This is a genomic window from Arsenophonus sp. aPb, assembly GCF_029873475.1.
Classification (GTDB): Bacteria; Pseudomonadota; Gammaproteobacteria; order Enterobacterales; family Enterobacteriaceae; genus Arsenophonus.
Map to the genome: position 1 here is coordinate 2191514 of NZ_CP123499.1, position 922746 is coordinate 3114259.

The 922746-nt window shown below is 37.4% G+C and carries 808 protein-coding genes, 11 tRNA genes, 9 rRNA genes, 4 other RNA genes, 15 pseudogenes, 2 riboswitches and 1 other annotated feature (2 of these 850 only partly in view); of the genes and pseudogenes, 327 read left to right on the forward strand and 520 right to left on the reverse strand.

What is annotated here, in order from left to right; genetic code table 11:
• Positions 1-276: the end of an NO-inducible flavohemoprotein gene (gene hmpA / locus QE177_RS09815; protein ID WP_280549186.1), read on the forward strand. It extends 933 nt beyond the left edge of the window; 276 of the gene's 1209 nt are visible here — the last part of the coding sequence; the start codon falls outside the window, past its left edge; its stop codon occupies positions 274-276.
• Between the two features lie 109 nt (positions 277-385).
• On the opposite strand, the gene glnB is transcribed toward hmpA, so the two are convergent.
• From glnB to purL, 7 genes are all read right to left on the reverse strand, one after another.
• The gene (glnB, locus tag QE177_RS09820) at positions 386-724 is read right to left on the reverse strand and encodes a nitrogen regulatory protein P-II (protein ID WP_280549187.1); all 339 of its coding nucleotides are present in this window, start codon (positions 722-724) and stop codon (positions 386-388) included.
• A 15-nt stretch (positions 725-739) separates the two neighbouring features.
• Positions 740-2362 carry an NAD+ synthase gene (locus QE177_RS09825; RefSeq protein ID WP_280549188.1) on the reverse strand — a complete coding sequence of 541 codons (1623 nt, stop codon included), beginning with the start codon at positions 2360-2362 and terminating at the stop codon, positions 740-742.
• Between the two features lie 29 nt (positions 2363-2391).
• Positions 2392-3729 (reverse strand): two-component system response regulator GlrR, encoded by a 1338-nt coding sequence (gene glrR / locus QE177_RS09830; RefSeq protein WP_280549189.1) that lies wholly within the window; start codon positions 3727-3729, stop codon positions 2392-2394.
• Entirely contained in the window at positions 3726-4523 is a 798-nt protein-coding gene (qseG, locus tag QE177_RS09835) for a two-component system QseEF-associated lipoprotein QseG (protein WP_280549190.1), read from the reverse strand. Before qseG ends, glrR begins: the two co-directional genes overlap by 4 nt.
• 44 nt (positions 4524-4567) lie before the next feature.
• A complete protein-coding gene (locus QE177_RS09840; protein WP_280549192.1) occupies positions 4568-6007 on the reverse strand; it encodes a HAMP domain-containing sensor histidine kinase in 1440 nt (479 codons plus the stop codon).
• A gap of 143 nt (positions 6008-6150) precedes the next feature.
• Positions 6151-6351 (reverse strand): hypothetical protein, encoded by a 201-nt coding sequence (locus QE177_RS09845; protein WP_280549193.1) that lies wholly within the window; start codon positions 6349-6351, stop codon positions 6151-6153.
• A gap of 503 nt (positions 6352-6854) precedes the next feature.
• Positions 6855-10745, reverse strand: coding sequence for a phosphoribosylformylglycinamidine synthase (gene purL, locus QE177_RS09850; protein WP_280549195.1), 3891 nt, complete (start codon positions 10743-10745; stop codon positions 6855-6857).
• Positions 10746-11011: 266 nt separating this feature from the next.
• Here purL and mltF point away from each other — a divergent pair, with 266 nt between their 5' ends.
• Complete coding sequence (mltF, locus tag QE177_RS09855) at positions 11012-12463, forward strand: membrane-bound lytic murein transglycosylase MltF (RefSeq protein ID WP_280549197.1); 1452 nt, start codon at positions 11012-11014, stop codon at positions 12461-12463.
• A gap of 80 nt (positions 12464-12543) precedes the next feature.
• On the opposite strand, the gene tadA is transcribed toward mltF, so the two are convergent.
• The gene (gene tadA / locus QE177_RS09860) at positions 12544-13008 is read right to left on the reverse strand and encodes a tRNA adenosine(34) deaminase TadA (RefSeq protein WP_280552261.1); all 465 of its coding nucleotides are present in this window, start codon (positions 13006-13008) and stop codon (positions 12544-12546) included.
• Positions 13009-13243: 235 nt separating this feature from the next.
• Between tadA and QE177_RS09865 the strand changes: the two genes are divergently transcribed.
• Positions 13244-14086 carry a sulfatase-like hydrolase/transferase gene (locus QE177_RS09865; protein ID WP_280549199.1) on the forward strand — a complete coding sequence of 281 codons (843 nt, stop codon included), beginning with the start codon at positions 13244-13246 and terminating at the stop codon, positions 14084-14086.
• Between the two features lie 446 nt (positions 14087-14532).
• The gene (locus QE177_RS09870) at positions 14533-14793 is read left to right on the forward strand and encodes a YfhL family 4Fe-4S dicluster ferredoxin (protein ID WP_280549201.1); all 261 of its coding nucleotides are present in this window, start codon (positions 14533-14535) and stop codon (positions 14791-14793) included.
• Here the strand turns inward: QE177_RS09870 and acpS are convergent.
• From acpS to rpoE, 11 genes are all read right to left on the reverse strand, one after another.
• On the reverse strand, positions 14790-15170 hold the full coding sequence (gene acpS / locus QE177_RS09875; RefSeq protein WP_280549203.1) for a holo-ACP synthase: 381 nt from the start codon (positions 15168-15170) through the stop codon (positions 14790-14792). The two genes, QE177_RS09870 and acpS, sit on opposite strands and share 4 nt — an antisense overlap.
• Entirely contained in the window at positions 15170-15901 is a 732-nt protein-coding gene (gene pdxJ / locus QE177_RS09880; RefSeq protein WP_280549205.1) for a pyridoxine 5'-phosphate synthase, read from the reverse strand. Before pdxJ ends, acpS begins: the two co-directional genes overlap by 1 nt.
• A gap of 85 nt (positions 15902-15986) precedes the next feature.
• Positions 15987-16700: a DNA repair protein RecO gene (recO, locus tag QE177_RS09885; protein ID WP_280549207.1), complete on the reverse strand. Its 714-nt coding sequence runs from the start codon at positions 16698-16700 to the stop codon at positions 15987-15989.
• Positions 16701-16711: 11 nt separating this feature from the next.
• Positions 16712-17620 carry a GTPase Era gene (era, locus tag QE177_RS09890; RefSeq protein WP_280549209.1) on the reverse strand — a complete coding sequence of 303 codons (909 nt, stop codon included), beginning with the start codon at positions 17618-17620 and terminating at the stop codon, positions 16712-16714.
• Positions 17617-18321, reverse strand: a complete 705-nt coding sequence (rnc, locus tag QE177_RS09895) for a ribonuclease III (RefSeq protein ID WP_280549211.1) — start codon at positions 18319-18321, stop codon at positions 17617-17619. Before rnc ends, era begins: the two co-directional genes overlap by 4 nt.
• A gap of 199 nt (positions 18322-18520) precedes the next feature.
• Entirely contained in the window at positions 18521-19489 is a 969-nt protein-coding gene (gene lepB / locus QE177_RS09900) for a signal peptidase I (RefSeq protein WP_280549213.1), read from the reverse strand.
• A gap of 18 nt (positions 19490-19507) precedes the next feature.
• Positions 19508-21304, reverse strand: a complete 1797-nt coding sequence (gene lepA, locus QE177_RS09905; protein WP_280552262.1) for a translation elongation factor 4 — start codon at positions 21302-21304, stop codon at positions 19508-19510.
• 244 nt (positions 21305-21548) lie between these two features.
• Entirely contained in the window at positions 21549-22007 is a 459-nt protein-coding gene (gene rseC / locus QE177_RS09910; RefSeq protein WP_280549215.1) for a SoxR-reducing system protein RseC, read from the reverse strand.
• The gene (rseB, locus tag QE177_RS09915) at positions 22007-22966 is read right to left on the reverse strand and encodes a sigma-E factor regulatory protein RseB (protein WP_280549217.1); all 960 of its coding nucleotides are present in this window, start codon (positions 22964-22966) and stop codon (positions 22007-22009) included. Before rseB ends, rseC begins: the two co-directional genes overlap by 1 nt.
• A gap of 5 nt (positions 22967-22971) precedes the next feature.
• The gene (rseA, locus tag QE177_RS09920) at positions 22972-23598 is read right to left on the reverse strand and encodes an anti-sigma-E factor RseA (RefSeq protein ID WP_280549219.1); all 627 of its coding nucleotides are present in this window, start codon (positions 23596-23598) and stop codon (positions 22972-22974) included.
• Positions 23599-23632: 34 nt separating this feature from the next.
• The gene (gene rpoE, locus QE177_RS09925; RefSeq protein WP_026821687.1) at positions 23633-24208 is read right to left on the reverse strand and encodes an RNA polymerase sigma factor RpoE; all 576 of its coding nucleotides are present in this window, start codon (positions 24206-24208) and stop codon (positions 23633-23635) included.
• Positions 24209-24457: 249 nt separating this feature from the next.
• Here rpoE and nadB point away from each other — a divergent pair, with 249 nt between their 5' ends.
• Together nadB and srmB are read left to right on the forward strand one after the other, a co-directional pair.
• Positions 24458-26053, forward strand: coding sequence for an L-aspartate oxidase (nadB, locus tag QE177_RS09930; protein ID WP_280552263.1), 1596 nt, complete (start codon positions 24458-24460; stop codon positions 26051-26053).
• Positions 26054-26225: 172 nt separating this feature from the next.
• Positions 26226-27554 carry an ATP-dependent RNA helicase SrmB gene (gene srmB / locus QE177_RS09935; RefSeq protein WP_280549222.1) on the forward strand — a complete coding sequence of 443 codons (1329 nt, stop codon included), beginning with the start codon at positions 26226-26228 and terminating at the stop codon, positions 27552-27554.
• A gap of 113 nt (positions 27555-27667) precedes the next feature.
• Here srmB and grcA read toward each other — a convergent pair whose 3' ends face one another.
• Positions 27668-28051 (reverse strand): autonomous glycyl radical cofactor GrcA, encoded by a 384-nt coding sequence (grcA, locus tag QE177_RS09940; RefSeq protein WP_026821684.1) that lies wholly within the window; start codon positions 28049-28051, stop codon positions 27668-27670.
• A 334-nt stretch (positions 28052-28385) separates the two neighbouring features.
• On the opposite strand from grcA, the gene ung reads away from it, so the two are divergent.
• Positions 28386-29069 (forward strand): uracil-DNA glycosylase, encoded by a 684-nt coding sequence (gene ung / locus QE177_RS09945; RefSeq protein WP_180560271.1) that lies wholly within the window; start codon positions 28386-28388, stop codon positions 29067-29069.
• Between the two features lie 38 nt (positions 29070-29107).
• Here ung and grpE read toward each other — a convergent pair whose 3' ends face one another.
• Complete coding sequence (grpE, locus tag QE177_RS09950; RefSeq protein ID WP_280549226.1) at positions 29108-29716, reverse strand: nucleotide exchange factor GrpE; 609 nt, start codon at positions 29714-29716, stop codon at positions 29108-29110.
• A gap of 106 nt (positions 29717-29822) precedes the next feature.
• Between grpE and nadK the strand changes: the two genes are divergently transcribed.
• From nadK to bamE, 3 genes are all read left to right on the forward strand, one after another.
• Positions 29823-30722: an NAD(+) kinase gene (nadK, locus tag QE177_RS09955; RefSeq protein WP_280549228.1), complete on the forward strand. Its 900-nt coding sequence runs from the start codon at positions 29823-29825 to the stop codon at positions 30720-30722.
• 86 nt (positions 30723-30808) lie between these two features.
• Positions 30809-32470 (forward strand): DNA repair protein RecN, encoded by a 1662-nt coding sequence (gene recN / locus QE177_RS09960; protein WP_280549230.1) that lies wholly within the window; start codon positions 30809-30811, stop codon positions 32468-32470.
• A 112-nt stretch (positions 32471-32582) separates the two neighbouring features.
• Positions 32583-32939: an outer membrane protein assembly factor BamE gene (bamE, locus tag QE177_RS09965; RefSeq protein WP_280549232.1), complete on the forward strand. Its 357-nt coding sequence runs from the start codon at positions 32583-32585 to the stop codon at positions 32937-32939.
• 103 nt (positions 32940-33042) lie between these two features.
• Here bamE and QE177_RS09970 read toward each other — a convergent pair whose 3' ends face one another.
• The gene (locus tag QE177_RS09970; protein ID WP_280549235.1) at positions 33043-33333 is read right to left on the reverse strand and encodes an RnfH family protein; all 291 of its coding nucleotides are present in this window, start codon (positions 33331-33333) and stop codon (positions 33043-33045) included.
• Positions 33326-33760 (reverse strand): type II toxin-antitoxin system RatA family toxin, encoded by a 435-nt coding sequence (locus tag QE177_RS09975; RefSeq protein ID WP_026821677.1) that lies wholly within the window; start codon positions 33758-33760, stop codon positions 33326-33328. Before QE177_RS09975 ends, QE177_RS09970 begins: the two co-directional genes overlap by 8 nt.
• 157 nt (positions 33761-33917) lie before the next feature.
• Between QE177_RS09975 and smpB the strand changes: the two genes are divergently transcribed.
• Both smpB and ssrA read left to right on the forward strand, forming a co-directional pair.
• Positions 33918-34400, forward strand: coding sequence for an SsrA-binding protein SmpB (smpB, locus tag QE177_RS09980; protein ID WP_280549240.1), 483 nt, complete (start codon positions 33918-33920; stop codon positions 34398-34400).
• Positions 34401-34456: 56 nt separating this feature from the next.
• Positions 34457-34820: a transfer-messenger RNA gene (gene ssrA, locus QE177_RS09985) on the forward strand.
• 762 nt (positions 34821-35582) lie between these two features.
• Here ssrA and QE177_RS09990 read toward each other — a convergent pair.
• A complete protein-coding gene (locus QE177_RS09990) occupies positions 35583-36272 on the reverse strand; it encodes an abortive infection system antitoxin AbiGi family protein (RefSeq protein ID WP_280549242.1) in 690 nt (229 codons plus the stop codon).
• Between the two features lie 389 nt (positions 36273-36661).
• Here QE177_RS09990 and QE177_RS09995 point away from each other — a divergent pair, with 389 nt between their 5' ends.
• From QE177_RS09995 to QE177_RS10005, 3 genes are all read left to right on the forward strand, one after another.
• Positions 36662-37501 carry a hypothetical protein gene (locus QE177_RS09995; RefSeq protein WP_280549244.1) on the forward strand — a complete coding sequence of 280 codons (840 nt, stop codon included), beginning with the start codon at positions 36662-36664 and terminating at the stop codon, positions 37499-37501.
• Between the two features lie 632 nt (positions 37502-38133).
• The gene (locus tag QE177_RS10000) at positions 38134-38373 is read left to right on the forward strand and encodes a hypothetical protein (protein ID WP_280549245.1); all 240 of its coding nucleotides are present in this window, start codon (positions 38134-38136) and stop codon (positions 38371-38373) included.
• Positions 38374-38609: 236 nt separating this feature from the next.
• Positions 38610-38888, forward strand: coding sequence for a hypothetical protein (locus tag QE177_RS10005; RefSeq protein WP_280549247.1), 279 nt, complete (start codon positions 38610-38612; stop codon positions 38886-38888).
• 142 nt (positions 38889-39030) lie between these two features.
• Here QE177_RS10005 and fdhF read toward each other — a convergent pair whose 3' ends face one another.
• The 12 genes from fdhF to QE177_RS10065 form a co-directional block, all read right to left on the reverse strand.
• Positions 39031-41178 carry a formate dehydrogenase subunit alpha gene (gene fdhF, locus QE177_RS10010; RefSeq protein ID WP_280549249.1) on the reverse strand — a complete coding sequence of 716 codons (2148 nt, stop codon included), beginning with the start codon at positions 41176-41178 and terminating at the stop codon, positions 39031-39033.
• 256 nt (positions 41179-41434) lie between these two features.
• Positions 41435-43660, reverse strand: a complete 2226-nt coding sequence (gene hypF / locus QE177_RS10015) for a carbamoyltransferase HypF (RefSeq protein ID WP_280552264.1) — start codon at positions 43658-43660, stop codon at positions 41435-41437.
• 27 nt (positions 43661-43687) lie between these two features.
• On the reverse strand, positions 43688-44233 hold the full coding sequence (gene hydN / locus QE177_RS10020; protein WP_280549251.1) for an electron transport protein HydN: 546 nt from the start codon (positions 44231-44233) through the stop codon (positions 43688-43690).
• Positions 44234-44451: 218 nt separating this feature from the next.
• Positions 44452-44907: a hydrogenase maturation peptidase HycI gene (hycI, locus tag QE177_RS10025; RefSeq protein WP_280549253.1), complete on the reverse strand. Its 456-nt coding sequence runs from the start codon at positions 44905-44907 to the stop codon at positions 44452-44454.
• Positions 44900-45310, reverse strand: a complete 411-nt coding sequence (locus QE177_RS10030) for a formate hydrogenlyase maturation HycH family protein (protein ID WP_280549255.1) — start codon at positions 45308-45310, stop codon at positions 44900-44902. The genes hycI and QE177_RS10030 overlap by 8 nt, the downstream gene beginning before the upstream one ends.
• On the reverse strand, positions 45307-46074 hold the full coding sequence (locus QE177_RS10035) for an NADH-quinone oxidoreductase subunit B family protein (protein ID WP_280549258.1): 768 nt from the start codon (positions 46072-46074) through the stop codon (positions 45307-45309). The genes QE177_RS10030 and QE177_RS10035 overlap by 4 nt, the downstream gene beginning before the upstream one ends.
• Complete coding sequence (locus QE177_RS10040) at positions 46074-46616, reverse strand: formate hydrogenlyase complex iron-sulfur subunit (RefSeq protein WP_280549260.1); 543 nt, start codon at positions 46614-46616, stop codon at positions 46074-46076. The genes QE177_RS10035 and QE177_RS10040 overlap by 1 nt, the downstream gene beginning before the upstream one ends.
• Positions 46617-46740: 124 nt before the next feature.
• Positions 46741-48450, reverse strand: a complete 1710-nt coding sequence (locus QE177_RS10045) for a hydrogenase large subunit (RefSeq protein WP_280549262.1) — start codon at positions 48448-48450, stop codon at positions 46741-46743.
• 9 nt (positions 48451-48459) lie between these two features.
• A complete protein-coding gene (locus QE177_RS10050; RefSeq protein ID WP_280549264.1) occupies positions 48460-49392 on the reverse strand; it encodes a respiratory chain complex I subunit 1 family protein in 933 nt (310 codons plus the stop codon).
• Between the two features lie 10 nt (positions 49393-49402).
• Positions 49403-51223 (reverse strand): formate hydrogenlyase subunit 3, encoded by a 1821-nt coding sequence (gene hycC / locus QE177_RS10055; RefSeq protein ID WP_280549267.1) that lies wholly within the window; start codon positions 51221-51223, stop codon positions 49403-49405.
• Positions 51223-51828, reverse strand: a complete 606-nt coding sequence (locus tag QE177_RS10060) for a 4Fe-4S dicluster domain-containing protein (RefSeq protein ID WP_280552265.1) — start codon at positions 51826-51828, stop codon at positions 51223-51225. Before QE177_RS10060 ends, hycC begins: the two co-directional genes overlap by 1 nt.
• A gap of 116 nt (positions 51829-51944) precedes the next feature.
• The gene (locus tag QE177_RS10065) at positions 51945-52211 is read right to left on the reverse strand and encodes a hypothetical protein (protein WP_280549269.1); all 267 of its coding nucleotides are present in this window, start codon (positions 52209-52211) and stop codon (positions 51945-51947) included.
• A 365-nt stretch (positions 52212-52576) separates the two neighbouring features.
• On the opposite strand from QE177_RS10065, the gene hypA reads away from it, so the two are divergent.
• From hypA to QE177_RS10105, 8 genes are all read left to right on the forward strand, one after another.
• Positions 52577-52921 carry a hydrogenase maturation nickel metallochaperone HypA gene (gene hypA, locus QE177_RS10070; RefSeq protein ID WP_280549271.1) on the forward strand — a complete coding sequence of 115 codons (345 nt, stop codon included), beginning with the start codon at positions 52577-52579 and terminating at the stop codon, positions 52919-52921.
• Between the two features lie 9 nt (positions 52922-52930).
• A complete protein-coding gene (gene hypB, locus QE177_RS10075; RefSeq protein WP_280549273.1) occupies positions 52931-53803 on the forward strand; it encodes a hydrogenase nickel incorporation protein HypB in 873 nt (290 codons plus the stop codon).
• Positions 53794-54072: a HypC/HybG/HupF family hydrogenase formation chaperone gene (locus tag QE177_RS10080; protein ID WP_280549275.1), complete on the forward strand. Its 279-nt coding sequence runs from the start codon at positions 53794-53796 to the stop codon at positions 54070-54072. The genes hypB and QE177_RS10080 overlap by 10 nt, the downstream gene beginning before the upstream one ends.
• Positions 54072-55193 (forward strand): hydrogenase formation protein HypD, encoded by a 1122-nt coding sequence (hypD, locus tag QE177_RS10085; protein ID WP_280549276.1) that lies wholly within the window; start codon positions 54072-54074, stop codon positions 55191-55193. The genes QE177_RS10080 and hypD overlap by 1 nt, the downstream gene beginning before the upstream one ends.
• On the forward strand, positions 55190-56200 hold the full coding sequence (gene hypE / locus QE177_RS10090; protein WP_280549278.1) for a hydrogenase expression/formation protein HypE: 1011 nt from the start codon (positions 55190-55192) through the stop codon (positions 56198-56200). Before hypD ends, hypE begins: the two co-directional genes overlap by 4 nt.
• A 44-nt stretch (positions 56201-56244) precedes the next feature.
• On the forward strand, positions 56245-58332 hold the full coding sequence (gene flhA, locus QE177_RS10095; RefSeq protein ID WP_280549280.1) for a formate hydrogenlyase transcriptional activator FlhA: 2088 nt from the start codon (positions 56245-56247) through the stop codon (positions 58330-58332).
• 201 nt (positions 58333-58533) lie between these two features.
• A complete protein-coding gene (locus QE177_RS10100; RefSeq protein WP_280549281.1) occupies positions 58534-58785 on the forward strand; it encodes a hypothetical protein in 252 nt (83 codons plus the stop codon).
• Positions 58786-58940: 155 nt separating this feature from the next.
• The gene (locus tag QE177_RS10105) at positions 58941-59156 is read left to right on the forward strand and encodes a hypothetical protein (protein WP_280549283.1); all 216 of its coding nucleotides are present in this window, start codon (positions 58941-58943) and stop codon (positions 59154-59156) included.
• Positions 59157-59449: 293 nt separating this feature from the next.
• On the opposite strand, the gene QE177_RS10110 is transcribed toward QE177_RS10105, so the two are convergent.
• From QE177_RS10110 to QE177_RS10120, 3 genes are all read right to left on the reverse strand, one after another.
• Positions 59450-60634 carry an AMP-binding protein gene (locus QE177_RS10110; RefSeq protein WP_280549285.1) on the reverse strand — a complete coding sequence of 395 codons (1185 nt, stop codon included), beginning with the start codon at positions 60632-60634 and terminating at the stop codon, positions 59450-59452.
• 734 nt (positions 60635-61368) lie between these two features.
• On the reverse strand, positions 61369-62388 hold the full coding sequence (galE, locus tag QE177_RS10115; protein ID WP_280549287.1) for a UDP-glucose 4-epimerase GalE: 1020 nt from the start codon (positions 62386-62388) through the stop codon (positions 61369-61371).
• 274 nt (positions 62389-62662) lie between these two features.
• Positions 62663-63589, reverse strand: a complete 927-nt coding sequence (locus QE177_RS10120) for a cation diffusion facilitator family transporter (protein ID WP_280549289.1) — start codon at positions 63587-63589, stop codon at positions 62663-62665.
• Positions 63590-64004: 415 nt separating this feature from the next.
• On the opposite strand from QE177_RS10120, the gene QE177_RS10125 reads away from it, so the two are divergent.
• Positions 64005-64451 (forward strand): universal stress protein, encoded by a 447-nt coding sequence (locus QE177_RS10125; RefSeq protein ID WP_280549291.1) that lies wholly within the window; start codon positions 64005-64007, stop codon positions 64449-64451.
• 61 nt (positions 64452-64512) lie between these two features.
• Here QE177_RS10125 and eco read toward each other — a convergent pair whose 3' ends face one another.
• A complete protein-coding gene (gene eco, locus QE177_RS10130; protein WP_280549293.1) occupies positions 64513-64992 on the reverse strand; it encodes a serine protease inhibitor ecotin in 480 nt (159 codons plus the stop codon).
• 280 nt (positions 64993-65272) lie between these two features.
• On the opposite strand from eco, the gene QE177_RS10135 reads away from it, so the two are divergent.
• On the forward strand, positions 65273-65494 hold the full coding sequence (locus tag QE177_RS10135) for a DUF465 domain-containing protein (RefSeq protein WP_280549296.1): 222 nt from the start codon (positions 65273-65275) through the stop codon (positions 65492-65494).
• 56 nt (positions 65495-65550) lie between these two features.
• On the opposite strand, the gene QE177_RS10140 is transcribed toward QE177_RS10135, so the two are convergent.
• The gene (locus tag QE177_RS10140; RefSeq protein WP_280549298.1) at positions 65551-66114 is read right to left on the reverse strand and encodes a GNAT family N-acetyltransferase; all 564 of its coding nucleotides are present in this window, start codon (positions 66112-66114) and stop codon (positions 65551-65553) included.
• A gap of 73 nt (positions 66115-66187) precedes the next feature.
• On the reverse strand, positions 66188-66640 hold the full coding sequence (locus tag QE177_RS10145; RefSeq protein ID WP_280549300.1) for a polymer-forming cytoskeletal protein: 453 nt from the start codon (positions 66638-66640) through the stop codon (positions 66188-66190).
• A 597-nt stretch (positions 66641-67237) separates the two neighbouring features.
• Here QE177_RS10145 and QE177_RS10150 point away from each other — a divergent pair.
• Positions 67238-67819: a 4Fe-4S binding protein gene (locus QE177_RS10150; RefSeq protein WP_280549302.1), complete on the forward strand. Its 582-nt coding sequence runs from the start codon at positions 67238-67240 to the stop codon at positions 67817-67819.
• Between the two features lie 65 nt (positions 67820-67884).
• Positions 67885-68364, forward strand: a complete 480-nt coding sequence (locus tag QE177_RS10155; protein ID WP_280549304.1) for an acetyltransferase — start codon at positions 67885-67887, stop codon at positions 68362-68364.
• Here the strand turns inward: QE177_RS10155 and QE177_RS10160 are convergent.
• The 12 genes from QE177_RS10160 to QE177_RS10215 all read right to left on the reverse strand — a co-directional run bounded on the left by QE177_RS10160 (position 68321) and on the right by QE177_RS10215 (position 76442).
• A complete protein-coding gene (locus QE177_RS10160) occupies positions 68321-68716 on the reverse strand; it encodes a YscW family type III secretion system pilotin (protein ID WP_280549306.1) in 396 nt (131 codons plus the stop codon). The genes QE177_RS10155 and QE177_RS10160 overlap by 44 nt on opposite strands.
• Positions 68713-68940, reverse strand: coding sequence for a hypothetical protein (locus QE177_RS10165; RefSeq protein WP_280549308.1), 228 nt, complete (start codon positions 68938-68940; stop codon positions 68713-68715). The genes QE177_RS10160 and QE177_RS10165 overlap by 4 nt, the downstream gene beginning before the upstream one ends.
• A 5-nt stretch (positions 68941-68945) precedes the next feature.
• Positions 68946-69389, reverse strand: a complete 444-nt coding sequence (locus tag QE177_RS10170) for a type III secretion system chaperone (protein WP_280549310.1) — start codon at positions 69387-69389, stop codon at positions 68946-68948.
• A 129-nt stretch (positions 69390-69518) separates the two neighbouring features.
• Entirely contained in the window at positions 69519-70433 is a 915-nt protein-coding gene (sctB, locus tag QE177_RS10175; protein WP_280549312.1) for a type III secretion system translocon subunit SctB, read from the reverse strand.
• Between the two features lie 44 nt (positions 70434-70477).
• Positions 70478-71470, reverse strand: a complete 993-nt coding sequence (sctE, locus tag QE177_RS10180) for a type III secretion system translocon subunit SctE (RefSeq protein ID WP_280549314.1) — start codon at positions 71468-71470, stop codon at positions 70478-70480.
• Between the two features lie 9 nt (positions 71471-71479).
• Positions 71480-71626, reverse strand: a complete 147-nt coding sequence (locus QE177_RS10185) for a hypothetical protein (protein ID WP_280549316.1) — start codon at positions 71624-71626, stop codon at positions 71480-71482.
• A complete protein-coding gene (locus tag QE177_RS10190; RefSeq protein WP_280549318.1) occupies positions 71607-72113 on the reverse strand; it encodes a SycD/LcrH family type III secretion system chaperone in 507 nt (168 codons plus the stop codon). Before QE177_RS10190 ends, QE177_RS10185 begins: the two co-directional genes overlap by 20 nt.
• 9 nt (positions 72114-72122) lie before the next feature.
• On the reverse strand, positions 72123-73082 hold the full coding sequence (locus tag QE177_RS10195) for a virulence-associated V antigen (protein WP_280549319.1): 960 nt from the start codon (positions 73080-73082) through the stop codon (positions 72123-72125).
• A gap of 114 nt (positions 73083-73196) precedes the next feature.
• Positions 73197-73631 carry an LcrR family type III secretion system chaperone gene (locus QE177_RS10200; RefSeq protein ID WP_280549320.1) on the reverse strand — a complete coding sequence of 145 codons (435 nt, stop codon included), beginning with the start codon at positions 73629-73631 and terminating at the stop codon, positions 73197-73199.
• On the reverse strand, positions 73628-75739 hold the full coding sequence (gene sctV / locus QE177_RS10205; protein ID WP_280549322.1) for a type III secretion system export apparatus subunit SctV: 2112 nt from the start codon (positions 75737-75739) through the stop codon (positions 73628-73630). The genes QE177_RS10200 and sctV overlap by 4 nt, the downstream gene beginning before the upstream one ends.
• Positions 75739-76065, reverse strand: coding sequence for a type III secretion protein (locus tag QE177_RS10210; protein WP_280549323.1), 327 nt, complete (start codon positions 76063-76065; stop codon positions 75739-75741). Before QE177_RS10210 ends, sctV begins: the two co-directional genes overlap by 1 nt.
• A 2-nt stretch (positions 76066-76067) precedes the next feature.
• Positions 76068-76442, reverse strand: a complete 375-nt coding sequence (locus tag QE177_RS10215) for a hypothetical protein (protein ID WP_280549325.1) — start codon at positions 76440-76442, stop codon at positions 76068-76070.
• A gap of 206 nt (positions 76443-76648) precedes the next feature.
• On the opposite strand from QE177_RS10215, the gene sctN reads away from it, so the two are divergent.
• The 21 genes and pseudogenes from sctN to QE177_RS10320 all read left to right on the forward strand — a co-directional run bounded on the left by sctN (position 76649) and on the right by QE177_RS10320 (position 93405).
• Positions 76649-77938: a type III secretion system ATPase SctN gene (gene sctN, locus QE177_RS10220; RefSeq protein WP_280552266.1), complete on the forward strand. Its 1290-nt coding sequence runs from the start codon at positions 76649-76651 to the stop codon at positions 77936-77938.
• A complete protein-coding gene (locus tag QE177_RS10225) occupies positions 77935-78402 on the forward strand; it encodes a YscO family type III secretion system apparatus protein (RefSeq protein WP_280549327.1) in 468 nt (155 codons plus the stop codon). Before sctN ends, QE177_RS10225 begins: the two co-directional genes overlap by 4 nt.
• Before the next feature lies 1 nt (position 78403).
• On the forward strand, positions 78404-79705 hold the full coding sequence (locus QE177_RS10230) for a hypothetical protein (protein WP_280549329.1): 1302 nt from the start codon (positions 78404-78406) through the stop codon (positions 79703-79705).
• The gene (gene sctQ / locus QE177_RS10235; RefSeq protein WP_280549331.1) at positions 79705-80700 is read left to right on the forward strand and encodes a type III secretion system cytoplasmic ring protein SctQ; all 996 of its coding nucleotides are present in this window, start codon (positions 79705-79707) and stop codon (positions 80698-80700) included. Before QE177_RS10230 ends, sctQ begins: the two co-directional genes overlap by 1 nt.
• Positions 80697-81350: a type III secretion system export apparatus subunit SctR gene (gene sctR / locus QE177_RS10240; protein ID WP_280549332.1), complete on the forward strand. Its 654-nt coding sequence runs from the start codon at positions 80697-80699 to the stop codon at positions 81348-81350. The genes sctQ and sctR overlap by 4 nt, the downstream gene beginning before the upstream one ends.
• 7 nt (positions 81351-81357) lie before the next feature.
• Positions 81358-81621, forward strand: coding sequence for a type III secretion system export apparatus subunit SctS (sctS, locus tag QE177_RS10245; RefSeq protein WP_280549334.1), 264 nt, complete (start codon positions 81358-81360; stop codon positions 81619-81621).
• A complete protein-coding gene (gene sctT, locus QE177_RS10250) occupies positions 81621-82403 on the forward strand; it encodes a type III secretion system export apparatus subunit SctT (RefSeq protein WP_280549336.1) in 783 nt (260 codons plus the stop codon). Before sctS ends, sctT begins: the two co-directional genes overlap by 1 nt.
• Positions 82404-82406: 3 nt before the next feature.
• Positions 82407-83461: pseudogene (gene sctU, locus QE177_RS10255) on the forward strand (type III secretion system export apparatus subunit SctU).
• Between the two features lie 680 nt (positions 83462-84141).
• On the forward strand, positions 84142-84960 hold the full coding sequence (locus QE177_RS10260) for an AraC family transcriptional regulator (RefSeq protein ID WP_280549338.1): 819 nt from the start codon (positions 84142-84144) through the stop codon (positions 84958-84960).
• 101 nt (positions 84961-85061) lie between these two features.
• Entirely contained in the window at positions 85062-85889 is an 828-nt protein-coding gene (locus QE177_RS10265) for a T3SS regulon anti-activator ExsD domain-containing protein (protein WP_280549340.1), read from the forward strand.
• Positions 85890-85939: 50 nt separating this feature from the next.
• Complete coding sequence (gene sctC, locus QE177_RS10270) at positions 85940-87718, forward strand: type III secretion system outer membrane ring subunit SctC (RefSeq protein ID WP_280549342.1); 1779 nt, start codon at positions 85940-85942, stop codon at positions 87716-87718.
• A complete protein-coding gene (gene sctD, locus QE177_RS10275; protein ID WP_280549344.1) occupies positions 87715-88980 on the forward strand; it encodes a type III secretion system inner membrane ring subunit SctD in 1266 nt (421 codons plus the stop codon). The genes sctC and sctD overlap by 4 nt, the downstream gene beginning before the upstream one ends.
• A 3-nt stretch (positions 88981-88983) precedes the next feature.
• Entirely contained in the window at positions 88984-89181 is a 198-nt protein-coding gene (locus tag QE177_RS10280) for an EscE/YscE/SsaE family type III secretion system needle protein co-chaperone (protein WP_280549346.1), read from the forward strand.
• Position 89182: 1 nt separating this feature from the next.
• Positions 89183-89434 carry a type III secretion system needle filament subunit SctF gene (gene sctF, locus QE177_RS10285; protein WP_280549348.1) on the forward strand — a complete coding sequence of 84 codons (252 nt, stop codon included), beginning with the start codon at positions 89183-89185 and terminating at the stop codon, positions 89432-89434.
• Positions 89434-89790: a YscG family type III secretion protein gene (locus QE177_RS10290; RefSeq protein ID WP_280549350.1), complete on the forward strand. Its 357-nt coding sequence runs from the start codon at positions 89434-89436 to the stop codon at positions 89788-89790. Before sctF ends, QE177_RS10290 begins: the two co-directional genes overlap by 1 nt.
• Positions 89791-89796: 6 nt before the next feature.
• Positions 89797-89973: a hypothetical protein gene (locus QE177_RS10295; RefSeq protein ID WP_280549352.1), complete on the forward strand. Its 177-nt coding sequence runs from the start codon at positions 89797-89799 to the stop codon at positions 89971-89973.
• A complete protein-coding gene (gene sctI / locus QE177_RS10300; protein WP_280549354.1) occupies positions 89973-90308 on the forward strand; it encodes a type III secretion system inner rod subunit SctI in 336 nt (111 codons plus the stop codon). The genes QE177_RS10295 and sctI overlap by 1 nt, the downstream gene beginning before the upstream one ends.
• Before the next feature lie 4 nt (positions 90309-90312).
• A complete protein-coding gene (gene sctJ / locus QE177_RS10305; RefSeq protein WP_280549356.1) occupies positions 90313-91035 on the forward strand; it encodes a type III secretion inner membrane ring lipoprotein SctJ in 723 nt (240 codons plus the stop codon).
• Positions 91036-91041: 6 nt separating this feature from the next.
• Complete coding sequence (locus tag QE177_RS10310; protein WP_280549358.1) at positions 91042-91659, forward strand: SctK family type III secretion system sorting platform protein; 618 nt, start codon at positions 91042-91044, stop codon at positions 91657-91659.
• On the forward strand, positions 91605-92243 hold the full coding sequence (locus QE177_RS10315) for an HrpE/YscL family type III secretion apparatus protein (RefSeq protein ID WP_280549359.1): 639 nt from the start codon (positions 91605-91607) through the stop codon (positions 92241-92243). The genes QE177_RS10310 and QE177_RS10315 overlap by 55 nt, the downstream gene beginning before the upstream one ends.
• Positions 92244-92652: 409 nt before the next feature.
• A complete protein-coding gene (locus QE177_RS10320) occupies positions 92653-93405 on the forward strand; it encodes a DUF481 domain-containing protein (RefSeq protein WP_280549360.1) in 753 nt (250 codons plus the stop codon).
• A gap of 96 nt (positions 93406-93501) precedes the next feature.
• On the opposite strand, the pseudogene QE177_RS10325 reads toward QE177_RS10320, so the two are convergent.
• Positions 93502-94242 (reverse strand): annotated as a pseudogene (locus QE177_RS10325) (SDR family oxidoreductase).
• A gap of 730 nt (positions 94243-94972) precedes the next feature.
• Positions 94973-95098 (reverse strand): hypothetical protein, encoded by a 126-nt coding sequence (locus QE177_RS10330; protein ID WP_280549362.1) that lies wholly within the window; start codon positions 95096-95098, stop codon positions 94973-94975.
• Positions 95099-95304: 206 nt separating this feature from the next.
• Between QE177_RS10330 and agaR the strand changes: the two genes are divergently transcribed.
• Genes agaR through QE177_RS10370 form a run of 8 tightly spaced genes read left to right on the forward strand, consistent with a single transcriptional unit; the run spans position 95305 to position 102066 of the window.
• A complete protein-coding gene (agaR, locus tag QE177_RS10335; protein ID WP_280549364.1) occupies positions 95305-96078 on the forward strand; it encodes a transcriptional repressor AgaR in 774 nt (257 codons plus the stop codon).
• Positions 96079-96127: 49 nt separating this feature from the next.
• Positions 96128-97429: a D-tagatose-bisphosphate aldolase, class II, non-catalytic subunit gene (locus QE177_RS10340; RefSeq protein ID WP_280549365.1), complete on the forward strand. Its 1302-nt coding sequence runs from the start codon at positions 96128-96130 to the stop codon at positions 97427-97429.
• Complete coding sequence (locus QE177_RS10345) at positions 97426-98583, forward strand: SIS domain-containing protein (RefSeq protein ID WP_280549368.1); 1158 nt, start codon at positions 97426-97428, stop codon at positions 98581-98583. Before QE177_RS10340 ends, QE177_RS10345 begins: the two co-directional genes overlap by 4 nt.
• Positions 98584-98595: 12 nt before the next feature.
• Positions 98596-99078, forward strand: a complete 483-nt coding sequence (gene agaV, locus QE177_RS10350) for a PTS N-acetylgalactosamine transporter subunit IIB (protein WP_280549370.1) — start codon at positions 98596-98598, stop codon at positions 99076-99078.
• Positions 99079-99089: 11 nt separating this feature from the next.
• Complete coding sequence (gene agaW, locus QE177_RS10355; RefSeq protein ID WP_280549371.1) at positions 99090-99878, forward strand: PTS N-acetylgalactosamine transporter subunit IIC; 789 nt, start codon at positions 99090-99092, stop codon at positions 99876-99878.
• Positions 99868-100761 carry a PTS system mannose/fructose/sorbose family transporter subunit IID gene (locus tag QE177_RS10360; RefSeq protein ID WP_280549372.1) on the forward strand — a complete coding sequence of 298 codons (894 nt, stop codon included), beginning with the start codon at positions 99868-99870 and terminating at the stop codon, positions 100759-100761. The genes agaW and QE177_RS10360 overlap by 11 nt, the downstream gene beginning before the upstream one ends.
• A gap of 9 nt (positions 100762-100770) precedes the next feature.
• On the forward strand, positions 100771-101202 hold the full coding sequence (gene agaF, locus QE177_RS10365) for a PTS galactosamine/N-acetylgalactosamine transporter subunit IIA (protein WP_280549374.1): 432 nt from the start codon (positions 100771-100773) through the stop codon (positions 101200-101202).
• A 9-nt stretch (positions 101203-101211) separates the two neighbouring features.
• Positions 101212-102066: a tagatose bisphosphate family class II aldolase gene (locus QE177_RS10370; protein ID WP_280549376.1), complete on the forward strand. Its 855-nt coding sequence runs from the start codon at positions 101212-101214 to the stop codon at positions 102064-102066.
• Between the two features lie 262 nt (positions 102067-102328).
• Here the strand turns inward: QE177_RS10370 and QE177_RS10375 are convergent, their stop codons facing one another.
• From QE177_RS10375 to QE177_RS10400, 6 genes are all read right to left on the reverse strand, one after another.
• Positions 102329-111781, reverse strand: coding sequence for a TcdA/TcdB pore-forming domain-containing protein (locus QE177_RS10375; protein ID WP_280549377.1), 9453 nt, complete (start codon positions 111779-111781; stop codon positions 102329-102331).
• 414 nt (positions 111782-112195) lie between these two features.
• Positions 112196-114415: a TcdA/TcdB pore-forming domain-containing protein gene (locus tag QE177_RS10380; RefSeq protein ID WP_280549379.1), complete on the reverse strand. Its 2220-nt coding sequence runs from the start codon at positions 114413-114415 to the stop codon at positions 112196-112198.
• Complete coding sequence (locus tag QE177_RS10385; RefSeq protein ID WP_280549381.1) at positions 114391-119667, reverse strand: TcdA/TcdB pore-forming domain-containing protein; 5277 nt, start codon at positions 119665-119667, stop codon at positions 114391-114393. Before QE177_RS10385 ends, QE177_RS10380 begins: the two co-directional genes overlap by 25 nt.
• Before the next feature lie 265 nt (positions 119668-119932).
• Positions 119933-120085: a hypothetical protein gene (locus tag QE177_RS10390; protein ID WP_280549383.1), complete on the reverse strand. Its 153-nt coding sequence runs from the start codon at positions 120083-120085 to the stop codon at positions 119933-119935.
• A gap of 24 nt (positions 120086-120109) precedes the next feature.
• Positions 120110-127579, reverse strand: coding sequence for a TcdA/TcdB pore-forming domain-containing protein (locus QE177_RS10395; RefSeq protein WP_280549385.1), 7470 nt, complete (start codon positions 127577-127579; stop codon positions 120110-120112).
• Between the two features lie 251 nt (positions 127580-127830).
• Positions 127831-129291, reverse strand: a complete 1461-nt coding sequence (locus QE177_RS10400; protein WP_280549388.1) for an SH3 domain-containing protein — start codon at positions 129289-129291, stop codon at positions 127831-127833.
• A gap of 715 nt (positions 129292-130006) precedes the next feature.
• Between QE177_RS10400 and QE177_RS10405 the strand changes: the two genes are divergently transcribed.
• Complete coding sequence (locus QE177_RS10405; RefSeq protein WP_280549390.1) at positions 130007-130276, forward strand: hypothetical protein; 270 nt, start codon at positions 130007-130009, stop codon at positions 130274-130276.
• Positions 130277-130389: 113 nt separating this feature from the next.
• Here QE177_RS10405 and QE177_RS10410 read toward each other — a convergent pair whose 3' ends face one another.
• Positions 130390-132303 carry an enterotoxin gene (locus tag QE177_RS10410; protein WP_280549392.1) on the reverse strand — a complete coding sequence of 638 codons (1914 nt, stop codon included), beginning with the start codon at positions 132301-132303 and terminating at the stop codon, positions 130390-130392.
• Positions 132304-133018: 715 nt separating this feature from the next.
• Between QE177_RS10410 and QE177_RS10415 the strand changes: the two genes are divergently transcribed.
• On the forward strand, positions 133019-133672 hold the full coding sequence (locus QE177_RS10415) for an epoxyqueuosine reductase QueH (RefSeq protein WP_280549394.1): 654 nt from the start codon (positions 133019-133021) through the stop codon (positions 133670-133672).
• A gap of 61 nt (positions 133673-133733) precedes the next feature.
• Here QE177_RS10415 and lysS read toward each other — a convergent pair whose 3' ends face one another.
• The 5 genes from lysS to xerD all read right to left on the reverse strand — a co-directional run bounded on the left by lysS (position 133734) and on the right by xerD (position 140035).
• A complete protein-coding gene (gene lysS, locus QE177_RS10420; RefSeq protein WP_280549396.1) occupies positions 133734-135248 on the reverse strand; it encodes a lysine--tRNA ligase in 1515 nt (504 codons plus the stop codon).
• Between the two features lie 9 nt (positions 135249-135257).
• Positions 135258-136356 (reverse strand): peptide chain release factor 2 gene (prfB, locus tag QE177_RS10425; RefSeq protein ID WP_180558774.1). Its coding sequence is split into 2 segments (ribosomal slippage): positions 135258-136280 and positions 136282-136356, totalling 1098 coding nucleotides; the frame shifts between segments, so codons are not numbered across the junction.
• A gap of 287 nt (positions 136357-136643) precedes the next feature.
• Entirely contained in the window at positions 136644-138380 is a 1737-nt protein-coding gene (recJ, locus tag QE177_RS10430; RefSeq protein ID WP_280552267.1) for a single-stranded-DNA-specific exonuclease RecJ, read from the reverse strand.
• Positions 138381-138393: 13 nt separating this feature from the next.
• Positions 138394-139101: a bifunctional protein-disulfide isomerase/oxidoreductase DsbC gene (gene dsbC, locus QE177_RS10435; protein WP_280549398.1), complete on the reverse strand. Its 708-nt coding sequence runs from the start codon at positions 139099-139101 to the stop codon at positions 138394-138396.
• 22 nt (positions 139102-139123) lie between these two features.
• Positions 139124-140035: a site-specific tyrosine recombinase XerD gene (gene xerD, locus QE177_RS10440; RefSeq protein ID WP_280549400.1), complete on the reverse strand. Its 912-nt coding sequence runs from the start codon at positions 140033-140035 to the stop codon at positions 139124-139126.
• A gap of 553 nt (positions 140036-140588) precedes the next feature.
• Here xerD and QE177_RS10445 point away from each other — a divergent pair.
• From QE177_RS10445 to fldB, 3 genes are all read left to right on the forward strand, one after another.
• Entirely contained in the window at positions 140589-142376 is a 1788-nt protein-coding gene (locus tag QE177_RS10445; RefSeq protein ID WP_280549402.1) for a hypothetical protein, read from the forward strand.
• Positions 142377-142868: 492 nt separating this feature from the next.
• Entirely contained in the window at positions 142869-144182 is a 1314-nt protein-coding gene (locus QE177_RS10450; RefSeq protein ID WP_280549404.1) for a S8 family serine peptidase, read from the forward strand.
• Positions 144183-144664: 482 nt separating this feature from the next.
• Positions 144665-145183, forward strand: coding sequence for a flavodoxin FldB (gene fldB / locus QE177_RS10455; RefSeq protein WP_280549407.1), 519 nt, complete (start codon positions 144665-144667; stop codon positions 145181-145183).
• A 15-nt stretch (positions 145184-145198) separates the two neighbouring features.
• Here fldB and QE177_RS10460 read toward each other — a convergent pair whose 3' ends face one another.
• Both QE177_RS10460 and sdhE read right to left on the reverse strand, forming a co-directional pair.
• Positions 145199-145606: a protein YgfX gene (locus QE177_RS10460; RefSeq protein ID WP_180558768.1), complete on the reverse strand. Its 408-nt coding sequence runs from the start codon at positions 145604-145606 to the stop codon at positions 145199-145201.
• Entirely contained in the window at positions 145587-145853 is a 267-nt protein-coding gene (gene sdhE / locus QE177_RS10465) for an FAD assembly factor SdhE (RefSeq protein WP_026821812.1), read from the reverse strand. The genes QE177_RS10460 and sdhE overlap by 20 nt, the downstream gene beginning before the upstream one ends.
• A 259-nt stretch (positions 145854-146112) precedes the next feature.
• Here sdhE and ygfZ point away from each other — a divergent pair, with 259 nt between their 5' ends.
• Positions 146113-147099, forward strand: coding sequence for a tRNA-modifying protein YgfZ (gene ygfZ / locus QE177_RS10470; protein WP_280549415.1), 987 nt, complete (start codon positions 146113-146115; stop codon positions 147097-147099).
• Between the two features lie 870 nt (positions 147100-147969).
• Here ygfZ and QE177_RS10475 read toward each other — a convergent pair.
• From QE177_RS10475 to QE177_RS10510, 8 genes are all read right to left on the reverse strand, one after another.
• The gene (locus QE177_RS10475; RefSeq protein WP_280549418.1) at positions 147970-148302 is read right to left on the reverse strand and encodes a hypothetical protein; all 333 of its coding nucleotides are present in this window, start codon (positions 148300-148302) and stop codon (positions 147970-147972) included.
• 250 nt (positions 148303-148552) lie between these two features.
• A complete protein-coding gene (locus QE177_RS10480; RefSeq protein ID WP_280549420.1) occupies positions 148553-149389 on the reverse strand; it encodes a hypothetical protein in 837 nt (278 codons plus the stop codon).
• Between the two features lie 92 nt (positions 149390-149481).
• Positions 149482-150339 carry a hypothetical protein gene (locus tag QE177_RS10485; RefSeq protein WP_280549422.1) on the reverse strand — a complete coding sequence of 286 codons (858 nt, stop codon included), beginning with the start codon at positions 150337-150339 and terminating at the stop codon, positions 149482-149484.
• 358 nt (positions 150340-150697) lie between these two features.
• The gene (gene gcvT / locus QE177_RS10490; protein ID WP_280549425.1) at positions 150698-151798 is read right to left on the reverse strand and encodes a glycine cleavage system aminomethyltransferase GcvT; all 1101 of its coding nucleotides are present in this window, start codon (positions 151796-151798) and stop codon (positions 150698-150700) included.
• 210 nt (positions 151799-152008) lie between these two features.
• Complete coding sequence (gene ubiI, locus QE177_RS10495) at positions 152009-153244, reverse strand: FAD-dependent 2-octaprenylphenol hydroxylase (RefSeq protein ID WP_280549427.1); 1236 nt, start codon at positions 153242-153244, stop codon at positions 152009-152011.
• Positions 153245-153269: 25 nt separating this feature from the next.
• Positions 153270-154448, reverse strand: a complete 1179-nt coding sequence (ubiH, locus tag QE177_RS10500; RefSeq protein WP_280549429.1) for a 2-octaprenyl-6-methoxyphenyl hydroxylase — start codon at positions 154446-154448, stop codon at positions 153270-153272.
• 18 nt (positions 154449-154466) lie between these two features.
• Positions 154467-155777 carry a Xaa-Pro aminopeptidase gene (gene pepP, locus QE177_RS10505; RefSeq protein WP_280549431.1) on the reverse strand — a complete coding sequence of 437 codons (1311 nt, stop codon included), beginning with the start codon at positions 155775-155777 and terminating at the stop codon, positions 154467-154469.
• A 52-nt stretch (positions 155778-155829) separates the two neighbouring features.
• Entirely contained in the window at positions 155830-156405 is a 576-nt protein-coding gene (locus QE177_RS10510; protein WP_280549433.1) for a YecA family protein, read from the reverse strand.
• A 183-nt stretch (positions 156406-156588) separates the two neighbouring features.
• On the opposite strand from QE177_RS10510, the gene zapA reads away from it, so the two are divergent.
• The 3 genes from zapA (at position 156589) to QE177_RS10525 (ending at position 157937) form a co-directional block, all read left to right on the forward strand.
• A complete protein-coding gene (gene zapA, locus QE177_RS10515; RefSeq protein ID WP_026821802.1) occupies positions 156589-156918 on the forward strand; it encodes a cell division protein ZapA in 330 nt (109 codons plus the stop codon).
• Between the two features lie 96 nt (positions 156919-157014).
• Positions 157015-157216: non-coding RNA, 6S RNA (gene ssrS, locus QE177_RS10520), on the forward strand.
• A gap of 130 nt (positions 157217-157346) precedes the next feature.
• The gene (locus QE177_RS10525; RefSeq protein WP_280549435.1) at positions 157347-157937 is read left to right on the forward strand and encodes a 5-formyltetrahydrofolate cyclo-ligase; all 591 of its coding nucleotides are present in this window, start codon (positions 157347-157349) and stop codon (positions 157935-157937) included.
• A gap of 55 nt (positions 157938-157992) precedes the next feature.
• On the opposite strand, the gene QE177_RS10530 is transcribed toward QE177_RS10525, so the two are convergent.
• The 3 genes from QE177_RS10530 to rpiA form a co-directional block, all read right to left on the reverse strand.
• Positions 157993-159474 carry a hypothetical protein gene (locus tag QE177_RS10530; RefSeq protein ID WP_280549437.1) on the reverse strand — a complete coding sequence of 494 codons (1482 nt, stop codon included), beginning with the start codon at positions 159472-159474 and terminating at the stop codon, positions 157993-157995.
• Between the two features lie 269 nt (positions 159475-159743).
• Positions 159744-160985, reverse strand: a complete 1242-nt coding sequence (serA, locus tag QE177_RS10535; protein WP_280549439.1) for a phosphoglycerate dehydrogenase — start codon at positions 160983-160985, stop codon at positions 159744-159746.
• Between the two features lie 287 nt (positions 160986-161272).
• Positions 161273-161941 carry a ribose-5-phosphate isomerase RpiA gene (gene rpiA / locus QE177_RS10540; RefSeq protein WP_280549441.1) on the reverse strand — a complete coding sequence of 223 codons (669 nt, stop codon included), beginning with the start codon at positions 161939-161941 and terminating at the stop codon, positions 161273-161275.
• Between the two features lie 143 nt (positions 161942-162084).
• Here rpiA and QE177_RS10545 point away from each other — a divergent pair, with 143 nt between their 5' ends.
• Positions 162085-163002 carry a LysR family transcriptional regulator ArgP gene (locus QE177_RS10545; protein WP_280552268.1) on the forward strand — a complete coding sequence of 306 codons (918 nt, stop codon included), beginning with the start codon at positions 162085-162087 and terminating at the stop codon, positions 163000-163002.
• 611 nt (positions 163003-163613) lie between these two features.
• Here QE177_RS10545 and QE177_RS10550 read toward each other — a convergent pair.
• From QE177_RS10550 to QE177_RS10570, 5 genes are all read right to left on the reverse strand, one after another.
• Positions 163614-167681, reverse strand: a complete 4068-nt coding sequence (locus QE177_RS10550) for a hypothetical protein (RefSeq protein ID WP_280549443.1) — start codon at positions 167679-167681, stop codon at positions 163614-163616.
• Between the two features lie 63 nt (positions 167682-167744).
• Positions 167745-171947, reverse strand: coding sequence for a C80 family cysteine peptidase (locus tag QE177_RS10555; RefSeq protein WP_280549445.1), 4203 nt, complete (start codon positions 171945-171947; stop codon positions 167745-167747).
• Positions 171948-172808: 861 nt separating this feature from the next.
• Entirely contained in the window at positions 172809-173537 is a 729-nt protein-coding gene (locus tag QE177_RS10560; protein WP_280549447.1) for an oxidative stress defense protein, read from the reverse strand.
• 218 nt (positions 173538-173755) lie between these two features.
• A complete protein-coding gene (gene mscS / locus QE177_RS10565; RefSeq protein ID WP_280549449.1) occupies positions 173756-174607 on the reverse strand; it encodes a small-conductance mechanosensitive channel MscS in 852 nt (283 codons plus the stop codon).
• A 102-nt stretch (positions 174608-174709) separates the two neighbouring features.
• Positions 174710-175081 (reverse strand): YacL family protein, encoded by a 372-nt coding sequence (locus QE177_RS10570; protein WP_280549451.1) that lies wholly within the window; start codon positions 175079-175081, stop codon positions 174710-174712.
• Between the two features lie 365 nt (positions 175082-175446).
• Between QE177_RS10570 and QE177_RS10575 the strand changes: the two genes are divergently transcribed.
• Positions 175447-175782 (forward strand): hypothetical protein, encoded by a 336-nt coding sequence (locus QE177_RS10575; protein ID WP_280549453.1) that lies wholly within the window; start codon positions 175447-175449, stop codon positions 175780-175782.
• Positions 175783-175955: 173 nt separating this feature from the next.
• On the opposite strand, the gene acnB is transcribed toward QE177_RS10575, so the two are convergent.
• The 6 genes from acnB to nadC form a co-directional block, all read right to left on the reverse strand.
• Positions 175956-178553, reverse strand: a complete 2598-nt coding sequence (acnB, locus tag QE177_RS10580) for a bifunctional aconitate hydratase 2/2-methylisocitrate dehydratase (protein WP_280549455.1) — start codon at positions 178551-178553, stop codon at positions 175956-175958.
• Positions 178554-179004: 451 nt separating this feature from the next.
• Positions 179005-180429, reverse strand: a complete 1425-nt coding sequence (gene lpdA, locus QE177_RS10585; protein ID WP_280549457.1) for a dihydrolipoyl dehydrogenase — start codon at positions 180427-180429, stop codon at positions 179005-179007.
• A 203-nt stretch (positions 180430-180632) separates the two neighbouring features.
• Entirely contained in the window at positions 180633-182252 is a 1620-nt protein-coding gene (gene aceF, locus QE177_RS10590; protein ID WP_280549458.1) for a pyruvate dehydrogenase complex dihydrolipoyllysine-residue acetyltransferase, read from the reverse strand.
• Between the two features lie 12 nt (positions 182253-182264).
• Positions 182265-184928 (reverse strand): pyruvate dehydrogenase (acetyl-transferring), homodimeric type, encoded by a 2664-nt coding sequence (aceE, locus tag QE177_RS10595; RefSeq protein ID WP_280549461.1) that lies wholly within the window; start codon positions 184926-184928, stop codon positions 182265-182267.
• Positions 184929-185093: 165 nt separating this feature from the next.
• Entirely contained in the window at positions 185094-185864 is a 771-nt protein-coding gene (gene pdhR, locus QE177_RS10600; protein WP_280549462.1) for a pyruvate dehydrogenase complex transcriptional repressor PdhR, read from the reverse strand.
• 546 nt (positions 185865-186410) lie between these two features.
• A complete protein-coding gene (gene nadC / locus QE177_RS10605) occupies positions 186411-187331 on the reverse strand; it encodes a carboxylating nicotinate-nucleotide diphosphorylase (RefSeq protein WP_280549464.1) in 921 nt (306 codons plus the stop codon).
• A gap of 493 nt (positions 187332-187824) precedes the next feature.
• Here nadC and ppdD point away from each other — a divergent pair, with 493 nt between their 5' ends.
• The 6 genes from ppdD (at position 187825) to yacG (ending at position 192604) form a co-directional block, all read left to right on the forward strand.
• Positions 187825-188247 carry a prepilin peptidase-dependent pilin gene (gene ppdD / locus QE177_RS10610; RefSeq protein WP_280549466.1) on the forward strand — a complete coding sequence of 141 codons (423 nt, stop codon included), beginning with the start codon at positions 187825-187827 and terminating at the stop codon, positions 188245-188247.
• Positions 188248-188263: 16 nt separating this feature from the next.
• On the forward strand, positions 188264-189700 hold the full coding sequence (locus QE177_RS10615) for an ATPase, T2SS/T4P/T4SS family (protein ID WP_280549468.1): 1437 nt from the start codon (positions 188264-188266) through the stop codon (positions 189698-189700).
• Positions 189700-190893: a type II secretion system F family protein gene (locus QE177_RS10620; protein ID WP_280549470.1), complete on the forward strand. Its 1194-nt coding sequence runs from the start codon at positions 189700-189702 to the stop codon at positions 190891-190893. Before QE177_RS10615 ends, QE177_RS10620 begins: the two co-directional genes overlap by 1 nt.
• Positions 190894-191014: 121 nt before the next feature.
• A complete protein-coding gene (gene coaE, locus QE177_RS10625; RefSeq protein WP_280549472.1) occupies positions 191015-191638 on the forward strand; it encodes a dephospho-CoA kinase in 624 nt (207 codons plus the stop codon).
• The gene (gene zapD, locus QE177_RS10630) at positions 191631-192383 is read left to right on the forward strand and encodes a cell division protein ZapD (protein WP_280549474.1); all 753 of its coding nucleotides are present in this window, start codon (positions 191631-191633) and stop codon (positions 192381-192383) included. The genes coaE and zapD overlap by 8 nt, the downstream gene beginning before the upstream one ends.
• Positions 192384-192391: 8 nt before the next feature.
• The gene (gene yacG, locus QE177_RS10635) at positions 192392-192604 is read left to right on the forward strand and encodes a DNA gyrase inhibitor YacG (RefSeq protein WP_280549476.1); all 213 of its coding nucleotides are present in this window, start codon (positions 192392-192394) and stop codon (positions 192602-192604) included.
• A 104-nt stretch (positions 192605-192708) separates the two neighbouring features.
• On the opposite strand, the gene mutT is transcribed toward yacG, so the two are convergent.
• The 3 genes from mutT to secM form a co-directional block, all read right to left on the reverse strand.
• Positions 192709-193110, reverse strand: coding sequence for an 8-oxo-dGTP diphosphatase MutT (mutT, locus tag QE177_RS10640; RefSeq protein ID WP_280549478.1), 402 nt, complete (start codon positions 193108-193110; stop codon positions 192709-192711).
• 87 nt (positions 193111-193197) lie between these two features.
• Positions 193198-195909: a preprotein translocase subunit SecA gene (gene secA / locus QE177_RS10645; RefSeq protein WP_280549480.1), complete on the reverse strand. Its 2712-nt coding sequence runs from the start codon at positions 195907-195909 to the stop codon at positions 193198-193200.
• A gap of 134 nt (positions 195910-196043) precedes the next feature.
• Positions 196044-196547 (reverse strand): secA translation cis-regulator SecM, encoded by a 504-nt coding sequence (gene secM, locus QE177_RS10650; RefSeq protein WP_280549483.1) that lies wholly within the window; start codon positions 196545-196547, stop codon positions 196044-196046.
• A gap of 35 nt (positions 196548-196582) precedes the next feature.
• Here secM and QE177_RS10655 point away from each other — a divergent pair, with 35 nt between their 5' ends.
• Entirely contained in the window at positions 196583-197101 is a 519-nt protein-coding gene (locus QE177_RS10655; RefSeq protein ID WP_280549485.1) for a DciA family protein, read from the forward strand.
• 93 nt (positions 197102-197194) lie between these two features.
• Here the strand turns inward: QE177_RS10655 and lpxC are convergent, their stop codons facing one another.
• From lpxC to leuO, 19 genes are all read right to left on the reverse strand, one after another.
• Positions 197195-198112, reverse strand: coding sequence for a UDP-3-O-acyl-N-acetylglucosamine deacetylase (gene lpxC, locus QE177_RS10660; protein WP_026821774.1), 918 nt, complete (start codon positions 198110-198112; stop codon positions 197195-197197).
• A 96-nt stretch (positions 198113-198208) separates the two neighbouring features.
• Entirely contained in the window at positions 198209-199375 is a 1167-nt protein-coding gene (gene ftsZ, locus QE177_RS10665) for a cell division protein FtsZ (RefSeq protein ID WP_026821773.1), read from the reverse strand.
• A 54-nt stretch (positions 199376-199429) separates the two neighbouring features.
• Positions 199430-200686 carry a cell division protein FtsA gene (ftsA, locus tag QE177_RS10670; RefSeq protein ID WP_280549492.1) on the reverse strand — a complete coding sequence of 419 codons (1257 nt, stop codon included), beginning with the start codon at positions 200684-200686 and terminating at the stop codon, positions 199430-199432.
• 49 nt (positions 200687-200735) lie between these two features.
• Positions 200736-201533 carry a cell division protein FtsQ gene (gene ftsQ / locus QE177_RS10675; RefSeq protein ID WP_280549494.1) on the reverse strand — a complete coding sequence of 266 codons (798 nt, stop codon included), beginning with the start codon at positions 201531-201533 and terminating at the stop codon, positions 200736-200738.
• 1 nt (position 201534) lies between these two features.
• Entirely contained in the window at positions 201535-202455 is a 921-nt protein-coding gene (locus tag QE177_RS10680) for a D-alanine--D-alanine ligase (RefSeq protein WP_280549496.1), read from the reverse strand.
• Positions 202448-203956: a UDP-N-acetylmuramate--L-alanine ligase gene (gene murC / locus QE177_RS10685; protein ID WP_280552269.1), complete on the reverse strand. Its 1509-nt coding sequence runs from the start codon at positions 203954-203956 to the stop codon at positions 202448-202450. Before murC ends, QE177_RS10680 begins: the two co-directional genes overlap by 8 nt.
• Positions 203957-203984: 28 nt before the next feature.
• Positions 203985-205052 (reverse strand): undecaprenyldiphospho-muramoylpentapeptide beta-N-acetylglucosaminyltransferase, encoded by a 1068-nt coding sequence (gene murG / locus QE177_RS10690; RefSeq protein WP_280549498.1) that lies wholly within the window; start codon positions 205050-205052, stop codon positions 203985-203987.
• Entirely contained in the window at positions 205049-206242 is a 1194-nt protein-coding gene (ftsW, locus tag QE177_RS10695) for a cell division protein FtsW (protein WP_280549500.1), read from the reverse strand. The genes murG and ftsW overlap by 4 nt, the downstream gene beginning before the upstream one ends.
• Entirely contained in the window at positions 206239-207549 is a 1311-nt protein-coding gene (gene murD, locus QE177_RS10700; RefSeq protein ID WP_280549502.1) for a UDP-N-acetylmuramoyl-L-alanine--D-glutamate ligase, read from the reverse strand. Before murD ends, ftsW begins: the two co-directional genes overlap by 4 nt.
• Positions 207550-207551: 2 nt before the next feature.
• Complete coding sequence (gene mraY / locus QE177_RS10705; RefSeq protein ID WP_280549504.1) at positions 207552-208634, reverse strand: phospho-N-acetylmuramoyl-pentapeptide-transferase; 1083 nt, start codon at positions 208632-208634, stop codon at positions 207552-207554.
• On the reverse strand, positions 208628-210010 hold the full coding sequence (gene murF, locus QE177_RS10710; RefSeq protein ID WP_280549506.1) for a UDP-N-acetylmuramoyl-tripeptide--D-alanyl-D-alanine ligase: 1383 nt from the start codon (positions 210008-210010) through the stop codon (positions 208628-208630). The genes mraY and murF overlap by 7 nt, the downstream gene beginning before the upstream one ends.
• Positions 210007-211494 (reverse strand): UDP-N-acetylmuramoyl-L-alanyl-D-glutamate--2,6-diaminopimelate ligase, encoded by a 1488-nt coding sequence (gene murE / locus QE177_RS10715; protein WP_280549508.1) that lies wholly within the window; start codon positions 211492-211494, stop codon positions 210007-210009. The genes murF and murE overlap by 4 nt, the downstream gene beginning before the upstream one ends.
• The gene (ftsI, locus tag QE177_RS10720) at positions 211481-213250 is read right to left on the reverse strand and encodes a peptidoglycan glycosyltransferase FtsI (RefSeq protein WP_280549510.1); all 1770 of its coding nucleotides are present in this window, start codon (positions 213248-213250) and stop codon (positions 211481-211483) included. Before ftsI ends, murE begins: the two co-directional genes overlap by 14 nt.
• Positions 213251-213272: 22 nt before the next feature.
• Positions 213273-213590, reverse strand: coding sequence for a cell division protein FtsL (gene ftsL, locus QE177_RS10725; RefSeq protein ID WP_081700608.1), 318 nt, complete (start codon positions 213588-213590; stop codon positions 213273-213275).
• A 2-nt stretch (positions 213591-213592) separates the two neighbouring features.
• Positions 213593-214546, reverse strand: coding sequence for a 16S rRNA (cytosine(1402)-N(4))-methyltransferase RsmH (gene rsmH / locus QE177_RS10730; protein ID WP_280549514.1), 954 nt, complete (start codon positions 214544-214546; stop codon positions 213593-213595).
• A gap of 1 nt (position 214547) precedes the next feature.
• Positions 214548-215006 carry a division/cell wall cluster transcriptional repressor MraZ gene (mraZ, locus tag QE177_RS10735; protein ID WP_280549516.1) on the reverse strand — a complete coding sequence of 153 codons (459 nt, stop codon included), beginning with the start codon at positions 215004-215006 and terminating at the stop codon, positions 214548-214550.
• Positions 215007-215655: 649 nt separating this feature from the next.
• Entirely contained in the window at positions 215656-216663 is a 1008-nt protein-coding gene (cra, locus tag QE177_RS10740) for a catabolite repressor/activator (RefSeq protein ID WP_280549518.1), read from the reverse strand.
• 132 nt (positions 216664-216795) lie between these two features.
• Entirely contained in the window at positions 216796-218607 is a 1812-nt protein-coding gene (locus QE177_RS10745; RefSeq protein ID WP_280552270.1) for a long-chain fatty acid--CoA ligase, read from the reverse strand.
• Between the two features lie 349 nt (positions 218608-218956).
• Complete coding sequence (gene leuO, locus QE177_RS10750; protein ID WP_280549519.1) at positions 218957-219898, reverse strand: transcriptional regulator LeuO; 942 nt, start codon at positions 219896-219898, stop codon at positions 218957-218959.
• A gap of 920 nt (positions 219899-220818) precedes the next feature.
• On the opposite strand from leuO, the gene leuA reads away from it, so the two are divergent.
• The 5 genes from leuA (at position 220819) to mutH (ending at position 226911) form a co-directional block, all read left to right on the forward strand.
• Entirely contained in the window at positions 220819-222375 is a 1557-nt protein-coding gene (gene leuA / locus QE177_RS10755; protein WP_280549520.1) for a 2-isopropylmalate synthase, read from the forward strand.
• A 1-nt stretch (position 222376) separates the two neighbouring features.
• Positions 222377-223468, forward strand: a complete 1092-nt coding sequence (gene leuB, locus QE177_RS10760; protein ID WP_280549521.1) for a 3-isopropylmalate dehydrogenase — start codon at positions 222377-222379, stop codon at positions 223466-223468.
• Between the two features lie 3 nt (positions 223469-223471).
• Entirely contained in the window at positions 223472-224887 is a 1416-nt protein-coding gene (gene leuC, locus QE177_RS10765; RefSeq protein ID WP_280549523.1) for a 3-isopropylmalate dehydratase large subunit, read from the forward strand.
• Positions 224888-224897: 10 nt separating this feature from the next.
• Entirely contained in the window at positions 224898-225500 is a 603-nt protein-coding gene (leuD, locus tag QE177_RS10770) for a 3-isopropylmalate dehydratase small subunit (RefSeq protein ID WP_280549524.1), read from the forward strand.
• Positions 225501-226221: 721 nt separating this feature from the next.
• Positions 226222-226911 (forward strand): DNA mismatch repair endonuclease MutH, encoded by a 690-nt coding sequence (mutH, locus tag QE177_RS10775; RefSeq protein ID WP_280549525.1) that lies wholly within the window; start codon positions 226222-226224, stop codon positions 226909-226911.
• 32 nt (positions 226912-226943) lie between these two features.
• Here the strand turns inward: mutH and QE177_RS10780 are convergent, their stop codons facing one another.
• From QE177_RS10780 to speA, 3 genes are all read right to left on the reverse strand, one after another.
• A complete protein-coding gene (locus QE177_RS10780; RefSeq protein WP_280549526.1) occupies positions 226944-228002 on the reverse strand; it encodes an anthrax toxin-like adenylyl cyclase domain-containing protein in 1059 nt (352 codons plus the stop codon).
• A 217-nt stretch (positions 228003-228219) separates the two neighbouring features.
• Entirely contained in the window at positions 228220-229143 is a 924-nt protein-coding gene (gene speB / locus QE177_RS10785) for an agmatinase (RefSeq protein WP_280549527.1), read from the reverse strand.
• Positions 229144-229292: 149 nt separating this feature from the next.
• Entirely contained in the window at positions 229293-231200 is a 1908-nt protein-coding gene (speA, locus tag QE177_RS10790) for a biosynthetic arginine decarboxylase (protein ID WP_280549528.1), read from the reverse strand.
• Between the two features lie 650 nt (positions 231201-231850).
• Between speA and metK the strand changes: the two genes are divergently transcribed.
• Together metK and QE177_RS10800 are read left to right on the forward strand one after the other, a co-directional pair.
• On the forward strand, positions 231851-233011 hold the full coding sequence (gene metK, locus QE177_RS10795) for a methionine adenosyltransferase (protein ID WP_280549529.1): 1161 nt from the start codon (positions 231851-231853) through the stop codon (positions 233009-233011).
• 184 nt (positions 233012-233195) lie between these two features.
• Positions 233196-233702, forward strand: coding sequence for a SprT family zinc-dependent metalloprotease (locus QE177_RS10800; RefSeq protein ID WP_026823698.1), 507 nt, complete (start codon positions 233196-233198; stop codon positions 233700-233702).
• Between the two features lie 26 nt (positions 233703-233728).
• Here QE177_RS10800 and mgtE read toward each other — a convergent pair whose 3' ends face one another.
• The 5 genes from mgtE to QE177_RS10825 form a co-directional block, all read right to left on the reverse strand.
• On the reverse strand, positions 233729-234793 hold the full coding sequence (gene mgtE / locus QE177_RS10805; protein ID WP_280549531.1) for a magnesium transporter: 1065 nt from the start codon (positions 234791-234793) through the stop codon (positions 233729-233731).
• 72 nt (positions 234794-234865) lie between these two features.
• Positions 234866-235038: riboswitch (M-box (ykoK) riboswitch) on the reverse strand.
• A 171-nt stretch (positions 235039-235209) separates the two neighbouring features.
• Complete coding sequence (locus QE177_RS10810; RefSeq protein WP_280549533.1) at positions 235210-235557, reverse strand: DUF6694 family lipoprotein; 348 nt, start codon at positions 235555-235557, stop codon at positions 235210-235212.
• Between the two features lie 298 nt (positions 235558-235855).
• A complete protein-coding gene (locus tag QE177_RS10815; RefSeq protein WP_280549535.1) occupies positions 235856-236434 on the reverse strand; it encodes a YceI family protein in 579 nt (192 codons plus the stop codon).
• 16 nt (positions 236435-236450) lie between these two features.
• Positions 236451-237008 carry a cytochrome b gene (locus QE177_RS10820; RefSeq protein WP_280549536.1) on the reverse strand — a complete coding sequence of 186 codons (558 nt, stop codon included), beginning with the start codon at positions 237006-237008 and terminating at the stop codon, positions 236451-236453.
• Positions 237009-237560: 552 nt separating this feature from the next.
• Positions 237561-237782, reverse strand: a complete 222-nt coding sequence (locus QE177_RS10825; RefSeq protein WP_280549538.1) for a hypothetical protein — start codon at positions 237780-237782, stop codon at positions 237561-237563.
• Between the two features lie 655 nt (positions 237783-238437).
• Here QE177_RS10825 and QE177_RS10830 point away from each other — a divergent pair.
• A complete protein-coding gene (locus QE177_RS10830; RefSeq protein ID WP_280549540.1) occupies positions 238438-239529 on the forward strand; it encodes a porin in 1092 nt (363 codons plus the stop codon).
• 1259 nt (positions 239530-240788) lie between these two features.
• Here QE177_RS10830 and QE177_RS10835 read toward each other — a convergent pair.
• The 9 genes from QE177_RS10835 to QE177_RS10875 all read right to left on the reverse strand — a co-directional run bounded on the left by QE177_RS10835 (position 240789) and on the right by QE177_RS10875 (position 251799).
• Positions 240789-241010 (reverse strand): hypothetical protein, encoded by a 222-nt coding sequence (locus QE177_RS10835; RefSeq protein WP_280549542.1) that lies wholly within the window; start codon positions 241008-241010, stop codon positions 240789-240791.
• Positions 241011-241392: 382 nt separating this feature from the next.
• Positions 241393-242235: an N-acetylmuramoyl-L-alanine amidase gene (locus tag QE177_RS10840; RefSeq protein ID WP_280549543.1), complete on the reverse strand. Its 843-nt coding sequence runs from the start codon at positions 242233-242235 to the stop codon at positions 241393-241395.
• Positions 242236-243357: 1122 nt separating this feature from the next.
• Positions 243358-243771 (reverse strand): structural protein, encoded by a 414-nt coding sequence (locus QE177_RS10845; RefSeq protein WP_280549545.1) that lies wholly within the window; start codon positions 243769-243771, stop codon positions 243358-243360.
• Positions 243772-244198: 427 nt separating this feature from the next.
• Positions 244199-244798 carry a lytic polysaccharide monooxygenase gene (locus QE177_RS10850; protein ID WP_280549547.1) on the reverse strand — a complete coding sequence of 200 codons (600 nt, stop codon included), beginning with the start codon at positions 244796-244798 and terminating at the stop codon, positions 244199-244201.
• 577 nt (positions 244799-245375) lie between these two features.
• Entirely contained in the window at positions 245376-245597 is a 222-nt protein-coding gene (locus tag QE177_RS10855) for a hypothetical protein (RefSeq protein WP_280549548.1), read from the reverse strand.
• A gap of 110 nt (positions 245598-245707) precedes the next feature.
• Positions 245708-246583 (reverse strand): SAM-dependent methyltransferase TehB, encoded by an 876-nt coding sequence (gene tehB, locus QE177_RS10860; RefSeq protein ID WP_280549550.1) that lies wholly within the window; start codon positions 246581-246583, stop codon positions 245708-245710.
• Positions 246584-246907: 324 nt separating this feature from the next.
• Positions 246908-249103, reverse strand: a complete 2196-nt coding sequence (locus QE177_RS10865) for a TonB-dependent siderophore receptor (protein WP_280549552.1) — start codon at positions 249101-249103, stop codon at positions 246908-246910.
• Positions 249104-249735: 632 nt separating this feature from the next.
• Entirely contained in the window at positions 249736-250740 is a 1005-nt protein-coding gene (locus QE177_RS10870; protein ID WP_280549553.1) for a hypothetical protein, read from the reverse strand.
• 219 nt (positions 250741-250959) lie between these two features.
• Positions 250960-251799: a DNA/RNA non-specific endonuclease gene (locus tag QE177_RS10875; protein WP_280549555.1), complete on the reverse strand. Its 840-nt coding sequence runs from the start codon at positions 251797-251799 to the stop codon at positions 250960-250962.
• A 230-nt stretch (positions 251800-252029) separates the two neighbouring features.
• Here QE177_RS10875 and QE177_RS10880 point away from each other — a divergent pair, with 230 nt between their 5' ends.
• Both QE177_RS10880 and QE177_RS10885 read left to right on the forward strand, forming a co-directional pair.
• On the forward strand, positions 252030-252239 hold the full coding sequence (locus QE177_RS10880; RefSeq protein WP_280549557.1) for a hypothetical protein: 210 nt from the start codon (positions 252030-252032) through the stop codon (positions 252237-252239).
• Positions 252240-252900: 661 nt separating this feature from the next.
• The gene (locus QE177_RS10885) at positions 252901-253278 is read left to right on the forward strand and encodes a hypothetical protein (protein ID WP_280549559.1); all 378 of its coding nucleotides are present in this window, start codon (positions 252901-252903) and stop codon (positions 253276-253278) included.
• Positions 253279-253582: 304 nt separating this feature from the next.
• Here the strand turns inward: QE177_RS10885 and QE177_RS10890 are convergent, their stop codons facing one another.
• A complete protein-coding gene (locus QE177_RS10890; protein ID WP_280549561.1) occupies positions 253583-254341 on the reverse strand; it encodes a hypothetical protein in 759 nt (252 codons plus the stop codon).
• An 18-nt stretch (positions 254342-254359) separates the two neighbouring features.
• Complete coding sequence (locus tag QE177_RS10895; RefSeq protein WP_280549563.1) at positions 254360-256435, reverse strand: TonB-dependent receptor; 2076 nt, start codon at positions 256433-256435, stop codon at positions 254360-254362.
• Positions 256436-256813: 378 nt separating this feature from the next.
• Between QE177_RS10895 and nikA the strand changes: the two genes are divergently transcribed.
• The 12 genes from nikA (at position 256814) to QE177_RS10955 (ending at position 268771) form a co-directional block, all read left to right on the forward strand.
• Positions 256814-258388 (forward strand): nickel ABC transporter substrate-binding protein, encoded by a 1575-nt coding sequence (nikA, locus tag QE177_RS10900; protein ID WP_280552271.1) that lies wholly within the window; start codon positions 256814-256816, stop codon positions 258386-258388.
• Entirely contained in the window at positions 258388-259332 is a 945-nt protein-coding gene (nikB, locus tag QE177_RS10905; protein ID WP_280549565.1) for a nickel ABC transporter permease subunit NikB, read from the forward strand. The genes nikA and nikB overlap by 1 nt, the downstream gene beginning before the upstream one ends.
• Positions 259329-260162, forward strand: a complete 834-nt coding sequence (gene nikC / locus QE177_RS10910) for a nickel ABC transporter permease subunit NikC (RefSeq protein WP_280549567.1) — start codon at positions 259329-259331, stop codon at positions 260160-260162. Before nikB ends, nikC begins: the two co-directional genes overlap by 4 nt.
• Positions 260162-260926, forward strand: a complete 765-nt coding sequence (locus QE177_RS10915) for a nickel import ATP-binding protein NikD (protein WP_280549569.1) — start codon at positions 260162-260164, stop codon at positions 260924-260926. Before nikC ends, QE177_RS10915 begins: the two co-directional genes overlap by 1 nt.
• Positions 260923-261714, forward strand: a complete 792-nt coding sequence (gene nikE, locus QE177_RS10920; protein WP_280549571.1) for a nickel import ATP-binding protein NikE — start codon at positions 260923-260925, stop codon at positions 261712-261714. The genes QE177_RS10915 and nikE overlap by 4 nt, the downstream gene beginning before the upstream one ends.
• 201 nt (positions 261715-261915) lie before the next feature.
• Positions 261916-262599, forward strand: coding sequence for a YetF domain-containing protein (locus QE177_RS10925; RefSeq protein ID WP_280549573.1), 684 nt, complete (start codon positions 261916-261918; stop codon positions 262597-262599).
• 1336 nt (positions 262600-263935) lie between these two features.
• A complete protein-coding gene (locus tag QE177_RS10930; RefSeq protein WP_280549575.1) occupies positions 263936-264058 on the forward strand; it encodes a hypothetical protein in 123 nt (40 codons plus the stop codon).
• Between the two features lie 6 nt (positions 264059-264064).
• Entirely contained in the window at positions 264065-264547 is a 483-nt protein-coding gene (locus QE177_RS10935) for a type II toxin-antitoxin system YafO family toxin (RefSeq protein WP_280549577.1), read from the forward strand.
• Positions 264548-264716: 169 nt separating this feature from the next.
• A complete protein-coding gene (locus QE177_RS10940) occupies positions 264717-265949 on the forward strand; it encodes an MFS transporter (protein WP_280549580.1) in 1233 nt (410 codons plus the stop codon).
• Between the two features lie 437 nt (positions 265950-266386).
• Complete coding sequence (locus QE177_RS10945) at positions 266387-266980, forward strand: lipopolysaccharide kinase InaA family protein (protein ID WP_280549582.1); 594 nt, start codon at positions 266387-266389, stop codon at positions 266978-266980.
• A 927-nt stretch (positions 266981-267907) separates the two neighbouring features.
• Positions 267908-268096, forward strand: coding sequence for a hypothetical protein (locus QE177_RS10950; RefSeq protein ID WP_280549584.1), 189 nt, complete (start codon positions 267908-267910; stop codon positions 268094-268096).
• 471 nt (positions 268097-268567) lie between these two features.
• The gene (locus QE177_RS10955; RefSeq protein WP_280549585.1) at positions 268568-268771 is read left to right on the forward strand and encodes a hypothetical protein; all 204 of its coding nucleotides are present in this window, start codon (positions 268568-268570) and stop codon (positions 268769-268771) included.
• Positions 268772-269635: 864 nt separating this feature from the next.
• On the opposite strand, the gene QE177_RS10960 is transcribed toward QE177_RS10955, so the two are convergent.
• Positions 269636-270052, reverse strand: a complete 417-nt coding sequence (locus QE177_RS10960; RefSeq protein WP_280549587.1) for a hypothetical protein — start codon at positions 270050-270052, stop codon at positions 269636-269638.
• A 1695-nt stretch (positions 270053-271747) separates the two neighbouring features.
• On the opposite strand from QE177_RS10960, the gene QE177_RS10965 reads away from it, so the two are divergent.
• Positions 271748-272020 (forward strand): hypothetical protein, encoded by a 273-nt coding sequence (locus QE177_RS10965; protein ID WP_280549589.1) that lies wholly within the window; start codon positions 271748-271750, stop codon positions 272018-272020.
• A 1336-nt stretch (positions 272021-273356) separates the two neighbouring features.
• On the opposite strand, the gene QE177_RS10975 is transcribed toward QE177_RS10965, so the two are convergent.
• Positions 273357-273433: transfer RNA gene (locus QE177_RS10975), tRNA-Arg, on the reverse strand.
• A 187-nt stretch (positions 273434-273620) separates the two neighbouring features.
• On the opposite strand from QE177_RS10975, the gene folD reads away from it, so the two are divergent.
• Both folD and ybcJ read left to right on the forward strand, forming a co-directional pair.
• Positions 273621-274493 (forward strand): bifunctional methylenetetrahydrofolate dehydrogenase/methenyltetrahydrofolate cyclohydrolase FolD, encoded by an 873-nt coding sequence (gene folD / locus QE177_RS10980; protein WP_280549591.1) that lies wholly within the window; start codon positions 273621-273623, stop codon positions 274491-274493.
• A gap of 8 nt (positions 274494-274501) precedes the next feature.
• Positions 274502-274714, forward strand: a complete 213-nt coding sequence (ybcJ, locus tag QE177_RS10985; RefSeq protein WP_280549593.1) for a ribosome-associated protein YbcJ — start codon at positions 274502-274504, stop codon at positions 274712-274714.
• A 131-nt stretch (positions 274715-274845) separates the two neighbouring features.
• On the opposite strand, the gene QE177_RS10990 is transcribed toward ybcJ, so the two are convergent.
• Positions 274846-275034 carry an ogr/Delta-like zinc finger family protein gene (locus QE177_RS10990; RefSeq protein WP_280549596.1) on the reverse strand — a complete coding sequence of 63 codons (189 nt, stop codon included), beginning with the start codon at positions 275032-275034 and terminating at the stop codon, positions 274846-274848.
• A 377-nt stretch (positions 275035-275411) separates the two neighbouring features.
• Here QE177_RS10990 and QE177_RS10995 point away from each other — a divergent pair, with 377 nt between their 5' ends.
• Positions 275412-276659 (forward strand): glycoside hydrolase family 68 protein, encoded by a 1248-nt coding sequence (locus QE177_RS10995; RefSeq protein ID WP_280549598.1) that lies wholly within the window; start codon positions 275412-275414, stop codon positions 276657-276659.
• Positions 276660-277000: 341 nt separating this feature from the next.
• Here the strand turns inward: QE177_RS10995 and cysS are convergent, their stop codons facing one another.
• A complete protein-coding gene (gene cysS, locus QE177_RS11000) occupies positions 277001-278392 on the reverse strand; it encodes a cysteine--tRNA ligase (RefSeq protein WP_280552272.1) in 1392 nt (463 codons plus the stop codon).
• A 269-nt stretch (positions 278393-278661) separates the two neighbouring features.
• On the opposite strand from cysS, the gene ppiB reads away from it, so the two are divergent.
• From ppiB to QE177_RS11045, 9 genes are all read left to right on the forward strand, one after another.
• Positions 278662-279156: a peptidylprolyl isomerase B gene (gene ppiB, locus QE177_RS11005; protein ID WP_280549600.1), complete on the forward strand. Its 495-nt coding sequence runs from the start codon at positions 278662-278664 to the stop codon at positions 279154-279156.
• A 9-nt stretch (positions 279157-279165) separates the two neighbouring features.
• Complete coding sequence (lpxH, locus tag QE177_RS11010) at positions 279166-279891, forward strand: UDP-2,3-diacylglucosamine diphosphatase (RefSeq protein ID WP_280549601.1); 726 nt, start codon at positions 279166-279168, stop codon at positions 279889-279891.
• Between the two features lie 126 nt (positions 279892-280017).
• Positions 280018-280548: a 5-(carboxyamino)imidazole ribonucleotide mutase gene (gene purE / locus QE177_RS11015; protein WP_280549603.1), complete on the forward strand. Its 531-nt coding sequence runs from the start codon at positions 280018-280020 to the stop codon at positions 280546-280548.
• The gene (gene purK / locus QE177_RS11020; protein ID WP_280549605.1) at positions 280545-281633 is read left to right on the forward strand and encodes a 5-(carboxyamino)imidazole ribonucleotide synthase; all 1089 of its coding nucleotides are present in this window, start codon (positions 280545-280547) and stop codon (positions 281631-281633) included. Before purE ends, purK begins: the two co-directional genes overlap by 4 nt.
• Positions 281634-281719: 86 nt before the next feature.
• Positions 281720-282979, forward strand: coding sequence for an MFS transporter (locus tag QE177_RS11025; protein ID WP_280549607.1), 1260 nt, complete (start codon positions 281720-281722; stop codon positions 282977-282979).
• 98 nt (positions 282980-283077) lie between these two features.
• Positions 283078-283845, forward strand: a complete 768-nt coding sequence (locus QE177_RS11030) for an SDR family oxidoreductase (RefSeq protein WP_280549609.1) — start codon at positions 283078-283080, stop codon at positions 283843-283845.
• Between the two features lie 82 nt (positions 283846-283927).
• Positions 283928-284785, forward strand: a complete 858-nt coding sequence (locus QE177_RS11035) for a co-chaperone YbbN (protein WP_280549610.1) — start codon at positions 283928-283930, stop codon at positions 284783-284785.
• A gap of 30 nt (positions 284786-284815) precedes the next feature.
• A complete protein-coding gene (locus QE177_RS11040; RefSeq protein WP_280549612.1) occupies positions 284816-285757 on the forward strand; it encodes an SPFH domain-containing protein in 942 nt (313 codons plus the stop codon).
• A gap of 16 nt (positions 285758-285773) precedes the next feature.
• A complete protein-coding gene (locus QE177_RS11045) occupies positions 285774-286256 on the forward strand; it encodes an NfeD family protein (RefSeq protein ID WP_280549614.1) in 483 nt (160 codons plus the stop codon).
• Here QE177_RS11045 and cueR read toward each other — a convergent pair.
• Complete coding sequence (gene cueR / locus QE177_RS11050) at positions 286222-286620, reverse strand: Cu(I)-responsive transcriptional regulator (RefSeq protein WP_280552273.1); 399 nt, start codon at positions 286618-286620, stop codon at positions 286222-286224. The genes QE177_RS11045 and cueR overlap by 35 nt on opposite strands.
• A 130-nt stretch (positions 286621-286750) precedes the next feature.
• Between cueR and copA the strand changes: the two genes are divergently transcribed.
• The 3 genes from copA (at position 286751) to ybaK (ending at position 291004) form a co-directional block, all read left to right on the forward strand.
• Positions 286751-289471: a copper-exporting P-type ATPase CopA gene (gene copA / locus QE177_RS11055; RefSeq protein ID WP_280549616.1), complete on the forward strand. Its 2721-nt coding sequence runs from the start codon at positions 286751-286753 to the stop codon at positions 289469-289471.
• A 146-nt stretch (positions 289472-289617) separates the two neighbouring features.
• The gene (locus QE177_RS11060; RefSeq protein ID WP_280549618.1) at positions 289618-290433 is read left to right on the forward strand and encodes a TraB/GumN family protein; all 816 of its coding nucleotides are present in this window, start codon (positions 289618-289620) and stop codon (positions 290431-290433) included.
• A gap of 97 nt (positions 290434-290530) precedes the next feature.
• On the forward strand, positions 290531-291004 hold the full coding sequence (gene ybaK, locus QE177_RS11065) for a Cys-tRNA(Pro)/Cys-tRNA(Cys) deacylase YbaK (protein WP_280549620.1): 474 nt from the start codon (positions 290531-290533) through the stop codon (positions 291002-291004).
• Between the two features lie 19 nt (positions 291005-291023).
• On the opposite strand, the gene ushA is transcribed toward ybaK, so the two are convergent.
• The gene (ushA, locus tag QE177_RS11070; RefSeq protein ID WP_280549622.1) at positions 291024-292688 is read right to left on the reverse strand and encodes a bifunctional UDP-sugar hydrolase/5'-nucleotidase UshA; all 1665 of its coding nucleotides are present in this window, start codon (positions 292686-292688) and stop codon (positions 291024-291026) included.
• Positions 292689-293566: 878 nt separating this feature from the next.
• Here ushA and ybaL point away from each other — a divergent pair.
• Positions 293567-295315, forward strand: coding sequence for a YbaL family putative K(+) efflux transporter (gene ybaL / locus QE177_RS11075; RefSeq protein WP_280549624.1), 1749 nt, complete (start codon positions 293567-293569; stop codon positions 295313-295315).
• Positions 295316-295366: 51 nt separating this feature from the next.
• Here ybaL and QE177_RS11080 read toward each other — a convergent pair whose 3' ends face one another.
• From QE177_RS11080 to apt, 9 genes are all read right to left on the reverse strand, one after another.
• Complete coding sequence (locus tag QE177_RS11080) at positions 295367-296674, reverse strand: inosine/guanosine kinase (RefSeq protein ID WP_280549626.1); 1308 nt, start codon at positions 296672-296674, stop codon at positions 295367-295369.
• A gap of 97 nt (positions 296675-296771) precedes the next feature.
• Complete coding sequence (gene wzz(fepE), locus QE177_RS11085; RefSeq protein ID WP_280549628.1) at positions 296772-297914, reverse strand: LPS O-antigen length regulator Wzz(fepE); 1143 nt, start codon at positions 297912-297914, stop codon at positions 296772-296774.
• 635 nt (positions 297915-298549) lie between these two features.
• The gene (gene hemH, locus QE177_RS11090; RefSeq protein ID WP_280549630.1) at positions 298550-299512 is read right to left on the reverse strand and encodes a ferrochelatase; all 963 of its coding nucleotides are present in this window, start codon (positions 299510-299512) and stop codon (positions 298550-298552) included.
• A 135-nt stretch (positions 299513-299647) separates the two neighbouring features.
• Entirely contained in the window at positions 299648-300292 is a 645-nt protein-coding gene (gene adk / locus QE177_RS11095; protein ID WP_280549632.1) for an adenylate kinase, read from the reverse strand.
• 186 nt (positions 300293-300478) lie between these two features.
• The gene (htpG, locus tag QE177_RS11100; RefSeq protein ID WP_280549634.1) at positions 300479-302353 is read right to left on the reverse strand and encodes a molecular chaperone HtpG; all 1875 of its coding nucleotides are present in this window, start codon (positions 302351-302353) and stop codon (positions 300479-300481) included.
• 190 nt (positions 302354-302543) lie between these two features.
• The gene (gene recR / locus QE177_RS11105) at positions 302544-303149 is read right to left on the reverse strand and encodes a recombination mediator RecR (protein WP_280549635.1); all 606 of its coding nucleotides are present in this window, start codon (positions 303147-303149) and stop codon (positions 302544-302546) included.
• Entirely contained in the window at positions 303149-303478 is a 330-nt protein-coding gene (locus tag QE177_RS11110; protein ID WP_026821493.1) for a YbaB/EbfC family nucleoid-associated protein, read from the reverse strand. Before QE177_RS11110 ends, recR begins: the two co-directional genes overlap by 1 nt.
• A 75-nt stretch (positions 303479-303553) precedes the next feature.
• Positions 303554-305533 (reverse strand): DNA polymerase III subunit gamma/tau, encoded by a 1980-nt coding sequence (gene dnaX, locus QE177_RS11115; RefSeq protein WP_280549638.1) that lies wholly within the window; start codon positions 305531-305533, stop codon positions 303554-303556.
• A gap of 88 nt (positions 305534-305621) precedes the next feature.
• The gene (gene apt, locus QE177_RS11120; RefSeq protein ID WP_280549640.1) at positions 305622-306173 is read right to left on the reverse strand and encodes an adenine phosphoribosyltransferase; all 552 of its coding nucleotides are present in this window, start codon (positions 306171-306173) and stop codon (positions 305622-305624) included.
• Positions 306174-306317: 144 nt separating this feature from the next.
• Between apt and QE177_RS11125 the strand changes: the two genes are divergently transcribed.
• The gene (locus QE177_RS11125; RefSeq protein ID WP_280549642.1) at positions 306318-306866 is read left to right on the forward strand and encodes a primosomal replication protein; all 549 of its coding nucleotides are present in this window, start codon (positions 306318-306320) and stop codon (positions 306864-306866) included.
• A 22-nt stretch (positions 306867-306888) separates the two neighbouring features.
• A complete protein-coding gene (locus tag QE177_RS11130; protein ID WP_280549644.1) occupies positions 306889-307062 on the forward strand; it encodes a DUF2496 domain-containing protein in 174 nt (57 codons plus the stop codon).
• A 33-nt stretch (positions 307063-307095) separates the two neighbouring features.
• Here the strand turns inward: QE177_RS11130 and mscK are convergent, their stop codons facing one another.
• The 3 genes from mscK to acrR form a co-directional block, all read right to left on the reverse strand.
• Positions 307096-310512 carry a mechanosensitive channel MscK gene (gene mscK, locus QE177_RS11135; RefSeq protein ID WP_280549646.1) on the reverse strand — a complete coding sequence of 1139 codons (3417 nt, stop codon included), beginning with the start codon at positions 310510-310512 and terminating at the stop codon, positions 307096-307098.
• A gap of 90 nt (positions 310513-310602) precedes the next feature.
• Positions 310603-310965, reverse strand: a complete 363-nt coding sequence (locus tag QE177_RS11140) for a DsrE/DsrF/TusD sulfur relay family protein (protein WP_280549648.1) — start codon at positions 310963-310965, stop codon at positions 310603-310605.
• A gap of 31 nt (positions 310966-310996) precedes the next feature.
• Positions 310997-311632: a multidrug efflux transporter transcriptional repressor AcrR gene (acrR, locus tag QE177_RS11145; protein WP_280549650.1), complete on the reverse strand. Its 636-nt coding sequence runs from the start codon at positions 311630-311632 to the stop codon at positions 310997-310999.
• Between the two features lie 136 nt (positions 311633-311768).
• On the opposite strand from acrR, the gene QE177_RS11150 reads away from it, so the two are divergent.
• The 4 genes from QE177_RS11150 (at position 311769) to QE177_RS11165 (ending at position 317243) form a co-directional block, all read left to right on the forward strand.
• Entirely contained in the window at positions 311769-312932 is a 1164-nt protein-coding gene (locus QE177_RS11150) for an efflux RND transporter periplasmic adaptor subunit (RefSeq protein ID WP_280549652.1), read from the forward strand.
• A 42-nt stretch (positions 312933-312974) separates the two neighbouring features.
• Positions 312975-316094 carry an efflux RND transporter permease subunit gene (locus tag QE177_RS11155; protein WP_280549659.1) on the forward strand — a complete coding sequence of 1040 codons (3120 nt, stop codon included), beginning with the start codon at positions 312975-312977 and terminating at the stop codon, positions 316092-316094.
• 520 nt (positions 316095-316614) lie between these two features.
• Positions 316615-316983 carry an Hha toxicity modulator TomB gene (gene tomB / locus QE177_RS11160; protein WP_280549661.1) on the forward strand — a complete coding sequence of 123 codons (369 nt, stop codon included), beginning with the start codon at positions 316615-316617 and terminating at the stop codon, positions 316981-316983.
• Between the two features lie 56 nt (positions 316984-317039).
• Positions 317040-317243 (forward strand): HHA domain-containing protein, encoded by a 204-nt coding sequence (locus QE177_RS11165; RefSeq protein ID WP_026821483.1) that lies wholly within the window; start codon positions 317040-317042, stop codon positions 317241-317243.
• A gap of 543 nt (positions 317244-317786) precedes the next feature.
• Here QE177_RS11165 and ffs read toward each other — a convergent pair.
• The 3 genes from ffs to QE177_RS11180 form a co-directional block, all read right to left on the reverse strand.
• Positions 317787-317883, reverse strand: an RNA gene (gene ffs, locus QE177_RS11170) — signal recognition particle sRNA small type.
• A 161-nt stretch (positions 317884-318044) separates the two neighbouring features.
• On the reverse strand, positions 318045-319832 hold the full coding sequence (locus QE177_RS11175; protein ID WP_280549667.1) for a SmdB family multidrug efflux ABC transporter permease/ATP-binding protein: 1788 nt from the start codon (positions 319830-319832) through the stop codon (positions 318045-318047).
• Complete coding sequence (locus tag QE177_RS11180) at positions 319819-321567, reverse strand: SmdA family multidrug ABC transporter permease/ATP-binding protein (RefSeq protein WP_280549669.1); 1749 nt, start codon at positions 321565-321567, stop codon at positions 319819-319821. Before QE177_RS11180 ends, QE177_RS11175 begins: the two co-directional genes overlap by 14 nt.
• A 494-nt stretch (positions 321568-322061) precedes the next feature.
• Here QE177_RS11180 and queC point away from each other — a divergent pair, with 494 nt between their 5' ends.
• On the forward strand, positions 322062-322760 hold the full coding sequence (queC, locus tag QE177_RS11185) for a 7-cyano-7-deazaguanine synthase QueC (RefSeq protein ID WP_280552274.1): 699 nt from the start codon (positions 322062-322064) through the stop codon (positions 322758-322760).
• 199 nt (positions 322761-322959) lie between these two features.
• On the opposite strand, the gene QE177_RS11190 is transcribed toward queC, so the two are convergent.
• The 8 genes from QE177_RS11190 to bolA form a co-directional block, all read right to left on the reverse strand.
• Positions 322960-323328, reverse strand: a complete 369-nt coding sequence (locus tag QE177_RS11190) for a helix-hairpin-helix domain-containing protein (RefSeq protein WP_280549671.1) — start codon at positions 323326-323328, stop codon at positions 322960-322962.
• Positions 323329-323590: 262 nt separating this feature from the next.
• A complete protein-coding gene (ppiD, locus tag QE177_RS11195) occupies positions 323591-325462 on the reverse strand; it encodes a peptidylprolyl isomerase (protein ID WP_280549673.1) in 1872 nt (623 codons plus the stop codon).
• A 160-nt stretch (positions 325463-325622) separates the two neighbouring features.
• The gene (locus QE177_RS11200) at positions 325623-325910 is read right to left on the reverse strand and encodes an HU family DNA-binding protein (RefSeq protein ID WP_180559663.1); all 288 of its coding nucleotides are present in this window, start codon (positions 325908-325910) and stop codon (positions 325623-325625) included.
• Between the two features lie 231 nt (positions 325911-326141).
• Positions 326142-328502 carry an endopeptidase La gene (gene lon / locus QE177_RS11205; protein WP_280549677.1) on the reverse strand — a complete coding sequence of 787 codons (2361 nt, stop codon included), beginning with the start codon at positions 328500-328502 and terminating at the stop codon, positions 326142-326144.
• Positions 328503-328692: 190 nt separating this feature from the next.
• Positions 328693-329979 (reverse strand): ATP-dependent protease ATP-binding subunit ClpX, encoded by a 1287-nt coding sequence (gene clpX, locus QE177_RS11210; protein WP_180559661.1) that lies wholly within the window; start codon positions 329977-329979, stop codon positions 328693-328695.
• Positions 329980-330095: 116 nt separating this feature from the next.
• Positions 330096-330719, reverse strand: a complete 624-nt coding sequence (gene clpP, locus QE177_RS11215) for an ATP-dependent Clp endopeptidase proteolytic subunit ClpP (protein WP_026821476.1) — start codon at positions 330717-330719, stop codon at positions 330096-330098.
• A 268-nt stretch (positions 330720-330987) separates the two neighbouring features.
• Positions 330988-332292, reverse strand: coding sequence for a trigger factor (gene tig, locus QE177_RS11220; protein ID WP_280549685.1), 1305 nt, complete (start codon positions 332290-332292; stop codon positions 330988-330990).
• A 346-nt stretch (positions 332293-332638) separates the two neighbouring features.
• Entirely contained in the window at positions 332639-332941 is a 303-nt protein-coding gene (gene bolA / locus QE177_RS11225; protein WP_280552275.1) for a transcriptional regulator BolA, read from the reverse strand.
• 266 nt (positions 332942-333207) lie between these two features.
• Between bolA and QE177_RS11230 the strand changes: the two genes are divergently transcribed.
• The 9 genes from QE177_RS11230 (at position 333208) to QE177_RS11270 (ending at position 343106) form a co-directional block, all read left to right on the forward strand.
• Entirely contained in the window at positions 333208-333792 is a 585-nt protein-coding gene (locus QE177_RS11230) for a YajG family lipoprotein (RefSeq protein WP_280549687.1), read from the forward strand.
• A 75-nt stretch (positions 333793-333867) separates the two neighbouring features.
• Positions 333868-335406, forward strand: a complete 1539-nt coding sequence (locus QE177_RS11235) for an MFS transporter (RefSeq protein WP_280549688.1) — start codon at positions 333868-333870, stop codon at positions 335404-335406.
• 267 nt (positions 335407-335673) lie between these two features.
• Positions 335674-336405 (forward strand): outer membrane protein OmpK, encoded by a 732-nt coding sequence (locus tag QE177_RS11240; RefSeq protein WP_280552276.1) that lies wholly within the window; start codon positions 335674-335676, stop codon positions 336403-336405.
• Positions 336406-336783: 378 nt separating this feature from the next.
• Positions 336784-337731, forward strand: coding sequence for a cytochrome o ubiquinol oxidase subunit II (gene cyoA, locus QE177_RS11245; protein WP_280549689.1), 948 nt, complete (start codon positions 336784-336786; stop codon positions 337729-337731).
• Positions 337732-337736: 5 nt separating this feature from the next.
• On the forward strand, positions 337737-339728 hold the full coding sequence (gene cyoB / locus QE177_RS11250; protein WP_280549691.1) for a cytochrome o ubiquinol oxidase subunit I: 1992 nt from the start codon (positions 337737-337739) through the stop codon (positions 339726-339728).
• Positions 339718-340335: a cytochrome o ubiquinol oxidase subunit III gene (locus QE177_RS11255; RefSeq protein ID WP_280549693.1), complete on the forward strand. Its 618-nt coding sequence runs from the start codon at positions 339718-339720 to the stop codon at positions 340333-340335. Before cyoB ends, QE177_RS11255 begins: the two co-directional genes overlap by 11 nt.
• Positions 340332-340664, forward strand: coding sequence for a cytochrome o ubiquinol oxidase subunit IV (locus QE177_RS11260; RefSeq protein ID WP_280549695.1), 333 nt, complete (start codon positions 340332-340334; stop codon positions 340662-340664). The genes QE177_RS11255 and QE177_RS11260 overlap by 4 nt, the downstream gene beginning before the upstream one ends.
• Positions 340665-340676: 12 nt before the next feature.
• On the forward strand, positions 340677-341564 hold the full coding sequence (gene cyoE, locus QE177_RS11265) for a heme o synthase (RefSeq protein ID WP_280552277.1): 888 nt from the start codon (positions 340677-340679) through the stop codon (positions 341562-341564).
• A gap of 177 nt (positions 341565-341741) precedes the next feature.
• A complete protein-coding gene (locus tag QE177_RS11270) occupies positions 341742-343106 on the forward strand; it encodes an MFS transporter (protein ID WP_280549697.1) in 1365 nt (454 codons plus the stop codon).
• A gap of 40 nt (positions 343107-343146) precedes the next feature.
• Here QE177_RS11270 and QE177_RS11275 read toward each other — a convergent pair whose 3' ends face one another.
• Positions 343147-343638, reverse strand: coding sequence for a YajQ family cyclic di-GMP-binding protein (locus tag QE177_RS11275; RefSeq protein WP_280549699.1), 492 nt, complete (start codon positions 343636-343638; stop codon positions 343147-343149).
• 219 nt (positions 343639-343857) lie between these two features.
• On the opposite strand from QE177_RS11275, the gene yajL reads away from it, so the two are divergent.
• A complete protein-coding gene (gene yajL / locus QE177_RS11280; RefSeq protein ID WP_280549701.1) occupies positions 343858-344448 on the forward strand; it encodes a protein deglycase YajL in 591 nt (196 codons plus the stop codon).
• Positions 344449-344523: 75 nt separating this feature from the next.
• Here the strand turns inward: yajL and thiI are convergent, their stop codons facing one another.
• Positions 344524-345972, reverse strand: a complete 1449-nt coding sequence (thiI, locus tag QE177_RS11285) for a tRNA uracil 4-sulfurtransferase ThiI (protein WP_280549703.1) — start codon at positions 345970-345972, stop codon at positions 344524-344526.
• 211 nt (positions 345973-346183) lie between these two features.
• On the opposite strand from thiI, the gene xseB reads away from it, so the two are divergent.
• The 3 genes from xseB to dxs all read left to right on the forward strand — a co-directional run bounded on the left by xseB (position 346184) and on the right by dxs (position 349343).
• Positions 346184-346438: an exodeoxyribonuclease VII small subunit gene (xseB, locus tag QE177_RS11290; protein ID WP_026821461.1), complete on the forward strand. Its 255-nt coding sequence runs from the start codon at positions 346184-346186 to the stop codon at positions 346436-346438.
• A 3-nt stretch (positions 346439-346441) separates the two neighbouring features.
• Positions 346442-347362: a (2E,6E)-farnesyl diphosphate synthase gene (ispA, locus tag QE177_RS11295; protein ID WP_280549706.1), complete on the forward strand. Its 921-nt coding sequence runs from the start codon at positions 346442-346444 to the stop codon at positions 347360-347362.
• 115 nt (positions 347363-347477) lie between these two features.
• A complete protein-coding gene (dxs, locus tag QE177_RS11300; RefSeq protein WP_280549707.1) occupies positions 347478-349343 on the forward strand; it encodes a 1-deoxy-D-xylulose-5-phosphate synthase in 1866 nt (621 codons plus the stop codon).
• 72 nt (positions 349344-349415) lie between these two features.
• On the opposite strand, the gene pgpA is transcribed toward dxs, so the two are convergent.
• From pgpA to queA, 11 genes are all read right to left on the reverse strand, one after another.
• The gene (gene pgpA, locus QE177_RS11305; RefSeq protein WP_280549709.1) at positions 349416-349907 is read right to left on the reverse strand and encodes a phosphatidylglycerophosphatase A; all 492 of its coding nucleotides are present in this window, start codon (positions 349905-349907) and stop codon (positions 349416-349418) included.
• Positions 349900-350889 carry a thiamine-phosphate kinase gene (thiL, locus tag QE177_RS11310; protein ID WP_280549711.1) on the reverse strand — a complete coding sequence of 330 codons (990 nt, stop codon included), beginning with the start codon at positions 350887-350889 and terminating at the stop codon, positions 349900-349902. Before thiL ends, pgpA begins: the two co-directional genes overlap by 8 nt.
• Positions 350890-350988: 99 nt before the next feature.
• Positions 350989-351402 (reverse strand): transcription antitermination factor NusB, encoded by a 414-nt coding sequence (gene nusB / locus QE177_RS11315; protein ID WP_180559644.1) that lies wholly within the window; start codon positions 351400-351402, stop codon positions 350989-350991.
• Positions 351403-351425: 23 nt separating this feature from the next.
• Positions 351426-351896: a 6,7-dimethyl-8-ribityllumazine synthase gene (gene ribE / locus QE177_RS11320; RefSeq protein ID WP_280549714.1), complete on the reverse strand. Its 471-nt coding sequence runs from the start codon at positions 351894-351896 to the stop codon at positions 351426-351428.
• 193 nt (positions 351897-352089) lie between these two features.
• On the reverse strand, positions 352090-353199 hold the full coding sequence (gene ribD, locus QE177_RS11325; protein ID WP_280549716.1) for a bifunctional diaminohydroxyphosphoribosylaminopyrimidine deaminase/5-amino-6-(5-phosphoribosylamino)uracil reductase RibD: 1110 nt from the start codon (positions 353197-353199) through the stop codon (positions 352090-352092).
• An 8-nt stretch (positions 353200-353207) separates the two neighbouring features.
• Entirely contained in the window at positions 353208-353657 is a 450-nt protein-coding gene (gene nrdR / locus QE177_RS11330; RefSeq protein WP_026821453.1) for a transcriptional regulator NrdR, read from the reverse strand.
• Positions 353658-353762: 105 nt separating this feature from the next.
• On the reverse strand, positions 353763-354731 hold the full coding sequence (gene secF / locus QE177_RS11335; protein ID WP_280549718.1) for a protein translocase subunit SecF: 969 nt from the start codon (positions 354729-354731) through the stop codon (positions 353763-353765).
• An 11-nt stretch (positions 354732-354742) separates the two neighbouring features.
• Positions 354743-356590 (reverse strand): protein translocase subunit SecD, encoded by a 1848-nt coding sequence (gene secD, locus QE177_RS11340; protein ID WP_280549720.1) that lies wholly within the window; start codon positions 356588-356590, stop codon positions 354743-354745.
• Between the two features lie 27 nt (positions 356591-356617).
• Entirely contained in the window at positions 356618-356950 is a 333-nt protein-coding gene (gene yajC / locus QE177_RS11345; RefSeq protein WP_280549721.1) for a preprotein translocase subunit YajC, read from the reverse strand.
• A 106-nt stretch (positions 356951-357056) separates the two neighbouring features.
• Positions 357057-358175 (reverse strand): tRNA guanosine(34) transglycosylase Tgt, encoded by a 1119-nt coding sequence (gene tgt / locus QE177_RS11350; RefSeq protein WP_280549723.1) that lies wholly within the window; start codon positions 358173-358175, stop codon positions 357057-357059.
• Between the two features lie 88 nt (positions 358176-358263).
• Complete coding sequence (queA, locus tag QE177_RS11355; RefSeq protein WP_280549725.1) at positions 358264-359334, reverse strand: tRNA preQ1(34) S-adenosylmethionine ribosyltransferase-isomerase QueA; 1071 nt, start codon at positions 359332-359334, stop codon at positions 358264-358266.
• 107 nt (positions 359335-359441) lie between these two features.
• On the opposite strand from queA, the gene QE177_RS11360 reads away from it, so the two are divergent.
• The gene (locus QE177_RS11360) at positions 359442-360056 is read left to right on the forward strand and encodes an ACP phosphodiesterase (protein ID WP_280549727.1); all 615 of its coding nucleotides are present in this window, start codon (positions 359442-359444) and stop codon (positions 360054-360056) included.
• Between the two features lie 60 nt (positions 360057-360116).
• Here QE177_RS11360 and brnQ read toward each other — a convergent pair whose 3' ends face one another.
• From brnQ to phoB, 3 genes are all read right to left on the reverse strand, one after another.
• Positions 360117-361427, reverse strand: a complete 1311-nt coding sequence (gene brnQ, locus QE177_RS11365; protein ID WP_280549728.1) for a branched-chain amino acid transport system II carrier protein — start codon at positions 361425-361427, stop codon at positions 360117-360119.
• 375 nt (positions 361428-361802) lie between these two features.
• Positions 361803-363110: a phosphate regulon sensor histidine kinase PhoR gene (gene phoR / locus QE177_RS11370; protein ID WP_280549730.1), complete on the reverse strand. Its 1308-nt coding sequence runs from the start codon at positions 363108-363110 to the stop codon at positions 361803-361805.
• Between the two features lie 25 nt (positions 363111-363135).
• On the reverse strand, positions 363136-363825 hold the full coding sequence (gene phoB, locus QE177_RS11375) for a phosphate regulon transcriptional regulator PhoB (RefSeq protein WP_280549732.1): 690 nt from the start codon (positions 363823-363825) through the stop codon (positions 363136-363138).
• A gap of 276 nt (positions 363826-364101) precedes the next feature.
• Here phoB and QE177_RS11380 point away from each other — a divergent pair, with 276 nt between their 5' ends.
• Positions 364102-364710 carry a nitroreductase family protein gene (locus tag QE177_RS11380; RefSeq protein WP_280549733.1) on the forward strand — a complete coding sequence of 203 codons (609 nt, stop codon included), beginning with the start codon at positions 364102-364104 and terminating at the stop codon, positions 364708-364710.
• A gap of 261 nt (positions 364711-364971) precedes the next feature.
• Here QE177_RS11380 and QE177_RS11385 read toward each other — a convergent pair whose 3' ends face one another.
• Positions 364972-366144 carry a porin gene (locus QE177_RS11385; RefSeq protein ID WP_280549735.1) on the reverse strand — a complete coding sequence of 391 codons (1173 nt, stop codon included), beginning with the start codon at positions 366142-366144 and terminating at the stop codon, positions 364972-364974.
• Between the two features lie 613 nt (positions 366145-366757).
• Here QE177_RS11385 and rdgC point away from each other — a divergent pair.
• Positions 366758-367666, forward strand: a complete 909-nt coding sequence (gene rdgC / locus QE177_RS11390) for a recombination-associated protein RdgC (RefSeq protein ID WP_280549737.1) — start codon at positions 366758-366760, stop codon at positions 367664-367666.
• 1152 nt (positions 367667-368818) lie between these two features.
• Here rdgC and exbD read toward each other — a convergent pair.
• Together exbD and exbB are read right to left on the reverse strand one after the other, a co-directional pair.
• Entirely contained in the window at positions 368819-369247 is a 429-nt protein-coding gene (exbD, locus tag QE177_RS11395) for a TonB system transport protein ExbD (RefSeq protein ID WP_280549739.1), read from the reverse strand.
• A 6-nt stretch (positions 369248-369253) separates the two neighbouring features.
• Positions 369254-370192 carry a tonB-system energizer ExbB gene (gene exbB, locus QE177_RS11400; RefSeq protein WP_280549742.1) on the reverse strand — a complete coding sequence of 313 codons (939 nt, stop codon included), beginning with the start codon at positions 370190-370192 and terminating at the stop codon, positions 369254-369256.
• A gap of 404 nt (positions 370193-370596) precedes the next feature.
• On the opposite strand from exbB, the gene QE177_RS11405 reads away from it, so the two are divergent.
• Complete coding sequence (locus tag QE177_RS11405) at positions 370597-371253, forward strand: DedA family protein (protein WP_280549744.1); 657 nt, start codon at positions 370597-370599, stop codon at positions 371251-371253.
• Positions 371254-371327: 74 nt separating this feature from the next.
• Here QE177_RS11405 and carB read toward each other — a convergent pair whose 3' ends face one another.
• The 8 genes from carB to ribF all read right to left on the reverse strand — a co-directional run bounded on the left by carB (position 371328) and on the right by ribF (position 382902).
• Positions 371328-374552, reverse strand: a complete 3225-nt coding sequence (gene carB, locus QE177_RS11410) for a carbamoyl-phosphate synthase large subunit (RefSeq protein ID WP_280549745.1) — start codon at positions 374550-374552, stop codon at positions 371328-371330.
• 13 nt (positions 374553-374565) lie between these two features.
• A complete protein-coding gene (gene carA, locus QE177_RS11415; RefSeq protein ID WP_280549746.1) occupies positions 374566-375732 on the reverse strand; it encodes a glutamine-hydrolyzing carbamoyl-phosphate synthase small subunit in 1167 nt (388 codons plus the stop codon).
• Between the two features lie 433 nt (positions 375733-376165).
• Positions 376166-376987, reverse strand: coding sequence for a 4-hydroxy-tetrahydrodipicolinate reductase (gene dapB, locus QE177_RS11420; RefSeq protein WP_280549748.1), 822 nt, complete (start codon positions 376985-376987; stop codon positions 376166-376168).
• A gap of 167 nt (positions 376988-377154) precedes the next feature.
• Positions 377155-378105, reverse strand: a complete 951-nt coding sequence (ispH, locus tag QE177_RS11425; RefSeq protein ID WP_280549750.1) for a 4-hydroxy-3-methylbut-2-enyl diphosphate reductase — start codon at positions 378103-378105, stop codon at positions 377155-377157.
• A complete protein-coding gene (gene fkpB / locus QE177_RS11430; RefSeq protein WP_280549751.1) occupies positions 378086-378556 on the reverse strand; it encodes an FKBP-type peptidyl-prolyl cis-trans isomerase in 471 nt (156 codons plus the stop codon). Before fkpB ends, ispH begins: the two co-directional genes overlap by 20 nt.
• A 61-nt stretch (positions 378557-378617) precedes the next feature.
• Positions 378618-379118, reverse strand: a complete 501-nt coding sequence (gene lspA, locus QE177_RS11435; protein WP_280549752.1) for a signal peptidase II — start codon at positions 379116-379118, stop codon at positions 378618-378620.
• Positions 379118-381934 carry an isoleucine--tRNA ligase gene (gene ileS / locus QE177_RS11440; RefSeq protein ID WP_280549753.1) on the reverse strand — a complete coding sequence of 939 codons (2817 nt, stop codon included), beginning with the start codon at positions 381932-381934 and terminating at the stop codon, positions 379118-379120. The genes lspA and ileS overlap by 1 nt, the downstream gene beginning before the upstream one ends.
• A 38-nt stretch (positions 381935-381972) precedes the next feature.
• The gene (ribF, locus tag QE177_RS11445; RefSeq protein ID WP_280549754.1) at positions 381973-382902 is read right to left on the reverse strand and encodes a bifunctional riboflavin kinase/FAD synthetase; all 930 of its coding nucleotides are present in this window, start codon (positions 382900-382902) and stop codon (positions 381973-381975) included.
• Positions 382903-383239: 337 nt separating this feature from the next.
• Between ribF and rpsT the strand changes: the two genes are divergently transcribed.
• Positions 383240-383500 carry a 30S ribosomal protein S20 gene (rpsT, locus tag QE177_RS11450; protein WP_026821429.1) on the forward strand — a complete coding sequence of 87 codons (261 nt, stop codon included), beginning with the start codon at positions 383240-383242 and terminating at the stop codon, positions 383498-383500.
• A 69-nt stretch (positions 383501-383569) separates the two neighbouring features.
• On the opposite strand, the gene nhaR is transcribed toward rpsT, so the two are convergent.
• The 5 genes from nhaR to dnaK form a co-directional block, all read right to left on the reverse strand.
• Complete coding sequence (gene nhaR, locus QE177_RS11455) at positions 383570-384481, reverse strand: transcriptional activator NhaR (protein WP_280552278.1); 912 nt, start codon at positions 384479-384481, stop codon at positions 383570-383572.
• A 184-nt stretch (positions 384482-384665) separates the two neighbouring features.
• Positions 384666-385850 carry a Na+/H+ antiporter NhaA gene (nhaA, locus tag QE177_RS11460; protein ID WP_280549759.1) on the reverse strand — a complete coding sequence of 395 codons (1185 nt, stop codon included), beginning with the start codon at positions 385848-385850 and terminating at the stop codon, positions 384666-384668.
• A 168-nt stretch (positions 385851-386018) separates the two neighbouring features.
• The gene (locus QE177_RS11465) at positions 386019-386975 is read right to left on the reverse strand and encodes a hypothetical protein (RefSeq protein WP_280549762.1); all 957 of its coding nucleotides are present in this window, start codon (positions 386973-386975) and stop codon (positions 386019-386021) included.
• Between the two features lie 364 nt (positions 386976-387339).
• Positions 387340-388476, reverse strand: coding sequence for a molecular chaperone DnaJ (gene dnaJ, locus QE177_RS11470; RefSeq protein ID WP_280549764.1), 1137 nt, complete (start codon positions 388474-388476; stop codon positions 387340-387342).
• Between the two features lie 115 nt (positions 388477-388591).
• Positions 388592-390517: a molecular chaperone DnaK gene (gene dnaK / locus QE177_RS11475; RefSeq protein ID WP_280549766.1), complete on the reverse strand. Its 1926-nt coding sequence runs from the start codon at positions 390515-390517 to the stop codon at positions 388592-388594.
• 351 nt (positions 390518-390868) lie between these two features.
• On the opposite strand from dnaK, the gene satP reads away from it, so the two are divergent.
• From satP to QE177_RS11495, 4 genes are all read left to right on the forward strand, one after another.
• Positions 390869-391435: an acetate uptake transporter gene (gene satP / locus QE177_RS11480; protein ID WP_280549768.1), complete on the forward strand. Its 567-nt coding sequence runs from the start codon at positions 390869-390871 to the stop codon at positions 391433-391435.
• A 93-nt stretch (positions 391436-391528) separates the two neighbouring features.
• Positions 391529-391597 (forward strand): hypothetical protein, encoded by a 69-nt coding sequence (locus QE177_RS11485; RefSeq protein WP_280552279.1) that lies wholly within the window; start codon positions 391529-391531, stop codon positions 391595-391597.
• A 70-nt stretch (positions 391598-391667) separates the two neighbouring features.
• On the forward strand, positions 391668-392048 hold the full coding sequence (locus QE177_RS11490) for a hypothetical protein (protein WP_280549770.1): 381 nt from the start codon (positions 391668-391670) through the stop codon (positions 392046-392048).
• Positions 392009-393421: a replication endonuclease gene (locus tag QE177_RS11495; RefSeq protein WP_280549772.1), complete on the forward strand. Its 1413-nt coding sequence runs from the start codon at positions 392009-392011 to the stop codon at positions 393419-393421. Before QE177_RS11490 ends, QE177_RS11495 begins: the two co-directional genes overlap by 40 nt.
• 163 nt (positions 393422-393584) lie before the next feature.
• Here the strand turns inward: QE177_RS11495 and QE177_RS11500 are convergent, their stop codons facing one another.
• A complete protein-coding gene (locus tag QE177_RS11500) occupies positions 393585-394031 on the reverse strand; it encodes a hypothetical protein (RefSeq protein WP_280549774.1) in 447 nt (148 codons plus the stop codon).
• Positions 394032-394486: 455 nt separating this feature from the next.
• On the opposite strand from QE177_RS11500, the gene QE177_RS11505 reads away from it, so the two are divergent.
• Positions 394487-394657 carry a hypothetical protein gene (locus QE177_RS11505; protein ID WP_280549776.1) on the forward strand — a complete coding sequence of 57 codons (171 nt, stop codon included), beginning with the start codon at positions 394487-394489 and terminating at the stop codon, positions 394655-394657.
• On the opposite strand, the gene QE177_RS11510 is transcribed toward QE177_RS11505, so the two are convergent.
• Positions 394654-395214, reverse strand: coding sequence for a hypothetical protein (locus QE177_RS11510; protein ID WP_280549777.1), 561 nt, complete (start codon positions 395212-395214; stop codon positions 394654-394656). The genes QE177_RS11505 and QE177_RS11510 overlap by 4 nt on opposite strands.
• Positions 395205-395639, reverse strand: a complete 435-nt coding sequence (locus tag QE177_RS11515; RefSeq protein ID WP_280549779.1) for a hypothetical protein — start codon at positions 395637-395639, stop codon at positions 395205-395207. The genes QE177_RS11510 and QE177_RS11515 overlap by 10 nt, the downstream gene beginning before the upstream one ends.
• A 1147-nt stretch (positions 395640-396786) precedes the next feature.
• Here QE177_RS11515 and QE177_RS11520 point away from each other — a divergent pair.
• Positions 396787-401376: a pentapeptide repeat-containing protein gene (locus QE177_RS11520; RefSeq protein WP_280549781.1), complete on the forward strand. Its 4590-nt coding sequence runs from the start codon at positions 396787-396789 to the stop codon at positions 401374-401376.
• 117 nt (positions 401377-401493) lie between these two features.
• On the opposite strand, the pseudogene QE177_RS11525 reads toward QE177_RS11520, so the two are convergent.
• Positions 401494-401970: pseudogene (locus QE177_RS11525) on the reverse strand (capsid portal protein); the annotation flags it as partial.
• Between QE177_RS11525 and QE177_RS11530 the strand changes: the two are divergent.
• From QE177_RS11530 to QE177_RS11540, 4 genes are read left to right on the forward strand one after another with little or no spacing between them, the layout of a single operon-like run.
• Positions 401936-402157, forward strand: a complete 222-nt coding sequence (locus tag QE177_RS11530) for a hypothetical protein (RefSeq protein ID WP_280549783.1) — start codon at positions 401936-401938, stop codon at positions 402155-402157. The pseudogene QE177_RS11525 and the gene QE177_RS11530 sit on opposite strands and share 35 nt — an antisense overlap.
• Positions 402147-402308, forward strand: a complete 162-nt coding sequence (locus tag QE177_RS15710) for a hypothetical protein (RefSeq protein WP_348519909.1) — start codon at positions 402147-402149, stop codon at positions 402306-402308. The genes QE177_RS11530 and QE177_RS15710 overlap by 11 nt, the downstream gene beginning before the upstream one ends.
• A complete protein-coding gene (locus tag QE177_RS11535) occupies positions 402269-402583 on the forward strand; it encodes a phage tail protein (RefSeq protein ID WP_348519910.1) in 315 nt (104 codons plus the stop codon). The genes QE177_RS15710 and QE177_RS11535 overlap by 40 nt, the downstream gene beginning before the upstream one ends.
• Complete coding sequence (locus tag QE177_RS11540; RefSeq protein WP_280549785.1) at positions 402580-403209, forward strand: phage virion morphogenesis protein; 630 nt, start codon at positions 402580-402582, stop codon at positions 403207-403209. The genes QE177_RS11535 and QE177_RS11540 overlap by 4 nt, the downstream gene beginning before the upstream one ends.
• Positions 403210-403213: 4 nt before the next feature.
• Here the strand turns inward: QE177_RS11540 and QE177_RS11545 are convergent, their stop codons facing one another.
• Both QE177_RS11545 and QE177_RS11550 read right to left on the reverse strand, forming a co-directional pair.
• The gene (locus QE177_RS11545) at positions 403214-403501 is read right to left on the reverse strand and encodes an addiction module antidote protein (RefSeq protein WP_280549787.1); all 288 of its coding nucleotides are present in this window, start codon (positions 403499-403501) and stop codon (positions 403214-403216) included.
• A pseudogene (locus tag QE177_RS11550) lies at positions 403491-403807 on the reverse strand (type II toxin-antitoxin system RelE/ParE family toxin). Before QE177_RS11550 ends, QE177_RS11545 begins: the two are co-directional and overlap by 11 nt.
• A 155-nt stretch (positions 403808-403962) precedes the next feature.
• Between QE177_RS11550 and QE177_RS11555 the strand changes: the two are divergent.
• A pseudogene (locus QE177_RS11555) lies at positions 403963-404289 on the forward strand (phage baseplate assembly protein V); the annotation flags it as partial.
• Positions 404290-404393: 104 nt separating this feature from the next.
• Here the strand turns inward: QE177_RS11555 and QE177_RS11560 are convergent.
• Entirely contained in the window at positions 404394-405662 is a 1269-nt protein-coding gene (locus tag QE177_RS11560) for a hypothetical protein (protein WP_280549789.1), read from the reverse strand.
• Between the two features lie 1071 nt (positions 405663-406733).
• Between QE177_RS11560 and QE177_RS11565 the strand changes: the two genes are divergently transcribed.
• Positions 406734-406880, forward strand: coding sequence for a hypothetical protein (locus QE177_RS11565; protein ID WP_280549791.1), 147 nt, complete (start codon positions 406734-406736; stop codon positions 406878-406880).
• On the forward strand, positions 406874-407086 hold the full coding sequence (locus QE177_RS11570) for a hypothetical protein (protein ID WP_280549794.1): 213 nt from the start codon (positions 406874-406876) through the stop codon (positions 407084-407086). Before QE177_RS11565 ends, QE177_RS11570 begins: the two co-directional genes overlap by 7 nt.
• A gap of 355 nt (positions 407087-407441) precedes the next feature.
• Here QE177_RS11570 and mog read toward each other — a convergent pair whose 3' ends face one another.
• Entirely contained in the window at positions 407442-408017 is a 576-nt protein-coding gene (gene mog / locus QE177_RS11575; protein ID WP_280549796.1) for a molybdopterin adenylyltransferase, read from the reverse strand.
• A 179-nt stretch (positions 408018-408196) separates the two neighbouring features.
• The gene (gene tal, locus QE177_RS11580; RefSeq protein ID WP_280549798.1) at positions 408197-409150 is read right to left on the reverse strand and encodes a transaldolase; all 954 of its coding nucleotides are present in this window, start codon (positions 409148-409150) and stop codon (positions 408197-408199) included.
• A 254-nt stretch (positions 409151-409404) separates the two neighbouring features.
• Here tal and yaaA point away from each other — a divergent pair, with 254 nt between their 5' ends.
• Positions 409405-410181, forward strand: a complete 777-nt coding sequence (yaaA, locus tag QE177_RS11585) for a peroxide stress protein YaaA (protein WP_280549800.1) — start codon at positions 409405-409407, stop codon at positions 410179-410181.
• Between the two features lie 34 nt (positions 410182-410215).
• Here yaaA and thrC read toward each other — a convergent pair whose 3' ends face one another.
• From thrC to thrA, 3 genes are read right to left on the reverse strand one after another with little or no spacing between them, the layout of a single operon-like run.
• Positions 410216-411508: a threonine synthase gene (thrC, locus tag QE177_RS11590; protein ID WP_280549802.1), complete on the reverse strand. Its 1293-nt coding sequence runs from the start codon at positions 411506-411508 to the stop codon at positions 410216-410218.
• Between the two features lie 2 nt (positions 411509-411510).
• Complete coding sequence (gene thrB, locus QE177_RS11595) at positions 411511-412440, reverse strand: homoserine kinase (protein WP_280549804.1); 930 nt, start codon at positions 412438-412440, stop codon at positions 411511-411513.
• Between the two features lies 1 nt (position 412441).
• Entirely contained in the window at positions 412442-414907 is a 2466-nt protein-coding gene (thrA, locus tag QE177_RS11600) for a bifunctional aspartate kinase/homoserine dehydrogenase I (protein ID WP_280549805.1), read from the reverse strand.
• 24 nt (positions 414908-414931) lie between these two features.
• Positions 414932-415059, reverse strand: a sequence feature (Thr leader region).
• 653 nt (positions 415060-415712) lie between these two features.
• Here thrA and arcA point away from each other — a divergent pair.
• A complete protein-coding gene (gene arcA, locus QE177_RS11605) occupies positions 415713-416429 on the forward strand; it encodes a two-component system response regulator ArcA (protein WP_280549807.1) in 717 nt (238 codons plus the stop codon).
• A 50-nt stretch (positions 416430-416479) separates the two neighbouring features.
• On the opposite strand, the gene creA is transcribed toward arcA, so the two are convergent.
• Positions 416480-416953: a protein CreA gene (gene creA / locus QE177_RS11610; RefSeq protein WP_280549809.1), complete on the reverse strand. Its 474-nt coding sequence runs from the start codon at positions 416951-416953 to the stop codon at positions 416480-416482.
• Positions 416954-417117: 164 nt separating this feature from the next.
• On the opposite strand from creA, the gene robA reads away from it, so the two are divergent.
• The gene (gene robA / locus QE177_RS11615; protein ID WP_280549811.1) at positions 417118-418035 is read left to right on the forward strand and encodes an MDR efflux pump AcrAB transcriptional activator RobA; all 918 of its coding nucleotides are present in this window, start codon (positions 417118-417120) and stop codon (positions 418033-418035) included.
• An 83-nt stretch (positions 418036-418118) separates the two neighbouring features.
• On the opposite strand, the gene gpmB is transcribed toward robA, so the two are convergent.
• A complete protein-coding gene (gene gpmB / locus QE177_RS11620; protein WP_280549813.1) occupies positions 418119-418766 on the reverse strand; it encodes a 2,3-diphosphoglycerate-dependent phosphoglycerate mutase GpmB in 648 nt (215 codons plus the stop codon).
• A 51-nt stretch (positions 418767-418817) separates the two neighbouring features.
• Between gpmB and yjjX the strand changes: the two genes are divergently transcribed.
• Positions 418818-419357 (forward strand): inosine/xanthosine triphosphatase, encoded by a 540-nt coding sequence (yjjX, locus tag QE177_RS11625; protein ID WP_280549814.1) that lies wholly within the window; start codon positions 418818-418820, stop codon positions 419355-419357.
• A gap of 72 nt (positions 419358-419429) precedes the next feature.
• Here the strand turns inward: yjjX and trpR are convergent, their stop codons facing one another.
• Together trpR and sltY are read right to left on the reverse strand one after the other, a co-directional pair.
• Positions 419430-419753 (reverse strand): trp operon repressor, encoded by a 324-nt coding sequence (trpR, locus tag QE177_RS11630; RefSeq protein WP_280552280.1) that lies wholly within the window; start codon positions 419751-419753, stop codon positions 419430-419432.
• A gap of 70 nt (positions 419754-419823) precedes the next feature.
• Positions 419824-421743, reverse strand: coding sequence for a murein transglycosylase (gene sltY, locus QE177_RS11635; RefSeq protein WP_280549816.1), 1920 nt, complete (start codon positions 421741-421743; stop codon positions 419824-419826).
• 438 nt (positions 421744-422181) lie between these two features.
• Here sltY and ettA point away from each other — a divergent pair, with 438 nt between their 5' ends.
• Entirely contained in the window at positions 422182-423849 is a 1668-nt protein-coding gene (gene ettA / locus QE177_RS11640; protein ID WP_280549818.1) for an energy-dependent translational throttle protein EttA, read from the forward strand.
• Positions 423850-423892: 43 nt separating this feature from the next.
• Here the strand turns inward: ettA and nadR are convergent, their stop codons facing one another.
• The 3 genes from nadR to serB are packed head-to-tail and all read right to left on the reverse strand — an operon-like array spanning position 423893 to position 427545.
• Complete coding sequence (nadR, locus tag QE177_RS11645) at positions 423893-425140, reverse strand: multifunctional transcriptional regulator/nicotinamide-nucleotide adenylyltransferase/ribosylnicotinamide kinase NadR (protein WP_280549820.1); 1248 nt, start codon at positions 425138-425140, stop codon at positions 423893-423895.
• Positions 425141-425151: 11 nt separating this feature from the next.
• The gene (gene radA, locus QE177_RS11650; protein WP_280549822.1) at positions 425152-426534 is read right to left on the reverse strand and encodes a DNA repair protein RadA; all 1383 of its coding nucleotides are present in this window, start codon (positions 426532-426534) and stop codon (positions 425152-425154) included.
• 33 nt (positions 426535-426567) lie between these two features.
• Positions 426568-427545, reverse strand: coding sequence for a phosphoserine phosphatase (gene serB, locus QE177_RS11655; protein WP_280549824.1), 978 nt, complete (start codon positions 427543-427545; stop codon positions 426568-426570).
• A 120-nt stretch (positions 427546-427665) separates the two neighbouring features.
• Between serB and QE177_RS11660 the strand changes: the two genes are divergently transcribed.
• Positions 427666-428307, forward strand: coding sequence for an AhpA/YtjB family protein (locus QE177_RS11660; protein WP_280549826.1), 642 nt, complete (start codon positions 427666-427668; stop codon positions 428305-428307).
• Positions 428308-428364: 57 nt separating this feature from the next.
• Here the strand turns inward: QE177_RS11660 and deoD are convergent, their stop codons facing one another.
• The 5 genes and pseudogenes from deoD to QE177_RS11685 all read right to left on the reverse strand — a co-directional run.
• Entirely contained in the window at positions 428365-429078 is a 714-nt protein-coding gene (gene deoD / locus QE177_RS11665) for a purine-nucleoside phosphorylase (RefSeq protein ID WP_280549828.1), read from the reverse strand.
• Positions 429079-429143: 65 nt separating this feature from the next.
• Entirely contained in the window at positions 429144-430367 is a 1224-nt protein-coding gene (deoB, locus tag QE177_RS11670; RefSeq protein WP_280549830.1) for a phosphopentomutase, read from the reverse strand.
• A 236-nt stretch (positions 430368-430603) separates the two neighbouring features.
• A complete protein-coding gene (gene deoC, locus QE177_RS11675; RefSeq protein WP_280549832.1) occupies positions 430604-431383 on the reverse strand; it encodes a deoxyribose-phosphate aldolase in 780 nt (259 codons plus the stop codon).
• Positions 431384-431455: 72 nt separating this feature from the next.
• Positions 431456-432742 (reverse strand): NupC/NupG family nucleoside CNT transporter, encoded by a 1287-nt coding sequence (locus QE177_RS11680; RefSeq protein WP_280549834.1) that lies wholly within the window; start codon positions 432740-432742, stop codon positions 431456-431458.
• Between the two features lie 262 nt (positions 432743-433004).
• Positions 433005-433409, reverse strand: a pseudogene (locus tag QE177_RS11685) (TatD family hydrolase); the annotation flags it as partial.
• Between the two features lie 79 nt (positions 433410-433488).
• On the opposite strand from QE177_RS11685, the gene QE177_RS11690 reads away from it, so the two are divergent.
• Positions 433489-434172 (forward strand): IS6 family transposase, encoded by a 684-nt coding sequence (locus QE177_RS11690; RefSeq protein WP_280548476.1) that lies wholly within the window; start codon positions 433489-433491, stop codon positions 434170-434172.
• A 36-nt stretch (positions 434173-434208) separates the two neighbouring features.
• Here the strand turns inward: QE177_RS11690 and QE177_RS11695 are convergent, their stop codons facing one another.
• The 7 genes from QE177_RS11695 to QE177_RS11725 form a co-directional block, all read right to left on the reverse strand.
• Complete coding sequence (locus QE177_RS11695; RefSeq protein WP_280549836.1) at positions 434209-434610, reverse strand: TatD family hydrolase; 402 nt, start codon at positions 434608-434610, stop codon at positions 434209-434211.
• The gene (locus tag QE177_RS11700) at positions 434600-435667 is read right to left on the reverse strand and encodes a patatin-like phospholipase family protein (RefSeq protein WP_280549838.1); all 1068 of its coding nucleotides are present in this window, start codon (positions 435665-435667) and stop codon (positions 434600-434602) included. The genes QE177_RS11695 and QE177_RS11700 overlap by 11 nt, the downstream gene beginning before the upstream one ends.
• Positions 435668-435862: 195 nt before the next feature.
• Positions 435863-437452: a peptide chain release factor 3 gene (gene prfC / locus QE177_RS11705; RefSeq protein WP_280549840.1), complete on the reverse strand. Its 1590-nt coding sequence runs from the start codon at positions 437450-437452 to the stop codon at positions 435863-435865.
• A 395-nt stretch (positions 437453-437847) separates the two neighbouring features.
• Complete coding sequence (locus tag QE177_RS11710) at positions 437848-438714, reverse strand: triacylglycerol lipase (RefSeq protein WP_280549841.1); 867 nt, start codon at positions 438712-438714, stop codon at positions 437848-437850.
• A gap of 320 nt (positions 438715-439034) precedes the next feature.
• Positions 439035-440273 carry a flagellin lysine-N-methylase gene (gene fliB / locus QE177_RS11715; protein WP_280549843.1) on the reverse strand — a complete coding sequence of 413 codons (1239 nt, stop codon included), beginning with the start codon at positions 440271-440273 and terminating at the stop codon, positions 439035-439037.
• A 130-nt stretch (positions 440274-440403) separates the two neighbouring features.
• Positions 440404-440844, reverse strand: coding sequence for a ribosomal protein S18-alanine N-acetyltransferase (gene rimI, locus QE177_RS11720; RefSeq protein ID WP_280549845.1), 441 nt, complete (start codon positions 440842-440844; stop codon positions 440404-440406).
• Positions 440813-441223 carry a DNA polymerase III subunit psi gene (locus QE177_RS11725; protein ID WP_280549847.1) on the reverse strand — a complete coding sequence of 137 codons (411 nt, stop codon included), beginning with the start codon at positions 441221-441223 and terminating at the stop codon, positions 440813-440815. Before QE177_RS11725 ends, rimI begins: the two co-directional genes overlap by 32 nt.
• 441 nt (positions 441224-441664) lie before the next feature.
• Here QE177_RS11725 and QE177_RS11730 point away from each other — a divergent pair.
• Positions 441665-442021, forward strand: a pseudogene (locus tag QE177_RS11730) (Arm DNA-binding domain-containing protein); the annotation flags it as partial.
• 81 nt (positions 442022-442102) lie between these two features.
• Positions 442103-442786 carry an IS6 family transposase gene (locus QE177_RS11735; RefSeq protein WP_280548476.1) on the forward strand — a complete coding sequence of 228 codons (684 nt, stop codon included), beginning with the start codon at positions 442103-442105 and terminating at the stop codon, positions 442784-442786.
• A gap of 51 nt (positions 442787-442837) precedes the next feature.
• Here the strand turns inward: QE177_RS11735 and QE177_RS11740 are convergent.
• The 11 genes and pseudogenes from QE177_RS11740 to pepQ form a co-directional block, all read right to left on the reverse strand.
• A pseudogene (locus tag QE177_RS11740) lies at positions 442838-444052 on the reverse strand (Na/Pi cotransporter family protein); the annotation flags it as partial.
• Positions 444053-444457: 405 nt separating this feature from the next.
• Positions 444458-445453 (reverse strand): glycosyltransferase, encoded by a 996-nt coding sequence (locus QE177_RS11745; RefSeq protein WP_280549849.1) that lies wholly within the window; start codon positions 445451-445453, stop codon positions 444458-444460.
• 319 nt (positions 445454-445772) lie between these two features.
• Positions 445773-445888 (reverse strand): 5S ribosomal RNA (gene rrf, locus QE177_RS11750).
• A 181-nt stretch (positions 445889-446069) separates the two neighbouring features.
• Positions 446070-449172 (reverse strand): 23S ribosomal RNA (locus QE177_RS11755).
• 342 nt (positions 449173-449514) lie between these two features.
• A tRNA-Ala gene (locus tag QE177_RS11760) sits at positions 449515-449590 on the reverse strand.
• Between the two features lie 67 nt (positions 449591-449657).
• Positions 449658-449734, reverse strand: a tRNA-Ile gene (locus tag QE177_RS11765).
• Between the two features lie 66 nt (positions 449735-449800).
• Positions 449801-451342, reverse strand: a 16S ribosomal RNA gene (locus tag QE177_RS11770).
• Together the 16S, 23S and 5S rRNA genes with 2 tRNA genes alongside form the textbook arrangement of a ribosomal RNA operon.
• Before the next feature lie 460 nt (positions 451343-451802).
• Positions 451803-452330, reverse strand: coding sequence for a menaquinone-dependent protoporphyrinogen IX dehydrogenase (gene hemG / locus QE177_RS11775; RefSeq protein ID WP_280549851.1), 528 nt, complete (start codon positions 452328-452330; stop codon positions 451803-451805).
• 27 nt (positions 452331-452357) lie between these two features.
• Positions 452358-453809 carry a Trk system potassium transporter TrkH gene (trkH, locus tag QE177_RS11780; protein WP_280549853.1) on the reverse strand — a complete coding sequence of 484 codons (1452 nt, stop codon included), beginning with the start codon at positions 453807-453809 and terminating at the stop codon, positions 452358-452360.
• A 30-nt stretch (positions 453810-453839) separates the two neighbouring features.
• Positions 453840-454451, reverse strand: a complete 612-nt coding sequence (locus QE177_RS11785) for an IMPACT family protein (protein WP_280549855.1) — start codon at positions 454449-454451, stop codon at positions 453840-453842.
• Complete coding sequence (gene pepQ / locus QE177_RS11790; protein ID WP_280549857.1) at positions 454451-455785, reverse strand: Xaa-Pro dipeptidase; 1335 nt, start codon at positions 455783-455785, stop codon at positions 454451-454453. Before pepQ ends, QE177_RS11785 begins: the two co-directional genes overlap by 1 nt.
• Positions 455786-456053: 268 nt before the next feature.
• Here pepQ and fadB point away from each other — a divergent pair, with 268 nt between their 5' ends.
• Both fadB and fadA read left to right on the forward strand, forming a co-directional pair.
• On the forward strand, positions 456054-458240 hold the full coding sequence (fadB, locus tag QE177_RS11795) for a fatty acid oxidation complex subunit alpha FadB (protein ID WP_280549859.1): 2187 nt from the start codon (positions 456054-456056) through the stop codon (positions 458238-458240).
• Positions 458241-458259: 19 nt separating this feature from the next.
• A complete protein-coding gene (fadA, locus tag QE177_RS11800) occupies positions 458260-459432 on the forward strand; it encodes an acetyl-CoA C-acyltransferase FadA (RefSeq protein ID WP_280549861.1) in 1173 nt (390 codons plus the stop codon).
• A gap of 75 nt (positions 459433-459507) precedes the next feature.
• On the opposite strand, the gene fre is transcribed toward fadA, so the two are convergent.
• The 3 genes from fre to pepE form a co-directional block, all read right to left on the reverse strand.
• Positions 459508-460209, reverse strand: a complete 702-nt coding sequence (gene fre, locus QE177_RS11805) for an NAD(P)H-flavin reductase (protein WP_280549863.1) — start codon at positions 460207-460209, stop codon at positions 459508-459510.
• A 10-nt stretch (positions 460210-460219) separates the two neighbouring features.
• Positions 460220-461692: a 4-hydroxy-3-polyprenylbenzoate decarboxylase gene (gene ubiD / locus QE177_RS11810; RefSeq protein ID WP_280549864.1), complete on the reverse strand. Its 1473-nt coding sequence runs from the start codon at positions 461690-461692 to the stop codon at positions 460220-460222.
• 107 nt (positions 461693-461799) lie between these two features.
• Positions 461800-462525, reverse strand: a complete 726-nt coding sequence (gene pepE / locus QE177_RS11815) for a dipeptidase PepE (RefSeq protein ID WP_280549866.1) — start codon at positions 462523-462525, stop codon at positions 461800-461802.
• A 138-nt stretch (positions 462526-462663) separates the two neighbouring features.
• Here pepE and rfaH point away from each other — a divergent pair, with 138 nt between their 5' ends.
• Entirely contained in the window at positions 462664-463137 is a 474-nt protein-coding gene (rfaH, locus tag QE177_RS11820) for a transcription/translation regulatory transformer protein RfaH (protein WP_280549868.1), read from the forward strand.
• A 47-nt stretch (positions 463138-463184) separates the two neighbouring features.
• Here rfaH and tatC read toward each other — a convergent pair whose 3' ends face one another.
• From tatC to udp, 9 genes are all read right to left on the reverse strand, one after another.
• Positions 463185-463949 (reverse strand): Sec-independent protein translocase subunit TatC, encoded by a 765-nt coding sequence (gene tatC, locus QE177_RS11825; protein ID WP_280549870.1) that lies wholly within the window; start codon positions 463947-463949, stop codon positions 463185-463187.
• A 3-nt stretch (positions 463950-463952) separates the two neighbouring features.
• Complete coding sequence (tatB, locus tag QE177_RS11830; RefSeq protein WP_280549872.1) at positions 463953-464489, reverse strand: Sec-independent protein translocase protein TatB; 537 nt, start codon at positions 464487-464489, stop codon at positions 463953-463955.
• A 9-nt stretch (positions 464490-464498) separates the two neighbouring features.
• Complete coding sequence (gene tatA / locus QE177_RS11835) at positions 464499-464792, reverse strand: twin-arginine translocase TatA/TatE family subunit (RefSeq protein ID WP_280549874.1); 294 nt, start codon at positions 464790-464792, stop codon at positions 464499-464501.
• Positions 464793-464902: 110 nt separating this feature from the next.
• On the reverse strand, positions 464903-466540 hold the full coding sequence (gene ubiB, locus QE177_RS11840) for a ubiquinone biosynthesis regulatory protein kinase UbiB (protein WP_280549876.1): 1638 nt from the start codon (positions 466538-466540) through the stop codon (positions 464903-464905).
• Complete coding sequence (locus QE177_RS11845) at positions 466521-467165, reverse strand: SCP2 sterol-binding domain-containing protein (protein ID WP_280549878.1); 645 nt, start codon at positions 467163-467165, stop codon at positions 466521-466523. The genes ubiB and QE177_RS11845 overlap by 20 nt, the downstream gene beginning before the upstream one ends.
• A 16-nt stretch (positions 467166-467181) precedes the next feature.
• On the reverse strand, positions 467182-467937 hold the full coding sequence (ubiE, locus tag QE177_RS11850; protein ID WP_280549880.1) for a bifunctional demethylmenaquinone methyltransferase/2-methoxy-6-polyprenyl-1,4-benzoquinol methylase UbiE: 756 nt from the start codon (positions 467935-467937) through the stop codon (positions 467182-467184).
• A gap of 87 nt (positions 467938-468024) precedes the next feature.
• Positions 468025-469362: a DNA recombination protein RmuC gene (gene rmuC / locus QE177_RS11855; protein ID WP_280549882.1), complete on the reverse strand. Its 1338-nt coding sequence runs from the start codon at positions 469360-469362 to the stop codon at positions 468025-468027.
• A gap of 124 nt (positions 469363-469486) precedes the next feature.
• Positions 469487-470017, reverse strand: coding sequence for a DedA family protein (locus tag QE177_RS11860; protein WP_280549884.1), 531 nt, complete (start codon positions 470015-470017; stop codon positions 469487-469489).
• Between the two features lie 380 nt (positions 470018-470397).
• Entirely contained in the window at positions 470398-471156 is a 759-nt protein-coding gene (udp, locus tag QE177_RS11865; RefSeq protein WP_280549886.1) for a uridine phosphorylase, read from the reverse strand.
• A gap of 351 nt (positions 471157-471507) precedes the next feature.
• Here udp and QE177_RS11870 point away from each other — a divergent pair, with 351 nt between their 5' ends.
• Positions 471508-471900 carry a YidB family protein gene (locus tag QE177_RS11870; RefSeq protein ID WP_026822920.1) on the forward strand — a complete coding sequence of 131 codons (393 nt, stop codon included), beginning with the start codon at positions 471508-471510 and terminating at the stop codon, positions 471898-471900.
• A gap of 88 nt (positions 471901-471988) precedes the next feature.
• Here QE177_RS11870 and QE177_RS11875 read toward each other — a convergent pair whose 3' ends face one another.
• The 3 genes from QE177_RS11875 to QE177_RS11885 form a co-directional block, all read right to left on the reverse strand.
• Complete coding sequence (locus tag QE177_RS11875; protein ID WP_280549888.1) at positions 471989-472858, reverse strand: carboxylate/amino acid/amine transporter; 870 nt, start codon at positions 472856-472858, stop codon at positions 471989-471991.
• Positions 472859-472876: 18 nt separating this feature from the next.
• Positions 472877-474526, reverse strand: coding sequence for a Na+/H+ antiporter (locus QE177_RS11880; RefSeq protein ID WP_280549890.1), 1650 nt, complete (start codon positions 474524-474526; stop codon positions 472877-472879).
• 243 nt (positions 474527-474769) lie between these two features.
• Positions 474770-476116 (reverse strand): NCS2 family permease, encoded by a 1347-nt coding sequence (locus tag QE177_RS11885; RefSeq protein ID WP_280549892.1) that lies wholly within the window; start codon positions 476114-476116, stop codon positions 474770-474772.
• Between the two features lie 555 nt (positions 476117-476671).
• On the opposite strand from QE177_RS11885, the gene QE177_RS11890 reads away from it, so the two are divergent.
• Positions 476672-478360 carry a hypothetical protein gene (locus QE177_RS11890; RefSeq protein WP_280549894.1) on the forward strand — a complete coding sequence of 563 codons (1689 nt, stop codon included), beginning with the start codon at positions 476672-476674 and terminating at the stop codon, positions 478358-478360.
• A gap of 38 nt (positions 478361-478398) precedes the next feature.
• On the opposite strand, the gene QE177_RS11895 is transcribed toward QE177_RS11890, so the two are convergent.
• Positions 478399-479400 carry an agmatine deiminase family protein gene (locus tag QE177_RS11895; RefSeq protein WP_280549896.1) on the reverse strand — a complete coding sequence of 334 codons (1002 nt, stop codon included), beginning with the start codon at positions 479398-479400 and terminating at the stop codon, positions 478399-478401.
• Between the two features lie 154 nt (positions 479401-479554).
• Between QE177_RS11895 and QE177_RS11900 the strand changes: the two genes are divergently transcribed.
• Positions 479555-480151, forward strand: a complete 597-nt coding sequence (locus QE177_RS11900) for a TetR/AcrR family transcriptional regulator (protein ID WP_180559504.1) — start codon at positions 479555-479557, stop codon at positions 480149-480151.
• 211 nt (positions 480152-480362) lie between these two features.
• Here QE177_RS11900 and QE177_RS11905 read toward each other — a convergent pair whose 3' ends face one another.
• Positions 480363-481754: a HEPN domain-containing protein gene (locus QE177_RS11905; protein WP_280549901.1), complete on the reverse strand. Its 1392-nt coding sequence runs from the start codon at positions 481752-481754 to the stop codon at positions 480363-480365.
• Between the two features lie 670 nt (positions 481755-482424).
• Positions 482425-482961, reverse strand: a complete 537-nt coding sequence (locus QE177_RS11910) for a single-stranded DNA-binding protein (protein WP_280549903.1) — start codon at positions 482959-482961, stop codon at positions 482425-482427.
• 278 nt (positions 482962-483239) lie between these two features.
• Here QE177_RS11910 and uvrA point away from each other — a divergent pair, with 278 nt between their 5' ends.
• The 5 genes from uvrA to QE177_RS11935 all read left to right on the forward strand — a co-directional run bounded on the left by uvrA (position 483240) and on the right by QE177_RS11935 (position 490731).
• Positions 483240-486074, forward strand: a complete 2835-nt coding sequence (gene uvrA / locus QE177_RS11915) for an excinuclease ABC subunit UvrA (RefSeq protein WP_280549905.1) — start codon at positions 483240-483242, stop codon at positions 486072-486074.
• Between the two features lie 506 nt (positions 486075-486580).
• Positions 486581-487066: a phenolic acid decarboxylase gene (locus QE177_RS11920; protein ID WP_280549907.1), complete on the forward strand. Its 486-nt coding sequence runs from the start codon at positions 486581-486583 to the stop codon at positions 487064-487066.
• 635 nt (positions 487067-487701) lie between these two features.
• A complete protein-coding gene (locus QE177_RS11925) occupies positions 487702-488448 on the forward strand; it encodes a hypothetical protein (protein ID WP_280549909.1) in 747 nt (248 codons plus the stop codon).
• Between the two features lie 222 nt (positions 488449-488670).
• The gene (locus QE177_RS11930) at positions 488671-489474 is read left to right on the forward strand and encodes a hypothetical protein (RefSeq protein ID WP_280549910.1); all 804 of its coding nucleotides are present in this window, start codon (positions 488671-488673) and stop codon (positions 489472-489474) included.
• 246 nt (positions 489475-489720) lie between these two features.
• The gene (locus tag QE177_RS11935; protein ID WP_280549912.1) at positions 489721-490731 is read left to right on the forward strand and encodes a calcium-binding protein; all 1011 of its coding nucleotides are present in this window, start codon (positions 489721-489723) and stop codon (positions 490729-490731) included.
• A 579-nt stretch (positions 490732-491310) separates the two neighbouring features.
• Here the strand turns inward: QE177_RS11935 and QE177_RS11940 are convergent.
• The 4 genes from QE177_RS11940 to dnaB form a co-directional block, all read right to left on the reverse strand.
• Positions 491311-492486: a filamentous hemagglutinin N-terminal domain-containing protein gene (locus tag QE177_RS11940; protein WP_280549914.1), complete on the reverse strand. Its 1176-nt coding sequence runs from the start codon at positions 492484-492486 to the stop codon at positions 491311-491313.
• A gap of 288 nt (positions 492487-492774) precedes the next feature.
• Positions 492775-493971 (reverse strand): amino acid aminotransferase, encoded by a 1197-nt coding sequence (locus QE177_RS11945; RefSeq protein ID WP_280549917.1) that lies wholly within the window; start codon positions 493969-493971, stop codon positions 492775-492777.
• Between the two features lie 58 nt (positions 493972-494029).
• Positions 494030-495115 (reverse strand): alanine racemase, encoded by a 1086-nt coding sequence (gene alr / locus QE177_RS11950; RefSeq protein ID WP_280549919.1) that lies wholly within the window; start codon positions 495113-495115, stop codon positions 494030-494032.
• A 31-nt stretch (positions 495116-495146) separates the two neighbouring features.
• The gene (gene dnaB, locus QE177_RS11955; RefSeq protein WP_280549921.1) at positions 495147-496556 is read right to left on the reverse strand and encodes a replicative DNA helicase; all 1410 of its coding nucleotides are present in this window, start codon (positions 496554-496556) and stop codon (positions 495147-495149) included.
• Positions 496557-496902: 346 nt separating this feature from the next.
• Here dnaB and QE177_RS11960 point away from each other — a divergent pair, with 346 nt between their 5' ends.
• The gene (locus tag QE177_RS11960; protein WP_280549923.1) at positions 496903-497223 is read left to right on the forward strand and encodes a hypothetical protein; all 321 of its coding nucleotides are present in this window, start codon (positions 496903-496905) and stop codon (positions 497221-497223) included.
• A 51-nt stretch (positions 497224-497274) separates the two neighbouring features.
• Here QE177_RS11960 and dusA read toward each other — a convergent pair whose 3' ends face one another.
• The gene (dusA, locus tag QE177_RS11965; RefSeq protein ID WP_280549925.1) at positions 497275-498309 is read right to left on the reverse strand and encodes a tRNA dihydrouridine(20/20a) synthase DusA; all 1035 of its coding nucleotides are present in this window, start codon (positions 498307-498309) and stop codon (positions 497275-497277) included.
• A 98-nt stretch (positions 498310-498407) separates the two neighbouring features.
• Between dusA and QE177_RS11970 the strand changes: the two genes are divergently transcribed.
• Both QE177_RS11970 and QE177_RS11975 read left to right on the forward strand, forming a co-directional pair.
• Complete coding sequence (locus tag QE177_RS11970; protein ID WP_280549928.1) at positions 498408-499490, forward strand: site-specific integrase; 1083 nt, start codon at positions 498408-498410, stop codon at positions 499488-499490.
• 341 nt (positions 499491-499831) lie between these two features.
• A complete protein-coding gene (locus tag QE177_RS11975) occupies positions 499832-500581 on the forward strand; it encodes a DUF2971 domain-containing protein (protein WP_280549930.1) in 750 nt (249 codons plus the stop codon).
• A gap of 429 nt (positions 500582-501010) precedes the next feature.
• Here the strand turns inward: QE177_RS11975 and QE177_RS11980 are convergent, their stop codons facing one another.
• The 25 genes from QE177_RS11980 to QE177_RS12100 all read right to left on the reverse strand — a co-directional run bounded on the left by QE177_RS11980 (position 501011) and on the right by QE177_RS12100 (position 522798).
• A complete protein-coding gene (locus tag QE177_RS11980) occupies positions 501011-502432 on the reverse strand; it encodes a HEPN domain-containing protein (protein WP_280549932.1) in 1422 nt (473 codons plus the stop codon).
• Between the two features lie 161 nt (positions 502433-502593).
• Positions 502594-503502 (reverse strand): hypothetical protein, encoded by a 909-nt coding sequence (locus tag QE177_RS11985; RefSeq protein WP_280549934.1) that lies wholly within the window; start codon positions 503500-503502, stop codon positions 502594-502596.
• A gap of 45 nt (positions 503503-503547) precedes the next feature.
• Positions 503548-504144, reverse strand: coding sequence for a putative phage tail protein (locus QE177_RS11990; RefSeq protein WP_280549936.1), 597 nt, complete (start codon positions 504142-504144; stop codon positions 503548-503550).
• Positions 504141-505280 (reverse strand): baseplate J/gp47 family protein, encoded by a 1140-nt coding sequence (locus QE177_RS11995; protein ID WP_280549938.1) that lies wholly within the window; start codon positions 505278-505280, stop codon positions 504141-504143. The genes QE177_RS11990 and QE177_RS11995 overlap by 4 nt, the downstream gene beginning before the upstream one ends.
• On the reverse strand, positions 505280-505717 hold the full coding sequence (locus tag QE177_RS12000; protein WP_280549940.1) for a phage GP46 family protein: 438 nt from the start codon (positions 505715-505717) through the stop codon (positions 505280-505282). Before QE177_RS12000 ends, QE177_RS11995 begins: the two co-directional genes overlap by 1 nt.
• Positions 505718-506302: a phage baseplate assembly protein gene (locus QE177_RS12005; RefSeq protein WP_280549942.1), complete on the reverse strand. Its 585-nt coding sequence runs from the start codon at positions 506300-506302 to the stop codon at positions 505718-505720. It lies immediately after the preceding gene.
• A gap of 2 nt (positions 506303-506304) precedes the next feature.
• Positions 506305-507375, reverse strand: a complete 1071-nt coding sequence (locus QE177_RS12010; protein ID WP_280549943.1) for a phage baseplate assembly protein — start codon at positions 507373-507375, stop codon at positions 506305-506307.
• The gene (locus QE177_RS12015; RefSeq protein WP_280549944.1) at positions 507372-508775 is read right to left on the reverse strand and encodes a DNA circularization N-terminal domain-containing protein; all 1404 of its coding nucleotides are present in this window, start codon (positions 508773-508775) and stop codon (positions 507372-507374) included. The genes QE177_RS12010 and QE177_RS12015 overlap by 4 nt, the downstream gene beginning before the upstream one ends.
• A gap of 38 nt (positions 508776-508813) precedes the next feature.
• On the reverse strand, positions 508814-510694 hold the full coding sequence (locus QE177_RS12020; RefSeq protein ID WP_280549946.1) for a hypothetical protein: 1881 nt from the start codon (positions 510692-510694) through the stop codon (positions 508814-508816).
• Positions 510695-510811: 117 nt separating this feature from the next.
• Entirely contained in the window at positions 510812-511105 is a 294-nt protein-coding gene (locus QE177_RS12025) for a phage tail assembly protein (protein ID WP_280549948.1), read from the reverse strand.
• A 2-nt stretch (positions 511106-511107) separates the two neighbouring features.
• Complete coding sequence (locus QE177_RS12030; RefSeq protein ID WP_280549950.1) at positions 511108-511476, reverse strand: phage tail tube protein; 369 nt, start codon at positions 511474-511476, stop codon at positions 511108-511110.
• A gap of 9 nt (positions 511477-511485) precedes the next feature.
• The gene (locus QE177_RS12035; RefSeq protein WP_280549953.1) at positions 511486-512973 is read right to left on the reverse strand and encodes a phage tail sheath subtilisin-like domain-containing protein; all 1488 of its coding nucleotides are present in this window, start codon (positions 512971-512973) and stop codon (positions 511486-511488) included.
• Positions 512973-513143 (reverse strand): DUF2635 domain-containing protein, encoded by a 171-nt coding sequence (locus QE177_RS12040; RefSeq protein WP_280549955.1) that lies wholly within the window; start codon positions 513141-513143, stop codon positions 512973-512975. The genes QE177_RS12035 and QE177_RS12040 overlap by 1 nt, the downstream gene beginning before the upstream one ends.
• 2 nt (positions 513144-513145) lie before the next feature.
• Positions 513146-513697 (reverse strand): ATP-binding protein, encoded by a 552-nt coding sequence (locus tag QE177_RS12045; RefSeq protein WP_280549957.1) that lies wholly within the window; start codon positions 513695-513697, stop codon positions 513146-513148.
• Positions 513697-514023 carry a hypothetical protein gene (locus QE177_RS12050; protein ID WP_280549958.1) on the reverse strand — a complete coding sequence of 109 codons (327 nt, stop codon included), beginning with the start codon at positions 514021-514023 and terminating at the stop codon, positions 513697-513699. Before QE177_RS12050 ends, QE177_RS12045 begins: the two co-directional genes overlap by 1 nt.
• Positions 514023-514415 carry a hypothetical protein gene (locus tag QE177_RS12055; protein ID WP_280549960.1) on the reverse strand — a complete coding sequence of 131 codons (393 nt, stop codon included), beginning with the start codon at positions 514413-514415 and terminating at the stop codon, positions 514023-514025. The genes QE177_RS12050 and QE177_RS12055 overlap by 1 nt, the downstream gene beginning before the upstream one ends.
• 13 nt (positions 514416-514428) lie before the next feature.
• Positions 514429-515478, reverse strand: coding sequence for a major capsid protein (locus QE177_RS12060; protein ID WP_280549962.1), 1050 nt, complete (start codon positions 515476-515478; stop codon positions 514429-514431).
• A 68-nt stretch (positions 515479-515546) separates the two neighbouring features.
• Positions 515547-515939, reverse strand: a complete 393-nt coding sequence (locus QE177_RS12065; protein WP_280549964.1) for a head decoration protein — start codon at positions 515937-515939, stop codon at positions 515547-515549.
• Positions 515939-516535 carry a hypothetical protein gene (locus QE177_RS12070; protein ID WP_280549966.1) on the reverse strand — a complete coding sequence of 199 codons (597 nt, stop codon included), beginning with the start codon at positions 516533-516535 and terminating at the stop codon, positions 515939-515941. Before QE177_RS12070 ends, QE177_RS12065 begins: the two co-directional genes overlap by 1 nt.
• A gap of 1 nt (position 516536) precedes the next feature.
• Positions 516537-517391: a S49 family peptidase gene (locus tag QE177_RS12075; protein ID WP_280549968.1), complete on the reverse strand. Its 855-nt coding sequence runs from the start codon at positions 517389-517391 to the stop codon at positions 516537-516539.
• Positions 517388-519031 (reverse strand): phage portal protein, encoded by a 1644-nt coding sequence (locus tag QE177_RS12080; RefSeq protein ID WP_280549970.1) that lies wholly within the window; start codon positions 519029-519031, stop codon positions 517388-517390. Before QE177_RS12080 ends, QE177_RS12075 begins: the two co-directional genes overlap by 4 nt.
• Positions 519028-519288: a gpW family head-tail joining protein gene (gene gpW, locus QE177_RS12085; RefSeq protein ID WP_280549972.1), complete on the reverse strand. Its 261-nt coding sequence runs from the start codon at positions 519286-519288 to the stop codon at positions 519028-519030. The genes QE177_RS12080 and gpW overlap by 4 nt, the downstream gene beginning before the upstream one ends.
• 7 nt (positions 519289-519295) lie before the next feature.
• Complete coding sequence (locus QE177_RS12090; protein ID WP_280549974.1) at positions 519296-521407, reverse strand: terminase gpA endonuclease subunit; 2112 nt, start codon at positions 521405-521407, stop codon at positions 519296-519298.
• A complete protein-coding gene (locus QE177_RS12095) occupies positions 521349-521942 on the reverse strand; it encodes a hypothetical protein (RefSeq protein WP_280549976.1) in 594 nt (197 codons plus the stop codon). Before QE177_RS12095 ends, QE177_RS12090 begins: the two co-directional genes overlap by 59 nt.
• Positions 521943-522120: 178 nt before the next feature.
• Positions 522121-522798, reverse strand: coding sequence for a hypothetical protein (locus tag QE177_RS12100; protein WP_280549978.1), 678 nt, complete (start codon positions 522796-522798; stop codon positions 522121-522123).
• Between the two features lie 240 nt (positions 522799-523038).
• Between QE177_RS12100 and QE177_RS12105 the strand changes: the two genes are divergently transcribed.
• Complete coding sequence (locus QE177_RS12105) at positions 523039-523281, forward strand: pentapeptide repeat-containing protein (RefSeq protein ID WP_280549980.1); 243 nt, start codon at positions 523039-523041, stop codon at positions 523279-523281.
• Positions 523282-523456: 175 nt separating this feature from the next.
• Here the strand turns inward: QE177_RS12105 and QE177_RS12110 are convergent.
• The 3 genes and pseudogenes from QE177_RS12110 to QE177_RS12120 all read right to left on the reverse strand — a co-directional run.
• Positions 523457-523780 (reverse strand): annotated as a pseudogene (locus QE177_RS12110) (KilA-N domain-containing protein); the annotation flags it as partial.
• A 688-nt stretch (positions 523781-524468) separates the two neighbouring features.
• Positions 524469-524663: an Rz1 family lipoprotein gene (locus QE177_RS12115; protein WP_348519911.1), complete on the reverse strand. Its 195-nt coding sequence runs from the start codon at positions 524661-524663 to the stop codon at positions 524469-524471.
• Positions 524664-524775: 112 nt separating this feature from the next.
• Complete coding sequence (locus QE177_RS12120; protein ID WP_280552281.1) at positions 524776-524961, reverse strand: hypothetical protein; 186 nt, start codon at positions 524959-524961, stop codon at positions 524776-524778.
• A 306-nt stretch (positions 524962-525267) separates the two neighbouring features.
• On the opposite strand from QE177_RS12120, the gene QE177_RS12125 reads away from it, so the two are divergent.
• Complete coding sequence (locus QE177_RS12125; RefSeq protein ID WP_280549985.1) at positions 525268-525474, forward strand: hypothetical protein; 207 nt, start codon at positions 525268-525270, stop codon at positions 525472-525474.
• Positions 525475-525523: 49 nt separating this feature from the next.
• Here the strand turns inward: QE177_RS12125 and QE177_RS12130 are convergent, their stop codons facing one another.
• Together QE177_RS12130 and QE177_RS12135 are read right to left on the reverse strand one after the other, a co-directional pair.
• Entirely contained in the window at positions 525524-525721 is a 198-nt protein-coding gene (locus QE177_RS12130; protein ID WP_280549986.1) for a hypothetical protein, read from the reverse strand.
• A gap of 205 nt (positions 525722-525926) precedes the next feature.
• Positions 525927-526301 carry a BRO family protein gene (locus QE177_RS12135; protein ID WP_280549987.1) on the reverse strand — a complete coding sequence of 125 codons (375 nt, stop codon included), beginning with the start codon at positions 526299-526301 and terminating at the stop codon, positions 525927-525929.
• A gap of 265 nt (positions 526302-526566) precedes the next feature.
• On the opposite strand from QE177_RS12135, the gene QE177_RS12140 reads away from it, so the two are divergent.
• Positions 526567-526740, forward strand: a complete 174-nt coding sequence (locus tag QE177_RS12140; RefSeq protein WP_280549989.1) for a hypothetical protein — start codon at positions 526567-526569, stop codon at positions 526738-526740.
• Positions 526741-526874: 134 nt separating this feature from the next.
• Here QE177_RS12140 and QE177_RS12145 read toward each other — a convergent pair whose 3' ends face one another.
• From QE177_RS12145 to QE177_RS12210, 14 genes are all read right to left on the reverse strand, one after another.
• Positions 526875-527105, reverse strand: a complete 231-nt coding sequence (locus QE177_RS12145; RefSeq protein WP_348519930.1) for a lysis system i-spanin subunit Rz — start codon at positions 527103-527105, stop codon at positions 526875-526877.
• Positions 527106-527129: 24 nt separating this feature from the next.
• On the reverse strand, positions 527130-527324 hold the full coding sequence (locus QE177_RS12150) for a hypothetical protein (RefSeq protein ID WP_280549991.1): 195 nt from the start codon (positions 527322-527324) through the stop codon (positions 527130-527132).
• Positions 527321-527794, reverse strand: a complete 474-nt coding sequence (locus QE177_RS12155; protein WP_280549993.1) for a lysozyme — start codon at positions 527792-527794, stop codon at positions 527321-527323. The genes QE177_RS12150 and QE177_RS12155 overlap by 4 nt, the downstream gene beginning before the upstream one ends.
• Positions 527778-527975, reverse strand: a complete 198-nt coding sequence (locus tag QE177_RS12160; RefSeq protein WP_026823603.1) for a phage holin family protein — start codon at positions 527973-527975, stop codon at positions 527778-527780. Before QE177_RS12160 ends, QE177_RS12155 begins: the two co-directional genes overlap by 17 nt.
• 231 nt (positions 527976-528206) lie before the next feature.
• The gene (locus QE177_RS12165; RefSeq protein WP_280549996.1) at positions 528207-528425 is read right to left on the reverse strand and encodes a cold-shock protein; all 219 of its coding nucleotides are present in this window, start codon (positions 528423-528425) and stop codon (positions 528207-528209) included.
• Positions 528426-528624: 199 nt separating this feature from the next.
• The gene (gene psiE, locus QE177_RS12170) at positions 528625-529029 is read right to left on the reverse strand and encodes a phosphate-starvation-inducible protein PsiE (protein WP_280549998.1); all 405 of its coding nucleotides are present in this window, start codon (positions 529027-529029) and stop codon (positions 528625-528627) included.
• Between the two features lie 501 nt (positions 529030-529530).
• A complete protein-coding gene (locus QE177_RS12175) occupies positions 529531-530046 on the reverse strand; it encodes a Rha family transcriptional regulator (protein ID WP_280550000.1) in 516 nt (171 codons plus the stop codon).
• Positions 530015-530269 (reverse strand): hypothetical protein, encoded by a 255-nt coding sequence (locus tag QE177_RS12180; protein ID WP_280550002.1) that lies wholly within the window; start codon positions 530267-530269, stop codon positions 530015-530017. The genes QE177_RS12175 and QE177_RS12180 overlap by 32 nt, the downstream gene beginning before the upstream one ends.
• Positions 530270-530729: 460 nt before the next feature.
• A complete protein-coding gene (locus QE177_RS12185; RefSeq protein ID WP_280550004.1) occupies positions 530730-531371 on the reverse strand; it encodes a bacteriophage antitermination protein Q in 642 nt (213 codons plus the stop codon).
• 10 nt (positions 531372-531381) lie between these two features.
• Positions 531382-531873, reverse strand: a complete 492-nt coding sequence (locus QE177_RS12190; protein ID WP_280550006.1) for a DUF968 domain-containing protein — start codon at positions 531871-531873, stop codon at positions 531382-531384.
• Positions 531874-531888: 15 nt separating this feature from the next.
• Positions 531889-532278 carry a hypothetical protein gene (locus tag QE177_RS12195; protein ID WP_280550008.1) on the reverse strand — a complete coding sequence of 130 codons (390 nt, stop codon included), beginning with the start codon at positions 532276-532278 and terminating at the stop codon, positions 531889-531891.
• Complete coding sequence (locus QE177_RS12200; protein ID WP_280550011.1) at positions 532245-532901, reverse strand: phage N-6-adenine-methyltransferase; 657 nt, start codon at positions 532899-532901, stop codon at positions 532245-532247. Before QE177_RS12200 ends, QE177_RS12195 begins: the two co-directional genes overlap by 34 nt.
• Positions 532901-533101, reverse strand: coding sequence for a hypothetical protein (locus tag QE177_RS12205; RefSeq protein ID WP_280550013.1), 201 nt, complete (start codon positions 533099-533101; stop codon positions 532901-532903). The genes QE177_RS12200 and QE177_RS12205 overlap by 1 nt, the downstream gene beginning before the upstream one ends.
• Positions 533092-533946, reverse strand: coding sequence for a conserved phage C-terminal domain-containing protein (locus QE177_RS12210; RefSeq protein WP_280550015.1), 855 nt, complete (start codon positions 533944-533946; stop codon positions 533092-533094). The genes QE177_RS12205 and QE177_RS12210 overlap by 10 nt, the downstream gene beginning before the upstream one ends.
• Positions 533947-534436: 490 nt before the next feature.
• Here QE177_RS12210 and QE177_RS12215 point away from each other — a divergent pair, with 490 nt between their 5' ends.
• Positions 534437-534577 (forward strand): DUF6516 family protein, encoded by a 141-nt coding sequence (locus QE177_RS12215; RefSeq protein ID WP_280550016.1) that lies wholly within the window; start codon positions 534437-534439, stop codon positions 534575-534577.
• A gap of 1 nt (position 534578) precedes the next feature.
• Positions 534579-534947, forward strand: a complete 369-nt coding sequence (locus QE177_RS12220) for a helix-turn-helix domain-containing protein (RefSeq protein ID WP_280550018.1) — start codon at positions 534579-534581, stop codon at positions 534945-534947.
• Positions 534948-535088: 141 nt separating this feature from the next.
• On the opposite strand, the gene QE177_RS12225 is transcribed toward QE177_RS12220, so the two are convergent.
• The 3 genes and pseudogenes from QE177_RS12225 to QE177_RS12235 form a co-directional block, all read right to left on the reverse strand.
• Positions 535089-535382 (reverse strand): hypothetical protein, encoded by a 294-nt coding sequence (locus QE177_RS12225; protein WP_280550020.1) that lies wholly within the window; start codon positions 535380-535382, stop codon positions 535089-535091.
• Positions 535375-535907: pseudogene (locus tag QE177_RS12230) on the reverse strand (YmfL family putative regulatory protein). The gene QE177_RS12225 and the pseudogene QE177_RS12230 overlap by 8 nt, the downstream one beginning before the upstream one ends.
• A gap of 128 nt (positions 535908-536035) precedes the next feature.
• Positions 536036-536240, reverse strand: a pseudogene (locus tag QE177_RS12235) (helix-turn-helix transcriptional regulator).
• A 453-nt stretch (positions 536241-536693) separates the two neighbouring features.
• On the opposite strand from QE177_RS12235, the gene QE177_RS12240 reads away from it, so the two are divergent.
• From QE177_RS12240 to QE177_RS12260, 5 genes are all read left to right on the forward strand, one after another.
• Positions 536694-536795 carry a hypothetical protein gene (locus QE177_RS12240; RefSeq protein ID WP_280550022.1) on the forward strand — a complete coding sequence of 34 codons (102 nt, stop codon included), beginning with the start codon at positions 536694-536696 and terminating at the stop codon, positions 536793-536795.
• Between the two features lie 29 nt (positions 536796-536824).
• Entirely contained in the window at positions 536825-537040 is a 216-nt protein-coding gene (locus tag QE177_RS12245; RefSeq protein ID WP_280550024.1) for a hypothetical protein, read from the forward strand.
• Between the two features lie 414 nt (positions 537041-537454).
• Positions 537455-537694, forward strand: a complete 240-nt coding sequence (locus QE177_RS12250) for a hypothetical protein (protein ID WP_280550026.1) — start codon at positions 537455-537457, stop codon at positions 537692-537694.
• A 73-nt stretch (positions 537695-537767) separates the two neighbouring features.
• Positions 537768-537863, forward strand: a complete 96-nt coding sequence (locus QE177_RS12255; RefSeq protein WP_280550028.1) for an NYN domain-containing protein — start codon at positions 537768-537770, stop codon at positions 537861-537863.
• Between the two features lie 8 nt (positions 537864-537871).
• On the forward strand, positions 537872-538036 hold the full coding sequence (locus QE177_RS12260; RefSeq protein ID WP_280550029.1) for a hypothetical protein: 165 nt from the start codon (positions 537872-537874) through the stop codon (positions 538034-538036).
• A gap of 441 nt (positions 538037-538477) precedes the next feature.
• Here QE177_RS12260 and QE177_RS12265 read toward each other — a convergent pair whose 3' ends face one another.
• The gene (locus QE177_RS12265) at positions 538478-538834 is read right to left on the reverse strand and encodes a hypothetical protein (RefSeq protein ID WP_280550031.1); all 357 of its coding nucleotides are present in this window, start codon (positions 538832-538834) and stop codon (positions 538478-538480) included.
• 344 nt (positions 538835-539178) lie between these two features.
• Between QE177_RS12265 and QE177_RS12270 the strand changes: the two genes are divergently transcribed.
• The 7 genes and pseudogenes from QE177_RS12270 to QE177_RS12300 all read left to right on the forward strand — a co-directional run bounded on the left by QE177_RS12270 (position 539179) and on the right by QE177_RS12300 (position 542857).
• On the forward strand, positions 539179-539538 hold the full coding sequence (locus tag QE177_RS12270; protein WP_280550033.1) for a hypothetical protein: 360 nt from the start codon (positions 539179-539181) through the stop codon (positions 539536-539538).
• A gap of 59 nt (positions 539539-539597) precedes the next feature.
• Positions 539598-540426: pseudogene (locus QE177_RS12275) on the forward strand (DUF2303 family protein).
• Between the two features lie 204 nt (positions 540427-540630).
• Positions 540631-541140, forward strand: a pseudogene (locus QE177_RS12280) (hypothetical protein); the annotation flags it as partial.
• A gap of 362 nt (positions 541141-541502) precedes the next feature.
• A complete protein-coding gene (locus tag QE177_RS12285; protein WP_280550034.1) occupies positions 541503-541763 on the forward strand; it encodes a hypothetical protein in 261 nt (86 codons plus the stop codon).
• Between the two features lie 12 nt (positions 541764-541775).
• Positions 541776-542024, forward strand: a complete 249-nt coding sequence (locus QE177_RS12290; RefSeq protein ID WP_280550035.1) for a hypothetical protein — start codon at positions 541776-541778, stop codon at positions 542022-542024.
• Entirely contained in the window at positions 542025-542591 is a 567-nt protein-coding gene (locus QE177_RS12295) for a 3'-5' exonuclease (RefSeq protein ID WP_280550036.1), read from the forward strand.
• 17 nt (positions 542592-542608) lie between these two features.
• Positions 542609-542857: a pyocin activator PrtN family protein gene (locus tag QE177_RS12300; RefSeq protein ID WP_280550037.1), complete on the forward strand. Its 249-nt coding sequence runs from the start codon at positions 542609-542611 to the stop codon at positions 542855-542857.
• A 146-nt stretch (positions 542858-543003) separates the two neighbouring features.
• Here the strand turns inward: QE177_RS12300 and QE177_RS12305 are convergent, their stop codons facing one another.
• Positions 543004-543213, reverse strand: coding sequence for a hypothetical protein (locus QE177_RS12305; RefSeq protein WP_280550038.1), 210 nt, complete (start codon positions 543211-543213; stop codon positions 543004-543006).
• Between the two features lie 897 nt (positions 543214-544110).
• On the opposite strand from QE177_RS12305, the gene QE177_RS12310 reads away from it, so the two are divergent.
• A complete protein-coding gene (locus QE177_RS12310) occupies positions 544111-544848 on the forward strand; it encodes an alpha/beta hydrolase (protein ID WP_280550039.1) in 738 nt (245 codons plus the stop codon).
• 71 nt (positions 544849-544919) lie between these two features.
• On the opposite strand, the gene QE177_RS12315 is transcribed toward QE177_RS12310, so the two are convergent.
• Positions 544920-545129 carry a hypothetical protein gene (locus tag QE177_RS12315; protein WP_280550040.1) on the reverse strand — a complete coding sequence of 70 codons (210 nt, stop codon included), beginning with the start codon at positions 545127-545129 and terminating at the stop codon, positions 544920-544922.
• Positions 545130-545531: 402 nt separating this feature from the next.
• Here QE177_RS12315 and QE177_RS12320 point away from each other — a divergent pair, with 402 nt between their 5' ends.
• A complete protein-coding gene (locus tag QE177_RS12320) occupies positions 545532-545792 on the forward strand; it encodes a hypothetical protein (protein ID WP_280550042.1) in 261 nt (86 codons plus the stop codon).
• A gap of 255 nt (positions 545793-546047) precedes the next feature.
• On the forward strand, positions 546048-546317 hold the full coding sequence (locus QE177_RS12325) for a hypothetical protein (RefSeq protein WP_280550043.1): 270 nt from the start codon (positions 546048-546050) through the stop codon (positions 546315-546317).
• Between the two features lie 1379 nt (positions 546318-547696).
• Here QE177_RS12325 and QE177_RS12330 read toward each other — a convergent pair.
• Entirely contained in the window at positions 547697-548815 is a 1119-nt protein-coding gene (locus QE177_RS12330) for an LLM class flavin-dependent oxidoreductase (protein ID WP_280550044.1), read from the reverse strand.
• 318 nt (positions 548816-549133) lie between these two features.
• Entirely contained in the window at positions 549134-550252 is a 1119-nt protein-coding gene (locus QE177_RS12335) for an LLM class flavin-dependent oxidoreductase (RefSeq protein WP_280550045.1), read from the reverse strand.
• 314 nt (positions 550253-550566) lie between these two features.
• On the opposite strand from QE177_RS12335, the gene QE177_RS12340 reads away from it, so the two are divergent.
• The 3 genes from QE177_RS12340 (at position 550567) to QE177_RS12350 (ending at position 553079) form a co-directional block, all read left to right on the forward strand.
• Complete coding sequence (locus tag QE177_RS12340; RefSeq protein ID WP_280550046.1) at positions 550567-550803, forward strand: hypothetical protein; 237 nt, start codon at positions 550567-550569, stop codon at positions 550801-550803.
• 520 nt (positions 550804-551323) lie between these two features.
• Positions 551324-552160 (forward strand): hypothetical protein, encoded by an 837-nt coding sequence (locus QE177_RS12345; protein ID WP_280550047.1) that lies wholly within the window; start codon positions 551324-551326, stop codon positions 552158-552160.
• 244 nt (positions 552161-552404) lie between these two features.
• Positions 552405-553079 carry a PipA/GogA/GtgA family type III secretion system effector gene (locus QE177_RS12350; protein WP_280550050.1) on the forward strand — a complete coding sequence of 225 codons (675 nt, stop codon included), beginning with the start codon at positions 552405-552407 and terminating at the stop codon, positions 553077-553079.
• Between the two features lie 152 nt (positions 553080-553231).
• Here QE177_RS12350 and QE177_RS12355 read toward each other — a convergent pair whose 3' ends face one another.
• Positions 553232-553858 carry a beta/gamma crystallin domain-containing protein gene (locus tag QE177_RS12355; RefSeq protein ID WP_280550052.1) on the reverse strand — a complete coding sequence of 209 codons (627 nt, stop codon included), beginning with the start codon at positions 553856-553858 and terminating at the stop codon, positions 553232-553234.
• Positions 553859-554208: 350 nt separating this feature from the next.
• Between QE177_RS12355 and QE177_RS12360 the strand changes: the two genes are divergently transcribed.
• Together QE177_RS12360 and QE177_RS12365 are read left to right on the forward strand one after the other, a co-directional pair.
• Positions 554209-554445, forward strand: coding sequence for a DUF333 domain-containing protein (locus QE177_RS12360; protein ID WP_280550056.1), 237 nt, complete (start codon positions 554209-554211; stop codon positions 554443-554445).
• 289 nt (positions 554446-554734) lie between these two features.
• Positions 554735-555319, forward strand: coding sequence for a hypothetical protein (locus tag QE177_RS12365; RefSeq protein ID WP_280550058.1), 585 nt, complete (start codon positions 554735-554737; stop codon positions 555317-555319).
• A 1088-nt stretch (positions 555320-556407) separates the two neighbouring features.
• On the opposite strand, the gene QE177_RS12370 is transcribed toward QE177_RS12365, so the two are convergent.
• Both QE177_RS12370 and QE177_RS12375 read right to left on the reverse strand, forming a co-directional pair.
• A complete protein-coding gene (locus tag QE177_RS12370) occupies positions 556408-556638 on the reverse strand; it encodes a sulfurtransferase TusA family protein (RefSeq protein WP_026823002.1) in 231 nt (76 codons plus the stop codon).
• Between the two features lie 12 nt (positions 556639-556650).
• Positions 556651-557694 carry a YeeE/YedE family protein gene (locus QE177_RS12375; protein WP_280550084.1) on the reverse strand — a complete coding sequence of 348 codons (1044 nt, stop codon included), beginning with the start codon at positions 557692-557694 and terminating at the stop codon, positions 556651-556653.
• A gap of 329 nt (positions 557695-558023) precedes the next feature.
• Between QE177_RS12375 and QE177_RS12380 the strand changes: the two genes are divergently transcribed.
• Positions 558024-558944: a LysR family transcriptional regulator gene (locus QE177_RS12380; protein WP_280550086.1), complete on the forward strand. Its 921-nt coding sequence runs from the start codon at positions 558024-558026 to the stop codon at positions 558942-558944.
• A gap of 51 nt (positions 558945-558995) precedes the next feature.
• Here QE177_RS12380 and QE177_RS12385 read toward each other — a convergent pair whose 3' ends face one another.
• The 6 genes from QE177_RS12385 to QE177_RS12410 form a co-directional block, all read right to left on the reverse strand.
• Positions 558996-559595, reverse strand: a complete 600-nt coding sequence (locus QE177_RS12385) for an NAD(P)H-dependent oxidoreductase (RefSeq protein ID WP_280550089.1) — start codon at positions 559593-559595, stop codon at positions 558996-558998.
• Between the two features lie 237 nt (positions 559596-559832).
• Positions 559833-560345 (reverse strand): Hsp20 family protein, encoded by a 513-nt coding sequence (locus QE177_RS12390; protein ID WP_280550091.1) that lies wholly within the window; start codon positions 560343-560345, stop codon positions 559833-559835.
• Positions 560346-560827: 482 nt separating this feature from the next.
• Entirely contained in the window at positions 560828-561142 is a 315-nt protein-coding gene (gene sugE / locus QE177_RS12395) for a quaternary ammonium compound efflux SMR transporter SugE (RefSeq protein WP_280550093.1), read from the reverse strand.
• 370 nt (positions 561143-561512) lie between these two features.
• Positions 561513-566792: a pentapeptide repeat-containing protein gene (locus QE177_RS12400; protein ID WP_280550095.1), complete on the reverse strand. Its 5280-nt coding sequence runs from the start codon at positions 566790-566792 to the stop codon at positions 561513-561515.
• A gap of 546 nt (positions 566793-567338) precedes the next feature.
• Complete coding sequence (locus QE177_RS12405) at positions 567339-569522, reverse strand: protein-tyrosine phosphatase family protein (RefSeq protein WP_280550097.1); 2184 nt, start codon at positions 569520-569522, stop codon at positions 567339-567341.
• Positions 569523-569543: 21 nt separating this feature from the next.
• Positions 569544-569948, reverse strand: a complete 405-nt coding sequence (locus QE177_RS12410) for a CesT family type III secretion system chaperone (RefSeq protein WP_280550099.1) — start codon at positions 569946-569948, stop codon at positions 569544-569546.
• Positions 569949-570337: 389 nt separating this feature from the next.
• Here QE177_RS12410 and cstA point away from each other — a divergent pair, with 389 nt between their 5' ends.
• Entirely contained in the window at positions 570338-572449 is a 2112-nt protein-coding gene (gene cstA, locus QE177_RS12415) for a pyruvate/proton symporter CstA (protein WP_280550101.1), read from the forward strand.
• A 184-nt stretch (positions 572450-572633) separates the two neighbouring features.
• Here cstA and efp read toward each other — a convergent pair whose 3' ends face one another.
• Entirely contained in the window at positions 572634-573200 is a 567-nt protein-coding gene (efp, locus tag QE177_RS12420) for an elongation factor P (RefSeq protein WP_026823010.1), read from the reverse strand.
• Positions 573201-573244: 44 nt separating this feature from the next.
• Between efp and epmB the strand changes: the two genes are divergently transcribed.
• Positions 573245-574267, forward strand: a complete 1023-nt coding sequence (epmB, locus tag QE177_RS12425) for an EF-P beta-lysylation protein EpmB (RefSeq protein WP_280550105.1) — start codon at positions 573245-573247, stop codon at positions 574265-574267.
• Positions 574268-574328: 61 nt separating this feature from the next.
• On the opposite strand, the gene QE177_RS12430 is transcribed toward epmB, so the two are convergent.
• From QE177_RS12430 to QE177_RS12445, 4 genes are all read right to left on the reverse strand, one after another.
• The gene (locus QE177_RS12430; RefSeq protein WP_280550106.1) at positions 574329-574670 is read right to left on the reverse strand and encodes a DUF4156 domain-containing protein; all 342 of its coding nucleotides are present in this window, start codon (positions 574668-574670) and stop codon (positions 574329-574331) included.
• 370 nt (positions 574671-575040) lie between these two features.
• Positions 575041-576687 (reverse strand): chaperonin GroEL, encoded by a 1647-nt coding sequence (gene groL, locus QE177_RS12435; RefSeq protein ID WP_280550108.1) that lies wholly within the window; start codon positions 576685-576687, stop codon positions 575041-575043.
• A gap of 47 nt (positions 576688-576734) precedes the next feature.
• Complete coding sequence (locus tag QE177_RS12440) at positions 576735-577028, reverse strand: co-chaperone GroES (protein WP_280550109.1); 294 nt, start codon at positions 577026-577028, stop codon at positions 576735-576737.
• 172 nt (positions 577029-577200) lie between these two features.
• Complete coding sequence (locus QE177_RS12445) at positions 577201-577704, reverse strand: FxsA family protein (protein ID WP_280550111.1); 504 nt, start codon at positions 577702-577704, stop codon at positions 577201-577203.
• A 381-nt stretch (positions 577705-578085) separates the two neighbouring features.
• Between QE177_RS12445 and aspA the strand changes: the two genes are divergently transcribed.
• The 5 genes from aspA to QE177_RS12470 all read left to right on the forward strand — a co-directional run bounded on the left by aspA (position 578086) and on the right by QE177_RS12470 (position 583662).
• On the forward strand, positions 578086-579510 hold the full coding sequence (gene aspA, locus QE177_RS12450) for an aspartate ammonia-lyase (RefSeq protein WP_280550113.1): 1425 nt from the start codon (positions 578086-578088) through the stop codon (positions 579508-579510).
• Positions 579511-579645: 135 nt separating this feature from the next.
• Positions 579646-580962, forward strand: coding sequence for an anaerobic C4-dicarboxylate transporter (locus tag QE177_RS12455; protein WP_280550115.1), 1317 nt, complete (start codon positions 579646-579648; stop codon positions 580960-580962).
• Between the two features lie 165 nt (positions 580963-581127).
• Complete coding sequence (locus QE177_RS12460; protein WP_280550116.1) at positions 581128-582888, forward strand: protein-disulfide reductase DsbD; 1761 nt, start codon at positions 581128-581130, stop codon at positions 582886-582888.
• 2 nt (positions 582889-582890) lie between these two features.
• On the forward strand, positions 582891-583463 hold the full coding sequence (locus tag QE177_RS12465; protein ID WP_280550118.1) for a transcriptional regulator: 573 nt from the start codon (positions 582891-582893) through the stop codon (positions 583461-583463).
• A 123-nt stretch (positions 583464-583586) separates the two neighbouring features.
• Positions 583587-583662: transfer RNA gene (locus QE177_RS12470), tRNA-Phe, on the forward strand.
• A 458-nt stretch (positions 583663-584120) separates the two neighbouring features.
• Here the strand turns inward: QE177_RS12470 and QE177_RS12475 are convergent.
• The 16 genes and pseudogenes from QE177_RS12475 to treB form a co-directional block, all read right to left on the reverse strand.
• Positions 584121-589250, reverse strand: a complete 5130-nt coding sequence (locus QE177_RS12475; RefSeq protein ID WP_280550120.1) for a S8 family serine peptidase — start codon at positions 589248-589250, stop codon at positions 584121-584123.
• Between the two features lie 490 nt (positions 589251-589740).
• Positions 589741-590265: a DUF5625 family protein gene (locus QE177_RS12480; RefSeq protein ID WP_280550122.1), complete on the reverse strand. Its 525-nt coding sequence runs from the start codon at positions 590263-590265 to the stop codon at positions 589741-589743.
• Between the two features lie 930 nt (positions 590266-591195).
• Positions 591196-593061, reverse strand: coding sequence for a glycoside hydrolase family 3 protein (locus tag QE177_RS12485; RefSeq protein WP_280550124.1), 1866 nt, complete (start codon positions 593059-593061; stop codon positions 591196-591198).
• A gap of 169 nt (positions 593062-593230) precedes the next feature.
• Entirely contained in the window at positions 593231-595621 is a 2391-nt protein-coding gene (locus QE177_RS12490) for a GNAT family N-acetyltransferase (protein ID WP_280550126.1), read from the reverse strand.
• Positions 595621-596922 carry a lysine N(6)-hydroxylase/L-ornithine N(5)-oxygenase family protein gene (locus QE177_RS12495; protein ID WP_280550128.1) on the reverse strand — a complete coding sequence of 434 codons (1302 nt, stop codon included), beginning with the start codon at positions 596920-596922 and terminating at the stop codon, positions 595621-595623. The genes QE177_RS12490 and QE177_RS12495 overlap by 1 nt, the downstream gene beginning before the upstream one ends.
• Before the next feature lie 76 nt (positions 596923-596998).
• Entirely contained in the window at positions 596999-598495 is a 1497-nt protein-coding gene (locus QE177_RS12500) for an aspartate aminotransferase family protein (protein WP_280552283.1), read from the reverse strand.
• Between the two features lie 206 nt (positions 598496-598701).
• A pseudogene (fhuF, locus tag QE177_RS12505) lies at positions 598702-599474 on the reverse strand (siderophore-iron reductase FhuF).
• A gap of 56 nt (positions 599475-599530) precedes the next feature.
• Positions 599531-600346, reverse strand: a complete 816-nt coding sequence (locus tag QE177_RS12510; RefSeq protein WP_280550130.1) for an ABC transporter ATP-binding protein — start codon at positions 600344-600346, stop codon at positions 599531-599533.
• The gene (locus QE177_RS12515; protein ID WP_348519931.1) at positions 600346-601332 is read right to left on the reverse strand and encodes an iron chelate uptake ABC transporter family permease subunit; all 987 of its coding nucleotides are present in this window, start codon (positions 601330-601332) and stop codon (positions 600346-600348) included. Before QE177_RS12515 ends, QE177_RS12510 begins: the two co-directional genes overlap by 1 nt.
• 63 nt (positions 601333-601395) lie before the next feature.
• On the reverse strand, positions 601396-602406 hold the full coding sequence (locus QE177_RS12520) for an iron ABC transporter permease (RefSeq protein WP_280550134.1): 1011 nt from the start codon (positions 602404-602406) through the stop codon (positions 601396-601398).
• Positions 602393-603436: an iron-siderophore ABC transporter substrate-binding protein gene (locus tag QE177_RS12525; protein ID WP_280550136.1), complete on the reverse strand. Its 1044-nt coding sequence runs from the start codon at positions 603434-603436 to the stop codon at positions 602393-602395. Before QE177_RS12525 ends, QE177_RS12520 begins: the two co-directional genes overlap by 14 nt.
• Positions 603437-603465: 29 nt before the next feature.
• Complete coding sequence (locus tag QE177_RS12530; RefSeq protein ID WP_348519912.1) at positions 603466-605667, reverse strand: TonB-dependent siderophore receptor; 2202 nt, start codon at positions 605665-605667, stop codon at positions 603466-603468.
• 38 nt (positions 605668-605705) lie between these two features.
• Entirely contained in the window at positions 605706-607538 is a 1833-nt protein-coding gene (locus tag QE177_RS12535; protein ID WP_280550137.1) for an IucA/IucC family siderophore biosynthesis protein, read from the reverse strand.
• A gap of 442 nt (positions 607539-607980) precedes the next feature.
• Positions 607981-608631, reverse strand: a complete 651-nt coding sequence (pgmB, locus tag QE177_RS12540; RefSeq protein ID WP_280550139.1) for a beta-phosphoglucomutase — start codon at positions 608629-608631, stop codon at positions 607981-607983.
• Positions 608628-611357: a glycosyl hydrolase family 65 protein gene (locus QE177_RS12545; RefSeq protein ID WP_280550141.1), complete on the reverse strand. Its 2730-nt coding sequence runs from the start codon at positions 611355-611357 to the stop codon at positions 608628-608630. Before QE177_RS12545 ends, pgmB begins: the two co-directional genes overlap by 4 nt.
• A 41-nt stretch (positions 611358-611398) precedes the next feature.
• On the reverse strand, positions 611399-612832 hold the full coding sequence (gene treB, locus QE177_RS12550) for a PTS trehalose transporter subunit IIBC (protein WP_280550143.1): 1434 nt from the start codon (positions 612830-612832) through the stop codon (positions 611399-611401).
• Positions 612833-613599: 767 nt separating this feature from the next.
• Here treB and QE177_RS12555 point away from each other — a divergent pair.
• The 4 genes from QE177_RS12555 to QE177_RS12570 all read left to right on the forward strand — a co-directional run bounded on the left by QE177_RS12555 (position 613600) and on the right by QE177_RS12570 (position 618744).
• A complete protein-coding gene (locus QE177_RS12555) occupies positions 613600-614952 on the forward strand; it encodes a glycosyl transferase family 2 (RefSeq protein ID WP_280550145.1) in 1353 nt (450 codons plus the stop codon).
• A 41-nt stretch (positions 614953-614993) separates the two neighbouring features.
• Positions 614994-616268 (forward strand): glycosyltransferase family A protein, encoded by a 1275-nt coding sequence (locus QE177_RS12560; protein WP_280550147.1) that lies wholly within the window; start codon positions 614994-614996, stop codon positions 616266-616268.
• Positions 616268-617692 (forward strand): radical SAM protein, encoded by a 1425-nt coding sequence (locus tag QE177_RS12565; RefSeq protein ID WP_280550149.1) that lies wholly within the window; start codon positions 616268-616270, stop codon positions 617690-617692. Before QE177_RS12560 ends, QE177_RS12565 begins: the two co-directional genes overlap by 1 nt.
• 242 nt (positions 617693-617934) lie before the next feature.
• Entirely contained in the window at positions 617935-618744 is an 810-nt protein-coding gene (locus tag QE177_RS12570; RefSeq protein WP_280550152.1) for a hypothetical protein, read from the forward strand.
• 707 nt (positions 618745-619451) lie between these two features.
• Here the strand turns inward: QE177_RS12570 and QE177_RS12575 are convergent.
• Positions 619452-620327: a LysR family transcriptional regulator gene (locus QE177_RS12575; RefSeq protein ID WP_280550154.1), complete on the reverse strand. Its 876-nt coding sequence runs from the start codon at positions 620325-620327 to the stop codon at positions 619452-619454.
• A 1597-nt stretch (positions 620328-621924) separates the two neighbouring features.
• On the opposite strand from QE177_RS12575, the gene QE177_RS12580 reads away from it, so the two are divergent.
• Positions 621925-623946, forward strand: coding sequence for an NADPH-dependent 2,4-dienoyl-CoA reductase (locus QE177_RS12580; RefSeq protein ID WP_280550156.1), 2022 nt, complete (start codon positions 621925-621927; stop codon positions 623944-623946).
• Positions 623947-624476: 530 nt separating this feature from the next.
• Here QE177_RS12580 and QE177_RS12585 read toward each other — a convergent pair.
• Positions 624477-625433, reverse strand: a complete 957-nt coding sequence (locus QE177_RS12585) for a TerC family protein (protein WP_280550158.1) — start codon at positions 625431-625433, stop codon at positions 624477-624479.
• A 531-nt stretch (positions 625434-625964) separates the two neighbouring features.
• Here QE177_RS12585 and QE177_RS12590 point away from each other — a divergent pair.
• The 5 genes from QE177_RS12590 to QE177_RS12610 all read left to right on the forward strand — a co-directional run bounded on the left by QE177_RS12590 (position 625965) and on the right by QE177_RS12610 (position 628460).
• Positions 625965-626630 carry a DedA family protein gene (locus QE177_RS12590; protein ID WP_280550161.1) on the forward strand — a complete coding sequence of 222 codons (666 nt, stop codon included), beginning with the start codon at positions 625965-625967 and terminating at the stop codon, positions 626628-626630.
• A 224-nt stretch (positions 626631-626854) separates the two neighbouring features.
• Positions 626855-627151 (forward strand): YqjD family protein, encoded by a 297-nt coding sequence (locus QE177_RS12595; RefSeq protein ID WP_026821401.1) that lies wholly within the window; start codon positions 626855-626857, stop codon positions 627149-627151.
• A 1-nt stretch (position 627152) separates the two neighbouring features.
• Entirely contained in the window at positions 627153-627560 is a 408-nt protein-coding gene (locus QE177_RS12600) for a phage holin family protein (RefSeq protein ID WP_280550163.1), read from the forward strand.
• Complete coding sequence (locus tag QE177_RS12605; protein WP_034249114.1) at positions 627547-627843, forward strand: YqjK-like family protein; 297 nt, start codon at positions 627547-627549, stop codon at positions 627841-627843. The genes QE177_RS12600 and QE177_RS12605 overlap by 14 nt, the downstream gene beginning before the upstream one ends.
• 221 nt (positions 627844-628064) lie before the next feature.
• Positions 628065-628460: a DoxX family protein gene (locus QE177_RS12610; protein ID WP_280550168.1), complete on the forward strand. Its 396-nt coding sequence runs from the start codon at positions 628065-628067 to the stop codon at positions 628458-628460.
• A 60-nt stretch (positions 628461-628520) separates the two neighbouring features.
• Here the strand turns inward: QE177_RS12610 and QE177_RS12615 are convergent, their stop codons facing one another.
• Positions 628521-629438 (reverse strand): LysR family transcriptional regulator, encoded by a 918-nt coding sequence (locus QE177_RS12615; RefSeq protein WP_280550170.1) that lies wholly within the window; start codon positions 629436-629438, stop codon positions 628521-628523.
• A 112-nt stretch (positions 629439-629550) separates the two neighbouring features.
• On the opposite strand from QE177_RS12615, the gene QE177_RS12620 reads away from it, so the two are divergent.
• From QE177_RS12620 to QE177_RS12665, 10 genes are all read left to right on the forward strand, one after another.
• Positions 629551-630252: a pirin family protein gene (locus tag QE177_RS12620; protein ID WP_280550172.1), complete on the forward strand. Its 702-nt coding sequence runs from the start codon at positions 629551-629553 to the stop codon at positions 630250-630252.
• A 197-nt stretch (positions 630253-630449) separates the two neighbouring features.
• A complete protein-coding gene (locus QE177_RS12625; protein WP_280550174.1) occupies positions 630450-632384 on the forward strand; it encodes a PRD domain-containing protein in 1935 nt (644 codons plus the stop codon).
• A gap of 487 nt (positions 632385-632871) precedes the next feature.
• Positions 632872-633210 (forward strand): transcriptional antiterminator, encoded by a 339-nt coding sequence (locus QE177_RS12630; protein WP_180559427.1) that lies wholly within the window; start codon positions 632872-632874, stop codon positions 633208-633210.
• 20 nt (positions 633211-633230) lie between these two features.
• Positions 633231-633596: an SFCGS family glycine-rich protein gene (locus QE177_RS12635; RefSeq protein ID WP_280550177.1), complete on the forward strand. Its 366-nt coding sequence runs from the start codon at positions 633231-633233 to the stop codon at positions 633594-633596.
• A gap of 11 nt (positions 633597-633607) precedes the next feature.
• Positions 633608-633892 carry a DUF4312 family protein gene (locus QE177_RS12640; protein WP_225506134.1) on the forward strand — a complete coding sequence of 95 codons (285 nt, stop codon included), beginning with the start codon at positions 633608-633610 and terminating at the stop codon, positions 633890-633892.
• A 27-nt stretch (positions 633893-633919) separates the two neighbouring features.
• Positions 633920-634711 carry a DUF4311 domain-containing protein gene (locus QE177_RS12645; RefSeq protein ID WP_280550179.1) on the forward strand — a complete coding sequence of 264 codons (792 nt, stop codon included), beginning with the start codon at positions 633920-633922 and terminating at the stop codon, positions 634709-634711.
• A gap of 2 nt (positions 634712-634713) precedes the next feature.
• On the forward strand, positions 634714-635364 hold the full coding sequence (locus QE177_RS12650; RefSeq protein WP_026821390.1) for a DUF4310 family protein: 651 nt from the start codon (positions 634714-634716) through the stop codon (positions 635362-635364).
• 27 nt (positions 635365-635391) lie between these two features.
• Positions 635392-636531: an amidohydrolase/deacetylase family metallohydrolase gene (locus QE177_RS12655; RefSeq protein WP_280550181.1), complete on the forward strand. Its 1140-nt coding sequence runs from the start codon at positions 635392-635394 to the stop codon at positions 636529-636531.
• Positions 636515-637630: a DgaE family pyridoxal phosphate-dependent ammonia lyase gene (locus QE177_RS12660; RefSeq protein WP_280550183.1), complete on the forward strand. Its 1116-nt coding sequence runs from the start codon at positions 636515-636517 to the stop codon at positions 637628-637630. Before QE177_RS12655 ends, QE177_RS12660 begins: the two co-directional genes overlap by 17 nt.
• Positions 637630-638373, forward strand: a complete 744-nt coding sequence (locus QE177_RS12665; RefSeq protein ID WP_280550185.1) for a KDGP aldolase family protein — start codon at positions 637630-637632, stop codon at positions 638371-638373. The genes QE177_RS12660 and QE177_RS12665 overlap by 1 nt, the downstream gene beginning before the upstream one ends.
• 103 nt (positions 638374-638476) lie before the next feature.
• Here QE177_RS12665 and rnpB read toward each other — a convergent pair.
• Both rnpB and rsmI read right to left on the reverse strand, forming a co-directional pair.
• Positions 638477-638852: RNase P RNA component class A (gene rnpB / locus QE177_RS12670), an RNA gene on the reverse strand.
• Between the two features lie 67 nt (positions 638853-638919).
• Entirely contained in the window at positions 638920-639816 is an 897-nt protein-coding gene (gene rsmI / locus QE177_RS12675; RefSeq protein ID WP_280550187.1) for a 16S rRNA (cytidine(1402)-2'-O)-methyltransferase, read from the reverse strand.
• Positions 639817-639875: 59 nt separating this feature from the next.
• On the opposite strand from rsmI, the gene QE177_RS12680 reads away from it, so the two are divergent.
• The 4 genes from QE177_RS12680 (at position 639876) to dolP (ending at position 643251) form a co-directional block, all read left to right on the forward strand.
• Entirely contained in the window at positions 639876-641564 is a 1689-nt protein-coding gene (locus tag QE177_RS12680; RefSeq protein WP_280550189.1) for a penicillin-binding protein activator, read from the forward strand.
• 112 nt (positions 641565-641676) lie between these two features.
• Entirely contained in the window at positions 641677-642057 is a 381-nt protein-coding gene (locus QE177_RS12685; protein WP_280550191.1) for a YraN family protein, read from the forward strand.
• 18 nt (positions 642058-642075) lie between these two features.
• A complete protein-coding gene (gene diaA, locus QE177_RS12690) occupies positions 642076-642666 on the forward strand; it encodes a DnaA initiator-associating protein DiaA (RefSeq protein WP_280550193.1) in 591 nt (196 codons plus the stop codon).
• Between the two features lie 9 nt (positions 642667-642675).
• The gene (dolP, locus tag QE177_RS12695; RefSeq protein ID WP_280550195.1) at positions 642676-643251 is read left to right on the forward strand and encodes a division/outer membrane stress-associated lipid-binding lipoprotein; all 576 of its coding nucleotides are present in this window, start codon (positions 642676-642678) and stop codon (positions 643249-643251) included.
• Positions 643252-643900: 649 nt separating this feature from the next.
• Here dolP and mtgA read toward each other — a convergent pair.
• The 8 genes from mtgA to zapE all read right to left on the reverse strand — a co-directional run bounded on the left by mtgA (position 643901) and on the right by zapE (position 651812).
• A complete protein-coding gene (gene mtgA, locus QE177_RS12700) occupies positions 643901-644623 on the reverse strand; it encodes a monofunctional biosynthetic peptidoglycan transglycosylase (protein WP_280550197.1) in 723 nt (240 codons plus the stop codon).
• A 2-nt stretch (positions 644624-644625) separates the two neighbouring features.
• Positions 644626-645282: an isoprenoid biosynthesis glyoxalase ElbB gene (gene elbB / locus QE177_RS12705; RefSeq protein ID WP_280550198.1), complete on the reverse strand. Its 657-nt coding sequence runs from the start codon at positions 645280-645282 to the stop codon at positions 644626-644628.
• A 241-nt stretch (positions 645283-645523) separates the two neighbouring features.
• On the reverse strand, positions 645524-647857 hold the full coding sequence (gene arcB, locus QE177_RS12710) for an aerobic respiration two-component sensor histidine kinase ArcB (RefSeq protein ID WP_280550200.1): 2334 nt from the start codon (positions 647855-647857) through the stop codon (positions 645524-645526).
• A gap of 232 nt (positions 647858-648089) precedes the next feature.
• A complete protein-coding gene (gene sspB, locus QE177_RS12715) occupies positions 648090-648581 on the reverse strand; it encodes a ClpXP protease specificity-enhancing factor (RefSeq protein WP_280550202.1) in 492 nt (163 codons plus the stop codon).
• A 6-nt stretch (positions 648582-648587) separates the two neighbouring features.
• Positions 648588-649229 (reverse strand): stringent starvation protein SspA, encoded by a 642-nt coding sequence (gene sspA / locus QE177_RS12720; protein WP_180559414.1) that lies wholly within the window; start codon positions 649227-649229, stop codon positions 648588-648590.
• Between the two features lie 379 nt (positions 649230-649608).
• Positions 649609-650001 carry a 30S ribosomal protein S9 gene (rpsI, locus tag QE177_RS12725; protein ID WP_026821376.1) on the reverse strand — a complete coding sequence of 131 codons (393 nt, stop codon included), beginning with the start codon at positions 649999-650001 and terminating at the stop codon, positions 649609-649611.
• 18 nt (positions 650002-650019) lie between these two features.
• Positions 650020-650448, reverse strand: coding sequence for a 50S ribosomal protein L13 (gene rplM / locus QE177_RS12730; RefSeq protein WP_026821375.1), 429 nt, complete (start codon positions 650446-650448; stop codon positions 650020-650022).
• Between the two features lie 251 nt (positions 650449-650699).
• Positions 650700-651812 carry a cell division protein ZapE gene (gene zapE / locus QE177_RS12735; protein WP_280550206.1) on the reverse strand — a complete coding sequence of 371 codons (1113 nt, stop codon included), beginning with the start codon at positions 651810-651812 and terminating at the stop codon, positions 650700-650702.
• A gap of 223 nt (positions 651813-652035) precedes the next feature.
• Here zapE and zapG point away from each other — a divergent pair, with 223 nt between their 5' ends.
• The 3 genes from zapG to degS all read left to right on the forward strand — a co-directional run bounded on the left by zapG (position 652036) and on the right by degS (position 655277).
• Positions 652036-652440 carry a Z-ring associated protein ZapG gene (gene zapG / locus QE177_RS12740; protein ID WP_280550208.1) on the forward strand — a complete coding sequence of 135 codons (405 nt, stop codon included), beginning with the start codon at positions 652036-652038 and terminating at the stop codon, positions 652438-652440.
• Positions 652441-652684: 244 nt separating this feature from the next.
• Complete coding sequence (locus QE177_RS12745) at positions 652685-654103, forward strand: Do family serine endopeptidase (RefSeq protein ID WP_280552285.1); 1419 nt, start codon at positions 652685-652687, stop codon at positions 654101-654103.
• Positions 654104-654203: 100 nt separating this feature from the next.
• Complete coding sequence (gene degS, locus QE177_RS12750; protein ID WP_280550210.1) at positions 654204-655277, forward strand: outer membrane-stress sensor serine endopeptidase DegS; 1074 nt, start codon at positions 654204-654206, stop codon at positions 655275-655277.
• 55 nt (positions 655278-655332) lie between these two features.
• Here the strand turns inward: degS and murA are convergent, their stop codons facing one another.
• The 7 genes from murA to mlaF all read right to left on the reverse strand — a co-directional run bounded on the left by murA (position 655333) and on the right by mlaF (position 660130).
• Entirely contained in the window at positions 655333-656598 is a 1266-nt protein-coding gene (murA, locus tag QE177_RS12755; protein WP_280550212.1) for a UDP-N-acetylglucosamine 1-carboxyvinyltransferase, read from the reverse strand.
• Between the two features lie 51 nt (positions 656599-656649).
• Positions 656650-656904 (reverse strand): BolA family iron metabolism protein IbaG, encoded by a 255-nt coding sequence (gene ibaG / locus QE177_RS12760; RefSeq protein ID WP_180559408.1) that lies wholly within the window; start codon positions 656902-656904, stop codon positions 656650-656652.
• A gap of 146 nt (positions 656905-657050) precedes the next feature.
• Positions 657051-657335: a lipid asymmetry maintenance protein MlaB gene (gene mlaB / locus QE177_RS12765; protein ID WP_280550215.1), complete on the reverse strand. Its 285-nt coding sequence runs from the start codon at positions 657333-657335 to the stop codon at positions 657051-657053.
• On the reverse strand, positions 657332-657964 hold the full coding sequence (gene mlaC, locus QE177_RS12770; protein ID WP_280550217.1) for a phospholipid-binding protein MlaC: 633 nt from the start codon (positions 657962-657964) through the stop codon (positions 657332-657334). The genes mlaB and mlaC overlap by 4 nt, the downstream gene beginning before the upstream one ends.
• Positions 657965-657999: 35 nt before the next feature.
• Complete coding sequence (gene mlaD, locus QE177_RS12775; protein ID WP_280550219.1) at positions 658000-658533, reverse strand: outer membrane lipid asymmetry maintenance protein MlaD; 534 nt, start codon at positions 658531-658533, stop codon at positions 658000-658002.
• Between the two features lie 3 nt (positions 658534-658536).
• The gene (gene mlaE, locus QE177_RS12780; protein WP_280552286.1) at positions 658537-659319 is read right to left on the reverse strand and encodes a lipid asymmetry maintenance ABC transporter permease subunit MlaE; all 783 of its coding nucleotides are present in this window, start codon (positions 659317-659319) and stop codon (positions 658537-658539) included.
• 7 nt (positions 659320-659326) lie between these two features.
• Positions 659327-660130: a phospholipid ABC transporter ATP-binding protein MlaF gene (mlaF, locus tag QE177_RS12785; RefSeq protein WP_280550221.1), complete on the reverse strand. Its 804-nt coding sequence runs from the start codon at positions 660128-660130 to the stop codon at positions 659327-659329.
• 285 nt (positions 660131-660415) lie between these two features.
• Here mlaF and kdsD point away from each other — a divergent pair, with 285 nt between their 5' ends.
• The 10 genes from kdsD (at position 660416) to npr (ending at position 667473) form a co-directional block, all read left to right on the forward strand.
• Positions 660416-661405, forward strand: coding sequence for an arabinose-5-phosphate isomerase KdsD (gene kdsD / locus QE177_RS12790; RefSeq protein ID WP_280552287.1), 990 nt, complete (start codon positions 660416-660418; stop codon positions 661403-661405).
• Between the two features lie 16 nt (positions 661406-661421).
• A complete protein-coding gene (gene kdsC, locus QE177_RS12795; RefSeq protein WP_280550223.1) occupies positions 661422-661985 on the forward strand; it encodes a 3-deoxy-manno-octulosonate-8-phosphatase KdsC in 564 nt (187 codons plus the stop codon).
• An 18-nt stretch (positions 661986-662003) separates the two neighbouring features.
• Complete coding sequence (gene lptC / locus QE177_RS12800; RefSeq protein ID WP_280550225.1) at positions 662004-662594, forward strand: LPS export ABC transporter periplasmic protein LptC; 591 nt, start codon at positions 662004-662006, stop codon at positions 662592-662594.
• A gap of 1 nt (position 662595) precedes the next feature.
• Positions 662596-663150, forward strand: coding sequence for a lipopolysaccharide ABC transporter substrate-binding protein LptA (gene lptA / locus QE177_RS12805; RefSeq protein ID WP_280550227.1), 555 nt, complete (start codon positions 662596-662598; stop codon positions 663148-663150).
• 5 nt (positions 663151-663155) lie between these two features.
• Positions 663156-663881 carry an LPS export ABC transporter ATP-binding protein gene (gene lptB, locus QE177_RS12810; RefSeq protein ID WP_026821360.1) on the forward strand — a complete coding sequence of 242 codons (726 nt, stop codon included), beginning with the start codon at positions 663156-663158 and terminating at the stop codon, positions 663879-663881.
• A 63-nt stretch (positions 663882-663944) separates the two neighbouring features.
• Complete coding sequence (rpoN, locus tag QE177_RS12815) at positions 663945-665384, forward strand: RNA polymerase factor sigma-54 (RefSeq protein WP_280550231.1); 1440 nt, start codon at positions 663945-663947, stop codon at positions 665382-665384.
• 22 nt (positions 665385-665406) lie between these two features.
• Entirely contained in the window at positions 665407-665694 is a 288-nt protein-coding gene (hpf, locus tag QE177_RS12820) for a ribosome hibernation promoting factor (protein ID WP_280550233.1), read from the forward strand.
• A 120-nt stretch (positions 665695-665814) separates the two neighbouring features.
• Entirely contained in the window at positions 665815-666282 is a 468-nt protein-coding gene (gene ptsN / locus QE177_RS12825) for a PTS IIA-like nitrogen regulatory protein PtsN (RefSeq protein ID WP_280550235.1), read from the forward strand.
• A 67-nt stretch (positions 666283-666349) separates the two neighbouring features.
• Positions 666350-667204, forward strand: a complete 855-nt coding sequence (gene rapZ, locus QE177_RS12830) for an RNase adapter RapZ (protein ID WP_280550237.1) — start codon at positions 666350-666352, stop codon at positions 667202-667204.
• Positions 667201-667473, forward strand: coding sequence for a PTS phosphocarrier protein NPr (gene npr, locus QE177_RS12835; RefSeq protein ID WP_280550239.1), 273 nt, complete (start codon positions 667201-667203; stop codon positions 667471-667473). The genes rapZ and npr overlap by 4 nt, the downstream gene beginning before the upstream one ends.
• A 296-nt stretch (positions 667474-667769) precedes the next feature.
• On the opposite strand, the gene pmbA is transcribed toward npr, so the two are convergent.
• Complete coding sequence (gene pmbA / locus QE177_RS12840; protein ID WP_280550241.1) at positions 667770-669110, reverse strand: metalloprotease PmbA; 1341 nt, start codon at positions 669108-669110, stop codon at positions 667770-667772.
• Positions 669111-669292: 182 nt separating this feature from the next.
• Between pmbA and yjgA the strand changes: the two genes are divergently transcribed.
• Positions 669293-669832 carry a ribosome biogenesis factor YjgA gene (yjgA, locus tag QE177_RS12845; protein WP_280550243.1) on the forward strand — a complete coding sequence of 180 codons (540 nt, stop codon included), beginning with the start codon at positions 669293-669295 and terminating at the stop codon, positions 669830-669832.
• Here the strand turns inward: yjgA and QE177_RS12850 are convergent.
• The 10 genes from QE177_RS12850 to mreB all read right to left on the reverse strand — a co-directional run bounded on the left by QE177_RS12850 (position 669829) and on the right by mreB (position 681551).
• Positions 669829-670119: a barstar family protein gene (locus QE177_RS12850; protein WP_280550245.1), complete on the reverse strand. Its 291-nt coding sequence runs from the start codon at positions 670117-670119 to the stop codon at positions 669829-669831. The two genes, yjgA and QE177_RS12850, sit on opposite strands and share 4 nt — an antisense overlap.
• Positions 670120-670581, reverse strand: a complete 462-nt coding sequence (locus tag QE177_RS12855) for a ribonuclease domain-containing protein (RefSeq protein ID WP_280550247.1) — start codon at positions 670579-670581, stop codon at positions 670120-670122. It abuts the gene before it with no gap.
• 20 nt (positions 670582-670601) lie between these two features.
• Positions 670602-672047: a metalloprotease TldD gene (gene tldD / locus QE177_RS12860; protein WP_280550249.1), complete on the reverse strand. Its 1446-nt coding sequence runs from the start codon at positions 672045-672047 to the stop codon at positions 670602-670604.
• A 15-nt stretch (positions 672048-672062) separates the two neighbouring features.
• A complete protein-coding gene (nit1, locus tag QE177_RS12865; RefSeq protein WP_280550251.1) occupies positions 672063-672920 on the reverse strand; it encodes a deaminated glutathione amidase in 858 nt (285 codons plus the stop codon).
• Entirely contained in the window at positions 672910-676731 is a 3822-nt protein-coding gene (gene yhdP, locus QE177_RS12870; protein ID WP_280550253.1) for an AsmA2 domain-containing protein YhdP, read from the reverse strand. Before yhdP ends, nit1 begins: the two co-directional genes overlap by 11 nt.
• A gap of 54 nt (positions 676732-676785) precedes the next feature.
• Complete coding sequence (gene rng / locus QE177_RS12875; protein ID WP_280550254.1) at positions 676786-678255, reverse strand: ribonuclease G; 1470 nt, start codon at positions 678253-678255, stop codon at positions 676786-676788.
• The gene (locus QE177_RS12880) at positions 678245-678841 is read right to left on the reverse strand and encodes a Maf family protein (protein WP_280550256.1); all 597 of its coding nucleotides are present in this window, start codon (positions 678839-678841) and stop codon (positions 678245-678247) included. The genes rng and QE177_RS12880 overlap by 11 nt, the downstream gene beginning before the upstream one ends.
• A 42-nt stretch (positions 678842-678883) precedes the next feature.
• The gene (gene mreD / locus QE177_RS12885) at positions 678884-679372 is read right to left on the reverse strand and encodes a rod shape-determining protein MreD (protein ID WP_280550258.1); all 489 of its coding nucleotides are present in this window, start codon (positions 679370-679372) and stop codon (positions 678884-678886) included.
• 42 nt (positions 679373-679414) lie between these two features.
• Positions 679415-680404, reverse strand: coding sequence for a rod shape-determining protein MreC (gene mreC, locus QE177_RS12890; protein WP_280550260.1), 990 nt, complete (start codon positions 680402-680404; stop codon positions 679415-679417).
• A 103-nt stretch (positions 680405-680507) separates the two neighbouring features.
• Entirely contained in the window at positions 680508-681551 is a 1044-nt protein-coding gene (gene mreB, locus QE177_RS12895) for a rod shape-determining protein MreB (RefSeq protein WP_026821343.1), read from the reverse strand.
• A 622-nt stretch (positions 681552-682173) separates the two neighbouring features.
• Between mreB and QE177_RS12900 the strand changes: the two genes are divergently transcribed.
• The 9 genes from QE177_RS12900 (at position 682174) to fis (ending at position 690106) form a co-directional block, all read left to right on the forward strand.
• Entirely contained in the window at positions 682174-683151 is a 978-nt protein-coding gene (locus QE177_RS12900; RefSeq protein ID WP_280550264.1) for an MDR family oxidoreductase, read from the forward strand.
• A 184-nt stretch (positions 683152-683335) separates the two neighbouring features.
• On the forward strand, positions 683336-683833 hold the full coding sequence (gene aroQ, locus QE177_RS12905; RefSeq protein ID WP_280550266.1) for a type II 3-dehydroquinate dehydratase: 498 nt from the start codon (positions 683336-683338) through the stop codon (positions 683831-683833).
• An 18-nt stretch (positions 683834-683851) separates the two neighbouring features.
• A complete protein-coding gene (gene accB / locus QE177_RS12910; protein WP_280550268.1) occupies positions 683852-684322 on the forward strand; it encodes an acetyl-CoA carboxylase biotin carboxyl carrier protein in 471 nt (156 codons plus the stop codon).
• Between the two features lie 11 nt (positions 684323-684333).
• The gene (gene accC / locus QE177_RS12915) at positions 684334-685680 is read left to right on the forward strand and encodes an acetyl-CoA carboxylase biotin carboxylase subunit (RefSeq protein ID WP_280550270.1); all 1347 of its coding nucleotides are present in this window, start codon (positions 684334-684336) and stop codon (positions 685678-685680) included.
• 126 nt (positions 685681-685806) lie between these two features.
• Positions 685807-686049 (forward strand): YhdT family protein, encoded by a 243-nt coding sequence (locus tag QE177_RS12920; protein WP_280550272.1) that lies wholly within the window; start codon positions 685807-685809, stop codon positions 686047-686049.
• Entirely contained in the window at positions 686039-687487 is a 1449-nt protein-coding gene (gene panF / locus QE177_RS12925; protein WP_280550273.1) for a sodium/pantothenate symporter, read from the forward strand. The genes QE177_RS12920 and panF overlap by 11 nt, the downstream gene beginning before the upstream one ends.
• A 26-nt stretch (positions 687488-687513) precedes the next feature.
• Complete coding sequence (prmA, locus tag QE177_RS12930) at positions 687514-688401, forward strand: 50S ribosomal protein L11 methyltransferase (protein ID WP_280550274.1); 888 nt, start codon at positions 687514-687516, stop codon at positions 688399-688401.
• Positions 688402-688817: 416 nt separating this feature from the next.
• Positions 688818-689843 (forward strand): tRNA dihydrouridine synthase DusB, encoded by a 1026-nt coding sequence (gene dusB, locus QE177_RS12935; protein WP_280550275.1) that lies wholly within the window; start codon positions 688818-688820, stop codon positions 689841-689843.
• Positions 689810-690106 (forward strand): DNA-binding transcriptional regulator Fis, encoded by a 297-nt coding sequence (gene fis, locus QE177_RS12940; RefSeq protein ID WP_032115641.1) that lies wholly within the window; start codon positions 689810-689812, stop codon positions 690104-690106. Before dusB ends, fis begins: the two co-directional genes overlap by 34 nt.
• Before the next feature lie 284 nt (positions 690107-690390).
• Here the strand turns inward: fis and QE177_RS12945 are convergent, their stop codons facing one another.
• The 6 genes from QE177_RS12945 to ftsY all read right to left on the reverse strand — a co-directional run bounded on the left by QE177_RS12945 (position 690391) and on the right by ftsY (position 696666).
• Complete coding sequence (locus QE177_RS12945; protein ID WP_348519913.1) at positions 690391-691899, reverse strand: AAA family ATPase; 1509 nt, start codon at positions 691897-691899, stop codon at positions 690391-690393.
• A 77-nt stretch (positions 691900-691976) separates the two neighbouring features.
• Positions 691977-692351: an ATP-binding protein gene (locus tag QE177_RS15715; RefSeq protein WP_348519914.1), complete on the reverse strand. Its 375-nt coding sequence runs from the start codon at positions 692349-692351 to the stop codon at positions 691977-691979.
• Between the two features lie 362 nt (positions 692352-692713).
• Positions 692714-693571, reverse strand: a complete 858-nt coding sequence (gene rpoH / locus QE177_RS12950; RefSeq protein ID WP_026821336.1) for an RNA polymerase sigma factor RpoH — start codon at positions 693569-693571, stop codon at positions 692714-692716.
• Positions 693572-693798: 227 nt separating this feature from the next.
• Entirely contained in the window at positions 693799-694758 is a 960-nt protein-coding gene (gene ftsX, locus QE177_RS12955) for a permease-like cell division protein FtsX (protein WP_280550279.1), read from the reverse strand.
• Positions 694751-695416: a cell division ATP-binding protein FtsE gene (ftsE, locus tag QE177_RS12960; protein WP_026821334.1), complete on the reverse strand. Its 666-nt coding sequence runs from the start codon at positions 695414-695416 to the stop codon at positions 694751-694753. Before ftsE ends, ftsX begins: the two co-directional genes overlap by 8 nt.
• Positions 695417-695421: 5 nt before the next feature.
• Positions 695422-696666 (reverse strand): signal recognition particle-docking protein FtsY, encoded by a 1245-nt coding sequence (ftsY, locus tag QE177_RS12965; RefSeq protein WP_280550282.1) that lies wholly within the window; start codon positions 696664-696666, stop codon positions 695422-695424.
• A gap of 213 nt (positions 696667-696879) precedes the next feature.
• On the opposite strand from ftsY, the gene rsmD reads away from it, so the two are divergent.
• Positions 696880-697458 carry a 16S rRNA (guanine(966)-N(2))-methyltransferase gene (rsmD, locus tag QE177_RS12970; protein WP_280550283.1) on the forward strand — a complete coding sequence of 193 codons (579 nt, stop codon included), beginning with the start codon at positions 696880-696882 and terminating at the stop codon, positions 697456-697458.
• A 16-nt stretch (positions 697459-697474) separates the two neighbouring features.
• Positions 697475-697750 carry a DUF1145 family protein gene (locus tag QE177_RS12975; protein ID WP_280550284.1) on the forward strand — a complete coding sequence of 92 codons (276 nt, stop codon included), beginning with the start codon at positions 697475-697477 and terminating at the stop codon, positions 697748-697750.
• Positions 697751-697797: 47 nt separating this feature from the next.
• Here QE177_RS12975 and QE177_RS12980 read toward each other — a convergent pair whose 3' ends face one another.
• On the reverse strand, positions 697798-698163 hold the full coding sequence (locus tag QE177_RS12980; RefSeq protein ID WP_280550286.1) for a DUF2500 domain-containing protein: 366 nt from the start codon (positions 698161-698163) through the stop codon (positions 697798-697800).
• A gap of 98 nt (positions 698164-698261) precedes the next feature.
• Here QE177_RS12980 and QE177_RS12985 point away from each other — a divergent pair, with 98 nt between their 5' ends.
• Positions 698262-698891 (forward strand): lysoplasmalogenase family protein, encoded by a 630-nt coding sequence (locus tag QE177_RS12985; protein WP_280550288.1) that lies wholly within the window; start codon positions 698262-698264, stop codon positions 698889-698891.
• A gap of 143 nt (positions 698892-699034) precedes the next feature.
• Entirely contained in the window at positions 699035-701392 is a 2358-nt protein-coding gene (locus QE177_RS12990; RefSeq protein WP_280550290.1) for a zinc/cadmium/mercury/lead-transporting ATPase, read from the forward strand.
• A gap of 113 nt (positions 701393-701505) precedes the next feature.
• On the opposite strand, the gene tusA is transcribed toward QE177_RS12990, so the two are convergent.
• Positions 701506-701754 carry a sulfurtransferase TusA gene (gene tusA, locus QE177_RS12995; RefSeq protein WP_280550291.1) on the reverse strand — a complete coding sequence of 83 codons (249 nt, stop codon included), beginning with the start codon at positions 701752-701754 and terminating at the stop codon, positions 701506-701508.
• A gap of 198 nt (positions 701755-701952) precedes the next feature.
• Between tusA and QE177_RS13000 the strand changes: the two genes are divergently transcribed.
• From QE177_RS13000 to glpQ, 3 genes are all read left to right on the forward strand, one after another.
• A complete protein-coding gene (locus QE177_RS13000) occupies positions 701953-702624 on the forward strand; it encodes a 7-cyano-7-deazaguanine/7-aminomethyl-7-deazaguanine transporter (protein WP_280550293.1) in 672 nt (223 codons plus the stop codon).
• Positions 702625-703154: 530 nt separating this feature from the next.
• Positions 703155-704507, forward strand: coding sequence for a glycerol-3-phosphate transporter (gene glpT, locus QE177_RS13005; protein WP_280550294.1), 1353 nt, complete (start codon positions 703155-703157; stop codon positions 704505-704507).
• A 100-nt stretch (positions 704508-704607) separates the two neighbouring features.
• Positions 704608-705684 (forward strand): glycerophosphodiester phosphodiesterase, encoded by a 1077-nt coding sequence (gene glpQ, locus QE177_RS13010; RefSeq protein ID WP_280550295.1) that lies wholly within the window; start codon positions 704608-704610, stop codon positions 705682-705684.
• 61 nt (positions 705685-705745) lie between these two features.
• Here glpQ and epmA read toward each other — a convergent pair whose 3' ends face one another.
• The gene (gene epmA, locus QE177_RS13015) at positions 705746-706726 is read right to left on the reverse strand and encodes an elongation factor P--(R)-beta-lysine ligase (protein ID WP_026821323.1); all 981 of its coding nucleotides are present in this window, start codon (positions 706724-706726) and stop codon (positions 705746-705748) included.
• Between the two features lie 925 nt (positions 706727-707651).
• Here epmA and frdA point away from each other — a divergent pair.
• The 7 genes from frdA (at position 707652) to QE177_RS13050 (ending at position 713926) form a co-directional block, all read left to right on the forward strand.
• Positions 707652-709448, forward strand: coding sequence for a fumarate reductase (quinol) flavoprotein subunit (frdA, locus tag QE177_RS13020; protein WP_280550296.1), 1797 nt, complete (start codon positions 707652-707654; stop codon positions 709446-709448).
• Positions 709441-710175 carry a succinate dehydrogenase/fumarate reductase iron-sulfur subunit gene (locus tag QE177_RS13025; protein ID WP_280550298.1) on the forward strand — a complete coding sequence of 245 codons (735 nt, stop codon included), beginning with the start codon at positions 709441-709443 and terminating at the stop codon, positions 710173-710175. Before frdA ends, QE177_RS13025 begins: the two co-directional genes overlap by 8 nt.
• A 9-nt stretch (positions 710176-710184) precedes the next feature.
• The gene (gene frdC, locus QE177_RS13030) at positions 710185-710577 is read left to right on the forward strand and encodes a fumarate reductase subunit FrdC (protein ID WP_280550300.1); all 393 of its coding nucleotides are present in this window, start codon (positions 710185-710187) and stop codon (positions 710575-710577) included.
• 13 nt (positions 710578-710590) lie between these two features.
• Entirely contained in the window at positions 710591-710947 is a 357-nt protein-coding gene (frdD, locus tag QE177_RS13035) for a fumarate reductase subunit FrdD (protein ID WP_180559361.1), read from the forward strand.
• Between the two features lie 351 nt (positions 710948-711298).
• Positions 711299-711757 carry a nuclear transport factor 2 family protein gene (locus tag QE177_RS13040; RefSeq protein WP_280550301.1) on the forward strand — a complete coding sequence of 153 codons (459 nt, stop codon included), beginning with the start codon at positions 711299-711301 and terminating at the stop codon, positions 711755-711757.
• Between the two features lie 535 nt (positions 711758-712292).
• On the forward strand, positions 712293-712931 hold the full coding sequence (locus QE177_RS13045; RefSeq protein WP_280550302.1) for a DUF1007 family protein: 639 nt from the start codon (positions 712293-712295) through the stop codon (positions 712929-712931).
• A complete protein-coding gene (locus tag QE177_RS13050; protein ID WP_280550303.1) occupies positions 712922-713926 on the forward strand; it encodes a nickel/cobalt transporter in 1005 nt (334 codons plus the stop codon). Before QE177_RS13045 ends, QE177_RS13050 begins: the two co-directional genes overlap by 10 nt.
• Here the strand turns inward: QE177_RS13050 and QE177_RS13055 are convergent.
• Positions 713923-714714 carry a sulfite exporter TauE/SafE family protein gene (locus QE177_RS13055; RefSeq protein ID WP_280550304.1) on the reverse strand — a complete coding sequence of 264 codons (792 nt, stop codon included), beginning with the start codon at positions 714712-714714 and terminating at the stop codon, positions 713923-713925. The genes QE177_RS13050 and QE177_RS13055 overlap by 4 nt on opposite strands.
• Positions 714715-714891: 177 nt before the next feature.
• The gene (gene dcuC, locus QE177_RS13060) at positions 714892-716253 is read right to left on the reverse strand and encodes an anaerobic C4-dicarboxylate transporter DcuC (RefSeq protein WP_280550305.1); all 1362 of its coding nucleotides are present in this window, start codon (positions 716251-716253) and stop codon (positions 714892-714894) included.
• A gap of 440 nt (positions 716254-716693) precedes the next feature.
• Between dcuC and mqo the strand changes: the two genes are divergently transcribed.
• Complete coding sequence (gene mqo / locus QE177_RS13065; protein ID WP_280550307.1) at positions 716694-718358, forward strand: malate dehydrogenase (quinone); 1665 nt, start codon at positions 716694-716696, stop codon at positions 718356-718358.
• A 62-nt stretch (positions 718359-718420) separates the two neighbouring features.
• Here mqo and QE177_RS13070 read toward each other — a convergent pair whose 3' ends face one another.
• From QE177_RS13070 to QE177_RS13115, 10 genes are all read right to left on the reverse strand, one after another.
• Positions 718421-719155, reverse strand: coding sequence for a molecular chaperone (locus tag QE177_RS13070; protein ID WP_280550308.1), 735 nt, complete (start codon positions 719153-719155; stop codon positions 718421-718423).
• Complete coding sequence (locus QE177_RS13075) at positions 719152-720489, reverse strand: fimbrial protein (RefSeq protein ID WP_280550309.1); 1338 nt, start codon at positions 720487-720489, stop codon at positions 719152-719154. Before QE177_RS13075 ends, QE177_RS13070 begins: the two co-directional genes overlap by 4 nt.
• 20 nt (positions 720490-720509) lie before the next feature.
• Positions 720510-723092, reverse strand: coding sequence for a fimbria/pilus outer membrane usher protein (locus tag QE177_RS13080; RefSeq protein WP_280550311.1), 2583 nt, complete (start codon positions 723090-723092; stop codon positions 720510-720512).
• A gap of 58 nt (positions 723093-723150) precedes the next feature.
• A complete protein-coding gene (locus tag QE177_RS13085; protein ID WP_280550312.1) occupies positions 723151-723882 on the reverse strand; it encodes a molecular chaperone in 732 nt (243 codons plus the stop codon).
• A gap of 151 nt (positions 723883-724033) precedes the next feature.
• On the reverse strand, positions 724034-724573 hold the full coding sequence (locus tag QE177_RS13090) for a fimbrial protein (RefSeq protein WP_280550314.1): 540 nt from the start codon (positions 724571-724573) through the stop codon (positions 724034-724036).
• Between the two features lie 1134 nt (positions 724574-725707).
• Positions 725708-726604, reverse strand: a complete 897-nt coding sequence (locus tag QE177_RS13095) for a hypothetical protein (RefSeq protein WP_280550316.1) — start codon at positions 726602-726604, stop codon at positions 725708-725710.
• A gap of 394 nt (positions 726605-726998) precedes the next feature.
• A complete protein-coding gene (locus QE177_RS13100) occupies positions 726999-727712 on the reverse strand; it encodes a hypothetical protein (protein ID WP_280550318.1) in 714 nt (237 codons plus the stop codon).
• 351 nt (positions 727713-728063) lie between these two features.
• A complete protein-coding gene (locus QE177_RS13105; RefSeq protein ID WP_280550319.1) occupies positions 728064-729311 on the reverse strand; it encodes a hypothetical protein in 1248 nt (415 codons plus the stop codon).
• Between the two features lie 311 nt (positions 729312-729622).
• The gene (locus QE177_RS13110) at positions 729623-730732 is read right to left on the reverse strand and encodes a hypothetical protein (protein ID WP_280550320.1); all 1110 of its coding nucleotides are present in this window, start codon (positions 730730-730732) and stop codon (positions 729623-729625) included.
• Positions 730733-731731: 999 nt separating this feature from the next.
• On the reverse strand, positions 731732-732022 hold the full coding sequence (locus tag QE177_RS13115; protein ID WP_280550321.1) for a helix-turn-helix transcriptional regulator: 291 nt from the start codon (positions 732020-732022) through the stop codon (positions 731732-731734).
• Between the two features lie 950 nt (positions 732023-732972).
• Between QE177_RS13115 and QE177_RS13120 the strand changes: the two genes are divergently transcribed.
• The 4 genes from QE177_RS13120 (at position 732973) to QE177_RS13135 (ending at position 738026) form a co-directional block, all read left to right on the forward strand.
• Entirely contained in the window at positions 732973-733755 is a 783-nt protein-coding gene (locus QE177_RS13120; protein WP_280550322.1) for a DUF1460 domain-containing protein, read from the forward strand.
• A 987-nt stretch (positions 733756-734742) separates the two neighbouring features.
• A complete protein-coding gene (locus tag QE177_RS13125; protein WP_280550323.1) occupies positions 734743-735726 on the forward strand; it encodes a hypothetical protein in 984 nt (327 codons plus the stop codon).
• 124 nt (positions 735727-735850) lie between these two features.
• Entirely contained in the window at positions 735851-736987 is a 1137-nt protein-coding gene (locus QE177_RS13130) for a DUF4056 domain-containing protein (protein WP_280550324.1), read from the forward strand.
• Positions 736988-737228: 241 nt separating this feature from the next.
• The gene (locus QE177_RS13135; protein WP_280550325.1) at positions 737229-738026 is read left to right on the forward strand and encodes a protein bax; all 798 of its coding nucleotides are present in this window, start codon (positions 737229-737231) and stop codon (positions 738024-738026) included.
• A 132-nt stretch (positions 738027-738158) separates the two neighbouring features.
• Here the strand turns inward: QE177_RS13135 and gntU are convergent, their stop codons facing one another.
• Together gntU and gntK are read right to left on the reverse strand one after the other, a co-directional pair.
• Entirely contained in the window at positions 738159-739520 is a 1362-nt protein-coding gene (gene gntU / locus QE177_RS13140) for a gluconate transporter (RefSeq protein ID WP_280550326.1), read from the reverse strand.
• Positions 739517-740059, reverse strand: coding sequence for a gluconokinase (gntK, locus tag QE177_RS13145; RefSeq protein WP_280550327.1), 543 nt, complete (start codon positions 740057-740059; stop codon positions 739517-739519). Before gntK ends, gntU begins: the two co-directional genes overlap by 4 nt.
• Before the next feature lie 388 nt (positions 740060-740447).
• On the opposite strand from gntK, the gene zur reads away from it, so the two are divergent.
• Positions 740448-740912, forward strand: coding sequence for a zinc uptake transcriptional repressor Zur (zur, locus tag QE177_RS13150; protein ID WP_280550328.1), 465 nt, complete (start codon positions 740448-740450; stop codon positions 740910-740912).
• 197 nt (positions 740913-741109) lie between these two features.
• Here zur and lexA read toward each other — a convergent pair whose 3' ends face one another.
• Positions 741110-741724 carry a transcriptional repressor LexA gene (gene lexA / locus QE177_RS13155; protein ID WP_280550329.1) on the reverse strand — a complete coding sequence of 205 codons (615 nt, stop codon included), beginning with the start codon at positions 741722-741724 and terminating at the stop codon, positions 741110-741112.
• Positions 741725-741818: 94 nt separating this feature from the next.
• Positions 741819-742199: a diacylglycerol kinase gene (locus QE177_RS13160; protein ID WP_280550330.1), complete on the reverse strand. Its 381-nt coding sequence runs from the start codon at positions 742197-742199 to the stop codon at positions 741819-741821.
• A 123-nt stretch (positions 742200-742322) separates the two neighbouring features.
• On the opposite strand from QE177_RS13160, the gene plsB reads away from it, so the two are divergent.
• Complete coding sequence (gene plsB / locus QE177_RS13165; RefSeq protein WP_280550331.1) at positions 742323-744773, forward strand: glycerol-3-phosphate 1-O-acyltransferase PlsB; 2451 nt, start codon at positions 742323-742325, stop codon at positions 744771-744773.
• A 96-nt stretch (positions 744774-744869) separates the two neighbouring features.
• Here plsB and ubiA read toward each other — a convergent pair whose 3' ends face one another.
• The 3 genes from ubiA to pgi all read right to left on the reverse strand — a co-directional run bounded on the left by ubiA (position 744870) and on the right by pgi (position 748152).
• Positions 744870-745724 (reverse strand): 4-hydroxybenzoate octaprenyltransferase, encoded by an 855-nt coding sequence (ubiA, locus tag QE177_RS13170; protein ID WP_280552288.1) that lies wholly within the window; start codon positions 745722-745724, stop codon positions 744870-744872.
• Positions 745725-745758: 34 nt separating this feature from the next.
• A complete protein-coding gene (gene ubiC, locus QE177_RS13175) occupies positions 745759-746292 on the reverse strand; it encodes a chorismate lyase (RefSeq protein ID WP_280550332.1) in 534 nt (177 codons plus the stop codon).
• Positions 746293-746502: 210 nt separating this feature from the next.
• On the reverse strand, positions 746503-748152 hold the full coding sequence (pgi, locus tag QE177_RS13180; RefSeq protein ID WP_280550333.1) for a glucose-6-phosphate isomerase: 1650 nt from the start codon (positions 748150-748152) through the stop codon (positions 746503-746505).
• Between the two features lie 269 nt (positions 748153-748421).
• On the opposite strand from pgi, the gene lysC reads away from it, so the two are divergent.
• Positions 748422-749801 (forward strand): lysine-sensitive aspartokinase 3, encoded by a 1380-nt coding sequence (gene lysC, locus QE177_RS13185; RefSeq protein WP_280550334.1) that lies wholly within the window; start codon positions 748422-748424, stop codon positions 749799-749801.
• A 69-nt stretch (positions 749802-749870) separates the two neighbouring features.
• Here the strand turns inward: lysC and QE177_RS13190 are convergent, their stop codons facing one another.
• The 3 genes from QE177_RS13190 to QE177_RS13200 all read right to left on the reverse strand — a co-directional run bounded on the left by QE177_RS13190 (position 749871) and on the right by QE177_RS13200 (position 754024).
• Entirely contained in the window at positions 749871-751301 is a 1431-nt protein-coding gene (locus QE177_RS13190) for a tetratricopeptide repeat protein (RefSeq protein ID WP_280550335.1), read from the reverse strand.
• 635 nt (positions 751302-751936) lie between these two features.
• Positions 751937-752833 carry a hypothetical protein gene (locus QE177_RS13195; RefSeq protein WP_280550336.1) on the reverse strand — a complete coding sequence of 299 codons (897 nt, stop codon included), beginning with the start codon at positions 752831-752833 and terminating at the stop codon, positions 751937-751939.
• Positions 752834-753133: 300 nt separating this feature from the next.
• On the reverse strand, positions 753134-754024 hold the full coding sequence (locus tag QE177_RS13200) for a hypothetical protein (protein WP_280550337.1): 891 nt from the start codon (positions 754022-754024) through the stop codon (positions 753134-753136).
• A gap of 399 nt (positions 754025-754423) precedes the next feature.
• On the opposite strand from QE177_RS13200, the gene iclR reads away from it, so the two are divergent.
• Positions 754424-755254 carry a glyoxylate bypass operon transcriptional repressor IclR gene (gene iclR, locus QE177_RS13205; protein WP_280550338.1) on the forward strand — a complete coding sequence of 277 codons (831 nt, stop codon included), beginning with the start codon at positions 754424-754426 and terminating at the stop codon, positions 755252-755254.
• Positions 755255-755344: 90 nt separating this feature from the next.
• On the opposite strand, the gene aceK is transcribed toward iclR, so the two are convergent.
• The 7 genes from aceK to QE177_RS13240 all read right to left on the reverse strand — a co-directional run bounded on the left by aceK (position 755345) and on the right by QE177_RS13240 (position 766009).
• Positions 755345-757069, reverse strand: a complete 1725-nt coding sequence (gene aceK / locus QE177_RS13210) for a bifunctional isocitrate dehydrogenase kinase/phosphatase (protein ID WP_280550339.1) — start codon at positions 757067-757069, stop codon at positions 755345-755347.
• A gap of 76 nt (positions 757070-757145) precedes the next feature.
• Entirely contained in the window at positions 757146-758459 is a 1314-nt protein-coding gene (aceA, locus tag QE177_RS13215) for an isocitrate lyase (protein ID WP_280550340.1), read from the reverse strand.
• A gap of 56 nt (positions 758460-758515) precedes the next feature.
• Positions 758516-760114 (reverse strand): malate synthase A, encoded by a 1599-nt coding sequence (gene aceB / locus QE177_RS13220; protein WP_280550342.1) that lies wholly within the window; start codon positions 760112-760114, stop codon positions 758516-758518.
• A gap of 394 nt (positions 760115-760508) precedes the next feature.
• Positions 760509-760624, reverse strand: a 5S ribosomal RNA gene (gene rrf / locus QE177_RS13225).
• A gap of 181 nt (positions 760625-760805) precedes the next feature.
• Positions 760806-763911: ribosomal RNA gene (locus tag QE177_RS13230) — 23S ribosomal RNA — on the reverse strand.
• Positions 763912-764303: 392 nt separating this feature from the next.
• Positions 764304-764379: transfer RNA gene (locus QE177_RS13235), tRNA-Glu, on the reverse strand.
• A gap of 87 nt (positions 764380-764466) precedes the next feature.
• A 16S ribosomal RNA gene (locus QE177_RS13240) occupies positions 764467-766009 on the reverse strand.
• 611 nt (positions 766010-766620) lie between these two features.
• Here QE177_RS13240 and QE177_RS13245 point away from each other — a divergent pair.
• Positions 766621-767151: a gamma carbonic anhydrase family protein gene (locus QE177_RS13245; protein ID WP_280550344.1), complete on the forward strand. Its 531-nt coding sequence runs from the start codon at positions 766621-766623 to the stop codon at positions 767149-767151.
• A gap of 71 nt (positions 767152-767222) precedes the next feature.
• Here the strand turns inward: QE177_RS13245 and aroE are convergent, their stop codons facing one another.
• Genes aroE through dprA form a run of 4 tightly spaced genes read right to left on the reverse strand, consistent with a single transcriptional unit; the run spans position 767223 to position 770275 of the window.
• Positions 767223-768044: a shikimate dehydrogenase gene (gene aroE / locus QE177_RS13250; protein WP_280550345.1), complete on the reverse strand. Its 822-nt coding sequence runs from the start codon at positions 768042-768044 to the stop codon at positions 767223-767225.
• Positions 768045-768049: 5 nt separating this feature from the next.
• The gene (locus tag QE177_RS13255; RefSeq protein WP_280550347.1) at positions 768050-768619 is read right to left on the reverse strand and encodes a Sua5/YciO/YrdC/YwlC family protein; all 570 of its coding nucleotides are present in this window, start codon (positions 768617-768619) and stop codon (positions 768050-768052) included.
• 23 nt (positions 768620-768642) lie between these two features.
• Positions 768643-769185, reverse strand: a complete 543-nt coding sequence (locus QE177_RS13260; protein ID WP_280550349.1) for a topoisomerase DNA-binding C4 zinc finger domain-containing protein — start codon at positions 769183-769185, stop codon at positions 768643-768645.
• Between the two features lie 16 nt (positions 769186-769201).
• A complete protein-coding gene (gene dprA, locus QE177_RS13265) occupies positions 769202-770275 on the reverse strand; it encodes a DNA-processing protein DprA (protein ID WP_280550351.1) in 1074 nt (357 codons plus the stop codon).
• 125 nt (positions 770276-770400) lie between these two features.
• On the opposite strand from dprA, the gene def reads away from it, so the two are divergent.
• The 5 genes from def to mscL all read left to right on the forward strand — a co-directional run bounded on the left by def (position 770401) and on the right by mscL (position 775164).
• Positions 770401-770916 (forward strand): peptide deformylase, encoded by a 516-nt coding sequence (gene def, locus QE177_RS13270; RefSeq protein WP_280550353.1) that lies wholly within the window; start codon positions 770401-770403, stop codon positions 770914-770916.
• 32 nt (positions 770917-770948) lie between these two features.
• A complete protein-coding gene (gene fmt / locus QE177_RS13275; protein ID WP_280550355.1) occupies positions 770949-771920 on the forward strand; it encodes a methionyl-tRNA formyltransferase in 972 nt (323 codons plus the stop codon).
• 50 nt (positions 771921-771970) lie between these two features.
• On the forward strand, positions 771971-773251 hold the full coding sequence (gene rsmB / locus QE177_RS13280) for a 16S rRNA (cytosine(967)-C(5))-methyltransferase RsmB (RefSeq protein ID WP_280550357.1): 1281 nt from the start codon (positions 771971-771973) through the stop codon (positions 773249-773251).
• Positions 773252-773300: 49 nt separating this feature from the next.
• Entirely contained in the window at positions 773301-774677 is a 1377-nt protein-coding gene (gene trkA / locus QE177_RS13285; RefSeq protein WP_280550359.1) for a Trk system potassium transporter TrkA, read from the forward strand.
• A gap of 88 nt (positions 774678-774765) precedes the next feature.
• The gene (gene mscL / locus QE177_RS13290) at positions 774766-775164 is read left to right on the forward strand and encodes a large-conductance mechanosensitive channel protein MscL (RefSeq protein WP_280550361.1); all 399 of its coding nucleotides are present in this window, start codon (positions 774766-774768) and stop codon (positions 775162-775164) included.
• Between the two features lie 31 nt (positions 775165-775195).
• Here mscL and QE177_RS13295 read toward each other — a convergent pair whose 3' ends face one another.
• From QE177_RS13295 to QE177_RS13475, 37 genes are all read right to left on the reverse strand, one after another.
• Positions 775196-775369 carry a ribosome alternative rescue factor ArfA gene (locus tag QE177_RS13295; RefSeq protein ID WP_280550363.1) on the reverse strand — a complete coding sequence of 58 codons (174 nt, stop codon included), beginning with the start codon at positions 775367-775369 and terminating at the stop codon, positions 775196-775198.
• 78 nt (positions 775370-775447) lie between these two features.
• Positions 775448-775861: a Zn(2+)-responsive transcriptional regulator gene (gene zntR / locus QE177_RS13300; protein WP_280550365.1), complete on the reverse strand. Its 414-nt coding sequence runs from the start codon at positions 775859-775861 to the stop codon at positions 775448-775450.
• Between the two features lie 121 nt (positions 775862-775982).
• Positions 775983-776372 carry a 50S ribosomal protein L17 gene (gene rplQ / locus QE177_RS13305; protein ID WP_280550367.1) on the reverse strand — a complete coding sequence of 130 codons (390 nt, stop codon included), beginning with the start codon at positions 776370-776372 and terminating at the stop codon, positions 775983-775985.
• Positions 776373-776409: 37 nt separating this feature from the next.
• Positions 776410-777399 (reverse strand): DNA-directed RNA polymerase subunit alpha, encoded by a 990-nt coding sequence (gene rpoA / locus QE177_RS13310; RefSeq protein ID WP_026823156.1) that lies wholly within the window; start codon positions 777397-777399, stop codon positions 776410-776412.
• Positions 777400-777424: 25 nt separating this feature from the next.
• Positions 777425-778045, reverse strand: a complete 621-nt coding sequence (gene rpsD / locus QE177_RS13315; RefSeq protein ID WP_026823157.1) for a 30S ribosomal protein S4 — start codon at positions 778043-778045, stop codon at positions 777425-777427.
• Between the two features lie 35 nt (positions 778046-778080).
• On the reverse strand, positions 778081-778470 hold the full coding sequence (gene rpsK, locus QE177_RS13320; protein WP_002919257.1) for a 30S ribosomal protein S11: 390 nt from the start codon (positions 778468-778470) through the stop codon (positions 778081-778083).
• 16 nt (positions 778471-778486) lie between these two features.
• Positions 778487-778843 carry a 30S ribosomal protein S13 gene (gene rpsM, locus QE177_RS13325; RefSeq protein WP_026823158.1) on the reverse strand — a complete coding sequence of 119 codons (357 nt, stop codon included), beginning with the start codon at positions 778841-778843 and terminating at the stop codon, positions 778487-778489.
• Between the two features lie 147 nt (positions 778844-778990).
• The gene (rpmJ, locus tag QE177_RS13330) at positions 778991-779107 is read right to left on the reverse strand and encodes a 50S ribosomal protein L36 (protein ID WP_026823159.1); all 117 of its coding nucleotides are present in this window, start codon (positions 779105-779107) and stop codon (positions 778991-778993) included.
• 43 nt (positions 779108-779150) lie between these two features.
• Positions 779151-780476 (reverse strand): preprotein translocase subunit SecY, encoded by a 1326-nt coding sequence (gene secY, locus QE177_RS13335; RefSeq protein WP_032116396.1) that lies wholly within the window; start codon positions 780474-780476, stop codon positions 779151-779153.
• 7 nt (positions 780477-780483) lie between these two features.
• The gene (gene rplO, locus QE177_RS13340) at positions 780484-780918 is read right to left on the reverse strand and encodes a 50S ribosomal protein L15 (protein ID WP_026823161.1); all 435 of its coding nucleotides are present in this window, start codon (positions 780916-780918) and stop codon (positions 780484-780486) included.
• Positions 780919-780921: 3 nt separating this feature from the next.
• Positions 780922-781101: a 50S ribosomal protein L30 gene (rpmD, locus tag QE177_RS13345; RefSeq protein ID WP_026823162.1), complete on the reverse strand. Its 180-nt coding sequence runs from the start codon at positions 781099-781101 to the stop codon at positions 780922-780924.
• A 6-nt stretch (positions 781102-781107) separates the two neighbouring features.
• The gene (gene rpsE, locus QE177_RS13350; RefSeq protein ID WP_026823163.1) at positions 781108-781608 is read right to left on the reverse strand and encodes a 30S ribosomal protein S5; all 501 of its coding nucleotides are present in this window, start codon (positions 781606-781608) and stop codon (positions 781108-781110) included.
• A gap of 14 nt (positions 781609-781622) precedes the next feature.
• The gene (rplR, locus tag QE177_RS13355; RefSeq protein ID WP_280550379.1) at positions 781623-781976 is read right to left on the reverse strand and encodes a 50S ribosomal protein L18; all 354 of its coding nucleotides are present in this window, start codon (positions 781974-781976) and stop codon (positions 781623-781625) included.
• 9 nt (positions 781977-781985) lie between these two features.
• The gene (rplF, locus tag QE177_RS13360; protein ID WP_026823165.1) at positions 781986-782519 is read right to left on the reverse strand and encodes a 50S ribosomal protein L6; all 534 of its coding nucleotides are present in this window, start codon (positions 782517-782519) and stop codon (positions 781986-781988) included.
• A gap of 14 nt (positions 782520-782533) precedes the next feature.
• Positions 782534-782926: a 30S ribosomal protein S8 gene (gene rpsH / locus QE177_RS13365; protein ID WP_026823166.1), complete on the reverse strand. Its 393-nt coding sequence runs from the start codon at positions 782924-782926 to the stop codon at positions 782534-782536.
• Between the two features lie 33 nt (positions 782927-782959).
• Complete coding sequence (gene rpsN, locus QE177_RS13370; RefSeq protein ID WP_026823167.1) at positions 782960-783265, reverse strand: 30S ribosomal protein S14; 306 nt, start codon at positions 783263-783265, stop codon at positions 782960-782962.
• Between the two features lie 12 nt (positions 783266-783277).
• Positions 783278-783817 carry a 50S ribosomal protein L5 gene (rplE, locus tag QE177_RS13375; protein WP_026823168.1) on the reverse strand — a complete coding sequence of 180 codons (540 nt, stop codon included), beginning with the start codon at positions 783815-783817 and terminating at the stop codon, positions 783278-783280.
• 15 nt (positions 783818-783832) lie between these two features.
• Entirely contained in the window at positions 783833-784147 is a 315-nt protein-coding gene (gene rplX / locus QE177_RS13380) for a 50S ribosomal protein L24 (RefSeq protein ID WP_280550382.1), read from the reverse strand.
• A gap of 12 nt (positions 784148-784159) precedes the next feature.
• A complete protein-coding gene (gene rplN, locus QE177_RS13385) occupies positions 784160-784531 on the reverse strand; it encodes a 50S ribosomal protein L14 (RefSeq protein WP_026823170.1) in 372 nt (123 codons plus the stop codon).
• A gap of 180 nt (positions 784532-784711) precedes the next feature.
• Positions 784712-784966, reverse strand: a complete 255-nt coding sequence (gene rpsQ, locus QE177_RS13390) for a 30S ribosomal protein S17 (protein ID WP_026823171.1) — start codon at positions 784964-784966, stop codon at positions 784712-784714.
• Positions 784966-785157, reverse strand: coding sequence for a 50S ribosomal protein L29 (rpmC, locus tag QE177_RS13395; RefSeq protein ID WP_280550384.1), 192 nt, complete (start codon positions 785155-785157; stop codon positions 784966-784968). The genes rpsQ and rpmC overlap by 1 nt, the downstream gene beginning before the upstream one ends.
• A complete protein-coding gene (rplP, locus tag QE177_RS13400) occupies positions 785157-785567 on the reverse strand; it encodes a 50S ribosomal protein L16 (protein WP_032116388.1) in 411 nt (136 codons plus the stop codon). The genes rpmC and rplP overlap by 1 nt, the downstream gene beginning before the upstream one ends.
• Positions 785567-786277, reverse strand: a complete 711-nt coding sequence (rpsC, locus tag QE177_RS13405; protein WP_032116387.1) for a 30S ribosomal protein S3 — start codon at positions 786275-786277, stop codon at positions 785567-785569. Before rpsC ends, rplP begins: the two co-directional genes overlap by 1 nt.
• 17 nt (positions 786278-786294) lie before the next feature.
• Positions 786295-786627, reverse strand: a complete 333-nt coding sequence (rplV, locus tag QE177_RS13410) for a 50S ribosomal protein L22 (RefSeq protein WP_026823175.1) — start codon at positions 786625-786627, stop codon at positions 786295-786297.
• Between the two features lie 14 nt (positions 786628-786641).
• On the reverse strand, positions 786642-786920 hold the full coding sequence (gene rpsS / locus QE177_RS13415; protein ID WP_026823176.1) for a 30S ribosomal protein S19: 279 nt from the start codon (positions 786918-786920) through the stop codon (positions 786642-786644).
• Between the two features lie 14 nt (positions 786921-786934).
• Positions 786935-787759: a 50S ribosomal protein L2 gene (rplB, locus tag QE177_RS13420; RefSeq protein ID WP_280550387.1), complete on the reverse strand. Its 825-nt coding sequence runs from the start codon at positions 787757-787759 to the stop codon at positions 786935-786937.
• Between the two features lie 19 nt (positions 787760-787778).
• On the reverse strand, positions 787779-788081 hold the full coding sequence (gene rplW / locus QE177_RS13425; protein WP_032116384.1) for a 50S ribosomal protein L23: 303 nt from the start codon (positions 788079-788081) through the stop codon (positions 787779-787781).
• On the reverse strand, positions 788078-788683 hold the full coding sequence (rplD, locus tag QE177_RS13430) for a 50S ribosomal protein L4 (RefSeq protein ID WP_280550388.1): 606 nt from the start codon (positions 788681-788683) through the stop codon (positions 788078-788080). The genes rplW and rplD overlap by 4 nt, the downstream gene beginning before the upstream one ends.
• A 16-nt stretch (positions 788684-788699) precedes the next feature.
• Positions 788700-789329, reverse strand: a complete 630-nt coding sequence (gene rplC / locus QE177_RS13435; protein ID WP_026823180.1) for a 50S ribosomal protein L3 — start codon at positions 789327-789329, stop codon at positions 788700-788702.
• Positions 789330-789361: 32 nt separating this feature from the next.
• Positions 789362-789673 carry a 30S ribosomal protein S10 gene (gene rpsJ, locus QE177_RS13440; RefSeq protein WP_001181005.1) on the reverse strand — a complete coding sequence of 104 codons (312 nt, stop codon included), beginning with the start codon at positions 789671-789673 and terminating at the stop codon, positions 789362-789364.
• 302 nt (positions 789674-789975) lie between these two features.
• The gene (gene bfr / locus QE177_RS13445) at positions 789976-790452 is read right to left on the reverse strand and encodes a bacterioferritin (protein ID WP_280550396.1); all 477 of its coding nucleotides are present in this window, start codon (positions 790450-790452) and stop codon (positions 789976-789978) included.
• 147 nt (positions 790453-790599) lie between these two features.
• Positions 790600-790803, reverse strand: coding sequence for a (2Fe-2S)-binding protein (locus QE177_RS13450; RefSeq protein WP_280550398.1), 204 nt, complete (start codon positions 790801-790803; stop codon positions 790600-790602).
• 172 nt (positions 790804-790975) lie between these two features.
• Positions 790976-792160 carry an elongation factor Tu gene (gene tuf, locus QE177_RS13455; protein WP_280550401.1) on the reverse strand — a complete coding sequence of 395 codons (1185 nt, stop codon included), beginning with the start codon at positions 792158-792160 and terminating at the stop codon, positions 790976-790978.
• 128 nt (positions 792161-792288) lie between these two features.
• Positions 792289-792364: transfer RNA gene (locus tag QE177_RS13460), tRNA-Thr, on the reverse strand.
• A gap of 6 nt (positions 792365-792370) precedes the next feature.
• A tRNA-Gly gene (locus QE177_RS13465) sits at positions 792371-792445 on the reverse strand.
• A 99-nt stretch (positions 792446-792544) separates the two neighbouring features.
• A tRNA-Tyr gene (locus QE177_RS13470) sits at positions 792545-792629 on the reverse strand.
• Positions 792630-792653: 24 nt separating this feature from the next.
• A tRNA-Thr gene (locus tag QE177_RS13475) sits at positions 792654-792729 on the reverse strand.
• A gap of 395 nt (positions 792730-793124) precedes the next feature.
• Between QE177_RS13475 and coaA the strand changes: the two genes are divergently transcribed.
• On the forward strand, positions 793125-794078 hold the full coding sequence (coaA, locus tag QE177_RS13480) for a type I pantothenate kinase (RefSeq protein WP_280550403.1): 954 nt from the start codon (positions 793125-793127) through the stop codon (positions 794076-794078).
• A gap of 41 nt (positions 794079-794119) precedes the next feature.
• Here the strand turns inward: coaA and birA are convergent, their stop codons facing one another.
• The 6 genes from birA to QE177_RS13510 form a co-directional block, all read right to left on the reverse strand.
• Positions 794120-795082, reverse strand: coding sequence for a bifunctional biotin--[acetyl-CoA-carboxylase] ligase/biotin operon repressor BirA (birA, locus tag QE177_RS13485; RefSeq protein WP_280550404.1), 963 nt, complete (start codon positions 795080-795082; stop codon positions 794120-794122).
• Entirely contained in the window at positions 795079-796119 is a 1041-nt protein-coding gene (gene murB / locus QE177_RS13490) for a UDP-N-acetylmuramate dehydrogenase (protein WP_280550406.1), read from the reverse strand. The genes birA and murB overlap by 4 nt, the downstream gene beginning before the upstream one ends.
• A gap of 135 nt (positions 796120-796254) precedes the next feature.
• A 5S ribosomal RNA gene (gene rrf, locus QE177_RS13495) occupies positions 796255-796370 on the reverse strand.
• A gap of 182 nt (positions 796371-796552) precedes the next feature.
• Positions 796553-799655 (reverse strand): 23S ribosomal RNA (locus QE177_RS13500).
• 393 nt (positions 799656-800048) lie between these two features.
• Positions 800049-800124, reverse strand: a tRNA-Glu gene (locus tag QE177_RS13505).
• Between the two features lie 87 nt (positions 800125-800211).
• Positions 800212-801752: ribosomal RNA gene (locus tag QE177_RS13510) — 16S ribosomal RNA — on the reverse strand.
• Positions 801753-802394: 642 nt separating this feature from the next.
• On the opposite strand from QE177_RS13510, the gene purH reads away from it, so the two are divergent.
• Both purH and purD read left to right on the forward strand, forming a co-directional pair.
• Positions 802395-803984: a bifunctional phosphoribosylaminoimidazolecarboxamide formyltransferase/IMP cyclohydrolase gene (gene purH / locus QE177_RS13515; RefSeq protein WP_280550408.1), complete on the forward strand. Its 1590-nt coding sequence runs from the start codon at positions 802395-802397 to the stop codon at positions 803982-803984.
• Between the two features lie 16 nt (positions 803985-804000).
• A complete protein-coding gene (gene purD, locus QE177_RS13520; protein ID WP_280550410.1) occupies positions 804001-805284 on the forward strand; it encodes a phosphoribosylamine--glycine ligase in 1284 nt (427 codons plus the stop codon).
• A 5-nt stretch (positions 805285-805289) separates the two neighbouring features.
• Here purD and QE177_RS13525 read toward each other — a convergent pair whose 3' ends face one another.
• From QE177_RS13525 to nudC, 6 genes are all read right to left on the reverse strand, one after another.
• Positions 805290-805991 carry a DUF1481 domain-containing protein gene (locus tag QE177_RS13525; protein ID WP_280550412.1) on the reverse strand — a complete coding sequence of 234 codons (702 nt, stop codon included), beginning with the start codon at positions 805989-805991 and terminating at the stop codon, positions 805290-805292.
• A 5-nt stretch (positions 805992-805996) separates the two neighbouring features.
• Positions 805997-806269, reverse strand: coding sequence for an HU family DNA-binding protein (locus tag QE177_RS13530; RefSeq protein WP_026823508.1), 273 nt, complete (start codon positions 806267-806269; stop codon positions 805997-805999).
• Positions 806270-806490: 221 nt separating this feature from the next.
• Positions 806491-807078: a DUF416 family protein gene (locus QE177_RS13535; protein ID WP_280550414.1), complete on the reverse strand. Its 588-nt coding sequence runs from the start codon at positions 807076-807078 to the stop codon at positions 806491-806493.
• A gap of 73 nt (positions 807079-807151) precedes the next feature.
• A complete protein-coding gene (gene nfi, locus QE177_RS13540; protein WP_280550416.1) occupies positions 807152-807820 on the reverse strand; it encodes a deoxyribonuclease V in 669 nt (222 codons plus the stop codon).
• Positions 807821-807995: 175 nt separating this feature from the next.
• Positions 807996-809060, reverse strand: coding sequence for a uroporphyrinogen decarboxylase (hemE, locus tag QE177_RS13545; RefSeq protein ID WP_280550418.1), 1065 nt, complete (start codon positions 809058-809060; stop codon positions 807996-807998).
• Positions 809061-809167: 107 nt separating this feature from the next.
• The gene (gene nudC, locus QE177_RS13550; protein WP_280550420.1) at positions 809168-809959 is read right to left on the reverse strand and encodes an NAD(+) diphosphatase; all 792 of its coding nucleotides are present in this window, start codon (positions 809957-809959) and stop codon (positions 809168-809170) included.
• Positions 809960-810134: 175 nt separating this feature from the next.
• Positions 810135-810252, forward strand: a riboswitch (TPP riboswitch).
• 132 nt (positions 810253-810384) lie between these two features.
• Here nudC and thiC point away from each other — a divergent pair.
• Genes thiC through thiH form a run of 6 tightly spaced genes read left to right on the forward strand, consistent with a single transcriptional unit; the run spans position 810385 to position 815793 of the window.
• Complete coding sequence (thiC, locus tag QE177_RS13555) at positions 810385-812319, forward strand: phosphomethylpyrimidine synthase ThiC (RefSeq protein WP_280550422.1); 1935 nt, start codon at positions 810385-810387, stop codon at positions 812317-812319.
• A complete protein-coding gene (gene thiE / locus QE177_RS13560; protein WP_280550424.1) occupies positions 812303-812956 on the forward strand; it encodes a thiamine phosphate synthase in 654 nt (217 codons plus the stop codon). Before thiC ends, thiE begins: the two co-directional genes overlap by 17 nt.
• A complete protein-coding gene (locus QE177_RS13565; protein ID WP_280550426.1) occupies positions 812949-813698 on the forward strand; it encodes a HesA/MoeB/ThiF family protein in 750 nt (249 codons plus the stop codon). The genes thiE and QE177_RS13565 overlap by 8 nt, the downstream gene beginning before the upstream one ends.
• A 2-nt stretch (positions 813699-813700) precedes the next feature.
• Positions 813701-813901 (forward strand): sulfur carrier protein ThiS, encoded by a 201-nt coding sequence (gene thiS / locus QE177_RS13570; protein WP_280550428.1) that lies wholly within the window; start codon positions 813701-813703, stop codon positions 813899-813901.
• A gap of 3 nt (positions 813902-813904) precedes the next feature.
• Complete coding sequence (locus tag QE177_RS13575; protein ID WP_280550430.1) at positions 813905-814675, forward strand: thiazole synthase; 771 nt, start codon at positions 813905-813907, stop codon at positions 814673-814675.
• Positions 814672-815793, forward strand: coding sequence for a 2-iminoacetate synthase ThiH (gene thiH / locus QE177_RS13580; RefSeq protein ID WP_280552289.1), 1122 nt, complete (start codon positions 814672-814674; stop codon positions 815791-815793). The genes QE177_RS13575 and thiH overlap by 4 nt, the downstream gene beginning before the upstream one ends.
• A gap of 143 nt (positions 815794-815936) precedes the next feature.
• Here thiH and QE177_RS13585 read toward each other — a convergent pair whose 3' ends face one another.
• The 18 genes from QE177_RS13585 to fkpA form a co-directional block, all read right to left on the reverse strand.
• Complete coding sequence (locus tag QE177_RS13585) at positions 815937-817271, reverse strand: polysaccharide deacetylase family protein (RefSeq protein WP_280550432.1); 1335 nt, start codon at positions 817269-817271, stop codon at positions 815937-815939.
• A gap of 74 nt (positions 817272-817345) precedes the next feature.
• A complete protein-coding gene (gene rpoC, locus QE177_RS13590) occupies positions 817346-821572 on the reverse strand; it encodes a DNA-directed RNA polymerase subunit beta' (RefSeq protein ID WP_280550434.1) in 4227 nt (1408 codons plus the stop codon).
• 115 nt (positions 821573-821687) lie between these two features.
• Positions 821688-825716, reverse strand: coding sequence for a DNA-directed RNA polymerase subunit beta (gene rpoB / locus QE177_RS13595; RefSeq protein WP_280550436.1), 4029 nt, complete (start codon positions 825714-825716; stop codon positions 821688-821690).
• A 346-nt stretch (positions 825717-826062) separates the two neighbouring features.
• Positions 826063-826431, reverse strand: coding sequence for a 50S ribosomal protein L7/L12 (rplL, locus tag QE177_RS13600; RefSeq protein WP_026823567.1), 369 nt, complete (start codon positions 826429-826431; stop codon positions 826063-826065).
• Between the two features lie 61 nt (positions 826432-826492).
• On the reverse strand, positions 826493-826990 hold the full coding sequence (rplJ, locus tag QE177_RS13605) for a 50S ribosomal protein L10 (protein ID WP_180558650.1): 498 nt from the start codon (positions 826988-826990) through the stop codon (positions 826493-826495).
• 305 nt (positions 826991-827295) lie between these two features.
• Positions 827296-827997 carry a 50S ribosomal protein L1 gene (rplA, locus tag QE177_RS13610; RefSeq protein WP_280550441.1) on the reverse strand — a complete coding sequence of 234 codons (702 nt, stop codon included), beginning with the start codon at positions 827995-827997 and terminating at the stop codon, positions 827296-827298.
• A 3-nt stretch (positions 827998-828000) separates the two neighbouring features.
• Positions 828001-828429, reverse strand: coding sequence for a 50S ribosomal protein L11 (rplK, locus tag QE177_RS13615; protein ID WP_026823564.1), 429 nt, complete (start codon positions 828427-828429; stop codon positions 828001-828003).
• A 148-nt stretch (positions 828430-828577) separates the two neighbouring features.
• Positions 828578-829123 (reverse strand): transcription termination/antitermination protein NusG, encoded by a 546-nt coding sequence (gene nusG / locus QE177_RS13620; RefSeq protein WP_026823563.1) that lies wholly within the window; start codon positions 829121-829123, stop codon positions 828578-828580.
• Position 829124: 1 nt separating this feature from the next.
• On the reverse strand, positions 829125-829508 hold the full coding sequence (gene secE, locus QE177_RS13625; RefSeq protein WP_026823562.1) for a preprotein translocase subunit SecE: 384 nt from the start codon (positions 829506-829508) through the stop codon (positions 829125-829127).
• Positions 829509-829785: 277 nt separating this feature from the next.
• Entirely contained in the window at positions 829786-830970 is a 1185-nt protein-coding gene (tuf, locus tag QE177_RS13630; RefSeq protein WP_135678135.1) for an elongation factor Tu, read from the reverse strand.
• Positions 830971-831041: 71 nt separating this feature from the next.
• Positions 831042-833153 carry an elongation factor G gene (gene fusA / locus QE177_RS13635; RefSeq protein ID WP_280550444.1) on the reverse strand — a complete coding sequence of 704 codons (2112 nt, stop codon included), beginning with the start codon at positions 833151-833153 and terminating at the stop codon, positions 831042-831044.
• 76 nt (positions 833154-833229) lie between these two features.
• Entirely contained in the window at positions 833230-833700 is a 471-nt protein-coding gene (gene rpsG / locus QE177_RS13640; protein ID WP_026822991.1) for a 30S ribosomal protein S7, read from the reverse strand.
• Between the two features lie 99 nt (positions 833701-833799).
• Positions 833800-834174 (reverse strand): 30S ribosomal protein S12, encoded by a 375-nt coding sequence (rpsL, locus tag QE177_RS13645; protein ID WP_280550449.1) that lies wholly within the window; start codon positions 834172-834174, stop codon positions 833800-833802.
• A 131-nt stretch (positions 834175-834305) separates the two neighbouring features.
• On the reverse strand, positions 834306-834611 hold the full coding sequence (tusB, locus tag QE177_RS13650; RefSeq protein WP_280550451.1) for a sulfurtransferase complex subunit TusB: 306 nt from the start codon (positions 834609-834611) through the stop codon (positions 834306-834308).
• A gap of 17 nt (positions 834612-834628) precedes the next feature.
• Complete coding sequence (tusC, locus tag QE177_RS13655; RefSeq protein WP_280550454.1) at positions 834629-834988, reverse strand: sulfurtransferase complex subunit TusC; 360 nt, start codon at positions 834986-834988, stop codon at positions 834629-834631.
• Between the two features lie 7 nt (positions 834989-834995).
• Positions 834996-835409, reverse strand: a complete 414-nt coding sequence (tusD, locus tag QE177_RS13660; RefSeq protein ID WP_280550456.1) for a sulfurtransferase complex subunit TusD — start codon at positions 835407-835409, stop codon at positions 834996-834998.
• Between the two features lie 4 nt (positions 835410-835413).
• Positions 835414-836118, reverse strand: coding sequence for a transcriptional regulator (locus QE177_RS13665; RefSeq protein WP_280550459.1), 705 nt, complete (start codon positions 836116-836118; stop codon positions 835414-835416).
• Between the two features lie 463 nt (positions 836119-836581).
• Entirely contained in the window at positions 836582-837319 is a 738-nt protein-coding gene (gene fkpA, locus QE177_RS13670; protein WP_280550461.1) for an FKBP-type peptidyl-prolyl cis-trans isomerase, read from the reverse strand.
• 227 nt (positions 837320-837546) lie between these two features.
• Between fkpA and QE177_RS13675 the strand changes: the two genes are divergently transcribed.
• On the forward strand, positions 837547-837768 hold the full coding sequence (locus QE177_RS13675; protein WP_280550464.1) for a SlyX family protein: 222 nt from the start codon (positions 837547-837549) through the stop codon (positions 837766-837768).
• A 68-nt stretch (positions 837769-837836) separates the two neighbouring features.
• Here QE177_RS13675 and slyD read toward each other — a convergent pair whose 3' ends face one another.
• The 4 genes from slyD to kefG all read right to left on the reverse strand — a co-directional run bounded on the left by slyD (position 837837) and on the right by kefG (position 841062).
• Entirely contained in the window at positions 837837-838391 is a 555-nt protein-coding gene (gene slyD, locus QE177_RS13680) for a peptidylprolyl isomerase (protein ID WP_280550466.1), read from the reverse strand.
• Between the two features lie 93 nt (positions 838392-838484).
• Entirely contained in the window at positions 838485-838685 is a 201-nt protein-coding gene (locus QE177_RS13685; RefSeq protein ID WP_280550468.1) for a YheV family putative zinc ribbon protein, read from the reverse strand.
• A gap of 26 nt (positions 838686-838711) precedes the next feature.
• A complete protein-coding gene (gene kefB / locus QE177_RS13690) occupies positions 838712-840511 on the reverse strand; it encodes a glutathione-regulated potassium-efflux system protein KefB (RefSeq protein WP_280550470.1) in 1800 nt (599 codons plus the stop codon).
• Between the two features lie 2 nt (positions 840512-840513).
• Complete coding sequence (kefG, locus tag QE177_RS13695; protein ID WP_280550472.1) at positions 840514-841062, reverse strand: glutathione-regulated potassium-efflux system ancillary protein KefG; 549 nt, start codon at positions 841060-841062, stop codon at positions 840514-840516.
• A 116-nt stretch (positions 841063-841178) separates the two neighbouring features.
• On the opposite strand from kefG, the gene QE177_RS13700 reads away from it, so the two are divergent.
• Positions 841179-843107 carry an ABC transporter ATP-binding protein gene (locus tag QE177_RS13700; RefSeq protein WP_280550474.1) on the forward strand — a complete coding sequence of 643 codons (1929 nt, stop codon included), beginning with the start codon at positions 841179-841181 and terminating at the stop codon, positions 843105-843107.
• An 88-nt stretch (positions 843108-843195) separates the two neighbouring features.
• On the opposite strand, the gene QE177_RS13705 is transcribed toward QE177_RS13700, so the two are convergent.
• On the reverse strand, positions 843196-844059 hold the full coding sequence (locus tag QE177_RS13705) for an SIS domain-containing protein (RefSeq protein ID WP_280552290.1): 864 nt from the start codon (positions 844057-844059) through the stop codon (positions 843196-843198).
• A gap of 257 nt (positions 844060-844316) precedes the next feature.
• Between QE177_RS13705 and murQ the strand changes: the two genes are divergently transcribed.
• Positions 844317-845231, forward strand: coding sequence for an N-acetylmuramic acid 6-phosphate etherase (gene murQ, locus QE177_RS13710; RefSeq protein WP_280550475.1), 915 nt, complete (start codon positions 844317-844319; stop codon positions 845229-845231).
• A gap of 21 nt (positions 845232-845252) precedes the next feature.
• A complete protein-coding gene (gene murP, locus QE177_RS13715) occupies positions 845253-846716 on the forward strand; it encodes a PTS N-acetylmuramic acid transporter subunit IIBC (RefSeq protein WP_280550478.1) in 1464 nt (487 codons plus the stop codon).
• A 31-nt stretch (positions 846717-846747) separates the two neighbouring features.
• On the opposite strand, the gene QE177_RS13720 is transcribed toward murP, so the two are convergent.
• Positions 846748-847350: a LysE family translocator gene (locus tag QE177_RS13720; protein WP_026822977.1), complete on the reverse strand. Its 603-nt coding sequence runs from the start codon at positions 847348-847350 to the stop codon at positions 846748-846750.
• A 98-nt stretch (positions 847351-847448) separates the two neighbouring features.
• Between QE177_RS13720 and QE177_RS13725 the strand changes: the two genes are divergently transcribed.
• The 4 genes from QE177_RS13725 (at position 847449) to crp (ending at position 850809) form a co-directional block, all read left to right on the forward strand.
• On the forward strand, positions 847449-848423 hold the full coding sequence (locus QE177_RS13725) for a hydrolase (RefSeq protein ID WP_280550482.1): 975 nt from the start codon (positions 847449-847451) through the stop codon (positions 848421-848423).
• A gap of 3 nt (positions 848424-848426) precedes the next feature.
• Complete coding sequence (locus QE177_RS13730) at positions 848427-848645, forward strand: YheU family protein (RefSeq protein WP_280550484.1); 219 nt, start codon at positions 848427-848429, stop codon at positions 848643-848645.
• Positions 848646-848744: 99 nt separating this feature from the next.
• The gene (locus tag QE177_RS13735) at positions 848745-849626 is read left to right on the forward strand and encodes a phosphoribulokinase (protein WP_280550486.1); all 882 of its coding nucleotides are present in this window, start codon (positions 848745-848747) and stop codon (positions 849624-849626) included.
• Between the two features lie 550 nt (positions 849627-850176).
• The gene (gene crp, locus QE177_RS13740) at positions 850177-850809 is read left to right on the forward strand and encodes a cAMP-activated global transcriptional regulator CRP (protein ID WP_032116089.1); all 633 of its coding nucleotides are present in this window, start codon (positions 850177-850179) and stop codon (positions 850807-850809) included.
• Between the two features lie 249 nt (positions 850810-851058).
• Here the strand turns inward: crp and QE177_RS13745 are convergent, their stop codons facing one another.
• From QE177_RS13745 to QE177_RS13760, 4 genes are all read right to left on the reverse strand, one after another.
• Complete coding sequence (locus QE177_RS13745) at positions 851059-851415, reverse strand: DUF488 family protein (RefSeq protein WP_280550490.1); 357 nt, start codon at positions 851413-851415, stop codon at positions 851059-851061.
• Positions 851416-851663: 248 nt separating this feature from the next.
• Positions 851664-852239 carry an aminodeoxychorismate synthase component II gene (locus QE177_RS13750; protein ID WP_280550492.1) on the reverse strand — a complete coding sequence of 192 codons (576 nt, stop codon included), beginning with the start codon at positions 852237-852239 and terminating at the stop codon, positions 851664-851666.
• 210 nt (positions 852240-852449) lie between these two features.
• Positions 852450-853139 carry a hypothetical protein gene (locus QE177_RS13755; protein ID WP_280550493.1) on the reverse strand — a complete coding sequence of 230 codons (690 nt, stop codon included), beginning with the start codon at positions 853137-853139 and terminating at the stop codon, positions 852450-852452.
• Positions 853140-853336: 197 nt separating this feature from the next.
• On the reverse strand, positions 853337-853903 hold the full coding sequence (locus QE177_RS13760) for a peptidylprolyl isomerase (protein WP_280550495.1): 567 nt from the start codon (positions 853901-853903) through the stop codon (positions 853337-853339).
• A gap of 283 nt (positions 853904-854186) precedes the next feature.
• Between QE177_RS13760 and yihA the strand changes: the two genes are divergently transcribed.
• Positions 854187-854810 carry a ribosome biogenesis GTP-binding protein YihA/YsxC gene (gene yihA / locus QE177_RS13765; protein WP_280552291.1) on the forward strand — a complete coding sequence of 208 codons (624 nt, stop codon included), beginning with the start codon at positions 854187-854189 and terminating at the stop codon, positions 854808-854810.
• Positions 854811-855298: 488 nt separating this feature from the next.
• On the opposite strand, the gene polA is transcribed toward yihA, so the two are convergent.
• The 4 genes from polA to QE177_RS13785 all read right to left on the reverse strand — a co-directional run bounded on the left by polA (position 855299) and on the right by QE177_RS13785 (position 860406).
• A complete protein-coding gene (polA, locus tag QE177_RS13770) occupies positions 855299-858091 on the reverse strand; it encodes a DNA polymerase I (protein WP_280550497.1) in 2793 nt (930 codons plus the stop codon).
• Between the two features lie 384 nt (positions 858092-858475).
• Positions 858476-859096, reverse strand: coding sequence for a thiol:disulfide interchange protein DsbA (gene dsbA / locus QE177_RS13775; protein WP_280550499.1), 621 nt, complete (start codon positions 859094-859096; stop codon positions 858476-858478).
• A gap of 32 nt (positions 859097-859128) precedes the next feature.
• Positions 859129-860118: a serine/threonine protein kinase gene (locus QE177_RS13780; RefSeq protein WP_280550500.1), complete on the reverse strand. Its 990-nt coding sequence runs from the start codon at positions 860116-860118 to the stop codon at positions 859129-859131.
• Positions 860119-860136: 18 nt separating this feature from the next.
• Positions 860137-860406, reverse strand: coding sequence for a YihD family protein (locus tag QE177_RS13785; protein WP_280550502.1), 270 nt, complete (start codon positions 860404-860406; stop codon positions 860137-860139).
• Between the two features lie 394 nt (positions 860407-860800).
• On the opposite strand from QE177_RS13785, the gene cutA reads away from it, so the two are divergent.
• The 4 genes from cutA (at position 860801) to QE177_RS13805 (ending at position 863818) form a co-directional block, all read left to right on the forward strand.
• Complete coding sequence (cutA, locus tag QE177_RS13790; protein WP_280552292.1) at positions 860801-861157, forward strand: divalent cation tolerance protein CutA; 357 nt, start codon at positions 860801-860803, stop codon at positions 861155-861157.
• 341 nt (positions 861158-861498) lie between these two features.
• Positions 861499-861768, forward strand: coding sequence for a hypothetical protein (locus QE177_RS13795; RefSeq protein ID WP_280550503.1), 270 nt, complete (start codon positions 861499-861501; stop codon positions 861766-861768).
• Between the two features lie 72 nt (positions 861769-861840).
• Positions 861841-862509: a PAS and helix-turn-helix domain-containing protein gene (locus QE177_RS13800; RefSeq protein ID WP_280550504.1), complete on the forward strand. Its 669-nt coding sequence runs from the start codon at positions 861841-861843 to the stop codon at positions 862507-862509.
• A 31-nt stretch (positions 862510-862540) separates the two neighbouring features.
• A complete protein-coding gene (locus QE177_RS13805; RefSeq protein ID WP_280550505.1) occupies positions 862541-863818 on the forward strand; it encodes a cytosine permease in 1278 nt (425 codons plus the stop codon).
• A gap of 5 nt (positions 863819-863823) precedes the next feature.
• On the opposite strand, the gene QE177_RS13810 is transcribed toward QE177_RS13805, so the two are convergent.
• Positions 863824-864642 (reverse strand): nitrilase-related carbon-nitrogen hydrolase, encoded by an 819-nt coding sequence (locus tag QE177_RS13810; protein ID WP_280550506.1) that lies wholly within the window; start codon positions 864640-864642, stop codon positions 863824-863826.
• 378 nt (positions 864643-865020) lie between these two features.
• On the opposite strand from QE177_RS13810, the gene QE177_RS13815 reads away from it, so the two are divergent.
• The 4 genes from QE177_RS13815 (at position 865021) to QE177_RS13830 (ending at position 868058) form a co-directional block, all read left to right on the forward strand.
• Positions 865021-865230: a hypothetical protein gene (locus QE177_RS13815; RefSeq protein WP_280550507.1), complete on the forward strand. Its 210-nt coding sequence runs from the start codon at positions 865021-865023 to the stop codon at positions 865228-865230.
• Between the two features lie 363 nt (positions 865231-865593).
• Positions 865594-866187 carry a molybdenum cofactor guanylyltransferase MobA gene (gene mobA, locus QE177_RS13820; protein WP_280550508.1) on the forward strand — a complete coding sequence of 198 codons (594 nt, stop codon included), beginning with the start codon at positions 865594-865596 and terminating at the stop codon, positions 866185-866187.
• Positions 866180-866710, forward strand: a complete 531-nt coding sequence (gene mobB / locus QE177_RS13825; RefSeq protein WP_280552293.1) for a molybdopterin-guanine dinucleotide biosynthesis protein MobB — start codon at positions 866180-866182, stop codon at positions 866708-866710. Before mobA ends, mobB begins: the two co-directional genes overlap by 8 nt.
• A 517-nt stretch (positions 866711-867227) precedes the next feature.
• On the forward strand, positions 867228-868058 hold the full coding sequence (locus QE177_RS13830) for an alpha/beta hydrolase (RefSeq protein ID WP_280550509.1): 831 nt from the start codon (positions 867228-867230) through the stop codon (positions 868056-868058).
• A 288-nt stretch (positions 868059-868346) separates the two neighbouring features.
• On the opposite strand, the gene QE177_RS13835 is transcribed toward QE177_RS13830, so the two are convergent.
• The 4 genes from QE177_RS13835 to QE177_RS13850 form a co-directional block, all read right to left on the reverse strand.
• Positions 868347-868757, reverse strand: a complete 411-nt coding sequence (locus QE177_RS13835; RefSeq protein WP_280550510.1) for a hypothetical protein — start codon at positions 868755-868757, stop codon at positions 868347-868349.
• 94 nt (positions 868758-868851) lie between these two features.
• Positions 868852-869322: a hypothetical protein gene (locus tag QE177_RS13840; protein ID WP_280550511.1), complete on the reverse strand. Its 471-nt coding sequence runs from the start codon at positions 869320-869322 to the stop codon at positions 868852-868854.
• A 220-nt stretch (positions 869323-869542) separates the two neighbouring features.
• Complete coding sequence (gorA, locus tag QE177_RS13845) at positions 869543-870898, reverse strand: glutathione-disulfide reductase (RefSeq protein WP_280550512.1); 1356 nt, start codon at positions 870896-870898, stop codon at positions 869543-869545.
• A 112-nt stretch (positions 870899-871010) separates the two neighbouring features.
• Positions 871011-871853 (reverse strand): 23S rRNA (adenine(2030)-N(6))-methyltransferase RlmJ, encoded by an 843-nt coding sequence (locus QE177_RS13850; RefSeq protein ID WP_280550513.1) that lies wholly within the window; start codon positions 871851-871853, stop codon positions 871011-871013.
• A gap of 174 nt (positions 871854-872027) precedes the next feature.
• On the opposite strand from QE177_RS13850, the gene QE177_RS13855 reads away from it, so the two are divergent.
• Positions 872028-872420, forward strand: a complete 393-nt coding sequence (locus tag QE177_RS13855; RefSeq protein ID WP_280550514.1) for a DUF1090 domain-containing protein — start codon at positions 872028-872030, stop codon at positions 872418-872420.
• 95 nt (positions 872421-872515) lie between these two features.
• A complete protein-coding gene (gene yhjD / locus QE177_RS13860; protein ID WP_280550515.1) occupies positions 872516-873439 on the forward strand; it encodes an inner membrane protein YhjD in 924 nt (307 codons plus the stop codon).
• A 206-nt stretch (positions 873440-873645) separates the two neighbouring features.
• Here yhjD and QE177_RS13865 read toward each other — a convergent pair whose 3' ends face one another.
• From QE177_RS13865 to QE177_RS13910, 10 genes and pseudogenes are all read right to left on the reverse strand, one after another.
• Positions 873646-875115, reverse strand: coding sequence for an insulinase family protein (locus QE177_RS13865; RefSeq protein ID WP_280550516.1), 1470 nt, complete (start codon positions 875113-875115; stop codon positions 873646-873648).
• Between the two features lie 1325 nt (positions 875116-876440).
• The gene (locus tag QE177_RS13870; protein WP_280550517.1) at positions 876441-877250 is read right to left on the reverse strand and encodes a filamentous hemagglutinin N-terminal domain-containing protein; all 810 of its coding nucleotides are present in this window, start codon (positions 877248-877250) and stop codon (positions 876441-876443) included.
• 311 nt (positions 877251-877561) lie between these two features.
• Positions 877562-879235 (reverse strand): filamentous hemagglutinin N-terminal domain-containing protein, encoded by a 1674-nt coding sequence (locus QE177_RS13875; RefSeq protein ID WP_280550519.1) that lies wholly within the window; start codon positions 879233-879235, stop codon positions 877562-877564.
• Between the two features lie 411 nt (positions 879236-879646).
• On the reverse strand, positions 879647-880657 hold the full coding sequence (locus tag QE177_RS13880; protein ID WP_280550520.1) for a peptide ABC transporter ATP-binding protein: 1011 nt from the start codon (positions 880655-880657) through the stop codon (positions 879647-879649).
• A pseudogene (gene dppD / locus QE177_RS13885) lies at positions 880654-881624 on the reverse strand (dipeptide ABC transporter ATP-binding protein). The gene QE177_RS13880 and the pseudogene dppD overlap by 4 nt, the downstream one beginning before the upstream one ends.
• 12 nt (positions 881625-881636) lie before the next feature.
• Positions 881637-882539 (reverse strand): dipeptide ABC transporter permease DppC, encoded by a 903-nt coding sequence (dppC, locus tag QE177_RS13890; RefSeq protein WP_280550521.1) that lies wholly within the window; start codon positions 882537-882539, stop codon positions 881637-881639.
• Between the two features lie 11 nt (positions 882540-882550).
• Positions 882551-883570, reverse strand: coding sequence for a dipeptide ABC transporter permease DppB (gene dppB, locus QE177_RS13895; RefSeq protein WP_280550522.1), 1020 nt, complete (start codon positions 883568-883570; stop codon positions 882551-882553).
• Positions 883571-883712: 142 nt separating this feature from the next.
• Complete coding sequence (dppA, locus tag QE177_RS13900; RefSeq protein ID WP_280550523.1) at positions 883713-885323, reverse strand: dipeptide ABC transporter periplasmic-binding protein DppA; 1611 nt, start codon at positions 885321-885323, stop codon at positions 883713-883715.
• Between the two features lie 433 nt (positions 885324-885756).
• Positions 885757-887400: a ShlB/FhaC/HecB family hemolysin secretion/activation protein gene (locus QE177_RS13905; RefSeq protein WP_280550524.1), complete on the reverse strand. Its 1644-nt coding sequence runs from the start codon at positions 887398-887400 to the stop codon at positions 885757-885759.
• A 299-nt stretch (positions 887401-887699) separates the two neighbouring features.
• Positions 887700-887776, reverse strand: a tRNA-Pro gene (locus QE177_RS13910).
• 345 nt (positions 887777-888121) lie between these two features.
• On the opposite strand from QE177_RS13910, the gene QE177_RS13915 reads away from it, so the two are divergent.
• Entirely contained in the window at positions 888122-888457 is a 336-nt protein-coding gene (locus QE177_RS13915; protein WP_280550525.1) for a hypothetical protein, read from the forward strand.
• 270 nt (positions 888458-888727) lie between these two features.
• Entirely contained in the window at positions 888728-889477 is a 750-nt protein-coding gene (locus QE177_RS13920; protein ID WP_280550526.1) for a hypothetical protein, read from the forward strand.
• Positions 889478-889678: 201 nt separating this feature from the next.
• Here the strand turns inward: QE177_RS13920 and glyS are convergent, their stop codons facing one another.
• The 4 genes from glyS to QE177_RS13940 form a co-directional block, all read right to left on the reverse strand.
• Positions 889679-891748: a glycine--tRNA ligase subunit beta gene (gene glyS / locus QE177_RS13925; protein WP_280552294.1), complete on the reverse strand. Its 2070-nt coding sequence runs from the start codon at positions 891746-891748 to the stop codon at positions 889679-889681.
• Between the two features lie 9 nt (positions 891749-891757).
• The gene (gene glyQ / locus QE177_RS13930) at positions 891758-892669 is read right to left on the reverse strand and encodes a glycine--tRNA ligase subunit alpha (protein ID WP_280550527.1); all 912 of its coding nucleotides are present in this window, start codon (positions 892667-892669) and stop codon (positions 891758-891760) included.
• Positions 892670-892950: 281 nt separating this feature from the next.
• A complete protein-coding gene (locus tag QE177_RS13935) occupies positions 892951-894552 on the reverse strand; it encodes a M10 family metallopeptidase C-terminal domain-containing protein (RefSeq protein WP_280550528.1) in 1602 nt (533 codons plus the stop codon).
• A gap of 67 nt (positions 894553-894619) precedes the next feature.
• Positions 894620-899446 carry a hypothetical protein gene (locus QE177_RS13940; RefSeq protein ID WP_280550529.1) on the reverse strand — a complete coding sequence of 1609 codons (4827 nt, stop codon included), beginning with the start codon at positions 899444-899446 and terminating at the stop codon, positions 894620-894622.
• Between the two features lie 728 nt (positions 899447-900174).
• Here QE177_RS13940 and QE177_RS13945 point away from each other — a divergent pair.
• The 6 genes from QE177_RS13945 (at position 900175) to QE177_RS13970 (ending at position 905196) form a co-directional block, all read left to right on the forward strand.
• Entirely contained in the window at positions 900175-900570 is a 396-nt protein-coding gene (locus QE177_RS13945) for a hypothetical protein (RefSeq protein ID WP_280550530.1), read from the forward strand.
• Positions 900571-901001: 431 nt separating this feature from the next.
• A complete protein-coding gene (locus QE177_RS13950) occupies positions 901002-901571 on the forward strand; it encodes a DNA-3-methyladenine glycosylase I (RefSeq protein WP_280550532.1) in 570 nt (189 codons plus the stop codon).
• Between the two features lie 155 nt (positions 901572-901726).
• Complete coding sequence (locus QE177_RS13955; protein WP_280550534.1) at positions 901727-902971, forward strand: valine--pyruvate transaminase; 1245 nt, start codon at positions 901727-901729, stop codon at positions 902969-902971.
• Positions 902972-903759: 788 nt separating this feature from the next.
• On the forward strand, positions 903760-904110 hold the full coding sequence (locus tag QE177_RS13960; RefSeq protein ID WP_280550536.1) for a YceK/YidQ family lipoprotein: 351 nt from the start codon (positions 903760-903762) through the stop codon (positions 904108-904110).
• A 319-nt stretch (positions 904111-904429) separates the two neighbouring features.
• Positions 904430-904813 carry a hypothetical protein gene (locus QE177_RS13965; protein WP_280550539.1) on the forward strand — a complete coding sequence of 128 codons (384 nt, stop codon included), beginning with the start codon at positions 904430-904432 and terminating at the stop codon, positions 904811-904813.
• Complete coding sequence (locus QE177_RS13970; RefSeq protein ID WP_280552295.1) at positions 904720-905196, forward strand: outer membrane beta-barrel protein; 477 nt, start codon at positions 904720-904722, stop codon at positions 905194-905196. The genes QE177_RS13965 and QE177_RS13970 overlap by 94 nt, the downstream gene beginning before the upstream one ends.
• Before the next feature lie 222 nt (positions 905197-905418).
• On the opposite strand, the gene QE177_RS13975 is transcribed toward QE177_RS13970, so the two are convergent.
• Complete coding sequence (locus QE177_RS13975; RefSeq protein WP_280550541.1) at positions 905419-906720, reverse strand: DUF3748 domain-containing protein; 1302 nt, start codon at positions 906718-906720, stop codon at positions 905419-905421.
• A 135-nt stretch (positions 906721-906855) separates the two neighbouring features.
• Here QE177_RS13975 and QE177_RS13980 point away from each other — a divergent pair, with 135 nt between their 5' ends.
• Positions 906856-907473 carry a trimeric intracellular cation channel family protein gene (locus tag QE177_RS13980; protein WP_280550543.1) on the forward strand — a complete coding sequence of 206 codons (618 nt, stop codon included), beginning with the start codon at positions 906856-906858 and terminating at the stop codon, positions 907471-907473.
• A 78-nt stretch (positions 907474-907551) separates the two neighbouring features.
• Here QE177_RS13980 and ligB read toward each other — a convergent pair whose 3' ends face one another.
• Entirely contained in the window at positions 907552-909228 is a 1677-nt protein-coding gene (ligB, locus tag QE177_RS13985) for an NAD-dependent DNA ligase LigB (RefSeq protein WP_280550545.1), read from the reverse strand.
• Positions 909229-909529: 301 nt separating this feature from the next.
• Here ligB and gmk point away from each other — a divergent pair, with 301 nt between their 5' ends.
• The 5 genes from gmk to recG are packed head-to-tail and all read left to right on the forward strand — an operon-like array spanning position 909530 to position 915426.
• Positions 909530-910153: a guanylate kinase gene (gene gmk / locus QE177_RS13990; RefSeq protein ID WP_280550547.1), complete on the forward strand. Its 624-nt coding sequence runs from the start codon at positions 909530-909532 to the stop codon at positions 910151-910153.
• Between the two features lie 51 nt (positions 910154-910204).
• On the forward strand, positions 910205-910480 hold the full coding sequence (gene rpoZ / locus QE177_RS13995) for a DNA-directed RNA polymerase subunit omega (RefSeq protein ID WP_180560339.1): 276 nt from the start codon (positions 910205-910207) through the stop codon (positions 910478-910480).
• Between the two features lie 19 nt (positions 910481-910499).
• On the forward strand, positions 910500-912617 hold the full coding sequence (spoT, locus tag QE177_RS14000; protein ID WP_280550552.1) for a bifunctional GTP diphosphokinase/guanosine-3',5'-bis pyrophosphate 3'-pyrophosphohydrolase: 2118 nt from the start codon (positions 910500-910502) through the stop codon (positions 912615-912617).
• Between the two features lie 3 nt (positions 912618-912620).
• Positions 912621-913340: a tRNA (guanosine(18)-2'-O)-methyltransferase TrmH gene (gene trmH, locus QE177_RS14005; RefSeq protein WP_280550554.1), complete on the forward strand. Its 720-nt coding sequence runs from the start codon at positions 912621-912623 to the stop codon at positions 913338-913340.
• 4 nt (positions 913341-913344) lie between these two features.
• Complete coding sequence (gene recG / locus QE177_RS14010) at positions 913345-915426, forward strand: ATP-dependent DNA helicase RecG (protein WP_280550556.1); 2082 nt, start codon at positions 913345-913347, stop codon at positions 915424-915426.
• Positions 915427-915508: 82 nt separating this feature from the next.
• On the opposite strand, the gene gltS is transcribed toward recG, so the two are convergent.
• Positions 915509-916741, reverse strand: a complete 1233-nt coding sequence (gltS, locus tag QE177_RS14015; protein WP_280550558.1) for a sodium/glutamate symporter — start codon at positions 916739-916741, stop codon at positions 915509-915511.
• 436 nt (positions 916742-917177) lie between these two features.
• Between gltS and QE177_RS14020 the strand changes: the two genes are divergently transcribed.
• The gene (locus tag QE177_RS14020; RefSeq protein WP_280550560.1) at positions 917178-918890 is read left to right on the forward strand and encodes a hypothetical protein; all 1713 of its coding nucleotides are present in this window, start codon (positions 917178-917180) and stop codon (positions 918888-918890) included.
• Positions 918891-918937: 47 nt separating this feature from the next.
• Here QE177_RS14020 and fabY read toward each other — a convergent pair whose 3' ends face one another.
• The 3 genes from fabY to yihX form a co-directional block, all read right to left on the reverse strand.
• Positions 918938-919855: a fatty acid biosynthesis protein FabY gene (gene fabY / locus QE177_RS14025; protein ID WP_280550562.1), complete on the reverse strand. Its 918-nt coding sequence runs from the start codon at positions 919853-919855 to the stop codon at positions 918938-918940.
• Between the two features lie 41 nt (positions 919856-919896).
• A complete protein-coding gene (gene dtd / locus QE177_RS14030) occupies positions 919897-920334 on the reverse strand; it encodes a D-aminoacyl-tRNA deacylase (protein ID WP_280550564.1) in 438 nt (145 codons plus the stop codon).
• Between the two features lie 62 nt (positions 920335-920396).
• The gene (gene yihX, locus QE177_RS14035; RefSeq protein WP_280550567.1) at positions 920397-921017 is read right to left on the reverse strand and encodes a glucose-1-phosphatase; all 621 of its coding nucleotides are present in this window, start codon (positions 921015-921017) and stop codon (positions 920397-920399) included.
• A gap of 1001 nt (positions 921018-922018) precedes the next feature.
• Here yihX and QE177_RS14040 point away from each other — a divergent pair.
• Positions 922019-922746, forward strand: the 5' portion of a protein-coding gene (locus QE177_RS14040) for a hypothetical protein (RefSeq protein ID WP_280550570.1). 499 nt of this gene lie beyond the right edge of the window; 728 of the gene's 1227 nt are visible here — the first part of the coding sequence; its start codon is at positions 922019-922021; the stop codon falls past the right edge of the window.

The window sequence follows — 922746 nt, forward strand, 5'->3', positions numbered from 1 at the left end:
AAATTAACCGATTTTATTCATGGCTTCAGTGCCGTTTGGTATAACAAACCACGTGAGCAAGACAGACAACCAGAACAGTATCAATACCAAGGACTAATGAATCTGTCAAAAGTAAAACAACAGCTTAATATTAACAATATGCATTACTACTTCTGTGGCCCTGTCAACTTTATGCAATTTATTGCCAAGCAGTTGCTCGCCATGGGAGTAAATACCTGTCACATCCACTATGAGTGTTTTGGGCCACATAAAGTTATTGAGGGAAATGAACCATAACCATTAAAACTATCACTAAAAGCAAGATAAGTGGTAACAGGTGGGATAGGAGGTTACAGATTCCATATCAACTCCTTTGTAACTTTCAACCATCTGTTACCCTTTAAAATCAAATAGCCGCTTCATCCTGCTCGCCGGTTCGAATCCGGATCACATTAGCAATATCATAAACAAAGATTTTACCATCACCAATTTTTCCCGTCTGTGCCGTTTGCGTTATTGTCTCGACACAACTGTCAACAATGTCATCTGGAACAACAATTTCAATTTTTACTTTAGGCAAAAAATCAACCATATATTCTGCGCCGCGATAAAGCTCTGTATGACCTTTTTGTCGTCCAAACCCTTTTACTTCCGTGACTGTCATTCCGGTTATGCCGACATCTGCTAAGGCTTCTCTTACATCATCTAGCTTGAACGGTTTGATAATTGCATCAATTTTCTTCATCAAATTATCCTATTATCACCAGTTTTTACGACCAAAAGCCGAAGTAATTGGGTAACGCCTATCCTTATTGAAATTTCGAATTGTAACGCGTGGGCCTATCGGTGCTTGACGTCGTTTATATTCATTAATATCAACTAGCTTGATCACCCTACGTACTGTTACCTCATCAAATCCAGCCGCCACTAATTCACTGACCGATTTATCCTGTTCTACATAACCTTCCAAGATCGCATCCAACACAGGATAAGGTGGTAGACTATCCTGATCAAGTTGCCCTGGCGCTAGCTCAGCAGTAGGCGGCCGCTCAATCACGCGCTGAGGGATGTTTGCTGAAATGGTATTACGATATTTTGCTAGCTCAAATATTAACGTCTTTGGTACATCTTTAAGCACCGCAAAACCGCCGGCCATATCACCGTAAAGGGTAGTATAACCTACCGCCGATTCACTTTTGTTGCTGGTCGTTAATACTAAACGGCCACTCTTATTGGATATTGCCATCAGAATGATAGCCCGGCAGCGAGCCTGCAAATTTTCTTCGGTAGTATCGGGAGCCATATCTGCAAATAAGGGCGACAAACCAGCCATAAATGCATCATACATAGCTTCAATAGATACTATCGCAAATTCAATCCCTAACAATGCTGCCTGTTCTTCGGCATCATGGATGCTTATCTCAGCAGTATATTTAAAAGGCATCATTACTGCCTGAACTTTATCTTTTCCTAAAGCATCCACTGCAATAGCCAAGGTTAAAGCTGAATCAATCCCGCCTGATAATCCCAAAATAACACCAGAGAAGCCATTTTTATTAATATAGTCACGGGTTGCCATAACTAATGCTTCATAAACTTGAGCGGTAGACGATAAAGTTTTAGCTAAATTAGCTACTGGCAACGGTTCGCAATCATTAAATTTACACCGAATTACTTGCTCAGCAAACTGCGCTAAATAATGCGTTACCTCACCCTTTCCATTAAATACTTTTGAGCCACCATCAAATATAAGTTCATCCTGTCCGCCAACCTGGTTTAAATAGACAATTGGCAAATGCGTTCTTTGACTATGAGATTTTAATAACCTTGTACGGATATGGGGTTTTTCGCGATTATAAGGTGAAGCATTAATGATAATCAGGATATCAGCACCTAGCGCTTTAATTTTATCAACCGGTTCATCAAACCAAACATCTTCACAAATTAAAAAACCTAGCTTATAACCTTTAAAAGATAAGACACAGCTTTCGTGACCAGCATAGAAATAGCGCTTTTCATCAAAAACACCATAATTAGGCAATTGTTGCTTAAAATAACGCGCTACCAATTTCCCCTGCCAGAAAAATGACAATGCATTATAACATTTTTCATTTTGCTGCCATGGATGCCCAACGACAATGGCTATATTTTGACTAGCGTCTTTAAGGCGATCTAGCTGTTTACTACAGCGTTGGTAAAAATCCGACCGAAAAAGTAAATCCTCCGGCGGATAGCCAGTTAAAGCCAATTCCGAAAACACAATAAGATCCGCACCCTGCAACTGTTGAGCCTTAGCTTCCTGCAACATGCGTTCACAGTTGCCTTCAATATCACCTACCAGCCAATTTAATTGTGCTAGTGCAATATTCAGCGTTCGGTTCATAAAATTTCACTCTCCAGACATAATAATTATTATTCTTTAAAATCATTAGCATCCAGTTTATGCCTGGCTAATAATTTATAAAACTCTGTTCGATTTCGACCTGCCATACGCGCTGCGTGGGTAACATTGCCTTTTGTCATTTGTAACAATTTGCGCAAATAATTAAGTTCAAATTGGTTACGAGCCTCAACAAAAGTAGGTAACGCGGTATTCTCGCCTTGCAGTGCCTGAATGACTAGTGCTTCACTAATAACCGGCGCAGTTGTTAATGCAACGCACTGCTCAATAACATTCACTAATTGCCTTACATTGCCCGGCCAACTTGCTGCCATTAAACATTTCATCGCATCCCTCGATAGGCTACGCACAAAAGGTTTATGACGCTTTATTAATTCCCTTAACAAGTGATTAGCTAATAAAGGAATATCTTCTGGACGTTCATTAAGCGCAGGAATTTTAATATTTACCACATTCAAACGGTAATAGAGGTCTTCACGAAATTCATTCTTTTCCATTGCCTTTGGCAAATCACGATGAGTCGCTGAAATAATTCGAACATCAATATCGAGATCACGGTTACTACCTAAAGGGCGAACTTTACGTTCTTGCAAAACCCGTAATAGTTTCACTTGAAGTGACAAAGGCATATCACCAATTTCATCAAGGAATAATGTTCCACCTTGCGCAGCAAGAAACAAACCCTCACGATGAGTAACCGCACCGGTAAAAGCGCCCTTTGCATGCCCAAACAGCTCAGATTCTAAAAGCTGCTCAGGTAAAGCCCCACAGTTAATTGCAATAAAAGGCTTTTTAGCTCTAGGGCTAGCACGATGAATTGCTCGAGCCAATACTTCTTTGCCGGTACCACTTTGGCCATTGATTAATACACTAACATCAGATTGGGCCACCATACGTGCCTGTTCTAACAAACGAAGCATTATCGGGCTACGAGTGACAATTTCTTCACTCCAATTTTCATCAGAAACCGAAATTGACATGGCCAAGGCTTCGCCGATTGCTTTATAAAGGGCATCACGATCAACCGGCTTAGTAAGAAAACTTGATACCCCTCTTTGAGTTGCAGCTACCGCATCAGGAATTGAACCATGCGCTGTTAAGATAATAACCGGCATGCCTGGCTGTTGTTTCTGTATCTCAGCAAAAAGTGCCATGCCATCCATTTCATCCATACGCAAGTCACTGATAACCAAATCAATTTTATCTTTTGCTAGAATTTTCAAGGCATCCGCGCCATTTTCTGCGGTAACCACCTTAAATCCTTCGCTGGTCAAACGCATACCCAATAATTTCAACAGACCGGGATCATCATCTACCAAAAGTAGGTTAGCTGATTTATGCACTGTCATTGCGCATTTTCTCCAATTTTATCAGCCTGTTGCGCCTCTTTAGTCACATCGGTGGTTTTCGGCTCGCCACTATTTGATGCTGAATTGGCACTACTTTTATCCATTTTTCCGCTCGAAATAGCTTGTTCCTGTTTACGCGAAGAAAGTTGTCGTTCAATATCTTTCAGATTTTCCAACTTACGTGAGACAATATTTAATTCATAGGCTAGATGAGCATTTTGTTCAGCAAGCCTATCTAGTTTATTATCGCTTTCTTGTTGTAAACGTAAATATTTAGCATTTGCTTCTTCAAGATTAACAATCTGTATTTGCTTTTCACGCCATAATTCTAATAGTGGTCGTATAGGTGAAGGGAACTGCAAACTATAAATATTCAAATTATCAATCATCTTACGCCGAACGATGACGGTTGGTTCGGCAACATCGAGTAAAATACTGTGACGAAAAACATTCTGCCAATTAATTAACTGGAGAGTTTTAGCCATCAAACGCGCTTGCTCTTTATTCAACCTATTAGCGCAATCAACTATTCTCAACCAGTAAAGCGGATTATCTGAAGCACTCTCACTCTCAATACTCCATATTTTTTCACAATTTACATAGCGATAATCTGTTATACGTTCTTCTATTGGCATCGATTCATTTATCATATCCAGCGGTAATGGATGGTGAGATTTACTACAAGCTATTAATAAAAAGGGTAAAAAAAGTGTGGTTAAGTTTATTTTCCATTTAGTGGAAAAAAATCCCTCACAACTTAGCCTCGCTGATGCAATATGCCATGTTTTCCGCATTATCCCTGCGGCTATTAGGATGTTGTAATTAGACCAATTTGGCATTATTCATACTCTGTGGTTAGTGGTAGTTCAATACGAAAACAGACATCAGCAAACTGATAGTCGATAAGCAATAATTGACCATTCATTCTCTTAATACAATCTTGGGCAATACTTAATCCTAACCCGCTACCCTTTACTGCCCCTTTACGCAATAAAGATCCCTGAAAAAAAGGCTCATAAATCATATTTTGTTCAGATTCTGGGATGGGAGTTCCTGTATTAGCGATATCGATCTGGAGTTTATCATCAGTTTCATTACTTAGTATCCAAATCTTACCCGATTCAGAACCGTAGTGCACGGCATTAGAATAGAGATTATCGATCACTCTGGCCAAAAAAGTAGGCTCTGCGCGACAGTGTGTAATATTCAACTCAATTTCAGTTTGCATATTTTTAGCTCTAGCCGTTAGGTTATGTGAAGAAACAACATTTGCCACCAACTTGGTTAAATCAATCTGCTGAATCTGTGCTGGCCCATCGGCTAATTGACGATTATAGTCTAATAATTGCTCAATGAGTTGTTGTAAATGTTTACTACTATTATCCAAAATAGCGACAACTTCTCGTTGATCTAAAGTTAGAGGCCCTGCTACTTCATCGGCTAATAATTCAGCCCCTTCACGCATGCTGGCTAAAGGTGTTTTTAATTCATGAGAAATATGACGTAAAAATTCATGACGTTGTGACTCCAGCCAACGAAGTCGCTCACTCAACCAAACAATACGCTGAGCCAATGAACGTAACTCACTGGGGCCTTTAAAACGCTCAAGTCTGGTAAGAAGTGTTCCTCCTGCCCCAAGATGATTAATCATACGCTCAATAGCTTTAACCGGACCAATAATCATTCTAGTAAATAACACAACTAATAATACACTCAATAAAAAGACAATTAGCGTTTGCCAACCAAAATATTGCCCTTTTTCAGCAATAGCATTCTGCAATTGAGTACCACGTCCAAAGACTACATCACGTGTTAATTGTACTAATTGGTTATTGGTAACCGAAAAATGTTCAAGGGCCGTTGCCATTTCAGGAATAGGCGAATTATTTTCGCATTTTAAATCGGAGAGCTCTTCTAGTAAGGTTTGAATAGTCGCGATTTGGTTTTTATCAGGCAAAATAGTTAGCTGGCGAGCTAGCATCTCACTATATTCTTGCCGTTTTTTCTTATAAAGCGCTGCAAAAGTTTGATCGTTTAACACACAATATTGGCGATAACTACGCTCCATTTCAAGCGCAGTACTGGTCATAATTTCACTTCGCCTGGCATCAAGTAGAGTGGTACGATTGATATCAGCTGCTTGAGTACTCAACTCATCTAAACTTTGATAGGCCTGATATGCCAATATTAATAACGGCAAAAGAACCAATAAAAAAGCCATCACCACCAGTTGGCGTAGTGAGCGCGGAAAAGAATGCCACTTATTCAAAGAAATCATCTCATTACCTATTCATACTATTATGGTAACAGAACTTTTATGCGATAGTGAATTTGGCTACCAATTTAATAAAAATATCTAATCGATTGTTATGTTAAAAACAGCCTTTTAATCACGAAAATCAAGGGTGAAATTTTAAATAATTAATAAGGAAATACAGCAAGGAAGGTAGATAACATTGCATCTAAGGCAATAAATACTTTATCGAATAACCCACTGCCTGCACCCCGCCCATATCGGCGAGGACAGCAGCGAATTTTTATAGATGGTGCCTCACTCCACGTGTCGCCCGATGTTTGATAAAGCAGGTTATAAGCTATATCATGCTGTTGGACGGTAGGCACCTTACTTTTGGCATCATTCCTGGCTTATGTGGTATACATCCCTCTATATTGGGACCGACATAAAAAGTTGAATGAGCAACTACCTAATATAATATGCAATTCATATGCCATCTTTTTCAAATTTATTATAATTAATTGAAATATAACAAAAAATAAATTTCTTAAGGCTTTAAAATGGTTTTTAATTAAATTTAATGCCCTGATTCTAGTAAAAATGTCGCCTATTAGCGACATTTCATTGAGTGAACTAGATACTAATAAAAAATCATACAATTAAATGTCTCCGTTTTGAGACAATTTATTTTACTTACTTTGCTAATTAGCGACAGTTATGGAATCTAATAAATAATTTTAATAAAAATTAACATTAAATTTCAGCTAAATTTAGCTCACAATCAAATTAATTTTTTACATATTTTCAATCAAAAGATTAAAGCTACATTTTATCTGCTATCACTAACCAAAATTTATCACTTTAATTAGCTATAGGAGAAAATATCTAATTAACCCAACTGCCGACGGGCATTACGGAAAATACGCATCCAGGGGCTATCTTCGCCCCACTCTTGAGGATGCCAGGAATGACTAACAGTACGAAATACTCGCTCCGGATGCGGCATCATAATAGTCGCCCGACCATCTAAGCTGGTTACCGCAGTAATACCGTTAATCGATCCATTTGGATTTGCTGGATACTGTTGAGTAACCTGACCATAATTATCAACAAAGCGTAGCGCGACTAAATGATTTTTTTCCAACAGGTCAAGATGAGCCATATTTCGCATCTCGACTTGTCCCTCACCATGAGAAACCGCTATTGGTAGTTGGCAACCGGCCATATCTTGTAACAATAGCGAAGGACTTTCCATCACTTTTACCAAGCTAAAACGCGCTTCAAAGCGTTCTGAACGATTACGTACAAATCGTGGCCAATGTTCAGCACCTGGAATTAATTGATTGAGATTAGACATCATTTGACAACCATTACATATGCCTAAAGATAAAGTATCAGAGCGAGTAAAAAAGCTAGCGAATTGGTCATGTACTCGTGTATTGAATAAAATTGATTTTGCCCAGCCTTCTCCCGCACCCAATACATCACCATAAGAAAAGCCACCACAGGCAACTAATAACTGAAAATCTGCGAGTTTTACTCTGTCTGCTAACAAATCACTCATATGCACATCGATGGCAGTAAAACCTGCACGGTGAAATGCAGCCGCCATTTCAACATGGGAATTGACACCCTGTTCACGTAAAACAGCCACTTTCGGTGCGCGGTTTGTCATAATATAGGGCGCAGCAATGTCATCTGCTGGATCAAAGTTTAATTTTACATTCAATCCCGGATCTGTCAGATCTTGTTTAGCCTGATGTTCTTGATCAGCACACTCAGGATTATCACGTAAACGTTGCATTTGCCAGCTGGTCTCAGCCCACCATAAACGCAATTGGCTACGCTTTTCGCGATAAATTTCTTTGCCGACACTGTTGATAGCAACAATATCGTCTTTAATTGCCTTACCAATATAATGTACACACTCAGCCAGCCCATGCTCAGCTAAACAAGCTGCCACCTTTTCCCTATCTGCTTGTTTGATTTGGATGACTGCACCTAATTCTTCACTGAATAAAGCCGCAAGGATATCTTTATCATAATGACCAATATCAATATTCAAACCACAGTGACCGGCAAATGCCATTTCGGCTAATGTCACAAATAGGCCACCATCAGAACGATCATGATAAGCTAATAATTTTTGTTCTTTAATCAGAGCCTGAATCCCATTAAAGAAACCGGCTAATAATTTAGCATCACGGACATCAGGTGGATAATCACCTAATTGCCGGTATACCTGCGCCAATGCTGAACCACCCAACGCATTATGACCCTGCCCGAGATCTATTAATAATAATGCATTATCTTGATCACTTTTCAGCTCAGGTGTAACCGTTAAACGAACATCTTCAACTCGAGAAAAAGCGGTAATAACAACAGAAAGTGGCGCGGTCATTTCACAAATCTGTTCGCCTTCATGCCAGGTGGTTTTCATTGACATAGAATCTTTACCAACCGGGATGGTTAGACCTAATGCTGGACATAGCTCCTCGCCAATCGCCTTCACGGCTTGATACAAACCTGCATCTTCACCAGGATGTCCGGCAGCTACCATCCAATTAGCGGAAAGTTTCACCCGTTTTAAACTCTGAACATAAGCAGCAGCGATATTGGTCAATGCTTCTCCAACTGCCATCCGACTAGATGCCGCATAATCCAATAGTGCTATTGGTGAGCGCTCACCGATAGACATAGCTTCGCCATAATAACTGTCTAAACTGGCTGTCGTGACCGCACAATCAGCAACCGGGATCTGCCAAGGACCAACCATTTGATCTCGCGCTACCATTCCGGTAACACTTCGATCGCCAATAGTAATCAGAAAAGTTTTCTCTGCGACCGCAGGTAAATGTAATACCCGTTTAACCGCTTCGGTTAAGGTTATCGTCTCTCGATTAATCGGCTTACCAGCTACATGTTGAGAACTAACATCACGTCGCATTTTTGGTGTTTTACCTAACAAAACATCAAGCGGCATGCAAATAGGCTGATTAGTAAAATAACTATCATTAAGCACTAGATCCCGATTTTCCGTTGCTTCACCAACAACGGCATATGGCGCGCGTTCTCGACGACAGATAGACTCAAATAAAGGAAGTTGTTCAGGTAACACTGCCAATACATAGCGCTCTTGAGATTCATTACACCAAATCTCACGTGGATTCATGCCTGGTTCATCATTCAATATTTGGCGTAGTTCGAATACCCCCCCTCGACCCGCATCATTTACTAGCTCAGGCATGGCATTAGAAAGCCCTCCTGCGCCAACATCATGAATAAATAAAATCGGATTATCGTCACCTAACTGCCAACAGCAATCAATAACCTCTTGACAACGACGCTCCATTTCAGGGTTATCACGTTGCACCGAGGCGAAATCAAGATCAATATCAGACTGCCCTGAAGTCATCGATGAAGCTGCGCCGCCTCCCAGCCCAATATTCATTGATGGGCCGCCTAATACAATTAATTTAGCGCCACTCGGAATATTGCCCTTTTGAATATGTTCTGCCCGAATATTACCTATACCACCTGCTAACATAATTGGTTTGTGATAGCCACGTAATTCTGCTCCATTATGACTATTCACTTGTTCTTCATAAGTACGAAAATAACCTAACAAAGCGGGTCGGCCAAATTCATTATTAAAAGCGGCGCTACCCAATGGCCCATCAAGCATAATATCAAGCGCACTAACAATACGCTGCGGTTTACCAAAATTTTGTTCCCAAGGTTGTTTAAAACCTGGAATACGTAAGTTAGAAACAGCAAATCCGACTAAGCCCGCTTTAGGCTTTGCACCACGTCCTGTTGCGCCTTCATCGCGTATTTCTCCGCCCGAGCCAGTTGCAGCGCCTGGCCAAGGAGAAATAGCTGTCGGGTGGTTATGAGTTTCTACTTTCATCAAAATATGTGCATTTTCATAATGATAATCATACTTACCGCTTATTGGATCAGGAAAAAAACGCCCAATATTCGATCCTTCCATCACAGCAGCGTTATCTTTATAAGCAGATAAAATATAATCTGGCGTTTGTTGATAAGTATTTTTTATCATATTAAACAAAGAATTAGGCTGTTTTTTACCATCAATAACCCAACTGGCATTAAATATTTTATGCCGACAATGTTCTGAATTAGCTTGCGCAAACATATAGAGTTCAACATCCGTTGGATTCCGCCCTAATGTTTGGAAGGCATGCATCAAATAATCAATTTCATCTGTGGCTAACGCTAACCCTAATTCAGTATTTGCCAATTCAAGTGCGCGACGACCATTTTTTAATATTTCTATTGTTACCATCGGCGCTGGCTTATGATGCACAAAGAGTGATTTTACCTGCTCAAAAGAAGTCCAAACAGCTTCAACCATTCGATCATGCAAAATGACAGATAAATCATCCAATTGTGATATATCCAATGGTGCAGAATAAATAATATAATAAGCAATCCCACGCTCAAGCCGGATCACCTGCTGTAATCCACAGTTATGAGCAATATCCGTTGCCTTTGAAGACCAAGGTGAAATAGTGCCTGGCCGTGGAGTAACCAAAAGTAACTGGCCTGTAGGCTGTTGCTCAGTTAATGAGGGGCCATAATGAAGCAATTTACTCAGTTTTTGTCGATCATCCTGATTTAATGGCGCACCAAGTTCAGCAAAGTGTACATATTCAGCATAAATGTCAATAACCGGCAGTTGTTGCTGTTGGCATAAAGATAGAAGCTTAGTAATGCGAAATGTCGATAAAGCAGGTGAGCCACGCAGGATTTCCATAGTAATAGGTTCTCTTAACTTATAAAGCTGGCCTGAAGCATAGGGTTCAGGAAAACTGGCCGACTATTATAAAGCATCATGAGCCATTACGAAACCGTTTGCGTGAACATTTATCACTCACTAGGAAATGTTAAAGATATGTAAAATAGATTAAATTACGTTGCAAATCCTTTTTTTGTTAAGCAAAATGTCGGGCTCTTAAAAAATTGGCCATAATTTGGTCATTTTAATTAAGATAATATGTTTAACTAACGAGATATAACCATTTGATTAATATTAGAATTAATTATCTTGTTATCGTTATTGTCTCTATAATTTCTGTTGGTGTCATTGCACTTAATTTTGAGTGGCCCAACCAGCAGCAAGACCAGGTGAAGAGAATTATTTCTCGTGGTGAACTACGTGTAAGTACCATTAATTCACCACTTATGTCTTTTAACGATAAGCAAGAAGCAAGCGGATTTGATTACGAACTGACTAAACGCTTTGCCGATTATCTTGGCGTAAAGCTACGTATCAATGTACGTTCAAATATCAATCAACTTTTTAATGATCTTGAAAACGGTAATAGTGACTTCATTACTGCAGGACTTCTTTACAATGAGAAGCGCCTCGATAAAGCACAGCCGGGGCCTGCCTATTATACCGTTTCACAACAACTGATTTATCGCAAAGGGATAAATCGTCCACGCTCTTTAAATGATGTAAAAGGGAAATTTGTCGTTGCAACAGATTCAGTACACGCGAGTACACTGCAACGGTTGAAGCAAAAATATCCTAATCTCCAGTGGGAAGAAACCAGTCATTATAATGCGACTGAGTTATTACAACTGCTAGCCGAAGGGAAAATTGATTATACCTTAGAAAACTCTATTGTCGTCGCCATGCAGCAACGCATTCATCCGAACATTGCAGTTGCTTTTAATGTTAGCGATGATCATAGCCTTAATTGGTATATGAAACGCTCGAAAGATAATAGTCTAAATGCAGCAATGTTAGACTTCTTCAATAAAAGCAAAGAAGAAGAACTTTTAACACGCTTAGATGAAAAATATTTTGGCCATGTTGCTAGCTTTGATTATTTTGATACGCTTTCTTTTATTACTGCGATTAATAAAACTTTGCCAACTTATAAACATCTATTTAAAAAATATGCAGAAGATATGGATTGGCGGCTACTCGCAGCAATTTCCTGGCAGGAATCACACTGGGATCCACTTGCCACATCACCAACTGGTGTTCGTGGTTTAATGATGCTTACAGTACCTACTGCACAAACTATGGGTGTGTCAGATAGGCTGGATCCAGAGGAAAGTATTAAAGGTGGCGCTGCTTATTTACAATACCTAATGTCACGTGTACCAACCACTATTGCGCCTGATGATCGTATTTGGTTTGCATTATCGGCTTATAATATGGGATTGGGTCATATGCTCGATGCTAGAAAACTGACACGCCTACAAGGTGGTGATCCAGACAGTTGGTTAGATGTAAAAGCTAGACTTCCCTTACTCAGTAAGAAAAAATATTTTGCTAAATTAACTTACGGTTATGCACGTGGCTATGAAGCCTATCGTTATGTGGAAAATATTCGCCGTTATCACCAAAGCTTGGTGGGTTACCTACAGAATAAGGAAATGAATCAAAATATGCAGCTTGCTGCCAGGGATCCTCTTTTATTCTCTAGAACCAGCAGTAAAAAAGAAAGTAGTGATTAATTTAGCCAATAATTACTAAATAGTATTAGCCCCTTACTTCTGCCTAAGTAGCTTCACTAAGCTGCTTAGGCAGATTTAATTTAACAGTGCGGTACTTTCTTGGCCAATTTTTTTTCTGCTCGACGCTGTTTAAAAAAAGAACTTAACATCGCCGAACATTCATCGGCCAAAATCCCTCCCAATACCAGAATACGATGATTCATCTCAGGATGATTAAAAACATCAATTACTGAGCCCGCAGCACCGGTTTTTTGATCATAGGTACCATAAACTAAGCGACTGATGCGCGCATGGATCATGGCCCCAGCACACATAATACAAGGCTCTAATGTCACATAAAGGGTAGTATTAAGTAAGCGATAATTTTGTAAATATTGACCACCTGCGCGCAAAGCTAAAATTTCTGCATGCGCACATGGATCATGATCCGAAATAGGCTGATTCCAACCTTCCGCAATCAATTTATTTTCATGAACCAATACTGCACCTACTGGAATTTCACCTTTTGCTTGCGCATTTTCTGCGAGTAAAATAGCCTTTCGCATCCAATAAACATCTTTTTTGGCTTGTTCCACGAATAAAAAACCTCAAAAAATTAACTTATATGGTAAAAGTTGTTATAACATAATATCAATCTATGGTTTAATAACACTGAAGCAGATAATAAATTACCTTAATAAATCATCTGCAACATAATCTATGTTATTCTATAAATTTAGTCTACTTGACCCTATTCATCTTTCATTAAAGATAATAACCTAACTAACACGTGTATATTAAATGATAAAAAAATTAATAAATAACAATCAGTATTTTTTGCTGAAAATATTGCTACTTACTATATTATTTAGCCTAATTCATTACGCAATGGGCTACCCACCAAGACTAAACTATACAGCGGGTATCGTCGCATTACTTATCGTTATCAGTCCATTACGGATAATATATTGTGGGTTTATTATCATATTTACAATTATTGCAGCGCTATATTTTCCGGCCAGGTTTCTGTATGGTGCACCCTCACTCACTATAGCAACATCGGTTACTTACACCAATTTACATGAAGCAATAGAATTTATTACTAATATTCCATACTATCTTTATATTGGATCATTATTTATTTTACTATTCGGTTTTTTCTGTGCAAAATTTAAGCTTAATAGCTCAAAAAAAATAAAGGTCTGGGCTTTTATTACCTTTCTGCTGTTTCTTTTCTATGGTCCAATAAAGGATTATAACGCAGAAAATTATGATCTTACCATTCATCATACTGACCGAATCATTAATGATATATTTAAAGTCATTAATGAAAAGAAAATAGATTTTAATTTAATTTATACCGCCGATCATGGCGAAATTGTTAATGTGGGTCATGGATTAGAAAAGGGAAGAGAACAATATTTGATCCCCTTTATGTATAAATCAACCAATAATCATTTTAATTGTGATTTTATTAAATCTTTTCGTAATAAAGAAGGATATTTGAGTGGTTTGATGAATAAATATATCTTATCAGAACTTCTTGGCTATGAAATTGATAAAAATATTCTTAGAAACGAAAGAGAATATGATAGGGTATTAACCGCCAATGAAAATATTTTACCTTTTTCCTCAATAGAATAACAATGACTTAGCAACAATAATGTTGGCTTTCAATTTGAAGGCCAACCTTAGATTATATTTTTTGCTATTTAGATCGACACAATTTAGCTAAATGTTTAAAATAGGTTTAGCTGCTGCAATAATAGATTTCATGTATGAGTTTATATAAAGGATTTACACGAAATTTTCAGCGCTCTAAAACATCTCAATATTCATCAGAATCAGCTTTTTGTCTTGGTATTGTTCTGACTAGCATTGAATTTGTTTTTAGAACAAAACAATAAATTTAATGCTCATACCCTTTACATTATTAAGATAGTAAAAGTGATATGTTTGGCTATTTTTGTATTACTGAATTGTTTTTTTCAAGATACACTGTACGAAATTATCAATTATAGATAAAATTAACTAATGCTTTTCATACATAACTTACTGATATTTATCCAAATTACTTATAATATATTGATATGTCCTTATTAATTACAAAACGCTGTATCAACTGTGATATGTGTGAACCAGAATGTCCTAATGAAGCAATTTCAATGGGAGAAGAGTTTTACCAAATCAATCCCAATCTTTGTACTGAATGCATTGGCCACTATGATAAGCCAACTTGCCAATCCGTTTGTCCGATCAGTAATACCATTGTTAAAGATCCTAATAATCCTGAAACAGAAGAACAATTATGGGATAAATTTGTCCTATTACATCATGCCGATAAAATTTAACTTTCCATAATCACCGTGGCACAAGCATAATTTTGTTCATCAGATAATGATACATGAATATACTGCACGCCTAATGAATCAGCCAATATTTTTGCTTGTCCTAACAAATTCAGCCCAGGCTTACCTAACTTATCATTAAAAACTTCAAATTGATTAAGTGCTAAACCATTTCGGATCCCCGTTCCTAAAGCTTTTGCCGCTGCTTCTTTGACAGCAAAGCGCTTTGCCAAAAAACGGACTGGCTGAGAGTGACTTTGATATTGTCGCCATTCTTGAGCAGACAATATACGTTTTGCCAGGCGTTCTTCTAAACGCTCGATAATCTGCTCAATCCGTATAATTTCAACCAGATCGGTACCCAATCCAATAATCGCCATTAATTACGCGCCTCACGAAGAATTTTCTTCATATCACTCACCGCCATCGCCATGCCACTAAAAAGGGCGCGCCCAATAATCGCATGACCAATATTAAGTTCATATATATCTGGCAACTGCGCAATACGCTGGACATTATGGTAAGTTAGCCCATGACCCGCATTGACCTTAAGCTTTTTCGCCGTAGCATAACTTACCGCTTGCTTAATACGTTTAAACTCTTCTTCCTGCTTTAACTCGCTGTTAGCGTCAGCATAAGCACCGGTATGAATTTCAATAAAGGGCGCCCCAATTTCCACTGCCGCATCAATTTGTTTATCGTTAGGATCAATGAATAAAGAAACCGTGATACCTGCTTTGGCTAATCGTTTGACAGCCATTGCGACTAACGCTTGTTGGCCAACAACGTCAAGCCCACCTTCCGTCGTAACTTCTTCACGTCGCTCTGGTACCAGGCAACAAAATTGAGGTTTGATCTGACAGGCAATATTGACCATCTCATCTGTTATTGCCATCTCCAGATTCATCCGCGTTTGTAACGTTTGGCGAAGTAACTTAACGTCACGATCAGTAATATGGCGGCGATCTTCACGCAAATGGACTGTGATCCCATCTGCACCAGCTTGTTCAGCAAGAAATGCAGCATGTATCGGATCCGGATATTGGGTTCCCCGTGCATTGCGCACTGTCGCAACATGATCAATATTAACGCCTAATAATAACTCTGCCATATTAAACTCCTGTTATCCATCTCATAGTTTGAATTTCATTTATCCATGCAATCATAATATCTTCAAATAGGTTTATGTCCCAGCATTAACGCATTTTAGGCAATATGAGCTGGTAAAAAAGCTCGCGGCTTTTTAATGGAGTTCCCCCCAAATAAGGTTTCAGCGCAATACGTGTAAAACGCTTAGCTGCTTTTAGTGTATCGACATCAGGAAACTCACGACAGGCAAATGCCTTAAGCTGCTTGCCGGTAAAACTCAAGTGATCAATAACCAAACTGGCAATAAAACCTTTCTCTTCCCGATAACGGTAAGTCATGCTATCTATCACCGATTCACCGCTACCGGAGCAGTGTAAAAAATCAACACCATAACCTAAATGAGATAACAATGATAATTCAAAACGGCGCAATGCATGTTCCGGCGTAGATTCACTGCCAGCCAATATCTGCAAACAGGTAAGGTATTCAAAAAATAGGCTTTGAAAAGGGATGTTGTAGGCTAAAACTCGCGCAAGCAATTCATTAACATATAGACCGCTGTACAGCACGGTACCGGTAAATGGTAGCGCTAAAGAAATTGGTTCTGCGCCACGCAACGTTTTCATTTCTCCCTTGCCTCCCCAACGGATCAGCAAGGGCGTAAAGGGTTGTAAACAGCCTTTTAAATTAGAACGTCGGCTACGAGCACCCTTGGCCAATAGTCGAATTCGCCCCTCATTTTCGGTGAAAAAATCTAACAATAAACTCGTTTCACTATAAGGGCGAGTATGAAGTACAAATGCACGTTGCCAACCGTCCACGGAAATCCGCCTTAATGAAGATCATCCATATAGCCTAAACTACGCAGTGCACGTTCATCATCGGCCCATCCAGCTTTAACTTTCACCCAAAGTTCAAGATGAACTTTAGTCGCAAAAAGTTTTTCCATATCCATCCGAGCTTCGATGCCAATTTTCTTAATTTTGCTACCTTTATTGCCAATAACCATTTTTTTCTGGCCATCTCTTTCAACCAAAATCAGACCATGAATGTTATAGCCACCGCGTTCATTTACCACGAATTGCTCAATTTCAACTGTGACTGAATAGGGTAGTTCATCGCCGAGAAAACGCATTAACTTCTCACGAATAATTTCAGAAGCCATAAAGCGTTGTGAACGATCGGTAATATAGTCTGCTGGAAAATGATGTGCTGCTTCAGGCATATGTTGACGGACTATTTTAGTAATAATATCGATACCGGTACCTTTTTCCGCACTAATCGGCACAATATCCAGAAAATTCATTTGCTTGCTAAGAAATTCAATATGGGGTAGTAAGCGAGTTTTATCTACCACATTATCAATTTTATTGATCACTAATAATACCGGACAAGGCAAATGACGCAGTTTATTTATCACCATCTCATCATCAGTTGTCCAATGTGTACCTTCAACAACAAAAATAATTAGTTCCACATCACCAATTGAACTACTTGCTGCCCGATTCATTAAACGATTTATTGCGCGCTTTTCTTCTACATGTAATCCGGGTGTATCGATATAAATCGTTTGATAATTATTTTCTGTCTCAATTCCCATGATGCGATGACGGGTTGTCTGTGGTTTACGAGAAGTAATAGAAACCTTTTGCCCGAGTAATTGATTCAGTAATGTTGATTTACCCACATTTGGACGCCCTACAATAGCGACAAATCCACAATAGGTTTTCGGTTTGCTCATTCAAGCTCCAATATTTTTAATGCCTGCTCAGCGGCTGCTTGTTCAGCCTTACGACGACTTGAACCCACACCTTCTACAGGTTCCTTTATACCACTAACCTGACAATGAATAGTAAATTCCTGATCGTGCGCTTCACCGCGAACTTGAACTACTAAATAACTTGGTAAAGGTAGATGGCGTCCCTGTAAATACTCTTGTAAACGTGTTTTAGGATCTTTTTGCTTATCGCCGGGGCTAATTTCTATTAATCGAGTGTCATACCAAGCCAAAACAATTTGTTCAGTGGTTTGAATATCACTATCTAAAAAAATACTGCCAATTAAAGCTTCGATAGTATCTGCCAATATTGATTCTCGACGAAAACCACCACTTTTTAATTCACCTGGCCCTAAACGCAAACATTCGCCCAAATCAAACTCTCGTGCAAGCTCAGCCAAGGTATTACCTCTGACCAATGTTGCTCGCATACGACTCATATCACCTTCATCAACTTTAGGAAAACGATGGTAAAGATCATTAGCAATCACAAAACTAAGGATTGAATCGCCTAAAAATTCCAATCTCTCATTATGACCACTGCTGGCACTACGATGAGTTAATGCTTGCTTCAATAATTCAATTTGTTTAAAAGCATAGCCAAGCTTACGCTGTAGCTGTTTAATTTCTTGCCGCTCTGACCACTCAATTAAAGAAGAATTCATGTGCTACCAATTATTTTATTATCAAATTACAAAAAGCATACGCAACAGATCTGTAAAATTAATTTTTACAAAGCTGTTGCGTTGGCAGGTTTCCTAATATCGTTCAAGAAACCATCATTTTTGGTTATCTCGCTATATTCTATATCGATTGCTATATAAATCAATTTAGCATCAATGATTAGTTTATCTTATTATTTTATTAATTAATTGTACCAATACGACTTAAACGTACCCCTGTTGGCCATTCACCCTCGTGTTTATCAAGGCTAAACCAGATAATAACGGCACGACCAACTAAATTTTCTTCTGGGACAAAACCCCACATACGGCTATCTGCACTATTATCCCGATTATCTCCCATCATAAAATAGTGTTTAGGAGGAACAATCCATTCATTGGCTGGTAAACCAGGCTGTTGATAACGTGACTGGGTATAAACTTGTGGGATCACTAAGATTTCATGGCTAGTTTCATCTAATTTTTCGATTCTTTCCGCTTGACGTAATGCATTAGTTGGAACTGGTTCACCCAATGGAATTTGATAACTCCCTTTCTGGCTTTCTACCATAGAATCGATATTAAAAAATAGAGACCATTCACTCTCTTTTAATGAAGAATAGATAATTGGTAACGCTCGCTCACAGTTTGAAATTGAACAATTCGGGTATATACGTAACTCTTTTTGTTCAGGATCATAAACAATTTTATCACCAGGTAGACCAATAACACGTTTAACAAAATCTACACTAGGATCTTTAGGATATTTAAATACCGCAATATCACCACGTTTAGGTTTTCCTGTTTCCAATAATGTTGTTTGTGTAACAGGATCTTTTAATCCATAAGCAAACTTTTCCACTAGTATAAAATCACCGACTAACAAAGTAGGCATCATTGAACCTGATGGGATTTGAAACGGCTCATAAATAAATGAGCGTATTATTAATACAATCGCTAATATCGGAAAAATAGATGAACAAGTATCAACCCATGATGGTTTATGTATGCTTTCTGCTAAATGCGTCTGCTCTACGCTTCCCTCAATAACCTTTTGCTGCTGCGCCATTTTTTTCTTACGAGCAGGTGCTAATTTAAAACGATCAATAAGCCAGATAATCCCTGTAATTAAAGTCGCCAGCGATAAAATCAAAGAAAAAGTGTTAGCCATTATGACTCCTTATAACGGTTAGTTATCTTTACCTACATGAAGGATTGCAAGGAATGCTTCCTGCGGTAGTTCAACATTACCAACCTGCTTCATTCGTTTCTTACCTTCTTTCTGTTTCTGTAGTAATTTTTTCTTACGGCTAACATCACCACCATAACATTTAGCTAATACATTTTTACGTAATTGTTTCACCGTTGAACGCGCTATAATATGGGTACCAATAGCAGCCTGAATTGCAATATCAAATTGCTGGCGCGGGATCAGATCTTTCATTTTCTCTACCAGCTCACGACCACGGTATGGTGCATTTGCACGATGCGTAATCAATGCTAAGGCATCCACTCTTTCGCCATTAATTAACACATCTACCCGCACCATATCTGCCGCTTGGAAACGGACAAAACCATAATCCAATGAAGCATATCCCCGTGAAGTCGATTTCAAACGATCAAAGAAATCTAACACGACCTCAGCCATAGGAATTTCATAGGTTAATGCGACCTGATTACCATGATAGACCATATTAGTCTGCACGCCGCGTTTTTCTACGCATAACGTAATGACATTACCAAGATATTCCTTAGGCATTAACATGTTACATTCTGCAATCGGTTCACGTAATTCATTTATGCTATTAAGCGCAGGTAACTTAGAGGGACTATCAACATAGATGACATCACCATTTGTTAGCTCAACTTCATAAATAACTGTAGGTGCAGTTGTTATAAGATCCAGATCATATTCACGTTCCAAACGCTCCTGAATAATCTCCATATGAAGTAGACCAAGAAAACCACAACGAAATCCAAAACCTAATGCAGTCGAACTCTCTGGTTCATAAAATAACGAAGCATCATTCAAACTTAATTTAGCTAAAGCGTCACGAAATGCTTCATAATCATCAGAACTAATGGGGAATAAACCGGCGTAAACCTGTGGTTTTACTTTTTTAAAGCCAGGCAACGCCTGTTCAGCAGGATGACGAGCGCCGGTCAATGTATCGCCAACCGGCGCGCCGTGAATATCTTTTATGGCACAAACCAACCAACCTACTTCGCCACAATTTAGCTGTTGGCGATCAATGCGTTTGGGTGTGAAAATACCTAAGCGATCAACATTATAAAGCTGGCCAGAGCTCATCACTTTAATTTTATCGCCTTTACCAAGAGTACCATTTTTAATCCGTACCAGCGAAACAACGCCTAAGTAATTATCAAACCACGAATCGATAATCAATGCCTGCAAAGGGGCTGCCGGATCACCATCTGGCGGTGGGATCTCTTTAACCAGACGTTCAATTACTTCCTGTACTCCTAACCCAGTTTTTGCCGAACAACGGACCGCGTCATGCGCATCTATGCCAACAATATCTTCAATTTCTTCAGCTACCCGATCAGGCTCAGCCGCAGGTAAATCAATTTTATTTAGCACAGGAACAACTTCTAAATCCATCTCAATCGCAGTATAACAATTAGCAAGGGTTTGCGCTTCTACACCTTGCCCGGCATCAACAACGAGTAATGCACCTTCACAAGCAGCTAATGAACGGGATACTTCATAAGAGAAGTCCACATGGCCGGGAGTATCAATAAAATTAAGCTGATAAGTTTCGCCGTCACTGGCTTTATAATCAAGGGTAACACTCTGCGCTTTTATCGTGATCCCTCGTTCCCGCTCCAAATCCATCGAGTCTAATACCTGGGCTGCCATTTCACGATCAGAAAGGCCACCGCAAATCTGAATAATACGATCCGACAGAGTTGATTTACCATGATCAATATGAGCGATGATGGAAAAATTTCTTATATGTTTGATTTTCAAGGTTATATCTTCTTCTAAATGGCCTTATAAAATCAGTTTTAGCGATAGTTTAGCCTACAAAGCTAAAACTAATAAAAGCTGTTATAACAATCTTGGGAATGCATTTTACATATAAGCGACAAACAACTCAAAGAATCATTAATAATGAAAAGTCGTTTTTATAAATAAGACGTTTATACGCATAGATTAGTGACGATTTGTTATTACTAACAATAGGCATTTAGACTTACTATGTCATTCAAACTTGTTCTTTTAATTCATCAGGCGGTAAACCGATTTGTAAAATGGTAGGTTGATATAGGGTTTCTTTTTCCCAATAACGTGCGATTTTTTTTGCTAGAAAAAAACCAACACTTGCGCCAATAACGGCACCTAAAAATATAATAAATTGATTTAAAAAAAGAAATTGCATAACCCCACTGCCGATAAAAAGCCCAACAAGTGGGGTAAGGTAAAGAAGCATCGCTGAACGTAATAGACTGCCTTCTGGTATCCCTACTTCAACTTTCTGACCAACCACCAAAGGCTGACTGACCTCAAGTTCTAATTGATACTCAGTTTTCGGTCCTATTTTATTTAGAATATAAGATCCGCAAGTTGAACGAGCAGCGCAACTACCACAACCGGAAGTAGAACCATATCGCAAAACAGCGCGACCATTATGCCAACGCACTACAGTTGCCCACTCTTTAACCATTAGTTTGCCTCTTTAAAACTAACATTAGCTGCAATCTGGCTAGCAGTTAGCAATGGTAATTGACCCATAATCGTAACCTCATATTGCCCCTTTATTACCGTGTAAATGGTTAAACCACCTTTACGAAAGGGCTGTTCAATAAGTTTATGATCGCCTGCCTTAGTGACATTAATAGAAAAACTAAATAACCCATCATTAAATATCATGGTCTCTAAAAATTCATTCGTGGCTATCTCTTTACAGTTACGAGAAATTTCTTCAAATCCCAACGGAAGTTGATTTATTTGCCAGTTAAATTGCTTAGTAATTGATTTGGGAATGAGTAATAAAGGAGGCATATTCAACGATGCAATCACATGCATCGATTTCAGCAACGCTTGACTATTAAAAACCACAGAAACAACTCTAAATTGTTCCAATATTTCATTTTTACTATCTAATAGATCAATGCGCATTGGTAACTTGGTTTTTTCATCAATTAATAAGATATAACTAAAACGTGAACTATCTTTTGGTATAACCCGAATAACCTGACAGCTTATATCACCAATATGCGTTCTGCCTAGCTTAATAAAATTGTAATAGGATTGCAGTTTAGTAAAATTAGCAAAAATGACTGATGGCAAATAATCAACGATATAAGTGCCCTCTAAACTAAAAGAATCAAAGCCGGGTTCAAAGTAGCTAATTTGATTACCTTTTTGAATAATTTCACGACGAGAACTATCCATCTGCATTATCTGAGCGATGGGCTTATTGTTAATAATGACATGACGATATCTAATCGGCGTTATGCCTTGAGGATTGACAATAATAAATGATAATTCGTAAGGCAAAGATTTTACCGCATTACCCATATCAGTTAATAAAATTTCAGCCGATAATTCTTTGGCATAGGAATGTAAAGGCAACAATAAACCGCCCAACAAAAAAAAGAGGGCGGATAACCAATGCTTCATTACTGCTATTCTGCTCCTGAGTGAGGTTTTTCTACTACTGGTGAAGACGATGTTACACTTTGATTCAGCGTTGAACGACGCTCAAGCTCATATTGCTGTAACATCAAACCAAGTCGGCGATTACGTTGTTCTAACTGTTCGGTTTGCGGTTGAGCAAACAATTGATCGTTAGAAACATTTAAACTCACAGGCGACGCAGCACCCATGATAGGTACTGTATTAAATATGGGTGAGTCAGATTTGCCATCCGTTTCTATATTAGACGTATTATAATTCTGAACACCAGCAATAACAGCTACGGCAACGCTGGCTGCTACACCAACTTGCGTTATCTGATTAGCCCAAGGGCGAAGCTTACGCCAAAAAGGCATTAAACGCCAGGTAGCTGGCTCAGGTTGTGACTCCGGTATTGCATCAGGCGCAATTTGGATAGGCTCACTTGCCAACGCCTGTTCTACTTTACCTGTAATATCAAGATGGATAACTTCGTTGATATCACCTCTCAGACTGTCTCGGATAAGATGGTAGCTCTCCCATCGTTTCTGTAACGAAACATCTTGTAAAATGGTATGGATCAATTCTGAATCAAAGATCTCTCCATCCATTAAAGCGGAAAGTCTCTCTCTATGCATGCCAAAGTACCCTTCAGTAAAATGTGAACCACCCTTAATTTCGTATTAGTGGTTGCACTTTATTATCAATAGCTTCCCTTGCCCGAAAAATGCGCGAACGAACTGTACCAACAGGACAATCCATAATAAGCGCTATCTCCTCATAACTCAGTCCATCTAACTCCCTCAGCGTAATTGCCAGACGTAAATCTTCAGGAAGTGACTCTATGGTCCGGAAAACTACTTTTTTCAATTCTTCTGACAACATTAAATTCTCAGGGTTCGAAATTTCTTTTAATGCATTAGAAGCTTCAAAATTTTCTGCATTAACTACATCTAAATCATTCGATGGCGGTCGACGTCCTTGGGATATAAGATAATTTTTGGCTGTATTTACTGAGATTCGGTAAAGCCAAGTATAAAATGCGCTTTCTCCACGAAATGAACCGATAGCGCGATAAGCTTTAATAAAGGACTCTTGTGCTACATCCGGTACATCTCCCTGTGGTACATAACGAGAAACAAGGCTCACAACTTTATTCTGGTATCGAATAACCAGTAAATTAAAAGCTTTTTTATCCCCTTTTTGTACCCGTTCAACCAGCACCTGGTCTGTCAACTGCTCGCTCATCCGAGGTCACTTCTCCCGAAAATAAGCCTCATATTTTCCTTTTTTGAACCCGCCATGTTTTCTCTCATTTGTAAGCAAGCATTTTTTTGAGTGACAAAAACTTGCAAAGTTCCAGTCAATTTAAATTATTTTATATTTAATTTTAGCTAAACCATAAGAAAAGTTCTTTCAAGGTCACCATATTTACTCTAAATAAAAGAATAGGCTAACATGGTAATTTACTCTATTCCCAAACCTTAGTAATAAAATATTATGCCATCAACACAACATTATACGGATATTTTAATCATTGGTAGTGGCATCGCCGGTCTATCGTTAGCGCTTCGATTAGCGCCACAATACCAAATAACCATACTTAGTAAAAACATTTCAACTGAAGGCGCATCTTACTATGCCCAAGGTGGAATTGCAGCGGTTTTTGATCAAACTGATAGCATAGAAGCCCATGTTAAAGATACTTTAATTGCCGGGGCCGGGCTATGTGATAAAAAAATCGCTGAATTTGTCGCCTGTAATGCTCACCACTGTGTGCAGTGGCTGATTGAGCAAGGTGTTTTATTTGATAAAGAGATTAATCAAGCAGGTAAAGAACAATATCATCTGACGAAAGAAGGTGGCCATAGCCATCGGCGTATTCTTCATTATACCGACGCAACAGGTAAACAAGTAGAAACAACGTTAATTGAAAAAGCCATCCAGCATCCAAATATCACAATTAAGGAGCAACATAATGCTATCGATTTGATCCGTTCAGATAAAGATCCAGCGACTATTACCGGTGCTTACATTTGGGATCTCGATCACCAACAGATTGTTCTTTGTCAGGCAAAAGTGACTGTTTTAGCAACCGGGGGAGCCGCAAAAGTATATCAATATACCACGAATCCCGATATTTCATCAGGGGATGGGATTGCAATGGCCTGGCGAGCCGGCTGTCGTGTAGCCAATCTTGAATTTAATCAATTTCATCCGACTTGTCTTTATCATCCACAAGCACGCAATTTTCTACTAACTGAAGCTTTACGAGGGGAAGGTGCCTATCTTAAACGACCTGATGGAAGCCGCTTTATGCCTGATTTTGATAAAAGAGCGGAACTCGCCCCTCGTGATATCGTTGCCCGTGCCATTGATCATGAAATGAAACGCTTAGGGGCAGATTGTATGTTTCTTGATATTAGCCATCAGCCCGAAAGCGCGATAAAACAACATTTTCCTACTATCTATCAGAAATTAGCCACATTAGGTATTGACATGACTAATGAGCCAATTCCAATTGTACCTGCTGCCCATTATACTTGCGGTGGTGTTATGGTGGATCAGTATGGGCAAACGGATCTTCGACATCTCTATGCTATTGGTGAAGTCAGTTATACTGGGTTACATGGCGCCAACCGGCTAGCATCAAATTCATTATTAGAGTGTCTCGTCTATGGATGGTCTGCGGCAAAACAGATTAAACAACAAATCAAACAAATTGATAAGCCATCAACATCCACAAAATGGGAAGAAAATCAATGTCATAATTTAGATGAACAAGTTGTTATCCAACATAACTGGCATGAGTTAAGATTGTTTATGTGGGATTATATGGGCATTGTTAGAACAACTAAACGACTGACACGCGCATTACGCCGTATCCATTTACTACAACAAGAAATAGATGAATACTATTCAAATTTCTGTATATCAAGTAATTTATTGGAACTGCGTAATCTCGTTCAAGTGGCTGAATTGATGATCCTTTGTGCACTTAAGCGTAAAGAGAGTCGTGGATTACATTACACATTAGATTATCCGCAACAACAACCGGATGCTAAACCGACTATTTTGACCCCCTTCACTTAAATGACTAAAGAGGGGAATATAATTACCCTCTTTTATAGAGACTGGACAAAGCTGCTACCCGATTTGTCATTGATTTTTAATAATTATTCATATCATCACTCAACAAACCATTTTAATGGATGAACAATTTGGGCGTTCTGTTTATAATCCATTGCCTAACCAGAGGTATACAATGACTGCAACCACATTTTCTGAACTTGAGTTAGATCAAAGCCTGCTCAATGCACTGGATGATAAAGGCTATGAGCGCCCGACAGCCATTCAGCTTGCAACTATCCCTGCTGCTATGGAAGGACGCGATATTCTAGGGTCATCGCCTACCGGAACAGGAAAAACCGCCGCTTACTTACTACCGGTGATCCAACATTTACTTGATTTTCCGCGTAAACGATCTGGACCACCACGTATTCTAATTCTAACGCCAACCCGTGAATTGGCAATGCAAGTGGCTGAACAGGCAAAAGCATTAGCCAAATACACCCATCTTGATATCGCAACCATTACCGGCGGAGTATCCTATGTTAACCACGCTGAAATTTTTAGTGAAAACCAAGATATTGTCGTCGCCACCACAGGACGTTTATTACAGTATATTAAAGAAGAAAATTTTGATTGTCGGGCAATCGAAACGTTAATTTTAGATGAAGCCGATCGAATGCTTGATATGGGATTTGCCAACGACATTGAAACTATTGCGGGTGAAACACGCTGGCGCAAACAAACCATGTTATTTTCAGCAACACTCGCAGGTGAAGCCATTCACGATTTTGCTGATCGGTTACTGAATAATCCTCATGAAATTGATGCTGATCCATCAAGACGTGAACGCAAAAAGATCCAACAATACTATTATCGCGCTGATAACCTCGAACATAAAACCGCACTACTTTGCCATCTATTAAAACAACCCGATGCCAGCAAATCGATTATCTTTGTCCGTAAACGTGAAAGAGCGCATGAGTTGGTTCAATGGTTACAACAAGCCAATATAAAAACCTGGTTACTTGAAGGGGAAATGGTTCAGGCAAAGCGGACTGAAGCGGTTAAACGTCTAAATAGCGGACAAATTAACGTCTTAGTGGCAACCGATGTAGCCTCACGTGGCTTAGATATTGACGATATTAGTCATGTGTTCAATTTCGACTTACCGCGTACTGCAGATGTCTATTTGCACCGTATTGGTAGAACCGCACGCGCTGGGCGAAAAGGTATAGCAATTAGCTTAGTAGAAGCCCATGATCAACCGCTATTAGGTAAAATCAACCGTTATCTTAATGAACCATTAAAAATACGCGTCATCGATAGCCTACGGCCAACCACAAAAGCACCGTCTGAAGGTTCACTACGTAAAACCAAACCATCGAAAAAAATTCGGCTAAAACGACAAGAAAAGAAAAAAATTGACCAACAGCAAAAGAAAAAAACCAAAGAGCGCCATCGCGACAGTAAAAATATTGGCAAACGTCGTAAACCATCTGTAAAGCAAACTGATAACAGCTAATGGCTATACTAAACCACCTATTAATTTTTCTGCTTAACTAATAAAAAATTAACAGCCTGATATCTTTATCAAGCTGTTAATTATTATTTCTCAATTAATTAAGTACTATTTTATTATAAACTTTGCGTGAAAGTGCGAGTAATAACATCGCGTTGCTGTTCAGGTGTTAAGGAATTAAAACGCACCGCATAACCTGAAACCCGAATGGTTAATTGTGGATATTTTTCCGGATTTTCAATCGCATCTTCTAATGTTTCACGAGACAGAACATTAACATTAAGATGCTGTCCTCCTTCTACCGCTATTTGCGGTTTAACTTCAAGGGGGATTTCACGATATTCAAATGAACCTAACATCTCCTTGGCAACAATTTGTCCTTCATTAAAATCAGTTTTAGCGCAAATACAGCGAGCTTCATTTTTTTCGTCATCTAATAACCAAAAAGAATTTAATAATGCTGCATTATCTGCCTGAGTAATCTGAATACCAATAACCATGTCGACCTCCAAATTCGAACAAGATTGAAATAACAATTTGAAATTATTTTCAAATTAGCTATTTGCTATAACCATTATTTCTATAAACTATATAACAATTAAATATCGGTAATTCATTGATATAAATCAATAATTTCGCCACGCAATTAATAATAAGCTCGACAACTTTCTGTTTTAAATCAATTTTTTGTTTAAAAAAAATTTATATTTTTTGGAAAATATTTTTAATCCGAAAATTATAATGAAAAACTAACGATTTCCGTTTTAAAATTTACCTCATATAACGTAAATGTTAAGTTAAACCTTATATTAATCAAAATCTAAAGGAATGGTTATGTCCGCTTTGCCCACCTGGCACGATGTCATCGGTTCAGAAAAAGAACAAGATTACTTCCGTAACACCCTGGCTTATGTTGCTAAAGCACGCCAACAAGGTACGACAATCTTTCCACCACAAAAAGATGTCTTCAATGCTTTCCGTTATACCGAACTGAGTGAAGTAAAAGTCGTAATACTAGGACAAGATCCTTACCATGGCCCTAATCAAGCGCATGGTCTCTCTTTTTCTGTGCGGCCAGGTGTTCCTGCGCCACCTTCACTGGTTAATATGTACAAAGAACTTGCAAAAGATATTCCAGATTTCCACTATCCCAATCACGGTTATCTGGTCAGTTGGGCCCAGCAAGGAGTATTATTATTAAACACGGTTTTAACCGTTGAACAAGGCAAAGCACATTCTCATGCCCATCTCGGTTGGGAAACTTTTACCGATAAGGTAATTGCAGCAATTAATCAATACCGCACTGGTGTCGTTTTTTTACTGTGGGGTGCCCATGCACAGAAAAAAGGTCAATTTATTGATAACCATAAACATTTTGTCCTTAAAGCACCACATCCATCCCCTCTTTCTGCCCATAGAGGTTTTTTCGGTTGCCGACATTTTTCTAAAACCAATGAAATACTCATAAGACAGGGGTTAAGCCCTATTGACTGGACGCCGATCATTCCTGAAGAATAAACTGAATGCCACCACCATATGGGTGGCATTATCTGCGCTTACTTTGCTTTTGACACAATCACCATTGCCGGACGTAATAAACGACCATTTAAGGTATAACCTTTCTGCATAACATCAATAACTTGGTTAGGTTCATGTTCTTTGGAATCGATCATCGTCATAGCTTGATGCAGTTCTGGATTAAAAGGAACATTCTTCTCCGCTACCACCTTGATACCGTATTTGCCAACGGTAGCTAAAAAAGATTTTAACGTTAATTCAAGTCCTTCCAGCATTGGAATCGATTCTGCTTTTTCCTTATCAACAAGTTCGATCGCTCTTTCCAGATTATCAATCACAGGTAGCAATTCATTAGCAAACCGCTCTAGAGCAAATTTATGCGCTTTTTCAACATCTTGCTCAGTACGGCGACGAATATTTTCCACTTCAGCTTTGGCACGCAACAATGCTTCACGCTCACGTTTTTGCGCTTCTAGCAACTGCTGCTCTAATTCAGTAATCCGTGGATCAATTAATACTTCTTCCGTAGAACTCACTGGTTGCTCGGTCTCAATTGTTGGTTCTTTTGCCTCACTTTTTGGTGATTTTTTTGATTCTTTTTGTTTAGAGGCTTGCTCATCATGCACTTTATGATCTTTACTACTCATGAGTATCTCCACATTCTTTTTAGCATTAATCCAGATTATTAGCTTATTATGGGGATAAAAGTTTGGGATTCAAGAGAGCACGCCAACTTGTAAGAGGAAATAAACCATGCTGACCGGAAAAGCAGCAAAAAAGGCATTATTTAAATATATTGGCATTGTCGGTCACCCTAGACATCCAGAGGCCTTGGCAACTCATGAACAACTTTATAACTGGCTACGAGCGCAAAAATATAAAGTTATTGTAGAACAACAAATTGCCCAACAGCTTAAATTAAAAAATGCCAACATCGGTAGATTAACAGATATTGGTAAAACTGCCGATTTAATAATCGTTGTTGGTGGTGACGGTAATATGCTAGGCGCTGCTCGCGTACTATCACGCTATGAAAACAAAGTTATTGGCATCAATCGCGGTAATCTTGGTTTTTTAACAGATCTAGGGCCAGATAACGCGCTACAACAGTTAACCGAAGTATTAGCTGGCCATTACTATGAAGAACAACGCTTCTTATTGGAAACCCAGATCAGCAAAAAAAATCATAAACCACGCATGAGTACGGCAATTAATGAAGTCATTTTACACCCAGGCAAAGTGGCTCATATGATCGAATTTGAAGTTTATATAGATGATCGCTTTGCATTTTCTCAACGTTCCGATGGACTGATTATTACTACACCGACTGGCTCAACCGCTTATTCACTTTCTGCCGGTGGCCCAATCCTCACCCCCAACCTTGAGGCTATCGCGTTAGTTCCTATGTTTCCTCATACCCTTTCATCACGCCCACTCGTCATCAGCAGTGACAGTAGTATTAAATTAAAATTTAGACAAAAAAACATCAATTATGAAATCAGCTGTGACAGCCAAATTATTTTACCTATTCAAGATGATGATGAGGTCTTAATCAAACGAAGTAATAAAAAACTCAATCTCATCCACCCAAAAGATTATAATTATTTTAATACATTAAGTTCAAAATTAGGCTGGTCAAAGAAAACCTTTTGATTTTTTTTAATTACTACTTTACTGTATAAAAAACCAGTTTATACTGTATTTATTAACAGTTGTGTTTTTACATACAGGAGAAGCACATGCTTATTCAATTAACCATCAATAATTTTGCCATTGTCCGCAAACTGGAAATTGATTTTTATCCAGGTATGACAGCTATTACCGGCGAAACAGGTGCTGGCAAATCAATTGCAATCGATGCATTGGGTTTATGTTTAGGCAACCGAGCTGATACCAATATCGTTCGTCCTGGTGCTTCTCGTACCGATATTTGTGCCCATTTTTCCCTTACTGACACCCCCTCAGCACAAAATTGGCTAAAAAGTTACCAATTAGATAACCATAATGAATGTTTGTTACGCAGAACTATCACAGCTGATGGACGATCACGCGGATTTATTAACGGCACCGCGGTTCCCTTATCCCAATTACGTGAACTGGGGACGTTACTTATTCAAATACATGGCCAACACGCTCACCAATTACTATTAGATAATCAGCATCAAAAATATCTGTTGGATACTTACGCCAACCAAACCGCTATCTTAGCTGAAATGAAATTGGCCTGGAAAAATTGGCATCAAAGCTGCCAAGAATTAACAAAATTTCAACAGCAAGCAACTGAACGTCTATCACGCCAACAACTTATTGAATATCATCTTAAAGAATTGGATGAACTGAAACCGCAAGCGGATGAATATCAAAAACTAGAACAAGAATATAAACAATTGGCCAATCGTGAACAATTTCTTTCCTTAAGTCAAAATGCATTACAAATTCTCAATGACAACGAGGAACAAAATATTATCAGTATGCTAAATCATGTAAAGCAAGAGATTAATGAACTTACTTCTGTAAGTAATCAATTCAGTCATTTACTTGATATGCTTGAAGAAGCATCGATCCAAATTCATGAAGTGAGTAATGAATTACGTCATTATGGTGACCGGACAGAGCTAGATCCTAGCCAACTATTTGAATTAGAACAACGCATCGCAAAATATGTCAATTTAGCCCGCAAGCATCGCGTTGCCCCCGAATTACTGTTTGAATTACATCAACAACTGCTGGCAGAACAAGAAAAACTCAATCAGCAGCAAGATGATTGTGACCACTTAACGACTCAGGTCGAAGCTCAACATCAATACGCATTAGAAATAGCCAGCAAACTGCATCAAATACGGCAACAATATGCCAGTGAATTAAGTCAATTAATCACCAACAGTATGCATCAACTTTCAATGCCACATGGCTATTTTACGGTTGATGTCAATTTTAATCCTGAACATTTACAAATAGATGGTGCAAGCCAAGTAGAGTTCAACGTTACAACCAATCCGGGACAACCTCATCAAGCATTAATAAAAGTTGCTTCAGGTGGCGAACTTTCACGTATCGCACTAGCCATACAAGTGATAACAGCCAAAAAAATGGATACGCCCGCACTCATTTTCGATGAAGTTGATGTGGGTATTAGTGGCCCCACCGCCGCGGTGGTTGGAAAACTATTACGCGAATTAGGCAATTCAACGCAAGTTATGTGCGTTACCCATTTACCACAAGTTGCAGCCTGTGGTCATCACCATTTTTATGTGAGCAAACAAACTAATGGTTGTGAAACAGAAACGCAAATGCAATTATTAGATAAAAAAACCCGCTTACAAGAAATTGCCCGTTTACTGGGTGGTAGTGAAGTAACAAAAAACATTCTAGCTAGCGCAAAAGATCTACTTGCTGCCTAAAAACATCCTCAACTTTATTGTATATTATGGCTTATAGAAAATGAGGAAAGGTTTTCAATTTCATCAATGTCGATTATTATCGATATTCTGACTCTCAAAGGAATATATGACCATGCGTTGTAAACTGTTAATTGCTGCTGCGATGTCTGTTGTTTTAACAGCGGGTTGTTCTATGGCAGAACGGCTTGTTTACCGTCCTGACATTAATCAAGGCAACTATCTTTCTGCCAGTGATGTGGCAAAAATCCAAAAAGGGATGACTCAACAGCAAGTCGCCTATACATTAGGCACACCAATGCTAAAGGATCCGTTTGGCCAGCAAGTTTGGTATTATATTTTCCGTCAACAACCTGGGCATGAAAAGGTTAAACAGCAAACATTAACCCTCACTTTTGATCGCAATGGTATTTTAGTCGATATCAAAAATAACGATAGCTTAGCAGCCCAGAAAGCATCAACACTCATGTAGCATCTACCCAACGCTATTGATATTTATGTAAATAACTATCAATAGGCCGCCAATGAGGCGACAACTCAATTGGCGGTCACTCTAATTGATTACAAATACGTTATTAAGATTTTTGTTTGGCTTTTTCTGCCCGCTTACGGCGTATCTCTTTCGGGTCAGCAAGTAACGGACGATAAATTTCAACCCGATCACCATCAGATAAAATATCGGATAATTTAGCGGGTCGACTATAAATACCCACTTTATTTTTACTTAAATCAATGTCATCACGAAGCGACAAAATACCTGATCGCACTATCGCCTCTTCAACACAAGCGCCTTCTGCTAGCTTGACGTGCAACAAAAACTGCCTATCAGGCAATGCAAAAACCACTTCAATATCTATATCAGCCACGATAAACCTCGTGCGCACGTTGAGTAAAAGCTTGCACCATATTTCCAGCCAGCTCTTTAAAAATGCGACCAAAAGCCAACTCTATCAGTTTATTAGTAAATTCAAAATCAAGGTATAACTCAACCTTACAGGCATTTTCATTTAATGGTGTAAATAACCAATTACCCATTAATTTACGAAATGGCCCCTTTACCAACTGTATTTTAATACTCTTATTATCTTTTAATATATTATGAGTAACAAAAGTTTTACTAATACCCGCTTTAGCAACCTCAACTGACGCTGTCATTTCATTATTAGCATAATTCAACACCCGACTCCCCACACAACCAGGTAAAAATTGCGGATATGAATCTACATCATTGACTAAATTGTACATTTTCTCCGCACTATAAGGCACTAATGCAGAACGACTAATTTGCGGCATAACCATTCTCACCAAGTAAATCAAAAACAATAATAACATTGATATACACTTAAATAAAAATTCTGGGCGGCAACTTAGTCTAATAAATGCTCACTTAACACCAAATAATAGATCCTTACCGTGCCATTTAGTTATACATACAGTATAATCGCCAATTATGACAAAGAAAAAAGCACACAAGCCTGGTTCGGCAACGATTACGCTAAATAAAAGAGCGCGCCATGAATACTTCATCAGTGAAGAAATCGAGGCGGGTCTAGCTTTGCAAGGTTGGGAAGTTAAAGCACTACGCGCAGGCAAAGCCAATATTAGTGACAGTTATGTTTTACTAAAAGAGGGTGAAGCATATCTTTTTGGCGCAACAATTACCCCGCTAAATGTAGCCTCCTCCCACGTGGTGTGTGATCCAATGCGTACCCGAAAGTTATTGCTAAATCAGCGTGAACTTGATTCGCTGTTTGGTAAAATCAATCGTGAAGGCCACACAGCGGTAGCATTATCCCTTTACTGGAAAAATGCCTGGTGTAAAGTCAAGATTGGTGTCGCCAAGGGTAAAAAAGAGCATGACAAGCGTTCGGACATTAAAGAGCGCGAATGGAAGTTAGACAAAGCAAGAATTATGAAAAATGCTGGCCGCTAATGACCTAAGTGCTAGCATTATTAAGTTTTTTTCTGATATAATTGAATAATCAACTTGGGGCTGATTCTGGATTCGACGGGATTTGCGAAACCCAAGGTGCATGCCGAGGGGCGGTTGGCCTCGTAAAAAGCCGCAAAAAAATAGTCGCAAACGACGATAACTACGCTCTAGCAGCTTAATAACCTGCGCAGAGCCCTCTCTCCCTAGCCTCCGCTCTTAGGACGGGGATCAAGAGAGGTCAAACCTAAAAGAGATCGCGTGGATGCCTAGCCTGGGGTTGAAGCGTTAAACTTAATCAGGCTAGTCTGTTAGTAGTGTGTCTGTCCACAGCTAGCTGGCGAATGTAAAGACTAGACTAAGCATGTAGTACCGAGGATGTAGAAATTTCGGACGCGGGTTCAACTCCCGCCAGCTCCACCAAAATTCTCCATCGGTGATTACCAGAGTCATCCGATGAAGTCCTGAAAACCCGCATGGCAAAAGCCCTGCGGGCTTTTTTGTCCCCTCAGTTTGTCCCGCGAAGTCTGAAGAGAACTCATTAAATCCGAACCTTTTAGGCCCATTGATAGGCCCAACGATAAGTTATAAGGTCTTCATTGGGTCTAAAGCATTGAGACTCATCATGGTAAGAAAAACCAAACCGTCAGGATACGGAAAACAAAATAGCTAAACCTAAAGATGCTGACTATATTCTGTAAAATGAGATTGACTCATTTTGCTTGTTAAATATAGCGGTAGTAAACTCTGGCAGTTCCGATACTACGATCTTTGACAAAGATGAAGTTGTCTCCTTTCTGGAAATGACGAAACCACTGAGTAGTAATCAAAATTTATCTTTCCCAACCGCATCAAGCCGGCTCAATCCATTAACAATCACGTAGTAAATTTCCGCCTGATGTCATTGAAATAACGCTTGCTCTTATAAACAAAAAAGAGTTATGTAGTGTTTATAACTGCAGCGATTACCTTTAACAGCGCCGCCCGATGATACAATGATGGGCTGATTTTGTTATGGCTGCGGATCGTGGAAATATGTTTGTGGGTGAGATGGAAGGAAGGCAGCTTGTTGGATGATGTGTATTAACTCTGTGCTAATCTGGCCGTGTTTTGCGGCCAGATCAGACTGTCGGCTATAAACGAGGAACTGACTTAATCATAAATTGAACTCAAGTACGGAAAACATTAGACGACTTTGCTTTTCATTGATTTCTTCCAAGTAGCTAATACAACTTTCTCAGCGGAAAGTCCAGAAAGTGAGATTAATTTCTGACGTTGAGATTCATTTTCAACATAAATATATTTTATATTACCCAATAAAAATCTGAGTGCATAAGGCGCTATTCTTTCATTGCATTTCACTTTATCTTTATTATATTTAGAGAAGTCCACTGAAATTCTCCCACCCTTAATTTGCTGGATTGTTGGAACAAACCGCCACTCGTTCTCATACTTAAAATAAAAGTTTTCTTCATCAAAGTAACTATTGTAACCAGAGACATGCTTTGTAAAACACTTCAACTGAATAACGGGAAGTCGAAGGCTTTTTGGTAACGTACCAACTTGGCGAGATCTTAGTAAAGCTATAAGTCCTAAAGCCGCTGGAGAATTTTTTTCAATATAATTTACAGGTGATAATCCATTTTGCTCAGCCCATTTTTTGCAAAGAGCAATTCCATATCTACCGTATGTTATTGTTTTTTTATGTAATTCATTATGTTCATACTCACTAAATGAAACCATAGGGTGAGCAGATCGAGAAACTACTTTCCCTCTTTTATCACCAAAATATTCACCACAATAATGCAGTGAAAATGATTTAGATGAAATAATCGAAATTAGATTTTCAAATCTATTAGTAAAGTGAATGATCATGATCAATCCGTTTGTTCATCTTATTTAATTAAAATACCGAGACTTAACTTTTTTGAAATTTGTTCAATAGCAATAACTTTACTAGCATCTTTAATAATCCTATTATCATTTAAAATAACGAATGATGAGTACTCTTTTAATGCTACTTTATCGAACTCATAGATTAATTCTCGCACCGGCATTTCTCGTGCTTCAATATTCACTCATTAAATGAATTGGTTGCATCGCAGCATTAGATACAGAGTCTTGTATCTTGCCATTTGAGAGCTCTCAAAGAATCAGCTGAAAGCATGGTCATAAATTGGGACATAACTCAGTTTTCTCTTCTCTTTGATTTAGCGATAGGTATGCAGTAAATTAAGTCAGAAAGGTTAAAAGCACCGAACATTATGATAAATTTCTCACGATATATAGAGCATTTGAGATTTAAATATAGTCCGCGCATTGCCAGTTGGTTGATTTATCTTTCAACCTATCGTGCCCAATTTCATTTAAAAGCAAATGGCCCAAGTGGTGTATTGGTCGATAATACAGTACTTGCGCATGCGACAACTCATAAAACAGCTTGGGTTTCCATGGGCCAGAAACTTTGGGGCAAGCATTCTATCGAAACTGGGTACTTAGCACGAATTCCGGCTCATCCAGTTAATACTAAAGTGCGCGAATATGATGAGATCGTCTATCTTCCGGGCCTCATCTTTCTTCAAAAGGCGGGATTATTAACTCTTTATTCGTCTGCTGAACTATATAACGAGCAATTCTATCAGCCACTTGGGCGCTTTCGAAGGTGTGGGTATTTTGACTATAACCTGTTTGAGAACGTATTGCTGGAGAGTATTGACGGCCATATGTTTTCTTGTCTTGGCTCATCGTGGATGAGACCTCCAGGTCCACGCGAACAACTACATCAGCTGCTAAAGAAAATGGAAGCTGAAGATCATGAATATGCATCCCTCGTTGCAGTCCTCGGCAAAAAAAATAGCCAAGACGCATGGCATATACGGACCGCAGAAAAGTACAAGCTTTTCTGCTTTCTCACGATGGATTTCAAGCTAATTAAAACCCTAAATGCACAACGGAACTCGCCACGAATTCGATCTTTGAAAACATCTGTTATGACACCAGCCATGCTAGGAAAACGCCTGCGCCTTTTCCCAATAGCCCCTCACATCCTGAGCTATAACAACGCGACTTTTCCCGTACGGAACGATTTTGTATGTATTGATTGAAAGCAGATAAAGACAGTATTTGCTTTTATTGAAATAGAAATTTCATTTTTACCATTACCAAAAATGATTGCTTATTCCGCTGAAGAATTATTTAAAAAAGCTAAATTAAGGTTATCTAAACGATAAAAATCTTCCCATATTCTCATAAGATACCTCTATTTTTATGATCATTATTAGTATGTTAGATATTTCAGAATATCATCACTAAATAGAAGTAAGTATTAATTTTAATGAAAAAGATAAAGCTTATTAGGCTATTTTTGTTTATTTAATTTAAGCTAATTTTAATAAAAATTATTTGTTTAATTAATATTAAATTTACTAATAAATAATTTAATTTTGTTTAACTTGATGCTGTTTTTGTTGCCACACAAAATACGTTAGCATTACCAAGCTGGCCACTTAAGCAATAATTATTTTATTTTTTTCAACGGAAAAACTTACTAACTACAAATTTAAATAACACTAATATATTGATACGAACGTTCAATTGAAACTACCAATTTGCTCAATTAATATAATAACCACACAAACAATAACCAACAAAACAATTAACATAAATGTTAATTTTATGTTAAAATTATAAGTGTGATATATATCATAATTTTTACCTACCTATCGGAGGATTAATTATGAAATCAACCATCAAAATTCTCATTATTACTACCCTTTTGTCTGCTAACTTTTTTGCTTTAGCTGGTGACAAAACTCCTAGCAGTAGCACTGTAACAGATAGTGATGCAATCATTTTTAAAGATGATGATGATGATAAAGATACCATTGTTTTTAAGGATGATGATAAAGCAGTAAAAATAAGCTGCAATTCTCCCACTCATGAATATGGCGGCGAAGGCTGTATTGATATTCGATAGTAAAATTTAATGTAAAGTTAAATAATATTAAGCAAACATTAACAGAGATAAGGCAAAACTTATCTCTGTCTTAAACCTCAATCGCTGGTAACCTAATTAGCTATCTCTATTTAACTTGTTGAGTAATATCTTCTATTTTTCGCTGGTAAAACTATCCACACAACAAAATAGTAATGAAAATATTAAAAATATAATTATTATCAATATTCATTTTTACTCTTTTAGGAGGATAGACGATGAAATGGCGATTGAAAATTTTTACCATTAGTTTGTTAATCGGTTTTAACTCACTTTCTTTGGCAAATAATAGCGATAGATTAATTTATACTACCGAAAATCAAAATTACGACCCAGACCCAATAGAGATAATAAACTTAAAAGAAAATAAACACGACAAAATTAAAGACATATGTATGAAGAAATTTAAAAATTCACCACAATGTGATAACCCAAAATTTGTTGAGCGCTTTGGCCTGTTCCTAAAAAACTTTCCTGACCAGAAAGAGAACAATTAAAGCAATGCAGATCGAAAAAAGCAAATTAGGTCAGTATTTGGCTAACTTTATCAATAGCGGTCCAATACAATTTTAAACCAACAAACATAAACAACCCCAATTGGGGTTGTTTATCTGACTAAATAAAACAGCCGAACTTTATCTAACCTAAAGCGCTTTCACGCAGTTGTTTTTTCAGCTTATGATATTCATCAATCACATACTGTTCAGCAGCCTGTTGATCGGCGATAGGCTCAAGCCTAACAGCGCTGAATTTAAACTCCGGTGTTTTGGTTATCGGGCTTAAATTTTCTGCCACCAATTCATTGCAAGCCCCAATCCACCACTGATAAGTCATATATACCGCACCTTTATTAGGACGCTCACTGACTTGCGCGCGGGTGATCACTTTCCCTTTCCGTGATTGGATCCAAACCAAGGTTTGATCTTCGATACCCAGTTTTTTAGCATCCGCGGTGTTAATTTGTACATAACCCGGTTCATCAGCCAAAGCGGCCAGTGCCGCGCAGTTACCCGTCATTGAGCGGCAGGAGTAGTGCCCCACTTCTCGCACGGTGGAAAGTACCAGTGGATACTCTTCGTTGATGCGATCTAAGGGCGGTGCCCAGTCACAAGTAAAGAACTGCCCCAAACCGTTGGGTGTGGAAAATGTTTTTTCAAACAGGTAATCCGTTCCCTGATCATCATCAGATTCACTACGACACGGCCATTGGATATAGCCTAGCTCACCTATTTTTTCATAAGTAGCACCATAGAAATCCGGACACAAACGCCGCAATTCATCCCAAATTTGTTGCGTATTGTTATAGTGCATCGGATAACCCATGCGGGTAGCAATTTCGCTAATAATTTGCCAGTCAGTTTTTAGATCCCATTTAGGTTCTACCGCTTTGAAAAAACGCTGAAAACCCCGATCTGCCGCAGTATAAACGCCTTCATGCTCGCCCCAACAAGTCGCAGGCAGGATAACATCGGCCCCAGCAGCAGTTTTGGTCATAAAGATATCCTGCACAATGACTAATTCTAAATCAGCAAATGCTTTACGTACCGCAGGTAACTCAGCATCAGTTTGTAAAGGATCTTCACCCATAATATAAGCAGCACGAACTTCGCCATGTTCTACCCGATGAGATAACTCACTAATGCGATAACCAACATTTGCCGGTAGACTCTCAACCCCCCAGGCTTCAGCAAATTTTTGCCGATGTGCTGCTACTTTAATATACTGATAACCGGGATAGGTGTCCGGCAATGCCCCCATATCACAAGCACCTTGCACATTGTTTTGCCCACGTACTGGATTGACACCAACACTTGGTTTGCCCAAATTACCAGTTAGGAGTGCCAGGCTGGTCAGTGAACGCACGGTTTCCACCCCTTGATAGAACTGGGTTACCCCCATGCCCCAGAGAATAGTGGCTCGTTCAGCTTGCGCATAGAGTCGCGCTGCTTGGCGAATATCCTGCGCGCTAACGCCAGTGATCGCTTCTACTGAATCTGGCGTATAACCGGCAACAATCTTACGATATTCGGCAAAACCTTCCGTTCGCGCAGCTACAAAGGCATGATCATAAAGATCTTCTTCAATGATGACATGTCCTATTGCATTCAATAACGCTATGTTAGAACCATTTTTTAAAGCTAAATGCATATCAGCAATACGGGCAGTTTCAATTTTACGCGGATCGCAAACAATAATCTTCGCTCCTTTTTGCTTAGCTTTGATCACCCGATTAGCCACAATAGGGTGAGAATCAGCTGGGTTATAACCAAAAACAAAAACTAAATCAGTATCTTCGATACCGACAATTGAATTACTCATTGCGCCATTTCCGACCGACTGGTGCAGACCTGCAACCGATGGGCCGTGTCAAACGCGCGCGCAGCAATCAACATTATTAGTGCCGATAACCGCCCGGGCAAATTTTTGCATAATGTAATTGGTTTCATTGCCTGTGCCACGGGAGGAACCGGTAGTCATAATGGCATCCGGTCCATATTTGGCTTTAATAGCACTCAACTTGTTGGCCACATAGTTCAGTGCTTCATCCCAAGAAACGGCCTCCAGCTTAGCGCCTCGTTGACGGCGGATCATCGGTGATTTCAAGCGCGGGGTAAGGATTTGGGTATCATTGATAAAATCCCAACCGTAATAACCTTTTAGGCATAAATCACCTTGATTGGTTTTCCCCTGCGCCGCCTCCGCTTTGACAATTTTGCCTTTATCAACCATCAGGTTAATTTTGCAACCTGATGCACAATAGGGGCAAACCGTGACGACTTTTTTCATCCACATTACTCCTGTTAACTTCATAATTGGAAAAGGATTAAGCATTAAGATGCATGAAGCATGCCACTCACACCATTATAATTAACCGAATGAAAAATAAAGAAAAAATATTAATTCTGATTGATAGTGTCATTTGTTCGACATAAATGACATGACAAACACGCCACTAACCAGCTACCGCTATGACAGCGAGAATAAAACTGCTGTTGTTGTCACCTCAATGGATGGGCAATCTTTTGACATTTTGCGCCGGCTATTAAGAAAATTTTGCTGCCGCTATCAGCGCTTGACCAAAAGCAATGGCGCCATCACCAGCGGGTAAATTCATCGGCAACAATAGTTGAAAATCAGTTAACCAAAACTGTAACCGTTGACGCAGTAAGCGGTTATGCAATACACCGCCACTACAAACAATGGTGGCGATTTTTCGCAATTGTGCATGGTCGGTGGCCAGTTCAGCTAATCCTCTAGCCAACGCATCATGAAAGACCCAGGCACGCCAAGCATCAGGTGCCTGCCAATCGAGCCATTGTTGCCAAAATGTCATCATATCTAACTGGTTATCTTTAACCGGTAGCGTTACTGGGTGGTTGATATGATTTACCGTTAGCGCCAAAGCCTCTAATCTGCTAGCTGCTTCGCCTTGATAACTTTGTTGTGCCGGCGCACAGCCTAGCACTGTCGCAATCGCGTCAAATAAGCGTCCGGCAGAAGACGCAAGTGGTGCGTTGATGCCTCGCTCTATCGCCCGTGCTAATGGCTGCCAGGGTTTATCTGCCAAGCTTTTGGCTTCCGATCGCATTTGCCAATCTGGTACAAATGCCAACCACTGAGCCAACAAATTCCGCCAGGGCTGGCGTGCAGCCAAATCACCCCCTGGCAGCGCAACTGGCGGCAATCCCGCCAATTTTTCACATTCATCATAATTGACACGTAAACATTCCCCACCCCATAACTGATCATCATCTCCCCAACCAATACCATCGAGGATCAATGCGATAACATCGCCTGCATGTCGTGGCCAAAGATGCTCAGCCAAACAGGCGACAGCATGGGCATGATGATGCTGCACCGTGACTGTCGGCACAGACATTTGCTGCGCCAATTGTCGTGTACGATAGGCTGGATGTTTATCGGTAACGATTTTTTGTGGCGTGAACTGCCAAATCTGCTGCATCCTGGTCACTACCTGCCACCACTGTGCTTCAACATTTTGCTCATTGAGATCGCCAAGATGCTGGCTGAGAATCGCCTGCTGACCCCTTATCAGGCAGAAAGTATTTTTTAGATCAGCGCCTAAGCATAACAACGAGGGCACCTTGCTAAAACCGGGCGGTAAAGGCAAGCTGTCGGGCACAAAACCCCTGGCTCGACGTAGCATTTCACCCGAGGCACGCATAACGGAATCATCCATCCGCTGTAAAATATCTCGATTGTGTAATAACCAGCCGTCGGCAATATCAATCAGATCAGTCAATGCTTGTTCATTATCCAAAGCCGGCGGACAACCACTGAGATTGCCTGAAGTCATTACTAATGGACGCGCGACAGTCTGTATTAATAGATGTTGTAAGGGATTTGCCGCCAGCATGACACCGACTTCGTTAAGCTGTGGTGCTATCTCATCAACTAACGATAGCCATTGTTTATCCACTAACACAATTGGTGCCGCAGGCATCTGCAAAAGTGACTGAGCCTGTTTAGGCAGAAGGCTGGCCATTGCATCAGTTATCATCACAGCTAAGGGTTTTGACGGTCGCTGTTTACGCTGACGCAAACGCTTTACTGCCATTTGATTATTAGCATCACAAGCCAGATGGAAGCCACCTATCCCTTTAATCGCTATAATTTTACCCTGTTGCAATGCGTTAATGGCAGCCTGAATTGCCGCCTCTTTTTCTTGTCGCTCATTTTCCGCCAGCCAGACCACCTGCGGCCCACAATCAGGACAAGCAATAGGTTGGGCATGGAAACGACGATCAGCTGGATCACGATATTCTGTTGCGCAAGGCGCACATAGTGGAAAAGCAGCCATAACGGTAAACGGTCGATCATAGGGTATCGCGCGAATAATGGTAAAACGCGGCCCACAGTGAGTACAATTAATAAATGGGTAGCGATAGCGACGTTGGTTTGGATCATTCATTTCTCGCAAACATGCCGAGCAAGTAGCCGCATCAGGAGCAACTTGGGTTGCCATCGTTGCTGGCACGCTATGCTGAATAGTGAAATCCTGCGGCAATTGACGCCAGTGCCAGGGAAATTGCTGTACTTGATCAATACGAGCCAGTGGCGGGCAATCGATTGGCAATTGAGCAAGTAACCTTCTAGCATCGCCAACTATACGCACCACCACACCGGCACCGTCGTTATAAACATCCCCTTTAAGGGCTAGTCGTTGTGCCAATTGCCAAATCCAGGGCCGAAATCCGACCCCTTGAACTTTGCCACAGATCCGCAATAAGGTACCATTTTCACTTATCATGTTGGTTAATACCGCGCAGGCTAGTTAGAAAACTTGATTGGCCATACCATTTAACGCTGCCCGCCGACGCTTCTCAAGATTGAGTTGTTCCAGTTTGTTACGATCAACACACATAATTGCGTTGGTAGGACAAGCCTGAATACAAGCCGGCCCTTCAGCGCGATGATGGCAAAGATCACATTTATTTGCCTCAGCCTTCTCTACGACAACATTCAATCCGCCCCCACTATTGCGTACTACTGGCCGTAAAACCACTTCCATTGCACCATAAGGACAAGCAACAACACAAGTTTTACAGCCAATACAACGCTGTTGATGAACGTGGACAAAATCGCTTTCACGCGTAATCGCACTATTAGGACAAACGTTGGCACAAGGCGCATCTTCACATTGGCGGCAGGTAGTGGCGGTAGAGACACTAACACCTTTAATAACATGGATACGTGGCAAGAAAGTCTTAGGTGTGAGTGAAGCACAGTCCTGTGTTTCCTGATGAGATACCACACAAGCCACTTCGCAGGTACGACAACCAATACATTTATTAGCATCAGTAATAATGAAACAATTCATTCACTTCTCCAGCAATGACAGTCAATAGAGAAATATATTCATAAACTGTGCCAATTTTAAGTTAACAAAAAATTGGCACGCGTCTGTCATCATCACGATTGACGATGACAAATATTGAAGCAATACAGTTTGATCGTATTAGTAGAATTAAATGCGAGCCAGAAACGAGAAAATTACCTTAACCAAGCCCATTTTTGCTACTAAATGCGATGCAATATTTATAGTGGCCGGAACTGACTTAGTTGCTGATTATCAGCCAGACTGGCATAAACTGTTTCAACGGCTATTTTTACCGCTGCCGTCATCGGGTAATAGAATCCGACAATATCTGGCTGGATACCTAAGAAAATTACCTCGTTAGTATCCTCTTTTAGCTGCTCAATAAGATAGCTAAGTGGCATATTATGGGTCGACATAATAAACATATCAGCAATATCTTGTGGAGCGATCAGCCGTATTTCACCAGCCGCCAGTCCCATGTCGGTAGCATCGACAATCAATAAACGATTTGGCTGTAATTCGCGAATAACGCCGATATCATTTTCTGGCGCACTACCGCCATCAATGACTATCCATTCCCCTTGTGGGGTATTACGACACATCTCTGCCAACAATGAGCCTGCGCCGTCATCACCCATTATACTATTGCCGACACAGAGTAAAACATCAGCCACGCTCCCTCCTTACCATCAAATAGATAGCACTCTCCTGCTGAATATTGGCTAGCATGCTTAACATCTGCTGGCTCCAACTTTGCTGTTGTTTAGTCTGTTTGCCTAGCACCGCGCTAAACGCATTTGCCAGCATTGCCACATGGCTACTATCAATAACAATTTCCCCATAACGAGCAACACCCGCCATTTTCCGCTGCGCTTCACTTCCTGCTCCGAGAGTAGCAATCCAGAGCTGATATTCTGGCCAGGGACAGCTAAGTACCGCTTGTAAACAATCTATCACGCCTAAATGGTGACCAATGGCAAGTCCATAATAGATAACTTGCTGTGCCTGCGGTGGCGTGCCCTCATTTTCATCAATAAATTTACGGCTTAGCTGACTGAACACCACCTTATCACTCATTTAACCCGCTCCTGCTCAAGAATTTGGCTAAGATTGGCAACAATTTCATTTAAGCGCGGGTCATTTTCGTCAGCCAACCATTGCGCCACTCGATCTTCACCCTGCATGAGATAATTGATAAAATTGTCAGCAATCTGACGACCATAGCGATAGCCAGCTAAACGTCGGGCAGCACGATCGATACGGACTCGCAAGGGTTGTACCATATCGGAATGTAGAATTTTTGCCGGTTGCTCATCCTCTTCAAAGGGTTCACGCAGATGAATTTTTTGCTCCAGCAAGCCTAAAGCCATGGCAAAACCATATAAGGTCGCAGCCGGTGTCGGTGGACAACCAGGAATATAAACATCAACAGGAACGATCTTATCCGTTCCGCCCCAAACACAATACAGATCGTGAAAAATGCCACCTGAATTACCACAAGCGCCATAGGATATTGCAATTTTGGGATCAGGAGCCGAATGCCAGGCGCGTAATGCTGGCGTGCGCATTGCGCGTGTAACCGCCCCAGTAAACAGCAATATATCAGCGTGACGTGGGGAAGGAACAACTTTAATGCCAAAGCGCTCGGCATCAAAAATGGGAGAAAGGGTGGCAAAAATTTCAATTTCACAGCCATTACAACCGCCACAGTCAACCCGATAAACATAAGCCGAGCGTTTAATTTTCTTCAACAATAATGCTTTCATACTTGCGATAGACTCTTCTATTGCTACCGGTACGGGCATACCCTGTTGATCACGCGATGGCAAAAACTGGCTCATCAAATAGTCTCCTTCATTTCACGGCTTAAATCGATTTTATCTGACGGAGTCAATCCCTGTAACCGTTTGCAATTAGGACAAGTTTCAAAGCTTTCTCGATGGTGTTCAGCGCGTTGGTCGCCATTATGTTTCAGTATCTCGATCACATAGTTGATCGCTTTTTTGACTGCCAAAGGACGCTGACATACTCGGCAATAACAAACAGTAAATCGTGCTTGCTGGTAAAGATCTTCTTTGCGCCATACTGCTAGTTCATATTCCTGTGACAAACGAATGGCCGCCGTTGGGCAAACCTCTTCACAACGACCACAGAAAATGCAACGACCAAGATTCAATTGCCAGAGCAGTTGGCCTTTTGGCAAATCAATTTCTGAGGTCAGTGCATTAGATGGACAAGCGTTGACGCATGCTGCACAACCGATACATTGTTGCGGATTATGTTGCGGTTTACCGCGAAAGTTTTTATCCACTTCAATTGGTGTCAGTGGATAATCTTCGGTAACAATCCCAGTTTTTAAAGCTTTCTTAATAAAATTAAACATGATAACTCCAGTTGGCTTTTACTGACTGCGCGCAACTGACGAAAGAGATTGCGCTAGTTAGTCATAAACGGCTTGCCATAACCCTGATACGTTCAGGGGTAAACAGCCTCAGCAAAAGCAAAAGTTATTTCAGCGGTGAATTCTTACGCTCAATGCTGTAACGTTCTAATTCTTTATAAGGCACCACTTGACTCTTTTTCTTGCGCACATCGACAACAGTCATACGATCAGTGCAGGAATAACACGGATCAAGACTGCCAATTATCAGTGGCGCATCAGAAACAGTATTGCCACGTAGCATATAGCGCAGTGTCGGCCAATTGGCATAAGTTGCCGCACGACAGCGCCAACGCCACAGTTTTTGATTATCGCCGGTCATGCTCCAGTGAATATCATCGCCGCGTGGTGCTTCAGTAAAACCTAAAGCAAAACGGTGCGGAATATAGCTAAATCCCTCTACCATTAATGCACCAGCAGGTAGATTATCCAAACCAAAATCAATCATATTGAGTGAGGTAAAGACTTCATTGATACGAACTTTGAGGCGAGCAAGTACATCACATCCCTGTTCACTATGCACCTCTAGCGGTAGTAAACCATAACCGATAAAAGGGTGATCCCTGCGAGTATCACGCGCATGGCCACTAGCGCGTACCATAGGGCCAACATTACTAAAATCGCGCGCGACTTGCGGATCCAAGCGCCCGATACCGACGGTACGTTGCTCAATATTGGGCGTCGTTAATAATATCTCCACCAGCTCTTGCACTTCACGCCGCATCTGCTGAGCCAATTGGCGGGTCTTTTTCATGTCATCTTTAAGCAGATCACGACGAATACCGCCAATTAGGTTAAGTCCATAGGTTTTACGTGCCCCGGTCAGGATTTCAGCCATCTTCATAGAAGATTCACGTACGCGAAAAAATTGCATAAAACCCGAATCAAAACCAACAAAATGGCAGGCTAAGCCTAAGTTAAGCAAATGGGAATGCAACCGCTCTATCTCCAGCAAAATGGCGCGGATCATCTGAGCTCGCTCTGGAACCAAAATTCCCATTGCATTTTCAATGGAGGTGGCATAAGCAGTACTGTGAGCAAAACCACAAATACCACAGACCCTATCAGACAAAAATGTCACTTCGTTATAACCCATCCGTGTTTCTGCCAGTTTTTCCATCCCACGGTGGACATAAAATAGGCGATAATCAGCGTCAATAATATTTTCGCCGTCTACAAATAAACGAAAATGACCGGGTTCATCAGAAGTTACGTGTAATGGGCCAATGGGTAACACATTATTTTTCTTATTACCCAACTCATTAATGAATTGGTAAGTTTCACTGTCAGTGGTCGGTGCAGGACGCTGACGATAATCCATACTGTCCTTACGCAATGGATAGAGATCATCAGGCCAGTCATCGGGTAATACCAGACGACGCTCATCGGGCAAACCAACGGGGATCAAACCGTACATATCGCGAACTTCACGTTCACCCCATACTGCTGCTGGAACTCGTGGTGTCACCGATGGAAACTCTGGTTTATCGGCATCAACCTCAACCCGAACAGTGAGCCAACATTTACTTCCCTGCTCCATAGAAAGTACATAATAAACCGCGTAGTGACCGCACAATTTGCGTTCATCATTACCGAATAATACCGATAACCACCCTCCTTGTTGGTAGTAAAGATAGGCTATCACATCAGGTAATGCGTTGATTTTTATCGTAATGGTTAATTGATCTTTAGTCTGCCAACCTTCCTCCAACACAACGCCGGGAAATGCCTGGCACAAAGCCGTAAGATAATGTTGACCTAATTTTTCTTCAGACATGGTAATTCTCTAAAATCCTATCGCTAACAAAGAGACGAAAGCTAAAAAGGCAAAGCCAAAACCGAACCAGGTAACTTGTGATGTGGCCAAAAAACGTAACCGCGCCATGCTATTTTCCAACAACGCAATCATCAATATTCCAGCCAACAGTTTTATCAACGCCACCACCAGTGCCAGTAGCAAACCTGCTATTGACATATGCTCAATTTGTCCCCACGGTATAAATACGCCAACAAACAGCTGCAAGACCACGAGCTGTTTAAGGCTAATTCCCCATTTCAACAACGCAAAACTGGCACCACTATATTCAGACAGCGGCCCTTCCTGTAGCTCTTGCTCCGCCTCGGCAAGATCAAATGGTAACTTAGCCATTTCAATAAACGTGGCAAAAGCACAGGCGCAAAATGCCAGCACTAAAGGTATGCTTTGTTCTACTGGCCAATGGTAAATCGTCGCGGCGATTAAACTGATGTTGGTTGAACCTGCCACTTGTGCAACCACCCATAAAGCTAATAGTAAAATTGGCTCAACTAATACTCCCAACACGGCTTCACGGCTAGCACCAATGCCCGTGAACGGACTACCGGTATCCAGACCAGCCACTGCAAAAAAGAAACGGCCAATAGCAAATAGGTAAATGAGTGTGATCAGATCACCAAGTGGAGGTAATGGCGATGCCACTGTCACCACGGGCAGTGCAGTCGCAATGGTAAACATCACGCAGATCATCAAAAACGACATAAGTCGGAATAGCCAACCTGAAGCTGTTGGCGCGATACTTTGGCGACCAAGTAACTTAACTAGATCCCGATAGTCCTGTAACACTCCGGGCCCTTTGCGGTTATGTAGCCGAGCGCGTGCCATGCGACTGACGCCAGATAGTAGCGGCGCCAATGCAAATAGCACTAAAGCCTGCACAAGGGCAAAAAACAGCGAATTCATATTAGGCTCCCTAAGAAATCACAACCACTAGCAGTACCGTCAGTTCAATAAAAGCCACACGGCGAAACAACACCGGCAAGCTAGTTGTTTGCCAACCGGGTAATAACGACGCCGGATTGAGTATTCGTCCTAATTTAAATACCAAAGCAAACATCACTTTTACCGGTTGGGCAAAACCGGATGCAGTGATACTCATCGCCTGTTCGTATTGATAACCACAAACCCACGCCGAACCACGAGAACGAAATGGCAAACGTCCATCTTTGCAAATAATTAATAGAACAACCGGCAATAGCGTTGCCGCAAGCAACAATAGCGTAATCATCGGCTGCGACACCATTGTTTGATTAGTCACTAACGGTAAGGGCACGGCGTAGCTGAGCAATGGCATAATCCAAGGCGCAGCAATCCCACCCACAACGCAAAAAAATGCTAATGCAACGAGCGAAATATTCATTAACCAGGGGGCAGAATAGGCTTTTTCAGCTGCTTGCGTGCGAGGCGCACCACAAAACATAACGCCATACACTTTTGCCATACACATCACCGCTAAGGCACCGGTAATGGCAAGCCCGGTTGCTAATAATGGCCCTAGCAAACGGCTGATAAACGCTGGCTGTTCACCCAGACGGAAAAAGGATTGATAAATAATCCACTCGCCAGCAAAACCGTTGAGAGGAGGGAGCGCTGCCATTGACATTAAGCCAACCAGCATCGCCAATGCGAGAAGCGGCATACGTTTACTAATGCCACCCAATTTTTCAATATCCAGATAACCGGTACGGAACCATACTGCTCCCGCACCAAGCAGTAACGTAGTTTTAAATAGGCTATGGCTAAACAGATGATATAATCCCCCGACCATGCCAAGTGCTATCAAAAGAGGTTCATGCAGGGAGACACCAACAAGTCCGGCACCAAGCCCTAACAGTATGATGCCGATATTCTCAAGGCTGTGATAAGCCAGTAATCGGTTAATATTGTGCTCCATTAATGCATACAGTCCGCCAACAAATGCCGTGACCATACCAAGCAATAACACCACAATTGCCCACCATAATGGTAATGTGGTATTCAGTAACGAAAGTAGCAAAATGCCATACACACCCACTTTCAATACCACAGCAGAAAATAGCGCTGCCGCTGGCGCAGCAGCATTGGCATGAGCTGGCACCACCCAGCCATGCAGAGGAATGATGCCGGCTAATAAGCCAAATCCAATTAGCCCCAACATCCAAGTTGCACTACTCATTGGTAGCGTTACCATAAGCAGGCGCAGCTCAGCAATATTTAAGGTGCCATAAGTTCGCCAGATCATGACGCACATCATAACCAGTAGCAGCGTACCCAACCGGCCTAATACAAACCACACTTTACTTGCCTGATGGCAACCGGTCAGAAACAGCGCACATAGCGCCATAATTTCTGCCATTATCACCAACATAACAAGGTGCCCGGCCACCACGGCCAATATTGCGGCCGCCAACAACATATTTATTAACAGCCCATTAGACTGCGTTGCAGGATGTCGATGCCAACTGATATTAAACAAGCTGACAAAAATTCCTGGTAAACCAAAAACCACTAACCACAATCCATTAAGTGCCGTGATATGCAGTGACCAGTTACCAACAGGTAACGTAAAATCGCTGGCACTAGTGATACCCAGCAGTACTTGTCCGCCGGCCAATAGCATAGCAAGATTAGCTAAAACACCACCAAGCCCAGCGATTAATCCACTTAACGGCTTGTTGAACATCAGTAATGCGGCTAACAAACCGCTGATGACCAAGGTAAAAATTGCTCCGTTAATCAACATCTCGACACTCATTACAACTCTCCATTCTGGCCGTTAATTAACGCAAAATCGCCTAACGTCATCTGGATAGTCAGCTCACGCTTACGTTTATTAGCGTTAGCAATATCATGGTTATCAATCAGACGTAGCGCTTTAGTCGGGCAGGTACGTACACATGCTGGCCCTCGTTCATCGAAATAGCACAGATCACATTTAACAGCGATGGCGCGAATACCGGGTATCCAGTCTAAAAACGGACTAACAGGTGCCGGTTCCGGTGGTGCAGGCGGGGCAATCGGCGTATTACTATCAGCAGGAATACCCTGTGGGCGACTGCCACAAAATTCGATAGTACCAAACGGGCATGCGAGACCACACAATTTACAGCTGACACACAAACTTTCGTTTAATTGAATAGCATTATTGATGCGGTTAATGGCATTAACCGGACAAACCTGCGCGCAAGGCGCATCTTCACATTGGTGACAAAGTTGGGGAGCAGACTCTTTTTCATTTCGCATCACTTTAAGACGCGCTTGCATTTGTAGCCCTTGTAAGCGGTGATTTTCCGAGCAAGAAGCTTCACAAGTACGACAGGCAATGCAAAGTGTAGAGTCAGCAATAACAAAACGATTCACCGGTGATCCTGTGGTGATAGTCATTTTTGATCCTTAAGTGATAGTCACTTTTGACGAAACCGTGTCGAAATAGTCACTTCCGACATTATCCAATAACTTAGTTAGCTAGCATTAAATTAACTAAACATGATCATTTGCCGTAACCTAGTTTGCCAAGCTTCGCCAGCTTCAATGTTATGCTGCAAAGTATGACCAAGGGCAGTTAATAGCGAGATGATAAGAATCAAAATGCCAGTAAATAAACGGTTAATTAATCCATCCCAAGAACCACAAAAGCTAAGGCGCTGAGGCTCTGCTTTTGCAAGAGCGATAAATTGGTACATAATATAACCGTCACAGTTGTGATAGCGCGCAACCAGACGAACAAGAACGTGTTTAGCCATAACATCTGTTTTTTGGCTTATTGATGAAAAGATCATAGTGATTGACTCAATTTATAAAAAATAACCTCACTAAGCAGATCTCATGCCAAAATATAATTATTTTATTTTCATATAATTAAATAATAAAACAGCCAAAAAGCCGGCCAATTTAAGTTGTTATTTAGATATCATAGACATGAAATGTCAGCGGCTACTAATGGCCCTTTGGCTGTTGATTTTGTTTCGAGCAATAAACTAAACATATCGGCTGCACAATCGTTGGATAGCACTTTTGAATCCCCCATTTATGTCACTAAAAAGCCTATGATTGCTAAGCAATGGCATCCATATTGCATTAATCAATGTAAACAGATGCTGGAGGCTTTATGCACGAAATCACCCTCTGCCAGCAGGCATTGGAACTTATTGAGCAACAAATAGCACAATACAACGCAAAACGGGTCACCCAGGTGTGGTTTAAAATTGGCGCATTTGCCTGTGTAGAAAGCAGTGCGTTGCAATTTTGCTTTGAGTTAGTCTGCCGGGATACGGTCGCTGAAGGTTGTGAACTTCATATAGAACAACAGCAGGCGGAATGCTGGTGCCGTGAATGTCAGCAATTTATAAAACTCTTAACCCATCGTGTAAGGCTCTGTCCAAAATGTAATAGCCATAATCTCCATATTGTCGCGGATGATGGGCTACAAATTATGCGGTTAGAAATAGAATAGGAGTAAACCATGTGCACCATCTGCGGTTGCGAACAAGGCAACCAATATATTGAAGGCGATGAACGCAACCCACATTCTGCTTTTCGCAGCGCCCCATTCTCTCTTGTGCCCCGTCAATCATTAAAAATAAAAGCCATTCATAAAACTAGCCTCAGTGCTAGTGAGCCACTGGCCACTAACCTGGATTATGGCCAAGGTGAAGCCGGTGCCCATGTACCCGGTTTAAGTCAGCGCAAAATGTTAGAAATTGAAATCAATGTACTGGACAAAAACAACCGATTAGCGCAGCGCAATCGTCGCCAATTCATCGCTAACAAACAGCTAGCGCTAAATCTGGTTTCCAGTCCAGGATCAGGTAAAACTACGCTGTTGACAGAAACACTTAAGCTGTTACAAAACGATATTCCTTGCGCGGTTATTGAAGGTGATCAACAAACCACTAACGACGCTGAAAGGATCCGCGCCACAGGAACCCCAGCTATTCAGGTAAATACTGGTAAAGGGTGTCACCTTGATGCACAGATGATCTTTGATGCCATGCAACGACTTCCCCTTGCCGAAGGCGGGATCATGTTTATCGAAAATGTTGGCAATTTGGTCTGTCCTGCCGGGTTTGATTTAGGCGAACAACACAAAGTAGCCGTCTTATCGGTAACGGAAGGCGAAGACAAACCACTCAAATATCCGCATATGTTCGCTGCCGCCTCACTAATGTTGCTTAACAAGGTCGATTTACTGCCCCATGTTAATTTTGACGTGAAAAAATGTTTAGCCTCTGCCCGTCAAGTGAATCCGCAGATTGAAATTTTGCTGGTATCGGCCACCACGGGTCAAGGTATGGACAACTGGCTGGCATGGTTGGAGAACCAGCGATGTGTATAGGTATTCCCGGAAAAATTAGTCAACTAACTGACAGTATGTTAGCCAAAGTGGTGATTGGTGGGGTGATACGTGATGTCGATTTAACACTTGTTGGCAAGCATGACGAAAAGGGGAATAGCCGCCTTGGCCAGTGGGTGCTAATCCACGTTGGCTTTGCTATGAGTGTGATCGATGAACAGCAAGCGTTGGATACGCTGGCTGCATTACAAAATATGTACGCCTTAGAGCCTGATGTGGGTGTTTTACTCTATGGTGAGGAGAAGGTTTAATGCGTTTCATTGATGAATATCGTGATCGACAAAAAGTGATGCCGCTTATTGAAATCATCAACCAGCGCGCTAAGCATCTGCCATACAGTGAACAACGACCTTTTCGCATTATGGAAGTCTGCGGCGGGCACACCCATGCTATTTTTAAATTTGGCCTGGATCAACTATTACCGAAAAATGTTGAGTTCATCCATGGCCCAGGCTGTCCTGTTTGTGTACTGCCAATGGCTCGTATTGATAGCTGCCTGGAAATTGCCAATCAACCACAAGTCATATTCTGCACTTTTGGTGATGCCATGCGCGTACCGGGCAAAAATGGCTCATTGCTAACCGCCAGAGCTGGCGGAGCTGACGTACGGATTATCTACTCACCGATGGATGCACTAAAACTTGCCGAACAAAATCCAACCAAAAAAGTGGTTCTATTTGGTCTTGGATTTGAAACAACCATGCCAACCACCGCGATCACCTTAATACAAGCAAAAGCAGCTAACATTGATAACTTTTATTTCTTTTGTCAGCACATAACCTTGATCCCGGTACTAAAAAATTTATTACAACAGCCTGATAATAATATTGATGCATTTTTAGCGCCCGGACACGTCAGTATGATTATTGGTATTTACGCTTACAACTTTATCGCCACACAATATCAACGTCCGCTTGTTGTCGCCGGTTTTGAGCCAATTGATCTGCTGCAAGGAGTATTAATGTTAATTGAACAAAAAATAGCGGGTAATAGTCGGGTAGAAAATCAGTATCGCCGTGTGGTACCTGACGCCGGCAATAGTAAAGCGCAGACAGTGATGCAACAAGTATTCTGTATTAAAGGAACCAGCGAATGGCGTGGCCTTGGTATGATAGAACATTCTGGCGTTTACCTTAACACAACATACCAGCAATTTGATGCTGAGCGGCATTTTCGCTTACGTCCACTAACCGGTTATGATGATGCACAGACTTATTGTGGCTTAGTACTAACCGGGCGTTGTAAACCTGTTCAATGTCCACGCTTTGGTCGACAATGTAACCCACAAAATGCATTAGGGGCGTTGATGGTTTCGTCCGAAGGTGCTTGCAGTGCTTGGTATCAGTACCGTTCTCAGGAGTATGAAGTATGAAAACTGTCACCCTCGCCCATGGTAGTGGTGGGCAAGCGATGCAGCAACTCATCAATCAGCTTTTTATTCAAGCCTTTGCTAACCCGTTACTTAATGAGCAGGAAGATCAGGCGCGGATCCCATTGCATTTATTAACTCAGCAAGGGGATAGACTGGCTTTTTCCACTGACAGTTATGTTATTGATCCGTTATTTTTTCCTGGTGGAGACATTGGTAAACTGGCTGTTTGTGGCACTAGCAATGATGTGGCGGTGAGTGGTGCTTTTCCTCGCTGGCTTTCTTGCAGTTTTATCCTGGAAGAAGGATTAACCATCGCCACACTGGAACGCATTGTCGATAGTATGGCGGCAACGGCAAAGGTAGCAGGACTAAGCATCGTAACCGGTGATACCAAAGTAGTCCCTCGTGGGGCGGCCGATAAGGTATTTATTAATACAGCCGGCATCGGTGTTATCCCTTGCCATCTGAACTGGGGCATGCGTCAGATCCATGCTGGCGATCTGTTACTGATTACTGGTTCGCTAGGCGATCATGGTGCGACTATTCTCAACCTACGAGAGCAACTTGGGATGGAAGGCGATTTACAAAGCGATTGCGCCATGCTAATCCCGCTAATCGAAACATTGCATAATGAACCTGGGATCAAAGCAATGCGAGATGCGACTCGCGGCGGCGTAAATGCCGTGGTTCACGAATTTGCTGCCAGTTGCGGCTACGGGATTGAACTCAATGAAAGCACGCTACCGATAAAACCTGCTGTGCGCGGTATTTGTGAGCTATTAGGTCTGGATCCTCTCAATTTTGCCAATGAAGGAAAGCTGGTCATCGTGGTCGAACGCAATGTGGCAGAACGTATTTTGACTCGCATACAACAACATCCCTTAGGCTTAGACGCGGCAATTATTGGCGAAGTAGTTGCCCAAAAAGGAGTAAAGCTAACCGGACTTTATGGTATCAAACGTACACTCGATCTACCCTACAGTGAACCATTACCCAGAATTTGCTAACCAATCGCGCCACTAATTGGCCATTAACTTTTGGAATATGAGGTATGTCCTATACACCGACGAGCATAAGCAGCGAACAAGGTTTATTTGATATTACTCGTACTTTACTGCAACAACCTGATCTCTGTGCGCTAACCCAAGCGGTCAAAACCCATGTCCAGCAACTGAAACTGGCCGATCACGTTAATATCTTACTGTGGCAATTTGAACGTCGGAGAGTCTGCCTATTTAGTATTGACGAACAGCAACAAGATATTCGCTATGAAGATGAAACCTTGCTTGCCTGTGGCCCAATCCGCCATATGCTTTCACGTCCAGATGTACTCCATTGCCGCTATCAAGAATTTAACCAAACCTGGCCTCAACTTAACGAATTAAAACTCTACCCAGTATTTAATTATTACAGTCTGATGCCGTTAACAGCTGAAGGCAAAATATTTGGTGGCTGCGAATTTCTGCGCACCACAAATGAACCCTGGACGGAAGAAGCCTTCACGCGCCTACAAACACTGGCTCAAATCATCAGCCTGGCGGTGGAACAGATCCAATCGCGTTTGAACAATAATATTAATTATGGCCAACTATGCCGCGAACGTGACGATTATCGCATATTGGTGGCCATCACCAATGCCGTCTTATCCAAGCTAAATTTGGATGAACTGATCACCGAGGTTGCGCAAGAAATTCAGGCTAATTTCGCTATCGATTCAATTAGCATCGTATTACGCAGTAACCATAAAGGAAAACTTAGCGTATATTCAATCCATTATGTAGATAAAAAGATTCCGCTGCATGATCAACGTGAGATAGATGAAAAAGGGACTTTATACCAAAAAGTCATGCAAAAGGAAGAGATGCTTTTACTCAATCTTCACCCCTACGACAAACACACAGCATGCGTTCGCATGCTATTTGAATTATGGGATAAACAGGAACAAACCTTATGTTTGTTGCCACTAATTTTCAGCGATCGCGTACTGGGAGTATTAAAATTAGCACAAGCACAAGCGCCGGTTTTTACCTCCTCGACGCTGAAACTGCTGCGCCAAATCGCAGAACGCGTGGCGATTGCGGTAGATAACGCACTTGCTTATCAAGAAATCCGTCGTTTAAAGGAGCGATTGATTGATCAAAATTTAGCGCTGACGGAACAAATTAATAATGTCAGCACAGATTTTGGTGAAATCATTGGTCAAAGTGACGCCATGATAACGGTCATGAAACAGGTTGAAATGGTAGCGCACAGCAATAGTACCGTACTGATCTTAGGAGAAACAGGAACCGGCAAAGAGCTGATTGCACGTGCCATTCATAAACTCAGTGGTCGTAATAACCGTCGGATGGTAAAACTTAATTGTGCCGCCATACCAGCGGGCTTACTTGATAGTGATCTGTTTGGTCATGAGCGTGGTGCATTTACTGGCGCTAACACTCAGCGTATTGGTCGGTTTGAATTAGCAGATAAAAGCACGCTATTTTTAGATGAAGTGGGCGATATGCCACTGGAACTTCAACCTAAGCTGTTAAGGGTATTACAAGAACAAGAATTTGAACGCCTGGGTAGCAATAGGATCATTCGGACAAATGTGCGTCTTATCGCTGCTACTAACCGCGACCTTAGACAAATGGTTGCAGATCGTGAATTTAGAGCTGATCTCTATTATCGACTAAATGTTTTTCCTATCTACCTGCCCCCATTACGCGAGCGGCCAAAAGACATACCATTATTAGTGAAAGCATTTACTTTTAAAATTGCCAACCGTCTTGGACGCAAGATTGATAGTATTCCTGCACAAACTTTACAGCTATTAAGTAAAATGGATTGGCCGGGCAATATACGCGAATTAGAAAACGTAATTGAACGTGCTGTTTTATTGACACGGGGCAATGTACTTCAGCTGTCATTAGCTGAAATGTGCTTTAATACCAATGAAACAAATATTCCGACAAAATGTGTAGATAGTGATTTTCATCCGGTAGAAGATGAGTTTCAACGTATTGTCCGTGTACTAAAAGAGACGAATGGTGTTATTGCAGGCCCTAAAGGCGCGGCGCTACGGCTGGGGCTAAAACGCACGACATTACTATCACGCATGAAACGGCTCGGTATTGATAAAAACAGCCTTGTGTAACGCTTTTTTATTTAACAGAAAAGTTGTTAATCAATCTCATGCCAATATTAGCAACATTAAGTGGCAAGTTTGTTTTACCTTTTAACTTAATTACTATAAATCATAAAAAATTGCATGCCCTCTCCCCTAACTATCAATGATACCTAACTTAATACTATTATTCTTCAGTCTATAAGATTTAATCAATAAAAGGTTATTGAAATGTTAAATAATGAGTGTATTATTAATATCGATTTATATCACTTACTGATCGAGGTAATTTATGCAACTTATAAAGAAGCAGTTATTACTCTTTTATTCACATATTTCAGTTGTTTCTTCATTGCCAATAATCAACCCAATAAAGAGTACATTCACTGCGTACCAGCAAAAGAGGGGCATAATTGTATAGAAACAATAAATGGAAAAGCTACGCAAGCTGTTTATGTTATTGGATTAAAATCTTTAATTTAATAACCATAAAACATCAATAATTAATAAATTAAACAGAGTAATTTTCTATTTTGCCTACTCTTTTATGCTATCAACCATTTGTTTTACACGGGTAAGCAAATTCAAATAATAATTTATAAAAAAATGAATATTTAATTATTTTAGGAGAATAACTTATGAAATCGCCCATGCAAATTTTTATCATTATCACACTGTTAATATTCTATTCTCTGCCTTCCTATGCGGGTTTTGCTCAATGTAGTTACGGGATAGCAACAGCCTATACTGTTAATAGATTATTAACTAGCAATAATAAAACAAAGGCCGTTAATTGTAATGAAGAACCTGAATTATGCACTACTCATCCGAATGATAATGATAGTACAAAATAGATTTGTTCTAAATTCACTTTTCATTAGCCATTTATTTTAAAATGACTTCCTTTAGTTAAGATAAATTATTATTAAAATTTCATTTTGGCTAATACTTTAAAAATATTGATTAAATAGAATTTAAGTTACATCAAACTATTACTTCACTTACGCTAACTAGTTTATTAATCTTTAGTAATACTTTCTGTTTCATATTGCTAGATTAATTTAATAAAATCTTTAATATAAGAAACCATCAAATAAAAATATGATGGTTTCTTATATTAAAAATTTAGTTATGCTCATCGAATTTTTTAATCTCTATTATCGACAATATAAAGAATTTTACCTCTAACAGAACGGATATATTGTATTGGGTCGACCTCTTTTACGACTAAATATCCTTGGTTTAACTGATTAGACTCATAGATATCGGGAATTTCTGTTAATTCTTTTGCTAGCAATTGAATTTGCTGTGGAGAAAAAATACCTGTAGGAACCCATACCGTGATCACTTCTCTGGTATCTTCAGCAACCGATAAATGGATTTGTATATTAATATCACCTTGATGGTATTTATGGATAACTTCAGCAATTGTTTGATATTCAATAAGATATCCCATAAAATTAAAACTAATATTATTTCTTTTAATATTTGTTAATCGAACAATATCACCTTGTAGACTAATATCTGCACTATCACCAAAACTATAGCGTAATAATGGAATAACATTCATATTATCAAGACTAGTTATTAACAATCGAGCCTGATAACGCTCAACAAAAAATTGGTCTGTCAATAATTGATAACTATTGTTATCCTCATTCAGACTAAAAGCAATTATCCCCGCTTCTGAACAGCCATAAGCTCCAATAATATGCACATCATTACCAAAAGTATTTCTTATTATTTCCCTTTGGTAGGCTTTCAGTGCCTCGCCGGCAAAAATAACTTTATTAATAGCAAGAAGTTTTCCTTTATTTTGCATAACTTGAATAAATTGAATAATTTCACAAGGAATACCTATCAGAGCATTAGTATTTACATCAATTAATGCATCAAAATGCTCACTTGCTAATACATTAAAATCACCGATCGAAATAATATTAGCGCCACAAGCACTCGCCACATTACTAAATAAGCAATGAGCGGAAAAAAGCAAGTTAATGGTAAAAAGATTAGCGCATGTATCCGTCGAGGAAAATATATTATATTCTTCACACCCTTTTAAGTTATAAACATCACTACTCATTTTATAAAGACAACGTTTCAAGGTGCCACTGGTGCCACTAGTAAATCCAATAAGATAACTATTTTTACTATTAAGCAGATGGAGGCTTTGATTATTTTTAGCCAAATAATCTTTCTTTTCCATAACCGGGATAGATTGGCTAAACTGCTGATAAGTCCATTGACTTATTTCAGGTAACTGAAACAGGGTGGCTATTTTATCTTTTACCGTATTCCATACCATTTCTTCTTTATATATAGATAACATTTTTTCTCTCCATAAATGATTGTATTATTGTTTTATTCAAATTTGTAGATTAAATTCACTATGTTAAATTAAAATAATAAAAATAATTTATTACTAGGTAAAAGTTAAGTTTAAATAATTAATTATTATTTTATTATAAAAATAATTTTTTTAATAAAACTAACTTTTGCCAATATTAATAATGATGTTTAAATATACCTGTTAATGTTGGTATTAAATAATTTATTCATCAACTAATTATAATATAAATCACTCCCTGCAATCGGAATTTTATATAAAAAAAATTAAATAATTATGAAATTCAATAAAGATGTTATCCGGGCTAGACAAAATAATAAATTATTTAACCCATTTATTTTCATTCCTGTCATACCAGATAAAACATTACAAACTAAAGGTCAAATAAATAATATTAATTTTGCTAGCTTAAGTGACATATTTTATATTAAAGGATCTAAATCACTACCTATCAACAATAAACAGCAACTATTAAAAAGCAATCATAAAATAAATATGTTATAAAAATTCGTTTATTAAGCAAATTGATAAATAATTATAGTCATCTAACATGATAATTTAATTAATTCTTTATTAGTAAAAAAAGAAGAGAGATAACTTTGTAACTTACAATACAAATAATAATGATCAATTTTAAGAAATAATCCATACAAAAACCCAGCTAAAATGCTGGGCATTGATGTTTACCATTACAAAATTAAACCACAATTTAGCTATTATTTTTTACCATAACCATGTGGATTCTGACATTGCCAACGCCATGCATCAGCAGCCATCTCTCGAATCGAGCGGGTGGCTTTCCATCCCAAATCACTCTCGGCTTTCAGCGGGCTTGACCAACATTCAGCAATATCACCTGGTCGGCGAGATTTAATCTCATAAGGGATTTTTTTACCGCAAGCTTCTTCAAATGCTTTCAGCATCGCTAATACACTCGTGCCTTTACCAGTGCCTAAATTGTAGATATGTAAACCAGGCTTTAAACCAACCGATTTAAGCGACGCAATATGCCCATCAGCTAGATCCATGACATGAATATAATCACGCACGCCTGTACCATCTGGAGTAGGATAATCGTCACCAAAAATCATCAGTTTCTGCTGCCGGCCAATGGCTACCTGAGTAATATAGGGAGTTAAATTATTAGGTATACCTTGCGGATCTTCCCCCATAGTGCCGGACGGATGGGCTCCAACCGGATTAAAATAACGAAGCAAGGTAACCGACCAGCTATTATCAGCATACTGCAGATCCGATAAACAACGCTCAACCATATATTTACTGCTACCATACGGATTGGTGGTATTGCCAATCGGAAATTCTTCGGTGATAGGAACCGTTGCCGGATCACCATAAACAGTGGCAGAAGAACTAAAAATAATATTTTTTATACCAGCTCGCTGCATACTACGCGCTAATACCAGCGTACCATTCACATTGTTATCATAATATTCAAGAGGTTTAGTGACAGATTCACCAACCGCTTTTAACCCAGCAAAATGGATAACGGCTTGAATAGAATGGTTGGAAAAAATGGTGTCTAACAATTTTTCATCACGCACATCCCCTTGATAAAAAACCGGACAACACCCGGTTAATGTTTCCATTCGCGTCAATACTTCACTGCTGGCATTACACAAATTATCTAAAATAACAGGCTGCATACCTGCTGCACACATCTGAACACAAGTATGACTACCAATATAACCCATACCGCCTGTTACTAATATTTCCACATTAACCTCTTTTTTCATGCATAATTAAATAAATTAGCCTACCGCTTGTATGGCTCTATAACCGATAATAAGCATAATATTATACTCTCTAAGTCAATTATTTATCGATATAGAGAGCATTTTAGCGAATTAATATCTCGAGCTATCCAGCAAGATAATCTCTTATACTTATAAATTAGCTATTATATTCATCAATCTTGTAACGACCAGTATAAACTCAGTAGGCGACAATAATATTTATGGGATCGCTATTGCTTATCAGTAAGGAAATGACTTATTGAATTTCAACCGGATCGATATGAATCATGACATCTAAGATAGTGGGATTTTCAAGTAATTTTTTTCTCGCGGCAACAGCAATTTGATGGCCTTGTTCTACCGTTAAAAGACCATTTACTTCAAGATGAACATCTACCAACAAATAATCGCCAGATTTACGCGTCTTAAGATCATGAATATCAATCACCCCTTCCATTGCCAACAGCTGTTTACGGATAGCCGCAAGTGTCTGTTCATCAGCCCCCTTATCCATCAGATCGTTAAACGCTTGATAAGTAAATTTATACCCCATTTTAATAACCAGAGCACCAACAATTAAGGCCGCAATAGGATCAAAGATCTTAATACCACATAAACTACCAACGATACCAATAGCAACCACTAAGGAAGAAGCTGCGTCTGAACGTGCATGCCAAGCATTAGCAACTAACATACTTGAATTAACCCTATTTGCCACACAAAGCATATAACGAAACAGACCTTCTTTAACAATAAGTGATAATAGCGCGACAACCAAAGCAATAATATGCACATCGGGAATTTCAGCTGGATTTAGCATTTTTTCAATCGCTTTCCATACCATGCCACCACCAACCACTAGCAAAATCGTTCCCAGTACTAAAGATGCTCCATTTTCATAGCGGAAATGGCCATAAGGATGATCGGCATCTGGTTGCTTATGACTATGTTTATTAGCAATCAACACCACAAAATCTGCTAATAAATCTGATAATGAGTGAAGCCCATCAGCAATTAAACCTTGTGAGTGTGCCAAAAAGCCGATAATAATTTGCCATAAAGAGAGAAAAAAATTCACAACGATACTAATAATAGTGCTCTTTTTGGCAGCTTTAAATTTTATTCGTTGCTCATCGGAAACAAAAAGTGGGTGTTTTTCTTTGCGGAGTTTAGTTTGTGTCATAATCAAATTCTAAAGTTAATTATTTTCAGTAAAATAAGGGAAAAATTGATAGTAAACCTTAAAAACAATATTGTTATTATTAATACTAATTTTATTCAAAAAAATATTAATCTAGTTTCCTATAATATGACATAAAAAATTATCTTTGTCTTGATTTTTCATTTTAACAGTCATGTATTTCAATAAAGTATAATTGATAATTATTCGCTTATTTATTTCTACTACTATTTATAATTAAATAGAAATAATATTTATTTTCAATTAGGTTAATTTAGGCAAAACAAATTGCTTTTTTTAAATATGGTTTTTTCATATTAAGTTAATTATGCAAAATAATAAGCAAATAAAAATATTACGACAGTATTTTTTACTATTGCTACAATATAATTAGATAACAATATGATGCGAGGGTATCATGTATAATAAGATCTTAGTTCCTATCGATATTGTTGAGGATGAATTAAATCAGAAAGTGATTAAGCATGTTGAAACGCTGGTTTCGTTTAACCAATCCAACAAGCCAGAAGTCCACTTCCTATCTGTGCTACCAAATTTAGAAATATTTTTTGGTATTGAAATTGCAGCCTTACCAGAAAGTCAACAAGATTGCCAAGAACGCAGCCGAGTGGCACTCGAACTACTAAAACAGATCATCAAAAAAGTAAACATTCCTCCTAAGCAAATTACCTACAAAATTGGCATTGGCCCGACAAAAGAGGAAATTCTAAGTTATGCGTCAGATATTGACGCCGATTTAATTCTTATTGCCTCTCATAGCCCCAATTCTTCTAGCTACCTACTAGGATCAACTGCAGCTAGCATTGTTCGTCATGCAAAAATAACGGTTTTAGTGGCTCGCTAAAACAAATCAACAATGACTGTAGCCATCTTAATTAAGATGGCTTATTGGTTAAATTAAAACGTTATTTGATCTCTGCACTATTTAATTTTTCCGGTGCTGACCATATGCGATATTTTACTTCCATATCCTTCGGAACATATACCACAATCGGTAATTTACTATTATAGCGAACAATATTGCCATCACCGAGATGAGTGGTAATAAACTTCTTGGTTTGCTGTTTATCTGGGCAAGCCATTAAGGTTGCCGCTGGACCGGATACTTTTTTTAATTCGTAATAGTCATAACCCCAACCTTTCAGCTCTTTTTTCTCAAAATCCCCACCAAACCAATGGTGATTACAATCTACCAGCATGGATTTACCAATGACCAGTTCCACCATAAAATTATTTTCATTTTCTTTTTTGGCGAGCTGAATAACATAACGCTGCATATCTTTCTCAGCGGTTGGGTATGGTGCTATTTTGGTCAAATCATCATTTGCCATCGTATAGGGTGATGTTAGGATCATTGCCAGTAATGGAAAGGTATATTTATTCATTGCCACATCCTACTTTATAAATGGTGATAAAAGAGATATTAACTATAACTGATAACAATAAGTTTTATGCTTAGCTAAATCAACGTTCTATTTTAGTATAACTGTCGGGCTAGAAAGTAAAAAATCGTAAAGAGTAAATCAACCCTTTATTTTGTAAATATTTTTAAAAATCAAATAATTATCTATGGCATTTAACAATGTAAATTATTGTGATTATGGTTATTAAATTTTAATTATTGTTATACTTGAATTGACTCTCAATAATTTTGCCGGAGGTTATATGTTGCTGTCCGATCAAGAGTTATTTTCTCACCTAAAACGCTTTCATCCACGCTTCCAATCACTATTTGAAAAACACCATCAACTGGATAAACAGATTACTGAATTAGAAGGCCCAAATGGCGCAGGCTATAATGATAAAGTCATCAAATTAAAAAAAGAAAAGCTTCATTTAAAAGATGAAATGCAGCGTATTATTCACCAACAAATTAGACTTAAATAACACCAATCCGCCTGCTGGAGTTGCAGGCGTGTTAATCCTCACGAAGTGTTTACCTATCAATTAGCGCGCTTTTTTAACCATTGCTGCTGATTGAGCCGATAAAGGATATGTTCCTCTAAGGGATGAGCCGATGGTAACGCCGGATGTAGAAAATTATGCGCATCTTTTTCCATGGCTAATTTTTTCATCAAACATTCAGAGGGATGATTAATCTTAGCGGTAAAAGAGACAATTTCCTGCATTTGTTGCTGTAGAAAAGCAAAATCTAATACGTGATGGGCGGCTTCATAAGCCAAGCCTTGCCGCCAAAATGGCTTAGCAAGGCGCCAACCAATTTCAATGCAAGGTACAAAAGGCAGATCATAAGTAGGAATATTAAGTCCAACAAAACCAATAAATTGTTTCTGTGCTCGTACCTCTACTGCCCACAATCCCCAACCTTGCTGTTGGATAAACTTTTGCCTAATACTGTCAATGAATGCATCACTTTGTATTTTTGAAAGTAAGTGTGGGAAATAACGCATAACATCAGGATCGCTATTAAGACGAAAGAAAGGGAGTCGATCCGCTTCTCGCCATTCCCTTAATATTAGACGAGGAGTGTTTAAGATAATAACCATGCACTAACTACCGATTAAAAAAGATTTTACCATCAATATGACATGGCATTTTATCGCGTTAGCAGAAAAATGCTTATTTACTTTTAGGTAGTTCTTCAATGGTTTCTAATTTAATCACTTTTTCAGAGTGATGCTCAATTTTTTCAGACTGACCAATAAATATGCCACCACGCTTAATTGACATATGACTGACACGACTGATCCCACGCAATTCGCCATGTTCAAGAATATCTAGATTACTTCCCAAGCAAGCCCCATCAACTAAACCATCAATAATCATATCAGGTGCTTCAATTTCACCTTCAATTTTGCCGCCCTGCATAATGTGAATTGTCCCTTCCGTCACTGTGACATTACCTTTAATATGTCCCCAGACATGAATATCACCTGAAATAGTAATGTTACCTTTAAAAAAGCTCTCTTCTGAAATAATTGTTACATCTTTTTGTTTAGGATCGCTTTTTTTATCACCTTTCATCACAAATATATTTGTATTTGAAGTATCTGACTTTTTATTTCTAAACATCGAGATCAACCTCACTCTTATAACGATAAATTGCAGGATGAGAACGAATGAAAAAACTAAAACAAAAAACCATGTCTTCGCAATCATATTTGTTATATACAAGACTACGACTAGTACCCATAGGAACCAGATAAAATAAAGACACAAATTTTCTTTATCGCTAAATGTTTTCATTCTTATCTAATAAACTCATTAATGATACCTAACCAGAAATTATGCAACTGAACTACTAGTATAGAATATCAACTGGTGCTGGTATTGATATAGTGATTAACACGACAGAAAGGCAATTTATATTGAAATTAATAGCAGACCAAGGCGTTATTGAAACTAACGGTAAACAAAGTAAAAATCCGCATTCCCTATTAGGATACACATAAATCCTTATGCCTAATTTAGCCCTGAATACCGTTAGGGCGCTCACTATAAGATTATATTATGCAATGAAATATCAAGTTTACGCTAAAGATTTATTACATTCCGCTGGCTTTAGTGAAATTAGCTAAAAATTGATCTAATTAGTCCTGTTAGTTAATAAAAAAAGTTAAAATAACACTAATCAAGGATAAATATTCACCTTCTCACTGAGTCAGCCGTATGGCAAATGATAAACAAGATGAAAGCTACTATCGTGCATTCATGTCACATCGTTATGTTAGCCGTCGCGGATTGCTGCGAGGATTATTTAGCGCCAGTAAGACACTTACCCCTGACCGCACCAATCAGACTATCGCTCGACAAGTTGGCCGCCCACCACAAGCGATTAATGAAACTGATTTTCTGCAACGATGTATTGGCTGCGACAAATGCCGGCAAGCTTGCCCCTATGGCCTAATCTCAATTAATCATAATTTGGCTGAGATCAATATCGATTTTTGCTGCTGCACGACCGACAACTGTCTTGCCTGTACGCTGGTTTGCCCTACCGGCGCGCTCAATCAGCAAATAAAACCCGATACCGCACTTTGGCCGGATATCGCTCAATCTTGTTTTGGTCGCCATGATAACAGTTGCCGTTTATGTGTTCATGATTGCCCACAACAGGCGCTCTCGTTTTCAGCAGAAAATTGGCTGATAATTGATGAAATAAAGTGTGATGGCTGCGGTCAATGTCAAATTGCTTGCATACATGGATTGTTGACCCTAAAACCGGGTCAACCACAATTGACTCAAATTTAACTTCAAAGCCGATAAACTAAAATCATAGACTGTAATATAACTAACTTTATAACAAGGTAAAACATATGCATATTAAACGGGCAACCACCAGCGACTTTGCTCAATTAATCCTAATTTGGGAAAATTCGGTACGGGCGACTCATGATTTTCTGCCAGAAAAAATGATCGCCACGTTACGTCCACTAATTTTAAATAATTATCTACCTAATTTGCAGGTTTACATGTCAGTGGATGAGCAAAATAGTATTACCGGTTTTATGGCTATTGAACAAAATCGGTTAGAAATGCTATTTATCGCGCCTACTTCACGCAGAAAGGGCATTGGCAAAGCACTACTGCAATATGCGGTAACCCATTTCGCTGTCAATGAAGTGGATGTTAATGAGCAAAATAAACAAGCGATAGATTTTTATCAACGGCAAGGTTTTAAGGTTTATGATCGCTCCGAATTAGATGGCGAAGGCAATCCTTTTCCACTATTACATCTGCGGCTGGGAGATTCTAATATTGGCAATCTGGAAAACAGGGTTTCGGCTGCAAATTGATAGTGAGCTTTTTTTCATTCTCAATAACTTGCTGATAAATTGCTTGAATAAATTGACTATCCGACCAGGCTAAGGTTGCCTGTAGATAAATTTTTTGTTGCGCTTGGTAGATTTCAGGTGCAGTAAAAGTAAAAGCGAGCGGTAGTAAATTCAAACGGTATTGTAACTGGTTAATGAGCAATAACCGCCCATTAGTTTGGGCGTAAAAGCGAATATTAACCTCTGCTGTTTTATACAATCGCACCGGCATCGTAACTTTACCCGTTACAATCGTTTGTAACGGATCATTCGGCTGATAATGAATACAGCCGGTTAAACAGCCTATAGCAACCAATATGGCATAATGCTTCATAACACTTCTATGTGGCGTGTCGCTAGCGGCGAGTGAGTACCTTGTACTAAACGCGCCAAATGCTGTTGTTGCTGTACAGTAAGATCCGGCAACATCTCAGATAATAGGGGTCTATTTTGCTCTATCTGTCTATCCACTGACACATTTCTGCCATTAAAAAGCCGAGATGATACAATGGGATCACTGTAAACCGCCTGATTTAAAGTTACTTGTTTGATTAGCATAATCATTACACCTTCATTCCTTGAAATTGACCTTTATAAACTGACTTTTTTACCGGTTCACACAATAATTCCTGCCAAAATTCAGCATGATCGAGTATTGACGTCAATCGATATTCAAATTTATCTAATGTCAAATTGGCAATCGTTATTTGACTATATAATTGTATTTTTAAACTGCTTTCGTCGAAACCAAAATGCAGATTAAATTGATACCAATAACGATTAAAGCTTGCTAACTGACGAAAAATTCCCTCACTCACATCTGATAAATCAGCAATATCTATCTGCAACGCAAGCAATTCTTGTTCCTGCAGAAAAATACAACAAACCTGTAATTTTTCATCAAAGCGTAACGCCGCAATTCCTTCTTGATTAAGCGTCAATAGCGGTAATTGATATTTCTGACTAAACTGGCCAAAAATCCGATCAATGCAATCTTTAACATCCATATTTCTCTCCCGGCAATTTAGTCATAAGCTAACGTTTGAATTGTCATTTCTCTGTCAAATATCGCTATTTTTTTACTAAAAAAAGGCAGAACATATCGATGGTCTGCCTTTAAGTAAAATTGATGGACATTAAGCAGCCGGAGTGGCAGCCCGTAATGCCTGAGATTGCCCTTGAGAAAGCTGAATCATCAACTGGTTAAGTTTAGTGCTTAAACCATTCAAATAATCTGTTTCATTACGACTCTTTTGCTGCACTTGCTGAGCACTATTTTCTTTAACTTGTTCTTGCGTGACGGTCTGTTGAGTTTTTATCTCCTTTGCGCCACTAAATTTATCAACCAATGAGCTTCCTTGCTGAAGTGCCGAGTTAGCTAAATCAAACCACTTTTGACTCGCAGCGCTAGCATCATTCAACGTTTTCAATTGCAGGTTATCAGCTTTATTCAGATCCTTTAATTTAGCTATTTCAACTTTCAAATTATCTTTTTGCTTGACTGATAATGTTTTATCTTTCAGTTGGCTAGTTTTGGTCTTAACCAGTTCGGTACGTTCATTAATTGATTGCTGTAACGTATTTTTCTGCTGCTGGGTTTTATTGGCTTTAAAAGCCGATATCGCACTTAATGCTGTCATGCCAAAGTTTAATACCCCGGAAACAATGGATAAGGCTAACTGCCAATCCGAGTTTTTGTCCATCTCCTGCGCTTGTTTTTTCTGACTTTCTGCTGCCGCGGTAGCCTGATTAGTGGCAACGGCATCATTTGATTGGCGTACCTGTTGCTGGGCTTTAACCAGCAAAGCAATACAATCCATCATTTGCGTGGCAGTACTTAACAATTGACTGGCATTAATTAGATCCAATTTAGGCGCGGCTAATTTGACACTGTCAGTTGATTGTTTTGCCGTTGGCTGAGTTTTTGGTAACGTCTGTATCTCAACTTTGTTTACAGCCTCACTTTTTTTTGTCGCTGTACTCTTTACCACGGGTGCGGCATCGTGAGTATTAGCCAGTGGACGGTGTTGCATATTATTGATAGTAGCCATATAAATCTCCTTATTAACAGCTAATAACAGCCAATTAATTTCTATTAAATTGTTTTCGGACGCACTGCTAGCTCACGCAATACTTCTCCTTTTTCATGGAGCATCTGTGCCAGTGTTTCCATCACCTGCTGATAATCATCGGTCATTTTTGCTAACTCACTATTGAGTTTATCTAAAATACTTTGACTCATAGTCATCACACTTTCGAGCATTTTAGCATCGGCTATTTTGTCACTGGCAATACTATGCGTGATGGAGCTGGCCAATTGTGACGCAGTTTCTCCGACATCAGCGACTAAATTACCAACCTCTAAACCAGTCTTAACATTATTGGCCACCGATTGAGTTGTCGCCGTTACACCGGAAGAGACCATAGCAGGCAATTTAGCGGTAACCTCAGCTGCTTTACCGCCAATTTTGGCGCCAACTTGGGCAATGGCTGTCGCTGCTGGCCCGCCAAAACTGACCGCAATGGAAGCAATACCCACTGCAATTTGTATTCCCATCAAGGTCGGCCCTAACCATTTCATCGTTTCAGGACTGATCAACCCAGCGGCAGCCGCTTCTTGGACAATTTGGTTAGCCGCACTGGCCACCGCTCCGGCAATCATTAATGCGCCAGCCACCGCACCGACACCCGTGGCGACCAAAATAGCACCGACTACGGCCGAAACAGCGGTACTAATCCAACCAAATATTTTGGCGGCCAAACCCGATTTTTGCGACTGCTTTACCGCATCTTCCGATTCTTGGATTTTGGTCTGATTTTCATCCATTTTTAACGCATTTTGCTGTTTAATACGTTGAATATCTTCTAATTTCAATTTTTGCTGATTAGTTTGTAATTCACTAGTCACTTTACTTAATTCCACCTCAAACGAGGCCGGTGAAGTTAATGCCAGCGAAAGTAGCTTCAGTGATGATTTCACATCAATTGCCGGTACTACCTCCTGTTGCAAAACATTCAATTTTGCTAACAGTGCGTCACTATTGGTTGATTTTGCAGCCAAATTAGCATTCGGTTCTGGCAGTAACACTCGATTAGGTTATAACGATGGCTTTGCTGCTGATAAAGTCGGACTTTTTTCCAATGCGATATTAGGTATGCTCTTTTTTGCAATTGGCGTAATAGAGCTATTATTAACTAGGTTTTGAACACTACTGCTATCGGGTTTAGTGGTGATTGTGCTCATTTTGCTGCTCCCTTTTTATATTAATCACTTCCAACATGGTTTCAGCCTGTAAGACAATATCTTCATATTCCGGCTTATCGGTCGCTAATAAACGCGCCGATTCAAAACCACATTGTGCGCCATCAAAATCATTCAATTGCATTAAACATTCGGCGGCATGAAACGGAAATCGGGGATCATTCACATCTAAAAAAGTAGCGAAGCTATAAGTTTCTAATGCCGCACTCCAATTCTCTGTTGCTTGGCGGCAAGCTCCTAGACCTAAAAAAAAACGGCTATCATAGTGATCTAACATACAAAGCAGTTGAAAAACCGCCATTGCATCTTGTTGTTTACCGGATTGATACAGGTTATAAGCCAGGGTATAAAATTGCTCTAGCTCATCAGCAGAAATCTCCTTCAACATCGCGAGGGTACCACCGCTAGTTAAAAAAGACTCAATTTCCTGTTCCATATTGCCTGCTGTGGTTGCCATTTGCTGTTCCATATGCTTTCCTTAAATTGCTCTCAGAATATCCTGGATAACTGAGTCATATTTTTGAATAAAACGATTGAGTGCTTCGATGGCGGCGTTATAACGTCCACTAATATCATTCAATCGAGTGGTTTTCTCACTAATACTGTCAGACAATGGCCGAGAACGATCACTGACCATAGTAGAAAAATTAGCCAGCCGGTTATTATCTTTATCATACTTATAGGTGTTCTCTACCCGACCCATCGCGCCACTCTTTTTATCAGCACTGAGTAAAAATTGTTTTATTGTCACCGTGGTTGAGGATGGCGCAATTTTTTGCAATAGCGTGTATTCAGCTTTAGTTTGAAATTCTACCGCCGACGAATAGCCATAAAGCCGATAATCCATTAAATTGATACCATTCTGATCGGTATTAATTGTTTGTGAGCTGGCGGCTGATAACGCGCTATTAATTTCCGACTGTATAACACTATAAACTTTCATCTCAGCAGAAATTTCTTCCAGTTCAGTTTTCAGCTCTTTACGTTTATTATCGTGATAGACCATATTTTCGGCAAACACAGCAATAATATCTTCATCCAGATTGGCATAAGAAAAGTAGCTTTCTATCACGGTTAACAGCATATTGGCCGATACCAAGGAAGCACCTTGTCGTTGGCTATCTAACTTTGCCATAAAATTTTGAATATCATTTTCGGCATCAGTTAAATTTTTTATATTACGTGGCAGCGCCAATTGAAAAATCTGACTAAATAATTGTTCTAATTTGTCCCTGTCAGCAGCAATATTGGCATCTAACGTTTGCTTACCACCGGCCACCGATTGATCTAATTCTACTCTTACGCCCGATTGAGCTAATTTATTGATAATTGCATTGGTTATTTTATTAATATCCGGCGTTGCAGTTGTCGGTGCCAAAAGATTATTGATATAATTTTGGTTTGTTACGTTATTAGAAGATCCATTTATGGTAGCCATAACTATTCCCTGTGATTAAATAATAAAATCATCCTCACGTTAAATTCTATTAAAATAAATAAGGTTAAAATCTCTTTATTATTTCAATCTAACGTAAATTTAATAACTATTCTGTCAGTTAGCGGATAATATTTTTTTAATTTTGTTATCTTTTAAACTAATCACTTTACCCACTGCTAATTCAAACCAGCCGCTGTCAACTTCAACCGCCCCTGTCCAGCGTTGATAAAATTGTTGTAATCGCTGTTGCGTTAAAGGTGATCGACTTAATACATTAACTTGACCATATAAAGAATAGTGTTCACCTAATACTTCTTTTACAATATCGGCCAAAATATATAATGGCTTAAATGCATTACCTAAGCCTAAATTTTTTTCTTTTCGTCTTAACATTAAAATCCATATTCGGCTTCCTTCACAACGCCAGGCAATTTCAATATTATTAATTACGGTAAAATAGCCTATAGGCCAATGGCTTTTTTGCCAATAATAGGGAGCGACAAAATAGCCTTGTTGTTTAAAATAATTATCTAAGGGATCGCTATTCATAATAATATTTTCCCCAATGGCTGAATATTAATTTTATTAGTTAATTCTTGATAAGATAAAATCGGTAATTCATTAAATTCATTTTCTAATAATTTACGCACATAACGACGAATATCCATTGAAACAATTACCACTGGTTTATTGGCCAACTTTTGGATATTACCCACGGTATTACGTACATTTTCCATCAGCTTGTCACTCACATTGGGTTCCAGTGCTAAATAACTGCCGGCATTGGTTTGCCTTATACTGTCGCGAATAATTTCTTCTAGTTGTTGATCAAAGAGATAAGCCGGTAAAAAATTATTACCACTAGCATATTTATAACAAATATACCTTTTCAAACTACTGCGAATATATTCCGTCAATTGAACAATATCTTTCTCTTTTTGCCCCCATTCGACCAGTGCCTCTAATATGGTGCGCATATTTCGAATGGAAATATTTTCACTGACTAAACGTTGTAATACTTCAGTGATCCGATAGAGTGGTAATAGACGTTGTACCTCCTTGACCAATTCACTATAGTGAGATTCCATCTTCTCCAGTAAATAACGCGTTTCTTGGATGCCAATAAAATCGGCAGCATACTCTTTTAACACAAAAGATAAGTGCCAGGTTAACACCTGTGACATAGTCAGCACCGATAGATTTGAGCGTACTAATCGCTCTAAATATTGTTCTTCCACCCAAAGCGCTCTTTTGCCTGTTAATAACATGTCGCCTTTTTCATAGGGGATAGCCAACAAATTGAGCTGTTTCTCATTCTCTTGTACCAACAATTTACCCGCTTTTAATATCCCTCGCGTCACAGGTACTTCCTGTAATTCAAAAATATATTCGCCCTCTGCCATGCCATCATTAAATCTTAAATAAATACCGGGAAATGGCACTCCCAGATCCAAATAAAGCGCCCTTCTTACACGCATTAATTCTTCATTAAACGCCACGGCTTCTAACTGTTCTTTTAATTTAATATCCAAATCAATTAATAGCGGTACCGTTAAAGCAAACTCTTCCTGTCGTTCTAATTTATCGTTTTTTAACGGCGCACTATTTTTCTTTTTAATCGCCGGTGCACCGGCACCTTGGTTGATCAAGGTATTAATATCACTCGGTTGTTTTTCCACGCTTTGCTTATTTTGCCTAATTAACCAGTAACCACCGGCAGTCATCAATGCCGCTAAAATAAAAAAAGTGATGGTCGGAAAGCCGGGGATCAAACCAAATAACACTAATAACACGCCACCAATAAAAATCGCTTTTGGTTGCGCAATAATCTGTTCGCCGATATCTGAGCCCAAATCGGCGGAGTTTTCTGATGAGACGCGGGTAACGATAATGCCAGAAGTGATGGCGATTAATAATGCAGGTACCTGCGAAACCATACCATCGCCAACCGTCAAGATGGAATAAAGGTTCAACGCATCTGAAGCACTCATACCACGCTGGCTAACGCCAATGGCAATACCACCTAGAATATTAACTAAAATAATGACCAGGCCGGCAATGGCATCGCCCTTGACAAACTTCATGGCGCCATCCATTGAGCCAAACATCTGACTCTCTTTTTCAACTTGACTGCGCCTTTCGCGAGCTTCATCCATGTCAATAACACCGGCCCGCATATCACCATCAATACTCATTTGTTTACCCGGCATCGCATCCAGCGAAAAACGCGCACTCACCTCGGCAACACGCTCTGAACCTTTGGTTATCACTAAAAATTGCACAATGGTAATAATTAAAAAGATCACGATACCGACGATCAAATTACCGCCAACCACAAATTGACCAAAGGTATAAACAATTTGTCCTGCATCAGCTTGTAATAAAATCATTCGCGTCGTACTGACCGCTAAAGCTAAACGAAACAGGGTGGTTACTAATAACAAGACCGGAAAAACCGAAAATTGTAACGGCGAAGTGATATAAACCGAGACCATTAATAATACGACTGAAATAGTCATATTAATCGCAATTAGGACATCCAGGATCACCGTCGGCAATGGCAATACCATCATAAATACGACAGCAAGTAGTAAAATAGCTAACATAATATCTTTACGTTGGCCAAGCTGTTGCAACAGCATTATTCCTTTATTCATCAATTAGATTTCCATAACAGATAATTGTGATAGGCCTGTTGCGCCTTTTCCTGTTGTTCCATCATCAAATAGGCCTGTGATTCACATAGCCATAGTTCAGCCTCATTGATGTTAGCGTTTTTTAACTTTGCGCAATGCGTCAGCACCTGTTCAGGTAGCTCAAGTTTTAACAACACCACAATAAGCATTTTTCTTGCTTGATAATCATCTGGCGCCATTTTTAACAAGGCTTCAAGCAATATTTGACTACGCGCCAACTGGCCATATTGCAGTGCTAACCATCCTTGCAGTAATAAGGCATTTTGGGTAATGGGATCTAAAATCAACTTTATCCTCGATGCAGTAAGCCGGTTGCCAGTTCCAATTGCCGCTCTAGACTGGCCAGTTCCATTAATAGGTCATAAGCGACCGCCACTTCTGGCAAATTAACAGCGGCTAATTGTTGTTTAAGACGTGCCATGGTTAATTTAAAAAAAATAGGTGTCATTAATAACGGCGTAACTAACTTAGGTGTTACATAATTTAATAATGCAGCCTCTAAACAAAAAGTCGGGTATAGATGGGAAAAATGTGCCTCTACCGCTTGACCATTCGGCAATAACAAAACTTGTTCTATTTCGTTATGCTCGACAATTTCGCTAGAAAAATGGTCGCTAATGGCCGTTATTGCTGATGGTGAATCTAACCTAGTTATTTTTCTCATATGCATTGTTCATTATTTATTTTTTGGATATGAGTATAGAGTTAGATAATCTCGCTGGATGTCATTAGAAGTCGCTATTTTTAATAGCTGGCCGGAATAAAAAAAACCGTGCTAAAAACTAAACATTTATTGCTGTTGTTCCGATATGTTTTGCATTGAGGTAAACAATGCAAAGCAAGCTTAAACTTTATTCTATTCCAGAAAAAATGCTAGCGGCACTTAGAACATGCCGGCCAGTACTGCTTAGAGGACGTGTGACAGAAGTTACAGGTACCTTGATCACTGCTCAATTGCCTGGCGTTAAAGTGGGTGAGCTATGCAAATTATACAATAGTGATACTGGTGAATCGTTAGATGCAGAGATCATCGGTTTTAAACAACAACAAGCTATCCTTACTCCGTTTGGCGATACGCGCGGATTATCCATTTATACGGAAGTATGCCCAACAGGAACTACTCACCTAGTTGGCGTTGGCCGCCATCTATTAGGCAAAGTACTTGATGGATTAGGTAATCCTTTTACGGCAGAAAATTATATTGAACCTGAACAATGGTATCCTATCTACCGTGATGCTCCCGCCCCCATGCAACGAAAATTAATCGAAAAACCACTTTCCCTGGGTATCAGAGCGATTGATGGCTTATTAACCTGCGCAGAAGGGCAAAGAATGGGCATTTTTGCCGCTGCCGGCGGTGGTAAAAGTACCCTGCTCGCCTCTCTCATTCGTAGTGCCGATGTGGATGTAATAGTCCTGGCATTGATTGGTGAACGTGGGCGCGAAGTGCGCGAATTTATTGAGGAGGATTTGGGTGAAGAAGGATTAAAGCGCAGCGTTTTAGTTGTAGCAACCTCTGATCGCCCAGCTATTGAACGTGCCAAAGCCGGTTTTGTCGCGACCAGTATCGCCGAATATTTTCGTGACCAAAATATGCGCGTATTGTTGTTGATGGATTCAGTGACTCGTTTCGCCAGAGCGCAGCGAGAAATCGGCCTCGCTGCCGGTGAACCACCAACCCGACGTGGTTTTCCACCTTCCGTTTTTGCTGAACTACCACGCTTAATGGAGCGTGCCGGCCAGTCTGATAAAGGCTCGATCACCGCCCTTTATACGGTGTTGGTTGAAGGCGATGATATGACTGAACCGATTGCCGATGAAACCCGTTCAATTTTAGATGGACATATTATTCTGTCACGAAAATTGGCCGCTGCCAGCCACTATCCTGCTATTGATGTTTTACGCTCAGCCAGTCGCGTGATGGATCGGGTTATTAGTCGAAAACATCAACAACAAGTACAACAGCTAAGAAAATGGTTAGCCAAATACGAAGAAATAGAATTATTGCTACAAATTGGTGAATATCAGCCAGGCAATGATCAGTTGGCCGATGAAGCGATCAAACGTTATCCACAAATTCAAAGCTGGCTTTGTCAATCTACCGATGAAAAAAGTCGCTATGACCTAACCCTGAACCAATTAGATGCAATCAGTCAATGATATTTTCCCATTTATTAAAAATTAAACAACTAAGGAAACAAAAAGCAGAAAAACAGGTTTTGCAACACAAAAATCAACTTGCTGAACAACAACAACAATTAAAGAAAACCAAGCAACAATTACATATGCTGTACCACAACCATAAAGAGCGGGAGGAAAAATTTTTTCAAGCGTATCAGCAAAAGGCTATTTCTGTCGCCAAATGGCATCAATGGCTGGCACAACTGCAATACTTTCAATGGCAAAAAGACAACTTCATTAAAGATATTGCAATACATACCGATAAAATTAATCAATTAGAAAATCAACTTATAGAATCAAGAAAAAAGCTCAATTTTTGTATACAGCAAACAGAAAAATTTACTCAGCTGACACAACAAGAAAAATGTGCTGTTGAGCAATTAAACGAACGACGAGAAGAACAAGAGCAGGAAGAGTTTGTCAGGTTATCTATAGGGAAATAATATGAAAAAAAAGCAGATCAGCCATATATCACATGATCGACAACCGCAGTCTTTGCCGCTACCTTCAACGACCAAATTACCATTAGAAAGTGATCCTGTTTTAAAAAAGAGATTTGAATCAGCACTCAAATTAGCCGGTTCAGCGACGCCTGGCTGCCCTATAGTAGCAGATAAAAACTTCTCCGCTGCTAGTTATCTATTAGCTGAGCAACCATCAGAGGATGCTCACTCGTTCAGCCATGGAATTAAAAAAAAATCAACCGCACAGGCAGAAGATAAAACACGCCACAGATTATCTATCACTACTGAAGAAATAGTGGATAATTGCGGCCAACACTATGACAATCCGCTCTACACCATTACTGCCAATAAAACGGCATCCAAAACCGGCAATAATGACAAATTACCGCCATCTACTAGCAAACAGAAGCAGCCAATAGCCCATTTAATTCATTCACTGGTTGATAAATCTCAGCCAGAAAGCCAGACAAAAACGCCGTTTTTCACTGATGATTTATTGCCTGTTCAAACAGCCAAGCCGTCAATGACGCATTTAGCTAATCCACCAACGGATAAAGCTGGGCGAAATAATCCGCTAATAACACCACTATCAGCTAATACTTTCTCGGCCAATCCAATAACCAATCAACCAATAACATCGGCTGATTTAGCAAAACCTATCGTAAACTTGCCAATAGGTGAGCAAATAGTGATGACTTATCCTGCCAAAAAGCGACAGCCACTTAGCACACAAAAAATATCATCGCGCGCTGATCTAAATAAAATCACTGTTCCAATAGAGGCTATTTTTCCGCCAGAAAAAAAATCGCATTCAGCTAATAAAGAGCAAAATAAAGACAAGCGGCAGGAAAATAGTATTGAACCGTCCAGTTTGCCCGCCGTCCTATCGGCGGCAACTACAACAGAAAGAATGTTGGCCACCATCGATAATGAGAAAACCTCGGCTTCGTTACTTAATACCCTGTTTAACAAACTCAATGCGGTAATAAATGTCGATGTCAATAAAAACTATCAGCCACCAATCATCCAATTAAACTTACCGCAGATTGGACATCTACAAATTAAAATTCAACAAGAACAACAAAATATTATGATCGAATTTGTCGCCCAGACAATGGGACAAAAGATATTACTCGACCATCGACAAGATCTCATTGACAAGCTACAACGCATTCATCCTGATCAACATATCCAACTCGTTATTTTAAATGATCAACAGTCAAAAGAGCGATCAAAAGACCAGCCACAATCATCCGATGACGTTGAAGAAGAGATGATTTAATGCAGATACCCACATTGCCTATTATCAGTGAACAAGAGTTTCAGCTTAGAAAATGTTTTATGCAATATCGTCATCATTTTCAATTTGCTGAACAATTATTAACATTAACACTGGAACAAGCCGATGCTAACTATAATTTAAAGCTAACCATACTATTAAAAAATACTACCGTTATCGCTTATTGCAATCAGTCTCTGTTAACTAACTGGTTATCTGAAGCATTAGACAGCGCCGATTTCAGTTACCTACCGCTAGAGTTACAACTCAGTTTATTAAAAGAACATGGAAAATTTTTTCCTTCATTACAGTGGCTGAATATTGAGTCACTGCATATCACCGAAGCTAAATTAGGCATTAAAGGCCATTTCAATATGGCGGGTAAAGCGCTTTCACTCTGGTTTCCGCAAATCGAAGCTATTCAGCGGTTATTACCTAAACGGCGAAGTGCAGAAAAATATCCGCTTAATGTCACCTTATCAATATGTATGGTTCCCATTTACCTAACGATAAATACCCTTAACACGTTGGAAATAGGCGATATCCTGTTACAACCTCATTACGCAAAAAAACATCAACAACAACTGGCCTATATTGAACATTTACCCTGGGCATGGGTTTCTTTGTCTTCTCACCAATTGGAACTTATTAATATGTATTCTGAAACCGATAATTTAGCTAATCAGTCACTAACTAACTTAGAAGAAATACAAATTCCTATTCGTTTTGAAGTGGGGAGACAATATATTGAATTACAAGCCCTCACTCATCTCAGTGAGGGATCATTGATTGATCTTGCAGTGCCAGTTGATGGTGACGTCAGAATTATCGCCAATCAACAACCGCTAGGCAAAGGACAGTTGGTCGAGATTCAAGGAAGATTAGGCATTAAAGTCGTCGAATTATTTGCTAAAAAAACCGAACCCTTATTTGCACAGAGCGAAGAGTTAAGCCCGTTAACAAATCCAAGCGATGAAAATGGGGAACTCTCTTCATGAACCAACTACCTGATGAGTTATCGCTGATTATTGGTTTAATTTTATTAGCACTAATTCCGTTTATTGCTGTCATGGCCACTTCATTTGTCAAAATGGCGATGGTTTTTTCATTGCTACGCAATGCGCTAGGTGTGCAACAAATACCACCTAATATGGCGATTTATGGTTTATCCATCATCCTTTCACTCTATGTTATGGCACCTGTCGCACTCGCAACCAAAGATTTTCTTAACGAAAATCCGGTCTCTTTATCGGCAAACGCTTCTCTCGAATATTTTTTTGATGAAGGTACTAAACCTTATAAATCTTTCCTGACCAAACATATTAACGACAGAGAAAAAGAATTTTTTAACGAAAATATTGCTAAATTATGGCCAGCCAAATATGCCAATAGCGTCTCATCAGACAGTTTATTTATCTTGTTACCTGCTTTTACTATTAGTGAGCTGACTCGTGCTTTTGAAATTGGTTTTTTACTCTATTTACCCTTTATTGCTATCGATTTAATTGTGTCAAATATTCTACTAGCAATGGGCATGATGATGGTTTCACCGATGACAATTTCCTTACCCTTCAAATTACTTCTTTTCGTTATGTTTGATGGCTGGAGCCGTCTGAGCCACGGGTTAATATTGAGTTATGGTGGGTAACGTTAAGATGAATAGTCTAGATTTTATTTATTTATCAGAACAATCATTATGGTTAGTTTTTATGCTCTCCATGCCGCCTATTGTGGTTGCCGCTGTTGTTGGCACTTTAGTCTCATTAATTCAAGCTTTAACCCAGATCCAGGAACAAACATTAGGTTTTTTATTTAAACTAATCAGTGTCATTGTCACTTTGCTGGTCATTGCCGATTGGTTGGGGAATGAAATTTATCGTTTTACTGATCTGATCTTTCAACGGATTGTAAACTTATAATGCTTTTTCAAGAGTTACAACACTATTTATTAACATATTCGCTGTTTATTCCTCGGTTATTGGGATGTTTCACCACATTACCTATTTTGAGTAAAAAATTATTAGGCGGAACCCTATTAAGAAATGGCATCCTATTTTCTTTATTATTTTTTTTAATACCTACCATTGATGCACAATTAATCCTCAAGATCAGTAGCAATGAATACATTCTACTCATTATTAAAGAGATATTATTGGGCTTTTTTTTCGGCTTTATTGCCACAATACCTTTCTGGATGATGCAATCTATCGGTTTTATGATCGATAATCAACGCGGTACCACAATGGCTTCTATTGTTAACCCCTTGTTTGATGAACAAACCTCGCCAATGGGATTATTTTTTAGTCAAGCTTTTACCACGCTATTCTTTATTAGTGGCAATTTTCTATTTCTGGTACAAACCCTTTATCACAGTTTTTCCGTTTGGCCTGTCTATCACTTTTTACCGGATTTTAATCAGCAATTATGCGTGTTTTTCGTTGAGCAATTTAAATTGATGTTAGATAACTTTCTGCTATTAGCGGCACCTTTAGTGATTGCGATGTTTATTGTTGAATGGGGATTAGCACTCATTAGCCGTTTTGCCCCTTCACTAAATGTTTTTATCTTATCTATGCCCTTGAAGGGGGCCATTTCAAGTTTATTGTTAGTCAGTTATTTTAGTGTATTAATTTTTAATGCAGAAATAATACAAAATCAAATAAATAAAAGTTTTAAAACATTACTTCTAATGATGAGCTAAATAATGAGCGGCGAAAAAACCGAAGCCCCAACCGCAAAAAAAATAAAAGATGCACGCAAAAAAGGACAAATACTTAAAAGTAAAGAAATTGTTTCCAGTTGTATCATTGTTATTTTGTTATCACTGCTATTAAGTTTATCCTCCTTCTTTATTGAACATTTTTTATCACTGTTTGCTTATCTACAAGACAGTAGTTTGCTAGATTTTCAAACGGCAAAAGCGAGGATTGTGCCCCATATCTGGCATATTGCGATTAATATTTTATTACCAATTATAATCATAACGATACTTATTATTGTATTATCTCATCTTGCTCAGTTTGGTTTTTTACTTAACCCATCATCTTTAAAACCTGATATTAAACATATTAATCCGATTGCCGGTGCAAAAAAATATTTTCACTTAAAAATTTACTTGAATTTTTTAAATCATTATTAAAAGTTATTTTTATTGGTTTTATTGTCTGGTTTGTTATTAAAGGAAATATTAATTTTTTTTTCCACTTGCCAAAATGTGGATTAAAATGTATTCCAATATTTATTGGACAATTACTTACTCAACTGACTATTATTTGCGTATTAGGATTAATTATCATTTCACTTTTAGATTATTGTCTTGAATATCATTTTTATATTAAACAGTTAAAAATGAGCAAAGAAGAAATAAAAAAAGAATATAAAGAAATGGATGGCAATCCGGAAATTAAAGGTAGAAGAAAACAATTACATAAAGAACTACTGATTAATAACATCCGCCAACAAGTCAAACAGTCTTCAGTCATTATCACTAATCCAACTCATATTGCAATTGGCATACGTTATGTTAAACATGAAACCCCTTTACCCATCGTCACCTTAAAACAAACAGATTCCTTAGCACAATTAGTAAAAAAAATTGCTTTACAAGAAAATATCCCTATTATTCAACGAATTCCGTTAGCCCGCAGCTTATATGTTGAAGGTATTATTCATCAATATATTCCAAAAAATACCATTGAGACAATGGCTGAAGTACTACATTGGTTAATGCAAATCAATCAAACAAATGATTATCGTTAATATCATCAAGTAGGTGATTATTTACCTGTTAGAAATTCTTATCGTTAATTTTTTTACCATTATGAAGCTAACACCTAATACGAGTAAAAACCAAATTTAAATCTTATTTTTTACTCAAAAAATACATTTAATTTACATAAAATTAACTTATCTTATTAATGAGTAACTGGATAAACCAGTCAAATCATTAAAAAACTTATCAATTGAACAAATAATAAGCAAAAAACAGCAATTTATTGCCGTTAAAACCTTTTTTTAAAAATTTTTTAGCCTAAAAATACAATTTAAGTCTAATTTTACATGTTAAAATTGATCAAATTTTTAATAAAAAAAGATCATAATTAACAAAAAACTAACAATGATAGTATTTTTATTAACCTTAACTGGGTGATTATCGATCATTAAAAACGGAAAAAACGAATGATAACATAGCATTCTATCAATTAAGTGAATAAGGACATATTTTTTAATATTTGGAAATATATTCTGACAATTAGAAAAATAAAATATATAATTATTTATAACTCACAAACATAGTGAGATATTAAAATATTACTTAAACCCTATAAATAATTGACTAATTTAATATGGCATTATTCTTATGTCTAGGACCACTATTATCTGTGGTACCTATACCAAGAAATTTCACAGTAATATAAAAAATCGGAATATTATATGATATGAAAGACAATATCAGTTTTGATGAAGGCCTTGTGAGCACAATTGTGTGGAATATGCCTAATTATAATATTATAGAACACCGGAACAAGGGACTTTATATTGTGTTAGATGGGAAAGTTAGCTGGCAAGATCCCACCAACACTTATCAAGTATTGAGTAATGAAATTATCTTTATCAGACAAGGGAGTTATACGGTAAAAACTGAAGAAAAAGCTAGCACACTTCTCTGGATACCTTTGTATGACGATTTCCTAAGAAATTTTATGAGCCGATTTGGCACCTTATTAAGTGAAATTAAGCGGGATGAAAATAATACCGCCAGTTTAATTGCCTTTAGCCATTCACCATTATTGGAAGAAAGTATTAAGGGATTAAAAACACTATTAAGTTATGATTGCCATAGCGCCTTAATTGACTTACGCATTAAAGAATTACTATTATTGCTTGCTCATGGGCAACAGGGTGCAAGTCTGTTATCAGTATTTCGCCAACTCAGCAATCGACAAGCCGAGCGTTTGCAATCTTTTATGGAAAATAATTACTTAAAAGAGTGGAAACTTAATGAGTTTGCCAGAGAATTTGGTATGGGACTAACCACCTTTAAGGAGTTATTCAGTACCATTTATAACACTTCTCCCCGCGCATGGATCAGTGAAAGACGCATTATGTATGCCCACCAATTATTGATAAATACCGATCTGAGTATTGTAGATATTTCAATGGAAGCCGGTTTTTCCAGTCAGTCCTATTTTACCCAAAGTTATCGTAAAAGATTTGGCTTTACTCCAAGTCGTGCCCGAGGTGATCATGACGAATAATTAAAAATTATTGGCTAGTATTACAATCTGAAAAAAAAATGTTTAATTAAGATAAAGCGATATTATGCAATATTAAATAACGGACAATAAGGTAAATAACGATGGGATCTATTAACAATCGCTTGCATTCTAACCCTGTATTGTCTAATAGAAAGATTACTATAATAAATCCAAATAACTTGAATCGTAATCATATATTAGGAAATGAGGTCATTACTCATTATAAGCATGCCGAACCCATTCATGCACATCAAATTGAACTACTCAGACGCTTACTACCACGAGCGCTATTTGAATCGTTTTTTGCTTCAACATGGTTCAGACGTCGAGTGGAATGCAATATTCCGCTTAAACGTGAAGAACTAAAATTTATTATTCGAACTGCATCTCAACAATCCATTAATTGGGATCATCTTTTAGGTGATACTATTAATTTAACTGAACCCCATTTTTTACGTTACTGGCTATTAGAGCCAGTTTATCAATGGTGGTTAACTAGCTTAACGCCCTCTTATCCGATACTGAAAAATGAATTAATACAGCTACAAGTGCATATTAATCAACTAAAAGCCCAGTCTGAATTTTGGACCATAACCCACACTGAATTAGTCAATAAATCATCAATTCAACAAGAAATTGAGCAAAAAAAGCGTTTATCTTTAGATCAACAGCGAGATTATCAGCATAAAATTCATCAAATAGAACAAACAGCAACGCAGATGTGGCCAAATTGGTTCGTTGGCATTGAACAAATGAGTCAACAGATCAATCTGACGACATTTATGGAAGTACCTGAAAATATCCGTGATCTATGGCTATTACTGATTCAACTCGCTAAAGGGAAAGATGTTTCAGCACTTATACATGATTGGTTGTATGTTCGTCATCTATGCTTGGAGAACGACAGTTTTTACTGGTGTTCAGATTAATAACAAAGGTAAATAGAGTAGACAATTTATGTGCCCCGATCATCGTTATCATGGAATGGGCGGACCATTTCTTTTTTTTTTTCTTTTTCTTCTCTATTAATGCATATGCACAAGATTTAGATTGGCTACCTATCCCCTATAGTTATATTGCTAAAGATGAAAGTTTAACGGATATTTTGGTTAATTTCGGCGCTAATTATGATAGCGCCGTCATTGTTAGTCACAAAGTAAACGAACAAGTGAGTGGCCACTTTGCTAAAGAGACACCAAAAGCGTTCCTGCAACAACTGACTAATCTCTATAATCTTACTTGGTATTATGATGGTAGTGTACTTTATGTTTTTAAAAACAGTGAAGTGCAATCAAAGCTGATCAAATTAGAAAACACTACTGTTAAAGCATTAAGAAAAGCATTAATTGATTCCGGCATATGGGATAAAAAATTTAGTTGGAAGCCTGATCCCCACCATCAATTAGTTTATGTTTCTGGCCCGCCCCGTTATATTGAATTAGTCATGCAGACTGTATCCGCACTAGAACAACAAGCGACAATGCAACAAGAACAGGGACTACCCTTAGCAATTCAAGTTTTCAGTTTAAAATATGCTTCTGCTGTTGATCGGATCATCAAATATCGTGACGAACAAATTCAAGTACCTGGCCTGGCTAGCATCTTAGCAAATATGGTCAGTACCGCGCAAATTAGCCAAATCAATGATGACAAGATAACAACACAAAAACCCAATGGCCATAAAGCTATGATCCAACCAGAGCCGTCTATTAATGCCATTATTGTGCGTGATCTGCCTGAAAGAATGCCAATGTATCAACGCCTGATCCATTCGCTCGATAAACCAACTGCCAGAATTGAAGTTGCGCTCTCAATTATTGATGTGAATGCCGATAATCTGTCGGAATTAGGCATCGATTGGGGAGTCGGACTCAAGGCTGGACAACATCATCAAATAAATATTGCCTCCACTTTAACTCAAGCCGCCTCGCCGGTACTCGGTAGCCTGCTGGATAAACAAGGGTTAAATTATTTAGTGGCTAAAGTCAGTTTATTGCAAAGCCAAGGCATTGCTCAAGTTGTCTCTAAACCCACTCTACTTACCCAAGAAAATACCCAAGCCATCATCGATCATAATGAAACCTACTACATCAAAGTCAATGGAGAACGGGTCGCCGAATTAAAAGGCATTACTTATGGCACACTACTTCAGATGACGCCAAGAGTAATTCAAATCGGTGATAAACCTGAAATTCATCTAGTTTTACACATTGAAGATGGCAATCAAAAACCGAATAGCTCAGGGGTCGATGGCATTCCGACCATCAATAGAACCATTATCGACACGGTTGCCCGAGTTGAACAGGGACAAAGCCTCGTTATCGGCGGTATATTCCGTGACGAAGTGATTAAAACCAGCAGAAAAGTGCCTTTACTCGGTGATATTCCATTATTAGGCGCACTATTTCGTAGTCAAGGCAACCAAACCCGCCGAGCTGTCAGAATTTTCATTGTCGAACCAAAAATTATTGATAAAGGTTTAGCCAAATACTTATCGGTTGGTAATCAAAGAATATTACCCAAGCGATTATTAAACATTGATGAAATCTCCAATCAGAACCTACCATTAAGCAAAATTTTAAGCGACGCCCAATGCCAATCCCTTGATCAAGCTAAACGCATTCAAACCCTGTTTAAACAAGCTAATAAAGAGGCGATTATTGCCAGTTGCAATAAAGCTGATCAGCCAGGCTGGCGAGTTATTGATCTCTCTTGCAGTGAAGATCAAATAGAATGTATTTATAAGGCATACCAATGAATTGGAAAATTCGCTTTTATAGTGGCTTAAATAAGGGCGTTGAGACAGAACTGGCTAATGGGCGCTTTATAATTGGCTCAGATCCAGTACAAGCCGATTTAATTCTGGTTGATGCGGGTATTGAAGCCGTTCATTTGATACTGGAAATTGAAGAAGATGGCATTAGAGTTATCGACTGGTCTTGTGAAGAAACGCCACAACAAAATGGCCAAGCGATAAGTCAGGGTGAAATGCTGCTTCCATGTAACCGACAAGATGCCGGTATGCTGATTTGGAGCTATAGCACGGTCAAACAGCAACTGCCTGCTAACCCAGATGAGTTAACTGATAATCATATTAAGCTGATTAATAGTCAACAACAGCATAGACACAAAAAAAGAGTAATTTTTATTGTTATTGCTATTCTTTCGATATTATTCGTCAGTTTGTATTTGTTGTTTTTAGCCGGCCCGGCTGAGATCGATTATATTCAGGAACAACATAAACTACAAAATTACCTGAATAAAGAAGAATACAAGTATATTACCATGCGAATCGAGCAAGATAAGCAACTCTTTATTTTCGGTGGTTATGTACAAAATAACCAGCAACGTTTGCTGATAAAGCGTTATCTGGATAATAACAACTTAAATCATCAATTAAATATTTATTCGATTGAAGAAATTAAACAAAGCGTAAAATATATCCTACATACGATGGGTTATAATCACATTGAAGTGAACAACAGCGAAAAAGTCGGTTGGATCGATCTATTTGGTGAAGTACGTTTTATTAATAATAAATCCTGGGGTAACTTAGCAACTATTCTTAAACGTGATGTTGCCGGCTTAAAAGGAATTAATAATCATGTCAAAATAAACGACGATCACCTAAAAAAATTAGTCGAATTATTAGAGCAATACGAATTGATAAATGTTCTTATTTATAATGAAAAAGAGAATAATATTATTGAATTATATGGTTATTTAAATGAAAAACAGCGACAACAATTTATTGAATTACAGCAAACATTTAATATTGAATTTAAGCAAAGGTATAAACTTAAATTAATCAAAGCCGATAATCATATTAAAAAAAAAGAGATCAGATTGGATATTAAAGGTATTTCACTGGGACGTTCACCTTATCTTATTCTAAGAAATAATATGAAATATCCGATAAATTCAACCCTACCCACAGGAGAAACTATTACTGCAATCGAAGATAATAAAATTATCCTTAAAAAAAATAGTCAGGAAATTATCATTACGCTAAAGGAATAAACGATGTTGACAGAGCTGGAAAAAATAGTCAGCGATAACGCGGAATATATTAAAATTCAACATTATCTTTATGACCAATTAAATAATTGTCGTAAAAAGCTTAATATACCACTATTACCTGATGAACATCAGCAAGTCGCCCAACAGCAAACCGCCATTTGGGCAGGGATCACTGTTTTAGAAAAGATTAAACGGAGTTAATATGGCCGCTATTTTTGATCATAATAAAGGCATAAAACTAGATGATGTTGCAGATAAACTAAAAGGGATTGCAGATACAACATCTGAAGATGTCAAAAATGCTATTGATGCGCTCAATACTTCCCCAGACAACCCAGCATTAGTGGCTGAACTACAGCATAAAATTAATAAATGGTCAGCCATTTTTAATATGAATTCAACGATTACCCGCTCAATGCGCGATATGATCCAGAGTATTTTACAAAAAATCTAATGATGGCCATGCAAATAGAAAAACTATTAATTGAACTAGCAATTATCGCCGTAGAAAAAGAGTATTTAACGGAGGCTAATGATATTTATTGCTGGCTAAAACAATTAGATAAAAAATATCTGGAATCAGCATTACTGATAAAAATACTTATTTTGCTGCGCCAGGAACAATATCAAACTATTTTAGAGCTGGCACAACAACATCAGCAACTAAATTTAATGCCTTTTTTTATTTTATCTGCCCATCAGTTAGGGTTAGCAAAAGAAAAAAGTGATTTTTTTACTAAACTCACTATTAATAAAAGTGAACATACAGATTTAATTAATTTTGCTATAGCGTTAATTGAAAACAAATAAAATAATATGAAAATAAATAATCATTTTTATCAATACAATTTTGAAATAAAAGAGCAAGTAACAGATAATAATCAGATTACGGCTACAACAGATAATATTGCGATTAAAAATCAGAAAATTTTATTTGATGGATTAATAAAAAACTTAAGTCAACATACACATCAAATTGACAAGGATGAATAATGGATATTAAACAGCTCAATAGCAACATAAAATTTAATTTAGATGAAATTAATCAATCGATAGAAAATGTTAATCCAATTAATAATCAATTCGCGCCAAGCACGAGCTCAACAACCCATGGTGGCAGTTTTATCGATCAAATAGAAGCAGTACGCCGAAATATGAGTCAAGCAAAAAGTGAATTCCAGCAAAATATAAATAATGAAGAGTTATCACCGCAAAAATTAATGCAAGTACAGTGGTCGCTGATGAGAATTACGCTACAAGAAGAATTGATTGCTAAAACAGCTGGTAAGATCACGCAAAGTATGGAAACTTTATTAAAGGCACAATAGCAATATGAAGAAAACGCCGATTATCTTAATGTTCTTATTATTGCTGCTGCTAACTGGCTGTAAAACGGATCTCTATACTGGCCTAGCGCAAAAAGAAGCTAATGAGATGTATGCATTACTCAGAAATGAGGGAATTGCTATTCATAAAGAAGCTGATAAAGAAAATACGATCAAATTGTTGGTTGATGAATCAGACATCGCTCAGGCGACTGAGATCCTGAAGCAACATGGTTATCCGAGAGAAGTTTTCTCTTCGTTAAAAGACGTTTTTCCAAAAGATAGTTTGATTTCTTCTCCCGTTGAAGAGCAAGCTAGACTTAATTTTGTTAAAGAGCAGGCGCTAGCAAAAACTATATCACAAATAGATGGCGTGCTTAATGCTCAGGTTCATGTTGTGTTGCCCATTAGTAATGACAAAAATAGCCACTCTTCAGCTTCTGTATTTATAAAATATGCACCAAATGCTCAATTGGACAATTATACTCCACAAATAAAGCGATTAATTAATAACAGTATTGCTGGATTAGATTATGATAGAATTAGCGTGGCACTGATACCCGGCAATGAAATCTTACCCAGCAATACATTTAGTCAAGATAAACATTTTCTAGGTATTGAGATTAATGAAAACTCTTATAATAAATTTATTATTCTTGTCTGTTTACTCATTTTTTTACTTATTAGCACTAATCTACTGCAATATTTCCTTAATAAAAGGAAATCTTAATAAAATATGCTGACACTTTTCCAATTACAATATTGCCCGGCACTTTATATTAATATTGAAAATTTTCCTAATCTTTGGCAAAAAACGCTGCAAAGTCTACCTCATTGGCGCCACTCAAAAAATATAAATAAAATTATTTTTAAACATTATAAATTAAATAACAATATTATAAAAATTGACAAAAGTGAAAATATTGCGCTTTTCCCCGAATACGAATTCAATCAAATTTTAGCTTTATTAGGTATAATGTTGCATATTAAATCGCTTTCTCATTGTATTAATAGTAAACAAATCGGTCTTATTATTAATGAGATCGGTAAAGAGAAATATCGCTTTTGTTTAGCCAATGCGAATTTTATTATTGGTAATTGGCCAGAAGGCTGGCAACAAAAATTACCCCTTGAGATGCATATAAACTATTTTCGTCAAGTTGGACTTAATTTTTGGTTAGAAACGATCAACCCAAATAATGTCGATTTAATTAAACGCCTAAAACTACGGTTACCCAAAAAAAAGATAGAGAAAAATATTACTCTATCCGATAAGTATAAACCCGTTGCAGAGATACTATGTCAAAAGATAACCAAAGAAGTCAATTTACAATGCTACCATTTACTCAAATAGATGGTCAGATTGAAATTAACGATGAAATAAAAATTTTAAAAAAAGCCGATTATCAATCCTATCTTAATGGCCAAGAATTTATTGATATTGCTAAACAACATGCTAGAAAAATTGAAAATGATGCAGATAGTATTTATGAAGTTCGTTACACCGCAGGCTGGCAAGAAGGCTTGGCACAATCCACCCAGCAACAAGCAGAAATCATTCATCAAACTTTAATAAATTGCCAAATTTTTTATCAACAAGTAGAAAGCCAATTAGTTAATATCACTATAGAAGCGATGCGCAAAATTATTGCTAATTATGAACCTGATGCGCTTTTATATAAAAATATCAGCCAAAATCTTGCGCTGGTACATCAACATAAAAAAGTTATCTTACGCATTTCCCCTAAGCAAGTTAATTTTTTGCAAACTAAATTAAGCGAACTACATAAAATACAACCAGCAATTGAGTATATCGATATTGTTGAAGATCCGAGATTAGAAGAGAAAGATTGTATTTTAGAAACCGAAGTCGGTATGTTAAATGCCACTATCGAGAGTCAACTTAATGCAATAAAGCAAGCCTTACTAGGAAAATAAGTATTATATTAATTGATACCAATAGATAAAAAATTAAATAATATTATTCTGCTGTAAAAATTCATTTTCCACACCTGACAATGATAAAAAGCAATCCGGCTTATAGTAAATTTGTTATAAGAAAATTCCTATATTTAGTTTGTTTTTTAATAATTCAAAAAAGACGATTACTAAATAGTGAATTAATTTTTTATTATAGATATTAATAGGTTAAATTATCACTTTCGGTTAGAATTAATCAAGTAAAATATTAATTGAAATATATTTCACTGTTTAGTCAGTTACTTTAATTAAATGGCAACAACTAAACATTGCTGGCACAAAAGCATAATTTTATCTATATTGGAAAATTATTAAACTACATGATTCGTTTAATTTAGATAACATGCAAGGCATAATAGGAGAACGCATGATCACCTTTGATAAAAAAGTTTTATGGATGACATTTTTTATTAGTCCGCTTGCGATAGGTAATGATAGCCTATTTACCGTTATGGATGACCCTGCAACGGCAAAAAAGGATATTGAAATGTCAATATCAGGTGGTTATCAAGTACAAACAGGAAACTCCAAGAACTCAAACCTAACAGCAAAAACGGCACTAACGCTCTATTCTTCAAACTTAGCTTATAGCTTTTGGGGAAATGCCACCAACAACTCTTCCAATGATAAAAGATCATCGGAAACCTATCAGTTGGGTGCCAGGGCACGATACAATTTAACTAAATTTGATTATCTATTCACTCAGGCTAGCTGGTTATCGGATAGATATAATGGCTTTGATTCTAAAGACGTATTTGCCGTCGGTTATGGTCGACAAATCTTCGATGGCCCCATTCATTCACTGAAAGTTGAAGCTGGCCCAAGTGTTAGATATGAACATTTTACTAATGGTGGCCATGAAATAACAGGATTAGGTTACATTGGTGCCAACTATGAGTGGAAAATTAGTGACAATACTAAATTTAAACAAGGTATATCATTTTTTACCCGGCTCAGTGATGACTCTTCCGCTATTTCAGAAACTGTTTTGCAAGTTAACATGAGTGAACGTCTGTCACTTAATTTGATTTACAATATTAACTGGAATGACAATCCTCCACTCTCGGCACCAAAGCGGATTAGCACCAAAACATCCATCCAACTCGGTTATGCTTTCTAATAAATATATTAGTAATGCTAGTTTACTAACAAACTTATTTATTCGTAATTAATAAAATAAATAGACCTATCTAACTTAGGTCTATTGAAAATATCATTAAAATTCTTGTCGGGTTGGACGAAATAAAATTTCATTAATATCAATGTTTTCTGGTTGTTTTATAGCAAAAATTACCGCTCTAGCATAGGAATCTGGCGGAATGGCATAATCGTTATAAAAAGATCACATTCTGGCAGCAATATCGGGATCCGTAATACTATCAAGCAATTCACTCGTGATTGCCCCTGGCGAAATCACGGTTGTTCTAATATGATACGGTATCATTTCTTGACGCAAACCTTCCGAGATCACCCGCACCGCCGCTTTGCTAGCAGAATAAACTGCACTGCCTGGCTTTACCTTATGTCCTGCGACTGACGAGGTATTAATAATATGGCCACTCATCTGTTTTTTCATATAGGGTAGCGCCGCTGCTATGCCATAAAGCACACCTTTTAAATTAATATCAATCATCTCATTCCATTCATCTATATGACAATCTTCTAATAGTGATTGCGGCATAATACCGGCATTATTAACTATCACATCAATTCGGTTATACAAAGCAATTGCTCTGTCAACTAATGCCTGCACTTGTTCAGGTTTTGTTACATCGGTTGCGACAACAGCATCTTTATCAAGATTTAATTCCTCGGCTAAAGATTGCAACCGTTCTAGACGACGCGCACCTAAAACCAGCTTAGCGCCGTCTTTAACTAAATGGCGAGCCAGCTCTTCACCTATTCCACTACTTGCACCGACCACGACAATAACTTTATTGGCAATTCCTCGTGTCATAATCATTATCCTTTTTTATAGACCCTTCATTAGGATGTTTGTCTCAGCAGTTGACCGTTTTTCGATTTAATCTATTGAAAAAACATTTTTTTCAGCCATGTAGCTGCGCTATAGCTTAAGGTTGCTTATCCGACTGAGATAAATAGTGCAGATAAAATATTCAATGTCCTTAATGTGTTCAGCAGCTTATTGTTCAACAGCCGTATTTGCCTCTATTCACCGTTAAGAAAATTTTGTCAGTGATTTGCTCTTGCTCGTTAGATAAAATAGCCTGTAATGAACAATAGTTAATTCTAACTATAGTAAAAAATAGGCCACTAATGTTGATAAAAAAAATAAAAACCCTAACATACTTATGGCAGCAATTTGATTTTTTTTATACTAAAATAATATGCCATCAAACACATCAAATAAGATTAATATTTTATTTTTTCACAAAAATAAAAACCTTGTTATCTATTTAGTATTATTATCTGTAATTATATAAAAACAATTAATTAAAAAAATTGATATTATTTTTACACCAATAACAGATAAACTTTAATATTAAGCCAACTTGTTTTTTAAGAATTATAATAATCTTCTAATCAATTTAATTTAATCGATAATGCTATTAATTATGATCAATAAAATAACAAATATGGCATTTTGATAATATTTCAAATAATCCTTTTATTTTCTTTTCGCTGAAAGCGTAAATAACTACTTTGTTCACTAGGCTAAGTATTTTTTATTTTGTGATCGCTATCACTAGCCCTACTGTATAAGCGATGATACTGTGACTAAATAAAATATCTTTCGTTTTAATTGTGCCTGGTTTTTTATCAAACGCCATATTATCTGGCTTAAATTTCATTAATAAAAAAATCATCACAATATTATTACTTTCGATATCTCATAAATCGAAAGTAATATAAGGCCAATATTCTATAAAAATGAACTTTAATCATGATCACAGTTTCGTTTACTTGCTTTTGTTGTAATTACTAATGCGTTGTTTGTGCAATTAACTTTAGTTTCTATTGTTTACCACCACGATTTAATAACGTAACAGGAGTTTAAATGAGTACTGACACAATAAAACGCCGAGAAACTATTATCGACATGCTTTACCATGATGGTAGTGTAAAAGTTGCAACCCTGAGCCAGCGTTTTAATGTCTCCCTGGTGACCATTCGTAATGATCTGCGTTATTTAGAAAAAAAAGGCTGTGCCTTACGCTCGTATGGTGGCGCAATGGCAAATAATAAATTTGCTTTTGACCGACCTTTTCAAATAAAAGGTCAAATAGATAGAGCACTAAAAATATTGATCGCAGCAAAAGCGGCTGAATTTGTCCAAGATGGCGATTCGTTAATTCTCGACTCAGGCTCAACAACTGCTGAAATGGTGCCTTTTTTACGTAATCATCATGCTTTGGTGGTTATGACCAACGCACTTAACATCGCTTACCAATTAGCCAATTTTGAGCAAATTGATGTGATGGTTCTAGGCGGCAATACGCGTAAAAACTCCTACTCAATTTATGGTTCTGTGGCAGAACAACAACTTGCTCAATATCGTTTCAATACCTTGTTTCTTGGGGTTGATGGTTTTGATCTTGAAGCTGGCATCACAACGCCTCATCCAGGTGAGGCTCATCTTAATCGTATTATGTGTGATGTAGCACATCAGATTATTGCAGTAACGGATGGCAGTAAATTTGGCCGTAAAAGCTTTTGTTTAATTTGTGAAACAAAGCAAATTCATCATCTTATTACTGATAGCCGGATCCCAAAACAGTATCGTGAAAAACTGGCTGAACTTGGGGTTAATGTCATCATTGTCGACGAATAACCCCCTATTGATTTAATTCTAAATCCACATCAGCTAGCAGGGAAATATTATGCAGTCGTTATTACAATTGATTCATCGTCACAAATCAGGTGATGCGGTCGGGATCTATTCGGTCTGTTCCGCCCACCCTTGGGTATTAGAAAGCGCTTTACAGGTTGCAAAAGAAAGAAAAACAGCGGTATTAATTGAAGCTACCTCTAATCAAGTCAATCAATTTGGCGGCTATACTGGCATGCAACCCAGAGATTTTCGCGATAAAATATTCAACATCGCTAATAAACTGGATTTTCCCACCCAACAAATCTGGCTAGGGGGTGATCATCTAGGACCTAATGTCTGGCAGGAGCATAGCGCAGAACATGCCATGACATTTTCAGAAACACTGATCTATGACTATGTCAAAGCAGGATTTCGAAAAATTCATCTTGATTGTTCAATGCCTTGTGCTGATGACGCTGCACCTTTAACCGACGAAATTGTGGCAGAACGAGCAGCCCGTTTGTGTGCAGTTGCAGAGCGCTGCTGGCGAGAAAATGGCGGTGAAGCACCGGTTTATGTTATTGGTACCGAAGTTCCTACTCCTGGTGGCGTTAAATCAGCGCTTACCAAAATACAAATCACATCAGCTCAAGCCGCCGCTACGACCCTTAATATTCATCAAAATGCTTGGCACAATATAGGACTCACCGACGTTTGGCCTAGGGTCATCGCTTTAGTTGTACAACCAGGCGTTGAATTTGACCATCACCAAGTAGAACACTATCAGCCAGAAAAAGCGAAAGCGCTTAGCCAATATATTGAAAGCCATCCTCATATCGTTTACGAAGCCCACTCAACAGATTATCAAACACCACAAGCCTACCAAAATTTGGTACGCGATCATTTTGCTATTTTAAAAGTGGGACCGGCATTAACATTTGCCTTGCGCGAAGGTCTGTTTGCGCTTGATAAATTAGATCGTGAATGGAATGGAGAGCTTGCAGCCGCGCATCTTAGTGAAACCCTTGAACAAGTGATGATTGAACAACCAAATTACTGGCGGACTTATTACCAAGGCAGTGCACATCAGCAATATATTGATCGCCAATACAGTTTAAGCGATCGCATTCGTTACTATTGGGCAAATGCCAAAGTCGAGGCGGCAGTTGAAAAGTTATTAACCAACTTACGCCAGCGTCCAGTGCCCTTCTCGATGTTAAGCCAATATCTACCAGAACAAATGGCAGCCATTAATGCAGGTCGCTTATCAGCGACTGATCCAAAAGAGTGGGTAAAAGATAAAATTCGTTCGGTATTAATGCATTATGCCAGCGCTTGTGAGACAAAAACAGAAGGAGCCATTGTATTATGATGCCTTTTTTTTCATATGATCCTCTATGGCTTAAAACCCATAAGGCGCAATATACAGTACAAGAAATTCAGCAACAACCTCAGTTATGGCGTAACTTATATCAAACACTAACAGATAATTCAGCTGTGTGGCAAAACTTCCTTCAGCCATTACTAAAACAAGCTAATTTACAAATTATTCTGTGTGGCGCAGGCTCTTCCGCGTTTGTGGGCAAATCAATCGCACCTTGGTTACGTGAACATAGACATTTAAACGTTTATGCCTTTGCTTCAACGGATATTGTACCCACGCCAAAGCAATATCTGGATAAAAGTAAACCCACTTTATTTGTCTCTTATGCTCGTTCGGGTAATAGTCCAGAGAGCGTTGCAGCCATAAAGCTCGCCGATCAATGCCTAACAGAGTGCCATCATTTAATATTAACCTGTAATCCCCAAAGCACACTTACAGGCTATGCAAAAAACCGAGCAAATGTCTATTTACTCACGATGCCTGAAGGATCAAACGATCGTGGTTTTGCTATGACATCCAGTTTTAGTTGCATGGCATTAGCGACCATATTGCTATTAGGCAATTCAAGTTTTAGCCATGCGCAACAAAATTTAGCCACTTTAACCACTTTGTGTGAAAAGCAAGCTACCTACTGGCAAAGCATTATTCAACCTATCATTCAACAAGGTTTCAAGCGCATGATAGTTTTGGGCTCCCACTGTTTTACCGGTATTAGCGAGGAAGCTGCGCTTAAAATGTTAGAGTTAACCGCAGGGCAAGTGGCCACCCGTTATGACTCAACGATGGGAGTACGCCATGGACCAAAATTTTTTATTGATGAAGAAACCTTAGTCATTATTCTACTTTCTCAAGAAGCCTATTGCCGACGTTATGATCTGGATCTGCTTAATGAATTAAAACAGGATGGACGAGCAAAAAAAATTTTGGCCTTAAGTAGTCTACCTGATAGCAATGCCATCGAACTTAACACAAAGCTTACTGATATTTGGCTTATTTTTCCCTACCTACTATTTTTGCAATTAATCGCGGTCGAAACTTCACTATCTTTGGGGCTATCGCCTGATAATCCCTGTCCAACCGGTGAAGTAAATCGGGTAGTAAAAGGTGTCCATATTTATCCCTACATGCAAGTAGAACAATAATAAGGAGCGTATATGTCCCCCCCAAACATCTTAATGACTCGCATTGACAATCGTCTGATTCATGGTCAAGTCGGTATTACTTGGACCAATTCACTCGGTGCCAATTTAGTTGTGGTTGCCAATGATGAAGCAGCCAATGATCCCGTTCAGCAATCACTAATGGACATGGTGGTATCCGATGGCGTCCAAACCCGCTATTTTACCTTACAAAAAACGATCGACATTATTCATAAGGCAGCGGAGCGGCAGAAAATTTTTATTGTTTGCAAAACGCCGCAGGATGTATTGACGCTAGTAAGAGGCGGGGTACCCATAAATTTTGTCAATATTGGTAATATGCATTTCTGCGAAGGCAAAAAACAGATCCATAAAACCGTTTCCGTTGATCACAATGATATAGAAGCTTTTCGTCAGCTTAATCAATTAGGCATCCCCTGTGAAATTCGCCGCGTGCCAGACGAAACGGGTGAAAATATTACCAATCTGCTGAATTAAGGGAGACAAATATGTTCACTGATGCATTATTGATCGCCTTATTAGCAGGCATTGCCGGCGTTGATCTATTTGATGGGCTCACTCATCTTCATCGTCCAATTGTAATAGGCCCCATTGTAGGATTAATTTTAGGTGATGTGCAGACGGGTCTATTAGTTGGTGGAACATTAGAACTTGTTTGGATGGGAATGGTGCCACTTGCTGGTGCGCAACCCCCTAATGTGGTTATCGGTGGTATTATTGGTACCGCTTTTGCCATTCTCACCCAGTCTGATCCTAAAGTTGCTATTGGAATTGCTATTCCCTTTTCAATTGCGGTGCAAGGTTGCATCACCCTATTATTTACCCTTTATTCACCCATGATGCATAAATGCGATCAAATGGTCAAAAATCTCAATTGGCGCGGCGTTGAATGGGTAAACTATCTTGGCATTATTATTCTATTCTGTTTTTACTTTATCGTTGCCTTTTTACCTATTTATTTCGGCGCTGACGCCGCCAGTGCTATGGTACAAAAAGCCCCACAATGGCTACTCGATGGACTGGCAGTTGCTGGTGGTATGATGCCTGCAATCGGCTTCGCTTTGCTAATGAAAATCATGATGAAAAAAACTTATGTCGCTTATTTTATCTTAGGTTTTCTCGCGGTCACTTTCCTTAATCTACCGATTATCGCCATCGCTTTAGGTGCTTTTGCTATCGCTTTAATCGATTTCTTTAACCGCACTCGTAATAATGATGGCGAGACAGCAAACATGCCATCACAAACCAATCAGCAGGAGATGAATGATGGCATTTAATAGCTCTGAGGAAGAAATGGCAAAAAAAAGCGAAAAACGCTTGGCACAAGCTCTTGCCACCAGCCAGGTAGAGAGTGATGACTATATTGATACCACACACGGCAAAGCATTAACGTCCTATGACATTAATGTTATGGCGCTACGTTCTCTCCTTTTACAAGCTTCTTTTAACTATGAACGTATGCAAGCTGGTGGCTGGTTATATACGCTGATTCCCGCGTTGCGGAAAATTCATAAAAATCCACAAGATCTCGCCAATTCCATGAAAATGCATATGGAATTTATTAATGTTCACCCGTTTGATGTCACTTTTTTATCCGGCCTAGTATTAGCAATGGAGCGCAGTAAAGAAAAAATTTCTACTATCCGCGCAGTGAAAGTTGCCTTGATGGGGCCATTAGGGGGGATTGGTGATGCCCTATTTTGGCTTACTCTACTGCCAATCTGTGCCGGTATCGGTGCTTCACTTGCCTTACAGGGTAGTATTTTTGGCCCGATTGTTTTCTTGCTGTTATTTAATATTGTTCATTTTGCCTTACGCTTTGGTTTAGCGCATTACGGTTATCAAGCAGGGACGAAAGCAATTGCAATATTAAAAACTCACACCAAAAATATTTCTCATGCTGCCTCGATTGTCGGTATGACAGTAATCGGGGCATTGGTAGCTTCTTATGTTCATCTCTCTACACCGTTAGTACTAAAAGCCGGTGAGGCTAAGGTAGCATTACAAACAGATGTATTGGATAAATTAATGCCCAATTTATTACCGCTAGCTTTTACCCTAATCGTCTACGGTTTTTTGAAACGTGGCTTTTCACCAGTAAAAATGATTGGCATTACCATCCTATTTGGGCTGGCCGGTAAATTAGTTGGATTCTTATAAGGAGCAAATATGTTAGGCATTGTCATTACCGGCCATGGAAGCTTTGCTAGTGGTTTAATGCAAGCAATGGAGCAAATTGTTGGCAAACAATCGCATTGCACTGCGATTGATTTTACTGAGGGCATGACAACAGAAGAGTTATATCAAGCCCTAAATCAAGCCAGTAAAATTTGTGATAAGGGTGACGGCTTAGTATTTCTTACTGATTTACTAGGCGGCACACCATTTTCTCAAGCCGCGCAGTTAACATTGACCCATCCACAATGGCAAGTCCTAACCGGAACCAATATGCAAATGGCAGTGGAAATGATGCTAGAACGACAAAGTCTCGATGCAGAAAAATTTCGTGATATGGCGCTGGATTGTGGCCACCAAGGATTAACCAGTTTATGGCATCAGCAACAGCAAAATAAAAGATCACATAATAATGATGGTATTTAAGGAGTTACCATGTATTTAATTTCTACCCGAGAAATGCTAAAAAATGCCCAACGGGGGCAATATGCGATACCCGCGTTTAATGTTCACAATTTAGAAACTATCCAAGTGGTTGTAGAAACTGCGGCCCAAATGGCTTCACCGGTCATTCTGGCCGGTACACCGAGTACCTTTACCTATGCCGGCCTTGAATACATGGTATCTATTTGCACCCAAGCCGCTTCATTAAACAAACTACCCCTTGCGCTTCATCTGGATCATCATGAAGAATTGACCGATATCTGCCATAAAGTTAAAGCCGGCGTTCGCTCGGTGATGATCGATGCCTCCCATCTACCCTTTGCAGAAAACATCGATACAGTGGCAAATGTTGTTCAATTTTGCCAACGCTACGATGTGAGTGTCGAAGCGGAATTAGGCCGCTTAGTAGGACAAGAAGATGAATTAGTGGTTGATAGTAAAGAGAGTTTTTATACCGACCCAAATGCCGCTAAAAAATATGTTGCGCAAACTGGCATAGATTCACTGGCCGTTGCTATTGGTTCTGCTCACGGGCTCTACCACGATGAACCTCACCTTGACTTTAAACGCCTGGCTGAGATCCAGCGTCAAGTTGATATTCCATTAGTGTTACATGGCGCATCAGGTATATCTGAAGAGATGATACGTCAATCTATTTCATTAGGGATCTGTAAAGTCAATGTGGCCACCGACTTAAAAATTGCCTTTGCTGATGCAGTAAAACAATATTTATCTGAACATCCTGATGCTAACGATCCGCGCAAATATATCACACCAGGAAAACAAGCAATGCAGCAAGTCGTAGAGAATAAGATTCTGATGTGTAATAGTGCCGGTAAAATCTAGCGCGATATTGCCACATCCAGCCACTAGTATTTAACAAAATCCGATGATTAATTATCTGTTAATAGCTTATTGTAACAATATTAAATAACAAAGCTGGCTTAATCTTCATTAAAACAGATAAAAAATAGCAATTATAAAAATAAATCATCCAACTACTGACCAAATATTTGCGTTCAAATAAATTGATATTTAACCGAGCTAACTAAATAATTAAAATCAGTTTTTTGTTTAATAATTAGACAACGATGATCTAAAAAGACCACTAAGCAAAAGTTGCCCATAAAGGATCTGCTGGAATATCTGAGATCAAGAGCCCGCTTTCTGTCGGCGTCAATGTGACGGTGGCGGGCTGCAAAAAACGATATTGCTGTTGTTCATCATTATCATAAATCAATGCTTCCCGCCGATCTTCTGATAGCCCTAAATAAACCAGATCATGATTCGCATCTAAACTGCTTCCACCCTGGACTATCCGACCGGCTCTACTATCATACCAAGCTCTTATTGGATCCCCCGCCTGATCCTGCAATCCATGCAACATTAAGTAGTCACTTGAGTATGGCATCGCTTTAATAAGCTTATCCAACTCTAACTTAGCATCGTCACCATGCTGGCGTAACCACTCCTGTGAAACCCCGAGTAAGACATTTCTCCCCTGGTTATCCAACAAACTAAATGCCCCATCATCTCGCAGACTAAATAACTTATTATTAATAGGAAAAAGTGATTTAATATTGGTCGCAACTAATTGCGCCTGATTATGGGATAAACCATCATCTGATTGAAAGTAGAGTTCATGTTTTTGTGGATTGTAAAAATAATAACTGGGCGCATCACCGGTCGTGTTCGTCGCAAGAATAAATTCTGTCATCGCAGTTAATGACGGAGATTGACTATCTGGCAGATCATTTGCAGCGTTTAGTGGGTCAGTCGTTTGCGGCTTGACTTTGGGTAGGTTTAAGCTGATCGTTTTGTGGACATGCTTATCTTTCGTTATTATCCAATAATGCTTTTCCTGTCCATCAAGATAACCGGATAAATAGAGTGTATCAGCCACCTGACTCGGAACAAGCGCCGTTGGTGAAACAAGTTCATATCGGGTGTCTAGCTCCAAAAAAGGAATTTTAGCGCGTTCAGCTAATAACTGCTCACTTTTGTGATCGTCAATGATAAAATCTACCGGCTGTTTAATCTCATCTAGAATTGCCAATAGACGTTGATCACTATTAATGGCAACCAATTTCAACGCAGCATCCTCAACGATATAGACACTACGCATATTCTTTCCCTGTTCAATCACAAAAAGTAATTGGCCATTTCCCTGTATAGTATAGCTACGAATCGTGTCATGACTTTCAGTAGCAAAACTAAATGGCTGATATTGCCGCATAATCTTTCCACTGCTAATTTCTACTTGCCAAATAGCGGTATCTCGATAAAACCAGGCTTTATCGCCGTCAACTTTAGCTAAAACCGCTTGACTCAGAAATTCTGCCTCACCTGGTCGATTGGTATAAACCATACGACTACGAGCGGTTTCATAATAAGCTCGGCCTACATGTCCAACCGCATTATCCGGTTGATAGTGATCGATGATGACAAATGGCGTCGGATGATCCTGAATATTAGCTAACATTTTTAGATATTCATCCAGCGAATTATTATTTTCGAAATGCATTGCATCCATATGTATGATACGCATTTGCTGACTTTTTTTATCAAAAACAAAAATCCCATCTTTATTTATCACCGAAATCTGACTGGCATTTTTCGGTAACGTGACGATAACATTATCAATATAGAGATAGTCACCCTCTTCGCTAACCTGCATATTAGTGCCCGATTTAAGGTAACGCGCATCCAATACCCAACGCGTATTAGCATGATTTGATAGTAAGGTTATTGGCACCCCTTTCGCTAAGCTAATCCGATATTCTCCCTCACCACCAACTAACTGATAACTAATATAGCGTTGAAAATCGATCGGCAATGCAGGGATCACCAACTCCCTATCGCGATCATCCAAAATGACTTTGATGGGTGTCGAAACATAATCGGGTATAATTTTATAGATCGCCCGCTCGCCGGGAAAAGCATAAAAATCAAAGTCAAACCGACCATCTTCTTCTAGTTTTCTTAATAGATCAAAGCCTCTATCATTGCGTGTGGTGACGAATGGTAAAATCATATATTCGTAATTTAAATAGGTGATAGGCGTACCCGGCAGGATCAGAACATCATTATCTGGCTTAAAGTTGGATTGACTACTTTGATAGCCAAATCCTGCTCGAATATTGATTGCCTGAGTTTTATCTTGATTTAGGCTTCGATTAGGCCAAAACAAGAAATAATTACTGTGACCTGATCCGCTGGTATAAGTGGGATCATTACGATAGAGATACTGACTATCAAAAGTGAGTTTATTTTGACGTAAATCCAGCTCGGTAATAACTGCGCCTGGGATCGGCTCCATAATAATGACCGCATCGCTGTCAGCTATTTTTTTCTTTATCTGCCGATAACCACCCTGCTTATAAGCCAAATCGACATCGGCAAAATAGTTACCGACTATCTGTACATTATGGGTTACCTTACCAAACGCTTCTGCCAACGCGGTAACCCCTATCCCTACTCCTGCCAGTGGGACAGATAAAGCGCCAGTAAACGCAGCAGTCGTCTGTGCTCCAGCCATCCACGCACCTATCCCTACACCAACCACCGCTAAATTAGTGCTATCAACACCTAACTGGGCACTAAAAACCGCACGTTGCAGATCATTTTGCGCATTAGCTAACTTAATACTATCCAAAGCAATGCTACTAAAATTTAATATAAGATCAGTCGCACGATGAAAATGAAAGACTTCGCCTAATAATCCTTTCGTTGCCTGTTTGCCCTGATTTGCCGCCATTTGATACAAACTGGCCAATTTCAGGGTATCTTCCACTGTCCCATGCACTATCTGGGTCAAATTAATATAAGCGTGGATATTAATTGCCGTACTAAGGGTTTCTGATAACTCATTATCCACCACCCCAAACCGATTGTTATTGGCAAACCAAGGGATCAGCTCTTTTATCAGGAAAGCGGCATTTAATCCATGCACCCCTTCCGCATCAGTAATATTATCCCGCAGGGCTAATGTTTTACCATTGTAATGATAAGCTTTGTTAATCATTGCCAGGTATTCATTGTATTTATTAATAAAATCAATAATATATTTATTATTAATAATCAATTTTTTTAGTAGATGAGTCTCTTGATGAATGAACTGTAAAACATAACTACCTGGCTGGGTTTTACTTTTGCTAAAACTGGTGAAAAGCGGTAACCACTTTTGTAGCGACAATTGATGATAATGATAAAATTGGCTCATAGTCGACTGAAATTGCTCAGCCAGCTTAATAAAAGACAAAAATTTATAAGAGACAGACTCTAGCCCTGCCGGATCACCTAAAGTCGATCTTTCCATCCCATTTTTTATTTGGCTATCGACTGTTTTAGCTGCCGTTTTCTCAATATGCCAGTCATTTGTCTCATGATTAAAAAACAGCGTGGTTTTATTACCCGTTTCCGTCAACCGTTTTCTACCTTCATCGCTGACCATCAGCTTAGAAGAGTAGGCAGAAACAGAATAAGGCCGAATCGTTTCATCTAAGGCCTCAGCAAATTGTTGGACATAACTGGTTTGCTGCTTATCATCAGCCAACGAGCAACCAACCAGATTGATGTGTTTCGGCGAAACCGTCATGCCCAAATCAGCTACCAGCTGTTTTAATTGCAGTGCCAACGGTTTAGGCTCACGCCAGGCCAGGCTGACCTGATCACCATCAAGCTGATTATCGCGGCCATGACCAACTAACTGCCAACGCATCTTAGCTTGCTCTCGCAAACCTTTTGCATTGCCATACACAATCCAACTATTTCCCTGGCTATCAAGCTGAAGTAAAACCGATATCTGCGGATGTTTTTTCACTAATTGGCGCGCTGCTTCAGTTACTATCGGATCATTTTCCAGCTGGATAATTAATTGACCATCAAACCGGCTACTTTCCCCTTCACTATCAAAATGAATTGGCGAAATTTTCCAATCTGATACATTACGGTCAGAGGCTATGGTATCAACATCTCCGCTTGATGCCGTCAAGGTAAACTTATTAGGCAGCGAGATCAATTTGTCAAACACAGGATTATTATTAAAAATAATTTCTTTTAACGTATTCGGTAGATCAGTTGGAATGCTTGCCAACTGGTTATTACTTACATCTAGTTTTATTAATCCTTTTGGTAATTTATCTGGTAATTTAACAATTTGGTTATTATAAACATTTATATATTGCAATTCATTTGGCAGAACTTTAGGCAAATGACTCAATTGGTTACTATAAGCATCAAGTGTATTTAACGCGGGTGGTAGCTTATCCGGTAACATATTTAATTGGTTATTACTGACATCTAATACTATTAATGTGTGAGGCAGATTAACCGGTAAGAAAAACAATTGGTTACCACTAACATCTAATCTCAATAACATTTCTGGCAATTGATTAGTTAAATAAGTTAATTGATTATTGCGAACATGCAAATCTTCGATCTTATAAGGTAAACTAACCGGCAAAAGTGTCAAATGGTTATTATTAGCGGTAAGATATCTTAATTTTTCTGGTAAATGATCAGGTAAATTATCCAATTGATTGTTGCTAACATTAAGGTTTATTAAACTACTTGGCAACTTTTCAGGCAAGCTTGTTAGCCGGTTATCATGCGCGGCAAGTTTTTCTAACTTATCTGGCAATTTATCTGGCAAATCACTCAATCGATTATTACTGACATCAAGTGTTGTCAAGTAGTTAGATAAATCAGTTAGCAAATTTGTTAATTTATTATGACTAAGATCAAGGCTCGTTAGCTTATAGGGTAAATAGATGGGGATCTTAACAAGTTGATTATTATGCGCATCAAGTACATTTAAATCAGCGGGGAGATTATCGGCTAAGACAGACAAGTGATTATTGTCAACCAGTAAAATTTTGAGTTGATTTGGTAAATGATCAGGCAGATTTGTCAGCAGATTACCGCTGATATTTAGATGCTGTAATGCATCGGGTAAGTTATTAGATAAAACCTTCAATTTGTTATTACTAGCAGAAAGAAATTGTAAAAATTTTGGCCACTTATCAGGCAAACCCGCTAGCAAATTACTATGTACATCAAGATTTCTTAAATCATCCGGTAAATTATCAGGTAAAAAAGTGAGTTTATTACGATGAATATAAAGACTTTCTAATCCAGCAGGCAAACTAGTCGGCAATTCGGTTAACTTATTACTACCGGCGTTAAAATAAACTAATTGATCGGGTAATTGTTCAGGCAACACTTTCAATTGATTACCACTAACATTAAGATAGCCTAATGAATCTGGCAGATAATCAGGTAAGTGAGTTAATTGATTATTACCTAGTGCCAAATAGGTTAAAGTATTGGGTAAATGGGTAGGTAAAGAAATTAATTGATTATTCCGCGCATCAAGATGTTTTAAATTATCGGGCAAATTATCGGCAAACGTTGTCAGTTGATTGTTGTGAACGTCTAAATTTTCTACACTATCTGGTATAAGATTAGGTAAAGTCGTTAGTGCCAAACCGGATAAATCAAGCGACTTCGCGCCGTTTTTAAGACAACTGATCAACCGCTGTAATGCGATGTCTCTATATTCTCCCGAATCTTTATTAACTAAACTCGTCCATTTCATCCACTCTGTAATCGCTGATAAGGTAATAGAATTCGAATGGTCGCTGGTATTTTGGGATACTAACCGATGCAATACTTTGCCTGGAAGCGGTAAGGTAGAATCAATGACCAGATCTTGTAATGTGGCTGGAAAATCATCAGGTAGCTTGATTAACGGGTTATTATAAACATCTAGTTTCACCAACTGTTGTGGTAAATGATTGGGAATAGATGTTAATAGATTATCATTCACATAGAGTTCGATTAACTTAGCGGGTAGTTTATCCGTTAAGGTCGCCAATTTATTGTATGAGACATTAAGAAAAACTAATTCATCAGGCAAATTATCGGGTAAATAAGTTAGTTCGTTATGATTAAGTTTCAGTTCTGCTAATTTTTTAGGTAAGTGATCGGGTAAAGCGAGCAGTCTATTTTGGCTCGCGTCAAGTACCTGCAAATCGTTGGGCAAATTATTAGGTAATGCTATCAAGCGATTATCACTAACATCAAGTTTAAGCAAAAGGCGAGGCAAATTAACTGACAAATTTGCCAACTTATTGCTGCTAATATCCAGCACAGATAAGGCATACGGTAAACTAACTGGCAAAGCTTCGAGTAGATTATTATGAACATCGAGCTGCCTTAAAGTTGCCGGTAAACTATCGGGTAATGCAATTAATTGATTATCACTAACATTAATATATTTTAATGTTTTTGATAGATTATTAGGTATAACAGTCAACTTATTATTGTTAGCCGTCAAATATTCTAATTTATTAGGTAATTGCTCAGGCAACGTCATTAACTTATTGTTTCTAACGATAAGTTCATATAAATCATTTGGCAAATGATGTGGTAAGGTCACTAACCGATTACCATCAACATCCAAACCTAATAAGCTATCAGGCAAATTATCGGTTAACTCAGTCAATCGATTGTGACTAAGATAAAAATACTGTAGAGCTTCGGGTAGATGGTCTGGTAATAAATTGAGTTGGTTATAACTAACATCTAAATTTTTTAATTTGCTCGGTAACGTATTGGGCAAAGTCTTCAATCGGTTATTACGAATATAAAGATTTTCTAACATGCCTGGCAGAATTAGCGGCAAACTCGTTAATTGATTATTACTGACATCAAGAATTTTTATACTATCAGGTAAGTGTTTAGGTAAAACTGGTAGCTGGTTATTATTAACATCCAGTAATATCAATGAATCTGGCAAATTAGCGGGCAGTTTAATTAATCGATTATTATAAACTTCCAACGCATTTAATGTGGCTGGTAGTTTACTCGGCAATTCAATTAACCGGGCAGAATTAGCAATAAGATTTTTTAATGTATTGGGTAGCGTATCCGGTAACTCAACTAAAGGATTATGACTGACGGTAAGCTCAATTAACTCATTCGGCAAAGAGCTCGGTAACTCAGTGAGTTGATTATTAGCAACTGTAAGATACTTTATAGAAGCAGGCAAATTATCGGGTAGGCTACTTAGTTGGTTATTATTAGCAGTAAGATACCGTAAAGAATCAGGTAATTTATCAGGCAATTGAGTAAATTGATTATGACTGATAATTAGATACTTTAAAGAAGCAGGTAAATTATTCGATAGGGCCGTCAATTGATTATGAGTAATCGTAAGATCAATTAATCCATCAGGCAATTGGTCAGGTAAATGTGTTAATTCATTATGACTCGCATTAAGCGTTATTAACTTATCTGGTAATTTATTCGGCAGCTGCGTTAATCGATTGTTGCTAACATTGAGGGTTATTAACTTATCAGGCAGTATATCCGGTAACTTAGTTAGCTGATTATTAGTAGCAATAATTTCATTTAATGTCGCGGGTAAGTAATTAGGCAAAGAAGTGAGTGCTAAATCTGATAAATCAAGCACGGTATGCTTGTTATTCAAGCAATCAATAATTCTTTGCAAGGCAATATCTCTTTGTTCGCCTGCTGATGCTTGTTTTACCCACCCCGACCATTCAGTCTGAGGTTGGCCTTCTGTATTGTAACGTGCCAACATTCCCAATTGTTCCGAAGATAGCGTAACTAATGGGTTACCACTAACATCAAATTCTACTAACTGATTGGGCAGATGTTTGGGCAAACTGGTTATTTGATTATCTTGCGCAATCAAGCTTTTTAATGAATTTGGTAACTTATTCGGCAAACTGATTAATTTGTTATCGCTAATATTCAATTTTTCAAGTTTAGCTGGCCAAATATAGTCCAAAACATTTAATGAATTATGTTCAATTAGTAGATTTTTCAATGTGGTTGGTAAATTGAGCGGTAACATTTTTAATAGGTTATTGCTGGCGGTGAGGTATTTTAAAGTAGCAGGTAAATCATTAGGTAAATGACTCAATTGATTATTGTTAACATCGATGGTAACTAACCAGTGAGGTAAAGTTTCGGGTAAAGCTGTCAGTTTATTATTACTGACAATCAGGCTTTTTAATTTATAAGGCAATTTATCAGTCAAATGATCCAAATGGTTATTACTGGCATCAAGTAGCACTAAGTTATAGGGTAAATTATTAGGCAAATCAGTTAACTTATTCTTTCGTACTTCAAGACCTTCTAAAAAGTCGGGTAAATGATTAGGTAACTTGCTAATAAAATTACCATTAATATTAATATGTTTTAATTTATTTGGTAAATTATCAGCTAATTTAGTCAATTGATTATTACTAACATTCAGATATTCCAATTCCGCCGGCAAATATTTCGGTAAAGCGGCTAGCTGATTATCATTGGCATTAAGATAAATTAACATGTTTGGCAACTTATCAGGCAAACTAAGTAATTTGTTATTGCTGACGCTCAAACTCATTAAATTAGCCGGCAAAATAGCGGGTAAGGTTTGCAATTGATTACCATGCACATCAAGTCTTTTTAAATCAGTCGGCAGTGTATCGGGTAAAAAAGATAATTGGCTATTTGTAACACTAAGGGTAATTAGATTACTTGGTAAATGATTAGGTAACGAAATTAAACTGGCTCCATTGATAGCTAAATGCTTTAAATTATCGGGTAGCTTATCGGATATTGCGATTAACGGATTATTATTTACATAAAGATCAACTAAATTAGCCGGTAAAGTCTCAGGTAAATTGACCAATTGATTATTATTAATTAACAGATAAGCCAAAGAGCCTGGCAAATTATCAGGCAAACTCACCAACTGATTATTATTAGCAATAAGATAGGTTAACGAATTAGGTAAATTATCAGGTAATATTTTCAGTCGATTATTAGTCACATCAAGATTTTGCAACCGATCAGGTAAATGAGTGGGTAAATCAGTTATTTGATTATCATTAAGTTTTAATTCTATTAATCCATTCGCTAGGCTATTAGGTAGTGTAATTAATTTATTATTGCTGGCAATTAACCGGTTTAAAGCAGTAGGCAAATGATTAGGTAAACTACCCAATTGGTTATTATCAACATTTATAATTTCTAATCCATCGGGTAAATTATTAGGTAATACCGTTAGTTTGTTATTACTGAGAGAAATATATTTTAAAGCAGCTGGTAAACTAGCAGGCAAATCAGTTAGCAGATTATTATGAACATCAAGTAAATCTAAATTAGCGGGTAAGTTAGTCGGTAAACTTGCTAGCTTATTATTATGAACATCAAGCTTAGTTAAATTCTCTGGCAAATGATCAGGTAAATCAATTAATTGATTATTACTTGCAACCAGACTTTTTAATGCGTTGGGTAAAGTACTCGGTAACTGAGTTAATTGATTACTATAAATATCAAGAAAGCGTAAATTATTCGGTAAATGATCAGGTAAAGAAGTTAATCCTAAACCAGATAAATCAAGAAAGATACTTTTATTTTTTAAACAATCAATTATTTTCTGTAAAGCAATATCTCTATATTCTGTTGGTTCTAAATGAGCTTGATTCGCCCATTTTTTCCACTCGATCATCTGCAACTTAATATTATTTTCTGCATTCATTTTATTTATTATCTCAGTAATAAGTATTCTTTCAGAAATAAGTCTCCAATATGAACATGGCATTACATGTTGCTATAAAGGAAAATTTATTGATAAAGAAATTGAGTATAGCAGTGATATATAAGTAGTAGAGCGAGATAAGACACTTTAAAAATAAACCTGCCCAATGTTGAAAGTAAATATTAATGTAAACACTCACAATACCAAGCAAATAATATATCTAATGGAGGCTATTTAATTAACTAGTAAATATTTAAGCTATTAAAATAGTTAATTATTTTTAAAATAAACTCGCTAATATAAATATTCTCTCTTAATCTAAAAATTTTCTAGCGTCAATATAAAACTAACCATTGATAACGGAAATATCAATGGTTTTATTTCAATAACAGCATAATTATTATGTCAATATAGCTAAGCAAAAGCGGCCCATAAAGGATCTGTCGGAATATCTGAGATCAAAAGTCCATTTTCTGTCGGCGTCAATGTGACGTCGGCCGGCTGCAAAAAACGATATTGCTGCTGTTCGTCATTATCATAAATCAATGCTTCCTGCCGATCTTTTGATAACCCTAAGTAAACCAGATCGTGATTAGCATCTAAACTACTTCCACCTTGTACTATCCGGCCGGCTAAACTATCATACCAACCCCTGATCGGATTTCCATCTCGATCCTGCAAGCCCTGCAACATTAAGTGATCAGCTGAGTGTGGCATCATTTCAATCAGTTTCTCCAACTCTAACGTGACATCGACACTATGCTGACGTAACCAGTCCTGTGAAACCCCAAGTAATACATTTCTTCCCTGGTTATCCAACAAACTGAATATCCCATCTTCTCGCAAACTAAATAATTTATTATTGATAGGAAAAAGCGTTTTAATATTAGTCGCGACTAATTGCGCCTGGTTATTGGATAAACCCTCATCTGGTTGGAAATAGAGGGTATGTTTTTGTAAATTATAAAAATAATAACCGGGCGACTCCCCCATCGTGGTCGCAGCAAGAATAAATTCTGACAGCGGTGCTAACGACAGCGATTGATTAGCAATAGTATCATCATTAGGGAGCGGTACCTCCTCCTGCTGAACTAAAGTTGGCAGGTTTAAACGAATTACTTTAGATCCATGGTTAGCTGTGGGTATTAACCAGTAATGCTGTTTCTGTTTGTCAATATAACCAGATAAATAGAGCACTTCAGCAACCCGGCTCGGAACAAGCTCGGCTGTTGAGATAAGCTTAGAAATAGTATCAATTTTAATAGGTGAGGAATTACTAAACTGGGTAGCTTCGGATAATAATAACGTGGCAGTATTTTTATTTTGTCCAGTAAAATCTATCAACTGTTTAAAATTATCTAATTGATTCAGCAGATCTTTACTACCATAAATTGCAACCAAGTTCAGTGCTGCATCCTCAACCGTATAGACACAACGCATTCCATCGTCCTGATTAATCACAAATAATAATTGGCCATTTTCCTGGATCGTATAGCTAGTAATAGCTGCCTTACTTGCAGCAGGAAAACTAAATGGCAAATATTGCCGCAATAGCTGTCCAGTGCTAATTTCTACCTGCCAAATAGCGGTATCGCGATAAAACCAGGCTTTATCGCCTTCAACTTTAGCTAGAACCGCTTGGCTCAAAAAGTCCGCTGCAACTGGCAGATTAGTATAAATCATACGGCTACGGGCGGTTTCATAATAGGCTCTACCCACTTCACCTTTGCCAGCTTCTGGCTGATAGTGATTAATGATCACAAATGCCGAAGAGAGTGACTCACTATTAGCTAACATTTTTAGATATTTATCCAGTGAATCACGATTATTAAAATGCGATCCATCCACATTAGCAAGCCGCATTTGTTGGTTTTTTTCATCGAAAATGAAAGTTCCTTGTTTATTGATCACCGTAATCTGTTTGGCGTTTTTTGGTAATGTTATTGTAACATTATCAATATAGAGATCGTTATCCACTCTATTAAACTGCATATTGGTGCCCGGGTTTAGATAACGGGCATCCAATACCCAACGTGTATTGGCATGATCTGATAGCAAAGTTATTGACGCCTCTTTTGCTAAACTAATCCGGTATTCTCCCTCACCACCAACCAACTGATAACTAATATAGCGTTGAAAATCTTTTGGCAATGCAGGGATCACCAAATCCCGATCGCGATCGTCCAAAATTACTTTAATGGGAGTTGCCACATAATCTGGAATAATTCTATAGATTGCCCGTTCACCAGGAAAAGCATAAAAATCAAAGTCAAACCGACCATCTTCTTCCAGTTTTCTTAATATATCAAATCCCCTATCATATCGAGCAGTGACAAAGGGGAGAATCATATATACATAATCCAGATAGGTGACAGGTGTACCTGGCAGGACCAGAATATTATCACCGGGTTTAAAGTTGGATTGACTACTTTGATAGCCTAATCCATTTCGAATATTGATCGCCTGGCTTTTATCGCGATTTACATCGCGATTGGGCCAAAAGAAAAAATAATCACTTCTTCCTGACCCAACCGTATTAGTAGGATCATTACGATAGAGATACTGGCTATCAAAAGTAAGTTTATGTTGCCGTAAGTCCAGCTCAGTAATCACAGCCCCTGGGATGGGCTCCATAATAGTAATAACCGCATCGTTGTCAGCGATTTTTTTTTTATTTGCTGATAACCGCCCTGCTTATAAGCCCAATCAATATCAGCAAAATAGTTGCCCACTATCTGTACATTGTGAGTGACGTTACCAAACGCTTCTGCTAACGCGGTGATGCCTATGCCTACCCCTGCCAGTGGTACAGATAAGGCGCCAGTAAATGCAGCAACAGTAGTTGCCCCTATCATGCCAGAACCGATTCCTATGCCAATAACGGCTAAATTAGTAATATCAACCCCTAACTGAGCACTAAAGACCGCCCGTTGCAGATCATTTTGCGCATTGGCTAACTCAATACTATCCAAAACAATACTGGCAATATTAAATACCCCCCCTAGTAAATAGCTACCATAAAACAACGGGCCCAATAATCCTTTCGTCGTTTGCTGTCCCTGGTAGGCAGCCATTTGATATAAATTAACCAACCGTATTGTATCTTCTACTGTTCCATGCACGATTTGCGTCAAATTGAGATAAGTGTGTATATTCAGCGCCATACTAAGCGTTTCTGATAACTCTTGATCCACTACCCCAAGCCTTTTTTTATTAGCAAACCAGGGGATTAATTCTTTGATGAGAAAAGCCGCATTTAATCCATGTACACTATCAGCTTCCGTCATATTACCCCGCAAAACTAATGTTTTACCGTCGTAATGATACACTTTCATAACCATTGCCAGATATTGATTACATTTATTAATAAAATCAATAATATGTTTATTATTGGTGATTAATTTCTTTATTTGATGGGTCTCATTATGAATAAACTGTAAATCATAACTGCCCGGCTGCACGCTACTTTTGCTAAAACTGGTAAAAAGCGGTACCCACTTTTGTAGCGACAATTTATGATAATGATAAAACTGGCTTATAGTGGACTGAAATTGCTCAGCTAATTTAATGAAAGACAATAATTTATAAGATACAGAATCTAGCCTAGAAGGATCACCTAAGGCTACTTTTTCCATCTCTTTTTTCGTCAGGCTGTTGGCTGTTTTGCCGGGCACATTCTCCATAAGCCAATGATTATTGTCATGATTAAAAAACAGCGTGGTTTTATTACCTGCTTCTAACAAGCGTTTTCTGCCCTCATTATTCACCATTAGCTCAGAAGAGTAGGCTGAGACCGAATAGGGTCGAATCGTTTCATCTAAAGCTTCAGCAAATTGTCTAACATAACTGGTTTGATGCTGATCGTCAGCCAATGAACAACCCACTAAATTGATATGTTTTGGCGAAACCGTCAATGCCAAATCAACTGCCAATTGTTTTAATTGCTGTGCCAACGGTTTAGCTTCACGCCAGGCCAGGCTGACATGCTTTCCATCCAGTTGGCCATCCCGACTATGGCCGACTAACTGCCAGCGCTGCTTAGTTTGCTGCCGCAAATTCTCGATATTGCCATGCACCGTAAAACTATTTCCTTCACTATCAAGCTGCACTAAGACTGATATTTGTGGATTTTTTTTTAGTAATTGGCTCGCCGCTTCTCTTACTATCGAATCATTTTCTAGCTGGATAATTAATTGGCCATCAAACCGGCTACTTTCGCCTTCATGATTAAAACTTACTAATGCTGGTTGCCAATTGGCTACATTACGAGCAGAAGTCAGAGTTGCGTAATCCCAAATTGAACCATCCAGGCTAAGATTAATTGGCAGATGAATTGACTCAGCTTTGAGTTGATTTCCGGTAAAGTTAAATTTTATTAACTTATCTGGGATATGATCAGGCATGGCAATAAGTTGGTTATTACTGACATCAATCCTTATCAATGAATTAGGCAAATAATTGGTTAATATTTTTAATTTATTGTTACTTACAGTCAGGTTGGTTAAATTTGCCGGTAGACTATCAGATAAAAAGGTTAATAGGTTATTATCGGCATTAAGCAATTGTAATTGTGCGGGTAAATTATCAGGTAAGCGAATCAATTGATTGTAACTAATATCTAAACTGGCCAAAGTGGCTGGCAACTTATTTGCTAACTCTGTCAACCGGTTATGGCTAATATCCAATTGTATTAACCCTTTAGGCAGGGTATCTGGTAGAGAAGTTAACTGATTATTATAAGCATATAACATCTCGATGGTAGCTGGCAGATGAGCTGGCAACGACGTCAATTGGTTGCCGTTAATATTTAGTGATAACAGATTATCGGGGAGATAATCCGGTAAGCTGGTTAGATTTAAGTTTGATAAATCAAGGAATTGTTCTTGCGAACGAAGACAATCAACCAGCCGATTAAAGGCTGTTCTTCTATCATCCATTCCCTTTGCTGGTGCCTGTCTTACCCATTCTAACCATTCTAAAATTAATTCATCTTTAGAACGGGATAACTCAGGTAATTGAGCTCCCTGTTTTATTTCAATATCAGTAACAGAAAGAGGGACATGACCCATAATGATCGGGTTATTGTCAATATCAAGAAAAAGCAGTTTATTGGGAAATTGTGCCGGTAATTTTTTAAGCTGATTGTTTTGGACATCGAGATATTTTAAGTTAGCCGGCAGATAATCAGGCAAAATAATTATCTGATTATCACTAACATTAAGGTATCTTAGCGTGTCAGGTAGATATTCAGGTAATGTACCTAATTTATTATTACTCGCATCTAAGTATTTTAATTTGTTGGAGAAATGCTCTGGCAACATTGTCAATTGGTTATGATTGACATTGAGATGGCCTAATTGATTTGGCAAACTGTCGGGTAAAATAGTTAAGTGATTACCACTAACATCAAGTTTTTTTATTGTATTCGATAAATTATTTGGCAGAGATATTAGCTGATTATGACTAACATTCAACGTAATTAAAATATCAGGAAAGGAAGTGGGCAAAGAGGTCAACAAATTATTATGACCATCGAAATGTTGTAACATAATAGGCAACGTATTCGGCAAAGCCGTCAGATTATTGCCACTAACATCAAGATAAATTAAGGAATTAGGCAAATTGCCCGGTAAAGCATTTAACTGATTATCTGCCGCATATAAATATTTTAGATTCGCTGGCAAGCTAGTCGGCAAAACCGATAGTTGATTGTTGTTGATTCTAAGTTCGGTAATGCTTGCAGGCAAATGAGCCGGTAAACGGGTTAAATGTAAACCGGATAAATCAAGTGACTTACTATTATTATCATTAATGCATTCGTTTATTTTTTTTACTGCAATATCTCTGCCGTGATATTCGTCAGCAGTAATATATTTATCATCATGCGCCCAATGAAGTAACTCCGCTACAATATCTATCCTCAGTTCATCGTCATGCCATTGAGGAAATTGCAATGGAAAACGAGTAGGTATTGAATCCAATGGATTACCAGTAAAGTCACTGTACTCCAACTGTAAAGGCAGATGGTCAGGTAAGTTAGTGATCTGATTATTATGCACATCAAAAAAGACCAGGTCTTCGGGTAAGTGGGCAGGTAAAGCACGCAATTGATTATTTTGCAGAAAAAGGACAAGCAAATCAGGCGGAAATTCTGTTAATCGGTTATAACCTACATCAAGGTATGCTAAATTATCAAAAAAATGCGGTAATTCAGTTAATTGGTTATGATATAGCACAATATGCTCTAAGGAAGGAGGCATAAATGCAGGCAATTGAGTTAATTGATTATTATTAACAATCAATAGCACAAGGTCGCTAGGGAACTGATCGGGCAACAAAGAAAGTTGATTATGGCTAACAATAAGATATTGTATGCTATCCGATAAACTATTAGGCAAACTGGTAAGTTTATTATAGCAAGCTTCCAACGTGATTAGTGATGAGGGTAAAGCATCGGGTAATGTCGTTAATAGATTATGGCTAACAACTAATATTGCTATCCCGTCTGGTAAATCCTCAGGTAGCACAGTTAATCTATTATGCTCAAGATGTAATTTGGTAAGCCCGGCCGGCAACTCACTGGATAATGAAGTTAATTGATTACCCGCCAGAGATAAAATTTGTAACGAGTCAGGTAATTTAATGGTTAGTGAAACTAACTGATTATAACTGGCATTAAGCTCGGTTAGTGAATTTGGTAAATGGTCAGGCAATTTTGTTAGTCGATTTCGATTAGCATATAACACCAATAAATAAGCCGGCAAATCGACGGGTAAAGCAGTTAATTGATTATCACCAACATCCAATACTGTTAAGCCTGCTGGTAATTTATCAGGTAAAAATTTTAATTGATTGCCGCAAAGTTTAAGAGTTTTTAATTCACTGGGTAAATCCGATGGTAGCAAAGTCAATAGATTGTCATTAGCCATTAAGGTATGTAATTTTTGCGGTAAAGTTTCCGGCAGCTTTTTTAACTGATTATTACCAACATCAAGGTTAATTAAATTACTTGGCAACTCATCTGGCAGTTTCTGTAATTTATTATCTGCTACACTAAGCACTTTTAACATTTTTGGCAGTTGATGGGGTAATGTGCTTAGCAGATTTTTATTGAGTTTAAGTTCTTGTAAGTGAGTTGGAAGTTTAGCAGGCAGCGCGGTTATCTGATTATTGCAGACACTTAGATACCATAGCGTGTCAGGGAGAGTATTTGGTAATGCCGTCAAAAATGCCCCATTAACCTCTAATTTTTCTAGCATACGTGGCAATTGATTAGGCAAAGCAATCAATGGATTATCGCTGGCTTTAAGATAAAAGATGCCGCTTGGTAGTTTATCAGGCAAGCTCTCCAGATTGTTTTTATCCACATACAAAATGGTTAGTGATGATGGTAAATTATCAGATAAAGCACTCAATTTATTATCACTAACATTTAGTGCACTTAAGTTTGCAGGCAACTTATCAGGCAAACTAATTATTTGATTTTTAGCAACATTTAACCCTAATAAATTTTTGGGTAGATTATCAGATAGCACGGTCAACTTATTAGCATTAGCATGCAATACTGATAAATCCTCAGGTAGATGATCGGGCAAGCTAGTTAATAGATTTTGACCTACATACAAATGGGTTAATTTTTTTGGTAGTTTGGTTGGCAGCGTGGTTAACTCATTATTACTAACATTTAATTCTATTAACCATTCCGGTAAATTTGGCAGTGAAGTCAAAAATAAACCGGATAAATTAAGGGATGAACTTTCTTCAGTAATACAGTTAAAAAATTTCTTTAGTGCAATGTCCCTCCGTTCCATTGGACCGATATTTGGTTGTGATGCCCAATCTCTCCATTCTGTTATTAGTTCCAAAAGAGCAGGTGTTATATCCATAATTTTGCCATCCTAATGCACTTAAATTGTTAAAAATAACTTATTAATTTAGCAAAAATTAACAAGTAATCTATTTCATTAACAATGTAAAATGTTAACTACCTCAAATATTGCGCAAAAGGATTGTTAGAAAATAGCAAGAATTAGCAAATAGCTGGATGAACAAGAGAAGATTGATTGCTAGCCACAAGATTATTAATTTGCCACTGGCAGTTGCATTGCGCGCATAGGAGATAGAAGAGTGGATTAATAGATTATCATATCATCACTCCGCTTGAGCGAAATAACTAATAATAAATAGCGGCTTGCTTGCCAGTGATTCAAGTTCTAGTGCATCAGGATATTGTGCCAAGAGCCGCAGAAAAACTGATTGGCCAATAATACTGCGACCCAGTGGCGCTGCCGGTCTTAACAACAAAATAACGATTATCCGGAAAGACCACTAAGCAAAAGCGGCCCATAAAGGATCTGTCGGAATATCTGAGATCAAAAGTCCATTTTCTGTCGGCGTCAATGTGACGTTGGCGGGTTGCAAAAAACGATATTGCTGCTGTTCGTCATTATCATAAATCAATGCTTCCTGCCGATCTTCTGATAGACCTAAATAAACCAGATCATGATTAGCATCTAAACTACTTCCCGCTTGTACTATCCGACCGGCTTTACTATCATACCAACCTCTTATCGGATTTCCATCTCGATCCTGTAAACCCTGCAACATGATGTAATCAGCTGAATCTGGCATCCCATTAATCAGTTTATGCAAATCTAATATAACATTGTCATTATGCTGACGTAACCAATCCTGAGAAATCCCAATTAAGATATTTTTCCCCTGGTTATCCAATAAACTAAATATCCCATCTTCTCGCTGACAAAATAATTTATTATTAATGGGAAAAAGGGATCGAATATTGTTCGCAACCAATTGCGCCTGACTATTGGACAAACCATTATCTGGTTGAAAATAGAGAGCGTGTGTTTGTGGATGATAAAAATAATAACCGGTTGACTCCCCTGTCGTGGTCGCCACAAGAATAAATTCTGCCAGCGATGCTGACGACTGCGCTTGGTTGGCAATCACCACATCGGTATGGGGTAGCACATCACTTTCTGATTGAGTGACTAAGTTTAAGCGGATCATATTTTGCGCATACGGATCCTCGGTTATTAACCAATAATGCTGCTCTTGGCCGTCATTATAACCCGATAAATAGACTATTTTTGCCAGCCGACTGGGGATAAAAGCGGCTGATGAAATAAGCTTATCTAAGTGATCTGTATCAAGGTTTGGGGAAGTACCAAATTGGTTGTGTTCAGATAACAACAACTCTGATTTTTTATTTTGGCCAGCAAAATCTACCAGCTGTTTGAGCCGATTTAACAGGTCTAACAGAGTTTTACTGCCATTAATCGCAACCAAATTCAGCGCTGCATCCTCAACGGTATAAACACAACGCATGCCATTTTGCTCAATCACAAACAGCAATTGATCATTTCCCTGAATTGTATAGCTACGAATATCAGCATCATTTACAATAGGAAAACTAAATGGCAGATATTGCCGCAATAACTGCCCCGTGCTAATTTCTACCTGCCAAATAACTGTATCGCGATAAAACCAGGCTTTATCACCGTCAACTTTGGCTAATATCGCTTGGCTGAGAAATTCCGCTGCATCTGGCCGATTGGTATAAATGATTCGGCTACGGGCGGTTTCATAATAAGCTCTGCCGACAGGTCCAACAGCATTATCTGGTTGATAGTGATCGATGATGACAAATGGAGTTGGATGATCCTGAATATTAGCTAACATTTTTAGATATTCATCCAGTGAATCACTATTATTGAAATGCATTGCATCCATATGGATGATATGCATTTGCTGACTATTTTCATCAAAGACGAAGGTTCCCTGTTTATTTATCACCGTTATTCGACTGGCATTTTTCGGTAACGTGACAATAACATTATCTATATAGAGATAGTTACCCTCTTCGCTAACCTGCATATTAGTGCCCAACTCAAGATAACGTGCATCCAATAGCCAACATGTATTGGCATGATTTGATAGTAAGGTTATTGACACGCCTCTCGCTAAGCTAATTCGATATTCTCCTTCACCACCAATCAACTGATAACTAATATAATGCTGAAACTCGTCCGGTAATGTAGGCAGCACCAAATTCCGATCGCGATCGTCTAAAATCACTTTAATCGGGGTTGCCACATAATTTGGTATAAGCCGATAGATAGCCCTTTCACCGGGAAAAGCATAAAAATCGAAATCAAACCGACCATCTTCTTCCAGTTTTCTTAATAGAGCAAAACCTCTATCATCACGTGTGGTGACAAAAGGTAAGATCATATAGGCATAATCTAGGTAGGTAATCGGCGTACCTGGCAGGATCAGAACATCATCACCTGGCTTAAAGTTGGATTGACTACTTTGATAGCCCAATCCCTGTCGAATATTGATCGCCTGGCTTTTATCTCGATTTACGCCTCGATTGGGCCAGAACAAGAAATAATTACTGTGGCCTGATCCGCTGGAATAAGTAGGATCATTACGATAAAGATATTGGCTATCATAAGTCAGTGTATTGTGTCGTAAGTCCAGTTCAGTAATGACGGCGCCTGGAATCGGCTGCATAATTGTGATAACCGCATCACTGTCAGTGATTTTTTTCGTTATCCGCCGATAGCCACCCTCTTGATAAGCCAAATCGATATCGGCAAAATAGTTGCCTACTATCTGAACATTATGGGTTACCTTACCAAACGCTTCAGCCAGCGCAGTGACGCCGATCCCTACCCCTGCTAATGGCACAGCTAACGCACCAGTAAAAGTAGCAACTGTGGTTGCCCCTAGCATGCTAGCCCCTATTCCTATGCCAAAAACCACTAAATTAGTAATATCAACCCCTAACTGAGCACTAAAAACCACTCGTTGCAGATCATTTTGCGCATGCGCTAATTCAATACTATCCAAAACAATACTGGCAATATTAAATACACCTGCTAAAACGTAGCTGCCATAAAACAACGGGCTCAATAATCCTTTCGTTGCCTGCTGCCCCTGGTAGGCAGCCATTTGATATAAATTAACCAACCTCAATGTATCTTCCACTGTCCCGTGCACTATTTGTGTCAAATTGAGATAAGTGTGTATATTCAGTGCCATACTAAGCGTTTCTGATAACTCATTATCCACCACGCCAAGCCGATGTTTATTGGCAAACCAGGGGATCAATTCTTTGAGCAGGAAAGCGGCATTTAATCCATGCACATTATCAACATCTGTCATATTACCCCGCAAAACTAATGTTTTACCGTTGTAATAATAAACCTTAATAATCATTTCCAAATATTGATTAAATTTATTAATAAAATCAATAATATGTTTATTATTAGTAATTAATTTCTTTACTTGATGGGTCTCATTATGAATAAACTGTAAATCATAACTGCCCGGCTGCATTTTACTTTTGCTTAAACTAGTAAAAAGCGGTACCCACTTTTGTAGCGACAAGCGATGATAATGATAAAACTGACTCATAATCGACTGAAATTGTTCAGCCTGCTTAATGAAAGACATTAATTTATAAGAGATAGACTCCAGCCTGGCAGGAGCAGCTAAGGTCGCTGGTTCAATCGCTGATTTTGCCAGGTTATTAACTGTTTTACCGGCCACTTTCTCTATATGCCAGTCATTTTTCTCATGATTAAAAAACAGCGTGGTTTTATTACCCGTTTCTATCAATCGTTTTCTGCCCTCATTATTGACCATCAGCTTAGACGAATAAGCAGAGACAGAATAGGGTCGAATCGTTTCATCTAAGGCTACAGCAAATTGTTTGACATAACTGATTTGCTGCTGATCGTCAGCCAACGAACAACCCACCAGATTGATATGTTTGGGCGAAATAGTTATCTGCAAATCTGTCGCCAATTGTTTTAATTGCAGTGCCAGCGATTTAGCCTCACGCCAGGCCAGACTGACATATTCTCCATCAGGCAGGCTACGGCCATGGCCGACTAACTGCCAGCGCTGCTTAGTTTGCTGTCGTAAATGCTCGATATTGCCATGCACAGTAAAACTATTTCCCTCACTATCCAATTGCACTAAAACCGATATTTGCGGATGTTTTTTAAGTAATTTACTCGCCGCCTCTCTCACTAGTAGCTCATCTTCCAGTTGGATAATTAATTGGCCATCAAAACGACTGCTTTCACCTTCATGCTGAAAACTCACTGTTGGCAGTTGCCAATCTGATACCTTACGATCAAAGTTCAAACTAACAAAATCCCGACTAGAACCAGTCAAGCGAAGGTTAATAGGCAGATGTATCGACTCGGCGCTGAGTTGATTTCCGGTAAAGTTAAATCTTATTAATTTATCAGGAATATGATCAGGCAGAGCTGTAAGTTGATTATTGCTGACATCAATCCTGATTAATGAATTTGGCAAATAGTTAGTTAACGTTTTTAATTCATTATTCCTCACAAACAGATGCGTTAAACTGGTCGGCAGGCTATCAGGTAAGTAGGTTAATTGATTATTATTGGCATTCAGTAATAGTAAACCAGCTGGGAAATTATCTGGTAATCGAATCAATTGATTGCTACTAATATCTATACCGAGCAAGGTGGTGGGTAAATTATTGCCTAACGCCATCAACTGGTTATGGTTAACATCCAATAGTATTAACCTTTCAGGTAGGCTAACAGGCAGAGAAGTTAACTGATTATTATAAGCGTAAAGCTTTTGGATAGTAGATGGGAGTTCCGCCGGTAACACGGCGAGTTGGTTATCGTTAACATGTAATGATATCAGATTGTAAGGTAAATGAGCGGGTAGGCTAGTTAGATTTAAGTTGGATAAATCAAGTGATCGTTCTTGCAAACAAAGACAATCAATCATTCGATGAACGGCAATTTCTCTAGCCTTGGCTTCCTTTGTGGGGGCTTGATCTAACCATTTGAACCATTCTGGAATTAATTCATATATCGGCCTGAATAACTTAGATAATTGTGCAGTCTGCTTGCTTTCAATAGCAGCAATGGAAATAGCAGCCTGATCGCTAGTGAGCGGATTGTTATCAATATCAAGAAAAAGTAGTTTATTAGGGAAGTGAGCGGGTAATTCTTTCAACTGATTACTGCTAACATTCAAATATTTTAATTTAGCCGGCAGATTAGGCGGCAAAACCGTTAGCTCATTATCGCTAACATTAAGGTATCTTAGTTTGTCAGATAGATGATTAGATAAAGTGGTTAATCTATTATGACTAACATCTAAGTATTTTAATTCATTAGACAAACTTCCTGGCATTATTCCCAATTGATTATAACTGACATTAAGATGCCCTAATTGATTAGGCAGACTGTCAGGTAAGGCGGTTAATTGATTATCACTAATATCGAGTTTCTTTAATTTATTTGATAAATTATTTGGCAGGAATATCAGTTGATTATGACTAACATCCAAGGTAATTAAAATATTGGGTAGATTAGTTGGCAAATAGGTCAATAAATTATTATGACCATCGAAATGTTGTAACATAATAGGCAATGTATTCGGCAAAGCCGTTAGTTTATTGCCACTAACATCAAGATAAATTAAGGAATTAGGCAGATTGCCCGGTAAAGCATTTAGCTGATTATCTGCCGCATATAAATATTTTAGATTCGCTGGCAAGCTAGTCGGCAAAACCGCTAGTTGATTGTTGTTGATTCTAAGTTCGGTAATGCTTGCAGGCAAATGAGCTGGTAAACGGGTTAAATGTAAACCGGATAAATCAAGTGACTTACTATTATTATCATTAATGCAAGCGTTTATTCTTTCTACTGCAATATTTCTGCCGTGATATTCATCAGCACTAATATATTTATCATGTACCCAATGAAGTAACTCCTCCTCTGAAATATCTATACTATGCTCGTCGTCGCGCCATTGTTGGAGTTGCAATGGAAAACGAGTAGGTATTGAGTCCAATGGGTTACCACTAAAATCACTGTACTCCAACAGTAAAGGCAGATGCGCAGGTAAGGCGGCTATCTGATTATTATGTACATCTAAAAAAATCAGTTCTTGGAATAAATGAGCAGGTAAAACCCGCAACTGATTATTATGCAGAATAAGAGTCACCACATCACTAGGAAAGTGGGCAGGAAACTCAGTTAATTGGTTATAACTGGCATCAAGATAGGATAAATCTTCAAAAAAATGCGGCAATTCAGTTAATTGATTATTATGTACCACGATCTGCTGTAAAAAAACAGGCATAACTTCAGGCAATTGAGTTAATTCATTATTATTAACAATCAGAATCTTGAGGTTAAAAGGTAATGGATCAGGCAGCAAATTGAGTTGGTTATGATGAGCAACAAGATATTGTAAGCTTGGCGGTAAATGAGCGGGCAAGCTAATAAATTTGTTATAGCTGGCATCCAAAATTTCTAGTGACGTGGGTATATGATTAGGAAATACCCTTAATTGATTATGGCTAATATCTAATTCAGTGATCTCATCAGGTAAGTCCTCGGGTAACGCCTTTAGTTGATTGCGCTTAACATCTAATTGGGTGAGCCCGCGCGGCAAATTGTTACCCAGCCAAGTTAATTGATTGCCCACAATAAGTAAGCGGTTTAACGCAGCAGGTAACTTATCAGGTAGTAAAACTAGTTCATTATAACTCGCATCAATTTCTACTAACGAATCTGGTAAATGGTCCGGCAATTTTTTTAGTTGATTTCGACTAACATTTAACAGTTCTAATTCAACCGGTAAAGCGCCTTGAATGGCCGTTAATTGGTTATCACCAATATCTAATACTGTTAACCAAGGTGGTAGTTCATCGGGTATATTTTTTAACTGATTACCAAAAACTTTAACAATATTTAAATCTCTTGGTAAAAATGGTAGTGAGGCCAGTTGATTATCATTAGCGAGTAAGGTAAGTAAGTTCTTTGGTAAAATTTTAGGCAGTGCTTTTAATTGGTTATGACTAACATCCAGCACAATTAGCTCTTCGGGCAATACTTCCGGTAAGCATGTTAATTTATTAGATGCAACATTCAGCATTCTTAATAGTGCTGGCAGTTGATTGGGTAATACGCTTAACTGATTTATATCGATTGTCAGTGCTTGTAACTTTGACGGAAGTTTAGCGGGCAGCGCGGTTATTTGATTGTTGCTGACACTTAGATGGTATAACTCGTCAGGCAGAGTATTTGGTAATGCGGTCAAAAATGCGTTATTGACCACTAATTTTTCTAGCTTGAATGGTAATTTATTAGGTAAAGCAGTCAATGGATTGTCGCTGGCATCAAGATAAAATAGGTTATCCGGTAGATTATCAGACAAACTTGCGAGGTTATTTTTATTAACAGACAAAATGGTTAATGATAGGGGTAAATTATGAGGTATAGTCGTCAATTGGTTATCACTAACATCTAATACTGATAATCCGTCAGGCAGATGCTCAGGCAAACTACTTAATTGATTATGATCAGCATTTAACATAGATAAGTTTTTTGGCAGATTATCAGGTAGCCTAGTTAACTTATTATGATCAACCCTTATTTCTATTAATGTTTCAGGTAGATGCTCAGGCAAGCTAGTTAATTGATTTTTACCCGCATCTAAATGAGTTAATGTTTTAGGCAAATTAGCGGGCAGTGTGGTTAACTGATTATTATGAATATCTAATGTTATTAACCATTCTGGTAATGTAGGCAACGAAGTTAAAGACAAGTGAGATAAATCAAGATATGGATCTTTTTTAATAATACAGTCAAAAACTCTGTTTAATGCAGTCTCTCTCTGTTCCGATGGATCAATATTTGGTTCTGATGCCCAATCACGCCATTGAGCGATTAGACTCCATAAAGCAGGTGATAGATCCATTTATGCACCATCCTAATCTAAGTAAATTGTTAAAAATGACTTATTAATTTAGCAAAATTTAACAATTGAGCTATTCAAGAATGTTAACTGCATCAAATATTTCATAAATGATTGATAGAAAATAGTAAGCGTTTGCAAACATCTGAAGGAACAAATAGAGAATTGTTGCCAGCCGCAAGATTGTTAATTTGCCACTGGCAGTTGCATTGCGTTAATAAAAGGGAGTGGGGTCAAAATTTATCAAATCATCATCACTCCGCTTGATCGAGATAGCTAATAATAAATAGCGGCTTGCTTGCCAGTGATTCAAGTTCTGGTGCATCAGGATATTGCGATAAGAGCGGCAGAAAAACGGATTGGCCAATAATGCTGCGACTCGGTGGCGCTGCTGGTCTTAATCCCCATACATTATGATAGATTATCGGTACTGTACGTCCCTGCCAATCTGAGTTACCAACATACAGCATAATATGACCTTTTATATAAACTAATGTTTTAAATGGCTGGCCATATTTCATCAAATAATTAATCCGTTCATTGGTTGAATAATGACTCAGGTCAATTCGCTTGCCACTTAACGATTGGGGTAGTGAATTTCTTGGCAGAAAAATACCAAAAGGCAACATAAGATTTCTCACTTCAGCAGAACAGTCATTAAAACCATAAAGACTTCCCCAACCATAATCCTTGCCTTGCATATATTGGATGATATGTGCCATATTTTCTGCGGTTGGTAAGATAGGTACCTGACGCACTTGCTGTTCAGACTGTAGTGCATAACGAATAACGGCATAACCATCGTTACCGGATGCTGGTAATGCGATTTTTGCTTTACCATTAATCGATTTTATTGGCAATAATGTGCCTGTACGGGCGCTAAATCTAAAAATGCCCTGTTCATCAGTGAAACTAGCATTATCATTAATGACCGCAGCCAGCTTTTTGTTCGCCATGACTGTCCACTGCTGGATAAAATGATCATTTGTTTTAGCAATATGTGAACTATCCACCCACCCCATGACTGTTGATGAAATAATGAAACTCCAGGATTTATCTGCCGTTACTGCCGCAATGTAAACCGGTTCAGCTGGATGAAGGGCTGAGTTTTGCAGCATATCGAAAGGATAACCTTGACCTGCCCCACGCGGATCTTCAAAAGCAGGATAAGCAGTTGGTAGGAATCTTACAGCGGTTTCACGCAATGTGATTCCTCGGGCCTCTGGAGTGTATCGCAAGGCGATCGGCACGGATACTCGATGTTGCATTTTTGCTTTCCAGCTAGCATCTAATAAGCGAAAATTTTCGCCATAGTGACTCACATTAGGCGCAGTAAACTTTTCCGCAAAATGGAATAAATTTCTTTTCGCACTTTTGATTACATCCGATACATCAGAAACATCCTGTGTATCCTGTAAAACCGACTGAATGTAATCCCCATTCCAGGGAGATTGCTCCCCAAAATAGCGCGCTAATAGGTTATCCAACGCCTCTTTTTGTTGTACTTTAGTTAAAAATGGTTGTCGGTAACTAGGTTCATTAGGCGGGATCCAGCGAGCGCTATTTTGGGGATAATTAGCAATTGGAAAAAGTTTTTTGGTTTGATCAATAAAGATAATATCTTGCTTATTGTTAAATGAAGGCGATGTAGGTGGTGTTTTATTGCCACAACCAATGAGAAATAACAGAATACTAAAGCTAATAATTTTTTTCATTAGTGCCAGCTCCTCGAGATTTATTACTTTTTATTATATCCATGTCATGCTAACTTATTTGATTTTTAATATTAAGCGTAATTAAAATGACTGCTTAAATTATATTACACCATTTACTATTAATAATGAAAAAAATAAAGCGTAAATTTTTAATATTCAGCTGTTTAATAATAATTAATTTATAGTAATTATCGTTAATTTGCCAACAACGATCTTTTTCATATTTATTATTAATTTTTAATGAGTTAAAATTAATATTAACAATATTATTATATCATAAAACTAGTAAAATGAACTGATCTTTAATACCCTATTATTAGTAATGATAAAAAATAAATATTTATCTATTTTTTAATTTTAATATTTAACATATAAATAATTTTTTAATTTTAATATTTAACATATAAATAATTTATTAATTTCATACTAAATTATTGTCATGTTAAAACAGGCTTTAATTCTGTTATTTGATATTTAGAAAGTTGACATAATAGATAAAATAAAAAATTATCAAATAAAATAGTAGCTAAAAATTAAATTGCAACATTTTTACCCCTCAACATGAGTTAATTTTTCACCATTAACCATCCTTTATTTAATAAATAAATATAATTGGACAAAATATTAACAAATGAATTACCTTTGAATGGTTGTTGTTTGTACTATCGATGCATAAGTGAATGAATAAATACTCAATTAACATAAGGAACTTAATATGAATCTTGTTATAAAACGTGGGTTATTAATATTATCAGTAACTTCTGCAATGGCAGCAACCTTTTCATCAACTGTAGTCGCAGAACCAGAAGTGAATCAAAAATATTATTGCAAGGGAAGCTACGGTAATAAAGATGATCAAGGAGTATGGGATTGGATTTTCACTGCCTCTAGCGAACAAGAGGCCAGAAAACAAGCTCAAGAGCAATATAAAGTTGATGGCCCCAATCCTTTTGTTAATATCAGAAAATGTACACTTCAAAAGTAAATTTACGCAATCAACCTGTAATATCCTCCATGCCAACAAAGGCAAGGAGGTTTTTGTTTTTCGATATTAATTAACGGGATCATGCTATTGAAACTTAAATCCTAGCCAATATTTTATCGTCCCTTTTTACCACTATTAGGCTCTAATAACATAACAACCGTTTCAAAAGGTGATAAGGTTACTAATGCCGATTTATTAATCTTAGTCGGTTTTTTACTGCCATTTTTACTAATATAATTCAGGCTAATTTGATAACTTTGTGGCGCGTTAGCCGGTAGTTCTAAATCATGCTGTAAATCCAAATAATAAACTTGGGGTTTATCCGATGGGTTTCTTAAACTGATAATCGATTTATTGCTATTCCAGGCAGCCCAACCATAGATCGCTAATTTGGTAGGATCACTACCTATCCAATGGCTATCAAATAAAATAGCTTGATTTTCGCGCGCCCAATTTGCTGCACTGGCTAATACATGCCAATTATTATCACTCAACAGCTCAGGCGTAATATACAATTCTTGTAACTGAGTACCGGTAGCAAAATAACTCCAAACTTGATCAGCAAAGTCCTGTCCAGATTGCCGGTCAAGGTATTTGGCTTGCTTAGCATAAATAATACCATGTAACATCAATGAATTAAGAGGAAATAATGGGCCTTTCATAACAACTGAGCGATAAGTTTCAGCATCGCGATAAGTCAACCATTGTTGTACTTTAGTACCCGGGCCATAAAAATTAACATCATCACCACCACGCCAAATCGAATCAGCGTAAAAAAGCCAGGAAGGTGTCGCCTGAGTGCCTGTGGTCAAGTTAATATAAAGTTTATTATTTGCTTTTCGCATATCACTAATCATATGGATTGCCGCAGCAAAATCACTGGTAAATGGACTACCAGGAATCACCTTATCCGCATTGCCGGTACCATCCAATTTAAACATAGTAATATTTTGTTGTTTAACTAACGCTAAAATACGTTTATGAAAGTTGGCATAATAATTAGCACCTGATAAAGCCAATTTACCATCCATTATCTCATAACCAAATTCAGCAGCATGTGAAACGCGAATATCGCGTGGTTTATTATATCCGCCCCAAGGTGATAACCAAATGCCTAGTGCCGCATGATATTTTTCGGCCGCTAATTTTAATTTATTAAACTCATTAGGAAAATTGGCACTGAATCCCCAGTTACCTTTTAAATTATCCCAACCATCATCAAATAAATAGCCATTTAATTTTACACCACGTTTATTGACCAGCTCTTCGCCATACTGTTCAATACGTAATAATGCTTGCTTTTCGGTATAAGGATTAAAAAAACCAATATCAAGCCAGGAGTTATAGTGCAAATAGGGATGATAAGGTCGAGCACGAACAACATTTAAAAACTGATTGACATGACGACGCAATTGACCGCTTTCATAAGTGCCAATATAAGTTTTATAGCTGAGGGTATGAGCGGGTTGTAAAGGAATGGCCTGCACTACTTTTTGTGTCACTGCGCCCTCATAAGCCGTGGTATTGGTTAACGGATTTTCTGGAATAATAAAAAATGAATCACTAATAATTGGAGAACTAACAACTGAACCATAAACAAAAGGCGCTTGGGTCTTAAAGGGCATTAATGAAACCATACTCATATTTAAGGGTTTATTTTCAGCAGTGATGCGGATTTCGTAACGAGCAAAATTTGCTTGATCATATAAAGCTAGTATCGTTGTTACTTTAATATTATTCCTAATATAATTTATTGTGATGGTATTTTTATCTTGCTTAATATTTTGCAAGTTAAAATCCTTTTCAGTTAATTTTTTTGCTGAATTAAAACTAATTTCAAATAAATTATCGGCTTTAATGACATCATTATTTTTGTTATTTTTAAACCAAACTAATATATCTTTAGTATTATCAGATAACAGAATATTGATATTTTTACCCGTTAGTTGATACTCTTTTGCCTGTAAAGATTTTACTAAACATAAAGTTATAAACACACTTAATATCATAACCCTCAATGCTCTCATGCAATAAACTCCTATTGACTGCTTAATTATTTTATTTTGCAAAAATCAAGTCCAAAAGCATGTAACACGGGTATTACAGCAAAAACTCTATCAAGAAATTGTGAACAGGTTGGCAATTGTTGGTTTATTTAACTAAAACCAATCTTCTAAAGTAATATTTAGCGACACAAAAATAGATAAAAGGCCATTTCTTTAACAAAAAATCCTGCCATTAAAACATTTAACAACTTATTTAATATTTTCTACAGCTTACTGTTTTAATTTATTACATTCAATTTAAGCATAAATTTCTGCTATTTATTTATGATTAACTTACGCTATTTATAATAAAAGTTTTTATACTAAATATCGCCTGCAAAATTTTATTTACGATCCTTTCTTCTATCTTTTTCATTCGTTGAAAGACTATCTTATTGCAATATTAAAAATAAAAAAAATTTTAATTTAATTAGATATTTATGTTAGTTAATAATATTATAAAAAATTATCCAATATTGTATTAATATCTGATAAAATAAATTTTTATATCAATTCGGATCGATTTAAAATAACCCTAAGTCAAATGTGGTGGATACTTTTACCGCTAATCATCAGTGGTAAATATCCTCTGCCTCTTAGCAAACAAATTTGACCCAAAAAATAAAAAGACTATTATATATGTCTTGCTAGCTGTTATTATTAGCCCTATTATCGATTACTATAAAAATTTGCAACCATGGATAAATTTACCCGTCCTACACTAACGCTGCCTAATGGCGCTAATAAATTATTACTGCACTCTTGTTGCGCTCCCTGTTCAGGTGAAGTGATGGAAGCACTTAGTGCTTCAGGTATTGATTATACTATTTTTTTCTATAATCCAAATATTCATCCACAACGAGAATATGAGATCCGTAAAAACGAAAATATTCGTTTCGCTGAGCAGCATAATGTGCCGTTTATTGATGCTGACTATGATAGTGATAACTGGTTTACCCGTGCTAAGGGAATGGAACAAGAACCTGAGCGCGGAATTCGTTGCACTATGTGTTTTGATATGCGATTTGAACGTACCGCGCTCTACGCTGCTGAGCATGGTTTTAGCATTATCTCCAGTTCATTAGGTATTTCCCGCTGGAAGAATATGCAACAGATTAATGATTGCGGTAAGCGTGCCGCCAGCCACTACGATGGCCTTACTTATTGGGACTATAATTGGCGTAAACAAGGCGGTTCAGCCCGAATGGTCGAAATTAGTAAGCGCGAACAATTTTATCAGCAAGAATATTGCGGTTGTATCTATTCTCTGCGTGATACTAATAAACATCGGCGCTCACAAGGGCGTGAGATTATCCGTATCGGGGTTAAATATTACACTGCCGACAAATAATAGCTCGAACAAAATAGCAATGCCTGGCTTCAGCCAGGCATTTTTTATGCAATCTGATAGGCTATTTACCAGGCCGCAAGGCTGGAAACAGAATAACATCACGAATTGTATGACTATCGGTCAATAACATGATCATCCGATCAATACCAATACCTAAACCTGCCGTTGGCGGCAATCCATGCTCCAGTGCAGTGATATAATCCTCATCATAAAACATGGCTTCATCATCACCTTCATCTTTCTGACGAACCTGCTGTGCAAAACGCTCGGCTTGATCTTCTGCATCATTAAGCTCAGAAAAACCATTACCAATTTCACGACCACCAATGAAGAATTCAAATCGATCGGTAATAAATGGATTATTATCATTCCGACGCGCCAACGGAGACACTTCTGCCGGATATTCAGTAATAAATGTCGGTTGAATCAAATGGCTTTCCGCCACCGCCTCAAAAATCTCACATTGTAAGCGACCTAATCCCCAACCTTTTTCTGGCTCAATATTCAGTGATTTTGCGATCGCTGTCGCTTTAGTCATATCATCCAAATCAGCCAGAACCGTTTCCGCACGATATTTGACTATCGCTTCTTTCATGGTCATTTTGCTAAAAGGCTGCCCGAAATCAAATAAATGCTCACCATATTTTACCTGGGTTGTGCCTAATACTTCTTGCGTTACCGTTCGGAATAACTCTTCGGTTAACACAATAAGATCTTTATAATCAGCATAAGCCATATAAAGTTCCATCATGGTAAACTCTGGATTATGCCGCGGTGAAATACCTTCATTACGAAAATTACGATTAATTTCAAAAACTCGCTCAAATCCACCCACAACTAAACGTTTTAAATAAAGTTCTGGCGCAATACGCAGATACATATCAATATCTAACGCATTATGATGAGTAATAAATGGACGAGCTGCTGCACCACCCGGTATAACCTGCATCATGGGTGTTTCAACTTCCATGAAATCTTTACTAACCATGAAGTTACGTAAAGCAGACAGCACACGTGAACGCGTAATAAAAGTCTGCCGTGAACGTTCATTGGCAATAAGATCAAGATAACGTTGGCGATAACGCGTTTCCTGATCTGCCAGCCCATGGAATTTATCCGGCAAAGGGCGCAATGCTTTGGTTAACAAATAAACTTCATAACCATGAATGGTTAACTCGCCGGTTTTAGTCTTGAATAATTTACCTTTAACACCGAGAATATCGCCCAGATCCCATTTCTTAAATTGTTCGTTATAGATCCCTTCTGGTAAATCATCACGAGAAATATAAATCTGAATGCGCCCCCCCATATCTTGTAAGGTAGCAAAAGAGGCTTTACCCATGATACGGCGTGTGATCATTCGTCCGGCAACAGAGACATCAATATTTAGGGCAGTAAGCTGCTCCGCATCCTGATCTGCATACTTACCATGTAAATCGCTAGATAAATACTCCCGGCGAAAGTCATTAGGAAAAGCAATGCCATTACCACGCAATCCCGCCAGTTTTTCTCGACGAGTTTTTAATTCATTATTTAAATCAAGGGCCTGATCAGTACCCTGTTGTTGTTGAGACATCTTTTTTCCTCATAAGCCAGCTTTCAAGCTTGCTTCAATGAATTTGTCCAGATCACCATCCAGTACCGCTTGGGTATTGCGATTTTCAACCCCTGTACGTAGATCTTTAATTCGAGAATCATCCAGCACATAAGAACGAATTTGGCTACCCCAGCCAATATCAGATTTATTTTCTTCTAAGGCTTGTTTATCGGCATTTTTCTTTTGCATCTCAAGCTCATATAATTTTGCTTTTAGTTGCTTAAAAGCCTGATCTTTATTCTTATGTTGTGAACGGTCATTCTGACATTGAGTAACAATGCCAGTTGGAATATGAGTTATACGTACCGCTGACTCTGTTTTATTAACATGTTGACCACCAGCCCCTGATGCTCGATAAACATCAATACGCAAATCCGCGGGATTGATTTCAATATCAATATCATCATCCACTTCAGGATAAATAAAGGCTGAGCTAAAAGAAGTATGGCGGCGACCGCCTGAATCAAAAGGACTTTTACGCACTAATCGATGAACACCCGTTTCAGTACGTAACCAACCATAAGCATACTCACCAATAATTTTTATCGTGGCAGATTTTAAACCAGCAACATCGCCATCTGACGCTTCAATAATCTCTGTTTTAAAACCTTTTGACTCAGCCCAACGCAGATACATACGCATTAACATGCTAGCCCAGTCTTGTGCCTCCGTTCCTCCCGAGCCTGCCTGTAAATCAAGATAACAGTTAGCACTGTCATACTGCCCTGAAAACATACGGCGAAATTCCAATTGCCCCAGTTTTCCTTCCAATTGCGCTAACTCTGCTACCGCCTCATGAAAAGTTTCTTCGTCATCAGCTTCGATTGCTAGATCGAGCAAACCAGATACATCATCTAAACCTTGTATTAACGCGTCAATAGTTTCGACTATGGCTTCAAGAGAAGAACGTTCCTTACCCAACGCTTGGGCTCGCTCAGGTTCGTTCCATACATCAGGCTGTTCAAGTTCTGCGTTTACTTCTTCCAAACGTTCTTTCTTGGCATCATAGTCAAAGATACCCCCTCAAGATCTTCGTCCGCTCAGACAGATCCTGAATTTGATTTTTTATTGGATTAATTTCAAACATAACCTTGTATCTTATTTATGTTATTTTCATTAAAAAGTCATAAAAATATAAACCGCCTATTGTAGCGGATCTGATTGCGGGATTATAGTTTTTCAGTCAATATGCTCCATGATAATCCCTTTTTACCAACCAAATAGCCGCTTTTAGTCAGTAAATGCCGCTATGAGAATCATGCTTTAAATCCAAATATTAGCAAATAAGTGGTAGAAAAATATTGGCTATAATAAGGGAAATCATAGGTATATCTACCACTTCAGTGAAAAATAACAGTTAGAATAGGTTAAATACTATTCACAAGGCCACAAATGCTGAATGAGTAACTGGATGTTACGATTGCCACGATACTCATTGACATCAAGTTTATAAGCTAACTCGACCATTTTAATACTATTGTCAGGCCAATAAGCAGTATCAATATTAAAGGCGATGCCATCTATCATCGGGCCACCCGCCAGTGGTTCTAACATCACTTTTAGATGACAATCACCGACAAGACGTTGTTGCAGTAACTTAAATTTGCCATCAAAGATAGGCTCTGGAAAAGCCTGTCCCCATGGCCCAGCATTTCTAATTAGTTCTGCAATATCCAGCGACAACTCTTCATTATTTAGCTCACCATCACTCCAAATAACCCCTTCAAGCATATCGTTATCCAGCAGTTCTGCCATCAGATTAGAAAAGTTCTCTTGAAACTGAGTAAATTTCTGCTCCTCCAGCGTTAATCCTGCTGCCATGGCATGGCCGCCAAACTTTAAAATTAATCCTGGATTAAGCGTATCTAAGCGCTCAAGTGCATCTCGTAAATGTAAACCATTGATGGAACGCCCTGAACCCTTTAAAATCCCTTCGCCTGCTGGTGCGAAGGCGATAACCGGACGATGAAAACGTTCTTTAATGCGAGAAGCCAATATTCCTACTACTCCCTGATGCCATTCGGGATGATAGAGTGCTAAACCATTGGGTATTTGATGACGTTTTTTTTCTATTTGTGAAAAAATATGCCAAGCCTCTTGCTGCATATCTTGTTCAATTTCGCGCCGGGTACGATTTAAGCTATCTAATTCATTAGCCAATTTTCTAGCGTGCGCGATATCGTCAGTCAATAGCAGCTCCACACCGATTGACATATCATCTAATCTTCCCGCAGCATTGAGCCGTGGCCCAATGGAGAAACCTAAATCATTAGCAACCAGACGACTAACATCACGTTTGGAAACTTCAATCAAAGCTTTGATCCCGACACAGCTGCGGCCCGCCCGAATACGATTTAAACCTTGGTAAACTAAAATACGATTATTACTATCCAAGGGAACAACATCCGCCACCGTCCCTAATGCCACCAAATCTAGTAATTCAGCCAGATTAGGCATCTTACGTGACTGTTGCTCAAACCAACCGGTCTGGCGCAACGCAGCGCGTAATGCTGACATCAAATAAAAACTGACACCAACCCCGGCTAATGCTTTTGATGGAAAGTGACAATCAGCTAAATTAGGATTAATAATTGCTTCTGCACAAGGCAGTTTTTCTCCTGGCAAATGGTGGTCGGTAATGATCACTTTTATACCGTGTCGATGAGCAACAGCAACACCTTCATGGGAGGATATGCCATTATCAACGGTAATAATAAGTTGCGCTTTTCTTTTAATAACTTCATCAACAACCTGCGGGCTAAGTCCATAGCCATCTTCAAATCGGTTAGGCACCAAATAATCAAAATAACGATATCCCATCGCGCTCAGCGCTCGCAGTGTCAATGCCGTACTCGTTGCACCATCGGCATCGAAATCACCGACCACAATAATCCGCCAATGTTCATGTAGGGCAGTTATTAACAGTTGAACCGCAGTTTCAATCCCATTAAGTGATTGGTAATTAAGTAATCCTTTGGCTCCTGTTTCTAACTCATTTTCTGCCAACACACCTCTCATGGCATACAAACGGCGTAATACCGGAGACAAATGAGCAGGCAGGTGGCTATCATCTGCTTTCGGTCGTCGACGAAGCTGTATTTTCATATTTATTGTTAACTCATTATTATTTTTTCTTAAGTTTTTCTAACCCTTTAACTAAATCATCGGCTGTCATATAACCCGGTATTACTGTGCCATCTTCTAATACCAAAGCGGGTGTTCCGTTAATACCAAGCATATGACCAATATTAAATTGAGCAGCAATATCAACCGTTTTGCATTTTTCAATTGGAGAAATCGTTTCACCTTTAAAAGCGTCTGTTAATGCTTTTTGTCGATCAGCGCTACACCAGATAGATGTCATTGTTTTAGCTGATTCATGGTGAAGACCATTACGAGGGAATGCCAAATAACGTACGGTGATACCCTTTTTATTATATTCTGCTATATCTTGATGAAATTTTTTGCAATAACCACAGGTAACATCAGTAAACACGGTAATAGCATATTTTTCCTCTGGCGCCTTGAATATGATCATCTGATCACTCATCGCTTCTATTTTTTTTGCCAAGATTTGATTTGTGACATTAACCGGCATTTGTCCACTTAAATCATAAATAGGTCCCTCTAACAAATACTTACCGTCTTCGGTCACATAAACCAGCCCTTGGTTAGTGATCACTGTACTCAAACCAACAATAGGTGACGGATGGATATTCTCAGTTTCTATGCCCATTTTATTCAATGTTCTTTTAATAGCCACATCATCAGCCAATACAGAATGTGACACTGCGACCAGCAAACTAACTAACCATACGATATTTTTTTTCATTTAAAATTTCCTTGATCCTCAATCAACCTCGAGGATGATGTTGTTGATGCAATTGCCTTAACCGCTCTGTAGCAACATGGGTATAGATCTGTGTGGTAGAAAGATCACTATGTCCAAGCAACATTTGTACTACCCGTAGATCTGCGCCATGATTTAGCAAATGGGTCGCAAATGCATGTCTTAATACATGAGGAGAAAGTTTTTCACTATCAATTCCAGCAATTGCTGCATAATATTTAATTCGATGCCAAAAAGTCTGACGCGTCATTTGAGTGCCTCTTTTACTCGGAAATAACACATCATTGGTCAATCCATTAAGTAAGATTGGACGGCTCTCCGTTAAATAAGTTTCCAACCAATAAATAGCCTCTTCACCTAAGGGTACCAACCGTTCTTTATTACCTTTTCCTACTACCCGAATAACACCCTGACGCAAACTAATATCTGCTAATGTTAGCCCAACCAGTTCAGAAACACGTAACCCACAAGCATACAGCACCTCAAGCATTGTTTTATCTCTTAATTCAATCGGATCCTCAGTGGTAGGCGCATGCAGTAAATCTTCAACTTGTTTCTCATTAAGATCTTTAGGTAGCCGTTTTGGTAACTTAGGTGCCGACAATTGTGCCGTCGGATCATCGGTGCGTAGTTTCTCACGATAGAAATACTGGTATAAGCGCCGCATAGCACTAAGTAAACGAGCAGAACTCGTTGCTTTATAACCACCCTCTACGCGTTCTGCCAAAAAAGATTGTAAATCCATGACTTCAACCGTAAGCAGATCATAACCTTGGCGTGACAACCAACCAACTAATGTTTGTAAATCAGTACGATAAGAAGAAAGCGTATTAGCCGCTAAATCATGCTCAAGCCAAATAGTATCGAGAAATTGTTCTATCAACGGATGACTGTCTCTGTTTTTTTCAGTTGACACAATAGCACTCCTAGTAAATTAATTGCACTCTATTATGCCTCAAAAAATACTTTCTGCCACAATGCCATACTAACATTTATGCAGGTTGTTTCTTTATTAATTAAATTAGAATGATAATTTATATAACTAATTAAAATTAATAAGTTAAATCAATATCCAGTGATTAATTATAGTATTTAATATTGTGAATTAGGGATCAGTAACGCTCAATTCATCTTAGTTTTTTATCAATTAATAACTATTATCTACATTAATCGTTATTTAATTTACTAAAAAATAAAAATCATGATGATGTTATTATAAACATCCTTTTTGAAAAATATAAAAAAATTAACTACGCTATTATTTAATTAATTTTACTGTAACCAATTGATATTTTAATAAGTTGATAATTCAATAAGATATTAGCTAAAAAAAACACTATACAAAATAAAAAAAAATAATTTAATGTTATAAACAGATGAGTAACATTACAAATGATTAAGTTGTTTATTTAATAATGAATATAAATTTTCAATAACAATTAAATATATAATTAAAAAGGATAATAAATATGCCAGTAAATATTATCTATTCTGCCATTCCAACAACTAAAAATTCACATGGTGTTGAAAAAAGAGCAATTGGCAAATCTATTTTTCTAAACCAAGCTAATGGTACACCTATTTCTTTAGCACCTGGCTTACCAAATCTAGAACAACAATTTGCTGAAATGGGAATTGTTGATCTTCGTACTCATGATTGGTATGGCGTATGTGATATTGATAGTTGCTTTGATACGACAGATATGAATTACCTGGATCAGATAACAAACAATGCCCCTAATAATGTTAAAGAACAAATAAATAATTATGCTGATGATTTTTTTAATCGAAGAACTATTTGCTTAAATGCCCCACAATATTTTTCAGCTAAGGAAGAGCCACAATTCAATTGGCAACCAACTGATGCCTATCTTAAAAACTCTTTATCAAATAAATATTATCAAGGTAAACAAAAACCGAATATATTATTTAGAATAGGCAGAATACTTAATGGCGGGAAACATAAACCAACTAATATTGAAAAATATTGTCAATTAGTAAAGAAATTAGTAGAAAGATATAGTATTAATTATCATTTGATAGGTCTTGCTTATCCGATTTCTGAATACGAAATCTGGAATGAACCCGATCTTGGTTTCTTCTGGACAACTCCCGAAAATAATCAGCTCGCAGTTGTCGAGTTTTATGATTTTTATCGTGCTGTTGCCAATACCATTCGAGCAACCGCACCTTGGGTAAAAATTGGTAGTTGTGGAACTACTTTTGTTTTTAAAAATGAAAATTTTGTCGATAACTTTATTGCCTATATAAAAAACAAACATGTTCCTTTTGATTTTTACTCATATCATTATTACGCAATTCATACTGCCAATCCGAAAAATATTTATGAAATGCAAGATTATGTGCGTAGTAGACTCGATAAACATGGCTTTCAGCAGGTAAAATGCTATATCACTGAATGGGCCTTGACCGCTTATGCGAGTAAAATTAACAATTCTAAGAACCAAAGCCATGTTGCCGCTGCCTATTTACTCTCTTTTTTGATTCACGCAGAACAAGCTGGCGTAGATAAAGCCTATCTATATCGAGCTGATGGAGCAGAATTTGGTTTATTTAATAACAACAGTTACGCTACCTATGCCGCCCAAGCATATTGGCTATATAATCAATTTGCTTCTCATCGTGATTCATCGATTATTAAATTAACAGATACTTGTAAAACTGGCATAACTACAACCGGCGCAATTAATGCCAACAATCAAATAAACATACTTATTGCCAATTATACGGCCGATCCCTCTATTGTTGGCGAAAGTGGTCAAACAAAACTACCCACAGGCGTCAAACTGCAATCACAATATTATATTGATACCGCGATCCCTGCTAACCTACTCGATAGCGAGCGTTGGTATGGCAGCAATATTGTACCACCACGTAATAGAAATAAAGTGCTATATAATGGTAAGCCTGTGCCAAATGGTCCAAATTGGCCAAATAAAAATGACCAATTAAAATACGACGATGCCAGCTATCAGCAATCAAGTGCAGGATATATTGTTACCGTGACAGATATCCCCGCTAATTTTAACCACTACAAGATTATTTTACATAAAGTTTTTAATGGCGGGCAACGTCAATCACTTAATGGAGAAACCTTTATTTATGAACCCCAAGGTATTATTCCACAATCCAGAGAGATAGTTATTAAAGATGATGATCCTCGCACAGCAGGAAATAACACGATAGCTTTAATAACAATCGAATTATACCAACTTAATAGTAGTTTCCGTCATTAAAAAATTTTAAACCTATTATAAATAATAGGTTTTTACTAATCGTGAATTAAATAACCTTTTTACTAATTAGATATTACTATTCATTTAAATAATAGGTTTATTTTTAATAACTTTTATTATTCAGATAATGATAAAAAATTATTTAATTAGTAATAAGATAAAAATTTATGCTTATAACAATAGAAACTTTCTTATGCACTTTAAGCATATCTAAATGACAAATTGAAAAAATTATTTGTCCCTGCTTCATTAACATTAATTTATTTAATTAATGAATTCCTTTTATAACATGTTTTAGTTATAAAAAAAATTCTTCCATTAATTTTATAAAACAATTCACAGAATGAAAATAACTTAATTTTCATTAATTAACCAGCTAAAAAAATATTCAACAACTTTAATTATCTTAAATAAAATTCATTATGCTAAATTTTTTATTCGCTTAATAAGCGAAATAATAATAATTCATCTTTTATAATATGGAGCTTAACAATGAAAAAACATAAATTTATTATAAAATTTAATCAATCTGTTATCCAAGAAAGAAAAGATAATAATAAATTAATTTTAAAACCTGCTGTATTAAAAGATAGCTTCCTAAATAACTTTAATTACTATTCTATTGTTGATGATGATTTACTCACAATGAAAAACCACCTAATCAATTGTCAAAACCTTACTGGTATTTGCTATGTTGAAGAAGCGGACAATATGCCATTGGAAGAACTACAACGTTTAGCAGATAAAATAAATAGTCATGATTGTGTTGAATATGCCTATATTGAACATACCGACACCCCACCACCATTTAGGCAGTTATCAGATCATAAGACAGGGCAAATTCATAATACACCTAATTTTAATCCCCTTCAGGGCTATCAAGGTGGGACAACTGTAGATCATATTGGTATTGATATTGAGTATGCCTGGTCACTTGGTATCACAGGACAAGGGATCCGCTGTGCAGATATAGAAGGTGGATTTGATTTTAACCATGTTAATTTACAAAGAAAAAGTTTTATTAATCTGTCACCAGAATATCCGTTTAAAAATGAACATGGCACGGCGGTTGCTGGAATAATGTATGCCAAAGATATGGGATTGGGGATAAAAGGATTAGTGCATGGCGCAGATTCTTTTTATGGCGTTTCAGAAGCACCGGCTGGGCGCGTTAATGGAATTGCTAAAGCATTAAAATACTTAAGGCCAGGAGATATATTCATCTACGAATTACAATCAATGGGACCACGTAATAAATATGTTCCAGCCGATTATCAAAAAGCGGTCTGGGATATCACAAAAGAAGCCACTGATGCAGGCATAATTGTCATTATGGCAGCGGGAAATGGCGCTGAGGATTTAGATCATAAATTATATAATGAATATAGAAACCGTAATGATGATGGCGATAACGGTGCAATTCGTGTTGGTGCGGGCGATAAAAAATACCTGATACCAACAGATTTCACCACTTATGGCAGCATGGTACATGTGCAAGGATGGGGTTTAAATGTCGTCACAACTGGTTATAACGACCTATACAATAGTGGTGAGCATAATAATTATACCCATACTTTCTCGGGTACATCATCTGCGACACCGATTGTCGCTTCCGCTGTCGTGGCAATCCAATCATGGTATAAACAGCATATTGGTGATGTTATTAAACCTAAGGACATGCGTGCACTTTTAATCGAAACAGGTACACCGCAAGGATTCCATCAAACGAGCAATAAATGGATAAATATTGGCCCATTACCTAATGTACGTCGAGCAATTAATACATTACAGAGGCGTTTCCAATAAAAAGCGTTAACTATGCGTTACTAACAATAAAAGAGATTGTCATTTAGCAATCTAACTTTAAAACCAGATCGCAAATTTTTTAACAGATAAAGATCTGGTTTTTTAACCTATTATCGACAAATTGTAATATTAAATATTATAAAAAACAGAAAATAGCATAAAAAAAAGCCAGTTTAAACTGGCAAACATATCAAACACAACACCAGGGAAAGTCTCTATCTAACAAGAATGAAATGAACAAATAAGGCGTAGAAATTGCAAGGACTAATTAGAGAATAGGTTAAAAATAATTATTTTCTATCTTTATTGATGATAATATGAGGCATATCAAAAAAACAGCCATATCTATTAACGTTAATGAAATAATATAACTAATAGTTTAATCTATAAATTAACCTTAATTAACTGAATTACAATATTTTTTTAATATTTTTCTGCTATAATGCTTCATTATTACTCGCAAGATGACAACCAGTTGCAAAATGAAAATAGGTCTTTTTTATGGTTCCAGTACCTGCTACACCGAAATGGTTGCAGAGAAAATCCAATATAATTTAGGTGAAGAGTTAGTTGATTTATATAATATTAAAGATATTTCGCCGCAATTAATGGAAAATTACCAAATCCTGATTTTAGGTATTCCTACCTGGGATTTTGGCGAACTACAAGAAGATTGGCAAACAATTTGGGATGTACTCTGTTCGTTAAATCTCGCTGGCAAAATTGTATCCCTATATGGTTTAGGTGATCAAATTGATTATGGCGATTGGTTTCTTGATGCACTAGGAATGCTTTATCATCAATTATCAAGGATGCAAGTTAAATTTGTCGGTTTTTGGCCCACAACAGGGTATAACTTTAGCAGTCTTAAACCCTTAACAACGGATGGTAGCCAGTTTGTTGGGCTAGCGCTCGATGAAACTAACCAATTCGAACAAACAGACGAACGAATAGAGCGGTGGTGTATGCAAATATTAAATGAAATAGAAGCCTTATTATAAGGCTTCTATTTCATATCAAATATCAGGGTACTGCAACAGCAATTGATTTAAATTCCGCCACTCCTCTTCTGGCATACTATCTGAAGCAATCCATAACCGAATCCGCTTATTACATTGCCATGAACGAAGAGTAAGTTTTACACCAAAAAAACAAAACCAAGGTTTTTTAACAATCAGCCATTCGCTTTTTTTCCACTGTATCTTATTACCATTAAGTAAAACTAAGCTACCTTTACAACGACTAATATTTTTTTGACTCCTTACCCAACTTGCCACAATCAATAAGGTCGCTATCAACCAAGTGACCAGATTATTTGGTGGCCAAGATGAAAAGAAAACTAACAAGCCAATTCCCACATGAACACCCGTTGAAAAAAGCTGCGTCAGCCACGAAACATTGATATTAAATTTCCAAAGAACCACGTTGTTTATTTCTACTCTGTATCAATTGAATCATATGATAAAGACCATCATCATCAGGACGTCCATGATTCATCAACCAGTTGAACAAATCAGGATCTGCACACTCTAGTAAACGAACAAACAGACATTTTTCATCCTCTGTGAGTGAATCATATTCATACTCAAAAAAAGGCATAATGGCGATGTCCAACTCACGCATTCCTCTGCGACATGCCCAGTGGATCCTGGGTTTATGATTGATATCCATAAGATAAAATAACCTTAAATACTTTTGTGAATAATTTTTGCTTCCATATCAGAATTTAGCGTAGCAAATTCTAATCAATATCGAAATGATTTAAGTAACATTTTTGTAAAAACCACAATTAGTCACTAACTAAAAACTTTATATAGAAAAATTATTCGACATAAATTTTGTTAGTTAATTTTGATAATATTACTTGCTTTGTCAGCTAGCTATTTTACCATTATGACAACTCTTATCCAGGTTACTAACGGATGATCACATGATAAGCCTAAATAAATTTATACCAGAGACTGGCAAAACAGAGCACCAATTACCATTAACATTAATGTCACTTAACGACTGGAGTTTCATCACAGCAACAGGGATTGATGCCGAAAAATATTTACAGGGTCAATTAACCGCGGATATTACCACGTTAATGCCACAACAACATATATTCACCGCCCACTGTGATGCCAAAGGGAAAATGTGGAGCACACTACGTTTATTTCACTATAACGAAGGCTTTGGCTATATTTTACGCTCCAGCGTGGCGGCAAAACAACTAAGTGAACTGAAAAAATACGCGGTTTTCTCGCAAATAACCCTCAGTCAGCAACCTAATATTATGTTGTTAGGTATTGCTGGCCAAGGGGCTCGCGATACCTTGAACAATCACTTTTCTCAATTACCTAATCAGGAAAAACCTGTTATACATCTTGAGCAAACGACTTTACTACACTTTAATGTACCATCCGAACGTTTTTTAATTGTTACCGATAGCGCGACTGCAGCTAAACTGACAAAATATTTCCCCCAACATGGTGATAATCAGCAATGGCTAGCTTTCGATATTGCTGCCGGTATTGCTAATATTGATATTGAAAATAGTGAACAATTTATTCCACAAGCCGTTAATCTACAAGCATTACCGGCCAGTATCAGTTTTCACAAAGGCTGCTACAGCGGACAGGAAACGGTTGCTCGAGCAAAATATCGCGGTGCCAATAAACGCGCCATGTTTTGGTTAGCAGGGTCAGCAAATACGCTGCCAAAAGCCGGAGAAGCTATCGAATGGAAAATTGGTGATAACTGGCGGCGTACTGGAATCGTATTGGCGGCCGTTAACTTAGCAAAGGGTTTTATTAGTATTCAAGTTGTTATGAATAATGATATGGCTAAAGAGAGTGTTTTCCGTGTGGCAGGAGAAGAACAAAGCCAACTTACTATTCAACCCTTGCCTTATTTATTGACGGAAGAGGAATAGCAAATCCATTGATTGCTAATAAAAATTTATTCCGTTAAGCCCTTTTCCTATAGCAAAACAGGGATCTTGAAAATAGCCCTGTTATAAAATTAATCTCTCACCAAGTCATCTTATTAATTTCTCTGGTAAAAACCAAAGCAACATCGCAATTGCCGCCGATGCATTATAGTTTAATGATCCAGAATGACTCTCATTAACGCGTTGATTTGACGATTAATTTAATTAGCTGATTAATATTAGATAGTTTGGATAGACGGAATTGTTTTACTTCAATGTCATTATGCTTCAAAATCAAACCTTTAATAACATTCTATAAAAATTTTTGGTTTTTTTCTATCTTAGACTCGCCAATTTGTGTTGCTTGAAAATAAGGATCCGTCAATTATAGCAGTAATTTCACCCTTCTTATGCTATTCACCATACCAACGACGCTCCAACGCGTTTTTCCTGTTGTTATACCCTTTCATGACCATAAATAACGCGAAATTTATTCGCAACTACAGCAAATTGCACTAATGTTATTTAGTCTGGCTATTTAGCTATCAAACCTGCGGCAACGTTATTATTAATATTAAACACATATATGCAATATAAATTATTTTGTTTAATAATTACAAAGATATATATTTTAGACCATAACAACCTGATATTTGCATAACGTCATGAATGCTTATTGGAAAATAACGCTAAATCATAACCTAATAACTCGCCACATAACGGAATAATATTCATCCCTGAATCTCCTTTACATCATTTTCACTTTGATTAAAATGGACTAAAATAGGCAAACACCAAATAAAAATAGCGCCAAGATATAGCTCTAGCGCTATTGTTATTACTGGCATGAGAAAAAAATATCTGTTATCGCGGTTAATTCATTCTTAATGTGGGAGTAATAGCAGTTACAAGCGAAATAATAGCCTCTGTCTGCATAATATTATTCATTATTACTGCCACACTTTCATTACCAGCAGCAAAAGTAACTGTAGCATCAATCAAAATATTAGCTATTTTATCGATACTATCTGCCATTTGTAGTGTTGATTCGGTTATCTCCTTAACGAACAATTTTTCAAGTTCATCACCTAAAACACAATCTGTTATTAATGGTTTAGAATGTGAATATGATTGAAACAATTCGTCTAGAGATTCTTCTGATGTTTTACCATAGTTGTTAATTTGAGAAGTGACTATACTTTCCATTTTTTATCCTTTCCTTGATTAATTAACAGTATAAATCCTACATATTAAATAGTGTTATAATAAAAAAATATAACAATGAAACTTGTTCTAATGATACATTATCTAACAATGTAAATAACAATCAATTACTTAAAAAATATCTTTAACCTAATATCCAGTATTATTTATATTAATTACCTAAAAATACGCATCCGATTTATTGATAATTATTTTTTATATCATAAATATACGAATTACTTTTTTATCACTATTACCAATCGATACAAGATTTATAATTTGTTTTTTTAGGTAGCATATTATTCTGTGTCAACCAATCAGAAAGAACAATAAATCTAAAACCAAGAATTAGCTTTAGATCGTCATGAGATAAAGTAGAATTTAAAAATTTAAGTTCTATTTTTGCTATCTCAATTTTCCGCTCTGACTCATCAACAGGCTTATATTTTTTGTCCTCTTCGTCATAACATATTTTTATTTCAGCTGAATATAAATATAACCTGATAACATTAGATTCTGAGCTTAATACGGTATGGGTAAACAAAATACCGTTATTTTTATCAGTAGTATTGGCAATAGAATGATTGAGCAGGGTCTTTAATGATGAATTGATATATGGTTTTTCTTGCTCTGATATATTTTGATATTGCTGTAATACTTTTTCTAATATATCTTTATAATTATTATTATCATAATAAATTTTATAATTAGAAGAAGTTTCGACTAGAAACATGCTACTAGATAAGAGTATTGAAAGATATTTATGATAATTTTCATCATTATTTTTTTTATCTGGATCCAGCGGATCCCAATCACATATTTCTTTAATAAAAGAGAGATAAGATGTTACAAAGTGTTGTGGATTATCAGTAAGTTTTGATAATAATTTTTCTACTTCATTATTACTATGCATCTCTTTTAATAAATCTTCTTCTGCTAATACCCTTTCTATATCATTACCAATGGCAATTGCTCCACTAGTCACTAAATCTGATTTTGAATTTTCGTTTTTAATTATATAGTTATTAAGAATAGAATTATATGCTCCACTCAGAATTGAATACAAATTTTTATCTTTAAATATCTTCATAAAATATCCTTTGATATTAGGATGTAATATGCTCAAAAATAGTTAACTTTTATGCTTAAACAGTAAATAAAAATAAGAAAAGGTAATAGTTATTATTTATTGCCAAAACAATAGTTCATTGCTTCTTTATTATCCTTTGCTTTTGTTTTCATTTTTCTTATCCATTCATCTAAATCACTTCTAGTCGTATCCAGTAAAATTTCCGCAATTTTTTTATCATAAATAAAAGTATGCATTTTTAGCACCAAATTTTTTATTTGTATGCGAGAAACATATTTATCCGTAGGCTCACTTTTAGTTTTACCTGTCTGTCTTTCAAATAGAATATGCGAAGAGTTTATATAAAATTTCACATCATCTTTATTTGCCGATGCGATAACACCTTGGGTAAATAATACACTGTTATTTTTTTGTTCAGAATAAGATAATGCCGCTTTAGCTAACTGAGTAACAGAATTTTTAATTTTCTGCTTATCAGCACCAGTAATACTATCATATATATCCACAATCTTATCAATGAGATCATCATAATTCTCTTCTCGATAATTAAGATCAAGTAATTTATCTTCTTCTACCATCATTAGCACATTTTTTTTCATTTCCTCGGCATATGTTATATAGGCTTCGGAATTACCCAACATAATAGCTTTTTGTGGTTCATAACCAACTCCACCCATTGCGATGGTACTTATAATAGCCAGACCGTTAGCTGGCGATTCCGCTAATTTTTCGGCAGTAATATCCTTTGATTTTCCATCTCGATTCATTTCATTAAGCTGTTGAGCAATTATCAAATCTTTATCTTGATGAGCGCCAATAATATCCCCTGTAGATACTGTAATTTTTGCGTCACTATAATAGTCTTGGTTTAATGATGCGGATGCTGGTCTTAACGATTTAATCCAATCAATTAGTTTTTTATATTGCTCTTCCATATTTATTTCATTCATAAACACTCCATATTTAATAATAAAAAATTTAATATAAATAATATTTATTTTAAACTAACAAAAACAGCCTAATACAACTATTTAAATTTAAATAAATAAAACAATTACCATAAAGTTGCTATAAAAACTCAATACGCTGTTTACCCCAACATCATATTTTATTTTGCTGTTTATTTTAATTTGCATTTTATCACGAATAATAACATTGTAATCAATAACAATTGTCATTAATGATATATGGTTTTATTAAATAAAAATAACTGATTAAAGTAGTATTTATTTAATTATGTTCGTTGTCATTTTATTATTAACCCGCTAATTTTTAATAAAATAAACGTAAAAATATAATTAAATAACTTTAGTTAATTAATGCTTTTCCATAACGAACAAAGCTAGGTTTTACTACCTGAACTGGCATCTCATGTTTTTTTATTTGCACAACCGCTTGCATGCCAATATTCAATGGTACTCGTGCTAAAGCAATACTTAAGCCCAAAGTTGGCGAAAAAGTGCCACTCGTAATGATCCCTTCACACAACTTACCTGCTGTATCAATAAAACGAACCGGTAAGTCAGCTTGTAATGTCCCTCTATCACGCATTACTAAACCAACCAATTTTTCTGTGCCTACCTGACGTTGCCTCTCTAATGCATCTCGGCCGATAAAATCGCGCTCTTCCGGCTGCCAAGCAATTGTCCATTCCATATTAGCAGCCAGTGGTGATACCAATTCACTCATTTCTTGTCCATAAAAATTCATTCCGGCTTCCAGACGAAGAGTATCACGCGCTGCCAATCCTGCCGGTTTAATATCTAAATCAAGTAATTTTTGCCAAAAATTGACAGCTTGCTCTTTTGGCAGTGCTATCTCATAACCTAATTCACCGGTATAACCTCCGGTAGTAATAAACCAATCATCGATTTGTTTACCATAAAAGAGTGGCATATTAATAACCGCGCTTTTCTGTTGTTCATTAAGCAGAGATTGCACTTTCAGTTGTGCATCTGGCCCTTGAATAGCAACGAATGCCAGATCATCACGTACCTGCACATTAATTAAGTAATTTTTAATATGCTCATTGATCCAAGCTAAGTCTTTTTGCCGGGTGGCAGAATTGGCAATTAAGCGATAGAAATCATCATCAAAATAGTAGACAACTAAATCATCGATCACGCCGCCAGAAGCATTTAACATACCGGTGTAGAGCGCTTCACCGGGCTCTTTCAGTTTTGCTACATCATTGGCTAATAAATAACGTAGAAAATCTCGGCACTGTTCACCATGCAGATCAATAATTGTCTGGTAAGAAATATCAAACATGCCAGCAGCGGTACGAACAGCATGGTGTTCAGCGATTTGTGAACCATAATGCAATGGCATCCTCCAACCATGAAAATCAATCATCGTTGCATTGCAGGCCAAGTGCTGATCATATAATGCAGTCTGTTTTACCGTCATTGTTCTATATACCTCATTAATAGGTATAGACAAACTAAGTTGTTAAATCAAAATACCTATGACTAGATGTAACATATTAATTTTAAAAACAGAGTTGCAACATGGCAAAAAATAAGCAAAGTTGCTAAATCAAATTAATTGAAACAACTATCTCAAGCCGACAGAATTATTTCCTGTAAAACGATAGATTAAGCGGAATGCAGCGATAAGTTACACTATTTCTGCGGAGTTGGTTGTGGCCTTTGCTAACCATTCAGGCATATCATGTGATCCTAACGCATAACTTAGCAACTTTGGTTTTATGCCTGGCACTGTATTAGTCAACAGTAATCCAACATCTCGAACCATTTTTTTGATTGGGTTATTGCCATCAAATAATTGGCGCAACCCCTGCATACTAGCCAACATCAATACGGCACTATATTTACGTTTACGTTCATAACTTTGTAAATAAAGATATTGGCCGATATCTTTACCTGCGGTATTTAAATGTCGTAATTGTCCAATCAACTCTGCAACATCCATAAAGCCTAAATTTACTCCTTGCCCTGCTAAAGGGTGGATGGTGTGGGCTGCATCACCTATTAAAGCGATACGTTGACCGACAAAATTTCGTGCATACTGGCCTATAAGTGGAAAAATCTGCCGTTCACTAATTAACTGACAAAAACCGAGACGCATATCTAAAGCGACGCTTAACTCTTTTTCAAAGGCAGAAACTTCTAAATCCAGGCGTCTATGCGCTTGTATTGCCGGTAAAGACCAAACAATTGAGCAAAGATGAGGATCGTGTAACGGTAAAAAAGCTAAAATGCTATCGCTATGAAAAGATTGACGAGCAGTATGCATATGGGGTAGCTCAGTTCGAATGGTGGCGACTAATGCCGTATGTTCATAGTCCCAAAAGCTAAGTGGAATATCCGCTTGTTCCCTTAGCCATGATTTAGCACCATCCGCACCAACCACTAACCTTGCCGTCAACATCTGCTCATTATCGACAGTCATAAATACTTCATTCTCGCCCCAAGCAACTTTTTTCAATCTACTGTCTGTAAATAAGGTAATATCTGTGCTTGCTTTAGCCTTTTGCCATAAAGATCCGCGTATAATCGAATTTTCAATGATATGTCCGAGACCAGCTAAATAATGATCCTTGGCATCAAATTGAATATGACCAAAGCTATCCTGCTGCCAAACCTCCATGTGCTGATAACGACCAACTCGTTTTTGCACGATTGTTTGCCAAACACCTAAATGATCGAGTAATTTCTGACTCGCTGCATTAATAGCAGACACTCTAAGTGAAGGCGCCTGTTGCGCATCAAATTGATGTTGTGGGGGAGAATTTTCAATAATGGCAATCCTCATACCACTGCCGCTTAATCCACAAGCTAGAGCGAGGCCAACCATGCCACCACCCACAATAACCACATCAAACGATTGCATAGTTAAAATATTCCTTCTTAAATAGCTAGAGATGAAACGATCGCCCCATTGCTTGGTGGGCTAAAATGTCACGCATAAGTGGTAGTGTCTCCATTGCCATTAATCCAACATTACGGCCGATAGCAAAAATCAAATGATTATTTGAAAATAAATGAACCAGATTATCGGTTAACTTTATGGTGTTATGTCTATCATCACAACGCTGCATTTGATACTGACTAAGAACTGAATAAGCCCCCATATCACCACCATAATTGGCTACTTCACTAATTATATTGGCAAGGAGCATCACATCACGCATCGCCAGATTAAACCCCTGACCGGCAATAGGATGTAAAGTTTGTGCCGCATTACCAACCAAGACTAATCGATGGCTTATAACTCTTGTTGCTTGAGAAAGTGTCAATGGAAAACAATAACGCTCGCTAACAGCCTTAATTTCACCTAACCGCCAGCCAAACCATTTTTGTAATTCTGCCATAAATTGGTCATTACTCCATTGCATAATATGCTGCTGGTTTTCCAATGGATGACACCAAACCAATGAACTACGCCCTTTAGTCATAGGTAACATTGCCAACGGGCCATATTGGGTAAAACGCTCAAAAGCTCGACCGTGTGGCGCTTCGCTAGTCAAAACATTAGCAATAATTGCACACTGTTGGTATGAGTCTCGCTGCCATTCAATTTGACTGGCCTTACCTATCATTGAATCGCTGCCATCAGCAGCAACTAATAACTGTCCGGTTAGAACTTTACCCGTCGTTAATTTGACTGATACCTGCTCAATCGTGCGCTCAACAGAGATAACTTCATCAGGACAATATAACTCAATATTTGACGCTTTTTTAAGCTGCTGAAATAAATAATTTCCCGCATCATGTAATTCAACCACATAACCGAGTGCAGGCAAGCAATAGTCATTGGCATGCATATTCACTGCGCCAGCATGGCCATATTCAGAAACATGAATATGGGTAATTGGCGTCACATACTTTTTTAATCCGTCCCATATACCCATTTGATTAAACTGTTGGCAAGTGCCATAAGCCAATGCAATTGTTCTGGCATCAAAACCAGAATGTGCCTTATTAGGTAACCACGCTTCAATTAATGAAACCTGAACCTTTCCCTGACTCAAGGCCGAAATAGCCAGTGCTAATGACGCACCGGTCATACCACCGCCAACAATAATCACTTTCATTATTTCACATCTCCCTGCCTACTTCGCTGCTGCCATCAATGCCTCTATCTCATCAGGATCTTTTATAACAGCGGCTGTCAGGTTTTCATTACCCTCTTCGGTGATCACAATATCATCTTCAATACGGATACCTATTCCTCGATAAGCTTCGGGTACATTAGCATCCGGTGCAATATAGAGCCCAGGTTCAACGGTCAATACCATACCCGGCTCTAACAGGCGATCGCGATTGCTACCATAATCACCAACATCATGGACATCAAGCCCTAACCAATGACTTAAACCATGCATAAAAAAGGGCAAGTGCGCTTTACCCTCGATGAGTTTATCTACCTCACCTTGTAAAATACCCAACTTAATTAAACCTTCGATCTTAATTTTTACCACCGCCGTCATCACTTGGTGAATTGTCGTCCCAGGTCGATATAAGGCTAAAGCAGTATTTAGGGCCATTAATACAATGTCATAAATTTCACGTTGGGGTTGACTAAATTTACCATTCACAGGATAGGTACGAGTAATATCACTGGCATAACCTTGATATTCTGCCCCAGCATCGACTAAGACTAAATTACCCGCTTTCATCACAGCATCATTTTCTGTGTAATGCAGAATACAGGCATTTTCTCCGCTGCCTACAATGGTAGTATAAGCAGGCGATTTTGCGCCTTGACTGGCAAACTGATGTTCAATTTCTGCAGCCAACTGATATTCATACATATCAGGCTGGCAGTTTTGCATCGCTCTAAGATGTGCATCAGCAGAAATCTTGCTAGCTTCACGCATTAGAGCAAGTTCTTCCGATGATTTAAATAATCGCATTTCGTGCAGCATTGGCCGCCAGTCAATTTGCGTAGATGGGACTTTTAATTTTTGCCGACTACCTTGCCTTAATCGATTAAGTGCGGCAATAACGATTTGATCAGCATAGGCAAATTCACCTTGAGCATGATAAACAACAGCTAAACCATTCAATAATTGATAAAGCTGTTGATCAATTTCAGCAAAAGGTAATGCCTGATCCACGCCCAATTTTGCCAGTGCGGCTTGCTGGCCTAAACGACGACCAAACCAGGTTTCCATAGCTTGATCACGCACACGATTAAAAAGTATACTCTTACTAGAGGTTTCATTATATTTAATGATAACCAACACAGCTTCCGGTTCACTAAAGCCCGTTAAATAGAGAAAATCACTGTGTTGCCGATAAGGATATTCACAATCTGCATTGCGCAAAACAGACGGAGCGGCAAAAAAAATAGCTGCACTGGCAGGTGCCATTTTTTTTAATAATCGATGACGACGAGATATAAATGGTTGTTGAGTCATGCCTTCTCCTGCAAGCGATTAAGCAATAAAATAAGTTAGAATATCATTCCTATCAATGTAATGTTGGTTTATTATTTTTTGCCTTCATTCGCCGATCTTTTACCTCCATAAAGGCAATAAAACAGAGCTGAACTGCGACCTTTACATACTCAATGATCTCTTCCAAAGCCTGTTCTAACTCATTTTGATCGTCATTTTTGTCATAACCCAACATACCAATATTACGTAAATCCGTAACAAGCTCTTTTAGTTCTTTTTTTTCCATTAACTTTGGTTGCGTAACACCCAAGCCTAATAAAAAATGGTTAACCCAACCGGCTAAAGCATCAGCCTGCTCAAACACCTTACCATCTTCAGGTAACAACAAATTAAAAATGAAATCATTATTATCTAAAGATGCAAGTGTAAAGTCATAAAGTTCACGTAGTGGGTTAGTCAATATTTGTGAAAAAGCTAATCCATCATTGGTTAGTTCATAAACCGACTTTTTCCAGTTATAATCGTGATTACCTCCACAAATTAGGCCCGTAATTAAGCCGTGCATTTCTGCGGCTGTTAAAGCAACATTCTGTTGTTGCAATAGTAGCTCAAGAGTTTGATAATTAGGTAAAGATTTCTGTATTGGCATGTCTGCTCAGTTGCGTTAATAATATTGATATGTAATATGCTACCATCAAGGACGGTCGCTATACTAGATAAGTGCACAAATTGCACATATATTACTCATAATTATTTTGATAGCATCAATAGAATTATGGGCAGCGAAATGTTACCACCATATTTCGTCTCCCCACATAATCAGGAAGGTATAATGTCTGCACAACCTGTTGATATTCAAATTTTAGGACGAACATTAAGAGTTAATTGCCCAAAAGAACAACAAGATGCCTTAAAATCGTCTGCGGCTGAGCTTGAGCAACGGCTAAAAGATCTCAAAAATCGAACTGGCGTCACAAATACCGAACAACTTATTTTTATAGTCGCATTAAATATTTGCCATGAACTTGCGCAAGAAAAAATCAAAACACAGGACTACACTGATAATATGGAACAAAAAATCCGCGTATTGCAACATACGATTGAACAGGCATTGCAAGAGCAAGCGCGCATTACTGGACGAACAATTACTCCATTAGAATAAAAAAGGTGAACAAAACAACATTAGTACCAAAATAGAGTAAGAATAGGTTGCTTTCTGTATTTACTTTCATACAATAGATACTAAGATATAGTTTAGAATTCTCTGAGATGCTCGTCAGCGGGTGAGTCCCCTGAGCCGATATTTCAAAACATTTAGAATGTGGTTATCTGTTTATGGTGTGCATGCCGGGTCAGCTAGGGAGAACCTAGCCACCAGGAAGCCTAAAGTTAACGATGCTACGTTCACCTTGAACCCCGGGTTCAAGGGTTACAGCCCGCAACGGCATCTTGGAGTTCCTCAATTGGTTACACTACTATACTCATAACGTTACCATCCAAATATACCGCGCTTTAGTAAATAAAAACTGAGTGATGCGATAATAAGTGATCGCATTATTTTATCCTGCTAGATTGATAATCCTAAATTTTATGTCTAATAACTTACTAAAACGACAGAAAATTATCCGACAAACAGTACGACAATATCGTCGACAATTAACATGTGAACAACAAAATAGCGCGGCAGATAAAATAACTCACTATGCGTTAGCGCACGAACTTATACGATCTGCCTCCCATCTGGGGTTATTTCTTTCATTTGATGGCGAAATCAATACCAATCCATTAATTAAAAATCTCTGGGCACAAAACAAGAAAGTTTATCTGCCAGTTTTACATCCCTTTAATCGCTATCAGCTACTATTTCTAAACTATCGTCCTGATACTTTATTGATAAAAAATCGCTTTAATATTGCAGAGCCAACGCTTAATGTTATGGATGTTATACCAATAACACAATTAGATGTTCTGTTTGTGCCATTAGTGGCATTTGATAAACAAGGCCAGCGGTTAGGGATGGGAGGCGGATTTTACGATAGGTTGCTATCCGATTGGCACAAAAAACATTTTTATCCGATTGGATTAGCCCATGATTGCCAATTGGTTGATAAAATCCCCACTGCACCATGGGATATCCCATTACCAGAAATTATCACTCCATCAAAAAGATGGCGCTGGTAAATAATTAAACAGTAATTAACCCAATGTTATATTAAGATCATCAAATATTTTATGATTAAATTGTTTTTACCGGCTGTTTTTTCCCCTTAATAATTTTCTGCTGCAAAATAGCAATATTTTGTTCATAAGAATTACGATAAACATCATAATGGCCGTTACTTTTATTTAAATATATTCGTTTACCCTGATATTTATCTAAATCTTGTTTATGCTGTTGGATAAAGTGCTTTATTTCATCCACAGACTGGCAATCGATAGTTAATTTTATTTTTTTATTAATTTTATTTTTATGATTAATAATTTCCAACTTGGTTGTTTGCGTTTTTTCATCTATCGAAATAAATTTTAATGATATTCTTTCATCAATTTTTATTTTGTTTTGCTTATCAATAAGTTTAGCTAATGCAATAGTCGAAATTTCATTATCGTTAACCAAAAAACGATTTAACTGCCTCTCTTTCTGATGATCTTGTTGATGTGCTAGGTGACTCTTTTTAACAAAACTTCCCATGGCAAAAGTGAAATTTCCATCGGCTTGTTTTTCCACTGCATAGATAGAAGCAAGCTGATTAAAAAACTCAGTTAATTTTTGTTTATCAGTAAAATGATAAACCCCTGTATTTGAATCAAATAGAGTAAAAATTGGTTTATGATTGTTATCATTCTCAATTGTCAGCATCACTGAATGCGCTTTTAAGCCAATATTCAAATAAATACCATCAGAATTAGCTCGGAATCTATCCAATATATCAGCAAAAGTTTGAGAAGAAGCTTCTAACAAACAATAACGTTCTATTCCAGTTATATTATCATATCCGATATTATAGTTAGACAGAAAAAATTCAATATCCTTTGAATATGAATTAATGACATTTGTTTTTGCCTGTTTAAATTTGAGAAGAATATCTTGTATAGATAAAATATTTTCTACTGTACAAATACGCTGCCATTCTACATAAATGTCTCTATGCCATTTAAATTGAACCAATTCATTATTTTGATTTATACTTTCTGCATAAAATTTATCAATAAAACAATTAACATCGTTTCTATTGGTAAAATGCTTACCACCTCTACAAATCTCCATGATATCTTTATTATTTTGATTAATGACTTGCCTTAAATTAACCAATTTTGTTGCATAAAGTAATGCATATTTATTAATAAAATTATGCAAATAAATTGCTTCGTTAAGTAAATCATTAATTTTTGCATTAGCATGTAGTTTTTTAGCTTCAATAATGATTTTGTCATAATCATCCATATCATGTGTAATGGCTAAATTACTTAGCTGATTTAATTCTTTAATTGACTCTAAGAATTTATCACCTTGCACATAGCCACCCTGTGCAAACTGACACATATACATTAAAGACAGGCCATAACATATTCCTTCATCAATTTGAAAGCGCTTATCAGTTAAATCTAATCTAAAATACTTCTTTTTTAATAGTGCTATTTTTTGATTAAAATCTTCAAAAATATGTTTATTTTGACAAAAAATAACATCTGGATTTTTAATTCCATTAATTGACATAATAGCTTCCTTAAAATATATCTTTCCAAGTTAATTAGATAATATTTTAAATAAATTAATATTAGGATGAAACTAATAATAAGCATTTTTTTATAAAATATTACTAATTGATAGTATTTTATATTGAGAAAAAACACATTAAATATATTAATTAATAAATTATCAACTATACAAATACTCCTCTTTTGTAAAATAAATATATTAATATACAATAAAAATCAGCCCGCATTAACGGGCTATTTATTAGAAGAATAAATCAGTAAATTTTATCAATACAGCAGGCGTGTACGAATAGTACCAGGTAAAGATTTTAATTTTTGTAATAAACTTTTTGCTGTCTTTTCCGGTTGACTTGTAATATCAATCACAACATAACCAATATTTCCCTTAGTTTGCAAATATTGTGCCGCTATATTAATTTCGTCTTCCATAAAGATCTGATTAATACGATTTAACATCCCTGGACGATTTTCATGAATATGTAATAAACGATTAGTCTCTTCTGTGTGGATAGGTAATGAAACCTCAGGAAAATTAACCGCCGATAAAGTAGAACCATTATCAGAATATTTTGCTAACTTACTAGCCACTTCATGACCAATATTCTCCTGTGCTTCTTGGGTAGAACCACCAATATGAGGAGTTAAAATAACATTATCAAATCCAATTAACGGCGAGCTAAAAGGATCACCATTACTGGCTGGTTCTTTAGGAAAGACATCAATTGCTGCACCAGAGATATGCTGACTTTTCAATGCCTCACTTAATGCCGGAATATCCACTACACTACCACGTGAAGCATTGATCAAAATCGCGCCAGGTTTCATCAAAGTCAGTTGTTCTTTGGCAAACATATTCTTAGTACTTGCTGTTTCAGGAACATGTAAGCTAATTACATCACTCATATTGAGTAATTCGGTCATAGTCGGAACTTGGCAAGCGTTACCTAGCGGTAACTTATTTTCAATATCATAGAAATAAACATGCATTCCAATATTTTCAGCTAAGATACCTAATTGGGTACCAATATGGCCATAACCAATAATACCTAATTTCTTACTTCGTGCTTCATAGCTCCCTTTGGCTTGTTTATTCCATATTCCACGATGCGCTTTCATACTCGCTTCTGGAATACGACGCAAAAGTAATAATAATTCGCCGAGTACCATTTCTGCCACTGAGCGAGTGTTGGAAAAAGGAGCATTGAAAACCGGAATACCCCGCTTAGCCGCAGCTTGAATATCAACTTGATTGGTACCAATGCAAAAGCAACCGATTGCAATTAATTTTTCCGCTGCGGCCAAAACTTGTTCGCTAAGATAAGTGCGGGAGCGAATACCGATAAAATGAACATCAGGGATCACTGCGATTAATTCTTCTGTTGATAATGCACCTTCATGGTATTCAATATTTTCATAACCGGCTGCCCGCAGATTATTAATTGCACTTTGATGCACTCCCTCTAAAAGCAAAAATTTAATTTTCTGTTTTTGTAAAGATACATTTACCATTGACCCATCCTGTCATTAAGATTGCGGCTATCACCGATTTTGGCATACCACCATAACAAAAATTTTTTCAGTAGCAACACTATCGTTTATGCAAACAACAAAACTCATCTCAACAAAAAAACCTATAACGAACAAAGAGGAAACTAACCAGGCAAAAGTAAGATTTTTATCATACTAAAACAATTATAATGATATAACTGACTAAATTTGATAGTAAAAAAATTTAAATTTAATCGAGGCAATAAATATTGCCTCAATAACCGATCAAGGTTTTAAAAACCAGCAAACTATAGGTTTTTCGCCGTCAATTTTTCTACTCCAGTTGGTGTTGCCAGCAAAACAATATCCGCCGCGCGATTAGCAAATAAGCCTACCGTAATCACCCCAGCAATTGCATTAATTTTATTTTCTAACTCAATCGGATCGAGGATCTTTAGATTGTGAACATCAAGAATAACATTACCATTATCCGTAACCACATTTTGCCGATATTCTGGCAGGCCACCTAACTTTACTAATTCACGAGCGACGTAAGCACGCGCCATCGGAATTACTTCAACGGGTAATGGAAATGCGCCTAAAATATCAACTTGCTTAGATTCATCAGCAATAGCGATAAATTGCTTAGCCATTGCAGCGATAACTTTTTCACGCGTCAAAGCCGCTCCACCACCTTTGATCATCATTAAGTCTGGATTAAATTCATCAGCACCATCAATATAAATATCCACGCCATCCACCTCATTACTATCAAGAATGGGAATGGCTAATGCGGTTAATTTGTCGGTAGAAGCAACTGAACTTGAGACTGCACCTTTGATTAAATGCTTTTGTGTCGCTAAGCTATCAATAAAATGTGCAACGGTAGAGCCTGTACCAACACCAACCACCATATCGGCTTTGATATATTCCACAGCGGCCCAGCCAACCATTTTTTTTAATTCATCCTGTGTCATAATTAGTTGCCTTATTATTTTTTATTGCTAAAACCTACTAATTAATTAGTATAACGAAATTTCCCCGGCTATCGATTGGAAAAATATTGCATAGTAAGATATAGAATAACATCTGAATTGAATTCTAAAGAGATTTTTTCGTGATTAAACGCCCTGACTATCGAGCACTACAAGCACTGGATACTGTGATCCGTGAACGTGGCTTTGAGCGCGCAGCGCAAAAGTTATGTATCACTCAATCTGCCGTTTCTCAAAGAATTAAGCAGCTTGAAAACCTATTTGGTCAGCCATTATTGGTAAGAACGATCCCTCCTCAACCAACTGAGCAAGGACAAAAACTACTTGCTCTGTTACATCAAGTTGAATTATTGGAAGAGCAATGGCTTGGTGACGAAAACAGTGGCGCAACCCCGTTGCTGCTATCAATGGCGGTCAATGCTGATAGTTTAGCAACCTGGTTTCTGCCTGCTCTCAATCCAGTACTACATGACACGCCTATTCGCCTTAATATTCAAGTCGAAGATGAAACCCGGACGCAGGAGCTGTTACGTAGAGGAGAAGTCGTTGGCGCGATTAGTATTCAATCAGAGCCCTTGCCTGGCTGCCTAGTAGATAAACTGGGTGCGCTAGATTATCTATTCGTTTCGTCACCCACATTTGCTGAGCGCTATTTTCCTACTGGGGTGACAAAAACCTCACTATTAAGAACGCCGGCTGTTGCTTTTGATCATCTGGATGATATGCATCAAGCTTTTGTTCAACAGAATTTTAACCTATCGCCGGGTAGTGTTCCTTGCCATATTGTGAACTCATCAGAGGCTTTTGTTCAACTTGCCAAGCAAGGCTCAACTTGTTGTATGATCCCACATTTACAAATTATCAATGAATTAAATTCAGGCCAACTAGTCGATCTTACTCCCGGACTATATCAGCGTAGAATGCTATACTGGCACCGCTTTTCCCCTGAAAGCAGGACAATGAAAAAAGTGACTGACGCCCTAGTAAAAACCGGACGCCAGCTATTAAAACAAGAAGATAATAATGTAGAAAACAACAAGTAACGTTTCAATGCAAACACAACGTCAATTTGGTCGGAAAATCAATACACTGTTGTTCATCAGTTTGATTGCTGGCAGCGGCAGCTACCATTTGTATCATCGCCTTCATTTTTCGCATTAAATAAGGAGTTGCATCAGGTACCCGATTAATTAATACTATAGACTTTACCTAATTTAACATTAAATCCTAATGCTACGACCTCGCTTGCGCATTGTCATTGCCTAATTACATACTTTATACTAATTTGAACACCTAATTTGAGTTAAATATTTCAGTGATAGAGCATCAGTTAAATTCTTTTTCAATGAAAAACTTAAATTCTAATAGTTTTTCTTTTATTAATTTATTTTATGAGCTCTTTTTATTTATTGTTAAACTAGCTAGTAAATTATTTCAATAAAAAATAAAAAAATGATAAGTAATTAAAAAAATTATTGTAATATAATAAATATAATTAATTGAAAAAATAACTTGTTGTATTTATTATTAGAAAAAACATTCAATCATACTATATAAAAAATTAATTTTCATTTTATTATAGTTAATAAAAATAGTGAAAAGCAAAGAAAATACTTCTTTGCTTTAATCATATTATAAGAATAGTTAATTTTGTTTAATAACTATACTGCGATGCGACAAAAATATTTTGTTCAACTCCATTGTTAATAAAATCAATCAAATTTAATGATGCTCTGTCTTTTTCTTTATTAAAAGCTGATAGTTTATCGATCAAGATATTTATGCTATCACTATCCAGATAATTACCATTATTTATTCCTGCATAAATTTTTATTTTATCTTCATTCGCTACTGCATTTTTAATAGTAATACTGGATTTCTTATCTTTTGATTTAATAAGATAATCTTGTTGGTTATCCGCTATATAGTATCGTATATTCCCATCAGAAAAATAGTGATCAAAATTTTGAATATAAATCGTATCAGAACCACCAGCACAATTAATAGTTACATGCCCAACTTGATGATTAATAAATATTGCATTGTTACCTTTACCGCCATTAATTTCATCATTTCCATTGATAGTAATAATAGTATCATCACCTATACCACTATTAACAATATCATTCCCTTCACCTGGTAAAATAATATTATGGCCTTTTGCGGTAACAACTATATCATCTCCTATTCCAGCATCAATAATATTATTGCCATTTATCACTGTCACCAAATCATCTCCAGGGCCAGCATTAATTATATTATCGCGTCCACTTAAGTCAGTAATAATATCATCACCGGCCATAGTATCTAATCGATTTTCATTTAAGCGATAACCTACTGGTAACTCAATTATATCATGACCTGACGTTGGTTCTTTAATTGCAATTATTGGAACAATTTTATTTTCGCCTTTTTTTAATGACATCATAAAACATTGCTGATTTTTATCCTGTACAATGATATTTTTTATTTCTTTTTTAGGTAAATTCTTAAAAACAATATTAGCAATTTTGCCAACTTTATCTTTATGAATAAGACGTTCACCATCAAATTCAAAATCATAGCCACTATATTCTTGTATTGCGATAATAATCTTATCTTTACTATCAAAACTATTTTTTACTTTACTAAAATCAAAAATAATATCTTCATTAAGATTGAAAGTAGTATCAGCTTCAGGAGAATTTTTTAATGCCATGCTCTTAATAAGATAGAAATCATTACCTTTTGAAACATAAATATAATACTGTGCAGCCAGAGCAATAATCTGATCATCATTATCACCAATAATAGTCATCCCTTCTGATGTTAAAAATTTTGCCATAACTTTAATGCCAGTAGGCATTTTATAAATATCTTTGCTAAAAACCTTAAAACTATTACGCGCAAAATTAACTTCAACATCATTGGTATAGACATTTCCTTCATTGGGATATTTTGGTCTAACATATGTCGCTTTAAAATATTCAGTTGGATTTCTATTTTTATCTGTTTTTGAAACTAATATAGGTGACAGTAAAAAGCTATCTTGACATTTCACATTATATTCATGATTTGTAAAATAGTTGCCTTTTTCATCCTGTGCATAAACGTTTTTTAATCTAATTACGATATTACTTATTATGTTATTTTTAACAAATTTGGCGTTATTGATAATTTCAATTTCAATAACAATATCATTACCCGATCTGGAAACAGATTTTATTTCATTAATATCATAATCCAGGTAAACCACACTCTGTTGATTAATATTTCGATGACTGTCATCAATGACAATTTGTGCATTATAAGAATAGCCGTTTTTAAAGCGAAACTTTGGATTGGTTGTAGAGGCAATTTCTTCACTATTATTCGTATCAGCAAAAACAAAAGCGCCTTTTATTGGATCCCAATGCTGATATTGCAAATTATCATCGGCAAATATCTCAATATGATCTTGCCAGTTATAGCGCTTAATCCGATAAACATCATGACCTTCACCACCATCAGCAATGCCTTGAGTTAAAATTAAAGTATCATTACCTTTACCACCATACAATTTATCATTACCTAGATTACCATCTAAAACATTATCCCGTGCATCACCAACAATAATATCGGCACTATTCGCTACTACGGTTACATTTTCCATGTTTTTGATGGTGGCAAGCAGCTGTGATTGCTTAAATGAAGAGGATTTTTCATTATCATAATTATCAATAGCATACTGGTGATTATCGATCGCCCAAATCTCTTCTTGCGCTAAATTAACCAATACACCATCCTGTATGGTAAAGCTATCCTTATCAAACCCCTGTAAATTAGTACTATTTTTTTCTATATCAACATTGGAATTAGATTTAATTACTGGTAATTGATTAATAATTATAGAATTACTACCTGCATATCCATCTAAATATCGTGTCTCATTCGGATAATGTGCATCAAAATTTAATACGAAAGTATCATTTTTCTCACCACCGAAAAAAACTTTATTACCGTTATAGATCTCAAATCTATTTTTATACTGTTTAAAACCAACAATGGTATCATTACCATTAGCCGTGTTAAAAATAATACCTGCATTCTCTCCTGCTAGTGACAACTGATATTGTAGCTGATTTCTATCAAGAGGAATGGACTTAACCTCTTCCTTGTCAGTTAAATAAATAAATTGCGTATTTTTTTCAATATAAGAATAAATCGATGCTATTTTTTTTCCTGTCAGATAAAAATCCAAATCCTTTCTTTCTGGATCAAATATAAAAGTTTCATTGCTTGTTGAACTCATTACTGGGGCGTAATTTTTTATTACGACAGATTCGGCTGCATATTTATCAGGATATACCGTGGTAATTCTGCTAACTTCATCTTCGGTAAATCGGTATTTAGGATAAGTGAAGAAAGAATTACCCAAAGTTTTATCGCCTATAGTGCCCTCCAAAAGGGACATATCAAGGTAATTGTAATTTTCTGTTGTTTGTTCATGGGCAGAAATTTGTATTTTAGAACCATTTAATTTTTCAAGAGTTAATACTTTTGCTTGCTCCTTAGTTGTCAAACTTAAACCTGATCCAATATCCCGTAGATTAAACAGCGGTACTTCTGCCATTTGATAACTCTCTTTTACATACAGAGCTCGACCATAGCCTTCTGTTCGAAAAATATTAATTTGGTTCTTAAATCGTTGTAATAGTGACTCCTCGTAACCTTCTTCTTCATTATAGGCTTGCAACTTGTTGAGAACACTGGTGGGTGGCTGTTCACCAAAAGCGGCCCTAATTCCTGTCGCAAACTCTTCCCATCCCGTAAGCTTGACCTTCTCCTCAATACGTTCAACGGCTCTAATGCCATTATAAATCATGCCACCAACCATTAATCCAGCCCCGACAGCAATGCCTATTGGCCCGGCAGCAGAAAAACCAGCCAAAAGAGCAACCGAAACAGCGATACTGACCGCCGCACTGACGACCGCAATCGTTCCATTAACGATCAAATCTTGTCGCACCTCAGGATCAGCTTCGGTCGATAATTGGTGAAATGACTGATAAGCATTGTAAATATCAAATCCGGCCGACAAAGCATTTAATACTGCTGTTGCGCGGCCGGCAAATTTGGCGGCAATCTCTGTGGAATCAGTGATTTTATTTACTGATTTAAATATGATTGGCTGCATGATATCGGTACCAAAATTGGCCGCTGCGGCGCCATATGCCACTGCAAGTTGCTGCCTAATTTCAGCTTTTTGTTCATCGGATAAACGCGGATCCTGTAATTGATCTGCCGCCCGGTTAGTTAAAATCCAAAGCTGAGCAATCCCGATAGCTTGTGAACCATAGCCTACTTTACTCATTATTCGCGCATAACGGGGCAATTTAAAGGTGGTATTTTTCATTTCATGCCACAATGCAGCATCAATTACCTCACCTTTAACATAGCGATCAACATAGCCTAATTGCTGTTTTACTATCCCTACATCTGCCAACTCCGCACGCGTGGCGATCAGGTTATCTTGCCCTTTTTGATCAATTAGTGATTTAATTAATTTAATAAATTGCGGGTCATGATGACTACCATCAAGTAACATCAAGTGATGGCTTAACATAGCGGCATCAAATGTCAATCGCTCACGCCAGTCTGGCAATGATTGAATATGTCTGACTGATAGAGATTGGCCATCAATTTGTGCTCCAGCACGTATCAATAATGGCAGGCTAATCTCAATATTATTTATTTTAACCAAATAAGTGTTAGCATCTAACTGAGGGGGAGTAAATTGCCAAAAAACGTCTGTTTTTTCAACTGACTATTGATCAAGTATTAATTCATAGATGTCAAAGAGATAATCACCATTAATGTTTTCAATCATCAAATCAGCTTTCCGCTCTGTGTTCTCCTTGTGGTATCGGGTCTCACTATCTAAATACGTTTGAAAGACATGGAAAAAATCCTCTTGTGCTTGTTTTTGCTTACCACTATTAATAACAAGTTCACCGGCTTTCGGATCATAAAGCTGGTATTGAAAAATATCATCTTGCCGCTTAATCACAACAGTAAAAGCATGCTCACCTGACTGCAAATAGTAACCACCATCCGATGCTTGCATTAACCAGTTTTTTAGTGATTGATTTTCAATCCGTGCAGTATAATTAATCTTTTGCAGCTGGCTAATGGCAGCGTCAAACTCGGTTAAAAATTGTTGATCCTGGCTACTAGGCTCACTTTTGCTATTAAGCTCAAGCAAAGCCTGTTGGTATGCTAATATTTTAATAAATTCTGCTTGCTTCCCTTTCTGACATGCTATGACATAAAGAGCACCCAATGCTTGTTCAATACGTAAGCTATTGGTATTTGTCTTATCCAAATAATCTCCATGGCTAACCACAGATATGGTTGCCTCACTCTGCGAGCATTGTGCTGATTTAGTTAAACTGACTATATTATCCAAAACTCGTTGCCGCCAAGTAGAACTCTTCATCAAAGTTTGTTTTAATGAAAGTCCGTCAAACTCATTACCAATTTTTAGACCAGTAAATTCCTGTAATTGAGTTTGAATAAATTCAATATATTCTGGATGTGCAAGTGCCTGCATTAAATAAATGGTATCAAGTTCACCATTACTGGATGAAAAATATTGTCTTAATAGATAGCGACTATGATCGCTTAAATAGCGAACAGCATAGGGATTTGCCTGTAATTCACCAACCAGAAAAGATAATTCTGCCGATTGCTGACTTAAGGATAAGGTCTCTTGTGCAACAAAAAGGGAATTCCAGCGTAACCGAGCATCATGAGCAAGATAATCACCATGGGCAAAATACTGGTTAACCTTAATACTTAATAGCGGATCATAAATTGTTTGCTTAAGTTTCTTAATATCAAGTTTACCCTGCTGATCAGCAAAACTAGGTAGCAATATTGCAGGATTTTTAGCGGTAACTTCTGCTAGCGTTATTTTCCCGCTTACAATATCGAGTAACAAAGCCTTAATTGGTGGTTCACCATTAATCATCAATTTTTGCGTTGTACTATCAAGCTGAAAAGTGTTTTTTTGCAGTTCATGATAATCATCCAGCAAAATACCGAGTTCAGAATCTGGCAACATAAATTCTGATTTTGGCTGGTGAATTGAAACCGAAGAATTCAGCCCTTTTTCCGCCAATTTTTGGCATAAACGGGCGGCTACATACTGAGGATCATAAATAGCAGTATTTTCTATTTTGCCTTTATCATTAAATAGTTTGATCTCCGTTGGCACTTTTAGCGGGTATTTTTGCCGTAAAACCAGTAATGATTGTGATAGAGTATCAGGATCCAATGACTGCAACTCATTGCCATCTAAAATCGTCCAACTGTGATTGCCGTACAATGCTAAACTTGACAAGGTGCCATATTCAATAAACGACTGATTATTTTTAACATCATACTGAATAATAAGGGTATTTTCGGGTTTAAATATGGCATATAATTGCGCTTTAGTCAGACTCTCTTTATCACTAGTTAGGCGAATAATAACATTCAATTTATCACTATTATTATCGGGAAGATTTAACTTATTTTCATCAATATAGTTTTTATTTACGGTCTTCCATATTGGCGCTTCATCAATACCGTTATTAATCATTTCACTCGTTATTTTATTATAAAAATTCTCATAATCATTGTAGTCTGACTCATTAATTGCATTTTTAAATAAATCATAAGCTCGTTGGTCATAGGCAATTTTTTTGATTAGATCAATATTTAATTCTCCAGTTAGATCAGAAAATAATGGGGTCAATAATGGCTGATTATCAGTAATAAATCGTTCAAAGGAGACTTTGTCCGCCTGCAAATCATGCAATAAAGATAAAATGGCGGGCTTACCGTTAATTGTGATACTGTCTGTTGCGTGGTGATATTGATAGGTTTTTTTATAAATTCGGGCAGGCAGAAATTCATTACTTTCACTATTGATATAACCAATCCGTTTACCATGGTTATCAACAAATAAATCATTCGTATAAGCAATAATATCCGCATCAAGCGCATTTTTATTGAGTAATTGGATCATATTAAAAGCAAAGTCTTCTTTTGCTGTTCCTTTAGCTAAGTCACAACCCATTAGCACAATTTTATCCGGCGTTTGTTTTATTGCTAAATCATTCTTTAACCATAGCAATCCATCAACAACGGCCTTCGGAGAGTGTTGAGCAAATTTCGAAACTTTTCCATTGCCTTGATAATCACCGTGACCAACAACTATCCAACGTGTTTTACCTGCTGACAATAAATCTTCGTAGCGACCATAAGCAAGCCGTCTTTTCTTTGTCGCAATATCAAATTGCAATAAAATGGTTTTTTCTGGATGTTTAGCAATTAAACCTGCGACAACCTGGTCAAGAATAGTATCAGATTGAATTTGAATAATAATCGTTCGTTTATATAATGAAGGCGGGTTGTTTTGATTAGTAGTTACCAATTTTCGATGTATTATTGGTTGTTCCCAGTTATCAAAATCTATATTCACACTATTATTGCCATCCATTCTTGGCGCTTGACTAACCATTTGAAAGCTTTTAATAGCACCGTCTGGTACTACTTTATAAGCAGGCGTTGGCAGTTTGCCATGAATATCATTAAGATTAGCCGAAAGATCAAAGTCATCCGGTAAACGGTAAACTTGAATATTACCTTTATCAAAACGAGTAAATAAATTCTGATGGGACAGTGCAAATAAATTATCTTGTTCTTTATTAACCAAGTAGATTATTGTTCTTACATCAATATGATCAGTGCTCATAATAATTTTTTTATTTTCATGAGCAATATTTGATTTTTTTTCTATTGTAAATGTGACTGTTTTATTATGTTGATTCAACTGCAAAAATTTTATTTCTACCTCCTCATTAGTTTGGATAATATCACCGTGAGTAACCAGTTTATTGATAACCATCAAGCTAATTTTATATTTAGGTGGCGTCAAATCAATTAATTGATCATTAAAAGTGCTAGCTTTGGCAAAAAAAGCGACACGTATTTCTGGATTATCAATCTTTTCTAAATTCCATTGATACTTTTCGCTAGTATATTTACTAAATTCAATAATAAAATTCTTTGCCTCAGCGAGATCATTAAAAAGGTATAATCCTTTATTAGAATCAAAAAATGTTAAACTCTTCTGTTGATTATTTGGATCAACTTTAACGGTTAACAGCATAATATGATCAAGAGTAGCTATTTCATAGTAGCTATCTCGATTGGTATTTTCAATATGTAAAAATAATCTATCAATATCTATAAAATATCTGCTATGAGTCGTAGAATTTCTTGATTTTAAATAAACAATTCCACGATTTTTCAGATAATTCATATCATCATCTACATAAATCTTATAAATGTTAATTTTCGCGGCTTCAATTGCTGATTGTATTTCAATAATAGATTTTTTATCGGATTCGGTAAATTTTTTTTCTGCTATTAAGAAAATATCAATAAACCATCTCTCTTTGACTAAATCAGGATTTCTAATTAATTCATTTCTATAAATCCGCTTAATTATTTTATGAGCATTGACAGCCGTAGGATCCTCTTTAGTACGTAAGTAGTTTTTTACTTCTGGAATAACATAACCCTGCAAGAAATTTATGTTATTGGCATATGTATGTTCATTAAGTATATCAAAAAACACTTTATCTAAAATAGCATTTGCATACCGTCTTTCAGCTTCTATTTGATAACGTTCAAGAATCCCAGCATTAATAGGAATTTCTCTATTCGCCATTCCAATTAAACGATAAAATTTAATAAAAAAAACCGCTGGGTTTTGTTGCCTATTTTGAGCAATATGTGCCATATAGTAACGTGTTAATCCCAAACATATGCCATCGTAGATTATTTTTTTCCTTTCATCACTACTGCGTAGAAAGAATTTATTACTATTATGATCTAACCATTTTTTCGCAAACGTAAAAATTATTTCTCTTTGCTTAAAATCAATATCCACTCGTTTTATTTCATTTTCCGGCATAATAAATTACCTATTATTAATAATAATTTTTAATATAAATTTACACATAATATTAATAATATATAGATCATATTTAAAATCTTTTTAGTAAAAAAATTTTATAATTTATAACAATTAACTTATCTTAAATTATATAAAATATTAACGGTGACTTTACTATTTTTCATAAAAATATAAATAATAATCACTATAAATATTACGTAACTATTTTAATATCAGAGAACATTTATTTTATTAATTAATAGATAAATAAAAGACTATTTCATACTATAATGAAATTATAAATTTTTTGGGGAATGACTAATAAAAGAATGATAAAAAAGAGTAATATATAATAGAAATAAATATGTATTATCAAGTTATAAGTATATTGATGATAATTAATGATATAAAAAATATAATTATATTAATCTTAGGCACTAGCTATATTTGAAATATTTACTTATAATTTTTTAATAATATTATTAATATTTCATCAAAGCTTAATAACGAATTTGTCTTCTGGTTATCATATTGTTCTATAACAATCAGAAAAAGGTATACTTAATATCAATAATGAAGCTAAAGTCTTTAGCTAAAGTTTTAACCTCAAGGATATAAGAACTAATTGCGACTTCTCAATTTTTACAATCCATTTTTTTGCTAGCTGATATATCCTATCTGCTTGCCTTAAAAAATTCATTTTTATGACAATAAGCTCAGTTTAGCAATCAGAGATAATGAACTTAATATAGTTTGGCTAAATAAAATACGACTATCTTTATCATTCATATTTTTATCGAATGCCTAATGCCTGACGCCCTAGTACAAACCGGACGCCAGATATTAAAACAAGAAAATAGTAATGTAAAAAACAAAAAATTAACGTTTCAATTCAAAAACAACGTCAATTTGATCGGTAAAATCAATACTCTGTTGTTCATAAGTTTGATTGCTATCGCTGGCAGCGGCAGCTACCATTTGCGTCATCGCCTTCATTCTTGGCATTGGGTAAGGGGTTGCATCAGGTGCTCGGTAATTAACACTATAAACTTTACCTAATTTAACATTAAATCCCGCCGCTAGCGCCTCTGCTTGCGCTTTAGCATTATCAATTGCTCTATTGCGTGCTTCATCACGATAATGTTTAGGGTCCTTAACGCCAAATTGCACCGCATTGATTTCATTTAAACCTGCGGCTAAAGCACCATCCAATAACGTATTTAGCTGATCCAGTTTATATAGTTTAACTTCTACTGAACGTTCTGCGGTATAACCAACTATTTTAGATTTTTCTGCTGCTTTATCATATTCATATTTTGGCTGAGTGGTGATATTTGCTGCATTGATATCGCTACTCGCTATCCCTTTATTATTGAGAAAATCAAAATATTCTTTGACACGTTTATCAACTGCCGCTTTAGCTGATGCCGCATTTTTTTCTGTTACAGCAACATTAATTAATAAGGTTACCATATCTGGTATGGCTTTTATCGTTGCATTGCCTGAGGTCACAATGTGTGGCCCATTAGGTAAGGAATTAGCTTGAGCAAGTAAAGGTAATGAACTCACTGACATCATGGCTAAAAATATAATCGAACTAAGCTTCACGAGACCTCCACATAATTAATTCAATACTAGATAGACTATTTGCTAGCCAATAATTGTTTATTCTTAACATGATAGAATATTAAAAAGCATAATAGGAAAGATTAATCATAATGAATAATTTTAATTAACGCTAATTAATACACGTCAATAAATAGAGAAATAGTTTACTAACCAATAAAAATATTGGTGTGAAGCCTAATCCACACCAATGTGATTGGTTAGCCATTTTTAGTTTGATATAAATGAACATCCATTTGTGGGAAAGGTATGCCAATATTATGTGCATCTAACTGTTTTTTAAAATTTTCCATTAAGTCCCAGTAAACATTCCATGCATCAGCGTTAGTCGTCCAAACACGTACTACAAAATTAAGCGAAGAAGGTGCCATTTCATGTAAACGGATAGTAACCCCTTTATCATGCTGAATACGTTCATCTGCCGCAATAACATCGCCTAACACTTTTTTAACACTGTCAATATCCGCATTATAAGCGACACCTACCATTATTTGCGTACGCCGATTTGGCTCACGAGAGGTGTTAATGATATTGTCATTAATTACTTTGCTATTGGGTATAACAACGATGCGATCATCGGCAGTGCGTAATGAGGTTGAAAAAATCTGCACATGCTCCACAGTTCCTTCCACCGAGCCTAAAATGACATATTCCCCTGCGCGTAATGGTCTAAAAATAACCAATAGTACGCCAGCAGCAAAATTAGATAAAGATCCCTGTAAAGCTAAACCAATCGCTAACCCGGCCGCACCTAAAACAGCAATGACAGAGGCGGTTTGTACGCCTAACTTACTTAATACGGCGATTAAGGTAAATGCAATAATGCCATAACGAACAATTGCTGATAAAAAATCTCTGACCGTCTTGTCTATTCCGCGTAATGACATTAATCGATTAGTGATATGACTGATCCATCTAGCAACGATCAAACCAGCAAATAGGATAACTAATGCAAAAACGATATTTACCGCATACTGAATTAATAGATCCTGATGATTAATAAACCAACTCTTTGCCTGATCAATCGTTTCTACTACACCATTTTCATCCATCTCAATCCCCTTCTAGAAAATAAACAATTACTAATCATATATCAAAAACTGTCTGATCTTAGATATGAAATTGACAAAATAAAATAGCAATTTTGTCATCCTTTACTTGATGCTATTTGATAAGATAAAGTTACGATAGTTTTCCAACATGTTAATAAAATCATCTAAACCACAAAATGCAATACTTTCATTATCGTAATAACACATCCCTTCTTCTAAATCTTCCGTTTGAAAATGTAACTGGTTAGCTCGGATCATGATTTCCTTATCATCCATAAACAATGTATATTCACGCCCGATTTTTTTCCATTGACGACCACTACCTTTAATAGAACGATAACCTGTCTGGATCTGCTCTAACTGACATAAATCACCGTTAATTTCCTCATTTAACCAATAACCAACTGCTTCATGATCCATTGAAAATCGAGCAATGACATGGCCTGTAACATTCTGCTGAAATTCATAATCCATATCGCATCTCCATCCTTTTACTCTAGTGCGACTTTAATTCGTCATTTAACCGCTCAAAATATTACCATTACAATAAAAATACTTTATTTTTCCGACAATATAAATACACAGTTATTTATAGAAATATTCACTTAAAAATTGACGATTAGTAAGCGATAACTTGTTACCAATAAGTAAGGCCGGCTTAGCTTATTCTATACCACAATGCCATTTTTAAGAGAGTTTATAACTATGTTTTGTTGTAGCGATAACTTTAAATGAGTAAGCTTTAATTAGGTTTGTGCAAAAACCATTTTCTTCATGAATTAGCTAAATGACTGTCATTCACTATATGAAATATTTTATTTACTAAAAGGATTTAAATTATGGATGTTAAAGAAATTAATGATAAATTAGATAAAATTATAAAACGAGCATATGAAGATGGTAGAATTAATAACGAAGAAGTTCAGAATATTCGTGATGTAGCCGATCTTGTTTTTGAAAAAATCGTCATTGAAGCAGCCAACACTGGTAAAAATAACGTTATAACAGCATTCCAGAAATCATGTGATGTAACGGTTCAATTAATGCAAGATTCTTTTTTCAAATTGAAAAAAGAAAATCTTAATAGCTGTCAAAAAGATCTAGTTAAAACCGCATTTAATGCACAACTTACTTATATAAAAGCTAATTTCGATCGCTTTTTTAATTCACTTTAACAAATCTAATTCAGTGTTGCTTGAAAAATAAGCAACTACATAAATAATAGATATAACGCTTAAAGTAGGTATAAAACTTTAGATAACAGACAGAATAATCTAAACCTTATACCCTATTTCTGGATTACTTACAGTAAGAAATAATGTAATAGGGTATAAGAAAAGTTATTGTTTTAAACAGCAGACTGAAAAATTATTCTATCTGCTTTATCTGTATATTGAGGTAGTAAGTCAAAATTTAAGTATTGATAAATATTTTGGCTGTTATTACCCACGCCATTAATAAATTGCAAATACTCTTCCACTGTTGGTAAATAGCCCAATAATGAAGCCACCGCAGCAAGTTCTGCTGATGCAAGAAAAACTTTGGCTCCCGTTCCTAATCGATTTGGGAAATTACGAGTAGAAGTTGAAACAACGGTTGCGCCATCCATAACACGCGCCTGATTACCCATACAGAGTGAACAACCAGGAATTTCAATTCGTGCACCACTTTTACCAAAAATATTATAATAACCTTCTTCGATTAACTTGGTCGCATCCATTTTCGTCGGCGGAGCAATCCATAAGCGAGTGGGAATTTGCCCTTTATATCGCTCTAAAAGCTCACCTGCTGCACGGAAATGGCCAATATTAGTCATACAAGAGCCAATGAAAACCTCATCAATTTTTTCATGTGCCACTGATGATAATAAACGTGCATCATCAGGATCATTCGGCGCACATAAAATGGGTTCGATTATTTCATTTAAATTAATTTCAATGATAGCCGCATAATCTGCATCGGCATCTGCGGTTAATAATTGCGGATCAGCCAACCATTTATTCATTGAATTAATGCGACGTTCAAGAGTACGGCGATCACCATATCCCTCAGCAATCATCCATTTCAATAATACAATATTAGATTGTAGATATTCGATAATCGGTTCTTTATCTAACTTGATTGTACAACCCGCTGCTGATCGTTCCGCCGAGGCATCTGCTAATTCAAACGCTTGTTCAACTTTTAATTGTGGTAAGCCTTCAATTTCCAATATTCGGCCGGAAAAAATATTTTTTTTACCTTGCTTTTCGACTGTTAATAATCCCTGCTCAATAGCATAGTAAGGAATTGCATGAACTAAATCGCGTAACGTGATACCCGGCTGCATTTGACCTTTAAAGCGGACTAATACCGATTCAGGCATATCTAGAGGCATAACACCCGTCGCCGCAGCAAAAGCAACTAAACCGGAACCAGCTGGGAATGAAATACCGATAGGAAAACGCGTGTGTGAATCCCCTCCCGTTCCTACTGTATCTGGCAGCAACATGCGATTTAACCAAGAATGAATAATGCCATCACCGGGACGCAAAGAAACCCCGCCACGATCCATAACAAAATCGGGTAAAGTATCATGAGTTGTCACATCGATAGGCTTTGGATAAGCAGCGGTATGACAAAATGACTGCATTACTAAATTGGCTGAAAAACCTAAACAAGCTAAATCTTTAAGTTCATCTCGTGTCATCGGCCCGGTAGTATCCTGCGAGCCAACCGACGTCATCTTGGGTTCACAGTATTCGCCAGGACGAATTCCAGGCTTATTACAAGCACGACCAACCATTTTTTGTGCCAAGGTAAAGCCTCTGTCACTTTGTATAACTGATTTTGCCTGGCGAAATACTTCACTAATAGGCAAGCCCATAGACTCTCGCGCTTTTGCCGTCAATCCGCGGCCAATAATCAACGCAATCCGCCCACCAGCTCGCACTTCATCAAGTAAAACGTCAGTTTTTAATGCAAAGGTTGCTAATAACGCATTAGTGGCATGACAGCGGATTTCTCCTTTATAGGGATAAATATCAATCACATCTCCCATATTAAGTGAAGTCACATCAACTTCAATTGGCAGAGCGCCCGCATCTTGCATGGTATTAAAAAATATTGGCGCAATCTTTCCGCCCAACACAACGCCACCATTACGTTTATTAGGTACAAAAGGAATATCTTTGCCCATAAACCATATTACTGAATTGGCTGCTGATTTTCGCGAAGAGCCTGTACCGACAACATCACCCACATAAGCTAATGGAAAACTTTTTTTATTCAATGTTTCAATCTGCTTGATGGGCCCAATAACACCAAGCTCATCTGGTATAATGCCATCACGGGCATTTTTAAGCATTGCTTGTGCATGTAACGGAATATCCGGTCGTGACCAAGCATCAGGTGCTGGTGATAAATCATCAGTATTCGTTTCACCCGTTACCTTAAAGACAGTTACAGTTAGTTTTTCTGCTAATGCAGGCCGCTCAAGAAACCATTCGGCATTTGCCCACGAGCCTAACACTTGACGCGCATATGTATTGCCCATATTTGCTTTTTCTTCTACATCATAGAAGTTATCAAACATTAATAAAGTATGGGATAAGGCTTTGGCTGCTATTGGTGCCAATTGTTCATCATCCAACGCATCAATTAATGGGTGGATATTATAACCACCCTGCATAGTACCTAATAACTCTATCGCTTTTGTTGAGGTAAGTAAGGTGGAATATGTTTTTCCTTGTGCGATAGCAGCTAAGAAGTCAGCTTTTACATAAGCAGCTTCATCAACACCTGGAGGAATACGATTACTTAACAGATCCAATAGAAAATTTTTTTCAGTTTCAGGCGGGTTTTTTATTAATTCAACTAACTTAGCAACTTGGGTAGCATTCAGTGGCTTAGGTATTATTCCTTGTGCCGCACGTTCAGCTACGTGCTCACGGTACTCTTTTAGCACGACGTTCTCCTCAATTGATTTTAATTTATATACCTGGCTATCAATATCTCAAATAGAAAATGAAGTGCCTGGTCAGAGGAATTGGCTTAACATAATTTTACATCTATCAATTATGCCCAGTATGGAACATCCAGAATAACAGAATTTAATTATACTGTTAATTTATTTACATACCTCCAACATTCATCAAGATCAATATATATTGATACATTTTTTATCCTAACTTATTCCTATTTTACGTATAAAAATTTATCCATTAATAGCAAAAATAGTTTGTTTTTTATAATAATTTGTAATAACTAGTTAATTTTATTAAATAACAAACATTTCAATTGAATAAACGATTAATCTTACTTTTCAATCAAAAAAATAGCTCCCTTATTTAAATCAAATAAAGGAGCTAGTAACAAATCAAATAATTTTCACAACAAATTTATTTTATTGAAATAAATTATTTTTTCTTCGCTTTAGGATTAGGTAAATCAGTAATACTTCCTTCAAATACTTCAGCAGCCATACCAATTGACTCGTATAATGTAGGGTGAGCATGAATGGTCAATGCAATATCTTCTGCATCACAGCCCATTTCAATCGCTAAACCAATTTCACCGAGTAATTCGCCACCATTAACACCGACGACCGCTCCACCAATAACACGGTGAGTTTCCTTATCAAAAATAAGCTTGGTCATACCCTCTGAACAATCAGATGCAATAGCACGACCAGAAGCAGCCCATGGGAAAGAGGCCACTTCATAACTAATACCTTTTTCTTTAGCTTCTTTCTCCGTCAAACCAACCCAGGCAACCTCCGGCTCAGTATAAGCAATTGAAGGGATAACTTTTGGATCAAAATAGTGTTTCAAACCAGAGATCACCTCAGCCGCCACATGACCTTCATGGACACCTTTATGAGCCAACATTGGTTGGCCAACTATGTCACCAATCGCATAAATATGAGGCACATTGGTACGCATCTGTTTGTCTGTATGGATAAAACCGCGCTCATCCACTTCGACTCCTGCTCTACCCGCATCAATCAATTTGCCATTGGGTACACGACCAATTGCCACTAAAACTGCATCATAGCGCTGTGGTTTTGCCGGCGCCTTTTTGCCTTCCATTGTGACATAGATACCATCTTTTTTAGCTTCAACCGCAGTCACTTTAGTCTCAAGCATTAAATTAAACTTCTTACTTATCTGTTTAGTAAAAAGTTTAACAATATCCTTATCGGCTGCGGGGATAACCTGGTCGAACATTTCCACAACATCAATTTCCGATCCTAATGCATGATATACGGTCCCCATTTCTAAACCAATGATACCACCGCCCATCACTAGCATACGCTTGGGAACTTTTTTTAGTTGTAAAGCATCAGTAGAATCCCACACACGAGGATCATCATGTGGAATAAATGGAAGTTGGATCGGACGTGAACCTGCTGCAATAATGGCATTGTCAAAGTTTATCGTCGTTACTTCTTTTTCACCTTCAACAACCAGTGTATTCGCGCCGGTAAATTTACCTAAGCCATTAACAACTTTAACTTTACGGCCTTTTGCCATTCCTGCTAGACCGGTTGTCAATTGACCAATAACTTTTTCTTTCCACAGCCTTACTTTATCGATATCGGTTTTCGGTTCACCAAATACAATCCCATGTGCTGCCAATGCCTTGGCTTCTTCAATAACTTTTGCAACATGTAATAATGCTTTGGAAGGAATACAACCGACATTGAGACAAACACCGCCTAATGTCGCATAACGCTCGACTAAAACTGTTTCTAAACCCAGATCTGCACAGCGAAAAGCTGCTGAATAACCCGCAGGGCCCGCACCTAGAACCACTACTTGGGTTTTAATTTCAGTACTCATCATGACCTCTTACTTTTGTTGTCCGGCGGGTCAGACGAAAAAATTTATAACCACCGAGACGTGTGTACTACAGGCAGTTTACAGAATTGTTAACATTCTTGAAAGCACTCGAACGTGACAGAACTCTCAACCTATAGGATGAAATAGAAAAAATTCTGTAACTACTAATAATAAAATAGACCGACATTCTGCCGGTCTATAAATCACATAACCAAACGGCGAATATCACTCATTAACTGTGCAATACGAGTGACGAAACGCGCGCCGTCTGCACCATCAATAACACGATGATCAAAGGATAGTGACATAGGTAATATCAGACGAGAAATAAATTCACTACCATTCCATACTGGTTTTATTGATGAGCGAGATAGCCCCATAATAGCCACTTCTGGCGCATTAATAATGGGTGTAAAACTCGTTGTACCAATACCACCTAAGCTAGAAATGGTAAAGCTGCCACCTTGCATATCAGACGCAGTCAACTTGCCGGCACGCGCTTTCTTCGATACTTCCATCAATTCTTTTGAAAGCTCGATAATGCCTTTCTTATTAACATCGCGAATAACAGGCACCACTAAACCATTTGGTGTATCAACGGCGATACCAATATGAACATATTTTTTTAATGTTAAACGCTGAGCATCCTCAGAAATCGAACTATTGAAACGAGGCATTTCTTCTAATGCTCGAGCAACCGCTTTCATGACAAAAACTAACGGTGTAATTTTTATCCCCGTTTGCAACTTTTCCATCTCTTTATTTTGCTGCTTGCGGAAAGCTTCTACTTCGGTAATATCAGCATCTTCCATAACGGTGACATGCGGGATCATTACCCAGTTACGACTCAAGTTAGCACTAGATATCTTTTGAATGCGACCGAGTTCAACTTCTTCAACTTCACCAAATTTACTAAAATCAACTTTTGGCCATGGTAGCATGCCTGGCAAACCACCCGCTGTTGTCGCTCCAGCTTCAGAACGTTTTACCGCTTCTTTCACATAAGCCTGAACGTCTTCACGCAGAATGCGACCTTTACGCCCAGTTCCTTTTACCTTAGCCAAATTGATACCAAATTCACGCGCTAAACGGCGAATAAGCGGTGTTGCATGTACATACGCATCATTTTCAATAAATTCATTCTTAGTCTCAGAAATACCACTAGCCTTTGCAGTAGATGAAACTTGAGGCTCTTCAGAAGATGGGACTGCAGATTTCGTTGCTATTTCAGCGCTGCTAGCTTCTGCACTGGCAGTTGGCGAAGCTACGGTGGCATCAACTGCAAAAATCATAATAAGTGAACCAGTTTTAACTTTATCACCTTTTGCAATTTTGATCTCTTTGACTTCACCAGCAAACTGTGCAGGCACTTCCATCGATGCCTTTTCGCCTTCTACCGTAATTAGTGATTGCTCAACGGAAATTTTATCACCAACGTTAACCATTACATCAGTAACTTCAACTTCATCATTACCAATATCCGGTACAATAACTTCCTTTAATTCACTTTTTGCTTGAGCTACATCTTTGCTATCTGCTTTATCTGAGTTTGAATCTGAGGCTGTTTTAGCACTAACTTCCGGCGCTTTTTCTTCTGTATCAAAAACCATGATCAACTTGCCGGTTGCCACTTTATCACCAACTGCTACTTTAATTTCTTTGACAACCCCAGCCTGTGGTGACGGAACTTCCATTGACGCCTTTTCACCTTCTACGGTAATTAACGACTGCTCAACATCAACTTTATCGCCCACTTTTACCATAATTTCGGTAACTTCAACTTCATCTGCACCAATATCAGGAACGTTAATTTCAATAGACATTGATTTTACCTCTTATGCCAGACGCGGGTTAATTTTTTCTGGGTTGATGTTGTATTTTTTGATAGCTTCATCCACCAATTTTACATCCATTTCACCACGTTTTACTAATTCACCCAACGCCGCTACTACTACATAGGAAGTATCAACCTCAAAATGATGACGGAGGTTTTCACGGCTATCTGAACGACCAAAACCATCAGTACCCAAAACACGATAATCACTTGCAGGAATGTAGGAACGAATTTGTTCTGCAAATAATTTCATATAATCTGTTGATGCAACCGCAGGCGCATCATTCATGATTTGAGCAACATAAGGTACACGAGGTTTTTCAGACGGATGTAACATATTCCAACGCTCACAATCTTGTCCTTCACGAGCTAATTCGGTAAATGACGTTACACTATAAACATCAGAACCAATACTGTACTCACTGGACAAAATTTTTGCCGCTTCGCGGACGTGACGCATCATTGAACCTGATCCTAATAATTGAACTTTGCCTTTTTTGCCTTTTAGCGATTCAAGTTTATAGATACCTTTACGAATACCTTCCTCGACACCAGCAGGCATCGCTGGCATATGATAATTTTCGTTCAAGGTAGTAATATAATAGTAAACATTTTCTTGTTTCTCACCATACATACGAACTAAACCATCGTGCATAATAACAGCAACTTCATAAGCATAAGCTGGATCATAAGAGATACAGTTAGGTATGGTTAGTGACTGGATATGGCTATGTCCATCCTCATGCTGCAAACCTTCACCATTCAATGTAGTACGCCCTGAAGTCCCGCCAATCAGGAAACCACGCGCTTGCTGGTCTCCCGCCGCCCATAGCAGATCACCAATACGCTGAAAACCAAACATGGAATAATAAATATAAAATGGGATCATCGGCAGGTTATTCGTGCTATATGATGTAGCGGCAGCTAACCAAGAGGCACCAGCACCCAATTCATTGATACCTTCTTGAAGAATTTGACCTTTTTCATCTTCTTTGTAGTAAGCAACTTGTTCACGATCCTGAGGAGTGTACTGCTGTCCATTTGGACTATAGATCCCAATCTGACGGAATAAACCTTCCATACCAAAAGTACGTGCTTCATCAGCAATAATTGGCACTAGACGATCTTTAATTGAATTATTTTTTAACATTACGTTCAAAGCACGTACAAATGCGATCGTAGTAGAGATCTCTTTATTTTGCTCGGCTAATAATTGGCTAAAATCTTCTAGGCTAGGAATATCTAATTTTTCATCAAAGGTAGGATTTCGTGCCGGTAAATATCCGCCTAATGCCTGACGACGTTCATGCAAATATTTATATTCATCTGAATCTTCTTTAAAAGTAATAAAAGGCAATTTTTCCACTTGATCATCCGCTACCGGTACATTAAAGCGATCACGGAAATAACGAACCCCTTCTAGATTCATTTTTTTCACCTGATGGGCAATATTTTTACCTTCAGCAGTATCGCCCATGCCATAGCCTTTAACCGTTTGAGCTAAAATGACTGTTGGCTTACCTTTAGTATCTTGCGCTTGCTTAAAAGCGGCATAAACTTTTTTCGGATCATGGCCACCACGGTTTAACGACCAGATTTCATCATCGGTCATATCCTTGACAAGTGCACTTGTCTCAGGATAACGATTGAAGAAGTGTTCACGAACATAAGCGCCATCTTTAGATTTAAATGTTTGATAGTCACCGTCTAAAGTTTCATTCATCAACTGAATAAGTTTACCTGAAGTATCCTTGCGCAATAATTCATCCCAGCGGCCACCCCACAGGACTTTAATAACCTGCCATCCAGCACCGCTAAAAATACCTTCTAATTCATTAACAATCTTACCATTACCAGTAACTGGCCCATCAAGGCGTTGTAGGTTACAGTTGATCACAAAAACAAGGTTATCTAACTTTTCTCGAGTCGCAATGGTGATGGCACCTTTCGATTCAGGCTCATCCATTTCACCGTCACCAAGGAAAGCATAAACTGTCTGATCTGCGGTATCCTTTAAGCCTCTGTGTTGTAAGTATTTTAAGAATTTTGCTTGATAAATAGCACCAATTGGACCTAATCCCATCGAGACGGTAGGAAATTGCCAAAACTCAGGCATCAGCTTAGGATGAGGGTAAGAGGAAAGACCTTTGCCACCAATTTCTTGCCGGAAATTGTCCATTTGCTCTTCAGTGAGACGCCCTTCCAAAAACGCACGTGCATAGATACCAGGTGAAATATGCCCTTGGAAATAAACTAAATCTCCACCATTTTTATTGTTTTTTGCCCGGAAGAAGTGATTAAAACAGACTTCATATAAAGTTGCAGAAGACTGGAAGGAAGCCATATGACCACCTAACTCCAAATCTTTTTTAGAAGCTCGTAAAACTGCCATTACAGCATTCCAACGAATCGCAGAGCGAATACGACGCTCTAAATCCATGTTGCCTGGATAATCAGGCTCATCCTCTACGGAAATAGTGTTGATATAATCACAGTTTCCAGAACCTGCTGCGATATTAACGCCGCCCTTACGTGCTTGTTGTAATACTTGATCAATAAGATACTGAGCACGATCAACACCTTCTTCACGGATGACCGATTCGATCGCCTGTAACCAGTCGCGAGTTTCGATCGGATCCACGTCATTCTTCGACATATCTGACATGGTCTATTCCTTATCTATTATCTGTTTCTAATATAGTTACTGAGCCATCTTTTGAACATATTTACTAAAACCAAAAAGAAGAACAAAAGATAGTTCCTATTGCCGCAACTTTGTCTCTAATAAATCAGAGTGGTAATGCAGACGCAGCAACAAAAATCTGCACTACTAAATTAAATTTTGGTATTGTTGTACTCGACGTAAAGAACGCTCACGACGTGTATGCTCACGGCTGATGTCCAGCAAAATCTCCTCAATAAATGCTAAATGACGATGTGAAGCTTCCTGTGCTTTTTCAGGTTCACGTGCGATAATAGCTTCAAAAATTTGAGTTCTATGTTTACTTACTGCTGCATGCATTTCTTTACGTGTATATAAACACTCAAAATTTTGTCTAATATTCTGCTCTAACATTGGAACCATACAACGAAGTATATGGAGTAATACGACATTATGCGCCGCTTCAGTAACAACCAACTGATATTGCAAAACAGCTTCAACTTCAGCATTAACATCTCCACGCTCTTGGATATCCTGAATTTGTAGATGACTTATCTTAATTCGAGCCAGATCCTCATCAGTACCTCTTAAAGCAGCATAATAAGCCGCAATACCTTCAAGTGCGTGACGTGTTTCCAAAAGATCAAATTGTGATTCCATATGGCCAGATAATAATTGGGTAAGCGGATCACTAAAGCTTTGCCATAAATTTGTTTGGACGAATGTACCACCTCCCTGTCGGCGAAGGAGAAAACCTTTTGCTTCTAGCTTCTGAATCGCCTCACGCAAAGAAGGACGAGAAACATCAAATTGCTTAGCCAACTCACGTTCAGGTAGCAATTTTTCTCCGGGGCGCAATATTCCTTCAAGAATTAAATGCTCAAGGCGCTGTTCAATGACATCAGATAATTTAGGTTGGCGAATTTTGCTATAAACCATATTTACAATTGGCCACTCATATTTTGCGTAAATATTTATTTAACACTACCAAAGTCAATTGGTAATACCAATTTATCTTAGATGTACATAAAGTAACAAAGTATTCACCAGCTGTCCATAAAAGCTTAAATTTAACCTTAAAAAACTTGTACTTTTTGATAAGGATTTTTAAAAATTCAAAAAAATGATAGTTTCAGTTTATTTTGAAGCAGCAATGTTAATTTTTTTATATATAATTAATCAACTGAAACGTTACTATTTGCTTTTAATCAAACAATTAATCAATATGAATGAATAAATATTCAATGTAATAATTAAAAAACAACAAGTTTTTATAATTGATATTAATGTTTTTCAATGACAATGATTGATAGAATTGATGTTAAAAAATACTTAATTCAAAATAAATACAGTAATTAAGAAAATTTAATTAATGTCAGTATATTATCTTGATATTTATACAAATTAACGTACTAAATACTTAGCCACATAATATTGAATTAAGGTAAACTCATTGCTATCTCATTATTATGCTTGAATAAATAGCTAAGATATTTTAGCAATACCATCCAGCGTCTGATTAAATCTCATAGAAAGATCTATTGCTGTAATATTTTTAGTTAATGCGCCAACAGAAATATAATCTACACCCGTCTTAGCATACTCTTTTAATGTTTTTAGCGTGATATTACCAGATACTTCGAGAGCTACCCTTCCCTTAGCAATCACTACCGCTTCTTTCATCATAGGAATAGTAAAATTATCCAGCATAACAATATCTGCTTTTGCTTCTACTGCCTCAATTAATTCATTTATATTTTCAACTTCAACTTCGATAGGAACATTTGTATGCGCTAAACGTGCTTTTTTAATTGCTGAAGTAATATTACCTGCTGCAATAATATGATTTTCTTTAATTAAATAAGCATCAAATAAGCCTAACCTGTGATTAAAACCACCACCACAAAGCACTGCATATTTGAGAGCAGTTCTTAAACCAGGTATAGTCTTACGCGTATCTAACAACTTTACTTCTGTGCCTTGCAATATATCAACATAATTAGCTGTTTTGGTAGCAACACCTGATAAAGTTTGGAGGAAATTGAGCGCAATCCTTTCAGCGATTAACAGTATATGGGCATCGCCCTCAATCGTACAAAGCATCTGACCAGATTTTATTTTATCGCCATCCCTGACCTGCCATCTAAGCTGAACAGATTGATCAAGTTGCTTAAATATCTCCTCTACCCAATGCATTCCACAAAAAATACCATCTTCACGGGTAATTATTTTAGCAATAGCCAGCTGTTTTTTTGCTAACAATTGCCCACTAATATCATTCTCTATATTTATACTTCCGCCTAAATCCTCCTGTAGTGCGAAAGTAATATTAGCAGGAATATCTTGCTGTAAACGTTCTAATAATTGTTCCTTACGTCGCTTCACATCATGATTGATAAGTACCATTACAACTCCTTAATATTTACAGTAATAATTTATTACTAAGTTTTACCCCACAGTATTGTATAAATATGTCTAGTAAATTTTTTTATTAATTTACGTCAACCTAATACGCTACTACAACATATAAAATCTAAATAGATATTTTTTCTGCACAATTAATATGAATACTTTGCTAATAAAAACTCTTTATCTTAAAAGTAAATAAATAATACATTTCACAAAATATATGACAAATATATACTCCAAATGAGCTATCATAAATTGTTATTTATTTCTGCCCTAAGCTAACTTACAAATGATGGCTAATATTAGAAAATTTATTTCAATAAAAAATAGCCAAACTAATTATTTGTGAGATTGCTCGAATTTATTTTTTTTATTTTCAACATAAAAAAATAATATTTAGAACAATATTCTAATATTTTATTTTTTCATTATTATTTTTTCTTACTCTTGTACATCATCACGTTATCTTCAATCGATAATGGAAAATATGATGAAACAACAAGGATTCTCCCTAATGGAAATAATGGTAGCAATTGCAATTATTGCAGTTCTTAGCGCAATTAGTATTCCAAGCTACAAAAGTTATATGCAAAAAGCTGCTCTAACTGACATGTTGCAGTTTATTGTGCCTTATAAAATGCATACGGAACTGTGTGGATTTGAAAATGGGCATTTTACAGGTTGCCACAATGGCGTATCTTCAATTCCAACAAGTAAGACCGGGAAATATGTCAGTGATATTGAAGTGAAAGATGGAACAATTAAAGTTGTTGGTACAAAATCACTAAAAGATTTAACTATAACGTTAGAGCCAACATTATCTACAACAGAAAATCAAGTGAGCTGGAAAGTTTTTTGTGAAAGTACAGATTCCGGATTAAAAAAACATTGTGCAGACACTTTTAGATTCTAAAAAATAAGGCTCTATTATGACTTTTATAACAGCTATTCCTAAGGATTTTAATCTTATCGAAGATGAATTAAAAAAACTTTGTTATCGTCATGATATTGTAATGATCGAATTCAATTCAAAAAAACTTTCTATTGCAAGTTATAAAAAACCTAATGACGAACTGTTAACAGCATTGCGTTTTATTTCTAGTGTTCCTGTTTGTTATGATATCTGGCCAAAAGAAAAAATTGAGCATTATTTTAATCGCTGTAATCATGAAGTTGAAATACAAGAAGAACCTATACGTTATGATCCAACAATCAATAATGAAGACAAACCTAATTCACCAGCAGTAAATTATGTCGATTATCTTATTGCATCTGCCATTGAAAAACGAGCATCAGATATTCATATAGAGCCATTTAAGACCGCTACCAAAATCCGTATTAGAGTTGATGGTAAATTATTTTATGTTCCTTCACCGCCAGTTGAAAATTGTGCAGAAATATTTGCTCGATTAAAAATATTAGCAAAATTGAATATTGCAGAAAAGCGCTTGCCTCAAGATGGACAACTTGAATGGATAAGCCATGATATCCACTATGCTATTCGCATTTCAACATTACCAACACTCTATGGTGAAAAAATAGTTTTAAGAATATTAAATACTAAAAATCATTATTCTTTAGAACAACTAGGTATAAAAAATAATTTCCTCGCTATTTTAAAACAAAAACTTTCTCTGCCACAAGGAATGATTCTTGTTACCGGGCCAACAGGAAGTGGTAAAACCGTAACACTTTATAGCTGCCTTGAATATCTTAATCAAAGTGAATTAAATATTTCAACAATTGAAGATCCAGTCGAAATCCCGATAAAAGGAGTTAATCAAATACCTGTAAACGAAAAAATAGGTTTGAATTTTTCAACTATTTTAAGAGCATTACTTCGCCAAGATCCTGATATTATTATGCTAGGTGAAATACGCGATCAAAAAACAGCTGAAATTGCTATAAAAGCCGCCCAAACCGGCCATTTAGTATTATCAACACTCCATACAAATTCAACGAAAAGCACATTAGAACGACTAGAAAATTTAAGCATATCTCCACATTTAATACATTCTTGTGTGAAGTTGATTATTGCTCAGAGACTTGTTAGAAAATTATGCCCTAGCTGTAAACGTCATGAAGAAAATCCTATTACTATTCAAAATGATAACATTGAAACTGAAATTACGACCTGGCAGGCTGTTGGATGTGACCATTGTTTCGGTGGATATTTAGGTCGGACTGCAATTTATGAATTTTTAGAGCTTAAAGAAGAAACTGGAGCTACACAATTTTATCAGCTACCAGTAAAAACAGAAAAAATACCTTTCGTTAGTTTATTTGCTTCTGGATTACTTCTAGTCGAAGCCGGCATAACAACACTAAAAGAAGTGTATGAAGTAACAGGACAGGAGATAATTTAGTGAATTTTATCTATAAATATCGAGCAATTAACACTCGGGGAATATTAATAGAAAATTATAAAATATCTCATTCTAGACAGGAGGTTTATGAATATATTCTCAAAAACAATTTAATACCTATTTCAATTAAAATCAGAGAAATTGCGCTATATACCACAAAAATTCTTAGCTATCGCTTGCATCTTATGTATCAACTTAGTGTATTACTTAAGTCCAATATTTCTTTAATTCAAAGTCTAAATATTATTCAAAAAGAATGTAATATGTCGGTCTGGAAATGTATATTAGCAGAAATCATTAAACGTATTAATCAAGGGGAAGCATTCTCTTCAACATTAAAATGTTATCCTAAACTTTTTCCAGAAATAATTTATCGCCTAGTAGAAATAGGTGAACATACCAATAGCCTCGAAAAAAATTGCCAACTTATTTACCAACAACTTCAACAACAACAAATATTAAAACAAAAAATAACTAAAGCGCTACAGTATCCTTGCATTATTTTAATTATTGCTTCAATCGTGGTTTCATTAATGCTATTTTTCGTTTTACCTGAATTTAAAGCAATATATCAAACATTTAATGCTCAACTTCCAATAGCAACTAAATTGCTTATTACCATTTCTGATAAAATTGCTGACAATGCTTTGTATATTGTTGCTACCTTAGTTTGTATTTTTTGGGGTTATTTTATATATAGGCAATATTCGCCAAATTTAATTAAACGAGAACAAAAATTTATCCTACATTTACCATTACTCAATAAACTCATTTCTTGGCAACAACTTTACTATTTTTTTCAAACGCTCCATATTACACAAAAATCAGGATTAACATTATTAGAAGGATTCGAGTATGTATTAAAAACACTAAAACATCCCGTTTATCATGATGCTATTCATTCTATATATCAAAAAATTCAGCGAGGTATTTCTTTTAGCGAAAGTATAAAAAGAGAGAAACTATTCCCATATCTATGCTTGCAATTTATTACTGCCGGAGAATTATCAGGCAATTTAACATTATTTTTAGAAAAATTGGCTAACTGGTACCAGGATAATCTGCTTAACTATGTTAATAAAAAGATAAAATTAATTGAACCTATGCTAATACTAATACTCGCAGTTGTAATTACTGGATTATTATTCACTATGTATTTGCCGATTTTTAATTTAGGTAATATTATTTCTTAAGTAATCAATGTAACAATAAAATAAAAAATATTATGATGTTCAAACCCGTTATGATAAACATAAAAAAATTAACGGCCTTTGTTTGGAGTTTTCAATTTAAATTTATTGAAAGAGAGGATGCATGAGCTATATTGTTGCTCTGACAGGCGGGATCGGAAGCGGAAAAAGCACCGTTTCAGATAAATTTGCATCCTTAGGAGTACCAATTATTGATGCAGACATTATTTCAAGACAAATTGTTATGCCTAATACTTATGCTCTTAATATGATAAAACAACATTTCGGTTCAACTATTCTCCATAATAATGGCTCTTTAAATCGCGCTAAATTAAGAAAAAAAATATTTAGTGATCCAGTAGAAAAAAATTGGTTAAATGATTTGCTTCATCCGTTAATACATCAAGAAACACAACGCCAGCTAACTCTACTTGACTCCCCTTATGTAGTTTGGGTTGTCCCTTTATTAATTGAAAATAATCTAGCGCATCTTGCCAATCGCGTGCTAGTCATTGACGTAACACCAGAAGAACAAATAGCTCGTATAATTAAGCGTGACGGCATTAGTCAGCAAGAAGCAAAAAATATTTTATCTAACCAAGTTAGCCGAACAAAGCGTTTACAAAAAGCTGATGATATAATTATTAATCACGATAACAACTTAACACTTGATGAAACTATAGCGAAATTACATCAGAAATATTTGCAATTAGCTATGAATGCTTCTCAGGAAACACATAATGAGTAATACTATTTCTACCATTATTTATGAACATCCATTAAATGAGAAAATGCGCTCTTGGCTGCGCATGGAGTGTTTACTTCAGCAACTTATTGACCTGAAGAACATCAACTCATTAGCTACTGGGTTAGCTTTTTTTCGTGCTGTTTCTGAATTAATCGAAGTATTAGATCGCAGCGATATACGTGCAGACATTATCAAAGAATTAGATAAACAAAAAAATAAACTTAATCAATGGTGCAGTGATCCCCACGCAGATAAAACATTGATTAAAAATCTTCTAAGAGAACTCCAAGAAAATCTCACATTATTAAGAGAAGCGCCACGCATTGGTCAGCACTTACGGCAAGATAAAGTTATTAGTATTGCTCGCCAGCGTTTAAGTATACCTGGAGGTTGTTGTAGCTTTGATTTACCGGCCTTACATTTATGGTTAAATACTCATAAAAAAGAAATTGAAACTAGAATTAACTTTTGGATTGATGGCATCCTTCCGTTACGTTCTGCTTTAATTATGCTATTAAATTTGATCCGCAAGTCTAATACATTTACTAATCAAAAAAGCTATAATGGTTTCTATCAAGGCAGCGTAGAAAATGCGGATCTTATTCGAATAAAGTTACCAATAAATCTATCCTTATATCCTCAGATTTCTGGACATAAAACACGTTTTGCTATCCGCTTCTTACATGAAGACAGCGAAAATGGTATTGTACCTGATGAATTACCATTTAAATTAGCCTGTTGTTAGGAGTCCTTATGCCAGATAAGCTCACGGTAAAATGTCCAACTTGCCATAAAATTGTTATTTGGCAAGAGAGTAGTCCTTATCGCCCTTTTTGCAGTAAACGTTGTCGATTAATCGATCTTGGTGAATGGGCTGGTGAAGAAAAAAGGATCTCAAGTCAACGAAATATTTCTGAAATAGATGATTGGAGTGAAATCTCCGATGATCCTAACAGTAAAAAATAAATTTATAATCAAAAACACTATGATCTTATCTACATCATTACACAACTCTTACATACAATAATATAACAAACTTATTTATTTTAACTTATTTATCGGATAGCAACTCAAATCACATTATTGATTAACATATCAACAATTACTCGGTTCGCAGGAGGAAATTCTTCAGCTACCAGTAATTTTTGTAAAAGCCAACGTGAAGATTGGCCTTCTTTTCCATAAGGCTGGCAATCCCATTGCTCAACAAGAAAAAAATGCAAGGTTGTTCTACGATCTGGAAATTCATGTTCAACAACCTGCAACAATTGACTGTGAATAACTTCTATCCCAATTTCTTCTTTAAGCTCACGAAACAATGCTTCTACTGGTGTTTCGCCAACTTCTAATTTACCACCAGGAAATTCCCAAACCCCCCCCATATGTGAATTAGCTGCCCGTTGGGTAATAAAAATTTCTTGTTGTGCATTTCTAATAATGCCAACAGCAATGTGTAATTGTTTTTTTTCCATAAAATAATTTAATTATTTTTTAAGTTGTACAGTAAAAAAGCGGATATATTCTCCGCTCTTATTTTTAATTGTTTTAGCAACTGAGCTTTAACCTAAGCTACCATGGCAATGCTTATATTTTTTACCTGAGCCACATGGACAAGGTTCATTGCGACCAATTTTATGGCCTTGGGCCGCCATTTGAGCTTCCGTTTTTGACATCAATGATTCATTTTCAATTTCATGGCTAAGGCGCTGCTTTTTCATAAGACGTTCTGCCTCTTCACGTCTTTGCTGCTCAAGTACAGTGACTTCCTCTGGTAATCGAACTTCTACTTTGCTTAATGTACTAATTACTTCATATTTCAGAGTTTCTAACATATTCGCAAACATACCAAAAGATTCGCGCTTATATTCCTGTTTTGGATCTCTTTGGGCATAGCCTCGTAAATGAATACCCTGGCGCAAATAATCCATTGCAGCCAAATGCTCTTTCCATAATGTATCAAGAGTTTGTAGCATGATGCCCTTCTCAAAATTACGCATCATCTCGCTCCCAACAATTTCCTCTTTTTCCCTATAAGCTGCAATCGTTTTTTCTAGAATACGTTCACGCAAAGTTTCTTCATGTAATTCGGGTTCTTTATCCAACCACTCCTGAACAGGTAATTCTAAACTAAAATCGTTACTTAACCGTTTTTGTAAACCATCAATATCCCACATTTCTTCCAAAGATTGGGGAGGAATATAAGCATCGATAGTTGCGGTTATAACGTCTTCACGAATACTGTCAATTGTTTCACTAACATCACCACCATCTAATAGATCATTGCGCTGTGAATAGATAGCTCGGCGTTGATCGTTAGCAACATCATCATATTCTAAAAGTTGTTTTCGAATATCAAAGTTACGGCTTTCAACCTTACGCTGTGCATTCGCAATGGCTTTTGTTACCCAAGGATGTTCAATTGCTTCACCAGGTTTCATACCCAATTTACGCATCATACCTGCCACTCGATCAGAGGCAAAAATACGCATCAAAGAATCTTCCATTGAAAGATAGAAACGGGATGAACCGGGATCACCCTGGCGTCCAGAACGTCCGCGTAATTGGTTATCAATACGACGAGATTCATGGCGTTCTGTACCAATGATATGCAAACCACCTGCAGCAATTACCGCCTCATGACGCTCTTGCCACGCTGTCTTGATTTTATCAATTTGCTCCTGACTAGCATCCTCTAGTTTATTGATTTCTGCCTGCCAGCTGCCTCCTAATACAATATCTGTACCTCGCCCGGCCATATTAGTTGCAATAGTCACTGAACCTGCCTGCCCTGCTTCAGCAATAATATCTGCTTCCATCGCATGGAACTTAGCATTTAAAACATTATGCGCAATTTTAGCTTTAGTGAGTTCCCGAGAAATTAGCTCTGATTTTTCGATTGAAATAGTACCTACTAATACCGGTTGGCCTCTGCTAGTACATTCACGAATATCATCGATAATGGCAGCAAATTTGTCCGCTTCAGTCATATAAACTAAATCAGGTAAATCATTACGGATCATCGGACGATTAGTGGGAATAACAATGGTGTCCAATTTATAGATAGATCTAAATTCGAAAGCTTCTGTATCAGCGGTACCGGTCATACCCGCGAGTTTTTCGTATAGCCGAAAATAATTTTGGAAGGTAATTGATGCTAATGTCTGATTCTCATTTTGAATTTCAACCCCTTCTTTTGCCTCAACGGCTTGATGCAATCCATCTGACCAACGACGTCCTTCCATTGTACGTCCGGTATGTTCATCAACAATAATAATCTGACCGTCTTTAACAATATAATCCACGTCTCGACTGAAAAGTGCATGTGCGCGTAGGGCAGCCATAACGTGGTGCATAAGCATAATATTAGCCGGAGAATAAAGTGATTCGCCCTCTTCCATTAAATTGGCTTTTGCTAATAATTGTTCAATTAATTCCAAACCACGTTCTGTCAAGGTAACTTGACGCGATTTTTCATCAACAGAAAAATGCCCTTCACCTTGAAAGGTATCTGAATCTTCTTTTTCTTGCTGCTTAAGATGAGGAATTAATTTATCCACTCTTTTATATAGATCTGAACTATCTTCCGCTGGTCCTGAAATAATCAATGGAGTACGAGCTTCATCAATTAAGATAGAATCAACCTCATCAACTAATGCATAGTGGAGTTTACGCTGCACACGCTCTTCTGGACTAAAAGCCATATTGTCACGCAGATAATCAAAACCATATTCATTGTTAGTTCCATAGGTAATATCCGCGGCATAGGCTTCGCGCTTCATTGTCGCAGGCATACCTGGTAAATTAATACCGACTGTCATACCAAGAAATTCAAACAATAGTCGATTATTTTCAGCGTCACGCTTAGCCAAATAGTCGTTTACGGTAACAATATGGACACCCTTACCCGTTAAAGCATTTAAATATGCAGGTAATGTTGATGTTAATGTTTTGCCCTCACCAGTACGCATCTCTGCAATACAGCGCTCATTAAGGACCATACCACCTAGCAACTGAACATCAAAATGCCGCATATTAAACACACGTTTACTGGCTTCGCGAACGGTTGCAAATGCCTCAGGGATCAAATCATCTAATGTTGCTCCAGATTTAAGGCGCTGCCGAAATTCATCAGTCTTGGCTTTAAGTTCTTGGTCGGAAAATTTTTCAAATTCAGGCTCTAACTTATTAATAATATCAACAAATTTACCTAAACGACGTAAAGTACGATCATTACGACTACCAAAAATTTTTGTTAGTAACTTAGTTAACATAAATATTTTTTCTCAATTAAGGCGGTGCTCTTATTAAAATCCGCCTATATTATCTGGTTTCAACCAATATAATTAATATATTTAGTTGAGCAATGGTTGCTATAAGAATCAAAGAAAAGTCTATGAAATTTTTGTTAAGGTCCAGCTCGAATACCCTGACCCCAAGCAACCCATAGCGCAGTTTGGTAGGCAATGTGATAAGAAGATTGAGTTAATGAATTGGTAAAACTTTGCTCAATAGGATAAAAAACACTCAAATTAACCATAGAGTAAAGAGTGTCAAGCATATTATAAAACGAAATTGGTTTTTTACGCACACTGAAATTGGCCTCCAACTGCTTTTGTGTCTCATGAGCTGAGAAAACAAAAGTCAGTTGGCGGATCATATTTCGTAAAGCATGCTGATGCCAATAATTTGCGCCACAATTATAAAAAATACGATACTTACTGACTGCTAGTAGATGATCTAATTCTAAATTTTGCTGATAATGTGGTAATAATTGGATAGTATGTGACATATTTTCAGTCACTTTTGCCAAAGCTGTAGGTATACCAATACTGGCCGTTACAATACCTAATAACAGGTGCGGCCAAAAATATCGTTTACCAAAATGTCGCCAAAGATCTAATATATTCATTGAATATCATATAATATAAGAATTGGAGTAAAAAAATGCGCGATAGTTATCCCCAATCTTTAAATATTTTGTTAAAAGAAAACAACCATGATTCAAATACTTTACAAACTATTCAACAGCGCGCGCAGGCATTAATTAAACTCAATAATACTGTTATCAGCCTACTTCCTGTCGAATTAAAGGCTTGGTGTCGAGTCGCTAATTATCGTCAACATATTCTTATTCTAGAAGTTACCAATGCTAGCCGAAAAGCACGATTAAGCTATGAACTTCCTACGCTACTTTCAACATTACGTAACACTATTTTACCATCTTTATCTTCAATCAACATAATGATTAATCCATCATTATCATCTAAAAATTCAAAAAATTGCTTATCAATTCAGCAAATAGCTATAAAACCATCAAAACAGATAATAAGTAAACTAAGCAAAGAGAGTGCGAAGACAATTCGTAACCTGGCAAAAAGAAGTCCAAAAAAGCTAAAGGAAAAATTAGAGCGACTAGCTGCATTGGCCGGAGAGAGTACCAAAGCAACTAGCAATAAAGATTAATTTTGAGTAAAAAACATCAACGAAAGCAATGTAAGAGAGAGAATAATCCACTGATGTACCATAGATAGAATATCCTGCTTAAAATAATATATCTCAGATTATTATTGTCGAAGGTGTTTTAAATGCGACAGGCATTTCAGATTCATCTTCGAACGTCACCATATCCCAAGCAGATTCAGCTGCTAAAACAGCTTGCAATAATTTGTTATTCAATGCATGGCCTGATTTATACGCGGTAAAAGCACCAACGATATTATGTCCACACATAAATAAATCACCAATAGCATCTAGCGTTTTATGACGCACAAATTCATCCTCAAAACGCAAACCATCTTCATTTAATACGCGATAATCATCAACAACAATCGCACAATCAAAGCTACCGCCTAAACATAACCCTTTAGATTGTAAGTATTCAATATCACGCATGAAGCCAAAGGTACGCGCACGGCTAATATCTCTTACAAAAGATTTGGCCGAAAAATCTAGTTTATAACGTTGAGTACTACTATTAATAGCAGGATGATTGAAATCGATAGTGAAATCTAAGCTAAATCCGTTATAAGGCGCTAGCTCAGCCCATTTATCACCATCTGTAACTCGGACATTTTCTTTAATACGAAGAAATTTCTTGGCGCTGTTTAACTCTTCAATGCCGGCATCTAACAATAAAAATACAAAAGGTGCAGCACTTCCATCCATTATTGGGATTTCAGGTGCATCTACCTCAATGATAATATTGTCAATTCCTAGCCCTGCTAAGGCAGCATTCAGATGTTCTACCGTTGAAATACGGACATCATCTTCATTGACCAAGCAGGTACATAGCATGGTATCACGTACCGATTTTGCCTCAGCCGGGAAATCAACCGGTGGATTTAAATCTGTACGGCGATAGATGACCCCGGTATTTGCCGGTGCTGGACGCAATGATAAAGTGACTTTCTTGCCAGTATGTAAACCGACGCCCGTCGCTTGAACAATACGTTTTAGTGTCCTTTGTTTGATCATCGTTTTTTCTCACATCGTTAACTGTCTTGCTAACCCTCACTTCAGGATTAGCAAGATATTTTAGCACAAAAAGCAGAGAAACCAATCAATTGTTAACTAATCAGCCTGTTTTCTTAAAAAAGCTGGAATATCAAGATAGTCCGGCTCCTTATTTGACGGCATATTTTGTTCATTCACCACTTTAGCAGCCGTTTTTTCTTCCGTTAACGGAGTCATGCCGGGCATTGAACCTTGCATCTGCTGATAACGCTGCTCTAGCGATGATTTTTGGGCTGTTTTGTTAGTAACCAACGTGATTTCTGGCCGCTTATCCATACCAATTCCTGTGGCAACCACGGTCACACGTAACTCATCATTCATTTCAGGATCCAGTGAAGTACCAATAACAACCGTTGCATTATCCGACGCAAATGCACGAATGGTATTACCCACTGTTTCAAATTCATCGAGCCGTAAATCAAAACCTGCGGTAATATTAACCAATACACCACGAGCACCCGATAAATCAATATCTTCCAATAAGGGGCTAGAAATTGCCATTTCTGCCGCTTCTTCAGCGCGATCTTCACCTCGTGCCACGCCAGATCCCATCATAGCATAACCCATTTCAGACATGACGGTACGAACATCAGCAAAATCCACATTCATTAAACCCGGACGAGTGATAAGCTCAGCGATGCCTTGAACCGCACCTTTTAGCACATCATTTGCAGCACCGAATGCATCGAGCAAAGAAATACCACGTCCTAGCACTTTTAATAATTTATCATTCGGAATAGTAATCAACGAATCAACATGCTTAGATAGTTCTGAGATCCCTGTTTCAGCAAATGCCATGCGTTTTTTACCTTCAAAGTTGAAAGGTTTGGTCACAACTGCTACCGTCAGAATACCAAGCTCTTTAGCAACTTCGGCCACAACTGGGGCTGCGCCGGTGCCCGTACCACCACCCATACCAGCAGCAATAAAGACCATGTCTGCCCCATCAAGCGCATTGCGCAAGGCTTCACGATCTTCTTCAGCGGCATTACGACCAACTTCAGGATTTGCTCCTGCTCCCAAGCCTTTTGTAATACCATTGCCGATCTGAATAGTTTGTCCTACTGCTGTTTTGCGTAATGCCTGAGCATCCGTGTTAACAGCAAAGAATTCAACACCTTCGATGCGTTCACGCACCATGTGTTCAACGGCATTGCCACCGCCACCGCCAACGCCGATGACTTTAATCACCGCGTCATTGGTTAATTCCATTGGTTCAAACATAATCTCTCTCCGTTTTGTGCCTTATATAGAAGCGAAGATTTGCTTCTTACAAAATTAAAATTCTTTTCTCAGCCAACTAGTGATTTTATGAAACCAACTACTCACTGATGTACGCTTATCCATTTCGGCTTCATTCCCAAGATGAGTCTGTTTGCCGTAATGCAGGAGCCCGACAGCTGTGGAGTAATAAGGCTCCTGTGCATAGTCCGTTAAACCAGTTATATTTAATGGCTTACCGATGCGTACCTGAGTATGAAATACTCTTTGGGCACATTCGACTAGACCATCAATTTGAGCACCGCCTCCTGTTAAGACAATACCCGCCGCCAGATGATGTTTAACACCTTGCTGGCGTAATTGTTCTTGCAATTTCAAGATCTCTTCATTTACTAAGTTTAGCAACTCTGTGTAACGTGGCTCGATAACTTCAGCTAATGTTTGACGTTGTAAACTTCTTGGCGGCCGACCACCTACACTGGGTACCTCAACATTTTCGTCTTTACTAACAATAGTACCTAATGCGCAACCATGGCGAACTTTTATTGTTTCCGCATCGCTGGGAGGGGTACCAAATGCATACGCAATATCACTGGTCACGACATTACCCGCATAGGGTATAACCTTGGTATGACGCAGCGCACCGCCAGTGTAAACGGCTATATCCATGGTTCCACCGCCAATATCGACGACACATACCCCCAATTCACGCTCATCTTCTGTTAAAACGGAATAACTTGACGCTAAACCGGCAAAAATCAATTGATCTACTTTTAAACCACAACGTTCAACTGCTTTGACAATATTTTTGGCCATATCATTATGGCAAGTAATTAGATGTACCTTAGCTTGCATACGCACACCTGAAAGTCCGACCGGATTTTTAATTCCTTCTTGATAATCAATAGCATACTCTTGTGGAATAACGTGTAAAATTCTATGTTCATCACGAACTCGGACAGATTTAGCTGTATGAACAACGCTATCTACGTCATCTTGAGTAACTTCATCTTCAGAAATAGGCACCATACCTATTTCATTCTGGCAGCTAACATGCTTACCAGAAAGCGCCAGATAAACCGATGATATTTGGCAATCCGCCATCAATTCAGCTTGATCAATAGCTCGCTGCACACATTTAACGACAGATTCCAAATCATTCACGCCGCCTTTATCCATCCCTCGAGATGGACAATTACCGACACCAATAATATTTACCATCCCATCAGGCAAAATTTCACCAACCAGCGCAGAAACCTTGGAAGTTCCAATTTCAAGACCAACTACTAATTTTCTGTCCGTCGTTTTAATCATCGTCAATTTGCCTGTATCTGATCAATCAGCAGTCTCAAACTCTTTCAACTCAGTGTGTAGTAGATTCGGCTAAAAGTGGTAACCAACCTACCGCTGCACCGCTACCATATCGCAAATCTATATATCCAATACGTTTATCTGTAACTTGTTTTAATAGTGGATAAAGCTCAACAAAACGGTTCAATCGCTCTTTAATATCCTGTTTACCGATATTCAATCGAATATCATTGGCTAAAACTAATTGCCACGCGCGGCGTGCAGTCATCGATACTGATTTTATGCTAAAATTATGTGGCGCCAGTTGCTGTTGCATAACACGATACATCTCTAAAACTTCTTGCTGGCTGCCTTGTGGGCCATATAACATCAGAAAATTACCTTTAACATTTAGTAACGCTGGTAAGCTAAAAACTGTTCCTTCAGCATTAATAAAAAAAGTATCATTCCATTTGGCATAAGGTTTATATTCTACTAGATGAATTTTTAGTTCATCCGGCCATTGCTTACGTACCGTAACTTGTCTTATCCACGGCATGGTTTTTATTTGATTCTGGATCGCATTCACATCGATAGTCATAAATGTACCCGGCATACCCAGTGCCAATATTGCTTTTCTAATATTATCGTCACGGGTGTAATGGCGTTCGCCAGTGATCACCAGCTTGGAAATCGGTAATCGATTAGCATCTTTCATCCAATTTAACACCATCCACCCACTCCATATAATAGTACCCAATACTATCAAGAAGAAAATAATGCCAGCCAAATAAGAACCATTACTTCGGCCACCATCGTTCCGACGCTCTTTAGGCTCTTTATTACTAACGTTCAGTGATGCCTGCGGCATATTAGTCCGCCAATTCCAAAATCTTTTTAACTAACTGTGAAAAAGTCATTCCTGCTTGTTTCGCAGCCATGGGTACCAAACTATGACCAGTCATTCCCGGTGAGGTATTAATTTCTAATAAATAAAAAATACCATCGTTATCTCTCATGACATCAACACGCCCCCAACCAGTACAACCAACCGCCTTATAAGCCGCTAGCGCTAATTCGTTCAATTGCTCTTCTTCTTCAGCTTTCAACCCACTAGGACAGAAGTATTGTGTCTCATTAGAGAGATATTTTGCATCATAATCATAAAAAACGCCTACCGGTTGAATACGAATCGAAGGCAGTACCTGCTCGCCAACAATTGCCACGGTATATTCCGGCCCATTTAGCCATTTCTCAATCAGCACCTGTTTGTCATAACGAAAAGCAAACTCTAGCGCTATTCTTAATTCAGACAAAGTGGTTACTTTGCTCATACCAACGCTTGAACCTTCAAGACTTGGTTTTACAATAAGCGGTAAACCCAAATGACAAACAGCCTCAAAAAGCATTTCATCTGACATTCGGGCTAACTGTTGGTTGTCCAGTGCGATATAGGGTGCAATCGGCAAACCTATACCCGCCCATAACTGTTTAGTACGTAACTTATCCATTGAAAGTGATGAAGCTAAAACCCCACTCCCGGTATAGGGTAAGCCTAAAAATTCTAACACCCCTTGTACCGTCCCATCTTCACCACCGCGTCCATGTAAGGCAATAAAAACTTTATTATAACCAGCCTCTTTTAATTTGATTACAGCAAAATCTTTAATATCAACTGGATATGCATCTATGCCAGCGTCACGTAAGCCATTTACTACCGCCTCACCAGATTGCAACGATACTTCTCTTTCGGCTGAATTTCCGCCTAAAAGCACGGCAACTTTATCAGCCATGATACTTTTCCTTACTCGTTAGCATTGGCCGTAAATCTGTGTCAGCCAAATTACGTGCTATTTTGCCAATATTTCCAGCTCCCTGTATAAGTATCAGGTCGTTATCTTCTATAATTTTTGCTAATGTGTCGCTAATTTGGTCATGCTCAGCGACAAAAATAGGATCTAATTTGCCTCGATTGCGAATTGTCCGACATAATGATCGACTATCTGCACCAGGGATAGGTTCCTCTCCTGCCGGATAGACATCTAGCATCAACAACACATCTACCTGCTCTAAAATATTGGCAAAATCATCATACAAATCACGCGTGCGAGTATATCTGTGAGGTTGAAAAACCATCACGATACGTTTATCTGGCCATCCCTCTTTTGCTGCTTTAATAGTAGCATCAACTTCTGTTGGATGGTGACCATAATCATCCACCAGCATAACGCTACCTTTTTTGCCATTAACATCCGCTAAAGGGAAATTACCTAACAAATCAAAACGTCTCCCCGTCCCTTGAAATTTTTTTAACGCTGTCAAAATAGCGCTATCATCAATACCTTCTTCGGTTGCTACCGCAATGGCCGCAGTCGCATTTAATGCATTATGACGCCCAGGTGCATTCAAGATGAAAGCTAAATCTGCTCGATTTTCGCGCGCTACAGTAAAGAAACCTTGATTACCTCGTTGCTTGTAAGATGTAATACGGACATCTGCGTCATCACTAAAGCCATAAGTAGTTATATAACGACCTATTTGCGGTAGCAGCGAACGCACCACCGGATCATCAATACATAATACTACCCGACCATAAAATGGTAGATTATGTAAGAAACTGATGAAGGTCTGTTTTAATTTCTCAAAATCACCATCATAAGTTTCCATGTGATCTGCTTCGATATTTGTTATAACAGCAACTAACGGTTGTAAATGTAAAAAAGAAGCATCACTCTCATCGGCTTCTGCAATCAAATAGCGGCTAGTACCTAAACGTGCATGAACACCTGCCGCTTTCACCAGTCCACCATTTATAAACGTCGGGTCTAACCCTGCCTGCGCATAAATACTGGCAATCATCGCAGTGGTAGTCGTTTTGCCATGCGTTCCTGCGATAGCAATCCCATGACGAAAACGCATCAATTCTGCCAACATTTCAGCGCGTCGAATGACTGGAATACGTGCTTCCCGTGCTGCAATAATTTCTGGATTATCCGCCGCTATTGCCGTAGAGACGACGACAACACAAGCATTTGCTACATTCTCTGGTCGGTGATTAAAATAAATTTTTGCCCCAAGCTCTATTAATTGCTCAGTAACCGTATTAGGTAACAAATCAGAACCACTAATTTCATAACCTTCGTTAGCCAATACTTCAGCAATACCGCCCATGCCAGCACCACCAATGCCAACAAAATGGATATGCTTAACCCGACGCATTTCGGGCACTGTTGCTCTTAATTTGGCTAATTGTTGTGTATTCACTATATTCTCTTCACTATTTCTATCGCTGATTTCAACATTCTTCAATGCAAAATCGATTTCATTTAGCAACTTCAATTAAGGTTGCCGCCACACGTTTAGTTGCATCAGTAATTGATGCCGCTCTAGCTTTTTTTGCCATGTCTAATAACTGCGGGCGCGACCATTGATTTAATAGTTTTACCAACGCATCGGTTGAAAATTGCGGCTGTTCAACAATTTTCGCTGCGCCTGCTTTTTCTAACGGTAATGCATTCCAGTACTGCTGCCGATCTTTATGCTGGAAAGGAACAAAAATTGCCGGTAAGCCGGCAACAGCGACCTCACTAACCGTTAAAGCACCGGCGCGGCAGATGATGATATCAGCCCAGGCATAAGCCTCAGCCATATCATCAATAAATTCAGTTACTTTATAATTATCTGATTTACCGCATAACTTTTTATATAAAGTTTCCGTCATTTGTTGAGCACCTTTGCCCGCTTGATGCCAAATGGTCACTTTTCCATCTAATTGAGCAGCGACTTCGGGTAATATTTGGTTTAGAACTCTTGCTCCTTGACTACCACCTATCACTAATATTCGAATAGCGCCATCACGATCAATTAAACGTTCTTCAGGCTCAGGTAATGCTAATACCGCTTCACGAACTGGGTTTCCGACTACCGTAGCATTAGGCAACGCACTTGGAAATGCCTGCAAAACACGCTTGGCAATTTTCGCTAACCAACGATTAGTTAAGCCTGCTACCCCATTTTGCTCATGCAGTACAATTGGAATATTACATAGCCATGCAGCCACGCCGCCTGGGCCAGAAACATATCCTCCCATACCTAATACCACATCAGGTTGATAACGCTGGATAATCACTTTTGCCTGCTTTATTGCTTTAATAATTTTAAACGGCGCGACCAGCAATGCTTTAATACCCTTACCACGTAAACCTGAAATGTTTATAAATTCAATCTCAATACCGTGCTTAGGAACTAAATCTGCCTCCATCCGGTCAGCAGTTCCTAACCAACGTACATCCCAGCCTTGTTGCTTTAGATAATCAGCCACCGCCAGTCCCGGAAAAACATGTCCTCCGGTACCGCCTGCCATCACCATGAGGCGTTTTGGTTGGCTCATTTCGTTCTCCTTACAAATGCTTGCGCTCTCTTAAGGCGTGTTTCAAAATCGATACGTAACAAGATAGCAATGGCAATAAACATAATTAATAGGCTAGAGCCACCATAGCTAATTAGAGGTAATGTCAATCCTTTAGTTGGTAACATGCCTGCTGCTGCGCCAACATTAACCAACGCTTGGAAAGTGAACCAGATACCAATTGAACAAGCTAAATAACCCGAAAAATGTTGCTTTGCATCTAACGCCCGTTTACCAATCATCATGCTGCGAAAAGCTACGAAAAATAACATTAAAAGTACTAACACAACACCGATATAACCAAGTTCTTCCGCTAAAACCGAGAAAATAAAATCAGTATGTGCTTCAGGCAAATATTCTAATTTTTGAATAGAATTACCTAAACCTTGGCCCCATAATTCACCACGCCCAAACGCCATCAAAGATTGTGTTAATTGATAGCCGCTGCCAAAAGGATCTGCCCATGGATTGAGAAAAGAGGTTATTCGACGTAAACGATAAGGTTCAAAATAAATCAAGCCAATAACACCTACCGCACAAATAACAATACCAATAATAAACGGTGCTAATCTAGCACCCGCAAGGAATAGCAATGCTAAAGTGGTCACAACCAATACAATTACTGTACCTAAATCAGGTTGCAATAGCAGCAAAATAGCCATCAATATTAGAATGCACATCGGCTTAATAAAGCCCAAAAATCGTGTTCGTACCTCATCGGTTTTTCTGACTAAATAACTGGACACATAGCAAAACAGGGCTAATTTTGCGATCTCAGCCGGCTGTATACGAACAATCCCGGTATTAATCCAACGAGAAGCACCATTAACTGAGCTTCCGGCAACCAGTACCACTAATAACAGTATTAAGGCGGTGATTAATAATAAAAAGTTATATTTTTCCCACCATACCATTGGCATATTTAAGACTAATAAAGCTAAAGCAAATGATAAAATAAGATAGATAACATCGCGTTTTGCAAAGAAAAAAGGATCTTGCGTTAAACGCTGCCCAACCGGCATCGAAGCTGATGTCACCATAATAAAACCGATTATAGCTAAACCTAATGTTAGCCAAACTAAAGTACGATCATAAAGTATCGTATCCAGAACATCGTTATCAGGCTCACCGTTAGCCCAATTTTTCAGCTGTTTGAAGTTGAATCTCATCATTGACCTAACTCCTTCGCTAATTGGCTAAATCGTTCACCCCGTTGCTCAAAATTACGAAATTGGTCGAAGCTGGCACAAGCCGGTGAAAGAAGCACCATATCACCGGCTTTCAATTCAGGTGCGATGACCCGTAGACATTGCTCCATTGTATCTAGTAGCAAACTATTTGGTTTTAACTGTGCCAATTGATAACCATCACGACCAAAACAGCATAATTTAATATTTTTTGCTGAGATATAAGGTTTTAATGGTGAAAAATCTGCCGATTTTCCCTCTCCACCCAATAATAAATAAAGTGTTCCCGCGACTTGTAAACCTTTTAAAGCTGCTTCCGTACTGCCAACATTGGTTGCTTTAGAATCATTAACCCATTGAATACCAAGATGCTGATGAACTAATTGGCAACGATGGGGCAAGCCGGCATATTGAGTTAATGCCGCTAAACTGGCTTTACGCGGAATATTCACTGCATCCGCTAAAGCCAGGGCAGCCACTCCATTAAGATAGTTATGCTGCCCAACTAACCGTATTTCAGCGGTATTAATAATAGGCTGCCCTTTTATTTGTAGTTCTTGGCAACGGATATTTAATTGATAATCTCCACTATTAATGCCAAAACTGATACAACGAGCATCACGACCGCTTAACGGCCAGGTTTGTGGATCTTGTTCATTAATAATACAAACTTTAGCACCAGCATAAATGCGTAACTTAGCCGCACGATATTGTTGAATACCTGACGGATATCGATCCATATGATCTTCTGTCACATTCAATATGGTTGCTACCGCTGCCTTTAAACTAGATGTTGTTTCTAGTTGAAAACTGGAAAGCTCTAATACATATAAATCATAATCTTTGGCTAATAATGTTAGTGCCGGCGTCCCAATGTTGCCACCAATTGCCACTCGCCAATTAGCTGCTTTTGCCATTTCGCCGACTAGTGCTGTAACCGTACTTTTACCATTAGAGCCGGTGATAGCAACGATAGGTTTATGCGTTTCACGACAAAAAAGCTCAATATCACCAATAATTTCAATACCCTTATCTGCTGCTATTTTTAATTCTGGGGTAGCAAGGGAAATACCTGGGCTAACGACTATCAAATCAGCTGCCATCAGCCATTCACTATTCCAACTGCCACAGTGACAGTCGACTTCGGCAGGCAATTTATCTTTACCTGGCGGTGTTATTCGGGTATCAATCACGCGGGGCACAACCTGGCGAGAGAGAAAAAAGTCGACACAAGATAGACCTGTCTGGCCTAACCCGATTATAACGACTTTTTTGCCCTGATAATTAGCCATTATTAACGTACCTTTAATGTCACTAATCCAATCAATACCAACATTAATGAAATGATCCAAAAACGCACAATAACTCGAGGTTCAGGCCAGCCTTTTAATTCGTAATGATGATGGATCGGTGCCATGCGAAAAATGCGTTGGCCGCGCAGTTTAAATGATCCCACTTGTAAAATGACCGATAAGGTTTCAACGACAAACACCCCACCCATAATCAATAATAAAAATTCTTGCCTTAGTAAAACTGCAATCGTTCCTAATGCACCACCTAATGCCAGCGAACCAACATCACCCATGAAAACTTGCGCAGGATAGGTGTTAAACCATAAAAATCCCAAACCGGCACCAACAATTGCGGTACAAACCACGACTAATTCACCTGCATGGTTGATATAAGGAATTTTTAAATAGTTAGCAAAATTGAAATTACCCGTTGCCCAAGCCACTAGCGCAAAGCCGGCGGAAATAAAAACCGTTGGCATAATTGCTAAACCGTCTAATCCATCAGTTAAATTAACTGCATTACTTGTGCCGACAATGACAAAATAAGTCAGTAAAATATAAAACAAACCTAGTTGTGGCATGACATCTTTAAAAAAGGGTACAACCAATTGCGTGACTGCCGTATCCTTACCTGTGCTATATAAAACAAATGCGACACCCAGAGCCAATACGGATTGCCAGAAATATTTCCAACGAGCGATTAACCCTCTAGAGTTTTTACGCACCACTTTACGATAATCATCAATAAAACCAATAATGCCATATCCCAATAAAACGACTAGTACGCACCAAACATAGGGATTATTTAACCGCGCCCATAGCATGACCGAAATCACAATAGAAGATAAAATCAACACACCTCCCATGGTAGGTGTGCCACGTTTGCTAAAATGCGATTCGGGACCTTCATCACGCACAACCTGACCTATTTGTAATTTTTGCAAATAGGAAATCAAATGGGGTCCCATCCATAGCGCAATCACCAAAGCCGTTAACAAACTGGTAATAGCCCGAAATGTCAAATAAGAGAAAAGATTAAAGCCAGAAAAATATTTAACTAAATATTCAGCTAACCAGACTAACATAAAAAGCACTCCTGTAAGGCGTGTACAACTTCTTCCATTGCTGTACTGCGCGAACCTTTAACTAAAACTGATACGGTTTCGTGTTTTTTTATTAATGGGATCAGTTTCGCAATTAACTCTTTTTTAGAAGCAAAATGCTCACCACAACCACTCTGTTGGCTAATAATGACACTTTGTTGACCGACACTTAACACTCGGTCAAGCTTCATTTGACGGGTCGCCACGCCGACCTCCTGATGACATTTTTCAGTCTTATCGCCTAATTCCCCCATATCACCAACAACCAAGATACGGTAGCCAGGCATTTGGGATAAAACATCGGCGGCAGCAATCATAGAGCCGGTATTAGCATTGTAAGTGTCATCTAAAATAAGTTTACCGGGCGCTAAATGAATCGGGTATAAACGACCCGATACCGGCTGAACATGTGCCAATCCAAGACTAACTTGCTCAAGCGTTGCCCCTACTGACATTGCTAACGCGCTCGCTGCTAATGCGTTAGCAATATTATGTGTACCTGGCAAGGGTAAAAATATTGAGACCACACCGGTTGGCGTATGCAGCTCAAATTCGCTACCCGTTGATTTCATTGCAATATTTTCCGCATAAAAATCAGTCTGTTGCTGTTTCGTTAGCGAAAAACGCCATATGGTTTGCTGTTGTTTAAAATACGATTGCCAATTTTTCCAATCATGGCTAGCCAAATTAATAACCGCCGTTCCTTGTTCCGCTAATCCCTGAAAAATCTCGCCCTTTGCTTTAGCAACACCCGTTAATGAACCAAAACCTTCAAGATGGGCAGCAAATAAATTATTGACTAATACGCTATCCGGTCTAACCATATTGGTTGTATATGCAATTTCACCAACATGATTGGCTCCCATTTCAATCACTGCATACTGGTGCTCTGCCGTCAAACGAAATAACGTTAAGGGCACACCAATATCATTATTCAAATTACCTTCAGTAAAAAGTGTCTCGCCGCATTGAGAGAGAATGGCGGCCACCATCTCTTTAACCGAGGTTTTGCCCGAAGAACCCGTTAGCCCAATAAACTTAGCTTTGCTTTGCGATCGAACCCAAGCGGCTAATTTTCCCATTGCTAAGCGCGTATCTTCAACTACAACTTGTGGACAATGAAGAGTTAATGGTCGCTCAACTAACAATGCGCTAGCACCCGCTATAGTAGCCTGTTTAGCAAAATCATGACCATCAAAATGTTCACCTTTTAAAGCAATAAACAAACCCTTAATGGACTGCTGGCGACTATTAGTTGTTAGCGCATTAAGCCATAAGCTGGCTGCCTGCTGTTCATCGATTTGCTGCAGAGTACCTTGTGTCACAGTAGCCAATTGCTCTAGTGAAATAGGGATCATGCCATCACCCCCAATAACCGTGCTACCGTCAAACGATCGGAATAATCAAGCCGACGATCACCAATAATTTGATAATCTTCATGCCCTTTACCGGCAATTAATATCAGATCATCAGCATTTGCCTGCATAATCGCACTGGTAACCGCTTCCACGCGCCCGACAATCGGCATTGCCCGACCAGCGTCAAGAAAACCGCTTAAAATATCATTAATGATGGCTTTTGGCTCTTCACTACGTGGATTATCATCGGTTACTACCACAATATCAGCATACTGTTCAGCCACACTCCCCATCAATGCACGTTTACCCTTGTCGCGATCGCCGCCACAACCAAATACACACCAAAGTCTGCCACGACAATGGAGACGGAGCGCACTTAATGCTTTTTCGAGCGCATCAGGAGTATGAGCATAATCGACCACAACAGTTGGCCGTCCAGGTGAAGTAAAGACTTCCATTCGTCCACAAACTGGTTGTAAGGCATGCGATGATTTTATTACCGCTTCAAATGGGTAACCCATCATTAACAGTGTTGCCATAGCCAGCATAACATTATTGACATTAAAAGCCCCCATCAATGGACTTTTAAGTGAGCTTTTTCCCCAAGTTGAATTAAAATGAATAGTCGCTCCACGATCATGATAATCAACTTGCTCTACTAACATCCAAGCGCCTTGCCAATCGGTAGGTATACGATTCTCCATCGAAACGGCACATGCCTGCGGCAATTTTTCAAGCCACTGTAAACCCGTATCATCATCCACATTAATAATCTGTTTATCAGATTTATGGGTTGAAAATAATAACCATTTTGCCGCTGCATAATTTTGCATATCACCATGATAATCAAGGTGATCACGACTTAAATTAGTAAATACAGCAGCGGTAAAAGGAATAGCCGCAACACGGCTTTGCACTAGACCATGGGAGGAGACTTCCATCGCAACTAAAGTAGCTTGCTTATCCAGCAACAACTGCAATTCAGCCTGGACATCAACCGCTGAGCCGGTGGTATTTTCACTTGGTACAATCTGTCCTAACATTCCGTTACCCACCGTGCCCATTACGGCACTAACTTCGCCCAGCCCTTTTGCCCACTGAGCAATTAGTTGAGTAGTAGTTGTTTTACCATTGGTTCCTGTTACACCAATTAATTGCAATTTTGCCGCAGGATGTTGATAAAATTCGCCTGCTAACAGTGATAATTGATTATTCAGATCATTAATATAAATGACCGGAACGCCATGCATATATCGAATCGTACCAGCTTCTGTCTCTCCTTGTGCTTCAGCGATAATTGCGGCGACACCTTGCGCTATCGCTTGAGAAATATATTGCCGTCCATCTGTTTGATGGCCCTTAACTGCTAAAAATAGGTCTCCTGCCGCTACCTTACGGCTATCAAGCGTCATTTCTCGTAACACCTTATCTGGCGCGTTAACACCCAGTGGTGCAAGTAAATCGCGTAGATTACGATCTGCCACCTGTATCCTCTTTTATCTTGTTAATTACTAATTCATTATCATCTGAGGTTAATGCATCAGGCTCTACATTCATTAAACGTAAAACGCCGCCCATAATGGTTCCAAATACGGGTGCAGAAACAGCACCACCGTAATATTTCCCCGCAGTAGGTTCATTGATAATCACAACTAGGGCATAGCGAGGGTTACTTGCCGGTGCAACTCCAGCCGTATAAGCAATATATTGATTAATATAATGACCATCATTGCCGACTTTTTTTGCTGTACCTGTCTTAATCGCTATTCGATAACCCTTCACTGCGGCTCGGACGCCACCACCACCAGGTAATGCGACGCTTTCCATCATGCGAACCACTGTCCGCATAATCCCCTCAGGGAAAATACGCGCACCTGATACCGGTGGATCAACTTTTGTAATTGATAGCGGACGATAAATACCAAAACTACCAATTGTTGCATAGACTCGCGCTAACTGTAATGGCGTAACCATTAACCCATAACCAAAAGAAAAGGTGGCCCTTTCAAATTCAGACCACCGCCTTTTTTTATTAGGAAAGATGCCACTACTTTCCCCAATTAATCCTAAATTTGTTGGTCTACCCAAACCAAAACGGGCATAAACATCAACCACCTCATCCGCAGGCATCGCTAATGCTAACTTTGAAACACCAACATTACTTGATTTTTGTAAAATACCGGTAACGGATAACTCACTATACCTTGCTACATCTTTAATTTCATGACCACTAATCATATAGGGTTGAGTATTTAACACACTATTGGCTTTAATAATTCCATTATTCAATGCACTGACAATTACCATCGGTTTAACCGTTGAGCCGGGCTCAAATACATCGGTGATCGCACGGTTACGCATGACTTCAGTTGGGGTACCGGCAAGATTATTCGGGTTATAGGATGGGCTATTGGCCATCGCCAATACCTCACCCGTATGAACATCTACCAAAATAGCGGTACCCGATTCGGCTTTATTTTCCATTACACTGCGTGTTAATTCACGATAAACCAACGACTGTATGCGTTCATCAATACTTAATACCAAGTCGTGGGCAACTTGACTATCAATGGAAGAAATATCTTCGATAACTCTCCCATAACGATCTTTACGCACTATCCTTTCGCCTGGCGCTCCAGTTAACAGATAGTTAAAGCTTTTTTCAATTCCTTCAATTCCCTGCCCATCAATATCAGTTACCCCGATCAAATGTGCGGCAACTGGACCAGATGGATAATAACGACGCGATTCTTTACGTAAATAAATACCCGCTATTTTTAATTTGCCAATATATTCACCAACTGATGGATTGACTTGACGAGCTAAATAGACAAACCGACTGTTAGAATTAAGACTAATTTTATGGTTGACTTGTTCAAGTGGTATCCTTAACTCATCCGCTAAAGCTTGCCAACGTTCATCATTGGTTAATCCACCATTTTCATAAATTATTTTTGGATCAGCCCAAATAGCATAAACCGGAACACTTACTGCCAACTGACGCCCCTCACGATCGCTTATCATGCCGCGGGCAGCTGTCACTTTCTGAACGCGAAGCGAACGCATGTCACCTTCTTTAACAAGCTCTTCCGGATTAATAACTTGCAGATATGTAACACGAATAATGAGACCAATTAATGCCAATCCTATACCCGCGCACAATAGTAAGAAACGCCAGCTAACATAGCTAACCTTTTCTTCGTACCGTCTTCTATACTTCACTGAGCGCGCAGGCTTCATGTTGTTTACCTATTTACTAAAACTATTTTGCAATCACAATATGTTCTTGCGTCGGATCTACATGGATCATTTGTAGCTTTTCTACCGAAAGGCGCTCAACTCGACTATGATTTCCTAAGGAGTTCTCTTCCAAAATCAAATTGCGCCATTCTATATCTAAAGATTCTTTTTCTTCTGTCATCAAATCCTTTTGCGCCGTTAATAACCGTGTTTGGTGACTGACTGTAACAATTGAAATCGCTGATATAATAATCACTATCAACAGAATCAATGGGACAGCTCCGTGCCGAAAAATATCATAAGCAATGATCCTAATTAAGCTATATTTTTCCGCTGTCATTATCATTCCAACATTTCAGCAAAACGCACAACGGAGCTTCTTGCTCGTGGGTTTTCGATAACTTCTCTTGCTGTCGGTTTCATTTTGCCTAACACTTTCAATATAGGGCTACCAATCGCTTTTAATTGCACATCGGTTAATGGTAATCCGACTGGGACTTTTGGCCCTCTGCTATGCTCTCGGATAAAACGCTTAACGAATCTATCTTCCAATGAGTGAAAACTAATAATCGATAGCCGTCCCTGTGGTGCCAATATATTTAATGAACCCTCTAGCGCTTTTGCTATTTCTTCCAATTCACTATTGATATATATGCGAATTGCCTGGAACGATCGCGTTGCTGGATGCTTATGTTTTTCCTTAAACGGGCTAACTTGTGCTATCAATTCTGCCAGTTGTTTTGTCCGTGTTAATGGCTCCTCCGCTGAATGATGGTTACGAGCCACAATCGCTTTTGCAATTCTTTTGGCAAATCGTTCTTCACCATAAGTTTTCAATACCCAGGCTATATCTGCTTCATCTGCCTTCATCAACCATTGTGCAGCTGATTGACCTGTTGTCGGATCCATCCTCATATCTAATGGTCCATCACGCATAAAAGAAAAACCTCGCTCTGGATCATCTAGTTGCGGTGATGAAACACCTAAATCAAGCAGTACGCCATCAATCTTGCCAACTAATCCCTCTTCTGCAATAAATGTTTGTAACTGAGAAAAAGAACCATGTTTAATTGAAAATCTGTTATCAGTAATCATTTTTTCAGCGGCTGCCACTGCATGTGGATCACGATCTATCGCTATCAAACGCCCTTCACTGCCTAACCGAGAGAGAATTAATTGCGAGTGACCTCCCCGGCCAAATGTACCGTCAACATAAATGCCATTTGCTTTTATATTCAATCCATTGACTGCTTCATCAAGAAGCACACTGATATGTTTAAATCGACTGTCTGCCATATTAAAGAGATAGATCCTGTAACCGCGTTGATAATGGTTCATTTGCGCTCTGCTCAGCCTCAATATCTGCTTGTACTTGCTGATACCAAGTCTGCTCATCCCATAACTCAAATTTATTAATTTGACCAACCAGCATGACTGCCTTCTTGAGCCCTGCATGTTGTCGTAAGGTATTAGCGAGCAAAAGACGACCTGCACTATCCATCTGACATTCACTGGCATGTCCAAGTAATAAACGCTGAACACGACGTTCAGCCGGATTCATAGTAGAAAGTTGTGATAGTTTTTTTTCAATAATTTCCCATTCAGGTAATGTATAAAGTAATAGGCATGGCTGATGGAGGTCGATAGTAAAAACCACCTGCCCTTCCGACTCCTCGCTCAGCATACCGCGATAACGCGTGGGCACAGTTAGTCGCCCTTTGCTGTCGAGATTAACGAGTGTTGCGCCACGAAACATATCTCTTCAACCCTTATATTACAAAAATCACCACATTACACCACAATTTCCCACTTACTATAGAGTTTACGAAGGGTATGAAAATCTTGTCAAGCAAGAGCCACAGCGCTTTAGTTTTATTTACAGAATAATGTTGGAAGATGATTGGGTGGGTTTTCTGACGAGTAAAAAATTAAAAACAATTAACATTATGATAAAATTGAATAAATTAATTTTTATACTTATATTCACTGCCGAAACTTATTTATTTCGCAAAAAATGAAATAAAAAACTAAGATATACAACCAATGCTTCATTTTAAATCAACTTTCAGATAACACTTTATCCATATAAATAACAATTAATCAAACTTCCCCAAAATTATTTTTAGCAAAATTTTAAAATTTATATTATTTATCAGTATATTACACATACTGATAAATATACAGTAATTTTTTATTTTGCTAATCGTATAAAGTCCATACGTTGAATAGAAAAATATTCTATATCTGTCCGTGACTATTTTATGTGTAAATCTTAATATTCGAAACAATTTTATTAAGAATTGTCTGAATTATTACCATTTATTGTTATTAGTTTATTAATTTTTTAAAAATACACCATTTTAATAGCGCATTTTTAAAATTTGATAAGATATTTTCAACTTAAGTTAAATTTTACGACTTAAACTACCTCTTCGGCATAAGTCACGTTGAATGCGTGTTATACCAATGCTTGGCTTGTTATTTTCACTTAAACTAGCTAATACCAATTCTATTACTTTATCAGCGATAGCTTGGTGACGTTGCACAACAGATAATACTGGGCAGGTAAAAAAATCTAACAATTCATTATCACCAAAGGTTGCAATCACAATATTACTTGCTAATCGTCCATCACGCTTTAACATCACGTCCATTACCCCCTGTAACAGAGAAAATGAGGTAGTAAAAAATGCTTCCGGCATTTCATTATGATGTAGCCACTGCGCAAATATTTCTTCAGCAGCATGGCGTTCATAACTACTAGCATATAAATAAGTGACTGAATTTGAATTATCTTGCCAAGATTCTCTAAATCCCTGTTCACGTAATAGGCTAACTGAAAGCTCAGGTAACGCGCCTAAATAGAGAACTTTTTTAACTGAAAATTTATGTAATTCAGTTGCTAACATTTTGGCATCTTGTAAATCATCGCCTACAACACTAATAAAATGCTGCGGTTCTAATGCGCGATCTAAAGCAATAATGGGTAATGAACGATTAGCCCAGCGCTGATAAAAAGGATGTTCAGGTGCTAAAGCGGTAGAAACAATGATTGCATCCACCTGACGCTTTAATAAGTGCTCAATACACCGTTTTTCGTTATCGGGTTGATCTTCAGAGCAGGCAATAAGTAACTGATAACCACATTGACGTGCATTGCGTTCAAGATAATTGGCAATCCGAGTATAACTGCTATTTTCTAAGTCCGGGATCACTAAGCCAATTGAATGGGTTCGTCCAGCTCGCAACCCAGCAGCGACCGCATTTGGATAATAATTATACTCCTTAACAACAGACATCACTCTTTCAACCGTTTTATCGCTGACTCGATACTGTTTAGCTTTACCATTGATAACATAACTGGCGGTTGTACGGGAAACTCCAGCTAGACGGGCAATTTCATCCAATTTCACGTTGATGACCCCTTTTGCAAACAGGAAAAGTCCCAAAATTTTGAGACAATAAATGTTGCTCTATTTTAACTTGCTGAAGAGATATTTTCACCGCAAAATTTGCTTTTTCCACCATGGAAAAATTAGCAGAATTTAGTCTTGATACATGGATTCAATTTCACGCTGATATCGTTGGGCGATGATTTTACGCCTTAATTTTAAGGTAGGGGTTAACTCACCATTCTCCATAGAAAAACCAATGGGTAACAGAGTAAAACGTTTTACTTGATGAAAGTTAGCGAAATTCTTTTGCATTTCTTTAAGGCGCAAATCAAAAAGTTCAACAATACGACTATTACGTAATAGTTCTAATCGACAGTGATATTTCAAATTAATTGAATGGGCATACTCTTCCAGTGAATCAAAACAAGGAACAATAAGTGCAGAAACAAATTTACGGGCATCAGCGATTACTGCAATATGTTCAATAAAACGATCTTGACCTAACGCGCCTTCAATCAGCTGAGGAGCAATATATTTACCATTAGAGGTTTTCATTAAATCCTTTAACCGTTCGGTAATGAACAAGTTGCCGACTGCATCAAGCCTACCCGCATCTCCTGTTTTGAACCAACCATCTTGGGTGAAAGCCTGTGCTGTTTCTATTGGTTTATTAAAATAACCTCTCATCACAATAGGCCCTTTAACCTGGATCTCATTTTCCTGACCAATACGCACCTGAATATCAGATAATGGCGTACCAATCGAACCTAAGCAATAACTATTCTCTTCCCAGCAAGAAATTGTTGCACAGGTTTCAGTCATACCATAACCATATTTGATATTAATCCCGGCAGCTAAAAAGAAACGAATAACCTCATCATCAAGATGAGCGCCAGCGGCAGGTAAAAAACGCAATTGGCCACCTAAAATCATTTTTAATTTAGTTAATATCCACTTATCTGCATTATGATAAAAAAAACGATGTAACCAGTTGCCTTTTTTTCCTTGTTGAATTAAGGCTACTTGACGCTTACCTTGCCGAAGCGCCCAATTGAAAAGCTCTCTACGTAGCCAAGATGCTTTGGAAACTTTCTGATTTATAGCGGCATAAACTTTTTCATAAAAACGGGGCACCGCGCACATCACCGTAGGTTTTACCGCAACCATAGCTTCTCTAACACTGTGGGCATCTGTTAAATAGATGTTTTGTGCGCCAATATGCATAACATAGAAACTCCACGCTCGCTCAAAAACATGAGAAAGCGGTAAAAAACAGAGTGAAATATCTGACTCAGTTAAGGTCAAACGTTCATCATGTAAATAAAGCTGTGCAGCCATATTGGCATAATCAAGCATCACCCCTTTTGGCTCACCTGTTGTGCCCGAAGTATAAATTAATGTAAATAAATCACTTAATTGATATTGTGCAATCCGTTGTTTCAATTCGGTCAAAAATTGGGGGGAAGATTTCTGCATTAATGTCGATAGAGGGTAAGCTCTTGGGCAGTCAGAAATATCAATATATTCATTAAAAACAATGATATCAGTCAATTTAGGGCATAATTCAAATAGCGACTTAGCAACATCATATTGAACCTGATCGCCAACAAATAGAATACGAATATTAGCATCATTTAAGATATAGGAAGCTTGAGTGACATTACTGGTTGAATAGAGAGGCACCGTCACTGCCCGGATTTGTAAAATAGCCAGATCGGTTAAAGACCAATTCATACTATTATCCGCGAAAATAGCGACATTTTCTTGTACATTCACACCTAATTCAAGTAATGCTAAAGAAATAGATTCTGTTTTTTGGCCAATTTCTTGCCAAGTTAATTGACTTTGATGAGTTGCTGACCATTGCCTAAAAGCAACTCTGTTAGCCAAAATTGGCGAATTAATCTTCTGTTGAAACTGGTTAACTAAATGATAAGAATGCAAATTCTCAATAGTCAAAATAACTTCCCTTAGTGAACTTTATTTACCGAATATGATTATTTAATGACAACAGGTCATATAAGCTAAAGTTATGAAAAATAATTTCAGCGTACAGCTGTTAGCTAATAGCGGCATTATACATAATTGTTAGATAAAAAAAGAGGCTTTAATGAAATTAAAAAACACATTCACGCCAAATCCATACTAACGTAACAATGACTTGGCATAAAAGTGCTTTTATAAAAGAAAAATATTTTATATATCAATTTGATAATTGTAATAGGATAATTTACAAGCTATCTTTAATTCAAACGTTATTATCTGTTCCTGTCGACTTATTTACTGATTATACGAAAAAATATTCTATCTATTAGTTACTCAGTTGTCCTAATTGTGTTTTCATCCACTTATGTCCTTTGTCTCGTGTTGTTGATTCATGCCAGATCAAATAACAGGGACGTGTTGTTTTTTCCCAGGGTAATTCAACCGATCTTAAATTTAACTGACTTGAATAATATTCAACAAGCCATTTTGGTGCAATAGCGACAAAATGAGTCTGAGAAACAATATTTAATACGCTATTTAAATCTGTTCCTTGATAAATAATAGAATGAAAAAGATCGCTATTATGATAATAGGGTTTACTAAAAGAACCCATATTATCCATGGAAACAACAGCATGTTTTTCATGCTGTAATATATCGTCAGAAATTGTATTTTTAATATTGGGATGATTATTAGACACAGCTAAAACTAATTCATCATTAAATAATGGATGGTGATGATATTCAGGTTTATCAAATTCGTTATAGCTAATAACAAATTCTGTTTCTTGGTATTTTAATTGATGGGCAATATTATCATCAAGATAAGATTGGATAATTACGTCAATATTTGGTGCATTCTGCTTAACTCGAGCAACAATACTAGCTGCTAAACGAATATCTAGTGGGCTACATATTGATAATTTAAATACTCGTTCACTCTGCTCTGGTTCGAATCCTGCGCCAGGTAATTCATTATGTACTAGTTGTAATGCCTGTCTAACGGGACCAAATAGTTGCTTAGCACGTGAAGTTGGCTGAATACCTCGGCCATAACGAACAAAAAGCTCATCATTGAACATCACTTTCAGACGCGATACAGCATTACTGACAGCAGGCTGTGACATCCCTAAAATTTGTGCTGCACGGGTCACATTCTGCATCTGCATAACTACATCAAAAACCGTTAATAAATTTAAATCAACATTTCGCAAATGAATATCGCTTGGCTCTTTTTTCGTTGCTGAAACTGTGTTGTAGTCAGTCATTATTTTACCCCACTTGATATATATGTATATTTAATGAATAAAAATAAAAAATTAACCTAATTAATTATTAACTTAGGTATATTGTTTTATTCTTAAATTCATTAAAATAAATTAAGCGAACCATTTAACTTTTTAAATGATTTTAGCTTCCATGCCTTAACATTAACTGATCAGTTTAAAAATCATTTCTAACAAAGCCCTAATTATAAAATTATTACCCTTCAACATTCACATAATCAATAAATAATAAAATTAAATATCCATCTATTAATCCTTCAATTAGATGATAAAACAAAGCATGGTAGAATTCATAATAAAATTATTCAATTCTTATTATTCATAACAAATTATCAGATTCATCACAGAATAAATTATTGCTTATTCAATATTTCCTTTACTCATTTTTATAATAAACACTTCCTAATATATTTTTATTAAACTAATTTTAAACTTCATAATTAAGAAACATTACTGAAATAAATTAAAGCAACAAAATTAATTTTTCACCAAATCTTATCAGTTTTTTGAATCAAAAGAATAGATAAAAACAGTATTAAAAATATAAAAATTAGCCATATATCCTAGTAAAAACATTCGCCAAATTAACAAAATTAATTTTTATCTAATATTGACATAATGATAAAGATAAGGTAATTATAAAAAATATGATAATGTTTTTGATATTAATAAGGTCAATGTTTTATGTCACTTTTTATTCACCTACTAAGCCTACTACTTCTCGCATTTTCTGTGCGCGGTATGCTTATGGGTGAACGAAGTTATTAATATCTACCCGCATAAAAAACCCGCGCACAAGCGCGGGTTTTTTTATGCGCCCAATCTAACTAAATAGCACTTTCTATAAACTTACTAACAAAAAAACCGATAACAACCAAGAACTAGATAAAGGAACAAACAGTATGAGCAATAATATCATTATCTTTGATACAACATTACGTGATGGCGAACAAGCTTTACAAGCCAGTTTAAGCATCAAGGAAAAACTACAAATTGCTTATGCCTTGGAACGTTTAGGCGTTGATGTCATTGAAGCTGGCTTTCCAGTCTCTTCACCAGGAGATTTTAAATCGGTTCAAGCCATCGCCAAAGAAATTAAAAATAGCCGTATATGTGGTTTAGCACGCTGTGTTGATAACGACATTGATATTGCCGCTGAAGCACTAAACATTGCTAATAGTTTCCGGTTACATCTTTTTTTAGCAACATCATCATTACATATTGAACATAAATTAAAGCGTTCATTTAATGATATTTTAGCTCTCGCTAGCCACTCAATTAAGCATGCCAGACGCTATACAGACGACATAGAATTTTCCTGTGAGGATGCCGGCCGCACTGATCCTGATAATTTATGCCGGATAGTGGAAATGGCGATCGATGCTGGTGCAACAACGATTAATATTCCTGATACTGTTGGTTATACTATCCCTTCCCAGTTTGGCAATATTATTAAAGATCTTTTTAATCGAGTGCCAAACATAGATAAAGCCATTATTTCTGTCCACTGTCATGATGATTTAGGTATGTCGGTAGCGAATTCTATTACTGCAATTCAAGCCGGCGCTCGACAAGTAGAAGGAACAATTAATGGGTTAGGTGAACGCGCTGGCAACTGTGCCTTAGAAGAAATTATTATGGCAATTAAAGTGCGCCAAAAAATGTTAGCCGTCACGACAAATATTAATCATCAAGAAATTTATCGTACCAGCCAATTAGTCAGCAAGTTATGTAATGCCCCTATTCCTGCCAATAAAGCAATCGTTGGTAGTAATGCTTTCTCACATTCTTCAGGCATCCATCAAGATGGTGTACTTAAGAATCGAGAAACTTATGAAATTATGACACCAGCATCAATTGGCATAAAAGAGACTCAATTAAATCTGACTTCTCGTTCGGGTCGCGCTGCAGTAATGCATCGAATGACAGAGATGGGATATCAAGCTACAGATTACAATTTAGAACACTTATATGCAGCATTTTTGCGCTTAGCTGATAAAAAAGGCCAGATCTTTGACTATGACTTGGAAGCTTTAGCTTTTATCAATCAACAACAACAAGAGCCTGAATTTTTCCGTTTAACCTATTTCAGTATCCAATCCGGCTCAAATGTGGTTGCCACTGCCACGATAAAAATAATCTGTGGTGGTCAGGAAAAATCTGACGCAGCAACAGGCAATGGGCCAGTTGATGCGATTTATCAGGCAATTAATAAAATAGCAAATTATCCTATTAAACTGATTTCCTACCAGTTATCTGCTAAAGGTCAAGGTAATGAAGCTTTAGGTCAAGTTGATATCGTCGCTGAATGTTTTGGCCGTCGTTTTCATGGTATCGGACTAGAAACCGATATTATCGGATCATCTGCCATGGCAATGATCCATGTATTAAATAATATTTGGCGTGCCGAATTGGTCAAAAAACAAAAAAATCACTGCAATAAAGAGGTGGCTCAATAATATGGCTAATAATTATAATATTGCTGTTTTACCAGGTGATGGTATTGGCCCTGAAGTTATGGCACAAGCCTATAAGGTGTTAGCTGCTATTGGCCAACAGTTTAATTTGACTATCATCACGCATGAATATGATGTCGGCGGAATTGCTATTGATCGCCATGGTCAGCCATTGCCAGCGGAAACACTTTCAGGTTGCCAACAAGCGGATGCGATACTCTTTGGTTCAGTCGGTGGCCCACAATGGGAACATCTACCACCAGATAGACAACCTGAGCGCGGTGCATTGTTACCTTTACGTAAGCATTTTCAGTTATTTAGCAACCTACGACCTGCCCGTCTTTATCCTAGTTTAAATAACTTCTGTCCATTACGGGCAGATACCGCAACCAAAGGTTTTGATATTCTTTGTGTGCGTGAATTAACAGGTGGGATCTATTTTGGTCAACCCAAAGGACGTGTCGGTGCAGGCATAGATGAAAAAGCCTTTGATACTGAAATTTATCATCGCTTTGAAATTGAACGCATTGCGCATATCGCTTTTCAAGCAGCACGTAAGCGAAGCTATAAAGTAACATCAATAGACAAAGCTAATGTATTGCAAAGTTCGATTTTATGGCGAGAGGTTGTTAATGATATTGCCAAAAATTACCCTGATGTCGAAATCAAGCATATGTATACTGATAATGCCACTATGCAGTTGATTAAAGATCCTGCGCAATTTGATGTTTTGCTCTGCTCTAATATTTTTGGCGATATTATTTCCGATGAATGTGCAATGATTACCGGTTCAATGGGAATGTTACCTTCCGCCAGTTTAAATCAGCAAAATTTTGGCTTATACGAACCAGCTGGCGGCTCAGCACCGGATATCGCCGGTAAAAATATTGCTAATCCAATTGCGCAAATTTTATCAGTAGCGCTAATGATGCGTTATAGCCTGCATCAACCACATATTGCCGATGCGATAGAAAACGCCGTTAATAAAACCTTAATACAAGGTTATCGAACTCAGGATTTGGCATTAGATAAACAATTTGTAAGTACTGATCAAATGGGCAGTTTTATTGCTAGTTACATTATGCAAGAGGCTTAGATTATGGCGAGAACTTTATATCAAAAATTGTACGATGCTCACATTGTCCATGAAACGGAAAATGAAACACCATTAATTTATGTCGATCGCCACCTATTGCATGAAGTTACTTCACCCCAAGCATTTGATGGTTTGCGAGCTCATAACCGTTCGGTCAGACAACCCAATAAAACCTTTGCCACTATGGATCACAATGTCTCTACTCAAACTAAAGACATTAATGCTAGTGGTGAGATGGCTCGCATTCAAATGCAAACCTTGATAAAAAATTGTCAACAATTTGCAATCACACTTTACGATTTAAAACATCCTTACCAAGGTATTGTCCACGTTATGGGGCCAGAACAAGGCATAACTTTACCCGGCATGACTATAGTTTGTGGTGATTCCCATACTGCAACCCATGGTGCATTTGGCGCATTAGCTTTTGGTATTGGCACATCCGAAGTTGAGCATGTTTTGGCCAGCCAAACCTTGAAACAAGCGCGCGCTAAAACGATGAAAATTGAAGTTATCGGTGAATTAGCTAATGGCATCACAGCAAAAGATATGGTACTGGCGATGATTGGCAAAATAGGTAGTGCCGGTGGTACAGGTTATGTTATTGAATTTTGCGGTAAGGCAATTGAAAACTTAACCATGGAAGGCCGAATGACTATCTGTAACATGGCGATTGAAATGGGGGCTAAAGCGGGAATTATTGCGCCTGATGAAACCACATTTAATTATATTAAAGGCCGTCGATTTGCACCAACCGGAGAACATTGGCAACAAGCCGTTAACTATTGGAAAACGCTAAAGTCTGATCCGGATGCCAACTATGATGCCATTGAAACGATTGATGCAGCGCAAATTGCGCCTCAGGTTACTTGGGGTACCAATCCAGGGCAAGTGATTGCCATTGATCATGCTATACCTTCACCTAGTTCATTACCTGATCCAATTGAGTGCGCATCCGCTGAGAAAGCATTAAATTATATGGGATTACAAGCTGGTAGCAAATTGACTGACATAAAAATCGACAAAGTGTTTATCGGTTCTTGCACTAATTCCCGTATTGAAGATTTGCGTTGTGCTGCCGCTATTGCCAAAGGCAATAAAGTGGCCATTAATGTACAAGCTATTGTTGTTCCCGGTTCAGAGCCAGTAAAAGCACAAGCAGAGCACGAAGGTTTAGACAAAATATTTATCGATGCCGGTTTTGAATGGCGTTTACCAGGTTGTTCAATGTGTTTGGCAATGAATAGTGATCGCCTCGCTCCTGGTGAACGTTGTGCCTCCACCAGTAACCGTAATTTTGAAGGGCGTCAGGGCCGTGGTGGTCGAACTCACTTAGTCAGTCCCGCTATGGCGGCCGCTGCAGCCATCTACGGCCATTTTGTCGATGTGCGTAAGATCAACAATGATCAAACAAAATAGGAATTGGTAAATGAAAAAATTTATCCAACATACTGGCTTAGTGGCTGCTTTAGATATGGCCAATATTGATACTGATGTGATCATTCCAAAACAATTTTTACAAAAAGTCACTCGAGTCGGTTTTGGTCAACACCTTTTCCACGATTGGCGTTTCCTGGATGATAACGGTCAACAGCCTGATCCAGATTTTGTCCTTAATAAACCACGTTATCAAGGCGCTACTATTTTATTAGCTCGTGAAAATTTCGGTTGTGGATCATCGCGCGAACATGCGCCGTGGGCATTAACAGATTATGGTTTTTGCACCATCATTGCGCCAAGTTTTGCCGACATTTTCTATAACAATGCCTTTAACAACCAATTACTACCCATTAAATTAAAGGAAACAGAAATTAATCAACTATTTAACTTTGTAGAACACCATGAGGGTTGTCAATTGACTATTGATTTGACGACCCAAACTGTCATTGCTAAGGATAAAACTTATTTTTTTACCATTGATAATTTTCATCGTTATTGTTTGATGAATGGTTTAGATAGTATTGGACTGACTTTACAATATGAAGCAGAAATTAGCCGCTATGAAGAGCTGCAACCACTATTTTTGCGATAACAGTTCAAATGACAGGCCCTGCGTCTCTATGTTGGTAGGGTCTGGCTATTTTTTTCTATTTTAATTAATTATAAGCTTAGAAAATGTCATAACATTCAATTTAATTGCATGATTAAATCTTACATTCCGTCTTATTTACTAAAAAACAATTTAATTCATCTATTAAATAATGAAAATTATCCACATAGAAAGCTATATTTATTAATTTATTCACCTTTTCTGTGGATATCCATGTGAAGAAAGCAAGAGTAAACAGGGTATAATTTCATGAATTATTCAATCGATAGATTTCCAAATATAAAATTAATAGTTTTTTTTCATAGAGATAAATGAATTTAATCGTTTAACTAGAGAGTAAATTAGTTCAAATAGCTAACAACCAAAACAGAATGAACAAAGATTCAGCAATATCTATTTTATCCACAGGATACGTTGTTTTGTTAAACAAGCTAACCGAGCTTTTTAACAAAAACCAGTCTGTCAAGACTGTGTATTAAACCAGTAAAGGCCTTTTTTTAGAGTTATCCAGTAAAATTGTGGATAACTATAGCTAAGATCCTGTTTATTACCTATTCGATTAAACTGATAACAGAAAAAAAATTTGCCGACCTTCGATAAAATGATTTGATTATCAATGAATTGTTCTTATTTATGCGATCTATGTTAAAATTTTTACTGTGTGTACAAATTTAATTGTCCATTTTTTATACAGGCATGATTTATGCAATTTTCTCCCCAGCTCCCTGATGATGAACAAAGTTTACTCAATAAAGCCAAAAGTCTAGCGGGCTATACAATGGCTGAACTGGCTTATAATGCAGGTATCGCTATCCCACACGATCTTAGGCGTGCAAAGGGTTGGGTAGGTCAGTTATTAGAATATTGTTTAGGTGCTAATGCAGGTAGCAAAGCAGAACAAGATTTTGCTCATCTTGGTATTGAGCTTAAGACCATTCCTATTAACCGCTATGGTGAACCATTGGAAACAACCTTTGTTTGTGTGGCACCTTTAACCGGTAATAGTGGAGTAACCTGGATTTCGAGCCATGTACGTCATAAGCTATCACGGGTCTTATGGATACCAATTGAAGGTGAGCGTCAAATCCCATTAGCAAAGCGAAGAGTCGCTTCACCACTATTATGGAGTCCAAATCCAATAGAAGAGCAATTGCTTAAAAAAGATTGGGAAGAATTGATGGATATGATCGTGTTAGGCCAGGTGGAAAACATTACCGCCCGCCATGGCCAAGTTTTACAAATTCGTCCAAAAGCCGCTAACAATAAAGCATTAACAAAAGGGATAGGTAAACACGGGCAACTAATAATGACCTTGCCGCGTGGATTTTATCTCAAGAAAGATTTTACCGCTCCAATACTGGCACGTCATTTTAATTTACCCACTCATAAATAATAAGTTAAGACTACTAGCTGCCAACTGTTGTCTTATAATGAAAATTTTCGATAATACTGCGCAATCTTATAACGAGTTTCTTCATAAGAAGCACGGCGAATATTTTGCATTCCTTGCCAACGTTCATTAATCGGTATTTGATAACCTTCATTTTTAGCGGCTTGAATAAATTCAGCCAATGCCTCTGCTGAATCCAGTACCGTTATTTCCCTATATTTGCCAATCAATTTGGGCAAAAATAGCGTCACCGGAAAATTGTCTGTCAATTCCGATGACTCATTATTCACATCTGATCCATGATGAATAAGTTTATGTTGTTCATCGCGATCCAATGCCCGATGAATATCATCGGCTAATTTCAGCAAACGCTGGTTTGCGGTTCCTAATTTAACATCATTACGTTCACTCGGTACCACGGTATCAAGCGTGCCATAATCGCCGATATGAGGAGCGACTAATAATAAATCATAGTCAGGGACAAAAGGTTCGTGTATTTCCGGTTGACTCAAGACATAAATAGGTTTCCCGTCTATTTCTATCCGATAGTCACCATTGGGTTGGTGAATGGCATCAAATTGAAAAATCTGTCCATCAAGAGCGGAAGATTTAGCGTATAAAACCCTGTTCTTCCCTACTGATGGAAATGATATAAGACAATCCTTCTCGATTAATTCGATAACTCTGTCATTTGTTATTACCAAAGGGACGCCAACCGCTTCACCATTTTCTATATTCTTGCTGATCAAGGCATTATACTTTTCCACCCGCTCTGGCTGTCCGACCAGCTTACTAAAATTTTGATCAACACAAATAAATCCGGCTTGTGGACCCCAATCGGCGCTCTTCCCTTTAATGCTAAGCGGTTTAGTGGGATAACCAGCTTCTATTAAAGAGGTAGCTAAAGGGCTAATCGGTCGAATACCATAAATGAGATTTTCTTGAATGGCATAATTAGAAAGGGTTTTTAAATGTGTGGCTGGAATACCACTTATTGGTTGACCCTGTTGACAATGAGTGGAATCAGTAGTTTTTTCTGCCATTTGTCTGTAATAAGCAGCATTTAAGATTGAATTATTAGATATACTAAGCATTTATACTTCATTTTCGTCACAAAAAGAGTAATAGATTACCTAATTTATTACAAAAAATATAACCAAATAGCTACCTTTAATAAGTAAAAAATAAATTTAGATTGATTGCATGTCTTAACTAATACTGTTTCAATTTGATAGATAACTAGTTGACTTAAGTACAAATAAAAATGTGCCAAAAATGGCACATTTCGGTTTGCAAAATTAAATAGCTTAGTTAACGTTGTTTAGTCGCCTGGATATAAAGCATATCCAGTGCGATGGTGGCCGCCGCTAAGGCCGTGATTTGTGATTGATCATAAGCTGGGGCCACTTCGACAATATCCATACCAACAATATTTAAAGGCTGCAAACCCCGCAATAACTTTAAGGCACGATCACTAGTTAATCCACCGACAACGGGTGTTCCTGTTCCCGGTGCAAAAGCAGGATCCAAACAATCGATATCAAAGGTTAAATAAACAGGTAATTTACCCACTGTTGACTTTATCTGAGCGATAATATCTTCCAGCCGTGCGTCATTCACATAAGCCGCATCCAACACCGTGAAACCATTGTCTTTATCATATTCAGTCCGAATACCAATCTGAATTGAATGAGTGGCATCAATGAGCCCTTCAGTAGGCGCATGATAAAACATGGTACCATGATCAAATTTACTACCATTGCTATAAGTATCGGTATGCGCGTCAAAATGAACCAACGCCATTTTACCAAAATGCTTAGCATGGGCACGTAATAAAGGTAAAGTAACAAAGTGATCGCCGCCAAAGGTTAAACACCTTTTGCCGGATGCCAATAACTTTTCGATATGGGCTTGCAACTTATCACTCATATCCTGTGCATCACCAAAAGCAAAAACCAGATCACCACAATCAACTATTTTTAACTGCTCTTTGAGATTAAACGGCCATGGCCAGCGTTTACCTTCCCACGCCAAGTTTGCTGATACCTGTCGAATAGCGGCCGGACCATGCCGGCTGCCGGCACGACCTGATGTCGCCATATCAAAAGGGACACCGGTGATCACCCATTCTGCATCACTATCATAAGGTGAAAAATGAAGCGGAAAACGCATGAAACCAAAGGCATTAGAAACTAAAGAGTTATCTTCCTGGTTATTTAATGTATTATTAATCATATAATTTATCTCAAACTGTTTATTAGTGAGTAACCTTTACTATATAAGACTGCTGCTCTTCTGCTTGCCATCCAGCTAGCGCTAAAGAACGAGTTTTTACAGCGCACCAGATAAGATTATTCCATTATTGCTCAATAACCTTGGCTAACTTATATTGTCTCACCTTCTAAATAGGTATAACCATATAATCCTGTTTCAAATTCAGCCAGAAACTGCTCCTTTAAACTTTTCGTCAAATCCTTACTATTAACTTGCTCACGAAAAAGCGTTAATAGCATTTTAGGATCTAACTTGACGTAATGGAGCATATCCGCCACTGAATCCCCCTCTTCACTTTGTAAATATCTGACTTCACCTGAATTATCAATATAGACGTCAATCGCCGCTGTATCGCCAAACAAATTATGCATATTACCTAATATTTCTTGATAAGCACCCACCATAAAAAACCCTATCATCGGCGGCTCTTCCGGATCATAATTAGGCATCGGCATGGTAGCAGCGATTCCATCACCATCGATATAATGATCAATAATACCATCTGAATCACAGGTAATATCTAATAACACCGCTCGACGCTCTAATGGCGCATTTAATCCTTGAATCGGCAATACGGGAAAAAGTTGGTCAATACCCCATGCATCTGGCATGGATTGAAATAGCGAAAAGTTAACATATAGTTTATCTGCCATTCGCTCTTGTAACTCATCGATGATAGGACGATGAGCACGATTACTGGGATCTAAATCCTGCTGAATACGACGACAAATATTAAGATAGAGCTCTTCAGCCCAAGCTCGCTCTGTCAAATTCAACATGCCATGGGCATATTGGGTATGCACGTCATATAATGAAAGTTGACTATCATGCAGCCATTCACGCAATGAGCGGCTATTTCCCTGTTGCATTTCATTCCAAGTTTCCCACAAAGAAATAAGTGATAATTCGGTATCTTTTGGTGGTGGCGTGATCTTAGTAAACTCATTACGTTCAACACCAATGACATTGGAAACTAATACGGTATGATGAGCGGTCAGCGCTCGACCTGATTCCGTGATCACCGTTGGATGCCCTAGCCCATGTTCATCACAAGCTTCACCTATCGCCCAGATAACATTATTGGCATATTCATTTAAACCATAGTTGACAGAACAATCCGACTGTGAACGCGTACCTTCATAATCAACGCCAAGACCACCGCCAACATCAAAACACTCAATCTTGACACCTAATTTATGTAACTCAACATAAAAACGAGCTGACTCTCTAGCGCCTGTCGCAATATCACGGATATTAGACATCTGAGAACCTAAATGGAAATGTAATAATTGCAAACTTTCCAAACGCCCGACACTTCTTAATGTATCAATCAACTGCAAAACCTGAGCGGCTGCCAAACCAAATTTTGATTTTTCACCACCACTCGCTTGCCATTTCCCAGAACCTTGTGATGCCAAACGCGCTCTTACTCCCAAACGAGGAATAACATCTAATCTTTTCGCTTCATCCAGAACTAGGTCAATTTCAGTCATTTTTTCAATCACTAAGTAGACTTTATGACCAAGTTTTTCGCCGATCAATGCTAAACGAATATATTCCCGATCTTTATAACCATTACAAACAATCACTGATTTCGTCATACCAGCATGGGCTAATACAGCCATTAATTCTGCTTTGGAGCCAGCTTCTAAACCTAAAGGTTCACCTGATCTCACTAAAGTTTCAATCACTCGTCGCTGCTGATTTACTTTAATTGGGTAGACAAGAAAATAATCACCTTGATAACCATAATCGCGACGCGCCCGTGCAAATGCAGCATTAATTGATCGCAATCGATGTTGTAAAATTTGCGGAAAACAAAAAAGTGCCGGCAAACGTAGATGTTGCTGTTCTTCCTGTACTTGTTCAACTAATGCGGCTAAATCAATTTTCGCTTCAGGTTGGTCAAGATTTGGACACACACTAATATTACCTTGTTCATTAACTTGGTAATAGCCACCTCCCCAATATGCAATATTGTAGGTTTGTTGCATTTTACGCGCGATATTATTCTTCATAGTTATCTCCTGAAATGGAGTATGAGTTTCACTTCTTTCCTAACTTATCATATCTAACAAGATAATATTCTGTGCAAATTTTAAAACTGCAGGAAACAGCAATAACTCTATTTAAAATGGATTAATGACAATTCAACAATCATTCTGTTATTGAAAGTTACAAAATAACTTATCAATAAATGATTTTAGTCTGTCTCGAGTACGACCTATAATTTTGTCTAGCAGCCGTAATATAGAGAAAGGAAATAGAAGCGGGTACACAGACATTAAGCTGTGATAATTGGTAATTTGCTATTTGCTGATAATGGAACATTACCCATTCACCTCAAAACATGGCTTTATAACATTCAATCTCGGAATGTAACCATTTTAAATTGAGAAGTAGCATCAATATCGATACTACCGCATAACGCCTGATGAGAAAAAGGTTCATCAGTTATCGCGCTGTTTATACCTTTATTATAAGAAAAATGCAAAATCAAATTGAATAAAACATCAACAAATTTATTTCTATTCTGCCAATCCGTTTTTTAACGATAAACAAATATAAAAAACCGCTAGCCATAGCGCTAAATTAACATTAAAATGGACGTCTGGATGGTAATACATCTAATTTAGTTTCTCCGAATTTTTAAGGTAATAAAACATCTATGACCACACATCTTTTCACTTCTGAATCAGTCTCAGAAGGTCATCCTGATAAAATTGCTGACCAAATTTCAGACGCGGTTCTCGATGCAATTCTTGAGCAAGATCCAAATGCACGCGTTGCCTGTGAAACCTATGTAAAAACAGGTATGGTAATGGTTGGCGGTGAAATTACGACTAGCGCCTGGGTAGATATAGAAGAAATTACGCGGCGTACAATACGTGAAATCGGCTATACCAGCTCCGATATGGGCTTTGATGCCAACTCATGTGCTGTTATCAGTGCAATTGGCAAACAATCTCCTGATATAAATCAAGGCGTAGATCGCGCAAATCCTTTGGAACAAGGCGCTGGCGATCAAGGGATCATGTTTGGTTATGCTAATAACGAAACCGATGTTCTTATGCCGGCGCCAATAACTTATGCCCACCGCTTAGTCGAACGCCAAGCTGAAATGCGAAAAAATGGTACCTTACCTTGGTTACGTCCAGATGCTAAAAGCCAAATTACTTTCCAATATGAAAATAATAAAATCGTGGGCATTGATACCATTGTCTTATCTACTCAGCATGCTGAGGAAATTAAACAAGACACCTTATCAGAAGCCGTAATGGACGAAATTATTAAGCCAGTATTACCGACAGAATGGCTACACAAAAATACCAAATATTTTATTAATCCCACAGGTCGTTTTGTTATAGGCGGCCCAATGGGCGATTGTGGCTTAACCGGCCGTAAAATTATCGTCGATACTTATGGTGGCATGGCTCGCCATGGTGGTGGTGCTTTTTCTGGTAAAGATCCCTCTAAAGTCGATCGTTCTGCTGCCTATGCTGCGCGCTATGTAGCAAAGAATATTGTTGCCGCAGGACTGGCTGATCGCTGTGAAATTCAAATTTCCTATGCGATTGGTATCGCTGAGCCAACATCCATCATGATAGAAACTTTCGGTACAGAAAAAATAGCCAATGAAACGCTTGTTCATTTAGTGCATGAAATTTTTGATCTACGTCCCTATGGTCTAGTCAAAATGCTCAATTTATTAAAACCTATTTACCGTCAAACCGCAGCATATGGACATTTTGGCCGTTCTCAATTTCCATGGGAAAAAACAGATAAAGTTGCTGAACTTCGTGCAGCCGCAGGTTTAACTAACGAGTAGTCGATTTTATCTTGTTAAAACAGCAAAAGGGACAGTTAGATAACTCTCCCTTTTGCTGTTTTAGATCCAGGTAAAAATAACAATTGGTTATTGAATTTTTCTAATACTTATTTAATAAAGACCATAATAAGTTAATTTCTTTTGTTCTGAACTTACTCTTTGTCCATTTAACTATGTTAATAATATGAAATCACAGCGAGTACCGATTGCTTTACAACAGATTGTCATGCGAGTATTGCGCAACAAACTGGCTACAGCGAGTACTAAATTGGAAAAAACCTTTACAGAACCGTTGATCAATTACCGACAGCGAGGAACCATTGCCGGTAGTGCCCATCTACAAGCATGGGAAATTCGGCTTAACCCGATTTTACTGATTGAAAATGGTGAGATTTTTATCAATCAAGTTATTCCCCATGAGTTAGCCCACTTATTGGTTTATCACTGTTTTGGTAAAACAGCCCCGCATGGTAAAGAATGGAAATGGATGATGGCAGTGATCCTCGAAGTTCTACCGCAGACAACACATCAGTTTGCATTAACCTCCATTCGTAAGCAGATCTTTCATTACCATTGCCAGTGCGACCTATCACATCAATTGACCCTACGCCGGCACAACAAAATCCAACACGGGAAAGGGGAGTATATTTGCAAAAAATGTGGTCAATATCTCGTTTGGCAAAATCAATAGGAGAGCAATTCACTCTCCCGTGTTGATCAAGCTAAATCAGTCATAATCATCTTAGCAATTTCAAAGTAAATAATTAATCCTGTGCCATCTATAAAAGTAGCAATAAATGGAGCAGAAACAATAGCAGGATCAATATTCAATCGTTTTAGTACCATTGGAATAATAGAAGAAACGATCGCACTCCACACAGTAATTGCCATCATAGTCAAACCAACAACAAGGGTAACTTGATAGCCAACATCCAGGATCCAAGCACGAAATATGCCAACACAACCTATCGTTAATGCCACTAAAAAGGACGTAGATATCTCTTTTTTAAGCACTGCACCTAAATTACGTAAACTCACTTCTCCTAGCGCCATTGCCCTAACTAAAGTAGAAGTTATTTGAGTACCACTATTACCACCAGTGCCAATTAATAAAGGAATAAAAAAAGCTAATGAAATAGCCGATTCCAGCTGATCGGAAAAGGCTTTCAATACTGTACCAGTATAAGCTTCAGCCACAAATAACATCAATAACCAAACAACGCGTTTACGCCATAATGTTATTGGGCTGGTTGACATATAAGGCACTTCTAAAGGTAGTGTTGCCCCTTGCAGGTGGGCATCTTGGGTGTTCTCATCCTCAATTAATTCAGCGATATCTTGAGCGCGCAATACCCCTTTTAGTTTAGAAAACTCCACAACCGGAATAGAATCAACATCACAATGATTAAGCAGAGCAAAAACCTCTTCACGTGATTGTTCTGGTGAAACAGAAAAGAAATCACGTCTCATAATATCTGAGACAAGTAGTTCATCCGATGAGGTTAATAATGTTTTCATCAATAACAGGCCATTTAGATATTTATCTTTATCAGTAACATAAAGATAAGTCGGGATCTGATCGCCGGTAATTATATTAGCCAGATTATTTTTAATAGCAGCAACAGAATCATTCATAGAAACAGCGATATAGGATTGACTCATATAAGCACTAACTTTTACTTCATCAAAATTATTATGATGCTGCTCATTGAAATTTTCTGCATGACTATTGGCCGGACACACCACGCTGGGCGCCGTTTTTTGTAGGGATGTTAACTTCATTTTCGAAACCCTATCACTGTTATAAACTGCAAACAGTTCTCAAATAGGGGCAAAACCAGATGCGAGAATATTAAGCTATCTCAACGTCTCAGTTTTAGCACTATACAACGTATCCTGAAACCAGCAGGAAGTTACATGGGGATACACCTTGACTCGATATATCCTGTCCTGATCTTGGGCGTCTCTCGACGTCGTCAGATCAGCAACCTATGTTTGTATAGGAGCCTCGCCTAACGAGATACTGCACCGTGCTTAATATTAAAATTAATATTAACTCGGGCAGATTATAATGAAGCTAAATAGCTTTTCCAATTATAGTGTTACTTATGGTTTAGTTTTTGTTTAAGTTGATAAATAATAAAATCGATCAGCTAAATTAATAAACGAAAATATATTTAAAATCGTAAGTTATTTAATTAAAAAAGCAAATGTTCATCAAACGCCAGACGATCTATTTTTATATTTTTTGCTTCATTAATAACTTGTTCTGCTGTTTTACCATCTAAGGTGCGGCAAATCCGTTTTTCCAATGCTCTTGAAGCAGCGCTTTCACCAAGTTGACGATATTCATCAAAATTAATACTATTAAACATAGTAATATCAATAGCTTCGTCAAATTGTTGCTGCTTTTCAAAAGAAAGAGAATCTCGTACTTCAGCAATAGAAGAACGTAATAATTGCTTATTTTCGCCATTTAGTTTTAATTGTTGTTCACAACCCAACAACAAAAAACTGATGAAGAAAATTAATAGATTAAATCTCATTATATAACGTCCTTCTCTCTGTTTTTAATTATCAGCATAGCAAAATTAAAACCAATAAACTTGAGTATAATGAAAATTTAAAGAGAATAATTGTAAAAAAAATTTTCATATTGCTGGTAAAAATTAACAGTAATACCTTATTGCTTATTAGTTGTTACAGAGTAAAAATAAAATTTAAATACAATCAAGTTACTATTCATTAAATAGTCATGAATTAAAAATAGTTTGTTTAATATACTGTTATTTTTCCAACATAATTGAAAGAGCCAATACAGGCTCTTTCAATATTACTTTTATTTTAAGGTAACTTAACACCTTCAAGAGAAATAATAAGTTCAGCTTCTTGCGATTTAGGTCCGAGATCTTTTTTAAAATTAAAATCTTTCAATTTAATTTTTCCAGTTGCCTCAAAACCTACCCGATAACCCCCCCATGGATCGTCACCTTTTCCGATTAAGATAGCATTAAGTACTAACGGTTTTGTTACACCATTTAACGTCAATTGCCCATCTATATGATAAGCACCCTTGACTTGACTGACCTTAGTGGAAATAAAAGTTGCCTCAGGATATTTTTTTACATTAAAAAAATCGGTACTACGTAAATGCTTATCGCGTTCTGCATGATTAGTATCAATGCTTGCAGTATTGATCACCACCTTAACTTGATCATTTTGTGGATTTTTTTCATCAAAGGTGAAACTACCGGTAAAATTCTTAAAACTACCATAAACCCAACTGTACCCTAAATGTTGGATGCGAAACTGAACAAAAGCATGTTGACCTTCATTATCAATTTTATAATTTGCGGCTATTGCTGAATTAACGCTCGATAGCAAAATTGTGGTTACTATAGCTAAAAAAAAATTTTTCAACATAACTATCTCCAATAAGTTAGTTTCTTGAACGAATTCCAAGTATGCGCTTTAAGGTAATATCACGATCAAAAAAATGATGTTTCAATGCTGCAATCGCATGAAGAATTGAAACAATAATAAGTGTCCAAGCCAAATAAAGATGTACAACACCTGCACTATCAGCCTGTACTCCCTCATCTGACCATATTGCCGGGATCTCAAAATAACCGAATATTGAAATAGGCTGACCATCAGCAGTAGAAATTAAATAACCACTAATAAATATGCCAAATAAAAGTAAATAAAGAGAAATTTGGACGAGAGTAGAACTTATCTTTACTAAGTTGCTATAGCTATCTAGTGCTTTTGGTGGTGGTGAAATGAAGCGCCATAGAACACGAAACATCATCAGCAAGAACAAAACAAAGCCGATACTCTTATGAATTTCTGGCGCTTTATGATACCAAGTATCATAGTAATTTAAAGAGACCATCCAAAGCCCCAACGCAAACATTCCATAAACAGTAAGCGCAACCAACCAGTGAATTAAAATTGATATATGACCAAACTGGGTGGAAGTATTCTTCCAAAGCATATCAATATTCCTTTCGTTAAAGAGTAAGAATAATAATAGTCAATTTTGATGCAATATTAATAATAAACGAATTTTTAGGTGATTAATTGCCAAACAAGAAGAAATAATTTGTTAAAGATAATCAAAAAAAATCATTAAGTTACTCTATGAAATAGTTTCATTATTATGATGAAAAAAACAACATTGGAAAAATAAATATTTATAATATTTTTATTTTAATATTTTCTTTGCATGAGAAATCTGTTTAATTGTGGTTAGTCGCATTATGTCAGAATAAAATTCCGCTAATAAAGAATAGGTTAATAACATTAATTGAATCGTGATGACAGGTTAACAGTATAAAAAGCACCCTAACTAAGTTAAAAATGTTATATTTAAGTTAAATAATATAATGGATGATTTTTAAATATTAATAATAGAACCTAGTTATATTTAGTATTTAAGTTAACTCTGATAATAGTTATAAATATGAATTATCGAAATAAAAAATAGTATCCCCTATAATAGAGGATACTAAGAAACGAAGGGTAAATAATCGGCACACACAACTAATTATTTATTTTTCTCTATGATAGCACTTGCTCTTACGTAATTTTGTCCTCCTGCAGAAGTTATTTTCACAATAGTAGAATCTTTCTCTTTCGCTTTATTCTCTAAATTTTCAATGGCCTCATTAAGACTTATTGCTGAGGCAGTAATAACCTCTTGAGCGAAAACACCAAATGAAACTACAAAAAGAAAAACCATTACTATAAGATTTTTCATTTTTATCATAAACTATCTCCTAAAATTAATATCTGAGACTAATTTAGAACCATAACTCAATACAAAAAAATATATTAATAAAAAAAATGTGTAAACTTTAAAATAACTATCTATCTGATTAAACTATATATTTATAAAAGCCTTAACAAATAAACAATCTTATTAATTTTATCTATAGGAAATATTAGAGTTATAAAAAATAAAGTCAATTTTAAATTATAAACAAAGTTTCATTATTGATACTTTATGTCAGAATATTGTCCAACAAATAATATGAAAAAGAGAAATATATTTTATTGTAAAGAAAAGAAAACAAAATAAAAAAACATTGAAAAAATAACTGCCATATTTATCCTTTCGTCAATTTATACATAATAAATTCTAAATAAAAATTTATTATAATTAAAATAGAGTATATAAAATTAATTTATGAAAATAAAAAATAATAGGAAATATAATTCGATTTAAAAACTCAATTTATTACGATATTAATATGTTATTTTTGTTGCTTTTTTTTAATAAATTATACCAATTAGCTATAAATTTTGCGCCTGATCATAAATATATATATTTTTATTGTCTTTATATGAAACAAAAACATAAAATATTTACAACAAATTAAAGCGCTTAAAATTAACAAAAACAAAACAAACAAGAGAAGAGGATGAATAGAATGAAAATAAGGCGTATTGTATTGTTAACGTTAGTATTTTCCATAAATAATATTGCCAATGGCGCTGAAATATATAATCAAGATGGAAATAAGTTAGATCTGTATGGAAAAATTGATGTGCGAAATCATATTGGTAAAGGTAAAAGTGGTGGGGATGATTCAAGAGTTCGTGTTGGAATTAAAGGCAGCACAGAAATTTCTGCTAACCTCACTGGATTTGGTCAATTTGAATGGGAAACAATGACTAATAAAACTGAGGATAACCATATAGATAAAAATCGATTAGCCTATGTTGGAATTAATCATAAATATTTAGGTTCCGTTGATTATGGCCGTAATTATGGTGTGCTATATCACATTGACGGCTGGATTGATGTTTTGCCTATGTTTTGGGATGATGGCATTTCAATGGCTGATAATTACATGAACGGTAGAAATAGAAACCTACTTACCTATCGCAACAACAATTTCTTTGGCTATATTGATGGATTAAACATTGCATTACAATACCAAGGAAAAAATACAACTAATAATAAATCAGGTGTAAGTGCAGCCAAGCAAAATAACGGTGACGGCTACGGTCTATCAGTCATTTATAATACCGATTTTGGACTAAATTTTGGCGGAAGTTATAGTAATTCACATAATATCAATAATGACATAGCTTATTATTATGCTAATGGAAAACGCGCAGAAGCTTGGAGTATTGGAGCCAAATATAATGCTAATAACGTCTATTTGGCATCAACTTACATTGAAACACGTAATATGACCCCTTTTGGTTCGATCAATACCAATATTGCACCTAAAACGGAAACTTTTGAAATTGTCGCTCAATATACATTCGATTATGGTTTGAAACCATCATTTGCTTATATTCAAGCTAAAGGAAAAGATCTTGGCGAATATGGCGATAATTACTTAAACAAATTCATATCGCTAGGTTCATTCTACTATTTTAATAAGAATTTTGCTGCATTGCTAGATTATAAAATTAATTTATTGGATAAGAACAAATTTACTGAAAATTATGGCATTAGTACCGACAATGTTTTAGGTTTAGGATTAGTCTATTATTTTTAATAAATTTTAATATTAATCCCAGATAAAAATTATCTGGGATATTTTTATAAAAAATATATTACACTCAATAACCAAACTACTCTGTTAAGGCGGTTAAGATAATATTTATAATACTCTGACAAACAAAGCCTGTGCTATAATAGCGCATCAAAGAATGAATATTAACAAATTTTAGTATGATAACATCTAAACCTTCTAGTCGACCAAATAATAACATTGGCCTTGCGACATACTCAGAAACATAGGTAATATCCAGTCCTTACTCTGCAAAAATCAAGCATGATAAAAAGCTCTTAGTTAAAATAATTTTACTGCATGCAATTAAATTAACATGTTGATTTTCATGTTAAGCGGAAAGGCGGGAAAAATTAATCACAGATAATAAATATTGTCTATTTATCAAAAGTTATTAACCGTATAATATTTACGATGAGCCATCCTAGGCTGTAGATTCACAAGCTATATTGTAACTAATCCCAGCGGCAATATTACTTATCAGTGATCCTATATAAAATCTGCATGTTTAACTAACAGTTTAGAACGCATTTCAAATAAATTCGTATCAATAATATTTATTCCAACATAGGGTAAATAACTTTTATTTTGCTAATAACATCCGCTATTGTGTCGTCAGAAATTAATTAATTTAAAGCCAGTTTTATAATTGAAGATTATTTTTCTTTCCTCAGTAAAAATGCAAAATTTCTCAACCGAAAATAAGAATATAACAATGTTTCAGTTGGGAAAAAATTTTTCTATTTTCATTTATTTCTAATTTCGAACTATTAGAACGTTTATCAAATAATTCACAACCAACTATATCTTCTAACTCAATAATTCATCGACTGAACATTAATTTAGATTTATTAAACAAAGCCAGCCTATGATAATTTTCCTTATTCTATATCATACATAAATAATTACATCAATTTTATATCAAAATAGGGTTTATATTTTCCACATTAAAAATCTATTATCTTATAATTTAAGATAAATATTTATATCCATTTGACAATATCTAATAAAATAATAATTATTTCATTGAAAATAAAATTCATTATTTTTATATGGTAAGGCATAGATATTTATCAAATGTATTAATAACATTCAATAAAAATCATTAATCAATAGTTAACAATATCAGCATTAGTTACTATCATCATCAATGATTTTTAATTTTTTAATATAGAGATAGATACAAAAATAAAGGCCGCTACTATATGCGGCCGTTATTTTAATTTATGGCTATTAGAACAAAATTAATTTGCTTTAGTCATGACTTTATTTGGTGCTTTTTTTGCTCCAGATTTAATATGAGAAGCTTTTTTCGCTTTTACTTTGCCAGTATGAGATATTTGTTTAGTTTTGACTTGTTCCTGTCCAACATTAGTTTGACTACTTGTATTCATTGGAGTAGAAGCAGCCATACTACCAAATGAAATTAATGCTATCGATAAAAGTGCACATTTTACAAATTTCATTATTACTACCTTCAAGTTGGTTTAAATACGTTTCATTATAATAAATGCAAAATAAATTACTGTTATGAATATTTATTTTATTCATAAATTTTATTATCAATGTTATTTAATATTTAGAATATGTAGAGTTTGAAAAAAACTGTAAATATAAGAAAATTTTGCAACTATATTTGACATATTTCTAATCAAAATTAATCACAACGTTTATAAAGTACTCTTTTAATAATGTATCGACTAAATAACAACATAATATTAGGTCAATAAAAATAGCTAATATATCTCTATTGATCATAAAAACTCCTGACAATCAATATTCTATTGTCAGGGGCTTAATTTATAAAATACAATTATGTTATATAAAACCGTTAATCATTCTTAGCCACTAACTACTCTGATTTCTATATTTGTCAACTAATGCACGGGCAATAGCTTCGGTTTCAGCATCCGCATTACCACTTATATTAGCTGGGCGGAAATGAAGCTGAAATGCACTAATTGTTCTACGTGTTTCCTCATCAAGCTCGCCTGTTTGAGGAATTTTATCATAACCATATTTCTGTAAATATTTTTGGATAATCGACACACTAGCCTGCGCATAGCGTGATCGCCCTGCTAGATATTTCTTAACCGTCATTTCATCTGGCCAAGCTCCAATACCAAGGTCAGCTAAACGTTTCCATGGGAAATTTTTACCTGGATCATACTTTCTCAATGGAGCAATATCACTATGTGCTAAAACATTATCTGGGGTTATGTTATATCTTTTTATAATATCTTTAGCTAAAACAATGATAGCGGAAATTTGCTGTTCATTAAAAGGATACCAGACCTTATAGCCGAGCATATCTTCAGTAAACCCTTTATTGACTATTTCTATGCCGATAGAACTGTCATTAAGATTAAGCCTACCATTCCAATTACTTAAACCCGCATGCCATGCTCTTTTATCCTCCGGAACAAGATTAAATATAACCGGTTTTCCACTTTTTATTTTCGGTATTTCTGGAATAAGATAATGAGCACTTACTTTAGCTTGAGTTAAAATCTGTAATGAGCGAGCATCATTTACTGCCGTATAATGAAATATTAAAAATTTCACTCGATCATCTTGGCTTATCGATGAAAAAGATTTATCGATATAATAATCACCTCTATCAACGATAGGGGTTTTTGACGAACAACCCACTATCATCAGCACCAATAACATCATAAACAACTTTCGCATATCATCTCCATATAAGTGTTTGATACCTACCCTTACAAAAGCATTACTTCTCATACACTCTACTTCTTACACCTAAATAATTAAGGTCAAAACTTTGACTATACGCTTACTTTTCATTACCAAGTTATTTATAGCTCCATTTTTATAATTTAGCAGAATAAACTATCAATAATCTCTCAGTTTATTTACATAATTTATTACTATTTATTATCACAATAAATAATAGCAATAATCCTAATCAATAAAGGGTTACAATATATCAATTATATATAATTAATAATAAATTCACAATTAATTGCATTTGTTAATTTTATTAATGAATTGTAATTCCATTAACGCAATAGCTTTGTGGTTAATCGATATTTAAACAGTAATTTTATAAAATTATTAATAATGGTATAACAACTGCTTTTATCAATTTTTCAGAATTTAGAGTCAATTACATTATCAAATAGCAAGGGATTACACTTAAAAGAAAATAATTTTTACAACTATATCCATTAAAAGAGAATTTAGCGCAATTTTTATGCTACTTTATCATAATCATACCATTTCTAGTCATACTATTTTGATAAATAATCGCTACCGCTATTTTATTAAAACACTGTCTAGAAAAAGGAACAAACATACTATTAATTTAACTTAACTAACATTTATATTTATTTTTATACTTTGTTAAATTAGGGTCACTTTTTATAATCACCAAGCCGATCCTGGCTTTCGTAGCCTGATTAACAATAGTTAAAATTTTGTCTGTATAAAATTAGTGGGTCGAAAGGATTGATATCTTTCAGTTGACAAAAATAATGAGCACTAACTTAATTTTTTGTTAATGCTCAAAATAAAATTGAAAATTGGCAGTAATATTGCAAAGAAAAGTATTCGATGATTAAATATTTTACTAAATATAATTAATAAAAAAAATGTATAATCTTTATTTCTGTTAATAATAAAGCAACTCCTCAATCTATAATTTTATTTTAATTATAGATAATTATTTTCACTAAAAACCATACTAATAAAAAACAAAAAAAACATATTTAGCCATAATCTTACAATGAATATATTTTTGTTTATAGAATAAAATTTATTTTGTTATTAAATAAGATTAATGAAATTTAATTATATTATGTTATACGCTTTATCAAAAATTGTATCATTATAAGGCTGCTGACCATTTTCATAAAATATTATAGCTTTTACTAAACTAATCAATGTTGCTTTATCTTTTATATTAACAACTGACTTAGGTGGTAAATTCATGCTATTGGATACACTTATAATATATGCGCTAGTATTATTTTCATTATTTGGTGCCCATCGATTAATTAAATCGGATATAGTTTTTAAACCATACTTTTGTTGATATGTTCTCAGTAAAACCATTATAGCGCGAATACCACATTCAGGAGATTCAAATCGACAAAATCTTTTTTCAATTGAAGGATCATGTGGTAAGGCACCCTGCCATTTATTAATAGGATTATAGTCAATATTCCCTGGATTATTATTACGAATACCACGTTGAATGGCCATAATTTATTTACTCCATATTTATTTTTGAATAATATTAATATTGAATCAAGAGCATCTTTAAATTTATTTTTTAAAAAACAATATTAACACTACAAAACAAAGTTAATAAATTACCAAATTTAAGGTTTTTTAAAAAACATTATTTATATACAAAATATGCCATATATAATAACCATTAAAAATATATTTATTCACTATTTCTTTAATATATAGTATTTAAAAACCCCATAATGATACCAATAATATAATAAATTTTTCATCAAAATTATCATAAACTTTAATTATAAAATGAAAAATAATAGAAAACATTATAATTTATCTGTAAAAAATAATATATATTTTATATCTGATAATTATATTAATGAATAAGCAGTAATTTATTAACTTTTTATCGAAAATGACAAAATTTTTACTAACTATTTGACTATTATTTGTCTGATATATTTACATCTATAACTTGATAAAAAGCTGAATCAGTATCAGCTATTGTCCATAAACCTAAAATAATTTGATAACCACTACGTTTTGGCACATCGCATTCAATTTTCATCTCATCAACAGTTAATCTTTTTCCATTATTGTATCGTAAACAAAATGGTTTTGATTCAAACGAATTGCGTGTTAATGGAGCGTTTGGATCCCAGTCCTGCTTCGTAATATAAAACTCCCAACTTATCGTATGATTTGGCTGTGTTAGAAACCATTCAAATATATTTTTACCTACTTTAATATTATTTTTTTGCCAGCGATTGATATTTTGCTGATCTAATTGGTTAAACCAAAAATTATCACCGCTGGCTATTCTACCATCTTTGGCACCATATTGTGGAAAACCTCTCATCCCTTCAATCGACATTGGGTCACTACTAGCACTACCACAATCTTTATTCTGTTCTATCCAGCATAAAACCGAACGGCTTTTAGGTGTATAAATAAATCCATGCATCGATTCACGATTAGAACTTACACTTGAAAATGCAGTTACAACAATTAATATAAACAGTATTAATAAGAAATTATTTTTCATCTTATAAATCCCTTAATTAATCATATGATTTAACAAAGCATCTGTCAGAAAAATATTTCATTAACTAAATAAATATAAGTAATTAGTAGACCATTGAGATTATTAAATTAATAACGACATTTAATCAAGTAAAATCAAATTATTTTTTTATTGAGACATTTTTTATTTTCATATCACGCATTAATTTATAAATAATTTAAATTATAGATGTTTTAATTTGAAAAATTTTCACTTAAAAAAAACTAAATTCCTTTAAAAATATTCACATTTAAATTAAAAATTAATTTTTTTAATTGAATGGGTTTATTATTTTTTAATAATTGATATTATACTAAATAAAAAATAATTTACCATAATAGCAAACAACGAAATTTTATTTCTCAATAACATAAATATTCAGTGTAATGCAATGCCAAATATTTTCTTAGTAATTAAATCTTAAAATATAAGCAACAATAACTTATAATAATTAAACAGTTTATATTGTTAGTAAAATTTTATTAACTGTGCATCAAAATACTCTTTTCAATGCACAACAACCAAGAGAAATATTTAGACTTGATTATTAATAATTTATTTAATTTTCTTTAGATACCCGAGATTCTGGTAATTCTGACCAATCAGGCTTTTCACCTGACATGATAGCCCTTCGTTGACTGTCAGTTCTTACTACACCAACCCCCATTTGATACTCTTCTCGCTTCTTTTTATAATACTGTTGTTGATAATCATCTGAGCTGACACAACCGACCAATAAGAAAAAAGGAATTATTGCAAAAAAATAATTTTTCACTGTCATATTCTCCTTCGTACAAAAATAAAGTTTAATATAAAAATTTTTCACCGAACATAGTTTATATCTTAACTATAAGAGAAATAGTTAGAAAAATATTTTTTTGCTAAGTTCAATTAAACTTTATTTAACCGCTTCTTACGAGCAATCAATGTGGCAAAATTCAATTTGATGCGATTACCAAATTTATCAGTTTTATGTAAATGCCCTGGTTCTTCATTGTATTTGATGATTTCCCAATCTTTATAATAATTTATTAATTCACTAGGTGCTAAGAAACTATTAAAAGGTAAAATTTCATAAGGAGTATCATCTGTTTCAACTGCACAAACAATTAAATTGTAACCACTAACATTAGTATGATTTTGCATATCCTCAATAATCTTAGCGATTTTATTTCTCTGTAAAAACATCAATACCACGGTTGAAATAATTATATCGTAATTTTCTGTCAAAGCCTGATCATTAATGTCATAGATTGCTGTTTTTATCTGCTTAAAATCAGCTGATTTTTTTACTATTTCAATGGCATTAATATGTTGAGGATTGATATCCATTGCAGTCACAGCATAACCTTGTAATGCCAAAAAAAAACTATTACGACCCCTGCCTGATCCCAAATCTAATACTTTACATGGTTTGGTAATTTGTGAAAGAACACAAACTTCTGAATGTGGAAGTGTAAGGCCATTTCTTTTATAAAAAAGTGCTTCTTCGCGGCAATAAAAAGAGAGTTGACACTCAATATCATCACTAACAGATGCTATTTTATGCCACATTTGAGGCTGAATTTGAATTGGTTGACATTTTACATCAAAATGTTGCTGCTGCTCATTACCATTCTCATCAAATATGACAAACTGCAAACTGCCTCGATATATCGTCAATTGAGCCCATATACCCTCTTGGGTATTATGCCGTTCCATTAGTCCTAAAGGGATTGTGGCCTTATTCCAAATAGTAAATTGTTTGTAACAAATAAGCTTGTTCATAATCATCTCTTAATAAGTTGCATTTAAAATGCATTTTAATTTTTTTTTCTATATCGGTAAATTACGCTAACAAATAAAATTGAATATATTTATTCTTAATTATTTTTGCTAAACAATTAGTTTGCTGTCCTCTCTTAGATAAAAAAACTGGATAAGACGCTAATCGTTATTAGAAAGTAAATTACTAGTTAGTAGACTACAAAAGAAACGGCTACCATTTGTAGCCGCTTTAGATGATATGCCAAAACAAATAAATTTTTAATACTAAGTAAATTCAAGTTTTAAGCCAATACTTTATCATGGCGTAATAAACTTAAGGATAAATCAAAAATCATAACTGACAGAAACCTTCAAAATACGCGGTGTACCCTGAAAAATATAAGTACCATAGTCTTCAACGCCAGACCAATATTTTTCATTAGTTAAGTTATCAATACCAACCCGCCAAACCATCTCATTTTGATTATGATTAACTTGCATATTGTAACGCATTGCCAAATCCAAAGTGGTATAGCTAGCAAGTTTTCTACTATTTTCTATATTTACATATTGGGAACCAGTATGATTTATCCGCATGATTGCCGTTAAACCGTCTATTGATTGAATATCATATTCAGCGCCTATAACCATGTTAAAACGCGGTACTCCAATCGCATCATTACCATCATTGACTCTATCTTGTGTCTTTGTTAACACTGGAGCTAACCAAGTTGCACTAGTATTCAATCGCAAACCTAATACCGGTTCACCAAATATGTTTAATTCTATACCTCGATTACGTTGTTGACCTGCAAGGCTATAACGTTTTGTGACACTATCCAAAAGTGCAGACGGTTTTTTAATTTCAAATAATGCTAATGTGCCGCCGATCCGGTCAAAATCCATTTTCATCCCTATCTCATTTTGCTGGGAATAGGCAATACCTGTACTTTGACCATAATTTGATGCGTCCTTTGGTGCTATGCTTCCCGGTTGCAAGGCTTCAGTATGATTGGCATATAAAGCAACTTGCTGCCATGGTTTGTAAACTAACCCATAGGTAGGCATCCAATGGCTCTTGCTATACCGTGCATCACGTTCTTCAGCACCGGTTTCATTATTATAATTACGAACCTCAACTTTCTGATGACGTGCAGCTATCAATAATTGTAATTTATTATCAAAGGCACTCAATGTATCACTTAATAACCAACCCTGAGTAAAGGCACGACCAGTTGTTAATGGATCAGAATAGTTACCACCAAAAATGGTATTATCCGGCATAGCAACATCATGAGTATGATAAATATTGGTAATAGGATCATTAGTAGACCTTCGCCATGCCATCCTATTACGTTTATTTTGTGCAGAATATCCCATATTCAAGCGATGAGTGATAAAGCCGGTTGCAAGCTGCCCCCTTACGCCTGCCATAGCACTAAACGAATCAGTAAAAAGTTTGGTATCAAGCCGGCTTACTGTTGCATCACCTTTGCGATTTAATATTTTCGGTGAGCTATAGGTACCTATTTCTTGGCTACGTTGACCACCCGCCCCAGCATACATTATCCAATTATCAGCTAGATCATATTCAGCTCGTACCAGACCAAACTGGTTTTCTATATTACTATAACCCCACTTTTGACTATAATTGTGTCTGTTCTTGGGTACTAGTGGGATAAAATCGACGCCACTAATATTCACTCCCATGGTACCACCGTGAAAAGTTTTCTTTTGATAACCGAAATCCAATGAACTTCTAACTCGATTACTATGATAATCCAAAGCAAGCGTGGCTAACGTGGTTCGGCGTTTATCATTTTTTACCGCAGTTTCTCCCTCGCGGTGAACTAAATTGAAACGCGCACCAAACTGATTATCTTCACCAAAACGGCGCCCAACATCTAATATTCCACCTACTTGTGATAGTGAAGTGTAGTCTAAACCTAAACGGGTAATAGGTATATCTTCAGCTCGTTTGGGTTCAAGGTTAATAATACCACCGACGCCAGAAGAAGCGGCACCATTGACTAATGCGTTAGCACCCTTGAAAATTTCCACCCGCTCGATCATTGCGGTATCCACCATCTGACGAGGTAGAATGCCAGGCAATCCACCGAGTGTCATATCATCACCATCTAACTTAAAGCCTCTAATACGATAAGTTTCGGCAAAATTACCAAATCCTTGTACACTCTGAACTCCAGCATCGTTATTGACGACCTCAGCAACAGTTTTTGCCTGTTGATCGCTGACCATTTTCGCCGTATAACCAATGACATTAAATGGAACATCCATGGCATTTTGCTCGCCCAACATACCAAGACGACCACCATGTGCAATATGGCCATCTAGATAGGCTGGCACGAGTGAATCTCCGCCAGATTGAAAGTCATTTTGTGACTTTGCATGCACGACAATTGTATCTTGTTGATTTTTTGTATTATTGATTTCAGCAGTTGCTGTTTGCGCTGTAGTACTCATTGTTAGCATCAATAACGAGCCACAAAATGGTACCCTCATATATTTGATATTTTTCATATTTTATTCAAACAAAAGACTGGTGTTGTAAATAATGACCGACTGGAAAGTTAATTTTCTATAAATCAGCAAAAACTGAACTGAGCAAAAAAGCAGCCAATACTCATTCATACCAATGATGTATTGGAAATAACTTGCCAATATTGGGTCATGATAAAAAAACAGAAACCCTATATAGTAAAAATTATATTTTTTACTATATAGTTACTTATGCGAACTCTTTACGTTTAACGTTTTACCTAAAACGATATATATTCCCTGTCAAATATAGAAAAGCTATCGCTGAAATAGGAATTCCTGCAAGCGCAAATGAGAATTATACTCATTTGATTGAGGTAATCAACAATCTATATAAAATATTAATAACGAAATAAATGTATATTTAGCGTAAGTAATTAGCTAAAACATTTTTTATTTATAAAATTCAATCTATTAACCATTGCTCGTTTAATTAAAATTAATTGATTTAGGGTGTGTTGATATATTTTAAGCATCACCTACTTCAAGATTTAATATAATAAAATAACAAATAAACAAAAATATATAAAAACTTAACTAATATAAAATAGCTTTAATAAAAAACCACTAGTATTAACCAGTGGCTATTAATAAAAATGCTTTTCAATGATAAATTATTGTCTAATCCATTGATTACCATCAGAAACAAACATTAATTTTTCAGATTTATTTATTCTAAGCTGCTTATTATCAAAATAGAGGGTTGAAGAATAGCTAGCATCAGATTTAATATATATTGATTTAAATTTATATTTTCTTGCATCCGGAAAATTAATTTTAGGTGCCCAACTTCCATCATAAGTTTCTATAGCAATTAAAGCATTATAATTTAAAGCGGCAGCTACTTCTTCCACCAAAATATTTTGACTATTCTTTATAGTAACTTTATGGATATTAGGAGGAATAGAGCCATTAAGATTACTAATAGTGTTAATACATTCTCCATCATTACATGCTGCATGAACGACAAATATATTATTACAGTTACCACTAGTGTAAGTACGTTGTTTAGCTAGAATGCGATTATCGCCTAAAGGATTGCGAAACATAGAAGCTTGGGCACCGATATCATAACAAGATTTTAATTGATTATGACCATGAGAATATTCGTCTACAAAACCTTTTGAATTATTTAATTTGCCATAATTATTTGGGACTTCAACAATACCAATCGTAGTTGATTTTCCATCCATTAAATCAGTAATCAAACCAGTAACTAAATTTCCATCTTTACTAACATCCAGTCGATACAAATGCCCGGCTTTCCATTGAATAATAACCTCACACTGTACGCCTGAATCAGCATAATAAAAAAAACGACAATTGCCACTTCGCCACCCTTTAGCTTGTTTAATTGAATAATTAAATGCATGAACGCCATTTTGTCTATTTTGTAATCCAATAAAACCAGTATCTCCATTTATAAAATTAAATTGATTCGCCCAATAATAATTTGATCTCGAGCCGCCATCATTATTAACTTGTAGGAAAAAAGATATTTTATTGAATGCAGCATTGTCAGGCCATTTATGTTGAATTGTTACAATATCACCGACTACAACCGCATTAGATAAACTACTCCATAAAAATATCAAAAATAATAAATAAATTTTCTTCATATAGTTATTCCTATTTATTTTATATTATTTATTAAATGATAAAACAATTGAGTTTTATTTAGTTATCATCCACCAAAAAAATATTTTATAAAAAATTAAAATAATATATTTTTGCTATTGCAAAACAAATTAAAATTATAAAATAATTATATTTAAAATTAAGTTTTATTGACTAGATAGTACTAATTTTAGCAAAATGTAATTATGTTTTAGTTACAATTAATATTTAGGATGAATTATACTACAACCCATTTTTTCAACTAATTTTCCTGGTTTTGATTTTATTGCTTGCTGAATATTTTCTGGTAACCCACTCCAAATAATTAACCCAGTTCTCTGTTCAATTTCTTTTACTGTGACTTGATATTGACAAAAACTCCCACTCTGTGGCGTACTTTGTTCCATAATAAATGCAGCATAAGAAGATTTTTCAGGACTGTCATTTATATATGTCACTTTCCAGTATCCACTAGGGATAAGATGTTTTTTGTCGCTATTAGGTAGCTTACCAATATTTTTTTCATATAAAGGACCTGTTACTGAAAATACCTTATTACCTGCTCTGGCGAGAGCTCTTTCTTGATCTTCTAAACGCGCCCATACGCCTTGATTAAGTTCTGCGACTTGTGGGGTGATATTAGATAAATAATTAAGTGCTGGCCAGTCCGCTAAACCTGCCAAAGAAGCTAATGGCGCCTGATGTCCTCTATCCACTTTTAATGCTTTATTGGCACCAATATAATCCGCTGGAGATAAAGTTTCATCATTACTTAAATTAGGATCTTTTTTCCAATTTCTATCCTTACCGCTGCCTAAGCTATCCATCGTTATTAAGTAGGCAACCCAATTTGCAAATTTAGTATTACTATTATTATTTAGCGTGTAGACTACACGTTGTATCGTGGTATTACTTCCTCCTAATGGACAACCTATTCCACAATTTTGTCTAACTTGAGGCGTAATTTTTTCAATAGGCTTAACAGATGCTGGTTCATGTCGAACAATATTACAACCAGAAATAAGTAAAAATAAAAAAATAAATGGTAAAAATATTTTCATATGATAATTTCTCATCTTAATAGTCAATTTTTTCAAATAAATTTTACTATAATATTTAAACCAACAAACAAGCTATTTGACAACAAGATAAAAGAGCAAAAATAAATATAAAATACAATAAATACTCTTATATAAATAAAATTTACAGTATTTCACAAATGTTATTGCAATGTTGAAAAAGATAGCGCACAATTAATCGTCATTTTCACTTATCATTGGAGGATAATTTTATGACAGGGTTATTGAAAATTTTAGCTATTATCATCTCTATTTTTAACATTAATTGTGGCTATGCTACAACTGATATATTAAATGACAATATAAAAGGCACAGATATAAATACCAACATAGGTTTAAACCCACCTTTTGAAAAAATATTTACAAATATCATTGATGCCACGATAGAAATCAAGAATAACGTTCCTCAGTTATCTAACTGAATTAGACATACCTCTTCAGTAAGAAGAGGTATATTATCTCTGATTTAATAATTACGATTATTTGTTAGCGATCGCAAGATTAGATTTTTGAATAACATTAATAAAATTTGACAATAACATGACTTATTAATATAAATAATTTTATTAAAAAATTTAAATTAAAATATAGAAATATTTATTTACTAATAGTTTCTAAGTAAAACATTTAAATTCGTTTTTATATTGTAGAAATATTACTCTATCAGATAGGCGTTATTCCAATATATTATAAAGTTATTCTAAATTGTTTTCTATTATTTTATCTAATTTCAATTATCGAGCCTTAGTCATTAATAATCATTTTTTATACTTGTAAATGTTAAAAAATGCCACGACTGACCAAGTAATTTCAAAAAACTACAGATTGTCATCTAATGACAACAGTATTATAGATATTTCAACATTCTCTTTCAAATGATAAAGTATCTATTCTGGCAAATAAAAACAAATATGCTTGATTAATATTATCATTAATAACAAATATTCCTTAGACATAACTATCAATTACAAAATAATTTAGAAAACACTATATAAGAAACAAAATTTCAGATTAATATACTATGATAAATATTGTTATTTAATTTATAATCGATAGTGAATTTCACAAAAATAAAGGTTAAAAATGAATAGATTAAAATTAACGATTGCTCTTTCTTCCTGTTTATTATTAGCTGCTTGTGATAAGCAAACAGAAACAACTATGTCAGATAATGAAAATAAACCCATCCCGCTAGCAATTAAAATGATGGGAAATAGTTTCCAGCCTGATGTTAGTAATGTTGTTATTACTCAACGTACTAATCGTATTGAGTCTCCTGATTCAGTTGAAGTAAGTATTGTAGAGTCCGGCCTTTTAGACGATTCTGTCGAAGCAATCAAAACCATTTTTACTTTTATTCTTAAAGATGACAAATGGATCTTAGAAAAACCGCAAGATGTATTAATTAAATGCTATGAAGGTAGAGGACATAAGGATTTTTCACCTGAAACATGTGGCTAATTTATAGTTAAATATTAGCCAAAATACAATAAAATTTTTAAGGTACCGTAACCAATTACGGTACCTTATAAGTTGCGATTAACAGACGAGAAATTATTAGAAATAAAATTAATGTTTATAGCAAATATTAGTAAATGACAATATTTTAACCCTGGTTAATTTTATCTATCTTATTTTATTCAATATTAAATATTGAATAGGATATAAATATTTTATAACAAAAATTAAATATTATACTTATGACCCATTTATTAATATAAATAGCCTAATATTTTCATTTATTAGCATATTATGCTAATAAACTTTATTTTGCTAATTTAGCGGAAATAACATAATCCGCACCATGTTTTAAACTTCCCTGTTGGGCAATACATAAAAGTGCCTGTTGTTCTAATTGATTGATATGCTCAAGCATCGACATCGCTAATTGTCGATCAACGAATGTATTAATCCGCTGGCGGCACATTTCCATTTGGCCTGTCAACCAATTGTGACCATAATTAATTGGATAATGTTTTAGATCTACTATTTCAAATCCAATTTGTTGTAAATGATAGATCACCCAATCGGCCGGATATTCTCGATAAGGACGTTCGCCAGCAAGTAATAAACACGCGTCACGCAAACGGCCAATACTTACCACAAGATGCCCCGCTCGGCAATTTGCATTGTAAGGTACATAAGGCTCTAAACCAGTAAAATAAAGCCGATTAAGAGTTAATGCTTTTAAACGGTATAATAGAGGTATTTGCCAGTAAGGCACAAAACCGTCTACCGCGCCTAATAAATAATCAGCAATAACAGTATCAAATCGTTCATTAACCATGAAATCACTATCAGCCCAATTGCCTAATAAAAGACGATCCTGAGGTCTTTGTCTGGCTGAAATAATTTGCTGAATATCGGCTTTCATATTGATTGCACAAGTTACTGCGGTCCAACTTTCACTCTTAAGCTGGCTGATCCAGCTTAGTGAATTAATGCCTGTACCCGCATCTAATATCTTGCCCCAGGGGTTATTACCATGGATCATTTCAATATGACTAAATAGTGTTGATACCAAATCAATTCCCCTAGAAATTTAGAAAGATAAACTTGCCCCAATGACAAAATTACGACCAGGCAAATACATTTCATTTTTAATATACGAGGTATGATCCCGAGCTGCGCCATTAAATAGATTCTCAATGCGGCCATACAGCATATAATCTAAGTCATTAAAATGATTTTGCCAGGTTAGGCCAATATCAACTCGATTATAACCGGCTGTGGATGTTTCATATTGTGCTGTTTTATGTTGGCTACCAACGTGAGTAAGTCGCAACCGGCCGTTTAAGGATTCAAACCATTGATGTTCAATAGTAGCCGAGATGCGATAAGCCGGGATACGTGGCAAATAACCGCCACTACGAAGCTTGGCTTTAACAATATCACCCTGGACAGAGAACTTGGTATTATCCGTGAGTTGATATGATGCTTCAGCTTCAACCCCATTAAAAACAGCATCTTGCTGTACATAGTGTAGATGGCGATAACCCGCGCCGGGTGAATAACCTGCATCCTTGCCATAAATATATCCATCAATATGGTTATAGTAAGTATTTAAGCCAAATTGGAAATCACCGGCAAATTTGGTAAAACCAATATCAAGATTAGTTGCTGATTCAGCTTTAAGATGTTCATTACCTGTTTCAATCGTCCTTGTTGCAGCATGGATCCCATTCGCATAAAGTTCTTCAGCAATAGGTAAACGTTTAGAATGTGATAATGAGGCCGTCAAGGCATACTCAGGTGCTAATGTCCATGTTACACCGGCCGATCCGGAAGTACCACTATGTTGGCTAGAACGACTACCTTTTGTTACATCAATTTTTTGCCACTCATGACGAACGCCTAATTCATAACGCAATGGACCAGCTTCAAATTCCTCAATTAAAAAAAGCGCCTGATTACGGGTCAAAGTAGCAGGAACATACGCTTCTAAACCTTCAGCAGAAAAATTACGCTGAGTAAACTGTCCACCCATTACCCCGTGCCAACCTAAAATAGGTGCATGGGTTAATTCTAGCCGTCCTTCTGTTGCTTTATTATTAAATGTAGTTTCAACTGTCTGACCTTCAATTTCATCATGACTATAATCTGTATGAGCCGCGCGTAGTCTGATACGTTCAAAGCCGCTAAAAGGATCTGCATATTCGCCACGGATTTCCCAACGTTGCTGTTTCATATTCACAAAAGGAACACCATGGCTGTGATGGTGTTGATGATTGTGCGCATGATTATGCCCATGATGATGCGTATGATCATCTTTCTCACAGTGCCAATTTCCTGAAGAACTGTGTTCATGGCAATGAGCATGACTGTGACCCGGTAAACCATATTCATTTTGTTGAATACCGTATGCCAGACCAATATAACCTTTTTCCCCAATCAAACTGGCGCCGATATTAAAATTATTAGTTCGATTATAGGAACCCGGTAAGCGATAAGAATTTAGCTCACCGGCTCGCTTTGGCATACGATAATCTTGAGTATGACGTTTTAATCCTTCCAATCGTAAGGCAAAATTCTCTTTACCTAATGTTAATCCAACTGACCCCGTATTTTCATTAGCGACACTATTTGTCCGTAAATCAATCTGTCCTGTATAACCTTTTGCTGGTACAGAAGTCGGGATCCGCTCATCTAACACATTAATAACACCACCAATTGCACCACCGCCATATAGTAATGTTGCTGACCCTTTTAAAACTTCAATCCGATTAGCTAAGAAAGGTTCGCTAGTGATCGCGTGATCAGGCCCAGCAATCGAAGCATCAAGTACATCAATTCCATCATTTAGTACTTTAACGCGTGCGCCCGACATACCACGAATAATCGGTTTTATTGCGCCTGCTCCAAAATGGCTACCATTAATACCTGGTATTTCCTCTAATGTTTCAGCAATAGAAGCTTTACGCTGCTGCGTTAACTCCTCTCCCGACAAAACCTTGGTTGGTGTTGTCATCAATAAAGAAGGACGATTTAATGGATCGGTTTTTACAACGATAACATCCTTGTTCTTTTTTTCCGTACTTGGTTTTGGATCTGCCATTACGCCAGATGAAATAGTCATCCCAATTGCTGTTGCCAAACTGGACAATAAAATTTTCTTCATTTTGTTTACATTTCCTATAAACGAGTGCTCTTTAATTCCATTGAATATGTTATGTTATAATATAACATTAACTATAGTGAAAAAATAGCCTATTTTTAACAAATGAAATGATTATTAATAATTTCTGTAATTAATAAATTTTTTAGGGAGGTTTCAATTAAGCTAATCGGGATATTAATTTGTTAATCAATATTTATAGAATTTTATACAAACAATTTAGAGAACAACCGCATATCATGTTAAAAGTACCAACATCACAACCAACAACAAGTTTTACCTGCGACGATTAGTCGTTCCCCTTGATCCAGCTCAAGCCAGAAGTATGATGAATTATTAAAATCTGCCTATCTTGATTAGCGATCTGTCTCTGAGGAAAAAATTTTGTCTATCGTACGCCGCACGTTAATTGTCTTACTTAGTTGCACTTCGCTCTACACTTATGCGGCTTCTAATAAAGAATTAAATATTGCCTGGCCAGTGAATGTTGGGCCACTTAACCCCCATCTCTACACCCCAAACCAAATTTTTGCCCAAAGTATGATTTATGAGCCCTTAGTTAAGTACCAAGCTAATGGACAGGTAAAACCTTGGCTAGCAAAAAGTTGGCAACATTCCGAAGATGGAAGAGTGTGGATTTTTACCTTACGTGATGATGTTACTTTTTCTAACGGTGAACCGTTTAATGCACAAGCCGCTGAAAAAAATTTTCGGGCTATACTCAATAATCGCCGACGTCATGCTTGGCTAGAGTTGACTAATCAGATAACCAATGTTAAAGCGTTAAGTAACAGCCAGTTACAAATCACACTTAAAAGCGCTTATTACCCTTTCCTACAGGAACTCTCTTTACCCCGTCCTTTCCGTTTTATCGCACCTTCACAGTTTAAAAAAAATGAAACTATGGATGGTATCATTGCCCCAATTGGTACTGGGCCGTGGAAGTTACAGACCTCAAAACTTAATCAATATGATGTCTTGCTACGTAATGATCATTACTGGGGCAAAAAACCTGTATTAGAAAAAATAACCATCAAAGTGATCCCCGATCCAATCAGCCGAGCTATCGCATTTGAAGCTGGCGATATCGATCTACTATACGGTAATGATGGACTGTTACCGCCCGAAACTTTCGCTTACTTAAGCCGTAATCCACAGTACCATACCCAACTCTCTGCCCCAATTGAAACGGTAATGTTAGCCTTAAATTCTGCGCGAACACCAACTAAAGAGTTAGCAGTACGCGAAGCACTTAACTATGCTGTTGATAAAAAAAAGCTGATTGCCAATACGTTTTATGCTACCCAAAAAGTAGCCAATACCTTGTTTGCGCCAACGGTGCCATACGCCAATATCAAACTTACTGCGCGGGAATATGACCCGCAGAAAGCTAAAGCATTATTGGATAGTGCTGGCTGGATATTACCAACAGGCAAAACAATCCGTGAGAAGGCGGGCGAACCATTAAGAATAGAACTAGCTTTTGTTGCAACCGACGCACTTAATAAATCAATGGCTGAAGTTATTCAGGCTAACCTACAGCAAATTGGTGTAGACACAAGACTAATAGGCGAAGAAGAAAGCAGCTTTTATACCCGTCAACGCGATGGCCGATTTAGCATGATTTTTAATCGCACCTGGGGTACGCCTTACGATCCATACGCTTTTATGAGCTCGATGCGGGTACCTTCACATGCTGATTATCAAGCTCAATTAGGCTTACCGGACAAAAAGATTATTGATAATGAAATCACCGAGATCCTGACAACAACCGATGAGCAACAGCGCAAAATGTTATACGTTGATGTACTAACTCGATTACATCATTCAGCGGTTTATCTGCCAATTAGTTACATATCACTCATGAGCATCTCACGTCCGCAATTGGGTCATATCCCGTTTGCACCTATATCGACAGAAATTGCATTTGAGCAAATCAAGCCGGAGAAATCATAATGTTGCGCTACATTTTGCGGCGTATTTTACTACTAATACCGTTGCTATTAGCCGCCTCAGTTATTGTTTTCGTACTGCTGCGTTATGGCACGGGCGATCCTGCCATGGACTATTTACGACTGTCAAATCTGCCACCTACACCAGAAATGTTGGCATCAACACGAATAATGCTTGGCCTTGATCAACCGTTGACTGCGCAATATGGAACATGGTTATGGAAAGCACTACATCTAGACTTTGGCAATTCATATGCAACTCAACGTCCTGTACTAAATGATCTTTTACAATTTTTGCCAGCAACTTTGCAACTAGCTGGAGCGGCATTATTCATTATTTTATTTACCTCGATACCCTTAGGGATCTGGGCAGCGCGCCATCGTAATCGCTTACCCGATTTTGTCGTACGCATCATCGCATTTTTAGGCGTTTCCATGCCAAACTTCTGGCTAGCCTTCCTATTAATCATGTTATTTTCAGTTTGGCTAAAATGGTTACCTGCTCTAGGTTATGGTAGCTGGCAACATATTATCCTACCGGCATTTTCTATTGCTTTGATGTCACTAGCAATTAATGCCAGACTGTTACGTGCTAGTATGTTAGAAGTTGCAGGACAACGACACGTTAACTGGGCAAGATTACGCGGACTCAACGAGAAACAAACTGAAAGACGACATATTTTACGTAATGCGTCACTACCGATAGTAACAGCTCTTGGGATGCACATTGGTGAACTGATTGGCGGCACCATGATTATTGAAAGCATATTTGCCTGGCCCGGTATAGGTCGATACGCAGTATCGGCAATTTTTAATCGAGACTATCCGGTGATCCAATGTTTCACCTTAATGATGGTGGTGGTTTATATGCTATGCAATCTGTTGGTTGATCTGCTTAATGCCGTTCTTGACCCACGGATCCGACATCAAGAAAGGGAAAATGCATGAATTTTTACCTTTCAACTCGTTGGTCTGTACGCTTAGCGATCATCATTATTGCGCTACTGATTATAATAGCCCTTACCAGCCATTGGTGGCTACCTTATGATCCACAAGCGATCGAGCTAACACAACGGCTACTACCACCAAATCAGCAACACTGGCTTGGCACCGACCACTTAGGTCGCGATATTTTCTCTCGTTTATTAGCAGCAACACGCGTGTCACTTGGCTCAGTCATACTGTGCCTTATATTAATCCTGGCATTGGGGTTAAGCATTGGTGCAAGCGCTGGGTTATTGGGTGGCAAAATAGACCAAATTCTGATGCGTATCACTGAGCTTTTTATGACGTTTCCTACTTCAATTCTATCATTTTTTATGGTTGGCGTTTTAGGAACAGGGCTAACAAATGTAATTATTGCTATCGCTTTATCACACTGGGCTTGGTATGCACGTATGGTGCGTAGTATTGTTATTTCTCTGCGTCAACGCGAATTTATTCTCATAGCAAGAATGTATGGTGCTAGTAGCGGACGTTTATTCATCGATCACCTAGCTGGTGCAATCCTCCCATCGTTATTAGTTTTGGCAACCTTAGATCTTGGTCATATGATGCTACATGTGGCTGGTATGTCTTTTCTTGGATTAGGCGTTACTGCCCCAACGGCTGAATGGGGAGTCATGATTAATGATGCTCGCCAATATATCTGGACTCAACCACTACAAATATTGTGGCCAGGTTTAGCACTGTTTTTGACGGTGATGGCTTTTAACCTACTTGGGGATGCCCTACGCGATCATCTCGATCCTTATCTGGTAGCGGAGCATAACGATTAATGTCACAGAAAATTGAGTTGCAAAATATAACACTTAAAGCTCAACGACCGCTGGTACAAGATGTGTCGCTAACGATCAAGAAAGGCAAAGTGCTAGCATTAGTCGGCAGCAGTGGTTGTGGCAAATCATTAACTTGCGCCGCCATGCTCGGCATACTACCTGCGGGCGTAAATCAAACAGACGGAAATTTATTGCTGGATAGGCAAATTATCTCTCCTCAACAGTTACGTGGCACACATATAGCAACTATCATGCAAAATCCACGTAGTGCTTTCAATCCGCTTAATACAATGATTAGCCATATAAAAGAAACCCGCCACGCTCTCGGCAAACCTGTCGATAGTGCAATGATAAAAGCAACATTACAGTCAGTTGGATTAGAAAATGCTGACCATATACTTTCACTTTATCCTTTTGAAATGAGCGGTGGAATGTTACAACGAATGATGATAGCAATAGCGATACTCAGTGATACGCCTTTTATCATTGCGGATGAACCAACGACTGACCTTGATACAGTTGCCCAAACTCATCTTCTTGATCTACTAAAAAATATTATCCAAACTCGTGCAATTGGTATGTTATTGGTCACTCATGATATGGGGGTAGTTGCTCGTTTGGCTGATGACGTCGCCGTTATGCATGATGGTAAAATTGTCGAATATAGCAACGTTAACGCGATCTTCCATCGACCTAAGCACCAAATTACGCGTAATCTACTGGCAGCACATTTGGCATTATATGATCTGGGGTTATCTGTATGACATTACTTAATATTGACAAAGTCACTTTTGGCTATCCCCGTCAGCCTCTACTTTTTAACCAAATAACGCTAGCACTGAAGGCAGGAGAAAGCGTTGCTTTATTGGGACGCAGTGGTTGTGGAAAAAGCACGTTAGCCCGTTTATTGATAGGCCTTGTCTCTCCTAGTTCTGGTGAGATCCGCTGGTGCGGAACGTCTCTAACCAAACTGAAAGGAAAAGCAATGAAGCAGTTTCGTAAAGATATTCAGATCGTATTCCAAGATCCAATAACAGCCGTTAACCCACGTAAAACCATAGACGAAATTATTCGTGAACCCATTCAACACCTTTTATCACTAACTAAAAAGGAAGAACAGGCGCGCATAGCTAAAATGCTAGATGCGGTTGAATTGGATAGTTTCCTACTCAATCAAAGCCCATCTCAACTAAGTGGTGGTCAATTACAGCGTGTATGCCTGGCACGTGCGATGGCTGTCGAGCCTAAATTGTTGATTCTTGATGAGGCCGTTTCTAATCTCGATCTGATACTACAAGCTGAAATTATTCAGTTACTTAAAAATCTTCAGCAACAATTTTACACAGCCTGTTTATTCATTACCCATGACTTACGATTAGTTGAACGCCTCTGTCAACAACTCATGATAATGGAAAATGGCCAAATTATTGAAACTTCAGTGATAGAAACGCCATTGACCTTACACTCGAAAACCGGTAAGGCACTACAGAATGCAGTTTTGCCAGCATTTCCTGTATGTAATGACAATTCCATAGCAGAGGTGTTTTTTTAATTTAAACACAGACTGTCCAGGTAAACTTTCAGTAAATCCGTGATGATTTGCTGAAAATATTTTTTAATTTGCCTACTTTCACTATTTATTCCTCTTACTGATATATGACCAGCTAATTTATTTAATAATGGACTTTGACAAAAATTAGCATATTTTTAAATAATAATACTTAACACTTTATTAACCGTTAAGGATAAAAATATGGCTTATTATGGTTGGGTTCTTATCAAATTTATTATTGGATTTGTCATTGTTATTACACATTTAAACCTTTCAGGTAAAACACAACTATCGCAAATGACGCCGATTGATTTTATAGGTAATTTTGTTTTAGGAGGCATAATTGGTGGGGTAATTTACACAGATTCAATTCCTCTATATCAATACATTATCGTTTTGCTTATTGGTGTTTCATTGGTTTCCTTATTGAATTTTATTAGCAAACATATCCACTGCATTCGTTCTGTCACCATTGGTGATCCAATTCCAATTATTAAACATGGCAAATTTTTAATGGAAAACATTCTGCAAAACAAAAATAAAATAGATATTTTAAAAATCTCCTCACAGCTGAGAGCACAAGGGATACATTCTTTTCAAGAAGTTGTTTATGCGCAAATTGAACCAGATGGACAGATGACCGCTGTTTGTGAGGGCGCAAAAATGCCATCGGTGATCTTAATGAAAGATGGTGAAATAAGAAACGCGGGGCTTAACGAAATTGAAAAAGATAAAGATTGGCTATTAAAAAAAATGAAAAAATTCAAAATCCAAGAAAAAAATGTATTTATTGCTGAATTCTGGCAAGGTAATTTATTATTTATATTAAAAAATGGTGATATTAAAAAACTACCTGCTGACTTGCTTAAAAAAGAGCTAAAATAATTTATTTGCACTACAGTAAGCAACCAAATTCAATTTTTACCTTCTAAGCAAGATTTTCTAAAAAGCTAAACATTCTGATATCAGCAAATATTTTTTAATTAACCGGCTGATTAAAATATTTTTAGCTGCCAACTGGGCTAACTTAAAAATAGTTATAAAGTACCCAGCTATTTTTAATATTTTCATTCAATAAAACTTATATCATGATTATAAAAATTAAATTTATCATCACTAAGTTAATAAAAAATAGTAAACCAGATTAAATGTAAAATTTCCTTTTATAAAATATATAGATTAACTCGACTCGACTATCTCTGTTTTTTTACTAACTCACTAAATTCGTTGACACAGCTCACTTTATATCAACATACCAGCAATTAATCCTTCCCATTAGCACTGAAATACTATGGCCATAAGCCGATAACGACACTGCTGTCTCTTTTTGCGGCAACTGCTTAAGAACAAAAAAAGCCAGCATTCAAGCTGGCCAACACCAGGGAAAACAACGACTTCGGCAATAAATTTGGTAGTATTATAATACAGCAAAAAACTATTAAAAATAACGAATATAACCTTTAATGTTCAAATAATAACCATCCCATTAACTACTTTGATGTTAATCAAAATGTAATATGTGGTTAGCCAAAAGTGAACAATAGATAATTTAATTTTAAATGACAAATAGACACCGGAATGACACAGCACCTACTCTAATTGAGATAAAAAATTCAAGTGAATATCGAGGCAAATTGCCAGATATGTAGAGCTCGCGCTGGAAGGTTTAACTGAAAAATGTGAAACAAGAAGCGACAGAGAACACTAAGCAGTAACAGATATGTCAGCGCTGCTTTGATTGAGCTTAACGCAATGAAAAATACTATCCTGCAGAAACTAAAAAAATGATGCCAAAATCAGGACGTATTTTGCCTATATCATTAAAGCGTTAAACAAATAATCCATAATGGGTTAAAGCACCTAAGGGGCGCTTGTATATTTATTTATAAACAAAAGTAAATCTTGTTTTTTTACAACCATAGTTATTTTTAGTATATTAGGTAAAGTAAAACACTTTACATCTTGAGGAATTTTTTGGCTAAAATGTGTTCTAAACTATAGCTGAGTGAATAATAATTACATTTTAAAGAAATTTTTAGTATAAAAAACGGCCTAACATATAACTAAAAGAATAATAGTTATACTTAAAGTAATAATGCGCAAATAACGTTCTCATATAACAATAAATAGCTATTTAAGAATCGACTTGTTAACAATAGAATCAAGGTAAAGATTTACTAGTAAAACTTGAATCGCATACAGTGATAAATAGAGGTAGACTATGTCGCAAGAACAGGAAAAAGATAAGAAAGTTCGTAAAACTATTAAGCGTTCTGCTGAATATAAAAAGGCTATGTCTGATGCTTTTAAAATAGCAGCAAAGGAAATGGAAAAAGTGAGATAGGAATTAATGGCAGTAAAAATAACCCGAAGCTTTCATGTAAAGAAAATTTTATCAGATCTCGTTGTTAATTTAGGTCCTATCGCAGAATTATTTATCACTGAATTCGAAGAATATAAACAAAAGTGTATTGAGTTTGATGATATTCCTATCCCCCCGTACCATATCCAACTGAAACATCCCTCTCATATTGAGACTATTGGCAGAGATAAACCAATGGAAAGGCCTCACTCTGCCAGGCACGAAGAGTTACATCATACTCATCTGTGGCAAGAAAATTGTATCTGGCAAGATGACGGCGGTAAGCTAGTGCAATGGAATAGCACAAGTGATTCATTCATTGTTTATTCCTACTTTATTGACAAAATTGGTGTCCATCACTTTTATATTATTGATTTAGTGTATGACAAAGCACATACCTTAATAGAAAATAACAAACAAATTCTAAAATGGGTCGCTATTGCTAAACAATTTCGGCTGCAAAATATCTGATATAGTGCTAATAACATCAAAATCCCGTGCTTACCTTGATCTACTGGACGATAAAAGAACCTAGATTTTGATATACTAATTGAAATAAAATTACTCCAATCCGTTATTGACTATCGTATCAATGCTCAAATCGAGCAATACGGTTATCTATTTTAATAAGAATAAATTCATGCACACATCCTGTTTGTCAAAGTCTGAACGTATACTCTTTCCGTTAAGTTTAACCTTATTTGAATTTAGCGTGTATATCGCTAATGATATGATCCAACCCGCCATGTTAGAAGTGGTAGCAAATTTTAATGCTAGCGTAAAATGGATCCCCACTTCCATGACCGCTTATCTAGCCGGGGGCGTCTTCTTACAATGGCTATTTGGACCGTTATCAGATAAACGTGGTCGACGTCCCATTATGCTTATTGGCGTCTTGTTCTTTACTATTAGTTGTTTAGCCATTTTACTCGTTTCGAATATCGAGCAGTTTATTGCCATGCGATTCTTACAAGGCATAGGGCTATGCTTTATTGGTTCAGTTGGCTATGCAACTATTCAAGAGGCATTTAACGAAACAGTCTGCGTTAAAATTATTGCGCTAATGGCCAATGTAGCTTTGATTGCCCCTTTATTAGGGCCATTGGCCGGTGCTACATTAATTAATATCCTTCCCTGGCAAGGCATATTTGTTATTTTTGCTGTTTTAGCGTTGATCTCATTTGTCGGTTTGTTTTTCTTCATGCCGGAAACAGTAAAGCAAAAAGGGGAAGCATTATCTTTTCCCCATCTATGGTGTGATTATAAACAAGTGTTAAAAAACCGACGTTTTATCAGCGGCGCACTGGCGATAGGATTTGCCGCCGTACCGCTCCTTGCCTGGATAGCGCTTTCCCCCGTTATTCTTATCAGTGGAGAACAGCTGTCAATGCTCACCTACGCGCTGTTACAAATACCGGTTTTTGGTGGATTAATTATTGGTAACCTAACACTAAGCCATTTAACTGGGAAAAAAACCTTAGTTCAACTGATTAAATTTGGTGGTAAACCGATAATCTTTGGTTTAATTATTGCGACAAGTTCAGCATTTTTCTCATCAGGCACTTACCTATGGATAACAATAGGTCTATCTATATATGCCTTCGGGCTTGGTATGACTAACGCCTGTCTAATCCGACTCACTTTATTTTCCAGTGATGTTAGCAAAGGCACTGTTTCTGCCGCTATGGGCATCATTAACATGGTAATATTTATATTAGGCATAGAGCTTGCCAAAATAGTTTATCTATGGAGAGATGCAAGTGCTTTTAATCTGCTAAATTTATTTTGCGGCTTATGCTGGTTGCTGTTAGTCATATTTTTTACTTACAAACTCCCCCAAAAAGAAGAAGCATCCACAATTAAACAACTCTGACGATTTTCACTTATTCGGATAGCCACAACTGCATGCAGCTGTGGCTAATGATATTTTTATAACCAACAATTACGCTAATTTATTCTTCAATGAACTAGACAACCAACATAAATTTTTAGTATTAAGAAATATAACGACAAAATTTAAAACTAATAAAAATACTCTAAATTTAGACATTAATTTAATCCAATTAATAATAAAACCTAACGAATACATAGTAACTTCTCAAAAATTAGGCATCACATCCTACGATTAATCGCCGCTATTAAATTTAATTACACCATTGCAAAAATCACCAATAATTTACACATAAATTATGATTATGCATCAATTGAAATAATGTTAATTAACAAATAAAACAAATTCTTTTCATAAAAAATATCTGTTATGATTATTTTCTATTAAAGACAATATAAATATATATTATTGGTGAATGCATGTTCAATAAAGTATTAAATATTTTCCATCATAATAAATTCAGTATATCTGCTGCATTATTAGAAAAAAATGATATAGAAAATAAAAATATTAAACTAGGAAAGTTAATGGGAAGTGGTACAGAGGGAAAAGTATATCAAGATGCCAATAATAAACATTTTTATATAAAAAAACCGTATATTAATGATAGCTATATAGAATCCAAAATGAGAGAACAGGTAGACTGTTTTAATAAATATTATGGCGAAGGATCAGCGGCTTTAATAGAAAATGATGGTATATTTTATATTAGAATGTATAAAGTACCTGGAGTACCAATTAGTAGCATTGATGATAAAATATTTCCACCCAGTGCGCAGGAGCGCTTTCAGCATATGATTTGCGATTTAGGGGATGCAGGCATTATGCATGTTGATTTAAACTTTAAAAACATTCTTTATGATAAAGAAACAAATACCTTTTATCCAATAGATTTTTCTAACGGGCGTGAAACGTATCACAGTGGAAGCAAAAACATCAAAAACTCAATAAATAGTGTTTCAGAAATGATGTATGATTGGGCACTTAAGTATATTATCGAACATACATACTAACCTACCAAAAATCAAAATAATCCCTATCAATCTCGCTGAGTATAAGCAATAACAAAACTGCTTTCAGCGATTTACAATATCAATTCAACCAACTTTCATACTAAAGTGTTAGAACATTAACAACAGCAATAAAACCTAATAATACCTCAACCATTAGTATCCCCTCAAAAATTAGGTGTCACAGCCTGCGGTCTCCACCAATAGGTTTGGTTAAACTCTTGCTTTTACCTTATCGCCATTCTTTGATCGTTTTCTTTTCAACCACTACATTAATGCGGGTAATTTCTCCCACCTTGTCTAATAACCGCGTTGATAATAACTTTTTAGCTTATAAATGGTTTTGCTAACCCGATTTAGTATGCCTTATAATAACCAGTGCATTCAACAGTTGTCTTAGCGCAACCGTGTTTACCACAGGCACAGCCAATGCGAGTTAACATGAGATTTATCCTTTATTTATATTTAGTATTAAGAAAACTTCTGTTTAATATCTAGTCAATAATTTTTAACACTAATTGTGTGAAAACTTATATAAAAAATACAATACAGACATCTCTACACAATTTTATTGCCTTTACACTAATACTATTGAGTTACTACATAAATTAACTATTGTTAGTTATTCTTATTTACGTTTGGAAAATAAAATATGAAATCTTTATGCAAAATTGTTATTGTTACAGTTTTTCTAACATTTAGTTATTTATCATCAGCAGAAGATAACAATGTCACGACTGATACAAATAAAAAGCCAACCAAAAAATGTTTTATACGTTTTGACAGCCCTAGTAAATGTACGCCTGTAAACTACATCATTGATGGTTTGCCTAATGCTAAGTAATTTTCATTTTCAACAGTAGCAAAGTGGCAAAAAGTATTTTGTAATTAATTTTAAATATTTTTTATTTAATAATGAAAGGATAAATTATGAAATTGATATTCAAGGCATTAACTATCATCTCACTTTTAGTACTTAGCTTTCTTTCTTTAGCAGATAATAATGATGAGACTATACCGAGAGATATGAGTTATGAAGGTTTGATTGAAGCACATTTACCTGAAGCACATTTTCCTGAAACCAATTTAATTAAAGCTTATTTACCTGAAGCATATTGATCATGAGCCAATTTGCATAGCTACGAAATGATGTTACACCAGTAACGATAATCCTACACACTTTGTATCGACCAATAGAAATTACGAAACAAGTTTTCGTCTTTCGTTCTTAGCACAACAGCTAAATAAACATACCTCTTCACATTAGGAAGAGGTAAATAATAAACCGCAGCTATTTTACCAAATATAAATCTATTTTGTTTCTTACTAGCGTTTAGGAAATTATTTTTTTATAAACCTCTCTCACGTTTTTCCCCAATTCAAAATCGGACTACTAAATATTTAGTTTAAGAAAACTTTTTTTTGATATCTAGTAGATAATATTTCACACCAATTGTGTGAAATATTATATAAAAAAATAAAAAATATTCTATTTATAATATTTTATTGCATTTACATTAATGTTATTGAGTTGTTAATTATTAAGGTTAATATTTATAATGATTTTCATTAATAGTTAAGGGATAAATTATGAATAGATTATTTAAAATATTTACTGCGGCATTTATTCTAGGGTTGAGTGCTTATTCGTTCGCTCAAGATGTAAATTCATCTGATGATAAAATTGATTTCGGAAAAGTAGACTTTCCAGGCGGAATCAAATCAGAACCCCTTATAACTGACTATTTTGTAGACGAAAATAATGAACTACAATCTATAGCGCCAAGAATGTAAGAGTATTGCTGTTTTTTATAAAGCATATATTAAGGTTGCCTCTTCATAATAGAATAGGTAACCTTAAATCACCGCTTAGCAAATACCTTGCTATTTACCAATCTCTTTAAAACAAATAGATAATTATTTTTTTGCTAATAAACCTCTCCCCCCTAACAACCATACCTTTAAAATTTAGAACTGAGTTCTGAGACGAAAATAATTTCGTTCAGCACCAGGCAAGAATCGATTGAGTCTTGTATCATCCACGGGTTAGTCTTTGCATGTATGGCTTCGACAAGCAACCGATGAAACATTTTTAGTTGGTTACAAAAACCTTATACTATGAATGGGTTAAATGTGAAAAACATAGCCAGTCACTTAACTTGCGGCGTTAATAAACAATTTATTTATTTTTTAATATGATCCATGAATTAACTGGCATGCCAGACAGGATTGGAAGCTGTGCTCTACAGCTGAGAAATGAGCTGATTTATCTTATGATTGATAGAAATATGGCATCTTTTCTCACTCACATGTTAATAGGTGCTTGCATAAATCAATATATAGTACATCATACTGGCGAGTACTGGTTTCTAATTTTTCCCACCATAATATAGCTAAGGCTCTTTATACTAACCCAGGTAAAAAGTTATTAGTCAGCTTCGATAAAATTAGTTATTTAATCTTTATTAAATCTTTTTGCTATATTTTATCTTAGTTTTTAATGCTTATATTGATCACGCCAAAACTACTCTAAGTATTCGTTAAATAAGGAATATCTTTATTGTTAAAATAGCCTAAGAAAACGCTGTCGCTATAATCAATTTCATATAGCGACAGGCTCAAATAATTTTACTTTTAGCCAGTAATCGTTTGGGGAATTTATAGGTTAGTTATTTTTACATCCAAAACACGATATGAAAAAAAATTTTCATCACTTGAATAATCAAATTTTATTATAGTTTCCCATCTATTATCTTTTAACTCAAAAACTTTAATTTTTTCGCCATAATTATCATGGTAGCAATATTCTAGAAAATGGTTTTTATGTTCTTCAGAGGCTAAATCTTTTAATGTCAAAAAATGTTTTTTTGCTTCTATAGAATTTAATTCTGTTAGAGCGTTATTTAATTTTGCTATACAAGAATATGCTTTTTCTTTTCCCGTAGAAAAAAAGAAATCTTTTATTTTTTCCCATAAAGTTAATTGAATTGGTGAATTATTTTTTTGTATTTCTTTAATATCTCCAATACTGATCTTTTCTCTTATAAAAAAACTATTTCCAATAGATAAACTCATGATTAAATACCTACTAATTCTCTGATGTTAAACTTGTATTCTTTATAATTTAAAACAAATTAATTTTAATTAAATAAATTGTTTCATTTATACAGTATTACCCTATCTATATTCTGTGTAGTGTTCAACCAAAATTGGTTTTTATTGGCTTACCTATTGCACCAATCATGCCAGTGCCATCTTGTTTTCTATAAACCAATCAGAAAAATCTACTGCTTTTAGCCGACTGGAAACCGGTTCATCATTTTTTAGCTCAGGTTTACCTGGATTGCCTGCCAGCTTTTTTTGACTATCAGTTTTGGGCGACGACTCGATTTTCCCGGCGTGCCTGCCATAGTGATAGCTTTTCCATCCTTAATTTCGATTTACTTCAAAATAGCTACTGCGTTCGGTGGTTGTCTGTCTTAGACTAACCGCTTTTATAGTAGGAGCGGAGGTTTCAGCGTAGCATGAGATTTATCGTCAGATGATACATTTTTACTAATTGTATTAATAAATTAGCGGTATTTTTGCTACATATTTATATAAAATTCTATTAATTGCACTTTTATAGAAATTTTATTTATTTACACGAATGTTATTTAAATATTAATTATGCAAGGTGTTATAATTAATACTTTTCACTTACCCATGAAAAATAAACGACGAACAAATTACTCAAAATATTGATTGTATTTTTTCTGGCTTTTAGCTTTATCAGTATTTGCCACGCGATGGCTACACCTACACCGATATATGTTTGTCAGAATATCGTTGTCAACAAGGAAGATAGTAAACGCCATTGTTATACATTTGACACTAAGGGCCAACTCTATGACATTATTTTGCAAGATGATAATTGATTTATTTTTTACCAGATACCATACCGCCCACTTCTTAGCGACCTCAAGGCAGTTGGCCATCATTTTACCGTATTGTGATGTTTTTGATTTGCAGTAATAGCTGATAGTTTCACTTATAACCATTACTGCTATCGATGACGAAAGTCTTCCACAACGCCTATTGGATGGCTCTTGTGTCCTGCACGATGGCGCCAATATATTGATTTAAAATTAAAAATTTTAATTAATTATAATGTTATTGAAATGTTAATTTTATTAGCTATTATTAATGCTTCTTATATATCTTTAGAGAATAAATTATGAAATTATTACTTAAAACAGCTATTGTTATATCGTTTTTTGGGTTTAGCTCATTTTCCTATTGCTGATACCAATAGACCCTGGCAATGTGATGTACATACTTTACAAGGAAAAAGTGCTGAAGAAATGAAAGCTGACGCACAATGGTACAAAGAAAACTGTCTGCCACCATCAAACGACTCTACATCCCAAACTTCAAATGAAATAAATACATTCAATACGTATGGATAAATTTACTTTTTCAAATTCGTTTATCGATCTATAAATTTCTTTTATCCTTTATCGAAACGCAAAAACTGCGGCTCTAAGGTTTCGAGCTGACGTCTGAGACGGCGATTATTTCACTCAGCGTCAGCCGCCAATTAGGTGGTCTGACATCACCCACATTAATGTCTATTAATATCGATTAAGTCCAATTAGTGTGAACACTTATATAAAAAATTAAAAAAATCTATTTTTTGTTATTTTGTTGCATTTACACAAATGTTATTGAATTGTTAATAATAAGTATAAATACTAATAATGATTATTATTTACTTCCGAAGGAACAATTATGAAATCATTATTCAAAGTATTGACTATTACGTCGCTTTTAGGATTTAGCTCACTTTCTATCGCGCAATTTAAATGCAATTCAGCGAATCTTTTAATTGCAAGGACTGCTGAAGAGGAAAATGCTAGAAATCAATGGGAAAAAGAACACTGCGAATGGCAAGATATTTGTAGAAATATATCCTACGCAGAAAAAGAATTTAAGGTATGTAGTCCAACCCTTGTAAAAAAAACCAATATAGATAAAAATGATAGCATGCATTTTTCAGATTAATTTTTTTGCTTATAAATCTCGCCCGGTCTTTCCCTTAACCAAAATACTAAGTTTCTAAGGTTTCAAGCTGACGTCTGAGACGGAGATAATTTCGCTCAGCGTCAGGCGCCTATCGAGTAGTTTTACATCATCCACGCTGTTGGTAGCGGTAATATTGTCGGACTTTGCACATGCTGCTTTTACATTCAACTACTTAGTACCATTATGCAAGTTGTTAGCAAGCTTAGTAATTTCAGCTTTCGCATGAGTCAGTTCCTGTGTCCTTATAGTATCCAGTTAATGCAGTAATTTCAGTTCTTTTAAATAACTAATCTTAAGTTCTGTCACTTATCGAATTCATCCCTCAACTGATTATATTGATATTTCAGTTGAGCGTAATGATTATATAAAAACGTGAGTAATACTGAGGCTAGTATGGCGATTTATGCTATTGCTAATAACGTTTTATATCAGAAATTTGGCAGAAAATATTATTAATTCAGTTGTGACAAATGATCCAAAAACTTCAGAAAATATACAAATGTCTGACTTTTTTCTTGGTGCAATTATGAGTTCATATCAAAAGAAAATATTTTCTAATACTAAAGAAGAACTAATAAAAAAAAATAGCGCATAACCCTGGCCTGGATGGAATAGCCTATATCATGATACTGGCCGACAGAAAGGAAATTTAATATATAACTTTTCCATGATAAAACACTTGGGCCAAGAGACATCGAAACAAAAATGTAAAATTATCTGTTCCATTTAACCGCTTTTTTATTACACATAGGGCCATTAATACTTACCTTACATACCTAGATGGATAACAAAGGAAACTCAGTGTTAGTGACCTTATGTGTGGTTAAAATAAAAAAGGATCTAACGATTGTCAGTATTTATTTAGGCCAGATTTAAAAAACCGATTGTCCTTTTCTTGTTACCCTTAAATACCATGAACTAAAGCCTTAATAGTTGTTTAACATAAAACACTATTTTTCCTATGTATTATTTTTTCCTATGTCTTAGTAAGAACAGCCAATATTTAATTAAACAAAAAATAATTTGATTAACATATGAAAATTGTGTGAGGTGAGATATGTCTATTAACTACATAAAACGTAATGAAATGTTACAAACTAACGGGCAAAAGCAAAACGACACTCTGGCGCATGTATGCAATCAGAAATGAATTTCCAAGGCCAGAAAAAACAAAAAATGGAACATTTCTCGGTTGGCCAGAAAATATAGACGATGAATGAGTTAGAAGTGAAAAACAAAGCCAGTAACTTGACCCATTACTTGACCTGCGTTAATCATCAATCTATTTATTTTTGATGTAACCCATTGAAATAACTGGCACGCCCTACAGGATTCGAACCTGTGACCTACGGCTTAGAAGGCCGTTGCTCTATCCAGCTGAGCTAAGGGCGCATAGAAAAAGGCTGATTCAATAATAAAATAATGTCGTTGGATTATACGGTTGCTGAGCACTGAGTCAACGTCTTTTCAGTGACAAATGATCTATCTGCTCATTTTCTGGCTACTAATAAAACTGACAGCATCGCTTTCTTCTGACAAAATAGCAATATCGCAATGTTTTTATGGATTAACTAAATAAATGTCAGCAAAAATTATTGATGGAAAAATGATTTCCGAAACAATCAGACAGGAAGTAGCCGAAAAAGTTAAATTGAGACTTTCACTAGGCAAGCGAGCTCCCGGACTTGCAGTCATTTTGGTCGGTAATGATGCGGCTTCACAGATCTACGTCAACAGTAAACGTCGCACTTGTGAAGCGGTTGGCTTTATTTCTCGCTCATACGATTTAGCGGAAAAAACCACCGAGTCTGAACTTTTACAATTAATTGATCAACTTAATAACGATAAGGCAATTGATGGGATCCTGGTTCAATTACCGCTACCTAAGACTATTGACTATATCAAGATATTAGAGCATATCCATCCTGATAAAGATGTTGACGGTTTTCATCCTTATAACATAGGTCGCCTTTGTCAACGTGCCCCAAGATTACGACCTTGCACACCTCGCGGTATTATTACCTTACTTGAACGCTACCAAATTAATCTTCTTGGTTTAAATGCGGTTATTGTTGGTGCTTCAAATATCGTAGGCCGTCCTATGAGTCTGGAATTGCTACTTGCCGGTTGTACAACTACCGTTGCCCACCGTTTTACCACTAATTTACGTCATCATGTAGAGCAAGCTGATTTGCTAGTCGTGGCTATTGGTAAAGCAAATTTTATTCCCGGTGAATGGATAAAACCTGGTGCGATTGTTATGGATGTGGGCATTAATCGGCTAGAAAATGGAAAAGTCACCGGCGATGTCTGTTATCAAGAAGCACAACAACGCGCTAGTTGGATCACCCCTGTACCTGGTGGTGTTGGCCCAATGACGGTGGCTACACTAATGCAAAATACCTTACAAGCTTGTGAGGAATATCATGATATTCAGAATACTTACCCATAGGCGATAAAATGGAAATTTTTCATCTTGATGGCCAACCCTATATTAAATTATGTGATTTATTAAAATTGCAAGGTTGGGTCGAAAGTGGAGCCGCAGCCAAAGCGCTTATTGCCCAAGGTGAGGTAAAAGTTGATGGTGAAGTTGAAACCCGCAAACGCTGTAAAATTAGCCAAAATAATATTGTCACTTTAGCTAATAACTGCGTCATAGTTAAAGAGTAATCATTAGTTATAAAAAAATTAACAATGCCCCTTATAACGGGGCTAAATTTTTGCTTAAACTTCATTCGTTTTTAAATAATGTCTTGCTGCTTTTAAAGCTAATGAATAAATATTTTATAATATTATTCTTATCAGATAACAATGGAAATATTTTCTTCTGTTTCTGGGGCAGAAATTATTCTGGCTAAACTTTCTAATGTTTTAAAGGTACAAGAACATCTTATGTTTTGACATTGATAATAAGATTCCTTTGTTTTATTAGTTAAGTAACGGCTCGTTCTAATATGAGCGTTATTTTTACAAACTGGGCAACGCATCATATACACCTCCTAAAACTTAAGATTGTATAATTCATTTAGAGGTAAAATGATCTGTTTTCGTTATAAATCTCTACCTTTTACTTCAGTATTAACACTATTCAAATTAATATCCATTGAAAAATGGAACATCAGTTCGTTATACCAAGGTTAGATAATAAGAACCATCTATTTTTTGTTATTTTTTGTTGATTATTTGATATTTCAAGATAGTTACCACTACCTACATCACTACTTACGGTTGGCTTATTTTAAGCAACAAACGGGCGTTTTTATCCTTTTTTGTTGTGTGGTTGACGACAGATTTTTTTAACGTTAAATATTTATTTTTTTATTGTTAAATTAAAGACTCCTATAAAGAAAGGAGATTAAATTAAATCATGGACATATTAAGAGACAGGGTTATTACTAGTTGTTGGACTCGAGCTGATGCACTTAAGGTTCATTTCGATGATCCAACAACAACGCAACCCAAGGTCAGTATTGACTTTCCCGTTATGAGTGAAAAGTTGTTTATCTGGGATACCATGCCATTACGAGATCTTGACGGCAATATTGTTTCAGTGAATGGTTGGTCAATTATTTTTACGCTTACGGCAGTCAAGCAACCTGACCGATTTAAAGACAAAAATGGTAATTACGATATTGTAAAAGACTGGAATGATCGACATGGTCGAGCTCGCATGTGCTTTTGGTATGCCAAAGATAGCAAGAGTTGGCAATACGGTGGACGAGTAATGAACGATGGTGTATCACCAACTGAGCGTGAATGGGCCGGTACTCCTATTTTACTAAACGATAACGGGGATATTGATCTTTATTATACTTGTGTGACACCTGGAGCCACTATTGCTAAAGTTAGTGGTAAAGTGCAAACTGACAAAAATAGTGTAAAACTAAGTGGCTTTGACAAGGTTATTTCGCTTTTCTCTGCCGATGGTGTTTATTACCAGACAGAAGAACAGAATGAGTATTGGAATTTCCGCGATCCCTGTCCTTTTATTGATCCCAATGATGGCAATCTTTATATGGTCTTTGAAGGTAATGTCGCTGGCGACAGAGGCTCTCACATTATTTCTAGCGATGATATGGGCGATGTGCCACCAGGTTTTCAGGATGTGGGTGGTGCTAAGTATCAGGTTGGTTGCATTGGTTTTGCGGTTGCAAAAGACAGCGCAGGAAATAGTTGGGAGATACTTCCTCCCTTGATCACTGCCGTGGGTGTGAATGATCAAACTGAGCGCCCACATTTTGTGTTTAAAGATGAAAAATATTATCTTTTTACTATTAGTCATCAATACACCTATGCCGATGGTTTGAAAGGCCCGGATGGTGTTTATGGTTTTGTCAGCGATTCATTATTCGGCCCCTACACACCACTTAACGGCTCTGGGTTAGTGTTAGGTAACCCATCTTCCCAACCATTTCAAACTTACTCACATTATGTTATGCCTAATGGTCTTGTCACTTCATTTATTGATAATGTTCCTGGTCGTGGTGACAAATTTCGTGTAGGTGGTACCGAAGCGCCGACAGTTCAAATTAAAATTGTCGGAAATAGAACTTTTGTCGTCAAGCAGTTTGATTATGGCTTTATTCCACCCATAAAAAATGTGGTGGTAAGGTAGATCAAATTTACTTATATTGAGTGAAATTTAGCTCTGTTTTTTTATTATAAAATATCAAGTAAGTAATAAATATTGAGGCATGGCTTTAAAACAATTAAATCTCATTAATATACTTAACCACCTATTCCGATGGTGGTTTTAATTTCACTATAAAACAGATAAAAACTTATTGTTCTGATTATTATCAATGCCAAAAACAGATATTAGAACCATTATTTTTACCATCTTAAACATCAAATAAAACAACATTATTATCCATCAATCGTTAGCTACCGTTTAAATTAATAATGGTATGATAATCTATTCCATTATCTATTGAATTTTAACTGGAAATGTTCTATTTACTTACGACGCCATACAGTTCCTTGCGGACTATCTTCTAATATAATACCCATTCTGGTCAGTTCATCACGCGCCGAATCAGCCTGTGCCCAGAGTTTGTTTTTGCGAGCATCATTACGTTGCTTAATTAATGCCTCAATTTTTTCTATTTCAGCACTGTGAGAAACTTGTGCGCGACTTTGTAAGAATTGTTCCGGATTTTGCGTTAATAACCCTAATATATTTGCTAATTGACGTAATTGTACGGCTAACTCATTCGCCATTGCTATATCATCGACTTTCAATCGATTAATTTCTCTTGCCAAATCAAATAGCACTGAATAGGCCTCTGGCGTATTAAAATCATCATTCATGGCTGCCATAAAACGCTGCTTAAATATTTCATTATCAGCAGATTTTGCATTATTAGAATCGGTATCGCGTAAAGCGGTATAAAGACGCTCAAGTGATGTGCGAGCTTGCTTTAAATTTTCTTCGGTATAATTTAATTGACTACGATAATGCCCTGATAATAAGAAATAACGCACCGTTTCGGCATCATAATGCGCCAATACATCACGGATGGTAAAGAAATTATTTAATGATTTTGACATTTTCTCCCGATCAACCATAACCATTCCAGTATGCATCCAATAGTTTACATATGGCCCATCATGAGCACAGGTTGATTGCGCTATTTCATTTTCATGATGCGGAAACATCAAATCTGCCCCACCACCATGAATATCAAAATGTTCACCCAGTTGTTTACCATTCATGGCAGAGCATTCAATATGCCAACCTGGTCGCCCATCTCCCCAAGGAGAAGACCAACTTGGCTCATTGGGTTTGGACATTTTCCATAACACAAAATCCAATGGATTGCGCTTGGCATCAGCGACTTCAACACGCGCCCCTGCTTGTAATTGCTCAAGATCTTGGCGGGATAACAGACCGTAATCCGGATCGCTATTAATAGCGAACATGACATCGCCGTTATCGGCAATATAAGCATGGCCGCGTTTAAGTAGTCGCTCAGTCAAAGCGATAATTTCTTTAATATGATGCGTTGCACTTGGTTCAAAGTCGGGCCGTAAAATATTTAAGGCATCAAAGTCTTTATACATTTCAATCAGCATACGTGATGTTAAAGCGTCACATGTCTCATTATTTTCTGCGGCCCGCTTGATGATTTTGTCATCCACGTCAGTGATATTACGTACATAGGTCAAATCATAACCAAGATAACGCAAATAACGACTAATCACATCAAAAGCAACAAAGGTTCTGCCATGGCCGATATGGCATAAATCATAAATAGTAACACCACACACATACATACCAATTTTGCCTGGCGTAATCGGTCTAAACTCTTCTTTTTGACGACTTAGTGTATTATAAATTTTCAACATTGAGACTTTTTCCATCATCAGCGGTACTTGCGGTAAATGGTTTACTTTGATCACAAGGCGATGCAATATGCCCTTGCTACCAATAAACATTGCTATTGGAGCCCTATATTCTGAGTTATGCAACTACGCCGCGCAAGGAAATTATTCAATATTCCACAAATACTGACGTAATCAGCCCAATATGGTATAAAATAGTTGATCTACTTTAAATTGTGATTATTTGCTTTTGATTTTTACATTACATATAACGATTTATCAGGATAGTGATTATGGTAACTTTTCACACTAATTTTGGCGATATTGTCATTAAAACCTTTGATGAAAAATCGCCAATAACGGTAAAAAATTTTTTAAGCTATTGTCGTGATGGATTTTACGATAATACGATTTTTCATCGCGTTATTAATGGTTTTATGATCCAAGGTGGCGGTTTTGAACCTGGAATGCAGCAAAAAACGACTAAGGATCCAATAAAAAATGAAGCGAATAACGGCTTAAAAAATAACCGTGGCACTCTTGCGATGGCTAGAACCAATGATCCCCATTCAGCAACAGCACAGTTCTTTATTAATGTTGTCGACAACGACTTTCTAAATTTCCGTTCAGAGCAGGAAAGTGGTTGGGGTTATTGTGTCTTTGGGGAAGTGGTTGAAGGAATGGATATTGTTGATAAAATTAAAGGGGTCGATACAGGTCGTAGTGGCTTACATCAAGATGTACCAATTAAAGATGTTATCATTCAACGCGTAACAGTTAACGAATAATTACAAACTATGGCAATCTTATTTATTGCTGACTTGCATTTAAGTGAAAAAGAGCCGGCTATCACTGCCGGTTTCCTGCATTTCTTACGCGAACAAGCGAGTCAAGCTAAGGCTTTGTATATTTTAGGTGATTTTTTTGATTATTGGATCGGTGATGATGATCCCAGCCTACTACATGAAGCAATAGCGCAGGAACTCAAAGAACTACAAAGTAAAGGCGTCCCTTGCTACTTTATTCATGGTAATCGTGATTTTTTACTGGGTAAAAAATTTGCCAAAGAAAGTGGCATGACCTTATTACCGGCGGAGAAAGTGTTAACACTACATGGCCATCATATCCTCATTTTACATGGTGATACGCTTTGTACTGATGATATTTCCTATCAGCGTTATCGAAAACGAGTATATAATCGCTGGTTACAACGGCTATTTTTAGCGCTTCCCTTATCAACCCGCCACCGTATCGCTGAAAGAATGCGTAAGAATAGCCAATCTGCCACCCGACTTAAGCCAGAATACATTACAGATGTCAATGAACAAGCGGTAATTGAAAAATTTCGGAAATATCAAGTCGATTGGATGATCCACGGCCATACGCATCGTCCGGCGATCCATGAAATTAATGTTAATGGTAAAATATTACACCGAGCAGTGTTAGGTGCCTGGGATCAAAATGGCTCAGTGATCAAAATAACGCCTAAAGCTATTGAGTTGCTTCATTTTCCTTTTTATTAACATTTCCCATCTCAGTATAATCCTGCGATGAAAAAACTAGGCAAACGTTTTCCTTCTTTATTGGCCATGATATGATCTCACTTAATTTGCCATCAATAAATGACTTAAAGCAGGAGCAACAAATTAATGATCGCTCAATTTGATGCACAAAAATCGTCACATTCTAGCCCCAAAATTGCCATCGTTATGGGTTCCAAAAGCGACTGGAGCACGATGAAATATGCTGCCGATATACTCTGCGAACTCACACTATCTCATCACGTAGAAATTGTTTCTGCTCATCGCACGCCAGATAAACTCTTCAAATTTGCTGAACAAGCAAAAGAAAAAGGATTTCAGGTTATCATTGCTGGTGCTGGTGGAGCCGCACATTTACCCGGTATGCTAGCGGCTAAAACGTTAATTCCTGTTTTTGGCGTCCCTGTCGTAACCGCGACGCTTAATGGTATTGATAGTCTTTATTCAATCGTGCAAATGCCAAAGGGTATTCCGGTGGCTACTTTTGCAATTGGTAAAGCAGGGGCAGCGAATGCAGCATTATTGGCAGCCCAATTCCTAGCTGGCACAGATAGTGAGCTTTATAAGCGTTTATTAAACTGGCGTTTAAAACAAACTAATGATGTCTTAAGCCATCCCGATCCGCGGGAGGTGGAATGAAACCGATTTGCGTCCTTGGTAATGGCCAGTTAGGCCGCATGTTACGTCAAGCCGGAGAGCCGTTAGGGATTAGCGTCTATCCTATCGGTATCGATGATAAATTAGAGACGATTCCTTATCAACACAGCATCATAACAGCCGAAATTGAACGCTGGCCAGAAACGCCGCTTACATGTGAATTAGCTCGCCAGCCTAGTTTTATTAATCGCGATATCTTCCCGCAATTGGCCGACCGGTTGCCACAAAAACAGCTACTAGATTCTTTATCGTTAACGACGGCGCCCTGGCAACTCCTTAGTAATCAAACACAATGGCCACAATTATTTACCGCGTTAGGCGATTTTGTTATTGTTAAATGTCGTACTGGTGGTTATGACGGCCGTGGGCAATGGCGTATCACACCTGACAATCTATCAATACTACCCGCTGAAATTTATGGCCAGGCGATTGTTGAAAAAGCGATTCCCTTTTCAGGTGAAGTTTCACTTGTTGGTGCACGTAATATAAATGGCCAATGTGTCTTTTACCCACTAACATATAATCTGCATCAAGAGGGCATGCTACGCGCCAGTATCGCTTTTCCTCAGCCTGATAAAAAATTGCAAACACAGGCAGAACTGATGCTGTCGACCATTATGACAACATTAAATTATGTCGGTGTGATGGCAATGGAATGTTTTATTTTAAATGATAAATTACTCATTAACGAATTAGCGCCAAGGGTTCATAATAGTGGTCATTGGACGCAAAATGGCGCTTCTATTAGTCAATTTGAACTCCATCTGCGGGCCATTTCAAACCTGCCAATTCCTACCCCTAATATAGATACTACGGCCATCATGATTAATTTGATAGGTACAGCATTAAATCCTGCATGGTTGTCACTACCTTTGGTTCATCTACATTGGTATGAAAAAGATGTTCGCCCAGCGCGTAAAGTAGGCCATCTAAATTTGTGTAGTAATAACTGGCAAGCGATGAATAACTCACTAAAGACAATACAACCCTTACTTCCTAATGAATATCAGGATAGTATTGCATGGCTACACACAAAATTAATACATGCCCAACGACATAATGGGTAAAAATAAAAACAACTACTATGTTGAATAAACCAGTATATTGTTAAGCTGACTGTTTTCATGCAATAGTTGTCTGCTCTGGAGTTATAATGCCTGCACAACAACAAATGTTTGGTCCTGTTTATCCATGGTATATGTTACTTTTACTGGGATTAATTTACTTCTTATCAACAGCAACCACTTTTACTTCGCTGGGTGTCGTACTACCTAGCATGATTAACGAATTCAATTGGAACTGGGCAGAAGCAGGACTTGGATTTACAATCTTAGGATTAACCTGTGGTTTATCAAGCTATTTACCAACCTTAATGATCCGCAAGTTGGGTCTTAGAATAACACTATTATTTGGCCTCGCTATTTTTACTCTTGGCTTTTATTACCTATATTCTACAACCAGTTTATTTGAGTATTTTTCCGGTACCGCCCTATTAGGTATTGGCTTTACATTTTTAGCAACAGTACCTGGTACTTATGTTATTTCTCGATTGTTTGAAAAACAATCGCTCGCTTTTGGCTTTTACTTTACTATTGGTGGCTTAGGCGGCGTGGTCGGCCCTTGGATCTATTTTTTGGCAACACGTGTCTGGGGTTCATGGCGCATACATTGGGTCATTTCAGCGCTTTGTTTGGCCATTGTTGTCTTTATCACACTATTAACTTTACGCGAAGGCCAGCGTGAAATTTCACATGCCAAAGCGATCGCTGACAAGTTGACACAACACTCTTCTGAAACAATCTACAAAACGAAAGAAATATGGACCGCCAGTGGCGCACTACGCACCTGGCAATTTTATATCATTGCCGCTAGCTATACCGCCTTCCTTTGGTGTGGCATTACCGTTAATAGCTTTGCCGTTGCCCACATCATAGAACAAGGCTTTAGCGAAACAATAGCCGCAGGTTCTTTAAGTGTAATGGCTTTTATCAATGCCTTCTCTCGCCTGGCTGGCGGGGCGGTCGGCGAGCAATTAGAACCAAAAAAATTATTAATAAGCAGCCTAATAATTATTATTTGTGGACTTATTGCTCTCAGTATTGCGACAACTTGGCTATGGCTAATTCTATTTACGCTTGGTGTTGGTATCGGTTATGGCATGACCTTTCTAGCATCAAGCGTTTTACTGGCTAACTATTTTGGCCGAGGTCCATACCTAGAACTTTTTTCTGTCATGAATTTACTCTCTACTTGCGCCTGTTTTGCCCCCTTCTTCGGCGGAATAATAAAGGATTATACAGCCAGTTTTACGCCTGCATTTTTAATTATTGCGCTTCCTGTTTTCGTCATTTTATTATTAACACTATTAATGAAACCGCCAGTACAACGAGTAGCTCAAAATTACAAATTGTAATTAAAAACATTCTTATTTTACTTATTTAGCGCTTTATCTGTTGGCATTAAGAATCAATACTAATAGCTAGCCTGATAATTTTATTGAGATCGTAAACCATGAAAAAAGTGATTTTTATTACTGGAACTTCAAGTGGTATTGGATTATGCGCTGCCAAAATTTTGCTAAGCAAAGGTTATCGAATATTAGCCGGTTGTCGGAAAGAAGCCGATTTAATTGCCATGAAAACACTAGGCTTTGAACCGATTAAAATTGATATGAATAATGCAGAAAGTGTCAAACAAGCCGCTCAACAAGTTATTGAATTAACTAATGGCCGATTATATGCCTTATTTAACAATGCTGGTTATGGTGTCTATGGCTCACTTAGTACCATTAGCCGACAACAACTAGAACAGCAGTTTTCCACTAATTTTTTTAGTATCCACCAGCTTACCACTTTATTGTTACCGGCTATGCTTCCTCATGGCGAAGGGCGTATTATTCAAACCAGTTCTGTATTAGGAATTGTCTCTTCTGCTGGCCGTGGTGCCTATGCGGCAAGTAAACATGCTTTAGAGGCTTGGTCAGATGCCCTACGGCTTGAATTAAAAGGATCAAGGGTACATGTTTGTATTATCGAACCTGGGCCAATTAAGACACGTTTTACTGATAACGTCGATCAAACCAACAAAGATAATCCAGTTAAAAATCCGACTATTGCTGTAAAGCTAGCATTAACGCCAGAACACGTTGTCAAACGACTACTCCATGCACTGGAAAGTTCTAAACCAAAAATTCGCTATCGGGTGACACTACTAACTTACGCTATTACCTTTATGAAACGTCTTTTACCTGATCGATTGATGGATAGATTTTTAACATAGCAAATCCCTTTTCCCCCTTGAAATAACCAATTTTGATCTTATTTTATAGGGATTACAGAAAACATAATTTAAGAGAACCACCATGCTAGCAACTGCTTATGCCATCGACGTAAATGAATCTAATCTGCAACAAGTCATTGAAAAATCAATGACACAACCGGTTGTTTTCTATTTTTGGTCATCACAAAGTCCACATTGCCAAGCACTTGGAGCCACCCTGGATAAATTAGCGGCTGAGTACGCAGGCCAATTCACCCTCGCCAAGGTCAATTGTGATACAGAGCAAATGGTTGCCGCTCAATTCGGATTAAGAGCAATTCCAACCGTTTATTTATTACAACAAGGCCAACCGATTGATGGTTTTCAAGGACCGCAATCTGAAGAATTTATCCGCGATATGTTAACCCATGTCCTGCCGACGGCAGAAGAATTAAAAACTGCTCAGGCGATTGAGTTAATGGCCGCTGGAAAAACCGCTGAAGCTTTGCCATTGTTAAAAGAAGCCCATCAACTAGCTCCTAATAATAGTGAAATTAGTTTAACCTATGCAGAAGCATTGATTAGCCTCAACCAATTAGATGAAAGCCAGAAAATTTTGAACACCGTTGCTATTCAAGATCAAGATAGCCGTTATCAAGGTTTATTAGCCCAAATTGAACTACAAAAAAAAGCCGCGGATACACCGGAAATTCAGCAATTACAAGAGACGTTTGCTCAACAGCCAGAAAACACGGAATTAGCCGTACAGCTAACACTTAAACTACATGAAGTAAATAGAAATGAAGAAGCATTAGAAATTTTACTAACCTTTCTTAAGAAAGATTTGTCGGCAGGAAACGGTTCGGTGAAAAAAACGATGATGGATATTTTATCTGCTTTAGGCCCTAGTGATCCTTTAACAAATCGCTACCGTCATCAAATTTACTCACTACTTTATTAACATCAACCAGCATCAACCAGGAAAAACGCGATGGACTTATTTTCTTTCAGTGCCATACCTATCATTATTTTTGTCGCTATTGTCATTGTCTTAACTTGTGTCAAAACCGTGCCACAAGGCTTTCAATGGACGGTTGAACGTTTTGGCCGTTATACCCGTACACTATTACCGGGATTACATTTCATTGTCCCCTTTATGGATAAAATAGGGCGAAAAATCAATATGATGGAACGCGTTTTCGACATTCCTTCGCAAGAAGTTATTTCTAAAGATAATGCTAATGTCACAATTGATGCGGTCTGTTTTATTCAAGTTGTCGACCCTGTTCGCGCTGCATACGAAGTAAATAATCTTGAATTATCAGTGATTAATCTCACCATGACCAATATTCGTACGGTATTAGGGGCCATGGAACTCGATGAAATTTTGTCTCAACGGGATATTATCAATAGTCGTTTATTGCATATTGTTGATGAAGCCACGAATACCTGGGGATTAAAGATTACTCGGATAGAAATCCGTGATGTAAGGCCGCCGAAAGAATTAATTAATGCAATGAATGCCCAAATGAAAGCAGAAAGAACCAAGCGCGCCGATATTCTTGAGGCTGAAGGGGTACGCCAAGCTGCTATCCTAAAGGCTGAAGGTGAAAAACAGTCACAAATTTTAAAAGCTGAAGGTGAACGTCAATCGGCTTTTCTACATGCTGAAGCAAGAGAGCGCGCCGCAGAAGCTGAAGCCAAGGCAACCCAAATGGTCTCTAATGCCATTGCCAATGGTGATATGCAGGCAATAAATTATTTTATCGCTCAAAAATATACCGAAGCGCTAACCAATATTGGTAAGGCGGATAATAGCAAAGTGATTATGATGCCGCTTGAAGCAAGTAATTTAATGGGCGCCATTGGCGGCATCAGTGAACTATTTCAAGAAAACAAAAAACGCGATAGCCAAAAAAGCAATCAAACATAAATAGAGGTGTTAAACGATGCTTGAGCAAATAATTGCGCAACCAGCCTGGTTTTGGCTCTGTTTAGGTGGATTACTGCTAATTGCTGAACTACTCGGTGCCGGTGGTTATCTACTCTGGTCTGGCGTTGCCGCCGTTATTATGGCGTTTATGACCTGGCTTATACCCGAAATGAGTTGGGATTGGCAAGGTCTATTATTTGCCATTATGATTATTCTTTCTGTATTGGGTTGGCGTAAACGGCTTAGTATACGTAATAAAACATTGTCCGATGAACCTAATCAAAAGCAACATCAATTAATTGGCATAAAAGCACGTTTAATTTCAGATACTAATAATGGCTATAGCAGAATACGACTGGCTGATGGTAGCTGGCGTGTTTTTTGTTCTGAGCAATTATCAGCTAATACTGAAGTCGAAGTGATCGATGTCGATGGTATTACACTAAAAGTCAAACCAGTTTGCTCTAATCAACATGATGACCAACCAGATGATCAATAATCGGGCATTTTGCATTGTTATCCCCCGGACACGATGCAACCAATGCAAGTAAGCTATTTCGGATCAGATTAAGATCGGTAATGTTTTTTTCAATTTCACTAATTTTATTTAACGTCGCCGTTTTTATATCCGCACTGTGGCGACGTGGGTTACGGAAAAGTTCAAGTAATTGCCGACACTCTTTCAACGTAAATCCAACCGCTCTAGCCTGCTTTAATAAGGTTAATTCATCTAAATGAGCAGGTTGATAATGGCGATAGCCATTTTCACTTCTCGTTGGCGGAGTAATTAATGACTTTTCCTCATAAAAGCGAATTGTTTTGGCACTTAATCCCGTTTTCTCTGCCACTTGAGTAATATTCATCATTTCACCTTGACCTTACCCTTACTAGAGGGTTTAACCTTTATCATCATTTAGGTTATTTCAGCCATAATGTTAGGACGTAATTAGCATTATACCAATTAATTTATTGTATGCATTAGGAGAGTCAATTATGCCTAATTTTACCATTCTAGCGCTACAAGGACTGACTTGCTCCAATTGTATTAACAAGCTAACGAAAGCGCTAGAAGCACGGCAAGACATACAACAAGTTGCCGTTACACTTGATTATGCCAAAATTACCGGTTCTGCATCAGTAGATGACATTATTAAAACCATAGAGCAAGCCGGTTACCAAGGCAAAGTAGCCACAAAGCCCGATATTATACTACAGCTTGCAGGGCTCAATTGCCGCAACTGTGTCAATAAAACACAAAAAACACTGGAAAATATCAGCGGTGTTGGCGCCGCAATAGTGACCACTCAAGCAGCCCAAATTTTTGGTAGCGCCGATCCGGCAACGCTAATTGCTGCAGTTAAGGCTCTTGGCTACCAAGCAACATTGGAAACCAAAATCCCTCCTTCAATTCACCAACAATCAGCTACATCTTCGCCGGAGATAGCCCATACTGCTAGTAAACAAACTACATTGAATCAGCTTGAGAAACCAAATATTGATAGTGACGCGATACAATTACTCATCAATGGTATGAGTTGCGCCAGTTGCGTTAACAAAGTACATAAAGCGCTACTTAGTACGCCAGGCGTACAAAATGCTCAGGTTAATTTAGCCGAACGCAGTGCCTTGATCACTGGACAAGCTCAACATCAGGCATTAATTCAAGCGGTACAAAAAGCCGGTTACGATGCCGAAATCATTGACAATGAAATGGAACATCGAGAAAAACAACAACAGTTCACCAAGGACTCTATACGCAAATTTCGTTGGCAAGCAGCTTTAGCGCTACTAGTTGGTATTGCCTTGATGATTTGGGGCATGATTGGCAACAATATGATGTTAAATGAAAAAAATCAATTGAGCTGGCTGCTTATTGGGCTAGTCACGCTAATTCTCATGATGTTGACTGGTGGCCATTTTTATTACAACGCTTGGAGAAGTCTAAAAAATGGCAGTGCCACAATGGATACTCTCGTTGCCCTGGGAACAAGCACCGCCTGGCTATATTCAATTAGCGTTAATTTGTGGCCAGATAAATTTCCTATCCCAGCTCGTCATCTTTACTATGAAGCTAGTCTAATGATTATTGGCTTAATTAATCTTGGACATGCATTAGAACAAGGGGCGCGTCAACGCTCATCAAACGCCTTAAGACGATTACTTGATCTCACACCACCCACTGCTCTGGTTATTAGTGAAAAGGGTGAAAATAGAGTGCCACTGTCTCAAGTTGAACAAGGTATGCTATTACGTCTGACTAGCGGTGATCGTATTCCTGTTGACGGTGAGCTGACTTATGGTGAAATTTGGCTAGATGAATCAATGTTAACTGGCGAAGCTGTTGCACAATATAAGACCGTAGGTGAAAAAGTACATGCAGGAACGGTGGTACAAGATGGTACAGCATTATTACGCGTCTCGGCAGTCGGTCAACATACTACCTTAGCGCGTATCATTAAATTAGTACGCCAAGCTCAAAGCAGCAAGCCAGCAATAGGACAATTGGCCGATAAAATTGCCGCTATTTTCGTCCCTAGTGTGATTATGATAGCCTTAGTTGCCGGGACTATCTGGTATTTCTTTGGTCCATCACCACAAATCAGTTATGCATTAATTGTCACCACTAGTGTACTCATAATCGCCTGCCCGTGTGCCCTGGGTCTGGCAACACCAATGTCAATTATTGCTGGTGTCGCACGTGCCGCGGAATACGGTGCTTTAATACGCGATGCTGAAGCTTTACAACAAGCTAGCAACCTAGATACCCTGGTTTTCGATAAAACCGGCACATTGACGATAGGTAAACCTGAAGTTATAGAAATTCATACTTTTAATCAATTTGAGCAATCCCAAGTACTGACCCTTGCTGGCGCACTTGAAAAAGGCGCTAATCATCCATTAGCCAATGCGATTTTAGCGAAGAGTGTTGGGTTATCACTACCCGCAGTAAATCAGTTTCGTACGTTAGCCGGCGCTGGAGTGAAAGGGGAAATCGACAATAAAACGATTTTGTTAGGCACTCAAGCTTTGATGTCACAATATTCGATTAGCAGCCAACAAGTTGATCAATTAATCGCTGAACAGTCCAATAAAAGGATCACACCGGTCTTACTGGCGGTTGATAATCAATTAGCGGCTCTATTTTCTATTCGCGATCCGCTACGAGAAACTGCCACTAGCGCGTTACAACAGCTACATAAGCAAAAATATCAATTGATAATGTTAACCGGCGATAACCCAATCACCGCTAATGCCATTGCCAAAGAATTGGACATCGACCAAGTGATTGCTGGTGTATTGCCTGATCAAAAAGCAGCCGTTATAGCACAATTACAAAAAAGTGGTCATAAAGTTGCCATGATTGGGGATGGCATTAATGACGCCCCTGCTTTAGCCCGTGCTGATGTTGGTATTGCGATGGGGAGTGGTAGCGATATTGCAATTGAAACAGCCGCTATCACTTTAATCAATCATAACTTACTTAGTGTTGCTGATGCTTTGCAAATTGCCCAAGGAACGCTGCGTAATATGAAACAAAATCTGTTTGGCGCCTTTATTTACAACGCGTTAAGCATCCCAATCGCAGCTGGTCTATTTTATCCATTTACTGGAACCTTACTAAATCCGGTTATTGCTAGTGTCGCTATGGCATTGTCATCAATTACTGTTGTTAGTAATGCAAATCGTTTATTACGATTTAAACCTAAGCAATAAATTATCACTCGCCAGTTAACAAAATGGTGACTAAAACTCAGTTACCTTTTTTTACAAAAGTATAGAAAGTCTTGTACTGGATGATTAAAAACAGCTAACCTACTAAACTGGCAATGAGGAATTTTTGCGTTAAGGGGAAGTGAAGAATGATAGCGCCTATATTATCTAGGCTAAAAAAATATTTGATTGCCAATAAGACTAAACATTATCCTTATCCTGCTTATGATATTAGCTTGGCTGGAAATATTCACCTGCATCTTATTGGTAGTATTCATATGGCCAGCAAAAATATGTTTCCGCTACCTCCAATTCTTATAAACAAACTAAATCAATGCGACGCTTTAATCACTGAGGCTGATATTACCGATACAGTGCCTCTCTTGACTAACAATCCTGCAATCCCTTACCCCCCGGTCAAACAGCGACTTTCGCCCACACTTTATCTAAAATTTAAAGATTATTGCCAAGAAATCAAAATTCACGATGAGCAATTAGATAGACTTGCCGCCTGGCAAATTGCTTTGATCTTACAAGCCAATCAAGCTCAATATTTAGGATTACTCCCTCAATACGGGATAGATTATCAACTGCTGCTAGCTGCCCGGCAACAGCAGAAACCAATCATTGAACTAGAAGGCGCAGCCTCTCAAATCGAGCTACTCATGAATTTACCTAACAATGGGCAGTCTTTATTGGAAGATACGCTGACATATTGGCGATCTAATGCCCGTTCGTTACAAATAATGTTAAGTTGGTGGATGAATTTCAAACCTGAGCTTGATTTAAAATTACCAAAAACTTTTCGTGACGACGTTTATCAATTATTAATGCGAGAACGTAACTTATTATGGTGTCAAAAGTTAAAGAAATTGCCAGCGGGTCATTATGTTGTGGCCGTTGGCGCCTTACATTTATATGGCGATAATAATCTTGCTAGCTTATTTAAACAACAAATCGACTAATTCTATCCCATTTTTTATTTAAGCTACATTGCCAAGCAAAATAATAAAATGTCCATTTAACTGTTAACTATAACTTTATATAAAATAAGGTTTTTATATGACTCCAGCTATTAACTTATTGGAAAAGAAGAGAATCAAATATACGTTACATAGCTATAAGCATGATGCGCATATATATCATTTCGGCCAAGAAGCGGTAGAAAAATTGGGGCTTGATGCCAGACAAGTATTTAAAACACTACTGGTGGCGTTAAATGGAGATAATAAACATCTGGTGGTTGCTATCACACCGGTATCAGGACAACTTAATTTGAAACAGGTTGCCAGCAAATTTAACGCCAAAAAAGCAGAAATGGCCGAGCCGCAAATCGCACAAAAAACAACGGGCTATTTATTAGGCGGAATAAGTCCACTAGGGCAAAAAAAATGTCTGCCAACAATTATTGATGAACAAGCCAAGCAATTTGCAACTATTTATATTTCAGGCGGAAAAAGGGGACTAGATATTGAACTTGCTCCCAACGATTTAGCTCATTTATTAAATGCAATCTTTGCCGATATAAAAAAGTGATAAATAATTGCCGGTTTAATTAATAATTAATAATTTCTTTACCCGGCGCATAATCAATGACTTTTAACGGCGCATGTTTTTCAATAAAATTCTTTAATACCTCAGCATCCACTAATCCTGTATTAACATAATTTAGATGATGATTAATTTTCGGGTAACCATCACCACCGAAGGCAATAAAATCTAATGTTGCCATTCGATAATGCTTTTTAACATCTAATGGCTGACCGGCTATTTTAATATCTGTCATTGTGCCATCGTTATGACGAATGAAACTGATATTGTAGAATTGGCCATAAGCCCCCGAGCCTGGCGTCATACTAGCGACGGCGGCTAAATAGTTTTTCACTTCCTGACCGTTAAAATCAACATAGGCTATGTGATTAGCAAAAGGTAAAACCTTAAGCACTTGTCGATAACTGATCTCACCTCGGTCAATAGAATTACGGATCATGCCACTACTCATAACGGCAAAGTCGGCATTTACACGTTCCACTTGCGACGCTAAGATGAGACGCGCTAAATTAGTTTGGCCATAACGAACCTTGTTGCGATCACCTTGTAATCTACCATCTACAAAACCTAATTTGATATCTAATTGTTGACGACCTCTTGCTTGAAAAGAAGAGAGTAATTTCATCATCTCAACATCAGGCGGAATTTCTTGCGTATAAAAAGTTAACTCTGTCGAACCATCTTGGTTGAGCCGTTTCTTCTTTAAATTGATAGGTATAAGTTGATAGTGTTTTAAAATAAATTTGCCATTTTTAAATTCAAAATCAGCCCGCCCAACATATTTACCCCACTCATGAGCCTGCACAATCCAAGTTCCATTTTGGCGATCTGGTATACATAATGTACCGGGCACATAATCATCTTGTTTGTAATTGTTCCGGCTTACGGACATACAAACAGGATCTTGAGAATGACCGCCCACTATCATATCCAGATAGCCTGTTGGTAAACTTCGCGCCATTTTAACATCACCCGGCGCATTAGAACCATGTTCGCCATTGTTATAATGCCCCATATGCGTAGCGGCAATAATGATATCGGGCTTTTCATTAGCACGTAGAGATTGAACCACCATTTTCGCTTCATTGATAGGAGAACGAAATTCTATATCGGAAATTACCCCTGGGTTACCTAACTTAACAGTATCGTCGGTAGTTAAACCAATAACAGCAATCTTAATGCCCTGTTGATTAAAAATTTGATAGGGTTTGAATAATCTCTGACCGGTACTGGTTTGATAAATATTGGCTGACAAAAAAGGAAAAGTTGCCCATTGTTGTTGCTTGCGTAAAATCGTTAACGGCTTATCAAATTCATGATTACCAAGTACCATTGCATCATAACCAATCATATTCATGCCTTTAATATCTGGTTTTGCATCTTGCAAGTCGGATTCAGGCACACCAGTGTTAATATCACCACCAGAAAGCAGTAAAACAATTCCTCCTTCTTTTGCAACTTCGTGACGAATTTCAGCAACTAATGTTTTTTGCGCGGCTAAACCATATTCTCCGTTCTTGTTATGCCAAAAATGACCATGATGATCATTAGTGTGTAAAATTGTGATAGAGTAGGCTTTATCTTTTTGCCATGCAATTGCGGTAGAACTTAATAACAAGCATAAAAATACAATTATCCTACCTAGGGAAGTCGTAAGTGACAATCGCATATCTATCTCCATACCGTTCAAATTTATACCCATTGTATTTCATCGAGCAATTTTTTTTATATCCCTAAAAAATATCTATTTTATTATTCGCTTAATATTTTATCTGATTAATACAACATAAATCGTTCTGGCTAAGACGCAAGATTAAAAATATTGCTAGTTATACTCTCAATCAGATACCAAAATAACAGCTAAATCGCTATTACTAAAAAAATGGTGGATAGTTATTATTTTAGTCCCATCAACCTACTGAAAAAATAATAAAATCATGTCAAACTCATTTTATAATCAATTTTTTTTGCCAAAAATGATGGTAAAAATCACCATTCAAGCAATAAATAATCAATTTATTTTTATTTTTGCAATTATTTTCATCTTGTTAGCATAAATAACTACTATACTTGTTATTTGATACACCATTTTGCTATTTATATGCAAAATATAAAAGTATTAGCTAATGTTGCATATTGTAGAAATGCTTGATAAATACGCTTTGTCATTAACCTTTGGAGACAATTGAAATCGATCCACCATTCATGATTATATTACAAATAAAAAGTATTGAATTAATTAATTCAATCTAAATTTTTTATCATTATCATTTTGTTTTACCCTATCATTACTAAATATGAATAAAAAAAAGAATAATAGTTTATATTATAATATATTATAAAATAATAAATCATAGTTATAATGGTTAATATGATTAATTACTGGGTATTTTTATTAAAAAAAACAACCTATTCTTTTCCTTTTTATCGTTAACCGCTTTTTTATTATTTTAACGTGATTTTTTTAGCGCTTTTTTAGTTAACAGCAGATAAAATAAGCTTGAATTTTACATGACGTATTTCGTCATTCAAAAAAGAGGAGATTTAATGGATCATTCAGCATCATCCCTCATCACAACAATTGTTGGTGGTTTAGCTCTTGCCTATCTGTTTGGTATGATTGCACAACGGCTAAGAATATCACCGTTAGTCGGCTATTTGTTGGCCGGTGTTCTTATTGGTCCATTTACACCAGGCTTTGTTGCAAATACAAATTTAGCCAGTGAACTCGCTGAAATTGGTGTTATATTATTGATGTTTGGTGTTGGTTTACATTTTTCCTTAAAAGATCTTTTAGCCGTAAAATCGATTGCTATTCCTGGTGCTATCGCTCAAATAATTACCGCGACCTTATTAGGTCTAGGTTTAGCCATACTATTTGACTGGGGAATATTTGCTGGAATTGTTTTTGGTCTTTGCCTCTCAACAGCTAGTACGGTAGTACTATTGAGGGCATTAGAAGAACGTCAACTTATCGATAGTAAACGAGGCCGAATTGCTATTGGCTGGCTGATTGTAGAAGATTTAGTCATGGTCTTGACACTAGTATTGCTCCCCGCAATTGCCGGTATTCTTGATAGCAATAACGCCAGTTTTAATGAGCTGGCAATTAAATTAACTTTTACTGTTGGTAAAGTCGCTATCTTTATTATCATCACCCTTTTCATGGGTCGCCAACTCATTCCATGGATGCTAGCCCGTACTGCAGCGACAGGTTCTCGTGAATTATTCACATTAGCGGTTTTAGTACTAGCGCTCGGTATTGCCTATGCTGCGGTAACACTATTTAATGCTTCTTTTGCCCTTGGCGCATTTTTTGCCGGCATGATCCTAAATGAATCTGAATTAAGTCATCGAGCAGCACAAGATACGCTACCTTTGCGCGATGCCTTTGCGGTTCTGTTCTTTGTATCGGTTGGTATGCTGCTAGATCCTATCATATTGATAGAACAACCACTCGCTATATTGGCGGTTTTAGCGATTATTACTATTGGTAAATCACTCGCCGCATTACTATTAGTGAGACTATTTGGTCATAGCAGTCGTACCGCATTAACTATCGCAATAAGTTTGGCACAAATTGGTGAATTCTCTTTCATTCTAGCCGGAATGGGAATCGCACTCAATGTGTTTGATAGCCAAGCGCCAAATCTGGTTTTAGCTGGTGCAATCGTCTCTATTATGATTAATCCATTGCTGTTTAGCTTACTTGACCGTTATCTGAAGAAAACCGAAACAACAGAGGAAGAATTATTAGAAGAAACGCAAGAAGAAGTCGCACAAATTCCTGTTGATATTTGCGGTCATGCCATTATTGTTGGTTATGGTCGTGTTGGCACTATTCTGGCGGAAAAATTACGTCAAAAAGATATTCCGTTGGTCGTTATCGAAAATACACGCGCCCGATTTGAAGAATTAGCCAAAAATGGCTTCCGCTCATTAATTGGCAATGCCGTAAACAAAGCACTAATGAAACTGGCTCGCATAGATTGTGCTCAAACACTCTTACTCACCATTCCAAATGGTTATGAAGCAGGCCAAATTGTCGAGAAAGCTAGATTATTAAACCCAGATATTACAATTATTGTGCGTGCTCACTATGATGATGAAGTTAGATATATTCGTGAACGTGGTGCAAATCATATCGTTGTTGGTGAACATGAAATTGCCAAAACCATGGCTCATTTCCTAGCTAAAAAGAAAACAACTGACTGTACTATTAACAATCATGACGATAATTTATTATCAGGCACTAAAGATTTAGATAAATACTTAAAACCTGATGCTTCTAATTAGCCGATAAAATAAATCAGGAGAAATACTGGCCTTCTCCTGATTTTTATCAAATTACCGTTCCCAATAAGATTCTTCTAAACTATCCTCTTTTTCCGGCAAACTTCGCGTTAATCGTGGTGAATGTTGAATAAGCACCTGATAACTAACTCTATTAGCATATTTACACACCTGTGCTAAGGAAGAATATGTCAGAAAAGGCAGAAAATGCTTCATTGAATTAGAAATATTTAAACGATGAAAACGATTGGCGGTAATATCATGTAATAAAGCGGATAATGCGCCATCACCGGCTCCATTGGTATTCATAATTTTCTCTGGCCCACCCATATAAGGCTTAATATGTGAATAGATCCTAAAAGGCAGCTGACAATCTTTCTTTCTCATCGCACGGCTAAATTCATAACGATTAAATTGCTTAATAGCACCAGATAATAGTGGATGTTGAGTTTTTCTTTTATAAGCTGATTCGGTATAACCTGCCATGTAAAGTCCGTCAACACCGGCGGTACAAAGAACGAGATCAACCCAATCAAGCACTTTGTCGGCAGCTAATAAGGGATCGTTGAACCCTGTCAACTCTAACGCTTCTTCTTCATTCATTGCCACAACAGAAACATATTTAGCGAGAAAATCTTGCCAAAAGGCAGGATCATCGGCAATAACAAATTTAGTGCCCATGGTTAGCACCACTGGCACATCATGTTTTTTGGCATATTCTATTGCTTGCATTGTTGCTGCTGGCATCGGTTCTCCAGGCTGACAACGGACAAGATAAGCGGTAATAACCAGTGCTGATGCTTCTGCAATAATTTGCTCTGGAATGCTCTCAGGACGCAATTGGTTCATTAACCCAGGACTAATTGCAAATGTTCGCTCCCCGTTTTCCGTAATTAAGGTAAAACAGCGACCAATCGGACCATTGACACCTTGTAAATAATTTAAATCCATTCGGCTGGAAGTATGACATAAATAACGATAGGCATAACTACCAATTTGAATGTTATTGCACATCGTACCCAACAACACAGATCTGTTATCAGCTAATAAAGAGTAATTATGTAAAGTATTCCCTATTGTGCCACCAGCAAACTCATGGCTAATAAGATTTTTCTCTGTTAACTCACGGTAAAGTTTTTCAGCGATCGCATCTTCAATAACTAAAGAGTGCCCCTGGCTGAGTTGATAACGCTGAATAAAATCATCATCGACCTTTGCTTCAATATCAACTAGAGTTTGGTCTATACCAACAATATAAGCATGATCGCCTGCGCTATTGATTAACTCTTGACTGGATAATAAGGGATCTCGAAGACTAACAGGGAAATAGTGCTTGGACTTACGTTGACCAGGGAATTTCATAATAGGTAGATTAGCATTAACGAAAGGAGCGAGTCTAACATAATTAACATCATTGAGCAGCAGGAAAATTGCCTGCTGCTTCTTTAAAATGATCTCATCAGACTTTTTGCTTGCGACTATTTACCATATGGCGTAACAAAACATAAATACAACCCAAAATTAAACCAGCTATTCCAGCTAATACTAGCATATAGGTTCGCTTAGGTGCCTGTTGAGCAATAGGTAAAGTTGGCTTTTGCATATATTTCACTGGTTGGAACCAAATATCTTTTGTATCTAGCGCCTGTAATTGTTGGATATATTGTTGACTACTTAACAAGTCAGAATTCGATAATGACAAATCATTACCCTTTTCAATAATGGCCAATTTTTTAGCTAATGCTTCTGAACCTAATGCAATAGGATAATCTGGATCATCTTGAATAAAATTATGCGTAGTTGAAACCGGTTTTTTCAAACCAACAGATTGTGCTATAGCTAATGAATTTTTCAGCCGCTGAATCGCAACCCGATTGGTATTTTCCAAAGTTGCCAGCTCGATAGCATATTTACCTTTAGCATAAACAAGTTGTTGCGCTATTTTTTCATTTAACTCCGCTTTTATTTCTTGCCGTATATTCGAGCCAATATAACGTAAATAGTCAGACAATATATCCTGTGCATCTTGAGCCGTTGCGGCAGTAAATTCTAGGCTTGCTTCTATCGGCCACTCTCGCATATTAGTAGTATTACTGACATTTTTATCTGCGCTATTACTAAAAGTAACTTTGCCAACCGTAATATTATTTATCATATCACGTAAAAGCTGCTGTTCTCTTTCTAACGATTGGGACTCTGAAGATTTAACTAACCGCTGAAAATAGTCGCTACTTTTTAGAAAATTTTCCTGTAACAGCTGCGAACGATAAGCGTCAAGAAACTTTGCATAAACTTGTTGAGCATCAATATTTGTTTCTATATCCAGTACTTTTAACTGGCTAAGGAATTCATTCAGCTTAAACAGTTCTTGAGTAGTAGGTTGAACAATCGAGGCTTCACTTTTCCATTTTTGCGGAGAAAATAGCGACCAGCTAAAAATGGCAGCGGTAAAAACCACAACAAAGATAGTAATCAACAATTTAGATTTATAGAGAATAGAAAAGAGTTCAAATAAATCGATTTCATCATCTTGTTTCATCTTAGCCGAATAAAAAGATGGATCGATCTCAGAGGTTGCATCCAATAATGGTCTATTTGTCATAATTTATAGTTTCTAACCGTCATATTGTTAACAATTAATCACAAATATTCATCTATCTCTATCTTATACAGACTTGAATAGTTAAATAATCAAATAATTCTCATTAATCAAGAAAAGTTTAGTCATAATATTCTACATTTCCAACCTTAAAAAAACATACAAATCACATTTATCAACAATATTCTCATTTTTACAACTATGATATTTAAAGCCAGTAAAATGCCACAAACTATTTAACAAAACCTAATAAAATATTAATCTTTCTAAAAAATAAAAGTAAATAATAAAAACTATTTAAACAATCTAAATACCGTAAAAATTCATTTACCATTTTATACAATAATAATAATCCATATTACCAGTTTAAATATATAATTTTACAATTATTAGATAAAATTAACGATTATAAACAAGCAATTACAGAAAATTTCAAATTTATGATAGTGTTATAATTACTATCATAACTTTTAATTTTAGCTAAAATTCCATTCAAACAATCACTAATCTTACTTTCATTACTGACATAAAATGGTTAGAAATTATTTTAGTTTTATATTAATTAAACATAACATGCTTATTTAGTGAGTTTTAACAAAAATAAATTTTATTTAAAAAGTTAAAATTGATAAACCAGGCTATAGACTATCTCTGATTAATTCGGTCATTAACAGAATATGATTTTCTGAGTCATTAAGTGCAGGTATATACTGATACTTTTCACCACCAGCGGCATAAAATAATTCTTTATTCTGCACCGCAATCTCCTCTAGGGTTTCCAGACAATCCACCGAAAAACCCGGACATAACAGCTGAACATGCTTAACTCCGCTCTTTGCTAAGCTTGCTAAGGTAACGTCTGTGTAAGGTGTAAGCCAGGGTTCACGCCCAAAGCGTGACTGATAAGTCATAATGATTTTATCAGCTGGAAAATCAATTAATTCACTAAATAAACGGGTTGTTAGCTCGCATTGCTGCGGATAAATATCACCTGTCTCTGCGTAACGTTGAGGGATACCATGATAAGAAAGTAATAATCGATCAGGTTTACCATATCGTTCAAAACTTAACTCAACCGACTTTTTTAATGCCTCAATATAATAAGGATGATTAGCATAACTACGAATAAAGTGAAGCCCGGGTATGGTTCGATATTTTTTTAGCGCTCGACAAATCGCATCAAACACTGCCGCTGAGGTTGAACAAGAATATTGCGGATAAAGCGGCAATACAATAATATTTTCAACCTGCTGAATTAATAGTTTATCAATCGCATCTGCAATAGAAGGAGAACCATAACTCATACCCAATTCTACAGGAATAGTGGGAAGTTGTTTTGCCAGTGCAACCTGCTGTTGCAAACTATAACTTAGCAATGGAGAACCGGCTTCTGTCCAAATTGACCGATATAATTTAGCAACTTTTGGTGAGCGTAATGGTAAAATCACTAAATGTAATAGCGGTTTCCAAATCATTCTCGAAATATCAATAACTCTTACATCACTAAGAAATTCTGCCAAAAAACGTTTCACCGCCGCTGGCGTCGGTGCATCAGGCGTCCCTAAGTTAACTAATAAAACACCATACTTCTTAATGCTCATGCCAATTGGCTCCATTTTCATTTAACGCTAACTATTTATAACCTTATCATAACTTATCAAATATTTTCACTTCTACTAATTAGCAATAAATAAAAAAAGGCACCCAAATTGGATGCCTATTTTACCAACTAACAATTAACCTAAAATTTTAGCCAACTCTTCACTGACTTCAGTCACTTTACGGTTACCATCCAATTTAAAGTACTTGGTATGAGCAGCAGCAGCTTCTTGACGATAATAAGCAATTAAAGGCTCAGTTAACTGATGATACTCCACTAACCGCTTGCGAACAGTTTCTTCTTGATCATCTTTACGAATGCTTAATTCTTCACCGGTAACATCATCTCTGTTTGCTATTTTGGGTGGATTAAATTTAATATGATAAACACGCCCCGAAGCCGTATGCACACGGCGCCCAACAATGCGTTCAACAATAATTTCATCAGGTACATCAAATTCCAACACATAATCCACCTTAATGCCCGCATTTTTCATTGCGTCTGCTTGTGGGATAGTGCGAGGAAATCCATCTAGTAAGAAGCCGTTTCGGCAATCATCCTGTGCTATGCGCTGTTTAACTAAAGCAATAACTAATTCATCAGTAACAAGCTTACCGCTATCCATTAATTCTTTCGCTTTTAGACCCAACTCTGTACCTGCCTTTACGGCAGCACGTAGCATATCACCGGTAGAAATTTGTGGAATACCATACTTCTCCATAATGAATTGTGCCTGAGTCCCCTTACCTGCGCCTGGCGCGCCGAGCAGAATAATACGCATTGCGTAAACCCCTTGCTATTTCATTTTTATAATTTGAAAGAAAAGTTACCTTATCATTAGGCATATACATAACTCAAGAAAACAGATAACCATTGAATAATCAAATTATTTTCGTTAAAAAAACAAACCACGTCTTAAAATTACTAAAACGTGGTTTTATGAACAACCTGGTTAATTAAATAAATTTTAGCTCAAAAGTAACTTATTAATACGACGAATAAATTGATTAGGATCTTCCAGGCTACCTTGTTCAACGAACAACGCCTGATCTAATAATACTTCTATCCACTCAGAAAATAAGCCATCATCTGTTAGTTCTGTCGCTTTTTTAACTAATGGATGCTCAGGATTAAGTTCAAAATTATATTTTACTTCCGGCGCTGATTGACCCACCGCAGCAAAAAGTTTTGCCATCTGAGTACTCATATCATTCGCATCGGTCGTCACGATTGCCGGTGTGTCGGTTAAACGATGTGTTAACTTCACCTCCTTCACCCGTTCGCCTAATAATTTTTTCACCCGCTCAACGAAAGGCTCCAGTTTTTTATCTGTCTCTTCTTGCTCTTTCTTATCTTCATCAGCCAGTTTTTCGAGTGACTCATCTGTCTTACTAACAGATTGAAAAGATTTACCTTCAAATTCTGGCAAATAATTCATCATCCACTCATCAATCCGATCAGATAATAATAAAACCTCAATACCTTTTTTACGGAATAGTTCTAAATGTGGGCTATTTTTCGCCGCAGCATAACTATCTGCGGTAATGTAATAAATTTTTTCCTGCCCCTCAATCATTCGACTAACATAATCTTCTAAAGAAACATTCTGTAAATTACTCTCATTATGCGTTGATGCAAAACGCAATAGTTTAGTAATGCCTTCTTTATTGGTTGTATCTTCCGCAGGACCCTCTTTCAGTACTAATCCAAACTCCTGCCAGAATTGTTGATACTGTTCAGGTTCACTTTTGGCTAATTTTTCTAACATCTGCAATGCACGTTTGGTTAATGCGCTACGTAAACTACGAGTGATATCACTATCTTGTAAAATTTCTCGTGAAACGTTTAATGGTAAGTCATTAGAGTCAACTAACCCACGTACGAAACGTAAGTAATTTGGCATAAACTGTTCAGCTTCATCCATGATAAAAACACGATGAACATAAAGCTTTAAACCATGTTTATTATCACGATTCCACAAATCGAAAGGCGCTTTAGTTGGTATATAAAGTAGGCTGGTATACTCTTGCTTGCCCTCTACCCGATTATGACTCCATATCAAAGGATCCGCATAATCATGGGAAACATGCTTATAAAACTCTTTATATTCTTCCGCCGTAATATCATTTTTGTTACGTGTCCATAGTGCCTGGGCTTTGTTAATCTTTTCCCAGATGACCGTATCATCTTCTTCGTTCTTGGCTTCAATTTCCACTGGCAGAGCAATATGATCTGAATATTTGCTGATCACCGAACGTAAACGCCAGTTATCTAAGAATTCCGTTTGGTCTTCACGTAAATGTAAGGTAATTTCAGTACCACGCTCTGCTTTTTCAATATCAGCAACGGTATATTCACCCTCACCCTGAGATTGCCAAAAAACCCCTTTATCAGCAGCCATACCCGCTGCTCGAGTACGTACAGTCACTTTATCTGCAACAATAAAAGCTGAATAGAAACCAACACCAAACTGACCGATTAATGGACTATCTTTCGCTTGTTCGTTACCTAAAGACTGTAAAAAAGCCTTTGTACCAGATTTAGCAATAGTACCTAAATTATCAATAACCTCTTCGCGCGTCATGCCAATACCATTATCACTAATGGTTAAGGTTTTTTTGTCTTTATCAACAGCAATTCTAACTCTTAAATCACCATCATTTTCATAAAGATCCGATTGTGAAAGTGCTTTAAAACGTAATTTATCCGCTGCATCAGATGCGTTTGAAATCAGCTCGCGTAGAAAGATTTCTTTATTGGAATAAAGAGAATGGATCATCAATTGTAATAACTGTTTTACTTCTGATTGAAATCCACGAGTTTCTTGTCCTTTCATACTCATTAAATAGCCTCAATTTTAGAATAATTTTATTGGGTTGAATGGTTATGAAACTCAGATGGGGATATAAATTGAAAATTTCAAGTTCACCGCCGTCAAAAGAGTGTTGACAACCGATATAGTTAACTTTTTCATAAAAAATAAGCAGAGTTTTTAACCTCTGCATAGGTTTACGTATATTACATTTACATTATCAATAATTAATTTTCTGACGGCCAATGATTGAATGTGATAACGTTGTTCCGTCAACCATTTCAAGCTCACCGCCAACCGGAATACCATGAGCAATACGACTGGCCATCACCTGATATTGAGCACATATGCCAGCAATATAGTTGGCCGTCGCTTCCCCTTCAATTGTTGGGTTGGTCGCCAAGATCACTTCTGATACCGTCTCAGTCGCTAACTTATCGGCTAAGTTATCAAGGCCAATATCCTTAGGTCCAATACCATCTAATGGCGACAAATGGCCCATCAAAACAAAATAACGTCCGGCAAACTGCCCCGTTTGTTCAATGGCATAAATATCGGCCGGGCTTTCAACCACACATATTTGGCCCGTTTGTTGACGCCTCGGATTAGTACAAATAGAACAGTGATCTTTTTCAGTAAATGTTCGACAACCCTGACAATGACCGATCTCAGACATTGCACGTGTCAACGCCTGAGCCAATTGCATGCCACCACTACGATCACGTTGCAGAAGATGAAAAGCCATACGTTGCGCCGATTTTGGTCCTACACCAGGCAAACAGCGGAGCGCTTCCATTAAGGATTCAAGAAGGGGGCTCGTTTGCATCAAAATGGCATCTTAAAGCCTGGAGGTAATTGCATGCCATTGGATGCATTAGCCATTTTTTCTTTTTGTGCTTCTTCTATACGACGCGCAGCATCATTAAATGCGGCCGCAATAAGATCTTCTAGCATATCTTTATCATCGGCCATCAAACTAGGATCGATTTCAACCCGACGGCAATTATGCGCACCATTAATGGTTACTTTAACAAGACCTGCACCAGATTCTCCGGTAACCTCCATGTTAGCAATCTCTTCTTGGACTTTCTGCATCTTTTCTTGCATTTGCTGAGCCTGTTTCATCAGGTTACCCAGCCCACCTTTACCAAACATAATATTCTCTCTTTCTAATCTGTTACCAAGATATACTTTAACCTTGCAACATTATACTTAACGGTATGTATTCGACTACACAGGCCGAATACTTTCTTCATCTAACTGTGCATCAAACAGCGTGCGCAAAGTCTGAATGGTTTTATCCACAATAATGGATTGACGAGCCTGTGCTAGCATCTCTTCATAAATTACCTGCCGCCATTCCAAGGGTGTCTTGACGGCCGGATTATCATCTTCGATGATAACCAGTTTTATCGGCTGGCCATATAACTCACATAAGGCTTTTGTTAATGCTTTATGCGCAGGCTCAGTATTCAAATGCCGTTGCGTTGATCGTAAGTGTAAACAGATTTCCGTTTCATTGAACGATTCCTTATAAGCATTCAACGCAAGTTGTTCTATCAATTTTGGCACTTTTAACTGAGAAATTTCAGCCGACCAGTGGTCACGCTCTCGAGCTTCAAGCGCAATTTTATTGGCAAGTTCCGGTGTTCTTTCATATTCCAATGCTTGTTTAATATTGCCAGGCGTTGTTACTCGCTCTATTTTTTGCTCAGAAATATTTTTCGGGCGCCACTGATAAGATTTATCTTGTTGATTTTTTTCATTTTTCTTAATCTGCTTAGGCTGATTTGCAACAGACCGCTGATGCTGCGCAGAAACTGTTGCTAATCGTTCTAACGCCAACATCGCCGACGGCGTTTTTGTCTTCGACGATGTTGTGTCAGGCTTTTTTAACGGTGTTTTCTCTTGCTCTTTTTTTAGTGACGCTTTTGCTTTTAGCAATTGCAAGGTAGGTGTATTAATTAATTTTTCATCTGATGGACTTATCGCTTTATCAATGACTTTTTTTTTATCTTTTATATTAGAGGAGATATCAGTATGACTATCAATATCATTGCCTACGGTAACTGATTCAATTCTATTTGGCGACGACACCAATGAAACTTCAGTATCATTAATACACTTAGGATGAAATGCTAATGCACGTAATAACGTCATCTCAACCCCCATTCGCCTTTCTGGCGCATAGGGAAGCTCTTTACGTCCGACTAATAAAGTTTGATAATAGAGCTGTAAATCCGTTGGCGTAATCAAGCGCGCAAGTAAACATAAACGCTCTTCTATCGGCGAAGCAGTATCTTGCATCTCCACAGGTAAAAGCTGGATCATCGCAATGCGATGAATTAATGATAACATTTCAATCAATACGTTTTCCCAGTCACTGCCCCGCAACGCAATATCTTCGACTAAGGCCATCATTTTTTGACCATCGGCATGTACAATCGCTTCAATGATCGCTAGGGGCTGTTCATCATTCAATATTCCTAGCATTTGACTAACTGAATCGGCCGATACCTGCCCCTGCCCCATGGCAATAGCTTGATCAGTCAAACTTAATGCATCACGTAAACTACCTTCGGCCGCTCTGGCGATTAATTGGCGGGCACGTTTATCACTCGATATTTGCTCAGCCGCTAAAATGCGTTCAAGTTGACTGCTAATTTGGTCAATATCCAGTGTTCTTAAATGAAATTGAAGGCAACGTGATAAAACTGTTATCGGTAATTTCTGTGGATCTGTGGTTGCTAAGAGAAATTTTACATGTTCTGGCGGCTCTTCCAGTGTCTTGAGCAAAGCATTGAAGCTATGACGAGAAAGCATATGAACTTCGTCGATTAAGTAGACTTTAAATCGACCACGCGCTGGTGCATACTGGACATTATCTAGCAGCTCGCGGGTATCCTCAACTTTAGTGCGCGAAGCGGCATCAATTTCAATCAAATCAACAAATCGCCCATGCGCTATCTCAAGACAGTTAACACACTGACCACAAGGATTTTGGCTTATCCCTACCTCACAGTTAAGCCCTTTCGCAAAAAGTCGCGCAATGGTCGTTTTTCCAACCCCGCGTGTACCAGAAAATAGGTAGGCATGATGAAGCCGCTGCTGTTGCAAACCATTTGCCAGCGCGGTCAAAACGTGTTGTTGCCCAACTACATCGGTAAATGTTTGTGGGCGCCATTTACGGGCAAGTACCTGGTAGCTCATGATTCCTATTAGACGTTAAGTATATAGTTTGTTAACCAACATAGCGCTGTTCGCCTAGTCAGCACATTTCGCTAGAAAATTTTATTGATTAATGTCCTGGGAATTCAACCAAATTAAAACAATTGACCCCGTGTTTTTTTAAACGTTCGATACCGCCTAAATCAGGCAAACAGATAATGAATGCCGCTTCATTCACTTTACCTCCAAGCTGCCGGATCAAGCGTACTGTTGCCTCAATCGTACCACCGGTAGCGAGTAAATCATCAACAACTAATACATTGTCTTTAGCTGAAATGCTATCCTTATGGATCTCTAGTGTATCGCTACCATATTCTAGTTCATAATTTTGCCGTAAAGTGGCTCGCGGTAGTTTTCCCTCTTTACGTACTGGCACAAATCCTACACCTAAACGCAAAGCAACCGGTGCCCCAAACAAGAAACCTCTTGCTTCAGTACCAACAATTTTAGTGATACCTTTATTTTTATAATGTTCAACAAGTAGATCAATAGTGGCCTGATAAGCGGCAGGATTATCCAATAACGTTGTAATATCACGAAACAATACACCTGGTATCGGATAATCAGGAATTGTTTCAATACTGTCTTTTATAAATTGTATTTTTTTTTCATTAACCATCATAATTATCATCATAGATAAAATAATCAAACACTACAATCTATGAAAAGTACTATAAAAATGCAATAACTTACTTACTAATATGCGCATTTTTACTGTAATAAGTCAAATCGCAATCACATATTTTTTATTATTATGGCTTACTATATGAAAACACAAAAGTTACTGAACGCGCTTGAAGAGCAAATTGAAGCATTATCAGAACAAATAAAGCCTATTGCACACTCTGCTTTTATAACATCACGTTTTGATCAAAAATTATTTTATCGAAAAAGCCATCAATTAAGCGATTGTTTATTTGAAATTAAGCAACATTTTAGTCAATTAAAAAATGCGGTTATCACTTCACGTTTAGAACAGGTTACTTTCTTGACAGAAAAAATTATTGCCCAAATTGGTGCAATAACGCGAGAATCTGCAACCCAAACATTAAGAGAACAAGAAAATCAACATAGCCAAAAAGAAAAAACCGTCGATCGCTATGAACGTTTAGTTCAACATCAAGATTATGAACGTCGTCTAATCGCAATGATAAATGATAGAGAACAACAATTAGATAAACAACAGTCATACGTTGCTTGCCAGAAACTGCAGCAAGAAATAGCTGCATTAACAGGAAGGTTAGTGAGATGCCGTCAGGCTCTTTCACGCATAGAAAGGGCAATTGAGCACGATGAAAATCAAAGTATCGAATAAAAAATAATATAGGTAATATTTAATGAATTTAGAAACTGCGCCATTAGAAATCCAAGTTGCCATTGATTTAATTTATATTCTAGAAATTAATCAAATTGAACCCACTACTGCACTCAAAGCACTTGATATTGTGAAAAAAGATTATGAGAATAAAAAAGCCAACACATTACTTACCAATGCAACTAAAAAACGTTGATATAAATAATGCAATTATTATTTTGCAGCATTATTAATCTCGATTGTTTTTATCACGGTGTTTTGCTCTCTTTCCAACGCCAAGAGTACGTTCAACTTCTTGCACAGAATCACCTTTGTTATTACGAAGGTGAACTTCTAACTGATTAAAAGCAATATCGATATTTTGTTCTCGACATAGGCTATCAATCATTCGATTGACTTCGTCCAATGTTGTACTTCTATCCGCTATCTGTCGAACATAAAAACGTAATTCATGATTAAGGGTACTGTCACCAAAATCAGTAAAAAATACTAATGGAGCAGGATCCGACATGATCTTGTTGTTACTTTGTGCTGCCTGTAACAAAATCGCTTTGACTTTATCAAGATCAGAACCATAAGCAACACCTAGCTTGATAATAATACGGGTTATAGTATCTGATAACGACCAATTTATTAAACGTTCTGTTACAAATGCTTTATTGGGAATAATGACTTCTTTACGATCAAAATCCGTTATGGTAGTTGCTCGAATACGAATTTTACTTACTGTGCCTGAAAAATTACCAATCGTAACGGTATCACCAATTCTGACCGGCCTTTCAAACAGAATAATAATACCCGAGACAAAGTTGGCAAAAATTTCTTGTAAACCAAAACCTAAACCAAATGTTAATGCTGCCGCTAGCCACTGTAACTTATTCCAGGTAACACCTAACATTGCTAATACGATAATTGTACCAATACCAATAATGATATAGGTTAGCATCGTCGTGATAGCATAGCTTGACCCCTGCCGAAGCTTTAACCGGGACAGTACTAAAACCTCTAATAAACCGGGTAGATTTCGCGTCATCACTAAAGCGACAATAAAAATAATAATCGCTAAAATTAAATCAGCCAGGGTAACCGCTTGTAAAGTGTGGCCAGCCTCATTTTGTACATTAGTGTGCCAAAGTTGAATACCATCTAAGAATGAGAAGATAGTAATGAAATCTGACCAAATCCAATAAAAAGCAACGATAAAGATCAGAAACAGTACCATACTGGTTAAACGTAGAGATTGTTGACTAATTAATTCAATTGACATTGGCGGTTCGGTAATTGGTTCGTTTTCTTGCTCTTCTCGCGTCATATTATGACGACGCTCTAATGCTCTTTTGTAAGCAAGCTTGCGCGCTGCAATAGATAATCCACGAATACAACTATGGTAAATAATATACCAAAGGAGTAATAAGTAGAGGCTATCAATCCAGCGACTGGAAAGTCGAAGAGTCGTGTAATAATAACCGACCATCATTAAACCAATTAACACCAGTGGAGAAAAAGCCAGTATGGTAATAATAATAGTACGAGTTAAATGCCCACCTTTTTGTTGCCAGATCCGACGGCAAAACGGCAAAGTAAATAGAAAAACTAAAAACAGGGATATTAATACAATTAATTGCCCGATGACATCATCCGCCAACCGCAAAGGATACATGACGCCATAACTTGACCAATAAATTAAAACAATCAACGGCAACATCAATTTCATCAAATGTTGACGTAACCAGGTCGTGTCTTTTTTAGCAATTAAAAAATGATTTTCTGCAATACCATCAGGTTTAAGAATATAAATACACCATCTAAATAACAGCCAAAATAGGGCTAATTGCAGAGCAAAACTCCAAACAAAATCACCATGGGGATTACCTGTTTTTAAAAACCAGTAACCAACTGCTAGTGCCATAAAAGCGCCAGGAAACGCCATCATTAGGGTTAAAATTAACGCTATCGGTGTATGTAATTGGTTATCTTTTTTGAATACTCTAACTTCCGCATTAATTTCTTTTAAACGTTGTTTAAACTTGCGATTCATCCAAAAAAAGAACAGACAAGCTAACAAAAGGGGAATAGTGACAACAGAAGAGTTAATTAGCCCTTTAAATATGCTAATTAATGATAATTTAAAATTAAAAGAGGTAATTTCTGCTTTCGCCGCTTCAGGAAAAGAAGTTAACCATGTCAGATCAATCGGTTTATTACTATTTACCCAAAAAATTTGCTGAGCTAATGTTTGTTCTAAAGAATCAATGACTCCCAGTAATTGTTGCTGATCTAACTGTAAATTAATCGCCTGAGAAATCTGATTACCCAACTGTACGTTTAATTGATCTAAAAGATCGCGGCGTATATCAATCAGTAACTCTAATGCCCGCCAGACTTCCTTCGAAAGAGGCATTGCCTTGCTCTTATCTACCATTGAATCACTTATTGTATCGGACAACTTATTAATATAATTAGAAGATTGATATAACTGGTCACGCTCTTGGTTAATATCAAACTGCTCTAACCGTAAATCGGCAATTAATGTTGGTAGATTTTTTGTTAACACATTAGGTGGCAAATTAATTTGTTTTTGAAAAAGTATGCGAGAAAGCAATAAACTTCCCCGTAAAACGGTAATTTGCTCTTTTAAATTACTCTCTACTTGTATGGCTCTTTCTAACCAAGATTTAACCCTTATCCCCTTTTGTACTAATTGGTTACTATCTTGGGTTACTGTGATCAAACGTTCACTTAGTGCTTTATTAATGGCTTTTTCATGTTTAATTATCGGATATTCTTCTACTTCCTGACTATTTATCGTTGAGCGTTGAGCTTCTTTAGCCGTTTCTTCAGAATAATTTAAGCGTTTATTATTAATAGCAGCCTGAACATACTGTATATCACTTTGAATTAACGCAATATAAGTTGCTGTATAATCACGTTGCTTCTGTAGCACATCTTGTAATTGAGTATTCGCTTCTAATGCATGTTGTTGAAATTTATTTTGCTGCTGCAGGTAAAATTGTTCGACTTGTAATAATCTTTGCAAAGAAGGCCGAATATCTTCATTGAAAGAGAAGTCATTATTTAGTTGGTAACGAATATCTTGTAGCCGTCGAGCATTTTCTAACATAATATTCATCGCTCGCTCTGGCTGGGTTTGTAATGCAACTAAGTTGCTATTAATATTGGCCAGATTTTCCTGTTGGTTTTGTAATACTTCTAATTTATTTTTTAATTGGCTCTCCAGTTGTGATAATGTTAAATGCTGATATTCAGTTTTAGTTTGCTCACTTTGTTGCTGTTCGCGTTTAATTTTAGCCAACTTTTCCAGTGCATTTCGCGCTTCTTTCGGCGCTTGTATAACTCTTTTTTGCATTAGATCAGCTTGCTTTTCTAATTCCGCTAATTCATCATAAAATTGAATTGCTTTTTTATAGTCAGCTAAAGCTTGGGTTTCAAGTGCAGTTAAATTGCTACGATTACTTAAGGCATTTAATTCGCTTTGAATAGTTTGCCGTGAAGTTATATTGGTTAAGGTAGCGCTCTCAACTAAGGTTGCATTAAAAAGAAAGAATAAACCACAAGACAAGGATAATATAGAAACTAACCGCTGGTAATATGCTCTGTTTTGCAACCTTCGACTAAATGAAAACATAGTAGTATCCACTGAGTTAGATTAAAAAATAAGAAAACAGTTAAAAATCTCTCCTTAGGATTTATTTCCTTGTCTTAAATATTATTATATCTAAAAAGTTAAAACTTTATTGGATGCTAACGTCCACTGTGCTAAGTCAACCAAAGTGCCGATGGTAACCCCTTTAATTAACGGTAATTCAGTGATACCTCGAGCATCAGTACATGTCTTACATAATTTTATTTCTACTTGCTGTGCAAGCAAGATTTCTAACATCTGTTTTAAATTATAACCTTCAACTGGCTTTTGATTAATAAGACCAGCAACAACTGCATCAGACATTAAAAAAATTTTCATTTCCGTTGTAACTGCCTGTTCCTTAACTGCAATCGCCAAACGTAGTGCATTAAAAAGATTTTCATTGCCATAAGCGGCACCATTAGCAATAATCAAAAATAGTTTTTTTTCTTGCATCAAATCCTCCTTAATTATGTAATAAAACGTTTCAACTGTTTCTTATCGATGGACTATATTTCATCATATCAATCATCGTATCCACGTAACGAATCGCATTTTCTTTGATATTAAAACTATCTGGTACACATAACCAATTTTCAAACAGGCCGGTAATTTCTGCTCGTATCATAATTGCTGCGCACTGAACATTGATATTGGCAGGCAACTGTTGTTTTTCCACACAGTCAGTTAAAAGAGTGACTAATCTTTGATAGTTAATCATATAAATTTCACGTCGTAATTCAGCAAACTGTGCCATTTCACCTATCAATTCACATTTATGAAAAAAAATCTCAGTTAGCGCCTTGTTTTTAGTATCGTCAAAAAAGGTAAATAAAATATAATGTAATAATTTTCTCAATACAAAAAGTGGATCATTAGGGTATTTTAACTGATACTTTTTCTGAGTTTCAGCTATTTGTTCATCAGTAAATTTACAAGCTTCAGAGAAAAGATCGACTTTATTTTTAAAATGCCAATAAATAGCACCACGAGTTACACCTGCAACCTCGGCTATATTAGATAAAGAGGTAGATGAAACTCCATACTTAGAAAATGTTCTAATTGCTGCATCAATTATTTCTTGGCGAGTTATTTTCGCTTGTTGCTTAGTTTTTCGTGCCATTTTAACTTACTTTCTTCTTATTGAAGTAAATTTACATACATTCATGTATGTTTTTGCAATAACATAAGAGATTTATAACATAATAATTCACCAGGTTTCAGATTTGAAATTGATATTTGAATATTGAGGTTTATTTATGCAAAAAAACAGAGGGGTTTTACCTCTGGTAATATTACTACTCTCAAGCTGTTTGATCCTGACAGCATGTGGCGATAATTCCCAGCAAGGTAATATTGCACCTCCAACACCTGAAGTTGGTGTCGTAACATTGGAAGTAAAGCCATTGACAGTAACAACTGAACTGCCTGGCCGTACTACTGCTTTTCGTATTGCCGAGGTAAGACCTCAAGTAGGAGGTATTATATTAAAAAGAAATTATACAGAGGGTAGTGATGTTGAAGCCGGCACTTCTTTATATCAAATAGATCCTGCTACCTATAAAGCCAATTATGACAGTGCAAAAGCCAATTTAGCAAAAGCAAAAGCCAATGCCGAAATTACTCGTTTAACAGTAAGTCGTTATAAACCTTTATTGGGAACAAATTACATCAGTAAACAAGAGTATGATACCGCAAACGCTAATTATGCTCAGGCGTTAGCTTCTCTTAAAGCCGCTGAAGCGGCAGTTGAAACTGCGCGTATCAATCTTGAGTATACCAAAGTAACTGCACCTATTTCCGGCCGCTCTGGTAAATCCAACGTCACAGAAGGTGCGCTGGTCTCGACCGGGCAAACTAGTGCGCTAACAACCATTCAACAGTTAGACCCTATTTATATTGATGTTACCCAATCCAGCGACGATTATTTGAATTTAAAAAATGAAATCGCTAGCGGCAATTTATCTAAAGAATCGCAGCAAGCACCGGTTAGCCTAAAAATGAATAATGGTGAAGTTTACTCACAAAAAGGTATTCTTCAATTTTCCGATGTAACCGTTGATGAAAGTACTGGCTCTATCACGATGCGGGCTATTTTCCCCAATCCAGAAAAAAAACTACTTCCTGGTATGTTTGTTCGTGCCGTTTTAGAAGAAGGCGTGAAAAAAAATGCCATCCTAGTGCCACAGCAAGGCGTAAGTCGGACGCCTCGTGGTGAAGCTCAAGTGATGATTGTTAATACCAATAATGAAGTTGAAGTCCGTACGGTAATTACTGCGCAAGCAATTGGTAATCAATGGTTAATAACTAAAGGACTTGAAGCCGGAGAGCGTGTCATTGTGATTGGGTTACAAAAAATCAAGCCAGGCATGAAAGTGATAGCTAAAGAGACATCGTTAAATCCAAATACAACAGAAAAATAAATTTTCTCCGCATAAGTCTTAAATTAAGGGAGTCGATAATTAATGCCTCAGTTTTTTATAGAACGGCCAATATTCGCGTGGGTAATAGCCATTATTACCATGCTTGCTGGTCTATTGGCAATTATCAAATTACCGGTTGCACAATATCCAACTATTGCGCCACCGTCTATCTCAATTGTAGCAACCTATCCTGGAGCAGACGCCACTACAGTCCAAAATACCGTTACTCAGGTTATCGAACAGAACATGAATGGAATTGATAATCTGGTTTATATGTCTTCAACTAGTGATGCAATGGGTAACATGTCTCTGACTCTTACCTTTGAAGCAGGGACAGATCCTGATATTGCACAAGTGCAGGTACAAAATAAATTACAATTGGCCATGCCATTACTACCCCAAGAGGTACAGCAGCAAGGCATTCATGTTAATAAATCTACCGGTTCTTTCTTGATGGTGGTCGCTTTTATTTCCAAAGATGGCTCAATGAATCAAGAAGATATCGCTGATTATGTTAACTCTCACATTAAAGATCCTATTAGCCGAGTAAAAGGTGTCGGTGAAACGCAATTATTTGGTACCCAGTACGCTATGCGGATCTGGTTAGATCCAGATAAACTGGTTAAATACAACATGGCGACTCAAGATGTCATCAATGCCATAAAAATTCAAAACAACCAAGTTGCTGCCGGCCAGCTAGGTGGGACACCACCGATCCCAGGCCAACGACTAAATGTTTCTATTATTGCTCAAACGCGGCTAAATAATGCCGAACAGTTTGCCAATATCCTGTTACGGGTTAATCCAGATGGTTCTCAGGTTCGCTTAAAAGACGTTGCCGTTGTTGAGTTAGGCGCGGAAAATTATAGCATTCAAGCAAAATATAATGGTACTGCGTCAGCCGGTATCGGTATCAAATTGGCAACTGGGGCTAATGCCTTAGATACTGCCAAAGCCGTACGTGCTACGCTTGCTGAAATGGAGCTTTTTTTCCCTAATGGATTAGAGATTGTTTACCCTTATGACACCACACCGTTTGTAAAAATCTCAATTAACGAAGTAGTGAAAACACTGATCGAAGCTATCATGCTAGTCGTCGTTGTTATGTACTTATTCCTGCAAAATTTCCGCGCAACCTTGATCCCAACTATCGCAGTTCCTGTAGTTTTGCTTGGTACTTTTGCTATTTTGTCTGCAATGGGATATTCAATTAACACGCTTACGATGTTCGCAATGGTGCTCGCTATCGGATTATTAGTCGATGATGCTATTGTGGTAGTAGAAAACGTTGAGCGTGTTATGCAAGAAGAGGGACTATCACCAAAAGAAGCCACCAAAAAATCGATGGGACAAATCCAAGGCGCACTCGTCGGTATAGCCTTAGTATTATCGGCGGTATTTATACCTATGGCTTTTTTTGGTGGCTCAACCGGCGCAATCTATCGTCAATTCTCAGTTACAATTGTCGCATCAATGGTGCTCTCTGTTCTGGTCGCGCTGATCTTAACTCCCGCCCTTTGTGCCACAATATTAAAACCTATCCCTAAAGGTAGTCATGGTAAACAGTCAGGTTTTTTCGGCTGGTTTAACCGGACGTTTGAAAAAAGTGCGCATCACTATACCAATAGTATTGGCCATATGCTTAGAGGTACCGGCCGTTACCTAGTGATTTATGTTATATTAGTTGCCGGTATGGCATTTCTCTTCCTAAAATTACCTTCGTCGTTTCTTCCTGAGGAAGATCAAGGAGTACTCTTGACGATGGTTCAGCTACCGCCAGGTTCAACTCAAGAACAAACTGTTGCGGTGCTTAATGATATTGACCAATATTATCGAACAAAAGAAAAAGAAAATGTTAAATCTGTCTTTACCGTAAGTGGCTATGGCTTCGCTGGACAAGGACAAAACATGGGTCTTGCTTTCGTCGTTCTACAAGATTGGAAAGAACGCCATAGCGATAAAAGTCACGTTTCTCAAATTATCAATCGTGCCAATCTTGCCTTTTCAAAAATACAAGAAGCTATCATTTTCTCTTTCAATATACCGGCCATACCCGAGCTAGGTACAGCCAGTGGTTTTGATTATGAACTTGTTGATCAAGGTAATTTAGGCCATGAGAAATTAATGGCAGCTCGTAATCAACTACTGGGACTTATCGCTCAACATCCTGATATATTGCAAAATGTTCGTCCTAACGGACAAGATGATACTTCTCAGTATCGTTTTTATCTTGATCAACAAAAAGCTGAGGCTTTAGGTGTATCTATCAGTGATATTAATGCAACCTTAAGTACTATGTTTGGTGGAATCTATGTAAATGATTTTATTGATCGTGAACGCGTTAAAAAAGTTTACGTACAAGCCAATGCCCCATTCCGAATGTTGCCCGCTGATATTGAAAAACTTTATGTCCGCAATAATCAAGGAAAAATGGTACCTTTCTCAGCGTTGATTGATCATAGTAAAGATCCATGGCTATATGGTTCACCACGTTTGGAACGCTATAATGGTTTACCTGCAATGGAAATCCAAGGTTCTGCGGCTCCAGGGAAAAGTACCGGTGATGCCATGTTATTAATGGAGCAACTTACTGAAAAATTACCTGAGGGTATTGGTTATGAATGGACTGGTATGTCTTACCAAGAACGTCTTTCTGGCAACCAAGCACCGGCTTTATATGTAATTTCTCTTATTGTCGTTTTTCTTTGTTTAGCCGCTTTATATGAAAGTTGGTCAATTCCTTTTTCTGTTATGTTAGTTGTGCCCTTAGGGGTTATTGGAGCATTACTCTTCACTTCAATTCGTGGATTAGAAAATGATGTTTACTTTAAGGTAGGCTTATTAACAACCATTGGCCTATCTGCCAAAAACGCCATATTAATTGTTGAGTTTGCGAAAGACCTAATGGAAAAAGAAGGAAAAGGGTTGATTGAAGCAACGCTAGATGCTGTCAAAATGCGGTTACGACCTATTTTAATGACATCATTAGCATTCATGCTTGGTGTTTTACCTCTCGTTATTAGTAACGGTGCCGGTTCAGGGGCGCAAAACTCTGTCGGTACAGGCGTGCTTGGCGGAATGATTGCAGCAACTACATTAGCAATCTATTTTGTTCCAGTATTTTTTGTCGTCATACGTAGACGTTTCACAAATAAATATTAACTTAGATAGGTTATTAGTAATATTTCCATTAAAAGGCCAGAATATCTGGCCTTTCATGTAAAAATATTTTTAATAAATGAAAAATAAATCTAAATATATGACTAAAACTTATTTTTTATTAAAAAAATAAATAATAATAAAATAACACAGTTATACTGTAACTTTTTGTATATATTTGATATTTTACTCTAGATTAGTTCTTTGATTAACATCATATAACAAAAAACTTTATACAGAGATAGTGACTTATGCGATAATAGTGCTATATTAATATCCAGTAGGTTGTTTGCATTACTTTTGCTATACTCACACAAGTATAAATTTTATAAATTATCTACATTCTTCTGATTGTTTACCGACAACCATTTATAATTTTGGCAACAATCATAATTAATAGTGTTTTTGATTTTATAAAAAATAAAACAATATATTAATTCAATGGTAAATTCTTCATCTTTAGCGGTATTATGCAATAAAAATGAGTAATAACCCGTAATCTGTGGTTTGAATGGAGGTGATTATGGATGAGTACTCACCAAGGAGTTATGACATCTTAGTGCTAAAGTATTTATGTGATGCTCTACATCGTGAAGCGATGTTAACTTTACATAGGACAAAAACCCATCGGAAAAATGATCTTGGTTCCGACCAAAACGTTAAATTTAATGTATTAATTGATCATATCACAGATTTTATTGGTCAATTTAAATTAAAATATCCGAATAACGTAAATCTTTTTATTTTTATTGACGAATATTTGGATGAAACTTATAACCTATTTGGTAAACCTGTAATGAGCCTAACAGATATTTCTGATTGGCAAAAAATGAATGAGCATTTGGCTGAAATATTAACAAATGATATAAAGTATTCATTAAGTAACACTTGACGCAACAGCCAATAACATTCATATTTTATACATCTATAATTTAAAGAAAGGAAATTATGACTAAAATTGACTATCTGATGCGCTTAAGAAAATGTACGACTATCGAAACATTGGAGCGCGTAATCGAAAAAAACAAATATGAATTATCTGAAGACGAACTTGAGTTATTTTATTCTGCTGCCGACCATAGGTTAGCAGAGCTAACAATGAATAAACTTTATGACAAAATTCCTTCGTCAGTTTGGAAGTATGTTCGCTAATAAGTCTTTCCTTTATCAGATAGGATATGGTTATAATTTTAGCCGATAGCCTTTATCGGCTTTTATTAGTAACTATATAACTTAAAATATTCATTCATAGCACGGATAGTTATATCGTGGTGTTGCTTACATTATTAGATTAAACAATGAACCATATTTATATTTTCGCTTAATGAAAAATAACTCTATAATTATCCTCTCTCAACTTTTACTCTTTTTTATTAATGAGCGCCATACTTAACCAATAACTATTCAGTAAAATAATCAAGATAATGCTATTTATTTTTTAATTAATAATTTAATTGCATCGTTAATTGAAATTTATAATTTTACATAATCTTATTTTTCTATAAAAACCAAACCAAAACTGGCAATTAGATTAAAATAAAAATTCATCAAATTAATCGAAATTTTTTCTCAATATAAAAAACTAACCATGTTGAATTAATTTAATAACTTTCAACATAAAAACAATTTTTTGTTAACTAAATTAATTTTATTTGCAAAAAGTATAAATATCTTAGAAGTTCTAAACTGGCGGAGTCCTGTCAGCGACATCCCGGCACATACATCCCTTGCTATGGCTGCTTCTTTCCAGACCTGACCAAGTTAACAAGTTAGCATTGCGGGAGAACCAACAGGACCCCATTGAATGGCTCTATCTGAACAATAGAGGCACGCATTATGCGCTATTCATATTCAAATAGCAAGAAAACAGAAATCAAGTGCTGTTTTCTTATTCAAACAAATAATATTAAACATTTAAATAGCTTAACTATATAAAAATAATAGCAAAAAAGATCAATAAACCACATCGAGATGATCTAAGCTATCAGTATGTAATAAATTACCTATCTGTTGCAATTGGTACATCTGAGCATAAAGCCCTGAATGTCGCAACAATTCATTATGTTTGCCTTGCTCAACGATTTTACCACGATGTAAGACAAAAATTTTATCCGCGTCGATAACAGTAGAAAGTCGATGGGCAATAACGATTAAAGTTGTCTGTCGACGAATTAACTGTAAAGCTTCTTGGATCGCTCTCTCAGTTCCCGAATCGATATTTGCCGTTGCCTCATCCAATATTAAAATTTTCGGCGTTTGTACTAAAGCCCGCGCTAACGCCAGTAGCTGCTTTTGCCCGGCAGATAGCATATTGCCTTGTTCGCCTAGCAGAGTATTTAAGCCATTAGGTAATTTATGTACCCAATCAGCGAGCTGAACAATTGTTAAAATTTGCCAAACTTTCTGTTCTGAAATTTCTCTTCCCAAAGCGATATTATCAAAAACAGTAGTTGCTAAAATAACCGGCTCTTGTTGCACTATAGTAATGCAATTACGCAACACTTGATGGGAAAGAGATGATAGTGGACGTCCATCAAGTAATATTTGTCCTTCTTGCCACTGATAGTATCCCATTAATAAGTTAGTAATCGTGCTTTTCCCACTACCTGTATGCCCAACTAATGCGACAAATTCATTATCTTCCATCTGCAGCTCAATATCGTACAATACATATTTATCATCACGATAAGCAAAAGAAAGCTTTTTCATATCTACTCGACCCGACAATAAAGGTAATTGATCATGGCCATAACATTGTCGTGGGCTATCTATCAATTCAAAAATTCTTTCGCCTGCAACTATCGCTTGTTGTAATACAGATTGCTGTGAAGTTAATTTAATTAATGGCTCATTTAAACGTCCAAGATAATTAATAAACGCATACAATACCCCAACACCAATAACATTTATTCCCTTAAATCCGAATAATAAAATTAATCCACATAGTGTTAATGCAGAAAATAAATTTAATAATGGGCGCAAAAGAATACTATCTAACTTTAATGCCTGCATCCGGGCGATATAATGCTGGCGATTTACTGCCAACATTTTCTCACCAAATCGAGCTTGTTGCCTAAATTGTTGGATAACAGTCATACCGTTAATAATCTCATTAAAGCCATCATTGATATCAGCTAGGTACGTCCGCACTCGACGAACAATCGGTGTACTTAAACGTTGGTAAATTACCATGACCAAAAATACTACAGGGAAAATTAAGCTAGCCACAATTGCCATTCGCCATTCTAAAAAAAACATCGCGATTAACATGGTAATAATTAGCGCTAAGCTACGAAATATAGTCGGAATAACAGTTACAAACAGCTCCTTAACCACTTCAGTATCATTTGTCACTCGAGAAATAAGCTGTCCTACTGGTTGACTATCAAAAATACTCAATGGCTGCCTGATAGCAGCACTCATGACATCTGTACGTAATGTTTGAACAACACCGATAGCTACTTGATTAAATAAAATTGTTTGATAATAGTGTAAGATGGCAGCAATAATTTGTGATGCAAAAAAAACTATTATTAACATAACCGTGCTTTCCAACGGTATATGGGCTTTTGCTAACATATTATCAATAAAGTAACTCACTAGTAGGGGCCCACAAATTTCTGCACCAGCGGCTAGCCAGGATATCAAAACAGCAATAATTATCGGTTTACGAAATGAATTTCCATAAATTAATAAGCGTTTTAAGGATGGCCATAAAAGACGAGGCTTATTCATGTTCATTTTCCAATGAAGCTTCAATTTGCTGATAGCAATACATATCTCGATACCAACCAGGTTTTGCAATTAATTGCTGATGGGTACCTTGACACAAGATAGTACCTTGCTGCAATACAAGTATTTGATCTGAATCCACTAACGCAGATAATCGGTGGGCACTAATGATGATAGTATGGCACCCTCGCCACTGACGTAAATTTTTTAAAATTCTATTTTCAGTCTGTCCATCTACAGCAGATAAAGCATCATCTAATATCAAAATTTCAGTATCTAATAATAGTGCTCTTGCTATAGAAATACGCTGTTTTTGTCCACCAGATAACATAATTCCACGCTCACCAACTTGTGTACTGTATCCATTAGGTAAACGCATAATATCTTCATGTACATCAGCTAGCCTTGCCGCTTCCTCTATTTCTGTTTGACTGGCAGTTGGTTTACCTAAAGCAATATTACTTGCAATGGTATCAGAAAATAAAAATGGTATTTGATTCACAACTGCCAGTCTGGCATGCCAATCCCCCTGCTGAATATTAGTCAGAGCAAGAGATTGGAACAAAATCTCACCATCAATAACATCAAAATGACGTTGCAATAATGATAATAATGTTGATTTCCCGGCTCCGGTTGGACCGCAAATTCCAACTAATTGCCCTGGCTGTATATTGAATACAATATTATGCAAGGAAGATATTGCAGCACCTGGATAATTAAATTGCCGAATGTTTACGCTCAATTGACCAGATCTTGGCTGCAAATACTGTTTTCCATCAATAATTGATAGGGGTTCTTCAAATAAAACACAGATTCTGCTATAAGCAGCGCTTCCACGCTCAACAATATTAAACATCCATGCAAGCGCTAACATTGGCCATATCATAAGCCCTAAATACATAACAAAACTAGTCAAGTCACCTAGTGTCATTTTATTATGCCAAACCAACCAGCTTCCACCCGTTACCGCCAAAAAATTTGCAGCGCCTATCGCAATATAGATAGTAGGGTCAAATTTGGCATCAACTTTAGCAACATGCATATTTTTACGTCCAGCCTCTAATGCCGCAATCTCAAACTGAGAGGATTGGTAATCTTCAAGACCAAACGCTTTAATCATACGGATACTAGTTAAACTTTCCTGAGCATGATTATTGAGAGAAGAAAATGCACCTTGGGCAGATTTAAAGCGTGTATGTAGTTGCTCACCATATCGCTTAATAATGATTGCCATAATTGGCATTGGTAGCAATGATAGCAGGGTCAGTTGCCAACTAATCTCTATACTCATGACAATTAATACCGCACATCCCATTACCAAAGAATCGACTAGTGTCAGGACACCTTCTCCCGCGGCAAAGACAACTCGATCAACATCATTTGTTGTACGTGCAATAAGATCGCCCACTCTATGACGTAAATAAAACTCAGGAGTTTGGCGACTAAATTGTTGATAAAATTTCTGTCTTAATTGTACGGCTAATTTATAAGAAGCACCAAATAACCATAACCGCCATATATAACGCAACCCATAAATAATAAATGCAATAAATACCATTACACTTATCCAACCCAAAAGTTGTTTGATACTTATGGTTTGCTTACTAATGCCATCAATAATAAAGCCAACAAGCCGTGGTGGAATGAGTTGTAATCCCGCAATAAAAATTAATAACATGATTGCACCAAAATACCGGCGCCACTCAGTTAAAAAATACCAACGTAATTGAGAAAATAATCTCACATTTTTTTATCCTGATATTGAAAATTACATCAAAAAATATAATAAGTTACAGTTCAATAAATTAATCAGATACAGACTAAATTGTTGTATATTTTATTTTCTCAATCAAAAATAAAAAAGATCAATTCAATTAGCTATCTTGTTGACAAAATATTTATAAAAACTATCGAAATCCACCTAATATCATAATATTTATCTAAAATTTTTTTAACAAATTAATTTTACTCACTTTATAATCAAGAAAATATTACGATATATCCAGTAAATATTGGCATTCTTTATCTAATGATTACATAGAATTAATACAGTATTATTAATAAATAGTTAGAATAAAATAACCCCATATTTAATAATTTAAACAAAATAATATAACACAATGAATATATCTTCCCAATTAAGGCTATCTAAACTAGATTAAACTCGGTAACATAACGTATCATATCGAATAGCAAAATTTTTTTACTTAAACTTTATTGATGGATAGTATTAGCATGTTGAAACGAGCAGTTATTGTATTTAGTGGCGGGCAAGATTCCACCACTTGTCTTATACAAGCAATAAAACAATATGACGAAGTTCATTGTATCACTTTCAATTACGCTCAACGTCATAGTGCTGAAATTGTTGCTGCACAAAAGATATGCCAGCATTTTAATATCACAGCACATAAAATACTGGATGTCGGACTATTAAATGAACTTGCTATCAGTAGTCTAACTCGCGAAAACATTCCAATACCTTCCTATGAAAAAAGTAATGAAAGTGAATTACCCAACACTTTCGTTCCAGGACGTAATATCCTATTTCTCACGCTTGCTGCTATTTATGCTTACCAAATTCAAGCTGAGGTAGTTATAACCGGTGTTTGTGAAACAGACTTTTCTGGTTATCCTGATTGTAGGGATGAATTCGTTAAAGTGCTCAATCAAGCTATTTGCCTAGGTATAGCTAAAGCAATTCGCTTTGAAACCCCACTTATGTGGCTAAATAAAGCCGAGACTTGGGCACTAGCCGATTATTACCACTCATTAGAATTTGTACAAAATAAAACCCTTACTTGTTACAATGGTATCATAGGTGATGGCTGTCAAAAATGTGCTGCCTGCCATCTGCGTGCAGAAGGATTAAAATATTATCTTAATCATCGACAAGCAATTATGTCCTCTTTAAAGCAAAAAATGCGCCTTAAATAATTTTAAACTGATACTATTTAACGATACTCAAACAATAACCTAATTTAACTTACAATAAATAGCACTATATTAATCAATGCAAGATATAATAATTTATATTTAGTATTTTTGGCTTAAGTTTATTTTATACCTACAGCGTATATTGGCATAAGGAATAAGGAACTGAGACTAATAGCCCCCTCTAAGTTCCTATCACATTTTAATAGGTTAATTTCTCACAATTCTTTTCAATAAAACCCAAACCAATACCTGGCACATCCTGAAGATGCTCGATTGATTTAAATCCTCCAAATTTCTTGCGATGTAGCACGATTAACTGCGCTTTTTTTAATCCAACCCCATTTAATTTCTCCGCCAACTCCTCCTCAGATGCAGTATTGATGTTAACTTTATCGTCCATCAACTGTCGCTTGTCCATTTTATTGATAACTAATTTCGTTGTAGTTTGCGATTGATCATTAGCGACTTTTAGCTGATCAGATTGGGCAAATGAGGTATGACAAAATCCTATCGCAAAAATCAAGATCCTAGTTGTATACTTTAGTTTCTTTTTTATAATTAGCAGCATCTTTAACCTCCTTGTTAATAAGTAAAAATCAATATTTATTTACCCAAATAGGCATTATATTTCCCTGGTGTATACGCTTAAGGTCGTTTGCTAAGCAATTCTGTGATAATTTATCTATGAAAAAACAGACTTTCTAAGTAATGGATAAGATACAAGAATAAAAAAACATTACGATAATAGAATGATAAAATAGTAAAAGGCTGCGCAAGCGCAGCCTCTAATTTATGTAATCGTATTCAATTATCTGAAAGTGGATCGCAAATTACTCAATTCGTCCTAAATCGACTTTAGCACTATCACGTAAATTCAACATCAGTGATTCCATCATAACATTGCCAAGTATCATTTTATAACGTTGCGAAAAAACCTTTAATTCTTCATCTGTCGGTTGACCTTGATTAACTTTAAGTAATTGAATAATAACTAAATTATCTTTAGCATCTTTGGTGCTGAAATAAGTCGGTGTCTTTTCTTTAGGAATTGGCATTTGAAAAATTGGTTCAACCAATGCGTCATTTTGCCCAAAACGCTCAATAATCTTAGCTTCAGCAAAATTAATACCTAGTTTGGCTAAAGCAGCTTCACCTGCCCCCTGTTTTAATGCAGTAAGCAATTTATTGCCCTCTGCTTCCATCTCTTTTGTAGCCTTATTATGCTTAACTAATTCAGCTACGTTTTTTTTCACTTCATCAAATGGCTGTGTTACCTGGGGTTTATATTTTTCAACTCGAATAACAAACGCACGATCACCATCGACATTAATAACATCTGAGTTAATACCTGTTGGCCCATTTTTATCTACTAAGTTACCGTTAAAAATAGTATCAGCTACCTTATCAAATCTTATTTCCTCAGGAAGATTATTACGACTAAACCAACCTGTTGTTACCGCTTTAATACCAGTAGCCTTTTCAGCAGCAGTTAAAGATTCGTTATCATCCATTGCCGCACGACTTGCAGTTTGTTGGAGTGAATAAAATGCATTAATCGCTTTTTCATTTTTTAGTATATTTGCGATCTCTGTTTTCACAGACTGAAAAGGTTTTACTACTTCGGGTTTAATATCATCAAGACGAAATATAATATAATTGGTAGCCGATTTTATTACAGCCGAAATCTGCCCTTTTTTAGTTAGATTAGCAGCGATAATTTCACTTGGCGTTGAAGTCGCCTCCATCCAACCAAGAGCACCATGATTTGCTGCACTAAATTTATCTGTCGATTTTTCGGCAACTAATTGCTTAAAATCCGCGCCACCGGCTAAGGATTTCACAACGGAATCTGCTTCTTTTTCTGTTGGCAATTGAATCATGCTGTAATGTTTTTGCGCTGGTTCAGTAAAATTAGCTATATTTTGCTCATAATAATTTTTCAGCTCTTCATCTTTGACTGCCACATTTTCACGTTGAGAAGCTGCATCTAACTTAATATAACTAACCTGTACCTGTTCGGGTGAAATAAAACTGTTCTGATGCGTATTATAGTAATCTTGTAACTCTTTATCTGTAATCGTTTGTTTAGATTGATAGTCAGCAAGCGATAAAGTTGCTGTTTTTACTTCTCGTTGCTGTAAAAGTAACTGAGCATAGGACTTAACTTCTTCAGGTAAGACAAATTCATCCGTCATGTACATTTTACTAAGCTGACGGTTAATCAAGTTTTGCCGTATTTCTTGGGCAAGATCATCGGCATTAACATTATGTTGGGATAAAATCGTCCGATATTTTTCACTATCAAAATGCCCGTCTGTTTGAAATATCGGCATATTGTAGATATCCTGCTTAATTTGATTATCACTCGCCGTTAAACCCAATTGGTTTGAATATTGATTAAGCAATGTCACGCCAACTAAACGCTCCAAAGCTTGACGACGCAACATCTGCATCCCTTGTTCACTACTCGCAATTTCAGCAAATTGATCACCCAATCGTTCTTGTAATACTTGCTTTTCTTGCTGAAAAGCTTGCTGTAGTTGAACTTGACTAATTGCTGTACCATTCACTTTCGCCGCGTGATTACTTGAACCGCTAATCAGGTAACTACCAACGCCAGTAAGCACAAACGATAAGATAATAATCACAAATACTATTTTTAGCACAAGACTATTCGCCGCCGTGCGTAGGTTGTCCATCATAAAGAGGCTACTCTCCGTTTTTAATCAAAGTAAATAGATGCATAATACGCTATTTTAGCTTAAAAGAAAAAAGCGCATCATATTTATGATGCGCCCGATTCTAACTTACTAAAACAATTGATTCTGTTTTAGTTTATACGTTAACAGTATGCCGCAATCCTTATTTTTTCTTGTGGCCGTTAACAGTATCTTTTAATCCTTGGCCGGCTTTAAATGACGGAACCTTAGAAGCAGCTATCTTAATTGCCTTACCTGTACTAGGATTACGGCCATTACGTGCTGCACGTTGTTTTACTTCAAAAGTGCCAAAACCTATTAACTGAACTTTATCTCCTTTCTTAAGAGCATGAGATACAGTTTTCAGAAATGTATTTAACACGGTCTCCGTGTCTTTTCTAGTAACCTTTGACTCTTTTGCAACTTTATCTACTAGTTCTTTCTTTTTCACGCTTATCATCCCCATTTTATTAATTATGGATTAAACAAACATATTGCTAACGGTTCACAAAAAGATGACACCGTCATATCACTACTACAAAAGTATGGCAAGAAAACATATTACAGCCAAATAATTATAGATTTGTTTACTTAAATTATTTAGTAGATAAAAAAAACTGATAAACCATTTAAGATTTATCAGCTTTAATTTTATATAAAATTTTTAATTTAAATCAGTGCATTAACAACATTTCTTGCTCACTATCTCCATCCCAAAAGGGGGATTTTGTAATGCAATAGAAAAAACTTCTTCAATGGTCTTTACCGGGTAAATTTTTAAATTTGCGATAACATTTTGAGGTATTTCTTCCAAATCACGACGATTTTCATCGGGAATTAACACAATTTTTATCCCACCACGATGAGCTGCTAGCAATTTTTCTTTTAAACCACCAATTGGTAACACTAACCCGCGTAATGTTATCTCACCTGTCATCGCTACATCTGCTCGTACAGGATTACCGGTCAAACAAGAAACTAATGCTGTGCACATTGCAATTCCTGCACTGGGACCATCTTTTGGCGTTGCCCCCTCTGGTACATGTACATGAATATCCCGTTTTTCGTAGAAATCAGCGTTAATACCTAACTTTTCTGCTCGCGCTCGAACGGCGGTTAACGCAGTTTGAATCGATTCTTGCATAACCTCACCTAACGATCCGGTATAAGTGAGTTTACCTTTGCCCGGTACACAAGCCGTTTCAATAGTTAATAAATCACCACCAACTTCTGTCCAAGCCAAACCAGTCACTTGACCGATACGATTTTCAGTATCTGCACGACCGTAATCAACTTTACGTACACCAAGATAGTCTTTTAGATTATCATCATTAATGACAAGGTGTTTCAATGATTTATCCATCAGTAGTGCTTTTACTGCTTTACGGCATAATTTTGAAATTTCCCGTTCTAAACCACGAACACCAGCCTCGCGGGTATAATAACGAATAATGCCAATAATTGCGCTATCGTCGATTGTAAGCTCCCCTTTTTTCAGAGCATTACGCTGGATTTGTTTGGGTAACAAATGTTTTTTCGCAATGTTGAGTTTTTCATCTTCGGTATAACCAGAAAGACGAATCACTTCCATTCGATCTAATAACGGTGCTGGAATGTTCATCGAGTTTGAAGTCGCAACGAACATAACATCAGAAAGGTCATAATCAACTTCTAAATAGTGGTCATTAAAGGCAACATTTTGTTCAGGATCGAGCACTTCAAGTAAAGCTGATGCAGGGTCACCACGCATATCCGAGGACATTTTGTCGATTTCATCTAACAAAAATAAGGGGTTCTTAACACCCACTTTTGCCATCTTTTGAATTAGTTTTCCCGGCATGGAACCAATATAAGTTCGTCTATGTCCACGAATTTCGGCCTCATCACGGACACCTCCGAGTGCCATACGAATATATTTACGCCCTGTCGCTTTAGCAATCGATTGACCCAAGGATGTTTTACCAACACCAGGCGGTCCCACCAAACATAAAATTGGCCCTTTAATTTTACTGACACGACTCTGCACAGCTAAATATTCAAGAATACGTTCCTTAACGCGTTCTAAACCGTAATGATCACTATCCAGAGTCTCCAGAGCTTTTAGCAAATCTTTTTTAACTTTACTACGAGCATTCCACGGGACTTGCACCATCCAATCAATATAGCTCCGTAAAACTGTCGCTTCAGCAGACATCGGTGACATCATTTTCAATTTTTGTAATTCTGCTTCCGCTTTTTGCCGCGCTTCCTTTGGCATTTTGACTTCTTCAATTTTACGTTTGAACATTTCATATTCATCAGGTGCATCTTCCATCTCACCTAATTCTTTCTGAATTGCTTTCATCTGCTCATTCAAATAATATTCGCGCTGGCTTTTCTCCATCTGCTTTTTAACGCGATTACGAATACGTTTTTCAACCTGCAGTAAATCAATTTCAGATTCCATCATTGCCATCAAATATTCAAGGCGCTCAACCACATCCGCCATTTCTAATACACGCTGTTTATCCGCTAATTTTAACGGCATATGGGAAGCAATTGTATCAGCCAATTTGTCCGATTGTTCAATAGAATGCAATGATGTTAATACTTCAGGCGGGATCTTTTTATTCAGTTTAATATAGCCTTCAAACTGATTAATGGTTGTCCGGTTTAGGACTTCTTGCTCTTTTTCATCAACAGTTGGAGAACTAAAATACTCAGCCTGTGCAATGAAATATTCTCCATTATCTGTTAGCGTTGTGATTTTTGCACGCCGCAGACCTTCAACTAATACTTTAACAGTACCATCTGGTAGTTTTAGCATCTGCAAAACAGAAGCAACTGTCCCTACAGAAAAAAGATCATTTACACTTGGCTCGTCAGTAGACGCTTCTTTTTGAGCCACCAACATGAGCTGCTTATTATGATCCATTGCGGCTTCAAGACAGTGAATTGATTTCTCACGGCCAACAAATAATGGGATCACCATATGTGGATAAACCACGACATCACGCAGAGGCAGTACGGGAATTTCAATGCGTTCGGAACGCTCAAGATTCATAAGGTTCTCTCTTCGTTTAGCTTATGCCAATTTTAGGGTTTCCTTAAAATTTTTGAGAAACCTCAGTTCAAATATAAAGTTATATGGGGACAAGATTTTGACATTCAATAGCCTGATTTGGCATTAAACACAAAATGAGGGAAATCCCTCATTTTGCATTATACAATTCAATCAAAAAAAGCATTGAGATTTATTTTTCACCGGATGCTTGTATATCAGGCTGACTATAAATCACCAAGGGTTCTGATTGACCAGCAACCACCATTTCATCAATTACGACCTTCTCAACATGCTCCATTGACGGCAAATCATACATAGTTTCGAGTAAAGCGCCTTCTACAATAGAACGTAAACCACGTGCTCCTGTTTTCCTCGACATGGCTTTTTTCGCAATTGCTTTCAATGCTTCTTCACGAAACTCCAGATTAACACCTTCAAGTTCAAAAAGTGCTTGATATTGCTTAGTCAACGCATTTTTAGGCTCTTTCAGAATCTGAATTAATGCTTCTTCACTTAATTCGCCTAAAGTAGCTACGACAGGTAAACGACCAATAAACTCAGGAATTAAACCAAACTTAATTAAATCTTCCGGTTCCACTTGAGAAAGCAACTCACCTTCAGTCGCCCGCTCAGATTCGCTTTTTACCTCAGCTGAGAAACCAATGCCTGAACGTGTATTTAACCGTTGTCCAATCACTTTATCAAGACCTGCAAATGCACCACCACAAATAAATAAAATTTTAGAAGTATCAACTTGTAAAAATTCTTGTTGTGGATGTTTACGGCCTCCCTGAGGCGGCACCGCAGCAATTGTACCTTCAATAAGCTTAAGTAAAGCTTGCTGAACCCCTTCCCCTGAAACATCTCGCGTAATTGACGGATTATCCGACTTACGAGATATTTTGTCTATTTCGTCAATATAGACGATACCACGCTGTGCTTTCTCTACATCATAGTCACATTTTTGTAGAAGTTTCTGAATAATATTTTCAACATCTTCGCCAACATAACCCGCTTCCGTTAATGTTGTCGCATCAGCCATAGTAAATGGGACATCTAGATAGCGCGCCAAAGTTTCAGCTAATAGTGTCTTACCGCTGCCAGTGGGCCCAATAAGCAAAATATTACTTTTACCTAGCTCTACCCCTTCACCATTCATTCCTTCGTTAGAAACATTACGTAGGCGTTTATAATGGTTATAAACGGCTACCGCCAATACTTTCTTAGCATTTTCTTGGCCAATAACATAATCATCCAGATGATGACGAATTTCATGGGGTGTCGGTAATGCGCTGCGCTCGCGATGTGGTGCAATCTCTTTAACTTCTTCTCGAATAATATCGTTACAGAGCTCAACACACTCATCACAGATATAAACTGACGGACCAGCAATTAATTTACGAACTTCATGCTGGCTTTTTCCGCAGAAGGAGCAGTACAGCAACTTTCCTGAACTCTCTTTGCGTTTATCTGTCATTCAGATAACCTCACTTTTTTAACCATCACCCTAATTTTAACAAAGAGGATAACAGAAAACTGTTACTAATTAATCATGTATATAACTATATCAGGCATGCCATACATTTATGTAAATTAATTACGATTAGTATAAATCTTATCTACCAAACCGTAACTAACTGCTTCCTCTGCAGTTAAAAAACGATCCCGTTCAGTATCGTTCTCAACCTCTTTTATTTTTTTACCCGTATGCTTAGCCATTAATTCATTCATACGTGATTTAATTTTTAAAATCTCTTTGGCGTGAATTTCGATATCAGACGCTTGTCCTTGAAACCCGCCTAACGGTTGGTGAATCATGACACGAGAATTGGGCAAACAATAACGTTTTCCTTTAGCACCAGCTGTAAGCAGAAAAGCACCCATCGAACATGCTTGCCCCATACAAATTGTACTAACGTCAGGTTTAATAAATTGCATCGTGTCATAAATTGACATACCTGCCGTTATAACTCCACCCGGTGAATTAATATAAAGATGAATGTCTTTATCCGGGTTTTCAGCTTCTAAAAACAGCATTTGAGCAACCACTAAATTCGCCATGTGATCTTCGACCTGGCCAGTTAAAAAAATAATTCTTTCTTTAAGTAGGCGCGAATAAATATCATAAGAACGTTCACCGCGTGAAGTCTGTTCAATGACCATTGGCACCAATGCCATATGCGGCGCAAGTTGATCTTGATTATTATGATATGACATTTCCATCTCCTAATTAAACGCTTTATGGTGCCCAATCTATCTAATTCTACTTGAGATAAATAAGAATGACTATAATTACAAACTTAACCATTATTCATAAAGGGATATTCTCCCTTATGAAGAAAGTCATACAACAATATAGAAAATTATCTGGGGTTATTCTTTTCTTTTTTCAAGAAAAAGGAAAAGTTTTTTAACGATAAAAAACCCGTAGCATTAAACCACGGGTTTTCACAAAACCAGATAATAACATTTCACTACTCAGCAATTACCTCATCTGAGCCTGATTCATTAACTCTTGGAATTGAGTTTCTTTATCTGTTACTTCCGCTTTTTCTAATAATATTTCAATGGCCTGTTCTTCTAGCGCCAAATTACGAACACTATCCATTAACTCTTTATTTTTGCTGTAGTATTCGATCACTTCAGAGGGGTCTTCATAAGCCGAAGCCATCTCTTCAATCAGTGATTTAACGCGAGCGTCATCTGCGGTTAGCGAGTTTTTATTAATAACTTCACCTAATAATAAACCAACAATGACGCGATGTTTAGCTTGCTCGACAAATATTTCACGTGGTAATTCTAATGCTTGTTTTTCATTACCACCAAAACGTTGTGCGGCTTGTCGACGTAGTACATTTATTTCACTGTCAACAACAGCAGTAGGCACCTCAATTTCGTTTTCCTTAACTAAACCATCAAGTACTTGGGTCTTAATTCGATTACGAACAGCGGTTTTCAGCTCACGCTCCATATTTTTGCGTACTTCTGCACGTAAACTCTCCATTGAACCATCAGGGACACCAAACTGTTTGATAAATTCTTCGGTTAGTTCTGGTAATATCCGTTGTTCCACTTTCTGCAAAGTGATAGCAAAGTTAGCCGCTTTACCTTTTAAATTCTCTGCATGATAATCGGCAGGGAAATTGACATCGATGGTAAATTCTTCCCCTGCCTGATGCCCCATAATACCATCTTCAAAACCTGGTATCATGCGACCTTCACCCATTACTAACACAAAATCACTCGCATTACCGCCTTCGAACGCTTCACCATCAATTGTGCCTTTAAAATCGATAGTCACTCGCGAATCTGCGCCAACTTTCTCTTTTGTCTCTTGCCAAGTTGCTTGTTGCTTGCGTAATGTTTCCAACATGGTATCAACATCTTGCTCTTTTACCGCAACAATAGGTTTTTCAACCTTGATATTTTCTAAACCCTTTAGCTCAATTTCTGGATATACTTCAAATTCAACGGTATAGGTAAAATCTTCACCCGTTTTAAACTGTTCAGGTTGATATTTTGGTGCCCCTGCTGGATTAATTTTTTGTTCTATGATTGCACTGACAAAATTACGTTGCATTAAATCGCCTAGCACATCCTGTAATACAGAAGTACCATAACGTTGCTTAACGATATTCATTGGCACTTTGCCTTTACGAAAACCATCAATGCGCACTTTTTTTGCCACATTAATGAGTTCACTATTCACTGCTTTTTCAATATCAGCATTAGGAACGGTAATTGTTACACGACGCCCCAGGCCTTGAGTTGTTTCAACAGAAACTTGCATCTTGTTACCTCAAAAGAATCTTAGTACTCGGTCAACTCCAGAGTGAATGTTATCAAGCACTTGCTCAGACAACACTCTGCTCCCGAAACCCGGGTTTACCCTCTATTTTTGAGGATCCCTGATAAGTAGAAGTGTTCCGAAACCTTATAGAAAATTAGACGCGACATTATACAGATGCATAAGGGGTGAGTCGAGAAAAGGTGAATAATAAATAGTAAACGCGCTAAAATTGCTATGACTAACGCAGTATAAGCCAAGAACGATAATAGTACTTTATATTAGCAACTATTGTTAGATAATATCGTGGTAAGGCAGCATAATTATCTATTTCTTAACCTAGATTGACCTACTCCCCACCACGGCAAGCTGGTGAAGGAAAGACTATCTGTTGGCGTTGTTGCCACTCAGTTGGTGTATAAGTATGTAACGCCAATGCGTGAACACAATTAGATAATTCATCTGCTAATAATTGATAAACAACTTGGTGACGAGCAACCATCCGTTGTGCAGCAAATTTTTCTGTCACTAAAATAACTTTAAAGTGACTTTCCGAGCCTTGCGGAACATTATGTTGATCACTTTCATCTAACACCAACAAATATGCAGGCGAAAAAGCGTAGTTAAGTTTTTCTTCAATTTGCTTACGCATAGTTTGCATAGGTTTAGTTACCATATTAATAGACTCTTTCAATTTAATTCCATAAGTAAGCATTTATTTATTATTACTGTCTGCGATTTAGCCATATCGGTTAGAAATAGGATTAGATTTTACTAAATTACGATTAAAGCCTCATCCAGGCAAATTTTTTAGTGGGTTCCTTCATCAAATGCCGATAACTTTCTGGCATACTAGCAGTAAAACACCAAAGTATGGTAACGATTAAATCAAGTAATTTCAAAATAGGTTGAGAAAACATGTTAAAAAATACCTTTTGTCTAATCATTGCTCTGTTAATCTCATTGGGTTTAATGGGATGTGTTGCCCAAAGTAATACTCTATCTATCGATCCAAATATTACACTGCCAACTCAAGATCCAACCATAAGAGCAGTTTCAATTAACATTACTAGCATTGATAAACGAAGCAGAACGGCACTTGCCGAAGTTAATCGTAATGCCGCATTAGCCATATTAAAACCCTCTCGCGATTTACGTTATCTATTACAGGAAGCATTAGAAAAACAGATGGTTGCTAGAGGCTATACTATTAGCGCACCGGCTAATATTAATTTGCAAATTGTTCTAAATAAGCTGTATGCCGATGTACAGGAAGGCAGCTTACGTCATAATATTACTGTCGATATTGCGATTAGCGTCGTAGCTATGGCATCTAATGGCTCAACCAGTACACGTACCTATACGCGTAGCTATAACGAACAAGGGCCGCTTGATGCCAGCAATGAAAAAATTGCTAATGCTATCAATAAAGCGTTAACCGACATTATGGCTGATATGGCGAGTGATCCTGAAACCAGTCAGTTTATAAAACAAAACACATAATGAATTGTTGAGCGGATTAATTAGTGTATTGCCAGCAATAACTCTGTTTAACAATAACAGAGCAATAGGACGACTATGAAAAAAAACTACCTGACCGTTTTTAGCCAACATCGTTCCAGAGTGCTGCTTTTGCTAGGTTTTGTGTCAGGATTGCCTTTGGCACTTACCGCAAGTACTTTACAAGCCTGGCTGACCGTCGAAAATATTGATATTAAAACGATCGGTTTTTTTTCATTAGTTGGCCAAGCTTATGTATTAAAGTTTCTTTGGTCACCCTTAATGGATCGCTATACCCTGCCATGGTTAGGTCGTCGTCGTGGTTGGTTATTAACCACGCAGATTTTGCTGATTATCAGTATTGCGGCGATGGGATTTATGAACCCAAAGGAACATCTTTGGTACTTGGCAGCAGTTGCAGTGCTTGTCGCTTTCTGCTCTGCATCCCAAGATATTGTTTTTGATGCTTATAAAACCGATTTATTGTCGGCAGAAGAGCGTGGTGCCGGAGCAGCAATATCCGTTATGGGATATCGTATTAGTATGCTAGTTTCAGGCGGATTGGCTTTATGGTTGGTCGACCATTTTGTTACTTGGCAGCAACTCTATCTACTGATGGCCAGCTTAATGCTAATTGGTGTCTACGCAACGTTATCGGCGAAAGAACCGCTAATAAAATCCCCACCACCCACAACACTCTATGAAGCTATCTATGAGCCCTTCGTAGAATTTTTTAGTCGTAATAATGCCTGGATCACCTTGTTGTTAATCATTTTCTATAAAATGGGCGATGCATTTGTTATGGCGCTTAGTACCAATTTTCTATTAAATAAACTTGGCTTTTCTCTAGGTGAAGTTGGCACCATTAATAAAACTTTTGGACTCTTTGCAACTATTCTTGGCGCTTTATATGGCGGTTATGTTATGCAAAAAATGTCCTTATTTAAAGCCTTACTTATTTTCGCTATTTTACAGGCTATTTCTAATTTTGGTTATTGGTTTCTGGCAGTAACGCCCGCCAATATTTATACCACCAGCAGCGTTATCTTTATTGAAAATATCTTCTCCGGCATGGGAACGGCCGCTTTTGTCGCACTACTTATGACCCTTTGTAATCATTCTCTTTCAGCAACTCAATTTGCATTACTGTCAGCTATATCTGCCATCGGACGAGTTTATGTTGGCCCCATCGCAAGCATGTTAGTAAGCAAATATGATTGGCCCACTTTTTATCTTATCTCGATCATTATTTCATTGCCGAGTATTTTTTTATTATTGATTTGCAAACCATCTTTATCTTATATCCAACAAACTGGCCAATTTATGCGTCGAACTTATTTTAAACAAACATATAAATTAGCTATTTTGTGTCTTGCCATATCAGCGGGTATATTTATATTTTGGCTTATAGTAACAGTTGCTTGTTATTTTTCCACCTGTCAAATTTATCTATTTACCCAACATATCGAGCTATGGCTAAAAATGTTAATTTATAAAGAGCAACTAATTAATTTTAGTATAATAATGGGTACCGTTGGTTTTATTTTAGGCGGGATTCTGGATTATCTGGCAATACGTAAAACAGAAATACCCAAACAATGCAATAATAACCTTTAGAATATATTAATAAATACAGATAGTTAACTTTATAACATTTATATAAATTATTTATTATTGACTGTTAAGAAATAATCATTGATACAGAGTGATCTCTATCACTCTATCAATAGGATCCTATTTCTATTTACAAAAACAAACTCTATCATCTCGCGACTTTTGCATTGTATTAAAATGCGTTTAAATTTATTTAATATTAAGTTAACAAAATTTATGAGTAAAAAGTTTTTACCTATTACGATATTGACGTCACTCACTCCGTTTGCCATGGCTAATACCACCACAGAAAACCCTGTTGGTTATCAAAATGGTTTTGCTAATATCAGTCTAAATTATTTTGACTGGTCACAACGAGCGGAAAATAAATCAGCTCACTCTACCCGCAAAAAAGATTTTGCCTATCTTGAACTGGAAGGAGGCGCTAACTTTAATTGGGGTGAACTTTATGGTTTCTTTGATGTGGAGAATCCATTTCATCAGCGTAAAATAGAGCCCAGCAAAAACCAACGCTACGCCGTTAAAACCACAGGTCGTTTCTACTTAGGTAACAGTGGCTTTAACCTCTATGGCCATCTTTATGGTATTTGGTCCTTACCCGGCTATAAAAATGGGGGTAATTTCCACGAAATTAACACACTTTATGGTTTTGGCTACAATTTCTCACTCGGCAATTTTTGGCTAAAACCCTTCTTAGCCTTACATTATGTTGATCAAAGTTTCTATTCTGGTAACAATGGTTATGTCATTGGTTGGGTTGCAGGTTATAGTTTTCAATTGTGGTCACAAAATTTTTTTATCACTAATTGGCATGAAATGGAATTTAATCGCGCAAAACGCTATGGTAATGGCGGAAAAGAAGGGATTAATGGCGCTATTGCGTTATGGTGGACGCCATTAGAAACCTTATCTGCGGGTATTCAATATCGTTATGCCGATAACAAGCTTGGGGATGATTTCTATCACGATGGGATCATTTATACCATTAAATATAATTTTTAATCATGTAAGCTAACGTAAAGACAGCGTTTTTGATAATAAATACTACTTTTAACTAGTGCTAAATAACAAGCATCAAAAAATTTAACGGTTATTTAGCATTATAATTGATTTTCAACCTATAAAATCACACGGCCGCTTCCATTTATCTACTTCTTTTTATTCATAATAAAATCATTTAATGTAAATATTTGTTAACCGCAAAATAATCATTAAAACCGTTCTATAATAAATTCAATTTTACATGTGATCACTTTAACAGAAAGTAATAACAATTATATTTGTGCGCCTTACAATTGTTTACACTAATATAACGTTACCGTAAAATGCCCACACTGATACAAAACGACAATAACCATCTTTGTCATTTGGGGTCGCTAAATGAGACTTATAAAATATAAAGGAAGTATTGGAGTCATCTCACTGCTTGCTATTGTTTGCCTGCTAACTGGTTGCGATATGGTATTAATGGATCCTAAGGGCGCCATTGGTATTGAGCAAAGAAAACTAATACTGACTGCGCTTGGTTTAATGTTAATTGTTGTCATTCCGGTCATTTTTATGGCGATTATCTTCGCCAGAAAATATCGAGCAAGCAACAAACAAGCAACCTACCGGCCAGACTGGGCTCACTCAAATAAAATCGAGTTAGTTTGCTGGACAGTTCCTATCATCATCATCATCATTCTTGCCGTAATCACCTGGAAAACCACCCATCAATTGGATCCCTATAAACCATTAGAAAGCGATAAAAAACCTATTACCATTCAGGTCATTTCAACCGATTGGAAATGGATATTTGTCTACCCAGAAGAAAATATTGCTACCGTTAATGAAATCGCGATTCCTGTCGGTGTGCCAATCAACTTTAAAGTGACAGCTGAGTCAGTGATGAATTCCTTTTTTATTCCCGCACTGGGTGGCCAAATTTATGCGATGGCCGGTATGCAAACGAAGCTTCACTTAATTGCTAATGAACCTGGTACCTATAAAGGCTTTTCATCAAGTTATAGCGGGCATGGTTTTTCAGACATGAAATTTAATGTTATTGCAACGCCTGATATGGCAAGCTTTGACAAATGGGTACAACAAGTAAAAGCATCCCCCAAAACGCTAGATAGCATGGCGACATTTAACCAATTGGCTAAACCTAGCCACAATGTTCCTGTTACCTATTTTTCAAGCGTAAAACCAAATCTCTATGAAGAACTGATATTAAAATTCGGCCATGAACATCATATCAATCATGCTAACAAAACCGTACATGAAATGTCTGGCAATCAATTAATGCATATGAACCATTCTGCTCATGTCGATGCTAAGGAATAAATAGTATGTTGGGTAAATTAACGCTCGATGCAATCCCGATTCACGAGCCAATTATTGTCATCACTGTGATCTGTATTTTATTAGCGGGTATCGCTATTTTAGGGGTTATCACCTATTTTGGTAAATGGAAGTGGTTATGGAGTGAATGGTTAACGAGTGTCGATCATAAAAAAATTGGCATTATGTATATTATCGTTGCCATGGTCATGCTACTTCGTGGTTTTGCCGATGCAATTATGATGCGTGGTCAACAAGCATTAGCATCAGCCGGTGAGGCCGGTTTTTTACCACCGCATCATTATGATCAAATTTTTACCGCACACGGTGTTATTATGATTTTTTTCATGGCAACACCTTTCGTGGTTGGTTTAATGAATTTGGTTGTACCATTACAGATTGGTGCTCGCGATGTCGCCTTTCCTTTTTTAAATTCTCTAAGTCTTTGGTTATTTGTCGTTGGCGTTATCTTGATTAACCTGTCATTGGGTATCGGTGAATTTGCCCAGACCGGCTGGCTGGCTTACCCCCCATTATCAGGTAAGGAATACAATCCTGGTGTCGGGGTAGATTACTGGATATGGAGTTTACAAATATCAGGCATTGGCACGACGCTAACCGGAATAAACTTTTTTGCCACCATTCTACGAATGCGAGCACCTGGCATGTCAATGATGAAAATGCCTGTTTTTACCTGGACAGCACTTTGTACTAATGTACTGATTATTGCCGCATTCCCAATCTTAACTGTTACCATCGCACTCCTCACACTTGACCGATATTTAGGCACCCATTTCTTCACTAATGATATGGGCGGTAATATGATGATGTATATCAATTTGGTCTGGGCTTGGGGGCATCCTGAAGTTTATATACTCGTGTTACCTGTTTTTGGCGTATTTTCGGAAGTTACCGCCACTTTCGCCAAAAAACGTTTATTTGGTTATACATCTCTGGTCTGGGCAACCATTGTTATTACCGTAATGTCGTTTGTCGTCTGGTTACATCACTTCTTTACCATGGGCAGCGGCGCCAACGTCAATGCATTCTTTGGTATAGCTACCATGATTATTGCTATTCCAACTGGAGTAAAAATATTCAATTGGTTATTTACCATGTACCATGGCCGTATCGAATTCAAAACACCGATGCTCTGGACGATTGGCTTTATTATTACCTTCTCCATTGGTGGAATGACGGGCGTACTATTGGCCGTTCCCGGCGCAAATTTTGTGCTGCATAATAGTTTATTTCTGATTGCCCATTTCCATAATGTGATTATCGGCGGGGTTGTCTTTGGTTGCTTTGCCGGTATGACCTACTGGTTTCCGAAAGCTTTTGGTTTTACATTAAATGAAAAATGGGGCGTTCGTGCTTTCTGGTTTTGGATCAGCGGTTTCTTTATTGCCTTTATGCCACTTTATATACTCGGTTTCATGGGTATGACTCGTCGTTTAAGTCAAAACATTGATCCACAATATCATCCGATGCTGATGGTCGCTTCACTCGGTGCGGCTCTAATTGCTATCGGGATCTTCTGCCAAGTCATACAAATAATTGTCAGTATTCGCGATCGCCACAAAAATCGCGATATCACCGGCGACCCATGGGGTGGCCGTACACTAGAATGGTCTACATCGTCTCCGGCACCTTTTTATAACTTCGCTAAAGAGCCACAAATTGATACACGTGATGCTTGGTGGGATATGAAAGAAAAAGGGATTGCATATAAACAGCCAACCAAATATGAACCCATTCATATGCCACAAAATACTGCTGCCGGGGTTATTATCTCAGCCTTTTGTTTGATGTTCGGTTTTGCTATGGTCTGGCATATTTGGTGGCTAGCGATTATTGGCTTTGCGGGAATTATCGCCACCTGGATTGGTAAAAGTTTTGATGACAATGTTGATTATTATGTTCCTGTAAAAGAAATTGAACGTATTGAAAATCAGCATTACGATGAACTGAAAAAAGCAGGTATCCACCATGTCAACTAATTCAATAGCTAATCAACATATTGCCCATGACAATCATGGGCATCATGACATAGGCGCAACAAAAGTATTTGGTTTTTGGATCTATTTAATGAGTGATTTGATCCTGTTTTCTTGCCTATTTGCCACCTATGTTGTTCTGGTTAATGGTACTGCCGGCGGCCCGACAGGAAAGGATATTTTTAACCTCAATTTTGTATTGGTCGAAACCTTCCTGTTATTGTTTAGTAGCATCACTTATGGATTTGCGATGCTGGCGATGTATAAGCAGAAAATCAATCTAGTTAAGTTATGGCTACTGATTACTTTTTTACTCGGATTAGGTTTTGTTATCATGGAAATTTACGAATTCCATGAGCTCATTGCTGAAGGTTATGGGCCTGATCGCAGCGCTTTCCTTTCCGCTTTCTTCACCCTAGTTAGTACACACGGTATTCATGTAAGCTTTGGTTTAGCCTGGATTATTATCATGATTATCCATATTTCACGTCATGGCCTCACTGCCGTAAATCAGACTCGTTTAAGTTGTTTAAGTCTTTTTTGGCACTTCTTAGATGTTGTTTGGATCTGTGTATTTACCGTTGTTTATCTGTTGGGGGCCCTTGCATGAGTTACACCAATACACCGCACTCAGGTGCTAGCCACGGTAGTATGAAGACCTATCTAATCGGCTTTATACTCTCGATCATTTTAACGGTTGTCCCCTTTTGGATGGTAATGAATAGTATTGCATCTCATGACACTATCCTGTGGATCGTTATTGGTACGGCAATTGCCCAGATCCTGGTACATCTTATCTGTTTCTTACATATGAATACCTCTTCAGATGACCGTTGGAATCTTGTTGCCTTCCTGTTCACGATGCTAATTATTGGCATTGTTGTTATTGGCTCTCTGTGGATAATGTATAACCTGAACATCAATATGATGCTCGACTAAAGAGTTGTGGTTCTGATGAAGCAATATCTACAAGTGACCAAACCAGGTATTATTTTCGGTAATCTAATTTCTGTCATTGGCGGTTTTCTGCTCGCGGCAAAAGGCATAATTGATTACCCGCTATTTATGACTACATTACTCGGTGTATCTCTGGTCGTCGCTTCTGGTTGTGTTTTTAACAACTATATTGACCGTGATATCGACCGAATGATGGAGAGAACCAAAAATCGACCTTTAGTTAAAGGACTTATTGATCCGAAATTTTGCCTAATCTATGCCAGCATACTAGGTATTGCTGGCATAGCTTTGCTCTATCTTGTCACCAATGCCTTAGCGGCGCTGCTTGCTGTTATTGGTTTTGTCATTTATGTCGGTATTTATAGCCTCTATATGAAACGTAAATCGGTTTATGGCACCCTGGTAGGCAGCCTATCCGGCGCCGCTCCGCCAGTTATTGGCTACTGCGCTGTTTCTGATCAATTTGATATGGGAGCATTGATTCTGCTATTGATCTTTAGTTTATGGCAAATGCCACACTCTTATGCTATTGCTATTTTTCGTTTCAAGGATTATCAGACTGCCAATATTCCCGTGTTACCAGTAATTAAAGGAATTTCCGTCGCCAAAACCCATATCTTTTTATATATCCTTGCTTTTATGGTAGCAACTATTATGCTCGCCATTAGCGGCTATGCCGGCTACAAATATCTTATTGTTGCCGCCGCGGTAAGTTTATGGTGGCTTGGTATGGCAATTTCTGGTTTTAAAAATCAGAATGATGATCGTCTTTGGGCACGAAAATTGTTTATATTCTCTATCATAGCGATTACCTCTCTGAGCGTTATGATGTCTATTGATCCAACAGTTACTGCTGAACAGACTTTTGTCTATATCAAATAATAATTTACCTTGAATAGTGGCAAATAATTGCCACTAGCTTCACAGTTAAAATAGCCAATATGCCAACCAATTCCCTACTCTTTTATTCATACTTTGTTAATGCTTCGACGACAAATATATTAACTAAACGATTAAACCATTTTACAATGTCCACTGCTTAAGCTTCTGAGATAAACCATGAATGATAGTAAAATGACGCCAAAAGAATTAAAGGCAACTTGGGGGTTAGGGGCGGTATTCACATTACGTATGCTGGGCATGTTCATGGTATTACCCATACTAACGAGCTACGGACGCGAACTAAAAGATGCTAACGAACTATTACTTGGTCTAGCTATTGGGATTTATGGTATAAGTCAGGCTATCTGCCAAATCCCTTTTGGTCTAATGTCCGACCGATTTGGTCGTAAGCAATTAATTACCGCCGGCTTGCTTATTTTTATTGCAGGTAGTGTGATCGCCGCAATAACTGATTCTATCTGGGGGATTATTATCGGCCGCGCTTTACAAGGCGCAGGTGCTATTTCTGCTGCCATTATGGCATTACTTTCCGATCTGACTAGCGAACAAAATAGAACCAAAGCGATGGCTTTTATGGGAATAAGCTTTGGCATCACTTTTGCTATTGCGATTGTTCTTGGCCCGATTATTACTCATGCTATCGGTCTACATGGTCTGTTTTGGGGAATAAGCTTACTTGCCTTGGGTGGAATATTAATAACTCGTTTTGTTATACCTGATTGCCGATATCATATCGTTAATCGTGAAACGCATTTTATAAAAAATAGCGTACAAAGAGTTATTAATAATCGCCAACTCCTTAAACTTAATTTTGGTATATTTTGTTTACATACCCTGCTGATGGCAAATTTTGTTGCTTTACCGTTAGTGCTTATTGATTCAGGTCTACAAGCTAATCAACATTGGAAAATATATTTAATCACTTTGCTTATTGCTTTTATCACGGTTCTACCTTTTGTTATCTATGCTGAAAAGCAACAGCGAATGAAACAAGTTTTCCTATTATGTATTAGTATCTTATTTATATCTGAATTAACATTTTGTTTTTCTAATCAACAGTTTTGGTTAATCGTGCTTGGTCTGCAACTATTTTTTATTGCATTTAATGTTATGGAGGCATTATTACCTTCACTTATCAGTAAAGAGGCGCCTGCCGGATATAAAGGAACTGCAATGGGGCTCTATTCAACCAGTCAGTTTCTGGGCGTTGCGTTAGGTGGGATTTTAGGCGGATGGCTTTTTCACTTAAATGGCGCTTCCTTGGTTTTTATGGCCAGCTTAATACTTTGCAGCTGTTGGTTTTTTATTAGCTTAAATATGCATCAACCTACATATACCAGTAGTATCCGCTTAATTTTACCCCAACAGATCAAAGATTTTAATTCACTACAAACCCAATTGATGAATCAACCGGGTGTGCGTGAAGTAATGCTCGATCTTAATGCGCTCAGCGCCTACATTAGAATAGATAAAAAAATGATTAGTCGGCAGCAGTTGGAAACTATCATTAATAACCAATAACCCACTACCTGCTGTAGAATATACAGCAGGCATAACAAATTTAGTCACGAAAATTAGTAAATTGAAAGGGTTGACCAAGTTCCGCCTCTCGCACTAATGCGATCACTGATTGTAAATCATTTCGTGACTTACCGGTTACTCGAACTTGTTCTCCCTGAATTTGCGCTTGAACCTTTAATTTACTCTCTTTGATTAATTTAATGATCTTTTTTGCCATTAGCGAATCAATGCCCTGTAACAATGAAGCCTCAAGGCTATAAGTTTTCCCACTATGAACAATATCGTCAGGTATATTCAAAACAGCACCATCTATTCCACGTTTAGCTAATTTCTCGCGTAAAATATCTACCAATTGATTTACTTGAAAGTCGGACACACTCGTCACTTTAATGGATTCATTCTTTTCGTTTAGTTCAAAACTGGCTTCAACATTGCGAAAATCCCAACGGCTAGCCAATTCACGTTGCGCATTTTCAACGGCATTACTGACTTCATGCATGTCAATCTCAGAAACTATATCAAATGATGGCATATTTCATAACCTCCTAATTACTCATAAAATAGCATAATACTACTTTTTATTATCAGCAAAAGCTCTATACTTGAAGTTAAATGACTCATCAAAAAGCATAATTGATTCAGTTAGATGGAAAACAATCGCGATCTTTGCTGATGGCACTGTTAACCAGTTATGGCTAACAACACGATAAGTACAATTATTTATCCATTAATTAGACAGAGAGAAACTTAAATGTCACCAACCGTTCTCGTTTGCCTGGCGCACGGTAGCGAAGAAATCGAAGCTGTAACAGCAATTGATCTATTAACTAGAGCCGAAATCCCAGTAACCACCGCGAGTACCGCAGATAATGGCGAATTGATATTAACATGCTCAAGGAGAGTAAAAATTGTTGCCGACACTCAGTTAGTCAAGATTATTGAACAAGATTTTGATGCCATCGTATTACCTGGTGGATTAAAAGGTGCAGAAGCGTTTCGTGATAATCCGCTGATCATTGAAAAAATTCGCCAGTCCCATCATCAGGGTAAAATCATTGCCGCCATTTGTGCTGTGCCAGCAATTGTATTAGAACACCATAATTTATTTCCCATCGGCAATATGACCGGTTATCCTACTTTACAAAGTAAAATTGCCAGCCACAAACGCGTTGATTCTCGTGTCTACTATGATGAACGAGTAAAACTACTTACTAGCCAAGGACCTGCCACAGCTATTGATTTTTCACTTAAACTTATCGAGCTACTGGTTGGCAAAAAAAAGGCAGCGGAAGTTGCTGCGCAACTTGTCCTGCCGCCTGGTATTTATAACTATGCTAACTAACGGCGATATAGCGGAAATTAGGCATATTAACTGGCAACCATTTATCCTTAGGACGAAAAAGTTAACTTATTGTCATCAAGGCCGATACACTTTTACATTTTTAAAACCTTGTTCATGTAAATAAAGTGCCTGTAAGCGGCTCATAACACCGCGCTCACAATAGAGCAAATAAGGTTTTTGTGGTGGTAATTCACCAAATTGGCTATTGAGCTTATAAAATGGCAGTAACTTCACTTTAACACCTGCTAGCTTGAGTGGGTGAGCTTCCTGTTCATCAGGAGAACGAATATCCAAAATAATATCATCGACAGAAAATGTACTAACTACTTCTACTGCGGGCGTTTCCTCTTGACTGTCATTCATTATCTGACGAATATCAATATTTTGTGCTGTACTAATAACATGATCAAGCAGCGTAAAATCAAAATTTGCTTCCTGCACTTCAATTTTCGCTTTTACTGCTTTCACCGTTGGCTTTTTCGAGATCACACCACAATATTCGGGCATGGTATGCGCAAATTCGGCCGTCCCTATCTGACGAGCTAAGTTAATAATATGTTCTTTATCATGTGAAATTAATGGCCGTAAAATTAAGGTATCGGTAACATTATCAATTAAACGTAGATTGGTTAATGTCTGGCTAGAAACTTGTCCTAACGCTTCACCGGTTACTAACGCTTGAACCCCATAACGTTCGGCTATTATCGATGCGGTACGCATCATCATTCTTTTCAGGACTACTCCCATCTGGCCGTCATCAATCTTTGTAAGAATTTCGCTTACAATTGGCGCAAAATCTATCGCCACAAAACGCACTTTATGTGAACGACCAAAACGATGCCAAAGATGGTAAGCAACCTGCTTGACGCCAATCTCATGTCTGGCACCACCCAGATTAAAAAAGCAGTAATGAACTCGGCAACCACGCCGCATTAGCATGTAGCTAGACACCCCCGAATCAAAGCCACCGGATATCAACGATAAAACATCTTCTTGTGTACCGATAGGAAAACCACCAATTCCTTGAATACGGGATTTAACCAGCATGACTTTATCGTTTTCAATTTCCAGATTCACAGTGATATCCGGCTGATTGAGTTTCACTTTGGCTGACGAGATATGTTGATTTAATCCACCACCAACGTAACGTTCTACATCAATTGAACTAAAATCGTGCTTACCGCGACGCTTAACGCGCACACAAAAGCTTTTATTGGTTAGCGATTCAGCATAAGTGGCATAAGCCAACTCAAAAATATGGTGGAGATCACGGAATTGATATTCTTCAACTAACAGAATATGATGGATACCAGGAATTCTCGTTAAGGCATCACAAATTTCATCATGATGTGTATTTTTTTTAGCGCGAACTTCGATATTATCCCAATGGCGAATAACGGTAATTTCTGCATCCAATACCTTTAATATATTAAGAATATTGCTAGCCAAGATCTTAATAAAGCGCAACCGCACTGATTGGCTTTTAATGGTAATTTCAGGAAATAGTTTAATAATAAACTTCATAATTTTGTATAAAAGTCGGTTTTTATTTTTGCGAATAAACGCATATTATGCATATTTATTAGCAGAGCGTTTGATTTTAAGGTGGGAAGTATATCACTATATTGTGCTTTATCGCTAAAAATCACAAAAAGAATAAATTGTATGCGTAAATGTAGTAAAATAAATCGCCTTACGCGCATATTCACCCGATATTAAGGCAAGTAAAACGATTATGGCTAAAAAGAAAATATCTGATAAACAAGATCCACTATCTTTTGAAACTTCACTGATAGCGTTAGAGCAGATAGTCACACGCTTAGAGTCAGGCGAGCTTCCGCTGGAAAAAGCATTAAGTGAATTTGAACAAGGGATCCAATTAGCTAGGCAAGGCCAGAAAGCGTTGCAACAGGCAGAACAGCGGGTCCAAATTTTGTTACAAGACGATGACAATGCACAACTAGATAACTTTACGCCGGAAGATAAATAAATCATGTCTGAAATAGTGACACTTTCTTTTGCCGATCAACGCCAATGGGTACAAGATCGCGTCAACAAAACTCTGTTAAGCCAATTCCAGCGGCTTCCGTTTAATCAGAGTCAACTTGTCGCTGCGATGAAATATGGCGCATTACTTGGTGGAAAACGACTAAGACCTTTTTTAGTTTATGCTATAGGTGATATGTTAAATGTTGCCGTAGAAAATCTGGATGTACCTGCTGCAGCTGTTGAATGTATACATGCCTTTTCATTAATCCACGATGATTTACCCGCAATGGATAACGATAATCTACGTCGTGGCCAGCCTACCTGCCATATTTCCTTCGGTGAAGCCCATGCAATTTTGGCTGGTGATGCCCTGCAAACACTCGCCTTTGACATCTTGTCTCGTTCGGCTATGCCAGATGTTAGTGATACTAATCGCCTTGCGATGATAGCTGAGCTGGCTACTGCTACCGGAGCAGCAGGCATGTGTGGCGGCCAAGCGCTCGATATGGAATCAGAAGGTCAACAAATTGATTTCGCAACACTGGAAACTATTCATCATCATAAAACCGGCGCTTTAATTCGTGCCGCCATCAGAATTAGCGCATTTGCGGCTGGCAACCAAGGCCACAAATTACTACCATTATTAGATAATTATGCCAATGCAATTGGACTGCTATTCCAAGTCCATGATGACATCCTTGATGTTACCGGTGATACAGACATTTTAGGTAAAAATCAGGGATCAGATGAAAAACATAAAAAAAGTACCTATCCATCATTAATCGGTCTTGAACAAGCAGAAAAAAAAGCGAACACTCTATATGAACAAGCACTGGATACGCTTTATATGTTAGAACAACAGTATGGACTTAATACGGAAACCCTACAAAACTTAACGCACTTTATTATCGAACGAAAAAGCTAATTTCCTTGATTCAAAGACAGAACATTTTACCGATAATAAAAATTCAAAATAATCTTTTGGCAGCCAACTACAGCGTCATTGGTATAAACAAAAAACAATTATTTAATGGGCAGACATGAGTATTGATATCGCTTCCTATCCAACTTTAGCATTAATAGAAACACCGGAAGAATTGCGACTTTTACCAAAAGAAAGTCTTGTTAAATTATGTGAGGAGTTGCGACAATTTTTGTTAAATAGTGTTAGCCGTTCCAGTGGACATCTCGCTTCTGGCTTAGGTGCCATTGAACTGACTGTCGCTTTACACTATGTCTATAAAACCCCATTTGATAATCTTATCTGGGATGTCGGCCACCAGGCATATCCACATAAGATATTAACTGGCCGCCGCGACCGTATTGGTACAATACGACAAAAAAATGGCTTACACCCTTTCCCCTGGCGAGCAGAAAGTGAATATGACGTACTTAGTGTTGGTCATTCCTCTACCTCAATCAGTGCTGGACTCGGCCTGGCGGTAGCAGCAGAATATGAAAATAAAGATCGCAAAACGGTTTGTGTTATTGGTGATGGTGCCATTACTGCCGGTATGGCTTTTGAAGCCATGAACCATGCAGGTGATATTCATAAAGATATGCTAGTGATCCTGAATGATAATGAAATGTCAATTTCAGAAAACGTTGGCGCATTAAATAATCATTTAGCACAACTGTTATCTGGCAATCTATATACTAGCTTACGTGAAGGCGGAAAAAAGGTATTTTCTAATATCCCATCAATTAAAGAATTGTTAAAGAAAACTGAAGAACATCTTAAAGGCATGGTAATCCCTAGTACTATGTTTGAAGAGTTGGGGTTTAACTACATTGGTCCAATTGATGGCCATGATGTACTTACATTAGTACAAACATTAAAAAATATGCGTGAGTTAAAAGGCCCGCAGTTTTTACATATCATGACTAAAAAAGGCAAGGGTTATGAACCGGCCGAAAAAGATCCTATCAGCTGGCATGCCGTGCCTAAATTTGATCCAGCAACATTTAGCCTACCCAAAAACAGTAATAAACAATTAACTTTTTCACAGATTTTTGGCGATTGGTTATGTCAAGAAGCAGCTGAAGATCCTAAACTGATGGCAATCACGCCAGCCATGCGGGAAGGTTCGGGCATGGTTGAGTTTTCTAAAACCTATCCCAAACAATATTTTGATGTAGCAATTGCAGAACAACACGCTGTGACTTTTGCTGCTGGCCTTGCCATTGGAGGCTATAAACCTGTTGTCGCCATTTATTCAACTTTTTTACAGCGGGCGTATGATCAAGTGATCCATGATGTGGCCATTCAAAAGTTGCCTATCCTGTTTGCTATCGATCGAGCCGGCATTGTCGGTGCCGACGGACAAACCCATCAAGGTGCCTTTGATCTATCATTCTTACGTTGTCTACCTGATATGATCATTATGTCACCAAGTGATGAAAACGAATGCCGCCAAATGTTACATACGGGATATCACTACCAGGATGGGCCTGTTGCAGTTCGTTATCCAAGAGGAACGGGTTCTGGTGCCACTTTACAACCACTAGCAAAAATTCCAATTGGTAAAGGGCTAATTCGCCACCAAGGAAAAAAAATTGCCATCCTCAACTTTGGAACATTGCTTACCGAAGCTATAAAAGCAGCAGAATTACTGAATGCCACGGTGGTCGATATGCGGTTTGTAAAACCGTTAGACGAAACATTGCTACTGGAGATAGCTCAAACTCATAAGCTATTGGTAACATTAGAAGAAAATGCAATTATGGGGGGAGCAGGTAGCGGCGTTAATGAATTTTTATTAAAAGCGCATCACATTATGCCTATTATCAATCTCGGCTTACCAGATCACTATATTCCACAAGGAAGTCAAGCAGAAATCCTAGCTGAGCTTGGCCTTAATGCAGCTGGAATTGTTAAATCAATTAACAACTATTACGCCAAATAAATTGATGGATAGATTGAAAAATCAAAAGCAGCTGTTTAGCGATCGCTTTTGATTTTCAGTAACTCACTGATATTAAAATGCAGGAAACCAGTGAGCAAGAGCAGCTATGATCACAATAGCAAAAATGGCCGCAATGATATCATCTAACATGATACCTAATCCTCCGCCTACTTGCCGATCAAACCAACCAATAGGCCAAGGTTTTAACATGTCAAAAAAGCGGAAAAGCACAAACGCGATCAATACCCATTGCCAATTAACCAATGGTATTACCATGAGAGTCATCCACATGCCAATAAATTCATCCCAAACAATACTACCATGGTCGTGAACTTGCATATCATCGGATGTCCGTTGACAAATAATAATACCAACAGCAAAACCAAATAAAATAATTAGCCAACATAACCAAACCGGTAATAGCCAATACATTAGTAACCAAAATGGAATAGCCGCTAATGATCCCATTGTGCCAGGAATGATGGGAGATAACCCACTACCAAATCCGGTTGCCAATAGATGCCAAGGATTTGACAGCTTTAAACGCGATTTGGCATCAATCATAACAAGCTTCCTCGATAAAATGATCAAACCCGGTTAAATTAGGTGAAACTTGGTTATTGCCATGAAAATAACGGATACCTTCTGATTCTGGTGTGATCTGGCCGATACAATGAAAGTTTGCCCCAGTATGTGCTAGCGCTGACTCTAATGCACCACGGTTTATCTCAGGCACGGTAAAGCATAATTCATAATCTTCTCCACCGCTTAACGCCCAGGTTAACGCCTGTTCTGAGGTAACATGTCTGCGCAAGGCATCCGATAAAGGTAAAAAATCTAATTTAATTTTAGCGCCACGGCCACTAATTTTTAGAATATGGCCAAGATCAGAAATCAAGCCATCAGAAATATCTATCGCCGAAGAAGCGAGATGGCGTAAAGCCTGACCTTGCAAAATACGCGGCTGTGGCCTTAAATGGCGCTGAATCAACCAATTACGATCTTTTGCATCTTCAACAACTAGCTGTGATTGCAAAATCGCCAGACCTGCAGCACTATCTCCCAATGTTCCGGTAACATAAATCCAATCACCATTACAGGCACCTGACCGTGTTAGTGATTTTCCTATAGGAATCAAACCATGGGCTGTATAGGTTAAACTCATTGGCCCTCGGGTTGTATCTCCACCAATAAGCTGCATTTCATAGTAATTAAGCTGTTCAAATAAGCTAGAACTAAATCTTGCCAGCCAATCTTCATTGATTTCTGGCAATGTCAACGCCAAAGAAACCCAGGCAGGATCGGCACCCATAGCGGCTAAATCACTTAAATTAACCGCCAAAGATTTATAGGCCAAATCTTCTGGTGAAATACTATCAAGGAAATGGATACCCGCAACTAGTGTATCAGTAGTAATCGCTAATTGCTGTTTTTCCGGTATTGTTATCAATGCACAATCATCACCAATACCGATATTAACGTCATGCCGATTTTGCTGTTGACGATTAAAGTAACGCGCGATGATATCAAATTCGCCACAAACCATAATAATATTCCAATATACTATGCTCCGATTGCTATAAGGCTTATCACACTACCTTATAATCAAAATGAACATCAGATTATTCGAAAAGCCTGAACACTATTACTTCTTACGTACAATAGCAACAACTTTATCGAGGGCACCATTGATAAATTTGTGACTCTCCTCGGCACCAAAAACTTTTGCTAATTCAATTGCTTCATTAATAGCAACTTTATAAGGTACATCATTACGGTAACAGAGTTCAAACATCGCTAAACGTAAAACCGCTTTCTCTACCTGACCAAGTTCTCCCAATTGACGAGAAAGGTAAGGAGCCATTTTTTTATCGAGTTCCGACACATGCGTTGAAACGCCATTAAGTAGCTCACGGAAGTAAGTCACATCAACATCTGACATATCCTGTTCAGATAAAAATTCCTCTGTAACATCAGCAATACTATTACCCGATAATTGCCACGAATAAATCGCCTGAACAGCACACTCACGCGCGCGATGACGAGCAGCAGGTTTCACAAAATTCCCCTTAAATAAAATAGTTAGCCTTTAATGGCCTGAATTACATTAACCATTTCCAGCGCAGCTAACGCAGCATCAGCACCTTTATTCCCTGCTTTTGTACCTGCACGCTCAATGGCCTGCTCAATATCCTCGGTGGTTAATACACCAAAGGCAACCGGAATATTACTTGTCATCGCGACATTAGAAAGTCCAGCACTACATTCACCGGCAACATAGTCAAAATGTGGGGTTGCACCACGTATGACGCTAGCAAGAGCAACGACTGCATCATATTTTTTCGTTTCTACTAATGTTTTAATCGTCAATGGCAGTTCATAAGCACCAGGTACCCAAACTACCGTGATGTTTTCTGTTGCAACTTGGCCAACACGCTCTAAGGTATCCATAGCGCCTTCGAGCAAGCTATTGTTGATAAAATGATTAAAACGTGCAATAGCTATTGCTATACGAGCTTTAGGTGCCGCTACCGTACCTTTTATTACCTTCATAGCCTTCCTTAAAATACTAATTATTCTCTACACAAACGACAATTTTACCATATTCTTTTATATACTGCGCTGCTGAATTTAACTAACTTTAAAATAGGTAATTAGGAACGCTAAATTGAATTAATTGAAGATTATATTACTTTAACAATACTACTACGCTCTATTAAGCTAACCAGCTAACGAAAATATGACATCACAATGGGCGCAGTGTTAAACGTAAATCAGTGCCAATAAGTTCAATATTAATAAATTCAAACGCAGGTGCATCTTTCAATTTTTGTAATTCTGGAATATTAATTAATCCTCTAGCGCTTTCACCTAAAATTTTAGGGGCCACGTAAACAATCAATTCATCGACTAAGCCTAGTGTCAACAAAGCGCCGGCAAGTGTTGGCCCGCTTTCGACCCAAATTGAATTAATATTACGTTTAGCCAACTGCATCATCAGCAAAACTAGATCAATTCCTTTTCCGTAGGTCGGGATGGTTATTTGTTCAACATTACCACCCCAATTTTGCGCAATGGGATTCGGGCGAATAAGCCAACATTCACCAGCTGATTTTGTAACAAAATGTTCTGGTTTTACTTGATTATTGCGATCCAAAACAATTCTTATTGGCTGGCGCAGGTGATCTTTAGGATAAATATTTTGTAGTTCTGGCGCGAAATCTGTCCAACGGACATTTAAAGCAGGATTATCAGCTAAAACAGTGGCACTGGTGGTTAAAATTGCGCTCGCTTGGGCTCTAAAACTCTGTACATCCTGACGAGCTGCTGGCGAAGTAATCCACTTACTTTCACCTGATGCGAGGGCTGTCCGCCCATCAAGTGATGCAGCTAATTTAAGTTGAACATAGGGGAAACCAGTTCGCATCCTTTTTAAAAAGCCTTGATTTAACTGCTCAGCTTCATCAATTAGTAAACCATGTACTACTTCGATCCCAGCCTGCTGTAATTTTAGTAAACCTCGTCCTGCAACCTGAGGATTTGGATCTTGCATCGCGACAACAACACGCCGAATACCTGCACTAATTAACGCATCTGCACAAGGCGGAGTTTTACCATAATGGCTACAGGGTTCTAATGTGACATATGCGGTTGCTCCGTGAGCTTTTTCACCGGCCATTTGTAAAGCATAAATTTCCGCATGGGCTCCGCCTGATTTACAATGAAAACCTTCTCCCACAACTTCACCATCACGTACAATGACGCAGCCTACATTTGGGTTAGGTGAGGTGGTAAATCGTCCCTGCTTGGCCAATGACAACGCACGGCTCATAAACTGCTTATCAAAGGCGGTCATTTTTACTATTAATCCTGTAACTTAGCAATTTCTTCGCCAAATTCACGAATATCTTCAAAACTACGATAAACCGAAGCAAAGCGTATGTAAGCAACTTTATCTAGCTTTTTCAATTCATCCATGACAATTTTCCCAATCATTTTCGCTGGAATTTCTCGCTCTCCAGTTGCGCGAAGTTGTGATTTTATATTGTTAATAGCGGTTTCCACATCATCAGAACTTACCGGGCGTTTTTCTAATGCTTTTTGCATACCTCGTCTAAGTTTGTGTTCATCAAATGACTCACGTACATCATCGCTTTTTACTACCCGCGGCATAACTAATTCAGCCACTTCAAAAGTCGTAAAACGCTCATGACATTCAAGACATTGTCGACGACGACGAACCTGCGAACCATCGCCAACCAGTCGTGAATCAATCACTTTGGTATCTACAGCGGTGCAAAATGGGCAATGCATAAAATTTCCTGATTTTAGGGTCCGGTTTTTCAGTTTAACTCAGCTATCAATGAAAAACACCCTGCTAGCGCAATCTAACAGGGTGCAAGTTAACAAAATTTACCTTTAAGGCAGTAGAGAATGTTGATCTGCTCCCTCTTTTTCCACTTTAGGAGGGATCAAATGTTCTCGTTTCATTCCCATCTTTAATGCTAAAGCAGAAGCAACATAAATTGAAGAAACGGTTCCAATCGTCACTCCAATTAACATAACTAGAGAAAATCCTTTCAGTATTGAACCCCCAAAAAGATAGAGCATCAGTACCACTAATAAAGAAGTTCCTGATGTAATAAGTGTTCGACTCAATGTTTGTGTTAATGAAACGTTCACTATTTCGTAAGATGTACCACGACGTATCTTGCGGAAATTTTCACGAATACGATCAGAAACAACAATGCTGTCATTTAAGGAATAACCAATAACCGACATTAATGAAGCAACGATAGTCATATCAACTTCAATCTGAAAAAGTGACACAATACCCAATGTAATAACCACATCATGAGCTAATGATATTACCGCTCCGGCAGCTAGACGCCATTCAAAACGGAAACCAACGTAAATCAAAATACAGATCAAAGCTGCTAAAAGTGCCATTGCTCCGGTTTGAGCTAATTCACTACCAACACTTGGCCCAACAAACTCGATGCGCTTAACCGTTGCTTGTTCATCGACATTTTTGTTAATCACTGAAATAATAGACTTACCGATTTCTTTACCTGCCACGCCTTCAGTGGGAGGCAACCGGATCATAATATCTCGGCTGCTACCAAAATTTTGGATCAGTGGTTCCCGATAGCCATTATTCGCTAAACTAGCTCTAATTTTATCAAGATCCGCAGGTTGACTGAGATTAATTTCAATAACTGTCCCGCCGGTAAAATCTAATCCCCAGTTAAAACCTTTCAATGATATGACCGTAATTGAAAGAATAAACAAAGCAATTGAGATAGCAAATGCTAAATAATCCCAACGCATAAAATCGATAACTTTACGGCCATGATTTAACTGTTCTACTGTGTAATCTTGCGCCACAACCACGCTCCTTAAATAGACAGCTTTTTAATACGTTTACCACCATACAATAAGTTCACAATAGCACGTGTACCTACAATGGCAGTAAACATGGAGGTGGCAATACCAATCGCCGTAGTAATGGCAAAGCCCTTAATTGAGCCGGTGCCTACCGCATACAAAATGGTTGCCGTGATCACAGTTGTCAAATTCGCGTCTAAAATACTGGAAAATGCCCCTTTGTAACCTTCATGTATCGCTTGCTGTATAGAACGACCATTTTTTAGCTCTTCTTTAATACGTTCATTAATCAATACATTAGCATCAACAGCAACAGCAAGCGTCAAAACAATACCCGCAATTCCCGGCATGGTTAAAGTGGCTCCCGGTAATAGCGACATAATCCCCATAATGAGGATCAAGTTTGCTAACAACGCGGAACTGGCAATCAGACCAAATTTGCGATAATAAATGACCATAAATAGCACAGAAGCTAACAAACCAGCTAATGATGCTTTCATTCCTTGCTCAATATTTTGCAATCCTAATGTTGGCCCAATTGTGCGTTCTTCAACAATTTGAATAGGGGCGATCAATGCACCAGCGCGTAGTAATAAAGATAATTGACGAGCTTCCGTTGGATTACTGATACCGGTAATACGAAATTTGCTACCAAAGCGAGCAGAAATTCTGGCGACATTAATGACTTTCTCATCTTTTACCAAAATAGCACGACCATTGGCATCCTTTCTTCCGCTATCTTTATATTCAACAAATAAGGTTGCCATCAATTTGTCCTGATTATCACGCGTAAAATCAGACATAATAGAGCCACCAACACTATCCAGACCAATGCTTACTTGTGGGCTTCCCATTTCATCCAAATCTGATGTCGAATCAGTAATGTGATCGCCTGTCAAAATAACGCGTTTATAAAGAACAACCGGTTCACCATCACGCGTATATTTTATCTCAGAATCACCCGGAATATGGCCACGTTGAATAGCCGAACTGTCTATACCGACATTAACTAAACGAAACTCCAGCGTTGCAGTTGCACCGAGAATCTCTTTTGCTCGCGCTGTATCTTGGATACCCGGTAATTCAACGACAATACGGGAAGCCCCCTGACGTTGTACCAATGGTTCGGCAACACCTAATTGGTTAACTCGGTTACGGATAATATTAATATTTTGTGATACTGCATAATTACGCGCTTCACGGATCCGATCATCTGTCATTACTGCCGTTAATATATTGTTGTTGCCCGTAGTAAAAACTAAATCGCGATAACGTGGTGTCAAATAAGATTCGGCTTGCGAGCGATCACTATCATCGCGAAAACGAATCTCAACGCCGTAATTATCTATTTTACGTATTGTTGAATATGAGATCCCTTTTTCACGTAAATCACTACGCAGGCCATCCATATTCTGCTCTTGTAATTTACCCAACGCCGTTTCCATATCCACTTCCATTAAGAAGTGAACACCACCACGCAAATCTAACCCTAATTTCATGGGTTCTCCGCCCAATGCCCTTAACCAATGAGGGGTAGCAGGTGCCAAATTTAACGCCACAATATACTGCTCGCCTAAACCGGCAACTAGGCTTTCGCGTGCATGCAGCTGGACATCTGGATTATCAAAACGAGCAAGAATTACACCATTTTCCAGTGCAATTGATTTACTTTCGATTTTCTCTTTCTTTAAAATATTGCGAACCTGATCCATAGTCTGTTCATTGGCAGCGGTGCCCCGCACGCCAGTAATCTGAACAGCCGGATCTTCTCCATAAAGATTGGGAAGCGCATACAGCAGACCGATGAGTAACGCAGCGATCAGCATCAAATACTTCCACAAAGGATAACGATTTAGCACGGCAATTCCCTTCGGGAAAATCAGAAATTAGATAGACTTCATTGTACCTTTTGGTAGTACAGCAGCAACGAAATCACGTTTAATGGTTACTTCATTGGTGTCATTTAATGCGACAACAATATAACCTGTTTCAGATACTTTGGTGACACGGCCAATTAATCCACCGGTTGTTAGTACCTCATCACCTTTAGAAATAGAATCCATTAATTTTTTGTGCTCTTTAGCTCGCTTCTGCTGTGGGCGTAAAATCATAAAATAAAAAATCAATCCGAAAACAACCAGCATGATGATCAAAGAGTATGGGTTTCCTTGCGCCTGACCACCCGCTGAAGCGACTGCTTCAGAAATAAACAAATTCATCAAAATTTCCTCATTGTGATTAAAACTATATTTCTAACTCAAAAATTAATCCAAACCAATAAATCCTACACTGATTTGATTCAATTAGCACGACTGAAATTATACTCTAATTTGATGAAATCGATTTATTGATTCGTCGATAAAACTCTATCGCAAAAGCCTCAAATTCACCTTTCTCTATCGCTTGTCGAATTTCAGCCATTAGCCGTTGATAATAACGCAAATTGTGTAAGGTATTAAGCCTGGCACCAAGAATTTCATTACATCGGTCAAGATGATGTAAATAAGCACGGCTATAGTTAGAGCAAGTATAGCAGTCACAATGGGCATCTAGTGGCGCAGTATCCGATTTATATTTAGCATTCCGGATTTTAATTACCCCTTCAGTGACAAATAAATGGCCATTTCGTGCATTACGGGTTGGCATTACGCAATCAAACATATCAATACCGCGACGAACCCCTTCAATCAGATCCTCCGGTTTTCCGACGCCCATTAAATAGCGTGGTTTATCCTGCGGGATTTGTGGGCAAACATGCTCTAAAATACGGTGCATATCCTCTTTCGGCTCCCCCACGGCTAAACCGCCAACCGCATAGCCATCAAAACCAATCTCGACCAGGCCTTTTACTGATATATCACGTAAATCCGGGTAAACACTGCCCTGAATAATGCCAAAAAGCGCATTTTTATTAGCTAACTCATCAAATCGTTGACGACTACGTTTTGCCCAACGAAGGGACATCTCCATCGACTTTTTAGCATACTCCCAATTTGCTGGATAAGGCGTACATTCATCAAAAATCATGACAATATCCGAACCCAGATCATACTGAATTTCCATTGATTTTTCAGGGCTAAGGAAAATTTTTTCACCATTGATTGGATGACGAAAATCGACACCCTCTTCTTTAATTTTACGCATCGCACCAAGGCTAAAAACCTGAAATCCACCTGAATCAGTCAAAATTGGTCCTTGCCATTGCATAAAATCATGCAAATCACCATGTAATTTCATTATCTCTTGCCCGGGGCGCAACCATAAATGAAAAGTATTGCCTAACAGAATCTGTGCTCCGGTTTGTTTAACTTCTTCCGGCGTCATACCCTTAACTGTGCCATAAGTACCAACCGGCATAAAAGCAGGCGTTTCTACTATGCCACGCTCAAAAATCAAACGACCTCGGCGAGCTTGGCCATCTTGGGTTTGTAATTCATATTTCACTTTGCCTCTCCAACATCAGAAAAACAGTCCAATGTGTTATTTATCAATTTAGTTAACTAAATTGATGATGTTAATTATCGGGTAATAACTAGTCAGCCACTTTTTCACTCACTGCCTTAGGATTATGCGTGATAAACATGGCATCACCATAACTAAAAAAGCGATACTTCTCTGCGATTGCTTTTTGGTAGGCATTCATCGTATTTTGATAACCAGCAAAAGCAGATACCAACATGATCAAAGTGGATTCAGGTAAATGGAAATTAGTAATTAATGCATCGACAATTTGAAAATGAAAGCCTGGATAAATAAAAATTCGAGTATCAGCAAAAAAGGGAGCAATAATACCTTCTTTACAGGCGCTCGCCGCACTTTCTAAAGCTCGAATTGAAGTTGTGCCAACCGCGATAACCCGTTTACCTCTCGCTTTACATGCCAATATTGCATCAACAACCTCTTGCGATACTTCAACATATTCTGCATGCATGGTATGTTCAGCAACATTTTCCACTCGAACAGGTTGAAATGTGCCTGCACCAACGTGCAGCGTCACAAATGCCATTGCCACCCCTTTTTGCCGCAGCGCCGCGAGTAATGATTGATCAAAATGTAAACCTGCCGTGGGCGCAGCAACTGCACCAGGTCGTTGGCCATAAACCGTTTGATATAGTGTTCTATCAACCTCTTCATCAGGACGAGCAATGTAGGGAGGTAATGGCATATGGCCAATATCATTTAAGATAGCTAACACATCACGCTGATCCTGAAAAGCAATTTCAAATAATGTATCGTGTCTTGCTAACATAATAGCTTTGACGCTTTCATCATCACCTAATAATAATTCAGCGCCAACCTTTGGTGCTTTAGAAGCACGAACATGTGCCAAAACTCGGTGGGTATCTAACATGCGCTCAATTAATACTTCAATTTTGCCACCAGACATTTTACGGCCATAAAGACGTGCCGGTATAACCTGCGTATTATTGAAAACTAGCAGATCACCTGATTCTAATTTATCAACAATATCAGTAAAAATACCATGAGCCAGTTCACCAGTTGAACCGTCTAAAGAAAGTAGCCGGCAATGACTACGTTTGGCTAAGGGATAATGGGCTATTAATTCATCAGGTAATTTAAAAGCAAAATCAGAGACACGCATTTCTTTATACTATTTGATCAAAACAAGCGCACTAGTCTAGTGCGACGATAAAAACAGTGCAACAAATAAGCATCACGAAAATTAAAAAATTCACTTATAATGACACTATGAATTTTCTTGCACACTTGCATTTAGCTCAACGAGCTCAAAGTTCCTTATTAGGAAATTTAATGGCGGATTTCGTTCGCGGTAATCCTGATGGTTTGTATTCACCAGATGTTGTGGCCGGGATCAGAATGCATCGCCAAGTAGATAAATTTACCGATCAACACCCCATTGTGATTAATGCAAAGCAACTTTTTCGGCCGCCATACCGTCGAGTCGCCGCGATTACTCTCGATTTAGTTTGGGATCATTTTCTCGCTTTATACTGGGATCAAATCGAATCAAAGCAAACTCTATCCCAATTTGTTCATTATGCCCGCCAGCAAATTGAGCCAAACTTATATTATACCCCTGAGAAATTTCAAGAATTAAATGAGTATTTATGGTCACAAAACTGGCTCATTCGTTATGCAGAGCCTGAATATATTAGTGATGTATTAAACAGCATGGCGCGCAGACGGCCTAAACTAGTTGATTTAATCGGTTCCTTTGATGACTTTATTCTGCATTACTCGCATTTTTCTACTTTCTTTTGGCAATTTTATCCAGAAATGATCACCTTTGCTGAAACTCGAACAGCAAAAACAACGCTATTAATGAAAACAAATAAACCCTAGCTGATTCAGGACTAGGGTTTGTCACTATTAAATTATACCCTTCAGGCATCTCACTTTATATCAGTGTTGTTTAGTGTTAATACGATCATATAATGCAAACAAAACTAAAACAATTAATGATGGTACCAGCCAGGCTAAATCATGATCATAAAGGGGTAATTTCTTCGCAACAGCAGGAATGAATGCTTGCAAAATCTCTGAAGATTTCATCGCTCCTAATAAACCGAATAGCAGGCTTACCAGCATGGTTGGCGCAACCACTCTGGATGCACATTTCCACCATTTCAAGGTAAAGCTCATCATAATCAATACAATACATGGTGGGTAAATCGCGATTAATACTGGAATGGAAAATTCAATCAGTTTACTTAATCCTAAATTCGAGATAACCATAGAAAAGATACCAAGTATCCAGACTAATTTACGATAAGAAATCGGCACATAAAGCGCAAAAAATTCAGCACAAGCACAAGTGAGCCCAACCGCCGTTACCATACAAGCAACAAAAATCAGTACCCCTAAGAAAAAGCTACCATAATTACCAAAAGTATGTTGCACATAGGCATGCAAAATATCAGCGCCATTGCTGGCGTTAGGCAATAACATGCCGCTATTCTCACCCAGTTTAAACAGTGAAACATAAACCAACGTTAATAACACGCCGGCAATTAAGCCAGCCCACATTGTATAACGGGTTAGAAGAGCAGAATTTTCAACGCCACGTGAGCGGGCAGCATTAACAATAACAATGCCAAAAACCATGGCACCCAGGGTATCCATAGTCAGATAACCATTAATAAAACCATTAGAAAAAGCCATTTCTGTGTAGGATGGCGTTGACATAATAGGTTCACCTGCTGGCCAAAGTAACGCAGCAATACCCAAAATAGCTAATGCAATCATTTTTATTGGCGCTAAGATATGCCCTACGCTATCGAGCAATCGTCCTGGATAGAGTGAAATAGTTATCACAATGGCAAAATAAATTAGGCTATAAATAAACAATGAAAGCGACGAAACGCCTCCTACTAATGGGGCAATTCCGACTTCATAAGAAACTGTTGCAGTACGAGGTGTCGCAAATAATGGCCCGACCGATAAATAAGCGACAATAGCTAACAATAATCCCGCAGATTTACCAATCGGCGCACTAAGCTGTTCGATGCCGCCACCTACTTTTGCTAGCGCAATAACAGCAATAACAGGCAACCCAACACCTGTTAGCAGGAATCCGGCTGCTGCTATCCATACTTGCTCACCAGCTTGCAATCCAACCATAGGAGGAAAAATAATATTTCCTGCTCCTACAAATAACGCAAAGGTCATAAACCCTAACGCTAAAATATCTCTCGATGTTAAACGATATGCCATAATTGTTGTTAATTTGTTGTTATTTATCATCCAGCTTAAGTAGAACTAAAACCTAAACCACTTTTTATTTATTGACTATGATCTCTGTTGATTTTTAATCAGTAAAAATTTATTTAATTAATCTGATAAATTTGATAAAAACAGAAAAATACGCCAATAACAGACTACAAGTAAAACTTTTATAATGATAAAAGGCAATAGTAAATCGAAAAAGCAGAATAAAAATCCGAAATAAATTTTTTATTTAGTGATTGGTTTTAGTGTTTACTCAATATACGTTATATGATTTGCACAAAATTTAAGCAACACTAACATCTTCTCATGCAAATATATCATTTGGCTAAATTTATTTAACCAAAATTCAGCACATGAAATTTAATTTTGTCCATTTTTTGTTGTTACAACTAAACTAGACGGTAAAATAAAACTAAACACCGACCCCTTACCCAATTGACTTTCAATATTTAATTGGGAATGGTGATGTATTAATGCATGTTTGACAATAGCCAATCCTAATCCGCTACCGCCACCCATTCGGCGTGAACGCGATTTTTCTACGCGATAAAAACGTTCTGTTAAACGTAGCAAATGCGCTGAAGCAATTCCCGGGCCATTATCGCGAATAGAAAAAAGTGCTCCCTGTTTAATATGTTGCCAACAAATATGAATAGATGTTCCAACTGGTGTATGGTTAATCGCATTATAAATAAGGTTTGAAATAGCACTTCTCAACTGCTCTTCGTTACCATAAACTTGCAATTTTTTATCTACATCAAAAATAATTTCATGCTTTGCCAGGCTTAAATTTATTACATCCTGTTTTATTGTGTTTAGCATTGCCGGAATATTGATCTGTTCATTCAAATTAACATGCGGTGCTATTTCAATGCGGGAAAGCTGGAGTAATTGTTCAATCAGTCTATCCATGCGTGCCACTTGTTCACGCATTGAGTGTAAGGCTTTTTTGTTAGCCGAATGACTATCGGTTTGCTCATCCATAATTTCCAGGTAACCTTGCAAAACGGTCAACGGTGTGCGTAATTCATGATTAGCATTAGCAAAAAATTCGCCACGTAATTTTTCTAATTTCTCCTTTTCCGTTATGTCTCTTGCAACCATCAATAATTGGTCATCAACATAAGACATAATTTGAAATTCAACCATCGCACCGTTATTTAACGCTATCGTAAATGGTACGGAATAGTCGGCCAAAATAAAATAGCGGTTAAAATCAGGATAACGAAGTAAATTGAAAATAGATTGCCCGCTATCTTCCGGCCAACGAAAACCCAATAAATATTCAGCTAAACGATTACACCAAACAATATTACCTTCTGCGGTCATAATAATTACAGCATCAGGTAAAGATTCTGCGCCACTACGAAACCGCCTAATAATCTGTACCAATTCACGCCGGCGTTTACGATTACGTTGTTGTAACTGATAAATACCATAAAAAATCGGCTCCCAAACACCTTTTCCAGCGGGTGGCAGTAAACGACGTTCAAGCCAAAGCCAATCGGATAATTTTAGTAAATGATAACTATGCCAACATAAAGCCACTAATAGTGAAATCACGAGTAGCCAAGAAAGATGACCAATAAAAAGTGATAACCCACATGCTGGTAAACAGAATAAAACCAGAACAACCACTAATTTTTTCCACGACAAACGTTCAAGCACGTCGACTTTTCCTTATAACCAGCAATCAATAACGAACAGAGAAACGATAGCCTGTACCTCGAACGGTCTGGATCATTTTTTCATGACCACCTACAGCAAGTGCTTTACGTAAACGACGAATATGCACATCGACTGTACGATCCTCGATATAAACATTTACACCCCAAACATAATTTAATAATTGCTCACGGTTATAAACTCGTTCTGGATGAGTCATAAAAAAATACAATAATTTATATTCTGTCGGTCCCATTTCTATCGATGTTGCATCACTCATTACTCTATGAGACGCCGGATCTAACTTCAATCCGTTCATTTCAATAATATTGTCGCTAGCCAAAGCTGAAACACGGCGTAAAATTGCGTTTACCCTAGCAACCAGCTCTTTCGGTGAAAAAGGTTTAGTAAGATAATCATCTGCTCCAATTTCTAAACCTCTCACCCGATCTTCTTCTTCTCCCCTTGCGGTTAACATCATAATGGGAATATTTCGGGTTAGTTGATCACGTTTTATATGGGCAATAAGCTGGATACCCGAACCACCTGGGATCATCCAATCCAGCAAGATGAGTGCAGGATAAGGCTCTATAAGCTGCGCGATTGCTGAATCATAATCATCAGCCTCAACTGTTTGGAATCCATTCTGTTCTAATACAAAGCATACCATCTCACGGATCGCGGTTTCATCTTCGACGACCAGAATACGTCTTACCATGATTGATCCTATTATTATTTCATTATCAAATTAATCGGCACTATTATTTCATATTTATGACCATTTAATGAAATATTGTCGCCAATTTTGTTAAGTTGCAAATTTTTAGACTTAAGATGAGAACTGATATGTAATTCACAAAATTAATTAATAACTGAATTTTTGAACTATATGGTTAAATTTTTTATCTATGTTTTTTTATCAGTCCGTTTATAGTTATCAATAACCTGTTTACATACAATCAATTTATGACCTTATTAATATAAGGAGAATATAATGCCAAATAAATTTATTGAAATGATGAAAAAAAGAAGAACTATTTATAATATAGATAGCTCACTACCTATCTCTCAAGAAAAACTTATCACATTAGTTAAAGAAGCCGTCAAAGAAGCGCCTTCTTCATTTAATTCTCAAACATCGCGTGTGGTTATTCTATTTGGCGATGAACATAAAAAACTGTGGCACAATATTACCAAAGAAGCACTAAAAGAAATTGTTGCTAAAGAGATTTTTACTACCACAGAGAAAAAAATCGATAGCTTTGCTGCCGGCGCTGGTACGGTTTTATTTTTTGAAGAACAAAATGTTATCAAAGAATTACAGCAAAAATTTCCGCTTTATGCCGATAATTTTCCTGTTTGGTCAGAACAAAGTAGTGGGATGGCACAATATGCGGTTTGGGCGAGTCTAGCACAAGAAAAAGTGGGGGCATCACTGCAACACTACAATCCCCTTATTGATGAAAAAGTGCATGCTAGTTGGCAGATCCCAAACTCGTGGAAATTACGCGCTCAATTAGTCTTTGGTGCAATTAAACAACTGGCCAATGAAAAAACCTATATTGACGATGACATTCGCTTCAAAGTCTTTGGTGAAAATTAACTCAACTTGCAGCAAAATTTATTTTGTCCAATAGCTAATAGTAAGTTGGTATTAGCGTAGCAAAACGTAATGCGTTTTTGGGCCTTTCTTATACCAAAAAGGTATAAAATAATAAGATAAGCTTTACCAAATATCTTGATTTTATCCATTGAAGCGAACATAAAAAAATAACAGCCAGAATGGCTGTTGTTATTAATTTTTTACCTTTATGTAATAGACTAAAACGCTATGATTCATAAGGGTGAATATTTATACAATTGGTTAGAAAAAGAAGCGCAAGCCTGTCTCAACCAAAAACCAATTATCTTTTTCGTAAGCTTGATTTTTACTATGCAGATGGTTATATGCCATTTCTATATATAAAAGTAATTGCTTACTTTTCATTACTGCAAAGTCTTTATCTACACCTAACGTATAAGTCTGCTTTGTATAGTCAAAAGTTTTTTTATCGCCCGATCTTAGTCCATAACCGGCATATAAACCTGTATCGGATTCAGGCCAGTGCCATTTCGCACCAATACTGTAGAGATGAGCCGACCAATTCCCTGTCACCGATGTTGGCGTCAATGTTTTTCCAACGACTACAACATTCGTTGATTGTAATCGACCATAATCGATCCCAATTGAAGCAGTTTTATCAGGAAAAATATATTTGACACCCAGTCCGAACATATTGTCTTGCGGTTTTTTTCCTGTTTGGTTTTTTTCTCCCACCGCTTCGGCCCAACCTGTCGCCAGTTCGAAACCCAAAGCGTTCTGATAAAAAAGACCCAATGAGTAAGCATGAAGAATATCACTATGATCACGCTCAGCACTGCCTTCTGAGGGTTTAGAATAACTGCCTGCAAACTTAACGCCTTTAAATAAAGGTGTTTCTAAATAAATAGTATGGGGCAAACGTAGGGTAAAAATATCTTGTCCAGTACCACGATAGATAGTATTACCATTTTCTTGCTTTACATAACCGGAGGATATACCGGTATTACGACTTAATACATCAGCAAAATATAGCACACCTGTATTGTTATAACCTAAATTAGATTTAGCAACCGAATCAATAGGAATATAAGTACGGCCAAATTGAACTTTTCCATACTCTGCATGAGAAATACCAACGTAGCCAACTCGATTATAGAGTTGAAATTGGCTATTAGGATTATTACTATTCGACTTTTGCGTATCTAAACCTAATTCAATATTGCCAAATACTTTAACTTCATGAGGCAATTTATGCTCGGCAAATAAACCAATACGGCTACCATCATCGCCAATAATGGTTTTATTCTTTTCAGTATCCCAACTATTTATTAATCGAATCTGCCCATAAATATCAAAACGTGTATATTGATCATCATAAATACTTGTTGCCTGTGTAATCTCTGCTAAAGATAAGGTAGCAATAAATGTTATGATGGGTTTTAATTTTCTTGCCATAAAAACACCCATTAATTTATGCTGAACAAAATAATTGAAAAATGTTAATTCCAAATAATAAAATAAATTCCTTTGCTTTAAGGTAATTAAAAAATCATAATGAAATTATAAATAGAAAATATTTTATAAATTGAATAAAAATAATTTATTAAAATTTAACCCCCTGAAAAATAACAAAACAAGCTTATAAAATCAGCAAGTTACTAATAAATTAAATTTAAGCATACAGTAAAAAAATTATTTTTATGGCAAAAATAATCTCATCTTTACATTCTATTTCTTGCTATAGAATTCTCTAAAAAATTTTATTAAATAATTTAATAAAAAAAATAAGAGATTATTTATAGTGTTTTTTAATCGATTATTAAAATCAGCAGCTAACAATAAAGAATTTATTAAAAATAATGAATGACAGAATATTGCCCTATATTTTAAAATTAATTTACCATAAAAACCAAATGATAATTTAAGATAAAAGTGACATATGTAGATGGATAAAATCTACTAAAACTGACTCAATCAGTAAAAATAGCGATTGAAAACTAGGGTCGAAGGATATGATCCGTTATTATATCCCCGATTTTTGAATGAGGAATAACGAGGAAGCCTTGAGATGTGGTTTAAAAATTTAATGATCTACCGTTTAAATCGGGAATTCACATTATCCGTAGATGAGCTTGAAAAACAACTTGCCACACTGGCTTATAGCCCATGCACAAGCCAAGATATTATGAAAATAGGCTGGACTTCACCGATGGGATCGCTTGGTGAAACTTTAATCCATACGGCGAATAATCATATCCTGCTTTGTGCCCAAAAAGAAGAAAAGATCTTGCCAGCTCAGGTTATCAAACAAGAATTACAAGCTAAAATTAAAAAACTGGAAACGTCTCAAGCGCGAAAACTGAAAAAAAGCGAAAAAGATCCATTAAAAGATGAAGTGCTTCATACGCTGTTACCCAGAGCTTTTAGCAAAATCAGTCATACTTATATCTGGTTAGATATAATCAATAATCTAATTATTGTAGATGCCGCCAGCACTAAACGTGCTGAAGATAATCTGGCATTTTTACGTAAAACATTAGGCTCGCTTCCAGTTGTACCTTTAAGTTATCAAAAACCAATCGAACTAACTTTAACGGAGTGGGTACGCTCGGGCAAACCTGCTAATGGATTTAGTTTAATGGATGAAGCCGAATTAAAAGCACCCGTTGAAGAAGATGGCGTGATCCGTTGTAAAAAACAAGATTTACTCTGTGATGAAATTATCGCCCATATTGAAGCTAAAAAACGAGTAACAAAGTTAGCATTAGAATGGGAAGATCGTATTCAATTTATTCTTTCGGATGACGGAACAATTAAAAGACTAAAATTTAGTGATCTGATAAAAGAACAAAATGACGATATTGATAAAACAGATTTTGCCCAACGCTTTGATGCCGATTATATCTTGATGACAAACGAAATTAGTGCGCTGATAAAATGCCTAATTGATATTTTAGGTGCCGAAACGAACATTTAATTAGCTTGGCTTGGTAATGCGATAAAACCTTTCAGAATGGCGATTTTTAATCGCCAGTTTTATTTTATCGGCTAGATAATTTTACCCTCTCCTCCCAGACTGGATGATATATAAAACCATATTTCTATCCTTCTGCTTGCATAAATGAATCAAATATAATCATCAGTAATAACTTATATTTTTTATTACAAAAATGTTTAAACTATAAATTATGGTTAATCATAGTTAGATTAGTTTTTTATCACTAAAAATTTATAGTAATAACAGTTTCAGTTATATTCGACTGAAAATTCGATTAAAATCAATAATAAGCATAAATTTAAAAACAAAAATAAATTTTATTATTTACAAATAGATAATTGAAATATCGATTTTTATATGAGAAATACTAAATAGATTAAAAAAAACGTTATCTTAGCTAGATAACGTTAATATTACTGTAGTTAAATATTATTAATATACTTTGCTGTATGTAGTTATTGAAAAATCAGCCCATTAAAAATTCTAAAATAGCTTTAAATCATAGCCAGATAAGAAAATGACTATGTTTATTAGATATAAATTCCATTGCAGACATAACTATATTAATTATCCAAATAATTTATAAATACAGCTATTCTACTCAATAATGATTATCTACAATATTAATAATATTATTATCTAATATTTAGCATAATTATTCTATAATTAAAATCTATTTTGATGCAAGTATTTTTTGTTAAATTATTTTGTTCACTCACAACCAAATTAAATTACCTTATTTTTTGTAGGTAAATATAGTGTACATTAAACTTATCTTACTTAAATATATTCACCATGTTTATATAAATTATAAATGGAAGTCGACCATTTAGATGAATAAAAAAAATTATCAACACTTACTCCTAACTTAATAGTTTAAAAAATGAAATTAATAACTATAAATCATATAAAATATAAATATAAGTTTTTTATTATTACATTTTAATTTCATGTGATAGTTTATTATTTTGTAATATTAATAAATTTGAAATCATTAATTGTGTTATTTCATAACCATACTATTAATATGGTTATGAAATATAAAAAATATAACACTATTGATTTACTACTAATGCAATTGAATCGAAACTGGGTATTTAATTACCCAGTTTTGATAACATTAGTAATACACTATTTTGTACTCTGTGACATCTCCATGCCAACTAATCCCACTTTAAGGTAACCAGATTTACGTAATAAGTTCATTACATCCATGATCCTTTCATAATTTACAGTTTTATCTGCTTGAAAAAAAATAGTGGTTTCTTTATTTGTACCAGTTATCTGATCCAATGCTGATGCCAATTGTTCCTGTGAGACATTTTGCTCTCCAACATACATTAGACCATTCGCTTTCACGGTTAAAAATAACGGTTTTTCCGGTCTAGGTTGAGGTTTAGCTGTAGAAGCCGGTAAATTAACTTTAATATCGACTGTCGCTAAAGGTGCCGCAACCATGAAAATAATCAGTAAAACCAACATTACATCAATAAATGGTGTAACATTAATTTCATGCATTTCACCATTATCATTTAAATCATCGTTTAAACGGATCGCCATGAGCACTTACCTTTCTTTATTACTATCAGCTAAATCCAAATCTCTACCTAATAATACCGTAGCCTGAGCAGCTACATCGCCCAGTTGACCACGATAAGTATTAATCATGCGTGCAAATAAATTATATATAACCACTGCTGGTATCGCTGCTACCAGCCCTATTGCCGTAGCTAACAAAGCTTCTGCTATGCCAGGTGCAACAACCGCTAAATTAGTCGTCTGAGAATGAGCTATACCAATAAAACTATTCATAATTCCCCAAACTGTACCAAATAAACCAATGAAGGGTGAAATTGCCCCTATAGTTGCTAAATAACCATTACCTCGCCCCATGTAACGACTAATTGAAGCAACAGCTCTTTCAAGGCGAAAATTGGCACGATCTTTGGTTCCATTTAAATCATGACTACCGGCTGATAATGTTTTTTCCGCCACAACTTCATCATATAATTTTCGAGTAACACTATTTTTTTTAAATGTTGCAGCAATTCCTATCGCATCATCAAGTGATTTTACTTTAGATAATTTTTGCTGTTCTTTTCGTAGCTGTCGGTATGCCCCAATCAGTTCAATGCTTTTTGAGAAAAACAGAGCCCAAGTAATGATTGAAGCAACAATTAATCCTAGCATGACTGCTTTCACAACCATGTCAGCATGCTGATACATACTCCAAATCGAAAGATCTTGATCAAATCCTCGTTGTGCAGTTAATAAATTTGGTTCCTGTTGTAGCGCCGCTAAATTTTTTTCAGTGGCAAGATCTTTCTCGCTTGATTGCTCTCCATTGGCTGAAGTCGTTGGAAGTGAATTTGCAATGGATATATCTTGCTGATTAGGTATATTAACAGGCAGGGACTGCTCAGACAGGCCTGCCTGATTTGTCTCGGCGAATGTTATATTTATCAAACTTATTGCCAAAAAAATAGAAGCTATCAATTTACGCATCAGTTGGCTATCACTCTTCTGTTATTTAACGCGATCTTTTAGCTGATCATACCCTATGCCAGCTAGTCTATTCGTAGTAAATTTTTATTTACCACACTTACATTATGTAAAACTTACTGATCATACCAGACATTAAATCATTTGATAGTAATTATCATTACTATTTGATGAAATTTTTATTTATTTACTTGTTATCAATAAGTTTGCTGCAATTTGACTTGTTCTAATAACGGGTGGCCACAACATACATTTCCCATTTTTAATATTCTTTTCTCTCAGATAGACACCTTTTATTCAACTTGCTTTTATACTAAACCCGTGAATAAATCCAACATAATCCAGCTTTTTAAGGTAAACTGGCAACTATATCAGTTCTTCATTGGTTGTTATTAACAGGGTAAGCTATGCAAGTTCTCAATGAAATCGTGATGGCAATTTGGCATCATGATTTTGCTAAACTAATTAATCCCGATATTTTATGGATTATTTATGCAGTACTTTTTACCATTATCGTATTAGAAAATGGTATTCTTCCTGCAGCATTTCTGCCAGGAGATACGCTACTTATTCTTTCCGGTGCTTTAATTGCAAAAGGTGTTCTTTCCTTTATTCCTACAATCATTATTTTAACTGTTGCTGCTAGCCTAGGTTGCTGGTTAGGTTTTTTACAAGGGCGATGGCTTAGCGATACGAATATAATAAAACAATGGTTAAAACAGATCCCACAAGAGTATCACGATCGTGCAAACCGATTATTCAACAACCAAGGCTTATATGCGCTTTTGATCGGTCGTTTTTTAGCTTTTGTTCGCACACTATTGCCGGTTTTAGCGGGACTTTCGACCTTAAACCACCGTCGCTTCCAATTATTTAATTGGCTTAGCGGCCTGTTATGGATTGGAATCATTGTTTCTTTAGGTTACGCAATAAATCAAATTCCTTTTATCAAACGCCATGAAAATATTGTCATGAATATTTTAATATTCTTACCTATACTGCTACTCATTAGCGGATTCATCGGTTCACTTGTCGTATATTGGAAACATAAAAAAGCCAAATAAATATCATGGATTTTATTAGAACAGAATAAGAAAATGGCCCATCGAGTAGGGCCATTGACAAGAGCGAGTAATAGTTAATGTCGGATCATTTTATGCATCTCTTGGACAGAGATAACCTGCTCTGTGGGATCAGCATTGAGGGAAATCGCTGTCGCAAAGCCGCCATTAATAGTGGTATCATAATTTACTTTATATTGTAATGCACTACGACGAATAAGCTTCGAATCTTCTATTGCACGACGACCTGCAGTAGTATTGACAATATAACTGTATTCACCATTTTTTATTCTATCCTGAATATGAGGGCGCCCCTCATGAACTTTATTAACTAAACGCGGGTTAATTCCTGCCTCACCCAATACAATTGCAGTACCATGTGTTGCATCTAACTCAAAACCATGCTCAATTAATTTAGCCGCTAAATCAACCACCTTGGCTTTATCATTTTCTCTTACAGAAAGTAATGCCCTCCCAGATTTTTTCATCGTAGAAGAACAACCAAACATGGCTTTAGCAAATGCTTCGGCAAAAGTACGACCTATACCCATAACTTCACCGGTAGAACGCATTTCTGGTCCCAAAATAGGATCAACACCAGGGAATTTATTAAATGGCAATACGACTTCTTTAACCGAATAATAAGGTGGAATAATTTCTTTGGTTACACCCTGTTTAGCTAAAGATTGTCCGACCATGACGCGAGCGGCTACTTTTGCCAGTGGTATTCCTGTTGCTTTTGATACAAAAGGCACTGTACGCGCAGCTCGCGGATTTACTTCGATTAAATAAACTTCATTATCTTTAACCGCAAATTGAACATTAACTAATCCTCGAACGCGTAGTTCAAAGGCCAGCTCTTTTACTTGCTCACGCATGACATTCTGTATATTCTGACTCAAGGTATAAGGCGGCAAGGAACAGGCAGAATCACCGGAATGAACACCAGCTTGTTCAATATGCTCCATAATGCCACCAATTAAAACGGTTTCCCCATCACAGATAGCATCGACATCAACCTCAATGGCATCATCCAGAAAATGATCGAGTAAAACTGGCGCATCATTGGAAACACTCACGGCGGTCTGAAAGTACCGACGTAAGTCAGTTTCATCGTAGACAATCTCCATTGCCCGACCACCTAAAACATAAGAAGGACGTACAACTAAGGGGTAACCAATACTGTGAGCCTTTTCTATAGCCTGTTCAATAGTGGTAACCGTGGCATTTTCTGGTTGTTTCAGCCCTAAACGGGCCACTGCTTGTTGAAAACGCTCACGATCTTCAGCTCGATCAATCGCATCTGGGCTAGTGCCAATAATAGGAACGCCAGCTTCTTCCAAAGCAAGCGCTAATTTTAATGGTGTCTGGCCACCATACTGCACAATGACACCTTCAGGTTGTTCAATCCTAACTATTTCTAATACATCTTCTAACGTTACTGGTTCAAAATAGAGACGATCAGATGTATCATAATCGGTAGAAACTGTTTCTGGATTACAGTTTACCATTATTGTTTGATAGCCATCTTCACGTAACGCCAACGCAGCATGAACACAACAATAATCAAATTCAATTCCTTGACCAATGCGGTTTGGTCCACCACCTAGTACCATAATCTTAGATTGAGTACTGTCAGGATTGGCCTCACATTCATCTTCATAAGTGGAATAGAGATAAGCAGTATCTGTGGCAAATTCTGCCGCACAAGTATCAACTCGCTTAAAAACAGGATGCAGTTTATATTTATGACGTAATTTACGGATTTCAGCTTCAGAAACTCCGACTAATTTAGCTAAACGAATATCGGCAAAACCTTTTCGTTTCAATCGCCGCAAAAACCCCGCTGACAATCCATTAACACCAAACTCAGTAACCTTCTCTTCTAAACGAACAAGTTCTTCAATCTGTACCAAGAACCAACGATCGATATTAGTGAGATTAAACACACCATCCACCGACATACCTGCGCGGAATGCATCGGCTATATACCAGATACGTTCAGCTCCTGCGTCTTTCAATTCACGGCGAATTTTGGTTAACGAGTCGAATTCATCTAAATCTACTTTAGGATCAAAACCCGTCGCGGCGACTTCTAATCCACGCAATGCTTTTTGCATAGATTCTTGAAAAGTTCGCCCAATAGCCATTACCTCACCAACAGATTTCATCTGAGTTGTCAGACGATCATTACTACCCGGGAATTTTTCAAAGTTAAAACGAGGGATCTTAGTCACGACATAATCAATAGAAGGTTCAAAAGATGCGGGTGTCCGTCCTCCGGTAATATCGTTCATTAATTCATCAAGTGTATAACCTACCGCAAGTTTTGCTGCAACCTTTGCAATAGGAAAACCGGTTGCTTTAGATGCTAAAGCAGAAGAACGTGATACCCGGGGATTCATTTCAATAACAATTAAGCGACCATTTTTAGGATTTACGGCAAATTGAACATTTGAACCACCGGTTTCTACACCAATTTCTCGCAACACTGCCATCGATGCATTGCGCATAATTTGATATTCTTTATCGGTTAATGTTTGAGCAGGAGCGACAGTGATAGAATCTCCCGTATGAATCCCCATCGCATCGACATTTTCAATAGAACATATGATGATACAATTATCATTTTTATCACGAACCACTTCCATTTCATACTCTTTCCAACCAATTAACGATTCATCAATCAGTAATTCATTGGTCGGTGAAAGATCTAAACCGGTCAGACAAATGTCTTCAAACTCTTCACGGTTATAAGCAATTCCGCCGCCCGAACCGCCCATAGTAAATGAAGGACGAATAATACAGGGGAAGCCTACTTTCTCTACCACCTCTAGTGCTTCTTCCAGGGAATGGGCAATCCCTGAACGTGCAGTTTCAAGACCGATTTTCTTCATTGCTTTATCAAACCGCTGACGATCTTCTGCCTTGTCAATTGCATCAGCCGTGGCGCCAATCATAGTAACAGCAAATTCGTTTAATACACCTTTATGCTCTAATTCTAAAGCACAGTTTAAAGCAGTTTGTCCACCCATTGTAGGTAAAATCGCATCAGGACGCTCTTTTTCAATAATTTTGCGTACCACTTCCCACTGAATCGGCTCAATATAAGTAGCATCCGCAAGTTCGGGATCTGTCATAATTGTCGCTGGATTGGAATTCACTAAAATAACGCGATAACCCTCTTCACGTAGGGCTTTACATGCTTGTGCTCCGGAGTAATCAAATTCACAAGCTTGGCCAATAACAATGGGACCCGCACCTAAAATCAGGATACTTTTAATATCTGTACGCTTTGCCATTTTTTGCTCCTGATTAATCAACTTGAGTAGCTAAATTTATTTGACGATACTTTTTAATCAATTCAATAAAATAATCGAATAGAGGTTCTGCATCTTTAGGGCCAGGACTCGCTTCAGGATGTCCTTGAAATCCAAATGCAGGTTTATCGGTACGATGTATTCCTTGTAGACTGCCATCAAATAGCGATTTATGGGTAACTCGCAATTTGTCAGATAATGTTGCTTCATCAACCGCAAAACCGTGATTTTGTGCAGTAATCATGACGCGATTATTAATTAAATCTTTTACTGGATGGTTACCACCATGATGGCCAAATTTCATTTTAACGGTATCGGCTCCGCTGGCTAATGCCAGTAATTGATGACCTAAGCAAATACCAAAAATAGGGATTTCTGTCGTTAAAAACTGTTTGATGGCTTTGATTGCATAATCACAAGCGGCTGGATCACCCGGGCCATTCGAAAGAAAGATCCCATCAGGTGCCATTTTTAATACTTCATCAGCCGGGGTTGTTGCTGGAACAACTGTCAAATAACAACCGCGATCAACGAGTAAGCGTAAAATATTTCGTTTAACGCCAAAATCATAAGCAACGACATGATAAGGCAGTTGCTCCCGAGGCTTCGTGGCCGATAATCCCTTGGCTGCCAGATGCCAACTCTGCTGTTGCCAAGCATAAACTTCTTTAGTTGTGACTTCTTTAGCTAAATCTAATCCTTTTATTCCACCAAATAATTTAAGTTTCTCTAATGCCAAATCGGCATCTAAATTATCGCCAGTGATAATACAACCATTCTGTGCGCCTTTTTCCCTTAATAGCCGCGTAAGTTTGCGAGTATCAATATCAGCAATTGCTACTGTTTTATGGCGCTTTAAATAATCAGATAAGCTTTCTTTTCCGCGAAAATTACTATAAATTAATGATAAATCACGTATAACAAGCCCTTGAGCATGAATGATGGCTGACTCTTCATCATCAGGATTGATGCCTGCGTTTCCGATATGGGGATAAGTGAGTGTAACAATTTGGCGGGAGTAAGAAGGATCAGTGAGGATTTCTTGATATCCAGTTATTGATGTATTAAAAACAACTTCTCCAACAACAATTCCTTCAGCCCCAATGGAATGACCATGAAACTGGGTTCCGTCTTCCAGAACCAATATAGCTGGCTTAATCAAAATACCCTCCAAAGGAATAAAAAATCATGTATTGAGCATATTTATTCATGCATAAGCCAATAAATTCGTGCCAAAATGGACTTTAAGCAAATTTTTGGCAAATTGCGCGCATTCTAATGATGAGAAGAGTGATTGTCTAGTAAAAAATAATTTTTTGTTATTTTTTTAGCTAATTTATAATAAAAAATCAATGTAACTAGTAAAATGATAGATTATCTTAGCAAGATAATCGATTGCATAACAAGATAAGTGTAAATGTAGGGTTTAAATAAATTACATTATAATAAATGCGCAAAAATTCATCTATCATCAATAAAATTTTTACTTTAAATAATAAAAAAATAGTTATCAAACAAAAAAATTAATAAATCTACAAATAAAGCACAAATTAAAAATTAATTATGCTTTATCAAATGAATAGATAAACAAAGAACTAAATATTTTCTAAATTTAATACATCTTTCATACTATATAAACCATTATTTTTGTCTTTTAACCACAAACAAGCCTTAATAGCGCCATTTGCAAACGTCATGCGACTTGACGCTTTATGAATTATCTCTATCCTTTCACCTATATCAGCAAAAATCGCCGTATGCTCCCCAACAATATCGCCAGCTCTAATCGTGGCAAAACCAATGCTGTTCTTTTCTCTTTCACCCGTAATACCTTGACGACCATACACTGCACAATTTTTTAAATCACGGCCAATTGTCTTAGCAATAACATCACCCATTGCTAAGGCTGTTCCTGAGGGTGCATCGACTTTATGCCTGTGATGAGCTTCAATAATTTCAATGTCACTATAATGGCCCATCACTTTTGCTGCTTTTTCTAATAACTTTAACACCACATTAACGCCGACACTAAAATTTGCCGCCAAAACAATAGGGATTGTTTTCGCCGCTTCTTCAATCAACTGTTGTTCAGTTTCATTAAAACCTGTAGTACCAATAATCATCGCTTTGGCATATTTTTTACAAACAGATAGGTAATATTGCGTACCTTCGGGACGAGTAAAATCGATCAAAATATCAAATTTATCTAAAACATTAATCAGATCATCGCTAACTATAACATTTAAACGGCCAATACCGACCAATTCACCGGCATCAGTACCTACTATGCTTGAGCCTTTTCTTTCTAACACTGCCCCTAGAGTAACGCCATCCTGCTGTGAAACAGCTTTGATTAGTTCACGTCCCATGCGGCCACCAGCACCAACGATGGCAACTCGCATATCTGAATTAGTCATGTTTTTCTCTCTTGATTAAAAAAACAGATTAAATATCTTAAGTTCGACAAGGCTAACACTGATCTTAGTAAGCATCAGTGACAAAAAAAGCCATTAGAGTTGGCTTAATGAGTAAATAAATTGCTGCACTAAAAAATTAATTTAATAAAATACCAAAATAGCAATTATTATATTTGCTTGATCTCAACACGTAGCTCTTTTGGCACTTCAAAAACAATATTTTCTTCATGACCCGCAAGTTCGACCATTTCACTAGCCCCTAAAATTTTTAAGCGTTCAATAACCTGGCGAACAAGAATATCCGGTGCAGAAGCGCCAGCAGTGAGACCAATAATCTGCATATTTTCCAGCCAATGTTCTTGAATATCATCAGCAGAGTCAATTAGGTAACCAGGTTTGCCGGCTCTTTGCGCCAATTCAGCAAGACGATTGGAATTAGAAGAATTTTTAGAGCCGACAACCAGTACAATATCAGCCTTATTGGCCAACTCACGTGCCGCTTCTTGACGATTGGTGGTTGCATAACAGATATCATCTTTACGTGGCCCGATAATATTTGGAAAACGCGTATTTAGTGCATCTATAACATGAGCAGTATCATCAACTGACAAAGTAGTCTGCGTCATAAAACAGAGGTTATTTTCATCTTTTACTTGTAACTTCCAAACATCCTCCGGCGATTCAACCAGATACATACCACCCGCCGGGTTATTATATTGTCCCATTGTACCTTCTACTTCAGGGTGCCCAACATGACCAATTAAAATCGCTTCTTTACCTTTACGACTAGCACGCGCCACTTCCATGTGTACTTTAGTCACCAATGGACAAGTTGCATCAAATAACATGGTCAGATGCCGTTGCTTAGCTTCCCGCCGAATTGTTTGAGAAACACCATGAGCAGAAAAGATCAGAATAGCACCATCGGGTACTTCAGTAATTTGTTCAATAAAAATCGCGCCGCGTCGACGTAAATTGTCAACCACATAACGGTTATGGACGACTTCATGACGAACATAAATCGGAGCACCATAAAGCGCCAGTGCACGATCAACAATACTAATTGCCCGATCAACACCGGCACAAAAACCTCGAGGGTTAGCCAGCAATATTTGCATTTGATCCCTCCCATTTCGGGTCAATTTCCAACACTTCAATGTCAAAAATGATGTCCTGAGCCGCTAACGGGTGATTAAAATCAACGATGATAGACTCTTGTGTCACTGCGGTTACCATCCCTGGCATTTCACTGCCGTTTATCGCGGTAAATAATATGATGGCACCAACTTCCGGCATCCCGATCTGAATAAAATCTTTTGGCATAAAGTATTGGATCATATCCGGGTTTGATTTACCAAATACATCCTCTCCGCCTAAAGTAAACGTTTTTTTCTCACCAACACTTAAACCAATTAATTGTTTTTCAAGTGCTAACGAGAGGCTTTTATCGCCAAGGCGAAAAAGTGCCGGTTTATCCTGATTATAGGTTGAATCAGCAATTGAACCATCCTCAAGTTTCAGCGTGAAATGCAACAACACGGCACTATCTGCTTGTACTAACGTTAACATGACAATAAAAACCTACTGTTAGAAATAAATCATCCTGTGATCAGCGTAAACGAACGATGGACTAAGCTGCACTCACTTTCTTGTCTGTATTGATGAAGCTGTCGAGAATAATGAGAGCCGCACCAATGCAAATCGCCATATCAGCAATGTTAAATGTCGGCCAATGCCAGTCACCAACATAGAAATCAATAAAATCAACTACAAAGCCATGGACTAAGCGATCACACAAATTCCCTAATGCTCCACCAATAACCAATGCATAAGCAATATTACTCAATTTCTTGTTCACGCTTTGACGATACATCATTACGATAAGCACCACACAAATGACAATCGCCACAAATGCAAAGAACCAGCGCTGCCACCCTCCTTTATCAGCTAAAAAACTAAATGCTGCACCAGGGTTTTGAGCATAAGCCAAATTGAAATAAGGCATTAACGGTATCGACTCATATAATTGAAAATTATTCAAAATGAGCTGCTTACTACCAAGATCAACAATTAATATCACAACCGTTAACCATAACCAGCGTAAGCCAGTAGAGCAAATAGGATTTTTCATTAGGCAAACTTACGTATTTCACCGTTACCGGCTACATTAGTAACACAGCGGCCGCATAATTCTGCATACTCCGCCTCCCGACCAATATCCGTTGCATAATGCCAACAACGAGGACATTTATCGCCTTCCGCCTGCTGGAAAGCAATTTTTAATCCACTCAGTTCACTATCCTGTGCTTGAACTGGGGCTTGGGTAATATCAATTACTTTAGCTTGTGAGGTTAGTAATACAAAACGTAACTCATCACCTAAACGATTAAGTATTTCAGCCAGTTCGGTATCCGCATATAAAGTCACTGCGGCCTCCAACGAGCTACGTATCAGTTTGTCTGCACGAGCTTGTTCAAGAACTTTATTAACCTCACTACGGATAATTAATAGTTCATCCCAAAATTCATCATTAAGTGTTTCATTATCATCCAAGCCAAACAAACTGACATAATATTCCTCAGTAAAGACATATTTGCCATGTTTACCAGGCAATTGCTGCCAAATTTCATCGGCAGTGAAAGAAAGGATCGGCGCAATCCAACGTACCAATGCCTCTACGATATGAAATAAGGCTGTCTGGCAACTACGACGCGCCAAACTATCACTTTTTGCTGTATATTGACGATCTTTTATTATATCTAAATAAAAAGAACCCATTTCAACTGAACAAAACTGCATTAACCGCTGAACAACTGCATGAAAATCATAATTAGCATAATGCATCATGATTTCCGTTTGAGCCGCTTTAGCCCGCCCTACTGCCCAGCGATCTAATACCACCATTTGTTCTGGTTTAACTTGATGCAAAGCCGGATCAAAACCGTTCAAATTGGCTAATAAGAAACGTGCTGTATTACGAATACGCCGATAGCTATCGGCAGAACGTTTTAAAATCTCACCAGAAACAGCAATTTCACTGGTGTAATCGGTTGAAGCCACCCATAGCCGTAGAATATCAGCGCCTAAATCATTCATAACATCTTGTGGGCTAATGGTATTCCCCAAGGATTTTGACATTTTACGGCCTTGCCCATCAACCGTAAAACCATGGGTTAATACTTCTCGATAAGGCGCTTTGCCTTTCATCGCCGTTGACAGCATTAGAGACGACATAAACCAACCACGATGTTGATCTGAACCTTCCAAATATAAATCCGCAGAATGGCCTTTAAATTCAGGGCGAACATCGACAACAGCATAATGGGTAGAACCAGAATCAAACCAGACATCAAGCGTATCGGGAACTTTAACATAATCAGCTTCATCACTGCCTAATAGGGCAACAGGATCCAGATCCCACCACGCCTGAATACCCGATTTTTCAACACGTCTAGCGACTTCTTCAATCAGTTCTAACGTACGTGGATGTAACTTTTCTGTCTGCGTATGCACAAATAATGCCATCGGCATACCCCAAGTGCGCTGACGAGAAATACACCAATCTGGGCGATTTGCCACCATAGATTCAATTCGGCTTTGTCCCCACTCAGGGATCCATTTAACACCTTTGATCTCTTTTAGTGATTGTTCACGTAAACCATTTTTTTCCATACTTACAAACCACTGAGGGGTTGCACGAAAAATAACTGGGGTCTTATGTCGCCAGCAACAAGGATAACTATGCTGTAATATTTCTTTATGTAGCAGTGCGCCTTTTGCCGCTAAAAGTTCGATAATTAACTCATTTGCTTTAAATACAAAAACCCCATCCAAACCAGGATAAGTATCAGGTAAATAACAACCATTTGGGCCGACAGGATTCGCTATTTCAAGTTTATACTTCTGTCCAACAATATAATCCTCAGGGCCATGGCCTGGTGCAGTATGTACAAGCCCAGTACCCGCATCTAAAGTAACGTGATCACCTAAAACAACAGGCACATCGAAATTCATGAATGGGTGATGAAAGCGCAGTGATTCCAATTGAGAACCATTACATTGTGCGACAATTTGCCACTCTGTTGCTGCAATACGTTGCATTACCGCTTCAACCAGCGATTTTGCCAAAATTAAACATTCATCATTATTGACTTTGACTAATTGATATTCTAAATCAGCGTTAACCGCAATCGCGCGGTTAGCAGGCAATGTCCAAGGTGTTGTCGTCCAGATCACGGCCGAAACCGGTAAAGTTGTCGATTTTACACCAAATTTATCATAAACGGCTTTGGCATCCATAGCGCTAAAGCGTACATCAATGGAAGGTGATGATTTATCATAATATTCAACTTCCGCTTCCGCTAAGGAAGAACCACAAGCCGTACACCAATGAACCGGTTTAGCACCTTTTACTAAATGGCCATTTTCAATCACTTTACCTAACGCACGAATAATATTGGCTTCGGTATTAAAATCCATGGTTAAATAAGGCTGCTCCCAGTCACCAAGCACGCCCATTCTAATAAAATCAGCTTTCTGGCCTTCAATTTGTTCTTTAGCATATTTGCGGCATTGTTCACGAAATTCAGCAGCAGAAACCTTATCACCGGGTTTACCAATAATCTGTTCAACCTTATGTTCAATCGGCAAACCGTGGCAATCCCAGCCAGGAATATAGGGTGAATCAAACCCGGCCAATCCTTTAGATTTAATGATAATATCTTTGAGAATTTTATTAACTGAGTGACCAATATGAAGACTACCATTAGCATAAGGAGGGCCATCATGCAGTATAAACATCTGTTTGCCTGTTTTGGCTTGGCGAATAGCTTGGTACAAACCGTCTTTATACCAACGGGCTAACATTTGTGGTTCTCGTTTAGCGAGATCACCACGCATAGGGAACCCTGTTGCCGGTAAATTCAGGGTATTTTTATAGTCACTCATTTAGATTCTCAGTTCCACTTTTCTGCTAAATATCTTAATTATGACGACTGGAAGAATTGCCTCGCAGCCATTATATCCTCACCGATTTGCTGTCTTAATTCATCAATAGAAGCAAACCGCTGCTCATTGCGCAATTTTTTACGCAACACAACGTCAATATGACGTCCATATATATCCATGCGCACATCTATCAAATGCACTTCAATTTGCCTATCTACCCCATTCACTGTTGGGCGGGTACCAATATTTGCTACTGCCTGCAATGGATGGTCGGCTAAACCATATACTTCTACCACATAAACGCCCTTGACTGGCATAACTAAACATTTAAATGGTATATTTGCTGTTGGAAAACCGATCTTACTACCAAGCTGGCTACCATGAACCACTCGACCGCTTAATCGGTAGGGGTGTCCCATAAGATTCTCAGCAAGGGGAAGATTATCACTTAATAGTGCTTGCCTGACAGCCGTACTGCTAACTCGCTGTCCAGCATCACAAAAACTTTCGGTATTGGCGACTTCAAAACCATATTGTTCCCCGGCTGCACGGAGATATTTAAAATCTCCCTGCCTATCTTTGCCAAAGCGAAAATCATCACCAATCGCCAAAAATTTAACCCCTAATTTTTCCACCAGTAATTGTGAAACAAAAACTTGCGGCGACAATGAAGCAAATGTGGGATTAAATTTAACACACAGTAAATAATCAACACCATATTCGGTAAAGTATTTTATCTTATCACGTAAACGCGTTAAACGTGCTGGTGCATTTGCGCCCAAAAAAAATTCCAATGGTTGAGGCTCAAAAATCATTACCATCGTTGGCAGTCCGAGACGCTGACCCTGTTGTTTTAAATGTTTCAATAACGCCTGATGTCCTCGATGAACAGCATCAAAATTGCCAATAGTCAACACACAACCATGATGATATGCGCGAATATTATGTATACCACGAACTAACTTCATAATCGGCTCAATATAATAAAAATTGCTGGATTATACCGCTTACTACCTTCAAGGTTAAGTCACCATTTGATTAATATTTATAACAAAGATAATAAATTGTTGTTTGTCGGCAAGAAAAATAGTTAATTTAACCACTTTCCTGCAATTTCATCCGCTTTTTCACATTTAAAACTGTATTCTCACTCAGTAAACTGATAAAATCATAGGTCATCACAACAGATTGCATTGCAGTACACGATGCTTATTTACACAAATTCATTGACAAATGAGGGCTAAAAAGGCATATTCCTCGGCCTTTAGTGTGTCCTTGATAGAATAAATATTTGGGAGTTGGACCTTGGCTAATATCAAATCAGCTAAGAAACGTGCCATACAATCAGAGAAACGCCGTCAGCATAATGCTAGCCGTCGTTCTATGGTGCGTACTTTTATCAAAAAAGTTTATGCCGCTATCGCTACCGGCGATAAAGAAGCAGCACAAAAAGCATTTAACGACATGCAACCTATTGTTGATCGCTATGCTAGCAAAGGCTTGATCCACAAAAATAAAGCTGCACGTCATAAAGCAAATTTAGTAGCACAAATCAAATCAATGTAATTTATTTTGATTTTGCTAAAAAACCGGCTTTAGCCGGTTTTTTTATTACATTATTATTGAAAATAATTATTATGGTTTATAAAAGGTTTGATCAAATAAACCAGAAAAATCTTTATTACAGACACGTTGCACTGCTGGATGCTGGATCATACGTTCAGCAAAAATAACATAATATTCTTCTTTCACTTTATCCATGTGACCAATTTCAACCACTTCATTATCTGAAAAAATTTCATTAGCATATAATGATGGTGCGACAAATATTGCGTTATGATACATGCCAAATGCTTTCATCAAGGCAGCATCATCAAATTCACCCAAAATTTCTACCTGCAAATTATTATTCTGGATCCAAGAAAGTAGATGACGACCTAACATAGAACGTCGACCAGGGATCAATAATCGCCGCTCTTCTAAACAAAGCGGAAAAGGTTTTTCCGGTATTGGTTTGCGACAGAAAAAACTAACGCCACATTCACCAAGCTTCACGGAAAATAACCCTTCTTGTTGTGATGAATCAACTGGGCAATCAGATAAGATCATGTCTAACTTATGTTGACTCAATTGTTCCAATAAAAGCTCATGGGTCGATTCAAAACAACGTAAATGGATCCGCTCATGCTCAACGATAGCTGTTTCAAGGACGCGGCTTACCAGCCGTTTAGATAAAGCGTCAGCGACACCGACATCAAATAACAAATTTGATTCACGACTATAATTAACAATATCTAACATTTCCTGGCTTAGCACAAACATTTTATCAGCATAACGAAAAACTAGTTGTCCGAGTTCTGAAGGAACCAGTCCTCGGCCTTGCCTTTTAAATAATTTACCATTCAAACGTTCTTCTAACGCTTTTATCTGACCTGTTATTGTCTGAGGCGTTAAATAAAGTTCTTCAGCGGCGCCAACAACGGATCCCTCTTTACAAACATGCCAGAAGTAATAGAGATGATTAAAATTGAGATGCGACATTCTCATATCGATACCTTTTTGTACCATCGATAACTGTTTATATACGTTATTTTCTGAACATCAGAAGATAAGCGATCCATTTTATTTTACCTAAACAAGATACTCGCGCTATAAATAAAAATATTGTAGCGCGAGCACAAAAACACTATTTATTTCACGTAACTATAACTTAAAATTAACTTTATCTTACCTAATTAGCTGTTTGCGCGCTAATTGGCTTTTTCGGTAATGCGCAATTCAATAATAATAATCCTAAGATTGCCGCTAGCGTCGAACCAATTAGGATCCCAAGTCGTGCATAAGTACTAAAATTATCTAAACCTTCGAATGCTAAACTAGCAATAAAAATTGACATAGTAAAACCAATACCACATAGCACTGAAACTGCAAATATCTGTTTAAGCTTAATTTTGGCCGGCAATTTTGCGATCCCTAGCTTTAGCGCGAGCCAACTAAACAGAAAAATACCTGCTGGTTTACCAATTAATAAACCTAACGCAACACCAAGGGGCAGGGAACTGGCAAGGTTGGCTAACGTCACACCACTAAGTTGCAAACCGGCATTAGCAAAAGCAAATAATGGTAAAATTAAATACGCTACCCAAGGATGTAAAAGATGTTCTAATTGTTCAGAAGGGGAATTATTTTGTTTCCCTTTAAGAGGTATCAAAAACCCCACAATGACACCAGCTAATGTAGCATGAATACCCGATTTTAAAATACAAACCCATAAAATAATGCCAACAACCAAATAAGCAGAGGTATTTTCAACTTTACGCCAATTCATCCATAATAATACCAGTAGAGAAAGCGTAGCTAACCCTAATGACATAATAGAAACAGACTTGGTATAGAATAAAGCAATAATGATAATCACACCAAGATCATCAATAATCGCCAAGGCAAGTAAAAATACTTTTAACTCTGTTGGTACACGCTTACCCAATAGTGCCATGATACCAAGTGCAAATGCAATATCCGTCGCCGCCGGAATCGCCCAACCCTGCCGGGCAATTTCATCATTAGCATTAAAAAATAGATATACCAAAGCAGGTAACAGCATACCACCTACCGCAGCAACAGCAGGGAATATCGCTTTATCACGACCGGCTAACGAGCCCTCTATCAGTTCCCGTTTGACTTCCAGACCTACAACCAAGAAGAAAATAGCCATTAGGCCATCGTTTATCCATAATAAAAAAGGTTTATCAATATTTAATGCGCTGATTTTAACCGCGACAGGAATATTAAGAAATTGCTGGTAAATATCTTGCAATGGGGTATTCGCCATAATCAAAGCTAAGACGGCAGCAATAATTAACAGCACCCCACTTGCTGCTTCTAACTTTAAAAATTGTCGTATAATTGCTGTCATTACTATAACCTCAGTGTTAATTAACTAAATTAATTTTACGCTAATACATACAATTCGGAAAATCATTTTTTTACGCTTAAATAACACAGTTATACCGAGTAATTACTAACAATATAGACGCTATTTTACTGGTTAGCTGTTTAAAACACGCTTAACATTGAAAAACGATTAGTTAATCTTAGTGCTAAAAAAAGTAGGGAATAAAAATCCGATGAGTTTATTTTTGATAAAACTCCACGATGTAGCCAAAAGTTGTGTCGTTTTTTGGCTTAATATTTGCCAAAAATTTAAGCTTGCTGTCTCTTTTATCTTTGCCTTATTATTGTTAATTTCATTATTTTGTTTTAAATCTATGCTTGCTATATTTTGCTTTGAGCCTGTATCTACGGCCAATACCGTTTTTAACTTTGTCGTTTCGCTCAGTATTAGTTTGTCAGTTTGATTATCGACACTTAATTGTTTATTTTTCTTTTCACTATTTTCTTTTATTTCTTGATAAGCCTTAATAAAATAATCTGATTCTTTAGATTTAAATTCTTCCAGTGGTCGATTTTCTTCTAAATACTCAAATATTCGATTTAACTCTTGTGCTGTTAAACCTTCCTCTTCTTCCTGATAGGGTGCTATTGTTATAATTTTATTTTTTCTCTCAACATTTAAACTATTATTACCACCACTCTTTCCTATATGTTGTGCATTAACATTTTTATTCTTATAAATTAAGTCAACCCACCCAGATTTTAGCGCGATTAATTCCTCAATATTTTTATAGGCGTCAGATACTAAATTTTGGGGTTCTATCTTATTTTTTACACACTTGAGACAATTAGTTAGTAGGCTCTTAAACTTCTCAAGATTTTTTTCCTCTACCTGCCTTAAATCATAAATCAATATAAATTTTCCATTAAAAATAGCTTCTAATTCATTCTTCGTGATAGAACAATACTGATTAACCACAGCAGTAAGTTTTTTATTGATTTTATAGTTACCGTTAGAATTTTTTGTGCCAGACTCTAATTTGTTAATGAATTTATTTATTAAATAACATTCACAATCTTGTTTAGTGATAACTGACTTGTTAAAAGAAAATGAGTTTTTTATTCTTATAGCTAACGATTCTGCCATAACTATTTCCCATCCAATAAATTAATTAAAAATAAAACTAAATTGTATAGAAAATTTTGTTAAGCACACGTTTAACGTGTTGGAATTAATCTTAATTTATTTTTATAACAAATTTTAAGCAGGAAATTTATATAAAACAGGCAAAATTTATCTTCAAAATTAAACTTTTTAAATATAATTTGCATAAATAAAATCAATAAAAAACTCTTATTAATAAATTAAATACAATAAATTAATTGATTTTATAAAACATCTCATTAATCTGTTATTATTCTATTAAGCAAATTAAATAATCTTATCTTCCAATTAATAAAAAAGCATCGATCATTTACTATCGATGCTCTGTTAATTTAGCTAACTACCGTTATTTGGTCAGATCATCAAAAAACTTTTTCACACTATCTAAGAAACTCTTTGAACGAGGGCTATTCTTACCACCACTTTCGCCATTCAAGGAATCACCAAATTCTTTTAGCAATGCTTTTTGTTTTTCATTTAATTTAACCGGGGTTTCCACCAGAATGCGGCACATTAAATCACCTGTCATACCACCACGAACAGGCTTAACACCTTTTCCTTTCATGCGAAAAATTTTTCCGGTTTGTGTTTCAGCTGGAATTTTGAGACTCACCCGACCATCAAGTGTCGGTACATCAATTTCACCACCCAATGCTGCAATTGTAAAATTAATCGGTACTTCGCAATATAAGTGATTACCATCGCGCTCAAAAATAGCATGCCTTGCGACATTAACCTGAACATAGAGATCACCGGCTGGAGCGCCATTTTCACCGGCCTCACCTTCACCATTTAAGCGGATACGATCGCCAGTATTAACGCCTGGTGGAATTTTTACCGATAAAGTTTTGTATTTCTCTACTCGTCCATGGCCGTGACATTTAATGCAAGGTTCTTTGATGATTTGACCACGACCATGACAAGTTGGACAAGTTTGTTGAACTGCAAAAAATCCTTGCCGGATCTGAACTTGGCCTGCACCATGACAAGTTGAGCAAGTTTCTGGTTTGGTGCCAGGTTTAGCACCACTTCCGTTACAAACATCACATTTTTCCAGAGTTGGAATACGGATCTCTTTACTGACACCACGAACTGCTTCTTCTAAGGTTAATGTCATTTCATACTGAAGATCTGCCCCACGAGCCGATCGCTGACGCCGGCCACCACCAAAAATATCACCAAATACATCACCAAAAATATCACTAAAATCAGCGCCAGAAGCAAAGCCCCCGCTAAAACCGCCACCCATGCCACCTTGTTCAAAAGCAGCATGTCCATATTGATCATAAGCAGCACGTTTTTGCGCATCTGTTAAAATTTCATAAGCTTCTTTAATTTCTTTAAACTTACTTTCTGCTTCTTTATCTCCCTGATTACGATCTGGATGATACTTCATCGCCAGACGTTTATATGCTTTTTTGATCTCTTTTTCGTCAGCCGTTTTAGTAACGCCTAAAACTTGATAATAATCTCTTTTTGCCATATTTATTTTACCCTTAACACACGGAAACGGGCGTAGAGTTCCCCCAACGCCCGTACTCGGTTTTCAGTAACAGAGGAAATAATCCTAACACTATTACTGTGCCCGCTAAGGGCCACTATTTTTTATCTTTATCCTTGTCGTTGACTTCTTCAAATTCAGCATCAACAACATTATCATCCTGCTTAGGCTGGGCGCCTGCGCCTGCATCAGTTGTACCTGCTTGAGCTTGCTGTTGAGCTAACTCAAGTAGTTTGGCAGAAGCTTGAACTAAAGCTTGAATTTTCTCTTCAATGGCGGCTTTATCTTCACCTTTGACCGCAGTTTCCAGCTCAGAAATAGCTTTCTCTATATTAGTTTTATCATCAGCAGGTAACTTGTCAGCCGCTTCTTCAATTTGTTTACGCGTACCATGAACCAATTGATCAGCCTGATTACGTACCTGAACTAACTGTTCAAACTTAAGATCTGCTTCCGCATTGGCTTCTGCATCGCTTACCATTCTTTGGATTTCATCTTCTTTCAGGCCAGAAGATGCTTTAATGGTAATCTTCTGCTCGCGGCCAGTATTCTTATCTTTCGCTGACACATGTAAAATACCATCAGCGTCAATATCAAAGGTAACCTCAATTTGTGGCATACCACGTGGTGCCGCTTGAATACCATCCAAATTAAACTGTCCTAATGATTTGTTATCACTTGAACGTTTACGTTCACCTTGCAATACATGAATGGTAACTGCCGACTGGTTATCTTCTGCTGTTGAAAACACCTGACTATGTTTAGTCGGAATAGTGGTATTCTTGGCAATTAACGTTGTCATTACACCACCCATAGTTTCAATACCTAAAGAGAGTGGAGTTACATCAAGTAACAAGACATCTTTTACATCACCAGCTAATACACCACCTTGTACCGCTGCACCAATAGCAACCGCTTCATCAGGGTTAACGTCTTTACGAGGTTCTTTACCGAAGAAGTCAGCAACCGCTTTTTGCACCATTGGCATACGCGTCTGACCACCAACAAGAATGACATCATTTATATCATTAACATTTAAGCCTGCATCTTGCAATGCAACTTTCAGCGGCTCCATTGAGCGTTTAACCAAATCTTCAACCAGTGATTCAAGTTTTGCTCGCGTCACCTTAATATTCATATGTTTCGGACCACTGGCATCTGCGGTAATGTAAGGCAGATTGACATCGGTCTGCTGGGCCGAGGAGAGCTCAATTTTAGCTTTCTCTGCTGCTTCTTTTAAGCGTTGCATTGCTAGCGGATCATTGCGTAGGTCAAAACCTTGTTCTTTCTTAAATTCATCGACCAAATAATTGATCAGACGGTTATCAAAGTCTTCACCACCTAAGTGAGTATCACCATTAGTTGCCAGCACTTCATAGGTTTTTTCACCATCGACTTCATCAATTTCAATAATTGAAATATCAAAAGTACCACCACCTAAGTCATATACTGCAATAGTACGATTACCCACTTCACGATCTAAACCATAAGCAAGCGCCGCTGCAGTTGGTTCGTTAATAATACGTTTTACATCTAAACCAGCAATGCGACCCGCATCTTTAGTTGCTTGACGCTGAGCGTCATTAAAATAAGCAGGTACAGTAATAACAGCTTCAGTAACAGGTTCCCCCAAATAATCTTCCGCTGTTTTTTTCATTTTTTTCAGCACCTCAGCGGAAACCTGAGGAGGAGCCATCTTTTGCCCCTTAACATCCAACCATGCATCACCATTATCTGCGGCAATGATTTTATAAGGCATAATAGAAACGTCACGTTGAACTTCTTCATCTTCAAAGCGACGTCCAATCAGACGCTTAATGGCAAAAAGTGTATTTTGTGGATTTGTCACTGCCTGCCGTTTTGCCGGCTGCCCCACAAGAATTTCACCATCTTGTGTATAAGCAATAATAGAAGGTGTGGTACGATCACCCTCACTGTTTTCCAATACCCGCGCACTTGCGCCATCCATAATAGCTACACAAGAGTTAGTTGTACCCAGGTCAATCCCGATAATTTTACCCATCTAAACAGCCTCCAAAGGGAATTCTTAACCAATCTAGTTACCAACCTATATGAGGTTCATTGAACTTTTTTTCAAGGGATTTTTTCCCTGACCTCAAAAAAAATCTACCTAACGAGGCACCTTGTGACAGGTTGATAGATTGACCATTGGTAACTACGCTTTTTATTAAAGTGGGGACATAAAAATATTCATCAAGGGGAAAGTAAAAAATTATTTTTAGATGAAAAGTCATTTTAATCTTTGTTTTGAAGCAAACACTACCTATTATACTTGCTTTCCGTAAAACCCAATAGCATACATTAATCTGTATCCTATTGAATATTATATATTTTATGACATTTAGAGGAATGTATGAGTGCTAATAATATTGCCAACCCGGGCCCATTAGGTTTGATGGGTTTTGGTATGACAACCATTTTATTAAATATTCACAATGCAGGATTTTTTCCATTAACTTCAGTGATACTGAGTATGGGGATCTTCTATGGTGGAATTGCTCAGATTATTGCCGGTATTTTTGAATATAAAAAAGGAAATACCTTTGCCGCTACTGCATTTTCATCATATGGCCTGTTTTGGCTAAGTTTAGTTGGCTTACTGATGCTACCTAATATAGCATCCGTACAAGCAACACCAGCAGATTTTCTCGCAGTTTACCTGGCACTTTGGGGTATCTTTACCTTGTTTATGTTTGTTGGTACATTAAAAGCTAATCGCACACTACAATTTGTTTTTGCTAGTCTAACCGTACTTTTTGCGCTGTTAGCGATCGGTAATCTGTATGAAAACAAAACCGTACTTACTATTGCCGGTTTTGAAGGCATTATCTGTGGCGCCAGCGCTTTTTACCTTGCTATGGCAGAAGTGATTAATGAACAATTTGGCCGCACGATATTACCTATTGGTCATAATTCTTAAATAGCACCAGCGATATTAATAAAGCAGTTTATGCTGCTTTGTTAACTACTGGTTAAATGTGATTTTATTAATAAACAACAGCAACAGGCCATTATTCAGGCCTTCAATCAACTAAAAGCATTATCGGCATTACTCCCCAAGCATATCGCAATGCCGCTTTAAATTACCGTTAAAAATTTAATGGCACTCACAACGCCAGGGACTTTTTTTACCTAAAAAAGGACAATTGCGCATGAACACGACTATTGACCCCATCCTTTTGTCGATGGAACAAATAATAAAACAGCACCGACAGGATGTTAGAAAGCAACTAATTAGCCAATTTGCCGCCCATTTAAATACGCTGGCTTACCAAATTCTCAATCACAAAATGGCTTATCGTGAAGCCTATCAATTTCTACTGGAAAATCAGCGCATTTTGACCATCAGGCCGGGGAGTTGCACCCTGTCTGACCAAATTGATCTCGTTAATGATATCGCTCACCAGCTTTTAAACCATCAAATCAAACAGGCCACACATAATTTTATCAAGCAATTATGCGCAATCGGCAACAGTACAATAGCCAGCAAAATATGCCGCTGCGTAAAGTTTATGCCGCCGTTGCCCGTTTGATTAGCCGCGACTATTGGCGGCATAAACTTAAATCTCACCGTACCAAATGGCTAGAATCACTCATGATTGCTGCGATGGAGGTTTGTCAAAATAACCAACCTTACGCCAGTCAACAGGCGATCCGCGCGGTGAAGTCACAACGGCTGGCGAATTTACGTTACTTGCAAGCAATGCAAATCGAAGATATCGACAGCGGTGAACGCTTCGATTTAATCGACAAGGTGATGGCCAGTATTTCTAACCCGGAAATCCGTCGAATGGAACTGATGGCACAAATGGCCGGTATTGAAAAAGTGGCTATGGAGCGCAAGGATATTGGTATGTTTGTCACCCTTACTTGTCCGTCCAAGTACCACCCCACCAAATTACGCCAGCGCGGTAAAAACAAAATTGCCGTGATTAACCATAAATGGAAAAATGAAGTTTTTACGCCGAAAGATGGCCAGCGCTATTTAGTTAAAGTCTGGTCACGTATTCGTGCTGCCTTCGCTGACAACGAAGTCAATGTTTATGGTGTCCGAGTTGTTGAGCCTCATCATGACGCCACCCCACACTGGCATTTACTACTTTTTACCGATAAGACTAGTCGCGCCAAAGCGATTGAAATTATGCGCCAAAAAGCGCTGGCGGATGAGCCCGACGAAAAAGGTGCGCAGCAACATCGCTTTACATGTAAGCATATGAACAAAGGCGGTGCGGTCGGCTACATTGCTAAATACATCGCTAAAAATATCGACGGTTATGCACTGGATGGGGATGTTGACTTTGAAACTGGCAAGCCACTCACTGAAATGGCCGCCGCCGTCACTACCTGGGCGTCAACCTGGCGTATTCCACAATTTCATTTTTATAATCTCCCGTCAAAAGGCGTTTACCGCGAATGTCGCCGCTTAAGAAGCCTATCCGTTGCCGACAAATTAGGCGAAATTGCCGAACAGGTCAGAAAAGCGGCCGATGAAGGTGATTTTGCTGCCTATATTCAAGCCCAAGGCGGCCCCTGTAACCCACGCAATCAACAAACCCTGCGCATTGCCTATCAAATCAACGACCAGCTTAATGCTTACGATGAAGAAGTGCAGAAAGTGGTCGGCATTTATGCCCAACTTAACCCCGCCGCCGAGATGATAAAAACCCGTTGCCGCAAATACCGACTAATAAAGAAAGTGCCTGCTAGCGAGGACGAGGAGCTTTTAAAAAGCGCCATCGGCGCGCCCCGGAGTTCTGGCAATAACTGTAGAAATGGGGGTTGGAATGGGGGGTTAGATAGGGGGTATCTTGGGGAAAATGGGAGTTTTGATGAGGAGTTTGGTTTTAAGAAGTGTAATTTACATGATAGAATTAAGATGAGAATTTCTTCAATTCATCATTCATAGTTGTTTTAATATTTTATTTTATAAAATAATAAGAATATTATTTTTACAAATAGCGAACTAATATTAGATTTAATTCGCTATTAAACATAATTTTAGTTAAATAACAAAATGTGATTTATTGAGCAACCAATCTGAATTTTTCATCTTAATCAGGTAAAACTTTTTATATTTCTTCATCATGATCAGTATCATCGTACTGTTCTAACTCACCAAAATCAACAGTACCCAATTGATCAATAATTGTAACATCCACAATCTCTAAATCATCAACATTATTTATATCCCTAGTAGAATCACATGAAATTAAAATGTGTACTTTTGTTTCAAAGTCTTTCTCAATTTCTTTAGTTATAGCATCAAGATCAACAACATCACCATCTATTGAGTCAGTGTGAGATAATCTAAAATGGCCTTCAATTATTAACCTTATATTTAAAAGTACTTCCAAAAGTATGTTGATTCCTAAAGATTCTATATTACTTTCGATTACTTTAATATCATGATTAACAAAAGAAAAATTTTCATAATTAATCTCACCACCTTCAGGCTCCCAAATACATGTAGAGTCGGCTTGTTGATTAAATTCTAGTTCGGTTGATAGCTCTACCAAATGGCTGGATAAATCATCCTTAATATACTTTGATTGTTTGATGAAATTGAATTTTTTAGAATGCTGATAATTTCATCCACTTTCGAATTCATATGATCCTGCATAATAATTACTTTCCTTTAAAATTAATACTTAAATTTTTGGTTATGTGAATAGAGCCTAGCATTTTCATTAATTAATTGATATTTAAAATAATTATATACTAAATAAATGTAGAATTATGCATAAATTCGCACATTTTTTACGGCTAGCGAACATACTATAGATAAGATATGGATTAGGTTTAAATACATCCTGCAACTGCATAAAAAACACTCTATTTAGTGGGTGATATGAAGAATTTCATCTACTAAATTAAATACAGCAAACTTATGTTTTGGTATTTCATCAAGCTCTGCTTGTATTTTTATACAACATGTATATAATGAATAAGCCTTCAAGCTAAAAGGGGCCAAATGAAAAATGAGCTATGCAGAAAAAAAACAAATCCTAAAGCTAAATTAGATAGCGAAGAAACGTTATTTAGTAGCCTTAAGTCAACTAATAAAGGTCTACGTGATTTTATCGTTTCCTCTGCTAACATTAAAGATAATCTAGTGCAAAGAGGTCGTATTCACGGTTCTTAGGATTTAGATGGAATAGCTTTATACATTACATTTCTTAAATACCGATTGTAGATTTTTTTTCTTACAAATCCTAGTTTTTTATAATGATTTTCAACGTCCTTATTAATTGGGTTGAAAATAGCTACATGCTCAGCACCAACTCTTTGTCCTGCGGCAATAGCAACGGCAATCTCAGCAATTTGTTTTTCTAATGGATGTTTCACTGGGCAGGCTTGTAAAAAATCCATTCGAATAGTTTTTTTTCCTTTACTAACCATTCCTAGAGACAGACCACACAAGATGCCATTTCCCCAGATAGCCAAATCAAATTTTTTACATCGTTTAAGACGTTTGGTTACTATTTTTTTCCAATCCCATTTTCCATGTTTATGCTTAGATGATTTCCCCATCCAATCGGACGACCATGAAGATAAAGCGATTTCATCTATCGGAGATAATCGGAGTTTCACGTCAGAAAGTACTCCAATCTCATCATAAGTAGCAACAACTTCATCAAAAGCAGCCTGGTAAATTTGAAGATACTTTATGCGTACCTCGCAACTTTTAATCACTCCCATTTAGCCCCCACTTCCTTCATTCGTGAAAATAAAGCCATATAACGCTCATCTTTTGTTAATCTTCCTGAGTCATAAATTTGTTTTATAACATATAAAGGGTTCATCATTAATACATACTGAAATTCACCTGATGTACCTCCTTTTGTCTTTATAAAACCTAATTCACGCAATTTTTTCATTCTGCTAAGCCAAGTAGTAACAGCTCTTTGACCGCTAAACCCAGATTCATATGCAATATCATTTTTATCACGAATTTCTACAAATACTTCATCAAAAACACGGCACCATAAACTCAAATAGGTTTGTGATACTGGAACACCAGTGCCGGATAAGCAATCAATAATTCTGTTAATGTAATTTAAAGTCCTTGGAACAGTACTGTAACCTTTGTGTTTTTTTCTATCCCAAATGTTCCATTTATCCAATTCATTACCCCCACAACTCTTTGATTAACTCTTCTCTACGTTTAGATAAAGACTTTCCCTTACTATTTTTATTTTTTTCATGCATATTTGTTCCCTCGAATCAACTATACATATTCTTTCATCAAAATTGTTATATATAAATGAATTATATGAAAAATATCGGGTACTAAAGTTAGTATAAAAAAGCAATACAAATATAGAAAAGTTAAATTAATTACAATTAAAAGATTTAAAATGTAATATATATTACATGATTTAATTAATTAACTATTATAAAACAATAAGTTATTTAAATAACCGTGGTACTCATAGTTATCAAGGTTATCAATAGGTACTCAAATTGTTCTCAGTGTTTCTCAAATGGGGGTGAGGGGGGGGTAAAGTAAATCAAACAAAGGAAATATTTTTATAAAAACAAAATAATCTAGCAAAAAATAAAAACCAACATTTAAAGTACATTTATAGATGATCCAATTTTTTTCATTAGTTCTAAGATATAAATCTGCAATTTTATGCATAAATTTGTACACTTTTTCGGCTTCTTATAGCTACAAAGCAAACAAGATATAATCTAGATTTAAGAATATTATGCAACTGCATAAAAAACGCTACATTTAGCGGGCAGGCGAGGCGGGGCTATCACTGCGATTTATGAGGTTTTAGATGATTTTTCTCAATTATTGAATAGTAATGAATAGAGCTATATACTGAAGAAATTGTAGCAAAATAATAAGTTAAATTTTAACTATAGTGATTATGAGTAAGATATATTATTAAAAAAATGGTTTTAATTTCATATAGTTAAATACCAAGAGAAAAGTCGGCGTTATTAAAGAAGAAAAAATTCATGGAATACATGCGTATTCTTTTATTGTCAAATTCTATCTAACCTAAGAAATTAAAAATAAAACTTACTGCCATTCTAATGATTATAAAAAACTTAATCATAGGTTTCTCACTTTCCTCAACTCACTACCATAGATGATAACCATAAATATTACTTAAATAAAACACTAAACACTGCTAAAACAACATTTAGTAAATTATTTGTAATAATTTATTTTATTAAAAAAGATCGTTTTCTATTTTATTTTAACAAATAATTATCAATATAATAAATTTGTTAAATTTAAATATAGGATTACTAATGACAAGCATAACGAAACCTGCCTCATCAACAGTCTGGATGGCATCAATACTAGATTTTTCACAAAATGACAAAAAAAATCTCGAAAGTATCTTGAATAAGGATCCAGCGAATAACAAAACAAACCCACAAGAACAAATAAATAACGAACAAGCAAAACCAATAACTATATTGTCAAATAAAAATCAAGTTCAGCATAATAGTGATACCCTCAGTTTAATTAATCAATTTATTAACCCACCACTATCAATAGCTATTGAAGAATTTGATAAGCTTGCCCATGATGAACAAAATCGACTGTTGCGTGCACTGTTAATTAAAGAAAAGATAATTAATCAAGAGGATAAGGCAATACCGCCTCGGGAGCTTGCTAACGGCGTTATTGATTATCTTGACCGTTATGATTATAGCAAAGATAAGATAGCGGAGCTCGCCTACTTACTATTAAAACCTTTAGGAGAATATGGTAGCAGTAACGGTGAATCAGCGCCTTATGCACGTCAGCAAGCAGTTATTACCAACTGGCTGCAATACGCAATTTTTGGTATGCCTATTGACAACTGGCTGCTAGCACAGATAAAAAAATTTCAACCGCAGCAGAATAGCTTTATTCAAGCGGCCACCATCACTGATAAACTGCAGCAAATTATAACAGCCGGGCTACCATTAGATAACTGGCGTTTAATGCAGACAGAACAGATTAAATCGGCAGAGAATTTTCTATTACGCCATCAAGATCTGAAAAATGAACATTACAACCACATCCAATTAACTTTGCCCTATGCAGAAATTCGTGATTATTATCAAGAACAGATATTAAATCGCATTCTGCCAACACTGATATTGCAACCTAAAACCGCAGATGAAAGTCAACGACTGCAAAAAATGGCGATTGATGAACCAGAATGGGGCTATCTACATGCAGGTGCCGGATTACTGAGTGAAAGTGGTGCGGATTTAGATAACATGAGTCTGGATGAAATTATCGATATCGGTATGTGGCTTGAAACCTCAATATCGAAGGAAACAGTACCGGCTAGCTATGTTCACTATTTCAAATTACCGGCCATGATCCATTATGTCTTAACAAATAGTCATCAAGCGGGAGTGGCTGAGAGCGATAAAAAAGCGATGGCCTCCGTTTATCACGCTTATTTTGACCATTTAACCCAGCACCATAACAATAATAATCCTTTTATCCAACTCAGTAATTTATCACAAAACTGGCAAAGCCGGCCATCTCTGGCACGCCAGCAACTAAAAGAGAATGATATTGATGAAAGTTGGTTAAATAACTATCTATATAAAAATAGTACGGTTGAATATCAAAACAGGCAGGGTGAGACGATATTATTACCCAATATCGATGCTGTTTTTGAAAAACAAAATCAACTCCTTGCCAATTTTTCAAAACAAACGGAACTGGCCTTGTTACCGCAGATTTTTAACTCACTTAAAGAAGCAGAACAGCGGTTTATTGAAAGTGCGAAAATTGAGCTGGTGAAAGCCGAATTTAATGCCCGCGACAGTATTCGGGGTGTTCCGCTGTCAGCATCAGCCTGGCAAGGAATAATGGCTGCGGGTGCATTAATTACACCGGTTCCCGATTCGATTGATATGCTTAAATGTACCTTTAACGGTGAAGAACGGATCTATGCATTACAAAAAGAGCCAAATACAAAAATAGGACGCTATAAACTATCTCGGGTCGATAATAATAAAAATGACATCCTCGATCTGTTTCCTCATGATCCTGCAATTCGCACTGACAATGAGTATCAATTAAAATTTCATTCTGCATCTTTGCTAAAAAAGACCGCTGAAAAACCGCAAGTCTTAATTGACAAACTAGCGACATTACATCGCGACAAATTAGTTAATAAGCTCCAGCAAGAAGGTTATCAGGAAACCACGCGCCAAAAAGTCGATGCTTTTTTCTTGAGCCTTATTCCTTTCTATACGGTAATTACAGAAGCACAACAAGGGAATACCGGCAAAGCCGTTCAAGCAGCGCTGTGGGATATTGCCGGTTTTTTGCCTTTTATCGGCTTAACCGTACATATTGGCGGGCGATTTAGTATAGCCACAGGAGAAGCTGCTCTTAACGGACTGCAAACCGCATTAAAGCAGGCGACATTCCGCCAAGCATTAAGCGAAGGAGGCAAACAATTAATCAAATCTGGCATTCCTCATGTAGCAAACAGCCTACCGCCCAATGTGGTAGCTAAATTAAGCACCGCTTTTTTGCGCAGCGCCGATCCAGGATTTGAGTTGCTAGCATCCGGGGGAATAAAAGGGATTAATGCGTTAAAAAAAGCCGCAAGTCAGTCAAAAATAGAAATCAGTGGATTAAACAAGCTAAGAAAAGCACTAGAAAAAAAGGCCTCTGATTTTCCGGTTACGCCAACTGAGAAAATTGATATAGAAACCGCTTATCGGCCTGATCTGGCAAAAGAGGTTTCGGTCATTAACATCGGTCATGAACGGGGCAATGCCCTTTATGTGCAGGTAAACCCGGCAACTAACGAGCCATTTGGCCGAAAATATCTGCGTGATGCAGAGGGTAATCTTGAGTTAGCGCCGGTTGCAATCGGCGAGCGTCTTTATCATCTCAGAACTCAAGGGCTGGGCGGATTGGGATCTAAAATGGCCGAGAGAGTTTGGGGAGAGCAAGACGACGTGCTAGAGCCATTAAGGAAAATGTCACTTAATCAGCTAAGAAAAAAATTAGCACAATCACAAAATGGCAAAGGTATTTATATATACAGAAAAGATTTGAGTAATCTGGATGTCAGCCGTATTTTTAATGAAAAAATCGAAATCTCCTCAATCGCGATTGATGACTGTAAGCTGTCTGAAATTAACCTAAAAAATGCTAATTTACATAGAGTTAGCCTAACTAAGAGTGTCCTAAATAAAGCTAATCTTATCGAAGCTAATCTTTCTAGGGTTAGTTTAGTACAAACTAACTTGGCTGAAGCCAATTTGAATAAAGCTGTTTTAGATACAGTTAATCTCGAATGGGGTTTTTTAGATCGAGCTAATCTAACTGATGCCAGCCTTAAAAATATTAATCTGAAGTATGCTAAGTTGCGTGAAGCAGATCTGACTGGGGTCACTATGGAAAATGTTATTTTGATTAATACTGATTTCACTAAAGCTAATTTAAGTCATGCCTCTTTGAAACAGGTATCTATTTTGGGCGCTAATTTCTCTGGCGCTAAGCTGGACAATACAGTTGATACTTTTACGCTTAAACTCCCTAAATGGGACGAGACTAACCTGGATCTTGAGCTGAATCATTTTACCAATAGCAGAAACAGTATTCTAACTGCTATTGATAGTATTGATAATCAATATAGTGCGTTAAAAACCAAGTTAGCACTGCAATTAATTGACTCTCTTAACCGTCCTACAATTAACCTTACCCATGTCAGGTTACAGATGTTAGATATTTTAGCAAAAGAACCCTTTATAAAAAATCCAGCAATTAATCAGTTTGTTGACAAACTTATGGGTGACTTTTTAGAAAATAATGCATTGCAGCTACTCAGTAAACTAGAAACTAACCCGCAAATAACCAATATTTTTATCAAATATTTTGACCAAAAACCCGAACTGATGGTTTCAGCAGCATTTAATAGCACCTTTATTCAAACCATACTGGCAGCCCGAACAAAAGGAACTAATGAAGTCAAAACCGCAGCGCAGCAATTATATAAAAAGTATTTGGATTTGCCCGCCATTCAGCAACAACTGCAACATGCAGAAATTCAGGGCATCTTTGGTAACTATGCTGGCCATGCAGACTGGGCAGATAATCAAGCGACAAATTATCTACTTTTGTCGCCAACTAAACCCGGCAGAGTATTACTGGTTGCTGAAAATGACCTCTATCAAATGTTGCATCCTAATGAGGAAACAAAATGGAATAACATTTTCCTTTTTCAAGATGGCAAGAATTTAAGTCCAGCAGAATATAGTTTGCAACAGTGTTACAAGCAAGAATTTCCTCTTTTTGCCTCACCTTTCTCTTATAATTTGAATCAGTATTTATTTGATAACTTGATTGAAAGTTTAAATTTAGGAAACCGATTAAAACCTCTATTCTTAAATGCCCAAAAATCTAACACCTTTGCCATAAAACTGGTATATGATTTTGATCACCAAGAGCTAAGCACAATCTTTTCTCGTGTGCTTGATTTTGAACAGGGCTACATATTGAAAAATCAAAATTATAACCAGATTATTAATCTATACAATCTAACATCAAGTTCAAATAGAAAAAAAGCCGAACATCTCTTCTCGTTATCGACAGTTTTTACCCGTTATTCTTCCAGCGCTATTTTTGGCATCGAAGAGGATTCTCCTGTGATGCTGCGATATTATGCCTATGCTTTACTAGAAAAAGCGCATAAACTTGATCCCAGCTTAATTGGTCAAAATACATTTAATGATTGGAAAAATCGTTTACTTGGTCAAAATGGCGCCTTCACTTGTAGCGCTATACTGGCTGATAAGATGACTATTTATGCTAACGAGCACTGCAAGCACACATTGCAAAAAATTATCCCACCAGCCTGGCGATAAACGCTTCAAATAGAGTCGCTTAGAAATAAATAAAATGGCATTGTTGGAAATAACAGCAATGCCTCAAATAGATTATCCAATCTATTTTTTGTTATACAGTAAATAGAATTGGATCTGTCAATTTTTATCATTTAACGAATATTCGGCAAAGCGGATCACTTCGTCACCGAGCCAGCTATTGAGCTGTTTTAGCTTGCTTTGTAGCGGTATTAGTTCATTGCGTACAAACACTTTGGCCGCTTTTCCCACATCACCAAAGCCACCAACATTACCGGGGATAATGCCCATAATTTGCGGCGGCACGCGGTGAGCGGCTAACATATCGTCCCAGCTCACATTTTTAATATTTAAAAATTCATCTTTGGCGGCCGCCTCCGATAACGGGATGGTCTGGATACCATCTTTTTTACCGTCCGGCGAATACAAAAACAGATTGCGAAAATTTCCCGGTCCTTTACTGCTTTTGAGCGCCTCGCGAATATTGTCAATATCCTGCGGCCTTTGAGAGGGATTACTGATATAGAGGATATAACCGGCATGAGAGCCATTAAGATAATATTTGCGCCGAAAAAGCGTCGATGCTTCATTAAGTAATACCGCATACGTGACCGTGTCTTATCCGGCGATACCCGCCCCACTACTGGCTGATTGCCTGCCACCTGTTATCGCGACACAAATGAGCTGGGGTGAAATGCTCATCTTAAATGAGGTTCTGCTAACGGTGATTGAGCAATGTAATTTAGATAAACAAGCTATTCGAGCCATTGAGCGTGAGCGCTAACATGAAAAAACTTGCTGAATTACGCCGCTATCTGGCAGAGAAAATCGCCTACTTTATGGAAAACCCCGATAATCTGTCTCTGTTTGTCGAAACGGCCATATTGTGGCGACGATGGCAGCGTCGCTCTCCTATGAATATCAATACACGGTGAATCTTATTGCTGAACGGTTTAGCGGTGATCAAAATATTCTGCTGGCCGTGATCGTTGACTGGCTAAAAAGCTATCAGCCGGAACTGTTGGCCAACCCGGATAAACGTCATGATGGATTTAAATTTGAAGCGGTGATCCACAATAATCAAACCGCCGATATTAGTATCGAATTAACGCTAACAGAGCGGGTATTGGTAACGGAAAAAGAGGGCAACTATCTGGTTACCGCGATCCCAGAGCCCGCCGATCCCTTTAGCAATTGGTCATCACAATGAATGATAAAGCGCTACTGCAATTCGATAGCATGCTGACGGTACTGTTAAAGAAATTAACGCCGGCTCAGCGTAAACAACTATCGCGCCTGATTGCCCGCGATTTGCGAATCAATCAACTCAAACGCATTCGCCGCCAGCAGAATCCTGACGGCAGCCCTTATGCCCCCCGCAAGGCTAGTTTTGTGACCGTATTGCGCGCGTTACGTTTTCTCTGGCGAGGACAGCATCGGCAATTAAAAAACTGGCGTAGTCAAAAAACGGGACGTGGTGAAGTGATCACCGGTATTGATGTTGATAACAATCAAGAGCGCTCTTTTTATCGACGGGATATTGAACGTTTTATTGCGATAAAAAAAGAGCGAATTAGTCGCCAGCGTAAACATAAACAAAGCCGCATGTTTAAAAAACTGGCCAGTGCTAAATATTTACGCCGCGATGCCAATGATAGCGAGGCGGTACTCTTTTTTTCACCGCAAGTGACGGCAATTGCTGAAACGCACCACTTTGGTTTAACGGAAAAAGGGCGTTATCATCCTATTCGCTATCCAGCTCGACAGTTACTCGGTTTGACCCCCGCTGACATCGTCCATCTGGAAGATCAGATATTGGTTTTTCTCACCCATTAGCGCCTTAATGGCGTTTAATGGTTAAATCAACGCCTAATGCTTTCATTACTGCCAGAGTGGTTTTTAAAGTTGGGTTACCTTCGTCACTAAATGAGCGATAGAGCTGTTCACGGGATAGCCCGGTTTGTGCCGCTATTTGTGTCATGCCCTTTGCCCGAGCCACTACACCGATAGCTTTAGCGATATAACTTGCATCGCCCGTTTCCAGCGCATCGGCCATAAAAAAGGCAATTTCTTCATCATCGACCAACGCCTCAGCCGGATCATAACTTGTTAATTTTTTAATCATCATTCACCTCATCAATCCACTCTTTTGCTAATTTCTTAGCCAATAAAATATCGTTGGACTGTGTGCTTTTATCCCCACCGCATAACAAAACAATAATTGTGTCACCGCGCTGTTGAAAATAAATCCGATAGCCCGGACCGTAATGAATACGCAGTTCGCTGATCCCTTCCCCGACCGGCGTAACATCGCCCGCTAATCCATTGCCAAGCGAAACAAGCGCGTGGCAATCAAGGTTCTCGCCCGGCGATCCCTTAACTTGGATTCCCAGGCATGAAAAACGGCGGTTTGTTTAAGTTTACGTTCTTTCATGGTTAAATTGTGGTTTATAAACTACATCTCGGTCAATTTATTTCACTCTCATTATGCAACCTTATTTGTATCACACAAGAGACAATTGCCAACACATTGAGTGATCCGCCTCCGTTATGGCAGGCTTAATCTAAATGATTTTTGCCTGAGAACTTATGCATTCTGCTCAATTATTACGTTTAATTCGCAATCTTATTCGTGTCGGAGTAGTGGTTGACGTCAAAGCGAAACAGGGCTGTCGGGTGAAAACCGGTAACCTGACCACCGATTGGCTAAATTGGCTTACCTTACGCGCCGGTTCAAGTCGCACGATGCACGCGCCAAGCATTGGCGAGCAAGTATTAATCTTATCCATCGGCGGCGAACTGACGACTGCGTTTGTGCTAATGGGTATTTTTTCCGACCACTACCCCGAGCCCACCGCCTCACTGACGGCTGATCATCGGGTTTATTCTGATGGTGCGGTGATTGAATATGAGCCGGCACTAGCATATCTTCTTAAATTAACAAAATTCCTGAGTATTTTTAATATATTCAGGAATAATGAATGATAAAATTAATATACTAAGATAGTTAAACTAAATTTTTATTTACTATTTACGTCAAAACAAACTTTAGTAAACTCTTGGATTTTTGGCGACCAAGTAGTGCCATAGGTACATCCTGCTCTTAGATCATGTATTATGGCATTTGTGGTAACGAAAGCGTTTCCCTTGTAACCCTGCATTAATACTGGTTTAGAACGAAATAAATCTTTTAATGCATCAACACTTTTTTCTGGGCTATATATAGCACGTAATTTAGCCGTATTAAGCCGCCATAATGTATTTGCAGATAAATTATCAAACAACCGCCAATTACCTTGGGCATATTTTTGCACCATCCATTTTTCTTCACCGATGGGATGATTGGTATGAACAATATAGCCCTTCTGTGTGCCATCAATCACTTTATTACCTTTATCTGTTATTTCTATGGTAATAATTTGCTTATTTAAATCAACAAAGCTTGGTGAATATGCGCCGTTGGTTTTCAAATCAGTGAAAATAGCAGGGATTTTATAGACATTATCGTTTTTGGCAACGATTGCCATCAGAACCGCACTAATAGGCACACCATTTTTACCACTTCCTTGACGTAAGCCTTCAATAATATTTGTCGTGGTAGCTAATTTTTTCCCCATTACGATTGAGGTAAAGAAGGGCGTTGGTGCATGCACAATTAAGTCTGGGCTTTGCCAAATAGCGCCCCAACCAGAATATACTACATTCATATCTTGGGTTTGACCTAAAATACCATTTGACCATCCTATCGCGGTACATGCTGAACTATTTTTCTTCAGTTCAGCCATTTTTTTTAGCGCATTATCCGTTTCTGTTTGAATTTCCTTAGCGAATAAACCCTCTTCAGCCCAGGCAACCAAATAAATTTCGTCTAAAGTATGATTGGTTGCTGCTGCGAGTCCTTGCCAAAAACTAATTAATTCAGGAAATTGTTTTTTTATAACATCAATATTTTTAAGAATAGTACGTTGGTCATTTTCTAATATTTGTTTTTTTACTAAACCAAGTTGCAGCTTGATGTAATCGCCCATTACATCACTTTTAAAAACTTGCTTGTAACCGTTAACTATTTGTTTTCCGCCTTCTTTAGATAGACCTTCAAATGAAAGGACTGGTGTTTTTTTTTGAATAATATCTGTTGTGTTTGCATGATAATAATTACCTGTCAGATGGAATTCTGCTCCATTAAAAGCTTTAACAATATTATCATTTGCTAAAGCAAATTCAGCATTAAGTAAAATCGATATGATAGTTGCTAAATAAATTACTTTTTTCATATTATTTTTTTTCATAAACATTTCCTCTTAAGCATTTATTAACTAAAAATGCTATCTTCAGAACGTGTTATAACAAAAGCTTGAATTTTTTATAAATGCTTAAAATTATCTCAGATTATCATTCTATACCCCATTATTTGTGTTAATTTATTTACGATTGAATTATTCATATATTCCTAAATAGATGGCAAAAAAGATTTATCACATTCTAACTAGTCATTGTTAGGTTTAATGAAAAATAAATTATTATTTACATCGTTTTATTAGATGTAACATTTGGTTGAATAAAATAACATTATTATCTAATTATTTATTAATGACATTTAACACTAAAAGCTATTAAATATATTATTACCCAATCAAAAATATGACAAAAAAACATTAATATATTTTAATTTAATTTAAGAAAAGCATTCATGCTAACTAGCGCTGGTAAGCAATAGCTTTAAAAAATTAATAAGTTAAGACAAATAACTGCTGATATTTATCTTTCTTTATTTTTTAATTTTTGGAGTTAACATGGAAAAGAAATTTGAATTGATGAAATATAGCTTACTAAATTATTTAACTTAGGTTAAATTACAAAGAGTTAATATTTAACAATTAAATTATTTAACTATTTAACTAAATGGTTTAACTTTAAATATATGTAAAGTTAACTTGCAAAAAGTAAGAGCAATGTAATTAATTATAATTAACCTCTTTAATGTAATATTATTTTTGTTATTTTCAATAAAAAAATAACCATCAATTATTCAACTTTGAAATCATTTATAAATAAAAAATCTCGATTATTTTTTATTATTTAACTATATCTCAAAATAGATTTTACCCTGTTTATAATAAAAGAAAATACATAACTCTGGCATCAATTATTATTGATTAAATTTTAACAAAACCTCATAATAATAAACAACCTCACTATAAAGATATTATTGACAAAAATGTAACCCTATAGATGTTATTCTTAATTAATGATGCTTTTTCACTTTCATTTTTTGTTTCAACCTTCAAACAAATACAATCTCATGCGACTTACGCACTAAATAACACCATAAAAAGGAATCGAAATGAAGTTATTGTATAGTGCAAGATTATCACCACGGCATGCGTGTGATTGAACTCAATGATGGCACCCGCCCAATTGGTAACATTAGCACCATGATTATTAGTATGGTTTGTATCGCAATAGAAGCCGATGAAAAACCTTTCCGCCGAATAAACCGGTGCTGATTACGGATCTGCCAAGTGCGATAAGTCAAGCTGGGAAAACGGGCACACTGGCACCGACATTGCAGGCAATTGCCGCTCAGGCGAAACCGAAGACGAAATTACCGCCGATATTATCAAGTGGCTTAAACACCCTGGATGGTCGTAAAACCGGTATTCAATCTTTGCCAGCTGCACAAAATAGTGCGGCTGTTAAACCCTGTTTTTAGGCGTAGCTGGGCTGGATAATATAGCAGTTGCAACAGCACCAGTCAGTGTGGGCACAAAAACTGCGCACCATAGCTTATATTAGTGCTTATGACTGCCAAACTGTCAGTGAAGCGATTAAATATCGGAAAAAATTTGGCTAGCGTGAATTGATGTTGATCTGGCCGGATCTTTTGTCTTTCGATAGTGTGAATATGGCCGAAAATAGCGCCTAGGCAACAGCAGCCATCACTATCACAGCAATGAAGAAATTTTGTATTTGACAATTGACACTATTTGATGGCAACGCAATTAACTGTTGTTCTAATCATGACTATCATTATTCTCTAATGTCAAAAATCCTCAAGGTGATCCATGCTAACGCATAGCTGATTTAGGTCTAAATGCTTTGATAACGTTGGGATCGGTTTCAACATAGGGGCCTTCTAATAACTGGATACAGTAAGGTACGCTAGCAAAAATTCCAGCAACAATTTCGCTTCCCTGTTGATCTTTTAAACCGGCTAAGGTTTCTGTAATAGATTTTGGTTGACCAGGCAAATTCAAAATCAATGTTTGCTTACGGATCACGCCAACTTGACGCGAAAGGATCGCCGTTGGGACAAAATGCAAACTAATTTGCCGCATTTGTTCACCAAAACCCGGCATGTGCCGATCGGCAATCGCCAGTGTAGCATCTGGTGTTACGTCACGCAGCGCCGGCCCAGTACCACCGGTAGTTAAAATTAAATGACAAGCAAGATCATCAACTAATTCACAAAGTGTCAGTTCAATAATTTTTTGCTCATCAGGGATCAAACGTGACTCAATGGTAAAAGCGGTTTTAAGTGCTGTGGAAAGCCAATTTTTAAGTGTAGGGATCCCCTGATCTTGATAAATTCCCTTCGCTGCCCGATCAGAAACAGAAACCAAACCTATCCGTAATTTATCCATGAGATCCTCAAATTCGATATGGAAAACAAGATGTTTAATACTAAATCTATTCAACTTTTGCTGTAGCAACACAAAGATAAATAATATTATTCCCTTAAGCACCCTTAGACCAACAAATAAAAGCCAAAAGCCTAGTAAGATAATCCACTAGGCTTTTACTTATAACAGAGAAATATTAATTACATTTGCTCTGCAACCATTTTTTCCAACTTTTCCTGATCGATAGCAAATTTACGAATACCCTCAGCCAGTTTGTCGGTCGCCATAGCATCAGCATGATGTTGCCAATAGAATTCGGCTTCCGTCATAGGTTTAGGGGGTGACTGTGTTTGACCATCAAATGCCAATTGGCGAACCACTTCACCTTGAGACTCAGAAAGTTCTTTAAGTAATGCCGGCGCAATCGTTAAACGATCACAGCCTGCCAGTTGCAAAATTTCACCGCTATTGCGGAAACTGGCCCCCATTACCACCGTTTTGTAGTCATGTTGTTTATAATAATTGTAAATTTGTGTAACAGAAATAACGCCAGGATCTTCTTGTGGAGCATACTCTTTTGTATCGGTATTGGCTTTATACCAATCAAGAATACGACCGACGAAGGGTGAGATCAGATAAACGCCGGCTTCAGCGCAAGCACGTGCCTGAGCAAAAGAAAATAATAGGGTTAAATTACAGTTAATACCCTCTTTTTCTAACTGTTCTGCTGCGCGAATACCTTGCCAGGTTGAAGCTAATTTTATCAAAATACGATCATTTTTAATGCCGGCACTATTATAAAGTTCAATAATACGGCGCGCTTTTTTAATGCATGCATCGCTATCATAGGAAAGACGCGCATCAACTTCGGTTGAAATTCTTCCTGGAATTAATTGTAAGATTTCTAAACCAATATTAACTGCCAACTTATCGCATGCATCAATGATTTGTTGCTCGCGTGAATCACTTTGCTCCCGTGCCCATTTGATCGCTTCATGAATGAGTGGCTGATATTCTTGGATCTGAGCCGCATTAAGGATCAAAGAGGGGTTAGTGGTGGCATCTTCAGGTTTATAAAGCTTTATTGCGCTAATATCCCCTGTATCTGCCACAACCGTCGTTATTTTACGTAAAGAGGTTAATTTATCGCTCATTTTTTAATCCTGTCGTTATTGAGATGAAGCCGAGGCTCACAATCCTATCTTGCTGTGATAATATCATGCATTGATATTACAACAAATAAGTGCACCAACCATTGTTATCGATAACAAATTTAGCATGCCATTTTTCATAACCTACTGTGGTTTGAATAGCAATAATTAACGATAAATGCTACAAATAACCCAAATGATAGCAATACATCATTTTGATGAAGTCGCTTATTTTTGAATTTTACTGGGTATTAATTATGCTTATCACGATTTCACCAGCCAAAACACTTGATTATGAAAGTCCGTTGACTACAACTGAATATAGCCTGCCAACCCTAATAACACAGGCAGAGCAATTGATTCAGATCTGCCGTAAACTTACACCAGCGGAAATTGCCAGTCTAATGCATATTAGTGACAAATTAGCCGGTTTAAATGCCGCTCGTTTTGGACAGTGGCATACTACTTTTACGCTAGAGAATGCTCGACAAGCGCTCTTGGCCTTTAAAGGTGATGTCTATACCGGCCTGCAAGCGGACAGTTTTACGCCAAAAGATTTTACTTTTGCCCAAAAACATCTTCGGATTCTATCCGGTTTATATGGTGTATTACGTCCACTTGATCTGATGCAACCTTACCGATTAGAAATGGGAACTAAACTAAATAATAAACAAGGAAAAGATCTTTATGCTTTTTGGCGGGATATTATTACTGAAAATCTTAATCAAGCCTTAAATAACCAAGGCGATAATATTCTAATTAACTTAGCATCAGATGAATATTTTAAAGCCATTAATAGCAAAAAACTGGATGCTTATATTGTTAAACCTATTTTTCTAGATGAAAAAAAGGGCAAATATAAAGTTATCAGTTTTTATGCTAAAAAAGCCCGTGGATTAATGAGTCGCTTTATTATTCAAAATCAACTAAAAAATATTGAGCAACTGACTGAATTTAATTTAGCTGGTTATCAATTTGATGACGCTGCTTCCAAAGATAATGAGCTAGTTTTTAAACGATCTCAACTGGCTTAACAATGGAAGCTAACGCTTCCATTTCAATTCTTTGTTATCTAGTCACATGCTGGAGCAAAAATTTACGTAATAAAACAAAATCAGCGGGTAACTGATGGGAAAATAGCGGTAATTTAGCCCGTTTTGCTAAAGCGGCTGGTAATGGTAATGATTTAGCGAGAATACTATCTACACTCTGTTTAAATTTAGCTGGGTGTGCAGTACTTAAAAACATTCCGTATTCATCATCTTGCAGCTGATCACGTAAAATACGATAAGCAACTGCGCCATGTGGCTCAGAAATATAACCTTTACTCGCCAGTTGTTGCATGGTTTTTGCGGTCATTCTATCATCAACAACACCATAACTAAGTTCATCAAGCGCCCATTTTTGGCGCAGGAAAAGCGCCTCTATCCGTGGCCAATTATTTGGCTGACTGACATCCATCGCATTCGACAGTGTCGCTATTGTCTGATGTGGCAACCATTGCCCCTCGGACAGATAACGTGGAACGGTATCATTAACATTAGTGGCGGCAATAAAACGTTTTACCGGCAGCCCCATTGCTTTAGCAAATAAGCCGGCAGTTAAATTACCAAAATTACCACTGGGTACCGAAATAACTAACTGCTGACGTTTTTCAACCGGTAGCTGGGCAACGGCCTCAAAATAATAACAAATCTGTGCCAATAACCGGCTAATATTAATCGAATTAGCGGAGGTCAAGCATAATAGCCGTTTTAATTCTTCATCATCAAATGCCTGTTTTACCAGTGTTTGGCAATCATCAAAGTCACCGTTGATAGCAATAGTATGGATATTTTCCCCGAGTGTACAAAATAACTTCTCCTGTAAAGAGGTGATCTTATTTTCCGGATAGAGAATAATTACCTGAACATTATTGAGACGATAAAAAGCATGGGCAACGGCTGCACCAGTATCACCTGAAGTCGCAGTTAATATAGTAATAGGTTCATTACTGGCAATTTGTGCCAATATTTGTGCCATAAACCGCCCACCAAAATCTTTGAATGCTAAGGTTGGACCATGATACAACTCCAGGCTGGCGATATTTTCTTCTATTGACCTAACCATTACCGGAAAATTGAATGCCTCTTTGACGCTTTCTGTCACTTGTTCAAACGGCATTTCATCGCCAATATAGGTGGATAAGATATGGCTACTACGGGTTATAAAATCGTACTGTAACCATTTAGTTAGCTGCTCATCACTTAGTTTTGGTAAATTAAGTGGGAAAAAAAGGCCCTGCTGCTGACCAAGCCCCTGTTTTACTGCCTGAACAAAACTGACCTGCTGGTTTTGATTTTTTAAATTATATAATCTCATTTTTAGCCTATCACTCTTGCACCAACTTGATCTAAACGACACATATGTACAAAACCTGCTCTATTTTGTAGGTAATATTGTGTCAGCCATTGCATTACTTTTTCTGCGGTCTTTCTTTCATAACAAATTGCAAATAATGTCGGCCCTGAGCCAGAGATGCCACAAGCAACTGCGCCGAGATTTTTTACTTTTTCGCGGGCGGATATAAAACCGGGCAATATTTGAGCACGATAGGGCTCAGCAATCACATCCTGCAACATATCGATCGCTAAATCAGTTTGTTGTGTGTGACAAGCATGAATAAAACCAGCTAATAATCGACCATGATTAATGGTATCCTGCCGTTGATAATGCGTTGGCAGAATAGCCCTCGCTTCTGCTGTCGCAACCTTGATACCAGGGTAAGCCATCACCCAAATCCAGTCAGCAAAAGTTGGGATTGTTTGACTAATCATATTATTTTGTTCGACGATAAGCTGCATACCGCCCAAATAGCAAGGCGCAACATTATCATAATGAATACTACCAGCCACCCGGCCTTCTAATTGCCCCATCATTAATAACAAGCTGTTTTTATCAAAAGGACGACCGGCATACTCATTTAATGCCATCAGGGCGGCTACCACTGAGCAGGCACTCGAGCCTAATCCAGAACCAATTGGCATATTCTTTTCCAATGTCATTTCAACATTAAGAGATTGGCCCAATTCTTGACAAAACAGTTGCCAGGCCTGGTAAACGATATTTTGCTGTGGCTGCTGGGGCAATTTGCCAACAAAAGCACCACTATTTTTCAAATTAAATTTATCCGCCTTCACGACTGAGACACAGTCTCCTAATTGCTGATTATCAATCGGAGAGATAGCCACACCTAATACATCAAACCCAACACTGACATTGCCTATCGATGCGGGTGCATAAACTTTAACCATTTTATGCTCCTATTTTCCTTGTTAGGGCCCGTAATATATCGGCAAATACTCCTGCTGCCGTAACTTCATTACCCGCACCGTAACCCCTTAATACTAAAGGAATGGGCTGATAATAGCGGGTATAAAATGCTAAAGCATTTTCACCATTCTTAACTTTATAAAGAGGATTATGTTCATCGACGGCTACCATTTTTACCTGACAACAACCATCTTTAATTAAACCGACATAACGAAGGACCTTTCCCTGTGCTGCGGCCTGGGCAACCCTTATTTTAAAATCTTGATCTAATCGGGTTAACCGTTGAAGAAAATGGTTAACATCACCACTAACATCAAAAGAGATAGGCAAGATAGGTTCAATTTCAATATCACTAAGCTCAAGACAGTAACCGGCTTCACGCGCCAGGATCAGCAACTTACGCGCAACATCCATACCAGAAAGATCATCACGCGGATCCGGTTCAGTAAAACCTTTTTCTTTAGCTAACCGCGTCGCCTGCGATAAAGACATTTCTTCATCAAGTAAACCAAAAATATAGGAAAGTGAACCAGATAAAATCCCGCTAAATGCTAGCAGTTCATCACCGGCATTGAGTAAATTCTGCAAATTTTCAATGACAGGCAACCCTGCACCAACATTCGCTTCATACAGAAATTTACGCTTTGATTGCTCAGCAACTAATCGGATCTGGCGATAGTAATCCATACTAGCGGTATTAGCTTTTTTATTTGGCGTAACAACACTAAATCCTGCCTTGAGCAAAAAAACATAGTGCTTAGCTATTTGCTGATCTGCGGTACAATCAACGATAACTGGATTAAAAAAACAATGTTTATCTTGTAGTTGGCATAAATCACTTAAACTAAAAGATTGTTTAGATTGTAATAATGCTAGTTGCCAATTACCCAGTGTTAATCCTTTAATATCCGTTACCATCAGCCGCGAATTAGCAATTGCACAAACTCGCAGATCAATATGTTTCTTTTTTAACCAATTTTGTTGCCGGTAAATTTGTTCTAGTAAAGCGCTACCAACACCACCAACACCAACAATAAAAACATTGATAATTTGATCGGGATTAAACAACATTTGGTGACATAACTGCACTGCGATAGTAGTCATACTATTATCAATCACGGCAGAAATTGAGCGCTCAGAAGATCCTTGTGCAATAGCGACAATATTAATATTGCCACGTGCCAAAGCTGAAAAAAAACGAGCAGATACTCCTTTGCAAGTTCGCATACCATCACCCACGACTGAGATAATAGCTAGCTGCTCGATGATATCCAATGATCCAAGCAAACCTTCTTTTAATTCCAAATAAAACTCTGCATTCAGTGCCTGATATGCCTGTGATAACTGATCCTGATGCACACAAAAACTAATACTGTACTCAGAAGAGGATTGCGTGATTAACACAATGGAAATTCTCTTATGGGACATTGCAGAAAAGATACGAGCGGCCATACCTACCATGCCCTTCATACCAGGCCCTGAGACATTAATCATCGCCATATTATTAAGGCTAGTGATCCCCTTAATTGGCATACATGCACTATTTTCAATATTACCAATTAAAGTACCGTTACCATTAGGTGCGGAGGTATTTTTAATTAAACAAGGGATCTGATATTGGGCAATCGGAGCAATTGTTCGCGGATGAAGAACTTTAGCACCAAAATAGGACAGCTCCATAGCTTCTTGATAAGATATTTCTGTTAGCAACTGAGCCTCTGGCAAGATACGAGGATCACAAGTATAAACACCGTCAACATCAGTCCAAATTTCACAATAATCCGCCTGTAAGCAGGCAGCTAAAACTGCGGCTGAGTAATCTGAGCCATTACGCCCTAATATTACCGGTTCATTTTTCCCATTACCGGCAGTAAAACCCGCCATCAAAATAAGATGATCTTTAGGTATATTCAATGCGCTAATACGTTGGCTGGATTCACGAATATCGACTGTCGCGTCGAGATAAGATCCTTGTGCGAATAAATTTTTTACTGGATCAATAATTGTTATTCGGTAACCACGCGCACGCAGTAGAGATGCCATAATCGTAATCGAAATTTTTTCGCCACGACATATTAATCCGGCCTGGAGACTTGCTGGACATTGTCCCAATCCCAATAGCGCAATACCCTGTAATATTTGCTGAATTTGAATAAACTCATTGTCAATCATTTGCCTGATATTTTCATAGGCAAAATCGGCTTGCTTTTCCTGTAAACCGGAGATCAAAGTAGAAAAGATTTCATTAGCGCCTTTGAGATGTGGAGTAATATCAGCGCCCGACGTCGCTGCATCGATCATAGCAACAAGATAGTCTGTGATCTTAGCTGGTGCTGACAAAACTAGCGCCACCGGTCCTGCTGTAAATTTATCCGCAACAATATTTGCAACGTTAAGCATTTTATTATCATTGGCAACCGACGTTCCACCAAATTTGAGCACACGCACTGGTTTTTTCCTCCTGAAATTGGGTTAAAAAAAACCCGCATCATTTGTTTGGATGCGGGCTTTCTGTTTGATTTCGATTTTAGTTATGCGTCAGCCCGCCCCATAACCAATGGTTACGGTAGTGGTAATAATGGTGGTATTGAAGCAGCTCTTACGCATCACAGTCCTAACTTTTTTATTAAAAAATGTTTAGCTATATACTGGTTAAAGCAATTTTAATGCAAAGTCAAATAATTTGTTCTTTAATTACTAAAATCAATTAAACATATTTATATCTTTGTTAAGTAACTTCACGTACAGAATACATTTAACTTTAAGTAGATAAAAAAACATCCATAACCAAATAAATAAGAATTTTTATCTATTTACCGTCACGAATGCTTGTATGTTCACAGATAAATAATAATACGAAGCTTTGCGTTTATTTTTTTCAAATAAATTACATTAACGCCTAATTTAATATAAATACAATATTTTATGACACAAAAAATCATATAATTTAAGAAATAATCTTTATAATAGCTTTATTTCGATTTTGACGTGTATCAACAAAAGTCATTTTTTTAGGTGGTAAATAGCCTTTTAGCTGTTATATTGCTGTTAACATAAAATGAGAAAAGAATTGTTTAGTAAATTTCTTTTAGGTTCGGCATAATTGTTTTTTTGTTACAAAAAATTTATATGAACTTTAATGATATTCGCTAAGCTTTCATTAGTATTATAAAACGAAATTAGAGAAAGCATGCTCTTGAAACATTAGTGTGTAAATCTGGTAATTTATATTGTAGAGAGTTAGGTAGCACATATGCAAACCCCACATATTTTGATTGTTGAAGACGAGATTGTCACACGCAATACCTTAAAAAGCATTTTCGAAGCAGAAGGCTATATTGTACATGAAGCTACTGATGGTGCCGAAATGCACAATATTTTATCTGATAATGATATTAACCTGGTCATTATGGATATTAATTTGCCAGGCAAAAATGGTCTGCTACTTGCACGCGAATTACGTGAACAAGCTCATGTCGCGCTGATGTTTCTTACTGGGCGTGATAATGAAGTTGATAAGATATTAGGATTAGAAATTGGGGCCGATGATTATATAACTAAGCCTTTCAATCCTCGTGAATTAACAATTCGTGCCCGAAATTTGCTTTCGCGCACCATGAATCTTTGCCAAATCAGTGGCGAACGTCGTCAGGTTGAAAGTTATAAATTTAATGGCTGGGAACTGGATATTAATAGTCGCTCTTTAATCAGCCCGATCGGTGATCAATATAAATTACCACGTAGTGAATTTAGAGCTATGTTACATTTTTGTGAAAATCCAGGTAAAATTCAAACACGTGCAGAACTATTGAAAAAAATGACCGGACGTGAATTAAAGCCACATGATAGAACGGTTGATGTAACTATCCGCCGTATTCGTAAACACTTTGAATCGATAGCCGATACACCGGAAATTATTGCCACCATCCATGGTGAAGGTTATCGTTTCTGTGGTGATATTGAAGAATAAATATAGAATATTAAACCCCTTTTATTTAGATCGGGGTTTTGATATATATATTAATGCCATGGCATAATTGGCACGGCACTAATCGCATTTTTAGGCGAGCCATCAATTATTTTGTCTGAATAAGTTAAATAAATAAGTGCATTCCGTTGCTTATCGTAAAAACGTACTACTTGTAGTTTTTTGAAAATCAATGAAGTACGTTTTTGGAAAACAACTTGCCCCTTTTTATTATTTAATTTAATTTTGTCATCTATAATTATTGGCCCAACTTGCTGACAAGAAATTGCCGAATCAGCAGTATCTTCCGCCAGGCCAAGACCTCCTTTAATACCGCCTGTTTTTGCTCGACTTAGATAACAAGTTATATTGTTAATATCCGGATCGTCAAATGCTTCAATAACAATTTTATTATCAGGACCAAAAAGCTTAAATACAGTATCAACAGAACCGATTTCTTCTGCATATACTGTATTCGGTAGAAAAAATATTATTAAAATAGATAGTAATTTTGATAAATCTCGCATGATATTAATTTTCCTTAATACTCATTTAATAATAAAATTATTTTTACATTATTAATATCTATAAAAATAATAAAATAGCCATATAAAGCAACTTAGTATTAAATGGATGTTTATTATAAAGTCTTTATACTATTTATAGATGATTATTTAAACCAGGTACTTCTATGGATCAAAACAATATTATCCGCGATTTACTATATTGGATCGACACGCATCTAGATCAACCGCTATTTCTTGATAACGTCGCGGCTAAAGCAGGTTATTCAAAATGGCATTTACAGCGGATGTTTAAAAACATTACTCAGCAAGCGATTGGCTCTTATATACGTGCTCGCCGACTTTCCCGTGCAGCTGTTGCTCTTAGGCTGACTAGTCGGCCAATTCTTGATATTGCACTGCAATACCGTTTTGATTCACAGCAAACCTTTACCCGTGCGTTTAAAAAACAATTTGGCATTACACCGGCTCTCTATCGTCGTAATGAAGATTGGTGTGCTACAGGTATGCAACCACCAATTACTTTAGAAGAACAAAAATTACCTAATGTCTCCTTTGTCACACTGGAACCCAAACATTTAATGGGAATAGAACAAACTTGTTCATATATATTAGAAGAGTGGTCTACTGCATGTGCCGAAATGCGCAAACATTTCTGGCAATATTATCAAGATAAAGCAAAAAATATACCTAATGAAGTTTATGGATTACATCGGGTCGTACATAGCTCAGAAAAGGACGATGAACAAACTGTTTTATATATCACGGCAGTCGAACCACAATATGCTGATAATAAAAATAATTTATACCATTCAATTATCATCGAAGGCGGTGATTATGCCCGCTTTACTTATGAAGGAAAACCAACTAAAAGCGATCTACAACAGTTTTTGTATATGATTTATGGTGTTTATATGCCTAATCTCAATCTAACCCGACGCGCTGGACACGATATAGAACATTATCTTCTTAAAGATCCTAATAACCCTGAATGTAACTACGATAATCCAGAAAACCATATGGTCGCATTTGATTATTTTGTGCCGATTAAAAAAACACCTCTCCCTCCACTGAAAACTAATTGATTATAATAGTTGCTAGTTGACCAAATCCAAGGGAATTTTTCCCTTGGCAAGATTATTCTTACATTATTTAATTATTATCAACGTTAAATTTGCTGTTCATCTAATGCTGGTTCAACTAAATGAGATATATCCCCCGCGGTTTCTACTACCCAACCATTCGCTAACCAAGGCGTTTTCTGAAAATCTACCTTTGAAATAGAACAATTACGTAAACGTAAACGTCTTTCAGCGTAAGTCGGCACACCTAGTATGCGATTAAGAAGCGCACCTAACCCTATCCCATGACTAACCAATAAAGGTAGACTTCCCGCTGGCAAAGAACGACACTCCTCTAGAGCAGTAAACATGCGTTTAGTTATCTCTCCCATAGATTCTCCATCGGGAATACGTGCCCCGTGAGCTCCATTAACCAAACTACGACGCCAACGCTCTTCTTCATCACTTAACGAACTAATTGCCCTCCCCTCAAGTATTCCCATGTTCAATTCCCTTAACTGCGGCTCAAGAATAATGTTACAATGGCAAGCTTGCGCGATAATTTCTGCCGTTTTCTGGGTACGCCCTAAGTCGCTGGATATAATATGAGTGATACCAATTGATTTAACTTTTTCAGCAACCAATTTAGCTTGTCTAATACCAACTTCAGTGAGTGGGCTGTCCGATTGTCCTTGAATACGCCGAGCCACGTTCCATTCAGTTTCTCCGTGGCGAACAAGATAGACCTGTAACATAATAATTTTCCGTTATACTGCACATAATAATATTCTAGAGGATACTAATTAATGTATAAAGTAATCGCAGCAACCGCAAATCCGGCCAAAATAAACGCTATTCATTTAGCATTCGAAGCAGTTTTTGGTACAAGCAATTATAAAATCGAGAGCATCAATGTGAGTAGTGACGTAGCCAAGCAACCAATTGGTAATACAGAAACCCGCACAGGTGCACGCCAGCGCGTTATGGCCTCACGCCAAGTCCGACCTGAAGCAGATTTTTGGGTCGGTATAGAAGCTGGCATTGAAGATGAAATGACTTTTGCCTGGATTAGTATTGAGCATAAACAAATTCGAGGTGAATCGCGTTCTGCTAGTATTATGTTGCCTGAGCAAATTCTGTTTAACATCCAGCAAGGCAGCGAGTTAGGCGATGTAATGGCGAGTATCACTGGTATGGCTAATATTAAACATAACGAAGGGGCAATTGGTTTTTTTACCAATGGTTTACTCAGCCGTACCAGTGTTTACCAGCAAGCACTTATTTTAGCATTAGCACCTATCCAACATGAAATTTATAAAGAACTTAATATGATGCATGACGACTAAGTCATGTCATCTTTACTAAATCGTATAAAGATTGGCTAAAGATGTATATTTAGGCAATTAATAAAACATTTTTTATGGCTTGAGTAACTGCTGTTCCAACCAAACTTTTACCTCGTTAGTCGCACTCTTCAAACTATTAGAACCTCGCGTGATGGTTGCAATCCCGACACCTAACTCACTTTTAAGCTCCCGCTGACTCATTTCTCCTTCCATTAATGCCTGGATAATCCGCACTCTTGTCCCGAGCGCCAAACGTTCATCTGGGGTTAAAAATAATTGTAAAATGGGTTGTTGTAACTCATGTTGAAAAGCACTGCGCAATAATTCGACAAAGCGTTGCCAATCACTATTTTCTTCAGATTGAAGGGCTGGATCAATAAGATAGCTTTCCATAATATATACCGCCATACTATTTAACTAGTACAATAGCATAACATAAATGGCTCGGTGATGGATACAAATAGCACTAATAGTTCATCAGCCATTCACCTTCTGTCAACAGTTTAACTGTTTTGCCAAGAAAATGCTGATAAAAAAGATTGTAGACTAGTACATTTTTAACATAACGTCGGGTTTCAGAAAATGGAATAGTTTCAATAAAAGCGATAGCATTTAATTTTCCGTCGCTTACGGCCAACCAACGTGTCACCCTGGCAGGACCTGCATTATAAGCTGCACAAGCTAATACCCGATTAAAACTAAATTGCTCAAAAACGGTCTCTAAATATGCGGTTCCAAGCTCAATATTTTTTGCTGGATCAATCAATTTACTACTATCGGTATAATCTACAATGCCTTTAGATTTAGCCACTTGTTGTGCTGTCTGTGGCATTAATTGCATCAAACCTATCGCACCCGCCGCAGAACGCACTTGTGGATTCCAACCACTTTCTTGTCTGGCAATCGCCATGGCAAAACTTTTATCAATTTTTTTATCTTTTGTGTAGCGCTCAAATTCTTGTTCCCAGGCAATAGGAAAACGTTCTGTTAAATGATCCCATAGTTTGGCAATAATTGTCGCTTGTACACTCAAATCAGCCCACCGATGTTCAAATGCATAGCGTGCTAGTTGCTGTTGGCGGTTTTTTTTCTGCCTGATAAGCAGATTGATCCATTCAGTCCGCGCTAAATTTTCCTTTTGCCAAAACAACAATTCGCCAATTCGCTGCACTTCAGGCAATGAATCGATATCTTCTTCAGGTTTAGTGGCAAGTGCAATATTAATAGGATACGGAATGTTTAATTTTTGTGCCGCAACCATGGAATAAAATCCGCGTCGCTTGACCAAATTAAATAATATCTTTTTACCTTGGTTATGTTTGCCTTGAGCGATTAAGGCGATCGCCTGCCAATATTGCCACTCTTCCTTATTTCTACTCTCTTTCGGTAAACGTTTTAACCATTGCGCAAGTGAGTGCATATCGTTGCTTGCTAACGCTATACGCACCCTTCGTTCACGCAAAGAAATGGAGGATGAATGTTGAATAACATCATCGCGCCACTTCGCTTGTGGTACCGTCACATCACCGAATAATTGCCAGGCGATATCCTCTTTCAATTGCTGTCGTTGTATATGGTTCATTTTCTGTGCTTGCGTAATCATTGGGATCGCTAGCTTGGCTTTTTCTACCGATTGACGCGCAAAACGGCTAAAGATCACTAATATTACTTGTCGATTAAACTCCGATGGCTTGACCTTACTAGCGAATTCCACGACTAAAGAGGGATCTTGCTGTAATTTAGCCAAGCGTTGACCGATAATTTGATCCTTAGCGGGTAAACGATTGACTAAGCTGGTGATCAGAGCAGTATCATTGTTTTTAATAGCTAAAAAAATACGTTGCAAAATCAATTCAGTGGTTAATTGACCCGCTTGTTGCCAAAGGGTAAAAAGTTGATCGCACGCTTTGGGTAGTGAATAACCGTGCAACCAAATCTGTTTCGCTCCCTGCCACGCCGCTTGCTTATTACCTATTTGCCATTTGGCATAGTAATAATTACAGCGTGCAATAACTGGTCTCGGCGGTGTCGGGCTAAAAGCTAGCAGGCTATGCCATTCGCTACGCTTGGCAAGCTGATTGACAAAAAGGGTAGATAACTTTTGATTGAGAGGAAAATAAGGATATTGTTTAATAAAATCATTAACTTGTGCTATCGATATTGTATTAAGATCTTGTGTCAATCGCCGATATTCTAAATAGGGATAAAGCGGATATTCTGTTAATGTTGGCATCAAGCTTGCAATTCGCTGGTTATCATTAGCATCCCAGGCTTGTTTAATTGCCTGATAACGCTCACGTTGAGCGGTTAATGAGTCCCCCAGAGCATGGAAAGGTAACCAGAGTATCATCAGCAATATTATCTCTTGCCACCATTTTTTCGACATCGCTGTTCACTCCTGTTTAAGATAACAATATCTATATAGAAATATTATTATCAAAAACAGATATAATCACTGAGATAATTAAAAATAGATCATAAAAATACAATTCCATAGAATGGCAAAATGATTGTCAGTACCTTTGACAATTAATATCCTAGCTAAAAACTAAACTACTAATGATAGTAAATAGGATCGTGTATAATATGCACTCAGCAACCTACTTGCTCAATTAAATGGCTTAATACAATATGGATAAGGTAATCATTTATTTTAACAAAACTTTATGCTAAAAATCAGAAATAAATCTTGATTAAGATCTTATTAATATTATTAATCGCAATTTAGGCAGAATTTAACCAAATGCCTGAATATATTTCTTCAAATGAGATAAGCAACACGTTGATATCTAAAATTATTCAATAAGCAAAAAGGTAGAATAAATTGGCACAGTTCGTCTATTCCATGCATCGAGTGGGAAAAATTGTCCCACCGAAAAGGCATATTTTAAAAAATATCTCTCTAAGTTTCTTCCCAGGTGCCAAAATTGGCGTTCTAGGCCTTAATGGAGCGGGTAAATCAACCTTACTTCGCATTATGGCTGGCATCGATACTGAAATTGAAGGTGAAGCACGCCCTAACCCAGGGATCAAAATTGGCTATCTTTCTCAGGAACCAAAACTTAACCCTAATCATACCGTACGTGAAGCAGTCGAAGAGGCAGTTAGTGAAATAAAAAATGCCCTTACTCGCCTTGATGAAGTTTATGCTGCCTACGCTGAACCTGATGCTGACTTTGATAAATTGGCCAAAGAACAGGGACAGTTAGAAGCCATTTTGCAATCACATGATGGTCATAATTTGGATAATCAGTTGGAGCGTGCCGCCGATGCATTGCGCTTACCTGCCTGGGAGACAAAAATAGAACAACTTTCCGGTGGAGAGCGACGTCGAGTAGCTATTTGTCGGCTACTGCTGGAAAAACCCGATATGCTATTACTTGATGAGCCAACTAACCATTTGGATGCAGAATCCGTTGCCTGGTTAGAACGGTTTTTACATGATTACGAAGGCACCGTAGTTGCTATCACTCACGATCGTTACTTCCTAGATAACGTTGCCGGTTGGATCCTGGAACTTGATCGAGGAGAGGGTATTCCATGGGAAGGTAATTATTCATCTTGGTTGGAACAAAAAGAGACTCGCCTAGCACAAGAGGCTTCCAGCGAAGCAGCTCGCCGCAAATCGATCGAAAAAGAACTTGAGTGGATCCGACAAAATCCTAAAGGTCGCCAGGCAAAAGGAAAAGCCCGTTTAGCCCGTTTTGAAGAGTTAAACAGTGTTGACTATCAAAAGCGTAATGAAACCAGTGAGCTCTTCATTCCGCCAGGACCGCGTCTTGGCGACAAAGTTTTAACGGTTGAAAATCTCAGTAAATCTTATGGTGATCGAATTTTAATTGATAACCTCAGTTTCTCAATCCCTAAAGGGGCTATCGTAGGTATTATCGGTCCAAATGGTGCAGGAAAATCAACCCTTTTTCGGATGATTTCAGGTCAAGAACAGCCTGACTCTGGCACCATCACTTTGGGTGAAACCGTTAAAGTTGCCTCGGTTGAGCAATTCCGCGACTCGATGGACAATAACAAAACGGTGTGGGAAGAGGTATCCGGTGGGCAAGATATTATGCGCATCGGTAATTTTGAAATTCCAAGTAGAGCCTACGTCGGGCGTTTTAATTTCAAAGGTGTTGATCAGGGTAAGCGCGTTGGCGAACTTTCTGGTGGTGAACGTGGCCGTTTACACTTGGCAAAACTACTCCAGGTTGGTGGGAATATGCTGCTGCTGGATGAGCCAACCAACGATTTGGATGTCGAAACATTACGCGCGTTAGAAAATGCATTACTGGAATTTCCTGGCAGTGCATTAGTTATTTCCCACGATCGCTGGTTTCTTGACCGAATTGCTACTCATATTATTGATTATCAGGATGAAGGAAAAGTCACTTTCTTTGAAGGTAATTTTAGCGAATATGAAGATTATAAAAAACGGACATTGGGCGCTGATGCGCTAGAACCTCATCGCATCAAATATAAAAAGATGAGCAAATAAATAATCCTAATAGCATAAGGCTTGCTAAAGCGAGCCTTATCATTTAAAGTCTTGGAGATTTTTCATCCAGCATAAGTAATTGCTGAACCAGCTCAATACAACGTAAAAATCGCTCATCATAATTAGGCGAATCAACCACCACAAACTGCACTTTATTTTCAACCAGTAGTTCAATCAATAAATTTTGAAATGTTTTGCGTTCCTCATCACTCCCTAAACTACGTAATCCATCAGCCACCCATGGGGTATTATTTTCTAGTAGAATAACCAGATCAAAACGGTATTCATCTATCAATGCTTGCACAAAAGGATGTGGTTTCCCCTCATATCGTTTACAAAAAGCTTGGGTGGTAATGAAATCAGTATCGATAAACGCGACTTTATTGGCATATTTAACGGCAAAATCAATATACTTTGCATGACCCAATGCGATCTTGTCATAGTCAGAATATTGTAACGCCATCTCATCGCCACCTAAATGAGAGAAAACATAATCACGACCATATTCCCAGGCACTGGTGGTATTAAAAATATTTGCCAGCTTGTTAACTAAAGTCGATTTACCACTCGACTCACCTCCTAATATGGCTACCTTACGGACAAAAAAAGGTTTTACTTCTGTTGGAATATATTCCCAATACCGAAATGGCGCTTGCCTAATTTGATGACCACTAATATTCATAAATGTGCGCTCAGGATCAATAAGTACCACTTCTGCACCAAGATATTTTTTATAATGCGCAATATCATCCACTTCACCTGAATAAATAAATTGTGGTTGAATATTTTTTGCCATTAAAAATTTCTTCATTCCTTCGCTCCATACTTGCCAGCCATGTGGGTATGGCTCGATGTCTTGCTCATCAAAGGAATGGATATAAATATTTTTTTGGTATTTGAAAGTTTGTAATAACCACCTTAGCCGATCGCTTACTGTCGGTTGCTGTGACATAGAACTGTCAATAAAAAGCGCTCGATCACGTGGTTCATCATGACAAAGAATGACATATAATTCATCGACTTGACTACATGCGCGTTGTATCAAATAAATATGGCCAGTATGTAAGGGGTAAAACTTACCAAATACTATGCCAATCCGTTTAGGCTTTAATGGATATTCAATATTTAAAAAACGATGTAAGGCGGCAATTTTTCGCGCGCTAGGATTGTTAATTTTATCATTAATTAATTGGCTTAAATAACCTTTAGTCATGCCGCAAGCGGTAGCAATCTGTTGTAGAGTACAACCCGTCTGCTTAATTGCCTGTTTCAAATAATCAAACTGTTTCATCGCCTCTCCGGTTAATCAAAGTCTTCCATAACCGTTAATGCCTCTGACAGTTTTTTCACCCCAAATAACTGCATATTAGGTAATGGTTTTTTGGGTACATTCGCATAAGGGACAATCGCGCGTTTAAAACCATGTTTTGCTGCCTCAATGATCCGCTCTTGGCCACTCGGTACTGGACGGATTTCACCAGCCAAACCGACTTCACCAAAAACCACAACATCACGCGGCAGTGGACGATTACGGAAACTTGATACTAAAGAAAACAGCAACGCAAGATCGGCACTCGTTTCCGTTACTTTAACTCCACCAACAACATTAACAAAAACATCTTGATCCGACATCTGTAATCCACCATGCCGATGCAAAATAGCCAGCAAAATTGCTAATCTATTTTGTTCTAAGCCGACAGCAACCCGCCGTGGATTAGCTAACATTGAATAATCCACTAATGCCTGAATTTCCACCAGCAATGGGCGTGTTCCTTCCCAAACCACCATCACCGAACTGCCCGAAGTGATCTCTTCTGCCCGACTAAGAAAAATAGCGGAAGGATTATTCACTTCTTTTAACCCTTTTTCCGTCATGGCAAATACACCCAGTTCATTAACCGCACCAAATCGGTTTTTATGACTTCTTAAAGTACGAAATCGTGAGTCTGCTTCACCGTCGAGCATTATTGAACAGTCAATACAGTGTTCAAGCACTTTTGGGCCGGCCAAAGAACCATCTTTAGTCACATGCCCTACCATGATAATGGCGATCCCTCGTGTTTTAGCAAATCGGGTGAGATATGCGGCAGTTTCTCGCACTTGTGCCACACTACCCGGAGATGATTGTATATCTGCCATATGCATGACTTGAATAGAATCAATCACCATCAATTTTGGCTGTTCCTGCTCTGCTATCAAACATATTTGCTCAATACTGGTTTCAGACAATATATTAAGATTATCGGACGGTAACCCTAATCGGTGAGCTCGCATCGCCACCTGCTGTAAAGACTCCTCACCGGTGACGTATAAAGTTTTCATTTGTGATGAAAGCCGACACATAGTTTGCAGCAGCAATGTACTTTTACCTGCACCAGGATTACCACCAATTAAGATTGCACTACCCGGTACCACCCCACCACCTAGTACGCGATCAAATTCTTTAAAATCAGTAGAAAAACGTGGCAATGCTTCTAAACTAATAGCAGACAATTTCTGTACTTTATTACCCACAGCACCCCCGGCATAACCATTAAAGCGTTCTGCTCGTGAGGAAGTACTGGCAGCTAACCTTACCTCTGTGATTGTATTCCAAGTATGACAAGCGATGCACTGGCCTTGCCAACGCGGATAATCTGCACCACATTCGTTACAGACAAATGCTCTTTTTACTGCTTTTGCCACCGCGATTGCCTCTCTTATTTATTGTTCTAATAATTAACGTTCTTCATGCTTTAAACCACCACTTAACACACAAAGTACCCCCATCAAATCAGCATGTTGAATCGCTACTTTTGCTCTGGCCTGTACTTTAGGTTTCGCATGATAAGCAATACCCAGCCCCGCCTTACGGATCATTTTTACATCGTTGGCGCCATCACCAATAGCAACGGTTTGCTCGATTGGAATAGAGAATTGTCTGGCTAATTTTATCAAGGTTTGGGCTTTAACTTTTGCATCCACGATATTGCCATTCACTTTACCGGTCAATTTGTTATCTTTAATTTCTAGTTTGTTGGCCACCGCTGCGGTTAATTTTAATTTTTCCTTTAAATAATTAGTAAAAAAATTAAATCCACCTGAAACAATAACAACATGCCAATCAAACGCCTGCAATTTACGGACAAGACTCGTTAAGCCTGGTGTCAGTGGCATATGCGCTAATACATTTTGCAAAATTTTGATGTCGGTGCCAGCAAGTAATTTTACTCGGTCTCTAAGACTTTCATTAAAATCAATTTCCCCTAGCATGGCGCGTTCAGTAATTTCAGCAACCTGCTTGCCAACTCCGGCCAAACGAGCAATTTCATCAATACATTCAATTTGAATTGCTGTTGAATCCATATCCATCACCAACAGTCCTGGCGCACGTAAACGAGGAATATTCCCCAGCGGTACAACATCTAGACTACACTCTTCAGCTATTTTCTTTATTTTTGCAGTTAAGCTACCTGCAATACGAACGACTTGATAATCATCAATACGCCAAGAAGAAACAATGACAATGGCATTACCAGAGCGCCGTTGAAAGTGACTAATACGTTGTTTATTAAGCCCTCGCCCATAAAGCAACCAACCACTATCACCAGCCCGATAATCCAATGGCATAATTTCTTCACCACTCAATGAAAGTGGTAATCCAGGCCACTTTTGGATCTCATTAGGCAAATAACAATAGGTTAAACTGGTCGACATCAATTAATACTCCCGTAATCTAATTGTGACAATTAGCAAACAAAAAAATAACTTTTTAAACTACCCTATCATCTCAACCTCTGGCAATATGATAATGAACTAAGTTTAAAAGAGCCGATTATGATTAAAACGAAATTAAAGTTTCGATTACATAAAACAGTTATCATTTTAATTTGCTTCTCCTTACTGGTTATTCTAATCCAAGGAGCTACCTATTTTAGTCGTTCACATCAGCAAATCAGAATCGAGCAGTTTAAAGAACTAGCGGCTACACTTGCTGAACAAGTCGCTTTTAGCTTATCCAATTATATTCAAAGTGATGGTAAGAATTTTAATAATGAACAGATCCTTGCCATTCTTAATCAATTAACCATTAATGAACATATTCTTGATGCAAGCGTTTATCTTAATGATGGTACCCAAATTCAGCATGCGGGTGAAAAGGTTGCTTTACGAGAGCGGTTATCTCTTAATCAACCCCCATGCCACAACTATGTAAACTATCAATTGGTTGTTCCAATCTTTGATACAGAAAAGCCAAAAGGTTTTTTACGTTTAACCATCGATACTCATCAATTCAGTATAGGATCTAAACAAATAGATAATATGGCTAATTTATTAAAGATTATGTTATTGCTAGCACTCACTATCGGTTTTATTCTGGCTAATATCTTATCAAGATCGATGCCAATAGATTGGCCAAAATTACCATTTTTATCAACAAGCAATAGTCGCGATCAGCAAAAAAATAAAAATTGCTAAAAAGAAAGCAGATTAAAATCTGCTTTCTTACTTGATTTAAATTTAATGATCTATTTTTTAATCCAGTAATAATATTGATTCTAATGCAATTTCAACCATCTCATTAAATGTCGTTTGTCGTTCTGCCGAAGTTGTCTTTTCACCAAGACGAATATGATCAGAAACCGTACAAATAGTTAGTGCTTTCACACCATACTCCGCCGCTATGCTATACATACCAGCGGCTTCCATTTCCACACCCAAAATGCCATATTTTTCCATCGTATCAAATACTTGCATTTGAGGTGAATAAAACAGATCTGTAGAAAAAATATTACCTATCCTAACATTAATATTCTTTGTTTTAGCCGCGCTAACAGCATTATGTACCAAGTCATAATCAGCAATAGCAGCAAAATCATTATCATCAAATTTTAGTCGATTAACTTTAGAATCGGTGCATGCGCCTAGGCCAATAATAATATCGCGTAATTTTACTTTAGGGCTAATCGCCCCACAGGAACCAACTCGTATTATCGTTTTAACACCAAAGTCAGTAATTAACTCTGTCATGTAAATTGAACAAGAGGGGATGCCCATTCCATGCCCCATCACAGAAATTCTTCGGCCTTGGTAATTACCAGTAAAACCTAACATACCACGAACATCATTTACCTGGCGGCTGTCAGTCAAAAATTTTTCTGCAATATGTTTGGCACGTAATGGATCGCCAGGCATCAAAACAACATCAGCAAAATCGCCCATCTCAGCATTAATATGTGAGGTAGCCATAAATAAATTTCCTTTAATTTCTTATCGATAATATTGGGAATATGAACGGATATTTCCCATCATACTTAAAATAACGTTTTGCCATATGCCATTGGCGACAAACCAAAATATTGTGCAATGGTTTGACCAATATCAGCAAAGGTCTGTCGATGACCTAATGCACCAGGCTTTATTTTCGGACCATAAATTAAAATAGGAATATTTTCTCGCGTGTGATCAGTACCCGGCCAAGTTGGGTCACAACCATGATCAGCGGTAATAATCAAAACATCATTATTTTCAATTAATTCCAACATTTCAGGTAATCGGCGATCAAATAACTCAAGTCCCGCCGCATAACCTGCAACATCACGACGATGACCATATGAGGAATCGAAATCAACAAAATTAGTAAATACGATGGTATTGTCAGCCGCTTTTTTGATCTCCTCAAGGCTTGCAGCAAAGAGTGCTTCAATACCTGTCGCTTTTACTTGCTTAGTAATGCCTACATTGGCATAAATATCGGCAATTTTGCCAATTGAAATTACCTCACCAGCTTTTTCTTCCACCAGTTTTTTCAAGACCGTTGGTGCGGGTGGCTCAACGGAATAATCTCGTCGGTTACCTGTACGCTCAAAACAGCCCGCTTTATTGCCGATAAAAGGACGAGCAATCACCCGCCCGATATTATAAGCGCCATCATCTAGCGTCTTTCTCGCTAACTCACAAAGCTGGTAAAGGTTTTTAACGCCAAAAGTCTCTTCATGGCAGGCTATCTGAAACACTGAATCGGCTGAAGTATAGAAAATAGGTTTGCCTGTTTTCATGTGCTCTTCACCTAATTGATCCAAGATCACCGTACCAGAAGAGTGACAATTTCCCAGATAACCAGGCAGATTGGCCGCTGCAACTAGCTTATCCAATAATTGTTGTGGAAAACTATTTTTTTCCTGAGCAAAATATCCCCATTCAAATAAAACCGGTACTCCCGCAATCTCCCAATGACCTGATGGAGTATCTTTGCCAGAAGATAACTCACTTGCATAGCCATAAGCACCGATAATCTTAGCATCTTCATCCAGGCCGATTGGAAATGTTCCTGATGATCCCTCAGCGGCTTTTCCTAACCCTAAACGTGTTAAATTAGGCAAATAGAGTTTACCTTTACGACCCTTATCAGCCTTCCCTTGCGCACAAGCGGTCGCAATATGCCCTAACGTATTCGCACCAGCATCGCCAAATCTATCAGCGTCAGGTGTAGCGCCGATACCAAAAGAATCAAGAACCATAATGAATACACGTTTCATAACTACCCTTGGTTAGTTCAAATTCAATTAATTCATTATTAAATAAAAAATAACGCATTCCATAATCCGAATTCATAATAACTATTCACTAGCACTAATAAATACAAAATATTAATCGATGCTAGTATTTAAAAACTGCTTTATTAGCGATCATTTTCTTAGATTATAAAAATAGATACTTTCGTTTTTTTTGCCAGCCAATAATTACTGAAATACGGCATAAAAAGATCAATAAATTAATAGTCGCCAGCAAAATTATCTATTTGGCATCCTAATGTATTTAATAAACTAGCCAATAAGCTTGATGCACCAAAACGAAAATGACGAATATCCGTCCACTCCTTTCCCATGATGCGATCGGCTAATGCTAGATATTGAGCCGCGTCCTCTACTGTGCGAACGCCACCTGCCACCTTACAACCCACCTGGTTAGCAACCCCTATATCTCGAATAACCTTAAGCATAATTTCAACATTCTCTAAGGTAGCATTTATCGCTACCTTACCCGTTGAAGTCTTAACAAAATCAGCGCCAGCAGTAATAGCAATTTCTGTAGCTTGACGAATAAGAGCTGCCTGCTTTAATTCACCAGCTTCAATAATAACTTTCAGTAAAACACCGCTCGTTCGGCAAATTTCTTTACACGCTTTAACCAGTTCAAAACCAATTTGCTTATTACCGGCTATTAAAGCTCGATAAGGAAAAACAACATCAACTTCATCTGCTCCATGGGCAATAGCTGCTTGTGTTTCAGTCACTGCGATCGCGACATCCTGTCCGCCAAATGGAAAATTAGTTACTGTTGCAATTCGAATATTCGGGGTGTTTTGTTCAGTTAAAATCTTACGTGCCAATGGAATAAAGCGAGGATAAATACATATCGCAGCTGTATTTCCTCGGGCGGTTTTTGCTTGATGGCACAATATCTTCACTTTTTCATCAGTATCGTCATCATTTAGCAGCGTTAAATCCATCAAATTTAATGCGCGTTGCGCAGCAAGTTTTAATTCCATCATATAATTCTCTAAAACTAATGACATTGTTGCTTCAGTGTTTAAACAACCGTTTAATATATCAATCTTATTAGGTTACATTGCCGCTAACGATAAAAAGAAGCCAGCAATAGTGGCACTCATCAAATTAGATAATGAACCGGCTAATACTGCTTTCAAACCCAAGCGAGCAACATCTTTACGCCGATTTGGTGCAATTCCGCCTAAACCACCCAGTAATATGGCAACTGAAGCCAAATTAGCAAACCCACATAATGCAAAAGAGATTATTGCTTTAGTATGCTCAGAAAGTACTTGCTTACCTGCGGCAATCACCTCGCTATCAGGTTTTAAGTATTCGCCAAAGTTCATATAAGCAACAAATTCATTAACCACTAATTTTTGCCCGATAAATGAACCGGCAATCGTCGCTTCATGCCAGGGTATACCAATCAAATAGGCTATTGGCGCAAAGATCCAGCCTAAGATCAATTCTAATGATAAGCCTGGTATATAGATCCAACCACCAATCACCGCCAAAATGCCATTAAGCAAAGCTATCAATGCAACAAATGCCAGCAACATCGCACCGACATTTAAAGCAAGTTGCATACCGGAAGAGGCTCCGGCGGCGGCGGCATCAATAATGTTAACTGGCCGCTCTTCGCCAGTCGCCACAGTGACCATATTGACTGCATCATGGGTTTTCTCTGTTTCCGGTACCATTAATTTGGCAAATAACAATCCGCCAGGTGCTGCCATAAAAGATGCTGCGATTAGATATTCCATTGGCACCCCCATTTGCGCATAGCCGGCCAATACTGAGCCAGCAACAGAAGCTAATCCACCACACATAACAGCAAATAGTTCAGAGTTAGTCATTGTGGCAATATAGGGTCTGACAACTAATGGCGCCTCTGTATGGCCGACAAAAATATTAGCGGTTGCCGATAACGACTCGGTGCGTGAGGTACCTAATATCCATTGCAAAAGTCCACCTAATATTTTGATAAAGAACTGCATAATACCAAGATAATAAAGGACAGCGATTAATGAGGAGAAGAAAACAATGACCGGTAAAACCCGTAAGGCAAAAATAAAACCACTACCGCCAAACAGTTCAAACATTTTATTGGAGACCAAACCACCAAAGATAAAATCCATGCCAACTTGTCCATAACCAATCACATTAGAGACTGCATCAGATACAGTTTCCAAAGTACGGCGGCCAGCTGGAACATAGAGAACAAATGCTCCCATTGTCATTTGAATAATAAAAGCACCAAATACGGTGCGGAATTTAATTGCTCGACGGTTACTGGAAAAAATGATAGCGATAAAAATCAATACTACCATCCCTAGCAGGCTCATAATGAGTTGCATGAATAATATCCCTGTGTATTTTATTTCAAATGAAAAATTTCTATTGTTTAAAGAATAAACTGTCAGTTTAATGCGCAGACATTATAACGATTTCGCATTAATAACTTGCAGTCCGTATCACAAATAATCATAACGAAAAATCACGAAAAAATAAATTTTGCGACACATATCACTTACGAAAAGCGATATTGCAAGCAAAAATTATCTAAATAGACACATAATTATAATTAAATAATTTATTGGTATGATTAATTAATTCATATTATGTCTGCCTTTTTTTGATATTAAATAGTTGCAAACTATTATTATAAAGTTGCCTTGCAATTTCCTCTGTTGACTCTTGCCGAAGGTTACATAATGCTTCAAAAACCAAATGTATTCTTTCCGGACGATTAATCTGCCCCTGAAATCCGGCTAATGGCATATCAGGCGCATCAGTTTCAAGTACTAATGACCTTAGCGGCAATTGCGCAACTACCGCCCTGGTTTTCTTAGCTCTCTCATAGGTGATTACACCACCAATACCGATAAAATAGCCTAACCGGATAAAAGCATTTGCTTGCGATAAACTGCCCGAAAATCCATGAATAACTCCCTTTTTCGGCACATCAAATCGTCTTAATAAAGCAGCTAAGTGATCATGACTTTTGCGCGAATGAAGAATAACGGTTCTGTCGCATTAAAAGAGTCTGTTTGATAAGATCGATTTGTAAACCTTGTACTACAAGCAGATATAATTGACTCTTATGAATATTGTTAAACAAAGCTTTAAACGTCTCCACTATCCCGTCGATGTCATTTTAGTTTGTCTACGTTGGTACCTGGCGTATTCCTTAAGCTTGCGTAACCTTGAGGAGATGATGCAGGAAAGAGGTATTTTTGTTGATCACTCCACCATTCACCGCTGGATTTTACGACTGACGCCAAAACTAGCAAGTGTTGCCAGAAAGAAACGAAAAATCTATGGTGGCACCTGGTATCTGGATGAAACCTATATCAGGATAAAAGGGAAATGGCATTATCTTTATCGCGCCGTAGAGGCTAGTGGTGAAACGATAGATTTTATTCTTAGTCAAAAGCGAAATAAAAAATCTGCATTACGCTTTTTAAAGAAAGCTATCCATCAAAATACCTATCCTATGGAAGTGAATATTGATAAAAGTGGTGCTAATCGGGCTGCATTAATGTCACTTAATCAACGTGAGCTGGGGATAAAAATAAGACAGTGCCGTTATAAAAATAACATGGTAGAGCAAGATCACCGTTTCATTAAAAAACGCTATCGAGCGATGCTTGGTTTTAAGACGTACCGAACGGCAAAAGTTTTACTGGAAGGAATAGAAATATTGCATATGCTCCATAAACAACAAATTCCTATCAATGGCCTAATTCTCTGTCCAGTCGATGCTTTTTACACTTTAGTCGCCTAACAATTCTTCTAACTACCACAAATTAAACTTCCAACATTAATGCGACAGAACCAGAATAACCGGTAACTCATATTGTTTAGCTAGCTTTAATTGCTGGATCAACAATGCTTGTTGTTGCTTAACCTCGGCATTCGTAACAAAATAATCTAAGCCTATTTCACCAATAGCAACACATTTATTGCTGTTTTGCTGCAATAATGCCACTAATTCAGTAAAATGATCCGGTAAATAATTTGCAATATACAAAGGATGAAAACCTAATGCGGCATATAAATGCGGATGTTGTTGTGCCAGTGAATATACTCGCTCTAAATTCTCAATACCCACTGACGGGATAATGATATCGGTCACGCCAACTTTTGCAGCACGCAAAAAGCTATCTTCAATATCATGGATAAAAGGAGGAAAATCAAAATGACAATGGGTGTCAACGAACATCAATGACTAATCCTTCATCACCTGATTTAGGTTCTTCATCTTGTTGATTCGAAATCACATCAGCTGATAAAGATGCTGAATTAACCACTTGATTATTTTCAAGTGAATATGGGTAAGATACTAAATCATTAGCAGAAAAATAGTCACTTAAACTAGTTAAAAAATAGTGGCCACATTGACGTCCAATATGATAATCACTATTTAAATTTGCAGCACGGCTACCTAATGCACAACTCATTAAAGGTTTCGGTGGATAAATTTCAAAAATTTGGATACCTGGCGGTGGCGCAGCAATAAATTTCTGGGTCTGTTGATAGCTTTTAATATGTACTTTGATCATCTTGGCCATCCGCCGTATATTGCGGTGTTCCAACCAGCGAGTCATCCTTTTTAACCATTCGGATGTATAATAAATTCCCGAAGGAACTGTTCTAATCACTACAATTGTTTTTGCGCCACGGCGATAAGCTTCCTCAACAGGAATTGAAGCAGTTATACCGCCATCATGATAAAGCTGGCCATTAAATACCGCCCCCTGGCGATAAAATCCGGGAATAGCACTAGACGCCCGAATAATATCTAACCAGCTATCTTGCGTGGGTTGAAAATAAACCGGACTAAAATCTTCATAGCGACATGCACTAATTAAAAATTGACGTCCGCTATTTAAGCAAGACAATCCTTTTGAGAAATCAAGAGGTAATTCACGGGAAGTAATATCAATTAGCCAATCTAAATCAATCATATGGCCACCACGAATAAAACGTAATGGACTAAAAAACTGAGATTTAGTGGTATAATCAGTAATCACTTTACGGGCATAACCGCGTTGTTGACAAAGATAGGCCGATAAATTTTGCGCGCCGGCCGATGTCCCTACCATAATATCAAATGGATTGAAGCCAACACGGAGAAATTCATCCAATACACCTGCGGTAAAAATACCGCGCTGCCCACCCCCCTCACAGACTAATGCTATTTTGCCAAGTGCAGATGCATTATCATCGAAGGTTAAAGGCTCAATATTCCCCAATGTGATTGGTATATATCTTCCCATATTGCTTTCCCCCTAAAACTGATAGTAGACCCTTAAAATGCAATCTGCTATTCAATATCTACTATTGTGTTTAATACTGATATTTTTATCGCCTTAAAAGTTTGGGAGAAATCAATAAATACAACAACTAAAAAAGTCATACCCCCCACTAATAACAAGTGAGGGTAATATAATAAAAAATCAATATGCAATTAATTAATGCTCACGGGTTTTACAGAACCGAATTTCAGGATATCGCTCGCTGGTTAAATTAAGATTTACCATCGTTGGGGCAATATAACTGAGGTTGTCACCACCATCTAAAGCTAGATTCTGTTCATTTTTCCGTTTGAATTCTTCTAATTTTTTCACATCATCACATTCGATCCAGCGTGCGGTTGACACATTTACCGGCTCATAAATAGCTTCAACGTTGTATTCACTCTTCAAACGTGCCACCACTACATCAAACTGAAGCACTCCTACGGCACCAACAATAAGATCATTATTGGCTAAAGGGCGAAATACCTGGACAGCACCCTCTTCGGATAACTGAACTAATCCTTTAAGTAACTGTTTTTGTTTTAACGGATCGCGTAAACGAATCCGTTTGAAGAGTTCGGGCGCAAAATTGGGAATACCGGTAAATTTTAACGCTTCTCCCTGGGTAAAGGTATCACCGATCTGAATAGTGCCATGATTGTGCAGGCCGATAATATCACCTGGAAACGCTTCTTCAACATGGGAGCGGTCGCCCGCCATAAAAGTGAGCGCATCTGAAATAACTACCTCTTTTTTATTTCGTACCTGATAAAGTTTCATACCTTTTTGATAGCTACCAGACACAATGCGTAAAAAAGCCACCCGATCACGATGTTTTGGATCCATGTTAGCTTGTATTTTAAATACAAAACCCGAAAATTTCTCTTCTTGGGCATTAACAATACGACTATCAGCCTGGCGCGGCATCGGTGTTGGAGCCCAATTGACCAAACCATCTAACATATGGTCAACACCAAAATTACCCAAAGCGGTACCAAAAAAGACCGGTGTTAACTTGCCTTGCAAAAAAGCGTCTAAATTAAATTCATGAGAAGCACCTTTTACTAACTCAAGCTCTTCACGTAGCTGAGCAGCAAAGTCATCACCAATGATTTTGTCCAATTCGGTATTATTTAATCCTTTAATAATAACGACTTCTTGAATGGTATGCCCTTGTCCACCTTGATATAAAATAGTCTCATCACGGTAAAGATGATAAACTCCTTTAAATAACTTACCACAACCAACTGGCCAAGTAATTGGGCTACAAGCAATACTTAATTCACTTTCAACCTCATCCATTAATTCCATTGGATCGCGAATATCACGATCTAATTTATTCATAAAGGTTAAAATAGGCGTATCACGCAGCCGGGTCACTTCCATCAATTTACGCGTGCGATCTTCAACACCTTTAGCCGCATCAATCACCATCAAACAGCAATCGACCGCTGTTAAAGTACGATAAGTGTCTTCCGAAAAATCCTCATGTCCTGGCGTATCAAGCAAATTGATCAAACAATCTTGATAAGGAAATTGCATTACCGAAGTGGTAATTGAAATTCCCCGCTGCTTTTCCATTTCCATCCAGTCAGACTTTGCATGTTGATTCGAACCACGACCTTTCACTGTGCCTGCTTTTTGAATAGCTTGGCCAAACAATAGCACTTTTTCTGTGATCGTGGTTTTTCCGGCATCAGGGTGAGAAATAATAGCAAAGGTTCTCCGCTGTGCTATTTTCTGACAAAAACTATTCTCTTTCATTATAACTACCCAGCATACACAACGTGATGTATAAAAATTGGCGAAAATTCTACACTGACAAAACCATTTTGAAAACAAAATTACTGACTAATTAAAAACATTTTTAGTTCGTTGGGGAAATTAAATATAAAAAATATCAAAAAAATTGTTTTTAGCCAGAGATAAATTATTTAATTAAAATACTTATTATCTTATAAAATTTGAACAATATAGGTATATATCTATATATGCTCGAATAAAGAGAGCCATAAATAAAATCAGGATTTACATAATAGGTTAAATATCAACATATTATTCTTATAATATACACGTTTCATATTTAAAATAAACTTATAAAATAATCGACTAATACTTTTATTACAATTGACTATTTTTTATTTTCACTGCATAAAATATTATAAACCTTTTTTTGCTAACATCTGTGCATGATTGACATAAATACCGGGTATATCATATTGATTTGAAACGACTCCAGCAATTTGGTTAACGATATCTACATGATCCATATCATAATCATCACAGATTAATTTGCCTAATCGCATACTATAACGCCCAACAAGCCCATCATTTTCTTTTTCTCGAGAAAAAAAACTATTTAATTGCAACAATGAGGCATGACTAACATCAAATGCATTTATTCCCGAGTTAATTAATGATTTTTTAATAAAACTACCGAATGAATAATAATGCACGCCATTAACAACTTCATCACCTTCACCTCCCCATTCTTTTGGCAAACCTTGTGGATATTTTTTATTAAATTCATTGACGACCTCTGTTGTCAATGAATTTAATGCTTCAACACCATCTTGCGGTTTTAATGTGCCTGATGAAATAAAAGAAATAAATGTGAAAAATATTTCAGCAGCAGTAACAACCACTGTTTCGGTTAATTTACCTGGTATCAATACTTTTCTAACAAGATCCGCTATTTCAGAACCATGATTAACACCATTCATCGAGGTTACGGATGCAATACTGGTTGAATAATTGGCAGCAACATAGCGTGCAAATAAAGCACCTTGACTATAAGCAATCAAGTTGACTTTATCACAACCGATATTTCTCTTGAGTTCCTCGATGTAAAGCCATAATTGCTCTCCATTTACTTCATTTGAATTAACGCCAGACAATATCGGTGAAAACACATTATAGCCCTGTTTTTTCAACCGATTTTCAATAGCAAAAAAACATGGATAGCCAGCTATTCTATCAAAACCAAATAATCCGTGAACTAAAATAATAGGATATTTCGTCGGCATAATTTCTCCTTAGTAATTTCATTGAATATTAAAAAAAATCCAACCGCTTTAATTAGAGTAATTAATTATAAAGTTGAGATCTTCATAATTAAATAATTGAAGCTGATAAAAGGTAAACAAAAAAATATTATATAACAAGTAACTTAAATTCACTGATATAACAATTTCGATTAATTAATTTTTTGATAAATAAGTTAATATAATTCGTATTTAGCAATATAAATTATATAAATATAATCATTATTTAATAAAAATCGAAAATGATATAAAAATGCCATCAATAAAGATGGCATTGGGAAAATATTGCTAATAAAAAACCGCTAATTTAATAATAATAAACAAGATAAATCATCACCAAAATTAAGTTTATCAATTAATTCATCAAGCTGCTGGCGTAAATTAGTGGAATGCTGAGTAACGGTCGAATAATGACAAAACATTAATTGAATACTTTCCATCGATACCTCAATATCATAAGCTGATTGAACCGACAGTAATGTTTTGATATAAAAATAATCAGTAAAACAATAATAAAGTGATCGTAAACTCTGCTTCAAATTATATAAGCCAAATTTTTCGTCGTATATTCGATAAAGAAAATAGTTTTTCAGCACCTGCGGTTCAGCTAGACAACTGGTTGATAAGACCTTTTGCCATTCATCATCCAATTTTTTCCAATTAGCTAGCATATCCTCATTGAGTGATTCTGACTCTAAACCAAAAAAGTGCATGGTATTGGTAAAAGCCGGTAATAAATAATGTTTAGAGCGATCTGTAATAGTAAAAAAACGTAGCATAATGAGTAATAAAGAAAACTTTAATTGATGCCTGGCTGTAGATGTTACTTGTTTTCTTTGTTGATATATTTCACCGTTAGTTAATTTTTCCACTAACGACATAAATATATTTTCTACTTGGCTATAATTGACCTCTACTTGGTAATCAATTGATTGTAAAAAGACCATAAATTGAGCAAGGGCATAGAGATTATCCTCAATAAAAGGACTATCTGCCATAATCAAATGACTACAAAATAGTTGTATAACCTGATGTTCTTGTGTGACTGCTATACTCTGATCAATCACGCGTTTTTCAGTGATTTTAACATTTTCAATCACTGTGTTTTCTTCATATTTCATCGAGTCTGGCTGAAATAACACTAAACGAACCACTTCAGGGCAAGAAAAACTTAAGGAATGTTGCGTATAGCCATCCAGTTGGGTTTTTGATCGTGGATAAGTCTGGCAAGTATGACTTAATGCGCTGGGGCCTAATGTTTTATAAATCCCACACAATTTATCATGCCCAAAAAAGGGACAATTACCTTCTTCATTCATTGCGATATAAGAATAGTTGTTAGTGCCACTACCATTAGGATATTTAATTAGATGTTTATCGGTGATCTCTTTGATTTCAATTTGGTGCGCGGTTTTATATTTTTTATGCGTCTTTTTATCAACATTAATCGTCCAGCCTCGGCAACAATGAGATAGACACTGATCACCAATGCATTTAAATTTTTTATAAAAAAGTGGGATAATTTCTCTATGTTGTTTCATTACAAATAGACTCTATTAAGCTAATATTGACACGCAAATTACCACTTAATAACGCCTATCAATGGTACTATTATCGAATATAAACCATTTTTTTTAACTTAATTGAGGTATTTCTAATTCATATAGCTGGCTAAATAGTTAATGCCATAACCACTGCATCTTCCCGTTTTTTTGCCGCTGGATAATAATTTTTTCTTATTGTGACAATATGAAAACCCAGTTTTTCATATAGGTGAATTGCCGCATAATTTGATTGTCTGACTTCCAACCACAAAGTTTGAATATTTTTAGTTGCCAAATGATCGATCAAATAGCGTAATAAATACTCACCATAACCTTGACCTTGATAATTAGGATGAATAGCAATATTAAATAGTGTTGCTTCATCAAGTAGACATTGTGTAATGGCGAAACCAATTAGTCGATTTTCCGCACTGATTTTTAAATTAATATATTGCTTTCCTTGATTACTGTAAAAAACTTTTTCACTCCAGGGAAAAGCATGACTCATTTTTTCAATCGCAAAAGCAGAGATTAAATCACTTTGTACTAAATTCGAAATTATTTTCATACTGGCATATTTGCGCCCACAAAGCGCGTTTTGACTGAGGATTAAAATAAATCTCTTCCAAGGGTAAAGTATGGATGACCCATTTTTTTGAACTAATAGCTAATTGCTTGCCTAGGATCCAACAAGGCCAAAGAACTTCTTTCGGTAACAGCGATACCTCTTTCGTTAATAGACAACATACCTGACAACTGTCTATCATCATCGCTCGTAAAATATCTTTGACAAAAAGGTTGTCTAAATCAATGCGCTCATCAGCGATGATAACTAATCGGGTAGAATCAGGAATAGACACGGCATGTTCACCACGCAATACCGTCGGATTGCGTAATGTCCATTGCACAATTCCCATATGCTTCAGTAATTGATCTCTAACCGTCATCAAGCTACTCCCCGACACAATATAGCTTGCACCTTATCAAACAGAGCTAGATAAATCAAAATAATAACATTGCAAGACACAGCAATATAAGCACGATTACTGTCGCTTGCTAGTAATATTTTATTTGCTGAATTTAGACCTTAAATCAAACAAGAACAATGTACAACTTATTAAGTTATCAAGGTACAACATGAACACTAAATATTAGACAACAAGTAACTATTGGATTGAAGTCTTATAATAGTGATACAATCCTACTAATAAGTTCATATCTCATTTTTCAATTTATTGTTTTCATGCTATTTCACTATTTTAAAAAATAATTATAAATCATTATGTTAATGAATTTTATGTATGTATATTGTTCCAGTGTTTATTGACGTTTTTGGGTTCTTACACCAAACTGTGTATAAATATTTGTATAAATAATTTGGTTATGACATGACAAATGAACTTAATAAACTGAGTGACAAAAAACTTAAAGTACTACACGGGAAGACTATCCCTAAAATTGAATTTGTAGCTGATGGTGCAGGACTTAGCGCGAAGATATCTAAGATAGGTGGAATTAGTTGGGTTTTCACTTATCGGATTGGTAAAAAACTGAATCGAATAACGTTAGGACGTTATCCTGATATGAGTTTAAAAGCAGCCCGTGAGTTACGTGATAAGTGTCGTCATTGGTTGGCCTCTGGTAAAGATCCAAAGTTTCAACTTAACTTAAGCATTCAGGAAACGTTAAAACCTGTCACCGTTAGAGATGCGATTGAATATTGGGTTGATAACTATGCAAAAGATAAGGTTCTGTCGCATTAAAAGAGTCTGTTTGATAAGATCGATTTGTAAACCTTGTACTACAAGCAGATATAATTGACTCTTATGAATATTGTTAAACAAAGCTTTAAACGTCTCCACTATCCCGTCGATGTCATTTTAGTTTGTCTACGTTGGTACCTGGCGTATTCCTTAAGCTTGCGTAACCTTGAGGAGATGATGCAGGAAAGAGGTATTTTTGTTGATCACTCCACCATTCACCGCTGGATTTTACGACTGACGCCAAAACTAGCAAGTGTTGCCAGAAAGAAACGAAAAATCTATGGTGGCACCTGGTATCTGGATGAAACCTATATCAGGATAAAAGGGAAATGGCATTATCTTTATCGCGCCGTAGAGGCTAGTGGTGAAACGATAGATTTTATTCTTAGTCAAAAGCGAAATAAAAAATCTGCATTACGCTTTTTAAAGAAAGCTATCCATCAAAATACCTATCCTATGGAAGTGAATATTGATAAAAGTGGTGCTAATCGGGCTGCATTAATGTCACTTAATCAACGTGAGCTGGGGATAAAAATAAGACAGTGCCGTTATAAAAATAACATGGTAGAGCAAGATCACCGTTTCATTAAAAAACGCTATCGAGCGATGCTTGGTTTTAAGACGTACCGAACGGCAAAAGTTTTACTGGAAGGAATAGAAATATTGCATATGCTCCATAAACAACAAATTCCTATCAATGGCCTAATTCTCTGTCCAGTCGATGCTTTTTACACTTTAGTCGCCTAACAATTCTTCTAACTACCACAAATTAAACTTCCAACATTAATGCGACAGAACCATAATTTCTGCCCAGCGCCGAGAATCGGCGTCTCCTAATTCATTTTGCTGAATTTGAGCCAAATAGAGTTTAATACTACTATGTAGCATATCAATCTCTTCTTCCAGGTGAACAATATAACGCCTCTGTATTTTATTACCATTTAGAACTTCAGCCAAACGTTGAACCATTTGCTCAACAATATCTCCCATACGCAGTGTTTCTCTTACCGCATTAGCAATTGCTAATGAAGGTGTTTCCAACGCCGCTTTGTCCAAATAACGGGGGGAAAAAATCTCAACCTCTACAGGCGAAATGGGGATAAGCCGTTGACAAAAACTCGACATGAATTCAACAAATGGCAACATAATTAAGCAGCGCAGTAAATTATAAAACACATGAAAATAGATCACGACTTCAGACGGATTAAAATTATAATGATCTATCCAAACAGCTAACTGTTTAATCCAAGGTAAAACCACTATTGCGCCAATGAGTTTGAATAACAAACTGCCTAAAGCCACCTGTCGTGCTGATCCGCTTTGTCGACTACTGCCAATCATAGCTAATAAACCACTACCGATATTTGAGCCAATAACAATTGATAGGCTAATATAAAGCGGAACAAGTCCTGTCACACTTAACGTTGCTGTTAATAAAACCGCTGCCAAACTAGAATAGGTCAGCATAGCAAATACCGCACCGACAAATAGTGCTAAGATAATATCACCTTGTAAAGAAGTAAAAATTGCTTGGATAGCGGATGCATGAGTAATCGGCGTTGCTGAACTAACAATAAGCTGTAAAGCTAATAAAATGAGTCCTAGACCTATGGCAGCTCGCCCTAATTGACCAACCCGATTTTTTTTCTGGCTAAGAAAAGTAATAACACCAAACAAAATCAATATAGGTGATAACCATGCCAAATCAAAAGTTAGCACCCGGGCCATTATCGCGGTACCGACGTCTGCACCCAACATAATAACCATAGCGGGTGTGATAGAAATTAAACCTTGTGTCACAAAAGAAATAACCAATAGTGCCGTTGCATTACTACTTTGAACTAAAGCAGTAACAGCAATACCCGCTAAAAATGCGCGCGATTTTTTACCGATACTTTGGCCTAAAATTCGGCGTAAATCGGTACCGAAAACCCGCATAATACCAGTTCGGACAATATATGTGCCCCACACCAATAAAGCCACGGATGATAATAATTCAAGTAATGTTAACATTAATTATCCATGCTATTTTTCTATAACTCATTATATTAATATTGACTTTTCTATATTAGCATTTATAGCCATTTTATCGCTTTATTTAAATTATTTACTAGAAAATGTTATTTTTTTATTTTAATAAAATAATATCAATTTTCTTTTAACGCTGATACAAAAAATTGCCACTGCTTGCTTAAACAAACAGTGGCAAACATTATCCATTACTTGGGAAATTTATTTAATATCCATAGAATATTTCATTATAAAGAAAAAAACCATTTAATCCATTAAACCCATCACATTTGTCGAGTAAGAACTTTAAACGCTAGTATAAGTTTAATAACAATATTACTAGCTTATTTCTCAATATAATAATGAGTGTAGTGCTATTTTCTCATTAGCAACATCTCTTTTTAACTATCATGAAGATTGGTATTTAAGTAACGATTTTAGTTTTAAATAACGCCGACTCAGTCGCCATTTTAATTTTAAAGTTGTCGCATGTTGCCAAGTAATTTGCCAGTATCCTTCGTCAAAAAAACGCTTAACCATCTCATATTTAATTTTTGGTGATTCAATTGCTTGAATAGACAATACAACACCAAAGCCTTCCTTTCCAATCTGCCACCAACAAGCTGGAGTTTGATTTACTGCACTAGGATATTTTTTATAAATATCCATTAACATATCAATAATTTTTAAATAGGTATTAACCTTACGCACGCGTAAAGCATCGCCACATAATGAATGAGAAACTGATTTATTGTGAATAAAATAATCATAATAAGATTCATTAATAAACTGCACGCGCTTTGCATTAAGCAATATTTCTGTTGTCCAAGGAATATCTTGATGATGTAGTTGCGGTTCAAACTGATACTGATGATCACGAATAAAACTTAACTTATAAATATTCAGCCAAGTAACGTGTAAAAACTTACCTGAACTTAAACCTTTTTGTAACCATTCAGTTCCTGAAATTATGTCAGTCGATGGAACTTTTTTTAAAGGAAAAATTAATTTAGAGGGTGAGCCATCCATATAAACATAAGTACCATTACACATAGCAACATCTAAATCACCCAACTTTGCCAACGTTAATAAACGGTTATACATCCCTAAATGAATGATATCGTCAATATCAGGAAAAGTTATATATTTACCTGTCGCCATATTCATTCCTACATTTCGAGCGACAGATACCCCGAGATTTTGCTGATGTAAAATTTTAGTATTTGGGAATCGTTCTCTACATTCCTCTAATAATAAAGCGCTATTATCTGTTGAACCATCATTGACTAATATAAGCTCCCAATTTTCTAGTTTTTGTTGCTCAAGACAATTAAAAAATTTTGATAAGAATGGTTCGCCATTAAATACAGCAACAACAATACTTAGCATCGGTTCAGCTAACATATGTTTACCTTAATCATTATCTTTTTATTGAGGTTATTTAATCTTATATCAAATATTCAATAGATAAATGTTTAGGTGCTCAATTTTGTTAAAAAAATAGAATAATAATATTACCAATATCAAATAAATATACCATAAGATAATTTGCATAATTAATTATCTATTAATGTAAGCATTAAAATTAATATAAATAACACTTATATTATTGATACAAAAAAATTACATTAGGATCAAAATTGTTATGCAAATTTTATATTGAAAATAGCTATTTTTTAGACAAAAAAAGCCACCCTTAGGTGGCTTTTTTAACATAATTAAAGTCTGGCAGCTCCCTACTCTCACATGGGGAGACCCCACACTACCATCGGCGCTACGGCATTTCACTTCTGAGTTCGGCATGGGGTCAGGTGGGACCACCGCGCTATTGCCGCCAGACAAATTCTTTTTTCGCTATCCTGTTTCATTACGCTGCTATCTCGGCCAGCCTTTCGCCTCATTCACATACCTCAGTATGCACCTAGCGCCAGCTCACTGCCATTCACGTAAATTCCTACAGGAGTCAATCTCCGAACAAGCTAAAATTTCTTCTCTCTTCTCAAAACACCTTCGGTGTTGTCAGGTTAAGCCTCTCGGGTCATTAGTACTGGTTAGCTCAACGTATCGCTACGCTTACACACCCAGCCTATCTACGTCCTCGTCTCGAACACCCCTTATAGGACATTGCTGTCAGGGAAGACTCATCTTGAGGCAAGTTTCCCGCTTAGATGCTTTCAGCGGTTATCTCTTCCGCACTTAGCTACCAGGCTATGCCATTGGCATGACAACCTGTACACCAGTGGTGCGTCCACTCCGGTCCTCTCGTACTAGGAGCAGCCCCCCTCAATCTTCCTTCGCCCACGACAGATAGGGACCGAACTGTCTCACGACGTTCTAAACCCAGCTCGCGTACCACTTTAAATGGCGAACAGCCATACCCTTGGGACCTACTTCAGCCCCAGGATGTGATGAGCCGACATCGAGGTGCCAAACACCGCCGTCGATATGAACTCTTGGGCGGTATCAGCCTGTTATCCCCGGAGTACCTTTTATCCGTTGAGCGATGGCCCTTCCATTCAGAACCACCGGATCACTAAGACCTACTTTCGTACCTGCTCGCGCCGTCACGCTCGCAGTCAAGCTGGCTTATGCCTTTGCACTAACCTCACGATGTCCGACCGTGATTAGCCAACCTTCGTGCTCCTCCGTTACGCTTTGGGAGGAGACCGCCCCAGTCAAACTACCCACCAGACACTGTCCTCAGCCCGGATTACGGGCCTAAGTTAGAACATCAAACATTAAAGGGTGGTATTTCAACGTTGGCTCCATGCGAACTGGCGTCCACACTTCAAAGCCTCCCACCTATCCTACACATCAAGGCTCAATGTTCAGTGTCAAGCTATAGTAAAGGTTCACGGGGTCTTTCCGTCTTGCCGCGGGTACACTGCATCTTCACAGCGAGTTCAATTTCACTGAGTCTCGGGTGGAGACAGCCTGGCCATCATTACGCCATTCGTGCAGGTCGGAACTTACCCGACAAGGAATTTCGCTACCTTAGGACCGTTATAGTTACGGCCGCCGTTTACTGGGGCTTCGATCAAGAGCTTCGCCTTACGGCTTACCCCATCAATTAACCTTCCAGCACCGGGCAGGCGTCACACCGTATACGTCCACTTTCGTGTTTGCACAGTGCTGTGTTTTTAATAAACAGTTGCAGCCAGCTGGTATCTGCGACTGGCTTCAGCTCCATGGGCGAACCACTTCACCTAACGCCAGCGTGCCTTCTCCCGAAGTTACGGCACCATTTTGCCTAGTTCCTTCACCCGAGTTCTCTCAAGCGCCTGAGTATTCTCTACCTAACCACCTGTGTCGGTTTGGGGTACGATTAACGGTTACCTATCGCTTAGAGGCTTTTCCTGGAAGCTTGGCATCAACTACTTCACCACCTTGGTGGCTCGTCATCACGCCTCAGTGTTATAGCCATGCGGATTTGCCTGCACGACCCACCTACACGCTTAAACCGGGACAACCGTCGCCCGGATAGCCTAGCCTTCTCCGTCCCCCCTTCGCAGTAACCCTTAGTACGGGAATATTAACCCGTTTCCCATCGACTACGCTTTTCAGCCTCGCCTTAGGGGTCGACTTACCCTGCCCCGATTAACGTTGGACAGGAACCCTTGGTCTTTCGGCGAGCGGGTTTTTCACCCGCTTTATCGTTACTTATGTCAGCATTCGCACTTCTGATACCTCCAGCAGACCTCTCAGTCCACCTTCGACGGCTTACAGAACGCTCCCCTACCCAACAACATTGCTGTTGCTGCCGCAGCTTCGGTGCATGGTTTAGCCCCGTTACATCTTCCGCGCAGGCCGACTCGACCAGTGAGCTATTACGCTTTCTTTAAATGATGGCTGCTTCTAAGCCAACATCCTGGCTGTCTAAGCCTTCCCACTTCGTTTCCCACTTAACCATGACTTTGGGACCTTAGCTGGCGGTCTGGGTTGTTTCCCTCTTCACGACGGACGTTAGCACCCGCCGTGTGTCTCCCGTGATAACATTCTTCGGTATTCGTAGTTTGCATCGGGTTGGTAAGTCGGGATGACCCCCTAGCCGAAACAGTGCTCTACCCCCGAAGATGAATTCACGAGGCGCTACCTAAATAGCTTTCGGGGAGAACCAGCTATCTCCCGGTTTGATTGGCCTTTCACCCCCAGCCACAAGTCATCCGCTAATTTTTCAACATTAGTCGGTTCGGTCCTCCAGTTAGTGTTACCCAACCTTCAACCTGCCCATGGCTAGATCACCGGGTTTCGGGTCTATACCCTGCAACTTAACGCCCAGTTAAGACTCGGTTTCCCTACGGCTCCCCTATGCGGTTAACCTTGCTACAGAATATAAGTCGCTGACCCATTATACAAAAGGTACGCAGTCACCCCACCCCAAAGTACTCCGTACTTTGCGGCGGTTGCCTTCGGCAACCCACCCCATCCCAGTCAATTGGCCTGATGCGTCTTAAATCAGATTTTACCTGATTCAATCTAAATCACGCCTTGATTCGTTGGGACTTACACTGCTTGATTGGATTGGTTGGGCGTCGCTACGCTCCGCCAACCGCCAAACAGCGTGCAGAAATACTTTGTGGTGGGGCTCCCTCGCTTGTACGTACACGGTTTCAGGTTCTTTTTCACTCCCCTCGCCGGGGTTCTTTTCGCCTTTCCCCTCACGGTACTGGTTCACTATCGGTCAGTCAGGAGTATTTAGCCTTGGAGGATGGTCCCCCCATATTCAGACAGGATAACACGTGTCCCGCCCTACTCTTCGAGCTCACAATACTAACATCTTCGGATACGGGGCTATCACCCTTTATTGCTGGCCTTTCCAGACCCTTCTCCTGATACTAATATCGATGCTGACTCTGGGCTGCTCCCCGTTCGCTCGCCGCTACTAGGGGAATCTCGGTTGATTTCTTTTCCTCGGGGTACTGAGATGTTTCAGTTCCCCCGGTTCGCCTCGTTTGACTATGAATTCATCAAACGATAGTGCATTAATGCACTGGGTTTCCCCATTCGGACATCGCCGGCTATTACGCTTCATATCAGCTTACCGACGCTTTTCGCAGATTAGCACGTCCTTCATCGCCTCTGACTGCCTAGGCATCCACCGTGTACGCTTCGTTCGCTTAACCTCACAACCCGAAGATGTCTTTATTTCACTATCATTCTGATAGGTTATGGCTGCGCGTGCAGCAATTCTTTGTTGGGCAGTGCTCGCAATGCTCACGTACTTTTGTACGCTGCGCTTGCTGCGCGCTGGCCGCCTCGAATTCCTGACTGCTCGCTCATAATGCCTGCCTTCCTGACAGCGAATACACTTCACGTTGGAGTTTGAGAGTTCTCCACATTATTTTTCTCAATAATGTGTGTTTCAATTTTCAGCTTGTTCCAGATTGTTAAAGAGCATTATTATTCGCAGCATACTGTTGCCAGCCTGCTCTGAATAACTTTTTATCTAGTTTTATCTTGCAATATGGTGGAGCTAAGCGGGATCGAACCGCTGACCTCCTGCGTGCAAAGCAGGCGCTCTCCCAGCTGAGCTATAGCCCCATTAAGATTCTTGTATCATTACTCCTTCCCGCTAACTTCGCCTTTAGGCAATATCTGCCAGCAATCTTGGTAGGCCTGAGTGGACTTGAACCACCGACCTCACCCTTATCAGGGGTGCGCTCTAACCACCTGAGCTACAAGCCTAATGATACCTTCTGCTCAATCTTCATCAGACAATCTGTGTGAACACTCACATTCCATCTATCTCGGTAAGGAGGTGATCCAACCGCAGGTTCCCCTACGGTTACCTTGTTACGACTTCACCCCAGTCATGAATCACAAAGTGGTAAGCGCCATCCCGAAGGTTAAGCTACCTACTTCTTTTGCAACCCACTCCCATGGTGTGACGGGCGGTGTGTACAAGGCCCGGGAACGTATTCACCGCGACATGCTGATCCGCGATTACTAGCGATTCCGACTTCATGGAGTCGAGTTGCAGACTCCAATCCGGACTTCGACGTACTTTCTGAGTTCCGCTTCCCCTCGCAGGCTCGCCTCTCTCTGTATACGCCATTGTAGCACGTGTGTAGCCCTACTCGTAAGGGCCATGATGACTTGACGTCATCCCCACCTTCCTCCGGTTTATCACCGGCAGTCTCCTTTGAGTTCCCGACATAACTCGATGGCAACAAAGGATAAGGGTTGCGCTCGTTGCGGGACTTAACCCAACATTTCACAACACGAGCTGACGACAGCCATGCAGCACCTGTCTCAGCGCTCCCGAAGGCACGCCTCTATCTCTAAAGGCTTCGCTGGATGTCAAGAGTAGGTAAGGTTCTTCGCGTTGCATCGAATTAAACCACATGCTCCACCGCTTGTGCGGGCCCCGTCAATTCATTTGAGTTTTAACCTTGCGGCCGTACTCCCCAGGCGGTCGATTTAACGCGTTAGCTCCGGAGGCCACAGTTCATGACCACAACCTCCAAATCGACATCGTTTACAGCGTGGACTACCAGGGTATCTAATCCTGTTTGCTCCCCACGCTTTCGCACATGAGCGTCAGTCTTTGTCCAGGGGGCCGCCTTCGCCACCGGTATTCCTCCACATCTCTACGCATTTCACCGCTACACATGGAATTCTACCCCCCTCTACAAGACTCTAGCTAACCAGTCTTGAATGCCATTCCCAGGTTAAGCCCGGGGATTTCACATCCAACTTAATTAACCGCCTGCGTGCCCTTTACGCCCAGTAATTCCGATTAACGCTCGCACCCTCCGTATTACCGCGGCTGCTGGCACGGAGTTAGCCGGTGCTTCTTCTGTCGCTAACGTCAATTGCTAAGACTATTAACCTTAACACCTTCCTCACGACTGAAAGTACTTTACAACCCGAAGGCCTTCTTCATACACGCGGCATGGCTGCATCAGGCTTGCGCCCATTGTGCAATATTCCCCACTGCTGCCTCCCGTAGGAGTCTGGGCCGTGTCTCAGTCCCAGTGTGGCTGATCATCCTCTCAGACCAGCTAGAGATCGTCGCCTAGGTGAGCCTTTACCCCACCTACTAGCTAATCTCATATGGGTTCATCCGAAGGTGTGAGGCCAGAAGGTCCCCCACTTTGCTCCTTAGAGATTATGCGGTATTAGCCACCGTTTCCAGTGGTTATCCCCCGCCTTCGGCCAGATCCCCATACCTTACTCACCCGTCCGCCGCTCGCCGGCAAGAAAGCAAGCTTTCTCCCGCTGCCGCTCGACTTGCATGTGTTAGGCCTGCCGCCAGCGTTCAATCTGAGCCATGATCAAACTCTTCAATTAAAAGTTTGATGCTCAAAGAATGTTTTACTGGCCGTAACGCTTTTTTTGCTACTTTGTCGACATTTTACTGCCTTCACCGTTGCCCAAAATAACGTTACTGCTTATTAGTTCATATATGAATTAACTGTTTTGTCACTCTTCAAGACTTAATCTTCAAATAGTTTTTGATGATGTCTTGCGAGTGCCCACACAGATTGTCTGATTAATTGTTAAAGAGCGTGCGACCGGAGTCGCGAGGTGGCGTATATTACGCTTTTCACCTGTAAAGTCAAGTAGTTATTTCTACTTTTCTTTACCCTGCGTCGCTAAAATCCACTTCAACTGATTGGTTCTATACTAACTCAGTGGGGGCGCATTATAGGGAGTTTTATGTGACTAGCAAGCAATAATTTGTAAACTTGAGTTGTTTGCTGTTTTTTTCAACAAAAATGCGAGAAAATAGCCATTTTTAATGAAATTTTTATTTAAGCGCATTAAATTCACGCGCAAAGTATTCGACTTTTTGCCAATCAGTATATTCAATTTCTTTATTTGTATTCGTTTCTCCGCCCGTTATTTTCATAATAAATTGGATCATAATACGATCAAACCAGTTATATTGGGGATAACATAGCGCGCCTGCAAACACATTAGTGAGAGCCGGTTGCCACGGAGTTTTAGCTAAAAATTTACGTACATAAACATTTGTTTCAGGTGTATCTTTATCCTTTTTCCTGGCCGTTAGATTAACGCCAAAAAATGCACTTGGCATGGTATTCAACTCTTTTTGGTGATTTTGCGCAAAATTTAATACCGTAGGATTAAAATGACCATAACGTATTGAGGCTCCAACTAATACTTTTTGGTAAACAGAAAGATTAAAATTTTTATCCATATTTAAATCTCTGACATCACATTGTTTACCCTCTTTACGTAAATATTCAGTAATTTTAAGTATTATCTTTTTAGTCTGTCCATTTTCACCAGAATAAAGTAGCAAATAGCTCATGAGTTACCTTTAAAATTATATAATGGATTATTCCCGCCAAAAGGTTGGTGTGAAAAGAACCAGTAATGTGAAAACTTCCAATCGGCCAAATAACATAGTAACAATTAGGATCCATTTTCCCGTTGGATTCATGGTGGTAAAGTTTTCAGCTACCGAGCCTAATCCTGGCCCTAAATTATTGAGTGTTGCTGCAATTGAGGCAAAAGCAGAAAACTCATCTACGCCGGTAGCGATTAACAATAATAAACTGATAAGAAAAACCAAAGCATAAGCAGAAAAGAAACCCCAAACGGCTTCAATAATACGTTCAGGTAATGCTCTAGCGCCTAATTTTATCGTGTAAACAGCATTTGGATGTACCAAACGTTTTAACTCACGAGAACCCTGCAAGAATAATAACAAAATTCGAATAACTTTTAATCCACCTCCAGTTGAGCCCGCACATCCGCCGACAAAAGCTGCACAAAGTAATAATATTGGTAGGAAAAGTGGCCAATTTGCAAACCCATCAGTACTAAAACCGGCTGTTGTTGCCACAGAGACAACCTGAAAAAAGGCTTGATCAAATGTTTCAAAAAGTGAGTCGTAAACTGAATGATATAGAAGTACTAGCGTACAAATGACGATCAATACTAACTGAAAACCGATGAATACTCTAAATTCGGGATCACGCCAGTAAATTGTCAAACTACGCCCGGATAAAACGGCAAAATGAAGACCAAAATTACAGCCAGAAATCAGCAAAAAAATAGCAATAATGGTGTTGATAGCAGGGCTATTAAAGTAGCCAATACTTTGATCATGAGTAGAAAATCCACCAATAGCAACAGTAGAAAAACTATGGGAGATAGCATCAAAGACGTCCATGCCAGCACCCCATAATGCTATTGCGCATACTATCGTGAGTAAAACATAGATTAACCAAAGTGTTTTTGCCGTTTCCGCAATCCTTGGACGCATTTTATTGTCTTTAAGTGGTCCAGGCATTTCTGCCCGATAAAGCTGCATTCCACCTACGCCTAATAAAGGTAATATGGCTACCGCTAAAACAATGATCCCCATGCCACCTAGCCACTGTAACATCTGTCGATAAAAGAGTATTGCTTTGGGTAAAGCATCTAACCCAACCAATGTGGTTGCTCCAGTTGTTGTTAAACCGGAAAATGATTCAAAAAAAGCATCGGTAACCGAAAGATGAGGCCGATCAGAAAAGATAAAGGGTAATGCCCCAACACTACCTAACACGGTCCAAAAAAGGGCAACGATCAGAAAACCTTCTTTAGGTTTTAGATCATGTCGATTATTTCTGTTTGGTATCCATAGCAGTAAACCTATAATTAACGCCGCAACAAAGGTCTGGCTAAAGGCACGTCCTGCTCCATCTCGATAAATCAATGCAACTATGCCTGGAATAATCATAGTGACAGAAAATAAGATAACAAGTAGCCCAACAATTCGGGTTATTGCTCGAAAATGCATGAATGGTTCCTTGAGAATCTAGTTATAACCTTAAGATTTAGGGACTAAATTTAATGCGCCTCTACTCAAATTACATAATTTATCAGCAAACTTTTGTTCAGCATTGGCAGGAAGGGAAATTTCTAATATCACATTTTCACTATATTCCCGCACAAGGATCTGCCCCGATGATTGTTGTATTAATTGCTCAACCATTTTTATATGCGTATATTCACAATATATTAAATAATATTTTTGTAGCACTTTTTGCTGTGTGTTTAAAAGTCCCAATGCTTGTTGAACACTATTACCATAAGCTCTAACCAATCCGCCAGTTCCTAATTTGATACCACCAAAATAACGAACAACAACCACGGTAATTTCACCAATATGGCTAGCTAACAACTGGGTGATCATCGGCTTACCGGCCGTACCTGTTGGCTCTCCATCATCAGAAAAACCTAACTGTTGACAATCATCAGGTCTACCAGCGACATAGGCCCAACAGTGATGTCGAGCATCCGGGTATTTATGCTTGATAGTTTGGATAAAATTTTTCGCTTCAGCAACTCCATCAGTATGTTCCAAATAAGTAATAAAACGACTTTTTTTAATCTCTTCGGTAACCACAACCGACTCTGCAGGTATCAAATAGGCATTCATTATTTTAAATGTAAATTACGCGTCATATTTTCAACTTTATTTTCATATATGATGATATTATCTTCGATACGAATACCACCATTTGGCATAAGGGACGCAATTTTATGCCAGTTAAAATATTTACTAAACGATCCTTCGCGCCAAGGAGCCAATAGTGTCTCTATGAAGTAGAGACCAGGTTCAATAGTTAATACCATACCAGGTTGTAAGATACGCGTGCAACGTAAGAAAGGATAACATTCTGGCGCAGACAAAGCAGCTCCTGTCTCATCCTGCATAAATCCACCAACATCATGAACTTGTAATCCCAAAAGATGGCCTAAACCATGGGGAAAAAAGGGAGTTGTAAGCCCCTCTTTTATCATTGCCTCTTCACTGATATTGCAAATAATGCCATGATCTAGCAGTAAAGATGCAATATGTTGATGCATCCGATAATGATATTCAGTATAGCGAATACCCGATTTAATTGTATCGATCAATATCTGTTGTTTACTATCTAGGTCGTTAATCAAATTAGCAAATTCATTATTATTTTTGCCCGCATACGTACGCGTAATATCTGCGGCATAGCCATGGTATTCAGAACCCGCATCAATTAAAAAACTATACATTTTTTTTGGTGGTTGATATTTCAATTTAGTGTAGTGGAGTACTGAACAATTTTCATTGAGAGCAATGATATTACTGTATGGAACGTCGATATCTCGCTGACCCGCTGCCTGCAAGTAACTAATATTAATATCAAATTCACTCGCTCCTTGATAAAAAGCCTCACGGGCAGCATGATGACCCGCTATTGCCATTTTCTGCGCTTGCTGTAAGCAACTTATTTCATAGTTTGTCTTATAAGCACGATGGTAATGAAAATAATCTAATACCGGTTTATGATTAATATTAACTGCCGAAATACCTAATTCCTTAGCTTGAGCAATAGATTCACCAATATAACCAATATGCTTTTTATCTAATTGAAACAACCATTGTTTAATATCATTAGCCTGTTTTAAATGAAACAACTCAAACTCTTTTACCCAAAAGCTATCCGGTAAGGGGTCAATGCTATGCCAATAATCAATTGGCGAATAAAACCATAACTTAGGCTTGCTCACTCCATCAACTAATAACCAACAATGGGCAACTTGAGTAATAGGTAGCCAAGCTTTGAAATGTGGATTAGCTCTAAATGGATAATGATAATCATCAAGAAAAACGCCTTGTGGCTCTCCAGAATGGATAAGTAAGGCATTCAATTTATTATTTTTTAATACATACTGCGTACGTTGCTGTAATATTTTAATATGTTCTTGATATTGACTAGCAAGATTTTCCATTTTTAGTTCACCTATTTTTTTATCTCTAATATCCAGCAAAATAACACATTAAATATTATCATTAATTTAATGAATGCGTTTTCCCAATTAAAGTGTCTTCTTTTTATTAATAAAAACAAATAAGTAACTATTAACGCGGTTTTCAATAACCCAGATAATTTGTTGTGATCAAGCTAGCATATTTTTTATACTTAATTTGCATTTTTTTAACAAAAAAATCACACTGCTAACACCTGGTCGTACCAGACGGAAATCATAGGAGAACAGTATGCTCTATCAAAGTAATACTATTCAGGTTGATTGGATAAAACCCGGTATCGCAAAACTGATTTTTAACTCACCAAATGCCATTAATAAATTTGATATAGAAACCATTAACTCGTTAAATCAAGCCATTGATTCTCTGGAAAACAAAAATACCTTGAGCCAATTAAAAGGGCTTATTTTGATTTCACAAAAATCCACTTTTATTGTTGGGGCAGATATTAAACAATTTCTATCACTATTTAATGCGCCAAAGTCACAACTTCAGCAATGGCTTAATTTTGCTAACAGTATCTTTAATCGTATCGAAGATCTACCCATTCCAACAGTAACCGCTATTAATGGTTATGCTTTAGGGGGAGGCTGTGAATGCGCATTAGCAACAGATTATCGTATCGCTGCACCCGATCTTAGAATTGGTTTACCGGAGGTTAAACTGGGGATTATGCCTGGATTTGGCGGTTCAGTACGCCTACCACGTTTAATCGGTTTAGATAACGCCCTACAGATGATTACTACAGGAAAAGATATTGATGCCACAACTGCTTTAAAAAATGGCCTGATTAACGCCATTGTCGCCAAAGAACAGTTACTAAATTCAGCACTCTTACTACTAGAAAATGCCATTACAAACAAATTAGATTGGCGGCAAGTACGTCAACCAAAAATCCAACCGTTAAAACTGAATAAAATAGAACAAACCATGAGTTTCAATGTCGCAAAAGGTTTGGTCATGAAAGCGGCAGGTTCACATTACCCTGCACCATTGACAGCGTTAGAAACTATCAAAAAAGCAGCCAATTGTGAGCGTGAGGAAGCGTTATTATTCGAAACTGAAGCTTTCATTCCATTGACTCAATCTCCTGAAGCTCATGCCTTAATTAGAGTTTTTCTTAATGATCAATATGTTAAAAATTTAGCTAAACAGAGAAGTCAATCAATTGAAACTCCCATAAAAACCGCTGTTATTGGCGCCGGCATCATGGGTGGCGGTATCGCTTATCAATCAGCACGTAAGGGTGTGCCTATCATAATGAAAGATATTAGTGAAAAATCTCTTCAATTAGGTATGAATGAAGCCGCTAAATTGCTAAATAATCAGTTTGAACGTAAGCAAATATCAGCGTTGGAGATGGCAAAGATATTATCTTCAATTACTCCAACACTCAATTACGCCGGAATTGAAAATGCGCAAATTATTGTCGAAGCGGTGGTTGAAGATCCAAAGGTTAAAACGAGCGTTTTAGCGGAAACAGAAAAATTATTAAATGAATCTACCCTACTAGCCTCAAATACTTCAACCATCCCTATCACAAAATTAGCCAATGTTTTGCAGCGGCCGGAAAATTTCTGTGGCATGCATTTTTTCAATCCAGTTCATCGCATGCCATTAGTGGAAATTATCAAGGGCGAAAAAACTAGCGCGAAAACTATCGATACGATAACCGCCTATGCCAATAAAATGGGTAAAACGGCTATCGTTGTCAATGATTGTCCAGGTTTTTTTGTTAATCGAGTGCTGTTCCCTTATTTGTCTGGCTTTAATTTACTATTACAAGATGGTGCTGATTTTTATCAAATCGATAAGATCATGGAAAGGCAATTTGGCTGGCCGATGGGACCTGCTTACTTAATAGATGTTATTGGTATTGATACCGTACAACATGCTCAACAAGTCATGGCGGACAATTTTCCTGCTCGAATGACAAAAAATGAGCAAGATGCTATTGCTGTTCTATTCAATCATCAACGTTATGGCCAGAAAAATGGCGTTGGTTTTTATCAATACTTTAGCGATAAAAGGGGAAAAATACAGAAACAACGCGATCCTAAAATTAACGACTTATTAGGCAAATTTGGCGCTAGCAGCAAACAATTCACCGAGCAAGATATTATCATGCGTATGATGATACCGATGATTAATGAAGTGGTTCGTTGCTTAGATGAACATATTATCGCCAGTCCTGCTGAAGCCGATATTGCTCTGGTATACGGCTTAGGTTTTCCGCCATTCAGAGGCGGTGCTATTTGCTATCTTGATAGTCTCGGTATCGAAAATTATATCGAACTGGCTGAAAAATATGCCTATTTAGGCCCTTTATATGCCATTCCTGCTAGTTTAAAAACCAAAGCAGAAAAACAAGCGAGTTATTATCCTGCACCAGAAAAAATCACCTTTAACAGCAAATAATAGGCTTAAGGTTGTGATCATGGAAAATATTGTAATTATTGATAGTATACGCACGCCAATGGGACGTTCCAAAGGTGGCGCTTTTCGCCAGGTCAGAGCAGAAGAACTATCTGCCCATTTAATGACGCAATTATTAAGCCGTAATCCTGCCCTGAACAGCAATAAAAATGATATTGACGATATTATCTGGGGATGTGTACAACAAACTTTGGAGCAAGGATTTAATATTGCTCGCAATGCGGCGCTATTAACAGATATTCCTCATACGGTACCTGCAGTAACGGTTAATCGACTGTGCGGTTCCTCCATGCAAGCATTACATGACGCTGCTCGCTTTATTAAGTCAGGTGATGCAAATGTTGTGCTTGTTGGTGGTGTCGAACATATGGGACATGTTCCTATGACGCACGGTATTGATCTCAATAGTAAAATTGCTGTTCATGTTTCTACCGCTTCGGCTTCAATGGGATTAACCGCTGAGATGCTCGCCAGACAGTGCCAAATCAGTCGTGTTGAACAAGATGAATTTGCTTTACGTTCTCACCAAAGAGCGGCTGAAGCAACTAAACAGGGATGGTTTAATGATGAAATCGTAGCAACGGTGGGCCATGATATTGACGGTAACCTGGTTGCTATCAAACAAGATGAAGTCATTCGATTTGATGCAAATTTAGCCAGTCTAGCCGCTTTACCGCCGGTCTTTGATCCAACTTCAGGCTCAATCACAGCAGGAAATTCCTCAGCATTGTCAGATGGGGCATCAGCCATAGTCGTTACCAGTGAAAAATATGCTAAAACACGAGAATTAAGAATAAGAGCTAAAATTCGATCCATGTCCGTTATTGGTTGCGACCCTGCCATTATGGGATATGGGCCTGTCCCGGCAACTACAATGGCATTAAAACGAGCTAAGTTAACGCTGCAAGATATAGATGTTTTTGAAATTAACGAAGCTTTTGCTGCCCAAGCTTTGGCTTGTTTAAAAGATTTACGCCTTATCGATAAGATGGAAGAAAAAGTTAACCTGCATGGTGGAGCAATTGCTTTAGGTCACCCGTTAGGATGTTCGGGTGCACGGATCATTACTTCTTTACTAAATATTATGGAACGGAAAGATGCTCAGTTTGGTTTAGCCACTATGTGTATTGGTTTTGGGCAAGGCATTGCTACTCTTATTGAGCGGATTAAATAACTGGTCTACGCTTTATTGTATGTTGTTGCTATTTTCCCGCCCAGAAGGGCGGTTTTTTTTGTTTTGTGATCTCATTTAAATAAATTCGAACGCATCACCATAAAGATATTCAGGGCTAACGCCTCTTTCACTACAAAAACGTTCCCTAGCGATTTTTGCCATTTCAAAACGCCCAGCAATGTAAATTTCATAATTTGTAAGAGAACCAAAGTCATCAAGCACAGCACTCAAAACCGTACCTGTTCGTCCTCGCCAATCAAATTCAGGTTGTTCAACAACAGGAATAATTTTTATGTTGCAATATTGTTCTGAAAGAGACTGCAATTCACCTAAATCATATAGGTGTTCGAACCTTCGTCCGCCCCAATAGAAGGTAATGTCTCTGTCAGGATTTTCTTCTAATGCAGCATATAAAATTGCGCGGGTATAAGAAAACCCTGTTCCGCCGGCAATAAGAATTATTGGTTTTTTACTTCCCTCACGAAACCAAGCTTTACCATGAGGAATATCAATATTAATACTATTTTGTGCAAATATACGTTCCATCACCGCCATGGCATAAAGATTAAACTCTGACGCACCAATATGGAGCTCAATGAGTTTTTTTTCTGAAGGAATTGAAGCCAAAGAAAATGGGCGTTTATCATGCTCATCCATAATGACCATTAGATATTGACCGGCACGAAAGGAAAATTGACCTTCCGGTGATAAGCGAACGCGATAGACCGTATCAGTGATAGATTCTATAGAAACCACCTTACAACTTAATGTCGTCATTCACATCCTCTCATAATTTTAAAATATCCAATTCATGCCAAATTTCATCTATCCGTTTTTTTATTTTTTCTGTCATAACGATTGGACGACCCCACTCTCTTTGTGTTTCACCCGGCCATTTATTGGTTGCATCAAGTCCCATTTTTGAACCTAAACCTGAAATAGGTGACGCAAAATCAAGATAATCGATCGGGGTATTTTCCATCATAACGGTATCTCGTGCAGGATCCATCCTGGTTGTGATTGCCCAAATAACATCATTCCAGTCACGAGCATTAATATCTTCATCACAGACAATAACAAATTTTGTATACATAAATTGCCGTAAATAAGACCAAACTCCCATCATAATGCGCTTAGCATGTCCAGCATATTGTTTCTTGATAGTCACTACGGCAAGTCGATAAGAGCACCCCTCCGGTGGTAAATAAAAGTCAACAATTTCCGGAAACTGTTTTTGTAAGATAGGAACTAAAACCTCATTTAGCGCAGCACCTAAAATGGCAGGTTCATCAGGAGGACGACCGGTATAGGTTGAATGATAAATAGCATCACTACGTTGAGTTATATGGGTGACGGTAAAGACTGGAAATTTATCTACTTCATTATAATAGCCAGTATGATCTCCGTAAGGCCCTTCAGGTGCAAATTCTGCAGGATCAATATAACCTTCTAGAATAATTTCTGCCCCTGCCGGCACTTCAAGCTCATTAGAAATACATTTTACCACCGCTGAACGATGTCCGCGTAATAGTCCAGCAAATGCATATTCGGAAAGTGTATCTGGAATAGGTGTCACCGCAGCTAGAATTGTGGCAGGATCAGCCCCTAAAGCCACTGCTACCGGAAAAGGTGTAGCTGGATATTTATTACACCACTCTTGAAAATCCAATGCTCCACCCCGATGAGATAACCAACGCATAATCAGCTTATTTTTAGTTAATAGTTGCTGTCGATAAATACCTAAATTTTGCCGCGCCTTAAAAGGTCCCTGAGTAACCGTTAATCCCCATGTAATTAATGGTGCAACATCTTCTGGCCAACAATGCATTATAGGTAGACGAAACAGATCAACATCTTCCCCTTGCCAAATCTGTTCTTGGCAGGTGGCCGACTTTAGTCTTTTAGTTGGCATATTAAGGATCTGTTTAAATTTTGGTAGTTTATCAATTAAATCAGTGAATCCTTTCGGAGGATCCGGTTCTTTAAGAAAAGCCAATAATTTGCCAACTTCATGCAATGCTTGGACATTTTCTTGACCCATTCCCATCGCAACGCGTTCAACGGTACCAAACAAATTGCACAGAACTGGCATACTAAAACCCTTAGGGTTTTCAAATAATAGTGCCGGCCCACCCGCTCGCAGAGTTCTATCCGCTATTTCTGTCATTTCTAAATAAGGATCGACTTCACGACTGATTCGCTTCAGCTCTTTTTTTTGTTCTAATAATGATATGAAATCTTTGAGATCACGGTATTTCATTATATATTTTCTACTTTTTAATTTGCTGGAACTTTATTATAAAATTGTTCTATTCATGTTACCAATAAAGGTTTAATTCGTTAAGATTAAGACTCTTTTCTATTAACCTAGATACAGCAATAAGGAACCCATTTTTTTAATATTTTTGTATTATATTGTTCTGGAAAATGTTGGTTGTACTGAAAAATCTTAAACCCTTCATTTTTGCCACTAAAATAATGTAGTTCCTTATCTTTAATCTGTAAGCCACTGCCTTCACGTAAAGCTATAACAATTTCATCGGGATTAATGACACAAAACTCAGCAATACGATCATCTCGAGTTTCTCCCATATGTCCACTAATACGAGTATCTATATAATGCGGATTAATTTGTATTGGGAATAACCCCAACGAGGGCATTACAACCGCATTAGATACCGGCATATCATTGGTTGTTCTTATACTAGGCGTAGCGACATTACAGCCAGCACTCCAGCCAATATAGGGAATATTGCGCTCAAAAACAGCACGTTGTATAGCCACAATCAGTCCATTTTCATGCAGGCATTTATTCAACCACCAGGTATTGCCGCCACTAACTAAAATGCATTCTGCTGATTCAATCGCTTTTACTGGCGACTCAAAATGTGCAATCGAAACCACTTCGATACCTAATGATTGACTAAGCTCCGATGCACGTTGATCATGATTACCGCGTAAAACAGCATAAGGGACTAATACTGCTTTGCGGATCTGTCGGCGTTGAAACATCTCTTGTAATCGTGTTGTAGCATAATTTAGCCACTGAGAACTGGTGGTTAGTCGACCATTACTGAGAAGAAATATATCCATCTATCCTTACCTTGTATTTTAATCATCATGTAAAACTATGTTACCCAAATTACAGAGAATTAACGCTGTTAGTTTTTACTACATAATAAGTTATAATTTGATATAGTAATAAAGTGTAATTTTATTTTGAGCCATCACATGGAAAATTGGTATCTTCTTTACTGTAAGCGTGGGCAAATAGAGCGAGCAATAAAAAATCTAAAAAGACAGCATGTTATCTGCTTAACGCCAGAAGCTCAAATAGAAAAAATGGTACGCGGCAAGCGCATCACCGTCACAGAAGCACTTTTTCCCAACTATCTTTTCGTAAAGTTTGATCCTGAAGAGATCCATACCACAACGATACGCTCAACCAGAGGTGTTAGCCATTTTATTCGATTTGGCCTCTATCCTGTGATCGTACCAGATAATATTATTAATGAGTTAAAGTCCGCCGCTAAACCTGAAATTGTTGCAGCAAAGACACCGGTTTCAGGTGATACTGTTATTATTACTGAAGGTATTTTTGAAGGCCTAAAAGCAATTTTCTCCGAACCTGACGGTGAAAATCGTTCAGTTATTCTACTTAATATTCTTAACCAAAATATAGCTAAGCTAATAGATAATAGATAATAAACAATTTAAGAAAAGTAATTAATTGTGATTAAGAACATAGCACTTTATTCTATGATTTGATCAGAATTTTTATCATCAGCCGCTTTGCGTCCCTTACCAACATAGAATCGTGATAACAACAAGCCCAATTCAAATAATAAATACATTGGTACCGCCAATAGTGTCTGAGAAAACACATCTGGTGGAGTCAAAAACATACCTACAATAAAAGCACCTACGATAATATAAGGGCGCTTACGTTTTAAGGAATCTGGGGTTGTAACACCTGTCCAGCAAAGTAGAATAATGGCAACAGGAACTTCAAAAGCCGCACCAAATGCCATGAAAAGTGTCATGACAAAGCTGAGATATTTGCTGATATCAGGAATAAAATTAACACTTTCTGGTGTAGTTTTTACAAAAAAACCAAATGCTAAAGGAAAAACAACAAAATAGGCAAAAAGCATCCCTAAGTAAAAAAGTACACTACTGGATACCAGTAAAGGTAACATTAAGCGCCGCTCGTGCTTATAAAGTGCTGGCGCGATAAAAGCCCATAACTGATATAAGATAACCGGAATAGAAATAAATACTGCCACCATAAACGTAAGTTTAATCGGAGTAAAAAAAGTTGATGCCACATCTGTTGCACTCATGCGAGAACCAACCGGCAGCTGTTCAATCAACGGTGCAGCAACCAAATGATAAATATCATTGGAAAAATAGACCAGGGCAAGAAAAACCACTGCAACAGTAAATAAGCTATACAGAATACGTCTACGTAATTCAATTAAATGGCTAATAAGTGGTTGAGGATCATCAATAGACATAGACTAATTTTCACCGTTAGTTTGATCAGAGTGCTTTTTTACTTTCTCTGCAGGGGGGCTCAGTGCTTTTTTATTTTTAGTAGGACTATCTGACGCGGTTACCAACTGCTCTGTCTGTGCTGGTTTGTGTTGTTTATTGGCGGTTATAGGTATTTCATCATCTATTTTACCTGTGCTATTTTCATCTAGATCACTGGTAAATGCTTTTACTTTTGCCAATTCTTCTTCAATACGACTGCTCGATGATTGATAATTTTTCTTTAATAACTCGGTAGATTCGCGCAATTCTTCCATTGATTGCTTAAGTTCCGGCGAAAGCGTTTGTAATTGTGCTTTTTCTTCTGCCTTCTTCAACGTTTCCTGCAATTCCTGCAATTTTAATTCTTGCGAGAGTTCATGTTGAACGTTAGCTGCCAATGAGCGCAACGCACGTATCCAACCAGCAACCGTTTTAACGGCTATCGGTAAACGCTCTGGACCAAGAACTACCAGACCAATAATCATAACCAATAGCAGTTCACTAAAACCAATATCAAGCACGGTTCATACCTACTCTTTATTTTTTTTATTTTCAGCCGTTTCTTTTGTCTGACTTATGGTTGTTTTCTCAGTAATATTTTTCGCTTCAAAATCAGCATCAGCCTGCTGTTTTTCTGCTTTGTTACTATCATCAGTTTTACTATGATCATCACTCATCGCTTTTTTGAAGTTTTTTAATGACTCCCCCAAATCTGAGCCGAGTGAGCGTAACTTCTTGGTACCGAAAATTAAAACAACCAGTAAAGCAATAATAAGAAGCTGACCGGGACTACCAAATGTAGCCATAGCAATTGTTGTTCCCATTGATTATACCTCTACGAAATTAGGTTCAACTATGTATGATTCCATTATATACAACTAATTTTATGTAAGATACATACTGATTCTAAGATAAATTTGTTTAAGGACAAATTTTAGCCAATTTTACCTGTTCGATACCATCCTATACCCCATGAAATTATACCGAAAAAGATAAACCCAATGGCCGCAATTTTTGAATCGAAAATTTGCAATAAAGTACCACATAATAAGCAAGTTGCGCCAATTCCTAGTAAATATTGGCCTTGTCTTTGCTTTACTTGCTGCCCTTGTAACTGGACAGCAAATTTATCAATACTATCTTGTAAATATTTATGTTGCTTAAGTGCTCCATAAATAAGATCGGGAATTTCTGGCATTTTTTCTGCCCAATAGGGTGCTTTTTCCTTAAACGCACTAATAATCGCCGCGAACCCCATTTGTCGATGTAGCCAATCTTCAAGAAAAGGTTTAGCTGTCTTCCACAAATCTAGTTGTGGATAAAGCTGCCTCCCCAAACCTTCAATATAGAGCAAGGTTTTTTGCAGTAATACTAATTGAGGCTGAACCTCCATATTAAAACGACGTGCGGTATTGAATAAATTGAATAAAACATGACCAAAAGAAATTTCTGCCAACGGTTTCTCAAAAATTGGCTCACACACTGTTCGAATGGCAAATTCAAAATCTTCTACATTTGTATCGGGCGGTACCCAGCCCGAATCGACATGTAATTCAGCTACCTTACGGTAGTCACGATTAAAAAAGGCAATAAAATTCTCTGCCAAATAACGTTTATCTTCTTTATTTAATGAACCGACGATACCACAATCAATACCGATATATTGTGGATCTTCAGGATGCTCTCGACTAATAAATATATTGCCAGGATGCATATCAGCATGAAAAAAACTATCGCGAAAAACTTGGGTAAAAAAGACTTTTACCCCACGCTCAGCTAATAACTTCATATTAATTCCTTGCTTCTTTAACGCGTCAATATCAGAAACAGGAATACCATAAATACGCTCCATAACCATCACATTCTCCCGACAGTAGTCTGAATAGACTTCGGGAATATAAAGCATGGAACTATTTTCAAAATTACGCCTTAATTGGATCGCATTTGCTGCCTCACGCAACAAATTTAATTCATCAATTAATGTTTTTTCATACTCTCGAACGACTTCCCGCGGACGTAAACGCCGTCCATCTGGTAACAGTGGAATCCAATTAGCCAGCCGATACATCAAGTTTATATCGGCTTTAATAATAGGCAGTATATCTGGGCGAATAACTTTAATTACGATTTGTTTATTATTTTGTTTTAATTTTGCCGTATGTACTTGGGCAATTGAGGCCGAGGCTAAGGGCACCTCATCAAAATCATCGAACCAGGTTTCAAGAGAGCCACCTAATGACTGTTCAATGTATTGACGAGCCAATTGGCCATCAAAACTAGCAACTTTATCTTGCAATAATGCTAACTGGTCAGAAATTATAGTGGGAAAAAGATCGCGACGAGTAGATAGCATCTGACCAAATTTAATCCAAACCGGGCCTAAATCTTGTAAAGCTAGACGTAAACGTTCACCAAGGGCTTTGTCTTTATGCTTATTTGATAACCAAAATAGACAATGGCGTCCAACCCTTAATGGTAAAGTAAATTTAATTTTGGGAATGAGTTCATCTAAACCATAATTTAGAAATACTCGAACGATAAAATAGAGCCGTTTAATTTCTCCCGGTCTCATATTTTTCCTCCAATTTAGCCAAACGCTGTTCCAGTTTTGCAATATCCGCTGCCACCTTCTCAACCTTATCAGCAAAACTTAGCACTTCCAATGTATTAGGAGACATTCGCCATTCTTCCACCAATACATCTTTAAAATGATTTTTTTGTTGATTTAACAACTTATTTATGCCAATTAAACCTTTTTTAACCCAGCGGCTCATCCCTTCGGCAACGACATCACCGACATAAGGAGCAAGATAATGAGCGGGATCCCATTGTGCAGCATCAAGTAAAGCCGACCAATGTTGTACAATTTGCATATCCCCTTCGATAACAATCCTGCCATCTTTGATAAGCGTTGAAAGTTGTTGTTTATCTTTAAGCTGCACTAGCGTTACTAACGCAGTTTTTATCACACAATCTGCCGCTGTAGGCCACTGATTTACGACATCAACTCTTTGCTCGGAGAAGATAAGTATTAATGGTTGAGATAATTCTTTTAAATTAATCGCTAGCACTTTGCCAACTAACCTTACTCTAGCTGATTTCAATGCCACTTCCTGATAGAAAAATTTATTCAACATATGCTGTAAAAGGGAAGCTGCTGTGGCATGTAATACAGGTACTGTTGAATCGCTTTTCATTAACGAGGTAGCCATTTTAAAATTTGAACCCTCTATGTAGGGCAACAATTCCACCAGTCATATTGGTATAGGAAACTTGTTCAAAACCAACTAACTCCATCATTGTTTTTAACGTGTCCTGATCAGGATGCATACGAATAGATTCAGCAAGATAACGATAGCTATCGGCATCATTGACTATCATTTGACCAACGCGCGGCAAAATATGAAAAGAGTAGGCATCATAAGCTTTAGTTAATAAGGGTAAAATGGGTTTTGAAAACTCTAATACTAATAAACGACCACCGGGTTTTAATACCCTAAACATTGATTTTAGTGCTTTATCTTTATCAGTAACATTGCGCAGACCAAAAGAAATACTTATACAATCGAAGTAGTTATCAGGAAAAGGTAACTCTTCAGCATTAGCCTGGACATAATTAACATTACCAACAATCCCCCGATCGCGGAGCTTTTCGCGCCCCATTTTCAGCATAGAATCATTGATATCAGCCAGAACAACCTCACCTTTTTCGCCAACTATTTTGGCAAATTTAGCTGTCAAGTCGCCAGTGCCACCCGCCAGATCTAAAATATATTGCCCACGGCGCGCGCCACTGGCTTCTATTGTAAAACGTTTCCAGATTCGGTGGATCCCTAATGACATAAGATCGTTCATAAGATCATATTTCGCGGCCACCGAATGAAAAACAGCAGCAACCAAATTCGCTTTTTCATCCTTGGCTACTTTACGAAAGCCAAAATCAGTGGTTTCTTTAATTGGATCTACCATATTTACGCTCATTTAATCATTAAAATAATCGAAAGTGTAATCATGTTTATCGCAAGATCTTATTTATGATCTACCGATTTTTGTTAATTATGATTTAGCGGTCTGTTTGCTAAATTCAGTATCAATCGGACGTTTCACTTCTATTCCCAATTCTTTTAAACTTTCCGCCTGACTAATCAAATTACCTTTTCCTTCCGCTAATTTTTTGATTGCCGATTGATAATTCAGCTGTGCTTTGCTCAAACTCTGACCTAAAACCTGTATATCATCAACAAATAACCGCATTTTGTCATACATTCTAGCGGCACGCTCGGCAATAACTTGTGCATTTTGACTCTGGCGTTCATAGCGCCACAAATTATTAATAGTGCGTACTGCCACCAATAAGGTTGAAGGGCAAACGAGTAAAATGTTATTTCGCAACCCTTCGTCAATAAGTTCAGGCGCTTCACGTAAAGCAATCAAATAAGCGGGTTCAAGTGGAATAAACATTAGTACATAATCTAGCGATCTTAATCCATTTAATTGATGATAATCTTTTCGTCCAAGCTCTTTTATATGGTTACGTACAGAATTAACATGCCCCCGCAATGCCGTAGCTCTTTGCTGCTCATCTTCACTATTAAAATAGTGCTCATAAGCTGTCAGTGACATTTTAGCGTCGATTACAACATCTTTACCTTGTGGTAGACGAATAATCACATCCGGCTGATAACGACTATTGGAGGTATTGATACTGACTTGAGTTTCAAACTCATGCCCCTGCCTTAGCCCAGAAGCCTCCAATATGCGAGAAAGAATTGTCTCACCCCAATTTCCCTGAATTTTATTATCCCCTTTTAACGCTTTAGTCAAATTAATCGTTTCTTTTGCCATCTCTGCATTTAACTGCTGAAGCTGACGAATTTCATGAGCTAAGGTATGACGCTCACGCGCTTCCTGACTAAAACTCTCATGTACCTGACGGCGAAAACCATCCAATTGTTCACGGAAAGGTGTTAATAATGCAATTAAACTCTGACGGTTCTGCTCAGAAGCGCGACGCTCATTTTGTTCAAAAATACGATTGGCTAAATTCTCAAATTGAACATTTAACCGTTGCTCACTATTTAGTAATAGCCGCTGCTTCTCTTCAAAAGCCAGTCGTGTTTCTTCAAGCCGTGTCATCACTTCACGTAGTTCAACTTCTTGATTACGATTAATTTCCCTTTGTGACCTTAATTCTTGGTCACGGTGCTGACACTCAATTTTCCAATATTCGAGGTGGGCAATTTTTTCTTCATAGCTAGCCTGAATACTATAAAAGTCACGCAATTCCGACTCTTTTTTATTCATCTTTTGCGCAATAAGTAGCCAGATTAAACTACCACCAAAGAGTGTTCCGGTAAGAAATCCAATAATTGCATATAATAACTGAATATCCACCTGGGTTTCCTTAAAATAGTCTTTATTTTATAAAGTAACTTAGTGGTATACTGTATAAATGTCCAGAATAAACTTTACTTACCTTGGTCAACAAACAGCACTAGGCTGAAATTTAACGACTGTTTTACCCCATCCACTGAGCAAGCCAAGATAAACCAAATGCCCCTGGCGTTAAAATAGCAAATGCCCAGATCATGGCAGAAAGTAAATTAGCCAGCTGAAAATAATGTTTAGGCATTGCACAAATACCTGCTACTAAGGGGATAACCGCCCTTAAGGGGCCCAAAAAACGGCCAAGAAAAACACTCCATACTCCCCAACGGTCAAAAAAACGATGACCCCGATCAAGCACTTGAGGACGACGAGAAATTGGCCACATATGGCTTACACTGTTCTTATAATGAAAACCAAACCAATAAGACAACCAATCACCCAAAAAAGCACCACTAGCGGCAGCTAACCATATAGGTAAAAAAGCGAGCCCATTATCACCAATTAATGCGCCTAAACCAAGCAAAATTACTGTGGCAGGTAATAATAAGGAAATAAAGGCTAACGATTCGCCAAAAGCTAATATAAAAACAATAAAGATAGCTAATATTCGATGGTTGCGAGCAAATTCGGTAATAACATTAATAATTTCAGACAATGTCAACTTATTATTCCTATTACAGTTAAATTTTCGTTATTATGTCGTCAATAATGTAAATTATTGTCAGTTTAAAATATATAATACGATAAGTTCAACTTATAAAATGATAAATTTAAGTTATTTAATTTTATGCTATTATCCGGCAGTTAACCTTAATTGATTCACTAAAAAGACGAAATAAGAAAATTAGCCGTTAGTTGATCAAAATAGAGATTATTGAATACCTTCGATAATAAAAAATAAAACGAATATTACTTAAGGAAAATAAAAAAACCGCGATTAAATAAAAAAGATATAATAAAATAAATTTATCGCTATTTTATAAAAATAACAAACAGTTATACCCGTTTTATCGAATAAATTAGCTAAGCATGTAGCATTTTTTAATTTAATAACCGGCGAGCTGCATCAACAACAATCCCTAAAACATTCCCTTCAGTTTGGCGTAATAATGTTTCATCTGGCGTTTCTTGTTGGGTACGGTTAACAATCACACCGGCTATCATACCTGCTGATAATCCCTGGCTAGAACACATAGTCAGTAAGGTGGCTGATTCCATTTCATAATTAATCACTCCCATCTTTTGCCATTCTTCCATCGATCCACGAAAACGACGAACAACCCGGCCACTATAAGTATCGTAACGCTCCTGACCAGGATAAAAGGTATCCGAAGAAGCGGTAATACCAACATGGGTTGTGATCCCCGCTGCTTTAGCAGCTTCATATAGCGCATTGGTACAACTAAAATCAGCTATTGCAGGATATTCTAAAGGCGCAAAATGTAAGCTGGCACCATCTAGACGTACCGCGCCAGTTGTAATGAGTACATCACCGACATTGATATTTTTTTGTATGGCGCCGGTAGTACCGATACGAAGAAAAGTACGTATTCCTAATTGTGCCAATTCTTCAACAGCAATAGAAGTCGAAGGGCCGCCAATGCCGGTGGAACAAATAATAATTGGTTTACCATTAAGTTCAGCACGCCAGGAAGTAAATTCACGTAACGAAGCCAGATATACCGGGTTATCCATTAATTTGGCAATTTTTTCTACCCGATTTGGATCGCCAGGCACAATCGCAATTGTTGCACCTTGTAAATCATTTTTAGTTAGTCCCAAATGAAAAACATCAGACATAATTACACCATATTGTATTTTTAATTTATTTAATCCATTAATCTAATAATAAAATGATCACTTTTTAATGATGGGGATCATTTAAAATAAAAATGAAAAGCTGCTTTTGCACAAAAATATGATCAAATTATTTATGCTCGTTTGATCATATCGTATTTTTAATAAGTAAAAATCACTTGATTAATTAAAAGGATTCGGTAAATCTTTTTAGGCTTTTATTGTATTTTTAGCTTATCACTCACTATTATTAACGTATGACTAGCAAATATTTTAATAATTTCTAACCTTGTTGAATTTAAAGGTTGGAAGATACGAATCGTTTAACCAATTTTTATCTGCAAGGGGGTTATCATGGGTTTTTTAGATCAACTTACCAGTATGGTTGGTGGTGAAAAATTTAATCAATATAAAAATATTTTAAGCTGGATTGAAACACAAGGTGGCATACGTGGCTTAATTGATAAATTTGAACAACAAGGATTTGGTGGAATTATTCAATCCTGGATAGGCTCAGGTGAAAATTTACCCGTAAGTATGGAGCAAATTAGCTCAATATTTGGCGCAAGTAATATTTCTGGTCTAGCGAGTAAAGTCGGTTTAAATTCAGAACAAACTTCTGCCTTAATTGCAGAGTACTTGCCTAAATTAGTTAATACTGCAACCCCAGATGGCAAAATACCAGAAAAATTAGATTTAACGTCAATTGGTATGAAATTACTAAAAGATAAATTTTTTGGTGGTTAATCATCATTGCCCATCGCTGTTAAGATGGGCATATTTCGTTTAAGTTACTGGCGCCAATTTCCTACTGGCTGGATCCAAACGTTGGCGCTCAATCTACCTTGCGCAAAGTCGATCGATTGAGCCAATGTCGATGCACCCAAAGTGATAACAATAGTAAACTGCTACCTAAAATAAAGCTAAGCCAATCGGGATGCTGCTGCCAAACAACAAAATTGACCAATAATCCAGCTGGCACCAACATATTATTCATAATGGCCAACGTGCCAGCATCAACCTGTGTCGCGCCATAATTCCACATAAAATAGCCAATACCGGAAGCGCCCACTCCCAACCAAATTAAAACTCCCCACTGTATTTTTGTAATGGGTAATTTACTCACATCACCAAATATCATCCAACCGAGTAATGCCACCGTACAGGCGCCGATATAGAACCATGAAAAGGCTTGCCGCTGTGGGATTGGATAAATCTCCATCATTCTTTTGTAACCAACTTGGCCAATAGCAAAGGAAATATTCGCCAACTGGACATAAAGTAAACCTAGCCAAAAAGATCCACTCAAATGATCATAGCGAATGATAGCAGCACCAATCACCGCCAATATTGCACTAAACAAATATCCCCAGCGTAGATGCTGCCTTTCCAATAGATCATAAAATAACGTTATATAAAGCGGCGTTAACACGGTAAAGAGTAAAAATTCGACTACAGTAAGATAGTTATATGCTTGAAAAACAAATAGATACATAATGCCTAACTGAAAAGCACCCACTAGCATATAAAGTAAAATAATTTTCAACGACAACCCACGCCAGCGTAGAAAAGGTAAAAAAACGACCGCCGCTAGCGCAACACGAATTAAAACGGCAAACCAACTATCAACCTGGCCGGCTATATATTCACCGATTAAACTAAAAGACGCTGCCCATAGCAGCGTCGTAATAACTAGCAATCCCATGGTTTGTCTCTTAGTAGATTAATGTTCTTTATCAATCAATAAAGCTTCCATCAAATCAAGATCTAATAATAGCGTTCGCATGGTTTCATTGCTGATCTCTTTCGTTGCACGTAAGTGATATAACTCTGCCCGCTCGGCGCGTAATGCCGTTAAACGAAAACGACGCTCTAAATCTTCTATTAGTAAATTATGTTCCATCTCATCCTGTCCCGCGGTTCTACGGCGTAGATAGCCAGTAACGCGAGAAGCAACTTCACTAATAACTTCAGGATCTAGCGCTTCTTGAGCATCGGCCGAAAGGCGCTCTTCCATTTTATTTAAGCTCACAATAGCCACTTCTGCCATCGCCGCTTTTGCCATCCGCATCTCATTAATATCTGCCAGTTTGTCACCCACTTTAAAATTATGCAGTAAAAGCGGCAGAGCAAGCACGCCAATAAAAATCGATAGCATGATCACCCCTGCGGCAATAAAAACTAACTGATAACGAGCTGGAAAAGGGGTACCATCGGTAAGAAATAACGGTATGGAAAGAACACCTGCCAAGGTGATCGCACCACGTACTCCAGCAAATGAAGCTAACCACAATTCACGATAGGTATAAGAAGCAAATTGTAACGGCCGTTTTTTTAATAGCAGCCGACTGAAACGCTTCATCAACCATAACCAACTAAACCTTAACAATAATAAAGCAGTATAAATAATGAAAACGGCGACAAATAACATCCAAGTTTCAACACTGGGATCAAGTTCGGCTTGAATAACAGAGGTTTCCCATATACCTGGTAACTGTAAGCCAAGCATGATAAAAACTAAGCCATTAAAAACAAATTCCAGCATCGACCAGACATTATCCGATCTTAACCGCATCGCTAGTGGTGCATTACGAATAACACCGGCTTTACTGATTGTCATACCCGAAGCTACGGCTGATAAAATACCGGAAAAACCAATATGCTCAGCGATAAGATATGCGGCAAAAGGTAATAGTAACATTAAGATCATCTGAGTTGCCGGATCATCACCACTCCATCGACTCATAATGCGTAGTGATTTACTATAAATCCAAGTCACTGCAATACCGATCAACAAACCGCCCACAGCTACTTTAAAAAATTCAAGGGTGACACCAGACACAGTAAAGATCATGGTTCCCATCGCAATGGCGACAGCAAATTTTAGTGCCACCAAGCCGGAAGCATCATTCATTAGTGCTTCCCCCTCTAACACACTCATCATTCGCTTCGGTATTCGACCTCTACCAACAATCGAAGAGAGTGCGACTGCATCAGTTGGCGAAAGAACGGCTGCCAAAGCAAAAGCCGCAATAAGCGGGATGCTCGGTAACAGCCAATAGATCACATAACCTATTCCAACTACTGTTACTATAACTAAGCCTAACACCAAGATAAAAATTTCACGTCCATTTTGAAAAAATTCACGCGTTGGGGTTTTCCAACCATCAACAAATAATAACGGCGGGATCAATAGAACGAGAAAAAGCTCTGGATCAAAATCAACATGCAAACCAAAATGCGGCCATGCTAACAATGCTCCTATCGCAATTTGCATAATCGGCAGCGGTATACGAAACGGAATAACTTTTGTAATGACGCCTGACACTGAAACCATCAAAATCAAAATGAGGATGGTAAAAAATATTTCCATATTATCCTTACTGATAAGTCTAAGTTATAAGCCGAGCAAAGTATTATTATGCTTAACAGATATTAATAGAAAATAAGACTATGCTATCAAAAAAGAACTAGCCCACCGCAAAACGACTACATTTCGCCATATTCTATCCTTAACAACAAACTATCATTGGCAATATTTTTGACTTTAAGATTAATCGTATCAGTAAATTTTATATTCCATTTCACTTAGAAATTAACATCAACGTCTATAAACTTAAATAGCTAAACCACTAATGTAAAAAGCGACTAAGATTATTGCGATCAGAACGGTACCAATATTTAATTTACGCCACTCTCCGGCACAAACACGGCCAATCACTAAGCCAGCAAAGCCAATCATGATGCCAGTGACAATATTACAGGTTAAGACAATGAATACTGCACAAAGTAAACCGGCGATGGCATCAATAAAGTCATTAAAATCCAGTTGGGCAACATTACTCAGCATTAATAAACCAACATACATCAATGCTGGGGCTGTCGCATAAGACGGCACTAAATAAGATAAGGGGGATAAAAATAAAATTAACAAAAACAGCAAGCCAACCACTACCGCCGTTAATCCGGTTTTACCACCCGCAGCGGTACCGGCTGCCGATTCAATGTAAACTGCCGCCGGTGAAGCACCAATGATACCAGCAAAAATACTACTAACTGAATCGGCGGTTAACGCCTTACCACCATCAATAATTTGACCATTTTTGTCCAACAGATTAGCTTGACCCGCTACAGCACGGATCGTCCCTGTAGCATCAAAAATAGCTGTCATAACTAGTGCAAATAAACTAGGTAAAACAACTGGTTGTAACGCACCAACAATATCCATACTAAACAATAACGATAAACCGTCTTCACCCAAGGTTGGCAATTTAAACAAACCTTGGTATTTCACTTGCGGATCAAAAATTAAGCCAATAATAGAAATCGCAATGATCACGATTAATACCCCACCCGGCGTTTTTCTTTTTTCCAAACCAAAGATGACGGCCAAGCCAATCAGCGACATGATGACAGGAAAAGAAGTAAATTGCCCAAGCGCAACCGGCAAACCAGCCTGCTCATTTTTTACCACCAAACCAATACCATTAGCGGCTATCAATAGCAAAAACAGCCCGATACCAATTCCTGTACCTTGAGCAATTCCCTTCGGCATACTGCGTAGAATAAAGCTACGAACACCTGTAATGGAAATAAAAGTAAATAAACATCCCATCAAAAAAACGGCACCTAAAGCAACAGGAATGCTTACTTGCTGACTAAGAACCAGGCTAAATGCGGTAAATGCGGTTAATGAAATAGCACAACCGATGGCCATCGGTAAATTAGCCCATAAGCCCATTAATAATGAGCCAAATCCTGCTACCAGGCAGGTAGCAATAAAAATTGCCGTGGGTGGAAAACCAGCTTGACCTAGCATACCTGGTACGACAATAACAGAGTAGACCATGGCTAAAAATGTGGTCAGCCCTGCAATAATCTCGCGACGAATTGTCGAGCCTCGTTGCTGTATTTTAAAAAAATAATTTAGTTTGCAATTCGAAGGAGTTTGCCTAACAGACATGTTGATCCTCTGTTTAGATATTCAAGGTAACTTTCAGCTATAGAAGAAAACGATTGCGTCAAAAAATAAACCATTTCAATTATACGCAATCGTTTGGCTTCATAAAAAGAAAAAAGAAATTTTAAAGACGCAATTATCTGGTGATCCTAAGGAAATAATCAAGCGTTTTTCACTATAAAAATGATTATCATCATTTTATCGTTATGAAAAACAAGAAGATTTTCTATTTATTTTTTATGTTATACCAGCCAAAAGTAGCACTCTATCACACGATAAAATAATGATATTATTTTGCCAGGCAAATAAATTCCCCCATAAACTGACTGTTTGATCTGATAATTTCTTTCAAATATTAATTAAATGTAAAATATCTATTTTTATTTCCTACATGAGTAACTGCTACCATTTTTAAACCAACAATGTTATTAACATTTATGCTAATATAATTTATTGATGATTATTATATTATGTAAACCATTTTAGTATGTTATAAACATAAGTCATTGCTGGACTTAATGACAACAATATTTATTTTAATTAAACTAATTTAATTTCATGGCAATAATAAATAACAACTCTTTATCTAAAACAGATATAAAAACACTATTCGGTTTCTTACTATTTCTGTTAATTTACCTGCTGCCAGGTATCTTTGGACACAATCCCTGGAAGCAAGATGAAAATTATAGTTTTGGTATTATACAAACCATGTATGAAACAGGTAATTGGCTGATCCCAACAAATGCTGGCCAACCGTTCATGGAAAAACCCCCGCTCTATTATTGGGTTGCAACCATTGGTGTCCATCTTTTTTCCGCTTGGTTACCGATGCATGATGCAGCCAGAACTGCCACGGTATTTTTTTCTGCCTTGAGTTTATCCTTTTTTGTTTTTTTAGCCCGTCGTTTCTTCTCTGCGGACAGCTTTTCTGATCATCGCATCTGGATAGCACTAGCGCTATTCGCATCAGCGCCGGGTATATTACGCCATAGCCACGATATGTTTACCGATACCGCATTGATCGCTGGCACTATTATTGGTTTATATGGCTTATTAGGTCTCATTAAGCAGGAAAACAGTCTCTTTTCCACCCTTTGGTTAACGGCCGGTACTGTCATTACTATGCTATCAAAGGGCGTTTTTGTTCCCTGCTTAATTTGGATCTGTTTAATTCTAGCGCCGATTTGTTTAAAAACTTGTCGCAATAAACGCTATTACTCTCTGGCAATTATTGCTGGGCTACTATCTTTATGTTTAATTTTACCCTGGCCAATTTTGCTTTTTCGTGATAACCCTGAACTGTTTAAAGTTTGGTTTTGGGATAATAATATTGGCCGTTTTTTGGGTTTTTCAGTTGAATATTTAGGCGCGAAAGCAAAAGTCTTCCGTATTCCTGAAGCAATACTTCTTTTTGCCCTACCATCAGGCATCTTAGCTTTTATTTTTATCTTAAAACAACCAATAAAAAATCTTACGGACAATAGGTTTTTTTTACCGACTTGCTTTGTATTATTAGGCGTTATTTTATTACAAATTTCAGCCTCTGGTCGCGCATTATATTTATTACCTTTTATTGCACCGATGGCATTATTGGCGACTCACTGTTTTTGTCTATTACCCTCACTAATATATAAAATTGGTTATTACTTTAGTCTAATTTTGTTTTCCCTACTTATCCCGTTAATATGGATTGGCTATGGGTTATCTTTATCCGCTGAACACCACCAATTACTAGCAATCTTTCGTCAATGGTTGCCAAGCGGCTATCAGCCTCACTTTTCTTGGTTAGCCTTTTTATTTGCGTTAGCTATCACGTTAATCTGGCTATTTAAAAAACGTTTCTTAGCCAACCAACTGGCTTTAAAAGCGGCTCAAATATGGTGTTTAGGATTGACTATTATCTGGGGATTAGTCTTTTCACTCTTTATTGGCTGGATAGATTATGCAAAAGGTTATCAAAATGTGTTTGCCGATCTAAAACAGCATATTGCCAGCGAATATCTCCCTACCGACTGTATGGTCTCCCATGAAGTGGGTGAATCCGAAGCGCCAATGCTTTACTACTACACCGGAATTTTACATCAATCACAATATTACTACGAAACTCCGCCTAATTGCCGTTGGATGCTCGATCTTTCCAAAGAGGTTAGAGAACCGCCACCAGGTATGGAAATATTCTGGATCGGCCACCGTCCCGATGAAACAGAAGAGAATTTGGTGCTGTATAAGAAGATCGAGCGTTAACTACGCCAGTAATGGTTATGATGGAGAACCGCTATGGATCACATAGCGGTTTTCGGTTGTTGTTGAGTCACACAATGAATACCACCCCCGCCGATAGCGATGGTATCAATATTAACAGTGACAATTTTACGGTTGGGAAAACAGTCCGTTAATATTTCTACAGCGACTTTATCTGCCTTTTGATCACCAAATTCTGGTATTATCACTGCCTGTTGACAGAGATAATAGTTAACATAACTGGCAGCAAATTCAGGATAACGCTGACGGTTAACTCTGACATTTTGCGGCGTATTTAATATAGTTATATCTTTAATTTTATTCATCGCTATTAAGCTGTTTTGATGCTCTCTGGTAACTCGATAATCAAAAGAATAGGTATCGTTTTCCAAACTAATAATAATACCGTTATCATCAATAAAACGAGCATAAAAATCGATATGGCCATCGGTAATATCATAACCTTTAATACCTTTTAGCCAAATAATGTCCGTCAATCCTAAATAGGTTTTTAACTTTTCTTCTATGTTCTGGCGTGTGTAATTAGGATTACGAGCTCTATTTAAGATCGAGCTTTCGGTAAATATCCCGACTCCCGAACCATTAACTTCAATACTGCCACCTTCAATGTTAATATTTGCTTTAATTAGTTGGCTTTTTGTGTAGTCCGCCATAATTTTGGCTACATGACGATCAAAATTATGCCGCTGTTTGTTGCCCCAACCATTAAAATTAAAATCAATAGCCACCAATTGCCCTGAGCTTTTATCCAACACAAAATTAGCACCGCTATCCCTGATCCAAATATCATTAAGAGGCACTTCAATATAATTCACCGCACTGCCGAGTAAATTCCAAGCAACGGGAGAATTTTCAGGCGTGACCAATAAATTAACCGGTTCAAATTGTGCAATCGCTAAGGCAATATCCGCTAAATTCTGCTGTAGGCTGGTAATTAAGTGTTTTGGCCAAATGGTTGCAGACATACCAAATGACATCCAGGTGCAAGTATGTGCCTGCGATTCGTGCGGAAAGTAATACATTTTCACCTATCCTACTAAAATAATTTAACAAGCAAGCAAATAGCTAAAATTCACTGTTGTTTAAGATTAATCAGCGAAAAGCCCTTTATTTCTGGCTTAAAAGTAGATAGAGTAATCGGTCTAAAAATTATTGTCTACTGTTTTGGAGATCAATATGGCTGACCAAACGGAAAAACAACGCGCTAAGAAAAAACAGATCATTACCGCCGCTATTCACTGTTTTGTTGAAAAAGGGTTTCATGCCACTTCAACGGCGGAAATATGTAAAGCCGCTGGCATGAGTCCCGGAAATTTATTCCATTACTATCCAACTAAAAATTCCATTATTGAAGCCATTGCTTTACAAGATCAGGCCGATTTTGCCACGCTACTACAGATAGAACAGGCCAATAGTTCGGCCATTGAAACTGTTATTACTATGATGACCAGGCTATTACAACTTTATAATGAGCCAACCTATGCTCGCTTAAGTCTGGAAATTATTGCCGAAGCCAGTAGAAACCCGGTAATTAACAGCACTTTTATTGAAAATGAAAAAATTGTCAGACAACAACTGGTTGATGTCCTAAAGCATGGCGTCAGTAATGGCGAAATTGATCCAAAATTATCGATTGAAAATACTGCTTCCTGGTTAATGACCATCGCTGACGGCGCAATCGGACGTGATCTTATGGAGCCAGAGTTTGATTTGGCCAATCGTTTAGAGTCATTTATCTATATGATCAAGAAGATATTGATACCAATTAAGTAGGGGTTAATAGGATAATTGGTATATAGATATAAGCCTCACAAGGTATTAATAAGCAAGGAAATAGGCTTTGCTGTTAAATTGAGTTTAGATGGATTAGTTGTTACTTAATTTGACAGTTTGCTGTAATAAAGTACAGCATAAACTGACTGCCGCTAAAAGTAACAACTTAAACACCGACGCATTACTATTGCATCTAACTACTTTAACTAGCTTAGGTTTTTTGTAGTTTTCGTTTTAATGGTTGACAATTTTCAACGACTGTTTTAATTTCTTCAGCCGTGAAACCAACAATATTCAAAAAATGCAAATTGAATATAACCTCCATTTTTAAACAGAGAGTCCATAGCTCTCGGCCCTTAACAAATTCATCTTCTAAGTTTTGATTGTAATGCGTTAAATAATGCCTGATATCTACAACTTTTCTTATAAACTTACTTCTTTCATTACTAGTTCCAAGATACTCTTTAAACGGCTCAATTAGTCTTTTTAACCGTTTAGCCAGATTAATTTCATTTCCATGCATTAATCTGCCTTTTAGCCAGTCAATATGAGCATCTGGGCATGCTGCAAGAACGGTAGATACCAGTGATTGAAAAACCTCTGGTTCCATTAATTTTTCATCGTTAGTTCTTCTATGGTGGACTTCCAGCCCTTGTGCTAAGGCTAAAAACTTACCATCAAGATATTTTTGAGCGCCTATTTTAGTTGAGAAATATAAACCAAATGCAGGGGCTAAATATTCATAAGCACTTATCCAACTGTTGAACACTTGCTGAGCATTATGTTTAATAGCAGCATAACTAAATATCATATCTTGATGCCAAGTTCGTTTGGGTACTTTTTCAGAAAATGGAATACTTTGATAATAGATTTTGATTGGAACTGAGTATTGTGTACCATCTCCGAGGTCACGCTGTATTTCGGATGACGTTGCTGAAACGTTTTTTATAGCAACAATGGCATCCATGGCAAAACACATAAGATGGGTAATTTTAAAAGCAATCGTGGTGAAGTCGTTCAGATCACACAATTCTCCCGATTCAAGCTTAAAATAAGCTTTCTGAGTGATCTTTGCTTCTTTTAGACTTGGACAACTTGGAAGCTTATATGAAAAACAAATTTCAAGCTTCATTCCATTATCCAGAGTAAAGCCTATTTTTTCAGGTGGATTATAACTAACCTTTGCTGTTTGCCTTTTCCTATCGTAATCTACACTTATTCCACTGATCCCAATCCACTCATCCAGGCAATCCACTGCAAAAGAAAAGGTATTAAAACTGACAGGCTCATCTTGCCCCCATGCTGCCCCAATTAAGGCTCTATGGGCATAAATCTTTGATTTTGAAATACCTCCAGGTGGGAAACTTTTTTTGATATAAAAACAGTTATCAAGGGTTACCAGACCATCATTTTCAACATGACCTATTATTCTATCTATATCATCATTTCTTTTTAACGCATCTATACTCTCATCGAAAAGACCCACAATTTCTAAGTCAATGCATCCACTATCACTGATTGAGAGTAGCCCTGGTATTTTCTTATCTTCTTTTTCCGGCAACCAGAAGTAGCCTGTTTTTCTGTATTGTTCTTCAATTCTCACAAGATAGCCTTTTAAAATCTAATTTTTGTATATTGGGTTGGCATAAGTAGATATTGAAGGTAATCACTACGTTTCATACCTGTAACGATTAATAACCATCTCACCTTTCTTTAAAAAAAAGCCCGCGGCTACTAGTGCTTTCAAGAAAATACTTTACATTACAGTCTATGGTATTTTCAAAAATGCATCTATTAACTCACAGGCTTTCGATAGATTAACGAGTTTTATTACAAACTTGAATGGCAAAAAGCCTCGCAAAAGCGAGGCTTTTAATTCTTTTAACTTCACACTTAACGGTAGTGACTCACCTTTTATCCCATTATATTTCTACTAGAACATTAGTAAATCAAGAATAAAAAACTTTCATCAAAGTAACTATAACACTGAATGGTTGCTATAGATTTAGGGCGCCTTACGAATTTGAGGAGTATTATATAAGTAAAGTAAAACAACAGGCATCAAAAAACCATCGATAAAAAGCTTTAGCTTCCCTTTGTCTCACTAACAATATGCATAGTCACTAATTTGCTCATCTTGAGCCTTCATTTTCTACGTTTGACAAACCAGGCTAGTAAAAAAAAAATCCACAAAAAACTTTGCAGCGCTAAACAAAAACCCCGAATAACGGGGCTTAAAGAAATATAATTTACATTAAATTATATGATATCCCTCAAAACGGAATATCATCATCAAAATCCATTGGTGGTTCAGCCGGTGTCGCGGGAGCGGTTTTACCAGAATGGGCGGCTGGCGCTGATGCTGGTGCGTTACCACTAAACTGCTGAGTTTGTTGTGGCTGTTGTGGTTGTCCCCAGCCACTGGCTGGATTATTTTGTGACATACCCTCTTGTGAGCCACCACGCGCGCCTAACATTTGCATGGTTCCACCAATATTCACCACCACTTCGGTAGAGTAGCGATCCTGGCCATTTTGATCTTGCCATTTACGGGTTTGTAGTGAGCCTTCAATATAAACTTGTGAACCTTTACGTAAATATTCACCTGCCACTTCCGCCAGCTTGCCAAAGATCACAACACGGTGCCATTCTGTTTTTTCCCGCATTTCGCCACTTTGCTTATCACGCCAACTTTCAGAGGTTGCCAGCGTAAGATTCGCAACCGCACCACCATTTGGCATATAACGAATTTCAGGATCTTGTCCCAAGTTGCCGATAAGTATGACTTTGTTAACGCCTCTGCTGGCCATTCGATACTCCTGATGTATTAATATTTTTGCCTAAATTCAAATGTCGCTAGTTTAACATGCGAACACGCTATTGAATATGGAAACCAAACCGTTGTGATTACGGTTTGCGAAACGTCTTAGAAAATTATACTGCAATATTGCTAAATTTTTTTAAGTTTGGCGATTAAATTGCAGAATATGACAGCCTATACTGTACTGTATATTCATTCAGCCAGAATTGTGTAATAATAAAACGTTTTATTTACTGTTTGAATGTGTTCTCATCCGGGATGTGGTATATGGATAACATTGAAGTCAGAGGTGCGCGCACCCATAATTTAAAAAATATCAATTTAATTATTCCTCGCGATAAATTAATTGTTATTACTGGGTTATCAGGCTCAGGCAAATCTTCCCTGGCATTTGATACCCTGTATGCAGAAGGTCAGCGCCGCTATGTTGAATCACTGTCTGCCTATGCCCGGCAGTTTTTATCCTTAATGGAAAAACCGGATGTTGATCATATTGAAGGGCTATCACCGGCCATTTCGATTGAGCAGAAATCCACCTCTCACAACCCACGTTCAACGGTAGGAACAATCACTGAAATCCACGATTATTTGCGGTTATTGTTTGCCCGGGTTGGTGAACCGCGCTGTCCTGATCACGATACGCCGTTAGCGGCGCAGACAGTTAGCCAGATGGTTGATAACGTCCTGGCGCTGCCGGAAGGCAAGCGGTTAATGTTGCTGGCACCGGTAGTTAAAGAGCGTAAAGGTGAACATATTAAGCTATTGGATAATCTGGCCGCACAAGGTTATATTCGCGCTCGCATTGATGGCGAAGTTTGCGATCTTTCCGATCCGCCTAAATTAGAACTCCATAAAAAGCATACTATTGAAGTGGTCGTTGACCGTTTTAAAGTGCGTGCCGAGCTGGCGCAAAGGCTGGCAGAGTCGTTTGAAACTACGCTTGAGTTATCAGGCGGTACTGCGGTTATCGCTGATATGGATGACAGCCAAGCAGCTGAACTCGTTTTCTCCGCTAATTTTGCTTGCCCGATCTGCGGTTATAGCATGAGTGAATTAGAGCCGCGCCTGTTTTCCTTTAATAATCCGGCAGGGGCTTGTAGCTCTTGTGATGGACTCGGTGTACAACAATTTTTCGACCCGGAACGCGTGATCCAAAACGAGGAAATTTCTTTAGCTGGCGGGGCAATACGCGGTTGGGATCGACGTAATTTTTATTACTTCCAGATGCTACAGTCGTTAGCTAAACACTATAAATTTGATGTCGAAGCCACGTTTAGTTCGCTAGATCCGGCGATCAAGCAAGTGATTTTATATGGCTCCGGCAAAGAAGCAATTGAATTTAAATATCAAAATGATCGCGGCGATGTTACCGTAAGGTGCCATCCCTTTGAGGGAGTGATCCATAATATGGAGCGCCGTTATAAAGAAACCGAATCAATGGCGGTGCGCGAGGAACTGGCAAAATATATCAATAATCGGCCATGTATTGCCTGTCATGGCACCCGCTTACGGCAAGAAGCCCGTTACGTGTTTATTGAAAATACCACCCTGCCTGAAATTTCAGATTTTAGTATTGGCCATGCGATGGCATTTTTCCAAACATTGCAGCTCGGTGGGCAACGTGCACAAATTGCGGAAAAGATTCTGAAAGAAATTAACGATCGATTAAAATTCTTGGTCAATGTAGGGTTAAATTACCTGTCTCTCTCTCGCTCAGCTGAGACCTTATCTGGTGGCGAAGCGCAACGTATTCGATTGGCAAGTCAAATCGGTGCCGGTTTAGTTGGTGTCATGTATGTATTAGACGAGCCTTCGATTGGTTTACATCAACGAGATAATGACCGGCTGTTACAGACCTTGCTGCATTTACGAAATTTAGGCAATACGGTTATTGTGGTCGAACATGATGAAGATGCGATCCGTGCCGCCGATCATATTATTGATATCGGCCCGGGAGCAGGTATACATGGAGGACGCATTGTTGCTCAAGGCAGCCTGGACGATATTATTAGCAATCCAGATTCATTAACCGGTAAGTATCTTAGCGGTGAACGTAAAATCGCTATTCCGCCTAAACGTGTACCTCTCGATGCAGAAAAAACCCTAAAGCTGATTGGTGCCCAAGGTAATAATCTAAAAAATGTTACCCTGGAACTACCTGTTGGCTTATTTACCTGTATTACTGGCGTTTCCGGCTCAGGAAAATCAACCTTGATCAATGATACCTTGTTTCCTATCGCCCAGCGGCAATTAAATAAAGCTACCAATGCCACCCCAGCGCCTTATACCGATATTGAAGGATTACAATTTTTCGATAAAGTGATTGATATTGACCAAAGTCCAATCGGCCGAACCCCCCGCTCAAATCCAGCCACCTATACTGGCGTATTTACACCGGTACGGGAATTATTTGCTGGCGTACCTGAATCTCGGGCGCGAGGTTATACCCCTGGACGGTTTAGTTTTAATGTCAAGGGTGGTCGCTGCGAGGCTTGCCAGGGGGATGGCGTGATCAAAGTTGAAATGCATTTTCTGCCCGATGTCTATGTTCCCTGTGATCATTGCAAGGGCAAACGCTATAATCGTGAAACGTTAGAGATCAAATATAAAGGCAAAAATATTCACGAAGTGTTAGAAATGACCATTGAGGAAGCACGTGAATATTTTTCCGCTGTCCCGGCGCTAGCGCGAAAATTGCAAACACTGATCGACGTTGGACTTTCCTATATCCGTTTAGGTCAATCGGCAACCACCTTATCCGGTGGTGAAGCACAACGGGTTAAGTTATCGCGCGAACTTTCTAAGCGCGGTACTGGCCAAACGCTCTATATTTTGGATGAACCGACCACCGGTTTACATTTTGCTGATATTCAACAACTATTGCATGTATTACATCAACTCCGTGATCAGGGCAATACTATTGTGATCATTGAACACAATTTAGACGTAATTAAAACAGCTGACTGGATTGTTGATTTGGGTCCAGAAGGCGGTAGTGGTGGTGGTGAGATCTTATTCGCCGGTACACCCGAGCAGATTGTAAAATGTAAGCAATCACATACCGGTCAGTTTTTAAAACCGATCCTAAAACGTGGTTATTAATAAGGAATAATTTCCGTTATAGAAATTGAATAAGCGCCCGGCTCTACTGCCGGGAGCAATATTGCGCAACAATATTGTTACCAATAACAATCAGAACGGAATATTAGCTATAATAAGAAACGCTTTGTTGTGCTAATACCAGCCCGACCCCTTCCATGCTCTTAATCTGTTTGAATATCATTTTTGATTGCCTGCATAAACACAAATTTTTTTATCTATTCTATTATTAACACAAAATTAACAACAAGAACGCATTTATCAGCACGGATAATATGAAGTTCATCATTTTTATTTATCTTATTTTTTATCGAGTTTTAAGTGTCAAAGATAAACAACGCTTTTCAACTCAATTTTAGTAAACAGCTTATCATTACAGTATTACTTTATAATTAATTAACCGGCTACTAGATTGTATTAACACAAAAATTACATTATTGAGTGATTGCGTTATCGGTTTAAAAAATTAATAAATACGATAGTTAACACCCACAAAAAGAGAGTGAAAAATGAACAACTTTGAAAAGCATGATTTAACTAATTTGGTTGGCAAACACCTCGTATATACTTATGAAAACGGTTGGCAGCATGAAATTTACATAAAAAACGACAACACCGTGGATTATCGGGTCTGTAGTGGTTCCGCCAGTAACCGATGTGTAAAAGATCAATCTGCCTATATTGTACAGATCGGACTGAACATATATAAAGCATCCTGGACGGAACCAACCGGCACAAGTATTAGTGTAATTTTAAATCTTCGGATCCAATTGTTGCACTGTACCGCTTTCTTTCCGCGCTGGGTTATGGATGAACCAGAAAAAACCGCCTGTTTTCAAAATGACCATCTAGATGAAATGGAAGCCTATCGTGAAGCTGGTCCAACCTACCCGATCGAAATAATGGATGAATTTGCCACCATTACTGCTGTTCATAGTTGTGATTTAAATGATGACAGCGTAATTTCCTGTGCCACTAGTAAACAAGCAAAATAACGCTACTAAAAGCTTCGATAGGCCATCTACCGACTGATAAGGCAGAATAGAATATTGATAGTTAAGTTCATCAGTATGACAACTATTTTGTAAACCAAAGGCTATCGCAAAAATTTGACGCCACGGATGGTGATGAAAAATTTAATAAATTAAAACTACTAAATCAATTAATAGCTGATATTAAAACAGCAATGCACAGTAACGTGTAACGTGCCGATTTTTTGGCTCATAGCGCTCATGCTGCAAGAATGTTAATTATTTGTTATTTTTTTCTCAATCAGTTCTATACTATTAGTTCATTAATTATTAAGGAAGAAAATGTCAGCTTTTGCTTCTTATACCACCTTCCTCCTTACACAGATCGTGAAAATGGTGAAAACAGTTGCAAATAGTTATTTAAGGGTAATTTACATGCTTAACATACCCAGCTCTTTATCAGTAAAGGGTAAATGTAAAATACTTTGATTGGTGACTTAAATTACAACTGTTTTTGAGCGGCAATAGTATTTATTAGTAAATAAAACAATCGTGTTTGTTAGCGTTTACTTTCTAAAAATTATATAAAAATCAATGCACTGGGTTAATTAACCCAATAAATATTTTAACATAAATAAAATTTACGAGAGCTATCAATTATGTTTGATAATCTTTTTTACCCCGATAATGAAAAAAGAGCGGTAAGACTGACAGAACTTGTCGCCGACAATTCCACGGCAGTCGGTAATATTTCACAACAACATACCAAATACGAAATAGCAATAAATAACGCAAATGAAGCGATACGCAAAGCATACAAGGTTGTTGGAACACCAGTAAAATTTCATGATATCGATTTTGTTGCAGAGTCAAAAACACATAAAATTTTAATTAGTGTTGCTGACGTCATTACGCCGATGCTTACCTATGGCATCGCTAACAAAGCCTTATCTCTGGCAGCTAAATCATATCTTCTGCAACAAGGTCGCATTGGTGAAGCTGCCTTTATTAAATTAGTAGGTCTACCAAAGTGGTTTAGAGTGGGCACTGTATTCGGTGGGATCGCAGCGGCGGTTCTAGTTCAAGGCATTATTGATTCAGTCACTGGGGCAGTGCAACGGAAAAATTTGCAAGACAAAATTAAAGAGTCGGTTGACCCCAGGTTCAAATTAAAAAAAGCTGAACTGACGAATGAAATTGTTATCAGTAAACTGAATGTTGTCACCACGTCAGTTTCAGTCGTCTTAGACGCCTTAGGGCCTGATGTATCTAAAGAGCAGATAGACAAAATCATTGACAATTCAATAAAACGAAACCAGGTTGAACTCGATAATATCGATTCTTTGACCAATACCACCCTGGCTGCTCTTGACAAATCCAGAGGTTCTTGGACCGACGAGGATTAATGGTTGCTTAATCAGTATTGAATAGATCTTATCGAATAACAAATCTAGTCACGCCATTTTATCGACTGAGACAAATGCTCAGTTGCTTATAACACTTATTGCCTTAACAAAAACCAAAAGGTGATCACAATGTAATTTTGCTAAGGCTTAAGCTGCTATTGCCAACATAATGGCAATCATTGGCGTTTTGAAATTAAAACTAATTAATTGAATGAGGCGAAAATGAGCTTTTGGAGTGATTTTGCTGATGGCTTTACCAGTGTCTATACAAAATATCTTCCCGGGTTATTTACTGGCGATACCTATTTCCCAGATAACCCGGTTAGAGAAGCCAGAGCGCATGAAATAGCAGTAGATTGCCAAACCTATGCCAGTAAAAATGCGCTATCGATTAAGGCGATCGAAGACAATGTTATCGAGTTGAATAATTATCTTAAGGGAATGTACGAGAAAGAAATAAATGATGAAAAAATTAAATTTGAGAAATTCTCCTTTAATACATTAAATTTTGAAATACCAACTATGATCGCCCCTATTATTACCGCGAACATTGTATCAGAGTCAATAACTGTCGGTGCAACAAGTTACTTAGTCTCTACAGGAGAAATCGGCGCAGCAGCACTTGTTGAGTTAGTTGGTTTACCTGCCTCCTTCGAAATCGCTTCTATGGCAGCATCTGGAGGAGCTACTATCGGGGTTGTTCTTGCTATTGGTTCGGTGGTTGGAAAGATTAAACGAGATAAACTGCAGAAAGCGATTCACGACGGCTATCAATCTCGCTACAAACTAGCAAAAGCAGCCAATATTAATCACTCAATTTCTCAATCTATAAAAGTGATCAATGCCAGTATTACAGAGCTAAAGGGAGTCGATGTGCCTTTAGCTGCAATAGAAGAACACATTTCTGGATTAATAGAAAAACAACTAAACACCATAAATGAAAATAGTCAATCATCAACAATGATTGAACTACAAAATTTGGATGTAAATCGAGGCTCTTGGACTGATGAGGACGGATCTGTTTAAATAATCTTTTCGTCTAATGGCCTTAAGAAAAATTAAGTTGGTATCAGCTCAGAATAAATTACGTTCGTAATGACAAAATCACAATTCTTATTTGTTAAAAAATTGTGAAATAAATCATAAAATAGAACGGGTCTTGCTACTGGATTTCTAATCATAAACTACAGTTAATCCATTTAAATATTGGATTTAATGCCAAAAAATCCAACGGTGTTAATGTTAACTTAATGTTAAAAAAGGAGATCCATAATGGTGCTAAGATTAAAAATAAACGGTACTAATAATGATGACATATTAAGCGGTTATCAAGGAAATGATGTCATCTCAGGTGGGGCAGGCAATGATATAATATCTGGTAATAACGGAGATGATATCATATCAGGTAATGCCGGAGACGATACCATATTAGGTGATGCTGGAGATGATGACTTAACAGGTAATGCGGGCAATGACACTATAATAGGCGATGCTGGAGATGATACCATAACAGGTAATGCCGGGAATGATACCCTCATAGGTGATGCTGGAGATGATATTCTCTCAGGTAATGCAGGAGATGATACCATATTAGGTGATGCCGGAGATGATAATCTAGTAGGTGATTCAGGAAATGATACCATAGCAGGCGGCTCTGGAAACGATACTATATTAGGTGGTCCTGGAAACGATATAATATCAGGTGGCTCCGGTTATGATGTGATATCAGGTAATGCTGGAAATGATATAATATTAGGCGGTTCTGAAGCCGATAAAATGTATGGTAATGCTGGAAATGATATCATGTCAGGAGACTCTGGAAACGATGAAATATCAGGCGGTTTCGGAAATGATACCCTATTAGGCGGTTCTGGAGACGATATAATATGTGGTGATGCAGGCAATGATAGAATATCAGGTGGCTTAGGACGCGATACACTAGCTGGCGATATTAATGTTCATCCATTAAAAGGAGATAGAGGAAATGATACTTTTCACTTTTTATCAGTCAATGATTCTCTATCCGCATCACCAGATAAAATAACTGATTTTGAAACAGGTATCGATAAAATAGATATCTCTTCTTTAAAGAAAATTAATAATTATGACATTATGATTCACCAAGTAGATAAATTTACCAAGCAAAAAAATGAAATGATAATTAATTATGACAAACAAGAAAATCTAACCAAATTAATGCTTGATCATGATGGCGACGGACAAGCAGAATTTCAAATCGACATCATCGGCACCGTTGATTCGGCAAAGGATATTATCATTTAACCTGCAAAAAACTAATTTTAGCCAGCAGCCCACCAACTTATTACTGGTTGAGCGGGTTGCTTTACTTAGCACTGCATCTTGTTACTATATATTAATTGGTTAGCAAAATCTTCTTGTCTAAAGCACACTCTCTTATCACCAAGCGCCTTAATTAGCTTGATATGGCGGTCTGTTACTTTTAATTCCTAGGGTAGAAATCCTAGCAACTCTTCTGGCAGCTAAACTATCAACAACTTCCTTACCTTTTAGCGCCAGCTGTACTGAATCTAGCAGCGAGGCATAAATTGTTCACGTGTTTGCGCCCATTGGGTATTTAATATAGAGATTATTACCGGCAGAAATGCGACAAACTACTAGTCAGAAAGCTAATATGTAAGCCGTTTTTTCCGGTTAAACAAATTACATTAGCACTGGAGCGATTGCACCAAACCAGCGCTGTTTTCATTTGATCTGAAAATTAAATTTTATATTTTTGCCGACACGAATAGTGATGCAGCGCCATTTGTTCTGACAACATATACTTTAACATTATTACTTATCCGGCGTTATTAATTGCACCGCGATGTTAGCGCTATTGCTTTAGTTAATCACTTGTTTGGCTTTTAGGACCAAATTACCGGTATGCGTTGAGATAGCCGCCGCGTTACTTTCAATCTTTTCACTTGGCTCACCTTGGGCATTTTTTTGCAGCCAAAGATTGTTATAGGCTTCAATTTTAGCACTTTCACCTTGATTGCGGATGATATTACTGAATAGACGCATATTTTGTTGAGCCGTAATTTTACCTTGATTAATCAAGCTATCGCTCTCAACTAGTAGATCTTGCTTAGACAAAATTTCACTGGTTGCAGGAATTATAACGGCTGGCGCTTTGGCAGTTAAAAGCCCTTTAGTGGTAATATGACCCAGCGTCAGTTTGCCTTTAGCAGAAACAAATAAATCTCTTTCACTGGTTTTAATATTGTCCAGCTTAACCTCACCGTCTGATTCGGTAGCAATTATTTTAACTCGATTAGCATAGATCCCACCCGGTTCTGTAATATTAACAGCAAATTGGGGTTTTAGGTCCGGACTCGTTATTTGAGAAACCGTTCCAGTCTGGTAATTAATCGCATTAGTACCTGGCAATAAGCTAATAGTTTTGCCTAGAATACTGGCATTGATAGTAACAGTACGGCTGATCAGCTCAGCATAATCTTGACTACCACTATAGAGTCCTTTATTAAGGATGCTAATATCACCTTTTTTCACCCTAAGATGGGCAAATTCGCCTCGTTGATTCAGTGCCGGCTGGCCCGTTGTTAAGGTCAATCCACCAATATTGCTGAAATGACAACCATCACAGCTGATGCCATTAGGATTGGCAATAATCACATCCGCTTTCCTACCTGCGATTTCTAATTTGCCATTAAGCTGTGAAGAGGATGACCCGGTTACCACATTAATGATCAACCTTGCCGCTCGTTCAGCCAGCTGGTCATTTTTAGCCAGTTGGCCGACTAGTTGACTATTGGCAGGTCGGATCGCATTATTCAAGACTGCACCTTGCGGCGGTATATTGAATTGCTGATAGCGATTATAAGAAATACCCGCCTGATTAGGTGCCGCTATATTGATGATAGGAATTTGATTTTCAACCGTTAGCTGAGTTTTGTCATTCGCCGGTTGGATAGCGGAACCAAAAACCGGCAGCAGAAGATAACAGGCAATAAGATAAACTATTTTGGTGCTATAACGAATAATTTTATTTTTCATTGCATTACCTATATTCTATTTTTACATAAATATGAGGGTGAAAATTAACGTCTCAAAATAGATAAGAAAAATTTAATAGGCAATATATAATAATCAAAAATTTAATTAGTTATTCCAATAATGATCATTATTTTTATTTATAATTCAATATGTTAAATTTAATTAATGCTATTTTGTTTTTATTCCTAGAATTAAATATGATTTCTATAATTTTATGTTTAATAAATAAAAGCCAGTGATTAAATCATCACTGGCTTTAATAAAATCATTGATGGTAATTAAACTCAGTTAACGATTCACTGCGGCAAAAGCCTGAGCAATACGCTGAACATTATCTTGATTAACACCCGCCATGCAAATACGCCCTGTGCTAACTAAATATATCGCGAACTCTTCACGTAAACGCGCAACCTGTTCTGGGCTAAAGCCGGTGTAACTAAACATCCCATGCTGCTTAAGTAGGTGATCAAAATTTTTCTCAGGTAACACATTTTTCAAATTGCTAACTAGCATTGTACGCATGGCAAAGATGCGCTGGCGCATCGATTCTACCTCACTTAACCATTCAGTGCGTAATGTATCATTGGTTAGCACATGTTCAACAATTTTAGCACCATTTGAAGGTGGGCTCGAATAGAGACGACGTACACCCGCCTTTAGTTGGCCAAATACCCGTTCACACTCTTGTTGATTTTGACAAACAATGGATAGACCGCCAACCCGATCACCATATAAACCAAAAATTTTGGAAAATGAATTACTGACAAATACTGGTAATCCAGCCTGAGCCATAGTGCGAATAGCATAAACGTCCTCATCCATACTTTTAGCAAATCCTTGATAAGCCATATCAAGAAAAGGAATAAGACCGCGCGCTTTTGCCACTTCGGTTATTTGATCCCACTGTTGCGGCGTTAAATCCGAGCCAGTCGGATTATGACAACATGGATGCATTAAGATGATACTTTTTGCTGGCAGCTGTTTGAATGTCGCCAGCATTTCAGCAAATTTTACCCCTTTGGTCTTGGCATCAAAATAGGGGTAATAATGGACGTTAATACCAGATCCCATAAAGATAGAAGCATGATTTTCCCATGTCGGATCACTACACCATACCTCTGAATCAGGAAAATAACGATGTAAAAAATCGGCTCCCAGCTTTAAAGCTCCTGAGCCACCAATAGTCTGTACTGTTGCAATTCGTTGCTCATTTATTAGTGGATTATCTGCCCCAAAAAGTAGCTTTTGAATCGCTAACCGATAGTTATGTAATCCTTCCATCGGCAAATAGAGAGAGGCTATAGCAGGTACTTGATTAAGCTCTGTCTTGGCTTTACCAACAGTTCCAAGTTGGGGAGTATACCCTTTGCCGTCATAATAAAGACCAATGCTAAGGTTAATTTTATTTTCACGGGGATCTTTATTAAATTCATCCATCAATGATAGGATAGGATCGCCTGCAAAGGCATCAACATTCTGAAACACTTAAAATTCTCCCCACTATCAGCGCAGCCATTTTTTTATTAAATCACCTACCACAAATTTATTCGTCCAGGTATTCCATTGCTACCCGCGAGGTCAGCTTGGTCAGTAACTCATAATCACTGACGCCAGTATATGCCGCTACTTCTTCAACAGGCAATAGATCTCCCCATATAATTGCTTCATCGCCGACCTTATCACTGCTTCCAATCCCTAAATCTACTGAGATCATATCCATAGAGACTCTACCAACTATCGGCACTTTGCGCCCATTTATTAGTACTGGTGTGCCTGATGGCGCATTACGCGGATAACCATCACCATAACCAATCGCCACTACACCAAGATTGGTATCCTGCTCACTAACCCAAACTCCACCATAACCAACCGGCTCTCCAGCTTTATGTTGACGAATAGCAATTAAATTAGATTTGAGTGTCATCACTGGTAGAAGACCAAAATCTTTGCCTTGTTTACCTTCTTGTGGTGAAGCACCATACATCATAATGCCAGGGCGCACCCAATCAAAATAGGATGCTTGCCACAATAAAATACCGGCCGATGCCGCGATCGATTTTTCACCGGGTTTATCTTTTATAAAAGCATTAAAACAAGCCAATTGCTGATTGGTAGCAGCCGGTAGCCCTGGTTCATCTGCACGGCTAAAATGACTCATGATATTAATCGGCTTTTGGATATTTTGGCATGCCATCAAGCGAGCATAAAATATTGCCGCCTCTTCAGGTCTAAACCCCAAACGGTGCATACCGGTATCAAGTTTCATCCAAACTTTTATCGGTTTTTCTAATTTAATCTGTTCTAAAGTTTCAAGTTGTTCAATACTCTGTACAACAATATCAATTCCATGCTTAGTGATAATAGGTAATTCAGCTAGATCAAAAAAACCTTCTAATAATAAAATGGGGTTACTAATCCCATTTTCACGTAATGCTATTGCTTCGCTAATACGAGCAACCCCAAAACTATCAGCTAAATCTTTAACTGTGTGCGCTGTTTCTAATAAACCATGCCCATAAGCATTGGCTTTAACGACAGCAATTATGCGGCTATGAACCGCAATTTCCCGGACTCGTTGTAAATTGTGACGCAGAGCGCGGCGGTGAATGACAGCGGTTGCCGCTTTCATTTTACTCTCCGTATTAAATTAAATAGATAGATTATTCGTCGTGGTAGATTGGCCCGGCATAGTTATCAAAACGAGACCATTGTCCATTGAAAGTCAGACGTATGGTTCCAATTGGGCCATTACGCTGCTTACCGATAATAATTTCTGCTACCCCTTTAAGATCTGAATTATCGTTATAAACCTCATCTCGATAAATAAACATAATTAAATCCGCATCCTGTTCAATGGAGCCAGATTCCCGCAGATCTGAATTGACCGGTTTTTTATCCGCTCGTTGTTCCAGGCTACGGTTAAGTTGTGATAATGCAATCACTGGCACTTGTAACTCTTTCGCCAATGATTTAAGAGAACGGGAAATTTCGGCAATCTCAAGTGTACGATTATCGGACAAGGAAGGAACGCGCATAAGTTGGAGATAATCGATCATAATTAAACTTAAACCACCATGTTCACGGTAAACACGGCGAGCACGTGAACGAACTTCAGTCGGGGTTAATCCGGCAGAGTCATCAATGTACATATTACGCTTTTCCATCAACAATCCCATAGTACTGGAAATACGAGCCCAATCTTCGTCATCAAGTTGGCCAGTACGAATACGCGTCTGATCAACGCGCGACAGCGAAGCTAACATACGCATCATGATTTGATTAGCCGGCATTTCCAAACTAAAAATTAAGACAGGTTTTTCTTCCGTCATTGCGGCATGTTCACATAAATTCATCGCAAAAGTCGTTTTACCCATTGAAGGGCGAGCAGCCACAATAATCAGATCAGAGTTTTGTAATCCTGCGGTTTTTCTATCCAGATCCTGGTAGCCGGTAGATACGCCTGTCACACCATCATGAGGTTTCTGATAGAGTTGTTCAATTTTTTCCACCGTTTCTGATAGAATCTCTTCAATCCCTTTCGGACCGTCATCTTTATTGGCTCGTGTTTCTGCAATTTGGAAAACACGTGATTCAGCTAAATCCAGTAACTCTTCACTAGTTCGACCTTGAGGATCATAACCGGCATCGGCGATCTCATTTGCCACCGCAATCATATCACGGACAACAGCACGCTCGCGCACTATATCGGCATAAGCGTTAATATTGGCTGCACTTGGGGTATTTTTAGCTAATTCCGCTAAATAAGCAAAGCCACCGACACTATCCAATTCCCCTTGCTGCTCTAGCGATTCAGATAAAGTAATTAGATCAATTGGTCTACTCTGCTCAAGCAGGCGTTGCATTTCAGTAAAAATGGTCCGGTGTGGTCGACTAAAAAAATCTGCGTAGGTTACACGTTCTGAGACATGATCCCAACGCTCATTATCCAACATTAATCCACCAAGTACAGATTGCTCAGCTTCTAAGGAGTGAGGAGGCATTTTTAGCCCCTCTATTTGACGATCTTTCTGACCAATAAATACGGTTTCTGCGGAATACTTCTTCGCCATAGCACTTTCTTTACCCATTAATCAATAGAGTCGCTCATCAGTATATGCTATTTACTGCTATTTCGTGACAATTTGATCATTTAATGTGAGATTGAACCTTAAGGATTCTTCACTGTTATCTTTTACAGAAAATCTGAAAATGTTGCAATGTTCCTCAATCAAACATAGCAAAATATTGGCAATAAATCTGAACTTTCTGAAAAATATTGCAATCATTGCTAATGATCGATTAGTTAAACATAACCATTAACAAACGGTACTTTCAGATTGTTTATTTGCGAACGATTATATAGTTTATTAATTTTTTAATAAGGAAATCTTTTTAATTAAACGGAGTTTTATTGTTATGAATAGCTATCCAGAGATCAATACATTTATTAATCATGTTTATAGTAAAAATCGCTTTTCTAGTGATGAATTTCAAACTATTTGTCATTATGCCAAGCAAAAATTTGACACCCTTCTGGAACAATATGGTAACAATGATGCATTAGCTGATTTTCAGCAATTAATTAATCTGGCTGTACAAATGATGGAAAATAGTTTGCAAAAAATTGGCCAAAATGGGGAAATAGAATGCGAACAAAAAAATAAAATAAAGGCCGCTTTCATTAGTCAAATACTCTATATGTTCGCTAATTTTGATCGCGCTTTCAGTTCCCTTTAATTAAAGCTTTCCCAGGTCTGGCTTAAAAATAAAATGACCTGGGTTAGTCAATTAGTTACCAGTAATAAACTCAAGTGCCTGCTTAACCACAGTCACATCGGCTCCTTTTTTATGGGCATTTTCACTCAAATGACGGCGCCACTGGCGGGCACCAGGAATAGCTTGAAATATGCCCAACATATGACGAGTAATATGACCTAAATAAGTTCCCTGTTTCAATTCGCGTTCGATATAAGGATACATGGCTTGTACTGCGACAATCGGATCAATAACTAGGTTACTTTGGTCAAAAAATTCAACATCAACCTGCGTTAATAATGCCGGATTTTGATAAGCTTCTCGTCCTATCATAACACCATCAAGGTGGTGTAAATGTTGTTTAGCCTCATCAATGTTTTTAATACCACCATTAATCACAATGGTTAACTGAGGAAAATCTTTTTTTAATTGATAGACACGTAAATAGTCTAACGGCGGTATTTCCCGATTTTGTTTCGGACTTAGACCTGATAACCAAGCTTTGCGCGCGTGAATGATAAATAAACGACATTGACTATCTGTCACAATTTTATCAATAAAATCGGTTAAAAAAGCATAACTATCATCATCATCAACACCAATGCGGGTTTTTACTGTTATCGGAATCGTCGCAGCATCCTGCATTGCTTTTATACAATCCGCTACTAACCCGCCTTCACGCATCAAACAAGCACCAAAACGGCCATTTTGAACACGATCCGAAGGACAACCTATATTTAAATTGACCTCATCATAACCATTTTGCTGAGCCATTTTTGCACATTTGGCCAAGGCCGTAGGCTCGTTACCACCCAGCTGCAAAGCAACTGGATGTTCTTCTTCACTATAAGCCAGATAATCACCTTTACCATAAATAAGCGCGCCCGTTGTCACCATTTCGGTATAAAGTAACGCTTCTTTAGTCAATAAACGGTGGAAATAGCGGCAATGGCGATCTGTCCAGTCAAGCATCGGTGCCACACTAAAACGGTGATGGTTAGAATAGCCTGTTGAGGCCGTGAATTCGTTGCCTGGCGTTAATTTTTGGTTAGTTGTGTTATCGTGCATTTTTCGCTGTTTTGGTGTATTTTTACTTTATCAGGACACCGCATAGGACACCTGATTTTTAGTGTCCCCATATACTGTCACGGTGGAGTTATTAAATAATGGCTTATTATACTATAGATAAAAGAACAAAAGCAGATGGAACATTAAGATATCGTTGCATGGTATCTATAAAAGAAAAAGGGGTCAGAATTTATAATGAAAGTAGAACTTTCACCAAGCAGGCGCATGCAAAAACTTGGGGAATAAAAAGAGTCCTCGAATTAGAACAAAATGGTGCCCCAGATCCAAATAATATAAAAATTTTAACTCTTGGTGAACTTATTTTTAAATACATCAATGACAAAAATCTTGGTGGGCTGGCAGGACGTACTAAAAGATATGTACTCAATATGCTTTTAGATTCAGACATAGCAAAATTATCCCTTGATGAGCTATCAACTAACCATATTATTGATCACTGTCGACACAGAAATGCTACTGGCGCCTCTCCTTCAACAGTTAGTCATGATGTCAGCTATTTGGCATCTGTTATCAAGTCAGCAAAGCCCATCTATGGGATAGACTACACATCAAATCCTGCTCATGAGGCAAGACCATTACTGTTGCAAATGGGACTGATAGGAAAATCGAAACGACGCAGTAGACGCCCGATTGAAGATGAATTAAACAAATTAAGAGATGGGTTACAAAAGAGATGTGAACATAGAGAAAGCAAAATACCTTTTATTGATATAATGGATTTTTCAATATTAACCTGCATGCGGATCGGAGAAATTTGTAAAATTCTGTGGGAAGATATTGATGAAGAAAACCGTTCTGTTATCGTTCGTGATAGAAAAGATCCACGTAAAAAATCAGGAAATCACATGGCTGTCCCATTGCTTGGCCAAGCATGGAATATTTTACAACAACAACCAAGAATAGCCGAGCGCATCTTTCCTTACAATTCACGCTCTGTAACCGCAGGCTTTCAACGTGTCAGAAATGAGTTAGGTATTGAAGATCTTCGTTACCATGATTTAAGAAGAGAAGGAGCAAGCCGACTATTTGAGGCCGGCTTTAGTATTGAAGAAGTTGCTCAAGTGACAGGACACCGTTCATTAAATATCTTATGGCAGGTTTATACCGAGCTCTATCCGAAGTCATTACATGAAAAATTTGCAAGCCTCTCAAAGAAATAAGTCACCGTCATGGGGTGTCGGGGGTCGGAGGTTCAAATCCTCTCATGCCGACCAGTTTTTACTAAGAAAACCAATCAGTTATGATTGATTTTTTTGTGCCTGAAATTTATCAGTGGTAAAACTGGGGTAAAATTGTGGTAAAATGACCGCTAACTATTCGTGGTTTCCTGCTCGTTCATTAGTCGATCGTACCTAAGACTTCATATAAATCAATTTTGAAAACTTATCATCAAGTAAAATCAGTCAGTAGACTTGTTTTTGCCTGCTCCTATTTTTAATTAATATGATTTAAAAATAGTTATCTACTCGATTTAATAACTTTTTCTCACTAGGAACTACTTATGGTTAACTTGTACTATTTTACATCAGCAGAATATGCAAAAAGTAATATAGAAAATAACAGAATAAGAATATCTCGCTTTTTAGAGCTAAATGACCCATTCGAATTACTAGGTGTCAATCTTGGAAATAAGGAAACCAGAAAAAAATTCCGAGACCTGAAGAAGCAACTTAATGAAAAAGAAGGGCTAATTTGCCTAAGTAGGAATTGGCGCAACCCACTAATGTGGGGACACTATGCCAATCAACATAAAGGAATAGTTCTTGGTTTTGAGGTTAAGAAGACTTTATGTAAAAAAGTTGAATATAAAAGTAAGTTGATAGATCCTCCCAAAAATCCCTCTACTAATTCTTTAAACGATTTTATGGATCAACTTAAAGTGATAAAATTCGAAGATTGGAAATATGAAAATGAGGTAAGGGTTATTCAAAAACTATTTGAAAATGTATGTATAAAGGACGGAAAACATTATTTTAGAAAATTTAATGATGATTTTATACTTAAAGAAGTAATTTTTGGCCAAAATTGTACTAAAAAAAACAAAGACAAAATACATGATATTTTAAATGAGCGAAATTCAACAGTTAAAATTATACCATCTCGTATCGCATTTACTCGCTTTGAGGTTTTGACTAATCAAGCTGCAACTAATGCGGATAAAAAGTTGGAAGATGACTTAAAGAATATTAGCGACTGTCTACCTCTGAACTATATTTTAGTAAAAAGCTTATTAGTAAAACCTCGTGGATAAAAAATTAATAATTATACAGTTAAATAACCCGTATAAACGGGTTTTCTACTCTTTCATTGGTTAATTGCACCAAGGACTTCATATAAGTCAACTTTAAAATTTATAATTAAATAAAATAGCGTTTAAATTAATACCACTTAATTTGAGAATAAAATGAAAAAGATAACATTTTTTCCTTATAGTGGCGTCTTTGTTTCCCTTATCCAGCTAATTAAAAACTGAGATAAGGGAAATTACCAAAGCTGACAGAGCCACAAGTTATGTACAACTTACCTATTTTCCCAGCGTTCAATTAAACTTTTGGTCCCTGTTATTCAGCGTTCGTTTATGAGAAAGCAATCTAGACACTGATCTTTAGCCGATTCCCATTAAACAAATAAATATTAAGTTTCAACACACAATTTGATCATCTCAGTATCGTTAAATATTTTAGGAGTATGTTATATTTGAATTCGGCGTTAAAAAAATATGAGCCAAGCCATTATTAAATACTATTTTTTGTATTTCATCGCAAGGAACACCAAGTTTCTCCATCAAAATTATGCTTGTTAAGGCCTTGGTTATTTTCATATATTGATTTATTTTTTCAGGCGGCTCAATATGCAAGGGTCGGTGAATTATTTTGTTTCTCGCCTGACATATATCATCAATTTTTATTTGTTTAAGATTCAACTCGTTGATGAATGGTTTAGAAAACCTATCTATGTAGTGTTTAATACAAGATTCAGTATTATTTTTACTCTCATTAGCTTTTAATATTGCTCTTTTGAATTTACTAAATGAAGAATTTGGAAATTTTTTAGAAAAAAAACGTTTTGAACGATCCAACAATTTTTCAAGATCTACTTCATCCACATGATAGGATTGTTTAAAAGTAGCTCTTTCTAAGATTCTATAGAATCCTAGAAATTTTTCCTCATCACTTTCTACCATTGTGTAATTTATAAATTTCTTCAATAACTGATTAGTTTCTTGATGTTCTACATTAAAATAATTATCGAAGACAACCATTGGGAAATTTTTTTCAGAAGCATCCCTGTAAATTGATGAATAAGGAATAAATATTCCTTGATAAGGATCTTGTTTTTTACGTTTTTTCTGTGGAATAAAAAGTTTAATATAATTTTTTCTAAAATTAGAAGAATTGTCAACTATCACTACCACTTTTGATACTTCAAACAATTCGCCAATAAGAAAACTTAGCATCATATACATATCAATGTATTTATTGAACAACTCAGTTAAATTACATATATATTCAAAGTGTAAGGTAATATTAGGAGTAACTGACATCCCAACAGTATATATGCCATCATCTAATCCCCCATATTGATATGTGTAGTAAGCACCAAAAACCCCAACTCCATCAATTTTTCTTTCAAATTCAATACGTTCATCATCCTTTGGTAATACATTATTATGAAACCCATTAACGATTATTTTTTCCAATCTACTTGTATTACCAAGCCAATTTTTAATACTATCTGAATAAAATTCTAAGCCCTGAAAAGACGTTATATCATTCAGGTTAAGCCTAGAATAAAGAAAACCTTTGGTTGAAAATGAATGATCATGAAAATAATTACCTTTTCCTAACCGCATAGAAGAGCGACTTTCTAACTTCCGACCAAATAGCTGAAAGTAATAAAAACCATTAAAAAATATTATTGTGGTTAGCGATGACAATTCAGAAAAATTCAAAGTCATATTTTTATTAAAATCAAATATTTTCACTTCAATTTTACTATCAACAATCGATAACTCAGAAGGGTAATTATTGCCATCAATAATAACTGACCCTTTATAATACTTATTCTCTTGATCTAGGTAAAAATCTACCTCTTCATTCATACCAATATCCCTTTTCTGCTAGCTATCATGATAAATGAATCTACTGTAGCATAACCAAAACTGTCATTTGATAATCATCATTAACAACTAGTGAAGATATTTTGCATTTTTTATTAGTAGAATAACAACAACCCACCAATATGCTTGGAGGGATCCCATATTTAACTCACCCGATACCAACACATTAAAGTAACAAAAGCATTGGTTATGGTAATAGCACTGGCCGCGCCGGTTTTCCCTGTTGTACCTGAAACCGTATGATTGTGTGCCCCAATTGTAACGGTATGGGCGTGATTTCCGCTAGCAGAGGTTGTGGCATTAACGTTTTCTCCGGCTGCTGCACTCCAAGCGTCACCAGATGTTCTGGTAGATTTACTTTTGTTGGTATAGTTATGAACATGTTCACCCGTTGTGCTAGTGGTTTTCGTACCATAATCAAAACTGCTGGTCGTGCCTGAAAACGCATGCCCATGCGCGGGTAATTGAGCTTCGGTTAATTTAATCGTATCGGCACCACCGGTTTTTAAGATATCGCTGCCATCGGCTTTGGCTAAACGAATGGTTTTGTTTTCACCGGTGTATTGCCATTTAGTGCCGGGAAACAGTTGATTGGGATTTTTGTTTTGAGCAAAAAATATAGCGATCCCAGCGGGATAAATAGCATCGATTGTTGTTATTTTTTTTAATTCATCCGTTACAGCTTTCTGACTCATCACTTTGTCAGTATTATCGCCGATTACTTGAACAACATTGTCTTTATTAAATTTTTTATTAAGTTCATTAGTGACCGCTTTTTGACTCATTACCGCTGTAATTGAGTCACCTGTCTCTTGTTTAACGTCAATGCTGGCGATACCCTTAGCCAACACCTCAATCGCCTGCATCAACTGATTGTCGACATGAGGATTTTGTTCAATTTTAGCTTTCAGCAACACGTTTAAAATTTCGCGTTGTACTGAATTGAACCAGTCCGCTTCCAATATTGTCGGCGCAATGCCCGCCGCAACATTACCGTTAGTAAACTCACCATTTTGATCAGCGGTGGTGGTGACATCACCAATTTTTTTCATAACTAAACCTCACTGCAAGGTGATAAGGTAAAAAAATAAGGGATATTATTGGTCGTAACCGACCTGTAAAATGGTGTGGGAAGGCGAGATTTGATTAAACTGACACTCCAGCTGTTTATCGCCCCAGGAACGAAGCGGATCACCACAATAACTGGCACCGGCACGGGAATATAATACAGTTGTTTTACCGGCATTGATTCGCCAGACAAAAGGCCAGTCTTCGCCATTAAGCGCATCACCACAGGCCGATAATCCCGCCCGGGCGGGTCTATATTCAGTGATGGAAATGTGATATCCCATTTCCGCCGCCAGCTGAATAAAATAATTTTTTGATTGCCCGCCCGTGCGCAACAATTTCGCTAACGCCACAGCTTGTCGTTTCGGTAAGGTATCAAATTTTCCCAGAGTACACTTATCCGGTAAACCTAATGTCGCCTCCCACTCGGGCAAAAATGAGGTGGCCGTTTTGGGAAAACTGGTGACTAACAGCCGTATCGCTTCTTTATCAGAGGAATAATAAGCCCGCGCTAAACCCCGCAATAGCGCATGCATTACCGTTCCTCGCCGCCAGTTCCAGGCAAGTCCCTGTGGCGCTAATCCTTGTAAGGCATGGACATATTCGTCAATTTTATAGGGGATCATAAATAAGTTATCTCGCCTCGCACCGGTAGCTCACCGACATTAAATTCAAGGTTGTTCTGCGGTTTTTTTAACACAAATCCCCCCGTGCCTGGAATGTCAGCAATCGCAAACTGCAAATCAGACAGATAAATTTTCGCCTCACCACGCGGATCACCTTTATCGAAAAAAACATTATCAATCGCTTTTTCAATTTGCTGTTGCGTTTCTGCGGCAATATTTTTTATTCCTGCAAACGCAAAATCAATTTTTTTGGCTATTGGTGAACATACCCACACCAACGCGGTCACCGTTTGAAGATCATAAAGATGATCAGCTACACGTAATTGATCCCCGCTCGCATGAACAGTATAAGTTTCCTTGCTGGCAACCCCATCTTTTCCGATCGGAAAACCCTTGTTTTCATTGTTATCACACATAATATAAACGCCCACTGTCCCGGCGCCGACTAAACGCCGTTTTACCCAGGCACGTGTAACCCCAGCTACCTCATTGGCCCAGCCGACATAATCCATATCACTGCCACCTTGGGGTGGATTTTGAAAGGCTAATAACATGCGTTGTCTGAAGGTTTCTTCATCTTCAATATCCGCACCGCCACTAATTGGCTCCAGCGTGATAGCCTCAGCATCAACCCCAGCAAGTGGGATATCCAGCGTCAATTTGGTCTCTTTAGGACTATTGCCCGCCTTGCCGCCGCCTTCTGGCGCATCACTGATATCTGGCAAAATAGCCATAACGGGCATAATGACCTGACCGGTTTTGTCTATTTTGCCTTCATGAGTTACCTGATATTGGTAACCATCTCCTCGATTCAATCGGGTGGCTTGCGGTACGACGCTGTCAGCCATACCGGTAAAGCGGACTTTTTCACAACTTGCTGCGGTGGGTGGCTTGCGATATTTGCGTTTTAACGCTGCCCAGGCATCTAACCATTCATCAGTGGCGGTAAATGGGGTCACCTGTTTGGCAATATAATCCAGATAACCATAGTGAAGATGCGCCATGCCCGCATCCATATCGGCCAGAATACGCAGATTGGAAAATCGCAATAATGCACCAGGTTCATTCAGTTCTGAGCGTAAAAACTGTTGATTCTGAGCCCTGAGTTCCGTCAACGTTTTTCGTTTAAATGGCATTATTTTGTCTCCCACACCCAAAAAAAACGTAAATCTTCACTGTTATTAGCGGGTTGGTGATAACGAATGATCATATTGAGTCTCGCGGGCCAGATAATCTGACTGCCAATTTCCAGCGATGCGACCACACCATCATCAATTAACCACTGCAACGCCTCTTTAGCATAATCCTCAGCTCGTCGGGCGACGTTGACGGTTAATTTTTCTCGTTGGATGAGCCACAGTCTAGAGCCAATCAAATAATCCTGGCCACTATCCCCCCACCAGCCACGCCGAAAATTATCATCGATATTGTCATCATCACGCGCCAGCCTGTCAGTAAATAAACTGATGATAATGGCCGATTGTAAATCATGACCCGATAACAATTCACCCTGGCCAACCCGCCACTCGCCGCGCAATTGGTTAACATTCCACCCGCTTGCAATATCTGACATCTAAACCGGCTCCTTTATCGTTTTACTGATGACGCTATCCTTTCCCGTCTGAACACCTTCAATCTCATGCACATGTTGGCGGTAATTATCCCGTAAGGCTCTTAAGCTAGCTTGATTACTGCCCACGTTATCAACAATATCACCAGTGACTTCGAGTAACGGTGTGTCAATCACGACTTTGGTTGATGCGACAATGGTCGCTTGTTTAGCCTGATGGATCGTGACATCCTGTCCTTTCGCATCAACCACAATCCCCTGCTGCGTTAATAAGATATGCAATCCCCACTGGTTATATAATACGCTTTCACCGGGTGTTAAATTGCGAAAACGCGAGGCAGGATGGTTACTGGCAAAAATCACCGCATTAGAGCGATGGCCGCCCAAATAACCGATTAAAACATCACTCCCTGCCGGTAATGACGAGGAAAAACCAAACTCCGTCATACGGTAAGTGCCATCACGCACCTCCAGCGTATTAAGATATTGAACGGTCTGGATATCGCCCCCATCCTGACTGAGGGTTACCTTACCAAACCCCAACAACATCGCTAATCGGGTTCTAATTTCTCGCAGAAGTTGCCACATCGTTATACCCGTAATGTTTGATAAAATTCATAAGGCTCAACCACAAAGGCTTCTGGCGGCATCATAGTGAGAATGGCGCGCGTGCCTTTTAAATCGCGCATAAACACCACTTCAGATAATAACCATTGTCGATTATCGAGACCGAAAACCGGCAGATGGATAGGGATAAGGGTATTTGGCCGCCATAACCGCCCGGCACTGTCTCGCCAGCTGTCAACCACCACTCTTAACGTTTTTGAGCGGCCATAACGACGGTTCATTTCCCAGTCAATGGCCTCCTGCTCTCTTTTGGCACTGATGAGATTACTGTCAATTACCGAGAGATAATTGCGATAACGCATTTTCCCCGCTTCCGGGTCGTTAGCATGGGCATTTTGCACAAACTCGTAACCACCGGCCAATGGCGTAACCGACAACGACACACCAATATAATCGGAATAACGCGCTGCCATCGATTCACGATAGTCGGCCTCTTCAATATTGACACCCTGGGCAACACCACTGGCGGCAATCTCATCACTGGCGCGGGTTAAAAACAGATTACCATCCTCTCGCTCGTAGTAGAGCAGTGCTGACCAGCGACAGATACGATCAAGTACTTGTTGTGAAGATTCTCCCCAGTTCAAGGTAAACTGCGGGATGGTTTCTAATTGACGGTTATCAATATTGCTGCTGACCGTGATGTCATAGCCTTTAGCTAATCGTTGCGCGATATGAAGCGCATTCGCCTGACTAATGACATTATTTGGCCAGTTGGCTGAGCAATCTACTAAGTCCTGACATTTCCCCCGCCCCGATACCTGTATCCGATGCTGAGTTTTGTTTATCATCGGATTCCAGTTATCAACATAGCCCGTTATCACTCGGTCATTTTCAATCAGGACTTCACAGGCATCACCCGCTTTTACCCATTGTTTTTCATTTGTGGCAGGATAATAGTCCATTAGCTCAAGAGCAAAATCACTGGGAAAACGTTCAATACCACGTGAGATGCGCACACTTTCCCAGCCTAATAATTTTTTACCACCAATACTGAGAAAAACCTCCTCCTTTTTCTCTGTTCGATTATTCATTTTGTTAGCGCCTTAAATCGTGCCGGCATAAAGGCGGGATGTTGTGGAGAAACCTCCATCACCAGTTCATCACTGCGACGCGCATCCTGATAGAGCCGATTAGCAACCGTTAGCGCGGGAAAAACATCCGGCAATTGATACTGCGCTAATCGCCCTCTCTCCGATCCCATTTGCACAAAATAATCCACCACCTGCTGGCGAATATTGAGCAATAAAAGGTAAATATCATCCTGTGCCAGATCGCCGGCATGGAGCATCGCGTTATCCAATACCTGACAGGCTTGCTTTTGCTGACTGGCGGCTTCATGACTATTGGTGGGGATAACGCTGCCTGATACTATCGCCATCGCTGACGCAGCAAGGACTATCAACAACAGATCGGTTAATTTTGCCAGTCTATTTTCACTTTCTCCCAGGTAATAGTGAGGATTTTCAAAAAACGACAACACGCCGAGTATCTGCATCTTACGATCATCACTGCCGGTCATATTAATGATCAGGTTAAAAATGGACTGAATCGTTGAAGTCAATTGCTCAATATTCGTGGTCTGGCTCAATGCCGTTGATGTCGAGGTGATTTTCTCTCGCTCAATAATGGCGGATAGCCGTATTTTATTGATAAGTTGCGCATCATTATCAATCATATCGCGTTCTATACGATAGCCGGTTGCACCAGAAACCAGACCACCTATCGTGCCTTTCTGATAACGGCCATATTGCTGACTGCCAAAGGTACTCTTTAATACGTCGCTGATATTACTGGCTTCATTTAGTGTACTGTTAACCTGATTTGCCCAAAAGCTGGCCGTCTGCTTTAGTACTTTGAGTGCCTGGGTCAGTGAGCGCATTTCCCCTTTTATGGCAGCTATAAATTTTGCTGCGGTGACTGTGCTGATGGCCAGGTAGTTTTGTCGCTGGATTACATTGGCATTTTCATTTTCTGTAATAGCAAAGACTTTTAACCCTGATTCAATGACAACCAGTTCAAACTCAAAAATCCGGCCATTTTCAACGCTTTCATGGATACGCAACCCACTTTCGGTGACACAAACTGTCATATCACCCAGTGTGGGATGCATTAAGCTACCGGTTTTACCCGCTTCACAAACGGCCACCAGATTATTACGCTGCGTCATCACATCGGGAGCGTTATAAACCCGACTGTCATGGATCAAGAACCCTTTGATTGTTATCCGGCGAGTACTTCTGCCCATATCTTCTAACCAGGCCTGTTCCCGATAGGGGTATTCGTGGATCGCCTGCCGACGGCCAAAAACACTTTCACCGGCTAACACGCCAAATGGCACACCACTAAAGGAGGCTGGACGTAAATGCTCTGACCACTGCCAGGCATTTTGCTCCGTTAATAATGATGAGATGGCACTTTTAATTAACGCCATAGGAATTTCCTTACCAATAAATTAAAAATGCAAAAAAGTTAGGGATATTGCATTGCGGTCGTAATACGACCAGTGGTTTCAGTGGTTAAAAACTGTTTTTGACCGCTCTCGGCATTAATTAAGGTAATTTCAAGCGTCGCTTTATTTGCGGATGTTTGTAGGGCCTCAGTCAGCGCTTTCGTCATGGCATTAACGATTTGGCTACCATTCATAGTAGTGGGTATATCACGGGCAAATAAGGGTAACCTTGATGACCTGTGTTGCTGCTGTTTTTCACGCTGCATCTGTAGTCTGTCTGGATTTCGTGCTCCTGCCCAACGAGGATCATTAATAGCATCGTCAATACCGGCCATCACCTGCGAATAGCTAAACGGCTGTTGGCCATTTTCCATTTTGATCATGGCGTTCATCACTTTAGCAAGTACATTAGGATCTTGCATATCCAGTGATTGCAACGGTTCAAACCCCGTTTGCTGGGAAACCAGGCGAATATAAGAAGCCGTATTGTTGCCTGCACGCCGTGGGGCATATTTACTCACCAGCTGGTCAATGGTCGTTATGCCTTTATCCGCATCCAGCAGCAGTTGGCGCGACATTGCGGCCAGACCGTCGCGCATGCTGGCAAATTTGGCATAAACATGGCCATTACCATAATCCTGTCCGGTGGTGTTCGGTGCAGCTGTCAGATTACCGGGATTATTGTTACGAAAACCGCGACGATGGGGATCATATTCCCTGTCCTGTATCCATCCGTCTGGCACAGTGGCATTATCCGCTAATGAATAAGGATTGTTTTTAACTGGCCGGTGTTGTTTTTGCCATTTGGCATATTCATTGCTAATTTCATCGGTCATAAGGCCGAAATCAACCGCAATCTGACTAACATTACCTAAACGTTGATAAAATTCCGGCGTATTATAAGCCCAGCGCAAAATATCCGCTTCATTACCGCGGGAGAACCCCAGCGTTTTCATTATCGCCGCGTTATCAGGCCCATAAGTGAGCATATCCTGAACACCACCCAATATATCGACCACCGACTCATCGGCAAAAAAACGATTCAGGCTATCTTTAAATTGGGTTTTTCGCCCTGTCCAGCTGGCACTTAATTCATTGAGTTTAGTATCCAGCCGGTTTAACTTTTCTACTGTCTCATCCTGCCGGGTGAGGCCGGTTTTATCGGACAGCGCGAGGCGTTCGTTTAACTTTCCTTCCCGCAATAAGCGTAATAAATTATCATCCAGCCCGGTTTTTTGTTGCAGTTCAGCATTACGATATTCCGGTACTTTTTTGATAGTCTCTTCCAGTCGACGCAGTGTTGCCGTTAAATCGACCTGACCATCCTTACCTTTGATAATATCGCCTCCCGTTTCTCTGATAGAAGCCAATAGCGCATTATTTCCCCCACGAATGGCTAAATTTAACGCAGCATAGTAGCCTTCAATCGATCCGCGGGCGTCATTTTCATCCACACCACGCTGAATTAACGTTCCCATTAATCGCGTACTTTCCGCCACCGTCATACCGGTACTTTTTGCCGACTGGGCAATATCCGTTGCTTTTCGCGCCTCTTCCGGTAGTTGAGAAACAAATTGCCCACCTAGATAGCCGACCATCCCGATCCCACCCACTTTTGCTGCCAGTCCTAAATATTTTCCTGATAATTCGCCGACATTTTTAAGAGGTGGGATCATGTCGCCAATACGCTGCGTACCATGGCGGGCAAACTCGGCAATTTCACGAATTTTATCGCCGACAATGCCCAGACTAGACGCTGTTTCATTATTCCCCAGCTGCAACTTTTCCCGCACGTCAGTCAATGTCGGTCTGAGCTTATTTAATGCCAACTCGATATTGGCAATTTCACGACTGGCCTTATCATCGGCGGTTAATTCAAAATCAAATGCATTACCTGCCATCGTGTCCTCTCCGTGAAGTTATCCGTTGTGCCTGATTTGCCCACCAAAGCAACCCGCTTTTGGCTAATTGCCAGGCCGCCTGGGGTTCCCAGCGATAAAACCAGGTCAGTTCGGCGGCTAACTGCTGCCAGTCGAGGAGCTCCTGAAAGACAAAAAATCCATCAGATAATCCCGGCAAATATTAAAATCGGTGATCGCCATCTTTTTAATTTCGCTTTCCGCCACGCCACTGACTAGACTTATCAATAAGCGCATTGCGGGTAGTGAACTGTTTGAGCGGTTTTGTACTTCATAAAACTGTTCAACCTGAATCAAGACCGGCTCTTTTAGCGTCAGTTGTTCATAACGAATTTTGCCATCATTCGATTCAATGGCTGTCCCCAAGGTAATTATTTTTACTTTCTCCAGCATGATTAATTCTCCGTCACCGACCCGCCTTCCCAGCGAACTTCAAAAACCGCATCTTCACTCTGCACTTCTTGTGCTCGCACCGTCCACATCGATTCACCAATAATCGTTTTACCATTGGCCAGTTCAGCCACCAGGTTAACGTTTGTCTGGTCATTAAAATCGGCGACAGTGGTGATACCAGAATCCCGTACACGACAAGAAATAAAGGGCGCATTGGGTTTTTCTTTATAACCATGCACGCTATCCATGCCGACTAAGGTCTCACGGGTTACCCGTGATGGGCTATAAGTAAAATCCCCGGCAACCATAATAGAAATACCATTCACCGTCACGTAAGCGGTGCCAGCCAGTCGATTTGCTGTATTTGCCATAATGTCCTCTTATCCAGCCTGTAAACGAAATTGATTTAAGACGGCAAAAATACGCAATTGATTAATCAGTGTCCCCGTCCACAACACATCAACCCGGTTCGGATTTTGGCGATTGCGCTCAACCTGTAATCCCGCGACAAATGCCTGCGCATCCTGAACATAGCCGTTAAATTCCAACCCGCGATATTGGGCAATCAGTTCAGCGCGAATAATTTTAGGTGTAACAATGGCCGAGCCGGGCGCAAATCGGGTGCCATCATTAGCCAGTTTCATGCGGGCAAATTTACTGGTTATCTGTGTTCGCATAAATCGTGACACAAACATCAGTAAAAAGAGCGTTTCTACCTGTAGATAACTGTCATCCTCATCACCAAAGTTATTTTTTTGGTAGGTGGTAATGATATTTTCCACCTGGACGCTGTTATCATCCGCCACCACAAAAGAGGAAATACCACTATGCAACAGGTTATTGCGTTCAGTTAAGGTGAGTTGTTGATCATCGAGTGGAGGTAAAACACCCTTGATGGGTAAAGTTTGTAATGGTCTGCCCGGATCGTTGCGCAAACTGCCGGCAATCGCACCCACATAGGCCGCGCTCCATTGATAAGTGGGTGATGGCGATACCGTGATACCCAGTAAGGACGCATGTTGATCATTGCGTTTCTCACCCAGTTCGGCTAATTGTCCATAAGTCCCTTTTGCCGTACTAAAGCTATGTCCATAAAGTTGTTGATCCCATGACCATCTTCCGCCGTTATCTGATAAAAAGGCCTGTATGGTATCCAATGAGTCGATATCTGTATAAGGATTGACAATAAAATCAAAACCCCGATCTTTTAATTGCGTTAATCCGGTCATTAAATCAGGCGCACCTGCTCCACCGGTTAATGGCGCAATGGCGATTTCCATACCCGGTGGATTCATCTCGCCACCCACCTGTCCGCGATAATTTAATCGCACATCGATCTCATTTCCGAGCGCGCCTTTATTTTTCGCGGTCAAGGTCACTTTATCCTGTTCCGACATGGCCGTAACCGGCAAGTCACTTTTTTTGTTAATCGCTTTGGCTAAGCGGGCGGCTATCGCTGCAGTTGACTCTGTCGCCATCACAACCAGTTGCAAACGAATACCCGCTATATAAAGTGAAATCACTCCCGTGCTATTGGCCGCACTGGTGATAGTCATATCACCGGATGCAGCTGTCTGCGTTTCAGTATCCGCAAAAGGCAGTACCCATAATTCCGCCGCCACATCATTATCAAAATAGGCTTTACTCATCAGATGTAACATTGAGCCCCGACCAAATAAGGCCGCAGCTTGAGTCTGAGAGGTAATGCGCTCGGGTTGCCCATTGGTAGCCGGCATCTCAGCTAACATTTGTCCGATAAGTAAAGTTCGTTGGGTTGTCGTGGCACTGTTGGCCATCGAATTATCAAACTCGATATAAAATAGCGGTACCCACAAATTATTGGGAATTCGTGAAAAAGGCACTGGCATTATTTTAGCTCCTTTGTTTTCTTCAGCGAATTATTCACTAAGCACACATCTCCATCCTTTAGACGTGCACGCCAAAAAACAGTGTCCGGGACTTCCTGCCCAGACTCAGGCAAAAGCTCGCCTTTGACCGGGCAGCGAACACTGCGGCCAGAGACCGGTTTAACAAACATAATTACTCCTGAGATTTTTCTAAATCGATATTAACCTGATGGGCAGGGGTGCCTTTTGGAACGGAAAACACAATATCGATGCCTTCAAGTGGTGCAGTATTAATGGGATAAAATTCCTCTGGCCCCTGATAGTATTCAATATCCAAATCCATCAGCAATTGTGCCATATGGCCTTCTCCCTCGGCACAAATGTCAATCTGCGAACGGATTTCTGCAAACTGCTGGATTTCACAGGTGAGTTCATAGCTGTTGATAACAGCTTGTTCAATTTGCGCCCTTAATACTTCCAATTGGCGTTCAGCTTGAGCTGCACCATGCAGATCATGACTATCGAACGCTTGAAGACGCCCAGTTATCCGTACTGTCGTTATAGTATTAAATTGCGGTATGTTTCGACCAAGTGACTTTTTATGCTCAAAGGGCGTTTGCACAATAATGCAAGGGTATTCATCATCGGTTGTAGACCAGTCCATAGGTGAATAAACCCGATCTTGTGCTGCGGTTTTTTTTATCAGTGCCGCTACCACCTGCTCACGAAGTTTTGCCGCGTTCATCACGCCACCTTATTAAGTTGTAGATGGATACCACCATGACTATCAGGTTGCACCTCTCTGACCACAAACAACGTATTATCGGCGTAGACAAATACTCGGTCGCCTTTTTTGGGTGGCGCTTTGAAAATAGCATCACGTACACCCAGTATTGGATGGGTGGTGTTAATGCCGCTTTCACCATCAAGCGAGGCAAATTGTTGAACGTAAGCGCGGTCAAAAATACCCTCAATATCATAGGATCTCCCCTTTTGCGGCCGCCAATTGACTTTCTGCGCAAAGATCCGATGCAAAGGAGCAAGCAGGTGCTTATCCCAATTAACCGGCATTATCCCTCCTGCGTAATTTTAATCACGCCAGATGAATTTTTTGTGACCCGTTTTTGCTGTATAGCGGCTGATTTCATCACTACCCCCAATTGTATAAGCCGTTCAGCTTCACCATGAGTCAGCGAAAAAGACTGATTTTCACTGTATCGTTCGCCATTATGGTGAATGGCGTTGCCTTGCAAAACGACAACGGTCATCACATCTGTAGCCGTCTGAATTACCCCAGGTTCCAGCGGCAGCGTTTCATCATTTTGGCCGTTGGAATAATGATCAGTACCCTCAAGATCAATATTTTGTTCTACCGTCTTTACATCCATATCAACCTGCAGTTCAGCTGGCAAACCAACGGGTTCTTCAATTGTATCTGCTGGCTGTTTTCTGTTTTTAGCCATCTCTCTCTCCTACTTAAACCACCGTCGCACACAAAGCGGCATTCACCCGACTAGGGATAACCAATGGCGCCGACTGCATCATTAAATACCGCTGTGCCGGATCTTCCTGTACCCAGGTTTTCGGTGCATAGGCCATGGGGCCATAATTGAAAGCCGGATCAACAATCGCACCGAAGGCACGTGTTCCCATCAAATCGCCACCCGACATAATGACTGAGCCATCGGGTATCATTGGTTTTTCAATGCCATCAACCGGATCAATAAACCAATCGTTATAAAGCCATAAATCAAAGTTACCCCAACGTCCTTTGTAAACCGCACCTTGACTGGTTTGTGCACCGGCATTAATTTGATTACCAAAGGGACTTAATAATGGCATGTTAATCGCATTGTCTTTAATCGACGTATCCAGCCGAAAGGCACTCCAGGATTTAGTGGTAAAAACAATCATTGTTGGCACCGCTCCCGATTGTTTTAAAATCAGGTTCTGCCAGCTTTCAATATCACTGGACGGTTTAATATTGGTTTTTCCCGCCTCAACGGTCGTTGGCCATTTGTCACCCCCACTTAGCGTAATGGTTAAATCTGGCGAACGGCCAAAATCAATCACGGTCGTCGGAAACCCTTCACCCACCACCGTTATTTTACTGGATACCAACGCATTGGCCGCCATCCACTCTAAGCGACGATTGATCATGTCAATCTGATCGGTCATTTCAAACTGAATATTCAGCATTTCACGCTCGGCGGCAGTATATTCACCGCCTATGCGTTCACCTATTTGCCGCCGGATCGGTTTGCGCAAATCGGGGGCTCGCTTATCTTTGATATAAGCCGGTTTAAATTCATCGGTCTGAAATTTTCTCGATTCCACCAGCTTTCCTTCTACCAGGGGCGAACAAAAAGGCGATAATCGCCGTTTACCGATATCCACATCAATCGAAACAAATTCAGTATCGGATTCAATAATATTGGGAAAAAAGGTATCTAATAACCAATTCTGGCTGGTCATTAAATTAGGGACCACCTGAACCAACACATTAGTATCAAAAATAGTCATCATAAATCTCTTTTATAAGGCGTCACTCTCCCTGCCGATAGCAGCATCCGACCAGGAAAATAGGACAATAATTAGGCTTGAACGCTATCGCGCAGAAAAATAGCAAAGGGACGCAGGGCGGGTTTTAATTCGGCTAATGACCAACTTGGATCAATAATAAGACGATGTTGATTGAATTCACCCATTAAATAAATCCCACTCGCTAAACTCTCTTTCGTGGTATCCACATCATCAACAAGAATTGCGCAAGGAATTTGACTACCATCTTCCGCCATCTTTTTACACACCACATATTCATTCTTATCGGTCACTCGTCCCAATACCGTCCCACGTTTGAGTAAACCGGATTGACCAATCAAGGCGGTTTCCGTGACTAATTGTAATGGGCCGGATACAAGTTGATCGGGTACAAATAACGTGTGATGAACACCCGGTACAAAGGGATTTTGGCTTATCTCATCCATCATTTTTTACCTTTTGTTGTGTTATATAAATTTTTCATTCTGCAAGCGATAGCGTTGGCTGAATTACTCACCGGTTGATTGGCATCTGGCGCAATACGCACCTGTCTTTCCGCACGCATGCGACTATCCAGCGTTACGCGCGCAGTGGTTGGCTGTACCGCATCCATCATTTTCAACGTATTGATCGCCTCAGCGGATGACAGTTTGGTATTAAAGGCCAAATGGGCTGCCATATCCGGACGACCGGCGGCATATTGACTACTGAAAATACGGCTACAGCGCGTGCGTTCTGCCCGACGCCCCTTTTTCACCTCTTTATTATCTTCGTCATCTTCGGCGTCTTGATCATCGCCTTCATCATCTTCTGCCTCAGGGTCGTCGTCTTCTACTGTTTTCGCCTTTTTGCCTTTACGACCTTGTTTTTCGTCTTCCTGTTCTTCTGCATCTTCACGATCTTCATCGCTTTGCGCGTCTTCATCGCGTTCGTCTTCCTCTGCCTGACGGCTTTTGGCTTTGCGCGCTTTTTCATCTTCATCCTCCGTGGCTTTCGCTTTACGGCCTAAAAGATGACCAAATGAGAATTTATTTCCTGCCATATCAAATTACTCCAGCTTCTTTCATTAGTATCTGAAAAGCGACATCGGGGGCAGCAACACTATCCGCTAATCCCATTTGTACGCCCTCGGCAGCGAGATAACACGCTGCCTGTGTATTGCGGATTTTCTCTTCCGAGAGCCCACGATTACGAGAAACAGTGCGCACAAATAGACGCCCCATTTCATCAATATCGTGTTGAATAGCCGCTTTTGCCTCGGCACTGAGCGGTATACACGGATTACTTTCTGCTTTCCGGTCTCCGTAGGTGAGAATAGTCACCTTCAAGCCGTCGTCTTTAATATGTTGCGACCAATCACAATGAATGACGATCACACCAATTGAACCCACACCGCCGGTACGAGGTACATAAAGCTTGTCAGCGGCGCTGGCGATAGCATAAGCGGCAGAATAAGCACACTCAGAGAGAATGGCATAAATCGGTTTCTGTCCTCGGGCGGCATAAATCATATCAACCAGATCAAAACAGCCCGCTACTTCCCCGCCTGGTGAGTCGATATCCAGACAGATGCCTTTCACCTCCGGATCATTGAGGGCGGTTAGAAAAACTCGCCGAATACCATCATAGCCCGTCATGCCGCTATAAGGTCTCAATGTGCCAAGTTTTTGAACAAGGGTGCCATGAACGGCGATCAGGGCGATACCTTCCAGTACATCATAACCCTCATCTTTTTGTGCTTGACGGCTGAAATAATCGTTATCATCGTCCATCATAGCACTACGAATCTGCGTTATGCCGAACCGCTCCATGACTGCGGTTATCACTACCTCGGCTTTTTTCGGGTGAATTGCCAGCGGCGTGTTAAATAATTTCTGAGCTAAATGGGGTAAATTCACTTTGCCTCCGGATCCTTAATTGTCTGTTGCGCAAATTGTTCTGCCTGCGCCCAACTTGGCGGTGCCAACCCTCGCTCTTTAAATGCTCTGACTTCGCGGTCACGCTGATCTAACAGTTCTTCCCAATCTTCACCTGAGTTATCAGCGGCCTCCATTTCCAGCGTAGAAAGCCCTGCATCCATACCCAAAATAGCGCCTTTTTTCTCCGCCACCAGATCAACCCAACCACGTCCTGGCCCCATCCAGCGTGCACGACAATAAGCGGCTTTCGCCACTAAAAAATCAGGCGCATTATTGGGTAAAGGCAAATATTCAATATCATGAATTTCCTCTACAAAAGCGCAGGCAATTAATTGAGCAAAGCCAATGGCAAAATCATCGCGGCGACGCGTTAAGGTTTTCCAGGCTTCTAACATGGCAGCCCGAGCCGAAGAGTAGTTAACATCTGACCAATCCTGTGTAACCTGTTGAGTAGAAAGCCCTGTCGCGGCAGCGATATTTCTTAATGCGGCACTTTCAAAACTCTCAAAATTACTGTGCGGCCTTGAGGCATTGACGGTGGTAATTTTTTCACCCGGATACATAATGGGCATCCGTGCACCATTTTGTAAGGTTATTCGTCTGTCTTTATGAAATTCCAATCGGCCACCCTGATAAGCGCCTAATTGGGTATCGTCAAAATTTTCACCGAGCGCTGACTCAACCATCTGAGGATCATAGGGAGACTCAATATAGGCACCGAATATAGCATTTAAAATCGCCGCTTCGAGCTCTGACTGATCATATTTGATTAGCATTTTTAACCGCTGAACCACCGGGGTTAAAATACCTATACCACGATGCTGGGCGCCACGCTCATGATCATAATCATGAATAACATGTGGTCGTCCCCATGAGGTTTCGCGTGGAATACGCTGCCATGTCATTGTCTTGGCCCCACTCCACCAATCACCGATATGCGCTTCCCGAATGTGATAAGCGACAGGTGCGCCATCGTGATCAATTTCTACCCCACCACGAACGAACGGCATATCAAAATTTTGTTGGGGATTACTTAACCTGTCAGGATCAATAATTTGTACCGTTGTTGCATAACGTGCCCGACCTGGCCCCAAACGATCCGTTCGGTATTGCAAAATGGCCAGTGCATCACCATCAATCAGTTTATGGCGAAAACCTAGCCGCAACATTTGGGAAACAGTCTGTTTTCGCTCCACATCACAATAACGATCGGGATCATTTGACCATGAGCGCCAGTGCGCTTCGATTACTTTACCGTACTCATCAGCCCATTTTGCATCAAAAGCTTTATTGCCTGTCATCAACGCCAACATGCGGTAATCAGGTTTAAAAATCGGCCGATAGTTAGCGCCGATTGCATTATCGAGTACGCGAGTAATGGTGCCTGAGGCCCAACCATCATTACGTGCCAAATCCCGCACCCGAGAGACAATCCGGTCACGATAAAGATTAATCTCGTTATCCGGAGACCATAGTGCCGGTTGCCAGTAAGCCAATTGATCGTTAAGACTATCTGCGGCATCATAGGGAACCCGACCACCCCCCACTAATGCCTGCATTTTATGCTGTCTGGCTGGTTTGAGTGGTTTTCCATCTACACCAATAATTTTTGCCGTCATGAAAAGCGAAACCTTACCGGCCTTCTGGCTCGGGGGATGAGACCCAGTTCTGCCTGGATCATTTGAATCAGGGCTAATAAATCCGATAACTGCGTTTTTTGATAAGAAACGGAGCGGGTGCCATCTCCTTGCGAATAAGAAAACGAAACTCCTTTGTTGCCGGATGCCAGTTCAAGATAGGCTTGCTGGGCTACCTCAAGGGCTGCTTTAAGCTGCTCTTTACTCATACCGGTAAGCAGCGTGGTTTTTCTGTACATAAACATCCTATGGAAGTAATTGGGATATCCGTTTGCGTTTCGGTTTTTCCTGAATTGGTTCAGAAACCATTGCGCCAGGCAAACGTAAATTGGGTTTTTCTTCTGGTTCAGTTGAGGGAGGCAATAGGCGGTCAGGATTATTATCAATGGCTAACGCTAACGCATTTAACTTCAATCCTAAGTGAAATAAACCGGCTAAAGCGGCATAAGCATAAACACGACAGTCTAATGCTTCATTTGCTTTGCCAGCTGGAAGCTCCCATACACTGTAACGTTGCCCAGCGGCTTCTTTCATAATTAATCTTTCAGCAGTCAACTGACTGAAATAGCCCATATCTCTATCTACAGGGAAGTGCATATAGCCAGGACCACTTTCTGCAATGTGTAAACGCGATCTAATTGAGTCTTTTGCGGAATTAACGCCAATGATAATCGGTTTGAACTGAGAACGATTTTTCGGTGTTGGACGTTTGTTAGGCCATATAGGAGAACGTTTACCTCCAGTGGCCGATTCCCCTTTGATTGCCCATATTCTCCTGCCCAATCGCTCTTTAGCAAACTCATAAACCTTTTGCGTATGATTTCCGCCAGAGTCATGACAGGCCGCCATAATAGTAAATCCACGGCCATCTGCGCGACGCCAAATCTGCTTTAGATACACATCTAATCTAGCCCAGGGTTCCGCAGTTTCTAGATCCCCCTCAATGACATCAAAGGCAATAGACCAGCTTTCCTCATCCTTACCCCAACCAACAACTTCAATTTCAAGCCTATCGTTTTGGGTATCAATTCCAGCCGTCAACACAGCAACACCCATCGGTATTTCTGCGTCATAAACTTCACGTCTGGCAAGCAAGGCATCAATGGGAAGCTTTTTGCCATAATTTGGCCGATGGGGTAACCCCATTTGGGTATTCCACCACGCAAGTTCTTTGTCAGGATCGCCTTTTGCTTTTAAATACTTTCCTGCAATATCAGACGGTTTATCTTTTTGCCATGGGCTAAATAGTTTAGATGCCTGATAACCGGCGTGAATATTATCAACGCCATATTTACCACATTCTGGACACCTAGCCCGATACACGGCATGGCGTTCAGATTCCGACCATTGCCACACATTATCTACTGCCGTTTCGTCATTGTTATGCCATGCCTGATCATAATCATTCAATGGCGAATGACGGCTGCCACAACATTCAAAAGGCTTTGTTTGATGCCATCGAATAGTGCGTAATGCCCGTAATCTTTCGCCCTCAGACCAACCCGAACCACAGCTTTCACAGTAAATTAAAGCAAGGTGAGTCTGGTGTTTCTCTCCCACTTTAGGCCAATGGACATGCTTAAAAAAATCAGGAAATTGGCGGTGACCACAATGAGGGCAAGCCAACGAAGCTCTTCGCTGATCGGATTCTTGGTAACTTGACGCTATTCGGCTTTCATCCTCAACGGTTGGTGAACAGGCTCTAACCGATAACCAGTTAAGCCCAAATGTAGCTGTTCGCTCCTCAGCCAATGTAATTGGGTCACCTTCACGGGTAATAGGATATTTATCAACTTCATCGGCAAGTAACACACGAATGGGGCGACGCGCCAAGTTATCCGGGCTACCTGCACCGGCTAATGCAAGAAATCCCCCCGGAAATGACTTATACAGTAACGTTTCTTTTGATGTTTTTTGTTTGCTTGCACCAACAATTTTTCTTAATACAGGTGTTACTCGAATAAGTGGCGTAATCCGTTCTTTTGAAAACTGTTCTGCAGCATCTTCTTTAGGCTGCAATAACAAGATTGGGCAAGGATCTAAATGAGAAAAATAACCGAATATATTTTCAAGTAAAGCCGTTTTCATTAACTGGGTACAGCACATAACTGTTATCGTGTGTACACCAGACTCAGTGACCGAAAGCATAGGCCCGCGCGCAACTTCAACCGTATCGGTCTGCCAAGAACCTGATGTACTCCCGGCTTCTTTTGCTAATTTTCTATAACGATCTGCCCAGGCAGGTACGCTAATACGAGGTGGTGGTGTCCATCCTTTTCTAACACTTGCTAATAATCTGTCACGCTTCGTCTGGATTGAATTCAGGCTCCCCGAGGCCAGTAATATGTTTGTGGACATGTTCGATTAACACCTCAGTCATCCTGTCAGCCGGAACGTCCAAGTCAGCAGCCATAATGGCTGCAACCCGAGCTGGCCAATTCATCCAAGCATCACGCTGCTTTCTGAATTCAGCAAACAAGATTGATTCTGCAACTGCAAGCTCAACCAGTTGTCCATCCTCTTTTTCATATTCCAGTTTTGTGAGTAATGCGAGATAGTTTTCCTTTATTCTTCTTGCCTCATCAAATGACATATCCGCACCAATTTCACGGATTAACCTTTCAGCCGTTTGGGTTGGCGATTCATCAACCCATTCGCTGATTGGCGGCTGTTTTACTTTTTTCGCTTTTGGCTTGGCTTCTGATCCAGAAGATGATTTTCGATACCGTTCAATATTTGCATTTGAGGCATCAACATCAATTTCGTCACCATTCATAACCAGCCATCCCCGCGACTTCCATGCGGTAATGGTTTTACGGCTGACACCATGGAGTTTTGCAAAATCTGACTGATTCATGTTGTTACCCTGAATGTTACTTCGGCTGTTACCCAAAGTGTTACCCTATTGCAAAGGTAACAGCTCAGGTAACACGCCCTGAAGTAACCATGATTATTTTTTATTGTTTAAATTCAAAAAGATAAATTAAAAATCGAAAAATCCGAGGTGTTACCTGTTACCCAAATTTCAAAATTTTTTAGCTAGTGAAACCGCACGGTGCGCAATGCCCGTGTTACATATTTTCACCAGGAAGGACCCAAAACATAATTAAGGCCGTTTTGATTGCTTCATTAAATGCACGACTAATTTCCTGTGGTAATAGTGCCTTAGCCATTTTTTGTGCTCTGTCTTGATAACCCAATACCGGTTCAACCGGCAGTGCGTCACCAAATCGAATCAGCAATTTAGGTGCCCGCTGTTTTTGTCTTGCTCTGCGGCTACCATTCGGTGAACGTTTTAAACGTTTTTTATTCTTTTTCCCTTTCTTGGCTTTTCTACGTTGCCATACGCCACTAACGCCATTGACTTCACCAATAAACACATTATCTTTGCTTTTTAACTGACTTAATTTATTTCGCGGTAAATTACCGTATTTATTGAGTTTGACATTTTTAGGATTCAACAGGGCTGAACTGTTAAGTTTATGAACGCCCCCTACTTCAAATGGTTCAAGATAGCTGGCAGCAATATCACGAACAAAAACGTTTGCCCGTAAATTATCTTTACGCGCACCTTTAGAGCCCACCGATTTAATCGTAAAAGGCGTCGGATTTTCTAAATTTCGTTGTAATGCGACCTTTTGCGCCTGTTCTATTTTTCTCACCACCCGTGTCATAGCCTGAGCAGTGGCAAAAGGGATTTGCTTACGGAGAGTGCTCAACTTTTTGGATAGATCATTAAGGTTAGGCATAACGCAGTCTCATAAAAAAACCACCCGTAGGTGGTATTTTTAGTCTGGTATAAATTGAAAGTTTTTGTTTAATCTATAGCAGATAATTTCTTATACCAATTAGTGTAAAAACTAATATAAAAAATTAAAAAAACTCCATTTGTAACATTTTATTGTATTTACAAAAATGTTATTCCATTGTTAATTATAATAATTAATATTACTACTGTTTTTTATTGTTTTATATTTTAAGGGTAAATCATGAAATTATTATTTAAGACATTAACTATTTTCTTACTTCTAGGAGTTAGCTTTCTTTCTTTAGCTGACGCAAATTTAGGGTCAGCATCTATAGCTAAAGCAACTTTAAAGACAATATCTTTAGCTGACGCAAATTTAAGCTCAGCATCTTTAGCTGAAGCAAAGTTGTGTGAAGTAAAGCTTATATTAGATCCTGAAACTAAACTTGAAAAATATGAAGTAATTTCTGGGACTTGCAGGTAGTAACAGAAGGGATCTGTTTACACAGACGACACAACCCTCTGATAAGATCATCAAGAATAGCCATAACACACCGTCAGCTAATTTTGGCCTCTTATAAAGAAACTTTGTAAGCCACATATATAGCCGGCGGTAATTTACTTTCATCTAACCAGCCATTAACCGTTCATCAATTCATTACCATGTCACGAAATGTATTATAAACCTGTATTTCAAATTCTGGTTTTATCCATGCCGCATAGCGAATAGCAACAAGTTCTAGCCGCCATACACCATGGGAGCATTCACCATTATTTACAACCACCGCAGGACAATTTTGTCCTGCGCTTAATACTTGAACAAATTTTTTAATCTGTGAACTTCTCATAAATTTGCTTGGCTTTTGAGATTCTGCGGCTTCACCTTTTCTTACTGCTGCCGCATGCAAATCATTAAGACTATAGCGCCCTTCTTCATCAACTCTAACAGCAATGCCATAAATATTTACTTTTGGATATTTCATGATGCTAACCTTTCAAAAAAGAGACCTCAGCTTACACAGAACGCACAGACCCCGAACGCATCATGATTGACTGACGTTCTCTGAGGTCTATTTTGTGAATTGTCTCGGGTTTATTTAGATGCGCGGTGAGTGCGCAGTGAAATGTAACTACTTGAATTTATTCCGATATGGGAGTTAATTCTCTTAATATTTGTTAATTGATAGTTTTGTATTTGATATCGTTCAAATGACCTTTAACACCAACTGTGTAAAAACTTATATAAAAAATTAAAAAAATTTTATTTATAAGATTTTATTTTTTTACAAAAACATCATTGTTTTGTTAAATGAAAATGTTAATACTGTTACTGTTTTTGTTATTTTATATTTTAAGGATAAATTATGAAATTATTATTCAAGACGTTAACTATTACCTCTCTTTTTGCGATTAGCAGCTTTTCGGCTGCCAACACTAATACACTCGAAATTAATCCTAAATGCTATGGGTCTCCTAGTAATATGGGATCAACACGAGAGGAGAGACACCAATGGTATCAGGTTAACTGCGCAGAGGCTCTACCAAATGGCCCTATAAGATCTCGGGATCCCCAAAAAGCCACAACAAACGATGACATAATTTTTCCAAAAGATTAATTCTTTAACTTATAAACCTCCCGTACCCTTTCTCTTAGCGCCAAATACTGCGCTTCTAAGGTTTCGAGCTGACGTCTGAGACGGAGATAATTTCGCCGAGCGTCAGGCGCCAGTTCGGTGGATCTTGCATCATCCAGGCTGGTGGTGGCGGTGGTAATATTGTCGGACTTTGCACACACCGCTTTGACATACAACCGCTTAGTGCCATTATGCAGATCGTCAGTAAGCCTGGTAATTTCAGCTTTGGCATGATTAAGTTCCTGTGTCCGTTTAGTATCCAGTTGATGCAGTAATTTGACTTCTTTTAAAATAAACTTAAGCCAAAATAATCCTATCTATCAATATGGATAGATAACAAATAGTTATTTGGCTAAGTTAAATGAATAATTAAATTTGCTGCCACCTTTAACAATTTTAACTGGATGATTTTTGACCGAAGCAGGAATTCCGTCTTCGCTTATAATTTCAACAATAAGATTTTTTGTCTGATCACTCTCAAGCCAATATTGTGGTCGATGCTTATTTAGAGCGCCAGATGCCTGATGGATATCATTTAATCTATAACGACCTTGATTGTCTTGTTGATTTCAGTATTAACTATAATTAATTTCATTACGTATCCTTAGAGAAAGTGAACCTGTCCGCACAGAAAAGCCGCCCACAGATTGCTCGCCAGCATTAGCGACAATTCTTCAGGTACACTTTCTGTAAGGTTCTGTGTTTTATTGATTACGCGTGCGTTGCGTAGTGGAATTGAGCGATATTTGGAAATAGAATCAACAAAATATGTTGATTAATTGTTAATTAAAGGATTTAATTAATAATGATTTTTATTTACCATTGTAGGATAAATTATGAAATCATTATTCAAAACATTGACTGTTGCGTCACTTTTAGGATTAAGTTCTTTTTCATTCGCTCAAGATGGAAACACATCCGATAACAAAACTGTTTTTGGTAAAGCAGTTCTTCCAACAGATCCTAATACAGGGTGGGGCGATTTAGATAAATGCTTTACAGATGAAAATGGCAAAAAACACTGCATTGAATTAAGAATGTAAAACCAATCATACCTCTTCTTAATATGAAGGGGTCATCACAAATCTACCGCTATTTTACTGAATTTCTTCCCGCCCACTTTTTAGCTACATCCAGACAGTTAGCCATCATTTTACCGCGTTGAGTTGATTTGGATTGTCGATAGTATCTGATAGCTTCATTTGTTGCTGTTGCGGCTATTGATGAAGAAAAGCCGAGCTTTATTAACTCGGCCTTGACGTTTTTCTCAATGAACTGTTCGTGATTCATGCAGGGCTTTCTCCGTCACGGAAATCGCCCAAGTCAGGTATAGTAAGTTGTGTTAGTTTTAGCGCTAAAGCAGTTGCTTCTTTTACCGTCTTAATATCTCTTTTCCGCTGAGCTAATAAACCACTTCCCTTTTGCCCTCTATGCTTGAATGATGCTTTATCAAAAACTGCTATTGAGTCATGTATTTTTTGTCCTGTCAGATCCGTTAGTGAATTGATATCAAGAACGCCAACTTCAACATTTGACTCTTTTCAACCAGATCAAGCAGCCATATTCTTAAGTCTTTTGCTACTTTTGTTCGTGAAAACATACCGATCAGATAGGCACCCCGCAGTGAATATAATCTGACATCTGATAAAAGCTTATCGTAACCTATTGATTTATCCGAAGTCCTCACTTTGACTACAATACTCATGCTATCAGTAAACTCATCTTTATGTCTGTTATACAGATTAGCTACTTTCTTACTGTCTTTGTATTCAAGCAATTTTGCTAAATGTTCACCGGTAAACCATATCTTATTATCGTCATTATTAAAGGGAACAATATGATGTGTTTTAAATGTTAATACATTACTCATGATGTCTTCCTTACTTAGATAATGAACCTTTGCCACATAGGAAACCAGCCCATCGAAGTGACATCAGCAAAACTGATTACCTCAAAGGCTCATTACCTAAATAACGGGTTCGATGTTTGAATGAATTAAGCGCATGTGGTACGCAGTGAAATTAAACGACATCGGGATTCCGATATCTGGGAATAGAATTCACAAAATATGTTGATAATATGTTAAAAATATACTTCAATTAATAATAGTTTCATTCAATATTGGAGAATAAATTATGAAATCATTATTCAATACATTTGCTGTTTTATTTCTGATAGTAATAAGTAATTTTACTGCTTTGACTTCAGCTAAAAGTAATGGAGCATTACATTATGGTGATTGCAAAGTCAAAAATGGGAAAATATGTTGTTATGATGAAAATGGTCAGGAACATTGCAGACCAAAGTAACTTTATTTACTTCCTATTAATCATTGATATTTTTTAGTCCAATTTTGTAATTGGAGAAATTTTTCGCTGATTTTTAAAGTGTCTTATTTTTTGCCTGTGCGAGATTTACCGCATTGGAAAATCTATTAACTATATTAATTATAAATCTCTTTAACTCTCTCCCTTAACCCCAAATACTGCGCCTCTAAGGTTTCGAGCTGACGTCTGAGACGGAGATAATTTCGCCGAGCGTCTGGCGCCAATTGGGTGGGTCTTGCATCATCCAGGCTGGTGGTGGCGGCGGTAATATTGTCGGACTTTGCACACACCGCTTTGACATACAACCGCTTAGCGCCATTATGCAGATCATCAGTAAGCTTACTAATTTCAGCTTTGGCATGATTAAGTTCCTATGTCCGTTTAGTGTCCAGTTGATGCAGTAATTTGACTTCTTTTAAATAGTTGTTTTTGAGTTCTGTCTGCTTGTCTAATTCAGCCACCAGCTGGTTATATTGATACTTAAGTTGGGCATAATGGTTATATAAAATCACAAGCGACGTAGAAGTTAATATAGCGATAAAAAATGGCAAAGTATTTAATTTCATATATTGCCTGCACATATCGCTGATTCAATTTCACGACGCGCCATCAGTCCCTGCCATTTTTCCTTACCGACATAAACCCATTGCTTCATCACTGCACATGCGCCATTTTGATCACCGGCATTAAGCTTCTTTAGTAATGTAGAACGCTGAAAATTGCCAATGCCAACGTTATAAACAAAAGAGTAGATAGCTGCTTGAGTTAAGGTATTTATTTTTACCTGAATTAGCGGATCGACCAGTTTTTTAACCGTTTGTAAATCACTATTAAGCCACTGTTCACACTCTTCCTGGCTATAAATGGTGTTGGGTTTGATATCCTTTCCCGTATGGCCGAAACATACCGAAAGCACACCGCCGCCATCAAAATAAGGCGCTAACTTTAGTCCTTCAAAATGCATTATCATGGTAGAAGCAAGTAACATCACTCCACCTCCCGTCGCTACTACAATTTTCTTAGGTATCTTCACCATAATGATATTCCTTCAATTTATATTCCTTACGCTTGTAATACCAATTAACTAAAAAAGTGCCTATCGTGCAGACAATACCGACAATAGCCACCCACTGCTCTAAAGTGAAAATACTTAAAATAGTGATCAGGATGCCCCATAGATAGGCTATCGGGCTGGAGTATTTTTCAGGCATGCGCATATCCACCCCTAAGGAGTGTGTCCATGTGTTTAGTACGATAAGTTAAAAAGTTATACGCTAAGCCAATAGCTTAACAGGCGGAGTTATCTTAACGTATTAGTTTTCAAAAACAGGAATAACGATATCGAATAAAAGAAATAGAGATGAAAAACAATGATAAAAATTACAAAACTAAAAACCACACTCCAGAAGAGTAAGGTTTTGTATTATTACTTTTTTATTACTAACTTTTTAACCATTAAGTACTACAACATTTGTTGCTGTATTTCCTTTCAAGCCTTGAGAAGGCGTATAACTAACTTCCTGTCCTTCATAAAGAGCTTGATAACCACTATTTTTGATTTCTGAATAGTGTACAAACACTTCTTTACTACCATCCTTTGGGGTAATAAAACCAAATCCTCTATTACCATCAAACCATTTAACTAAACCGTGAATGATATTTGACATTATGAATCCTTATAATTGTTTATTTATTGTTTTAGTAAAAGTAGATTTGAATACTTATTGTAGTTAAATTAAAAGGAATCCATAGAATAGAGATGTATCGATAATATTGTTACCCTCTGAATTAATTTAAATTTTTTTAATAAGAAATAACTCCAAACCAGGACTACATTAATGCATACTTTTTAAAATTAAACAACATTTATTTAATTAAACGTTTAGTATTGGCTATATATAAGGCTAAAATCATCACTAAAATTGATACTGAATAAACTAAAACGCTTATTGGTTCTTTGTGTTCGACGATAATTAATCTAATGATTGCGGTGATACCTATATAAATAAAGTATTGTAGTGGAAAATGGTAAACTGATTGAAAGTATTTGATTATCAAAGCAATAAATTCAAAATAAAGAAAATAAGTAATTATCGCTTCAAGTAAAAGATAAGATGGCATAGTTTCTGAATTTTTGAATAGCAACGCTGATAAGACGATAGTTTCTTTGATTAGGAAAATAATTAATATTATTGCTATTATTAACAAACTACAGCTAATTATCCATTGCAATAACCGTGCTATCAATTTTGATTGAGATAAGCCAGACAAATAAACCTCCATACAAATTTAGCTATCATGCCAGCTTATTTCTCGACTAAAAACAAGTTTTGTTAAAGGAGTATATAATATTTACACCCATTGTAGCGACATGAAATAATATTTTAACACTAAGCATATTAATTTATTTCTCTCTTAATATTTCCGTAATTTTAAATTCTAAACTTTACTATCATAAGAAAACTAAAGACAAACTACTTACAATATTATTAATATATATAAATTAATAAAATTATTTAGTATAAAAAATTGCTTTTCACATAAAATAAACCAATATACTAAATTACTTTCAAATATCACCTATTTTGTTCATTTTTGCAAGCTAAATCAAATCCCTCATCTTTTTACTCTTGTTTTATATGTTTCCAAGCAAATTTCTATCCAACCCTCAAACAAGGAAGAAAATGATGAAAAAACCAGAAATCAAAAAACCCCACTCTAAACAAGTGAGGCTAAGCTCTATCTAACCAGATTTTTAATGAGATGACTCATTTATTCCGACAGTTTTTTAATCAACTCATCTTTGTGAATTATCACATAACCAGATCGGCGGCCAATTTCAAATAGTGTTTCGAGAGAAGAAACATACTCATTGTCATGTACGACTCGTGCACTATCCACTTTACCATTAGGAAGTAGGGTCAGCAGTATTTTGCTAGTTGTGCCTGTTACAGTAATAGCACTGTTAAGTTCTGCTTCCATTCTATCAAACTCTACAATATAGGCTTCTTTGAATGCAGCAGCTTTTTTACCTGTGAATCCCATCACCAGGAAAATAAAACCGTTTTTGGTCATTTCGTACGCATCATAAGTGTTTCCTTTATGTTCGAATTGAACCCGCCAAAAATTGCGGGTTAAAAATTGTTCGGAACAATCAAGGTTAGATATTTTTAGAACAACTTTTTGATGTTCTTTGCCAAAGTAATCAGCAACATCTTTAGAAGTGGTTATAGCCTTGTTATTGTTGATAGTAACTTTAGGTGTAATAGTAGATAATTGAAGTGTCATGATGACCTCCTGATAGTGACTTAAATTTCTCACCACCTTGAGGTGCTAAACTCATATTGGTGGTGAACTGAACAGGGTTAGCACTACCGGAGTCACCGCCGGCCAACCTTTCGGTTGCCCCATCCAGCCCACCATTGAATATGGCTAGATTATTACGACAATAAAAAACACGCTCGCGGCGTGTACTGTCGCGATGACTCCAGCGGGGTGCTAATCCCGACACCTGATTTATCAGATGCAGTTAGACTATAGCGCATGACTTGCTTTCTCGTCAATTGCAAAAAGAAATGGGTTTGTTAAATTAGAGATAGAACAAGATTAAAGTAATTAAGCTAGGGTAGTCGGGTACTTGAACACCGCAACGAGACGGCCAACAGTTTTCCCCCAAAGGGTATTGTATATACTGTTCGCTACCCGGCCATATCAAAATTTTATGGACATAAAAAAACCACAAGTCTGTCGGGTGTGGAGACCGCTGTTTGAAGTGTTTTGAGCACTTGATATAAAATATAACTTATGACGTTATTCTCGTCTAGCTTTATCATCACATCCTTCAATAACAAAAAACCTCACTAAAGAGGTTCTATACAATTCTGGCAACATATCAATTTAGCCTTAAATATCACCCATTTTGTTGACTTTTGCAAGATGTAGAAATGACTTTTTGTTATTTTTTCATATCATTACACACTCTCAGCTATCTGACATAATGCCTCTCTATCCAATGCCTTACAGATTGAAATCAATCTTAACCAAAAATGGTGATAATTCTTTTTCCAGTTGTCTCGCTTAACGCCCATTAACTTTGCAAGATCAGATTGACTATACCCCTGATTAGCTAAACCAGAAAAGCTATCTGCGAATTGTTGCACACATAACCAAACCAATGCTTTTAACCTTTCTTTGACCTTGTTAGTGATTTTTATATCTGCAGTCTGATAGGTAAATATTCGCCATAGGTATGAGCATATATTCACTTGATGTTGAAAATTCATCTCATGACAATAGCAATACAGTATCCATGAGCGTTGATGATCTGCTAACTGTCTGATCACTCTTCTCTCGTGGCAGTAAAAATAAGCAGGGTACTCGATAAGCGGGATCTCTCTGCCTGAACGACGAGTTTCCGTTATTTTTACTGGCTCGGTTATTCGACAGACAGAATGACCCGCTAATTTTATTTGCCGCTTTTTCACTCTTGGATACCTTTTTGTTTCCATTGCACTCTTACAAGTGAGTGCCTCAAGTTGTCCAGTATTTACCGTCCAGTCCCTAAAAGCATATTTGGCCACGCTTCGAAAATACCCTAAGTCATGCTCTGTCATAAATTATCCCTTAACTCAATGCCCCAAGCCCCAATGACTCATCAAGAAAACCAAATAGCAGCGCTAACTGACTACCGTGCTTTACTTCCCATGCCTTAGGATCATGATGCAATTCACTGTGCTGTCCCCTACATAGTGGAATACTAAATAAATCATGTGCTTTTACGCCTATACCCCCGTAGCCATAACCGATAATGTGATGGGCATCATCCGCTGCTTTCTGGCAGACACAACACGGACGCGACTTAACCCACTGCAGATATTTTTGATTTTGCCAACGTTTCAGTTTTGGAATTTTCATTAAACTTGCTGGTGGGTTAGCATCGATGACTAGATTTAAAACTGCCTGCTCTACTATTCTGCCTACTTTTGCATCGCTTAATTCATCCGGTGCGGACATTACTATCATCCTGCCACTGAAATGGTGTAGCTGATTGATACCTGGCTTAAAGGCAACAATACCCAATTCAGGAACAGGTATTGCTGTGAGTAAATAACACATCAAAAAAGCTCCGCTTTAGCGCCGCAAAAAAGGCATTGATTTTTCACGTAACCACCTCACCAGATCATCTGCAATATCAACTTCGTCTCCCAACCTGGCAGCAACAAATAAACGACAAGCCGCCTCTAAATGATCCAAGCCAATGCCCTGTTTCTCTCCAAATAACTTAGAGGTCGCTTTTAAGTCGCGATCATCAAGCCAGTTAAATTCCATTTTATATTCGTCAATCAAATAACCGCCATCTTCCCATCGACAAGAATATTCCAAGGGAATGCCGTCATTTCTTACTAAGCAACTTCTTGACCATCTGCCTGTGGCCAGCGCAACAGCCCAATCCAGAGCGCGTCCAGTTACATGCTGAGTTTTTATTATCATGCTGCACGCCCTTTGCGCTCTGCTAACCACTTCACCTGTGCAAGAAAGGCTTTTCCCTGTGCTATCAAATCATCACGTTTGACATAACCCGTTGATGCACCCGTCCATCGTTTATCAAACACTACAATAGCAGCAGCGAAAAAGGCGCCGGTGGATACCTGTTTTTCATTTTCTGGCACGAACCAAGCGGGTACATCAAAACCGATTCTGCCACGGATAAAGGCGATATGATCCGCCTGCTCTGGCCACCAGATTTCACTGGTAGCCGCTTTTAGCAAAAAGACATAACGACCACCCTTGTCACGCATCGCCATCGCATGATTGATAATGTGTTTAACACCGGTTAAATATTGCCCCTTGTGTTGTGTTGGTCGACTGTAAGGCGGATTGGCAAATGCCGCGCCACCTACTTGCTGCAGTTTTGCTGCCCAGTCTTGCACTAAGGCGTTATCTTCAGCACAGTAAAAATGAGGGCATTGGCTGTTCTGTGCGTCGCTGAACAAATCGAGGGTGAACGGTCCATACAACACGCTAATACCCCAAAATATCTCCTCTGGAGTACACCACTCGTCGCCAATTTGTTTCAGGTTATGCGCTGGTTTTGCTTTCAGCTCCCTTAGCGCCTGAACATAACTGTTAACTACCTCTGCCATCAGATATTTCCCCTTGCCTGTTCGGTTTTTATCACCCGTTTCAACAACTGATATTTTTGCTCAATGTTGGAAAAAGTTAACGCCTGATCTTGCCAAAAGCCTCTCAGTTCACGGATCAGCAAATAGCGACACCAACGACGCACCACACACAGCAGCGGTAACACTTCCAGTCCGTAAATTCGTTTTACCGCTAAGCGCATGTTGCCTCCTTCGCGACCTGCTCCGCCGCTTTCGCCCAAATTCCGCGCCAGGCCGCATGAGCAGAAACTTCCGTCATTCGCCTGATGCCTGACTTGCCTGCTAGTTGAGCGGCAATTTCTTCAAGCCGATTTTTAGGCTTTGAACTACTGCAAATCAATCGTCGAAACGCTTCATCACGGGCAACGGTATCGACACTCACCGCTACCTCACCAGGTTTTAACCAGCGGCCATCAACACAGGCGGGTCGCCCGGCTTCTTGCCATTTTTTGGCCTTGTCAAAATATTCACTGCAGTTCTCAGGACTAAACAAGGTTTTTGGTCGCAAGTAATCTCGCATCCGTGGATCTTTCGACCATTTGGCCACCAGATAATCAGTGACTAAAATCAGATCACTGGCGACATAATCCTCCACCAATCGCCCACGGATATACCCCATGGTAGTTTTGCCTTCACGGTAGTTTGAGTTGGTCACTTGATTGAAATGAGTTAAAACCTGCAAAGCCGGATCGGTCTCGTCGGGTTCGACATGAACCTGACAAGAGATATTTGTTGTACTCTCTGTAGTAATCTCTGTTGTACTCTCTGTAAGAGAACGGGTCATTTTGACCTTGTCCATCGGGTCATTTTGACTCGGTCGATCAGGCCAATTTGACCCGCTCGATGAGGCCGTTTTGGCCTGTTCGATCGGGTCATTTTGACCTATTCGAATTTTACTGGGTTTACGCGCTGGTTTTGCCGCTTCTTCATCTACTGCAAAGTGATCGGTAAGCACTTCATGGTCATAATTAATGGCATAATAATTTGTTCGGTCATGATTACGCTTATTAAGCTGCTCAATGGACAAGACACCGATTTTTTTCAGCGACGTGAACGCTCTCTTTAACGTTTTTTCTGAAAAGTAAGGGAATTGTTCTTGCCATTTCTCAAAAGTATTATAAATCCAGCGACGACCCTCATGCTTAATGCCTGAATCGGTTTCTGTCAGCCAGTATTGCACTTGTTGCAGTACCAGGGACTCATTCAGACCAATCCGTGCCGCAAGTTCGGGGATCACAATTTGAGGCCGAGTTTTTAACAGCAATAAACTCATTTATCACCTCGCTTCTGACTGTTTATTGTTAGCAATGATGACATTATTGACATCACAATAAGGGTGATGTTATAATTGTCATCAATATGGAGATCTGGAATATGCCGTCTGAGATAGTGATGTTTCAACGATTCGATTTTCCTGAAGACAATACCTTTATTCGTATTAAAGTCTGGAAAGTGGATCAAAAGTTAGGGCCAGCCGGCATAACTACAAATACAGTCTGGTTTATGTTGTTAATGGTGTGTGTGCTTTGCGCTACGATAATGAAGCAGGCAAAGGCGATCATAAACACATCGGCGACGCTGAATATCCAGTGATATTTTCTACGCTGGAAGATTTGCTCAGCCAATTCCAGACTGACGTCAAAGTACTGAGGGGGTAATATGATGAATACACTTATTGTTAAAGTGATGTCTGAACAATCAGCATGGGAACAAATGACAGCTGACTTTAAAAAAACACTGGCCGGAAAACAGATAGCGGAACCTTTTGTACATATCTTTCCTAGCATTGAACAGCTCACAAAAGTGATGTTGCAACCAAATCGATTGAATATCATCAATGCAATGGCCGGTGCCGAACCGATGTCGATAAGAGAACTGGCGCGCCGCTTAAATCGTGACTTTAGAGCCGTCCACCGTGATGTAAAAATGATGCTAGACGCAGATATTATTGAACGCGACGACGATAAAATCGTGTTCCCTTTTAAAGCTGTGCATTTTGATTTTACCATCGAAAATAAAGCCGCCTGATCAACTAAATCATCGCCCCACTTTGTGTTAATTCGCTCAGCCCATTTATTTGGGCTGATAACGTAAGCCGGTTTATCTGTAGTCAAACCATATGCAATCATGGCTTTACCTCAATACGTCTATAGTCCAGATGGAATTTTCTTATCGGTGAAAAGCATTGCGAACCATCTTCATGGGTAAACAATATCCAGCCTTTTTTGGCGTCATAGCCAGCAAACCGCACAACGCGACCCGTTTATCACGAAAATATTGACCGAAAAGTTTCTGCTTTCGGTACAAGTGATTGACGTGATCAATCGCCCACTTAGCAAAGCGGTGACTAACCGGGATCCAACGATCCACCAGCTTAATTTCATAGCAATAAAACCAGTCTTTGCCGGAAATTGGCCGACAACGTAGTTGCGAAATACCGTGATTTTTAGTTAAACTAGCCATGCGTTGAATACTCCACACTCGTGTTTTTGACGCACGAAGCCTCAGAGTTCGAGTCTGAGGCTTCACCCTTTTTAGATTTGCAAAACAGCATGATAATTGCCCTGATTTCTGCATCACGCGCAGCCAGATGTTTACGGTGATACTTCACTATTTCCTGCGCTTCATGATCAGTAATAACGCCATTTTGTAATGAGTTATTGATAATTTGATCGACATAACCTCCATGGGCAGCGGTGCGGATGCTTTTAGTAAATAATTCAACATGATCTAATTCATCCAGTTTTGGCGTTTCCACCAGCAAGCAATCTCTCCGTAGAGCGTAATATTCAGCTAGATAATTTGTGCCGGACAAATCTTCAATCGCCTCTAACTCATCAACCTCAAAAAATCGACAGCCGTTTTTTCATACAGATTGTTATTAAACGTCTCCAATGACATACCTAATGCGCCTGCCATCGCCGACCTGCCACCTGGCATTGATTTACACATCTTTTTTACCACTTCTTTTAAGGATGCTTTACTCATGACTACCTGCCCGAACTTTAATTAGTAGTTAATTAACTCGCTGTTTTCGTGTATTTTTGTCTCAAAGTTTTAATTGGATTTGGTTAACACTCCTGGAGAGGTTAAGTTATTAAAAAAGAACGGGCTTTTCACATATATCTTTTGGGATATAAAATCTGAATTTCGCTAATCATGCCGCCATAAAATTTTGATAATTTTTCAGCTATCTGAAGCGATGCAGCTTGAGTTCCTCTCTATACGACTCAAGTTACCTACATTGCAATTAACGGCTAATGCTACTTCAGTAATAGTAAGCTTCCTCTCTAAACGTATTTTTCTCAGAGGTGTTTGCATATTTATCTCCTTTGAATGCGTATAACGCATATTAGCATAAACAAAAAAATATGCGCAACACGCTTTGCGTGAAATGCAAAAATTTATTTCAATAAAAATATGAAAATAGGAAATCGCATTAGACAGCTTCGCAAGAAGAAAGGTATGACAATACTTGAATTAGCCAGCGTTATTAACAGTGACGTTGGCAATATATCTCGTTTGGAAAGGGACGTTCAAGGATATTCGCATACAACTCTAGTAAAAAATAGCTGAAGCTCTTGGAGTTCAAGTCTCAGATTTGTTCATTGAAGATAATAATACAACGCTTATCAATAATAATGAGAAAAAACCATTAAACACAGAACAAATTGCAGACGCAAAACGTTTAAAAGCTATATATGATGCCCAAAAAAGGAATTAGGTTTATCTCAAGCAATAATTGCTGAGCAATTAAATATTGCTCAGGCTGCTGTGAGTCATTATCTGAATGGTGTAAACCCATTAAATGCAAGAACAGTAGCTTCCTTCGCTAAACTGCTAAAAGTAAAGCCAAAAGACATTAGCCCTCAATAGCACTAGAATTAGAAGAAATAGCAAATTTGATGTTATCTGTAGATCACGATAATAACACTACTAATAATCATATATATAACAAACTAACAAAAACCGAAGAAATCCTGCTAGAAATGTTCAATGAGCTACCACAAAAAGAAAAAGACAGCTTCCTGAAAGCAATTAATACGCGTAAAAACGAACTCGATCAGCTTTATGAAGAAATGAAAGCTGTTAGAGAGAGAAAAGGAAAAAAAGCGTCGTAATAAATTTGGAATATAAAAATAATATATTTATCATAGAGATGAAATTCTAATAGATAAAATTGGAAGAAAATTACAAAATAAATAACAAAAATTAAATTGACATAAAGATATAACCGACATAGTCTATTAACGTCAAGCCCAGCCCCGTTCGTAGACAATAGTTAACATCTACATAACGGCTCTGGGCGTTTTTTTATTGGAAAATAATGAAAAAGACAGCTATATTGGTTGACGCTGGTTTTTTTATCCAGCGTGTCAATGCAGTGCAAAAAGGAAACACTTCAGAGATCACGAGCTAAATGCTTCCCATTTAATGAAAATAATGTGGGGATTGGTTAAATACCACATTGATAAAAAGCATGGTTCACATGAAAATAGAACTCCTCTCGAATTATATAGAATTTACTTTTACGATTGCCCTCCCTTGATAAACAAATCCGCTATCCTCTCCCTGCAGAAAAAGGGCACAAAACTACTCCAAGAAAAAACCTGAGAGAAGAAAAATCTTATATCTTACGATCGCAATTACATGAAGAACTTAGGAAAAGCAGAAAAACTGCACTTAGGTTAGGTACATTGATGGATAATAAACGATGGCAAATTAATGATCACACCTTAAAAGATTTATTATCAGGCAAAAAAGCATTGGAATGAACTCACTAATAATGATTTTTATTATGACATTAAACAAAAAGCTGTTGATATAAAATTAGGTATGGACATTACAATGTTAGCTTATGAAAAATTGGTTGATGTTATTATTTTAGTTGCCGGAGATTCTGATTTTGTTCCAGCAGCTAAACACGCCAGAAAAAAGGAATAGACTTCATATTGAATCCGCTTAAGAAAGAAATACCAGCTACATTAGCTGAACACATAGATGGTATTCAGTCATATAATCTTATAATTTCAATAGCTGATACATTACAAATAAAACCTGATCCTCTTCCTAGTTGGTGGAAAGAAAAAGAAATACAATACATTCAACAAAAATAAAAAACAAAAAATTCAAATGATAAAAAATAGATAGGCCCCCAAAACCATAAGGGCTAAAGCCCTTTTTGAAGGGCTCTTCTTGTTCTTTCTTCAAAATTTATAAAAAAACAATTCTATTAAAATCAACTTATTAAGTCTTAAACATCAATAACCCCAAATATGCGCTTGACGCATATGTATTTAACGCATAATATCATTATATCAAGAAATAAATAATTTTGATGTCGTTATGTAATATGCTCTTTAACAATACTAAACCCATATAATAGCTGTGCTTATTTATGTGTAGAATAATCTTCAATCATAGTGGTTGGCGGCTATTTTAATTACCGTATCGGGTTCCTTTTTTGGATCTTTTATTCATAATGTATTCATTCTTACAGAAAGGACAAAAACTTTGAAAGTAAGCACCAAAAATACCTTTAGGCTGAAGTATCGATATTATTCTCTCCTCATAACAATTTGCGCAAAGGTAGCGCGCTCTCTCGGACCCATCAATAGCTTTTTATTTATATAGGTAAATGTTCCAGATTCAAGAGTATGCATTGTATATGCTTCAGCGCTTGTCTTAAAATCAATATCATTTTGTATTTCTTGCTCAAGCTCAGTTATTCGTTCCTTGCTCGCTGTGAGCAAATCAATAAGTCTTAAATTATCCATTTGTATTTCATGTAGCTTTCGTTGTAATTCAAAGGTAGCGGCCTTTAGTTCAGCATCATTTTTAGCATCATTAATGACCTTCAATAGTGAAAGACTTTCTTTTATAGCAGTAAAAGATGCTGATATTTCAGGAAACATAGTTTAATTCTCACATTACGTAGGGGTGAAATTATTTTAACTATTTTCTCTCTGGGTACAAGAGAATCCACCGCCGCCTGAGGTGGTAAAACATGCAGGCATCAATAACCGTGTGGAGTAACGCACAAAAATAAAAATGCTGTTTGTTAGTTAATTTTCTATGTCGTTGCAACCAGCGGTTAACTATTGTCACGCTGGCCAGGGGGAGTGATGATAATGCTGTTAGTTAACCGCTTTTATTACACGTAAGGCCATTAACACCGGGTTTCGTTTGTTGTCCATGCAGGTACATAAGGTAAGTGTTAGTGGCCTTATCTGTAGTAAATACTAAAGAGGATCTAAACATGAGTGAAAATAGAAAAACAGATGTTCCAGAGTTTCTTTCTGAATTAGATGCTGGCGTATTTCAAAATAAAATATCGGCTGCATTAAATCTTGTTGGTAATGGTGTTAATAAAAATGGTGGCACGGGTGAGATCCATATTGTTTTTAAATTAACCCAATTTGATGAAAATCGCGTAAAAATATCCCATAAATTGAAATTCATCACGCCTACTCGTCGCGGTAAACAATCGGAAGAAGATACAACAGAAACACCGATGTTTGTTGGTAGAGGCGGTAAATTAACTATCTTGCAGGAAGACCAGGGACAACTCTTTACGCTTGCAGGTCAAACTGACGGAAAATTAAAGTCCGTTAATTAATCATTATTCGTTAAATAACCTTTTATTCATGCTTTATTAAAAAAAGTAGGAGCTTTTTTATGTCTCAATTAGATGGAACCGCCATTTCACAAATTCAGGATCTAACCGTTGCCAGTCTTCATTTAGATCCGATCAAAACAACGGATTGCCCGGTTATTGTTGTGCCCAAAAACCATGAAATCAGATCACTTGAGGCACTTAATTTAATCCGTTATCGCTTTCGTGGTGTTATGAAGACTAGCAGCATTGGCGATTTTGTTAACTATAGCATGGGATATGCACAAACTGCCGGTGTTCGCTGCTTCATTGATGCAGATACAATGACAGCAAAAACGATTTTTAATGTTGGCACACTGGATGAACCAGGTCATGCTGATAATCAGTCGCTCGTTAGTCTTAAAAAACTCTCCATTTAAATCTCTACTAAAAATAGATGGTGAGAGACAAAGGCAAAAACAACTTGCTGAGTGGCTGGAAGACTGGCGAGATTATCTCACCGCGTTTGATGCTGAAGAAAATGCGTTAGATATCAAAAAAGCGATTAGTGCTGTCCGTCGCATCACTATTGAAGCTAGCCACTCATCTGAGCATGAAGACAACGATTTTAGTGCTAAGCGTTCCGTGCTTGAAAACGTCGAAGCGAAAAGTAAAGAGGTAATGCCTGCTTATTTTGAATTTACTTGTGTACCATACGACGAATTAAGTGAACGTCGGATAAAACTACGCTACAGCATTCTGACCGGTGGTGAAGTTCCTGCCTTTGTCCTGCGTATTGTTCAGTTTGAAAGTCTTGAAGAACAAATCGCACAGGAATTTAGGGAGCTACTATCTGGCGCTTTTGTTGGCTCAAAAATAGAAACCTTTATCGGCTCTTTTTCCGCAAGTTAAAGTTGTTTAATAAAGCGGTCTAATTGTCAGCTATTTTGAATTTCGAACAATAAAAAAACCTGACCTCATTTAAGGTCAGGTAGCCAAATTGGCCAAATACCAGGGAAAATGTTGCTGTTAACAAACACACAACGGAAACAATATAACACAACATGATTAAATAATGATTAAAATTTATGCAAATTATGATGAGGGTTATTAATAATGGCTTATATCGCAACTTATACTAACCGGCGATTTAATTATATCGATGTGACTGAAGAAGACATTGCTCTTGGGGATATCGCTCAGGGTCTCTCTAATGAATGTCGCTTTGCTGGTCAAATCCCGCATTTTTATTCCGTTGCCCAGCATGCGGTTTATGTTAGTTATCTAGTGCCACGGAATATGCCCTTGAAGCGCTGTTACACGATGCCACAGAAGCTTACTGCAAAGACTTACCTACCCCTTAAAACACTACTGCCTGAATATAAAAAAATTGAAAATCGCATTGATGGCGTTATTCGTGAAAAATTTAATCTGCCTGCTGAAATGAGCGAAGTGGTTAATTATGCCGATCTGGTCATGCTCGCCACTGAACGTCAGTTCTTTGCTTTGGATCGCGATAATAAATGGCCAATCTTGGAAGGAATACCGGAAACAAATCTTATAACCATAAGCTTTGTGTCACCAACAAAAGCAAAATACCTATTCATTGAGAGATACAAGGAATTGATGGGTAAAGAAATTAACTGTGATGCTGAAATTAAGATTATTGATATCTCCCCAAATGGAGTATATGGAAAAATTTATAATGATAGAAAAGAAAGATTTTGGGACGGTGGATTTATAAATACATCTCCTGTTATAAATTATCCAACCTATCAGTCTGATGGGTTTGTCAAAACAATTAATTCTATTTATCGCATTATTGTATGAAATACAAAAAAATTAACTGAGCAAGGAATTAAAATAAAAACAATAAATATATAAATAAATAAAAAACCAATTAAATAATTATTAAAAATAACTTTTAAATACACATGGAATTAACTCTGAGTGGAGGATTTATATAATTAAATAATGGGGGACAAGTTATGAGCCGGCATTATATTGATAATAAATTTAAATATCATCAAACAACTGTTCACTGTTTAGAAAAAGGCATGTTCGCCCTTTATAGAGGTGAATTAATTAAAGTCATTAAATTAGCAAAAAAGAAATTAACCAACAAAGGCTTTATATATGAATTTGATATAGAAGGAGGAAATGGCAAATTAATAGAAAATGGCGGCAAAAGAATAGCAGTTATAAAAGATGAAGATACCAAAAAAAGATATTTAACCTGGTATGTTTAAGGAGAGCCAAACATGAAATTAATTGAAAAATGTAAAAAAGAAACAAAACAGGTCAATTATTTTGGCATTGAATTAACGGTTGATGCTGACATTAATTTTTTAGCTACTGACGATGATGGTTTTGTTTATGGCTATGTTTTTAAACCCGAATATTCTCGTGTACCAAAGGTATGGGGATCGAAAGGTGGATATGTGCCACATCCTGTTGCAAAAGTTGATCTTGGCGATAAAGACTGGAAACAAACGTTGGTCGAGGTATAAGTGAAATTCAAACATCTTATGCTCGATCTGGAAACCATGAGCACACAATCTAATGCAGCGATTATTGCTATCGCTGCTGTTCCCTTTGAGCCTTCAACGGGTGAAGTTTGTGAAAGTCTGTTTTATGAAATCATTGATTTGCGTAATCAGGATTTATTTGATCGCCATATTAGTGGCAATACCGTTCTCTGGTGGTTATCTCAGCCTGATAATGCGCGCAATAAGATAACGCAAGCTCAAACCAAATCATTACCGGATGTACTCATCAAGCTAAATCACTTTGTTATGCAGGAATGTAGCGATCAAGTCCAGATATGGGGTAATGGTTGTTGTTTTGATAATGTCATTTTGAGGACCGCTTTTGACAATTGTGACATAAAACCATTCTGGCATTTTCGTCACGATCGCGATGTTAGAACGATAGTTGAACTTGGACGACAGGCAGGCATTGATCCTAAAAATGATTTTCCTTTTGCCGGTGTTGCGCATGACGCACTCGATGATGCACTTCATCAAGTTAACTATGTATCAGCTATCCACCAGCATTTAATTAAAGCTATTCCATAGAAGTCAGGAAAGTAACAATGAATACCCTATTCTTATTAATGGCCGAATATGAAAGTTCACAAATCCCTCTAAGTGTTGTCGCTGAAAAGTTTCTTAACCTCTCACCTGCTTATGCCGACAAGAAAGCAAGTCTAGGTGACTTACCTTTTCCAACTTATAGAGATAACAGCCAGAAAGCTCCTAGAATGGTCGATATACGAGATTTAGCAGAATGGATAGATAAAAGTAGGAAGGATGCGAGAAAGCAATTTATTCATTTAAAATAACTTCATTTTTTGTCCGTTTTATTTCATATATTTTATGGTTTTCTTCCTATTAAAGATAAAAATGTTTTATAAATATAATTTATAAAATCCAGATAAAAAAATCATAATAGTATCTGGATTTCAAGGCGTTATTAATTAAATCAAAATCAATAAGGTCCGGGCAAGCCTGCTTTACGTGCATTGCTTGGATCACATAAACTTAAATCTACAAGAGGATTAGCTTTTGATACAGTGTTGGGTGAAAGAGCTGCTGCACAGTCAGCACCATTAGGTATTTTCTCTTTAGGAACATCAGCAAAACTTTGCGTATTGATAAAAATAAAAGAAAGTAGAATCAATAATCTAGCTTTAAACATAGCCGCTCCTTAAAATTACTTTAGCAATCTAGAGAAGCTACAACTATAAAACACCAGCAATCAAATTAACAATTAATTTACAATATATGAGAATTTTCTGGCATTCACATATAGAATAATTAAAAATTATTGAATTCATTATTTTTATATAGTTAAAATAAAAAATTCCATTACTCTTTAAAATATAAAGAAAATATTTTTTAGGAATCATATTTAAAATAATTTCACACATCAGCACACCAATAGCACACCACAAATTCGTAACTACTTGATTTTTATTAATCACTGATCCTATCAAGCATCAGTGCCACGCTAAAACGGTGGTGGTTAATATTGCCGGTAGATGCGGTTAATTCGTTGCCTGGCGTTAATTTTGGGTTAGTTGTGTTATCGTGCATTTTTCGCTGTTTTGATATGGTTTTTTATTGCTTCTAAATAATATTCCTGGTTAGTAACAACCATTTAATGAAGATTGCTATCAAATGACTCTCTTATACCTAGCGTAACGTCAAACTCTAGATGGTTCTATCTCATACCGTTAAGCACTGGCAATAACTTCAAATAGATCGGAAATTAAAATTTAACGGCTAAAGCAGAATAAACAAAAAGCTAGCTTCTTTATATAGGCATTGACTTAGAAAAGTCATTTGCTATCAGTGCTGAAACCAGCAAACGAGTACAACAACAGGATAAAGGAAAATGCTGCAATCAAGCAAGGACATGACACCAAGATATAAAATAAACTTATCGCTAACAAATTGTTAATTTTAAAGCAGGGTATTCTGCTATAACATCATGCTAATGCTGTATTGCTTATCTCTATATGGAAAAGAAAATATAATTTTTGAATCAAAAATTATTAATTACATTCAACTTTAACTATAAGATCAATATATTATGCAATATACTTATCTTTTAATACATGGTTCCTGGCATGATGGACGTGCTTGGGATGATGTTGCCAAAATATTACGTAATCAAGGTTTAGATGTTCATACTCCAACCATCGCAGGCCATGGTTTACAGGCAGATTTTAGTACCAGCCATGCTGATTGTGTCGATTCTATCGTTGAATATGTAAGGCAACATGATTTGAAAGATCTTGTTGTGTTAGGTCACAGTTTTGGTGGCACTATTGTTCAACGCCTAGCGGAAATAGAAGCACCCCGTATAAAACGTTTGGTTTTTCATAATGCATTTATTTTACGTGATGGAGAATCGCTTTTCGATACACTTCCTCCTAGCTATCATAAGATTTGGCAAAAAATTACAATTGATAAAAAAATAATCTTACCTTTTGATATTTTTAGAGAATTATTTATTGGTGATGCAGAATTAGAAAAAGCAAAACAGGTTTATGATAATTTTTTAACCCCAAGTTGCGCTGCCAGCCAATACAATAAAGTTCCGTTGAAAACATTTGAATCTTTAACTATTCCTCGTAGCATAATATACGCCTCAACAGACAATGCTCTGCCTGTGGGTGAATATGGTTGGATCCTAAATTTAGTAACCGTCTTAATTTTTATCGTTTTACTACATTACCTGGTAGCCATGAGGTATTATTTAATAATCCACAAAAACTTGCTAAATGTATTATTCACGCCAGTAGACCTTAATTTTTTTATTTATTGAAAATAAAACTAAAAATAATACATATAATAAAATATGTATTATTTACAATGATTGTAATAAAGTAAGTAAAATTAAACTTTATGAGGTAAGTTCGATTTACGTGCATTGAATGGATCACATAAGCCCAAATCTACATTAGGATTTATTTGTGATCTAGTATCAGACGATAGAAGCGCAGTACAGTCTCTACCAGTAGGTAGTTTATTTTGAGGAGGATCAGCAAAAACTGGCATATTGATAAAAACAAACGAAAATAAAATAAATAATTTAATTTTTAACATATTTGCCCCTTAAATTAGAGTTACAATTGTAATTACAGGAAAATTTCATTATAAAATGCAAATAATAAATTTAACAATAACTTTACATCATATAAGATTGTTCCGAAGCTCGTAAAAAACACTAAAATTTATTAGATTAATTTTCTATTTAAAAATATTGATATAACAAGATAGCTTAGTTTTTTTCTACTATATTGAAAATAATGTTTAAAAATAACTAGTTGTAATTAAATAGCTAATGCGCTAAGCAAATAGACAGAAACCATCATTTTACATGTTACTTTCATCCCCTTTTACAAATACCAATAATTAACTTGAAATTATTTTCTCGTCAATGTTATTGAAATGTTAAAATAATGAACTAATATATTCCAAGTTGCATTTAACTTTGGAGAATAATTTATGAAATTATTATGTTATCTATTTGCTAACATTTTGATCTTAGCGTTCAACTTAATTTCTGAGGCTAATGCTGGCAATAAACCAGCAGAGTGCTACGACACGAAGGTGGATAATTTATCGCCTGCAGAAGAAAAAGCCAAAATTGATTGGTTAATAGAGAATTGCGAACTCCAAAGAAGTGAAGCAGTAAATAATCGTTTAAAAATTTTAGATGGTATGATAAATGGCGCAGAGGATAAAGCCATCAGCCAAGCAAATTAATTTTCAATTGTTAAATCTTTTTGACTGTTATATAGATGCAAATACCATATTTCTACGGTGTTAAGCTAGCCTCTGAACCAAAGATAATTGTGCTCGTAGCTAGCCATTAATCCTATGAATTTTACCTCATCCATTATGGATTCACTAGAAATGTTATTGATTTAATTTTAATTCATTTATTAAAGAATGTTCATTAGATGTTAATTTATTGTATGTTGCTAATTGTGATTTTCATTTATTGTTGGAGGATAAATTATGAAACCATTATGTAAGCTCCTTTCTATTACTGCTGTTCTAGGATTTAGTTTTATAGCTATAGCAAAAGATTCCTCACTAAAAAACACTATTCTTATTCCAAAGGGTAACGGAGAATATATCAGAGTATCATCCTCGTTTATTAATAGGCCAAATGAAAAAAATGCCGTTGATATTTGCTGGGAAGATCCTACCAAAGGCCCTAGATGTTTCAATGGCGATAAAAAAGAAGTATATCCCCATCCTGAAAAAACAAAAAAATCTGACTAAAGATATATCTGTTTTAGCCTTTAAAAGGATAGAGAAACTCATCCCTGAGCGCTGTAAGCTACTAATATTTCGATTGTTTCATCAAAGCCACGGCAAGCGATACAGGCAACTATGCAAATGACATGCGCTAAAGGGATGAGGTTTTAAGATCAACTTTAAAGGTGAAAACATTCATGTACCCAGCTAAATGAATGTATTTCTAAATGGTGATAAGATGGTTGAAAGTAAAAAGGCGTGTTTGTTACTAGATTGCAATTTAAACAGTACTAATTGCGCGTTTAGCTGCACTAATCACGAAGGAAACTATTGTAAGAATAACTAGGATATAAAGTATAAAAACATTAATATCTCTGACAAACTATGACAATTAATCGGCCAAGTGTTATAGCAGTAGAAAAAAGTTAGTTTAAATCAATGATAAAATAGTAAATAAGAAAAACCCGCTAGTATCCTTTTATAATAACATATAGAATTGGTTAATTATTATTAATAATAATGTTAAGTTTACATAGAATAAAAGTAAACAGACAAACATAAAAATCATAGCAATTTTATTGTTTAGCTAAGATAGTTTCTATTATTTATTAAAAAATTAAATTATATTTATCATAATTTTTTTCAAAAATTAACTTATAAAATAACTTTTAATAAATATAGAATATAATAATAATAGAAGATTTATATAATTAAAAAATTATGGAGTCAATATCATATTCATTGGTATGAATGATGTAATAACATTACAAAATCAAACTGAGTAAATGGATTATTTTTTATGTTAAAAAATTCAAACTTTACAAAAAAAACTAACAAAAAAAATAATATATAAATGTGATATTGATAATAAAAAAGAGTTACTGTTCAATAAAGGTAGATATAAAACAACCTATTTAGCCAAAATAAAAATTTTATAAAACACTATGCATAATATATCTAAGGAGAATTACAATGAAGTAAATTGAAATATGTGAACAAGAGACGAAGCAGGTTAATTACTTTGATGTCGAATTAGTTGTTAATGCAGATATTAATTATTTGGCTACTGACCTAGATGGTTTTATTTATGGATATATCTTTAAACCAGTAATAGATGATAAGTATAATACTTGGCTGCCGTCACAAGAATATACTCCGCATCCTATAGCAAGAATTACTTTAGATAGTAAAAACTGGCAAGATACACTTGTCAATGTTTAAATAATACTTTGCTGGTAGCATTAATCATATCAATGATGTGCACCAGCATTTATTAAAAACAATTTAAAGCTAAAAAGTAAAAAAATACGCAGTTATTAATTAAAGAAATATAAAATAAAGAATTAAAAATTTATTAATTTTTTGATACAAATGATATCTATTTTAGATAAAAAATTTTTCCATTACAAAGCCAAATGTTCTCTTAATCCACATTTTTCTATACGTGGCAGTACTTCATCTTTAAAATAAGGAAACTCATCGAGATAATTAACAAATGTTAAAGCTGTACCTGATAAACCCGCATTGTAGAGTTGTTCTATTCCATTGACGATGTCATCCGGTGTCCCGACCAAAGGATAACCCCCATGACCGGCTGGAAATTTAGAACGATACAAATTAAATTCTTCTATTGGAACAACTTTCGAATTGTTTGCCAATAATTTAATAATATGATCTACCGCTTCCCAATCTGCATTTTCCTGTGAATAATAATGAAGATACTCTTCTGCTTCTTTATACGTTGGCCGACAAACAACATAGGAATAAGATATAAAATTAAGCGGTTTTTTTCTCTTTTGTAATTTTTCTTGTTTTTTTATTGATATAATATCTTGTCGCAATTGATTTAAATCTAATGTTAACATAAATAAATAATCTACGTTTCGAATAGCAAAATCTTTACCAAGGGTAGAACCTGCTCCATTAAAAATAGGAATATTCTTTTGTAGTGGCAATGGAACGCTATATACCTTTTTAAATTTAAAAAATTTACTATTCCAATCAAAAGGGGTCTCGGTTTGCCATAATTTTCTTATTATATCAAGCCATTCCTGAGCGTGATGATAACGATCTTGATGACTAAAAAATAACTCTCCACCTAATGCTTCATATTCCTGTCTATTCCAGCCACATACCATATTTAACCCAACACGACCACCACCTATATGATCCATCGTCGCTAACTGCTTTGCTAGAATAACAGGATTATGCAAAGAAGTATGGATAGTGGAAATTACCCCGATTCGCCGCGTAGCAGCTAATAATGCAGAAGCCCAACTTATTGATTCTAAAACATTACTATGAAAATGCGTTTCTCCATCATATCCCATCCAGCGACCTAATGGTAATAAATATTCAAGCCCGGCCTCATCAGCAAGTTGGGCTATTTTAAGGTTATTTTCCCATGAATTACGCCAACGTTCGTTGACTTTTGTCACCGCCAAACCACTAGCACAATTTATTGCAAAAAGACCCAGTTTAAATTTATTTTTGTTATCTAATCGATTAGAAAACTCTGTCATATATATTATTTTCCTATAGTTATAAAATACTAAAAAAAATATAAAATTATCATTAAATGATGAATAATAGAATATTATCTATTAACCCTTTCATTTTTAAATTAATATCTTTTTATTTATTATTTATATTTTAAAGTTAGATAAATTGATTTTAATATCTTTATTATATTTTAATATTAATAATTATTTTATTTAGACAACATAATAAGAATAAAAATAAATTTAGTAAAATTTCATAGAGTATTAATGAACCTAATGATTGCAAATATCTGGTCAATATAAGAGCAGAGGACTAAAGTCCGTGATTACTCTATTATATTAATATTTATAACTTTCTCTTAATCCTTGTTTTTCTAAACGTGGTAAAACTTCATCTCTAAAATAAGGAAACTCGTCCAGATAATTAACAAAAGATAATGCTGCACCAGACAATCCAGCATTATAAAGCGCTACGATATTGCTACTAATATCGTCAGGTGAACCTACCAACGGATAACCACCATAGCCGGCAGAAAAACGATTTCGAACTGAAAACAATTGCTCTTTTGGGAATGAGTGCGTATTATTAAATGCTAAATTAATAATTTTATCAACGGCTTGCCAATCTGCCTTTTCTTGTGAGTAATAGCGCAAATATTCTTCGGCTTCTTTACGCGTTTGACGGCAAACCACATAACAGAATGTCAATAAACCAAGAGGAGTCTTTCTATTTTGTAACTTTGCTTGTTCTTTTAATTCCGTAATATTTTTTTGTAAATGCTCCATATTCATCATCGAAGTAAATAAATAATCCGCATTACAAATAGCAAAATGCTTGCCTTCATTAGAACCTGCTGCATTTAATATTGGTATTTTTTTTTGTAATGGTAATGGAAAACTATAAATGTCCTTTAATGTAAAAAATTGACCATGCCAGTCAAATGGTTCTTTTCGCCACCACAAATTTTTAATTATATCGAACCATTCGCGACTATAGCGATAACGCTCTTCATGTTGTTGCCAGAATTTTACCCCAAGTGCTTCATATTCAATGGTATTCCAACCGCATACCACATTTAAACCTGCCCGACCATGACCAATATGATCTATTGTTGTTAGCTGCTTTGCAACAACCACAGGATGATGAAAAGAAGTGTGTACTGTAGTAAATATGGCAATATTGTTTGTCGATGCCAATAACGCAGAAGCCAATACTGTTGGCTCTAATACATTAGCATGAAAAGATGATCCTTTTTCATAACCTAACCATCGAGCAACAGGTAATAAAAACTCTATACCTGCTTTATCAGCAAGTTGAGCTATTTTAAGATTATTTTCCCAGGAATTTAGCCAACTTTCTTTTACTGTTGTCATGGCTAAGCCACCAGAGCAATTAATAGAAAAAATACCCAATTTAAATTTATTATTATTAAACATAGGATTAGTGTTATTCTGCATAATAAAATCCTTTTTAATAAGAAAGATATATTAATAGTCAGTGTTTATGATACGATATTCGTAAAAAATTAAATCTTATATATCTTATATATCTTATATAATTTCTTATGCTAAAAATGATATAATCTACTAAATAATTTTAACATTATAGTAAATATGTTATTTTGAAACTAGTTATCACTCATTTTTCTTTATTTTACTCCGTAACCTTATCAAAAATTATTATTTTATTTACAAGATAATTATATTATTAATTTAGTTAAAAATGGTCTACTATTAGATATCGTTTTCTATAACAATGATAAGGATAAATTATGAAACAGTTACTTGTAAAATTTACTATTTTTTCTTTTATTATATTTAGTTCGTACACAATTAAAGCTCAAGTTGAAATTAAACATTGGGAAAATAAAGAAAATGGTCTACCCTGTTCGGTTGATATCGATTATACCAAATGCTACCTAACAGAAAATAATCAAACAATTCTGGTCAAAAGCTCTAATACCGATGAAAATAGTATTGAACAGAACTGGGAGGAAACTATACAATAAAACTATTTTCTCTAATATTACTCATTCGAAGGATATAAAGAAGTTTATTTCCTTATATCCTAATTATCAGAAAAATATATAATGTAACTTTACTAAATTTGCTGATAAAAACACTAGCAAACAAAAATTAGTATATTTTATATGAAGTAGTAATACTATTAATATCCATAGCTTAATCACATACTATTTTTACTTATAAATTTTCCAAATTAAGTATTATTGAATTACTTTGTTAGTCACAGTAAATAAAATCTATTTCATCTTTTCCTACCTAATTATCAAATCACTTTTTAATGATTAAATGGAAAAATAGATAAATCAGACGGAAAAATTTAATACTAGTTATTACGCAGACAAGAAAATTGTCGATTGCATAATTTATTTTTCTGTTAGTAATAAATTATACCAATAGCATAAACTACAAAACTAACCTTACTTTTACCAAGAAATCTGTTACTTCAGCATTGCACTATCACCTCTACGGAGCCACCATAAGTGACATACTAACACAGGAGAAATAATGGATAGACTAAATTCATTTAACATAGTTAAAAATAACCCAGCAACATTGAAAGATCCTAATGAGCAAGCCCCTATTCTACCTAAGTACTTTGTATCAGAAGAAAAACCTATTATTGAAAGTTCGATTGATAGGCGAATGGATAGACAAGTAAAAAAAGATATTTCAATCGGTACTTACAACCAAGAAAATATTAGAATATTATTTCAATCACCAGATGGTCTTAGTGGTACCTTACGCAACACATCATTCTACCCTGAACAGGCGAAAAATAATGGTTGGCAACAACAAGAAGCGATTGCTAAAAATGAAATTCGTATTGTCGCCACACAAATGGACAAATTTACCCCAACAACAGCGTCTGTATTATATAGAGGGTTATCTATACCCGGCGCCGAATTTCAAAAAATACAAGATACCGGTTACCTACAAAATTATGCATTTGCTTTTTTTTCTTCAAACAGAAATGTTGCACAATACTTCGCTATGCAAAATGGTAGCCAAAACGATAAGAAAATTATATTTCAATTAACAATCGCTAATAAAGCTGGCGAAGAACTACAATTTCGCGTTGGTAAGATTGATTTTGCTGCTTATACTCTTCTTGTTCAGGACAAAAATAATAAATTTAACAAAAAAGACTTTAATGGGTTAAAAGAAATTATCGCACTACCTGGTAATTATTTTAAAGTTATTGAACCACCGATTAAATCTAAAAATAATTTTTTTAATAAGTTAAAGAAAAAATTAACTAAAAATAACATAACCACAATTTATATTCAGCATGTAGGATATGATACTAAGCCCATAAAAGAAGTACACTCATGCTATATTTGATTAATTAGCAAAAATTATTTCAGTAAAGAACATCCAATAAATTTGCGATCAATTTATAGTTTATTAAACAAACAGAGAGCTTTAAAAATAAGCTCTCTGTTTATTGATTATTACGCGTTATTTTTTTATGAACCCTGCGAAACTATAATAAAAATTGAAATTTATTAGCATAAAAAAAATAATCTTAATAGAATTATAATAAACAGAAATAACCATAATTGTCGTTAGAGAGTTAATTTTAAATATGTTGCCAATTGATTTTAATAATAAAATATCCTATTCTCCACTATATACTCAACCATCTAATAATAACGATGAAGATTTAGCTGATAAATATCCCGATTTAAAAATACAATCAACGGATCCATCCCCAACAAGAAAGTCACATGACAAGATTGCAACCAATAGCGATAAACTACATGCATCGGAGCAGGTAACATCACTATTTTTATCTAATAAAAAAATTGAATCAGAATCAGATGAAAACCAATACCAGTTATGCCACAAAGAACTATCCACTATCATGACCACAGCCTATAACAAAAGTCTAACTTTTCGGCGATTATTTAATTATGCTTATGATACCAATCTTTGCAATGGGGACAAATGGTATCTATCAACTCAAGATGCCTTTAGCACCACCGTTACTGCAGAAGAGATAAAAGCTGAAAATGGTAAAAAAATTATATCCCTTACTACTGATCCTGCAAATTGTTCGCGATTTAATGAGGATTACCAACTTGAAAATGGTAATTATGCCCTGTTTAGTTTAATCCGTGCATTTATGCACGAAATCGTTCATGCGTTAACAATGCTTCCTGACGAGGATAATAATCATGACAGAGGTGCGGTTGTAGAATATACCAACATTATTCTTAAAGAAATGGGTAATAAAGAACCTGCCAGGTTTAAGTATTAATATAATGCAGGTTAACATTAATAAATTTGAGTATATCTTTATGTTAGCTTTTTTCGCTTTAAGAAATTAAATTCGATCTGACAGATATTACATAACCAATTAATATTTCTGTCAGATCAAAATAATTTCATTTATCGTGAGAAAAAATCACATTAATTATTATTAATATTTAGTTGAAATCTATTTCTTTCTGCTTTTTGAAATGACAGCATTGGTGGAAAATTTTGATTACATGTCATTATCTCAATTTCACTAGTCGACATATTATATGTAAAACTTACTTGCCCACGAATAGCTGGTCTATTTTGGTTACTAATAATAGCAATATTAGCATTATATAAATTGCCATCTTGTGGAAAGGAACCAATACATTCATAGTCTGTATTTGCTTTAATATGTATTGGATTACATATAAAAGAAATGTTAAACACAAGCTGATAAAATACATTATTGTTACCTGTATTATTATTAAGTTGTATCGCTAATATATCGGTATACTTAGGAAATACGGTAAATCTTGATAAGCCTTCTATCTCTGATAGATCAGGAGTATCATATTGCCAAGTTTTTGTTATGTTACCAGGGGCATTATTAGCTGCATAATCTTTCCATCCTTGAACTTGTGAAAGTCTACCAACTCTGACAGAATTAAATTTATCATTCAGTTCTCTAGAAAGGCGATACTCTTCATTAGATTCTCTATATAAAAAACCATCACCAGTATAATTTTTTCCTTTATAAAAAATAACACCTGTTGAAAATAATTGATTATTATTCATAAATATCCTTTTATTTTATAATTTTGATTAAATTTATTTGAAACATATAAAAATTCAAATTCACATATACAAATTTAAAAATTTTATATCATATTTTTGCTAGTGTTGCACAAACTACTTTTAATAAAAAATAAATCCTTATCTAAAATTAATTTATTTTTCAATTAAGTAAAATAAAAATTTTTTGGAAAAAACAATTAGTACAAATATAAAATCAATTATTTAATCTAGTGCTTTAAATTATTTTTATCATAAAAAATATAGCAATATATTTTATTTTAAAAATATAATAAAAAAATTCATACACTATAATTAGTCTGTTTGTTCACTACTTGGTTGAGTAAAAATCTATGAAAAAGATACTATTACTATTAACATATATTTATCTTGTCGGATGTACTAATGCAACAGAATCATTGTCACCCACCAAAACCATCGGCGTGGCAAATCCTGCCTCAGTTTATTGTATTAAAAAAGGGGGCAAAATTAACATTGTCAAGACAGTTAAAGGCGAAGTCGGTTATTGCCACCTAGCTAACGGTGTTAGTATCGAAGAATGGACACTATATCATCAAGATCATCAATAATTTATTGTTCCTTATATAGCAATTGCTACTGACTAAACTTTTTTCTTATGCAACTTGCTACCGTAAAGCTAAAAATTAGATTATTACAAATATGATTATATCTTTTAGAAAAATAATACTGTCATCCAAAATGTAGCGATATAAGAGATGGTTTCTTTTGAATAGTTGCAGTTGCTTTATTAATGATACTATTGCGTAGAACTCAGATTAAGTTAAAAAAATGTTATTGAAAGGTTAAAATAAGCGTCTATTATTAATATCGTTACATAACTATTAATTGAGGTGACTAATGAAATTATTTATAAAACGCGTTGCTATCGCTTCTGTTTTAACATTTAGTTATATGTCAGCTATGGCTAGCCCAATAGGCGGTTTTGGCCTCCCAATCGCTGGCTTAGATAAAGTTTTAGAAACAGCAGAAAAAGTGGCTAATACTAGTGCTGATACTGTAAATACAGCTACTAATACTGGTGCTGATTTTGTTAATAAAGCCACTGATACTGCCGCTGATGCTGTAAATACCGCTACTAATACTGGCGCTGATTTTGTTAATAAAGCCACTGATACTGCGGCTGATGCTGTAAATACCGCTACTCATACTGGTGCTGATTTTGTTAATAAAGCCACTGATACTGCCGCTGATGCTGTAAATACCGCTACTAATACTAGTGCTGATTTTGTTAATAAAGCCACTGATACTGCGGCTGATGCTGTAAATACCGCTACTAATACTGGTGCTGATGCTATTAAGACAAGTATAGAGACTGCTAAGGCCGCTGTTGGAGGGGCTGCAAGTACTGCTGCAACAGTAACTGATAATGCAGAAATAACAGAAGAGTTAGAAAAAGCGAATGTTACAAAAGGCTTATTGTAAAGCATAATCTAGCAATACAAATAAAGCGTTTAATTAATAAATACCTCTTCATTAAAATTAATAAAGAAGAGGTATTTATCTTATAATATTTAGTGAAAACTAAAAAAATAAATATTAATGATCTCAAATTAATGTAACAGATTATTGTTTATAATATAGATACTTTTTTATTATTAATAAATCTTTGATTAAAATTATAAACTACTTAGCATGTTTTCATACTTAAGCTACTACTCATATATAATATAAGTATCCTAAAACCACAATCTACTAGTAAAATAAATCTGATTATAGATTAATTAAAAAACGCTGCTTAACTTTATATGATTATAATTAATATACAAATACTTATATTTAACTATCTTATTTTTAAATGAAAATAACAAATAATATCTTATTTAAATTAGATAAAAATATAATTCAACCAAGTAATGTGCATATCTTTATATTCAATACCTGGTTATTACAAGATAATTTTTTAAAGTGATAGATTGTCTTTACATGAATTATATTCAGTACAGCAAAATAAGCCGATATAATAGCAATCAAGCTATAAAATATTATTACTAATAAATATCACTTAGTTAATTTATTGCAATGGTCAAATATTAACCTATTATTTAATAATAATTATCATTCTTATTAACTGAGGAGGAAAACGTAATGAAACTATTATCTAAACTATTTATTTTCATAATTCTGCTTGGCACCAGTGCTATTTCAATGAGTACAGTGTCAATATCCAGCCAAATTACCGATGTTGAGCCAACGGAAGAGCAGAGTAACGCGACTGAAATTTCAAATCCAATATCTCCGACAACTGCTGATACTGATTGCAGCCTTCCCCATAATAAAAAATGTTATCCAAGATCAAATGCGACAGACTCTGTCTCAATAACGGGGACAATTAAGCGGGTTACTATAAACCGAAATTCCCAAAATTGAGTGTAGGAAAATCCATGCCAGGGACGGAGTTCGTTCATTCCTAGCCGGATTGTTAATCAATAGCATGACTTAACTTACTAAGCACTCTATCCTACCAACCTGAAGTCTGTATTGAATAACCCTATTCATTCAATTTAATTATCTTATTTACCTTTTTTAATGCTAATTTGCCATTGGGCGTTGCCAGTTTGTTGAAAATCAATCACTTCATGACCTGACTTGGCAGCCCACTTCGGAATATTTTCTGTCGCTTGAGCACAATCATATTTAATAATTAAAATATCACCATTTATCATTAACTCTATCGCTTTTTGCACTTGAATCAATGGATATGGGCATAACTTTCCCCTAGTATCTAGTTGAATTTCACTCATAATCGATAATCTCTATGATTTTATTTGCCATGGATGGATCATAGTAAAATAGCTAATCAGCCAACTACCAAAAATAATACAAGGAATAAACACCCAACCTTGCCATGCAAACCAAGCGGTATTAACCAATGTATTACCTAGCATGCAGCCACCTGCCAAACCGCTACCAATGCCCATTAATAAACCACCAATAAAACTTTTTATCATTGTGGTCCAACCTGGGTTTCTAAATCTGAACTCTTGACTTCCCTTTGCTGCAATAAATGAACCCAACAAAAGCCCGGTTAATAAATAGCCGCCCCAGTCAAAAAATTTTAAATTCCCGTCAATCAATAATGAAAATAATTGCGCGCTGGGCCCGCTAATACCAAGCCCGCCAATCCGGCCAGCAGATAAACTTGCCGGCCAAGCTAGTAATGCAATGATTCCTACTAACATTGCCGTAATAAATGGATGCCAACGCGCTTCAAATAATAGATGGCTAATTCCTGTCTTTTTTGCTGTTATTTTTGCTACATTGATAAATTTCCACTGTTTGATATGTCTAATGGCTAAATAGATTGTTAGTGATATTAAAATAAGCATAATTACATAGGGTGATACATGAAAAGTTTGCGTAATTGTTCCACTATCTAATATCTGGGAAGTAATCGGTGAAAAAAAAGATTTACTGCTCGGTAAACGCACAAACCAACTGGATAGGATAAAGCCAACAACAGCAATGATACTACCAACTAAACCTTCAGCTGTTCGATAATAGGCACCCGTAGAACAAGATCCGGCCAATGCCATTCCACTACCAAATAGAATGCCACCAACAATGGTTGCTAACCATAAAAATTTGGCATAAGGGAGTATGACTAATCCTAGACTTTGCAACCCAAATAACCCGACACTCTGAATAGAAATAACGATTAAAATAGCAATTATCATTTGACCATCACGGAATAAATAGAAATCCCTTAATCCGCCGGCTAAACAAAAACGTCCTCGTTGCATAATAAAACCAAGTAACCCACCCAATACTAAGCCAGATATATGAGATAAACTTATCATTAATATCATTCCTAAAATTAAAATAACATTTTATAAAATCGAACTTTTTGAATTCTTGATAAAAAGCACAGTTTTAAATATAGTCTAGTTGTTGGGGATTACTTTTTATTAGCTAAAATAAATATGTTAAATCAAAGGATTAGTTTTTTATTTCTGTTTAAAAATATTTAACACTATTAACCACAACATTTAATTCATATTAAGCATAATAAAAATCCTCTCCTGCTTTAAGCATCATTAAATTTACTAAATCTTATTTTATTTCTAACAATTAATGTTTCTGTCTATTATTTATAAAGATAATTTTATGTCTGAATGGCAATAATCCAATGAAAAGTGTACTAAATAGTCTTCCGGTATTTGTTGCTGCTGCTGAAGCTAACAGCTTCTCTCAAACAGCGGAAAAATTACATCTAACGCGCTCATCGGTAGCAAAAAAAATTGCTCAATTAGAAGCAAGACTGGGTATCACCCTATTTCATAGGACAACCCGCACACAAAGTTTAACTGAGGAAGGAACACTATATTATGAATATTGCCGACGTGCTCTCGATGAGATAGAAAAGATAGAAGACATCCTTAACAGCGGTAAGCTTGAAACTTGTGGTAAATTTAGGCTCTCCATGCCGGTTTTATTTGGTCATTTATGTATCGCTCCACTACTCATTTCTTTAATAAAACAGTACCCCAAACTAGAACTAGAAATGTCATTTAACGATCGTATTATTGATCTTATCGAAGAAGGAATTGACTTATCAATCTATATTGGCACACTGCCTGATAGCAGTAATCTCGTTGCTAGAAAAATTGGCAAACACCGTATGACAATTTGCGCTTCCCCCTCTTATCTTGCTCAGATGGGTGAACCACATACAATTATAGAATTGGCACAACATTTCGCTGTCGCTTATAGCCATTCAAATCGAATACAAAAATGGCGCCTCAAAGACGATAACGGTGGTATATACGAATTCAGACCGAAAACAAGATTAATGATGGATGATATGCAAGCAATAAAAGATGCGATTATTTCAGATGCAGGTATTGCCTGGCTTCCTGACTGGTTAGTTAGAAAAGAACTGATCGACGGGCGTCTGAAAGAAATTATGCCTCATGCTGGCGAAATAACTTTCTCTATTTATGCGGTATGGCCAAAAACGCCTTACCTTTCGCGTAAAGTCCGGCTCATTGTTGATACTTTAGTTAATGATTTACCCGCTTATATGGAAAAAATAGCTGCGCCAAACTGAGCAGATTTGTACTTACTAGCATTTTACATGCCAGTAAGTACATCATCATGCTTAGGCTATAAGACTAGCGATTTTTGCATTAGCATTGGCAATTCCCTGTTCTTTTCCATGGGGTTTCATATCCATCCCTTCGGCATAAATAAACTCCACATCAGTGATACCAATCAATCCTAAAACCGATTTCAGATAAGGCGTTACTGCATCCGTCGGTTGTCCCAAATGGATACCACCACGAGAACTGACAATAACTGCACGCACACCTTCAACTAATCCCATAGGATAAGTTTCAGTATATTTAAATGTAACGCCTGCACGAGTAACAAGATCAAACCAATTTTTCAACTGGGTTGGCACATTCAAATTATACATAGGTGCTCCAATAACAACCATGTCACTCCCTTTTAGTTCAGCTATCAATTTATCTGATAGTGCGACAGCATTAAAGGCTTTTTCACTGAAATTACTCGCTCCTCGCATCGAATTAAACAGTTCATTATCCAATACCGGAAGATTAAGCGTGGCTAAGTCACGTATTGTAACTTCATCTTGTAATCCTTTTAATTGTCTTTTCGTCAGAAAAGTATCAATCAAGGAATTTGTTTGAGAATTATTTCCCATGATGCTGGATTTTAAAACAAGAATTTTATTCATAATACACTTCCTACTAAACTTTTATTTTATTATTTCAGCGCTGAAATTTTTATTACAAGCTTGTAACTTACAATGCATTAGATTTTACTACTAAAAAAAATTGTTAGTGTTGAAAGAAAGAATTTATATTGATTCCAATATTGCAACAATAAAAAAATAAAAGCCTCAAGCTAATATTAGTGAGGCTTTTATTTTTTCCAGCTTACGTTAATTATCTAATGTTTAATTGCCAGCAAATTATTTAGCTATTTTTGTTTTTTTAGACACTGAAGGTTTTTTTGTTGCTTTTAATTTTTTAGGCTCATTTTTCTTACCTTTTTTAATCGCAATTTTTTTTACCTTCTCATCTTTAGGAATTTCATATTCTAGAAAAATTTTAAGTAAACCATCATATAATTCAGCACTTTGAATTTTGGCATTTTTACCTAACGAATATTGAGCAGAAAACGATCTGTGAGAAATACCCTGATGAAGCCATTCGCCTTTTTTTGGTGTTTCTTCTTTATGATCACCAACAATAAATAATTGCCCATCAGAAAACGAAACATCTAAATCATTTTCAGTGAAACCTGGCACACTGATTATTAGTTCATAATGTTTATCATCAATTTTCTTTAAATTGTAAGATTCACTGGGTAATGCTAATGGTTTAACACCCGTTAAGTGACTAAATAACTTATCTATTTTATTAAATCTGTCTGAAAACAAATCATTTCTTAAATCTGAAAATAAACTTAATGGACGAATCATAATAAATCTCCTAATGTAGCTTAATTAAGCGTGGAAAACATTGTTCTCTATTATTCTTATAGGAGTTACTACAGATTTTTCCAGTTATTTATTACAATTTAAATACACAGGCAAATAAAAAAACCTAATAAACAAGTATTTATTTAATTGGGCTCTATTGACTGATTTTTAATTTAATATCACCATGAATCAAAGCTTCAATTATGACATTAATCGTAACGCTAACAAAATTTGGTGGCTACAAATCAAAAAAAACACCGCCTTTATTTTCATAGCAAACATTGCGTTCATTGCCATTCTTTTAAGTGTTCTAAAATAGAAAAAATTTACCTCAGCTAATTCAGCTCATAGCTTATTTTAGATAAATCTTGATTACGAATAGCAAAATTTAGCGCTAAATAATAAGGCATAAATAAACATTTATGCCCCATATTAATACGCCATAAAAAATAGAAATTTGTCTATAATAAATAGCTTAAAATTTAATTCGCTAGTTTTAAGCCAATTATCCCAGCAAAAATTAACCCCAAGCTTAATAAGCGGAATAAACTTGCCGATTCACCAAGAAAAATAATCCCAATGGTCGCCGTACCAAGCGCACCAATACCTGTCCAAATAGCATATGCTGTACCGGCAGGTAAGGTTTTCATTGCATAAGCTAATAACCCTATACTGAACAACATGGCAACTAAAGTTATAATACTGGGGGTTAATCGGGTAAATCCTTGGGTATATTTCAATCCTATTGCCCAAACAATTTCAAGTAAACCGGCTACCAATAAAACCAACCAGGCCATGATTCCTCCTAATCACTCGGGGTCGTCCCCAATAAAATGCTATTTCTCAGGTCGTCCTGAGCAACAGATGAAACTGAAAAAATTATAACCAGGCAATATTATAACTTCAACATTATGTATGATTACTTAATTGCCATTGAAGATTAGTTTATTTAATTAAAATTTGATGTTCTATTTCTGTTACTATCTTCTGCAAGAGTGTCATAAATATTAGCCAACTTGCTTAGTTTTGTCGCATTCAGGATAATAAATTATTGTTATTTATCCACCAGGGCAATCACAACACTGCCCCTGGCAGCTTGTCACTTTAGTTAAACGCTATAGAAGTCTGCTGCAGTCGGGTACCAGGACTGGTATTTTATCCACTTAATTAAACCGTCTGGCTAGCCACTGATAGGGGTTGAATAGTATATATTTTATTCATTAAACGCTTTAGACTATCTGCAATCTCAATTCTTATTTTTGCAGCTTGCAATGTATTATTTTGTTCCCAATGCTTAATTTTATCTTGCCCAAAGTAGTGAATAAAAGATCGTTTCCTATCTTTTATTATGGCTATGATTTTTGCAGTATCGATATTGTATTTGCTATCTTTATCACGATAAGGAAAATCCTTTTCTCCCATTAACCAGTTTTCATGAAGATAGTCTTCTATTGCATGATCTGGTAATACCTGGAGCCGATAAGCCACCTCTAAAGCAGGCATTAACTCTTTGTTGAAATTATTGAAATCTTTCGCTTCAAAGATATTATTTTCTACCGCAACTTGTCCTCTAATTGTTGATAACAAAGGACGACTACGAGGAATTGAGCTAATACCTGTTAATGAATCGGGAAGATTATTGGAAAAAGTAGCATCTTTTTCCGTAAATAGGCTAGTCGAAGCCAAGGTATTTTCTGGGCGAGCACCCTGCATAGCTCGTTGATAGCTTTCATTTTTGGCAAGCCCTCCAAAACCTAAAGTTCCAGAAGCGCCGAAATCTACCGTCATACCTTTAAATTCTGTCGGATGAATACGCTTATCAATGAAATAGCCAAAATTACAGAATGCAAAATTTAAATAATCCCAATTATTTAATAATCGTGATACGAAAAAATGTTTTAGTTGTTCATCGCGCAATTTTTGCGGTAGCAGTTTATTCATTTCCTCTAACATCGAAAATTTTATTAAATTTTTATTTTTTATTTGAGCTAATACATCAGGCTTATCTAAATAGCTTTTATTAGGATATTTTTGTAGGATATTTGTTAATTCGCAATCGGCCTTATTAAATATCTCTCTCAAAGACTGATAGCTAACAATTCTTTTTTTTATATAGCTATCTAACAATAATTCTTCTATTGCTGATTTTTTAATTATATCAACCATCATTTTTTCATCTAGCAAAAAATCACCTAAGTCTTTGAAACTTGGTTCAACTTGAGATGCAACACAAGCAAAGCTGGATAAATTTTTGCCATCTTGAAAATCGCCTCTCGTTTGCTTATTAAAAATAAAAAAATCATCGCAATCATTACACAAAAGCATTCTGGGAGCATCTAATCCTGTCATACTGAAAATACCACCCATAATCACTTCTTCAGCTGCCACATAATTACTATAAAAAGGATTTTTTACTCGAAATAATTCATTGTTATATTCAATATATTGTGCGGCCCGAGTATATAAAGCGCCATTCGTTTCTTTTTGTACAATTTTCCCTGACTTGAAACTAATCGGTCTTTTCTTCATTAACGCGTCAGAACCATTATGGGTGAATAGATGGGAAAATAGTGGAAAGTCTTGATTATAACATTGGCTCAAACTGTATTCTGTCGGAGATAAACGCTTACCATTCTGAAAAAGAAAAATATTATTCCAATTTGTGTGCAAATTGGGATGTAACATTTGAGTCAGATCCCTTTCAGAAACAATTAATACTCTGCCTGCTTTTGTTGGCGACAATAACAGATAATTGGCAGCCTCTGTTTTTGTCCAATCTCCATTATCGGCCTGATCACCGAACAGCCCTTTAATTTCTGCATGTTGGAGTTGTTGTTGAATGTAAGGCAAATGTAAATATTTTTTATATAAGCTGTTTGCAGTGATCTTAATAGAATCAGCACCTTGCGTTTTGGTCGCTATGAGCGTTTGGATAAAAGCATCATTATATTTAGCTAACTCCATCAGATAGGGTTGCCGATCAAAATAATTGAGAAACGCAGGGATCATTGTTGGATGCGCTTCTAACTTACTAATTAATTGCAGTGAAGGTTTTTTTAAATAATTTTCTATTAGTTTATCGACAAAATTATTGATTTCTGGATTTTTTATGAATAGCGCTTTGCTAAAAATATTTAATAGTGATGGCGTCACATTGGTAAGATTGACGTTTGAGTGCTCAATAGAATGAATGACTTGCAACGCCAACTTGGTTTTTAGTTGGCTATACTTATCATCAATACTATCAATACTGGTTAGAATGCTTCCCCCTTGAGGGTTAAAATGATTAAGCTCAAACTCTAGATTATGCTCATTCCATTTACTAGGCAAAGAAAGGGTAAAATTATCAATCGTATTATCCAAAATAGCGCCAGAGAAGTTAGTACCATGAATAGATACTTGTTGCAAATTAGCATGGCTTAAATCAGTTTGAGTCAAATCTGCACGGTCCAACTTAGCATCCATTAAATTAGTATGCCTCAAAGTCGCTTGAGTTAAGTCAGCATTGATTAAATCAGCATTCACCAGATTAGTTTCTTTTAAATTAGCTCTTAACAAGTTTGCATTATTTAACTTCGCATCATTTAAAATCGCCCTATAGAGATCAACGCTTATCAAATTAGCGTTATTTAAGTTGACGCGATGCAAATTAGCGCCACTTATAGATGCTTGTTGTAGCGTCGCGTTAGTTAGATTAAGGTTTGATAGGTTGCTGCCGGATAAGTTAGCATCGGTAAAATTAACGAAAGTGAGATCGATTTTTTCAGCAAAAAGCGTGGAAAAATCCATATTATTCAAATTCTTGCTGGATAAATCGATAATCGTATTTTCTTGTCGTGTTAGTAATAACTCTTTCAAATCATTAAAGGATATTTGCTCTAACTGAACTGTATTTGATTGAGCTGCTAATTTTTTAGCACCCATTTTTGCGCCCTTACCCCCCAACCCTTGGATTTTTAGTTGATAAAGTCTTTCTCCTATTGGAACCGGTGCTAACTCCAAATTACCTGCAGTATCACGCAAATACTTCCTGCCAAATGGCTGCCCAGTTTCTGGATAGACCTGTGCGTAAATATCTTTACCCCGTTGCCGACCAATCTTAGTGACTGGCACTTCTTTTAACCGCGCAGGGTGGTAAGCTGTTTCTATTTTAAATTGCTCACTATGAGCCACTGGAAAATCATTTGCTTTTTTTTCCAGCGCTTCGACTAATTGAGTTAATCCACTCACTTGCTGTTGGCTCTGCTTTGCCACTTTTTTTAAAGCATGAATCCCTTTTAAGCCACCCGATGCCAACAACTCAAATCCCGGATCGGCACTACGCAAAAAAGCAGTGCCTAATTCAGCAAAAACATTGGCAGGCAAACTATTTGCTACATGAGGAATACCTGATTTAAGTAATTGCTTAGCACCTTGATGTAATGACTGGCGGAGTGTCGCCTGCTTTAATGCAGTTTGAACACCATTAACGGCTGCCTCCCCTACCGCAATACTAAATCGATTGCTAATTTGTGCCGCTTTGGCGAGAAAAGGGAAAAAAGAGGTAACATCAAATAAGGCAGCGCCAACCGCTTGGCCGGTATTACCTTTTTGCGCTTCAATAATCGTTGTGTAGAAAGGTATAAGATGTAAGAAAAAAGTATCCACTTTTTGATGGGTAGTTGGCTGATAACCTTCCTGTTGCAGTTTTTCAGCCAGCCTATTGCGATGTAATGTCGATAAGCTGCTGAGTAAAACTTGTGGTTTCTCATCCGCCTGTTTTAGCAAAGAATCAACATGCAGTCTTAATTGGTAATCATCATCGTCACGAATTTTATGATCGTGAGGAAATAGATCGAGGATGGCTTTTTTATCATAATCGACCCGATATAGCTGATAGCGTCCTATCTCTGTATTTGCTTGCTTTTGCAATGCATAAATACGTTCTTCTCCATTAAAAATACATTTAAACATATCAATTGAGTCAGGAACACGCGTAATTAATCCACCTGAAGCCACCATTGCTTGCCTTGCCGGTGGCGCCAGTGGAATACTTCGTAGGCTACCCTGTGCATTAAACTCAGCTTTTACTAGGTAAATTTGAGCCTGTTGAATAAATTGCTGCTCTGCTTCATTGAAAGAGTTAAAAACCTGTGATAAAACAACCTGCTCTATTTGCCTAGAAATATCCGCAAGCTGTTGATTTTGATTATTAAAAACCGTATCTATATTGGGTATTTTTACCGTCTTACCCTGTTTGTCTTGATATTCAACATCGCTGTTTTTATACAAATAGTTATTTAACCATGTTTGCTCAATATTATGCTCCTTCAATTGTTGGCGAGCCAGTTCCGGCCGACTTTTCCAGTGATTAGCACGTTGAACGAATTGGATAAAAGGGTTATTTTTGCTATGCTGCGTTAAATGCTCAAAGTAAATATGATATATCGAAAGCATTTTCGCTTTATCAATCTCATCCGTGATTTGTTGATAGTTATTTTTTAATACACTATGGATCAAGGCGGGTAATTTGAAATATTGAACATATTCAGCAGGTAGTTTTTCCTCCAACAACATAGTTTCTAGCCACATACCGATATCAATAATCTGATCCAGGCTCATGCTGTTAAAATCAGCGCCACTTTCGCTTAATAATGCCGTTCCTGCATGCAGATACCCCCATTCCGGCTGATTAATCATCATGTTTTGCAATCTTTGCTGTTCATAAGAATTTTTAGGTTGCAACATCAATGTTGGCATAATGCGGCTTAATACCTGTTGCTGATAATAATCGCCAACGTTGGCAGACAGTTGGTTAGCTTCAATATGGCAGTTGAGTTGATTGAATAACCCTTGTTTCAAATTGTCATGATGTAATAGAGAATGCTGCTGTGATTTGATATCACAAATTTTTTTTAACAACCAACTATCAGCAGGCATATTAAATACCACTTGCTGTAACCAATTAGTAATGACGGCTTGTTGATGGATAGGTGTGATTTGTTCATTCTGACCAGATCCATATTGACCAAGCGGTTCTAATAGTAATCGGGCAAGCTCAGATATTTTGCTATTATCATTTTTATAGCGCGCAAGATAATTAATAACATAATTGACTAATTCACCTGCTGGCATAGCCTTCTTATCATAATTGATTATGCCCTCTTTAATTAACAGTAAACGTAAAAGTCGATTTTGTTCATCATGGGCAATATTATAAAATTCGTTATTTGTTATTGATAAGTTGATTTTTTGATTATCAAGAGATTGATTACTAAAAATAGCGTTATCATTATTATTTGGCCACCAAGTTAAAGGTTTACTTTTCTCTTCTTGCCTGTTATCTATTAAATGTACCGGATAACTCGCTACATTTGCTTGATCTACTTTCGTTTCGCTCTCTTTTTTATTGTCTAATATCGATGTCATCCAGATTGGCGATGTGGGAGCGTGATTTATGATTGTCATTATTAATTCCATATAAAAATTTAACAAATAAATAATATTTGAAACAATTTATCAATGAAAACAAAAAACGATCATATTAATTAACATAATAATATTTCATCAATCAATTACTTGGTGTTAATTGGTTATTTTAACCTAGTTTAATATTTTACTTATATAAAATTGATGGCCATAACCTACAGTAATGGCTTGTTATAGGCGAAAAATGCTCTTGTCATATTGAAAATGGCAGCGGTAAGGCTGGATAAGAAAATAAATTTTAGAACACTAAAGCATAAAAAGCATAGATGAAATACGCATTAATCTTTTTACGGCAGAACGATTTGCTTTATCCAACATATTTATCGTAACGTTATCAATAATTAACAATATTGAATTTATACAAAAACTGCGGTGGCAACAAAAAAACAGGCCTGTACTTAACCGCTATTGAAGGAGACTAAAAACAAACCAGCAACAACATATGTACAGGCAATTTTCAGGAAAAGAATAACAACTATTATTACTTAATAAATTATATTAATAACCTAAAATCATCCTCAAAACTTATGAATCTGAGATTGGTTTATTTAATTGTTCAGCCAACACAGCCAGTGTTTGCATTTGCGCAATGGTTTGAACCATTTTCCTATCACGTGTCGTGCGCATATCTCTAACAATACTCTCTAAACTTTGTTGACTTTCTGGTTTTAATAATTCCATGGTGGCAAGTAGTTGACCGGTACGCCCAACGCCAGCTCGACAATGCATTACTGGTAATAATTTATTTTCATCATTTATCGCGCTGCTTCCTTTTTCTTTATAAAAATTAATTTTTTTATCAACAACTGTATTAACATGCTCGGCTAATTCTTTTAATCCTTCATTACCCGAAGCCGTTAGATCCGGCCAATTAGAAACATGAATAACAGGGATAGTGACAGTGACTTTAATATTTTGACCTTTATCGGTGACATGCAATAAATATTCATGATAATCCAATTCGTCAGCCAATTTACCCTCACCTTTATCAATTACCGTCACGCCAACATCACCATATTGGTTGTCTTTTCTAAAATATTCGGGTAATCCCACGCCTGATTGTGGATTAATATCGTTGTCTGATGCCAATACAACTAATGCAGGTGTCCGATTAGCCACCAACATCTTAAAATAATCTTGCAGTGATGCAGGTTTTGGATATTGGCAAGCAATAGCAACATTCTGACCCGCAATTTGTACCCGATTAGCGGCTAGCAACTGACCATTTGGGGCGGTCACAGCTGTTGCTTTTGCGGTCCAGATATTGCCAAATCGTTGATTCTCAACCTTCTGAATATATTGTGATTTGTCTAGTTTGGCATCACTAAATTCATCCGTTAAGCGTTGAAATAAATCTTCAGCTAATGTAGTGGCTTTCTGTTGCTCTTCTACCGACAATGTACGTAGTGGTAATGCCGCTACAGGTACCTCTGGATCACTTAACATTCTCTTTAATTTTGCCGGTAGCATATTTGTATCTATTGTATTTTCTAATTTAGTTGTATCTTCATCCATCCTAGCAGATGATCTTTTCTCTCCAGTGTAATTGCCCGCTGCTTTTTCAAATTGCTTAAGTAATTGCAACTGTGATGCATGATTTAATATTTTTGCGCTAGTTGAATTTTTTATTTCACTAACAATCTCTTCTGAACTCAATTTATTGCCAGGTTTAGCTACTTCAGTTGCGGCAACCAGAAAAGCGGCACTTTCATATCCTTTAGTACTGTGTATTACTGGTAATACTTTATTGGGATCATATACTGCTTGACTATTTTTTTGGTAAAGCTCGCTTGAATATTCTTGGCTTGTTTGATTAATACAATCAACAATAACTTTTAATCCTTCATTATCGATGGTATTTTTTCCTAACCCATTATTAATATGAATAATAGGCAGTTGATATGAACAGTTACCTTGCTTAATTTCTATTTCATACATATCACAGCAAAATTTACCCAACGATCTATCTTTAGACTGTTCATTAAGCTGAACCGACACACTACCATATTGGCCATTTTGTTTAAAATATTCAGGTAAACCTTTAGCTTCAATGTCCTTATTTGGTGCCAATACAACCAGTATTGGCGTTTGATTATCAGCTAGCATTTTAAAGTAACTTTCTAAATACTCCGCTTTAGGATATTCACTAATCATTGCTACATTTTTGCCGCCAATCTGCACACGATTAGCGGGCAATATATTACCATCCGGCGCTTCAACTGGCGTTGCTTTAGCCAACCAAAGCTTATTATTTTTTTGGCTAGCGAGATTGCTATCGTCATTGCTAATTGTGCTTACCGACGTCGATGACATCAATGTATTAACTTCACCAGGTCGTAATTTAGCAACCCATTTTTGTGCTGGTATATCCAGCGTGTCTTTTGTGCCTAACGTTGGTTGACGAGAAAGCTGCGGGGGCTCGATTAACTTATTTTTTACCGCAGTAGGTTTTGGTGCAAGTTCAGGTGGTGTTTCATCAATCTTAAAATTAAGACCACCATGACGTCGAGTTTTATTACTGTCTGGATCCGTTTCAGTATCAAGATGGGGCTTGTGCCGTAATAAAACAGACGACGATTCGCTGTCTTTTACAATATTACGCCCTTGATAATCAGTTTTTTGTGTCCCAGCTTGGCCGCTCGATGCCTCATCTGAAGCATAATTGATATTCGGTGTTATATTACTATAAATCGGTGAAATATTAGGCATGGTAAAACCCTTACTTTTAAGTTAATCTATTATTTTTTCAGCTACACATTGTTCTGATTTTTCAAGTAATAATTCAAAAATATCAACAATTTCATACTCGTTGATCTCATATAAAGGCAGTCTCACCCATAATATAAGATGTTGTTCTTGATTAAGTGCGGCAACGGGTTGCCAACGTAGCTGGGTCAAATTATTAAAATGCAATAAAGATAGCAGGGTAATATTTTTTTGCGTTAATTCATTTATATGACCTAAATCAGTAAAAATATACCAATCAAACTGGTTGATTAACCCCAGATAAAAGCGAAAATTATTATCAATAGTTAAACTAAAAGCTTCCTGTTTGGATGTTTTTTCTATTGGCTCCAGACCAATATGATTAAAAAGTGATGATACTTTTTGGTGGAAAATAGCAAGTTGATGCACTAAACAATACCTCTTATCGATAAATAACTTCTTTACTCACCGCTTTTATTTAGCGTTATTCTCATTATTTATTAAATAAAATAAAAAAATGTTATTTAATTCCGCTCAATCTAAATTAATAAAGCAGAATAAATAGTCCATTTAAACATTGAAAAATTAATTATTATTAATTATCCCCTTTTACAGAAAATAATTATTAGTTACAAATAAAAAACGATACAACTCGCCTGTTTTACACATAGTAGAAAGTGATCAAATTAACAATTATGCAAAATAATTGTTACATATCATCGGTTAGCACGTTTCAGCAAGTTGAGCTTTAAGCAAAATAGATTATAAAAATGGCGATCATCGCTTTTTTACTAATAACATCATTAGATGGAGCTAATATGAATAACGTTATTAAACCGCTAAGCTTGATTATTTTTGCTCTGCTGGGTGCCTTTTCATTGGGTTATATTGCCCTCAATCGAGGTGAGCAAATTAATGCATTATGGATTGTTATTGCCGCAGTTTGTATCTACATAATTGCCTATCGTTACTATGGGCGCTATATCGCCAATCACGTTCTTCGCATCGATCCAACGCGTATGACACCCGCTGTGCGTTATAATGATGGCTTAGATTATGTGCCTACGGATAAAAAAATCTTATTTGGTCACCATTTCGCCGCCATTGCCGGAGCTGGCCCGTTAGTTGGACCAGTACTTGCTGCACAAATGGGCTACTTGCCTGGTATGCTATGGATATTGGCTGGCGTTGTTTTTGCTGGTGCCGTACAGGATTTTATGGTGCTGTTTGTTTCTGCTCGCCGTGATGGGCGTTCACTTGGTGAACTGGTAAAAACAGAAATGGGCAATATCGCAGGGATCACAGTTCTTATTGCCTGCTTCATGATTATGGTGATTATTCTTGCTGTTCTAGCGATGATTGTCGTAAAAGCCTTAATCCATAGCCCATGGGGAACTTACACTGTGGCCTTTACCATCCCACTAGCCATTTTTATGGGGGTATACAACCGTTATATCCGTCCTGGGCATATTGGTGAAATTTCAATTATTGGTTTTACTTTGTTAATCTTTGCTATTCTTTCAGGTGAATGGGTGACTAAAAGTGAAAGTTGGGCCTATTATTTCGATTTCGATGGTATTCAGCTAACCTGGTTATTGATCATTTACGGCTTTATCTCGGCAGTATTACCAGTCTGGTTACTATTGGCGCCGCGAGATTATTTATCAACTTTCTTAAAAATTGGAACCATTATTGGGCTGGCTATCAGTATTATCATTAATCGCCCTACGTTACAAATGCCCGCACTAACCCAGTTCATTGATGGCAATGGGCCAGTATGGTCTGGTGAACTATTTCCTTTCCTCTTTATTACCATTGCCTGTGGCGCCGTTTCGGGTTTTCATGCTTTGATTGCATCAGGTACCACACCAAAAATGTTAGCCAATGAAAATCAGGCTTGTTTGATTGGATATGGTGGTATGCTAATGGAGTCGTTTGTCGCTATCATGGCATTAATCGCGGCTTGTATCATCGATCCAGCTGTCTATTTTGCGATGAATAGTCCAATGTTAATGTTAGCGCCTGTTGGTACCACGGACGTAGTGGCTTCCGCAGCGCAAATAATCAGTAGCTGGGGATTTCATATTACACCAGAAACCTTAACCAACATTGCCAATGAAGTTGGAGAACAATCTATCATTTCACGGGCAGGCGGTGCACCAACCCTGGCTGTCGGAATAGCTTATATACTACATAGTGCATTTAGCGGTATACTTAATGTCTCCTTCTGGTATCATTTCGCGATTCTGTTCGAAGCGTTATTCATTTTAACCGCTGTCGATGCAGGAACAAGAGCGGCGCGCTTTATGCTGCAAGATTTATTAGGTGTTATATCACCAGCACTGAAAAGAACAGATTCATTACCTGCCAATATTATTGCCACCATTCTTTGTGTATTAGCGTGGGGATATTTTCTTTACCAAGGCGTAGTCGATCCATTAGGCGGTATTAATACATTATGGCCACTGTTCGGTATAGCCAATCAAATGTTAGCAAGTATGGCGTTAATGCTCTGTACCGTCGTTTTATTTAAAATGAAACGACACATCTATGCTTGGGTAACTCTATTACCTACTTGTTGGCTTATCATTTGTACCATGACAGCTGGTTGGGAGAAAATATTTAGTAAAAACAGTAGTATCGGTTTTTTGGCTATTGCCAACAAATTTCAGTCGCTAATCAATAGCGGCAATATTCCGCCCCACTACAGCCAATCTCAATTAGTGCAATTGGTTTTTAATAATCGCGTGGATGCAGGATTAACTATTTTCTTTATGATCACGGTGGTGATATTAGCATTGTTTTCAATCAGAACGATTTTAACCGCACTAAAATCAGCTACCCCAACCAGCTGTGAAACGCCCTACCTAGCAATAACAATAAATAATGAGAATGTGGTCGTTAATTCACAGCGAATTATTAATATCTAAACCCATGCTTATTAATGGCTAATAGCAAATAGACAAACCAATAATTAAGATAATAGAAAATATCACTAAAACAAAAATAGCCTGAAATTTTCAGGCTATTATTAGCAATAAAAAATAACGGTTCTATCACGCTATTGGTTGTTAACAAACACCCTACAACTAAAAGTGGTAGATGAGCTAAATATTATTTCACACGGGAAACATATTCACCGGAGCGGGTATCAACTTTAATTACCTCACCAATTTGCACAAATAGCGGAACTTTTACCACTGCGCCTGTACTTAATGTTGCTGGTTTTCCGCCCGTACCTGCTGTATCCCCCTTTAAACCTGGATCGGTATCAACCACTGCCAGTTCAACAAAATTTGGTGGCGTGATAGTAATAGGCTGTCCATTCCATAATGTAACAACGCAATCGGCTTGATCAATTAACCATTTTGCATTGTCACCGACCGCTTTTTCATCAGCAGCTAGTTGCTCAAACGTCTCATTATTCATAAAATGCCAAAACTCGCCATCATTGTATAGATAGGTCAAGTTCAGATCCATAACATCAGCACTTTCGACAGAATCAGTTGACTTAAATGTTTTTTCTAATAACTTATTAGAAATTAATTTACGGATCCGTACGCGAGCAAATGCTTGCCCTTTGCCTGGTTTGACAAATTCGCTTTCAACAATTGCACAAGGCTCGCCATCTAACATGATTTTAAGACCTGAGCGAAATTCATTGGTACTATAGGTAGCCATGGAAATCCTCTAAATTTTTTAAGTAAAAATGGCATAGCCAAAAAATGTTTAATATTGTAACTCAAAAAAGCCCCGCCAGAGAAGTCTGGCTACAACAACTTGCAGAAGCTGTCACTGATCCTGACGAATTGCTACAATTACTGTCACTACAAAATAACCCGGAATTGCGTGCCGGCAGTGCCGCTCGTGCTTTATTTCCACTACGTGTGCCCCACCCTTTCATCGCAAAAATGCGGATCGGTGATGCTAATGATCCTCTTTTACGGCAAGTTATTACTTTAAAATCTGAATTTAATCTTACACCAACATTTTCAGCTGACCCATTAAATGAACACCATAGTCCAATTCCTGGACTATTGCACAAATATCAGGATCGCGTCCTACTATTAGTGAAAGGAGGCTGTGCCATTAATTGCCGCTACTGCTTCCGACGTCACTTTCCGTATGAAGAAAATAAAGGCAACAAACAAAACTGGCAGACGGCATTAAATTATATTCAACGGCATACTGAGCTTAATGAAGTTATCTTTTCAGGTGGCGATCCTTTGATGGCAAAAGATCATGAGTTAGATTGGTTGATATCACAGTTAGAAACTATTCCTCATATCAAACGGCTTAGGATCCATAGCCGATTACCAGTGGTTATTCCTGCACGTATTACCACCACACTTTGCCAGCGTTTCAATATTTCTCGACTACAGGTTATTATGGTTACTCATATCAACCACGCTAACGAAATTGATAGCGAGTTTAGCCGTGCAATGGAACAGTTAAAACAGGTAAATGTTACCTTATTAAACCAAAGTGTACTGTTGCGCGGCATTAATGATAGTGCTGACTGTCTAGCTAAATTAAGTAATAAACTGTTTGAAAATGGAATACTACCTTATTATTTACATTTATTAGATAAAGTCCAAGGTGCCGCCCATTTTATGGTAACGGATGAAGAGGCTCGTATCATAATGAAAGAATTGCTTACGCGTATTTCAGGTTATCTGGTACCGAGATTAACCAGAGAAATAGGTGGCAAACTGAGTAAAACACCGATTGATTTACAATTACAATAACCATTTAGCTAAAGGCTTAAACGCATGACCCTATATTATTCAGGATCATGCTTAGCATGCGTTATGGACACTTATAAACTTGTCCAATCATTTTACTATCAGTAGGAATAAAACTTGAGAGTAACGTTTCAGTTGGGCTATTGGCTCCATAAATAACATTTCCTCCCATCTCAGCAGCTTTATTACGTAAATCATTTGCTGCACCACGCAGTGAACTAGACTCATTATTTACGCCACTAAGCCAATTACTTTGTGTGCCTGTAACCAACCCTAAATGCTGACATTCACTTCCAGGCTGGGCATTAACAAAACGAACTTTTTCACCCGCAGTTGTAATTTTATTGGTTGTCGAACAGCCAGCCAAGACTAATACTGTGACACCGAGCAATACTTTAATTCGCATGTTGTTCCTCATTTACTTTTAGCCATATATTAATATCAACCCTTACATTACCGAATTTTTCTGCCAAATTAAGCTTATTATCAATAACAACCCAATATCCAGCCAAATAGTTTGACCATCTATATTCTGTACCATCGTCTTAACAATATTTTACCCTATTCTAGTAAATATATTCGGTTAAATCATATTATCGCAAAATTAAATCAACTTATGTGAAAAATAGACTGAAAGCAATTAATCAATCGATAGCAAACTCTTAATGAAATTAAATAGCAAACAGATAAAAATTTGATAATAAAAAACCCTGAGTCAAAAGTTAAACTCAGGGTTCTTTTCGTGATAAGGATAACGATGTTAGGCTCTTAACACCTTACATCATGCCACCCATACCACCCATACCGCCCATACCTGCAGCAGCACCTAGATCAGCTTTATCTTCTTTTGGTAAATCAGTCACCATAGCTTCAGTTGTGATCATAAGACCGGCAATTGATGCAGCAAATTGTAAAGCCGAACGAGTAACCTTAGTTGGATCCAGGATACCCATGTCAAGCATGTCGCCATACTCTTCCGTTGAAGCATTATAACCGTAGTTACCTTTACCTTGTTTAACATTGTTAACAACTACAGCTGGCTCTTCACCCGCATTCTCAACAATTTGACGCATAGGGGCTTCCATCGCGCGTAGTGCGATATCAATACCAACTTTTTGATCTTCGTTGTCACCTTTCAACTTATCTAATGCAGCGGCAACACGAACTAGAGCAACACCGCCACCAGCAACAACACCTTCCTCTACTGCAGCACGAGTTGCATGCAACGCATCATCAACACGAGCACGTTTCTCTTTCATTGCAACTTCAGTTGCGGCACCCACTTTAATCACAGCAACACCGCCTGACAGCTTGGCAATACGCTCTTGCAATTTTTCCCGATCGTAATCAGAAGTTGCTTCATCACGTTGTTGTGCTATTTGTTTGGCGCGGGCATCAATCTCGCTTTTTTCACCAACACCATCAATGATAGTGGTAGTATCTTTGTTAATGACAATGCGTTTCGCTTGACCTAAATTTTCTAGCGTTGCTTTCTCCAACTCCATACCGATCTCTTCAGAGATAACAGTCGCCTTGGTTAGAATAGCAATATCCTGCAACATGGCTTTACGGCGATCACCAAAACCGGGAGCTTTTACCGCAGCAACTTTTACAATACCACGTAGATTGTTTACTACCAATGTTGCCAGGGCTTCACCTTCAACATCTTCAGCAATAATCAACAATGGTTTGCCTGCTTTAGCAACAGCTTCCAATACAGGTAATAATTCACGAATATTAGAAACTTTCTTATCTACTAATAGGATATAGGGATTTTCTAATTCGGCAGAACCCATATCTGGCTTATTAATAAAATAAGGAGACAAATAACCACGATCAAATTGCATACCTTCAACAGTAGCCAGTTCGTCTTCTAAACCGGAACCTTCTTCAACGGTAATAACACCTTCTTTGCCAACTGCTTTCATTGCTTTAGCAATTAATTCACCGACGGTTTTATCAGAGTTAGCTGAAATCGTACCGACTTGTTCAATCTCTTTATTATCCGCACAAGGTTTAGATAATTTTTTCAATTCTTCAACTGCCGCAGAAACCGCTTTATCAATACCGCGTTTTAAATCCATTGGGTTCATACCAGCAGCAACTGCTTTTAAACCTTCGCTAACAATAGATTGAGCAAGAACTGTTGCAGTTGTTGTGCCGTCACCTGCCGCATCATTCGCCTTAGAAGCAACTTCTTTTACCATCTGGGCGCCCATATTTTCGAATTTATCTTCTAATTCGATTTCACGCGCAACAGACACACCATCTTTAGTAATCGCCGGTGCGCCGAAAGATTTATCCAGAACGACATTCCGACCTTTCGGGCCTAAAGTAACTTTAACTGCATCAGCAAGAATGTTCACTCCACGAAGCATTTTTGTGCGTGCGTCAATACCAAATTTTACGTCTTTAGCTGCCATTGTTTCTTTCCTTTAAATTCATTCATTCTGAAGATCTAAGCGAGAAATTATTTTTCAACAATTGCCAGAATATCGCTTTCTGACATAATCAATACTTCGTCGTTATCAATCTTTTCTGTCTTCACGCCATAGCCGTCGTTAAAAATAACAATATCGCCAACTTTCACATCTAATGGTTTATTTTCACCGTTTTCTAAGATGCGACCGTTACCAACAGCCAGCACTTTGCCTCGAGTTGATTTACTAGCAGCAGAGCCAGTCAGCACAATGCCACCAGCAGATTTAGCTTCAACTTCTTCGCGCTTGATGATAACCCGATCATGCAATGGACGTATCTTCATTAATAGATCTCCTATAAATAAAATCCATATAAAGTAAATAAGGACGATACTAGTATGTCTTATTAAACCAGTACCCTGTTTGACGAAATGGGGTCAATTAAAATCAGTTCAAGGGGGTATACAAAAAATTTTTCATATTTTCTTTCTAGTCAAAAAAACAAAATCGTAAGTATCATTTATCATCATGATCTTCTTTTTTGGAAAATTTGTCTTCATGTTTAATGCTGTTTGGTGGAGAATCAGATTTTCTATCAAACTCGCCTTCATAAGTATGCCCTTTTGAAGAACGGTTAAAATTATCATTTGCTGCCCCGGTAGAATAAAAACGAATGTGCGGCATAAGCTTCATGACTATCAGTTTTTGGATCGGAGGAAATAGTAATAACAAACCTAAAAAATCAGTAAAAAAACCGGGTAAAATTAACAGAATACCGGCAATTACTAAGGCCACATTCTTAATCATTTCCTCGGCCGGATTTTCACCATCAGCTAATTTTTGACGTATTAACAATAAGTTCTTAATTCCCTGACTTTTTACTAAAGAAATGCCAAGGCATGAAGTTAAAACGACTAATATTAAGGTGGTTAATACACCGATGCTCTCAGCAACCCTAACAAAAATAACCGCTTCTATATAAATTAACAGGCATAAAAGTATGAATGGAAACCAACGCATACAATTCTCCTAATATTTGCTAAAAAACGCTAGCCTCTTGACTTAGCAAGATAAATTGTCTTCAAAAAACCAATATCACGATATTTGCTTTTTAAACCGATAATACTTATATGATGCAGATCTATCATATATTTTTCAATGATAAAAAATTTTAATGTTTTTAAAGGGTTATGTGAATATGATCACACATATCATATTTAATTCACTAAGATGCACATATAGTATTCCATATTTTGACTGTACCACTATTTCGGAATATATATCACGGTTATAATTAAAATCTTAGTTATTAATTTCAAATCTGACGTTAATATATCTCATTTTTACTATTACATTACATATTCAGTTAGTAAATCGCTATTTAATTTTAAGAAGGTTTGTATGTCTAAAAGTATCCGTTCTGAAGAAGACCTATTAGGTAAACGAGATGTACCTGCTGAAGCCTATTATGGTATTCATACATTGCGTGCGATCGAGAATTTCTATATTAGCGACCGAACTATTAATCATGTACCCGAATTTATTCGTGGAATGGTAATGGTAAAAAAAGCAGCGGCAATGGCAAATAAAGAATTAAAGACCATTCCACAAAAACAAGCGGATGCAATTATTAATGCCTGTGACGAAATTTTAAATAAAGGCAGGTGCATGGATCAGTTTCCAGTAGATGTCTTTCAAGGGGGAGCCGGTACATCTTTAAATATGAATACTAACGAAGTTCTGGCTAATATTGGTCTTGAATTAATGGGGCATAAAAAAGGTGACTACCAATATTTAGATCCCAATGACCATTTAAATAAAAGCCAATCAACCAACGATGCCTATCCAACCGGTTTTCGAATTGCCGTTTATAACTCTATTACTAATTTAATTAAATCAATTACCCTACTGCAAGAGGGTTTCGAACAAAAAGCCAACCAATTTAAAGATATTCTTAAAATGGGTCGCACCCAATTACAAGATGCGGTTCCTATGACTGTAGGACAAGAATTTCATGCATTTGCCACATTATTAAAAGAAGAAATAAAAAATTTACATCGCGCTAGTGAATTATTACTCGAAGTTAATCTTGGTGCCACCGCAATCGGAACCAGAGTCAATACCGCTGCCGGTTATCAAGAATTAGTGGTAAAAAAATTAGCTGAAGTAACCGAATTGCCCTGCATTCCGGCAGAAGATTTAATTGAAGCAACTTCCGACTGCGGTGCTTATATTACAGTGCATGCGGGGCTAAAACGCTTAGCCGTTAAGCTATCAAAAATTTGTAATGATCTTCGCCTGCTCTCTTCCGGCCCGCGTGCTGGTTTAAAAGAGATAAATCTACCTGAGCTGCAAGCAGGTTCATCTATTATGCCAGCTAAGGTCAATCCGGTTATTCCCGAAGTTGTCAATCAAGCCTGTTTCAAAGTTATTGGCAACGATACGTGTGTTACTATCGCGGCAGAAGCAGGACAATTGCAATTGAATGTGATGGAGCCGGCAATCGGCCAAGCAATTTTTGAATCTATTTCATTAATGAATAATTCTTGCCGTAATTTACTGGAAAAATGTATTACAGGTATTACCGTCAATAAAGAAATTTGCGAAAAATATGTTTTTAATTCTATTGGCATTGTTACTTATCTTAATCCATTTATCGGTCATCATAATGGTGATATCGTCGGAAAAATATGCGCTGAAACAGGTAAAAATGTTAAAGAAGTGGTATTAGAGCGAGGTTTACTAACAGAAGAGCAATTAGACGATATTTTCTCTGTTGAAAATCTAAAAAATCCTCAATATAAAGCGAAACGCTATGATGATTAAATTAGCATGTTAATTATAAAAATTAATTCGTCTTAATTTTTAAGGCACGCTCTCTCTCAAAGAAGCGTGCCTTTTACTTTCGGTTTATACAAAAAATAAACAAAATATTATCAATTATATTAAGGAGTAAACATTATGTTAGCCGTAGAATTTATTATTGTTCTGCTGGCCATCTTTCTGGGAGCACGACTAGGAAGTATCGGTATAGGCTTTGCTGGCGGTCTTGGTGTTTTGATGCTGGCAATGTTAGGCGTAAAACCAGGAACCATACCCTATGATGTTATTTCAATTATTATGGCTGTTATCGCGGCTATCTCTGCCATGCAAATTGCCGGCGGTTTAGATTATTTAGTTGATCAGACAGAAAAACTACTGCGTAAAAACCCCAAATACATTACCATCTTAGCGCCAATCGTTACCTATTTTCTGACTTTATTTGCCGGTACTGGTAATATTTCATTAGCAACATTACCGGTTATTGCTGAAGTTGCTAAAGAAAATGGGATTAAACCGTGTCGGCCCTTATCAACAGCGGTTGTAGCGGCGCAAATTGGCATCACCGCATCACCTATTTCTGCTGCGGTGGTCTATATCGCCTCAATTATGGAAAATCCGGCTATGGTTAGTCATACCACTAGCTATATTAGCTTACTAGCCATTCTATTACCGGCAACTTTTTTAGCTATTGTAATGATGTCATTCATTATTTCTTGGTGCTTTGATTCTAAACTTGCTGATGATCAAATTTATCAACAACGTTTAGCCGCTGGATTAATAGAATTAAGGGGCTGTCAGGCTAAAAAAATTAAAGCTGGTGCGAAGAAGTCGGTATTATTTTTTCTGCTAGGTGTGATATGTGTGGTTATTTTTGCCATGATTAATAGCCCCAGTCTTGGTCTAATTGAAACACCACTAATGAATACGACCAATGCAATTCTGATTATTATGTTAAGTGTAGCCACCCTCATCACCCTAAGTTGCCAAGTTAAAACAGAAGCCATCTTAAATTCGAGTACCTTTAAAGCTGGTATGAGTGCCTGTATCTGTATTTTAGGCGTAGCATGGTTAGGTGACACATTTGTCCAAGCTAATATTGACTGGATCAAAGCCACTGCCGGCCAACTTATTCATAATCATTCATGGATGTTAGCGGTGATATTTTTTATCTGTTCTGCGTTACTCTATTCTCAAGCTGCAACGGCTAAGGCGTTAATGCCAATGGCATTAGCGTTAAACGTCAGTCCATTAACCGCCATTGCCTCTTTTTCTGCGGTTTCTGGTCTGTTCGTTTTACCAACCTATCCAACCTTAGTGGCTGCCGTTCAAATGGATGATACCCGTACGACGCGCATTGGTCGTTTTGTGTTTAATCATCCATTTTTTATTCCTGGCACGATAGGTGTTTCCTTATCTGTCCTTTTCGGCTTTTTGTTTGGTAGCATCATCCTTTAACTTAACTAAAATACGATTCAAGGGCCTAAAGTCCTTGAATTTTTATCGTAATAATTAATATTCTTTAAGCAAAATTAGACACTAAAACTTTTCCAATCCATAAACAGTAGGTTATAGTTCAATAATTATCTTATTTTAAACTTAACACCTATTTTAAAATCTATTATGCAGAGACGTCTTCATGTTTTAGGCTACTTACTACTACTTTGTGGGACATTCCTTTTATCAACCACAGCATATGCCATTTTTGAAAACGGAGGAATGAATCGCTTGCTCTCTGCTGATCAAGCTTTCTTGTTTGATTTTGAACAAAAAGAAAACAAATTGATATTGAATTGGCAAATACAGCCCGGCTATTATCTCTACCAAAAACAGATCAAATTTCAGCCCAGCCATGCCAAGCTCGGTAAATATCAATTACCAAAAGGAAAATATCATGAAGATGAATTTTTTGGTAAAACCGTTGTTTATTATAATAATTTAGTTATTAACATTCCTATTATCCGTGCCACAGACCAGGCCAGTATTGAAGTGAAATATCAGGGGTGTGCGGCGGCCGGCTACTGTTATCCACCAGAAACCAAAATTATTCCCCTTAGCTCCGTCATTGCAACAAAAAAATCGCCAGCCAGCAGTAAATTTGTTCAATCAAACCCTAATGCGTCAGCGAAAAAAACGACTCACGAAAAAACAGAACAACTCTTTTCACCTTTATGGGCACTACTATTTGGTATTGGTGTTGCGTTTACGCCCTGCGTTTTACCAATGTACCCTTTGATTTCAGGTATTATATTAGGTAAGCAACGGCCGAAAAGTGTAATAAAAATCTTTTGGTTAGCTTTTAGTTATGTGCAAGGAATGGCTCTCACTTATACCCTGTTGGGGCTAATTGTGGCAGCGGCTGGTTTATCATTGCAAGCCGCGCTTCAGCACCCTTATGTTTTGATCATAATTTCTGCTCTGTTTATTCTACTGGCATTTTCCATGTTTGGTTTCTATAACCTACAGCTACCCTCTTCATTGCAAACAAAACTGATTAATTGGAGCGACCACCAAAAAAGAGGATCTTATTTTGGTGTATTTATTATGGGCGCCCTGGCCGGACTTATCTGTTCTCCCTGTACCACGGCGCCACTCAGTGCTATTTTGCTTTATATTGCCCAAAGCGGAGATATGTTAATAGGCGGTTTAACACTTTACCTCTATGCATTAGGTATGGGGCTGCCACTCATTGGCATAATATTATTTGGCCATCGATTACTTCCACGTAGCGGTCCCTGGATGCAGTATATCAAAGAAGCTTTTGGCTTTGTGATCTTAGCATTACCCATTTTCTTACTCGAACGAATTTTTGGCGAAATCTGGAGTCTGCGGTTAACCAGTTTATTAATTACTTCATTCTGCCTATGGGCACTGATTCTATTACTTAAGAAACATGGCGGCTGGGCACGGATTGGTCAGATGTTATTTTTACTATTAGCCATCATAGCAGCCCAACCACTACAAAATGGAATTTGGCAAATGTCTGCCATATCACAACCCCAAGATCCGTTAGATTTAAAATTTAACCAGGTAAAAAATTGGCAGGAAATCAAACAAGCAATCAGTAATAATAGTGGCAAAATTGTTATGCTTGATTTTTATGCTGACTGGTGTGTCGCTTGTAAGGAGTTTGAAAAATACACCTTTAGTGATCCTAAAGTGAAAAGTAAGCTGGATAATATGTTATTACTACAAGCCAATGTGACAGAAAATAGTGCTGAACAAAAATCCCTTCTACAATATCTGGATGTCTATGGATTACCCACTATTATTTTTTATGATGAGAAGGGCACCGAATTACCCAATTCCCGGGTTTATGGTTTCATGAATAGCAAAATGTTCTATCAGCATTTAGAACAACTTACGCAACGGCAAGGGAAATAAACATGCAACGTGAGCAAGTACTGAACTCAGTACTACAACTGTTAGAACAACAGGGCCTTAGCGGTAATATAGAGATTCTACTAAAAAAACTTAACGTTGACGTTAATCAGTCGCGTCAATTTTGGCCAAATGATGAAGCACTACTGTATGACTGTTTACGCTACCATAGTCAACAGATTGCAACCTGGCAACGACAGCTACAACTGAATGACGAACTTTCGCCGGAAGAAAAACTATTAGCCCGTTATAACCAATTAGCCCAAAAAGTTACCGATAATCGCTTTCCTGGCTGCCTATTTATCGCAGCCTGTAGTATTTTTCCCAATCCAGAGCATCCTATTCATCAACTGAGTGAACAGCAAAAACAATTGTCATTTAATTTTAGCCTCGAACTACTAAGGCAACTAGATATAGACGACAGCGAACAAGTTGCTAAGCAAATGGAGCTGATTTTAGAAGGTTGCCTGAGCAAATTACTGGTTAAGCGAAATATTGCAGATGTTTTGATCGCCAAGCTCTTGGCAGAAGATATATTAACGATGGCTAAGTGCAGAAAGAATGATGCTTTAAATTAAAAAATAAGTAAAAAAAGATAGTCATTATTTTGGTTCAAAAAAACAGCAAATAAGCATAATTTAGCGTTTTTTACCGGAAATACATTGACGACTTGGGTGGAATAAGGTTTAATGCGCCCCGTTGCCCGGATAGCTCAGTCGGTAGAGCAGAGGATTGAAAATCCTCGTGTCGGTGGTTCGATTCCGCCTCCGGGCACCACGTTTCCAACCAGGTAGATTGAAGCTGACAACGCCAATACCCTGTTAGAAACTTGAGTGCCCAGTTCATCTTTAAGTAACCTTATCACTTTGTAACTCGTCGTTACGTTCAAGCTAGCAAGTAACAGCATTTACGGCTAACAAACACCCTTCTCGCTCACTGTTGATATTTACATTTTGTTGGTTGTACTGGTTAAACTAACCGGTAGCAGTACCATATGCTGCATTTTCAGCCACACAAGCAACAAAAAAATCAGCTACCACTGCTAATAATATTAAACCTTTTATCTGCATGCGATATCCTTTTTATATATTGCGTACAGCGCAAGTAATTTACCTCTATTACCGACAACAATTTTTAAAATATTGCTAGTGTCAAAGCCCAAGGAGACGCTCCATTAAATCCCAAAATCCTACGACAAAAACGGCAATGGCACTAAGCATCGATAAAAATGAAAGCTACATTCTTATGTTTATTGACGATTGTCCATTTGCGAACAGCACTGGCGGCAACCTATATTGTCCACCAGCAACACTGAGCATGACGCTATCAGACTCTGAAGGTTCAAATGAGGCCATGGACTCAACAAGGTGTTCAACATCACTATCTATCACCTGATGATAAGAACTAGTCGAGAGGTCAGTCGATAGCGATATGGGTTGCACAGCAAAATCATTTTCCAGCCTGTTAACTGTTGCAGGCGGCTCAATACTTCTACGCCTGCGCGCACTATCTGCTTGTTCCGGCTCAGACGTGTTCGCTGTCAGTGGATCTTGTGCGATAACGGTCAACTTATCAGGTGATGGCACTACCACAGGTTCTACCGTTGCTACCCGAGCCGGTGCCGGCTTAGCAAAAAGAAAATCGTTGGCATCAAGCTGAGAGACATCCAACGTATCAAGATACAGTAGCTTCACATTAGAGTCAGAGCCAGTTGCGCCTTTTAAGATAACATCAACACCATGGATCTGGGATATCTCATTGATGGTTGCACGATTATTTTTAACAATCGTCAGTTGACTAAAATCACTGATGCCAACTTGGCGCAAGTCAATTTTATCAATACCGTGCCGAAATCCTCTTAATGCATTTTGATAATCATTAACTCCCTGCTGGGCTTCTACCACAAACACATCTGATGCCGCACTATCACGACTATAGATAGTTCCAGCCAGACTAAATTTCATCTGCCCCTGCCCATCAAGATTAAAACTGATCCCACCACCACCGCCTTTGAGGATCACCGTTCCCAGACCTGCTTGTGATTGGGTCGCTGTCGCATGGCTACTGGTATAAGCGGCTGGCGCAACAAAAGTGGGCTGGAAATTGAAGTTGTTCGCACTAAGCCCTGCAACGGTCTGTTTTTTTAAGGTAACACTCTGCCTATCACCCAAGTCAACCTTAACATCCTCCCCTTGTTGGGTTAGCCGCAAATCAGTAAATTTTTTGCCACTAAATCCAACCAGATTAACGATCTCGCCACGAACAGCCTGGAAATTGCCGATCACATCACTGCCAGCAGCGCGACGATGAACGACAAAGAAGTCTTTTCCCTCACCGCCCGTCAAGCTATTATTCCCGCGACCACCATTAAGCAAGGCATCCATTTTCCCTGCTACCAGGGTATCATTGCCATCACCAGTAATGATATTGTGGATTTCTGCCGGACGGTTGATATTCAACTCGCGACCACCAATACTAGCAACGCCTGTCAGTAAGTTAACTGACGTATCTTTCGCAACCGCAGCCGCATTAAGGGTATTACGTCCGCCGACGACGCCATTAACAGCATCATCCAGTATGGCACGATTAACCTGACTGCTGACCAATTGAGCATACTCATCGGTGTAAAAGTAAGTGTTATCCGGCGTGCTTTTACTGCCGTACAAGCGTAGCGACCAGGATGTTAAGGTAACCGGCAAACCTGAGCTCTCACTGGTCATCTGCAAAGTCCAGTTACCAGCTGAGTTTTCACCAAAATCATGGGTGGTCATAAAACGATATCTGAAGCTGCCCGATTGACTGCTGCCCTTATCGCTGGCACTGGCGCCCGGCATACCGGTTGGGATTTTGCCCTGACGATCAAGTAATACACTCTGCGTGCCATCAGGCGAGATCAGTTTGAGCGTCAGATCACCAAGACGACCCACATCGGCATCAAAATCGATTTCAATATGTTCAATATTTAGCCCCGCTTGCATCGCAATCGATGAGGTCAGCGTTTTGCCGGCGGCCAAGGTTTTTCCAAGCTTACCACTGGAGGCACTGTAAACATACTCGTTGGCGGCAGTGCTTTGTGTCATCCAAGACTCAGCCAGGCGGACAGCCGCGCGGGCATCAACGGCACCAAAACCATAATCATGACTGGTATGCATTCCGCCGCCATTCCAGTGCTGCGCTTTATTGTCATGCCATTTGGTCGTGGGGTCGTTAATTTTACGCGCGGACAGAGCCAGGATCTGCTGTACATCCCGATAACCAAGGTTCGGGTTAGCCTCTAGCATCAACGCCACAATGCCAGAGACTATAGGCGTAGCAAAGCTGGTACCTTGCATGCTGGTATAATCATTGCCAAAAGTGGAACCCCGTTCCGTTTTCAGCATATGGCTGGTCGACACCACGTTGCTTCCTGGGGCTGAGATCAGTAAGCTGGCACCCGGATTGGAGAACGGCGAGGAGCCAATGTTTAATGTCGACAAATCAGCTTGAGCATTGATAGCCCCGACCTGGACAGAAAAACGATTATTATTGGTCAATGATCCCTGCGCATTGCCACCAGCCGCCCGATTATTACCGCCGGAGGTCACAATAACCGTCCCCAATCCACCACGACCATTAGCCGCCGCATATTGCGCATTGACACTGAGCGACGCCGCCGTACTTATACTGCCATCCGGAAAATTACTGAGGGCGAAATCGTTGGCAAATCCCCAACTATTGTTGGCAATATCAAAATTGGACATATGTCCCAGTCCTGCTAAGTCGGCACCGTCATTAGCCAGATAATAGCCGCCTAAGGTAGCACCATGGGCAACCCCTACGCCGCCTTTGTCGTTTTTCGCTGCCACCATCACACCCGCTACCATTGTCGCATGGTTGGAAACCATGTTCGGCATGGTTCCGTTAGTCTGTTGAGTCTGCTGCCAGCTTTTATCGACATTGGCGACCAGGTCAGGGTGAGCAATATCAAAAATTTCCGGCGCAGTGGCAAACTGACCACCTGGCTCGAACTGACCAATGCGTACCCCTTTGCCGGTGTAGTCTTGCCAAACTGGTAAAATATTGGCATCACTCAGATACCATTGTTGAGCGGCCAATGGGTCAAGCGGCACCTCCGGCGTCAATAGCGTAGCGACCGCCCGCATCGGCGCAGTTTTGCCGCTGGCTAAGTCCATGACTGATGCCGAAGGGTTACCAGCGGCATCAGTGACACCATATTTAAAACTAATTAGACCCGAGTAAGTCGCATCCGGGGTAAACGAAATATCACCCTGGCTGGTAAGAGTGACTTTGCCACCGATCGCATCGCCAACATTGGTGATACGTAAGTTACCCTGACTGTTGAGACGCTGATCGTTAGCCAATAGAGTAGCGGCCGAAATCAGATGCGTACGGGTACGAGAAAAAACCTTGCCTTCCTTGTCATGGGTGAGAACATCCTCGACAGGCATCGCATTCGGCGTTAGTAAGTCAACCGCTGAAATATCGGCGAAATTGAGTTTTTGAATGTTCTTTAGCGTTACCGTGCCGTCGCGCCCAGCAACCTTATCAGCGATTTGATAGCCACTGTCGGTTCGAGTGATCCGATAATCACCGTGATTACCATGCAGGCTGACGATATTAATCCCCTCATCGCCATCGATCATGGCATTACCCTGACCAACCTCTATAACATCGTCGCCGACACTGCCGAAAATCATATCCGCTCCGCCACCAGCATATATGATGCTGCCGCCTTTGGAGGCATAAATTTTATCCCCTTTAGGTCCGGCATAGATAACCGACTTACCACTCCCACCAATCAGGGTATTATGCCCGCTGCCGCCGACCAGCACATCATCACCCATGCCACCTATCAAGGTCGAATGACCCGAGCCGCCTTTCATAAACACACCATTAGGCCCGCCACTGATGATGGTATCATCGCCACTGCCGCCTTCGGCAATCGTTAAACCGGCTTGATCCATATCCAATATCATACCTTGGTTACCGGTGATAATGGCCATATCCTGTCCGCCGTTACCATGAATATTTTTGCTATCGTCAGAAGCGCTGATAACAAAAACATCGTTACCCGCACCACCAACATAGGTATTGCTGCCTGCACCACCCACCAGCCAACTGCCTGTTTTAGCAGCAATTAACTGGTCATCACCACTGCCACCATATAGGTTGCTAACACCCAATTTATCTGCATCCAGCGTTTGCGCGCTGTCACTATGACTAGCGTAAGCCGTGGTCGTGATATGGTTAAAAGTCGAAGTCACCCGTGTCCCCAGCCCCTCAGTCGTTAGTGTGTTGCTGACCCGATCAGCGACAAAGTTAACCGCTAATATTTCCCGCGTCTGACCTTGCATCATAAACGATCCACTGGCAACCACCCGGTTACCATCACGGACTTCGCTTTTATTGGCTGACCGAACACTAATCTGGCTGATCCCCAGTTCGGTCAGGGTTTTGAGCTCTCCCGTATCAACTTTCGCATCGTGGCTAGCGTCAAGCCAAACCCGTAACTGCTGCCAGATAGGATCACGCTTATCAATCACGCCATCTTTATTGCTATCTTCACTGCCTAAAGCGGCAAAACCATCGGCAAATATTTTTTCACCCGCCGCACCGTTGCCACCGGCGCGACCACCATAGTACTCAGAGAACATTTGGCTGACATTTTTTATCTGACCACTGCCATCGTCAATCACCAGTATGCCGGTTTGTCTATCTGCCCAACCGGTACGCTTAAGCGTGCCACTATGATCCATATCGAATAACACCCCGTCGCGCATGTCCGTCATGTGCACGCCTTGGCCACTCAAATCCAGTAACAGGGGGTCAACATAAGTATTAAAGGTTGTCCGCGCGGATAAACCGTTCAACATGGCAGCGTTTTGTAGACCGACGTCCAGTTTACAGGTATCGCCGGGGCGGAAGTAGGGTTTGCCGGAGCTAAAGAGGGATGGTTTATAGAACTCGGACAGATAAGCATTTGGTCGGACATTGGTATCCAGTTGTACCGCACCGGGTCGAATGCCGCCGGTCGCCAAACTGGCCATCTGAGTAGAGCTGAAATCGGTTTTACTAAGTATATCGCCATTGGCAGATATCTTGTGGGTCGGGCTATTTTGAATATAGCCATTGCTCACATTCTGCTGCGCTTGGTTTTCAGCCTGAATCTGTTTCTGCGGTTTTGGTGCAGGATTAATATCAATCTTAATCATACTTTTCGGCGGAGTCGGCAGCGGGCCGTTGCCACTTATTGGCATAAGCCAGGGCGGCGTATTCATCGTAATATTAGGAATTCTTTTTTCGTATTTATCCCCATTACGGATCAGGTCATCACGAATAATAGATGCTCCTTTCGATATTAACATCCCTTTCAAGGTTTCCGGATTATGATTAGGAAACAGATTGCCTTCAAAACGCTTACCGTTGTAGCCAATGGAGTTTAAGGAGTAATAGACAAAATCGACACAACTGTTGGTATGCACGCTATATTTGGTAGGATCAAATCCGCCTGATTCTGGTTTTTCTGAAAACCCTTTTAATTTATGATACTGCGCCTGGCTTAAGGCTAGGGTAACTTCATAGGAGGTTTGTTGGTAAGCGGCATTGTCCGTATCCGTTACCTGCCCTTGGCCAAAAGGTTCACCCCGCTTTGATTCAAAACCGTAACTTTTTTCCTCGCCTTGGCCGTCACTTAACACATACCACATATGGCCGCCAACGGAGGAATCAATATCGCCCGCCTTATGCTTCTCCTTATCGGCCTGATAAATATATTTGGCGCCCATTGGTGCCACTTTATAGGTCACGGTATATTTATTATCCATATTTTACTTCCTTGTTGATAGAATGCTACAGTTAAATTTTGGGATTAAAATAAGTGACTTCAATAAAACTCTCAATCCCGCTAAACAGCGCAACATCTTCCAGTGTGCTAATAACCACCGAGTAACAACCGGGAGATAATGGCAATAGTTTAATTTCTCGCACTGCTGCGGTATTTATCCTTCTCCCTTCATAATAAAAAGCTCGTCCCCAACCAGTTCCTTTAGTGTTGATTTCCTCATCAAAAAAAAGCTGACCATCTTTAACGATCCGCAGCGAAATGGGAATTATCACCCCCGTTTTATCAACACTGCCGAATAACTCAAGCCGCCTAAGCATCTCTTCATAATCATCCCCCTTATCAAATAACAGAGCAAACTGATAATCCCCCTGCTTTTTAATTTCAAACTCAACCATAACCGATTGGCCGGCGCGGGTTATATCAATTGGCCGGTAGATATCAATATACTCATTACAAGCCACCAGCCAGACACTGCTGAACAAAAGCATTATTGTGCGCCACATGCTAACTCTTAACTGTCTCGCGAATACCTTCATCTTGTTACTCCCAACAAAAGCAAATTATGAGAAAAACATTTATTGTTAGTTTGTTAATTCTACGCTGGCTTGTTACCCGCTTTTAATTAGTAGCGGGTTTGGCTTTATCCGTTACTTTCCCTGCGGCAAAAGGTTCACCATCCTTTGATTGCAAAATCCTAACTTCGCTTCTCGTCTTTTCCGCCACTTAACAGATATGCCCACCAAATTAGCAATCAATATCGCCCATTTGTTGCTTCACCTTATCGGCCTGATAAACAGAGTTGCCCCCATCGGTGCCACTTTATAAGTGATGGCATATTTATTTTACAGACAGATTATTTGTTACTTTTACCCAGCTAATGTTAATTTTTTGATCATAATAAGCCAACTCAACAAAACTCTCGATAGCTTAAAACTCCGAAACTGCTGTACTGGATAAAATTCAGACATTTTGTTAAAACCAGGCCTTTTTAGCTTAAATACCAGCGATAGATAGAAACAAAATTAGGGCAAAAATAGGCAGGCTCAGTTGGGGTTAGTGGTTAAACGGCGCAAGGGTTAAAGGGGAGTGTTTTTTCAGTGACTAAAGAAACCAATATATACGTGGCCAATATCCATCTTGACTGAAAAGCGATAAGAGCAGAAAGCGCCAAGCTGGCTTAGGTGCTGGCTAGGATAATGCCCAAGTAGAACAATTTTCGAGCAACTTAAAGCATGAAGGGTTGTTAAAAAAATATGATAGTGACAGCAGATAACCGCTTTACAGCGGTTATCGTTGCGCATAAAATTTTTGTCTATTTCCAGTCTGGCAAGCGCGTTTTGTAATAAGGATAACGGAATATTTTCAGCGAGTTTGCTAATTTATTTATAGTCCAATATAAAAACCCTGCCCGATGCCTGACGCTGTTTTGACTCACACTTATCAAGGTGTGGGTTGCGGAAATATTTTTAATAAACTAAACCATATCCATAAGGATAGAGAGTAAGGTCTAAATTAGGCGTTTTGATATCAACCGGCAATTTACCTGTCGGTGAATTCATTAAGCGCTTATTGGGTGTGAGAAATAGCGTTCTTAGCCCACTACGGATGTTGGTTTCTAAGTTATTTCTATTATTATTATTTGTCGCATCAAACCCCGTAATGCCATAAATGGCAATATTGGCTTTCACGCCACGCAAGTAAGCAATATCATAAGGATTATTGGTCGCTATCACGACCACTGGAATAGCATTACGATTAGCAACATTGAGTATTCGCTGGGCATTAATGGGTGCTTTTTTAAGATTATAAGTGGCTAAAATAATGAGATCGGAATTTTGCATTTTGGTCGTTAATTGCTGCTCAGTTTTATCATCCGCCATCATGGTAACCACATCATCTTGGGTAGTCATATTTATATTTAACTCATCAGCAATAGCGAGTAAATGTTTTTTAATTAATTGATTACGTGCTTTTTCATCGGAGAAAATAACAATTTTATTATTATTTTTTAACTGAAACGGCAGTACGTTACTGTTTTTTATTAATGTGATGGCATTGTCTGCCACCATATTCTCAATATCTTTATCTATTTTTGCTGCAACAACTTGTTGTGCTTGCTGAGCAGACTTATCTTGGGCGGAAATTCTATTTTTTAACTTACTAACTACGACCCGATAAGCTGATTCACCAATGCGACGGTTTAATTCTGGATTGCTTTGCGCTTCCGTTTTTAGATAGTGATAGAGCTTTTCTAGTTTAGTAACATCCTCAATAGTGGTAATTTTTAATGGCATTAAAATGATATCATTGCCCGCCAATATGGCTTGTTTAACCACCCAGTTACCGTCAAAATTATTGGCAATAGCGCCCATATCCATGGCATCGGTGATAATTAGACCTTGATAGTTCAAGTTATTGCGTAATATCCCGCTCAATATTGGCTTAGAAAGGGTTGCCGGCACACCGACTCGCCGATTATCTATCGTAGTTAGTTTATGGTTATCTAATGCCGGCATTACGATATGTGCTGTGATGATAGCATCGGTATTGGGCATGGTATGCATGAATGGGAGTAACTCAAATTTGCGCCATTGTTGCTGACTAATATTAATCGTTGGCAAGGATAAATGGCTATCAGCAGTGACATTACCATGGCCTGGAAAATGTTTAATTGCCGTTAAAACAGCATAGCGATGAATTCCTTGAATATAACCGTTGGCCATTTCCGCCACCAGCTGTGGCCTGTCTGAATAAGAGCGGACACCAATAATAGGATTATCTTGATTATTATTGATATCGACCACGGGCGCAAAATTAAAATTAAAGCCTAAATGCATAAGTTCATAACCATGGATCATACCAACTAATTCACTCAGTTGTTTAGAACGCGTTGCGCCTAATGCCATATTACCCGGCATCTCAGTCCCTACCCGCAGTCGTGTGACATAACCACCTTCCTGGTCAACGCTAATAAATAGTGGTAAGTTGCTACGTGCTTGTTGCAGCGCATTAATCAGGTTTACGGTTTGTGGCGTGTCAATTAAATTATCTCGAAATAAGATCACTGAACCTAAATGATAATGGTGAATAATATTGGCGATTTCTGGCTTGAGTTTGGTCATTGCTACAGCATTTTTTTCCGCGTCAATCCCCCAATGGGGAAAACCCAACATTAACATCTGCCCTAACTTTTCTTCAAAACTCATGTTTTCAATTAGCTGTTTGGCTTCCTTTTCTGGCGATTGCCATAGGTCAGCTAATTGTTGATGGGTAATCACTTTCGCGGAACAAAAAAAACTTAACAGACACAATGATAAAACTATTTTATTCATTTTTATTCCTATATTACTGGTGAGTAAAAACGTTTTATTAACTAACTGTTGTGCTTAGGGAAAAATAAACTAATATCACCAAACTGCTCTAATTTAGCAAAATATTAACAAAAAAACCTCACATTAATCAGTGAGGTGGTTACTCGCTTATCTGGCTAAAATCAGCGATCTATTGTGCAAACTCAGCGATAGGATTAATCAAATCTTCAGCAAATTGCAAACTTTGCATTGGATCCAACAAATCTAGCATCTGACGATTGTTAGCAATTTGTAATCGATTTAAACAGCAACGTTTGATGGTCGGCGTAAATAGAGGATAACGTTTAAATTGCTGAGCAAATTGTGGATGTGCCAATTGATAATCTAAAATACAATTCGCCACCGACTGCCAGAACTGTTGTTGTGCATAACCCGCTTTTTCATCAAGAATTGCGGCTATATAGCGAAAGACCCCATCAAACACGTCCGATAAAATAGTTAGTGTTTTCATCTGTTCTGGCATACTAACTTTTACCCGACTCGCTTTTGCTGGCAAATCCGCCTGTGGATCCATCACCAACACTTCCTCTGCCAAATCTTTCATAAAAATAGATTGTGGAATATGATTTTCTAGCACTAGAATAATATTCTCACCATGTGGCATAAACATTAAATCATAAGCATATAAACAGTGTAAGAGTGGTAGTAAGTAACAATCCAGATAGCGTTTAATCCATTCATCAACGCGGATGCCTGATGCCGCAATTAGAGCAGGTAAGAACGCGTTGCCCTGTTGATCATGGTGTAATAATGCCGCCATCGTCATCAATTTTTGCTTGCTGCCAATTAATTGTAAGGGATTTTCTCGCCACAGTGCCGCCATCATTTTTTTATAAGGGGTATCACCCTGGATCGCTTGCTCATAGTAAAGATTTCTAAAACCAATACTGGCAACTTCCCGTAATAACCGAAAACCACAACGGTGTAAAACATCATCTTGTTGCACCAGATCATATAGCCAATCATTAATCGCTGGTGTGGTTACCATGTAATAGGGAGACAAACCGCGCATAAATCCCATGTTCAAGATAGATAACGCAGTTTTCACATAATAGCGCTGTGGTTGGCTGCGATTAAATAACGTCCGTATTGATTGTTGGGCTTGATAGCAATCTTTGCCTACGCCTAGATAGATTAGTTTTTGACTAGCAAGCTCATGAGCAAAGATGGATGGTAATTTATTTTGCCACTGCCATGGGTGCAATGGCATTAATAGGTACTCCTGTGGATCCAATCCAAGCAAAATCAATTGGTGGTTAAAATCAATTATCTCCTGTTGACTCAATTCTTGCTCGATTAGCTGTTGATAACTAAGCTGCTCTATACAGGCAAACTGGGCCTTACTTTTATGGGCAGCTAACCATATTAAATGGATACCTGCCGCTGATTCAGGACTGAAACATTGAAAATCCTGTGCATCAAAGCCAATTCTGCCATTGTTAGCGATAAAAATTGGGTGCCCTTCCATCATTTCAGCCTCAATAGTCTGAAAATCAGCATGCAGCAAACTATCAACGGTAATACCAGTACGATGGTATTTAAATGCGCTACTATGTAGTGTACTCATCAACTCTTCCAGATAAGTTGGCATAACACTATCACTGATCCCAAGCTGGTGTTTAAATTCAATAATGAAACGGATAAAGTCAAGTTCGGCCCAATTTTCTGTGTGCATTTTTTGCAGCGAGTCAGCATCAATCAACCAATGATCTAATGCCAATCGTCGCGCACGAAAATAATACTGTACGCCATACTCATCATTATCCAAACGATAATAGTGATAACCATCTCGATCGATTTTTTCTGTTAATTGTTTTGGCGATAATAAACACTCATGCGCAAACTCAGAAATAGCTTTTCTCACCTGTAATCGATGTACTTTTTGCCAAACCTGCGGATATAAATGATGTACAAAAGAATTATCGGGCTGTGAAAATTTAATTAATGGCGCTGATTGCAAAGCCATTTGATGCTGCTCTCTGGTACAGAATGCTAAGCCAGCCATTTTATTCGCTAATTGCACGGTTTTTTCATACACAAAACCCGCCTTTATATTTAGCCGATGAATTTTCGTATTGCGAATATCAGGCTCAACAACAATCCGCTTAACCGCAGGGTTGTGGAAAATGAAGGCGATAATGGTTTGAAAAACGCCCCAAGTAAACTGGTTGATTTTTTCCTCTGGTGGCGCAACCAAAATATGCATCCCCATATCACCTGGTTCAGCACTATAGTGCTGGCTGATAACATCATCTTGTGCCCAATAACACTCGAGCAAAAATACTATTTTTCCCTGGTAACTGCCAGTAAAGACCGAATTAGGTTGACGGTTCAATAGATCTTGATAAAAATTTTTCACTTGTTGCGAAGTATAATTTTGCATTCCCCAATAATGTGCATAATTGCGATTAACCCATTGGCTAATAATGGTAATATCTTCATTTAGATCCAGTGGCCTTATTGAAAATGTGCCGATATCAGTGACTGTTTTTTTAAACAACGCCATAGCTGCAACAGACATTAATTGACTCCTTTTTGCGCTACGCCAAACTGCTGGAATGCAATACTATTCTCTATTGCATAGTGTTCTTTGCCGGTAATTTGTTTAATTAAATAAGAATTACGATAACAGGCCATGCCAAGATCTGGCGTAATAAATCCATGAGTATGAAGTTCGGCGTTTTGCACAAAAATGCGATTATGATAATCAATACTGTAATTACGTTGTACGTCATAGCGTCCGGACTTATCCCAACGGATCTGGTCACGAATACCATCAATACATTTAGGTATTTGGTATTGATAACCCGTTGCTAACACAACAGCTTCGGTTGCTAATGAAAATGCCGCTTGTTGCTCTTGTTGGCATAAATCTAATACCAGTTGCTGTTTTTCATCATCATACTGTAGGTGTTTTAATTCACTGTTGGTATGTAATGCCACAGGCAAGTTGCCATTCAACCGTTTGCTATACATCAGATCAAAAATGTCATTGATAAGTGAACTATTAATTCCTTTGTAGAGGGATTTTTGGCTACGATTCAGTTCATCACGTATGGTATCTGGTAGGCTATGGAAATAATCGACATACTCCGGTGAAGTCATTTCTAACGTTAATTTGCTATATTCCAACGGGAAGAAACGCGGCGAGCGCGTTACCCAATTCAGTTGATAACCATAGATATCAATCTGACTAAGCAAATCATAAAAAATTTCCGCTGCACTCTGGCCGCTACCGATGATAGTAATTGATTTCTTTTGCTGTAAACTGGCTTTATTAGCCAAATAGTTATCAGTTCGTACTAGTTGCTCAGCAAATGGCTGGCAACATTTCGGTATATAAAGTGAAGGGCCAGTTCCTAATACGAGTTTTTTGCAGCAAAACTGATGGCACTGTCCGGTTACCGTATCAACACAATGCAAGGTATAGCAATCCAGCGAGGGATCATAATTGATATTTTCTACCCGCGTATTAAAACGCAAATTGGATAATTGCTCTGCTGCCCATTGGCAATATTGGTTATATTCTTTGCGCAATAAAAAGAAATTTTCCCGGATATAAAATGAGTAAATACGTCCTTTTTGTTTGATATAATTGAGAAAACTTAAGGGATGACTGGGTGATGCTAAAGTAACTAAATCGGCAATAAATGGCGTCTGCATCGAGGAGTTTTCCAACATCATTCCAGGATGCCAATCGAAAGCTGCATTCTGATCAATAAACAGGCTATTGATCTCTTTTATTGGTTGCACCAGACAAGCCAATCCCAAATTAAATGGGCCAATACCAATCGCGATAAAATCATAAGTCCTGGTTGTCATAATAACTCCTAACAAAATTGCTCCGTTTAAAAACGGGAATAATTATTTATTTATATGATGTCTTGTTAGTGAACGCTTACGATGTCAATAAGAAATTGCCTTGCTGAATAATGTTATTCATTATTTCTACCAGATGTTGACGTTCCGTTAATGGATTAAGAAAAGTAAATTTTAAGTATTGTCGCCCGTTAATTTTGGTAGCAGCAATAATACTTTCGCCTTCTCGGAATAAGGCCTTACGAATATTAGCGTTAAGATCATCAAGTTGTTCTTGTGACAGAGATTGCGGCGGTATGAAACGAAAAACTAACGTGCTGAGCACAGGTTGATGAACAACTTCAAAATGGGAATTTGCTGCCATTAAGTGATAGGCGATTTGTGCAGTATCCAACACTTTGTCAAATGCCAAACCCAATTGTTCCGCTCCCATCATTCTCAGGGTCAGCCACATTTTTAAAGCATCAAAACGGCGGGTTGTCTGTATACTTTTATTTACCAAATTGGGGATTTTCTCTTGTTCAGCACTTAACGGATTCAAATAATCTGCATGATAGGTTAAATGACAAAAGTGCTGCCGATCCTTAATGAAAAAGGCACCACAACTGACTGGCTGGAAAAATGCTTTGTGATAATCGATAGTAACCGAATCGGCCTGCTCTATTCCCTGAAGTAAATGAGAATGACGCGATGAGACTAATAATCCACAACCATAAGCAGCATCAACATGCATCCACAAACCATATTGTTTGGCTAAATCGGCAATAGCAGGGAGTGGATCAATACTGCCAAAATCAGTCGTCCCCGCCGTAGCTACCACGGCAAATGGAATATTTCCTTCAGATAGGCATTGTTGAATGCTCGTTTCCAACGCCTCAATAGACATACAGAATTTATCATCATGAAGCACTGAAATAATAGCTTGATAACCGAGCCCTAACATAGCTGCTGCTTTTTGGGTACTAAAGTGACTGACTGATGATGTTAATATGCGTAGCTTACGAAAATCGTCCGGTAAACCATGGATCAAATTTTTATGTTGTCGATCGCGCTGGTAACAAAACCAATCACGGGCCAGTAGCATCGCCATAAAATTGGATTGCGTTCCACCACTAGTGAAAATGCCATCAGCATCTTTACCTAATCCTAACTTATCCACTGTCCAAGCAAGCACTTTTTGCTCAATTAAGGTTGCGCCTGCACTTTGATCCCAAGTATCCATCGATGAATTAATGGCACCAATCAACATTTCGGCGATCACAGCGGGTAATACTAATGGGCAATTTAGATGAGCAACATATTTGGGATGATGAAAATAAACTGCATCTTTAATATAAAGCTGATTTAATTCTGCTAAAACTGATGACCAAGAAGATAATGAATTATCTAAATTTACTTTTGAAAATAATTGAGATAACTCATGGGGCAATATTCCACTAAACGGAATTTGCGTCTGCTGTAATATTTCTTTTATCTTAATTATAACGTCATGAGCATTATCAAAATAACATTGTGCATTATCACGATTAAAGAAATAGGAATAAAAAAGGCTATCTTTAAAATAATCTTCCTTCATAAAAGAAGTTGTTGCTGATGGCAATTCAGCACAGGTTTTTACTTCAACAGGCATTGTATATCCTTACTCTTGTATAGTAATTAGCTAAAATAATTGCTCAACACTATATTTAAATAGATTAAATGCCTTACATTAATCATTTAATAAAGCGGTACAAAACAAACAAATAATTATTTTTATTTTAAATAAGCAGTAAATTTAATAAATTAAATTGATGCCATCGCCTCAAGAGGACAATCATGGCAATTACCGACACCTGGTAATTTGTTTCTCTGACAGCAGCTACGACGTTGTATGACATTATTTCTAACAATAATGGTACGATAAAGCGGGTTATCTTGCTTATTTAACATTTTTTTTCAAAAAAAAGCATATTAATTAAATTATTATACTGATTAGCGTCTAGCTTTTCTTTGAAATTCATTAAATACCAATACATAATGTAGCCAATATTATTCCATAATAAACGGCCATTAATACCACGATAGAATTCTATTTTGTTAGATACTGGAATAATATGCTGCTGTAATAGATCATGATAACGCTCTAATAGAGATAAAGGTTTTGCTATCCATGCTAGCTGATAATGAACAATATTAGGCCGGCCACTTGCATGAAATTCAACGCGGAAACGATGATAACTCGGATTAATCGCCTGCGGATACTCTAATAGCATCAACATCATAGGCGGAATCACTAAGCCAAAATACCATTGAGCCCATAAAGAATAAAGCCCTTTCTGATTAGCATTCTGACTACTATTGCCATAATATTCATATTGATAACGATCCATTAATGATAAAAACTGTTTCTCCTTTGACCATTGATGAAATTCCATGCTGTTTATCGGTATATTTTCTTCATTCACTTTGAATGAAGAATTAAAATGGCTGAATTTACTATCAAATAACTTAGTAATATCTGCTATTTCAATTTTAGGTATAATAGCTATGGAACTATGATTATTTTTATTTCCCATGCCATATTCTCCAATTTTATATTGCCAATACAAAATGTAATAAAATATCTTGTTGATTATTTATTGATTTTATATTTTGGAATAATTAGTGGTTTACCCGATTCAGGATCTGAAATAATGCGACAGGCTAAACCAAATACATTTTTAATATTCTGTTCGGTAATAATTTTTTCAGGTTTACCCTCAGCATAGATCTGCCCCTCTTTCATCATAATTAGACGCGAGGCATAACGTAAAGCCAGATTAATATCATGCAGCACCAAAACTAACGTCTTCCCTTGCTGATGCAAACGTTGGCAAAGATCAAGCATTTCAATTTGATGAGCAATATCTAAATAGGTTGTTGGCTCATCTAATAAAACGATCGGAGTTTGCTGAGCAAGTGTCATCGCAAACCAGACACGCTGACGCTGACCACCTGATAATTCACTGACTAATTTTTGTGCCATAGGCCAAAGATCAACCGCCTTTAACGCATCATGCACCGCCCGTTCATCTTCAGTTGACCACTGGAATAAAAAAGATTGATAAGGATAACGACCGCGTGAAACGAGTTCATAGATAGTCAATGGTTCAGTGATAATCGCGCCTTGCGCTAACAATGAGAGCTGCCGAGCAACCCATTTAGGTTTAGCATGGAAAACATCCTTACCATCCAATCGAATTTCACCACTCTGCGGTTGCATAATACGACTAAGGGTTTTTAATAAGGTTGATTTACCACAGCCGTTAGGTCCGATAATGACACTAAATTCATTATCATAAATAGCTATATTTACCTCTTTAATGATGCTTTTTTTGCCATATCCAACAGAGACATCACGAGCTTTCAGCCGTGAAGCAACCAAGGGAGAATGAGCGGATGATACCATTAGCTTATTCTCCTAAATTCCATATACAATAAGTACATTAAATAAATCCCACCAATTGCTGCCGTGACTAAACCTACCGTTAAACGCCCGGGCGTTGGCAATATTAACGTAATAAAATCAGCGCTCAGCATTAATAAAGCGCCCACTAGCATCGAACAAAACAGAGCAACACCTTTATGCAAAATAATCCGCCGGGCAATTTGCGGTGCCGCTAGTGCCACAAAAGCAACCGGCCCAACAACCAATACCGACAGGGTGGCAAAAATAATCGCTACCAGTATGCTGATAATTTGCACCAAACGAACAGGAACACCGAGTGTAATCGCAATATCATTACCTAAACTGATATAGTTCAACTGCTTACCCAACCAAAACAGAATAGGTATAAAAACCAACATACCGCTAATTAGCACTACATCCTGCCAACCCCGATTAGCCAAACTACCACTTAACAGTGACCGAATTTGTTGTGCCTGCTCAATACGCGTATTCGAAATAGCAAAATCAACTAAAGCCATACATAAAGCCGCAACAGCAATACCTGAAAGCACAATTTTAGTCGTTTGGATCTCGCCACTTACGGCACCATTAGCAAGATAAACCAATAATACGGCAACCACGGCGCCAATCAGTGCGCCAACAGGAACAGGTACAACATCTGGCCAGAATAATAGTGCCGCCATAATGCCAACAGCTGCGCCGGCATTAATCCCAATAATGTCTGGACTAGCTAATGCGTTACGGGTGGTGATCTGAAAAAGCGCACCGGAAAGCGCCAGCGTCATACCGGCACCGATAGCAACTAGTGCTCTAGGTAAACGGATCTGTAATAGAATAAATTGCTGATAGCGGGTTTTCATCTCTAACCACGGATTATCCAACCCTTCCCGCCCAAAAGCTAAAGTGAGATACAAGAACAATACTAACAACAGCAGTAAGAATAAAATTCTACTAGACGTCTGCCATGAGGGAGTAATAAATCTCATATTGGCTAAACCAAATGTTTTAGTGGTCACTTGTTTAGTTGAAAAATCGTTTTGCATCATATTTTATTCTACCATTCTGCTATCAGTTGGTTTTTTAGCTACCAAATAAAGCAAGGGAGCGCCAACTACTGCGGTGATAATACCCACCATCACTTCTTCTGGAGCAATCACTAACCGTGCTATCACATCCGAGATTAACAACAAACATGAACCGGCAAACATGCTATAAGGTAATAGCCAGCGAAAATCACTGCCTATCCAGGCTCGCATTAAATGGGGCGCCGCCAAACCGATAAACGCAATTGGACCTGCCATTGCGGTTGCAACAGCGGCTAGCATGCTAACACTTAACAGCGATAATAGACGTGTACGCGCAACATTACCTCCCAAAGAGTGCACAATACCATCGCCAAAAACCATAATGTTTAATGCAGTACTCAATGAAAATGTCAAGATAATAGCCACTAATAAATAGGGAATTAGCCAACTAGCCTCAGTTAATGATGTTGAATTTAAAGCACCTATGATCCAAAAACGATAGTTATCCATCGCTTGAGGGTTGATTAGAATAACGCCCTGCACTAGCGCTAATAAACAAGCATTGATAGCAACGCCAGTTAAGATTAACCTTACCGGATTGGTATTACGGCTACTACCACTCATAAAATAAAACAGTAAAGTTGATAAACTAGCGCCAATAAAAGCAGCCCAAAAATGAGAGACATTGGTTAATACAGGTACAAAAGAGCAGAAAACAACTGCGGCGGCGGCGCCGGCATTAATGCCTAATAAACCGGGATCACCAAGCGGATTACGCAGCAATCCTTGCGCCACTGCGCCTGCTAACGCTAATGCGGCACCGGCCATTAACCCAATAAAGGTACGGGATTCTCGAGCGTTAATGACTAAATCATAATAATTAACCTGACTGTTAGAGCAATAATGTTGCCAAATTGCTGATAACGGCACGGGCTTTGAACCAAAACTTAAACTGGCCAAAATACAAAGGCAGGTTAATAGCAACATTAATAGTAATCCCAACAGGCGGGTAATTCGTCGCTTAGGGTTTATCATGCTTGGCTAGCTCCTGCTGTAGTAATGACATAAATTTTGGTAATCCCCAGCGTAAACTAAGGGGCGAGCCATACGACATCGACATGACCAACGCTTGATCCGTCAATGGTATATAGACTCCCTGACGAACTGCGCGTATCGATTGGAATAGCGGTTGAGATTCAGTTTCTTGTCGCTCTTTCTCGCTGTTATACCAGGTTAACAAAATATCAGCATCATTCAGTAAGTCGGCATTTTCTAGACCAATATTGACAGCAAAATTACCAAAGGAGGCGGTGACTGTTTTTGCCAATGGCAATAATGACAAGCCAATATGAACCAAGGTATCCACCCGCGGATCATTTTTTACATAAATGGATAAACTATTGGCTGATGTCCCGGCCTTAATATAGGCAAACTGATAGTTTTGTATATTAGGGATGTGATGACCGGCTGCGACTAACATCGCATCAAGTTCAGCACACAATTTCTTTCCCTGCTGTTGTTTATCTAAAGCATTGGCAATTAACTTAATTTGCTGTTGTGGTGTTGTCTGCCATGGTTTAGCTGGATAGGCCACCACAGGTGCAAAATAAGATAAAGAATTAAAATCCGCTTGGGTGATGCCAGATTGGGTTGCCAAAATTAAATCAGGTTTTAATTTAATAATTTTTTCTATATCCAACTCTGGATACATTTCAATAATCACGGGTAATCGAGCGCCACGCCGTTCAATCTCTTCCTTAAACCAGGGTAAATATCCTTGTGCATCGCCACCCCAATAATGAGATTCAATCGCTATAGGCACTATCCCGAGTGCTAATAAGATATCCTCACTACCACTTCCCAATGCCACAATCCGTTGCGGTTGTTGGTTAATTTCTGCTTTCCCTAGCGCGGTAATAATCGTTTTGGGATAGCCAATAGTATCTGGCGGTAAATTTGTTACTACCGGCGGTTTATCACAAGCGGTTAATAAAACTATCATTAACATTAATGGTACTATGAACCCCATTTTATAAGATGCTAATCGTTGTCGCAGCAGTACCATTATTGATAACCTTTAAATTTATTATTTAATTAAAACTGATAATTTAGGGTCGCTTCAATATTACGAGGATCACCATAATAATATTGTTTGTAATCACCAAATTGCGTGAAATAAGTTTTATCAAACAGATTATTCAAATTAACCGTTAGCGAAAGCGCCGGTGTAAATTGATAACGCCCCATTAAGTTAACAACAGCAAAGCTCGCTTGTTCAGCGTTAACTCGCTTCTTAGCCGGCCCATCGAGCAGTTGCCAAGTACTATCTTGCCAATTAACACCGCCGCCAATCGTCAGATTGCTCATCGCACCCGGCAAAGTATAAGTTGTAAACAGTTTAAACAATCTATTTGGCGTTTCTCTATTAATACGTTTTCCATTCGTATCTGTGCCGCGGAACTGGGTATAACCGGCATAAATTTTCCAATCATCAGTAAGCTGACCGCTGACTTCAACTTCAAAACCTCGGGTTTTAACGCCATCAATAGCGTAATAAACCCTGGAGCCATCCGGACGTGGTGGAGCATTACTATCTGATTGAGTAAAGTTATTCTGCCGGATCTCAAATAGAGCTAATGAATAATCGATACTATTATCCATCGCAATACCCTTTATTCCTAGCTCAAAATTTTCTCCGCTAACCGGTTTAAGTAGTTTCCCGTTGCGATCAACCCGGCTTTCTGGATCAAAGATTTGGGTATAACTACCATACACCGAAATATCTGGCGTAATATCGTAAATTAATCCACCATACGGCACAAATTGATCGCTATAACTGCCATTTTTTGGCTGATTGAAATCATCACCACGAGTTTTCCAACTGGTTATACGCCCGCCAAGAATTAATGTTACAGGATCAATCAATGACAGCTGAGTCACTGCATAACCTGCTGTTTGTTCAATATAACCTTTCGAACCATTGGTGCGAGATTTTGACCAAGTGGGTTGCGGGTAATTCCAATGAGATTGGCTAAAATCGCCTAACGATTTACAAGTTTTCTTCAGCATACACAACGCGCTGTAATAATCGTTTTGAAAATGCTGTTTTTGATAATTAATACCAAAACTCGCATGATGAGTACGGCCAAATAATCCATAATCACCATTAAGTTGTAAATCAAAACTAGTTTGACGGCGACTACCATCAATCAAGGTCATACTACCTGGATACATACCCTGATTATTGTTAGGATTGGGGTATCCGGTGGCCCATAATACTTTTTGATCGAGAGTATTATTATCGTAAGTAAACGTTCCTTTCATACTCCAATTATTAGCAAATTGATGTTGTAAGCTGGTAAACATGGAGAATGAACGAACCTTGGAAAATGCCCAATCAGGCGCATAACTGGTATGACGCTTATAGTCGGTATTACTCCCATCGGAGAAGAAAATCGGTAAGCCACCAAACATACCCTGGCGAGTGTGATTAAATTGGTAATCAGCACCTATTGTTAACAAGGTATTGGCAGTTAAGTCTATCTCGACAATGCCATAAAATGGATATCGTTCATGTTGTTCACGATCAATAAAAGCATTGCCGCGTTGGTAAGCGGTAACAAATCGCCCTCTTACCGTACCTGCCGCATTTAGAGGCCCAGACAAATCAAGCCCAGTTCTCCACTTATCCCAGGAACCGACTGCCATTATTACTTCACCACGGAAATCGCGAGTTGGTCGCTTACGGATCAAATTTATTACTGCTGAAGGCTGGCCTGGCCCGACCATCAAACCGGCCGCACCACGAACAACTTCAATCCGATCGAATAAGATCGTATCCAACAAGTTATCACCATAATTAAAGCGCGTATCATAATAGGTCGCTACACCATCACGCAGAATATTTTTAATCCGCATTCCCCGTGAAGTAAAACTAAAACGATCGCTATCTGATTGACGCACACTGATGCCAGCAATATTATCCACCGCGCTGGTAACATTCTTAAGATCCTGATCTAGCATTCGTTGCTTGGTAAGTACACTTACACTTTGTGGTGTTTCACGCGCTGAAAGATCTAATCCGGTAGCCGTTGACATCGATGAAGTATTATACATTCTGTTGTCTTCGGTAATACCTTTTGCTTCTGCCTTGCCGGTTATAATAATAACATCGTCATTTTTAGCTGACTTTTCTGCAGCTAAAGCATAATTGTTCCCTGATATAAATAGTGGCACCATCAAAGATAATATCTTCTTCAATGTCACCCTATAGCGATTTAAATGTGGGTTAACCATTTTTCTCATCCCATCCCTAAAATTATTTATTGTTATAATTAGTTCGATATCGTTATTGTCTTGTTCATCTGCACCTTAACTGAATAGTTATCACGCAATGCATACAGAGGATTACGCAATTTTTCGGCGAATTTCAGATTTTTTTCTCGATCATCAAGATCGATCATCTGCTGGTTATTCGCCATTTGTAACCGATTCAAACAAACACGCACAAAATCCGGCTTAAATAGATCAAACTTAGCGAATTTTTCTATTTGTTCTAAATGTTGTGATTGGTAGTTATAGATACACTGAGCCACTAATTGCCAAAAATGACTTTCCGCGAAAGAAAGATGTTTTTGCAGTAGAGGGACGAGATAACGGAAAAAACAGTCAAAAATATCCAGCAGAATATAGTTAATTTTCATCTCATCTTTGACTGTGACATGCAGAAAATCAATTTCTTTAGGTAATTGAATATCACTATTTAAAATAGCAATTTCTTCACCAATATCCTTCATTAACATTTTTACCGGTTGATTGTTTTCTAACACCAACATCAAGTTTTCACCATGTGGCATAAAGACCAAATCATAGGCAAAAAAAGTATGTAGTAATGGTGATAAATAAACATCTAAATAACGTGAGATCCAATCTGCTATTGTAATAGCAGAATCTTCAATCAGTGCAGCAACAACAGCTTTCCCTTGATTATCAAGATGTAATAATGAAGCCATGGTCATCAAACGCTGATCGCTGTTTAAAATGGTCATTGGGCTTTCTCGCCACAAGGCTGATAACATTTTTTTATGCGGATTATTGTTTTTAATCGCTATTTCAAAATAAGGATTAAAATAACCTATTGCTGCATGCTCACGTAGGATCGTGAACCCTTTTTGCTGTAAAAAATTATCAGACTGGACTAGATGATTAAGCCATTCATTTACACTGGGTGTCGTAACCATGCTATGTGGATCTAACCCACGCATAAATCCCATATTCAGCACTGATAATGCCGTTTTGACATAATTTTTTTGCGGCTGACTAATATTAAAAAAGGTACGAATAGATTGTTGAGCCAGATAATCATGATGACCTTCACCCAAATAAACAATATCTTGATTAGCAATATCAGCGGCAAAACTAATTGCAATTCGATGTTTCCATTGCCAGGGATGGAGTGGCATTAAATAATAATCTGCTAAATCTAAATCTAATGTCTGCATATATTGGGCAAATTGCGTGAGCAAATACTTCTCTAATTCTTGTTCCATTAATGCCGAATACGAGAGTGACGATAATGAGGAGAAAACGGTTTTATTACGATGGGCAGCAATCCAGACCAATTTGATTGGATTGGCGCTTTCTGGTGCATAATGTAAATAGTCATCAGCATCAAAACCGATCCTGCCATTGTTTGCGATAAATACTGGATGACCTTCGGTCATCGCAGTTTCTACTATTTGGTAATCTGCTTGCACCAGATCATGTGCTGTTAATCGATTATTTTGATACTTAAAGGCATAACCATAAAGTGTGCTGGATATTTCATCAAGATAGATAGGTAGCATTGAGGCAGAAATATCCAATAATGGCGACAATTCAATAATAAGGGCGATGGCATCAATAACTTGTGGTTGACCATTCATATTTCTACTTATCGAGGTAGGATTAATATCTAAATGATCAAGTTGATAGCTTTGCGCTTGAAAACGATAGTGTGATTGGCCAATCTCAATCGAATAACTATCGCCACAATTTAGTGGCTGAATTATTTTTTCGTGAAAAAGCTCACGTAATATTTTGGCGGCTAGGTGCTGGTTTGCATATAACCAATTCTCTTTAGTCAGATGTGAAGTTTGTGATTTTACTTTTGTACATAGTGAGTTCATTTAATAAAGCCCTTTTATTTCCTATCCCTTTCAACATTCATGTATCAACATAAGCAATGGTGCTAAAGCTTAATATTTGATTGATTTATAAGGTAATAATTGAAAACTTTGAATATAGAAATTTGGATATACCCATCCAATTTTAGGTTTAAATTTTGCTCACTAAAATTTAATTATTTAGACTAATAGTTACATTAAATTATAATAAATTGACATTTGTTTACTTATTCAAATGATATAGATAATCATTCTCATTATCAACCAGAAAAATATTAAGTTTATTAATAATTACTCTTGCGAATGGAAAAAACTAAATAATGGGGTAGGCAGGCAACATATATATCAATGATATTTTAAATAATATCAATACTTGTTGCCTGACCAAAAGATGGAAGATTTTATTAAATACGCATAATTTTTATCAAATATTTAACATGGTTACTTACATATTCAACAGCTGCTCAAAATTAATTTTTTCAAAACAGTCGACTCGTAAATTAGCACCGACTAAATTGTCTTGCGGCGATATACCAACAGAAAAAATATTCGCTCTATTTAATGCTTCAATGCCAGCTTGTGAATCTTCAAAACCAATTGCTTCACTCGGCAATACATCGATTAAATTAGCAGCGGTTAAAAAAATCTCTGGATCCGGCTTGCCTTTAGACAAAGAGTGAGGATCAACAATAACATCAAAATAATCTTTAATATTAAGTTGCTCTAGGATCATAGTGGCATTTTTAGATGCGGAGGCTATCGCACAAGGAATGTTGTTTTTTTTGGCTTGCTGAATAAAAGGCAATACTCCCGGTAAAATACTCTTTTCTGTCAGTTTACTGAGTGATTGCACATAGTGATCATTTTTACGGTTCATCAAAATATTTTTTTCTGCCGCACTAAAAGCATCGGCTTTATCACCATAAAGCAAAATTTTTTCCAATGACTCAACTCTGCTTATTCCTTTTAAAGTTTCATTAAATGTTGCATCAAAATCAATATTGATTTGTTTAGCCAGATATTGCCAAGCTTTAAAATGATAAAAAGCGGTATCGACAATAACACCGTCAAGATCGAAAATCATTCCCCTCTTCATGCAACTACCTCATTTTTATAATCAATATTAGCAATTTTACCGGCAGAAATCCGATATCCCTGCTTATTCACCTGTATTTCAGTATCCTGATCACAACTCACAGATAACTTTTCTTGAGTGATAAAAAATTGGTAATTAACACCTAAATGGCACAGTTTAAACTGGAGATGCTGCCAATGAGTAGGTAATGAAGGATTGATCTTTAATAACGGTTGACGAATATCCACCCCACCGTATGTCATAATTGTCATATTGAGGGTAGCGGCCATTACACCAGTATGAATACCTTCTGATGTCGTTCCACCTTGAATATCCTGATAATCAGAAAATAGAGCCTCTTTATATAATTGCCATGATAAAGCTGACAATTTAATATTTTCGGCCAAAGAAGCGTGAACAACCCGAGATAGTGTCGAACCGTGGGAAGTACGCGAAAAATAATAATTGAAATTTTTTTCAACATAATTATCAGAAATAGCATAATTCATTTTTTTTAATAAATTTTTTACAATGTCTTGACTCAGGTTATGAAATACCATTAGCAAATCTGCTTGTTTAGCCACTTTGTAATTATCAGCTGATTTCCCTTCAGCGCGCAGTATTCTGTCTAAGCGATAAATATTACCGTATTTATTGCGGTATTTTTGCCAATCAATTTCTTTAAGGGCAAAATAACCATCAAATTGTCCTATGATATTTTGCTCATTAATCGATAAGGCTAAGTTTTCTTGTACGGTTTTTAATTGCTGCCAGAAATCGGTATCGATACCAACTCGATTTAAAATATTATTTAAATCCTGTTTTGATAGAGACAAAACTATTATTTCAATTTGATTAAATAACCATGCCACCATTAAATTAGTATAAGCATTATCCTGCAAACCGGCTTTTTTATTACCTAAACTATATTCATGAAATTCATCTGGCCCCATCACACCAGCAATATGATATCGATTGCTTGTTGCATCCCAGACTGTTTTACTCAGCCAAAATCTGGCTATCTCAACTAATAATTCCAGCCCAAAGTCGATCATAAATGGCTTATCGCCGGTATTTAGCCAATATAACCAAACATTATAAGCAATGCTTAAAGAAATATGACACTGTAAGTGACTATGATCAGGATCCCATTGCCCTGTCAGCGGATTTATATGTAAGGTTTGCGTCTGCTCACTACCATCGTGTCCTGATTGCCAGGGAAACATAGCACCTTGATAACCCGCTTGCGAAGCAGCATGTTTGGCGGCAGGTAACCGCCAATAACGGTACATTAGTAATTGGCGAGCGGTTGTTGGAAAATGCATAATATAAAAAGGCAGAATGAATATCTCATCCCAAAAAATATGCCCGCGGTAAGCTTCTCCATGTAAACCTCTAGCTGTAACAGAAACATCTAATTTATGTTTGCCATTCGTTAATGGGGAACAAGAGGCTAATAGATGATAGGTATGTAAACGCAGCAGTTTTTGCGTCATCATATCACCAGCAATGACAATATCACTTTCCCGCCAAAGCGTTTGCCAGGCAAGCTGACTTTCTGTTAACTGAGCGGCAAAGTTAGGCAGTTGCCATGTATCTACCTGCTGCCAATCTTGTTTAAAAACAGTAGAAATCGCGATAGCTACATTTTTCTCTAACCGATAACAGTTGCCTTGCTCCGCAGAAAAAACGATTTGTTGAACAATACTATTTTCATTTATCCGATTTTCGACACTATCTAGCGCAAAGAAATCACCACTAATTTCTGTCGCAATACTAATACCTATTTTACTTTGATAGGTTCGCGCTAATAAATAGGTTTTATGTTTATCAGCAATTAAATCTTTTATCTCATAATGATAAGAATTGAGCGAACGATAACGTTCAACACCATAATTAAACGTTCCACCATCTGTTTTGGTACAAATAGTTATTTGATCAGAAAAGTTTAAAGGACAAAATTGATACTCAATACTGTAGTGCGTCATTCTTGCCATATTAGTAAATTTTCGACAATCTATTTTTAAGCGACGGCCTGCTTCATCTTCAATTTGTAATTCACTCGATAAAATCCCTGTCATAAAGTCTAATCGACGATAAAGAGAAATGATCTTAAAATCAGTAAGATTAACAAATTTACCTTGACCAATACGTAACGAGATATATTGTGCATTGGGTGCATTAACGAAATCTTCATTATGCACTTGGTGACCATCTATTACAGAAATAGCTTGATTATAAAGCCCGGCAAGATAAGTTGCCGGATAGGTATCATCACTGATTACCATTTCAGGTAATGTACCCCTTAATCCTAAATATCCATTCGCTACAGTCAATAAAGACTCAGTGGTATATTCCGCTTTACCTGGATTATATCCGCAATAATCAATGCTCCAACCTATTGTTTGTTGTTTCTCTGCCAAAGCATTTTTTAATGTTTCTTCACCACCATCAACCAAAGCCTCTGCTCGAATGAAAGGAACATTGAATATTTCAGCAAAACATTTTTCCATGTCAACGACATCTTCATTAGCAATTTCTATACAAAATGGCGAATAAAACGCTAACGCATCTCCTTTTAATATCCCCCCCTGAATATGGGGAAAATCTAATTTAATTTGCTCAATTAACGCTAATAAATCTAATTTTTTAATTTTCTGATAGGTTATCGGATAAGATTTATTATTCATTTGGGCTTGGTAAACCACTAATTCTTGTGGTTTAAAAACAACATGCAAATAATTCATATTCAAATTCACTATTAAAAATGTGTTAGTTAAATAATCCTTTAATCAGAAATAAGTGTGCCTTTTCGTTGTTGGTAACGGTAAATCACTATCGTCAATATGATTGGAACGACAATAGCAATGATTGTTGCAAAAGAGTAAACTAGCCAATAAATCGGTTGGATAGAAAGAATGCCAGGCAATCCGCCCACACCAATACCATTTGAAAGTACGCCAAAGACACCACAAATAAAACCGGCAACAGCAGAACCTACCATAGCGCAGAGCAAGGGAAAACGATAATAAAGATTGACACTATAAAGCGCCGGCTCAGTAACCCCGAGATAAGCAGAGATGGCGGCCGGAATGGTGACTTCACGTTCATTTTCTTTACGACTGACAATAATAATGCCCACCACAGCAGAGGCTTGTGCAATATTAGAAAGCGCAATAATTGGCCAAATTGGCGTTCCACCCTGCGATTGCATTATCTGTAGATCAATGGCCAACGTAGTATGATGAACGCCACTGATTACTAATAGAGGATAGGTAAAACCAAAAATAGCAGAGCCAATTGGTGCAAAACCACCGAACATAACAAATCTGACTACTTCTGCAATTTCGTTACCTATCATTCGCCCTATTGGGCCGAGTATTGCATGCGCAACAAAAACAGAAATACTTAAAGTAACAATAGGAACAACCACAAATTTTAAATAACCAGGAACATAACGGCGTATGAATATTTCAAACCAACCTAAAAATAAGCCAGCAAAAATCGCGGGAATAACTTGAGCCTGATAACCTACTTTTTGAATAGTAAATAGACCAAAATCCCAAACTGCAGGTAACTGACTGCCTAGATTATAGGCATTCATTAATTGTGGTGAGACTAATGTAATTCCAAGAATAATACCTAATATTGGCGTTCCGCCTATTTTTTTTACTGTTGACCAGCAAATTGCAACCGGTAAAAAATGAAAAATAGCCTCACAAGGCAACCAGAGGAAATCATAAATTGGTTTTAGTGTAGGATAAAATGCCACTAATGGTTGATTATTTACTACTGGCATTTCACCTAAAACATTTCTCAAGCCTAACAACAAGCCGCCACAAATAAGCGCAGGCAGCAACGGAAAAAAAATTTCAGCGAGATTGGTTATTAAGCGTGTCCAAATTCTTGTCTTTTTTTTAATCGCTCTTTTGGGTTTTTTTTTGTCATCGTCACCTTTTGTTATATCAAATTGTTCTTGAATGGCTTTATAATATTTATCTACATTGGTACCAATTACAATTTGTAGTTGTCCAGCTTGATTAAAACAACCTTTAACTTCTGGCAGCTTTTTTAAATCCTCTATATTTACCTTTTCTGGTTCATGTAAAATAAAACGTAAACGAGTCAAACAGTGGGTAAAACTATTAACATTATTTCTACCACCAATCGTAGAAATGATCTTGTTAATATTAACATGACTTATTGTGATATTTTTTAACATAATTTCAATAATTTTTTATTTTTACATAATAAAATATAAAATATCTTATCAATAATCATATTTCATAGAGATCAATCACAAAATAGATATAAAATAAAATGAATGTAATTTTTTGAAAACTTATTATTTATTTTGAATAATATAATGATAATTTTACGGTTTTAATAAGCATCGGTGTAAGAATTTTTCTTTTTTAAATGAATATAACTTACTTATACCAATTTATTTTGAGAATAAATTTTCATTATTCTAATTATTTAGAATAAAACAACAGATAATGATTTTATGTCACTCAATTATCAATAGACATCTCTAACAAAAATATTTATTAAATTAAAATAATATTTGTATTAGTCATTAACTTTAAATATAAAAATTGAAATTTTACTAAAGTTTGACCAATAGATGTTATTACTTAGTTTCAATGATTTTAATAACATTTAGCGTTAATAGTTTTATGATCTTATTTATTATTTTTGATAAACTGTTTATAGATATCTAATTAATATAAATTTTAATGTGTCAAAAGTTTAAATATATTTACAGTTAAATAACAAGTGTTATTTGAAAGATTTTTATTTGTATATCAATTATAGAAAAAATTACTTTTATTCCTGTTGCAAATATTTTTATACGATGACTATCACAAAATATATTAATAATTATTAAAAAATAATAAAATATTTATATTATACATGATAAATATTTTTTTATTCAAAGCAAAAAAATAAAAGATAGGGAATTAATATGCCTTATAAAAAAAAGTTATGTTTATTTCATTTGATGCAATAGCTGTTTCAGGAATTACAGTAGAAGCAGCAAAATTAGCATGTTATTTAAATAATAGAGGGTTTGAATCCTTTATTGATTTAGGCTATGACATAAAAATTGATAAAGGAAATTTTGCTAAACCCTATTCTTGTTATGAAAAATCAATTTTTGATAAACATTTTAAACTAGTAAGAATTAATGATATACATTTGTTAAAAAATTACACTCCTGAATTTATTGATAAAGTAAATAACTCTTTAATTAAAGGTAAGGCAAAAGTAAGTTTAATAGAGAAAAATAAATTACTTGAACAAGTAGATATTGTTGCCAATGAGTTATCTGAAATAATTTTTAAGGTATGGAATAAACTGGAGATTACTCATCTGGTCATTGAAAATGGAACATTACCTGAAAATATTATTTATACTAAAGCGCTATATAAAAGTATAGAAAAATATGGCTCACAAAAAAATCTAGCATGTTTTGTATTATGGAGAGATCATGACCTAATGTGGAACAGTGAAACATTATCAAAAAAATACGGTCAAGAGCCTTGGCATTATGCGATAAAACCTATTAAATCAAAATATATAAAATACGTTACGTTAAACAATTCATTAGCTAAAAAACTAAAAGATTGGAGTAAGCAAGATATCAATATTGATGTTATGCGTAACACTTATTTATTTAATAATAATCATGATCGAATAAATATAAGAGATAGATTTAATATATCAAAAGATGATTTTTTAATCGCTAGAACCACTAGAATCATTCCTGAAAAAAAATTAGAAAGAGATATTTACCTGGTAAAAAAGCTTAATGATTTATATACAAAAAATAATAAATTATGCTCTATATATTTAATTATTGCTGGTGATGAAAAAGAAAATATTGATTATTCACATTATCTAAGGAAATATATAAAAGAATTAGAACTAGAGAATTTTATAAAATTTTCTGGACCACTTCAACATGATTTTATCGAAAATGAAAACAATAAAGCAACTATTCAAGACCTCTATTATTCTAGCGATATGGTTTCATTTTTAACATCCTATGATTATGATAGTTATGGTAATCCCATAGGTGAAGCAATTAGTCATAATCGTTGTTATATATCCACAAGTTACGAATACTATCATGAAGTTTATGGACAACATGGCTTTAAAACTGAATTAATGAATATTTCGCCAAAAAAAGATGGACTACCGGACGACGATTTTATCCAGCGAGTTTATAATTTAATCACTGATCAAAATAAGACAGCAGCTTTGGTGAAACACAATTTTAATATAGGAAAAAATTTATTATCTAATAAGATAATAAATAAAATATTTAATATCTAGTATTAAAAATGAGATATTTTAACCTTTAATATGGATAATTTATGCGTAAAGAAACCTTTATATCTATTATATTCCCTTTTTATAATGAAAGTGAACGATTAGAAAGTGTCATAGAATCAATCTATAATCAAAAATTTAAATATAAACTATTTGATCTTAGTAATGTTGAATTAATTTTTGTTGATAATAATTCAACCGATGATTCTGTTAACAAAATTATTGCTTGTCACAACAGATATAACAATCTTGATATTCATATTATTAATGAAAAAATTCAAGGCGTTTCTTCAGCAAGAAAAAAAGGGATGGATTATGCATCCCAACGAGCTGAAAAACGGCGGATCCAATTTAACAACTGGCAAAAACATTATATTGTTTCAGCTGATGCTGATTGTACTGTAGACCAATATTGGCTTGACGAACTTATTTATACAATGATCACCGAAGATGGTGATTTAGGTACCTGTAATTATTTTTATGAGAAAAATGATTTTATCGAGCGGCCTAATTTATATAAAGAAATAAATAAAACATTACGCTGCCGTGATTTTTCATTCTCCTTGTTTGGTGGCTTTCCCGATGGAAAAGGTTTTGCTGTTGAAAAAAAAATGTATGATCTTGTTGGTGGCATTGAAATATTTTACCAATTACAAAATGGTAAATTTGTCGAACATTTATCTGACGATTGGGATTTTGGCATAAAAGTTATTGCTTATGGTGGAAAACCAGTATATTCACCAAAATCATATGTAAAAATTAATAGTCGAAGAGTAGATACCTTATTATATGATGTTATTAATGGCATCGCCTATGGTGAAAATGGCGTTATTACAATGAAAGATGTAAGGCCATTAGATAATCAATTAAATCATTATCAAGATTTAAGTCTCAATGATGCACAACAAGCCTGGTTTTATTCAATAAAAGATTATATCCCGAAAAACATTATATTACCGGCTTTATTAAATCCTAATATTTTAATTAACAACCAAGAAGTTATTAATTTTTTCACACCTGAGGTTGCTAAGGATCTCTATAATAGAATTAATGAGATCAAAAATGAAACCAGTATTACTGATTTCAAACCCATACATTCTTACAAAACCCCCGCCTTCCGACTCTATTTTGAATTTAAAGAAGAGATATTTAATTCGCTTCGTCGTTATGTAGGTGAAGACATCGGCTATCCGCCGCCAATCCCTGACTGCTTTAACGCTATTGATAATAAAGATTTTAATAGATTTGTTTATTATTTTTGTGAGGATAGAGAATCAGGAGAGGCACATAATTATTTTGCTAATGGTGGAGTGTTCTAATGCGAGATACCTATATTGCCTCTCTTAATGATATTGATGAAAAATATCCAAGACCAAATATATGCAATATTTTAAGTAAAAAAGAAAATACAGATTTACTTGAGTATGTATTTAAGGATCCTTTTGGTTGTCATATTTTCCCTGGTGATATCGATAATTATCCCTTAACCTCATTTTATGATGATATGAATAAGGAGATAAAAAAGGCAGAAAATATCCATCTCTGGGTCTATATTCCAACTTGTCGTTATCGATGCCACTTTTGTCAGTTTCCCACCGTTATAGTAAACCCTAAATCAGCTAAAGCTGACAGTTTATTTAAAGAAATCGTTGATCTTAATATTAAAGAAGCCACACTTTGGCTAAAACAAGTACCGAATCTTGCTAATACAAGTATCGGTGAATTTAATATATTTGGCGGTACTCCTTCTCTACTGCCTGATAGTGAATTAAAAAGATTAATAAATTTTTATAAAGATAACTTTAACTTCTCATCCTCAACTATGCGATTTGAAGGAGAGCCTGGTAGTCTCAATAAAGAATATTTGTCGTTACTAAAAGAACTTGGTTTTTCTAAATTATCCTTTGGTACTCAATCATTTCAGGATCATTTAATTAAAGCCTGTGGCAGAAAACATACTGCTGAAGAGTCCTTTAAAACCATTGCAGATGCTAATACATTAGATTTTGATTTAATTAGTGTTGATCTCATTTATGGTTTATTCGGCCAAACTGTTGATGATGTAAAAAACGATATGGAAATAATAAAAAAACTGAATATTTCTCATGTTGTTTGCACTAAATTACATATGAAAGAGTTTATGGAAACGAGAACCGGCGTATCGGGGGAGAGAGATAGTTTATGGCAGAAAAAAATAATTTCTGATGCGGATAAATTGATACCTAGTCTAGGAAAACAGTATCAAATGCGAGATTTAATAGATAAATATCTAGCTAGGGAATATAACGAACATCCGACAATGTATTTTTATAAGAAAAATACTTATCCAGAAAAATGGAAAAGCATTATTACTGATCTTAATAAACAATACCCTGAGATAGCGATCGGATTAGGTGGAAGCTCAAAATCTATCTCCTCTGAAATGATAAATATAACAAACTATAAACAATACAAAGAGTCTATTACTAAAAACCAACTACCTTGTCACTCCATTAGAGGTTTTTCAAACGATCAAAAAAGAATAAATGCTTTTAAAATGGCATTATCTAGCTTGATCCCTGTCGATGATAATGTTTATAAAGCAAAATTTGATGGAGAAAGTTTTTTTACCAACAAAACTATTAATAATGCACTAACAAAATTACAGCTTAGAAAACTTATTTTTATTAATAATAACAGGATTTTTTTAACTAAAGAAGCCGCAATATTAGTTGAGTCCATTATTAATACCCAATTTTGTTAACATTATTTAATTAAAAAAATCAACACTATTTATTTGATGCCGTATTTTTCTGGCGTATCTTGCAACTATAATAACGTCATTATGGCAACAGATGTATAACTCGTTATTAATAAGTAGCAGCCAATACTCTACGATGACACACTATCTCATTGGCAGCAAACATTATACTGGATGCCTAATAATATAATGTTTGGCAAGAGGCCATAGCCGGTTATCTACGGCAAAATATAAGGAAATCATTCATGGAAAAAAAATATAACTTGCCTGTACCCGTTTTCAGTCTGTATTACATTGCAATCGATACCGAGGCAGGTATCACACCAGAGCAATTCGAAACATTCGTTCGCCAAAAAGGTGTCTATCTGCCATGTTACCCTGGTTGGCGCTGGACGCTATTGCGTGGCCTGCGTGGCGAGCGAGTTGGACAATACCTGATGCTGTTTGAAATAGACAGCGTTGAACATCGTAATCGCTATCAGTCCAGTGACGGCAATAAAACAGAATTAGCCAATCAATTCTGGCAGGAACAACCACAAAAAACCCATGAAATCCTTACCGAATGGCAACGTTATGGTACTTTTAGTGAAATTCCAACTATATATACTGATTATCAACTACTGGCTGAAAATAAAAAAAGTACCGTCTGTTATGGCCCACGCTATCTTGAGCGACCTAACCAAGAGACTATTGCCAGAATAATAGGTCTCCACAACCTAGCGCTACGGCCTGGAATTAAGGCAGAAACTTTTGAAACTTTTATTGCTGAAAACCATCATCGAATAGTGGATTATCCAGGATGGAAATTTCGCTTGTTAAAAGGTGAGCGCGGAAACCGTCTAGATCAATATGTGGTAATGATGGAGATTGAAAGTCTTGCAGCACTTAATCTATTTTATCCCAAACCAGACATAGCCACTGATGAAGCTTTTCATTTTGCACGGGCACATCAGGACACTAAACTTATGTATAAAGAGTGGAAACAATTTGCCTCTTTCTCCGGCTCTCCTCAAATTTATACTGATTATTTGTCAGTAGCGGAAAGTTTAGGTTAAATTAATAAACCAAAAGTTCGACTCGCAGTGATCAAGCTCCATAATCAAACCATACCTGCTTATCACTGCTTTGCAATATCGTTATCGATGATGAAAACTAGTCGATTTAAAAGTGCTAAATAATAAATTTATTACATCTTAAAGCATAAAAATTATTTAAACTGTTAATTACTTATCACATGAAAATTAATATTTATAAGCTATTTTAAAAATATATTTTCGCTAGCTAAATTTTTATTTATTATAACATCAATAGTATGAGTTGTGAAGAAAATAATAATTTTCTAAATTACCATACTTAATAAAGTATTATATAAACATTAAATCATTTTAAAATAATTTTTACATTTCATTATTAAAAAATATTTATCTTACAATATCTTAAGATTATTAAACCAAAGATTATATGAATTGAAATTATTGAAAAATAACCTTTTAATTAAAGAGTTAATTTATTATTTTATTTAAATTAATATATCTATAAATTATTAAAATAACAAAAAAAATTATAATAATTTATTAAAATTATAATTAAATAAAAACTGACAATAATTAAAATTTAGTAATTATCGCTAAAGAAAACAATAAATATCATGTAATAAATAAAAACCAGAAGATAAATTTCAAATAGAAACTTCATACAGAAAAACTGCTATATTATATATTTTTGGTTTAATATTAGATTCCCTGGTGTTTATTACATCATATTAATCACATATTAAATCGATAAGCCATTGTAAAGATTCTTTTTTTTCAGCCTTATAATATAATTTGCCGCGAACTTCAATATTGAAAGGTGCAGGAGGAATAGCAAAATTCACTTTATGTTGCTTACCTAATGATATATTTTTATTAGATTTAGGAATAAACGAAATACCTTTCCCATCGCTTAATATCTGAAAAACATCATCAATACTTGGAACTGAAATTATATTTTTCTTATGCTTATCCATTAATAGATTTTTTATTCTTTCAAAACCTTTCGATAACAACATACTTTCTGTTTGTATAATATTATTATTAAGCAGTAATTCCATTTTATCTTTATAGTTATTTATAATATCTTCAGCTGCACCTAACTCTAACTTAGAAGATAGTGCTAAGCTTTCAATATTAGCAGGTAAATTCTCCTCTTCTCTTGAACCAATAAAAATATCTGCCTGAATACGACATATAATATCTGATATTAAACGATTAGAATACTTCTTAATATCAACAAGAATTCCCGATTCAATTGAGTCTATTTTTGATATTATTGATGCCAGATCAGGAAAATATGCATCATCTGTCGCTATATTAATAACAGACTCTTTTTTACTAGAAAAACCTAACATTAATTTTTTTGTTGTAGCACTTACATCTTGATAATGCGGAAATAATTCTTGATATAATTTTTCCCCATTAGAAGTTAATCTTGCTCCTCTTCCTGAGTGTCGAAAAAGTTGAACACCTAACTGCCCCTCTATTTCCTTCATTCCCTTACTAAGGGCAGAAGGAGATATACATAACTCATCTGCCGCTTCTTTAAAAGTTCCTTTTTGGGCAATAGTTATAAATTGCTCAACTCTTTTTGAGAAAAACATATTATCTCCTATATGAAAATCTGATAAAAATAAATTTTTTACGAAAAACATATTATCTTCTCTATAAAAAATTAGATAGAAGCAAAATTTTATTAAAAAAACAACTCAAAACCTATAAATAACCAGTTCAATAATTTTTATATTTTTAGAATTCTCAATGTAATAATATATAGTGTAAACTTTTATTTCATCCTAATATAGCTACATATAACTTCTCCCTATCAATTGTTATTACTTCTTATAACTTATAAATAATAAAATGTCACATACCTTTTTTTCATTTGTGGTTTACTTAGCATCAATTTGTAATCATTTATAAGAATAATAATGAAATTTTTAAAATTTAAAAATTTATCATATTTAACCTCTTATAATAAACTGTATAAAAATACATATATTTTTCATTTTTTAAAATTATAAATTGTGATATTGTAAAATTAATAATTCTTAGTGCATTTAAATAAAAAAATAAATAACTAGAATATATACATTACAACTAACAAATTGTAATGTATATTTTATTATAGTACATCACAAGATTTTTAAATTTAATGAAATTTGTAACAAAAGATTATGAAATAAGTTTCTTGTTATAACATTACCTTCTTTGATTGATTAAACACCAAATACTAGGTATTATATTATAGAGTTAATTAAAGATAAAAACTTTATTGTTAATAAAGAGTATAATTAATTTTATATGAAAAATGAAAAATTACTCATCCGGATTATATTTCTATAGATACGCTGCGTATTTTAACATTAATTTTTTATTCTTTATTTTTCGATTAAAGCCATTTGCCTTTTTATAACTACCTATATATTTATAAATTGCCAAACTTTTTAGTTTTATCTTACTCATCCTAAATCCAGCAATACCTCAACATAATCAGATTGACCTTAATAGTTAAAAATATTATCACTAAAACAAAATAACAAAGAACTACCAAATACCCTCTAAACCTATTTTGATTAATTCTCACTAAACTAACTTTTATCTACTTCAATTTTAGCTAAGTCTCAAAAAATCTTATATATATAAATAAAAGCGATAATATAACAATTTTTTAGTCTAATCCCAATGACCGTAAGTAAAATGAATATAAAAATTATTAATTATTAATTATTAATTATTAATTATTAATTATTATAAATAATTTTTCTGAATCAATATGTTAAAATTGTACAATCATACTTACAAAATATGTGGTTTATAGCTGTCCTGTAAAAATTCGGTTGTTAACGTAAGGTAAATAGATCTGTGAAGCACAATTCTATCAAATCTCCTATCATTCAAATGTGACCCTACACTAAAATTAATAACATTTAACTACCAAAAGAATGAAAATTGCAATTTTAGACTTTTGCAACGTCATTTTATCCTAACTATGTTTACTATAGGACTTTATGGGTATTTATTAATCAGAAAATATACTTCAGTAAATATGATAAAAATCACAATTCATTAATAATAATATCGTTTTAAAACTATTAATATGGGTTAAATTAAGATAATGTTTCTAAAATTTGCGTTGCAATTGGCTATTAAGTAATAACAATAATCCAATACTAAGAACCCATCATAAGGAAAATGGATATGCATCTCTTTCCTCATTTATTTAAACCATTAGACTTAGGTTATACGCAATTAAAAAACAGAGTCATTATGGGCTCTATGCATACTGGGCTAGAAGAGCATCCTCAAGCTAGTGTTAGGTTAGCCAAATTCTATGCAGAAAGGGCAAAAAATAATATTGGATTAATCATCACTGGCGGCATTGCCCCTAATCACCCTGGCAGCCTAACTAAAGATGGAGCAACGTTAATTAGCAAGAAACAAATTTTCCACCATCAAAAGATTACTAATGCGGTGCATCAAGCAGGGGGGAAAATCGCCTTACAAATCCTTCACGCTGGCCGTTATAGCTATCATCCTGATCTAGTTGCACCTAGTGCATTACAAGCGAGTATTAATCCCTTTTTGCCTAACCCACTCAGTCATACTGCAATTTTGCAAACAATTGAAGACTATGCTAATTGTGCTGAACTTGCTTTGCTCGCTGGCTATGATGGTATAGAAATTATGGGTTCAGAGGGTTATTTAATTAACCAATTTATTACTCAATATACAAATCATCGTGATGATTTATGGGGCGGCAGTTATCAAAATCGGATCCGTTTTCCGATTGAAGTTATCAAAGCTGTTAGACAACGAGTAGGAGATAATTTTATTATTATTTACCGACTATCTATGCTTGATTTAATTGAAAAAGGATCCAACTGGCGTGAAATTGAGCACTTAGCACATGCAATCGAAATTGCAGGGGCATCGATGATCAGTACCGGTATTGGCTGGCATGAATCGAGGATCCCAACTATTGCAATGATGGTACCAAGAGCAGGCTTTACTTGGGTCACTAAAAAATTGATGGGAAAAATATCAATCCCTTTAATTTGCACCAATCGCATCAATTCACCTGAAGTAGCTGAGCAGATTTTATCTGATGGCTGTGCTGATTTAGTTTCTATGGCGCGAACATTTCTTGCTGATTCTGAGTTTATGACTAAAGCGGCAGAAAATCGCGCGGATGAAATTAATACCTGTATAGCTTGCAATCAAGCCTGTTTAGATCAGATATTTGTTGGCAAACAAGCATCATGTTTAGTTAACCCACGCGCTTGCCATGAATTAGACTTTCCTTTTCGACCCGTATTAAAACCAAAAAACATTGCGGTTATCGGCGCCGGTCCAGCTGGATTATCATTTGCTATCACAGCGGCAGAGCGTGGTCACCATATTACTTTATTTGAACAAGAATGTCAGATCGGTGGCCAACTCAATCTCGCTAAACAAATTCCTGGGAAAATAGAATTCCAAGAAACTATTCGTTACTTTCAACGTCAACTGACACTAAAAAATGTTACTGTTCATTTAACTAAAAAAGCCTCAGCTGAACAATTGAAAAACTTTGATGAAATCATCATTGCTACAGGCGTCCTACCCAAAAAAATCTACATTGAAGGTATCGAGCACGCTAGTGTCGTAAACTATTACGATGTATTAAAACATCATATTACCATTGGTTCTCAAGTAGCAATTATTGGCGCTGGTGGGATCGGTTTTGATATAGCACAACATCTTTGTCAAGAAATAGATAATAGTAGCCAAGACATTGATGCTTTTACACATCAATGGAACATTGATACAACGATATCTGAACCAGGTGGTATTAATCTTAAAGGTGAGCAGCACCTCAGTTCCCCTCGTAAAATTTATCTGCTGCAACGAAAATTAACGCGTGTTGGTGAACAACTTGGCAAAACAACCGGCTGGATCCATCGCTTAAATCTACTACGCCATGGCGTTACTATGATGAATGGTGTCAGCTACCATAAAATTGATGATCAGGGGTTGCACATTTATCATAATAAGCAAAAAAAGTGTTTGCCTGTTGATAACATCATCATCTGTGCTGGCCAAGAATCCCTTCGCACTTTAGCCGACGCATTATATAAATTAGGCAAGAGACCTCATATTATCGGTGGTGCTGATATTGCCGTAGAGCTTGATGCACGCCGTGCTATTGATCAAGGAATGCGCCTGGCATATACAATATAAAGAAAAACACCAATAATTGCTGATATAGCCATTAGAAAAGTAGTAATTGAATAGGCCAACTATTGGTTTTCTGGCCTTTTTTTATGGTTAACAATCGAAGAAATAATTTATATTCATACTAAAATAGACGCAACCGCTTTCAAAAAACTAATAAACCAGTCGTCAAAAAAATTATCATTCTGCACGCCATTAATCCCAAGCTTCGCTAAAATAATACAGCATTTAAATTAATTAGTCTTTGCTTTACTAAGCTTCCATGTACGATATAACACAATAAGCAAAATGTTTTTTTTATGTAATGACAATTTTTGTATGGCTATAAAATATTGTATTTATGTTAGTCTGGGTAAAAAGATACCATAATATATAAAAACAGATTTATTAGATAAACAACTAACTAACTGTTTTATTAATAAATTAACTAGTAGAACTAATTTAACTAATAGAGAAAATAGCCATATCCCTTTTTACCATTATTAATCAATATAAAGGGATACAGTATTATAATATTTAAAGCTATTATTTAATGATTAAATATATTTTTTATATTTATTAACAATATGATTAATGAACATCGTTAATGTTAAAATACCCGCAACAATACTCAGTGAAACAGCGGTCGGAATATGAAATATATCCATTAATAACATTTTTATGCCAATAAAAATTAAGATAATAGATAACCCATATTTTAGCATAGAGAATTTTTCAGCAATACCCGATAAAACAAAATACATCGCTCGCAAGCCTAAAATCGCAAATAGATTTGAAGTTAATACAATAAATGGATCTGTTGTTACTGCAAAAATAGCCGGAATGCTATCCACCGCGAAAATAATGTCACTAATCTCAACTAAAATTAATACCATAATCAACGGAGTCGCCAATAAAATGCCTTGTTGACGAATAAAAAAACACTCGCCATGTAAAGTATTTGTCATGTGTAAATGAGAACCGAGCCATTTTACTAAGGGTTTTTTATCAATTGTTTGATCATTTTCTTTAACGAAGAACATTTTAATACCAGTGAAGAGTAGAAAAATGCCAAAGAGATACAAAATCCAATGAAATTGTGAGACTAGCCAACTACCTGTAAAGATCATAATAGTACGCAATACTATCGCACCCAACACACCATAGATAAGTACTCGGCGCTGTAAATTCACCGGTATTGAAAAATAATTAAATAACATTAACCAAACAAATACATTATCAACAGCTAATGCTTTTTCCAGTAAATAACCGGTTAAAAAAGCCATTGTTTGGCGGTTAGCAATCGCTAGGCTAGTTGTCTGTTTAAAATAAAACCATAGACCTAAGGCAAACAATAATGCCAAACTAATCCAAATTAAACTCCATGTAATAGCCTGTCTTACTGATATTTCTCTTCCCTTATGCTTACCCTGTAAAGAAATATCAATAAGTAACATAACCGCAATAACTACAGTAAAGATTGCCCATAATACGGGAGTACCAACAGAATGCATATTAGCTCCTAGAAACGAAAAACGGCCGAACCCCACAGAAGGCTCAGCCGTTATAATCCATTTTAGTCTTCATAGGTTTCTATTCCACTAATTTAAATTATAAGTAAACCTTGCCTACTGGCAAGGTCTCACTTACAACACAAAAGCGACGTTGATATTCACCTGTGATGCCCAGCTACCGGGTGCATAACACCGTAATGACGACAAACCGGCTAAAGAAGTTACTCCCCTTTGCTAACTAATAAAATAAAAGATCTTCTAACGAAACACAAGATGTTGGTAAATGTATTTCATGAATTGTAAAAAAATAAAATATTAAATAGAAAGTCAATTTCACCGAAAATTTACTATTTAGTTATTTATGATTTTGTTAGAGTATCCGATTAGTCTAATATATTATGCTTATATCTGAATTTAATATTTAAGCTCATATTACAACCTTTTTAACGAGACTCACATTATCTCTAATATGGGATAATAAGCAATAACTACCAATTAGGTTTAAAGATAACGGTATTTAGGAAACACTTGATGGAATTAGTTAAAGAACTTTTTTTCGCACTCTGGCATCAAGATTACAATATGCTAATGAATCCTTCATTAGTCTGGGCTATCTACATTATATTGTTTGCAATATTATTTTTAGAAAATGGAATATTACCTGCCGCTTTTTTACCTGGTGACAGTTTGCTTATCCTAGTCGGTGTCCTAATAGCAAAAGACACTATCAATTATCCATTAACAATCATTATCTTAACTGCAGGTGCCAGTTTGGGTTGCTGGATAGGATATCTTCAAGGTAAATGGCTAGGAAACAATAAAATAGTGCAAAGCTGGCTTTCTCATCTACCTGAACATTATCACCAGCGTGCTTATGGCCTTTTCCATCGCCATGGTTTGGCAGCACTGCTTATTGGCCGTTTTCTTGCTTTTATCAGGACAATTCTACCTACCATAGCCGGCCTATCCGGTTTACCTAATGGACGCTTCCAGTTTTTTAATTGGCTTAGTGGATTACTTTGGGTATTAATTTTAACCACTATTGGTTATGTATTCGGTAAAAGTCCGCTCTTTCAATACTATGAACGCCAAATCATGAGTATTTTAATGCTGATCCCGGTTGTCTTGCTCTTTATTGGTCTAATAGGCAGTATAGCCGTAGTACTGAAGAAAAAATTTAATCGCCGTAATCCTTAAATCCAATTTAATTTATGCTGTTGCCTACTTCCCAAGTAACAGCACTCCTTTCAGTCAAATTTTTTATCAAATTTTCATACCAATATAGTTATTTTTATATTTCAATATAACAAATTTTAAATTACCTGTAATGAGATATAGATTGATTTTATTGGATCTTTTACTATTCTCAAAGAACAAGAGTGGTAAAAATTAACGATCTTTATTGAAAAGAGGTTAACGTTATGAAAAATACCGAAAACCTACGTACAGAATTAAAATCATTAGCTGATTCTTTAGAAGAAGTTTTGAACAATACAGAAAATAAGTCCAAAGCAGAAATTGATAAAATTCGCCGTAAAGCAGAAAAAGCGTTAAACGATTCTCGCCAAAAACTGAGCGATGTCAGCGGCAAAATTATTGATCAAACCAAGGAGGTTGCTGGCCGGGCTGATGATTATGTACATGAAAAACCATGGACCGGTGTTGGTGTAGGTGCCGCTGTCGGGTTGGTATTAGGCATTTTACTGGCTAGACGTTAATATGCGAGAAAATCAACATCCAGATGGACCGGCTAAAGGCTTGCTAACTACCTTACAACGGATAGGTTCTATTCTCATTGATATGGTTGAGACACGACTGCAACTTGTTGCAGTCGAACTCGAACAAGAAAAGCAAACCTTTGTCCAACTGATTTTATTAGCCGGTACCACATTACTATTAATCGCTTTTGGCCTGATGAGTTTGCTGGTATTAATTTTTCTCATGGTTGATCCCACCTATCGTATACAAGTGGTTGCTATTACAACCGCTGTTTTACTTATCCTAGCATTATTAGGTACTTGCTGGACATTAAAAATAGCCCATCGCACGTCTCTATTAGCGGCTACTCGTGAACAATTAAAGCAGGATATCAAACAGTTAAAACAGGATGAACATGAAACTGAGTAAAGCGAAACAATTGGTATTAAAAAAGCAGCAATTGTTAACCAATATTCAGCAGCAGCGTAATGCGTTGTCAGCAACCTCTGAACATTGGTTAGCAATTACTGCACCTTATGATCGTACCTGGCAAAAGATACTAGCTTTCAAACCACTGGTCATTGCAAGTTTTTCATTAATTGCACTCTATAATATTCGTCATCCTAAAAAACTTTATCGCCTCAGCCGACGCGCTATTGGTGTCTGGGGAATAGCCAAAACTTTACAAACATTTATAGCAAAAAAAGCCTAATCCAGACGTAAATTTGTAAAGATACCCCCTTTCGCCAAAATTATCTCCTTTAATTCATTCAATTTTTTTGCATAAGAGATTGAATTTTCCTGGCTAGTATTTTTAATAATCTAGGCTTTACTATAAATAAAACAGCAATTAACTGTTCTCGATTGGCAGCCAAAAGCCCACTATAGATTAAAACCCTTTACTTTAAATATTATACTTTAAGAAGGATGAATATGAAAAACATAGAGAATATCACAATCCTAGTGGCGCGTATTTTAATGCCCCTGTTATTTATTTTTGCCGGCTATGGAAAGCTGGGTAGTGGTTATATTGAAACCCAGCAATATATGCAAGCGCTGGGTGTCCCGGCTTTTTTACTGCCATTGACTATTTTATTAGAGCTTGGCGGTGGCATCGCGATCCTAGTTGGTTTTTTAACCCGAACCACGGCTACTTTTACCGCTGCTTTTAGTTTGTTAACCGCTTTTATTTTTCACTTCAACTTTGCCGAAGGTGATAACCAATTGATGTTTTTAAAAGATCTCTCTATCGCTGGCGGCTATATGCTATTAGCCATTCTCGGACCAGGAAAATTCAGTATTGATCACTGGTTAAATAAAAAATGGTAATACTTAAAGATTGGGCGATAATTTTTCCATCGCCCATAAATAAAATTTAACCCAATATTTTTAGGATAAGTGATTGGTATAGTGATCACTATTAAACAATTGAGGAATTTGACGCAAGCACCAAAATTTAGCTTCACCAATTTTACCACGATGCCAAGCCATAATAATATTCGTCTCTTGGCTATGTTCTGATCCCACGACACGTAATCGCCCCTCTTTAATATCTTTTTCAACCAACGTATAAGGCATAGTCGCAACACCTAACCCTGCTAATAAAGCGCGACGTTTTTCATCGATTGAACTGACTGTTAATCTCTGCTGTTTATCTAATAACTGTACTGTTAAGACTGGCCGTTCTTTGGCTGTATCGGCAATGGCAATCCCACGATATTTAATCCGTGTCATGTCGGAAAGTGGCTCTGGTTCTTGATGAATAGGATGCTCAGGACTGGCAACATAAACATTATTAATAGTACAAAGTAGACGACTATTAATTTCAGGTGAGGAGCGAAAATGCAAATCAGGGGCAATCACAATATCAGCTTTACCGGTTTCTAAGCATTCCCATGCGCCGGCTAATACTTCAGTTAATAAAGAGAGTTGCGTTTCCGATTTTTGTGCCAATTTATCGACTAAAGGAAAAAGTGTTGAGACGGGGATTAATACTTCACAAACAATGGTAAGATAGGGTTCCCAGCCACGCGCCAATGCTTCAGCATCAACCACAAGTTTATCTGCCGCTTCTAACAATAATCGCCCTCGCTCCAATAACATCCGACCAACATCCGTAAAACGAGTTCGATGACCAGAACGATCAAAAAGTACCACATCAAGCTCTTCTTCTAATTTTTGCATCGTATAACTTAATGCAGAAGGAACTTTACCCAATTCATCAGCTGCTGCTGCAAAACTTCCGCGTCGGTCAATGGCATTCATTACACGTAACGCATCTAATGTTAGTGCACGCTCTTTACTCATAATGGATCTCAATCAAGAAATTTGAATGTTTAACTCAGATTAACTAGCTAACAATTTTTCGTCTAGTTAATTATTATTTTTCATCATAAATTATCTGAAAGGTAAAATTACTATGATAATTCCTAGAATAGAAAAAGAGTGTGGTCATGCTGATTTTGGTTGGTTACAAGCACAGTATACCTTCTCTTTTGGCCACTATTTTGATCCTGATTTTACCCATTACGGTGCTTTGCGAGTATTAAATCGAGAAACTATCGCGCCAAAAGCGGCCTGCCGGGCCAAAACCTATCCCAATATCGATATCATTAATTTGGTTTTACAGGGTGATGCTGAATTCCACGATAGTGAAGGAAATCGCATTTATCAATCTGAAAATGAGTGCTTACTTTTATCTCCGTTACATAATATAAGTTATAGCGAACACAATATTAACCAGGAAAAACCGTTAATCCAATTACAGTTATGGATTAATGCCTACGTTGAATATTTCTGCCTACCACCACAAAAACGTAAACTAGTTAATAATAACGCATTGACATTACTTGCTTCACCAAATGGTTCGGGGAATAGTTTAAAAATTCGACAACAAACTTGGATTAGTCATATTTATTTAAAAACGGAACAAAATATGACGCTTAGCCTGAAAGGGAAAAATAGTTATCTATATTCAATTACAGGAATAGTAAAATTAGAAAACAACATTCACAAGATAGCTTATATTAACTATAGTGATGGTGCATTTTTGATGCAGGAACAAAAGGTAAAATTAACTGCCCAAACAGATTTTCGTGGCATATTGATTTATTTAAATTAAACATAAAATTGATAACTTTCAATAAAGTATTTAATAAAAAGATCGACAGCCAATAAAAGTGATAGAATAAATATAGTTGTTTTAATAGATATAATTTATTTGGATGTCAGTGATAACCTTTTCATCAAGTTTTTAACTAGGATATCATCTTCAATCACAAACAACTTTTCTATTTTATTAATTGAAAGGTATAACTCGTGGCTGTCTTTACAAATCAACGTATCCATCAAATTTTTACTAATATTCAGACCGAAATTGTATCGCAAGAAGAACTTGCTAAACGTTTTGGTGTTTCAACGCGTACCATACGTTCAGACATCAACGAATTAAATGAATATTTGCAGGACTATGATGCGTGCATCGTTTATGAGCGCGGCAACGGCTACCATTTAAAAATTAATAACGAAGCCCTTTTTGCTACCATCAAAACGGAAAAAATAGCTGATGATGAAAATATTCCGCGTACAGCAAGAGATCGGGTTGATGCATTATTATTAAAGCTTTTAATGTTGCCATTACCCGTTAAACTTGATGATATTGCAGAAAAATGGTTTATTAGTCGCGGTACCATACAGCAGGATATGAGTATTGTCAGAGAATATTTGCATAAACATGACATCCAGTTGGAAGGTATCCCCCATCAAGGGATACGATTAAGTGGTAGTGAATGGGCCATTCGTACTTGTATTACGGAAATATTATGGCGACGTTTCTCACAGGAAATAAATAAAGACATCGCTAAATTTAGTCTGACCTATCTTGACAATATTGATTTAACCTATATTGATAAAGTATTACAAAATAGCCTTAGCCGCTTTGATATTCGACTGACTAACGAAGGCCACCAGTATCTTATCTTTAATTGCGCTACTACTATCTTACGTATTACTCGTGGTCGTGAATTAACCACTTTTATCAATAATGAAATGGATCCTGTTATTCAAAACGCGGTCAAAGAAATTTCTAACGGATTGATTTACTTTCTTGGTGGTGATCTATCAAAAGCAGAACAAGCTTACTTATGCACACAGCTAGCTGCCCAACGTATTATTGGTAATGAACAGCCCACACAAAAAACAGGTTTACACACCAAATTGCTTGATCATATTTTGCAATATATAAACGACTCATATAATTACGACTTACGTAATGATGAGAAACTAAAACGTGATTTGACCACCCACCTCGCCACCTTATTGACTCGTTTACAATTTAATATTAATACACCGAATCCATTACTTAACGATATCAAACAATATTATCCTTTTGCTTATGATGTCACCCTCGATGCCCTACGCAGTGCTAGTACCCTGCTCCCTTATCCAATTAGTGAAGACGAGCTTGGTTATTTGGCAGTCCATATTGGAGTAAGTTTGGAATGTAATTATGGTACCAGCCACCATCGCCCAACTCAGGTTTTAGTCGTTACAGATTCAGGCAACTCAACAGTACGGGTTATAGAAACCAAAATTATGCGTGAATTTCCTCAACTGAAATTTAATCGCGCACTATCGTTACAAGAATATGAAGCCTTAGAAAACATCGATGAAGATTTTGTCATTACCACCATTCGATTAGCGGAAAAAAATAAGCCGGTAGTGAAAATCGCCCCCTTTCCCACTCCCTATCAACTGGAGCAAGTTGGGCGTTTAGCGATGATCAACCAGACCAAACCTTATATTATTGAACGATTCTTTGAGGAACGTTATTTCATCATACTTAATGAAAAAATTAGCCAAGAAGCGCTATTTAAAAAAATCTGTAAAAAACTTCAAGCTGATGGTTATGTCACTAGCGATTTTTATCCATCGCTGATCGAACGAGAATCCATTGTGTCAACCTTACTGGGCGAAGGTATTGCCTTGCCTCACTCATTAGGTTTATTGGCGAATAAAACGGTGGTTGTTACGATAATTTCACCACAAGGGGTCGAATGGAATGCAGAAACCAAAGAAGTTGCTAATGTCATTTTTCTGCTAGCCATTAGTAAAGCTGATTATGAAGAAGCGATCGCTATTTATGAGTTATTTGTTACTTTCGTCAAAGAAAAAGCGACTAAAAGACTAATTAATAGTAGAAATTTCAATGATTTTCAGGTTATCGCTAAGGATAGTCTAAGTCGTATTAATTAATAATTTCCATTTAATAGTGGAAAAGTGGAAATAATAAGCTAAAAGTGCCATTTTTAGTGATCATTATCATAAGACAGGCAACTTTTTTATCTTATTTGCTTGCCACATACTTTCAGCTACTTTAAATTGGCAAGCCAAACTTCCAGAAACCTATTATGATTTAGCAGGCTATTTCCACTTAATAAGTGCACTAAATAAACAAATAATTAATCCACTTCACATTACCTAATACACTGAAATAAAACAAAAATAATAATATTCTAATGTATTGAATAACAGCAGAAATAATAAAAAATCAGCCCCTAATTTAGTTAAATTTCCAGTTTGATTAAAATTAATTCGTTATTTTTGTCTTTATTTTTCCAGATATTTGCCAGTTTAAAGTGGAAATGTTTCCTCTCCAAAACCATACTGGAAAGGACTAAAGTTATTAACAATAGCAAAAGACCGGTTTTATTTTAATTTCCAAATGGGATAGCGAAAGTTTATGAGTGAATCCTCAATTGTTTTTAATGTCGCAAAAGATAACCTGGATGTAGAGACTGTCACCAATAAATTAATTTCTATTATTGATGGCTGGCTAAAAGCTGAAGGGGCCCATACAACTGATGTTCAACAACAGATGCTACGTTCTCACGTTAAAGCGATGGTAGAGAGAGCAAAAACAGGTGAGTCTCTGCCTGAAGTGGATGTCTCACTGTTTGAAGAAATATCCCCTGAATCCATAGCCTTGGCCGAGAAAGTTGTTAACACCTTGCCTGGCCTGGCATACGAAGAGGCTTATCTGCTCTCAGTTCATTTTGAAGTAGCGCGTTCTAACTCTTAAAGATAATAGGAGAATTAAATATGAAACAGATCCATGTCGTTATTGGTGATCGTTTAGGCAAAGGACAAAAAGTGGCTGCCGGTGTTGAAGCTGCCGGTGGTAAAGCAACCGTCATTCCTGGCGTTGCTGCTGATATGAAGTTAGGCGACGTAATGAAAGAGCATAATGCAGATTTAGGGATCTCATTTTGTGGTAGTGGCGGTGCGGGTGCCATCACTGCTCAGACTAAGTATGGCTATAAAGCACGTTATGGTATGCGTTCTATTGAAGAAGGCGAAACAGCAATTGCCGAAGGCTGTAATGTCCTCGGGTTTGGTTTTATGGATAAAGAAGAGTTGGGCGAACGTTTAGTCAAAGCATTTAATAAGAAACATGGCAATGCATGATGAAACAGAAAATGGAAACATCTGTACGTGTTAATGGTCAAGGGAATTCCCGACAAAAAGCACTTGCTGATGCGCTAAGTTCAATACAACGTACCATACTAAAAAACACTGATAACATTCTGCTACGTATAGAACCGAAAGACATCACTGTTATCAGTGCTAAAGTAAAAACGACAACAGAAAGGTTTCTTTTTTTATTCTTACCTCGCAAGCGTGAATATTTCTCTGTTGTTTTAGATGTTTCATTAGATATCACCTTGCTAAATGTTAAAGAAATCACATTTACCGATGAATAATCGGTATCTTGATTTGGAGAAAATGTCATGGGCGAGACAACGTCTTTTTTAGAAATACTCGGCATGTCCCTAATTATCGGTGGCTTATGTGGTTTTGGCCTCGGTGCAGGTGCTGCGCGTATGTTTCACGCACCCACTGTTCAAGGTATGGGGGCTTTCCGTACATTAGGTGAATTAAATTCCTGTGAAGGCGATCCTGCTTCTCACTTTTCATTCGGCTTAGGTTTTTTCTTCAATGCTTGGGCATCATCTGTTGCTGCTGGTGCTTTTACGCAAGACGTTGATCACCGAATTATACCCAACTGGGGTACCGCCGTTTTGATGATCAAAAACCGCAATGTTGCAGAAACAATGCATAATCCGAAGAAAATGGCCATTGCCTGTAGCATTATCGGTGCCATAGTGGTTGCTTTCTTAAATACAACGGCTTCTGCCGTGCCTGCTGCGCTACAAACTACAGCAATTAATGTCTTAGTTCCTGCGGCAAATTTATTAGTTGAAATTGTCATGCCGGTCATCTTCTGGTTAGCCGCCATGGATGCTGGTCGTCGTTCAGGTTTTTGGGCAACGCTGTTTGGTGGTTGTGCACAACTTATTATGGGCAACGCTATTCCAGGTCTGGTACTTGGGATCTTAATTGGTAAAGGTGTCGACGATAGTGGCTGGACAAAAATTACCCGCACTATGATGGTGGCAGTGATCTTATTGTTCGTACTTAGCGCCTTCTTCCGCGGATTTGATATCAAAATACTCGAATCTTTCCATCTTGGTGCACCAAACTGGCTGCAACATATCCACCAAATCATGAGTGGAGAATAATTATGACAACGGAAATCAATAAAAAAGACTTTTGGTATGCAGAGTGGTCATTTCCTCTGTTTGTTGGACTCCTATCTGCCGGCATCTTTGCCGGAACCCATATGTATGTCGTATATGGCTTCGGTGCTTTCAATGAAGTTGCCTTTGTGGCTATGCTACGTTCCGGCCTTGATACGGGTGTTTTTGGTGCAGTGGCGGCATTTGGTGCTAGTTTCCTCTTTGCCCGTATCATTGAAGGCTCTCTGGTAGGGATCCTGGATATCGGTGGTGCTTTACAAACGGGACTTGGTTTAGGCGTACCAGCGTTATTACTCGCTAGTGGTATGGACTTTTTAGTCACCAATTTCTGGGCATCGCTGATGACCGGCCTAGTATTAGGTATCGTTATTGGTTGTATCATTATCTTCGCTCGCAAATTTACCGTTGGACAAACTAATTCCACCTTCGGAGCGGATGTCATGATGGGTGCAGGTAACACCTCTGGTCGGTTTTTAGGCCCGTTGATCATTTTAGCCGCGATGGCAGCCTCGATTCCAATTGGTATTGGTTCGCTTATTGGCTCACTACTTTTTTATATTTGGAAAAAACCGATTGCTGGCGGAGCAATACTCGGTGCGATGATTCTGGGCTATTTTTTCCCTATCGCCGCCTAAATTTGCAAGAAAATAAAGAAGGCTATTATGAACGATCTCATTATCAAACAAGGGAAACTTATCAACGACCAGATCGTTGATATCTTAGTACGTGATAGCAAAATTGTTGCCATTGGCCCTGATGCTGCCAAAGGACAACAAGCAACTAAAACGATTGATCTAAAAGGCCAACTTTATATTAGTGCCGGCTGGATCGATGCCCATACCCATTGTTACCCAGAATCACCGATTTACTTCGATGAACCCGACTTAGCCGGCGCATCCTGCGGGGTTACCACACTAGTAGATGCTGGTAGTATTGGGGCTGATGATATTGATCACTTTTTTGCTATTACACGTAAAGTCAAAACCAATGTCTATTCACTGCTTAATATCGCTAAAACAGGTATTATTGCCCAAAATGAATTAGCAGACATGCAGCAAATTGACGAAGCTAGTTTACAAAAAGCTATCGATGATCATCCAGACTTTGTCGTCGGGATAAAAGCACGCATGAGTAAAAGCGTGGTTGGTGAAAATGGTATAACTCCGCTTGTCAAAGCAAAAGCGATGCAGAAAAAAAGTGGGTTACCATTAATGGTGCATATTGGTAATAATCCCCCCAATCTTGATGATATCGCAGATTTGTTAACCAAAGGTGATATCATTACCCACTGTTTTAATGGTAAACCTAATCGTATTTTGGATGATAATGGCAATCTAAAGCCATCAATTCAACGTGCACTTGCTCGTGGAGTGATCTTAGATGTGGGCCACGGTGGTGAAAGTTTCAGCTTTAAAGTTGCGGAACAAGCTATGCGTATTGGCACTTATCCCGATATCATCAGTTCCGATATTTACCACAAAAATCGTATCAATGGTCCAGTTTATAGTCTGGCTTTCGTGATGACTAAATTTCTTTGTATGGGATTTTCAATACAACAAATCATTGATTGTGTCACCAAAAAAGCCGCTGACCTGCTCCATTTGCAAGGTAAAGGCTATCTAGATATCGGTATGGATGCAGACTTCACTATCTTTGATCTCAAAGAAGAGCGCACTCAACTTTCTGATGCAGAAGGTGAAATACGCTTTGGTAGCCATAAGTTTGTGCCTGTTGTTGCCATTGTTGGCGGTAAAGAAATCGTTTCCACAGAAAGTGAGTCTGAATATGCAATCGATTTATGAACAATATCAACTCAAAAATGTGATTAATGCCTCCGGTCGCATGACAATGCTTGGCGTTTCTACGCCCAAAGCTGAAGTTACAGAGCGCGTCGGCTATGGACTTAATCATTACTTTGAAATTAAAGATCTGGTAAATAAAACCGGGCAATATATTGCCAAACTACTTAAGGTGGAAAATGCGGTGGTTGTTTCTTGCGCCTCAGCAGGAATTGCGCAATCCGTCGCGGCCGTGATAGTAAAAGATAATGCGGATTTACTTTACAATCTTCACACTTCTCATCAACCTGTTGCCCGTGAAATTGTCATACCGAAAGGACATAACGTTAATTATGGTGCACCAGTCGATACCATGGTCGCGCTTGGTGGGGGTGAAGTTGTCGAAGCCGGTTATGCTAATGAATGTAGTGCTGCTCAAGTTGCTGCTAGAATTACCGATCAAACCGCAGCTATTCTTTATGTTAAATCGCATCACTGCGTACAAAAAAGTATGTTAACGGTAAAAGAAGCGGCGCAAGTTGCTAAAAAACATAAAATCCCGTTAATAGTCGATGCAGCCGCAGAAGAAGATCTAGTGGCTTATTATCAAGACGGTGCTGATTTGGTGATCTACAGTGGCGCTAAAGCAATTGAAGGTCCAACTAGCGGGCTAGTCATTGGTAAACATCAATACGTTGAGTGGGTTAAACAACAAAGTAGCGGCATAGGCCGCGCAATGAAAGTCGGTAAAGAAGGTATTTTAGGCCTAACATTAGCGATTGAACTCTACCTAACTGCCAAAAAAGAAACCGGCAAACAAATGGTTGAGCGGATGACTGACTTTATTAATGAGCTCAACAAAATCAAAGGTGTTAAAGCCCAAATTGTTTGGGATGCAGCGGGCCGTGATATTGCTCGAGCAGAAATAAGCTTCGATCAAAAAGCCATTGGTAAAACCACTTACGCCATGATGGCAGAATTAAAACAAGGCGATACCGCTATCTATTTTCGCGAATATAAAGCCAACGAAGGGAAAGTTGAAGCTGATATCCGTAGTGTTACTAACGAACAAATGAAAACAATTGTCTCACGCATACGCCAAGTTGTTACTGGAGTCAAATAATGGGAAAACAATTAACCCCTAATTTCTATCATGATCGTGTTTGTCTGAATGTTCTAGCAGGCTCTCACCAAAATGCTAAAGATATTTATCAAGCCGCTGAAACTTATGTCGTTGTTGGCGTGCTGTCGAAAAACTATGCTGACTTAAATAGTGCTATCGAAGATATGGCTAAATATGCTGATGAAATTGATAATGCGCTTTCTGTCGGTTTAGGTGCAGGCGATCCTAATCAATCTAATATGGTTTCACAAATTGCTAAAGTCATTCAACCTCAACATGTAAACCAAGTATTCACTGGTGCGGCAACCAGTCGTGCATTATTGGGCCAAGAACAGACTATCGTTAATGCGCTTATTTCACCCACGGGCGAAATTGGTAAAGTAAAAATTTCTACTGGACCGCTAAGCTCAAATTATCCAGATGCCATTGTTCCTGTTGAAACGGCAATCGCAATGTTAAAAGATATGGGCGCAAGCTCAGTGAAATTTTTTAATATGGCAGGATTAAAATATCGCGAAGAGTATCAAGTTGTTGCCGAGGCTTGTGCTAGTTGTGATTTTTATCTTGAACCAACCGGTGGTATCGATTTAAACAACTACACGGAAATTCTTAAAATCGCATTAACTGCTGGCGTAAAGAAAATTATTCCGCATATTTATAGCTCTATTATCGATAAAACAACCGGAAATACCCGTCCTGAGGACGTCAAAAAATTACTTGAAATGACTAAGCAGTGTTTATAGACGCTATTGATAATAAATAATCGGTTTATCAATTCTATTGCACTTTAAATAGTTAAAAAGTAAACCCCCATTGTAAGTTTACTCACAATGGGGTTTTTTAATGGTTTAGAGTCAGCCGATAAGCCGGGTTCTGTCGTGGACAACCATTCATCTAGGCCAGCACTTGCGCACTGACTCAAGCAGCCTACCCGGGTTCGATGCGGGCCGCATCTAATGAACCCCTATTTGGCCTTGCTCCGGGTGGAGTTTACCGTGCCACAAACTGTTGCCAGCTGCGCGGTGCGCTCTTACCGCACCCTTTCACCCTTACCTGTGCTTTTAATAGCCATCGGCGGTTTACTCTCTGTTGCACTAGTCGTAGGCTTTCGCCTCCCAGACGTTATCTGGCACCCTGCCCTATGGAGCCCGGACTTTCCTCCCCTTTATTATCAATTACCTATGGTAACCAACAACAAAGCAGCGGTCGTCTAGCTAACTCCAACGCCAAATTATAGGGATTTAACATTAATTTGTATAGTTATTTATAATAGCTGGCCAACTGCTAACCTACTTGATTGCACTATCAGCGCTAACTTGTTGTTCAAGGGCATACTTATATAATGCATTCTTTTTTAAACCATAAATTTCTGCGGTTATGGCCGCCGCTTTTTTTAACGGTAATGATTGTTGTAATAATGCTAACGTTTTCTTCACCTCAAAGGAAATGGCTGTACTAGCCTCCTTTGGTGCTCTATACCCCTCAACGACCAATACCATTTCGCCACGATAACGATTTTCATCAACTTTTATCCATTCAAGTAGTTCTCCAACCGGCAAACCATGGATAGATTCCCAGGTTTTTGTTAATTCCCGTGCCAAGATGACATAACGTTGCGCGCCCCAAATAGCGACCATATCTGCTAATGTGTCTAGCAAACGATGAGGTGATTCATAAAAAATAAGTGTTCTAGACTCATCCATTAACCCCTGCAATACCTCTTGCCGACTCTTACGTTTTGCCGGCAAAAAACCTTCATAACAAAAGCGATCTGAAGCGATACCAGCAGCAGATAGCGCGGTAATTGCAGCACAAGGCCCAGGCAAAGGAACTACCCGTATGCCAGCTTGTCGACAATATTTAACCAAATGATAACCAGGATCATTAATTAATGGTGTTCCTGCATCAGAAACTAACGCTATACTTAGTCCCTGCTTTAATTGCGGAATTAATTGATCTGTTTTCTGCTGTTCATTATGATCATGCAAGGACATCATGCGGGTATTAATAGCAAAGTGCTGCAATAATAAACCCGTACGCCGGGTATCTTCCGCGGCAATAAGATCCACCTGCTTAAGGATCTGCAATGCACGCAGAGTGATATCGTCCAAATTACCAATAGGAGTTGGTACAATATATAGCGTTGATACCATCTCTACCTCTTTAGCTTGATTAGGTTCATTCATTGTTTCTTCCGAATAACCGATTAAAATTGAGCAATGATAATTACACCACTGGACAAAGTATGCGTTCTTCAATTTTTGTTAAAAAAAGTTTGATCTGTATAGCAATACTATCCTCACTGATATTAGTGGGATGTCATTCCTCAGTAGATCAAAGTAAACCGACTGCTGATGCAACCATACAGACAAGCTCTGAAATCAGCCATTATCAATCAATTATTGATGCTGCTAATGGTACACCATCAGCTAAAGCTTTACGCGCCTATATTGCGCAAGAACCACTCTTAAAAGATCAGGTTAGTCACCAGAAGAATATTGATGATTTTTGGCAAATGTTAATCAATATGCCTGCTGAACAAATTCAAAAATTAGATGTTAGGGCGGACGAAAATGTCTTACAGGGTTGGGTTGATCTGCTTGATCTCTACCATAATAACTACCAAGATCCAGCGGCATTACATAATGCATTTAACGATTGGAAAATACGCTATCCAGCCAACCCAGGTGCTAAAACTTCCCCAACAGCACTAATACAAATCATTCATCACTCTTCAATCAGTAGCAACCCTAAAATAGGTCTATTCTTGCCTTTAAGTAATAATGGAAAAATATTTGCTGAAGCCATTTTACAAGGTTTTCTTGACGCCCAAAAAGGGTTACCTATTAATCAGACCACAACAACCAGCTCATCTGAGCAAAACAACCAAAATAGTGATACTGTCCAAAGTATTATTGATTCAATTACTAACAGTAGCAATAATATAGCGCAAGAAAACAATCCACAAACCCCATCGCTTATTATTGATAATGCGCCTATTAATAATCAACAGGTTAAAGTATACGATACCAATACTCAATCGATTGAGACACTACTTCAACAAGCCGAGCAGGATGGCATTACTTTAGTTGTCGGGCCATTGTTAAAACCGGATGTTCTTGAAGCTATCCAAACAGATACTCCATTGAATATATTGACATTAAATGAATTAGGTCATGATAAAATGCCACTTAAAAATAATGTCTGTTACTTTTCTCTATCGCCTGAAGATGAAGCCATTAATGCTGCTCGCCATATTGCAGAACAAGGCAAACAAGCACCATTGCTCTTGATCCCTTCTTCACCTTTTGGGGAACGTATCGCAAATGTATTTGCTCAAGAATGGTTAAAATTGACACAAACCCCGGTACGTAAACAAAGTTTTGGTGATATTAATAGCCTAAAAGCCCGAACTACTCAGAGTACTGGAATACGTATGATAGGCACATCAATCGTGCTTGCCGAACAGCAATCATCAAATACCAACGATATGGCAGAGGCTATTGATACCGTGTATATTGTGGCCACAAGTGATGAATTAGCATTGATTAAACCGATGATAGATATGGCAACCGATAGTCGCACACGTCCAACACTTTATGCCAGTTCTCGTAGTCATCAAACTGGTTTAAGTACCGATTATTATCTGGAAATGGAAAATCTGCAATTCAGCGAAATCCCTTTACTTGCTGGTGCTAATTCCGCTTTACTAACACAAGCTAATCAACGACTCTCGGCTGATTACTCCTTGATTCGTCTTTACGCCATGGGGATTGATGCTTGGCTATTAGCCAATCATTTCAATCAACTACACCAAAATAGTATTGAATTAAATGGTGCCACAGGCAAATTAAGCGTTAATAGTGAAAATTGCGTTATTTTTCGTTCCCTGCCTTGGTTAAAATTTCAACAAGGAAGAGTTCAATTGATTTAATAAATTGCAAGTTAAAAGTAAAATTTATCAGCCAATAGACAAAAATAGAGTAAAATAGTGACTAAAGTGTCATTTTAACGGCATCTTCACCTGACAGATAAGGATATCCACTATGCTAAAATCGCCAAATTTATCTTGGATACAAGGACGCCATTTCGAATACAAAGCCAAACAATTCTTACAACAGCAAGGGCTGCAATTTATTAGCCGCAATGTGAGTTTCTCGGTTGGAGAAATTGATTTAGTTATGAAAGATCAAAACATCTGGGTATTTGTTGAAGTACGCTTTCGCCGCCATGATAATTTCGGTAATGCATTAATGTCAGTAACTTTAAGTAAACGAAAAAAATTACTTGCAGCCGCAAAATTATGGCTGCTTAAACATAATGAAAACATAGAAACCGCTTTATGTCGTTTTGACATTTGTGCTACGACAGGAAATCAGTTTGAATGGTTACCAAATGCCTTTAGTGACTATGACACCATCCACTAATTATAAGTAGGTCTTAACGTGTTGGAGAAAATCAAAGCCTGTTTTACCGAAAGTATTCAAACACAAATTGCCGCTGCTGAAGCATTACCCGATGCTATTTCTCGTGCAGCGATTATGATCGTTCACGCCTTACTAAATGGTAATAAAATTTTATGTTGCGGCAGTGGCGGCTCGGCAGTAATTGCACAACGCTTTGCAACCAGTATGATCAATCAATTTGAAGCTGAACGTCCAAGCCTTCCCGCTTTATGTCTTAACACAGATAATGCGATTATAACCTCGATTGCAAATGGCCCAAAACCGGAAGAAGTGTATGCTAAGCAAGTGCGTGCATTAGGCCAATCTGGTGACGTACTCCTGGCAATTGCTACCAAGGGTGATAGTCGCGTTGTGATAAAAGCGGTTGAAGCTTCACTAGCTCGTGATATGACTATTGTAGCCTTAACCGGTCATGATGGAGGAGAATTAGCCGGCTTATTAGGCACACAGGACGTAGAAATTCGAATACCTTCGCAAAGAAGCATCAGAATTCAAGAAGTTCACCTATTAACAGTTAACTGTTTATGTGATCTAATCGATAATACACTTTTCCCGCATCAAGATGACTAAGGAGTAATAATGAGATTATTTCCTCTAATTACCATAATATGCAGTACCCTTTTGTTACAAGGATGCCTTGGTGCTGCTGTAATAGGCTCAGCGGCGGTCGCCACAAAAAGTGCGACGGATCCAAGAAGTGTAGGTCGCCAGGTCGATGATGGAACATTAGAAGCCCGCGTTAGTGCTGCTATTAACAAAGATCAAGAAATTACCCGCAATGCACGTATTATTACTACCGCTTATGAAGGTAAGATACTACTTACCGGCCAAGCTCCTGATCTGGCTTTAGCTGAAAGAGCAAAACAGATAGCAACCAAAGTAGAAGGTGTTGAAGCGGTTTATAATGAGATCCGTCAGGCAACGCTGGTTGATCTTGGTACAGCTTCTAAAGATACCTGGATAACAACCAAAATAAAATCGCAAATTCTTACCAGTGATTCAGTTAAATCATCAACCGTCAAAGTTATTACAGAAAATGGAGAGGTGTTTTTACTTGGTATTCTCACCCAACAAGAAGGAGCTACCGCAGCAAAAATTGCTAGTGAGACAGATGGCGTTAAACGTGTAACTACGGCATTTACTTATCTTAATTAATATTTTTTTCATTCAATATAAAAAGTAATTACCTTGCTAACTGTATTACCCGACAGCTATGATGTCGGGTAACAACCCTTGGCATACTTACTAGCCATATTTTGTCTTTTATTAATGGCAGCTCAATATTTGGTTATCATAACTAATTTCACAATAATTTAAAAAAAGAGTAGATTAAAGTAGCTACTTATCTTCAATATAAGCACTTTGTATTGAAATGCCATCAGTTGTGTAACGTGTTTAAATTAATCAATCTGGAATTACGATCACTATTTCTCGAACAACGATTTATGTTAAATAATATCACTCAATGTAAATATTACTCATGCAGCAATACTCCCTCGAAGGGCTGTTAAGGAGAATAGTTAGCAGCGGAGCTTCCGTATAACTCTATTTTTAGGTAAGAGGATATTTAATTGGAAAGTAAAAAAACTATAACACCTGAATTTGCTTAACCGTGCAGTAGCTATTTTGCTGGTTTATACACTGAGTTATCGGTTTTTTGCTGAAACTCAGTTAGTTATTTGACGTCTAAAATAACAAAATCTATGATTTAATAAAAATAATAAACAAAAGAAATAATCCTCTTATGTAAATAATAAAAATCCATAAAAAATGAAATTTTCAATATTATATACTAGCACTAAAATTAATTAGCAATGAAGCCATATTTTTTCAGAAAATTCTTACCACCTAATTGCTGCATTTGCCGCAGTATCCATGCTTGTCTTATTAATAGATCATTAGATGGTCTTTTTACTTGATAAACTAACGGATTTGGTAAAACTGCCGCTAATAGTGCAGCTTCCGCTTCATTTAATTGATTTGCCTGTTTTTTAAAATAATATTTTGCCGCCTCTTCTACGCCAAAAATACCTTCACCAAACTCAGCTATATTCAAATAAATCGTCAAAATCCGCTTTTTAGACCACATAACTTCAATTATTGGCGTCATAATAGCTTCAATGCCTTTACGTAACCAGCTTCTTCCATCCCATAGCCAAAGATTTTTTACAACTTGTTGAGTTATAGTTGAAGCCCCTCTGACAGGTTTTTTGCTAGCCGGATTTTGGTTGATGGCGCTTTCTATTGCCTGAAAATCAAATCCCCAATGATTTGGGAAATTTTGATCTTCTGCGGCAATAGCTGCAATTAACATGTTCGGCGAGATGGCATTAATTTCTACCCAAGTGGACCGAGTAACATAAGAAAAATTTAATGATAACCAAGCGTTAATTTCTCTTTCTATCATTACCATCGAAAAAGGAACAGGCAAAAATTTAAAAATCAAAATCGTTATTAGCCAACAAGAAGATAAGATTAATAATGCCCTTTTTGACCAATGCCATAATAATAATAAGTAAGCTAACATAACTAACAGCTAGCCATTTCGATGACTTTTTTAACTAATTTATTAATCCCTTGCCATGCTTCATTCGGTGATGATGCTAACATATAAGCGGGTGTTGTTATTACTCTATTATCTTCATCAACTACAATATCATCAAAGGAACAAACAATATGTTTCCCGCCCATTTTTTCTATTTGAGCAATGGTTTTTTTATCATTGCCTATTGTTAACGTTACCGTTTTATTTAAAATCTTAGGTAACATAACAGGTGCAATACACATCAACCCCATGGGCTTGCCTTGTTGGTGAATTTTGCGACAAAATGTTAATAAATCTTTATCTATTTCACAATTACTTTCTTTAATAGCAAAATTAGATAAATTTTTAGCAACCCCAAATCCACCAGGAATGATGACTGCACTAAACTTATTTGCATCTGCTGATGCTAAAGGTGCTATTTTTCCACGTGATATACGTGAAGATTCTACCATTATGTTCCGTTTTTCTTGTTTTTCTTTTCCATTTATATGATTAATAACATCTAGTTGCTCTCGATCAGGCGCCAAAAAACACATTTCAACACTATTTTGACTCAAAGATAACATAGTAAGTACTGACTCATGGATTTCGCTACCATCCAAAACACCACATCCACTTAAAATTACTGCAATAGGTTTCATATTTGACTCCATTTGTAGTAGATTGTTACTCGTTCATTTAATGTGATAACATGGAACTTGGTCACAAATTTTAATGAATCTTGTAACAAAAACGATTATATTTGTTATGTTGATTGGCTGACAAAAAAATCAAGATTTCTATTTTACTCACCATCTACATTCATTCATATCATAATTGGTGAGTAAAAAACGATTTCCCTGGTGTTGGCGCAATATTCGCGCACCCCAACTTCGGTTGGGGTTATTTTTTTTCAGCTACCGCTAACCATCGATTCAAAACCTCAACATCTTTTTGCCAATCGACTTTTAATTCATCAAACCATTCTTGGATATTATCCCACCAGGCAGGTAAATCAGGAGATTGGATCTGTTGAGCTAACTGCTGGAGATGGCGTAAACCAACTGCCCCCGCTGCACCTTTAATTTTGTGGGCTTGGGCAACAATCCCATTACGATCTTTAGCCACAATATTAGATTCTAATAAAGATAGATATCCTGGCATCATATTTTCAAAGATCTTTATGCTGTCTTCAATAAGTTTTGGGCCAACTAGTTCGAAATATTGGTTGAGCATGTTGAGATCTAATATGTCATCATGGTTAACAAATTGTTTTAGCGGAATGTTGATGGATTTATTTTTACAATCAGTTAAATATTTTTCAATAATCTTTATCAATGCAGTTACTGAGAGTGGTTTACTCAAGACATCATCCATACCTGCAGCAAGATACTCTTTTTTGTCTTTCAATACATTAGCTGTTAATGCAATTAAAGGTGGAAGTTCATCATTAGCATAGGTTTGACGAAGCTGACGTGCAATATCGAGGCCGGTCATATCGGGTAGTTGAATATCCAATAAAACTAAATCGTAACGACCAATTTTGAACATTTTTAATGCTTCTTTACCATTCATAGCTATATCAACGGTATGACCTAATTTTTCTAATACAGATTGTGCGACGATAATATTTAATTCAATATCTTCCACCAAAAGAATATGCAATTTAGGTAATAAAACAGCTTCTGGAGTTGGCATTTCAACAGTTTTTGCAACAATTGGCGCTACAACGGATACAGTGAAACAAGAACCAACCCCTAATGTACTAGCAACCTGTATATCTCCTCCCATGCTTTGCGCTAACCGCTTAGAAACAGCAAGACCAATCCCAGTGCCCGTTTCTGGCCGGCCACCAGCACTACCTTTTACCTGATAGTACATCGCAAAAATTTTTTTTTGCTCTTCTTTTGGGATCCCAATACCACTATCAATAACCTGAATAAAAAGCTGCTCATGTCCTTCATACCAAATACGAACCTTAATCTCACCTTGTTGGGTAAATCTCACAGCATTACCAATTAAATTCCATAGTATTTGCCGTAACCGTGTTGCATCGGTAATGATCTTACTCGGTAAATTTTCTTTTACTTCTAGGATAAATTTTAAATCTTTAGGTTGTACTAAAAGTTTCGATAAATTTTCAAGATCAGAAATAAATTCATTAAAATCAATTTGTTGACTATCTAGACTAACTTTGCGACGTTCAATCTTATCCATCTCAATGATGTCATTGAAAATATTACCTAAAGTAATAGCGCTGACATGGATAGTTTTCAAATAATTTGTTTGTTCATTAGTTAATTCTGTATCGAGTAATATACGACTCAGCCCAACAATCCCATTAAGCGGCGTACGAAGCTCATGGCTGATAGTTGAAATAAACGTTGTCTTATCCCTGCTAGCATTTTCTAACGCTTCTTGATAATGCTTACGCTCGGTAATATCGCGCCCAAACCCTACTAACCCATGACGTTTTCCCACCCGGTCATAAAACGGGACTTTACGTATTTCAAAACATGCTTTTCGTCCATCTGGGTATACCAACCATTGTTCATAAGTTAATGACACATTATGACGAAATACTTTTTCATCAGTTTCAAGCTCTTTCTCTGCAACTTCCTCACCATAAATTTCACGATAGGTTAGTCCAATAAGCTGCTTTTCACTACGACCTGTTAATAATTCCATTGCTCTATTACAACAAGAAAAATCATTATTTTCATCACGATAATAAACAAGATCAGGTGATGCATCTAAAAATGATTGTAATAATATAGACTGCTGTTCGAACTCAAGTTGTGTCTGCTCTCGACGCTTCATCTCTTTTTGCAATTTTTCTAATAATTCTAAATGCGCCTTTTGTACTTTTTCACGCTCTGCAATTTCCAAATTTAACTGAGCAATATTTCCTTTAAGTTTGTCAGTAAGCTCGGCATCACGCTTACGCATAACTTCTAATTTATCAACCATACCTGATAAACGACGACGAGACTCTTCGAGTTGCTCGACAACCACAGAAAGAAAATAGACCGCCCAAGGCGTGATAATCAATCCAAAAAAGATAGAGCGAACCAAATCAATATTATGAACATTGCCATACAATAAAATATCAACCGCTATCTGTAATACCATGGCTAATACAACCAGTGCTGTGGCTAATAGTAAGGAAAATCCAATCAAGCCAAGCTTCATCATTAAATCAACATAATACTGAGCAAGTCCTTTAAGCAGCTTCATACACACTCCGATACCGAAAATCAGCTTAAATCATAACTTATATAGATAAAAAGCAGAGGGATCTAACATACATTATGAGGGATAAATTACATTTAGATTTTCATAAACAATGAATTAACTTATAAACGAAATTTTATAATTATCAGATAAATAAAAATTTAATAAACAAAAAGTAGGGGTTTAAAAATAAAAAAAGGGCAGTATTTTATACTCCCCTCAATCATAATATACCTTATTTAATAACACGTAGCGTCGGGCGTCCTTTTGGTGGCGTCGGCGGCTCATCATCAGAAGATGAAATCGACGTTATTTCTTGTGCTTCGTTTGACAATTCAGTATCACTAATAAGCACTAAATTTTCACTTTTAGCAACAGAATCATCTGAGCTACTCTCATATTCTGGCTCAGGTTCAAACATCATTCCTGCTCCATTTTCGCGCCCATAGATAGCAATAATAGCACTCATGGGCACTTCAACATGGCGAGGAACGCCACCAAAGCGGGCACTGAAACTGACGATTTCATTCGTCAACTCTAAATTACCGACAGCAGAAGGTGTAATATTTAAAATAATCTGCCCTTTATGGGCATATTCCATCGGTACATTTACACCAAAAATATTAACATCCACAACTAAATGGGGTGTCATATTATTGTCGAGAAGCCATTCATAATGAGCCCTAAGAAGATAAGGACGACGTGGCGACATTCCTAACAACTCCATAATAAATTAACCTGTGGTAGATAAACGCATCTCACGTTCAGCTTCAGTTAATGAAGCAAGGAAAGAGTCTCGTTCAAATACACGTTCCATATAAGAACGAATGCCCTCTGTTTCTTTTCCTTTGGGGATGTCGATATTCCAAAAAGGTAAACGCCACAAAAGGGGAGCTAAATAACAGTCAACTAGACTAAATTCTTCGCTCATAAAAAACGGCATCTCTTTAAAAATTGGCGAGATTGATATCAACTCCTCTCTTAACTGCTTACGGGCAGCATCAGCTTGAGGATCTTTATTTTCAATCTTATACATCAAAGAATACCAATCTTTATCTATCCTATGCATCATCAAACGACTACTACCACGCGCAACTGGATAAACCGGCATCAATGGTGGATGCGGAAAGCGTTCATCAAGATATTCCATAACAACGCGGGAATCATACAATGTTAATTCTCTATCAACCAGCGTTGGTACTGTTTGGTAAGGATTTAGATCAATCAAATCTTGAGGCAAATTGCCTGCTTCAACATTCTCAATCTCAACGCTCACGCCCTTTTCTGCCAATACGATCCGCACTTGATGGCTAAATATGTCGGTCGGGCCGGAAAACAGCGTCATTACCGAACGTTTGTTGGCAGCGACAGCCATGAAAACCTCCAAGTTTTATTAAAAAAGACCAAACAGCCATAATATAAGGCCATTCTCACATGTTTAAAACGCTTGTAAACCAATTACTCAGTTAACAGGCATCTATTCATTGAACTGCAATTAATACATGTTATTTCCAACAAATTTGCTGGAAATAGATAAGAAATTAATGGCCTATAGTCTATCAGATTTTGGTCAATATGGGGGAAAGTTTGACAAGATTTTATGATAAATGTACAAAATTAGAACAATTTTTATTGAAAAAATTTATAGTAAAAAAATTTAAATTAATAATCGCAAGATAATATAAATTTATAACATACTAAAAACCCGCCTAAAGGCGGGCCTTATGTTAATAATTTGTTGCAAAAACAAGAAATTAACGTTTAGAGTATTGTGGACGACGACGTGCTTTACGCAGCCCCACTTTCTTACGCTCAACAGAACGCGCATCACGGGTAACAAACCCAGCTTTGCGTAGTTCAGAACGTAGTGTCTCGTCATATCCCATCAATGCACGTGTAATACCATGACGGATTGCACCTGCTTGACCAGAAATGCCACCACCTTTAACGGTAATATATAAATCCAGTTTCTGTAACATATCAACCAATTCTAACGGTTGGCGAACAACCATTCGCGCCGTTTCGCGGCCAAAATACTCCTCAAGGCTGCGTTGATTGATAGTAATATTACCGCTACCTGGCTTAATGAAGACACGTGCGGAAGAGCTTTTGCGGCGACCAGTGCCGTAGTATTGATTTTCAGCCATTGCCTATATCCATCCCGATTAAATGTCAAGAACTTGCGGCTGCTGTGCCGCGTGGTTGTGATCACTACCCGCATAAACTTTCATTTTACGGTACATCGCACGACCAAGAGGTCCTTTGGGTAGCATACCTTTAACCGCAATTTCAATTACACGCTCAGGGTGACGGGCAATCATTTCTTCGAAGGTCGCTTGTTTGATACCACCGATATAACCAGTATGGCGATAGTAGATTTTGTCTTCACGCTTGTTACCAGTAACAGCAACTTTTTCTGCATTAACAACAATGATGTAATCACCAGTATCGACATGCGGAGTATATTCCGCTTTATGCTTGCCGCGTAAACGACGAGCAATTTCAGTTGCAAGACGGCCTAAAGTTTTTCCATCTGCATCAACAACGTACCAGTCGCGTTTTACGGTTTCTGGTTTAGCTGTAAAAGTTTTCATTAAAGCTTACCCATATATAAGTTACATGTTGGCGAACACTCATATTTTATAAAAATACTTCAGCATGTTCACGCTAAGTTGTGTCCAGTGAATCCTACCCCTTCGAGTAGTCAAACTGACATTAATGCAAGATTTTTGGGAAATAAAAAACTTGCTGTAACGTGGGGTGGCGAGATTATAGAGAAGTTTTTGCTAAAAATCGACCCAAAAAATAAATTTTCTCGCTAATTTATTGTATTATTACTCGCTAATCAAGCTATATGAGGTAATTTTAGGTATTCTTCGCTCTGCATTTCTTGCAATCTTGATAAACAACGTTGATATTCAAAACGTAATAAATGCCCTTGGTAAAGTTTATCCATTGCGACCTCAGCATTAATAATCAACTTAACTTTTCGCTCATAAAATTCGTCTATCAGAGCGAGAAAACGCCTAGCTACATCTTCATGAATTTCGGACATCATCGAAACATTATACAGTAATACAGTATGATAATCTTTTGCTAAAACGATATAGTCATTTTGACTACGTGCATCTTCACATAGTACTTTAAATTCAATCGATAATATACCTTCTGCAGTACGAATTGCCGGCATAGTACGATGATTAATCTTAAGGATAGGGAGCCTATCTCCAGGTTTGCCAGCTAATTTAATAAATATCTCATCCATCCTCTTGCAGCTCTCTTCATCAATTGGCGTAAGATAAAGACCCGCCTGTTTCAAGGTACGTAAACGATAATCAATACCTGCATCAACATTTATAATGTCACAGTATTTTTTAATTTGTTCGATCGCGGGTAGAAAACGTGTTCGTTGCAATCCATTTCGATAGAGTTCATCTGGTGGAATATTAGAAGTTGCTATTAAACAAATTCTTCTGGCAAATAAAGCTTTTAATAACGTTGCCAAAATCATTGCATCAGTGATATCAGAGACAAAAAACTCATCAAAGCATAAAACATCGGTCTGTTTTTTAAATTTATCAGCAATAATTTCTAATGGATCTTGCTGACCTTGTAACTCAATCATTTCATTCTGCACTCGCCACATGAAGCGATGAAAATGTAAACGTAATTTTCTGCCATCCGGTAAACTCTGATAAAAGAGATCCATCAACCAGGTTTTACCTCGGCCAACACCACCCCACATATATAATCCGTGGACAGGCTCACAATTCTTCTGTGATTTCTTAACAAATAATTGACCAATTTTATTTCTCAAAGATAACTGGGATGTTCTATTAAGCAATTGATGATGAATAATATCTAAACGTGCTATCGCTTTACTTTGCACCTCATCAAATTGATAATCTCCGGTAGCCAAAAACTGTTGGTAAAGTTTAGAGGGAGTCAACAATGCCATTAACGCGATACTCCTTAAAAGGTCATAATTTTATTGGCCAATGAAACCTAGCATAAACATTATATCGATAATCTTTCGTACTTTAATACCTCAAAATAATGTGAAATCATTAGCAATAACTTTTCCCGCTTTCACTTATGTCCTTTTAACAGGTATAGTGACTGCTATAATGTGAATTTATTTCTATGAAAATAAATGTTGTTTTGTTAATGAAGGAGTCACCATGACTTGGGAATATGCACTAATCGGTCTAATTGTAGGTTTCATTATTGGTGCACTGGTAGTTCGCTTTGGCAATACCAAGCTACGTAACCAACAAGCTTTGCAAGCCGAACTTGAAAAGAAAAACCATGAATTGGAAGAATATCGTAAAGAATTGGTCAGCCATTTTGCCCGTAGTGCAGAGTTACTCGATAACATGGCGCAAGATTATCGTCAACTCTATCAGCATATGGCGAAAAGTTCTCATGAACTCATGCCTGATATGCCAATACAAAACAACCCCTTTAACTATCGTTTGACTGAATCAGAATCAGACAATCATCAAACTGCCGTTAATTTACCGCCCAAAGACTACTCTGAAGGCTCTTCTGGCTTATTTCGCTCAATGAAAGAAAAAAAAAGGTAAATTAGGTTACTTATATTAATAAAATTGCATCTTTACCTAATTTTGTTGGTAGCGCATCCACCTGATAGATCCATTTTGTTATAAAAAATTAATATCTTGTAAATACATGTAAAAAAACGATTACCACTATCGGTTGGCTGAACTTTTTTGCATAATTTATAGTCTTAGACCTGCTGAGGCCTTTTCTATCCAGGAAGCAAATTACCTTAAAATAAATTAGGTATGTAAGAGAATTGAATTCATGATGAAAAAAGAGAAACATTTTTTAACTATATTAGCTATGAGTATCAGTCTTTCGCTCATAAGTATACCTGCAGTAAGTTATTCTGCATCAATGCCACCAATTGCTTTATCATCTGGTCAAGAATTACCTAGCCTAGCCCCGATGCTAGAAAAAGTACTTCCTGCCGTAGTTAGTATTCGTGTATCTGGAACACGTGTTCAAAATCAACAGTTACCCGAAGAATTTAAATTCTTTTTTGGGCCGAATTTTCCCTCACAGCAACAGAGTATTCGCCCTTTTGAAGGATTAGGCTCCGGGGTAATTATTGATGCTGAAAAAGGTTATATCCTAACTAATAACCATGTCATCGATAATGCTGATAACATTCAAATTCAGCTTAATGATGGCAAAGAAATTGATGTTAAACTTATCGGCCGTGATCCTCAAACAGATATCGCCTTGTTACAAATCAAAGATTCGAGTACAGCAAATCTGAAAAAATTGAACTTAATGGCGATAAAAATAGCTGACTCCGATAAACTGCGGGTTGGCGATTTTGCTGTTGCTGTTGGTAACCCTTTTGGCTTAGGCCAAACGGCAACATCCGGCATTATTTCTGCATTGGGTCGTAGTGGTTTAAATGTAGAGGGTCTGGAAAATTTTATTCAAACTGACGCTTCTATTAATAGAGGTAACTCAGGTGGTGCATTGGTTAATCTCAATGGTGAACTAATTGGTATTAATACCGCCATTTTAGCACCTGGCGGGGGTAATATTGGTATAGGCTTTGCGATTCCATCCAATATGGCTAAATCTCTTAGCGATCAAATTATCAAACATGGTGAAGTAAAACGTGGATTATTAGGGATCAAAGGCACTGAAATGACCTCTGATGTAGCAAAAGCATTGAATATTGATGCGCAAAAAGGGGCATTTGTTAGTGAAGTAATCCCAAATTCTGCAGCAGCCAAAGCAGGTATTAAACCTGGGGATGTTTTGGTTTCAATTAATAATAAATATATCAATAGTTTTGCCGAGTTGAGAGCTAAAATTGGCACCAGTGAAATTGGTAAACAAATCACCATCGGGCTACTACGTAAAGGCAAGCCAATGGAAGTGATCGTTACTTTAGAGGATAGTGAGTCCACCAGTACAAAAGCCGAAGTTTTAACCACTTCACTAATGGGCGCCACTTTAAGCAATAGTACGATTAAGGGCACTAAAGGTGTCAAAGTCGATAGCGTTTCGTCTAATTCACCTGCAGCAATGCTTGGTCTGGCTAAAGGTGATCTGATTGTTAGAGCCAACGAACAACAGATAGAAAATATTAATCAACTTCGTAAAATTATTGAAACTAAGCCTACCGCTTTAGTATTAAATATTTTACGTGGTGATCAAAATATCATCTTATTACTTCGTGGTAATAATATATTCAACTAATCATCCAATAAACAGGTACGGTTAACTACCGTACCTGTTTGTATTTATGGTATCCTGCTATTTTATTATCTCGTTCATCGCTTATTACAGAATACTTACTATGTTCATCAAGCTTTTTCGTGCCGTCATTGTAGGGCTTGTTATTGCTGCTATTTTGCTAATAGCTATTCCATCTATCCGTCCAAAAGGACTCAATGATCTTCTAGACGGTAAAAAAGATGATCAACCTATTAGTTTTAGTAAAGCAGTACGTAGAGCAGCACCAGCTGTGGTCTATGTTTATAGCAGCGGTACTGGTAGTTTTTCCCAGAATGGGCGCGAATTAACCGCACTAGGCTCTGGTGTCATTATGAGTAGTAACGGTTATATTATTACAAACAGACATGTCGTTAATAATGCAGATCAAATTCAGATTGCACTACCTGATGGGTTAATTTTTGACGCATTAATTGTTGGCTCAGATAGTTTAACAGACCTGGCTGTTTTAAAAATAGACGCTGAAAATCTTCCGGTGATACCGATTAATCTACATCGTAAAGCACACGTTGGCGATATCGTATTAGCCATCGGTAACCCCTATAACTTAGGACAAACGGTAACACAAGGAATTATTAGTGCCACCGGACGTGTAGGGCTAAGCCCCACCCGCCGACAGAATTTTCTTCAGACAGATGCGTCTATTAATCATGGAAATTCAGGCGGAGCACTAATTAATACTGAAGGTGAATTAATGGGAATTAATACACTCTCATTCGATCATTCAGAAAATGGTTTCACGCCTGAGGGACTAGGTTTTGCTATTCCAACTGAATTAGCAACTAAAATTATGGAAAAACTTATTCGTGATGGACGAGTGATCCGTGGCTTTATTGGTATCACTGCGCGGGACTTACCCCGTATTCGTTCTAACAATAACGATATTAATCAAATTAAAGGGTTACGTATTTTTCAGGTGGCGCCAAATGGCCCAGCAGAAAATGCCGGTATTCAAGTCGGTGATATTATCATTTCTGTTAATGGCCAGCCGGTTATCTCTGCTGCTGAAACAATGGATCAAGTTGCTGAAATTAATCCTGGCAGTATCGTCCCTATCGTACTAATACGAAACGACAAAACAATCACTGTTCACGTTAAAATTGAAGAGTACAATGAAGGAAAATCATTACTACAATAAGTAAGAACCAGTAATCTAACTAAGCTACTGATTTTTACCTTTGTAAAATAGCGGGTTATTTTTTATCTACGCTAATACGCTCTATATTTGCCCCTAAACTACGTAGTTTCTCTTCTATTCTTTCATATCCACGATCGATATGGTAAATCCGATCAACAATTGTTTTTCCTTTCGCAACACAACCTGCCAGCACTAAACTAGCAGATGCCCGCAAATCCGTTGCCATTACTTGAGCACCCATAAGTTGTTTAACACCATGACAAACAACGGTATTGCCTTCTATTTCCGCATGAGCTCCCATACGAATTAACTCGGGAATATGCATAAAACGATTTTCAAAAATAGTTTCCGTTATTGTACTAACACCTTCAGCCACTAAATTAAGTAAGCTAAATTGCGCCTGCATATCTGTTGGAAAGCCGGGATGCGGTTCCGTTCTGATAGTCACTGCTTTTGGTCGCTTACCATGCATATCCAGTTGGATCCAATCCTCACCAATTTGAATTTCTGCCCCCGCTTCACGTAATTTAGCTAGTACTGCATCCAATGTAGCTGGTTTAGTATTGCGGCAAATGACTTTTCCGCCAGAGATAGCTGCGGCTACAAGAAAAGTTCCCGTTTCAATGCGATCAGGTAAAATTCGATAAATACCACCACCTAAGTGAGCTACCCCTTCAATGATGATGCTGTCTGTGCCCGCACCTGTGATCTTTGCTCCCAATGAATTTAAAAAGTTGGCTGTATCTTCAACTTCGGGTTCACGAGCAGCGTTTTCAATGACTGTTTTTCCCTCTGCTAGGGTTGCAGCCGTCATAATAGACACGGTCGCGCCAACACTAACCTTATCCATAACAATATTGGCGCCTTGCAAACGACCATCAACAGAGGCTTTAACATAACCTTCATCTAAGGTAATTTTAGCCCCAAGTTGCTCAAGTCCGGCAATATGCAAATCAACTGGACGCGCACCAATCGCACATCCTCCCGGTAAAGATACCTGACCTTGACCGAAACGAGCAACTAATGGCGCCAAAGCCCAAATAGATGCACGCATCGTCTTGACTAATTCATATGGAGCACAAAATTTATTAATGCCACGTGCATCAACAAAAATAGCACCATTACGCTCAACTTTGGTACCTAACTGATTAAGCAATTCAATTGTTGTATCAATATCTTTTAGCTTTGGAACATTTTGTAATTCAACAGGTTCTTCGGCTAATAGCGATGCAAACAATATCGGTAATGCCGCATTTTTTGCACCAGAAATCGAGACCTCTCCCATCAAACGCGTTGGCCCTTTTAATCGAAACTTATCCATCAAGAAATTCTCTATGAGTAATATTTATATTATTAATGCAAAAGTATAGTCTTAAAAACCATTAAGCTTACGATCTCTTGTCCATTCTGCGGGGGTATAAGCTTTAATTGATAATGCATGTATCCGATTATCTGCAATATATTCCATTAGCGGCGCATAAATTACTTGCTGTTGCTTAATCCGACTCATGCCGTTAAACATTTCACCGACAGCAATTATTTGAAAATGGCTGCCATCGCCATTGACAATCACTTCATCAAGTTTCAATTGTTCTATTAATACTTGCTTTATTTCATTTGTATCCATAATTAAACTCAATTCTAACATTAAAAGATAATACATCTATCCTAAGCGATCTATTATCTGCTGCAAATCAAAACAAACGCTCTTGGCATAAAAAATGCGCAAGAGCGACTGCTTTATGTAAGCTAGTTTTAAAATTTATGACCCAATTAGTTCATAAAACTCTCAAGTTTATAAAGTCTAATAAGCGTCTTAAAACGTTCACTAATACCTTCAAATACCCATTTATTTTCTGACTGCTGTTCTGACTTTAATCTGACAAACATTGCGAGCCCGGTAGAATCAATATGAGATAACTGGGAAACATTAATAGCATTAATACCTTTGAGTAACTGATTTCTCTGTTGCCAAAAAGCGGGCAAAGTATCACGATCAAGCTCCCCGGCTAAAATCAACGTTTTACCATCCTGCTCCCAGGTTAACATGGGTATCATGATTTTTTATTTTCCAATGTGATGGGATTTTTTGCGCTACTGAGCAATTCCTGTGTCAAGCCGTCAATACCTTTGGTCCGTAAAATATTAGCCCACTCATTTTGTTTAGTGGTAATTAAACTGACGCCTTCAGTAATCATATCATAAGCTTGCCAATAGCCTGTCTTACTGTTTTTACGCCATTGAAAATCAAGACGTACAGGTGGTCGCCCCTGTGGATCAGTAATTGTTACTCGAATAGCAACCACATTCCTATCACCTAATGGTTGTTCAGGCGCAATTTGATATTGTTGTCCATGATACATTGCCAAAGCTTGCCCATAAGCTTGTTCCAAATAGGCCTCAATCGCTTGAAAATAAGCATCCCGTTGTGAAGGCGTTGCACTACTATAATAAGATCCTAAAACTAATGCTCCAGCATATTTAATTTGTACATAAGGCATAAGCTCTTCACGAACAACCCTGCGTAAGTAATCTGGATTTTGCCGGATCATCGGTTGTTCATTTTTTAAGCGCGTAAAAGTTCTAGCGGCGGCTTCTTGCATCAGTTTATATGGGTTGGATTGATCTATCGCCATCGCAAACGGAGCAACCACTAACAAAGCCACTATTAAGAAACGTTTAAGCATAAAATAGGTTCCTTCTCATCATATTAGATTATTCATTAGGGTGTCGTGGAAGATTTTTCATTATTGTCGGAAACTGGGCTTGCTCTATTTGAACGATTAGGATCGCCACTTCTATATAAGAATTGCCCAATTAAATCTTCCAATATTATCGCCGGTTTAGTATCTTCAATGCGTCCACCGTCCTTAAGAAAGGTAACGCCCATATCTGGATCATAAAAACCCACATTAAGTGCTAAAAACTGTTCACCTAATAATCCAGCGGTAAGTATTGACAATGAGCTGTTATCAGGAATATTGTCATATTGACTAAAAATCGCTAAGGTAACACGTGGAGTATAAGTTTTCTTATCCAACATAATATCGACTATTCGGCCAACCACCACACCACCTATCTTTACCGGTGAATTTACTTTCAATCCACCCACATTGGTAAAAGAAGCTGTAACTTTATAAGTCGGTTGATTTCCAAATGATTTAATATCTGCAACTTTTAAACATAAAAAGACAATCGCAGCTAATGCAATCAAAACAAATAGTCCAACTAGAATTTCACTTTTCTTACTTTGCATGAATTAATTCCCAAACATCAGTGCAGTAAGCACAAAATCTAAACCCAACACAGCTAATGACGAATGAACAACAGTTCTGGTTGTTGCGCGACTGATCCCTTCCGATGTTGGGATTGCATCATAACCATTAAATAAAGCGATCCAACTGACCGTAAAAGCAAATACCACACTTTTAATAAAACAGTTGAGAATATCCTTTTTCCACTCAATGGCAGATTGCATCGATGACCAAAAAAAACCCTCATCAATTCCTTTCCAATCGACACCGACTAGCGCCCCACCTAATATACCCACTGCGACACAAATCAATGCCAGTAATGGCATACTAATTAGCCCTGCCCAAAAACGCGGCGCAATCACACGACGTAGCGGATCAACCGCCATCATTTCCAAACTAGAGATCTGCTCTGTTGCTTTCATTAATCCTATTTCTGCTGTTAATGCAGAACCCGCTCTGCCAGCAAATAAAAGCGCAGTCACTACCGGCCCTAATTCCCTTAACAAAGAAAGGGCTACCATCATGCCAAGACTGGATTCAGCACTAAACATGGTCAAGACTAAATATCCTTGTAAGCCAAGTACCATGCCAATAAATAATCCCGATACAGCAATTATTAATAAAGATAAGACTCCTACATTGTAGAGCTGTTTTATTAATAATGGCCATTGTTTTGCAAATTCAGGTTTACCAAATAAAGCCCGAAATAACAAATAACCTGCACGGCCAAATGTCGCCACCACAGCCAGTGAACGACGACCTAATGCGGCTAGTGTATCAATTAGTATCATCCCATTACCCTAATAAATCTGCTGCATAATTTCCTGCGGGAAATTTAAATGGTACTGGACCATCTGCTATACCATCAAGAAATTGCCTAACCCGCGCATCCTTATTTTGTTGCAATTCTTTCGCAGTACCTTCAGCAATGACATGTTGTTCTGCAACAATATAAGCTTTATCCGCTATACTCAACACTTCTGGTACATCGTGAGAAACAATAACACAAGTAATACCTAATGCATGATTAAGTTCATCGATAAGTTTAACCAAAACTCCCATAGTTATCGGATCTTGCCCAACAAAAGGCTCATCAAATAAAATTAATTGTGGATCTAGGGCAATAGCGCGTGCTAACGCAGCTCGTCGTGCCATACCACCTGATAATTCAGCCGGCATAAGATTGGCTGCACCTCTCAACCCGACAGCTTCTAGTTTCATCATGACGACCGTTCTAATAATTTCTGCTGCTAAAACAGTATGTTCACGTAAAGGAAAAGCAACATTGTCAAAAACATTCATATCAGTAAATAAGGCCCCAGACTGAAACAACATACTCATTTTCTTACGAGCAGTATAAAGTTCTGCGCTTGATAGCATTGGGATATTCACACCATCAAACCAAATTTCTCCCTTATCTGGCCGTAATTGTCCTCCAATCAAACGTAGCAAAGTTGTTTTTCCAATACCTGATGGCCCCATAATTGCCGTAATTTTTCCCCTGGGGATCGTCAAACTCATATCGGTAAAAATCGGCCGTTGACCCCGAATAAAAGACATATCCTTGATTTCTATGATATTATCTGCAGACTTCTTCATGACGATAATAGCCTTTCTGTCTAACTATCATTTAAATATATTTACTCAGTATGGAACATATTACCTAAAAACTACCATATATTCGCTATCAATATTATTGCCAATTTTACTTTTGCTCATTACATGGTCACAATAAACAAATTCTCAAATGTTATCATAGTGAAAAATGCTATTTTTTTAATAATACAATATACGAATAATATAATGATGGCTGTAATATAAAACGAGTAATAGGAAAAAACGAGCCTTACTAAAGATCTATTAACCCATATAATTAAATTACTTATATCAAATTTGGAAATAAAAATGTCGGAAATTGATTTTCAAAAAACAGCGAAGAAGGTATTGGAAATTGAACGTAGTGGGCTTGCCAATCTGGAGCAATATATCAATGATGATTTTAACCAAGCTTGTGAACTGATTTTCAAATGTACTGGCAAAGTGGTGGTTATGGGGATGGGAAAATCAGGCCATATTGGCCGTAAAATTGCAGCCACATTAGCTAGTACAGGAACACCTGCTTTTTTTGTTCATCCAGGAGAAGCCAGTCATGGTGACTTAGGCATGATTAGCAGTAAAGATATTGTTCTGGCTATCTCTAACTCCGGTGAGTCAAATGAAATATTAGCACTCATTCCTGTGTTAAAACGCCAACACATAGCGCTAATTTGTATGACAAAAAATCCTGCTAGTAGAATGGGTAAAGCGGCAGATATTCACCTTTGTATCAAGGTACCACAAGAAGCTTGCCCATTAGGTCTAGCGCCAACAACAAGCACAACGGCGATGCTCGTCATGGGGGATGCCATTGCTGTCGCTTTACTTGAAGCGCGTGGTTTTACTGCTGAAGATTTTGCACTCTCTCATCCAGGTGGCACATTAGGGCGCAAACTATTATTAAGAGTGAGTGACTTAATGCACACAGGGAAAAATATTCCCAATGTTGCGAAACAGGCAACATTACAGCAAGCATTAGTGGAAATTACACGCAAAAAACTTGGCATGGTTGTGATTTGTAACGAAGAAATGCAGATTGAAGGTATTTTCACCGATGGTGACTTACGACGTGTCTTTGCAATGAATATTGACTTAAATAATGCCAAAATTGCCGATGTGATGACAACCGGGGGTATTAGAGTAAAACCTGATATGCTAGCAGTTGATGCCTTAAATTTGATGCAACAACACCATATTACTTCATTACTGGTAGCAAAAGCAGATACACTTATTGGTGTCATTCATCTGCATGATCTTTTGCAAGCTGGCATCATATAATTATTGGAACTAATACATGAATGAGCATAATAAAATAACAAGCTGTTATGGCCCAGTAGAACAACATATCATTGAAAAAGCACGTCTGATAAAATTACTCATTTGCGATGTTGATGGTGTCATGACAGATGGCTTAGTTTATATGGGAAATAATGGTGAAGAGCTAAAAGCATTCAATGTAAAAGATGGTTACGGTATCCGTTGTTTATTAACTTCTGCGATTGAAGTCGCCATTATTACCGGACGTAAAGCTAAATTATTGGAAGATCGTGCCAAAACTCTCGGTATTAATTATCTTTACCAAGGGCAAAGTGAAAAAAATTTAGCTTATAATGATCTGATAATCCGATTAAAACTCCAACCTCAACAGATTGCTTATATTGGTGATGATTTAATTGACTGGCCAGTCATGTCGCAGGTAGGGCTTTCGGTTGCCGTAGCTGATGCGCATCCAATGTTGTTAAGTAAAGCCCATTATGTTACATATCGAGCAGGAGGCAAAGGTGCTGTACGTGAAATATGTGATCTGATCCTACTTGCTCAAGACAAGATAGAAAATGCCCACGGTTTATCAATATAGGCAAAAATGAAACGACAAATGAGCAAATTTAAGTTTTGGCTTAACATTATATTAACACTGATTGTTTTAGCGCTTATTGGCTGGAACTTAGCTGATTTTAATCAATCAAAAGCACCTGCTATGATTGAAAATAGTCAACCAAATTATCAAACTGCCAATGCCGTTACTCATGTCTATGACCCAATGGGCAAATTGGCTTATAAGTTGATAACGGATGAGACACACCACTATTCGAGTAGTAAAATTAGTTGGTTTATTAATCCAGTATTAACAACCTACGACACCAAAAGTATTCCTACTTGGGCCATACGCGCCAATAAAGCCAAATTAACGAGCGACAATATGCTCTATTTATATGGTAATGTTCAAGTAAATAGCTTAAATCCAACTTCAGATTTACAACAAATTTTGACAGAAAGTGCCATCGTTAACCTAATTACCCAGGATGTTTCATCCAATGATAAAGTGACGGTAATTGGTATCGGTTTACGATCAGTGGGTATGAAAATGCGCGGTAATATGCGAACCCATACCGCAGAGTTAATTGAAGATGTTAAGACCTATTACGAAATCCCAAATAAGCAAACAGCTCCCGAAGGAAACCACTAAAATGATATTGGCAAAAAAGATCTTCATTAATGTAGTACTTACTAGCTCAATATTCATATTAAGCTTGCCAGCAGTAGCGCTGAAAAGTGACTCTCAACAACCCATTCAGATTGATTCAGTCAAACAGTCGCTTGATTTAGAAAAAAACATTACCACATTTACAGAAAATGTTGTCATAAAACAAGGATCTATAGATGTTCGAGCTGATAAAGTCGTTGTTACTCGTCCGAACGGCGATGCAAAAAAGATGGTTGTCGAAGCCTATGGTACGCCAGCGACCTTCTATCAATTACAAGATGATGGTAAACCGATCAAAGGTCATAGTGATAAAATGCGTTATGAAATGGAGAAAGAGCTGGTTATCCTAACGGGTAATGCTTATCTTGAACAACTAGATAGTAATATTAAAGGTGACAAAATTACCTATTTAGTCCCAACCCAGCAAATGGAAGCGTTTAGCGATAAAGGGAAACGAGTAACGACCATATTGTTACCTTCTCAATTACAAGAAAAAGGCCCTGGTGTAAAAAGCACAAATAATAGTAAGAGTAAATAATAAAAATGGCTAAATTAACTGCAAAACATTTGGCAAAAACATACAAAAACCGTAAGGTTGTTGAAGATGTTAGCCTAGAAGTCAGTTCAGGTGAAATCGTTGGTTTACTAGGGCCAAATGGTGCAGGTAAAACGACAACCTTTTATATGGTAGTTGGGATCGTTCCTCGTGATACTGGAAAAATTGCTATCGACGATGAAGATATTAGTTTGTTGCCTCTGCATGAACGGGCTCGTAGAGGAATAGGTTATTTACCACAAGAAGCCTCAATATTTCGCCGGCTAAACGTTTACGATAATCTGATGGCTGTATTAGAAATTCGTAAAGATTTAACCTCCGAAGAAAAGCAACAACGTGCCGAAGAATTGATGGAAGAATTTAGTATTACTCATTTGAGAAATAATCTCGGTCAATCGCTTTCTGGTGGGGAGCGCCGCCGAGTGGAAATAGCCCGAGCATTGGCGGCTAATCCTAAATTTATTCTTTTAGATGAACCTTTTGCGGGTGTTGATCCAATTTCAGTATTAGATATAAAAAAAATAATCCAACACTTGAGAGATTATGGTTTAGGTGTATTAATAACCGATCATAATGTGAGAGAAACATTAGATGTCTGTGAACGTGCTTACATTGTAAGTCAAGGTCATCTTATCGCTCATGGAACCCCTAAAGCGATTTTAGAAAATGAGCAAGTCAAACGTGTCTATTTGGGAGAAGGTTTTCGCCTCTAACCCTAACTCATTAAAGTTGTAAGTTTTTTTATTATGTTATTCCCAAGAGGTTAAGCCAATTTTATGAAACAGAGTTTGCAACTCCGACTCAGTCAGCAGTTGGCGATGACACCACAGCTACAACAAGCGATTCGTTTGTTGCAACTTTCAACATTAGAACTTCAGCACGAAATTCAGCAAGCGCTTGAAACCAATCCTTTGCTTGAACAAGATGACCTCTACCAGGAAATCGAAACATCAGATATTAATGATAACGAGCCAGCGGCACTAGATAGTTTTGAAGCAATTGAACAAAATGATATGCCTGACGAATTACCCTTAGATACTAATTGGGAAGAAATTTATACTTCAGATAGCTATCCAAGCTTAACCAATAATTTTAGCGACAATGATTTTCCTCTCTACCAAGGGGAAACGTTGCAAACACTACAAGATTATTTATCCTGGCAAGCGTCATTGACACCCTTTACTGAAATAGATGCAGCAATTGCCACCGCCATTATTGATGCTGTCGACGATTCCGGCTATTTAAGCACCACTATTGAAGATATTTACACCGGTTTGGCACTAACCGATATTACCCTGGAAGAAGTTGAAATTGTATTAAAACGGATCCAACACTTCGATCCAATTGGCGTCGCAGCAAAAAATTTGAAAGACTGTTTACTTATTCAGTTATCAGCGTTACCTAGCGAGACTCCTTTTCTAAAAGAAGCTAAACTGATAATTAATAACTATCTAGAATTACTTGGCAATCGTGATTTTCGGCAACTTAGTCGGAAAACTAAATTAAAAGAAGCGGTCTTGAAAGAAGTTATCGATATGATCCAACGATTAGATCCTAAACCTGGGCAAATCATTCAAACTAAAGAGCCACAATATATTATCCCAGATGCTCTGGTTCGCAAAATAGATAATGACTGGCAAGTAGCACTAAATACTGAAAACATTCCACGTTTAAAAATTAATCAATATTATGCTTCTCTAGGCAAATACTCTGGTAATGAAGAAGATAACCAATTCATCCGTAACAACTTACAAGAAGCGAAATGGTTGATAAAAAGTTTAGAAAGTCGTAATGAAACTTTATTAAAAGTTGCCCAATGTATTGTTGAAAATCAGCAAGAATTTTTTGAATATGGTGAAGAGCATATGAAACCTATGGTATTAGCGGATATTGCTTATCAGGTTGATATGCACGAATCAACAATTTCACGTGTCACATCGCAAAAATACCTTCATAGTCCAAGAGGTATTTTTGAACTTAAATACTTTTTTTCTAGCCATGTTAACACTGATACAGGAGGAGAAGCGTCTTCTATCGCTATACGCGCGCTAGTAAAAAAACTCATTGCGGCAGAGAACCCTGTAAAACCCTTGAGTGATAACAAATTAACGAGCATACTAGCAGAACAGGGTATTCAAATTGCTCGTCGTACAGTTGCTAAATATCGAGAGTCTCTATCCATTCCGCCCTCTAATCAGCGTAAAAAACTGATTTGAATTAACTGAGAAGGAAGATACTATGGAATTTCAAATTACTGGACAAAATATTAAAATTACCGAAGCATTACGCCAAACCGTTGAAGAAAAGTGTTCAAAATTTAAACAACACTTTGACCATATCAATGGTATTCATGTAATTTTAAAAGTACAGAAATTTAATCAGATTGCTGAAGCAACAGCGAAAGTGAATGGAGCAGAACTCCATGCTTCTGCTCAAGAAGATGATATGTATGCTGCTATTGATGCCATGGTAGAAAAAATGGCACGTCAGCTTACTAAATATAAAGAAAAATTGAAACAACATTAATTTGTGTTATTAAACAACAAGGGCACTATGACACTAAATATAGATTATTGATGCTAGTATCGTTCATACCAGATATTGATTATCGATATCTGGTATAATTGCCCTAAGTGAATAAATCCAATGAACAGTGAAAAAAAATTATCATTAAGCTCGGTATTAACACCATCATGTACACTAAATAATGTACATTGTACGAGTAAAAAAAAAGCACTAGAGATTATTAGTGAAGTTGCTGCTATTGAACTGAATGTGCCTGAAAATGTCGTTTTTGACTCATTACTAACCCGTGAAAAAGTCGGCACAACCGGTATTGGTGGGGGTATTGCAATCCCACATGGCAAATTAAATGACAGTAATTCATCCGACGCAGTGGGTGTATTTCTTCATTTGGATGAACCAATCGCTTTTGATGCCATTGATAATCAGTCTGTTGATTTGCTGTTTGCATTATTAGTTCCTTCGGAGCAATGTAAAACTCATTTACATACACTCTCTTTAATTGCCAAACGGTTGGCTGACAAGAACTTATGTCGTCGTTTACGCGCTGCGCAAAGTAATGAAGAACTCTATAAAATCATTACTGAATAACGACTTAAAAAATCTGTACCCAAAATAATGATTTTTTTATTGTGAACAAACTTAAGGGGTATTACTCATGGTGCTGATGATAGTCAGTGGCCGTTCTGGTTCAGGTAAATCTGTTGCTCTACGAGCGCTGGAGGATATGGGTTTTTATTGTGTTGACAATTTGCCTGTTATTTTACTGCCAGAATTAGCCAATACGCTGGCTGAACGACAAACTTCAGCTGCTGTGAGTATTGATGTTCGCAATATGCCCGACGACCCAGCAATTTTTGAAAAAGCGTTAAAAAATTTACCTACTAGTTTTTCCCCGCAATTACTTTTTCTTGATGCAGATCGTAACACGTTGATCCGAAGATATAGTGACACACGCCGTCTACACCCACTCACCAGCAAAAAGTTATCATTAGAAAATGCGATTGATGAGGAAAATGATTTATTAGAACCTTTACGTTCACGAGCTGATTTAGTCATCGATACATCTGAAATGTCGGTGCATGAACTAGCTGAAATGCTAAGAGCTCGTTTATTAGGTAAACGAGAACGTGAATTGACTATGGTATTCGAGTCCTTTGGCTTTAAGCATGGTATTCCGATCGATGCAGATTACGTATTCGATGTACGTTTTTTACCTAATCCACACTGGGATCCCAAATTACGCCCTATGACAGGTCTCGATCGTCCTGTTGCCGCCTTCCTTGATCGACATACAGAAGTGCATAACTTTATTTATCAAACACGTAGTTATCTTGAGTTATGGTTACCCATGTTAGAGTCGAATAACCGTAGCTATTTGACCATTGCTATCGGTTGTACCGGAGGTAAGCACCGTTCAGTTTATGTTGCTGAACAACTGGCTGATTACTTTCGCTCTAGAGGTAAAAATGTTCAGTCCCGTCATCGAACGTTGGAAAAAAGAAAGTCATGACCGTCTATCATCGCATTATTATAAAGAACCAGCAGGGTATACATGCTAGGCCAGCAATAATGCTTTGTGAACTGATCCAACAGTTTGAATCTACGGTGCTCTTACGCAACTGTCATAATATAGAAGCTCAAGCAGATAGTGTTATAGCGATGTTGATGCTAGATTCTGAACAAGGAAGTTATATCGATCTTGAAGTAACGGGTCCAGATGAAGAACAAGCACTGGCAGCAATTATTCAACTTTTTCATCATAAACTTGAAGAAGACTAATAAATTTTCTGCCGAAATTTAACGACATCAACGCTATTCGTCAGCAAAATCACCTTTCATTGCTATTAAGCTCTATCAGCTAACTCTATTTTTAAAGGCTAATATAAGATGCTGTGGCAAATTGTAGCTAAAATCTTTCTGCCACAACTTAAATGCTAATGGGCTCACTGCTACAAAAAGGCTGACTCTATCGTAGCAGCCAATGTTGGCTGTTGCGATAAGATGAACGCTACTTTAATCGGCTAGTTTTAACCAATTTTCTCAGTCTGCAACAGCAATTTATTAGTAATAATTAATTATTGACCAGCCACATGCATTTCTGACAATAATACTGAACCGCATTGAATATTACTGCGCGTTTCAATATCGTTGCCTATTGTTACAATATTAGCCCACATCTGTTTTAAATTACCGGCAATAGTAATTTCACTGACAGGATATTGTATTACTCCGTTTTCAACCCAAAACCCGGCTGCTCCTCGCGAATAATCCCCCGTTACCGAACTAACTCCCTGCCCCATCAATTCGGTGACAACCAATCCTGTCCCCATTTCTTTTAATAAAGCAGCAAAATCTAATCCTTGGTCTGCAATATGCCAGTTATGAATACCACCAGCATGACCAGTACTCTGCAAGCCAAGCTTACGTGCTGAATAGGTGGTCAGTAACCAAGTTTGTAACATTCCTTGCTCAATAATATTACGTTGGGTTGTATTGACGCCTTCACTATCAAAAGGAGATGACGCAAGCCCACCAATCCGATGAGGGTTCTCCTGAATGGTTAACCAAGCAGGAAAAATTTGCTTACCCAGGCTGTCTAATAAAAAAGAGGATCTTCGATAAATACTTGTACCACTAATCGCGCCAACCAGGTGACCAAATAAACCGGTTGCGACCTCAGCAGCAAAAATGACCGGTGTCTTCATAGTCGATAATTTATGCGGTGAAAGCCGGGCTACAGTTCGGCGAGCAGCCTCCTGTCCAACCGATTGTGGTGATTGCAAATCCTCTAGTCGACGGGCAACGGTATAAGCATAATCACGTTCCATACCATCATCATCCTGCGCAATCACGCAACTTGACATTGAATGGCGACTGGAGCAATAACTCTGTAACATTCCGTGAGTATTACCATACACTCTGATACCATAATGACTATTAAAGCTTCCACCTTCGGTATTTTTAATCCTTTTATCGGCATTTAAAGCAGACATCTCTGCTTGACTTGCTAATTGGATTGCCTTTTCGGCATCAATATCAAAGGGATAAAAGAGTTTTAAATCAGGCGATTGATAAGCCAAAAGTTCAGCATCTGCCAAACCCGCAAAGGGATCTTCTGAGGTATACTGAGCAATATCAATAGCGGCTTGTACAGTACGCTTAATAGCTTCTGGATGTAAATTAGTAGATGACGCACTGCCTTTACGTCGCTTATGATAAACCGTGATACCGAGAGCACCATCACTATTAAATTCAATATTTTCAGTTTCACCAAAACGGGTACTTACACTGATACCTGTTGATTTATTAATCGCCACTTCAGCCGCATCACAACGCTCTTTAGCGTATGATAATGCATATGCAACCGTTTCTTCTAATTGTTTACGTTGTAATAAAACCTGTTCCGTCAAACTCATTGATATCATCCAAAAATAGAAAATAAAATCAACTCAACCAATACCTATCTTCAGCAGAAAATAAATCCTCTATAGCATTAAATCTATTTTCCCAGTTACAATAGAGATAAGATGTTAACATACCTGACGACAGATTATTCTGAAATAAAATAATACTACGTCTTGCTAAGAGGAAAGCCGCAATGGCAAAACAGCCCGATAACTGGTTCGATGATAACGCCGATAATCTCGATAAGGATGAAATCATCTGGGTCAGTAAAAGCGAAATCAAGCGTGATGCCGAAGCGCTAAAAAAGCTGGGAGCTGAACTGGTTGAACTTAGTAAACATGAACTAGAACGAATCCCCCTTGATGATGAACTACTAGCAGCCGTTGAATTAGCGCAAAAAATTAAGCGTGAAGGACGGCGACGCCAGTTACAATTTATTGGTAAATTACTCAGAGCGCAAGATCCTCAACCTATTTATGATGCGTTGGATAAGCTAAAAAATCGGCACAATCAACAAATCGCCATATTACATAAGCTTGAAACTTTACGTAATCAATTACTAGAGAATGGCGATAATGCGATTGAAGATGTAATGCGTTTATTTCCCTTAGCTGACCGTCAACAGCTACGTACATTAATACGTAATTGTAAAAAAGAAAGAGAGGCAAATAAACCGGCTAAAGCCTATCGTCAACTCTTTCAGTACCTAAAAACACTATCTGAAAGTGCCTAAGCTGGATCAGATTGGGAGGCGCGACAATGAAATATTAATTGCCCTCCCAATGCTTGTTCCGCTTCTCTAAAAACCGTTATTACTTCAACAAATTTTGTTAACTGATGCTGATTTATATGAGAAAAAATAACCTCTACCGGTAAAGCAATTTCTCCAGTCAACACATCCCACAATGCATCTAAATTTTGGCCAAACCATTTTGGCAATTCAAAAGCTAATATCGCTTTTTGATAAAAATCAGTCAGATTGTCTATTTCACGAAAATCAAACTCAACACAATGCATCATTTAATTCACTCTTGAAAAGGTTTTATAATGATCTAACGTTACATAAATCAATCCATCTGATGAGTAAAGCAGCCGATCACTCCCTCGATGACCACAGTGATAATTGATATCAGCTTCATACCATTGGCGGTCTGGCGTAGAAGGTAGCATTTTTTCTCGATTGTTGTATCTATCGCCACCAATTGCTTTACCCGGCACAACCTGACATAAATTACCTTCTCTTGGACTCCAACCATTTTGTTGCGCTTTTCTTTTCGTGATATAAAAGTCAGGTAATCTATGATATTGCCGTAAATAATTAACCACATTTTGCTGTGCAGTTAACTGGTCAATATTGTGAACAGCTGTTGGCTTTACCTTTTGCCCGATAACTTCTGCCTGGTGCAGACTATTCCATTTAAAGTAAATGCCTGCCCCTATTAATATGGCTAATATTACCAAGATAACAATTTTTTTATTCATCCAATAATCCAAAAATTTTATTATGCAGTTCCACCAACCGTAATACCATCGAGCTTTAATGTTGGTTGGCCAACACCAACAGGAACACTTTGCCCTTCTTTACCACAAACACCAATCCCACTATCAAGTTTGAGATCATTACCAACCATGGAAATCTGCTGCATTGCATCTCTCCCCGCACCGATTAATGTTGCTCCTTTTATCGGCTGCGTAATCTTCCCTTTTTCGATCAAATAAGCTTCTGCAGTCGAAAACACAAATTTGCCAGAGGTAATATCAACTTGTCCACCAGCAAAATTGGGTGCATAAATTCCACGATCTACACTGGCTATTATCTCTTCGGGGGTTGACTGTCCTGCTAACATATAGGTATTTGTCATCCGAGGCATCGGCAAATGCGCATAAGATTCACGGCGACCATTGCCAGTTGGCAAAACACCCATCAAGCGTGCGTTCATTTTGTCTTGCATATAACCTTTTAAAATACCGTTTTCAATCAAGACATTATATTGACCTGGCACTCCTTCATCATCAATGGCTAAAGATCCTCTACGCCCGACTAGCGTCGCATCATCAACTACGGTACAAAGTGATGAAGCAACTTGTTGACCTATTTTGCCACTAAAGATAGATGTTCCACGACGATTAAAATCGCCTTCAAGACCATGGCCAACAGCCTCATGTAGTAAAACCCCTGGCCAACCAGCCCCTAGTACCACAGGCATTGTTCCTGCCGGTGCAGCAATTGCGGCAAGATTAACCAATGCTATACGTACAGCCTCTCGGGCATAATATTCCGCCCGAACTTCACCCTGCTCTGTTGCAAGAAAATATTGGTAACCATAACGACCACCACCGCCACTGCCTGCCCGCTCACGCTTGCCATCATGTTCAACTAACACACTAACAGATAAGCGTACTAGTGGGCGAATATCAGCCGCTAACGTGCCATCTGTTGCTACGATAAGTACATGTTCATAAACACCAGATAGCGTTACATCAACCTCTTGCACACGAGGATCTTCGGCCCGGGCAACCTGATCAACACGCCGCAACAAGGCTATTTTCTCTTCCGGGCTCATTGTTTGAAGAGGATCAATTGCAGAATATAAATGTTTAAAATCAACCGGATTGATTAGATCTACTTTACCCTTTTCCCCTTGATTTACGATGCTTCGTGCTGCATTGGCACTTTGCTGTAATGCCTGTAAAGTAATCTGATCAGCATAAGCAAACCCGGTTTTATCATCACGAATAGCACGAATACCTACACCCTGATCAATATTGTAGGATCCTCTTTTAATAATTCCGTCTTCCAACCCCCATGCTTCATGACAACTCGACTGAAAATAGAGATCGGCATAATCTAAATGTCGCTCTGCGAGTGATCCTAAAACCTCTTGCAGATGTTGATGATTGAGATCGTTTGATGTCAGCAAATATTCACTAACAGAGGTTAAACTCATATTTATTTACTCTTTCTATTTTGTTTCGTGCTGAATCAATGGCATCAAACTGGTACGGAAGCGATTATGTTTTACGACTTTCATCTGTTCACGGACACCAATTAGGCTTTCTTTAGCTTTATCAATATTAAGGGTTAATGCGCTAACTGCATCTGCATTTTCTTGTAGAATATTGCCCCAGCTATCAATCACCATTGAGTGACCCCAAGTACGACGTTGACCATGCACACCTATTTGTGCCGGCGCTATAATAATACATTGATTTTCTATCGCACGGGCTTTTAAAAGTGGCTCCCAGTGTGCTTCACCAGTTAAACGGGTAAAAGCAGCGGGCACAGCTATAAGATCCGCCCCTTGCTTTCTTAAAGCCTGAAACAGGCTGGGAAAACGTAAATCGTAACAAATCGTCATTCCTAAACGGCCAACCGGTGTATCAACAACGGTAATATGTTCACCACGTTGATAAATTGAAGATTCATTATAAATACCTTGTTCATCTTCAATAATATTCACATCAAACATGTGAATTTTGTCATAGCGAGCGCGAATTTCACCATTATCATCAAATAACAGACTACTACTCGTAATAAGTTCAGGATCTTCTCGACTAATTAATGGCATAGAGCCCACCAATATCCATACTTGATAATGGCGAGCCATTTCAGCAATTGCACCTTGTAAAGGACCTTCTCCCTGTAATTCAGCAAAAGTACGATAACTGATATTATCACTAAACAACAGTGCATTTTCCGGTGTTAAAACCAATTTCACACTATTCGGCAATTGTTTAATTTGTTGCTCTATCTGAGCAAGGTTATGTTTAGTATTTTTACCACTACACAATTGTAAGAGTGCAATATTGTCACTTGTCATCCTGTTGATTCTCCTTCAATTGACGCAAAGTTTCATCAATTTTTGGTTGTTCCAGACTACCGGTAATTCGATAACGAATAACCGATATTTTACTCCATAATGGCCCCAATACTCTAGTCGCAGCAAACACGGCTGCACCGGCTAGTGGATTAACCGCAAACGCCGTTGCAACACCTACCGTGGCTGAAATTTCAGGGGTAATAATAGCCTCTAAATTCATATCACGACGAATTAAATTAATTTTGCCATGTATTGCAATATCAGCCATTAAACCATCAATATAAAAATCATCGGTATTTAAGATACCATTTTTTATATTAGCTCTGCCACGAATGGAATCGAACGCAAAGTCGTCACTAAAAGTATCACTAAAATCCAATTGCAATTTACGTAGCAATGCGTCGAAACTGACAAAACGTAACAACTGACCGGCACCACCACCACCCATCTGAGCGATTGCTCCCTTAGTCAAATTAAAACTCAAATTACCGTTCAAACTGCTAACATCAGGTTGCCATGGCACTGTTGCCCAATTTAAATCAAAATCAATTTTAAAGGGTGCCTGTTTAATAGGCACTAGTATGCCGTAATAAGCAGCTAGATCATCAAAGCGATTACCTTTTAATATCCCTCTTATACTTGTACTGTTTTGTTGATCTGCCTGCCATATACCAGAGATTTTCAAATTTGTGGCACTATTTATTAACGATCCCTCTTTTAAAATAAGCGTTTGTCTATTCCGAATAATTTGCGCTTTAAGCTCGCCAAGTTTATAGCCGGCAACCCAGCATTCCGAGCAATAAATATCTATATTGGGCCAAGCTGAAATATCATATCTTTGCGCAACTTTATTTGTTGCTACGTAATTCTGCTGTTGGGATGAAGTTTCTGGATTGAAATAAAGATAGTTAATCTTAGCTTGCCAGTTACCCTGCTTCGGAATAGTTAAACTTCCCTTTAACATATCGCTCTGAGCAACAATTTTTGTCAATTCCGCCGTTTTATTAATGGTAAATACCATATTATTCCATTGCTGGTTAGCAAAAGTAATTTTTGGTAAGTTAACAATAGCAATATCCGGTATCACAAATGATTTACCATAATTTTTTGGCGCTGAATTTAATGAAGAAAACGAAGCCAACCATGAAAGCCATTTCGAATCATTTATTTCAGGTAAATTGATCATAATTAACGGACTATCTGGCAGAACAACGCGTTTTGGTATGTAAGGCTGAATAGCCCCTTTTAGTAAACGAATTTGCTTGCCAGTAAATTGCCATTGACTATTAAAGCTAACTTGTTGACCAACATCACCATAAATTTGCAATTGCCGGGTATCACCACTGGCACGAATTTGCATATCACCTAATTGCCTTAGTAGCTGGGAATCCAAAGCAGGAAGTTTGCTGTTAAGCTGGCCTAATTTGCTATTCAGCGCAATAGATAAGGTTGGATTTCGCTTTAGCTGATTGGGCAATTCAATATTAACCTGTCCTTGCCAGGCTGCGCTACCTGCCAGGTGACGTGTAATCGATTTAGGCAAAATGGCTATTTTTTTAGCTTGCCAATTACCGTCAACATTAACATTGATCTGGTAATTCTGCCGCTGATTAGTGGTATTGAATGTTAAATTTATCGGTTGGCCAAACCATAAAGCTTGCAATTTTTCACTTTTCAAATCACCATTACGAAAATAAAAACGTCCTGTTAGCTGTTTCAACTGACTATCAATAGCTGTAATATCGACATCATTATTTTTAAGATCAACTTGACCACTTGCAATCACACTGCCACTATTCTTCTCTAACGGAATATCTAGCATCAATTTACCACTAATATTACCGCTTATTTTCACTGCATCTAATGCCTTACCAATCGAACCCTCCATCGGGCTGTAATTAAAATAATTATGGATCGCTTTTCCATCACCACTAATATTTGATTTTATTAATAATTTCGACTGACTATAATCGGCAATACTGGCGCTAAGATCTAACCCTGTAGCATCACCTAATTTTACATTAGGCGCTGACATCCAAAGTCCATTGCGTTCAAAATTAAGATCGATATCTAAATCAAAAATTGTTGGCCAATCAGGTTGATATTTAAAAGTCGCATCTCGTAGCGGCGCAAAAACTTGAAATTGTCCGTTATTCTTTTTAAAAGGAAAATCAGCCGGATCACCATGAAAAACCATAGTGGCAGCATCAACATGACCGGCAATAATTGCTTTTGTCAGATAATCAGTTAAATCTTTACCCATTAAGGTTGTGGGAAAATAACGCCATGCATCACCGGCATCGGTCAATTGTGCGCCAACCAAAATGCTTAATATCGGTGGCTGATCTTTCGTTGTTAGATAACGAAAATCGCCGGTTGTCGATAGTGATTTTGCTTGTAACTGCAAATTCTCACTCCAAATCTGGCGTGAATTGTTTTCTTCCGACCAATAAATCGTTCCTTGTCCAGCAGAAATTTCTAATGGTGCTTTAAACATCGGCGTATATTCGATAAAACTGTTATTTAAGTTAAATGAAAATACCCCACCTTGCTGACTCCCTCGCAATGAACCACTAAAATGGCTAACTGTGGGCAAATCTTTCCAACGTATCCAGCTAATATCTTGCCAGGTTACATCAATTAACGCCTTTTCTGGCTTGTCAGGAGTAATATCCAATGCCAGCGCGAGGAGTTGACCTTTTGGCTGACGTTTTTGCCAATCACTGATAAATTCAGGCGTGAAAAAAGAGAAAATAGGCAAAATAGATCTTAATCGTTCTAATTGAATATTATTAACCCGTATACGCCAAAGATTTTCATCTGCTATTGATTGGGGTAAATAGAGGAGCGAAATTTGACCTTCAAGCCATTGTTGTTGATCGGTTTTTAAATGTTGTAACTGAGGAATATTAAATAACCAACCATTTTCTTGGCGATGCAGGGTCAGCAATAAATCATCAACAGCCAACTGATGCTCTTGTTCATCAACCCGCCAATTTGCCTGCCCCTGATGCAGTTGTAGTTGCCCCCCTTCGATACGGCTTTCTTTGATCCTAATCCAGCTAGAAAGGCTAAATACTGCATTCTGTAATCCAGTACTATCACGTAACCAACGACTTAACCAAGGACGCAAATTAACATTATCTGCCTGTAAGTAAACGGTTCCTTCATTAATCACACCATTTTTATTACGAAGATTGAGTTTAATTTGAATGGCATCCTGATCTTGCTGCTGTTGAAAATTGTCAAGATTAATAAATCCTTGTGCTCGATGATATTCATTTTGATTTAACCAGGTCAGTTCAGGGATATTTAATGTTCTTTTTTCTGCTGATGGCGTCAAAAAAGTGATACGACTTTCTTTCAGCGTAAAATAATCAAATTGCTTTAAAAACAATTCATCTAAAGCATCTAAATCAAAATGACTAAAATCACCTTCACTGACAAATTCTAGCGGTTTATAACAATCTGCATTTAATTGATAGAAAATAATATCGCGAAAACGCAGATGTAAAGAAAATAGTGAACGCCATATATCAAGTGAAAATTTTACTTTCTTTACCTTAATATCTACTTTTTCAGTGGTGACACTGACATCAGAAATGGTTAATACTGGCCCAAAAGAGACCCACTCACCTTCAATATGACCAATTTTAAACGGTATTCCCGTTAATGTTTGAAGTTGTCCTTCAAGTTGACTTCGATATTCATTAATTTGAGGAAGAAAAAGACGTAATCCAATAATGGCCAATGCCATAATAAGTATTATTATTGTGCTTATGGCTACCAATACCTTAGGTAGTCGTTTCACCCATCTCTCCTTCCAAACGAAGTTACTACAATGGCAATCTAGCCGCTAGCATAACTACATCATAACGACATCAAACTGTTCCTGACTATACAGTGACTCAATTTGGACTTTGACCGATTTGCCAACAAAAATTTCTACTTCCGCCAATACATGAGATTCATCACCATTTAATGCCTCGACAACCGCGGGTGAAGCATAGACTAAGAAACGATTGGCATCGATAGTACGATTTATACGAACAATTTCGCGTAAAATTTCATAACAGACTGTTTCTACTGATTTTACTGTTCCTCTACCCTGGCAAGTTGGGCATTCATCACATAGAACATGTTCCAGGCTTTCACGCGTTCTTTTGCGTGTCATCTCTACCAATCCTAATTGAGAAAAACCATTAATAGTGGTTTTAACCCGATCTTTTAATAATGATTGCTCCAGCGATGCTAAAACACGGCGACGATGCTCAGGATCAAGCATATCAATAAAATCGATAATAATAATACCACCCAAGTTGCGTAACCTTAACTGTCTCGCTATGGCTTGTGACGCTTCAATATTGGTATTAAAAATGGTCTCTTCTAGGTTACGGTGACCAACAAAAGCACCAGTATTAATATCAATGGTGGTCATGGCTTCAGTTTGATCAATAATCAAATAGCCACCTGATTTTAATTCAACTTTACGTTCTAAAGCACGTTGAATCTCTTTCTCAACATCATACAGGTCTAATATTGGTAATGGCCCTTGATATAGTTCAAGTTTTACTGTCATTTCAGGCACATATTCATCAATGAAATCTTTTAATGAAACAAAAGTCAGTTTTGAATCAACTCGGATCCGGTCTAATGAAGCACCTGCAAAATCACGAATAATACGATGTGCTAAAGCTAGTTCACCATAGATCTGCATACGGGATTTGTGACGTTTTTTACGTTCAACAATTTTAGACCATAAACGCTTCAAGAAGGCTGCATCTTGAGCCAATTCATCATCACCAACCCCTTCTGCCGCAGTACGAATAATGAAGCCACCATTTTCATCACAAAATAGTTCAACAATACTTTTCAAACGTTCTCGTTCTTCTTCACCTTCAATGCGTTGGGAAACGCCAACATGAGAAGCGCCCGGCATAAATACTAAATAACGGGATGGTAATGTGATATCCGTTGTTAGACGAGCGCCTTTTGTTCCAAGCGGATCTTTAACCACCTGTACCATAATATCTTGCCCTTGCCGAACCAATTCGCCAATATCACGTACATGAAAGTTTTTTTGTTCATCACCGGCAATGCATTCAGTATGCGGCATAATATCAGAGGCATGAAGAAAAGCAGATTTTTCCAAGCCAATATCAACAAAGGCCGCCTGCATACCGGGCAAAACTCGACTCACACGACCTTTGTAAATATTACCAACAATTCCTCTTTTAGCTTCACGCTCAATGTGAATTTCTTGTAACACGCCACCGTCAATATAAGCCACCCGTGTTTCAGAGGGGGTTACATTGACTAATAGTTCAGCTACCATAGCTCTTCTTCCTATTATTTAACGCTAGAAATTTAGTCAATAATTCATCTGTTTCAACTAACGGTAACCCGACTACAGCGTGATAACTTCCGACAATCCCCCTAACAAAACAGCCACCTTTACCCTGGATAGCATAAGCTCCTGCCTTATCCATAGGCTCACCTGACAAGATATATTGATCGATTTCTTTATTTGTTAATTGTCGCAGTGTTACTTCGGTGACAACTAAATCATACAATGTCTTCTGTTTATCTGAGAACGCAATTGCAGTCATCACTTGGTGTGTTCTACCTGAAAGTTGTCTTAATATCTGCGCAGCATGGTTTTCATCTTTAGGCTTACCCAAAATAGTTCCGTCATTTACAACAATAGTATCCGCCCCCAATACTGGATAGGGTTTCGTTGCCATATCAACACCCGCTTGTGATTTTTCACATGCTAAACGAATAACATACTTACTGGGTGTCTCTCCTTCACACCATAATTCAGATATCTCAGGAAGAATAATGTCAAATAGCCATCCTAGCTGTTCAATTAACTTACGCCTTCTTGGCGAAGCTGACGCTAAATAAATTCTATTTACCATAGAAAAAACTCTCAGAAAAAATAGACAGTTGGCTGCCCATTTTTAACGAACTAAAAACTGACGTCGAACTTTGCGCAATAATAAAAACATCCAAGGCCACAAGATGGCATTAATCAAACAATTCCAGAATATTTCAGGATGAAATAAAACAAGAGAAGAAAGAAATTCCGCCCAAAATATTGTAAAATTCATAACCACTGATAATCCAGCAATAACAAGCGATTGTTGCCACAGTGCCATATTTCGAAGCAGCTGATGTTTATACGATACTAAATAACAAATCATGCTATAGGCTAATGCATGTACACCAAGCGCTGAACCTTGGATCAAATCCATTAAGATCCCTAAAAAAAATCCGGTGCCTACACTAACTCGATGCGGTAAAGCCATAACCCAATAAATTAAAATTAATGCTAACCATGTGGGCCGATAATAAATAAACTGTTCAGGCCAGGGCATTTGTTCCAGAATTACTGCAATTAAAAAGGACAGCCAGATGATCCACCGCCCATTACCACGGTATTGATCCATTCTACGTTTCCTTTAGTTGCCTTGATTTCACGGTAGCAATTCCTATTGAGCGACCAAAGGTGGTTGCTCGACATTTTTTTTAATTTCTGTTGCTGGTTGCGGTGGCCCTTGAAGCTCGTTTGGGCTAGGAAGCACCTGAGGCAGAATCTTCATTAAACGCTCATTTGCTGCTCGATATACTTCTGATGGAGGTAAAGGATGAGAAGGATCGCTAGAGTTTCCCCATAGCAATAGGAGATAGCGTAGTCTTTGTAAATCTGCGGTAGGTCGTGCATGAATAATTGTATAAGCACGTTGGGTATCATGCTTTACAGAAGAGACAATCGCAACGGGATACCCTTCGGGAAAACGTCCGCCTAAACCAGAAGTGACTATCACATCACCAATACGTATATCAATATTATCGGGTAAAGGTTCAAGTTGAAGATCATCACTACAGCCTGTACCCACTGCAATCACCCGAATATCATTACGTAATACTTGTATAGGTAATGCATGCGTTGTGTCACAAATCAGTAAAACACGGCTATTAAACTGGCTCACTGCGATAACCTGCCCAACAACACCCTTATCACTAATAACAGGCTGACCTTCATAAACACCATCATGTAAACCTTTATCAATCACAATTTGATCTCGATAAGGCGTATTTGCACCTGAGAGCACTTGAGTAACCATCATGTGTTCATCCTGACGTAGAGGTGACCCCAATAGCTCACGTAATCTAGCGTTTTCCTGTTTAAGTTGTCCAAGTAATAAATTATCTGCTTTTTTTAATAAAACCTCTTTCTTCAATGCCTTATTTTCAAAAAGAAGTTGATCTCTTCGCGCCAATGCATCTGAAATATTATCAAGCAGTTCGCGCGGACCATTTGCCAAAAAATAAAAAGGACTAACAGCCGTATCTAAATAACTACGTATTTTATTAAAAGTATCAAATTGACGATCAAAAGCAACCAATGCGATTGCAACAACGATCGCAATAATAATACGCAATTGTAGGGATGGCCCTCGACTAAAGATCGGCTTCATGAGTTATTTTAATAAAAAATAAATAAACGTTAAACATTAACATCACTTTACATAAAGTAAGGAGGAGCGCCATCCTTAAGTTCCTCCTTCTATTGGCTAACGTCTAGTCATCACTAAACAGATCACCGCCATGCATGTCGATCATTTCCAATGCCTTACCACCACCACGTGCAACGCAAGTTAATGGATCTTCAGCAACAATGACGGGAATGCCTGTTTCTTCCATTAAAAGACGATCCAAATTACGCAATAACGCACCACCACCGGTTAACACCATGCCTCGTTCAGAGATATCAGAAGCTAATTCTGGTGGACATTGTTCTAAAGCCAGCATAACGGCACTAACAATACCGGTTAAAGGTTCCTGCAACGCCTCAAGTATCTCATTCGAATTAAGGGTAAATCCACGTGGTACTCCTTCAGCCAAATTACGACCGCGCACTTCAATTTCGTAAACTTGATCTGTAGGATAGGCTGAACCGATTTCGTGTTTAATTCGCTCAGCAGTTGCTTCACCAATTAATGAACCATAATTACGACGAACATAATTAATGATCGCCTCATCAAACCGGTCACCGCCGATACGTACCGATGATGAATAAACAACACCATTTAATGAAATAACAGCAACTTCTGTCGTTCCACCACCAATATCAACCACCATAGAACCTGTAGCTTCGGAAACAGGCAAACCAGCTCCAATTGCAGCTGACATGGGTTCCTCAATTAAGAAAACCTCGCGAGCGCCAGCACTCAGTGCCGACTCCCTGATCGCACGACGTTCTACCTGGGTCGCACCTACAGGCACACAAACTAAGACGCGTGGACTTGGACGCATAAAGCTATTGCTATGAACTTGTTTGATAAAATACTGTAACATTTTTTCAGTAACATAAAAGTCCGCAATCACGCCATCTTTCATTGGACGAATAGCCGCAATATTACCCGGCGTCCGGCCTAGCATCTGTTTTGCTTCATGACCTACTGCAGCAACGCTCTTAGGTGAGCCTGCGCGATCTTGACGAATAGCCACAACCGACGGTTCGTCTAACACAATACCTTGTCCTTTGACATAGATGAGAGTATTGGCGGTACCCAAATCAATAGACAAGTCGTTGGAAAACATGCCACGAATTTTTTTAAACATAACGAAAGGATAATCCTGCAAGCTGGAAACGAATGAAAATCCGTCTACTTTACCAACCACATGAAGCAACGACAAGGAGTTAATTAAATCGCTTCAATAAAAAGTGGCCAATTTTTTACAATACAAAAAAAACCGTTATTACTGCTTATTTTCTATAATCGATTACAGTATAAAGTAAACAATACCCTCATAAAAATAACTTAATGCATTTAATATAAAACTTTCTAACAAGAAATTTAACTATTTTACATTAAAATAGATCACTGTATTAAGTTTATATGACGCTACATAATTATTAGTTGACATATGCTTCAAAGCAAGGTCAATTCACTTTTTAATATTACCTTAAAGTATAAAAGTCTTCCATGTTAATACTTTATCAAAGTAACAATAAAAAATAATTTAAATGTAAATATTAATTCTGCACGTAATTATTTATAGAAGAAAAAATTTTTTTACAACTAACTATAATAAACCCGTATTCTGCCTGATAACTCCCTATTGGCGCTAGTAAAAAAACCATATTTACAATTTATTTATCATTGAGACTTTTATCCCCGCTGAAATAACGAAAATAACTTTATACTGAAGAATCCATATGCAAATTTAAAGGCCACAATTTATGAAAGCGCTGCTATTAGAACAAGAAAATCAACTATTAAAAGCCAATATAAAATCGATCGACGACACACTTTTGCCTTCGGAAGAGGTTACTGTAGATATTTATTGGTCTACACTAAATTACAAAGATGCTTTAGCTATTACAGGTAAAGGAAAAATTATCCGCCAATTCCCGATGGTACCAGGTATCGATTTTGCCGGTATTGTTAAATCTTCAACAGATGCAAAGTTTAAAACCGGCCAACAAGTTTTACTGACTGGTTGGGGAGTTGGTGAAAACCATTGGGGTGGATTAGCAGAACAAGCCCGAGTGCCAGCCAAATGGTTAACAGCTATTCCTGAAAAAATGACGATGCGACAAGCCATGATAATCGGTACCGCTGGTTTTACCGCCATGCTTTGTATAATGGCTTTGGAAGAAAACGGAGTAACCCGTGATAAAGGCAACATTCTTGTGACTGGCGCTAGTGGTGGTGTTGGTAGTACCGCAATACAACTTCTTGCTAAACTTGGCTATTCTATCACCGCAGTAACTGGTCGAGAAAGTAATATCGATTATTTAAAAGCGCTTGGCGCTCAGCAAGTGCTGCTACGTAAAGAGTTTACTACAATACCTCATCCTTTAGAAAAACAGCGCTGGGCAGGTGCTATTGATACTGTTGGCGGCAATATTTTAGCAACGGTTATTTCACAAATGCGCTATTCAGGTACTGTAGCAGCCTGTGGTCTGGTCGCTGATATTATGTTATCAACAACGGTGATGCCTTTTATTCTGCGTAATATAAGACTGCAAGGGATCGACTCTGTAATGGTTCCAACGATAAAACGCCCACAGATTTGGCAACGGTTAGCCAATTTATTACCTGACAGTTTTTATCAATTAGCAACAACCGAGATCCCGTTAGAGAAAGTGATTGATTATGCTGATAAGTTATTCAACAACCAAATCACTGGCCGAACACTGGTAAAAATACGTTAACTGGTTAATATTCGAGACAACTTTGCTGATTAGACTAAAATTTTGCTGCTAATTGCTATGAAATGTTTATAATATCGCTCTTTGTCGTCAAAATAAACGTTTCCATTATGAGAAAAAGATGACAAACTATTAGCATCGAGTTATGTTGTCAAATTATCAATTATCAGTCGGAGATACCCGCAAAATGACAAAAAATTTCCACATTTTGCTGTTAAATGGCCCAAATTTAAATATGCTGGGGACGAGAGAACCATTATTCTATGGTGCTGTTACACTCCAGGATATTGTCAACCAAACGAGCCAAAAAGCAAAACAATTAGGATTTAAATTAAGTCATTTTCAATCTAATGCGGAACATGAGCTTATTAATGAAATCCATCAGGCTCAAGGAAAAGTAGACTTTATATTGATTAACCCAGCAGCATTAACACATACTAGTGTGGCATTACGAGATGCAATATTAAGCGTCGCCATTCCTTTTTATGAGATCCACCTTACTAATATTTATGCACGTGAACCATTTAGGCATCACTCTTATCTCTCCGATATTGCAAACGGCGTCATTTGTGGCTTTCGAGCTGACAGTTATATTTTTGCATTAGAAGCTGCGGTGAGATTCTTGTCAAGTGTTGAAGAATTAGAAACCATTGATGAACCTCAACCTAATAAATGTAAAGAATAAAAAATACGGAATTAACTTATGGATATTCGTAAAATTAAAAAATTGATTGAGCTTGTTGAAGAATCTGGCATTTCTGAACTAGAAATTTCGGAAGGTGAAGAATCAGTGCGTATTAGCCGTACAATCGTGCAGAATTTACCAACTTTACAACAGTATATGGCAGCACCCACCACTCATCAACCAGCTTTAGCAAACGCCATAGCACCTTCTCAAATTTTACCTGAAACAACCAATGAGAAAAAAGCAGAAATCAGTGGTTATACTGTTCGTTCACCAATGGTTGGTACCTTCTACCGAGCGCCCAGTCCAGAAGCAAAACCATTTGTTGAAGTCGGACAAACGGTTAAGCTAGGAGATCCTCTATGTATTGTTGAAGCGATGAAAATGATGAATCAGATCGAAGCTGACAAGGCGGGTGTAGTTAAAGCAATTCTTCTGGAAAATGGAGAAGCAGTTGAATTTGACGAGCCATTGGTTATCATCGAATAACGAGGCATCCTATGCTTAAAAAAATTGTTATCGCCAATCGTGGCGAAATCGCTTTACGCATCTTACGTGCCTGTAGAGAACTAAAAATAAAAACTGTCGCCGTGCATTCTGCCGCTGATCGCGACTTAAAACATGTATTACTTGCTGATGAAACCGTCTGCATCGGACCTGCCGCCTCAGCTGAAAGTTATCTTAATATTCCAGCAATCATCTCGGCAGCAGAAATTACTGCTGCAGAAGCTATTCATCCTGGTTACGGTTTTCTATCTGAAAATGCCGACTTTGCCGAAAAAGTAGAACGCTCTGGTTTTATATTTATTGGTCCTAAACCAGAAACCATTCGTCTTATGGGCGATAAAGTTTCTGCCATTGAAGCCATGAAAAAAGCCGGTGTTCCATGTGTTCCTGGCTCAGATGGACCTTTAGGAAATGACATCAAAACCAATAAAACGATTGCTAATCGAATTGGCTACCCGGTTATTATTAAAGCCTCTGGTGGTGGTGGTGGCCGCGGTATGCGCGTTGTTCGTAATGAAAGTGAGCTAGAACAAGCTATTACCCTGACGCGCGCTGAAGCAAAAGCGGCCTTTAATAATAGTATGGTTTATATGGAGAAGTTTCTGGAAAACCCACGCCATATTGAAATTCAAGTACTTGCTGATGGCCAAGGCAATGCGATTTATTTAGCCGAACGTGATTGCTCAATGCAACGACGTCATCAAAAAGTCGTTGAAGAAGCGCCAGCGCCAGGTATAAAAGTTGATATGCGTAAGAGCATTGGTGAGCGCTGCGCAAAAGCTTGTCTTGATATCGATTATCGTGGTGCCGGTACCTTCGAATTCCTTTATGAAAATGGCGAGTTCTACTTTATTGAAATGAATACGCGTATTCAAGTCGAACACCCTGTGACGGAAATGATCACTGGGGTTGATCTGATTAAAGAACAGTTAAGGATTGCTTCTGGCTTACCTCTATCTATTAAACAAAAAGAGGTTAAAATTCATGGACATGCAGTAGAATGCCGAATTAATGCCGAAGATGCCAATACCTTCTTGCCAAGTCCGGGTAAAATTACTCGCCTCCATATTCCTGGTGGTTTTGGTATACGCTGGGAATCACACATATATGCGGGTTACACAGTTCCACCTTACTATGACTCTATGATTGGTAAGTTGATTACTTATGGTGAAACCCGCGAAATTGCTATTCTTCGGATGAAAAATGCCTTATCTGAATTAATCATTGATGGCATTAAAACTAACATAGAATTACAACAAAAAATTATGGATGACAGCAATTTTTTCAAAGGTGGTACCAATATCCATTACTTGGAAAAAAAACTGGGATCATCGGAATAAACTTTTCTATTTACCTTTCATTGTAATAGGGTACTGAATGTACCCTTATTTTTGATAACTTTTCTGAATATAATCTATAACCAACATACAAATCCTCAGATTAAATTTTTACTACCAGGAGAATCAATGGACAAACGTTTTCTGCAATCCAACAAAGAAGCTCGTTGGTCAGTTTTTCTTACCGTTGCTTATTTATGTAGTTGGATTATGACTGCCTACCTGCCCAGTGAAAAAGTGGGTATAACAGGAATGCCATTATGGTTTGAACTTTCATGTTTATATTTACCGCTGATTTTTATTTTACTTTGTATCTTAATGGTTAAATTTATTTTTAAACAAATGTCATTGGAAGATAAAGATGCAAATTGAAATCCTCTTACCACTTATCGGTTATTTATTATTGGTTTTTTTACTATCTATTTATGCCTATCAGCGACGCCAAAAAGGCGAATTTTTGCATGAACACTTTCTAGGTAATCGCTCTATGGGTGGGGTTGTTTTGGCGATGACTATCACCGCAACCTATATTAGTGCGAGTTCTTTCATAGGTGGTCCTGGGGCAGCCTATAAATATGGCCTTGGCTGGGTGCTACTTGCCTTAATTCAGGTGCCTACTATTTGGCTCTCGCTTGGCGTTTTAGGTAAAAAATTCGCCATCTTAGCGCGTCGCTATCATGCAGTAACACTTAATGACATGCTGTATGCTCGTTTTCAAAGCCGTTTACTGGTATGGATCGCTAGTATTAGTTTGCTTGTCGCTTTCTTCGGTGCTATGACGGTTCAATTTATCGGCGGAGCTCGTCTGCTAGAAACAGCGGCAAATATTCCCTATGAAATAGGGTTATTAATATTTGGCATCTCGATTGCACTTTACACTGCCTTTGGTGGCTTTAGAGCCAGTGTTCTTAATGACACCTTACAAGGCTTTGTTATGTTACTAGGAACAATTATTCTGCTAGTTGCTACTGTTCACAAGGCGGGAGGCCTGGCCGCGGCAACAGAGGCACTAAAAGCGATTGATCCCAAACTGATTACACCACAAGGGGCTGATGATATCTTTAGCATGCCATTTATGGTTTCTTTCTGGGTTTTAGTCTGTTTTGGGGTTATTGGCTTACCACATACTGCTGTCCGCTGCATTTCCTATAAAAATAGCCAAGCGATGCACCGTGGGATCATTATCGGCACTATTGTAATGGTTATTTTAATGTTAGGAATGCATTTAGCAGGAGCATTGGGTCGAGCCATTTTACCGAACTTAACTATTCCGGATCAGGTGATCCCAACATTAATGATCACGGTTTTACCTCCATTCGCCGCAGGAATTTTCCTTGCAGCCCCAATGGCTGCCATTATGTCAACAATTAATTCACAATTGCTTCAATCTTCAGCAACTATCATAAAAGATCTATATTTAAATATTGCACCAAATGAGATAAAAAAAGAAAAAAAATTAACCTGGATCTCAAGTGCTTCTACCCTCATTCTTGGTGCTTTATTACTATTAGCCGCCTGGCACCCACCGCAAATGATTATTTGGTTAAATTTACTGGCTTTTGGTGGATTACAAGCTGTTTTTCTATGGCCATTAATACTCGGACTTTATTGGGAAAGAGCAAATCGTTTTGGTGCGTTAAGTTCAATGATCATTGGTGCCCTCTCTTACACACTATTTACCGCGTTTGATGTTAAAATTTTAAATTTTCATCACATCGTACCATCACTATTATTGAGTTTGATTGCTTTTTTAATTGGTAATTTTGTAGGTGAGAAAAAATTATTATCTACATCGATAAAAATGAGCTAATAACCCACGATTTCAAGAGAATATTTATGCCCTGGATACAAATACGTCTGAATTCAACAGCCGATCATGCAGAAGCCTTAAGTGATATATTAACGGAAGCCGGAGCGGTTTCTGTCACCTATCAGGATAGCTATGACAATCCTGTTTTTGAACCCCTACCGGGTGAAACTCGTCTTTGGGGAGATATGGATGTTATTGGTTTATTTGATGCAAAAAGCGATATGGAGCAGGTTATTAATCAACTTGCAAGTCACTCTTTATTGGGTAAAAATTTTGTGCATAAAATTGAACAATTAGAAGATAAAGATTGGGCGCGTGAATGGATGGATAATTTCCATCCCATGCGTTTTGGACATAAATTATGGATTTGTCCTAGCTGGTGTGATACGCCGGATCCCAACGCTGTTAATGTCATTTTGGATCCTGGTTTGGCGTTTGGTACCGGTACACACCCTACCACATCACTCTGTTTAGAATGGCTAGATAGCTTAAATTTGAAAGATAAAACGGTTATCGATTTTGGTTGTGGCTCAGGCATACTGGCCATTGCCGCACTTAAGCTAGGCGCAAAGAAAGCCATTGGTATTGATATCGATCCACAAGCTATCCTTGCTAGCCATAACAATGCTGAACAAAATAATGTCGCCGATAAATTAGTTCTTTATTTGGCAAAAGATCAACCGAAAGATTTAAAGGCGGATATTGTTATTGCTAATATCTTAGCGGGCCCCTTACGCGAATTAGCAGGCGCAATCGGTGGGTTAACCAATCCAAATGGTCTACTTGGACTATCTGGAATATTAACCAGTCAGGCTGAAGCAGTTATAACTACCTACCAACAACAGTTTAATATAGATCCGATAATAGAAAAAGAAGGCTGGTGTAGAATAACAGGGATAAAAAAAGCAGATTAACCTTAAGCGGGATTAGCGTAATACATGCGCATCCCGCTAATAAAATTTTACCAGTAATCTATTTTGGAAAAATCACAAAATGATAACGGCCACAAATCTAATAATGTTTATTGTTTAAGTGAAATAATATCTTTTGAATAACCATAATAAAAATAATTATTGAGGTTGATTTTTATACAATCAACAGAGATAATCTAACCTAACAAGGAATTTACGATAAAGAATAACAAAATTTGAAAACAAATCAGAAATTTTCATTATCTTGATTTTTATGAATATTATTTGTAATCAGAAAAAATCAAGCTAAAATTTTTCAAAGAAATATCAATTTGCTCAAAGTTTGTCCTTTCATATCTCGTAAAAAATGCGTAATATACGCGCCCTTGCAGTCACAGGATGGTCTTCTTTTATCGCCTATGTATATTGGTCAATATCAGATAAAAAACTGCCTCGTTGCAGCACCAATGGCAGGTATCACCGATAGGCCTTTCAGGTCATTGTGTTACTCAATGGGTGCTGGTATGACAGTTTCGGAGATGCTGTCTTCCAATCCACAGGTTTGGAAAACAGACAAATCCAGATTGAGAATGATCCATAGTGATGAATTAGGCATTCGTTCTGTGCAAATTGCAGGTAGTGATCCCGATGAAATGGCAGCAGCTGCACGAATTAATGTTGCAAATGGTGCTCAGATTATCGATATCAATATGGGTTGCCCTGCCAAGAAAGTGAACCGTAAGTTAGCAGGTTCAGCATTATTGCGCTATCCGGAGCTGATTGAGAAAATTCTATTAGCTGTTGTGAATGCGGTTGATGTTCCTGTTACATTAAAGGTTCGCACTGGTTGGTCACCTGAAGAACGGAACTGTATAAAAATAGCCCAACTGGCCGAACGTTGTGGTATTCAAGCTGTAACTATTCATGGTAGAACTCGTGCCTGTTTATTTAATGGTACAGCTGAATATGACAGTATTCGAACAGCTAAGCAAAATGTTACTATTCCTATTATCGCTAACGGCGATATTACTGACCCGCTTAAAGCTAGAGCAGTGCTTGACTACACTGGGGCTGATGCCTTAATGATTGGTAGAGCTGCTCAAGGAAGACCCTGGATCTTTCGGGAAATCCAGCATTACCTGGAAACAGGTGAGTTACTGCCACCTATGCCTATTGCTGAGGTGCAGTGCTTAATGCAAGCGCATGTTAAGGAGCTGCACGACTTTTACGGTCCAGGCAAAGGAATCCGCATCGCACGCAAGCATGTCTCTTGGTACTTAAGAGAACATGCACCTGATGACCAGTTTCGGCGCACATTCAACACCATAGAGGATGCCAGTGAACAGCTGGAGGTGTTGGAGGCATATTTCGAAAAATTTTGCGTAAATCAAAGAAAAGAGCTGACAGAACTATGTTCGAACAACGCGGAAATTCTGACGTACTAACCGTTGCTACTGTAAATTCACAAGATCAAATAACTCAAAAGCCATTACGTGATTCAGTTAAACAAGCACTGAAAAACTACTTTGCCCAACTTAATAACCAGGATGTCAATGACTTATATGAATTAGTATTGGCTGAAGTGGAAAAACCATTATTAGATATGGTAATGCAATATACCCGTGGAAATCAGACCCGTGCTGCATTAATGCTAAGTATCAATCGTGGAACGCTACGTAAGAAATTGAAAAAATATGGTATGAATTAACTATAGGTTATTAACATACTGATTAAAAAGCACTTTTATATTTTATTTAAGTGCTTTTTGTTATTGTTTATACAAATATTTATACATCTATAACCGAACAGTTTTACAAACTTGCTATAAGACAAAAATATTAATCCAAAACTAAGGATAATATTGCTGGCAGCTATTAATTAACTTATGACTCCTTGCCCTTTGGTTCTCAGAAACAAGGAGCCGTAATTATGGCTACTATTAAGTAGAGGCCAGAAACCTTATAGTCTGGGAAATAGCCAATATTTTTAAAGTTACTCATCCAGCACCGTATAACCTTGTTTTGGTGAATGTGGCTTATTTGGAAAAGCTAAACTCAGCACTCCTTTATCAACCATTTCTTTTAAATGACTTTGACGCAAATTTTGAGGAGTACGACTGGTTAATCGACTCAAAATAGATATAGCAACATAATGTCCTTTACATAACTGAATTAAAACATTTCTCATTTCATTCGATGTAAGCCTTTTCTTTTTTATAGGCAATTGTGCTAGTTGAAAAAGTTGCTGTTTGAAGTCGGGAGATAAAACATCAAGATCATCAACAAAAGGTCTATCTAGCAACTTACTAATAAGCCTGCCATTATTATCCCTATTATCTATCTCAGTATTCACGGTGATGTTTTCTGTGCCGCTATCCGTTAAGCTTCCTCCGTTATGCGTTAAGTTGGTAGCAGAAATGATCGAATTAGAAAACACTTCTTCAGGTGTTGGAATTCCCATTCCCGGTAGTGAATATGACTTATCACGTTTTTCCCCACTAGAAACTAAAAACCCCTTAGTTTCTAATCGAGGTAAGGCTAAGGTAACGTCTCTGGGATGTTTACTGGTTAATTGACAAGCTCTGGAGTGATTTATCCAGCCCTCAATTGCAGCCGTACTGACAATCATTCTTTCAAAATCATCAAGCTCATTAAATTTCCCTGAAAATTTATCTTGTAAGAGATCTGCTATATGTTCGGGAATTAGGCTCACAGTCGAAAGTTTTAACAATGTTTGCTCTGATGGTGACAATGTTTCATATAAATTAGGGGTTATCCAATTCACAGATTGCCACCCACTATATATTTTAGGGATACCTGAACCCGCCCGTTCACTAGTACCAATATTTAAAAACATTTGATGCATACGCCGATTACGGCAATCACTATCACCACCTTTTATTGCGATCTCTTTCGGTACTCTCATTAACCCAGGATTTCTAAAACCAAACATATCTGGCCGTTTTACAACTAATATAGATGCTGGCCCGGTAAAATCAGCGTGTACTAATGTATTTACAAGAGCTTCCCTTAAAGATACATGTATTTGAGTATCCCCTTTTCTAACCCCATCCTTGATTTCAAAAGGAATTTTTAGATCAGTGATTAATTTACGATATACCCTACGATAAAAATCAAAAACATTACCAGACCAAGTACCATCAGGACATAACCTATCAATCCATCTTTTCTCTGTTTTAGCTTCAGGCCGTTCTTGATAATCCACAAAATAATTAGGAGCGGCATCCTGAATTGCTTGCCAAGTTCCAAACATCAAAACCCCTGCCAGAGTTAGTCCCTCCTCACCTGTTTGCCTATCTTTTTTCCAGCCACCAATTTTTTGTAGAAACTCTAGCGTGGTTAATTCTAAGAAGGGATGTTGAGGCTTGGAAATTGCCAACAATTGCTTATATGCACTTAAAGTTTCAATATCAATATCGTTCAAATCAAAACCTTTCAATATCTTATCATCGCGGCTGTCTTCAACCTGTTCCGCTAGCATTCTTTTAACTTCTTCTTTTGAACACTTAATATCAGCTTCACCTAACCGCTTATAAGTATTATCTATAGGGTTATTTTTTAAAAAATGGGTTTTTGTTGACGTAATGCCTGCGGGATCCTAATAGCTACAATTTGTTTGCCATTAATATTGAACTCATGAAAATCTTTTAAACTTAATAGGTTATAGCTAACTTTAGAATGATTATTTAAAGTATCAAATAGCTCTTTTTTTATTTTAGCTACATTATTTATACCTACAGGCAAAAATGAATTATCTTGCTCTTTCACACCTAAAATAATATATCCACCATGAGTGTTAGCCATCGAACTATATGTAGGCCAAAACTCTTTTGGTAGTTTACCTTTCCCATCCTGGCCTTGAGCTTGTTTAAATTCAATTTCTTCAGACTCAGCCAAAGCTTGTATATCCAATAAATCAGTAAGTTGAATCATTTTTATCCTGTTTTTTTAATAGAAAACAAGCAACAACATATAATAACGAGCATTAATATATTCTATCATCATTAACCAACTTGTTATTCATACATGTTCCAATGAAATATATTTAATATAAACACGCGCAGAACATCATTGACAGGTAAAAATTAGATAATATTTAGGAAGTAATGAGACAAGCGCTACTTATACATTGCAAAAAAGGCGTTTACCTTACTGGTAAACGCCTTTTTATTTAACAGGTAACAAATCAAAATAAATTTGCCATTAACTTTCAACAACTTTTTATAAAGTTATTGCCAAGCTTTAAATCGGCCAAATTTCAGCTAGATTTTTATATCATGCTAGTGTGGCTTATTTTAAGCCTCCATCACTAAGCGCAGTTTTTTCATGGCATTTTTTTCTAATTGTCGAACGCGTTCCGCAGATACACTATATTTATCGGCTAAATCCTGTAAAGTAGTTTTGTTCTCGTCATCAAGCCAGCGCGCACGAATGATATCCTGGCTACGCTCATCTAAGGTGGACAGTGCCTGCGTTAATTTATCAGTAGCATGGTTTTCCCAATTATCTTCCTCAATGCTATCGGCAAAATCAGAAGATTTATCCTGTAGATATAAAACCGGTGCAATAGTCGTATTTTCACCACTATCATCATCGTCATTCATGTCGAATGCCATATCTTGTGCAGCCATTCGCGATTCCATTTCGCGAACATCCTTGCTGGTTACACCTAGCTCCTTGGCGACCATATCAACTTCATTTTGATTAAACCAACCAATACGTTTCTTATTCTTACGCAAATTGAAAAAAAGTTTACGTTGAGCTTTGGTGGTTGCAACTTTAACTATCCGCCAATTACGCAATACATATTCATGAATTTCAGCTTTGATCCAATGGACGGCAAATGAAACTAAACGTACGCCAACTTCAGGATTAAAACGACGAACAGCCTTCATTAGGCCAATATTACCTTCTTGGATCAGATCCGCTTGTGGCAATCCATAACCTGAATAATTACGCGCGATATGAATAACAAAACGTAAATGAGAGAGAATAAGCTGTTTAGCCGCATTTAAATCACCATGATAATGCAGCCGTTTTGCATATTCTTGTTCTTCCTCTGCTGTTAGCATCGGATAAGCATTAGCTGATCGCACATAAGCTTCGATGCTACCTTGTGGAATTAATGCTAATGATTGCATATCTTTGGTCATTGATATCCTCTTTGAATTCAATAAACTAAGAGTTAGTTCTAAATATAAAGTTTATATTTGAGCAGAATTTCACTGCTCAGTGATTAATCTGATATCGAGTAGTTTACCACTGCTTGGTATCGAAGAAAATTGCCTTGACTAAAATTACATTGAACTTTTAACTTCGACATAATGACAGCATAAAAGTTCAATATTGATTATCCAATCACTTTTTCTGCTGAAAATGATCACTCTGGCGTGAAACGTCTTAAGTGTTGAGCGGTAGCGAGCCAAGCTGCTAACCAGCCAATCATCGCGGCAACCAGTATAATTAATAGCACTTCATCCCATAAAAGCCCTTGTATATGAAATGTAGTACCAAATACACTCGCTACTTGTGTAACGATATCGGTTAGTTGCCATACCAATAATGCAGAAAGTATTAATGAGAGTAAAGCACCCAAAAATCCCAGTATAATACCACCATTTAAAAAAGGACGCATAATAAAACCATCTGTCGCCCCGATCAATTTCATGACATTAATTGTATCCCTACGGGCAAAAATATTTAATCTTATGCTATTGCCTATCACTAAAAACACCGCCATAACCATTAAAATACCAATCACCAATGCAATATGTCCTATCAACCCCGTTAATGCTGCTAAACGGGTAAACCAACTATCGTCCATGCGAACATCTTCAATTCCAGCTAACTGACCTACTTTATTACGCAGGTTCATCAAGGATTGTGAATTTTGAAAATCAATTTTAGGCGTGACAATTGCTACTGCGGGTAAAGGATTTTCTTCCAATAGGTCTAATGCTGTACCAAATCCTGACCAATTGCGAAACTCAATCATGGCTTCTTCCCGCGACAGGTAATTCACACTTTTAACACCATCTAATTGCCTAAGTCCCGCGACTGTCTGTTCAGCACCTTTTTCATCCAAAGATTTATCCAAATAAACAGTTAACTGGGGTGTGGGGTACCATTGTTGCGCTGCTTGTGAAACATTTTTCCAAACAATATAACAAAGACTGGGCAACGTTATTGAGATCGCGATAACAGCCACCGTTAAAAGCGTAGCCAAAGGCTGACGTAACATATCTGCTAATGTATTGAGCCAAGCATAGCGCCATTGCTCTCGCCACCCTCCTTTCAATGCCTTGGCTTTGGCTGTTTTATGGATAGGTTTTTTAGCCATTCTGACCTCCTATCATTCTTCCCTCGTTTAATGTCAAAATAGCATAATGACGACGCGCGATAAGCTCAAGATCATGAGTGGCAACTAAAACTGTTACACCAACGCGATTGAATTCTTCAAATAAGCGCATGATACCTTCAGATAATTCATCATCCAAATTACCCGTTGGTTCATCTGCTAACAATACACTAGGCTTATTAACAATTGCACGAGCTATACCTATCCGTTGCTGTTCTCCACCTGATAATTGAATTGGATAACTTTTCGCTCTATTAAGTAATCCCACTTTATCTAGCGCAGCAGAAACTCGTCGACGAATATCCTCAGAACTGGCACCGGCAATAATTAGCGGCATAGAAACATTGTCGTAAACGTTTCTATCAAATAATAAATGGTGATCTTGAAAAATCATGCCTATCTGTCGACGTAAAAAAGGAACTTCCCTTTTTTTTAACCGACTAATGTGGTGACCACCAAACCAAATATGACCAGTACTGGGGCGTTCAATACCACAAATTAATTTTAATAAGGTACTTTTCCCTGCCCCCGAATGACCGGTAAGAAATGCCATTTCTCCAGGATGAAGATGAAAATCAACGCCCTGGAGTGCTTGCTTACCACCACGATAAGCTTTACTAACATGTTCAAAGCGAATCATTGATATTAATCCTCTCGGACAAAAAGCGCCTCGATGAAATCATGAGCTACAAATGGCCGGAGATCATCAATGCCTTCACCAATCCCAATATAACGAATTGGGATCTTAAACTGATCAGCAATAGCGAAAATCACGCCACCTTTAGCTGTACCATCAAGTTTAGTTAAAATAATACCAGTTAAACCCACTGCCTCATGAAAAATTTTAGCCTGATTAATTGCATTTTGGCCAGTACTCGCATCTAACGTTAACATCACTTCATGAGGTGTATGTTGATCAAGTTTTTGCATAACTCTGACAATTTTTTTCAACTCCTCCATCAAATGCGCTTTGTTTTGCAATCGTCCGGCAGTATCTGCAATCAATATGTCGATCCCTTTCGCTTTCGCCGACTGAATGGCATCAAAAATAACTGATGCAGGATCGGCGCCAGTCTGCTGAGCAACAACCGGGATATTGTTACGCTCTCCCCAAACTTGCAATTGTTCAACCGCCGCTGCCCTAAATGTATCTCCAGCCGCTAACATTACCGATTTACCTTCTGCCTGATATTGACGGGCTAACTTACCAATTGTAGTGGTTTTACCCACCCCATTAACACCAACCATCAATATTACATAAGGTAGCTTATTTTCTATAACCAATGGCTTCTCAACACCAGATAAGATATTGGCCATTTCTTCGCGCAATTTGCTATAAAGCATCGCAGCATCATTCAACTCTTTACGATTAGCATGGGTAGTTAAACTATCTATAATCTTGCGTGTTGTTTCTAGTCCCACATCAGCGATTAAAAGTTGTTCTTCCAATTCATCAAATAGATCATCATCAATTTTTTTACCGCGAAAAAAACCAACAAAACCGACGCCCATATTCTGCCGCGTTTTTAATAAACCCCGCCTTAACCGTGAAAAGAAATTCTCTTTTGTCGGTTTTTTTTGCTGTTGTATCGGCGGTGTTTTATTCTGTTCATCTATTTCTTGCAAAGTGACTGTCTGTTCACTAAGTGTAATAATTTCTGTGGCTTTAACGTCTACTGTTTGGTCTTGACTATTTTCTTCTTCCGCTGGTTGAGACGGCACCTTTTCTGCTTTAACCGACGGCTGTGATATCTCTATTACATCTGTCAACCCTTCAGCATTGTCTTCTACTCTCGATTCAGGTTGTTGCTCTGTCTCTTTTTGTTGCACTTCATTTTCAGATCCTAACCCTAGCCAGGAAAAAAAACTTTTTTTTCTCTTTTTAGCCATCTGCCATTACACTCCTAGCGGTAAAAATGTGGTGTTACTAATGTAAATAATAAAAATATGTTGGCAGTGTATCATTTGATTTGATTGCAACACATATCTGACACCTATTTCATGTTAAATTAGCGATAATTTTCATGTTGTACATACTGTCGATAAACATTGGTATTATTATCACCTATATTAACAAACTGTAATGACTAAACTATGTAAATTATGGCAAGAAAAATACAATCTGCACCACGTGGCCAAATTCGTATCATTGGCGGGAAATGGCGAGGACGAAAACTACCTGTTTTTGATAGTGAGGGCTTACGCCCCACAACAGATAGAATCAGAGAAACTTTATTTAATTGGTTAATACCTGTTATTCAAGAGGCTCGCTGTCTTGATTGTTTTGCTGGTAGTGGCGCTTTAGCTATTGAAGCGCTTTCTCGCTATGCCGCTTCCGCTACCTTAATTGAATTAGAGCGCCCGGTCGCAACACAACTTGCGACCAATCTAGCTAAATTAGAGGCAAAAAATGCGCAAGTGATTAATAGCGATGCATTGAACTATCTGGCACAGGCAGGCACAGCCTATGATGTCATTTTTCTTGATCCGCCTTTTCGTAAAGATCTATTGCAAAAAACAGCCTTGCTATTAGAACAAAATGGTTGGTTAACCGAAAATTGTTGGATCTATGTTGAGGCAGAAACAGAGGCTAATTTAGCCATGTTACCTAAAAATTGGCAGCTTCATCGTAAAAAAGTTGCAGGACAAGTTGCTTACTGTCTTTATATTCGTCATCAATGATTAACTGGAAAATATCATGTTAATAAATGCTGGAAAATTATTAATGGTTTTTGTTTGGGGGTTTATGATTTTTAATTTAATCCATCCGTTCCCTAAACCATTAAAATATTTTATCGATGTGGCAATGATATTTATGATTTTTATGCATGCTATGCAAGCCATTTTTTTGCAAGCCGCTTTTGCAAAAACTGAAAAACATCCTCGTTGGCTGCAAATGAAAATCTTTCTATTTGGCGTCTTTGAACTTTTAGCCTGGCAGAAAAGACAAAAAACGGACAAATTGCAACAATAAACCACGAGTGATTACAAGGGCCGTGCATTATTGGCTGATAAGATTAGTTATTTTGCATTGGCTTTAACTTCAAAGCGAACAAATCTTGTTCCCTGCATATAAAGTATACCTCTATCCCCTTTTTTTATCGCATTATATTCCCTTTCCTTTTTAACAAAAATCTTTATCACCTCACTAACTGATAGTCGCTGAAAATAAATTTCATACCGAAAAGTTTCAGGAGTAACAATCTCACGTTGACGAGAACGCATATTTGGATAGGGATAATCTTTCTTATCAATGACCTCAACTGGATAACTGATAATCGGCGAATTATCATTAATTACATTTTGTCGACGTTGATCAAAAAAACGTTTCGTCGCTAACATAATAATGATAATAATGGTAATAACGAATATAACCGATTTATTCACAATATTTTCCAAGCGTTCATTATTCATGTAACTATTATTGTCTATCCTCTAATAGGATCAATAATTTCTAATTAATCTTTTTAGCTAGTGGGGAAATCATGATCAGTTGGCCATTTCTTGCTGTGTTATTTTCTGGTTGGCTCTATATTGATGCTGCCTATCGCGGTCCGCAATGGCAATGCTGGTTGTTTCGGCCAGTTACGCTATTATTGCTAGTATTTTGGGCCTGGAGTGCCGATATTACTGATGCTTCCGGCTACCTTATCATGGCGGGACTATTCATGATGCTCATAGCTGATGGCTGGCAAATGCTTTCTAGTGAACGCTTATTACCCGCTATTTTCTTGCTATCTCTCAGCTTCCTGCTTTATACCATCAGTTTTGCTATGCAGATGAATTTCACTTTCTACTTGCCATTACTAGCTATCTTGCTGATCCTTAGTGTCATTGTATTAATTATAATCTGGACACCGGTTGGGTCACTACGGGCGCCTGCCATTTTTCTATTAGCAATGTCATTTATTATGGCATGGATAGCAGGTGAACAATATTTCGGCTTAGCAAGAGAACATAATTTCTCCATTATGATAGGTGCATTTTTACTTTTTATTGCTAACAGTATTTGGCTTATTGCCAACTTTCGTTATCCATTTAAAGCTTCTAAAGCGACAATTACCGCTTGCTATTTGATTGGTCAATTTTTAATTGTACGCTCGCTTTACTTATAAGTCTGATTGACAACAATTATTCCATTAAATAGCATTTTTTATCAAAAAAACTCCTCTTTTATGTTTGACTTTAGAGTTAACTCTAAAGTGTAGAGTAGATCACAGAAAAGAAATATTAAGTGAGTGCATTAAAAGGGGATACTATGTGTGCACATACTCATAAACAACATAAGCATACTGCACAATGTTGCACAATAAACGGTAGCTGCAGCGATAAAAAGAAAGTTAGTGGTCACAAACAAAGCAAAAAAACAGTATCTCTATCAGCAAAACAGACAGCTGAGGAAGAGCATCACTCTGAGAGAAGTAATACTAATCTTACTAATCAGCATGTATGCAAAGATACCAATAAACATAACTGCATAAGTGAGCATTCACTTACATCCAAGGAAAGTAGTGCCTTTACACCCAGAGGAAAACAGCGCTTCCATTGGATTGTCAGCGGAATGGACTGCGCAAGCTGCGCGCGTAAAATTGAAATAGCCGTCAGTAAGATCAATCATGTTAAACAAGTAAAAGTGCTATTTACAACCGAAAAATTGATTGTCGATGCTGATGATGATGTTCGTGATGATGTTATCAAAGCTGTGCAACAAGCTGGCTTCAAATTATATAACCTCAACACAGCTGAATCAGCAGTAAAAAACCGGAAAAACAATCCATTTAGTCAATCTAAGCCTATCATTATTTTAATATTTTTAATGTTAATCAGCTGGGGGATTTCCTTCATTGATGTAAAAATAGGACAAATTGCTTTTATTCTAACAACATTATATGGACTCTATCCGATCACAGTTAGAGCAATACAGTTGATACGTTCAGGTACTTTTTTTGCGATAGAAACACTAATGAGTGTGGCAGCAATAGGCGCATTATTTATTAATGCCAGCGAAGAAGCCGCGATGGTACTGTTGTTATTTATGTTAGGAGAAAGATTAGAGTCATATGCAGCAGGACGCGCACGCCGAGGCATCAGTAGTTTAATGGCCCTTATTCCTGAACAAGCGTCGCTAATTAAAAATGGTGTAAAGACCAATGTTCCTGTCTCAACACTGCAACCAGGCGATATTATTGAAATCGTTCCCGGTGGCCGTTTACCAACCGATGCTGAATTACTAAATGAATTTGCCAGTTTTGATGAAAGCGCACTAACGGGTGAATCAATACCTGTTGACCGAAAAACTGGCGAAAAAGTACTAGCAGGCGCACTTTCCATCGATCGTGCTATACAAATGAAAGTGATATCCGAACAAGGTCAAAATGCAATCGATCGGATTATGATATTAATTGAGGAAGCTGAAGAGCGCCGCGCACCAATTGAACGATTTATTGATCGTTTTAGCCAAATTTACACGCCTATTATTATGTTAATCGCTATATTGGTTATTATTATTCCACCGCTATTTTTTGCTCAACTTTGGGATATATGGCTCTATCGTGGTCTAACTTTGCTGTTAATCGGCTGCCCTTGTGCCTTGGTGATCTCTACTCCGGCGGCAATTACTTCTGCCCTTGCCGCAGCAAGCCGTCGAGGTGCACTGATTAAAGGGGGCGCAGCTTTAGAACAATTAAGTTCAGTCACCCAAGTTGCCTTAGATAAAACGGGTACGCTTACCGAAGGAAAACCGCAAGTTACAGACATCATAACAGCTGAAACCGTGGCTCAGGAAACACTATTGCAATTTAGCGCTTCAGTCGAAAACGGTTCACACCATCCTTTAGCAAAAGCGATTTTGGCCAAAGCTCAAGCACTAGAAATTAATGTTGAACCCGCCCAAAATCATAAAGCATTGGCCGGTATTGGGGTGGAGGGTTATTTGGCAGCTAAACATATTGTGGTAGCAGCACCGAATAAAATCTCTGACGATATATTAACTATAAAATGGCAACACACCGTAAAAAAACTTGAAAATCAAGGCAAAACCGTGGTGGTGGTCTTAGTTGATAATAAGCTACTTGGCATTATTGCGATGCAAGATACACTACGCTCAGATGCGTTTGATGCTGTTAATCAGCTGAGAAAACTTGGTATTAAAACCGTCATGCTAACGGGCGATAACCCACTGGCAGCTAAATCAATTGCCCAAAAAATTGGTTTAGATTATCGGGCGGGGCTCTTACCTGAAGATAAAGTCAATGCAATTATAGCACTCAGTAAAACCGATCATACACTGATGGTTGGTGATGGTATTAATGATGCTCCCGCAATGAAAGCGGCTAACGTCGGTATTGCCATGGGTAATGGAACGGATGTCGCACTTGAAACCGCTGATGCAGCATTAACTCATAATCGGCTAACTGGATTAGCCGAGATCATTATGTTGTCGCGAGCAACCAGAGCCAATATTCGGCAAAACATTACTATTGCCTTAGGACTAAAAGCCATCTTCCTAGTGACTAGTTTATTAGGCATAACTGGCTTATGGATGGCTGTTTTAGCGGATTCCGGTGCCACTGCTTTAGTAACCGCAAACGCACTGCGCTTATTGAAGGCGCGTTAGACAGAATAAATATTTATTAAATATTATTTATATATTGGAGAAAAGAGAGGCATGGTTCAATAGCCTCTCTTTTTCAATATATTATTTTATTTACCACTGTTTCATTTTTAGTATTAATTCACTTTTTTGCGGATCAAATAACGGTAGGGAGGTTGCTGAGTCTCTTCAGCTAAAAGTTGATGTTCCATGAAACGACAAAAGGCAGGAATATCACGGATTGTAGCCGGATCATCAGCAATAATTAATAACGTTTCACCTTCAGCCATCTGACGAACCATTTTTCTTATCATCATAATTGGTTCAGGACAACGTAATCCTTGTGTATTAAGGGTTCGATTTGGGTTAGTAAAAATATCTGACATAGGTATTTCGTTTTAAAGCCTATTCAATAGGTTGGAATTATATTACAAATCAAATAAATTCTCCTGCCATTTATTAAATAAAATAGATAAGAAAACTTTATTATTCATTTTGCTTTTATCTTATCTCAGGAGTATGATGCGCTGCGTAAATGACATTATCATGGGTTCCCTCACCCCATTTAATCAAAAAGGTATAATATGTTCGAATTAACGCCACAACAGCGAATTAAGGCACTCATCTGGCTTTCCTTTTTTCATATTTTGATAATTACCTCTAGTAATTATCTGGTACAACTGCCGATTACCATTTTTGGCTTTCATACCACATGGGGAGCATTCACTTTTCCTTTCATTTTTTTGACAACCGATCTAACTGTACGTATTTATGGTGCTTCTCTCGCTCGACGGATTATTGCTGCGACTTTGCTGCCGGCGCTTTCTATCTCCTACATTCTATCGGCACTTTTTTACCAAGGACAATGGCAAGGGTTTATTACACTAAATGAATTTAATTTTTTTGTTGCCCGTATTGCGCTAGCAAGCTTCATGGCTTACGCTTTAGGCCAAATTATGGATATTTTCGTGTTTAATAAATTACGTAATTATCGTCGTTGGTGGATTGCACCGACTGCTGCAATGTTTTTCGGTAATCTACTAGATACGATTGCTTTCTTTTTCATTGCATTTTATCGCAGCACTGACCCTTTTATGGCGACAAACTGGGTGGAAATTGCTTTAGTCGATTATAGCTTTAAGTTATTTATTTGTATGTTATTTTTTCTTCCAGCCTATGGGTTGATGTTGAACTTCATTTTAAGCTACTTCTTCCAGGGTCAACACGAAAAGAATTGTTATCTAGCTAGCAGATAATAATTAAGTTGAATCAAGTCTAAATATGCCTAATTGAATATCTGTTTAACAATAAAACCATCTATTGAGTGGAGAATAACAATGTCCACTCAGTGCAATACCGTGTAAACCACAGAACGCTTAGCAATAATTTCCGTTATAGGGGAGTTGTAGACTGTAATCTGATATTTGATACCGACTAAATAAAAGGTCAGCTATCACAATATAAAACAATTTTTAATCAACAATGTTTATTAAGAAACAAAAACGAGCATTCATAGTGACTTTTGATAGCAGAACTAACAAATTTATGACGAAGTTCACACTTATGCTTGAATAATTAAAAAATTATTTCTATCGCCGATATATATTTTGTCTGTTTACGCACAAATTTATAACATTTTAGCATTCATATGCAGACATATGCATTAACATGAGTTATCTTAGCGCGCGATTAAGAAAGAAGACCGAATAATAACGTCTCACATTTTTCGTTTTAGCAATTGCTTATTACTTGATAGCAATAATTTAAATGCTATCGGAGGGGAATTATGTTAAGTATTTTTAAGCCAGCACCACATAACAAAAGAGTTCCGGCAGATCAAATTGATCCACTTTATCGCCGCCTACGTTGGCAAATTTTCTTCGGTATTTTCTTTGGTTACGCTGCTTACTATCTAGTTAGAAAGAATTTTGCCTTAGCGATGCCTTATTTAATTGAGCAAGGTTTTTCCAAAGGTGATCTTGGTTTTGCGCTATCAGGTATCTCAATTGCTTATGGTATATCAAAATTTATCATGGGCTCAGTTTCTGATCGCTCAAATCCGAGAGTATTTTTACCTGCTGGGCTAATTTTATCCGCTTCAGTGATGCTGATTATGGGCTTTGTGCCTTGGGCAACCTCAAGCATTATGATCATGTTTGTTTTACTCTTCCTATGCGGTTGGTTTCAAGGTATGGGATGGCCCCCCTGTGGCCGAACAATGGTTCACTGGTGGTCACAAAAAGAACGTGGTGGTATCGTTTCGATTTGGAATTGCGCGCATAATGTTGGTGGTGGCATTCCACCTTTATTATTTATATTAGGTATGGCATGGTTCCACGATTGGAAAGCAGCGCTATATATGCCAGCTTTTGCTGCCATTTTAGTTGCTATTATTGCTTTCGCTCTAATGCGTGATACTCCACAATCCTGTGGTTTGCCACCGATTGAAGAGTATAAAAATGACTACCCACCTGATTATACAGATAAAGATGAAAAAGAGCTGACCGCAAAACAGATCTTTATGCAATATATTTTGCCTAACAAACTGCTGTGGATGATCGCTTTTGCTAACGTTTTCGTTTATTTACTCCGTTACGGCGTGCTTGACTGGTCGCCGACTTACTTACGTGAAGTTAAACACTTTGCTATGGATAAATCCTCATGGGCTTATTTCTTATATGAATATGCTGGTATTCCCGGCACACTACTTTGCGGTTGGATGTCAGATAAAGTTTTCAAAGGGAACCGTGGTGCCACCGGCGTATTTTTCATGGCATTAGTAACCATTGCAACCGTTGCCTTTTGGCTCAATCCGCCAGGAAATCCTCATATTGATATGGCTTGCATGCTAATTATTGGATTTTTAATCTATGGCCCTGTTATGTTGATTGGTTTACATGCACTTGAATTAGCCCCCAAAAAAGCCGCAGGTACTGCTGCTGGTTTTACCGGTTTATTTGGCTATCTTGGTGGTTCAGTAGCGGCAAGTGCTATCGTGGGTTATACCGTTGACTATTTCGGCTGGAATGGCGGCTTTATGGTAATGATTGGCGGTAGCTTTCTTTCTGTTATTTTATTGTTTATTGTGATGTTAAGTGAAAATAAACATAAGCGCCAAATGATGGAGCAACATAGCTAATTTTTGTCATAGATCTACTATCTTTAATTAATAAACTCGGCCAAAAGGGGAACTCACTTTATTGCTGATTTCCCCGATCATAATAAAGAGAATTATACTAATGAATATAAAATTAAATACCTTGGTTGCTAGTATGTTATTAGTTATATCGATGTCAACAATTGCCCAATCTAATGCAAAAGTTGTTATTGCTCATCGTGGGGCAAGTGGTTATCTGCCTGAACATACATTACCCGCCAAAGCAATGGCTTATGCACAAGGTGCCGATTTTCTTGAACAAGATCTGGTAATGACAAAAGATAATGAGCTGATTGTATTACATGATCACTATCTAGATAGCGTAACAGACGTTGCTGACCGCTTTCCAGGCCGTGCTCGCAAAGATGGTCGCTTTTATGCCATTGATTTTACCTTACCAGAAATTCGTTCACTTAAATTTACTGAAGCCTTTGAAATGAAAGATGGTAAAAAGGTGCAAACCTATCCTAACCGTTTCCCAATGGGAAAATCCAGCTTCCATATTCATACTTTTCAAGAAGAAATTGAATTTGTCCAAGGTTTAAATAAATCAACCAGCAAAAACATAGGCATTTATCCTGAAATTAAAGCACCTTGGTTTCATAAGCAAGAAGGAAAAGATATTTCAACTAGGGTGTTAGAAGTACTAAAGCAATATGGCTACAGCAACAAAAACGACAATGTCTATCTCCAGTGTTTTGATGCTAATGAGTTAAAACGTATTAAAAATGAGCTTTTCCCTAAATTAGGCATGGATTTAAAACTGGTTCAATTAATTGCTTATACTGACTGGCATGAAACTTATGAAGAGCAGCCTAACGGTAGCTGGACTAACTATAGCTATGATTGGATGTTCAAACCAGGCGCAATGAAAGAAGTGGCTAAATATGCTGATGGGATAGGGCCAGATTATCACATGCTAATTAGTGAAAACTCCAAGCCTGGTAAAATAAAGCTTACTACAATGGTTAAAGATGCACACAAAAATAAGTTAGTCGTTCACCCTTATACCATTCGGATTGATAAGCTACCAAATTATGTGAAAAACGGTGAACAACTATTTGATATTATCTATAACAAAGCTAATGTCGATGGTGCCTTTACCGATTTTCCTGATCTTGGGGTAAAATTTTTGCAAAAACAGCATCAACATCAATAACAACCACCGATAAACTCAGCGGTAACAATTTACCGCTGTTTGCTATTAGCTTACTAATATATTAAGCCCGCTCGATAGAAAAAGAGATAACATCACTGATTTTTTCTGCATTCAACGCCAACATAACTAAACGATCAATGCCTAAAGCAACGCCTGAACAATCAGGAATGACTTTATCTAATGCAGCAAGGAGACACTCATCAATAGGCTGTTCTGGTAAACCCATTTTTTCACGAATTTGGTTATCATGCTCAAAACGTTCTCTTTGTTCTTGTGCATCTGTCAACTCACGAAAACCATTAGCCAACTCAATACCCTTAAAATAAACTTCAAAACGTTCAGCAACCCGGTGATCTTCTTTACTAATTTCGGCTAATGCTGCCTGTGAAGCAGGGAAATGATAGATAACGGTGGGTTTATCTTTACCTAAATTAGGTTCAACTCCCATAGTAAACAAAAATTGTAACAACACATCCTTGTCTTCTTCTGTTTCTGCGTTATTTAAACCCAACTTCACTGCTGCATCACGCAATTGTTTTCTTTCTGATTCCAGTGCTAATGGATCAATATTTAGATAGCGCTGAAAAGCCTGTTGATATGATATCCGTTCAGTTGGTTGGCAATCCAAAATCTGTTGCAGCAAATCATCCACTTCATCAATAAGTCGATACATGTCATAATGGGGTCGATACCATTCAAGCATAGTAAACTCTGGATTATGGTAACGTCCCTCTTCTTCATTACGAAAAGCTTTAATTATCTGATATATAGGCCCACTGCCGGCCGCTAACAAACGTTTCATATGATATTCTGGGCTCGTTATCATATACAGTTTGGTGCTGTCAGCGATCACCGGAGCTATAAATTGGGTTTCAAACGGCGAGAGATGAATATCTGTTACCGTGAATTTGCTTAATATAGGCGTCTCTACTTCTACTACTCCCCGATCGATGAAAAAACGCCTGATTTCAGCAATAATTTTGGCTCTTTTCAGTAAGTTATTGATAGACGCGCTCGGTTGCCAATTCACTACCTCACTCATTGTAAAAACTCCAAAAAAGAATAAAGCGCGCCAGTTTACTCGCCTGTAAACAAATAAACAAATGTTTCATATCGTTAATCTCATCACTAGGTTTTTTAACAAAAATAAACTAACCCTTAGTTGAATAGTAAGAGAACCTGAAAATATTAATTAGTTGAAAGAAATAATTAATATTAGTTATAAGTTGATATAACTATTTTCTATATGATCTCCAATTTAGCTGAACAAAGAAAATATTTCAACTGAAAATCATCAAGCCATAAAAAACAAATTTAAATAATATCAATATGTTAAAAGAATTTAGAAGTTATTTTCAGCTATAAAATTAATAAAAAAACTAAAAATAATAATTTTTATGCATTAGTACAAATTTTTATTATTAAGGATACATTCATTTATAATAATTTTATAAACACAAAAATATTATAAATATGACTAAAATTATCTTATTGCTCATGGAAATATTATCAATGAATATATTTTATTGATTATAAAAAATACCAAAATGGAATAATGTTATATATCAATAAATAAGCACATAATTATACTATTTTTATTAAATAAATTTTATATTATTTATTAAGTTAGCAACAAAACTTGCTACTAGTGATTGTTTGAAATTTATTTAAAATCTTTATCAATAAAAAATAAAAACCAACTCAAAATCCACTCAGTTAATAAGATAACATATAAACTTAATTATACTCATTTTATGATCAAAAATAGCTAATTTTTAAAACAAATCTATTAGCTCTCACTTTTTATAAGCAAAATCCTAGAAAACTTGTACCTGAATCAAATCTCTGTCAGTAACAATTTGTTATAAATTGCTTAATAATAATTTATTGTTAATTATTAATCATAATTAAATAACAATGCCATAACAACATGAAGTTTATTTCAAATAGTAATGGAGAAGCATAGTGTGCAAACTTTTAATGCAGATTTAGCCATAATAGGAGCAGGTGGAGCTGGTTTAAGGGCGGCAATTGCTGCTGCTGAAGCTCATCCTCATCTGAAAATTGCTTTAATTTCAAAAGTCTACCCCATGCGCAGTCATACAGTTGCTGCAGAAGGTGGCGCAGCTGCAATCGCTCAATCCCATGATACCTATGATTATCACTTTAATGATACGGTTTCAGGCGGAGATTGGTTATGTGAACAAGATGTAGTTGAATATTTTGTCAAACATTGCCCAACCGAAATGACACAACTGGAATTATGGGGATGTCCATGGAGTCGTAAAAAAGATGGTACAGTGAACGTTCGTCGCTTTGGTGGAATGAAGATCGAGCGCACTTGGTTTGCCGCTGATAAAACCGGCTTCCATATGTTACATACTTTATTTCAAACCTCACTCAAATACCCACAAATCCAACGTTTTGATGAACATTTTGTGTTAGACATTCTTGTTGATGAAGGACGCGTACATGGCCTAGTCGCTATTCATATGATGGAGGGCACACATATTCAAATTAACGCAAATGCCGTTATTATGGCTACCGGCGGAGCGGGTCGTGTTTACCGTTATAATACTAATGGTGGAATTGTTACCGGTGATGGCATGGGTATTGCGTTGCGTCATGGTATTCCATTACGTGATATGGAATTTGTCCAATACCATCCAACTGGCTTGCCAGGCTCTGGAATACTTATGACTGAAGGCTGTAGAGGCGAAGGCGGGATCCTCATCAACAAAGATGGCTATCGTTATCTGCAAGATTATGGTTTAGGGCCTGAAACGCCACTGGGTAAACCAGAAAATAAATATATGGAATTAGGTCCACGAGACAAGGTTTCTCAAGCTTTTTGGCATGAGTGGCGTGCAGGCCGCACAATAAAATCATCTCGCGGTGATGTCGTACATCTTGACTTACGCCATCTGGGTGCAGAGAAACTACATGAGCGCCTGCCCTTTATTTGTGAATTAGCCAAAGCTTATGTCGGCGTCGATCCCGTTACCGATCCTATCCCTGTTCGCCCAACCGCGCACTATACAATGGGGGGTATTGAAACGGATCAGAAATGTGAAACATCAATTAAAGGTCTGTTTGCTGTGGGAGAATGTTCATCTGTTGGCTTACATGGTGCAAACCGCCTAGGTTCTAACTCATTAGCAGAATTAGTCGTTTTTGGGCGATTAGCTGGCACAGAAGCAGCAAAATATGCCACTGAAGTCTCTCCAGCAAATAATAATGCCATTGAATTAAAAGCGCGTGAAATTGAAACCAATTTAACCAAACTATTCAACCAAAAAGGTAAAGAGAATTGGGCTAACATCCGAGATGAAATGGGCATAGCAATGGAGGAAGGTTGTGGCATCTATCGAACACCAGAATTAATGCAAAAAACCATAAATAAATTAGCCGAACTTAAAGAACGCTTTAAACATATTGAAATTACAGATCATAGCAGCGTCTTTAATACTGCTCTGCTCTATACTATCGAATTAGGATTTAGTCTTGATGTAGCGGAATGCATGGCTCACTCTGCTTTCTATCGCCAAGAATCTCGTGGCGCCCATCAGCGTCTGGATGAAGGCTGTACTGAACGTGATGATGTTAATTTCCTAAAACATTCTCTTGCCTATTACGATTCACAAGGCGCACCGCATATAGCTTATCGTGATGTGAAAATTACCAAATTAGCACCAGCTAAACGCGTATATGGTGGTGAAGCAACAGCACAAGAGCAAGCAAATAAGGAGCAGGCGAATGGCTAAGATAAAAATACTGAAAATGGAGATCATTCGCTATAATCCTGAAACAGACGATGTCCCATATCCTGTCACTTATGAGGTTCCTTATGACGAACAAACCTCTTTGCTGGATGCTCTCGGTTATATTAAAGACCACTTAGCATCGGATCTCTCATACCGCTGGTCTTGTCGGATGGCCATATGTGGCTCTTGCGGTATGATGGTTAATCAAGTGCCTAAATTAGCCTGCAAAACTTTTTTACGGGACTATACAGATGGTTTAAAAGTAGAAGCATTGGGAAATTTTCCTATCGAAAGAGATTTAGTGGTAGATATGACCCATTTTATTGAGAGCCTTGAAGCGATTAAACCCTATATTATTGGTAATAATCGTAAAGTTAGTGATGGCCCTAATAAACAAACACCTAGTCAAATGGCGAAATATCATCAATTCTCTGGCTGTATTAATTGTGGTCTCTGTTATGCAGCTTGCCCTCAATTTGGTCTTAATCCTGAATTTATCGGCCCCGCGGCGATCACACTGGCACAACGTTATAACCTCGACAATCGCGATAAAGGCCAAAAAAAACGCATGCCATTACTAAATAGCGATAATGGGGTATGGAGTTGTACATTTGTCGGTTACTGCTCTGAAGTATGTCCTAAACATGTTGATCCTGCCGCGGCAATTCAACAAGGAAAAGCAGCAAGTGCTGAAGATTTTATTATCGCTATGTTGAAACCAAGCTAAGGAAAAAAAATGACGACAAAACGTAAGCCCTATGTTCGCGAAATGTCATCAAATTGGTGGCAACAGATTGAATTTTATCGTTTTTATGTTATCCGTGAAGCAACTGCCATCCCACAAATTTGGTTTAGCTTAGTCGTGCTTTATGGCGTTTTTTCATTACAAGCCGGTCCTGAAAATTGGTCTAATTATGTTGCCTTGCTCCATAATCCTATCGTTTTACTAATTAATATTTTCACTTTAATAGCGACTTTATTTCATACAAAAACCTGGTTTGAACTGGCGCCTAAAGCGGTCAATATTGTGATAAAAAATAAAAAAATAGCCCAAGAAAGCATCATAAAATTACTCTGGGGTATCACTTTTCTAGTAACAATCATTATCTTAGCTATAGCGCTAATATAACCTAAGGAGAACAATGATGAATCACCCTCCTAAACGTTCTGATGAACCTATTTTTTGGGGATTATTTGGTGCTGGGGGTATGTGGAGTGCAATTGTCTCTCCCGCTATTATTCTTTTGCTAGCAATTTTAATTCCTTTAGGTTTAGCACCAGAAATGTTCAGTTATGAACGCATTCTGACATTTTGCCAAAGCTTTATTGGTCGTATTTTTTTGCTATTAATGATCATTTTGCCTATTTGGTGTGGGCTACATCGACTTCATCATGGCATGCATGATCTAAAAATAGCAATTCCGGCCGGTAAATGGATTTTTTATGGTGCTGCTGCCATCATTAGCGTTATTGCTATTATTGCTATCATCAAACTCTAATCAGAACTAATCTAATAATAAAGCCAGATTGTATCTAACCATCTGGCTTTTAGATTTGTTATCAATATTGATTAATTTAACTTACAGACAGGGTAGTAACCGCTCGTTCCAGTTCGTCTATATTATCAGCCATCAAATACGGACGAATGACTGCAAACTCTACAGTACATGAATTTATAAATTAAAATTTTAAAAGACTAGGCTTGGAAACATTTCCGTGAAAATTTCAATCTTTTTACCGATTCTGACTATTGCTGAAATAGGTTACTAAACGTATAAAAAATTATTTCGATATGAAATAATAATTACACTAAATTATCATAAAAAATAATACTTACTAGCGAGACGTTTATGAGAAAACTGAATTATTTAACTATTCCATTAATTTTACTTTCTAGCTATACATATGCTCTTGAGAAAACACACAAATGTATAAAGGTAGATCAACAACAAATTGCTAGTTTATTTGATCGCTGGAATGATTCATTGAAAAGTGGCGATGCAAAAAAAGTTTCGGCAAACTATCTCGCGGATGCAGTCTTATTACCAACTATATCAAATCAGGTTCGTTTAACCGATGCTGAACGTATCGATTATTTCAAACACTTTTTAGCCAAAAAACCGGTAGGAAAAATTGATAACCGAACTATTCGTATTGGTTGCAATAAAGCTATAGATATCGGTACTTATACTTTTACCTTTAAAGATAAATCCACAGTTTCCGCTCGTTATACATTTACCTACGTTTGGGATGGTAAAGAGTGGAAAATATCAACCCATCATTCATCTGAAGTACCGGCAAATAAGTAAAATTTTTTTAATTAGCCAACCACTTTAAGTAACGCTATTCCGGGGTGACTAATTAGATAGTCACCAATTTCAATTAAAATTAGCTTAAAAAAATAAATACTATTTTTCCATCGCTTCATTTTGCCCTTGCTGACTAACATTTTATAAATACATCCTTGTATCATTAAACTTCCTTGTTCTTCTATTTTTAACCTAATAACTTAAATGACTTCCAATCGTTTAAAACGTTCGATATAAACATTTATCATTTGTAAAAACTATTAATGCGAAAATATCGATCGAATAAAGCGATTGATTAATCTACTTATGACTGAACCAGCTGGTTTAAACGACAATATATTTATTATTAAAGGAAATATAATTCAATATTGCGGAAAATTTTAAGTAAATATAAGTAATAAACCTTTTAACCGATTAAATAGCAAAGTAACATTTAATTATCAAAGAAAATTGATAGCATAAAATATGCTATTTTCGGTTAATCAAATTATCCTACTTGATGGCTCAAATGTGTTATTACAAATTAGTGACCATAGTGAAAATTTTTTTGCAACGTTTGCTAGCTGCGTTGACATTATGCTATTCGATAACTGTTTTTGCTCATCCCCACAGTTTTATTGATATGCAAAACCAATTCCAAATAAAAGATGGTAACCTCATTGCGATGAAAATGACTTGGGTTATGGATCCCATGACATCAGCAGATTTACTTTATGATGCACAACAGGCAAAAGAAAGTGATCAAGTGTGGAAGCAATTAAGTGCTGAAGTCATGGCTAATATTATTAAGCAACACTATTTTACCTCTCTATATGATAAGAATAAGTTAATAAAATTTCGCTTTTACCCTAAAGAGTATCACTTATCACGCAAAGGCAACCAAGCTGTACTCTCTTTTACGTTAGAATTAGCTAAACCAGAACCTTTAACGAGTAAGACATTAACCGTAATGACTTATGACCCGAGTTATTATGTTGATATGACTTATCGCAGCAAAAAGCAAATTTCATCGCTAACTGATACCTTATCTCAATGCCAAATTCAACTGATAACACCTAAGCCCAGCACATCGATGATCGATTACGCCCTTTCTCTTGATAAAGGAGAAACACCTCAAGAAGACCTTAGTCTCGGCCAACAATTTGCGCAAAAGGTAAACATAACATGTCAATAATGCCTAGTAAGCCTGCAATCAATTCATTTAATAAAAAATACTTTATAGTAATCGGATTATTTAGTTCCGTTTTTATTGTATTGTCATTTTATCTGTACAAATATTGGCATCTTGGGTTACAACTAGCGATCACTTGGCAGCGGGAACTTAATCAACATCTTTCGTCTCTTCTGATTCGTGTGGCAAACTCGCCAACTGAAGCAGGATTATTACTGGTTGGTTTTAGCTTTTTATATGGTTTATTGCATGCTTTGGGACCAGGACATGGCAAAATCATTATTACCACTTATATTGCCACCCACTCTTCAAGACTAAAAAAAAGCCTTACCCTTACGCTATTAGCATCCTTATTACAGGGATCTATTGCTATTCTTTTAACATCCATTGTTCTAGGATTGTTCCAGCTATCTAGCCGACACTTACATCTAAGTAGCTTTTGGTTAGAAAAATTAAGTTACGGCTTGGTCTTTATCCTTGGTCTGCTATTATGTCTAAAAGCAATTTCTCGACTAAGAAAGATATTTAAAAAATCTCGGCATGCTCCTTATCAATTTACTAAAATTCATTCGCCCACCCAACATCAACATTCTCCTGACTGCAATTGTGGCCACAAACACGTATTGTCTGATGAAGAATTACAAGGCAATTGGCGAACTCAACTTGCAGTCATTGCCGCAATGGGATCACGTCCCTGCTCTGGCGCACTAATTGTTCTACTTTTTTCCTATGTAATTGGTGTTTATTTTTGGGGGATTATTGCCGCACTAATCATGGCCTTAGGAACTGCAATAACAATTAGTGGAATTGCATTACTGGTCCATAGTGCTCGTCATCTAGCAATTCGCTATTCAAAATGGCAAGGATTTAAAATCAGTCCTTACTGGACTTTAGGGATAATGTTAATTGGCGGAATAGTGTTAACCATTGTGGGATTACTTATGTATCAAAGTGTTGAAATTCCAAAAACGGTGGGTTCTTATATTTTTAGTCGTTAAAAATAGTGCCATAATTTTATACTCATCATTATGGCACTTGATAAAATAAATAATAACGTTAGATACTGCAAAACACGATCAGATAAATGCAACATTAAATATTTGGCCAGCGGGATAGTCATCAATGACCCTATGCATAGGGTAAATGCCAGAACAATATGAGTATGCCCATCCCGCATATAGGCAATTGCTGATGAACCTGACAAAATAGTGGTGACAAAAATTGCGGTACCAATTGCTTGTTTGATAGATAATTTTAAATACCGTAATAATAGTGGCAATACAACAACACCACCACCTACTCCAGTAGCACCCAGTACTACCCCAGCACTGATAGCCGGCAACCATAAAGACCTTATATCAATAGTGTTATTTTCTTCAAATTGATTTAAAGAAAATGCAAAAAATATACGATAGATAAAGAGAAAAAGGGAATAAATAATCGCGACTACAATAAAGATATTAATGGCTAATTCAACTTGCGGTTGATAACCTTGCCATTGACTAAAATAACTTACTAGAAAACTTGTCAATACTGTGGCTGGTATCATAATAGCTAACACAACCACAGCACTTTTAATTGGAACATTGCCTAAACGAAAATGCATATAAGAAGATGAGATTTTCATCAGCATAGAAAGAAAATTGGCGGTTGCAACCGCAGACAAGGCATCCATACCAAAAAAATAGGTTAAAACCGGTAATACAATAACTCCCCCGCCAACGCCCGTTAAGCTAATGACTAATCCCAAAATTGCGCCAATTATCAATTCTGTTAGCAAAAACATGATTAATTACCTTGCATGGAGAATTTACACTAGCTATCAAATAGATCGTCAGGATGTGGATAGTTAATGATAAAAATCGATCCTGGCTATGAGGTTAAAATACGGCTAAAACACCTGATCATCAAAGCCGGAACACAATGACAAGCATGGAGCCGGATTTGATGTCAAAGGGAAAATTTATACAGGATGAACTGGAACTAAAACTTCAGTCGCAATAATAACAACCAATAATCCAACTAAAACTGGAATAGACGTACGTTTAACCACTTCAAAAGGTGATATTTTCGCCATCCCTGACACAGCAACCACCACACCTGACACCGGAGACATTGTTCGACCAAGATTAGAGGCCTGTAACATAGGGATAACTAGGTAAGTTGGATTAATGCCCATTTGTGCGGCTAACCGTGGGATCAATTCAACAAAAGAGTAAAATGGTGCATTACCGGAACCTGTCGTCATTGCCGCCAACATAGTAATCACCACCAGCACAATCATCATAATAATAGCGCCAGAGCCAAAAGATTGTGATAAATTAATCAAAGAGGTAATAAAACCGATAGTACTTAACCCTTGGGCAAATACCCCGGCAGCCACCAGCAGTACGACAACTGAGACAAATGCATCCGCCATACCACGATAACAAATATCTAACCCATCAAACACTGTTTTTACTTTAAAATAGCGCACAAATTCAATCAAGCTTGTTAGAATAATACAGCCAACAATAATGGTAATGATATGTAATTGAGGTGCCCATTTACCATCAAAAATTAATACCCCAATAATGGGTGTAAAAGGTAAAATAGCATAATAGTCAGGCGCTTTGGTCTTAATTTCATTAACATCAAGTTTTTCTATTTTTACTTGTTCCCGTTTATCAAGATAGCGTTGCCAAAAAAAGTGGCTAATGGCCATCGCAATAATAGCAATAATCGATATAGGTAACGTGGTTTTAAAAGCAAAATCGATTAGTGGCATGCCTGATGCTTTTGCTGCTAAAACTACATCACCTGATGTAGGAGCCAAAATTATTGCAGCAGGTGAGGCACAAATTGCTGCAGCAGCGCCACGGCTAATGCCGACATTAACCATAATCGGAAATAGGGTCGCCATCAATAAGACGCCTAGTCCAGCCGCTGAAGACACAGCCAGTGACATTAAGCAAGCAACAATATACGCCGCAACCATCAGTGCATAGGGTGAATTGATCATTTGTAATGGCTTAGACGCTATTTTTACCACAACATCATTAGCTCCAATATGGGTCATATAGGCAGCAAAACCACATAAGATCATAATCATCATGCCTAAATCACCACCACGGCTCATCAGTAAGTATTTGATATATTCTAAAATATCGGTGGTTTTCCAACCCGTCACTGGCACATCGTTAGGTAATATATTTTTTCCCATAATAGCGCTGATAATAAGCAGCAATATGCCGCCAATCATTAAAACACCGGTAGCTGAATAGCCTTTAATAATATAACGACCTATACCAATCGTAACCAATACACCAATTAAGAGTTCCATCATTTTATTCCTCTACATCTACCCCAGGGTCGTCAAAATAGTAATAAAAATTTATTTAATCATTATGAATATTATTTATTTTAATAATAAAGTAACGATGAAAAAACAATTTACCGATTAAAGTTTGATTAATAACAGTATTATCACCAACTTCGCCTATTTTATCAGCATAAAAATACTTGCAGTTAAGTAGTATTATCACTGTTTTTATCTTTATTACTTATTTTTAGAACACTAAACGTGCTTTATTTATACCTAATTATAAGTATTTTTTATAAAAAATTAAACTTTTACTACTATTTAACAATCAAAAATATAAGAATAATTTATATAAAACAATAAATTAAAGCATTTAATATATAATTATTGCGCAGCGAGCAACAGAATACCATAATTAATTTTTATGTTTGATGTGATCATCGATAATTAAGGTACATTTTCATATGAAGAGATCATTAAAATATACAGCTGTGATTATTGGTTTATTAATAATTATTTTATTAATTTATTTATTTAGGCCGACAGCTTCATACCCGATCAAAACTTCAACCAATGAACCTACTGTTAATATTGTACTTATCGGTGCTGGTATCATGAGTGCCACATTAGCAACATACTTAGCGGAATTGCAACCAGATTGGCAAATCCGCATGTATGAGCGACTAGATAGTATTGCCGGTGACACCTCTAATGGCTGGAATAATGCCGGTACCGGTCATTCAGGCTTTATGGAAATGAACTATACACCAGAAAAAAATGGGCAAATCGATATCACTCAAGCCATAGAAATTGCCAATCAATTCGAAATTTCTAAACAATTCTGGGCTTATCAACTAAAACATCGCGTTCTTCACCAATCTCAAACTTTTATAAATCCTGTGCCACATATTGCCTTTGTTTGGGGAAAAGATGACGTTAATTTCTTAGCAAAACGCTATGCAGCTATGATCAAAAATCCTATGTTTTATGGCATGAAATATTCTACCTCATTGGACGAGATTAAATCGTGGGCACCACTAATTATAGAAGGAAGAGATGAAAAACAACCTGTTGCAGCAACACGTATGGATATTGGCGCTGATGTAAACTATGGTGAAATAACTCGTCAGTTAGTTGCCAATCTGCTTAAACATCCAAACTTCAAATTACAAACCAGAACCGAAGTGAACGCAATTAGTCGTAATGATGATGGCACTTGGAGTATCGGTTTTAAAAATCTTACAACCGGCGAAGAGAGTCATATAAAAACGCGTTTAGTTTTTATTGGTGCCGGCGGTGCAACAATTAAATTATTACAATACACAGGGTTAGAAGAAGCAAAACAGTATGCCGGATTTCCGGTCGGTGGTGAATTTCTGGTTACCGATAATCCTGAGGTGGTAGATAGGCATACAGCAAAAGTTTATGGAAAACCAGCACTTGGCGCTCCCCCTATGTCAGTTCCTCATATTGATACGCGCTATTTAGAGGGTAAAAAATATGTGCTATTTGGACCTTTTGCCACTTACTCAAATAAATTTCTCAAATATGGTAGCCAACTCGATCTTTTTGCTGCTACTAATGACAGTAATATAATTTCCATCATTGCTATTGGCATCAAACATTTAGATTTAGTGAGATATTTAGTCAGTCAATTAATGTTAAATGATGAAGAACGTTATCAGTCTTTGTTAGAATATTATCCCAACGCCAAAAAAGAAGATTGGAAATTAGTTATCGCTGGGCAACGAGTGCAAATCATAAAGAATGCCAAAAACAAACCCGTTACATTACAGTTTGGTACTGAAACTTTTATCTCAAATGATAAGACCGTCTTTGGTTTGCTTGGCGCTTCACCTGGCGCATCAACCTCCCCTTATATTATGTTAAATTTATTAGAGAGAGCGTTTCCCGATAGAGTCAAAAATCAGTGGAATGCCAAATTGCATGAAATCATTCCATCTTATGGCCAGCATTTAGAACAAAATCCAACATTACTTAATCAGATTCGCCGATACACCAGTGAAATATTAGGCCTTAATTATATTGTTCCGCAACAGGAACAAACTAATCAACCAATGATACCCAAGCAACAGCAAGCAAATACAAGATGCTCTTTTGTTAAATAAAAGTTAATTACCAACATAAAGTTTAGATTTATAGTTTTTAACTATTGATATAAGCAAGCAAACTAGGGTGTTTGAAAAGTAGCTACTTCTCGAATAGAAAAACCTGCGTCATTTATATATGAAAAAACTATCCGTCCAGCCTGCTGAGAAAAGGATTGTTCAAAATGATATATACGCTCTGAAAATGGCGGGCTCATCATATCCATCTCTTGTTTAATCAAATAGCGCTTATGCGGACTCTCAAAAAAGATTTGTGAGAAAGAAATATGAAAAGGTAATGGATTTTTGCAGACTAATACCCATTCTTCGCCTTTTTGTTGCAGTTTGAAGGTAATTTTATCTGCTAACTTAGCAGGAAAATCAGCCAGTTTTGTCGGGCGGTAAAACAATTTTAATTGGGTATTCATTGCCAAGCTTACTTTAGGATTATCCTGATTTAACGCTTGATCATGCAAATTAGGCGGTATTTCATACAAATTTAACCAAAAAGCTGACTCTCTATCAGCGGGCAAATAATCACCATTATAAATAATCCTAATCGCTTGGATCTTTTGCGCCGGTAGATGAAAAATCGAAGCAAGCACCACAAAAGGTGTTTCTGTCTGTGGATCGGCTTCACCATGATCAACCCAATTTTGGACAATAACCGGATAGCTATTAGTATTAGCTAACAATATAGAACGTTCTTTATCACCTTGATGGTAAATAACTCGGGTCATATTGGCCATGATCCCGGCTTTTCCTGTTATCAACCAGAATAGTGATAAGTATGCTACAAAAACCGTTAATCGCTTCATTGTACTTTTACCAATACATATGCCGTAGCATGTATTTTTCCTGGTTTAATAACTTGACCTGGCAATTGCTGCAATACTGCTGTGTATGAGTGTAAGTAATGTGTATAACCAGAAACGGAAGGCCCCAAATTTTTAGCATCTCTAAGCACAGGATACCAACCGGCATTTTCTCCACTTGGCCCCATACCAGTAATACCGGGTTGAGCTACAAATACCATCGGTTGTTGAGTAACGCTATTACGTAAGGTAATACCCACTCCGGTTGCTAATGTAGGATCAACGCCATAATTATCTGAAACTAGAGCCATTACACCACCTTGGGAATTAATTAAATTTAATCCTTGTGCAGCGCGATAAGCACCGGGTGACACCTGAATACCAATCGCTGTTTGCCCTCCTGTTGTACCTGAGTTCACATTATCACTACATTCGATTTGGACAGAGATATCAGCTTCTCTGGTACCACCTGCCAATAACTCTTGGCTAGAAATAGTCGGAAAAAGCACTAATGGTGTCGCATTTCTTGCCACACAAGTGGCGTTGTTACTCAGCGTAACAGACTGACGCAAACCATAGCCAAAGCCATTATCTACTCCCCAAAAACGAAATTTATAGGCAGAATCTTCGCCTTCGTTATCATGTACAATTCCCGGGCCAACAAATTGAATATAAGCATTCGGTTGGGTACATTGATAATTTGTGCCAGTTGCACTGGCATAACCTAATCCGCGTGTACCTAGCCCACCACAATAATTTGAAGCCGCATTACTGGCTGGAATTGTACTAACACGATAGAGTTCCACTTGCATTGGCGGGATATCTTGTAATCGAATATGTATTTTACCTTTTCCTGGTTGGCTTCCTTCAACCAGTAAATAAGTTGTAAGCGGAACCCTTTTCCAACTACGTTGCACCACAACACCTGCCATGGTTTGTTTTATACCAACATAAGCAAGCCAAGATGCATATACACCAGGCAATCCATCAATAAGACCCGTTTCATGAAATCCACCGACTCTATCATCACCATTGGTTGCTACCAGAAAATAAAGCTGAGGCAGATCAGCCTCATCACAGATCCATAATACCGAAGAGGCATTCGCGCCACCAAAAGTATAAGCGGTTGGTGGAACAACGATAGAAGCAAGTAAAGAACCAACCGGCTGAAAATAAGTATCCGTTAGATTAACGCGACCAAAGAGCATCTGGGCTGAACGATTATCTTCAGTCTGAGAAACACCCGTTATTCTACAATTTGCGCTCACAACGAACGATATAGTAAAAAGGATTATGATTAATAAACATGTTCTTAACCAATTAGAGGTATATTTCATTATCTCTCTCCACTTGCGGGTTAGCGTTGAACGCACATAGCCGTTAATTTTGTAATAGGCTGTTTAGCTAATGCCTGACCCGTACGTGAGTAATCTAGATAACAGCGTTCAGAGGCCGTCTCTCCCCATTTTAATAGTAACGTACCTGAAGCTTGTTCAGTTCTGACATACATTTGATTATTTTGACCAACCATGCCAATCACATTATTTTCTTGGTCAAAAACTTCCGTGCCAATCGGCAAAAGAGAATGATCGGTTAGCTGTGCTTTAATCAATAAGGCATAACCTGCACGGGTTTTAAACATGACTTTAACCGCGGCGCCAGCATAAGGAGCCACTTGTTTTTCATTCTCATTTAATTCAAAATTTTCCGCCATTCCTTGTGGATCAATAATAATCTTATTATAACGATATGGCGTTATAGATGGGACTAATGCATAGCCATTGTCATCAATTACTGTTCCTTGTGCATTTAATACAGCCGCACCAGATGCGCCTTTAGCTTCAACTAAAGCAAAGGTATCTCCTAAATAAGGGCCAAACGTAATCCCGCCACTATGAAGCGCTAAAGCGCCCTGAGCATTAGCGCCAACCTGCCAATAGTTTTTGCCCTTAGATGCATTAATACTCAAATTAGTATTAGAAAAACGTTTCTGTAAGCTACCATTAACAGTAGATTGGTCATACTGCCTTACATAACTGGCGCCAACACTATAATTTAGTTTTTGTTGTTCATTTGCCGTTCCTGACAACATTACCTGATATTGATCACCGATATTTCCACCATGGGTATAACTACTACTTACTGTCGGTGTATAACTAGAATATTGACTACCCAATGGAAAAGAGACAGAAACAGAGGTGGAGGTCTCTTCTTTACCTAGATGTCCACTTGATTCGGCCAACTGCTGTCTAGCAACAACAACATTCATTGTTAAACCATTATCAAACGCTTTATTGTAACCTAATTGCAACTGACTATCGCGCGGACGGTTATCGCGATAATTTTGGATTGAGCCTGAAAGAAATAGATTACCAAATTCATCTAATTGCTGACTTAAGGTCAGTTCAAGCCGATTAAGTTGTCTATAAGTTGAAGAACTCCATGCTGTGCCACGAGTAACGGCTTCACGGATGCCTAAAACATCTGAAAGTTCGCGATAACCGTCTGTCGAATAACGATAACCAGCCAATGAAATTGTAGTATTGGTTATATTAAAAGTGCGGCTATAAGACAGATTAGCCATCCAACCTTGAAGACGTATAGAACTATCAGCTGATTGATTATCGATAGGAACAACTGAATTAGAATAAGTGGTATTAAACCCTAGGGCTCCAAATCGACTACCATAGACACCCCCTAACATAATGGCCTGATATTTATCAGCAACTCGCAAACCTGTACTAATAGAGAAACTATTACTCAAGCCATACTGATAAATAGCATCAGCAAAAACCGAATCTTGGCCAATATTACGTGTTCGACCTACAGAAAAATTATAACGATAACTACCGGGGCGAAGCGATTCAGGAACCGCTGAAAATGGCACACTAAAACGCCTGGCTGAACCGTCTGCCTCGCTAATTTCCACATCAAGATCACCGTTATAACTAGTAGGGTAGAGATCGGTAATCGAAAAAGCACCCGGTGAAACTGTCTTTTGGTAAATTTGATTACCATTTTGTTTAATAGTGACGGTTGCCGTTGTATTAGCGACTCCTTGTACAACCGGCGCATAACCACGCAAGGAATCAGGTAAAGTCCGCTCATCACTGGCAAGGGCTAACCCATTAAAATTCAAACCAGAAAAGAATTTTCCTTGGGTAACCAGTTGACCGAATGACAGCATCCCTGCGATAGTGGGAAGAGGCCGTTGCAAATAACTACGGATGTTACTCCATTTAGCGCCCGATAGGCGCGAATATGTGTAATTGGATTGTTGCCGATATTGCCATATACCAAAATTTATGCCGCCATTAAAAGAGAGATAAGCAGTATCTTGATCTTTAACATTGTTGTCATTATTAATATGATAATAATTTCCAATATAGTTAAGAAAAAAAATAGAATTACCCGCATCTAATAAATTAGGATTAATATAACCTCTTGGAATATTCTGTAATCCATCATCAGGGACGGTTAAGTCAAGTCGTAAATCTGACAAAGTTAATTTTACTCTACTACCAGCAATATATTCAGGCAAAAAAATACAACTTTGATCAGATATTTTATTAGTTGATTTTACTATTATACCTGCTTGCTTGATCGTCGTTAAATTAAAACATGGGCCAACTGTGTGACTTTTATTTTTAACAAAAGTTATTTCTTTAGATTGAAAAAAATGATTATTAATATAAATATCTACTTTATATTTACCAGGAATAATTGAATTAGCCTGATTAAATTGAGCTAACATTGTCGGGCTTACTACCCCACCACGAAATAAAGTTGGATCAAAAGTATAAGTCTCATTTGTTGAATAGACTAAAGTAGGAACAAAAGTTAATAATAATACATATTTTGTCGGTCGGAAATGACAAAATACCATTCGCCCTATTAACATAGACTTATAAATCTTTAGTAATCCAATAGGGCAATTCATACTTAATTTCCTACTAACAAATAAAAATAGCAAAATAAAATATATTTATCTTTGATTATTATTGAGCTGATAAAGGTAATTCAGTAACAACATCCACACCATAATCGTTTAATAGAGTAAGGCGTATAATATTTTTTGCGTTACGGTTTATGGCTCTTGGTAATTTCCATTGTGTGGTTGTTTTAGGTGATAACATAATAGAATCAGCTAATTTAAATGACTGGCCATTAGCAATTAATATCGCAGAATGAACAACGGCATAATACCCAGTAGGGTTTTCAACAACTATTTGCTCATTACTCTGTTTAAATATCAGTTTATCCGCCAGTTGATTTATATCATCTGACAAGTTTTTAGGCCGATAAAAAATTTTTACTCGTGTATTAAATAATAATACTAATTTATTAGCCTGATGCTGTTGCTCATTAAAAGCTGGAACCTGACTAAAATTAAAATAGAAAAGGGACTCTCTATCTTTAGGAAGTTTATTATCTACAGACATTAGTCGTATTATTTGTCCTGATTTAGCTTCTATCCGAAAAATTTGCGGATTAACAATAAAAGGCGTCTCTGTCATTTCATTGCTTGAATTCTTATTACTATTCTCCAACCAAACTTGAATAACATTCGGATGATTATCATTATTAGATAATTGTATGGTTTTATCTTTCATTCCTTCATAATAAATAATACGCGTTCCTGTCATTACCACACTAGCATGGCCATAAGGCATTAAACTAGTAAAAAACAATATGATAATAGCAATAAATGAAGTTAATATATTACTCATTTTAAAATCCAAATAATCATTACTTTATAGTCAATAAATATCAGTAACAAAATTATATTTAATAAATAGTTAGTAATTAATAATTTCTCTAAAATCAATGATTGCTGAAAACATTGCTATTTTCAGCTTAAAATAAAATGATCAGCAGAAATTATAAATAACCTACTGTATATTCAACCATGGCTTTTACCTGGCCGGCCTTTGCGTTACCATTTTCAGAAATATATTGCACTCCAAATGTATGAGAAGCTGTAGTTTCATCTTTTTTAAGCACTAAACCTGGAACACTAGTCACACCATTTAATACCACCGGCGTTGTTCCACTTTCATTGGTAGTAATCTGAATTGCAACATTTTCTGCCCCATTATCAGCAGAAGTTACCAAATTCGCTAAATTACCCGCAGTGGTTACATTGTGCCCTAAAAATTTTGTTTTAATATCAATATTACCACTAGTTGGTGCAGTACAATTTTTTATTGTCACTGTAAATGGTGTTAAGCCAGCAGTGCTACCTGAGCTAGATAGCTGAGTAACAGAAACGTTAGGTAAAAGAACTATTGAATTAGTCTCTTTATTAACTTCGGTTTCACATGTTTGTGCACTTACCTCTCCCTGGAAAGTGATTGTCGGAGCAGCATTAGCAGCAACAGGAATAACACTAATAACTAACAGTACTAATGGGAATTTCATAAATACCTCCATATTATTAATACAACATCGATCTATTATTATTTATAAAAAAAAAGATAGCATTATGAAATAATTTCTTAACGGTAATATTTATTTTTATTAAATAAGAATAAATTGATAGGTGAAACGAAGTAACTATAAATAAACAATTTATTTTGTATTTGCTATTATAAGGGTTTAGATAAATATCGCTTTAAATAAATTCATCGATAAAAAATACTTACAGTTAATGAATGTTAAATCACTATCTGTAAATTTTTTTAATTATGCAATTTTCAGTCATCAATATCAATCATAATGAATAAAAAAGAAATAAATGTTTATATTATTCATTAATATTAATATTAAATCCCACAAAACTATTTAACATCAACAATAAAACCCAACAAAATTAGTGGATTTAGTTTATTACACCTACATTTTGCTAAATTTCACTTATAAATAACAAAATACTCATTAAAATTAGCAAAATATTTTTCTTCTATACACGGTAATTGGTCATAACAATTTAATATATAAGAAAAATTTTTCTTTTTCACTAATGCATAAAATCTTTTCGCCAGTAGAAAAATACCATTAACATCATATTTTAAATAAGAAAAATAAATAATTTATTCAATAAGTTAACTATAAAAACAGTATAACTTTTTGATATTATTAATAGAAAAATAAAAAAAAGATAACTATCAGAATTATCTGTAATTTTCTATTAATCAATATTGATTATTTTTTTATTAATTCAACATAAAAAAATATATTCTAATCAAAAAATACATTTTGTTACTTTTTATAAACAGCACAAATTGCTAATTAATATTTTCTTATTTAAAGTGAACTGAATTACAATTATCACTATAAGTAATAGTTCAATGAAGTAACTTTATTTTTAATATTTCAAATGCCTAACCTAAATAAAATTGCTCACATACTTTAACACAAGCATTATGTAAAATAGTTAATACAATAAAATTTCAGATAACTTTAAAATTATTATATCTATTTATTAGTTTACAATAGGTATTTGGTATAATGTAGGTAGAATTATCACAATAAATTCTACCTATAAGGAAAAACTACCAGCTGAAATATAAAAATTCCTAAACAAATAAACGAATAATTTCAACTATTAGCTTTTTAATAGTGAACATTTCTATCCAAGTTATTATTTATATTATGATTTACATTACCATTAGGCCAAACGGAGTTATTATTATTATTCTGGTTACCACCCTGTTCACCATTGTTATTACCCTGGCTACCTCTATCCCTATTATCCTGCCCATTCCAGTTATTATTACCACCTTGACCACCACCATTGTTTCTACCTTGGCCGCTACTATTGTTATTACCTTGTCCACCACCATTGTTACTACCTTGGCCGCCGCTATTGTTATTACCTTGTCCACCACCATTGTTACTACCTTGGCCGCCGCTATTGTTATTACCCTCCTCACTATTGTTATTACCAATTGTCGTAACCTTAAAAGAATTTAAGAAAACCAAATTTTCTTTTGCCCAACTTTTTGTATCATCGTAGAAAAGATGGCTTGCTCCAACCCTTCTCATAGCAACTTCGCCACTGCCTGTCGGGCCTATTTTATAAATTCTTATAGCAAATTTGTGTGTTATTGGATTCCAACTTCCACTAGTCCAGCAAGTAGAAGTAGCATCTAAATTATTAATCCAGCCTTTTGACGGAAAAAGCATTTTCCCACACATTGAATTAATACCTAATGCATAACCAATCCCGGCAATATTTGTCTTATATACTCTCACACCATCAATATCTGTAGCGAATTCACCATATGCTCTTCCACCAGTAGTCATATTTTTTACGTTAGAACACTGATAAGTTTTAATTGAATCGGTTGTGAACGTATCTAATAATGTACCTACAGGCATATCATCGGTCACAATAATATCTCTGCCATTAACCTTTATCTGTCCGCCAATCTCAATACATTGAGCAAAAACCGATGTGGTATAACCAAAACTATAAGTAAGTAGCATAATTAAAGGCAAATTTTTCATAAACATGTTCCTTATTAAAATAGATTTCAAATGATGATTATTTAAAGTTATAACTAGATTTACTAATAAACAAATAGAAATAGAAATTATATAAATTAATTTATTAATAGAAGCTTCATTAAATTAAATAATATTAAATTTTATAACTTGCAATGAAGTGTAAATAGCTAGCAACGACAACAAGATATTATTTAATGAAAAATAGCTTATTTGCTTTATTTTGCTGATTTAATATATTAATTATTATCAACATAATAATAAATCACACATAGTTTACTTAATATTTCCATATAAAAAGATTTTATTTTATAATTTAGGTAAGCATTAAAAACATAAAACACTATAACTAGAATAACTTACTGATACATGTATTTTAATAACCTTTTATACTAGATTAAAAATTATTGTTATTGATGTTGGTGTTATGATCCATGCCATTATTTCCATTATTAGGCCAAACATGATTATGGTGATTATCTTGATTACTATTATTTTTATTACTCTGGTTACTATTATTGCTATTACCTTGGTTACTATTTTTGCCTATTGTAGTAATATTAAAATCATTTAAAAAAACTGGATTTTCTTCTGCCCAATTATTATGGTTATTATATGACAAAATAGTGGCACCAATTTGTTTCTTGGCCACAGTTCCATTTGCTGTTGGCCCTATTTTATAGATCCTGACATCAAAATTATGGGTTATCTGATTCCAAGTATGACTAAACCAACAAGCAGCAATATTATCTATATTATCTTGCCAACCTTTAGCTGGAAATTGCATATCACCACGACACATTGTTTGAACTCCAAGCGAATAACCAATCCCAGCAATATTGGTTTTATACACTCTAATACCATCTATAGTCGTTGCAAATTCACCATACAACTTTCCTCCGGTAGTCATATTTTTGGTATTATTGTTATCACAATGGTAAGTTTGTAGTGAACCGATGGTAAAAGTGTCTAATAAAGTACCGATAGGAGTATCATCATGTACAACTATATCTCTGCCATTTATTGTTAATGGCCCACCAACAGCAATACATCCAGCAAAAGATAAAGCACAATAATCAAAACTGAATACAGCTAAAAGAAACAATAACACTTTTCTAATAAGCACCTCTTTTATTAAGTATATTTTGTGTAATTAAATTTTAACATTTATAAATGAATTTAATAAAAATATAGTTTTCATATAAAAAAGTTTAGCATTTAAAATTTTATTAAAAAATAACATTAATTGTATTAGTTACTTTATGAATAGATATCATAAATAATATAAAAATCAATTAATTAAAAAAATTTTTAAATAAATTTATATTTTTATATTATCTATGTATCTATTACATATAGAAATAAAATACTTAGATTATTTAAAATATTAATAAAAATATTTCACCTGACTATTTAGATAAAAATCATAAACTCTTATACTAAAAATATATTACTATCTGAACTATAAATCATTATTGATTTTATCATTAGCTTGGTTATTGGTATTATTATTAGTATTGTTATTGGTGTTATCATTGGTATTGGTATTATCATTAGTGTTGTTATTGGTATTATCATTAGTGTTGTTATTGGTATTATCATTAGTGTTGTTATTGGTATTATCATTAGTATTGTTATTGATATTATCATTAGTGTTGTTATTGGTATTATCATTAGTGTTGTTATTGATATTATCATTAGTGTTGTTATTGGTATTATCATTAGTGTTGTTATTGGTATTATCATTAGTGTTGTTATTGGTATTATTATTAGTGTTGATATTGGTATTATTATTGGTGTTGTTATTGGTATTATCATTAGTGTTGTTATTGGTATTATTATTGGTATTATTATTGGTGTTGTTATTAGTGTTGTTATTAGCATTATTATTGGTGTTGTTATTAGCATTATTATTGATGTTATTATTAGCATTGTTATTCGTATCTTTATTAATATCTATACTGTTATTATTAGGCCAAATATGTTGGTGATAATGTCGATGATAGTGTTTATGATGATATTGAATATTGCCATTTAGTTTATTGTCATTTGATTTATTATCATTTGTCTTATTGTCATTTGGCTTATTGCTATTATTTATCGTTGTTACTCTAAAACTATTTAAAAATACTGGATTTTCCTCAGCCCAGATGCTGGTCTCTTTGTATGCCAAAATAGTTGCGCCAATTTGTTTTTTTTCAACAATTCCACTTGCGGTAGCTGCTATTTTATAGATCCTGACCTCAAAATTATGGGTTATCTGATTCCAAACCTTATTCGACCAACAAACGTCGATATTATTTACATTATCTCTCCATCCTTTAGTTGGGAAAACCATATCTGGGCACATTGTTTGAACACCCAGCGTATAACCAATTCCTGGGATATTTGTCTTATATACTCTGATACCCTTTATCAGGGTTGCAAATTCACCATAGAGTTTGCCACCACTAATCATATTTTTAGTATTATTATCACAACGATAAGTCTTAAATGAACCTGATATGAAGGTGGCTAACAAAGTACCATTAGGTGTATCATTTTGAACAATAATATCTCTTCCATTTATTGTCAGCGGTCCACTAATAGCATCGCAGGCACCAAAACCAACGAAGCGATTGAAACTAAAAAAACCATTAAAATTAGCTAAACAAAAAGCTGAATAACCAAGACAAGTAATAATAAAAATAACTATCAATATAATCCTCATAAATTTTCCCTTCATTAAAATAGAGTTATAATTATTAATATTTAAAATAACACATTATAATATAACTCAATTTTTAATTAATAATTTTATTAAAGTAGGGTTTATCAAAATAGAAAAATTTAAAACAATTTAAAAATAATAATAGGAATATTAAAAACATCATTTAATTATATATTCAACTAAGCTAATGTTATTTTAAACCATATATTCAATAGAGGTAGAGTTAAATCAATTGACTCTACCTGTAGATTTTATAAATTATTATTGTAAGCTTTCATAGATATCTATTTACCAAAATAGTGATATTATTTTTAATGACTATAATGATGGTGAAACTTAATATTATTGGTATTACCACTTTTATTTATATTACTGCTTCTATTTGTATTACTACTTCTATTGGTATTAGTACTGTTATTCGTGTTAGTACTACTATTGGTATTGGTGCTGCGATTAGTATTATTACTACTATTAGTGTTACTACTACTATTTATATTAGTACTTTCATTGGCATTAGTACTTTCATTAACATTCGTACTCTCATTAGTATTAGCACTCTCATTGGTGTTAGTACTCTCATTGGTATTAGTACTATTATTAGTATTGTTATTACCTTCCTGCCCACTATTTCCATTTTGACCATCACTATTATCTAGTGAGCCATTATTATTGTCTTGCCCACTACTATTACCTTCCTGCCCACTATTTCCATTTTGACCATCACTATTATCTAGTGAGCCATTATTATTGTCTTGCCCACTACTATTACCTTCCTGCCCACTATTTCCATTTTGGCCACCACTATTATCAATTGAACCATTGTTATTCGGCTTACTATCATTATTATTCAACGTCACAACTCTAAAATTACTTAAAAAAATTGAATTTTCATGTGCCAATGTATTTTGGTTATTAAATGCTAAAATAGTGGCTCCAATTTTTTTCTTTTCGACAATACCACTTCCTGTAGTAGGGCCTATTTTATAGATCCGAACATCAAAATTATGTGTTATCTGGTTCCAAATGTCTTCATTCCAACAAGTCGCGATATTATCTAAATCCCCTCTCCAACCTTCAGTAGGAAATGATAAATCACCACACATCGATTGAACCCCAAACGAATAACCAATACCCTCTATATTAGTTTTATATACTCTAATTCCATCTATATAAGTAGCAAATTCACCATAAGCCTTTCCCCCTGTTCGCATATTTGCTGTATTATTATCATCACAACGATAAGTTTGAAAAGAACCTAATGAAAAAGTATCTAATAGAGTTGCAACAGGAGTTTCATTTTTTACAATAATATCTCTTCCACTTATTGTTAGTAGTCCAGCAACAGCGCTACATTTCGCAAAGGCTAAATTCATATAATAAAAATTACAGATAATAAAATTAATTAATAACATGATCCTCATATGTATTTTCCTTTTTTTAAATAAAATTAAAATTATTAATAATTATAAATAAATTCACCACAATATATAAATTAAATTATACATTTCAAATCAATTATTATATTGAAAATTAATCTATTAATTCAAAAGCTATTAAATTAAAAGCACTAAATATTATATAACAATATATAAAATATTAAATATAATAAAAATGTCATTCGGTTATCAAAACAGCTAAATTAATTTAGCATTGTGATAATTAAAGGTATTAAGAAAGTAATTATAGTGATTTTAACTATTATTCAATAATAATTAATTTCCTATTCAATATATTTATACAAAAATAAATTATCACATCAGTAAAAAGAATAAAAACTTATTCAAATAGGAAATTTATTACTTATTAACATCATTTTTACTATAACTGTGGACTAAGATATCTTATTTATACTAGTAACAAAAGTACTATCTGACAATTACCTAAAAATATTATATGTAACAATGAATTATACAAATTCACTTTTAAATCATAGTATTATATTATTATAATTAACGGTTAATAATAGTTTTATCTGTATCAGCTAGATATTCCTACAAAGAGAATAAATTTATTTATTTCATGTATATAAGACACTAATAATTCAATATTTATATCTATGATTATTTTATTTTTCAAATTTTATAGAAATAAATATAGCAAAAATATATTATATAGTCTTTAGTATACAAAAACTGAATTTATTATTTTTTATATTAAATTATTATCAAAATAGAATAAAAGAATTTATACAGGATAAAATTCATTAAAATAAAACTTTAATTTTGCAAAAATTTAATATAATTAATTTTTGTGAATGTTTAAATTAACACATAGTTATTCAATATAGCATTATAGCCAAATTTATATTATCAAATAATAGCACTATTGACTATTCTAAAAATTAATTGATAAAAATATAGTAATTTAAAAAATTAAAATATCTTAAATAAAATACAAAGCTAAATACAATCTGTATTTAATTATTCTAAAATAATACTTTCTGCTAACAAGGAAAATTCATCAAATTGAGCATTGCTCTGCTTCATTTTTGATTCGTTTTCTATTAGCTCAGCAAAAAATGAATCAATTGGTATATTTAACGCTTGAGTAATTGAATATAATGTATTTACTTTAATGTCATTGACACCACGTTCATAACGTGAGAGCTGTTGTTGGCTAACCCCGATTTTTTTAGCTAATAATTCTCCAGATAATCCTTTTTCTTTTCGTTTAAATTTAATCATCTTACCTATATTTATATTGATACTCATATATTATCCTTGTTTAGAGATAAAAATTATTACTAGTAAACAAGACTTAGTCTAAATAATAAATAACGTCATTATTTACTCTTCTTAATATAGAAAAATCAACTACAATTTACCACCTCTTGACTAACAAATGATCAATCTTAATAGTATAATAGTTATTTTATTTTCAATGTCTTAATGTGAAATTTTATCCAATCATTTTCAATTAACAACCTGCAATATAAAAAATATGATATTTAGTACACAGTTATCGTATCATAATAAAATTTTTCACCTATAGTATAGCTAAGATTATTATCATTTAATAACTCATTAATAAACATACATTAACAATACTTAACCTATAATATCGTCACTTATAATCACAAAAAGTGAGCTTTTCTAATGAGTTATCTATTAAACAGCAATTCGATGGTTTTATAAAAACATACCAAATTACATTAATAATTATCGATATACTATTAATTGTACAATCATCACATTATATAAATAATAATTACACAATCATTTATTCAATTAATATAAAAGTATTTTTTCTAACATTCTTAAATTTTATAAAATGAACCGTTAACTATAAAAATCAATATAGTAATATAAAATCATAGCTAAATACAAACTCAATCTTATCTATCGCTAATAATCAATATTCTTAAAATTGATCCTATTTATTATTTTATCTCTTTTAATCAACTAACAATAATGAAAATAGATATAAAATAACTGATATATAAAAGTAACTAAGATTGGTTATAACAAAAATATCATTTTAAATAAAATCATATTGTTAATTAATTTTATATAAATAAAATTTTATATTATTTCATTATTTTTTATATCATAAAGTTATATAATAAAACTAAAAGTTATTAATCAAATAAAACAATATTTTTATCAATTTTATAAAAATCTGATATCATTTATGTTCCATAGTATGGCAATAAGGGAGTTGTATGCTCAAATCCATAGTTTTGTTCTTAACTTTAATTTTATCCAGCCACACTGTAGCCTATAACATAGAAATTGATAAAAAAACGGAACAAGAATTGGATAAAATAATCTCGACCAAAGTTATTCCTAGTCAACATGCTGGAAGAAGCAATCTATTAAATGAAATATCAGCATCTTTCCTAGATACGCCTTATAAGGCTAATACACTTATTGGCTCACCTATTATACCAGAAGAGCTCGTTGTCAATTTCAATGGTGTTGATTGTTTCACTTTACTTGATTACATACAAGCCATTAGTCACTCAACCAACAAACAAACATTTTTAGAAAATCTGAAAAAAACACGCTATATAGATAGCAATGTTAGTTACTTAAAAAGAAAGCATTTCTTCTCTGATTGGTTTGCTAATTCTCCACAAAATGCCAATGATATTACGAATAAAATAAGTGATAACTATATCACCGTAACCAAACATCTCAATCTTAAATCCGATGGGAGCAAATTTATTCCTAATTTAAACATCATCGAGCGCAAAATTAATTATATTCCATCAGACAGAGTAAACTCACACACATTACAAAAATTAGAAACTGGAGATTACATAGGAATTTATTCAAAGCTGGATGGCTTAGATGTTTCTCATGTCGGCATGGTTATTAAAAAAGGAAACCAAATTTATTATCGGAATGCATCATCTCTCGCAAAAAATATGAAAGTTGTTGATATACCTTTACTCGATTATATTCGCTCACGACCAGGCATTATTGTTTTGCGTTCCATTTAGCAGTTTAAATTTTGATTCATACTCTTTGATATCATAAGTTCAAAGAGTATCTATCTTTTTAAAAATAATAGTAAAAAACTACTCATCAAAATAAATAAACGCATTTATTCTAGTCAGCCACGTCAACACTCACTCTCAATAATTTAAAATTAGCCAAATAAATTAACAATAATATAAATAAGATAATTTAAAATAAAAAAAAGCTTTCCATGCAATAAAAAGCAATTATTTTTATAGTAAACAGAACTAAATCGATAAAATTTCTACTATAAAAAAGCAAGGTAAAGCATCCAATATTAGATAAGTTAAAGACATCTTATATTAAAAATATGCTCCCACTACTAAAAGTAACCATGGTAATTATCAAAAAGATAACTAATTAAGCAATCGATAGAATTGATACACGGCTGATTCTGTTATTTTTTAATGAATTCAAATAATTGTTTGCCTTGAGTCTAACTAAAAAGCTTCTAAATAACATTTATTAAAATAATTTCAAAAAAAATATTTACATATTAGCCACTAAAAAATCGAATTTCTACTACAATCACCTGATGAAACAAATCATCATACGATTTATTCACATAATCATGGCACATTTAAACAAGTTTTATATGTTTTAGTTAATTAAAATTTAAAAAATAGATAATTATAAATACAAGTTAATTTTGATATGACTATAGCCTCTCAATCAGAGTTATATTTTTTCATAAAAAAAATTTATAGGATTTTCATGAAAAAATAGAATAATTTGATTTTCTATATTGAAAATATAATCTGAATGCTTTTAACTACAAAAACTGACCATAATTAAAAATTATTCGACAATAATTTATATTTCTACAAATTTATAGGATATGCAATGTGACTAACAAAATATTTAATAAATAACAATATAGCTGCGTCACTCTACTTAATCAAAGCAAGCTATTCCTGATTGCTACTCTACTTTTAAACATTTTACATATTAAATGGTGTCTTTAATCAATGAAATTTATTCACCTTTATAAATTATTGTTACTAATAACGACTCTTACTCTCCCATACTCGAGTTTTGCACAAGAGCTGCCATTATTATCAATCACGGTAAATGAGACCTCTTATCAGCAGCAACGAGATGATGATCTATCCCGGCCAGCGGTACAAAGTGAGTCCCGTATTTTGCCAATTTGGGGTAATGAAGCACGAGCTCGCGGTTATGTTCTACCTGAACCATTTGGTATTGGTTATGGCTATATGAACCTACGTCAGGACGTAGTTGTAGATAAAATTAATTTTATCTCACCAAAATACCCAGGATTTTCTGATTTAATAACAATAAATGCCGGCCATACCCGCGAGAAAAATGAATCCCATATGTTAAAATTAGATACTTGGGTATTACCTTTTTTAAATATATATGGCGTTTACGGCAAAACCAAAGGTTCCTCGAAAACCAAATTGGCAGGCGTTTATTTGGGGGACGCAGAACTAGATTTTGCACGAAATATGCCTTTCGTGTTAGATTTTGAAGGAAAAACCTACGGTGGTGGCGTTGTTCTTGCCGGTGGCTATAAGCAATTCTTTGCTACCTTAGATACTAATTATACGCGCACTAACCTTGATATTTTAGACGGCGATATCAGTGCGTTAGTTATCACGCCGCGCATCGGCTACGAGTTCACTTTTCAGCCTTTATTATCAGGTCAAGGTAATACCAAAGTACAAGTATGGTTAGGTGCAATGTACCAGGATATAACTCAACGCTTTAAAGGTAATATTAGTAACCTGAATCTACCCGAGGAATTCGCCAGCTTAGTTAAATTGCTTGATGATCCTAATATGAAATTTGATGTTAAACAACATCTAGCACATAAATGGAATAGCACGATTGGCGCTAGAATAGAAATTACTCGTCACTTTAATATTTTATCTGAAGTAGGATTTAATAATCGCAATAGTTTTTATATCTCGGGCGAATTACGTTTTTAAATAAAATAACATTACTAATTAAGTTGATTGATTTATGTACTTCTGGCTTATACCATCAATCTTTAAAAAAGATAATTCAGCTAAACAGAATGGATTACTGTATGTGAAAAATTGGAGGTTGAATTTGAAATTATTTATTCAGATCATCAGTTTTTGCATTTTCTTAATCAGTTGTAAAGAAAATACGACAACTTCAATAACCATACAGCCAGTACTCAAAACAGAAACTGACGAAGAAGCACACAGGGTTTGGCCTGTTATGCAATCAATAACACCACCGCAAGGCTTAAGACCTTGTTGTGCTTTTGGCTATAACCTCAAAGTTAAACTGTGGCAAATACCAATCCCTTTCTATCGAATTGATAATATTGTTGAAGCAAACAAACTAGGTGAACATCATTACAATGATAGCTTTTGGGGAACTTTGACTGCACTTAGCGGACTTAGTAAAGAAAAATTAGGCCTTATTTATACTGAAAAAGGAGGTTTTATTGACATTGCCCATGTAAAAGATACCGCAGATTATACCCTATATCTTTTTACTGAAATTTTTGCTCATCTGGGAGAAAATTATCAAATTGAACTGGATGATGAATTAGCTGCCAGAAAAATACAACTTTTTACGTCTAAACAATTAACCTCCTATATTGAACGTTATACATTAAGTGCTTATCTCGCTGCTGAATTAGCGTTTGAATTAGCTGCCTGGCATGAAATTGCTCAAAGTTATGGCTATGAATCGGTACCTGGTTTTTCTGAAGGCATTTCCGCTTTTTCACCTGAAGATCTCTATTCCAACCTGTTAGGTGCTCGTATTGCCTTGACACTGATTTTACAAGGTCAAGCAAGTTCAGTTTCACAATTTAGTGCTGGCATGGCTAAAACATTACCATTAGCATTAAAAGAATTAGGTGCATACGCTAAAAACGAAACTCAACAAATGTTCGATCAAGTCGATAGTTTATGGTGGAATAGCAAAATGCATGTCCCTGAAAAATTTTTGCTCCTGAAACGAGATTATGAAACCAGTAGTACTCGTATGCCAGTTATACCACCAAAAAATATCCAATACGGGCACAAACTGTCACTTCCTCAGAATTATAAGCACTATAAGTTAGCCCAATTTGCGCAACTACAATTGTGGCCAACAAAATTTTCTACTGTATTACCCGCTAAAAATGGTTATTGGACGCGTGAAGATTTTCCACAAATAGCGAAATTTACTGAAATTCGCGATAATTTGGAATTAGAGCAGCAATAAAATCATTAATTTTGGCTAAAAATAGAGTAGTCCCCCAAGTAATTGATTAAATAAATTTAACTATATTAAAGCTTATAAAAATTTAACTTATTGTAAAATAACAATGAAATAATTTTTCATTAAAATTAACAAATAAAAACTAAAATATAACTAATAAATGGCTAATAATAAGTAGCACTTGTTAAATTTATTTGCTAGGATTTGTGCAATTTTTGTTCAACTTGAAACGAGGAGAAGCGCCATGCCCTCTCGAACGATGAGGACTAACGCCGTCTTCGCTTTCTTGATGTTATTGTTATCAACTAGTTTTAGTTATTCATCAACCAGTACGAGTTTGTCTCTAAATGAGTATTATCACAAACCTGTGCAGACAAAAGAACTAACCCGTCTGCCTGACATGCGAAAATATCCATCAGGAGCGGCTCGCAAGAAAGCGTTTTTAAAAGCAATTGTCCCAATAATTGAAAAATATAACTACAAGATCATGCAAGATCGCCAGTGGTTATTATCCAAGCGTTACAATAAAAGTTGGAACGCCGCTGATAAACAACGACTAAATCAGATTTGCACCAGTTACAATATACAATGCAGTTCACCTGCTAGCTTAAACTGGAACAATCTACTAAGTCGTGTGGATATTATTCCTACCCATTTTGTTGTTACCCAAGCAGCAACAGAATCAGGTTGGGGAGCTTCTGGCTTAGCACAGAAAAATAATAACTTGTTTGGCATGAAATGCGGTCGTAAGTGTACCTATAGCAAAGGTACCATCAAAGGCTATGCGGTATATTCATCTGTAGATGCATCTGTCAATGCATACTTAAGAAATTTAAATACCAATAACGCATATCAATTATTACGCAATTCACGCGCACAGCAACGTAGAACTCAGAATTCATTAAATACCAGTGTATTAATTGATCATCTGAAAAATTACTCACAACTTGGAAGAGAATATAATCGTTATTTACAACAGATGTTCTCAAGTAACGAAGAATTAATCACCCAAGTTCAACAGAATATGCCAAAGCATATTTGATCGACTTTGCTGTAATAATTCCTAAAAATAAAATCCATACATTTATCGTGTATGGATTTTATTATTTTTTAACATAAACACACTGATCGCTACCAGAATAGCATCATTTAAAATCCATTTTATTTACTAACTTCAAAGAAAAACAAAAAATAGCATCCCTACAATCGCACCAACTGTCCCTAAAATGGTTTCCATTAAAGTCCAAGTTTTTAATGTTTGTGCCTCAGTAGCACCAGTAAATTTACTAAATAACCAAAATCCAGAGTCATTTACGTGACTTAATACAACTGATCCGCCAGAAATACAAACTGCCAAAGCGGCTAATTGAGCGCCAGAATAGCCAAACTCACTAATAACGGGTAATATAAGTCCAATAGTTGTTAAACAAGCTACTGTCGCTGAACCTTGAATAATACGTACAGCACCCGCTAAGACAAAACATGCCAATGCGATTGGTAAACCTGTATTCATTAACGCATTACCTAATACTGGCCCAACACCTGAATTTACTAAAATTTGCTTAAAAACGCCCCCGGCGCCTGTAATGAGTAAAATAATTCCTGCCGGTTGAATCGCTGCTGAGCAGATCTCCATCACTTTTTCTCTATTCATACCATAGCGAAACCCTAACCCGTAGATAGCCAATAAACAAGCTAACAGCAATGCTATAAATGGGTGGCCAATAAATTCTAACCATTGCTCTGCAATAGAATCTTTAACCAAAAAATAATTACTTAATGTTTTCAATCCTACCAACGCTAAAGGAAATAGTACGATTAATAAGCTGAACATAAAACTCGGCATTTTGCCTTTTCTGTTCTCATTACCTTGATAGTTTTCAGGTAACGCAATAAAAACATGCTGGCTAATAAGATTACCAAATAATGGCCCGGCGATAAGCATTGCAGGAATAGCTGCGCATATGCCAATCAAAATCATCCAACCAAAATCAGCATTCATCTGAGATGCAACTAACATTGGCGTTGGGCCCGGAAGTAAAAATGCAGCAGCAGCAGCTACACCGGCAAAAAGTGGGATAGCTGTTTTAACAACATTGCCCCCTAAACGGTTAGTAATGGTGAAAACAATACCAATTAATAATACGATTGCGACATCAAAAAAAAGTGGCAATGCACAAATCAAACCTGTAATACCAATGGCTAAATTAGTTCGTTTTTCACCAAAACAAGTAATTAATTTGATCGCGATTTGCTCTAATGCGCCCGTTTCATGGAGTATTCGTCCAAACATTGCGCCCAAAGCCACGACAATTGCCAAGAATCCTAATGTTCCTGCCATACCTTCCTGCATTGTTTCTATAATTTTTTTAACTGGCATGCCAGAAAACAGTCCCGCTAAAATAGAAACCACCATCAATGCAATGAAAGCATGTAATCTTGCATACATAACCAGAAACAACAATAAAAAGACAGCGCCTGATGCAGTCAATGTCAACATCAGCATATTTAATGTTTCAGGTATAGGCGTGTTCATCTATTTTCCTTAGTAATAATTTCATCAATTAATTTTACTGTATTATCAATAACCTCAATTAATGGTGGCTTAATATCGATGACATACACATCTTTTTCATCATTACTAGGTACTTCTAAAGTGTCAAACTGAGAGACTAACATATTTGGTTTGAAAAAATGATTTTTACGCTTTTTTAATCGGCCTTCTATTAACTGAAAGTCTCCTTCAAGATAAAGAAATGACAGATGTTGGTTTCCGTTTCTTAAAATATCTCGATATTTTCTTTTCAAAGCGGAACAAACAATTAAAGAAACACTATTTGTTCTTTGCATAGCAAAAATAGCATCACTCAATGCCTTAAGCCAAGGCAGTCGATCAGAATCATTCAAAGCATGGCCATCCGACATCTTTTTAATATTGGCGCGAGGATGCAAAAAATCACCATCTAAAAACGCTGCTCCTGTTTTCTGAGCGATCCCACTCGCAACTGCAGATTTACCACTACCAGATACCCCCATAAGTATAAAAACATGGTGTATTTTTTTGGTATCACTCATTAAAAACTCCGTTAAAAAATCAGGCAATATATAAAATGTTACTGATAATTATCAGTTATAAAAAAATAATATAATAGATTTGTGATAGGAATCTCAGTAAAGAGGAAGATCTGATCGCAAGTAAAACTCGTTATCAATTTTATAGCTCTCAATATAAGCAGAAATAATTTATATTAATTCCACTAGCTAGTTGAAATTAATCATCTTAATTACTACTCACAATACCATTCCATTTTCCAATTAAGTATCCGTTTCTAACAATAGAAAATAAAAAAAACATTATTAGAAAATAGTAAAAGATATTATTTATTTTAGAACTATGGTAGATAACAAAAAGTATAAATATGATAATATCATTATTATAATGATCTTCACATTAGGATAATTCATGACAAAGCAAGATCAGGAAAAAATATTGTCCCAAGCAAAGAAAATATGTCAAGCGCGTAATGTACGTTTAACGCCACAAAGAGAAGAGGTATTGCGCCTTATAGCAGCCCAACCTTGTGCTATTAGTGCTTATGATTTGCTGGACCTACTTAGAATTTCTGAACCTCAAGCTAAACCACCCACCATTTATCGTGGCCTAGAATTTCTCTTAGAACAAGGATTTATTCACAAAATAGAATCAACAAATAGCTATGTTATTTGTCATCATTTTGAGGATCCTAAACATACTTCAGTTATGTTAATTTGTGACAGTTGCGGCAGTGTTGCCGAAAGTAATGGTCAGACAGTAGAAACCGCTATTATAAAATTAGCCAAACAGACTGGTTTCCAGTTATCCCATACCGTTGTTGAAAGCCATGGGCTATGCTCACCTTGCTACAAAATCGAGAAAAAATCGTGTTAAAGCTCTGCATTACTAGGGTTAAATAGAGATACAAAGGCCAGTTGTTCATCCAACCGGCCTTTATTAAATAATCAATAAAATTTAAAATAACTTACTTAATACCAATTAATTACAAATCAAACAAAATTAGAAAATAATAATATTGTACTCAATAAATTAAACTGAATTTACTTAAAAATTAATTATATGTAAAATGATTAAAATAAATCACTATTACGAATAATACCAACAGCAAGCCCTTCAATAGTTAAGTTTTGTGTCCGCAAATCCACAATAATTGGCTCAAATTCAGGATTTTCAGCAATTAATTCGACTTTACTACCCGCTTGCTTAAAGCGTTTAACCGTCACTTCATCATCAATACGTGCAACAACAATTTGCCCATTATGTACCTGCTGTGTTTTATGTACAGCGAGTAAATCACCATCGATAATTCCAATGTTTTTCATGGACATACCATTAACACGTAATAAAAAATCAGCACTAGGTCTAAAAATAGTGGCATCAATCCGATAGTGGCTTTCGATATGCTCTTGGGCAAGTAATGGCTCTCCCGCCGCAACCCGACCTATAAGTGGTAATCCTTCATCCTCATTTTCTTCTTGTAGTAGCCGGATACCGCGAGAAGCACCAGAAACAATTTCAATAACGCCTTTACGCGCCAATGCCTTTAAATGTTCCTCTGCTGCATTTGGTGAACGAAAACCTAAACTTGAAGCAATCTCAGCGCGTGTGGGAGGCATACCCGTTTGCGAAATGTGTTCACGCACCAGATCATAGACCTGCTGCTGCCTCAACGTTAATTCTTTCATTTCGCCCCCTATTATTGGCATTCGCACATTGTCACTGTAAGTATATACAGTTATATGAAGATTTTAAACTGATAAATGTGTAAAACCCTATTTTTTATAACTGGCTCACGAAATAATGATTACCAATCACAACTGCCCAAATAAAAATAGCTAACCAAATTGAAACAAAAACAGCCGCTGAGCCTATATCTTTTGCTTTACCAGAAAGTTCATGTAATTCTGTACCAATCCTATCAACCACTGCTTCAATCGCACTATTTAATAATTCAACAATGACTATTAATACTACTGAACTTATAAGTAATAACCGTTCAATCCATTGCACATCAAGGAAAAAAGCCACAATAATGGCGATAACCACCATAATTGCTTCTTGTCTAAAAGCCGCTTCACTCTTCCAAGCTGATTTTAACCCTTTCAGCGAATAACCTGTTGCTTTAATAATTCGGGCTAGTCCCGTTGTTTGGTTTGCCATAAAATTTACTCTCTAGATACAGTTATATATGGGATTTAGTATAATTATTATCTTTTAAACAGATATTAATTACTATTTCTGATATGCTTGGGTAGGATTCTAATAAGAGGCTATCGCTCACCTATGTCATTTTGGCGTAAAATTTACTATAATCTATTAGATTTACCAATGAAATTATTGGTAAAAAGTAAACTCATACCAGCAGATCCAATTAAAGAATTGCGTCTTGATACGACACGTCCTTTTCTATATGTATTACCTTATCATTCTAAAACGGACTTATTGACGTTACGTCAACAATGCTGTTCTATTGGCTTACCTGATCCACTCGATCCGATTGAAATAGACGAAATTAAATTACCTGCTTATGTCTTTATTGATGATGGCCCACGTGTCTTTCGTTATTATTCGCCAGATCCACGTAAAGATTCAGTAAAAACATTTACGGCTTATCTTGATCTTCATTGCCATAATCCCGAACTAAACATTCAGATGCTACCCGTATCAGTGATGTTCGGTCGAGCGCCTGGTCGAGAAGGCCACTCCCCAGCACCACCATTACGTCTACTTAATGGTATTCAAAAATTCTTTGCCGTTATCTGGTTAGGACGTGACAGTTTTGTTCGTTTTTCACCTACTGTCTCTTTACGCCAAATGGCTAGGGAATATGGTACGGATAAAATTATTGCCAACAAACTTGCTCGGGTCGCCCGCATTCACTATTCACGGCAACGATTAGCAGCAGTTGGCCCCAAACTCCCTGTTCGCCACGATCTATTCAATAAGCTGTTAACTTCAAAAGCGATTGAAAAAGCAGTTGAAGATGAAGTAAAAGCAAAAAAAATCTCACTTGAGAAGGCAAAACATAATGCGATTGCCATGATGGAAGAAATTGCCGCTAATTTTTCCTATGAAGCGATCCGTATTACTGATCGCGTACTGAGTTGGACATGGAATAGACTCTATCAAGGAATTAATGTACAACATGCCGAGCGTGTACGCCAATTAGCGCAAGATGGCCATGAAATTGTCTATATTCCTTCTCATCGTAGTCACATGGATTACCTATTACTTTCTTACGTACTTTATCATCAAGGTTTAGTTCCTCCTCATATTGCCGCAGGTATCAATCTTAATTTCTGGCCTGCTGGTCCAATTTTTCGTCACTTAGGTGCTTTTTTCATTCGCCGCTCTTTCAAAGGTAATAAACTTTACTCCACCATATTTCGCGAGTATCTCAGTGAACTGTTTGCACGTGGTTATTCAATTGAATATTTTGTTGAAGGCGGCCGCTCTCGCACAGGCCGACTACTGGAACCAAAGACTGGCACGCTGTCAATGACCCTACAAGCAATGCTAAGAGGTGATTCCCGTCCAATTACAATTGTCCCTATTTACATCGGTTATGAGCATGTATTGGAAGTTGCTACTTATGCTAAGGAACTAAAAGGTGCAGCAAAAGAGAAAGAAGGGTTTTTCTCAATGTTAAAAGGTCTACGTAAATTGCGTAACCTAGGACAAGGCTATGTTAATTTTGGTCAACCGATTGCACTAACACAATATTTACATAAACATGTTCCCGAATGGCGTCAATCTATCGACGCCATTGAACCCCAACGTCCAACATGGCTAAATTCAACCGTGACTCGGCTAGCTTATAAAATCATGGTTAGAATTAACAACGCCGCTGCCGCTAATGCAGTCAATTTATGTTCAACGGTTTTATTAGCCTCACGCCAGCGTGCATTAACCCGAGAACAACTGATTGAACAAATAGAATGTTACCTTCAACTATTAAGGAATGTGCCTTATAGTGATGATAGCACAACACCTAATAAAACTGCCGAGCAGTTGTTAGAAGACGCATTGGAATTGGATAAGTTTGAAGTTGAGCATGACAGTATGGGCGATATTGTCGTATTACCACGTGAAAATGCAGTATTGATGACTTATTATCGAAATAATATTATGCATTTATTGGTTTTACCTTCTTTGGTAGCCAATATCGTATTACATAATGAAAATGTTCAACGTCAGGAAATTGGTTATCAAGTTGCACTTATCTATCCATTCCTAAAAGCAGAACTCTTCATGCGATATAGCATGGAAGAATTGCCTGAATCGATCGATATTCTGTTGGATGAATTGGCACGTCAGCAACTAATACTATTAACAGCAGAAGGTTTTGTAACTATCAATCCTGCTCGTATTCGCCCTCTCCAGCTTTTAGCTGCTGGTATTAAAGAAACGCTACAGCGCTATGCAATTACACTTTCTCTACTTAGTACAATCCCTGAAATTAGTCGAGGAATACTAGAAAAAGAGAGCCGTATTCTCGCTCAACGTCTATCTGTACTGCATGGTATCAACGCACCCGAATTCTTTGATAAAGCAGTTTTCTCCACTTTGGTAAATACATTAAAACAAGAAGGTTATATTAATAGAGAAGGCGATGCGATTATCAGCGCGAATGTACAACGACTTTATCGAATTATCGCTAAGTTAATATCTCCTGAGGTTTGTTTAACCATTGAAGGAGTCAAACACGTTACTCATGAGCCATTGCCTGAATAAATCATCTTTATATCAATATAGTAACGTAAAACGAATTTAGATTGAAATCGACCAAAATCACTTAGGATAATCACTCGAGATTATCCTTTTTTATAATTAAAAATAATTTAATAAGATGCCAAGAAATAAAACCAACCCCACATAATTGTTATTCATAAATGCTTTAAAACATAATGCTGGTTGACGATTGGCAATGAGTTTTTGTTGATGGATAAATAAGCCTAACACAAATATCAAACTAGTATAATAAGGCACCCCAAAATCTAGCTGTTTCCCTATATAAAATAACACCAGTACCATAGCAAATTGTAAAATACCAATAATCAATTTATCAAAATGAGCAAAAATAATTGCGGTTGATTTTATCCCGATTTTTATATCATCATTGCGATCAACCATGGCATACTGGGTATCATAAATAACAGACCAAATGATATTAACCAGAAATAATAACCAACACTCCAAAGGTAAGGACTCACTAACTGCTGCATATGCCATTGGAATAGACCAACCAAACGCAGCACCTAGAACAATCTGGGGAAAATGGCTAAATCGTTTGATAAATGGATAAATCCAAGCTAATAACAACCCAATCACTGATAAACAAATTGTCATCTTATTTAAGGTCAATACCAATATAAATGCAATAATGATCAATGATAAAAATAGTGTCTTAGCTTCTTTTTCTGTTACATCACCATTTGGCAGAGGACGCTCTCTGGTTCTTGCAACATAACCATCAAATTTTCTATCCGCAAAATCATTAATAACACACCCAGCGGCACGCATTAAAAATACACCCGCAGTAAAAACTAACAAAATAAAAAGATCTGGTAACCCTCGGCTTGCTAACCATAATGCCCAATAAGTAGGCCATAGTAATAGTAAAATACCTATCGGTTTATCAATACGCATTAAGCGAGAATAGGCGCGCCATTTATTCAATTTCAACGTCATTTGCCCTGCCAATCTATTAGTCTCCTTATTATTTTGTATAGATAGGTGAATCTGGCAAAAAAAGCTCTGTTAATAGTAAAGGTTTAGCCGATAACCTTAACAACGAACGCCTTACCCAACAATTATTCTGTATACCTAAATTAATATAATCACGAGTTAAATTATTTCCACTAAATAAATGGTGCCCTAATGGCACATTGCCTAAATTTATTAATTTGCGTTCTGGACCCGTTAATGTCTCTTCTGGTATCACTGTCCGCCCATATAACCATGGGCAACCATCACCAAAAAGCACGACTTCACGTAACCAATAGCGTTGACTATTAGGCAAAAGTTGAGCTTCTTCGTTCTGACTATCTAATAGAATAAAACCTTCTTGATAAGGTTTTACGGTGACTTGCTGACAATAGCGTGCCAGACGTTGAGTCATCGAATCTAATTCGGTTAACCAATTATATATTGGATCCGGTATGTTAATTTCTTGCGCCGCAAACCACTTAATCGGTTGATTGCAAAAAAGTGACTGATTATTTATATGGCTTATTTTTACAGCTACGCCCATAGAATACTTCTCTCATTCTATCTTGAAATTAAAAATAGAAGATATCATGCTAATAATGAATGAAATGATAGGATCTGCTAATTTATATAAAAAGTTATCTCTGATTGCAAAATTTTTATTAATTTTGCAATCTTTATATTAGCAAGAAGTGATCTATCTGGCAGTTTATTTACTATAAACAAAACCTGTTGTTACAGGCTTTGGTAAAAATTATTGACGCCACGTTTTAAAACAATTAATCAACCCATTAGTAGAAGTATCATGACTATCAATTTTAGCCTGAGTTGCCAATTCAGGTAGAATACGGCCAGCTAATTGCTTACCAAGTTCAACGCCCCATTGGTCAAAACTAAAAATATTCAATATAGCACCTTGCACAAAGATCTTGTGTTCATACATCGCAATCAAAGCGCCTAACGTATATGGCGTAATTTGATTAACAAGAATAGAGTTAGTTGGGCGATTACCTTGGAAAACTTTATAAAGTGCAACATAAGCCATTTTAGCCGGATCTTGGCCTGCAGCTTTAAATTCTTCGTCTACTTCCAGCCGATTTTTGCCAAATGCTAACGCTTCTGTTTGGGCAAAAAAATTAGACATTAATTTATTATGGTGATCACTTAATGGATTATGACTAATCGCAGGTGCAATGAAATCACAAGGAATAAGTTTGGTACCTTGATGGATCAACTGATAAAAGGCATGCTGACCATTAGTTCCTGGTTCACCCCAAATAATAGGCCCCGTTTGATAACTCACTTTTTCGCCATTACGATCTACATATTTACCATTTGACTCCATATTGCCTTGTTGAAAATAAGCGGCAAATCGATGTAAATATTGATCATAAGGTAAAATGGCCTCGGTCTCTGTAGCAAAAAAATTATTATACCAAATACCAATTAACGCTAATATTACCGGAATATTATGCTCAAAAGCCGTCTCAGCAAAATGGCAATCCATTGCATGAGCGCCACTTAGTAATTGCTCAAAATTATTAAATCCGATGGAGAGCACAATCGAGAGGCCAATAGCAGACCACAATGAGTAACGACCGCCAACCCAATCCCAGAATTCAAACATATTTTGGGTATCGATGCCGAATTTAGCCACTTGTTGTTCATTGGTTGATAAAGCAACAAAATGTTTTGCGATCTGACTCTCATCCTCCGCAACATCTAAAAACCATTTTCGGGCAGTCAAAGCATTAGTCATTGTCTCCTGGGTGGTAAACGTTTTAGAGGCAATCAAAAATAATGTTGTTTCTGGTTTAATTCTTTGCAATGTTTCAGCAATATGACTGCCATCTATATTGGAAACAAAATGCATATTTAAATGATTTTTGTAAGGTCTAAGTGCTTCTGTCACCATATATGGGCCAAGATCAGAACCACCAATACCGATATTAACAACATCTGTTATTGCCTGACCAGTGTATCCTTTCCAATCACCATTAATGACACGCTCACTGAAACAACGCATTTTATCTAACACAGCATTAACTTGTGGCATAATATCAACACCATCAAGCTTTACTGGGCTATTGCTACGATTACGTAAAGCAATATGCAAAACGGCTCTATCTTCAGTTCTATTGATTTTCTCGCCAGAGAACATGCTGCTAATTGCTGTACTTAATTTTGTTTCTTTTGCTAAATCCAGTAATTTACGCAATGTATCATCAGTTATACGATTTTTAGAAAAATCAACCAAGATCTGGTTATTAAAAGTGAGTGAAAACTTAGCAAAACGGTCAGCATCATTAACAAAAAGATCACGCAGATGGATATCTTTTACTGTCTGATAATGTTGTTCTAATTCGCGCCATGCTGCTGTTAGACTTGGATTAATGTTTTCCATTGAAATACTCTCTATCTTTCTTCAAATCAGATTTACAACTACCAATGATTGGATAGTAACTCATTCGCCTTATCAATTTAACTTCTTTTAATGCCATCCGCTGGTTAATTTAATTGCATCCGCTCTTCATTGATCGAATATTGATAAAATTGATAATCTTCTTGGCATTATAAAAATTATTGATTTTGCTAAAAATAAATTGACCTTCAGGCAATAACCCGATAATGGTAGATTAATTGCTCGCCATTCAAATACATGGAGATAGCATTATGCGCGCAGTTTCCACCACCTCCGCAAATAAAAAATTTATTGTTGCCAAGTTTGGCGGTACCAGTGTCGCTAATTTTGATACCATGTGTAAAAGTGCGGATATCGTTATCACAAATAAAAATGTGCGGATTGTTGTACTTTCAGCTTCAGCAGACATTACCAATCTATTGCTCAAACTTACTGAAGCGTGTAATGACAATAGACGTAAAGCACTATTAAAACAAATTCGTCAGCGCCAATACTCGATAATTAATTGTCTAGGTAACCCCTCTAACATTCAACCAACCATTGATCATTTATTAGCAAGACTCACCAGTTTATCTGAGGTTACAACACAATATCCACTTAGTGCCCGACAGATTGATGAAATTGTTAGCTATGGTGAACTGATGTCAAGCTACCTATTTGTTGAAATTCTACGCCAGGATGGCATAAGCGCAACCTGGTTTGATGTTCGTAATATTATGAAAACCAACGATAAATTTGGTAAAGCCGAACCTAACCAGCAATTATTAAAACAACTAGCAGATAAATATCTACAACCTAAGCTACAAGAAAGCTTAATTGTGACTCAAGGCTTTATTGGCCAAGATGCGGCAGGCCGGACAACAACATTAGGCCGCGGTGGTAGTGATTACACTGCTGCACTAATTGCAGAAGCGCTATCCTTTGCCCAGGTTGATATCTGGACGGATGTAGCCGGTATCTATACGACCGATCCGCGTATTGTTGCTAGTGCCAAATCGATTAGGGCTATCACTTTTAACGAAGCTGCTGAAATGGCTATATTCGGCGCTAAAATCTTACATCCATCAACATTATTACCCGCTATTCGAGCAGGAATACCCGTCTTTGTTGGCTCAAGCCAAATGCCAGAAAAAGGGGGCACCTATATCTGTACCAGTACCGAGAAACTACCTCAATTTCGAGCGTTAACGATACGGCGCAAACAGACGCTCCTTACTTTGCATAGCCTGAAAATGCTCCACGCTCGCGGGTTTCTTGCTGAGGTATTCACGCTATTATCGCAACATCATATTTCTGTTGATCTCATTACTACATCCGAAGTTAGTATCGCTTTAACCCTGGATACTACCGGCTCTACCTCCTCCAATGGCAACCTATTAACTGAGACTTTAATGACAGAATTAACCAAATTATGCCATGTAGATGTTGAGAAAGGATTAGCACTAGTTGCCATTATTGGTAACAACTTATCGCAAATAAATGGTTTGGGAAGTCAAATTTTTAGCGCGCTAGCAACTTATAATATTCGTATGATCTGTTATGGCGCGAGTAGTCATAATATTTGTCTTCTGGTATCCGATAAAGAAGCAGAGACGATTATTCAAAAACTGCATAAAAATCTTTTTGAATAACCGAGATATTATCACCGCTTAAAATAACGGATGAAACAGTGAAATTGACTTTTGCCAATGAAAAGTTACTTAGTCATATTTTTCTGATAATTTCAAATCTGTTGACTTCACAACTAAATTCGTTTGTAGTTGTTTAAGATTTTCTTTCGCAGTAATATTATTAAGCTTTGCCGCAGTTGCAAACCACATAATAGCGCGAAAAATATTTTTCCTTATTCCCTGACCAGTAGCGTATAATACCGCTAAATTATTTTGTGCATCGCTCTCTTGTTTATAAGCAGCAGATAAAAACAGTTCACTGGCTTTTTGTGGATTTTTTTCAGTACCTATGCCATATAAATAAAAAAGTCCCAGCTGATTTTTTGCCTGTGGTATTTTTTGTGCCGCTTTTTGCATTAAGCTAAATGCATTTTTAGGTTGCTTATTAATACCTTGGCCAACTAAATAAAGTTTCGCCAGTCGGTATTGTGCTTCAGCTTCACCACTATTTGCCATGATCTGATACAATTCCGCCGCTTTAATAAGATCTTTCTTTATACCAATACCTTTTTCATAATAATAAGCGACTTTCATACTTGCATCAGCATAACCAGCATCCGCTAATACCTCATACCACTGCCTAGCTAAAATAGCATTCTGCTCTACTCCATAGCCATGTTGATAAAAATCGGCAAGATGATACTGGGCATCGATATGTCCTTGCTCTGCCGCTCGCTTATACCAATAAAAAGCCTGATAATTATTTTTTTCTAAATACTCTCCATCATCATAAATAAATCCCATATTATATTGAGCAATAGCATCACCGTTATATGCTGCACGCCGATATAATTCAATGGCATAAGCCGGATTTTTTTCGACCCCATAGCCTTTCTCATAAATCTGGGCTAAATTATTCAATGCGCCTAAATCACCTAAATCTGCACTTTTCTCATACCACTCTCTGGCTTTCTTATAATCTTTACTAACACCAAATCCATTCTGGTATAAATATCCCAGAACAAATTGAGCATAAGCATCCTGCTGCAAAGCGGCTTTTTCATACCAATTTTTAGCTTGTTTATAATCTATATCTACCCCTAAACCGACAGTATACATATAACCTAAACCAGATTGAGCATAAGGATCACCTTTGTTTGCACCTCGCTGCAACCATGTTATGGCAGCTTTATAATCTTTTTTTCTTTGATTAATCACTCCCATATAATAAAAGGCATCACTATTGCCTTTTTTAATTGCTTTTTCGAACCAAAAATTAGCTTTCCCAATGTCTTCCTGTATATCTTTGGAGCCATAAAGATAAGTTATTGCAACATTCATTATCGCATTCATGTCACCTTGAGAGGCTTTTTTTAATTGTTGGGCAAACGAGTCGCTTTTCTCTTGTTCAACGGATTGCGTATTAATTGCTATATTCATGTCAATTTGTGGCAAAACATCACTCTTTGCCAACGAAAAATTTAATAATATCAAGCAAGTTATAAATAATTCTTTTTTCATTAAGTTCACTATCCAAATATTGATTTGAACCAAAAAGCACGAGGATAAAAACTATATTACAAAACAGAAAATGTTAATAATATTTTTACATTTTTAAAACAAAATCACACTTGACACAATTGGATTAAATAAATTTTATTCCTATTCACATCCCTTATTTACTAATACTCATTACTATGCCCAAATTTACTAAACTATCTACTGGATTTTGGGTGATAAAACTGACTAACTCAATAAAAAAGGAAATTTTTCTTTCCTTCCATTAATTTCGTTTAATTTTCTAAATAATTCAAACATTATGCAATCAAATCAGAAATTGATAAGCCACCAACAATTAATAATAATGAGAAAATAGCAAAATATAATCAAAATATTTTGTTTTTATTATATGCTAATGTTTTATTTTTTTTAGTTAATATATCTAGCGATTTAAATAGTCTTAATTACATAGTTAAATATATTTAAATCTTAATTAAATTCAATTGTAATATAATACTACTCTGTTTTACTAAAAGAGTTTTTTATTAGTAAATAATTAGAAAAATTTATTAAAAAAATTCTTAAGATTGGTAGAGCAATTGAAATATTAGATCGCTTGAGTTAATCATAATCAATGAAATATAAAAACCCTCTTTTTATAGAGGGTTAAGAAATAAATAATTATTTATCCATGATAATATTATAGTATTCTGAAAATATGCTTGGATTTTTTTTAACTGATAAGATAAAAAATTTTCTGTTTCATTTCTCATGTTATTAAATTGTAGTTTTAATTTCATAGCTATATCTTGTTCTTCTTCATTAGCTGTAAATGATTGCTGCTGGAATTCAGTTAAAGATGAAATTATATTACTAAAATAATCAAAACACTTCATTTTAGCCCTAATATAGGTATGCAATAATTCTTTATCTTCAGCTAAGTTATTTAGTATATCTGAAGAAAACTCTGCTATCCCTAAACGTTCTTGATTACCCGCTGTAACACCAGTAATATCAAATCCTCTTTTTTTTTCATTATTAATAGTCAACTTAACATTATCCTGCATAAATTGCAAAATCTGCTCTTTTCCTACATTACTACCGATATCTAAATATTGAGAACCATTAATTAAAGGTATCTTTAATGCATTATGTAATTCAATCATTGGATCAGAAAAAATAGTAAATTTATGGCTAAATAGATTACCTACTGAAAAAGTCACTTCATTATTATTAATTATTTCTAACTGAAAATTTACCTTCTTTTCTTTGACAAACTCTATAAAGGCAAAAATCTTCTCATAAACGACTCTAGGCGCTGGTATAGAATTATCCCTGTTTGATTGATATAAATCTAATTTTTCTTGTTTAATCTCTTGTTCTATTTTTTCTTGTATTTTTTCATCAATAATGCATTGATTATTCAATGAAAACCAATTTTTTAACAATTGTGATAATTCATCATTATTATGCATCAAATCTTGTGATGCTTTATCTATATGTATAGATTGAGTATGCAAAAAATTTCTAAAACGGACAGAAAAAATGTTCATAAATATATCCTTAAAAATAATTTCCATGTAAATAAAAATACTCGGCTTAACTATTTTACAGATATAAATAAAATGGTATTTATATTTAAAAACCAATTTTTTATAAAAAAAAATTTCACAGTAATAAATAATCATTAATTATCACTTTGCATGGATTTATTTAAAATAAAAATTAATCTGCACGATATGGAGATAATGCTATGTTCAATAACCTGAAATATAAAATAAAATATAAACTAAAAAGAACATTCATGAATGAATGCTCTTTTTGGTAAAAAATTCAAATCACTAATATAAATACTATATTTCCTTCATTAGAGTATTACAATGTTCAATAATATTTTCTGTATCTATATTCTTTTGATTAAATAAATTCAATAAGGTTTGCTCGGTATTCTCCCTAACTTTATCAAATTCATCCTTCAAATTTTGTGCCATTTCAAGAGAATTGTGACAAGCCAGTTCAGAAAAAATTGATGATAAAGAGGAAGCAGTCGCAGAAAAATAATCAAAACATTTCATTTTTGCCATAATAAAAGAGTGCAAGAACTGCTTATTTTCCATCAGTTTTTGCCGTACCTCTAAAGAAAATTTAGCGATATCTAAACGTTCTTGATTTTTGTCTTCAATTCCTTGCAGCCTAAAACTTTGCGGATCATTATTATCTATAACCAATGCTAATTCTTGCTGCATAAAAGAATGGATCTCTTCTTCTGACATACTATTTTTTGTAGCCAAGTATTCAGAAGAATTTGTTAAAGGCACTTTCATTGCACAAAATAACTCATACATCGGATCGCCAAACCAAATAGATTCCTTATTCAGTAAATCTTTTACTGATATAGTTATTTGACTAAAACCATTATAGGAGTCAAGACTTGACATATCCAAATATGGAGAGAGTTGTATTTTAAAATCATGCCGATGTGTTTCACCTGCCAATGTAGCAAGCCTAATAAATGCTGATAGTTTAGCATAAACCGTGTCGGTATTATCAATAGATTGTTGATGGGACAAAGTTTGCAAATGTTGCTCAATTTCATCTTTATCAGACGGATCACACCATTTCTCCATGGATATAGATAACTTATCAAATTTATTTGCTGTTGCTGATTGTTCTGCTTTATTTTTCGAATTAGCTGTAGAACTAAAAAAACTTTTAATACCATCAATGATATTTATATTACTCATTTACATCTTCTTAGAAATTAATTTCAATAAAATAAAAATACACCATATTTTCCCTAACAAGAATAGTAACTTATTAAAATACGAATAATACTAGAAAACGATTATCTAATAATCTGTTCAAGTCTCACTAGTTTAGTAAACAAATTAATTAAATTATTATATTACAATCATAAATATCTTATTTTATGTCTGACTAGTATTATTAATCGATTAATGAAAAAATATTTAGCTAATTATTATTCAACAACAATTATATTTAGCTAAAGAATAGGGTTTTGGAATAAATATAGTCCAGTAAAAAATTTTTGCCTAACAAAAAAATCAACTCCTCCGATGAGAATTTATTCCTATTTCGTTCATAATAAATAGAAATTTATTCTAATTGAGAGCGCTAATACTATGAGCAAAATAACAATAAATAACAACAAACGCAAAATTAAAACCTCTAATAATCACTTACCATCAGCCTCGCAAGTTCAATCATTAAGTCGAGGTTTGACCCTATTGAAATATATTTCTACCTCGGTAGGTGGGGTATCACTGACTGATCTAGCCATTCAAGCAGGATTTGCGAACTCAACAACCCATCGCTTATTAGAAACATTGAAACAGCATGGTTTCATACGTCAAATCGGTGAGCTCGGTTTATGGGTCATTGCTGCAAACGCATTCATTATTGGTAGTGGCTTCCTAAAAAATCGTAATTTCTTAGCGACTGTGCATCCAATCTTGCGGAAATTAATGCAAAAATCTGGTGAAACAGTAAATCTTGCTATCTTAGATCGGACAAAATATGACGCAGTGATTGTAGATCAAGTGCAATGTAATGCTTTGATGAGAATGTCTGCACCCATTGGCGGCAAATTACCTATGCATGCTTCTGGAGCAGGCAAAGCATTATTAGCTGCTTTACCTAAATCACAACGACTTTCTTTACTAGAAAAACAGAAATTACACGCCTACACGCCTTATACGTTAACTTCACCTTCAGCGCTCGAAGAAAATTTTAGCGATATCCGCACAAAAGGATTTTCATATGATAATCAGGAACATGCTTTAGGCCTACGTTGTATCGGTGCCTGTATTTATGATGAATACCAAGAAGTTTTTGCTGCTGTTTCCATCTCAGGCCCGAGTTCTCGAATTACAAATGATCGCATTAACGAATTAGGTAGTACTATTTTACAAGCAGCAAAACAGATCAGTCATGAATATGGTGCTATTCATTAAAAATTTCTTAAATTAGCGATTTGTTAATTAATCTTTAAGAATTAATTAGATATGCTATTTATATTATATATGTAACTATACTTGCTTATATTAAAAGGTGCGTTGACAAAACCTTTGCTTTACTGGATAAGCAAAAACATCGGCTATATACCCCTGACATATTTTTTCTTGTAAAGATTGCCAATATTCTGTACTAAATAGATCAGCATGGTACATTTCAAAATATTTTCTAATAGCTGGATCATTACAAAGAAAATGGCGAAACTCTTCTGGAAATACATCATGTTCAGCAACACTATACCATGGTTCGTCAGCCATCTCTTGCTCCGGATAAAGCGGCTCTGGTATTTTACGAAAATTCATTTCAGTCATATAGCAAATTTCATCATAATCGTAAAAAACCACTCGTCTATGACGAGTAACACCAAAATTTTTAAACAACATATCACCTGGAAAAATATTTGCTGCCGCTAATTGTTTGATAGCATTACCATAATCTTCAATGATCCATTTTAATTCCTCACCTCTAACTTGATCGGTGTAAATATTTAGCGGGATCATCTTTCGTTCCATATAGAGATGACGGATCAAAATCTTATCGCCTAAATCTTGAAGTTTGGAGGGTATTTCACGCCATAGTTCCGCCATCAATTCTTCACTGATATGTTTTTTAGCGATAACAAAATTTTCAAACTCTTGGGTATCCGCCATTCTACCAACCCGATCATGCTCTTTAACTATCCGATAGCATGCTCTTACACGCTCCTGCGTAACTTGCTTTGGTGGCAAAAAACGATCTTTAATCACTTTAAAAACTCGTCCAAAAGAAGGGGAAGTAAAAACTAGCATTACCATCCCTTTGATGCCAGGAGCAATAATAAACTGCTCTTGTGAAAAGTTTATAAAAGCTAGATATTCTCGATAATACTCGGTTTTTCCATGTTTCTGACAACCTATTGACATATACAATTCGGCAATCGACTTTCCTGGTAAAATATCTCTTAACCAAAAAACCAAAGCAGCAGGAAATGGAACATACACCATAAAATAGGAACGGGCAAAACCAAATATAATACTGGCATTGTTATAATTAGTCAGACAAGTATCAACATAAGTACCACCTTGCTCATTATTATGAATTGGCAATAAAAATGGATAAACGATTTTGCCAATCATTATTTTACCTACTACCCACGCCGCTTTATTACGATAAAATAATTCATTTGCTATCTCAAATTTGACGCCAGCTAATTGTTCAGCAGAAAACGTCCTTTTAAGATAGTTAACTATATAATTCACATCTCTTGGTAAATCTTCCCACGCTAGACGGAATGGAATATCTATTAAAATATTTTCTATTGTTTTTTTAAGCCCCATATGAATAGAAAAACAGCGGGATAGTGGGCGTGGGGTATCACAAAAACGATTTACTGGCTGTGAAGTAAAAATAAATAAATTATCAGGTGTCAGATCACAATGCTGAAATAATCGACAATAAACTGAATTAAAAAAACTTTCCGCAATTTCAAAACGTGGGTAATCTTCTAACAGTCTAATATATCGCTGCTTAATTTCAGCTAATAATTGCTTATTAAATTCAGCGGTTAAATTCATCTGGCCAAGTTGTTTAACAACCAGATCAACATGATGATCATAAAGATTAATTCGCTTTTTCATCGCTTCTTGTACACCGTGCCAATCAGCATCCTCAAAACGTTGCTGGGCACTTGATGTTACTTCCAAAAAACGGCCATACTGCGCATCAAAGCCTTGTAAAATTGTCTCGGCAATTAACTCTGCTGAGCTTAAGGTCATAAATAGCGCCCTCATTTCGACAAATTAAGCTTTATTAGCATCAAATCCATCAGGCAAAGTAACATAAGCAGTATGTTTAAAACTGCTGTTCTTCAGTTGAGCCGGTCAGTGCCGTAACAGAAGAAGTTCCACCTTGAATAATAGTTGTTACTTTATCAAAATAACCCGTGCCAACTTCCTGTTGATGGGAAGAAAACGAATAACCCTGCTTAGCTGCAGCAAACTCCTTTTCCTGAATTTTTTCAACATAATGTCTCATTCCTTCACCTTTAGCATATGCATAAGCTAAATCAAACATGTTAAACCACATACTATGAATACCAGCCAAGGTTATAAATTGAAATTTATATCCCATTTCAGATAATTTTTTTTGAAAACAGGCAATGGTTTTATCGTCTAAGTTTTTCTTCCAATTGAAAGATGGAGAACAATTATAAGCCAACAACTTATTAGGATATTTAGTATGAATAGCTTCGGCAAATATTTTAGCTGCATCTAAATCCGGGGTTGATGTCTCACACCAAATCAAATCAGCATAAGGCGCATATGCTAAGCCACGACTAATGGCTTGTTCAATCCCTGCCTGAGTACGAAAAAATCCCTCTTGTGTCCGCTGCTCATTAATGATGAATTTTTCATCATAGGGATCGCTATTTGAGGTCAGTAAATCTGCCGCTTCAGCATCGGTACGAGCAATCAAAACGGTTGGAATGCCACAAACATCAGCCGCCAAACGTGCTGCAATTAACTTTTGAATAGCTTCTTGTGTCGGCACCAATACCTTGCCACCCATATGGCCGCATTTTTTGGCAGCAGCGAGCTGATCTTCAAAATGCACAGCCGCAGCGCCTGCCTCAATTAATGCTTTCATAAGTTCAAAAGCATTCAATATGCCACCAAAACCCGCCTCCGCATCAGCAATAATTGGTAGAAAAAAATCAATATATTTAGCATCACCTGGATTTATATTATTTGCCCATTGAATTTGATCGGCTCGACGAAAGCTATTATTAATCCGCTTGACAACTTCAGGAACTGAATCAACAGGATAAAGTGATTGATCTGGATACATATTCGCAGCAGTATTGGCATCGGCTGCGACTTGCCAACCTGATAAGTAAACTGCCTCTATACCAGCCTTGGCTTGCTGCAACGCCTGACCACCTGTTAATGCACCTAGCGCATTAACATAATCTTTTTTTGATTTACCATTAATTAGTTGCCAAAACTTATCAGCACCATTGCGCGCGAATAAATAATCGGGATTTATTGAACCACGTAATTTGACAACATCTTCTGCACTATAAGTGCGAATAATTCCTCTCCAACGCGGAGAAGAGCGCCATTCTTCCTCCAGTTGAGCAATCTGTTGAGATCTGGTCGTTACCATTTTTATCTCCCCTCACACGAGTTAATTAGATATTAAATAGCTAAAATATTTTTCTTTCAGTCAAGTTGTTGGTAACCCGCCAAGGTCAAAAATTCGATCAACTCATCCTGAGTGGTAATATAGATCATCAATTCCACTGCTTCCCGAAAACGGCCATGTTGAAAACGGACATCACCGAGTTCTTGCTGAATAGTCTGTAACTCTTCATCCAGCATTTCTAAAAACAATTCTTTTGTTACTTTTTGTCCATTAGATAATTGTTTTTCATGACGGATCCATTGCCAAATAGAAATACGCGAAATTTCTGCCGTTGCAGCATCTTCCATTAATCCATAGATCGGCACGCAGCCATTACCGGAAATCCAAGCTTCAATATATTGAACAGCAATACGAATATTTGCTCTCATCCCCTCTTCAGTGCGCTCACCACGGCATGGCTGTAATAATTGTTCAGCTGTAATAGATTCATCATTCTCACGCATGACATCTAGTTGATTTTTCCTTCCCGCTAATTGCGCATTAAAAACAGAGATTGCAATATCCGCTAAAGCAGGGTGAGCAATCCAAGTTCCATCATGACCATTTTTAGCCTCTAATTCCTTATCTTCTTTAACCTTCGCCCAAACTGCGTCATTCTGTTTTAGATCTTTAGATGGAATAAAAGCCGACATTCCTCCCATAGCAAAGGCACCACGACGATGACAAGTCCTAATCAACAAACGAGAATAAGCATTTAAAAAAGGTTGTGTCATTGTTACTACCTGCCGATCCGGTAGCACACGATCACTGTATTCTTTTAGCGTTTTGATATAACTAAAAATATAATCCCAACGACCACAGTTAAGTCCAACAATGTGATGACGCATATGATAAAGAATTTCGTCCATTTGAAAGACGGCTGGGAGTGTCTCAATAAGTACAGTCGCTTTAATTGTACCCAGTGGTAATCCGTACCGTTCTTCGGTATAACTAAATACTTTACTCCACCATTGAGCTTCTTTATAAGATTCTAGTTTGGGGATATAAAAATAAGGGCCGCTCCCTTTTTCCAATAACTTTTTATAGTTATGAAAGAAATAAAGCGCAAAATCTAATAATGCCCCAGGAATTGCTTTTTCCCGATATAAAATATGTTTTTCAGGTAAATGTAAGCCGCGTACACGAGCCATCAAAACGGCCGGATCAGACTTTAGTTGATAAACTTTGCCTTGTTCATTAATAAATGAAATAGAGCCATTAACCGCATCACGTAAATTAATTTGTCCTTCAATTAATTTTTCCCAAGTAGGTGAAAGCGAGTCTTCAAAGTCAGCCATAAAGACTTTTACATTAGCATTCAAAGCATTAATAATCATTTTACGTTCTACCGGACCGGTTATTTCGACTCGGCGATCAAGTAAATCCGTAGGAATACCTTGTATTTTCCAATCATCCTTCCTGATTGAAATAGTTTCTGTCATAAAATTAGGTAAAATACCTTGATCGATCTGCAACTGTCGCTCAACTCTAGCATTGAGTAAAAAATCACAATATTCAGCAAACTGCTCAACTAACGCTGTTAAAAAATCTACTGCGGCTGGTGTCAAAAGTTGCTTTTCTGGTGCGCCAAATGGTTGCAAAAAAGTTAATTCATTGATCGCTGCCTGCTGATCCATAGGAGTATCTCCTTTAATATAAGGTACACTTGCTAAAGACTATCTCAAAATCAGTAAAAATCAAAAACCCTTTCCATTTTCAAAAAAAATCTATTTAATTGAAAATAAAGGATTTATTTCAAATAAGATAACGATAATTAACTCAAGTTAAGGCAATGAAAATGTTGCATATTTATTATATAAATGTGCATTTGATGGATTAAATGTAATATTACAAGCAGAAATAAGTGGAAAAACAGTTTAGCCTAGTTTTTTTTAGTTTTTTCTCGATTCCTAGCAAATCAAAAAAATTTACAAATAAAATTTTATAATAAAAACAAACTAAACCGTTTTACGATATAACTAGCCAAACGTCAAAAAGCCACCCTTAGGTGGCTTTTTTAACATAATTAAAGTCTGGCAGCTCCCTACTCTCACATGGGGAGACCCCACACTACCATCGGCGCTACGGCATTTCACTTCTGAGTTCGGCATGGGGTCAGGTGGGACCACCGCGCTATTGCCGCCAGACAAATTCTTTTTTCGCTATCCTGTTTCATTACGCTGCTATCTCAGCCAGCCTTTCGCCTCACTCACATACCTCAGTATGCACCTAGCGCCAGCTCACTGCCATTCACGTAAATTCCTACAGGAGTCAATCTCCGAACAAGCTAAAATTTCTTCTCTCTTCTCAAAACACCTTCGGTGTTGTCAGGTTAAGCCTCTCGGGTCATTAGTACTGGTTAGCTCAACGTATCGCTACGCTTACACACCCAGCCTATCTACGTCCTCGTCTCGAACACCCCTTATAGGACATTGCTGTCAGGGAAGACTCATCTTGAGGCAAGTTTCCCGCTTAGATGCTTTCAGCGGTTATCTCTTCCGCACTTAGCTACCAGGCTATGCCATTGGCATGACAACCTGTACACCAGTGGTGCGTCCACTCCGGTCCTCTCGTACTAGGAGCAGCCCCCCTCAATCTTCCTTCGCCCACGACAGATAGGGACCGAACTGTCTCACGACGTTCTAAACCCAGCTCGCGTACCACTTTAAATGGCGAACAGCCATACCCTTGGGACCTACTTCAGCCCCAGGATGTGATGAGCCGACATCGAGGTGCCAAACACCGCCGTCGATATGAACTCTTGGGCGGTATCAGCCTGTTATCCCCGGAGTACCTTTTATCCGTTGAGCGATGGCCCTTCCATTCAGAACCACCGGATCACTAAGACCTACTTTCGTACCTGCTCGCGCCGTCACGCTCGCAGTCAAGCTGGCTTATGCCTTTGCACTAACCTCACGATGTCCGACCGTGATTAGCCAACCTTCGTGCTCCTCCGTTACGCTTTGGGAGGAGACCGCCCCAGTCAAACTACCCACCAGACACTGTCCTCAGCCCGGATTACGGGCCTAAGTTAGAACATCAAACATTAAAGGGTGGTATTTCAACGTTGGCTCCATGCGAACTGGCGTCCACACTTCAAAGCCTCCCACCTATCCTACACATCAAGGCTCAATGTTCAGTGTCAAGCTATAGTAAAGGTTCACGGGGTCTTTCCGTCTTGCCGCGGGTACACTGCATCTTCACAGCGAGTTCAATTTCACTGAGTCTCGGGTGGAGACAGCCTGGCCATCATTACGCCATTCGTGCAGGTCGGAACTTACCCGACAAGGAATTTCGCTACCTTAGGACCGTTATAGTTACGGCCGCCGTTTACTGGGGCTTCGATCAAGAGCTTCGCCTTACGGCTTACCCCATCAATTAACCTTCCAGCACCGGGCAGGCGTCACACCGTATACGTCCACTTTCGTGTTTGCACAGTGCTGTGTTTTTAATAAACAGTTGCAGCCAGCTGGTATCTGCGACTGGCTTCAGCTCCATGGGCGAACCACTTCACCTAACGCCAGCGTGCCTTCTCCCGAAGTTACGGCACCATTTTGCCTAGTTCCTTCACCCGAGTTCTCTCAAGCGCCTGAGTATTCTCTACCTAACCACCTGTGTCGGTTTGGGGTACGATTAACGGTTACCTATCGCTTAGAGGCTTTTCCTGGAAGCTTGGCATCAACTACTTCACCACCTTGGTGGCTCGTCATCACGCCTCAGTGTTATAGCCATGCGGATTTGCCTGCACGACCCACCTACACGCTTAAACCGGGACAACCGTCGCCCGGATAGCCTAGCCTTCTCCGTCCCCCCTTCGCAGTAACCCTTAGTACGGGAATATTAACCCGTTTCCCATCGACTACGCTTTTCAGCCTCGCCTTAGGGGTCGACTTACCCTGCCCCGATTAACGTTGGACAGGAACCCTTGGTCTTTCGGCGAGCGGGTTTTTCACCCGCTTTATCGTTACTTATGTCAGCATTCGCACTTCTGATACCTCCAGCAGACCTCTCAGTCCACCTTCGACGGCTTACAGAACGCTCCCCTACCCAACAACATTGCTGTTGCTGCCGCAGCTTCGGTGCATGGTTTAGCCCCGTTACATCTTCCGCGCAGGCCGACTCGACCAGTGAGCTATTACGCTTTCTTTAAATGATGGCTGCTTCTAAGCCAACATCCTGGCTGTCTAAGCCTTCCCACTTCGTTTCCCACTTAACCATGACTTTGGGACCTTAGCTGGCGGTCTGGGTTGTTTCCCTCTTCACGACGGACGTTAGCACCCGCCGTGTGTCTCCCGTGATAACATTCTTCGGTATTCGTAGTTTGCATCGGGTTGGTAAGTCGGGATGACCCCCTAGCCGAAACAGTGCTCTACCCCCGAAGATGAATTCACGAGGCGCTACCTAAATAGCTTTCGGGGAGAACCAGCATCTATCTCCCGGTTTGATTGGCCTTTCACCCCCAGCCACAAGTCATCCGCTAATTTTTCAACATTAGTCGGTTCGGTCCTCCAGTTAGTGTTACCCAACCTTCAACCTGCCCATGGCTAGATCACCGGGTTTCGGGTCTATACCCTGCAACTTAACGCCCAGTTAAGACTCGGTTTCCCTACGGCTCCCCTATGCGGTTAACCTTGCTACAGAATATAAGTCGCTGACCCATTATACAAAAGGTACGCAGTCACCCCACCCCAAAGTACTCCGTACTTTGCGGCGGTTGCCTTCGGCAACCCACCCCATCCCAGTCAATTGGCCTGATGCGTCTTAAATCAGATTTTACCTGATTCAATCTAAATCACGCGCCTTGATTCGTTGGGACTTACACTGCTTGATTGATTGGTTGGGCGTCGCTACGCTCCGCCAACCGCCAAACAGCGTGCAGAAATACTTTGGTGGTGGGGCTCCCACTGCTTGTACGTACACGGTTTCAGGTTCTTTTTCACTCCCCTCGCCGGGGTTCTTTTCGCCTTTCCCTCACGGTACTGGTTCACTATCGGTCAGTCAGGAGTATTTAGCCTTGGAGGATGGTCCCCCATATTCAGACAGGATAACACGTGTCCCGCCCTACTCTTCGAGCTCACAATACTAACATCTTCGGATACGGGGCTATCACCCTTTATTGCTGGCCTTTCCAGACCCTTCTCCTGATACTAATATCGATGCTGACTCTGGGCTGCTCCCCGTTCGCTCGCCGCTACTAGGGGAATCTCGGTTGATTTCTTTTCCTCGGGGTACTGAGATGTTTCAGTTCCCCGGTTCGCCTCGTTTGACTATGAATTCATCAAACGATAGTGCATTAATGCACTGGGTTTCCCCATTCGGACATCGCCGGCTATTACGCTTCATATCAGCTTACCGACGCTTTTCGCAGATTAGCACGTCCTTCATCGCCTCTGACTGCCTAGGCATCCACCGTGTACGCTTCGTTCGCTTAACCTCACAACCCGAAGATGTCTTTATTTCACTATCATTCTGATAGGTTATGGCTGCGCGTGCAGCAATTCTTTGTTGGGCAGTGCTCGCAATGCTCACGTACTTTGTACGCTGCGCTTGCTGCGCGCTGGCCGCCTCGAATTCCTGACTGCTCGCTCATAATGCCTGCCTTCCTGACAGCGAATACACTTCACGTTGGAGTTTGAGAGTTCTCCACATTATTTTTCTCAATAATGTGTGTTTCAATTTTCAGCTTGTTCCAGATTGTTAAAGAGCATAATTGTTAAACCAACTCGTTGAATTGGCTTAATCATTATTGAGTAAAGTCCATAGCAAGCCAGCATGAGCTTCACAACACACCAAAATATTGATGTGCGGCCTTTCTAATCACCGAAGTGGCGTCCCCTAGGGGATTCGAACCCCTGTTACCGCCGTGAAAGGGCGATGTCCTAGGCCTCTAGACGAAGGGGACTTCAAGGTCTTCAGTCAATCTTAGATTGGCTTTACTCTCGATTTCATCAGACAATCTGTGTGAACACTCACATTCCATCTATCTCGGTAAGGAGGTGATCCAACCGCAGGTTCCCCTACGGTTACCTTGTTACGACTTCACCCCAGTCATGAATCACAAAGTGGTAAGCGCCATCCCGAAGGTTAAGCTACCTACTTCTTTTGCAACCCACTCCCATGGTGTGACGGGCGGTGTGTACAAGGCCCGGGAACGTATTCACCGCGACATGCTGATCCGCGATTACTAGCGATTCCGACTTCATGGAGTCGAGTTGCAGACTCCAATCCGGACTTCGACGTACTTTCTGAGTTCCGCTTCCCCTCGCAGGCTCGCCTCTCTCTGTATACGCCATTGTAGCACGTGTGTAGCCCTACTCGTAAGGGCCATGATGACTTGACGTCATCCCCACCTTCCTCCGGTTTATCACCGGCAGTCTCCTTTGAGTTCCCGACATAACTCGATGGCAACAAAGGATAAGGGTTGCGCTCGTTGCGGGACTTAACCCAACATTTCACAACACGAGCTGACGACAGCCATGCAGCACCTGTCTCAGCGCTCCCGAAGGCACGCCTCTATCTCTAAAGGCTTCGCTGGATGTCAAGAGTAGGTAAGGTTCTTCGCGTTGCATCGAATTAAACCACATGCTCCACCGCTTGTGCGGGCCCCCGTCAATTCATTTGAGTTTTAACCTTGCGGCCGTACTCCCCAGGCGGTCGATTTAACGCGTTAGCTCCGGAGGCCACAGTTCATGACCACAACCTCCAAATCGACATCGTTTACAGCGTGGACTACCAGGGTATCTAATCCTGTTTGCTCCCCACGCTTTCGCACATGAGCGTCAGTCTTTGTCCAGGGGGCCGCCTTCGCCACCGGTATTCCTCCACATCTCTACGCATTTCACCGCTACACATGGAATTCTACCCCCCTCTACAAGACTCTAGCTAACCAGTCTTGAATGCCATTCCCAGGTTAAGCCCGGGGATTTCACATCCAACTTAATTAACCGCCTGCGTGCCCTTTACGCCCAGTAATTCCGATTAACGCTCGCACCCTCCGTATTACCGCGGCTGCTGGCACGGAGTTAGCCGGTGCTTCTTCTGTCGCTAACGTCAATTGCTAAGACTATTAACCTTAACACCTTCCTCACGACTGAAAGTACTTTACAACCCAAAGGCCTTCTTCATACACGCGGCATGGCTGCATCAGGCTTGCGCCCATTGTGCAATATTCCCCACTGCTGCCTCCCGTAGGAGTCTGGGCCGTGTCTCAGTCCCAGTGTGGCTGATCATCCTCTCAGACCAGCTAGAGATCGTCGCCTAGGTGAGCCTTTACCCCACCTACTAGCTAATCTCATATGGGTTCATCCGAAGGTGTGAGGCCAGAAGGTCCCCCACTTTGCTCCTTAGAGATTATGCGGTATTAGCCACCGTTTCCAGTGGTTATCCCCCGCCTTCGGCCAGATCCCCATACCTTACTCACCCGTCCGCCGCTCGCCGGCAAGAAAGCAAGCTTTCTCCCGCTGCCGCTCGACTTGCATGTGTTAGGCCTGCCGCCAGCGTTCAATCTGAGCCATGATCAAACTCTTCAATTAAAAGTTTGATGCTCAAAGAATGTTTTACTGGCCGTAACGCTTTTTTGCTACTTTGTCGACATTTTACTGCCTTCACCGTTGCCCAAAATAACGTTACTGCTTATTAGTTCATATATGAATTAACTGTTTTGTCACTCTTCAAGACTTAATCTTCAAATAGTTTTTGATGATGTCTTGCGAGTGCCCACACAGATTGTCTGATTAATTGTTAAAGAGCGTGCGACCGGAGTCGCGAGGTGGCGTATATTACGCTTTTCACCTGTAAAGTCAAGTAGTTATTTCTACTTTTCTTTACCCTGCGTCGCTAAAATCCACTTCAACTGATTGGTTCTATACTGACTCAGTGGGGGCGCATTATAGAGCGCCTAAAAATTTACTCAACTATTTTTTGTGTTTTTTTATTTATGTGAATATATTTTCGTCACAATGAATTAAAATTCTACAAATTTAGCTCGCTTTTATAGTATCTATGCAACTTTTTGATTTAAAAAAATACAAAGATGAGCTTATATGATATTTGATTAAAAGAATATTTAATAATATAAAATACAAATTTATCTATTCACTCTTTGATAACCAATTCAAATAGTTTAATTAGGATAAACATAGCAATGATTTCTAATATAAGACCTTATTTGCACCTAAAACCCATTATTGGTAATAATGTATTTATCGATCCAACTGCGGTGATAATTGGTGATGTACGCATTTCTGACGATGTAAGTGTTTGGCCACTAACTGTTATACGCGGTGATGTCAATTACATTTCTATTGGGGCAAGAACTAATATTCAAGATAGTTCAGTACTTCATGTTACACATAAAAATAAACTTAACCCCCAGGGATATCCTCTCATTATTGGAGAAGACGTTACCATAGGGCATAAAGTTATGTTGCACGGATGTACTATTGGTAACCGAATTTTGGTTGGTATGGGTTCAATTATTTTAGATGGCGCAAAGATTGAGGATGATGTCGTTATCGGTGCAGGTAGTTTAGTCACACAAGGTAAAAAATTAGAAAGTGGTTATTTATATATTGGCAGCCCTGCAAAACAGATTAGAAAATTATCATCTGAAGAGTTAAAAGGCTTAGTCCTGTCCGCAGCAAATTATAATAATTGGAAAAATAATTACTTATAAGTTTATTATAAAAAATACTATCCACAAATTTTGCCTGATATCTTTATCATTTTTCCGTAAAAATAGACCAATTACTTTATATCAGTATTTTCTTTTAATCGCTGTAATACAGATGAAATATCAGGTAATTTACCATGCCATAATTTAAAAGCAAAAGCGGCCTGACCAACTAACATACCAATACCATCAGCATATTTTAATACTCCATAGTTTTTTGCTAATGTTAAAAATGGTGTTTCGTTTAATCGATAGAACATGTCATAACAAAAAACATTTTGCTTGAATATAGTTGGTGAAATAGTAGGAACTTCACCTACAACCCCAGAAGATGTCGCGTTGATAACTAAATCATACTCAGCGGAATCAATAGACTCCAACATCAATGAATTGATATGTCCTATAGCAGAAAATTGTTTTGCCAGTTTATCAGCTTTACTAAATGTTCGATTCGTAATCGTTATTCGACAACCATAATTTAAAATAGGCGCTATAACACCACGTGCTGCACCACCAGCACCAATTAATAATATATGTCTTCCCTTTTCAATAAAGCTCAAACGCTCAAGATCTAAAATTAAGCCTATTCCATCGGTATTATCACCAAGTAATCTTTGATCATCTAACCTCTTGATAGTATTAACTGAACCACATATTTGAGCTTGTTCAGTTAATTCATCAACTTTATGGTAAGCTAACTCCTTAAAAGGTAACGTAATATTTGCTCCCTTTCCTCCTCGACAAAAAAAATCATCTAATTTTTCTTCAAATTTATTTAAAGGAACTAACACTTTTCCATAATCATATTTAATACCTGTTTGCTCAGCGAATAATTTATGAATAAGTGGTGATTTACTATGTACCACTGGATTTCCAAATACCGCAAATTCTTCCATTCACATTAACCTTTTCGATACAAATGACCTGTTATTATATCTCGAATTTCAGAGGGATTTTTACGTCCCCCAACAGAACCGTCTAAAACGGATACTTGGCCATTAAACTGGGCAACAACTTCTTCTTTTGTTCTGCATGGTGATAATCCATTTAAATTAGCACTAGTAGAAATCAAGGGTTTGCCATATAAAAAACAAAGCTTTTTAATTAACTCAAAATTTGTAATACGCACCGCAATTGAATCAAATTTTCCTGTTAACCATTTTGGTGTGTCTTTTCTAGCGGGTACTACCCAGGTGATAGATTTAGACCCTGTTGAAAGCATCATTTCTTTTTGTAAATTAGTTAATTTATTATCATCGATATAAGGTGTTAATTGTTCATAGTCTCCAGCTATTAAAATTAATCCTTTTTTCCATGAACGCTGTTTTAATAATAATAACTGTCGAACTGTTTTCTCATTATCAGGATCACATCCGAGGCCAAAAACAGCTTCTGTCGGATATGCTATAATTTTGCCTTCATTTAACGCCGCAATAATATTCCGAAACGAAGAAGGTATTTCATCAAACATGCCAATTATTCCATAAATTTTTATTACTGCTGTCTATTACATAATTTATTTGCACAAAATATTTTCATATCTTGTGAAACCTTTTTTTCTATTAATAATGGATACTGACAGAAAGAACATTTACCAGAAATTGGTTTAGCATTAACCACAAATTGACACTTAGGATAACAATTACAACCATAAAATACTTTGCCAAAACGTGACGTTCTTTGCAGTAATTCACCACCTTGACACTGTGGACATCCAATTAACGTTTCATCAGGTTTATTAATTAACTCTGTATGTTCACATTGAGGATAATGACTGCAACCAACAAACATACCGAAACGCCCTTGCTTCAACACCAAATTATGCCCACATTTGGGACAAATATAATCCAATAATTCTTTAATTATTTGGCTGTCTGCTGCTTGTTTTAATGGCCGAACATAATCACATTTAGGATAGTTAGAGCAAGCAACAAAAGGCCCATATCCCCCATTTCGAATAATAAGTTCACTATGACATTTAGGACAATACTCCTTATCTTCATTTGCCATTTTTCTAATAAGGATTGGCTTTTGCATTCTCATCTCACTTTAATTACTCGACGCTAATATATCCACCAGACACAAAGATAACTTTACCCATTAATTCAAATTCCAATAATTGAGCAGATACCTCAATAACCGATAAGCCACTTCTTTCAGCAATTAAATCTATAGGCGTTGGTTCATAATTAATATAACGCAATATGTTATTCATAGAATTATCGAGCTGTAGATTATCAGATTGGACTTTATTTTCTGGTAACCATTGTAGTCCACTGTTTAAATATTCAATAACATCTTGGGGCGAAGAGGCTAAATAAGCCCCCTGTTGTATTAACCAGTGATTACCTGCATATAAGCTATTACCTAACGCACCAGGTAAAGCAAAAATATCTTTACCTTGCTCTAATGCACACTTAGCTGTTATTAATGAACCACTTTTTAATCCAGCCGCAATCACAATTACTGCTTTACTTAAGCCGCTAATTATACGATTCCGACGAGGAAAATTCTTGGCTAACGGAGGAGTATCTGGTAGAAATTCTGATACTAACGCCCCTTGTTCCTTGATTTTATTCGCTAAACCAGTATGTTGAGTTGGGTATAATTTATTTAAACCACTACCTAATACAGCAACTGTTATACCATTATTCTTTAATGTGGTTTTATGGCTAATCCCATCAATACCTATTGCTAAGCCACTGGTAATTGTAAATTTATGCATCACCAGTTCCTGACTAAATATTTGTGCCCATTTTTCACCATAGAAATCATTATAACGACTGCCTACCATCGCAATTTGAGTGGAAGAAAGCGCTTTCTCTTTACCAGCGACGAAGAGTATAATTGGTGGCGAATATATCTGTTTTAATAAATATGGATAATTGGGATCTGATAACGTAATGAGTTTATGCTCGCTTACATCTAGCCATTTCATTGCGGCATAAATGGCTTTTGAATTTGCATGAGTAAATTGTACACACTGATGGGGTGATAACCCACATGCTCGAAGAGAAGCGACTTTAACATTATTTAATTCAATGAGTTTCTCTACAATTGTAGCAACCTTAACAGTTGAAAGATGAGAAACCATCCTCATACGTAGCCATATTTCCATTGGATCCATATACTTTCCAGACTTCATTGGCAATTAGTGTGTTTCATTTATAACCAATACTGTCAATCATAACGAGAAATGTCTAGAATAGGTATTAAATAACTTTCACTTTTTGGATATAGCTTTAAACATTTATGTCAGTATTAAATATATTACATTACCCAGATGAACGTCTTCGCAAAATTGCAGAACCGGTAAAAAAAGTTGATGCAGAAATACAACGTATCGTGAATGATATGTTTGAAACGATGTATGAAGAAGAAGGTATTGGTTTAGCCGCAACACAGGTTAATATTCATCAAAGAATTATTGTTATTGATGTTTCAGAATCTCGTAATGAAAGATTGGTACTTATAAATCCCGTTATCTTAGAAACATCTGGTGAAACGGGAATAGAAGAAGGTTGTCTTTCTGTACCGGAACAACGTGCATTCGTACCTCGTGCTAAATGGGTCAAAATTAAAGCCTTAGATGTCAATGGTAAAGAGTTCGAATTAGAAACAGATGATCTACTTGCTATCTGTATTCAACATGAAATAGACCATCTTAATGGCAAATTATTTATTGACTATCTTTCTGCGTTAAAACGCCAACGCATTAGGCAAAAAATTGAAAAGCTTGAACGTCTAAAAGCTAAAACAAAGAATTGATATTTTTCATATTTTAATATAGGGATCTTTACGTGTCAGACTGTCTACGAATCATTTTTGCCGGCACCCCTGATTTTGCAGCACAACATTTAGCTGCATTACTCAGTTTCAAGGATAAGTACCAAATAGTTGGCGTTTTGACACAACCAGATAAACCAGCTGGAAGAGGGCGAAAACTCGCATCAAGCCCAGTAAAAATGCTAGCCGAAAAAGCGAATATTGCTGTCTTCCAGCCAACAACACTAAAAACAGCAGAAAGTCAGCGCTGGATTGAAAATAAACATGCTGATGTGATGGTAGTTGTCGCATATGGCCTAATTTTACCTGAAGTTGTATTAAATATGCTACCAATCGGTTGTTTAAATGTTCATGGATCACTACTACCTCGCTGGAGAGGTGCAGCGCCAATTCAACGCTCAATTTGGGCTGGTGATAAAGAAACAGGTATTACAATTATGCAAATGGATAGTGGTCTAGATACCGGGGATATGCTCTATAAAGTAAGTTGCCCCATTGAACTAAAAGATACCAGCGCAACATTGTATCAAAAACTTGCAAAAATTGGCCCTACTGCACTCTTACATACTCTTAGTTTAGTAGCATCAGATCAAGCAAAACCAGAAAAGCAAAATAATATATTTGCTACCTATGCTGAAAAACTGAGTAAAGATGAAGCATTAATTGATTGGACACTTTCGGCTGAACAAATTGAACGATGTATCCGGGCATTTAATCCTTGGCCAGTAAGTTATTTTATTTTTGCAGATCAACTCATTAAAGTATGGTATGCCGAAGTCATTTATCATGAGATTGACTCATCCCCTGGAACAATTTTAAGTGCCGATAAAACAGGAATTAAAGTGGCAACCGGGAAAGGTATTTTAAACATTTTAAAAATACAACCGGCCGGTAAAAAAATAATGTTAGTTTGTGATTTTCTAAACTCTCGTCACGGATTGTTTATTCCTGGCAGAATAATAAATTCACCATTGCAACAAAATTAAAAAATAAATTTCTTGCTTGCATTTATAATTAGTAGGTAATTATATTTAACATGAATAAAAAATATAACCTTAGAAGCATTTGTGCCCAAGTCATTGCCCAGGTTATTGATCAAAAACAATCATTAAGCACTGTACTTCCCGAATGGCAAAAAAATATATCAGATAAAGATAAATCACTTTTACAAGAACTCAGTTTTGGTGTACTTAGAGTGTTACCTTTATTGGAATGGTTTATTCAACAATTAATAACTAAGCCATTAAAAGGTAAACAACGAATTATTCATTATCTTATTATGGTAGGAATTTACCAACTTCGTTTTACTCGCATTCCCCCCCATGCCGCACTAGCAGAAACTGTTGATGGAGCTATCACCCTGAAACTCCCTCAATTAAAAGGCTTAATTAATGGTGTATTAAGACAATTTCAACGGCAAGAACAAATATTAAATGAAAAAGTCAATAATAATGCAAACAATTATTTACATCCCAAATGGCTTTTAGAAAAAATTCAGCAAGTTTATCCTGCTCAATGGAAAGAGATTCTTGAAGCCAATAACCAAAAACCACCTATGTGGTTAAGAGTAAATCAATTATATCATTCTACTCATGATTATCTAATGCTATTACAACAAGCGGGTATAGAGGCCAGTTTAAGTAATGACAGTAAATTTGCTATCAAATTACAAAAACCATGCGCGATTAACAAATTACCAGGATTTGACCAAGGTTGGGTAACAATTCAAGATCTATCTGCTCAACGATGCGTTGAATTATTAGCGCCTAAAAATGGTGAATATATTCTTGATCTTTGTGCAGCTCCAGGTGGTAAGACAACTTATATACTCGAACTTGCGCCAAAAGCTGACGTTTTAGCGGTTGATATTGATGAACTACGAATAAAACGTATCCAAGAAAATCTTAATCGACTAAAATTACATGCAAGAGTTATTGTTGGTGATGGGCGTAAACCACTCGAATGGATATCAGGTGCGAAATTTGATCGTATATTGCTAGATGCACCTTGCTCTGCGACAGGTGTCATTCGTAGGCATCCAGATATAAAATGGCTTAGAAAACCGACAGATATCCCGCAATTGGTCAAATTACAATATGAAATTCTTGAGGCTATCTGGCCTTACTTAAAAACCAATGGCACACTAGTTTATGCTACTTGCTCTATTTTACCGGATGAAAACAAAGAACAAATAAAGAAATTTCTTTCTCATCATCCAGAAGCATCTTTAAATAACAATATGGAACTAGGCCAACAAATATTACCCACTCAACGGGGAGGAGATGGTTTCTTTTATGCTTCTCTAATAAAAAATTAACACTACTATTTTGAATACATACTCAATCTGGCAGTGAGATAAAAATATAATGAAAATTATCATATTAGGTGCAGGACAAGTTGGTGGAACTCTTGCAGAAAATTTAGTTGATGAAAATAACGATATTACTATCGTAGATACTAATACTGAACGTTTACGCCAGTTACAGGATAAATTTGATCTAAGAGTTGTCAGTGGGCATGGCTCATACCCTAGGATCCTAAGGGAAGCCGGAGCTGAAGATGCTGATATGCTTGTCGCTGTAACAAATTCAGATGAAACTAATATGATTGCATGCCAAATCGCTTATTCTCTTTTTAACACGCCAAATAAAGTTGCTAGAATACGCGCATCTGAATATATCAAAGAAACTGAAAAACTTTTTACCCCTGATCACATACCGATTGATTACCTTATTTCACCTGAGCAGCTTGTTATTGATTATATTTATAAATTAATCCAATACCCTGGTGCACTTCAGGTTGTTAACTTTGCAAGTGGCAAAGTAAGTATTGTTGCAGCAAAAGCCTACTATGGAGGTTCATTAGTAGGTAATTCCCTTTCAAATTTACGTGAGCACTTACCCCATATTGATACCCGAATTGCTGCTATATTTCGTCAAGATAGACCTATTCGACCACAGGGATCCACAATAATTGAAGCAGGTGATGAAATCTTCTTTGTTGTAGCTACTGAGCATATTCGTGCTGTCATGAGTGAACTACAACGTCTAGAAAAACCCTATAAGCGAATTATGATAGTGGGTGGTGGTAATGTTGGTGCAGGTTTAGCAAAACAGCTAGAAAAAGATTACAGTGTTAAATTAATCGAACGTGATCAAGAAAGAGCAACTGAATTAGCCGAACTATTACATGATACAATCGTGTTTTATGGTGATGCTTCAGATCAAGAGCTACTAGCGGAAGAACATATCGAGCAAACAGATGTTTTTATAGCACTGACTAATGATGATGAAGCCAATATTATGTCAGCTATGTTAGCTAAAAAAATGGGCGCTAAGAAAGTGATGGTTCTTATTCAACGTTCTGCTTATGTTGATCTTGTACAAGGAGGAGTCATTGATATCGCTATATCACCTCAACAAGCAACAATTTCAGCTTTACTAGGACATGTTCGTAAAGCGGATATAATTAATGTTTCATCCCTGCGTAAAGGTGTTGCTGAAGCGATCGAAGCCATTGCTCACGGTGATGAGAACACATCCAAAGTTGTCGGTAGAAAAATTTCAGAAATAAAACTTCCTCCTGGTACAATTATTGGTGCTATTGTTCGTGATGATGAAGTCATCATTGCTAATAGTTATCATATTATTGAACAAGATGATCACATCATTATGTTCATTACTGATAAAAAGCATGTTCCTGAAGTAGAAAAGATCTTCCAACCTAGCCCATTCTTTTTGTAAAAATTTTGATAGAAATATATTAATAGATATTATAATTTAAACATTCTTATAAATTTTACGTTCTATTTTGATTAATGGTGAGGAGACTATGAGCTTTTTAAAAGAGTTCCGTGAATTTGCAATGAAAGGCAACGTTATTGATCTAGCTGTAGGTGTTATTATTGGTGCAGCATTTGGCAAAATTGTTTCTTCACTTGTTGCAGATATTATTATGCCGCCGCTCGGATTACTTATCGGAGGTATTGATTTTAAGCAATTTCATTTTGTCTTAAGAGAAGCCCACGATAACATACCCGCTGTTATTATGAATTATGGTGTCTTTATTCAAAATGTTTTTGATTTTCTTATCGTCGCTATAGCAATTTTTGTTGCGATAAAACTTATAAATAAATTGCGTCGGGAAAAAGAAGAAGCACCTGCAGCAGCACCAACTAAAGAAGTCACACTATTAACTGAAATACGTGATTTATTAAAAAAACAAAAATAATAAAACGAGTGAGTTAGTGATAATAAATTTTTTAATTAATCATCACTAACTCACTAGTTAGCACTTTATTATGTTTGATTTTTCGCTGATAACTCCCTTTTCCTTTTTTATTTTTTTCAATCCTTTGCCTATATAAAGGATCATGCAGTATAGCTTCTACTGCACTCTTCTTTATGATGCCTCGTTTATGCTGATAATTTGCCATAGCAAATGCTCCAATATCAATTACTTCTATTAATAGATTACCTATAAAATTTGATTTTATCTAAAACTGATATGCCATTTAATGTTTATTGGCGCCTTGTTCTAGGATCTCTAAAATTGAACATCCAGTACTAACATGTTTACTACCACAACAAGCGGCACTAAGCATTTTTAATGAATCCTTCATTCTCTCCATCTCTATAATTTTAATTTCGATTTCCCGCAAGCGAGCATCTACAATATTTTTCGATTCCTGGCACGTATGATGAGAGGGATCAATGCGAATAGACAATAATTCTGAGATTGATTCCAAAGTAAATCCTAACTGCTTAGCATAACGAATAAAACGTAAACGTTGTAAATCTTTTTTGCTATAAAGACGATAGCCGCTTTCTGTACGATTAGGGCGTTCCATTAACCCTTGTTTTTCATAGAAACGAATTGTGTCTGTAGTAACATCTGCTAACTTAGCTAATTTACCTATCTGATACATAAATACCTCTTATATATTTATAAATATCATTCACTATGATAGCAAACTATGAAACGACAAAAAGTTAATTTTAGATAATAAAAAACCGGGATTAATCCCGGTTTTTTATGTAATTGCAAATTTACTCTGCAGTTACTTCTGCTTGAGACTCAACAGTACGATCAACAAGCTCGATGTAAGCCATCGGCGCATTGTCACCGGCACGGAAGCCACACTTCATAATACGAGTATAACCACCTGCACGGCTCGCGAAACGCGGTCCAAGTTCATTAAATAATTTTGCCACGATCTCATTATCACGAGTACGGGCAAATGCCAGACGACGATTAGCTACGCTGTCGGTCTTGGCAAGAGTAATCAGTGGCTCAACGACACGGCGCAACTCTTTCGCCTTTGGTAAAGTTGTCTTGATAATCTCATGACGAACTAAAGAGCCAGCCATATTACGAAACATAGCTTGGCGGTGGCTACTATTGCGGTTCAATTGACGACCACTCTTACGATGGCGCATGACCTTATCCTTCTCAGTAAAACCTTAACCTGTGATCTCATTCATCAGCAATACTTGCTGGAGGCCAATTTTCTAGACGCATGCCTAGCGATAAACCTCTTGATGCCAAAACATCCTTAATTTCAGTAAGTGATTTTTTACCAAGATTAGGCGTTTTAAGCAACTCAACTTCAGTGCGCTGAACCAAATCACCGATGTAGTGGATAGCTTCTGCTTTTAAACAGTTAGCAGAGCGGACAGTCAATTCCAGATCGTCAACTGCACGCAGCAGAATCGGATCGAACTCTGGCTTCTCATCTTTGACTTCAACCTTAGCAACATCGCGCAAATCAACGAAAGCTTCGAGTTGTTCAGCCAAGATAGTTGCTGCTCGACGAATCGCCTCTTCTGGATCGATTGTGCCGTTAGTCTCCATCTCGATAACCAGTTTATCCAAATCAGTGCGTTGTTCTACACGCGTCGCTTCAACATTGTAGGCAATACGCTCTACAGGGCTATAGCATGCGTCAACTAATAAACGACCGATTGGGCGCTCATCTTCTTCCGAATGAATACGGGCAGAAGCCGGTACATACCCACGACCACGCTGTACTTTAATACGCATATTAATAGCAGCGCTTTCATCAGTTAGATGGCAGATAACATGTTGCGGCTTGACGATTTCGATATCATCATTAGGGGTGATATCGGCGGCAGTCACAGGGCCAATTCCAGATTTATTCAAGGTCAGAATAACTTCATCTTTACCGTGAACTTTTACCGCCAGCCCTTTCAGGTTAAGGAGAATCTCTAGGATATCTTCTTGCACACCTTCTTTAGTGCTGTACTCATGCAGTACACCATCAATTTCAACCTCGGTCACAGCACAACCCGGCATAGACGAAAGCAAAATACGGCGTAGTGCGTTACCAAGAGTATGGCCAAAGCCACGTTCTAACGGTTCAAGGGTTACCTTGGCGTGAGTCGAACTAATTTGCTCGATATCAACCAGGCGCGGTTTAAGAAACTCTGTCACAGAACCCTGCATTGTGTCCTCTCTTTGGTACTAAGCTTTACTTAGAGTAAAGCTCGACGATCAGGTGTTCGTTAATGTCAGCAGACAGATCAGCACGTTCAGGAATACGTTTGAACACACCTTCCATCTTAGCAGCATCAACTTCCAGCCAACTTGGCTTCTCACGCTGTTCAGCAAGCTCTAAAGCAGCCTTAATACGAGACTGTTTTTTTGCTTTTTCACGAACGCTGATAACGTCATTCGGGGAAACCTGATAAGAAGCAATATTAACAACTTGACCATTTACCATGATAGCTTTATGGCTGACCATCTGACGTGCTTCCGCGCGTGTTGCGCCAAAGCCCATACGATAAACAGTATTATCTAAACGACCTTCAAGCAAATTCAACAGATTTTCGCCCGTATTGCCTTTCAATCGCGTTGCTTCTTTATAATAGTTACGGAATTGACGTTCTAGAACACCGTAAATACGACGAACTTTTTGTTTCTCACGTAACTGAACACCATAATCAGATAGACGCGGTTTACGTGCGCCATGCTGTCCAGGTGCCTGTTCTAATTTACACTTGGTGTCAATCGCGCGAACGCCAGACTTAAGAAAAAGATCTGTACCCTCGCGACGGCTCAGCTTGAGCTTAGGACCCAAATATCTAGCCATTTTCTTTCTCCAACAATCCTAAAAACGTAACGTAATTAAACACGACGTTTCTTCGGTGGACGACAACCGTTATGAGGGATCGGAGTCACATCAGTAATGTTAGTAATGCGGAAACCAGCCGCATTTAACGCACGGATAGTTGACTCACGGCCAGGACCAGGTCCTTTAACCATAACTTCTAAGTTTTTGATTCCGTACTCTTTCACTGCTTCAGCACAGCGTTCTGCTGCAACTTGAGCGGCAAACGGAGTAGACTTACGAGAACCACGAAAACCAGAACCACCTGCGGTTGCCCAACCCAATGCATTACCTTGACGATCAGTAATAGTAACAATTGTGTTGTTAAAAGAAGCATGGATATGAGCCACACCGTCTGAAACTTGTTTTCTTACACGCTTACGTGCACGAATAGGTGCTTTTGCCATTATTTAATACCCCGACTTATTTCTTGATCGGCTTACGTGGGCCCTTGCGGGTACGCGCATTAGTCTTAGTACGCTGACCACGCACAGGAAGACCACGGCGGTGACGTAAACCACGATAGCAACCAAGATCCATTAGGCGCTTGATGCTTAGGGTAACTTCACGACGCAAATCACCTTCAACAATGTATTTAGCAACTTCGTCACGTAACTTGTCGATTTGCTCTTCAGACAGCTCACTGATCTTAACATGCTCAGCAATACCACTTGCTGCGCAGATTGACTGCGAGCGAGTTTTGCCAATGCCGTAAATCGATGTTAATGCGATTACGGTATGTTTATGATCAGGAATGTTAATGCCTGCTATACGGGCCACTATGCACTCCTAAAGTTAAATACTGCATAACTGTGCTGAAAAGCCCGCTTTCAGGATACTCAAACAGTTATACATTTTTTAGATAAAAAGTTTGGCTGGCTAATTTAGCCAGCTCAACTCAACTTTGCAAGAAAAAAATGCTTTTTCTTAACCTTGACGCTGTTTATGTCTTGGTTCAACGCTGCAAATCACACGAACACTACCATTACGTTTAATGATTTTACAGTTACGGCATAATTTCTTGACTGAAGCACGAACTTTCATTTTTACTCTCCGTAACTTCTAAAGCAAATTAATTTAAAAGCAATTATTTACCTTTAAGATTTGCTTTTTTCAATGCAGACTCATATTGACTAGACATCATAAGAGTTTGCACTTGAGCCATAAAGTCCATAATAACGACGACGACAATTAGAAGTGAAGTACCACCAAAATAGAATGGAACTTTCATTGCGTCACGCATGAACTCCGGGATTAAGCAAATAAAAGTAATGTACAATGCACCTACTAATGTTAGGCGCGTCATTACTTTGTCAATATACTTGGCCGTTTGCTCTCCCGGACGAATTCCTGGTACAAATGCACCGGACTTCTTCAGGTTATCTGCTGTTTCTCTCGGATTAAAAACTAATGCCGTATAAAAGAAACAGAAGAAGATGATTGCAGATGCATAAAGTAACACATAAAGCGGTTGTCCTGGCTGCAAATACATTGAAATAGCTGTCAGCCAACCCCAACCTGTTCCATCACCAAACCAGGAAGCTATTGTACCTGGGAACAGTATAATACTGGAAGCAAAAATTGCAGGAATAACACCTGCCATATTTACTTTTAATGGTAAATGTGTGCTTTGTGCAGCATAAATGCGACGACCTTGTTGACGTTTTGCGTAGTTCACCACTATACGACGCTGGCCACGCTCCATAAAAACAACAAAATAAGTCACAGCAAATACTAAAACTGCAATCAACAACAACAGGAGGAAGTGCAAATCGCCTTGCCGAGCTTGTTCAATGGTATGGCCGATAGCCGGCGGGAGCCCCGCAACGATACCTGCAAAGATAATGATAGAGATACCGTTTCCAATACCCCTTTCAGTAATTTGCTCGCCTAGCCACATCAAAAACATTGTTCCTGTCACTAAACTAACAACAGCCGTGAAATAAAACGGAAATCCAGGATTGATTACTAGCCCCTGCATTCCGGCCATATTGGGTAAACCTGTCGCAATACCAATAGATTGGAATATCGCTAATACCAAAGTACCATAACGCGTATATTGACTAATTTTACGACGACCGGCTTCCCCTTCCTTCTTAATCTCTGCTAACCGTGGATTAACTACTGTCAGTAATTGGACAATAATTGATGCCGAAATATACGGCATAATTCCCAACGCAAAGATAGAAGCACGACTAAGCGCACCACCAGAAAACATATTAAACATTTCAATGATGGTGCCTCTTTGCTGTTCAAGCAATTTGGCAAGCACAGTGGCATCAATACCAGGAATAGGAATAAAAGAACCAATACGGAAAACAATCAGCGCCCCAATTACAAACAAAAGCCTGCGTTTAAGTTCGCCTATGCCACCTTTAGCACTTTGAAAATCTAAACCTGGTTGTTTCGCCATCTGTAACTTATTCCTCGATTTTACCGCCAGCGGCTTCAATTGCAGTCCGTGCACCTTTTGTTACACGAAGACCACGTACAGTAACTGGACGATTAACTTCACCAGAAAGAATAACTTTCGCATATTCTATTTGAATGCCAACTATATTAGCAGCTTTCAGCGTATTTAGATCAATGACATCGCCTTCAACTTTAGCAAAGTCTGACAAACGAACTTCTGCAGTAATCATTGCTTTACGTGAAGTAAAACCAAATTTTGGTAAACGACGATACAAAGGCATCTGACCGCCTTCAAAACCACGACGTACGCCACCGCCAGAACGAGACTTCTGACCTTTGTGACCACGTCCGCCAGTTTTACCTAAACCGGAACCAATACCGCGACCTACGCGTTTAGGTGCATGTTTAGCACCTTCAGCTGGAGACAGAGTATTTAAGCGCATCTGTTACTCCTCAACTTTAACCATGTAGGAAACCAAATTGATCATGCCGCGGATCGCTGGTGTATCTTCACGTTCTACAGTATGACCGATACGACGCAGACCTAAACCGGTCAATGTTGCCTTATGTTTTGGCAAACGACCAATAGAACTGCGAACTTGTGTAATTTTAATAGTCTTAGCCATGGTCCATTACCCCAGAATTTCTTCGACGGATTTACCACGCTTAGCTGCGACCATTTCTGGAGACTTCATACTGTCTAAAGCATCCAGCGTTGCACGAACAACATTAATTGGGTTCGTGGAACCATAGGTTTTAGCCAGTACGTTATGAACACCGGCAACTTCCAATACAGCGCGCATTGCACCACCTGCGATAATACCCGTACCTTCATGAGCAGGTTGCATAAACACACGAGAACCTGTGTGAGCACCTTTTACAGGATGATACAAAGTACCGTTATTGAGAGCGACGTTTTTCATATTGCGACGGGCTTTTTCCATCGCTTTCTGGATTGCTGCCGGAACTTCGCGTGCCTTACCATAGCCAAAACCAACACGACCGTTACCATCACCAACTACAGTTAGTGCAGTAAAACTAAAAATACGGCCACCTTTAACAGTTTTAGCTACACGATTTACCGCGATCAGCTTTTCCTGCAGTTCGCCAGCTTGTTTTTCGATGTGAGCCATCTTACACCTCTACCTTAGAACTGAAGGCCAGCTTCACGGGCAGCATCTGCCAGTGCCTGGACTCGACCATGATATTGGAAACCAGAGCGGTCAAAAGCAACTTCTTTGATGCCTTTTTCCAGCGCGCGCTCAGCAATTAATTTGCCAACTACTGCTGCTGCTTCTTTGTTTCCTGTGTATTTTACTTGCTCATTGATAGTTTTTTCTATAGTAGAAGCAACCACCAAAGTTTCAGAACCGTTTGGTGCAATAACCTGCGCATAAATATGACGAGGGGTACGGTGTACCACCAAGCGCGTTGCACCCAGTTCATGGAGTTTGCGGCGTGCGCGGGTCGCACGACGGATACGAGCTACTTTCTTATCCATAGTGTTACCTTACTTCTTCTTAGCCTCTTTAGTACGCACGATTTCATCGGCGTAACGAACACCTTTACCTTTATAAGGTTCAGGACGACGGTAAGCACGCAATTCTGCTGCAACTTGGCCAATTGCCTGTTTATCTGCACCTTCCAACACAATTTCAGTCTGTGAAGGACATTTTGCAGTAATACCTGCTGGCAGCGCATGCTCAACCGGATGAGAGAAACCTAAAGACAAACTTACAGTATTGCCTTTAATAGCTGCACGATAACCGACACCAACCAGCTGAAGTTTCTTAGTGAAGCCTTCGGTAACACCAATAACCATTGCATTCAATAAAGAACGCGCAGTACCCGCTTGTGCCCATGCATCAGCAAAACCTTCGCGAGGTGCAAACGTTAATTGATTATCAGCATGTTTGACTTCAACAGCTTTATGGATTGTACGAGTAAGCTCGCCATTTTTACCTTTAATCGCTATATCCTGACCGTCAAGTTTAACTTCTACGCCGGCAGGAATGACGACAGGTGCTTTTGCCACACGAGACATTCTTTCCTCCCGAATTAAGCTACGTAGCAGAGAATTTCGCCACCTAAACCTGCTTGGCGAGCTGCACGATCAGTCATGACACCTTTAGAAGTAGAAATAATAGCAATGCCTAAACCAGCCATAACCTGTGGTAGCTCATCTTTTTTCTTATAGATGCGCAAACTTGGGCGGCTTACACGCTGAATGCTTTCTACAACAGCCTTACCTTGGAAATATTTCAATGTAATTTCCAATGTTGGCTTGATGTCGCCTTCAATTTTGTAATCTTCTATATAACCTTCTTCCTTAAGCACTGTAGCAATCGCCACTTTTAGCTTAGCGGAAGGCATGTTGACCGCAGCTTTATTAGCGGCCTGACCGTTACGGATACGGGTTAGCATATCCGCGATGGGATCTTGCATGCTCATCTGTCTTTACTCCCGTGATTCAATTGGTGATAATTACCAGCTAGCCTTTTTAAGGCCCGGAATTTCACCGCGCATAGCGGATTCACGGACTTTAATACGGCTTAGACCAAATTTCCGCAGAAAACCATGCGGACGCCCAGTTTGACGACAGCGGTTGCGTCGACGAGAAGGGCTGGAATCACGTGGCAGCGTTTGCAGCTTCAGAACAGCATTCCAACGATCTTCATCAGATGTATTCACATCAGAAATAATAGCTTTCAATTCTGTGCGCTTTGCAAAGAATTTTTCAGCTAATTTTGCACGTTTCACATCACGTGCTTTCATTGATTGTTTAGCCATGAATACCCTGCCTTACTTACGGAACGGAAAGTTAAACGCCATCAACAGTGCAAGACCTTCATCATCTGATTTCGCAGTAGTGGTGATAGTAATATCTAAACCACGTACACGATCCACTTTATCATAATCGATTTCAGGAAAGATGATTTGTTCACGTACACCCATGCTGTAGTTACCACGACCATCAAATGATTTTGTGGATAAACCACGGAAATCACGGATACGTGGTACAGCAATAAAAATCAGACGCTCAAAGAATTCCCACATACGTTCGCCACGCAGGGTCACTTTACAGCCGATTGGATAGCCCTGACGGATTTTGAAGCCTGCAACAGATTTGCGCGCTTTGGTGATAAATGGTTTTTGCCCTGTTATTGCCGCTAAATCAGCAGCTGCATTATCAAGCAGCTTTTTATCAGCAACAGCTTCACCAACACCCATGTTCAGGGTGATCTTCTCGACCCGAGGGACTTGCATGACAGAATTGTAGCCAAACTGAGTCATCAGCTTTTGGACTACCTCGTCTTTGTAGTAATCATGCAGTTTCGCCATCGTATACTCCAAAAATTACTTAATAGTTTCACTATTAGATTTGAAGAAACGCACTTTTTTGCCGTCTTCAATTCTAAAACCTATTCGGTCAGCCTTGCCAGTTGTCACATTAAAGATTGCAACGTTAGAAACATCAATTGCTGCTTCTTTTTCGACGATGCCACCTGGTTGATTCAGAGCCGGAACAGGCTTCTGATGTTTCTTAACCAGATTAATCCCTTCAACAATGACTTTACCAGAAGAAAGAACCTGTTTTACTTTACCGCGCTTGCCTTTATCTTTGCCAGCTAACACGATAACTTCGTCATCACGACGGATTTTCGCTGCCATTGTGCCCGCTCCTTAGAGTACTTCTGGTGCCAGAGAGATAATTTTCATAAACTTCTCAGTACGAAGTTCACGAGTTACCGGCCCAAAAATACGCGTACCGATAACTTGCTCACTTGTATTGTTTAACAACACACAAGCATTGCCATCGAAGCGAATGACAGAACCGTCAGGGCGACGAACACCCTTCTTGGTGCGCACCACTACCGCTTTCAGGACATCACCTTTTTTCACCTTACCGCGTGGAATTGCTTCTTTAACAGTAATTTTGATGATATCACCTACATCTGCGTAGCGACGGTGCGAGCCACCTAGAACCTTGATACACATTACGCGACGTGCGCCGGAGTTGTCGGCTACGTTCAGCATAGTCTGTTCTTGGATCATTTTAGTGCTCCGCTAAATGTCAACTACAACTAAGCCGCTTCTTATATAAATTGAAGAGGCAGTACAATTACCCATACATGAGGGCGCAGCATTATAACACCACATCATCAATATGGACAGAAAAAATAAACGGCCGCTTTGATTAAGAGCCGCTTATTCTATTATGAAATGGCTATCCTATTACAGAACAGCTTTTTCTACAACGCGAACAAGTGTCCATGACTTTGTTTTGGACAGTGGGCGGGTTTCACGGATTTCCACTAGATCACCGATACCACATTCATTGTTCTCGTCATGTACATGCAATTTGGTCGTACGACGGATAAACTTACCATATAAAGGATGTTTTACCATACGCTCAATAGCAACGACAATAGATTTCTCCATCTTATCGCTAGTTACACGACCTTGCAAAGTACGGATTTTATCGCTCATTACGCACCCGCCTTTTCAGTCAATAAAGTCTTAACGCGTGCAATATCACGACGTACTTGTTTCAACAGGTGAGACTGTTGCAGCTGTCCACTTGCTGCCTGCATACTCAAGTTAAATTGCTCACGTAGCAGATTAAGCAGTTCAGTGTTCAACTCTTCAACGCTTTTTTCGCGCAGCTCTTGTGCTTTCATTACATCACCGTCTTAGTTACAAAGGTGGTTTTGATAGGCAGTTTTGCTGCTGCCAACTTGAATGCTTCACGAGCTAGCTCTTCTGGAACACCGTCCATTTCATAAAGAACTTTGCCAGGTTGGATCAAGGCAACCCAATACTCTACGTTACCTTTACCTTTACCCATACGCACTTCAAGTGGCTTTTCAGTAATAGGTTTATCTGGGAACACACGGATCCAGATTTTACCCTGACGCTTAACTGCACGGGTCATGGCACGACGTGCCGCTTCAATCTGACGTGCAGTCAGACGTCCACGACCTACTGCCTTCAGACCGAAAGTGCCGAAGCTAACATCCGTACCCGCAGCCAGACCGCGATTGCGACCTTTATGCATTTTACGGAATTTCGTACGCTTTGGTTGTAACATCAGCGACTCTCCTTGCGGCCTTTACGCTGCTGCTTTTTAGGTTGAACTGTCGGTTTCTCTACCTGTTCAACAGCAGCCATACCACCTAGAATCTCACCTTTGAAGATCCATACTTTAACGCCGAGTACACCATAAGTGGTGTGCGCTTCTGCAGTGTTATAATCGATATCAGCACGCAAAGTGTGCAACGGCACACGGCCTTCACGATACCACTCAGTACGTGCAATTTCAGCGCCGCCTAAACGACCACTGACTTCCACTTTTATGCCTTTTGCACCTAGACGCATAGCATTTTGTACCGCACGTTTCATAGCTCGACGGAACATAACACGACGTTCCAGCTGTGAAGCGATACTATCAGCCACTAATTTAGCATCTAGTTCAGGCTTACGTACTTCAGCAATATTGATTTGCGCAGGAACACCAGCAATATCTGCTACTGTCTTACGCAGTTTCTCGACATCTTCACCTTTTTTACCGATAACGATACCAGGACGAGCGGTGTGAATAGTTACACGGATGCTCTTCGCAGGACGTTCGATAACGATACGTGAAATAGATGCCTTTGCCAGTTCTTTATTCAAATACTGGCGTACTTTAAAATCGCTGTCTAGGTTGTCAGCGAATTCTTTTGTATTCGCATACCAAGTAGAGTTCCAAGGTTTGACAATACCCAGGCGAATACCATTAGGATGTACTTTCTGACCCATTGCTAGTCTCCAGAGTCTCAGCGATCGGACACAACCACAGTAATGTGGCTGGTGCGCTTCAAAATACGATCTGCACGGCCTTTCGCGCGAGGCATGATGCGTTTCATAGTTGGACCTTCGTTAACGAAAATTTTCGTAACTTTTAAGTCATCAATATCAGCACCATCGTTGTGCTCGGCGTTAGCGATAGCAGACTCAAGTACTTTCTTCACTAAACCAGCAGCTTTCTTGTTGGTATAGTTCAGAATTTCCAGAGCTTGCGACACTTTCTTACCGCGAATCAGATCAGCCACTAAACGAACCTTCTGAGCAGAAGAACGAGCGTGGCGATGCATAGCGATAGTTTCCATCTCTTCCTCCTACCTTAACGTTTCTTGGCCTTTTTATCGGCCGCATGGCCGCGATAAGTACGGGTCGGCGCGAATTCACCCAATTTATGACCAACCATTTCGTCGGTAACATAAACTGGAACATGCTGACGACCATTATGGACAGCGATGGTCAAACCGATCATGTTAGGAAAGATCGTTGAACGACGGGACCAAGTCTTGAGAGGCTTTTTGTCTCCGCTTTCCACCGCTTTCTCTACCTTCTTCAGCAAGTGCAGGTCAATAAAAGGACCTTTCTTGAGAGAACGTGGCATGGTTTATCCTCTAATTATTTTTTAGAACGGTGACGTACGATATATTTATCAGTACGCTTATTGCTACGGGTCTTCTTACCTTTGGTTTGAACGCCCCAAGGTGTTACAGGGTGTTTACCAAAGTTACGACCTTCACCACCACCATGTGGATGGTCTACTGGGTTCATCGCTGTACCACGAACGGTAGGGCGAATTCCACGCCAGCGGCTAGCACCAGCTTTACCCAGAACACGTAGCATATGCTCCGCATTACCAACTTCACCTAATGTTGCACGGCAATCAGAAAGTACTTTACGCATTTCGCCAGAACGTAGACGGATAGTTACATAACTACCATCACGTGCAACGATTTGCACATAAGCACCAGCTGAACGAGCCAACTGACCGCCTTTACCTGGTTTAAGCTCAACATTATGAACTGTTGAACCGACAGGAATGTTACGCATAGGTAAAGCATTACCTGCTTTAATTGCTGTATCTACACCAGACTGAATTTGGTCACCAGCTTTTAAGCCTTTTGGTGCCAGAATATAGCGACGTTCTCCATCTTTATAGAGAACTAATGCAATATTCGCAGAACGGTTTGGATCATATTCCAGACGCTCAACAGTAGCAGCAATACCATCTTTATTACGTTTAAAGTCAATCAGACGATAATGCTGCTTGTGACCACCACCAATATGACGCGTAGTAATACGGCCATTATTGTTACGTCCACCGGTTTTATTGCTTTTTTCTAGCAACGGAGCATAAGGTTTACCCTTATGCAGCTCAGGGTTAACCACTTTAACTACGTGGCGACGGCCCGGAGACGTAGGTTTACATTTAACAACTGCCATTGTTCTTTACTCCTCCGACTTACTCTGCACCACCGATGAAGTCCAGATTCTGGCCTTCTTTCAGAGTGACGTAAGCTTTTTTCCAGTCGCTACGACGACCAATTCGCTGACCGTGGCGTTTGGTTTTGCCTTTAACCAGTAAAGTATTTACACCTTTGACTTCAACTTCGAACAGTTTTTGTACGGCAGCCTTAATCTCTGCTTTAGTCGCATCTTTCGCAACTTTAAGCACGATGGTGTTACTTTTTTCCATCGCTGTAGAAGCTTTTTCAGAGACATGCGGTGCACGTAGTACTTTTAGCAGACGTTCTTCACGGATCATGCTAGCATCTCCTCAATTTGCTTCACAGCGTCAGCAGTCATAACTACTTTGTCGAAGGCAATTAGACTAACAGGATCGATACCTATTGCATCACGAACATCAACTTTGTATAAGTTGCGGGCTGCTAAAAATAAATTTTCATCAACCTCATTCGTGACGATCAATACGTCATCCAGAGCCATTTCCTTTAATTTTTGCACTAGAAGCTTAGTTTTTGGCGCTTCCAAAGCAAATTTTTCGACAACAATTAGACGATCTTGACGTATCAATTCAGACAAGATGCTTTTCAAAGCACCGCGGTACATTTTTTTATTTACTTTTTGACTGTGGTCCTGTGGTCTCGCTGCGAAAGTGACACCACCAGAGCGCCAAATTGGGCTCTTAACTGAACCAGCACGTGCACGACCAGTGCCTTTCTGACGCCATGGTTTTTTACCAGAACCTGAAACCTCAGCACGAGTTTTCTGAGCACGAGTACCTTGACGAGCACCAGCTGCATACGCAACAACTACTTGATGCACAAGCGCTTCATTGAAATCACGCCCGAAGGTAGTTTCGGAAACAGTCAGCGCGCTTTGCGCGTCTTTCATTACCAATTCCATTCCTATCTCCTCGACGTTACGCCTTAACAGCTGGTTTTACAATCAGGTTGCTACCAGTCGCACCTGGAACAGCACCCTTGACCAACAGCAGATTACGCTCAGCGTCAACGCGTACTACATCCAGACTTTGAACAGTTACACGTTCATTACCCAATTGGCCTGCCATTTTCTTGCCTTTAAATACCTTACCCGGAGTTTGGTTTTGACCAATAGAACCCGGAACACGGTGTGACAAGGAGTTACCATGAGTAGCGTCCTGAGTGCGGAAATTCCAGCGTTTAACCGTACCAGCAAAGCCTTTACCTTTGGAGGTACCAGTAACGTCGACTTTCTTGACGTCAGCAAAAATTTCAACACTAATGCTTTGACCTACTGTAAATTCTTCATTTTCACTCAAACGAAATTCACGTAGGATACGACCAGCTTCAACACCAGCTTTAGCAAAATGCCCAGCTTCAGGTTTTTTTACACGGTTTGCTTTTTTGCTACCGGTAGTAACCTGTATTGCATTATAACCATCTGTTTCCAGGCTCTTAACCTGAGTCACTCGGTTATTTTCAATTTCGATAACAGTTACAGGAATAGAAACACCATCTTCAGTGAAGATACGCGTCATTCCTACTTTCTTCCCGACTAAACCAATCATTGTTTCAACCTCTCAATCGCGCAACGACCTGATTAACCCAGGCTGATCTGCACATCTACACCGGCAGCCAGATCCAGACGCATCAGAGCATCAACGGTTTTCTCAGTTGGCTCAACGATGTCAACCAGACGCTTATGAGTACGAATTTCGTACTGATCACGTGCATCTTTATTAACATGCGGCGAAATCAGAACGGTAAAACGTTCTTTACGTGTAGGTAACGGGATCGGACCACGTACTTGAGCGCCAGTGCGCTTAGCAGTTTCAACGATTTCCGCAGTTGATTGATCAATTAAACGATGATCAAAGGCTTTCAGGCGGATACGGATTCTTTGGTTCTGCATGAGACCAGAGCTCCAACTATTTTATAAACGTAAAAAATTACTCCTCGCACCCATTTCGATTGATGGGGGAGTGTAATCGTTCTCATAATAACCTCCAAATCGGAGGTATTGTTTTAATGCAGTTTTACTGCATGCTAGCCTTTTACGGCTAGGCCCCTAAATTAAAGAGCCCGTGCATTATACGTAATTTCAAAATAAGAGCAAGCCGTAGATAAAAAAAATTGCATAAAATTTGTGTATAAAAATCTTATGCAACAACATTTATAAAAATCTTAATAAATAAAAAATAAATATCAGTTAAATCATTTCTCTTCTCGGAGTTGAGATTGTAGGTAATTTTTTAGGCCTATGCTTGCTATCAACGCCAATTGCGTTTCCAGCCAATCAATATGTTTTTCTTCATCGGTTAGTATTTCAATCATTAAATCACGACTAACATAATCACCAACTGAATCTGCATAAGTGATTGCTGAACGCAGATCTTTCGCACCGTCCAGTTCAAGCAGTAAATCAGATTTAAGCATTTCTTCCACATTCTCACCAATATTTAATTTACCTAAATCCTGCAAATTAGGTATCCCTTCAAGAAAGAGGATCCTTTCTATATATTTATCAGCATGTTTCATCTCATCAATAGATTCTTCATATTCAATATCATTAAGACGTAATAAACCCCAATTTTTAAACATACGAGCATGTAAAAAATATTGATTGATTGCAACAAGCTCATTACCCAATAATTTATTTAAATGGGTGATCATTTTTTTATCGCCTTTCATTTTTTTCCTCCACTTCCAGTATCTAAAGTGTAGATAGAAATTGTTAGACGCATAGAATAGAAAAATATTTTTATTGAAAAAATGACGAGTAATTTATTGAGTAAAGCTAGATAGGTTTTTTATAACACTTAAATTTATTCTATTAATTCATTGCACTGCGTCAATTTCAGTAACAGCAGTTAAATTTATTTGTTCCTTCTTAATTAGCTGGGTTGCTTGAGGCAGGCATTTCCCACAATGGCTACCAATAGATACACACTTCTTTAATCCACTAATGGAAGTTATGCGATTATCCCGAACTAAAGTTTTTATTGTTTTATCACTAATTCGATTACATAGACAGACGTACATTTTTCATACCTGTAAATTAAATTCTCGCAGCAATATTAAATGATAATAATTTTCATTTCAATATTTCAATGTTGGTTTGAATTATATAGACAGAAAATTAGAGTAACGGTAATAATTTTATGGCTATCATAAAAAAGAGGCTTTCGCCTCTTTTTTCAAATTTAATATCTAATCAAGCAATAATTTTAGCAACGACACCCGCACCTACTGTACGACCACCTTCACGGATCGCAAAACGCAGCCCTTCATCCATCGCGATTGGCGCTATCAACGTCACTTTCATGTTGATATTATCGCCTGGCATTACCATCTCTACGCCTTCTGGCAATTCGATTGTGCCCGTTACATCCGTCGTTCTAAAATAAAACTGAGGACGGTACCCCTTAAAGAATGGCGTGTGGCGTCCGCCCTCATCTTTGCTCAAAATATAAACTTCTGATTCAAATTGAGTATGCGGTTTGATTGAGCCTGGTTTGGCCAATACTTGACCACGTTCGACATCTTCACGCTTGGTACCACGTAATAAAACACCTACGTTTTCACCTGCACGACCTTCGTCTAACAGTTTACGGAACATTTCTACGCCAGTACACGTCGTCTTCGTCGTCTCTTTAATGCCGACGATTTCGACTTCTTCACCAACTTTAACAATACCACGCTCTACACGGCCTGTTACTACCGTTCCACGACCTGAGATCGAAAACACATCTTCGATTGGCAACAAGAATGGCTTATCTATCGCACGCTCTGGTTCTGGAATATAGCTATCCAGCGCATCGGCTAACTCAATAATTTTCTCTTCCCACTCTGCAACGCCTTCCAGCGCTTTCAACGCTGAACCTCTGATTACCGGCGTGTCATCTCCTGGGAAATCATACTGAGAAAGCAGCTCACGCACTTCCATTTCAACCAATTCCAGCAACTCTTCATCATCAACCATATCACATTTGTTCAGGAAAACGATGATATAAGGAACACCTACTTGGCGACCTAATAGGATATGCTCACGAGTTTGTGGCATTGGACCATCGGTTGCCGCTACCACTAAAATTGCGCCGTCCATTTGTGCTGCACCAGTGATCATGTTTTTTACATAATCTGCGTGGCCTGGGCAATCTACGTGGGCATAATGACGGCTAGGGGTATCGTATTCTACGTGAGATGTAGAAATGGTGATCCCGCGCGCTTTTTCTTCTGGTGCATTATCAATTTGATCAAATGCACGCGCACTTCCACCATATTTTTTCGCTAATACGGTGGTGATTGCAGCGGTTAAAGTTGTTTTACCATGGTCAACGTGGCCGATTGTACCAACGTTAACGTGCGGTTTTTTACGTTCAAATTTTTCTTTAGACATTAGATTGTCCCTCTAAGACACGGAATCGGTGGTTACACCACATTAACCAAGCAGTGAAAATTATATATTCGTTGCTTGTTTTATCGCAGGAAAAAAATCAGGGAACAATTAAGAACACTTTCTAGGAGTGGTGCTGATAGGCAGATTCGAACTGCCGACCTCACCCTTACCAAGGGTGTGCTCTACCAACTGAGCTATATCAGCACATCTTGGAGCGGGCAGCGGGAATCGAACCCGCATCATCAGCTTGGAAGGCTGAGGTAATAGCCATTATACGATGCCCGCGATGAACTCGGCTACCTGACTTTAATCAGCTGCAAATTTTATCTTAAGTATTTTGCATTGAGGTAGCATTTTAAGCTGAACACTTAAGATGAAACTTTATGGTGGTGGGAGAAGGATTCGAACCTTCGAAGTCTGTGACGGCAGATTTACAGTCTGCTCCCTTTGGCCGCTCGGGAATCCCACCTTTTACTTATATCCAAATTTTTAATGGTGCCGGCACCAAGAGTCGAACTCGGGACCTACTGATTACAAGTCAGTTGCTCTACCAACTGAGCTATGCCGGCATCAGGTGCTGCGCATTCTAGGTAGAGAACGAGCATGTTGCAACAAAAAAATTAAAAAAATTGTTTTTTTGCTTATAAAGTATTCACTTTAACCATTTTTGCTGCTTTTTTCTATAGTAAATGTTTAAATACTCACCAGCACTAAATTTTTTATTTACTATATACTCTAGTGAAAAACGACATCAAATTTTTCTCACTAATAAAACATATCGTAAATCATACAATATTATTTTATTACTAAAAATAAAAAACGGATAAATTGTGATCAATTATTTATTTGATACAAAAAAACAGAAAAAACTCTACGCCTAAAGATATTCAATCGTTATTATGCAATCTATTTTCTATTGGTTATGAATGATTATGACAACCTGTACACAGGTAAATGTTGACTTATGAAACAACAACAAAACTTTTCAATAACACCTTATTTAGAATTTGACCGTGAACATTGGGCAACTTTACGTGATTCTGTTCCACTAGAGCTACTAACGGATAAAGAACTGCTGGAACTGAAGGGCATTAATGATGAAATTTCAATGGATGAAGTAAATAAAATTTATCTTCCTATTTCAAGACTGCTTAATTTCTATATCAGTTCAAATTTAGGTAGGCAAACCATTTTAGAACAATTTTTAGGTACTAATGGTACTAAAGTACCTTATGTCATCGGTATTGCAGGTAGTGTTGCGGTTGGTAAAAGTACCACAGCCCGCCTATTACAAACTTTATTAAGTCGCTGGCCCGAACATCGCAAAGTTGATCTTATTACAACAGATGGTTTTCTATACCCCAATCGAATTTTAAACGAACGTGGGATAATGAAAAAAAAAGGGTTTCCGCAATCCTATGATATGCATCGTTTAGTAAAATTTGTTTCTGATATAAAATCAGGGGTTAAGCAAGTCACTGCTCCAGTATATTCGCATTTTACTTACGATATTGTTCCTGGTAAAAAGCAAGTAATTGAACAGCCAGACATTCTTATTTTGGAAGGTTTAAACGTTTTGCAAAGCGGGATGGATTATCCACATGCTCCGCATCATGTTTTCGTATCTGACTTTGTCGATTTTTCCATTTATGTTGATGCTCCGGAAAATTTATTAAAAAAATGGTATATCAGTCGATTTTTGAAATTCTGCCAAGGCGCCTTCTCTGATCCTCACGCCTATTTTTACCATTATTCTAAATTAGAGCAAGAAGAGGCGATCAAAACGGCTAAAACAATATGGGAAGAAATTAATAAAATAAATTTGGAAGAGAATATAATACCAACCAAAGAAAGAGCCAGTTTGATCATGACTAAAGGCTCTAATCATTCCATTACAAATGTTAGATTAAGAAAATAATTTCAAATATTGGGTCGATGAAAAACTTCGACTCAATTGTTCTAATTATCTGGCCGTAATGAAATTTCACCACCTATATAAGAAACAATTTCACCATTTTGTTCTAACAAAATTGCGCCGTGTTCATTAATTCCTTTCACGATACCGACCTCAAGATGATCACCTATATGCAACTTTACTTTTTTATGTAAAAAATTATCCAACGCCAGCCAACGTTTAATAAAAGGAACAAGACCATATTTCTCAAATTGCACTAATTCATGGCGTAATGCCAAAATAATCTGACCAGCGATCACATTTCTTTCTATTTGAATACCAGCCTGCTCAAGATTAATCCATCCTTGATTAATATTTGTTTCATAATTGCAACTCATTGCAATATTAAGCCCTATACCAATCACAATATGCGCCGCATCGCCAGTTTTACCTATCATTTCAATTAAGATACCAGCAAGCTTTTTTTCATTAAGATAAAGATCATTAGGCCATTTAACTTTTATATTACTACCGCTCAATTTATTAAGGGTCTCGGCTATTACAATTCCCGCAACCAAACTTAGTCCCATGGCGGCGGCCGGCCCTTGGTCTAGATGCCAGTATAGTGATAAATAAAGATTACAGCCGAAAGGAGAAGCCCAATAGCGACCACGTCGCCCTCTGCCGGCGGTTTGATATTCTGCAACACAAGCATCACCAGAACTTAATTGCTCAATGCGTTCAAGTAGATATTGATTAGTAGAATTAATCACCGGTTTAACAATTATATTTCCGCGTCTCACTAAACCATAGATACGCTCATAGTCTAATAAATCCATTTTTCTAGTAAGTTGATAGCCCTTACCAGTTATAGTATTAACTTCAATACCCCATTCACGAAGTGTATAAATATGCTTATTAATACCAGCTCGCGTCATGCCAAGTAATTCACCTAACTGCTCACCTGAATGTATACTACCATCAGAAAGTATTGTGATAAGTTTTAAAGGAGTCGTTGCATCTTTCATGAAATAGCATCCATAGCGTTTACTTCTCCATATTTACCAATAAAACGCACTTCTGGTTCTAGTGTAATAGCAAATTTTTCTATAACTTTTTTTTGAATATAACGGGCTAAATCTACAATATCTTTTCCAGTCGCTTTATTTTTATTAATTAAAACCAATGCCTGATCGTTATGTACCGCTGCACCACCACATTGAAAACCCTTTAGATCACATTGATCAATTAGCCATCCGGCAGCAAGTTTTACTGTACCATCCGTTTGCGGATATTCTGGACATCGAGGATAACGTGCCTTTATTTGATTTGCAGCCATATTAGAAATAACGGGATTTTTAAAAAAACTACCCGCATTTCCTACTAAAAGTGGATCAGGTAACTTACTTTGCCGCATTTTACACACCGCATCAAAGATAGTTTGCGCTGTTACTGTTTGTGCGGCTAAAGAAGTCAAACCAGCATATGTTAATATTGGTTTCCATTGTTTATTAAGTTTTAAACCAACTGAAACGATAGCAAAATTTTCACGATATTTATGCTTAAAAATACTATCTCGGTAACCAAATTGACATTCAGTGGCATCTAAACGATATTGTTTACCATTATTTAGATTAACCACATCGACATAGTGACATACATCTTTAAATTCCATGCCATAAGCACCGATATTTTGTATAGGCGCAGCCCCTACAGAACCTGGTATTAAAGCCATATTTTCCAATCCATAAATGCCACTTTTTATAAGCTCTTTAACCAATTGATGCCAATTATTTCCAGCGCCGACATGAATAAACCATTCCTGGGATGATTCAGTTATCACCAGTGACGTAATTCGATTTAAAATGACTAGGCCATCAAAGTCACTAATGAAGAGAACATTACTTCCACCGCCCAATAATAAAACAGGCAACCCTTTCAATCGTGCGTTTTTCCATGACATAAGCAATTCTTCTACTGAAGTAGCTGAGTATATTGCTTTCGCCTTGGCATCAAGACTAAAAGTATTATAATTTTTTAATTCATTATGATTATCAGAATGCATATATCAAAACTCAATTCATATATATTAATTATATAGTCTATTAGTGTAGATATACAGACAATAGATAAGAGTTATAAAATCAAACAATAAAACGTCAAAAAGCCACCCTTAGGTGGCTTTTTTAACATAATTAAAGTCTGGCAGCTCCCTACTCTCACATGGGGAGACCCCACACTACCATCGGCGCTACGGCATTTCACTTCTGAGTTCGGCATGGGGTCAGGTGGGACCACCGCGCTATTGCCGCCAGACAAATTCTTTTTTCGCTATCCTGTTTCATTACGCTGCTATCTCGGCCAGCCTTTCGCCTCATTCACATACCTCAGTATGCACCTAGCGCCAGCTCACTGCCATTCACGTAAATTCCTACAGGAGTCAATCTCCGAACAAGCTAAAATTTTCTTCTCTCTTCTCAAAACACCTTCGGTGTTGTCAGGTTAAGCCTCTCGGGTCATTAGTACTGGTTAGCTCAACGTATCGCTACGCTTACACACCCAGCCTATCTACGTCCTCGTCTCGAACACCCCTTATAGGACATTGCTGTCAGGGAAGACTCATCTTGAGGCAAGTTTCCCGCTTAGATGCTTTCAGCGGTTATCTCTTCCGCACTTAGCTACCAGGCTATGCCATTGGCATGACAACCTGTACACCAGTGGTGCGTCCACTCCGGTCCTCTCGTACTAGGAGCAGCCCCCCTCAATCTTCCTTCGCCCACGACAGATAGGGACCGAACTGTCTCACGACGTTCTAAACCCAGCTCGCGTACCACTTTAAATGGCGAACAGCCATACCCTTGGGACCTACTTCAGCCCCAGGATGTGATGAGCCGACATCGAGGTGCCAAACACCGCCGTCGATATGAACTCTTGGGCGGTATCAGCCTGTTATCCCCGGAGTACCTTTTATCCGTTGAGCGATGGCCCTTCCATTCAGAACCACCGGATCACTAAGACCTACTTTCGTACCTGCTCGCGCCGTCACGCTCGCAGTCAAGCTGGCTTATGCCTTTGCACTAACCTCACGATGTCCGACCGTGATTAGCCAACCTTCGTGCTCCTCCGTTACGCTTTGGGAGGAGACCGCCCCAGTCAAACTACCCACCAGACACTGTCCTCAGCCCGGATTACGGGCCTAAGTTAGAACATCAAACATTAAAGGGTGGTATTTCAACGTTGGCTCCATGCGAACTGGCGTCCACACTTCAAAGCCTCCCACCTATCCTACACATCAAGGCTCAATGTTCAGTGTCAAGCTATAGTAAAGGTTCACGGGGTCTTTCCGTCTTGCCGCGGGTACACTGCATCTTCACAGCGAGTTCAATTTCACTGAGTCTCGGGTGGAGACAGCCTGGCCATCATTACGCCATTCGTGCAGGTCGGAACTTACCCGACAAGGAATTTCGCTACCTTAGGACCGTTATAGTTACGGCCGCCGTTTACTGGGGCTTCGATCAAGAGCTTCGCCTTACGGCTTACCCCATCAATTAACCTTCCAGCACCGGGCAGGCGTCACACCGTATACGTCCACTTTCGTGTTTGCACAGTGCTGTGTTTTTAATAAACAGTTGCAGCCAGCTGGTATCTGCGACTGGCTTCAGCTCCATGGGCGAACCACTTCACCTAACGCCAGCGTGCCTTCTCCCGAAGTTACGGCACCATTTTGCCTAGTTCCTTCACCCGAGTTCTCTCAAGCGCCTGAGTATTCTCTACCTAACCACCTGTGTCGGTTTGGGGTACGATTAACGGTTACCTATCGCTTAGAGGCTTTTCCTGGAAGCTTGGCATCAACTACTTCACCACCTTGGTGGCTCGTCATCACGCCTCAGTGTTATAGCCATGCGGATTTGCCTGCACGACCCACCTACACGCTTAAACCGGGACAACCGTCGCCCGGATAGCCTAGCCTTCTCCGTCCCCCCTTCGCAGTAACCCTTAGTACGGGAATATTAACCCGTTTCCCATCGACTACGCTTTTCAGCCTCGCCTTAGGGGTCGACTTACCCTGCCCCGATTAACGTTGGACAGGAACCCTTGGTCTTTCGGCGAGCGGGTTTTTCACCCGCTTTATCGTTACTTATGTCAGCATTCGCACTTCTGATACCTCCAGCAGACCTCTCAGTCCACCTTCGACGGCTTACAGAACGCTCCCCTACCCAACAACATTGCTGTTGCTGCCGCAGCTTCGGTGCATGGTTTAGCCCCGTTACATCTTCCGCGCAGGCCGACTCGACCAGTGAGCTATTACGCTTTCTTTAAATGATGGCTGCTTCTAAGCCAACATCCTGGCTGTCTAAGCCTTCCCACTTCGTTTCCCACTTAACCATGACTTTGGGACCTTAGCTGGCGGTCTGGGTTGTTTCCCTCTTCACGACGGACGTTAGCACCCGCCGTGTGTCTCCCGTGATAACATTCTTCGGTATTCGTAGTTTGCATCGGGTTGGTAAGTCGGGATGACCCCCTAGCCGAAACAGTGCTCTACCCCCGAAGATGAATTCACGAGGCGCTACCTAAATAGCTTTCGGGGAGAACCAGCTATCTCCCGGTTTGATTGGCCTTTCACCCCCAGCCACAAGTCATCCGCTAATTTTTCAACATTAGTCGGTTCGGTCCTCCAGTTAGTGTTACCCAACCTTCAACCTGCCCATGGCTAGATCACCGGGTTTCGGGTCTATACCCTGCAACTTAACGCCCAGTTAAGACTCGGTTTCCCTACGGCTCCCCTATGCGGTTAACCTTGCTACAGAATATAAGTCGCTGACCCATTATACAAAAGGTACGCAGTCACCCCACCCCAAAGTACTCCGTACTTTGCGGCGGTTGCCTTCGGCAACCCACCCCATCCCAGTCAATTGGCCTGATGCGTCTTAAATCAGATTTTACCTGATTCAATCTAAATCACGCGCCTTGATTCGTTGGGACTTACACTGCTTGATTGGATTGGTTGGGCGTCGCTACGCTCCGCCAACCGCCAAACAGCGTGCAGAAATACTTTGGTGGTGGGGCTCCCACTGCTTGTACGTACACGGTTTCAGGTTCTTTTTCACTCCCCTCGCCGGGTTCTTTTCGCCTTTCCCTCACGGTACTGGTTCACTATCGGTCAGTCAGGAGTATTTAGCCTTGGAGGATGGTCCCCCCATATTCAGACAGGATAACACGTGTCCCGCCCTACTCTTCGAGCTCACAATACTAACATCTTCGGATACGGGCTATCACCCTTTATTGCTGGCCTTTCCAGACCCTTCTCCTGATACTAATATCGATGCTGACTCTGGGCTGCTCCCGTTCGCTCGCCGCTACTAGGGGAATCTCGGTTGATTTCTTTTCCTCGGGGTACTGAGATGTTTCAGTTCCCCCGGTTCGCCTCGTTTGACTATGAATTCATCAAACGATAGTGCATTAATGCACTGGGTTTCCCCATTCGGACATCGCCGGCTATTACGCTTCATATCAGCTTACCGACGCTTTTCGCAGATTAGCACGTCCTTCATCGCCTCTGACTGCCTAGGCATCCACCGTGTACGCTTCGTTCGCTTAACCTCACAACCCGAAGATGTCTTTATTTCACTATCATTCTGATAGGTTATGGCTGCGCGTGCAGCAATTCTTTGTTGGGCAGTGCTCGCAATGCTCACGTACTTTTGTACGCTGCGCTTGCTGCGCGCTGGCCGCCTCGAATTCCTGACTGCTCGCTCATAATGCCTGCCTTCCTGACAGCGAATACACTTCACGTTGGAGTTTGAGAGTTCTCCACATTATTTTTCTCAATAATGTGTGTTTCAATTTTCAGCTTGTTCCAGATTGTTAAAGAGCATAATTGTTAAACCAACTCGTTGAATTGGCTTAATCATTATTGAGTAAAGTCCATAGCAAGCCAGCATGAGCTTCACAACACACCAAAATATTGATGTGCGGCCTTTCTAATCACCGAAGTGGCGTCCCCTAGGGGATTCGAACCCCTGTTACCGCCGTGAAAGAGCGATGTCCTAGGCCTCTAGACGAAGGGGACTTCAAGGTCTTCAGTCAATCTTAGATTGGCTTTACTCTCGATTTCATCAGACAATCTGTGTGAACACTCACATTCCATCTATCTCGGTAAGGAGGTGATCCAACCGCAGGTTCCCCTACGGTTACCTTGTTACGACTTCACCCCAGTCATGAATCACAAAGTGGTAAGCGCCATCCCGAAGGTTAAGCTACCTACTTCTTTTGCAACCCACTCCCATGGTGTGACGGGCGGTGTGTACAAGGCCCGGGAACGTATTCACCGCGACATGCTGATCCGCGATTACTAGCGATTCCGACTTCATGGAGTCGAGTTGCAGACTCCAATCCGGACTTCGACGTACTTTCTGAGTTCCGCTTCCCCTCGCAGGCTCGCCTCTCTCTGTATACGCCATTGTAGCACGTGTGTAGCCCTACTCGTAAGGGCCATGATGACTTGACGTCATCCCCACCTTCCTCCGGTTTATCACCGGCAGTCTCCTTTGAGTTCCCGACATAACTCGATGGCAACAAAGGATAAGGGTTGCGCTCGTTGCGGGACTTAACCCAACATTTCACAACACGAGCTGACGACAGCCATGCAGCACCTGTCTCAGCGCTCCCGAAGGCACGCCTCTATCTCTAAAGGCTTCGCTGGATGTCAAGAGTAGGTAAGGTTCTTCGCGTTGCATCGAATTAAACCACATGCTCCACCGCTTGTGCGGGCCCCGTCAATTCATTTGAGTTTTAACCTTGCGGCCGTACTCCCCAGGCGGTCGATTTAACGCGTTAGCTCCGGAGGCCACAGTTCATGACCACAACCTCCAAATCGACATCGTTTACAGCGTGGACTACCAGGGTATCTAATCCTGTTTGCTCCCCACGCTTTCGCACATGAGCGTCAGTCTTTGTCCAGGGGGCCGCCTTCGCCACCGGTATTCCTCCACATCTCTACGCATTTCACCGCTACACATGGAATTCTACCCCCCTCTACAAGACTCTAGCTAACCAGTCTTGAATGCCATTCCCAGGTTAAGCCCGGGATTTCACATCCAACTTAATTAACCGCCTGCGTGCCCTTTACGCCCAGTAATTCCGATTAACGCTCGCACCCTCCGTATTACCGCGGCTGCTGGCACGGAGTTAGCCGGTGCTTCTTCTGTCGCTAACGTCAATTGCTAAGACTATTAACCTTAACACCTTCCTCACGACTGAAAGTACTTTACAACCCGAAGGCCTTCTTCATACACGCGGCATGGCTGCATCAGGCTTGCGCCCATTGTGCAATATTCCCCACTGCTGCCTCCCGTAGGAGTCTGGGCCGTGTCTCAGTCCCAGTGTGGCTGATCATCCTCTCAGACCAGCTAGAGATCGTCGCCTAGGTGAGCCTTTACCCCACCTACTAGCTAATCTCATATGGGTTCATCCGAAGGTGTGAGGCCAGAAGGTCCCCCACTTTGCTCCTTAGAGATTATGCGGTATTAGCCACCGTTTCCAGTGGTTATCCCCCGCCTTCGGCCAGATCCCCATACCTTACTCACCCGTCCGCCGCTCGCCGGCAAGAAAGCAAGCTTTCTCCCGCTGCCGCTCGACTTGCATGTGTTAGGCCTGCCGCCAGCGTTCAATCTGAGCCATGATCAAACTCTTCAATTAAAAGTTTGATGCTCAAAGAATGTTTTACTGGCCGTAACGCTTTTTTTTGCTACTTTGTCGACATTTTACTGCCTTCGCCGTTGCCCAAAATAACGTTACTGCTTATTAGTTCATATATGAATTAACTGTTTTGTCACTCTTCAAGACTTAATCTTCAAATAGTTTTTGATGATGTCTTGCGAGTGCCCACACAGATTGTCTGATTAATTGTTAAAGAGCGTGCGACCCGAGTCGCGAGGTGGCGTATATTACGCTTTTCACCTGTAAAGTCAAGTAGTTATTTCTACTTTTCTTTACCCTGCGTCGCTAAAATCCACTTCAACTGATTGGTTCTATACTGACTCAGTGGGGGCGCATTATAGGGAGTTTTATGCGGCTGGCAAGTTTATTTTGCATAATTTTGTTTATTTGATTAATTAAACAGCAAAGCGTTATATTATACCGAATTATTAACAGAGTTATCCACAAAAATAAAATGATAAAAAATTTAGCGAAATACGCAAACGTTTGCGTTACAATTGCGTTTGCGACAAAAAATATTTAATTAAAAACCGTTATTCTCGAATATGATTTGTAATTGCAAATAGCCATAAAATTTAATCAATGTGTTAAAACATTTTATTATTCCAAGGGATATATTTCATGCCACAACTCCACCCTATTCAGCGTGCTCTACTGAGTGTTTCTGACAAAGAAGGTATTGTTGAATTTGCCAAAGCTCTATCTGAACGTAAGGTTGAACTTATCTCTACTGGCGGTACAGCTAAATTATTGCTAGCGGCCGGGTTAACAGTTATAGAGGTTTCGGATTATACAGGATGGCCAGAAATGATGGCTGGCCGCGTCAAGACACTTCACCCAAAAGTACATGGCGGTATTCTCGGTCGGCGCGGGCAAGATGATGAAATAATGCAACAGCATCATATTACGCCAATTGATATGGTTGTTGTTAATCTTTACCCTTTTGCTGAAACGGTTGCAAAGCCAGATTGTACGCTGGAAAATGCCATTGAGAACATTGATATTGGTGGGCCAACCATGATCCGTTCGGCCGCCAAAAATCATAAAGATGTCGCTATTGTGGTTAATAGTCAGGATTATTCCAAGATCATCGAAGAGATGGATAATCATCAAAATTCGCTAACTGACATGTTTCGCTTTGACTTGGCAGTTAAAGCTTTTGAACATACCGCAGCTTATGATGGAATGATTGCTAACTATTTTGGTAAGTTAGTGCCTTCTTATTATGGCGAGCTCAACCAGCCTTCAGGTAAATTTCCTCGTACATTAAACCTGAATTTTATTAAGCAGCAGGATATGCGTTACGGCGAAAATAGTCATCAAGCTGCTGCTTTTTATATCGAAGAAAATAGAGTCGAAGCCTCTGTCTCTACAGCAAGACAGCTACAAGGTAAGTCGCTTTCTTATAATAATATTGCTGACACTGATGCAGCCTTGGAGTGCGTAAAAAGTTTTTCCAAACCTGCATGTGTCATTGTCAAACACGCTAATCCTTGCGGCGTTGCAATCAGTAACGATATCTGTACCGCTTATGATCATGCTTTCAAAACTGATCCAACCTCAGCATTTGGTGGTATTATTGCATTTAATCGTGAATTAGATGCAAATACGGCTAAAACAATTATTGAGCGCCAATTTGTTGAAGTCATTATTGCCCCCGCTGTCAATGAAGATGCCCTAGCAATACTTGCAAGTAAACCGAATGTGCGTGTTCTGGCATGTGGCCAATGGCATTTTGCAGTTGCGAGTTTAGATTTCAAACGCGTAAATGGCGGTTTATTAGTGCAAGATCGCGATCTAGGCTTAATTACCAAAGCTGATTTGCGTGTTGTTTCTAAGCGTCAGCCAAGCGAACAAGAGATAGAAAATGCGCTGTTTTGTTGGCAAGTGGCCAAATTTGTAAAATCCAATGCTATTGTTTATGCCAAAAATAATATGACAATCGGTATTGGCGCTGGACAAATGAGCCGTGTTTATTCAGCAAAAATCGCAGCATTAAAAGCACAGGATGAAAGTTTGGAACTTGTCGGATGTGCAATGGCATCTGATGCTTTCTTTCCATTCCGAGATGGTATTGATGCTGCCGCAGCAGCTGGCATAACCTGTGTTATCCAACCAGGTGGTTCAATTCGTGACGATGAAATCATAGCTGCAGCTAATGAACATGATATGGCGATGATTTTTACTGATATGCGCCATTTCCGCCACTAATCTAGAGAGTAATAGCATGAATATTTTAATTATTGGCAATGGTGGTCGTGAGCATGCTTTAGCATGGAAAGCAGCACAATCACCTCTTGCTGACAAGGTTTATGTTGCACCCGGTAATGCCGGTACTGCATTAGAAAAAAAACTAACCAATATTAATATTGCAGTAACCGATATTGCAGGATTAGTCGATTTTGCCAAAAATAATAATATTGGTTTAACCATCGTTGGACCAGAAATCTCCTTAATCCTCGGTGTAGTTGATGCTTTTCAAGATGCCGGTTTAACGATCTTTGGTCCTAGTCAAAATGCAGCACAGTTAGAAGGCTCTAAAGCTTTTACGAAAGATTTTCTTACTCGTCATCATATTCCAACCGCCACTTATCAGAACTTTACCGAAATTGAACCCGCTCTCGCCTACTTAGACAAAATGGGCACCCCAATTGTTATTAAAGCGGATGGGCTAGCCGCAGGTAAAGGCGTCGTTGTTGCTATGACCTTAGAAGAAGCAAAAAATGCTGTTCTAGACATGCTTGCCGGTAACACCTTTGGCCAGGCGGGTCATCGTATTGTTATTGAAGAGTTTCTTGACGGCGAAGAAGCTAGTTTTATCGTAATGGTTGATGGTGAAAATGTCATTCCCATGGCAACAAGTCAAGATCATAAGCGTGTTGGCAATAATGATAGCGGGCCAAATACGGGTGGCATGGGCGCATATTCTCCTGCTCCAGTTGTCACAGACATTATTCATCAACGTGTAATGGATCAAATTATTTATCCTACAGTACAAGGTATGACGCTTGAAGGGCGGCGATATCAAGGTTTTCTATATGCAGGATTAATGATAGATAAACTGGGAAACCCGAAAGTTATTGAGTTTAATTGTCGATTTGGTGATCCCGAAACCCAACCTATTATGATGCGTTTACAATCCGATCTGGTAGCACTTTGTCTGGCCGGCGCAAAAGGAGAGTTAGCGGGTAAAATATCATCTTGGGATGAACGCCCTGCCTTAGGTATTGTCATGGCTGCTAAAGGTTATCCAGCTAATTATCGGAAAGGTGATATTATTCACGGAATTACTGATAAACCATCAGAATCATGCAAAATTTTTCACGCCGGGACAGAGTTAAAACAAAACCAGGTTATCACTGCCGGTGGCCGTGTACTTTGTGTTACCGCACTTGGCAATACAATTCTTGATGCACAAAAAACTGCTTATCAGCAAGCAGAAAAAATATCTTGGACGGGTTGTTTCTATCGGGATGATATCGGTTATCGTGCACTGGCTCGTTTAAAATAAAACCTTTAAAGTTTGTCTTTTGTTGGTGCCCACAGACAGAAATTCTCATTGGCAACGAGCAATAACTCGTTGCCTTCTGGCGCTTCTAACCAAGCAATAGCTAAGTCACCTGAACTCGTCTTCGCTCTTTGCAGCAACCGATTTTCAGCCTGAGCAGTAAACGATACATCACGTTTTTCACCGCTACAAGTTATAATTTGTCCTTTACGCCAATACCCTTGGTAGAGATGAACATTACCAGCAATAAGCGTGGTGCTGAGCTCAATTAAACGGTCTGATTCAAAGCGCCAGCGAACTATATCATCCTCAGTTAGAGAAACTTTGTTATCATTTACTTTGCGCTGCATAAAAATAACATGGTCATTTTGATCAAATCTTAGCTGCTGTTGTTCTTTATTTTTATAGTCAAAAGATTGATGTCGAATTTGCCAAAGTTTACCTTGACGATATTCAAAAAAAGTAATGGTCGTATTTTTTCCTTGGTAAGGACTATATACAGCAACGATTACTTGCGGGTTACTGTTTTGATCATTTAAGCGCCATAGCCGAACAACGCCGGCGTCGGAGATAAATCCACTAGCGCTAAATTCGGGGATTTTGGATTGACTGGTGCAAGCGCCAAGTAGTGAAATAGCGCCAAGTAAAATGAGAATACGCCCAATCAATAAAAGGGGTTTAATACCCCCTCTGAATATCTTATTTGGCAACTGAATTACTTAACTGCTTCTTTCAGTGATTTTCCAGCAACAAATACTGGCACATTAGCCGCTTCAATTTTGAGTTCTGCACCTGTTTTAGGATTACGACCAATACGCGCTGCACGATGATTAGTCCTAAAAGTACCAAAACCAACGAATTGAACTTGCTCACCTTCTTTCAGTGCATCTGTAATACATTCGATGAGTGCTTCTAACGCATTTTTAGCTTGAGTCTTATTTAGGTTTGCTTTTTGCATGACATATTGAACTACATCACCCTTTTTCATGGTCTCATTTACAGTCTTATTCATAAGTTATCCTTACACAGTGTGTTTATCATTTGCATAGCATCGAGTACGTTGGATATGTAGAACTTATTAATTCTTAATATACGTCCCGAAAGCACTCCTCTCCGCCTTCACTGTAGAACATAGTATGGGCGAATGTGAAGCGTTAAAAGTCAGCATTTATGGTACCAAATCACGTTTTTAAACACTATGAACGGAAATTAGGTAACCTTAATGCCAATATTGCTGATCCCGACTTCACGGAGGTCGGATTTTAATCCTTTAATCAGCGCTACATCCCGCTCTCCACAAGCGGTAAGTAAACGGTAAATCTCCCATTGAATATCCCATTCTTCTTCAATGGTAAGCAATTCTTTCAGTTCTTCATCAGACATCTCTTTACCTGTCCGAGTCATCTCAAACATTGCGATAGTTCGAATCGAAATTTTACTTACTTCAATAGCACCGTCTAATGTTTCCCCACTTAAGTAAGAATGAATTATTTCACTTAAAGCGATACATGCATCAATAGCGGGATGGACCCCGTATATATCAAAATTATTTGCGACGGGAATAATTTCCTCTAATTTTTCCAACTGATTATCAAAATCAATTTTACTATCTTTAATAATCAGCGATTCCCAGATTAAATCTAAAATAATACGATAACGTATTGGATTTAAAAAGCTCGTTTGTTTACAAAATAATTGATAATTAGGATACATACGCTCACACAAACAAGCCATGAAAGTAATATGCTGCCAACTATTTAATTTTGCCAACCTCAAATGAATGGGGTTTCTTAGCATCAATTTCTACTCACTTACGTTTTACGCTGAAGTTTACCTGAAAATCAACAGGTTCCACATATTTTAACTTTAATTATGCCAAATTCTGTTTCATTCGATTAAAAAACGCTCTATTAGAAGCGATTCCATCAGCCCAACGAGTAGGTTCAGGTAAACGATAACCTTTAATACAACGCTTAACCCATAATAGTGAAGCGTTTAAACTGATTTTATGCCCAGGTGAGATATAAAGTGGTTTACATCTTTTTTTACTACGAAATACCCAACCAATTTGTTCATTATTATCATTCAATGGTTGGCAGCTTTCCACTATTTCATCTAAAGCCTCATGGTGACCACATAGACGTTTTTTTGCTATACCAATCGTTGGGATATCTAATAAAAGACCCAAATGACTAGCAACACCAAAACGACGAGGATGGGCAATGCCTTGTCCATCAACCATAATAAGATCAGGCTTATATTGCAGTTTTTCCCAAACAGCCAGTAGTGCAGGATACTCTCGAAAAGAGAGTAAACCTGGAATATAAGGGAATTCAGTCGGTATACGAGCAATATGATATTCAACAATAGCAAGTGAAGGCCAACGCATAACAACCATTGCGGCTCGGGTTATACTACCTTTTTCTTCAAATCCAACATCAGCACCAGCAATAAGATTAGGAATAGCAAAATTATCTGTAAGAATAATTTGTTTAGCTTTTATGGTCTGTTCCTGACGTAATAATTTGGTATCAATCATATTTATTTTTACTTAAAAAAATTTTATATAAATATATTTTATTATTTGTTTTATAACACAAAATATAAAAAAATATATTCAAATAATTGTAAATATTCAATTTGGATTTAATAAACAATAAAAAAATATAACAATTATTATTTATTAGCATTTTCTTTCTTTGGATAAACCTTACTTATTGTTGATATTGTTCTGATAATTTGTGTACTGAATTAATAAAATTTTTAACATGTTCAGGTGGAATGTCCTGATGAATGCCATGACCTAAATTAAATACATGGCCACTTCCTTGACCAAATTGCTTTAAAATTGTTTTAACTTCAAGCTCAATACGTTCTTTTGATGCATACAATATAGAAGGATCCATATTTCCCTGTAAAGCCACCTTATCTCCTACACGAGAGCGAGCCTCTTCAATATCTGTCATCCAGTCGATACCTAACGCGTCACAACCGGTCGCAGCCATTGCTTCTAACCATTGGCCACCACCTTTAGTAAATAATGTTATCGGAACTTTACGGCCTTCATGTTCTCGCAATAGAGCATCAATAATTTGATGCATGTAATGTAATGAAAATTGATAATAATCACGTCCAGTTAATACACCACCCCAAGTATCAAAAATCATCACTGATTGAGCACCTGACTGTATCTGAGCATTTAAATAAAGAATGACACTTTGCGCCAATTTATCCAATAATAAATGTAACGTTTTTGGCTCGGTATACATCAGCTTCTTAATGCGGGTAAAAGCCTTACTACTTCCTCCTTCGACCATATAAGTTGCCAATGTCCATGGACTACCAGAAAAACCGATTAATGGCACTTTGCCTTGTAACGCCTTGCGAATAGCGCGTATTGCATTCATTACGTAAACCAATTCTTGTTCTGGATCAGGAATTGGCAGTTTCTCTATATCAGCTAAACAACCAATAGGACGCTGGAACCTAGGCCCTTCTCCTACTGAAAAATAGAGACCTAGCCCCATCGCATCAGGAATAGTAAGAATATCTGAAAAAAGAATCGCCGCATCTAATGGAAAACGATGTAGAGGTTGTAATGTCACTTCACAGGCTAACTCGGTATTTTTGCATAGTGAGAGAAAATCACCAGCTTGCTCACGAATTTTTCGATATTCAGGTAAATAACGACCTGCCTGACGCATCATCCATACTGGAGTTTTATCAACAGGCTGCCGTAATAGCGCGCGTAAGTAGCGATCATTTGTTAATGCAGACATTATTAGCTCCATTAAATGGCAATGAGAAATTGCCATTATCATCGTGTATTTGCCTTTTTATTGTTGCCTAGATGCGCAACAACTTAGTTATAGTGTGATTAATATTGTTATTTATATAAGTCATTATTCTCTTGTCGACATAAAGCCAGTGTATCTTCAATCAAACGGCGAGCAATGGTATCAGGAGGCGGTATTAGCGGTAATTTATTATGATGATACCAGTCCGCACTAATTAACTCATCAGGATTGGCCTGTATTTTACCACTCGCATAATCAGCTAAAAAACCGATCATTAATGAATGAGGAAAAGGCCATGGTTGGGAAGCAATATAACGAATATTGCTAATTTCAATATTACTTTCTTCTTTTACTTCCCTTTTCACCGCTTCTTCAATCGTTTCACCTAGTTCAACAAATCCTGCTAATACAGTAAATATTGGCTTTTTTTTATGACGCCGATGTTGTGCTAATAAGATATGATCAGCACGCCGAATAGCAACAATAATACAGGGTGCAATTTGCGGATAATAGCGCTCATGACAATGACCACATAAACATGCCCATTCGGTTAAGCTAGTTGTCATTTTGTTGCCGCAATAGCCACAATAATGGTGCGAACGATAAAATTCTGCCAGTTGAATACCACGTCCAACCAGTTTAAATAGCCCCTCATCTTCATTTGCAATCCGTCGTGGTGAACACATATCCGTTGGTGATTTTGCCATAATTAACCAAATCGTTTCCGCCTGCCATTCACCAATAGGGAGAGCCTCTTTTCCTATTAATGACCAGAATTGGGCTGAACCTTTCGGTAAGTCACCCTTTGGTAACCAAATTCGACCGCCAGCACTAACAACCCACCAACCTGTTTCTGTTCCGGTTAATTGTTTTCTAATCATATAACTCAGTTCTTCTATATCTTATTTATTGGTGAATTTTAAATGTATGTCTTGCTTGATCCTAGTTAATATAGGCTAACCCATTTTCATCAATATCGAGTAACTATTCTGTTTAACGGCTATTTAATGAAGAAGTTATCCATTGCAGTTTTCATTATCTCTCTTATATACTGGCATTATCTTGTCGGAGTGCCTAGTAGGTTCAACATTATCTACAGGCTGAGACCGTTAATTCGGGATCCGCGGAACCTGATCAGGCTAATACCTGCGAAGGGAACAAGAGTAATCAACCTGCGATTTTGACTTATCAAAAGTAAGTAGCGCAATTATTATACTATTACTCTCACCGAGCTCCAGACAAGCAATTTCTCAATACAATTTATCTCTTTTATGTGAACTCTTTGTAATGATTTTAGGAATTTGCTATGTCTAAGAATATTATTGCAACCAGTGATATTGGCGTTAAAACAAATACCAGTTCCCTACGAAAAGCACAACGAGAAGCGGCACAACGTTTTCTCGATAACCTACAAAATATCAGTTTTCCCCACTCAAAACGGATCTATTTAACAGGTTATCACTATAATACCCAAGTTCCTATGCGTGAAATTCAACTTTCTCCGACCTTGGTTGGTGGTACAAAAGATAATCCTTTGTTTGAAAAGAATGAGGCAATACCTGTTTATGATACTTCAGGTGCCTATGGCGATCCTGATATCACAGTGGATATTAAAGTAGGTTTAAAAAAATGCCGCCAACATTGGATTTCCGATCGCAATGATACTGAGCCAGTTAAAAAGCCCAGCTCTTATTTTACCCAACAACGACTCGCTGATGTCGGATTGAATCATCTACGTTTCAATTACCGACCACAACCATTAAGGGCCAAAAGCGGAAAAAGAGTCACGCAATTGCACTATGCTCGTCAAGGGATAATCACACCTGAAATGGAATTTATTGCGATCCGCGAAAATATGGGACGGGAGCGTATCAATAGTAAAATATTAACTCAACAGCATCCTGGTCAAAGCTTTAGTGCTACTCTGCCAAACAACATTACCCCTGAATTTGTTCGACAAGAAGTTGCTGCTGGACGTGCCATTATTCCAGCCAATATTAACCATCCTGAATCCGAGCCAATGATTATTGGCCGAAATTTTTTGGTGAAAGTCAATGCTAATATCGGCAATTCCTCCGTAACTTCATCAATTGAAGAAGAAATTGAAAAACTAATTTGGGCAACACATTGGGGAGCAGATACCGTTATGGATTTATCGACCGGCCGTTACATCCATGAAACGAGAGAATGGCTGTTGCGTAATAGCCCTGTTCCCATTGGTACAGTGCCAATCTACCAAGCATTGGAAAAAGTTAATGGCGTTGCAGAAAATTTGAGCTGGGAAATATTTCGCGACACCCTTCTTGAGCAAGCCGAACAAGGTGTAGATTATTTTACTATCCATGCCGGTGTTTTATTACGTTATGTACCAATGACCGCCAATCGATTAACCGGTATTGTTTCTCGCGGTGGCTCAATTATGGCGAAATGGTGTTTATCCCATCATCAGGAAAACTTTTTGTATAGCCATTTCGAGGAAATCTGTGCAATCTGTGCCGCTTATGATGTCTCTTTGTCCCTTGGCGATGGATTACGACCTGGCTCTTTACAAGACGCCAATGATGAAGCGCAATTTGCTGAATTATATACATTAGGCGAATTAACTAAGATAGCCTGGCAACATGATGTTCAAGTTATGATTGAAGGCCCTGGTCATATCCCAATGCAAATGATCCGCCGTAATATGACGGAAGAATTAACCCATTGTCATGAAGCGCCATTCTATACTTTAGGGCCTTTAACCACCGATATCGCGCCAGGTTATGATCATATTACCTCAGGTATCGGTGCGGCTTTAATTGGTTGGTTTGGTTGTGCCATGCTCTGTTATGTTACACCAAAAGAACATTTAGGCTTACCTAATAAAGAAGATGTAAAACAAGGTCTTATCACCTATAAAATTGCCGCCCATGCTGCTGATCTCGCCAAAGGCCATCCTGGGGCGCAAATTCGAGATAACGCCTTATCTAAAGCACGATTTGAGTTCCGCTGGCAAGATCAATTTAATCTCGCTCTCGATCCTGAAACCGCACGTGCCTACCATGATGAAACACTGCCACAAGCAGCGGGTAAAGTGGCCCATTTTTGCTCAATGTGTGGCCCTAAATTTTGCTCAATGAAAATTTCGCAAGAAGTCCGTGAACATGCCGCACAAATGGCACATATGTCGACAACATTTCGCGCCCAGGGCAGTGAGCTATACCACAGCATGGAGACGATTTCCGATGACAAAATGGCCTGAGCACGCATTTGCATCGACAGAACAAAAACTTGGTCTGTATCCAGTTGTTGATTCTGTCGAGTGGATAAAGCGTTTGCTAAACGTCGGCGTTACCACTGTTCAATTAAGGATCAAAGATCCATTAGCCAACAACCTTGAAGCAGATATTAAGCAGGCAATTATGCTAAGCCAGCGATATCAAGCTCGCCTATTTATTAATGATTATTGGCAATTAGCTATAAAACATGGTGCCTACGGCGTCCATTTGGGGCAAGAGGATATTAATTTCGCTGATCTAAATCGCCTACAAAAAGCGGGCTTGCGCTTAGGGATTTCAACTCATAATCAACAAGAACTCGCCAGGGCAAAGCAGTTAAGACCCTCTTATATTGCATTAGGCCATATTTTTCCTACTAGCACAAAATTAATGTCTTCCTCACCGCAAGGATTAATCAGCCTAAAACAGCAAGTAAATGTCACACCAGATTACCCAACTATTGCTATAGGCGGTATTACTTTAGCACGCGTTCCGGCAGTGCTTGCAACGGGCGTAGGAGGTATTGCAATGGTTAGTGCGATCACAAAATCTCATAGTTGGTACAAAGTTGTTACTCAGCTACTACATTTCATCGAAGGTAAGGAAATAATCCATGCTTGATGATGCTATTTTTATGCGCTATAACCGCCAAATATTACTTGAAGAAATCGGTTATCAAGGCCAACAAAAATTAACAACGAGCAAAGTGCTTATTGTGGGATTGGGCGGACTAGGTTCACCGGCGGCCCTGTATTTAGCTGCTGCCGGGGTCGGCGAACTCTGGTTAGCCGATAATGATAAACTGCATATTTCAAATCTACAGCGACAAATTCTTTACCATACGCAAGATATTTCGCAGTCTAAAGTCACATTAGCAGCAAAACAACTTAATCAGCTCAATCCACAAACCATAGTGAAAACATTTGCCAAAAAACAAAACTATCATTCCCTGCAAACGCTGGTTCGCAATACGGATTTGATATTGGATTGTACTGATAATATGTCAACTCGCCAGGCAATTAATGCGGTGTGTGTGGCGGAAAAAAAAACACTCATTAGTGGCAGTGCATTAGGTTTCAACGGTCAATTGTTAGTTCTTGAACCTCCCTATAGCCAAGGTTGCTACGCTTGTCTTTATCCTGATATGAATGAACCTTATCGCAACTGTCGCACGGCCGGAGTTTTAGGACCGGTTGTTGGGGTTATCGGTACACTGCAAGCCTTAGAAGCGATTAAATTATTAGTCAATTTACCTTCCTCACTCAGTGGGAAACTGAAATTATTCGATGGTAAACAACATAGCTGGCATACCTTGCAACTTAGCAAAGCGAAAAGCTGTTTAGTTTGTGGAAGCGGGAGATAAATATGCACATTATGCTAAATGATCGACTAATCGAAATTAACAGTTCGATCACGATTATCCAGTTATTTGATTATCTGAAACTTAATTCGTTAGGTATTGCGCTAGCAATTAATCAGATCATTATTCCGCGTGAAAATTGGAATCATCACTATATTAACCATCAAGATAAAATCCTGTTATTCCAGGCTATTGCCGGAGGCTAATTTATGTTAAAAATTGCTGATACCGTTTTTCAATCTCGTTTATTTATTGGCAGTGGAAAATTTGCTAATTCATCATTGATGACCCAAGCCATTCAAGCTTCCGGCAGTCAATTAGTCACCATGGCGATGAAACGAGTTGATTTAATCAATAAAAATGATGACATTTTGCTGCCATTACAAAAAATCGGCGTCAAATTATTACCGAATACTTCTGGTGCTAAAAATGCACAAGAAGCTTTATTTGCTGCTCGCCTAGCTCGTGATGCATTAGCCACAAATTGGATAAAATTGGAGATCCACCCCGATACAAAATATTTATTACCCGATCCGATTGAGACGTTGAAAGCGGCTGAATTGTTGGTAAAAGAAGATTTTATTGTTTTACCTTATTGTAGTGCCGATCCAGTTTTGTGCCGACATTTAGAGGAGGTTGGTTGTGCTGCTGTTATGCCCCTTGGTGCACCTATTGGTAGCAATAAAGGATTAATTACCTATGATTTTCTACAAATCATTATTGAACAAGCCTCGATCCCGGTTGTTGTCGATGCAGGACTTGGTGCACCCAGTCATGCATTAGCCGCCTTGGAGATAGGCGCCGACGCTGTACTGGTAAATACCGCTATTGCCGTTGCTAATGATCCTGTTGCCATGGCACACGCCTTTCGTATTGCCACTGAAGCAGGTGATATTGTACAAGCTGCCGGACTTGCAGCGCAACACCATCAAGCCGCACCCTCTAGCCCTTTAACACAATTCCTTGAGGTATTTCAATAATGACGGCTTTTACTGAAATTTACCAGCAACTTGATTGGCATCAACTGGCGAGACAAATTAACAGTAAATCTGCTCAAGAAGTTGAAAAAGCCATATGCTTAGATAGACTGTCATTGAATGATTTTATGGCTCTCATTTCACCCGCGGCCTATCCTTATTTGGAAGTTATTGCTCAAAAAGCGCAAAAATTAACCCGCCAGCGTTTTGGCAATACTGTTAGCCTTTATGTGCCACTTTATCTGTCTAATCTATGCGCTAATGATTGTACTTATTGTGGTTTTTCTATGCACAACCCGATCAAACGAAAAACACTTAACGAAACAGAGATTATTGCAGAATGCGAGGCGATACGTTCCATTGGATACAATAATTTATTGCTTGTGACCGGTGAACATCCAAGCAAAGTGGGAATGAACTATTTTCGCCAATATATACCATTAGTTAGACAATATTTTAGTTCGGTATTAATGGAGGTTCAGCCATTAACAATAGCAGAATATAGGGAGCTAAAAAAAATTGGCTTAGATGGTGTACTGGTATACCAGGAAACTTATCATCAACCAACTTATCAGCAACACCATTTACGTGGAAAAAAACAAGATTTTTTTTGGCGGCTAGAGACACCGGATCGCCTTGGTCAGGCCGGTATTGATAAAATTGGTTTAGGGGCACTAATCGGATTATCCAATAATTGGCGGGTTGACTATTATCAAGTGGCAAGCCATCTATTTTATCTGCAGAAAAAATATTGGAAAAGCCGCTATTCTATTTCTTTCCCACGAATACGCGCCTGTATTGGTGGTATTCAACCGGCATCTACCATTCACGAAGCAGAATTAGTGCAATTAATTTGCGCTTTCCGTTTATTGGCACCCGAAGTCGAGCTTTCATTATCCACCCGCGAATCCCCCTTTTTTCGTGATAATATTATTCCACTGGTTATCAATAACCTTAGCGCGGGCTCAAGAACCCAACCCGGTGGTTATGCTAACAATCATCAAGCGTTGGAACAATTTGCTATCTATGATGACCGCAGCGCAGAAACCATCGCTAAAGTCATTATCAATGCTGGACTTCAACCTGTTTGGAAAGATTGGGATAACCATTTAGGACGTTAATAAAACACCACCTTAATCGGTGGTGATAATCGGTTTACTGAATCAAGTTATTAATTTTTTAATTAGTTTCCTTCAACCTGCCAAATAGAATTAAATTTGTCTATTCACGGTCTAACCTTCCGTATTAGCTTTATAACTCGTCTTTATTGATCAACAATAATGTCTTTATTAATAATTTGTTGCTCCCCATTACCCACCATTTGCGCAAATTTTTCTATTGGATCATCGCGCAAGGCATATAACCGTTTTAAGGCATAAGGATTATCACCCAGTTTCACTTTACCCTGAATAGTCGTCAGTGCCAAAGTCATACCCGAAGCCTCAGCCGCATCTATCACTTGTCTATTATATGCACCAAAAGGATAAGCTAAGTAACGTTGAAAGGGATTAAATGGTGCTAACTCACGCCTGGAACGGCTAAAATCAAGTTTTACCGTACGATAAGAACGGCTAAAAATAATTGGTTGGTTTTTATTATCTAATCTATGCAGAAAATGGGAGTGAGATTGAATATCAAAAACATCACGACTGTCTTTCAACTCATGTCTACTCATAAATTGTAAACCATTCGGATTCCATTTTTGATCATGAAATTTAATACGTGAGGAGATGACAAAAAGCGTTGCTAGCTGTCCATGAGCTTTTAAGATAGGATAAGCATAGCGATAAACTGATTTTAAACCATCATCAAAGGTTATACTGACTACCTTACCCGGTAAATTAATTTTTTTCTTTAAATAACCATCGACTTCATCTAACGTAATTGTCTGATAACCTGCTTGTTTTAAGTAATCCATTTGTGCTTTAAAGGCTGCTACCGAGGTGGTAGTTGAGGTATGACGAAATAATTTATTTTCATTATCAGGCAGTAAATGATGATAAGTCAGAATTGGGATCCCTTTATCTAATGAAACATCCTGACCATCAATAAAAGCCAGTCTGCCACCAAGATCAATAATAAACCAAGAGTTCAGGGATGATGTGTTGTACTTAACATTCTTCGCTATTCGATTCAGCACTGGATAACGTAAATTAGCGGAAAGAAAACCAATAATCTTGCTTTTTTCATCTGCATCTTCATAGATAGCTGTTTGTTCTGTCGTCACTAAATAGTCATAAACTGGCTTATCTAATTGTTTTAAAGTATCAGCAGGAAACTGATTTTGTTTTGCCTCAGAAGCTTGTTGCTGAGTAATATAACCATCACTATTGCCAAAATGAAAACGGTAAAAATTATTTTTCGCCGGTTGCATAAGTAAAACCGAATTTTTCAATAACCAACCAGCCTGCCGTATTTTTCCTCCCACGACTGCATAAATCACACTATCTTGGTTAACTTTCATTGGTTGACTGAACTCAGCATTAAGACGCTTTTCTAACAAGGGAACCATGCTGTTTTCCGCATAAAGTGGAAAACTGAGAAAAAAAGAAATAAAAATACTTAATGTATATAAAGTAATATAACGGCAGCGTATCATTAATTTAATATTCTCCATAATATAGCTATAAAAATGCCCTCGTTATGAGGGCATTTTTTTCAGATCAAGCTGCATTATTCGTGGTCTTGGTTACCAAAACCAGCATTTAGCAATTCTGCCAAATTCGCCGTTGCCTCATCAGCACTAACTTGTGATGATTCAATCGGTTCATTGACCATGTGACGGCGACGCATCCGATCTTGGTGATAGGCATAGCCTGTACCAGCAGGAATTAGGCGGCCAACAATGACGTTCTCCTTCAAACCACGAAGTTCATCACGTTTGCCAGCAACCGCCGCTTCAGTAAGCACACGGGTTGTTTCCTGGAATGACGCTGCTGAGATAAAGGACTCTGTCGCCAGAGACGCTTTGGTAATACCTAGCAGATCACGACTAAAGGTCGCAGGCACTTTCCCTTCTTGCTCTAATTTGCGGTTCGCTACTTTAACGCGAGCATACTCTACTTGTTCACCTTCCAAGAATTCAGAGCTACCAGCATCAGCAATTGTCACCTTACGTAACATCTGCCGAACGATAACTTCAATATGTTTATCGTTAATTTTAACGCCTTGTAGACGATAAACTTCTTGGACTTCGTTCGTGATATAACGAGCAACAGCATGCGCTCCACGCAAACGTAAAATATCATGCGGTGATTCCGGACCATCAGAAATCACATCACCACGCTCAACACGCTCACCTTCAAAGACATTAAGCTGACGCCATTTAGGGATCATCTCTTCGTATGCATCACCACCATCTATCGGTGTGATTACTAAGCGACGTTTACCTTTAGTTTCTTTACCAAAAGAAATAATACCACTAATTTCAGCCAGAATAGCCGGTTCTTTTGGTCGACGCGCTTCGAATAGATCTGCAACCCGTGGTAAACCACCAGTAATATCCTTGGTACCACCCGATTCTTGTGGAATACGCGCTAAGGTATCACCAATATTAATCGCCGCACCATCATCCAATTGAACAATCGCTTTACCAGGCAAGAAATATTGCGCTGGCATGTCAGTACCCGGAATTAATACATCATTGCCTTTCGCATCAACAACACGCAATGCAGGACGTAAATCTTTACTACCCGCCGTACGCTCTGCTGTATCAAGCACAACAATTGATGATAAGCCCGTTAGTTCATCTGTCTGACGTATAATAGATTGTCCATCTGCCATATCAGAGAAACGAATAATACCCGCAACTTCACTGATAACTGGCATGGTATGTGGATCCCAGTTCGCAACGGTTTCACCACCATTAACACCGTCACCATCACCTTTATTAAGGTGTGCGCCATAAGGTACTTTATAGCTTTCTTTAGTTCGTCCAAATTCATCTACCACACGCAATTCTGTATTACGAGAAGTGATAACTAAGTGACCTTCAGAATTTTTTACAAACTTGGCATTAACCAGTTTGATATTACCTTTGTTACGTACCTGAATGCTCGATTCCGCAGCAGCACGTGATGCCGCACCACCAATGTGGAATGTACGCATTGTCAACTGTGTGCCAGGCTCACCGATTGATTGAGCCGCAATAACACCAACTGCTTCACCTTTATTGATGATATGACCACGCGCTAAATCACGTCCATAACATTTCGCACAAACACCGAAATCAGTTTCACAACTTACAACAGAGCGCACTTTTACGCTATCAACAGAGTTGGCTTCCAGTTCGTCACACCATTTTTCGCTTAATAAGGTGTTACGTGGTATTAAAATATCAGCTGTACCAGGTACTAATATATCTTCCGCTGTGACACGACCCAAGACACGTTCACGTAAAGGTTCTTTAACATCACCACCTTCAATAACCGGTGTCATTAAAATACCACCGTGAGTACCACAATCATCCTCAGTGACAACCAGATCTTGTGCAACATCAACTAAACGACGGGTTAAATAACCTGAGTTTGCTGTCTTCAAGGCTGTATCGGCTAGACCTTTACGCGCACCGTGCGTTGAAATGAAGTATTGCAATACGTTCAGGCCTTCACGGAAGTTAGCTGTGATTGGTGTCTCAATAATCGAACCATCCGGCTTCGCCATCAAACCACGCATACCTGCTAACTGCCGGATCTGTGCCGCAGAACCACGCGCACCAGAGTCAGCCATCATAAAGATACTGTTGAACGAAACTTGTTGCTCGTCTTGGCCATCGCGGTTAACAACGGTTTCAGTGGATAAATTTTCCATCATCGCTTTTGCGACGCGCTCATTAGCCGCAGCCCAAATGTCAATAACTTTGTTATAACGTTCACCCGCAGTAACCAAGCCCGACTGGAACTGTTCTTGAATTTCAGCAACCTCAGCTTCAGCTTCAGCAATGATGCTGGCTTTCTTCTCCGGTATCACCATATCGTCAATACCAACAGAAGCACCAGAACGAGCTGCATAAGCAAAACCGGTGTACATGATCTGGTCGGCAAAGATAACCGTTGGTTTTAAGCCTAAAACGCGGTAACAAGTATTAAGCATTTTAGAAATTGCTTTTTTACCCAACGGCTGATTAACCAATGAGTATGGCAGACCTTTTGGTACGATCATCCATAAGATAGCACGACCAATGGTGGTATCAACTAACTGAGTTCCAGTCTCAACATTACCTTCACCATCACGCACTTCTTCTGTAATACGTACTTTAACGCGAGCATGTAAGGATGCTAAGCCTGCACGATAAACTCGCTCAGCTTCTTTCGGTCCAGACAATACCAAGCCTTCACCTTCAGCATTTACACAATCACGTGTCATATAGTACAAACCAAGCACTACGTCTTGAGAAGGTACAATGATAGGTTCACCACTGGCTGGCGACAAAATATTATTTGTCGACATCATTAAGGCTCGTGCTTCTAACTGTGCTTCTAAAGTCAGAGGGACGTGAACAGCCATCTGGTCACCGTCAAAGTCAGCGTTATAAGCAGCACACACTAATGGGTGTAACTGAATGGCTTTACCTTCAATCAGAATAGGTTCAAATGCCTGGATTCCGAGACGATGCAGTGTTGGCGCGCGGTTTAGCATCACTGGATGTTCACGAATCACTTCATCGAGAATATCCCAGACAACGGCTTCTTCACGCTCAACCATCTTCTTAGCCGCTTTGATCGTTGTCGCTAATCCACGTAACTCCAATTTACCATAAATAAATGGCTTAAATAATTCTAACGCCATTCTCTTAGGCAAACCACATTGGTGCAAGCGAAGATAAGGACCAACCGTGATAACGGAACGGCCTGAATAATCAACTCGCTTACCGAGTAAGTTCTGGCGGAAACGCCCTTGCTTACCTTTGATCATATCGGCCAAAGATTTCAGTGGACGTTTATTCGAACCAGTAATCGCTCGTCCACGACGACCATTATCCAGCAATGCGTCAACTGCTTCTTGCAGCATGCGTTTTTCATTACGTACAATGATATCAGGCGCCGCCAAATCCAATAGACGCTTTAAACGATTATTACGGTTAATAACGCGACGATATAAATCATTTAAATCAGAAGTAGCAAAGCGGCCGCCATCTAGCGGAACAAGCGGACGCAAATCCGGCGGTAATACCGGTAATACATTCAGAATCATCCACTCAGGCTTATTACCAGACTGAATAAACGCTTCTAGTAGTTTGATACGCTTAGTTAATTTTTTACGTTTAGTTTCAGAGTTAGTTGTATTTAACTCTTCACGCAATACTTCACACTCTTGCTCCAAATCAAGATTTTTTAGCAAAGATTGGATCGCTTCCGCGCCCATTTTGGCGTCAAATTCATCACCAAACTCTTCTAAAGCATCAAGATATTGCTCTTCAGTCAAGATCTGTCCACGTTCTAAGCTTGTCATACCCCCTTCGACCACAACATAGGATTCGAAATAGAGCACCCGCTCAATATCACGCAAAGGCATATCAAGCAACAAACCAATTCGTGATGGTAATGATTTTAAAAACCAGATATGTGCTGTCGGTGAAGCCAACTCAATATGACCCATACGCTCACGACGTACTTTAGTCTGAGTGACCTCAACACCACATTTTTCACAAATCACACCTCGGTGTTTTAATCGTTTGTATTTACCACACAAACATTCATAATCTTTAACTGGCCCGAAAATACGTGCACAGAAAAGACCATCACGTTCAGGCTTGAACGTTCGGTAGTTAATCGTTTCTGGCTTTTTCACTTCACCAAATGACCATGAACGGATCATATCTGGAGAGGCCAGAGCAATCTTGATCGCATCAAACTCTTCGGTTTTAGTCTGTGCTTTCAGAAACTTTAATAAGTCTTTCACGGAATGGCTCCTGTCGGAGTTAAACCTGCGAGGAAGCGGTTTTAGCCACTTCCTCCTAAACCCAGTGTAACAATTTGTAAAACTTAGTCGCTACTAGGCTTTACAACATCACTTATTACTCGTCTTCCAGTTCGATGTTAATACCCAACGAGCGGATCTCTTTCAACAATACATTGAAAGATTCCGGCATCCCTGGTTCCATCTGATGGTTGCCGTCTACGATGTTTTTATACATCTTAGTACGTCCGTTCACATCATCGGATTTAACGGTAAGCATTTCTTGCAAGGTGTAAGCGGCGCCATATGCTTCCAGAGCCCAAACTTCCATCTCACCAAAACGCTGACCACCAAACTGTGCTTTACCACCCAACGGTTGTTGAGTAACCAGACTATAGGAGCCTGTTGAACGCGCATGCATTTTATCATCAACAAGATGATTCAGTTTCAGCATATACATATAACCAACTGTCACCTGACGTTCAAATTTCTCGCCTGTACGGCCATCATACAATGTAATCTGACCAGAAGTCGGCAACTCAGCTAAAGTCAATAGTTCTTTGATTTCCTTTTCTTTTGCACCATCAAAGACTGGTGTTGCAATTGGCATACCTTTCTTCAAATTATGTGCTAACCGCAGAACTTCTTCATCAGAAAAGGTACTGAGATCAACTTTTTGACGAGGATCATCTCCTAAGTCATAAGCTTTCTGAATAAATTCTCTCAATTTAGCTACTTCACGCTGTTGTTTCAGCATGGTATTGATCTTGTCGCCAATACCTTTAGCAGCCATTCCCAAATGGGTTTCCAGAATCTGACCAATATTCATACGTGATGGTACGCCCAGTGGGTTCAAAACGATATCAACAGGGTTACCACTTTCATCGTAAGGCATGTCTTCAACTGGGTTAATTTTGGAAATAACCCCTTTGTTACCATGCCGACCAGCCATTTTATCGCCTGGTTGAATTTGACGTTTTACTGCCAAATAAACCTTGACGATTTTCAATACGCCTGGCGCTAAATCATCACCTTGAGTGATCTTACGACGTTTAGCCTCTAGCTTCTTCTCAAATTCAGCTTTAAGCTCATCATACTGCTCAGCCAATTGCTCTAACTGATTTTGTTTTTCTTCATCCTTCAATGATAATTCTAACCAACGCTCACGCGGTAATTTATCTAGCTTCTCACCTTCAATACCGCCATTAGTTAGTACTGCTCTGATACGGGCAAATAAACCGGCTTCAAAGATACGCAACTCTTCAGTTAAGTCTTTCTTCGCATCCCGAAGCTGCATTTCTTCAATTTCTAATGCTCGTTTATCTTTCTCTACACCGTCGCGTGTAAAGACTTGCACATCAATAACCGTTCCTGATACCCCATTTGGTACCCGCAGTGAAGAATCTTTGACGTCAGAAGCTTTTTCACCAAAAATAGCGCGCAGCAGTTTCTCTTCTGGCGTTAATTGGGTTTCACCTTTCGGTGTTACCTTACCAACCAGAATGTCGCCGCCCGTTACTTCTGCGCCGATATAAACAATTCCTGATTCATCCAATTTAGATAGTGCAGCTTCCCCTACGTTAGGAATATCTGCAGTAATCTCCTCTGGCCCTAACTTAGTATCACGCGATACACAAGCTAATTCCTGAATGTGAATGGTAGTAAAACGATCTTCTTGTACCACTCGTTCAGAGACCAAAATGGAATCTTCAAAGTTGTAACCATTCCAAGGCATGAACGCAACGCGCATATTTTGACCAAGAGCCAATTCACCTAAATCAGTCGATGGGCCATCAGCCAAAACATCGCCACGCTCAATCGGCTCACCCAGCGCAACACATGGCATCTGATTAATACAAGTATTCTGATTAGAACGCGTATATTTTGTCAGATTATAAATATCAATGCCGGCTTCACCAGGATACATCTCATCTTCATTAACTTTGATAACAATACGTGAAGCATCTACATACTGGACGGTACCACCACGTTTAGCAACTGCTGTTACTCCAGAGTCAACAGCAACGGCACGTTCCATACCCGTTCCAACCAGTGGTTTATCTGAGCGTAACGTCGGTACTGCTTGACGTTGCATGTTTGCACCCATCAATGCACGGTTGGCGTCATCATGCTCAAGGAATGGAATTAATGAAGCACCAACAGATACAACCTGTTGGGTTGAAACGTCCATATATTCTACTTGGTCTTGGCTAAATAGACTGGATTCACCTCTATTGCGGCAAGTGATTAATTCTTCAACAAACCGACCATCATCATCTAAAACAGTATTTGCCTGAGCAATGATGTAGTTACCTTCTTCAATCGCTGATAAATAATGAATTTCATCAGTTACGATACCATCCCGTACCAAACGATAAGGTGTTTCCAAAAAACCATACTCATTGGTTTGTGCATAGACAGACAATGAGTTAATCAAACCGATATTTGGCCCTTCAGGAGTCTCAATTGGACATACACGCCCATAGTGGGTTGGGTGTACGTCACGAACTTCAAAGCCAGCGCGTTCACGTGTTAATCCACCTGGGCCTAATGCTGAAATACGACGTTTATGTGTGATTTCAGACAGTGGATTATTCTGATCCATAAACTGCGATAATTGACTTGAGCCAAAGAACTCTTTAACCGCAGCAGAAATTGGCTTCGCGTTAATCATGTCTTGCGGCATTAATGCATCTAAATCACCTAATGACAAACGCTCTTTAACCGCACGCTCTACTCGCACTAAACCAACTCGGAATTGGTTTTCAGCCATTTCACCAACCGAACGAATACGTCGGTTACCTAAATGGTCAATATCATCAACTTCACCTTTACCATTACGAATATCAATGAGTTTTTTCATCACATCAATGATATCTTGTTTGCTTAAGATACTTGAGCCTTCAATCGCATCACGATCAAGTGAACGATTAAATTTCATCCGTCCTACAGCGGAAAGATCGTAACGCTCTTCAGAAAAGAATAAGTTCTCAAACAGATTTTCTGCCGCTTCGCGAGTTGGTGGTTCACCTGGGCGCATCATACGGTAAATTTCAACTAAAGCACTTAAACGATCATTGGTTGGATCAGTACGCAATGTTTCTGAAATATATGCCCCATGATCTAAGTCATTAGTAAATAAGGTCTCAATGGTTTTATAACCACCTTGACTTAGACGTGCCAATATATCCAGAGAAAGCTCTGTATTCGCCGTACAGATCAATTCGCCGGTACTTTCATCAATATAATCTTTAGCGACCACTTTACCTGCAATATATTCGACAGGCACTTCGATACTAGTAATTTTGTCTTTTTCTAGCTGACGAATGTGACGTGCGGTAATGCGGCGACCTTTTTCGATATAGACTTTACCGTTGGCTTCAATATCAAAAGAAGCTGTTTCGCCACGCAAACGTTCGGGTATTAACGTCATTAACAGCTTATTATCACGGATTTGAAAAATCGTCTTCTCAAAAAAGAGATTGAGGATTTCTTCGGTACCATAATCCATCGCACGTAGAATAATGGTTGCCGGTAATTTACGACGGCGATCAATACGAACGAAAAGATTATCTTTAGGATCAAATTCAAAATCTAACCATGAACCACGGTAAGGAATAATACGTGCATTATATAATACCTTACCTGAAGAATGCGTTTTACCTTTATCACTATCAAAAAATACGCCAGGACTGCGATGTAATTGAGAAACAATAACACGCTCTGTACCATTGATAATAAAAGTACCATTATCTGTCATGAGTGGAATTTCACCCATGTAAACTTCTTGCTCTTTTATATCCTTTACTGTGCCTTCTGGTGCTTCACGCTCGTAAATAACGAGACGTAGTTTAACCCGTAAAGGAGCAGAATAAGTGACACCACGGATCTGACATTCTTTAACATCAAATACAGGTTCACCAAGACGATAGCTAACATATTGCAATTCAGCATTGCCGCTATAACTTTGAATTGGAAATACAGAACGGAATGCTGCTTCCAGCCCATTCTGACCTTCTAAATCTTGCTCGATAAACTTAGCGAACGAGTCAAGTTGGATAGATAAAAGATAAGGAACATCCAAAACTTGCGGACGTTTGCCAAAATCCTTACGAATACGTTTTTTCTCGGTATAGGAGTAAACCATAGGGTTCCTCAGCTTGCTGATCAGTGGCCCACTCTGTCCGTCCTAAAGGACAGCATCTGCAACACTATTTTTTGGAACGGAAAACAGATTATTTTCCATAATACTTATTGCTATTACTCTTAAATCATTTCATTGCATTATATGGCTACCAAGCTTTAATTGTCAGAGTCATAAACACAGTATATTAAGTCGTCAATAGCAAAAAGCATTGAAAGGATAAATCAGTAACTAAACAGTGTGAAATATTACTGATACCCTAATACACTTTAATAGCGCAAAAAGGCTGGTGACTATAAAATCACCAGCCGTCAGCCTATAAAATCAGGCTGCCAACTTAAAGCAAAGCTTATTTAACTTCAACAGAAGCACCCGCTTCTTCCAGCGATTTCTTCAATGTTTCAGATTCTTCTTTGCTTACTGCTTCTTTAATTGTTGCTGGCGCTGATTCTACCATGTCTTTAGCTTCTTTTAGTCCTAAACCAGTTGCCGTACGAACAGCTTTAATAACTGCAACTTTGTTAGCACCGATAGCAGACAAGATAACATCAAATTCAGTTTTTTCTTCAGCTGCTTCAGCTGCACCTGGTGCTGCAACTGCTACTGCTGCCGCAGCAGAAACACCAAATTTATCTTCCATCAAAGTGATCAGTTCAACAACGTCCATTACAGACATAGCTGCAACTGCATCAAGAATTTGTTCTTTAGTTATAGACATAACAAGGGTTCCTAAAATTCAGAAATATTTTATACGTTAAAAAGCAACGACGGAAATAGGCTTAAGCAGCTTCTTTCTGGTCACGTAGTGCCGCCATAATGCGAGCCAATTTACCTGCAGAGGCTTCTTTCATGGTTGACATCAGACGTGCAATTGCTTCTTCGTAAGTTGGAAGAGTTGCCAAACGATCAATTTGATTCGCTGGAATAAACTCTCCTTCAAAGGCTGCTGCTTTAATCTCGAATGCTGGATTCGCTTTCGCGAATTCTTTAAACAAACGAGCTGCTGCGCCCGGATGTTCTTTAGAAAAAGCAATCAAGGTTGGACCAATAAACGCTTCTTTAAGGCACTCGTAAGTAGTACCTTCAACAACACGACGCATCAACGTATTACGAACAACACGAAGATAAACACCGGCTTCGCGACCTGCTTTACGCAGTTCAGTCATTTTATCTACAGCTACACCGCGGGAATCCGCGACAACTGCAGACAGCGCACCTTTGGCTACTTCGCTGACTTCAGCAACAATCGCTTGTTTGTCTTGAAGATTTAGTGCCATTAGCTTCTTGCTCCTGGATTAACCGGGTTATCCCGGGACTCACATCACTCAAAACATCCCATATGTTTGAGCGTTAAATACGGTGAGCAGAATCCAGAAATTAATCTTAGTGGCTCTGTCACCGTCTACGTAGGATATTAAGTAATCACTTACACCTACGGTCTTGGACGGGGCCTGGATAAGGCCAGGCACCAACCTAAATTCAGAGTTTGTTATCGCTTATTAAAATAGAGATAACAAACATAGGGCGTCAAATTCTATACAAATTTAACACAAAGGTAAAGCAAAAAATGATATTCAAAAAATTACGCTGACGCAGATAATCCTGCTTGATCAACGGCAACACCAGCTCCCATCGTGGTAGATAGGCTAATTTTCTTAATATAAACACCTTTAGCAGAAGATGGTTTTGCTTTTTTCAACGCAACCAACAGTGCTTCAAGATTTTCTTTCAATTTACTATCGTCAAAGTCAACTTTACCAATAGTGGTATGAATGATACCGTTTTTATCATTACGATAACGGATCTGTCCCGCTTTGGCATTTTGAACCGCTTCAGCGATATTTGGCGTTACTGTACCAACTTTAGGGTTTGGCATTAAGCCACGAGGCCCTAAAATCTGACCTAACTGGCCAACAATACGCATAGCATCTGGCGAAGCAATAACAACATCAAAGTTCATTTCGCCCGCTTTAATTTTATCAGCCAGATCTTCCATGCCAACTAATTCAGCTCCAGCAGCGGTTGCTGCTTCAGCATTTGCTCCTTGAGTAAATACGGCAACACGAACAGAACGACCTGTACCATGCGGTAAAACCGTTGCACCACGAACATTTTGATCAGATTTACGTGCATCAATGCCAAGATTAACTGCGACATCAACGCTTTCTACAAATTTAGCAGTCGCTAACTCTTTCAAAAGTGTAATGGCTTCAGAAATATCATAGTATTTAGTTGCATCAATTTTTTCACGGATAGTGCGCATACGCTTGGTTAGTTTAGCCATTGATTAACCCTCCACTACCAAGCCCATGGAACGAGCAGTACCTTCAATTGAACGCATCATCGCTTCAATATCAGCCCCTGTCATATCCGCAGCTTTAGTTTCTGCAATTTCACGAATTTGTGCGCTGGTTACTTTGCCAACTTTCTCTTTATTTGGTTTACCTGAACCTGACTTAACACCCGCTGCTTTTTTGAGTAATACGGCGGCAGGCGGTGTCTTGGTTATAAACGTAAATGAACGGTCTGAATAGACAGTAATTACAACTGGAATTGGCAAGCCTTTTTCTAAGCTATCTGTTTTAGCATTAAACGCTTTACAAAATTCCATGATATTCACACCTTGCTGACCCAAAGCTGGACCAACAGGAGGACTAGGATTAGCCATGCCTGCTGCAACTTGCAGCTTAACATAGGCTTGTACTTTCTTAGCCATGCATAATTTCCTCTAATTGGGTAATGTCGCTTCAATTATGAAGCTCCCCTGTGTATATAATGACCTGTACAATTTTCAGGCCACAAAAAATAAAAGCGCGGAATTGTAGCCAAATTTTCCGCCTTTTACAAGCAAGTTGTCAAGTGTATTAGACTTTTTCTACTTGGCTGAAATCTAACTCCACCGGTGTTGCACGACCGAAAATAGAAACCGATACTTTGAGACGGCTCTTTTCATAGTCAACTTCTTCAACCACACCGTTGAAGTCTGCAAATGGACCATCACTAACACGAACCATTTCTCCTGGCTCAAACAAGGTTTTTGGTCGTGGCTTATCCCCTACTTGCTGCAAGCGATTCATAATCGCATCAACTTCTTTATCGCTAATAGGAGCTGGGCGATCTGGTGTACCACCAATAAAACCCATAACACGTGGAACACTACGCACTAAATGCCAGCTATCATCATCCATGGTCATTTGAACTAAAACATATCCTGGAAAGAATTTGCGTTCACTTTTACGACGTTGGCCACTTCGAATTTCCATCACTTCTTCCGTTGGCACCATCACTTCACCAAACTTATCTTCCATAGCATGTAACTTGATATGCTCACGCAATGACTGGGCCACTCTAGCCTCAAAACCAGAAAATGCTTGAATAACATACCAGCGTTTTTTAGGGGATTCCGACATTTTAGAACCTCAGGCCTGTAATAAATGAAACTAAACGCACCAGTATACCATCTAATCCCCAAAGAATTAGTGCCATAACGGCAGTAACTGCCGCAACAATTAATGTTGTCTGTAATGTTTCCTGGCGCGTTGGCCAAATGACTTTACGCATTTCAATACGAGCTTCGCGAGCAAATGCTAAAGTTGCTTTTCCTTTTGCTGTCCACAATGCAATGCCACCAGCAAGCGCGGCAATAGCAACAACTGCTATGACACGTAATGCAAGATTGTATTGTCGGAAATAATAATTACCAACAATAGCAATAACTAAAAGAATCGCGACTAATACCCATTTTGCTACATCAAAACTACGTCCGCTTTCTTGAGCATCGCTATTCGCACTCATAAATCAACCCGTTACTATGATATAATAAAAAGTCAATTTGCCTCGTAAAACAATTCAAATTTGACCGAAATAAAACATACCACTATTGTATCTCACTTTACGCCATAAACCAGTATGACATTTAACTATTGAGAGACATCCAATAATTCTTTATATCAGAGCCTATCTCACCAATAATTGACCAGATAAACTATTGATGAAATAGGTTCTTAAGTTATCTAAGCTAGTATAAAAAAGGCATCAGATGATGCCCTTTTTACAATTATTGCTTTAAAGATCAAGCAATAATTTTAGCAACGACACCCGCACCTACTGTACGACCACCTTCACGGATCGCAAAACGCAGCCCTTCATCCATCGCGATTGGCGCTATCAACGTCACTTTCATGTTGATATTATCGCCTGGCATTACCATCTCTACGCCTTCTGGCAATTCGATTGTGCCCGTTACATCCGTCGTTCTAAAATAAAACTGAGGACGGTACCCCTTAAAGAATGGCGTGTGGCGTCCGCCCTCATCTTTGCTCAAAATATAAACTTCTGATTCAAATTGAGTATGCGGTTTGATTGAGCCTGGTTTGGCCAATACTTGACCACGTTCGACATCTTCACGCTTGGTACCACGTAATAAAACACCTACGTTTTCACCTGCACGACCTTCGTCTAACAGTTTACGGAACATTTCTACGCCAGTACACGTCGTCTTCGTCGTCTCTTTAATGCCGACGATTTCCACTTCTTCACCAACTTTAACAATACCACGCTCTACACGGCCTGTTACTACCGTTCCACGACCTGAGATCGAAAACACATCTTCGATTGGCAACAAGAATGGCTTATCTATCGCACGCTCTGGTTCTGGGATATAGCTATCTAACGCTTCCGCTAACTCAATAATTTTCGCTTCCCACTCAGCAACGCCTTCCAGCGCTTTCAACGCTGAACCTCTGATTACTGGCGTGTCGTCGCCTGGGAAATCATACTGAGAAAGCAGCTCACGCACTTCCATTTCAACCAATTCCAGCAACTCTTCATCATCAACCATATCACATTTATTCAGGAAAACGATGATATAAGGAACACCTACTTGGCGACCTAATAGGATATGCTCACGAGTTTGTGGCATCGGACCATCGGTTGCCGCTACCACTAAAATTGCGCCGTCCATTTGTGCTGCACCGGTGATCATGTTTTTTACATAATCTGCGTGGCCTGGGCAATCTACGTGGGCATAATGGCGTTTAGGTGTATCATATTCTACGTGAGAAGTAGAAATAGTGATCCCGCGCGCTTTTTCTTCTGGTGCATTATCAATTTGATCAAATGCACGCGCATTACCGCCATAAGTTTTCGCTAATACGGTGGTGATTGCAGCAGTTAAAGTTGTTTTACCATGGTCAACGTGGCCGATTGTACCAACGTTAACGTGCGGTTTATTACGTTCAAATTTTTCTTTAGACACGACTCTATTCCTTATAGAGTTCTCTCAAACAATAAGAGAGAACCAGATTAAATAGTTAAACCGAAAGCCAATTACTTAGCTTTACGAGCTTCAATAATTGCTTGGGCAACATTGGTTGGTGCTTCATTATACTTCAAAAATTCCATTGAGTAAGAAGCACGACCTTGAGTTTGTGAACGCAGATCGGTGGCATAGCCAAACATTTCTGACAATGGTACTTGAGCACGAACTGTCTTACCAGTTGCTGTATCTTCCATACCTTCAATCATACCACGACGACGGTTCAGGTCACCAATTACGTCACCCATATAGTCTTCAGGCGTTTCAACTTCAACTTTCATGATTGGCTCCAGTAAAACTGGACCTGCTTTCATGAAACCTTCTTTGAAAGCCATAGAACCTGCAATTTTGAATGCCATTTCCGAGGAATCAACCTCATGATAGGAACCATCATACAATGCCACTTTGACATCAACAATGGGGTAGCCCGCCAGAACACCATTTTTCATCTGTTCTTGAACGCCCTTATCCACCGCAGGTATGTACTCTTTAGGTACAACGCCCCCAACGATTTCATTGTGGAATTCATAACCAATTTCATGGCCTGCTTCCAAAGGTTCAACGCGTATCCATACATGACCAAATTGACCACGACCACCAGACTGACGAACAAACTTACCTTCCTGCTCAACAGACTTACGAATAGTCTCACGGTATGCTACTTGTGGTTTACCAACGTTCGCTTCAACTTTAAATTCACGACGCATACGATCAACCAAAACTTCCAGATGCAACTCACCCATACCAGCAATAATTGTCTGACCAGATTCTTCATCTGTTGACACGCGGAAGGATGGATCTTCTTGAGCCAAACGACCTAAAGCAATACCCATTTTTTCTTGGTCAGCTTTAGTTTTTGGTTCAATAGCAACCGAGATAACGGGCTGAGGAAATTCCATACGCTCCAAAATAATTGGCGCATCCATACCACATAGAGTATCACCGGTAGTCACATCTTTGAGGCCGATAGCGGCAGCAATATCACCCGCTCGGACTTCTTTAATTTCTTCACGTTTATTAGCATGCATCTGAACGATACGACCAAAACGCTCTTTTTTATCTTTAACTGGGTTAAGAACGGTATCCCCTGAGTTAACGACACCAGAGTAAACCCGGAAGAAAGTCAAATTACCAACAAATGGGTCAGTTGCAATTTTGAATGCCAATGCTGAAAAAGGCTCATCATCACTTGCATGACGTTCTGCTGGTGTGTTTTTACCATCAGTTAAAACACCATTAATTGCAGGAATATCAGTAGGTGCAGGTAAATATTCAATAACCGCATCCAGCATTGCTTGCACGCCTTTATTTTTAAAGGCCGAACCACACGTAACCAGAATAATTTCATTATTCAATACGCGCTTACGTAATGCTTGTTTGATCTCTTCTTCTGACAGCTCTTCGCCACCAAAATATTTTTCCATCAACTCATCTGATGCTTCGGCCGCAGCTTCAATCAGCTTACCATGCCACTCTTCAGCTTGAGCTTGCATGTTTGCTGGAATATCTTCATAAACGAAAGTGACGCCTTGATCACTGTCACTCCACTGGATTGCTTTCATTTTAACTAAATCAATAACACCAGTGAATGACTCTTCAGCACCAATAGGTAACTGAAGTGGAACGGGTATTGCTGCCAGACGTGTTTCAATCTGTTCAACAACACGCAAGAAATTAGCACCCATGCGATCCATTTTATTAACAAATGCGATACGGGGTACTTGATACTTATTTGCCTGACGCCAAACTGTTTCAGATTGTGGTTGGACACCACCAACTGCACAATAAACCATTACCGCACCATCAAGAACGCGCATAGAACGTTCTACTTCAATCGTGAAGTCAACGTGTCCTGGTGTGTCAATGATGTTGATACGGTGTTCGTCAAACTGTTTACCCATACCAGACCAGAAAGCAGTAGTTGCAGCTGAAGTGATAGTAATACCACGCTCCTGCTCCTGCTCCATCCAATCCATTGTTGCTGCGCCATCATGAACTTCACCAATTTTATGGCTCACGCCAGTATAAAATAGGATACGTTCGGTTGTAGTGGTCTTACCAGCATCAATATGGGCACTAATACCGATGTTGCGATAACGCGTAATGGGAGTTTTACGAGCCATTTTTTCCTCTCTCGTGAACGTTCAATTCGTACAAGGGTAACACCAAGTTACCCTTACGAAACATAACTAGCGAAAGCTACCACCGATAGTGTGCAAACGCCTTGTTAGCTTCTGCCATACGATGAACATCTTCACGTTTTTTAACAGCAGTGCCTTTATTTTCAGCCGCATCAGATAATTCGTTTGCTAAGCGCAAAGCCATCGATTTATCACCGCGTTTACGAGCAGCTTCAACAATCCAACGCATTGCTAATGCATTACGACGGACAGGACGAACTTCAACAGGAACCTGGTAAGTTGAACCACCAACACGGCGTGATTTCACTTCCACTGTTGGACGAACATTGTCCAGAGCAATTTCAAAGGCTTCTAAATGATCTTTTCCAGCACGTTGAGCCAGGGCCTCAAGCGCACTATATACAATTGCTTCTGCAGTAGATTTTTTACCATCTACCATCAAAATATTAATAAATTTAGCCAATAATTCTGACCCAAACTTTGGATCTGGCAGAATTTTACGTTGACCAATTACACGACGACGTGGCATGGATATACTCCGTTGTTAAATTCAGGGTTGTCCAAAACTCTATGAGTTTATTTTGACATTAAAAATTAAATGTTTGGCCTTACTCTTAACGGAGAACCATTAAGCTTTCGGCTTCTTAGCGCCGTATTTAGAACGACCTTGTTTGCGATCTTTTACACCAGAACAGTCTAGTGCACCGCGAACAGTGTGATAACGCACACCTGGTAAGTCTTTGACACGACCACCACGAATCAAGATTACTGAGTGCTCCTGCAAGTTGTGGCCTTCACCACCAATATAAGAAGACACTTCATAACCATTAGTTAAACGAACACGGCATACTTTACGCAATGCTGAGTTAGGTTTTTTAGGGGTGGTTGTATATACGCGAGTACATACACCACGTTTTTGCGGGCAAGCTTCCAGTGCTGGAACGTTGCTTTTCACAACTTTCGAGCTACGTGGTTTGCGAACCAGCTGATTAATTGTTGCCATTAAAAAAGCTCCTGGTTTTTTGCTTCGTAAACACGGATATTTTCCTCGTTTATCGTCATGATAAAACACGAGGACGCGAAATTTTATTGCTGACAGAGACAGGTGTCAAGAAATATACAAAGGATCATCCATTACCAAGCAAAATATTGTGGATGTTTTACCGTTAATTGCACAAAATCAACATAAGATATCTGACGGACATAAGATGACATATATGGCATTAAGCCCCTTGCTTCTACATCATCTTGTAAAGCAAAAACATGAATCCCTTTATCTTTTAATTGTATTAAATAATTATTATCTTTATTACTCGATGCTATTTTATGTCCTAGCAAAACACCATCCTGGAGTAATAGTACCTCATCCTGCTCTGTTAAGAGGTTAATTAATGAATTAAAGTCACTATAATAAGGGGAAGTCGAAATGGTATATAGCATATTAGCCTTCTATTTAACTAGAAAGTCAGAATTACATCATAATCTGCTAAGTTACGCCTAAGTCTATCAGCAGAAATAACTGTTGCTGGTAGGATAAAACATCTGTCAGAAGAAAATCCTCTTGTTTCAAGATCTTCCTGACAGATATAGCAAGCATTAATATCATATAATGGTAGTAATTTATAGGTTGCAATATAATCACGCGCCAAGAGTTTATTAGGATTTTGTTTCGCCAATAATTGACAGACGCCATCAGAAATAAAGAAAACACCAATATTTTCAGTTAATGCAGAAGTCGCAAGTAAAGCATCTAATCCTTCACGACCACTCGAAGTTCCATGAGGTGTTTTCATAAATACAAATGCTATTTTTTTCATATTTATCTCAAAATTGGACTGTGCGATCACAAACGAGCATGGCCTCAGCCAAACTACCTAATCCGCTCAATACAAAATCTTCATCTAAATTAGCACAGGGTAAGCTACTATTTTTGGCCTCAGTTTCATCGATAATACCCCGTCGCAAAGCAGCAGCAACACAGATATTCAATTGACATCCTGTCTGCTGTGCTAATGTTTTCCAACCCATAAGTAAATTAAATTCATCACTAGCCGGTGAAATTAATTGATTACCGTTATAAACACCTTCTCGATAGAAAAAAACGGTCTTTAATATATGCCCTTCCATAATCAAAGCATTCGCGAATCGCCAAGCATTGGTGGCCTGCTGAGTTCCATAAGCAGGCCCTGTCACTAATAGGCAATAAGTCAAAGACTTATTCAAAGTAGAAGCACACATTTATTTACTCACCACTTTTAAACTGCCGTATATAAAGATAAACAGTATGCTTAGAAATATTCAAACGATCAGCAACCTGATTAATCGCATCTTTAATATCAAAAATCCCTTTTTCATATAAATTGAGCACGACTTGTCTATTTTTCATATTATTTGGTACATTGCGATCAACATTAACTTCTTCTATGGTAAATTCCAATGCCTGAGCAACAAGATCATCAACACAAGAGGCAAAATTTACGTTGGAAGCAACTTCATGGCTTTTTTCCGGCACAAATGTTTTGACTATCTCAGAAAATGGCACATCTAGATTCATATTAATACAGAGTAAACCAATAACCCGCCGCCTGGGATTACGGATGGCAATAGTGACTGATTTCATTAAAGCGCCACTTTTTGCACGCGTAAAATAAGCTTTCGAGACACTGGAATCAATATCGGTCATATCATGAAGCATACGTAAAGCTAAATCGGTAATTGGCGAACCAATCATTCGGCCTGTATGTTCGCCATTAGCTATTCTGACCGCTGAACATTTTAAATCTTCAAGTGAATGAAGAACAATTTCACAATGCCCACCAATTAACATAGCCAAACCATCAACCATAGATTCATAAGATTTCAAAATCGCATAATCTACACCATCAAACGGTTGAGCATCCAGTAAATCATTATCACAGCTATCATTAGAATATAATAGGTTAGACATTCAGACTCCATCCTCCACATATTGACGAAACTTTATTAAACGATTATGTGAGTAAACACCCGATCTTATTATTAATGTGCAATTTATTTAGCAATCATCAATACGCTAGACTTACGGTAAAAAGAATCTAAGACGTTAAAACCACAAAGACCGATCGTCAAGGGATCTTGTGTCAGACCTTTGGCCTGTCTCACAGGACATAAACAAAAAAGTAACTTAATCATTTAATTTAGACAAAAATCACAAAAAAACCTGTTGATACTATTTTAAGTAAATAAAATAATATTAACATTTATAGAAATGCATTAAATTATATTCGAGATATTTATTGATAATGCGCAATTTCTATTACCGCACTTTTATTTTCACTCATCATAAATTATATAAATAAATCGTAACTATTATTTTTAATATAATAAAAATGCTAAAGACAGAGTTCAACTCTGCCTCTTTTGCCACTCAATTATTTCTTTGTCGATTCGATATCTAATAACTCAACATTAAAGATCAACGTTGAATTCGCTGGAATTGCGGCTGATGCAGATTTACCGTAACCCAGTTCTGGGGGAATAATAAGTTGGATTTTGCCGCCTTTTTTCAATTGTTGCAAACCTTCTATCCAACCTGGAATCACTGAGTCTAGAGCAATTGTTAACGGTTGATTACGTTTATAAGAACTGTCAAATACCGAGCCATCGATTAAACGCCCTTCGTAATTTACCACTACAGTATCTTTATCAGTTGGTTTTGCTCCTTGGCCTGGTTTTTCAATTTTATAAATTAATCCGCTTTTTGTTTTTATTGCACTTTTTTCTTCTTTGAGATATTTGGCGCGATACTCATCACCCAATTTACCATTCTTTTTACTCTCTTCTTCCATTTTGGCCTGAGCAGCAGCACGTACTTTTTCTTCAAATGCTTTTAATGTTGTTTCTATTTCTTGATCACTAAGTTTACTTTTATTAACAAATGCATCCTGTACACCCGCTAAAAGCTGTTGCCTATCAAGATTAATACCGATAGATTTTTGCTGCATTAAAGAATTATCCATGTAACGACCCAGCGATGCACCTAATGCATAAGCGCTACGCTGATCTTCATTATCAAATTTCTTAATTGCATCAGCAGCGAATACTTGCGACGTATTTAGCACCATAGACAAAGTTGTCACTAACAAAGTCGTTTTAAATAGTGATTTCATTCAGTTCTCCAATTACTTTTATTTATTTAAATCAAGTCATAGTAAAATGTGTTAGCTAATCAACTGCGAGATAATACAATAAGTTAGGGGATTAAATATAGTTAAACCACGCCAATAAAAAGAAGTTACATGGCAAATCATAATAGAAAAAACTTCTCTAAGGCTTTATCTATAGGCATTATAACGAATATCCAATCTATGTATTTCACTCCCGACAGGAGGTTCAAGTGGATTTACTTAAAAAATATGAAGAAAGACTTGAAGATTTGGAAAGCAAGTTATCTTTTCAAGAGATCACCATTGAAGCACTTAATCAAGTGGTTGTCGAACAACAACTTGAAATGGTTAAGTTAAAAGAGCATGTGCAACTGGTTACAGAACGATTGAAAGCCACACAATCATCACTGTTAGCGCCAATTACTGAAGAAACTCCACCACCACACTATTAATCAGCCAGAAAATCAGCGAGCATATTTTCTCGCTGATCTATTACAATCTCGGCGATTATTTTATCAACTTAATGGCAACCACAACCACCATGTCCATGAGAACAATCTTTGTCACCATGATGTTCACCATGACAACAACCACCCTCATGACCATCCTCATTATGGACATGGCCATGTGCTAATTCTTCATCCGTTGCTTCCCGAATGGCGATAATTTCAACATTAAATTTTAAATTCTGCCCAGCTAACATGTGATTACCATCCACGATAACCTCATCACCTTCTATACCCGTAATTTCTACTGGTACTGAACCCATATCGGTATCAGCTAAGAAACGCATACCAACTTGTAGCTCATCAACACCCACAAAAACATCTTTTGGTACACGTTGAACTAAATTATCATCATACTGACCATAAGCGTCATCAGCTTGGATCTCAATATCGAAGTGTTCACCAACACTGCGTCCTTCAAGTGCCTTTTCTAAACCTGAAATCAAAGAACCACGACCATGCAAATAATCAAGTGGCGCACTGGCCAATGACTCATCAACTAATACATCATCTTCTGTTCTCACTTGATAAGCCAGGCTCACCACTAAATCTTTCGCTACTTTTTTCATTACATCTCCTACAACGCCGTGGATAAAAAATTTTTCCGATTGTACAAAAAAAAAGTACAACTGTATTGAAACTTATAAAAAACGTTATTTTTATTACAAAGTAAAAATATCTATTCGCAGATTTTTATCTTTGCGATGACTATCCGAGCCATCTACCGTTTGAGATTGTTTATAATGACATTTTTTACATTCAACGTAATCAAATGCATTTTTTTGCCAAAACATCAGCGTATCTTGAGATTGGCACTGAGGACAAACAGCGCCAGCAATGAATCTTTTACGTATTACAGACATCCACTATCTCGCTAATTAATCTTATGTTAATCCCAACTTTTTGGTTGTCCCCGCTCTTGCGTTATTTCTATTTCAAACAATTCTTCAAGCTCTCTACGCGCCTCTTTGATTCGAGTCGCTTGACCAATTTCTCCCTCACCCGCTTTGGGGGAATTTTCTTTAAATATTTTAACATCTAGTCGACGAAAATGCTGTTTTGCTCGATGAGCCTGATGAGGATGTATACCTAGATTTATCAATGTCCTTTCACCCATCTCAAGAGCACTGACAAACGTCTCTCGGCAAAAATCTGTCACCCCATTTTCTCTTAATTGATGCGCTTCAAAACGTCCTCGTGCTCTGGCTATAATATGAAGATTAGGAAAATTAGCCTGACATAAATGAACGATCCCCATCACTTCTTCTGGGTTATCACTGGTAATAACAATAACACTGGCTTTTGCCGCACCTGCCGATCGCAATAATTGCAAATCTTGCGCATCACCATAATAAACTTTATAGCCATAGCGTCGCATCGTATGAATTGCACTAACATTTTGTTCTAATACCGTAATACGAATTTTATTGGCCATTAATAAACGACCAACAACTTGACCAACGCGCCCAAACCCTACCAAAATAACTTGCGGATCGGTATCCTCAACAAAAGGTTTTTCAATCGGCTCATTACGCACATTATACCAGTGAGTCAGTAATTTGCTGATTAGCTGCATTAACGGTGGCGTTGTCATCATAGATAATGTAACAATAACTAGTAGCAATGACATCTGTTCATTATTCATTACTTTGACATTAATCGCCGTAGAAAAGATAATAAATGCAAATTCACCGGCCTGACTCAACACACCAGCAAAGAGTAGACGTGAAGAGCGACGCACACGCGCTAGCCAACCTAAAATATAGAGAATAGCAAATTTTAATATTATCAAGATCACAACACCGACAATTATTTCTAATAAATGTGACCAAAGGATCGCTAAATTAAGTGACATGCCAACAGATATAAAAAACAAACCTAGCAGTAAACCTTTAAAAGGCTCTATGGTGATCTCTAACTCATGACGAAACTCTGTATCAGCTAGTAGTACTCCGGCCATAAATGTGCCCAACGCCATAGAAAACCCCAGTTTCTCCATAAAAAAAGCCGCCCCTAATACGACAAGTAAAGAGGCGGCAGTAAATATTTCATGAATACCGGACTTAGCAACCAAATGAAATAATGGCCGTAATAAATAGCGCCCTCCGACCCATAAACCAACAAAGGCAATCACTTTTAGCCCAATTTGATACCAATCGCTATCTGCTGTTCCACTGGCAAGAAATGGAATAAGCGCCAATATTGGGATCACTGCCATATCTTGAAAAAGTAAAACAGAAAATCCCAACCGCCCACTTTCAGTATTATTCATGTTCCTTTCATGCATAATTTGTAAGGCAATTGCCGTTGATGACATCGCTAAGCCCAACCCACCTACGACTGCGGCTTGCCAAGAAAAATGAATAATAATAAGCAAACCAGTAACTAATGCTGCTGTTATAATCACTTGAGCGGTGCCAATAACAAAAATTGAACGCCTTAATGTCCATAATTTAGTTGGATTAAGCTCCAGTCCAATTAAAAACATTAAAAAAACCACGCCAAGTTCAGCGAAGTGCATAATTTCATCAACATTTCTTATAAAACCGAGTATAAATGGCCCAATGACAATACCCGTTAATAGATATCCTAATACCGCTCCTAGACGAATTTTTTGAGCAATAGGGACCATAATGACACCCGCAAGCAGGAATATCATAATAGAACGGAATAAACTAAATTCTTCCATAGCTATAAGCCTCCATGTTCTAAGGGTGATCTTAGCCACTCACGATAGGCTTTTGCACACTCCTGCATATCTTCAAGGGACTGTCTTCTTGCCATATAAATAATTACTGGCGATAACCACTGCATTTCACACATTAAGGCAATAAGTTCAAAAGGCCGTAACAATTCAGTTAATGGAAAACGGTTATAACCACCATATTGATAAGCTTCCTGAGGCTCTCCTGTGGTAATAACCGATCGCCAATATTTGCCTTTCAGTTGTTTACTTTGCTCACAAACAAAATTTCTCGTTAATACTCTATCAAACCACTCTTTCAAAAGAGATGGACAACTATAGGTATAAAGCGGATGCTGAAAAATGATAATTTCGTGCTGACAAAGTAACTTTCGTTCATAATTAGCATTAATAAAGTAGTCAGGATAAGTACCATATAAATCATGTATCACAACATTGTCTAAATCCTGCACATATTCAACGAGCATCTTATTCGCCACAGATTCAGTAGGTTCAGGATGTGCATAGATAATGAGAATCTTGGGTGGTAGCGACATAATTAGCTCCTCAAAAGCGTGCCAGAAGCACAATTTTTAGTTAACATACACACCAAAGGCCATTTATATTCTTTAAAATTATAAATGATTTAATATATTATCAAGATACGGTTTATATGATTGTATTTTCTTCACTACAAATACGTTGTGGTATTCGAGTTTTATTAAATAATGCAACAGCCTCCATCACACCAGGCCAAAAAGTAGGCTTAATTGGCAAAAACGGCTGTGGAAAATCGACTTTATTTTCTTCAATCAAAGGTGAAATACAACCTGAAGCAGGAAGTATTACTTTTCCAACAACTTGGGCTCTCGCTTGGGTCAATCAAGAAACACCTGCCCTAAAAAAATCTGCCATTGAATATGTGATTGATGGCGATCATGAATACCGCAAACTAGAAAAACAATTGCAACAAGCAAATGACAAAAATGATGGTCATGCTATTGCATTAATACATGGTCAACTGGATGCGATCAATGCCTGGTCTATTCGCGCTCGTGCCGCTAGTTTATTATATGGTTTAGGTTTTTCCCAATTACAAATAGAAGAACCGGTTAGCGTTTTTTCCGGCGGATGGCGAATGCGACTAAATCTAGCGCAAGCTTTAATTTGCCGTTCTGATCTCTTGTTACTCGATGAACCGACTAACCATTTAGATTTAGATGCGGTTATTTGGTTAGAAAAATGGCTTAAAAATTATCCCGGTACGCTAATCCTGATTTCCCACGATAGAGGTTTCCTTGATCCTATCATTGACAAAGTGCTACATATCGAACAAGAAAATTTATTTGAATATACGGGTAATTATACTTCCTTTGAGCAACAAAGGGCGACTAAATTAGCCCAACAACAAGCGCTTTACGAGAATCAACAGGAAAAAGTAACTCACTTAAAAAAATATATTGATCGCTTTCGTTATAAAGCGTCAAAAGCTAAACAAGCGCAAAGCCGGATTAAAATGCTAGAGCGTATGGAGCTAGTCGCCCCTGCTCATGTTGATAACCCATTTCATTTTTCGTTTCGAGCACCTGATTGTTTGCCTAATCCTTTGCTTAAAATGGAAAAAGTTAGCGCAGGTTATGGCGACAAAGTGATCTTAAAATCGATTAAACTTAATCTGGTTCCTGGCTCAAGAATTGGTTTACTCGGCCGTAACGGCGCGGGTAAATCAACTTTAATCAAGTTACTTTCTGGTGACCTATTACCCCAGCAGGGGGAAATTTCCTTAGCTAAAGGCATTAAACTCGGTTATTTCGCTCAACATCAATTAGATTATCTACGAATGGATGAATCGCCTTTACAACATCTTAGTCGTCTTGCTATGCAAGAAACTGAACAACATTTGCGCGACTATCTTGGTGGCTTTGGCTTTAAAGGCGACAAGGTAAATGAGCCATGCAGGCATTTTTCCGGTGGGGAAAAAGCGAGACTAGTATTAGCCTTGATTGTCTGGCTGCGGCCTAATCTTCTGCTACTTGACGAGCCCACTAACCATTTAGATTTGGATATGCGACAGGCATTAACAGAAGCATTGATAGCATTTGATGGTGCCTTAATTGTTGTGTCTCATGATCGCCATTTACTGCGCTCAACAACCGATGAGTTTTACCGCATTCATCAAGGTCAGGTTGAACCTTTTGACGGTGATCTGGAGGATTATCAAAAATGGTTAACCGAACAGAATAAACAACAGCACCAACAAATTCGTCAGGAACAGTTACAAGATAAGATGCTATCAGGTAACTTAACTGCCCAAGATCGTAAAGAACAAAAACGACGTGAAGCAGAATTCCGCCAACGCACGCAACCAATCAGAAAACAGTTATCAGTGTTAGAACAAAAGATAACAAGTTTAACTAATCAATTAGTTCAAATTGAACAAAAACTGGCTGACAGTGATATTTATAACCATAATCGTAAATCTGAGCTTAACAATTACCTAAAACAGCAAACTGAAACAAAATTGGCATTAGAGGAAGTCGAAACCGAGTGGTTAGCAAGGCAAGAAACACTGGAAAATATGATAAAAGAGTTCGAATATTAGGCATAACTCAATTCAACGCTGATCTTTTTTCATATAATTAATAAAACATGACTAAGAGAAGCTTGAATGAGGTTAGTGCCATCAGTCACTACTCGTCTAATTTGTTGATCATTAAACGGGCATCTATGATTAATGATCTGGCTTTTTCCTCCCGTTTTTGTAATAGCGCTAGGAATAACAAATCGGTCAGCGTATTTTGTGCGGCACGAGAAGAAATTGATGAACTACGCCATTCATTTTCACCTGCAACACTTTCCAATACATAATCAGCTAATTTCACTAATGGTGTTTGTAGTTTATTACCAACAATAGCAATCACCTTAGCTCCATGCTGCTTAGCAATTGCTGCTGCCTCGCAAATATTTTTTCGCTTACCACTAAATGAAATAGCAATCTGAATATCTTTTGAAGTAAGGGTTAGTGCTGTTGTTATCTGAACATGGTGATCTAAATCAACTAGCGTAGTAATACCTATTTTTTGCAATTTATAATAGAGATCTTTGGCTACTAACCCTGACCCACCAATGCCAACAATCTGTACTCTTTGTGCATTATTAACCAATGTAGCAACTTTATTAAAAATAGGATAATTAATTCGTCGTGTTGTTTCCATGACAGAATCAATTTTTTCTTGTGCCAGTTTCTGTGCAATAACCATCAAACTGTCATTGCTAGCTATCTGATTATGAATAACTTTATGTGATCGCTCAGTGAGTACTTGCTTACGCCCTAACTCTTCGCTAATAGCCAGTTTTAAAGCCGGGAACCCCTTTACACCAACTTTCTGACTAAATTTAACAATAGCGGATTGACTGACACCTATTTGCTCAGCGATTTGTTGTGATGAAAGTAGTAATACTGCTTGTGGTTGTTCAAGAATAAAGGTTGCGATTTTCTGCTGATTTAACGCTAACTGAGGTAACAACCATGAAATTTTACTCAATATCGCCATACTATACTTAAGATTATTCATAATATCAGGATCACCGATTAAAATAATTATGATAAATTATTCCTATTTTATTATTTATTATTCTAATCAATTAATGGCTGTTTAAACAAGAAATTAGCTCGCAAAATATTATTTTCATTTTTCTCTTATTCCCTTATTACCATTAAATGAGAATAGATCGCTTTGTGATCAATAACACATATAAAGAATAAATAATTCCTTAATATCTCTTAAAAATGACATATAGGAAACATCAAATGACATTAGATCTAAACAAAATGGTAACAGAAAGTCGTAACCCTGTTAGCAATAACATTGATACATTATCAACCTTAGATATATTAAAAATCATTAACCAGGAAGATAAGAAAGTGCCGATTGCTGTTGAGCAAACGCTCGCTGAAATTGCACTTGTTATTGACAAAGTTGCCTATGCTTTTCAGCATAGTGGTAGACTGTTTTACAGTGGTGCTGGCACTTCAGGCCGTTTAGGCATTTTAGATGCGAGTGAGTGTCCCCCAACCTATGGCACCCCTCGTGACATGGTAGTCGGCCTAATCGCAGGTGGACACCAAGCGATTCTGCAAGCGGTAGAAAATGCTGAAGATAATCCACAGCTTGGTGCTGATGATCTTAAAGCTTTTAATTTCAATCAAAAAGATGTTTTAGTTGGCATCGCTGCAAGTGGCCGCACACCTTATGTGCTAGGTGCAATGAACTACGCTAAAACGACAGGAGCAACCGTTGCCTGTATTAGTTGTAACCCCAACAGTGAAATGGTCAACATAGCAGATATTACAATAACACCGATTGTCGGACCAGAAGTGATTACGGGCTCTTCACGAATGAAAGCCGGTACAGCGCAAAAACTAGTCCTTAATATGATCACTACAGGTGCCATGATACGGATTGGAAAAGTATACGGTAACCTAATGGTAGATGTAGAAGCAACCAATGCTAAACTTATTGAACGTCAAAAACAGATTGTCATGGCTGCAACGGAGTGTGACCGAGCAACAGCAGAACATGCCCTTATTGAATGTAATAACCATTGTAAAACCGCTATCGTTATGATCCTTACCGGCTTTAATCCCCAACAAGCTAAACAAACACTAGCTGATAATCATGGTTTTATTCGTGCCGCCTTAAAACAGCATACTGGCCATCAATAATCGTTTTAAAGGAAAAGTACCATGGCAAAAATAACTAATGAAATGCTAAAAAAAATACTGGTAACTATTGGCGGCGCTAAAAATATTATTCAGTACGGCAACTGTATGACACGTTTACGTATAACGTTGCATGACATACAATTAGTTGATAAAAATCGCCTCAAACAAATCCCCGGTGTATTAGGAATTATTGAAAGTGATAAACAACTACAAATTGTATTAGGTCCAGGTAATGCGCAAACAGCTAATGATATGATGAAACAATTATTAGCAAACAGCTCAGAGACAGAAACAATATTACCCACTAGCAATGATTTGCAAAAAATTGCTGCCGACAACAAAAAACAATTAAAAACTAAACAAACTAGTGTCGTTCATAAATTTTTATCCACTTTTGCCACCATCTTTACCCCACTGATACCGGGTTTCATTGCTGTTGGTTTATTACTTGGCTTCGCAACATTGGCCAAACAATTATACTATCCAGCAGGTCTGCCAACTGAAGCAGCACAACAGACTTTTCTTGTTCACTTAATACTCTATATGTCTGTCTTTAGCAAAGGCCTTTATGCTTTTCTAGGGATCCTAATTGGTTACAATACGCAAAAAGTTTTCGGCGGTTCAGGTGTTAATGGCGCCATTATTGCGTCACTTTTTATTCTAGGCTACGATCCACACGCAACAACAGGCTTTTTCTCCAATATGAGTACCTTTTTCAATTACACCATTGATGCTCGGGGTAACATTATTGGTATTTTACTTGCTTGTATCTGTGGTGCCTGGGTTGAACAACAAATCAGGAAAATTATTCCTGCCAGCTTAGATATGATACTGACTTCAGCAATCACATTGCTTATTGTTGGCGCCATTACCTATACCATTATTATGCCAATTGGCAGTTATTTGTTTACTGGTATGTCCTGGTTATTTATACACTTAAATGGCAATCCATTTGGTACTGCTATATTAGCTGGTCTATTTTTGATCGCGGTTGTTTTTGGCGTTCATCAAGGTTTTATTCCGGTTTATTTCGCATTAATGGAGACACAAGGGTTCAATCCTCTTTTCCCAATCCTGGCTATGGCTGGTGGCGGTCAGATTGGTGCAGCATTTGCGCTCTATATCAAATCAGCTAAGGATTCTAGCTTACGTAATCAGATACGCGGGGCAATAATCCCAGGTATATTAGGTATTGCTGAGCCTTTAATCTATGGTGTGACTCTACCGCGCATTAAACCTTTTATAACCGCTTGTCTAGGGGGAGCCGCTGGTGGCTTTTTTATCGGATTAGTTGCCTGGTTAGGTAAACCAATTGGACTCAATTCAGTTTTCGGTCCGTCGGGATTAATAGCTATTCCATTGATGACATCTACAACCGGTATTTTTAACGGAATACTTATCTATATTGCTGGTTTACTAATTTCCTATTTATTTGGTTTTATTTTTACTTATTTGTTCGCTAGTAAAAATATTGATCTAAATTAATGCAAAAAAGGGGCTTCCCTTTTTTGCATCGCTATTGCAACCAAATAAAAGGGATACAAGCGAGAGTAAAAATACTCATTGTAATATTAAAAATAAACCAAGCATTACGCCCACGAAGCAAGGTGCCAATTAACGAACCAAAGCCAACCCAGACAAAACCACCGATTAAATTGACAATCAACATAACAAAACTTATGATCAAAATTGAGTTAACGTAGTTATCAGCCACACTATAACTACTAACCGCCCCGAGCCCCATCATCCATGCCTTGGGATTCAAGAATTGTAATAAGCTCCCTTGATACCATTTAATTGATTTGGCAACTTGAGACTCTGTATTAAGTTGCACATGGTGGGATGTAGCGAGTTTCCAAGCAAGCCATAATAAATAAAAACTTCCAACGAGTTTCATTATAATTTGTAGCACCGGCGAAACCAGTAAAAGAACAGCAAGGCCACCAGCAGAAATAAATAGAATACTTTGGATACCAAATATTACGCCGAACATTAAAGGTATTGAACGCCGTAAACCATACTGAGCACCTGATGACGTAAATAATAAATTATTTGGACCAGGAGTAATCGCCACAATAAATAAAAAAGTAAATAGCGCAAAAATCAGCCCATGACTCATTTAAGATCCTTTGATTAACTATGATTAATCTTTTTCATATTAAAAATAACAATATATTATCAGAATATATGTAAAATTAATTATTTAGATTTACAATTATGAGTAAAAATTTTCAACCGATAAATTGGGCTAAAAACCCTCATTTACAAACACTACTGCCCCGTATTGTGAGGAAAAAGCCGCAAATCAAACCACTATGGCAACGCCTCGAATTGCCTGATGGCGATTTTATTGATCTCGCTTGGAGTGAAGATCCCCAATATGCAAAGCATAAACCTCGACTGGTCATCTTTCACGGCTTAGAAGGCAGTTTTAGAAGCCCATATGCCCATGGCATGTTGGAAGCGACTAAAAGACGAGGCTGGCTTGGTGTAATTATGCATTTTCGTGGCTGTAGTGGGGAACCAAATCGGCAAAAACGTATTTATCATTCTGGTGAAATTACCGATGCCCGTTACTTCCTCGAGTGGCAGAAAACAATTTACGGTCAAGTGCCAATTGCTGCTGTTGGCTACTCCCTTGGTGGTAATATGTTAGCTTGCTATTTAGCAGAGACCGGACAATATGCTGATGTTAATGCCGGAGTCATTGTTTCCGCTCCTTTAATGTTAGAACCTTGTTCAATTCGTTTAGAAAAAGGGTTTTCACAATTTTATGAACGTTATTTACTAAATGGCTTAAAACGTAATGCAACACGCAAACTCATTCGCTACCCAGGTTCATTACCACTTAATTTGCTACAACTAAAAAAACTAAAACGGCTACGTGATTTTGATAATGTCGTCACGGCAAAAATACACGGTTTTAAAGATGCTGCAGATTATTATCATCAATGTAGTGCTCTGCCCCGGTTACCGAATATTCGTGTGCCAACACTGATTATTCATGCAAAAGATGATCCTTTTATGGCACCTGAAGTTGTACCGGATATCAACCAATTACCAACTAATATAGAGTATCAAATGACAGAACATGGTGGTCATGTTGGGTTTGTTAGTGGCACATTAAAACAGCCTAAAATGTGGCTTGAGCAACGCATACCTGATTGGTTAACCCCACATCTGGAGCCGTAATTTATGATTATTCCATGGCAACAGTTAACAGCGGATACTTTAAATAATTTGATTGAAAGCTTTGTTTTACGAGAAGGAACGGATTACGGTAAAGAAGAAAAAACACTGGATGAAAAAGTTGAGGACATTAAGCAGCAATTGCGATTAGGAAGTGTTGTGCTTGTCTGGTCTGAATTACATGAAACGATAAATATTTTGCCAAAAGCACAATTACATCCTTAAATAACTGTATACATCACTATCTAAAAAGAAATTTTTACGTCATTGTAATTAATGTGTTAAAACATCGTGTTATCTGAATGAGTAAGGGAAGCCACTTATATGTCAGTTAATCATCCGATCATTGCAGTAACAGGCTCCAGTGGTGCGGGCACCAGCACTACTAGCCTTGCATTTCAAAAAATCTTTACCCAATTAAAGCTTTCGGCAGCAACCATTGAAGGTGATAGCTTTCATCGTTATACTCGCCCTGAAATGGATGTTGCTATTCGTAAAGCTAAAGAACAGAGCCGTCACATTAGTTATTTTGGGCCCGAATCCAATGATTTTGGTCTGCTAGAACAAAGTTTAATCGAGTATGGCGAAAAAGGGACAGGAAAACGTCGACATTATCTACACACCTACGATGAAGCAGTTCCCTACAATCTTCAACCTGGAACTTTTACGCCATGGGAAACATTACCTAAAAATACCGATATATTATTTTATGAAGGGTTACATGGTGGTGTTGTAACATCAAAATACAATGTCGCTAAACATGTAGACTTATTAGTCGGCGTTGTGCCTATTGTTAATCTTGAATGGATCCAAAAGCTAATTCGTGATACATCAGAACGGGGTCATTCAAGAGAAGCCGTGATGGATTCCGTTATCCGCTCAATGGGAGATTACATTAAATACATCACCCCACAATTTTCTCGCACCCATATTAACTTTCAACGTGTTCCAACCGTTGATACCTCTAATCCCTTTTCCGCTAAAGCGATTCCTTCTCCCGATGAAAGTTTTATAGTAATCCGATTTAATGGTCTAACCCAGATCGATTTTCCCTATCTTTTATCCATGTTACATAATTCATTTATATCATCAATGAATACATTAGTTGTTCCAGGTGGAAAGCTAGGTTTAGCATTGGAGTTAATTATGACTCCATTAGTAAAAAAGCTCGTCACTAATAAAAAAATTATCCATAAAAGAAGCTAACAATACAGCATTATATTTTTACTTATATCAATTTTTTATTCTTACAACCATTTTAAGATTCAAACTATGCATAAAATTATCTTTTATGTATATCTAATAATAACGTTAATATTTCATTGTTAATTATTTTAATAAGTAATTATTTTACATTGTTAATATTTATTTTTGCTATAATTTGATAACTTATGAAATAATATATTATTATTCGAGTTTAATTTTTTAATTGTAATATTTACTTAGTGATACTTATTAATAAATACAATAAAACTAATCAACTTATTGCTAAAATATGAATTTTTTGGCTTATACAATATTGCTGAATCGAGACAGTAGAGACAGGATGCTTTTATTATGCTACAAAGCAAAAGCACATTTATAGTATGGTTAAGATCAATACCAAAAATTCCGAATCAATATACCCTATAGTTAATATTAACTTTCCCAAACTAAACAAGTTAGTATGCTATGTTAGAACTTTATAAGATAAGCCAGCCTTGTGAAGACTCGTATTTTGGTATTCAGGCTGCAATAACATTAGAGGATTACGCGAATGGTTTTCGGCAAACCACACACAGACCCTACTCTTGAATGGTTTTTGTCACACTGCCATATTCACAAATATCCATCCAAAAGCACTCTTATTCATCAGGGCGAAAAAGCAGAAACGCTTTATTATATTGTAAAAGGTTCTGTTGCTGTTTTGATTAAAGATGAAGAAGGAAAAGAGATGATCCTTTCCTATCTGAATCAAGGGGACTTTATTGGTGAACTTGGATTATTTGAGGAAGGGCAAGAACGAACAGCTTGGGTTAGAGCTAAAAGCGCCTGTGAAGTCGCTGAAATCTCTTATAAAAAATTCCGCCAATTAATACAGGTAAATCCAGATATCTTAATGCGGTTATCAGCGCAAATGGCTAAACGCTTACAAACAACTTCTGAAAAAGTCGGTAATTTAGCTTTTTTAGATGTCACAGGCCGCATTGCACAAACATTATTAAATTTAGCCAAACAACCTGATGCGATGACGCATCCAGATGGAATGCAAATTAAAATCACTCGTCAAGAGATAGGTCAAATAGTGGGATGCTCACGCGAAACAGTGGGACGTATTCTAAAAATGCTAGAAGATCAAAATCTGATTTCTGCTCACGGTAAAACCATTGTCGTTTACGGTACGCGTTAATATTTTATAAACCAGTACCTACGTTTATGTAGCGTATTGGTTTTATAAGCTTCTTTATTGTTATTTTTATTAATATATATATCAATTATGAATATATAATCCACAATAATAATAAAAAATAGAATAAAAACGATAGTAAACAGAATAAATTGGATAGCTGAGTGATGACATTGCTTTAATATGATATTTAAAATTAAAAATAACTGGACTATCTATTACAAAATTAACTAGATAGCTAAAATATAATAATCAAACCTTATTAAGTTTATTTTCCAAAAATGATTTTAATACTACGGCATTATTATGATCTTCATCTTTGCTGGAAAAAAGAAGCACCAAACAGTTTGATTTTGTTTTAAGCAATAAATGTTGCCAACTATCAGGATTATTTTCTAATTCTGCAAAATAAAGTCGCTTAAACTGCTCAAAATTTGCTGGATATTTATGAAACCATTTTCTTAAATCATTCGAGGGAGCAACATTTTTATTCCATTCATCATAGCGAATATCTTGCTTTCTGATGCCTCGAGGCCATATCCGATCAACTAATACCCGATAGCCATTATTACCAGTTTTGTCCGTAAAAACACGTTTACAGATGATCATCTTGGTACCATTTTTTGATAATAAAGAATTTAACAAAAATTTTTTTATTATCTTTAATAGTAGCCCTTTATCGATAGTAAATACAAAAAACATGTTTTAATAATATATAAACAGATACCTTACTATAAACTCCTTTTGCCATATGGAAATTTACAATTCAAGCAAAATAAAGCCTATTTTTATCCAACATTGATAGTTATAATAATCATTGAATACAAATAGCCTAACGTGAACTAATTTCTAATATATTAATACTTTAGAAAATTATTTAATAATTCATGTCCTTGCTCACTCAAGATACTTTCCGGATGAAATTGGACACCTTCAATAGGGAGGGTTTTATGCCGAATACCCATAATTTCATCAATATTTCCATCATGTAACGTCCAAGCAGTCACTTCAAAAGTCGCGGGTAATGTTCCAGCATCAATTACCAAAGAATGATAACGGGTTACCTGCAAGGGGCGATTTAATCCTTTAAAAATACCTTGCTGATTATGATGAATTGCTGAAACTTTACCATGCATCACTTCTCTCGCTTTAACAATAGAAGCACCAAAAGCCTGACCAATCGCTTGGTGACCAAGGCAAACACCCAAAATTGGGATCTTACCAGCAAAATAGGAAATTGTATTTAGTGAAACACCCGCCTCATTAGGTGTACATGGACCCGGTGAAATGACTAAATGTGTCGGCGCTAATGTTTCTATCTCCGAGATAGTTATTGCATCATTACGCTTAACCACAACCTCAATCCCTAATTCACATAGATATTGATAAAGGTTATAGGTAAACGAATCATAGTTATCAATTATCAAAAGCATAACTAGCTATCCAAATGATTTTTATAGTAATAATTCCTTAATTTTGATCTTTATTATTAAGGCAAATTGTACAGATTATAATACCATAACAAATAAAGCTGGGTATCATACCATAACCGCAGAAAAAAATAGCTCACAAAAATCAATCAAAATGTTTCACTTTAATAAATAAACATAATAATTATCAATTAGAATAATTGTAAATGATAACTATAAACTATTATAAACTTCGTTATAATATTGGCCATAAGGTTTTAAATTATTTGATGTTATTTCGTTATGTCGATAAATTTCACCAATATATTTAGTCGCTTCATCAAATTTGTTATCAATAAGATAATTATCATAGACTTCATTATAACATTTTATATTTCTTGGATTTGCCATAATTCCAATATCTACTGCCATTTGATTAATAATTTCTCGTTGGATCTCAATATTTTTAATCGTCGCAGCACCTTCACTCGCTAAAAAATAAGAAATAAAATTTGATTTAGATTTTATATTTGGCTTTTCAGTGTAAAAAATATGCCCAATTTCATGGGATAGTGCTTGTATAGTCAAATTAGGATGATTCAAAACTCGATTTGAAATAAAAACAGTTTTTCGCCGCAAATCGGTAGCAGTTCCTTGCCCTCGCTGCGCTATAACTAATTTCCAACCGTCAACTTCCAATGTTTTCAATGCCCGACTCAATGTAGGCGAACTTGAAATAAGCATTTGTGTTTTTTTAGAAAATCGAATCATTTCACCCGGAGTGTATTTAATTTTCTCATCCAAAAAATAAGTAGACATTGGCGCCATATTTAACAAGTCTGAAAATTGACTATTTTTATGTTCTATTTTAGGTTCAACAACATTCTCTATTAGTTTCTGGCAACTAGGTAATAGCTTACTCAAACAATAATTCCTCATTAGCAACAATGATAACGATATAAATTAATAAACCGATGGAAATTTTGTTTTATTATAAAGAAAAGTTTGGCCACTAATAGCAGGATAAAGACAGATAAATTATTGTAGTTTTTCAATTGTCATTAAATATTCAAAATTACGTTAAATTTAATAGCAGAAAATATTTTCTGCTATTAAATAAATTATTCTATACTGGCAGAAATAATTTTTATTTCTTCAGTTGGCACATTTTGGTAGGGACCAATATTTGTTGTTGTTACACTCGAAATTTTATCAACAACATCCATTCCGTCAATCACTTTACCAAAAACGGCATAGCCAAAATCACGTTGGCCGTGATCTAAGAATGCATTATCAGCTGTATTGATAAAAAATTGGCTAGTCGCACTATCCTTAGCTAATGTGCGCGCCATTGCAATTGTTCCACGTAAATTACGTAAACCATTATCAGCTTCATTTTTGATTGGCAAGCGAATATTTGGTTGAGGTTGCAAACCACTAATAAAGCCACCACCTTGTATCATAAAACCTGGGATCACACGATGGAAAATAGTATTTTGATAATAACCTTCTTTTACATATTGAATAAAATTATCGGTAGTTATAGGCGCTTTTTTATTATTTAATTCAAGTAGGATATTACCCTTAGAAGTCACTAATTTAACAATAGTACCCTCAGCTGCGACAGCAAAAGAAGAGATGCTAACCATATACGCTACCAGTAGCGGCACAAAAAAACGTTTTAACATTCAAGTTCCTTTTAATTATATTTTAGATGAAAATGTAAGCTAAAATTTAGTACCGTCAGGTCATTATACTAAGTAAAAATACATAACTGGCCTAAATTGACCTAATTAAATAATAGGATCTATTCTGTCACATTCCATATTTTTTTCTTATGTAAAAAATGTTATTTTTAATAAAACTCATTAACAGATAATCATCTATCTTTCATGTAGCTATTACTATCTTAATTTATCCTCTTACAGGTATAATTTCTCTACTTTAAGCCGAAATCAGCGAGAAACAATGATGGCAAACAAAAATTACAATTATCACAAGACAAAATTTGTCACAAGTGCGCCTGATATTCACCATTTACCAAACGATTATGGTATAGAAATTGCCTTCGCTGGCCGTTCTAACGCCGGTAAATCAAGCGCAATGAATGCACTTACCCAACAAAAAAATTTAGCGCGGACTAGTAAAACGCCTGGCAGAACACAGTTAATCAATCTGTTCGAAGTCGCAGAGGGTATTAGGCTAGTTGATTTACCTGGTTACGGTTATGCAGAAGTGCCCGAATCAGTTAAACGCCAATGGCAACAAGCATTAAGTGAATATTTACAAAAAAGAAAATGTTTAAAAGGGTTGATAATATTAATGGACATTCGTCATCCATTAAAAGATATGGATATACAGATGATCGAATGGTCTGTGGCGATGAATATCCCCATACTTGTATTGCTAACCAAAGCAGACAAACTAGTACCGAATAAAAGAAAAGCTCAACTTATAGCAGTACGTAATAAATTAAAAACAGTGGCTGGTAATATACAAGTTGAAACCTTTTCTTCATTAAAAAAAATGGGTATTGATAAATTACAACTTAAATTAGATGAATGGTTTAACGAACAACATTCTGAACGCAATTAATCAACATAAAGAATAATTAAAGACATTTTTTATCAAAATTTTTACATTTTCTTAAATACAAATAAAAAAATGCTCTAGTCTATTATTTGACTAGAGCAGCTTAATAATCAGCTTATCTGATTACATAAAGTAATAGATTTTAAAAATAGAACATCTTACCTCTGTACCCTACGCGAATTACTTTACTTTATTTCGCGAAGAAAAAAAAGTTGTTTTGTTACTTTTTTTTCACTGCATTGAGGCTATAACTTTACTTAATGTAATCAATACTTATTTTTTGATAACTTTAGTGCATTATTAGTCAATATTATACATTTTTAGTGATAAAAACTGCATTGCTTAGCTAAAACTGTTGGGTTACTCATCTAATAAAAGTAAGTGATTACCTATTACGTTATTTTGTCACGAATAAAAATAAGTTAGTTTAACTAAAATTTTTATCGACAAATAGCATAAATGCAGCCTCCTCGGACAAAATACTTTATTATTTAATGTGCTTCATCCCAATTATCACCAATACCAACATCAACTTTTAGTGGAACAGTTAGTTGCATACTTTGTTCCATTAACTGACGGATTTTTTGTTGTGACCGATCAACCTCAGACTCTTTTACTTCAAATACTAATTCATCGTGTACTTGCATCAACATATAGAGATCAGGTTTTATCGATTCAATCCATTTATCTAATGCGATCATCGCTTTCTTTATAATATCGGCCGCTGTTCCTTGCATCGGGGCGTTAATTGCTTCACGTTCAGATGCTTTACGTCGCATTGCATTACGGGAATTAATATCAGGCAAATAGAGTCGGCGTCCTGCTAGCGTTTCAACATATCCTTGCTCCGCAGCTTGCTTACGGGTACGCTCCATATAACTCAAAACACCAGGATAGCGCTCAAAATAACGATCCATATAATGCTGCGCCTGGCCACGCGTAATTCCTAACTGACGGGATAATCCAAAAGCGCTCATACCATAGATTAAACCAAAATTAATCGCTTTTGCGCTACGGCGCTGTTCATTAGTAACATCAGTCAACAATACACCAAAAACCTCTGCCGCAGTTGCTTTATGAATATCTTGTCCTTCGGCAAAAGCATCAAGCAATCCTTTATCCTGTGAAAGGTGAGCCATAATACGCAATTCAATTTGCGAATAATCTGCAGCGATAATTTTATAACCATCACGAGCGATAAAAGCTTGGCGGATCCTTCGTCCCTCCTCAGTTCTAACCGGAATATTTTGTAAATTAGGATCGCGAGAAGAGAGTCTACCGGTTGCCGTTACTGCCTGGTGATAAGAAGTATGTACCCGTTTCGTTTTTGGATGGATCATCATCGGTAGTTTATCGGTGTATGTCGATTTCAATTTTGACAAACTACGGTGTTGCAAAATAATTTTTGGTAGCTCATGACTAAAGGCCAGCTCCTCTAGTACTTCCTCGTTAGTGGAAGGTGCCCCACTTGGTGTTTTCTTTACCACTGGTAATTGAAGTTTTTCAAACAAAATAGCTTGTAACTGTTTCGGGGATGCTAAATTAAATTCTTGCTCAGCAATAGCATAAGCTTCTTTTTCAATTTCTATTAATCGGCTTGCTATTTCCTGAGATTGTTTAGCAAGCTTATTTGCATCGATAAGCACCCCAACTCGCTCCATATGAGCTAATACCGGTACTAGCGGCATTTCTATCTGTTGAAAAATTCCTTTTAATTTTGGTTCTGCCTCAAGTTGAGGCCAAAGCGTTTGGTGTAATAATAAAGTGACATCTGCATCTTCGGCTGCATAAGTTGACGCTTGCTCAAGTGGGATTTGATTGAACGTTAGCTGATTTTTTCCTTTGCCGGCAATCTCTTCAAAGGTTATGGTTTTATGATTGAGATGCCGTTGTGCCAAACTATCCATATCATGACGTCCAAGTCCGGCGACACTATTTAATACATAAGATTCCAACATCGTATCAAAGGCCATATTTTTTAATTCAATATCATAATTTGCCATCACGCCGTAATCGAATTTTAAATTCTGACCGATCTTCCGAATATTTTCGTCAACTAAAATCGGTTTTATCGCCGCTAATACCTCATCTAAGGGTAATTGTTGTGGTGCATCAAGATAATCATGCCCTAGCGGGAGATAAGCACCTTTACCTTTTTCAATGGCAAAAGAGAGTCCAATGAGATGGGCAGATAGCGTATCAAGGCTGTCAGTTTCAGTATCAAAGGCAAAACACTTTGCCGATTGTAGTTTTTTAATCCATTGCATCAAATCAGCTTTGGTCAATATTGTTTGATAATGTTCTGTTGATAATGCGGCAACAGGCTCTTTAGCCAAAGAAATATCATTATTGTTAACAGAGACTGTCGTTGGAGATTGACCTGTTTTTTTGGTTAGCCAACCACCATTTTTTAAATCAGCTAACCAACGCTTAAATTCGTAACGACTAAAAAGCGCGTGTAATTTTTCAATATCAGGCGCCTGCATAACCAACCCATTATAATCTGTCGTTAAGTCAACATTAGTCTTAATTGTGGCTAATTTATAAGATAAGAAGGCAATATCTTTATGTTGCGCCATCTTTTCTGCCAATGTTTTCGACCCACGAAATCCCAAAGGGGCAATTGCTGATAAATCCTGGTAAATCGTTGCCAGATCGCCAATTCCTTGCAATAAAGCTAATGCTGTTTTTTCTCCGACACCAGGTACACCAGGAATATTATCGGAAGAATCCCCCATCAACGCGAGGAAATCAACCATCAACTCAGGCGGCACACCATATTTATCAGCAACCTCTGCCGGTCCTAAAATGGTGTTTGTCATAGTATTAATGAGTGTAATATCAGTAGTCACTAATTGAGCCATGTCTTTATCTCCTGTACTGATTAATACAGGTAACCCTTTCTTACTAGCCTGTAAAGCTAATGTACCTATTACATCATCAGCTTCTACACCAGCAACAACCAGCAGGGGAAGTCCCATAGCAGCAACCATTTCATGTAGCGGCTCTATCTGTTCACGCAAATCATCAGGCATCGGTGGTCGTTGAGATTTGTATTGCTCAAATAATTCATCCCGAAAAGTTTTTCCTTTCGCATCAAATACTACCGCAATATGACTCGGCTTATATTGCATTATTAAACTACGGAGCATGTTAAGAACACCATACATAGCACCGGTTGGCTCACCTGCACTATTGGTTAATGGGGGAAAAGCATGATATGCGCGGTAAAGGTAAGAAGAGCCATCAACTAGAATAAATGGATTTTCTGCAATTTGAGCCATAGTCTTTTTCATCATCAAAGTAATTAATAGTGATAGAATGCCACACTCACGAGAGAGAGACGAATTTTGCCTGAATTTATTTTCAATTTGTCACTTTTCCACCGCTGATAGCACCAGAACATCCTGTGGATAAACTTGTGTGTAAATCTTCTTATTATACTACATTCAATAGTTAAACAGATTTAACTTAGAAAACAATATTAAATGAGAATCAAGACGTTACGGATAAAAATAATATCGTATTGCCATTTTTGTTGGTTAACATTTTTTTGTGGATATTACAGAATAATATGCCAAAAAAAAGAAAAAATCCGCTGTTGTACCAATATGTTAAACCGTTGGTACAACATGGCGCTATTAAAAAAGGGTGGAAAAAAGACTTACTTATTTGCTAATTAAAAAGTTAACAACATCAGAATAAGTTTTAGCATAATGGTCGGCGTCTTCAACTGTTATACCATTGTTACGTACCATATACTTACCATTAACAAACATAGCTGGTACGCCACGTAATTGAAAATCTTTCGCTGCTTGCTGTTGTTTTACCACCAACGATTTAACGACAAAACTATCTAGCGCTGCATCATATTCTTCACTTTTGACGCCAGCTTTAATAAATACTGCTTTAATATCAGCAGGTGTGTTTATCGATCCTGACTTTTGGATTCCTTCAAACAGTAACGGTGACACCTTATCCTCAACCTTTAACACTATTGCTACCGTCCAGGCTTTGGTTAACTCAGCGCCTAGTGGCCCCAAAAAATCAACATGGTAACGTTCCATTTTAATATCTTTAGGTAAATTTTTTCTTACTGTTTGTGATACATGATAGACGGATTCAAATTGATAACAATGTGGACAGTAAAAAGAAAAAAACTCTACTACGCGAGGGGCATTTTGTACCGTTTTTTGTATTTTGATAAATTCAGTACCCTCCGTGTAATTTGCTGCAGACACACCATAAGACATTACTAACCCTATTAAAGCTAACCAAAACTTGTTCATATTACTCATTCTCCAAAAGTATTTTCTATTTATTAATATGCTAAACTGGGTTGCAAAGGCTGTTCATTCAGCGCATTGATCTGTTCAGAAAAAAGTAACTGCTGTTTATGCCAAAAATCATATTCAATCATCCACGGAAAAGCACGTGGAAAAGCAGGATCTTGCCAACGCCGAACAATCCATGATAAATAATGCACCATTCGCATAGCCCGTAAAGGCTCAATCAGAGACAACTGTTCATTATCAAAATGCGTATATTCAGTATAACCTTCTAATAATATTTCCAATTGAATTCGTTGTTCCTGACGTTCGCCGTTTAAAAGCATCCATAAATCTTGTACTGCTGGGCCACTACGAGCATCATCAAAATCGACAATAAAAGGGCCATCTCGCCACAAAATATTACCAGGATGACAATCACCCTGTAAGCGAAGGCAACGATACTGTTGAGACCACCGTTTTTTTACTTCTAAAATTAGTTTATCAAGAACTAATAGAAAACTCGGCTTTAAATCAGTAGCCAATAAAGAAGTGTTAGCTAAAATATTACGAGGCGTAATTAAATATTCATCAATTCCAATAGTCGGGCGGGTGGTAAAATTGTGTTGGTATCCTATTTGATGGATCCGTCCAATTAATCGGCCAACTTCTTCTAACTGTAACAAGTTATCAGCTTCATACTGTCGTCCACCAACAACTGGAAAAACTGCATACAAAAAATCTCTATATTCCAATACAGTTTGCCCAGCGAAAAATAGCGGAGCAATAACGGATAAACCAGCTTCATGCAAAGATAACATAAAATCATGTTCTTCTTGAATCTGCGTCCGATTCCAGCGAGCAGGACGATAAAATTTCACAACGTAACGTTTACGCTGTTCATCTACAAACTGGTAAACTCGATTTTCATAACTATTCAACTCGATTATCCCTGAATCAGGGTATAATCCGACTTCTATTAATGCATCAAGAATTAAATCCGGGGTAATCGTTTTGAAATGAAAAGCACTTTGCTGTGTCACTTTATTATCTCTATCTGGTTAATCTTTAATAATGCCTCGAGCACGCAAAAGCGCTGTTTTGAAATCATCTTCATAATCTTTTTTCAACCCAGGTATCACGGCTTGCGTTGGAGAACTACGCATTTTTAAATGATAGATCAAAGTATCGTCAGTCAAATCACATAGATCCCCTTTAAAACCAGCTTCCTCAGCTAATTTTTCTAATAATTGAACCAAATTTAACTCTGGATATGCCTGCCATATAGGTTGCAGTAGTTCAATAACTTCATTTAACCGATGATATTTCATTTTTCAATGCCTTAATAACGAATTATTTTTACAAATTACCAAGGATTATCTGCAAGAGAAAGCGTTACTTTGTCAGTTAACATAAAATTTATATTTTTTCTTATTATTTACTATCATCTATTAAGTTAAAATATCAGCTGTCTCATCGATAAATATATTTATAATAAATCAACCCCACCAAATTATTTTTGGTTATATTACATTAGCAATAATGAATAAAATAATGGTTTTAACATACATTATCTACATAAAAAATAATTAACATATTGTAATGCATTTACTACATAATTTAGATATAACTAATTTTTTAATTCACATGTTTTTTATTAATTAACACTCGTCCAACAAGTCGTTCTAATTCCTTTCAACATATTTTCAAAGGTAATTGCTTATGATGCAACAGCATTTAAATGAAACGATTTCACACCAAAATAATGAAGGTTTTCGCATTGTTCTCTGTACGACACCCGATGAAGCAACCGCAAAAATAATCACTAAACAATTGCTTACTAAAAAACTCGCAGCTTGTGTTACGCTTTTACCAAAAGCTATTTCGTTTTATCACTGGCAAGGTGAACTAGAACAACAAACTGAAGTACAAATGCTCATCAAAACGCATATCAGTTTACAAGATAAAGTTTTTTCACACATCAAAACCCATCATCCTTATCAAGTTCCCGAATTGTTAGCAATAGCAGTAACCGATGGCGATATCAATTATTTGTCATGGCTTAAAAAGTCTCTAAATTAAATAAATATTGCCAAATTTTTAGCACTATTTTCTGTTGAAAAAATATTAATTATCTGTTGTGGTAAAATAGCCTATTCAGAGAAAACAAATCTTTTGTTACTAAAAAACGCTAATAATAATTATCAGCGTTTTTTTAGTTTATCCAATATGATAAATCTATCATTTGCAATATTACGTACGAGAATTTAAATATAAATTCTTTAATTAACTGTTGTTTCATGTAAGAAAATTCGGTTAGGTTAAAGTAATATTTACATCAGGAAATTCTAATAAGCGAAGTTTTATCTCCTGCAATCTATACCCGAATGATAATTATCACTATCAAAATAAGGGAATGAAAAATGTTTGTTGATTTTATACATAATTGGAATCTTACTAGTGTTATAAATAAGTTACAGCAAAGCAGTATTAGCTCGCCAGATGTTTCTTCAAAATTTAAAGTAAATCCACAAACATTAGTAAATTTCTCGATTCCACCATATTCAAAAAATGAGAAAATTATCACTGATCAATCTAGTATTCATCCGTTTAAAATAAGGCCAAATAACTATTTAAATATGTCCCAGTGTAATCTTATTGTAAAAAAAATTAATGCTGCGCCCGAAGTTTAAAAAATCTAAGCAAAATATATCATTTTTTCATAAAAAAAGGTTTAGCCATTTAAAAACAAAAAGGTTATTTCAATGGGAAAAACCATATCAGACAAAAAATTAGGTAGCTTACACTCATTTTTAAAACATGAGAAAGATCCATGGGGAATTAAAGACTTAAACTCGAGATATGTTTATGTTAATAACTTCAGTCACCTAGGGATAAAGCTCGATTTTAATATAGAAGGAATACTTGATAGCGAATTACCTCATCCCGTTGCAGAATTATCCTCAGATTTAATAATACATGATAACAATGTAATTTTTAATGACAAAAAAGAGGCTGTTATTCAAACCTCATTTAATTTTAAGGAAAAAAGATTAAAACCCTACTTTTTCGAAAAGCGGCCGTTTTATAACGAATTTGGTGAAATTATAGGAACAATTTATCACGGACGTGAATTAGCCAACTTATGTATAAACATCGCCCATCCCTCTGTATATTTATTTACTCCGCCTAATGATCTTTTCTCCAATAGAGAACTTGATATCGTTTTCCTTGCTCAGCAAAAACTCAATAGTAAAGAAATAGCGAAATGCTTAAACATTGCTATCCAAACAGTAGAAGTCCATCTTAAGAGCATTTATAAAAAAGTGGATGTACATTGTTTAAGACAGTTCATTGAATACTGTAAATCAACTGGATTTGATAGATATATTCCACAAAAATTTTTAAAAAATGAAATAAAATTTGTTAAATAAATCAAACACAAAACAATAAGGAAATTAATATATGTCTGACCATGCTTCATATTCACTATATAGGGTGCCTCTTAGTGCCAGATTAAGTTTATTAAATGTAACATTAATCAGAATAGGGCAAATGACTTCACTATCCCAATTTATGCTCGGTGCAATGTTGGGTCATGCTATGACATTTGAGCAAGCAATGATAGCAACATTATGCGGTACCCTAATACTAGAATTATTAAGTTTGGGTTTGGGGGTTGCCGGTGCAAAAGAGGGATTATCAATTAGTTTACTCTCTCGTTGGTGCGGATTTGGGCGTCTGGGCTCATCACTGGTCGGGATAATTATCGCTGTTAGTCTACTCGGTTGGTTCGGTATACAAAATTCAATTTTAGCTAACAGCCTAAATTATTCTACTAATAATTGGTTCGGTTTTAGCTGGGCTGCTATCATTTCAGGCTTAACACTAACAACGTTAGTTGCTTTCGGCGTTAAGGCTTTAAATTGGACAGCAAAAATCTCTGTACCGCTATTTAGTCTAGTAGTAGGCTGGATTTTCTTTTTATTAGTAAAAGATCATAATATTATCAATTTAATCACGACTACACCTACCGGTACAGCAATGAGTCTAAGTGCTGCGATCACAGCCGTTGTTGGTGGCTGTATGACTGGCGCCTTCACTACACCAGATATTAGCCGCTATTGTCAAAGTAGTAAGCATGTTTTTTGGATGACATTAACATCGATTGTCATCGGTGAATTTATTGTTAATGGTATTGCAATATTAATTGCCCATGCACTGAACACACATGATGTAGTGACAATTATGGGACAAACAGCCGGTTGGATAGGTCTTCTTACAGTTATATTATCAGCTATAAAAATTAATGACTTGAACCTTTATTCTTCATCATTAGGGGTTGCAAGTGCTGTTGAAGGGCTAACTGGCAAAAAGTTGTCTTACGTTTGGTTAACAATTACTTTGGGATGTATAGGAACTATTTTATCTGTTTTAGGTATCTTAGAAGAATTTGTCACTTTCCTTACATTTCTCGGTATCCTTTTTCCTCCTATTATTGGCGTTATGTTGATTGATTATTATATCATTCACACTAATCGTAAAATACTTGATTCTTCTAGACAAACGGGTGAACTACCAAGCTTAACATCAATACCTTTAGTCGGATGGAATGCCATTGTATCTTGTCTATTAGGCAGCGTTGTTGGCGCTACAACTGACTTTGGCATACCATCACTAAATTCCTTATTAAGCGCCAGTATCGCATATTGGATACTATGCATTTTTTCCAACAAAAAATAAATCGACTATTTTTCAGATAAATATTTGATAGAATAAATATCTGTCCGCCTATCCCGCAAATAAGGTATCTCTAATCTGCTTTTTGCTTGTAAGTTAAAATCAACCTCGCAAAAAGCAAGATCTTCATCATCACAAGATGCTACTTTTAACGACTGTCCACGTGCTCCTATTAATTGACTGCCACCAAAGAAATTGAGATCTTTTTCTTTGCCCCATCTATTTACAGCCACCAAATGAATGCCATTTTCCAAAGCTCGGCTGGCACAATTTATCGACCAAATATCTTTATTTTCTTTATGCCAGGCGGCAGGAAGAAACAGAATATCTGCTCCTTTCAAGGCTAAAATTCTTGCGAGTTCAGGAAAACCAGCATCATGGCAAATCATTACACCAATACGGCACTTTGGCGTGTCAAATATAGGTATACTCTTACCTGCAGTAAACCAAGTTCTTTCATGGTTAACCAAATGCGTTTTTTGAAATGTTCCAATCCAACTTTTATTGTTTGGCGTCCAAACACCTGCTGAATTAAAAATTTTACCTAAAATTTCTCCACGTTCAATAAATCCACATATAATGGTTAAATTTAGTTGTGTTGAGAGTTTACTTAATAACTGGTCAGTTTCTCCGCCATTCGATTCACTAAGCGACCATAGTTTAGTACGCAATAATTCTGGCGAATAGCCAGTTGTTGCTAATTCAGGGAAACAGATAATATCCGTATTATTCGATGCCGCTTTTTTACATAATCTTTCTATTTTTAATAAATTACTTTCCTTATCGCCCAAAATTGTATCAATCTGAGCAAGCGCAATCTGTAACAAAATTTATTCCCATAAAATAATTAAATCGTCAATTATATTAATAATTTTCATCCCTAACAATACCTAAAATCTAGGTATTTACCCATATAATACACTGTTTTATAATTACAAGATATCTGAAAATGAATATTAAAATAGTTGTTCATTAAATATTATAAGTTAATTTTTAATTAAAAGATTTCGTCAACACTTGGGAAATTTATTTAAATGTCTATCATTAAAATAACTGGAGATAAAATTATGTGAAAGTTAATTTTTTCTATAATATTTAAATTTATTCTAAAAATTTATTACAAACAGATATGCAAATACTTTATAAAAAATTTCTAGATGAATTATTCAAATACATTAATACAAAAATATTTTAGGAAAGTTACTATGTTTAATATACAACCAAAACGTAAAACAACTTTTCAGAGACTAAAACCCGGCATGGCTGTTTTTTATAATGAAAAAGTGTTAAAAATAATAAAGTTACGTAATATAAAACTAACAGAAAAGGGATTGATTTACCAATTTGATGTCGATGGTAGTAATGGAATATTGATGGGCGAAAGTGGTACAAGAATAAGTATCATTAAAGAATGATAGGCTTATAAATATTACTCAATCTAGTGATTTTCACTTTTAATTCTATTATTTTCCGAATAATTATTGATATGGCTATCAGAAACAATCAAGTTGTCGTAATTAGTATTCCAATCGAAAGTGTTATACCGATCTAAAATTGCAATAATTTATTTTACCGCTAATTTTGAATTTCCAACCTCTATATAATCAATATAAATAACAAAATATTAAAAATATTTTTAATAAATCCCAATTTTTTCATTAAAAATTGGTTAAGATATTACAATATTTAATTCTTTTTTCCGTGATATAAAATGTTCTTTATAACAAGATTAAATAAATAATTTAATTAAAGACTTCAGCGTGATAGGTAAATTAAGTATGGTCAAAATTGTAGTTACTGGCGTAATATTAGCAGGTGGAGAAGCCCGTCGAATGAATGGGTGCGATAAAGGGCAAATCCAGATTGCAGGTAAACCCCTTTACCAATACGCAATTTCAAAACTGTTGCCACAAGTTGATTATCTTATCATTAATGCCAATCGAAATATTACAGAATATCAACAAGCAGGATATCCTGTTATTGTTGATACCATAGTCAATTTTGCTGGCCCCTTAGCCGGCATGTTAGCATCTCTTCATGCAGCTCAAACATCTTGGGTTGTTTTTGTACCTTGTGATGTTCCTGATTTTCCTGATGACCTAGTGATGAAACTTTGGCAAGGTCGCAAAGAAAATGTAGGCAGTTATGTCACTAGCGCTGGTTCGAACCATCCAACTTTCGCATTACTTCATCGTTCTGTTATCCCAGCCTTAGAAGAAAATTTAATTAAGCATCAGCATAAGGTAATGGCTTTTATGAAAAAAATTAGCGCTTCAGCCGTAAATTTTGCCAGTAATGGCAAAAATTTTGTTAATCTGAATACGTTGGCAGAATGCTATCAATGGGAGCAACAGCAAACAAATGATAAATAAAAAAGCAATCCCACTACTTGGAATTACTGCTTATAGTGGTACAGGAAAGACAACGCTATTAAAGAAAGTTATTCCTTTACTAGGGAAAAAGAATATTCAAGTTGGGGTTATCAAACATACCCATCATGATATGGACATTGATAAACCGAATAAAGATAGCTACCAATTACGCCAAGCAGGCGCCAAGCAAACATTAATTGCCTGCCAACAGCGTTGGGCATTAATGACTGAAACTCCACAAAACCCCATCCTTGATTTAACTTATTTAGCCAATCAATTTGATCCTCAACAGACCGATTTAATTTTAGTTGAAGGATTTAAAGAAGAAAGTATTCCTAAAATTGCATTATACCGAACGACCATTAACCGTCCTTTCGTGGATATTTTGGATCAATACGTAATAGCAGTTGCAAGTGATGACAAACAAGCTACCCACCTTTTACAATTGGATATCAACTCCCCTGAACAGATCGCCGACTATATAGTTAATTGGTTAGAATCAAATAACAGCAACAATAAATAATTAAATGAATTCTTTTTATTAACATAAATTTTATTATAAGCTCTAGATAAAAAATATAATCAACAATAATATTGGGTTATTCTGGGCTAATCTAAGGTAGCTTATAAAAATAAGCCTGAAAAAATAGTTGGGTATTGATGATCAAGATATTTAGTAATTAATGCTACATCGTTTACACCGATTACAATAAAAAAATCCTATCTATTTATATTTGTAAGAAACTAAATAGTCCCATAACATATATAATTCGATGATCAATCTTTTACTAAAAATAAACCCTTTCTATATTAGAAAGTTATCTTAAGTAAGCTATTATTAAAATTATTTAAGTACGGTTTTAGCCAACCAGAACGCGCTTAAACCACGCTGAGAGTTAAATATTGCCATACTCAGCTAGTGTCTTTTTAAAAGCCAAACTTTTTTAGGCTACTCTCCAACACACCTGAAACTACATAAAAAATAGCTAAATAATCAAGTTACTTTTGATTAAAACTACAAACAAGTATAAGGATTAGTCATGGGATATGTAACCACAAAAGATAAAGTTGAAATTTTCTATAAAGACTGGGGATCACAAAATGCTCCGGTGATCTTCTTCCATCATGGCTGGCCATTAAGTTCTGACGATTGGGATAATCAAATGTTATTTTTCTTAGCACAAGGTTTCCGTGTGGTAGCGCATGATCGTCGCGGCCATGGGCGTTCCAGCCAAGTCTGGGATGGTCATGATATGGATCATTACGTTGATGATGTTGCCGCTGTAGTGAACCATCTTGGCATACAGACAGCCATCCATGTAGGCCATTCTACTGGAGGTGGTGAAGTCATCCACTACATCGCTCGTCATGGTGAAGAGCGTGTTTCTAAAGCAGTGCTTATCAGCGCAGTTACTCCTATCATGATACAAAGTGACAATAACCCCAAAGGGTTAGCTAAATCTGTTTTCGATGATATGCAGGCTAAGTTAGCAGCCAATCGAGCACAATTCTATTATGACCTCCCAGCTGGACCATTCTATGGTTACAATCGACCCAATGCAAAGCCGTCGGAAGGCATTATTCGGAATTGGTGGCGTCAGGGTATGATGGGCAGTGCCAAAGCGCATTATGATTGTATTGTCGCTCTTTCACAGACAGATTTTACCGAAGATTTGAAACTTACTACTATCCCAGTTCTAGTAATGCATAGTGTTGATGACCAGATTGTTCCTTATGAATCCTCCGCTCCGTTAGCGGCAAAATTATTACAAAACAGCACGTTGAAAACCTATACTGGTTTTCCACATGGAATGCCTACTACAGATGCGGATACTATCAATACTGATTTATTGGCCTTTGTACGGAGTTAACTGTTAACCTTCAAAAGTTGGTAAAAAATGCCAACTTCTGATTTATAGGTTATTGCATTTCCACACGATTTAGAAAAACCATCAATGAAAAAACACTGAAAAAACAGGGATTATTTCATGGTTATGGCTTACTACCACATCTGAAATCTGGAAGATTTCTGTAAAAACTTTAATCATAAGGCTGGTAAGCATTTTCCAGAAATTTTATGTTTTAGCTCAATTTTCCCTAAAACTGCTCTTATAAGGGTGTCATTTTCCAAAGTTTTCGTTTGCTAGTAAAACAACAGATCATTGAATCAAATGTGTGTTGTGAGGCATTAAAATTCCATTTTCACCACTAACATTAAAGTGGCTACGAATGTTTGTCTCATTGACCCTTTTTGTTAGGACAAGCAATGCATCAATATCAGAAATCTCAATATTTTCGTAGATATGCATGTAACGCTCTAACTCGGTTATGTGTAGCACTTGTCTAATTCTGGCTTCGATCCCGATGTCTTTTACGTATCTCTGGAATTTAGGAGAAATCCAAAAAAGAAGCTCCATCATCTTGTCAAGCCTAGTTGTCAGCAGAGATATGATGTCTTCTTTTTCTCCTACATCAGATAGTCGCCACGTGGATTCATTGTGCGATACACGATTCCGGAAATAACGAACTTCCTCTATTCTTCTACGAATGATATCTCGTTGATGAAACATAGGGTTACTTTCAGTTGTTCTTGGGAGCTTCTTGAAGGCTTTAATTAGGCCTGTCGGCCACATATAACTATTGTCAGAACCGTCGTAGTAGTGCTTATAGAATATATTCCCAGGTAGAAAAATCAGTCTGAGCGATAATCTGATCATGATTTGGTGTAGGGTCGACTTCCCCTTTATCTTCTAATGCTTTTTTTGCTGCTCCTTTTGCAGCTTTAATTTTGCTTTTGAACTTTTTAACTTGCTCTGCCGTAATCGGTTGACTTTGATCATTACTCTCTTGCCAATAAGGAAGGTTGTCGAACCAAAAACCATTGACCCCAGCTTGTTCTGCTTTTAGTTTTGCAGCATTGCTGATGGCGTTTCGCAAAGACACTTCTATGATCTGTAGTAGTGGATAAAATGCACCGACAACAGCAAGGTTCCAACTATAGGCTCCAAAAAGTTGTGCATCATTTTCTGTAGCAATCGAAGTACTGTAGCTAGATAGTCTACTTTGTGTAATGAGCCGTCTTGGCTCATCATAGTCGTAATTAAATGGCATAATTTTTTGATGTTTTAAACTCATTGTGCCAATGTTTACACACAATGAAGCGAAAGTCTTTGTTTCATTTGAAAAACAATTGACAACTCTAAGCACTTGGCATATTGTTTGAAATGTAGCTAGCAGATGGTTCTTCTCCCGCCTTAGTCGCGGTGTCAGTTCCTCAGCATCAAGCGAAAGCCTATGACCCGAAATTACTTAACTGTAATTTCGGGTCTACTCATTCTATGGTGGGTTTTCTAAACTAACCCCTCATAGTAACAAACTCTTCTGCTGCCGTTGGATGAATTGCCACGGTATTATCAAAATCTTGTTTAGTGGCGCCCATTTTTAAAGCAACCGCAAAACCTTGCAAGATTTCATCCATACCAAAACCGATACCATGGATACCGACAATTTTCTCTTCCTCGCCAACACAAACTAACTTCATTCGGCAGGGTTGACGATGAGCTGTTACCGCTGTGTACATTGAAACAAAAGAAGATTGATATACTTTAATTTTATCGCTGCCAAATTTTTCTTTTGCTTGTGGTTCAGTCAAACCCACTGTGCCTATTGGCGGATGACTAAATACCACTGTAGGTATATTAGTATAATCCAGATACTCATCAGGTTTATTATTAAATAGACGTTCTGATAATCGACGGCCAGCCGCTACTGCAACTGGGGTTAATTCGACTGCCCCGGTATTATCACCGACTGCATACACTCTTTCTACATTTGTGTTTTGGAATTTATCAACTTTAATATAACCTTTACTATCCCGTTCTATACCAGCCAAATCAAGATCCAAATTATCTGTCATTGGCTCACGGCCAATTGCCCATATTAAAGTATCAACAGTTTGGGCTTTGCCATTTTCTAACTGTAAAGTTAAACTACCGTCAGAATTTTTAATAACGGCTTTAGGAATAGATTCAGTATGCAATGTTAATCCTTCATTTTTCATAATCCCCACCAGTGATTTAACCACCATAGGATCAAAATGACGCAAAGGCGCATGCTGACGAACAAACAAATGGGTCTCACTACCCAAAGCATTTAACACGCCAGCTAATTCGACAGCAATATAACCCGCACCAACAACTGCAACTCGCTTAGGTAATGATGTCAATTGAAAAAAACCATCTGAATCTATGCCATATTCCGCTCCAGGAATATCAGGCCAAACAGGTCTCCCACCAGTAGCAATCAGAATATGATCTGCGGTTAACTTGCTGCCATTAACCTCGATGGTATGAGCATCAATAAAACGCGCAAACCCGTTAATAACCTTAACTTGATTAGTGCTCAAACCCAATTCATAAGACTGGTGGATACGATTAATATAGCTTTGCCGGTTAGTAATCAATTTCTGCCAATCAAAATGATTAATTGAGGTATTAAAACCATAATCAGGACCATAAGCTTGAATCGCTTCGGCAACTTGTGCGGCATACCACATGATCTTTTTGGGTACACAACCAACATTGACACAAGTTCCGCCTAAAGCTTTTGCTTCAATAAGAGCACATTTCTGACCATATATAGCCGCACGATTTATTGAAGCAATTCCACCGCTACCACCACCAATAGCAATATAATTATAATGCTCACTCATCGTTATTTTATTTCCATTTTATTAATTAAATTACAGTTTAACGAACATTCTTATACTGGCTATTTATTATTAACCCGTTTAAAACTAGCAAACTATTATCAGAATAAAAAATTTATTCCGGTACAATCCACTCTACGCAGGTATGACCTATTCCTTCTGGTACTAAAACCTTATGTAACCATGGTAGTAATATACGCATTTGTTGTTCCAGTTTCCAAGGTGGATTAATAATTATCATACCGGACGCCGTCATTCCTCGTTGATCGCTATCTGGACGCACTGCTAACTCAACCTTTAATATTTTACGTATCCCGCTATTTTGCAGTCCGTGAATCATTCGTTTAACTTGCTGGCGTAAAACTACCGGATACCAAATAGCGTAAATTCCTGTAGCAAACCGTTTATAACCTTCTAAAACAGCGTTAACGACTGACTGATAATCTGATTTTAATTCGTAGGATGGATCAATCAAAATAATACCTCGACGACTTGATGGCGGTAACTTAGATTTTAACTGTTGAAAACCATCTTGCCGTAAAACTTGTGCTCGCTTATTTTTTGCAAATTCTGAGCGCAGTAAGGGATAATCACTAGGATGTAATTCAGTCAATACCAATTTATCCTGTTCGCGTAACAAAAACTTAGCCAATAATGGCGAGCCTGGATAATAACGGAGATCACCCTTGGCATTAAGTTTAGTCATTACTGTTAGGTAAGCAGCTAACTCTGTCGGCAAATCATCTCTTTGCCATAAACGCGCAATTCCCTCACGATATTCTTCTGTCTTATCAGCATGCTTACTTGTTAGTTGATAACGACCAGCTCCAGCGTGGGTATCAAGATAAAGAACAGGTGTTTCTTTTTCCTTAAGGGACTCAATAATCAAACTTTGTACAATATGCTTTAACACATCAGCGTGATTACCTGCGTGGAAACTGTGACGATAACTTAACATAAATTTATTACCATTTAATGTAAAAAAACTATTTTATGGGAGCTAAAAATATAGCCATTATTAGGCTTATATTACCGCACATTTTATCATAGTAATATTAATCACTAATAATGACATAATGCCTTTATAGCATTATGCTAAATAGACTATTAACAATAAAAAGGTGAATATACGATGAGAAAAATACCATTATCAATATGTTGTATTGCGTTTATGCTTAGTAGTTACTCAGTATTTGCAAGTCAACAAATAAATCTCTGTGAAATAAAAAAGCAAAAATTACAGACCGAAATTGAATATGCTAAAAAACAGGGTAATCAACATCGTCTTGATGGATTAGAAAAAGCGTTAAAAAATTTACAACAGAACTGTACGTCTGAATCTGTGTATCAAAAAAATAAAAATGAAGTTGAGAAAAAACGCTTAAAAGTTAAAGAACGTGAAGTTGATTTAAAAGCAGCGCAAGCAAAAGGCGATAAAAATAAAATTAGTAAGCAGCAACAAAAACTACAACAAGCCAAAACTGAACTTCGTCAGGCAGAGGAAACATTGAAAGCAAGTAAATAAATCATCAGCAAATTAAACGGATTTAGATAAAAATAGGCCATGCTTAAAAACAACTTTGAGCAAATAATAGCCATGCAGCATAAGGAGAGCAAAAGGTGAAAAACACATTGAGTAAAAGTGTTGTTAGTGGTCAGAAAGCATTAATTTATTCAAAGAAGTGGATTAAGGTTATCTGTAATATTCCATTTATTGCCCATTTGATCCGTGCAGCAGAACGATTTAACGACCGTATGGGCAACCAATTTGGCGCCGCTATTACCTATTTTTCTTTTCTCTCTTTGATCCCTGTCCTTATGTTTTCCTTTGCTGCAACTGGCTTTATACTAGCTTCTAATCCCGATTTATTAGAAAAATTGATCCGTGGTATTTCAAAAAGCATCAGTGATCCAACATTAGCCCAAACGCTGGAAAGAAGCATCGATACCGCTATTCGTCAACGTACTGCCGTCGGCTTAACTGGTTTAGCGATTGCACTTTATTCCGGTGTTAATTGGGTTAATAACCTTCGTCAAGCTATTTTGGCGCAATCTCGTGATATCTGGGAAAGAAACGAAGATGAGAAAGAATCTATTTTTTTGCGCTACTTACGTGATTTTCTTTTTCTTATTGGCTTATTAATTGCCTTAGTTATCACCATAACATTAACTTCTATTGCCGGCTCAGCACAAGCAACACTGGTTAGTCTATTGCATCTTGATGGTATTGAATGGCTTCGTCCAATTTGGACAATAGTCGGTTTAACCATCTCTATTATGGCAAATTATCTACTTTTTCTATGGATTTTTTGGATCTTACCCCATCAGCAATTTCGTCGCATTTCGCTAATAAAAGGAACATTAATCGCCGCTATTGGCTTTGAAATACTTAAATCTATCATGACTTGGGTATTGCCTAATCTGGCAAGCTCACCGTCAGGTGCAGCATTCGGTTCAGTTATTGGACTTATGGCTTTTTTCTACTTTTTTGCCCGTTTGACCCTTTTTTGTGCTGCCTGGATAGCTACAGATAAACCTGCATAACAACGCAACCATAAAACTAACGCTCAATAACCTATTAGTAATAAAATTTTAGCAACTAAAAGCCAATAATTATGTAAAATAAATACCGCTGAAAAGATTAATCACCAGTAACAATTTGCCGCATAACTGTATTTATTTTTAATGATAAGTTGCCTATTTATGATAGCCATATAGTAATAACATTAAACTATGATGCCTTACCATTATCAATTAGCGCGGGTAACAGGTGAGCCTTCATTTACTTCCTGTTCCGCTGCGGGTGTAGCCACTGCCGACCACAGAACCTGTTTAAACTTATTTCTAATCTGATCAATATCTAATTGTCTTTTATCCGCTGGTTGAGAAAAAATAAAGCTAGGTTCCTGCGCAACCAAGCGTTTAGCATCCTCTGTTATTAAAGCTAATGTTAATTCTGCCAAAAAAGCTTGCCGCAGACGCTGGAACTGTTCTGGAGCAATATCTATGACACCATTCTGTTGTGAAATCAGTCGCTGATTAATTAATATGTCAGTACTTACTCTGGCATAAGCCGCAAACAGCTGATCTAATTGCTGCTGTTTTTCTTGTACTATTTGCTCAAATATGGCCTGAGAAACACCTTTATTATTAATGGCAAATAATTCTGCTAACAAGCTTTCGGTTACACTCTTCATTTTTTCAGGTGCTGCTGATACTAATAATGCACAGCTCGCTCTCTGATATTGAATACGGCAATCCATATTCACTCCAACAGTTTTGCCATATTTTTTGTCAAAAGCCTGTTTAATTGAGCGAAAAATAGTCTCTCTGGCTAAATCATCACGCCAATAACGCTTTAACATTTCAGAATCGTTAATTGTTCGCCAACCAAAATCCCAAGTCAGCGATAAAGTATCTTTTGTTGGATCTAAGCTGGTTAAATTAATTATTTGTGGTGTAACAACAGGCAGGGTAGCCATAGTAACCGGCATAGAGCGTTTTCCACTAAGTGTTGAAAAAACCTGATTAATATTTTCCGTCAATGTACGGCTATCAACATGGCCAGCGACATAAAGCGTCATTATATCAGGCGTATACCATTGTTGAACAAATTTGTTGATTTCTTCCAATTTAACCGGCGTCACTGGCATCGCACCCGGCTCATGGCCAATTAACGTTGATCCTCTTATTCTCGCCCGCCATAAAGGATCTTTTACATTAGCTGGGTGTGTTACTACCAAATTCTTTGGCAACTGCGTTATCATCATTAAGGATTTTTTATCAAATTGGCCACCCGCTGCCGAGCCAGCCAACCATTGTAGTGCCTCTTTAAGTAATTCAGGTCGATTATTAGGTAAGCTTAGGTTATAAAGGGTGACATCATAAGAGACAATCGCCGGCGGGATCGGTGCTGCTGGATCAATCGCATTGTGCCATAACTGCTGTAATTGCGAACTGCTTAAGGTTTTACTATGAAATAGTGCCATTTTGGGGATTAAATAGGTAAAGCCTCTTTGACTTGCTGTTTCTACCATTGAACCCGCTTTAATAACTAATCGCAATTGGATCCTATCATTCGGCCGCTGCGGTGTTTGTAATAGTTGCCAGGAAAAACCATTATCTAATTTACCCTGCTGCCAGGCAGGATCAGGTTGCAAAGTTTCTGCCGGCAGTTGGCTGGACAAAGTTATGAGTACGCCACCAATAAAATACCGCATTTTAATGCCCTGCATGCAAACCTCTTGTTGTTAATTGTTGGATTTAACCATCAAATGCCACATTTATTTTTAACGGAAAGTACCACCTCGGGGCTTAGACAGCCGATCTCTGGTTAAATCTCATAATATTTGTGATATTTTTAGAACTATAAGACTACCATGTTAGGCTTTATGTTCACCACTACGTTTTTTGACAGTTTATTGATGTCAATCGAATTTTATTAATCACATTATGGTCAAAAATAGTCGTTTAATACAGGTTACTAATATTATCATTTTAAACGATATAAAACATATTAATAATTGACTATGGTTACAATCAATAAAATCGCAAATTGATAAATAAAATTACGCAAATATAATAAAAACACCATTCACCACTGTTGTTCTATTTTAATCAATAAACTAATACAATTTTGTTATAGATATTTATGATAGAATTTTCATTCTAATAATTTCATGGAATATTATTCTTATAGAAATTGATTTATTGCTTAGAAAAAAATAGCGACTACTTTACCCTAGCCGCTATTGATGAGAGGTTCATTGTTCAAATATACATGTTAATAATTTATTACTTGACTAAATTCAGCATTTTTTATTCTAGTTAATGTTATTTCATCAACTAGTATATATTAGCCTTTTTTCTCCTTATCAATAGTTGAAATAGTCTCATTTTTAGCAGACAAACTAACTTTATCAATCGTTAAATCGTCAGCTAACTTATTTTACCGTTATCATTATTAACATTAATAGCATTAATAGCATTAATAGCATTAATAGCATTAATAGCATTAATAGCATTAATAGCATTAATAGCATTAATAGCATTAATAGCATTAATAGCATCTATATTTATTGTATTTCTACTTATGCTGATACTGGACCGGTTTCTATAATCTCTACAGTTCCACTATTTTCTATATCACAAATAATATCGTTTTTAGATGCTCAGTAGCTGAAACTAGGTTCCTATTAATAAAGAAAACCTGATTTTCTATGTTTGTTATTGAGTGAGTAAAATATAATTTACACTCTTTTTTCATTATTGCCTATAATATATAATTTGTATTAATTATCAAGTTGAATAGTATAATTATTAATATTTATAATACTGTCATAAATAACAGATAATGAGACTAGATCAAATATTATATTTACTTTATTAATATAAAAATATGCATTGTCAAATTTAAAAACCTTTAGCTTTTATTTTAGGATTTAATAATTATTCTGGTTTATAATTACTATTATTACCAATAGCTAACTGCGCATTTTTTCATTAATAAAGTTACCTTGCACATCAAAATCAAGGTTATTCGTCTTCAGAAATTATTTATTGAATTATTATCAGTTAAAATAATATTTGTATATTTAGCTTGAATTGTTGCATTTTTCCCAATAGACAAACCGGTAATAGGCATTGCAGCTGATGGCATACTCTTTCCAATAATGGATAATTTATTATGATGAGAAACTCTTACAATATTATCACCGATGATGGCATAAATCGTGTTTGCAGAAAGAGAACTATTGTCCATCACCGTAATATGGCGGGAGATAAGATCTAAACGTCCTTCTTCGCTACCATGAACATGATTAATACCTTTAAATATAATATCGCCATTTTCAGTCGGTAAAAGTACTTCTCCTGCCTCTACTTTATCAAAACCCACGTCTCTTAATCTGGGTAGAGTATGTTTATCTATATAAAAAACTTTTCCTATTAATAACCGCTGGATTGATGAACCAGAAAACCAACAACCGACACATTTAATTCCATTAGGATTAGCAATAATTAGCTCTGCTGGTTGACCATTAACGGCTAACTCGCCTTTGAGTAAACTTTTTTTTTCCGAAGTCACTTCATTAACGATAATTTTTGCTGCTACTTCGTTTGTATTCTCAAGAACAGCACCTTTTGTACTAACATTAAACTTTTTATAGTAATTATGGGAAATACCATTTTCATCCGCTTTTTCAATATTAATATGTTCAATTTCATTTTTAATTTCAACGCTAAGATCTGTTTTCTTATTATTATCAACAATTATATTTTGACTAGCAGTGACATGGAAAGAATAAAAAATACTGACAACACTTAAAGCGATACAATGCAGTTTATTTCGTTTCATATAATTATTCCCTTTAAAAAATATATTAATACTTAGACTGAAGCATTTTTATCTTAAATAGGCATTATATTATGCGTCAAGTAAAATAAAAAAAGAAAATATAATTATTTGTAACAATATTATTATTTTATTACAGGAATAAATTTCAACAATAAAAATTGGCAACCCATTTTTCATATTAAATATTAGCTAGCTCTTTAATTAGCTTAATAATAGAATTTATCATTCACCAAACTAATTGTTGATAAAAAAATAGCGCCTATTTTTTGGTAGGCGCTATGAAAAAAAGTTAACTATTCAAATACAGCTTCTTATAATTTATCACTTTGACCAAATTCAGCATTTTTAATTCCAGCGAATGACATTTCATCAATGGGTGCAATATTAGCGGTTTTTATTAGTGCTTTTTTCCTCAACTGTGTCGTTGAAATAGAACCATTTATAGCAGACAAGCTAACTGTATCAATTGTTAAATCTCCTACTGAGATTATCTTACCGTTATCATTATTAACATTAATAGCATCTATTTCTATTATTTCTTGGTTTTTTAATATATTCATTCCATGATTTTTTTTAATATGATGTTTTACTTCTATTGTTCCGCTATTTTTCAAATCAGCAAATGATTTTATTTTCAGATACCCACTACCTGAGATCAATCCGTTATTAAAAAATAGCCTTTCACTTTGTAAGTCTATCGTTGAATTATCAAAATATAACTTACCACCATTAATTTTATCTTTATTTTCTATATCTGCTATATAGTCTGTATTAACAAAAACTTTACTGTTTAAATTAATAGTTGAATCATTAATCTTTACAATGCCATCATAATTACCAAATGAATCAAGATTGAATGAAATATTTGCCTTATTAATATTAAGATATGCGCTATCAAAAATAAGTCTTTTGGCGTTTATTTCGGAATTAAATAAATTTTTTGGTTTATAATCACTATCATCACCAATAATCAATTTAGCACCTCGCTCATTAATAATCTCGTTATCCACATTGGCATAAAACCTTTTAGCATGTAATTGCCCTTTATTAATAACATGACTATCACCCGTTTGTGTAATGCTCAATCCATCAAATTTTACGCTTGCCTTTTCCTTAATAACCAAACCGGCATAAGGGCTATTTTCCAACTGACCAAGATGACCTGTCACCGAATGAACATAGTCAGGATAAGCAGCTACACGATATAAATCCATGTTACCGTTTTTTGCTTTACGAATAAGTGAATAATTAGCTGGACTTTCTTGCCTGATAGAAAAATTATATTTTACATAATAATAGTTATCATTATGTTTAGGAGAAAATTTAATTTCATTATTGCCAATAATGGTTTTAAGTAAGTTACCTTTTAGATAACCATCAGACATCACTGTTTCATTAGTGATAAGTGTTAATACTCCTCTATCATGAACTGGTTTAACACTATTTCTAAATACGATCTTTGCTCCAGCTGAGGGATTAATTTTCAAATCGCCATTTTTATATTGAATAGTACTTCCTTGTGGAAGGGTTGTTGATTCCTCATTGTTAATTAATTTAATTTTACCGGTTACTAATAACTGTTGCTTAGTGCCTGAAAAAGAGCAACCGTTACATTCAATACCATTTGGATTAGCCACCATCAAATAGGCACTATCGCCTTGAACCCGCAATTTACCGTTGAGCAGACTTTTTTCATTAGATGTGACTTCGTTAATAATAAATTTTGCTGCTGAGTTCGTTAAATAGGTTGGATTCTGAATAACAACGCCTTTTTCACTGACATTAAATTTTTGATAATAATTATGGGAAATGCCATTTTTATTCGCTTTTTCAATATTAATATGTTCAATGCCATTTTTCATTTCTACCGCAAGATCTGTTTTTTTATTATTATCAATAATAATATTTTCACTAGCATTAATATGAAAAGAAGAAAGAATGCTAGCAATACTTAAGGCGATAAAACTTAGTTTATTTTTTCCCATGTAATAATTCCCTGTAATTAATAAAATTAACGCTTAGTCTAAAGCGTTTTCATCTTAAATAAACATTAGGTAGTGTGTCAAATAAAATAAAAAAACATAAAAATAATTATTAATGGAATTATTATAATAATAAATACATTAATTATAATTAATATAAAATTCAATAATAAGAGTAGTTTTTAAATATTCTTATTATTTATAGTTATAATCAAATCAGTATTATAAAATATCATGTCGGTTATAAATAATTTTTGCTAATTTATTTTTTCTGTAGAGAGTTAGTGGATTAGTTAATTAATTTAAGCTAAATATTGCCCTATATCTGATAATCACAAGCGTGTTAGCTTAATAATAAAAAGTGATAATAATATTAAAAAATATTATTATCACTTCAATTAAGAAATATAGCAATTAGTCGTGAGTGTCCGCTAAATTATTGATTAAAACGGCAGCAAAACAAGCAACCTGTTGACCATGGTAATTACTTAACATTGGCCGTGAGTGGCTACAGTGTGTAAAAGCATGTCGACACCTGGCTGCAAATGCACAACCTGGTGGTGGATCAATTGGACTCGGTAATTCACCAGTTAATTTAATCCGTTCACGACGTAAATCAGGCTTAAGTCGAGGAGTGGCCGATAATAGCGCTTGAGTGTAAGGATGACGTGGACAGTTAAAAATTTGTTCTTTAGTGCCTTTTTCAACACAACGGCCTAAATACATTACCATCACCTCATCAGCGATATGCTCAACCACCGATAAATCATGAGAAATAAAAACATACGACAAACCAAAATCCTGCTGTAAATCCATCATTAAATTCAATACCTGCGCCCGCACAGAGACATCCAGTGCTGATACAGGTTCATCCGCAATCACAATATCCGGCTCAAGCATCAATCCACGCGCAATAGCAATACGCTGCCTTTGGCCACCAGAAAACATATGAGGATAACGGTGTAAATGCTCTGCCTTCAACCCTACTTTTGCCATCATATGCAATATCTTTTCTTTACGCTCCATCGCAGAGAGGGGGGTATTAATTAATAAAGGTTCTTCCAGGATTTGAGCAATTTTTTTACGTGGATTTAACGATGCATAAGGATTTTGAAAAACCATTTGGATCTTTTGCCGCTGCAACTTGTGTGCCGTTTTATCTTTTACTAATAGATTCTGTCCTTGATAGTAAAGTTCACCAGCAGTAGGCGTTTCTATCATCGTTAATAGCCTTCCTAGCGTCGATTTACCACATCCCGATTCGCCGACTATCGCTAATGTTTTACCTTTTTGCAGCTCAAATGAAACGCCATCCAGGGCTTTTACTGTTCTATCCGCTGAAAATAAACCACCTTTAACTGGATAATATTTTTTCAGCTCCGTTGCCTTTAATAAGGGAGTTATTGATGGGTTGAGTTTATTCATATTGTTGGCCTCCCGTTATCATCCAGTGGAGCATGACATTTTACTTGCCTATCAGCGATAATATTCAATAGTGGCTCCTCAGTTCGACATTTTTCACCGACATAAGGACAACGAGGATTAAGTAAACAGCCAACCGGACGATCATATTTCCCCGGAACAACACCCGGTAGCGAAGCTAAGCGCTGTTTATTGAGCGCAAATTCGGGCATAGTGATTGGGTATAGGGGTGACGAGGTGCCGTAAAAATATCACTGGCTTTACCCGATTCCACCACCTGCCCAGCATACATGACAATAATGTGATCAGCCGCTTGTGCCACTAAGGCTAAATCATGGGTAATCAGTACTAAAGCCATATTTTCTTGTTGCTGCAAGCTTAACAACAGTTCCATAATTTGTGCCTGAATAGTGACATCGAGTGCGGTTGTTGGCTCATCCGCAATCAATAATTTAGGGCGACAAGCCAGTGCCATCGCGATCATAACACGCTGGCTCATACCACCTGATAACTGATGCGGGTAGATGTCAAATCGTGATTTTGGTTCAGGAATGCCCACCATGGTTAATAAATCAATCGCCCGCTGATAACGCACAAGACGGCTACCCGCTTGATGAATTTTTAGCACTTCCATAATCTGATAACCAACCGTAAAACAAGGATTAAGGCTGGTCATCGGATCCTGAAAAATCATCGCCACTTCAGCACCAATTAATTGACAGCGCTCTTTTTCTGTCATGTTTAATAGATCATGGCCAGCAAAAGTTAACTTATCGGCGAACACATGGCCTGGCTTATCAATCAGCCCCATAATAGCCAATGAACTGACTGACTTACCTGAACCTGATTCACCGACGATACCAACCACCTCTCCGGCTTTTACCTGATAACTAATCTGATCAACCGCACGAAAAGGGGCACTTTGCTCACCAAAATGCACCGAAAGGTTTTTTATCTCTAATAATGCCATTAGATCACCTCATTATTGCTTGAGTTTAGGATCGAAGGCATCGCGCAAACCGTCGCCCATCAAATTAAATGCCAATACTGTCAGCAAAATGGCTAAACCAGGAAATGTTACAACCCACCATGCACTTTGCGTAAACTGTAAAACATCCGATAACATCGTACCCCATTCCGGAGTTGGTGGTTGAGCGCCCATACCGAGAAACCCTAACGCCGCCATATCCAAAATAGCATTGGAAAAACCCAAAGAAGCCTGCACAATTAAAGGCGCAAAACAATTAGGTAGAATATTAATAAACATTTGACGTAATGCACTAGCACCAACCACTTGAGATGCTGTTACATATTCCCGATTGATTTCCAATAATACGGCCGCTCGCGTTAATCGCACATAGTGTGGTAAAGCCACAAAAGCCAATGCCAATGAAGCATTGACAATAGAAGGACCAAAAACCGCTACTAACACTAATGCTAGTAATAAACTGGGCAAAGCCAACATAATATCAACAACCCGCATGATGGCAATATCAACCAAGCCACCAATATAACCGGCAAATAAGCCAAGTGAGACGCCCATAATTAGGGAAAGAATGACGACTAAACCACCAACTAATAACGATAAGCGTGCACCATGCATCAACCTTGATAACAGATCTCTCCCTACATCATCAGTCCCTAAAATAAATTGCCAATTGCCGCCTTCTTGCCAAACCGGTGGCGTTAATAAAAATTGTCGAAATTGTTCATTAGGTGAATGAGGAGCAAGTAAGTCAGCCAATAAAGCCATAACGACCATGAGAATAATATATCCCATGCCAATAACTGCCCCTTTATTACAACTAAAGTAATGCCAAAACTCTTTTAACGGTGTCAATGGCTCCGGCACCGTGTCTATTTGTTGTTCAAATGGTTGAGACATGGTTGCCTTCCTTATTTTTTATGCCGAATTCGTGGATCAACGATGCCATATAACAAGTCAATCAACAGATTCACTAATATTATCAAGGTTGCGATCAGTAAAACTCCACCCTGGACCACTGGATAATCACGACGTTGCAACCCTTCAATTAACCAACGCCCTAAACCTGGCCAAGAAAAGATTGTTTCCGTCAAGATCGCCCCAGCTAATAATGTACCTACCTGCAAACCAATCACTGTCACAACCGGCAACAAAGCATTACGCAACGCGTGGATCAAAATAACGCGACTTCGGCTCAACCCTTTTGCCCGCGCGGTTCTAATATAATCTTCACCCAGCACTTCCAGCATTGAAGAGCGTGTCATACGCACTATTACCGCTAAGGGTATGGTGCCTAAGACAATAGCGGGCAAGATTAAATGCTCTAGCGCATCGATAAAATTGCCCGTTTCTCCCCACAGCAAGGTATCAATTAACATAAACCCTGTTAGTGGATAGCTATCATCCAGAAAAACGCTGTCACTCACTCGGCCTGAAACAGGCGTTAGATCCCAGTGTACAGAAACCAGCATAATGAGCATGATCCCCCACCAAAAAATAGGCATCGAATAGCCGGTTAACGACACCCCAATGGCGGTATGATCGAAAACAGAACCACGCTTAACAGCAGCTAATACGCCGATTGGTATCCCCACAGCAATAGCAAATATCATGGCACAGATACCCAATTCTAAAGTTGCCATAAATCGTGGCCAAAATTCTTGCCAAACAGGCAAACGACTTTTTAAGGAAATACCCAAATCGCCTCGCAACACATCATAAATATAATTTAAATATTGTTGCCATAACGGTTGATCCAACCCTAATTGTGAGATCATCTGTGCATGACGCTCAGGACTTAAACCGCGTTCACCTGCCATAATCGTAACGGGATCACCTGGGATCATATGGATAAACGCAAAAGTCAGTATGGTAATACCGATAAACGTAGGGATCACAATACCCAAACGCCGAAATATAAATTGCCACATTCGATGATTTCTCTGTTAAATGTTGACTAATATACTTAAGTTGTTTGATTTGATTCGATTGACAAACTAGTAAAACCAATGATTACTCTATCAGTAAACCCGATAGAGTAATTAATTAACAATCAACTCAGTACAATAAAATTTATTGTTTAATATCAACAACTTCAAAGTGATGTTTGCCTAGCGGATCAACCACAAAACCGGTCACTTCTTTACGAATAGGCTTATATACTGTTGAGTGAGCGATAATCAAAGCAGGGACTTGCTCATGCATAACAGCCTGAGCCTGCCGATACAATTCAATACGTTTATTATGATCGAATGTCACACGCGCTGGCTGAATGACAGCCTCAAAATCTTTATTACACCATTTGGAGTAATTGATACTTTGTGCTTTGGCTGCACAGCTAAATAAGGTAGCGAAAAAGTTATCGGGATCACCATTATCCCCCGTCCAACCGATCATTACCGTTTGAGGTTCTCCATTCTTGGCACGTTTAAGGTATTCACCCCATTCATAACTAACGATGTTGGCTTTAATCCCCACTTTTGCCCAATCAGCTTGGATCATCTCTGCCATGCGCCTGGCATTAGGGTTATAAGGTCGCTGTACTGGCATTGCCCAAATATCGATAATAGAACCTTCCGCAACACCTGCTTCTTTAAGTAACGCTTTTGCCTTCTGTGGATCATACGGGTGATCGTTAATTACCTGGTTATATCCCCACATTGTTGATGGAATAAGCGTTTTCGCTTTCTGGCCTGCTCCTTGGTAAACCGCCTCAATAATGGCATCTTTATTAACGGCCATTGTCAATGCCTGGCGGACTTTTACATTATCTAATGGCTTTTTCTCAGTGTTAAAGGCCAGATAGCCAACATTAAGACCCGGTTGTTCCATTAATACGATTTGTTTATTTTGCCTAATACGTTCAAGATCAGCTGGATTTGGGAATGCCATAACCTGGCATTCATTTTTCTGTAACTTGGCATAGCGTACTGCAGCATCTGGTGTAATGGAGAAAACTAAACGATCAATTTTAGGTTTAACTCCCCAATAATCACGATTAGCCTTATAAAGAATGCGTGAATCTTTTTGATATTGAATTAATTGAAATGGCCCGGTACCAATCGGATCAAGATCAACCTGTTCTGGCTTACCTTTTTTCATCATCTGTTCGGCATATTCGGCAGATAAAATAGAAGCAAAATCCATTGCCATATCAGCTAAAAAGGGTGCCTCAGGACGAGTAAGCGTGAAACGCACGGTATGGTCATCAACCTTTTCTATCTTATCGATGATTTTATCCATATCCATACCAATAAAATATTCATAGCTACCACCAGAAACTTTATGATACGGATGAGTTGCATCTTTTTGCCGCATAAAAGTATAAATGACATCATCTGCATTAAATTGGCGGCTTGGTTTGAAGTTTTTGCTAGTGTGCCATTTGACACCTTTGCGCAAATAGAAAGTATAGACTTTTCCATCATCACTCACTTGCCAGCGTTCAGCTAATGCCGGCTTTATCTCTGTTGTACCCAATTTAAACTCTACCAGTCGATTATAAAGTGGGATAGAGCTGGCATCATAAGTTGTTCCTGATGCAAATAATTGTGGATTAAACCCTTCAGGTGAGCCTTCTGAGCAATAAACCAAAGTTTTTGCCTGTACATTAGTAGAAATAATTAATATAATCAAACTTATACTAATAGATAAAACCCCTGATTTTTTCATAAAAAATTTCATATAATGCTTCCCATGTTGTCACTTTATTATATTTTTTGAGCTATTTACTAAATAGTGCCTTTGATATTGTAATTTAGTTATATTTTCATCAACGACCATAAACAATAAATCAACAGTTGCCGCTTACGTCAATACTTTTATTGCTGTTTTTTTAAACAAGCAAGAAACGAAGATAAAACCCATAATTCACAAATATAGGACAAAACAATAATTAATTTGCAATTTATTAGTGATAAATTCTAAATAAGCTAGCTTAAATAGGGATTAACAACTATTTTCATCTACACGCCTGATTGTGTAATAAATAATCAATTATTGATTGATTTTTGCAATATTTGCCATAAAATCATAAATTCATTACTGACAATCAAACATAAAAATAGAAAATTAATATCAGGCAGGTATCCACTCAAGGTGGATACCTGATTAGTGATTAATAACTAAAAGTGAGGCGAAAACCCGAAACCATATGATCGTGTTTACTTTCTGACGAATTTAATAGTGGGAAACCAACGAAAGCCGAGTAGCTTAATTGTTTATAACTGCCTTTTAGTCCTATTGATGTACCAACCAAATACTGATCACGCCAAAAACGCGCTCGATCTTCAGAAACAGAACCATAATCCAATGTCGCGTAGAGCACATGACTCGGCAACGGCGTATACCAACTAAGTTCATTCTTAATCAGCAAACTATGGGAGCCAGATAAAGTATTAGTTAGCATTGCGCCACGCACACGGCTGCTGTCACCGATGCTTTTAGCCTCTAATAAGCTATCCAGTCGCGAACGACTTAACTGCATAGCGGCTGTTGCCTCATAAAGAAAAATTTGTTTACTAATTTGCCAGGGTTGATTAATAGCAACTGAAAAATTAAAAATTTGCGGTCTTTTTAAATCCGTTGCCGGCGAAGGCATGGCACCAAACCAATTAGCACCTTGCTTATATTCCATTGCCAGATTGAGTTCACCACGCGGTAAATATCGCTGATGCTTCAGACCAATATTCCAATAAGTTGCTCTGCGCTTATGACTAATAATTTCAATGCTACCAAAGTAGCCATTATTGGTCGCAATGCTAGTGCCAAAATTCAAGTAAGTCTTACTATCATAACGTCGCTTAATCAAGTATTGAACTTGCGCAGTTAATGATTTAGAACGACTGCTTTTGTACAAATTGCCGACCGATGTTTTGATACCATCGGCAGAATATTGATCTTGATAATTACCTGATAAAATAAACTGCCAGTTCCGAAAAGGTAGTGAGTAAAAGAATGTCCCAATTTTAACCCCACGACTATGGTCGGTATCTAAATCACGACTAATATAAAAATAGAAAAAATCATTTAATAGTGTAGGGTTATCAAACATTAACACATTATCAATCATTAAATTGGCATGATCTTTAAGACCATTATTATCAACAGAAAGTCGGCCGCGTATAGCCCGTTTTTTCTGCCTATTAATGGTTAAGATACTACTATTTGCTGTATTAGGATCATCATCAACGGTAATTTTGGGTTGGGTTGAAGGCGAATTCTGTAAATTTTCTAATCCTTGCTCAATGTCGCGAAGATTAAGAATGGTTGCTTGTGGAAAGGCAGTACACAGAGAATAGTGACTTTTACCTGTATCAGCGTAACGAATATCAGAAATAAGACCCGGGATCAGTTCAATGCGTAAAATGCCATAGATGAAACTTTGTTCTGGCAGCGAAATTTTCGTCGTTACATAGCCAGAATCAATAAACATTTGATTCACTTTGGTGAGAAAAATTTTTATCCCCTCATCGCCTAAACATTGACCAATAATATTATCTGCTAAAGAAGATAATTTTTTCTGCAATGATGTAGCAAATAATTCCTGGCCATTAAAAAACACAAATTTGATATTCAAGCAAGGAAATTCAACGGGATAAATTTGATTTTTATTAATATGTTGTAAGTTAATTGGAATAGCTACCGGTTGCTGGTGTGTGATCTCTTGCTTTGCCTGTTGTAAAGATGATTTGCCAGCATCAACTTGCGCATAACCATGACCATAAATAGCCACTAATAAGAAAAATAAATACTTTTTCATCAGCATTCCTTTGCTATGAATTAAAAAAGTGAATTCCTTTCACTAATAGATAACAAAAAGATAAAATTAAATTTTTTATAAAAATAAATATATCAAAATTAGCAACTATTTTATTCTTTATTAAACAAAAGACCAGAAGAGGAAAATTAATTATCACACTTATTGAATAAATTCAGAAAAAATACATTAAGGCTTTATCTCTAATGTATTTTTCTGCTAACAGGTTAAATTATAAAATAAGTAGCATGATTAATAAGACAGAAATGAAAAAGCCCTGCTTTTAGCAGGGCTAGGAAATTTGGTCGGCGAGAGAGGATTCGAACCTCCGACCCACTGGTCCCAAACCAGTTGCGCTACCAGGCTGCGCTACTCGCCGAAAACGGTGTGCATCTTACTGCGACATGATAAAGTCGTCAATAATTTTTTAGTTAATATTTCATTATCGATATGATTAAAAAACAAACAATTTACTTTTTGATAAAAACGTAAATAACAAAAGATTTATTTTGACAATAATATAATTAATACTAATATAAGACAATTATTTATTATAATTTATATCAATGCGTATTCTTGAATAATATTAATACCATATTAAATATATTATAAATTCTATATAAAATAATAAGTTTTAAAAAAATTAATTGTCTTTTTAAAAAAGTTAAAATAAATTAACCGGAAATTTATAGATAGCAAATTATTTATTTTATAAGGATATAGCATGCGTTTATCAAAAAACAATAACCCTAAATTATCTTTATCAGCTCTAATAATATCAATATCATTTTCTGGCAATATATTTGCGTCTGAATTATCGAGGATTAATAATAACTCCACATCATTAAAACAACCTACTGAAATTGTCAGCTCTGACGGAAAAATTAATTTAAATTCTTCAGATAATTCGTTAACAATTAATATCTTGCCCGCAGTTTCTCAGGGACAGTTTAAAATCTCTCATAATAAATATGAGAAATTTAATGTGAGTGAAAATGGCATAAAAATTAATAATGCCACTGACAATCCTGCTAACCTTATTATTACTGAAGTAATTTAAGCAGAAAAATCCAACATTAATGGTAATATTGCTATTTTAGGGAATAATAAGCCTCAGTTAATTATTGCTAATCCTAATGGCATTAATTGTAGTAATCACTGTAGTTTTACTAATGCCGATCGTGTCAGCTTAGTTACTTACCCAATTGAGAATAAGATTCCCTCGAATCACTTAACTGATAATATAAGAGGAAAACACATTCATTTTAAAAATATCAAGCAAGGAAAATTTACCGATGCTAAAACAATACAATTATTGGCAAGATCGGTTATGCTAGAATCAAGCCATTTAAATGTCAATGATATTACTATCGCAGTTCATGATACGCATATTATCAGCAATATTTTTACTACTATAAATAATATTAATGCGACCAAATTTATTAATATTACTGACGATATCTTGCAAAATATAATCCTAGCTAAAAATGCCAATTTAACCATTGATAGTCATTCAGCAATAAATAGCAAACATAGTCATTATAAAATAAAAAATGGTATATTTAATAATGCAGGTACACTTTTCAGTAATAAAAATAGTCATTATGAAATAACCAATGGAGAGTTCTATAATAACGGTACTATAAATAATACTGAAATATTAGTCATTACTGGAGTCAATACAACTATTGATAATCAAGCAAAAATAAAAAGTAAAAATAGCCATTTTCTTATCAGAGATGGAAAATTTAACAATAATGGTACAATCCAAAATACAGAAATAGCCGAAATATTTGCCGATAACTCTGATATTAATAATCAATCTAAAATAGAAAGCAAAATTGGACTTTATGAAATAAAAGATGGGACATTTTATAATAGTGGAATCATCGATCATAACAAAAAAGTTACCATAAAGGGAAATAACGCATATATTGTCAATCAGTTTATATTAACTTCACCAAAATACGATTTAACAAAACTAATATCTAGTAAATTTATTGACTTTAGCTTTGTATTACCTCATAAACGAAACACTAATAGCAATGTTGAACTCGATCTTTCTAAAAATATAATGTGATAAATCTCTTTATTTTACTAATTAATATAAAAATATCATTAGTCATGATAAAAATTTATTTATAAATTTTAATAATAAAACGCTTTAAAACAGTCATATTATTAATGATATGACTGTTTTATTTTCTAGCAAATACATAGATTAATTATAAATAAAAATCCCTTGAAGATTAATTCAAGGGATTTTTAATTAGTAAGTAAATTACTGTAATAACGAGATATCGGCTACCTGTAAAAACAGATCACGCAACTGACTCAGTAAGGTCAAACGATTGATCCTGACTATTTGATCGGCATCCATCACCATTACATTATCAAAGAAAGCATCAATAACCTCGCGCAGTGAAGCCAGTTCGATTAATGCGCTCTGGTATTGTCCATCAGCAAATAATGGAGACAATTTATCTTTTAAAACAACCAGATGTGCCGCTAAGGTGACCTCTTCGGGTACTTTTAACACGCTAGCGGCAACATTATCATTCAATTTCTCATCTGACTTAGTCAGAATATTGGCAACCCGTTTATTAACCGCTGCCAGTGCTTCTGCCGCTTCCAAAGTCCGAAAATGGGTAACGGCTTTCACACGAGCATCAAAATCAGCCGGTTTAGTTGGCCGGCGTGCCAAAACAGCCTGGATAGTATCAATGCGGTATCCTTGCTCTTGATACCAGGCGCGAAAACGGCCCAACATAAAATCGACCACATCATCGATAACATTTTTATTGGTTAGTTTATTACCATACAGCTGAGCCGTCTGCTGCGTTAACGCTAATAAATCTAGATCGTAACCCTTTTCAACAATAATACGTAACACGCCAAGCGCTGCACGACGTAATGCAAAGGGATCTTTATCGCCTTTAGGCGGTTGGCCAATGCCAAAAATACCTACCAAAGTATCCATTTTATCGGCTAGTGCCAATGCAACCGCAACAGGATTAGTAGGTAATTGGTCACCAGCAAAACGAGGTTGATATTGCTCTTTGATTGCTAGCGCTACATCTTCAGCCTCACCATCCCGACGAGCATAATGCATCCCCATAACACCTTGTGTGTCGGTAAATTCGAACACCATATTGGTCATCAAATCACATTTGGACAACAAACCAGCACGAGTAGCATGATTAACATCGGCACCAATTTTAGCTGCGATCCAGCCGGCTAACACTTCTAAACGATCGGTTTTATCGCGCAATGTACCCAGCTGTTTTTGAAATAAAACTGTTTCTAATCGAGGTAAATGTTCTTCTAAACGCTTTTTGCAATCGGTTTTAAAGAAAAATTCAGCATCTGCCAGGCGTGGACGGATCACCTTTTCATTACCGGCAACGATTTGCTGGGGCTCAGAAGATTCAATATTGGCGACAAAAATAAAATTGGCCATCAAATTGCCAATCTGATCATAAACGGGAAAGTATTTTTGATCGCTTTTCATCGTATGGACTAAAGCTTCCGCAGGTACGGACAAAAATTTCTGTTCAAATTTTGCGTTTAATACAACTGGCCATTCAACCAAGGATGTTACTTCTTCTAGTAAACTATCAGACAATTCAGCAATACCACCTAATTGCTGTGCTACCTTATTTGCCTGATGCTTGATTAAAGCCTTACGCTCTGCATAATCAGCAATAACTTTACCACGTTCACGTAAGATCGCCGGGTATTGTTCAGCTGAATCAATAGTCAGTTCAGCTTCACCCATAAACCGATGGCCACGGATCACGCGACCACTTTGAACACCCAATACTTCACCTTCGAGCAGTTGATCACCTAATAACATGATTAAGGTATGAACTGGACGGACAAATTGGGTTTCCTTATCTCCCCAACGCATTAGTTTCGGGATCGGTAACTGGCTCAGTGCGTTAGCTACCATATCGACTAGCAAAGCTTGTGCCGCACGGCCTTTGCTAGTTGCGCGATAAAATAACCACTCCCCTTTATCAGTGAGCAAACGTTCTGCCTGCTCAACGCTAATTCCACAACCTCGCGCCCAACCTTCAGCGGCCTTAGTGGGCTTACCGCTAGCATCAAAAGCCTGACTAATTGCTGGGCCACGCTTCTCAACTTCACGATCAGCTTGATAGGCGGCCAAGTCGGTTACTTTTAATGCTAAACGGCGAGGGGAAGCATACCAAAGCACTTCACCATGCGGCAGCTCAGCCTGCGCTAATTGATGTTTAAAATTTGCCGCAAATGATTCAGCTAACGAACGAAGAGCCTTCGGCGGTAACTCTTCTGTGCCGATTTCCACCAGGAAAGTCTGTTGCATAATGACAGCCCCTTAGTTCTTATTTTTACAGATTGGAAAACCCAGTGCTTCGCGAGCAGCATAATAAGCGGCTGCAACCCCTTTAGTTAAGGTGCGAATACGTAAAATGTAACGTTGCCGTTCAGTAACTGAAATCGCTTTACGGGCATCTAATAAATTAAACGTATGGGCAGCTTTTAAAATACGCTCATAAGCGGGTAAAGGCAGTGGCGTTTCTAACGACAACAAATATTGTGCTTCTTTTTCATACTCTTCAAAACATTTGAATAGGAAATCAACATTAGCATATTCAAAATTATAAGCCGACTGCTCAACTTCATTTTGAAGATAAATATCACCATAGGTTGTTTTTCCTAACGGGCCATTAGACCAAATTAGATCATACACACTGTCAACGCCTTGAATATACATAGCCAAGCGCTCAAGACCGTAGGTGATCTCTCCGGTAACGGGTTTGCACTCTAAACCACCGACTTGCTGAAAATAGGTAAACTGGGTGACTTCCATCCCATTTAGCCAAACTTCCCAACCAAGTCCCCAGGCTCCTAAAGTTGGATTTTCCCAGTTATCTTCAACAAAGCGAATATCATGGATTGTAGGATCTAACCCCAATGCTTGTAATGAACCAAGATATAGCTCTTGAATATTATCTGGTGAGGGTTTAATAATGACTTGAAATTGATAATAGTGCTGAAGACGATTAGGATTTTCACCATAACGTCCATCAGTTGGCCGACGAGAGGGTTGCACATAAGCGGCAGCAATCGGCTCCGGGCCTAGTGCTCGCAAGCAAGTTATCGGATGCGACGTCCCGGCACCAACTTCCATATCCAATGGTTGAACAATGGTGCAGCCTTGACGCGCCCAGTAATCCTGTAATGTTAGGATCAATCCCTGAAAGGTTTTGGTATCGAACTTTTGCATGTTTAGATTCGCGCGATAAATAGATTGTGATTTTAAAAAAGGGGTTCAGTATACCCTTTGGCGAACAGATATGCAGCATCGATTACACATTGATGTTGTTTTACGCAAAAAACAGCTTGATCAGTGTTCAGTAATTTTAAATTAGTTGATGAATCAATCCCATCACTAGTTAACTATTTACATTAAAAATTAATTCAACAGTTAACCGCCAAAAGATATTTTCAATTTGGCTTATTATAATACGTTTGTTCTACCATGTTCTTATGACCGAGCAAGGCTATTTATACAATAAAATCACTGGCCACTACAGCTTCAGCTGCGACTTTAATGACAAAATCTGGCTCTAAATTATCATCAGCATTGATACTAACATAGTGAAAATGGTCTTTATCATTATAAGAGATGACGGTTTCGCCAGGAACACCGCGAAATTTTTCCACAAAATGAATAAAATTTTTGTCTTTGCGGGCAATATTATGACGGGCATCAATCGCCGACAAATCAATTTTATCTTTATTTGTGCGAAAATCCATTATCATATCAGGTGATGTAGGTAATGATTCTGCAAAAGTAGTATAAACAAAAACGTTAGAAGTCGGTGTTTCATTTTCTGAGGAAGGAGAAAGTAATTTATTGAGATTAGTGGCTGTTATTATCAGTTCAGGTTGTTGAGGTTTTTGATATGGGAGAGTAAAAAAAGTATAAGAAAGAATCGCGGCTATACTTTTAGTTAATGCGGATAGTTCTATATTACTTTCACCCCAAAGTGTATCTTGCCCCAAACCACCATAAATAATATCACTACCTGCTCCACCTTTAATAATATTATTAGATGCATTGCCAATAATAATATCATTTCCTCGACCCCCAATCGCATTTTCAATAATGACTCCTCTTGCTATTGATATATTTCCTTTTAAACCACCCACATCAGAAAATGAACCAGAATTTAAATTAATACATTGCTCTTGAAAATAACCCGAGAAGTCAAGGGTATCGTTGCCACTTGTATCCCATATTGAGAAAATAGCAACTTCATTATTAGCTTTTATTGAATAATAACTTTTATCGGCATTGGCATTGAATCCATAGATCGTATCTCCTTTTCTAGCTTGCATGTTAGCGCCATATAACTGCTGTATAGCGTATATATCATCTATCAGTGGGGTATAAGGATAAGCACCGAGAAAATCAGCATTAGTATATTTTTCAGTCCAATTACTCATCACCGTATATTGGCGAGTATCTTCAAGGTAACGAGCCTCTTTCCAATAACTTAACCTCTCTTTCCATTGCAAATAGTTGGGTGAATAAATATCAGAAACGATATTAGTAAAATTTCCAGGATGAGATAAACCGAGCGCATGGCCAATTTGATGTACTAGTACCATTTGACCATAATTGCCCTTTTCAGGTTGTAATATTTCATTATGTTTATATAAGTCAAAAACACAAGGTATGCTCTTTAAATGCATATCTTGCTTTGATAAATAAGAAATTTGCCCATTTGGTTTGTGCAAAGAAATCCTAAAGCAAATATCACTAGGGGTATCTTTAGATGCCATAGTGAATTTAATATTAGCAACATCAGACCAGACATCTAAAGCTTCGCCAAACCAGCGTAGTTGTTCAGTTGGCACGGAGCTAATTTCATAATTACCGTTATAACCTCCAAATGAATAGGTTATTTCAACCTTTTCAAATAGTAAACTAGTGGTATTATCCGCTATTTTAGGATTCAATATCTCTTCACTTGCTGCATAGAAATCATAAGATTGTTTATTATTTCTTTTTATCTCATGTCCTCTTTTTTGAGAATTAAGTTGTTCCATTACTTTTTTAGAATATGATGAAAAAGTTTTAGTTAGATAATTTTCAATCATAATTACCTCTAATAGATATTAAAAATAAAAAAGATATAAACGATGTATCAATTAAAATAATTCAATATTATTTTAACGAATCATCTTCTAAGGCTTTATTTATAGATTCAACTGCTAATAGATTTGAGCTAAGAAATTTATCTATTATTGTGTATGAATGTTTATTAAATGAAATAAGGCTTATCATAAATTCAGCAAATTGCGCTGAATCGGTAACTTCTGTAGAATCAAGTATCTTTTTTAGTCTTCCAAAAATATCATTAAATTCCTTACCATTAAATCCATAATATTCAGGATGTGAAGATAAAAAATCATCTAAGTCCATCTTTTTCAAAATTAATTTTGCCATATCAAGAACAAGATGCGCTGTTACATCATTTAATCCAAACTTACTATCATATTTTCTATCTATTAATTTATCTGAATTTTCAAATAATAGTATTAATTGTTGCCAAAACTGGCTATTTGCCAGATTTTGTTGCATGGCTAACTTTAAATCATCATCACTAAGATAAACATCAGCTTCGTATACTTTAGGTGTCGGTGCTGATTCATGATTGTTTTTAACAAAACCCTGTTGGATAGAATAGGCATGCGTGATAACAATTTTATCTAATTTATGTGCTATCACTTGACCGGAGGGAATTGAACCGAATAAACCTAAGCCCGATTGTAATTCAATGGTTTCTACTTCTTGCCATTTTTTAAGGCCATATATTTTTATTGCTAAGCCTGCAATAATATTACTTAAATCGAAATCATCCATATAATTTATAATTGAAGGTCTTCCCTGCGGTTTAATAAATAATTTATTGCCCTCCAAGTTGAAAACTGAATTCTGACCTAATAGCGTTTTTTGCCGCATTCTTTGTAAATTAATTGTACCAGTAACAATATTTGTATAGTTAAATCTACCACTCGCAACGTGGGCAAATTGATCTACAGAAACAATATCATGCAACTGCTTTGTCGCTAAACCTATGTGATCACCTTGACTAATAACAAATTTGCCTTCGCCTAAGCTTATCATCATACTTTTTAAACTGTAATCCGAGTTATAAAAAAATACCAATCGACCTGCTGGCAATGCCGATAATTGTGTAACATTATCTATATTTTTTATATTTGTTAGCAAGCTACTAATACTCGTTTTATTATTGTCTGCCGTTAAAATTGCTCGCAAATCTTCTTGAAAGACGGCTGTTTGTTCAAATGTTAACTCTTGAGCATCGCCTAAAATTCGAGTCATAAACTCAGGTAACTCTGATTCAATTGGTTCTTTTTTTAAGGCTTCCTGAGCAATGTCTTTAATCGTGTTTTGGGGTAATGCGCTGCCATATGGCTGGGCTGCATATACCTTTAATTTACCTAATTCTGGAGCATATCGCTCTATCATATCACTGACAAAGTTACCAATCTGTTCTGCCATAATCATGCTATTACTATTATTGAGATAAGCGGCTAATTTACTATTGCCGCTACCAGTAAATAGGCCATTTCCTAAACTTACCAGCATATGAGCCAATTTTCCCTCTTCAGTATAAAAAAATAAGATTTCTCCAGCTTTAGCTTGTATTAATTCATTCATGCTTCTAATTTGCCGATAACTACGCAATATACGCATCGATGGATCAAAGATATTCTTAGCATTTGAATTTCGCGCTATTGTTGATAATCCACGTATTAATGGCTCCTTATATTGTTCATCTATTTTATGAGAACGATATAATACATCGCTAATATACTCCCAATTATTTTTATAGGTTTTATTATTAAGTTCAATTGCATGAACGACATTGAGAAGTGGATTTTTATTAATTGTATAATTAATTGTAGGATTAATATCAGTCTTTGCTGTTAGTTCTTTTATATACCAATCCGGTGAGTTTAATGTTTTACTGCCGTCAATAATGTCAATAGCAGATTGATTGAAATATAATCTAAAATTTGCTACAGCCATTTGCTCACCAGCAAAATCTCTATATTTAATTAATTTTTTAGGAAAAGCCTCACGATATCTTTTTTCCCACATGGAGTCCTCTAAAATAAGTGGGCCATCTAAGGGTGAGCTGTCATTATTTTTAAAGCGATGAGCAGTCAAGTCAAAAACATATTCCTTATTGTCTTTTTTACCAACAACAGTCAAATGATTCATAGGGCTTTCATCTTGTGCATTATTCCAAATAGATACTCCTCGATATCTAATATCTGTCATGTCATGATCGCGCATATATTTGGCAATAGCAGTTATTGATGAATCATCTTCTGTAATTGGATCATCAATCTTTTTAGCAATAGCGGGATTCGAATGTAATTCAGTTAAATACTTTTCTGCCGGAATAGCCACGGTCAGATTATTTGGGTTGAATTTTTCTTCAATTTTTAATAAAACGCGATTTTCGTTTTTCTCTGGTGACAAAGTAATCTTCATATCAAAATGATCTTTTTGAAAATCTTGAATTAGCTTTACCATCTCTGCTTGTTCATAATTAATTACTCTTCTTTTAAATTTATATTGTGAATACAATTTAACGGCTTTCGTTAAGGATTTATCCATAACCTCTGAAATAGCAACACCCATAAGTTCAGCAACAATATTCTGTATCCCTTGGTTTAGATAATTTTTATATTCCTCTTCCTGATCACTAATTGATGCTTTTAGAAATGAAGGTGTTGCAGCCAAAAGACTTCCGTATATCATTCCGGTTAAATTGCCCATTAATAATGAAAAAAAAGAATAAAGGACTGTTATATGTTCTAAGCGACTAAATAGTTCAAAAAGTAACGCTTCAGTGTGTGATTTGATTAATATATCCGCTTTTTTTATATTAAAATCGATAATAGATTCAAATGTAAAAGAGTAGTCTGTATTTTCTCTTTTTAATTTAAGATCTAAAGGATTAATCTCACTGTAATTATCAAAATGGAATTTTATCCATGATTGTAATTTTTCACTTGTAGAAATCGCGCGCTTAAAATCACGAAATGAGGGATAATGAAGGCATTCACCGGTAAAAATAGATATCACGGCAATAGGTGTGTTTTGCGGATTAATGCTGTTAACCGTTTTATCAATGCCAGTAACAGGTCCGCGATCTTTATCAGGAGAGATTAACAGTGCCGGACTACCTTCCATTAAATAGTATATAACATTCTTTTTACCGTAAGTGGTTAATACATGCTCTAAATAGTCATAAAACTGCTTTTTTATCTCATTATTTTTTTTAATTTTTTCCATTTCAGCAATATAACTATTTTGAATATCCGCAGAATTTATTTTATTGATAAGTTCTTTTGTATATTGATCTGGGTATAACGAGCCTAGTACTTTATCTAATTTATAATTTAGGTTTTCCGATGACCACTTACGCTCACGGCCTAATAAAACATCCCGCACAGTGTACATTTTTTCGACAGCAGGATAAAAGTGCTTTTGAGCACTTTCTATTTCTGGGTTATATGATTCAGATTTATAGCGGAACGTTACCAAATCATTTAAAGAAGTATTAATAACATTATAAATTTTGCTTTGTTGCGCTAAATATATGGATAAATAATTTTCCAAATGTGGTATTTTTTCTAGTAACTTATCTTTTTCGTCTTTTAATAAATCAATATTTTTTAGCATATTAATTTGATTCTTTAAATTTATTGCTTCCTCATTCAAATAATTAATTAGTACTGGACTAAATTCTGTTGGGAATTTTATATTAATATTCTTTTTATTCATCAAAGGTGAGTTGATTTCTTCAATATGTCTGGTTAAATATTCAAAAATATTAAAAGTATCAGATATAATGCTATCATTATCATCCGTATAATTATATATTATCTCTGTCTTAACAATATCTTCTATTGTTAAATCACCAAAAGCATGTTGATCAGTCTCATATATAGAATATATTAGCCATAATGCATAAACACTAATAACTTCAATTGGTAAATCATGTTTATCACTATTTTGATTAAAGCGATATTTTTCATTAAATAACCGAGTAACAATATTTATTTTGTGAATATTTATTAGCAGTTCCCTTTGATCATTAATATCAATTTTATTAAAATAAGAATTGACTACTTCTTGATAAATTTTATTTAACTCAAATCTAATAGGTGTAGAAGATAAAATATTAAGCTTATTGTTAATATCATTTTCCACAGTTTTTAAAAATTGATTTTCAACTAACAAATGTGAAGAATCTATTGATATAAGAAAATTATCTAACTTTTTGATTAATGATTCTTTTTGGTTATTAATATTTTCTTCGCTTTCATTATCATTTATATCAATAAATGATAAAATAATATTCGAAATTTCATATATTTTACCCTTTATACTAGATAGAGGCTCTGAGTTTATTTGATGGCCCATATTATATATTTGATTTATCGTTGTCGATTCTTGTGCTAAAATTAAAATTCTAGAATAGATCGCCATATCATACTCATGTGCTTGTATCTCTTTTTTTAATAAATTATTAACATTAATTTGGTCTTCTAATGCTGAAGCTAATATTTTATCATTCGATATTTTTTTTCTTAATTTATAAATTAGTGTGTTTAATTCAATATATTCATTAGTATTTTTTATATCGATTTGCTTATTAATATTATTTATTATTTTTATAATTAAATTTATTAGCTTATCAACTTTAATTGAGTTATGGTACTCTGGTAAACCTGCCTGCCTAATTTCTCTCTCTTTAATAATGTTATGATTTATTACCGAATCAAGACTATTAGCATTAGCATTTTTTTCAGCAAAATTACCTGCCGCTGGCTGTAGGTTAGTCACTATGTTTTCGTCATTATTTTTTAACAGTCTGTTTTTATTACTAGCTTTATCATCAACTGAAATATAATTATGATTAAAAACATTAGCCGATACTTTCATTAATCTTTACCTTAAAAATTACATAAATTACAATAGATTTCTTATTATATATTCTTTTAAATATTTTTGTTGTTTTTTTGTTAAAAAATAATGTTAGTAAATAACTAGTTAAAAAATAAATAAAAATAGAATAATAAATGAATAGCCATGATAATGACTAAATTAGAGTCAGTAAAAAATAATCTTTAATACAATAAACTAAGGCAATTTCAATTCAAGAAAATAATGTAATAAGATTGTTTTAATATAAAAAATACTATTTCAAGCCAAAAAGTTAAAGCTATTAGTTATTCAATTTATTAATTACATCCCTATGTGCTGCTTGCTAATTTTTATTATTCACATCATTGAATAACAAAAATCGCTAATATAGCCATTATTATATTTAATCTAACTAGCAAATAAGCTGCCATTTTATGCAAGAAGAGGGCAAAAGAATCAATGTTTATTTCACTCTATTACAAATAAACTCATACCATGTTTTATTGTTATTAATACTTAACAGGGGCAAATTCAACTTCACTAACTCATTTCTCAAAAAACACTCGCTTCCATACGTTATCATAGTAAGATATGATATTTACTCACTTATTTTCTATCAAGATAATTAGCATAACTTTGTGATATAACAAATCTTTGTTTATTAGCGTCGAATAAAATATTGCAGTAAAACGATTCAATATGAATCAACCCGTTAAAGTAAAGTTGAATAAACAGATGTGATTAAAATGAAAATATTATTTTTAATGCTGACATTATTAACTCTAACCAGCTGCGCTTCACAGCCACAGCCAGCATTGATGGATCTTGACAAAAAAAGTCGTCAATTTAACTATTCTGCCCTGTTGAATATTAGTCATATTCAGAAGATCAACGCTTCTTCTGCCAGTAAACAAAAATGGCAATATTCAACGTTTTTTCCTGCCACTGCTGAACAAGCGTCTCCTGTTTATTATTATGCTCTCGCTAATGCTCGTAAAATTATTATTTATACCGATAATGCCAATTTTTGGCTTATGGTTAAAAATAAACTGAAAGCACAAGGAGCAACGGCGGTTATTGAATGGCAATTTAAAAAAATGTTTTTAGCTAAACAGGCTCAAATTACGTTTATCAACGATTAAAATAACTAAAAAAAATTAAATAATCTTGATTAAAATAATCAATTGTTAATTTCGCAGGTGATGTATTTATTGTAACCTATTGTTTATAAAAAGGTTAATTAACCAATACAAGATTAACTTTAACATTTAAATGATAAAATCAATATTCTTTTAATAACCAATAAAAATGATCATAATAACAAGGTATTAACAGACTTGTTTAAATATCGCATTGCCAACCTTATAAAATTTAAAATAAATGATAATTTACCTATTTTCCAATTGATTAAAATAGCAATTTTCCACAATCAAATACATTGCCTTTTTAATACCACCCCATATCTTAAAGAAAAATTACCGCTATTATTGTTATGCCAACTAATAGCAATACTGATTAAAATCCCTATCATAAACTTATTAATATCCGCTACCTTATATAGGAGTAATAAAAAATGACACCACTACGTTGCCATTGGGTAACTGCCGATGAGGAATATATTGCCTATCATGATGAAGAGTGGGGAAAAGCAGAAAAAGATAGTCAAAGATTATTCGAAATGCTCTGCCTTGAAGGTCAACAAGCCGGTCTCTCTTGGTATACTATTTTGAAAAAACGTGCTGGCTATCGTGACTGTTTTTACCAATTTGATCCAGTTGTAATTGCCAAAATGACTCAGCAGGATGTCGATCGTCTAATACAAGAACCCCGTATCGTGCGTAATCGCATGAAAATCAATGCTATCATTACCAATGCCCAAGCTTACTTAGCGATGATCCAATCAGGTGAGGATTTTAGTCAATTTCTCTGGCGATTTGTCGATGGAAAAACACAAATCAATCATTGGCAACATCAAAGTGAAATACCTACTCATACTATTATTTCTAAACATCTTTCTCTTGCCTTAAAAAAACGTGGCTTTAAATTTGTTGGTAGCACCATCTGTTATGCATTTATGCAAGCAACCGGTATGGTTAACGACCATTTAAGCAATTGTATTTGTCGGCAGAAAAAAAACGAGTAATAAAAATATCATTATGATAAATTTATAATCACATAAATATAAAAAATTTATAATATCCTGTAATTAATTTGCTAACCAAGCCATTATTCTATTGATAACAGCAGAATATTGTACTGGTTTGTTTACTAGTCATTTGCACAGTTATGAAGAAAAGCATGATACATTCACAATTTGGTAAAAAATTTTCCAGTTCATCAAGTATCTCTCTTTTAATGAAAGATCTAAATGAGGGCTTACGTACACCTGACGTCATTATGCTTGGAGGTGGTAACCCAGCACACATTCCTGAAATGGATCAATATTTTCAGCAATTATTAATAGATATGGCTAAAAGTGGCCAGCTCAATGAAGCATTATGCAACTATGATGGCCCACAAGGAAAAGATGCCATGCTGCAAGTATTAGCAAATACGTTAAATGAGCAAATTGGCTGGAATATTAGCGCTAAAAATATCGCATTAACTAATGGCAGTCAGAGTGCTTTTTTTTATCTATTTAATATCCTGGCAGGCCGTTGTGAACAAGGAATAAAACGGAAAGTTCTTTTCCCTTTAACTCCAGAATACGTTGGTTATGCCGATACTGGACTTGATGATGATATTTTTGTTGCCAATAAACCGCAAATTGACATCCTGCCTAATGGTCAATTTAAATATCGGATTAATTTTGGATCGCTGAAAATAACCGATGATATTGGTGTTATTTGCGTTTCCAGACCCACCAATCCAACTGGAAATGTCATTACCGATGAAGAAATGATGCAATTAGATGCTTTGGCCAAACAGCATGCTATTCCTCTTTTGATTGACAGTGCTTATGGTATTCCCTTTCCAGGTATTATTTTTAATCAAGCAACACCAATCTGGAATAAAAATATTATTCTATCTATGAGCCTATCCAAATTAGGATTACCTGGCTGTCGCTGCGGTATTATTATTGCAAACGAAACTATTATCAGCGCGATCAGTAACATGAATGGCATCATTAGTTTATCCCCTGGTAGTATAGGCCCAGCATTAATGCTAGCGATCCTTAAACGTAATGATCTATTGAGACTTTCACAAACTGTAATAAAACCTTTTTATCAACAACGTGTTACTGAAACCGTAAAAATTATTCGCCGTTATATACCAGAAAGTCGCTGCCTGATCCATAAACCCGAAGGCGCAATATTTCTATGGCTTTGGTTTAAAAATTTACCAATTAATAGTCAAACACTTTATTCACGTCTTAAAAAACGCGGTGTATTAATGGTGCCAGGAGATTATTTTTTCCCGGGACTTAATGAATATTGGCCTCATGCTCATCAATGTATGCGAATGAACTATATTCTACCACTGGAAAAAATAGAGCAAGGGATTGCGATTTTAGCAAATGAAATTGAAATTGCCTATCAATAGCATACATTAAATAGTTTTATTAAATATATTAAAAATATAATTCTATATATGATAAAAAAAACCTCTTATCATATACAAGATAAGAGGTGATAAAATAATAACGAGGACTTTGAATTGTAAAGTTAACGGGATCATATTCAAGAGTATTGCAAAATGAAATGATCTATTTTCCGAGATCTTTAACACCGTAAGTATTACAACATATTTAGTGTTCTTTTAATTAAATAATAAATTGATATTTTTACCACTATTTCGAACTATTATTTTTTAATTTAATTAAAATTATAGTCTAATCATTTTATTAATACTCCAGCTATAATAGTTGACAGAATAAAAGGCATTTAGTTAACGCTGTACTTGATGCTGTTAATACCTCACATGCAAACCTGTCAACAGGTTTTAAAAAAGAAATGGGATATACGATCCACTGGATAAGTTATGGAGAAAGGCTAAAACGTGCTCAACATTTTTATCATCCACGTCTTTACCGATTAATGAAATTTTAATTCACCTGCGATTATCCTTATCTACCTTATTTTTAAAAAAGCGATTGGACTAACTCCAAAGAAATATATAAATTGTTAATCAATCTCTTTAAACCAATCACCATTGCAAAGGCAAATAAACTTTTATGTAACCAATTTTCCATTTACTGTGCTCTATCTAGGACATATAGCAGAAAATAATGGTTAAAAAGGTTTATTTCTATTCACACGCTGGTATTTTTAACATTAATGTTTATCATTAAAATTTCATATTCGCTTGGAGAAGCTAGGCTTATACCTTTAATGAGAAGATTAATCTTCGTTATCTATACCATCTGTTTAAATTTTTTCAGCTGCTTGATACTGTTAAGCGGCTGCTCAAGTATTATGACCCATGTTGGTCCTCATCAAGGTTACTATTCCGGCACCAAAGCCGATACTCGAATACTTAAAGATAGCGATACCGGCTGGGTGATAAAACCCCTTGCCATGATTGATTTACCTTTTTCTGCGCTACTTGATACTGTTTTACTACCATATGATTATTTTCAGGTTGACAAAGTTGTATCGCTCCCCTCCCCAAAAGAACGCGTTCAAGATTGGGAAAAAGATCAAGTCGCAAATACCCCTCAGCAAATACCAGCCAAAAATTAACATTCATGATATAACTGCCACACTTATTTTTTTAAACAGAAAATTAAGCTGACTTTAAATACTAAAATTAATGAAGTAGGTATACTGAATATCCAATTATTTGTGATAGAATTTTTACTATATTTATCAATAAGTAAAAGCTTACATTATTAAAATCAGCAATCATACCCGACTTTAATTTAAAAAGCCGAATTATATTAAAGGCAAGATAAACATATTTTATCTAATTATTATTCATACAATTTATTAATATTTAAGCTACTATTATGTTGCGAGGTAAAAACAATTTTTTTATTTTATTAACTTGAGAAAAGAAATAATGAAAAAAACACTTATTGCTTTAATTACAATCTGCATAATTCCATCCACTGTGTTGGCAAATGAAAGTAAAAATGGTGTTTATATCAGCGCAAAAATGGGTGCTTCAATCCAGCAAATGTCTGGCCAATTTTTTCCTACGTTCTATATATTAGAAGTTGGCGGTGAGGAAGAAAAATTCGCCCAAAAACTAAAAGGAAATAACCATAGAACTGCTGTATTTGGTGCTGGCTTCGCTTTAGGTTATGATTTTTATGAAAATTTCAATATTCCAATCCGAACCGAACTGGACTGGACTTTACGACCAGAGGGGATTCCGACGATAGCTATTCAGGAAACGATGTCGTTGGTTTTCCTGGTGAAACCTTTGTTAAAAATCAAATAGACCTAAACACATTAATGCTTAACGCTTATTATGATTTTAAAAATTCATCTAATTTCACACCTTACCTCTCTGCTGGGTTAGGATATGCATATATAAGCCAAAAAACATCCGTCGATTTTATGGTAATAAATCCGAGTACCGGAGATAAATCGGATAGATTTCATTTATGGACTCGCTCTCATGCCACCAACAACTTTGCCTGGAGTGCTGGCGCAGGCATCAAGTACACAGTTAACAAAGATTTTTCATTCGACCTTAACTACAAATATTTGAATGCCGGCCAAGGCCTAGTAAGTAATTCTAATGATCTAGAAAGCAAGCGAGACGCAAAAACTACATTAAAAACCCATGATATTATGTTAAGTGCAACTTATCATTTCTGATATTAATAGTGCTATGGGATATCACATAAAAAAATAATTTTTATAATAAACAAAGAATATACTCTGTTGCATAAACTTAGTGTATTTATTTGCAGAAATAATTTATTTATCAATTATTTATTAAGAATAAAAAGCGAGATATCCCTCGATTAATATAAGCTAAAATTACTATATGACAGTAAGACATAACTCAATTGGATAACAAAATAGTACTAATTCAAATTAAACAATCCCTGTCGCAACAATAAAAATTTGCTGATAGCCATCAATATTACATAGATAAGCAATATTGCTATCATCCGGGGAAATAACCACTGCATCACCTGATGGTGGTACATCACTGCGATCAGTTAAACGAATTAGTTTGCCGCAAGAAATTTCACATAACATCACGCTATTATCACAAATAAACGCCACGTACCGACCTTGACTATCCCAACTAAACGCTGACTGAATATCCCATGCAGACTGGGTAATTTGCTGCATGGCACCACTAACCGGAGAAACCAGCCAAAACTGTACAATCCCCCTATCATCTTTCATTAAAAAACCGATTTTACTCCCATCAGGCGTAGAGCGGAGCCAATGGCGCGGCTGACTAACAACCCCTGGATATTTACGTTGATGACTATAGGTTAAACGTCGCTGTTTAATTCCTTTAGGTGGCGCTGGCATGCTAGTTTCGGTACCCTGTATTGGCTTATCACCGGCAATAGCATACCGCTCAGCAGATTCAGGTAAATCAACTATAAAAATTTCGGCTACGATTTTTCCATCTAGTGAGTAAGTGTCACCAATAAATGCAATCGCCCAACGTTGCTTTTCACCATTTGCTCTCTGATACCCATTTTGACCAATCCAGCCTTCTTCATAAGCACGGTTAATTTCATCACTACCCGGTTTTGGTATAGGCGTTGTTTCACTGATCACGACACAATAATAATGGCCATTATATTCACGTTGATGTTTTTTGTGCCCCAAGATACCGACATTAATAGTATGATAGGGGATCGCAATCGCCACATTACGTAAATCAAGCGCCGGATCACACTCATGCATCACGTGATCATTGTAAGTAAAACTAAGCCTACTATTATCTGGACTAAATACATGAACATGAGTGCCTCCTCTCAACGCGCCCGCTAAAAAAGGCGGCGTAATGCACATGGCTTCAATATTTTCGACTACATTAGTTCTTATATCGCTGACAATTACCCCCCGACGATGATGAAAATCATAATGCCAATTTTCGTCTGGATCTTCTGGGCCATGAATAAAAGCATATCTAGGTGGGTTTTCACTACTCACTGTAGCAACACCAACATACGCGCCATTTTTGGCGCAATAGATCTGTTTTTGTTGTTGTGTTTTAATATTAACTCTTTCTATTGTTAATCCTGTAAAGGAAACACTATTTGGGCGTACATCAAAAACTAGCCACTGGCTATCTGGTGTCCATACATTTATATTAGTCAGTTGGTGATTGCGTTTATCAAAAGTAATTTGCTGTTCTTGGTAAGTCATTTTATTATCCGCATTCTTTTGTCGTGGACGATAAAAAATAGTGTAATTATGTGAACACGACAAAAATATTAGTCAATACTTTATTTTTATAATACAACTTTAAGTTTTACGGTTTGCCGTATCTAAAAAATCATTATGTTACTTAGCATACTTTATATAATTGGAATTACAGCTGAAGCCATGACCGGAGCTTTAGCCGCTGGTCGCCGTAAAATGGATGTTTTTGGCGTTATTATTATTGCCTCCGCAACCGCAATTGGGGGCGGTTCCGTACGCGATATCTTATTAGGACACTATCCTCTTGGTTGGGTTAAACATCCTGAATATATTGTTATTGTTGCTTGTGCCGCAGTTATTACTATCTGGCTTGCGCCAATGATGAAACATCTACGACGATTATTTTTAATTTTGGATGCGATTGGTCTTATTGTCTTTTCCATTATAGGCGCTCAAATAGCGCTCGATATGAATTATAGTTATATCATCGCCGCTATTGCAGCCGTCATTACCGGTGTTTTCGGTGGCGTACTGCGCGATATGTTATGTAATACTATCCCCCTTGTTTTTCAAAAAGAGATATATGCTGGCATCTCTTTTGCTGCGGCATGGCTTTATATCGGATTAATACTATATACGCCATTACCTAAAGATATGGTTATAATCATTACCTTAATAGCTGGTTTAACCGCACGTTTACTCGCCATTCGTTATCGATTAGGATTACCTGTATTTAATTATGAGCATAATGATTAAGATTCCCATATATATCTAATGAAATCAGCAACTTTTTTACTTGGACTAATTATTATTAAAAAATCCATTTATTTTAATTTAGCCCAAAACTCTCACTAGTTGTTTAACATCTTTATGCTCAATAAATTGCACTAATTTTTTTAGTTGTTTACGCGACAAAACAGCGCTGTTTATTTCCTTAGAGGATAAATCATTCCAACAGTTTATTTTGCTAAAAAGCTTTTCGGGTAAAGGGACTCCTAGCCCTTTTAACCATTCAGGAAAAGGACGTTTTTGCGCTGATAGAAATTGTTGATAAATAAATTTTCCTTTATTAGCTTTAAACATTGCCACTTCAGTGATTTGTTCCAATGTTAATCTAGCCCAATCTATTAAATTGGTTATTTTCCCCGCTCTGATTAAAGCTAACCAGCCTTTTTCATTAATCCCTTCCATCCTAAGCTGTTTCGCCAACCAAACTAAACGAGCAACAAACTGACTTTCGCATCTGATTGAGTAATAAAAACAGCTTAATTGATGATAATTTTTTTGTTCTGGTACCGACAGCATTTTCCGCTGTTTAATTCGCCAAACAATCTTGTCAAATTTTGGGATCCCATGACCAGATAATGATATTTGTACCGCATCTCCAGGCAAAATTTTCATCGCTTGCCAACGGGTTAATGAACCCATACTAATATGACGGATCTGTTTTCCATCAATTTTCACAGGCAAAACAACAATGATAGGATTAATTTTTCCGGTTCTCCCTATATTAAATTTAACAGCTTCGACTTGAGCGACCCGATTCTGTGTCGGATATTTCCAAGCAACGGACCAGTTATTTATACCTGCTTGCCAATATTGGCCCAGCGTATATGGGAGTTGTTTTAACACAATGCCATCTGTTGCAAAAGGCATTGGTTGATTGTAATAATAGTGTTGCCATTGTGTAATTTGTTCAACACTAGTAACTAAATGAGAGTAACGTTTGGTTAAGGGAAAACCCCATCTTTCTAATTGTGCAAATTGTGTTTGCATATTCGACGGCCCATTAGGCCAACTCCAAATAAATATGCCAATTTGTTTCTCTTGTTGAACCAATAGATTCTTACGCATTAACCAACCCGCCACTTTATTGCGTGCATTAGCTCCACCCGCAATGGCTTGTTGGTGACCAGACTGATACCAAAACAATTCACCTTGTAAAATTAATTGCGTAGCATGATTTGGAATCGTTTTGGGAATTGCTGGCAAAAAATCGGCTTTTTTTGTCCAATCAATTCCTTCTACACCATTACCCCGACTAATTAATGCAGCTAATTTACCCTTTTGATAGGCCAATGTAACAGCCACACCATCGACTTTAGGTTGTAGCCAAACTTCATTGCGACCCGCTATCCATCGAGTCACTTCATCAGTGGTTATCTTTTTTAAGCCAGTATGAACAACTGGGTGTATTTTTCTTCCTTTAACGGGTAAAGCAAGCAAATGCGTTTTATCTAGTGGGAGACGAAGACAATTTGACCAATGTTTCCATAACGCAAAAATTTGATCATAAGTTTCATCATTAACCAAGCTTTGGCCATTAATATAATATGCTTCATCCCATCGTTTTAATTTTGAATTAATTGCTTTAATTTCCTTATGTAAAACTAATTCAGGCCAATTCGGGCATTGGATACTTTGCGCAATTGATGAGTTTATATTTAACAAAATCAATAATAAAAAAAAGCGCCAACAATAGTAGACTGAAACTAAAATAAAAGATCTCATAATAAACAGCATCCATGCATAATTTTAATCATCTATTTATTCCATTCACGAAAAATACTTTCAATATACAATTCCAATTCTTTAGAAGGCGTAAATAGAAAATAATTATGAAGATATCTATTAATCATTTTTTCTCAAAGCGCTTTGCAAAAATGGAAAGTATTTTCAAAAATAATTCAGATCTTGCATTAAAAATGTTAGTAAAGCTGTATGTTACTGATTGCATGTGTATACTATTAAAGAGCTTTTGTACTTTTTAAAATTTTTATTAATTAATTAGCCAGTTAATCAAGAAATCATCATGACCCAAGGAACGTTATATATAGTGTCTGCCCCAAGTGGTGCTGGCAAATCGAGTCTTATTCAGGCTTTATTAAAAACTCAGCCTCTATATGACACACAAGTTTCTATTTCGCATACCACTAGAGCGATACGCCCTGGTGAAAAAAACGGTGAACATTACTATTTCATTACTGAAAGCAAATTTCAGCAAATGATTGAGCACAATGATTTCCTTGAATATGCCTGCGTGTTCGGCAATTATTATGGAACTTCCCGGGCGGTTATCGAAGAAATTATTAATAGTGGTGTCGATGTATTTTTAGATATCGATTGGCAAGGCGCACAGCAAATTCGCCAAAAAATGCCCTCCGCTCGCACTATTTTTATCTTACCACCGTCTAAAAATGAGTTATTACGCCGTTTACGTGGTCGTGGGCAAGATAGTGAAGAAACGATTAATCAGCGTATGGCACAAGCGGTTGCTGAAATAAAACATTATAACGAATATGATTACATTATTGTTAATGATGATTTCAATACTGCATTAGGCGATTTACAATCTATTATTCGATCTGAGCGTCTACGTTTAGAACGTCAGATTCAGCGACATAATACTTTAATTAATAAACTATTGGCAGACTGAGTAAAGGTTCAGTATTATATCCGGTCATTTCTTTATCTTTGGAGTCATATTATGGCACGTGTAACAGTTCAAGATGCGGTAGAAAAAATTGGTAATCGTTTCGATTTGGTTTTAGTGGCAGCGCGTCGTGCGCGTCAATTACAGATTAGAGGTAAAAGCCCTTTAGTTAAAGAAGAAAATGATAAGGTCACTGTTATTTCTCTGCGTGAAATAGAATCAGGATTGATTAATGCTCAAATTCTTGATGTCCGTGAACGTCAAGAAGAACAGGAACAAGAAGCAGCAGAAATGCAAGCAGTATCTGCTATTGCTGAAGGTCGTCGTTAACTGAAAAGGTAGGCCTACCTTGTACCTGTTTGAAAGCCTCAATCAAATCGTTCAGGACTATCTGCCAAAAGAGCATATATCGTTACTGAAACAAGCTTATGTTGTTGCCCGGGATGCACATGAAGGCCAAACCCGTTCAAGTGGTGAACCTTATATTACCCATCCAGTTGCGGTGGCATGTATTTTAGCGGAAATGCGTTTAGATCATGAAACATTAATGGCCGCATTACTACATGATGTTATCGAGGATACCCCGGCAACTTTTCAGGATATAAAACAGCTTTTTGGTAAAGCTGTTGCTGGCCTGGTTGAAGGGGTATCAAAACTCGATAAACTCAATTTCCGTGATAAAAAAGAAGCTCAAGCAGAAAATTTTCGCAAAATGATTATGGCCATGGTGCAAGATATCCGTGTCATTTTAATCAAACTCGCAGATCGAACGCACAATATGCGTACTTTAGGTTCCCTTCGTGCCGATAAGCGCCGCCGCATCGCGAGAGAAACATTAGAAATTTATAGCCCACTGGCACATCGTCTTGGTATTCATCATCTCAAAACTGAATTAGAAGAGTTAGGCTTTGAAGCACTCTATCCCAATCGTTACCGCGTTATTAAAGAGGTAGTAAAAGCAGCTCGTGGTAACCGAAAAGAGATGATCCAAAAAATATTGGCAGAAATTGATGGTAGATTATTAGAAGCCAGGATCCCATGCCGAGTATTTGGTCGAGAAAAACATCTCTATTCAATATATCGTAAAATGCACCTGAAAGAGCAGCGCTTCCACTCAATTATGGATATTTATGCCTTTCGCATTATTGTTAAGGATGTTGATACATGTTACCGCGTTCTTGGACAGGTACATAGTTTATATAATCCTCGGCCAGGGCGAGTGAAAGATTATATTGCGATCCCCAAAGCCAATGGCTATCAATCTTTACATACATCAATGATTGGCCCACATGGTGTACCAATTGAAGTACAAATTCGTACCGAAGATATGGATCAAATGGCTGAAATGGGTGTCGCTGCCCACTGGGCATATAAAGAACAAGCAGAATCTAGCACAACTGCTCAAATCAGAGCACAACGCTGGATGCAAAGCCTACTGGAACTACAACAAAGCGCAGGCAATTCTTTTGAATTCATTGAAAGTGTAAAATCTGATCTTTTTCCTGACGAAATTTATGTTTTTACCCCCGAAGGTCGAATTGTCGAATTACCTACTGGCGCAACCCCTGTTGATTTCGCCTATGCTGTACATACCGATATAGGCCACGCCTGTGTTGGTGCCCGAGTGGATCGTCAACCCTATCCTCTGTCACAATCGTTGAATACCGGGCAAACCATAGAAATTATTACTGCACCCGGCGCAAGGCCGAATGCAGCTTGGTTGAATTTCGTTGTTAGTTCCAAAGCCAGAGCAAAAATACGCCAACTACTTAAAAACCTTAAACGAGAAGATTCAATTAGTTTAGGTCGCCGCTTACTCAACCATGCTTTAGGTAATGGCAAGAAATTAGGCGATATTCCGCAAGAAAATATCAATAAAGAACTGGCAAGAATGAAACTTCACTTAATGGATGATTTGCTCGCTGAAGTTGGCCTTGGCAATACCATGAGTGTCGTTGTAGCGCATAATTTATTAGGCAATGCTAGTATAAATAACGTTATTACAGATAATAGTGATAACCGTAGTAAACTACCGATTAAAGGAGCAGAAGGGGTATTAATTACCTTTGCCAAATGTTGTCGACCTATTCCCGGAGATCCCATTGTTGCTCATATTAGCCCAGGTAAAGGTTTAGTTATACACCATGAGTCTTGTCGTAATATTAGAGGCTATCAAAAAGAGCCAGAAAAGTTTATGCAAGTAGAATGGGATGAGGGCGTTAATAACAACTTTATTGCTGAAATTAAAGTCGATATGATTAATCATCAAGGGGCATTAGCTAATTTAACTGCAGCTATTAATAGTGCAAATTCTAGTATTCAAAGTATGAATATCGAAGAGAAAGATGGGCGTGTCTATTGTGCATTTATTCGCTTAACCGCTAAGGATCGCATTCAATTAGCTAATATTATGAAAAAAATCCGTATCATGCCTGATGTTTTGCGCATCAGCCGTAACCGGAACTAAGTTATGAACTTAAAACGTTATGCTCGCATCCGTCAAATAATCGCCATGCGCCAACCTGATCTGACGGTTTGTCTTGAAAATGTCCATAAACCACATAATATTTCTGCCGTGCTCCGTACCGCTGATGCGGTTGGAATACCACAAATTCATGCAATCTGGTGCCAAAATAGCACCAAAAGCTTATCTGCTGCGGCCGCTGGTAGTAATCATTGGGTGAAAGTAAAAACCCATGCCACTATTGAAAAAGCAATCTCTACCTGCAAAGCTGCGGGCATGCAAATCTTAGCCGCTCATCTAACTAAACAAGCTATCGATTTTCGTCAAATAGATTATACTCAACCAACCTGTATTATCTTGGGACAAGAACGAACGGGTATTTCCAAACAAGCTCTCGCGCTGGCTGATCAATATATTCATATTCCTATGATGGGTATGGTACAGTCATTAAATGTCTCTGTTGCTTCTGCTTTAATTCTTTACGAAGCGCAACGGCAAAGACAAAATGCCAATATGTATAACAGCCTTTTTAGTCAGCTATCAGAAGAAGAACAACAAGAATGGCTTTTTGAGGGCGGTTATCCGGTATTAGCTGCCGTTTCAAAACATAAAGGACTTCCCCGACCGCTAATTAACGAACATGGTGAAATTGTTGCCAGTGATGCTTGGTGGGCAGCGATGCAATCGACTAAAGTACCAGGTAAAAAACGCACTCTGGAGAACTAATTGCATGCGGGGGAGATTACTTGATGCTATTCCATTAACATCATTAAACGGTGTTGGCGCATCACAAGCAGAAAAACTCAATAAAATAGGGCTTCGTACTATCCAGGATCTCCTCTTTCATCTACCTCTACGTTATGAAGATCAAACTCAGCTTTATACGATTAGTGATGTTCAACCGGGCAGCACTGTGACCGTCAGCGGCGAAATATTACAAACTAAAATCGTCTTTGGACGTAAACGAATGATGACCAGCCAAATTAGTGACGGTTCAGGAACATTAACCCTGCGGTTTTTTAACTTTTCTACTGCTATGAAAAATAGCCTAGCAACTGGTAAATATGTCATTGCTTATGGTGAAATACGGCGGGGCCACTTAGGGCCAGAAATTATTCATCCAGAATATAAAATAAAACCTAATGCCGACAATATTGAGTTGCAAGATACATTAACACCCATTTATCCAACAACTGAAGGGATACGTCAGATAACTTTACGCAAACTTATTGATCAAGCGCTAACGCTACTTGATACCTGTGCGATCAATGAGTTGATCCCTGCGCCATTTAATCAAGGGCTAATAAGCTTACCACAAGCTATTAAAACTCTTCATCGTCCGCCACCCGATATTCCACTGAATATACTGGAAAAGGGTAAACATCCGGCACAACGCAGATTAATTTTTGAGGAGTTATTAGCTCATCAATTAAGTATGCTAACGGTTCGGAGTGAAACCCAACAATTTTCTGCCCAACCACTACCAGCAGAAAAAAAATTAAAACAACAGTTGCTGACACATTTACCCTATTCACCAACCAAAGCCCAACAAAGAGTTGTCAGTGAAATTGAAGCGGATATGGCTAAAGCCAGTCCTATGATGCGTTTAGTCCAAGGCGATGTCGGTTCTGGTAAAACATTAGTGGCACTATTTGCCGCAATTCGTGCTATCGCTCATGGTAAACAGGCAGCACTCATGGCACCTACCGAGTTATTAGCAGAACAGCATGCCAATACCTTTCGCCAATGGCTTGAACCACTTGGTATCCAAGTTGGTTGGTTATCAGGTAAACAAAAAGGAAAATCCAGGCTAAATCAACAAGAAGCTATTGTACAAGGCAAAGTCGCAATGATAATTGGTACTCATGCCATATTTCAACAGCAAGTCGAATTCAACGCCTTAGCATTAGTGATCATTGATGAACAACATCGCTTTGGTGTACATCAACGTCTGGCGCTATGGGAAAAGGGTCAGCAGCAGGGCATTTACCCTCATCAACTAATTATGACAGCGACGCCGATCCCACGTACACTGGCTATGACAGCTTATGCGGATCTGGATAATTCAATCATCGATGAGCTACCACCTGGCAGAACGCCTGTCACAACAGTTGCCATTCCTGATACCCGCCGCAATGAGGTTATTCAACGCGTAAAAAAAGCCTGCCAGATAGAAAAGCGACAAGTTTATTGGGTATGTACATTAATTGATGACTCTGAAGTGCTTGAAGCACAAGCGGCTCAAGCGACACAAGAAGAACTCGCGCGCGCATTACCTGAATTGAATATTGGCTTAATACATGGGCGGATGAAATCGACTGAAAAACAACAAGTGATGGCAGATTTTACCGCTAATAAACTACAACTATTAGTCGCAACGACGGTTATTGAAGTCGGAGTCGATGTACCAAACGCCAGTTTAATGATTATTGAAAACCCAGAGCGTTTAGGGCTTGCCCAGTTACATCAATTACGGGGCCGCGTTGGCAGGGGGAGCATTGCTTCACATTGTGTTTTACTGTATAAAACACCACTCACTTACACGACTAAATTACGTTTACAGGTACTTAGAGATAGCAATGATGGCTTTGTCATTGCACAAAAAGACTTGGAAATTCGTGGCCCAGGAGAGTTGTTAGGTACTCGCCAAACAGGCAATGCAGAATTCAAAGTGGCTGATTTAATGCGCGATCAAGACCTACTGCCGGAAATCAGGAATACCGCTCAATATTTGCAACAACATTATCCCACCCATAGCAATGCTCTGATTGAACGTTGGTTACCTGAACGTTCACAATACAGCAACGCTTAATATTAATTAACTATATCAATTGGTTGCTAAGAAAAACCGCTGAAAATCAGCGGCTCCATTACATTAATCAATTACACTTCTATTATCCATTCATTATTGGCGCTGAAAAAATAGGTAACCAGAGATAAAATTTAATCACTAATGCATTAATAATATCAATAAAGAAAGCACCAACCATCGGTACGACAAGAAAAGCCAAATGAGAAGGACCAAAGCGTTCTGTTACGGCTTGCATATTAGCAATTGCTGTCGGCGTTGCCCCTAAACCAAAACCACAATGACCAGCCGCTAATACTGCTGCATCATAATTTTTACCCATAATTGGAAAGGTAACAAAAATAGCATAAAGACCCATGACAATCGCTTGTATTAGCAAAATAATGAGCATCGGTATGGCTAACGAAGCAAGTTCCCAAAGTTTCAAACTCATCAATGCCATTGCTAAAAAAAGTGACAAACTAACATTACCTAAAACTGAAACCGCGCGATCAAATACTCGGTAGAAACCAACCCATGATAAGCTATTACTTAAAATAACCCCAGTAAATAAAACACAAACAAAAGTAGGTAAAGTAAACTGATAACTGTCCAATAGCCATTGAGAAATTAATTTACCCACCACCATACAAATAGCAATCATGGCTAATGTTTCTATTAACACTAAAGAACTTATTACTCGTCCTGTTTGTGGCTTTTCAAACGCCATAGGAATTTCTTTGTCATCGTCAGAATTCTGGCTAACTACTGGTGTTTTCATATTACGAACCAAGAAGCGCGCTATCGGACCTCCAATCAATCCACCAAATACTAAACCAAAAGTTGCACAAGCCATTGCAACTTCAGTCGCACTCTGAAAGCCATAATATTCGGTAAAAACTTTACCCCAAGCACCACCGGTACCGTGGCCACCGGACAATGTAATGGAACCGGCTAATAGTCCCATCAATGGATCGAGCCCCAATAACTTAGCCAAAGCAATACCGACAGTATTTTGCACTAGCAGTAAACCCATAACTACAAAGATGAAAATAAGTAGCGTTTTACCACCCGCTTTTAAGCTAAGTAAATTAGCGTTGAGTCCAATTGTCGCAAAAAAGGCTAACATCATGGGCTCTTGCAAAGATAAGTCAAAGCTTACTCCCCAATCTATCGTTGTCTTCAATAACAAGAGAAGCAGAGCAACAAGTAACCCACCGGCAACGGGTTCAGGAATAGTATATCTTTTTAGAATAGCAACTGATTGTACAAGTTTACGTCCAAGTAATAATACTAAAGTGGCAGCAACAAAGGTGCCATAGACATCAAGATGATACATTTACGTACCTCATTTTATTGTTAATTTTTATGAAAAAACAAAAAGGATGTAGTGAATGTTATGTAACAATACAAAAAAGCAGGCTCATTGATTAAAGTTAATTTTTCATTTGAACACAAGTGAAAAACCAAAATTTTGATAGGATTGAGCATTTTTAAGAGTATATTCTAATCAATAAATAACTATTCTTAAATTTCACTATTAATATTTACTCTTTTTTCGTTAAAATCCATATATTAATTAAGCCCTTAGCTATTTAAATCCCGGTGAATAAATTTTGAGAATAGGTTTGTCTTCTCAACCTACTATTTTTATTGACGATATTAAAAATTTCATTAGCCAAATAATTTCTTTTTATTTTAATATTAAACTAAATAGTTCATCACTGCATAAAGCAAGATTGTAACTAAACAACGATGATAAAGAGGGCATACGGTTGCGCTGGCTAAAAAACCTGATTCTTACACTTGTTGTACTGATTATATTTATTTATCTGATCATACAAACCCAGTGGGGCGCAAAACAGTTAAGTGACATACTAAGCAAATATACCCTATACGATGTAAAAATAGGCGTTATCAGTCATCATCTCACTACGCCAGGCGAAATTGTATTACAAGATATTGCTATTCATAATAAACAAAATAACTTTAAGCTAAAGGTCAAACAAATTACCTTTGAATTGCAGTGGCAAAAAATAGTTACAGGCTCATGGTTACATCGATTAATTGTTACTGAAGGTGAATTAACGCTACCCTCTTCTCGCCAAACTTTTCCTCTCCATAGCAAAATATTGCAGCTAGAAAATATGAATGTTAGCTATCGAATCGGTAATATTGATGTGTCGGCAAGCAATATGACGGGTGGAATAACGCCCTGGCAACCAACTGCTCATAACCCATTTGGAGAGGGTAATTTTCAATTTACTACCGATCAGTTCGAAATTAATAACGTTCACTTAACAACCCTGCTTGTAAAAGGAAACTATAAAACCAATTTTCTTTTCATCGATGAGCTTTCTGCTTATCTCAATAATGGCGTTATTAATGCAAACGCTATTCAATACACCGATCAAGCGCTTACTTTAGCAAAGCTGATGTTAACCAATACGGGTTGGCAATTTTCTTCATCACTTTCCCAATTGCCCCATAAGCTACGAGATATTAAAAAATTAAACATAAAAGAGCTAAATTTGACTGATACCCACTTCGAAGGAAAAGATTGGGCCATTGCCGGTTTATCAGGTAAAGTAAATAATATCGTTGTTTCAGCAGGTAATTGGAACAGTTCCAACAGTGAAATAAGTCTAAATATTGATGAATTAATATATAAAAATCAGCAAATTAGTCAACTAATGGCCGATATAACATTTACCAATGATATTCTGCATTTCAACCGTCTCGCTGGCTATTATGATAAAGGTCTTTTTAACATCGAGGCAAATTGGCATACCAAAAAGCAATCTATCAATATTATTAACGCACAATTAGCCGGCATACGTTATCAATTAGCGGATGATTGGTTTAATTTTTTTCAAACCCCCGTCCCCAATTGGCTGACTTCATTACATATTACCAATTTTAAATTAACTAATTCCTTACTTATGGATATTAACGTAAATTTTCCCTTTGAATTGACCAATGTTAACGGTTATTTGACTAATATGGATTTGATTAAACAGAAAAAATGGCGATTATGGCAAGGAAAGGGAGGTTTTACAGCCAGTAGTGGTACCTTAAACCAAATTACTTTACGACAACCTTATATACAAATTCTACCTAACAGTGATCTTTCTCTTAAGGTCGAGCTCAATACCAATATTGAAAATGGCTTAGTAAAATTGACCACTAATATTCAACAGCAGGCCAATGATGGTGCTTTTTCATTATCAGCCAATGGAATAAATGTTGATTTAGCAATATTAAATCAGTGGGGATGGAAAAATTTACCCATACAAACACTAGCGGATTTCAATTTCACACTTAGAGGCAACTTGTTGGCTAAACCGATTACTCAAACTTTAACAGGAGAACTATTCTATCAAACCCTAAGCGGAGAAAAAAAAGCTTACTCTATGATTAAAGGTGAAATAACAGCCCAAAGCGATAGTCAAATACCATTGACTACTGCTAACGAAGAAAAATCTTAGTTACATCGATTAGCTGCCAATTTTAGTATTATGGTCAGCAAGCCAGATCATTTCTGTTTTTTACGATCAGCTAATACCATGTAAGTGCCGGTAAATAGTGAAGCGTGAGCGCTTTTTTCACTACCAATATCGACATCTAACTCAACTACCGCCTGGCATCCTCTTGCAAGCCGATCTAAAGCACCGCGGATATTACAAAGATCAGCCACTGCATTTGGACGACCAACAATCGGTTTATGATAACGAATATGCCCATCAACCAAAATAATATTACCACCCAGATGTCTTTCCTGTAGTAATAACCATATTAGCCCCCAACCAGTTAAAGTGGCTAATGAAAACTGACTACCAGCAAAAATGCTATGGTGAGGATTTTGATTTCTGCCTTCAGACATACTGGTGATAAAACTCTGACCGGTATACTGCACGATCTTTATTCCCATCTTTTCGCTTAAAGGAATTTTTTCATGCCAAATTTTTTGTAATTGATTACACCAATCAGGTCTACGCAAAATTTTATCCAGGGTTTGCACCTTTTTTATCATCAAAAAATGCTTCACTGGTGTAAGAAGCTGACTTGCAATAGGACCCCGATTTTTAAATCCTAAACAACGAAAAAAAGGCACTGCCTCCTCACGGACACTAGAAACAATTCTTTTTACCCCTTCCTGACGTGCAACAGATTCCAATGCCATGGCAATCAATTTCCCTAATCCTTTGCCTCGCATACTAGGATGGACAGATAAAAAACGGATAGCACCTTCATCATCTGCATTTATATACAAGCGACCAATGGCAAGTATTTGACCCGCTTCATTCACTATCATCTGATGATGAGCAGTGGAATCATAACCGTCTTTTTCGGAGCCAGGTGGTTGATGGAAAGGTTTACGTAACATCTCCCAACGAAACTGATAATAATTTTTAAAATCGGCTTCTGTTTTTGGTACTCGCAGATGATACATAAAATTCCCTCCTTTTAATAAATAATGGCAGAGTTTATAAACTAAACCTGCAAGTAAAATGTTACTGGACCATTATTCGTTAAATTAATTTGCATATCAGCAGCAAACTGCCCTGTTTCTGCTTTTATTCCTTTCGATCGGCACTGCTCAATAAAATAATGATAGAGTGCATTAGCTTTATCAGCAGACGCACTATTTGAAAAACTAGGTCTCATTCCTTTTTTAGTATCAGCGGCTAAAGTAAATTGGGAAACAACTAGCACACTTCCGCCTACTTGCTGAATACTCAAATTCATTTTATTGTGCTCATCATTAAAAATACGATAACCAATAATTTTTTCACACAACCGTTTAGCTTTCTGCTCACTATCCTCTTTTTCAATAGCTAAAAAAACTAATAAACCTTCGGCAATATGACCAACACATTTTTCTTTAACTATCACATTAGCCTGAGTCACACGTTGAATTAAGGCAATCATACAAATCCTGTATAACAACAAAGATAACATTAAACTAAGTATTATTTCTGCAATATCGGTGGCTAATCTTCTTTAGCGAGGATGCTGAAATCATAGTTAGCAAAATATTTTGCGACACTATTTTTATCAGTAACATGCCAGCTTTTAATACCCAACTGTGCGGCTGCAGTAACATTTTCCTCGCTATCATCAAAAAAAATAGCCTTTTCAGCAGCAAATCCCTCTGATTGTAAAACATATTTATAAATTTCCAGATCAGGTTTACGCATTCCGAGATCTTGGGATAAGTAGAGAAAATCTGAAGAAGCTGCGATTTCAGGATAATGAGAGGGCCAATAATTTTGATGTAAACGATTTGTATTCGATAAAATAACAACTCGATGGCCTTGCTCTCGTAAGCGCGTCATAATTTCAATCACATCATAACGTAATGAAACAAAGATAGCATTCCATCCTAGAGCAAACTCTTCAAAACTTAACGACAAACCTAATTTTTCACTGGTAAATTCAGCAAATTCAAAATCAGAAATTTTATCACATTCATGGAGTTTTACGGTTTCATCTAGTTCAAATTTTTGCGCCAAACTATTAATTGGAATCTTACTCAATTCACTCCATACCTGTAGAGCTCGATTAAAGTCGATATTAATAATTACATTACCCATATCGAAAATATACAGCATAAATTCTCTCCATAGTGATTAACATAACTTTACTATATCAGTATTAAACAGATCAAACCGAAGAAAATAATTATTTATGATAAATAAAAAAATTTTATAAAAATTATTAAATGAATTTATACAATATAAGCTAAACTTAATGTAATGAAAATAAATTTAAAGCTAATTATTAGCCCTATTAAAAAGATATACATGTATATTAATTTAAAATTAGAAAATAATTTTATTCCAATCTCCATTAATATCAGATATATAAAACGTTTAACACTATTTAATTTTAGATAATCAGGTTCTAAAATGATAGTTATCTATTGAATAGACTTGAAAAAATACGCTTAGTAGACCTGCGTAGTGGGATTATAACTTTGATTCTTTGTTATTTAACATATTATTCAATAACCATAATACCTAACTTAATATTATCTGTTATTGATTGTATAATGATAGCGTAATGTTTTGTTAATCTAATAACTGTAAAAAATAGTAAAATTTTATATTAAATGAAATTTTTATTATTAATTAAATATAAAATCAAAATTATATAAAAATTATCAATTTAAAATTTACTAATCATTTAAACTGCTAACTAAGTAAATGGTTTTATTTTATAACAATTGTCATCGTTCCAGATTTAACCGCGAATAAAGCAGAAACAACATGATTAAATAAAGATATCGGCTCTGTTCGTGAGGGAAAATCACCATTGTAAAAATAGAAGCCATTCCCTATACAACGTACGGTTATTTAAGCGGAAAAATAAAAAGTCTCATTTACAATGCACCGCTAGACGAGAAAAAAGGATTAGTCTACTCTGCTTTAGTGAGTTTAAATAACACTTATTTTGATTCTAACCACCCATTTTTTCAATAAAGGCGGCTATGACGTTTAGGGCTGAAATAAATACGAGTAATTGACTATTCACTCAGTCCATTACAGACCATTGTGGAAAAAAGTTTTTAGCGACATTAACGATAGCATAAACTTTTCAAGGACGATTCATCATGACAGAAATAAATCATTATCATATTCATAAACTTGAAGATATGAATTTCCATCGAGAGCTAGATAAATTTGATTTTACTGCACTAAGTCAGCCTGAAATAACGGTCTTTGTTGCTCCAGCAGGGAGCCCTATTTATGATGATCAAGGAATTGAAGAAATAGGGGAATCAATGACTGGACATATTTTTCTCGGTGTTAAAAATGTAAATTACAAAATGGGTAAATTTGAAGCGATCAGCATTGGGCTTAGCCCAGCTGAGGATTGGGGCACAGCTAATAATAACCTGTCATTTAATGACCATCTTCGTTATAAAAATGCATCTACTCTTTCAATTACATCCGATACCCCCAATTTTTATAATGATGTTGAAAATCTTACTACTATTATTAATAATTATAAAACAGGTAAAACAGCGATACCTAACGACTCGCTTGCCAGTAGTCTATTTATTCAAGAGTATGTGCTAAAGCAAGCCAATATTACCGGAATAAATATACCTTTCACGCCTTATAGCGCCAAAAACCAATTATCGTCTATTGCTGATAGTTACAGAACACCATTAATTATTGATTTAAACGGTGATGGTGTCCAAACGGTGGCTGATAGTCTCGGCGTCAGCTTTGATTTTGCCGGAAAAGGAAAGAAAGCGCAAACAGGTTGGGTACACCCTGATGATGGCTTATTGGTGTGGGATAAAGACAATGATGGAGTTATCAGTAGCGGAGA

What these genes read in the sequence shown, in the direction of transcription:
- glnB (WP_280549187.1), bottom strand. Translation starts at nt 724, where the DNA reads ATGAAGAAAATTGATGCAATTATCAAACCGTTCAAGCTAGATGATGTA.
- QE177_RS09825 (WP_280549188.1), bottom strand. Translation starts at nt 2,362, where the DNA reads ATGAACCGAACGCTGAATATTGCACTAGCACAATTAAATTGGCTGGTA.
- glrR (WP_280549189.1), bottom strand. Translation starts at nt 3,729, where the DNA reads ATGACAGTGCATAAATCAGCTAACCTACTTTTGGTAGATGATGATCCC.
- qseG (WP_280549190.1), bottom strand. Translation starts at nt 4,523, where the DNA reads ATGCGGAAAACATGGCATATTGCATCAGCGAGGCTAAGTTGTGAGGGA.
- QE177_RS09840 (WP_280549192.1), bottom strand. Translation starts at nt 6,007, where the DNA reads ATGATTTCTTTGAATAAGTGGCATTCTTTTCCGCGCTCACTACGCCAA.
- purL (WP_280549195.1), bottom strand. Translation starts at nt 10,745, where the DNA reads ATGGAAATCCTGCGTGGCTCACCTGCTTTATCGACATTTCGCATTACT.
- tadA (WP_280552261.1), bottom strand. Translation starts at nt 13,008, where the DNA reads ATGCGAAAGGCTATTTTACTCGCAGAAAATGCGCAAGCAAAAGGTGAA.
- QE177_RS09865 (WP_280549199.1), top strand. Translation starts at nt 13,244, where the DNA reads ATGATAAAAAAATTAATAAATAACAATCAGTATTTTTTGCTGAAAATA.
- QE177_RS09870 (WP_280549201.1), top strand. Translation starts at nt 14,533, where the DNA reads ATGTCCTTATTAATTACAAAACGCTGTATCAACTGTGATATGTGTGAA.
- acpS (WP_280549203.1), bottom strand. Translation starts at nt 15,170, where the DNA reads ATGGCGATTATTGGATTGGGTACCGATCTGGTTGAAATTATACGGATT.
- pdxJ (WP_280549205.1), bottom strand. Translation starts at nt 15,901, where the DNA reads ATGGCAGAGTTATTATTAGGCGTTAATATTGATCATGTTGCGACAGTG.
- era (WP_280549209.1), bottom strand. Translation starts at nt 17,620, where the DNA reads ATGAGCAAACCGAAAACCTATTGTGGATTTGTCGCTATTGTAGGGCGT.
- rnc (WP_280549211.1), bottom strand. Translation starts at nt 18,321, where the DNA reads ATGAATTCTTCTTTAATTGAGTGGTCAGAGCGGCAAGAAATTAAACAG.
- lepB (WP_280549213.1), bottom strand. Translation starts at nt 19,489, where the DNA reads ATGGCTAACACTTTTTCTTTGATTTTATCGCTGGCGACTTTAATTACA.
- rseC (WP_280549215.1), bottom strand. Translation starts at nt 22,007, where the DNA reads ATGGTTAAAGAGTGGGCAACTGTAGTGCGTTGGCATAATGGTCGCGCT.
- rseB (WP_280549217.1), bottom strand. Translation starts at nt 22,966, where the DNA reads ATGAAGCATTGGTTATCCGCCCTCTTTTTTTTGTTGGGCGGTTTATTG.
- rseA (WP_280549219.1), bottom strand. Translation starts at nt 23,598, where the DNA reads ATGCATAGAGAGAGACTTTCCGCTTTAATGGATGGAGAGATCTTTGAT.
- rpoE (WP_026821687.1), bottom strand. Translation starts at nt 24,208, where the DNA reads ATGAGCGAGCAGTTGACAGACCAGGTGCTGGTTGAACGGGTACAAAAA.
- srmB (WP_280549222.1), top strand. Translation starts at nt 26,226, where the DNA reads ATGACTGCAACCACATTTTCTGAACTTGAGTTAGATCAAAGCCTGCTC.
- grcA (WP_026821684.1), bottom strand. Translation starts at nt 28,051, where the DNA reads ATGGTTATTGGTATTCAGATTACTCAGGCAGATAATGCAGCATTATTA.
- ung (WP_180560271.1), top strand. Translation starts at nt 28,386, where the DNA reads ATGTCCGCTTTGCCCACCTGGCACGATGTCATCGGTTCAGAAAAAGAA.
- grpE (WP_280549226.1), bottom strand. Translation starts at nt 29,716, where the DNA reads ATGAGTAGTAAAGATCATAAAGTGCATGATGAGCAAGCCTCTAAACAA.
- nadK (WP_280549228.1), top strand. Translation starts at nt 29,823, where the DNA reads ATGCTGACCGGAAAAGCAGCAAAAAAGGCATTATTTAAATATATTGGC.
- recN (WP_280549230.1), top strand. Translation starts at nt 30,809, where the DNA reads ATGCTTATTCAATTAACCATCAATAATTTTGCCATTGTCCGCAAACTG.
- bamE (WP_280549232.1), top strand. Translation starts at nt 32,583, where the DNA reads ATGCGTTGTAAACTGTTAATTGCTGCTGCGATGTCTGTTGTTTTAACA.
- QE177_RS09975 (WP_026821677.1), bottom strand. Translation starts at nt 33,760, where the DNA reads ATGCCGCAAATTAGTCGTTCTGCATTAGTGCCTTATAGTGCGGAGAAA.
- smpB (WP_280549240.1), top strand. Translation starts at nt 33,918, where the DNA reads ATGACAAAGAAAAAAGCACACAAGCCTGGTTCGGCAACGATTACGCTA.
- QE177_RS09990 (WP_280549242.1), bottom strand. Translation starts at nt 36,272, where the DNA reads ATGATCATTCACTTTACTAATAGATTTGAAAATCTAATTTCGATTATT.
- QE177_RS09995 (WP_280549244.1), top strand. Translation starts at nt 36,662, where the DNA reads ATGATAAATTTCTCACGATATATAGAGCATTTGAGATTTAAATATAGT.
- QE177_RS10000 (WP_280549245.1), top strand. Translation starts at nt 38,134, where the DNA reads ATGAAATCAACCATCAAAATTCTCATTATTACTACCCTTTTGTCTGCT.
- QE177_RS10005 (WP_280549247.1), top strand. Translation starts at nt 38,610, where the DNA reads ATGAAATGGCGATTGAAAATTTTTACCATTAGTTTGTTAATCGGTTTT.
- hydN (WP_280549251.1), bottom strand. Translation starts at nt 44,233, where the DNA reads ATGAATTGTTTCATTATTACTGATGCTAATAAATGTATTGGTTGTCGT.
- QE177_RS10030 (WP_280549255.1), bottom strand. Translation starts at nt 45,310, where the DNA reads ATGAGTGATAAGGTGGTGTTCAGTCAGCTAAGCCGTAAATTTATTGAT.
- QE177_RS10035 (WP_280549258.1), bottom strand. Translation starts at nt 46,074, where the DNA reads ATGAGCCAGTTTTTGCCATCGCGTGATCAACAGGGTATGCCCGTACCG.
- QE177_RS10040 (WP_280549260.1), bottom strand. Translation starts at nt 46,616, where the DNA reads ATGTTTAATTTTATTAAGAAAGCTTTAAAAACTGGGATTGTTACCGAA.
- QE177_RS10045 (WP_280549262.1), bottom strand. Translation starts at nt 48,450, where the DNA reads ATGTCTGAAGAAAAATTAGGTCAACATTATCTTACGGCTTTGTGCCAG.
- QE177_RS10050 (WP_280549264.1), bottom strand. Translation starts at nt 49,392, where the DNA reads ATGAATTCGCTGTTTTTTGCCCTTGTGCAGGCTTTAGTGCTATTTGCA.
- hycC (WP_280549267.1), bottom strand. Translation starts at nt 51,223, where the DNA reads ATGAGTGTCGAGATGTTGATTAACGGAGCAATTTTTACCTTGGTCATC.
- QE177_RS10065 (WP_280549269.1), bottom strand. Translation starts at nt 52,211, where the DNA reads ATGGCTAAACACGTTCTTGTTCGTCTGGTTGCGCGCTATCACAACTGT.
- hypA (WP_280549271.1), top strand. Translation starts at nt 52,577, where the DNA reads ATGCACGAAATCACCCTCTGCCAGCAGGCATTGGAACTTATTGAGCAA.
- hypB (WP_280549273.1), top strand. Translation starts at nt 52,931, where the DNA reads ATGTGCACCATCTGCGGTTGCGAACAAGGCAACCAATATATTGAAGGC.
- QE177_RS10080 (WP_280549275.1), top strand. Translation starts at nt 53,794, where the DNA reads ATGTGTATAGGTATTCCCGGAAAAATTAGTCAACTAACTGACAGTATG.
- hypD (WP_280549276.1), top strand. Translation starts at nt 54,072, where the DNA reads ATGCGTTTCATTGATGAATATCGTGATCGACAAAAAGTGATGCCGCTT.
- hypE (WP_280549278.1), top strand. Translation starts at nt 55,190, where the DNA reads ATGAAAACTGTCACCCTCGCCCATGGTAGTGGTGGGCAAGCGATGCAG.
- flhA (WP_280549280.1), top strand. Translation starts at nt 56,245, where the DNA reads ATGTCCTATACACCGACGAGCATAAGCAGCGAACAAGGTTTATTTGAT.
- QE177_RS10100 (WP_280549281.1), top strand. Translation starts at nt 58,534, where the DNA reads ATGTTAAATAATGAGTGTATTATTAATATCGATTTATATCACTTACTG.
- QE177_RS10105 (WP_280549283.1), top strand. Translation starts at nt 58,941, where the DNA reads ATGAAATCGCCCATGCAAATTTTTATCATTATCACACTGTTAATATTC.
- QE177_RS10110 (WP_280549285.1), bottom strand. Translation starts at nt 60,634, where the DNA reads ATGTTATCTATATATAAAGAAGAAATGGTATGGAATACGGTAAAAGAT.
- QE177_RS10120 (WP_280549289.1), bottom strand. Translation starts at nt 63,589, where the DNA reads ATGACACAAACTAAACTCCGCAAAGAAAAACACCCACTTTTTGTTTCC.
- QE177_RS10125 (WP_280549291.1), top strand. Translation starts at nt 64,005, where the DNA reads ATGTATAATAAGATCTTAGTTCCTATCGATATTGTTGAGGATGAATTA.
- eco (WP_280549293.1), bottom strand. Translation starts at nt 64,992, where the DNA reads ATGAATAAATATACCTTTCCATTACTGGCAATGATCCTAACATCACCC.
- QE177_RS10135 (WP_280549296.1), top strand. Translation starts at nt 65,273, where the DNA reads ATGTTGCTGTCCGATCAAGAGTTATTTTCTCACCTAAAACGCTTTCAT.
- QE177_RS10140 (WP_280549298.1), bottom strand. Translation starts at nt 66,114, where the DNA reads ATGGTTATTATCTTAAACACTCCTCGTCTAATATTAAGGGAATGGCGA.
- QE177_RS10145 (WP_280549300.1), bottom strand. Translation starts at nt 66,640, where the DNA reads ATGTTTAGAAATAAAAAGTCAGATACTTCAAATACAAATATATTTGTG.
- QE177_RS10150 (WP_280549302.1), top strand. Translation starts at nt 67,238, where the DNA reads ATGGCAAATGATAAACAAGATGAAAGCTACTATCGTGCATTCATGTCA.
- QE177_RS10155 (WP_280549304.1), top strand. Translation starts at nt 67,885, where the DNA reads ATGCATATTAAACGGGCAACCACCAGCGACTTTGCTCAATTAATCCTA.
- QE177_RS10160 (WP_280549306.1), bottom strand. Translation starts at nt 68,716, where the DNA reads ATGAAGCATTATGCCATATTGGTTGCTATAGGCTGTTTAACCGGCTGT.
- QE177_RS10165 (WP_280549308.1), bottom strand. Translation starts at nt 68,940, where the DNA reads ATGCTAATCAAACAAGTAACTTTAAATCAGGCGGTTTACAGTGATCCC.
- QE177_RS10170 (WP_280549310.1), bottom strand. Translation starts at nt 69,389, where the DNA reads ATGGATGTTAAAGATTGCATTGATCGGATTTTTGGCCAGTTTAGTCAG.
- sctB (WP_280549312.1), bottom strand. Translation starts at nt 70,433, where the DNA reads ATGGCTACTATCAATAATATGCAACACCGTCCACTGGCTAATACTCAC.
- QE177_RS10185 (WP_280549316.1), bottom strand. Translation starts at nt 71,626, where the DNA reads ATGAGCACAATCACCACTAAACCCGATAGCAGTAGTGTTCAAAACCTA.
- QE177_RS10190 (WP_280549318.1), bottom strand. Translation starts at nt 72,113, where the DNA reads ATGGAACAGCAAATGGCAACCACAGCAGGCAATATGGAACAGGAAATT.
- QE177_RS10195 (WP_280549319.1), bottom strand. Translation starts at nt 73,082, where the DNA reads ATGGCTACCATAAATGGATCTTCTAATAACGTAACAAACCAAAATTAT.
- QE177_RS10200 (WP_280549320.1), bottom strand. Translation starts at nt 73,631, where the DNA reads ATGAATAGCGATCCCTTAGATAATTATTTTAAACAACAAGGCTATTTT.
- sctV (WP_280549322.1), bottom strand. Translation starts at nt 75,739, where the DNA reads ATGAATAAAGGAATAATGCTGTTGCAACAGCTTGGCCAACGTAAAGAT.
- QE177_RS10215 (WP_280549325.1), bottom strand. Translation starts at nt 76,442, where the DNA reads ATGAGAAAAATAACTAGGTTAGATTCACCATCAGCAATAACGGCCATT.
- sctN (WP_280552266.1), top strand. Translation starts at nt 76,649, where the DNA reads ATGCTAGCGGCACTTAGAACATGCCGGCCAGTACTGCTTAGAGGACGT.
- QE177_RS10225 (WP_280549327.1), top strand. Translation starts at nt 77,935, where the DNA reads ATGATATTTTCCCATTTATTAAAAATTAAACAACTAAGGAAACAAAAA.
- QE177_RS10230 (WP_280549329.1), top strand. Translation starts at nt 78,404, where the DNA reads ATGAAAAAAAAGCAGATCAGCCATATATCACATGATCGACAACCGCAG.
- sctQ (WP_280549331.1), top strand. Translation starts at nt 79,705, where the DNA reads ATGCAGATACCCACATTGCCTATTATCAGTGAACAAGAGTTTCAGCTT.
- sctR (WP_280549332.1), top strand. Translation starts at nt 80,697, where the DNA reads ATGAACCAACTACCTGATGAGTTATCGCTGATTATTGGTTTAATTTTA.
- sctS (WP_280549334.1), top strand. Translation starts at nt 81,358, where the DNA reads ATGAATAGTCTAGATTTTATTTATTTATCAGAACAATCATTATGGTTA.
- sctT (WP_280549336.1), top strand. Translation starts at nt 81,621, where the DNA reads ATGCTTTTTCAAGAGTTACAACACTATTTATTAACATATTCGCTGTTT.
- QE177_RS10260 (WP_280549338.1), top strand. Translation starts at nt 84,142, where the DNA reads ATGAAAGACAATATCAGTTTTGATGAAGGCCTTGTGAGCACAATTGTG.
- QE177_RS10265 (WP_280549340.1), top strand. Translation starts at nt 85,062, where the DNA reads ATGGGATCTATTAACAATCGCTTGCATTCTAACCCTGTATTGTCTAAT.
- sctC (WP_280549342.1), top strand. Translation starts at nt 85,940, where the DNA reads ATGGAATGGGCGGACCATTTCTTTTTTTTTTTCTTTTTCTTCTCTATT.
- sctD (WP_280549344.1), top strand. Translation starts at nt 87,715, where the DNA reads ATGAATTGGAAAATTCGCTTTTATAGTGGCTTAAATAAGGGCGTTGAG.
- QE177_RS10280 (WP_280549346.1), top strand. Translation starts at nt 88,984, where the DNA reads ATGTTGACAGAGCTGGAAAAAATAGTCAGCGATAACGCGGAATATATT.
- sctF (WP_280549348.1), top strand. Translation starts at nt 89,183, where the DNA reads ATGGCCGCTATTTTTGATCATAATAAAGGCATAAAACTAGATGATGTT.
- QE177_RS10290 (WP_280549350.1), top strand. Translation starts at nt 89,434, where the DNA reads ATGATGGCCATGCAAATAGAAAAACTATTAATTGAACTAGCAATTATC.
- QE177_RS10295 (WP_280549352.1), top strand. Translation starts at nt 89,797, where the DNA reads ATGAAAATAAATAATCATTTTTATCAATACAATTTTGAAATAAAAGAG.
- sctI (WP_280549354.1), top strand. Translation starts at nt 89,973, where the DNA reads ATGGATATTAAACAGCTCAATAGCAACATAAAATTTAATTTAGATGAA.
- sctJ (WP_280549356.1), top strand. Translation starts at nt 90,313, where the DNA reads ATGAAGAAAACGCCGATTATCTTAATGTTCTTATTATTGCTGCTGCTA.
- QE177_RS10310 (WP_280549358.1), top strand. Translation starts at nt 91,042, where the DNA reads ATGCTGACACTTTTCCAATTACAATATTGCCCGGCACTTTATATTAAT.
- QE177_RS10315 (WP_280549359.1), top strand. Translation starts at nt 91,605, where the DNA reads ATGTCAAAAGATAACCAAAGAAGTCAATTTACAATGCTACCATTTACT.
- QE177_RS10320 (WP_280549360.1), top strand. Translation starts at nt 92,653, where the DNA reads ATGATCACCTTTGATAAAAAAGTTTTATGGATGACATTTTTTATTAGT.
- QE177_RS10330 (WP_280549362.1), bottom strand. Translation starts at nt 95,098, where the DNA reads ATGAAATTTAAGCCAGATAATATGGCGTTTGATAAAAAACCAGGCACA.
- agaR (WP_280549364.1), top strand. Translation starts at nt 95,305, where the DNA reads ATGAGTACTGACACAATAAAACGCCGAGAAACTATTATCGACATGCTT.
- QE177_RS10340 (WP_280549365.1), top strand. Translation starts at nt 96,128, where the DNA reads ATGCAGTCGTTATTACAATTGATTCATCGTCACAAATCAGGTGATGCG.
- QE177_RS10345 (WP_280549368.1), top strand. Translation starts at nt 97,426, where the DNA reads ATGATGCCTTTTTTTTCATATGATCCTCTATGGCTTAAAACCCATAAG.
- agaV (WP_280549370.1), top strand. Translation starts at nt 98,596, where the DNA reads ATGTCCCCCCCAAACATCTTAATGACTCGCATTGACAATCGTCTGATT.
- agaW (WP_280549371.1), top strand. Translation starts at nt 99,090, where the DNA reads ATGTTCACTGATGCATTATTGATCGCCTTATTAGCAGGCATTGCCGGC.
- QE177_RS10360 (WP_280549372.1), top strand. Translation starts at nt 99,868, where the DNA reads ATGGCATTTAATAGCTCTGAGGAAGAAATGGCAAAAAAAAGCGAAAAA.
- agaF (WP_280549374.1), top strand. Translation starts at nt 100,771, where the DNA reads ATGTTAGGCATTGTCATTACCGGCCATGGAAGCTTTGCTAGTGGTTTA.
- QE177_RS10370 (WP_280549376.1), top strand. Translation starts at nt 101,212, where the DNA reads ATGTATTTAATTTCTACCCGAGAAATGCTAAAAAATGCCCAACGGGGG.
- QE177_RS10375 (WP_280549377.1), bottom strand. Translation starts at nt 111,781, where the DNA reads ATGAATGCAGAAAATAATATTAAGTTGCAGATGATCGAGTGGAAAAAA.
- QE177_RS10380 (WP_280549379.1), bottom strand. Translation starts at nt 114,415, where the DNA reads ATGGAGCCCATCCCAGGGGCTGTGATTACTGAGCTGGACTTACGGCAA.
- QE177_RS10385 (WP_280549381.1), bottom strand. Translation starts at nt 119,667, where the DNA reads ATGGATATAACACCTGCTCTTTTGGAACTAATAACAGAATGGAGAGAT.
- QE177_RS10395 (WP_280549385.1), bottom strand. Translation starts at nt 127,579, where the DNA reads ATGGATCTATCACCTGCTTTATGGAGTCTAATCGCTCAATGGCGTGAT.
- QE177_RS10400 (WP_280549388.1), bottom strand. Translation starts at nt 129,291, where the DNA reads ATGAAAAAAATTATTAGCTTTAGTATTCTGTTATTTCTCATTGGTTGT.
- QE177_RS10405 (WP_280549390.1), top strand. Translation starts at nt 130,007, where the DNA reads ATGAATCTTGTTATAAAACGTGGGTTATTAATATTATCAGTAACTTCT.
- QE177_RS10410 (WP_280549392.1), bottom strand. Translation starts at nt 132,303, where the DNA reads ATGAGAGCATTGAGGGTTATGATATTAAGTGTGTTTATAACTTTATGT.
- QE177_RS10415 (WP_280549394.1), top strand. Translation starts at nt 133,019, where the DNA reads ATGGATAAATTTACCCGTCCTACACTAACGCTGCCTAATGGCGCTAAT.
- lysS (WP_280549396.1), bottom strand. Translation starts at nt 135,248, where the DNA reads ATGTCTCAACAACAACAGGGTACTGATCAGGCCCTTGATTTAAATAAT.
- dsbC (WP_280549398.1), bottom strand. Translation starts at nt 139,101, where the DNA reads ATGAAAAAAAATATCGTATGGTTAGTTAGTTTGCTGGTCGCAGTGTCA.
- QE177_RS10445 (WP_280549402.1), top strand. Translation starts at nt 140,589, where the DNA reads ATGCCAGTAAATATTATCTATTCTGCCATTCCAACAACTAAAAATTCA.
- QE177_RS10450 (WP_280549404.1), top strand. Translation starts at nt 142,869, where the DNA reads ATGAAAAAACATAAATTTATTATAAAATTTAATCAATCTGTTATCCAA.
- fldB (WP_280549407.1), top strand. Translation starts at nt 144,665, where the DNA reads ATGAAAATAGGTCTTTTTTATGGTTCCAGTACCTGCTACACCGAAATG.
- sdhE (WP_026821812.1), bottom strand. Translation starts at nt 145,853, where the DNA reads ATGGATATCAATCATAAACCCAGGATCCACTGGGCATGTCGCAGAGGA.
- ygfZ (WP_280549415.1), top strand. Translation starts at nt 146,113, where the DNA reads ATGATAAGCCTAAATAAATTTATACCAGAGACTGGCAAAACAGAGCAC.
- QE177_RS10475 (WP_280549418.1), bottom strand. Translation starts at nt 148,302, where the DNA reads ATGGAAAGTATAGTCACTTCTCAAATTAACAACTATGGTAAAACATCA.
- QE177_RS10480 (WP_280549420.1), bottom strand. Translation starts at nt 149,389, where the DNA reads ATGAAGATATTTAAAGATAAAAATTTGTATTCAATTCTGAGTGGAGCA.
- QE177_RS10485 (WP_280549422.1), bottom strand. Translation starts at nt 150,339, where the DNA reads ATGAATGAAATAAATATGGAAGAGCAATATAAAAAACTAATTGATTGG.
- gcvT (WP_280549425.1), bottom strand. Translation starts at nt 151,798, where the DNA reads ATGACGGTAAAACAGACTGCATTATATGATCAGCACTTGGCCTGCAAT.
- ubiI (WP_280549427.1), bottom strand. Translation starts at nt 153,244, where the DNA reads ATGCAATCGTTTGATGTGGTTATTGTGGGTGGTGGCATGGTTGGCCTC.
- ubiH (WP_280549429.1), bottom strand. Translation starts at nt 154,448, where the DNA reads ATGAAAGTGATTATTGTTGGCGGTGGTATGACCGGTGCGTCATTAGCA.
- pepP (WP_280549431.1), bottom strand. Translation starts at nt 155,777, where the DNA reads ATGACTCAACAACCATTTATATCTCGTCGTCATCGATTATTAAAAAAA.
- QE177_RS10510 (WP_280549433.1), bottom strand. Translation starts at nt 156,405, where the DNA reads ATGCCAATACAGAAATCTTTACCTAATTATCAAACTCTTGAGCTACTA.
- zapA (WP_026821802.1), top strand. Translation starts at nt 156,589, where the DNA reads ATGTCTGCACAACCTGTTGATATTCAAATTTTAGGACGAACATTAAGA.
- QE177_RS10525 (WP_280549435.1), top strand. Translation starts at nt 157,347, where the DNA reads ATGTCTAATAACTTACTAAAACGACAGAAAATTATCCGACAAACAGTA.
- QE177_RS10530 (WP_280549437.1), bottom strand. Translation starts at nt 159,474, where the DNA reads ATGTCAATTAATGGAATTAAAAATCCAGATGTTATTTTTTGTCAAAAT.
- serA (WP_280549439.1), bottom strand. Translation starts at nt 160,985, where the DNA reads ATGGTAAATGTATCTTTACAAAAACAGAAAATTAAATTTTTGCTTTTA.
- rpiA (WP_280549441.1), bottom strand. Translation starts at nt 161,941, where the DNA reads ATGACACAGGATGAATTAAAAAAAATGGTTGGCTGGGCCGCTGTGGAA.
- QE177_RS10555 (WP_280549445.1), bottom strand. Translation starts at nt 171,947, where the DNA reads ATGCCGGAAAATGAAATAAAACGAGTGGATATTGATTTTAAGCAAAGA.
- mscS (WP_280549449.1), bottom strand. Translation starts at nt 174,607, where the DNA reads ATGGATGAAAATGGTGTAGTAGAAACGATTGATCAGGCAAAGAGTTGG.
- QE177_RS10570 (WP_280549451.1), bottom strand. Translation starts at nt 175,081, where the DNA reads ATGGATTATGAATTTCAGCAGAATGTTACAGGCCATGTCATTGCTCGA.
- QE177_RS10575 (WP_280549453.1), top strand. Translation starts at nt 175,447, where the DNA reads ATGGATGTTAAAGAAATTAATGATAAATTAGATAAAATTATAAAACGA.
- lpdA (WP_280549457.1), bottom strand. Translation starts at nt 180,429, where the DNA reads ATGAGTACTGAAATTAAAACCCAAGTAGTGGTTCTAGGTGCGGGCCCT.
- aceF (WP_280549458.1), bottom strand. Translation starts at nt 182,252, where the DNA reads ATGTCTATTGAAATTAACGTTCCTGATATTGGTGCAGATGAAGTTGAA.
- aceE (WP_280549461.1), bottom strand. Translation starts at nt 184,928, where the DNA reads ATGTCAGATATGTCGAAGAATGACGTGGATCCGATCGAAACTCGCGAC.
- pdhR (WP_280549462.1), bottom strand. Translation starts at nt 185,864, where the DNA reads ATGGTTTATAGCAAAATTCGCCAACCTAAATTATCTGATGTCATTGAA.
- nadC (WP_280549464.1), bottom strand. Translation starts at nt 187,331, where the DNA reads ATGGTACTTATCAATCATGATGTGAAGCGACGTAAGGAACAATTATTA.
- ppdD (WP_280549466.1), top strand. Translation starts at nt 187,825, where the DNA reads ATGAAACAACAAGGATTCTCCCTAATGGAAATAATGGTAGCAATTGCA.
- QE177_RS10615 (WP_280549468.1), top strand. Translation starts at nt 188,264, where the DNA reads ATGACTTTTATAACAGCTATTCCTAAGGATTTTAATCTTATCGAAGAT.
- coaE (WP_280549472.1), top strand. Translation starts at nt 191,015, where the DNA reads ATGAGCTATATTGTTGCTCTGACAGGCGGGATCGGAAGCGGAAAAAGC.
- zapD (WP_280549474.1), top strand. Translation starts at nt 191,631, where the DNA reads ATGAGTAATACTATTTCTACCATTATTTATGAACATCCATTAAATGAG.
- yacG (WP_280549476.1), top strand. Translation starts at nt 192,392, where the DNA reads ATGCCAGATAAGCTCACGGTAAAATGTCCAACTTGCCATAAAATTGTT.
- mutT (WP_280549478.1), bottom strand. Translation starts at nt 193,110, where the DNA reads ATGGAAAAAAAACAATTACACATTGCTGTTGGCATTATTAGAAATGCA.
- secA (WP_280549480.1), bottom strand. Translation starts at nt 195,909, where the DNA reads ATGTTAACTAAGTTACTAACAAAAATTTTTGGTAGTCGTAATGATCGT.
- secM (WP_280549483.1), bottom strand. Translation starts at nt 196,547, where the DNA reads ATGAATATATTAGATCTTTGGCGACATTTTGGTAAACGATATTTTTGG.
- QE177_RS10655 (WP_280549485.1), top strand. Translation starts at nt 196,583, where the DNA reads ATGCGCGATAGTTATCCCCAATCTTTAAATATTTTGTTAAAAGAAAAC.
- lpxC (WP_026821774.1), bottom strand. Translation starts at nt 198,112, where the DNA reads ATGATCAAACAAAGGACACTAAAACGTATTGTTCAAGCGACGGGCGTC.
- ftsZ (WP_026821773.1), bottom strand. Translation starts at nt 199,375, where the DNA reads ATGTTTGAACCAATGGAATTAACCAATGACGCGGTGATTAAAGTCATC.
- ftsA (WP_280549492.1), bottom strand. Translation starts at nt 200,686, where the DNA reads ATGATTAAAACGACGGACAGAAAATTAGTAGTTGGTCTTGAAATTGGA.
- ftsQ (WP_280549494.1), bottom strand. Translation starts at nt 201,533, where the DNA reads ATGCCGCAGGCATCACTGAACGTTAGTAATAAAGAGCCTAAAGAGCGT.
- QE177_RS10680 (WP_280549496.1), bottom strand. Translation starts at nt 202,455, where the DNA reads ATGGCTGATAAAGTTGCCGTGCTTTTAGGCGGAAATTCAGCCGAAAGA.
- murG (WP_280549498.1), bottom strand. Translation starts at nt 205,052, where the DNA reads ATGAGCCAACCAAAACGCCTCATGGTGATGGCAGGCGGTACCGGAGGA.
- ftsW (WP_280549500.1), bottom strand. Translation starts at nt 206,242, where the DNA reads ATGATGAGATTCAACTTCAAACAGCTGAAAAATTGGGCTAACGGTGAG.
- murD (WP_280549502.1), bottom strand. Translation starts at nt 207,549, where the DNA reads ATGGCTAATTATCAGGGCAAAAAAGTCGTTATAATCGGGTTAGGCCAG.
- mraY (WP_280549504.1), bottom strand. Translation starts at nt 208,634, where the DNA reads ATGTTAGTCTGGTTAGCTGAATATTTAGTTAAATATTTTTCTGGCTTT.
- murF (WP_280549506.1), bottom strand. Translation starts at nt 210,010, where the DNA reads ATGATCCCTATTTCACTAGAGCAATTGGCTACTGTGACACAAGGTACT.
- ftsI (WP_280549510.1), bottom strand. Translation starts at nt 213,250, where the DNA reads ATGAAGCCTGCGCGCTCAGTGAAGTATAGAAGACGGTACGAAGAAAAG.
- ftsL (WP_081700608.1), bottom strand. Translation starts at nt 213,590, where the DNA reads ATGACAGCGGAAAAATATAGCTTAATTAGGATCATTGCTTATGATATT.
- rsmH (WP_280549514.1), bottom strand. Translation starts at nt 214,546, where the DNA reads ATGGCAGACAGTCGATTTAAACATATCAGTGTGCTTCTTGATGAAGCA.
- mraZ (WP_280549516.1), bottom strand. Translation starts at nt 215,006, where the DNA reads ATGTTTCGTGGCGCAACACTCGTTAATCTCGACAGCAAAGGGCGACTA.
- leuO (WP_280549519.1), bottom strand. Translation starts at nt 219,898, where the DNA reads ATGACTGACTACAACACAGTTTCAGCAACGAAAAAAGAGCCAAGCGAT.
- leuA (WP_280549520.1), top strand. Translation starts at nt 220,819, where the DNA reads ATGAGCAATAATATCATTATCTTTGATACAACATTACGTGATGGCGAA.
- leuB (WP_280549521.1), top strand. Translation starts at nt 222,377, where the DNA reads ATGGCTAATAATTATAATATTGCTGTTTTACCAGGTGATGGTATTGGC.
- leuC (WP_280549523.1), top strand. Translation starts at nt 223,472, where the DNA reads ATGGCGAGAACTTTATATCAAAAATTGTACGATGCTCACATTGTCCAT.
- leuD (WP_280549524.1), top strand. Translation starts at nt 224,898, where the DNA reads ATGAAAAAATTTATCCAACATACTGGCTTAGTGGCTGCTTTAGATATG.
- mutH (WP_280549525.1), top strand. Translation starts at nt 226,222, where the DNA reads ATGCAATTTTCTCCCCAGCTCCCTGATGATGAACAAAGTTTACTCAAT.
- QE177_RS10780 (WP_280549526.1), bottom strand. Translation starts at nt 228,002, where the DNA reads ATGCTTAGTATATCTAATAATTCAATCTTAAATGCTGCTTATTACAGA.
- speB (WP_280549527.1), bottom strand. Translation starts at nt 229,143, where the DNA reads ATGATTAATAATACATTAAATAACCAGGAAGATAACTCTTTAGTTTCT.
- speA (WP_280549528.1), bottom strand. Translation starts at nt 231,200, where the DNA reads ATGAAGAATAATATCGCGCGTAAAATGCAACAAACCTACAATATTGCA.
- metK (WP_280549529.1), top strand. Translation starts at nt 231,851, where the DNA reads ATGACCACACATCTTTTCACTTCTGAATCAGTCTCAGAAGGTCATCCT.
- QE177_RS10800 (WP_026823698.1), top strand. Translation starts at nt 233,196, where the DNA reads ATGAAATCACAGCGAGTACCGATTGCTTTACAACAGATTGTCATGCGA.
- mgtE (WP_280549531.1), bottom strand. Translation starts at nt 234,793, where the DNA reads ATGAAGTTAACATCCCTACAAAAAACGGCGCCCAGCGTGGTGTGTCCG.
- QE177_RS10810 (WP_280549533.1), bottom strand. Translation starts at nt 235,557, where the DNA reads ATGAGATTTAATCTATTAATTTTCTTCATCAGTTTTTTGTTGTTGGGT.
- QE177_RS10815 (WP_280549535.1), bottom strand. Translation starts at nt 236,434, where the DNA reads ATGTTGAAAAATTTTTTTTTAGCTATAGTAACCACAATTTTGCTATCG.
- QE177_RS10820 (WP_280549536.1), bottom strand. Translation starts at nt 237,008, where the DNA reads ATGCTTTGGAAGAATACTTCCACCCAGTTTGGTCATATATCAATTTTA.
- QE177_RS10825 (WP_280549538.1), bottom strand. Translation starts at nt 237,782, where the DNA reads ATGATAAAAATGAAAAATCTTATAGTAATGGTTTTTCTTTTTGTAGTT.
- QE177_RS10830 (WP_280549540.1), top strand. Translation starts at nt 238,438, where the DNA reads ATGAATAGAATGAAAATAAGGCGTATTGTATTGTTAACGTTAGTATTT.
- QE177_RS10835 (WP_280549542.1), bottom strand. Translation starts at nt 241,010, where the DNA reads ATGAAATTTGTAAAATGTGCACTTTTATCGATAGCATTAATTTCATTT.
- QE177_RS10840 (WP_280549543.1), bottom strand. Translation starts at nt 242,235, where the DNA reads ATGCGAAAGTTGTTTATGATGTTATTGGTGCTGATGATAGTGGGTTGT.
- QE177_RS10845 (WP_280549545.1), bottom strand. Translation starts at nt 243,771, where the DNA reads ATGGCCATTCAACGTGGTATTCGTAATAATAATCCAGGGAATATTGAC.
- QE177_RS10850 (WP_280549547.1), bottom strand. Translation starts at nt 244,798, where the DNA reads ATGAAAAATAATTTCTTATTAATACTGTTTATATTAATTGTTGTAACT.
- QE177_RS10855 (WP_280549548.1), bottom strand. Translation starts at nt 245,597, where the DNA reads ATGACAGTGAAAAATTATTTTTTTGCAATAATTCCTTTTTTCTTATTG.
- tehB (WP_280549550.1), bottom strand. Translation starts at nt 246,583, where the DNA reads ATGAACAAGCTTATTTGTTACAAACAATTTACTATTTGGAATAAGGCC.
- QE177_RS10865 (WP_280549552.1), bottom strand. Translation starts at nt 249,103, where the DNA reads ATGAAAAATATCAAATATATGAGGGTACCATTTTGTGGCTCGTTATTG.
- QE177_RS10870 (WP_280549553.1), bottom strand. Translation starts at nt 250,740, where the DNA reads ATGAAGAAAATTTATTTATTATTTTTGATATTTTTATGGAGTAGTTTA.
- QE177_RS10875 (WP_280549555.1), bottom strand. Translation starts at nt 251,799, where the DNA reads ATGAAAATATTTTTACCATTTATTTTTTTATTTTTACTTATTTCTGGT.
- QE177_RS10880 (WP_280549557.1), top strand. Translation starts at nt 252,030, where the DNA reads ATGACAGGGTTATTGAAAATTTTAGCTATTATCATCTCTATTTTTAAC.
- QE177_RS10885 (WP_280549559.1), top strand. Translation starts at nt 252,901, where the DNA reads ATGAATAGATTAAAATTAACGATTGCTCTTTCTTCCTGTTTATTATTA.
- QE177_RS10895 (WP_280549563.1), bottom strand. Translation starts at nt 256,435, where the DNA reads ATGAAGAAAATTTTATTGTCCAGTTTGGCAACAGCAATTGGGATGACT.
- nikB (WP_280549565.1), top strand. Translation starts at nt 258,388, where the DNA reads ATGTTGCGCTACATTTTGCGGCGTATTTTACTACTAATACCGTTGCTA.
- nikC (WP_280549567.1), top strand. Translation starts at nt 259,329, where the DNA reads ATGAATTTTTACCTTTCAACTCGTTGGTCTGTACGCTTAGCGATCATC.
- QE177_RS10915 (WP_280549569.1), top strand. Translation starts at nt 260,162, where the DNA reads ATGTCACAGAAAATTGAGTTGCAAAATATAACACTTAAAGCTCAACGA.
- nikE (WP_280549571.1), top strand. Translation starts at nt 260,923, where the DNA reads ATGACATTACTTAATATTGACAAAGTCACTTTTGGCTATCCCCGTCAG.
- QE177_RS10925 (WP_280549573.1), top strand. Translation starts at nt 261,916, where the DNA reads ATGGCTTATTATGGTTGGGTTCTTATCAAATTTATTATTGGATTTGTC.
- QE177_RS10930 (WP_280549575.1), top strand. Translation starts at nt 263,936, where the DNA reads ATGTCGCAAGAACAGGAAAAAGATAAGAAAGTTCGTAAAACTATTAAG.
- QE177_RS10935 (WP_280549577.1), top strand. Translation starts at nt 264,065, where the DNA reads ATGGCAGTAAAAATAACCCGAAGCTTTCATGTAAAGAAAATTTTATCA.
- QE177_RS10940 (WP_280549580.1), top strand. Translation starts at nt 264,717, where the DNA reads ATGCACACATCCTGTTTGTCAAAGTCTGAACGTATACTCTTTCCGTTA.
- QE177_RS10945 (WP_280549582.1), top strand. Translation starts at nt 266,387, where the DNA reads ATGTTCAATAAAGTATTAAATATTTTCCATCATAATAAATTCAGTATA.
- QE177_RS10950 (WP_280549584.1), top strand. Translation starts at nt 267,908, where the DNA reads ATGAAATTGATATTCAAGGCATTAACTATCATCTCACTTTTAGTACTT.
- QE177_RS10955 (WP_280549585.1), top strand. Translation starts at nt 268,568, where the DNA reads ATGAATAGATTATTTAAAATATTTACTGCGGCATTTATTCTAGGGTTG.
- QE177_RS10960 (WP_280549587.1), bottom strand. Translation starts at nt 270,052, where the DNA reads ATGAGTTTATCTATTGGAAATAGTTTTTTTATAAGAGAAAAGATCAGT.
- QE177_RS10965 (WP_280549589.1), top strand. Translation starts at nt 271,748, where the DNA reads ATGAAATCATTATTCAAAGTATTGACTATTACGTCGCTTTTAGGATTT.
- folD (WP_280549591.1), top strand. Translation starts at nt 273,621, where the DNA reads ATGTCAGCAAAAATTATTGATGGAAAAATGATTTCCGAAACAATCAGA.
- ybcJ (WP_280549593.1), top strand. Translation starts at nt 274,502, where the DNA reads ATGGAAATTTTTCATCTTGATGGCCAACCCTATATTAAATTATGTGAT.
- QE177_RS10990 (WP_280549596.1), bottom strand. Translation starts at nt 275,034, where the DNA reads ATGATGCGTTGCCCAGTTTGTAAAAATAACGCTCATATTAGAACGAGC.
- QE177_RS10995 (WP_280549598.1), top strand. Translation starts at nt 275,412, where the DNA reads ATGGACATATTAAGAGACAGGGTTATTACTAGTTGTTGGACTCGAGCT.
- cysS (WP_280552272.1), bottom strand. Translation starts at nt 278,392, where the DNA reads ATGTTGAAAATTTATAATACACTAAGTCGTCAAAAAGAAGAGTTTAGA.
- ppiB (WP_280549600.1), top strand. Translation starts at nt 278,662, where the DNA reads ATGGTAACTTTTCACACTAATTTTGGCGATATTGTCATTAAAACCTTT.
- lpxH (WP_280549601.1), top strand. Translation starts at nt 279,166, where the DNA reads ATGGCAATCTTATTTATTGCTGACTTGCATTTAAGTGAAAAAGAGCCG.
- purE (WP_280549603.1), top strand. Translation starts at nt 280,018, where the DNA reads ATGATCGCTCAATTTGATGCACAAAAATCGTCACATTCTAGCCCCAAA.
- purK (WP_280549605.1), top strand. Translation starts at nt 280,545, where the DNA reads ATGAAACCGATTTGCGTCCTTGGTAATGGCCAGTTAGGCCGCATGTTA.
- QE177_RS11025 (WP_280549607.1), top strand. Translation starts at nt 281,720, where the DNA reads ATGCCTGCACAACAACAAATGTTTGGTCCTGTTTATCCATGGTATATG.
- QE177_RS11030 (WP_280549609.1), top strand. Translation starts at nt 283,078, where the DNA reads ATGAAAAAAGTGATTTTTATTACTGGAACTTCAAGTGGTATTGGATTA.
- QE177_RS11035 (WP_280549610.1), top strand. Translation starts at nt 283,928, where the DNA reads ATGCTAGCAACTGCTTATGCCATCGACGTAAATGAATCTAATCTGCAA.
- QE177_RS11040 (WP_280549612.1), top strand. Translation starts at nt 284,816, where the DNA reads ATGGACTTATTTTCTTTCAGTGCCATACCTATCATTATTTTTGTCGCT.
- QE177_RS11045 (WP_280549614.1), top strand. Translation starts at nt 285,774, where the DNA reads ATGCTTGAGCAAATAATTGCGCAACCAGCCTGGTTTTGGCTCTGTTTA.
- cueR (WP_280552273.1), bottom strand. Translation starts at nt 286,620, where the DNA reads ATGAATATTACTCAAGTGGCAGAGAAAACGGGATTAAGTGCCAAAACA.
- copA (WP_280549616.1), top strand. Translation starts at nt 286,751, where the DNA reads ATGCCTAATTTTACCATTCTAGCGCTACAAGGACTGACTTGCTCCAAT.
- QE177_RS11060 (WP_280549618.1), top strand. Translation starts at nt 289,618, where the DNA reads ATGATAGCGCCTATATTATCTAGGCTAAAAAAATATTTGATTGCCAAT.
- ybaK (WP_280549620.1), top strand. Translation starts at nt 290,531, where the DNA reads ATGACTCCAGCTATTAACTTATTGGAAAAGAAGAGAATCAAATATACG.
- ushA (WP_280549622.1), bottom strand. Translation starts at nt 292,688, where the DNA reads ATGCGATTGTCACTTACGACTTCCCTAGGTAGGATAATTGTATTTTTA.
- ybaL (WP_280549624.1), top strand. Translation starts at nt 293,567, where the DNA reads ATGGATCATTCAGCATCATCCCTCATCACAACAATTGTTGGTGGTTTA.
- QE177_RS11080 (WP_280549626.1), bottom strand. Translation starts at nt 296,674, where the DNA reads ATGAAATTCCCTGGTCAACGTAAGTCCAAGCACTATTTCCCTGTTAGT.
- hemH (WP_280549630.1), bottom strand. Translation starts at nt 299,512, where the DNA reads ATGAGCATTAAGAAGTATGGTGTTTTATTAGTTAACTTAGGGACGCCT.
- adk (WP_280549632.1), bottom strand. Translation starts at nt 300,292, where the DNA reads ATGCGTATTATTCTGCTCGGCGCGCCAGGCGCAGGTAAGGGGACTCAG.
- htpG (WP_280549634.1), bottom strand. Translation starts at nt 302,353, where the DNA reads ATGAGTATGAAAGGACAAGAAACTCGTGGATTTCAATCAGAAGTAAAA.
- recR (WP_280549635.1), bottom strand. Translation starts at nt 303,149, where the DNA reads ATGCAAACGAGCCCCCTTCTTGAATCCTTAATGGAAGCGCTCCGCTGT.
- QE177_RS11110 (WP_026821493.1), bottom strand. Translation starts at nt 303,478, where the DNA reads ATGTTTGGTAAAGGTGGGCTGGGTAACCTGATGAAACAGGCTCAGCAA.
- dnaX (WP_280549638.1), bottom strand. Translation starts at nt 305,533, where the DNA reads ATGAGCTACCAGGTACTTGCCCGTAAATGGCGCCCACAAACATTTACC.
- apt (WP_280549640.1), bottom strand. Translation starts at nt 306,173, where the DNA reads ATGATGGTTAATGAAAAAAAAATACAATTTATAAAAGACAGTATTGAA.
- QE177_RS11125 (WP_280549642.1), top strand. Translation starts at nt 306,318, where the DNA reads ATGAAAACACAAAAGTTACTGAACGCGCTTGAAGAGCAAATTGAAGCA.
- QE177_RS11130 (WP_280549644.1), top strand. Translation starts at nt 306,889, where the DNA reads ATGAATTTAGAAACTGCGCCATTAGAAATCCAAGTTGCCATTGATTTA.
- mscK (WP_280549646.1), bottom strand. Translation starts at nt 310,512, where the DNA reads ATGTTTTCATTTAGTCGAAGGTTGCAAAACAGAGCATATTACCAGCGG.
- QE177_RS11140 (WP_280549648.1), bottom strand. Translation starts at nt 310,965, where the DNA reads ATGCAAGAAAAAAAACTATTTTTGATTATTGCTAATGGTGCCGCTTAT.
- acrR (WP_280549650.1), bottom strand. Translation starts at nt 311,632, where the DNA reads ATGGCACGAAAAACTAAGCAACAAGCGAAAATAACTCGCCAAGAAATA.
- QE177_RS11150 (WP_280549652.1), top strand. Translation starts at nt 311,769, where the DNA reads ATGCAAAAAAACAGAGGGGTTTTACCTCTGGTAATATTACTACTCTCA.
- QE177_RS11155 (WP_280549659.1), top strand. Translation starts at nt 312,975, where the DNA reads ATGCCTCAGTTTTTTATAGAACGGCCAATATTCGCGTGGGTAATAGCC.
- tomB (WP_280549661.1), top strand. Translation starts at nt 316,615, where the DNA reads ATGGATGAGTACTCACCAAGGAGTTATGACATCTTAGTGCTAAAGTAT.
- QE177_RS11165 (WP_026821483.1), top strand. Translation starts at nt 317,040, where the DNA reads ATGACTAAAATTGACTATCTGATGCGCTTAAGAAAATGTACGACTATC.
- QE177_RS11175 (WP_280549667.1), bottom strand. Translation starts at nt 319,832, where the DNA reads ATGAACATGAATAAGCCTCGTCTTTTATGGCCATCCTTAAAACGCTTA.
- QE177_RS11190 (WP_280549671.1), bottom strand. Translation starts at nt 323,328, where the DNA reads ATGCTGCTAATTATAAAAAAGAAACTAAAGTATACAACTAGGATCTTG.
- ppiD (WP_280549673.1), bottom strand. Translation starts at nt 325,462, where the DNA reads ATGATGGACAACCTACGCACGGCGGCGAATAGTCTTGTGCTAAAAATA.
- lon (WP_280549677.1), bottom strand. Translation starts at nt 328,502, where the DNA reads ATGAATCTTGAGCGTTCCGAACGCATTGAAATTCCCGTACTGCCTCTG.
- clpX (WP_180559661.1), bottom strand. Translation starts at nt 329,979, where the DNA reads ATGACAGATAAACGCAAAGAGAGTTCAGGAAAGTTGCTGTACTGCTCC.
- clpP (WP_026821476.1), bottom strand. Translation starts at nt 330,719, where the DNA reads ATGTCATATCATAATAATCAAGATCAACTTGCGCCGCATATGGCATTG.
- tig (WP_280549685.1), bottom strand. Translation starts at nt 332,292, where the DNA reads ATGCAAGTTTCTGTTGAAACAACTCAAGGCCTGGGGCGTCGTGTAACA.
- bolA (WP_280552275.1), bottom strand. Translation starts at nt 332,941, where the DNA reads ATGCGTAAGCAAATTGAAGAAAAACTTAACTACGCTTTTTCGCCTGCA.
- QE177_RS11230 (WP_280549687.1), top strand. Translation starts at nt 333,208, where the DNA reads ATGTTAAAAAATACCTTTTGTCTAATCATTGCTCTGTTAATCTCATTG.
- QE177_RS11235 (WP_280549688.1), top strand. Translation starts at nt 333,868, where the DNA reads ATGAAAAAAAACTACCTGACCGTTTTTAGCCAACATCGTTCCAGAGTG.
- QE177_RS11240 (WP_280552276.1), top strand. Translation starts at nt 335,674, where the DNA reads ATGGCTAATACCACCACAGAAAACCCTGTTGGTTATCAAAATGGTTTT.
- cyoA (WP_280549689.1), top strand. Translation starts at nt 336,784, where the DNA reads ATGAGACTTATAAAATATAAAGGAAGTATTGGAGTCATCTCACTGCTT.
- cyoB (WP_280549691.1), top strand. Translation starts at nt 337,737, where the DNA reads ATGTTGGGTAAATTAACGCTCGATGCAATCCCGATTCACGAGCCAATT.
- QE177_RS11255 (WP_280549693.1), top strand. Translation starts at nt 339,718, where the DNA reads ATGTCAACTAATTCAATAGCTAATCAACATATTGCCCATGACAATCAT.
- QE177_RS11260 (WP_280549695.1), top strand. Translation starts at nt 340,332, where the DNA reads ATGAGTTACACCAATACACCGCACTCAGGTGCTAGCCACGGTAGTATG.
- QE177_RS11270 (WP_280549697.1), top strand. Translation starts at nt 341,742, where the DNA reads ATGAATGATAGTAAAATGACGCCAAAAGAATTAAAGGCAACTTGGGGG.
- QE177_RS11275 (WP_280549699.1), bottom strand. Translation starts at nt 343,638, where the DNA reads ATGCCATCATTTGATATAGTTTCTGAGATTGACATGCATGAAGTCAGT.
- yajL (WP_280549701.1), top strand. Translation starts at nt 343,858, where the DNA reads ATGTCACCAACCGTTCTCGTTTGCCTGGCGCACGGTAGCGAAGAAATC.
- thiI (WP_280549703.1), bottom strand. Translation starts at nt 345,972, where the DNA reads ATGAAGTTTATTATTAAACTATTTCCTGAAATTACCATTAAAAGCCAA.
- xseB (WP_026821461.1), top strand. Translation starts at nt 346,184, where the DNA reads ATGGCTAAAAAGAAAATATCTGATAAACAAGATCCACTATCTTTTGAA.
- ispA (WP_280549706.1), top strand. Translation starts at nt 346,442, where the DNA reads ATGTCTGAAATAGTGACACTTTCTTTTGCCGATCAACGCCAATGGGTA.
- dxs (WP_280549707.1), top strand. Translation starts at nt 347,478, where the DNA reads ATGAGTATTGATATCGCTTCCTATCCAACTTTAGCATTAATAGAAACA.
- pgpA (WP_280549709.1), bottom strand. Translation starts at nt 349,907, where the DNA reads ATGATTGATGCCAAATCGCGTTTAAAGCTGTCAAATCCTTGGCATCTA.
- thiL (WP_280549711.1), bottom strand. Translation starts at nt 350,889, where the DNA reads ATGGTTTGTGGCGAATTTGATATCATCGCGCGTTACTTTAATCGTCAA.
- ribE (WP_280549714.1), bottom strand. Translation starts at nt 351,896, where the DNA reads ATGAAGGTAATAAAAGGTACGGTAGCGGCACCTAAAGCTCGTATAGCA.
- ribD (WP_280549716.1), bottom strand. Translation starts at nt 353,199, where the DNA reads ATGACCGCCTTTGATAAGCAGTTTATGAGCCGTGCGTTGTCATTGGCC.
- nrdR (WP_026821453.1), bottom strand. Translation starts at nt 353,657, where the DNA reads ATGCATTGCCCATTTTGCACCGCTGTAGATACCAAAGTGATTGATTCA.
- yajC (WP_280549721.1), bottom strand. Translation starts at nt 356,950, where the DNA reads ATGAATTTGTTTATTTCTGAAGCAGTCGCTTCAGCGGGTGGTCAGGCG.
- queA (WP_280549725.1), bottom strand. Translation starts at nt 359,334, where the DNA reads ATGCGTGTCTCTGATTTTGCTTTTAAATTACCTGATGAATTAATAGCC.
- QE177_RS11360 (WP_280549727.1), top strand. Translation starts at nt 359,442, where the DNA reads ATGAATTTTCTTGCACACTTGCATTTAGCTCAACGAGCTCAAAGTTCC.
- brnQ (WP_280549728.1), bottom strand. Translation starts at nt 361,427, where the DNA reads ATGGCATATCGTTTAACATCGAGAGATATTTTAGCGTTAGGGTTTATG.
- phoB (WP_280549732.1), bottom strand. Translation starts at nt 363,825, where the DNA reads ATGGTAAGACGTATTCTGGTCGTCGAAGATGAAACCGCGATCCGTGAG.
- QE177_RS11380 (WP_280549733.1), top strand. Translation starts at nt 364,102, where the DNA reads ATGCCAAATAAATTTATTGAAATGATGAAAAAAAGAAGAACTATTTAT.
- QE177_RS11385 (WP_280549735.1), bottom strand. Translation starts at nt 366,144, where the DNA reads ATGGCAAGAAAATTAAAACCCATCATAACATTTATTGCTACCTTATCT.
- rdgC (WP_280549737.1), top strand. Translation starts at nt 366,758, where the DNA reads ATGTGGTTTAAAAATTTAATGATCTACCGTTTAAATCGGGAATTCACA.
- exbD (WP_280549739.1), bottom strand. Translation starts at nt 369,247, where the DNA reads ATGGCGATCCGTTTAAACGATGATTTAAATGATAATGGTGAAATGCAT.
- exbB (WP_280549742.1), bottom strand. Translation starts at nt 370,192, where the DNA reads ATGCGTAAATTGATAGCTTCTATTTTTTTGGCAATAAGTTTGATAAAT.
- QE177_RS11405 (WP_280549744.1), top strand. Translation starts at nt 370,597, where the DNA reads ATGCAAGTTCTCAATGAAATCGTGATGGCAATTTGGCATCATGATTTT.
- carB (WP_280549745.1), bottom strand. Translation starts at nt 374,552, where the DNA reads ATGGCAAAGCGTACAGATATTAAAAGTATCCTGATTTTAGGTGCGGGT.
- dapB (WP_280549748.1), bottom strand. Translation starts at nt 376,987, where the DNA reads ATGACTAATTCAGATATGCGAGTTGCCATCGTTGGTGCTGGTGGCCGC.
- ispH (WP_280549750.1), bottom strand. Translation starts at nt 378,105, where the DNA reads ATGCAAATATTGCTGGCTAACCCTCGAGGTTTTTGTGCCGGTGTTGAT.
- fkpB (WP_280549751.1), bottom strand. Translation starts at nt 378,556, where the DNA reads ATGTTAACGTTAGTACAAGCAGATAGTGCCGTGTTGTTGCATTTCACG.
- lspA (WP_280549752.1), bottom strand. Translation starts at nt 379,118, where the DNA reads ATGAAAAATCCTATTTGCTCTACTGGCTTACGCTGGTTATGGTTAACG.
- ileS (WP_280549753.1), bottom strand. Translation starts at nt 381,934, where the DNA reads ATGAGTGACTATAAAAATACCCTGAATTTACCGGCAACAGGGTTCCCT.
- ribF (WP_280549754.1), bottom strand. Translation starts at nt 382,902, where the DNA reads ATGAAGTTAGTTCGTGGTATACATAATATTCGCGCATATCATCATGGT.
- nhaR (WP_280552278.1), bottom strand. Translation starts at nt 384,481, where the DNA reads ATGAGAATGTCGCATCTCAATTTTAATCATCTCTATTACTTCTGGCAT.
- nhaA (WP_280549759.1), bottom strand. Translation starts at nt 385,850, where the DNA reads ATGACAGCAATTATACGACAATTTTTAAAGTTAGAAGCAGCAAGTGGG.
- QE177_RS11465 (WP_280549762.1), bottom strand. Translation starts at nt 386,975, where the DNA reads ATGGCAGAATCGTTAGCTATAAGAATAAAAAACTCATTTTCTTTTAAC.
- dnaJ (WP_280549764.1), bottom strand. Translation starts at nt 388,476, where the DNA reads ATGGCAAAAAGAGATTATTATCAAGTTTTAGGCGTTACTAAAACGGCT.
- dnaK (WP_280549766.1), bottom strand. Translation starts at nt 390,517, where the DNA reads ATGGGTAAAATTATCGGGATTGACCTGGGTACAACTAACTCTTGTGTA.
- satP (WP_280549768.1), top strand. Translation starts at nt 390,869, where the DNA reads ATGAGTGCTAATAATATTGCCAACCCGGGCCCATTAGGTTTGATGGGT.
- QE177_RS11490 (WP_280549770.1), top strand. Translation starts at nt 391,668, where the DNA reads ATGAACACGACTATTGACCCCATCCTTTTGTCGATGGAACAAATAATA.
- QE177_RS11495 (WP_280549772.1), top strand. Translation starts at nt 392,009, where the DNA reads ATGCCGCTGCGTAAAGTTTATGCCGCCGTTGCCCGTTTGATTAGCCGC.
- QE177_RS11505 (WP_280549776.1), top strand. Translation starts at nt 394,487, where the DNA reads ATGAAAAATGAGCTATGCAGAAAAAAAACAAATCCTAAAGCTAAATTA.
- QE177_RS11510 (WP_280549777.1), bottom strand. Translation starts at nt 395,214, where the DNA reads ATGGGAGTGATTAAAAGTTGCGAGGTACGCATAAAGTATCTTCAAATT.
- QE177_RS11520 (WP_280549781.1), top strand. Translation starts at nt 396,787, where the DNA reads ATGACAAGCATAACGAAACCTGCCTCATCAACAGTCTGGATGGCATCA.
- QE177_RS11535 (WP_348519910.1), top strand. Translation starts at nt 402,269, where the DNA reads ATGGCAGCGTCGCTCTCCTATGAATATCAATACACGGTGAATCTTATT.
- QE177_RS11540 (WP_280549785.1), top strand. Translation starts at nt 402,580, where the DNA reads ATGAATGATAAAGCGCTACTGCAATTCGATAGCATGCTGACGGTACTG.
- QE177_RS11545 (WP_280549787.1), bottom strand. Translation starts at nt 403,501, where the DNA reads ATGATGATTAAAAAATTAACAAGTTATGATCCGGCTGAGGCGTTGGTC.
- QE177_RS11560 (WP_280549789.1), bottom strand. Translation starts at nt 405,662, where the DNA reads ATGAAAAAAAATAATATGAAAAAAGTAATTTATTTAGCAACTATCATA.
- mog (WP_280549796.1), bottom strand. Translation starts at nt 408,017, where the DNA reads ATGGATAAATTACGGATAGGTTTGGTTTCTGTTTCTGATCGGGCAGCG.
- tal (WP_280549798.1), bottom strand. Translation starts at nt 409,150, where the DNA reads ATGAGCGATAAATTAACCTCTTTACGTAAAATAACGACGGTTGTGGCA.
- yaaA (WP_280549800.1), top strand. Translation starts at nt 409,405, where the DNA reads ATGCTTATCACGATTTCACCAGCCAAAACACTTGATTATGAAAGTCCG.
- thrC (WP_280549802.1), bottom strand. Translation starts at nt 411,508, where the DNA reads ATGAGATTATATAATTTAAAAAATCAAAACCAGCAGGTCAGTTTTGTT.
- thrB (WP_280549804.1), bottom strand. Translation starts at nt 412,440, where the DNA reads ATGGTTAAAGTTTATGCACCCGCATCGATAGGCAATGTCAGTGTTGGG.
- arcA (WP_280549807.1), top strand. Translation starts at nt 415,713, where the DNA reads ATGCAAACCCCACATATTTTGATTGTTGAAGACGAGATTGTCACACGC.
- creA (WP_280549809.1), bottom strand. Translation starts at nt 416,953, where the DNA reads ATGCGAGATTTATCAAAATTACTATCTATTTTAATAATATTTTTTCTA.
- robA (WP_280549811.1), top strand. Translation starts at nt 417,118, where the DNA reads ATGGATCAAAACAATATTATCCGCGATTTACTATATTGGATCGACACG.
- gpmB (WP_280549813.1), bottom strand. Translation starts at nt 418,766, where the DNA reads ATGTTACAGGTCTATCTTGTTCGCCACGGAGAAACTGAATGGAACGTG.
- yjjX (WP_280549814.1), top strand. Translation starts at nt 418,818, where the DNA reads ATGTATAAAGTAATCGCAGCAACCGCAAATCCGGCCAAAATAAACGCT.
- sltY (WP_280549816.1), bottom strand. Translation starts at nt 421,743, where the DNA reads ATGTCGAAAAAATGGTGGCAAGAGATAATATTGCTGATGATACTCTGG.
- nadR (WP_280549820.1), bottom strand. Translation starts at nt 425,140, where the DNA reads ATGAAACAGTTTGATTATTTGAAACAGGCAATTAAGCAGACGGGTTGT.
- serB (WP_280549824.1), bottom strand. Translation starts at nt 427,545, where the DNA reads ATGTCGACCAGTTTAACCTATTGTTATTTGCCTAATGAGATCCAAAAG.
- QE177_RS11660 (WP_280549826.1), top strand. Translation starts at nt 427,666, where the DNA reads ATGATTAAAACGAAATTAAAGTTTCGATTACATAAAACAGTTATCATT.
- deoD (WP_280549828.1), bottom strand. Translation starts at nt 429,078, where the DNA reads ATGGCTACCTCACATATTAATGCTGAGATGGGCGATTTTGCTGATGTT.
- deoB (WP_280549830.1), bottom strand. Translation starts at nt 430,367, where the DNA reads ATGAAACGTGTATTCATTATGGTTCTTGATTCTTTTGGTATCGGCGCT.
- deoC (WP_280549832.1), bottom strand. Translation starts at nt 431,383, where the DNA reads ATGATGGAATTAAAACTTGCTGCGCAACGCGCATTAAATTTGATGGAT.
- QE177_RS11680 (WP_280549834.1), bottom strand. Translation starts at nt 432,742, where the DNA reads ATGCAACTCATTATGAGCCTGCTAGGGATGGTAGTATTGATTTTTATC.
- QE177_RS11690 (WP_280548476.1), top strand. Translation starts at nt 433,489, where the DNA reads ATGAATATTGTTAAACAAAGCTTTAAACGTCTCCACTATCCCGTCGAT.
- QE177_RS11695 (WP_280549836.1), bottom strand. Translation starts at nt 434,610, where the DNA reads ATGTTCGTTGACACCCATTGTCATTTTGATTTTCCTCCTTTTATCCAT.
- QE177_RS11700 (WP_280549838.1), bottom strand. Translation starts at nt 435,667, where the DNA reads ATGGGAAGATATATACCAATCACATTGGGGAATATTGAGCCTTTAACC.
- prfC (WP_280549840.1), bottom strand. Translation starts at nt 437,452, where the DNA reads ATGAAAGAGAATAGTTTTTGTCAGAAAATAGCACAGCGGAGAACCTTT.
- QE177_RS11710 (WP_280549841.1), bottom strand. Translation starts at nt 438,714, where the DNA reads ATGCCGACGAAATATCCTATTATTTTAGTTCACGGATTATTTGGTTTT.
- fliB (WP_280549843.1), bottom strand. Translation starts at nt 440,273, where the DNA reads ATGAAACAACATAGAGAAATTATCCCACTTTTTTATAAAAAATTTAAA.
- rimI (WP_280549845.1), bottom strand. Translation starts at nt 440,844, where the DNA reads ATGAAAATAATTTCGAATTTAGTACAAAGTGATTTAATCTCTGCTTTT.
- QE177_RS11725 (WP_280549847.1), bottom strand. Translation starts at nt 441,223, where the DNA reads ATGACGGTTAGAGATCAATTACTGAAGCATATGGGAATTGTGCAATGG.
- QE177_RS11735 (WP_280548476.1), top strand. Translation starts at nt 442,103, where the DNA reads ATGAATATTGTTAAACAAAGCTTTAAACGTCTCCACTATCCCGTCGAT.
- QE177_RS11745 (WP_280549849.1), bottom strand. Translation starts at nt 445,453, where the DNA reads ATGTTAGCTGAACCGATGCTAAGTATTGTTGTTGCTGTATTTAATGGC.
- hemG (WP_280549851.1), bottom strand. Translation starts at nt 452,330, where the DNA reads ATGAGCTATTTGCTACTTTATTCTGGTGAAAATGGACAGACTAAAAAG.
- trkH (WP_280549853.1), bottom strand. Translation starts at nt 453,809, where the DNA reads ATGCATTTTCGAGCAATAACCCGAATTGTTGGGCTACTTGTTATCTTA.
- QE177_RS11785 (WP_280549855.1), bottom strand. Translation starts at nt 454,451, where the DNA reads ATGAATGCCTATTTGATACCTGCAGAGTCGGTTGTGGTTACCGAAGAG.
- pepQ (WP_280549857.1), bottom strand. Translation starts at nt 455,785, where the DNA reads ATGGAAAATCTTGCTAGTCAATATCAAGAACATATTAAAATATTACAG.
- fadB (WP_280549859.1), top strand. Translation starts at nt 456,054, where the DNA reads ATGCTCTATCAAAGTAATACTATTCAGGTTGATTGGATAAAACCCGGT.
- fadA (WP_280549861.1), top strand. Translation starts at nt 458,260, where the DNA reads ATGGAAAATATTGTAATTATTGATAGTATACGCACGCCAATGGGACGT.
- fre (WP_280549863.1), bottom strand. Translation starts at nt 460,209, where the DNA reads ATGACGACATTAAGTTGTAAGGTGGTTTCTATAGAATCTATCACTGAT.
- ubiD (WP_280549864.1), bottom strand. Translation starts at nt 461,692, where the DNA reads ATGAAATACCGTGATCTCAAAGATTTCATATCATTATTAGAACAAAAA.
- pepE (WP_280549866.1), bottom strand. Translation starts at nt 462,525, where the DNA reads ATGGATATATTTCTTCTCAGTAATGGTCGACTAACCACCAGTTCTCAG.
- rfaH (WP_280549868.1), top strand. Translation starts at nt 462,664, where the DNA reads ATGGAAAATTGGTATCTTCTTTACTGTAAGCGTGGGCAAATAGAGCGA.
- tatC (WP_280549870.1), bottom strand. Translation starts at nt 463,949, where the DNA reads ATGTCTATTGATGATCCTCAACCACTTATTAGCCATTTAATTGAATTA.
- tatA (WP_280549874.1), bottom strand. Translation starts at nt 464,792, where the DNA reads ATGGGAACAACAATTGCTATGGCTACATTTGGTAGTCCCGGTCAGCTT.
- ubiB (WP_280549876.1), bottom strand. Translation starts at nt 466,540, where the DNA reads ATGAGACCGGGAGAAATTAAACGGCTCTATTTTATCGTTCGAGTATTT.
- QE177_RS11845 (WP_280549878.1), bottom strand. Translation starts at nt 467,165, where the DNA reads ATGAAAAGCGATTCAACAGTACCTGTATTACATGCCACAGCAGCTTCC.
- ubiE (WP_280549880.1), bottom strand. Translation starts at nt 467,937, where the DNA reads ATGGTAGATCCAATTAAAGAAACCACTGATTTTGGCTTTCGTAAAGTA.
- udp (WP_280549886.1), bottom strand. Translation starts at nt 471,156, where the DNA reads ATGTCTGATGTTTTTCATTTGGGACTAACTAAAAATGATTTACAAGGT.
- QE177_RS11870 (WP_026822920.1), top strand. Translation starts at nt 471,508, where the DNA reads ATGGGTTTTTTAGATCAACTTACCAGTATGGTTGGTGGTGAAAAATTT.
- QE177_RS11875 (WP_280549888.1), bottom strand. Translation starts at nt 472,858, where the DNA reads ATGGGATTGCTAGTTATTACGACGCTGCTATGGGCAGCGTCTTTTAGT.
- QE177_RS11880 (WP_280549890.1), bottom strand. Translation starts at nt 474,526, where the DNA reads ATGGAAATATTTTTTACCATCCTCATTTTGATTTTGATGGTTTCAGTG.
- QE177_RS11885 (WP_280549892.1), bottom strand. Translation starts at nt 476,116, where the DNA reads ATGTCTGTTAGGCAAACTCCTTCGAATTGCAAACTAAATTATTTTTTT.
- QE177_RS11890 (WP_280549894.1), top strand. Translation starts at nt 476,672, where the DNA reads ATGGCAATAATAAATAACAACTCTTTATCTAAAACAGATATAAAAACA.
- QE177_RS11895 (WP_280549896.1), bottom strand. Translation starts at nt 479,400, where the DNA reads ATGTATTACTTTCCGCACGAATCGCAGGCACATACTTGCACCTGGATG.
- QE177_RS11900 (WP_180559504.1), top strand. Translation starts at nt 479,555, where the DNA reads ATGGCTGACCAAACGGAAAAACAACGCGCTAAGAAAAAACAGATCATT.
- QE177_RS11910 (WP_280549903.1), bottom strand. Translation starts at nt 482,961, where the DNA reads ATGGCCAGCAGAGGCGTTAACAAAGTCATACTTATCGGCAACTTGGGA.
- uvrA (WP_280549905.1), top strand. Translation starts at nt 483,240, where the DNA reads ATGGATAACATTGAAGTCAGAGGTGCGCGCACCCATAATTTAAAAAAT.
- QE177_RS11920 (WP_280549907.1), top strand. Translation starts at nt 486,581, where the DNA reads ATGAACAACTTTGAAAAGCATGATTTAACTAATTTGGTTGGCAAACAC.
- QE177_RS11925 (WP_280549909.1), top strand. Translation starts at nt 487,702, where the DNA reads ATGTTTGATAATCTTTTTTACCCCGATAATGAAAAAAGAGCGGTAAGA.
- QE177_RS11930 (WP_280549910.1), top strand. Translation starts at nt 488,671, where the DNA reads ATGAGCTTTTGGAGTGATTTTGCTGATGGCTTTACCAGTGTCTATACA.
- QE177_RS11935 (WP_280549912.1), top strand. Translation starts at nt 489,721, where the DNA reads ATGGTGCTAAGATTAAAAATAAACGGTACTAATAATGATGACATATTA.
- QE177_RS11940 (WP_280549914.1), bottom strand. Translation starts at nt 492,486, where the DNA reads ATGAAAAATAAAATTATTCGTTATAGCACCAAAATAGTTTATCTTATT.
- alr (WP_280549919.1), bottom strand. Translation starts at nt 495,115, where the DNA reads ATGAAAGCGGCAACCGCTGTCATTCACCGCCGCGCTCTGCGTCACAAT.
- dnaB (WP_280549921.1), bottom strand. Translation starts at nt 496,556, where the DNA reads ATGGCGAAGAAGTATTCCGCAGAAACCGTATTTATTGGTCAGAAAGAT.
- QE177_RS11960 (WP_280549923.1), top strand. Translation starts at nt 496,903, where the DNA reads ATGAATAGCTATCCAGAGATCAATACATTTATTAATCATGTTTATAGT.
- dusA (WP_280549925.1), bottom strand. Translation starts at nt 498,309, where the DNA reads ATGCACGATAACACAACTAACCAAAAATTAACGCCAGGCAACGAATTC.
- QE177_RS11970 (WP_280549928.1), top strand. Translation starts at nt 498,408, where the DNA reads ATGGCTTATTATACTATAGATAAAAGAACAAAAGCAGATGGAACATTA.
- QE177_RS11975 (WP_280549930.1), top strand. Translation starts at nt 499,832, where the DNA reads ATGGTTAACTTGTACTATTTTACATCAGCAGAATATGCAAAAAGTAAT.
- QE177_RS11980 (WP_280549932.1), bottom strand. Translation starts at nt 502,432, where the DNA reads ATGAATGAAGAGGTAGATTTTTACCTAGATCAAGAGAATAAGTATTAT.
- QE177_RS11985 (WP_280549934.1), bottom strand. Translation starts at nt 503,502, where the DNA reads ATGAAAAAAATTGGTGATGTCACCACCACCGCTGATCAAAATGGTGAG.
- QE177_RS11990 (WP_280549936.1), bottom strand. Translation starts at nt 504,144, where the DNA reads ATGATCCCCTATAAAATTGACGAATATGTCCATGCCTTACAAGGATTA.
- QE177_RS11995 (WP_280549938.1), bottom strand. Translation starts at nt 505,280, where the DNA reads ATGCCATTTAAACGAAAAACGTTGACGGAACTCAGGGCTCAGAATCAA.
- QE177_RS12000 (WP_280549940.1), bottom strand. Translation starts at nt 505,717, where the DNA reads ATGTCAGATATTGCAAGCGGGTGGAATGTTAACCAATTGCGCGGCGAG.
- QE177_RS12005 (WP_280549942.1), bottom strand. Translation starts at nt 506,302, where the DNA reads ATGTGGCAACTTCTGCGAGAAATTAGAACCCGATTAGCGATGTTGTTG.
- QE177_RS12010 (WP_280549943.1), bottom strand. Translation starts at nt 507,375, where the DNA reads ATGAATAATCGAACAGAGAAAAAGGAGGAGGTTTTTCTCAGTATTGGT.
- QE177_RS12015 (WP_280549944.1), bottom strand. Translation starts at nt 508,775, where the DNA reads ATGGCGTTAATTAAAAGTGCCATCTCATCATTATTAACGGAGCAAAAT.
- QE177_RS12020 (WP_280549946.1), bottom strand. Translation starts at nt 510,694, where the DNA reads ATGGCAGGTAATGCATTTGATTTTGAATTAACCGCCGATGATAAGGCC.
- QE177_RS12025 (WP_280549948.1), bottom strand. Translation starts at nt 511,105, where the DNA reads ATGCTGGAGAAAGTAAAAATAATTACCTTGGGGACAGCCATTGAATCG.
- QE177_RS12030 (WP_280549950.1), bottom strand. Translation starts at nt 511,476, where the DNA reads ATGGCAAATACAGCAAATCGACTGGCTGGCACCGCTTACGTGACGGTG.
- QE177_RS12035 (WP_280549953.1), bottom strand. Translation starts at nt 512,973, where the DNA reads ATGCCAGTGCCTTTTTCACGAATTCCCAATAATTTGTGGGTACCGCTA.
- QE177_RS12040 (WP_280549955.1), bottom strand. Translation starts at nt 513,143, where the DNA reads ATGTTTGTTAAACCGGTCTCTGGCCGCAGTGTTCGCTGCCCGGTCAAA.
- QE177_RS12045 (WP_280549957.1), bottom strand. Translation starts at nt 513,697, where the DNA reads ATGAACGCGGCAAAACTTCGTGAGCAGGTGGTAGCGGCACTGATAAAA.
- QE177_RS12050 (WP_280549958.1), bottom strand. Translation starts at nt 514,023, where the DNA reads ATGCCGGTTAATTGGGATAAGCACCTGCTTGCTCCTTTGCATCGGATC.
- QE177_RS12055 (WP_280549960.1), bottom strand. Translation starts at nt 514,415, where the DNA reads ATGGCTAAAAACAGAAAACAGCCAGCAGATACAATTGAAGAACCCGTT.
- QE177_RS12060 (WP_280549962.1), bottom strand. Translation starts at nt 515,478, where the DNA reads ATGATGACTATTTTTGATACTAATGTGTTGGTTCAGGTGGTCCCTAAT.
- QE177_RS12065 (WP_280549964.1), bottom strand. Translation starts at nt 515,939, where the DNA reads ATGGATGAGATAAGCCAAAATCCCTTTGTACCGGGTGTTCATCACACG.
- QE177_RS12070 (WP_280549966.1), bottom strand. Translation starts at nt 516,535, where the DNA reads ATGGCAGGAAATAAATTCTCATTTGGTCATCTTTTAGGCCGTAAAGCG.
- QE177_RS12080 (WP_280549970.1), bottom strand. Translation starts at nt 519,031, where the DNA reads ATGACGGCAAAAATTATTGGTGTAGATGGAAAACCACTCAAACCAGCC.
- gpW (WP_280549972.1), bottom strand. Translation starts at nt 519,288, where the DNA reads ATGTACAGAAAAACCACGCTGCTTACCGGTATGAGTAAAGAGCAGCTT.
- QE177_RS12090 (WP_280549974.1), bottom strand. Translation starts at nt 521,407, where the DNA reads ATGTCCACAAACATATTACTGGCCTCGGGGAGCCTGAATTCAATCCAG.
- QE177_RS12100 (WP_280549978.1), bottom strand. Translation starts at nt 522,798, where the DNA reads ATGCCTAACCTTAATGATCTATCCAAAAAGTTGAGCACTCTCCGTAAG.
- QE177_RS12105 (WP_280549980.1), top strand. Translation starts at nt 523,039, where the DNA reads ATGAAATTATTATTTAAGACATTAACTATTTTCTTACTTCTAGGAGTT.
- QE177_RS12115 (WP_348519911.1), bottom strand. Translation starts at nt 524,663, where the DNA reads ATGCCAAAGCTGAAATTACCAGGCTTACTGACGATCTGCATAATGGCA.
- QE177_RS12125 (WP_280549985.1), top strand. Translation starts at nt 525,268, where the DNA reads ATGAAATCATTATTCAAAACATTGACTGTTGCGTCACTTTTAGGATTA.
- QE177_RS12130 (WP_280549986.1), bottom strand. Translation starts at nt 525,721, where the DNA reads ATGAATCACGAACAGTTCATTGAGAAAAACGTCAAGGCCGAGTTAATA.
- QE177_RS12135 (WP_280549987.1), bottom strand. Translation starts at nt 526,301, where the DNA reads ATGAGTAATGTATTAACATTTAAAACACATCATATTGTTCCCTTTAAT.
- QE177_RS12140 (WP_280549989.1), top strand. Translation starts at nt 526,567, where the DNA reads ATGAAATCATTATTCAATACATTTGCTGTTTTATTTCTGATAGTAATA.
- QE177_RS12150 (WP_280549991.1), bottom strand. Translation starts at nt 527,324, where the DNA reads ATGAAATTAAATACTTTGCCATTTTTTATCGCTATATTAACTTCTACG.
- QE177_RS12155 (WP_280549993.1), bottom strand. Translation starts at nt 527,794, where the DNA reads ATGGTGAAGATACCTAAGAAAATTGTAGTAGCGACGGGAGGTGGAGTG.
- QE177_RS12160 (WP_026823603.1), bottom strand. Translation starts at nt 527,975, where the DNA reads ATGCGCATGCCTGAAAAATACTCCAGCCCGATAGCCTATCTATGGGGC.
- QE177_RS12165 (WP_280549996.1), bottom strand. Translation starts at nt 528,425, where the DNA reads ATGTCAAATATCATTCACGGTTTAGTTAAATGGTTTGATGGTAATAGA.
- QE177_RS12175 (WP_280550000.1), bottom strand. Translation starts at nt 530,046, where the DNA reads ATGACACTTCAATTATCTACTATTACACCTAAAGTTACTATCAACAAT.
- QE177_RS12185 (WP_280550004.1), bottom strand. Translation starts at nt 531,371, where the DNA reads ATGACAGAGCATGACTTAGGGTATTTTCGAAGCGTGGCCAAATATGCT.
- QE177_RS12190 (WP_280550006.1), bottom strand. Translation starts at nt 531,873, where the DNA reads ATGTGTTATTTACTCACAGCAATACCTGTTCCTGAATTGGGTATTGTT.
- QE177_RS12200 (WP_280550011.1), bottom strand. Translation starts at nt 532,901, where the DNA reads ATGGCAGAGGTAGTTAACAGTTATGTTCAGGCGCTAAGGGAGCTGAAA.
- QE177_RS12205 (WP_280550013.1), bottom strand. Translation starts at nt 533,101, where the DNA reads ATGCGCTTAGCGGTAAAACGAATTTACGGACTGGAAGTGTTACCGCTG.
- QE177_RS12220 (WP_280550018.1), top strand. Translation starts at nt 534,579, where the DNA reads ATGATGAATACACTTATTGTTAAAGTGATGTCTGAACAATCAGCATGG.
- QE177_RS12225 (WP_280550020.1), bottom strand. Translation starts at nt 535,382, where the DNA reads ATGGCTAGTTTAACTAAAAATCACGGTATTTCGCAACTACGTTGTCGG.
- QE177_RS12245 (WP_280550024.1), top strand. Translation starts at nt 536,825, where the DNA reads ATGTTATCTGTAGATCACGATAATAACACTACTAATAATCATATATAT.
- QE177_RS12255 (WP_280550028.1), top strand. Translation starts at nt 537,768, where the DNA reads ATGTTAGCTTATGAAAAATTGGTTGATGTTATTATTTTAGTTGCCGGA.
- QE177_RS12265 (WP_280550031.1), bottom strand. Translation starts at nt 538,834, where the DNA reads ATGTTTCCTGAAATATCAGCATCTTTTACTGCTATAAAAGAAAGTCTT.
- QE177_RS12270 (WP_280550033.1), top strand. Translation starts at nt 539,179, where the DNA reads ATGAGTGAAAATAGAAAAACAGATGTTCCAGAGTTTCTTTCTGAATTA.
- QE177_RS12285 (WP_280550034.1), top strand. Translation starts at nt 541,503, where the DNA reads ATGAGCCGGCATTATATTGATAATAAATTTAAATATCATCAAACAACT.
- QE177_RS12290 (WP_280550035.1), top strand. Translation starts at nt 541,776, where the DNA reads ATGAAATTAATTGAAAAATGTAAAAAAGAAACAAAACAGGTCAATTAT.
- QE177_RS12300 (WP_280550037.1), top strand. Translation starts at nt 542,609, where the DNA reads ATGAATACCCTATTCTTATTAATGGCCGAATATGAAAGTTCACAAATC.
- QE177_RS12305 (WP_280550038.1), bottom strand. Translation starts at nt 543,213, where the DNA reads ATGTTTAAAGCTAGATTATTGATTCTACTTTCTTTTATTTTTATCAAT.
- QE177_RS12310 (WP_280550039.1), top strand. Translation starts at nt 544,111, where the DNA reads ATGCAATATACTTATCTTTTAATACATGGTTCCTGGCATGATGGACGT.
- QE177_RS12315 (WP_280550040.1), bottom strand. Translation starts at nt 545,129, where the DNA reads ATGTTAAAAATTAAATTATTTATTTTATTTTCGTTTGTTTTTATCAAT.
- QE177_RS12320 (WP_280550042.1), top strand. Translation starts at nt 545,532, where the DNA reads ATGAAATTATTATGTTATCTATTTGCTAACATTTTGATCTTAGCGTTC.
- QE177_RS12325 (WP_280550043.1), top strand. Translation starts at nt 546,048, where the DNA reads ATGAAACCATTATGTAAGCTCCTTTCTATTACTGCTGTTCTAGGATTT.
- QE177_RS12330 (WP_280550044.1), bottom strand. Translation starts at nt 548,815, where the DNA reads ATGACAGAGTTTTCTAATCGATTAGATAACAAAAATAAATTTAAACTG.
- QE177_RS12335 (WP_280550045.1), bottom strand. Translation starts at nt 550,252, where the DNA reads ATGCAGAATAACACTAATCCTATGTTTAATAATAATAAATTTAAATTG.
- QE177_RS12340 (WP_280550046.1), top strand. Translation starts at nt 550,567, where the DNA reads ATGAAACAGTTACTTGTAAAATTTACTATTTTTTCTTTTATTATATTT.
- QE177_RS12345 (WP_280550047.1), top strand. Translation starts at nt 551,324, where the DNA reads ATGGATAGACTAAATTCATTTAACATAGTTAAAAATAACCCAGCAACA.
- QE177_RS12350 (WP_280550050.1), top strand. Translation starts at nt 552,405, where the DNA reads ATGTTGCCAATTGATTTTAATAATAAAATATCCTATTCTCCACTATAT.
- QE177_RS12355 (WP_280550052.1), bottom strand. Translation starts at nt 553,858, where the DNA reads ATGAATAATAATCAATTATTTTCAACAGGTGTTATTTTTTATAAAGGA.
- QE177_RS12360 (WP_280550056.1), top strand. Translation starts at nt 554,209, where the DNA reads ATGAAAAAGATACTATTACTATTAACATATATTTATCTTGTCGGATGT.
- QE177_RS12365 (WP_280550058.1), top strand. Translation starts at nt 554,735, where the DNA reads ATGAAATTATTTATAAAACGCGTTGCTATCGCTTCTGTTTTAACATTT.
- QE177_RS12370 (WP_026823002.1), bottom strand. Translation starts at nt 556,638, where the DNA reads ATGAGTGAAATTCAACTAGATACTAGGGGAAAGTTATGCCCATATCCA.
- QE177_RS12375 (WP_280550084.1), bottom strand. Translation starts at nt 557,694, where the DNA reads ATGATAAGTTTATCTCATATATCTGGCTTAGTATTGGGTGGGTTACTT.
- QE177_RS12380 (WP_280550086.1), top strand. Translation starts at nt 558,024, where the DNA reads ATGAAAAGTGTACTAAATAGTCTTCCGGTATTTGTTGCTGCTGCTGAA.
- QE177_RS12385 (WP_280550089.1), bottom strand. Translation starts at nt 559,595, where the DNA reads ATGAATAAAATTCTTGTTTTAAAATCCAGCATCATGGGAAATAATTCT.
- QE177_RS12390 (WP_280550091.1), bottom strand. Translation starts at nt 560,345, where the DNA reads ATGATTCGTCCATTAAGTTTATTTTCAGATTTAAGAAATGATTTGTTT.
- sugE (WP_280550093.1), bottom strand. Translation starts at nt 561,142, where the DNA reads ATGGCCTGGTTGGTTTTATTGGTAGCCGGTTTACTTGAAATTGTTTGG.
- QE177_RS12400 (WP_280550095.1), bottom strand. Translation starts at nt 566,792, where the DNA reads ATGACAATCATAAATCACGCTCCCACATCGCCAATCTGGATGACATCG.
- QE177_RS12405 (WP_280550097.1), bottom strand. Translation starts at nt 569,522, where the DNA reads ATGCCTAATATTTCACCGATTTATAGTAATATAACACCGAATATCAAT.
- cstA (WP_280550101.1), top strand. Translation starts at nt 570,338, where the DNA reads ATGAATAACGTTATTAAACCGCTAAGCTTGATTATTTTTGCTCTGCTG.
- efp (WP_026823010.1), bottom strand. Translation starts at nt 573,200, where the DNA reads ATGGCTACCTATAGTACCAATGAATTTCGCTCAGGTCTTAAAATCATG.
- epmB (WP_280550105.1), top strand. Translation starts at nt 573,245, where the DNA reads ATGTTTAATATTGTAACTCAAAAAAGCCCCGCCAGAGAAGTCTGGCTA.
- QE177_RS12430 (WP_280550106.1), bottom strand. Translation starts at nt 574,670, where the DNA reads ATGCGAATTAAAGTATTGCTCGGTGTCACAGTATTAGTCTTGGCTGGC.
- groL (WP_280550108.1), bottom strand. Translation starts at nt 576,687, where the DNA reads ATGGCAGCTAAAGACGTAAAATTTGGTATTGACGCACGCACAAAAATG.
- QE177_RS12440 (WP_280550109.1), bottom strand. Translation starts at nt 577,028, where the DNA reads ATGAAGATACGTCCATTGCATGATCGGGTTATCATCAAGCGCGAAGAA.
- QE177_RS12445 (WP_280550111.1), bottom strand. Translation starts at nt 577,704, where the DNA reads ATGCGTTGGTTTCCATTCATACTTTTATGCCTGTTAATTTATATAGAA.
- aspA (WP_280550113.1), top strand. Translation starts at nt 578,086, where the DNA reads ATGTCTAAAAGTATCCGTTCTGAAGAAGACCTATTAGGTAAACGAGAT.
- QE177_RS12455 (WP_280550115.1), top strand. Translation starts at nt 579,646, where the DNA reads ATGTTAGCCGTAGAATTTATTATTGTTCTGCTGGCCATCTTTCTGGGA.
- QE177_RS12460 (WP_280550116.1), top strand. Translation starts at nt 581,128, where the DNA reads ATGCAGAGACGTCTTCATGTTTTAGGCTACTTACTACTACTTTGTGGG.
- QE177_RS12465 (WP_280550118.1), top strand. Translation starts at nt 582,891, where the DNA reads ATGCAACGTGAGCAAGTACTGAACTCAGTACTACAACTGTTAGAACAA.
- QE177_RS12475 (WP_280550120.1), bottom strand. Translation starts at nt 589,250, where the DNA reads ATGTTAATATCGAAAGGAGCATCTATTATTCGTGATGACCTGATCCGT.
- QE177_RS12480 (WP_280550122.1), bottom strand. Translation starts at nt 590,265, where the DNA reads ATGAAGGTATTCGCGAGACAGTTAAGAGTTAGCATGTGGCGCACAATA.
- QE177_RS12485 (WP_280550124.1), bottom strand. Translation starts at nt 593,061, where the DNA reads ATGAATAAAATAGTTTTATCATTGTGTCTGTTAAGTTTTTTTTGTTCC.
- QE177_RS12490 (WP_280550126.1), bottom strand. Translation starts at nt 595,621, where the DNA reads ATGTCTGTTGCAGCTATGGCGTTGTTTAAAAAAACAGTCACTGATATC.
- QE177_RS12495 (WP_280550128.1), bottom strand. Translation starts at nt 596,922, where the DNA reads ATGACAACCAGGACTTATGATTTTATCGCGATTGGTATTGGCCCATTT.
- QE177_RS12500 (WP_280552283.1), bottom strand. Translation starts at nt 598,495, where the DNA reads ATGAAGGAAGATTATTTTAAAGATAGCCTTTTTTATTCCTATTTCTTT.
- QE177_RS12510 (WP_280550130.1), bottom strand. Translation starts at nt 600,346, where the DNA reads ATGGTATCATCCGCTCATTCTCCCTTGGTTGCTTCACGGCTGAAAGCT.
- QE177_RS12515 (WP_348519931.1), bottom strand. Translation starts at nt 601,332, where the DNA reads ATGAGATTTATTACTCCCTCATGGCAGACGTCTAGTAGAATTTTATTC.
- QE177_RS12520 (WP_280550134.1), bottom strand. Translation starts at nt 602,406, where the DNA reads ATGATAAACCCTAAGCGACGAATTACCCGCCTGTTGGGATTACTATTA.
- QE177_RS12525 (WP_280550136.1), bottom strand. Translation starts at nt 603,436, where the DNA reads ATGGTACTGCTGCGACAACGATTAGCATCTTATAAAATGGGGTTCATA.
- QE177_RS12530 (WP_348519912.1), bottom strand. Translation starts at nt 605,667, where the DNA reads ATGGTTAACCCACATTTAAATCGCTATAGGGTGACATTGAAGAAGATA.
- QE177_RS12535 (WP_280550137.1), bottom strand. Translation starts at nt 607,538, where the DNA reads ATGAACTCACTATGTACAAAAGTAAAATCACAAACTTCACATCTGACT.
- pgmB (WP_280550139.1), bottom strand. Translation starts at nt 608,631, where the DNA reads ATGAAGAGGGGAATGATTTTCGATCTTGACGGTGTTATTGTCGATACC.
- QE177_RS12545 (WP_280550141.1), bottom strand. Translation starts at nt 611,357, where the DNA reads ATGAATTATTTGCATGTTGTTTTTAAACCACAAGAATTAGTGGTTTAC.
- treB (WP_280550143.1), bottom strand. Translation starts at nt 612,832, where the DNA reads ATGTTAAAAAATATCACAATAAGTCATGTTAATATTAACAAGATCATT.
- QE177_RS12555 (WP_280550145.1), top strand. Translation starts at nt 613,600, where the DNA reads ATGTTTATTTCATTTGATGCAATAGCTGTTTCAGGAATTACAGTAGAA.
- QE177_RS12560 (WP_280550147.1), top strand. Translation starts at nt 614,994, where the DNA reads ATGCGTAAAGAAACCTTTATATCTATTATATTCCCTTTTTATAATGAA.
- QE177_RS12565 (WP_280550149.1), top strand. Translation starts at nt 616,268, where the DNA reads ATGCGAGATACCTATATTGCCTCTCTTAATGATATTGATGAAAAATAT.
- QE177_RS12570 (WP_280550152.1), top strand. Translation starts at nt 617,935, where the DNA reads ATGGAAAAAAAATATAACTTGCCTGTACCCGTTTTCAGTCTGTATTAC.
- QE177_RS12575 (WP_280550154.1), bottom strand. Translation starts at nt 620,327, where the DNA reads ATGTTTTTCTCAAAAAGAGTTGAGCAATTTATAACTATTGCCCAAAAA.
- QE177_RS12580 (WP_280550156.1), top strand. Translation starts at nt 621,925, where the DNA reads ATGCATCTCTTTCCTCATTTATTTAAACCATTAGACTTAGGTTATACG.
- QE177_RS12585 (WP_280550158.1), bottom strand. Translation starts at nt 625,433, where the DNA reads ATGCATTCTGTTGGTACTCCCGTATTATGGGCAATCTTTACTGTAGTT.
- QE177_RS12590 (WP_280550161.1), top strand. Translation starts at nt 625,965, where the DNA reads ATGGAATTAGTTAAAGAACTTTTTTTCGCACTCTGGCATCAAGATTAC.
- QE177_RS12595 (WP_026821401.1), top strand. Translation starts at nt 626,855, where the DNA reads ATGAAAAATACCGAAAACCTACGTACAGAATTAAAATCATTAGCTGAT.
- QE177_RS12600 (WP_280550163.1), top strand. Translation starts at nt 627,153, where the DNA reads ATGCGAGAAAATCAACATCCAGATGGACCGGCTAAAGGCTTGCTAACT.
- QE177_RS12605 (WP_034249114.1), top strand. Translation starts at nt 627,547, where the DNA reads ATGAAACTGAGTAAAGCGAAACAATTGGTATTAAAAAAGCAGCAATTG.
- QE177_RS12610 (WP_280550168.1), top strand. Translation starts at nt 628,065, where the DNA reads ATGAAAAACATAGAGAATATCACAATCCTAGTGGCGCGTATTTTAATG.
- QE177_RS12615 (WP_280550170.1), bottom strand. Translation starts at nt 629,438, where the DNA reads ATGAGTAAAGAGCGTGCACTAACATTAGATGCGTTACGTGTAATGAAT.
- QE177_RS12620 (WP_280550172.1), top strand. Translation starts at nt 629,551, where the DNA reads ATGATAATTCCTAGAATAGAAAAAGAGTGTGGTCATGCTGATTTTGGT.
- QE177_RS12630 (WP_180559427.1), top strand. Translation starts at nt 632,872, where the DNA reads ATGAGTGAATCCTCAATTGTTTTTAATGTCGCAAAAGATAACCTGGAT.
- QE177_RS12635 (WP_280550177.1), top strand. Translation starts at nt 633,231, where the DNA reads ATGAAACAGATCCATGTCGTTATTGGTGATCGTTTAGGCAAAGGACAA.
- QE177_RS12640 (WP_225506134.1), top strand. Translation starts at nt 633,608, where the DNA reads ATGGAAACATCTGTACGTGTTAATGGTCAAGGGAATTCCCGACAAAAA.
- QE177_RS12645 (WP_280550179.1), top strand. Translation starts at nt 633,920, where the DNA reads ATGGGCGAGACAACGTCTTTTTTAGAAATACTCGGCATGTCCCTAATT.
- QE177_RS12650 (WP_026821390.1), top strand. Translation starts at nt 634,714, where the DNA reads ATGACAACGGAAATCAATAAAAAAGACTTTTGGTATGCAGAGTGGTCA.
- QE177_RS12655 (WP_280550181.1), top strand. Translation starts at nt 635,392, where the DNA reads ATGAACGATCTCATTATCAAACAAGGGAAACTTATCAACGACCAGATC.
- QE177_RS12660 (WP_280550183.1), top strand. Translation starts at nt 636,515, where the DNA reads ATGCAATCGATTTATGAACAATATCAACTCAAAAATGTGATTAATGCC.
- QE177_RS12665 (WP_280550185.1), top strand. Translation starts at nt 637,630, where the DNA reads ATGGGAAAACAATTAACCCCTAATTTCTATCATGATCGTGTTTGTCTG.
- rsmI (WP_280550187.1), bottom strand. Translation starts at nt 639,816, where the DNA reads ATGAATGAACCTAATCAAGCTAAAGAGGTAGAGATGGTATCAACGCTA.
- QE177_RS12680 (WP_280550189.1), top strand. Translation starts at nt 639,876, where the DNA reads ATGCGTTCTTCAATTTTTGTTAAAAAAAGTTTGATCTGTATAGCAATA.
- QE177_RS12685 (WP_280550191.1), top strand. Translation starts at nt 641,677, where the DNA reads ATGCTAAAATCGCCAAATTTATCTTGGATACAAGGACGCCATTTCGAA.
- dolP (WP_280550195.1), top strand. Translation starts at nt 642,676, where the DNA reads ATGAGATTATTTCCTCTAATTACCATAATATGCAGTACCCTTTTGTTA.
- mtgA (WP_280550197.1), bottom strand. Translation starts at nt 644,623, where the DNA reads ATGTTAGCTTACTTATTATTATTATGGCATTGGTCAAAAAGGGCATTA.
- elbB (WP_280550198.1), bottom strand. Translation starts at nt 645,282, where the DNA reads ATGAAACCTATTGCAGTAATTTTAAGTGGATGTGGTGTTTTGGATGGT.
- arcB (WP_280550200.1), bottom strand. Translation starts at nt 647,857, where the DNA reads ATGAAGCTGCTTAAAGGACTTGCTCAGTATTATGTTGATTTAATGATG.
- sspB (WP_280550202.1), bottom strand. Translation starts at nt 648,581, where the DNA reads ATGGAGTTGTTAGGAATGTCGCCACGTCGTCCTTATCTTCTTAGGGCT.
- sspA (WP_180559414.1), bottom strand. Translation starts at nt 649,229, where the DNA reads ATGGCTGTCGCTGCCAACAAACGTTCGGTAATGACGCTGTTTTCCGGC.
- rpsI (WP_026821376.1), bottom strand. Translation starts at nt 650,001, where the DNA reads ATGGCTGAAAATCAATACTACGGCACTGGTCGCCGCAAAAGCTCTTCC.
- rplM (WP_026821375.1), bottom strand. Translation starts at nt 650,448, where the DNA reads ATGAAAACTTTTACAGCTAAACCAGAAACCGTAAAACGCGACTGGTAC.
- zapE (WP_280550206.1), bottom strand. Translation starts at nt 651,812, where the DNA reads ATGGCATTGTTGACTCCCTCTAAACTTTACCAACAGTTTTTGGCTACC.
- zapG (WP_280550208.1), top strand. Translation starts at nt 652,036, where the DNA reads ATGACTTGGGAATATGCACTAATCGGTCTAATTGTAGGTTTCATTATT.
- QE177_RS12745 (WP_280552285.1), top strand. Translation starts at nt 652,685, where the DNA reads ATGAAAAAAGAGAAACATTTTTTAACTATATTAGCTATGAGTATCAGT.
- degS (WP_280550210.1), top strand. Translation starts at nt 654,204, where the DNA reads ATGTTCATCAAGCTTTTTCGTGCCGTCATTGTAGGGCTTGTTATTGCT.
- murA (WP_280550212.1), bottom strand. Translation starts at nt 656,598, where the DNA reads ATGGATAAGTTTCGATTAAAAGGGCCAACGCGTTTGATGGGAGAGGTC.
- ibaG (WP_180559408.1), bottom strand. Translation starts at nt 656,904, where the DNA reads ATGGATACAAATGAAATAAAGCAAGTATTAATAGAACAATTGAAACTT.
- mlaB (WP_280550215.1), bottom strand. Translation starts at nt 657,335, where the DNA reads ATGATACCCATGTTAACCTGGGAGCAGGATGGTAAAACGTTGATTTTA.
- mlaC (WP_280550217.1), bottom strand. Translation starts at nt 657,964, where the DNA reads ATGCTTAAACGTTTCTTAATAGTGGCTTTGTTAGTGGTTGCTCCGTTT.
- mlaD (WP_280550219.1), bottom strand. Translation starts at nt 658,533, where the DNA reads ATGCAAAGTAAGAAAAGTGAAATTCTAGTTGGACTATTTGTTTTGATT.
- mlaF (WP_280550221.1), bottom strand. Translation starts at nt 660,130, where the DNA reads ATGAAGAAGTCTGCAGATAATATCATAGAAATCAAGGATATGTCTTTT.
- kdsC (WP_280550223.1), top strand. Translation starts at nt 661,422, where the DNA reads ATGAATGAGCATAATAAAATAACAAGCTGTTATGGCCCAGTAGAACAA.
- lptC (WP_280550225.1), top strand. Translation starts at nt 662,004, where the DNA reads ATGAGCAAATTTAAGTTTTGGCTTAACATTATATTAACACTGATTGTT.
- lptA (WP_280550227.1), top strand. Translation starts at nt 662,596, where the DNA reads ATGATATTGGCAAAAAAGATCTTCATTAATGTAGTACTTACTAGCTCA.
- lptB (WP_026821360.1), top strand. Translation starts at nt 663,156, where the DNA reads ATGGCTAAATTAACTGCAAAACATTTGGCAAAAACATACAAAAACCGT.
- rpoN (WP_280550231.1), top strand. Translation starts at nt 663,945, where the DNA reads ATGAAACAGAGTTTGCAACTCCGACTCAGTCAGCAGTTGGCGATGACA.
- hpf (WP_280550233.1), top strand. Translation starts at nt 665,407, where the DNA reads ATGGAATTTCAAATTACTGGACAAAATATTAAAATTACCGAAGCATTA.
- ptsN (WP_280550235.1), top strand. Translation starts at nt 665,815, where the DNA reads ATGAACAGTGAAAAAAAATTATCATTAAGCTCGGTATTAACACCATCA.
- rapZ (WP_280550237.1), top strand. Translation starts at nt 666,350, where the DNA reads ATGGTGCTGATGATAGTCAGTGGCCGTTCTGGTTCAGGTAAATCTGTT.
- npr (WP_280550239.1), top strand. Translation starts at nt 667,201, where the DNA reads ATGACCGTCTATCATCGCATTATTATAAAGAACCAGCAGGGTATACAT.
- pmbA (WP_280550241.1), bottom strand. Translation starts at nt 669,110, where the DNA reads ATGAGTTTGACGGAACAGGTTTTATTACAACGTAAACAATTAGAAGAA.
- yjgA (WP_280550243.1), top strand. Translation starts at nt 669,293, where the DNA reads ATGGCAAAACAGCCCGATAACTGGTTCGATGATAACGCCGATAATCTC.
- QE177_RS12850 (WP_280550245.1), bottom strand. Translation starts at nt 670,119, where the DNA reads ATGATGCATTGTGTTGAGTTTGATTTTCGTGAAATAGACAATCTGACT.
- QE177_RS12855 (WP_280550247.1), bottom strand. Translation starts at nt 670,581, where the DNA reads ATGAATAAAAAAATTGTTATCTTGGTAATATTAGCCATATTAATAGGG.
- tldD (WP_280550249.1), bottom strand. Translation starts at nt 672,047, where the DNA reads ATGAGTTTAACCTCTGTTAGTGAATATTTGCTGACATCAAACGATCTC.
- nit1 (WP_280550251.1), bottom strand. Translation starts at nt 672,920, where the DNA reads ATGACAAGTGACAATATTGCACTCTTACAATTGTGTAGTGGTAAAAAT.
- rng (WP_280550254.1), bottom strand. Translation starts at nt 678,255, where the DNA reads ATGGTAGCTGAACTATTAGTCAATGTAACCCCCTCTGAAACACGGGTG.
- QE177_RS12880 (WP_280550256.1), bottom strand. Translation starts at nt 678,841, where the DNA reads ATGGTAAATAGAATTTATTTAGCGTCAGCTTCGCCAAGAAGGCGTAAG.
- mreD (WP_280550258.1), bottom strand. Translation starts at nt 679,372, where the DNA reads ATGGATCAATACCGTGGTAATGGGCGGTGGATCATCTGGCTGTCCTTT.
- mreC (WP_280550260.1), bottom strand. Translation starts at nt 680,404, where the DNA reads ATGAAGCCGATCTTTAGTCGAGGGCCATCCCTACAATTGCGTATTATT.
- mreB (WP_026821343.1), bottom strand. Translation starts at nt 681,551, where the DNA reads ATGTTTAAAAAAATTCGTGGCATGTTTTCCAACGACTTGTCTATTGAT.
- QE177_RS12900 (WP_280550264.1), top strand. Translation starts at nt 682,174, where the DNA reads ATGAAAGCGCTGCTATTAGAACAAGAAAATCAACTATTAAAAGCCAAT.
- aroQ (WP_280550266.1), top strand. Translation starts at nt 683,336, where the DNA reads ATGACAAAAAATTTCCACATTTTGCTGTTAAATGGCCCAAATTTAAAT.
- accB (WP_280550268.1), top strand. Translation starts at nt 683,852, where the DNA reads ATGGATATTCGTAAAATTAAAAAATTGATTGAGCTTGTTGAAGAATCT.
- accC (WP_280550270.1), top strand. Translation starts at nt 684,334, where the DNA reads ATGCTTAAAAAAATTGTTATCGCCAATCGTGGCGAAATCGCTTTACGC.
- QE177_RS12920 (WP_280550272.1), top strand. Translation starts at nt 685,807, where the DNA reads ATGGACAAACGTTTTCTGCAATCCAACAAAGAAGCTCGTTGGTCAGTT.
- panF (WP_280550273.1), top strand. Translation starts at nt 686,039, where the DNA reads ATGCAAATTGAAATCCTCTTACCACTTATCGGTTATTTATTATTGGTT.
- prmA (WP_280550274.1), top strand. Translation starts at nt 687,514, where the DNA reads ATGCCCTGGATACAAATACGTCTGAATTCAACAGCCGATCATGCAGAA.
- dusB (WP_280550275.1), top strand. Translation starts at nt 688,818, where the DNA reads ATGTATATTGGTCAATATCAGATAAAAAACTGCCTCGTTGCAGCACCA.
- fis (WP_032115641.1), top strand. Translation starts at nt 689,810, where the DNA reads ATGTTCGAACAACGCGGAAATTCTGACGTACTAACCGTTGCTACTGTA.
- QE177_RS12945 (WP_348519913.1), bottom strand. Translation starts at nt 691,899, where the DNA reads ATGCTAGCGGAACAGGTTGAAGACAGCCGCGATGATAAGATATTGAAA.
- QE177_RS15715 (WP_348519914.1), bottom strand. Translation starts at nt 692,351, where the DNA reads ATGATTCAACTTACTGATTTATTGGATATACAAGCTTTGGCTGAGTCT.
- rpoH (WP_026821336.1), bottom strand. Translation starts at nt 693,571, where the DNA reads ATGACCAAAGATATGCAATCATTAGCATTAATTCCACAAGGTAGCATC.
- ftsX (WP_280550279.1), bottom strand. Translation starts at nt 694,758, where the DNA reads ATGGCTAAAAAACCTATCCATAAAACAGCCAAAGCCAAGGCATTGAAA.
- ftsE (WP_026821334.1), bottom strand. Translation starts at nt 695,416, where the DNA reads ATGATTCGCTTTGAACATGTTAGTAAAGCTTATCGTGGTGGTAAGCAA.
- ftsY (WP_280550282.1), bottom strand. Translation starts at nt 696,666, where the DNA reads ATGGCTAAAAAGAGAAAAAAAAGTTTTTTTTCCTGGCTAGGGTTAGGA.
- rsmD (WP_280550283.1), top strand. Translation starts at nt 696,880, where the DNA reads ATGGCAAGAAAAATACAATCTGCACCACGTGGCCAAATTCGTATCATT.
- QE177_RS12975 (WP_280550284.1), top strand. Translation starts at nt 697,475, where the DNA reads ATGTTAATAAATGCTGGAAAATTATTAATGGTTTTTGTTTGGGGGTTT.
- QE177_RS12985 (WP_280550288.1), top strand. Translation starts at nt 698,262, where the DNA reads ATGATCAGTTGGCCATTTCTTGCTGTGTTATTTTCTGGTTGGCTCTAT.
- QE177_RS12990 (WP_280550290.1), top strand. Translation starts at nt 699,035, where the DNA reads ATGTGTGCACATACTCATAAACAACATAAGCATACTGCACAATGTTGC.
- tusA (WP_280550291.1), bottom strand. Translation starts at nt 701,754, where the DNA reads ATGTCAGATATTTTTACTAACCCAAATCGAACCCTTAATACACAAGGA.
- QE177_RS13000 (WP_280550293.1), top strand. Translation starts at nt 701,953, where the DNA reads ATGTTCGAATTAACGCCACAACAGCGAATTAAGGCACTCATCTGGCTT.
- glpT (WP_280550294.1), top strand. Translation starts at nt 703,155, where the DNA reads ATGTTAAGTATTTTTAAGCCAGCACCACATAACAAAAGAGTTCCGGCA.
- glpQ (WP_280550295.1), top strand. Translation starts at nt 704,608, where the DNA reads ATGAATATAAAATTAAATACCTTGGTTGCTAGTATGTTATTAGTTATA.
- epmA (WP_026821323.1), bottom strand. Translation starts at nt 706,726, where the DNA reads ATGAGTGAGGTAGTGAATTGGCAACCGAGCGCGTCTATCAATAACTTA.
- QE177_RS13025 (WP_280550298.1), top strand. Translation starts at nt 709,441, where the DNA reads ATGGCTAAGATAAAAATACTGAAAATGGAGATCATTCGCTATAATCCT.
- frdC (WP_280550300.1), top strand. Translation starts at nt 710,185, where the DNA reads ATGACGACAAAACGTAAGCCCTATGTTCGCGAAATGTCATCAAATTGG.
- frdD (WP_180559361.1), top strand. Translation starts at nt 710,591, where the DNA reads ATGATGAATCACCCTCCTAAACGTTCTGATGAACCTATTTTTTGGGGA.
- QE177_RS13040 (WP_280550301.1), top strand. Translation starts at nt 711,299, where the DNA reads ATGAGAAAACTGAATTATTTAACTATTCCATTAATTTTACTTTCTAGC.
- QE177_RS13050 (WP_280550303.1), top strand. Translation starts at nt 712,922, where the DNA reads ATGTCAATAATGCCTAGTAAGCCTGCAATCAATTCATTTAATAAAAAA.
- QE177_RS13055 (WP_280550304.1), bottom strand. Translation starts at nt 714,714, where the DNA reads ATGTTTTTGCTAACAGAATTGATAATTGGCGCAATTTTGGGATTAGTC.
- dcuC (WP_280550305.1), bottom strand. Translation starts at nt 716,253, where the DNA reads ATGATGGAACTCTTAATTGGTGTATTGGTTACGATTGGTATAGGTCGT.
- mqo (WP_280550307.1), top strand. Translation starts at nt 716,694, where the DNA reads ATGAAGAGATCATTAAAATATACAGCTGTGATTATTGGTTTATTAATA.
- QE177_RS13070 (WP_280550308.1), bottom strand. Translation starts at nt 719,155, where the DNA reads ATGAAGCGATTAACGGTTTTTGTAGCATACTTATCACTATTCTGGTTG.
- QE177_RS13075 (WP_280550309.1), bottom strand. Translation starts at nt 720,489, where the DNA reads ATGAAATATACCTCTAATTGGTTAAGAACATGTTTATTAATCATAATC.
- QE177_RS13080 (WP_280550311.1), bottom strand. Translation starts at nt 723,092, where the DNA reads ATGAATTGCCCTATTGGATTACTAAAGATTTATAAGTCTATGTTAATA.
- QE177_RS13085 (WP_280550312.1), bottom strand. Translation starts at nt 723,882, where the DNA reads ATGAGTAATATATTAACTTCATTTATTGCTATTATCATATTGTTTTTT.
- QE177_RS13090 (WP_280550314.1), bottom strand. Translation starts at nt 724,573, where the DNA reads ATGAAATTCCCATTAGTACTGTTAGTTATTAGTGTTATTCCTGTTGCT.
- QE177_RS13095 (WP_280550316.1), bottom strand. Translation starts at nt 726,604, where the DNA reads ATGAAAAATTTGCCTTTAATTATGCTACTTACTTATAGTTTTGGTTAT.
- QE177_RS13105 (WP_280550319.1), bottom strand. Translation starts at nt 729,311, where the DNA reads ATGAGGATTATATTGATAGTTATTTTTATTATTACTTGTCTTGGTTAT.
- QE177_RS13110 (WP_280550320.1), bottom strand. Translation starts at nt 730,732, where the DNA reads ATGAGGATCATGTTATTAATTAATTTTATTATCTGTAATTTTTATTAT.
- QE177_RS13115 (WP_280550321.1), bottom strand. Translation starts at nt 732,022, where the DNA reads ATGAGTATCAATATAAATATAGGTAAGATGATTAAATTTAAACGAAAA.
- QE177_RS13120 (WP_280550322.1), top strand. Translation starts at nt 732,973, where the DNA reads ATGCTCAAATCCATAGTTTTGTTCTTAACTTTAATTTTATCCAGCCAC.
- QE177_RS13125 (WP_280550323.1), top strand. Translation starts at nt 734,743, where the DNA reads ATGAAATTTATTCACCTTTATAAATTATTGTTACTAATAACGACTCTT.
- QE177_RS13135 (WP_280550325.1), top strand. Translation starts at nt 737,229, where the DNA reads ATGCCCTCTCGAACGATGAGGACTAACGCCGTCTTCGCTTTCTTGATG.
- gntU (WP_280550326.1), bottom strand. Translation starts at nt 739,520, where the DNA reads ATGAACACGCCTATACCTGAAACATTAAATATGCTGATGTTGACATTG.
- gntK (WP_280550327.1), bottom strand. Translation starts at nt 740,059, where the DNA reads ATGAGTGATACCAAAAAAATACACCATGTTTTTATACTTATGGGGGTA.
- zur (WP_280550328.1), top strand. Translation starts at nt 740,448, where the DNA reads ATGACAAAGCAAGATCAGGAAAAAATATTGTCCCAAGCAAAGAAAATA.
- lexA (WP_280550329.1), bottom strand. Translation starts at nt 741,724, where the DNA reads ATGAAAGAATTAACGTTGAGGCAGCAGCAGGTCTATGATCTGGTGCGT.
- QE177_RS13160 (WP_280550330.1), bottom strand. Translation starts at nt 742,199, where the DNA reads ATGGCAAACCAAACAACGGGACTAGCCCGAATTATTAAAGCAACAGGT.
- plsB (WP_280550331.1), top strand. Translation starts at nt 742,323, where the DNA reads ATGTCATTTTGGCGTAAAATTTACTATAATCTATTAGATTTACCAATG.
- ubiC (WP_280550332.1), bottom strand. Translation starts at nt 746,292, where the DNA reads ATGGGCGTAGCTGTAAAAATAAGCCATATAAATAATCAGTCACTTTTT.
- pgi (WP_280550333.1), bottom strand. Translation starts at nt 748,152, where the DNA reads ATGGAAAACATTAATCCAAGTCTAACAGCAGCATGGCGCGAATTAGAA.
- lysC (WP_280550334.1), top strand. Translation starts at nt 748,422, where the DNA reads ATGCGCGCAGTTTCCACCACCTCCGCAAATAAAAAATTTATTGTTGCC.
- QE177_RS13190 (WP_280550335.1), bottom strand. Translation starts at nt 751,301, where the DNA reads ATGAAAAAAGAATTATTTATAACTTGCTTGATATTATTAAATTTTTCG.
- QE177_RS13195 (WP_280550336.1), bottom strand. Translation starts at nt 752,833, where the DNA reads ATGAACATTTTTTCTGTCCGTTTTAGAAATTTTTTGCATACTCAATCT.
- QE177_RS13200 (WP_280550337.1), bottom strand. Translation starts at nt 754,024, where the DNA reads ATGAGTAATATAAATATCATTGATGGTATTAAAAGTTTTTTTAGTTCT.
- iclR (WP_280550338.1), top strand. Translation starts at nt 754,424, where the DNA reads ATGAGCAAAATAACAATAAATAACAACAAACGCAAAATTAAAACCTCT.
- aceK (WP_280550339.1), bottom strand. Translation starts at nt 757,069, where the DNA reads ATGACCTTAAGCTCAGCAGAGTTAATTGCCGAGACAATTTTACAAGGC.
- aceA (WP_280550340.1), bottom strand. Translation starts at nt 758,459, where the DNA reads ATGGTAACGACCAGATCTCAACAGATTGCTCAACTGGAGGAAGAATGG.
- aceB (WP_280550342.1), bottom strand. Translation starts at nt 760,114, where the DNA reads ATGGATCAGCAGGCAGCGATCAATGAATTAACTTTTTTGCAACCATTT.
- QE177_RS13245 (WP_280550344.1), top strand. Translation starts at nt 766,621, where the DNA reads ATGATTTCTAATATAAGACCTTATTTGCACCTAAAACCCATTATTGGT.
- aroE (WP_280550345.1), bottom strand. Translation starts at nt 768,044, where the DNA reads ATGGAAGAATTTGCGGTATTTGGAAATCCAGTGGTACATAGTAAATCA.
- QE177_RS13255 (WP_280550347.1), bottom strand. Translation starts at nt 768,619, where the DNA reads ATGTTTGATGAAATACCTTCTTCGTTTCGGAATATTATTGCGGCGTTA.
- QE177_RS13260 (WP_280550349.1), bottom strand. Translation starts at nt 769,185, where the DNA reads ATGCAAAAGCCAATCCTTATTAGAAAAATGGCAAATGAAGATAAGGAG.
- dprA (WP_280550351.1), bottom strand. Translation starts at nt 770,275, where the DNA reads ATGGATCCAATGGAAATATGGCTACGTATGAGGATGGTTTCTCATCTT.
- def (WP_280550353.1), top strand. Translation starts at nt 770,401, where the DNA reads ATGTCAGTATTAAATATATTACATTACCCAGATGAACGTCTTCGCAAA.
- rsmB (WP_280550357.1), top strand. Translation starts at nt 771,971, where the DNA reads ATGAATAAAAAATATAACCTTAGAAGCATTTGTGCCCAAGTCATTGCC.
- trkA (WP_280550359.1), top strand. Translation starts at nt 773,301, where the DNA reads ATGAAAATTATCATATTAGGTGCAGGACAAGTTGGTGGAACTCTTGCA.
- mscL (WP_280550361.1), top strand. Translation starts at nt 774,766, where the DNA reads ATGAGCTTTTTAAAAGAGTTCCGTGAATTTGCAATGAAAGGCAACGTT.
- QE177_RS13295 (WP_280550363.1), bottom strand. Translation starts at nt 775,369, where the DNA reads ATGGCAAATTATCAGCATAAACGAGGCATCATAAAGAAGAGTGCAGTA.
- zntR (WP_280550365.1), bottom strand. Translation starts at nt 775,861, where the DNA reads ATGTATCAGATAGGTAAATTAGCTAAGTTAGCAGATGTTACTACAGAC.
- rplQ (WP_280550367.1), bottom strand. Translation starts at nt 776,372, where the DNA reads ATGCGCCATCGTAAGAGTGGTCGTCAATTGAACCGCAATAGTAGCCAC.
- rpoA (WP_026823156.1), bottom strand. Translation starts at nt 777,399, where the DNA reads ATGCAGGGTTCTGTGACAGAGTTTCTTAAACCGCGCCTGGTTGATATC.
- rpsD (WP_026823157.1), bottom strand. Translation starts at nt 778,045, where the DNA reads ATGGCTAGATATTTGGGTCCTAAGCTCAAGCTGAGCCGTCGCGAGGGT.
- rpsK (WP_002919257.1), bottom strand. Translation starts at nt 778,470, where the DNA reads ATGGCAAAAGCACCTATTCGTGCACGTAAGCGTGTAAGAAAACAAGTT.
- rpmJ (WP_026823159.1), bottom strand. Translation starts at nt 779,107, where the DNA reads ATGAAAGTTCGTGCTTCAGTCAAGAAATTATGCCGTAACTGTAAAATC.
- secY (WP_032116396.1), bottom strand. Translation starts at nt 780,476, where the DNA reads ATGGCGAAACAACCAGGTTTAGATTTTCAAAGTGCTAAAGGTGGCATA.
- rplO (WP_026823161.1), bottom strand. Translation starts at nt 780,918, where the DNA reads ATGCGCTTAAATACTCTGTCTCCAGCTGAAGGTGCTAAACATGCACCT.
- rpmD (WP_026823162.1), bottom strand. Translation starts at nt 781,101, where the DNA reads ATGGCTAAGACTATTAAAATTACACAAGTTCGCAGTTCTATTGGTCGT.
- rpsE (WP_026823163.1), bottom strand. Translation starts at nt 781,608, where the DNA reads ATGGCTCACATCGAAAAACAAGCTGGCGAACTGCAGGAAAAGCTGATC.
- rplR (WP_280550379.1), bottom strand. Translation starts at nt 781,976, where the DNA reads ATGGATAAGAAAGTAGCTCGTATCCGTCGTGCGACCCGCGCACGCCGC.
- rplF (WP_026823165.1), bottom strand. Translation starts at nt 782,519, where the DNA reads ATGTCTCGTGTGGCAAAAGCACCTGTCGTCATTCCTGCCGGCGTAGAA.
- rpsH (WP_026823166.1), bottom strand. Translation starts at nt 782,926, where the DNA reads ATGAGCATGCAAGATCCCATCGCGGATATGCTAACCCGTATCCGTAAC.
- rpsN (WP_026823167.1), bottom strand. Translation starts at nt 783,265, where the DNA reads ATGGCTAAACAATCAATGAAAGCACGTGATGTGAAACGTGCAAAATTA.
- rplE (WP_026823168.1), bottom strand. Translation starts at nt 783,817, where the DNA reads ATGGCGAAACTGCATGATTACTACAAAGACGAGGTAGTCCAAAAGCTG.
- rplX (WP_280550382.1), bottom strand. Translation starts at nt 784,147, where the DNA reads ATGGCAGCGAAAATCCGTCGTGATGACGAAGTTATCGTGTTAGCTGGC.
- rplN (WP_026823170.1), bottom strand. Translation starts at nt 784,531, where the DNA reads ATGATCCAAGAACAGACTATGCTGAACGTAGCCGACAACTCCGGCGCA.
- rpsQ (WP_026823171.1), bottom strand. Translation starts at nt 784,966, where the DNA reads ATGAGCGATAAAATCCGTACTTTGCAAGGTCGTGTAACTAGCGATAAG.
- rpmC (WP_280550384.1), bottom strand. Translation starts at nt 785,157, where the DNA reads ATGAAAGCACAAGAGCTGCGCGAAAAAAGCGTTGAAGAGTTGAACACT.
- rplP (WP_032116388.1), bottom strand. Translation starts at nt 785,567, where the DNA reads ATGTTACAACCAAAGCGTACGAAATTCCGTAAAATGCATAAAGGTCGC.
- rpsC (WP_032116387.1), bottom strand. Translation starts at nt 786,277, where the DNA reads ATGGGTCAGAAAGTACATCCTAATGGTATTCGCCTGGGTATTGTCAAA.
- rplV (WP_026823175.1), bottom strand. Translation starts at nt 786,627, where the DNA reads ATGGAAACTATCGCTATGCATCGCCACGCTCGTTCTTCTGCTCAGAAG.
- rpsS (WP_026823176.1), bottom strand. Translation starts at nt 786,920, where the DNA reads ATGCCACGTTCTCTCAAGAAAGGTCCTTTTATTGACCTGCACTTGCTG.
- rplB (WP_280550387.1), bottom strand. Translation starts at nt 787,759, where the DNA reads ATGGCAGTTGTTAAATGTAAACCTACGTCTCCGGGCCGTCGCCACGTA.
- rplW (WP_032116384.1), bottom strand. Translation starts at nt 788,081, where the DNA reads ATGATCCGTGAAGAACGTCTGCTAAAAGTACTACGTGCACCGCATGTC.
- rplD (WP_280550388.1), bottom strand. Translation starts at nt 788,683, where the DNA reads ATGGAATTGGTAATGAAAGACGCGCAAAGCGCGCTGACTGTTTCCGAA.
- rplC (WP_026823180.1), bottom strand. Translation starts at nt 789,329, where the DNA reads ATGATTGGTTTAGTCGGGAAGAAAGTAGGAATGACGCGTATCTTCACT.
- rpsJ (WP_001181005.1), bottom strand. Translation starts at nt 789,673, where the DNA reads ATGCAGAACCAAAGAATCCGTATCCGCCTGAAAGCCTTTGATCATCGT.
- bfr (WP_280550396.1), bottom strand. Translation starts at nt 790,452, where the DNA reads ATGAAAGGCGATAAAAAAATGATCACCCATTTAAATAAATTATTGGGT.
- QE177_RS13450 (WP_280550398.1), bottom strand. Translation starts at nt 790,803, where the DNA reads ATGTACGTCTGTCTATGTAATCGAATTAGTGATAAAACAATAAAAACT.
- tuf (WP_280550401.1), bottom strand. Translation starts at nt 792,160, where the DNA reads ATGTCTAAAGAAAAATTTGAACGTAAAAAACCGCACGTTAACGTTGGT.
- coaA (WP_280550403.1), top strand. Translation starts at nt 793,125, where the DNA reads ATGAAACAACAACAAAACTTTTCAATAACACCTTATTTAGAATTTGAC.
- birA (WP_280550404.1), bottom strand. Translation starts at nt 795,082, where the DNA reads ATGAAAGATGCAACGACTCCTTTAAAACTTATCACAATACTTTCTGAT.
- murB (WP_280550406.1), bottom strand. Translation starts at nt 796,119, where the DNA reads ATGCATTCTGATAATCATAATGAATTAAAAAATTATAATACTTTTAGT.
- purH (WP_280550408.1), top strand. Translation starts at nt 802,395, where the DNA reads ATGCCACAACTCCACCCTATTCAGCGTGCTCTACTGAGTGTTTCTGAC.
- purD (WP_280550410.1), top strand. Translation starts at nt 804,001, where the DNA reads ATGAATATTTTAATTATTGGCAATGGTGGTCGTGAGCATGCTTTAGCA.
- QE177_RS13530 (WP_026823508.1), bottom strand. Translation starts at nt 806,269, where the DNA reads ATGAAAAAGGGTGATGTAGTTCAATATGTCATGCAAAAAGCAAACCTA.
- QE177_RS13535 (WP_280550414.1), bottom strand. Translation starts at nt 807,078, where the DNA reads ATGCTAAGAAACCCCATTCATTTGAGGTTGGCAAAATTAAATAGTTGG.
- nfi (WP_280550416.1), bottom strand. Translation starts at nt 807,820, where the DNA reads ATGATTGATACCAAATTATTACGTCAGGAACAGACCATAAAAGCTAAA.
- hemE (WP_280550418.1), bottom strand. Translation starts at nt 809,060, where the DNA reads ATGTCTGCATTAACAAATGATCGCTACTTACGCGCGCTATTACGGCAG.
- nudC (WP_280550420.1), bottom strand. Translation starts at nt 809,959, where the DNA reads ATGATTAGAAAACAATTAACCGGAACAGAAACAGGTTGGTGGGTTGTT.
- thiC (WP_280550422.1), top strand. Translation starts at nt 810,385, where the DNA reads ATGTCTAAGAATATTATTGCAACCAGTGATATTGGCGTTAAAACAAAT.
- thiE (WP_280550424.1), top strand. Translation starts at nt 812,303, where the DNA reads ATGACAAAATGGCCTGAGCACGCATTTGCATCGACAGAACAAAAACTT.
- QE177_RS13565 (WP_280550426.1), top strand. Translation starts at nt 812,949, where the DNA reads ATGCTTGATGATGCTATTTTTATGCGCTATAACCGCCAAATATTACTT.
- thiS (WP_280550428.1), top strand. Translation starts at nt 813,701, where the DNA reads ATGCACATTATGCTAAATGATCGACTAATCGAAATTAACAGTTCGATC.
- QE177_RS13575 (WP_280550430.1), top strand. Translation starts at nt 813,905, where the DNA reads ATGTTAAAAATTGCTGATACCGTTTTTCAATCTCGTTTATTTATTGGC.
- QE177_RS13585 (WP_280550432.1), bottom strand. Translation starts at nt 817,271, where the DNA reads ATGATACGCTGCCGTTATATTACTTTATATACATTAAGTATTTTTATT.
- rpoB (WP_280550436.1), bottom strand. Translation starts at nt 825,716, where the DNA reads ATGGTTTACTCCTATACCGAGAAAAAACGTATTCGTAAGGATTTTGGC.
- rplL (WP_026823567.1), bottom strand. Translation starts at nt 826,431, where the DNA reads ATGTCTATAACTAAAGAACAAATTCTTGATGCAGTTGCAGCTATGTCT.
- rplJ (WP_180558650.1), bottom strand. Translation starts at nt 826,990, where the DNA reads ATGGCACTAAATCTTCAAGACAAACAAGCGATTGTTGCTGAAGTCAGC.
- rplA (WP_280550441.1), bottom strand. Translation starts at nt 827,997, where the DNA reads ATGGCTAAACTAACCAAGCGTATGCGCACTATCCGTGAAAAAATTGAT.
- rplK (WP_026823564.1), bottom strand. Translation starts at nt 828,429, where the DNA reads ATGGCTAAGAAAGTACAAGCCTATGTTAAGCTGCAAGTTGCAGCAGGC.
- nusG (WP_026823563.1), bottom strand. Translation starts at nt 829,123, where the DNA reads ATGTCGGAATCCCCTAAAAAACGCTGGTATGTTATTCAAGCATTTTCT.
- secE (WP_026823562.1), bottom strand. Translation starts at nt 829,508, where the DNA reads ATGAGTGCGAATAGCGATGCTCAAGAAAGCGGACGTAGTTTTGATGTA.
- fusA (WP_280550444.1), bottom strand. Translation starts at nt 833,153, where the DNA reads ATGGCTCGTAAAACTCCCATTACGCGTTATCGCAACATCGGTATTAGT.
- rpsG (WP_026822991.1), bottom strand. Translation starts at nt 833,700, where the DNA reads ATGCCACGTCGTCGTGTAATTGGTCAACGTAAAATTCTGCCAGATCCA.
- rpsL (WP_280550449.1), bottom strand. Translation starts at nt 834,174, where the DNA reads ATGGCAACAATTAATCAGCTGGTTCGCAAACCACGTAGCTCGAAAGTT.
- tusB (WP_280550451.1), bottom strand. Translation starts at nt 834,611, where the DNA reads ATGCTATATACCATTTCGACTTCCCCTTATTATAGTGACTTTAATTCA.
- tusC (WP_280550454.1), bottom strand. Translation starts at nt 834,988, where the DNA reads ATGAAAAAAATAGCATTTGTATTTATGAAAACACCTCATGGAACTTCG.
- tusD (WP_280550456.1), bottom strand. Translation starts at nt 835,409, where the DNA reads ATGTGTGCTTCTACTTTGAATAAGTCTTTGACTTATTGCCTATTAGTG.
- QE177_RS13665 (WP_280550459.1), bottom strand. Translation starts at nt 836,118, where the DNA reads ATGTCTAACCTATTATATTCTAATGATAGCTGTGATAATGATTTACTG.
- fkpA (WP_280550461.1), bottom strand. Translation starts at nt 837,319, where the DNA reads ATGAAATCACTATTTAAAACGACTTTGTTAGTGACAACTTTGTCTATG.
- slyD (WP_280550466.1), bottom strand. Translation starts at nt 838,391, where the DNA reads ATGAAAAAAGTAGCGAAAGATTTAGTGGTGAGCCTGGCTTATCAAGTG.
- QE177_RS13685 (WP_280550468.1), bottom strand. Translation starts at nt 838,685, where the DNA reads ATGTCTGTAATACGTAAAAGATTCATTGCTGGCGCTGTTTGTCCTCAG.
- kefB (WP_280550470.1), bottom strand. Translation starts at nt 840,511, where the DNA reads ATGGAAGAATTTAGTTTATTCCGTTCTATTATGATATTCCTGCTTGCG.
- kefG (WP_280550472.1), bottom strand. Translation starts at nt 841,062, where the DNA reads ATGTCGCTACCACCCAAGATTCTCATTATCTATGCACATCCTGAACCT.
- QE177_RS13700 (WP_280550474.1), top strand. Translation starts at nt 841,179, where the DNA reads ATGATTGTATTTTCTTCACTACAAATACGTTGTGGTATTCGAGTTTTA.
- QE177_RS13705 (WP_280552290.1), bottom strand. Translation starts at nt 844,059, where the DNA reads ATGGCGATATTGAGTAAAATTTCATGGTTGTTACCTCAGTTAGCGTTA.
- murQ (WP_280550475.1), top strand. Translation starts at nt 844,317, where the DNA reads ATGACATTAGATCTAAACAAAATGGTAACAGAAAGTCGTAACCCTGTT.
- murP (WP_280550478.1), top strand. Translation starts at nt 845,253, where the DNA reads ATGGCAAAAATAACTAATGAAATGCTAAAAAAAATACTGGTAACTATT.
- QE177_RS13720 (WP_026822977.1), bottom strand. Translation starts at nt 847,350, where the DNA reads ATGAGTCATGGGCTGATTTTTGCGCTATTTACTTTTTTATTTATTGTG.
- QE177_RS13725 (WP_280550482.1), top strand. Translation starts at nt 847,449, where the DNA reads ATGAGTAAAAATTTTCAACCGATAAATTGGGCTAAAAACCCTCATTTA.
- QE177_RS13730 (WP_280550484.1), top strand. Translation starts at nt 848,427, where the DNA reads ATGATTATTCCATGGCAACAGTTAACAGCGGATACTTTAAATAATTTG.
- QE177_RS13735 (WP_280550486.1), top strand. Translation starts at nt 848,745, where the DNA reads ATGTCAGTTAATCATCCGATCATTGCAGTAACAGGCTCCAGTGGTGCG.
- crp (WP_032116089.1), top strand. Translation starts at nt 850,177, where the DNA reads ATGGTTTTCGGCAAACCACACACAGACCCTACTCTTGAATGGTTTTTG.
- QE177_RS13745 (WP_280550490.1), bottom strand. Translation starts at nt 851,415, where the DNA reads ATGATCATCTGTAAACGTGTTTTTACGGACAAAACTGGTAATAATGGC.
- QE177_RS13750 (WP_280550492.1), bottom strand. Translation starts at nt 852,239, where the DNA reads ATGCTTTTGATAATTGATAACTATGATTCGTTTACCTATAACCTTTAT.
- QE177_RS13760 (WP_280550495.1), bottom strand. Translation starts at nt 853,903, where the DNA reads ATGTTAAAACGTTTTTTTGTGCCGCTACTGGTAGCGTATATGGTTAGC.
- yihA (WP_280552291.1), top strand. Translation starts at nt 854,187, where the DNA reads ATGGCAAACAAAAATTACAATTATCACAAGACAAAATTTGTCACAAGT.
- polA (WP_280550497.1), bottom strand. Translation starts at nt 858,091, where the DNA reads ATGGCTCAAATTGCAGAAAATCCATTTATTCTAGTTGATGGCTCTTCT.
- dsbA (WP_280550499.1), bottom strand. Translation starts at nt 859,096, where the DNA reads ATGAACAAGTTTTGGTTAGCTTTAATAGGGTTAGTAATGTCTTATGGT.
- QE177_RS13785 (WP_280550502.1), bottom strand. Translation starts at nt 860,406, where the DNA reads ATGAAATATCATCGGTTAAATGAAGTTATTGAACTACTGCAACCTATA.
- cutA (WP_280552292.1), top strand. Translation starts at nt 860,801, where the DNA reads ATGCAACAGCATTTAAATGAAACGATTTCACACCAAAATAATGAAGGT.
- QE177_RS13795 (WP_280550503.1), top strand. Translation starts at nt 861,499, where the DNA reads ATGTTTGTTGATTTTATACATAATTGGAATCTTACTAGTGTTATAAAT.
- QE177_RS13800 (WP_280550504.1), top strand. Translation starts at nt 861,841, where the DNA reads ATGGGAAAAACCATATCAGACAAAAAATTAGGTAGCTTACACTCATTT.
- QE177_RS13805 (WP_280550505.1), top strand. Translation starts at nt 862,541, where the DNA reads ATGTCTGACCATGCTTCATATTCACTATATAGGGTGCCTCTTAGTGCC.
- QE177_RS13815 (WP_280550507.1), top strand. Translation starts at nt 865,021, where the DNA reads ATGTTTAATATACAACCAAAACGTAAAACAACTTTTCAGAGACTAAAA.
- mobA (WP_280550508.1), top strand. Translation starts at nt 865,594, where the DNA reads ATGGTCAAAATTGTAGTTACTGGCGTAATATTAGCAGGTGGAGAAGCC.
- QE177_RS13830 (WP_280550509.1), top strand. Translation starts at nt 867,228, where the DNA reads ATGGGATATGTAACCACAAAAGATAAAGTTGAAATTTTCTATAAAGAC.
- QE177_RS13835 (WP_280550510.1), bottom strand. Translation starts at nt 868,757, where the DNA reads ATGTTTCATCAACGAGATATCATTCGTAGAAGAATAGAGGAAGTTCGT.
- QE177_RS13840 (WP_280550511.1), bottom strand. Translation starts at nt 869,322, where the DNA reads ATGAGTTTAAAACATCAAAAAATTATGCCATTTAATTACGACTATGAT.
- gorA (WP_280550512.1), bottom strand. Translation starts at nt 870,898, where the DNA reads ATGAGTGAGCATTATAATTATATTGCTATTGGTGGTGGTAGCGGTGGA.
- QE177_RS13850 (WP_280550513.1), bottom strand. Translation starts at nt 871,853, where the DNA reads ATGTTAAGTTATCGTCACAGTTTCCACGCAGGTAATCACGCTGATGTG.
- QE177_RS13855 (WP_280550514.1), top strand. Translation starts at nt 872,028, where the DNA reads ATGAGAAAAATACCATTATCAATATGTTGTATTGCGTTTATGCTTAGT.
- QE177_RS13865 (WP_280550516.1), bottom strand. Translation starts at nt 875,115, where the DNA reads ATGCGGTATTTTATTGGTGGCGTACTCATAACTTTGTCCAGCCAACTG.
- QE177_RS13870 (WP_280550517.1), bottom strand. Translation starts at nt 877,250, where the DNA reads ATGAAACGAAATAAACTGCATTGTATCGCTTTAAGTGTTGTCAGTATT.
- QE177_RS13875 (WP_280550519.1), bottom strand. Translation starts at nt 879,235, where the DNA reads ATGGGAAAAAATAAACTAAGTTTTATCGCCTTAAGTATTGCTAGCATT.
- QE177_RS13880 (WP_280550520.1), bottom strand. Translation starts at nt 880,657, where the DNA reads ATGAATAAACTCAACCCATCAATAACTCCCTTATTAAAGGCAACGGAG.
- dppC (WP_280550521.1), bottom strand. Translation starts at nt 882,539, where the DNA reads ATGTCTCAACCATTTGAACAACAAATAGACACGGTGCCGGAGCCATTG.
- dppB (WP_280550522.1), bottom strand. Translation starts at nt 883,570, where the DNA reads ATGTGGCAATTTATATTTCGGCGTTTGGGTATTGTGATCCCTACGTTT.
- dppA (WP_280550523.1), bottom strand. Translation starts at nt 885,323, where the DNA reads ATGAAATTTTTTATGAAAAAATCAGGGGTTTTATCTATTAGTATAAGT.
- QE177_RS13905 (WP_280550524.1), bottom strand. Translation starts at nt 887,400, where the DNA reads ATGAAAAAGTATTTATTTTTCTTATTAGTGGCTATTTATGGTCATGGT.
- QE177_RS13915 (WP_280550525.1), top strand. Translation starts at nt 888,122, where the DNA reads ATGCGTTTATCAAAAAACAATAACCCTAAATTATCTTTATCAGCTCTA.
- QE177_RS13920 (WP_280550526.1), top strand. Translation starts at nt 888,728, where the DNA reads ATGCTAGAATCAAGCCATTTAAATGTCAATGATATTACTATCGCAGTT.
- glyQ (WP_280550527.1), bottom strand. Translation starts at nt 892,669, where the DNA reads ATGCAAAAGTTCGATACCAAAACCTTTCAGGGATTGATCCTAACATTA.
- QE177_RS13935 (WP_280550528.1), bottom strand. Translation starts at nt 894,552, where the DNA reads ATGATTGAAAATTATCTAACTAAAACTTTTTCATCATATTCTAAAAAA.
- QE177_RS13940 (WP_280550529.1), bottom strand. Translation starts at nt 899,446, where the DNA reads ATGAAAGTATCGGCTAATGTTTTTAATCATAATTATATTTCAGTTGAT.
- QE177_RS13945 (WP_280550530.1), top strand. Translation starts at nt 900,175, where the DNA reads ATGAAAATATTATTTTTAATGCTGACATTATTAACTCTAACCAGCTGC.
- QE177_RS13950 (WP_280550532.1), top strand. Translation starts at nt 901,002, where the DNA reads ATGACACCACTACGTTGCCATTGGGTAACTGCCGATGAGGAATATATT.
- QE177_RS13955 (WP_280550534.1), top strand. Translation starts at nt 901,727, where the DNA reads ATGATACATTCACAATTTGGTAAAAAATTTTCCAGTTCATCAAGTATC.
- QE177_RS13960 (WP_280550536.1), top strand. Translation starts at nt 903,760, where the DNA reads ATGAGAAGATTAATCTTCGTTATCTATACCATCTGTTTAAATTTTTTC.
- QE177_RS13965 (WP_280550539.1), top strand. Translation starts at nt 904,430, where the DNA reads ATGAAAAAAACACTTATTGCTTTAATTACAATCTGCATAATTCCATCC.
- QE177_RS13975 (WP_280550541.1), bottom strand. Translation starts at nt 906,720, where the DNA reads ATGACTTACCAAGAACAGCAAATTACTTTTGATAAACGCAATCACCAA.
- QE177_RS13980 (WP_280550543.1), top strand. Translation starts at nt 906,856, where the DNA reads ATGTTACTTAGCATACTTTATATAATTGGAATTACAGCTGAAGCCATG.
- ligB (WP_280550545.1), bottom strand. Translation starts at nt 909,228, where the DNA reads ATGAGATCTTTTATTTTAGTTTCAGTCTACTATTGTTGGCGCTTTTTT.
- gmk (WP_280550547.1), top strand. Translation starts at nt 909,530, where the DNA reads ATGACCCAAGGAACGTTATATATAGTGTCTGCCCCAAGTGGTGCTGGC.
- rpoZ (WP_180560339.1), top strand. Translation starts at nt 910,205, where the DNA reads ATGGCACGTGTAACAGTTCAAGATGCGGTAGAAAAAATTGGTAATCGT.
- trmH (WP_280550554.1), top strand. Translation starts at nt 912,621, where the DNA reads ATGAACTTAAAACGTTATGCTCGCATCCGTCAAATAATCGCCATGCGC.
- recG (WP_280550556.1), top strand. Translation starts at nt 913,345, where the DNA reads ATGCGGGGGAGATTACTTGATGCTATTCCATTAACATCATTAAACGGT.
- gltS (WP_280550558.1), bottom strand. Translation starts at nt 916,741, where the DNA reads ATGTATCATCTTGATGTCTATGGCACCTTTGTTGCTGCCACTTTAGTA.
- fabY (WP_280550562.1), bottom strand. Translation starts at nt 919,855, where the DNA reads ATGTATCATCTGCGAGTACCAAAAACAGAAGCCGATTTTAAAAATTAT.
- dtd (WP_280550564.1), bottom strand. Translation starts at nt 920,334, where the DNA reads ATGATTGCCTTAATTCAACGTGTGACTCAGGCTAATGTGATAGTTAAA.
- yihX (WP_280550567.1), bottom strand. Translation starts at nt 921,017, where the DNA reads ATGCTGTATATTTTCGATATGGGTAATGTAATTATTAATATCGACTTT.